The sequence below is a fragment of the Sphingobium herbicidovorans genome, assembly GCF_002080435.1.
Classification (GTDB): Bacteria; Pseudomonadota; Alphaproteobacteria; order Sphingomonadales; family Sphingomonadaceae; genus Sphingobium; species Sphingobium herbicidovorans.
On the sequence record NZ_CP020539.1, the window covers coordinates 57,672 to 765,000 of the forward strand.

General features: G+C 63.0%; 640 protein-coding genes, 2 tRNA genes, 2 rRNA genes, 69 pseudogenes, 4 riboswitches and 1 other annotated feature (2 of these 718 only partly in view). Of the genes and pseudogenes, 336 read left to right on the plus strand and 377 right to left on the minus strand.

The annotated features are described in order from the left end of the window. Positions 1–209, plus strand: a pseudogene (locus B6S01_RS14790) (efflux RND transporter permease subunit); its annotated part reaches 25 nt to the left of the window's first position; the annotation flags it as partial. A 34-nt stretch (positions 210–243) separates the two neighbouring features. Here B6S01_RS14790 and B6S01_RS14795 read toward each other — a convergent pair. Further along, entirely contained in the window at positions 244–1,008 is a 765-nt protein-coding gene (locus tag B6S01_RS14795; protein WP_006949122.1) for an IS6 family transposase, read from the minus strand. A 45-nt stretch (positions 1,009–1,053) separates the two neighbouring features. Beyond that, a complete protein-coding gene (locus B6S01_RS14800; protein WP_157704841.1) occupies positions 1,054–1,482 on the minus strand; it encodes a TonB-dependent receptor plug domain-containing protein in 429 nt (142 codons plus the stop codon). Between the two features lie 333 nt (positions 1,483–1,815). Here B6S01_RS14800 and B6S01_RS14805 point away from each other — a divergent pair, with 333 nt between their 5' ends. Continuing rightward, entirely contained in the window at positions 1,816–3,237 is a 1,422-nt protein-coding gene (locus B6S01_RS14805; RefSeq protein ID WP_062793193.1) for an NAD-dependent epimerase/dehydratase family protein, read from the plus strand. A 12-nt stretch (positions 3,238–3,249) separates the two neighbouring features. Here the strand turns inward: B6S01_RS14805 and B6S01_RS14810 are convergent, their stop codons facing one another. From B6S01_RS14810 to B6S01_RS14825, 4 genes are read right to left on the minus strand one after another with little or no spacing between them, the layout of a single operon-like run. Beyond that, positions 3,250–5,694: an alpha-L-rhamnosidase-related protein gene (locus B6S01_RS14810; protein ID WP_062793194.1), complete on the minus strand. Its 2,445-nt coding sequence runs from the start codon at positions 5,692–5,694 to the stop codon at positions 3,250–3,252. Then, positions 5,691–6,695, minus strand: a complete 1,005-nt coding sequence (locus tag B6S01_RS14815) for an alpha/beta hydrolase (protein WP_094182652.1) — start codon at positions 6,693–6,695, stop codon at positions 5,691–5,693. The genes B6S01_RS14810 and B6S01_RS14815 overlap by 4 nt, the downstream gene beginning before the upstream one ends. Then, positions 6,695–9,547, minus strand: coding sequence for a glycosyl hydrolase (locus B6S01_RS14820; RefSeq protein ID WP_169802890.1), 2,853 nt, complete (start codon positions 9,545–9,547; stop codon positions 6,695–6,697). The genes B6S01_RS14815 and B6S01_RS14820 overlap by 1 nt, the downstream gene beginning before the upstream one ends. Positions 9,548–9,568: 21 nt before the next feature. Further along, a complete protein-coding gene (locus tag B6S01_RS14825; RefSeq protein ID WP_234810804.1) occupies positions 9,569–11,743 on the minus strand; it encodes a glycoside hydrolase family 3 C-terminal domain-containing protein in 2,175 nt (724 codons plus the stop codon). 200 nt (positions 11,744–11,943) lie between these two features. On the opposite strand from B6S01_RS14825, the gene B6S01_RS14830 reads away from it, so the two are divergent. Then, the gene (locus tag B6S01_RS14830; RefSeq protein WP_062793198.1) at positions 11,944–12,594 is read left to right on the plus strand and encodes a TetR/AcrR family transcriptional regulator; all 651 of its coding nucleotides are present in this window, start codon (positions 11,944–11,946) and stop codon (positions 12,592–12,594) included. A 58-nt stretch (positions 12,595–12,652) separates the two neighbouring features. Continuing rightward, the gene (locus tag B6S01_RS14835; protein ID WP_062793200.1) at positions 12,653–12,961 is read left to right on the plus strand and encodes a hypothetical protein; all 309 of its coding nucleotides are present in this window, start codon (positions 12,653–12,655) and stop codon (positions 12,959–12,961) included. A gap of 337 nt (positions 12,962–13,298) precedes the next feature. On the opposite strand, the gene B6S01_RS14840 is transcribed toward B6S01_RS14835, so the two are convergent. Further along, positions 13,299–16,187 carry an efflux RND transporter permease subunit gene (locus B6S01_RS14840; RefSeq protein ID WP_081570478.1) on the minus strand — a complete coding sequence of 963 codons (2,889 nt, stop codon included), beginning with the start codon at positions 16,185–16,187 and terminating at the stop codon, positions 13,299–13,301. A 52-nt stretch (positions 16,188–16,239) separates the two neighbouring features. Here B6S01_RS14840 and B6S01_RS14845 point away from each other — a divergent pair. After that, a pseudogene (locus B6S01_RS14845) lies at positions 16,240–17,003 on the plus strand (IS6 family transposase). Between the two features lie 123 nt (positions 17,004–17,126). Here B6S01_RS14845 and kleA read toward each other — a convergent pair. The 4 genes from kleA to B6S01_RS14865 form a co-directional block, all read right to left on the minus strand. Next, a complete protein-coding gene (gene kleA / locus B6S01_RS14850; RefSeq protein WP_031942777.1) occupies positions 17,127–17,357 on the minus strand; it encodes a stable inheritance protein KleA in 231 nt (76 codons plus the stop codon). A gap of 155 nt (positions 17,358–17,512) precedes the next feature. After that, positions 17,513–17,767 (minus strand): hypothetical protein, encoded by a 255-nt coding sequence (locus B6S01_RS14855; protein ID WP_015061623.1) that lies wholly within the window; start codon positions 17,765–17,767, stop codon positions 17,513–17,515. Then, positions 17,764–18,795 (minus strand): hypothetical protein, encoded by a 1,032-nt coding sequence (locus B6S01_RS14860; protein WP_031942778.1) that lies wholly within the window; start codon positions 18,793–18,795, stop codon positions 17,764–17,766. The genes B6S01_RS14855 and B6S01_RS14860 overlap by 4 nt, the downstream gene beginning before the upstream one ends. Positions 18,796–18,835: 40 nt before the next feature. Further along, positions 18,836–19,270 (minus strand): antirestriction protein, encoded by a 435-nt coding sequence (locus B6S01_RS14865; protein WP_031942779.1) that lies wholly within the window; start codon positions 19,268–19,270, stop codon positions 18,836–18,838. Between the two features lie 177 nt (positions 19,271–19,447). On the opposite strand from B6S01_RS14865, the gene B6S01_RS14870 reads away from it, so the two are divergent. From B6S01_RS14870 to B6S01_RS14890, 4 genes and pseudogenes are all read left to right on the plus strand, one after another. Continuing rightward, positions 19,448–19,705, plus strand: coding sequence for an AbrB/MazE/SpoVT family DNA-binding domain-containing protein (locus tag B6S01_RS14870; RefSeq protein WP_015061620.1), 258 nt, complete (start codon positions 19,448–19,450; stop codon positions 19,703–19,705). 19 nt (positions 19,706–19,724) lie between these two features. Then, a complete protein-coding gene (locus B6S01_RS14875; RefSeq protein WP_234810805.1) occupies positions 19,725–20,027 on the plus strand; it encodes a type II toxin-antitoxin system PemK/MazF family toxin in 303 nt (100 codons plus the stop codon). A 1,637-nt stretch (positions 20,028–21,664) separates the two neighbouring features. After that, positions 21,665–22,291, plus strand: a pseudogene (locus B6S01_RS14885) (DUF4158 domain-containing protein); the annotation flags it as partial. A 2-nt stretch (positions 22,292–22,293) separates the two neighbouring features. After that, positions 22,294–23,673 (plus strand): annotated as a pseudogene (locus B6S01_RS14890) (transposase); the annotation flags it as partial. A gap of 282 nt (positions 23,674–23,955) precedes the next feature. Here B6S01_RS14890 and B6S01_RS22145 read toward each other — a convergent pair. Next, positions 23,956–24,164 (minus strand): annotated as a pseudogene (locus tag B6S01_RS22145) (dioxygenase); the annotation flags it as partial. A 239-nt stretch (positions 24,165–24,403) separates the two neighbouring features. Continuing rightward, positions 24,404–25,192, minus strand: a pseudogene (locus B6S01_RS14900) (LysR family transcriptional regulator); the annotation flags it as partial. Between the two features lie 100 nt (positions 25,193–25,292). Here B6S01_RS14900 and B6S01_RS14905 point away from each other — a divergent pair. Genes B6S01_RS14905 through B6S01_RS14915 form a run of 3 tightly spaced genes read left to right on the plus strand, consistent with a single transcriptional unit; the run spans position 25,293 to position 28,350 of the window. Then, entirely contained in the window at positions 25,293–26,306 is a 1,014-nt protein-coding gene (locus B6S01_RS14905; RefSeq protein WP_031942784.1) for a tripartite tricarboxylate transporter substrate binding protein, read from the plus strand. A 5-nt stretch (positions 26,307–26,311) separates the two neighbouring features. Then, positions 26,312–27,427 carry a maleylacetate reductase gene (locus B6S01_RS14910; RefSeq protein WP_031942785.1) on the plus strand — a complete coding sequence of 372 codons (1,116 nt, stop codon included), beginning with the start codon at positions 26,312–26,314 and terminating at the stop codon, positions 27,425–27,427. Further along, complete coding sequence (locus tag B6S01_RS14915) at positions 27,424–28,350, plus strand: SMP-30/gluconolactonase/LRE family protein (protein WP_062793238.1); 927 nt, start codon at positions 27,424–27,426, stop codon at positions 28,348–28,350. The genes B6S01_RS14910 and B6S01_RS14915 overlap by 4 nt, the downstream gene beginning before the upstream one ends. Positions 28,351–28,439: 89 nt before the next feature. Here B6S01_RS14915 and B6S01_RS14920 read toward each other — a convergent pair whose 3' ends face one another. Genes B6S01_RS14920 through B6S01_RS14930 form a run of 3 tightly spaced genes read right to left on the minus strand, consistent with a single transcriptional unit; the run spans position 28,440 to position 30,812 of the window. Continuing rightward, complete coding sequence (locus B6S01_RS14920; protein ID WP_031942787.1) at positions 28,440–29,225, minus strand: enoyl-CoA hydratase/isomerase family protein; 786 nt, start codon at positions 29,223–29,225, stop codon at positions 28,440–28,442. After that, a complete protein-coding gene (locus tag B6S01_RS14925) occupies positions 29,222–29,797 on the minus strand; it encodes a TetR/AcrR family transcriptional regulator (protein ID WP_031942788.1) in 576 nt (191 codons plus the stop codon). The genes B6S01_RS14920 and B6S01_RS14925 overlap by 4 nt, the downstream gene beginning before the upstream one ends. 13 nt (positions 29,798–29,810) lie before the next feature. Further along, the gene (locus tag B6S01_RS14930) at positions 29,811–30,812 is read right to left on the minus strand and encodes an IS1595-like element ISCsp2 family transposase (protein WP_011805635.1); all 1,002 of its coding nucleotides are present in this window, start codon (positions 30,810–30,812) and stop codon (positions 29,811–29,813) included. 58 nt (positions 30,813–30,870) lie between these two features. On the opposite strand from B6S01_RS14930, the gene B6S01_RS14935 reads away from it, so the two are divergent. From B6S01_RS14935 to B6S01_RS14950, 3 genes and pseudogenes are all read left to right on the plus strand, one after another. Then, a complete protein-coding gene (locus tag B6S01_RS14935; protein WP_012248458.1) occupies positions 30,871–32,418 on the plus strand; it encodes an IS91-like element ISCR8/ISPps1 family transposase in 1,548 nt (515 codons plus the stop codon). 192 nt (positions 32,419–32,610) lie between these two features. Then, a pseudogene (locus tag B6S01_RS14940) lies at positions 32,611–33,479 on the plus strand (IS91-like element ISCR8/ISPps1 family transposase); the annotation flags it as partial. Positions 33,480–33,781: 302 nt separating this feature from the next. Beyond that, the gene (locus B6S01_RS14950; RefSeq protein WP_037468461.1) at positions 33,782–34,645 is read left to right on the plus strand and encodes a TauD/TfdA dioxygenase family protein; all 864 of its coding nucleotides are present in this window, start codon (positions 33,782–33,784) and stop codon (positions 34,643–34,645) included. Positions 34,646–34,969: 324 nt separating this feature from the next. Here B6S01_RS14950 and B6S01_RS14955 read toward each other — a convergent pair. Both B6S01_RS14955 and B6S01_RS14960 read right to left on the minus strand, forming a co-directional pair. Next, positions 34,970–35,333: pseudogene (locus B6S01_RS14955) on the minus strand (IS1595 family transposase); the annotation flags it as partial. Continuing rightward, entirely contained in the window at positions 35,291–36,196 is a 906-nt protein-coding gene (locus B6S01_RS14960) for a LysR family transcriptional regulator (RefSeq protein WP_081570482.1), read from the minus strand. The pseudogene B6S01_RS14955 and the gene B6S01_RS14960, both read right to left, overlap by 43 nt. Before the next feature lie 100 nt (positions 36,197–36,296). On the opposite strand from B6S01_RS14960, the gene B6S01_RS14965 reads away from it, so the two are divergent. From B6S01_RS14965 to B6S01_RS14975, 3 genes are read left to right on the plus strand one after another with little or no spacing between them, the layout of a single operon-like run. Further along, positions 36,297–37,310 carry a tripartite tricarboxylate transporter substrate binding protein gene (locus B6S01_RS14965; RefSeq protein ID WP_031942784.1) on the plus strand — a complete coding sequence of 338 codons (1,014 nt, stop codon included), beginning with the start codon at positions 36,297–36,299 and terminating at the stop codon, positions 37,308–37,310. 5 nt (positions 37,311–37,315) lie between these two features. After that, positions 37,316–38,431, plus strand: coding sequence for a maleylacetate reductase (locus B6S01_RS14970; RefSeq protein ID WP_031942785.1), 1,116 nt, complete (start codon positions 37,316–37,318; stop codon positions 38,429–38,431). Further along, positions 38,428–39,354: an SMP-30/gluconolactonase/LRE family protein gene (locus B6S01_RS14975; RefSeq protein WP_062793238.1), complete on the plus strand. Its 927-nt coding sequence runs from the start codon at positions 38,428–38,430 to the stop codon at positions 39,352–39,354. The genes B6S01_RS14970 and B6S01_RS14975 overlap by 4 nt, the downstream gene beginning before the upstream one ends. An 89-nt stretch (positions 39,355–39,443) precedes the next feature. Here B6S01_RS14975 and B6S01_RS14980 read toward each other — a convergent pair whose 3' ends face one another. From B6S01_RS14980 to B6S01_RS14990, 3 genes are read right to left on the minus strand one after another with little or no spacing between them, the layout of a single operon-like run. After that, complete coding sequence (locus B6S01_RS14980) at positions 39,444–40,229, minus strand: enoyl-CoA hydratase/isomerase family protein (RefSeq protein WP_031942787.1); 786 nt, start codon at positions 40,227–40,229, stop codon at positions 39,444–39,446. Further along, the gene (locus tag B6S01_RS14985) at positions 40,226–40,801 is read right to left on the minus strand and encodes a TetR/AcrR family transcriptional regulator (protein WP_031942788.1); all 576 of its coding nucleotides are present in this window, start codon (positions 40,799–40,801) and stop codon (positions 40,226–40,228) included. Before B6S01_RS14985 ends, B6S01_RS14980 begins: the two co-directional genes overlap by 4 nt. 13 nt (positions 40,802–40,814) lie before the next feature. Beyond that, positions 40,815–41,816, minus strand: a complete 1,002-nt coding sequence (locus B6S01_RS14990) for an IS1595-like element ISCsp2 family transposase (RefSeq protein ID WP_011805635.1) — start codon at positions 41,814–41,816, stop codon at positions 40,815–40,817. A gap of 58 nt (positions 41,817–41,874) precedes the next feature. Here B6S01_RS14990 and B6S01_RS14995 point away from each other — a divergent pair, with 58 nt between their 5' ends. The 3 genes and pseudogenes from B6S01_RS14995 to B6S01_RS15010 all read left to right on the plus strand — a co-directional run bounded on the left by B6S01_RS14995 (position 41,875) and on the right by B6S01_RS15010 (position 45,650). After that, complete coding sequence (locus B6S01_RS14995) at positions 41,875–43,422, plus strand: IS91-like element ISCR8/ISPps1 family transposase (RefSeq protein ID WP_012248458.1); 1,548 nt, start codon at positions 41,875–41,877, stop codon at positions 43,420–43,422. Between the two features lie 192 nt (positions 43,423–43,614). Then, positions 43,615–44,484: pseudogene (locus B6S01_RS15000) on the plus strand (IS91-like element ISCR8/ISPps1 family transposase); the annotation flags it as partial. Positions 44,485–44,786: 302 nt separating this feature from the next. Next, positions 44,787–45,650 carry a TauD/TfdA dioxygenase family protein gene (locus B6S01_RS15010; protein ID WP_037468461.1) on the plus strand — a complete coding sequence of 288 codons (864 nt, stop codon included), beginning with the start codon at positions 44,787–44,789 and terminating at the stop codon, positions 45,648–45,650. Positions 45,651–45,974: 324 nt separating this feature from the next. On the opposite strand, the pseudogene B6S01_RS15015 reads toward B6S01_RS15010, so the two are convergent. Together B6S01_RS15015 and B6S01_RS15020 are read right to left on the minus strand one after the other, a co-directional pair. Continuing rightward, positions 45,975–46,338 (minus strand): annotated as a pseudogene (locus B6S01_RS15015) (IS1595 family transposase); the annotation flags it as partial. Then, the gene (locus B6S01_RS15020) at positions 46,296–47,201 is read right to left on the minus strand and encodes a LysR family transcriptional regulator (protein WP_081570482.1); all 906 of its coding nucleotides are present in this window, start codon (positions 47,199–47,201) and stop codon (positions 46,296–46,298) included. The pseudogene B6S01_RS15015 and the gene B6S01_RS15020, both read right to left, overlap by 43 nt. 100 nt (positions 47,202–47,301) lie before the next feature. On the opposite strand from B6S01_RS15020, the gene B6S01_RS15025 reads away from it, so the two are divergent. The 3 genes and pseudogenes from B6S01_RS15025 (at position 47,302) to B6S01_RS15035 (ending at position 50,379) form a co-directional block, all read left to right on the plus strand. Beyond that, a complete protein-coding gene (locus tag B6S01_RS15025; protein WP_031942784.1) occupies positions 47,302–48,315 on the plus strand; it encodes a tripartite tricarboxylate transporter substrate binding protein in 1,014 nt (337 codons plus the stop codon). Between the two features lie 5 nt (positions 48,316–48,320). Then, positions 48,321–49,432, plus strand: a pseudogene (locus B6S01_RS15030) (maleylacetate reductase). Next, the gene (locus tag B6S01_RS15035) at positions 49,429–50,379 is read left to right on the plus strand and encodes an SMP-30/gluconolactonase/LRE family protein (RefSeq protein ID WP_081570484.1); all 951 of its coding nucleotides are present in this window, start codon (positions 49,429–49,431) and stop codon (positions 50,377–50,379) included. The pseudogene B6S01_RS15030 and the gene B6S01_RS15035 overlap by 4 nt, the downstream one beginning before the upstream one ends. A 60-nt stretch (positions 50,380–50,439) precedes the next feature. Here B6S01_RS15035 and B6S01_RS15040 read toward each other — a convergent pair whose 3' ends face one another. The 4 genes and pseudogenes from B6S01_RS15040 to B6S01_RS15055 form a co-directional block, all read right to left on the minus strand. After that, entirely contained in the window at positions 50,440–51,225 is a 786-nt protein-coding gene (locus B6S01_RS15040; protein ID WP_031942787.1) for an enoyl-CoA hydratase/isomerase family protein, read from the minus strand. Continuing rightward, a complete protein-coding gene (locus B6S01_RS15045) occupies positions 51,222–51,797 on the minus strand; it encodes a TetR/AcrR family transcriptional regulator (protein WP_031942788.1) in 576 nt (191 codons plus the stop codon). Before B6S01_RS15045 ends, B6S01_RS15040 begins: the two co-directional genes overlap by 4 nt. A gap of 13 nt (positions 51,798–51,810) precedes the next feature. Next, positions 51,811–52,665: pseudogene (locus tag B6S01_RS15050) on the minus strand (IS1595-like element ISCsp2 family transposase); the annotation flags it as partial. Further along, complete coding sequence (locus B6S01_RS15055) at positions 52,623–52,928, minus strand: LysR substrate-binding domain-containing protein (RefSeq protein WP_231568072.1); 306 nt, start codon at positions 52,926–52,928, stop codon at positions 52,623–52,625. The gene B6S01_RS15055 and the pseudogene B6S01_RS15050, both read right to left, overlap by 43 nt. Positions 52,929–53,022: 94 nt before the next feature. Between B6S01_RS15055 and B6S01_RS15060 the strand changes: the two genes are divergently transcribed. Further along, positions 53,023–53,787, plus strand: a complete 765-nt coding sequence (locus tag B6S01_RS15060; protein ID WP_006949122.1) for an IS6 family transposase — start codon at positions 53,023–53,025, stop codon at positions 53,785–53,787. 51 nt (positions 53,788–53,838) lie between these two features. On the opposite strand, the pseudogene B6S01_RS21655 reads toward B6S01_RS15060, so the two are convergent. The 3 genes and pseudogenes from B6S01_RS21655 to B6S01_RS15075 form a co-directional block, all read right to left on the minus strand. Further along, positions 53,839–54,024: pseudogene (locus B6S01_RS21655) on the minus strand (superoxide dismutase); the annotation flags it as partial. A 74-nt stretch (positions 54,025–54,098) separates the two neighbouring features. Beyond that, positions 54,099–55,496 carry a chromate efflux transporter gene (gene chrA, locus B6S01_RS15070; RefSeq protein WP_008603799.1) on the minus strand — a complete coding sequence of 466 codons (1,398 nt, stop codon included), beginning with the start codon at positions 55,494–55,496 and terminating at the stop codon, positions 54,099–54,101. Between the two features lie 2 nt (positions 55,497–55,498). Beyond that, positions 55,499–56,449, minus strand: coding sequence for a chromate resistance protein ChrB domain-containing protein (locus B6S01_RS15075; protein WP_025160483.1), 951 nt, complete (start codon positions 56,447–56,449; stop codon positions 55,499–55,501). Between the two features lie 168 nt (positions 56,450–56,617). Here B6S01_RS15075 and B6S01_RS15080 point away from each other — a divergent pair, with 168 nt between their 5' ends. The 3 genes from B6S01_RS15080 (at position 56,618) to B6S01_RS22150 (ending at position 58,311) form a co-directional block, all read left to right on the plus strand. Then, positions 56,618–57,508, plus strand: a complete 891-nt coding sequence (locus B6S01_RS15080) for a DUF1259 domain-containing protein (RefSeq protein ID WP_008603797.1) — start codon at positions 56,618–56,620, stop codon at positions 57,506–57,508. 113 nt (positions 57,509–57,621) lie between these two features. Beyond that, positions 57,622–57,909: a hypothetical protein gene (locus B6S01_RS15085; RefSeq protein ID WP_008603796.1), complete on the plus strand. Its 288-nt coding sequence runs from the start codon at positions 57,622–57,624 to the stop codon at positions 57,907–57,909. A 75-nt stretch (positions 57,910–57,984) separates the two neighbouring features. Then, complete coding sequence (locus B6S01_RS22150; protein ID WP_223178489.1) at positions 57,985–58,311, plus strand: Rap1a/Tai family immunity protein; 327 nt, start codon at positions 57,985–57,987, stop codon at positions 58,309–58,311. A gap of 629 nt (positions 58,312–58,940) precedes the next feature. Here the strand turns inward: B6S01_RS22150 and B6S01_RS15100 are convergent. The 5 genes from B6S01_RS15100 to B6S01_RS15120 form a co-directional block, all read right to left on the minus strand. Further along, positions 58,941–59,312 (minus strand): VOC family protein, encoded by a 372-nt coding sequence (locus B6S01_RS15100; protein WP_081570567.1) that lies wholly within the window; start codon positions 59,310–59,312, stop codon positions 58,941–58,943. A gap of 75 nt (positions 59,313–59,387) precedes the next feature. Next, positions 59,388–59,780, minus strand: a complete 393-nt coding sequence (locus B6S01_RS15105; RefSeq protein WP_062793224.1) for an acyl-CoA thioesterase — start codon at positions 59,778–59,780, stop codon at positions 59,388–59,390. A gap of 32 nt (positions 59,781–59,812) precedes the next feature. Next, complete coding sequence (locus B6S01_RS15110; RefSeq protein ID WP_062793222.1) at positions 59,813–60,502, minus strand: DUF2490 domain-containing protein; 690 nt, start codon at positions 60,500–60,502, stop codon at positions 59,813–59,815. Beyond that, the gene (locus B6S01_RS15115; RefSeq protein WP_062793220.1) at positions 60,499–61,251 is read right to left on the minus strand and encodes a carbonic anhydrase; all 753 of its coding nucleotides are present in this window, start codon (positions 61,249–61,251) and stop codon (positions 60,499–60,501) included. Before B6S01_RS15115 ends, B6S01_RS15110 begins: the two co-directional genes overlap by 4 nt. Before the next feature lie 31 nt (positions 61,252–61,282). Then, on the minus strand, positions 61,283–61,501 hold the full coding sequence (locus tag B6S01_RS15120; RefSeq protein WP_062793218.1) for a YdcH family protein: 219 nt from the start codon (positions 61,499–61,501) through the stop codon (positions 61,283–61,285). Between the two features lie 307 nt (positions 61,502–61,808). Here B6S01_RS15120 and B6S01_RS15125 point away from each other — a divergent pair. From B6S01_RS15125 to B6S01_RS22235, 3 genes and pseudogenes are all read left to right on the plus strand, one after another. Next, positions 61,809–62,243: pseudogene (locus B6S01_RS15125) on the plus strand (LexA family protein). Between the two features lie 3 nt (positions 62,244–62,246). Next, on the plus strand, positions 62,247–63,167 hold the full coding sequence (locus B6S01_RS15130; RefSeq protein WP_456114819.1) for a Y-family DNA polymerase: 921 nt from the start codon (positions 62,247–62,249) through the stop codon (positions 63,165–63,167). A 60-nt stretch (positions 63,168–63,227) separates the two neighbouring features. Next, entirely contained in the window at positions 63,228–63,473 is a 246-nt protein-coding gene (locus B6S01_RS22235; protein ID WP_457920912.1) for a DUF4113 domain-containing protein, read from the plus strand. Between the two features lie 41 nt (positions 63,474–63,514). Here the strand turns inward: B6S01_RS22235 and B6S01_RS15135 are convergent, their stop codons facing one another. The 4 genes from B6S01_RS15135 to B6S01_RS15150 all read right to left on the minus strand — a co-directional run bounded on the left by B6S01_RS15135 (position 63,515) and on the right by B6S01_RS15150 (position 66,177). Next, positions 63,515–64,804: a Fic/DOC family protein gene (locus tag B6S01_RS15135; RefSeq protein WP_062793215.1), complete on the minus strand. Its 1,290-nt coding sequence runs from the start codon at positions 64,802–64,804 to the stop codon at positions 63,515–63,517. 2 nt (positions 64,805–64,806) lie between these two features. Then, the gene (locus tag B6S01_RS15140) at positions 64,807–65,064 is read right to left on the minus strand and encodes a hypothetical protein (protein ID WP_062793213.1); all 258 of its coding nucleotides are present in this window, start codon (positions 65,062–65,064) and stop codon (positions 64,807–64,809) included. Between the two features lie 126 nt (positions 65,065–65,190). Continuing rightward, positions 65,191–65,577: a DUF3768 domain-containing protein gene (locus B6S01_RS15145; protein ID WP_062793212.1), complete on the minus strand. Its 387-nt coding sequence runs from the start codon at positions 65,575–65,577 to the stop codon at positions 65,191–65,193. 300 nt (positions 65,578–65,877) lie between these two features. Continuing rightward, on the minus strand, positions 65,878–66,177 hold the full coding sequence (locus tag B6S01_RS15150; RefSeq protein WP_062793210.1) for a hypothetical protein: 300 nt from the start codon (positions 66,175–66,177) through the stop codon (positions 65,878–65,880). Positions 66,178–66,451: 274 nt separating this feature from the next. Here B6S01_RS15150 and B6S01_RS15155 point away from each other — a divergent pair, with 274 nt between their 5' ends. Next, positions 66,452–66,940, plus strand: a complete 489-nt coding sequence (locus tag B6S01_RS15155; protein ID WP_062793208.1) for a hypothetical protein — start codon at positions 66,452–66,454, stop codon at positions 66,938–66,940. A 157-nt stretch (positions 66,941–67,097) separates the two neighbouring features. On the opposite strand, the gene B6S01_RS15160 is transcribed toward B6S01_RS15155, so the two are convergent. The 4 genes and pseudogenes from B6S01_RS15160 to B6S01_RS15180 all read right to left on the minus strand — a co-directional run. Beyond that, the gene (locus B6S01_RS15160; RefSeq protein ID WP_234810807.1) at positions 67,098–67,541 is read right to left on the minus strand and encodes a hypothetical protein; all 444 of its coding nucleotides are present in this window, start codon (positions 67,539–67,541) and stop codon (positions 67,098–67,100) included. A gap of 64 nt (positions 67,542–67,605) precedes the next feature. After that, positions 67,606–68,370: an IS6 family transposase gene (locus B6S01_RS15165; RefSeq protein WP_006949122.1), complete on the minus strand. Its 765-nt coding sequence runs from the start codon at positions 68,368–68,370 to the stop codon at positions 67,606–67,608. A 195-nt stretch (positions 68,371–68,565) separates the two neighbouring features. Then, positions 68,566–69,452 (minus strand): annotated as a pseudogene (rdpA, locus tag B6S01_RS15175) ((R)-phenoxypropionate/alpha-ketoglutarate-dioxygenase). A gap of 358 nt (positions 69,453–69,810) precedes the next feature. Then, positions 69,811–71,021, minus strand: a pseudogene (locus tag B6S01_RS15180) (IS91-like element ISCR8/ISPps1 family transposase); the annotation flags it as partial. Here B6S01_RS15180 and B6S01_RS15185 point away from each other — a divergent pair. Beyond that, a pseudogene (locus B6S01_RS15185) lies at positions 71,022–72,242 on the plus strand (cation:proton antiporter domain-containing protein); the annotation flags it as partial. It abuts the pseudogene before it with no gap. A gap of 39 nt (positions 72,243–72,281) precedes the next feature. On the opposite strand, the gene B6S01_RS15190 reads toward B6S01_RS15185, so the two are convergent. Further along, on the minus strand, positions 72,282–72,674 hold the full coding sequence (locus tag B6S01_RS15190; protein ID WP_031942867.1) for a carboxymuconolactone decarboxylase family protein: 393 nt from the start codon (positions 72,672–72,674) through the stop codon (positions 72,282–72,284). Between the two features lie 131 nt (positions 72,675–72,805). Between B6S01_RS15190 and B6S01_RS22155 the strand changes: the two are divergent. Both B6S01_RS22155 and lgt read left to right on the plus strand, forming a co-directional pair. Next, a pseudogene (locus tag B6S01_RS22155) lies at positions 72,806–72,862 on the plus strand (hypothetical protein); the annotation flags it as partial. Positions 72,863–72,963: 101 nt separating this feature from the next. Beyond that, positions 72,964–73,680: pseudogene (gene lgt / locus B6S01_RS15200) on the plus strand (prolipoprotein diacylglyceryl transferase); the annotation flags it as partial. 45 nt (positions 73,681–73,725) lie between these two features. Here the strand turns inward: lgt and B6S01_RS15205 are convergent. Next, positions 73,726–74,490, minus strand: a complete 765-nt coding sequence (locus B6S01_RS15205) for an IS6 family transposase (protein WP_006949122.1) — start codon at positions 74,488–74,490, stop codon at positions 73,726–73,728. 21 nt (positions 74,491–74,511) lie between these two features. Between B6S01_RS15205 and B6S01_RS15210 the strand changes: the two genes are divergently transcribed. After that, positions 74,512–74,991 (plus strand): hypothetical protein, encoded by a 480-nt coding sequence (locus B6S01_RS15210; protein WP_156103404.1) that lies wholly within the window; start codon positions 74,512–74,514, stop codon positions 74,989–74,991. Here B6S01_RS15210 and B6S01_RS15215 read toward each other — a convergent pair. The 3 genes and pseudogenes from B6S01_RS15215 to B6S01_RS15230 all read right to left on the minus strand — a co-directional run bounded on the left by B6S01_RS15215 (position 74,949) and on the right by B6S01_RS15230 (position 78,332). Beyond that, a pseudogene (locus B6S01_RS15215) lies at positions 74,949–75,650 on the minus strand (IS6 family transposase). The gene B6S01_RS15210 and the pseudogene B6S01_RS15215 overlap by 43 nt on opposite strands. A gap of 526 nt (positions 75,651–76,176) precedes the next feature. Continuing rightward, positions 76,177–77,256 carry a maleylacetate reductase gene (locus B6S01_RS15225; protein WP_037468428.1) on the minus strand — a complete coding sequence of 360 codons (1,080 nt, stop codon included), beginning with the start codon at positions 77,254–77,256 and terminating at the stop codon, positions 76,177–76,179. A gap of 185 nt (positions 77,257–77,441) precedes the next feature. After that, positions 77,442–78,332, minus strand: a complete 891-nt coding sequence (locus B6S01_RS15230) for a LysR family transcriptional regulator (protein WP_081570488.1) — start codon at positions 78,330–78,332, stop codon at positions 77,442–77,444. Positions 78,333–78,511: 179 nt separating this feature from the next. On the opposite strand from B6S01_RS15230, the pseudogene B6S01_RS15235 reads away from it, so the two are divergent. The 11 genes and pseudogenes from B6S01_RS15235 (at position 78,512) to B6S01_RS15290 (ending at position 92,417) form a co-directional block, all read left to right on the plus strand. Continuing rightward, positions 78,512–79,707, plus strand: a pseudogene (locus B6S01_RS15235) (muconate cycloisomerase family protein). Further along, positions 79,704–80,450, plus strand: a complete 747-nt coding sequence (locus tag B6S01_RS15240) for a sulfite exporter TauE/SafE family protein (protein WP_037468440.1) — start codon at positions 79,704–79,706, stop codon at positions 80,448–80,450. Before B6S01_RS15235 ends, B6S01_RS15240 begins: the two are co-directional and overlap by 4 nt. Continuing rightward, positions 80,447–81,529, plus strand: a complete 1,083-nt coding sequence (locus tag B6S01_RS15245; RefSeq protein WP_020997471.1) for a helix-turn-helix transcriptional regulator — start codon at positions 80,447–80,449, stop codon at positions 81,527–81,529. Before B6S01_RS15240 ends, B6S01_RS15245 begins: the two co-directional genes overlap by 4 nt. 317 nt (positions 81,530–81,846) lie before the next feature. Further along, complete coding sequence (locus B6S01_RS15255; protein WP_157704829.1) at positions 81,847–83,268, plus strand: TonB-dependent receptor; 1,422 nt, start codon at positions 81,847–81,849, stop codon at positions 83,266–83,268. After that, on the plus strand, positions 83,193–84,182 hold the full coding sequence (locus B6S01_RS15260; RefSeq protein ID WP_081570491.1) for a TonB-dependent receptor domain-containing protein: 990 nt from the start codon (positions 83,193–83,195) through the stop codon (positions 84,180–84,182). The genes B6S01_RS15255 and B6S01_RS15260 overlap by 76 nt, the downstream gene beginning before the upstream one ends. Positions 84,183–84,283: 101 nt before the next feature. Further along, a complete protein-coding gene (locus B6S01_RS15265; protein ID WP_020997473.1) occupies positions 84,284–85,522 on the plus strand; it encodes an NAD(P)/FAD-dependent oxidoreductase in 1,239 nt (412 codons plus the stop codon). Next, entirely contained in the window at positions 85,519–86,865 is a 1,347-nt protein-coding gene (locus tag B6S01_RS15270) for an aromatic ring-hydroxylating oxygenase subunit alpha (RefSeq protein WP_037467127.1), read from the plus strand. Before B6S01_RS15265 ends, B6S01_RS15270 begins: the two co-directional genes overlap by 4 nt. After that, positions 86,865–87,398: an aromatic-ring-hydroxylating dioxygenase subunit beta gene (locus B6S01_RS15275; protein WP_020997475.1), complete on the plus strand. Its 534-nt coding sequence runs from the start codon at positions 86,865–86,867 to the stop codon at positions 87,396–87,398. Before B6S01_RS15270 ends, B6S01_RS15275 begins: the two co-directional genes overlap by 1 nt. Before the next feature lie 18 nt (positions 87,399–87,416). Further along, entirely contained in the window at positions 87,417–87,746 is a 330-nt protein-coding gene (locus tag B6S01_RS15280; RefSeq protein ID WP_020997476.1) for a non-heme iron oxygenase ferredoxin subunit, read from the plus strand. 424 nt (positions 87,747–88,170) lie between these two features. Next, on the plus strand, positions 88,171–90,591 hold the full coding sequence (locus B6S01_RS15285) for a TonB-dependent receptor (RefSeq protein ID WP_037467124.1): 2,421 nt from the start codon (positions 88,171–88,173) through the stop codon (positions 90,589–90,591). A 96-nt stretch (positions 90,592–90,687) separates the two neighbouring features. Continuing rightward, positions 90,688–92,417, plus strand: a pseudogene (locus tag B6S01_RS15290) (FAD-dependent oxidoreductase). Positions 92,418–92,925: 508 nt separating this feature from the next. Here B6S01_RS15290 and B6S01_RS21110 read toward each other — a convergent pair. After that, positions 92,926–94,060 (minus strand): IS630 family transposase gene (locus B6S01_RS21110; protein WP_231568030.1). Its coding sequence is split into 2 segments (ribosomal slippage): positions 92,926–93,639 and positions 93,641–94,060, totalling 1,134 coding nucleotides; the frame shifts between segments, so codons are not numbered across the junction. A gap of 493 nt (positions 94,061–94,553) precedes the next feature. Between B6S01_RS21110 and B6S01_RS15310 the strand changes: the two genes are divergently transcribed. Further along, a complete protein-coding gene (locus tag B6S01_RS15310; RefSeq protein ID WP_051908341.1) occupies positions 94,554–94,955 on the plus strand; it encodes an aldehyde dehydrogenase family protein in 402 nt (133 codons plus the stop codon). A 322-nt stretch (positions 94,956–95,277) separates the two neighbouring features. On the opposite strand, the gene B6S01_RS15315 is transcribed toward B6S01_RS15310, so the two are convergent. Then, entirely contained in the window at positions 95,278–96,069 is a 792-nt protein-coding gene (locus tag B6S01_RS15315) for an IclR family transcriptional regulator domain-containing protein (RefSeq protein ID WP_081570493.1), read from the minus strand. Between the two features lie 312 nt (positions 96,070–96,381). On the opposite strand from B6S01_RS15315, the gene B6S01_RS15320 reads away from it, so the two are divergent. From B6S01_RS15320 to B6S01_RS15340, 4 genes are all read left to right on the plus strand, one after another. Next, on the plus strand, positions 96,382–97,068 hold the full coding sequence (locus B6S01_RS15320; RefSeq protein ID WP_037467118.1) for a 3-oxoacid CoA-transferase subunit A: 687 nt from the start codon (positions 96,382–96,384) through the stop codon (positions 97,066–97,068). Between the two features lie 13 nt (positions 97,069–97,081). Next, positions 97,082–97,735 carry a 3-oxoacid CoA-transferase subunit B gene (locus B6S01_RS15325; RefSeq protein ID WP_037467116.1) on the plus strand — a complete coding sequence of 218 codons (654 nt, stop codon included), beginning with the start codon at positions 97,082–97,084 and terminating at the stop codon, positions 97,733–97,735. Between the two features lie 24 nt (positions 97,736–97,759). After that, positions 97,760–98,965 (plus strand): 3-oxoadipyl-CoA thiolase, encoded by a 1,206-nt coding sequence (pcaF, locus tag B6S01_RS15330; RefSeq protein ID WP_037467114.1) that lies wholly within the window; start codon positions 97,760–97,762, stop codon positions 98,963–98,965. A gap of 771 nt (positions 98,966–99,736) precedes the next feature. Continuing rightward, a complete protein-coding gene (locus tag B6S01_RS15340; RefSeq protein ID WP_231568031.1) occupies positions 99,737–100,945 on the plus strand; it encodes an MFS transporter in 1,209 nt (402 codons plus the stop codon). 130 nt (positions 100,946–101,075) lie between these two features. Here the strand turns inward: B6S01_RS15340 and tnpB (B6S01_RS21115) are convergent, their stop codons facing one another. Further along, complete coding sequence (gene tnpB / locus B6S01_RS21115) at positions 101,076–101,231, minus strand: IS66 family insertion sequence element accessory protein TnpB (RefSeq protein WP_156103378.1); 156 nt, start codon at positions 101,229–101,231, stop codon at positions 101,076–101,078. 237 nt (positions 101,232–101,468) lie between these two features. Between tnpB (B6S01_RS21115) and B6S01_RS15345 the strand changes: the two are divergent. Next, positions 101,469–101,843: pseudogene (locus tag B6S01_RS15345) on the plus strand (integrase core domain-containing protein); the annotation flags it as partial. Between the two features lie 478 nt (positions 101,844–102,321). Next, positions 102,322–103,065: a chlorocatechol 1,2-dioxygenase gene (locus B6S01_RS15350; protein WP_231568029.1), complete on the plus strand. Its 744-nt coding sequence runs from the start codon at positions 102,322–102,324 to the stop codon at positions 103,063–103,065. A 30-nt stretch (positions 103,066–103,095) separates the two neighbouring features. On the opposite strand, the gene B6S01_RS21665 is transcribed toward B6S01_RS15350, so the two are convergent. From B6S01_RS21665 to B6S01_RS15365, 3 genes are read right to left on the minus strand one after another with little or no spacing between them, the layout of a single operon-like run. Then, entirely contained in the window at positions 103,096–103,596 is a 501-nt protein-coding gene (locus B6S01_RS21665; RefSeq protein ID WP_231568028.1) for a hypothetical protein, read from the minus strand. Between the two features lie 58 nt (positions 103,597–103,654). After that, positions 103,655–104,419 carry an IS6-like element IS6100 family transposase gene (locus B6S01_RS15360; RefSeq protein WP_001389365.1) on the minus strand — a complete coding sequence of 255 codons (765 nt, stop codon included), beginning with the start codon at positions 104,417–104,419 and terminating at the stop codon, positions 103,655–103,657. Positions 104,420–104,458: 39 nt separating this feature from the next. Continuing rightward, on the minus strand, positions 104,459–105,145 hold the full coding sequence (locus B6S01_RS15365; protein ID WP_062793173.1) for a phosphotransferase: 687 nt from the start codon (positions 105,143–105,145) through the stop codon (positions 104,459–104,461). Positions 105,146–105,484: 339 nt separating this feature from the next. Between B6S01_RS15365 and B6S01_RS15370 the strand changes: the two genes are divergently transcribed. Further along, positions 105,485–106,021, plus strand: a complete 537-nt coding sequence (locus tag B6S01_RS15370) for an AAA family ATPase (protein ID WP_034002762.1) — start codon at positions 105,485–105,487, stop codon at positions 106,019–106,021. 131 nt (positions 106,022–106,152) lie between these two features. Here the strand turns inward: B6S01_RS15370 and B6S01_RS15375 are convergent, their stop codons facing one another. Continuing rightward, positions 106,153–106,728 (minus strand): GNAT family N-acetyltransferase, encoded by a 576-nt coding sequence (locus B6S01_RS15375; RefSeq protein WP_322788873.1) that lies wholly within the window; start codon positions 106,726–106,728, stop codon positions 106,153–106,155. A gap of 11 nt (positions 106,729–106,739) precedes the next feature. On the opposite strand from B6S01_RS15375, the gene B6S01_RS15380 reads away from it, so the two are divergent. Further along, positions 106,740–107,504, plus strand: a complete 765-nt coding sequence (locus B6S01_RS15380; protein WP_006949122.1) for an IS6 family transposase — start codon at positions 106,740–106,742, stop codon at positions 107,502–107,504. A 316-nt stretch (positions 107,505–107,820) separates the two neighbouring features. On the opposite strand, the gene B6S01_RS15390 is transcribed toward B6S01_RS15380, so the two are convergent. The 5 genes from B6S01_RS15390 to B6S01_RS15405 form a co-directional block, all read right to left on the minus strand. Further along, positions 107,821–108,075 carry a hypothetical protein gene (locus B6S01_RS15390; protein ID WP_062793138.1) on the minus strand — a complete coding sequence of 85 codons (255 nt, stop codon included), beginning with the start codon at positions 108,073–108,075 and terminating at the stop codon, positions 107,821–107,823. A gap of 6 nt (positions 108,076–108,081) precedes the next feature. Then, entirely contained in the window at positions 108,082–108,981 is a 900-nt protein-coding gene (ku, locus tag B6S01_RS15395; protein ID WP_062793140.1) for a non-homologous end joining protein Ku, read from the minus strand. A gap of 158 nt (positions 108,982–109,139) precedes the next feature. Beyond that, the gene (locus B6S01_RS22160) at positions 109,140–109,328 is read right to left on the minus strand and encodes a DUF1622 domain-containing protein (RefSeq protein ID WP_244885920.1); all 189 of its coding nucleotides are present in this window, start codon (positions 109,326–109,328) and stop codon (positions 109,140–109,142) included. Then, positions 109,300–109,467 carry a hypothetical protein gene (locus B6S01_RS22165; protein ID WP_244885921.1) on the minus strand — a complete coding sequence of 56 codons (168 nt, stop codon included), beginning with the start codon at positions 109,465–109,467 and terminating at the stop codon, positions 109,300–109,302. Before B6S01_RS22165 ends, B6S01_RS22160 begins: the two co-directional genes overlap by 29 nt. 61 nt (positions 109,468–109,528) lie before the next feature. After that, positions 109,529–110,443: an NAD(P)/FAD-dependent oxidoreductase gene (locus B6S01_RS15405; RefSeq protein WP_062793142.1), complete on the minus strand. Its 915-nt coding sequence runs from the start codon at positions 110,441–110,443 to the stop codon at positions 109,529–109,531. Between the two features lie 814 nt (positions 110,444–111,257). Between B6S01_RS15405 and B6S01_RS21930 the strand changes: the two genes are divergently transcribed. Next, entirely contained in the window at positions 111,258–111,386 is a 129-nt protein-coding gene (locus tag B6S01_RS21930; protein WP_272937804.1) for a hypothetical protein, read from the plus strand. Positions 111,387–111,690: 304 nt separating this feature from the next. After that, the gene (locus B6S01_RS15410; protein ID WP_062793156.1) at positions 111,691–112,476 is read left to right on the plus strand and encodes an SIMPL domain-containing protein; all 786 of its coding nucleotides are present in this window, start codon (positions 111,691–111,693) and stop codon (positions 112,474–112,476) included. 133 nt (positions 112,477–112,609) lie between these two features. On the opposite strand, the pseudogene B6S01_RS21130 reads toward B6S01_RS15410, so the two are convergent. Both B6S01_RS21130 and B6S01_RS15415 read right to left on the minus strand, forming a co-directional pair. Next, positions 112,610–112,707: pseudogene (locus tag B6S01_RS21130) on the minus strand (transposase); the annotation flags it as partial. A gap of 362 nt (positions 112,708–113,069) precedes the next feature. Further along, positions 113,070–113,195, minus strand: a pseudogene (locus B6S01_RS15415) (transposase); the annotation flags it as partial. Positions 113,196–113,238: 43 nt separating this feature from the next. Between B6S01_RS15415 and B6S01_RS15420 the strand changes: the two are divergent. Further along, positions 113,239–113,712: pseudogene (locus tag B6S01_RS15420) on the plus strand (tyrosine-type recombinase/integrase); the annotation flags it as partial. Positions 113,713–113,848: 136 nt separating this feature from the next. Here B6S01_RS15420 and B6S01_RS15425 read toward each other — a convergent pair. Together B6S01_RS15425 and B6S01_RS21400 are read right to left on the minus strand one after the other, a co-directional pair. Then, positions 113,849–114,469, minus strand: coding sequence for a response regulator transcription factor (locus B6S01_RS15425; RefSeq protein ID WP_062793144.1), 621 nt, complete (start codon positions 114,467–114,469; stop codon positions 113,849–113,851). 103 nt (positions 114,470–114,572) lie between these two features. Next, positions 114,573–114,746, minus strand: a complete 174-nt coding sequence (locus B6S01_RS21400; RefSeq protein ID WP_174525937.1) for a hypothetical protein — start codon at positions 114,744–114,746, stop codon at positions 114,573–114,575. A 452-nt stretch (positions 114,747–115,198) separates the two neighbouring features. Between B6S01_RS21400 and B6S01_RS15435 the strand changes: the two genes are divergently transcribed. Further along, positions 115,199–115,705: a BLUF domain-containing protein gene (locus B6S01_RS15435; protein WP_234810808.1), complete on the plus strand. Its 507-nt coding sequence runs from the start codon at positions 115,199–115,201 to the stop codon at positions 115,703–115,705. 205 nt (positions 115,706–115,910) lie between these two features. Here the strand turns inward: B6S01_RS15435 and B6S01_RS15440 are convergent, their stop codons facing one another. Next, positions 115,911–116,684, minus strand: coding sequence for a Crp/Fnr family transcriptional regulator (locus B6S01_RS15440; protein WP_062793146.1), 774 nt, complete (start codon positions 116,682–116,684; stop codon positions 115,911–115,913). Between the two features lie 792 nt (positions 116,685–117,476). Between B6S01_RS15440 and phbB the strand changes: the two genes are divergently transcribed. The 16 genes and pseudogenes from phbB to B6S01_RS22010 all read left to right on the plus strand — a co-directional run bounded on the left by phbB (position 117,477) and on the right by B6S01_RS22010 (position 131,973). Then, entirely contained in the window at positions 117,477–118,199 is a 723-nt protein-coding gene (gene phbB, locus B6S01_RS15445; protein WP_062793148.1) for an acetoacetyl-CoA reductase, read from the plus strand. 612 nt (positions 118,200–118,811) lie between these two features. After that, the gene (locus B6S01_RS15450; RefSeq protein ID WP_081570496.1) at positions 118,812–120,980 is read left to right on the plus strand and encodes a beta-glucosidase family protein; all 2,169 of its coding nucleotides are present in this window, start codon (positions 118,812–118,814) and stop codon (positions 120,978–120,980) included. Positions 120,981–121,022: 42 nt separating this feature from the next. After that, positions 121,023–122,531 carry a GH39 family glycosyl hydrolase gene (locus B6S01_RS15455; protein WP_081570497.1) on the plus strand — a complete coding sequence of 503 codons (1,509 nt, stop codon included), beginning with the start codon at positions 121,023–121,025 and terminating at the stop codon, positions 122,529–122,531. A gap of 191 nt (positions 122,532–122,722) precedes the next feature. Beyond that, the gene (locus B6S01_RS15460; protein ID WP_081570498.1) at positions 122,723–124,384 is read left to right on the plus strand and encodes an alpha-L-rhamnosidase-related protein; all 1,662 of its coding nucleotides are present in this window, start codon (positions 122,723–122,725) and stop codon (positions 124,382–124,384) included. Positions 124,385–124,457: 73 nt separating this feature from the next. Further along, entirely contained in the window at positions 124,458–125,501 is a 1,044-nt protein-coding gene (locus tag B6S01_RS15465; RefSeq protein ID WP_081570499.1) for a family 43 glycosylhydrolase, read from the plus strand. Positions 125,502–125,844: 343 nt separating this feature from the next. Further along, a pseudogene (locus B6S01_RS15470) lies at positions 125,845–126,144 on the plus strand (PQQ-binding-like beta-propeller repeat protein); the annotation flags it as partial. A gap of 51 nt (positions 126,145–126,195) precedes the next feature. Next, positions 126,196–126,693 carry a BON domain-containing protein gene (locus tag B6S01_RS21675; RefSeq protein WP_234810809.1) on the plus strand — a complete coding sequence of 166 codons (498 nt, stop codon included), beginning with the start codon at positions 126,196–126,198 and terminating at the stop codon, positions 126,691–126,693. A gap of 68 nt (positions 126,694–126,761) precedes the next feature. Then, complete coding sequence (locus B6S01_RS21680; protein WP_234810810.1) at positions 126,762–127,556, plus strand: mechanosensitive ion channel family protein; 795 nt, start codon at positions 126,762–126,764, stop codon at positions 127,554–127,556. Between the two features lie 285 nt (positions 127,557–127,841). Further along, complete coding sequence (locus B6S01_RS21135) at positions 127,842–127,988, plus strand: lmo0937 family membrane protein (RefSeq protein WP_156103376.1); 147 nt, start codon at positions 127,842–127,844, stop codon at positions 127,986–127,988. 54 nt (positions 127,989–128,042) lie between these two features. Continuing rightward, positions 128,043–128,249: a hypothetical protein gene (locus B6S01_RS15480; RefSeq protein WP_037467103.1), complete on the plus strand. Its 207-nt coding sequence runs from the start codon at positions 128,043–128,045 to the stop codon at positions 128,247–128,249. A gap of 159 nt (positions 128,250–128,408) precedes the next feature. Further along, entirely contained in the window at positions 128,409–128,621 is a 213-nt protein-coding gene (locus tag B6S01_RS15485; protein ID WP_037467100.1) for a hypothetical protein, read from the plus strand. Positions 128,622–128,711: 90 nt separating this feature from the next. After that, a complete protein-coding gene (locus B6S01_RS15490) occupies positions 128,712–129,074 on the plus strand; it encodes a hypothetical protein (RefSeq protein ID WP_169802883.1) in 363 nt (120 codons plus the stop codon). Then, positions 129,071–130,390 carry a DUF2254 domain-containing protein gene (locus B6S01_RS15495; protein ID WP_197053223.1) on the plus strand — a complete coding sequence of 440 codons (1,320 nt, stop codon included), beginning with the start codon at positions 129,071–129,073 and terminating at the stop codon, positions 130,388–130,390. The genes B6S01_RS15490 and B6S01_RS15495 overlap by 4 nt, the downstream gene beginning before the upstream one ends. Further along, on the plus strand, positions 130,390–130,851 hold the full coding sequence (locus B6S01_RS15500) for an MgtC/SapB family protein (RefSeq protein ID WP_037467095.1): 462 nt from the start codon (positions 130,390–130,392) through the stop codon (positions 130,849–130,851). The genes B6S01_RS15495 and B6S01_RS15500 overlap by 1 nt, the downstream gene beginning before the upstream one ends. Before the next feature lie 47 nt (positions 130,852–130,898). Beyond that, complete coding sequence (locus B6S01_RS15505) at positions 130,899–131,405, plus strand: DUF421 domain-containing protein (RefSeq protein WP_037467092.1); 507 nt, start codon at positions 130,899–130,901, stop codon at positions 131,403–131,405. Between the two features lie 280 nt (positions 131,406–131,685). Next, on the plus strand, positions 131,686–131,973 hold the full coding sequence (locus B6S01_RS22010) for a CinA family protein (protein WP_269319824.1): 288 nt from the start codon (positions 131,686–131,688) through the stop codon (positions 131,971–131,973). On the opposite strand, the gene B6S01_RS22015 is transcribed toward B6S01_RS22010, so the two are convergent. Further along, positions 131,900–132,136 carry a hypothetical protein gene (locus B6S01_RS22015; protein WP_037467089.1) on the minus strand — a complete coding sequence of 79 codons (237 nt, stop codon included), beginning with the start codon at positions 132,134–132,136 and terminating at the stop codon, positions 131,900–131,902. The genes B6S01_RS22010 and B6S01_RS22015 overlap by 74 nt on opposite strands. On the opposite strand from B6S01_RS22015, the gene B6S01_RS22020 reads away from it, so the two are divergent. Further along, positions 132,035–132,418, plus strand: a complete 384-nt coding sequence (locus B6S01_RS22020; protein ID WP_269319826.1) for a hypothetical protein — start codon at positions 132,035–132,037, stop codon at positions 132,416–132,418. The two genes, B6S01_RS22015 and B6S01_RS22020, sit on opposite strands and share 102 nt — an antisense overlap. A gap of 61 nt (positions 132,419–132,479) precedes the next feature. Continuing rightward, a complete protein-coding gene (locus tag B6S01_RS21140) occupies positions 132,480–132,641 on the plus strand; it encodes a hypothetical protein (RefSeq protein ID WP_156103375.1) in 162 nt (53 codons plus the stop codon). Between the two features lie 29 nt (positions 132,642–132,670). Here the strand turns inward: B6S01_RS21140 and B6S01_RS15515 are convergent, their stop codons facing one another. Together B6S01_RS15515 and B6S01_RS15520 are read right to left on the minus strand one after the other, a co-directional pair. Next, the gene (locus B6S01_RS15515; RefSeq protein ID WP_037467085.1) at positions 132,671–132,925 is read right to left on the minus strand and encodes a hypothetical protein; all 255 of its coding nucleotides are present in this window, start codon (positions 132,923–132,925) and stop codon (positions 132,671–132,673) included. Positions 132,926–132,940: 15 nt separating this feature from the next. Beyond that, entirely contained in the window at positions 132,941–133,492 is a 552-nt protein-coding gene (locus B6S01_RS15520; protein WP_037467083.1) for a hemerythrin domain-containing protein, read from the minus strand. Positions 133,493–133,668: 176 nt separating this feature from the next. Between B6S01_RS15520 and B6S01_RS15525 the strand changes: the two genes are divergently transcribed. The 7 genes from B6S01_RS15525 to B6S01_RS15555 all read left to right on the plus strand — a co-directional run bounded on the left by B6S01_RS15525 (position 133,669) and on the right by B6S01_RS15555 (position 140,091). Then, positions 133,669–134,253, plus strand: coding sequence for an SRPBCC family protein (locus B6S01_RS15525; protein WP_037467081.1), 585 nt, complete (start codon positions 133,669–133,671; stop codon positions 134,251–134,253). Beyond that, entirely contained in the window at positions 134,253–135,467 is a 1,215-nt protein-coding gene (locus B6S01_RS15530; RefSeq protein WP_037467079.1) for a zinc-dependent alcohol dehydrogenase, read from the plus strand. Before B6S01_RS15525 ends, B6S01_RS15530 begins: the two co-directional genes overlap by 1 nt. Further along, positions 135,454–136,251, plus strand: coding sequence for an SDR family NAD(P)-dependent oxidoreductase (locus tag B6S01_RS15535; RefSeq protein ID WP_037467077.1), 798 nt, complete (start codon positions 135,454–135,456; stop codon positions 136,249–136,251). The genes B6S01_RS15530 and B6S01_RS15535 overlap by 14 nt, the downstream gene beginning before the upstream one ends. Beyond that, the gene (locus B6S01_RS15540; protein ID WP_037467131.1) at positions 136,244–136,447 is read left to right on the plus strand and encodes a hypothetical protein; all 204 of its coding nucleotides are present in this window, start codon (positions 136,244–136,246) and stop codon (positions 136,445–136,447) included. The genes B6S01_RS15535 and B6S01_RS15540 overlap by 8 nt, the downstream gene beginning before the upstream one ends. A 20-nt stretch (positions 136,448–136,467) precedes the next feature. Continuing rightward, entirely contained in the window at positions 136,468–138,531 is a 2,064-nt protein-coding gene (locus tag B6S01_RS15545; RefSeq protein WP_051908336.1) for a glycoside hydrolase family 65 protein, read from the plus strand. Between the two features lie 147 nt (positions 138,532–138,678). Next, positions 138,679–138,876 (plus strand): hypothetical protein, encoded by a 198-nt coding sequence (locus B6S01_RS15550; RefSeq protein WP_081570500.1) that lies wholly within the window; start codon positions 138,679–138,681, stop codon positions 138,874–138,876. A gap of 61 nt (positions 138,877–138,937) precedes the next feature. After that, a protein-coding gene (locus B6S01_RS15555; RefSeq protein ID WP_094182604.1) for an IS3 family transposase occupies positions 138,938–140,091 on the plus strand; the annotation gives its coding sequence in 2 pieces (ribosomal slippage) (positions 138,938–139,196 and positions 139,196–140,091; 1,155 coding nt in all). Between the two features lie 28 nt (positions 140,092–140,119). Here B6S01_RS15555 and B6S01_RS15560 read toward each other — a convergent pair. Continuing rightward, positions 140,120–140,233: pseudogene (locus tag B6S01_RS15560) on the minus strand (LysR family transcriptional regulator); the annotation flags it as partial. Positions 140,234–140,369: 136 nt separating this feature from the next. On the opposite strand from B6S01_RS15560, the pseudogene B6S01_RS15565 reads away from it, so the two are divergent. From B6S01_RS15565 to B6S01_RS21685, 4 genes and pseudogenes are all read left to right on the plus strand, one after another. After that, positions 140,370–141,484, plus strand: a pseudogene (locus B6S01_RS15565) (acyl-CoA dehydrogenase family protein). After that, positions 141,481–143,082: a carboxyl transferase domain-containing protein gene (locus B6S01_RS15570; protein WP_037468264.1), complete on the plus strand. Its 1,602-nt coding sequence runs from the start codon at positions 141,481–141,483 to the stop codon at positions 143,080–143,082. Before B6S01_RS15565 ends, B6S01_RS15570 begins: the two are co-directional and overlap by 4 nt. Positions 143,083–143,087: 5 nt before the next feature. Beyond that, positions 143,088–144,938: an acetyl/propionyl/methylcrotonyl-CoA carboxylase subunit alpha gene (locus B6S01_RS15575; protein WP_037468263.1), complete on the plus strand. Its 1,851-nt coding sequence runs from the start codon at positions 143,088–143,090 to the stop codon at positions 144,936–144,938. Beyond that, positions 144,935–145,018, plus strand: a pseudogene (locus tag B6S01_RS21685) (MaoC family dehydratase); the annotation flags it as partial. The gene B6S01_RS15575 and the pseudogene B6S01_RS21685, both read left to right, overlap by 4 nt. 62 nt (positions 145,019–145,080) lie before the next feature. On the opposite strand, the pseudogene B6S01_RS22170 reads toward B6S01_RS21685, so the two are convergent. Then, positions 145,081–146,258 (minus strand): annotated as a pseudogene (locus B6S01_RS22170) (tyrosine-protein phosphatase). Next, complete coding sequence (locus B6S01_RS15590) at positions 146,161–148,770, minus strand: TonB-dependent receptor (protein ID WP_051908525.1); 2,610 nt, start codon at positions 148,768–148,770, stop codon at positions 146,161–146,163. Before B6S01_RS15590 ends, B6S01_RS22170 begins: the two are co-directional and overlap by 98 nt. A gap of 281 nt (positions 148,771–149,051) precedes the next feature. Between B6S01_RS15590 and B6S01_RS15595 the strand changes: the two genes are divergently transcribed. Then, positions 149,052–149,447 carry a cupin domain-containing protein gene (locus B6S01_RS15595; RefSeq protein ID WP_037468262.1) on the plus strand — a complete coding sequence of 132 codons (396 nt, stop codon included), beginning with the start codon at positions 149,052–149,054 and terminating at the stop codon, positions 149,445–149,447. A gap of 70 nt (positions 149,448–149,517) precedes the next feature. Next, positions 149,518–149,967 (plus strand): universal stress protein, encoded by a 450-nt coding sequence (locus tag B6S01_RS15600; RefSeq protein WP_037468259.1) that lies wholly within the window; start codon positions 149,518–149,520, stop codon positions 149,965–149,967. A gap of 34 nt (positions 149,968–150,001) precedes the next feature. On the opposite strand, the gene B6S01_RS15605 is transcribed toward B6S01_RS15600, so the two are convergent. Both B6S01_RS15605 and B6S01_RS15610 read right to left on the minus strand, forming a co-directional pair. Then, a complete protein-coding gene (locus B6S01_RS15605; protein WP_037468256.1) occupies positions 150,002–150,328 on the minus strand; it encodes a TraR/DksA family transcriptional regulator in 327 nt (108 codons plus the stop codon). Between the two features lie 76 nt (positions 150,329–150,404). Further along, positions 150,405–151,238: a universal stress protein gene (locus tag B6S01_RS15610; RefSeq protein ID WP_037468255.1), complete on the minus strand. Its 834-nt coding sequence runs from the start codon at positions 151,236–151,238 to the stop codon at positions 150,405–150,407. Between the two features lie 405 nt (positions 151,239–151,643). Between B6S01_RS15610 and B6S01_RS15615 the strand changes: the two genes are divergently transcribed. Then, positions 151,644–154,730 (plus strand): transglycosylase domain-containing protein, encoded by a 3,087-nt coding sequence (locus B6S01_RS15615; protein WP_169802852.1) that lies wholly within the window; start codon positions 151,644–151,646, stop codon positions 154,728–154,730. A 9-nt stretch (positions 154,731–154,739) separates the two neighbouring features. On the opposite strand, the gene rodA is transcribed toward B6S01_RS15615, so the two are convergent. Then, complete coding sequence (gene rodA, locus B6S01_RS15620; protein WP_051908522.1) at positions 154,740–155,810, minus strand: rod shape-determining protein RodA; 1,071 nt, start codon at positions 155,808–155,810, stop codon at positions 154,740–154,742. A gap of 262 nt (positions 155,811–156,072) precedes the next feature. Between rodA and B6S01_RS15625 the strand changes: the two genes are divergently transcribed. Further along, on the plus strand, positions 156,073–156,510 hold the full coding sequence (locus B6S01_RS15625) for a universal stress protein (protein ID WP_037468252.1): 438 nt from the start codon (positions 156,073–156,075) through the stop codon (positions 156,508–156,510). A 54-nt stretch (positions 156,511–156,564) separates the two neighbouring features. On the opposite strand, the gene B6S01_RS15630 is transcribed toward B6S01_RS15625, so the two are convergent. From B6S01_RS15630 to B6S01_RS15680, 11 genes are all read right to left on the minus strand, one after another. Next, positions 156,565–156,957 (minus strand): Na+/H+ antiporter subunit G, encoded by a 393-nt coding sequence (locus B6S01_RS15630; RefSeq protein WP_037468250.1) that lies wholly within the window; start codon positions 156,955–156,957, stop codon positions 156,565–156,567. Between the two features lie 9 nt (positions 156,958–156,966). Next, a complete protein-coding gene (locus B6S01_RS15635) occupies positions 156,967–157,236 on the minus strand; it encodes a K+/H+ antiporter subunit F (protein WP_037468247.1) in 270 nt (89 codons plus the stop codon). Then, complete coding sequence (locus tag B6S01_RS15640) at positions 157,233–157,721, minus strand: Na+/H+ antiporter subunit E (RefSeq protein WP_037468245.1); 489 nt, start codon at positions 157,719–157,721, stop codon at positions 157,233–157,235. Before B6S01_RS15640 ends, B6S01_RS15635 begins: the two co-directional genes overlap by 4 nt. After that, a complete protein-coding gene (locus tag B6S01_RS15645) occupies positions 157,718–159,232 on the minus strand; it encodes a monovalent cation/H+ antiporter subunit D (RefSeq protein ID WP_037468243.1) in 1,515 nt (504 codons plus the stop codon). Before B6S01_RS15645 ends, B6S01_RS15640 begins: the two co-directional genes overlap by 4 nt. Further along, positions 159,229–159,597 carry a Na+/H+ antiporter subunit C gene (locus tag B6S01_RS15650; protein WP_174525909.1) on the minus strand — a complete coding sequence of 123 codons (369 nt, stop codon included), beginning with the start codon at positions 159,595–159,597 and terminating at the stop codon, positions 159,229–159,231. Before B6S01_RS15650 ends, B6S01_RS15645 begins: the two co-directional genes overlap by 4 nt. Next, positions 159,594–162,446 (minus strand): monovalent cation/H+ antiporter subunit A, encoded by a 2,853-nt coding sequence (locus B6S01_RS15655; protein WP_037468240.1) that lies wholly within the window; start codon positions 162,444–162,446, stop codon positions 159,594–159,596. Before B6S01_RS15655 ends, B6S01_RS15650 begins: the two co-directional genes overlap by 4 nt. 114 nt (positions 162,447–162,560) lie before the next feature. Then, on the minus strand, positions 162,561–163,310 hold the full coding sequence (locus B6S01_RS15660) for a hypothetical protein (protein WP_231568067.1): 750 nt from the start codon (positions 163,308–163,310) through the stop codon (positions 162,561–162,563). Between the two features lie 144 nt (positions 163,311–163,454). Continuing rightward, entirely contained in the window at positions 163,455–164,453 is a 999-nt protein-coding gene (gene cydB, locus B6S01_RS15665) for a cytochrome d ubiquinol oxidase subunit II (protein WP_037468238.1), read from the minus strand. Next, positions 164,453–165,853 carry a cytochrome ubiquinol oxidase subunit I gene (locus B6S01_RS15670; protein WP_037468236.1) on the minus strand — a complete coding sequence of 467 codons (1,401 nt, stop codon included), beginning with the start codon at positions 165,851–165,853 and terminating at the stop codon, positions 164,453–164,455. The genes cydB and B6S01_RS15670 overlap by 1 nt, the downstream gene beginning before the upstream one ends. Positions 165,854–165,901: 48 nt before the next feature. Next, positions 165,902–166,696, minus strand: coding sequence for a sulfite exporter TauE/SafE family protein (locus B6S01_RS15675; protein WP_037468233.1), 795 nt, complete (start codon positions 166,694–166,696; stop codon positions 165,902–165,904). A gap of 114 nt (positions 166,697–166,810) precedes the next feature. Next, positions 166,811–167,728 carry an MBL fold metallo-hydrolase gene (locus tag B6S01_RS15680; protein ID WP_037468384.1) on the minus strand — a complete coding sequence of 306 codons (918 nt, stop codon included), beginning with the start codon at positions 167,726–167,728 and terminating at the stop codon, positions 166,811–166,813. A gap of 101 nt (positions 167,729–167,829) precedes the next feature. Between B6S01_RS15680 and B6S01_RS15685 the strand changes: the two genes are divergently transcribed. From B6S01_RS15685 to B6S01_RS15700, 4 genes are all read left to right on the plus strand, one after another. After that, a complete protein-coding gene (locus B6S01_RS15685) occupies positions 167,830–168,456 on the plus strand; it encodes a peroxiredoxin (RefSeq protein ID WP_037468229.1) in 627 nt (208 codons plus the stop codon). Beyond that, positions 168,453–168,842, plus strand: a complete 390-nt coding sequence (locus B6S01_RS15690; protein ID WP_037468226.1) for an ArsR/SmtB family transcription factor — start codon at positions 168,453–168,455, stop codon at positions 168,840–168,842. The genes B6S01_RS15685 and B6S01_RS15690 overlap by 4 nt, the downstream gene beginning before the upstream one ends. Further along, a complete protein-coding gene (locus B6S01_RS15695; RefSeq protein ID WP_234810812.1) occupies positions 168,787–170,454 on the plus strand; it encodes a right-handed parallel beta-helix repeat-containing protein in 1,668 nt (555 codons plus the stop codon). Before B6S01_RS15690 ends, B6S01_RS15695 begins: the two co-directional genes overlap by 56 nt. 72 nt (positions 170,455–170,526) lie before the next feature. Further along, positions 170,527–170,582 (plus strand) — a sequence feature (sul1 is cis-regulatory element that is thought to sense ions involved in sulfur or methionine metabolism; They are found in Alphaproteobacteria). Between the two features lie 64 nt (positions 170,583–170,646). Beyond that, positions 170,647–172,143 carry a SulP family inorganic anion transporter gene (locus tag B6S01_RS15700; protein ID WP_037468220.1) on the plus strand — a complete coding sequence of 499 codons (1,497 nt, stop codon included), beginning with the start codon at positions 170,647–170,649 and terminating at the stop codon, positions 172,141–172,143. Positions 172,144–172,193: 50 nt separating this feature from the next. Here B6S01_RS15700 and B6S01_RS15705 read toward each other — a convergent pair whose 3' ends face one another. The 3 genes from B6S01_RS15705 to B6S01_RS15715 all read right to left on the minus strand — a co-directional run bounded on the left by B6S01_RS15705 (position 172,194) and on the right by B6S01_RS15715 (position 174,998). Beyond that, positions 172,194–172,577: a Rap1a/Tai family immunity protein gene (locus B6S01_RS15705; protein WP_081570502.1), complete on the minus strand. Its 384-nt coding sequence runs from the start codon at positions 172,575–172,577 to the stop codon at positions 172,194–172,196. 232 nt (positions 172,578–172,809) lie between these two features. Further along, on the minus strand, positions 172,810–173,496 hold the full coding sequence (locus B6S01_RS15710) for a response regulator transcription factor (RefSeq protein ID WP_037468216.1): 687 nt from the start codon (positions 173,494–173,496) through the stop codon (positions 172,810–172,812). Then, positions 173,493–174,998 carry an ATP-binding protein gene (locus B6S01_RS15715; protein WP_081570503.1) on the minus strand — a complete coding sequence of 502 codons (1,506 nt, stop codon included), beginning with the start codon at positions 174,996–174,998 and terminating at the stop codon, positions 173,493–173,495. Before B6S01_RS15715 ends, B6S01_RS15710 begins: the two co-directional genes overlap by 4 nt. Positions 174,999–175,189: 191 nt before the next feature. On the opposite strand from B6S01_RS15715, the gene B6S01_RS15720 reads away from it, so the two are divergent. Together B6S01_RS15720 and B6S01_RS15725 are read left to right on the plus strand one after the other, a co-directional pair. Then, positions 175,190–175,642 (plus strand): response regulator, encoded by a 453-nt coding sequence (locus B6S01_RS15720; protein WP_051908517.1) that lies wholly within the window; start codon positions 175,190–175,192, stop codon positions 175,640–175,642. Positions 175,643–175,722: 80 nt separating this feature from the next. Continuing rightward, positions 175,723–176,505, plus strand: coding sequence for a hypothetical protein (locus B6S01_RS15725; RefSeq protein WP_094182655.1), 783 nt, complete (start codon positions 175,723–175,725; stop codon positions 176,503–176,505). Positions 176,506–176,567: 62 nt separating this feature from the next. Here B6S01_RS15725 and B6S01_RS15730 read toward each other — a convergent pair whose 3' ends face one another. Further along, positions 176,568–177,440: a hypothetical protein gene (locus B6S01_RS15730; protein ID WP_037468211.1), complete on the minus strand. Its 873-nt coding sequence runs from the start codon at positions 177,438–177,440 to the stop codon at positions 176,568–176,570. A gap of 112 nt (positions 177,441–177,552) precedes the next feature. Between B6S01_RS15730 and B6S01_RS15735 the strand changes: the two genes are divergently transcribed. After that, positions 177,553–178,872 carry an SLC13 family permease gene (locus B6S01_RS15735; protein ID WP_037468210.1) on the plus strand — a complete coding sequence of 440 codons (1,320 nt, stop codon included), beginning with the start codon at positions 177,553–177,555 and terminating at the stop codon, positions 178,870–178,872. Here B6S01_RS15735 and B6S01_RS15740 read toward each other — a convergent pair. From B6S01_RS15740 to ectA, 8 genes are read right to left on the minus strand one after another with little or no spacing between them, the layout of a single operon-like run. Next, entirely contained in the window at positions 178,869–180,134 is a 1,266-nt protein-coding gene (locus tag B6S01_RS15740; RefSeq protein ID WP_037468208.1) for a mechanosensitive ion channel family protein, read from the minus strand. The two genes, B6S01_RS15735 and B6S01_RS15740, sit on opposite strands and share 4 nt — an antisense overlap. Further along, on the minus strand, positions 180,131–181,471 hold the full coding sequence (locus tag B6S01_RS15745) for an MFS transporter (RefSeq protein ID WP_037468207.1): 1,341 nt from the start codon (positions 181,469–181,471) through the stop codon (positions 180,131–180,133). The genes B6S01_RS15740 and B6S01_RS15745 overlap by 4 nt, the downstream gene beginning before the upstream one ends. Further along, positions 181,468–182,715, minus strand: a complete 1,248-nt coding sequence (locus B6S01_RS15750; RefSeq protein WP_037468381.1) for an MFS transporter — start codon at positions 182,713–182,715, stop codon at positions 181,468–181,470. The genes B6S01_RS15745 and B6S01_RS15750 overlap by 4 nt, the downstream gene beginning before the upstream one ends. Positions 182,716–182,732: 17 nt before the next feature. Beyond that, positions 182,733–184,172, minus strand: coding sequence for an aspartate kinase (locus B6S01_RS15755; RefSeq protein ID WP_037468205.1), 1,440 nt, complete (start codon positions 184,170–184,172; stop codon positions 182,733–182,735). After that, entirely contained in the window at positions 184,169–185,089 is a 921-nt protein-coding gene (gene thpD / locus B6S01_RS15760; RefSeq protein WP_037468202.1) for an ectoine hydroxylase, read from the minus strand. The genes B6S01_RS15755 and thpD overlap by 4 nt, the downstream gene beginning before the upstream one ends. A 23-nt stretch (positions 185,090–185,112) precedes the next feature. Continuing rightward, positions 185,113–185,526: an ectoine synthase gene (locus tag B6S01_RS15765; protein WP_037468199.1), complete on the minus strand. Its 414-nt coding sequence runs from the start codon at positions 185,524–185,526 to the stop codon at positions 185,113–185,115. 10 nt (positions 185,527–185,536) lie between these two features. Then, on the minus strand, positions 185,537–186,844 hold the full coding sequence (gene ectB / locus B6S01_RS15770) for a diaminobutyrate--2-oxoglutarate transaminase (RefSeq protein ID WP_037468197.1): 1,308 nt from the start codon (positions 186,842–186,844) through the stop codon (positions 185,537–185,539). Next, positions 186,841–187,335 (minus strand): diaminobutyrate acetyltransferase, encoded by a 495-nt coding sequence (gene ectA, locus B6S01_RS15775; protein WP_051908515.1) that lies wholly within the window; start codon positions 187,333–187,335, stop codon positions 186,841–186,843. The genes ectB and ectA overlap by 4 nt, the downstream gene beginning before the upstream one ends. A 325-nt stretch (positions 187,336–187,660) precedes the next feature. On the opposite strand from ectA, the gene B6S01_RS15785 reads away from it, so the two are divergent. Further along, the gene (locus B6S01_RS15785; protein WP_037468373.1) at positions 187,661–188,149 is read left to right on the plus strand and encodes a MarR family winged helix-turn-helix transcriptional regulator; all 489 of its coding nucleotides are present in this window, start codon (positions 187,661–187,663) and stop codon (positions 188,147–188,149) included. Positions 188,150–188,206: 57 nt separating this feature from the next. Here B6S01_RS15785 and B6S01_RS15790 read toward each other — a convergent pair whose 3' ends face one another. Further along, the gene (locus tag B6S01_RS15790; protein WP_037468192.1) at positions 188,207–188,659 is read right to left on the minus strand and encodes a YaiI/YqxD family protein; all 453 of its coding nucleotides are present in this window, start codon (positions 188,657–188,659) and stop codon (positions 188,207–188,209) included. Between the two features lie 76 nt (positions 188,660–188,735). Further along, positions 188,736–189,437, minus strand: a complete 702-nt coding sequence (locus B6S01_RS15795) for an arylesterase (RefSeq protein ID WP_094182663.1) — start codon at positions 189,435–189,437, stop codon at positions 188,736–188,738. A 17-nt stretch (positions 189,438–189,454) separates the two neighbouring features. Between B6S01_RS15795 and B6S01_RS15800 the strand changes: the two genes are divergently transcribed. The 3 genes from B6S01_RS15800 (at position 189,455) to B6S01_RS15810 (ending at position 194,262) form a co-directional block, all read left to right on the plus strand. Next, on the plus strand, positions 189,455–190,144 hold the full coding sequence (locus tag B6S01_RS15800; protein WP_037468189.1) for an ABC transporter ATP-binding protein: 690 nt from the start codon (positions 189,455–189,457) through the stop codon (positions 190,142–190,144). After that, a complete protein-coding gene (locus B6S01_RS15805; RefSeq protein WP_037468186.1) occupies positions 190,141–192,666 on the plus strand; it encodes an ABC transporter permease in 2,526 nt (841 codons plus the stop codon). The genes B6S01_RS15800 and B6S01_RS15805 overlap by 4 nt, the downstream gene beginning before the upstream one ends. Positions 192,667–192,762: 96 nt before the next feature. Continuing rightward, the gene (locus tag B6S01_RS15810; protein ID WP_037468185.1) at positions 192,763–194,262 is read left to right on the plus strand and encodes a CoA-acylating methylmalonate-semialdehyde dehydrogenase; all 1,500 of its coding nucleotides are present in this window, start codon (positions 192,763–192,765) and stop codon (positions 194,260–194,262) included. Between the two features lie 15 nt (positions 194,263–194,277). Here B6S01_RS15810 and B6S01_RS15815 read toward each other — a convergent pair whose 3' ends face one another. The 6 genes and pseudogenes from B6S01_RS15815 to B6S01_RS15835 all read right to left on the minus strand — a co-directional run bounded on the left by B6S01_RS15815 (position 194,278) and on the right by B6S01_RS15835 (position 199,799). Further along, on the minus strand, positions 194,278–195,615 hold the full coding sequence (locus B6S01_RS15815; RefSeq protein WP_051908513.1) for an HlyD family type I secretion periplasmic adaptor subunit: 1,338 nt from the start codon (positions 195,613–195,615) through the stop codon (positions 194,278–194,280). A 1-nt stretch (position 195,616) separates the two neighbouring features. Continuing rightward, positions 195,617–195,793, minus strand: coding sequence for a hypothetical protein (locus B6S01_RS21405; RefSeq protein WP_197689952.1), 177 nt, complete (start codon positions 195,791–195,793; stop codon positions 195,617–195,619). Positions 195,794–195,919: 126 nt separating this feature from the next. Beyond that, positions 195,920–196,051 (minus strand): annotated as a pseudogene (locus B6S01_RS22175) (hypothetical protein); the annotation flags it as partial. 26 nt (positions 196,052–196,077) lie between these two features. After that, positions 196,078–197,421: pseudogene (locus B6S01_RS15825) on the minus strand (type I secretion system permease/ATPase); the annotation flags it as partial. A gap of 263 nt (positions 197,422–197,684) precedes the next feature. Then, complete coding sequence (locus tag B6S01_RS15830) at positions 197,685–198,641, minus strand: mycofactocin-coupled SDR family oxidoreductase (RefSeq protein ID WP_081570508.1); 957 nt, start codon at positions 198,639–198,641, stop codon at positions 197,685–197,687. A 138-nt stretch (positions 198,642–198,779) separates the two neighbouring features. Then, positions 198,780–199,799, minus strand: a complete 1,020-nt coding sequence (locus B6S01_RS15835; RefSeq protein ID WP_037468183.1) for a zinc-dependent alcohol dehydrogenase — start codon at positions 199,797–199,799, stop codon at positions 198,780–198,782. 351 nt (positions 199,800–200,150) lie between these two features. Between B6S01_RS15835 and B6S01_RS15840 the strand changes: the two genes are divergently transcribed. After that, positions 200,151–200,966, plus strand: a complete 816-nt coding sequence (locus B6S01_RS15840; protein ID WP_169802851.1) for a DUF1206 domain-containing protein — start codon at positions 200,151–200,153, stop codon at positions 200,964–200,966. Between the two features lie 22 nt (positions 200,967–200,988). Here B6S01_RS15840 and B6S01_RS15845 read toward each other — a convergent pair whose 3' ends face one another. The 7 genes from B6S01_RS15845 to B6S01_RS15870 form a co-directional block, all read right to left on the minus strand. Then, the gene (locus B6S01_RS15845; protein ID WP_156103399.1) at positions 200,989–201,246 is read right to left on the minus strand and encodes a hypothetical protein; all 258 of its coding nucleotides are present in this window, start codon (positions 201,244–201,246) and stop codon (positions 200,989–200,991) included. A 14-nt stretch (positions 201,247–201,260) separates the two neighbouring features. Further along, positions 201,261–201,917 (minus strand): PepSY-associated TM helix domain-containing protein, encoded by a 657-nt coding sequence (locus B6S01_RS21700; protein WP_234810813.1) that lies wholly within the window; start codon positions 201,915–201,917, stop codon positions 201,261–201,263. After that, on the minus strand, positions 201,857–202,846 hold the full coding sequence (locus B6S01_RS21705; protein ID WP_234810814.1) for a PepSY-associated TM helix domain-containing protein: 990 nt from the start codon (positions 202,844–202,846) through the stop codon (positions 201,857–201,859). Before B6S01_RS21705 ends, B6S01_RS21700 begins: the two co-directional genes overlap by 61 nt. Next, positions 202,843–203,088 (minus strand): hypothetical protein, encoded by a 246-nt coding sequence (locus tag B6S01_RS15855; RefSeq protein ID WP_234810815.1) that lies wholly within the window; start codon positions 203,086–203,088, stop codon positions 202,843–202,845. The genes B6S01_RS21705 and B6S01_RS15855 overlap by 4 nt, the downstream gene beginning before the upstream one ends. Before the next feature lie 223 nt (positions 203,089–203,311). Beyond that, positions 203,312–204,673: an efflux transporter outer membrane subunit gene (locus tag B6S01_RS15860; RefSeq protein WP_407695221.1), complete on the minus strand. Its 1,362-nt coding sequence runs from the start codon at positions 204,671–204,673 to the stop codon at positions 203,312–203,314. Continuing rightward, positions 204,673–207,810 (minus strand): efflux RND transporter permease subunit, encoded by a 3,138-nt coding sequence (locus B6S01_RS15865; RefSeq protein WP_037468174.1) that lies wholly within the window; start codon positions 207,808–207,810, stop codon positions 204,673–204,675. Before B6S01_RS15865 ends, B6S01_RS15860 begins: the two co-directional genes overlap by 1 nt. 7 nt (positions 207,811–207,817) lie before the next feature. Beyond that, complete coding sequence (locus B6S01_RS15870; RefSeq protein WP_094182664.1) at positions 207,818–208,963, minus strand: efflux RND transporter periplasmic adaptor subunit; 1,146 nt, start codon at positions 208,961–208,963, stop codon at positions 207,818–207,820. A gap of 265 nt (positions 208,964–209,228) precedes the next feature. On the opposite strand from B6S01_RS15870, the gene B6S01_RS15875 reads away from it, so the two are divergent. Both B6S01_RS15875 and B6S01_RS15880 read left to right on the plus strand, forming a co-directional pair. After that, on the plus strand, positions 209,229–209,963 hold the full coding sequence (locus B6S01_RS15875) for a response regulator (protein WP_037468173.1): 735 nt from the start codon (positions 209,229–209,231) through the stop codon (positions 209,961–209,963). Then, positions 209,960–211,329, plus strand: a pseudogene (locus B6S01_RS15880) (ATP-binding protein). Before B6S01_RS15875 ends, B6S01_RS15880 begins: the two are co-directional and overlap by 4 nt. Here B6S01_RS15880 and B6S01_RS15885 read toward each other — a convergent pair. The 11 genes and pseudogenes from B6S01_RS15885 to B6S01_RS15935 form a co-directional block, all read right to left on the minus strand. After that, positions 211,310–211,945, minus strand: a complete 636-nt coding sequence (locus tag B6S01_RS15885; protein ID WP_037468169.1) for an ATP-binding cassette domain-containing protein — start codon at positions 211,943–211,945, stop codon at positions 211,310–211,312. The pseudogene B6S01_RS15880 and the gene B6S01_RS15885 sit on opposite strands and share 20 nt — an antisense overlap. After that, positions 211,935–212,633, minus strand: a complete 699-nt coding sequence (gene modB, locus B6S01_RS15890; protein WP_037468167.1) for a molybdate ABC transporter permease subunit — start codon at positions 212,631–212,633, stop codon at positions 211,935–211,937. Before modB ends, B6S01_RS15885 begins: the two co-directional genes overlap by 11 nt. Positions 212,634–212,638: 5 nt before the next feature. Beyond that, positions 212,639–213,402: pseudogene (modA, locus tag B6S01_RS15895) on the minus strand (molybdate ABC transporter substrate-binding protein). Between the two features lie 93 nt (positions 213,403–213,495). Then, complete coding sequence (locus B6S01_RS15900) at positions 213,496–214,041, minus strand: septal ring lytic transglycosylase RlpA family protein (RefSeq protein ID WP_037468353.1); 546 nt, start codon at positions 214,039–214,041, stop codon at positions 213,496–213,498. Positions 214,042–214,380: 339 nt separating this feature from the next. Beyond that, complete coding sequence (locus tag B6S01_RS15905; protein WP_037468163.1) at positions 214,381–214,566, minus strand: hypothetical protein; 186 nt, start codon at positions 214,564–214,566, stop codon at positions 214,381–214,383. 186 nt (positions 214,567–214,752) lie between these two features. Next, positions 214,753–214,980: a hypothetical protein gene (locus B6S01_RS15910; protein WP_037468161.1), complete on the minus strand. Its 228-nt coding sequence runs from the start codon at positions 214,978–214,980 to the stop codon at positions 214,753–214,755. After that, positions 214,970–215,185: a hypothetical protein gene (locus B6S01_RS15915; RefSeq protein WP_037468158.1), complete on the minus strand. Its 216-nt coding sequence runs from the start codon at positions 215,183–215,185 to the stop codon at positions 214,970–214,972. The genes B6S01_RS15910 and B6S01_RS15915 overlap by 11 nt, the downstream gene beginning before the upstream one ends. 46 nt (positions 215,186–215,231) lie before the next feature. Then, on the minus strand, positions 215,232–216,191 hold the full coding sequence (locus tag B6S01_RS15920) for a DMT family transporter (RefSeq protein WP_051908508.1): 960 nt from the start codon (positions 216,189–216,191) through the stop codon (positions 215,232–215,234). A 193-nt stretch (positions 216,192–216,384) separates the two neighbouring features. Continuing rightward, positions 216,385–216,969, minus strand: a complete 585-nt coding sequence (locus tag B6S01_RS15925) for a Rossmann-fold NAD(P)-binding domain-containing protein (RefSeq protein ID WP_322788875.1) — start codon at positions 216,967–216,969, stop codon at positions 216,385–216,387. Between the two features lie 58 nt (positions 216,970–217,027). Further along, complete coding sequence (locus tag B6S01_RS15930) at positions 217,028–217,732, minus strand: pentapeptide repeat-containing protein (protein WP_051908505.1); 705 nt, start codon at positions 217,730–217,732, stop codon at positions 217,028–217,030. Further along, entirely contained in the window at positions 217,701–218,024 is a 324-nt protein-coding gene (locus tag B6S01_RS15935) for a hypothetical protein (RefSeq protein ID WP_051908504.1), read from the minus strand. The genes B6S01_RS15930 and B6S01_RS15935 overlap by 32 nt, the downstream gene beginning before the upstream one ends. A gap of 169 nt (positions 218,025–218,193) precedes the next feature. Between B6S01_RS15935 and B6S01_RS15940 the strand changes: the two genes are divergently transcribed. Further along, positions 218,194–219,150, plus strand: a complete 957-nt coding sequence (locus tag B6S01_RS15940; RefSeq protein WP_037468156.1) for an SDR family NAD(P)-dependent oxidoreductase — start codon at positions 218,194–218,196, stop codon at positions 219,148–219,150. A 22-nt stretch (positions 219,151–219,172) separates the two neighbouring features. Here the strand turns inward: B6S01_RS15940 and B6S01_RS15945 are convergent, their stop codons facing one another. The 3 genes from B6S01_RS15945 to yaaA all read right to left on the minus strand — a co-directional run bounded on the left by B6S01_RS15945 (position 219,173) and on the right by yaaA (position 221,644). Next, positions 219,173–220,063 carry a VOC family protein gene (locus tag B6S01_RS15945; RefSeq protein ID WP_051908502.1) on the minus strand — a complete coding sequence of 297 codons (891 nt, stop codon included), beginning with the start codon at positions 220,061–220,063 and terminating at the stop codon, positions 219,173–219,175. Between the two features lie 121 nt (positions 220,064–220,184). Continuing rightward, on the minus strand, positions 220,185–220,895 hold the full coding sequence (locus tag B6S01_RS15950) for an SDR family NAD(P)-dependent oxidoreductase (RefSeq protein WP_037468155.1): 711 nt from the start codon (positions 220,893–220,895) through the stop codon (positions 220,185–220,187). Further along, positions 220,892–221,644, minus strand: coding sequence for a peroxide stress protein YaaA (gene yaaA, locus B6S01_RS15955; protein ID WP_037468154.1), 753 nt, complete (start codon positions 221,642–221,644; stop codon positions 220,892–220,894). Before yaaA ends, B6S01_RS15950 begins: the two co-directional genes overlap by 4 nt. A gap of 250 nt (positions 221,645–221,894) precedes the next feature. Here yaaA and B6S01_RS15960 point away from each other — a divergent pair, with 250 nt between their 5' ends. Then, positions 221,895–222,671 (plus strand): transglutaminase-like domain-containing protein, encoded by a 777-nt coding sequence (locus B6S01_RS15960; RefSeq protein ID WP_037468152.1) that lies wholly within the window; start codon positions 221,895–221,897, stop codon positions 222,669–222,671. 22 nt (positions 222,672–222,693) lie between these two features. On the opposite strand, the gene B6S01_RS15965 is transcribed toward B6S01_RS15960, so the two are convergent. Continuing rightward, positions 222,694–224,034: a dicarboxylate/amino acid:cation symporter gene (locus B6S01_RS15965; protein WP_037468150.1), complete on the minus strand. Its 1,341-nt coding sequence runs from the start codon at positions 224,032–224,034 to the stop codon at positions 222,694–222,696. Positions 224,035–224,243: 209 nt separating this feature from the next. Here B6S01_RS15965 and B6S01_RS15970 point away from each other — a divergent pair, with 209 nt between their 5' ends. Continuing rightward, positions 224,244–225,995: a sensor histidine kinase gene (locus B6S01_RS15970; RefSeq protein ID WP_037468148.1), complete on the plus strand. Its 1,752-nt coding sequence runs from the start codon at positions 224,244–224,246 to the stop codon at positions 225,993–225,995. Then, complete coding sequence (locus tag B6S01_RS15975) at positions 225,992–227,311, plus strand: sigma-54-dependent transcriptional regulator (RefSeq protein WP_037468145.1); 1,320 nt, start codon at positions 225,992–225,994, stop codon at positions 227,309–227,311. The genes B6S01_RS15970 and B6S01_RS15975 overlap by 4 nt, the downstream gene beginning before the upstream one ends. Before the next feature lie 22 nt (positions 227,312–227,333). On the opposite strand, the gene B6S01_RS15980 is transcribed toward B6S01_RS15975, so the two are convergent. From B6S01_RS15980 to B6S01_RS15990, 4 genes are read right to left on the minus strand one after another with little or no spacing between them, the layout of a single operon-like run. Continuing rightward, positions 227,334–227,666 (minus strand): hypothetical protein, encoded by a 333-nt coding sequence (locus B6S01_RS15980; protein ID WP_037468144.1) that lies wholly within the window; start codon positions 227,664–227,666, stop codon positions 227,334–227,336. Next, positions 227,663–229,183: a PepSY-associated TM helix domain-containing protein gene (locus B6S01_RS15985; RefSeq protein ID WP_051908500.1), complete on the minus strand. Its 1,521-nt coding sequence runs from the start codon at positions 229,181–229,183 to the stop codon at positions 227,663–227,665. The genes B6S01_RS15980 and B6S01_RS15985 overlap by 4 nt, the downstream gene beginning before the upstream one ends. Further along, positions 229,180–229,467: a hypothetical protein gene (locus B6S01_RS21145; RefSeq protein WP_037468142.1), complete on the minus strand. Its 288-nt coding sequence runs from the start codon at positions 229,465–229,467 to the stop codon at positions 229,180–229,182. The genes B6S01_RS15985 and B6S01_RS21145 overlap by 4 nt, the downstream gene beginning before the upstream one ends. A gap of 4 nt (positions 229,468–229,471) precedes the next feature. After that, positions 229,472–231,589 (minus strand): TonB-dependent receptor, encoded by a 2,118-nt coding sequence (locus tag B6S01_RS15990; protein WP_157704830.1) that lies wholly within the window; start codon positions 231,587–231,589, stop codon positions 229,472–229,474. A 231-nt stretch (positions 231,590–231,820) separates the two neighbouring features. Then, positions 231,821–232,068, minus strand: a riboswitch (cobalamin riboswitch). 190 nt (positions 232,069–232,258) lie between these two features. On the opposite strand from B6S01_RS15990, the gene B6S01_RS15995 reads away from it, so the two are divergent. From B6S01_RS15995 to B6S01_RS16045, 12 genes are all read left to right on the plus strand, one after another. After that, on the plus strand, positions 232,259–233,080 hold the full coding sequence (locus B6S01_RS15995) for an SGNH/GDSL hydrolase family protein (RefSeq protein WP_037468141.1): 822 nt from the start codon (positions 232,259–232,261) through the stop codon (positions 233,078–233,080). Positions 233,081–233,392: 312 nt separating this feature from the next. Next, complete coding sequence (locus B6S01_RS16000) at positions 233,393–234,091, plus strand: CDP-alcohol phosphatidyltransferase family protein (protein WP_037468140.1); 699 nt, start codon at positions 233,393–233,395, stop codon at positions 234,089–234,091. Between the two features lie 144 nt (positions 234,092–234,235). Further along, entirely contained in the window at positions 234,236–234,424 is a 189-nt protein-coding gene (locus tag B6S01_RS16005; RefSeq protein WP_037468138.1) for a hypothetical protein, read from the plus strand. A gap of 115 nt (positions 234,425–234,539) precedes the next feature. Further along, a complete protein-coding gene (locus B6S01_RS16010) occupies positions 234,540–234,809 on the plus strand; it encodes a DUF6894 family protein (RefSeq protein WP_051908496.1) in 270 nt (89 codons plus the stop codon). Between the two features lie 114 nt (positions 234,810–234,923). Then, a complete protein-coding gene (locus B6S01_RS16015) occupies positions 234,924–235,121 on the plus strand; it encodes a hypothetical protein (RefSeq protein WP_081570513.1) in 198 nt (65 codons plus the stop codon). Further along, entirely contained in the window at positions 235,118–235,402 is a 285-nt protein-coding gene (locus B6S01_RS16020) for a hypothetical protein (protein WP_037468134.1), read from the plus strand. The genes B6S01_RS16015 and B6S01_RS16020 overlap by 4 nt, the downstream gene beginning before the upstream one ends. A 256-nt stretch (positions 235,403–235,658) precedes the next feature. Beyond that, complete coding sequence (locus B6S01_RS16025; protein WP_037468133.1) at positions 235,659–235,865, plus strand: cold-shock protein; 207 nt, start codon at positions 235,659–235,661, stop codon at positions 235,863–235,865. Positions 235,866–236,150: 285 nt separating this feature from the next. Beyond that, entirely contained in the window at positions 236,151–236,294 is a 144-nt protein-coding gene (locus tag B6S01_RS21150; protein WP_156103397.1) for a hypothetical protein, read from the plus strand. A 58-nt stretch (positions 236,295–236,352) separates the two neighbouring features. Continuing rightward, positions 236,353–236,562, plus strand: a complete 210-nt coding sequence (locus tag B6S01_RS16030) for a hypothetical protein (protein WP_037468132.1) — start codon at positions 236,353–236,355, stop codon at positions 236,560–236,562. A gap of 78 nt (positions 236,563–236,640) precedes the next feature. Beyond that, positions 236,641–237,339 (plus strand): spermidine synthase family protein, encoded by a 699-nt coding sequence (locus tag B6S01_RS16035; RefSeq protein WP_037468131.1) that lies wholly within the window; start codon positions 236,641–236,643, stop codon positions 237,337–237,339. Positions 237,340–237,473: 134 nt separating this feature from the next. Continuing rightward, a complete protein-coding gene (locus tag B6S01_RS16040) occupies positions 237,474–238,103 on the plus strand; it encodes a glutathione S-transferase family protein (RefSeq protein ID WP_037468128.1) in 630 nt (209 codons plus the stop codon). Positions 238,104–238,346: 243 nt separating this feature from the next. Continuing rightward, positions 238,347–241,559: a PAS domain-containing protein gene (locus B6S01_RS16045; RefSeq protein ID WP_234810816.1), complete on the plus strand. Its 3,213-nt coding sequence runs from the start codon at positions 238,347–238,349 to the stop codon at positions 241,557–241,559. A gap of 12 nt (positions 241,560–241,571) precedes the next feature. Here B6S01_RS16045 and B6S01_RS16050 read toward each other — a convergent pair whose 3' ends face one another. After that, positions 241,572–242,969 (minus strand): helix-turn-helix domain-containing protein, encoded by a 1,398-nt coding sequence (locus B6S01_RS16050; RefSeq protein ID WP_094182665.1) that lies wholly within the window; start codon positions 242,967–242,969, stop codon positions 241,572–241,574. Positions 242,970–243,122: 153 nt separating this feature from the next. On the opposite strand from B6S01_RS16050, the gene B6S01_RS21410 reads away from it, so the two are divergent. Together B6S01_RS21410 and B6S01_RS16055 are read left to right on the plus strand one after the other, a co-directional pair. Next, positions 243,123–243,293: a hypothetical protein gene (locus tag B6S01_RS21410; RefSeq protein ID WP_169802848.1), complete on the plus strand. Its 171-nt coding sequence runs from the start codon at positions 243,123–243,125 to the stop codon at positions 243,291–243,293. A gap of 96 nt (positions 243,294–243,389) precedes the next feature. Then, on the plus strand, positions 243,390–244,985 hold the full coding sequence (locus B6S01_RS16055) for an isocitrate lyase (protein ID WP_037468123.1): 1,596 nt from the start codon (positions 243,390–243,392) through the stop codon (positions 244,983–244,985). 53 nt (positions 244,986–245,038) lie between these two features. On the opposite strand, the gene B6S01_RS16060 is transcribed toward B6S01_RS16055, so the two are convergent. Both B6S01_RS16060 and B6S01_RS16065 read right to left on the minus strand, forming a co-directional pair. Continuing rightward, entirely contained in the window at positions 245,039–245,806 is a 768-nt protein-coding gene (locus B6S01_RS16060; RefSeq protein WP_037468120.1) for an SDR family NAD(P)-dependent oxidoreductase, read from the minus strand. Between the two features lie 22 nt (positions 245,807–245,828). Continuing rightward, positions 245,829–246,599 (minus strand): helix-turn-helix domain-containing protein, encoded by a 771-nt coding sequence (locus B6S01_RS16065; protein WP_157704831.1) that lies wholly within the window; start codon positions 246,597–246,599, stop codon positions 245,829–245,831. A 139-nt stretch (positions 246,600–246,738) separates the two neighbouring features. On the opposite strand from B6S01_RS16065, the gene B6S01_RS16070 reads away from it, so the two are divergent. Genes B6S01_RS16070 through B6S01_RS16080 form a run of 3 tightly spaced genes read left to right on the plus strand, consistent with a single transcriptional unit; the run spans position 246,739 to position 249,246 of the window. Beyond that, positions 246,739–247,809 carry a Rieske 2Fe-2S domain-containing protein gene (locus B6S01_RS16070; protein ID WP_037468117.1) on the plus strand — a complete coding sequence of 357 codons (1,071 nt, stop codon included), beginning with the start codon at positions 246,739–246,741 and terminating at the stop codon, positions 247,807–247,809. A 29-nt stretch (positions 247,810–247,838) separates the two neighbouring features. Next, positions 247,839–248,609, plus strand: a complete 771-nt coding sequence (locus tag B6S01_RS16075) for an SDR family NAD(P)-dependent oxidoreductase (protein ID WP_037468115.1) — start codon at positions 247,839–247,841, stop codon at positions 248,607–248,609. 1 nt (position 248,610) lies between these two features. After that, a complete protein-coding gene (locus B6S01_RS16080; protein WP_094182656.1) occupies positions 248,611–249,246 on the plus strand; it encodes a nuclear transport factor 2 family protein in 636 nt (211 codons plus the stop codon). On the opposite strand, the gene B6S01_RS16085 is transcribed toward B6S01_RS16080, so the two are convergent. Further along, positions 249,171–249,815 (minus strand): TetR/AcrR family transcriptional regulator, encoded by a 645-nt coding sequence (locus tag B6S01_RS16085; protein ID WP_037468112.1) that lies wholly within the window; start codon positions 249,813–249,815, stop codon positions 249,171–249,173. The two genes, B6S01_RS16080 and B6S01_RS16085, sit on opposite strands and share 76 nt — an antisense overlap. Before the next feature lie 119 nt (positions 249,816–249,934). On the opposite strand from B6S01_RS16085, the gene B6S01_RS16090 reads away from it, so the two are divergent. From B6S01_RS16090 to B6S01_RS16105, 4 genes are read left to right on the plus strand one after another with little or no spacing between them, the layout of a single operon-like run. Beyond that, positions 249,935–251,917 (plus strand): flavin-containing monooxygenase, encoded by a 1,983-nt coding sequence (locus B6S01_RS16090; RefSeq protein ID WP_081570515.1) that lies wholly within the window; start codon positions 249,935–249,937, stop codon positions 251,915–251,917. Between the two features lie 32 nt (positions 251,918–251,949). Continuing rightward, positions 251,950–252,366, plus strand: coding sequence for a VOC family protein (locus tag B6S01_RS16095; RefSeq protein ID WP_051908489.1), 417 nt, complete (start codon positions 251,950–251,952; stop codon positions 252,364–252,366). After that, on the plus strand, positions 252,367–253,749 hold the full coding sequence (locus B6S01_RS16100) for a hypothetical protein (protein ID WP_037468108.1): 1,383 nt from the start codon (positions 252,367–252,369) through the stop codon (positions 253,747–253,749). 24 nt (positions 253,750–253,773) lie between these two features. Then, positions 253,774–254,832, plus strand: coding sequence for a hypothetical protein (locus B6S01_RS16105; RefSeq protein WP_037468106.1), 1,059 nt, complete (start codon positions 253,774–253,776; stop codon positions 254,830–254,832). 79 nt (positions 254,833–254,911) lie between these two features. Here the strand turns inward: B6S01_RS16105 and B6S01_RS16110 are convergent, their stop codons facing one another. The 5 genes from B6S01_RS16110 to B6S01_RS16130 form a co-directional block, all read right to left on the minus strand. Next, positions 254,912–256,336 (minus strand): efflux transporter outer membrane subunit, encoded by a 1,425-nt coding sequence (locus B6S01_RS16110; protein ID WP_037468104.1) that lies wholly within the window; start codon positions 256,334–256,336, stop codon positions 254,912–254,914. 11 nt (positions 256,337–256,347) lie between these two features. Further along, complete coding sequence (locus B6S01_RS16115; RefSeq protein WP_037468103.1) at positions 256,348–259,533, minus strand: efflux RND transporter permease subunit; 3,186 nt, start codon at positions 259,531–259,533, stop codon at positions 256,348–256,350. A gap of 169 nt (positions 259,534–259,702) precedes the next feature. Continuing rightward, a complete protein-coding gene (locus B6S01_RS16120) occupies positions 259,703–260,959 on the minus strand; it encodes an efflux RND transporter periplasmic adaptor subunit (RefSeq protein WP_037468100.1) in 1,257 nt (418 codons plus the stop codon). After that, entirely contained in the window at positions 260,956–261,303 is a 348-nt protein-coding gene (locus tag B6S01_RS16125) for a hypothetical protein (RefSeq protein WP_094182657.1), read from the minus strand. Before B6S01_RS16125 ends, B6S01_RS16120 begins: the two co-directional genes overlap by 4 nt. A gap of 394 nt (positions 261,304–261,697) precedes the next feature. Then, positions 261,698–262,306 (minus strand): TetR/AcrR family transcriptional regulator, encoded by a 609-nt coding sequence (locus tag B6S01_RS16130; protein WP_037468097.1) that lies wholly within the window; start codon positions 262,304–262,306, stop codon positions 261,698–261,700. Positions 262,307–262,441: 135 nt separating this feature from the next. Between B6S01_RS16130 and B6S01_RS16135 the strand changes: the two genes are divergently transcribed. Next, on the plus strand, positions 262,442–263,761 hold the full coding sequence (locus tag B6S01_RS16135; protein WP_037468095.1) for an Hsp70 family protein: 1,320 nt from the start codon (positions 262,442–262,444) through the stop codon (positions 263,759–263,761). A 23-nt stretch (positions 263,762–263,784) separates the two neighbouring features. Here B6S01_RS16135 and B6S01_RS16140 read toward each other — a convergent pair whose 3' ends face one another. The 3 genes from B6S01_RS16140 to B6S01_RS16150 form a co-directional block, all read right to left on the minus strand. Continuing rightward, positions 263,785–264,036, minus strand: coding sequence for a hypothetical protein (locus tag B6S01_RS16140; protein ID WP_037468093.1), 252 nt, complete (start codon positions 264,034–264,036; stop codon positions 263,785–263,787). A gap of 39 nt (positions 264,037–264,075) precedes the next feature. Beyond that, positions 264,076–264,483 carry a GlcG/HbpS family heme-binding protein gene (locus B6S01_RS16145; protein ID WP_037468327.1) on the minus strand — a complete coding sequence of 136 codons (408 nt, stop codon included), beginning with the start codon at positions 264,481–264,483 and terminating at the stop codon, positions 264,076–264,078. Positions 264,484–264,563: 80 nt separating this feature from the next. Then, positions 264,564–266,120 carry a hypothetical protein gene (locus B6S01_RS16150; RefSeq protein ID WP_051908487.1) on the minus strand — a complete coding sequence of 519 codons (1,557 nt, stop codon included), beginning with the start codon at positions 266,118–266,120 and terminating at the stop codon, positions 264,564–264,566. Positions 266,121–266,535: 415 nt separating this feature from the next. Here B6S01_RS16150 and B6S01_RS16155 point away from each other — a divergent pair, with 415 nt between their 5' ends. After that, the gene (locus tag B6S01_RS16155; RefSeq protein ID WP_037468091.1) at positions 266,536–266,937 is read left to right on the plus strand and encodes a hypothetical protein; all 402 of its coding nucleotides are present in this window, start codon (positions 266,536–266,538) and stop codon (positions 266,935–266,937) included. Here the strand turns inward: B6S01_RS16155 and B6S01_RS16160 are convergent. Together B6S01_RS16160 and B6S01_RS16165 are read right to left on the minus strand one after the other, a co-directional pair. Next, a complete protein-coding gene (locus B6S01_RS16160) occupies positions 266,934–267,485 on the minus strand; it encodes an rRNA large subunit pseudouridine synthase E (RefSeq protein WP_037468089.1) in 552 nt (183 codons plus the stop codon). The two genes, B6S01_RS16155 and B6S01_RS16160, sit on opposite strands and share 4 nt — an antisense overlap. A gap of 4 nt (positions 267,486–267,489) precedes the next feature. Then, entirely contained in the window at positions 267,490–268,638 is a 1,149-nt protein-coding gene (locus B6S01_RS16165) for a cupin domain-containing protein (RefSeq protein ID WP_037468084.1), read from the minus strand. 132 nt (positions 268,639–268,770) lie between these two features. On the opposite strand from B6S01_RS16165, the gene B6S01_RS16170 reads away from it, so the two are divergent. After that, positions 268,771–270,825: a TonB-dependent siderophore receptor gene (locus tag B6S01_RS16170; protein WP_407695220.1), complete on the plus strand. Its 2,055-nt coding sequence runs from the start codon at positions 268,771–268,773 to the stop codon at positions 270,823–270,825. A 139-nt stretch (positions 270,826–270,964) separates the two neighbouring features. Then, positions 270,965–271,780 (plus strand): SDR family NAD(P)-dependent oxidoreductase, encoded by an 816-nt coding sequence (locus B6S01_RS16175; RefSeq protein ID WP_037468079.1) that lies wholly within the window; start codon positions 270,965–270,967, stop codon positions 271,778–271,780. A gap of 36 nt (positions 271,781–271,816) precedes the next feature. Here B6S01_RS16175 and B6S01_RS16180 read toward each other — a convergent pair whose 3' ends face one another. Both B6S01_RS16180 and B6S01_RS16185 read right to left on the minus strand, forming a co-directional pair. After that, on the minus strand, positions 271,817–272,464 hold the full coding sequence (locus B6S01_RS16180; RefSeq protein ID WP_051908485.1) for a TetR/AcrR family transcriptional regulator: 648 nt from the start codon (positions 272,462–272,464) through the stop codon (positions 271,817–271,819). Positions 272,465–272,532: 68 nt separating this feature from the next. Beyond that, positions 272,533–273,132: a TetR/AcrR family transcriptional regulator gene (locus B6S01_RS16185; protein ID WP_037468077.1), complete on the minus strand. Its 600-nt coding sequence runs from the start codon at positions 273,130–273,132 to the stop codon at positions 272,533–272,535. A gap of 164 nt (positions 273,133–273,296) precedes the next feature. On the opposite strand from B6S01_RS16185, the gene B6S01_RS16190 reads away from it, so the two are divergent. Next, on the plus strand, positions 273,297–276,689 hold the full coding sequence (locus tag B6S01_RS16190; RefSeq protein ID WP_037468075.1) for an acyl-[ACP]--phospholipid O-acyltransferase: 3,393 nt from the start codon (positions 273,297–273,299) through the stop codon (positions 276,687–276,689). Between the two features lie 21 nt (positions 276,690–276,710). On the opposite strand, the gene B6S01_RS16195 is transcribed toward B6S01_RS16190, so the two are convergent. Further along, on the minus strand, positions 276,711–277,181 hold the full coding sequence (locus tag B6S01_RS16195) for an Lrp/AsnC family transcriptional regulator (RefSeq protein WP_037468073.1): 471 nt from the start codon (positions 277,179–277,181) through the stop codon (positions 276,711–276,713). Positions 277,182–277,275: 94 nt separating this feature from the next. Here B6S01_RS16195 and phhA point away from each other — a divergent pair, with 94 nt between their 5' ends. Together phhA and hppD are read left to right on the plus strand one after the other, a co-directional pair. Beyond that, complete coding sequence (phhA, locus tag B6S01_RS16200; RefSeq protein WP_037468070.1) at positions 277,276–278,148, plus strand: phenylalanine 4-monooxygenase; 873 nt, start codon at positions 277,276–277,278, stop codon at positions 278,146–278,148. Then, positions 278,136–279,182, plus strand: a complete 1,047-nt coding sequence (gene hppD / locus B6S01_RS16205; RefSeq protein WP_037468065.1) for a 4-hydroxyphenylpyruvate dioxygenase — start codon at positions 278,136–278,138, stop codon at positions 279,180–279,182. The genes phhA and hppD overlap by 13 nt, the downstream gene beginning before the upstream one ends. A gap of 14 nt (positions 279,183–279,196) precedes the next feature. On the opposite strand, the pseudogene B6S01_RS16210 reads toward hppD, so the two are convergent. Both B6S01_RS16210 and B6S01_RS16215 read right to left on the minus strand, forming a co-directional pair. Further along, positions 279,197–279,850 (minus strand): annotated as a pseudogene (locus B6S01_RS16210) (glutathione S-transferase family protein). A 139-nt stretch (positions 279,851–279,989) separates the two neighbouring features. Continuing rightward, positions 279,990–280,523 carry a hemerythrin domain-containing protein gene (locus B6S01_RS16215; RefSeq protein ID WP_037468060.1) on the minus strand — a complete coding sequence of 178 codons (534 nt, stop codon included), beginning with the start codon at positions 280,521–280,523 and terminating at the stop codon, positions 279,990–279,992. Positions 280,524–280,902: 379 nt separating this feature from the next. On the opposite strand from B6S01_RS16215, the gene B6S01_RS16220 reads away from it, so the two are divergent. The 3 genes from B6S01_RS16220 to B6S01_RS16230 all read left to right on the plus strand — a co-directional run bounded on the left by B6S01_RS16220 (position 280,903) and on the right by B6S01_RS16230 (position 283,657). Continuing rightward, entirely contained in the window at positions 280,903–281,424 is a 522-nt protein-coding gene (locus B6S01_RS16220; RefSeq protein ID WP_094182666.1) for a CC0125/CC1285 family lipoprotein, read from the plus strand. A 209-nt stretch (positions 281,425–281,633) separates the two neighbouring features. Beyond that, the gene (locus tag B6S01_RS16225) at positions 281,634–282,758 is read left to right on the plus strand and encodes a Gfo/Idh/MocA family protein (RefSeq protein ID WP_051908482.1); all 1,125 of its coding nucleotides are present in this window, start codon (positions 281,634–281,636) and stop codon (positions 282,756–282,758) included. Then, positions 282,755–283,657, plus strand: a complete 903-nt coding sequence (locus tag B6S01_RS16230; protein ID WP_051908480.1) for a hypothetical protein — start codon at positions 282,755–282,757, stop codon at positions 283,655–283,657. The genes B6S01_RS16225 and B6S01_RS16230 overlap by 4 nt, the downstream gene beginning before the upstream one ends. Before the next feature lie 101 nt (positions 283,658–283,758). On the opposite strand, the gene B6S01_RS16235 is transcribed toward B6S01_RS16230, so the two are convergent. The 3 genes from B6S01_RS16235 to B6S01_RS16245 form a co-directional block, all read right to left on the minus strand. Further along, entirely contained in the window at positions 283,759–284,316 is a 558-nt protein-coding gene (locus B6S01_RS16235; RefSeq protein ID WP_234810817.1) for an EthD domain-containing protein, read from the minus strand. Positions 284,317–284,498: 182 nt separating this feature from the next. Further along, positions 284,499–285,260 (minus strand): SDR family NAD(P)-dependent oxidoreductase, encoded by a 762-nt coding sequence (locus B6S01_RS16240; RefSeq protein WP_037468055.1) that lies wholly within the window; start codon positions 285,258–285,260, stop codon positions 284,499–284,501. Positions 285,261–285,305: 45 nt separating this feature from the next. Next, positions 285,306–286,070 carry an SDR family oxidoreductase gene (locus B6S01_RS16245; protein WP_037468052.1) on the minus strand — a complete coding sequence of 255 codons (765 nt, stop codon included), beginning with the start codon at positions 286,068–286,070 and terminating at the stop codon, positions 285,306–285,308. 99 nt (positions 286,071–286,169) lie between these two features. Between B6S01_RS16245 and B6S01_RS16250 the strand changes: the two genes are divergently transcribed. Then, positions 286,170–287,060, plus strand: a complete 891-nt coding sequence (locus B6S01_RS16250) for a helix-turn-helix domain-containing protein (protein ID WP_051908478.1) — start codon at positions 286,170–286,172, stop codon at positions 287,058–287,060. A 38-nt stretch (positions 287,061–287,098) separates the two neighbouring features. Here the strand turns inward: B6S01_RS16250 and B6S01_RS16255 are convergent, their stop codons facing one another. The 3 genes from B6S01_RS16255 to B6S01_RS16265 are packed head-to-tail and all read right to left on the minus strand — an operon-like array spanning position 287,099 to position 290,021. Next, positions 287,099–288,046, minus strand: a complete 948-nt coding sequence (locus B6S01_RS16255; RefSeq protein ID WP_231568062.1) for a haloalkane dehalogenase — start codon at positions 288,044–288,046, stop codon at positions 287,099–287,101. Beyond that, a complete protein-coding gene (locus B6S01_RS16260; protein WP_037468051.1) occupies positions 288,043–289,218 on the minus strand; it encodes a sulfotransferase family protein in 1,176 nt (391 codons plus the stop codon). The genes B6S01_RS16255 and B6S01_RS16260 overlap by 4 nt, the downstream gene beginning before the upstream one ends. 38 nt (positions 289,219–289,256) lie before the next feature. Beyond that, on the minus strand, positions 289,257–290,021 hold the full coding sequence (locus B6S01_RS16265) for an SDR family NAD(P)-dependent oxidoreductase (protein ID WP_037468049.1): 765 nt from the start codon (positions 290,019–290,021) through the stop codon (positions 289,257–289,259). A 125-nt stretch (positions 290,022–290,146) separates the two neighbouring features. On the opposite strand from B6S01_RS16265, the gene B6S01_RS16270 reads away from it, so the two are divergent. Both B6S01_RS16270 and B6S01_RS21935 read left to right on the plus strand, forming a co-directional pair. Further along, on the plus strand, positions 290,147–290,617 hold the full coding sequence (locus tag B6S01_RS16270; protein ID WP_037468047.1) for a nuclear transport factor 2 family protein: 471 nt from the start codon (positions 290,147–290,149) through the stop codon (positions 290,615–290,617). Positions 290,618–290,743: 126 nt separating this feature from the next. Then, positions 290,744–291,415 carry a TetR/AcrR family transcriptional regulator gene (locus B6S01_RS21935; protein WP_051908477.1) on the plus strand — a complete coding sequence of 224 codons (672 nt, stop codon included), beginning with the start codon at positions 290,744–290,746 and terminating at the stop codon, positions 291,413–291,415. 34 nt (positions 291,416–291,449) lie between these two features. On the opposite strand, the gene B6S01_RS16280 is transcribed toward B6S01_RS21935, so the two are convergent. Both B6S01_RS16280 and B6S01_RS16285 read right to left on the minus strand, forming a co-directional pair. Beyond that, positions 291,450–292,451, minus strand: coding sequence for a cyclase family protein (locus B6S01_RS16280; RefSeq protein ID WP_037468045.1), 1,002 nt, complete (start codon positions 292,449–292,451; stop codon positions 291,450–291,452). Positions 292,452–292,493: 42 nt separating this feature from the next. Continuing rightward, positions 292,494–293,453 (minus strand): NAD-dependent epimerase/dehydratase family protein, encoded by a 960-nt coding sequence (locus B6S01_RS16285; RefSeq protein ID WP_197053233.1) that lies wholly within the window; start codon positions 293,451–293,453, stop codon positions 292,494–292,496. Between the two features lie 336 nt (positions 293,454–293,789). Here B6S01_RS16285 and B6S01_RS16290 point away from each other — a divergent pair, with 336 nt between their 5' ends. The 4 genes from B6S01_RS16290 (at position 293,790) to B6S01_RS16305 (ending at position 298,311) form a co-directional block, all read left to right on the plus strand. Next, positions 293,790–294,575: an SDR family oxidoreductase gene (locus B6S01_RS16290; protein ID WP_037468295.1), complete on the plus strand. Its 786-nt coding sequence runs from the start codon at positions 293,790–293,792 to the stop codon at positions 294,573–294,575. A 105-nt stretch (positions 294,576–294,680) separates the two neighbouring features. Further along, complete coding sequence (locus B6S01_RS16295) at positions 294,681–297,266, plus strand: TonB-dependent receptor (protein WP_037468042.1); 2,586 nt, start codon at positions 294,681–294,683, stop codon at positions 297,264–297,266. A 120-nt stretch (positions 297,267–297,386) separates the two neighbouring features. Beyond that, entirely contained in the window at positions 297,387–297,890 is a 504-nt protein-coding gene (locus B6S01_RS16300) for a lipocalin-like domain-containing protein (protein ID WP_231568061.1), read from the plus strand. 85 nt (positions 297,891–297,975) lie between these two features. Further along, positions 297,976–298,311 carry a GFA family protein gene (locus tag B6S01_RS16305; protein ID WP_231568069.1) on the plus strand — a complete coding sequence of 112 codons (336 nt, stop codon included), beginning with the start codon at positions 297,976–297,978 and terminating at the stop codon, positions 298,309–298,311. A gap of 84 nt (positions 298,312–298,395) precedes the next feature. On the opposite strand, the gene B6S01_RS16310 is transcribed toward B6S01_RS16305, so the two are convergent. From B6S01_RS16310 to B6S01_RS16340, 7 genes are all read right to left on the minus strand, one after another. Further along, positions 298,396–298,791 (minus strand): nuclear transport factor 2 family protein, encoded by a 396-nt coding sequence (locus B6S01_RS16310; protein ID WP_051908473.1) that lies wholly within the window; start codon positions 298,789–298,791, stop codon positions 298,396–298,398. Beyond that, on the minus strand, positions 298,788–300,476 hold the full coding sequence (locus B6S01_RS16315) for an FAD-binding protein (RefSeq protein WP_037468038.1): 1,689 nt from the start codon (positions 300,474–300,476) through the stop codon (positions 298,788–298,790). Before B6S01_RS16315 ends, B6S01_RS16310 begins: the two co-directional genes overlap by 4 nt. Positions 300,477–300,688: 212 nt before the next feature. Continuing rightward, positions 300,689–301,363 carry an SDR family NAD(P)-dependent oxidoreductase gene (locus tag B6S01_RS16320; RefSeq protein ID WP_037468035.1) on the minus strand — a complete coding sequence of 225 codons (675 nt, stop codon included), beginning with the start codon at positions 301,361–301,363 and terminating at the stop codon, positions 300,689–300,691. A 171-nt stretch (positions 301,364–301,534) separates the two neighbouring features. Then, positions 301,535–302,389: an SDR family NAD(P)-dependent oxidoreductase gene (locus B6S01_RS16325; RefSeq protein WP_051908529.1), complete on the minus strand. Its 855-nt coding sequence runs from the start codon at positions 302,387–302,389 to the stop codon at positions 301,535–301,537. 27 nt (positions 302,390–302,416) lie between these two features. After that, positions 302,417–303,211 carry an SDR family NAD(P)-dependent oxidoreductase gene (locus B6S01_RS16330; protein WP_037468032.1) on the minus strand — a complete coding sequence of 265 codons (795 nt, stop codon included), beginning with the start codon at positions 303,209–303,211 and terminating at the stop codon, positions 302,417–302,419. 27 nt (positions 303,212–303,238) lie between these two features. Next, a complete protein-coding gene (locus B6S01_RS16335; RefSeq protein ID WP_157704832.1) occupies positions 303,239–304,183 on the minus strand; it encodes an SDR family NAD(P)-dependent oxidoreductase in 945 nt (314 codons plus the stop codon). A 24-nt stretch (positions 304,184–304,207) separates the two neighbouring features. After that, positions 304,208–305,800 (minus strand): GMC family oxidoreductase, encoded by a 1,593-nt coding sequence (locus B6S01_RS16340; RefSeq protein WP_051908527.1) that lies wholly within the window; start codon positions 305,798–305,800, stop codon positions 304,208–304,210. A gap of 308 nt (positions 305,801–306,108) precedes the next feature. Here B6S01_RS16340 and B6S01_RS16345 point away from each other — a divergent pair, with 308 nt between their 5' ends. The 10 genes from B6S01_RS16345 (at position 306,109) to B6S01_RS16390 (ending at position 316,399) form a co-directional block, all read left to right on the plus strand. Next, positions 306,109–306,627 (plus strand): SRPBCC domain-containing protein, encoded by a 519-nt coding sequence (locus B6S01_RS16345; protein WP_051908469.1) that lies wholly within the window; start codon positions 306,109–306,111, stop codon positions 306,625–306,627. Positions 306,628–306,633: 6 nt separating this feature from the next. Continuing rightward, complete coding sequence (locus B6S01_RS16350; protein WP_081570517.1) at positions 306,634–307,539, plus strand: LysR substrate-binding domain-containing protein; 906 nt, start codon at positions 306,634–306,636, stop codon at positions 307,537–307,539. 124 nt (positions 307,540–307,663) lie between these two features. Beyond that, positions 307,664–308,650: an NADPH:quinone oxidoreductase family protein gene (locus B6S01_RS16355; RefSeq protein ID WP_037468285.1), complete on the plus strand. Its 987-nt coding sequence runs from the start codon at positions 307,664–307,666 to the stop codon at positions 308,648–308,650. A 14-nt stretch (positions 308,651–308,664) separates the two neighbouring features. Next, a complete protein-coding gene (locus B6S01_RS16360) occupies positions 308,665–310,749 on the plus strand; it encodes a 3-hydroxyacyl-CoA dehydrogenase NAD-binding domain-containing protein (protein ID WP_037468028.1) in 2,085 nt (694 codons plus the stop codon). After that, on the plus strand, positions 310,746–311,948 hold the full coding sequence (locus B6S01_RS16365) for an acyl-CoA dehydrogenase family protein (protein ID WP_037468027.1): 1,203 nt from the start codon (positions 310,746–310,748) through the stop codon (positions 311,946–311,948). The genes B6S01_RS16360 and B6S01_RS16365 overlap by 4 nt, the downstream gene beginning before the upstream one ends. Then, the gene (locus tag B6S01_RS16370) at positions 311,941–312,984 is read left to right on the plus strand and encodes a phosphotransferase family protein (RefSeq protein WP_037468025.1); all 1,044 of its coding nucleotides are present in this window, start codon (positions 311,941–311,943) and stop codon (positions 312,982–312,984) included. The genes B6S01_RS16365 and B6S01_RS16370 overlap by 8 nt, the downstream gene beginning before the upstream one ends. Then, positions 312,975–314,021 carry an alpha/beta fold hydrolase gene (locus B6S01_RS16375; protein WP_037468022.1) on the plus strand — a complete coding sequence of 349 codons (1,047 nt, stop codon included), beginning with the start codon at positions 312,975–312,977 and terminating at the stop codon, positions 314,019–314,021. The genes B6S01_RS16370 and B6S01_RS16375 overlap by 10 nt, the downstream gene beginning before the upstream one ends. Further along, positions 314,018–314,854, plus strand: coding sequence for a sugar phosphate isomerase/epimerase family protein (locus B6S01_RS16380; protein ID WP_037468021.1), 837 nt, complete (start codon positions 314,018–314,020; stop codon positions 314,852–314,854). Before B6S01_RS16375 ends, B6S01_RS16380 begins: the two co-directional genes overlap by 4 nt. Before the next feature lie 130 nt (positions 314,855–314,984). Further along, positions 314,985–315,191 (plus strand): ferredoxin, encoded by a 207-nt coding sequence (locus B6S01_RS16385; protein WP_037468018.1) that lies wholly within the window; start codon positions 314,985–314,987, stop codon positions 315,189–315,191. Continuing rightward, complete coding sequence (locus tag B6S01_RS16390; RefSeq protein WP_037468016.1) at positions 315,188–316,399, plus strand: cytochrome P450; 1,212 nt, start codon at positions 315,188–315,190, stop codon at positions 316,397–316,399. Before B6S01_RS16385 ends, B6S01_RS16390 begins: the two co-directional genes overlap by 4 nt. Here B6S01_RS16390 and B6S01_RS16395 read toward each other — a convergent pair. Together B6S01_RS16395 and B6S01_RS16400 are read right to left on the minus strand one after the other, a co-directional pair. Continuing rightward, positions 316,374–317,246, minus strand: a complete 873-nt coding sequence (locus B6S01_RS16395) for a helix-turn-helix transcriptional regulator (protein ID WP_037468014.1) — start codon at positions 317,244–317,246, stop codon at positions 316,374–316,376. The two genes, B6S01_RS16390 and B6S01_RS16395, sit on opposite strands and share 26 nt — an antisense overlap. A 14-nt stretch (positions 317,247–317,260) precedes the next feature. Then, complete coding sequence (locus B6S01_RS16400; protein ID WP_157704833.1) at positions 317,261–318,130, minus strand: helix-turn-helix transcriptional regulator; 870 nt, start codon at positions 318,128–318,130, stop codon at positions 317,261–317,263. A gap of 126 nt (positions 318,131–318,256) precedes the next feature. On the opposite strand from B6S01_RS16400, the gene B6S01_RS16405 reads away from it, so the two are divergent. The 5 genes from B6S01_RS16405 (at position 318,257) to B6S01_RS16425 (ending at position 324,591) form a co-directional block, all read left to right on the plus strand. Continuing rightward, entirely contained in the window at positions 318,257–319,978 is a 1,722-nt protein-coding gene (locus B6S01_RS16405) for a methylmalonyl-CoA mutase family protein (protein WP_051908463.1), read from the plus strand. Positions 319,979–319,983: 5 nt separating this feature from the next. Then, positions 319,984–320,409, plus strand: a complete 426-nt coding sequence (locus B6S01_RS16410) for a cobalamin B12-binding domain-containing protein (protein ID WP_037468012.1) — start codon at positions 319,984–319,986, stop codon at positions 320,407–320,409. Then, a complete protein-coding gene (gene meaB / locus B6S01_RS16415; protein WP_037468278.1) occupies positions 320,409–321,371 on the plus strand; it encodes a methylmalonyl Co-A mutase-associated GTPase MeaB in 963 nt (320 codons plus the stop codon). Before B6S01_RS16410 ends, meaB begins: the two co-directional genes overlap by 1 nt. Further along, positions 321,368–321,991, plus strand: coding sequence for an EthD domain-containing protein (locus tag B6S01_RS16420; protein ID WP_037468010.1), 624 nt, complete (start codon positions 321,368–321,370; stop codon positions 321,989–321,991). The genes meaB and B6S01_RS16420 overlap by 4 nt, the downstream gene beginning before the upstream one ends. 209 nt (positions 321,992–322,200) lie before the next feature. Next, positions 322,201–324,591, plus strand: coding sequence for a TonB-dependent receptor (locus tag B6S01_RS16425; protein ID WP_231568060.1), 2,391 nt, complete (start codon positions 322,201–322,203; stop codon positions 324,589–324,591). A 206-nt stretch (positions 324,592–324,797) separates the two neighbouring features. On the opposite strand, the gene B6S01_RS16430 is transcribed toward B6S01_RS16425, so the two are convergent. From B6S01_RS16430 to B6S01_RS16445, 4 genes are read right to left on the minus strand one after another with little or no spacing between them, the layout of a single operon-like run. Further along, positions 324,798–325,589: an SDR family NAD(P)-dependent oxidoreductase gene (locus B6S01_RS16430; protein ID WP_231568059.1), complete on the minus strand. Its 792-nt coding sequence runs from the start codon at positions 325,587–325,589 to the stop codon at positions 324,798–324,800. 45 nt (positions 325,590–325,634) lie between these two features. Then, entirely contained in the window at positions 325,635–327,062 is a 1,428-nt protein-coding gene (locus B6S01_RS16435; protein WP_037468273.1) for an efflux transporter outer membrane subunit, read from the minus strand. Positions 327,063–327,069: 7 nt separating this feature from the next. Continuing rightward, entirely contained in the window at positions 327,070–328,617 is a 1,548-nt protein-coding gene (locus B6S01_RS16440; RefSeq protein ID WP_037468008.1) for an MDR family MFS transporter, read from the minus strand. Continuing rightward, on the minus strand, positions 328,614–329,765 hold the full coding sequence (locus tag B6S01_RS16445) for an HlyD family secretion protein (RefSeq protein ID WP_037468006.1): 1,152 nt from the start codon (positions 329,763–329,765) through the stop codon (positions 328,614–328,616). Before B6S01_RS16445 ends, B6S01_RS16440 begins: the two co-directional genes overlap by 4 nt. Before the next feature lie 279 nt (positions 329,766–330,044). Between B6S01_RS16445 and B6S01_RS16450 the strand changes: the two genes are divergently transcribed. From B6S01_RS16450 to B6S01_RS16465, 4 genes are all read left to right on the plus strand, one after another. Continuing rightward, the gene (locus tag B6S01_RS16450; RefSeq protein WP_157704834.1) at positions 330,045–330,560 is read left to right on the plus strand and encodes a nuclear transport factor 2 family protein; all 516 of its coding nucleotides are present in this window, start codon (positions 330,045–330,047) and stop codon (positions 330,558–330,560) included. Continuing rightward, entirely contained in the window at positions 330,557–331,630 is a 1,074-nt protein-coding gene (locus tag B6S01_RS16455) for a zinc-binding dehydrogenase (RefSeq protein ID WP_037468004.1), read from the plus strand. Before B6S01_RS16450 ends, B6S01_RS16455 begins: the two co-directional genes overlap by 4 nt. Before the next feature lie 132 nt (positions 331,631–331,762). Beyond that, positions 331,763–332,848, plus strand: a complete 1,086-nt coding sequence (locus tag B6S01_RS16460; protein WP_081570520.1) for a DUF1214 domain-containing protein — start codon at positions 331,763–331,765, stop codon at positions 332,846–332,848. Then, positions 332,827–333,309, plus strand: a complete 483-nt coding sequence (locus tag B6S01_RS16465; protein WP_037468002.1) for a nuclear transport factor 2 family protein — start codon at positions 332,827–332,829, stop codon at positions 333,307–333,309. The genes B6S01_RS16460 and B6S01_RS16465 overlap by 22 nt, the downstream gene beginning before the upstream one ends. 58 nt (positions 333,310–333,367) lie before the next feature. Here B6S01_RS16465 and B6S01_RS16470 read toward each other — a convergent pair whose 3' ends face one another. The 19 genes from B6S01_RS16470 to B6S01_RS16560 form a co-directional block, all read right to left on the minus strand. Beyond that, a complete protein-coding gene (locus B6S01_RS16470) occupies positions 333,368–334,315 on the minus strand; it encodes an alpha/beta hydrolase (RefSeq protein ID WP_037468000.1) in 948 nt (315 codons plus the stop codon). An 89-nt stretch (positions 334,316–334,404) separates the two neighbouring features. Next, on the minus strand, positions 334,405–335,577 hold the full coding sequence (locus tag B6S01_RS16475) for an acyl-CoA dehydrogenase family protein (RefSeq protein WP_037467444.1): 1,173 nt from the start codon (positions 335,575–335,577) through the stop codon (positions 334,405–334,407). A gap of 3 nt (positions 335,578–335,580) precedes the next feature. Further along, positions 335,581–336,783, minus strand: coding sequence for an acetyl-CoA C-acyltransferase (locus B6S01_RS16480; RefSeq protein ID WP_037467442.1), 1,203 nt, complete (start codon positions 336,781–336,783; stop codon positions 335,581–335,583). Positions 336,784–336,840: 57 nt separating this feature from the next. After that, positions 336,841–337,281 (minus strand): nuclear transport factor 2 family protein, encoded by a 441-nt coding sequence (locus B6S01_RS16485; protein ID WP_231568039.1) that lies wholly within the window; start codon positions 337,279–337,281, stop codon positions 336,841–336,843. 5 nt (positions 337,282–337,286) lie between these two features. Continuing rightward, positions 337,287–337,763, minus strand: a complete 477-nt coding sequence (locus tag B6S01_RS16490; protein WP_037467434.1) for a MaoC family dehydratase — start codon at positions 337,761–337,763, stop codon at positions 337,287–337,289. Positions 337,764–337,765: 2 nt separating this feature from the next. After that, the gene (locus B6S01_RS16495) at positions 337,766–338,557 is read right to left on the minus strand and encodes an SDR family oxidoreductase (protein ID WP_037467432.1); all 792 of its coding nucleotides are present in this window, start codon (positions 338,555–338,557) and stop codon (positions 337,766–337,768) included. After that, a complete protein-coding gene (locus B6S01_RS16500; protein ID WP_037467429.1) occupies positions 338,554–339,630 on the minus strand; it encodes an acyl-CoA dehydrogenase family protein in 1,077 nt (358 codons plus the stop codon). Before B6S01_RS16500 ends, B6S01_RS16495 begins: the two co-directional genes overlap by 4 nt. Continuing rightward, positions 339,630–340,535, minus strand: a complete 906-nt coding sequence (locus tag B6S01_RS16505; protein WP_037467426.1) for an SDR family oxidoreductase — start codon at positions 340,533–340,535, stop codon at positions 339,630–339,632. Before B6S01_RS16505 ends, B6S01_RS16500 begins: the two co-directional genes overlap by 1 nt. Before the next feature lie 29 nt (positions 340,536–340,564). Beyond that, positions 340,565–341,008 (minus strand): nuclear transport factor 2 family protein, encoded by a 444-nt coding sequence (locus B6S01_RS16510; protein ID WP_037467423.1) that lies wholly within the window; start codon positions 341,006–341,008, stop codon positions 340,565–340,567. Further along, complete coding sequence (locus tag B6S01_RS16515) at positions 341,005–341,655, minus strand: gamma carbonic anhydrase family protein (protein ID WP_037467420.1); 651 nt, start codon at positions 341,653–341,655, stop codon at positions 341,005–341,007. The genes B6S01_RS16510 and B6S01_RS16515 overlap by 4 nt, the downstream gene beginning before the upstream one ends. Positions 341,656–341,668: 13 nt before the next feature. Further along, complete coding sequence (locus B6S01_RS16520) at positions 341,669–342,820, minus strand: acetyl-CoA C-acetyltransferase (RefSeq protein ID WP_037467415.1); 1,152 nt, start codon at positions 342,818–342,820, stop codon at positions 341,669–341,671. Beyond that, on the minus strand, positions 342,813–343,844 hold the full coding sequence (locus B6S01_RS16525; protein WP_037467412.1) for an acyl-CoA dehydrogenase family protein: 1,032 nt from the start codon (positions 343,842–343,844) through the stop codon (positions 342,813–342,815). The genes B6S01_RS16520 and B6S01_RS16525 overlap by 8 nt, the downstream gene beginning before the upstream one ends. Before the next feature lie 13 nt (positions 343,845–343,857). Continuing rightward, entirely contained in the window at positions 343,858–345,012 is a 1,155-nt protein-coding gene (locus B6S01_RS16530; protein WP_037467408.1) for an acyl-CoA dehydrogenase, read from the minus strand. Beyond that, positions 345,012–345,761, minus strand: a complete 750-nt coding sequence (locus tag B6S01_RS16535; RefSeq protein WP_037467405.1) for an enoyl-CoA hydratase family protein — start codon at positions 345,759–345,761, stop codon at positions 345,012–345,014. The genes B6S01_RS16530 and B6S01_RS16535 overlap by 1 nt, the downstream gene beginning before the upstream one ends. Before the next feature lie 15 nt (positions 345,762–345,776). After that, positions 345,777–346,865, minus strand: coding sequence for an NAD(P)H-dependent flavin oxidoreductase (locus tag B6S01_RS16540; protein ID WP_037467403.1), 1,089 nt, complete (start codon positions 346,863–346,865; stop codon positions 345,777–345,779). After that, positions 346,865–347,797, minus strand: a complete 933-nt coding sequence (locus B6S01_RS16545) for an enoyl-CoA hydratase (protein WP_037467400.1) — start codon at positions 347,795–347,797, stop codon at positions 346,865–346,867. The genes B6S01_RS16540 and B6S01_RS16545 overlap by 1 nt, the downstream gene beginning before the upstream one ends. 1 nt (position 347,798) lies before the next feature. After that, positions 347,799–348,596 carry a CoA-transferase subunit beta gene (locus B6S01_RS16550; protein ID WP_037467398.1) on the minus strand — a complete coding sequence of 266 codons (798 nt, stop codon included), beginning with the start codon at positions 348,594–348,596 and terminating at the stop codon, positions 347,799–347,801. Between the two features lie 11 nt (positions 348,597–348,607). Then, positions 348,608–349,507, minus strand: coding sequence for a CoA transferase subunit A (locus B6S01_RS16555; RefSeq protein ID WP_037467396.1), 900 nt, complete (start codon positions 349,505–349,507; stop codon positions 348,608–348,610). A gap of 25 nt (positions 349,508–349,532) precedes the next feature. Beyond that, on the minus strand, positions 349,533–350,459 hold the full coding sequence (locus B6S01_RS16560; protein WP_037467452.1) for a VOC family protein: 927 nt from the start codon (positions 350,457–350,459) through the stop codon (positions 349,533–349,535). Positions 350,460–350,770: 311 nt separating this feature from the next. On the opposite strand from B6S01_RS16560, the gene B6S01_RS16565 reads away from it, so the two are divergent. The 13 genes and pseudogenes from B6S01_RS16565 (at position 350,771) to B6S01_RS16625 (ending at position 361,432) form a co-directional block, all read left to right on the plus strand. Beyond that, entirely contained in the window at positions 350,771–351,991 is a 1,221-nt protein-coding gene (locus tag B6S01_RS16565; protein WP_037467450.1) for an acyl-CoA dehydrogenase family protein, read from the plus strand. A 74-nt stretch (positions 351,992–352,065) separates the two neighbouring features. After that, positions 352,066–352,902: an alpha/beta fold hydrolase gene (locus B6S01_RS16570; protein ID WP_051908379.1), complete on the plus strand. Its 837-nt coding sequence runs from the start codon at positions 352,066–352,068 to the stop codon at positions 352,900–352,902. Then, the gene (locus B6S01_RS16575; RefSeq protein WP_062793179.1) at positions 352,895–353,410 is read left to right on the plus strand and encodes a flavin reductase family protein; all 516 of its coding nucleotides are present in this window, start codon (positions 352,895–352,897) and stop codon (positions 353,408–353,410) included. Before B6S01_RS16570 ends, B6S01_RS16575 begins: the two co-directional genes overlap by 8 nt. Before the next feature lie 71 nt (positions 353,411–353,481). Next, positions 353,482–354,186 carry a fumarylacetoacetate hydrolase family protein gene (locus tag B6S01_RS16580; RefSeq protein WP_081570563.1) on the plus strand — a complete coding sequence of 235 codons (705 nt, stop codon included), beginning with the start codon at positions 353,482–353,484 and terminating at the stop codon, positions 354,184–354,186. A 49-nt stretch (positions 354,187–354,235) separates the two neighbouring features. Next, positions 354,236–355,210 carry an acetaldehyde dehydrogenase (acetylating) gene (locus tag B6S01_RS16585; protein WP_037467393.1) on the plus strand — a complete coding sequence of 325 codons (975 nt, stop codon included), beginning with the start codon at positions 354,236–354,238 and terminating at the stop codon, positions 355,208–355,210. 3 nt (positions 355,211–355,213) lie between these two features. After that, the gene (dmpG, locus tag B6S01_RS16590; protein ID WP_037467391.1) at positions 355,214–356,260 is read left to right on the plus strand and encodes a 4-hydroxy-2-oxovalerate aldolase; all 1,047 of its coding nucleotides are present in this window, start codon (positions 355,214–355,216) and stop codon (positions 356,258–356,260) included. Between the two features lie 174 nt (positions 356,261–356,434). Then, positions 356,435–357,262: a sugar phosphate isomerase/epimerase family protein gene (locus tag B6S01_RS16595; protein WP_081570521.1), complete on the plus strand. Its 828-nt coding sequence runs from the start codon at positions 356,435–356,437 to the stop codon at positions 357,260–357,262. After that, positions 357,255–358,202, plus strand: a complete 948-nt coding sequence (locus B6S01_RS16600; protein ID WP_037463419.1) for an alpha/beta hydrolase — start codon at positions 357,255–357,257, stop codon at positions 358,200–358,202. The genes B6S01_RS16595 and B6S01_RS16600 overlap by 8 nt, the downstream gene beginning before the upstream one ends. Before the next feature lie 113 nt (positions 358,203–358,315). Next, a complete protein-coding gene (locus B6S01_RS16605) occupies positions 358,316–358,798 on the plus strand; it encodes an Lrp/AsnC family transcriptional regulator (protein WP_037463421.1) in 483 nt (160 codons plus the stop codon). Then, on the plus strand, positions 358,795–359,286 hold the full coding sequence (locus B6S01_RS16610; RefSeq protein ID WP_037463423.1) for an Lrp/AsnC family transcriptional regulator: 492 nt from the start codon (positions 358,795–358,797) through the stop codon (positions 359,284–359,286). The genes B6S01_RS16605 and B6S01_RS16610 overlap by 4 nt, the downstream gene beginning before the upstream one ends. A 67-nt stretch (positions 359,287–359,353) precedes the next feature. Beyond that, on the plus strand, positions 359,354–359,860 hold the full coding sequence (locus B6S01_RS16615; protein ID WP_037463424.1) for a nuclear transport factor 2 family protein: 507 nt from the start codon (positions 359,354–359,356) through the stop codon (positions 359,858–359,860). A gap of 179 nt (positions 359,861–360,039) precedes the next feature. Further along, positions 360,040–360,821, plus strand: a pseudogene (locus tag B6S01_RS16620) (glucose 1-dehydrogenase). A gap of 53 nt (positions 360,822–360,874) precedes the next feature. Then, the gene (locus B6S01_RS16625) at positions 360,875–361,432 is read left to right on the plus strand and encodes a carboxymuconolactone decarboxylase family protein (RefSeq protein ID WP_037463426.1); all 558 of its coding nucleotides are present in this window, start codon (positions 360,875–360,877) and stop codon (positions 361,430–361,432) included. A 50-nt stretch (positions 361,433–361,482) separates the two neighbouring features. Here the strand turns inward: B6S01_RS16625 and B6S01_RS16630 are convergent, their stop codons facing one another. Next, positions 361,483–362,295, minus strand: coding sequence for an EthD family reductase (locus tag B6S01_RS16630; RefSeq protein ID WP_174525928.1), 813 nt, complete (start codon positions 362,293–362,295; stop codon positions 361,483–361,485). A gap of 17 nt (positions 362,296–362,312) precedes the next feature. Further along, positions 362,313–363,101: an SDR family oxidoreductase gene (locus B6S01_RS16635; protein WP_037463427.1), complete on the minus strand. Its 789-nt coding sequence runs from the start codon at positions 363,099–363,101 to the stop codon at positions 362,313–362,315. Positions 363,102–363,373: 272 nt separating this feature from the next. Between B6S01_RS16635 and B6S01_RS16640 the strand changes: the two genes are divergently transcribed. After that, positions 363,374–364,243 carry an LLM class flavin-dependent oxidoreductase gene (locus B6S01_RS16640; RefSeq protein ID WP_037463428.1) on the plus strand — a complete coding sequence of 290 codons (870 nt, stop codon included), beginning with the start codon at positions 363,374–363,376 and terminating at the stop codon, positions 364,241–364,243. Here the strand turns inward: B6S01_RS16640 and B6S01_RS16645 are convergent. Continuing rightward, complete coding sequence (locus B6S01_RS16645) at positions 364,227–365,330, minus strand: helix-turn-helix transcriptional regulator (protein ID WP_037463429.1); 1,104 nt, start codon at positions 365,328–365,330, stop codon at positions 364,227–364,229. The genes B6S01_RS16640 and B6S01_RS16645 overlap by 17 nt on opposite strands. A gap of 96 nt (positions 365,331–365,426) precedes the next feature. On the opposite strand from B6S01_RS16645, the gene B6S01_RS16650 reads away from it, so the two are divergent. The 7 genes from B6S01_RS16650 to B6S01_RS16685 all read left to right on the plus strand — a co-directional run bounded on the left by B6S01_RS16650 (position 365,427) and on the right by B6S01_RS16685 (position 372,722). Next, positions 365,427–366,038, plus strand: a complete 612-nt coding sequence (locus B6S01_RS16650) for a nuclear transport factor 2 family protein (protein ID WP_037463600.1) — start codon at positions 365,427–365,429, stop codon at positions 366,036–366,038. Between the two features lie 96 nt (positions 366,039–366,134). After that, positions 366,135–367,208: an alkene reductase gene (locus B6S01_RS16655; RefSeq protein WP_037463430.1), complete on the plus strand. Its 1,074-nt coding sequence runs from the start codon at positions 366,135–366,137 to the stop codon at positions 367,206–367,208. Positions 367,209–367,242: 34 nt separating this feature from the next. After that, positions 367,243–368,034, plus strand: coding sequence for an SDR family NAD(P)-dependent oxidoreductase (locus tag B6S01_RS16660; RefSeq protein ID WP_037463431.1), 792 nt, complete (start codon positions 367,243–367,245; stop codon positions 368,032–368,034). A 4-nt stretch (positions 368,035–368,038) separates the two neighbouring features. After that, positions 368,039–368,854 (plus strand): SDR family NAD(P)-dependent oxidoreductase, encoded by an 816-nt coding sequence (locus tag B6S01_RS16665; RefSeq protein ID WP_037463433.1) that lies wholly within the window; start codon positions 368,039–368,041, stop codon positions 368,852–368,854. Further along, positions 368,832–369,632: an SDR family NAD(P)-dependent oxidoreductase gene (locus tag B6S01_RS16670; protein WP_231567936.1), complete on the plus strand. Its 801-nt coding sequence runs from the start codon at positions 368,832–368,834 to the stop codon at positions 369,630–369,632. Before B6S01_RS16665 ends, B6S01_RS16670 begins: the two co-directional genes overlap by 23 nt. Before the next feature lie 31 nt (positions 369,633–369,663). Continuing rightward, a complete protein-coding gene (locus B6S01_RS16675; RefSeq protein WP_037463437.1) occupies positions 369,664–371,127 on the plus strand; it encodes an FAD-dependent oxidoreductase in 1,464 nt (487 codons plus the stop codon). A gap of 155 nt (positions 371,128–371,282) precedes the next feature. Next, on the plus strand, positions 371,283–372,722 hold the full coding sequence (locus B6S01_RS16685) for a flavin-containing monooxygenase (protein ID WP_081570523.1): 1,440 nt from the start codon (positions 371,283–371,285) through the stop codon (positions 372,720–372,722). A gap of 57 nt (positions 372,723–372,779) precedes the next feature. On the opposite strand, the gene B6S01_RS16690 is transcribed toward B6S01_RS16685, so the two are convergent. The 15 genes from B6S01_RS16690 to B6S01_RS16755 all read right to left on the minus strand — a co-directional run bounded on the left by B6S01_RS16690 (position 372,780) and on the right by B6S01_RS16755 (position 387,058). Next, complete coding sequence (locus B6S01_RS16690; RefSeq protein ID WP_081570524.1) at positions 372,780–374,930, minus strand: oxidoreductase; 2,151 nt, start codon at positions 374,928–374,930, stop codon at positions 372,780–372,782. Positions 374,931–375,135: 205 nt separating this feature from the next. Next, positions 375,136–376,098, minus strand: coding sequence for an aldo/keto reductase (locus B6S01_RS16695; protein ID WP_037463447.1), 963 nt, complete (start codon positions 376,096–376,098; stop codon positions 375,136–375,138). Positions 376,099–376,343: 245 nt separating this feature from the next. Continuing rightward, a complete protein-coding gene (locus B6S01_RS16700) occupies positions 376,344–376,730 on the minus strand; it encodes a TadE family protein (protein ID WP_231567937.1) in 387 nt (128 codons plus the stop codon). 61 nt (positions 376,731–376,791) lie between these two features. Next, on the minus strand, positions 376,792–376,980 hold the full coding sequence (locus tag B6S01_RS16705) for a Flp family type IVb pilin (RefSeq protein WP_051908070.1): 189 nt from the start codon (positions 376,978–376,980) through the stop codon (positions 376,792–376,794). 60 nt (positions 376,981–377,040) lie between these two features. After that, positions 377,041–378,798: a TadG family pilus assembly protein gene (locus tag B6S01_RS16710; RefSeq protein WP_037463451.1), complete on the minus strand. Its 1,758-nt coding sequence runs from the start codon at positions 378,796–378,798 to the stop codon at positions 377,041–377,043. Next, positions 378,795–378,968 (minus strand): hypothetical protein, encoded by a 174-nt coding sequence (locus B6S01_RS16715; RefSeq protein WP_234810818.1) that lies wholly within the window; start codon positions 378,966–378,968, stop codon positions 378,795–378,797. The genes B6S01_RS16710 and B6S01_RS16715 overlap by 4 nt, the downstream gene beginning before the upstream one ends. Before the next feature lie 41 nt (positions 378,969–379,009). Continuing rightward, a complete protein-coding gene (locus B6S01_RS16720; RefSeq protein ID WP_037463453.1) occupies positions 379,010–379,627 on the minus strand; it encodes a tetratricopeptide repeat protein in 618 nt (205 codons plus the stop codon). After that, positions 379,624–380,484: a type II secretion system F family protein gene (locus B6S01_RS16725; RefSeq protein ID WP_094182668.1), complete on the minus strand. Its 861-nt coding sequence runs from the start codon at positions 380,482–380,484 to the stop codon at positions 379,624–379,626. The genes B6S01_RS16720 and B6S01_RS16725 overlap by 4 nt, the downstream gene beginning before the upstream one ends. 32 nt (positions 380,485–380,516) lie before the next feature. Then, positions 380,517–381,419, minus strand: coding sequence for a type II secretion system F family protein (locus B6S01_RS16730; protein ID WP_037463455.1), 903 nt, complete (start codon positions 381,417–381,419; stop codon positions 380,517–380,519). Next, positions 381,413–382,747 (minus strand): CpaF family protein, encoded by a 1,335-nt coding sequence (locus B6S01_RS16735; protein WP_037463456.1) that lies wholly within the window; start codon positions 382,745–382,747, stop codon positions 381,413–381,415. The genes B6S01_RS16730 and B6S01_RS16735 overlap by 7 nt, the downstream gene beginning before the upstream one ends. Beyond that, positions 382,744–383,904 carry an AAA family ATPase gene (locus B6S01_RS16740; RefSeq protein ID WP_037463459.1) on the minus strand — a complete coding sequence of 387 codons (1,161 nt, stop codon included), beginning with the start codon at positions 383,902–383,904 and terminating at the stop codon, positions 382,744–382,746. The genes B6S01_RS16735 and B6S01_RS16740 overlap by 4 nt, the downstream gene beginning before the upstream one ends. A gap of 1 nt (position 383,905) precedes the next feature. Further along, entirely contained in the window at positions 383,906–384,925 is a 1,020-nt protein-coding gene (locus B6S01_RS16745) for a type II and III secretion system protein family protein (protein ID WP_231567938.1), read from the minus strand. Then, entirely contained in the window at positions 384,907–385,062 is a 156-nt protein-coding gene (locus B6S01_RS21715; protein ID WP_231567939.1) for a hypothetical protein, read from the minus strand. Before B6S01_RS21715 ends, B6S01_RS16745 begins: the two co-directional genes overlap by 19 nt. Beyond that, positions 385,059–385,940 carry a Flp pilus assembly protein CpaB gene (gene cpaB / locus B6S01_RS16750; protein WP_322788878.1) on the minus strand — a complete coding sequence of 294 codons (882 nt, stop codon included), beginning with the start codon at positions 385,938–385,940 and terminating at the stop codon, positions 385,059–385,061. The genes B6S01_RS21715 and cpaB overlap by 4 nt, the downstream gene beginning before the upstream one ends. Positions 385,941–386,242: 302 nt before the next feature. Then, positions 386,243–387,058, minus strand: coding sequence for a universal stress protein (locus B6S01_RS16755; RefSeq protein ID WP_037463464.1), 816 nt, complete (start codon positions 387,056–387,058; stop codon positions 386,243–386,245). A 254-nt stretch (positions 387,059–387,312) separates the two neighbouring features. On the opposite strand from B6S01_RS16755, the gene B6S01_RS16760 reads away from it, so the two are divergent. From B6S01_RS16760 to B6S01_RS16775, 4 genes and pseudogenes are all read left to right on the plus strand, one after another. After that, positions 387,313–389,256, plus strand: a complete 1,944-nt coding sequence (locus B6S01_RS16760; protein WP_037463467.1) for a PrkA family serine protein kinase — start codon at positions 387,313–387,315, stop codon at positions 389,254–389,256. Positions 389,257–389,292: 36 nt separating this feature from the next. Continuing rightward, positions 389,293–390,603, plus strand: a complete 1,311-nt coding sequence (locus B6S01_RS16765) for a YeaH/YhbH family protein (RefSeq protein WP_037463469.1) — start codon at positions 389,293–389,295, stop codon at positions 390,601–390,603. Further along, positions 390,600–392,140, plus strand: a pseudogene (locus B6S01_RS16770) (SpoVR family protein). Before B6S01_RS16765 ends, B6S01_RS16770 begins: the two are co-directional and overlap by 4 nt. Positions 392,141–392,304: 164 nt before the next feature. Continuing rightward, positions 392,305–392,511 carry a hypothetical protein gene (locus tag B6S01_RS16775; RefSeq protein ID WP_037463473.1) on the plus strand — a complete coding sequence of 69 codons (207 nt, stop codon included), beginning with the start codon at positions 392,305–392,307 and terminating at the stop codon, positions 392,509–392,511. 7 nt (positions 392,512–392,518) lie between these two features. Here the strand turns inward: B6S01_RS16775 and cobF are convergent, their stop codons facing one another. From cobF to cbiE, 5 genes and pseudogenes are all read right to left on the minus strand, one after another. After that, positions 392,519–393,280, minus strand: a complete 762-nt coding sequence (gene cobF / locus B6S01_RS16780; protein ID WP_037463475.1) for a precorrin-6A synthase (deacetylating) — start codon at positions 393,278–393,280, stop codon at positions 392,519–392,521. After that, positions 393,277–394,584: a cobyrinate a,c-diamide synthase gene (locus B6S01_RS16785; RefSeq protein ID WP_037463477.1), complete on the minus strand. Its 1,308-nt coding sequence runs from the start codon at positions 394,582–394,584 to the stop codon at positions 393,277–393,279. Before B6S01_RS16785 ends, cobF begins: the two co-directional genes overlap by 4 nt. Continuing rightward, positions 394,581–395,366, minus strand: a complete 786-nt coding sequence (gene cobM / locus B6S01_RS16790) for a precorrin-4 C(11)-methyltransferase (RefSeq protein WP_037463479.1) — start codon at positions 395,364–395,366, stop codon at positions 394,581–394,583. Before cobM ends, B6S01_RS16785 begins: the two co-directional genes overlap by 4 nt. Next, a complete protein-coding gene (locus B6S01_RS16795) occupies positions 395,363–395,719 on the minus strand; it encodes a cobalamin biosynthesis protein (RefSeq protein ID WP_037463483.1) in 357 nt (118 codons plus the stop codon). The genes cobM and B6S01_RS16795 overlap by 4 nt, the downstream gene beginning before the upstream one ends. Next, positions 395,716–396,917 (minus strand): annotated as a pseudogene (gene cbiE / locus B6S01_RS16800) (precorrin-6y C5,15-methyltransferase (decarboxylating) subunit CbiE). The gene B6S01_RS16795 and the pseudogene cbiE overlap by 4 nt, the downstream one beginning before the upstream one ends. On the opposite strand from cbiE, the gene B6S01_RS16805 reads away from it, so the two are divergent. Next, the gene (locus B6S01_RS16805; RefSeq protein WP_062793060.1) at positions 396,916–397,665 is read left to right on the plus strand and encodes a cobalt-precorrin-6A reductase; all 750 of its coding nucleotides are present in this window, start codon (positions 396,916–396,918) and stop codon (positions 397,663–397,665) included. The pseudogene cbiE and the gene B6S01_RS16805 sit on opposite strands and share 2 nt — an antisense overlap. On the opposite strand, the gene cobJ is transcribed toward B6S01_RS16805, so the two are convergent. The 4 genes from cobJ to B6S01_RS16825 are packed head-to-tail and all read right to left on the minus strand — an operon-like array spanning position 397,641 to position 400,784. Then, positions 397,641–398,390 (minus strand): precorrin-3B C(17)-methyltransferase, encoded by a 750-nt coding sequence (gene cobJ, locus B6S01_RS16810; RefSeq protein ID WP_037463487.1) that lies wholly within the window; start codon positions 398,388–398,390, stop codon positions 397,641–397,643. The two genes, B6S01_RS16805 and cobJ, sit on opposite strands and share 25 nt — an antisense overlap. Continuing rightward, the gene (gene cobI / locus B6S01_RS16815; protein WP_037463489.1) at positions 398,387–399,109 is read right to left on the minus strand and encodes a precorrin-2 C(20)-methyltransferase; all 723 of its coding nucleotides are present in this window, start codon (positions 399,107–399,109) and stop codon (positions 398,387–398,389) included. The genes cobJ and cobI overlap by 4 nt, the downstream gene beginning before the upstream one ends. Next, positions 399,106–399,735: a precorrin-8X methylmutase gene (locus B6S01_RS16820; RefSeq protein ID WP_037463490.1), complete on the minus strand. Its 630-nt coding sequence runs from the start codon at positions 399,733–399,735 to the stop codon at positions 399,106–399,108. Before B6S01_RS16820 ends, cobI begins: the two co-directional genes overlap by 4 nt. Beyond that, positions 399,735–400,784, minus strand: coding sequence for a cobalamin biosynthesis protein CobG (locus tag B6S01_RS16825; protein ID WP_037463612.1), 1,050 nt, complete (start codon positions 400,782–400,784; stop codon positions 399,735–399,737). The genes B6S01_RS16820 and B6S01_RS16825 overlap by 1 nt, the downstream gene beginning before the upstream one ends. Positions 400,785–400,991: 207 nt before the next feature. Then, positions 400,992–401,218, minus strand: a riboswitch (cobalamin riboswitch). 127 nt (positions 401,219–401,345) lie between these two features. Here B6S01_RS16825 and B6S01_RS16830 point away from each other — a divergent pair. Further along, positions 401,346–402,215 (plus strand): alpha/beta fold hydrolase, encoded by an 870-nt coding sequence (locus B6S01_RS16830; protein WP_037463491.1) that lies wholly within the window; start codon positions 401,346–401,348, stop codon positions 402,213–402,215. A 103-nt stretch (positions 402,216–402,318) separates the two neighbouring features. Here the strand turns inward: B6S01_RS16830 and bluB are convergent, their stop codons facing one another. From bluB to B6S01_RS16855, 5 genes and pseudogenes are all read right to left on the minus strand, one after another. Next, positions 402,319–402,888, minus strand: a complete 570-nt coding sequence (gene bluB / locus B6S01_RS16835; protein WP_037463614.1) for a 5,6-dimethylbenzimidazole synthase — start codon at positions 402,886–402,888, stop codon at positions 402,319–402,321. Between the two features lie 70 nt (positions 402,889–402,958). Further along, positions 402,959–403,564 carry a cob(I)yrinic acid a,c-diamide adenosyltransferase gene (cobO, locus tag B6S01_RS16840; RefSeq protein WP_037463492.1) on the minus strand — a complete coding sequence of 202 codons (606 nt, stop codon included), beginning with the start codon at positions 403,562–403,564 and terminating at the stop codon, positions 402,959–402,961. Beyond that, a pseudogene (cobN, locus tag B6S01_RS16845) lies at positions 403,561–407,282 on the minus strand (cobaltochelatase subunit CobN). Before cobN ends, cobO begins: the two are co-directional and overlap by 4 nt. Beyond that, positions 407,282–408,322, minus strand: coding sequence for a cobalamin biosynthesis protein CobW (gene cobW / locus B6S01_RS16850; RefSeq protein ID WP_037463494.1), 1,041 nt, complete (start codon positions 408,320–408,322; stop codon positions 407,282–407,284). The pseudogene cobN and the gene cobW overlap by 1 nt, the downstream one beginning before the upstream one ends. Next, complete coding sequence (locus B6S01_RS16855) at positions 408,319–409,368, minus strand: HoxN/HupN/NixA family nickel/cobalt transporter (protein WP_037463497.1); 1,050 nt, start codon at positions 409,366–409,368, stop codon at positions 408,319–408,321. Before B6S01_RS16855 ends, cobW begins: the two co-directional genes overlap by 4 nt. A gap of 175 nt (positions 409,369–409,543) precedes the next feature. Next, a riboswitch (cobalamin riboswitch) is annotated at positions 409,544–409,787 on the minus strand. A gap of 156 nt (positions 409,788–409,943) precedes the next feature. On the opposite strand from B6S01_RS16855, the gene B6S01_RS16860 reads away from it, so the two are divergent. Beyond that, complete coding sequence (locus B6S01_RS16860; RefSeq protein WP_037463500.1) at positions 409,944–411,365, plus strand: porin; 1,422 nt, start codon at positions 409,944–409,946, stop codon at positions 411,363–411,365. Between the two features lie 123 nt (positions 411,366–411,488). Then, the gene (gene fdhD, locus B6S01_RS16865) at positions 411,489–412,271 is read left to right on the plus strand and encodes a formate dehydrogenase accessory sulfurtransferase FdhD (protein WP_037463501.1); all 783 of its coding nucleotides are present in this window, start codon (positions 411,489–411,491) and stop codon (positions 412,269–412,271) included. On the opposite strand, the pseudogene B6S01_RS16870 reads toward fdhD, so the two are convergent. After that, positions 412,257–413,852: pseudogene (locus B6S01_RS16870) on the minus strand (alpha-glucosidase); the annotation flags it as partial. The gene fdhD and the pseudogene B6S01_RS16870 overlap by 15 nt on opposite strands. Positions 413,853–414,055: 203 nt before the next feature. Next, positions 414,056–414,252: riboswitch (cobalamin riboswitch) on the plus strand. Positions 414,253–414,433: 181 nt separating this feature from the next. Between B6S01_RS16870 and B6S01_RS16875 the strand changes: the two are divergent. The 10 genes and pseudogenes from B6S01_RS16875 (at position 414,434) to B6S01_RS16920 (ending at position 422,399) form a co-directional block, all read left to right on the plus strand. Continuing rightward, the gene (locus B6S01_RS16875) at positions 414,434–414,841 is read left to right on the plus strand and encodes a DUF1636 domain-containing protein (RefSeq protein ID WP_037463617.1); all 408 of its coding nucleotides are present in this window, start codon (positions 414,434–414,436) and stop codon (positions 414,839–414,841) included. Further along, positions 414,838–415,854, plus strand: a complete 1,017-nt coding sequence (gene cobT / locus B6S01_RS16880) for a nicotinate-nucleotide--dimethylbenzimidazole phosphoribosyltransferase (RefSeq protein ID WP_037463506.1) — start codon at positions 414,838–414,840, stop codon at positions 415,852–415,854. Before B6S01_RS16875 ends, cobT begins: the two co-directional genes overlap by 4 nt. A gap of 8 nt (positions 415,855–415,862) precedes the next feature. After that, positions 415,863–416,417 (plus strand): histidine phosphatase family protein, encoded by a 555-nt coding sequence (locus tag B6S01_RS16885; RefSeq protein ID WP_322787680.1) that lies wholly within the window; start codon positions 415,863–415,865, stop codon positions 416,415–416,417. Then, the gene (locus B6S01_RS16890) at positions 416,414–417,124 is read left to right on the plus strand and encodes an adenosylcobinamide-GDP ribazoletransferase (RefSeq protein ID WP_037463509.1); all 711 of its coding nucleotides are present in this window, start codon (positions 416,414–416,416) and stop codon (positions 417,122–417,124) included. Before B6S01_RS16885 ends, B6S01_RS16890 begins: the two co-directional genes overlap by 4 nt. Then, positions 417,121–418,098 (plus strand): threonine-phosphate decarboxylase, encoded by a 978-nt coding sequence (locus tag B6S01_RS16895; protein ID WP_037463511.1) that lies wholly within the window; start codon positions 417,121–417,123, stop codon positions 418,096–418,098. The genes B6S01_RS16890 and B6S01_RS16895 overlap by 4 nt, the downstream gene beginning before the upstream one ends. After that, positions 418,061–419,019, plus strand: a pseudogene (gene cbiB / locus B6S01_RS16900) (adenosylcobinamide-phosphate synthase CbiB). The gene B6S01_RS16895 and the pseudogene cbiB overlap by 38 nt, the downstream one beginning before the upstream one ends. After that, on the plus strand, positions 419,019–419,561 hold the full coding sequence (gene cobU, locus B6S01_RS16905; protein WP_037463514.1) for a bifunctional adenosylcobinamide kinase/adenosylcobinamide-phosphate guanylyltransferase: 543 nt from the start codon (positions 419,019–419,021) through the stop codon (positions 419,559–419,561). The pseudogene cbiB and the gene cobU overlap by 1 nt, the downstream one beginning before the upstream one ends. Positions 419,562–419,892: 331 nt before the next feature. Further along, positions 419,893–420,183: an NAD(P) transhydrogenase subunit alpha part 2 gene (locus B6S01_RS16910; RefSeq protein WP_037463526.1), complete on the plus strand. Its 291-nt coding sequence runs from the start codon at positions 419,893–419,895 to the stop codon at positions 420,181–420,183. A gap of 3 nt (positions 420,184–420,186) precedes the next feature. After that, positions 420,187–421,578 (plus strand): NAD(P)(+) transhydrogenase (Re/Si-specific) subunit beta, encoded by a 1,392-nt coding sequence (locus tag B6S01_RS16915; protein WP_037463528.1) that lies wholly within the window; start codon positions 420,187–420,189, stop codon positions 421,576–421,578. Between the two features lie 233 nt (positions 421,579–421,811). Next, complete coding sequence (locus tag B6S01_RS16920; RefSeq protein ID WP_037463531.1) at positions 421,812–422,399, plus strand: hypothetical protein; 588 nt, start codon at positions 421,812–421,814, stop codon at positions 422,397–422,399. A gap of 314 nt (positions 422,400–422,713) precedes the next feature. Here B6S01_RS16920 and B6S01_RS16925 read toward each other — a convergent pair whose 3' ends face one another. The 4 genes from B6S01_RS16925 to B6S01_RS16940 all read right to left on the minus strand — a co-directional run bounded on the left by B6S01_RS16925 (position 422,714) and on the right by B6S01_RS16940 (position 427,023). Continuing rightward, positions 422,714–423,391: a Ros/MucR family transcriptional regulator gene (locus B6S01_RS16925; RefSeq protein WP_037463620.1), complete on the minus strand. Its 678-nt coding sequence runs from the start codon at positions 423,389–423,391 to the stop codon at positions 422,714–422,716. A gap of 468 nt (positions 423,392–423,859) precedes the next feature. After that, on the minus strand, positions 423,860–424,135 hold the full coding sequence (locus B6S01_RS16930; protein WP_037463533.1) for an HU family DNA-binding protein: 276 nt from the start codon (positions 424,133–424,135) through the stop codon (positions 423,860–423,862). A gap of 187 nt (positions 424,136–424,322) precedes the next feature. Next, entirely contained in the window at positions 424,323–425,933 is a 1,611-nt protein-coding gene (locus B6S01_RS16935; RefSeq protein ID WP_037463535.1) for a phytoene desaturase family protein, read from the minus strand. 109 nt (positions 425,934–426,042) lie between these two features. Then, positions 426,043–427,023, minus strand: coding sequence for a bile acid:sodium symporter family protein (locus B6S01_RS16940; RefSeq protein WP_037463537.1), 981 nt, complete (start codon positions 427,021–427,023; stop codon positions 426,043–426,045). A gap of 87 nt (positions 427,024–427,110) precedes the next feature. Here B6S01_RS16940 and B6S01_RS16945 point away from each other — a divergent pair, with 87 nt between their 5' ends. The 9 genes from B6S01_RS16945 (at position 427,111) to B6S01_RS16985 (ending at position 439,750) form a co-directional block, all read left to right on the plus strand. After that, entirely contained in the window at positions 427,111–427,869 is a 759-nt protein-coding gene (locus B6S01_RS16945; RefSeq protein ID WP_037463624.1) for an enoyl-CoA hydratase-related protein, read from the plus strand. 138 nt (positions 427,870–428,007) lie between these two features. Beyond that, complete coding sequence (locus B6S01_RS16950) at positions 428,008–429,693, plus strand: MFS transporter (protein ID WP_081570578.1); 1,686 nt, start codon at positions 428,008–428,010, stop codon at positions 429,691–429,693. A gap of 86 nt (positions 429,694–429,779) precedes the next feature. Then, complete coding sequence (locus tag B6S01_RS16955) at positions 429,780–430,391, plus strand: TetR family transcriptional regulator (protein ID WP_156103322.1); 612 nt, start codon at positions 429,780–429,782, stop codon at positions 430,389–430,391. A gap of 133 nt (positions 430,392–430,524) precedes the next feature. Next, positions 430,525–431,436: a sulfate adenylyltransferase subunit CysD gene (gene cysD, locus B6S01_RS16960; RefSeq protein ID WP_037463632.1), complete on the plus strand. Its 912-nt coding sequence runs from the start codon at positions 430,525–430,527 to the stop codon at positions 431,434–431,436. A 101-nt stretch (positions 431,437–431,537) separates the two neighbouring features. After that, the gene (gene cysN / locus B6S01_RS16965; RefSeq protein ID WP_037463541.1) at positions 431,538–433,451 is read left to right on the plus strand and encodes a sulfate adenylyltransferase subunit CysN; all 1,914 of its coding nucleotides are present in this window, start codon (positions 431,538–431,540) and stop codon (positions 433,449–433,451) included. Further along, positions 433,448–434,221, plus strand: coding sequence for a 3'(2'),5'-bisphosphate nucleotidase CysQ (locus B6S01_RS16970; protein WP_037463544.1), 774 nt, complete (start codon positions 433,448–433,450; stop codon positions 434,219–434,221). Before cysN ends, B6S01_RS16970 begins: the two co-directional genes overlap by 4 nt. A gap of 14 nt (positions 434,222–434,235) precedes the next feature. Next, entirely contained in the window at positions 434,236–434,958 is a 723-nt protein-coding gene (locus B6S01_RS16975) for a dienelactone hydrolase family protein (protein WP_051908072.1), read from the plus strand. 139 nt (positions 434,959–435,097) lie between these two features. Next, positions 435,098–436,180: an alpha/beta hydrolase gene (locus B6S01_RS16980; RefSeq protein ID WP_081570527.1), complete on the plus strand. Its 1,083-nt coding sequence runs from the start codon at positions 435,098–435,100 to the stop codon at positions 436,178–436,180. A 129-nt stretch (positions 436,181–436,309) separates the two neighbouring features. Next, entirely contained in the window at positions 436,310–439,750 is a 3,441-nt protein-coding gene (locus tag B6S01_RS16985) for a glycosyl hydrolase (protein ID WP_231567941.1), read from the plus strand. Positions 439,751–440,089: 339 nt separating this feature from the next. Here B6S01_RS16985 and B6S01_RS16990 read toward each other — a convergent pair. Continuing rightward, a tRNA-Gln gene (locus B6S01_RS16990) sits at positions 440,090–440,164 on the minus strand. 127 nt (positions 440,165–440,291) lie between these two features. Between B6S01_RS16990 and B6S01_RS16995 the strand changes: the two genes are divergently transcribed. Together B6S01_RS16995 and B6S01_RS17000 are read left to right on the plus strand one after the other, a co-directional pair. Then, positions 440,292–440,813: a MarR family winged helix-turn-helix transcriptional regulator gene (locus tag B6S01_RS16995; RefSeq protein ID WP_037463638.1), complete on the plus strand. Its 522-nt coding sequence runs from the start codon at positions 440,292–440,294 to the stop codon at positions 440,811–440,813. 68 nt (positions 440,814–440,881) lie between these two features. After that, on the plus strand, positions 440,882–441,196 hold the full coding sequence (locus B6S01_RS17000; RefSeq protein WP_037463548.1) for a hypothetical protein: 315 nt from the start codon (positions 440,882–440,884) through the stop codon (positions 441,194–441,196). Positions 441,197–441,246: 50 nt separating this feature from the next. Here B6S01_RS17000 and B6S01_RS17005 read toward each other — a convergent pair whose 3' ends face one another. Beyond that, entirely contained in the window at positions 441,247–442,071 is an 825-nt protein-coding gene (locus tag B6S01_RS17005; RefSeq protein WP_037463549.1) for a transglutaminase family protein, read from the minus strand. 127 nt (positions 442,072–442,198) lie between these two features. Here B6S01_RS17005 and B6S01_RS17010 point away from each other — a divergent pair, with 127 nt between their 5' ends. Further along, entirely contained in the window at positions 442,199–442,462 is a 264-nt protein-coding gene (locus tag B6S01_RS17010; protein WP_037463552.1) for a hypothetical protein, read from the plus strand. Positions 442,463–442,465: 3 nt separating this feature from the next. Here the strand turns inward: B6S01_RS17010 and B6S01_RS17015 are convergent, their stop codons facing one another. Genes B6S01_RS17015 through B6S01_RS17025 form a run of 3 tightly spaced genes read right to left on the minus strand, consistent with a single transcriptional unit; the run spans position 442,466 to position 448,219 of the window. Continuing rightward, positions 442,466–444,295 carry a response regulator gene (locus B6S01_RS17015; protein ID WP_037463554.1) on the minus strand — a complete coding sequence of 610 codons (1,830 nt, stop codon included), beginning with the start codon at positions 444,293–444,295 and terminating at the stop codon, positions 442,466–442,468. After that, on the minus strand, positions 444,285–445,148 hold the full coding sequence (locus B6S01_RS17020; RefSeq protein ID WP_231567942.1) for a CheR family methyltransferase: 864 nt from the start codon (positions 445,146–445,148) through the stop codon (positions 444,285–444,287). The genes B6S01_RS17015 and B6S01_RS17020 overlap by 11 nt, the downstream gene beginning before the upstream one ends. Beyond that, a complete protein-coding gene (locus B6S01_RS17025; RefSeq protein WP_037463560.1) occupies positions 445,145–448,219 on the minus strand; it encodes a response regulator in 3,075 nt (1,024 codons plus the stop codon). The genes B6S01_RS17020 and B6S01_RS17025 overlap by 4 nt, the downstream gene beginning before the upstream one ends. Before the next feature lie 439 nt (positions 448,220–448,658). On the opposite strand from B6S01_RS17025, the gene B6S01_RS17030 reads away from it, so the two are divergent. The 3 genes from B6S01_RS17030 (at position 448,659) to B6S01_RS17040 (ending at position 451,478) form a co-directional block, all read left to right on the plus strand. Next, the gene (locus B6S01_RS17030) at positions 448,659–449,642 is read left to right on the plus strand and encodes a TerC family protein (RefSeq protein WP_037463562.1); all 984 of its coding nucleotides are present in this window, start codon (positions 448,659–448,661) and stop codon (positions 449,640–449,642) included. Between the two features lie 107 nt (positions 449,643–449,749). Then, positions 449,750–451,078, plus strand: coding sequence for an MFS transporter (locus B6S01_RS17035; RefSeq protein WP_081570528.1), 1,329 nt, complete (start codon positions 449,750–449,752; stop codon positions 451,076–451,078). 109 nt (positions 451,079–451,187) lie between these two features. Then, the gene (locus B6S01_RS17040; protein WP_037463564.1) at positions 451,188–451,478 is read left to right on the plus strand and encodes a hypothetical protein; all 291 of its coding nucleotides are present in this window, start codon (positions 451,188–451,190) and stop codon (positions 451,476–451,478) included. A gap of 106 nt (positions 451,479–451,584) precedes the next feature. Here B6S01_RS17040 and B6S01_RS17045 read toward each other — a convergent pair whose 3' ends face one another. From B6S01_RS17045 to B6S01_RS17060, 4 genes are read right to left on the minus strand one after another with little or no spacing between them, the layout of a single operon-like run. Beyond that, the gene (locus B6S01_RS17045) at positions 451,585–452,373 is read right to left on the minus strand and encodes a DeoR/GlpR family DNA-binding transcription regulator (RefSeq protein ID WP_037463566.1); all 789 of its coding nucleotides are present in this window, start codon (positions 452,371–452,373) and stop codon (positions 451,585–451,587) included. Between the two features lie 18 nt (positions 452,374–452,391). Continuing rightward, on the minus strand, positions 452,392–453,636 hold the full coding sequence (locus tag B6S01_RS17050; protein WP_037463569.1) for an MFS transporter: 1,245 nt from the start codon (positions 453,634–453,636) through the stop codon (positions 452,392–452,394). Further along, positions 453,636–454,787 carry an FMN-dependent L-lactate dehydrogenase LldD gene (lldD, locus tag B6S01_RS17055; protein WP_037463572.1) on the minus strand — a complete coding sequence of 384 codons (1,152 nt, stop codon included), beginning with the start codon at positions 454,785–454,787 and terminating at the stop codon, positions 453,636–453,638. The genes B6S01_RS17050 and lldD overlap by 1 nt, the downstream gene beginning before the upstream one ends. An 11-nt stretch (positions 454,788–454,798) precedes the next feature. Next, complete coding sequence (locus B6S01_RS17060; RefSeq protein WP_037463574.1) at positions 454,799–456,217, minus strand: FGGY-family carbohydrate kinase; 1,419 nt, start codon at positions 456,215–456,217, stop codon at positions 454,799–454,801. An 89-nt stretch (positions 456,218–456,306) separates the two neighbouring features. Between B6S01_RS17060 and B6S01_RS17065 the strand changes: the two genes are divergently transcribed. Together B6S01_RS17065 and rhaI are read left to right on the plus strand one after the other, a co-directional pair. Then, positions 456,307–458,418: a bifunctional rhamnulose-1-phosphate aldolase/short-chain dehydrogenase gene (locus B6S01_RS17065; protein WP_051908076.1), complete on the plus strand. Its 2,112-nt coding sequence runs from the start codon at positions 456,307–456,309 to the stop codon at positions 458,416–458,418. A gap of 21 nt (positions 458,419–458,439) precedes the next feature. Further along, a complete protein-coding gene (rhaI, locus tag B6S01_RS17070; protein ID WP_037463577.1) occupies positions 458,440–459,732 on the plus strand; it encodes an L-rhamnose catabolism isomerase in 1,293 nt (430 codons plus the stop codon). A 95-nt stretch (positions 459,733–459,827) separates the two neighbouring features. Here the strand turns inward: rhaI and B6S01_RS22180 are convergent. After that, a pseudogene (locus tag B6S01_RS22180) lies at positions 459,828–460,208 on the minus strand (NAD(P)/FAD-dependent oxidoreductase); the annotation flags it as partial. 135 nt (positions 460,209–460,343) lie between these two features. Here B6S01_RS22180 and tnpA point away from each other — a divergent pair. The 3 genes and pseudogenes from tnpA to B6S01_RS22240 form a co-directional block, all read left to right on the plus strand. Continuing rightward, positions 460,344–460,766: an IS66-like element accessory protein TnpA gene (gene tnpA, locus B6S01_RS17080; protein ID WP_197053200.1), complete on the plus strand. Its 423-nt coding sequence runs from the start codon at positions 460,344–460,346 to the stop codon at positions 460,764–460,766. Then, positions 460,763–461,113: an IS66 family insertion sequence element accessory protein TnpB gene (tnpB, locus tag B6S01_RS17085; RefSeq protein ID WP_037463591.1), complete on the plus strand. Its 351-nt coding sequence runs from the start codon at positions 460,763–460,765 to the stop codon at positions 461,111–461,113. Before tnpA ends, tnpB (B6S01_RS17085) begins: the two co-directional genes overlap by 4 nt. 67 nt (positions 461,114–461,180) lie before the next feature. Beyond that, positions 461,181–461,573 (plus strand): annotated as a pseudogene (locus B6S01_RS22240) (IS66 family transposase); the annotation flags it as partial. Here B6S01_RS22240 and B6S01_RS21725 read toward each other — a convergent pair. After that, positions 461,562–462,296 (minus strand): annotated as a pseudogene (locus B6S01_RS21725) (IS110 family transposase); the annotation flags it as partial. The pseudogenes B6S01_RS22240 and B6S01_RS21725 sit on opposite strands and share 12 nt — an antisense overlap. Positions 462,297–462,750: 454 nt before the next feature. Here B6S01_RS21725 and B6S01_RS17100 point away from each other — a divergent pair. The 4 genes and pseudogenes from B6S01_RS17100 to B6S01_RS17115 all read left to right on the plus strand — a co-directional run. Next, the gene (locus B6S01_RS17100; RefSeq protein ID WP_037467461.1) at positions 462,751–463,995 is read left to right on the plus strand and encodes a site-specific integrase; all 1,245 of its coding nucleotides are present in this window, start codon (positions 462,751–462,753) and stop codon (positions 463,993–463,995) included. Then, the gene (locus B6S01_RS17105) at positions 463,992–464,948 is read left to right on the plus strand and encodes a tyrosine-type recombinase/integrase (protein ID WP_007015333.1); all 957 of its coding nucleotides are present in this window, start codon (positions 463,992–463,994) and stop codon (positions 464,946–464,948) included. Before B6S01_RS17100 ends, B6S01_RS17105 begins: the two co-directional genes overlap by 4 nt. Next, positions 464,941–465,948: a site-specific integrase gene (locus B6S01_RS17110; RefSeq protein WP_037467462.1), complete on the plus strand. Its 1,008-nt coding sequence runs from the start codon at positions 464,941–464,943 to the stop codon at positions 465,946–465,948. Before B6S01_RS17105 ends, B6S01_RS17110 begins: the two co-directional genes overlap by 8 nt. A gap of 107 nt (positions 465,949–466,055) precedes the next feature. Beyond that, positions 466,056–466,289, plus strand: a pseudogene (locus tag B6S01_RS17115) (transposase domain-containing protein); the annotation flags it as partial. Between the two features lie 27 nt (positions 466,290–466,316). Here the strand turns inward: B6S01_RS17115 and B6S01_RS21155 are convergent. From B6S01_RS21155 to B6S01_RS17145, 7 genes and pseudogenes are all read right to left on the minus strand, one after another. Next, positions 466,317–466,427, minus strand: coding sequence for an FAD-dependent oxidoreductase (locus B6S01_RS21155; protein WP_156103383.1), 111 nt, complete (start codon positions 466,425–466,427; stop codon positions 466,317–466,319). A 9-nt stretch (positions 466,428–466,436) separates the two neighbouring features. Next, positions 466,437–467,218, minus strand: a pseudogene (locus B6S01_RS22245) (IS5 family transposase). Between the two features lie 163 nt (positions 467,219–467,381). Further along, a complete protein-coding gene (maiA, locus tag B6S01_RS17125; protein WP_037467468.1) occupies positions 467,382–468,047 on the minus strand; it encodes a maleylacetoacetate isomerase in 666 nt (221 codons plus the stop codon). Then, positions 468,044–469,339 (minus strand): fumarylacetoacetase, encoded by a 1,296-nt coding sequence (gene fahA / locus B6S01_RS17130; RefSeq protein WP_037467471.1) that lies wholly within the window; start codon positions 469,337–469,339, stop codon positions 468,044–468,046. Before fahA ends, maiA begins: the two co-directional genes overlap by 4 nt. Further along, positions 469,336–470,628, minus strand: coding sequence for a homogentisate 1,2-dioxygenase (hmgA, locus tag B6S01_RS17135; protein WP_037467474.1), 1,293 nt, complete (start codon positions 470,626–470,628; stop codon positions 469,336–469,338). The genes fahA and hmgA overlap by 4 nt, the downstream gene beginning before the upstream one ends. Continuing rightward, positions 470,622–470,909, minus strand: coding sequence for a DUF2783 domain-containing protein (locus B6S01_RS22025; protein ID WP_081570531.1), 288 nt, complete (start codon positions 470,907–470,909; stop codon positions 470,622–470,624). Before B6S01_RS22025 ends, hmgA begins: the two co-directional genes overlap by 7 nt. A 297-nt stretch (positions 470,910–471,206) precedes the next feature. Further along, positions 471,207–471,566: a hypothetical protein gene (locus tag B6S01_RS17145; RefSeq protein WP_081570532.1), complete on the minus strand. Its 360-nt coding sequence runs from the start codon at positions 471,564–471,566 to the stop codon at positions 471,207–471,209. Positions 471,567–471,932: 366 nt separating this feature from the next. On the opposite strand from B6S01_RS17145, the gene B6S01_RS17150 reads away from it, so the two are divergent. Then, complete coding sequence (locus tag B6S01_RS17150; protein ID WP_051908384.1) at positions 471,933–472,418, plus strand: MarR family winged helix-turn-helix transcriptional regulator; 486 nt, start codon at positions 471,933–471,935, stop codon at positions 472,416–472,418. 3 nt (positions 472,419–472,421) lie between these two features. Here the strand turns inward: B6S01_RS17150 and B6S01_RS17155 are convergent, their stop codons facing one another. Then, positions 472,422–473,318 (minus strand): LysR substrate-binding domain-containing protein, encoded by an 897-nt coding sequence (locus B6S01_RS17155; protein WP_037467520.1) that lies wholly within the window; start codon positions 473,316–473,318, stop codon positions 472,422–472,424. Between the two features lie 168 nt (positions 473,319–473,486). On the opposite strand from B6S01_RS17155, the gene B6S01_RS17160 reads away from it, so the two are divergent. The 10 genes from B6S01_RS17160 (at position 473,487) to B6S01_RS17205 (ending at position 483,268) form a co-directional block, all read left to right on the plus strand. Continuing rightward, the gene (locus B6S01_RS17160; protein ID WP_037467480.1) at positions 473,487–474,599 is read left to right on the plus strand and encodes an S-(hydroxymethyl)glutathione dehydrogenase/class III alcohol dehydrogenase; all 1,113 of its coding nucleotides are present in this window, start codon (positions 473,487–473,489) and stop codon (positions 474,597–474,599) included. A 30-nt stretch (positions 474,600–474,629) separates the two neighbouring features. Next, positions 474,630–475,031 (plus strand): VOC family protein, encoded by a 402-nt coding sequence (locus tag B6S01_RS17165; protein ID WP_037467484.1) that lies wholly within the window; start codon positions 474,630–474,632, stop codon positions 475,029–475,031. An 8-nt stretch (positions 475,032–475,039) separates the two neighbouring features. After that, positions 475,040–475,888 (plus strand): S-formylglutathione hydrolase, encoded by an 849-nt coding sequence (gene fghA, locus B6S01_RS17170; protein ID WP_037467521.1) that lies wholly within the window; start codon positions 475,040–475,042, stop codon positions 475,886–475,888. A gap of 98 nt (positions 475,889–475,986) precedes the next feature. Further along, a complete protein-coding gene (locus B6S01_RS17175) occupies positions 475,987–476,391 on the plus strand; it encodes a ketosteroid isomerase-related protein (RefSeq protein ID WP_037467522.1) in 405 nt (134 codons plus the stop codon). Further along, entirely contained in the window at positions 476,391–476,987 is a 597-nt protein-coding gene (locus B6S01_RS17180; protein WP_037467487.1) for an acetyltransferase, read from the plus strand. The genes B6S01_RS17175 and B6S01_RS17180 overlap by 1 nt, the downstream gene beginning before the upstream one ends. Positions 476,988–477,082: 95 nt before the next feature. Continuing rightward, positions 477,083–477,985 carry a LysR family transcriptional regulator gene (locus B6S01_RS17185; RefSeq protein WP_037467490.1) on the plus strand — a complete coding sequence of 301 codons (903 nt, stop codon included), beginning with the start codon at positions 477,083–477,085 and terminating at the stop codon, positions 477,983–477,985. Positions 477,986–478,082: 97 nt separating this feature from the next. Continuing rightward, on the plus strand, positions 478,083–478,535 hold the full coding sequence (locus tag B6S01_RS17190; protein ID WP_037467493.1) for an NAD(P)H-dependent oxidoreductase subunit E: 453 nt from the start codon (positions 478,083–478,085) through the stop codon (positions 478,533–478,535). Next, positions 478,532–480,109: an NADH-ubiquinone oxidoreductase-F iron-sulfur binding region domain-containing protein gene (locus tag B6S01_RS17195; protein WP_037467500.1), complete on the plus strand. Its 1,578-nt coding sequence runs from the start codon at positions 478,532–478,534 to the stop codon at positions 480,107–480,109. The genes B6S01_RS17190 and B6S01_RS17195 overlap by 4 nt, the downstream gene beginning before the upstream one ends. Then, positions 480,106–482,952: a formate dehydrogenase subunit alpha gene (gene fdhF, locus B6S01_RS17200; RefSeq protein WP_037467502.1), complete on the plus strand. Its 2,847-nt coding sequence runs from the start codon at positions 480,106–480,108 to the stop codon at positions 482,950–482,952. Before B6S01_RS17195 ends, fdhF begins: the two co-directional genes overlap by 4 nt. 10 nt (positions 482,953–482,962) lie before the next feature. Further along, positions 482,963–483,268 carry a formate dehydrogenase subunit delta gene (locus B6S01_RS17205; RefSeq protein ID WP_081570533.1) on the plus strand — a complete coding sequence of 102 codons (306 nt, stop codon included), beginning with the start codon at positions 482,963–482,965 and terminating at the stop codon, positions 483,266–483,268. A gap of 146 nt (positions 483,269–483,414) precedes the next feature. Here B6S01_RS17205 and B6S01_RS17210 read toward each other — a convergent pair whose 3' ends face one another. The 3 genes and pseudogenes from B6S01_RS17210 to alr form a co-directional block, all read right to left on the minus strand. After that, on the minus strand, positions 483,415–483,765 hold the full coding sequence (locus B6S01_RS17210) for a RidA family protein (protein WP_037467505.1): 351 nt from the start codon (positions 483,763–483,765) through the stop codon (positions 483,415–483,417). A gap of 11 nt (positions 483,766–483,776) precedes the next feature. Next, positions 483,777–485,080 (minus strand): annotated as a pseudogene (locus B6S01_RS17215) (D-amino acid dehydrogenase). Then, a pseudogene (gene alr, locus B6S01_RS17220) lies at positions 485,077–486,095 on the minus strand (alanine racemase). Before alr ends, B6S01_RS17215 begins: the two co-directional pseudogenes overlap by 4 nt. A 33-nt stretch (positions 486,096–486,128) precedes the next feature. On the opposite strand from alr, the gene B6S01_RS21735 reads away from it, so the two are divergent. Then, the gene (locus B6S01_RS21735; protein WP_156103386.1) at positions 486,129–486,527 is read left to right on the plus strand and encodes a hypothetical protein; all 399 of its coding nucleotides are present in this window, start codon (positions 486,129–486,131) and stop codon (positions 486,525–486,527) included. A gap of 531 nt (positions 486,528–487,058) precedes the next feature. On the opposite strand, the gene B6S01_RS17225 is transcribed toward B6S01_RS21735, so the two are convergent. Further along, positions 487,059–488,099: an IS110 family RNA-guided transposase gene (locus tag B6S01_RS17225; protein WP_037468469.1), complete on the minus strand. Its 1,041-nt coding sequence runs from the start codon at positions 488,097–488,099 to the stop codon at positions 487,059–487,061. Between the two features lie 166 nt (positions 488,100–488,265). On the opposite strand from B6S01_RS17225, the gene B6S01_RS17230 reads away from it, so the two are divergent. From B6S01_RS17230 to B6S01_RS17255, 6 genes are all read left to right on the plus strand, one after another. Beyond that, positions 488,266–488,589 carry a single-stranded DNA-binding protein gene (locus B6S01_RS17230; RefSeq protein WP_037468408.1) on the plus strand — a complete coding sequence of 108 codons (324 nt, stop codon included), beginning with the start codon at positions 488,266–488,268 and terminating at the stop codon, positions 488,587–488,589. A 310-nt stretch (positions 488,590–488,899) separates the two neighbouring features. Further along, positions 488,900–489,634 (plus strand): ParA family protein, encoded by a 735-nt coding sequence (locus B6S01_RS17235; protein ID WP_037468407.1) that lies wholly within the window; start codon positions 488,900–488,902, stop codon positions 489,632–489,634. Beyond that, positions 489,634–490,518 (plus strand): ParB/RepB/Spo0J family partition protein, encoded by an 885-nt coding sequence (locus B6S01_RS17240; RefSeq protein ID WP_037468406.1) that lies wholly within the window; start codon positions 489,634–489,636, stop codon positions 490,516–490,518. Before B6S01_RS17235 ends, B6S01_RS17240 begins: the two co-directional genes overlap by 1 nt. A gap of 164 nt (positions 490,519–490,682) precedes the next feature. Beyond that, positions 490,683–491,243: a hypothetical protein gene (locus B6S01_RS17245; RefSeq protein WP_051908545.1), complete on the plus strand. Its 561-nt coding sequence runs from the start codon at positions 490,683–490,685 to the stop codon at positions 491,241–491,243. Further along, a complete protein-coding gene (locus B6S01_RS17250) occupies positions 491,243–492,337 on the plus strand; it encodes a relaxase/mobilization nuclease domain-containing protein (RefSeq protein ID WP_051908543.1) in 1,095 nt (364 codons plus the stop codon). Before B6S01_RS17245 ends, B6S01_RS17250 begins: the two co-directional genes overlap by 1 nt. Positions 492,338–492,353: 16 nt before the next feature. Continuing rightward, on the plus strand, positions 492,354–492,770 hold the full coding sequence (locus B6S01_RS17255) for a carboxylesterase family protein (RefSeq protein ID WP_037468404.1): 417 nt from the start codon (positions 492,354–492,356) through the stop codon (positions 492,768–492,770). Positions 492,771–492,910: 140 nt separating this feature from the next. On the opposite strand, the gene B6S01_RS22185 is transcribed toward B6S01_RS17255, so the two are convergent. The 4 genes and pseudogenes from B6S01_RS22185 to B6S01_RS17275 form a co-directional block, all read right to left on the minus strand. Further along, entirely contained in the window at positions 492,911–493,084 is a 174-nt protein-coding gene (locus B6S01_RS22185; RefSeq protein ID WP_081570535.1) for a hypothetical protein, read from the minus strand. Then, positions 493,056–493,772 (minus strand): DDE-type integrase/transposase/recombinase, encoded by a 717-nt coding sequence (locus tag B6S01_RS21740; RefSeq protein WP_156103402.1) that lies wholly within the window; start codon positions 493,770–493,772, stop codon positions 493,056–493,058. The genes B6S01_RS22185 and B6S01_RS21740 overlap by 29 nt, the downstream gene beginning before the upstream one ends. Further along, a pseudogene (locus tag B6S01_RS22250) lies at positions 493,657–494,142 on the minus strand (transposase); the annotation flags it as partial. The gene B6S01_RS21740 and the pseudogene B6S01_RS22250, both read right to left, overlap by 116 nt. Positions 494,143–494,411: 269 nt before the next feature. After that, a complete protein-coding gene (locus B6S01_RS17275; protein ID WP_037463831.1) occupies positions 494,412–495,830 on the minus strand; it encodes an ISNCY family transposase in 1,419 nt (472 codons plus the stop codon). A gap of 208 nt (positions 495,831–496,038) precedes the next feature. Between B6S01_RS17275 and tnpB (B6S01_RS17280) the strand changes: the two are divergent. Then, positions 496,039–496,310, plus strand: a pseudogene (gene tnpB, locus B6S01_RS17280) (IS66 family insertion sequence element accessory protein TnpB). Between the two features lie 154 nt (positions 496,311–496,464). After that, positions 496,465–496,926: a DDE-type integrase/transposase/recombinase gene (locus tag B6S01_RS17285; RefSeq protein WP_051908550.1), complete on the plus strand. Its 462-nt coding sequence runs from the start codon at positions 496,465–496,467 to the stop codon at positions 496,924–496,926. A 26-nt stretch (positions 496,927–496,952) separates the two neighbouring features. Here the strand turns inward: B6S01_RS17285 and B6S01_RS17290 are convergent. Together B6S01_RS17290 and B6S01_RS17295 are read right to left on the minus strand one after the other, a co-directional pair. Beyond that, positions 496,953–497,417, minus strand: a pseudogene (locus B6S01_RS17290) (IS3 family transposase); the annotation flags it as partial. A 250-nt stretch (positions 497,418–497,667) separates the two neighbouring features. Then, positions 497,668–498,431 (minus strand): annotated as a pseudogene (locus B6S01_RS17295) (IS6 family transposase). A 67-nt stretch (positions 498,432–498,498) separates the two neighbouring features. On the opposite strand from B6S01_RS17295, the pseudogene B6S01_RS17300 reads away from it, so the two are divergent. The 10 genes and pseudogenes from B6S01_RS17300 to B6S01_RS17345 all read left to right on the plus strand — a co-directional run. After that, positions 498,499–498,858, plus strand: a pseudogene (locus B6S01_RS17300) (ParB/RepB/Spo0J family partition protein); the annotation flags it as partial. A 92-nt stretch (positions 498,859–498,950) separates the two neighbouring features. After that, positions 498,951–499,697: an ArdC family protein gene (locus B6S01_RS17305; RefSeq protein WP_037468470.1), complete on the plus strand. Its 747-nt coding sequence runs from the start codon at positions 498,951–498,953 to the stop codon at positions 499,695–499,697. 156 nt (positions 499,698–499,853) lie between these two features. After that, positions 499,854–501,203 (plus strand): tyrosine-type recombinase/integrase, encoded by a 1,350-nt coding sequence (locus tag B6S01_RS17310; RefSeq protein WP_015449377.1) that lies wholly within the window; start codon positions 499,854–499,856, stop codon positions 501,201–501,203. Beyond that, positions 501,200–502,990 (plus strand): hypothetical protein, encoded by a 1,791-nt coding sequence (locus tag B6S01_RS17315; RefSeq protein ID WP_037465845.1) that lies wholly within the window; start codon positions 501,200–501,202, stop codon positions 502,988–502,990. The genes B6S01_RS17310 and B6S01_RS17315 overlap by 4 nt, the downstream gene beginning before the upstream one ends. Further along, positions 502,987–505,200, plus strand: a complete 2,214-nt coding sequence (locus B6S01_RS17320) for a phage integrase (protein ID WP_015449375.1) — start codon at positions 502,987–502,989, stop codon at positions 505,198–505,200. Before B6S01_RS17315 ends, B6S01_RS17320 begins: the two co-directional genes overlap by 4 nt. 49 nt (positions 505,201–505,249) lie before the next feature. Continuing rightward, on the plus strand, positions 505,250–506,152 hold the full coding sequence (locus B6S01_RS17325) for an ArdC family protein (protein WP_015449374.1): 903 nt from the start codon (positions 505,250–505,252) through the stop codon (positions 506,150–506,152). Further along, a complete protein-coding gene (locus B6S01_RS17330; RefSeq protein ID WP_234810794.1) occupies positions 506,149–506,307 on the plus strand; it encodes a hypothetical protein in 159 nt (52 codons plus the stop codon). The genes B6S01_RS17325 and B6S01_RS17330 overlap by 4 nt, the downstream gene beginning before the upstream one ends. 217 nt (positions 506,308–506,524) lie before the next feature. Continuing rightward, positions 506,525–507,757 carry a site-specific integrase gene (locus B6S01_RS17335; protein WP_037466138.1) on the plus strand — a complete coding sequence of 411 codons (1,233 nt, stop codon included), beginning with the start codon at positions 506,525–506,527 and terminating at the stop codon, positions 507,755–507,757. Beyond that, a complete protein-coding gene (locus B6S01_RS17340) occupies positions 507,754–509,118 on the plus strand; it encodes a tyrosine-type recombinase/integrase (RefSeq protein WP_037466136.1) in 1,365 nt (454 codons plus the stop codon). Before B6S01_RS17335 ends, B6S01_RS17340 begins: the two co-directional genes overlap by 4 nt. After that, positions 509,115–510,116 (plus strand): site-specific integrase, encoded by a 1,002-nt coding sequence (locus tag B6S01_RS17345; protein ID WP_037466134.1) that lies wholly within the window; start codon positions 509,115–509,117, stop codon positions 510,114–510,116. The genes B6S01_RS17340 and B6S01_RS17345 overlap by 4 nt, the downstream gene beginning before the upstream one ends. Before the next feature lie 267 nt (positions 510,117–510,383). Here the strand turns inward: B6S01_RS17345 and B6S01_RS17355 are convergent, their stop codons facing one another. The 3 genes from B6S01_RS17355 to B6S01_RS17365 all read right to left on the minus strand — a co-directional run bounded on the left by B6S01_RS17355 (position 510,384) and on the right by B6S01_RS17365 (position 512,144). Continuing rightward, the gene (locus B6S01_RS17355; protein WP_037462793.1) at positions 510,384–510,680 is read right to left on the minus strand and encodes a hypothetical protein; all 297 of its coding nucleotides are present in this window, start codon (positions 510,678–510,680) and stop codon (positions 510,384–510,386) included. Positions 510,681–510,758: 78 nt separating this feature from the next. Next, positions 510,759–511,241, minus strand: a complete 483-nt coding sequence (locus tag B6S01_RS17360; protein WP_457920913.1) for a competence protein CoiA family protein — start codon at positions 511,239–511,241, stop codon at positions 510,759–510,761. Between the two features lie 285 nt (positions 511,242–511,526). Next, a complete protein-coding gene (locus tag B6S01_RS17365; protein WP_037462791.1) occupies positions 511,527–512,144 on the minus strand; it encodes a DeoR family transcriptional regulator in 618 nt (205 codons plus the stop codon). A gap of 103 nt (positions 512,145–512,247) precedes the next feature. On the opposite strand from B6S01_RS17365, the gene B6S01_RS17370 reads away from it, so the two are divergent. From B6S01_RS17370 to B6S01_RS17395, 7 genes are all read left to right on the plus strand, one after another. Continuing rightward, positions 512,248–513,834, plus strand: a complete 1,587-nt coding sequence (locus B6S01_RS17370) for a recombinase family protein (protein WP_280513310.1) — start codon at positions 512,248–512,250, stop codon at positions 513,832–513,834. Beyond that, positions 513,834–514,733: a plasmid partitioning protein RepB C-terminal domain-containing protein gene (locus B6S01_RS17375; RefSeq protein ID WP_037462790.1), complete on the plus strand. Its 900-nt coding sequence runs from the start codon at positions 513,834–513,836 to the stop codon at positions 514,731–514,733. Before B6S01_RS17370 ends, B6S01_RS17375 begins: the two co-directional genes overlap by 1 nt. Beyond that, positions 514,726–515,682: a plasmid partitioning protein RepB C-terminal domain-containing protein gene (locus B6S01_RS17380; RefSeq protein WP_037462812.1), complete on the plus strand. Its 957-nt coding sequence runs from the start codon at positions 514,726–514,728 to the stop codon at positions 515,680–515,682. The genes B6S01_RS17375 and B6S01_RS17380 overlap by 8 nt, the downstream gene beginning before the upstream one ends. A 31-nt stretch (positions 515,683–515,713) precedes the next feature. After that, a complete protein-coding gene (locus B6S01_RS21170) occupies positions 515,714–515,911 on the plus strand; it encodes a hypothetical protein (protein ID WP_156103315.1) in 198 nt (65 codons plus the stop codon). 272 nt (positions 515,912–516,183) lie between these two features. Continuing rightward, positions 516,184–517,125 carry a DUF2493 domain-containing protein gene (locus B6S01_RS17385; RefSeq protein WP_020820493.1) on the plus strand — a complete coding sequence of 314 codons (942 nt, stop codon included), beginning with the start codon at positions 516,184–516,186 and terminating at the stop codon, positions 517,123–517,125. A 110-nt stretch (positions 517,126–517,235) separates the two neighbouring features. Continuing rightward, positions 517,236–517,871: a hypothetical protein gene (locus tag B6S01_RS17390; RefSeq protein WP_037462788.1), complete on the plus strand. Its 636-nt coding sequence runs from the start codon at positions 517,236–517,238 to the stop codon at positions 517,869–517,871. Between the two features lie 434 nt (positions 517,872–518,305). After that, on the plus strand, positions 518,306–518,713 hold the full coding sequence (locus B6S01_RS17395; RefSeq protein WP_037462787.1) for a single-stranded DNA-binding protein: 408 nt from the start codon (positions 518,306–518,308) through the stop codon (positions 518,711–518,713). A gap of 75 nt (positions 518,714–518,788) precedes the next feature. Here the strand turns inward: B6S01_RS17395 and B6S01_RS17400 are convergent, their stop codons facing one another. Beyond that, positions 518,789–519,223: a thermonuclease family protein gene (locus tag B6S01_RS17400; RefSeq protein ID WP_037462810.1), complete on the minus strand. Its 435-nt coding sequence runs from the start codon at positions 519,221–519,223 to the stop codon at positions 518,789–518,791. Positions 519,224–519,528: 305 nt separating this feature from the next. Here B6S01_RS17400 and B6S01_RS17405 point away from each other — a divergent pair, with 305 nt between their 5' ends. The 3 genes from B6S01_RS17405 (at position 519,529) to B6S01_RS17415 (ending at position 522,736) form a co-directional block, all read left to right on the plus strand. Beyond that, a complete protein-coding gene (locus tag B6S01_RS17405) occupies positions 519,529–519,693 on the plus strand; it encodes a hypothetical protein (protein WP_007682673.1) in 165 nt (54 codons plus the stop codon). A 93-nt stretch (positions 519,694–519,786) separates the two neighbouring features. Beyond that, positions 519,787–520,308 (plus strand): hypothetical protein, encoded by a 522-nt coding sequence (locus B6S01_RS17410; RefSeq protein WP_037462784.1) that lies wholly within the window; start codon positions 519,787–519,789, stop codon positions 520,306–520,308. Between the two features lie 172 nt (positions 520,309–520,480). Further along, positions 520,481–522,736, plus strand: a complete 2,256-nt coding sequence (locus B6S01_RS17415; RefSeq protein WP_037462783.1) for an AAA family ATPase — start codon at positions 520,481–520,483, stop codon at positions 522,734–522,736. A gap of 39 nt (positions 522,737–522,775) precedes the next feature. Here the strand turns inward: B6S01_RS17415 and B6S01_RS17420 are convergent, their stop codons facing one another. Together B6S01_RS17420 and B6S01_RS17425 are read right to left on the minus strand one after the other, a co-directional pair. Continuing rightward, on the minus strand, positions 522,776–524,095 hold the full coding sequence (locus tag B6S01_RS17420) for an McrC family protein (protein ID WP_037462781.1): 1,320 nt from the start codon (positions 524,093–524,095) through the stop codon (positions 522,776–522,778). Further along, positions 524,095–527,331 (minus strand): AAA family ATPase, encoded by a 3,237-nt coding sequence (locus tag B6S01_RS17425; RefSeq protein WP_197053196.1) that lies wholly within the window; start codon positions 527,329–527,331, stop codon positions 524,095–524,097. The genes B6S01_RS17420 and B6S01_RS17425 overlap by 1 nt, the downstream gene beginning before the upstream one ends. 485 nt (positions 527,332–527,816) lie before the next feature. Here B6S01_RS17425 and B6S01_RS17430 point away from each other — a divergent pair, with 485 nt between their 5' ends. The 6 genes from B6S01_RS17430 (at position 527,817) to B6S01_RS17450 (ending at position 532,165) form a co-directional block, all read left to right on the plus strand. Then, entirely contained in the window at positions 527,817–528,209 is a 393-nt protein-coding gene (locus B6S01_RS17430; RefSeq protein ID WP_037462779.1) for a DUF3768 domain-containing protein, read from the plus strand. 182 nt (positions 528,210–528,391) lie between these two features. Next, positions 528,392–528,568: a hypothetical protein gene (locus tag B6S01_RS21430; protein ID WP_020820482.1), complete on the plus strand. Its 177-nt coding sequence runs from the start codon at positions 528,392–528,394 to the stop codon at positions 528,566–528,568. A gap of 13 nt (positions 528,569–528,581) precedes the next feature. Next, positions 528,582–529,346, plus strand: a complete 765-nt coding sequence (locus tag B6S01_RS17435; RefSeq protein WP_037462807.1) for a ParA family protein — start codon at positions 528,582–528,584, stop codon at positions 529,344–529,346. Then, a complete protein-coding gene (locus tag B6S01_RS17440; RefSeq protein WP_037462778.1) occupies positions 529,346–530,278 on the plus strand; it encodes a ParB/RepB/Spo0J family partition protein in 933 nt (310 codons plus the stop codon). The genes B6S01_RS17435 and B6S01_RS17440 overlap by 1 nt, the downstream gene beginning before the upstream one ends. 251 nt (positions 530,279–530,529) lie before the next feature. Further along, on the plus strand, positions 530,530–531,066 hold the full coding sequence (locus B6S01_RS17445; protein ID WP_037462777.1) for a plasmid mobilization protein: 537 nt from the start codon (positions 530,530–530,532) through the stop codon (positions 531,064–531,066). Then, positions 531,059–532,165: a relaxase/mobilization nuclease domain-containing protein gene (locus B6S01_RS17450; protein ID WP_037462775.1), complete on the plus strand. Its 1,107-nt coding sequence runs from the start codon at positions 531,059–531,061 to the stop codon at positions 532,163–532,165. The genes B6S01_RS17445 and B6S01_RS17450 overlap by 8 nt, the downstream gene beginning before the upstream one ends. Before the next feature lie 141 nt (positions 532,166–532,306). Here B6S01_RS17450 and B6S01_RS17455 read toward each other — a convergent pair whose 3' ends face one another. After that, complete coding sequence (locus B6S01_RS17455) at positions 532,307–533,230, minus strand: nucleotidyl transferase AbiEii/AbiGii toxin family protein (RefSeq protein WP_037462773.1); 924 nt, start codon at positions 533,228–533,230, stop codon at positions 532,307–532,309. After that, positions 533,227–534,081: a type IV toxin-antitoxin system AbiEi family antitoxin domain-containing protein gene (locus B6S01_RS17460; protein ID WP_037462771.1), complete on the minus strand. Its 855-nt coding sequence runs from the start codon at positions 534,079–534,081 to the stop codon at positions 533,227–533,229. The genes B6S01_RS17455 and B6S01_RS17460 overlap by 4 nt, the downstream gene beginning before the upstream one ends. A 153-nt stretch (positions 534,082–534,234) precedes the next feature. On the opposite strand from B6S01_RS17460, the gene B6S01_RS17465 reads away from it, so the two are divergent. Then, positions 534,235–534,438, plus strand: a complete 204-nt coding sequence (locus B6S01_RS17465; RefSeq protein WP_037462769.1) for a hypothetical protein — start codon at positions 534,235–534,237, stop codon at positions 534,436–534,438. A gap of 166 nt (positions 534,439–534,604) precedes the next feature. On the opposite strand, the gene B6S01_RS17470 is transcribed toward B6S01_RS17465, so the two are convergent. From B6S01_RS17470 to B6S01_RS17495, 6 genes are all read right to left on the minus strand, one after another. Next, a complete protein-coding gene (locus B6S01_RS17470) occupies positions 534,605–540,418 on the minus strand; it encodes a DUF3320 domain-containing protein (RefSeq protein WP_081570538.1) in 5,814 nt (1,937 codons plus the stop codon). 123 nt (positions 540,419–540,541) lie between these two features. Beyond that, positions 540,542–543,328 (minus strand): BPTD_3080 family restriction endonuclease, encoded by a 2,787-nt coding sequence (locus tag B6S01_RS17475; protein ID WP_037462804.1) that lies wholly within the window; start codon positions 543,326–543,328, stop codon positions 540,542–540,544. Positions 543,329–543,333: 5 nt separating this feature from the next. Further along, a complete protein-coding gene (locus B6S01_RS17480) occupies positions 543,334–546,549 on the minus strand; it encodes a site-specific DNA-methyltransferase (protein ID WP_037462767.1) in 3,216 nt (1,071 codons plus the stop codon). Positions 546,550–546,747: 198 nt separating this feature from the next. After that, positions 546,748–549,357: an AAA family ATPase gene (locus B6S01_RS17485; RefSeq protein ID WP_234810820.1), complete on the minus strand. Its 2,610-nt coding sequence runs from the start codon at positions 549,355–549,357 to the stop codon at positions 546,748–546,750. Next, entirely contained in the window at positions 549,245–550,483 is a 1,239-nt protein-coding gene (locus B6S01_RS17490) for a metallophosphoesterase family protein (protein ID WP_234810795.1), read from the minus strand. The genes B6S01_RS17485 and B6S01_RS17490 overlap by 113 nt, the downstream gene beginning before the upstream one ends. A 3-nt stretch (positions 550,484–550,486) precedes the next feature. Beyond that, a complete protein-coding gene (locus B6S01_RS17495; RefSeq protein ID WP_037462761.1) occupies positions 550,487–553,786 on the minus strand; it encodes a TM0106 family RecB-like putative nuclease in 3,300 nt (1,099 codons plus the stop codon). A gap of 104 nt (positions 553,787–553,890) precedes the next feature. On the opposite strand from B6S01_RS17495, the gene B6S01_RS17500 reads away from it, so the two are divergent. Beyond that, on the plus strand, positions 553,891–554,874 hold the full coding sequence (locus tag B6S01_RS17500) for a helix-turn-helix transcriptional regulator (RefSeq protein ID WP_037462759.1): 984 nt from the start codon (positions 553,891–553,893) through the stop codon (positions 554,872–554,874). Between the two features lie 36 nt (positions 554,875–554,910). On the opposite strand, the gene B6S01_RS17505 is transcribed toward B6S01_RS17500, so the two are convergent. From B6S01_RS17505 to B6S01_RS17600, 21 genes are all read right to left on the minus strand, one after another. Next, complete coding sequence (locus B6S01_RS17505) at positions 554,911–555,687, minus strand: protein NO VEIN domain-containing protein (protein WP_050983539.1); 777 nt, start codon at positions 555,685–555,687, stop codon at positions 554,911–554,913. 60 nt (positions 555,688–555,747) lie between these two features. Further along, positions 555,748–556,440 carry a HEPN domain-containing protein gene (locus tag B6S01_RS17510; RefSeq protein WP_037462757.1) on the minus strand — a complete coding sequence of 231 codons (693 nt, stop codon included), beginning with the start codon at positions 556,438–556,440 and terminating at the stop codon, positions 555,748–555,750. Positions 556,441–556,485: 45 nt separating this feature from the next. Next, entirely contained in the window at positions 556,486–557,232 is a 747-nt protein-coding gene (locus B6S01_RS17515) for an LPD7 domain-containing protein (protein WP_234810796.1), read from the minus strand. Positions 557,233–557,338: 106 nt separating this feature from the next. Further along, positions 557,339–559,300, minus strand: coding sequence for a type IV secretory system conjugative DNA transfer family protein (locus B6S01_RS17520; RefSeq protein ID WP_037462755.1), 1,962 nt, complete (start codon positions 559,298–559,300; stop codon positions 557,339–557,341). Beyond that, positions 559,284–560,288, minus strand: a complete 1,005-nt coding sequence (gene virB11 / locus B6S01_RS17525; RefSeq protein ID WP_037462754.1) for a P-type DNA transfer ATPase VirB11 — start codon at positions 560,286–560,288, stop codon at positions 559,284–559,286. Before virB11 ends, B6S01_RS17520 begins: the two co-directional genes overlap by 17 nt. 3 nt (positions 560,289–560,291) lie before the next feature. Continuing rightward, a complete protein-coding gene (virB10, locus tag B6S01_RS17530; RefSeq protein WP_021245266.1) occupies positions 560,292–561,515 on the minus strand; it encodes a type IV secretion system protein VirB10 in 1,224 nt (407 codons plus the stop codon). Between the two features lie 3 nt (positions 561,516–561,518). Next, a complete protein-coding gene (gene virB9, locus B6S01_RS17535) occupies positions 561,519–562,376 on the minus strand; it encodes a P-type conjugative transfer protein VirB9 (protein WP_021245265.1) in 858 nt (285 codons plus the stop codon). Beyond that, complete coding sequence (locus B6S01_RS17540; protein WP_021245264.1) at positions 562,373–563,071, minus strand: VirB8 family type IV secretion system protein; 699 nt, start codon at positions 563,069–563,071, stop codon at positions 562,373–562,375. Before B6S01_RS17540 ends, virB9 begins: the two co-directional genes overlap by 4 nt. Beyond that, complete coding sequence (locus tag B6S01_RS17545) at positions 563,058–563,393, minus strand: hypothetical protein (RefSeq protein ID WP_037462753.1); 336 nt, start codon at positions 563,391–563,393, stop codon at positions 563,058–563,060. The genes B6S01_RS17540 and B6S01_RS17545 overlap by 14 nt, the downstream gene beginning before the upstream one ends. Positions 563,394–563,405: 12 nt before the next feature. Continuing rightward, the gene (locus B6S01_RS17550; protein ID WP_021245263.1) at positions 563,406–564,350 is read right to left on the minus strand and encodes a TrbL/VirB6 family protein; all 945 of its coding nucleotides are present in this window, start codon (positions 564,348–564,350) and stop codon (positions 563,406–563,408) included. A 17-nt stretch (positions 564,351–564,367) separates the two neighbouring features. Continuing rightward, positions 564,368–564,571, minus strand: a complete 204-nt coding sequence (locus B6S01_RS20885; protein WP_076605730.1) for an EexN family lipoprotein — start codon at positions 564,569–564,571, stop codon at positions 564,368–564,370. Then, positions 564,571–565,287 carry a TrbJ/VirB5 family protein gene (locus tag B6S01_RS17555; protein WP_025546718.1) on the minus strand — a complete coding sequence of 239 codons (717 nt, stop codon included), beginning with the start codon at positions 565,285–565,287 and terminating at the stop codon, positions 564,571–564,573. The genes B6S01_RS20885 and B6S01_RS17555 overlap by 1 nt, the downstream gene beginning before the upstream one ends. Positions 565,288–565,290: 3 nt before the next feature. Next, positions 565,291–567,702 (minus strand): VirB4 family type IV secretion/conjugal transfer ATPase, encoded by a 2,412-nt coding sequence (locus tag B6S01_RS17560; RefSeq protein WP_021245261.1) that lies wholly within the window; start codon positions 567,700–567,702, stop codon positions 565,291–565,293. Continuing rightward, positions 567,695–568,045, minus strand: a complete 351-nt coding sequence (locus B6S01_RS17565) for a VirB3 family type IV secretion system protein (RefSeq protein WP_021245260.1) — start codon at positions 568,043–568,045, stop codon at positions 567,695–567,697. Before B6S01_RS17565 ends, B6S01_RS17560 begins: the two co-directional genes overlap by 8 nt. Further along, positions 568,042–568,380, minus strand: a complete 339-nt coding sequence (locus tag B6S01_RS17570; RefSeq protein ID WP_021245259.1) for a TrbC/VirB2 family protein — start codon at positions 568,378–568,380, stop codon at positions 568,042–568,044. Before B6S01_RS17570 ends, B6S01_RS17565 begins: the two co-directional genes overlap by 4 nt. Beyond that, positions 568,377–569,045, minus strand: a complete 669-nt coding sequence (locus tag B6S01_RS17575; RefSeq protein WP_021245258.1) for a lytic transglycosylase domain-containing protein — start codon at positions 569,043–569,045, stop codon at positions 568,377–568,379. Before B6S01_RS17575 ends, B6S01_RS17570 begins: the two co-directional genes overlap by 4 nt. Then, complete coding sequence (locus B6S01_RS17580; protein WP_021245257.1) at positions 569,042–569,383, minus strand: hypothetical protein; 342 nt, start codon at positions 569,381–569,383, stop codon at positions 569,042–569,044. The genes B6S01_RS17575 and B6S01_RS17580 overlap by 4 nt, the downstream gene beginning before the upstream one ends. Positions 569,384–569,433: 50 nt before the next feature. Then, on the minus strand, positions 569,434–570,381 hold the full coding sequence (locus B6S01_RS17585) for a phytanoyl-CoA dioxygenase family protein (protein WP_099186291.1): 948 nt from the start codon (positions 570,379–570,381) through the stop codon (positions 569,434–569,436). A gap of 10 nt (positions 570,382–570,391) precedes the next feature. Further along, positions 570,392–571,003, minus strand: a complete 612-nt coding sequence (locus B6S01_RS17590; protein WP_021245255.1) for an acyl-homoserine-lactone synthase — start codon at positions 571,001–571,003, stop codon at positions 570,392–570,394. Between the two features lie 72 nt (positions 571,004–571,075). Further along, complete coding sequence (locus B6S01_RS17595; protein ID WP_021245254.1) at positions 571,076–571,819, minus strand: LuxR family transcriptional regulator; 744 nt, start codon at positions 571,817–571,819, stop codon at positions 571,076–571,078. A 16-nt stretch (positions 571,820–571,835) separates the two neighbouring features. Continuing rightward, positions 571,836–572,597: a helix-turn-helix transcriptional regulator gene (locus B6S01_RS17600; RefSeq protein WP_022684250.1), complete on the minus strand. Its 762-nt coding sequence runs from the start codon at positions 572,595–572,597 to the stop codon at positions 571,836–571,838. A gap of 221 nt (positions 572,598–572,818) precedes the next feature. On the opposite strand from B6S01_RS17600, the gene B6S01_RS17605 reads away from it, so the two are divergent. The 6 genes from B6S01_RS17605 to B6S01_RS17630 all read left to right on the plus strand — a co-directional run bounded on the left by B6S01_RS17605 (position 572,819) and on the right by B6S01_RS17630 (position 581,309). Continuing rightward, positions 572,819–573,385, plus strand: a complete 567-nt coding sequence (locus B6S01_RS17605; protein ID WP_021245252.1) for a hypothetical protein — start codon at positions 572,819–572,821, stop codon at positions 573,383–573,385. Between the two features lie 194 nt (positions 573,386–573,579). Beyond that, positions 573,580–573,999, plus strand: coding sequence for a hypothetical protein (locus B6S01_RS17610; protein ID WP_021245251.1), 420 nt, complete (start codon positions 573,580–573,582; stop codon positions 573,997–573,999). 54 nt (positions 574,000–574,053) lie between these two features. After that, the gene (locus B6S01_RS17615) at positions 574,054–575,334 is read left to right on the plus strand and encodes a TolC family protein (RefSeq protein ID WP_021245250.1); all 1,281 of its coding nucleotides are present in this window, start codon (positions 574,054–574,056) and stop codon (positions 575,332–575,334) included. Beyond that, positions 575,334–576,584, plus strand: coding sequence for an efflux RND transporter periplasmic adaptor subunit (locus tag B6S01_RS17620; protein ID WP_021245249.1), 1,251 nt, complete (start codon positions 575,334–575,336; stop codon positions 576,582–576,584). Before B6S01_RS17615 ends, B6S01_RS17620 begins: the two co-directional genes overlap by 1 nt. Positions 576,585–576,621: 37 nt before the next feature. Further along, positions 576,622–579,780 (plus strand): efflux RND transporter permease subunit, encoded by a 3,159-nt coding sequence (locus tag B6S01_RS17625; RefSeq protein ID WP_153017806.1) that lies wholly within the window; start codon positions 576,622–576,624, stop codon positions 579,778–579,780. Continuing rightward, positions 579,777–581,309 carry an alginate export family protein gene (locus B6S01_RS17630; protein ID WP_021245247.1) on the plus strand — a complete coding sequence of 511 codons (1,533 nt, stop codon included), beginning with the start codon at positions 579,777–579,779 and terminating at the stop codon, positions 581,307–581,309. The genes B6S01_RS17625 and B6S01_RS17630 overlap by 4 nt, the downstream gene beginning before the upstream one ends. 232 nt (positions 581,310–581,541) lie before the next feature. Here the strand turns inward: B6S01_RS17630 and B6S01_RS17635 are convergent, their stop codons facing one another. Together B6S01_RS17635 and B6S01_RS17640 are read right to left on the minus strand one after the other, a co-directional pair. Further along, positions 581,542–582,189 (minus strand): RES family NAD+ phosphorylase, encoded by a 648-nt coding sequence (locus B6S01_RS17635; protein WP_234810797.1) that lies wholly within the window; start codon positions 582,187–582,189, stop codon positions 581,542–581,544. A gap of 5 nt (positions 582,190–582,194) precedes the next feature. Then, positions 582,195–582,584, minus strand: coding sequence for an MbcA/ParS/Xre antitoxin family protein (locus tag B6S01_RS17640; protein ID WP_020818070.1), 390 nt, complete (start codon positions 582,582–582,584; stop codon positions 582,195–582,197). Positions 582,585–582,852: 268 nt separating this feature from the next. Here B6S01_RS17640 and B6S01_RS17645 point away from each other — a divergent pair, with 268 nt between their 5' ends. Then, positions 582,853–584,628: a ThiF family adenylyltransferase gene (locus tag B6S01_RS17645; protein ID WP_197053195.1), complete on the plus strand. Its 1,776-nt coding sequence runs from the start codon at positions 582,853–582,855 to the stop codon at positions 584,626–584,628. Then, the gene (locus tag B6S01_RS17650; protein ID WP_157704836.1) at positions 584,625–585,215 is read left to right on the plus strand and encodes a M67 family metallopeptidase; all 591 of its coding nucleotides are present in this window, start codon (positions 584,625–584,627) and stop codon (positions 585,213–585,215) included. Before B6S01_RS17645 ends, B6S01_RS17650 begins: the two co-directional genes overlap by 4 nt. Here the strand turns inward: B6S01_RS17650 and B6S01_RS17655 are convergent. From B6S01_RS17655 to B6S01_RS17670, 4 genes and pseudogenes are all read right to left on the minus strand, one after another. Further along, positions 585,195–585,833, minus strand: a pseudogene (locus B6S01_RS17655) (integrase); the annotation flags it as partial. The gene B6S01_RS17650 and the pseudogene B6S01_RS17655 overlap by 21 nt on opposite strands. Before the next feature lie 680 nt (positions 585,834–586,513). After that, complete coding sequence (locus B6S01_RS17660) at positions 586,514–586,789, minus strand: hypothetical protein (RefSeq protein ID WP_030541607.1); 276 nt, start codon at positions 586,787–586,789, stop codon at positions 586,514–586,516. A 55-nt stretch (positions 586,790–586,844) separates the two neighbouring features. Then, complete coding sequence (locus tag B6S01_RS17665; protein ID WP_021245240.1) at positions 586,845–587,594, minus strand: methyltransferase family protein; 750 nt, start codon at positions 587,592–587,594, stop codon at positions 586,845–586,847. After that, positions 587,591–587,854: a DUF2933 domain-containing protein gene (locus B6S01_RS17670; RefSeq protein WP_013039078.1), complete on the minus strand. Its 264-nt coding sequence runs from the start codon at positions 587,852–587,854 to the stop codon at positions 587,591–587,593. Before B6S01_RS17670 ends, B6S01_RS17665 begins: the two co-directional genes overlap by 4 nt. 251 nt (positions 587,855–588,105) lie before the next feature. Between B6S01_RS17670 and B6S01_RS17675 the strand changes: the two genes are divergently transcribed. The 5 genes and pseudogenes from B6S01_RS17675 to B6S01_RS17690 all read left to right on the plus strand — a co-directional run bounded on the left by B6S01_RS17675 (position 588,106) and on the right by B6S01_RS17690 (position 593,561). Beyond that, positions 588,106–589,566, plus strand: a complete 1,461-nt coding sequence (locus tag B6S01_RS17675; protein ID WP_021245239.1) for an MBL fold metallo-hydrolase RNA specificity domain-containing protein — start codon at positions 588,106–588,108, stop codon at positions 589,564–589,566. Continuing rightward, positions 589,563–591,101, plus strand: a complete 1,539-nt coding sequence (locus B6S01_RS17680) for a thymidine phosphorylase family protein (protein WP_021245238.1) — start codon at positions 589,563–589,565, stop codon at positions 591,099–591,101. The genes B6S01_RS17675 and B6S01_RS17680 overlap by 4 nt, the downstream gene beginning before the upstream one ends. Next, a pseudogene (locus B6S01_RS17685) lies at positions 591,098–592,004 on the plus strand (ribose-phosphate pyrophosphokinase); the annotation flags it as partial. The gene B6S01_RS17680 and the pseudogene B6S01_RS17685, both read left to right, overlap by 4 nt. 147 nt (positions 592,005–592,151) lie before the next feature. Continuing rightward, positions 592,152–592,347 (plus strand): annotated as a pseudogene (locus tag B6S01_RS22190) (hypothetical protein); the annotation flags it as partial. Positions 592,348–592,940: 593 nt separating this feature from the next. Next, positions 592,941–593,561 (plus strand): response regulator transcription factor, encoded by a 621-nt coding sequence (locus B6S01_RS17690; protein ID WP_021245235.1) that lies wholly within the window; start codon positions 592,941–592,943, stop codon positions 593,559–593,561. Positions 593,562–593,704: 143 nt separating this feature from the next. On the opposite strand, the gene B6S01_RS17695 is transcribed toward B6S01_RS17690, so the two are convergent. The 10 genes from B6S01_RS17695 to atpD form a co-directional block, all read right to left on the minus strand. Beyond that, positions 593,705–595,471 (minus strand): oleate hydratase, encoded by a 1,767-nt coding sequence (locus tag B6S01_RS17695; protein ID WP_021245234.1) that lies wholly within the window; start codon positions 595,469–595,471, stop codon positions 593,705–593,707. 79 nt (positions 595,472–595,550) lie between these two features. Beyond that, positions 595,551–596,399, minus strand: a complete 849-nt coding sequence (locus B6S01_RS17700) for a F0F1 ATP synthase subunit gamma (protein ID WP_021245233.1) — start codon at positions 596,397–596,399, stop codon at positions 595,551–595,553. After that, a complete protein-coding gene (locus tag B6S01_RS17705) occupies positions 596,396–597,916 on the minus strand; it encodes a F0F1 ATP synthase subunit alpha (RefSeq protein WP_021245232.1) in 1,521 nt (506 codons plus the stop codon). Before B6S01_RS17705 ends, B6S01_RS17700 begins: the two co-directional genes overlap by 4 nt. After that, positions 597,900–598,649 (minus strand): F0F1 ATP synthase subunit B family protein, encoded by a 750-nt coding sequence (locus tag B6S01_RS17710; RefSeq protein ID WP_021245231.1) that lies wholly within the window; start codon positions 598,647–598,649, stop codon positions 597,900–597,902. The genes B6S01_RS17705 and B6S01_RS17710 overlap by 17 nt, the downstream gene beginning before the upstream one ends. 1 nt (position 598,650) lies before the next feature. Next, a complete protein-coding gene (locus tag B6S01_RS17715; protein WP_017501321.1) occupies positions 598,651–598,893 on the minus strand; it encodes a F0F1 ATP synthase subunit C in 243 nt (80 codons plus the stop codon). Then, complete coding sequence (locus B6S01_RS17720) at positions 598,890–599,591, minus strand: F0F1 ATP synthase subunit A (protein WP_025546733.1); 702 nt, start codon at positions 599,589–599,591, stop codon at positions 598,890–598,892. Before B6S01_RS17720 ends, B6S01_RS17715 begins: the two co-directional genes overlap by 4 nt. Next, positions 599,588–599,854: an ATP synthase subunit I gene (locus B6S01_RS17725; RefSeq protein WP_017501319.1), complete on the minus strand. Its 267-nt coding sequence runs from the start codon at positions 599,852–599,854 to the stop codon at positions 599,588–599,590. Before B6S01_RS17725 ends, B6S01_RS17720 begins: the two co-directional genes overlap by 4 nt. After that, the gene (locus tag B6S01_RS17730) at positions 599,851–600,126 is read right to left on the minus strand and encodes an AtpZ/AtpI family protein (RefSeq protein ID WP_021245229.1); all 276 of its coding nucleotides are present in this window, start codon (positions 600,124–600,126) and stop codon (positions 599,851–599,853) included. The genes B6S01_RS17725 and B6S01_RS17730 overlap by 4 nt, the downstream gene beginning before the upstream one ends. After that, positions 600,123–600,533: a F0F1 ATP synthase subunit epsilon gene (locus tag B6S01_RS17735; RefSeq protein WP_017501317.1), complete on the minus strand. Its 411-nt coding sequence runs from the start codon at positions 600,531–600,533 to the stop codon at positions 600,123–600,125. Before B6S01_RS17735 ends, B6S01_RS17730 begins: the two co-directional genes overlap by 4 nt. Beyond that, complete coding sequence (atpD, locus tag B6S01_RS17740) at positions 600,530–601,942, minus strand: F0F1 ATP synthase subunit beta (RefSeq protein WP_021245228.1); 1,413 nt, start codon at positions 601,940–601,942, stop codon at positions 600,530–600,532. Before atpD ends, B6S01_RS17735 begins: the two co-directional genes overlap by 4 nt. A 275-nt stretch (positions 601,943–602,217) precedes the next feature. Here atpD and B6S01_RS17745 point away from each other — a divergent pair, with 275 nt between their 5' ends. Then, complete coding sequence (locus tag B6S01_RS17745) at positions 602,218–602,637, plus strand: hypothetical protein (protein WP_017501314.1); 420 nt, start codon at positions 602,218–602,220, stop codon at positions 602,635–602,637. 27 nt (positions 602,638–602,664) lie between these two features. On the opposite strand, the gene fabI is transcribed toward B6S01_RS17745, so the two are convergent. The 10 genes and pseudogenes from fabI to copC form a co-directional block, all read right to left on the minus strand. Further along, positions 602,665–603,438 (minus strand): enoyl-ACP reductase FabI, encoded by a 774-nt coding sequence (fabI, locus tag B6S01_RS17750; RefSeq protein ID WP_021245226.1) that lies wholly within the window; start codon positions 603,436–603,438, stop codon positions 602,665–602,667. Then, positions 603,435–604,624: pseudogene (locus B6S01_RS17755) on the minus strand (acetate/propionate family kinase). Before B6S01_RS17755 ends, fabI begins: the two are co-directional and overlap by 4 nt. Then, the gene (locus tag B6S01_RS17760) at positions 604,617–606,044 is read right to left on the minus strand and encodes a bifunctional enoyl-CoA hydratase/phosphate acetyltransferase (protein ID WP_021245224.1); all 1,428 of its coding nucleotides are present in this window, start codon (positions 606,042–606,044) and stop codon (positions 604,617–604,619) included. Before B6S01_RS17760 ends, B6S01_RS17755 begins: the two are co-directional and overlap by 8 nt. A 3-nt stretch (positions 606,045–606,047) precedes the next feature. After that, positions 606,048–607,769 (minus strand): PHA/PHB synthase family protein, encoded by a 1,722-nt coding sequence (locus B6S01_RS17765; protein WP_021245223.1) that lies wholly within the window; start codon positions 607,767–607,769, stop codon positions 606,048–606,050. A 188-nt stretch (positions 607,770–607,957) separates the two neighbouring features. After that, positions 607,958–608,131, minus strand: coding sequence for a hypothetical protein (locus B6S01_RS21175; RefSeq protein WP_021245222.1), 174 nt, complete (start codon positions 608,129–608,131; stop codon positions 607,958–607,960). Between the two features lie 41 nt (positions 608,132–608,172). Further along, positions 608,173–608,571, minus strand: a complete 399-nt coding sequence (gene cueR / locus B6S01_RS17770) for a Cu(I)-responsive transcriptional regulator (protein WP_007406402.1) — start codon at positions 608,569–608,571, stop codon at positions 608,173–608,175. Then, positions 608,568–610,925, minus strand: coding sequence for a heavy metal translocating P-type ATPase (locus B6S01_RS17775; protein WP_021245221.1), 2,358 nt, complete (start codon positions 610,923–610,925; stop codon positions 608,568–608,570). Before B6S01_RS17775 ends, cueR begins: the two co-directional genes overlap by 4 nt. 107 nt (positions 610,926–611,032) lie before the next feature. Further along, positions 611,033–611,707 carry a class I SAM-dependent methyltransferase gene (locus B6S01_RS17780; protein WP_017501308.1) on the minus strand — a complete coding sequence of 225 codons (675 nt, stop codon included), beginning with the start codon at positions 611,705–611,707 and terminating at the stop codon, positions 611,033–611,035. Positions 611,708–611,743: 36 nt separating this feature from the next. After that, positions 611,744–612,688: a copper homeostasis membrane protein CopD gene (copD, locus tag B6S01_RS17785; RefSeq protein WP_007406374.1), complete on the minus strand. Its 945-nt coding sequence runs from the start codon at positions 612,686–612,688 to the stop codon at positions 611,744–611,746. A gap of 4 nt (positions 612,689–612,692) precedes the next feature. After that, complete coding sequence (gene copC, locus B6S01_RS17790; RefSeq protein ID WP_007406420.1) at positions 612,693–613,070, minus strand: copper homeostasis periplasmic binding protein CopC; 378 nt, start codon at positions 613,068–613,070, stop codon at positions 612,693–612,695. Positions 613,071–613,202: 132 nt separating this feature from the next. Between copC and B6S01_RS17795 the strand changes: the two genes are divergently transcribed. From B6S01_RS17795 to B6S01_RS17835, 9 genes and pseudogenes are all read left to right on the plus strand, one after another. Beyond that, positions 613,203–613,475, plus strand: coding sequence for a hypothetical protein (locus tag B6S01_RS17795; RefSeq protein ID WP_007406394.1), 273 nt, complete (start codon positions 613,203–613,205; stop codon positions 613,473–613,475). After that, positions 613,475–613,912: a periplasmic heavy metal sensor gene (locus B6S01_RS17800; protein WP_025550099.1), complete on the plus strand. Its 438-nt coding sequence runs from the start codon at positions 613,475–613,477 to the stop codon at positions 613,910–613,912. The genes B6S01_RS17795 and B6S01_RS17800 overlap by 1 nt, the downstream gene beginning before the upstream one ends. Then, positions 613,909–614,475 carry an RNA polymerase sigma factor gene (locus B6S01_RS17805; protein WP_025550098.1) on the plus strand — a complete coding sequence of 189 codons (567 nt, stop codon included), beginning with the start codon at positions 613,909–613,911 and terminating at the stop codon, positions 614,473–614,475. Before B6S01_RS17800 ends, B6S01_RS17805 begins: the two co-directional genes overlap by 4 nt. Before the next feature lie 66 nt (positions 614,476–614,541). Then, positions 614,542–616,470 carry a copper resistance system multicopper oxidase gene (locus tag B6S01_RS17810; protein ID WP_037462748.1) on the plus strand — a complete coding sequence of 643 codons (1,929 nt, stop codon included), beginning with the start codon at positions 614,542–614,544 and terminating at the stop codon, positions 616,468–616,470. After that, positions 616,467–617,653: pseudogene (locus B6S01_RS17815) on the plus strand (copper resistance protein B). Before B6S01_RS17810 ends, B6S01_RS17815 begins: the two are co-directional and overlap by 4 nt. A gap of 90 nt (positions 617,654–617,743) precedes the next feature. Next, entirely contained in the window at positions 617,744–618,217 is a 474-nt protein-coding gene (locus B6S01_RS17820; protein ID WP_015449253.1) for a DUF305 domain-containing protein, read from the plus strand. Positions 618,218–618,276: 59 nt separating this feature from the next. Beyond that, entirely contained in the window at positions 618,277–619,812 is a 1,536-nt protein-coding gene (locus B6S01_RS17825) for a PAS domain-containing sensor histidine kinase (protein WP_025550097.1), read from the plus strand. Then, a complete protein-coding gene (locus B6S01_RS17830; RefSeq protein WP_013039093.1) occupies positions 619,802–620,425 on the plus strand; it encodes a response regulator transcription factor in 624 nt (207 codons plus the stop codon). The genes B6S01_RS17825 and B6S01_RS17830 overlap by 11 nt, the downstream gene beginning before the upstream one ends. A gap of 81 nt (positions 620,426–620,506) precedes the next feature. Then, a complete protein-coding gene (locus tag B6S01_RS17835) occupies positions 620,507–620,914 on the plus strand; it encodes a response regulator (RefSeq protein WP_021245219.1) in 408 nt (135 codons plus the stop codon). 61 nt (positions 620,915–620,975) lie between these two features. Here B6S01_RS17835 and corA read toward each other — a convergent pair whose 3' ends face one another. Together corA and B6S01_RS17845 are read right to left on the minus strand one after the other, a co-directional pair. After that, positions 620,976–621,944: a magnesium/cobalt transporter CorA gene (corA, locus tag B6S01_RS17840; RefSeq protein ID WP_004212726.1), complete on the minus strand. Its 969-nt coding sequence runs from the start codon at positions 621,942–621,944 to the stop codon at positions 620,976–620,978. Between the two features lie 449 nt (positions 621,945–622,393). Next, positions 622,394–623,224 (minus strand): SDR family oxidoreductase, encoded by an 831-nt coding sequence (locus B6S01_RS17845; protein ID WP_021245217.1) that lies wholly within the window; start codon positions 623,222–623,224, stop codon positions 622,394–622,396. Positions 623,225–623,293: 69 nt separating this feature from the next. On the opposite strand from B6S01_RS17845, the gene B6S01_RS17850 reads away from it, so the two are divergent. Further along, on the plus strand, positions 623,294–623,860 hold the full coding sequence (locus B6S01_RS17850) for a TetR family transcriptional regulator (RefSeq protein WP_004212724.1): 567 nt from the start codon (positions 623,294–623,296) through the stop codon (positions 623,858–623,860). Positions 623,861–624,067: 207 nt separating this feature from the next. Here the strand turns inward: B6S01_RS17850 and B6S01_RS17855 are convergent, their stop codons facing one another. The 16 genes and pseudogenes from B6S01_RS17855 to B6S01_RS17935 form a co-directional block, all read right to left on the minus strand. Continuing rightward, the gene (locus tag B6S01_RS17855; protein WP_004212723.1) at positions 624,068–624,613 is read right to left on the minus strand and encodes a PepSY-associated TM helix domain-containing protein; all 546 of its coding nucleotides are present in this window, start codon (positions 624,611–624,613) and stop codon (positions 624,068–624,070) included. 116 nt (positions 624,614–624,729) lie between these two features. Further along, positions 624,730–625,137 carry a single-stranded DNA-binding protein gene (locus B6S01_RS17860; protein WP_004212722.1) on the minus strand — a complete coding sequence of 136 codons (408 nt, stop codon included), beginning with the start codon at positions 625,135–625,137 and terminating at the stop codon, positions 624,730–624,732. Positions 625,138–625,452: 315 nt separating this feature from the next. After that, a pseudogene (locus B6S01_RS17865) lies at positions 625,453–626,623 on the minus strand (IS3 family transposase). A gap of 97 nt (positions 626,624–626,720) precedes the next feature. Then, positions 626,721–626,846 carry a hypothetical protein gene (locus tag B6S01_RS21950; protein WP_004212719.1) on the minus strand — a complete coding sequence of 42 codons (126 nt, stop codon included), beginning with the start codon at positions 626,844–626,846 and terminating at the stop codon, positions 626,721–626,723. A gap of 39 nt (positions 626,847–626,885) precedes the next feature. After that, positions 626,886–627,095 carry a cbb3-type cytochrome oxidase assembly protein CcoS gene (ccoS, locus tag B6S01_RS17870; protein WP_004212718.1) on the minus strand — a complete coding sequence of 70 codons (210 nt, stop codon included), beginning with the start codon at positions 627,093–627,095 and terminating at the stop codon, positions 626,886–626,888. Beyond that, positions 627,092–629,353 carry a heavy metal translocating P-type ATPase gene (locus tag B6S01_RS17875; RefSeq protein WP_004212717.1) on the minus strand — a complete coding sequence of 754 codons (2,262 nt, stop codon included), beginning with the start codon at positions 629,351–629,353 and terminating at the stop codon, positions 627,092–627,094. Before B6S01_RS17875 ends, ccoS begins: the two co-directional genes overlap by 4 nt. Positions 629,354–629,355: 2 nt before the next feature. Further along, positions 629,356–630,174 carry a DUF2189 domain-containing protein gene (locus B6S01_RS17880; RefSeq protein WP_004212715.1) on the minus strand — a complete coding sequence of 273 codons (819 nt, stop codon included), beginning with the start codon at positions 630,172–630,174 and terminating at the stop codon, positions 629,356–629,358. A gap of 198 nt (positions 630,175–630,372) precedes the next feature. Then, positions 630,373–631,250, minus strand: a pseudogene (gene ccoP, locus B6S01_RS17890) (cytochrome-c oxidase, cbb3-type subunit III). Beyond that, positions 631,241–631,411, minus strand: coding sequence for a cbb3-type cytochrome c oxidase subunit 3 (locus B6S01_RS17895; protein WP_004212711.1), 171 nt, complete (start codon positions 631,409–631,411; stop codon positions 631,241–631,243). Before B6S01_RS17895 ends, ccoP begins: the two are co-directional and overlap by 10 nt. Positions 631,412–631,426: 15 nt before the next feature. Beyond that, positions 631,427–632,179 carry a cytochrome-c oxidase, cbb3-type subunit II gene (ccoO, locus tag B6S01_RS17900; protein ID WP_004212709.1) on the minus strand — a complete coding sequence of 251 codons (753 nt, stop codon included), beginning with the start codon at positions 632,177–632,179 and terminating at the stop codon, positions 631,427–631,429. Between the two features lie 3 nt (positions 632,180–632,182). Beyond that, on the minus strand, positions 632,183–633,826 hold the full coding sequence (ccoN, locus tag B6S01_RS17905; RefSeq protein WP_004212708.1) for a cytochrome-c oxidase, cbb3-type subunit I: 1,644 nt from the start codon (positions 633,824–633,826) through the stop codon (positions 632,183–632,185). A 345-nt stretch (positions 633,827–634,171) separates the two neighbouring features. Next, positions 634,172–634,960: a YbaY family lipoprotein gene (locus tag B6S01_RS21755; protein WP_025549134.1), complete on the minus strand. Its 789-nt coding sequence runs from the start codon at positions 634,958–634,960 to the stop codon at positions 634,172–634,174. Between the two features lie 249 nt (positions 634,961–635,209). Next, positions 635,210–635,671: a hypothetical protein gene (locus tag B6S01_RS17920; protein ID WP_004212706.1), complete on the minus strand. Its 462-nt coding sequence runs from the start codon at positions 635,669–635,671 to the stop codon at positions 635,210–635,212. Between the two features lie 12 nt (positions 635,672–635,683). Continuing rightward, positions 635,684–636,895, minus strand: a complete 1,212-nt coding sequence (gene hmpA / locus B6S01_RS17925) for an NO-inducible flavohemoprotein (protein ID WP_004212704.1) — start codon at positions 636,893–636,895, stop codon at positions 635,684–635,686. A gap of 40 nt (positions 636,896–636,935) precedes the next feature. Beyond that, the gene (locus B6S01_RS17930) at positions 636,936–637,211 is read right to left on the minus strand and encodes a DUF1971 domain-containing protein (protein WP_004212703.1); all 276 of its coding nucleotides are present in this window, start codon (positions 637,209–637,211) and stop codon (positions 636,936–636,938) included. Then, on the minus strand, positions 637,204–637,641 hold the full coding sequence (locus B6S01_RS17935; RefSeq protein WP_004212701.1) for a group III truncated hemoglobin: 438 nt from the start codon (positions 637,639–637,641) through the stop codon (positions 637,204–637,206). The genes B6S01_RS17930 and B6S01_RS17935 overlap by 8 nt, the downstream gene beginning before the upstream one ends. A gap of 109 nt (positions 637,642–637,750) precedes the next feature. Here B6S01_RS17935 and B6S01_RS17940 point away from each other — a divergent pair, with 109 nt between their 5' ends. The 3 genes from B6S01_RS17940 (at position 637,751) to B6S01_RS17950 (ending at position 641,277) form a co-directional block, all read left to right on the plus strand. Continuing rightward, positions 637,751–638,209, plus strand: a complete 459-nt coding sequence (locus B6S01_RS17940) for an Rrf2 family transcriptional regulator (RefSeq protein WP_004212699.1) — start codon at positions 637,751–637,753, stop codon at positions 638,207–638,209. 257 nt (positions 638,210–638,466) lie between these two features. Continuing rightward, positions 638,467–638,931: a cupin domain-containing protein gene (locus B6S01_RS17945; RefSeq protein WP_004212697.1), complete on the plus strand. Its 465-nt coding sequence runs from the start codon at positions 638,467–638,469 to the stop codon at positions 638,929–638,931. A gap of 78 nt (positions 638,932–639,009) precedes the next feature. Next, entirely contained in the window at positions 639,010–641,277 is a 2,268-nt protein-coding gene (locus B6S01_RS17950) for a nitric-oxide reductase large subunit (RefSeq protein ID WP_025549136.1), read from the plus strand. A gap of 709 nt (positions 641,278–641,986) precedes the next feature. Here B6S01_RS17950 and B6S01_RS17955 read toward each other — a convergent pair. The 15 genes and pseudogenes from B6S01_RS17955 to B6S01_RS22255 all read right to left on the minus strand — a co-directional run bounded on the left by B6S01_RS17955 (position 641,987) and on the right by B6S01_RS22255 (position 655,057). After that, positions 641,987–642,415, minus strand: a complete 429-nt coding sequence (locus B6S01_RS17955; protein ID WP_021245211.1) for a TonB-dependent receptor domain-containing protein — start codon at positions 642,413–642,415, stop codon at positions 641,987–641,989. Between the two features lie 201 nt (positions 642,416–642,616). Then, positions 642,617–643,345, minus strand: coding sequence for an IS21-like element helper ATPase IstB (gene istB, locus B6S01_RS17960; RefSeq protein WP_025549137.1), 729 nt, complete (start codon positions 643,343–643,345; stop codon positions 642,617–642,619). Then, a pseudogene (locus tag B6S01_RS17965) lies at positions 643,332–644,026 on the minus strand (Mu transposase domain-containing protein); the annotation flags it as partial. The gene istB and the pseudogene B6S01_RS17965, both read right to left, overlap by 14 nt. A gap of 401 nt (positions 644,027–644,427) precedes the next feature. Beyond that, positions 644,428–644,709 (minus strand): type II toxin-antitoxin system YafQ family toxin, encoded by a 282-nt coding sequence (locus B6S01_RS17970; RefSeq protein WP_004212690.1) that lies wholly within the window; start codon positions 644,707–644,709, stop codon positions 644,428–644,430. Then, positions 644,696–644,959: a type II toxin-antitoxin system RelB/DinJ family antitoxin gene (locus B6S01_RS17975; RefSeq protein ID WP_004212689.1), complete on the minus strand. Its 264-nt coding sequence runs from the start codon at positions 644,957–644,959 to the stop codon at positions 644,696–644,698. Before B6S01_RS17975 ends, B6S01_RS17970 begins: the two co-directional genes overlap by 14 nt. 383 nt (positions 644,960–645,342) lie before the next feature. Continuing rightward, positions 645,343–645,780 (minus strand): DUF411 domain-containing protein, encoded by a 438-nt coding sequence (locus tag B6S01_RS17980; protein ID WP_007683347.1) that lies wholly within the window; start codon positions 645,778–645,780, stop codon positions 645,343–645,345. Positions 645,781–645,859: 79 nt separating this feature from the next. Beyond that, entirely contained in the window at positions 645,860–647,101 is a 1,242-nt protein-coding gene (locus B6S01_RS17985; RefSeq protein ID WP_007683345.1) for an MFS transporter, read from the minus strand. After that, positions 647,095–648,081, minus strand: coding sequence for a copper resistance protein B (locus B6S01_RS17990; protein ID WP_004212678.1), 987 nt, complete (start codon positions 648,079–648,081; stop codon positions 647,095–647,097). The genes B6S01_RS17985 and B6S01_RS17990 overlap by 7 nt, the downstream gene beginning before the upstream one ends. Continuing rightward, a complete protein-coding gene (locus tag B6S01_RS17995; protein ID WP_021238859.1) occupies positions 648,078–649,784 on the minus strand; it encodes a copper resistance system multicopper oxidase in 1,707 nt (568 codons plus the stop codon). The genes B6S01_RS17990 and B6S01_RS17995 overlap by 4 nt, the downstream gene beginning before the upstream one ends. Before the next feature lie 25 nt (positions 649,785–649,809). Next, positions 649,810–650,835, minus strand: coding sequence for an alcohol dehydrogenase AdhP (gene adhP / locus B6S01_RS18000; RefSeq protein ID WP_007683342.1), 1,026 nt, complete (start codon positions 650,833–650,835; stop codon positions 649,810–649,812). A gap of 26 nt (positions 650,836–650,861) precedes the next feature. Continuing rightward, entirely contained in the window at positions 650,862–652,382 is a 1,521-nt protein-coding gene (locus tag B6S01_RS18005; RefSeq protein ID WP_025549141.1) for an aldehyde dehydrogenase family protein, read from the minus strand. A gap of 253 nt (positions 652,383–652,635) precedes the next feature. Beyond that, the gene (locus tag B6S01_RS18010; RefSeq protein WP_025549143.1) at positions 652,636–652,965 is read right to left on the minus strand and encodes a hypothetical protein; all 330 of its coding nucleotides are present in this window, start codon (positions 652,963–652,965) and stop codon (positions 652,636–652,638) included. A gap of 148 nt (positions 652,966–653,113) precedes the next feature. Further along, positions 653,114–653,515: a hypothetical protein gene (locus B6S01_RS21440; protein ID WP_025549144.1), complete on the minus strand. Its 402-nt coding sequence runs from the start codon at positions 653,513–653,515 to the stop codon at positions 653,114–653,116. 318 nt (positions 653,516–653,833) lie between these two features. After that, entirely contained in the window at positions 653,834–654,124 is a 291-nt protein-coding gene (locus B6S01_RS18020; RefSeq protein WP_037462744.1) for a hypothetical protein, read from the minus strand. 228 nt (positions 654,125–654,352) lie between these two features. Then, the gene (locus B6S01_RS22255) at positions 654,353–655,057 is read right to left on the minus strand and encodes a glycoside hydrolase family 130 protein (protein WP_457920911.1); all 705 of its coding nucleotides are present in this window, start codon (positions 655,055–655,057) and stop codon (positions 654,353–654,355) included. A 212-nt stretch (positions 655,058–655,269) separates the two neighbouring features. On the opposite strand from B6S01_RS22255, the gene B6S01_RS22260 reads away from it, so the two are divergent. Next, complete coding sequence (locus B6S01_RS22260) at positions 655,270–655,626, plus strand: hypothetical protein (protein ID WP_021235680.1); 357 nt, start codon at positions 655,270–655,272, stop codon at positions 655,624–655,626. A 281-nt stretch (positions 655,627–655,907) separates the two neighbouring features. Here the strand turns inward: B6S01_RS22260 and B6S01_RS18030 are convergent, their stop codons facing one another. The 8 genes from B6S01_RS18030 to B6S01_RS18070 all read right to left on the minus strand — a co-directional run bounded on the left by B6S01_RS18030 (position 655,908) and on the right by B6S01_RS18070 (position 661,760). After that, on the minus strand, positions 655,908–656,348 hold the full coding sequence (locus B6S01_RS18030; protein WP_025549148.1) for a four-helix bundle copper-binding protein: 441 nt from the start codon (positions 656,346–656,348) through the stop codon (positions 655,908–655,910). 14 nt (positions 656,349–656,362) lie between these two features. Continuing rightward, positions 656,363–656,806, minus strand: coding sequence for a DUF1622 domain-containing protein (locus tag B6S01_RS18035; RefSeq protein WP_004212663.1), 444 nt, complete (start codon positions 656,804–656,806; stop codon positions 656,363–656,365). Then, the gene (locus B6S01_RS18040) at positions 656,793–657,515 is read right to left on the minus strand and encodes a hypothetical protein (protein ID WP_025549149.1); all 723 of its coding nucleotides are present in this window, start codon (positions 657,513–657,515) and stop codon (positions 656,793–656,795) included. The genes B6S01_RS18035 and B6S01_RS18040 overlap by 14 nt, the downstream gene beginning before the upstream one ends. Beyond that, positions 657,512–658,240 carry a hypothetical protein gene (locus tag B6S01_RS18045; protein ID WP_009824015.1) on the minus strand — a complete coding sequence of 243 codons (729 nt, stop codon included), beginning with the start codon at positions 658,238–658,240 and terminating at the stop codon, positions 657,512–657,514. The genes B6S01_RS18040 and B6S01_RS18045 overlap by 4 nt, the downstream gene beginning before the upstream one ends. Then, the gene (locus B6S01_RS18050; protein ID WP_021243091.1) at positions 658,240–660,165 is read right to left on the minus strand and encodes a 2Fe-2S iron-sulfur cluster-binding protein; all 1,926 of its coding nucleotides are present in this window, start codon (positions 660,163–660,165) and stop codon (positions 658,240–658,242) included. Before B6S01_RS18050 ends, B6S01_RS18045 begins: the two co-directional genes overlap by 1 nt. Positions 660,166–660,184: 19 nt before the next feature. Continuing rightward, positions 660,185–660,502 carry a hypothetical protein gene (locus tag B6S01_RS18055; RefSeq protein WP_021243090.1) on the minus strand — a complete coding sequence of 106 codons (318 nt, stop codon included), beginning with the start codon at positions 660,500–660,502 and terminating at the stop codon, positions 660,185–660,187. Between the two features lie 332 nt (positions 660,503–660,834). Continuing rightward, positions 660,835–661,260: a heavy metal-responsive transcriptional regulator gene (locus tag B6S01_RS18065; RefSeq protein WP_021243089.1), complete on the minus strand. Its 426-nt coding sequence runs from the start codon at positions 661,258–661,260 to the stop codon at positions 660,835–660,837. A 143-nt stretch (positions 661,261–661,403) separates the two neighbouring features. Beyond that, a complete protein-coding gene (locus B6S01_RS18070) occupies positions 661,404–661,760 on the minus strand; it encodes a hypothetical protein (protein ID WP_025549152.1) in 357 nt (118 codons plus the stop codon). Positions 661,761–662,003: 243 nt separating this feature from the next. On the opposite strand from B6S01_RS18070, the gene B6S01_RS18075 reads away from it, so the two are divergent. From B6S01_RS18075 to B6S01_RS18105, 7 genes and pseudogenes are all read left to right on the plus strand, one after another. Continuing rightward, positions 662,004–662,366, plus strand: a complete 363-nt coding sequence (locus B6S01_RS18075; protein WP_007406428.1) for a hypothetical protein — start codon at positions 662,004–662,006, stop codon at positions 662,364–662,366. A 77-nt stretch (positions 662,367–662,443) separates the two neighbouring features. Continuing rightward, positions 662,444–662,701, plus strand: coding sequence for a hypothetical protein (locus tag B6S01_RS18080; RefSeq protein WP_007683334.1), 258 nt, complete (start codon positions 662,444–662,446; stop codon positions 662,699–662,701). A gap of 63 nt (positions 662,702–662,764) precedes the next feature. Continuing rightward, entirely contained in the window at positions 662,765–664,027 is a 1,263-nt protein-coding gene (locus tag B6S01_RS18085; protein ID WP_013039107.1) for a TolC family protein, read from the plus strand. Further along, entirely contained in the window at positions 664,024–665,514 is a 1,491-nt protein-coding gene (locus B6S01_RS18090; RefSeq protein WP_021243085.1) for an efflux RND transporter periplasmic adaptor subunit, read from the plus strand. The genes B6S01_RS18085 and B6S01_RS18090 overlap by 4 nt, the downstream gene beginning before the upstream one ends. Beyond that, positions 665,511–668,653: pseudogene (locus tag B6S01_RS18095) on the plus strand (efflux RND transporter permease subunit). Before B6S01_RS18090 ends, B6S01_RS18095 begins: the two are co-directional and overlap by 4 nt. A gap of 11 nt (positions 668,654–668,664) precedes the next feature. Then, a complete protein-coding gene (locus tag B6S01_RS18100) occupies positions 668,665–669,054 on the plus strand; it encodes a copper-binding protein (RefSeq protein WP_021245555.1) in 390 nt (129 codons plus the stop codon). Positions 669,055–669,302: 248 nt separating this feature from the next. Next, positions 669,303–669,629: pseudogene (locus B6S01_RS18105) on the plus strand (type II restriction endonuclease); the annotation flags it as partial. A 40-nt stretch (positions 669,630–669,669) separates the two neighbouring features. On the opposite strand, the gene B6S01_RS18110 reads toward B6S01_RS18105, so the two are convergent. Beyond that, a complete protein-coding gene (locus B6S01_RS18110; protein ID WP_006949122.1) occupies positions 669,670–670,434 on the minus strand; it encodes an IS6 family transposase in 765 nt (254 codons plus the stop codon). A 21-nt stretch (positions 670,435–670,455) separates the two neighbouring features. Here B6S01_RS18110 and ligD point away from each other — a divergent pair, with 21 nt between their 5' ends. After that, on the plus strand, positions 670,456–672,246 hold the full coding sequence (gene ligD, locus B6S01_RS18115; RefSeq protein ID WP_081570540.1) for a DNA ligase D: 1,791 nt from the start codon (positions 670,456–670,458) through the stop codon (positions 672,244–672,246). A gap of 63 nt (positions 672,247–672,309) precedes the next feature. On the opposite strand, the gene B6S01_RS18120 is transcribed toward ligD, so the two are convergent. The 5 genes from B6S01_RS18120 to B6S01_RS18140 all read right to left on the minus strand — a co-directional run bounded on the left by B6S01_RS18120 (position 672,310) and on the right by B6S01_RS18140 (position 679,215). Beyond that, positions 672,310–675,570, minus strand: coding sequence for an error-prone DNA polymerase (locus tag B6S01_RS18120; RefSeq protein ID WP_037469203.1), 3,261 nt, complete (start codon positions 675,568–675,570; stop codon positions 672,310–672,312). After that, positions 675,570–677,381: a DUF6504 family protein gene (locus B6S01_RS18125; protein ID WP_037469207.1), complete on the minus strand. Its 1,812-nt coding sequence runs from the start codon at positions 677,379–677,381 to the stop codon at positions 675,570–675,572. Before B6S01_RS18125 ends, B6S01_RS18120 begins: the two co-directional genes overlap by 1 nt. Continuing rightward, a complete protein-coding gene (locus tag B6S01_RS18130) occupies positions 677,299–678,075 on the minus strand; it encodes an ImuA family protein (protein WP_037469210.1) in 777 nt (258 codons plus the stop codon). Before B6S01_RS18130 ends, B6S01_RS18125 begins: the two co-directional genes overlap by 83 nt. A gap of 100 nt (positions 678,076–678,175) precedes the next feature. Continuing rightward, a complete protein-coding gene (locus tag B6S01_RS18135) occupies positions 678,176–678,598 on the minus strand; it encodes a DUF1810 domain-containing protein (RefSeq protein ID WP_037469214.1) in 423 nt (140 codons plus the stop codon). Continuing rightward, positions 678,598–679,215, minus strand: coding sequence for an SOS response-associated peptidase family protein (locus B6S01_RS18140; RefSeq protein ID WP_037469216.1), 618 nt, complete (start codon positions 679,213–679,215; stop codon positions 678,598–678,600). The genes B6S01_RS18135 and B6S01_RS18140 overlap by 1 nt, the downstream gene beginning before the upstream one ends. 56 nt (positions 679,216–679,271) lie before the next feature. On the opposite strand from B6S01_RS18140, the gene B6S01_RS21760 reads away from it, so the two are divergent. Genes B6S01_RS21760 through B6S01_RS18150 form a run of 3 tightly spaced genes read left to right on the plus strand, consistent with a single transcriptional unit; the run spans position 679,272 to position 680,385 of the window. Then, positions 679,272–679,526: a hypothetical protein gene (locus tag B6S01_RS21760; RefSeq protein WP_231568090.1), complete on the plus strand. Its 255-nt coding sequence runs from the start codon at positions 679,272–679,274 to the stop codon at positions 679,524–679,526. Next, a complete protein-coding gene (locus B6S01_RS18145) occupies positions 679,495–679,791 on the plus strand; it encodes an SOS response-associated peptidase family protein (RefSeq protein ID WP_231568091.1) in 297 nt (98 codons plus the stop codon). Before B6S01_RS21760 ends, B6S01_RS18145 begins: the two co-directional genes overlap by 32 nt. Positions 679,792–679,812: 21 nt before the next feature. Further along, positions 679,813–680,385: an alpha-ketoglutarate-dependent dioxygenase AlkB gene (locus B6S01_RS18150; protein WP_037469259.1), complete on the plus strand. Its 573-nt coding sequence runs from the start codon at positions 679,813–679,815 to the stop codon at positions 680,383–680,385. 172 nt (positions 680,386–680,557) lie between these two features. Here the strand turns inward: B6S01_RS18150 and B6S01_RS22265 are convergent, their stop codons facing one another. Next, positions 680,558–681,100 carry a hypothetical protein gene (locus B6S01_RS22265; protein ID WP_456114816.1) on the minus strand — a complete coding sequence of 181 codons (543 nt, stop codon included), beginning with the start codon at positions 681,098–681,100 and terminating at the stop codon, positions 680,558–680,560. 149 nt (positions 681,101–681,249) lie between these two features. Here B6S01_RS22265 and B6S01_RS22035 point away from each other — a divergent pair, with 149 nt between their 5' ends. After that, positions 681,250–681,354, plus strand: a complete 105-nt coding sequence (locus tag B6S01_RS22035) for a DNA-3-methyladenine glycosylase (protein WP_269319840.1) — start codon at positions 681,250–681,252, stop codon at positions 681,352–681,354. Positions 681,355–681,377: 23 nt separating this feature from the next. After that, positions 681,378–681,635: a DNA-3-methyladenine glycosylase gene (locus B6S01_RS22040; RefSeq protein WP_322788881.1), complete on the plus strand. Its 258-nt coding sequence runs from the start codon at positions 681,378–681,380 to the stop codon at positions 681,633–681,635. Positions 681,636–681,933: 298 nt separating this feature from the next. Here the strand turns inward: B6S01_RS22040 and B6S01_RS21180 are convergent, their stop codons facing one another. Then, positions 681,934–682,311 (minus strand): PilZ domain-containing protein, encoded by a 378-nt coding sequence (locus tag B6S01_RS21180; RefSeq protein WP_157704837.1) that lies wholly within the window; start codon positions 682,309–682,311, stop codon positions 681,934–681,936. An 836-nt stretch (positions 682,312–683,147) separates the two neighbouring features. Next, complete coding sequence (locus tag B6S01_RS21445) at positions 683,148–683,312, minus strand: hypothetical protein (RefSeq protein ID WP_169802879.1); 165 nt, start codon at positions 683,310–683,312, stop codon at positions 683,148–683,150. 185 nt (positions 683,313–683,497) lie between these two features. On the opposite strand from B6S01_RS21445, the gene B6S01_RS18180 reads away from it, so the two are divergent. Further along, positions 683,498–684,031 (plus strand): hypothetical protein, encoded by a 534-nt coding sequence (locus B6S01_RS18180; protein ID WP_051908594.1) that lies wholly within the window; start codon positions 683,498–683,500, stop codon positions 684,029–684,031. Positions 684,032–684,357: 326 nt separating this feature from the next. Here B6S01_RS18180 and B6S01_RS22270 read toward each other — a convergent pair. The 4 genes and pseudogenes from B6S01_RS22270 to B6S01_RS20890 form a co-directional block, all read right to left on the minus strand. After that, positions 684,358–686,042 (minus strand): annotated as a pseudogene (locus B6S01_RS22270) (ATP-binding protein). Positions 686,043–686,072: 30 nt separating this feature from the next. Further along, a pseudogene (locus B6S01_RS22275) lies at positions 686,073–687,356 on the minus strand (MHYT domain-containing protein); the annotation flags it as partial. A 202-nt stretch (positions 687,357–687,558) separates the two neighbouring features. Further along, positions 687,559–687,855 carry an Hsp20/alpha crystallin family protein gene (locus tag B6S01_RS21780; protein ID WP_231568093.1) on the minus strand — a complete coding sequence of 99 codons (297 nt, stop codon included), beginning with the start codon at positions 687,853–687,855 and terminating at the stop codon, positions 687,559–687,561. Between the two features lie 264 nt (positions 687,856–688,119). Beyond that, positions 688,120–688,359 (minus strand): annotated as a pseudogene (locus B6S01_RS20890) (Hsp20 family protein); the annotation flags it as partial. A gap of 87 nt (positions 688,360–688,446) precedes the next feature. Here B6S01_RS20890 and B6S01_RS18205 point away from each other — a divergent pair. The 12 genes and pseudogenes from B6S01_RS18205 to B6S01_RS18255 all read left to right on the plus strand — a co-directional run. Further along, positions 688,447–688,905 (plus strand): annotated as a pseudogene (locus tag B6S01_RS18205) (TraC family protein); the annotation flags it as partial. Further along, positions 688,905–689,231, plus strand: coding sequence for a hypothetical protein (locus tag B6S01_RS18210; protein WP_037469230.1), 327 nt, complete (start codon positions 688,905–688,907; stop codon positions 689,229–689,231). The pseudogene B6S01_RS18205 and the gene B6S01_RS18210, both read left to right, overlap by 1 nt. Beyond that, a complete protein-coding gene (locus tag B6S01_RS18215) occupies positions 689,228–689,464 on the plus strand; it encodes a hypothetical protein (RefSeq protein WP_037469269.1) in 237 nt (78 codons plus the stop codon). The genes B6S01_RS18210 and B6S01_RS18215 overlap by 4 nt, the downstream gene beginning before the upstream one ends. Next, positions 689,454–690,086 carry a conjugal transfer protein TraW gene (locus B6S01_RS18220; protein ID WP_037469233.1) on the plus strand — a complete coding sequence of 211 codons (633 nt, stop codon included), beginning with the start codon at positions 689,454–689,456 and terminating at the stop codon, positions 690,084–690,086. Before B6S01_RS18215 ends, B6S01_RS18220 begins: the two co-directional genes overlap by 11 nt. A 20-nt stretch (positions 690,087–690,106) precedes the next feature. Next, positions 690,107–691,096, plus strand: coding sequence for a TraU family protein (locus tag B6S01_RS18225; protein ID WP_037469237.1), 990 nt, complete (start codon positions 690,107–690,109; stop codon positions 691,094–691,096). Between the two features lie 397 nt (positions 691,097–691,493). Next, on the plus strand, positions 691,494–693,395 hold the full coding sequence (locus B6S01_RS18230; protein WP_051908601.1) for a hypothetical protein: 1,902 nt from the start codon (positions 691,494–691,496) through the stop codon (positions 693,393–693,395). Next, positions 693,392–694,483 carry a conjugal transfer protein TraN gene (gene traN, locus B6S01_RS18235; RefSeq protein WP_037469241.1) on the plus strand — a complete coding sequence of 364 codons (1,092 nt, stop codon included), beginning with the start codon at positions 693,392–693,394 and terminating at the stop codon, positions 694,481–694,483. The genes B6S01_RS18230 and traN overlap by 4 nt, the downstream gene beginning before the upstream one ends. After that, complete coding sequence (locus B6S01_RS22195; protein WP_409372961.1) at positions 694,455–694,973, plus strand: TrbC family F-type conjugative pilus assembly protein; 519 nt, start codon at positions 694,455–694,457, stop codon at positions 694,971–694,973. The genes traN and B6S01_RS22195 overlap by 29 nt, the downstream gene beginning before the upstream one ends. After that, positions 694,970–695,299 (plus strand): TrbC family F-type conjugative pilus assembly protein, encoded by a 330-nt coding sequence (locus B6S01_RS21955; RefSeq protein WP_409372962.1) that lies wholly within the window; start codon positions 694,970–694,972, stop codon positions 695,297–695,299. The genes B6S01_RS22195 and B6S01_RS21955 overlap by 4 nt, the downstream gene beginning before the upstream one ends. Continuing rightward, positions 695,271–695,870, plus strand: a complete 600-nt coding sequence (locus B6S01_RS18245; RefSeq protein ID WP_037469243.1) for a S26 family signal peptidase — start codon at positions 695,271–695,273, stop codon at positions 695,868–695,870. Before B6S01_RS21955 ends, B6S01_RS18245 begins: the two co-directional genes overlap by 29 nt. Then, positions 695,867–696,715, plus strand: a complete 849-nt coding sequence (locus B6S01_RS18250; RefSeq protein WP_037469244.1) for a conjugal transfer protein TraF — start codon at positions 695,867–695,869, stop codon at positions 696,713–696,715. Before B6S01_RS18245 ends, B6S01_RS18250 begins: the two co-directional genes overlap by 4 nt. Next, positions 696,712–697,308, plus strand: a complete 597-nt coding sequence (locus tag B6S01_RS18255) for a hypothetical protein (protein WP_037469246.1) — start codon at positions 696,712–696,714, stop codon at positions 697,306–697,308. Before B6S01_RS18250 ends, B6S01_RS18255 begins: the two co-directional genes overlap by 4 nt. A gap of 32 nt (positions 697,309–697,340) precedes the next feature. On the opposite strand, the gene B6S01_RS18260 is transcribed toward B6S01_RS18255, so the two are convergent. Continuing rightward, a complete protein-coding gene (locus B6S01_RS18260; protein ID WP_037469247.1) occupies positions 697,341–698,507 on the minus strand; it encodes an ATP-binding protein in 1,167 nt (388 codons plus the stop codon). Positions 698,508–698,700: 193 nt separating this feature from the next. Between B6S01_RS18260 and B6S01_RS18265 the strand changes: the two genes are divergently transcribed. Together B6S01_RS18265 and B6S01_RS18270 are read left to right on the plus strand one after the other, a co-directional pair. Further along, the gene (locus tag B6S01_RS18265; RefSeq protein ID WP_231568095.1) at positions 698,701–700,056 is read left to right on the plus strand and encodes a conjugal transfer protein TraH; all 1,356 of its coding nucleotides are present in this window, start codon (positions 698,701–698,703) and stop codon (positions 700,054–700,056) included. Between the two features lie 14 nt (positions 700,057–700,070). Beyond that, positions 700,071–703,783, plus strand: a pseudogene (locus B6S01_RS18270) (conjugal transfer protein TraG N-terminal domain-containing protein). On the opposite strand, the gene B6S01_RS18275 reads toward B6S01_RS18270, so the two are convergent. Next, positions 703,767–704,204 (minus strand): hypothetical protein, encoded by a 438-nt coding sequence (locus tag B6S01_RS18275; RefSeq protein WP_081570546.1) that lies wholly within the window; start codon positions 704,202–704,204, stop codon positions 703,767–703,769. The pseudogene B6S01_RS18270 and the gene B6S01_RS18275 sit on opposite strands and share 17 nt — an antisense overlap. Before the next feature lie 288 nt (positions 704,205–704,492). Between B6S01_RS18275 and B6S01_RS18280 the strand changes: the two genes are divergently transcribed. Further along, positions 704,493–704,690 carry a helix-turn-helix transcriptional regulator gene (locus B6S01_RS18280; RefSeq protein WP_037469254.1) on the plus strand — a complete coding sequence of 66 codons (198 nt, stop codon included), beginning with the start codon at positions 704,493–704,495 and terminating at the stop codon, positions 704,688–704,690. On the opposite strand, the gene B6S01_RS18285 is transcribed toward B6S01_RS18280, so the two are convergent. From B6S01_RS18285 to B6S01_RS18300, 4 genes are all read right to left on the minus strand, one after another. Next, entirely contained in the window at positions 704,675–705,961 is a 1,287-nt protein-coding gene (locus B6S01_RS18285) for a tyrosine-type recombinase/integrase (RefSeq protein ID WP_037469256.1), read from the minus strand. The two genes, B6S01_RS18280 and B6S01_RS18285, sit on opposite strands and share 16 nt — an antisense overlap. 195 nt (positions 705,962–706,156) lie before the next feature. Then, positions 706,157–706,233 (minus strand) — tRNA-Met (locus tag B6S01_RS18290). A 129-nt stretch (positions 706,234–706,362) separates the two neighbouring features. Continuing rightward, positions 706,363–706,477 (minus strand): 5S ribosomal RNA (rrf, locus tag B6S01_RS18295). Positions 706,478–706,604: 127 nt separating this feature from the next. Beyond that, a 23S ribosomal RNA gene (locus B6S01_RS18300) occupies positions 706,605–707,329 on the minus strand; it runs 2,069 nt beyond the window's last position.

Genomic DNA, 707,329 nt, shown 5'->3' on the forward strand with positions numbered 1-707,329 from the left:
GTAATCCGATACCGGTAGTGTCGCTTTTCATCCTGCTGACAATCGCCGGGATCGTTGCTTATGTGGGACTGCCCATCAAGCAGTTCCCAAACGTGAACTTCCCCGTGGTCAGCGTGACGGTCACGCAAAATGGCGCTGCGCCCAGCGAAGTTGAAAATCAGATCACACGGCCCATCGAAAATGCCCTGAGCGGCTCTGTTGCAAACATGGGGCACGGCCGCGCGGCGTCACCCAGTTGGGGGATTAGGCAGCATTGGCGAAATGCTTATTGAGCATAATCATGGTTTCGGTCAGGGCCGAGGGTCCAATTCCGAATGCTCTTTCAACCAGGCGCACCTCCCCCATGATACCTGGCTGCAGGCACCATGCCTGGGCCTGTCCTTTGCGTAGGGCGCGCATGACCTCGAAGCCCTTGATCGTGGCGTAGGCCGTTGGCATCGACTTGAAGCCACGTACCGGCTTGATCAGCATCTTCAGCTTGCCGTGGTCGGCCTCGAGCACGTTGTTCAGATATTTCACCTGCCGGTGCTCGGTTTCCGCCGCCAGTTTGCCTTCGCGTTTCAGCTCAGCGATTGCTGCGCCGTAGCTGGGTGCCTTGTCGGTATTGAGTTTGGCCGGCTTTTCCCAGTCCTTCAGGCCACGAAGAGCTTTGCCCAGAAAGCGCTTCGCCGCTTTGGCGCTGCGTGTCGATGACAGATAGAAATCAATCGTGTCGCCCCGTTTGTCGACCGCCCGGTACAGGTAGGTCCATTTGCCCCGCACCTTTACGTAGGTCTCATCCAGACGCCAGCTCGGATCAAAGCCGCGCCGCCAGAACCAGCGGAGACGCTTCTCCATCTCCGGCGCGTAGCGCTGCACCCAGCGATAGATCGTCGTATGATCGACATCGATCCCACGCTCGGACAGCATTTCCTCGAGATCACGGTAGCTGATGCCGTATCGACAATACCAGCGCACCGCCCATAGGATGACCTCGCCGGTAAAATGCCGTCCTTTGAAATCGTTCATCGCAACTGACCTTGACAGTACATGAGCCCAATCTTGGAAACCGTGTCAGAGTTTGCAACAGAGCCCTTCGATCTGCTGGATGTCGTACAGAGCGGTATAGACGGTCTGAGCGTCGGTCGGGATTTCGTTGTAATAGACCTGGACGGCCGGGCTGGTGCCCTGGTCGGGGTCAAACGACACGCCGCGCAGCGTGGTGGTGTTGTTCCGGCCGCTGTTGTTGGTCAGTTCCAGGCCCGGTGCAAGCTGCTGCACATCCTTGGCGTCAAAGATGTTGAACTTCTGGAGCTGCTCGCCGGTCGCGACGTTGACGGTCATCGGCACCGACTGAAGCGAGCGGGCCTCGCGGGTCGCGGTGACGATGATTTCGTTCGATTCGTCGCCTTCGATGCCGGCGCTGTCCTGCGCCCAAGCTGCCGCCGGTACAATCAGCGCGGCGCCGCACAACAATGCGGCAAAACTATTCGCCTTTTTCATGACGTCCTTTCCTTCGACCTGAGGGATCACCCCCGCAATGGCGAAGGCCGCTAACGGCGCAGCGGAGGGCGTGCAATCCTTAGACGCCATGGGGAAGGCATTTTCGCACGATATCGTGCTTTATTGGCAACAGTCCGGCCAACCGCCTTGCGATTCCACGTGCCCGATACGGCTTGTGTCTGCGCAAATGCTTTTCCACCTGCCATCGCGCCCCTGCCAATGCGCTGGACTTGTGGCCTGACGTTATAGGCGGGGGAAGGCGCCCGGACATCCATCCCCCTTGTTATTAGAACGATCTGGTGCGATTAAGCGGGATTGTCGGAGGGGAGCTTTATGACGGACAGCCGCAAGACGATTTTTCTGACCGGCGCGACCGGCAACATGGGTCGCGAGGCGGTCAAGCGCATCGCCGCAAGGAATGACCAGCTGCGCCTGCGCATATTGGTGCGGCCAGAGGAAAAGGCGCATCCTGTCGTCAAGGATGTTCAGCGGCGCGGCCTGGCGGAGATCGTCTGGGGTGACTTGACCGACGCGGCGTCCATTCGGGACGGCGTAGCGGGCGCCGACGTCGTTCTGCACGTCGGCGGGCTTGTGTCGCCGGCGTGCGACAGCATGCCTCCTGAACTTGTGACGCAGGTGAATGTCGGCGGCGCGCAGAATATCGTCGATGCCATCCACGCCGTCGGCGATCCCCGGCAAACGCGCCTCATCTACATCGGCACCGTGGCTGAAACAGGCAGCCGGAACGCGCCCGTTCAGTGGGGACGCACCGGCGATCCCATCAAGATCAGCGCCTATGACCATTATGCCGTCACCAAGACGCAGGCCGAGGCGATCGTGGCGCAGAGCGGCATCACCCATTGGGCCTCCCTGCGGCAGAGCGGCATGGCCCATTACCAGATGTGGAAGATTTTCGATCCGATCATGTTCCACAATCCGATCAACGGCGTGTTCGAATGGTCGACGGCCAATGACAGTGGCCGCTTGATGGCGGCGGTGTGCAGCGACGATGTGCCGGACGCTTTCTGGCGCGGTTTCTACAATATCGGGGGTGGCGCGACATCGCGGGTCGTCAATCATGAATTCATGGAAAGGACGATGCCCACCTATCGCAAGGTGCTGAAACCGCACTGGTTTGCAACCCGCAACTTCCATGGCCAATGGTATGCGGATTCCGACCGGCTGGAACAACTGGTGCCCTTCCGCGAACAGTCGCTCCAGGACTATTTCCAGGAAGCGCCCCGGCACATGCCGTGGATCGCGCGGATGATTCCCAAGCTGATGCCGGGCGTCATATCGAAGCAGATCGAAAAGCTCGCCAATGCGCCCGAAGGGTCGCTCTATTGGTTCGCGAACAATGACGAAGCCAAGATCCGCGCCTATTTCGGATCGCGCGCAGCGTGGGAGGCGATTCCGCGCAACTGGGACGATTTCCGTTTCACGCAACCTTCGCGCGAACCCACCCTGCTGGACCACGGCTATGACGAAACCCGCGCGCCGGAGGACTGGCGGATCGAGGATCTGAGGGCCGCTGCCGAATATCGCGGAGGCCAATGCCTTGCCGCGTCCTGCGACGGCCCGGATGTGCCCGTGGAGTGGCAGTCGGCGGCGGGGCATCGCTTCACCATGACGCCGCGCCTGTATCTTCGGGGCGGCCATTGGTGCCCCACCACCATGATCGACCCTGCCAGCTACGACGCAGAGGCCACGCGCAATCCCTTCTTCGCGCAAGTATGGAGCGATGCGGCAGGTTGAACGGTCCCGGCGTCAGCCGGCCGGAACCTTCACTCTCGTCGTCACCCGCGTCAGCGGATAGCGCTTGCCCTTCCACACGAAATCGCCCGGCAGGTTCGCAGGCCGGGTGATTTCCGCGGTGAGCGTCCCACCCGACAGGCGATAACGAACGCTGACCGGCCCGTGAGGCGTCGCAGCCGTAGCCGACAGGCGCTTGAGCGATCCAGGCGCAGGCTCCACCTTCAAGCGCGCATAGCCGGGTGCGTCCGGGCCAATCCCGGCCACGATGCCCAGCAGGTCCGCGGTGGGATGTGCGCTCCATGCGTGGCTGTCGGAGCGGGTCGATTGCTTTTCCCCGCCCTGCCCAGCGCCGTCCCGCTCCTCTGGCCAGGTGGTGTAATTCATCGCCAGCAGGTCGCGCCATGTCTGGAGCAGGCTGACATATCGGTCGGCCTGACCCGCATGGACCAGCGCCTGCGCCAGATACCAGGCGAAATAATAGCTGACCTGCGTCACGCCATCGGGCGCGCCGATGCCCTTGCCCGGGGCGATGATCCGATCGATGATCCCGCCAGCTTCATCGCGGCTCGCCACATCGTAGAGGATGGCCAAGGCGTTCATATGCTGGCTGAACCGGTCGCCATCGGGATTGTCGGCGTAAAGCCCACGCGCAGGCGCCCAGCAGTGTTTCCGAACGGCGGCCTTCAACGCCTCTGCGCGCTGGGCGTAGCGCTGCGCGACGTCCTTGTCGCCGAACGACGTCTCGATCTGCGCGCCCTGCTGCAACGCCCCAAGCCAGCTGACGCTCATCAGGCAGCTTTCACCCGACTTGCCATAGGAGGGAAAAATGGTCCGATCGGTTGCGGGCTGCCCAACCCAATCGATGAAATTCCACTGGGGGTTCTTGCCCAACAGGCCGCTGGGACGGCGATAGGTTTCGAACCAGTCCAGTATCTGGCGCATCCTGCCGATATTGCGGACGATGGGCGCCGGATCGGATTGACGCAGCCGCCAGTCGTCCAGCATGCCCACCCACAGCAGCGCGAAGGGCGCGATCACATTGTTGCCGCGCGTCGGCCACGCGCTTTCGATCAGGCCGCCATCGACATTGGATCCGGCATAGGCGTCGATCGCCTGCTCGGCCAGGCGCGGGTCACCCGACACGGCGTAGGAAATCAGCATCTGCAGGCGGGTATCGCCGACATATTGAAGCTGCTCCCAATAGGCTGTGTCCATGTAGGTTTCATGGGCATCGATCCGGGCGGTGCGCCAACCCACATCGAAAATCTGTTTCAGTTGAGGATCTTCGCTTTCGAACCTGCCGATCTGCTTGAAGGGATAGCCGGTTTCAAACGCCCGCATCCCTTCCAGCACCAGCGGCTGATCCTTTGTCTCCACCGTTATTTCGGCATAGCGCCACGTCCGCCACCACAGGGGCGCGAAGCTGCGTTTCTCGCCGTCGGCGACGAAACTGTCCCAGATGCCGATGGGCTTGCGATCCTCGATCAGGTCGCGATCGCCCTTGCGGAAATTGGCGTCATAAAGCGCTTCGGCCCACAGCAGCTTGATCGTCGCGCCCTTGCCGCCGGAAACGTCCAGCTGCGGATAGGCCGAAACCATCGCGTCCCGTTGCAGCAGCAAGGTCGCCTTGCTGTTCGGGGCGATGGTGATCGCACGCGCGGGAAAGCCCCTGGCGGCGGGCAAATCGGTGCGGACGACCTTGCCGGGGGCGACGGGCGTGTAAAGCTGCTGCGGCAAGCGGTCGGGAACCAGCGTCCGTTTCGCCGCGTCCGGCGCAGCCACGGCATCCTGCCAGCCTTGCCCCGTTTCCTGCGGACCAGCGGCATTGAAATCCGCTTTCGCTGCATCAATCGTCTCGGGATTGCTCGCGACATAATACCAGCGTTTGACCTGCCGCCAGCCATTGCCAAAGCCACGGCCCTGATCGCGCTTGACGCGCCAGCCGGGCTGATCGGTCGAGATCGCCGCCGCTCCACCCTCGCCGATCAGGCGAAAGCCCGTGGCGACGCTCTGCTGGAACAGGGGCGCTGTATTGGTGAACAATGAAGCACCCTGCGCCGCCGAAATCTGTTCCGGCGTCGGATTGTCGGGCAGCTTCAGCGGCTGCACGCCGTTCCATACCGTCGCCGCGATGACATTCCGGCCCCGCTTCAGATAGGGGGCAAGATCGATGCTCTCTTCACGCCAATGGTCGATATCGCCGGCCGATGGCCCGGCCGCAACGCGCGATCCATTCACCATCAGAATGAAGCGGTTATCCGCAGTCACTCGCACCGGATAGCTGCGCGGTTTGGCGGACAGGGCGACTGTACGGCGAAAGTGCAGCACGACCGGCCGGGCGGTCGGCCCCGCTTCGGCATGACTGATCCAGCCCTGGCTGGCGACGGGTTGCGCGATAGCGGCGGGGCTTCCGGCCAGCATCAACGATCCGGCTATCAATATACTGCCACGCATCATTTTTCCTCCGACGCAAGAGCGCGGGCCAGCGCGGCGTCCAGCGTCGCATTGAATTGTTGGGAGACAGCGGCCCGAGGCGCGAAAAACTGGAAGCCATGAAAAGCGCCGGGGACGACCAGAAGCTCGGTCGGCACGCCCGCATTGACGAGGCGGCGGGCGAATTCGATATCCTCTTCGGCGAAGAGATCGACGGACCCAACACCGATAAAGGTCGGCGGCAGTCCCTTCAGGTTGGCGACGCGCGCCGGGACGGACCCGGCAGGTTGGGTCGCTGCGCCAGCTTCACGGCCCAGCAGCGCCGTCCAGCCTTGCTTGTTGGACTTGGCCGTCCAGATCAGCTGTCCGATATGGGGCGGCACGGGACGCGATGAACCGGTGCGGTCGTCCAGCATCGGATATACCAGCGCCTGATAGGCGACGGGAACTTCACCGCGATCGCGGGCGGCAATCGTCAACATCGCCGCCAGGCCACCGCCCGCGCTTTCGCCCATCACGACGATCCTGGCGGGGTCGGCGCCCAGCGCGGCTGCATTGCCGTGCAGCCATTTCAGCCCCGCATAGGCATCCTCCAGCGGTCCGGGAAAGCGCGTCGCGGGTGCAAGGCGATATTGAACGGTCACGATCACGCAGTTCAGCCGCTCCGCCATCGCCTTGAGCGCGTGCAGATTTTGGCGCGCATCCCCGGCGACAAAGCCGCCGCCATGGATGAAATAGATCACGCCGCGCGGCGACGCCTCTGCGGTTCCGGCATTCACTATATAGAGTGGAACTGACGGATGTCCGCGCGATCCGGGCGCGTGCCGCTCCTCGACGCCAGCGGGCAGGGCTGCCGGCTTTGATGGAACGGATTGGATCCCCTTCCCTTGCGCCTTCAATATGGCGCGCGCCACTGGCCGCAGCTCCGGGTTGACCGGCGCCAGACCGGCCTCGGATATGGTCGATGGGGGCGCCATGGCAAGCAAGGCAAACGACGCGATCGCCGTGGCAGCGGCACGCAGCATCAACGGCGCGCCTCCAACCGCGCGGGGCCTGACCAACCGGCTGGCGCCGGTTTCAGCTTCTTGTATGTCGGGTCCTTGGGGTCGATCATGCCATTATGCGGCACGTTCGCCACCGCGACGCTAAGGTCGTTCTTCCCGGCCCGCAGCAGGCCAGTCACATCGACGCGGAACGGTGCGCTGAACAGCGGCGGGAGGCTCTGGCCATTTACCGTCACCGTGGCGATGTCATGCACCTGCCCCAGGTCGAGCACAAGTTTCGTCCCCTTCGTCAGCCAGCCCGCATCGACATTGATCGACCGGCTGTAGGTGCCAGAACCAGCAAAGCGTGTCAGTTCAGGAACCTGTTGCCAATCTTTCAGCGTTGTCGATCCGAAATCATGGACATAAGGCTTGCGCGCCGCATGGCCATCCACGCGCAACCGCCACCCGTCGGCGGGCAGCGCCATGCTGTCGACGGCGACTGGAGTAGTGATCGTTTCCGGCTGCGTTTCAGGGTCCAGCACCAACAGGGCGCTTTCCCCGGCGGACAGGGTTAGCGGGGCCTCTGTCGCCTGCCCCACAGCCTTGGCCGAAACGGGCGCGATACTGCCATCCAACGCGTCCCAGCGCGTCACGCCGCCCATGCCCGGAAGCGCCACGGCAACCTGACGCTGCGCTTCGCCCCGGTTGTGAACGAAAGTGACCGTGCGTCCGTCGATGCGCCGCTGAACAAACACCAGATCGGCGGCATCGCCGGTGAAGCGCAGGTTGGCCGGGATCGCCGCCGTCCGCAGGTTGTCGGTGACCGACGCCGCGGGAACGATCTTCGCCCCCGCCTTCAACGCGGCGGCCACTGCCTTCCTCACGCGGGCATCGCGGCTGCGCGCCTGCGCCAAACCTTCGTCCCTGCTGGGCGCATGATCGGTGAAGAACACCGGCAGGCCAGCCTTGGCGAAACGGGCGATCGTTTCGGCGGTATCGGCGCGGATGCCATCTATCGGGGGCAGCACCAGCACCGGATAACGCTGGCCGCCCTTTGCCACGAGCTGCTTCTTCTCGACACGGGCGTTGGCAATTGAATCCGGGTTTATCCGGTCGAAATCATAGCCTCCCGCCAGGAACGCCTTTTCCGCCTCCTGCTTGGCCGCGCCCTTGTCCTCGATACCGACATAATAGCCGTAGCGGCCATAAAAATAAGCAACCGGCACCACCGCTTCGCCCGCCTGCATCACCGACTGAAGCCGTCCGATATAGGCGGCGAGCGGCTTGACCGCTGGCCAGATCGGATTGCTCTCATTGATCATGCTGGAAAAGCCGCCGGCGAAGGGGCTGGGCTGGAAAGCGTGCCAGCCGGGCCAATCCTCGGCATGGAAGCGGTAATTATAGCCATGCAGGATCATCGAGTTGACCCCGCCAGCCATCATCACATCGACCCTGCGCCGCATTTCGCTGGGGGTCACGTCAAAGGGACGGTCCTTCCAGACAAGGCTTTCCGCCGACACGATCGGACGGCCATAGAGATGCGCGCCCGATCGGGCGAACCGCATGAACAGGGGATCGCCCTCATGGGGAAGATCCTCGGTCTCGGGAATATCCGCTAGGCCATAGCCACGGATGATGTCGAAAGCGCCGCCATGGGCCTGGAACTTGGCTTTCAGGCCCATGGCGTGGTTCCACCCGACGAACGGCTGGATGAACCCTTCGATCATCATGTCGGAAACGGTGCGGCGGTAATCGGTACGCACCCGTTCGCCCAGGCCATTGCCCTGCGCATCGAAATAGGGCGGCGACCAATGCTCGTTCCACGCCTGCATCCATCCCGGCTGCACGACAAAGGGCAGATAGGGCGTCAAATCATATCCGCGTCTTTTCTTGAATTCATTCAGTAGTTCAGGCCCCCACTGAATGTCCTGCATCAGTTCAAGGCTATCGACGAACGTCGACCTAATCCCGGCGGGATCCTTGCCCAGCGGATCGCCGACCCGCTCCGCGTGCGCCGCAAAGGCTTTGGGGTTCATATGATCCAGGATCAGCTGTGGCCCCTGCCCTGCCGCGCCCAGCACGCCCATGTCGGCGGCATATTGGCGGAACACCAGAACCTGCCAGTCGCCCGGCGGAGGCGTCCAGTCCAGCGTGCCGTCATCGCGCAGCTTGTCCGTCAACAAAATGCTGGTTGACGGATCCAGCGTGCCTGGAGTCACGACATCTCGCCACGGCGTCAGCGTCACACCCATGGCGCCGGGCGCCGATGGCTTGAGTGTTGGCGCGCCGCCCTTCACCGCAACCACGGCAACGGTACGCGCGCGCGCATCAAGGCGCTGGCTCCAATCGGCAACCTTGGGATCCTTGACCCGCGCGTCCAGGAAGTTGAGCGCGCCCAGCCTTCGGGTGCGCTTGGGAATGGTCACCTTGACCGGCCCCGCTTCGCCGCCTTTGACTTCGGTGCGGGCCATCGTCAGTTCGGTGAAGGCCAGTTCGGGCGGAATGGTAAAACCGCCGCCCGACGGCCAGGACGAACCAAGCGTATAGTCAAGGCTCAGGCCCAGCGACTTCGCGGTTTCCGCCGCGGTACGGACATGGCCGAAGAAGGACGGCTCGGCATATTGGTTGACCCGCAGCTTCTCGTCAGGCGTCAGCGTCACGAAATTGGGCGTGAAGGACTGTATCTCCGCGCCCGCAAAACCCGTGTCCGCCATAAGCTTGATCTCGCGGCGCAATTCTTCGTCCGTTACCGCATCACCCGGCCACCACCAGCGCAGCCGCGGACGCGCCTCCATCGGCGGGGCGCGAAAACCGTCCTCCAGGGGCCCCGCCACGGCGGGCGCGTTCGTCAGGCCAAGCATGGCCGTTGCCGCCAGCAGGCAGCTTCTCATGATCTGCTTCCTGTTCATGGCTCAGGGCTTCCGAACGAAGCGGTTCATTCTTACCGTGCCGGTCAGCACGGGATCCGCGGCGGAGGCGCCCACCTCGACCCGGACCTCCCCGGCGGGCAGCACCCAACGCTGCGCCTTGGCATCGAAATCAGCCAGCACGCGCAGGTCAGCGGTGACCGTGACCTCCTTGCTCTCGCCGGGTTTCAGGTCGGGCTTGGCCCAGCCGATCAGGCGCTTGGCCTTGCCTGGTCGCGTGACATAAACCTGTGGGACATCGGCGCCAGCACGTGCGCCACTGTTCGACACCGTAAAGCGCACGGTCAGCGTCTTGCCCCCTGTCGCCTTCAGATCATCGTACCGAAACTGCGTATAGCTGAGCCCGTAGCCGAAGGGGAAAAGCGGCTTCAGGCCCTTTTTGTCAAACCAGCGATACCCGGCGTCTGAACCTTCCGGATAATGAATATCAAACGGTTTCGTACCTGCCTGAATGCCATAGATCGCACGCGTTTCCTTGTCCGCTGGCGGCGCGTCCGAGCCAGGAAGCACCGGGTTGGGCAGTTGATCCACGGAAGCCGGGAAGGTGACCGGCAAATGGCCGGAAGGGTTGACCTCGCCCGCCAGGACGCGGGCAATCGCCGCCCCGCCCCGCTGGCCGCCATACCATGCGGACAATATGGCGGGCACCTTGTTCAGCCAGGGCATCAGCACCGGATTGCCTGTTTCCAGCACCACGATCGTCTTGCCGTTCGCGCTCGCTACCGCGTCGATCAATTCATCCTGCCCTTCGCCCAGCGACAGGTCCAGATGATCGACCGCTTCAGTGCTGTATTTTTCGGCAAAGACGATCACGACATCCGCGCCCTTGGCAGCCGTTGCTGCGGCCGCTGCATCCTTCCCGTCAAGATAGCTGACAGTGGCGCCGGGAAACTCTGCCCGCAGTGCATCCAGGGGAGCAGTGCCGACATAGCCGCGCCGGGCGAAACCCGCGGCCGGGCCACTTTCGGCGCCTTTTGTCACGCGCTTCAACCCGCCCACGGGATTGACCTGGCTCGATCCGCCGCCCCCGGGGACGCCGACGTCCGCATTTCCGCCTACCACAAGGATCTTCTTCGCGGTTGTCGCAAGCGGCAGAATGCCGCCTTCATTGCGCAGCAGGACAATGCCTTGTTCCGCTGCGCGTTGCGCCACTTCAGCATGAGCATCATAGTCGATCGTCTGGCCCGGCTGGAGCGGATGATCGGCTACGCCATGCGCATAAATAGCATAGAGGACCCGCCCCGCAGCCTTATCAACGGCCGATTGCGGAATCTTGCCATCCTCAACAGCCTTGACCAGAAGGTCGGAAAAATAAGGCTTGCCATCAAGCTGCTCGCCGGATTGCTGGTCGAGACCGGCCAGGATCGCTTCCGTCGAATGGACCGCCCCCCAGTCGGACATGACGAAACCCTTGAAGCCCCAATCCCGGCGCAGCACATCGTTCAGCAGAAATGGATGCTCGCAGCTGTAAAGGCCCCCGACGCGATTATAAGCGCACATCACCGAACCGGGATTGCCCTTTTCAATGCCGATCTGGAAGGCGAGCAGATCGCTTTCCCGCATTGATGCTTCGTCCATTTCGACCGAAGCAACGTTCCGGCCCGTTTCTTGGTCATTCAGCGCGAAATGCTTGATCGTCCCGATGATGGAGTTCGATTGCACGCCGTCAATCTGACCACCGACCAGTTCGCCAGCAAGCACGGGGTCTTCGCCAAGATATTCGAAATTACGGCCCGCCCGAGGATCCCGGATAAGGTTGACGCCGCCCACCAGCATGACGTTGAAGCCCTTGGCCCTGGCTTCCGATCCGATCATTGCCCCACCGGCACGCGCGAGTTCCGGGTCCCAGCTTGACGCCAGCGACAACCCGGACGGCAAAGCGGTCGCAACATCGCCCTTGCGCATTTCCATCAAGTTCGAGACGCCCAGGCTGGCGTCGCTTTCCACCAGCATGGGCACGCCAAGGCGTTCGACCCCACGAATGAACCCCGCGCCTATAGCAACGTCCTTGGGCCGCTTGGAAGCCGCAAGGAGCATGGGCATCGGACCGTGGAGAAGGCCGATCTTTTCCTCTTGAGTCATTTTCGCAAGCGTTTCGGCCGCGCGCCGTTCGGCCGTCCGCGCATCAGTTTTCGCTTGTCCGGCCAAGGGAGTCAGCATCGTGCACATCGCCGCAAGGCACAAAAGCGATGATGATTTTTTCATGATACTGAGACCCTCTCCAACCGTGGACATATTCGAATTTTTGCCGAGGTTTTTATATACGGGACCATATGCGGCGTCAATATTCGACCGATATCGTTCGATTGATTTCGGAACGACCATTGCGTCCTGTGCAGGCTTAAGCCAGAGGTAGCATTATGTCTGCAACAAAGACCGAAAATGCCTTCACGCCCAAGCGCGGCCGGCCTAATGCGAAGCAGGTCGCAGCGATTGATCAGGCGATCCTATCGACTGCAACCCGCATGTTCCTGGAGTCGGGCTATGATGCCGTGGCGATGGAAAACATCGCCACGGCGACCGGCGTGTCAAAGGGAACCCTTTATGCACGCTATCCTTCAAAAGAAGCGTTGTTCATGAAGGTCATAAAGGCGCGGGTTGATGGCTGGGCCATCATATCCTCGCATGAAGACCATCTGCTGACCGACGATATCGGCGAGCGGCTGCGCCATCACGCGCGCACCATCGCCCGGTCGTTGTTGCAGACGGAAGTCCGCGCCTTCGGCAGGCTGACACTTGCTCATCGCGAACGCTTTCCGGAACTTGCCAAGGCTTTGTACGAGTCGGGCTATCTGTATATCGTCCAGCTGATAAAGCGCGATATGGAGGAAGCCGGAACACGGGACGGCATGCCCCCTCGCGATGCGGATGGCGCGGCCCGAATGCTGGTATCGGCGCTTGCAGGATGGGAAATGCAGGAAAGCGGCGCGGGCCCAATCTCGGAAAGCGAAATGCTCAAAGCCGCCGACAGGGCAGTGGATCTTTTTATGGCGGCCCGGTCCAGTTGGTGACTTGATTTTAGAACGACATCGTGCGATATAGCACGGGCTATAACGGAGGATTTCTGGAATGCGCTTTTTGATTTTTGCAACAGCAGCTCTGGCCATTGCGACGCCCGCACTTGCGCAGGACGCCGCGAACCCGTCATCTGCCGCCGCGACAGCCAAGTTCAGCACCGCGGAAACCGATCTGGGCACCTTGCTCGACAATCCCGCCGCCAAGGCAGTGGTTGAAAAGCATATCCCTGGCCTGACCACCAATGATCAGATCGAAATGGCACGTGGCATGACGCTGAAGGCGATCCAGCAATATGCTGGTGACGAAGTTACCGATGCTCGCCTGGCTGCGATCGACGCGGATCTGGCGAAGCTGCCCTAAAGCTCAAAGCATTGGATCTTAAAGGAAAGGGCGCGAAAGCGCCCTTTCCTATTTGTGCAGAATTTAGATTTCGGGATTGCATACCGACAACCCCCTCGGACAGCCCGGCTCTTGAATAGCCTGGTTTGTCTTACCCGTCCGCGTTTTTGACAAGCCCTGGAGGCCAGCGGAGTCGCCAATCACCCTTTCGGTTCCATCCCGCCATCGCCTCTGCCAGCGCGCTAACAGCGCATATCGTCACATCGTGGCTCGACTGCTCCGGAAACAAGAAAGGCCGACATGAAGCCGGCCCGTCAATGTTACACTAGCCAGGCGGCGTTTGGCCCACGCGTTCGACTCAAGATGCCGGGAACGGATCATCATCGCCCGGTTCGCGCGGCGTCACAAAGCGCGCTGCTCTGGGAGAAATCCAGCGTTCAATGCCTTCCACGATCTCGTAGATCACCGGCACGAAGATCAGCGACAAAGCTGTGGACGTAATCAGTCCGCCGATAACGGCGAGCGCCATCGGCTGACGGAACTCCGAACCCTCACCAATTCCCAGCGCGGTGGGAAGCATGCCCGCGGCCATTGCGACCGTCGTCATGACAATCGGCCTTGCGCGTTCGCGGCACGCATTGCGCAAGGCTTCGGTCATCGGCACACCCGCCCGCTCCTCCTCAATCGCAAATTCCACGAGCAGGATCGAATTTTTGGCACATAGCCCCAGCAACATCAGCAGGCCGATCATGGCAGGCAGGTCCAGCGTCTTGCCGAACAGAACCAGTGCAGCAAAAGCGCCAAGCAGTGACAAGGGAAGCGCAGCCAGAATCACCACTGGCTTGAAGAAACCCTTGAACAACAGGACGAGCACCGAAAATGTAAGGCCGATGCCTGCTGCGATGGCCATCATGAAGCCGCCGAACAGTTCTGCGATCGCTTCGGAATCGCCCTCTTTCGCCTGTTGCACGCCATCGGGAAGATTGCGCATCACCGGAAGCGCGGCGACTTCCTCCAGCGCCTGTCCCAATGTCCGCCCCGCGATGAGATCGGCTTCCACCGAGACGCGCCTTTCCCGATCATAACGGACGATCTTGCCGGGACCTGCCTTGAACTGAATATCGGCGACAGCCGCCAACGGCGTCGTCTTTCCGTCGATGGTCGGAACCCGCAGACTGGCGATAGATTCCAGATCCTGCCGCGATTGTTCGGGTAAGCGGACGCGTATCGGCACACGCTCGTCGCCGTCCGAATATTTCGCGACACTGGCATCGATATCGCCAATGGTTGCAACTCGCAGGACCTGCGCCAGCGTACGGCTATCCACGTTTAGGCGAGCAGCTTCTTCAGGACGCGGCGTCACGATCAGTTCGGGGCCAGCAGGCGGCGGGGCCGGTCGTGGATCGGAGATCGATGGCACACGGCGCATCTGGCGCAGCAACTCGATCTGCGTACGCTCCAGCGCCTGCCCATCTTCCCCAGCCAGCACAATGTTCACCGATGCCGAACCGAATGAGCCTTGGTTGGACAGCCGGATATCTGGCACGTCGCGTAATTTGGGCCTTATGATCTGGCGAAACTCATCTGTAGTGACGTCCCTGTGCTTCTTCAGCACGACCGTCAATGTCCCCGATCTAAGGTCGTCACCGTCGCTAAATCCCCCGGACGTTGATCCGACCTGCGCAAAGACGCGCTCCACAGCAGGTTCGGACAGCAGCAGCCGGGTGGCCCCGTTCACAGCGCGATCCATGTCGTCGCGCGTCGCACCGGGCGGGCCCTGAACAGCGATGTAAAGATAGCCGGGATTGCCGATGGGCTGGAAACCGATAGGTGTCGTACTTGCGAGCAGCAAGGACAAGAGGAATATCCCTGCGCCGATCGCCATCGTCATCCATCGATGCGCGAGGGCCCAATTCAGGATTCGGCCATATACCGGATTAACCGGCCGCTTTTCCCGATGCGTCCTGTCCTTCAGCGGCACCAGGAAATAAGCCGCCATCAGCGGCGTAAGAAGACGCGCGACGACCAGAGAAAAAAGAACTGCCACGGCGACGGTAAGACCGAATTCGCGGAAAAACTGCCCCGCTTGTCCGGGAATCAGGGATACGGGCGCGAACACAGCAATAATCGTCGCAGTCGTAGCCATGACGGCCAGCCCGATGGAATCAGCGCCGATCAGTGCGGCGCGGTAGGGACTTTCGCCCGCCTCGATCCGCTTTTCGATATTCTCGACTTCCACGATTGCGTCGTCGACCAGAATGCCGATCACCAATGTCAACGCCAGCAGCGTGATGCTGTTGAGGCTGAAGCCCATTGCCGTCATCGCCACAAATGTCGGGATCAGTGACAGCGGCATGGCAACGGCGGCGATGAATGTCGCACGCCAGTTGCGCAGGAAGAGATAGACGACGAGAACGGCGAGGAAAATTCCCTCGATCAGCACATGCTGGGTCGAAGCGAAGCTGCGCCGCGTGGAATCCACGGTGGAAACCAGCTTGGTGAAGGTTACGCCGCGATGATCCGCCTGTAGCTGCGCGATAGCCGCGAGGGCGCGATCCTCGACGCTGATGTCGCTCGCATCGCGCGTCTTGCTGATCTGGATGGCCGTGACCGGCCTTCCGTCCAACCGCGCGAAGCTCCGCTTCTCCGCCGCCCCGTCGCCAATCTCGGCAATGTCGGACAAACGCACGTAGCGGCCCTGCACCGGGATCGAAAGGGCGCGTAACCGGTCTATCGTTGCGGATGATCCCAATACGCGGATCGTCTGTTCGACCGCGCCTACATCCGCGCGGCCGCCTGGATCATCGCTGCCGAACGCGGCGAGCGCGTTGTTCACCTGGGGCGCGGTGACGCCGAGCGCCGCCATACGTTGCGGGTCGAGCACGACATTGATTTCCCGCTCTGCGCCGCCGATCCGTCGAACCTGCGCCACGCCCTGTTGGGCCTGCAAGGCGCGCGTTACGACCTTGTCGATAAAGCGGGACAATTCCGTGTCACCCATGGCGGGAGCGGTAACCGCATAGGTCAGGATGGGCGCACTATCGATGTCCAGTCGTTGCACCAGCGGCGGATCAATGCCTGGCGGCAATTCCACGCGAACGCGTTCCACTGCCGTCCGGACATCGTCAGTCGCCTTCTGCATGTCGCTATGAAGTTCGAACTCTACCGTGGTCGTGGACGATCCGAGCACCGCAGTCGAACTGATATGCTTGACGCCCGCAACCCCGCTCAGGGGGCTCTGTTGCAAACTCTGACACGGTTTCCAAGATTGGGCTCATGTACTGTCAAGGTCAGTTGCGATGAACGATTTCAAAGGACGGCATTTTACCGGCGAGGTCATCCTATGGGCGGTGCGCTGGTATTGTCGATACGGCATCAGCTACCGTGATCTCGAGGAAATGCTGTCCGAGCGTGGGATCGATGTCGATCATACGACGATCTATCGCTGGGTGCAGCGCTACGCGCCGGAGATGGAGAAGCGTCTCCGCTGGTTCTGGCGGCGCGGCTTTGATCCGAGCTGGCGTCTGGATGAGACCTACGTAAAGGTGCGGGGCAAATGGACCTACCTGTACCGGGCGGTCGACAAACGGGGCGACACGATTGATTTCTATCTGTCATCGACACGCAGCGCCAAAGCGGCGAAGCGCTTTCTGGGCAAAGCTCTTCGTGGCCTGAAGGACTGGGAAAAGCCGGCCAAACTCAATACCGACAAGGCACCCAGCTACGGCGCAGCAATCGCTGAGCTGAAACGCGAAGGCAAACTGGCGGCGGAAACCGAGCACCGGCAGGTGAAATATCTGAACAACGTGCTCGAGGCCGACCACGGCAAGCTGAAGATGCTGATCAAGCCGGTACGTGGCTTCAAGTCGATGCCAACGGCCTACGCCACGATCAAGGGCTTCGAGGTCATGCGCGCCCTACGCAAAGGACAGGCCCAGGCATGGTGCCTGCAGCCAGGTATCATGGGGAGGTGCGCCTGGTTGAAAGAGCATTCGGAATTGGACCCTCGGCCCTGACCGAAACCATGATTATGCTCAATAAGCATTTCGCCAATGCTGCCTAATCCCCCAACTGGGTGACGCCGCGCGGCCGTGCCCCATGTTTGCAACAGAGCCCCCTTGTGCATTGGAAAACTTCCTTCCTGGCGTCCGTTGAAATGGCCCGACCGAAGCCGGGCCGTGGCTTCCTACCAGCGCACCCGCGCTTTGGCCCGCAGCACGTCCTTATCCGACCACTGCGCCCTTGCATCGCCTTCCAGCGTGCAGCCGGTGAAGTACGCCTTGGCCCGCAGTTCCTCGGCCTTGCGTACCAGCTCGGCCGCCTCGTCCAGCAGCGCCCCGATCTCGTCACGGCGAGCAGGGAAGTCGGTCTTTGCCGCCTCCGGCAACTCGTCAATCCACGGCATGATCTTGCTCATCGGAATTTCTCCGGTTTTGACCTGGACAACACGCCCGGCCTTCACTTGTAATATTAGGGCAAATTGCCCTAGCTGTCAAGCGTTTTAGCTAAACTTTATCCATTATATCCACTTTGTTTAGCTTGAGTTTAGCCGCTAAATTTTCCCCTTGGCGTTCAAACCTCTTTCCAAATGACCCCCAAGCCGGCGAAGTCGCATAGCAGCGCCCACGCGGCATAAGGGATCATCGTTTCTTCACCGATCCAGCGCCTTACGGTGCGGTCGCCCTTGGCTCCAAGGCCCAACGCCTTCGCCGCTGCGCCGCCGGTGAATCCGGCCAGCCGCAGTACCTCCCGGATTTCTTCCCCGGTCGGCTGCTGCCAGCGGAACGCCGGGCGCAGGCATTCGAGCCTGATATTTGCCTCTGTCATGACTTGTTTTCTCCTGGTGAACTCAAAAGCCGCAACTGGTCGAATCCGTAGCAGGATTGAACACAACGCGGGTCGTACTCGGTCACTTTCCGGCCGTTCCGATTGACGCGATACCGGGGCGGCCGGTCGTCATGCGCCCATACTTGGCGCGTGTCGTGGCTGACCTTGGTAATGATGATTTTCTTGCCGACTTCTCCCTTGAAAGCGTGATGGTGAACGCTGACCACTTCGCACCTGGCACCGGGCCGGAAGCCGCCCGCCGCTTCTTCCTTGGCGTACAACTCGGCGGCCTCGGCCGCCTTGATCTTCGCCTTTGCCTCGGCCGCCCACTTGCGGGCGATGAACGCCCGATGCGCCGGCAGCACAACATCGACCAGGACAAAACCCGTGGGCACCTCCACGGTCGCCGGTTCCCGGCGTGCCGGCGGGATCAAGTCGGCCGTCCAGTCGGGCAGGGCATAGCCGGCCAGCCGGTCGCGGCTTTCCGGCTCGATCAGCTTGGGCCGCTTTTCCTTGAGGATGGCCGCGAAGATCGCGGCCGCCACGGCATCGACGGTCATGCCGCCGCGCAGCCGGTCGAAGTGCGAGCGGTAGCCGGTTTCCGAAATGAATGGCTTGTCCAGGTCAACGGCTTTGAACTCGAAATGGCTTCCCATGACGCCTACACCGCCACCAAAATCAACCAGGGCGCGCAGGCCCTCGACTTCGACCAGGAACTGGCCAGCCTGGCCCCAGCAAGGCACGTCACCAGGCGCGGCGCTGCAATGTCGGTCAATCACGCACCCAGCGGCCTCCGGGCCACCCTGGCAACCAAAAAACGTCCCACCATTGAGTTTCCAGGTCACGGCCTCGTAACGGGTCGTCGCCCGCTCGACCGCTGCATCGTCGCAGGCCATTACGCCGGCGTGCAGCTCGGCCACGGCGGCCCTGGCCAAGTCCAGCAGGCCAACCCGGTCAGTCGGCATCGAGGCGGCCAGCTCGGCCATCAATTCGTCGCGTTCATCGCGCTGTGATGTGGTTTTCTTCATGGTATGAAGTGGCCCCGGCCGAAACCGGGGCCGCCCCTCATCAGTCAATAGCGCGGTAAATCTGCGCCGCCTCGGCGTGCGTACCGGCGTACTCGCGCAACCAGTGGTAGCGGTCGATCAGAGCATCGCATTCGTCCGTGCCCTGGGTTTCGGCCGCAAGCTGGCCCAGCACGAACAAGGTGGCGACGATCCCGGCCGCATCAGCGGACATTTCGCCGCCGTAGCCGTTGCCATCGACTTCCAGGCGCAGCCGGCCCAGCACCGGAGCCATGTAGAACCCGCCATTGGTCAGCGTGTAGTAGTTCCAGAACCCGCCGTTGTAGCCTTCGGCCAGTCGGCGCATCCAGCCATACACCAGGGCTTCGCCGCGCATCATCAGGCGCGGGCCAAAGTAGGTCGGCAGGAAGTCCAGGCGGTGTTCGTCGTCCACCAGGACGGCGGCCAGCGGGATCAGTTCTTGAGCTTGGTTGTTCATCGGAAGTTCTCCGGTTTTGACCTGAGCAACATGCCCGGCCTTCATCTGTAATATTAGGGCAAATTGCCCTAGCTGTCAAGTGTTTTTAGCTAAACTTTTTTTAGCGGCTAAAAATGGTTTGCAGTGAACGGCCCGAAATGTTATATTTAGATATAACTTTCTGAAAGGAGCATCACCATGCACACAACGAATCTCCGCAAGGTCGGCGGATCGGTCATGTTGGCCGTCCCGCCGGCGATCCTCGATCTGCTGCAATTGCAGGCCGGGGCCACGGTCGGCGTAGCCGTTACCGATGGCCGCCTGGTAGTCGATCCCAGGCCCCAGCCGCGCTACACGATGGCCGAGCTGCTGGCCGCCTCGGACTATTCGCAGCCACAAACTGCGGAAGAACGGGAATGGGTCGATGCCCCGGCAGTGGGGCGTGAGCTGATATGAGGCGGGGGACATTTACCTGGTGTCGCTTGATCCCACCGAAGGCCGTGAGCAACGCGGCAGCCGGCCGGTGCTGGTCGTATCGCCGGCCGAGTTCAACGCGGCAACGAAACTGCCGGTGTGCTTGCCGATCACGAACGGCGGCGATTTCGCCCGCCGGATCGGTTTCGCGGTGCCGATTTCCGGCATCAAGACAACCGGCGTCGTTCGCTGCGATCAACCCCGCGTGCTCGATCTTGCAGCGCGTACCGCTCGCAAGGTGGACACGCTCCCGGCTCCTATCCTTGATGAAGTGCTGGCCAAGGTCGCCACGCTGTTCCAGTAGTCAATCCGCGCCCTTCGGTGTGTTCTTAACACTTGAGGGGCGCTTTCCCTGGCCGTGTCGGCCGCCTTTTCTCCTTGGCGTAAAACCTGCTGCCTTCCAGTTCGCACCGATCTTCGATTAGTGCGCAGATGGTGGCTTCACTGCGGCCTTGACAGTCGGGGAGTCCAGAGGGGCGGTAGCCCCTTTGGGCATAGCGCAGCGTAAGCGCACAAAATTTGCTTCTTTCCAGGCGCTTGCGCCTGGTTCAACCGATGGCAGCGCCGTAGGCGCTCCATTTTTGGGGTGAGGACGCGCAGCGGCCGAGGGGCTTGCCCCTGGGGGATGGGAGGCCGCGCAGCGGCCGGGAGGGATCGAGAAGGGGGGCACCCCCTTCGGCGGCCGGTTCTTCCTCGCGCCGGTTTTTTTCCTGGCTTGTCGATTTTTTCGCCAGCCTGGTTATTCTTCTAGGTTATATATAAGGTTTAAAGATAGGTTAAAAGAAAGGTTAGAGGCCCTGAAAAACGCTCGTAAGGCGTTGATACGCCAAGGGAAAGGTGAACAGGCCCGCCCCTCAAGTGTCAATGGATAAGCCCCTCAAGTGTCAGTAGTCGGCCCCTCAAGTGTTAGGAAAGCCGCCCCTCAAGTGTTAGCAGGCCCGCCCCTCAAGTGTCAGTAGGGAAGGGCACTTGCTAACAGGGTTATCCACAATTCCTGTGGAAAACTTCCCCGAAATCAGCCGGATACGTGCCATGAAACGCGGTCTCGGGTGGCGATCTGGCCAAAATCGACCGTAGCCCCTCAAGTGTCAGTAGTGCGCCGGCATGGTCGGCCCCTCAAGTGTTAACAACGGCCCTTCAAGTGTCATCGTCGGCCGAGTTGTCCCAAAACTATCCACACCGTCGCCGGTATCCAGGCGGCCGGTGGTCGCCGGCACTTCCTGGCTTCCGGTCGGCTCGTGGAAGGGCCACAAGGCCCGCAGGCAGGCGGTTAGAGGCCCTGAAAAACGCTCGTAAGGCGTTGATACGCCAAGGGAAAGGTGAACAGGCCCGCCCCTCAAGTGTCAATGGATAAGCCCCTCAAGTGTCAGTAGTCGGCCCCTCAAGTGTTAGGAAAGCCGCCCCTCAAGTGTTAGCAGGCCCGCCCCTCAAGTGTCAGTAGGGAAGGGCACTTGCTAACAGGGTTATCCACAATTCCTGTGGAAAACTTCCCCGAAATCAGCCGGATACGTGCCATGAAACGCGGTCTCGGGTGGCGATCTGGCCAAAATCGACCGTAGCCCCTCAAGTGTCAGTAGTGCGCCGGCATGGTCGGCCCCTCAAGTGTTAACAACGGCCCTTCAAGTGTCATCGTCGGCCGAGTTGTCCCAAAACTATCCACACCGTCGCCGGTATCCAGGCGGCCGGTGGTCGCCGGCACTTCCTGGCTTCCGGTCGGCTCGTGGAAGGGCCACAAGGCCCGCAGGCAGGCCGCAAGCCCAGCGGCTAGGGCCATAGGCCCGGTGAGCGTCGGAAAGGGGGTCTCCTCGTTTTCAGTGCAATAAGTGACGGTACGCAAAGCTAGCACTGGCGCGGGGGTGGTCTGGGTAGACCGTTGATTTCATTGACTTTCCTGTTCGCTTTGTAAACGGGTATGGTGGCCTCCCACTTTTGAGGTTCACGATGCAGGGTTGGCACACAACGTTTTTGGGGATGCGTGGGCTCCCCCGCGATATCAGCGACTTCGAGATGAAGGCATTTTTCACCTTCGATGGTGCCGAGCGCGACGCAATCAATGCACGCCGAGGTGATTCCCACAAGCTTGGTCTGGCGCTCCATATTGGTTTCCTGCGCATGAGTGGGCGTTTGCTCGGTGCCTTTCGGGTAATTCCAGTAGCCTTGTGGCGCCACCTTGGCAACGAGCTTGGCATTGCAGCACCAGAAGTCGCCTCGCTGAGAGCCATGTATGAACGCGGGCGCACGCTATTCGATCACCAACAAGTAGCCTGCACGGTCCTTGGATTCCAGTGGATGAGCGAGCACCAGCGCCGCTCACTGGTACGTGAACTGCGCGACGAAGTGGCGCGCTGCGCCGACCGCGATCAGCTACTCGTGCGGGCGCGTCAATGGCTGTACAAGAACAAGCTGGTGATCGTGCACGAGCGGGCAATTCGGACACTGATTGCGGCGGCACTTGCCCAGCTTGAAGTTGAAACAGGCACCGCCATCGCCGCCAGCGTTGATCCAGCAACACTTGATCGCTGGCGAGCCTCAGTTTCAGAGCTGCGCCCAGATGGACAAACCCAGCAGATCTTGAGTGCGGCATCTTTGCCCATGGCTTTGCCCGCGCTCGCTGCGGCGACTGTGGGCACGACTACTTTGTAGCCTTCTCCTGCAAAGGCCGGGGAGTCTGCCCCTCGTGCACCACGCGGCGGATGGTGGAGACGGCGGCACACCTGAGCGACCACGTTTTCCCCCGCCTGCCGGTGCGCCAGTGGGTGCTCTCCGTGCCCAAGAGGTTGCGGTACTTCATGCAACGCGACGGAGCGGTGCTGAGCATGGTGCTGCGCATCTTTCTGCGGGTGATCGCACAAACTCTGCAGACCCACAGCCCCGGTGCGGCCCATATGGACAAGGCAGGCCTGCACATCGGTGCCATCGCCTTCATTCACCGATTCGGCTCCAGCCTCAATGAACACGTCCACTTCCACGTTTGTGTGGTGGACGGGGTGTTTGAGGAAGTGGAGGGCGAGGGCGATGCTGATGCGACCCCTCGAATCTCATCGCCGGGTGTCATCTTTCACGCGGCCACCGGCATCGATGCGGCTACCGTGGCCCCAGTGCAGACCACACTGCAAAAACGCATCCTGCGCGCCTTCGTTGCTCGGGGCCTGCTGGAGAACTGTGACGCCAAAGACATGCTGGGCTACAAACACAGCGGCTTCTCGGTGGACGCCGGTGTCTGCATCGAAGCCCACGACCGCGCTGCGCTGGAGCGGCTGCTGCGCTATTGCGCGCGTCCACCGTTTTCCATCGAGCGCCTACGCAAAGAGGGAAGCAAACTGGTGTACCGCTGTGCCAAACAGCGCAGCGAGCCCACCAGTGACAAGCGCGGTGCCAAGGTTGATGAGCTGCACCTCACACCGCTGGAGCTGATCGACCGCATTGCCGCGCTGGTTCCCCCGCCACGCACCCACCGGCACCGCTATTTTGGCGTGTTGGCACCCAACTCGCCGCTCAGGGCTGCGGTGACGGCGCTGGCGACACCGGCGCAAGCCGCTCCCGTGCTGGGCGCGTCGATCAGCACGGGGGAGTGCGCGCCTGGTGTGGTACCGATGAGCAGCGCGCTGCCATCCCAGAGCGAGCCGGTGCTGCCCAAGCGTGCAGCGCACTACCTGTGGGCGGTGCTGATCGCCCGCATCTACGAGGTGTTCCCCCTCTTGTGTCCGCTGTGTGGCGGGCATATGCGCATCATCGCGTTCATTACGCACAGCGCTGACATCCGGCACATCCTGGACCACATCGGGGCAGATTCAGAGCCACCCCGCATCTCCCCGGCGCGCGGGCCACCGCTGTGGGATGACTGTAGTGATGCGCAGATGGATGACGGGGCGCAAACCGAGCCAGCAGACTGGGACCTAGCGGCGCAACCGGCACCGGACTTTGAGGTCGATCAGCGCATCAGTTGGTGAATGAACAAAGCGGCGATTTTGACTTGCCGCGAACTGGCTCTGCGCCCGGTACACGCCGAGCGCCGCAAATCACTCTCCTGAACGCCAAACCCTGGTGGTGAACCTGACACCTGGGCGGGAAAATCGAGTGTCTCAGCCGGCTTGATGGCGCTTCCGCGGTGCGATACTTGGCCTCATGCGGTTAAAACGCCTATCCGTCGGGCGCCAGCACGAAGTCCCAGTCCACGCGCCAGAACGGCGCTTGCATGCCGTGGCGGCGGGCCTCTTCGGGATTGTCCAGGAAGTCAGGAAACGGATCGCGGCCAGCCACTCCTGGTGCGTGGGCTCGACCTCCTTGACGGCCGCATGCAGGTGCGCACTAGCGCGGCCATGCCCTGCTGGAGGCGCGGCGAGGCGTCCTCGCCCATGCGGGCGTTGACGACCTCGGCCGAGCTGTCTTCGGCGAAGTACGCGAGGCCACCGCGGTCGCTGTCGGATGGGGGCTGTGGCATGGAGTCTCCTGTTCGTGGCGGTGGCGGGCGCCCTGCCCGCCGGGCGGCGGCTCAGGCCTGGGCGACGTCATGCCGGCACGGCGTCCGCTGCAGCACCGGCCCGCGGGCCTGCGGCTCCACGCCCCACCCAACAGCCGCCGCGCCGATGCTGTGCAGCAGGTGCTCCGTGAAGGCACGCACCTTGGCATTGCCTTGCCGCTGGGCCGCAGCAGGTGGATGCCGCTGACCTCGGCCGGCGGCGCGTCCTTCCAGCTGCAGCGCCACGATGCGCCGGCCGCCAGGTCTTCGCCGATGGCCCAGTTGGGCATCAGTGCGATGCCCAGGCCGCGCGCCGCGCACAGGCGCCGCGTGTCGCAGTCGTTGCTCTCCAGCGCCACCTGCGGCGGCTGACGCCAGTCGATGCCGGCCAGCTCGCGCCAGCCACGCACGCTGGTGCTGTGCTGGCGGTCGATCAGCCGGTGCTGCGCCAGATCGGCCATGCAGCGCGGCGTGCCGTGGCGGCGCAGGTAGGCCGGCGAGGCGCACATCACATAGCGCTGGCTGCCGATGCGCCGGCTGACCAGCGCGCTGTCGGGCTGGTCGCCGATGCGGATCACGAGGTCGAAGCGCTCGGCCACCGGATCGACCACGCGCTCGGTCAGCTCCAGCTCGACATTCAAGGCTGGATAGCGGTCGAACAGCGTGGGCAGGTGCGGGGCCACATGGCGGCGGCCGAACGCGGGCACACAGCTCACGCGCAGCAGGCCCTGCACGCTGCCGTCCAGCGCCACCACCTCGCTGCGCGTGTCCATGAGCTCGTGCAGGATCTTCAGCGCGCGCTCGTACAACAGCGCACCGGCCTCGGTCAGCGCCAGCGCGCGGGTCGATCGCGTGAGCAGCGGCACCTGCATCTCGCGCTCCAGCGCGTCGATCTGCCGGGCCACGGACGAGGCCGCTAGGCCGCGGCGCCGCGCGGCGGCGGAAAAGCTCTTGTCCTGCACCACGTCGACGAACAGGGAAAGGCTTTCGGCAAAACCCAGGGGATTCATCTGTGCACCTCACGCAAAGGCGTTTGACCCGCGGGCGGCATTCCGCTCGCGTGGCGCAAAGAATAGCATCGGCCGCCTCATCCGACCGAGCCTTCACGCCATGCACACACACGAGACACCACGCGCCCACGGGTGCATTCCCGCAACAACCCTGCGCCGACGCCAGGCGCTGCTGGGTGCGGCCGCGGCGCTGCTGCTGGCCGGCCCAGGACCGGCGCGTGCCGACGACTACCCCAGCCGCATGCTCACGCTGATCGTGCCCTTCGCTGCTGGCGGCACCGTGGACAAGGTGGCCCGCATGCTGCAGGAGCCGCTGCGCGAGCGGCTGGGCCAACAGGTGGTGGTGGACAACCGCGGCGGCGCCGGCGGCACCATCGGCATGGCCCAACTGGCCAAAGGCGCGCCCGACGGCTACACGGTGGCCATGGTGTTCGACTCCTACGCGACCGAGCAGCACATCCACCGCAAGCTGCCCTACGAGACGCTGCGCGACTTCGCTGGCGTCTCCTATGCCGTGCGCTCGCCCATGGTGCTGGTGGTGCCCGCGGCTTCTCCCTACAAGACCGTGCAGGACTACGTGGCCGCCGCGCGCCAGCGCGAAGTGACCTACGCCTCGGTGGGCGCTGGCAGCTCTAACCACCTGGCGGCCGAGCTGTTCCACGAGACCGCCGGCAGCCGCGGCCTGCACGTGCCCTACAAAGGCGGCGGCCCGGCCATCGCCGACCTGCTGGGCGGCCATGTCGATTCGATGATCGCCAGCCTGCCACTGGTGCTGCCGCACGTGCAGGCCGGCAAGCTGCGTGCGCTGGCCGTGACCTCGCAGGCGCGCAGCGCCGCACTGCCCCAGGTGCCGGCCGTGGCCGAGGCGCACAAGGGCTTCGAGATCTACTCCTGGGTCGGCATGGTGGCGCCGGCCAAGACGCCCGCGCCGGTGCTGGACAAGCTCTCGGTGGCGATGGCGGCCACGCTGCGCGACCCGGCGCTGGCGCGCCGCATGGCCGACAACGGCTTCGAGGTGGTGGCCGGCGACCGCGCCGCCATGGACCAGCTGGTGCAGCGCGAGAGCCAGCGCTGGGGCGAGCTCATCGCCAAGCGCAAGATCAGCGTGGAGTGAGCGCCGTGCAGAACCAGCCCTTCACCTACGAGAGCCGGGCGCAGCGTGTGCTGTTCGGCGCCGGCACGCTGGCGCAGGCGCCGGCCGAGCTGGAGCGGATGGGCGCGCACAAGGCCCTGGTGCTGTGCACCGCGCCGCAGCGTGCCCAGGCCGAAGCCGTGGCGGCCCTGCTCGGGCCGCGCGCCGCCGGCATCTTCGACGGGGCGGTGATGCACGTGCCCATGGCCAGCGCCGAGGCCGCGCGCGCTGCGGCAGCACAGGCCGGCGCCAATGCGCTGGTGGCCGTGGGCGGCGGCTCCACCGTAGGCCTGGCCAAGGCGATTGCGCTGGTCTCGCCGTTGCCGGTGCTGGCCATCCCCACCACCTACGCGGGCTCGGAGATGACGCCCATCTACGGGCTGACCGAGAACGGCCTCAAGCGCACCGGCCGCGACGTGCGCGTGCTGCCGCGCAGCGTGCTGTACGACCCCGAACTCACGTTGGCACTGCCGGTGGGCCTGTCGGTGGTGAGCGGCATCAACGCCATCGCGCACGCGGCCGAGGGCCTGTACGCGGCCGACGGCAACCCGGTCATGGGCCTGATGGCGGCCGAGGGCATCGCCGCGCTGGGCCGCGCGCTGCCCGCGCTGCACGCCGCGCCGCACGACCTGCACGCGCGCAGCGATGCGCTGTACGGCGCCTGGCTGTGCGGCCTGGTGCTGGGCAGCGTGTCCATGGCCCTGCACCACAAGCTGTGCCACACGCTGGGCGGCAGCTTCAACCTGCCGCACGCCGAGCTGCACACCGTGGTGCTGCCGCACGTGCTGGCCTACAACGCCAAGGCGGCGCCGCACGCCATGCAGCGCATCGCCGCCGCGCTGGGAACCGCCGATGCCGCGCTGGGCGTGCACACGCTGGCGCGGCGACTGGGCGCACCCACCGCGCTACGCGACATCGGCATGCGGGAAGAAGACCTGGACAAGGCGTGCGCGCTGGCCCTGCGCGACGCCTACCCCAATCCACGGCCGATCGAGGCTGCGCCGCTGCGGAACTTGCTGCAGGAGGCGTTCGAAGGTGCGGCGCCGCGGCCGCCAAACCTCTCAACAACACCGACGCAACAAACGACGGAGACGACCCCATGACACGTCTACAAACCTGCATCGCCGCAGGCGGCTCCGGCACGCCGCCAGAGCGCACTGTGCAGGCGCGCGTCGTCGCCCAGCAGTCTGGCCCCTCCTTCCTCGAAAGCATCGCCGAGGGCCCGGACCGCGCCTTGTATGTCACCGACTTCCACAACCGCCAGCTGTTGCGCTACGTGGACGACAAGGGATTCAGCGTGCACGCCCGGCTCGACGTCCATCCATGGGGCATGGTGTTCGACAGCGATGGCACGCTGTACTTCGGTGCGGCCGAGCGCGGCATCGTGGACAAGACCTCGCCGCCCACGCAGTGGGTCTGGCGCCAACGCCGCGGCGAGGCACCGCAACCCTTTCTGAAGATCGAGCAGGCACGCGCGCTGAACGGCATGACCCTGCTCGCGCCAGGCCGCATCCTGATCGCCGACGGCCGCGGCGGCACGGTATGGCTGCTCGATGTCGCCGCCCGCAGCGCCAGCCCCTTCGTGCGCGACGCGCTACTGGATGTGCCACCCGGCTTCGCGCTGCCCACACCGGCCGCGAACGGCCTGAAGATCCACGCCGGGCACCTGTACGTTTCCAACACGGCGCGCGTGGCCATGTTGCGCATTCCGCTCGGTGCCGACTTGCGGCCCGGCGCCGTGCAGGTCTTCGTGGAACCGCTGCGCGCGGACGACTTCGCTTTCTCCCCGAGCGGCAACCTGTATGTCACCACGCACCGGCGCGAAATCCTGCGCGTCACCCCTGAGGGACGCGTCTCGGAGGTGCCAGGCATCGGACCCGAACTGGTGGGCAGCACTGCCATGGTCTGGCGCAGCGGCGAACACAGCGCCTACGCCATCAACGATGGCGGCTTCATCGGCTTCCACTGGTACGGGGGCTCCACGCCCACGGCCTCGAACCTGGTGCGGCTCGACGGGCTGGACTGAGCGGTTGTGCATCTCTGGCGGGCCCTGACGCCAAGGTGGCATGCCCCACCCTCGCTGTTCCATGCGGAGAACACCCCAGCCGGCCCGCATCAGCGCCCCAGAAAGTCAGGCTTTTGGCGCGCGAAGAACGCGTCCACGCCGGTGCGGAAATCGTCCGTCGCGGCGCACACCTGGAACGCCGCCGACTCCGCATCAAGCTGCTCGGGCAGCGCGCGGTCAAAGCTCGCGCGCATGAGCCGGCGCAGCTGGCCCAGCGCCACCGTCGGGCCATTGGCCAGCCGCTGCGCCAGCGCCATGGCTTCGCCCGCCAGCGCATCGGCCGGCACCACGCGGTTGACCAGGCCCATGCGCTCGGCCGCCGCCGCGTCGAGCATGTCGCCCAGCATGGCGATCTCCAGCGCACGGCGCAGGCCGACCCAGCGCGGCAGCGCCCAGGAGGCACCCACGTCGCAGCTCGTGCCGATGTTCACGTAGGCCAGGTTGAAGCGCGTGCCCTCGGCCGCGAGCACGAAGTCGGCCTGCAGCATGAGCGACAGGCCGGCGCCGGCCGCCACGCCGTGCACCTGGGCCACCACGGGCGCATCGATGCCGGCCAGCACCACCAGCGCCTCGTGCAGCGGGCCGATCAGCGCCTTGGCGCCGCCCTGCGGATCGGCCTGCAGCACCGCCAGGTCGCCGCCGGCCATGAAGCCCTTGCCGCTGCCCGACAGCAGCACGGCGCGCACGCTGCTGTCGGCGGCGATGTCGCGCACGGCCGCGAGAAAGCCCTCGGCCATGGGCACGTCCAGCGCATTGAGCGTGGCCGGGCGGTTGAAGCGCAGCGTGGCGACCGCGCCTTCGCGGCCGATCTGCAGGGGGGCGTCGTCTTGCGTCATGCGGGGCTCTTTCGTGGTGCGCGCCGGCCCGGTTGGCGGGTGGCGGCAGCTGGGGGAACAGGGGGAACGGCGGGAACGGGGGCGAGCACGCCGCCCAGCAGCAGCGCAATGCCCTGCTCGGCGATCTGCTCGGGCGCCATGGCGCCGTCGGGCCGGTACCAGCGGCCGATCCAGCTCAGCGCGCCGGCCAGCATGAAGGCCGCCAGCTTGGGATCGCAGGGCTGCAGCGAGCCTTCGGCAATGCCCTCTTCGACCAGCCGGCGGAACTCGTGGTCGATGCCGGCCTTGAGCCGGCGCAGCTCCTTGCGCAGCGGCGGCGGCAGCGGGTCTTCGCCGATGCGGATCACGCACTGGCCGAAGTCGTCCATCACGATGGCCGCGTAGCTGCGCATGCAGGCCTGCAGCTGGTCCAGCGCGCGGCCGCCCTGCTGGCGCACCTCGGCAATGCCCTCCTGCATCATGGCCAGCGCCGCGCGCACGCATTCGAGCAGGATGTCGTCCTTGCTCTTGACGTAGTAGTACAGCGTGGGCTTGCTCACATGGAGCTTCTTATTTAGCTCCAGCAGCCCCATTGATACTGTGATTTCATCCAGCAATGGTATCCGATTGGCTCTCCCCGGTGTTCTTGCTCACGACATCCCCATACGTCACTGGCGGCGTAACCACCGCTTGCTGCAGCAAGCGGTAAAACAGCATCCCGCGTGAGCTGGATGTGCGCCGGTTGAAACGGAACACGAATTCATCGAGATAGGCGTCCAGGTGGTCTGGCTGTACAGAGCCATGATGTGTTCCCAGCACCCAGCGCTGTACCAGTGAGGCGACCCGGTGCACTCCCGCCATGGAGACATGGGCAGGTACGCCTGAGCCGAGCATGACGGTGCGCTGGTGGGTGTAACCCAGTTCTCCCAGAGCGCGGTATGCCGCCGAACCATCCGTGCGTACCTGGGCTCCAGGCTCGACCACCTCCTGCACAAAGGGGATTACGTGGGTGGCGGCGTCTCGGTCAATGCGGCGTAACCGGATGCGCCCAAACCCCTTGGGCTCCACGATCTCCACCGCCATGACCATCAACACTTTGGTGGTGCTGCTCTTGCGCCCTGCAGGGGTGGCGGGATTCTTGCGATCCGTGATGGACAGGTACGTTTCATCCACCTCCACAAGCCCCTTGAGCTTGTCCCGGCCCGGGCGGACCATGGCACGTCGAAACCGGTGCAGCATGGTCCAGGCGGTCTGGTAGCTCCCCAAACCCAATACGCGCTGCAGCCCCAGGGCGCTCACGCCTTGTTTCTGATTGGTCAGGTACCAAGCTGCAGCCAGCCAGACACGCAGCGGTGTGCGCGTCTTGTCAAAGATGGTTCCAGATGTCACTGTGCCTTGGTACTGGCATGAGCGGCACATCAGGCGGGTGCGGCTGGCGCGGTACACATCGCCAGCGTTGCCGCAACGCGGGCAGACGAAGCCTTGGGGCCACCGAAGCTTCTCCAGGAACGCCTGGCAAGCCTCTTCGGTGGCAAACCAGTCAAGAAATTCGTTCCAGGTGCGGGGGTAGTCCCCTCCAGGAGTTGGCGTTAGCATCTGGGTTTCCATCCAGCTATTCTCACGTCACTGGAGCTAAATAGATACCCCTTGCATTTGTACAGTATTCATGTCAGCCACTTCCAAGCCCAAGCTCTACAACCCACGCCACCCCGAACGCACGCTGCTCTACCAAACGGTAGCCGAGCACTACGAGACCTGGCTAGAGTTGGCCAGCGCGGGTCAGTTCGACGGCCAGGGCGACCACCACACCCCCAAGCCCTTCGTGCGCAAAGCGTTTGCCAAGTATCTTGAGTGCGGCATCTTTGCCCATGGCTTTGCCCGCGCTCGCTGCGGCGACTGTGGGCACGACTACTTTGTAGCCTTCTCCTGCAAAGGCCGGGGAGTCTGCCCCTCGTGCACCACGCGGCGGATGGTGGAGACGGCGGCACACCTGAGCGACCACGTTTTCCCCCGCCTGCCGGTGCGCCAGTGGGTGCTGTCCGTGCCCAAGCGGCTTCGGTACTTCATGCAACGCGACGGAGCGGTGCTGAGCATGGTGCTGCGCATCTTTCTGCGGGTGATCGCACAAACTCTGCAGACCCACAGCCCCGGTGCGGCCCATATGGACAAGGCAGGCCTGCACATCGGTGCCATCGCCTTCATTCACCGATTCGGCTCCGGCCTCAATGAACACGTCCACTTCCACGTTTGTGTGGTGGACGGGGTGTTTGAGGAAGTGGAGGGCGAGGGCGATGCTGATGCGACCCCTCGAATCTCATCGCCGGGTGTCATCTTTCACGCGGCCACCGGCATCGATGCGGCTACCGTGGCCCCAGTGCAGACCACACTGCAAAAACGTATCCTGCGCGCCTTCGTTGCTCGGGGCCTGCTGGAGAACTGTGACGCCAAAGACATGCTGGGCTACAAACACAGCGGCTTCTCGGTGGACGCCGGTGTCTGCATCGAAGCCCACGACCGCGCTGCGCTGGAGCGGCTGCTGCGCTATTGCGCGCGTCCACCATTTTCCATCGAGCGCCTACGCAAAGAGGGAAGCAAACTGGTGTACCGCTGTGCCAAACAGCGCAGCGAGCCCACCAGTGACAAGCGTGGTGCCAAGGCAGATGAGCTGCACCTCACACCGCTGGAACTGATCGACCGCATCGCCGCGCTGGTGCCACCGCCACGCACCCACCGGCACCGCTACTTTGGTGTGCTGGCACCAAACTCGCCGCTGAGAGCGGCGGTAACGGCGCTGGCTCAGCCTGCTGCGTCGCAACCAGCCACGGTGGAGACTGCACAACCTGGCGCGGGCGTACCTGGGGTGGCGGCGCCGGGCAACGCGGCCACACCCACACCCGAACCTGAAGCACGCCCGAAGCGAGCGGCGCATTACTTGTGGGCGGTGCTGATTGCCCGCATCTACGAGGCATTTCCGCTGCTGTGCCCCATGTGCGGTGGGCAGATGCGCATCATTGCCTTCATCACCCACAGCGCCGAAATCCGCCACATCCTGAACCACATCGGGGTGGAGTCTGCCCCCCCGCACATCACCCCGGCACGCGGGCCACCGCTGTGGGAGGGCTGCGACGCGCCGGTGGATGATGGTGCGCAAGGCGAGCCGGATTGGGATCTGGCAGCTCAACCCGACGAGGTAGACCAGCGCGTCAATTGGTGACCCAGTGAAGCGGCGGTATCCATCGCTGCGGGGAAGCAGCTGCGCGCGCGCCAGGCCCAAATGCATACTGCCTCCCAAGCTCTTGCCATTGAGCGGCAAGCGAGCGCTCAACCTTCCTTGGCCGAACGTGTTTCGAGGCCCAAAACTCGTGCCATACTTGGCCTCATGCGGTTGAATTTCCTATCTGGATTCACCGGCATCGATGCGGCTACCGTGGCCCCAGTGCAGACCACACTGCAAAAACGTATCCTGCGCGCCTTCGTTGCTCGGGGCCTGCTGGAGAACTGTGACGCCAAAGACATGCTGGGCTACAAACACAGCGGCTTCTCGGTGGACGCCGGTGTCTGCATCGAAGCCCACGACCGCGCTGCGCTGGAGCGGCTGCTGCGCTATTGCGCGCGTCCACCATTTTCCATCGAGCGCCTACGCAAAGAGGGAAGCAAACTGGTGTACCGCTGTGCCAAACAGCGCAGCGAGCCCACCAGTGACAAGCGTGGTGCCAAGGCAGATGAGCTGCACCTCACACCGCTGGAACTGATCGACCGCATCGCCGCGCTGGTGCCACCGCCACGCACCCACCGGCACCGCTACTTTGGTGTGCTGGCACCAAACTCGCCGCTGAGAGCGGCGGTAACGGCGCTGGCTCAGCCTGCTGCGTCGCAACCAGCCACGGTGGAGACTGCACAACCTGGCGCGGGCGTACCTGGGGTGGCGGCGCCGGGCAACGCGGCCACACCCACACCCGAACCTGAAGCACGCCCGAAGCGAGCGGCGCATTACTTGTGGGCGGTGCTGATTGCCCGCATCTACGAGGCATTTCCGCTGCTGTGCCCCATGTGCGGTGGGCAGATGCGCATCATTGCCTTCATCACCCACAGCGCCGAAATCCGCCACATCCTGAACCACATCGGGGTGGAGTCTGCCCCCCGCACATCACCCCGGCACGCGGGCCACCGCTGTGGGAGGGCTGCGACGCGCCGGTGGATGATGGTGCGCAAGGCGAGCCGGATTGGGATCTGGCAGCTCAACCCGACGAGGTAGACCAGCGCGTCAATTGGTGACCCAGTGAAGCGGCGGTATCCATCGCTGCGGGGAAGCAGCTGCGCGCGCGCCAGGCCCAAATGCATACTGCCTCCCAAGCTCTTGCCATTGAGCGGCAAGCGAGCGCTCAACCTTCCTTGGCCGAACGTGTTTCGAGGCCCAAAACTCGTGCCATACTTGGCCTCATGCGGTTGAATTTCCTATCTGGATTGGAGCTAAATAGATACCCCTTGCATTTGTACAGTATTCATGTCAGCCACTTCCAAGCCCAAGCTCTACAACCCACGCCACTACACTGGCGAAAACGATCAGGAGGATTCGCATGTCACCCGCCTTCGACATCGCCCCGCTCGACGCCACGTTCGGCGCCGTCGTCACCGGCGTGAAGCTCGCCGATCTCGATGATGCCGGATGGCTCGACCTGCAGGCTGCCTGGCTCGAGTACGCACTCCTCGTTTTCCCCGATCAGCATCTCACGCGCGAGCAGCAGATCGCCTTTGCCCGTCGCTTCGGGCCACTCGAGTTCGAGATGGCCGCGATCAGCAACGTGCGGCCCGACGGCAGCCTGCGGGTCGAGAGCGACAACGACGACATGATGAAGATCCTGAAGGGCAACATGGGCTGGCATGCCGACAGCACCTACATGCCGGTCCAGGCCAAGGGCGCGGTGTTCAGTGCCGAAGTGGTTCCTAGCGTCGGCGGCCAGACCGGCTTCGCCGACATGCGCGCGGCCTACGACGCGCTCGACGAGGATCTGAAGGCGCGCGTCGAGACGCTGCAGGCCCGGCACTCGCTGCATTACAGCCAGTCGAAGCTCGGCCACCAGACCAAGGCGGCCGACGGTGAATATAGCGGCTACGGGCTGCATGACGGGCCGGTGCCGCTGCGGCCGCTGGTGAAGATCCATCCCGAGACCGGCCGCAAGTCGCTGCTGATCGGCCGCCACGCCCACGCCATTCCCGGCTTGGAGCCAGCCGAGTCCGAACGCTTGCTGCAGCAGCTGATCGACTTCGCCTGCCAGCCGCCGCGAATCTATCATCACGACTGGGCGCCGGGCGACGCCGTGCTGTGGGACAATCGCTGCCTGCTGCACCAGGCGACGCCGTGGGACATGACCCAGAAGCGCATCATGTGGCACAGCCGCATCGCCGGCGACCCGGCCAGCGAGACCGCGCTGGCGCATTGACGTATCATCGGCGCATGAAGCTGGCCCGACGCGACGCGTTGCGAGGAACGGCGGCGATGGCCGTCGCAGGGCTGATCGGCGGCCGAGCCCATGCCGCCACGGAGGCGGTCCGCCTGATCTGCGGCTTCGGCGTCGGCAACCCGACAGACCTCTGCGCCCAGCTGATCCAGGACGGCTTCTCGGCCGCGCTCAACGAGCCCGTCGAGTTCGACTATACGCTGGGCCAGGCTGGACGCCGGGCCGCCCTCCAGGTGATCGACGCCGAGCCCGACGGGCGGATGCTGTTGATCGCCGAAATCCTGAACCTGGTATTGCAGGAGACGCCGGCCGAGCTGCTCTTGCGCCCTGCAGGGGTGGCGGGATTCTTGCGATCCGTGATGGACAGGTACGTTTCATCCACCTCCACAAGCCCCTTGAGCTTGTCCCGGCCCGGGCGGACCATGGCACGTCGAAACCGGTGCAGCATGGTCCAGGCGGTCTGGTAGCTCCCCAAACCCAATACGCGCTGCAGCCCCAGGGCGCTCACGCCTTGTTTCTGATTGGTCAGGTACCAAGCTGCAGCCAGCCAGACACGCAGCGGTGTGCGCGTCTTGTCAAAGATGGTTCCAGATGTCACTGTGCCTTGGTACTGGCATGAGCGGCACATCAGGCGGGTGCGGCTGGCGCGGTACACATCGCCAGGTGCTCCGTGAAGGCACGCACCTTGGCATTCGCCTTGCCGCTGGGCCGCAGCAGGTGGATGCCGCTGACCTCGGCCGGCGGCGCGTCTTCCAGCTGCAGCGCCACGATGCGCCCGGCCGCCAGGTCTTCGCCGATGGCCCAGTTGGGCATCAGTGCGATGCCCAGGCCGCGCGCCGCGCACAGGCGCCGCGTGTCGCAGTCGTTGCTCTCCAGCGCCACCTGCGGCGGCTGACGCCAGTCGATGCCGGCCAGCTCGCGCCAGCCACGCACGCTGGTGCTGTGCTGGCGGTCGATCAGCCGGTGCTGCGCCAGATCGGCCATGCAGCGCGGCGTGCCGTGGCGGCGCAGGTAGGCCGGCGAGGCGCACATCACATAGCGCTGGCTGCCGATGCGCCGGCTGACCAGCGCGCTGTCGGGCTGGTCGCCGATGCGGATCACGAGGTCGAAGCGCTCGGCCACCGGATCGACCACGCGCTCGGTCAGCTCCAGCTCGACATTCAAGGCTGGATAGCGGTCGAACAGCGTGGGCAGGTGCGGGGCCACATGGCGGCGGCCGAACGCGGGCACACAGCTCACGCGCAGCAGGCCCTGCACGCTGCCGTCCAGCGCCACCACCTCGCTGCGCGTGTCCATGAGCTCGTGCAGGATCTTCAGCGCGCGCTCGTACAACAGCGCACCGGCCTCGGTCAGCGCCAGCGCGCGGGTCGATCGCGTGAGCAGCGGCACCTGCATCTCGCGCTCCAGCGCGTCGATCTGCCGGGCCACGGACGAGGCCGCTAGGCCGCGGCGCCGCGCGGCGGCGGAAAAGCTCTTGTCCTGCACCACGTCGACGAACAGGGAAAGGCTTTCGGCAAAACCCAGGGGATTCATCTGTGCACCTCACGCAAAGGCGTTTGACCCGCGGGCGGCATTCCGCTCGCGTGGCGCAAAGAATAGCATCGGCCGCCTCATCCGACCGAGCCTTCACGCCATGCACACACACGAGACACCACGCGCCCACGGGTGCATTCCCGCAACAACCCTGCGCCGACGCCAGGCGCTGCTGGGTGCGGCCGCGGCGCTGCTGCTGGCCGGCCCAGGACCGGCGCGTGCCGACGACTACCCCAGCCGCATGCTCACGCTGATCGTGCCCTTCGCTGCTGGCGGCACCGTGGACAAGGTGGCCCGCATGCTGCAGGAGCCGCTGCGCGAGCGGCTGGGCCAACAGGTGGTGGTGGACAACCGCGGCGGCGCCGGCGGCACCATCGGCATGGCCCAACTGGCCAAAGGCGCGCCCGACGGCTACACGGTGGCCATGGTGTTCGACTCCTACGCGACCGAGCAGCACATCCACCGCAAGCTGCCCTACGAGACGCTGCGCGACTTCGCTGGCGTCTCCTATGCCGTGCGCTCGCCCATGGTGCTGGTGGTGCCCGCGGCTTCTCCCTACAAGACCGTGCAGGACTACGTGGCCGCCGCGCGCCAGCGCGAAGTGACCTACGCCTCGGTGGGCGCTGGCAGCTCTAACCACCTGGCGGCCGAGCTGTTCCACGAGACCGCCGGCAGCCGCGGCCTGCACGTGCCCTACAAAGGCGGCGGCCCGGCCATCGCCGACCTGCTGGGCGGCCATGTCGATTCGATGATCGCCAGCCTGCCACTGGTGCTGCCGCACGTGCAGGCCGGCAAGCTGCGTGCGCTGGCCGTGACCTCGCAGGCGCGCAGCGCCGCACTGCCCCAGGTGCCGGCCGTGGCCGAGGCGCACAAGGGCTTCGAGATCTACTCCTGGGTCGGCATGGTGGCGCCGGCCAAGACGCCCGCGCCGGTGCTGGACAAGCTCTCGGTGGCGATGGCGGCCACGCTGCGCGACCCGGCGCTGGCGCGCCGCATGGCCGACAACGGCTTCGAGGTGGTGGCCGGCGACCGCGCCGCCATGGACCAGCTGGTGCAGCGCGAGAGCCAGCGCTGGGGCGAGCTCATCGCCAAGCGCAAGATCAGCGTGGAGTGAGCGCCGTGCAGAACCAGCCCTTCACCTACGAGAGCCGGGCGCAGCGTGTGCTGTTCGGCGCCGGCACGCTGGCGCAGGCGCCGGCCGAGCTGGAGCGGATGGGCGCGCACAAGGCCCTGGTGCTGTGCACCGCGCCGCAGCGTGCCCAGGCCGAAGCCGTGGCGGCCCTGCTCGGGCCGCGCGCCGCCGGCATCTTCGACGGGGCGGTGATGCACGTGCCCATGGCCAGCGCCGAGGCCGCGCGCGCTGCGGCAGCACAGGCCGGCGCCAATGCGCTGGTGGCCGTGGGCGGCGGCTCCACCGTAGGCCTGGCCAAGGCGATTGCGCTGGTCTCGCCGTTGCCGGTGCTGGCCATCCCCACCACCTACGCGGGCTCGGAGATGACGCCCATCTACGGGCTGACCGAGAACGGCCTCAAGCGCACCGGCCGCGACGTGCGCGTGCTGCCGCGCAGCGTGCTGTACGACCCCGAACTCACGTTGGCACTGCCGGTGGGCCTGTCGGTGGTGAGCGGCATCAACGCCATCGCGCACGCGGCCGAGGGCCTGTACGCGGCCGACGGCAACCCGGTCATGGGCCTGATGGCGGCCGAGGGCATCGCCGCGCTGGGCCGCGCGCTGCCCGCGCTGCACGCCGCGCCGCACGACCTGCACGCGCGCAGCGATGCGCTGTACGGCGCCTGGCTGTGCGGCCTGGTGCTGGGCAGCGTGTCCATGGCCCTGCACCACAAGCTGTGCCACACGCTGGGCGGCAGCTTCAACCTGCCGCACGCCGAGCTGCACACCGTGGTGCTGCCGCACGTGCTGGCCTACAACGCCAAGGCGGCGCCGCACGCCATGCAGCGCATCGCCGCCGCGCTGGGAACCGCCGATGCCGCGCTGGGCGTGCACACGCTGGCGCGGCGACTGGGCGCACCCACCGCGCTACGCGACATCGGCATGCGGGAAGAAGACCTGGACAAGGCGTGCGCGCTGGCCCTGCGCGACGCCTACCCCAATCCACGGCCGATCGAGGCTGCGCCGCTGCGGAACTTGCTGCAGGAGGCGTTCGAAGGTGCGGCGCCGCGGCCGCCAAACCTCTCAACAACACCGACGCAACAAACGACGGAGACGACCCCATGACACGTCTACAAACCTGCATCGCCGCAGGCGGCTCCGGCACGCCGCCAGAGCGCACTGTGCAGGCGCGCGTCGTCGCCCAGCAGTCTGGCCCCTCCTTCCTCGAAAGCATCGCCGAGGGCCCGGACCGCGCCTTGTATGTCACCGACTTCCACAACCGCCAGCTGTTGCGCTACGTGGACGACAAGGGATTCAGCGTGCACGCCCGGCTCGACGTCCATCCATGGGGCATGGTGTTCGACAGCGATGGCACGCTGTACTTCGGTGCGGCCGAGCGCGGCATCGTGGACAAGACCTCGCCGCCCACGCAGTGGGTCTGGCGCCAACGCCGCGGCGAGGCACCGCAACCCTTTCTGAAGATCGAGCAGGCACGCGCGCTGAACGGCATGACCCTGCTCGCGCCAGGCCGCATCCTGATCGCCGACGGCCGCGGCGGCACGGTATGGCTGCTCGATGTCGCCGCCCGCAGCGCCAGCCCCTTCGTGCGCGACGCGCTACTGGATGTGCCACCCGGCTTCGCGCTGCCCACACCGGCCGCGAACGGCCTGAAGATCCACGCCGGGCACCTGTACGTTTCCAACACGGCGCGCGTGGCCATGTTGCGCATTCCGCTCGGTGCCGACTTGCGGCCCGGCGCCGTGCAGGTCTTCGTGGAACCGCTGCGCGCGGACGACTTCGCTTTCTCCCCGAGCGGCAACCTGTATGTCACCACGCACCGGCGCGAAATCCTGCGCGTCACCCCTGAGGGACGCGTCTCGGAGGTGCCAGGCATCGGACCCGAACTGGTGGGCAGCACTGCCATGGTCTGGCGCAGCGGCGAACACAGCGCCTACGCCATCAACGATGGCGGCTTCATCGGCTTCCACTGGTACGGGGGCTCCACGCCCACGGCCTCGAACCTGGTGCGGCTCGACGGGCTGGACTGAGCGGTTGTGCATCTCTGGCGGGCCCTGACGCCAAGGTGGCATGCCCCACCCTCGCTGTTCCATGCGGAGAACACCCCAGCCGGCCCGCATCAGCGCCCCAGAAAGTCAGGCTTTTGGCGCGCGAAGAACGCGTCCACGCCGGTGCGGAAATCGTCCGTCGCGGCGCACACCTGGAACGCCGCCGACTCCGCATCAAGCTGCTCGGGCAGCGCGCGGTCAAAGCTCGCGCGCATGAGCCGGCGCAGCTGGCCCAGCGCCACCGTCGGGCCATTGGCCAGCCGCTGCGCCAGCGCCATGGCTTCGCCCGCCAGCGCATCGGCCGGCACCACGCGGTTGACCAGGCCCATGCGCTCGGCCGCCGCCGCGTCGAGCATGTCGCCCAGCATGGCGATCTCCAGCGCACGGCGCAGGCCGACCCAGCGCGGCAGCGCCCAGGAGGCACCCACGTCGCAGCTCGTGCCGATGTTCACGTAGGCCAGGTTGAAGCGCGTGCCCTCGGCCGCGAGCACGAAGTCGGCCTGCAGCATGAGCGACAGGCCGGCGCCGGCCGCCACGCCGTGCACCTGGGCCACCACGGGCGCATCGATGCCGGCCAGCACCACCAGCGCCTCGTGCAGCGGGCCGATCAGCGCCTTGGCGCCGCCCTGCGGATCGGCCTGCAGCACCGCCAGGTCGCCGCCGGCCATGAAGCCCTTGCCGCTGCCCGACAGCAGCACGGCGCGCACGCTGCTGTCGGCGGCGATGTCGCGCACGGCCGCGAGAAAGCCCTCGGCCATGGGCACGTCCAGCGCATTGAGCGTGGCCGGGCGGTTGAAGCGCAGCGTGGCGACCGCGCCTTCGCGGCCGATCTGCAGGGGGGCGTCGTCTTGCGTCATGCGGGGCTCTTTCGTGGTGCGCGCCGGCCCGGTTGGCGGGTGGCGGCAGCTGGGGGAACAGGGGGAACGGCGGGAACGGGGGCGAGCACGCCGCCCAGCAGCAGCGCAATGCCCTGCTCGGCGATCTGCTCGGGCGCCATGGCGCCGTCGGGCCGGTACCAGCGGCCGATCCAGCTCAGCGCGCCGGCCAGCATGAAGGCCGCCAGCTTGGGATCGCAGGGCTGCAGCGAGCCTTCGGCAATGCCCTCTTCGACCAGCCGGCGGAACTCGTGGTCGATGCCGGCCTTGAGCCGGCGCAGCTCCTTGCGCAGCGGCGGCGGCAGCGGGTCTTCGCCGATGCGGATCACGCACTGGCCGAAGTCGTCCATCACGATGGCCGCGTAGCTGCGCATGCAGGCCTGCAGCTGGTCCAGCGCGCGGCCGCCCTGCTGGCGCACCTCGGCAATGCCCTCCTGCATCATGGCCAGCGCCGCGCGCACGCATTCGAGCAGGATGTCGTCCTTGCTCTTGACGTAGTAGTACAGCGTGGGCTTGCTCACATGGAGCTTCTTATTTAGCTCCAGCAGCCCCATTGATACTGTGATTTCATCCAGCAATGGTATCCGATTGGCTCTCCCCGGTGTTCTTGCTCACGACATCCCCATACGTCACTGGCGGCGTAACCACCGCTTGCTGCAGCAAGCGGTAAAACAGCATCCCGCGTGAGCTGGATGTGCGCCGGTTGAAACGGAACACGAATTCATCGAGATAGGCGTCCAGGTGGTCTGGCTGTACAGAGCCATGATGTGTTCCCAGCACCCAGCGCTGTACCAGTGAGGCGACCCGGTGCACTCCCGCCATGGAGACATGGGCAGGTACGCCTGAGCCGAGCATGACGGTGCGCTGGTGGGTGTAACCCAGTTCTCCCAGAGCGCGGTATGCCGCCGAACCATCCGTGCGTACCTGGGCTCCAGGCTCGACCACCTCCTGCACAAAGGGGATTACGTGGGTGGCGGCGTCTCGGTCAATGCGGCGTAACCGGATGCGCCCAAACCCCTTGGGCTCCACGATCTCCACCGCCATGACCATCAACACTTTGGTGGTGCTGCTCTTGCGCCCTGCAGGGGTGGCGGGATTCTTGCGATCCGTGATGGACAGGTACGTTTCATCCACCTCCACAAGCCCCTTGAGCTTGTCCCGGCCCGGGCGGACCATGGCACGTCGAAACCGGTGCAGCATGGTCCAGGCGGTCTGGTAGCTCCCCAAACCCAATACGCGCTGCAGCCCCAGGGCGCTCACGCCTTGTTTCTGATTGGTCAGGTACCAAGCTGCAGCCAGCCAGACACGCAGCGGTGTGCGCGTCTTGTCAAAGATGGTTCCAGATGTCACTGTGCCTTGGTACTGGCATGAGCGGCACATCAGGCGGGTGCGGCTGGCGCGGTACACATCGCCAGCGTTGCCGCAACGCGGGCAGACGAAGCCTTGGGGCCACCGAAGCTTCTCCAGGAACGCCTGGCAAGCCTCTTCGGTGGCAAACCAGTCAAGAAATTCGTTCCAGGTGCGGGGGTAGTCCCCTCCAGGAGTTGGCGTTAGCATCTGGGTTTCCATCCAGCTATTCTCACGTCACTGGAGCTAAATAGATACCCCTTGCATTTGTACAGTATTCATGTCAGCCACTTCCAAGCCCAAGCTCTACAACCCACGCCACCCCGAACGCACGCTGCTCTACCAAACGGTAGCCGAGCACTACGAGACCTGGCTAGAGTTGGCCAGCGCGGGTCAGTTCGACGGCCAGGGCGACCACCACACCCCCAAGCCCTTCGTGCGCAAAGCGTTTGCCAAGTATCTTGAGTGCGGCATCTTTGCCCATGGCTTTGCCCGCGCTCGCTGCGGCGACTGTGGGCACGACTACTTTGTAGCCTTCTCCTGCAAAGGCCGGGGAGTCTGCCCCTCGTGCACCACGCGGCGGATGGTGGAGACGGCGGCACACCTGAGCGACCACGTTTTCCCCCGCCTGCCGGTGCGCCAGTGGGTGCTGTCCGTGCCCAAGCGGCTTCGGTACTTCATGCAACGCGACGGAGCGGTGCTGAGCATGGTGCTGCGCATCTTTCTGCGGGTGATCGCACAAACTCTGCAGACCCACAGCCCCGGTGCGGCCCATATGGACAAGGCAGGCCTGCACATCGGTGCCATCGCCTTCATTCACCGATTCGGCTCCGGCCTCAATGAACACGTCCACTTCCACGTTTGTGTGGTGGACGGGGTGTTTGAGGAAGTGGAGGGCGAGGGCGATGCTGATGCGACCCCTCGAATCTCATCGCCGGGTGTCATCTTTCACGCGGCCACCGGCATCGATGCGGCTACCGTGGCCCCAGTGCAGACCACACTGCAAAAACGTATCCTGCGCGCCTTCGTTGCTCGGGGCCTGCTGGAGAACTGTGACGCCAAAGACATGCTGGGCTACAAACACAGCGGCTTCTCGGTGGACGCCGGTGTCTGCATCGAAGCCCACGACCGCGCTGCGCTGGAGCGGCTGCTGCGCTATTGCGCGCGTCCACCATTTTCCATCGAGCGCCTACGCAAAGAGGGAAGCAAACTGGTGTACCGCTGTGCCAAACAGCGCAGCGAGCCCACCAGTGACAAGCGTGGTGCCAAGGCAGATGAGCTGCACCTCACACCGCTGGAACTGATCGACCGCATCGCCGCGCTGGTGCCACCGCCACGCACCCACCGGCACCGCTACTTTGGTGTGCTGGCACCAAACTCGCCGCTGAGAGCGGCGGTAACGGCGCTGGCTCAGCCTGCTGCGTCGCAACCAGCCACGGTGGAGACTGCACAACCTGGCGCGGGCGTACCTGGGGTGGCGGCGCCGGGCAACGCGGCCACACCCACACCCGAACCTGAAGCACGCCCGAAGCGAGCGGCGCATTACTTGTGGGCGGTGCTGATTGCCCGCATCTACGAGGCATTTCCGCTGCTGTGCCCCATGTGCGGTGGGCAGATGCGCATCATTGCCTTCATCACCCACAGCGCCGAAATCCGCCACATCCTGAACCACATCGGGGTGGAGTCTGCCCCCCCGCACATCACCCCGGCACGCGGGCCACCGCTGTGGGAGGGCTGCGACGCGCCGGTGGATGATGGTGCGCAAGGCGAGCCGGATTGGGATCTGGCAGCTCAACCCGACGAGGTAGACCAGCGCGTCAATTGGTGACCCAGTGAAGCGGCGGTATCCATCGCTGCGGGGAAGCAGCTGCGCGCGCGCCAGGCCCAAATGCATACTGCCTCCCAAGCTCTTGCCATTGAGCGGCAAGCGAGCGCTCAACCTTCCTTGGCCGAACGTGTTTCGAGGCCCAAAACTCGTGCCATACTTGGCCTCATGCGGTTGAATTTCCTATCTGGATTCACCGGCATCGATGCGGCTACCGTGGCCCCAGTGCAGACCACACTGCAAAAACGTATCCTGCGCGCCTTCGTTGCTCGGGGCCTGCTGGAGAACTGTGACGCCAAAGACATGCTGGGCTACAAACACAGCGGCTTCTCGGTGGACGCCGGTGTCTGCATCGAAGCCCACGACCGCGCTGCGCTGGAGCGGCTGCTGCGCTATTGCGCGCGTCCACCATTTTCCATCGAGCGCCTACGCAAAGAGGGAAGCAAACTGGTGTACCGCTGTGCCAAACAGCGCAGCGAGCCCACCAGTGACAAGCGTGGTGCCAAGGCAGATGAGCTGCACCTCACACCGCTGGAACTGATCGACCGCATCGCCGCGCTGGTGCCACCGCCACGCACCCACCGGCACCGCTACTTTGGTGTGCTGGCACCAAACTCGCCGCTGAGAGCGGCGGTAACGGCGCTGGCTCAGCCTGCTGCGTCGCAACCAGCCACGGTGGAGACTGCACAACCTGGCGCGGGCGTACCTGGGGTGGCGGCGCCGGGCAACGCGGCCACACCCACACCCGAACCTGAAGCACGCCCGAAGCGAGCGGCGCATTACTTGTGGGCGGTGCTGATTGCCCGCATCTACGAGGCATTTCCGCTGCTGTGCCCCATGTGCGGTGGGCAGATGCGCATCATTGCCTTCATCACCCACAGCGCCGAAATCCGCCACATCCTGAACCACATCGGGGTGGAGTCTGCCCCCCCGCACATCACCCCGGCACGCGGGCCACCGCTGTGGGAGGGCTGCGACGCGCCGGTGGATGATGGTGCGCAAGGCGAGCCGGATTGGGATCTGGCAGCTCAACCCGACGAGGTAGACCAGCGCGTCAATTGGTGACCCAGTGAAGCGGCGGTATCCATCGCTGCGGGGAAGCAGCTGCGCGCGCGCCAGGCCCAAATGCATACTGCCTCCCAAGCTCTTGCCATTGAGCGGCAAGCGAGCGCTCAACCTTCCTTGGCCGAACGTGTTTCGAGGCCCAAAACTCGTGCCATACTTGGCCTCATGCGGTTGAATTTCCTATCTGGATTGGAGCTAAATAGATACCCCTTGCATTTGTACAGTATTCATGTCAGCCACTTCCAAGCCCAAGCTCTACAACCCACGCCACTACACTGGCGAAAACGATCAGGAGGATTCGCATGTCACCCGCCTTCGACATCGCCCCGCTCGACGCCACGTTCGGCGCCGTCGTCACCGGCGTGAAGCTCGCCGATCTCGATGATGCCGGATGGCTCGACCTGCAGGCTGCCTGGCTCGAGTACGCACTCCTCGTTTTCCCCGATCAGCATCTCACGCGCGAGCAGCAGATCGCCTTTGCCCGTCGCTTCGGGCCACTCGAGTTCGAGATGGCCGCGATCAGCAACGTGCGGCCCGACGGCAGCCTGCGGGTCGAGAGCGACAACGACGACATGATGAAGATCCTGAAGGGCAACATGGGCTGGCATGCCGACAGCACCTACATGCCGGTCCAGGCCAAGGGCGCGGTGTTCAGTGCCGAAGTGGTTCCTAGCGTCGGCGGCCAGACCGGCTTCGCCGACATGCGCGCGGCCTACGACGCGCTCGACGAGGATCTGAAGGCGCGCGTCGAGACGCTGCAGGCCCGGCACTCGCTGCATTACAGCCAGTCGAAGCTCGGCCACCAGACCAAGGCGGCCGACGGTGAATATAGCGGCTACGGGCTGCATGACGGGCCGGTGCCGCTGCGGCCGCTGGTGAAGATCCATCCCGAGACCGGCCGCAAGTCGCTGCTGATCGGCCGCCACGCCCACGCCATTCCCGGCTTGGAGCCAGCCGAGTCCGAACGCTTGCTGCAGCAGCTGATCGACTTCGCCTGCCAGCCGCCGCGAATCTATCATCACGACTGGGCGCCGGGCGACGCCGTGCTGTGGGACAATCGCTGCCTGCTGCACCAGGCGACGCCGTGGGACATGACCCAGAAGCGCATCATGTGGCACAGCCGCATCGCCGGCGACCCGGCCAGCGAGACCGCGCTGGCGCATTGACGTATCATCGGCGCATGAAGCTGGCCCGACGCGACGCGTTGCGAGGAACGGCGGCGATGGCCGTCGCAGGGCTGATCGGCGGCCGAGCCCATGCCGCCACGGAGGCGGTCCGCCTGATCTGCGGCTTCGGCGTCGGCAACCCGACAGACCTCTGCGCCCAGCTGATCCAGGACGGCTTCTCGGCCGCGCTCAACGAGCCCGTCGAGTTCGACTATACGCTGGGCCAGGCTGGACGCCGGGCCGCCCTCCAGGTGATCGACGCCGAGCCCGACGGGCGGATGCTGTTGATCGCCGAAATCCTGAACCTGGTATTGCAGGAGACGCCGGCCGAGCTGCTCTTGCGCCCTGCAGGGGTGGCGGGATTCTTGCGATCCGTGATGGACAGGTACGTTTCATCCACCTCCACAAGCCCCTTGAGCTTGTCCCGGCCCGGGCGGACCATGGCACGTCGAAACCGGTGCAGCATGGTCCAGGCGGTCTGGTAGCTCCCCAAACCCAATACGCGCTGCAGCCCCAGGGCGCTCACGCCTTGTTTCTGATTGGTCAGGTACCAAGCTGCAGCCAGCCAGACACGCAGCGGTGTGCGCGTCTTGTCAAAGATGGTTCCAGATGTCACTGTGCCTTGGTACTGGCATGAGCGGCACATCAGGCGGGTGCGGCTGGCGCGGTACACATCGCCAGGTGCTCCGTGAAGGCACGCACCTTGGCATTCGCCTTGCCGCTGGGCCGCAGCAGGTGGATGCCGCTGACCTCGGCCGGCGGCGCGTCTTCCAGCTGCAGCGCCACGATGCGCCCGGCCGCCAGGTCTTCGCCGATGGCCCAGTTGGGCATCAGTGCGATGCCCAGGCCGCGCGCCGCGCACAGGCGCCGCGTGTCGCAGTCGTTGCTCTCCAGCGCCACCTGCGGCGGCTGACGCCAGTCGATGCCGGCCAGCTCGCGCCAGCCACGCACGCTGGTGCTGTGCTGGCGGTCGATCAGCCGGTGCTGCGCCAGATCGGCCATGCAGCGCGGCGTGCCGTGGCGGCGCAGGTAGGCCGGCGAGGCGCACATCACATAGCGCTGGCTGCCGATGCGCCGGCTGACCAGCGCGCTGTCGGGCTGGTCGCCGATGCGGATCACGAGGTCGAAGCGCTCGGCCACCGGATCGACCACGCGCTCGGTCAGCTCCAGCTCGACATTCAAGGCTGGATAGCGGTCGAACAGCGTGGGCAGGTGCGGGGCCACATGGCGGCGGCCGAACGCGGGCACACAGCTCACGCGCAGCAGGCCCTGCACGCTGCCGTCCAGCGCCACCACCTCGCTGCGCGTGTCCATGAGCTCGTGCAGGATCTTCAGCGCGCGCTCGTACAACAGCGCACCGGCCTCGGTCAGCGCCAGCGCGCGGGTCGATCGCGTGAGCAGCGGCACCTGCATCTCGCGCTCCAGCGCGTCGATCTGCCGGGCCACGGACGAGGCCGCTAGGCCGCGGCGCCGCGCGGCGGCGGAAAAGCTCTTGTCCTGCACCACGTCGACGAACAGGGAAAGGCTTTCGGCAAAACCCAGGGGATTCATCTGTGCACCTCACGCAAAGGCGTTTGACCCGCGGGCGGCATTCCGCTCGCGTGGCGCAAAGAATAGCATCGGCCGCCTCATCCGACCGAGCCTTCACGCCATGCACACACACGAGACACCACGCGCCCACGGGTGCATTCCCGCAACAACCCTGCGCCGACGCCAGGCGCTGCTGGGTGCGGCCGCGGCGCTGCTGCTGGCCGGCCCAGGACCGGCGCGTGCCGACGACTACCCCAGCCGCATGCTCACGCTGATCGTGCCCTTCGCTGCTGGCGGCACCGTGGACAAGGTGGCCCGCATGCTGCAGGAGCCGCTGCGCGAGCGGCTGGGCCAACAGGTGGTGGTGGACAACCGCGGCGGCGCCGGCGGCACCATCGGCATGGCCCAACTGGCCAAAGGCGCGCCCGACGGCTACACGGTGGCCATGGTGTTCGACTCCTACGCGACCGAGCAGCACATCCACCGCAAGCTGCCCTACGAGACGCTGCGCGACTTCGCTGGCGTCTCCTATGCCGTGCGCTCGCCCATGGTGCTGGTGGTGCCCGCGGCTTCTCCCTACAAGACCGTGCAGGACTACGTGGCCGCCGCGCGCCAGCGCGAAGTGACCTACGCCTCGGTGGGCGCTGGCAGCTCTAACCACCTGGCGGCCGAGCTGTTCCACGAGACCGCCGGCAGCCGCGGCCTGCACGTGCCCTACAAAGGCGGCGGCCCGGCCATCGCCGACCTGCTGGGCGGCCATGTCGATTCGATGATCGCCAGCCTGCCACTGGTGCTGCCGCACGTGCAGGCCGGCAAGCTGCGTGCGCTGGCCGTGACCTCGCAGGCGCGCAGCGCCGCACTGCCCCAGGTGCCGGCCGTGGCCGAGGCGCACAAGGGCTTCGAGATCTACTCCTGGGTCGGCATGGTGGCGCCGGCCAAGACGCCCGCGCCGGTGCTGGACAAGCTCTCGGTGGCGATGGCGGCCACGCTGCGCGACCCGGCGCTGGCGCGCCGCATGGCCGACAACGGCTTCGAGGTGGTGGCCGGCGACCGCGCCGCCATGGACCAGCTGGTGCAGCGCGAGAGCCAGCGCTGGGGCGAGCTCATCGCCAAGCGCAAGATCAGCGTGGAGTGAGCGCCGTGCAGAACCAGCCCTTCACCTACGAGAGCCGGGCGCAGCGTGTGCTGTTCGGCGCCGGCACGCTGGCGCAGGCGCCGGCCGAGCTGGAGCGGATGGGCGCGCACAAGGCCCTGGTGCTGTGCACCGCGCCGCAGCGTGCCCAGGCCGAAGCCGTGGCGGCCCTGCTCGGGCCGCGCGCCGCCGGCATCTTCGACGGGGCGGTGATGCACGTGCCCATGGCCAGCGCCGAGGCCGCGCGCGCTGCGGCAGCACAGGCCGGCGCCAATGCGCTGGTGGCCGTGGGCGGCGGCTCCACCGTAGGCCTGGCCAAGGCGATTGCGCTGGTCTCGCCGTTGCCGGTGCTGGCCATCCCACCTACGCGGGCTCGGAGATGACGCCCATCTACGGGCTGACCGAGAACGGCCTCAAGCGCACCGGCCGCGACGTGCGCGTGCTGCCGCGCAGCGTGCTGTACGACCCCGAACTCACGTTGGCACTGCCGGTGGGCCTGTCGGTGGTGAGCGGCATCAACGCCATCGCGCACGCGGCCGAGGGCCTGTACGCGGCCGACGGCAACCCGGTCATGGGCCTGATGGCGGCCGAGGGCATCGCCGCGCTGGGCCGCGCGCTGCCCGCGCTGCACGCCGCGCCGCACGACCTGCACGCGCGCAGCGATGCGCTGTACGGCGCCTGGCTGTGCGGCCTGGTGCTGGGCAGCGTGTCCATGGCCCTGCACCACAAGCTGTGCCACACGCTGGGCGGCAGCTTCAACCTGCCGCACGCCGAGCTGCACACCGTGGTGCTGCCGCACGTGCTGGCCTACAACGCCAAGGCGGCGCCGCACGCCATGCAGCGCATCGCCGCCGCGCTGGGAACCGCCGATGCCGCGCTGGGCGTGCACACGCTGGCGCGGCGACTGGGCGCACCCACCGCGCTACGCGACATCGGCATGCGGGAAGAAGACCTGGACAAGGCGTGCGCGCTGGCCCTGCGCGACGCCTACCCCAATCCACGGCCGATCGAGGCTGCGCCGCTGCGGAACTTGCTGCAGGAGGCGTTCGAAGGTGCGGCGCCGCGGCCGCCAAACCTCTCAACAACACCGACGCAACAAACGACGGAGACGACCCCATGACACGTCTACAAACCTGCATCGCCGCAGGCGGCTCCGGCACGCCGCCAGAGCGCACTGTGCAGGCGCGCGTCGTCGCCCAGCAGTCTGGCCCCTCCTTCCTCGAAAGCATCGCCGAGGGCCCGGACCGCGCCTTGTATGTCACCGACTTCCACAACCGCCAGCTGTTGCGCTACGTGGACGACAAGGGATTCAGCGTGCACGCCCGGCTCGACGTCCATCCATGGGGCATGGTGTTCGACAGCGATGGCACGCTGTACTTCGGTGCGGCCGAGCGCGGCATCGTGGACAAGACCTCGCCGCCCACGCAGTGGGTCTGGCGCCAACGCCGCGGCGAGGCACCGCAACCCTTTCTGAAGATCGAGCAGGCACGCGCGCTGAACGGCATGACCCTGCTCGCGCCAGGCCGCATCCTGATCGCCGACGGCCGCGGCGGCACGGTATGGCTGCTCGATGTCGCCGCCCGCAGCGCCAGCCCCTTCGTGCGCGACGCGCTACTGGATGTGCCACCCGGCTTCGCGCTGCCCACACCGGCCGCGAACGGCCTGAAGATCCACGCCGGGCACCTGTACGTTTCCAACACGCGCGCGTGGCCATGTTGCGCATTCCGCTCGGTGCCGACTTGCGGCCCGGCGCCGTGCAGGTCTTCGTGGAACCGCTGCGCGCGGACGACTTCGCTTTCCCCGAGCGGCAACCTGTATGTCACCACGCACCGGCGCGAAATCCTGCGCGTCACCCCTGAGGGACGCGTCTCGGAGGTGCCAGGCATCGGACCCGAACTGGTGGGCAGCACTGCCATGGTCTGGCGCAGCGGCGAACACAGCGCCTACGCCATCAACGATGGCGGCTTCATCGGCTTCCACTGGTACGGGGGCTCACGCCCACGGCCTCGAACCTGGTGCGGCTCGACGGGCTGGACTGAGCGGTTGTGCATCTCTGGCGGGCCCTGACGCCAAGGTGGCATGCCCCACCTCGCTGTTCCATGCGGAGAACACCCCAGCCGGCCCGCATCAGCGCCCCAGAAAGTCAGGCTTTTGGCGCGCGAAGAACGCGTCCACGCCGGTGCGGAAATCGTCCGTCGCGGCGCACACCTGGAACGCCGCCGACTCCGCATCAAGCTGCTCGGGCAGCGCGCGGTCAAAGCTCGCGCGCATGAGCCGGCGCAGCTGGCCCAGCGCCACCGTCGGGCCATTGGCCAGCCGCTGCGCCAGCGCCATGGCTTCGCCCGCCAGCGCATCGGCCGGCACCACGCGGTTGACCAGGCCCATGCGCTCGGCCGCCGCCGCGTCGAGCATGTCGCCCAGCATGGCGATCTCCAGCGCACGGCGCAGGCCGACCCAGCGCGGCAGCGCCCAGGAGGCACCCACGTCGCAGCTCGTGCCGATGTTCACGTAGGCCAGGTTGAAGCGCGTGCCCTCGGCCGCGAGCACGAAGTCGGCCTGCAGCATGAGCGACAGGCCGGCGCCGGCCGCCACGCCGTGCACCTGGGCCACCACGGGCGCATCGATGCCGGCCAGCACCACCAGCGCCTCGTGCAGCGGGCCGATCAGCGCCTTGGCGCCGCCCTGCGGATCGGCCTGCAGCACCGCCAGGTCGCCGCCGGCCATGAAGCCCTTGCCGCTGCCCGACAGCAGCACGGCGCGCACGCTGCTGTCGGCGGCGATGTCGCGCACGGCCGCGAGAAAGCCCTCGGCCATGGGCACGTCCAGCGCATTGAGCGTGGCCGGGCGGTTGAAGCGCAGCGTGGCGACCGCGCCTTCGCGGCCGATCTGCAGGGGGGCGTCGTCTTGCGTCATGCGGGGCTCTTTCGTGGTGCGCGCCGGCCCGGTTGGCGGGTGGCGGCAGCTGGGGGAACAGGGGGAACGGCGGGAACGGGGGCGAGCACGCCGCCCAGCAGCAGCGCAATGCCCTGCTCGGCGATCTGCTCGGGCGCCATGGCGCCGTCGGGCCGGTACCAGCGGCCGATCCAGCTCAGCGCGCCGGCCAGCATGAAGGCCGCCAGCTTGGGATCGCAGGGCTGCAGCGAGCCTTCGGCAATGCCCTCTTCGACCAGCCGGCGGAACTCGTGGTCGATGCCGGCCTTGAGCCGGCGCAGCTCCTTGCGCAGCGGCGGCGGCAGCGGGTCTTCGCCGATGCGGATCACGCACTGGCCGAAGTCGTCCATCACGATGGCCGCGTAGCTGCGCATGCAGGCCTGCAGCTGGTCCAGCGCGCGGCCGCCCTGCTGGCGCACCTCGGCAATGCCCTCCTGCATCATGGCCAGCGCCGCGCGCACGCATTCGAGCAGGATGTCGTCCTTGCTCTTGACGTAGTAGTACAGCGTGGGCTTGCTCACATGGAGCTTCTTATTTAGCTCCAGCAGCCCCATTGATACTGTGATTTCATCCAGCAATGGTATCCGATTGGCTCTCCCCGGTGTTCTTGCTCACGACATCCCCATACGTCACTGGCGGCGTAACCACCGCTTGCTGCAGCAAGCGGTAAAACAGCATCCCGCGTGAGCTGGATGTGCGCCGGTTGAAACGGAACACGAATTCATCGAGATAGGCGTCCAGGTGGTCTGGCTGTACAGAGCCATGATGTGTTCCCAGCACCCAGCGCTGTACCAGTGAGGCGACCCGGTGCACTCCCGCCATGGAGACATGGGCAGGTACGCCTGAGCCGAGCATGACGGTGCGCTGGTGGGTGTAACCCAGTTCTCCCAGAGCGCGGTATGCCGCCGAACCATCCGTGCGTACCTGGGCTCCAGGCTCGACCACCTCCTGCACAAAGGGGATTACGTGGGTGGCGGCGTCTCGGTCAATGCGGCGTAACCGGATGCGCCCAAACCCCTTGGGCTCCACGATCTCCACCGCCATGACCATCAACACTTTGGTGGTGCTGCTCTTGCGCCCTGCAGGGGTGGCGGGATTCTTGCGATCCGTGATGGACAGGTACGTTTCATCCACCTCCACAAGCCCCTTGAGCTTGTCCCGGCCCGGGCGGACCATGGCACGTCGAAACCGGTGCAGCATGGTCCAGGCGGTCTGGTAGCTCCCCAAACCCAATACGCGCTGCAGCCCCAGGGCGCTCACGCCTTGTTTCTGATTGGTCAGGTACCAAGCTGCAGCCAGCCAGACACGCAGCGGTGTGCGCGTCTTGTCAAAGATGGTTCCAGATGTCACTGTGCCTTGGTACTGGCATGAGCGGCACATCAGGCGGGTGCGGCTGGCGCGGTACACATCGCCAGGTGCTCCGTGAAGGCACGCACCTTGGCATTCGCCTTGCCGCTGGGCCGCAGCAGGTGGATGCCGCTGACCTCGGCCGGCGGCGCGTCTTCCAGCTGCAGCGCCACGATGCGCCCGGCCGCCAGGTCTTCGCCGATGGCCCAGTTGGGCATCAGTGCGATGCCCAGGCCGCGCGCCGCGCACAGGCGCCGCGTGTCGCAGTCGTTGCTCTCCAGCGCCACCTGCGGCGGCTGACGCCAGTCGATGCCGGCCAGCTCGCGCCAGCCACGCACGCTGGTGCTGTGCTGGCGGTCGATCAGCCGGCTCTGTTGCAAACTCTGACACGGTTTCCAAGATTGGGCTCATGTACTGTCAAGGTCAGTTGCGATGAACGATTTCAAAGGACGGCATTTTACCGGCGAGGTCATCCTATGGGCGGTGCGCTGGTATTGTCGATACGGCATCAGCTACCGTGATCTCGAGGAAATGCTGTCCGAGCGTGGGATCGATGTCGATCATACGACGATCTATCGCTGGGTGCAGCGCTACGCGCCGGAGATGGAGAAGCGTCTCCGCTGGTTCTGGCGGCGCGGCTTTGATCCGAGCTGGCGTCTGGATGAGACCTACGTAAAGGTGCGGGGCAAATGGACCTACCTGTACCGGGCGGTCGACAAACGGGGCGACACGATTGATTTCTATCTGTCATCGACACGCAGCGCCAAAGCGGCGAAGCGCTTTCTGGGCAAAGCTCTTCGTGGCCTGAAGGACTGGGAAAAGCCGGCCAAACTCAATACCGACAAGGCACCCAGCTACGGCGCAGCAATCGCTGAGCTGAAACGCGAAGGCAAACTGGCGGCGGAAACCGAGCACCGGCAGGTGAAATATCTGAACAACGTGCTCGAGGCCGACCACGGCAAGCTGAAGATGCTGATCAAGCCGGTACGTGGCTTCAAGTCGATGCCAACGGCCTACGCCACGATCAAGGGCTTCGAGGTCATGCGCGCCCTACGCAAAGGACAGGCCCAGGCATGGTGCCTGCAGCCAGGTATCATGGGGGAGGTGCGCCTGGTTGAAAGAGCATTCGGAATTGGACCCTCGGCCCTGACCGAAACCATGATTATGCTCAATAAGCATTTCGCCAATGCTGCCTAATCCCCCAACTGGGTGACGCCGCGCGGCCGTGCCCCATGTTTGCAACAGAGCCATATTCAGGGCCTTGACCGAGCCCGCATAATTGTTCTCGTGGTGCGATGTGATCAGCCTTTCGGAGAGGCCGTGAAGCCTGGCGGGATTGAACCTGAGCGGCTTGACCTGATGATTTCCGGCAAAGGCGGGGACAGCCGCCGGCGCTGCGGCCGGCGTCTGCGCAGAGGCTTCGTTGATAGTCATGGCGGCGGCTCCGATGCCAAGAGTTGCGATTGCACTGCGTCGGGAAAGATGGTCGATCGTCACGCGTCACTCCTTCAGATGATCATTACATATGCGGCCCCGAGGACCGAGCAGACGCCGAGCACCGGCAGCATGCCGGCCTTGAACCGGAACATGGCGAGTATCGCACCCACCGCGAGCGCCAGCGCCGGCCAGTTGACGGACGTTAGGACTGGGAGATCGATGGTGCCGGCTGCGAACGGCACTTCGCGGACTTGCTCGAACAGAGTGTGGATACCAAACCAGACCGCCAGATTGAGGATCACGCCGACCACTGCGGCGGTGATCGCCGAAAGCGCGGCCGACAATGCGCGGTTGCCGCGCAGCCGCTCGATGAATGGCGCGCCGGCGAAGATCCACAGGAAGCATGGCAGGAAGGTAACCCAGGTGGTGAGGATTGCGCCGAAGGTCGCGGCGACGAGCGGCGGCAGCCCGGTCGCTTCGCGGAAGGCCGCGAGGAAGCCGACGAACTGCGTCACCATGATCAGCGGCCCGGGCGTGGTCTCGGCCATGCCGAGCCCGTCGAGCATCTCGCCGGGCTGGAGCCAGCCATAGGTCTCGACTGCCTCCTGCGCGACATAGGCGAGCACCGCATAGGCGCCGCCGAAGGTCACCACCGCCATCTGGCTGAAGAAGGTGGCGATGCGGCTGAACACGTCGTCGGGGCCGAACGCGAACAGCAGCGCTGCGACCGGCCCGAGCCAGAGCAGCAGCAGGACGCCGGAGATGCGCAGCGACCAAGAGAGGTTCGGCCGGGCATGGTCGGGAAGGCCCTCGCCAAGAGCGGTGTCGCGGTCGTGGATTATCTCAGCGCCGGCGGGACCATGTCCGCCGCCGCCCTTGAATGCGGCGTAACCAGCGCGGCCACCGAAGAAGCCGATCAGCGCGGCGGCAAGCACGATCAGCGGGAAGGGCACGTCGAGCACGAAGATCGCGACGAACGCCAGCGCGGCAAAACCGCGCATGACGTTGTTCTTCAAGGCACGCGAACCCACCCGGACCACCGCCTGTAGCACCACCGCCAGCACGGCGGCCTTCAATCCGAAGAACAATCCCTCGACCAGCGCCACTTCGCCGAGCAGCACATAGACATAGCTGAGCCCTAAAATCGCGAGGAAGCCGGGCAGCACGAATAGCGCGCCCGCGACCAGGCCGCCCTTGGTCTTATGGAGCAACCAGCCAATATAGACAGCTAGCTGTTGCGCTTCAGGGCCGGGCAGCAGCATGCAATAGTTGAGCGCGTGGAGGAACCGCTCCTCGCCGATCCAGCGCTTCTCCTCGACCAGGATGCGATGCATCACCGCTATCTGGCCCGCCGGTCCGCCGAAGCTGAGCAGCGCGACCCTGATCCAGACGCGCACCGCCTCGCCAAAGCTGATGCCGTGCTCGTGCAGCGTCTCGACTGCGATTTCAGCGCGTGCGCTGGCCTCCATCTTTAGTCCTCTTTTCGCCGGGTGAAGTGAGCATAGAATCCGTCGAGCGCGGTCGATCCGCGCGCGATCCGCTCCTCGTCGTCGTCGGTGCCGGCACAGATGCCGGCGATAAGCGCGCTCACTCCCGGAGTTTCCGGGCGCTCGAACCGAGCATCGGCAATATCAAGGTCGTGAACAATTTCGCCGAGCGCCCGCAGCGCGGGGTCGGTCTCGAGACCGGTGAGGAACACCAAGGTCTCGAAGGAGCAGCGGTCGCCTTCGTGGGTGAACTCAGCGTCCGCCATGTCGAACCTCAGTTCGTCAGGCTCCGGCACATATCCTTTGCCCTCGACGAACTTGAAGCTCGCCTCGGGGTCGATGAAGCGGCGAATGAGCCAGGCGGACGCGATGCGATCGACATGGACATGGCGGCGCGTCACCCAAACGCGGCGCTTTAGCTCCGCCGGGGTCAGCTCGGGCGCACCGGGGCCGCTCACATCGGGATGTTGGTGAGAGCGGCGGTCCGCCTCGGTGATGGCGGCCTGTGCCGCCTGCCGACCATGCGCACCGAAAAAGTCGATCGCGGCGACCTCGTTCAGGCGTTTGCGCAGGCGGCCCACATCCGCCGCCGCGACATACTCGCCCTCACACAGCGCGCGCGCCTCGCGTGCCAACTCCTCATAGTCGGCGTCACGCGCAGCGTCGAACACTCCGCGCAGCTCCGCATCGCCCATGCCGCCGACAAGGCGCGCTTCGAGGATCAGCGCCTCGCCGCCATTTTCGGTGATCTCGCGATGCAGTTCTTCGAACAGCGCGCGCGTGTCCTCGCGATTGGGGAGCGCATGGACGGCGTTCTTGAGCGGCGCGGCCCCGATCGCCTGCAAACGCCGCCAGACCTTCACCCGCAAATAGGCAGGCTTAGCCGGAAGCTGCGGGATCAGGAGCAACCAAGGGGAAGCTTGTGTGTTTGTCATAGTTGTATCGTCACTAGCCTACAAGTGTAAGGGTTGCATCACAAGCCTCATGAACATAGGACTGCTTATCCCGAAGAAAGAAACCGGAGCGCAATGTCGCGGCTCGCCGGCGGCGCGCTCGCATGACGTGAGGCTTTCCGTGTCGAGTGCGCTGATGAAGGATCAATTATGCTGAAAAAGACCATCGCCTTGGGATTCGCCAGCCTCCTGCTGGCAAGCCCGGCATGGGCAGCGCCGGACTGGTCGGCTGTCGACCGGGCGATAGGACGAGCGGGGGCCGAACAGCCGGGGGGCGTTCACCGCTACAGCTTCCCGCGTTCGGACCTGAGCGTCACGCTGGATGGGGTGACGATCAAGCCCTCCCTCGCGCTCGGCTCTTGGGCGGCGTTTCAGCCGATGGGCGACGAGGCGATGGTGATGGGCGATCTCGTGCTGACCCACGACGAGGTGAACCCCGTTTTGAGCCGCCTGCTCGCAAGCGGTTTTACGATCACCGCGCTCCACAATCACCTGCTCCGCTCTTCGCCTGCGACCATGTACATGCACATTGCCGGCCACGGCGACCCGGTGAAGCTCGCGGCCGCGCTCCGGCAAGCGCTATCAGCCAGTCGGACCCCGCTCGCCGCGCCGCAATCGCCTTCGGCCAGCGCAGCCGCATCGCGGCTCGACCTCGATGTGGCCGCGCTCAACCGGTTGATGGGCGGTGAGGGCAAGACGGCCGGTGGCATCCTCCAATACAGCTTTCCGCGCGCCGAGCGGCTGATGGACGGCGATATGGAGACTCCGCCGACGATGGGCACGGCGACCGCGATCAACTTTCAGCCAACCGGGGACGGCCGAGCCGCCATCACCGGCGATTTCGTACTTGTCGCAAACGAGGTCGATCCGGTCCTGCGCGTGCTGCGGACGAACGGGATCGAGGTCACGGCGCTGCATAATCATATGCTAAACGACGAGCCGCGGCTGTTCTTCATGCACTTCTGGGCCAACGACGACGCAGCCAAGCTCGCCCGTGGGCTGCGCGCGGCGCTCGACAGGATGAACAATCAGAGGAGTTGAACTCGGACGACGGCTCATTGGGCCGTAACCGCCGCCCGCCCGACCCCACGGCCCTTATGCAGGAAGTGGAATGGAACATGGCTAGCAAACGAACTCTCACTGTTGTCGCAGGCGTGGGCGCGGCCGCGCTGGCGATCGCGGGCGTGGCGATCGCGCAAAACCACGAGGCGAACGAAAACCGGATAATCGGCAAGCACAGCGAACGAGACATCCCGCTTGCTCAGGTGCCCGAGGCCGCGATGAACGCGGCACGCGCGCAACTCGCGTCAATAAGCAAAGCGGAGCAAGTCACCCGAAAGGCGGACGGAAGCACGCTCTATGAAATCAAGGGCAAGAACAGCGACGGAAAGACGATCGAACTGTTCGTCACGCCCGAAGGCCAGGTGCTCGGCCGCGAATGATGGATCAGCACGGGGCGCCGGCCGTCGAGGGCCGTGCGCCCCTTCCGAAATGATACTGCGGAATAGGAGACGAAAATGCGGCCAAGGCGATGGATATTGTTATGCGCCGCTTTGGCCGCCCTGCCTGATAGTGCGATCGGCCAAACCGAACCCGCGTCGGCGACGGGCTCGGCGTTGTTCGTAAGCTGTCAAGCGAATGAGCCGCGATGCGGCGCTTACCTCCAAGGCGTGCTCGACATGATGATCGTCGCGCGAAAAGCGGAATGCCGCGCTCCACGCTATGACCGATCGGCGCTGCGCGCGGCATATTTACGCTGGGCGGAGCAGAATAGCTATTTTATGAGTGTTCATATGGTGGCCGGAGCTGAACGCTCGTTAGCGAAGGCTTGGCCATGTCAGTAGCATCGTACCCCGCGGCGTAGCCTGCCCGGCGGCTGCCTTTGAGGGCAGGCGGAGCGTCCGCCTGGCGGTGAATTCCGCCAGCTCAACGATCCCATGTCGCGCCTCAAGCTCGCTAATTAGCCGATGTTCGCATTATGTCTGCCAAATCGTTGTCTGGCGCACAAACCTTGAGGTGACGCCATTTGGGTCCAAGTTCGGCCATGACGTTGATACTCGCCCTAAATGAGCTGGCGACCAACGCGGTAAAGTATGGCGCCTTCTCCAACGAGATCGGGACGGTAGAACTGACCTGGCAGATTGTGGAGGTAGGCGACGCACCGCAGCTTTGGCTCCAGTGGACAGAGCGGGGAGGACCACCGGTGCGGAAGCCTGAGCGCCAAGGCTTTGGAAGTCGGTTGATCAGTACTGCTGCCGGTCGGAGCCTTCGCGGACGAGCAGAGATCGACTTCCCACAGTCTGGCGTGACCTGGACGCTCGTCGCTCCGTTAGCAGCGCTTCGCGCCTGATCTGAGGCGCTGCTCAAGCCCGGATCATCCGATTGGGAGCCTGACAACCATGTTTCAGCCAGGCCGGCAACACTGAATTCAAGATAGCTGGGGATCTATAGCGCGGCCTGACGGCGCTGCGGTTCAATCGGCATTCGCGCTGAGTGCGACGCGATTGCCCTCGCTGTCCTGAATTTCGGCGACATAGCCTGCGTCGCCGAGATGCTTTTTCGGGTAGAGGATCACGGCACCCAGCTTGCGCGCGCGGTCGAGCACGGGGTCGATGTCTGGCACGTCGAAGTAGATGATGGAACCGTTCTTCGACGGTACGTAAACGTCACCCTTCGCGAGTGCGCCGCTTGCGCCGGGAGCGCAATCGGTGCGTGGGAAGAAGGCCATCTCGTACCCGTCCACCGTTCGGCGGCGCAGCTTGTAGCCGATCACGGCTTCGTAGAAGGCGACTGCCCGGTCCATGTCGATCACGGGAATCTCGAAGTGAAAGACGGGATTCATCATCTTGAGCAACTCCTGCTTTGCAGGTTTTGATGAAACGGCACTTCCGCAACCGGCCTCCTAACGCATTGCTGGGTATCAAGCTTCGAGAGGGGAAACACGCCGCGGTCGCCTATCATCGCCGATCGCCACGAAGATAAATCGAGCTTGAGTAACACGGCAAGCTTCGCTCGTGTGACGACCGCGTCGCCATGCCTCGACCTCGATCGTCATGGATGTCGTGCCTGTAGCGATAAGGCGAGCATGAACAGATACTTCGTCGCCGACGAACACCGGTCGGTGGAACTGCATACCGTCGACCGCGATGGTGACTGCTCGCCCACCACAATGACGTGACGCCACCGAACCGGCCGCTAAGTCCATTTGCGCCATCATCCATCCGCCGAACATGTCGCCGTACGGGTTCACATCGGCCGGCATGGCCGTGACCCGGATAACGGGTGCGTCAGCTGGCGGTTGTTCGTCGGTCATCTTATATCCTGTGGTGCGCGCAGGCGCAGTTCTCAAAAGCGAGCGAAGATGTTGGCGGCCAGGATGTGGTTCACCCGCTCAGGTCCGATCCGGAACACGGTCTGATTGAGGTAGCCAGGCTCGACGGTTACATCGTCAGCAATAGGCAGGCTGGCACCTACGAACGTCCGGACCTGGTCGACACCGTCATGCCGGTCCCAAGCCGTCGTGTTCAGGCCGATGAAGGTCTCGTTCCAGACGACGGCGCGCACCGGGTTGCCTCGCCCTAACGGTAGTTGTGCGCGCACCTGCTGCCGCAACCGCCAACCCACGCCGTCCGCGTCAGGTCGGAAGCGTTGCTCGACACGAGTCCTGCCGGTGATCGCCAGGCCCGTCACAGCGTTGGCTGCCAGGGTGTAGCCGATTTGCTGCCAGCTACGGTGCTCGTCATTAGCGGCGGTGTTCTCGAAGCGAGTGCGGACATAGACGTAACCCGCTGTGACCGACCAACCGCGTGGCAACTTGTATGTCACGCTGGGCCGGATCAGTACCTGACCCACCCGGGAGACGTCGTCGGTATAGCGGCTGTGCAGTTCAAGCGTGGTATCGACCTTGGGCGACAAGGCGGTGGTGGCGGTAGCCGAGGTCCAGACCTGCTCGTCATGGTCTGACGCGCTCGCCGGCGCTGCCGCGATCAGACCGGCAGCGACGGACGAGAAACATGCCGTGGGGATGCGCCTCATCGCGGCATGTCGAAGAAGTCGACGCGGCCTGTGCCGAGCTCGTAATAGGCGCCGACCACCTTGAGCTTGCCCTCAGCTTGCGGCTCCATCAGCAGCGGATCGCTTCGCTTACGCAAGTTGGTGACGACGCGCCGGACGTTCTGCCGAATAGCTGCCTCCGTCGCATCACCAGACGCGCCGCGAGCCTCGAGCACGGCCGGAATGATCGGCTCGATCATCGCGTCAATTGCGCCAGGGAAGCGCGCGTTCTTGTTCACGACATCCATGGCCGCCTTGACGGCGCCGCAGGCCTCATGACCCATCACCACCACCAGCGGCACGCCCAGCACCGCCACAGCGAATTCGATCGAGCCCTTCGCAACGGTGTCGACCGTGTTGCCAGCATTCCGCACGATGAAGAGCTCGCCCAGACCGCGGCCGAACAGCAGCTCAGGCGGCACTCTGCTGTCGGAGCAGGACACATATGCGACGAAGGGGGCTTGGCCGCGCGCCAGATCCAGACGGCGCTGCACTGAAAGGTCCGGGTCCATTATCTCACCCCGGAGGAACGCCGCATTGCCGTCCTTCAGCAACTGCAGCGCTTGATCCGGATTGAGGGCAGACTTGCCGTCCCGTGTAGGGGCAGGAGGGACAACGCGCGCGAACCCCTGACCACGTGCAACTTGTGCAGCCGCTGGTGCTGCAGCGAGGGCGGTGACGGTTGCCGCACCCGTGAATAGGGCACGACGTGAAAGGTTGATCTCACACATGAAATAGGTCCTAAGGCGAAAGCTGGTCTGATCAGGCGAAGGTGCGCTTGGTGCGTGCGATGATGCGGAGTGCCATGGCCAGCGTCGACCCGGTCGCAGGCTGGTGCCGCGCAAGCCGGTCTTTCAGCGCGAGGCGCTCCTTCTTGAGCCTGCTCAATCGCTGCTGGTCAGGGAAGCGGCGCTTACGCTCGCGCATGACTTCGCGGCTAATGACGCGATAGGCGCTTAGCAAGAGATCACGGGCGTTCATCTAATCTGTCCTCTCATTTGCTGTCGAACGACGCCTTGCGGGAAAAGCGTCGTGAGTGGTCCGACATCGCAGCGACCTTTCCAGTCGTGCCAGAGGGGCCCGGGCCACGTCTGAGAGCTAGTCAAAGAGAGTTGGGAGGAACAATCGAAAGAACCGTCATGGTTCGATAGGCTGGCACTATATGTATGCTGCCAAAGAGACGATTGTGATCAGGCAGGCCTGCCAATTGCGACGCGATGCGCTGAACCGTTACAAGCCGTTCCCATTTCGTTCTTTCCCGCGTTATGAAGGCCCGCGAAGGGAATCTCTGACGCTGCCTGCGATGCAACCGGTCCCGGTCGCCGCGGTGCCACGGGGAACTGTCCTTTGCATCGTCGGCGCGGCCGACGCCGGCTTTCCAAGCCCGGCCCAAGATTAGGAAGACGACGCGATAAGCCTGATCGAGTTGCTGCGCCTCGATCGGGCTGCCTCGTTCGTGTTCAGGATCAGCAGCAACAGCATGATTGAGGCAGGAATCTACGACAACGACGTGGTGGTGGTGGATCGCGACACGCGCCCTGCAAAAGGGCATATCGTAATCGCGATTGTCGATGGCGGCTTCGTGTGCCGCCAGCTCGTGCGACGCCGCGGCGCCGCCTTCCTCGAAGCGCGCAACAGCCAGTAATGCTACGAACCTACCTCGGTCGAAGGCGTCGAGATATGGGGCGTCGTGCGGACCGGCGTACGCGACTATCGGCGCTAGGCCGTGTCCTGGGCGATCGTCGACGTCACCAATTTCTATCTCTCGGCCGAACGCCTGTTCAACCCGAGCCTGCGGGGCGTACCGGTCATCGTCCTGTCGAACAACGACGGCTGTGCGGTCGCCCGCTCGGAAGAGGCGAAGGCGCTGCACGTCCGCATGGGCGAGCCGGTGTTCAAGATTCGCGACCGCATCAAGTGGCACGGTATCCAGCTCCGATCGAGCAACTATGAGCTGTATGCCGACCTCAACCGGCGCTTCAACGCGGTCATCGCCGATCACTCCGAAACAGTCGAAATCTACTCGATTGACGAAAGTTTCTTCCGCCTGCCGGTACTGCCCTCCGGCCTGGGCGATGTCGCGACCGCGCACACGCTACGCGAGGACATTGCCCGATCTGTCGGGCTTCCGACCCGGATTGGCTTGGGTCTGACCCCCACGCTGTCCAAGGTTGCGAACGCCTTGGCGAAGGCGACCGAAAAGGTGTGGGGCGGGGTGATCGACCTTCACTACGTCGAGCGGCACCGGCGTCTGTTCGACCAATGGCCGGTCGGGGAAGTGTGGGCCATCGGGGATGCGCTCGAAGCGCGGCTCCGGCTCCTCGGCGTCAAGACGACGGCGGACCTGGCTGCGTTGCCTCCGGCGGTCGCGCGCGACGTGGGAACGGTGGTGTTGGAACGGCTCGTGCGCGAGCTGGGCGGGATCGAGTGCGACGACTTCAAGGTGGCGCCCGAACCGCTCAAGGCGACCGCAGTAACGCGGCAATTTGGCGCGCCCGTTTCCGATTTTGCCGAGCTGCGCGAGGCGATGGCGCGCCGCGCAACGCGCGCGGCCGAGAAAATACGTGTGCAAGGACTGGCGGCAAGCCGATTGATCGCCTTCGCACATGGCTCGCGCTATCGCCCTAACCCGCCTTCGGATTCCTGATCGGCGCGGCTGTCCCCGCCGACCAACGATCCGCACATCATCGTGGGAATCGCGGGAAAGATGATGGAAGCTATGTTTCAGCCGGGAGGCGTCTATACCAAATGCGGTGTCTTGCTGGAAGATCTGACCTCGGAAGGGGCAGGGCAAGCTGACCTGTTTGCGGCAGCCGATCCCAAGGCACCCGCGCTGATGGCGGCAATGGATGGTCTCAATAGCCGATTTGGACGAAACACGATCATCTTGGCGGCGCAGGGATGCGGCGCGCGGTCGTTCGATACGAAGCGATCACAAAAGAGTCCTGCCTAGACGACCCGGATCGGGGAGATACCCGTTGCGCAATGAAGCTGTCAGCGGCTCCGGTCCTTATCGCGCGGCGCGGGTGCCTGCACCTGCGCCGCGCGACCAATCTCGCCGTCCAGTGACCCGCCAACCTTGATCCGATTGGCGACAAGCTGGCGCGTCGATTCCCGGATCGTTGCGACCATGCGAGCGCTTTCGCCGCGGTCGATGGCCGTCTTTATGGCGGCATCGACAATCCCTTGCGCGGGCGAAAGACGCGGATCGGCGTGGTTCTTCTCGGGCGTGTTTTTCATGAAAAGCTCGGCTAGCCGCTCCTGCCCGGGGGAATGGCCGGGGGGCAGGATCGGCCGCTCGAGCGCCTGCACGGCGCGCTGAAGCTGTGCCGATCGCTGACCGTTGATCTGGACGCCCAGAGCGGCCCCGATCTCACGAACACGCTCAAGGGGCGTTTGTTGAGCAGTAACGACGGCATCAACCTGCCGCACGCCGAGATATGTCAAAAGATGGGACTGGTAGATCGGCCCCTTGGCGTGCCGAACATAGGCAAGCTCGGTTCGAGCATTCGCGATGGCAGCGGATGGCGCGCTCTCCCCTATCAATTCACGCAACCGTTCGGCCGCCTGCTGTCGGGCGGCGGGCAGGTAGCGTTCCAGTTCTTCGCGCGCCTTGGCGAGGGTGACGCGATAGCGTTGCCCCTCGGGTGGGGCGCGGTTGGGAAGCATAGCGATTCCGGCGGGACCGATGCGCGCCTCGGGCGCGAGGTCGCGCTTGACTGCCGCTGCGGATAGAACCGCGGCCATGCCGAGATGATCGCCCGTTAGAAAGCCGTGGCGGGATGCCTCCATCCACTTGTCTTTGTCGATCGCAGCAATGCGGATCGGGTGTCCAGCTTCGCGCGCGAGCTGCGCCGCGTGGTGGCGCATGGTGCGCCCATTGCCTTCGCGGAAAGGATGGATGGCGTTGATCTCGTTGATGTGATCGCCGAGCCGGTCGAAAAACTCGTCTCGAGGAAGTCCGCGAAAGCCAATTTGCGCGCCCATGTCGGCAAACCACTTGTCGAGTTCACGCGCGACATAGGGCACCGCTGCGAAGCTCGAACCGCCCTTGGCGATGTTGACGGTTCGGTCCTGCCCCGCCCAATTATAGAGGTCTTGAAACAGTTGCTTGTGAAGCGCGCGATAGCCGTCGGCCGTTGCTGGAAAAGTCAGGCGCGCGGCCTCTGCGCCGCGCGCCTGCGTTAGTCGCCGCTCAGCTTCGACAAGCGTCTTTTCATCGGTGATGCCGAGCCGGTTTCGAAGCGTCTCAGTGCCGGGATAGGTGTAGGGATCGCTTGCCAATGTCAGGCAGCGATCTGGCGGGTTCCGGGCGGATAGAGACTAAGGATGATCGAGGGCATGAGTGCGGGCGGCACACCCTCGTCGAGCATCATCGCGAACATCGCGTCTTCATCGATGGTCGGCGTCATGTCTTCAATCACGAGATTGGCGCGGGACTCCGCGACATCCTCGCGCCAGAGCGCGATCTGTTCGGGAGTGCCGCGCTCGAAATCCATTTGGCGGATGCGCTCGCGCAGTGCTTCAAGATCGATCTGGGCCATCGCGTCATCCTTTCTTTCTTAACCTTACTCTCCCCGGCGCGATTCCTCAACAAATCACTCGACGCGGCAGTCATTCGATCCACCATATCCTGCGCCCGTTCGGGCGCAGGATCGTCGGCGCAACCATCAGTATTCATTGGCTAACATGATGGTTAGCACGCGCTTAGTCTGCTGCTCATCCCACGGCGCTTCGCTGCCATAGGTGAGCGTGTTGTCGTAGTAATCCACTTTCCAGAAGACTGTTTCGGCAATCGCCTTCTCGTCACAAGGCCCCTCCTGCGTCCACGTGCCCGTTACGAGCCGATAGACCGCTCCGAAATCATGCTCACCGTAGGGGTCGTTCTCACCGTCGAATTTCGAGAAAGACACAATGGTCGCCAGCGCCGCAAAGCGGTCGGCATCGGGTAGGGACTGAAACCCTAGCGTGACATTGGCAATGCAATCGGTGCCGGGATTGCTCCGGGCCGCATCGTTCAGACGACGGATGGTCTCGAGTTGTTCAGGGCTGCGCATATCTGATCCTCTTGCTGCATGGGCCGCAAGGCCGCTCGGCCTCACGGCCCTGCCTGTCCGGCGAGGACGGGATGGGGAGGGGGAGCGAGAATCTACCGCTGGCGCGGGCGAGCCGCCCTAGCGCGGTCGGCGCTGAGCGCCGGGTGCCGTGCTTGGCGGGTTACACGGGCGGTCGATTGTCGTTCGGGAACGAAAGGGCGGCGGCCTTGGTGTTCCCCTCGCGCCGGTCGCGCGATGCGCGGGCGGCGAAGGAAGCACGGTGCGGATCTACGCACCCCATTTTTGCGCGCAATCGCGCCGTCACGACGGCGCGTTGCGTGCATCACGAGCAGCGATCACCAGTTCGACGATCCGTGGCTGATGGAAAAGCTCGCCGCGCTCGACGACGGCAAGGCCAGGACCATCCAGCACGTCACGGATACGATCTTGCACCACATCCTCGAGTTCACCGGCAAGAACCCAGAAATGGATCGGGTCGCGCTCGCAGCCAACGGCGCGAAACTGGTCGCTCTCGGCGACGGCCTGGGCCAGCGCATTGAGCGCGGCCATCCCAAGCGCACGCTCGAAGGCGAGCTGCGCGAACAGGCGATAATGGGACATGGAAAACCTCCGTATTGCCGTGATTGGCGACGACAGCGGGAGGGGCGCGGAACGCCGGGTCACAGGACCACAAAGTGGCCGGTTTGCCGGGCAGCGGGGGAACCGATTTACCCAGTAAATTGGGGGGACCGCTGATCCTTGAGGCGGCGTTCCGCGTCCCTCACGATGGGAGGAGACTGACGGACAGCCCTACCAAACAGCGCCCGCCCACCAAGGCGGTCCACCAGGCGATTTTCTGCTTTCGTTCTCGTTCCCGCTGACTCATAGAATCTTCATGCCGATCATGGCCGAACATCGCTGGCTTTACCCGATCGACTGGCCCGAGCTGTCGAGGGCCATTCGCTTCGGCCGCGCCAAGGGGCGGTGCGAGCATTGCTGCCGCCCGCATGGTCAGCGCATATTCCACTTGGGCGATGGACGGTGGTGGGACATGGATCGCCGGCAGTGGCGAGACGGGCGGGGAAAGCGGATCAGGATCGGAGCAATCGACCTTGCGGCGAGCATCCGTATTACGAGGGTCTATATCGCCTGCGCCCACCTCAACCATGATCCGACCGACAATGCGCCGCGCAACCTGGCCGCACTCTGCCAAAGGTGTCACATGATCCACGATGCGGCCGAGCATCGGCGCCGTCGATGGCTCAATGCCTATCGCCGTCGCGCAGTCGCCGACCTGTTCGCGTGGTTCGAGGCGCGCTCGATCCGGGGTATGGAGAGTGTGCCACGTGGCACACCTGCGCGACCACTGAACTTGCGACAATAGCCGCTATCGCGCCGCCCGTCCCTTGTGGGCGGGCGGCGCGCGCTGACCTGCAAGGGCAGCGGGCGCGACGGCCATGCGGGGCATGGCTGTCGCGCCGGCGGCGGGGCTGCTGGGGGCGGAAGGAAGGGGGCCGAATATCACCGGCCCCCCGATCAGATCAGGCCATTTCGTCGTCGGCAAATTCACCGCGATCCATGTCCTCGTTCTCGATCCCGTCACCGTCCATGTCGGTGTCGAAATCCTCCGGTTCGGCCTCGGGTTGATCGAACGCGCCGATCTTCATGGGGGCAGGTAGCCACCCTCCCGGAAGCCGTCCCGACACATTGACGGCAAGATCACCCTTCTTCTTGATCGTCGCGCAATTTTCGGCGCTGGAAGCACCGCATTCCTCGCGCAACAGGTCGATCAGGGCCGCACGGCGCATCTTGTCGAACAGGGCGATGGGGGCTTGCCAGCGGGTCGCAATGTCCACGCCGGTAGCGCGGGCCACCTCCTCGAAGTGATGGTGACGCGCACCGGGGGCACCGCCCGCGAACACCGTGCCGTCAACGGTCATGGCGACAAGGCCCGCCAGCAATGCCATCTTGTCATCGTGGCTCATGGCGCGAATAACGGCTCTGTTGCAAACATGGGGCACGGCCGCGCGGCGTCACCCAGTTGGGGGATTAGGCAGCATTGGCGAAATGCTTATTGAGCATAATCATGGTTTCGGTCAGGGCCGAGGGTCCAATTCCGAATGCTCTTTCAACCAGGCGCACCTCCCCCATGATACCTGGCTGCAGGCACCATGCCTGGGCCTGTCCTTTGCGTAGGGCGCGCATGACCTCGAAGCCCTTGATCGTGGCGTAGGCCGTTGGCATCGACTTGAAGCCACGTACCGGCTTGATCAGCATCTTCAGCTTGCCGTGGTCGGCCTCGAGCACGTTGTTCAGATATTTCACCTGCCGGTGCTCGGTTTCCGCCGCCAGTTTGCCTTCGCGTTTCAGCTCAGCGATTGCTGCGCCGTAGCTGGGTGCCTTGTCGGTATTGAGTTTGGCCGGCTTTTCCCAGTCCTTCAGGCCACGAAGAGCTTTGCCCAGAAAGCGCTTCGCCGCTTTGGCGCTGCGTGTCGATGACAGATAGAAATCAATCGTGTCGCCCCGTTTGTCGACCGCCCGGTACAGGTAGGTCCATTTGCCCCGCACCTTTACGTAGGTCTCATCCAGACGCCAGCTCGGATCAAAGCCGCGCCGCCAGAACCAGCGGAGACGCTTCTCCATCTCCGGCGCGTAGCGCTGCACCCAGCGATAGATCGTCGTATGATCGACATCGATCCCACGCTCGGACAGCATTTCCTCGAGATCACGGTAGCTGATGCCGTATCGACAATACCAGCGCACCGCCCATAGGATGACCTCGCCGGTAAAATGCCGTCCTTTGAAATCGTTCATCGCAACTGACCTTGACAGTACATGAGCCCAATCTTGGAAACCGTGTCAGAGTTTGCAACAGAGCCTTCCTCGGCATCCTGTCGCTGGGCATGAGCATGGGCCAATGGCTGTGCGTGCCCATGGTGCTGGCCGGCGTGGCGATGTGGGTGTGGTGCGGGCGGCGCGCAGCGGCGTCCGCGTCGCCGCGCTGAGGCGCTAGCGCGCCGGGCGCACGCCACCGACCGTGGTGCGCGTCAGGTAGCGGAACTTGCCCGCGTAGTCGGGTACGGCCCGGTGCATCGTGCACAGGTTGTCCCAGACCAGGACCTGGTCCTTCTTCCAGCGCACGCGGCAGGTGAAATCGAACCGTGTCGCATGCTCGTACAGGAACTGCAGCAGCGGTTTGCTTTCGGCATCGGTCATGCCCTCGATGCGCTGGCAATAGACCTGGTTCACGTACAGGCCCTTGCGGCCGCTGCCCGGATGGGTCACCACCAGGGGGTGCACGGTTTCACGGTCGCCCGCGTCGACGTCCATCACCTTGACGCTGGTGTTGCTGAAGCGCCGGTTCTGGGCCTGGTAGAGCGAGCCGAACACACGCGTGGCGCTGTGCACTACGTTCAACCCTTCGATGGTGGCCTGCATGGTGGGCGACAGCGTCTCCCACGCGGTGTACATGCTCAGAAAACCGGTGTCGCCGCCATGCTCGGGCACGTCGATCGCGCGCATCACCACGGCGGCCGGCGGTGCGTCCAGGAAGGTGCTGTCGGTGTGCCAGTCATCACCGATCACACGCCCGCTTTCGTTGGCTTCGCGGCGGATCATCTGCACCTCTGGATACCCTTCGATGCTCTTGAGCAGGGGCACGGGATCGACGGGGCCGAAGCGCCGGCTGAAGGCGATGTGCTGTTCGTTGGTGATCGCCTGGCCGGGAAAATAGATGACCTGGTAAGTGTGGAACGCGTCGAGGATTTCGTTCCAGGTGCTGTCGTCGAGCGGCTCGCGCAGGTCGACGCCGGTGATCTCGGCGCCCAGGACGCCGGTCAGCGGCTGGACCGCGATGCGCTCAAAGCGCTGGGAGAGGGGGACAGTGCAGCATGCATGGAAGCGTTGATCCTTAATCGAACTTGATGTTGTGCTCGCGCACGACCTGGTTGAACCCGTCGTACTGCGCCTTGAAGAACGCGCCGAACTGATCGGCGGGCATGCCGTAGAATCCAGATAGGAAATTCAACCGCATGAGGCCAAGTATGGCACGAAATCCAGATAGAATCCAGATAGGAAATTCAACCGCATGAGGCCAAGTATGGCACGAGTTTTGGGCCTCGAAACACGTTCGGCCAAGGAAGGTTGAGCGCTCGCTTGCCGCTCAATGGCAAGAGCTTGGGAGGCAGTATGCATTTGGGCCTGGCGCGCGCGCAGCTGCTTCCCCGCAGCGATGGATACCGCCGCTTCACTGGGTCACCAATTGACGCGCTGGTCTACCTCGTCGGGTTGAGCTGCCAGATCCCAATCCGGCTCGCCTTGCGCACCATCATCCACCGGCGCGTCGCAGCCCTCCCACAGCGGTGGCCCGCGTGCCGGGGTGATGTGCGGGGGGCAGACTCCACCCCGATGTGGTTCAGGATGTGGCGGATTTCGGCGCTGTGGGTGATGAAGGCAATGATGCGCATCTGCCCACCGCACATGGGGCACAGCAGCGGAAATGCCTCGTAGATGCGGGCAATCAGCACCGCCCACAAGTAATGCGCCGCTCGCTTCGGGCGTGCTTCAGGTTCGGGTGTGGGTGTGGCCGCGTTGCCCGGCGCCGCCACCCCAGGTACGCCCGCGCCAGGTTGTGCAGTCTCCACCGTGGCTGGTTGCGACGCAGCAGGCTGAGCCAGCGCCGTTACCGCCGCTCTCAGCGGCGAGTTTGGTGCCAGCACACCAAAGTAGCGGTGCCGGTGGGTGCGTGGCGGTGGCACCAGCGCGGCGATGCGGTCGATCAGTTCCAGCGGTGTGAGGTGCAGCTCATCTGCCTTGGCACCACGCTTGTCACTGGTGGGCTCGCTGCGCTGTTTGGCACAGCGGTACACCAGTTTGCTTCCCTCTTTGCGTAGGCGCTCGATGGAAAACGGTGGACGCGCGCAATAGCGCAGCAGCCGCTCCAGCGCAGCGCGGTCGTGGGCTTCGATGCAGACACCGGCGTCCACCGAGAAGCCGCTGTGTTTGTAGCCCAGCATGTCTTTGGCGTCACAGTTCTCCAGCAGGCCCCGAGCAACGAAGGCGCGCAGGATACGTTTTTGCAGTGTGGTCTGCACTGGGGCCACGGTAGCCGCATCGATGCCGGTGGCCGCGTGAAAGATGACACCCGGCGATGAGATTCGAGGGGTCGCATCAGCATCGCCCTCGCCCTCCACTTCCTCAAACACCCCGTCCACCACACAAACGTGGAAGTGGACGTGTTCATTGAGGCTGGAGCCGAATCGGTGAATGAAGGCGATGGCACCGATGTGCAGGCCTGCCTTGTCCATATGGGCCGCACCGGGGCTGTGGGTCTGCAGAGTTTGTGCGATCACCCGCAGAAAGATGCGCAGCACCATGCTCAGCACCGCTCCGTCGCGTTGCATGAAGTACCGCAACCTCTTGGGCACGGAGAGCACCCACTGGCGCACCGGCAGGCGGGGGAATACGGCCTGGCGCTGGGGGCGCTGGCTGCGCTGGTGGCTGCGGGCGTGTGGCTGCTGAACCCGTTCTTCCGTGTACTGGCCAACGCCAAGGCGCGCGAGGTCATGACGGCCGCCGCGCTGCTGGTGGTGCTGGGCGCGGCGCTGCTGATGCAACTGGGCGGCCTGTCCATGGCCATGGGTGCCTTCCTGGCCGGCGTGCTGCTGTCCGAGTCCACCTTCCGGCACCAGCTGGAGGCCGACATCGAGCCCTTCCGCGGCCTGCTGCTGGGGCTGTTTTTCCTCGGCGTGGGCATGTCGCTGGACCTGGGCGTGGTCGCCACCAACTGGCAGCTCATCGTGGCCGGCGTGGTAGCGATGATGCTGGTTAAGGCCTTGTGCATCTACGGCGTGGCGCGGCTGGCCAAGAGCTCGCATGCCGATGCGCTGGACCGCGCCGTGCTGATGGCGCAGGGCGGTGAGTTCGCCTTCGTGCTGTTCGCGGCGGCGCTGGGCGCACGCGTGATCGACCCCACCGTCAACGCCAACATGACGGCCATCGTGGTGCTGTCGATGGCGCTGACGCCGCTGGTGGTGCTGTTGCACGGCCGCTTCGGGCCGCGCGCTGCGGTGTCGATGGAGGGCGCGGAGGAGGCGCAGGACCGCCAGGCCAATGTGCTGGTCATCGGCTTCGGCCGCGTCGGGCAGATCGCCAGCCAGGGCGTGATCGCCCGGGGCGCCTCGCTGACCGTGATCGACAACGACACGGAGGTGATCCGCGTCGCGCAGGCCTACCTGGGCTTCAAGGTCTACTACGGCGACGGCGGGCGCTCCGACGTGCTGCATGCGGCCGGTGCGCACAACGCAAGTGCCATCCTGGTCTGTGTGGACGACAAGGCTGCCGCGACGCGCATCGCCGAGAGCGCCAAGCATGAGTGTCCGCATGCGCGCGTGCTGGTGCGTGCCTTCGACCGCGAGCATGCCGTGGAACTGGTCAAGACCGGCGGTGCCGACTTCGTGGTGCGCGAGACCTTCGAGTCGGCCATGAAGATGGGCTTTGAGGCGGTGCTGGCCACCGGCGCGACGGTGGACGAGGCCGAAGCCGTCATGGCCGACCTGCGCCGGCTGGACGCCGAGCGCTTCGACCTGGAGGTCGCGGGCGACGCCTTCGCCGGCCGCGCGCTGTTGCAGGCCCGTTTGCGCAAGCGCGAGAACGACGAGGCCGACACCCCGGTTGCGGCCGTCTGAGGGCGCCAGCCGCCGCCCTGCGCAAGGGCGTTGCGGCCGTCACTGCGGGCCATCGGATCCCTGGCGCTGCCCAAAGACCTCTTTGGCCGCGAGCAGCCCGTTCAGCGCCGCCGGGAAGCCCGCGTACACGGCCATCTGCATGAGGACCTCGACGATCTCCTGCTCGCTGCAGCCCACGTTGCGCGCGCCGTGCAGGTGGACGCGCAACTGGGGCCCGGCGGTGCCCATGGCCGTGAGCGCGGCGACGGTGGCCAATTCGCGCGTCTTGAGGTCCAGCCCGGGCCGGGTGTAGATGTCGCCGAACGGGAATTCGATCAACAGCCGCGCGAAGTCGGGCGCAATGCCCCGCAGGCTGTCGATCACGTTTTCGCCGGCCTGGCCATCGACTTCCTTGAGCTTGGCCCAGCCTTCGCGGTAGCGTTCGTTGTCCATGTCGTGTCCTTGGTGGTGGTAGATGGCCGCAGCGTAGGCGCGTGCCGGCGGCGCGGCCAATACCGTGTTGGTGATACCTTTCCGGTATGAAAGAGGCCATCGCGCTGCGCCATCTGCGTTAGTTCCTGGCCGTGGGCGAAACGCTGGACTTCGGCCGCGCCGCCGGGCGGCTGCGCATCTCGCGGCCGCCGCTGAGCCGACAGATCCGCGCGCTCGAAGCGCAGCTTGGCGTGCCGCTGTCCGTGCGATGGGCATCGGCGGGTGCTGCGCCAGCAGGCAAAATCGCCGCATGCTCACTTATCCCCAAATTGACCCGGTCGCGTTGCAGATCGGGCCCCTGGCGATCCACTGGTACGGCATCACCTACCTGGTCGCGTTTGCGCTGTTCATGTTCCTGGGCATCCGCCGGCTGCGCCACGAGCCTTTTGCGTCCATCACGGGGCCCGGCGCCTGGAGCCGCAAGGATGTCGAAGACATCCTGTTCCTGGGCGTGATGGGCGTGGTGATCGGCGGCCGCCTCGGTTACTGCCTGTTCTACAAGCCGGGCTATTACCTGTCGCACCCGCTGGAGATCTTCTACGTGTGGCAGGGCGGCATGGCCTTTCACGGCGGCATGCTGGGCGTGATCGCGTCCATGGTCTGGTTCGCGCGCTCACGCCAGCGCCCCTGGATGCAGGTGGCCGACTTTGTCGCACCCTGCGTGCCCACCGGGCTGGCCGCCGGCCGCGTCGGCAACTTCATCAATGGCGAACTGTGGGGCCGCTTCTCTAGTCCCGACCTGCCCTGGGGCATGGTGTTCCCGCACAGCGGCTCCATGCTGCCGCGCCACCCGTCCCAGGTCTACCAGTTCCTGCTCGAAGGCCTGCTGCTGTTCGGGCTGCTGTGGCTGTATGCGCGCAAGCGCCGCGCCGAGGGCCAGGTGGCCGCGATGTTCCTGATCGGCTATGGCGTGTTCCGCTTCACGGCCGAGTTCTTCCGCGAGCCCGACGCCTTCCTCGGGGCTCTGTTGCAAACATGGGGCACGGCCGCGCGGCGTCACCCAGTTGGGGGATTAGGCAGCATTGGCGAAATGCTTATTGAGCATAATCATGGTTTCGGTCAGGGCCGAGGGTCCAATTCCGAATGCTCTTTCAACCAGGCGCACCTCCCCCATGATACCTGGCTGCAGGCACCATGCCTGGGCCTGTCCTTTGCGTAGGGCGCGCATGACCTCGAAGCCCTTGATCGTGGCGTAGGCCGTTGGCATCGACTTGAAGCCACGTACCGGCTTGATCAGCATCTTCAGCTTGCCGTGGTCGGCCTCGAGCACGTTGTTCAGATATTTCACCTGCCGGTGCTCGGTTTCCGCCGCCAGTTTGCCTTCGCGTTTCAGCTCAGCGATTGCTGCGCCGTAGCTGGGTGCCTTGTCGGTATTGAGTTTGGCCGGCTTTTCCCAGTCCTTCAGGCCACGAAGAGCTTTGCCCAGAAAGCGCTTCGCCGCTTTGGCGCTGCGTGTCGATGACAGATAGAAATCAATCGTGTCGCCCCGTTTGTCGACCGCCCGGTACAGGTAGGTCCATTTGCCCCGCACCTTTACGTAGGTCTCATCCAGACGCCAGCTCGGATCAAAGCCGCGCCGCCAGAACCAGCGGAGACGCTTCTCCATCTCCGGCGCGTAGCGCTGCACCCAGCGATAGATCGTCGTATGATCGACATCGATCCCACGCTCGGACAGCATTTCCTCGAGATCACGGTAGCTGATGCCGTATCGACAATACCAGCGCACCGCCCATAGGATGACCTCGCCGGTAAAATGCCGTCCTTTGAAATCGTTCATCGCAACTGACCTTGACAGTACATGAGCCCAATCTTGGAAACCGTGTCAGAGTTTGCAACAGAGCCGCCTGTACTGTACAGGGACGAGGCGGTTCGCGAGATTCGGGACGAGCTGCTGTCGTGCGACGCAGTGCTGGTCTGGGTGAATCCGTTGGACATTTCAGGCGACCGCTCGCAGCTCGATCCAATGCTGCGCGAAGTCGCGGGGTGCGGCGTTGTCGTCAGCGCGCATCCTGACGTGATCGCCAAAATCGGCGTCAAGGAAGTGCTCTACACAACGCGATCCATGGAATGGGGCAGCGATGTCGATCGATACGTGGACGCTGAAGGCCTTCGCGCTCGTTTCCCCGAACATCTTGCCGCAGGCCCGCGCGTGCTGAAGCCGAACTACGGCAACGGCGGCAGGGGTAATGTTGCAAACTTGCGGCTCGGCCGCAGGAGCCCTGATCGAGCGGGAATTCAGGCGGCGATCTCGAACAGCTTCGCGACGAAGCTCGCCTGAGCCGTGATGTTGCGTCCGCCAATCTCCCGTACCTGTCCCTTCCGGATCATCGCCATTGCTTCCTGTCATGCTGTCATCAGGCTCTTGACGCCCATCTCCGGTCGGACCAGTCGTTTAATCCGTCGATGGTCCTGCTCGACGATGTTGTTCAAGTACTTGATCCGTCGCAACCGGGAGAAGCGCCAGACTTCCTTTGCTCGCTTCATCTCGGCGGCCGCGCACGGGTAGGCGGAATTCTTGTCGACGGTGATCGTCCTAGGATTGACCGTGTGCGGCTGGGCCAAGGCCTTGCGGAAGAAGCGCTTGGCTGCCCCAGCGTCTCTCGTTGCTCTGAGCAGGAAGTCGATCGTCTCGCCGCGGCTGTCGACCGCCCAGTACAGGTACATCCGGCGCCCACGCACCTAGAGGTACGTCTCATCGGCCCGCCACGAGCCATCGCATCGGCTCAGGTGTGGCCGCACCCGTTTTTCCGGTTCCGGCGCATAAGCCTGGATCCAGCGGAAGAGCGTGGTGTGACCAACTGACACGTCGCGGTCGGTGAGCATCAACTCAAGATCGCGGTAGCTCGCGGGGAACATCAGATACCACCGCACCGCCCAGAGAATGACCTCAGCCGTAAACTGCTGGCCCTTGAACAGGTTCTCCGGATTGCTCACCATCTCACCCCCCCCTCACGCAGGGTGGCGGTCCTACCCGCTGGCAGACGGGGGGCCAAGGATGCAACAGAACCATCCGACTTCCCAGACGGAAGTCTGCCCAACCTCATGAAATTGCACGACAGTTCAAAAGTCTTGGGCAGGCCATCGAGCGACGGCTCGCCGTTCGGGAATTTATTGAGGCACGACTATGGTCGGATGTCATCATATGTCGCAGCCGAACCCGTAAACTCCATCCGGCGGAGCCTCAATATCTCCCGTTCGCTCCCGGTGGGGCGACGCGATCTTCGGGATCATCCTTTAGAGCGGTTTCGACTCAGACGGGTTCCGCGCTGCACCTTGCTCTTGCAGACGTACTTCAGCCTCCTCCAGCATCTCCTGCAGAGCTTTGACCGTCACACGGCAGGACGTTGTCGTTAGGGCGTATTTCAGGTTTAGGACATGATCGCGCAGCGAGACGATGCGCTCTGGCTGTGAGATCATTAGGCCACCTCCTCGCTCTTCTGCGTTCGACAAACTCGAAATCGCTCTAGTCGGCGTAGGTACTGTGATCGGGCCGGACGCCTGCCCAGGCGTTTGCGATCAGGCGACGCAGGAGCTTCGGCTCGAGCGGGCGCGGATTAGCATAGGCAGTCGCTAGCACCAGCGCGACGGTCCGGTCGATATCGCTCTCCTCCATGCCGAGATCGCGCAGCGCCACCGGAACCCCTGCTCCCTCGGCAAGGTCGTAGATACGGCCGGCTATCCCGTCACCACCCAGCGCGCGCTTGATGGCCCCGACGGCATCGCGCGCGGCGGGCGCATTATAGGCAAGCGCGTGCGGCAGAATGATCGTGTGCGTTTCGGCGTGCGGGAGGTCGAAGGAACCGCCCAGCACGTGGCAAAGCTTGTGGTGAAGGGCCATGCTCGTCTGACCCAGGCAAATTGCGCAGAGCCACGCGCCATATAGCGCGTCGCGGCGCGCGTCCTTGTCATCCGGACACTGCGCGATGGTCGGTAATCCGCGATAGAGTGCCGCGATACCTTGCTCGGCCATCAGCTGCACGATCGGATTGCCGTTGGTCGCGTAAAGGGCTTCGACCGCGTGCGCCATCGCATTGATGCCGCTGGTGATCGAAAGCTTCGGGGGCAATGTCAGCGTCAGATCGACATCGTAGATCACCGTTTCGGGGAGAACCTTCGCCGTCACCTGCGTCGTTTTTTCTCCTGCTTCGGTCTGGCCAATGATCCGGGTCATCTCCGATCCGGCATAGGTCGTGGGAACGGCGATTTGGGGGAGATCGGTTCGGAGCGCGATCGCTTTGGACAAGCCGATCGCCGACCCGCCGCCCAAGGCTACAAGACCGTCGATCCGATGCTTTGCGACTACCACCATGGCGTCCTCGGTCACCTCGACCGGCGTGTGCATCCGTGCGTCGTGATAGGTGGCGGCGCACCGGTCGCCAAGGAGCGCGGCAACCTCCTCGGCCGCCGCCCGCTGGTCGGGAGTCGAGAGCACGAGCAACCGTCCGCAGCCCAGCCGTTCGGCCTCGTCGGGTAGCTCGCCAAGCATCCCATGACCAAACAGGACCCGATAAGGCTGACCTTCGTATACAAACGGAAAATTCATGCGATGTCCTCTTTGCATTGGAGTCGGGTGCGAGCGCGCCGCCTTCCAGAAAGCCCTAGCGCGAATGTGGATGACGACTACGCCGGCCTGCTGGAACGATCGCACTTCGCCGGTCGACGGTGCCCATTCGCGCTCGACGCTACAGGGCGCCAGTCATACGGTCCAATACTGTTACTGGCTTCCGGCTATACGGAGGAGCTATCGCTTTCGGCCAGGCTCGCGAGAAACGCATCGACGACGGGCGGCCTACCGTCGCGGAGGAACACGCAGCTGATCGCGGATACGGCTGCGGGATGCGCGATCGGCGAGAAGCAGATGCCCGGCCACGCGAGACGGGCCACCGATTCAGGAACGATGCTGACCGAATCGCTGACAAGCACCATGGCGAGCGCCGCAAACACATCTTCGGCGGGCTCCGTCACCGCAGGCTGTACGTTCACGCTCATCAGAAACCGCAAGACTTCATCGGCGAAACCGGGTCGGCCCAGCTGCGGAAATACCGTCAACGAGCGTCCGTGGATCTTCTCCAGCCCGTCAATCGGCGACGGCGGTTGCGCTGCATCGAGACGCTCGGCGAGGTACAGGCGCTCTTCGCCGATCCGCATGGTCTGGAGGTCGTGATCGACCGAATAATATCGGGCGAAGCCGATGCCCAGCTGGCCGTCGCGGAGCCGCGCGACCTGTTCGTCCTTGCTGGCTCTTTGTATCTTGACCGAGATATGGGGGCGGGCGGTCATGAAAGTGCGCACCAGCTGCGGAACGACCGTGTAGATTGTCGCTCCGAAATAGCCGATGTCGAGGCGCCCGAGCTCGCCGGCCTGCGCTGCCCTCGATTTTTCGATCGCGGTATGGCTGATATCGAGCAGGCGCTTCGCCTCGACGAGGAACAGCTTCCCGGCTTCGGTTACCTGCACACCTTTCGAGGATCGGACGAGCAGTTCGACACCGAGCTCGTCCTCCAACTGCTTGATCTGCCGCGTGATTGGAGGCTGCGAGACATGCAGCTTGCGCGCTGCGGCGGTCAGATTGCCTTCTTCGGCGACGGCAACAAAATAGCGTAGTTGGCGAAATTCCAAAACATGCTCCCATACCGTTCACGTATTGCGTGAGCCCTGCATTAGTATTTTTCTTCATCGAGCAACAGGGGCAACATTGGCCGACAAACGGAGCTGTCGGACAAACCGGTTCGATGGCAGCCGGGAAGCGAGACGAGCCCTGGTTCGCCCCGCTTCGGCGCAGGGGAGACAGATTTCAGATGACTTTGGTGACAGAGCTCACGCCTCCGGCGGCGAGCGCGCCCCCATTTTCCGACCATCCGGATCATGTAATCGCCGCCGTCACGGCGACGATCGTCGACTTGCCCCTTCGTCGACCGCATTTTCATGCAACCGGCACTCACGCCACGCAGTCGCTCGTTATGGTGGAGCTGGTCACGTCTGGCGGTGCCGTGGGCTGGGGGAGGGCGGAACGCCGGGCGGCACGGCCTTCTGGGGCGGCGAGTGCGTCGAAACGATCAAGCTGATGATCGACCATTATCTCGCGCCGGCCGTCATCGGCATTAGCGTTTTCGACCAGGAGCGAATTCTTGCTGCGATGGACCGTATCGCGGCAAACAATCATTTTGCAAAGGCGGCGATCGATATCGCCGTCCACGATGCGGCCGCCCGCTTGATTGGCATATCGGTGTCGCAGATGTTCGGCGGAACGGCGCGTTCGACCGTTCCTGTCCTATGGGCTCTGGCAGCAGCTGCCTATGAGGCCGATGTCGCCGACGCGATCGAGCAGATCGAGGCCGGCCGCCACAGCGTCTTCAAGATAAAGATTGGCAAGGGCGATGCCGCCTCGGAAACCCGGCGCGCGCTGGAGACGGCGACGACCATTCACGATGCTCATCCCGATGCAAGGTTCGTCGTCGATCTAAATCAGGCGTGGGACGAGTCGACTGCGATGCGCTGGCTCGCGGCTTTTCAGGAGCGCGATTTCCTCTTCGTCGAGCAGCCCGTTCCGGCCTGGAACGTCGAAGGCATGATCCGTCTCGCGTCGCGCTTCGAAATTCCGATCATGGCCGACGAGGGATTGTGGGATTTCCACGATGCCTATGAGCTGATCCGGCGCGGCGCGACCGACATCTATGCCGTAAAGATTGCCAAGGGCGGCGGCCTGCGGCGGGCTTTCAAGGCCGCCGCCGTTGCCGAGGCTGCCGGGGTTCCTCTGTACGGGGGGATGGCGCTCGAGAGCTCCGTCGGGACGGCGGCAGGACTGCAGCTGTTTAGCGCGCTCCCGAACCTTCCCTTCGGCTGTGAGTTGATCGGCCCCAGGCTTCTGGCGGAAGATCTCACGGTCCAGCCGATCGCGTATCGCGACCGGGAAGTCGTCGTCCCGTCAGGCGTCGGCATGGGGGTTGAGATCGACCGTGATCGTGTCCGAAGCTTCACCCGGCGCAACAAATGACAGGGGATTCCGCTCTGATACTGGCTGCCGTGGCTGTGGGTGTGGCGACATATATCCAAGGCATCACGGGCGTTGGCTTCGGGATGGTAGCGATGCCTTTGCTTGTGCTGATCGATCCCGGCGCCGTTCCTGGCCCCGTGATAATCGCCGGGATTTTCGCTTCGGTGCCTTTCCTTATTGCCGGCTGGCGACAGGTTGCGTGGCGCGAGCTCGCCATTCTGCTTCCAGGGGTCGTGATCGGTTCGCTCGTCGCGGCGATTGTCATCAGCCTTGTCGCATCGAACACCTTGCGCGCTTTCGTTGGCCTCCTGCTCGTTGTCGTAGGAGGCGCAGCGGTGTTTTCGAAGTCCCGCGCGCCGGGTCCGGTCGCTTTCACTTCGGCTGGCTTCGCTACCGGATTCATAGGCACCGTTGCGGGCGTTCATAGCGCGCCGCTTGCGATCCTCTACCGCTACGACACGCTGGCGAAGGTGCGTCCGACTGCTGCAGCGCTGTTCGTTGCGGCCTATATCCTGTCGCTTGCGGGGTTGGCGGCGATTGCTCCGAGCCAGCTGGGATCGCCGACGATCGTGCTCGCAATGATACCGGGCGTCTTAGTTGGCCTTTTTGCTGCCAGCGGGCGGTTCGCCCGGCCGGCCGGCGGCATCATGCGCCCCATCATCCTCATGCTGTGCATTCTCGCCGGGCTACGTCTCATCGCGAGTGCCATGGGAGGCGGCATCCTTGCCGCGATGGCGATATGAGCGCGGTTCTCGATGCGTCCCGCGATTTCGAATGGTCGACGGACTCGGTTCGCGGCCCCTCGGCCCTGAGCTGCTGGATGGATCGCGTCGGGGCCTGCCTGACCGAAGTCGATATCGAGAGTCGGGCTTTCGGTGGACATCGCGCTCGCATCCAGCATTTCGAATTGGGTCCGGTGCAGCTGAATTTCCTGTCCGCCACCTCGCAGCGCATCGTGCACAGCAACGCGATGATCAAGCACAGCGCGAATGATTACCTTCTCCTGTTTTTCGAGAAGGGCGCCGGGAAGCTGCGGCATTATGATCTTGAAGTCACGGCTCCCGAACAATGTTTCATTCTCCTCGACAACCAGCAACCCTATGAGCTGCTCCGGGAAACCGGGGGGATCACACTGTCGATGCGTCTCCAGGATGCCTGGCTACGCCATTGGCTCCCCCACCCTAAGACGGCGGTCGCTACACCTATCTTTGCGGAAGACGGATGGGGATCGTCGCTGGCCGCGACGCTCAAGACGATCTCTCACCATGGCCTGGCCGACGCGATCCTGCCGCGCGGGGTCATCGCCGATCAACTCGGGGCATTTCTGGCGCTGATGATGGGTGGACGGTGCCAGGCCGTCAGCCGTCATCGGGGAGAATTGTTCGTGCGCCTCAAACGATCCATGCGCGCCAGACTGGATGATCCCGATCTGGATCCCGGAACGATTGCTGATGCTGTCGGAATATCCAAGCGTCATCTGCATGGCCTGTTCGCACAGGCGGGCACGACCTTTGGCGCCTTGCTGATCGAGATGCGCCTCGAGCGCGCCGCCGGCATGCTGCGTGATGGACGTTTCAGCGGGTATCGCGCGGCCGATGTCGCATGGACGTGTGGCTTCGCCAACGCGAGCCACTTCGCGCGGCGATTCCGGGCAAAATATGGCGAGACACCCGTCCGCTACCGCAAGGGGGACGGATCCGGATCCATTCGGGCGCGTCCCGTCGCGTCGGGCCGGACTCCTTCTTGCGCTTTGACGGCAGGGGCGCCTTCTGCCGGACACAAGGAACGCCCGGCGCCTGCCGGCGCTGCGGGGGCCGAATGAGCCCGGCTCGCGATTTCAAGCCGCGAAGGTTGCGCTCGGAGAGCATTTTTCGCGCGCTGCGAGGCGCGCAGCAAAGCCTGCGCGAAGATATGATCGAACGCAGGAGAACAAGGATTCTGGGACAGGAGACGATCCGCCGGTTGCTGTCGGAAGCGACGCGTGCCGCCCTTGCGCGGCGCCCAGCAAGAACCGGTTTTGCGCGTCGAGCGGGCATGCCCTTCGCTGCAACGCAATCTTTCTAGCTCGAAGAATGAGCACCCGGACCGAGGGGTGATCACAACAGAGGCCGATTCTGGCCCATATTTGGGGAGGTTAACTTGAAACGCAACCATGGACTGCTTTCGTCCCAGCGCGCGACCGTGTCCGCTCGCGTATTGGCCGTCGGACTTCTCGCAAGCCTGCCCGGCGTTGCAGTTGCTCAGGAAACGGAGGCGTCTCCGGCACCCGAGGCAGCGCCGGCAGATGCCGCCGAGCAGAGCGGCCTGCAGGATATCGTCGTGACCGCGCAGAAGCGGTCCGAGAATATCAACAAGGTCGGCATCTCGATCACCGCGGTCGGTTCCGAGGATCTGGCGGCGCGCGGCGTTTCCGATGTGAGCGACCTCGTCAAAGTGGTGCCGGGCTTCAACTATACGCCGAGCGCCTACGGCACGCCCGTCTACACCCTGCGCGGTATCGGCTTCTACGAAACCAGTCTCGGTGCGGCGCCCGCTGTCAGCATCTACGTCGACGAGGTTCCTCTGCCATTTTCGGCCATGGCGACCGGCGCGGCGCTCGATCTCGAACGTGTCGAGGTTCTGAAGGGTCCCCAGGGTACGCTGTTCGGCGGAAACTCGACGGGCGGCGCGATCAACTACATTGCTGCCAAACCCACCCCCGATTTTCGCGCCGGCGCCGACGTCACCTATGGCCGTTTCGATCGCGCGGAAATCAAGGGCTATGTCAGCGGCCCGCTGTCCGACACGCTCGAGGCGCGTCTTGCCGTCCAATATACGCATAGCGGCGACTGGCAGCGCAGCTATACGCGCGACGACAGTCTGGGAGAGGGCAACGTCCTGATCGGCCGGCTGCTTCTGAAGTGGGAGCCGAGCGATCGGCTGACGGTCAATCTCAACGTCAACGGGTGGCGCGACAAATCTGACACGCAGGCGGCACAGCTCGTCGCCGCCGTCAGCCCCAATGCCGCGGTCAGGGCGCTCCTCGACAATTATCCCGATGCGCCGGCGAGCAATCGCGCTGCCGACTGGGATCCGGGGAAGAATTTCGAGCGCGACAACGGCTATTGGCAGGCGTCGGCCAGGATCGATTATGAACTGGGAACGGACCTCGATCTGACGTCGATTACGGCCTTTCAGAAAATCAACCGCAAGAGCCTCGTCGAGGCCGACGGCACCGCGATCGAGACGCTCGCGGTGGCGGCGCCTGGCAGGAGCAAGGACTTTTCGCAGGAGCTTCGCCTGGCTGGCGAGAGCGGGCCGATCCGGTTCGTCCTCGGTGGCAACTATGCCTATGATTTCATCGACGATTCCCTGATCACCTCGGCGATGACGAGCAGCTTTCCGTTCGATGTCGCTCGCGCGGTTTCGATCCAGAAGGTCAATACCTATGCCGTGTTCGGGAACATCGATTTCAAGGTAACCGACACCGTGACGTTGCAGGGGGGCTGCGATACACCGATCAGCGTCGCAGCTTCGAGGGCTGCACCTATGACTCGGGCGCGGGCGACCTCTCCGCGGTGATTTCGCGCTTCGCGACGCTGCTGAGCGGCATCCCGACGACGCTGCCGCCCGGAGCCTGTATCACGCTGTCGCCGACCTATCGACCCGGCGTCGTTTTCAACAATCTCAACGAGGACAATGTCTCGTGGCGCGCGGGCGTGAACTGGCAGGCGGCGCCAAGGGCCCTGATCTATGCCAACGTCAGCAAAGGTTACAAGAACGGGGCCTTCCCCACGACGGGCGCGACGGCGTCGCTTCAGCTTGCGCCCGCCAAGCAGGAATCCGTCCTCGCTTACGAGGCCGGTTTCAAGCTGACATTGTTCGATCAGACGCTCCAGTTGAATGGCGCGGGCTTCTATTACGATTATCGGGGCAAGCAGCTGCGCGGCAAGGTCATCGACCCCGTGCTGGGTCCCCTCAACGCTCTCGTCAACGTGCCGAAATCGCGGATCGCCGGCGCTGAGCTGCAGGCAATTTGGCAGCCGACCGAGGGGCTGAACATCAATATGGGCGGTACCTATATCGGCTCCAAGATTCTCGGCAATTTCATCAACTATGACGCCCTCGGCGTGCTGGGGCCGCTGTCCGGCGATCCTTTCCCGCTGACGCCGAAATGGCAGTTCGTCGGCGACGCGCAATATGAGTTCCCGGTCGGCAACGACATGAATGCCTTCATCGGCGGCGCGATGAACTATCAGGGGCGTACCAATGGTGGCCTGGGCGATCTCGCGCTTTTCGACATGCCGGGCTATACGCTCTACGACGCCCGCATCGGCGTGAAGTCGCCCGACGACAAATGGCGCGCGTCGTTCACGGTCCAGAATTTGACCGACAAATATTACTCGACGCTCGTGAACCTGCCGACCGCCGATGCGGTCATCCGCTACACCGGACGTCCGCGGACATGGGCCTTCAACCTGTCCTACCGGTACTGAGCCCGCGCGATGCTGGTTCCGGAATATCAGGGCGTCTGGACGCAAGCCCCGGCTACCCTGAGCCGTCTGCGTTGCGCCATCTGCCACGGTGAGGTGCGTCGATGACAGTCGGCCCCCAATCGATCGTGGTGGTTGGCGGGGGGCACGCGGGCGGCGCCATCGCGCTGTCGCTCCGTGAAAACGGAGCGACAGGCGATATCGTCATCGTCGGGGAAGAGCCGGTCGCGCCCTATGAGCGACCGGCCCTGTCCAAGGAGATGCTGCTGGCGCAGGTCGATGCTCCGGTTCCTCTTGCCTCTCCGGAGCGATGGCCGGAGCGCGGGATCGCGCTTCGCCTGGCGACAAAAGTGGCTGCGATCGACCGGACGCATCGCTGCGTTCTGCTCGAGGACGATAGCGCCTTGCCGTATGATGTACTGATTTTGGCGACCGGCGGCACAGCGCGGAGCATTTCTGGCAGTCTGGAGGCGGGGGCGTTCACCTTGCGAACGGTTGCGGACGCAGAATCGCTGCGGAGTCGCGCGCGGATCTCGCGTTCCGCCCTCATACTGGGTGGCGGATTGATCGGGCTCGAGGTCGCCGCGTCGTTGCGTCAGGCAGGTCTCGAAGTCGATCTCGTCGGCGCCGATCGGCAGGTTGCCGCGCGCAGCTTTCCTCGTGTTGCATCGGATTGGATCGCTGACGCCCATGTAAAGGCGGGCGTTCGCCTGCACTTGGGCAGTAGGGTCACCGCACTGCGGCGCGCCGAGGGCGGTATCGAAGCGCAATTGGCTAATGGGCAGCACCTCGTGTCCGACCTCGTCATCTTGGGGCTCGGTATCGAACCGAATAGCCGGCTGGCGGCAGATGCAGGGCTTCCTTGCAATGGGGGAATCCTCGTCGATGAAGACTATCGGACGCTGGGCGATCGCAGAATATTCGCGATCGGCGACATTGCCGAGCGGTCGGCGATCGACGGCGTGCGGCCCTCGCGCGACGAGAGCTGGTCGCATGCGCGTCGATCTGCTGCTATCGCGGCGCGCGCGATCCTCGCCCTGCCACCGGAACCCGAGGAGGCGCCTTGGTTCTGGACGAGCCAGTTCGGGCATATGATCCAGGTCGCGGGTACTACGGACACGCGCCTGACCGCTGTCCGCCGTGGTCCCGGCGTAATGCTGTATCTCGACGGCAACAGGCTCGCGGGCATCGCATGCCTCGACACACCCAGGGATTTCCTTGCCGGCCGGCGCGCGATCGCGTCGGGGCAGGGCGTCGATGTCGCGCGTGCCGCCGATCCGGCCACCGATCTGCGCAAATGTTTCTTCACCCATATGGCGCCCCACGCAGGAGTAATGTCATGACCGATGCCGCCAGCCTCGCCGCGCTGATCGATGATCGGCCCGAAGACGGTATTTTCGCCGTCGACAGCGCGGTATTCACCGACGAAGCGATTTTCGAGGCCGAGATGACCGCGATCTTCGAGGGAACGTGGATTTTCATCGGCCTCGCATCCCAATTGCCCAAACCCCACAGTTTCTTCACGACCTATATCGGCCGGCAGCCGGTGATCGTTATGAAGGACGGCAAGGGCAAGATCGGATGCTTCCTCAACACGTGCCGGCACCGTGGAACGCTGCTTTGCCCGCTCAAGCACGGGCGCCAGAAGTTCCACACCTGCCGCTATCATGGCTGGTCCTATGATTCAGGCGGCGAGAATGTCCATGTGACCGCCGAGGCGACGGGCCAGTATGCAGCGAGCTTTACCGAGGCGGATCACAATCTCATTCGGGTTCCACGCTTCGAGAGCTATCGCGGACTCCTTTTTGCGAGCCTCAATCCCGACGTCCCGACGCTGGACGATCATCTGGGTGACGCCAAGGTCTTCATCGATCTTGTCGTGGATCAGAGTCCCGTCGGCGAGATCGAATATGTTCCGGGAGAGGTGACGTACACCTTCAAGGGCAACTGGAAACTGCAGTTCGAGAATGGCCTTGATTTCTACCATTTCAGCACGACGCACAGCGCCTATGTCGATATATTGGCGCAGCGCGGAAAGCGCGGCACGCTCGGGGTTCTCACGAGCGAAGACGAACCCGAAGCGCAGGGGAGTTTCAACTTCCACTACGGACATGCCGTCAATTTCTCGATCCTGCAGCAGAGCCTGTTCAGCCGACCGCTGTGCCTCGAACAGGATGCACTCGATGCGGTCCGCGAACGGGTTGGCCCCGTCCGCGCGAAATGGATGCTCCGACAACGCAATCTGACCATTTATCCGAACCTCCAGATCATCGACATCAACTCGGCCCAGATCCGGACATGGCGTCCGCTTTCGGCCAGCAAGACCGAAATGACGTCGCACTGCCTGGGCATCGTGGGCGAGCGGCCCGCGGCCCGTCGCTTTCGTATCCGGGGCTATGAGGATTTCTTCAATCCGCCTGGCCTGGCTAGTTCGGACGATAATGCGATGTATGAGTTATGTCAGGCGGGCTATGCCGCGCAGGCCGGCCCGAGGCAGGGGTATGGGCGCGGCCTCGCTGGTACGCCCGGTGCGGGCGACGCGCAAGCGGCGGAACTGGGCATCACGCCCGTCGAAAGCTCGATGGGCGTGGGCAAGGCGTTCGGCAACGAAGCCTTTGGCGGCGAGACGAACTTCTTCCCCGGTTATCGTGAGTGGAAGCGCTTGCTGCAGCGGGGAAACGGCTGATGGGCGCCGCAACCGGAATTTCGGAGGCGCCGGCCGATCCCGTTGCGCGCGCGCTCGCTTCGGATCTCCTGTTTCAGGAAGCGGATGCGCTCGACTCCCAGGACTGGACCGGCTGGCTCGCGCTTTACCGCGAGGACGCCCGCTTCTGGATGCCCGCATGGCTGGACGAGTATCGGAATACCTCGAATCCCGATACCGAAGTGTCGCTCATCTACCATGAAATGCGGTGGGAGCTAGAGGAACGGGTTCACAGGCTCGGTTCGCGCAAGTCGGTGACGACCCTGCCGCTTCCCCGTACGCTTCATATGATAGGCGGATCGAGGGTAACGGCGCATTCGGAAAACCGGCTGGATGTTCGTTCGCACGCCACCGTGCATGTCTATGATCCCAGGACCTTCGACCATCATGTCGCAGCCGTGAGATACAGCCACAGCTTTGTCCGCGAGGACGCGGGGCCATGGCTGATCGCATCGAAGACGATCATCCTCATCAACGACCGCATGCCGAGCGTCGTCGATTTTTATACCGTTTAGCCGATCCGAGAGAGATTTATGTCCATTTCAGCAGATGATGCCGCAAGCTGGCATCCGATTACGCGGTCCGAACTCATTCCAGAAGGCGAGATCTTCGCCGCAACATTCGGCGACAGGGAGATCGCAGTCTATAATGTGAGCGGTACATTCTACGCGACAAGCAACATCTGTACCCATGCCTTCGCCCTCTTGTCGGATGGATGGCTCGAAGACTGCGTTGTCGAATGTCCGCTTCACAATGCGCGCTTCGACGTGCGCGACGGCGCGGCGCTGGCAAGTCCTGCCGAAGGGTCGCTGCAATGCTACCCGGTGCGCGTTGCCGACGGGGTGGTGGAAGTCAGCTTCTGACGGCGCGGACGGCAAACTCCCCGTTTATGGAGTGGGCGCGCCCGGCTCCGGCCTCGCGGATGGTCGTATTCTGCCGGGCGCGCTCTGCTGACGCGCCCCTCACCCGATGAGAGCATTTCGAGGCACGGCTGTCTCCTCGGAACGTCGCTTCGACGGGTCTGAAGCCATACGGAAGCGCTATCGCACAGGGCCTAGCTTAGTATTGGGAAAGCATCGCCCATCGTCCTAGCTTTGTCGGGCGCAGGGCGAGTTGGCGATCAGACCAAAGGCCCTCGCGCCGAAGTGAGAGTGCATTGCGGGGAGGGGCACTTCGCTCATCCAGCGGGCCTGCAGGTCACGCTGATGACCGCACTCTCGCTTCGTCAATTGCAGCGCGCAGCGCCCGCCGGGCTTGAAGTGCTGTACGATCGAACGGGAGAGGACGATGCAGATCAAATGGATGCTCGGGTGCGCATCAAGCGTCGCGGCCCTGGTTCCGGGACTGGCGCTTGCGCAGGCCACCGGACAAGGCGTCGACGCGCCGAACGAGATCATCGTGACGGCCCAGAAACGGGCGCAGAATATTCAGGACGTGCCGATCACCATGCAGGCCGTCGGGGGCGAGCAGCTGGCGCAGCGCGGCATCCAGTCGGCCTATGATATTCCCAAGATCGCTCCGAACATCACCGTGTCGACCCAGGGCGCGGCCAATCGCCAGATCGCGATCCGTGGGGTCGGGACCAACGACTTCTTCGGCAATGCGACGGGATCGGTCGGCGTCTATATGGACGAAGTCACGATGAGCGCACCCTATCTCACCAACCTTGGCCTGTACGATCTGGACCGGGTGGAGGTGCTGCGCGGACCACAAAATTCCCTGTTTGGCCGCAACACGACCGGCGGTGCGGTAAACTATATTTCAAAGCAGCCGGAACTCGGAGGCGGGGTCGACGGGTTCGTCCGTCTCAACTACGGGAACTTCAACCGGATCGACGCGGAAACTGGCTTTAACGTGCCGCTTGGCGACGTCGCGGCCCTTCGCCTTGCAGGCATGTTTCAGCATTCCGACGGTATGTGGCATAATCTGGCTGACGGCGGCGCGCGCTACGGCAAGAAAAACCGCTTTTCGCTTCGTGGAACGCTGCTCCTCGAGCCGAGCGATAATACGAAAATAACGCTGAACGCGCATTACGGGCAGGAAGACAGTCAGATCGATCCCTTCCGGTTCGTCGGTCTGCGCGCGCCTTCTGGGTCGATCTTCGCGCCCGGCCTTTCGCCGAGGCAGCTCGATTTCGAAGGCATTTCGGGTGGCGCCAACTCGCAGGGCCGCGTGGTCGATACATCGAGATGGAGCGACATTTACCGCGTCGGCGATGACCAGCAATATGTCGAGGCCTATGGCTTTTACGCCAAGCTGGTACAGGATCTGGGCGATGTCAGCCTCACGTCGATCACATCCTACGACAAGTCCGACGTCCGATTCACATATGATCTCGGCGGTCCGGGTGCGACCGATAACGACATCACGATGATCAACGGCAATGATCAACGCTTCAAGCAGATGAGCCAGGAATTACGCCTGCAATCGACCGGCAAAGGCCCGCTACGCTGGATCGCCGGCCTCTACTATTTTCACGAAAGCTCGCTCCTCGGGCAGAATATGGGGTTCGGCCCGTTCAATGGCGGGACCGGCGCGGGCGGGGCGGCCGCACTGCTACTGCTTGCCGGCGACCCGTACAGCAATCAGGCGGCGTTCAGCATCGCCCGGCTCAAAAACGAGGTGCTGTCGCCCTATGGCCAGGTCGAATATGATATCAGCCAGACGGTGACCGTCAGCTTCGGGCTTCGCTACACCGACGACAAGAAGAGCGCGCCTTCGCTCTTCGTCGGCAACGTTGGAACCGGGACACTCGGTCGTGACCAGTTCCGGTCGAACGCAGTGATCGGCTCGCTCACGGGCGGCCTTCCGCTTTGCGACCTGGACGGCGACGGAAATCTCGCCGGCGGTACGCCCGACAATCGCGGCAAACCCTGTGCGCAAACCCTCGCGCCGGACGACATCCGCGCCAAGAAATGGGGCGGGAAGGTCGGGATCGACTTCAAGCTCGCCGACGACACGCTTCTCTATGCCAGCGCTTCGCGGGGATTCCGCTCGGGCAAGCACGACATCGAGTTTTTCCACGGGCCGCAGACCGGCTTTGCGCGGGAAGATCAACAAGTGGAAACGCTCGACGCGTTCGAGGTAGGGCTGAAATCGGAACTGTTCGACCGCACCCTGGTGCTGAACGCGGCGGTCTTCTATTATATCTGGAAGGACCAGCAGTTCTTCGACGTCAATCCCAGTACGGGTCCGGTCTTCATCAACGTCCCGGAATCGCAGCTCAAAGGCGCGGAGGTCGAACTTCGCTGGAATCCGGGCAGCGGCTTTTCCGCGCAGCTTTCGGGCGGGTATCTCGACAGCGAGGTGACTGACGCCGGCACCGATCCCTCGGGTCTGGTCCAGAAGGGGCATGCCCTGCCGTTTGCCCCGAAATATTCGGCCAATGCACTGGTGGCGAAAGAGTTCGAGATCGGCGACAACAAGCTGCGCCTGCAAGCCGACCTTCAGTATCTCAGCAAGTCAAAGGGCTTCCTGCGCGACGTCAATTATGTCAATGCGATCGGGAGCAGCATCTTCCTGAACACGCGGGCGACATGGTTCTTCGGTGCCGACCACCGCTACGATCTCAGCGTCTATGCCACGAACCTTACCGGGCAGACGCGTTGCGAGTATAAACGCGACCTGTTCGCTTTTTCGGGAGCCGCTTACTGCCTGCCGAATTCGGGCCGGACGCTTTTTGGCGCCGAGGCGCGAGTGAAGTTCTGAATCAAAATTACCTAGGAGGATTGACGCGTGTCTGAGACGGACGTGATCACGAAGGCAGATGTGTTGGTTGTCGGTACCGGCCCCGCCGGCGGAACGATGGCGTTGGCGCTCGCGAGGCTCGGCGTAGATGTCATGGTTATCAACAAATATCCCTGGACCGCACCGACGCCCGGGCGCACATCACCAACCAGCGCACGGTCGAAGTGCTCCGTGACCTCGGTCTCGCCGAGGAAGCGCTCGCCCTAGCAGCGCCCAACGATCTCATGGGCGAGAATACCTATTGCACGAGTCTCGCGGGCGAAGAACTCGGCAGGCTGCGCACCTGGGGTACGCAACCGCATCGGCGATCGGACTATGAACTCGCAAGCCCCGAGCAGATCTGCGACCTTCCGCAGAATCTGCTCGAACCGCTGCTGGTCGGTGGCGCTGCGCGCCAAGGGGCGCGCGTGCGGTTCAGTACCGAGTTTTTGCGATGCGAGCAGGACTCGGAGGGCGTTACCTCCTGGGTGCGCGAGCGGGATACCGGGCGCGAATATGCGATCCGCTCGAAGTATCTGATCGGCGCGGACGGTGCCAATTCGCGCGTCGTGGATCAGGCGGGGCTGCCGCTCGAAGGGAAGATGGGGGTATCGGGCTCGATCAATATCGTTTTCGAAGCCGATCTTTCGCGCTTTGTCGCCCACCGTCCGAGCGTTCTATACTGGATTTTCCAGCCCGGCTCGAGCGTGGGCGGGATGGGTATCGGGGTCGTCCGTATGGTGCGTCCCTGGCACAAGTGGCTCGCGATCTGGGGCTATGAGGATGTCGCCAATCCGCCGAAGATCGACGAGGAGTTTGCTAAGGGAATTCTCTATAATCTCATTGGCGACAATCAGGTCGATATCAAGATCGAGAGCTTCTCCACCTGGACGGTCAATGACATGTATGCAACCAAGCTGTCGGCCGGCCGGATCTATTGCATGGGCGACGCCGTGCATCGCCATCCCCCGACCAACGGTCTCGGTTCCAACCACTCGATCCAGGACGCGTATAACCTCGCCTGGAAAATGGCGTTGGTGCTTGGCGGCAAGGCAGGCCCGGACCTGCTCGACAGTTATAACGCGGAGCGGGCGCCGGTCGCCGAGCAGACCGTGACGCGTGCCAACAAGAGCCTCGGTTGTTTTCCGCCGATCCTCGAAGCGCTTGGCTTGTTCGGCACCGACGATCCCGAACAAATGCGCCGCAACATGGCGTCGATCAAGGATTCGACCCCCGAAGCCGCCGATCGCCGCGCGGCATTGCGGACCGCAATCGATCGATCCGATTTCGTCTATAATTGCCATGGCGTCGAGATGAACCAGCGCTATGCCTCCGACGCTGTGGTCGGGGACGGGACCGCGCCGCCGCAATATGATCGCGATCCCGAACTCTTCTACCAGCCCACCAGTTTTCCGGGGGCGCGGCTGCCGCACGGCTGGGTCGCGCGCGATGGCGCGCGGGTCTCGACACTCGCGCTGTGCGGGGATGGGGTATTCACCCTCCTGACTGGATTGGGCGGTGAGGCCTGGGTGGACGCGGCGGCTGCCGCATCCGCGCAATTTGGCGTGCCGATCCGGGTGCACGTCATCGGCCCCGGGCGGCCGATCGAAGATCCGCATGGCGATTTCGCCAGAATCCGCGAGGTCAGCGAAAATGGGGCAATCCTCGTTCGTCCGGATGTCTACGTCGGCTGGCGTGCGGAAGCTGTCTCGGCTGACGCTACCGATCGGCTGTGCTCGGCGATGGCAACCATTCTCGCCCTGCCCGCCGAAACGATTTTGAAACATGCGGGCGAAATGGTCGTCTGACGGATCGTCCGGCCGCTGTCTTGGGTGAGGCTCTCCTCCCATTGCCGCAGCGGCCGGACGATGCCTCGCACAATGTCAAGCGCGGTGATCGCCGACCGCGCTTGCGAATAGCGGCGAACTAGAGCGTTTTCCATGTTGGTGGAGTCGTCGAGGGTCTCGTGAACCGTGTTGATGCTGGGTCCAAGTGACTGCGAAGCTTACGAGCGGAACAATACAGAAAGAGTGGGAAGCGAACGTGTCCCGTGAGACAATAACTATCAGTGCCGATCAATTCGATAAGTTAAAGCGCCGACTTCCGGCGGCGACCTCTACAATGCTATTCGAAACATATCGGATCAGCGAAACAACGTGGCGGAAGCTCCGCGACGGACATCCTGTGAAACGCGAGACCGTCAAAAGAATTCTTGACCGCTACGAGGCATTATCAGACTGCAGGTGAGACGTCGGCGTTGGAATCGTGAAGAAACCGGAGCGAGTCCATCAGAGTTGAAATTGGTCTAGTACCTTGTCAGGGCTCAACTGCTGGGTAGAGGCTGCGGAGCTTGATGCGCGCATTGGCGGTGGTGAAGTGCCATTGGACGGGTGTCGCGTCGGCATTTCGCGCCTCCTGCCATTTGTCGATGTGACGCCTGAGCGTGTCGGCGCAGGCGATGCGGCGCGCCAGGCACTGCCGGGCAAGGGCGGAGAACTCGATCTCGGCGATGTTGAGCCACGAGCCGTGCTTGGGCGTCAGGTGGATTTCGAGCCGCTCGGCCAGGCGCCGCGCTTCGGCCGGTGGGAAGGCGTCATAGAAGCTGGCCGCCGAATGCGTGTTGAGCTGATCCATGACCAGCACGATCTTATTGGCTCCTGCATAATGCTCCTCGATGAGGTCGCGGACAAACCACGCCCACTCAGCACGGCGCCGGTGATCGGTCACCGCGACCTGGCGCCAGCCGGCGAGCGGCTCGCAGGCCAGGAACAGGCTGGCAGTGCCGTTGCCCACATAGACATGATCGAAGCGCTCGGCTGCGCCAGGCCGCAGGGGCAGCGGCTGGCGCGTCTCGCCGATCAGCTGTTTGAACGTCTCATCCAGGCAGACAACCGGCCGCTGCGGATCATAGGGACGGTGATAGACCTCGAGCACGTCCTCCATGTGGTAGGCGAACTCGGCCGACTGCTTGTCGGGAATGCACCACATACGACGCCAGTGCGGGTGCAGGGCGTTCTTTTTTAAGCGCCTGCCGCACCGTCTCGTGGCTCAGGTGATCAACATAGGCGAGCTCGACCATCTGCCGGGCAAGCAGGCGCAGCGTCCAGCGGCCGCGTCCCTCGGGTGGAGCAGAACAGGCCAGCGCGATCAAGTGCGCCTCGGCGTCGCCATCGAGTTTGCGCGCATAGATGCGCTTGCCGCCGCGATAAGGGCTGAGCGAGGCCGCGAGGCCCTCCTCGACGAAGCGCTGACGCAGCCGCTCAATCGTCGCCACGCTGATGTCGAGCGCCTCGGCAATGCGCGCGTCCGACCAACCCGGTCCTGCCGTGTCGGCTTTGAGGAGCACCTGGGCGTGACGGAGCTTGCGGACATCGGCCTTGCCGCGCGCCAGGAGCTGGGCGAGCTCGGCGCGCTCCTCCGCCGTCAGCGTCACCCGGTACTTCTTGTTCATGACCAGCCTCCTGCATCCAGCAAGCCGCCGCTCATGGCACCAACGCGCAAACCCTCATATCAGCGCCGACAGAGCACTAGGTGTGAGATCCTGATAGTTCGCGCTGACGGTATGAGCTCTCGTCCGGATCGGCTTCGCGTCCAATCCGCGGCGCAGGGCGGGAGCGCTATCGATGACTGACCTGCAGCGCGTTTCCAGCGTATCCGGACTGAATCGCCGGACCGAACCTTAGGACTCTCGTCGGCCATTGATAGGTCGTATGATTCAACCAAAAATTTCTACGAGGCATGGTATGCCGCCTTTCGAGACGGATGGGTGAAAGCCGCGGCCTGAATTTTCCCGCCTACCCAGGGTGCCTCCTCGCCGAGGCGCGCCCCGCGGCGGATCGTCGAAGGAGTTGAGAAGTCTCCGCGGCCCGGTTTTCCTACAACCGCCTTCACTTCCCGATCGCATATTGATCGATGGCTAGTGGGTAAGACCGTCCAACGGCGCGATGATCAAGGTCATCGCGCCGTCAACCGAAGAGGTCGCATATCAGGTTACCGAAGTGAAAGAGGCCGATATCGTCGTCACGGTGGAGGCCGCGCGATGCTCTCGATCACGGACCCCAGCCGCGGATGTCACATGCCGAGCGCGCAGGCTACCTCCGTGCCACCGCCACGAAAATTGCGGAGAGGGCCGAGGATATGGCCGCGGCGGCGCCTATGGAGACTGGAATCCTGGATGGGTTTGGGCGCGGATCGGCCTCGTCGGCTGCGTGGTCTACGAACATCATGCCTCGCTTGCCGACAGCTTTCCGTTCGTCGAGCGTCATGTCCCCGGGCCGACGGGGGAGACGGTGTCGGGCTGCTTTGTACAGGAGCCGGTCGGCGTCGTGGCAGCAATCATTCCCTAGAGCGGGCAGGCGATCCTCAGTGCCTACAAGTGCGGTGCTGCGCTGCTTGCGGGCTGCGGCAGTGTTCACCCTGGTCTTCGGTCCGGCACGGTCGGGCACAATGGTTGCCGGACCGGTGCGACGATAGGCTTTGGTGTGGCCAAGCAATCGGGGATAGGAAGGGAAGGCGGCTATAAAGGCACGCGCACAGTTCTGGAATCCAAGACCCTGCTCCTCGACGCGGATCCCGGCCCGCTTTAGGGTGGCCGCCTGTCTGGACCAGCCGATAAGATGAGCATCTTTGTCTCGTGCGATCGACGTCGGAATCCTCGCTTCCGCGATCCTACCGGCGCGGGTTCGTGACGAGCGCGCGAAGCTCGGCGGCTACCTTGCGAAGCGGCGGCAAATAGCGGGACCGGAGCTCGGCCACCGTGATGCGCGTGGCTTGCATCCCGATGTTGATTGCCGCCACGACGCCGTCCGGCCCCTCGACCGGCACGGCGATCGAACGCAGGCCAATCTCAAGCTCCTGGTCGACGATCGCATAGCCCTCCTGGGCAACATGGTCGAACAGCGCGAGCAGGTCGCCCGGCTCAGTCTGCGTATGCGGCGTCAGTGCAACAAGCTTCGCGCGTCGCAGATAGGCGCGTTGGTTCTCTTTCGACTGTCCGGAGAGCAAGACCCGCCCCATCGACGTGCAATACAGCGGTAGACGGCTGCCGACGCGCAAGGAGATCGACATGATTCGCGATACTTCGGCGCGGGCGACATAATAGACCTCATCCTCTTCGTTCACGCCCAGCGAGCAGGATTCGTGGAGTTCGTCGCGCAGCTGATCCAATAGAGGCTGGGCGCGCATCGCGAGCGTGCTGGACGAGAGATAGGCATAGCCGAGCGCCAGCACCTTCGGTCGCAGAACGTAGCTCACGCCCTCCTGTGCGGCATAGCCGAGCCTGACGAGCGTGTGGAGACAACGCTTTACCGCCGGCCGGCTGAGTCCCGTGAGGCGGCTTGCCTGTGCGATGGTCATCGGACGCTGCTCGTCGGCAAAGCACCGCAGCACCGCGAGCCCACGTGCGAGCGAAGTCATGAACTCAGGATCGCCATTCGCCTCGAGCATTGTCAGATTGTACATAGCAGCCCTGTGAACCGATTACCGGACAATATTATGTTCTTTGGCGGGCACAATATGCTGCAGGCTAGATTACTGCCCATTCTTGCATATGCGGCAATCGGGAGGGGCGGATGATCACCAGGACAATCGGTTCGCGAGTCGCCGGGGCGGTCGGCATCTGAATTCCGGATCGCCAATTGGTCGGGTTGTAGTCAGAGTGCGCAGGGTCATCGGGATAACCGATTATCGGACACTGTATCGTTTATCGGTTGACGCAGTGAAGAAGGCGCCGATACTGAAACCCCTCACGACTGTGAAAGTTTGGACGGGCGAATGATCGACAAGTGGGGCGTCAGTGCCGAAGCGGCAGTGGCGGATATCGGGGACGGTTCGGTCGTGATGATCGGCGGGTTCGGCACCGCGGGAATGCCCGACCAGCTCATCGAAGCGCTGATCGCGCAAGGCGCCCGCGACCTTACGATCATCAATAACAACGCCGGCAACGGCGAGACCGGCGTTGCCGCGCTCATTAAGGCCGGCAGAGTGAAAAAGATCATCTGCTCCTTTCCGCGCCAGGCGGACTCGCATCATTTCGACGCTGCCTATCGTGCCGGTCGAATCGAGTTGGAACTCGTGCCGCAAGGCAACCTTGCCGCACGCATCCAGGCGGCGGGGGCGGGGCTCGGCGCGATTTTTACTCCGACCGGCTTCGGGACGCTTCTCGCCGAAGGGAAGGAGACCCGTGAGATCGGTGGGCGCCAATATGTGCTTGAGTATCCCATCCACGCCGATTTTGCGCTGATTAAGGCGCATCGGGGCGACCGCTGGGGGAACCTCGTCTACCGCAAGACCGCCCGGAATTTCGGACCCATTATGGCGATGGCGGCCAAGACGACGATTGCGCAGGTTGCGCGGATTGTGCCGCTTGGCGATCTTGACCCCGAGGCAGTCGTTACGCCGGGGATCTTCGTGCAGCGGGTCGTCGAAGCGGCACCCTTGCCCCTCCACGCCGTAGCGTGATCGGAGAGATGATATGGAACGCTTGAACCGGCACCAAATGGCCGCGCGGGTCGCCAAGGATATCCCCGAGGGCGCCTATGTAAATCTTGGCATTGGCCTTCCGACTATCGTCGCGAACTATCTCCCTGTCGACCGCGACATATTCCTCCAGAGCGAAAATGGCCTGCTCGGAATGGGACCGGCACCGGCGCCCGGCGAAGAAGATTGGGAACTCATCAACGCCGGGAAGCAGGCAGTGACCCTCTTGACCGGTGGCTGCTATTTCGATCATGCTGACAGCTTCGCGATGATGCGGGCCGGCCACATCGACATCTGCGTGCTCGGCGCTTTCCAGGTTTCGGTGCACGGCGATCTCGCAAACTGGCACACCGGGCAGCCGGGCGCCATACCGGCTGTCGGCGGGGCCATGGATCTCGCGATCGGCGCCAAGCAGACCTTCGTCATGATGGAACTGCTGACCAAGCAAGGCGAGAGCAAGCTGGTCGAAGCCTGTCACTACCCGCTCACGGGGCTCGGCTGTGTTTCGCGCGTCTATACGGATATCGCTGTCTTTGCCGTGGGTCCGTCCGGTGCCGGCGTCCTCGAGATGGTCGATGGCCTGACCATCGAGGATTTGCGCAAGCTGACCGGCGTACCGCTTCGCGAAAGCATGGCGCATCTGGCCTGATGACGCCCCGTCGAGAGGATCCGTATGACTGACGCATTTATCTGCGATGCCATCCGCACTCCGATCGGCCGCTACGGCGGCATCCTCGCAAAAGTGCGTGCAGACGACCTCGGCGCGCTGCCGCTGAAAGCGTTGCTCGATCGCAATCCCGGTCTCGATCCTGCCGCGATCGAGGAGGTCTTCTACGGCTGCGCCAACCAGTCGGGCGAGGACAACCGCAACGTCGCGCGAATGAGCCTGTTGCTTGCCGGCCTGCCGTTCACGGTGCCGGGGGTGACGCTCAACCGCCTTTGCGCTTCGGGGCTCGAAGCGGTCGGAGCGGCGGCGCGAGCAATCCGCTCGAACGAAATGGCGCTCGCGATTTCGGGGGGCGTGGAGAGCATGACACGCGCGCCGTTCGTCATGGACAAGGCCGACGCTTCCTTTGGCCGCGGTCAGAAGCTTGAAGATACGACAATGGGCTGGCGCTTCGTCAACCCGGCCCTTGATGCGCTGCACGGCACCGAGACAATGCCGCGCACCGGTGAAAATGTCGCCGAAGATCATAAGATCAGCCGCGCGGATCAGGACGCATTTTCGCTGCGTAGCCAGCAGCGCGCTCTCGCCGCGCAGCGAAGCGGCTTTCTCGCCGAAGAAATCGTGCCGGTTACCGTTCTGGGGAGAAAGGGCGAGACGAACATCGTCGCTAGCGACGAGCACCCGCGCGCGGATGTGACGATGGAGGCGCTCGCGAAGCTGAAGCCGCTGTTCGGCCCCGAGGGCACGATCACTGCCGGCAATGCCTCGGGTATCAACGATGGCGCCGCGGCCATGATTGTTGCCAGCGAGGCGGCGGCGAAAGTGCATGGCCTTACGCCGCGAGCCCGAATCCTCGGCCTCGCTTCGGCAGGGGTCGAGCCGCGCGTGATGGGAATAGGGCCGGTCCCGGCGACGCAGAAGCTGATGGGCCGGCTCGGGCTTACTGTTGGCAATTTTGACGCCATCGAGCTTAATGAAGCCTTTGCCAGCCAATCGCTTGCCGTGGTGCGCGCGCTTGGTCTGCCGGATGACGCGCCGCATGTGAACGTGAATGGCGGTGCGATAGCGCTTGGCCATCCGCTCGGCATGTCTGGTGCACGCCTTGCGATGACGCTCGTTCACCAGCTCGAGAAGAGTGGGGGAAGGCGCGGCCTTGCCACGCTGTGCATCGGTGTCGGCATGGGTCTTGCGCTTGCGATCGAACGCGTTTGACGGCCCCGCCGGGATCCGCCGGATCGGGAGTGCGTGGCGCCCGCGACGGCCGCTCCGTCATCGCGCCCGGAAGGCGGCCGGTTGAGCGCCGCGCTCTGAGACTATCTTTCAAACGCTATAAGGCGCGTTTCGAGCCCCGGCTCGCCCTATAGTTCGGTCGGTGCATGATGGCTGCGGCGCAATGAGAAGCGCTATACGGAGGTCGGGCACGGTCGATGCCCGCCGTTCTCGGATTTTTCGCCGACCAAGGTGATTTGAGGGATTATGTGTCCGGTTCAGTCGATGGCGCCGCAACTTGGCGACCGGTCATTGCTTTGGAAGGCCTTTGCGAAGGTGCGGTCCATGTGGCGGAAATCGCGGGCAGGCGCATCGCAATCTATCATGTCGACGGCCCGTTCGACATGACGAGCAATTTACCCGGCCCTGGCTTTGCGCTCGCGCCGGGAGGCCTGATCGAGGCTCGCGCGAGGGGCGGGCTGACGGGGTCCGACCGAAATGACACGCGAATGCTGTTCGGTGCGGTTGGTCGGCGGTGTGGTCGGGGTCCGCATTTAGAAAATCTGCCGGCCCAGTCTGGCCGGATTGAATACGACCGGAGTGGGCAAAATGGACGAGAAAGATAGAGACGACAGCCCTTCGGCCTTGCTTGGAGAGGTAATCGACAAGCAGTCCTGGAACGCGCTGGTCGTAACCACGGTACTTCTGTCAACGCTCATGATGTTCATCGACGGCTATGACCTTCACACTATCGCCTTTGCCGCACCTTCCATCATGTCCGAATGGAGTTTATCGTCTGCCGCATTCGGACTAGTGTTCGCGGCGGCCTCCTTTGGAATGCTGGTCGGCGGGATCGTCTTCGGATGGATCGGCGATCGGCACGGCCGCAAACTTGGTTCTCTCGCCGCGCTTGTCGTGTGCGGCTTGGGATCGCTGTCCGTGCTGCACGCGCGCGACGTTAATCTGTTGAGCCTTTGCCGCTTTCTCACGGGGATTGGAATCGGCGGCCTGACGCCGCTTCTTTATGCTCTCAATCAGGAGTTGGTGCCGCACCGATTCCGCGCGACCGTGGTTGCCGTCATCATGATGGGATATATGGCCGGCTCGGCCAGCGGGGGTGCCGTGGCGGCCGCCCTCATGCCTCATTATGGCTGGGAACCGCTGTTCTGGATTGGCGGCGCGTTCTCGCTTCTTCTCGCCGGCGTCGGCTATGTCCTCCTCCCGGAATCGGTCGCGTTCCTTTCCCGGCGGGCGGCCCGAAAGGCGGAGATGGCGACCCTGCTGCGCCGTATCGATCCCACCATCACGCCCGAGACCGTCGCCCGCATCGCGACGATTCCCGATGCGCCGCAAGGCGCCGCATCCCGCGGCCTGTCACCGCTTTTTTCCGGACACCTGTCGACGATCACACCGTTGCTGTGGCTGGCCTATATCTGCAGTTCGGCCACTGTCTTCTTCATGATCAGCTGGCTACCGACGCTTATGCTCGGCGCAGGGCTTTCGAAAGCAGAATCCGCGCTTGGACTGTCTCTCTTCATCCTGGCCGGGTCAATTGGCGGTCTGGTCATCTCCGCCGTCATCGACCGCTTGGGCGTGTCGTCGATCACGGTCATCCCGGTCGTCGGCTGTCTTCTTCTTGCCACTCTCGCGCTCCCCAACCTGTCCTCGTCGGGTTATATGATCGCCGTCGGGATATGCGGGTTTTTCGTGCTGGGCGGACATCAGGGCCTCAACGGCGCCGCAGGCCTGCTCTACCCGAGTCCTGTCCGCGCCTCGGGTATCGGCTGGGCGCTCTCGATCGCGAAGATCGGTTCGATAATCGGCCCGCTCGTGGGCGGCCTATTGCTGGCCGCGGAACTGCCGCGCATGCAGTTGATGATGATCATAGCCTCGCCGCTACCGATTTTCGCCGTCAGCCTGATCCTGCTCGGGATGGCAAAATCGCGCGAGCGGCACGCACGCGCCGCACCCGTCCGGGATTGAAGGACGGGAAGAGTGGCGTCGAACCGGGGCTCGGACCTGGCGCAGCGGCTCCCGCCTTCCTGCTTCGTCCGCCGTCAGGGCTCATGAGACGGATTGGGGAGTTAAGGAAGGGAGGGTTTTGGTCTCATTATCATCGCCAAGGAGTGAAGATGAGCCAGAAAGCCGCAGCATAAGGATCAAAGCCGAGCTGGTTCTGGATGAGTGCGACCAAGCCGTCGATGCCGAGCCGAAAGTCGACGGGCTCGGTGCAGATGAGCCCACGGACATTGCCGCCCGGACCGATCATCGCATGCACTGAAGTGCCGCAATGACGGCAGTCGCCAAGACCGGCTCGGCGCCACGCGCGATCACCACGGACGCGCCGTCCACGTCGAGCGCCACCGCCACTAGCGCCTCGGGCAGCAGCGGCCGGGGAGCTGACGGCACAGGGACGGCCTCCACCTCCGGGGCTGGATCGACAACCGCCGGCAGGAACAGCGGCGCGTCCGCGCCGACCGCTGCACCCTCGCGCAGCTCGCGGCGCCGGCCGCAGCTGCTCTCCGACAATGGCCCGAGCTACATCGCCGGCGATCTCGCTGACTGGCTCGAGGATAGGAAGATCGAGCATATCCGTGGAGCACCCTGCCATCCGCAGACGCAAGGCAAGATCGAACGCTGGCACGAGACGATGAAGAACCGCGTCCTTCTCAAGAACTGCTATCTGCCCGGTGATCTCAAGGCGCAGATCAGTGCCTTCGTCGAGCACTACAACCATAGACGCGGCCATGAGAGCCTGAATAATCTGACGCCGGCCGACGTCTACTTCGGACGCGGTCACGCCATCCTGCTCGAGCGGGAGCGCATCAAGCAGCAAACCATCCAGCAGCGCCGCTTAATCCACCGCCAGAAAGTAGCATAGGATCAACCAGCCAGATGAGCCAAGGCCTCCGCTGAATCAGACCGCCAGCCGTCTCAAATCATTCGACGACGGACAATCGATGCGCGTCTCGGTCTCCGGTACATCCCTCTGCGAGCGAGCGGCGGTGGGGTCAATCTCTTTAGACATGACTTCTCCTTTTCCGGAAGCGGCACCCGCTCCGGCGATTGGCAGTGGCGACGAGAAGGGAATTACCGAGAGAGCAACTGTGTCAGCGTCTGACCAATGGATAGTCCGCCAAGGCTTATCAGGACGACGGCGGCTACTACCAACAAGGTGATCCCAATTCGGATTGCCGACCTCGCAACGATGCGGCCGAGGTATGGACGGGCCGCCGATAAAGTATTTTCCCGAATCCCGCACAATCCATAGCCTTGCTGTTCAAAATGGAAGAATGCGACCGCGGCGGTGCCGCAACGCACAGGAGAGAGGTTATATGAGCAATCGTTTGGAAGCGGTCGTGGCCGATGCCGTCGAGGGCATCCGCGGCGCGCTGATGAAGCACAACGTGACCTTCGAAGAATATCGGCAGGGCATCGGCTACCTCATGAAAACCGTCGAGGCGGGCGAATTGCCGCTTATGATCGATGCCTTTCTGAACACCACCATCTGCCAGATCGAGAACCGCAACTTCGGTGGCAGCACGAGCACGCTCGAGGGCCCTTATTTCCTCGACGACGCGCCTTTCGTCGACGGCGCGCTGAAGACCTATGAGGACGACCGCCACGAGCCGCTCCTGCTGCGCGGCCGCGTGCTCGATCTCGCCGGCGCGCCGGTCGCGGACGCCGTTGTCGACGTCTGGCATTCGACCCCCGACGGCCATTATGGCGGATTCCACAATAATATTCCGCGCGATTTCTATCGCGGGAAGCTGCGCACCGATGCCGCCGGTCAATATGAAGTGCGCACCACCGTACCCGTCGCCTATAAAATCCCCGATCAAGGTCCGGTCGGCGCCTTGCTGGAAGCGATGGGCCGGCACAGCTGGCGCCCTGCGCATGTCCACTACAAGGTACGCGCGCCCGGCTTCCACACGCTCACCACCCAGGCTTATTTCGAGGGCGGCGCATATGTGGACAGCGACTGCTGCGAAGGCGTTCATCCGGAACTGATCCATGCCGATGTGCGCGAGAGCGGCATCAAGGTGATCGAGACCGACTTTGCGCTCGCACCTGCCGTAGCACATACCGCTGCAGCGGCCTGACAGGCACGGATCATGTGCCATGGCCAAGCATCAGCGGGGTTGCCGCCGCCGGGTAAATGCGTCGCGATGAACGAAGGTCTGCCGAGCCTCGCGTTCGGCGATGAAGGGGAACGAATCCGGATCGCCATTTTGCCGGACATCTACGGACCCGGCCCTTTCTACCAGCAACTGGCAACGCACTTGGCGGAGCGCGGCGCATTTGTGCATTTGATGGATCCTTTCCACGATCTTGGACCCTTGCCGGAGATCACCCGCGAGGCGGCGTTCGCCCGCCGGCACCGCGTACGTGATCGCGCCTATGTTGATGCCTTTGCGGATTTCATCGGCGAGCAGCGGATCACCGGCGTTGCCGGCTTCTGCCTCGGAGGTCTTTATGTGTTCGAACTCGCCAGGCGTGGGATCGCGGTGGACCTGGTAAGCCTCTATGGATTTCCGCAAGGGCTGGCGAACGACGATCCGCTGCCCATACCGTTCGACTATCTCGACGGCCTGCCGCATCGCCATGTCGCCCTTTTCGGCGACCAGGACCAATCGCGGCTCTGTTGCAAAGATTGGCGGCAGTCAGAGGTAGGCTGTCGCTCTGCGCCGATCAGGCGGCTGCTGCGAAATGGTGGTTGAGCATGCCCATGGCCTCCGTCAGCGCCGAGGGCCCAATGCCAAAAGCTCTCTCCACAAGGCGCACCTCGCCCCTGATGCCGGGCTGCAGGCACCAGGGGCGAGCCTGTCCTTTGCGCAGGGCTCGCATGACTTCGAATCCCTTGATCGTGGCATAGGCCGTGGGGATCGATTTGAAACCGCGCACCGGCTTGATCAGTATCTTGAGCTTTCCGTGATCGGCCTCGATCACGTTATTGAGATACTTCACCTGCCGGTGGGCCGTCTCCCGGTCCAGCTTTCCTTCGCGCTTCAATTCGGTGATCGCTGCACCATAGCTCGGCGCTTTGTCGGTATTGAGCGTGGCAGGCTTTTCCCAGTGCTTCAGGCCTCGCAGGGCCTTGCCCAGGAACCGCTTCGCTGCCTTGGCGCTGCGGGTCGGCGACAGGTAGAAATCGATCGTGTCGCCCCGCTTGTCGACTGCCCGGTACAGGTAGGTCCACTTGCCCCGCACCTTGACGTAGGTTTCATCCAGGCGCCAGCTCGGATCAAAGCCACGCCGCCAGAACCAGCGCAGCCGCTTCTCCATCTCCGGGGCGTAGCACTGGACCCAGCGATAGATCGTCGTATGGTCGACCGAAATGCCGCGTTCCGCCAGCATTTCCTCAAGGTCGCGATAGCTGATCGGATAGCGACAATACCAGCGCACCGCCCACAGGATCACATCACCCTGGAAATGGCGCCACTTGAAATCCGTCATCGTTCCGTCCGTCCAATCTCCGCCAAGCATGCTCAAGCTTCACGATTTTTGCAACAGAGCCTTCTCGTCGCTGCCGACGTAGTCAATGAGCGACTCGTCTGCCTCATGCCACGCCAGCGCGTCCACGACGACCACTGCTTTAGCAAACGCTGCTGGCCGCCAATCCGGTGAAAAGTCGATCACCGCCGGCGGCAAGCCGTCTTCGAAGAGAACATTGCCTCCGAAATCACCGTGGATAACTTGGCCGTCGGCTTCGACGGGCATCAGACGCTCGATGAGCGGCGCAACTAGGGGAGCCAGCTCGTCGGCGTAAATGGCCTCCTCCTCCCCCCAGGCCATCCGATCGGCGACAGCCCAAGGGTCGGAGCGTCGCGCCATGAAGGCGGGCCTCTCGACGTTACGAAGAGCCACGTGGAAGGCATCCGCCACATCGAGGACCTCAGGCCAGCGGTCAAAATCATGGGCGCCAGGGAGAAGCGTCTGCGCGAACCACCCATCGACGCACCATCCGCCCGTGTGAGCCTCGACGTACTGCGGGACCCTAACTGCGGCGCTGGCGATCTTGGCCAGCACTCCGGCTGACCACTCGGTTTCCTCCGGGAGCGTCGTTCGTTTCAGAACCACATTGCCCACGCGAAACGCCGCGCCCTGACCGCCGGACAGGGCCTCAGCATGTCCGTTCAGTCTGAAAGCCTCGAGGACCGGAGCGGGCGGTGGCTGAGCCATCCCAGCAGCGTAGCACTAGCCCACATGCCGCGGAATCACGACATAGCCTGCTCGCCACCCTTCTGAGACAATGACGAGGTCTGCTCGCCGGAAAGGTGGCTGACGTCTGCTTCAGGTGCCCAGACCAACGACCGTTCACCACCCCACGCGGACGCCGCCGACGTTCGGGTGTCGGTTGGGTGACAACTCTGACCCGCGCGGCATGGGCGGTCGCCCACGGCCGGGCAAGTGTTAGAACCTCCACCGTGTCCTCCATCAAATCGCAACTTAGCCCTCGAATTGTGCTGTGCGGGCGACTTTCAAGCTTCATTATCGGACTGCCCGTCGGGAGCGTGATCTTTGCCAAGGAACCTCATCCTAGTTTCGGGCTGCCCTGGCGTCGGAAAGACGACCCTGGCTCGCCCGCTCGCCAAGGCCCTCGCGGTTCCGTTGATTGCGAAAGACGACATCAAGGAGACGCTGTTCGACAAATTGAACGGAACACCCGGCGACGAGGGCTTCTCACGCCAGATCGGGGGCGCGGCGATGGAGGTCATGTGGACGCTCGCTGGGCGATGTCCAGATGTGATGCTGGAAGCAAATTTCCGGCCCGACAGCGCCTATGAACGGGGGCGAATACTCGCGATGGACGCCAATGTCATCGAGGTGCATTGCCGATGCGACCGAGAAACGATTGCACAGCGCTTCCGAGATCGCGCCGCGGCAGGAGAGCGGCATCGGGCCCACACGATCTCAGAACTGACAATGGACTATGTGGCGCAGTTTGAGCGCCCGATTGGCATCGGGCGCGTCGTTGTCGTCGAGACACTTGGGCCGCTGGATGTCGCCTCAATTGCCAAGGAGATTGATCGCAATTTTCTGCGCAATCCAACCTAGCTCGCCGAGCAACCCGCCCGGATGCGGCTCCCTTGGCCGATGTCTGCTTCCGGGCGTCGGCCTCGTTACCGTTCGCGACCCATGGCGGACGGTCGAAAGGTCAGCTCTGCGGCGAAAGCTCAACCCTCCAGTCAGTTGGCGCCATCCTGAGCATCAAGCGTAAGCGACATCTCGGTTGTCGGCCTCCAACCGAGTTGTTCGTAGAGCCCCCGTCCCTGTTGGGTGGCATGTAGGACCGTGTAGGTGAGACCTCTGCGCTCTGCTTCCAGACGGCAAAGGTCCATCAACCGCTTGCCCAAACCGCGCCGCCGATAGGTTGGTTCGACGTACATGTTCAGGACGTAGCCGCGCGCGCCCTGGTCCGGATGCGATGGGTGGGGCGGCCAGTCGAGCACCATCATCCCCACGCCGGCGATTACTTCAGCGTCCGCGAGGATCAGCCAGCCGAAGTACCGACCATCGGCCAGACGGGGTTCTAACCACGGTCTAAAATTATCAGTCATCGGGGTGACCGCTTCGTCGGTGCGGCCAGAGACTTTGAACATCTCGTGGCGGTGACGGCAGATGGTTTCGAGGTCCTCGGGTTGAACCGGTCGAACCTGGAATTCAGTCGCTGCATCCATGCTGAACTGGAGCGCGATAATGAAAAAACGGGCTCTGTTGCAAACTCTGACACGGTTTCCAAGATTGGGCTCATGTACTGTCAAGGTCAGTTGCGATGAACGATTTCAAAGGACGGCATTTTACCGGCGAGGTCATCCTATGGGCGGTGCGCTGGTATTGTCGATACGGCATCAGCTACCGTGATCTCGAGGAAATGCTGTCCGAGCGTGGGATCGATGTCGATCATACGACGATCTATCGCTGGGTGCAGCGCTACGCGCCGGAGATGGAGAAGCGTCTCCGCTGGTTCTGGCGGCGCGGCTTTGATCCGAGCTGGCGTCTGGATGAGACCTACGTAAAGGTGCGGGGCAAATGGACCTACCTGTACCGGGCGGTCGACAAACGGGGCGACACGATTGATTTCTATCTGTCATCGACACGCAGCGCCAAAGCGGCGAAGCGCTTTCTGGGCAAAGCTCTTCGTGGCCTGAAGGACTGGGAAAAGCCGGCCAAACTCAATACCGACAAGGCACCCAGCTACGGCGCAGCAATCGCTGAGCTGAAACGCGAAGGCAAACTGGCGGCGGAAACCGAGCACCGGCAGGTGAAATATCTGAACAACGTGCTCGAGGCCGACCACGGCAAGCTGAAGATGCTGATCAAGCCGGTACGTGGCTTCAAGTCGATGCCAACGGCCTACGCCACGATCAAGGGCTTCGAGGTCATGCGCGCCCTACGCAAAGGACAGGCCCAGGCATGGTGCCTGCAGCCAGGTATCATGGGGGAGGTGCGCCTGGTTGAAAGAGCATTCGGAATTGGACCCTCGGCCCTGACCGAAACCATGATTATGCTCAATAAGCATTTCGCCAATGCTGCCTAATCCCCCAACTGGGTGACGCCGCGCGGCCGTGCCCCATGTTTGCAACAGAGCCCGCTCCATTGCCATGCGTGCTTTCCGCTTCAAAAGCTCCTCAATGATCGACCGCGTCACTTACGACGACGGCGCCAGGATGCTTGCCAATTCCTTACGACAGACCGGCAATATGTTTACTACGACGTGCCCGACAGCATATCTGAAGAACTGTGCAAGGCCGGTTCGGCAGGCACATTCTTCAACCGGGAGATGAAAGGGCGCTATCGCTGCCGCCGCGATCCTGAGCCGCCGCTTTGGCCCCAACGCCTAATCTCAAAAATCGTCAGGCATCGCCCAGCGCACGATAAACTGACATCAGATGCCGCCCGGCAATGGCGCGCGCGCGGGGCGAGCGCACCGTCTCTTCATTTGTCTCATGCAGCATCGTCAGCATGTCGAGCACCTCCTGTCGTGGCGTTCCCGCTTCAAGAAGGTGCGTGCCTATGAGCGTTAGGAGGTTGCTCCACAAGGTGATTGCACCCTCGGCAAAAGCGGTATCGTCATCATCGTCGTCGTGCGGGCGGATTAGACCAGCCACCTTAAATCAAGCCCGCTTTCGTGCGGGTGATTTCGCAGGAGCCTTGGTGGCAGGCTTCTTCGCACTGGCCTTGGTCGGCGAGTTTGTCGCTGACTTCTTTGCCGCAGGCTTTGAGCCGCCCGAACCCCCGAGAGAATTCTTGAGCGCTGCCATAAGATCGACGACGTTGCTGCCGCGCGGATCGGCGCCGCCCTCATCCGTGTCGATGTTCAGGGTCTTGCCTTTCTTTTTGCGCTCAATGAGGTCCTTCAGCGCGTCAACATAACGGTCATGGAATTCGCTCGCGTCGAATTTCCCAGTCTTCTTGTCGATGAGTGTTGTCGCAAGGTCGAGTAGCTCCTCGTCGGGATCTGCGTCGCCAATGTCGCGAAAATAGCTGGCGGCCTTGTTTACTTCGTCGGCGTAGCGCAGGGTCTCCATCACCATGCCACGCCCGCATGCCTTGATCGACACGACATATTCACGGCCGCGCATCGCCAACTGGCCAAGGCCGATCTTGCGGCTCCGGCGCAGCGCTTCCCGCAACACAATAAAGGCCTCTTCCGCCAAATCATCGGCCGGCACCACGTAATAGGGCTTTTCAAAATAGATCATGTCGATGTCCTGGGCATCGACGAACTGCGTTAACTCCAGCGTCTTCTTGCTTTCCAGTTTAACACCCTCAATCTCCTTCTCGTCGAGCAGGACATATTCGCCCTTGGCATATTCAAAGCCTTTGACGATGTCTTCGACGTTCACTGGGCCGATCCCTGGAACGACTTTCTCATATTTGATGCGTTTGCCCGATGGCTCATGGATCTGATTGAATGCGATGGTCGCGCCGCTCTTGGTCGCGGAATAGATTTCGACGGGAATGGACACCAGCGCCAAGCGAATCTGGCCTCTCCAATAGGGTCGTGCAGCCATGATCAGTCTCTCCGGCTTAGTGGGTGATGAACCACTGGAGCTCGTGCCCGTTCCCTCATTATCCCTCTCCGATGACCGCGTGGCCGGGGCACGGTCATCGCGGAGCTTGCCTTAAGGTGTCAGCGGACTTCCTCGCTGCCGGTTCTGCGTGATCGCTGTCAGGGCCAGCAGCCTTCTATCTCCGTTTCGAGCGAGAAGCTGAGGAATGTGCGGATGACGACGATAGCTGCAAGTGAGCCGAGGCTCGTGAAGGTGAGCGGCGTAGTGACGGTCGACATGATGTCTGTGCCAACCAGAAGTTCCAGGCCAAGCAGAATCTCACGTCCAAGACTGGCGATATCGATCATAGGCCTGACGCCAGTCGCCCCGCACGCCCTCACGCAGGAAATATGCGCTCGCCAGTAAGGTGCCGCCGACGATGAACGCCATCCCCGCGAACTCGATCATTTTTGCGAGGAGATCGATCGCCGCGTGTGTCTGCTCCATGGCCAGTACAAGTCCGGCAGAGACCAAGCTGTTCCCAAAACGCCAGCCATTGTGAGTTGGGCTAGCGTAGCAGCGCTCGTGTGTTCGCCAGATCGTTCCTGATGGTCGTGGCTGCCACGCCACCCTCGCCCATGGCATGGCTGATCTGGTCTAAGCCCTTCGCAACATCTCCAGCAGCGTATAGGCCAGGAACACTCGTGCGTTGGTGCTCGTCCACGATCAAGCAGCCATCATCCGTGCCTTCTGCACCCAGCATCATCGCAAGTTCCGACCGGATCACCGATCCTAGAGCCGGATAAACGCTGTCATAGGCGACTGACCCCTGCGGTGTCGGGACGAGGATCCGGTCACCGTCTATGCAAAGGGGGTTACACGGGCCATCGCACATCTTCACGCCCGCCTCTTCGAGACGGCCATGCTGCTCGGCGGTCAGGTCGTGTTCGCCGTCAGGTGCGATCAAAGTCACGTCAGCACTATACATACGCAGGAACAGCGCCTCTTCCGCGCCGTGCCCTGTCGTTCCAATCACCGCGACCTTCCGATCGGTAATTTCATAGCCGTCGCAGATGGGGCAGTAGCGCAGCATTCCCCGTTCTAGAGCAACGTCGTGGATTTCTGGCGCGATCGGGGGCCGGTTGTTCACGACCCCGGTTGCGAGAAGGATGGTGCGCGTGCTCCAGTGCTCCTGTCCGACAGAAGCGATGAACATATCGCTTTCCTGCGCCAGCTTCTCGACCAAACCGTTGCTGACATGACCGCCAAAATCCGCTGCCTGTTCGCGCATCCGCGCCAGCAACTCCTTGCCAGAAATCCCCCCGGGATAGCCGGCGTGATTGCGTATGTGTGGGATCATGGCGGCACGGCTATGGCCCGCATCGATGATGCCGATCCTCAAGTGAAAGCGCGCGAGATAGATCGCCGCCGTAAGCCCTCCAGGGCCGGCACCTATTATAAGACAATCCATATTTTCGGTCATGGTGAACCGGTTCCTTCGCCAGATGATCTACACGGCAGCGCCTCTGTGATGGAGAAGTTCCATTCTCCGCATCGGCACCCGTTGACAGCGGTTCTTGAACGCTCGAGTTCAACCTCGAGTTGGCTAGCCGCTTTTTCAGCGATTTGGCATCGAACAGCTCAGCCTCGATCGCTTGCGAGCCGCGCCACCCAAGCTGGGTTGGTGCGGAGGCAGAAGCGCTGCTCTACCAGCACCGATTGCGCGTGTCGCGGCCGATCCAGCCCTCTCCGGCAGCCTCGCACAGCGGGGCGCGGCAGGCCTGCGTTGCGGGCGGCTCCACGGCTCTCCATGTACCGATCCAGTTATGGCGTTCGAATGAGTTCCCATGCGGAACAACTGTTTGCGCAAGACGGCGCGCACGCGGCGACCTGGCGCATCTTCGATAATACAGCCCTCGTCAGCGGCAATCAGTGACGCCTTGGCTTTATCCGACGCCGTTGAAAAGATCAGCAGCACCTTGCGCTGACGATATGAGAATGACGCTGCCAGTCCGGCGTTGGAACTCTCCTGATCACGAGCGCTTGATGGCCGAGGGCTAGAACTGTGAGTGGGTTTACTTATGCGCCTTGCGCCGATCCTCGGCCAGTCTACTTGTTGCATGCGGTGGTAACGATGGCCCTAATTGACGGCAGCAGTCAGGCCGCGTTTGAAAGCAGCTTGCGGCCGCCCGGCGCGATATAGGGCCGAAGGATCGTATCAAGTTGGAGGCGGCGATCCTTGAACACCAAGTTCGCATGTCGCCAAGCCCGATAATCGCCGGGAATATGAGAGGCTGGTGCGGCACGGTATGGACGGCCTTACGGCGCCCGCCATTGCCGCGCAGCTCAACAAGGATATTGACCGCGTTAACAGGAAGGCAGCGGATGCCGTGTTCGATGCAAAGCGGGCGCTGAAGGAGCGTTGAAGCGACGCATTTCGTCACGGGCTACCGCCCAACGTTCCCGAAGTTGCTGGCTCCCAATAATGAGAGCAGGGTGAGTGTGAGGATCGCTGAGACCAGCAGCGATACGGGGCAGCAAGCTTATTGGAAAAGAGAAAGAACGTCACCGCTCCCAGTGTCACGGATTGGAAAAGGCTGTCACCCGCATCGACCGCCGTTTCCCAACCGTCAATCCCGACGAACGCAGCGACGCTTGTGAAGTTGCTCGGAAGTGTGGAAACAAAGCGGCGCGTCAACGTTGCGCAATGGCAACAAGGAGGAGAGGCTTATGCGATGGTTCGCTTTTCTCATCACTGTGACTGGCGCAGCATCGACCGTTCAGGCTCAACTGCCTGCCGCCAGCCCGGTCCTGACGCCCGATGAGACCCTGCTGGTCGTCAGCGGAGAAGGGCAAAGCCGCCGCATCCCTGATGTAGCGGTATTTTCAGCAGGGGTTGTCACCCAGGGCAGGACGGGAGGCGAGGCGCTCGGCGCCAATGCAACACGCATGAACGAAGTCGTAACCGCCCTCAAACGTGCCGGCATTGCGGATCTCGATATTCAGACCTCGGCGCTCTCCTTGCAGCCGCAATATTCCAATCCCGAGCAGGAAGCCCAGATCAGGGCAAGGATTACGCGCGAGCCCTATATCCCGCCAGCACAGCTCCAGGCACCGCGGATCATCGGTTATGAGGCGCGCAACAATGTGCAAGTACGCGTCCGAAAATTGGGGCAGATGGGCCGCATCATTGACACCCTGGTCCAAGCTGGCGCGAACCAAGTGGACGGCCCCTCCTTCACGCTCGATGAACCCAAAGCGGCGCTCGACGAGGCACGCGCAGAAGCGGTTCGCGAAGCGCGCTCTCGCGCCGAGCTTTACGCGCGAGCGGCTGGTCTTCGCATTTCCCGTATCCTCTCGATCAGCGAAGGCGGCGGCTATTATCCGCAGCCGATCGTCGTCACCGGGCGCATGGGGGGAGCACCGCCCGCTCCCCCACCACCACCGAGTCCGGTCGCGCCGGGCGAGCTGATGCTTGGCGCGACGGTTTCCGTTCAGTTCGCGCTCCGGCCATAGCTGTAAGGCTTACCACGGGCATGGAAAATGGCTTAGCGGCGTCCTTGCTTGCGTTCGCCTCTGCGGCGATCCAGCGACACGGGCCGATCAGGATATTTTCTGCGCTCCAGGCAAGTCGCAAGACGGGTTTGACATCCCAAACACCGGCCTTATGCCATCGCACAAAGCGGTTGTAGCAGGTGGTTCGCGGTCCGTAGCGCTCGGTAGATCGCGCCACGGGGCACCGGTCCGGTCGCCCCCAAAAGTTCGAAGCCGCGTCGTCTCCGTCAAACGGGATGTCAGCCAATCCGCCACGCCGGACAATATGGGCCAGCCCGTCTCGCGCAAATAGCGGACATCGCGCACCGCCTCGACATGGAGCGGAAGGCACGCGGGACATGCAGCGACACGTGGGCCGCATGCGCCGCGCCCGATGCGGGGCCGGGTGTTGCTTCCTCGCCCGAACGTGGCGCTGCCTCCCAAGGGAAACGCAGTCCATCCTTGTTGTCGAGCATCGCATACATGCGCGCGGCATCGAAATGTCGGGCGCGAAAGCCCAGTAGGCTGCGCGCCGCATTGGCCTAGACCAACAATAGGGGCGGGACGCAGAAGGCGTCGCGCCACGGCGCGCCGGAACGCAGCACCCAGAAGATGCCGTCCAGCACGCGGCGGTCATCGACGCGCGCTACACCTTCGGGCTTATGCGGCAGCAGCGGCTCGATCACGCTCCTCGCTGTCATATGGCAGTTTTCTTAAAACGGCCCGCATAACGTCGCTCTTCAAATGAGCGCACGCCACGTCCCGTTAATGGTTCACGACCTAGTGAAAATCCGGATCAGCGTCATTGTTGCCGATAGTAAGATGTGGACGAGGGCTACCGTCGTCCAACAGAAGACGGGAAGGCCGGTTGAGTTTGAGCTGATAGACGATGCTCGCACCAGCCTTCTCAAATGGCTCGAATTGCGTGGCGGCTCACTCGACGATTACGTATTTCCAAGCCGCACCGACCATGCCACCCACATTAGCACCCGGCAATATACCCGTCTGGTAGATGAATGGGCGACGGGAATCGGCCTCCCTAGCGAGGATTATTGAATACATTCGCTGAGGCAGACAAAGGCGTCGATCATCTAAAAGGCAACCGGGGACCTCCGTGCTATCTAGACACTGCTGGGGCACACCAAGGTTGAAAGCACAGTCCGACATCTCAGCGTCGATGTGGAGGATGCCTTAACTCTCGCAGAATGCACGGCACTCTCGGTCGGCTGGCTCCTCGGGGTCGGGGGGGCAGAAACGGTTCAGCGGCATCGCCATGATTTCGGCTAGCCGTTTCGGAGCCGACGTTCCCATTGTGCTGTCTATGGAAGGGTTGAAGAAAGTAGGGCAATGTTGCTCAAAGCTGTCTGCGGCCATCCAAGGCGATCGCTACGATTGAAATTGCATCGGAGAATTTTGTCACACCGCATTTTCTCATGATGCGTAAGCGGTATGTCTCTATCGTTCTGACGCTAAGATGCAGTTCATTGGCCGCGGCTTCATTGCTCTTGTTGGATTGGATTAACCTTAGCATCTCTAGCTCTCGCGTTGTAAGTTTTTTCAACAAAGAGTCCGCGCAATCTCTCTGCCTCTGGATATCTTCTCTCGACGCTAGGAGGACAGATGCTTGATCTATGACTTCCAGCAGCATTTCCTTTGAAAAAGGCTGCTCGAGGAAATCATCAGCGCCTACTTTGATAACCTGAACTACTGTCTGAATATTGACATTCTCCGCGGTAGTCACCACCGGAATATCTTTCCGCCTCCCTAGCAATTGCGCCAGGACATCAACCCAGTTGTCCGCAAGATGCAAATCCAAGATTGCTACACCTGCGGGAAGGTGATTGAGGGCTTCAAGAAAGTCGCTGCCGGATGAAAATGGCGTCGGATGATATTGCTCTGCGCGAAGAGTCTCCACCAGGTTTCGGCGGATGCGAGCGTCTTTCAGGACGACATATACAGGACATTTTGCGCCCATCGCGAACGACTTATTCTCCTCCCCTCACGCGCGTAACGCATCATTGCAGAAATGGTTGCCACACCTACGCTTTTCTGGACTCCGCTTTCGAAAAACACACCCATCATTCCGCCGCTCGACGATGCACGCGGCCCATGCGCACGCCCCGCCCACGGCTTTTGACCAGGAGCCGCGTGGCTTCTCTCAGGGCCGGGGTTTCAATCATCATGCCTTCGACGGAAAGATTGCGGATCGTGCCAACCATGACGGGCGCTGAAGTAACGATCGTAGCAGTCATGTCCACTGAAGTACGGGTTTTTCCTGGATGGGTCATTAGGAGACACTTGGTTGATTAAAGTGTCATGCCCACCGAGCCAAAGCAGCGGCGCTTCCATCGGTAAGCCGCACTGGCCGCCGATCGTCCAGCGGACTTCGGGGGTGAGAAAATCCGTCGCATTGATGCTGATATGCCCCTGATCACGTAAGCTCAGACGGGGTAGAGCGACGCCGATTTGAACACCGTCCGCCGAGGATGACGGCGCAGGTCTGCGCCACCCTCAGTTGTCCTGAAAGCCTCGATTTTCTGTTCGAACATTGCGGCCCTCCGATTTTGAGAGGGGCGCTAGCGCTGCGAGCCTAAGGATCAAGAGCATGCCGGCGTCGTATTTTTACGACCGCTGAGCTGTGCGCCTGTTAACCACGCGGAGTTAAAAGGGAGTTCTTCGATCGGTCATTTCCTCCCCCGAAGGAATGGCTGCCGGTAAAGACGAGGCGCACAGAACGGTCCCCACCATGTGCCTCGTCTTTACTCCTTTTGTACGAATCTTCTATAGCGTTCGCATGTTTGAGCGATGGTTTTATATCAGCACCAGCCGCTGGGGCGCCGCGCAAGTTGATGAACAAATACGAACCATCGTCGATGTCTCAAGACCGCGCAACAGGTTACTAGGGGTAACGGGGGCGCTTCTGTTCACTGGACGCCGCTTCGCGCAATATCTTGAAGGCTCGCCCGCTGCCATAGCCGAGCTCAAGCAAAGTATAATTAGAGACGTTCGACATGAGGATGTTCGAACGATTGCATCTGGACCTTACGACGTCCGGCGGTTTTTGACCTGGTCTCTTGCTTATGCCGGGCCTTCCCGATTCATTGCAAATATGGTGGAAGACGCGCTTGATGACGAACTTCATGGTAATATCGACAGCGTTGAACCTTTGGCTGAAGTGCTTGCTGGCTTCGCGGTCGAGGGACATAGCTGACGCGAGGGCGCTGGCCGCATACCAGACGTAAGAAGGCGGCCGCGTAGTTCGGGGAGGTGCTGATCAACCGCTCTTCAACGCGGCTCTGACGGACGTCAATTTTTACCCCCCATCGATAAGCTGACGGTCAGCAGCTGAAAACCTGATTTTGGCTCTTGAGCGGCAAGGGAGCGATTCGAAAAATACAGGTGAATTCAACACCGCGTCAGGCCGTCATTCCCTTCCCGCTTGGCGGTTGGAATGACCGATCGGAATGGACTGACCGTCGATTGTTCATGATCTGGTCGTATCGATGCTCTGCAACCCCGTAGAATGGGCCGCAATAAGTCTCAAGCCCCTGCCTGTCCCGAATGACCACCAGCCCCCGCTGCGCGCGTACCCATCCTTCGCCTTCCAGCCTGTGGATCGCGTGGGTAATGCTCGCGCGCCGGACGCCGAGCATAAGCGACATATTCTCATGCGTGAGCGGCATCTCGTCGACACCTACCCGATCATGGTACATCAACAATTTGCGCGCCAGCCGGGTCTGCACGTTCGCCCGCACGCTGGCGCTGACCGTAAGGCTCATCTGCGCTATTTGCGTCTGCACATAACGCAGCAGATAGGTGCGCAGCATCTCGCTGGATCGCATGACTTGGAGGAGATCTGACCGCGTGATGACCAACGCGCGTCCCGCAATCTGGACATAGCTGTCACGCTGCGGAACAAGGTCAGCGACGAGCGTGCTCGCCCCGATCATACCCTCTCGACCGATCAGGCCCACCTCTATGGGGTCCCGCAGGTCGCCGGTCTCGAGCAGCGAGATCACCCCTGATTCGATGAAGTAAATATTTTTTGAACGAGAGCCGGTGCGTTCGAGATAAGCCTTTGCCGGAAGTTCTTCGGGATGAAGATCACGTGCTATTATCTGTCTATCTTGCGGCGCCATGCCGACCAGCAGGTGATTGCATGTCTTTGCAATACTGGCGTTGCCTTGCATGGCGCAGAGCCCCTCCTGTAGCGGCGGTGCCCGTCGAATCCTCGGCGGCATCTCTCGTTTTCAACCATTTATAAGCTCTGGGCGCGAAATTCGTTGCATCTTCGTACGGGAAAATACCTGGCGTATAGGGATTACCTCCATGGGATGATCTCGCGGCATTTCCATTGGACGGCGTCTCGACACTGCAGTATTGTACGATATCGTACTGAGTTTTGGTCTTCCGAAGAACTCAGTCCTATGTCTAAAGGGGAACAGAGAAAGCTCTGCTGGTGAGCATAAAGCCAAAAATATTACCGATCCGTTCGATTATGGATTTGTGATCATTCAGCATTGACTTGTACCGGTGAGAGGGTGCTGACATTTGACTGTGAGAAAAGAGAAAGCTGACAGGCTTCGTGGTAAATCAGTACAATCTTCTGGCTTGGTGCATAGATCGGGGGCAATTTCTGAATCCCGTCCGCGAGATCCGGTGACCGCTATGTCGGCAAAGATGCTGCACGAGCGCTTCTGGGCTGTGGCGGACGGCGCCGCAGAGTAGGCAGTCCGCGGACCGTTTTAGGGGGTCGCGCTCGGCAAGGTCGATGGCCTTGCCAATCGTACAACCCACTCGCCCGTCATTGACGATCTTCAGAGGCGACCCGAGAGTCTTCACCAGAAGACTCTCCACTCGGGCCGGCAATTTGCCGGCCCGCCTTTTGGCCTGCAGGGATCATGGCCGCCCCGTTTCAATGAGGAACTGGGCCTTTCAAGAGTAACCGTCTGTTTTTTGAACATTGATGCGGAGGGCTTATTATGAGCAGAGTTGCAGTCGTTACCGGAGGCACTCGCGGTATTGGCGAGGCGATCAGTCTGGCGCTGAAGGAAATGGGCCATGCCGTTGCCGCCATCTATGCAGGCAATGAGGGGAAGGCGCAGGCGTTCTCGGACCGGACCGGAATTGCGACTTTTAAATGGGATGTGGGGAATCACCAGGCGTGCTTGGACGGCTGCGCGGCTGTCAACGAAGTCCTGGGGCCGGTGGACATCGTGGTCAACAATGCCGGCATCACGCGTGACGGCGTGCTTTCCAAGATGAGCTTCGATGACTGGAACGAAGTCCTGCGCATTAATCTGGGTGGCTGTTTTAACATGGCCAAGGCCGCCTTTGGTGGAATGCGCAACCGCGGTTGGGGCCGTATTGTGAACATCGGCTCAGTCAACGGCCAGTCGGGTCAATATGGCCAGGTAAACTATGCGGCTGCAAAGTCGGGCATCCACGGCTTTACCAAGGCGCTCGCGCAAGAAGGTGCAAAATATGGCGTTACGGTGAACGCGATCGCGCCGGGCTATATCGACACGGACATGGTGGCCGCGGTGCCGTTACCGGTTTTGGAGAAGATCGTGGCCAGGATCCCTGTCGGCCGCCTCGGCCAAGCGCAGGAGATTGCCCGTGGGGTCGCATTCCTTTGCAGCGATGATGCGGGGTTTGTCACCGGCAGCACTATGTCCATCAATGGCGGCCAGCACATGTATTGAACAGCATTCCACCCTAGAGCGACATATGCAGAGGGCATCGGCCATTTTGCGGCTGACCCGCTGAAGCAGATGGTCCGCAGTCGGAAGTTAAAACCGGGGCGCTGAACGACCAAGTAGGGTCGACGACAGAAGGCGACATCTGAGACAAAGTTGCCGTTAGCGGGTGCCGCTGCGAACGTCAGCTCTTTATCTATAGCGGGCATTCATACGCGCGCAGGGTCTGGTGAAATTAGCAGCGGCTGGCGGTGCGTCAGTGCGAATACCGGGTACTGAACTGAGTAGACGCGGTTTGGAGCGCGATGACCGCAAAGCTCATGGATAACGCTAGTGATCCCGACATGTCTTGCACGCGCTCGGCTTTCCTGCCTGCGGCTTGACATTCACCAACAAGTCTCGTTATCTGTACGATGCCGTTCGATTTAAATGATGGAAATTGGGCTGTTGCTGACGGCCAAGTACAAACAGTGCGGCCGCGAAGGGGATGGAAGCTTGGCCGTTGGACAAAAGGTTTATAGGCCCGCGAACATCTTGCGGGACATGCGACGCCGGAACAACGGCGGGGAATCCTGCCCCCCGCGTAGGCCGTCAGGGCGCTGCATTGCCCTTGTAACGATGCTGTTTCTCCACCCTGCTTCTCTAAATGCGCAAGATATTCTGTATGCTCAGGACCAGCGCAAGGCGGTAGAGGCAAAGTCCGTAATACGTGGCCGATGGTCTAATCCAGATCTTTCTCCGGACCTTCGCGCCGATGCAGCGCTGGCCGCGATGACGCACCAGGAGAAGATTGCCATCCTGAACGCGGACCCGATTGGCGCGCCCCGCCTTGGCATCCCCGCAATCAAAGAGACCGATGCGAGCCTTGGCGTTGCGAATATCGGGAACATGCGAAAGGGATTTGTCGCAACGGCTTTGCCAGCTTCGCTGCTTTTAGGCTCATCGTGGGACCCTGACCTGGCCTTCCGGGGCGGCGCGATGATTGGATCGGAAGCGCGCGCCAGCGGCTTCGGCATCCTCCTGGGAGGGGGTGCAAACCTGATCCTCGACCCGCGCGCGGGGCGCAACTTCGAATATATAAGCGAAGACCCGCTGCTCACGGGCGTGTTAGCCGGTCGATCGATTGCGGGTATTCAGAGCAACAAGATCATTTCGACGCTGAAGCATTTCGCTCTCAACAACCAGGAAACCGGCCGGGCCGTCTACTCGGTCGAAATGAACGAACAGACCATGCGCGAAACCGAGTTGCTCGCTTTTCAGATCGCGAACGAGATCGGCAAGCCCGGTTCGGTCATGTGCTCCTACAACCGTGTCAACGGCGTCTATGCCTGTGAAAACAAGTTCCTGCTTCTGGATGTCTTGAGACGGGACTGGGGGTACAAGGGCTTTGTCATGTCTGACTGGGGCGCGGTCCACTCGACCGAAGCGCTGGTCAACGGCCTGGACAAGAAGTCGGGCGGCAATATCGACACCAAGCTATTCTTCAGCAAAGAATTGGAGCCAAAACTCGCAGACGGCACCATCCCCTATGCTGCAGTAGACACTGCTGTGCGCCGGATACTGCGCACGCTCTTTGCCAGTGGGTTGGTGGATGCTCCGCCGGTTCAAGGCACAATCGACTTTGATGCTCACGCAGACATCGCCCAGGCCGCAGCTGAAGGCGGCATGGTACTCTTGCGGAACGAAGGAAATCTTCTGCCTCTCGCCCGCACGGCAAAGCGTATCGCCGTCATCGGTGGCCATGCAGATATTGGCGTTCTGTCTGGGGGCGGCTCTTCGCAGGTTGTGCCCGTCGGGGGTTTCGCCCTCGAAATTCTCCACAAAGGTCCAATCAAGCGTAGCTACGGTGGGACCGCGCCTCTGGCAGCCTTGCGCGGCGCTTTTCCGGGCGCGCAAGTGGACTATGCTGATGGCAAGGATGTCGCTGCCGCCGCCGATCTGGCGCGCAAGGCCGATGTGGCGATCCTGTTTGCCGAGAAATGGTCGAACGAGTCTGACGACAATGTCGATTTGTCACTCGGCCAGGGCCAGGACACGTTGATCGATGTAGTGGCTGCCGCCAATCCACGCAGCGTCGTCGTCCTCGAAACGGGCAACCCTGTTCTTATGCCTTGGGCTTCAAAAGTGCCCGCCATTCTGGCTGCATGGTATCCGGGTCAACGCGGTGGGGCGGCAATAGGGGCGGTTCTCTCCGGACAGGTTAACCCATCAGGCCATCTTCCTGTGACCTGGCCCGCCGGGCTGGAGCAGCTGGCGTTGCCCGTCCTTCCCGGTTCCAATGTACCTCGCGCCAATGCCGAGGTTCGTCGGGCGTTCGGCTTTCAGGCAGACAGAATGCCCTTTGACCTCGAATATCCGGAAGGCTCCGACATCGGCTATCGCTGGTTCGAGAGAACCGGCGCGAAACCGCTGTATCCCTTTGGCTATGGCCTCAGCTATTCGGCATTCCGCTATGACAGCTTGAAGGCGACAGGGGGACGCCAACTCAAAGTGACGTTTCGCGTAACCAATATCGGGAGTCGTGATGGGGCAGACGTTCCACAGGTCTATGTTTCGCCACCGGGACGCACCAAGCGCCTGGTTGGTTGGGGCAAGCCCTATCTGAAAGCTGGAGAATCGACGATGGTGACCGTCACCGCCGATCCCCGGCTGATCGGGCAATTCGACCGGAAGTTACAGAAATGGATCATTCGTAAAGGACAATATGGGGTCGAACTTGCCCACGATGCTGGAGACACGGTTCAGTTCTCACATGTCGCAATGAACCAACGCGAGGTTCGTCCCTAGCTATCGGACGAACCGAAATAATAGCAGATCAGGAGAGAGATAATGTGGAATCGGCGAGACATTGTCAAAGCAGGCGCGGTGTTGACAACAGCGACTGCTCTGGGCCGTCCGGCCTTCGCTCAAGATAGCAGCGAAAAGGTAACCGTCGATCTGCGACGCGAAATCGGTCCGCTGGATCATGTCTGGTCGCGCTGCGCCGGATCCGATCGCGCCGCCATGACCTTGCGTGAGGAATGGCGCAGAGATCTGGAACGCTTTCACAAGGAAGCGGGGCTGGAGCGCGTCCGCTTCCACGGCATCTTCGCCGATGAGCTCGGCGTGTGGTACACAGGCGCGAAGCCCAATTTCCAAAATGTAAACGCCGTCTATGACGGTATCCTCGCGCGCGGCGTACAGCCTTTCGTGGAACTCAGCTTCATGCCGCGCAAGCTGGCCAGCGGGACGAGGAAGTTCGGCTTCTACGGCGCGAACATCACGCCGCCCAAGTCGCTTGACGACTGGTCCGCCTTCATCACCACCTTCGTCCAGCATCTCGTGGACCGCTATGGCCGCGAACAGGTGCGCCAATGGTATTTCGAGGTCTGGAATGAACCGGATCTGGTCTTCTTCTTCTCCGGAACGCAGGCTGATTATTTCCAGCTCTACAAGGTGACCGCTGCCGCCGTGAAGTCGGTCGATCCTGCGTTCAAGGTCGGCGGTCCATCCACTTCGGCTGTCCAGTGGGTCGACTCCTTCCTCGCCTTCTGCGCCGCCAATGACTGTCCCGTCGATTTCGTCAGCACGCATCTTTACGCTGGCGATGATCAGAAGCGTGTCTTTGGCCAGGATCGCGGGCTCAAGCAAAATCAAGTGATCCCGGCCGCGATGCAGATGGTCCGCCGCCAAATAGACGCGACCCGCTACAAGGGGGCGGAGCTTTGGTTGTCCGAGTGGTCATCGGACAGCCCGGCGATGATCGCTCATGTCATCACCAACTGCCTGCCCTATTGTCATTCCATGTCGCAATGGACGATGAGTAGCTCCTACGAGGAAACCGGAGTGCTGGACTTCATACTGAAGGAAGGCGATAATGGCTGGGGCATGCTGGCGCGCGGCAGCATCGCAAAGCCGCAGTTCAACACCTATAAGCTCATGAACCGCCTGGGTACGCGCCGTCTGGCATCGACCGGCCCGGCGCTCGCTTCGCGCACGGCACAGGGTGCTTCAGTTATGGTATGGAACCTCGCCGATGTGCAGCAGGCGGCAGGCATTCCGGGGATGAGCAGCACACGTACCGTTTCGGGCGTGCCCAAGTCACTCGACATCGCCTTCCGTGGCGCCGCCGCCGGGGCAGCTGCTCGGATTAGCTATGTCGATATGGAACGGGGCTCACCCTTGCCAATGTGGCGTAAGCTCGGCTCACCACAATATCCCACGCCCGCGCAGGTCGAACAGATCCGCGCTTCGGCCGAAATCGCCGCCCCCGAAACACGGCAACTCGGGAAAGGCGGCACGCTCTCGATCGACCTGCCGCCGGAAGGCATTGCGCTGATCCAGCTGGTTGAAGGCTAGGCAACGGCCCCTTCAGTTCCGTTCCGGTCTTTGAAGCGCGGCAGGTCAAGGAAGGTGTGGATCGATGGGCCACAGCGCATGGCGGGTAGACGACGAGCAGCTTTCGGCAGGTGAAGCCATGGAAGCTCATCCGCTGCTTCCACCTCTGGTAGTCGATCTGGCTCGATCAAAAGGGATGAAAGTTGAGGATTATGACAGAGATAACGCGGCGAAACTTGTTATCGGCTGTTCCCCATGGTGCGGTAGCGATGGCTCTGGCCCCCGTGTCGGCGTCCGCGCAGCCGATCCCATCATCGGCCTCGTCCGCTAATCGGTCCTTCCTGGAAAAGGCCGATCAATTAAAGCCAAGACTTAACGAGTTTGTTCAGACGCCGCTCGGCTTGGTAAGTCCCGTGAAGGATGCGGCACAGGCGCTAGGTTGGCGGATCGAGGAAGCCGGAGATGCAGAAGCAATCGCATCCCGCGTGCTGAAGAAGAAAGGCGATAACCTCATCATCGACTTTGGGGGGCATCGCGCCGGCCACCTGTCCTTCGACATCGAGAGTATCGGCGAACCGATAGGCGCGCCTGTCCGGCTCCGCTTCACCTTCGGTGAAGTCATTCCCGATATAGCAGAGCCCTTTTATCCCTACAAAGGATGGTTGTCCGAAAGCTGGCTTCCAGAAGAGATCGTGACAATAGACATTGTCCCTTCATCTATCCGTTTGCCAAGGCGCTATGCCTTTCGTTTCGTGAAGATCGAACTTCTCGGCTTACCGATCGGGCGTAAGATGGGGTTTCGTAATGTCCGGGCGCATGCCCTGACATCGGCCACGGGAACGGTGCCCGCTCTCCCGAAGCGATTGCCGGCAGACCTCCATGAGATGGACCGCGTGGCCGCTGCGACCCTGCGCGACTGCATGCAGACTGTTTTTGAGGATGGCCCACGGCGTGATCAGCGGTTGTGGACTGGCGATCTTCGGCTCCAGGCGCTGACTAGCTATGTGACCTTTCCCAACAACGATCTTGTAAGGAGATCCTTATATCTCCTCGCGGCCTTTCCTCGCGAGGATGGCCTGCTGCCGGCCAACATCTTCGAATATCCGCACCCAACGCAGGCGCCGGAATTCATGATGGATTACAGCGCGCTCTTTTCGGTCACCCTGGCCGATTATGTCGCCGCCACCAACGATGTTGCATTCGGTATTGAGCTCTGGGACGCTGCCCTCAGGCAAGTTCGTGTTGTTGGTGAAATGATCGGCGAAGATGGTGAGATAAGCCTTCCGAAGGGCACCTTGGCCTTCGTCGACTGGAATCCGCAGCTTAACCGCGACGCGGCGCTCTACGCCATCTACATCTATGCCTTGAAACATGTGAGGGCGTTGGCCGAAAAACTCGGTCGTCCGGCAGACGTCAGCGATTTTCCCGACAAGATTGTCCGCGCGGAGGCGGCCGCGATAAAAGCCTTCTGGTCCCCGGAGCTGAAGCTTTTCATGAGCGGAAGCAAGCGACAGATATCAATGGCCTCCCAGGCATGGATGACCCTTGCAGGCGTTGGCACACGCAAAATGCAGTCTGCCGCCCTCCTTAACGCACTTCGTCACCCCGACGCCGTTCAATCCCGCACCCCTTACCTGACCCATTATGTCACGGAGGCTCTGTTCGTCGCTGGCCACAATTCAGAGGCCCTGAAGATGATGCGGGCCTATTGGGGTGGCATGCTGATAGCCGGAGCTGACACGTTCTGGGAAGCTTACGCACCGGACAACCCTCGCGTAGCGCCGTACAACGACTTTCATGTGAACAGCTTTTGTCATGCGTGGAGTTGCACGCCTTCCTATCTCTTGCGCAAATACGCGCGTCAGATCGGATGATTGCCTCTGCTCGAGTAATGACGCGACAGCATTCGGTTAAGGCCTGTCAGGCATAAGTATTGAGGATTCGATCATGAAGCTGTCCCGTCGCGAAGCATGCATCTTGCCCATGATGGCAGGAGCGGCCTGGAGCCTACCAAGCATAGCTAAGACGCGTCATAGCCGTTCACGTCCAGCCTTTATCGGCAATCCTCTTCGCTTGCCTGCAGGCGTGTGCGATCCGCAGGTGCGCATCTACGACGATGTCGCCTGGCTCTATGCGACGCATGACGCCAATCCCTCTAACACCGACTTCACCATGAACGACTGGCAAATCTGGCGAAGCGATGATCTGGTAGATTGGCAGATGAAGGGAACTCTTCGTCCCGAGCAAACCTATTTTGGCAAGCCTAGCACCCAGTGCTGGGCTACCGACGCCACACGTCGAAACAGCAAATATTACCTTTATTTCTCGATGGGGCCCGAAGATATCGGTGTCGTCGTCAGCGAAAACCCTGCTGGACCTTGGCGCGATCCGCTAGGGCAGCCACTGATTGCCAAGGGGCAGGTACCCACCGAATCCCGTGATCCGGGCATTCTTCAAGAGCTCGACGGAACCAGCTACATCGTGTTCGGAACATTTAACTTTTACATCGCTCGTCTAAACGATGATATGATATCCCTTGCTGAGACTCCTCGGCGTCTTCAGGTCATGAACGGGGAAGGCCCTTATGGCAAGGGGGCGACCGACGACAAGCCCTTCCTGCATCGCAGGGGTGCGCTCTATTACCTGTCATGGGGCAGCTATTACGCCGTGGGTACTACGCCTTACGGGCCGTTTGCATGTAAGGGCGCGCTGTTGTTTCCCGAGAATGTCGATGCCACTTTCCGCGACGATAGTGCTATGCGGGGCCCGTACGCACCAAAATTCCGACCCAAAAATTGGCTGAATTTCGATCGGCACGGCTCCTTCTTTGAATGGCGCGGTCGATGGTTCTTTGCCTGCAATGATCATTCGCAGAAGAATACGTCCCCGTTCTTCCGCCGGAGCGTGATCTGTGACGTCGAATATAATGGCGATGGAACGATCGCTCCTTTGAAGCTGACTGCTCAAGGAGTCAGAGTACCCTACGCTTGAGCAGCGGCTTCCGTCTAAGACTGTAGCCGCTGATCGATGGACAGTGGGTTCCGTGCGGCCCAAATGAAAGGTTCGGTGTCCAGAAGGGAAAGTGGGCGGGCAAGAACCCAGACCGACACATCGACGGTCAGATGGCGAATAATAGTCCCTTTTGCTCGGGCAGTTTTTCGGCCGGTCGCAGCCCGGCGACGGGCGTGTCGGGGATCTGCCGGGTCGCGTTCTGCCGACCCACCGGTTACGACGGACGGCAGCGGGTTCGGCGCGGTCCAGAACACCCGCAGCTCGTACAGCGAAAACTTTGCGCCGTTAGGGCTGTGCAGGTTGGATGCGCACGAAGCGGGCTGGCCCCTGGGGCATCCCGTCGATGCTGCCGGTGACGGTAGGAACGCCGAACAACGGCGGCGCGGTCATCACCGCGGGTGGCGTGCTGTTCATCGCCGCGGCGACCGACGACCTGATTCGCGCGATCGACCTGCGCACTGGCGAAACGATCTGGCAGGATGTTCTGCCGGGAGGCGGGCAGGCCACGCCGATGACCTATGAAGTAAACGGCAAGCTATATCTCGTCATCATGGCTGGCGGCCACCACTTCATGGAGACCCCGATCGGGGATGCAGTGATTGCCTATGCGCTCCCCGACTAGAGTCGCTGCTCTACTGAGGGGAATGCCGGCCTTCGGCACCCCCGGATCTATATGCCGCCACGCAGCGGCGCTGCTGATCGCTGCGGCGCTGCCTCTGGCGATGCCCGCAGCGGCACAGGAAATGATCCCCGTGCCCGCCCGGCGGAGACGCAATCGGCCGCTATCGCAGCGGAAACCGATATCCGGTCTGATGAAAATATTCGTAATCGCATCCGTAGCATCTTCCTGGAGATCGAGGGGCTGAGAAAGGTCGAGGTTCGCGTCTCGGCGGGCGTCGTGACGCTGACCGGCCCAGTGTCAACTCCGGAGGATGTCGCCACCGCAGCCGCGATTGCCGAGCGGGTTGCCGGGGTGGTCACGGTCCAGAACGAGGTCGAGCGCGACCTGAATATCGACCGCAATCTGACGCCTGCGCTGGGCAAGTTCGGCGACGACCTTCGCGGCCTGGCGCGCGGCCTGCCGCTCATCGGAGTGGCGCTGGCCATCGCTCTGATCATTGGCGCGTTCGGCTACCTGCTAGCTTCTTTGGGGGGCTGTGGCGCAGAATAGCACCCAACCCCTTCCTCGCCGAACTGCTGGCGACGCTAACTCGATTTTTATTCGTGGTGTTGGGGATATTGGTCGGGTTGCAGGTACTCGGAGCGACGGCGCTGCTGGGGGCGGTGCTAGGCGGTGCCGGGGTCATCGGCATCGCGATCGGGTTCGGCATTCGCGATACCGTCGACAATTACGTCTCCAGCCTGATGCTGAGCCTTCGCCAGCCGTTTCGCGCAAACGATCATGTCGTGATCGAGGGGAATGAGGGGCGGGTGGTTCGGCTGACCAGCCGTGCCACGATCCTGATGACGCTGGACGGCAATCACCTGCGCATTCCCAACTCGACCGTGTTCAAGGCAGTGATCCTGAACTACACTCGTAACCCCGAGCGGCGCTTCGACTTCGACTTGGGAATTGATGGTGCCGACGACCCGGTGGATGGCATGGCCGTAGGCCTCAAAGCGATTCGCAAGTTGGCCTTCGTGCTGGACGCGCCGCCCGCGACCGCGGTAATCCGCGACGTAGGGGATTCGAATATCGTGCTGCGCTTCTTCGGCTGGCTCGATCAATCGCGGACCGATTTCCTCAAGGGCCGCAGCCTGGCGCTCGATGCCGCCAAGCGCGCGTTGGAAAGCGCCGGCTTCGCCCTGCCCGAGCCGATTTATCGGCTTCGTTTCGATGGGGCGCCATCATGGCCGACGCACGCCCCCGCGACCGAGCCCGAAAAAGCGCAGAAAAAGCCGCGGGTGCTGCGCCCAGTCGAACTGATCGAAGATGATTCGAGCCCGGATACCCATGTCGCCAAGCTGGTCGAGGATGAACGCGCGGAGACCTTCGGCGACGATCTGCTCGATCGCCGTCGCCCGATCGAATGATCGGGCGCCCGATGAGTATCGCCGGGGCTCCGGGCAATGGCCGACCGCGCCTGCGGCCCCATCGACGGATCCAGCACATGGGCGGCCAACACCGGCTGGACGGGAACCTAATTGCCGGCGAAACGCTGGTTGATTGCCTCAACTTGATGCCGTTCCACCTTCAGGCGAAACCGCCTTGAGGCGCGTGGTCCCCGTCGGTTCCCGGCCATCGATTGTCGATCGCTGGTTCAGGCCGTCAGACCGGCCCCGCTATCGGACCGTTTGTATATCAAAGGAGTAACGTTGATGATCTGGACCATCGCCATCATCTTGGCTGTACTCTGGCTACTCGGATTCGCAGTGTTTCACGTCGCCGGCGGGCTTATCCACATTCTTCTCGTCCTTGCAGTCGTGGTAGTTGCCTATCAGCTCATCACTCGGCGCCGCGTCTAGCGCCCGGCCCATTGGCGATGCCCTTGCCCAAAAACCAACATCAGGAGCAGATCGATGACCAACAACAGCAACGACCGCGCCGACGACGCACGGCGCCACGACGACAGCGACATGATCGACGCGATCGAGCCGACGCCGGCGCAGGGTGGTCGCTCGGGCGGAACGCTCCAGCGCGACATCGCGACGCAGGCCGAAGAAGCGCATTTTGTTGATGGCAAGACCGGCGTTACGCGGGTCCGCAAGGAAGACGAGCAGAAATAGACGTCATGCGGCCTTCGCCGCGCGGATCATGGAGTTGGGATCGCGCATGGTGACCAGCTGCCCAGCTACTACGGCGCCCGCCCAATGCGACGCCACGCTGCCTCGTCGCCGCGTCCAGATGTGGCAGGACATCGTTTAACTGCTGCGGGGAGATCCCAGATGAAGATAAGCCCAGCCAATGCCGCCACGCTGGGTGCGCTGACGCTCACTGGATGCAATCACAATCCAGCTGACAGTCTGGACGACCGGGTCAAGGAATCCGCCGAAGCGCGCGCCCACGCGATCTCTGCGGCCGACCGAAATGTCGCCGCGACGATGAGCGAAGAGCGCCGCGAGACGGTTGTCGCGAACGAAGCGCCGGCGGTGCGATAAAGCGCGATGACGACCGGCCCTAGCATTTTGCCCCATACCTCGCGCGCGACGCGCCACGCGATATCCCCGTTACTGGCCGTCATGCTTGTCATGCCGGGAGCCAATCAGACGCGAGCGGCACCCGCCTCTCAGGAGGCGGGTGAACCGACTGGCGGCTGGAGTGACGCCGCGCGAAACTCGCTGGGGTCGACTTTGGCCCATCGCGCGCGTCACGGTCTGGATCGTATCGACTTTCTGGAAGCGGCACAGGGCGGTGGAGAACAGCAATTTATTTACCTCAGCACGGCGATCCCGGTACGTCTGATCTATCGCAACGTTTTCATCGACAAGGATGGCAAGCTGGCGTTTCGCACCTATCCCTATGGATGGGATGGTCCGATCGCAAAGGCGCTGGGCTTCGCCGATCGCGCTGACACGAAATTGCGCAGCGACGAAACCGATATAGCTCCATGAGCGAGCCCGTGGAGAAGGCCGCGCGCATGAGTTCGCGCTGGCGATGGTTGATGCGGCTGCTGTTTCGCCGCATCTGGTTTCGCGCCGCGCTCTTCTCGCTTTCGTCGGTCATGCTCGCCTTGCTCGCCGCGTTCATCGCGCCGTTCATCCCTTACGAGATCAGCACCAAGATCGGCTCAGACGCGGTCGACAACATTCTCGGGATTCTGGCCTCCTCGATGTTGGCGGTCACCACCTTCTCACTCACCGCTATGGTCTCCGCCTTTTCCGCTGCAAGTGGCACGATCACGCCGCGCGCGACCCAATTGCTCGTCGAGGACCCTACCGCGCAGAATGCGCTTTCGACGTTCATCGGCGCATTCCTGTTTTCCATCGTCGGCATCTGCGCGCTGTCGACCGGAATCTACGGCACATCCGGCCGGGTCATCCTGTTTGCCGGCACCATCCTCGTCATCGCGATCATCGTCATCACCCTCCTGCGCTGGATCGGCCATCTGTCGAGCTTTGGCAGAGTCGGCGACACGATCGATCGCTTGGAAAAGGTGACGCAGGCGGCGATCGATCGATCGGGGTATATGGTCACGGTCTTGCCCGCCGCCGGTCCCAACACGCGCGGCAGATGTTCCGTCCACTCGGACAAGATCGGCTACATTACGCATATTGACCTGAAGGCGCTCGACGAGATCGCCGAGCAGCTCGGCTGTGCGATCGACCTAACCGTGACGCCAGGCGCATTCGTGACGCCGGAGCGAGAGATCGCCTGGCTCGACCGCGGTGACGACAAGAGCGCTTCCGCGATCCGTGACGCATTCACCTTCGACCATCATCGCCAGTTCGACCACGATCCACGGCTCGGCCTGATCGTGCTTTCGGAAATCGCCTCGCGTGCGTTGTCGCCCGCGGTCAACGACCCTGGCACCGGCACCGGCATCGCTGTGCTGGGCGCGGGTGTGCGGGTGATGGCGGCATTGCTCATCGAGGATCGGGATGGCGGTGTGGGTAGTGCGCACGTCACGCTTCCTGCGATCAGGATCGAGGACCTGCTCGACGACCTGTTCCGACCGATCGCGCGCGATGGCGCCGGCGTCGTCGAAGTCGCGATCAAGCTTCAGCGCTCGCTCGCCGAGATCGCCGCGATAGCGCCTGCCGCGCATGGCCTGCTGGCGGTACGCGCGGCGGACGCGCTTGCGCGCAGCCAGACCGCGATGACATCCGCTGCCGATCTCGAATGCGTGCGCGGCGTGTACCGGTCGTACTGGACTGGTCGATCGCCCGACACAGGTGCGACCCGGTCGCCCCTCAAGGATGATGAGTGATGGAAGCAGGTGCATTCTCCCCCGTCCATATCTCGTGGGCTGAAGCGCTGCTGCGGATCGGCGCCTCGATGCTGTTGCCGATGCTGATCGGCATCGACCGATTTCTACGCGGCAAGCCCATCGATTTTCGCCCCTTCATGATCGTCGCATTGGCGGCCTGTTCGCTGTCGCTGACAATCATGGAGCTCGCCGCGCGCACCACCGAGCCGGATGTCGATCTGGGCCTCAGCCGCGTGTTCGCCGGCGTCATCACCGGCATCGGCTTCCTCGGTGCCGGCGCGATGTTCCGCGAGGACAGCTTCGTCAAGGGCGCCGGCTCGGCCGCTTCGATCTGGGCGGCGGGCGCGATCGGCTTGATCTGCGGGGTCGGCCTGCTTTGGCTTGCGGCGCTGCTGGCGGGTGGCGTACTGCTCGTCCTAGTCGTCAGTGCGCCGTTCACCAGTAAATACGATGCTGACTAGCGTGTCTCTAGGCCGGAGCGAAAGCGCTTGCGCAACGTTGGCGTGTCATGTTCTTTGACGATCTTCACGGCTTGCTGCGCGTCGCGATCGTTTCGCTGCTTGCCTATGCCGCGATGGTCTTGGTGCTGCGGATCGCGGGCAAGCGCTCGCTGGCCAAGCTCAACGCGTTCGATCTGGTTGTCACCGTCGCACTCGGCTCGACGTTGGCTACCGTCCTGCTGAGTAAGGACGTCGCGCTTGGCGAGGGCGTGCTTGCCTTCGCCGCCCTTGCCAGCCTGCAATGGCTGGTCTCGCGATTATCGGTGTCGAGCGCCTGGTTCCGAACGCTGGCTCGCGCCAAGCCGCGGCTGTTGCTTGAAAATGGCGAATATCGCCGCGACGCAATGGCGCAGGAGCGTGTAACCAAATCCGAGATCGACGCTGCGGTCCGAAATGCCGGCCATGGTCGGCTCGAGGCGGTCGTCGCCGTCGTGCTGGAGACTGACGGCAGCATGAGCGTTATTGTCGACAGCGCTGAGGAGGAACTTACCGCGCTACGTTCCGTCCAGCGGTGAGGCGACCAGATTTAGCGTAGTTCGTGGTCCGATCTTGACGACCGCGACGCACCATATGAAGAGGTGTGTCACGCCATTACCCGCATCCTGCTCTCCCATATCCGCTTCGAGAGAAACGCTGAACTGCTGTTCGAAGGTCCACGATCGCCTGTTGGCTCGGCGGCCAAGATAGATCGGGGGGAACCAGGTCAAATTTGCTATGCGTGATCGAAGTAGGCGAACTCGGCAGAACCGGTTCTTTTAATATGACCGTTAAGCAGGCAGCACGAGGCAACGCATCATGGACAAGCCGCGAAGTCCAGAGGCGGGATCAGCCGAAACGCTATCCCCTATATTGCCCCACGAGGAGGATGCCGCCGCTGCCGTCCTGAAGGCAGCATGTGAAGCGGAACTGCGGCTTGCAACGGCGGAAAGTTGCTCGGGCGGTTTGCTCGCCTCGTTGCTGACCGATGTCGAGGGGGCGAGCCATGCAGTCAAACGGGATTTGCCGTCTGTCAGCGAGGAGGCCAAGTGCGAGTCGTTGGGCGTTCCGGGGACCGATCGATGCCCGGCGAGCGGAAAGCCGTGACGGCGCCATTGCCAAGGCGTAGGGCGCGCTCGGGCAATCCCACGCCGACATTGGACTTGCCATTGCCGGCTTTGCCGGTTCGGGAGCAGATGGAGACGAGGCTGGGCTTGTCCATTTCGCTGTCGCCCGGCGCAATGGCGAGACAGTCCGCCGCGTCGAGCATTTTAGAGATATCAGGCGCGGACACGAGCGGATAAAATCGCTCCGGGTCGCGCTAGAGATGATGGGGAAGCCAATTAAGACTGCTGAAAAGTTAACGTCCCTTCATCGCTACGGACTTGTTCGGGTCACCGCCGCAACTCCGCATGGGTCGGTAGGCGAGGTGGCCGTCAATAGCGGGGCGGTGAAGGAACTGGGATTGCCGGGGGGCCGGAAGACGCTGACCTTTGGCTGGATGAACTGGCCGCCGCGTCAGGACCCGCGCCGGGTAATTGATCAGCCTTAGTGCACGTGAGTGCTGGGAACCTTGGCGCTTACGCTAAGCCTTAGAGGCTTGCGCGCCTTCATTGTCTGACGTGGTTCCGGTATCGGGCTGCTCCTTGTCCTGCTTCGTCACCCGCGTCGGCTCGGGAATCGCCGCCGGTGGCTGTCCGCTCCTCATCACGCGATCCGATATCGTGCGCCAGATTGCCGCCGCCAGTTCCAGACTGGGCATCACTTTCGGATGAAAGATTCGCGCTCTTGGACGTTTGCGCCGTCATTGGGCTTCTCCTCCCCCGGCGCTGTCGCTGTCATAATCTTCTGGATTACCGCCGCCTCCGGCCGAGGCGCCGCTGCCTTCGACAATGCCCGATCCGTCCTTGGCCCGATGGCCGCGATTGTCCGCTTCCGTACGGTCGAGTGTCTCGCTCGGTCGCCGGGCTGACCCTTTGGGCTGGTTTTCCGTGGAGACGTTTGGATCGCGGGTTCGCTCCGTCGCTACGATCCGCTTGTCAGAATTCTCTTCGTTCATCGGTCATGTCCTGTGTCAGGCCAGTTTCAGCCCTTCCTGATTCATCCGCCGCGTGAGGCGGCCGGTCGCGCTGTCGTCGAGTGCCTGACGAAGACGTGGGAAAAGTTCCTGTTCCTCCTGCTTCATGTGCCGTTCGATGTCAGCGCGGAACTTGGCCAGCTTCTGCTGGAAGGCCGGATTATCGTCCAGCAGGTCCGACAGCTCATAGAGATATTGCTTCACGTAACCGTGCTCACCGTTGAGCGCATCAGCTTCCGCCTTCATGCCATGTTCGCGCATGGCGGGATAAATGGCATTCTCCTCCTCCAGCGCATGTTTGCCCAGGGCATGTTTGAGCTGCATCAGAATCAACCGACGCCTTGCGCTGGCTGTGGCGTCGGTTTCGGCGAGGGCATCGAACAAGGCGAGAGCTGCATTATGTTCGGCGGCAAGCGCCTTGTCCCAGTCCCCTGCCAGCATGGTCGGTGCCTGAACCATCAACTTTCGCCCGGCAAGCCCGAGGACGGCAAGGCCTGCGCCCAGCAGCAGGCTTTGGGATCGTGAAGGGTAATGGGTATGAAGCGCCATGGGTTTTTCCCTTTGTCTGATGGCCGGTCAACGATGGCTATTCGCACATGTTCCGGAGCCTGCCGCAGGAGCCCTCTATCTCCATTATCGCGCGGCTGTGTCAGTATGTCGTCAACTGAGGGAACGAGCTCCCGGCCCGCTGGTTGGGGCCTTGATCACTCTTCAGGAGGCTCAGCATGGCCGACAACAAGGCGCCGCTCCCGAGCGACGACGCGCCGCTTATCACGAGCAAGGAAGATCACAGCGAACAGTCGGCAGACCAGCGGATCGAACCTCAGGGAGATACGCTGGTCGGCAGGACGGTGACCATCAATCGCCCCAGGGCGGAGCTATATGCCTTTTGGCGCGACTTCACCAATTTGCCGCAGTTTATGGAAAATGTGGTTTCGGTGGCGCCGATGGCGGAGGGGCGCACCCACTGGACGGTAAAAGCTCCCGCCGGAAAGAGGGTGGAGTGGATTTCTGCCATTACCGAGGACAGGCCCGGTGAGACGATCGCCTGGGCTTCCGAGGATGGCGCCGACGTTCCCAATAGTGGCCGGATCGATTTCCGCGACGCGCCGGGTGGGCGCGGAACATGGGTTAGCGCGACGATCCTTTATGATCAGCCGGGTGGGATCATTGGCAAGGCAATTGCTAAAATGTTTCAGCGAGAACCGGCGATTCAGGCGCGGAGGGACCTGCGGCGTTTCAAACAGTTGATGGAGACAGGCGAAATAGCGACTTCGGCACGCACCCGGAACGAACAGGAGGAGATCTGATGCGAGCGCTGACATGGCATGGCAAGCATGACGTCCGGGTGGAGACAGTGGACGACCCGGAGATCATAAATCCTCGTGACGCGATCATCCGCATCACTTCCACGGCCATCTGCGGGTCCGACCTTCATCTTTACGACGGCTATATTCCGACGATGAAAGCGGGCGATATATTGGGCCATGAATTCATGGGGGAGGTCGTTGAAACGGGACCGAAATCGACGCTGCGAAAGGGACAGCGTGTTGTTGTGCCGTTCACCATTGCATGCGGTGGATGCTTTCATTGCAGCAAGCATCAATATTCCGCGTGCGACAATGGCCTGCCGGCTGACAATCAGGACATCGGCCAGACCATCTACGGCCAGCCCATGTCAGGGCTGTTCGGCTACAGCCATATGACGGGCGGCTACGCGGGCGGACAGGCGGAATATGTACGTGTGCCCTTCTCCGACGTAGGCCCGATCGTCATCCCCGATGGGGTGGAGGACGACAAGGTGCTCTTCCTTTCAGATATCTTGCCCACTGGCTGGATGGCGGCGGAAAATGCTGGGATCGAACCGGGGGATACTGTCGCGGTATGGGGTTGCGGGCCGGTCGGGCTGTTCGCGGTCCAGTCGGCTTTCCTGATGGGAGCAGAGCGGGTCATTGCCATCGACCATTTTCCTCGACGACTGGAACTCGCGGCGCGTTTTGGCGCGCAGACGATCAACTATGAGCAAACGAAAACCTATGACGCGCTGATGGAAATGACCGGCGGCATCGGCCCCGACGCCTGCATCGACGCAGTGGGGCTGGAGGCGCATGGGTTCTTCGCCGACAATGTGTGGGACCAGATCAAGGTGTCCACCTTCCTCGGCACCGACCGGACGCACTCCATCCGTCAGGCCATTCTGGCCTGCCGCAAGGGCGGGCGCGTGTCGATGCCCGCCGTCTATGGCGGGTTCGTCGACAAGTTTCCGCTGGGGGCCTTCATGGAAAAGGGGCTGACGCTCAAGACCGGCCAGACCCATGTGCAGCATTATATGCCCGGCCTGCTCCATGCGATCATGGAAGAGAAGATCGATACCACTTTCCTCATCAGCCACCGCCTTCCTCTGGAAGAGGCGGCGGAGGGATATCGCATGTTCCACGACCATCAGGACGAAGTGACCAAGGTCGTCTTGAAACCGGGCATGGCCGCCAGCCAGAAAGAGGAGAGCCGCCATGGCAGCCACTAAGTTCGCCATCGTCACCGGTGCCTCGACCGGTATCGGGTTCGAACTGGCCCATCTTGCCGCGCAAAATGGCTATCACCTGCTGGTTGTGGCGGACGAGCCACTGATCGAGGCGGCCGCTACCGACTTCCGCCGTCATGGCGTGGAGGTGGAAGCGGCGGAGGCCGATCTTGCGACCCTGGAAGGCGTGGATAGGCTGTTGGCGGCGACGAATGGGCGGACGATCGATCTGCTATGCGCCAATGCCGGCCGTGGGATAGGCCATGGCTTTCTGGAGCAGGAGGCCACCGACTGGCGACGGGTGATCGACACCAACGTCACCGGCACCCTCTATCTGCTGCAGAAGGTGTTGCAGGCCATGGTTGCCCGCAATCAGGGCAAGGTACTGATTACGGGTTCCATTGCCGGGTTTATCCCGGGCTCCTTTCACGCGGTCTATAACGGTTCGAAGGCGTTTATCGACAGCTTTGCCGACGCCCTGCGGAATGAGATCAAGGATGCCAAGGGTGTCACGATCACGACCCTGATGCCGGGTGCGACCGAAACGGAATTTTTCGAGCGGGCGGACATGCTGGATACCAAAGTGGGGGCGGAAGAAAAGGATGATCCCGCCAAGGTCGCCCAGGATGGCTGGGACGCGCTCATGGCGGGCAAGGCGCATATCGTGTCGGGTTGGAAGAACAAGCTTCAGGCCGCAGCCGCGCATGTCACGCCTGCCTCCGTCCTGGCGGAGCAGCATCGCAAGATGGCCGAGCCCGGCACAGCAGAGGAGCATGACGATGACTGAACGCAAAGGGCAGCATAAGCCGGACAATGCCGAAACACCGCGCGGTCCGCTGGGCGACACGTTGCCGGGACGGGAAAAGGAAGACCCACGGACTGGCGGCGGCCAGCCGCAGGAAGAGGTCGAAGATCGTCCTAGTGTCGGCACGGTGAGGCCGGAAGATTATCCGGAAAAGGATCGGCGGGACTCCCGTCCATGAAAACCACTGAGAGATGATCCATGGGATGGGAACCGCTCAGTTCAGATCCGGTTGACGGCTTTCGCGGCGACGATCTCCCTGCCTATGTGGCTAACGGTCTTGTGGGTCTTCGCGTGCGCGAGATTCCCATGTTACCCGGTTCGGCCATCGTCAATGGCGTGGTGGGCCTGCATGCCGAGGAGCCGGTCGAGGCTGCGGTCCCCGTCCCTTATCCGCTAGCCGCCGACTTGGGCATTGGGGAGACCTGGCTGACCGAACAGCCCTGGCTCATCAGCGATGCGACACAGCGATATGATTTCGCTGGCGGGGAGCTTTTCAGCGGCTTCACATTCCATATCGGCGAACTTGCGATCCGCGTGGAGATCCTGACCTTTGCCAGCCGTAGTGATCCCGCGTTGGTGCTGCAACGCATTGAACTGACGGCCGATAGTTCCTGCACGGTCCGGCTTCGGGCCGACATCGCAACGGCGGGTTCGCGCGGCCGAGCGGACGAGCGTAAGGCGGGACAGCAGGCGGCATGGGGCAACGGTGCGATGCTTTGGGTACCCGAGGGCGACTTCAGTTGCTGCGGCATCGCATGCCACAGCGAATGCCCGCAAGCCACGGACGAGCCCTGCTTTCGGGATAAGCATGGCTCGGGATCGCTTAATGCCGAATATTCCGTCGAGCTGAAGCGCGGCAGAACGGTGCAGCTGGAGCAGATCGCCGCTCTCGTTCCGTCCCTTGTTCATCATCGCCCGATGGACGAGGCCATCCGGCGGCTTGCCAAGGGCAAAGAGCTGGGTTTCGACCGGTTGCGCGACCTCAATCGGGAAAGCTGGCGGGAATTGTGGGAGGGCCGGATAGTTGTCGATGGCGCGAGCGCGGATCATCAACGCCTGATCGATGCGGGCTTCTTCTATCTCAACAGCTCCGCCCACAGGTCGTCGCCCGCCGCGACGTCGATGTTCGGGCTCGCGAGCTGGCCCAACTACAATTATTATTTTGGGCATGTGATGTGGGACATCGACGCCTTCTGCGTCCCGCCCCTATTGCTGGTCCAGCCCACGGCGGCGCGCAGCCTGCTCGGCTTTCGCGCACGGCATGTCGATGCCGCGCGGATGTATGCGATGCTCGACAACAAGGATGGACTGCGTTTCCCTTGGGAGGCGGCGCCGCGTTCGGGCGAGGAAGCGACGCCCGGCCCCGGATCGGGCGCGGCGCATGCGGCCCATGTCTCGCTCCATGTCGCGCGCTCCTTCGCGCTCCAAGCCGAGGCGGAACGCGATATGCGCTATCTGCGAGAGACAGGCTGGCCCATATTGTCGGGCGTAGCGGACTGGCTGGCTTCGCGCGTGACGTGGACGACGCGGGGCTTTGAACTGCTACGGGCGACCGGACCGGCCGAAGTGCCCGAGCCGCCCGATAATGACAGCTTTACGCTGATGACGGCTTATGACCTGCTGCGCCGGACGATCCGCATCGGCCTGTCGATCGGGGCAGAGATACCTTCCAATTGGCGTGACATGGCGGAGAACCTGCATTTGCCGGTCCGCAGTGACGGCGTCATCGCGTCGCATGAAGAGTTCCGCATCAGTGAACCCAAGGGGGCGACCCCATCGCCGCTCGCCGGCCTGTTCCCAATGAATTATCCGGCGACCGGCCGGCAGGAGAAGGCGACGCTCGATCTCTTTCTGTCGCATTGGCCGGACTATGCGGGATCGCCGATGCTGCCGGCATTCTATCCGGTTTGGGCAGCCATGCGGGGGGATCGGGCATTGGCGCTGAAGCTGTTCGAAGAAGGTTATGTTGCCTATGACAAGGGGCGTTTTCACCAATGCCTGGAATATCGGGAGGATCATCCGGACTCCAAGGTGCCTGCCGGTCCCTTCATGGCAAATATCGGCGGGATGCTGATGACGATGCTGCTCGGCCTGCCAGGGATAGAGATTTCAGATGCCGATCCGTCGGAGTGGGGACGACGGCCTGTAGTCCTGCCTTCTGGATGGAAAGGCATCACCGTCGATCGGCTGTGGGTTGGAGGGACGCCGATGCGGATGGAAGCTACGCACGGGGCGGCGCAAGCGCGGCTCCTTAAGGCATGAAGGGCTCCGCCCGCCCGCAAGGCGCGTCGATGCCAAATACCGCCGCGCTCAATTGCCAGTATTGATTGGCGGGAAGTCGCGCAGGGAACCCCCGTACAACGGGGCGGGTTTTGATGATGTGCCATTTCGGCACGAGAGGATCCTAAAATGGCAAATCAGAACCAAGACAATCAAATGGGCAACCAGCAAGGCGGACAGAGCCAGAATCCTGGTCAACAGAACCAGCAGGATACCGGCCGGACCCAGCAGGGTGGCGGGCAGCAAGGTGGTCAGCAAGAACGCAACCCGGGCCAGCAAAATCAGGAGGACGATCAACGTCGCCAGCAGGGTGGCGAAGGTGAGTGACCTGCCCCCCGCTGGCTCCCTCGATTTGATGTAGAGTCTGCCCCAACGAAGGAGCAGACGAATGAGGAAGAGCCGTTTCACCGAGGAGCAGATCATCGGCATGATCAAGGAGCAGGAGGCCGGGCTCCCCACGGCGGAGGTTTGCCGCAAGCATGGGCTGAGCCCGGCGACATTCTACAAGCTGAAGGCCAAGTACGGCGGCCTGGAGGTGTCCGATGCACGGCGGCTGCGCCAGCTGGAGGACGAGAACGCGAAGCTCAAGCGGTTGCTCGCCGAGAGCGTGCTGGACAACGCGATCCTGAAGGACCTGTTGGGAAAAGTCTGACGACGCCAGGCCAGCGACGGGACGCAGCGCTCGGCGTGATGCGGGACTACGAGGTCTCGCAGCGCCGGGCTTGCGGGCTGGTTGGCGTCGATCCCAAGACGGTCCGGCGAGAACGTCCGCCCGACCACGCCGAGATCCGCGAGGAGATGCGCGAGATCGCCGCTGCGCGTCGCCGGTTCGGTTACCGGCGCGTCGGCGTGATGCTCGAACGCAAGGGGCACATCATGAACCACAAGAAGCTCTACCGGCTGTACCGGGAGGAGGGTCTGTCGGTCCGCCGCCGGCGCGGGCGCAAGCGGGCTCGCGGCAGTCGAACGCCGATGCCGGTCCCGCTGCGGCCGAACGCCCGCTGGTCGATGGACTTCGTGGCCGATACGTTCGGCGCCTCCCGCCGGCTGCGCATCTTGGCGATCAACGATGACTTCTGTCGCGAAAACCTCTGCCTCGTAGGTGACACCAGCATCTCCGGCGTGCGGGTGGCGCGCGAGCTGGACACGCTGGTGCGGCTATATGGCAAACCGACTTGCATCGTCAGCGACAACGGGACCGAGTTCACCAGCCGGGCGATCCTGAAATGGGCGAGCGAGAACCGGGTCGAGTGGCACTACATCGATCCCGGCAAGCCGCAGCAGAATGCGTTCATTGAATCGTTCAATGGGTCGCTGCGCGACGAGCTCTTGAATGAGGAACTGTTCGACAGCCTTGCCGACGCCCGCCGCAAGCTGGCTGTCTGGCGCTATGACTATAACAACGTCAGACCGCACTCATCCCTGGGGAACCGAACACCGGCACAAGCGCGCCGGGCGTTCCTGCAAAATGGAAGCGTCCCACCCGGCGCGCTTGTGCCGGTGGGACAGCACGAATATCAAACCGGTGGACTCTCGTTATGACCGCGGGACCAGCGGGGGGCAGGTCATTTGCAATTCCCACCGACAGAGTCGGCTGAGAGACATGGCACAGTTGAGCGGCGCGAGAGAAATTCCCTTGGTCCATTACCGCTAGAAAATAGTGGATAAGATAGCGTTCTATCATAGAAGAGATCTATAATATGATTATAGCAGGGTCAATTTTTCAAAAGGCCACACACCTGATAATCTCGCCGTATAATCTATCGCGGGAGAGGCAAGTGACGCCTGATTTCGACTTCGCGCTCGGCGAGAATGCCGACATGATCCGTGAAACCGCGGCTCGCTTTGCGGCCGACCGCATTGCCCCGCTCGCCGTGAAGATCGACGCTGACGACTGGTTCCCGCGCGATGAGCTGTGGACTGCCATGGGTGAGCTGGGCCTTCATGGCATCACTGTCGAGGAAGAGTGGGGCGGTCTTGGCCTCGGTTATCTGGAGCATGTCATCGCCTGCGAGGAAGTCAGCCGCGCATCGGCGTCGATCGGGCTCAGCTATGGCGCGCACTCCAACCTGTGCGTCAACCAGATCCGCCGCTGGGCCAATGAGGCGCAGAAGGCGAAATATCTGCCCAAGCTGATTTCCGGCGAACATGTCGGTAGCCTCGCCATGTCGGAAGTCGGCGCCGGTTCGGACGTGATGTCGATGAAGCTCAAGGCGCGCGAGACCGACAAGGGCTATGTGCTGGACGGCACGAAATTCTGGATCACGAACGCGGCCTGTGCCGACACGCTGGTCGTTTTTGCCAAGACGGGCGAGGGCAGCAAGGGCATCACCGCCTTCCTCGTCGAGAAGGACATGCCCGGCTTTTCGATTGGCCAGAAGATCGACAAGGTCGGCATGCGCGGATCGCCGACGGCGGAACTGGTGTTCGATGGATGTGAAGTGCCGCGCGAAAACATCATGGGGCCGCTCCATGGCGGGGTGAAGGTGCTGATGAGCGGGCTCGACTATGAACGCGCGGTGCTGTCCGGCATCCAGCTGGGCATCATGCAGGCCTGCCTCGATACCGTGCTCCCTTATGTCCGCGAACGCACGCAATTCGGCCAGCCGATCGGCTCCTTCCAGCTGATGCAGGCGAAGGTCGCGGACATGTATGTCGCGCTGAATAGCGCGCGCGCCTATGTCTACGCGGTGGCGAAAAGCTGCGATGCCGGCAAGACCACCCGTTTTGACGCAGCCGGTGCGATATTGCTGGCGAGCGAGAATGCGATGAAGGTCGCGCTGGAGGCGGTGCAGGCGCTGGGGGGGCCGGCTATACAAAGGACTGGCCGGTCGAACGCTACATGCGCGATGCAAAGCTGCTCGACATCGGCGCGGGGACGAATGAGATCCGGCGCATGCTGATCGGCCGCGAACTGATCGGAGCAGCACAATGACCGGAACCATTCTTGAAACCGCCGTCGCCGTAGAAAGCGATACGTTCCATGCGAACGCGGCGCATAATCGTTCGCTGGCCGAGCAGTTGCGCGCGGATGTCGCCACCGCGGCGCTGGGCGGGGGCCTGCATGCGCGTGAGCGGCATGTCAGCCGCGGCAAGCTGCTGCCGCGCGATCGCGTCGAAAATCTGCTGGATGTCGGCAGCCCCTTCCTGGAAATCGGGCAGCTCGCGGCAAACGGGCTTTACGGCGGAGATGTTGCGGGGGCGGGGATCATCGCGGGGATCGGGCGGGTCGCGGGCCGGCAGGTCATGATCGCGGCCAATGACGCGACCGTGAAGGGCGGAACCTATTTCCCCATGACGGTGAAGAAGCATTTGCGTGCGCAGGAAATCGCGCTCGAAAACAACCTGCCGTGCATCTATCTGGTCGATAGCGGCGGCGCGAACTTGCCGCACCAGAGCGAAGTCTTCCCCGACCGCGACCATTTCGGTCGCATCTTCTACAATCAGGCGCAAATGTCCGCGCGCGGCATTCCGCAGATCGCCTGCGTCATGGGCAGTTGCACGGCGGGCGGCGCCTATGTGCCCGCCATGTCGGACGAAACTGTGATCGTGCGCAACCAGGGCACGATCTTCCTCGCAGGCCCGCCGCTGGTGGAAGCAGCGACGGGCGAGGTGATCAGCGCGGAGGATCTGGGCGGCGGCGATCTGCACGGCCGCCAATCGGGGGTGGTCGACCATGTCGCGGAAAATGACGAACATGCGCTCAGCATTGTCCGCGACATAGTCGGCACGCTCGCGCCGCAGGGAACGCCGTCGGTCAACCTACAGGAACCGGCCGCACCCAAATATGATCCCGCCGAACTGTACGGCATCATCCCGCAGGACGTGCGCGCGCCCTACGATGTGCGCGAGGTGGTCGCGCGCATCGTCGATGGGAGCGAGTTTCATGAGTTCAAGGCGCTGTACGGCACGACATTGGTATGCGGCTTTGCTCACATCTGGGGGATGCCGGTCGCGATCCTCGCCAACAACGGCGTGCTGTTCAGCGAAAGCGCGGTCAAGGGTGCGCATTTCATCGAATTGGCCTGCCAGCGCCGCATTCCATTGCTCTTCCTGCAAAACATCTCCGGCTTCATGGTCGGGGGCAAATATGAGGCCGAAGGCATCGCCAAGAATGGCGCGAAGCTGGTGACAGCGGTTGCGACCGCCAGTGTGCCCAAGATCACCGTCCTGATCGGCGGCAGCTTCGGGGCGGGCAATTACGGCATGTGCGGCAGGGCCTATCAGCCCCGCTTCCTCTTCACCTGGCCCAACAGCCGGATATCGGTGATGGGCGGGGAACAGGCCGCGAGCGTGCTGGCGACCGTCCACCGCGACGCCGCCAAATGGACATCCGAGGAAGCGGAGGCCTTCAAGGCGCCGATCCGCCGCAAATATGAGGATGAGGGCAATCCATGGTACGCGACCGCGCGCCTGTGGGACGATGGCATCATCGATCCCGCCCAGACCCGCGATGTGCTTGCACTCGCTTTCGCCGCCGCCCTCAACGCTCCCATCCCCGAACGCCCGTCGTTCGGCGTGTTCCGGATGTAAGCCGCATGATCCAGTCTCTTCTGATCGCAAATCGCGGCGAAATCGCCTGCCGCGTCATCAAGACCGCGCGCCGTCTCGGCATCCGCACGATCGCCGTCTATTCCGACGCGGACGCGCAGGCGCTGCACGTACGCGAAGCGGATGAGGCCATCCACATCGGTGCTTCGCCAGTGCGTGAAAGTTATCTGCTGGGCGATCGCATCATCGCCGCGGCCCTGCAATCGGGCGCCGAGGCCATTCATCCGGGCTATGGTTTCCTTTCGGAAAATGCGCAGTTCGCGCAGGCCGTCATGGACGCCGGGCTGCTGTGGGTCGGCCCCAACCCATCAAGCATTATCGCCATGGGCCTGAAGGACGCCGCCAAGGCGCTGATGTCCGACGCCGGCGTGCCGGTGACGCCCGGCTATCTCGGCGAAAATCAGGATAGTGACTTTCTGGCGGCCCAGGCGGAAGCGATCGGTTATCCCGTCCTTATCAAGGCGGTCGCGGGCGGTGGTGGCAAGGGCATGCGCCTGGTCGAGACGCCATCGGAATTTGCCGACGCGCTGGCCTCCTGCCAGCGCGAGGCGGCATGTTCCTTCGGCAACGCCCATGTCCTGATCGAGAAGTTCATCCAGCGCCCGCGGCATATCGAGGTGCAGGTGTTCGGCGACAAGCATGGCAACATCGTCCATCTGTTCGAGCGTGACTGCTCGCTGCAACGACGGCACCAGAAGGTGATCGAGGAAGCGCCGGCGCCCGGCATGGACGCCGTGACGCGCGACGCCCTCTGCGCAGCGGCCGTGCGCGCGGCGAAGGCTGTCGACTATGTCGGCGCAGGGACGATTGAGTTCATCGCCGACGCGTCGGAAGGGCTGAGGGCCGACCGCATCTGGTTCATGGAAATGAACACCCGCCTGCAGGTCGAGCATCCGGTGACCGAAGCGATCACCGGGCAGGACCTGGTCGAATGGCAGCTGCGGGTAGCCTCTGGCGAACCGCTGCCCTGCGCTCAGGATGATCTGTCCATCTCGGGCTGGGCGATGGAGGCGCGCCTTTACGCCGAGGACCCGGCCAAGGGGTTCCTGCCCTCGATCGGCAGGCTCGATGCTTTCGACCTTGGCGACACCGTGCGCATCGACACGGGCGTCGCACAAGGCGCGGTCATCTCTCCCTATTATGACCCGATGATTGCCAAGCTGATCGCCTATGGCAGCACCCGCGAGGAGGCTCGCATAGCGTTGGCGCAGGCACTGGACCGATCAGTGGTCTGGCCGCTCCGCACCAATGCCGGCTTCCTGGTTAAGGCGCTCGCCCATCCCGACTTTGCCGGCGGCACGGTCGATACCGGTCTGATCGCCCGCGAAGGCGAGGCGCTGATGCCGGCAACGCTGCCAAGCGACGCGGTTCTGAAAGCGGCCAGCGCCCGCCTGGGTGGTGCGGGCGCGCTTTGGGGCTTCCGGCTCAACGGCGCGCGCCGCCAGCGCGGACGCGTTCTGGTGGACGGGCATCCTGTCGAGACGGATCTGGATGCCGGCCATTCCGGGCTTGCTGCCCCGGCTCTGACGCGGCTGCTGGTGACAGAGCATGGACGAAGCTGGGAAATCCGACCGTTCCGGGCATCTGCCGGTCGCGCTGCCGCGGCCGGTGACGGCGCAATCCTCGCGCCCATGCCAGGCCGGATCATCGCCGTCAGTGTCGCGCAGGGCGATAAGGTGGTGAAGGGGCAGAAGCTCGTCACGCTGGAGGCGATGAAGATGGAACATGGCCTGGTGGCGCCGTTTGATGGAACGGTCGATGAAATGCCATTCGGGCAGGGGGCTCAGGTTCAGGAGGGCACGTTGCTCGTGCGCGTCATTGCGGAGGAAGCGGAATGAGCGGCAGGTTTTTCGACGCGTGGCAGGTCGGGGATCTGGTTGACCATCCGATCCGGCGCACGGTGACGGAAACGGACAACGCCTCCGTCACACCCGGCGCGGTTCATAAAACCACTTTCTGCATGCCTGCGTTAAACACAGCTCACTCAGTATAGGTGGCGCGCAACGCGGCCACATCAACTGCGCTGACGCCCAACGCCTTGTCGAGATAGGCTTCGACAGAACCGTAACGCTGGTCGATTTCTTCCAGCGCCGAACTCAGGAACGCCTTGCCGTCGGCATCCTTGAGCGGCTGGGGCTTCGTGCCCTTGTATCGAGCGAACATCCGGGCAGCGGCATTGTCCGGGAACGCAGCCGGATCAAAGGGAGCGGTTTCATATTCCGGTCGGCGGTACTGGGTCGACAGATGATAGTCCGCAATGATGACATCCCGCGGAACGCCCAGAGCCGACAGGATCAACGCCGTCGCCAGCCCGGTGCGGTCCTGCCCCGCCGAACAGTTATAAGCCAGCGCCCCCGGTTTGCGAGCAGGCGGTCGAACAGCACCCGGAACTGCGGCGCCATCATGTCGGGCATCCTGCGGTAGAGCGCGCCGCCATTAGCCAATGCCCCGCCGTTTGAGGACTTCATCGCGTTGGTGATCGCCGCCATGGAATAGCCCACGGCGTTGTAGGGCACGCCGACGATCCGGCTGGGCGCCAACTGGCGTTCCTCGCTGGACCGCAGATCAACCATATTGCCAAGCTGCAGGCCCTCGATGAGCTTGAGGTCGCCCTCGGTCAACAGCGGCGTAGCGCCGGACCGATAGATCATGCCCCATTTCACCTGACGCCCGCCTGCCGCCGGATATCCGCCGATGTCGCGGAAATTGGATCCCTGCTCCAGCGGCAGCACCCGCTCGGCGACGCGGATTGTCCCGCCGTCCTGCTGATTCTTCAGCAGGAAGAAAGCGCGCTCGCCCGGCTTGACCGCCTGCTCATGCACGCCGTCCCTGTCCCTGGCGGACACCAGCGCGGATGCGGTTGCCACAGCATCCGCCTTGTCCGACATATAGACATCGACGGCGTTCTTCGCGGACCAACTGATCTTCAAACGATCGGGCGCGATCCGCTCGACCATCGGGCTTGCAGGCGCCTCCGCCGCAGCGAGGGGGGAGGCTGCGGCGCTTCCGAGCAGAAGGGCCGCGAGTGCAATGGACTTCATCATGATGCTCATCCCCTCTTCAGAAATTGGCTTTGACGCCAAACAGATAGCGCGTGCCGAACAGTTCCACTTCATAAGGCGTGGCGTCGCTGCCGGTATAACGGATCCCCGGCTCATTGGTCAGGTTGACGACATCGGCATAGAGAGTGAAGCCCTTCACCAGCTCATAACGGACCGACAGGTCGACCCGCTCGTTGCTCGCCCAGTAAATGTCGGACGTGGCATCGACCGAAATGTCATCAAGCCATTTGGTGCGGTGCTGATAACCTACCCGCGCGGAAAAGCCGGCCTTCTCATAGAATAGCGACAGGTTGGCGATGCGCTTCGACGTGCCGGGGAAGGCCACCTCGCGGCCGGACGGCAGTTCAAAATCGCCATCCACCAACGTCAGGCTCGCCTGCGCGCCCAGTCCATCGAACGGCGCCGGGAGGAAGGTGAAGGGCTGATTATAGGCGAATTCGACGCCGTAGAGCTTTCCGTCTCCGCCGTTCAGAGTGGAGCTGTAAATATAGCCCGAACGGTCCACGCCGCCAAAGTCGAACCGGCTGTCGCCGACCGGCGCTGTGGTTTCGAACAGCGTGTCCTTGACCTTGCGGTAGAAGCCGTTGACCGACAGCAGCGACGCAGGCGCGAAATACCATTCGGCAGAGGCATCGACGCCGAAAGCCCGTTCCGGCTTCAGCGCGGGATTGCCGCCGATGATCGACTGAATGCCTGCCGCATCGTTGATGGTGACGGTCGCCCGCTGCTCGACGAAGCTTGGCCGCGCCGCGCCGCTGACGAAGGAGGCACGCAACTTGAGTTCATCGGTCGCATCATAGTTGAGGTGGAGGCTGGGATAGACGAAGGTGTAGTCGCTGCTGACCGACACCGGGCTCAAGGCTCCGCCCACTGCCGCCGTGCCGGTGGAGCGGATTTTCGTATTTTCCACCCGCGCGCCCGCGACGATGGACAGGTCGTCCGTTTTCCAGCTCACCGACGCATAGCCGGCGATGATCCGTTCCTTGACCGTATTGGCGAGCGCAGGGTTCCGGCTGGGCACGGCGAAGGTGCCGCCTGCCGCATTCGCTTCGCGCGCGCCCGCGATCAGCGCGTCAAGCTGCTGGCGCATCCCCTTGTTGTTCAGATAGTTGAAGACATAGCCACGATCGAGATCTTCATCGACGGGCGTCCCGGTGACGAAGGCGCCGGGTGTCCAGGGCAGGCCCAGCGCGGCAGCGACATCGCGCATGGCGAACGATCCGCTGGTGCCGTCGGGTCGCAACAGAGCCAGGGCGCCCGGATCGACCGACTTGCGATCGTCATATTGACCGCCGAACGAGACGATGATCGCATCGGAAACGTCATAGTCAAAGTCGGCCTTGCCGGTATAGCTCTTGGTCTTGCTGCCCAGCACATAGGCGGTGAGAGTCTCGCGGTCGAACGCGAACTGGTCGAGCGCGCCGCTGCTGCCGTTCGCGTTGGTGACGGTCAGGACCGGAAGATTATATTTGCCCGTGCTGTATGTGACGTCGGGGCGAAGCGCGGCAGTGGTCGATGACTGGCTGATGATCGGCAGGTCGATCTTGCTTTCCGTCTCGACATAGGCGGCATCCCAGCTCGCGCGCAGCCGGCCGAATTCATGGTCGCCATGCAATATGTTGAAGAAGGTGGACGTCTTGTATTCGCCCTGTTCGAACGCCCCCGTTACATTGGCGTCCACCGTAGCGCCGCTGGTCCCGGTGCGATCGGCGCCGGTGAAGGTGAAGGTATATTGGTTGCGCTGCTCATGATCGAGAAATTCGGTGTAGAGGCTGGTGGCGCTGATATGATGGCCATCGGCCGGGCGGAATTCGATCTTGCCCGAAAGCGAGTTGATCTCCCGCTCGATGATATATTTCGCGTTGCGAAGCTCCCGAAGCGCACCTGCGGCGTCGTAGCGCGGCTCGCTATTGTCGGTCTGCTGTTCGAACTGGCTGTGAGATGCGGCCAGCGTGATGCCAAAGACGTTGCTGCCATAGCTCAAGCGGCCCGCCGCCTGCTCCTGCGGTCCATTGCCCAGGTCGACAAAGCCGTAGCCAAGGTCGAGATAGCCGTGGAATCCCGGCTTATCGAGGGCGGAGTAGGTCTTGATATTGACCCGGCCTGCGAGCGCCTCGGCGGGCATGTCCGGCAGCAAAGTCTTGTTGAGTTCGACCGTGCTGATAAGCGCGGCCGGGACGGAGTCGAAGCGGAAGACGCGCTCCTCCGCGCCCAGCACATTGACGCCGTCGAACGAAACGACGGTCCAGCGGGTCGGCGCGCCCCGCACCTGGACATAGCGTTCCTGACCCTGGTCGCGCTGCACGCCGATACCGGGGAGGCGGGCAAGCGCAGCGGCGACGGTCTGGTCGGGGAAACGACCCGCGTCATCGGCGGTGATGGCGTTGACGACATTGTCGGCCTCCCGCTGCACCCGGAGCGATGCTTCCAGGCTTTCGCGAATAGGGGAACCGTTGACGACGATCTCCCCGCCTTCATCCATCGCCGCCGCCTCGGCCGATACCGCTGTGACGGCGGCGCTATTTTCTTCCGCCGCTGCGTTTTGCGCCATGATCGCAGCCATGGCCGTTCCGGCGACCAGCGCCGCCTTCAAGATGTCGTTTGTCATTGGTGAGCCCCTTCTCGTTCCGTTGGGGGCACCTAGGCGGACACTATGACTGGGGCGCGTAGCTATGATGATGACGGCGTGACTGTGTCGTGACCCGCCTGTGACACCGCAACGCGGTGCGCGCGAGCGTCAGGCAAATGCAATCGAGCGGGCTGGCTGGAATTTTGAGGCTCGATCGCCTAAACAGGAAGGCGAAAAGACTCGCATTCTCCAAATATCGAGATGAAAATTTTTCAGCTTCATCTCTCGCGCGACCATGGGTTCAGGCAGAGGAGATCATCATGAGAGGATTTGTCGGCAACATTGACGAATTGACGGAAAACAATTCTGACTTCCGCCACGTGCTCTATACTGGCCGCAATCTGCAACTGGTGCTCATGGCGATAGCGCCGGGCGATCAGATCGGGGAAGAAGTGCATGAGGATCGCGATCAGTTCTTCCGCGTTGAATATGGAGAAGGCGAGGTCCAGATCGATGGCGTCTCCACGGCGGTTGCCGCCGACGACGCCATTATCGTGCCTGCGGGCGCGCGCCACAATGTCATCAATAGGGGAACGGGATTGCTCCAGCTCTACACCATCTATGGCCCGCCCGAACATGTCGATGGCGTCATCCACCGCACAAAGGCCGATGCAGAGGGAAGTCACGAGCATTTTGACGGACGTACTACTGAATAGTCGAAGGCGTTGCGGCAGGAAATTCAATCAATCTGCCTTTTATGAATAATCCACTGGAAGAGGAAAGCGCATGTACAATCGGATACTCATCGCGACGGACGGATCGGAAATCGCGCAAAAGGGCGTGGATCATGGCCTGGCGCTGGCAAAGACCCTGGGCGTCGAGGTGACGATCATCACCGTGACTGAGCGGTTCCCGGTGTACACCAGCGGAGCGGGCTATGATCTTGCCTGGAGCGGTGCGGCGCTGGCCGAATATTCCGAAGGCCAGACGAAGGTCGCGGACAGCATCCTGGCTGCCGCTAAACAATCGGCGCAGCGACTGGGCGTGACCGCCGACACGCTCCATGTCCCGGAAACGGAGGTGGCCGAGGCGATCATCACGGCTGCGCAGGAACGGAACTGTGACCTCATCGTCATGGCTTCGCATGGCCGCCGGGGATTGGGTCGCCTGATGCTGGGCAGCAAGGCGTCCGAAGTGCTGACGCACACCGATATTCCCGTGCTTGTGGTCCGCTGAGTTCCCGCCGGGCGCTGTTGGAGCGCCCGGCTGATCAACCCGCCTTCTGGGCGCACGCGATGCACAGGGCCGCTTCGGGCCGGACCTCCAGACGCTGCGGCGTTATAGCGCCGCCGCAGCGCACGCATTCCCCATAAGTTCCATTCTCGATCCTTGAAAGGGCGCGCTGCACGGAAGCGATCTCGCGCGCGATCAAGGCGGCCTGCGCCTCCAGCGAGGCGTCGTCTTCCTTCTCTACCGCCTGTTCCGATGAATCCGGGTTCAGCGGCTCGGACAGATCATCAGCGACGCTTTTCTGGCGGCGTTCCAGTTCCGCCAGTTGCGCTTCCAGACGCGATTTCGCAGAATTCGGATCGATCACGGCAATTCTCCCATCCCCGTCCTGTCTGAACAGTGAGTCGAACGCGCATCGAGGCGCCATGCGCCGCCGCCTGCCATCAGTGCGACAGGAAAATGGAAAGCGCCGGTCGTTCCAGCACCGACCGGGTCGCGCCGCCCAGGACGAATTGACGGACCCGTGAATGGCCATAGGCGCCCATGACCAGCAAATCGCTTTCCGCCTCTGTGCAATAGGCTTGCAGCGCCTGTCCCGCATCACGCCCAGCTGCCGGGATTTCGATAGCGTTGGCGGTGATGCCATGGCGTCCGAGATGGCGAACGATATCGGAAACCGACGCGGCCGGTGACAGATCCTTGTCACCCGCGACGGTCGCGATCTCGACCGTTCTGGCTTCTGCACAAATGCTGAGTGCGTCAGCCAGAGCGCGCGCCGCGGCCCTGCTGCCATCCCAGCCGACCACTATATGATCGAACTTTCCGTTCCGGGCATCTTCGGTCAGCAGGATAAGCGGGCGTCCCGTTTCGAAGATCAAGCCTTCCACCGGCACACCCTGCTCACGCCCATGGACCGGGACGAGAAGCAGGTCATAGGCGCGCGCCCTGCTGGCGATTTGCCAATAGGTGCTCATCATCCCCACGCATTCCACGAGCATCGCCTCGCCTCTGATGTCGTCGCTTGCCGAAGCATGGAATTGAGCAAGCAGCGCCTGTGCATGGTCCGTGCTCTTGCGGTTTTCCGCAGCGATCATGCCGGCGGCATCGATCAGCGTGTCGGCCAGCCAATTGGATGCGGGAGGAATGCGGACCTGGCACACACCGACCGACAGCCTGGCGCCCAGCCCGCTGGCGAGGGCCAGCGCATTGTCGAGCGCCCAACCGGGGGTTGGCTCGGGATAGCTGTTCATCTGCAAAATAATGTCACGCAGGGCCATGCTACTCTCCAGTCGTCCGGGATCTTTCAAATGCGTCCCGGCATCGCTTCATCATGCCAGTAACAGGGTTCCAGAGCCACTGCCCTACGCAAATCCCACCGGGTTGGAAGTGAGGGGAATCGCGCCCCTATCCAACTGACTCCGCACGCAAACACCGGGATGAAACGAAATTAAATTGCGATGAAACGAATTGATGGGCGGTGCGTTTTAACCGGCAGCGATCGTGCTACGGCGGGCATTTCCAGATGGTTTCGACTGAAAGATGGAAGGGCCGCCGCGTCACCTGAGGTGAGGAGGGCGATGACGACCTTATTGGGATCATCGGAACTGGGAGCTGGCGCCTACCGCCGCTTGACGAACTTGCGCGCGCACAGCGGCTGGAGGGGGATAAGGCGTCGCCCTCGAATGACTGCGATGGTGATAGCGTTGGTCGCATTTCTGATCGTCGCAGCTGTCGAATTTCGCACCTCTTACATTCAGTCTCACCTGTTCTCGCGGCTGGCGGACCGCATGCATTTCCACATGGGCAATGGCGCCAGCGAGGACATCGCCTTTCCGGCCCACGGCCCGTTCGACACACGATTGGGCTATGTGCAATTGCCCAACTATATCGCCCAACTGTCGCGTGAAGGCTTCACGATCGACCGACAGGCACGGACGTCATCCACACTGCAATGGTTTCAAAGCCTTGGCGGATTCCCCCCTTATCGCGAGAAAACCTCTGCGGGCCTGACGCTGGTGGGGGCGAGGGGGCAGCCGATTTTTTCCTACCGGGATCCGGCCCAAATCTATCTTTCCTATGACGATGTGCCCGACCTTGCGGTTCGCAGTCTGCTCTTTGTGGAAAATCGCGATTTGCTGAGCCTGCGTTATCCGCGCCGCAATCCCGCCGTTGAGTGGGATCGGCTCGGCCTCGCCCTCATCAGCTTCGGGGCCAGCAGCGACGGCGAGCGCAGTCCTGGCGGCAGCACCGTGGCGACGCAGATGGAAAAGCTGCGCCATTCACCGCGTGGACGGACGACCGGGCCGATCGAAAAGCTGCGGCAGATGACGTCGGCCAGCCTGCGGGCCTACCACTCCGGCCTTAATACGGTCGATTTCCGCAAGCAGACCGTCGTGGATGCGCTGAACCTGATCCCGCTCGCGGGCTTCCGCGGCCATGGGGAGGTCATCGGCCTCGGCGACGGATTGCAGCTTTGGTACGGAGCCGATTTCGCCAGCGTGAACAGGGCGCTGCGCACACCCGCACGAACCGGTCCGGAACTGCGCCGACAGGGTCTTGCGCTGAAACAGGTTCTAAGCCTGGTCATCGCGCAGCGCCGCCCCGCTCATTATCTGGGGACGGGCCGCGATGAACTGGAGGCGCTGACCGAAAGCTATCTCCGCCTGATGGTCGCGGAAAACATCATCGGTTCCGATCTTGGCGATGCTGCCATTGGCGCGCGGCTCACTTTCAACACCACGCCCCCTGACGCCGCGCCCTTGTCCGATTCCGTGGCGAAGGCGGCGAACGCATTGCGGCTCAATCTGGCGAAGCTGATCAAGACGCCGAGCTTCTACGATCTCCACAGGCTGGACCTGACCGTCGAAACGTCGATCGACAGGAAGGCTCAGGCGGAAGCGACGGCGCTGCTACGCAGTTTGCGAGAGCCGGAAGGGTTATCGGAACTGGGGCTTACCGGACCCCGACTGCTCAGCGGAAGCGCACCGGCACAGGTGAATTACAGTTTCACGCTTTATGAACGTGGCGCTGGTTCTACCCATGTGCGCATCCAGACGGACAGTCTTGACGGGCCGCTGGACGTCAACGCCGGGACGAAGCTGGAACTGGGGTCCACGGCGAAGGTCCGCACGCTCATCACTTACCTCAACATCGTCGCAGATCTTCACGACGAGCTTCGGACCAGGCCGTCCGCAGAACTGAACCGCCTCGTCCAACAAGGCGATCCGTTGACCGCGTGGGCTGCCGGGCAGTTGCTGGAAAATGGCGACAGGGGCACGGCGGCCATTGTCGATGCGGCGATGGAGAAGAAATATTCCGCGGGAACGGGCGAGCGATTTTTCACCGCCGGGGGCATGCATCGCTTTGCCAATTTCAACCGGCGGCATGGCGGGCAAATGACGGTGTCCTATGCGCTGCAACAGAGCGTCAACCTCGTCTTCATCCGCATGATGCGCGACATAGTCGATTATCACCTCGCCCGCATACCGGGCGCGGCGGGAATTTTCGAACGAGCCGATCACCCGCGCCGGGACTATTATCTGCGGCGCTTCATCGACATGGAGGGGCGGCAATATCTCGCCCGCTTCCGTCCCCAATATCGGGAGCTGGATCCTACCGCGATTATGAGCCATGTCGCCGAACGCGCCAAATATTTGCGCCCCCGGCTGGCGGCGGCGTTCCGAACCGTCCGGCCCGATGCCGACTTCAAGCAATTTTCCGCCTTTATCCGGCAATGGGCAAAAACCCCGCCCGATGATGAAGAAGGCATGCGCAAGCTGTATGCAACCTATGCGCCTGACCGGCTCAACCTGGCCGACCGGTCCTACATCGCCGATATCCATCCGCTCGAACTGTGGCTGGCGGGCTATCTCTATACGCATCCCGGTGCGTCGTGGGGCGATATCGTTGCTGCAAGCGCCGACGTGCGGCAGGAAGCCTATCTCTGGTTGCTCAAACCCAACCGTTTCGCCGGGCAGAACCGGCGGATCAGGACCATGCTGGAAAAACAGGCCTTTGTCCCGATCCACAAGGATTGGCAGCGCCTGGGCTACCCCTTCGAAACGCTCGTGCCCTCCTATGCGACCGCCATCGGCACATCGGGCGACCGCCCCGATGCCCTGGCGGAATTGATGGGCATCGTCGCGAGTGGGGGTTACCGTTCCGCGCCCCGGCTCATCGACAGGCTGCATTTTGCGGAAGGGACTCCCTATGAAACCGTGATGAAGGCGCGGCCGAAAGCCGGTGTCAGGGTGCTTCGGCCCGAAATCGCCCACGCGGTGCGCCGGGGATTGGTCGATGTCGTTGAAAATGGAACGGCGCGGCGGGCCTATGAATCGGTTACCGCAGCGGACGGCTCTGCGATGATGATCGGCGGCAAGACGGGAACCGGTGACAATCGCCATATGCGATACGGGTCTGGCGGTCGCCTCGTCGGGTCGGAGGCGCGTTCCCGTACGGCCACCTTCGCCTTCTTCATCGGCCAGCGCCATTTCGGCACGATCACCGCCTTCGTGGAAGGGGCCGAGGCATCGCAATATCGGTTCACCAGCGCCTTGCCCGCGCAATTGTTCACGCTTTTGGCGCCTGTGATCCAGCAAGTGATCGGCGATCGATCCACCGCACAGCCGCCCGCTCCCGCTCCCGCTCCTGCGCCCACAATCCGCACGGACTGGCAGGCGCTGCTGAACCGGCCAAATCCTCTTGCGGCCAACAGGGAGGGCTTTGGGAACCCGCCATCGCTGCTGACATCGTTCGATGGATGGCGGTGAAACAGCCTTCTACAGGCCGTTCGGGGTTCGGCTCCGCAACTGATTGTCGCGATGGATGGACATCAATATCCCCAGCAGGATCAGAACGGTCATCATGGCCGATCCTCCATAGGACATGAGCGGCAGCGGAATGCCGACCACAGGCGCCATCCCCATCACCATGGACAGATTGATGCCGACATACAGGAACAGCGTGAAGGTCAGCCCCATGGCGGTCAGGCGCGTGAACACGGACGTCGATCGCATGGCCAGGCTCAGGCCCCACCAGATCAGGTAGCCATAGGCGAAGATCACGAACAGCCCGCCCATCATTCCCCATTCCTCCATCATCGTGGCGAAGATGAAGTCGGTATGCGTCTCAGGCAAATAGGCCAGATGGCTCTGCGTGCCGTTCAGGAACCCCTTGCCGAATATGCCGCCCGATCCGATTGCGATCTTCGACTGGGAAATATGATAGCCGGTGCCGAGCGGATCGCTTTCCGGGTCCATGAAAGTGAGCACCCGGTTCTTCTGATAGTCGTGCAACATGCCCCAGGCGACCGGCAGCATGGAAAGGACAATTGCGCCTGCGCCGATAAACCAGCGCAGGTGCGTGCCCGCCATGAAGATCAGCAGCGTTCCCGCCATCGTGATCATCAGGGCCGTGCCAAGATCGGGCTGCAGCATGACCAGACCGGCGGGCACCGCGATCAGCCCCGCCGGGATGAGCAGCACGAATGGCGCGCTGACGAACATGGGCGGCACGCGATGGTAGAAACGCGCCAGGGTAAGAACGATCGCCAGCTTCATGAATTCCGAAGGCTGGATCCGTATGATGCCCAGGTCGATCCAGCGCTGCGCGCCCATGCCGATCTTGCCGAACAATTCCACGATCAGCAGCAGCGCCAATGTGACGCCATAGAAGGGGTAGGCAAAGCGCATCCAGATGCTGACCGGCACGAGCGACAGGACCAGCATCCCGCCAGCCAGCACGACGAAACGCAAAGCCTGGTTGGAAGCCCAGGGCGTCATATGCCCGCCCGCCGCCGAATAGAGCGTTGCCAGCCCCAGCGTCGTGATCGCCAGGACCGTGAACAACATGCTCCATGGAAGCGCGCGCAGGGGTGCGGGAATCAGCAATGCCCCAAACTCCGTCGATCTTACGCGTTGATGGTCAGAACGGCACCTTTGGTCACTAGGCGGTCCGATTGCAACCTGCCGAATCGTGTCACTGGCATGCGACCGTCCGCCCGGTGGCGCGGGCCCGTCGTGCAAAGCCAGCCGAAATCATTTATTACAATAGTTACACCTTCGACGTTCGCCATCATGGTAAAAGAAAGCGTCAAGGATAGGAGCAGGAAAAATGACCTTTGCAACGATATTGGTCGCCATCGACATAAATGATCCCGAACACGCCAGGTCCGCGCTTGAAGCAGCACGTTCCCTGAAGGCGTCTCAGGCCGGGGCGACGAAGATCAACATCCTCTATGTCCGCTATTATCTGCCCGTAAGATATGCAGAATTGCTTTCGGGAGATTTCGATACGCAGGAAATCGAGGAAGCGCGCCGCCGCATCCACGACTGGAAAATCGAATATGGGCTGGAAGACGCCAATTTCATCACGCGCCGCGGGACGGTGAGGGACGAGGTTTTCGAAGAAGCGCGGCGAAGCAAGGCGGACCTGATCATCATCGGGTCGCATCAGCCGTCATTGTCGTCGCGGATGTTGGGATCCAACGCCTCCGCCATCGTCAGGAACTCGCCCATCAGCGTCCTGATCGCGCGCGACAAAGCCGTCTAGTTCGGCCCCTCCGGACAGGCCGGGATGCCGGCCTGTTCGAACGCCGCGATTGGCCTACTCCCGTTCGTCCTGCACGCCGAACGTCGCCCAATCCGCGTTGCCGCCCGGTCCGTCGGGCAAATCGCCCTCCCACTGACCGGGGGCATCCGGATGACTGTGGCGGCCATGGATATAGGCTTTGGCGATCATATTGGCCGAAATCGGCGCCGTTATGAACAGAAACAGCGTGATCAGCAGTTCGTGCGCCGACCATGAAAGCCCGTGCGTCGGGAAATAGAGCATGGATGCGATCAGGCAACCGCCCACCCCCAGCGTGGTCGCCTTGGTAGGGCCATGCAAACGGGTCATCAGTGATGGAAGGCGCGCAAGTCCCCAACTGCCGATCAGCGCAAAGGCGCCCCCCAGCACGATCAGCAGGGCGATGGCGATGTCGATGAAATCGGTCATTCCCTGCTCCTATTCCACGATGTCGCCGCGCAGCAGGAACTTGGCATAGGCCACCGTTCCCACGAAACCGACCATCGCCAGCAGCAGGGCCGCTTCGAAATAGACGGTGGTTTTCTCCATGATCCCGAACAGGATGATGAACGCGATGGCATTGATGACCATCGTGTCGAGCGCCAATATGCGATCCGCTGCGGTCGGCCCACGCAGCAGGCGGTACAGGTTCAACAGCACGGCCAGCGCGATGCAACCAAGCGCAATGGTCAGGGCCAGCTGGATCATCGGAAAATCTCCATCAGCGGCCTTTCATATCGCGCCTTGATCCGCGCCACTTCCGCCTGCGGATCGCCCGTATCCAGCCCGTGAACCAGCAGATACCGCCCGTCCGTCGATATGTCGGCCGATACCGTGCCGGGCGTCAGGCTGATCGTGCCGGCCAGGACCGTGACGGCTTCGGCAGAACGAAGGTCGAGCGGAACGCTGAGCCAGCAGGAACGCAGGTCGCGGTTCCGGCGGAACAGGACAAGCCGCGCCACATGGAAATTGGCGGTAATGATGTCGCCGATCACCAGCAGCACATAGGCGATGAGCGGCCAGCCATATCTGACCGCTGGGCGATCGGGCCAGAAGGGCGCGGTGAACAGGGGCACCACTATCCCCAGCACAAGGCCGAGCAGGAAGCCGCCCATGCTCAGCTCGTTGAGCACCAGCATCCACATGATGACGAGCAGGAGCGTCAGGCCGGGGTGGGGGAATAGCCGCCTCATTCGCCGCCTTTCCCTTCATCGCCCGAACCCAGGACAGAGCGGACATAGCCGCCCGTATCGAAAATCTGGGCGCTCGTCGCTTCCATATAGGCTGTGGCCGGGCCGGAGCAGATGGTCAGGCCAGCCAGCAGGGCGAGCAGGAAGAAGGCGGGCAGCGCCTCCACTCGGCCTGGGGCTGGCCGGTCGGCATTCACGGGTTGGGTGGCATCCTCTTTCCAGAACAGCCTGCTGCCCGCGCGCGCCAGTCCGATCAGCGCGATCAGACTGGTGCCCAGCACCACGACCCAGATCGCGACGACATGGGGGGACGCCAATGTGGCGCGCAGGATCAGCAGCTTGCCGATGAACCCCGAAAGGGGGGGCAGGCCGGACAGCGCCACGGCCGCCGCCAGGAACAGAAAGGCCAGCATGCCTTGCCCTGCATAGCGCGGCGTCGGGACGATGGCTGCACCCTCCGCGCCACGCCACCGGATTATCAGGTCGACTGTCAGGAACAGCAGGGCGGCCGACAATGTGGTGTGCGGAAGATAATAGAGCGCCGCCGCCATAGCCTGCCCGTCGAACAGGGCGACCGCCGTCAGCAGCATGGCCGTCGACCCGACAAGCCCAAAGGCCGCCATCTCGCGAAGGCCGCGCGCCGCAAGGAGGCCGACGAAGCCCAGCAACATGGTGCCAAGCGCGGCGGGAAGCAGGAACGCGCCCGCCGCATCGCCAAAGATCAGGGGCATCGTCCGCATGATGGCATAGGCCCCCACCTTCGTCATGATCGCGAACAGGGCGGCGACGGCCGGGGCGGCGGCGGCATAGGTTCGGGGCAGCCACAGATGCAACGGCAACAGCGCCGCCTTCAGCGCAAAGACGGCCGCCAGCAGCAGCCCCGCCGCCTGGGCCAGTCCTTGATCGCCTGCGGGCAACATCGCCACGCGCCCCGCCATATGCGCCATGTTGAGCGTGCCGGTCAGGCCATAGAGCAGGCCAAGGGCGACCAGGAACAGCGTCGATCCGATCAGGTTGACGATCACATATTGGACGCCCGCGGTCAGCCGGCGCGCACCCTGACCATGCAGCATCAGGCCATAGGACGCGATCAGCAACACCTCGAAGAACACGAACAGGTTGAACAGGTCGCCGGTCAGGAAAGCGCCATTCAGGCCCAGCAGCTCGAACTGGAACAGCGAATGGAAATGCCATCCCTTGCGGTCCAGCCCGGTGACCGTCGCATGGACTGACACCGCCAGTCCCAGCAGCGCGGTCAGCAGCAGCATCAGCGCCGCCAGCCTGTCCAGAACCAGCACGATGCCGAACGGCGCTGGCCAGTCGCCCAGTGCATAGGCGGTCGGCTCGCCCGCGGTCGCCCATCCCATCAGGATGATGGACACAGCGATCAGGCCTAGCGCCGATCCGATCGAAATGGCCGCGCCGATCCAGCGCCGCCGCCGCAGGAAGAGGAGCGTCGCGGTTCCGGCGAAAGCGGGCAGCAGCAACGGGGCGGCGATCAGCGCTTCTATCATGACTGCGCCTCGCGATCCGGCCTGGGCGGATCGGCTTCGACCGCTCCATCGACCTGGTCGGTGCCTGTCTCCAGAAAGCTGCGAAGCGACAGCACGACCGCCAGCGCCGTCATGCCGAATGAAATCACGATCGCCGTCAGCACCAGCGCCTGGGGAAGCGGATCGGTATAGCTGGTCAGCCCCTTTTCATACAGCGGCGGACTGTTCCGGGTCAGGCGGCCGATGGCGAACAGGAACAGGTTTATCGCATAGGACAGCATGGTGAGGCCCAGCACCACCGGGAAAGTCCGGCCGCGAAGGGTCAGGTAAATGCCCGCGGCGGTCAGCATGCCGATGGCCGATGCGACCAGAAATTCCATGCTCATGCCCGCGCACCCCGCAGCTTGGCCGGGTCGATGTCCATCGGGCCGCTGTCCTCCTCCGGCTCCCTTTGCGCCCGCTGGGCGATGTGGCTGAGTTCCGCGAGCGCCAGCATGACCGCGCCGATGACGGTCATGGCGACGCCGATGTCGAACAGCATGGCGGTCGCCAGTTCGAAAGTGCCGATGATCGGCAAGGTGAAATGGCCAAAGGCGCTGGTGAACAACGGCGCGCCAAAGAACAGCGAGCCAAGGCCGGTCAGCGCGGCGATGATTACGCCCAGGCCGATCAGCAGATGTTCGTCGATCCGTCGCCGCTCGTCCGCCCATTCAAAGCCCGACGCCATATATTGCATCAGCATCGCAATCGACATGACCAGTCCGGCGATGAATCCTCCGCCCGGCATATTGTGCCCACGCAGGAAGATATAGAGGCCGATCATCGTCGCCAGCGGCAGCAGCAGCCGCGCCGCCACGGCGAACATCATCGGGTGGCGCTCGGGGGATCGCGGCAGATCCGCGACCCATTGGCGAAGCCTTTGCCCCGAAATGCCGCGGGTGGCGGGCTGCAACAGCGCGAAGATGGTGAGCGCGGCAATGCCCAGCACCGTGATTTCGCCGAACGTGTCAAACGCGCGGAAGTCCACCAGGATCACGTTGACGACATTGGTCCCGCCGCCATGGGCGTAGCTGTTGGCCCAGTGATAGGCGGAGATGGGATCATTCGGCGGCCGGGTCATCACCGCCCATGCCGCAAGGCCGGTGGCCGCGCCTCCCGCCATTCCGATCAAGCCGTCGCGCAGCCTTCGGCCGTTGCTGGACAACCGCGCCGGTTTCTTCGGCAACAGGTTGAGCGCCAGCAGCAGCAGCAGGATCGTCACGACCTCGACCGAAATCTGCGTCAGCGCCAGATCGGGCGCGGACAGGTAGATGAAGGTCAGCGAAACGATCAGGCCGATGACGCTGATGTAGATGAGTGTCAGGAAACGCTGCCTCTGCGCCTTCACGACCGCAGCGATCGCCGCAATCAACAGCAGCCAGGCGATAACCGCGACCGGCGGCGCAGGCATGGTCGCGCGCGTGCCGGGCGCATAGCCGCCGATCCACACCGCCTGAACCCCCAGCGCGATGGCGACAAGGAACAGCAGGCTGAGCTGCCTTTGCAGCGATCCGTTATGGATGGCGATTGTCACGGCGCGGGCCATGCCGATGAAGCGATGGATACCGCTGTCGAACGCCCGCTTCGCGTCGGGAAGGCGGGCTGCGTCCCAACGGCGCTGGAACTGTCCATGGCGCCAGAGCAGCGCGCCGCCGACGATGATCGCGATGACGCTCATCCCCAGCGCCGGGGTAACGCCATGCCACAGCGCGGGCGCGAATACAGGCGCGCTTCCCCCCGTCACCGCACCTGCTGCCCTGGCGATCAGGCCGGATGTCAGGCTTTGCGGAAACAGCCCGATCAGCACGGTCAGCGCCACCAGCAGGGCCGACGGCGCCCACAGGCCCAGCGGCGGATCATGCGGCTGGGTGGGATAATCATGGCGGCGGCGGCCCAGATAAAGGTGGAAGATGTAGCGCAGCGAATAGGCGACAGACAGGGTCGCGCCGATCACCGCCGCCAGTGGGATGAACCAATGCTGCCCGGCCCAGACGCTATGCGCGGCCTCCTCCAGCATCATCTCCTTGGACAGGAAACCGCCAAAGGGCGGCAGCCCCGCCATGGAAGCGGCGGCGACAATGCCCAGCGTCGCGCTGATCGGCATCAATCCGGCCAGCCCGCCCAGCAGGCGGATGTCCCGCGTTCCTGCTTCATGATCCACGATGCCCGCGTTCATGAACAGCGCAGCCTTGAACAGCGCATGGTTCAACAGGTGGAAAACGCCCACCATCGCGGCGGCGGGCGTGCCCAGGCCGAACAACATGGTGAGCAGGCCAAGATGGCTGACCGTCGAATAGGCGAGGACAGCCTTCAGGTCATGACGAAACAGCGCGACCGCCGCGCCCATGATCATCGTGACAAGGCCCGTCGTCGATACGAGGTAAAACCACAGGTCCGTGCCCGACAGCGCCGGCCATAACCGCGCCAGCAGGAACACGCCCGCCTTCACCATGGTCGCGCTGTGCAGATAGGCGCTGACCGGGGTAGGAGCGGCCATGGCGTGCGGGAGCCAGAAATGGAAAGGGAACTGCGCCGACTTGGTGAAACAGCCGATCAGGATCAGCACCAGCGCCACGGGATAGAGGGGGGAACCGCGAACCGCGTCGCCAGCCGCCAATATGTCGGCCAGTTCGAAAGATCCGGCGATGTCGCCCAGCAGCATCAGCCCGCCGATCAGCGCCAGCCCGCCGCCGCCCGTGACGGCCAGCGCCATGCGCGCGCCCTGCCTGCCTTCCGCCTTGTCGTTGCGAAATCCGATCAGCAGGAAGGAGGACAGGCTCGTCAATTCCCAGAAGATCAGCAGCAGCAGGATGTTCGCCGACAGCGCGATGCCCAGCATCGCTCCCTGAAACAGGAGCATAAGCATCATGAACCGCCCCATCGCTTCGTCGGGCGGCAGATAGTAGCGGGCATAAAGGATGATGAGGAGGCCAATGCCCAGTATCAGGCCCGCGAACAACAGGCCCAGCCCATCGAGCCACAGGCCGAAGTCCAGCCCAAGCATCGGCACCCATGGCGCGTGAAACTGGACCACGCCGCCGGCCATCACGGGGGGCAGCATCGCTGCAAGGAGCAGCAGCCCGGCGAAGGAAGGCGTAATGGCCACCAGCGTCTGCCAGGTCCGGCTCGCGCCGCTCATCATGGAGAGCACTGCGGCACAGGCAAAGGGCAGCAGGGCGATGAGGACCAAAAGCAAAATCTTCTCCCGGACGCCGTTGCTTGGCGCGGTGTGTTGAACCTGAGGGGCGACGGGTTCCTCTTTCCCGCTTCGTCCCCATGAGGCAACCCAAATCGGCAGTTTGCCGCCGATTTAACGGTCGGAGGTGGTCGCTTTTGGCTCGAATATGTCTGGATGTTGCTCGATGAAGCGGCGCAGCGGTCCCTGGAGCCAGTCGCGTCGGCCCCGCCTCATATAAAGCCATCCCGCCCCGCTGATGATGGCAGCGCCCGCGGTGTCCAGTATGAGGTCCCACATCGTGTCGGTCAGGCCGGACGGATCGCCCAGCATCGGCTTTTGCATGGTAAGGCCGAAGCAGCGGTCCATTGCGAACTCGAAGATTTCCCACAAGGTGCCCAGCCCTACCGAAAAGAAGAAGGCGAACAGGGCGACGAACCCCGGCGTCAGGTGGAAATCGACAATGTCATTTTCGTTGAAGATATAGATGATGCAGAAACCGAGCAGCCCCAAAAGCAGGCCTGCGCTTCCATGGAGCATCAGATCCCACCACCAGATGCGCTCATAATAATCACGCACTTCGCCCAGAAAGATCGTCGCGAACAGAAACGCTATTGCAAGCAGCTGGATTTCCGAGGGGATCGGCACGGGCAGGCGTCGCGGAAATAGTATCGGCAGGCATGTCGCCGCCGTCAAACCCAGTATCAGGAAAACATGCATCCAGCGCGCCGAGACAATCGCCCAAAACAGGTCGGCCATCATGACGCCCTGGATGACCAGCAGAACGAGAAGATGTATGCGCTTCACCGGATCGGCCGGAAGGGCGCACATTAATTTCATCATGCTGTAAACGACCTCACCCTTCACCCGTGATGAAGCCATCATGATGCGCCCTTTGTCCTGATGCAATCAGCCGCTTCGGGCTTCACATCAGCCAAAGGCGCAGGCCGAACGACACGGCGGCCAGGACAGCCACGCTCGTCGCCCAGATCCCGATGAACCATATCAGCCTGGCCCAGCGCCCCTGCATCAATGATAGCCTTCGTCGCCGACCTTGCCCCTGAACACCCAATAGGCCCAGGCGGTGTAGGCAAGGATGACGGGCACCAGGATCGCCGCGCCGACCAGCATGAATATCTGGCTGCGATAGGGTGCGGCGGCTTCCCATATCGTGACGCGCGCTGGCACCACATAGGGCCATATCGAAATACCCAGTCCCAGCAGGCAGAGCATGAACAGCCCAAGCGCCCAGATAAAGGGCTGCACATCCTTCTGACGGGAAAGGCTGCGGTAGAACAGGGCCGTCACGATCAGGGTGGCCAGCGGAACCTGCGCCGTCGCAAGGATGCCGGGCCATGACAGCCAGCGGTCCTGATAGCTCGCCTCAAGCGTCAGCGTCGCCAGGCTGACGACGCCGATGACCAGCAGCAGAGCGATGCCCAGCCGCCCGGCATAGCCCGCCGCCTGCCGTTGCAGGTCGCCCTCGGTCTTCCAGTTGAGCCAGCATGCGCCGAGCAGCGCATAGCCGACCAACAGCCCCGCCCCGGTCAGCATGGAAAAGGGCGATAGCCATTCCCACCATCCCCCGGCATAGGCGCGGCCCTCTACACTGATGCCTTGCAGCAACGCGCCCAGCGTCACGCCCTGTGCGAAGGTGGCGACGGCCGAACCGCCCGTGAAGGCCCTGTCCCACCACAGCCGGTGCGCGGGGTCGCGCCAGCGGAACTCGAACGCGACGCCGCGCAGCACAAGCCCCAGCAGCATCGCGATGAGCGGCGCGTAAAGCGCGGGCAGGATGATGGCATAGGCCAGCGGGAAAGCCGCCAGCAAACCGCCGCCGCCCAGCACCAGCCATGTCTCGTTACCGTCCCACACAGGGGCGATGCTGTTCATCGCGGTGTCGCGGTCCTTTCCTGCCCTGAACAGCGGGAACAGGATGCCTATGCCCAGGTCGAAACCGTCCATCACGACATAGGCGATGATCGCAAAGCCGATGATGGCTGCCCAGATGACCGTCAGGTCGACCATCATTCGCCTCCTTCCATGGCGGGTGCGGGGGTTATCCCGGCGGTGCGGATCGGGGCGTCGCTCAACGCGCGCTCATGCGCTTCGGGCGGCTTTTTCATCAGGTGCAGCAGATACCATATGCCCATGCCGAAAACCGCGAAATAGACGAGCACGAACGCGATCAGCGAAGCGGCGACGGCTGGCGCGTCCAAGGGCGAAGCGCTTTGCGCCGTGCGCAGCAGGCCATAGACCGTGAAGGGCTGGCGACCCACTTCTGTCACCGCCCAGCCTGCCAGCACCGCGTTGAAACCCGATGGCCCCATGACCAGCGCGGCCCTGTGCAGCCATCGCCAATCGTAAAGCCGCCGTCGGGCGCGCGCGATCAGGCTCCACATGCCCAGCCCCACCATCGCGAAGCCCAGCCCGACCATGACGCGAAACGCCCAAAAGACGATCGGCACGGGCGGCTCGTCGGTGTCGGGGACAGTGTCCAGTCCTTTAAGCGGCGCGTTCAGGTCATGCTTCAGGATCAGCGATGACGCCTTGGGGATGGAAATGGCATAGTCGATACGCTTGTTCGCGCTGTCCGGGATGCCGGCCAGGATCAGCGGCGCGCCATCGGGGTGGCTGTCATAATGGCCTTCCATCGCCATCACCTTGACCGGCTGGTGCTCCAGCGTGTTGAGGCCGTGCAGGTCGCCCGCGACGACCTGAATCGGCGCGACGATCGCTGCCATCCACATCGCCATGGAAAACATGGTGCGCGCGCCGGGATTGGCGCGATCCTTGAGAAGATGCCAGGCGCCGACCGCGCCGACTGCGAAGGCGGTCGTAAGATAAGCCGCCAGTACGGTGTGGACCAGACGATAGGGAAAGCTGGGGTTGAAGATGATCGCCATCCAGCTGGGGCCGGGCAGGAACTGGCCGTTCGCGCCGATCTCATAGCCAGTCGGCGTCTGCATCCAGCTGTTGACCGACAATATCCAGAATGCGGAAATGAACGTGCCGATCGCCACCGCACAGGTCGCGGCGAAATGCAGCTTGCGCCCCACCTTGTTGATCCCGAACAGCATCACGCCCAGAAAGCCCGCCTCCAGGAAAAAGGCGGTCAGCACCTCATAAGCCATCAGCGGGCCGATGACCGGGCCAGCCTTGTCGGAAAAGACCGACCAGTTGGTGCCGAACTGGTAGGACATGACGATGCCGGACACGACGCCCATGGCGAACACGACCGCGAAGATCTTCAGCCAGTAGCGGTACAGATTGGCGTACACGCCCTTGCCCGTCGCGAGCCACAGCCCCTCCAGCACCATCAGGTAGCTGGCGAGCCCGATCGAAAAGGCCGGGAACAGGAAATGAAAGCTGACCGTAAAGGCGAATTGCGCGCGGGCGAGTATGATGGCGTCCACAGCATCGAACATGGCATGTCCTTTTGACCGGGGCAGAAGGCTAGGGGTAGCGGCTATCGATCAGCTTGTCATGCCCGGCAGCAGGGCGGCCGCGCTTTGCCAGAGCATGTAGAAGGCGACGATGAAGATGAGTCCTGCAAAGACGATGCTGAGACGGCCGGTCTTTTCGCCCAGCCGCTCGGCGGCGCTCGTCCCGGCGAAGCTGCCTGCAACGCCGCCCGCGATGAAAACGAACGCCAGCAGCCAGTCGACAAGGCCGGAAAAGGCGTAGCTGGCCGCAGTCGTAAGACCGAATGCCGTGACGGCGACCAGCGATGTGCCAACCGCCATCAACATCGGCATGCCGGTCGAAGCAACCAGTCCGGGCACGATCAGGAATCCTCCGCCAATGCCGAAAAATCCCGAAAACGCACCAGAGCCAAGACCATAGGCGACGACCTTGGGCGCCTTTTCCCTGTTGCACTCGACGCCGGGGTCGCCGGGATTGCCTCGCCCCTTCAGCATCAACGCGCCGACCACCAGCATCACCAGTGCAAAGAGGAACAGCAGCTTGTCGCCATCCACCATCTTGCCGAAGGTCGATCCGGCGATTGCCCCCACGATCCCCGCCGCGGCGTACATGCCACCGCAGCGCCATTTCACATGATGGGCGCGGGCGTGGCTGGCCAGGCCCGTCGCGGCATTGGCGGCGACCGCCAGCGCGCTCGTGCCGATGGCGACATGGGCGCTCGGCACGCCGACCAGATACACCATCAACGGCACGGCGAGGATTGATCCGCCCCCGCCCACCAGACCCAGGACAAAACCGACCAGGCCGCCCGACAGCGCGCCCAGCGCATAGTGAAGGCTATCCATGACGAATGCCCTGCGCAGATCGGCTTGCCGTCCATCGCGGGCCTTGCGTCATGGGGCACAGGCCGCCAATGCCGAACAGGCCCTCGACCGGCTGGGCATGGGGAAAGGCTGCGCTCATAGCTGGTTCACCGGGATTTTTAGGTAGGTGACGCCATTATCCTCTGCGGGCGGCAGATGCCCCGCGCGCATGTTCACCTGAACCGAGGGCAGGATAAGGCGCGGCATGTCCAGCGTGCGGTCGCGCGCTTCGCGCATCGCCACGAATTCATCCTCGCTTACGCCGTCATGGGCATGGACATTGGCGCGGCGCTGTTCGGCGACCGTCGTTTCCCAGACATAATGGTCGCGCCCTTCCGGCAGATAGTCGTGACACATGAAGAGGCGCGTTTCCGGCGGCAATTCCAGCAGGCGGCGCAGCGAACGGAACAGCGTGCGCGCGTCCCCGCCGGGGAAGTCCGCCCGCGCCGTGCCATAATCCGGCATGAACATGGTATCGCCGACGAACACCGCATCGCCGATGACATAGGCGACGCAGGCGGGCGTGTGGCCCGGCACATGCAGCACCGTCACGGCCACATTGCCGATGTTGAAGCTGTCGCCATCCTTCCATAGCTGGTCGAAGTCCGATCCGTCGCGCCGGAAACCGGGTTCGGCGTTGAACAGCTTGCCGAACGTCTGCTGCACTTCGCAAATATGCGCGCCAATGGCGATCTTTCCGCCCAGCTTCTTCTGGAGATAGGGCGCAGCCGACAGATGGTCGGCATGGGCATGCGTTTCCAGAAGCCAATCGACCGTCAGCCCCTGATCCATGACATAGGCGATGACAGGGTCGGCCGCATCGAAAGACGTGCCGCCGGACGCGGGGTCATAGGCTAGGACGCTGTCTATCACGGCCGCGCGGCGCGTTTCGGCGTCATGGACCACATAAGTCACAGTGAATGTGGTCTCATCGAAAAAGGACTGGATCACCGGGACGCCTTTTCGTGCGGCGACCACCTGGCCGGCGGCCTTGGCGAGTGCTTCATCGGACATGTGCGTCTCCATGATTTAACATTTACACTAATTATGTATTATATTATCTTGAAATCGTCAAGGGCTTGCTCTCCGCCATGGTCCCTTGCAGTGAGGCCGACATGAGTGACGACGACACGACTTGCGAAACCGGAATGCTGCGGATCGGCGACATTGCTCCCGATTTTCGCGCACGTTCGACACAGGGCGACTTTCAGCTTTCCGCCTTGCGCGGGCAGTGGGTGATCTTCTTTTCCCATCCTGCCGATTTTACGCCCGTATGCAGTACGGAATTCTCCGCATTGGCGCGTCGGCAGGCGGAGTTCGACGCGCTTGGCTGCACGCTGGTCGGACTGTCGGTCGATAGCCTGTACGCCCACCTTGCCTGGGTTCGGGCGCTGAAAGACCTTTTCGACGTCGAAATCGGCTTTCCGATCATTGAGGATCCCAGCATGGCGGTGGGCCGCGCCTATGGCATGATCGGCGACGACGCCCCGGACAGCATGACCATGCGATCGACCTTTTTCATCGATCCGCTGGGCGTCATTCGCGCGACGACCTGCTACCCCCATAATGTGGGGCGCTCGGTCGATGAGATGCTGCGGCTGGTGCGCGCCTTGCAGACGGTCGATGCGGCAGACAGGTTGACGCCGGAAGGATGGGTCGAGGGACAGCCGCTGCTTCTGCCGGCCGCAGACCGGGCCGACGCGGCGGCTGACTGGTTCTGCCGGTTCGAGCCAAAGCCGTGAAGGGCCTGTACGAAGATCGCGACGCCGCGACCGCTGCTGCTGAAAAGATCAGGGCCTTCGCGCAGGCGCAGCGCCTGATGATCCTGTCCTGCCTGCTTCAGGGCGAACGAAATGTGGGGGAGATCGCCGAAATAACCGGCATCGGCCAGCCCGCGCTCAGCCAGCAACTGGGCGAATTGCGCCGGGCCGAACTGGTCCAGACCCGCAAGGAAGCCAAGCAGGTCTGGTACATGCTCGCCAGCGAAAGCGTCGCCCTGTGCATGCGGAATATCGAAGCGATGTTCGCCGGGATCGGATCTGCGCAGCCGGTCGTTACACAAAGCGCGCGCGATGCTCCGCCAGTCACGGCAGGGGTCGCATCCTTCGCCCAGATCATCGGGCGTTGAGCTAAGGGCCGGGGAGGTTATCGTCGTCATCGCCATGCTGAAAGCAAGCGCCTTCGCGCCATCGGAAAGGCGCGGTCGGCGTCTGTTGCTGCCGCTTCTTTTCCTTTTCGCGATGCTCACCGCCACCGGGGCCAGCGCGCGGGATTATCATGTGGACGCGGTCAACGGGGACGACCGGAACGACGCGTCCTCGCCAGCAACCGCCTGGCAATCGCTCGCCCGGATCGGGAAAGCCCATCTCAGGCCGGGTGACCGGGTGCTGCTGGCCGCCGGATCGGTCTGGCGAGAGCCGCTCGTCATCTCCCGATCGGGAAGGCGAAACGCACCGATCATCGTCGGGACCACGGGAACTGGCGCGCGCCCACGGATCGATGCGGGCGGCGTTTCGGAATATGGGGTGGCGATCCTGAACGCTGAATATGTCGAGGTCGGCGGGCTGGAAGTCACCAACGACGCCGCGCCGCCCGCACCCCGCTACGGCGTGCTGGTATCGCAGCAGGACGCAGGGGTCGCGCGCAACATCGCCGTGCGGGACATGTATATCCATGACGTGCGCGGCTCGAACGAGCGGAAGGACAATGGCGGCATCGTTTTCCGGGCGCTGGGCGGCAAGCGGGCGACGCGCTTTCACAATCTGACGATCGAACGCAATATCATCTGGCGTGTGGACCGGTCGGGGATCGCTGGCATCAGCGATCAGGTCACGCTGGATCGCTGGTTTCCGAGCGAAAAGGTGGTTATCCGCGACAATTATCTTGAAGACATTGGCGGCGACGGCATCGTGCCACGGGGCACGGACGGCGCGCTGGTCGAACATAATGTGGTCCGCTATGCGGCTGGCCGCGCGCCCGGCTATAATGTCGCCATCTGGCAATGGAGCACCGACAACACGCTGATCCAGCTGAACGAGGCGGCCTTTACCCAGGGCAGATGGGACGGGCAGGGATTTGATTCCGATTTCAACTCGCGCGGCACGATCATCGCCCATAATTTCAGCCATGATAATGAAGGCGGTTTCGTCCTGATCTGCTCGCCCGGACGGACGGGGCCGGACAATATCGGCAATCATGGCAGCCTCGTGCGCGCGAATGTCAGCCGCCATGACGGCGCGCGGGTCATCCAGCTGTCCGGCGGCATCGGCCATGCGCGGATAGAAGGCAACGTCATCCATGTCGGCAGTCACCAGGACATCACCATGGTCGCCGCGACCCAGTGGCAGGGCTGGCCAAGCGAGGTCAGCTTCACCAACAATCTTTTCGCGGTCGCCGGCGCCGTGCGCTATGGGCATGAAACAGGCCGCGATGGGCCGGATTATATCGTCGCGCCCGGCTTTCCCCATTCGCCCGCGATCCGGTTCGACGGCAACCGTTTCCTTGGCCGCCATGTCGATGCGCCTGACGATCCGCGCGGCATCTGGCAGGCGGACTATCAGGCGGCCGAGGCGGACTGGTCGGTCCCCACATTCGATCCCGCCAATCCCGAAGGGTTCGACGCGTTTCTCGTCAGCCATCGCACCTGGATGATGACCATGCTTGCAAGGGAGCTTGGCCAGCCCGTCACGCTTCTCACACCCCGCCGCACCACCTGGGTCGAAGCTCGGCGCAAGCCATGATCGCCAATGGCCGGGCAGGACCAGACGCCTCTTGCCACCGGCCATTTTCATGCGTTAAGGCACGCGCATTCGCAAGGACCCGGTGAAAATCCGGGTGGCTATTCCGGCCGCCGATCCGCCGGACAACATCACACATGACCTGCAATGATCCGCGCTTCAAAGCGCCATGTGCCTTGATGTGGAAATTTTTGAATGACTGGCAATTCTACCCCCTATCGTCGGCAATGGTTCACCGATGGCGCATCCATGCGCAAGGAACTGCTGGCGGGCATCGTCGTTGCGCTCGCTCTTATTCCCGAAGCCATCGGCTTTTCGATCATCGCGGGGGTCGATCCGCGCGTGGGCCTCTATGCCTCGGTGGCCATCGCCATGGTGATAGCGTTCATCGGCGGCCGTCCCGGCATGATCTCCGCCGCGACGGCGGCCGTTGCGGTGCTGGTGACGCCGCTGGTGCGCGAACATGGCGTCGAATATCTTTTCGCCGCGACCATATTGATGGGCGTGATTCAGGCGGTGGCGGGTCTGCTGCGGCTGGACCTGCTGATGCAGTTCGTGTCGCGCTCGGTCATTACCGGCTTCGTCAACGCGCTGGCGATCCTGATTTTCCTGGCGCAGCTGCCGCAACTGACCAATGTGGGGTGGCAAACCTACACGATGGTCGCGGGCGGCCTTGCCATCATCTATCTGTTCCCTCGCCTTACGAAGGCCGTGCCATCGCCGCTCGTCGCGATCCTGCTGCTGACGTTCATCAGCATCGGGATGGGCCTGCCGGTGAACACGGTCGGCGACATGGGGAAACTGCCTGAAGGATTGCCCGCATTCGCATTCCCGCAGGTGCCGCTGACGCTGGACACGCTGCGCATCATCCTGCCCTATTCGGTGACGATGGCGGCGGTCGGGCTGCTGGAATCGCTGCTGACGGCGCAGATCGTGGACGACATGACCGACACGGACAGCGACAAGCGGCGCGAATGCCTGGGGCAGGGCGGGGCGAACGTCGTTTCGGCCTTTCTGGGCGGCATGGGCGGCTGCGCGATGATCGGCCAGTCGGTCATCAACGTGACATCGGGCGGTCGCGGTCGGCTATCGACATTCGTGGCGGGCGCTTTCCTGCTGTTCCTGCTCGCCGTGTTGGGACCGTGGGTGGGACAGGTGCCGATGCCCGCGCTGGTGGCCGTCATGATCATGGTGTCGATCGGCACATTCAGCTGGAATTCGATTCCCAATCTGCGCCGCCATCCGCCGACATCCTCAGTGGTGATGCTGGTGACCGTGGCGGTCGTGGTGGCGACGCGCGACCTGTCGCTGGGCGTGCTGGCGGGCGTGCTGCTTTCGGGCATATTCTTCGCTGGCAAGGTGCAGCGTATGTTCGCCGTGGAACTTAGCCTGTCCGAAGATGGCGCTCATGCGACCTATCGGGTGACGGGGCAGATTTTCTTTGCCTCGGTCGATCGGTTCACCCGCGCTTTTCAAGGCCAACAGCGCGCCCCCCATGTCACGATCGACGTGTCGGCGGCGCACTTCTGGGACATTTCCGCCGTCGCCGCGCTGGACAAGATCGTCGCGCGGCTGCGGCGCGAAGGGCAGATGGTGAATGTCATCGGCTATAACAGGGCCAGCGCCGACATCGTCGATCGCTTCGCGCTGCATGACAAGACGGGCGTGGAAATGGGCACGGTGCCGCACTGACGGTCTGGCGCTTCCCGGTTCCACAAGGGCTGGACGCGTTGACGGTGCGATCACTGTTCGGCGAGGATGGCGGAGGCCGGACCCGGACAGGATAGCCGGTCGGCGATGGCGGCGTGGACCGCGGCTGCGGCAGACAGCGAACGCAGTTGGGCATCGCCGGACAGCCGGTTCAGCACCAGTTCCGCAGCCGCTTGATTAGTGATTTCGGTGCGGCAGATCGCCCGACTGCCCCCCTCTCCGTCGGCGTAGAACATGCCGTCGATGACGCCAGCGACATACATCGAACATTGGCCGTAATTGGGCTGCGAACATATTTCGAACAGCCGTTCGCCCGAGAAGAAGGCCGGTATGTCTCTCGTCCCCTCCACGGCCTCGCTCGCCGAAACCGGTACGGTCGCCGCCGCGAAGAACATGAGAATGAATGACCGGCTCATGATGTCTTCCTCACATATTCCATGGGCAGCTTTGGTCCGATTGATCCGGCCCCGCTGCTTCGTCCCTCAAGCAGAAGAATCTCCCTGACTTGAGAAGATTATGGCGTTGATCTTACCCCAATCGCCGGAATCGCAAAACCGGGCGAACACCCTCTGAACCCATTACCGGATTGCCCTTATCGTACAGACGTGTCGGCTGAACGAATTGGAAACGACGATCAGGCGGCCCATCTCAATTAGCCGCGATCAGGCGATATCCGACGCCTGGTTCGGTCAGCAGCAGGGAAGGATCGGAAGGATCCTGTTCGATCTTCTGGCGCAGCAGCCCGATATAGACACGCAGATATTGCGTATCGGTCGCCTCCGCTCCCCATCCGGCGGCCAGCAATCGCTTGTGCGTGACGACCTGCCCGGCCTTGCGCGCCAAAGTTTGCAAAAGGTCATATTCCTTGGGCGACAGCTTGACCTGCTCACCTGACAAAGTGACGCGGCGGGTGGGAAAATCAATCGTCAGCCCGCCCGCGCAATAGGTTGACGCCTCTGCCTTCGACAATGAATGCCGCCGGATGGCCGCGCGCATGCGGGCCATCAATTCTCCGATCTCGAACGGCTTGTTGACATAATCGTCCGCTCCTTCGTCCAGGGCGGAAATCTTCTCCGCTTCCTGGTGCCGCGCCGAAATGACGATGACGGGCACATCCTGGTCAAGGCGGATGCGTTGCAGCAGCGACTTGCCGTCAATGTCGGGCAAGCCCAGATCCAGCAATATCAGGTCGAATTCGACCGCTTCGATGGCGGCCATGGCCCCGCGTCCATCCTGCGCGACGGTGATGCGGTATCCAGCCGTCTCCAGAACGGGCTGAAGCACGTCGATCAGGGAAGGCTCGTCGTCCACGACAAGGATATGCAGGGCGGTCATGTGGGCGAGGTCTCTGTGGCTAGGGGAAGCATGATGGTGATGGTCGCGCCGCGTCCGCCCGGACCCGGCGAAGCCGCACTGATCCGGCCGCCAAGCGCTTCGACAAAGCCCTTGGCGATGGCCAGCCCCAGCCCGCTTCCGCGCGGCGATGCGTGGGGACGGGATACGCGATAGAAACGGGTAAAGACCCTTTCGAGGTCGTCGGGCGGTATGCCCTGCCCCTCATCCGTTATGCTGATGACGCAATAATCGCCCTCGCGCCGGACATCGACATCGATGCGTGTGCCGTTCTCACTATAGATAACCGCGTTGTCGAGCACATTGACCAGCACCAGTTCGAACATGGCGGCATCGACTGTCACCAGCAGATCATCGTCGCTTGCCCGGCGCACGATCTGGCGATCGCCCGCCCGTGGACGCACCCTCTGCACGATCGCGCCGATCGTGTCGGCGACGCCCAATGTCTGCCTGCGCGCGAGCGACTGGCCCGCTTCCAGGCGGCTCATCTCCAGAAGGTTGGATGTGTAACGGTTCAGGCGGTCGCATTCGCTGACGATTCCCCGCAACAGACGCTCCGCCGCCGCCGGATCGAGCTTGTCGCGAAACTCGATCAGGCTCGATGCCGAAGCGCTGATCGCGGTCAGCGGCGTGCGAAAATCGTGGCTGACCGATGAAAGCAGTGCCGTCTTGAGTTCCTCCGTCCTCGCCTGGGCGCGGCGCTCGGCATTGCTTTCCGACAGCGCGGCACGCTCGACCGCCAGCGCGATCAGATTTGCAAGCGCCGACATGAATGCGCTTTCCAGTCGTCGGGACGGGCCATGCTCGAACAGGATGACGCCTTCAAATCCCGTGCTGCTGTCCAGCCGATAGACCGTAAACGGGCCTTCTTCGCGCGGACCGCCCGAATATCTTGTCGCGTCCTGAACCAGATGAAGCCCCTTATCCCTTTCCGGCGCCTTACGCGCCGCGTCGAAGGATCCATCCCTGACAAGGAACAGCGTCGGCGTCGCGCCGCCAACGCCCGACAGATGATCGTCCAGCGCCCTGGCGATGTCCGGGACGCGCAGCGCGGATTGAAGGGACTGGCTGATGTCCAGCAGGCTGCGCAATTGCCGGTTGCCGCGGTCGGCGGCGGTGGCGCGTTCCTTTAGCCGCGCGGCAAGAATGCCGGCCACCACTGCGCACAGGCTGAACAGCAGCAGGGGCATGAAGTCCCGGCTGGTGGAAATCTGAAAGCTCAGGACCGGCTCGACCAGATAGAAATTATAAAGCAGGAACGCCGCCGTCGCCGCGACAAGCGCCGGGCCCAGCCCGCCGATCGCGCCCCAGATTACGACGCCCAACACAAAGAACAGGGCAGCGGCGACGCGCCCCAGCGCGGGTTGCATATATATGGCGATGAACCAGGACGGCAGCACGATGGCGGCCGCCAGCATGCTCATCCGCCAGGGCCGCGCTGCCCCTTCGTGCGACGGCGCGCTTCGATGCTTGGCGTGGATCATGGACGCGCTGGCGGCAGGCGGCGACTGCAAGGCATTTCCCAGCTTAGCCAGCAGGCCTGGCCCGGTCCATGCATATAAAAGCTATAATAACGCCATGCTGCCGAGCGTGCTTAAATAGGCGCCGAGCAAGGGATTGGGCTGAGATCAGGGACACCGCGACCACAGATCCCACCTCGATAATATGGGGCAGCATGACACCGAACGGGGGGTTCGCAAGGGCAGGGGAGACGGGCAGGCCCCGTTTTCCAAGGCCGGTCATCATTCTCGTCGTGGAGGATGAAGCCCTTGTCAGCATGAACGTCTGTGAATTTCTGATCGATCAGGAATTTACGGTTTTCGCGGCGCAGAATGTTGATGACGCGCTAGGTATTCTTGACGAACTGGATGGCGGAGTTGATCTGATTTTTACCGATGTGAACATGCCTGGCGGACGCGACGGTTTCGATCTGGTCCGGCAAGCCAGCAGGCGTTGGCCCGCGATCCGCATGCTGATCACATCGGGCGGATTGCACCATGGGCTTCCGGACGACCTGCGCCGGTTTGGGCCCATCCTTCCGAAGCCCTATCGTTTCGACGCCCTGGCATCGCACATAATCGACGCCATTTTCCCTTCCCCCGAACCGCCAAATTTATTGGCGACCTGAGGGCGTCCTTCAAAGCAACCGTGGCCGCCCCATGGCGTTGAACGCTGTGTACGCAGCCACTTAAACCGGAGCAGATATCAATGCACAAAATGATGCTTACGACCTTCCTTCTTACCGCAGCCCTGCCCGCCGCCGCGCAGGAAGCGCCGGCTGCCGCACCCGCGAACCCCGCAGCGCCAGCCGCACCCGCGGAATCAACTGCGCAGACGCCCGCCGCCGCCCCGGCCGCGGCTCCCGCCGCTACGCTCAGCCAGGAACAGATCGTCGCCTTCAACAAGGCCGTCACCGATTTCACCGCTGGCCAGCAGGCGCAGCAGCAGGGCGACAACATGACCGCCGTCGCCAAATATGAAGCCGCGCTTCCCGCCATCCGCGACGCGGTGAAGACCCAGCCCGACAAGATCGAAAATGTGAACTTCCTTGCCAACGCGCTGTATGCGACGGCCGCGGCGAACGCCGCCTTGCAGAAGCTCGACGCCGTCGCCCCGCTCTATGAAGAAAGCCTGCCGCACTGGCGCAAGGTCGTTGCCGCCAACCCGACCGATGCCCAGAGCAGGGGCGTGTTGACCGGCATCCTGATCCAGTTGGGCAATTTCAAGCTGGGCAAGCAGGACAAGGCGGGCGCAGACCCCTTCTATGCCGAAGCCATCCCGCTCGCCCGCAAGGCCGTCGCTGAACAGTCCAACCCGGTAAACCGCAACCTGCTGCTCGCCGCGCTCATCGGCGCCAGCCAGACCAGCGAGGATGCGGCGCTAAAGGCTGAAGCGGCGACCTTGTCCAAGGCGATGCTCGCCGATGGCAGTGTCGATGCGGCCAACAAGCCGTCCGCCCAGGTCCTTGCCCAGATGGCGAAGGCTGGCTGACATCGACCGTCCGGTGCGCCGCAGGCCGACAGGCCCGTGGCGCGCCGGGGCGTTTCACCCGATCATCGCCATTCGACGATCGGCTCGTCCTTGCCAGGCGCGACGAACGCCACCCGTTCGAACTGAACCGCAATCACGCAACGCGGCGCGACCGATGGGCTGGCCTGTGAGCAGTGAATGGGCTGGCCATCGGGAAAGCCGCTGATCTTGCCTTCCAGTTGAAGCTGATAGCCATTGCTCGACGGCGTTTCATTTTCCTTCAGCTTGACCGTCGACGAATAGGGCCGATTGCCGCGCCTCAATGTGCGCGAACCTTCGGGCGAGTAGAATTGGGCAATCGCCAGCCGTCGCTGGGAAGCGTCCAGCATATCGTCTGTCGGGGCCAGATCGTCCGCCCCGCATTGCTCCGTCCGCGTCCATGGACGCCGCAACCAGAAGCCCTCGACCGCATCGAAGGTCATTTCACCGGCAAGCTGCTTCACCCATTCCGTTTCGGCGAGATCGCTGGCCTGCGCGGTCAGGCGAAGCGCCCGGCTTTTCGGGTTGAAGCTCCATCCCGCCCAGCTGGGCTTTTCCTTCGCGTCCGCGCCCTTGGGGTCCGCCATTTCGCCCCGGCAGCCAAAGGGCATGCGCAGGACGAACGAGCGCCCGGTCAGCGCCGCGTTGGATTGTGGCAGGGCGGACCCGCTTGCCGCCGCGTCGGCCGCGCTTGCCGCCGCAGCGAGAAGGGCGGCGCGGTCAAGCGGCGGGGAAGGGACGGGGATCACCGGAATTTTCGGCACTTCCACGACAGGCGCGGGGTCCTGCACAATCTGTTCGTCGGGCGCGGGGGTTTTTGCTGGCTCCTTGTCTGCAAGGACGAAAGCCAGCACGCCGCCCGCTCCGGCCGCGATCAGGTGGGTAAGGATGCGAAACCGGATATTATGTTCGGCCATGTTCGACAGCCTAGCAGATAGTGTCGGGCAAATTGACCCCTTAGAGGATCGAATTTGCAGCTTTTTTTGCATTTCTTCTCCCACCGTCGCCTGTTTATGCTAGCCGACGCTCATGACATTCGAGCAACTTGTCACCCTGTTCGTGCTCGCGGGCGTGATCCTCGCGCTGATCTGGGACAAGATCCGCGCCGACGTCGTGGCGCTGGCCGGGGCCGCTCTGCTTCTGCTGACGGGGGCTGTGCGCCCCAGCGAGGTGCAGGGCGCTTTCGGCAGTCCCGCGATCATCGCGCTCGCGTCCCTGTTCGTCATCGCCCACGCAATGGAATTGTCCGGTCTGCTCGACCTTTTGATTCGCAAAGCGGTGGGTCTGTGCCGCCGTATCGGGGCAGTGGGCATCTGGCTCGTCATCGTGCTGTGCGGCGCGGCGTCGGGATTCCTCAACAACACGCCGATCGTGGTGTTGTCCGCGCCCGTTGTCCGTGACGTGGCGAAATCGCTGAAGCTGGATCCCAAGCGGTTCCTGATGCCGCTTTCCTATGTCGCCGTGCTGGGGGGATCCTGCACGCTGATCGGGACGTCCACCAATTTGCTGGTCGATGACATGGCGCGGTCGTCGGGACAGGCGCCCTTTTCAATCTTTGAAATTACGCCGGTGGGACTGGTGGTCGCGGCGGCGGGCGGGCTTTATCTTTTCCTCTTTTCCGGACGGCTGCTTGCCAAGCCGCTGCCCGCCTCGCTCGAAAGGGTGGAGGCCGCGCTCCCGCACCATGTCAGCCATGTCGATATCGCCGGGGACATGATCGGCGACGCCGCCGACTTCGCGGTGCAACGGCCATTGGCCCCGACCAAGGCGCTGTTATCCACCGCGATCTTCATCGGCGTTATCCTGCTGGCGGCTTTCAACGTCGCGCCCATCGCCGCGTCCGCATTCTCGGGGGCGGTGCTCCTCATCCTGCTGCGCGTCATCAAACCGGATGAGGCCTATGGCGGGCTGCGCCCCGAAATCCTGATGCTGATCGTGGGGATGGTCGTGATCGGCATCGCGCTGGAACAGACCGGTCTCGCGGCGTCGGCCACAAATGCGATGGTCGGTAAGGTCGGCCTGTTCGGCCCGCTGGGCGCGCTGATCCTGCTCTATGGCGCGACGCTGCTGCTGACTGAACTGCTGTCGAACGCCACCGTGGCCGTGCTGGTGACGCCCATCGCGGTCGCGCTGGCCGAAAGCATGGCCGTCAGCCCGCGCCCGTTTCTCGTCGCCGTCATGATGGCGGGCAGCGCCGCCTTCGCCACGCCCTTTGGCTATCAGACCAATGTGCTGGTCTATCAGATGGCGGGATACAGCTATCTCGACTTTACCAAGGTCGGCCTTCCGCTCAACCTCATCACCTGGGTTGCGGCGGTCGCGGCCATTCACTGGTTCTTCCCTTTTTAAGCATGCTCCCGGATATGGTCCGGGACCAGTCCGGCCAGATCCGAACCGGCGGGGCGCTGGAACAGCCGCAGGCCGAAATCGGGCAGGATCGCGATCAGGTGATCGAATATATCGCCCTGTATGCCTTCATATTCCGACCATGCCGTGCTGTTGGCAAAGGCATAGATTTCAATCGGCAGGCCGTTTTCGCTGGGCGCAAGCTGGCGGACGAGCAACGTCTTGTCCTGCGCTATGTCCCTGCGTGATTGCAGATAGGCCTGCACATAGGCGCGGAATGTACCGATATTGGTCATGCGCCTGCCATTGACGGTGCCGTCCGCGCCATGCTCGGCGTTCCACCGTTCGATCTCCCTGCGCTTGGCCTCCAGATAAGGCCGCAATACAGAGAATTGCGCCATTTTCTCGACGTCCCCGTCATCCAGAAATCGCACGCTGCTCTGGTCGATCATCAACGACCGCATGATGCGCCGACCGCCCGATTCCGCCATCCCGCGCCAGTTGCGGAAACTGTCCGAAATCAGCCTGTGGGTCGGGATGGTGGTGATCGTCTTGTCGAAATTCTGGACCTTCACCGTATGCAGCGCGATGTCGATGACGTCGCCATCGGCGTTGAATTGCGGCATTTCTATCCAATCGCCCACGCGCACCATGTCGTTCGACCCGATCTGCACCGAAGCGACCAGCGACAGGATCGTATCCTTGAACACCAGCATCAGCACCGCCGCCATCGCGCCCAGCCCGGACAGCAGCAGCAGCGGCGACTGGTCCATCAATGCAGCGATGATCAGGACCGCCGCCGCGCCGAACAGCAGCAGCTTGCCCAGCTGGATATAACCCTTGATCGGCCGGTTGGCGGCATTGGGGCGGCGCTGGTACAGATCGTTGAGCAGCGTCAGGAAACCGCTGATCGCGATGGCGATGGTCAGGATGATGAATGCCGCGCTCAGGCTGCGCACGAATGTCACGGCCTGGACCGGTAGATGCGGGACCGCGCCGATGCCGACCTGAATGACGATCGCGGGCACGATGTTCGACAGCCGCGCGACGATTGTACCGATATGCTCCGCCTCGATGCGGAAGGGCAGATGGTTCAACAGGCGCAGCAACAGCTTCAGCACGACGCGCTTGGCCACCCAGTTCGCCACCCATGCGACAACGCCCAGCAGCAGCAGAGCCAGTCCGCTTTGCATCCACGGCTCATCCACATAGCCGCGCGTCAACGTCCCGATGCTGTCGTTGGAAATGGGAAGGTTGGTCATCAAACCTGCTTCTCCGCAAAGGGATCTTCATAAAGTGACCGGCCAGCGGTTTCGGGCATGAAGCGCAACGCGATCAGGCCGACGACGCAGGCCAGCATCATGTAATAAGCGGGCATCAGTTCGTTGCCGGTGAAGCTGATCAGCCCGCTGCCGATGGCTGGCGCGGTCCCGCCGAAAATGGACGTCGAAACATTATAGGCGATGGCGAAGCCCGCGAAGCGCACCTGCGTCGGGAACAGCGCGGGAAAGGTCGCTGAAATCGTCGCAAGCTGCGGCACGTACAGCAGGCCCAGCGCCACGAAGGCGATAATCGCGCCCATTAGCCCCGTTGCCATCAGCATGTAAAGCGGCACGACCCCGACCAGCAGCCCGATCAGTGACGCGCGCCACATCGCCCGCCGCCCGACCCTGTCCGACAGCGCGCCCGCGAAGGGCAGGAAAACCATCATCAGCAACATGCCGATGATCGGCACGATCAGCGCTTCGTCGGCCGACAATCCGATGCGTCGTTGCAGATAGGTCGGCATGTAGCTGAGCAGCGTATAGTTGACGACATTGAGCGCCACGACCAGTCCGCCGACCACCAACATCGGCCGCCAATATTGCCGCATCAGCAGCGACAGGCTGGGGGATGGCGGCCCGCTGTCATGCAACGCCGCCGCCGCGCGGAACACGGGCGTATCCTCCATTTTCGAGCGCAGATACATGCCGACCAGCCCCATGGGCGCTGCCACCAGAAAGGGGATACGCCATCCCCACTCATGCATCGCCGCCTCGCCCAGCATCAGCGAAAATCCCAGCATCAGCGCCGCGCCCAGCGAAAACCCCGCCAGCGTCCCGAACTCCAGGAAACTGCCGTAAAAGCCGCGCCGGTCATCGGGCGCATATTCCGCCATGAATGTCGCCGCGCCGCCATATTCGCCGCCGGTTGAAAATCCCTGCACCATCCGCAGCACGATCAGCAGAGCCGGCGCCCAGAAACCGATCGTGGCATGATCGGGGATGAGCCCCACGCACAAGGTCGCGCCGGACATCAGCAATATGGTCAGCGCCAGCACCGACTTTCGCCCAAGCCGGTCGCCCAGTGGCCCCCAGAACAGCCCGCCCAACGGCCGCACGAGGAAGGAGATCGCGAACGTCGCCAGCGCGAACAGCACCGCCTCCTCCGTGCTGCCGGGGAACAGTGCGGCAGAGATATAGGTCACGCCATAGGCATAGATGCCATAGTCGAACCATTCCGTCGCATTGCCCATCGCCGATGCAGCGATGGCGCGGCGCAGCGTCGCGTCCTGCGACGGATCGGGGCACGCGGTTGGGGCGCGGCCGGGAATCGCGTTCATGTCGTCTGTCCTTCGGGCGGCGTTTCATCGGCGCTGTTGGGGTCCAGCAAGGACGCCATTGGCGTGGTGCGCGGCATGATCTGGAAATCCTGCTGGTAATTGTCCGGCACAGGCTCCGACGCACTTTGCCGCCACAGGCCGATCATCATCGCCAGCCCGGCGCACAGCGCGATGAACAGGAACAGCCCGCCCGTCCCGGCCGCCGTCATGAAGGTCGCCCCCAGCAGCGGTCCCAAAGCCGCGCCGATGGAATAGAGCAGCACCAGCCGCCCGCTCGCCGCCACCCGCTCGGTCTCCAGAAGCCGGTCGTTGCAATGCGCGACGCACAGCGGATACAGCGCAAAGCTCAAGCCCCCGAACAGCGCGCCCAGCGCCATCAGCAGCATCCCGTCCTGGCTCAGCGCTAGCGCCACGCTGACCGTCGCCGCCACCGTGAAGCATCCCACGATCACGCGCCGCCGGTCGTGCCGGTCGGACAATCGCCCCAGCGGCCATTGCAGCGCCACGCCGCCCAGGATCACGATCATCATGAACCGCGCCGTTTCCGCCAGGTCCAGCCCCAACCGCCGCACATGCACCGCCGCCAGCCCGTAAAACGCCCCCAGCATCAGCCCCGTCGCCACCGCGCCCCCCGCGCCCAGCGGCGATGCGATCAGCAGCGACCGGATGGAAAAGGCGCTTGCCTCCACCGGCGCGGGCGCTGAACTGCGGGTCAGGCACAGCGGAATGATGGACAGTGAAATCAGGATGGACGCGATCTGGAACGGGATGGCGGGCAAAGACCCGCTCGCCCCCAGCAGCAATTGCCCGATCGCCTGCCCTGAATAGAGCGCGACCATATAGGCGGCCAGCACGCTCCCGCGCATCTGCGGCTCCGCCCGGTCATTAAGCCAGCTTTCCAGGCACACGAACACGCCCGCGACGCAGACCCCGTCGATCAGGCGCAGCACCATCCAGAACAGCGGGTGCGTCAGCAGCGCATAGGACAGCGTGCTGGCCGACAGCAACGCGACGAACGCGGCAAAGGCGCGGATGTGCCCCACGCGCCGCACCACGTCCGCCGCCCGCAACGACCCCACGATCAGTCCGCCGAAATAGGCCGTCGCGACGATGCCGATGGCCATCGTGCCGCTGCCCGCCCGTTCCAGCCGCAGGCTGATGAGCGTCGCCAGGAACCCGCTGCCTGCCATCAGCATGAAGATGGACAGCAACAGGCTGCGAACAGGATAGATGGCGGCAATCATGACAGGACGCGCGTCGCTCAGGCGGCGCGCTGCTCCTGCGCGCCTTGCCCGTCGCACTCCACCAATGCGCAATGCAGCGCCCGGACGGCGGCATCATAATGCGCGACATCGACGATGAACTGAACATCGACATTGCGGATCTGGTGCTGCATCGCGATGACGCCGACGCCTTCGTCATCCAGCGCGCGCAGTGCATCGGCGACCAGCGAGGGGCGCGAAATATCGCTGCCGATCACCGACACCATCGCCACGGGATGCGCCGAAATCGCCGCGTCGGGATAGCGTTGTTGCAGATCCTCTATCACCCGCTTCATCGTCGCGGCTTCTGCCGACAGATAATGGGTGATGGTGTTGGCGTTGGACGACTTGCTGACGATCCACGCGCCATGCCGGGTCAGCGCCTCCAATATCGCGGCGTCATATCCCTTCACGCCGACCATATCCTGTTCGAAAAATTGCAGCGCCTGCGCACGGCGGATGCCGGTCACGATCTCCACGCGCGGCGTGTCGGACACATAATCGCCGCAGATCAGCGTCCCGCCATCCTCCCGGTCGAAAGTATTGCGTACACGCAAAGGAATGTTGGTCTGGCGCAATCCGCGCCCGGCGCCGGGATGGATCGCCTCCATACCCAGATTGGCGAGCTGGTCGGCGACGTCATAATTGGTGCGGCCGATCTTGCGCGCCTTGCCGATGCCGACCAGTTTCGGGTCAGCGCTCGACAGGTGAAATTCCTTGTGGATGATCGCTTCGCGCGCGCCGGTCAGCACGGCGATGCGGGAAAATGTCATTTCCGAATAGCCCCGTGCATAGCGGCGCACCATGCCCTCGCGGCACCCGGCATAGCCGGTGACGATGGGCAGCGTCGTAGCCAGGTCGATGGGTTCCAGCGCCGCCACGATCCGCTCGTCCAGCCCGACCATGTCATCCTGGTCCCACAGGGTCAGGTCGACGAAAACCGCATTGACGCCCCGGTCGTTCAGCAGCAGCGCGGTGCTGTGGGCGCTGTGCGCCTCGCCAAGCCCGGCGAGCAGCTCACGCACCGTCATCAACTGTTCCTTGACGCAAAAGCGCCCATGGCTGCGCAATCGCGCCAGATCGCCCAGACACGCGGCTACGGCGTCGATCCGCCTGTCGACAAAGGCGTCCGCTTGCTTGCGGCTTTCACCGCGCGCGAACATCTCGGCATTGCGCGCGCACATGGCGGCCCGCACTTCCTCTATCGCCTCGCGCCAGCCATCCGTGCCTTCATCGGCCACGAACCGGGCATAAACGCCCGCCCTGCCGCTCTTCTTATGCTCCAGCAACAGGTCGGTCATCCCGGCATAGGCGGACACGACGAAGATGCGGTTATACAGGTCCGCGCCCTTGCGGCCCGCGATCAGCACATTGTCGAACAGGGTGGCCGTGGCGGCCATGGATGTGCCGCCGATCTTCTCGACGCTATGACCGTTCATGCCGTCACCTCTTCCATCAATGGCCCGGATACCGGCGTGATCGGCGTGGGTTCGCCCCGCGCGGCGATGAATTCGGGACGCGGCTTTTCAACGCCAAAGGGCGCGGCCAGCCGGTTGCTCACGGCATTATAGACCAGAAAGGCGTTGGCGCGGGGGAAGGGGGTGATGTTGCCGTTCGACCCATGCATGATGTTGCAATCGAATATCACGACCGATCCCGGCTTGCCCGTCGGCGCGACAATGCCATGCTTGTGCGCCAGCTCGGCCAGGCTGTCCTCGTCCGGCACGCCATATTCCTGGCGCTTCAACGACATGCGATAATGATCCTCGGGCGTTTCGCCCACACATGTCAGGAAGCTGCGATGCGATCCGGGGATCAGCATCAACGGCCCGTTATGCGGCGTATTTTCCGCCAGCAGTACCGACATGGACAGCGCCCGCATGCGGGGCATCCCATCCTCGACATGCCAGGTTTCGAAATCGCTGTGCCAATAGAACTCCTTGCCCTGGAAACCGGGTTTGTAGTTCAGGCGCGACTGGTGAATATACACTTCATCGCCCAGCAGGAATCGCGCCACGCCGGACAGCCGCTCGTCGGCGGCCAGCCTTCCGATCACCGGGCTTTGCGCGTGAATCCGAAAGATGGAACGGATCTCACGGCTGCCCGGCTCGGTGATGACCGTTTCTTCCTCCAGCGCGGCGGGATCGCCCAGCAACGTGCGCGCCTCGCTCTGAAGGAAGGCGACTTCCTCGTCCGAAAACAGGTTTTCCAGCACCAGATAGCCGTCCCGGTCGAACTGGGCGGCTTGCTCGATGCTGATCGGTGCGTCCTCGCTCCAATCGTTATGGACGACCGGGTCGAGGCGCGGCAGAAACTCCGCCATTTTGGCATGGCGGGACGGGTAGATGTCTTGCAAGGGACTTCCCCCTCTTTGTTGGTTCAATTGGTAAGCGCGGCCTCGCGGACCATGTCCGCCTCGGCGGGGTAGGCGCCGCTCTCGTCATGCACTTCCTTGCCGGTGACCGGCGGGTTGAACACGCAGGCGCACAGAATGTCCGTGGTGGGCCGGACGACATGCTTGTCATGGGCATTGAGCGCATACATGACGCCCCCGGCCAGCTGATGCGTGACGCCGGTGCCCAGATCCTCGATAGTGCCCGTGCCTTTCAGCACCAGCACCGCTTCCAGATGGTTCTGGTAATGCATCTTGATTTCTTCACCGGCATACATGGTCGTGATGTGAAAGGAAAAACCCATATCGTCGTCTTTCAACAATAGACGTGCGCTTTCCCACTGCTGCGACTTCACATTCCGATCCGATTTGCGGATGTCCTGAAGTTTGCGAACGATCATGATCTGCTCCTCACTCCGCCGCGACGCCGTAGGGGACGGTCATCGCCTCGCGGATGCTGGTTTCCAATATGTCCAGCCCTGCAGAAAGCAGGGCGTCGTCTATGATGAGCGGCGCAAGAACCTTGACGATTTCGTCATGCGCGCCGCTGGTTTCGATGATGAGGCCGCGTTCGAAACAGGATGCGGTCACGATCGATGCGATCTCGCCCGATCCCACATCGATGCCGCGCATCATCCCCCGGCCGCGGGTCGACAGGCCATGTTCGGCCGCCATCGCGTCCAGCCGCCGCTCAAGCAGCGCGCTGCGGCGGGCGACATCCTGCTGGAACTGCCTGTCGCTCCAGAAGTGGCGCAGTGCGGCTGTCGCGGTCACGAAGGCATGGTTATTGCCCCGGAATGTGCCGTTATGTTCGCCGGGGGCCCACTGGTCCAGTTCCGGCCGGACCAGCGTCAGCGCGAATGGCAGGCCCATGCCCGACAGCGACTTTGCCATGGTGACGATATCGGGCGTGAAGCCCATGCCTTCGAAACTGAAGAAGTTGCCCGTCCGGCCGCATCCCGCCTGAATATCGTCAACGATCATCAACGCGCCATGCTGTTTGGCGATGGCGTTGATCCTGCGCAGCCATTCGGGCGATGCGACGTTCAGGCCGCCTTCGCCCTGCACGGTTTCCACCAATATGGCGGCGGGGGCGTCGAGCCCGCTCGAAGGATCGGACAGCCGCCGTTCCAGCAATTCAGCCGTGTCCACGTCCGGTCCGTGATAGCCGTCAAAGGGTTCATGTGCGACATGGTTGAGCGGCACGCCTGCGCCGCCCCGCTTGGCGGCATTGCCCGTGCAGGCGAGCGCGCCCAGCGTCATGCCGTGAAATCCGTTGGTGAACGCGATCACCATTTCGCGGCCCGTAACCTTGCGGGCCAGCTTGATCGCCGCTTCGACCGCGTTGGTTCCGGTAGGCCCGGTGAACATCGCGCGATAATCCAGGCCGCGCGGCTTCAGGATCACATTTTCCAGCGCGTTCAGGAAATCGGCCTTGGCATCGGTGTGCAGGTCCAGCCCGTGCGCGATCCCGTCGGCCATCACATAGTCGAGCAGCGCCTGCTTGAGCACCGGATGGTTATGGCCATAGTTCAGCGTGGAACAGCCGGACAGGAAATCCAGGTAACGGCCACCCTGATTGTCGTGCATCCATACATTTTCCGCCTTGTTGAACTGGCGGGGCATGGACCGCGCATAGCTGCGGACGACGGATTCGCGCCGTTCATAGATGGCCGTGTCGGGTTTGCGGTTAGTCGGCTTGGGAAGGGTCGTAATCATATCGCCGTTTCTCCCTGTTTTGAATCGGTTGACGCCGCGCTGCCCGATGGTCGGGAAAGCGAGCGGGATAGGGGGCCGATGCGCGCCTGCCATTCGGTTGCATGGGCGCCGGCAAAATGGATGTCGCGGTCGAACAGCGCGCTCTTGTCGAGCCGGGCGTTCCACCGTCTCGCGAGGCCTTCGAACAAGGCCCACGACGCATCATTGTCGTCCGTGACTGTCGTGATCAGGTGGGTGACGCCTTGCGCAGACGGGCGGTCGAGCAGTTCCTCGATCATGCGGCCGGCCAGCCGCTGCCCGCGCGCGCTCGACGCGACGGCGACCTGCCAGACGAAGAAGCTGTCCGACTCTGACGGCGGACGGTATCCTGAAACCCATCCCGCGATCGCGCCGTCGCACTCGGCGATGACGCAGCTGTCGGCGAAATGCGTGCATTGCAGCAGGTTGCAATAGGCCGAATTGGAATCGAGCGGCGGACATTGCGCGATCAGCGCGGTGACGCCCGGACCATCGGCGGCAACGGGCCTGCGCAGCTGGAAGCTGGATTGGCGCTCCGGCGAAGGATGCGCGAACGTCCGTGGCGGCGCGCTGGCCGCATCGGATTGTGACTCAAAGATGCTTTATCTCCCGAATTATAATTCTATGCAGATTTTGGTCATCCCCTCGTTCTCCGCTGCCATTTAGGCTGTTTTTGTGCGTTTTTCAACCGCCAGCGGGTGATTTTGATCCTTCACCACATAAAGAATCCATAAAAATACTTTGTCTATCGAAGGAATTTGGATGGCGCAAAACCCCCATCTTTTCTATGTTTCCCTCATGAGTTCAGACATCGCTTCCCTCACGCTCCGCGCCCTCCGCCGCGTCCTTCGCGCCACCGACATCGGCAGCCGCCGCCTCGCCACCGCGACCGGACTCACCCCCTCGCAATGGCTCGTCCTGCGCGAAATCGCTTCCCGCGATTCGCCCACGCCCGGCACGATCGCCACCGCGCTCAAATTCAGCCAGGCGACCATCACCGCCATCGTCGACAGGTTACAGGAACTGGGCTTCGTTCAGCGCCAGCGCAGCGACAAGGACAAGCGCCAGTTCATCCTGTCGTCCCTGCCGCCGGGCGACGCCGCGCTGGCCGAGGCGCCGGACTTGCTACAGACCAGCTTCACCAAGCGTTTCGCCAATCTGCCGCAATGGGAACAGGCCATGATTCTGGCGGCGGTCGAGCGGTTGGCAATGTTGCTCGACGCGCAGGACATCGATGCCGCGCCATTGCTCGACAGCGGCGCTATCGATCGATCCGAACCCGTCTGACATGGCAGTCTGTCGCGGGCGTGACCGGCGGGCGCCCGTTATCGCGCTCTGGCGATATTAGCGGAGCCGCACGACCGTTTCATCCAGAACCGAAAGAAAGCGCGATCGATCCGCCTTGCCAAAAGGCGCTGGCCCACCCAGCCCATCGTTGATCGCCCCTGCGCGCAAATCCGCCATGATGGCCCGGACGGCGACGGCATTGCCGATGGATGCCTTGGTAAACGGCTTGCCTGTCGGCGCGATCACGGCCCCGCATCCGGCCTTCAGGCATCGGTCGGCCAGCAATATGTCGGCGGTCACGACGATGGATCCAGCGTCCACATGCTCGACTATCCAGTCATCCGCCGCATCGAACCCGTCACTTACCACCACGCGGGATACGAGCGGGTGGGCTGGCACCCTGATGGGGCTGTTGCTGACGACAGTGACAGGCACATCGTAACGCCATGCCACCTTGTAGCTTTCGTCCTTCACCGGACAAGCGTCCGCGTCTATCAATATCTGGGGCATGCTGGCGATGTAGACAGGAACGCACCAGAAGGGGAGGGGTCTTGTCCCGGCGGCGCAAGAGACAGCGCCAAATGCCTTACTTTGGCGAGGCGAGGTTATCGAGGACCAGCGGCGCGACCTTGCCGACGATGACGTCCACGCCGGCCGGATTGGGGTGGATCGAGTCCGGCTGCATATATTTGGGATCGCCAATCACCCCATCGAGGAAGAACGGATATAGCGGAACGCGATAATCCCTGGCCAAGGCGGGGTATATGGCGTTGAAACGGGCGGCATAGGCTTCGCCCATGTTCGGTGCGGCAAGCATGCCCGTCAGCACGACCGGCAGCTTCCTTTCGGCCAGAATGTCCAGCATGGCCCGCAGGTTTTTCTCGCTTTCGGCCGGGTCCAGGCCGCGCAGCATGTCATTCCCGCCCAGCCCCAGAAGCACCAGATCGGGCTTTCTTGGCAACCCGTCCAGGGTGAAGGCCAGTCGTTGAAGGCCGCCCTGCGTCGTTTCTCCCGATACGCCCGCATTGCGGACCTCGACCGCGCCACCCTTCGCCCTCAGTGTCTTTTCCAGCTCATGCGGGAAACTTTCATTCTGCGCGACGCCGTAGCCCGCATACAGGCTGTCGCCGAACGCCAGGATCAGCTTTGCATCAGCATTGGACGCAGCACGGCGTTCTTCCCGCACCGTTGGCGCGGCGGCGTTGTTCGATGCCGGTTCATCGGAACATCCGGCAAGCATTTGCACAATCAGTCCACAGACCACATATGTCGGCCACTGTCGCGCCATCAGGATTTCCTTCATTCATGCACGGTTCGTCCGATCCCACCGATATCGCCATCGCGGCGCGCCATGTCACCCTGTCGCTGGGTCAGACGGAGATATTGAAAGGCGTCGATCTGTCGATCCGGCAGGGGGAGAGTCTGGCGATACTTGGACCGTCCGGGTCGGGCAAGTCGTCGCTGATGGCAATCCTGTCGGGGCTGGAGCGCGCAAGCGGGGGCGATGTTCGGGTCGCCGGCATAGATTATGGCCCGCTGGACGAAGACGGGCTGGCGCGGGCGCGGCGCGGGCGGATCGGCATCGTGCTTCAGAGTTTTCATCTGCTGCCCACGATGACGGCCATCGAAAATGTCGCCATCCCGCTGGAACTGGCGGGAAGGAGCGATCCGTTCGCGCGGGCCGCGGCGGAACTGGAGGCAGTGGGGCTGGGCCACCGGTTGCATCATTATCCCACGCAATTATCGGGCGGCGAGCAGCAGCGCGTCGCCATCGCCCGCGCGGTCGCCCCCGGGCCCGATATCCTGTTCGCCGATGAACCCACGGGCAACCTTGACGGCGGGACAAGCGACGCGATCATCGATCTGCTCTTCGCGCGGCAAGCCGCCAATGCCGCTACACTGGTCATCATCACCCATGATTCTGCCCTTGCCGAACGATGCGACCGGATCGTCGAAATGCGCGACGGCCTGATCGTCGCCGAACGGCGGCCATGAGCCAGAACCTCGACTGGCGCGGCTGCTGGCGGATCGCCCGGCGCGACCTGCACCGTGGGCTGCGTGGCCTGCGGCTGCTGTTCATCTGCCTATTCCTGGGCGTCGCTACATTGGCGACGATCGGCAGCCTGACGGCGGCCATCACCGGCGAAATCGCCAGCAAGGGGCAGTTGCTGCTGGGCGGCGATGTCGAAGTCGCCATGTCGCAGCGGCAGGCGAGTGAGGACGAGAAGGCAGCCTTCCGCCGCGCGGGGCAGATGAGCGAAACCGTCCGCCTCCGCGCCATGGCGCAAGGGCCGGGAAGGGATAGCGGCCCGGCGGCCGTGTTGACCGAATTGAAGGGCGTTGACCGCGCCTATCCGCTTTATGGCAGGTTGATGCTGCAATCCGGCGCCGCCGGGTTACTCAAGGCCGACGAACTGGTGATCGGGCAGGCGCTGGCGGACAGGCTGGCGCTGCGGCCGGGACAGTATTTGCGCTATGGCAATGCGGATTTCCGCATCCGGGATATCATCGTAGATGAGCCGGACCGCGTCGGCGAAGGGTTTACGCTTGGTCCTGTGGCGATCACTTCGCTCGAAGGTCTGCGACGCACGGGATTGATTCAGCCCGGCAGTCTTTATGAAAGCAAATATCGCATTCGGGTGACGCCGGGCACGAATGTCCGCGCTACTGGCGATGCGCTCAAGCGCGCCTTTCCAGCCGGAGCGTTCGAGATCAAGGATCGCGATCGCGCAGCGCCGGGGACCAGCCGCTTTTTCGAGCGCATGGGACAATTTCTCTCGCTCATCGGGCTGTGCGCCCTGGCCATAGCGGGGATCGGCGTCGGTAACGGCGTCGCATCCTATCTGGCGATCAAGCGGGACAGCATTGCGACGCTGAAGATTCTGGGGGCGTCGGCCAGCGACATATCGCGCATCTACCTGATGCAGGTCGGCATGATCGCGGCACTGGCGACGGGCTGCGGGCTGCTGGTGGGCGCGGGATCGCCCGCTCTGCTGCTGGCGGCGGTCGGCGACCTGCTGCCCGTCCAGCCTGCCTTCGCGTTGACCCCCTGGCCCTTCCTGACGAGCGCGGCTTACGGGTTGCTGGTCGCCTTCATCTTCATCATGCCGCCGCTTGCGCATGCGCGCGCCCTGCCTGCCGCAGTCCTGTTTCGCGAGACGGTTGACCGGCGGCGCGTGATCGACCGGCGGAGCGGGATCGCTGTCGCGGTTGCAGCGTTGGCCACGATCACGCTCGCTCTGGGAACGGCGCGCGAACCGTTGTTCGCCGCCGCCGTGCTGGGCGCTGTTGGGGCGATGTTGCTCATCCTGCTTGGCATCGGCCTGCTCGTGCAAAGGCTGGCGCGCCGGATGCGCCGGCCCAAAGCGCCGCTGCTACGGCTCGCCGTCGCCAACCTCCACCGACCCGGCGCGCAGACGAGCGCGCTGGTCGTTGCATTGGGGCTTGGCCTGACCCTGTTCGTCACTCTGGCCGCGATCCAGTCGAGCCTTAGCGCTGAAATCCGCAACACGGTGCCGCGCACCGCACCCGACCAGTTCGTGCTCGACATTCCCATCGATCAGAAACAGGCGTTCCAGCGCCTGATCGCGCGCGAAGCCCCCGGCGCGGAGGTCAACATCGTCCCTACGTTGCGCGGCACCATCGTCGCCTATGATGAAACGCGGGTCGCGGATCTCAAGGAATTGCCAAAGGACGCATGGTTCCTGCGCGGTGAACGCGGCGTCACCTACAGCGACAGCCTGCCCGAGGGATCCGAACTGACAGAGGGCGAGTGGTGGCCGCGCGGCTATGACGGTCCGCCGCTCGTTTCGCTCGACCGGGACGCGGCGAAAATCATGGACGTGGGCGTCGGCGACCGGCTGGTCGTGTCCATTCTGGGCCGCGAGATCGAGGCGCGCATCGCTTCCCTGCGACAGGTGAACTGGGAAACGATGGGCTTCAACTACATCATGGTCTTTTCGCCCAACAGCCTGGCGGGCGCGCCGCATAGTCTGGCCGCGACGATCACGACCAGGTCCGCCAATCCATCGGAAGGACGGCTGACCCGTTCGCTGCTGTCCGCCTTCCCATCAATCTCGATCATAGAAGTCGGCGAAGTGGTGGGTCAGGTCACGTCCCTGCTGGGCCAGATGGCGACGGCGATCATCCTGGCGGGGTCCGTCGCGATCCTTGCAGGTATAGCGGTGCTGATCGGTGCGATCGCGGCATCGCGGCAGACACGCGCCTATGACAGCGTGATCCTCAAGACGCTGGGCGCGACGCGATGGCAGATACTGGTAAGCCAGGGGATCGAATATGCACTGCTGGCGACGGTGCTCGCCGCGGTGGCTCTGGGTTTGGGTCTTGGCGCGGCATGGTTCGTGATCGTGCGGATTTTCGAATTTACCTGGTCGCCGGACTGGCTGTTGGTGACAGTCACTTTGTTAGGTGGCGGGGTCCTGACGCTGGCGATAGGATTGCTGGGGTCTATACCGCTCATGTCCGTACGCCCGGCACGCGCGCTTCGATCGCTTTAGCATTGCGACAGCGCCATCAACCGGCAGGCATCCCTGGATGTTGAACGCCATGCCGCATTCGATCATGATGTAGCAAAATTTGAGAGAGGCTTGCTGATGCGCGACATTAATCACAAACTGGCTTTTGACCATGACGGCAAAGCCCAGCGCTACAGCGATGTGTTCGATCCGAACAATGGCGGCGTTCAGGCCCGCGTCGCACTTGGCGATGCCGCCCTGCTCGACCGCGCGGTGGAAGCCGCAAAGAAAGCACAACCCGCTTGGGCCGCCGTAAATCCGCCGCGCCGCGCGCGGGTTATGTTCAATTTCAAGGCGCTGGTCGAAAAGCATATGGATGAGCTGGCGCACCTGCTCAGTTCCGAACACGGCAAGGTGGTCGCCGACGCCAAGGGAGACATTCAACGCGGCCTCGAGGTCATAGAATTCTGCTGCGGCATCCCGCACGTGCTGAAGGGTGAATTTACCCAGGGCGCTGGTCCCGGCATTGATGTCTACAGCTTCCGCCAGCCGATCGGCATCGGCGCGGGCATTACGCCCTTCAACTTCCCCGGCATGATCCCGCTCTGGATGTCGGGCGTCGCCATTGCGACCGGCAACGCCTTCATCCTGAAGCCTTCGGAACGCGACCCTTCGGTTCCGGTGCGTCTGGCGGAGCTTTTCCTGGAAGCGGGCCTGCCCGAAGGCATATTGCAGGTGGTTCACGGCGACAAGGAAATGGTCGACGCCATTCTCGACCATCCCGACATCGGCGCGATCAGCTTCGTCGGTTCGTCCGACATCGCCCATTATGTCTACAGGCGGGGCGTCGATAACGGCAAGCGCGTGCAGGCGATGGGCGGGGCCAAGAACCACGGCATCGTCATGCCCGACGCGGACCTCGATCAGGTGGTGAATGACCTCTCCGGCGCTGCATTCGGCTCGGCCGGCGAACGCTGCATGGCCCTGTCGGTTGTGGTGCCGGTCGGTGAAAAGACCGCAATTGCCCTGCGCGAAAAGATGATCCCTGCCATTGAAGGACTGCGCGTCGGCGTCTCGACCGATCCTGAGGCCCATTATGGCCCGGTCGTCACCGCCGCGCACAAGGCGAAGATCGAAAGCTATATCCAGATGGGCGTGGACGAGGGCGCCGAACTGGTCGTCGATGGCCGCGGCTTCACGCTACAGGGCCATGAGGAAGGCTTCTTCGTCGGGCCGACGCTGTTCGACCATGTGAAACCGACGATGCGCTCCTACAGGGAAGAGATTTTCGGCCCCGTCCTGCAAATGGTGCGCGCCGACAGCTTCGAGGACGCGCTCACGCTGCCGAGCCAGCATCAATATGGCAATGGCGTCGCGATCTTCACCCGCAACGGCCATGCCGCGCGGGAGTTCGCCGCGCGTGTCGACATAGGCATGGTCGGCATCAACGTGCCGATCCCGGTGCCGGTCGCCTATCACAGCTTCGGCGGATGGAAGCGTTCAGCCTTCGGCGACACCAACCAGCATGGCATGGAGGGTGTCAAATTCTGGACAAAGGTCAAGACGGTGACGCAGCGTTGGCCAGACGGCGGTGTGGGCGACGCCGCCAACGCCTTCGTCATCCCCACGATGGGATAAGCTGGCGCGCAAGGCTCAGTTATCCCGGAATGCCCGCTCGAACTGGTCGCGCAGCGGCTTGGTAAGGTAGGAGATCATCATCCGGCTGCCGGTGTCGATGAATAAATCCACCGGCATGCCGGGCTTTAGCGCCAGTTCGGGATATTTCCGCAGCTGTGCCTCGTCGATTTCCACCCGCACGGGGTAGAAGCTCAACCTTCCTTCCGGATCGGCCGCCCTGTCGGCAGCCACGAAGGTCACTTTGCCCCGGATTTCGGGCGTGGCGCTGTTGTTGAAGGCGGTGAAGCGGATGCGCGCCGCCTGGCCGACATGGACCTGATCGACATCAGCGACCGAAACGGCCCCTTCGACCAGAAGCCGGTCGCTGTTGGGAACGATTTCCATGATGACTTCGGCGGGGCGCACGACGCCGCCAATGGTGTTGAAAGCCAGCTTGTCGACTACGCCCTCATAAGGGGCGCGGACGACGCTGCGGTCCCGCGCATCCACGGCAGACACGCTGCGGACCTGCTGCTGGTTGAGCGCGCCGTTCAACTGGGCAAGGTCGGCGCCCGCCTGTGACCGGCGGCTTTCCCCGAGCTGGATCATCTGTTCCCGCGCCTCGCTGATGCGCGCCTCTGCCTGCGCTATGTTGGCGCGCAGCGCGCCGATGTCGCCTTGCAGATCCACGGCTGTCCGCTCCAGCTGGTTGAGGCGGCTTATGGTAACCAGCCCCTTGTCCCACAAAGCCCTTACCCCCTTTCGTTCAGGTTCGATGAGGGCGGCCTGTTGCTGGAGCGCGCGGATTTGCGATTGGTAGGCGTTGATCTGCTGGCGATACTGGCGGATGCGCGACTGGATCTGTGCGGCGAGCCCCGCCTGCTCGGACTGCCTGATCTGGAACAGATTGGCTTCATCCGCCATCGCGCGACGCGCGGCAGCATCGGCGCGCATCAATTCACTGGGGAAGGTGACGGATCGAGCGCCCAACCGTTCCGCTTCGAGGCGGGCGCGTTGGGCCCGCATCTGATCGACGCTCAGGCTGGAATATTCCGCATCCGCCCCTGTAACCCTGTCGTCAAACCGCATCAGCACCTGTCCCTTGCGGACAGGCGCGCCGTTTTCGACCAGTATTTCCTTGATCACGCCTCCTGAAGGATGGGCGATCTTCTTGATGTGAGACGCCACGCCGATCTGGCCTGTCGCAATCACCGCGCCGCCGATCGGGATCAAAGTGCCAGCCACGCCGAAACCCATAATGAGTATGGCCATGGCGATCAGGACAGCGCGCACCTTGTCATGGACATGTTCGACCGGGTCATAATCCACGGCGAAGCGGTCATCGGTGATGAAGGGGGCAAGATGGGTGTTCATTTCACGCTGTTCCGGCGGCGGCGGCTTGCATGGCCACGACATTTTCCCGCGGCCTCTTTTGCCTCTGTCGCAAGCGCGCCATGACGTCCGCCGCGGGGCCGAATATTTCCATGCGGCCCTCTCGCATCAGCAGGACATGGCTGACCTGCCCCAGCGCCCGGTGTGAAATCACGACCACGATACCTCCGCGCTCGCGCACCGATGCGATCGCGGCGGCCAGTGCAGCCTCCCCTTCGCTGTCAAGATTGGAATTGGGCTCGTCGAGCAGGACGAGGAACGGATCCTTGTACAAGGCGCGGGCCAGGCCGATGCGCTGCCGCTGCCCTCCCGAAAGCGCCTGGCCATCCGCACCGACGCGGGTGTCATAGCCCTGGGGAGGCCGGTGATCAGGTCGTGCACGGCAGCAGCCCGCGCCGCTGCGACGATCGCTTCCGATGTCGCGGAAGGGTCGAAGCGCGCGATATTTTCCGCGATGGTGCCGTCCAGCAGTTCAATAGTCTGCGGCAGATAGCCGATAAATTCGCCGAAATGTTCAGGATCCCACTGGTCCTGCGTTGCGCCGTCGAGACGGATCGTCCCGCGTGACGGCCGCCAGGCTCCAACCAGCGCACGGCCCAGCGACGATTTCCCCGCCCCGCTTGGACCGATGACGGCGCAGGCGTCCCCGGCATTCAGGCGGAATTCCACGCCATTGACGGTAATCTGCCGAGTGCCGGGCGGCGCGACGACCAGCTTTTCCACCTCCAGCTTCTGTATCGGGGCAGGCAAACGCAGCGAAACGCCAGCCGTTGCCGGGACGCATTTCAACATCTCCGTCAGGCGCATCCATCCGACCCGCGCGCTGATCAGGCTCTTCCAATTCGCGATTGCCTGATCGACCGGCGCGAGCGCGCGCGCAGACAGGACGGACGCAGCGAAGATGACCCCGGCGCTTGCCTTCCCTTCGATGACCAGCAGCGCGCCCACGGTCAGGATGATCGATTGAAGCGCCAGCCGCAATATCCTGCTCAGGCCGCCGAGCGCCGCGCCGGAGCGCGCCAGTTTGTTCTGCGCGGCGGTATAAAGGGCGTTCAGCCGGCCCCACCGCTGTTGCATGCGCCCGCCCATGCCGAGCGCTGTCAGCAGTTCGACATGACGCAAATTGGTTTCAGCCGCGCCATTGCGATAGGCGGATAGCTGCAAAAGCTGTTCGGTCGGCTGCTTCATGGCCCGGTTCGTGAACAGCGTCAGGGAAAACAGGATGATGGCGCCGACCAACGCCGTGACGCCCAGCCAGATATGCAGTACGGACAATATGGCCAGAAAAAAGATGACCCAGGGCAGATCGAGCAGGGTCGCGACCCCGTTCGACATGAAGGCGCGGACATTTTCCAGGTCGTGCATGGGGCTGAGGCCATCACCGGGCATTTTCCGTCCGGTCAGCGCCAGTTGCGACATCGCGCTCTGGACCCGACCCGACAGTTCACGCTCGACGGAATTCGCGACGTCCGCCAGCATGCCCGCCCGCATATTTTCAAAGAAGCCCTGGAACAGGTACACGATCATCACCAGGATCATCAGCCCGGCCAATGTCGGGATGGAATGGCTCGGCAGAACCGAATCATAAACCATCATCATGTAAAGGGATCCACCCAGCAGCAGCACGTTGAGCACTGCGCTGACGCACAGGACGACAATGAACACTTTCCTGTAGTTGCGGACGACTTCCCACAACTCGCCATCACGTTCGCCGAACGCACTCGTCACCTGCATCCCCCCGCTGGATCCGCTGGACTCAAGCACACCGCCCAGCGTCAGATGATGCATGCTGCTCGGCCGTTCATTTGCACAACGGATGTGAGGTGAAGCGTTTTAAAACATGGACGAGGAATTGATAGCCGACGGAACAAAATTGTACCAATCGCTAAACTACAGCTGCAAACACGATGAACTTATGGCCAGACAGTTGAAACTGCCGGGGTCGCGAATATTGTCAAATTTCCTCAATGTTCATCGTAACATCAAGATTTTACGATAAATTATTCACCAACCAGCTTAAGGGCGAATGTTGAACAGACGGGCAGACGTCGCTACGCGACATTGCCTGCCATACTTCCGGCTGCAACATCAATGGCCGAACCGGTAATATGCCGGGCCTCATCGGACAGCAGGAACAGGACACTGTCGCTGACGTCGGATGGCTCGACCCACGGCACGGCCTGCGGAGCGAAGGGATTGGCGCGCATCTTTGCTTCAAATTTCGCCTGGGTCGGCTCAGTGTCACCGGGAAGCGCCCGTTTCCAGGCGACTGGATTATTGAGCAACGGCGTGTTGACGGCGGTGGGGCAGACGCAATTCACCGTCACGCCGCTCCTGGCGACGTCGAGCGCGGTTGCTTTCACCATGCCGATGACGCCCCATTTGGACGCGCAGTAGGCGGCCGAGTTCATCTGGCCAGTCCGGGCGGCGAGCGATGCGATCGCGACGATACGGCCCGAGCGGCGCTCCACCATGCCGGGAAGGACGGCGCGAATGCTGTGAAATACGCCGTACAGGTTGGTGCGAATGATGTCGTCGAACAATGCGTCGTCCATGGATGTCATCGACGCAGTGCCATAGACACCGGCGTTCGCGACCAGCAGATCGATCTTGCCAAATGTCTCCATGCCTTTGCGCGCCACTTCTGCCGCAGCGGCTGGATCGCGTACGTCGGACTTGAGGGCCAGAACGCGCCCTCCGGCAGCACGGACCATCGCCGCCGTCTCGTCCAGGTCGGACTGACGCGCCATCGGATAGTCGATCGTGGGCAACGATGTCAGGCTGTCGGAAAGAATGATGTCGGCCCCTTCGGCGGCAAGCCGTTGGGCATGGCTGCGGCCCTGACCCCGAGCGCCTCCGGTGATCCAAGCCACCTTCCCCGCGAAGCGCTTTCCAGACTGCGCCAATGCCGCCGCCTCGGCGGTCCCGGCCGTGGCGGTTGCCGCAGCAATGGCGCCTGCTGAAGCGAAAAAATGTCGGCGAGAAATCGTCGGATCGTCTTGTTCCATGGATAGCTCCTTTTATTGGGCGGCGGAGTTCGCGTACATGTTCCAGATCAAGGATAATGACATCTGCGCCTCGCGCCTCGGTCCGGGCGATCCTGTTGCCCTGATCGGCGTTCACAAGCTGAACGGTCGCATCTACGCTTACGGCCGGATCAATACCTTACATTGTGTCGAAGGCGTCATCAGCGCGTCGAAGGCTGCGGGCAGTTCGTCGAGCGACACGGTGGAACTATGGATCGGGCGCGGGTTGATCAGGCCCTTTGCGATAGCGTCGATCACCGCTTCGAAATCCCGCTCCGTATAGGCCTGGCTGAAGCGGATGGAAACTTCCTTGCCCAAAGCGACGACGGGGGCGATGACGTCTTCGGTAAAGACCACCCCGGCCACAACCACGCGCCCGCGCAGCCCGACGAGATCGACCGCCTGCTTCAGCATGCCGGGCACTCCGACGCATTCGAAAACGACCTGGGGCGCACGATCATCGGCCATGCGATGGAAGGCCGCAGCCACATCTTCGGTCTTGGGATCGATCACGCCGGTTGCGCCCACTTCCAGCGCTTTGGCGCGTCGGGCGGCTGACATTTCGCTGACGATGACATGGCGCGCGCCTGCCTGCCGGGCGAACAGCGCCACGGCGACCCCTATCGGGCCGCCGCCGATGATCAGCACCGATGCACCGGCGGGCATTTCCGCCATATCGACAATATGGTGTCCCACAGCGAGCGGTTCGACAAGTGCGCCATTCTCGAAGCTGACGCCATCGGGCAGGCGCTGCAACATGCTGCCGCGCGCCGTTACGAACTGCGCATAGGCGCCCTGAGCGGTCAGATAGCAGCCCGTAAACAGGTTCTGACTACACAGCGCAGGCAGGCCACTGTCGCAGGCATTGCAGGAATTGCAGGCATTGAGCGGTAGCGCCGTCACTCTGTCACCGACCTTCCATCCCGCCACATCCTTCCCCAGGGCGGAAATCACGCCGGCGAATTCATGGCCCAGGATCAATCCGGCCGGGGTATGATCGCTTTGCGCCATGTGAAGGTCGGAACCGCAGATTCCGGCATTGGCGACTTCAAGGAGGACCTGGTCGGCGGCGGGCGTCGGATCGGGGACATTCTCGATCGAAAGAGGCTTTCCAGCCTGCTGAAATATGGCGGCGCGCATTTTCTCTCCTGGGAAAGGTGCCCGGCGTCGCCGCCGCGCAGTTGGAACGCAATTCAGGCTGCTTTCAGGGCCGAGATGGCCGCATCTTTGGGATGAACAATTCCTTGCGGTGCAAAGGTGAACGCATCCTCATCTCCTTTGCGGTCCAGCCGCCTTCAACCGATGAGCGTCATCCTCCGCCCTTTAAGCGATGGAATATCCGAATCGAGATCGGCTCGCAATTCTTCTCTAGATGACCATTCAGGAAATATGTGAATGGGATCGGCATGCTGCCCTCGCTCGGTTCCGACTGCCTCTGCCCCTTGCAACTTCATGCCCCCGTCGGCGTTACGGCAGCGGAGGCGCGATTATATGATGAAGAGTTCCCCGGCGGGCTGGCTGACCGCTTTTGCTCGACTGGGCTTCGCCGCGCGCGGCCTGGTCTATTTGCTTGTCGGGGGTATCGCGATAGACGCCGCTCTAAGTGGCGGCCGACCCAGCGACAATCAGGGGGTAATGGGAACAATGGCCGACAAGCCGGGCGGCCAGTTGTTACTGATACTCTGCGCCATCGGCTTTGCCGGCTATGCCTTCTGGCGGCTGACTGAAGCGGCGTTCGACCCCGAACATCGCGGACGGACCATGAAAGGCAAGTTCGACAGGGTCGGCTATGCGTTCAGCGGCGTCATTCATATTGGCCTTGCTCTTGCGGCCCTAAGGCTCGCCACGCGGGATGGTTCTTCGCCCAACGGCGCTCCGGGCGATGAAACCATGCGGGATTGGTCAGCCTGGCTGATGGATCAGCCCGCGGGTTTGGTTCTTCTGATGGTCGCAGCCGTGATGTTGTTAGCCACTGCGGGCGCACAGGCGATCAAGGCCTATAAAGCGAACTTTGATGAACTTGGCGGCGATGTTCCCGCCCCGGATAAGGTTCGCCTGTTGGGGCGAGCGGGCTATGCCGCGCGGGCGCTTGTCTTTGCCATGATGGCATGGTTCTTGTCGAATGTGGTGCTGCACCGCAATCCGGAAGAAGCGGGCGGATTGGGCGCGGCATTAAGGCAATTGCGGGCGCAGGACCAAGGACCGTTGTTACTGCTCATCGTAGCTGCAGGGCTGGCTCTCTTTGGCATTTTCAGCATTGTCGAGGCGCGCTATCGCCGCCTTCGTGTCGTCCCGCCGCATATGTGAATATTCCGACAAGCCGACAGTTTCAGGACCTTTGCGACGAGGGGCTGGCGAGCCAGAGTGCGATAAGCCATCCTGCCACCGCACAGCCGCCAAACCATATCAACCACATTGCCGCGTCCCCTGAAATGGCGATGAGCATGCCGGGGATAATTGCGCCCATTAGATATGCGTGGCGCTTCGCCTTGCCAAGGCTGTTCGGCAGGGCATTGGCGCGCCTTCGCTTGGGATCGCCGAGCGCGAGAAGGACGACGAAGAAGATTGACGCCGCAGTAGCGGTCACGGTCAGCGCCGCTATCATTCCGCTGCCTGAAACAGGATAGTTTGATCCGCGCTGCGGTCGCTTCGCTGCGAGGCGATCCGGGCAATTACCCAGCCCCCTGCCAGCAACAGGGCGATATCGACCGCTACTATTATCGGCTGCCCCTCGCTCAGTGCGACGTTCCAGCCCGGACCACCCATGAACAGGCGGAGCAGCGGAAGAACGAGCATCAGCACACCGGTCGCGGCCTGCAGGAACGCGCTGAGCTTTGACCGGTCGGGCAGGAGAAATCCACCCAGGATGATCGCCGCCGCCGCGATCAGAAATCCGGCGGGTGTCCAGAACAATGCCTGTCCTGACGACGTGGTCAGGAAAAACGCGACGGCGGTGCACAGGAGCGCGAGGGGTAATCCAAGGCCGATGATGGTCACGACACGATCCAGCCATCCCAATGATCGGGCCTCGGACGCTCGCCGCGCTACCCACAGGCGAAGCCCGGTCAAGGTCACGTAACACATTGCAAATCCAAGGCCGAACCAGACCGCCTTGGACAACAGGCCAGCGAAGTTGCCGAAATGCAGGGGCGACATGATCGCCGCGAGGGTGCCCCCTGCAGAAGGCTTTGCTCCGATCAGCGGCTTGACCTGTTCAAAGCGACCGTCCGCACCATGATAGAGCAGGCTGACTGGCACGATGCCGCCGTCTTCGGGGGGTGAAAGGTCGTTATCTTGGCGTCAGCCCGCGCGAAATTCTCGACCGTGACGAATGTCGGGATCTCACCCGTCCGCCGGATTGCGTCGCTGGTGACCCGGTCTAAGCCGCTCGTGGCGACAGGGCGGGGGTCCGCCTTGCCAGGATTGCCGAAGACGGTCTCGTTCAGCGCCTGAACATCCCCGCCAAATGCCGCCATGGCGACGATGGGCACGCCAACCGTCCCGAAAAAGGAAAAGAAGCTGCCCGTGAAGGCGAGTATGAAAGCGAAGGGCAGGCTCCACGTGCCTGCAACGCTGTGACGGTCCCGATTGAACAGCACAGGGTTGGCCTTGCGTCTGAGCGTGAAGATGTCCTTGAAGAGATGGCGGTGGATCATCAATCCAGAGATCGCCGCGACCAGCATGGCGAGACCCAATATCCCGGTCAACAACAGACCCCAGGGATTGGGGACGTGCAGGCGCACATGGGTATCCACCAGGAAATGGCTCAACGCGTCGTCGTTGCGCGGGCCGAACACCTCTTCGCCGGTGCCAGCCTGGCGATCCACCACCCGCCCATCGCGATCAACCTGATAATAGATGCCACGACTGACGAAGGCGCCATCGGGTTCGGTTTCGTGGCGATGGAAAAAGGCCCCAAGCTCATGGTCGCCAACTTCGAAAAGATCGACGCCCTCATGATATTTTTTCGGCGTCTGAGCGCCCAGCGCTTCCACCGTGGGTCCGATCGGCCTTTCGAAGGCGGAAACGGTCGATACATGGCCGCCCGACCATATTCCGATCTCTTCAGCGAACACGGCCGCCGTGCCGGTCAGGATCACCGCATAGAGCACAAGACCAAGCAGGATGCCGGACCAGCCATGGACCGCCACCATCAGCTTCGTTTCATTTTTGGCGAGATGAATCATCTTCCTGCCATCTCCGTTGCCGATGGGCGATCAAGAAATTTGTGCGCAAGCAACCCGCCATGGATCAGCAAAAGCGCGAGTGCGACAAGCGTGACACGTCCTATACGGCGGTCGAGACAGGCGTGAAAGAAGAGTACTGCCCAGATCAGCGGCGCCAGCACAAGCGGCAGGACCAGATTATCTATCCCCGCCCGACCGCCGGGCAGCCAAAGCGCCATGCCAGCCATCATGATGATGGTCACCACGATCGCCCCAGGTCCCGCGAGGAGGGCGCGAATCCAACGATCTCTGCTTCCGGCCACGGCTTTCCCAGTCATGACTCCCTAATAGACATAGGTCGTCATGATGCAAGTCATTAGCATTAACTGCAATAAACCGTGCTTCTGATAGCGGCATCGGCGTGCGCGAAACTTCGGTCTGGCAGCGCAGCGTCTCGATAAGGTTGGCTCCCCAAAGCGCCCATTCTCAAAAATCCGCGCCGATGACGCGATAAAGCGTTATCCGGTTCTGGATAAGAGCAAGATCCGTGGCGATTGCGCTACGCCGCGCAGAATAGAGCGACCGCTGGTTGATCAGAGTGGTCAGGAACGGATCGATGCCTGCGCGGTAACGCTGCTCGGTCAGCGCGTAGGCTTGCTCGTTGGAGGTTACGAGCGCCTGTTGCGCGCGCTGCTGGTCGGAGATCGTGCCTGCACGGGCCAGTGCGTCGGCCACTTCCCGGAATGCGCTCTGGATCGCACCTTCATAGCTGGCGAGTGCGGCGTCGCGCTGCGCCTTGCTGTACTGGACATTGGCCTGCACGCCGCCGCCAAAGATTGGCAAGCTGGCCGATGGCGTCGCCGACCAGCTGAAAGCATCGCCAGTGAAAAGGGAGGATAGAGCCGAGCTGGCGACGCCGATTGCGCTGGTCAGGCTGATCTTGGGGAACATGGCTGCGCGGGCAGCGCCGATATCTGCATTGGCAGCCTGCAACCGATGTTCGGCCTGTAACACATCGGGCCGTTGCAACAGGATGTCGGAGGACAAGCCTGCGGGCGCCTGCGCCGTGGATCCGATCAGCGCGTCCAGCGACGGGGGCAGCAACGCGTCCGCTACGGGGGCCCCGGCAAGCAAATCAATGGCGTTGCGATCTTGCGCCACCTGGGTCATCGCTGCGGCCACATCAGACCGCGCTTGTTCCACCAGAGTCTCCGCCTGATGGACGTCCAGCTTGCCGGTAAGGCCGACGCCATTGAGGGAGCGGGTAAGCGCCAATGTCCGCTCGGCGCTGGCCAAAGTGTCTCGCGAAAGGGCCAGCAACTGCTGGTCGGCGGCAAGCGTTGCGTAAGCGCTCGCGGTTTCGCCGACCAGCGCAATGCGGGCAGCGCGAGCGCCCTCCTCCGTCGCCAGATAGGATTGCAATGCAGACTCAGACAAATTGCGCAGGCGGCCGAACAGGTCGATTTCGAACGCGGTGAAGCCTATGTCGGCGCTGTAGCTGTCCTGCCGCTGGCCATCGCGACGGGCGAATGTCCCGCCCGCGTCACCCGTTATCGCAGGAAGCTGGGCGGCGCGCTGGATGCGATACTGGGCGCGGGCGGCCAGCACATTGGCCAGCGTGGCGCGCAGGTCGCGATTATTGGCCAGCGCACCTTCTATGACGGTGCGCAGCCGATTGTCGCCGATTAAGGCGGTCCAGGCGAAGCCGGCTTTCTGCGCTGCATCGGTCGCGGGATATGCCGGCCCGCTGGGCCAAGCGGGCGGCACGGGCGCCGCCGGGCGTTCATAGGCGGGGGCAAGGTTGCACGCGGTCAGCGCAACGGTGGCGCTCAGGGCGATAAGGCGCATCATGCCAGCACCTCGGTTCCGGCAGCGGGCGGGCCGCTCTTGCGTGTGAAAAGCCGCATGATCGTGAAGAAGCATAGCGGGACGTAAAAGATCGCCAGCACCGTTCCTGTCAGCATGCCGCCTGCGACCGCAGTGCCGATGGAGAGGCGGCTCTGCGCGCCCGCTCCACTCGCCAGGGCGAGCGGCAGGACGCCCGCGATGAAGGCGAGCGATGTCATGATGATCGGACGGAAGCGCAGCTTGGCGGCTTCAATCGCCGCGCTCATTGCGTCCTTGCCCTGCCGGTAGGCAAGCTCGGCAAATTCGACGATGAGGATCGCGTTTTTGGCGGCCAGCCCCATGGTGGTGAGAAGGCCGACCTGGAAGAAAATATTGTTTTCCAGCCCTCTGGCCCACACCGCGATGACCGCACCGACCAATCCAAGCGGAATGACGAACAATACCGCCAGCGGCACCGACCAGCTTTCGTATAGAGCGGCCAGGCAGAGGAAGACCACCACCACCGACAGCGAATAGAGCAGGGGCGCCTGCCCGCCTGAAAGCTGCTCTTGATAGGACAGGCCGCTCCAGGAATAGCTTGTTCCGGCAGGCAGCTGTTGTTGCAGGCGGATCATTTCGGTCATCGCCTCGCCCGAACTGGCGCCGGGCGCGGCCTGTCCCTGTAGCTCGTAGGATGGCTGACCGTTGAAACGGGCGACAGTCGATGGCCCCATTTCCCAATGTGTTGTGGCAAAGGCGGAAAACGGCACCATCTCGCCGGTCGAAGCGGACCGCACCTGCCAGTTTTGAATGTCCGTCGGCAGGGCGCGATAGGGCGCGTCAGCCTGAAGGAAAACGCGCTTCACGCGGCCTCGATCGACGAAATCATTGACATATGTGCTGCCCCAGGCGGAACTGAGCACATCGTCCACATCGCCTTGCGCCAGACCCAGAACGGCCAGCTTCTCGCTGTCGATATCGACTTTAAGCTGCGGCGTATCCTCCAGCGTGGCGGCTCGTACGCCCGCAAGCAGCGGGCTTTGCGCCGCAGCCGCCAGCAATTGGTTGCGCAACGCCAGGAACCGTTCGCGGCTAAGGCCGCTGCTGTTCAGCAATTCGAATGTGAAGCCGTTCGATTGCCCCAGGCCGCGGATGGACGGCGGCGTCATTGCCAATATCTTTGCGTCGCGAATAGCCGCAAGCTGTTTGGTGGCTCGAGCCGCGATCTCGCTTGCGCTGTTGACCTTGCCCTTGCGGTCATCCCAGGGGGCCAGGTTGACAAAGCCCATGGCGGTGTTCTCACCTTGTCCGGCAAAGCTGAAACCCTGCGCTATGAATATGCTCTCGACATTCTCGGCTTCGTCGTTCTGAAAATAATTGCGGACGCTTTCGATAGTTTGAGCGGTGCGCGAGGATTTGGCGCCGGCCGGCAAGGTGATCTGCACCATCACCTGCCCCTGATCCTCCACCGGCAGGAAGCTGCTGGGCAAACGTACGAAGAGCAGCGCGAGGATGCCGATGATCAGCAGATAGACGCCCCAGAACAGCACGCGCCGGTGCATGATCTTTTCCAACCGCCGCATATAGCCGCCGGTCACCCGTTCGAACCAGCGGTTGAAGCGGCCCGCCCATCCCTGTTGCCGCCGTTCCTCGCTGCTTGGCTTCAAAAGGGTGGCGCATAGCGCGGGCGAAAGGATCAGCGCGACGACGACAGACAACAGCATGGACGAAACGATGGTGATCGAGAATTGACGGTAAATAACGCCTGTCGATCCGCCAAAGAACGCCATGGGAAGCAGGACCGCCGACAGGACGAGCGCAATGCCCACCAGCGCGCCGCCAATCTCTCCCATCGACTTGATCGTCGCGGCGCGAGCATCCAGCTCTTCCTCGTGCATCACCCGCTCGACATTTTCGACCACCACGATCGCATCATCGACCAGAAGGCCGATAGACAGCACCATGCCGAACAGGGTGAGCGTGTTGATGGAATAGCCGAACAGGGCCAGCACGCCGAAAGTGCCGAGCAGAACGACTGGCACCGCGATCGCGGGGATCAATGTCGCGCGCCAGCTTTGCAGGAACACGAACATGACGACCACGACCAGCCCGACCGCCTCAATCAGCGTCTGTATGACTTCCTCGACTGACAGGCGAATGAACGGCGTCGTGTCGCGCGGGAAAGCGATCTTATAGCCGTGGGGCAGGTTGGCCGATAGTTCGGCAACCTTGGCCTTTACCAGTTCGGCCGTCTTCAGCGCGTCCGCAGCCGGTGCGAGCTGCAACGCCACGCCCGATCCGGGGTGGCCATCAAGCGCCGCCGACGAGGTGTAGCTTTCGTTGCCCAACTCGACCCGCGCGACGTCGGAGAGATGAACCACCGATCCGTCGCTTTGCGTCTTGACGATGATGTTGCGAAACTGTTCGGGTGTTTCCAGCCGCGCGCGGGCTCTGACGGTTGCGTTGAGCTGCTGTCCCGCCGGCGCGGGATCCGCCCCGATCTGCCCGGCGGACACCTCGACATTCTGCGCCCGGATGGCGTTTTCCACATCCGATGGCATCAGTTTGACCGTGGCGAGTTTATAGGGGTCGAGCCAGATGCGCATGGCATATTGAGATCCGAAGATCTGCACCGACCCTATCCCTTCAATCCGGGATATCGGGTCCTGGAAATTGTTGACCAGATAGTCCGAGATGTCCGTCTGCGTCGATCGGTCCGTACTGTCGTACAGGGCGACCAGCATCAGGAAGTCGGTCTGCGATTTGGTGACGGAAAGCCCCTGCTGCTGCACCGCATTGGGCAGGCGGCTCAATGCCTGCTGCACCTTGTTTTGCACCTGTACCTGGGCAGTGTCGGGATCTGTGCCCTTGGTGAAGGTCACCGTGATCCGCGACTGTCCGTTGGCAGTCGATGTCGATGAGAAATACATAAGGCCGTCGATGCCGGTCAGCTGCTGCTCGATGACCTGGGTGACGCTGGTTTCGACAGTGTCGGCTGACGCACCGGGATAATTGGCGCTGATGTTCACGGACGGAGGCGCGATGTCGGGATATTGAGCGATCGGCAGCGAGAGCATGGCGCCCAGGCCGGCGAGCATGATGCCGATCGCGATGACCCAGGCGAAGATGGGTCGTTCGATGAAATAGCGGCTGAGCATTTGAGGCCTACTTGCTCTGGCCGATGGTGGCCGGACGCACCGTGTCGCCGGGCCGGACCTTCTCTGTCCCCTCGACGATCAACCTGTCGCCAGCCTTCAGCCCGGCAGTGACGAGCCATTTGTCACCGATCGCCTCTGCCGCGGTTACGGTTCGCAGCTCTACTTTGTTCGCTTTGGTGACGACGAGTGCGGTCGCATTTCCTTTGGGATCGCGGCTGATGCCCTGTTGCGGCGCCAATATGCCGCCCGGCACGACAGACTGCGGCGCAACGACGCGCACGAACATGCCGGGCAGCAGCAGGTTGTCGGGGTTGGGAAAACGGGCGCGCAGGGTGACCGTGCCGCTGTCGGGATCGACGATGGGCTCGGCGAATTCGATCCGGCCTTCCAGTGGATAATCGCTGCCGTCGTCCAGCTTCAGACGGATAGTCGCGCTGGCCGGTAGCGTCTTGCCTGCGGCAAGCGAGCGGCGCAGCGCCAGAAGCTGTGCGCTCGACTGCGTGATATCCACGAATATGGGGTCGAGTTGCTGGATGGTGGCGAGCGGCGTCGCCTGGCTGGCCGTGACCAGCGCGCCGGGCGTCATCATCGAACGACCGATCCGGCCACTGATGGGCGCCCGGACTTCCGTGAAGCGCAGGTTTATGCCTGCGGTCTGAAGCGAGGCGCGCGCCTGCTGCACCGCTGCGCCTGCCTGCCGGGCCGCTGCCAGCACATCGTCCCGGTCCTGCGCGCTCACTGCTTCGGTCTGCCCCAACGCCTGATACCGGCGCGCCTTGGCCTGTGCGGCAACGGCAGTCGCCTGCGCATTGGCCAGCGCTGCTTGCGCCTCGTCCCGCGATGCGCGGTAAAGCGAGGGGTCGATCTGATACAAAGGCTGTCCGGCCCGAACGTAGGAGCCTTCGGCGAAGAGCCGCTTTTGGATGATCCCTGTGATCTGAGGTCGAACTTCGGACATCATCGTCGACGCCGTGCGGCCGGGCAGCTCGGTCGATACCGTCACATCCTGTGCCTGCAACGTCACGACGCCTACTTCCGTCAGCCTTTTTTCAGGCGGCTTGTTCTCGCCGCAGCCGCTGGCGAGCAGGCATAGCGCCGCAGCTACCGGCGCAATACGCGACAGAGGGAGAAAAGCGACAGGGCGCAACAACATGGCGGCAGGCATTCCAATGACAATTCGGCAATTCGGAAACTTCACCCGGCGCAGGGGGAGGGAGGGAAGCGCCGGGTGAAGCACGGCCCCTGGTCTGACGATCGTCAGACCGGCAGGGTGCCGACCATCCCTATTTGCCGCGCGTCGCGCGTCTTCATAGAGGAAAGATGTGCCATTGTGCATCGCAACATGTCGAAATGTATCGACACGTATCAAGTGGCTGTAGGACGCAGACTTTCTGCGGTGGAATGGGTAGAATAGCCCCATGCCAGAGCATCCAAACAGCCGTCAGCCACGCTTGATCGTCGTCGATGACGATCCCGATATCAGGGACTTGATCGTCAGGCAGCTGCGGCAGGACCATTATGAAGTCCTGTCGGCGGGCGGCGTATCCGAATTTAAAGCAGCGCTCGTCGAACAGCGTATCGACCTGATCGTGCTGGACCTCAATCTGCCGGACGGTGACGGCCTGGAACTGTGCCGGGAATTACGTGGTCAGGGCAACGATGTCCGGATCATCATGGTTTCCGCGCGGGGGAGCGCGATCGATCGGGTGCTGGGCCTGGAACTGGGGGCGGATGATTATCTGACCAAGCCTTTCGAGCCTCGCGAATTGCTGGTGCGAGTCCGCAACCTTCTGCGCCGGGCGCAGCCCGATGATGCCGAGCGTCAGCGCAACAAGGGTGCGCGCGTCGCATGCTTCGGGCCGTGGCGCCTCGACCTGTTCCAACGCAGGCTGATCGCTCAGGATAATCGCCTGGTTATGCTTTCGTCGGCAGAGTTTCGCCTGTTGTCGCGATTCATCGAAGAACCCAACGTCGTTCTGTCGCGGGAAAATCTGGTGCCTGAACGGCGGGTGACGGCGGCGTTCGACCGATCCATAGACCTTCAGGTCAGTCGGCTGCGGCAGAAGCTGGCAGGCGCGCCGGGCGGCGAGGAACTGATCCTGACCGTTCGTGGCGAAGGCTATGTGCTGGCAACGCCGGTATCCTACGAATGATCGCATCCATCACCGGCCGCGCGCGGAGCTTTTTTCGTTCTTTGGCGGGGCGGATATTCCTGCTGCTCACGATCGGCATGTCGCTGGCGGCGATGATTGCGCTGCTGGTGGCCGAACAGAGCAGGAGCCACGATTTCGAACGCTGGCGAATGCAGCGGGTCGTTGCGAGCGCGGAGGATATCGCGCATCGACTGCAACGCGACCCGCAGCGCATAGAAGCGATGCTGGCGGGGCAGCAGATCATGGGGGCTACGGTAGCGCCTGAAGGCATTGCTGTGGCAGAACCCGACGCTACGCTGGCGCGCGCGCTGAGGGAGAGGTTTGGCCCGGATTCAAATCCTGAGGCCAGTCAGGTCCCTGTCGGCCTCTGTTTTCCAAACGCGCATTATTCGCCGTCGGAAAGTGCGGCGGGCGTCATCGATGCGCCAAGGCCGGATTGCTGGATCGTGCGCTTCACTGACAGCACGGGCGCCCGTCGGTCGATGGCGCTCAATCTGCCGCGCGTGGTCAGGCCTCCAAGCATGATCGCGAACCCGCTGTACATATTGCTGATCGTGATCGCGTCCGCGGGCCTTGCAGTCGTCGTTGCCCGCATCGTGGCTGGACCGCTGCGCCGCCTGGAACTGGCGGCCGAAGCCTTCTCGGTATCGAGCGACCCGGAAGAGATTCCCGAAAAAGGGCCGGAAGAGGTGCGGGCCGCGCTCTCCACCTTTAACCTGATGCAGCGGCGGGTACGTGCGGGCTTTGCGGAACGGACACAGTTGCTTGCGGCGATCAGCCACGATCTTCAGACGCCGCTCACCCGGCTTCGGCTGCGGCTGGAACTGGTCGAGAATGAGGAATTGCGAGGCCGCCTGCTGCAGGATCATCAGGCCATGCAGACGCTGGTGAGGGAAGGGCTGGACCTTGCCGCCAGTACCGAAGCGCAGGAAGATTGGTCGTTCATCGATATCGACTCCCTGTTGGAAAGCCTGGTCGAGGATGCGCAGGATCTGGGCGCGCCCTTGCGCTTTACGGGGGGTGTGGCGGGACCGTGCGCGTCAAACCGAACGCGCTTAGCCGCTGCATCAGCAATCTCGTCAGCAACGCCATCAAATATGGCGGCGGCGCAGAAATCGGATGTTCACGCAATGGCGGCCGTGTGTCGATCCATGTCCGGGATAGAGGTCCTGGAATTCCGCCCGATCAGCTTGACCAGATGTTCGAGCCATTCACGCGCGGGGCGGCGGGGCAACCGGGCGGCCGGCCCGGCACCGGAATTGGACTGACCATCGCACGGTCGCTAGCGCTGACATTCGAAGGGTCGGTTCGGCTCGTCAATGCGGAGGATGGCGGCCTGATCGCCATCATAGAGATGAAGGGGTGATTTCGACCCGACGCGTGGCCAGGCGGTCGGCTTCCGCGGGATCATGCGTGACATAGACGATTGGAAGACCCAGTTCGTCGCGAATCCGCAGGATGACATCCATGATCTCTCCCCGGCGAGCGGGATCGATCGAAGCGAGCGGCTCGTCCAGCAGCAGCGCGCGGGCGCCTGACAACAGCGCCCGGCCTATGGCTACGCGCTGTGCTTCTCCGCCCGAAAGTCCGTTTGGCCAGCGGTCCAGCAGATGTCCGATGCCCAGGAAGGATACAACCTCTTCCAATGACATCCACCGGTATTGCGGCCTCGCCAACCGATGCCCGTAAAGCAGGTTTGCCCGCACTCGGAGATGGGGAAAGAGCCGACCATCCTGAAACACATAGCCCAGGCGGCGGCGATGGGCGGGCAAGTCGATGGCTTCGCGCGCGTCGAACAGTATGTCCCCGCCTATGCTGACACGCCCTTCATCGGGTCTCAGCAGGCCAGCCATCATGTTGAGCACGGACGTCTTGCCGACGCCCGAAGGGCCTGAAAGGACCGTCAGCCCGGCCGGCGCGGTGAAACGCGCCTTGACGACATGGTGGCCCAGCGTCTTTTTGACATCGACGTCAAAGGACATGGCCGCTCCGTCCTGATCGCAGGCGGCGGCTGAGCGCTTCGGAAATCAGAAGCGCGCCCAGCGACAGGCCAATGGAAATCAGCGCCAGGCGCCAGACGGCGGCGTCCGCGCCGGGGATCTGCAATGCGCTGTAGATGGCGATGGACAATGTGCGCGTTTCGCCGGGAATGTTGGAAACGAAGGTGATTGTCGCCCCAAACTCCCCAATCGAACGGGCAAAGCCGAGGATAAATGCGGTGGCGACGCCCGGCAGGGACAGCGGGAGCAATATGGTCCAGAAACAGTAGGCCGGACTTGCGCCCAGCGTGCGTGCGGCATCCTCTATGCGATGATCGACCGCCTCAATCGACAGGCGGATCGCCCGCACCATCAGCGGCAACGCCATAATCCCCGCGGCAATCGCCGCGCCGGTCCAGCGGAACATGACGGTGAAGCCAAGCCATCGTTCCAGCAGGCCGCCGACCGGACCGGCTGGCCCAAAGGCGAGCAGGAGCAACCAGCCGATCACGACCGGAGGCAGCACCAGCGGCAAATGGACCGCTGCATCAAGCAGCAGCTTGCCGGGAAAGCGCCCGCGCGCAAGCAGCCAGCCCAGCGCGAAGGCGAAAGGCAAGGTAGTGAGGACGGCGGCCAGGCTGACTTTCAGCGACAGGCGCACGATGTCCCATTCGTCGGCGCTGAGCATCATGGCCGTTATCGCGCGCCGAAGCCGTATCGGTGGAAGATCGCCTTGGCCTTGGGTGAGAGCAGGAACCGCCGGAAGCCCTCTGCCTCTGCATGGGTCGAGCGCGTCAGCAGCGCCAATGGGTAGGCGATGGGAGGATGACTGCTGTCAGGGAAAACACCGACGATCCGCACCGCCCGGGTGGCGCGGGCGTCGGTTTCATAGACAATGCCATAGGGCGCCTGCCGCCGTTCGACCATGGCGAGCGCAGCCCGAACATTTTCCGCAGCCGCGATCCGGTTTGAAAGCGTGGGCCAGACCCCCATGGCGGCAAGCGCCGCTTTCCCATATCTGCCCGCTGGCACGCTTGCCGGATCGGCCATCGCCAGCCGACCCGCGCCAAGCGCGCGCGCCAGCGGGAAGCCGCGCCGGATCGTCAGCATGCCCTTGCTGGACGCTGGCGCGACCAGGACGAGGCGATTGGTCAGGAAGGAAGCGCGCGTGCCGCGTCTGACCAGTCCCTTGGCGGTGATGGCGTCCATCCATGGTTCGTCGGCGGACAGGAAAAGGTCGGCGGGCCCCCCGCCTCAATCTGGCGGGCAAGGGCGGAGGAGGCGGCGAAGGACAATAAAGGGGGGGCATGGCCTTCAGCCGCCCAGGCATCGGCAGCAGCGGTCAACGCTTCCTGAAGGCTTGCGGCCGCCAGCACGAGCGGACCGCGTTCACGCGCCGAAGCTGGCTGAGCCATGACAGCGCTGAGCAGCAGGATCAGAAGCGAGAGAAAACGGCCCATGAGAAATGTCCGGCTGACGGGTGTATATGCCCCTATACAGCGGTTATGCGCGAAGGCGATGGGTAATTGCCGCCGCGCCACAGCCAGAACCTGTCATCGAGGCGACGGAAGCCTGCGCCGTTGTGCAGCGAGCGCTTCGCCGGTCAGGGTTGGCCGCTGCGCGCCGGGCTTGCCCTTGCGCAGCCTCTTGCGATCCTTCTCGTCCGGCTCCGCCAGGCGAACGCGTACGGGGGCCTGCCCCTGCCGCTCAACGCCCAGCAACTTTGCCGCCCCGCGCGACAAGTCGATTATCCGGCCACGGGCAAACGGGCCGCGATCGTTGACGCGGACGAGCAAGGTGCGGCCATTGGTCAACTCCGTCACCTCGACATAGGACGGCAGCGGTAGCGTCGGGTGCGCCGCGCTGATCCAATCAGGGCGAAATTTTTCGCCCCGCGCGGTGCGGTTGCCCGATTCATGTCCGTACCAACTTGCATAGCCGACCTGATCATAGCCGGGCTGCTGCGCAGGCACGTAAGTCGTGCCGCGTATCGTATAAGGCCGCCCGACCCGAACAGGCGTGTCCGACACCGGCTGGTACGATGCGCAGGCCGCGAGCCCCAGCAACAACAACGGCGCAAGGCGGTGAAAAACTGACATGGGCGCCCCATAACGCGACGGAACGGGCCAATACAACCGCCTCTCGCCATAAAGCCTTAACTCGCGATTTCATGGGGATAGCTTTGATTCTGCGTCAATCCCCCGAAAGGGGATGGAGCCATTGCTCCTAATCGTCGTGCGCCAGCACAAAGCGCACTGGCGGGCGAAGGAGCGGGGTATAGGATGGTCGTCAGCCGCTGGCGCCCGGGGAACCAACGGCTTCCGCAGGGTTCCCCTAAATTCTGCGGGACTGGGTCCGGCTGCCCCGACCATCATAAGTCGAAGCCATACAGCCGGACCCAACAGCCGCGGGAAGGCTGTTGAAAGGGAGGCTGCCCATTATGTCTTGGGATGTGGTTTCCTTTGTAGATCCCTTTGCTGTTCCGCCTCGTCAATCGCCCTGATCAGGTCGTCGAAGGCGCCGTCCCTGGGCACCGGGAAAAGCCGGGAAAAATTCGCGCCTAGCCGTTGAACATCATCCTCGGTCAACAGTCCGATTGCGACGATATGGTCATGGGTGTCCATTCAAGGCCCCTCCTGACTTTTGATAACGATGCAGAGGCCATCTGGTGCCAAGCCGCTGTGTCTCAATGGCAAAAATCGCCCTGAGCTGTTTGGATCCGGGTTTATCAGGATGCGCGCCTGCCAACTGAACGCATAGGAACGGCAGCTGGGGGTAAAACAGGATCGGTTAGCGGGGGAAGTGGCTGGTCAAGCGGTGAGCAGTGGGTGGCGCATGCGCAGGTCATCCATCAGCGTTTCGATAAGGGCGATCTCCTGCGCCGACCCGGTCGGGTTGATCGCCCAGTTGCAATGCGAGTGGGTGGCGCGGCTGTAGATGCGCACCGGCCCGATCGCCTTGCGCCAATGATGTTTGCTGCGGCCATGGTCGCGCACAAGACGGGCGACGAGAAGGTCGGTCAGTCGATCAGCTGTCATCTTCGGCTTTCATCGTCGCATTTTCCGGGCCGATCCAGCGGCCGGGCAGTTCAAGATAGGCTTCCAGTTCGCGCCAGTGCCGGTCCCAGCCGGGGCCGCGCCGTTCTTCGGGCACATAGGCTTCCACCATGCGGCGGGCGCGCGCGACCACATTGGCGGGCGGACTGCGCAGCCGGTCGAGAATGTGGCGGATGTCCTCGCTCATTCGCTGTTGATAGCCCGGCCCCTGGCGGCGCGCCAGTCGCGCGCAGTCACAGTTCGTTGGGGGAAGGCGCGACCAGCGTTCGCGCCTTTCGTTCCCGCCAGATGACATAGCATCCCGCGGCACCGATGAGCGCCGCGCCGATGATGGAACTCCAGGCCGGGAATGTATCGAACAGGACAAGGCCCCACATCATCGCCCAGACGATCTGGAGATAGTCGAAGGGCGCGAGCGCCGATACCGGCGCATAGCGGACCGAGGCGGTTATCAGGATCTGGGCGATGCCGCCCAGCAGCCCGCCCAGCGTCAGCGCCACCCACACAGCGGGCGTGTGAAACTGGAAGAGAAAGGGCATGGGGAGCGCCGTCGCGATCAGGCCGGCCGTGTTGAACCAGAATACCGTCGCCGTCGCGCTTTCCGTCTGTCCGATCTGGCGCAGCGTGACGGTCACCGTCGCAGCGCCCATCGCGGCCATCAGCGCAATCGCGACGCCGAGCGCCGGAAGGGACGCGCCGCCCGGACGAACCACGATCAGCACGCCGATCAGCCCGACAACTATCGCGCCCCAACGATGCCACAGCACGCGTTCCTTGAGGAACAGCGCCGACAGCAGGGTGGCAAAGAGCGGAGCGGAGAAATTGATGACCGTCGCTTCGGCCAGCGGCAGCATGGACAGCGCCAGAAAGGTGCAGAGCATGACGGCTAGCCCCAGCCCGCTGCGAGCCGCATGCGCGCCGGGACGATTGGTGCGCACCGAAGCAAAGCCGCCGCTCACCAGCACCCAGATCAGGATGGTGGGGAAGGAAAAGAAGTTGCGATAAAAGAGAATTTCGGCAGGGTTGGTGCCGTTGAGGGAAGCATATTTGAACGCCGCCATCATGGCCGCGAACAAAGAAAGCCCGCCGATGCGCAGTGCGATGCCGCGTCCGCGATGTTCGGCGGGCCGTTGCGCGGAAGGCTGCGGTCGCTCCATCGCCTTCCGGTTGGCGTTGCCTGTTTCGCTTCGCATGGTGACGGATGTTCCTTTGGCGTCCGGGCCTCCTTTCCCCTGCCCGATTGTGCTGTCCGACGCAAATGGAGGTGACGGCCCTTGTTCCATGCACGGGATGCGGAGTACGATGGCTGCGTGGCCAAGCTATATCAGCGGTGGCGCATCCGGGCGATGTCGCCAGAGGAGATGATCCGCGTGCCGTCCGGGCCGGTCAGGGCGGCTTCGACAAGCAGATGCGCGACGGTGATCGCGGGACTGATGCGGGCCACGGGGGAAGGATGGGGGCCGCGATGCGCAGCAGCCTTTCCATCGCCTGTTCCATCGGACGGTGTTCGTTGCGGTTTCCGCCTAGCAGGCCCGGCCGAACGATGGTGAGGGAAGGGAATCCGAGCCGCGATATCTCCGCTTCAGCCTCACCCTTTGTTCTTGAATAGAACAGCGGCGCGCGCGGATTTGCGCCCATTGAGGAAGTATGGGCAAAGCGGCGTGCGCCCGCTGTTCGTGCGTGCCGGGCGATGGCCAGAACATAGTCGCGATCGATCGCGCGAAAGGCGGCGGCCGATCCGGCCTTCGCCCGCGTGGTGCCGATGGCGCAGACGACGCCATCGACGGCCCACCAGGGCGCGTCGGACGGCAAGGAAGAGCTGTCGGTCAGCGGATTGACCAGCTTGGGATGCGGCGGGAGGGGCCGGCGGGTGGGTGCGACAAGCTGGCTTACGCGATCGTCGGCCAGCATCAGCGTGAGCGCGTGACCGCCGACCAGCCCCGTTGCGCCTGCAAGAAGAATTTTCGTCATGTCGGTCCTATAGCGCATGGCAGGAGCAGGGATAAGTCGGCTGAGCCTAACCGGCTCGTCAGCGGATGTTGAGGCCCAGTTCCTTCAGAAGCTGCGCCGCCTGTTCCCGCGAAATGGTCGCGCCGCGAAAGAGGGTGGCATCGACAAGGCGCAGGCCGCCCAGATCGGCTCCGCGCAGGTCCGCTCCTTCGAAACGGCACCCTTGCATGTTGGCTTCGCGCAGGCTGGATTCGATGAAACGCGCCTGCCGGAAATCGCATTTTCGCAGATCGGCCTGCGACAGGTCGATGCGGTTCAGCGTCGTCCGGTGGAAGGACAGGGCCGGCAGCTTGGCATCGATGAGCAGCGTTTCGTCGAAACGGAGATTGATGGCCCGCACGTCGGTCAGGTCGGCGCCGGTGAGTTTGCACTGTTCGAACCGCGCGCCTTCCAGCGTGGCGCGTTTGAAGGACGCATTGTTGAAATCGCTGGCGAAGAAGGCAGCGTCGCCCAGATCGCACGCCGTCAGCTTCGCGAACGCCGCCCGGCATGATTGCCAGCGCGTGCGTTCCAGCGTGGCCCTGCTGAAATCCGCCTGCCGCAGATTGCAGCGTTCGAATGACCAGTCCGACAGATCCAGATGGGAAAAGTCCCCCTCCGCAAGGTCGCATTGGATCAGCGAATGGGGGCCTTCAAGGTGTTGGAGCGCTTCGCGGTCCAGTGCCTGATCGCGAAGGACTGGCCCGTGAGCGTCAGTTATCGCAATATTCCCAGCGGCCCGCATTGCAGGCGGCCACGGCGCGCCGCCACTGGGCCATGTCGCGCGCATGTTCGCGGCGGGCACTGGCATATCCATCGCCGCCGCTGCGCGCCTGGCGATAATCGTTCATGATCCTGGCGTCGCGTTCACGGACATAGGCCAGTTGCTGCTGGTTCATCCGCTTGATGATCGCCCTGTCGCGCGCCCGCGCCTGCGCGCTTTGCATCGACGGGTCGCGCGGATCGTCCGCAAGCGCCGCCGATGGCGCAAGCGCGGCACAGGCCGCCAACACCGACATCGCCATACCGAACTTCATTGGCCGCACCCCCTGATCCCTTTGATCGAGCTATTCCCCGGCGGCTCCTCCGACGTCAATCGATTTGCGACGAGCGGCGACAGGCGGGCGAATGCGGCGGCGCTCGCACCGCAATTCTCGGCTTGGAGGCGTCGTTCGGGGACGTTAGGGAGAGGGCACAGGAGAGATCATGACTGATAATCAGGATAATTATCCCACCGCCCGCGATGTGCTGCGCGACATGGATCTGTCGGGCCGCACCGCGATTGTCACCGGCGGATCGTCAGGCGTGGGGGTGGCGATCGCGTCCGCCCTGGCAGGCGCGGGCGCCGACGTCACGCTGGCGGTTCGGGACGTCGCGGCAGGCGAGCGCGCCGCTGCAGAGATCGCGCAGGGAGGCGCGCCGGTGCGGCCTCAGGTTGCCGCGATCGACCTGCTTTCCATGGCGTCGGTTCGCGCCTTTGCCGCGCGGTGGGGCGACCGTCCGCTTGACCTGCTCATCAACAATGCCGGGCTGATGGGGCCGCCGCTGACCCGGACCGAGGATGGCTTTGAAAGCCAGATGGCGGTCAATTATTTCGCGCCCTTCCTGCTTTCCCAATTGCTGTTGCCCAATCTGGCGGCGCGGAAGGGGCGGGTGGTGATCGTCTCTTCGGGTTCCCATCATTTCGCGGAGCTGCGGCTCGATGACCTGAATTATGAACGGCGCGACTATGAAAAGTTCGAGGCCTATGGTCATGCCAAGCTGTGCGCCAACCTGCTGGCGGTGGAATATAGCCGCCGCCATGCGGACAAGGGCGTGACCATGAATGCCGTGACACCGGGCGGCGTCGCCACCAATCTTGGCCGCCACGTGACGTTCGAGGATGCCGTGCGCCTGGGGTGGGTGAATGAGGATGGCACATTGCCCCAAGGCCGCATGAAGACGCCGGAGGAAGGCGCGGCCTCGCCGGTATGGACCGCCGTGGCGGCCGGGCTGGAGGGCAGGGGCGGCCTTTATGTCGAGGATTGCGCCCTCGCGACCATCTGGTCGCCTGCGCTGCCACCGGGATGGGGCGTGACCGCCGCCTCGCTGGATGCGGAAGCGGCGCGTCGCCTGTGGGACGTCGCCGAACCGCTTATCCAGAAAGGGTCGCGTTCCGGCTAGCCGCGGCCGGATCGCCCGCACGTCACCCCGGCGACGATACCAGCCGCATGAGTTCGATGCGCACGCCATCGGGGTCTGCGCCGTGCATCAGTTCGATCGCCGGGGTGGTCACATGCGCCTCTTCGACGAAATATCCGCCCCGCTCCGTCAGTCGGGCCGCCGTCGTTGCGGGATCGTCATCCCAGAACGCCAGGTGCGTGAGGCCAAAGCGATTGAGGGGCTGGCGCTCACGCGATCCAAAGCTGGCCGGTTCCAGCATCTTCAGCAATTCTATCGTGTTGCCTTCCGAATCCCGGATCATCTGGGCGCGCAGCTTGATATTGGGCACTTCGGTTATGGTGCTGAGCCAGTCGAAACCCTGGTCGAGGACATGATTTTCAGCGGGGCTGAACCCAAGCGCGGCATAATAGGACAAGGCGACGTCGATATCGTCCACGCAAATGCCGCTGTGCGAGAAACGCTCGGCTTCTCCCGGCGCCTGCATAAGCTCTACCCGCACGCCATCCGGGTCGGTGCAGTAAAGCATGGTCGTGCCGCCCGCTTCGAAATGGGCGCGGGTTTCTTCATGAACGGTCCCGCCCGCCTGGACGATGTGCGCGGCCCAGGCGTCGATGTCATCGACGTAAAAGGACAGATGCACCAGGCCATATTGTACCATCGGACGTCTTTCGCGCGCTCCGGTCGCGTCGGGTTGCAGGAATTTCAGAAGCTCGATCACCGGCCCATCCGGGCGCTTGAGCATGACGGCACGTAACCGAACGTCCGGGATCTGCATGGTCTTGGCCATGTCGGGGCCTTCAACGACGCCATGATCCTGATAGGGTTCAAAGCCAAGGCCCTCACGGTAAAAGCGTTCCGATGCAGCGATGTCGCTCACGCAAACCCCGCGGTGTGACAGTCGGACCATCTCCATCTCCCAAAAAAGTCGTTATGCGCCAAGGATGAACAGGCTCGCGCGCTGCCGCGCGTTCCGTCATCTGTATTTCCGAATCAGCTTCGTAGCGATCCGCGACCGGGGGAGCCAGCCTTCCCGTTCAGAACGGGACTTCTTCGCCCTGAAAATCGAAAAGCTTGCCGCTGTCGGGTGTCTTCAGCCCTTCGATCACGTCCAGCAGTTGCAGGGCGGCGCGTTCGGCATCGAACAGGCGGCCATCGGGGACATTGCCCTGAAAGGGGCGTGACAGAGCGGTGTCGACGGTGCCGGGATGCAGCGCCACGACGATCGCGCGGTCGTTGCGGCGGCGTTCCTCTATCGCGAGGGTGCGGACCAGCATGTTGAGCGCGGCCTTCGATGCGCGATAGCCGTGCCAGCCGCCGAGGCGATTGTCGCCGATCGATCCGACCCGTGCCGACAGCGCTGCAAACAGGGTGCGGCCCTGCCGTGGCATGATCGGCAGGAAATGCTTGGCGACGAGCGCGGGGCCGATGGCGTTGACCGCGTAAAGCTGCGCCAGCCAGTCGGGATCAAGATCGCGCAACGCCTTTTCGGGGCCGCGACCCCCGGCATGGAGCAGGCCAGTGGCGACGATAACCAGATTGGGCGCAGGACCGCTGGCGACATGCGCTGCTGCTGCTGCGATGCTCGCTTCGTCGAGCAGGTCGAGATGCTGCGCGCCCTTCCGCGACCGCGCGAAGCCATGAACCACGGCAAAGGCGCCCTCCTCGATCAGCGCGGCCTCCAGCGCCCCGCCGATCCCCCCGGACGCGCCGATGATGACGGCGGACGCTTTGGCAGACGCACTCATGCGCGGGTGAAGCGCCAGCGGTCCGCTTCGCTTTCGTCAGCATCGAACCGATAGCCGTCGCTGTCGAAACCGCGCATCGCCTCAACGTCCGTGATATGATGTTCGCACAGCCAGCGCGCCATCATGCCGCGCGCGCGCTTGGCGTTGAAGCTGACGAAGCGGGGGCCGTTGGGGCCGGGTTCGCGAAAATCGACGTCGATCACTCGTATGCCGGTCAACCTGTCCTTGACGGCGGCGAAATATTCCTGGCTGGCGAGGTTGAGGATGACGCCCGATCCTTCTTCCGCCAACTGATCCCGTAGCAATTGCGCGATCCGGTCGCCCCACCAGTCGGTCAGGCTTTTGTGGCGCGGCGCCCAGCGCGTGCCCATTTCAAGGCGATAGGGGCGGATGGCGTCCAACGGCCGCAGCAGGCCATAAAGGCCCGACAGCATGCGCACATGATCCTGCGCGAAGGCGACGCCCGCCTGATCCAGCGTATCGACTTCAAAGCCGGTATAGACGTCCCCGGCAAAGGCGAAGAGCGCCGGGCGTTCGGGCAGATCGTCAAAGTCCCGGAACCGATCGGCATTCAGCTTCGCCAGGCGCGGCGAGATATGCATCAGTTCCGACAGCCGTTTCTGCGTCAGATTCGCCGCCGAGCGGGCGAGGGTGCGCGCTTCCTGTGCGAAATGGGGCGTCGATGCGTCGAGTGGGGGAAGCGTGCGCTCAAAATCGAGCGTCTTGGCGGGGGAAAGCAGGGCGATCATGGCGGCGGCGGTAGCCTTAGCGGGGGCGGGCGTCAAACCGTCCGCCTGCCGAAAATATGCCTGCCGTATCGCACCGGATGGATGGAGCGAAGGCGCGCGAAAATTTTTCGCTCTGGCGCGGGCATGGCGCTTCTTTCAAGGAACCTTGGGCGGTGGTAATCGTCCCGCTTGCGCGACGTTCGCGGCCATTGGCTTTCCTGTTTCCGATGCCCGGCTTGGGCGCCCCTAACCTTTGTCAAAAGGAAGATTGATGACGCTCTCGATAGCCGTGCATCTCGACTATGAATTGACGCGGCCGATGGACATTCTGCTTCAGCTGGAAGCAGCGCAGATTCCCGAGCAGCAGGTGGAGTCGCAGTCGCTGGACCTGTCGCCGTGCGAGCATGTGGCCAGCGTCGCGGCGCAGGACGGCGTGGGCGAGCGGATATGGGTGCGCGCCGAAGACAGGCTGATCGTCGATTATCGCGCAACGGTGGCGATCAACCGCATCCTGACGCCCTGCGATACGCTGGACCGTGTTCCGCTGCATCAGCTGCCGGGCGAGACGGTGCAATATTTGATGCCGTCGCGCTATTGTCCGGCGGATCGGTTCCATGATTTCGTGGATGGCGCCTTCGCCGGGCTGGAAGGTGGCGCGATGGTCGTGGCGATGCGCGACTGGATACACGATCACCTGCGTTATGTACCCGGATCAAGCAATAGCGACACGACGGCCGCCGACAGCTTCATCATGCGCAAGGGTGTGTGCCGCGACTATGCCCATCTGCTGATCACCTTTGCCCGAGCAGAAGGCATCCCCGCGCGCATCGCCAGCGTTTACGCGCTGGGCGTCGATCCGCCCGATTTCCACGCGGTGGCGGAGGTGTTCCTGGGCGGCGAATGGCATCTGGTCGATCCGACCGGCATGGCGAGAGAGGCCGACATGGTGAAGATCGGCGTGGGGCGAGACGCCGCCGACGTCGCCTTTCTGACGGCGTTTGGCGAGGTGAAGTTCAACGCGCAGTCGGTGACCGTCGAGCGCGCGTGACGTCCTTCGCGGCTGTTTCAGATCAGGCGGCGGCGAGCGTCCGGGCCGATTCCTGTTCGGGGTCGTCGGCCACGCGGCCCGCCAGCGCATCGTCCAGCATCTGCCGGTCAAGCGCGCCTTCCCATCGGGCGACGACGATGGTCGCCACGGCATTACCGATGAAGTTGGTGAGGCTGCGGCATTCGCTCATGAAGCGGTCCACGCCCAGGATCAGCGCCATGCCCGCCACCGGCACGGTCGGCACGATGGAAAGCGTCGCCGCCAGCGTGATGAAACCCGCGCCCGTCACGCCAGCCGCACCCTTGGACGAAAGCATGGCGACCGCGAGCAGCAGGATTTCCTGCCACAGGGTCAGTTCCACGCCGGTCGCCTGCGCGATAAACAGCGCGGCGAGCGTCATGTAGATGTTGGTGCCGTCCAGGTTGAAGCTGTAGCCGGTGGGTACGACCAGGCCGACGACCGACTTTTCGCACCCGGCCCGCTCCATCTTGTCGATGAGGTTGGGCAGCGCCGCTTCCGAAGAGGATGTGCCCAGCACCAACAGCAGTTCGGCCCGCAGGTAGCGCAGCAGGCGAAAGATCGAAAAGCCGCAAAGGCGGGCGACCGTGCCCAGCACGACGATCACGAACAGCAGGGACGTAAGGTAGAAGGTCGCCACCAGCGCGCCCAGGTTGGCAAGGCTGCCGATGCCATATTTGCCGATGGTGAAGGCAATGGCGCCGAACGCGCCGATGGGGGCTGCGCGCATCAATATCGACACCAGCTTGAAGACGATCAGGCTCAGCCGTTCCAGGAAGCCGACAACCGGCTGGGCCGCTTCGCCCACAAGGCTGATGGCGATGCCGAACAAGATGGCGATCAGCAGGATCTGAAGGATGTTGCCGCTGGTAAACGCGCCGAGCAGCGTTGAGGGGATGACGTCGAGCAGAAAGCCCGTCAGCGTCGATTCATGCGCTTTCGCCGCATAGTCGGCGACCGCCGCGCCGTCGAGCGTGGCGGGGTCGATGTTCATGCCCGCACCCGGTTGAACGACGTTGGCCACGATCAGGCCGACGACCAGCGCCAATGTGGAGAAGGTCAGGAAATAGGCGAAGGCCTTGCCCGCGACCCGGCCCACCGAACCCAATTCCTTCATGCCCGCGATGCCGGTGACGATCGTCAGGAAGATGACCGGCGCGATGATCATCTTCACTAGTTTGATGAAGGCGTCGCCCAGCGGCTTGAGCGCTTCTCCCTGGGCGGGCCAGAAATGCCCCAGGATGGCGCCCGCCACGATCGCGATCAGCACCTGCACATAGAGTTGCGACGTCCATCGCCGTTTGACGGACGGGGCAGTGCCGGCGACTAAATCAGGGCGGATCATGTGCGACGCTCCATCTCTCCACAGCCGGCTATGGCTGCCGACGATTGGCACGAAGGGTCGCGCTTTCGCGCGCCGGAGACAATGGGGGAAGGGCATTTTTCTAACCCATTGATGTGGATCGACTTTTGTCCGACCGCGCGCAATCGCCGGGAATTATCGGTGCGGGTTTCCACATCGCGGGGCTGTATATTGTGTGATAATCCACACAAATGGCCGTCCGGCGATTCCCTTTATGGTCGATCCTGATCCTGCTGGCGGTGGGCGTTGCGGCCTGCTGGGCCTTCGCGGTTCGTTATGACCAGCAGGCGCGCCGGACGCTGATCGAGGACAAGCGCGAAGATGTCAGTTCGCAGGCGCGCGCGCAGCTAAGGCTGCTGGAATCGGAATTGCAGAAGTTCCGGCTGATCCCGGTCGTGCTGGGCGAATATTCCGACCTGCGCGATGCGCTGCGGTCGGGCCGCGCCGACATGGCGCTCAATGACAAGCTGGCGCTGCTGACGGGAAAGACAGGGGCGGCGGCGATCTTCATCCTGGATGCGACGGGGCGGACGATCGCGGCATCCAATGCGCGTAATCCCGACAGCTTCGTCGGACAGAATTATGCTTTCCGTCCCTATTACCAGTTGGGCTGGCGCGATGGCGGCGGCGAATATTTCGCGCTGGGCACCGTCAGCCGCCGACCGGGCCTTTATCTCGCCCGGCGGGTCGATGGTCGGGACGGGCCGATGGGCGTCATCGTCGTGAAGGTGGAGTTCGACGCCATCGAACGCGCATGGGCGGATGGGCGGACATGGACGTTCGTGGCGGACCAGAATGGCATCCTTCTGCTCAGCAGCGATCCTGCGCGCCGGTTCCTGGCGCTAAAGCCCGTGTCGCCCGCCTTGCGCCGCCAGATTCAGGACGCGCTTCAATTTGGCGGCGCGCCGCTGACGCCGGTCGGCCTGACCCTGAACCCGGATGGCAGCGCCCGTTTGCGCGGCGGGGGCGAGGCTATCGTCGCCGATATGCCGGCCCCGGTCCGTGGATGGCGGCTTTATGAGGTTGCGCCGATCGGCGACGCGCTGGCGGGCGTGAGTCAGCGGACGCGGATCGCGACCATGCTGTTCGCGATCTTCCTGGCGTTGCTGGGTGCGATCCTTGGGTGGTTCATGGCCCGCAGGCGGCGCGCGGTGCGGGATCGCGAAAGGCTGGAACGCGAAGTGGCGCTGCGTACCGAGGCGCTGGGCCATGAAATGGAGGCGCGCAGCCGGGCTGACCGGCGCTATCGGCAGGCCCGCGAGGAACTGGCCCACGCCAACCGGCTGGGCACTTTGGGCACGATTTCCGCTGGCGTGGCCCATGAAATCAACCAGCCGGTCGCCGCCATCCGCACCTTTGCGGAAAATGCCGGGCTGTTTCTGGAGCGGGAAAAGCCCGAACAGGCCAGCGCGAACCTGCGCGAGATCGTCGCCATGACCGACCGGATCGGCAGCATCACCGCGCAGCTGCGCCGCTTTGCCCGGCGGGGCGTGGGAGAGATCGGCCCCGTGCCGCTGGTGCAGGCGATAGAGGGCGTGCGGCTGTTGATCGCCGACCGGTTCCGGGGCGCGGGCGTCCGGCTGACCTTGCCCGACGTGGATCCCGGCGTGAAGGTGCGCGCCGGGCGGGTCCGGTTGGAACAGGTGCTCATCAACCTTTTGAACAATGCGCTGGATGCGGTCAGCGGTCAGCCGGATGCATGGGTCATGGTTACGCTGACCGATGAGGGCGACAGGCTGTATCTGGACGTGAGGGACAGCGGGCCGGGCATTGACCCCGCCTCGCGCGACGATCTGTTCATGCCTTTTGCCACATCGAAGCCCGGTGGCCTTGGCCTCGGCCTCCACATCGCACGGGACATCATGGTGGAATTTGGCGGTGCGCTCGACCTGGTCTCTGACGAGCTGCATACGGTGTTTCGCATGACGTTGGTGAAGGCATGACCGATACGCCGCACCTGCTGCTGATCGACGATGATGACGCGTTGCGAACGGCGCTGGCGCAGTCCTTCGATCTGGCCGACCTGCCTGTCCGCTGTTTCGCCGATGCGGGGGAAGCGCTGGGGCAGCTCGACGCGGGCTTTGCGGGAGCCGTCATTTCAGACATCCGCATGCCGCGCATGGATGGGCAGGAACTGTTTCGCCGCATTTCGGCGATCGACCATCAGATACCCGTGATCCTGATGACCGGGCATGGCGACGTTGCGATGGCTGTGTCGGCCCTGAAACAAGGCGCGTTTGACTTCATCGCCAAGCCTTTTGCCACCGATCACCTGATCGCGGCGGCGCGCCGTGCGCTGGAGATGCGGACGCTGGTGCTCGACAATCGCCGCCTGCGCGCCGCAGCCGATGAAAGCGGAGGGGGTGAACCGCTGATCGGTGAAAGCCCCGCCATGGTGCGTCTGCGCGAACATATGCGGCAGATCGCCGATGCGGACGTCGATGTGTTGATCGAAGGGGAGACGGGCACGGGCAAGGAACTGGTCGCGACCCTGCTGCACCGCTGGAGCCGTCGGCGCGGACGGCCCTTCGTTGCGATCAACTGCGCGGCCCTGCCCGATACAATCGCAGAAGCGGACCTGTTCGGGCAGGAGGGGCGCGCCCAGCTGACGCAATCCGGGCGCATCGCCCGCGCCCATCGCGGCACGTTGTTCCTGGACGAGATAGAAAGCAGTCCGGCACGGTTGCAGGGGGCGCTGCTGCGCGTGCTGGAGGAACGGGAAATTCATCCGGTCGGCGCGCAGCAGCCGCAACCGCTGGACGTGCGGGTCATTGCGGCGGCGAAGCCCGGCATCGACAGCAGCGTGGCGGAGGGGCGGTTTCGCGCGGACCTGCTCTATCGGCTCGACATGGTGCGGCTGCGCATTCCGCCCCTGCGCGACCGGCGGGAGGATGTGCCATTACTGTTTGGCTATCTGTTGCATCAGGCGGCCGATCAGTTGGGGCGGGAGGCGCCCGAAGTCGGCCCCGCCGTGCGGGCCAGGCTGACCACGCATGACTGGCCCGGCAATGTGCGCGAACTGGCCAATTACGCCAAGCGCATCCTGCTGGGGGTGGAAGCGGACGATGTGGAGCAGGACGCCGACCTCCCGCTCAGCCAGCGGGTCGATCATTATGAGGCTTCCGTCATCCGAGAGGTGCTGGAGCGCGTAAACGGCGACGCGCGATCGGCGATGGCGGCGCTGCATCTTCCCCGCAAGACATTCTACGACAAGCTCAACCGCCACGGCATCGACATTGGGGACTATAGACAGGCCTGAAAGCGGGCCGTCGCCAGCCAGGCTATCGGAACAACAAGCCCATGATCGCGAAAGCGACAGGGGGCAGGATAATCGCCAAGCGATGATTGAAGGGCCATAACAGGATCAGCGGCAACGCGGCCAGCGCCGAAACGCAGAACAGCCATGTGACGAGGCCGATCGGGACGGTCGCCGCGCCAAGGCCCCACATCATTGCCGACACGGCCAAAAGCAAGGCTGCCGTACAGCGTCGCGCTCTGACCGATCCCCGCAGTCTGATCCCGATCAAATCGCGCGCGCCATTCCCCAATGAAAGGCGCATGAGGGAAAAGCCGGAGCTTGCGATGGCGAGGCTGATGAAAAGTGCGCCGGTCATGCTGCTATCGTCCGGGTGCGACGAAAGACAAGGAACGCGCCGGTCGCAAGGCCCATGCCGATGGCCAGCATCATGAGGTCGGCGCCTGCGCGGATCCAGTCGCCCCGCATGATCGTGACGGGCAGGCCGATGCCGACGATCCAGCTGGAGATTGGCAAGGCGAGGGTGAGCAGGCCGCCTGCCGCCAGTTGCTCTGTCCAGGCCGATGCATAGGGGCGGATTCCCGCGTGAACGAGGCAGGCAAGCCAGGACAGGAAATAGCAACTCGCCAGCATCGACCTGCGGTCGAGCGCGTCCACCGGCACGATGCGCTCCGCCAGCAGATAGGCCGCGCAGGCAATGATATTGCCCGCCACCGCCGCGACCGTGATTGTCTTCGCCATGGAGAGGAAGGAGGATGGCGTTGCCCGCCGACCTTCGCGCTTGGCGATGAACAGGACCAGCGCGGTGGCGACCATGCCAGCGCTCATCAGCCCAGCGGCGAAATAGAGCCAGCGTGCGGCCGCGCCGCCCCATTCGATGAAATGCAGGCCCGCAAGGACGGATTGCGCATCCCGCGCGGGGGATCGTTTCGTCAGTACGCGCAACATCTTCCCCGACACGCCGTCGAAGGCGACGCGATCGGGAAAGCTGGCGATGCGGTCGTCGCGCTGACGCCAAATTTCGACGGCTGCATTGGTGCGGTTCGGATGGCTGATGTAGATACTGACCGCCGGGCCGCCGCCCCAGGCGCTTTCCGCCCGCTTCACCAGGGGCATCAGGTCTGTCGTCATGCGGGGCGCGCCTGGCGCGGTCTGCACATCGGTATAGACGGACATGGCCGCATCGCGCTGATAGGCTTTGCTGTCGCCAGCGTAGAGCATGGCGACCCCGGCCGGGATATAGGCATAATAGACGAGGACGAGGCCGGTATAGGCCATCATCATGTGGAAGGGCAGCGGCAGGACCGACAGGACATTATGCATGTCCATCCAGGCGCGTTGCCGCGACGCGTGCGGGCGAAAGGTGAAGAAGTCGCGGAAGATGCGCTTGTGGATGATGATGCCGCTGATGCAGGCCGCAAGCATCGCAAGGCCCGCCGCGCCGACGATCAGGAAGCCGACCGGGCTGTCCGACCGGCTGATCCCCAGCGTATAATGATAGCGCATGAAGAAAAAACCCGCGTCCATGCTACGCGCGATGCGCGCACCCGATTGCGGGTCCAGCCTGTGGGTCGTGGCCTTGCCGTCGCTGCCCGTCCAGACGAGGCGCAGGGCCGGTTCGCGCGGCGTCGGGACGACGATCCGCCACTGCTTCGCGTCCGGCGCATGGCGCGTCAGATAATTGCGCCCCATTTCGACCGCATGCGCGCGGTCGATTGGGATCGGCGCACGGACTTCCGGCGCGGCCCACAGGTTCAGTTCGCTGTAGAAGGCCGCAAGCGATCCGGTCAGCAGGATGCCGAACAGCACCCATCCGAAAATCAGGCCCAGCCAGGTGTGAAGCCAGGCCATCGACTGTCGCAGAGCGTCCTTCATCGCATCGCTCCCAGAATGATGATCGTCGGCAGCGCCGTCCCGCCCGCGATCTCCAGCCAGAGACGCCTGACGCCCCGGATGGCGAAGCTGCGCAGGATGATGCCGACGAACAGCAGGAAGGCGGCATTGGTGGCCAGGATATTGGCGTCCACCCGATCCATCGGCAGGATCAGCACCAGCGCGCCGATCCAGGCGTAGCAGACGGCATAGGCCCCGACGCTGGCCGCCAGGACGCGCGGAAGGACCGCGCGCCATGCCGTTGCCGATGCATTCCTGCGCGTCATGGGATCAGAACCGCTGGTCGAATGTCAGCGCGACGCTGCGCGGTTCGCCCAGCACCCATTGCGAAGTGGAATAGCTGTTCTGGACATAGAGCTTGTCGAACAGATTGCGCAGGTTAAGCGTCAGGCTGGTCTTTTTTCCGATGTCATACCGGGCCGACGCATCGACCAGCGTGTAGGCTGGGATCCGCCGCCTGTTCGCGGCATCGGAATAGCGTTCGCCGACATGGCGCAGTCCGGCGTCGAAGTGCAGCGGATCGATCGGTCCCCAGGACAGCCAGAGGTTGGCCGCCTTTTCCGCCACGCCGATGGGCGTGTTGCCGTCCCGGCTGAGAAGGTCAGTCCCGACCAGTTCGGTAAAATCGTCATATTTCGCCTTCAGGATCGTGCCGTTGGCAAGGATGCTGAGCTGTTTCGTTAGGGCAAGGCCGAACGACGCCTCCACGCCATGGGAGGATTGCTGGCCCACCTGGACGGACAGGGTGGGATCATTGGCCGACCGGGTCAGGATCTTTTTCTTCACGATCCGGTAGCCCGACAGGGTGAATTCGCCCCTGCCGCCAAGGAAGGTCGTCTTGACGCCTGCTTCCCACTGCTTTCCGGTCGACAGGTCGAAATCGGTCTGCGCCAGCGACGCCGTCAGCAATGCCGTGACCGGGTCGGCGGCAGCGGAATACTGGGCATAAAGGGACAGGCTTTCGACCGGCTGATAGACCAGCCCCGCGCGCCAGCTGGTGCTGGGATAGGTTGCGCGATAGTCCATCGTCGGATCGAGCGCGTCATGACGTTTGGTCAACGGGCGATCGTGGCGCAGGCCGGTTACCAGCGACAGGCTGTCGGTGAAGGACAGGCGGCTTTCGCCGAAAAGGGCGAACTGCTCGACATCGGTATGATATTTATAGCGCGTGCCGAATGCGCCATCCAGAAAGACGCCGGGCTGATAGTCATAGGGGTCGATCAGGTCGGACTGGCTGTTGGGCGAACTGTCGGCGCGTTCCAGCCTGCCGACATTATATTCGCCGCCAAGGCTGAACCGGTGATCGAGGCCGAACAGCTTATGCTGATAGACGGCGTTGGTCCGGTTGCCCACCTGTTTGGTATCGTAGAAAATCTCCAGATAGCTGGAACGCCGGATCTGGTCCCCCGTCCAGGCATAGCTTTCCGCGTTACGCCAATGCTTGAACCCGGTCAGATAATAAGTGACGTTCGTGATCGTCAGCTCGTCCGACGGCTTCCATTCGATCTTCGCCTGCGTCCATGCGTCGTCGAAGCGCAGGCTGCGGTCGGCGATATTGTAGTTCTTGCGGGCAATCTCGCGCACCAGCTTTCCATCGCGCAGCGGCGTGCCGTACCAGATGGTCGGGTCGGTATCGGCGCGGTCGTGGGACAGCGTCAGCGCCAGATTGTCGGCCGGTTGATAACGGAGCGCCGCCGAGAGGGCCAGGCTGCGCGAACGGCCCCGGTCCATCCAGCCGCCGGAGCGGTTGTAGCTCGCGTCGATCCGGTAGGAGAGCTGGTCACTGATCGGCCCGCCCACGCCCCCGGCGGCGGCATAGGTGTCGAACGATCCGCCGCTCAGGCGGACTTCGCCTTCCATCCGTTCGGTGTTCGGCCGCTTGCGCACGACGTTGATCGCGCCGCCTATCCCGCCTTCGCCATAGAGGACCGACGCCGCGCCGCGCAGCACCTCCACCCGCTCGGCCATCCACGGATCGGCCGGGAAGGTCTGCGTCGTCGTGGTGTAGACGCGCATCCCGTCATAGAGCTGCATCACCGAGGTATAGCCGGTGAAGCCGCGAGAGCTGAGCGAGAAGCCGAAGGCCGATGTGTTGTTGATGATGCCGGGCGCGCGCGAAGCCGCCGCGACGACCGTGCGGTCGCCCAGGCTGCGGATCATCTCCTTTGTGATGACGTCCACGCTCGCGGGCGTCTGCATGGGGGTAAGGCCCAGGCGGCTGGATGCTTCGGCAGGCTGGGCGAGTTGCAGAACGCCAGCCTTTTGCGCGGTGACGACGATGCTTTCGGCGTCGGCGGGCGCTTCATCGGCTGCCTGAACCGGCATGGCCAGCGCCAGCGCGAGGATCGACGCGCCAGCAGGCAGCAGGCGGCGAGCGGATAATGTCATGTGGTGCAAATTTCGTTCCCCGATCTTAAATGCCGCCGCCATCTCGGTCGTCGGCATGAGCTTCAAGTTACGAACGTCAGGACACCGTATCGGCAAACGTACCGAACGGTCGCGCCGCCGGACAATGGGCGCGCGAACGCGACCGCCTTGCTGTCCGGCGTTGCGGCCCCTGCCGCCCGTTCGTCGCTCAGACGGAATTCACCGTGCCCCGGCCATCCCCTGGACCAAAGCAAGAGCGACCAGACGCCGGCAGGTCTCCTGGCTCACGGGTCATCGCATCGATGCACGGCCTTCCCAAGCCTCGCAGGATTTAGCGTCCGGCCCAGTGGCTGGCGGCATGGGCGCTGTGCCCGCCGCGCATGTACATCGCGCTCACCGCTTACAGTTGCAGGGACAGCCCCGGATTCGGGCGGCGTCAGCTACCCTCACCGCGTTCCCTATTAAGCCCCTTTCGGGACACCGGCGCGATCTGTGTCCGGTTTCCCGGACGGTCGCCCCGTTACAGCGGACGGCATGACACTGCAAGTGGCCGGGGAGGGGAAGGAGATGGTCGGGGCCTTTCCCCGATGTCCGGGTCGATGCCAATAGACAAAGCCCTTGCGGCCCGTATGGTGGCTGACTTTAACGATTTCCAAAGAAGGCGGGAAAGTGCGGACGGGCTTTGCTCATATGCTGGTCACCATCGTATCGCTGGGCCTCGCGGGCTGCGCGACCACGGGGCAGGACAAGGGGTCGGCGGATTGGGCGGGCGCCGGATATGTCGCGATGGGCAGTTCATTTGCCGCCGGTGCGGGCATCGGCGCCCTGCAACCCGGATCGCCTGCCCGCTGTGGGCGCACGGTGAATAATTACGCCTCCCTGCTGGCCCAACGCCTGCAACTGGTGCTGACGGATGTTTCATGCGGCGGCGCGGTGACGGCCAACGTTCTTGACCCATGGTCCAAACTGCCCGCCCAGATCGAAGCCGTCACCCCGGATACGCGCCTGGTTACGATTACGATCGGCGGCAACGACGTGGGCTATGCCATGGGCTTGATGGGCGCAAGTTGCCGTGCGGGGGCGTCTTTCGGCAGTGGTTCCTGCATTCCGAAACCCGCGACAGACGAAGATGACTGGCGCAAGCTGGAACAGAATCTCACTACTATCAGCCGACAGGTCGCCGCCCGCGCGCCGAAGGCCAGGCTCATCTTCGTCCAATATGTGACGCTGGTCCCGCCGACCCTGTGCGATGCTGCCGTCCTGTCCGGGGCAGAGGCAAAGGAATATCGTGCGCTGGGCGAGCGGCTGGCGGCTGTCACGGCGCGAGTGGCGCGCGCAAACGGAGCCACTGTCCTGCCAGCCGACAAATCATCCCGCGATCACACGGCCTGCTCCGCCGAGCCATGGAGCCACGGCATGAATCCGCATTATGACCTGAAGCAGGGCGCGCCATGGCATCCCACCCGCGCCGGGCATGCGGCTATTGCACAGGCGCTGGCCGTGCTATTGTAGGGTCAGGATTTGCAGCGGCGGGGGCAAATGGCGCGGTCAGGGCCTGACCGGCGCGGTCGTGGGCTGTCGCGGTCTTGCAGAGGCTGCGCCCAACAGCCGAAAACGCCTGTTCCCGCTGCCATCATGCTGATAGAGGGGCTGATCGAGTTCCCGGTTCGCGCAACTCGACAGAGAGACTTATGTGCTCCCGTGATCAAGGGAGGGGGTGCAACAGATGGATGACAAGGCCCCCGCAGAACCCTGTTCTTCAGGTCAGGAGCCTTTCGCGCCGCTGCCTCCTGCCCCCATATTTCGCAGTTTTGTTGAGAGATTATGACAGTCTTGCCCCAATCGCCCAAACCGCTTGATCGCATCCAAGAAAACTGGCTGGCTGCGAAGGAACGCCGCCTTCTCAACTGGCTGTGCGCCCGCATGCCCGGATGGGTCACGCCCGACAAGCTGACGACATTGGGCATGGTTGGCGCTGTCATGATCTTCCTTGGCTATGTGGGAAGCAATCTGGCCTATCCCTGGCTGGTGCTCGCCATTTTGGGCTATGTCGTGCAGTGGTTCGGGGACTCGATGGACGGCAGCCTGGCGCGTTACCGGCGGATCGAACGACCGTCCTATGGATATTTCATCGACCATAGCTGCGACGGGCTGGCTACGCTGCTGATATTGGCGGGTATCGGCCTTAGCCCCTTCGTCACCATGGATGTCGCGATGATCGCGCTTGCGGGCTATCTGTTGCTGTCGATCCATGCCTTTCTGTCCGCCCGCGTGCTTGGCGAATTCAAACTGTCCTATCTTGCGGCGGGGCCGACCGAGCTGCGGATCATGCTGATCGTGCTGACGCTGATGATGATGGTCCTGGGCGCTGGTCCGGGATTGTTCGGAAAATGGTCTGGCTTCGACATTTTCGTGGGCACTGTCGGATCGATCCTGATCCTGCTGTTCGTCGGCCAGACGCTTGTCACCGGGCGAAGGCTGGCCGCGATCGACGGCGAGGCGTTGCGGCGCAGGCTGGGGTAAGGCCAAGGGCGACGGGACGGAACCTTGACCCCGCTCGATGGTTGATATGTGCCAGACGAAATATTGGTCGCTCCCCGCGATGTCTGGCGCATTTTGAGGCCCGCCTCTTCACGGGGCGGGCATTTTCATGAGTGAGGTACGGCCATGGATCAGCCTTCAGTCGAATTCTGCAAAGCCCAGGCGGCGTCTCATCTCGCCCGCGCCAACGACAGCGATCTGCCCAACGTCCGCGCGATATGCCTGACCGCGGCACAATCATGGATGAGAGAGGCCGAAAGCGCGCGCAGGATCAGCGAGCGCCGCGCGCGGGCAGCATCCGCCGACGTGGGATAAGCGCGAACAGGCGTCCGTCACAAAAACGAATCCGGTGCAATAAACAGCATTTTCGCTTGCCTGGGTTAATGAGGATCGGGGTCAAGGCAATTGACGGCGCGCCTATAATCGCCGGATGGCGCGCTATCATTTTCATCTCCTCGACCGTTCCGGCATGTTGTCCGACGAAGAGGGGGTTGCGCTTGACAGCCTGGCGGATGCCCTGCGCCTGGCGCTGGCAAATGCACGCGCGTTGATGAGCGCGGATGTCGCCAATGGCGTGATTGACCTGAATGGCGCCATCCAGGTCACCGATGACCAAAGCCGCACGTTGCTGATTTTGCCGTTCGAAGATGCTGTTACGCTGGTCACCGCGAAGGTAGCCGGGCAGTTCTCGATCGATTAAGCCGTCCTTGTATAAGTGTAGAAATAGGCTATATCATAGGTCATCAAGGGCTTTTTTTATGTAGGCGTCCTTGGCTGAGAGACCGACGCGCTCCCGCTTACTGTGGAGGCGCATATGGATCTCAATCAATTCTACTTTAAGCATCAGATTTCACTCATGCAGGCGGCTGGCGCGACTAGCGAGCTGGCGCGGATGAAGCATCTCGATGCAGCCGAGGTCGTCGGCGGACAGATTTTCGACTTTCTGACTTCCAGGGGCGCGGCGGCTTCCGCGAGCTGGACGGCTTGTCCGGAAGGAGCTGTTTCTGCATGAAGGAGGAAAATGCTCCATCGCCTAGCCCCAGAAGGCGGGCCTTTGCCAATCGTCACCTTGAGTTGCGCATTTCGCCCGACCAGGCGCGGCGGCAAGGGCTGATCACGCATCTTGCCTTTGTGCTTCTGGGTCATACCGAAGCGATCCGCTTCCTGAACACGCACAATAGCTCACTGGGTGCGCGGCCGCTTGATCTGGCGATCGCCGATTCTGTGGGATACGCCACGGTGGAAAGCGCGATAAAGCTGCTGTCCCGGCCCGCTGCCGGCGGGATGCAATAAGCCGCGCCGATGCGCCGGGGATGCGCCGGTTTATGCGTCGCCTGCTGGCTTTGGCCGTCTGCCCGCGCATGATCGTCATGTCGCTTCCCGGCCCGATTTTGCATTTTGATGCAACTATGCTATCAACATTTCGCTGAACGTCGCGTTTTGACGGATATCGGGCCGCTTCGGCTCTCCCCTGTCCCCATATTGCCTCTTTTAAGCCGGGATGCGCGATGTCGCGCGTTCCCGCAGACTTGTGACAAGGAGACCGAACATGATCACCGGAACCGTTAAATTCTTCAATGCCGACAAGGGCTATGGCTTCATCGCTCCCGAAACCGGCGGCAACGATGCCTTTGTGCATATTTCCGTCGTTGAGCGCGCTGGCATGCGCACGCTCGAAAAGGACCAGCGCGTTTCGTACGAGCTGGAAAAGGATCAGCGCGGCAAGATGTCGGCGGTCAACCTTCAGGCAGCCTGAAGATCGCGCCGGGGGATGCCATATGGACTCTCCCGGCCTAAGGCTTTGCGCGGTGCTGCCGGTTGAATGAATGCACCCCGCGCCATATATCGAAACGATGGCCTCGTGGAGGCCCGACGATGATGCCAGGCAAGAGCGCGTTCAATGGATACACGCCGCCGGCATCGAAATGAATATGCGCCCATCCGACGCAAGAGGGGGAAGATTATCCCGATACTGTGTCAGGGCGCGGGTTCAATCACAGATTATTGAAATTGAGTGCGGCATGAGCCGCGAGGACTAAGAATGAATATCGTTACCACTATGACCAAACATGTCGGCGACCGCCGGTCCAGCTGCAACGAACAGGGTAGATCTGTATCCCCGACCCGGTCAGCGACCCTGTCGACGAACGAATTGAAACGGATCGTCGCGGCAATGCTGGGCTGATCAATAATTGCGGCAGCACATGATGCTGCCGCCCCTTTAACAGAATTCAGGAGTAGTCATGAGCCGAGAAGCGATCCGTCCCTATTTGATCACCAAGGATGAGGATGGTAATTTCCGGCTCACCGTCCGGGAAACCCGCTATAATTCCCAAGGGTATCCGCTTGTCACCTCGCATCTGCAAGAGGAGATATTCAAGACCGCGACAGCCGTGCGTAACTTTGCGCGCGATGCGTTCAAGGCTGAACCCGGACAATATGCCACCAAGTGAATGGCTGGCGGCCTGACCGCCGGTCCTATTTTCGCCCGACGATGGCTTCCGCTTGGCGGCAACAATGGAAAATAGCGCATGTTAGCGACGCCCGACGACCGCGCGGCAATCCCGGTCGAGTTGATCGGCACGGCGCATCTTCCCGACGGCGGGCGGCTGCAACTGCTTCGCCGGGGGGACGATTATTCCATCCGCTTCGGTGACAATGAACTGATGGGCAATCAGGTCCGTCATTCCGAAGAAGCGCTCGCGACCCTCGTCTGCGGGCGGCTGCCCCGATCCGATAGCCATATCCTGATCGGTGGACTGGGCATGGGCTTTACGCTGGGCGCTGCGTTGCGATCCCTGCCGGCCACAGCGACGATCACGGTCGCCGAACTGCTGCCGGAAATAGTGGATTGGGCCAACGGAGCGCTGGCGCACCTGTTCCACGACTATCTTGCCGACCCTCGCGTCACCGTCGCGATGGCGGACGTCCATGACGTCATCGATGGCGCGGACGGCGCATTTGATGCGATCCTGCTGGATGTCGATAATGGCCCTGATGGATTGATCCACATCGCCAACGAACGCCTTTACTGCAACTGGGGCCTGCGTGCCGCGCATGCCGCATTGAAGCCCGGCGGCACATTGGCGATCTGGTCGGCCTATCCCGATGATGAATTTGTTGATCGGCTGGAACAGGCGCGTTTCGCCGTGGAAGAGATCAGCGTGCCTGCAGTCGTCGATGGCGACGACCTGACCCACACGATCTGGCTTGCGGCCCGGCGGGATTGACATAGCCCGCGCGGCAGGCGGGGTTCCTGGTCGCGCGCAATCCTTCCTGTTCGACATTCATGCCGTAACCGCTATCCTTGGGTGAGCGACGCGCCAGGAAACGGCGCGTCGGCGTCTGACCGAAAGGATTTCCGGTGATCACGCTCCACCATCTCGTATTTTCCCGATCCACCCGCGTCCTTTGGGCGCTGGAAGAATTGGACATCCCCTATGACCTGAAGGTGCACCAGCGCACGCCCACCTTTCGCGCGCCGCCGGAACTGTCCGCCGTACACCCGCTGGGCAAGGCGCCGGTGATCGTGGATGACGGACTGGTGATCGCGGAGTCGGGCGCGATCCTCGCCTATCTGAACGACCGGTATGGCGATGGCCGCCTGGCTCCGCCGGCCGGCGCCGATGCCCGCGTCATGCACGACGAATGGCTGCATTATGTCGAAGGATCTGCGGCTATGCCGGTCATGCTGACGCTGATCGGCGGGATGTTCGGCGGGTTGCAGGAAAATCTGGCTGCTTTTGTCGAGCCGGAATTACACAAGACCCTTGCCTATATCGCGGCGGGTGTCGGCGATGGCCCATGGTTGATGGGGGACGACTTCACGATCGCGGACATTCAGCTCGCCTATCTCGTCGCGCTGGCGGACGGGGCGGGGCTGACCGCCGCCCACCCCAATCTGTCGGCCTATCTGTCTCGATTGCAGGCGCGTCCGGCGTACCGGAAGGCCATCGAATTGGGCGGCCCGGTAATGCCGTCACGGACTGGCTAAACTGGGATAAGAGACACAGCGGTCGGCATGGCTTCGTACGCCGCAGGGGTGTATGGATCGGCGTTACGAACGCGAACCACAAGAAAGCGCTGAAATCGGATGGCATCGGACGGCAGGGAAAGCGCTGATTACCCGGACTTTCTGATCGGCGGGGGGGAAATGGGCGCTCGGATACGGGCGTATGACTGGGCGCGCACGCCTTTGCGTTCGCCGCAGCAATGGCCGCAATCCCTGCGTTCGGCCTTGTCGATATGCCTGCATTCCAGCGTGCCGACCGCCATCTATTGGGGGCCTGAGCTGCGGCTGCTGTATAATGATGCCTGGGCGCCGGTGCCCGCCGAGCGGCACCCTGAGGTGCTTGGCCAGCCCGCACATGCGGTCTGGGGCGATATCTGGGGCGTCGTGGGGGAGCATTTCGCACAGGTGCTGCGGACGGGGGAGGGCTATTCCACCTATGACCAGATGCTGCCGATGGTGCGGCAGGGTGCGGCGCGGGAAACCTACTGGAACTACAGCCTGACGCCGATCCGTGGCGAGGACGGGTCTATCGCCGGCATATTCAACCAGGGATATGAAACGACCGCGCGGGTGATGGCCGAGAGGAAATCCCTGGCCGAGCGCGAACAATTGCGCCGCATGTTCGATCAGGCGCCGGGATTCATGACAATGTTGAAGGGCGAGGATCATATTTTCGATCTCGCCAACCGGGCCTATCTCGAACTGGTCGGCCGGCGCGATGTTATCGGCAAGCCCATTCGCGACGCCCTGCCGGAATTGGAAGGGCAGGGATATTACGAACTGCTGGACAAGGTGTATGAAAGCGGGGAGCCATTTGTCGGAACGGCGGTGCCCGTCGATCTGAAGCGCGGAGACGGCCAGGGGATCGAACGGCGGTTCGTCGATATGGTCTACCAGCCGATCACCGATGCCAAGCGGCGGATAACAGGGATATTCATCGAAGGGTCGGACGTCACCGACCGTGTCCGGGCCGAAGCGGACCTGCGCGCCAGTGAAAGCCGGTTGCGTTTCCTGAGCGAACTCGATGACCGGCTTCGTGCGTCGCGCGATGCGTCGGAAGTCATGCGGGCGGCGGCTGAACATCTTACCTTGCGCCTGGGTGCGTCGCGCACGGCCTATGCGGACGTCGATGCGGACAATGATCGATTCATCGTCCGCGACGACTATGCCGCGCCGGGGATCGAAAGCTCGGCCGGTGTCTACAGCCTGAACCTGTTTGGCTCTCGCGTCGCGGCGGACCTGCGCGCCGGGCGCACGGTGGTCATTCGCGACATGAAAAGCGAACTGGCCGTCGGCGAAGGGCGGGAGATGTTCCTGTCGATCGGCATCGGCGCGATTATCTGTTGTCCGCTGATAAAGGATGGGAAGCTGGTTGCGATGATGGCGGTCCACCAATCGACCGCTCGTGATTGGCAAGAGGACGAAATCACGCTGGCCGAGTCAGCGGTCGAGCGTTGCTGGGCCTATGTCGCGCGCGTCGGCGCGGAAGCGCGGCTTCGCGACATGAACGAGACGCTGGAACAGCGCGTGACGGAAGCGCTCGCCGAGCGAAAGATATTCGCCGACCTGTTCGAGACCACAAATTCCTTCGTGCAGATTATTGATCCCGATTATCGCTTTCTAGCCATCAACACGGCTTCGGTCGATGAATATCAGCGCATGTTCGGGTTCAGACCGGCGGCAGGGGACAATCTGCTGGAACTTATCCTTGCCAACTGTCCCTGGCATCATGACCCGATCAAGGCGCTCTGGGCGCCCGCTCTGAAAGGCGAGACATTCGGCGAGGTTTCCGAATTCGGCGCCGCCGAGCGGCGCTGGTACGACATGAAATTGGCGCCGGTGCTATCGGCGGATGGCGCTATCATCGGTGCGAGCCTGTTTGGATATGATGTCACCGCGCGCATTCACGAGCAGCAGCAACTGGCCCGGGCCGAAGCCGCCAGACGGGAAGCCGACGCGCTGTATCGCGCCTATTTTGAAAATACCGCGGAGGCGCTGTTCATCATAAATGTCCTGGAGGACGGCGGCTTTTCGATCGAGGAGCTTAATCCCGCGCATGAGTTGCTGACGGGCCTCAGGACCGATGAGATAAAGGGCAAGCCGCTGGACGAGCAACTGCCCGCTGACGTCGTTGCCGAAGCCACCGGCAATTACCGCAGGGCGGTCGCGGCAGGGCAACCGATCAGCTATCGCGAAGTTTTAAGGCTGCCTGCGGGCGCGCGCCATTGGGATACGGTGCTGGTTCCGGTGGCGAACGCCGCCGGGCGGATCAACAAGATCATCGGCAGCGCCCGCGATGTGACGGCGCATGTGCAGGCGGAAGAACAACTGCGGCAAAGCCAGAAGCTGGAGGCGATGGGCAGCCTGACCGGAGGGGTGAGCCATGATTTCAACAATCTGCTTTCGCCGATCATCGGCGCGCTCGACCTGTTGCAGCGCAGGGGCGTGGGCGGCGAACGGGAACGGCGGCTGATCGACGGCGCGCTCCAGTCGGCGGAACGCGCGCGGGTGCTTGTGCAGCGATTGCTGGCTTTCGCCAGGCGACAGCCGCTGCAAACCATTTCCGTGGATGTCGGCGAACTGGTCAATGGCATGGCCGACCTGATCAGGTCCACCGCGGGTCCGCAGATCAAGGTGGTGGTCGATGTCGAAGACGCTCTTCCGGGCGCGGTGGCCGATCCAAACCAGTTGGAAATGGCGCTGCTCAACCTTTCGGTCAATGCACGGGACGCGATGCCCGACGGCGGGACATTGCGCATTTCAGCCGTGGGGGATGAAGTCGCACTGGGCCATGCGACCAATCTGACGCCCGGATCCTATGTGCGGCTGTCCGTCGCGGACACCGGCGTTGGCATGGACAGCGAGACGCTCAAGCGCGCAATCGAACCTTTCTACTCCACCAAGGGCATCGGCAAGGGCACAGGGCTCGGCCTCAGCATGGTTCATGGTCTGGCCGCGCAGCTTGGCGGGGCATTGACGATCGCCAGCGAACCGGGCGTGGGCACCAATATCGAACTCTGGCTGCCGGTAGGCGGAACGCCGGGGCAGTTGCAGGGGCAGAGCGCGGAAGCCACTGTTCCCCGCGACCGGAGGGGCACCGTCCTGCTGATCGATGACGAGGAAATCGTGCGCGCCAGCACCGCCGACATGCTGGTCGAGCTGGGCTTTGATGTGATCGAGGCGGATTCGGCGGAAGAGGGGCTGAACAGGATGGCTGCTGGCCTGACCCCGGACCTGATCGTGACCGACCATCTGATGCCCGGCAGGTCAGGCGGCGATCTGGCGATGGAAGTGCGCGGCCGGTGGCCCGATCTGCCGGTTCTGCTGGTTTCGGGCTATGCCGAAGCCGAAGGCGTGGCGCCGGATCAGGTCCGTCTGGTCAAGCCGTTCCGGCAGGCGGATCTTGCCGCCCACATCGCGGAGCTGACCGGCGCATAGGGCGGTCCCTGATCATACCTGCTGGAAAGGATAGGGCGTCGCGCCTCTCTGATACTGGCTGATGGCGAGTGATCGGGTGATCGGCGGCAGGGCGCGATCCGGGCATGCTTCGCGCGGGCAGACATGGCAGGCGGGACCGATAGGGTTGGGCTGATCGGAAAGCAGGTCCGCCGCGACGAGGCGGGGGGCATGTTTGACGTCACAGCCAAGGGCGATGGCCTGCACGGACCTGGCCTGTGGATCAAGTGAGTGCGGCACCGTGCGCGAGAAGGTGACATACCGCTCTCCATCCGGCATTTCGACAATCTCCGCCACGCTTCTTTCCGGCGTGTGAAAGACGCGCCACGCGGCCCAGCGGGGGCATCCTCCGCCAAATTGCGCCAGCGGCATGCCCTCCCCCGCGAAGCGTTTGGATATGGTGCCGGCAATGTCCACCTTCAGCAGGAAGAAGGGCAGGCCCCGCTCGCCGCCGCGCGCCAGGGTCGTCAGCCTGTGCGCGGCCTGCTCATAGGACGCGCCGAAGCGGCGTTGCAGCAGGTCCATGTCATAACGGCTTTCCTCCGCCGCCTTCAGGAACCGGCCATAGGGCATGATCAGCGCGGCGGTGGCATAGTTGGTCAGCATGGTCCGCAACAAGGGGCGAGCTTCGTTGTCGGGCGCGGCCCGTTCGATGATCTCCGCAATGGGCTGCGCCATTTCCATCATGCTCGTCTGGAAACCGACTGCGAAAAGGCGCCCGGACCCCGGCAGCCTGTCGGAAATCATGAGCCGCCGCCTGTGGAAATCGTAGAAGCGCCGTCCCCCCGCCATCGCCTTGTCGTTCATGATGCGGGTGGAGATTCCATGGTCCCGCTCCAGCCGCTGCCGCAGGGCGACGAACAGTTCGGCCGGCTCATCGGGCAATGCGTCGGCGATCTTTTCCGCGGCGCTGTCCAGCGAAGCGAAGTGGTTGCTGTTTTCATGGACGAAATCGCGCAGCCAATCGAGCGCGGTGCCGGTCCGCGAATGACCGCCGATCTGGTTGATCGCTTCGGGCAGACGCCGCAAATCGGTGATGGCGCGGTAGAGCCGCGTGATCGCTTCGGTCGCACCCGGATAATTTTCGGCGATCTCATTCACTTCATCGCGCGGGACGCCGATGTCGCGGACAAGTGCATCGGAAAAGATCTCCATTAGGCCGCCAGCCGCGTCCGGTTGGCTCCCCGATACAAATTCCCGAATGTCGATGTCATAGGTCTGCGCGAACCGCAGCAGCATCTGGGCGGAAAGGGGCCTCTGGTTGCGCTCCAGATGATTGAGGTAGCTGGGACTGACGCCCAGTTCCTCGGCCATCTGCGATTGGTTGAGGCCGAGTTCGCGGCGGAGCAGCCGCAATTTTGGTCCGAGATAGAGTTTGCGGTCGGCGGGCATCTTCATGAAAGACACTTTGTCAAATATTCACAAATATGGCAATGTCAATTGTGACTTTGCAGCCCTTATAGCCATTCCGCTATCGGTGAAGATGCGCCACTACCGATCCATAGCCTTCCGCAGGCGATGATTGAGGCATGAGGAGCCACGGACATGAGTAACGATCAGCCACGCGCCCGCGCGGTTTTTTCGACAGAGGATTTCTCCCTGCTGCGTGAGGCGGTCGCGCATTATATGAGCGAGATCAAGGACCAGCCGGCGTCGATCAAGTTCGCCCATCTTTACCACCGGCTGGGACGGGTTGCGCCCAGCGGCAAGGCCTGAACGACCAAAGGCGGATGAAAAACAGGATGAAGGCGGAAGCAGGCGCTTCCGCCTGATGGGGGCGCGCGCCTCCGATCGGAACGAAGGAATGGTAAAATGACCTATCAGGGTGAGGTCGCTGCGGCGGCGGAGTTGATCGAGAATAATGGCGCGGCGTGGAATGCGATCGACGCGGAATCGGTCGTGCGCATGCAGTTGCAGAACCGCTTTCGCACCGGGTTGGACATTGCCCGCCACACCGCCGCCATCATGCGGCGGGACATGGCGGCTTATGATGCCGACCCGGCGGCCTACACGCAGTCGCTCGGCTGCTGGCACGGCTTCATCGGCCAGCAGAAGCTGATCAGCATCAAGAAGCATTTCGGATCGACCAAGGGCAAATATCTCTATCTTTCGGGATGGATGGTCGCCGCCCTGCGCAGCGAATTCGGCCCGCTGCCCGACCAGTCGATGCACGAAAAGACCAGCGTGCCCGCGCTCATCAACGAGCTTTACACATTCCTGAAGCAGGCCGACGCCCGCGAGCTTGGCATGATGTTCCGTGACCTTGACCGGGCGCGCGAAACCGGAAATGCGGTCGAGGCCCAGCGCCTTTCCCACGCCATCGAAAATTACGAAACGCATGTCGTCCCGATCATCGCGGACATCGATGCGGGTTTCGGCAATGCCGAGGCGACCTATCTGCTTGCCAAGAAGATGATCGAGGCGGGCGCCTGCGCGTTGCAGATCGAAAATCAGGTGTCCGACGAAAAGCAGTGCGGGCATCAGGACGGCAAGGTCACCGTGCCGCATGAGGACTTCCTGGCGAAGATCCGTGCGTGCCGCTACGCCTTCCTGGAGCTGGGGATCGACGACGGCATCATCGTCGCCCGCACGGACTCGCTGGGCGCGGGGCTGACCAAGCAGATCGCCTTCGTTCGTGAGAAGGGCGACCTGGGCGACCAGTATAACAGCTTCCTCGACTGCGAGCCGGTGACTGCCGAGACCGCGAAGGATGGCGATGTGCTGATCGTCCGCGATGGGCAGACGATGCGGCCCAAGCGCTTGCCTTCAAATCTTTACCAGTTCCGGGAAGGTACGGGCGCGGACCGTTGCGTCCTCGACTGCATCACCTCGTTGCAGAATGGCGCGGACCTGTTGTGGATCGAAACCGAAAAGCCGCACATCGAACAGATCGCGTCGATGGTCGATCGGATCCGGGAAGTCATCCCCAACGCGAAGCTGGTGTATAACAACTCGCCATCTTTCAACTGGACGCTCAATTTCCGCCAGCAGGTGTATGACCGCTGGGTCGAGGAAGGCCGCGACGTCGCCGCTTATGACCGCGCAAAGCTGATGAGCGTCGATTATGACCAGTCGGAACTGGCCGCTGAAGCTGATGAGAAGATCCGCACCTTCCAGAAGGACGCCTCGGCGCGCGCGGGCATCTTCCACCATCTGATCACGCTGCCCACCTATCACACGGCGGCGCTCAGCACCGACAATCTCGCCAGGGAATATTTCGGCGACGCCGGGATGCTGGGCTATGTCGCCGGGGTGCAGCGGAAGGAAATCCGCGAAGGCATCGCCTGCGTGAAGCATCAGAATATGTCGGGGTCCGACATTGGCGATGATCACAAGGAATATTTCGCGGGCGAAGCGGCGCTGAAGGCTGGCGGCGCGCACAATACGATGAACCAGTTCGCTGCATGACAGCAGGCGGCCCTGACTTGCGCACGGCGATTGTCAGGGCCGCTCGTCTCTTTCTAAACGCCGAAGCCCCCTGAAACCGAGATATGCTGGCCGGTCACATAGGCCGCTTCCTCTGACGCGAAGAATACGCAGGCATGGCCGATTTCCTCCGCCGTGCCCCAGCGTTTCAGGCACAGCAGCCGATGGGTATTGTCCACCCACCGCTGATCGATTTGCCCCAGGCGGCTGAGTTCGTGCAGCTGCCCCGCGTCGATCACGCCGACCAGCACCGAATTGGCGCGGATGCGGTAGCGGCCTTCTTCCTTGGCGATGCCCTTCACCAATTGCTCGTTCGACGCCTTGACCGCCACCGACATGCCGTCGCGGGCAGGCCACCAGTCATGCCCGGCCGATCCAAGCGTCACGAAACTGCCGCCGCCCTGATCGCGCATATGCGGCACGACCGCCTGCACCACGGCGAAAAATCCGTGGACTTCGACGTCAAACGCATGCCGCCATTCCTCCATCGGTGTGGATGTCAGGTAACGCTGGTTGACCAGCGGCCCGGCGGCCCAGACGACCGTGTGGATGCGCCCATGTTCGGCAATCGCTTCGTCGATGACGGCGCGAATATCATCAAGATCGGTCACGTCCGCCCGATGGACGCTGACATGGCGACCATGCTCGGCCGCCGCCGCCGCCACGTCTTCGGCCCGCTTGCGGTTGCCGCGATAGACGATGGCGACGTCCGACCCCTGCTGCGCGAAAATGCGGGAAATGCCGCTTCCTATCCCGCCGCTGCCGCCGAACAGCAATGCGCATCCCTTTGCAAATGTAGCCAAGAAACTCTCCTCTGTTTTTCTGTCAATCCGCAGGCGCCGGACGCGCGCCTTTGCCGCGCCATTCCGACGTCAGTTCGCCTATGTCGAACGGGCGCACCATCATCAGCACGCCGCTCCATTCCCGGCCTTCCAGCCGGGCGGCTTCCTCCTGTTCGCCGATCACGTGAATGTCGTCCCGCATCGCTTCGAACAGGGCCTGGACCCGCGCGCGGCCCGCATCGCTCAAAGACACCATGTCGGACACATAGCGCGCGTCCGGCGATCCGAAATCCATAGACATGAACAGCGGCTTCACCGTGCGTTCGAAGGACACCGACAGGGGGCCGCCCCGTCTCCAGCGGACCGCCCGGCGCATCTTCGACCGGATGCGTCCACGCACCGGGGCTTCTATCAGGCCCAGCCTTTCCAGCCGTTCCAGATGGCTGTCCAGCCTGTCGGCGGGCAGGCCGAATTCTTCCTCCAGATCCCGCCGTTGCGCGCCATGCAGGATGGCGAAAAACACCAGCGCCAGCCCCCGGTCCGCCGCCAGCACTCGTTCCTGAGCCAGGGTAAAGCGTTCCTGCTGCTGATCATCGCCGCGCGATATCAGGTCTCGCAGGTCGAGGTCGGCGACCGCGCAGATTTCGTCCAGCCGGTCCAGCGTCAGTCCCTCGCCGCGCAGCCATCGCCATATCGTGGGTTCCGCAACGCCCATCTGTTCAGCCAGCGTAGCCACCCGTATTCCCCGGCCTTTAAGTTCCCGCCGCAATTCAAGCAGGATGGTAGCGATGCCCGGTCGCCGTGTCTTTGCCATTTTCATCGGCCCTATCGCTATATGATCGTTATCGATAATCATATGATAGCATGATCGACAATGCCATTGCGCTTCTGGCTGGGCATGCCATTTTCCCGGCACATGATCGGCTGAACCAAGCAGCCGCGAGGAGAGGACTATGGCGACCACCGCTGAATATAATCTGGGCGAATTTACTTTTCCGCGCGGCTGGCTGATGGTGGCGCGCGCGTCCGATGTAACGGGGGCGCCCACCGCGCTGCGGATGCTGGGCCGGGAACTGGTCATTTATCGCGGCGAGTCTGGCCGGATCGTGCTGCTGGACGCCTATTGCCCGCATATGCAGGCGCATCTGGCGGCGGAGCAGACATCCGGCGCGGCGGCGCAGCGGATCGAAGGGGATTCTATCCGCTGCCCCTATCATAGCTGGCGTTTCGGCCCTGACGGCAAATGCGACCATATCCCCTATTTCGACGGCAATATCCCACCCGCCGCCAAGGTGCGCGCCTATCCGGTCGAGGAACGGTTCGGTTGCGTCTTTGCCTGGCACGATCCGGAGGAAGGCGCGCCCGACTATGCGCTGCCAGCGCTGCCCGAATGGGAAGACCCGCTATGGATGCGCGGTGAATATGATGATCTAGGCACGCTCAACGTCCATCCGCAGGAGATACTCGACAATCTTGTCGACACCCGGCACTTCGGCCCGATCCACGGGCAAAAACTCGCCTATTTCGACTCCGTGTTCGACGGGCCGATCGGCAAGCAGATTTCCGGCGGCGGGCATGAAACCCTGACGAGCGAACGCGGCGTGCTGGACGTCGATGCCTTCTACACTGGCCCCGGCATCCTCATCGCCCGCTATTCGGGCGAGACGGACGCGGTTCAGATCATCTGCCACACGCCCAAGGAAGATGGCGTGACGCAGGTATGGCACAGCATTGTCACGCGCGCGCTGCATAGCCCGCCAACGGCAGAGGACGCGGAACTGCGCGATCAATATCATGCCGCGGGCCTTGCCGCCTTTTCTCAGGATTTCGCGATCTGGCGGACGAAGGGTCCGGCCTTCAACATCCTGCGCCTGCCGACCGATGGGCCGTTCCACCGCAGCCGCGCATGGTACAAGCAATTCTATAATCCGCGCCACAAGGCCGCGGAGTTTCAGGCGCGCGCCAATGGGGTGCATCATACCAGCGGCATGGCGCCCGCACCCCATTTGCAGGCCGCCGAATAAGCGAACGGATAACGTAAGAAAGGAAGAGAATGAGCAGGGCATTTCCTGAAGGCGCCGTCGCGGTGTTTGGCGGCAGCGGGGGGATCGGCAAGGGCGTGGCGCTGGAGTTCGCCAAGGCAGGCACGGACGTCGCGATCTTCTACCGTTCCAAGAAGGACAGCGCAGAAGCAGCCGCTGAAGAAGTCCGCAAGCTCGGCCGCAGGGCAAGCATCCATCAGGCGGACGCACGCAGCTATGAGGAACTGGAAGCCGGCTTCGGTAGCGCGGTGGAGGCGCATGGCCGCATCCACAGCATCGTCTGGGGCGCTGGCCCGATCGTGGCGCAGGTCAACATCGCCGACTGGTCGCTGGAACAGTTCCGCGCGTCCATGGAGATCGAGGCGTTCGGCTTTTACTATGCCGTGCGCATCGCCATTCCGCATTTCCGGGCGAAGGGCGGCGGCTCCTTCGTCCATCTGGGGTCGGCGGGCCATGACTGGTGGCCGCATCTCGACGGGCTGTCCGTCGCGCCCAAGGCGTGCAATGAATCGCTGATCAAGGGCATTGCGAAGGAAGAGGGCGTGCATGAGATCCGCGCCAATTCCGTGCTGGTGGGCGTGATCGACGCAGGCCAGTTCAAGGTCGGCCAGCAGGAAGGCTATTTCGACGCCGAGTGGGAACGTAATGTGAAGGCGATGCTGCCTATCAAGCGTTGGGGCCTGGCCGAGGACATCGGCAAGGCGGCCGTATTCCTGGCATCGGACGACGCCAATTATGTGACGGGCCAGACGATTTCGGTCGCTGGAGGCTTCGGTGTCTGACATGACAAATGGGGGTGGGTCGATCCACCCCCATAGCTTTTCGATGGACGAGGTGCGCGACCGGCTGGCGCTCCAGCACCTCGTCACCGCCTATGGCCATGGCATCGACCGGCGCGACTATGGCCTGCTGAGGTCGCTTTATCATGACGACGCGATCGACGATCACAGTCCCTATTATTGCGGACCGGCGGCAGGCTTCATCGATTGGCTGCCGCAGATGCTGGCGACCTGGGCCGCAACATCCCATGCGATGTTGAACATGCTGTTCCTGCTGGACGGCGACCGCGCGGAAGGCGTCATCACCGCCCGCGCCTGGCACCTGACGGCGGATGGCAGGCGTGAGTTCATCGCCTGGGGCCGCTATGCCGACCGCTATGAGAGGCGCGATGGCGCGTGGCGTTTCGCGCACCGCTTCTTCATCCTCGATTCCACCGAGGAACGGGCGGTGGAGCCACAGGACAGTTTCGGCACCGAAGGGTGGAGACGGGCCGGGCAGGCGCGGACGATCCGCTATACCGCCGCCTGCCGATGTTCAGCGCCAATCGGCAGGATTGAGGCCGATCAGCTTGTCGCGCCGCCGGAAGACAGGTGCGCGCCGATGCCGTTCAGGAATATGCCGGTCACCAGCCTGGCATGATCGGCCATTTCCTGCTCCGCCATGGGATCGCCGCCGAACAGCAGGCGGCGTTGCCATTCCCCGAACGCCATGACGACAAATTGCGTGGCGAGGCTGCGGCTTTCGGACGGGAGGACGCCTTCGCCTTCCAGCAGTTCGGCGACCGGGCTGACCTGATGCCGTTCGAACTGGAATCGGGCGATCTGCCGCAACTCGTCAAATTCGCCGCTTTCCCGATAGATGAGCCGCGTGATGCGCATGCTCTGGGTGGAGAATAGCTGCCGCTGCATTTCGGTGGCGTAGGTGACGAGCTGCGCGTGAAGGTCGCCCTTCAGGTCCGGCAGCTCCGGGCGGATCTGCGCACCCGAATGTTCCAGGCAGGCTTCGAACAGGGTGAGCTTGTCAGGGAAATGATTATATAGCGTGCGGCTCGACACCTGCGCCTTTTCCGCGATGTCGCGCAGCGAAGCCGCATGAAATCCGGTCCGCGCAAATTCGTTGAGCGCGACCAGGATCAGGTTGTCGCGCTTCTGTTCGGCCACCTCTGGCGTCGGGCGGCCCGCCCGCCTTTTTATGTTCTGTTCGTCCATATTAAGCCTCGTTGCGCAGCAAAGGCGCAAATAGCAAGTGCGCGTGCGTTGACCAATTACACATATAGGTGTAATTCCCATGCAACAAGATTGCGGACACGCATATTAGGAGAAACAGGATGCACGCACCGGCCATGAATGCCGATTCCAGGATCGATGCCGCGATCGACGCGCTTGACCCCACCATGGCGCTGATGGCGCTGATCCAGATCACCGGCGACCGCACGTTGCTGAACCATTATTGGGATGCGATCGACGGCCGGCAGGAAGAGTTGATCGAGACATTCGTCGATATCCACGCCCATGAAGAGCGCCCCAGGATCGATCCGGCGGTGGCTGCCGAGATTCGCGACCGCCTCCGCCTGGCGGTGCGATCTGAAAAGCCTGCAGTCATGCCGCAGATCGACCGCCCGATGTTCAAGCGGATGAGCCGCCTGCTGCTGGGGCAGGATCTACCGGAAATGTCGGTGGATGTCGCTTTCCAGCATGCCGGCTTCACCACCGATACGCGTGTGCGCAAGGCGGCGGACGTGCCGTCTGCCGATTTCAAGGTGCTGGTCGTCGGCGCGGGCATGATGGGCATCAACGCCGCGATCAAGCTGCAACAGGCGGGTTTCGACTTCACTGTGCTGGAGGCGCTGGACCAGGTCGGCGGCAACTGGCTGACCAACACCTATCCGGGCGCTGCGGTGGATACGCCGAGCCGCATCTATTCCTTCTCGTTCGAACCCAATGCATCCTGGACCCAATTCTATCCGCGCGGTCCTGAATTCCTGTCTTATCTCGACCGCGTCACCGACAAATATAATCTGCGCGACCGTATCCAGTTCGGAACCTGGGTCGAGGGCGCGGAGTGGGACGAAGGGCGCAAGATCTGGACCGTGAAGGCGGTGCGGAACGGCAAGCCGGAAACTTATGAGTGCAACGTCCTCATCATGGCGGTGGGGCCGAACAACAACCCCAACTACCCCAAGGTCAAGAATCTGGACTCCTTCAAGGGTCCGGTGATCCACTCGGCCGCCTGGGATCACAGCGTCGATCTGACCGGCAAGAAAGTCGTGCTGGTCGGCACCGGCTGTTCGGGCGTGCAGGTTGCTACCGCAATCGCCGACAAGGTGGGGGAGCTGGTCATAGTCCAGCGCCAGCCCGAACATATCATCCCCAATCCGCAGGCGCATGCGCCGGTCGCGGAGCTGGAGCGTTGGGCGATGGAATATATCCCCTTCGTCGCGCAGTGGAAGCGGCTGCAGAGCCTGCACAGCCAGATGCGCGACATGCACGGCATGATCATGAAGGACGAGGAATATGCCGGCAGGACCGGCGGCTTCGGCCCGATCAACGACGGCATGCGGATGATGTGCGAAGGCTATCTGAAGAGCCATTTCCCCGACAATCCGGAGATGGTCGAGCTGCTCACGCCCAACTTCCCGGTCTTCGCCAAGCGGCCGATCCTCGATTGCGGTTTCTACGACACGCTCAAGAAGCCCAATGTTTCGATCGTGCGCGGCGAACTGGCCGAAGCGGACGAGGACGCGGTCATCCTGGCCGACGGCACCCGCATCGAATGCGATGTGCTGTTGCTATCGACCGGCTATAACCTGCACTTCGGGCGGCAGTTCGACATTCGCGGCACGGGCGGCAAGACGCTGAATGATGCGTTCGATCCGCATCCCTTTTCCTATGAAGGCATGCTGATTACCGGCTTCCCCAATTTCGTGTTCATGGGCGCGCCCTACAGCTATCTGGTCGCCAACCATGCGGTCGTCAGCGAACAGCAGGTGCATTATATCATTGAACTGTTGCAGTGGATGGTCGACGATCACCTGTCGTCTTTCGATGTGACGCGGGAAGCGACCGATAACTTTGTCGATTCGGTAGATGCCGAGTTGCAGAATTCGGCTTGGGTGCAGTGCGGCAGCGCACATGGCTATTATCGGGACAAGGGCGCGCACGGGCAGAAGAAGGTTATCCTGGCCATTCCGCGCCACAATTCGCGCATCTGGCACGATCTGCGATCGCCACGGCAACAGGATTTTCATGTCACGCGGACGGACGGCGAAAATCCGGCGGCGCAGCGCGAGATGGAAATGCTGACGATCTGATAATTGACGACGAAAGTCGATCACAGGAGAGAATGATGCAGATACCTCATGGCGCGACGCAGGATGTGGACTTCATGTTCACCAAACTGGTCGTTCGCGACCTTCAGCGTGCCGACAATTTCTACAAGGCGGCATTTGGTCTTGTCGAAATGCATCGGCTGGATGCGCAGATCATGGGCCGCCCGGTGTCCGAGATCGTCTATCAGCCAACCTACCAGGGTGGTCCGCTTTTCATTCTGGCGCATTTCCCCGACGACACGGGCGTTAGCAGCAATGAGATGATGCTTGGCTTCGCCGCCACCGATCTTGAAGCCTGCGTCCGCCGTGTGGAGGAAGCCGGGGGCGCCGTTCTCGACTATCCCAAGGCACTGCCGGAGGGGGTGCCGCCGCACGCATTTGTGAAGGACCCCGAAGGTCATGTTGTCCAGCTTAGCCAGAGGATGGGCTGAATGACCGTGCATGGCGCCATTACGGCGGGCGAGCCTCTACTTCCCGACAGGCAGACGTTTGACCGGCTTCACCTGACCATCGCGCCGGGCGACCATTATGGCCTGGAATTTCCGATCAGCGTTCCCATGCTGGAGGATTTCGGCCCTGCATTCCTGACACGGGCGTTCCGGGCATCGGGCGCGATCGCCGCCGACAATGAAGTGACGGCGATCGTTTCCCTTCAGCCGATCAGTGTGCAGGGAGCATCGGAGCGCGCGCTTCTGACGGTGGATTATGCGCGGGACGAACCGGGCTTGCACAGGGAATTGTTCGTCAAGTTCCCGCCATTGGAACCGAATTTCAAATTCGGGCTGATCCGCATGGGCTATGGCGAAGTGGCGATGCAGAGACTGTCGGGCAGCGACGGCTTCCCCGTGAAGACGGCCAAATATTATTTCGGCGACCATTGCGCAAAGACGACGAACTTCATCCTCATAACCGAGCGGATCCCCTTTGGCGTGGCTCCGGTCAGCCCGGCGCTGCGCAAGGGCTATGACCATATGATAGCCGGTGTGGAGGGTCATTACGAACTGCTCGTGCGCGCGCTCGCCCGGCTGGTCGGGGCGCATAAGCGTGGCGCGATGCCGCCGGAGGTCGATGGCATATTTCCCTATGCCGGCGCAGCGCGGGATTTCGAGCCAATTGACGATGCGGCCGGGAAGATCGACCGGTTGATCGAATTCATCTCTCAAACGGCGCCGCATCTGTTCATTGCCGAAGCGTCCGACCCGGCGTTCATGGCCCGCTGGCGCGAAGACCTGCTGTACGGCCTTGAACATAAGGATGTGGTCATTGCGTACCTGCACGGGGACGCCGACTATACGGGGATTTGCCACCCCAACCTGAATGTCGACAACGCCTGGTACTGGCGCGAGCCGTCGGGTGATCTTCAGATCGGCCTGCTCGATTGGGGCGGGGCCGGTCACATGAGCGTGGCCCAGGCGCTCAGCGGCATGTTGATGATGCCGGAGCCGGAAAAATATCAGGGGCTTGTCGATTTTGTTCTGTCCACCTTCCGGGAGGAACTGGCCGCGCAATGCGGCGTCACGCTCGACGCGGAGGAACTGCGGTTGCAGTTCAAGGCATCGACCTTTTCGACCGCCATATGCACGATCGTCGAATTTTTCGGCGATGTTTTCGCGGTGCATACGCCCGAAACTTATGCGTCGATGAAGGACAGGTTCGACCCGCGCCTTTTAGACAGCGGCCTTATCGCCGCGATCATCTGGGTCGATAATATCCTGAGGGAGTGGACCGACGATTTGACGCCCGGCGACGCCTGCCGTGAGATCGTGGCGCGTTCGGCCAGCCACGCCAAGGCCATGGTCGCAGCCAACGGGTAAGCATTGAAAATAGGAGACGTTGGAATGTTACACGAGCTAGCCGAAAAATTCCGCCCCGTCGCGCCCCCGCAGCTGATCGAGGACGCCTATAGCAGCGACCAGCATGCGCGCCTGTTGCAGGTGGTGCGGGACAATGGGCCCTGGCCGCTGATCCTGGCGGAAAACTTCAAGACGCCCGAAGAAGTAATCGCCACGACTTCAGGCAGCATTCCCGAAGGCGTCAAGCTGACCTGGGATATGATCGGGCTTAACCCGGTTTTTCGCGGCTATCTGGCGCAGGGCGGAACCTGTTTCTATCCAGAGATCGAGGACTGCTATTATAATTCCCGTTTCCTCGAACTGGTTCGCAACTATTGGAACTGCCAATATGCGGAACCGGAAACTTTCCTGTTCAACATTCAGGGACCGACGCCAATCGGCGGCCCGCCCCATCTGGACGGGACGGTGTTCCGTGGCATGACGATGGAGAACACGCCACTCTGGCTGTTGCTGACCATGGCCAAGTCGTGCCTGTTCAACCGCTGGCGCTCGAAGAAGGGGCAGGTCATCGCCTGGTATTACAAGGGCAAGATCGGCGGCGGTTTCAACTGCTGGCCCGACGGGCCGAGCGGCGAGCCGTTCCAGATCAACGCGCCCATGTGGGGCCGCGCCGTGGTCGTCGAAAATGAAATGATGTTCCACCATGGCCAGGCGACCGGCCCGTCCGCGCTGCGGAAGCCGCAGGGCCTGGACATCAGTTCAACCTTCGGCGCCGATCCGCAGGATCCGACCGGATGGCAGATCGAAACCTTTGGCAAGGTCAACCAGAAGGTGCCTGAACAAGAGATGCGTTTCCTGGTCCATTGGGGCGCGCGCCTGTTCAAGGACATGGATGATTTCAAACTGACCTATGACCATCGTGATGACATCACGGCGGACATGGCGATCAATATTCTGATCGACGACATGAAGAAGCGGGGCGTGCAGTTTGAAGTGCCGACCGATCCGTTGCACGACAATGACTTCGTCCGCCTGCTGGCGGGTGTCTATGACATTGGCGGCCCGGCGAACATCCCGGCCGACGCGATGGATGAAGCCGCCTGATGACATGACCGGCAGGCTGCAATGAAGCCTGACCTTATGAACAAGGCGCGCGCTTTGGGGTGCGCGCCTTGTTTCGTTTCTATGCTCCGGGCGACTGCTGGCCCCCGGTCCATCCGCCGCCCAGCGCCCTGAACAGGTCGATCTGGGCAAAGGCCACCGCACGGTCGGCGGTGGCAAGCTCGCTGTCAGCGGCAGCCAGCGTGCGTTGTGCGTCCAATACCGTCAGAAAATCGATCCGGCCTTCGCGTTGCCGGGCCAGGCTGATGCGGGCAGCGCGGGCAGCGGATTCGCGCGCGGCCTTCAGCGTGTCGCGGCGTTCCAGCGCGTGGGCATAAACCGACAGGGCGATCTCCGTTTCCTCCAGCGCGCGCAGGACCGTACCGTCGAAGGTTGCGAGCGATGCGCTGGCGTCCGCCTTCGCCGCCGCGATCCGCGCCCGGTTCGCTTCCTGATTGGGAAAGGCCCAGTTGATGAGCGGGCCGAGCAGCCAGCGGAACGGGCCGCCGCCCAATATGTCGCCGCCGCCTATCGCCGTCGTGCCGATTGATCCGCCCAGCGTGATGCGCGGATAGAGGTCTGCGGTCGCAATACCGATACGGGCGGTGTCGGCGGCCAGTCGCTGTTCCGCCGCGCGCACATCAGGGCGGCGGGCAAGCAGGGTGCGGCCATCGCCGACCGGTATGGGTTGCTTGAGGTCCGGGGTCGTCTTCTGCTCACGGATCGCGGCGGGCAGTTCCTGCGGCGTGCGACCGGTCAGCGTGGCCAGCCGGAACAGCGCGCTTTCGCGATCCGCGATCAGGGTAGGGATCAGCGCGGCCTGACTGTCGCGCAGCGACGTCGTGCGGATGACGTCCAGCCGGTCGGACCGGCCAACCTCGAACCGGGCATTGGTGATGCGGATGCTGTTGTCCAGCAGTGCGACCGTCTGCTGCGCGACGGCGATCCGTTCGGCGGAACTGGTGGCATCGACATAGGCGCGCGCCGTGTCGGCGACGACCGCCACCCGCACCGCGTCTGCGTCGTCTGCGGCTGCGCCGACATCCCCGTTGGCGGCTTCGATGCTGCGCTTTACCCGGCCGAACAGATCGACTTCGTAAGAGATGTCCAGCCCTGCATCGACGGTCCAGTTTTCACGGTCCATGCCCGGCAACGTCCGTGCGGCGGAGGCTCGGGCATAGCTGGGCTGGCCGCTCAGGCTCGTCTGCGGCAGCCTGTCGGAACGCGCGCCGCGCAGTTGCGCCCTGGCCTTTTCCAGCCGCGCCACTGCAACGCGGATGTCGGTATTGGCCGCCAGCGCATCCTGAATCAGCCCGTCCAGAACGGGATCGCTGTAAAGCCGCCACCAATTGTCATCGGGCTGCGCCGTGCTGACCACCGGACTGGCCGCGCCGATGAAGCCGCCCGCAGCCGTGCTGGGCGTGGCGGGAGCCTTATAGTCCGGCCCGGCAGCGCAGGCGGTCAGTGCCGACGCGCCAAGGAGGAGGGTGATGAAGGTGCGTGTCATCTTTGTCATTCCTATTCGGCCGGTTGCAGCGCGGTCGGGGCGCCGCCCTTCCCCTTGCGGGAAAAGCGGTCGCCCAGCGCGCGGCACACGACGTAGAAGGTGGGGGTGAAGAGCAGGCCGAACGCCGTCACGCCGGTCATGCCGAAGAAGACGGCCGTGCCCAGCGCCTGCCGCAACTCCGCGCCAGCCCCGCTCGCGATCACCAGCGGCACCGCGCCCAGGATGAAGGCGAAGCTGGTCATCAGGATCGGGCGAAGCCGGGTCTGCGCCGCCTGAACCGCCGCCTCGACGGGCGAGAGGCCCTGTTCTTCCTCCGCCTGCTTGGCGAATTCGACCACAAGGATTGCGTTCTTCGCCGCCAGCGCGATCAGCACGACCAGACCGATCTGCGTCAGGATGTTGTTGTCCATCCCCCGCAGGTTCACGCCCAGCATGGCCGCGAACAGGCACATCGGCACGATCAGGATGATCGACAGCGGCAATGTCAGGCTTTCATATTGCGCCGCCAGCACCAGGAAGACGAAGAACACCGCCATCCCGAACACGATGCCTGCGGTATTGCCTGCCATCACCTGCTGATAGGCGACGCCCGTCCACTCCCTGGCATAGCCTTCGGGCAGGCTGTCATCGGCCAGCTTCTCCATCGTCGTCAGCGCCTGGCCGGTGCTGTAGCCGGGCGCATTATTGCCATCCACCTCCACCGCCGGGAGCATATTGTAACGCACCACGCGATAGGGGCCGGTCTTGTCCTCGAAGGTCGAGACAGAGCCGATCGGCACCATCTGACCACTGTTCGACCGGGTCTTGAGGTTCGCGATATCCGCAACTGTCCCGCGATGGTCGGCATCCGCCTGCGCCGTCACGCGATAGGTGCGCCCCAGCAGGTTGAAGTCATTGACGAAGGCCGAACCCAGATAGACCTGCATCGCTTCGAACACGCGCTCCGGCGGCACGCCGAGCAGGTCGGCCTTCCGCCTGTCGACATCGGCAAAGACGCGCGGCGTCGCATTGTCGAACAGCGTATAGACCATCGAAAGCCCGGGGGTCTGGTTCGCCTTGCCGATGAAGTCCTGCGCGACCTTGTTCAGCTGCGTATAGCCGCGCTCCTCCTTATCCTGCACCAGCATGCGGAAACCGCCGGGCGGCACCAGCCCCGAAATGGTCGGCGGCGGCAGCAACAGGATGCGCGCCTTTTCATATCCCGCGACGGCCTTGTGCGCCTGCTCCATGATGCCTGCATAGGTGACGCCTTCCTTCTGCCGCTCCGCAAAGCTGTTGAACGGGAAGTAGATCGCCGCGCTGTTGGGCGCCTGCGTCTGCGATGGGCCGTGGAAGCCTGCAAACATCACCGCGCCGCGCAGCCCCTTGATGGGCAGCAGCTTTTGCGCGACCTCCTTCGTCACCTTGTCCGTGCGTTCGAGCGACGCGCCCGAAGGCAGTTGCACCACGGCCAGGAAATAACCCTGATCCTGCGACGGCACGAACCCGCCCGGCGTCACCCAGAACAGGGCGATGGTCGCGGCGATCAGCCCCGCATAGGTCAGCAGCATCTTCTTGGGCCGCAGCACCAGGAAGCGCGTCAGCCGTGCATAGCCGGCGCTCATGCGGTCAAAACCCCGGTTGAAACCCGCCGCCGCCCGCGCGCCGACCCTGCGCCAGCGCGGCGCATTGTCCAGATCATGATCCCCATGCTTGGGCTTCAGCAGCAACGCCGCCGCCGCCGGGGACAGGGTGAGCGACAGGATCAGCGAGATCACCGTCGCGGTAGAGATCGTCACCGCGAACTGCTGGTAGAAAGCACCAGAAATGCCGGTGATGAACAAAGTCGGCACGAACACGGCGCACAGCACCAGCACGATCGCGACCAGCGCCGCCGACACCTCGTCCATCGATGTCCGCGCTGCTTCCAGCGGCGACATGCCATGTTCGATGTTCCGCTCGACATTTTCGACGACGACGATCGCGTCATCGACGACGATGCCGATGGCGAGCACCAGCCCGAACAGCGACAGGTTGTTGAGCGAATAGCCCAGCGCCGCCAGCACCGCCGCCGTCCCGATCAGCGATACCGGGATGGCGATGATCGGAATGACCGCCGCCCGCCAGTTCTGCAAGAAGATCAGGATGACGAGGACCACCAATATCACCGCTTCGAACAGCGTGTGATAAACCGCGTCGATGGACTGGCTGATGAACTCGGTCGGGTTGTAGATGACGCTATATTCCAGGCCCTTGGGGAAGGTCGTGGACAGCTCGTCCATCTCCGCCTTCACCTTCTCCGCCGCGTCCAGCGCGTTGGATCCGGGGCGCTGCATCACCGCGATTACCACCGTGGGCTTACCGGACAGATAGGTGTTGATGCCATAATCCTGCGCGCCCAGCTCGACGCGAGCGACATCGCTCACCCGAACCTGACGGCCATCCGCATCGGTGCGGATGACGGCATCGGCAAATTGCTTGGGCTCGGTCAGCCGGCCCTGCATTTCAACGCCCAACTGAAAGGCTTCACCCCGGTCATAGGGCGGCTGGCCCAGCGCGCCCGTGGACACCTGCACATTTTGCGAACGGAGCGCGGACACGATCTCCCCAGCCGTCAGGTCCAGCGCAGCGGCGCGGTCGGGATCGATCCAGACGCGCATCGCATAGTCGCGCGACCCGAACAGCCGCACATCGCCCACGCCATCCAGCCGCGCCAGCCGGTCGCGCACCTGCGTCAACGCATAGTTGGACAGGTAATTGCGGTCGAACGTGCCGTCTGGCGACTGAAGATTGACGATCATCAGAAAGTCCGGCGTCGTCTTGCGCGTGATCACGCCCAGCCGCTGCACCTCTTCGGGCAGGCGGGGGATGGCGACAGCCACCCGGTTCTGGACCAGCACCTGCGCCTCGTCCAGATCGGTGCCGACCTTGAAGGTGATGGTGATCGTGACCTTGCCGTCGCCCGTCGATTGGCTGCTCTGGTAAAGCATGTCATCAACACCGTTGATTTCCTGCTCGATCGGCGCGGCGACCGTCGATGCGACGGTCTCGGCCGATGCGCCGGGATATTGCGCCGACACGGTGACCGTGGGCGGCACGATGTTGGGATATTGGGACACGGGCAGGCCGATAAAGGCCAGCGCGCCGACCACGGTAATGACCACCGCGATAACCGCGGCGAAGATCGGCCGGTCAATGAAGAAACGGGATAGGCGCATCGGTCTGTTCCTCGATGGCGTGAAGAAGGGTGCGCGGTCCGGGGATCGCGGGAGTTGGTTTGATTTCCGATCCTGTCCCCCGTTCGCCCTGAGCTTGTCGAAGGGCTCCACTTTTCCTTGAAAGAGAAGTGAAGGGCTTCGACAGGCTCAGCCCGAACGGAGATAGGTTTTACCTGGCGAACGTAGCCTGCGAAGCAGCCGGAACGCTGCTCTCACTGGCCGCCACCGGCGCGGGGGAAGCCTTGATCGCCACAGCCCGCGTCGCGACCTTAGCCCCCGGCATCGCCGACTGAAGATTGCTCACCACCACCCGGTCACTGGGCGACAAGCCCGCCCGGATAATGCGCAATCCATCCACCACCGGCCCCAGTTCGACCGGCTTGGCGGACACGCTGTCATCCTTGCCGACGACCAATACCGTCTTGCGCGCCTGGTCGGACTGAACGGCCTCGTCCGGGATCAGCAGGGCGTTCACCTTCCCGCCATTGGCGAGACGCATGTTGCCGAACATGCCCGGCGTCAGGAACATGTCGGGATTGGCGAACACCGCGCGGATGCGGATCGTGCCGGATCGCGGATCAAGGCCGTTGTCGGTAAAGTCCAGACGGCCCTTGTGGCGATAATCGGCTTCATCCTGCAACCGCACCTCGACCGCGCCCGCGCTATCCTTGTCCCGCTGCGACTTCAGATACAGCGCTTCGGACGCGTCGAAGTTGAAATAGATGGGATCAAGTTTGTTGATGGTGGTCAGCAATGTCGCGCCCGCGCCTTCCGCGCCGGACACCAGATTGCCGATATCGACCCGCCGGTCGGACACGCGTCCCGATATGGGCGCGCGGACCTGCGTGAACTCCACCTCCAGCGCCCGCTGACGCTCGCGCGCCTGTGCCGCCGCCAGTGCCGCCTGAGCCGCTTGCAGTCGCGACCGCAGGGCATCGACTTCGCTTGCCGAAACCGCTTCATCGCCCGTCAGCCGCTGGACTCGCTTATAGTCATTCTGCGCCAGCATCAGCGCGCTGCGTGCGCTCGCGCTATTGGCGCGGGCCTCGGCCAAGGCAGCGAGGAAGGGGCGCTGATCGACGGTGAAGAGCAATTGGCCTGCCTTCACATAGTCGCCGTCCCGGAAATGGATCGCCGTCACCGACCCGGAAACACGCGGGCGGATATCGACCGTCTGGCTCGGCGCGAACCGCCCGACATAATCATCCCATTGCGTGACCGCGCGGCTGAGCGGCGCAGCGACCCCCACCACGGCCAGCGTCGATGGCGCGGCCTGCGCCTGCGGGCGATCGATCAATTTCCACCCGATGCCGCCCAGGATCACAAGCGCGATCGCTGCGATGGCGGCATGGCGCTTGCGTCGCCGCAGGAGTGGGGAAGACACCGCATCATGGCTGTCGGCGTCGATGGGCTTGTGCATGTTCATGCGAAACTCCTGACCTTCGGGCTGCCGCGCATGGCGGCGATGGTGGCGAGCAGCCGTTCGAGATGGGCTTCGGTGAACCCGGCGGACCGAAAGGCGGATATGCGGCGGGAATGCACGTCATAGCTGCGGTGCCACGCCTCGACCGCGATCTGGCGCAGCGCTTCCAGCCGCTTGTCGGCCAGCCGCGGGTCCGGCTTTTGCCCGAAGATCAGCCGTTGCAGCCGGGTCCAGCGGCCGGGTTCGCGCAGCGTCGCCAGGCTGTCCTGCCGGGCAAGCTGCACGACTTGCCACTCCAGCGGAGAAAAGCTCGCCTCTTCGGCTTTTGCCGCGTCCGCCTTTGGCACGGCGCTGCGAATGCTTCCCCCACGCCGCCTTTGGCCAGGAATATGTCTGAACGATAGACCATGATCTCGTCCCCTGTTTGTCGAAGGCGGCGCGGCAGGGCGCGTGGCTACGCCCCGCGAAATCGCCGACTTCGCGAATGGAAAAACGACCGCCCTGCGCCCGCGCGTCATTGCGTCGCGGGCCGCCAGTGTTGTCCAATGATGAAAAGGAACGGCCTGCCTCTCCGAACGGCCGCGCCTATGCCGTCAGCGACGGCAATCCCTGTCTTGCATTCGACCTCCCAATGAATGTCGAATTAACTACCACATGGTATATAATGCGGTGTGGCCGATCGTCAAGCCGCTTTGTATACCGATCGGTCGTTTTTATTAAGTCACCGAAATTGCAGTGATATTACGAACTCGGCCACATGGTTAGTGCGGTATCGACAAGCTGGGTCAATCGGTCTTCCGAAACCCCGGACCCCGCCTGAACCGCCAGACCCTGAAGCATCGTGGTCAGGTAGAGGGCAAGCGCCTTGGGCTCGACGCCCGCGGGCAGGTCACCTTCCTCCTGCGCCCGTTCGAACCGTTCGATCAGCGCCCGGTCGGACGAGGCGCGTCGCGCCAGGATCTCGTTGCGGATACATTCGGCGTGCGCCGTATTGGCGACGGAACTGATGACGCCCATGCACCCCTTGGGATCGGTGTTGCCGCACTGCATGGCGAGCGCGCCTTTCAGCAGCCGTTCCGCGACCTGCTTGGCCGTGGGCGCTTCCAGCGCCGACTGCACATAACACAGCTTGTCCCGCTCATAGAGGTCGAGCGCCTTGCGGAAGAGCGATTCCTTGTTGCCGAAACAGGCATAAAGGCTCGGCTTGGTGATGCCCATCGCCTCGGTCAGCTCCGCGAGCGAAGCGCCTTCATAGCCGCGACGCCAGAATATCTCCAGCGCGGCGGCCAGCGCCTTGTCCGGATCAAACTCGCGCGGACGGCCTCTGGCGGGGGCGAATTCGGTTTTCATACCGATCAGTATATAGATGCCCCGGCGAATAGCTCAAGGGCGCCGTTGCATAACCCATGGCAATCCCGTTGCGCCCCGTCCCCACAGCTGCCAAGAGGCCCGCCCCGAAATTCGTTTTAACTCGATGGTTCCTTCATGCATTCGCCCAGCTCGATCGGCATAGATTTCGGCACGACCAACTCCGTCGTCGCGCTCGGCAGCCCCGGCGGCGATGCGTCAATGGTCGATTTCGCCGCTCCAGACGGCTCCGCCTCCATCTTCCGCTCCGCCCTTTGCTTCTGGGAAGATCACGCAGTTCCCGGCGGCATCGCGCGCGAAGCTGGCCCCTGGGCGATCGCCGAATTTCTCGAATATCCCCAGGGCAGCCGCTTCCTGCAATCCTTCAAGTCGGTCGCCGCCAGCCGCGCATTCGAACATGCGACCATCTTCGAAAAGCGCCTCCGTTTCGAGGAACTGGGCGCGATCTTTCTCGACCGCCTGCGCGCCCATGCCGGGGAGGCGCTGAAGGCGCTGCCGCCGCGCGTCATTGTCGGACGTCCCGTCCGCTATGTGGGGCAGCGCCCGGACAATGTCCTTGCCCGGCAGCGTTATGACCTGATGTTTGCGGCGTTGAAGCGGGAGGTGCATTATGTCTACGAGCCGCTTGGCGCCGCCTTCAGCTTCGCTGCGCGACTTGCCGAACCGGCAACCTTGCTGGTCGCTGACTTTGGCGGCGGCACCAGCGACTTTTCCGTGGTGCGGATCGCGGCGCCCGGCGTTGCGCAACGCTGTACGCCGCTCGGATCGGCTGGCGTCGGCATAGCGGGGGACCGCTTCGACTATCGGATCATGGACAATCTGGTGCTGCCCATGCTGGGCAAGGGCGGCACTTATGACTCCATGGGCAAGCGGCTGGAAATTCCGGCAGGGCATTTTACCGACTTTGGCGATTGGTCACGCCTGGCGCTGATGCATAATCGCCGCACGCTGGCCGACCTGAACAAGCTCCAGCGGGCAGCGACCGATCCAGCGGCTATCGGCCGGATGATCGCGGTGGTGGAAAATGAGTTGGGCTATCCCCTCTATGATGCAGTGGCGCGATTGAAGCGCGTCCTTTCCAGCGAAGAACGCGCGCATTTCCACTTCGACAGCGCTGGCGTGCGTGTGGAGGCTGACGTCAGCCGGGCTGAGTTTGAAGGCTGGATCGCGCCCGATCTCGCGCGGATCGGCACGGCCATCGATGCGGCACTGGTCAACGCGGGTGTCCGCGCCGAGGCGATCGACCATGTCTTCCTGACGGGCGGCTCCTCCCTGATCCCTGCCGTTCGCCGCCTGTTCGACCAGCGCTTCTCCGCAAGCCGGATCGCCAGCGGCGATGAGCTGACGTCCATCGCGCATGGGCTGGCGCTGATCGGCCAGGAAGCGGACATCGCCCAATGGACCGTGGATCGGGACGCGAAAGCAGAAAGGGCGTAGATACCCACCCTGCATGTCCGGGATCAGCGATCCTTGTCCATCATGTCCATGAAGTCGCGCGCGGCATCCCGATCCGCCGGATCATCAAAGGCATCGAGGTCCGGCGCAGCCCCCAGCAGGAACAGGAGCGACCAGAGCGCAAAGCGCCGACCGCGATCCGTCTCCAGGCCAAAATCGACGCGCATTCTTTCTATGCCCGCTTCAATGGCGGAAGGCGGAACGGAGTCCAGCTTGTCCGACCCGAAATAGCGTCGCAGCTGATCGTCGAAATTCATACGCGTCCAATCATCGGATTATGCATTTTCAGGTCGCTCTTATCCCAGGATGGCTGCGATGCCTGCGCGCGCGATCTGGGCATCCTGTTCCGACTTGACCCCAGACACGCCGACTGCACCAACGAAGTCGCCATCCACCACGATGGGAACCCCGCCTTCGAGCAGGGCCTGTAGTGCAGGCGCGGACATCATCGTCACTCGTCCGTTCAGCACCAGATCTTCATAGACCTTCGATTCCCGTCGGCCGAGGATCGACGTTACGGCTTTTGCTGGCGCCATGTGGGCGGTGCTGGCGGCAGCGCCGTCCATTCTATGCAAGCCGAGCAGATGGCCGCCGTCATCGACAACTGCGATGGTTACGGCCCAATCATTGGCCAGCGCCTCCGTTTCCGCGGCGGAGAGGATTGCTTTTACGTCGCTGGCTTCGAGGCTGTTCTTGGTCTTCATCACTTCATCCATTTGGTCGGCGGAAGCGGTGCCTTACCATTTGAGGAACATCTTGCCAGTCCCATGCGAACCGCGCGCGTTCATGCCATGTCTTCCTCTTCGGCGGGGATGGTGATGACCGCCGGTTTTCCGCCGCCATATGGCTGGATCGCGATACGAACGTCCCCCGGTGCAGCAAGATCGGACAAGGGAATGTCGATTGAAAGCCGTTCACCCTTCATCTGCCAGTCGGCGGTAAGATTGCGCCCGTCCGGCAGCTGAACGGCAATGTTTCTGACGCATGCGAGCGAAGGACCGGTCACCAGAACATTGTTTTTGCGACCTGTTTGCAGGCGTTGGCCGGGCGCGACTTGCCAGCCATCATCCTGTGGAAATTGTGCCGCAAACTTTGGGCCTTCAAAGGCATCGAACCCCCAAAAGCCATGCAGGCGCGCTGTGACGGAGCCCTTTAAACCAGTCGGGTCGAACGATGGCGCAAATATATAGCCGCCCTTGTCCGCGTGCGCGATCACGGGTGCCTCCACCACGCGCCCATCCTTATCTGTCAGGCGCAATGCCATGTTGTGCGCATAGTCGGTGGCAAAGACGAGCGGCGCTCCATCGACCCCGAATACCGCGCCCGGCCGCGTCGCGCATATGGGCGCGTCGCCGCTGCTACGCAGCGGGGGCGGCACATTCTTCTCGATCGCGGGCAGTGCGGCGACCAGCACCGACTTGGGCCTGCGAAAGGACGGCGCGCTGTTCAGCAACAAGGATATCGAATGGCCATTCTGGATTCCCAGAGCGGGCAGATAGTTGAATTCAGGATTGTTGAAAGCGCCGAACATTCGCGCAAGGTCGCGCACCACGCTGATATAGGGGCTGTAGAAGCCATATCCGCCCTCTCGGGTCGCGCTCAATTGCAGGGCAAGGTCGGTCGGTGCGCCGATGATCGTCTCGGTCAGCGAATTGCTGTGGATGTCGCCCAGCACCAGGCTGTCTCTGTTTTCCAGAAGGCAGGCGGCCTGGAATTCCACCACTTTCGCCAGGCAGTCCGGGTTCAGTTTGACCGCAAGGCTGGAGGAAAGGACGGGCGCGACATTCCGCAGATATTCCGGGTGCGTATTTTCTTGCGACCGGATGCCCAGGATGAACGCGTTGAGCCTGGTCCTGTCGAGCGACGCCTTGTTGATGTCCTGCGTCACTCGGACGAATTCGCCCGGCCTGCCCCTCACGGCGTCGGAGATCGCACTGAAATCGCCCCGTGTGTCGGGCACCATGAACAGGACAAGTTGCCGGGCATGATCCGGGACGGTCAGCTTCAGCATCCGCTTTTTGTCCGTTTTTTCCCAAGTCTCTGCGCTGGCGATCCATTTTTTGGGAGGCGGATTGGTGACGCCGCGCAGGAACGCGGAGACCAGCAGGTAACGGACAGCCTGGTCCGGGGGCAGCTTTGCCTCGATACGGATGACGTCGCCGGTGGCCAGAGCCGGAACCTGACCGATGGGCAGGGTGCGTCCTCCGCGGCTCACGCTGACCGACAGGTCGGGACCAGCCAGATCGAATGGCGCCGGATCGGCCGCCGCGGCCCGCACGGCGGTCAGGCATGCAGCTACGACGAACAGGCCGAAACGAAGTGAAAGGATACAGCGACTCATGCTATCTCCCTGCCCCGGATACCGGTTTCGTCAAGACAGGAAGCCAGCTTTTCGGCCTTGCTGCTCTGCAAGAGAGACGGGGTGCGGCCGACGACCCTTCCTATAACCGCTTGATCGCCGCCAATAGCCTCTCAGCGGTCTTTTCGATCCGGACGTCCGCGGTAGCGGTTGCGTGGGGTGTACCATCCTCCACCCGTTGCTCGCTGGCATGATTGCAGGCTGCAACGGTCAATCCAGCGGCAAGGATAGTCAAGGTGGTTCGGGACATGCAGCGCCTTCTCACAGGTTTTCGGCTCAACGCGCTGCAGATGCTCCCGTTCCCATCTTAAATCGAGAGAACATAGGCGAGGGGAGGTGCGCGCGTTACAGGGGCATGAACCATCATTGGATCAAGACAATGGCAGGAGTTTCCCAAATGCTTCCCGCTCGCACCTACAGCGTAACGATCGACCGTGACTGGCAGGCGCTCTACGAGATGATCTGGCGGCCGGAATCTTTCCCGAAATGGGCTTCCGGCCTCGCGGAATCGGAACTTCGCGAAGAAGATGGATGCTGGCTGGCGGACGGGCCGGAAGGTCCAATCCGCATCCGCTTCACGCCCCATAATGACTATGGCGTGATGGATCATCATGTGGACCTGGGCAGAGGCGAGGAAGTCCATGTTCCGCTTCGCGTCGTCGCCAACGGCAAGGGTGCGGAGGTCATGCTGACGCTTTTTCGTCAGCCGGGCATGGATGATGATCGATTCGCAGCCGACATCAAATGGGTCAATCGCGATCTACGGGCATTGAAAATGCTGATCGAAGGGTCTGCCTAGCTGCCCGCCGCCGCTTCGCGCCATGTTCCCTGCGGAATGCCATCGAGCGTCCAGTCACCGATCCGCCAGCGCACCAGCCGCAACGTCGGATGCCCCACCGCTGCTGTCATTCGTCGGACCTGCCGATTGCGCCCTTCCCGGATCGTCAGCCGCAGCCAGCAGTCCGGCACGCTCTTGCGGAACCTGACCGGCGGATCGCGGGGCCAGAGCGCCGGATCGTCTATCCGTTCGACCTGCGCGGGCAGGGTTGGCCCGTCCTTTAGCCGCACGCCGCGCCGTAATGCTTCCAGCGCGGCCTCGTCCGGCTCTCCCTCCACCTGCGCCAGATAGGTCTTTGGCGTCTTGAACCGGGGATCGGCGATCCGCGCCTGCAACCGCCCGTCGTCGGTCAGCAGCAGCAATCCTTCGCTGTCCAGATCCAGCCGCCCGGCAGGATAGACGCCAGGTCTGTCGATGAACGCCGCCAGCGTCGGACGCGGCGGTCCTGTGCTTTCATCCGTGAACTGGCACAGCACGCCATAGGGTTTGTTGAACAGGATGAGTGTCATGGTCTCAATCCTCCTCTTCGAACGCCAGACTGCCCTGGTCGATCAGCGTCTTGATGAGTGCGGTCGCATCATGGCTTGCGCAAAGCGCCGGATCGACCTTCAAGAGATGGGCCGCGCCCAATTGTTCGGCCAGCCCCGCCGTCTCTTCCGCGCATTCGAAACAATGGCCATCGACAAACAGCAGGATATCGACGCCCTGGCGGATGAAGGAAAAGCGGCTGGCAGGATTGCGCTTCAATGGGATGCCTTGGGCCAGAAGCGACTGGACTTCCTTCTGGTCGATCGGGTCTTCCGGCCGCCAATCGGCATCGGCATATTTGGGCAGGCTGTTATGCAGGCCGAACCAGCGGGCAAAGGCCTCGCGGTCTGACAGGGCCTCCATAACCATCGCATGCAGTCTGTTGAGGGCGGGGGCCGTGATCTCGCCAGGATTGTCCTGAACCGGCAGGGCCGGATCGGCATAGCGATCCTCTTCCGGCGCGGCGTCCGCCTGATGCTCGCACCAGCTTTCGATCAGTTCGGCGCGGGACGGCGCGCGAAAACCGATGGAATAGGTCATGCAATCATCGCCGACGGCCACACCGTCATGCGCGAAGCAGGGCGGCACATACAGCATGTCGCCCGGTTCGAGTATCCACTCGCCCGTAGCCTCGAAATCGGCGATCAAGCGTAGATCCTCATGCGGCAACAAGGGCGTCGCCGAATTGCATCGCGGCCCAACGCGCCAGCGCCGCTTTCCCAGCCCCTGAATCAGGAAGACATCATATTGATCGAAATGCGGTCCAACGCCGCCGCCGTCGGTCGCATAGCTGACCATCACATCGTCGATGCGCCAGTTCGGGATAAAGCGGAATGGCTCGACCAACTCCGCGACGGCTGGCGCATGATGGTCCACAGCCTGAACCACCAGTGTCCAGGGGCTGTTTCCCAGTTCACCGAAGCGTGCTTCGGGCAGGGGGCCGCTTTCCATCTTCAGGACGTCGCCGTCCGTTGTGATGAGGCGGGATTCCACCGCGTCTTCACAGGCCAGCCCGGCCAACTCGTCCGGCTCCAGCGGATTGCGCCATTCAGCCCATGGGTTGCGGATCAGCAAAGGGCGCTGTTGCCAATAGTCCCGCAGGAACAGCTCTATGTCGAAATCGGCCAGATACATGGATCGCCCATGCGCCCACCGCCTGCCGCTGTCAAAGCGCGCGGGCGCATCCACGGAAATGCGATGAAACGCTATTGCTAATTTGTCGCAATATACTAAGGCGCGTTCGATTAATTAATAAGGGGATTTCAGATGAAGAATGAGGGCATGATGAAGATCGGCGTCGCGCTTATGGCGTTGGCGGTGGTTCAGCCAGCATGGGCCGATGAAGCGCAATCCCCCGAAGGCGCAGAAGCAAGTAAGGATGGCATCGTCGTCACAGCGCGCTCGGGCACCAAGACCGAAACACCCCCGATCGAGGTTCCCCAGCCAGTCACCGTGATCAGCGACCGGACATATTTGTCGCAGGGTGCGATCAGCATCAGCGATACCGTGCGATATGCCGCTGGTGTGACGGCAAATGCCTATGGCCGCGACACGCGCGTCGATAGCTTCGTCATTCGCGGCATCAGCGCGCTGCAGTTCCGCGACGGCATGCGCGATATTTTCAGCTATTACGCCAGTGTCACCTCCGACCCCTATAATTTCTCGCAGGTGGAAATCGTGCGCGGCCCGGCTTCCGTGCTCTTTGGTCAGGGTTCGATTGGCGGGCTTGTCAACCTGGTGTCCAAGACGCCGACCTTCCAGACCGGCGGCGAGCTGTCGGTCGTCTATGGCAGCTATGACCGCAAGGAAGCGATGGGCGATGTGAACGTCGCGCTGTCCGACACGCTTGCTGTCCGCGCCGTAGGCCGGGTGCGTGACGCGGACACCTATGTCGACAATGTTCCCGATGATCGCGTATTCTTCTCGCCCTCGATCCGTTGGCAGCCGACGCCGGACACGGACATCACGCTGCTTGGGCTTTACCAAAAGGACAAGAGCGGTTCGACGTCGCAGTTCCTGCCGATCGTCGGCACCTTCCGTCCCAATCCGAACAACAGCGAAGCGCTTGACCCCTTCCTGTTCGTCGGCAAGCCCGGCTGGGACCGCTATGACGGCCGCATGCTTCAGGGTGGCGGATCGCTGACGCAGCGTTTTGGCGACAATGTCGAACTGAATGTGAAGGCTCGATATATCGACAGCAATCTCAGCTATTTCACGCATTATGCAAATAGCTATACCAATCCGACCAATCCTTATCTGGACCCCGCAGGGCGCACGATTGGTTTGTATAGCGACGGCAGCGAAGCGCGGATGAATGTCTTTTCGACCGACAATAATCTGCTGTTCAAGTTCAACACCGGGTCTCAGATAGAACATAAGCTGTTGGTCGGCGTCGATTATAGCTGGAACAAGGTGCGCAAGGTCGGAGGCTTTGGCTATGAGGTGGTCGATCTCTACGACATCGATTATGACGCACTTACCATTCCGCCGCTTGACGGCACTCCAGAGCGGACATCGCAAAAGCAACTTGGCATCTACGTGCAGGACCAGATCCGCATGTGGGACCGCGTATCGGTCGTGCTGGGCGCGCGGCGCGATCGGGTCACGACCGCAGGATCGCCGGTCAAGGACAATGCGACGACATTCCGCGCGGGGATCATCGGAGAGATTGGCGCGGGCTTCTCGCCATTCTTCAGCTATACTGAAAGCTTCTTGCCAATTGCCATGACGGTTGACGGTGGCGGTCCGGCCAAGCCGCAGCGCGGCACGCAATATGAAGCGGGCGTCAAGTGGCAGCCAGAACCGAACACGATGCTGACAGTCACCGCCTTCCATATCAAGGAAATCAACCGCATCCTCTATGGAGCGGGCAGTTCGGTTACCCAGTCGGGCGAAATCACCACCAAGGGTATCGAGTTCGAAGCAAGCCACCGGTTGCCCGAAGATTTCGAGCTGCTGGTGAATTATGGCTATAACAAGCTGGTGTCGCACGACACCGACTATTTCGACTATCTGCCCCGCCACAACGCGTCGATCTGGGCGACCAAGACCTTCGGGATGCGGGACGGCGCACAGCTTCGTCTGGGCGCGGGCGTCAACTATATCGGCAAGCGCGAGTCGATCGGCCCGGCCTGGACCATCGTCACGCCCAGCTATACGCTGGTGGACGCGCTGGCGGAGATCAACTGGAACAATTGGCGCTTCGCGATCAATGCGACCAACTTGCTGAACAAACAATATTTCGCGTCGTGCCTGTCGCGCGGCGATTGTTTCGTGGGCGCACCGCGCAATGTCATGGGAACGGCTACTTTCCGCTTCTGATGAGACGAGGCACGGCGCCGGAACATAGTCCGGCTCCGTGCAGATTCCGTGCTGGCGGGTCCGGCCAACTATCCCTTGACTCGATATGGAACTGATCGATACCCATTTTGCAACAGGCAAAATGAGAGGGTGATCGGCCATGGCGCGTTTGGATGGAAAGGTGGCAATCGTAACGGGTGCTGGCCGCCTGGGGAATATTGGGGCGGCAGTGTGCGACGCCTTTCTGCGAGAGGGTGCTCGCGCCGTTATCGCAACCGATCTGCGGATGGACGCCGGCGCAGAGCTGACCGCCGATATGGACGGCAAACATGGCGCCGGTCGATACCGGTTGGCGCAGCAGGATGTGACGCTGGAGGCGGACTGGGCGGCATTGGTCGAAACGGTCCTGGCCGAATTCGGCGCTATCGACATTCTTGTAAACAATGCGGGAATTTCGATCCATGGCGGCATCGAAACCACATCCCTGGAGGATTTGCGCAAGGTCATGGCGGTCAACCATGACAGCGGCTTTTTGGGCATGAAATATTGCGCGCCAGCACTGGCGGACACGATCAAGCGCTTTCCCGGCGGCGGATCCGTGATCAACACGGTGTCGATGGCCTCTTACATGCCCAACGCCAACAATATCGGATACCATGTGTCGAAATCGGCGCAGCGCATGCTGACTTTGTGCGGGGCGGTTGAGTTCGGACCCAAGCGAATTCGCGTCAATTCAGTGCATCCGGGGCAGACCACCACGCCGCTGCTGAAGGAAGGTTATGAGGAATATGCGCGTCTGGGCTTTTATGAATCGAGCGAGGCGGGCATCCAGGATCTGGTGAAAATGTGCCCGCTTGGCATCGAAAGCTTCCCGGAAGATACGGCGCATGCGTTCGTCTATTTGGCATCGGACGAGTCCCGTTTCGTCACGGGCGCGTCCATCTATCATGACGGCGGGCTGGCGCGGCATTTCTGACGGTTGAGGGAGGCTGGCGGCATGGGCCGCCGCCCCTCAGTCTGCGCCGGGAGCCAGTCCGCGCGCGATAAGTTTCGCGATGCGCCGGGCCTTTTCGTCGGCTTCCTTGTCGGACAATGGCTGAACCGTGCCAGCGGACACGGCGGCGACCATGTCCTGCGACAAAGCCCACAGGAACAGCGATGCAATCTCGTCGCAATCGACCGGGCGGATCAGGCCCCTTGCCTGAAGCCGTTCCAGATAGGCTTTCAGCGGCGCTTGCTGCCGAACCTTGCGGGCTTCCTCCATCGCGTTTCGAAATTCGGGGAAGCGAAGCCCTTCGCGCATGCTGATTGCAGTGATGGCATGGGCGGCGGGAGTCCGGGTGCTGCGCATGATCATTCGCGCCCATTCATAGAGACCTTCGGCGGGGTCGTCGCGGTCGAGCAGGCGCAGGTCGGTCGCCATGTTCCGATCCGCCATCCGATCAAGCACCGCGCGGAGCAATCCGGGCTTGCCGCCATATTTGGCATAGATTGTCTTTTTTGAGACCTTGGCGCGGCCGGCGATGATCTGAAGCGTGGCATGTTCATAGCCCAGTTCGATCAGCGCCTGTTCCGCTACTTCCAGCAGCGCCTGAGCACGGATTTCGACCTCTTCCGACTTCGGTCTTCCCGCCCTGCTTTGCCTGTCCTGCTCATGCATCGCTCATGCTTGGCCGGATCAACGGATGAGCGCAAGACTGGACGAAGGGCGCATGGTGCGGGACGTCGCTACAGCCTTGCCCCGGCAGCGCCCAGGCATTCCTTTACGCGAGCGGTCGCCAACCCGAGCGGATCGGTTTCGCCGAGCAGCGCGAAGCTGCCGTTGAGCGCGAAGGTGCAATGGCCGTGGACCGTCGCGACTAGCGAGCGCGCCAGGCGGGGGGCGGCATCCTTATGATCCGTTGGCAGGACCGCCGCGACTTCCCGCACGACGATGTCGGTCAGGCGAGCGCGCCGCTCCGCATAATCCTCAGGCATGGGCACGCCCTCCGGCAACCGATGGTCGTAGATCGCCATCCAGATATTGCGGTTTTCCGACGCGAAGCTGAAATAGCCCTCCACGAGCGCGGCGATCCTGTCCTTTGGATTATGCGCGAGGCGTTGTTCGAGCCATTGGGCCCAAAGGTCGAAGGTGCGTGTGTTGATCGCGGCGACCAGACGGTCATAACTAATGAATAAATTATAGAGTGTACCGACAGAATAGCCGATGCGCTTGGCGACCTCTCGGGATGAGAATTTGGCGAAGCCGCCTTCGGCCATGTGGCGGTGACCCTCGGCCAGGATCAGGGCCTCCAGTTCTTCGCGGCTATGGTCCGATCGTCTGCCCATCACAACGCCATAGGAGATGAATTATACACTGTCTAATTAATTTATTGAACGGTGTATAATTCTGCGCTATCCGCCTTGTCGAAGATGGCTATGCGGTGGCCGCGTGATCGGGTTAACAACTCATCGAGAATTGCGGCGTAAGGCGCGAAGGACGGGGTAATCAAATGTCGGCACCTGATCTGTCTTTGCTGGGAAAGCGCCGTTTCGCGCCCCTGTTCGTGGTTCAGTTCCTGGGCGCGTTCAACGATAATCTGTTGAAGTTCGCGCTGCTGTTCCTTGCCAATTTCGGGCTGTATCGCGCCGAACCGGACAAGGCGGAAATATTGGCGACCATCGCCACGGGCCTGTTCATCCTGCCCTATTTCCTTTTTTCCGCGCTCGCCGGACAGCTGGCCGACGCGTGGGACAAGGCGAAGCTGGTACGCGGCGTCAAGGCGGCTGAAATCGTCATCATGGGGTTGGCGGTCACAGGCTTCTGGATGGAATCGGTGCCGCTGCTGCTGTCCTGCCTGTTCCTGATGGGGCTGCATTCGACCATCTTCGGCCCGATCAAATTTTCGATCCTGCCGCAGCATTTGAAGCCGCAGGAAATCATGGGCGGCACGGGCCTGATCGAGGCAGGGACGTTCCTTGCGATCCTGAGCGGCCAGCTGGTCGCCGGGGTGATCGCGCCCCTGCAAGCAGGATTGGTGGCCGTCACCATTGCGATTGTCGGCTTCCTTGCCAGCCTGGCGGTGCCGCCCGCACCTACGGTGGCGCCGGACCTGCGGATAGAGCGCAACATATTCAAAAGCACCTGGCAGATACTGAAGTCGGCACGGCATGGACGCGGCGTGTGGCTGTCGATCCTTGGCATCAGTTGGTTCTTTGCCGTGGGCGCGGTCCTGCTGGCGGAGTTCGCCCCGCTGGTGAGCGGTGTGCTGAAGGCGCGGCAGGAGGTGGCGACCCTGTTCCTGCTGATCTTTTCGGTCAGCGTCGCGCTGGGGTCGATGCTGGTGAACCGGCTGCTCGGCGGGCAAGTGTCTGCGCGGTTCGTGCCGGTGGCGGCATTGGCGCTGGCGGGTTTCATGATCGACTTGTGGCTGTCGACGAGCGGTTATCTGGCGCTGCATCAAGCCGCAGGGATCGCCGAGTTCGTCCGGTCGGCCGGCAGCTGGCGGATCATGGCCGATCTTTCCGGCATCGCCTTTGCCGGTGGCATGTTCATCGTGCCGCTCTACGCCATTCTCCAGACGCACAGCCCGCGTGAGGAACGGTCGCGCACCATTGCGGCAAACAATATCGTCAATGCCGCAGTCACTGTCGTCGTGGTTTCGGCGGTGACGGCGATGCTGGCGCGCGGAGAAAGCGTGCCCGGCATCATCGGCGTCATGGGATTTGCGACGCTGGTCGTGGCGCTCATCAGTTGCTGGCTGTTGCCTGAAACGGTGATCAAGTCGGTCGTACGCGGACTGCTGCGGCTCTTCTACCGGGTCGAGGTGCATGGCGCTGAAAACATGCCCGGCATCGGTCAACCGGCGGTCGTGGTGGTGAACCATGTATCGTTCCTCGACGGGCTGCTGCTCGCCGCCTTCCTGCCGGGCAAGCCGACATTTGCCGTGCATACGCGCATCGCGAGGGCATGGTGGCTCAAACCCTTTCTGCCGCTGTTCGACGCCTTTCCGGTTGATCCCACCAACCCGCTGTCAGCCAAGGCGATGGTCAAGGCGGTGCGCGAAGGGCGGACGCTGGTGATTTTCCCGGAAGGGCGCATCACCGTCACCGGCGCGCTGATGAAGATATTCGACGGCCCCGGCATGGTCGCGGACAAGGCGGACGCGCCGATCATCCCGGTGCGGATCGACGGTGCGCAGTTCACGCCTTTCTCGCGCCTGAAGGACAAGGTACGGCTGCGGCGCTTCCCCCGCATCCAGCTGACCGTGCTGCCGCCCCGGCGTTTCACGATAGAGGGCGAGATGACGGCGCGGGCGCGGCGGGCCATCGCCGGGCGACGGCTCTATGATGAAATGAGCCAGATGATGTTCGCGACGTCGGACACGGACAGGACATTGTTCGAGGCGCTGCTGGAGGCGCAGCATGTCCATGGCCGCAGCGCGCTGGTCGTCGAGGATGTGAAGCGCGAACCGTTGAGTTATGGCCGGTTGGTGACGGGCGCTCTGGTGCTCGAACGGGCGCTGCGCTCCGCGACGCGGCAGGGAGAGGCGATCGGCGTGCTGCTGCCCAATGTCTCGACGGTCGCAGTGGCGTTCTTCGCCTTGCAGGCTGGCGGGCGCGTGCCTGCGATGCTGAACTTCACGGCGGGGCTTGCCAATCTGAAGGCGGCCTGCACGGCGGCGCAGATCCGCACGATCGTTACCGCGCGCGCTTTTGTCGAGCAAGGCAAATTGGGCGATGTGGTGGCCGGACTGGAGGCGGAAGGCGTTCGCTTCCTTTGGCTGGAGGATGTGGCCAGCGGCATTGGCTCCGGGGCCAAGCTGCGCGGCCTGATCGCCAGCCGCGTTGCCGGGCGCGCGCATAAGTGGCTCAAAATCTCGCCCGACGATGCGGCGGTCATTCTTTTCACCAGCGGGTCGGAGGGGCTGCCCAAGGGCGTGGTGCTGACGCATCGCAATCTGCTGTCCAACTGTCGCCAGCTCGCGGCGCGGATCGATTTCAATTCTTCCGATGTCGTGCTGAATGCGTTGCCGGTGTTCCACAGCTTCGGGCTGACCGGCGGCACGTTGCTGCCGATTTTCCACGGCGTGCGCACGCTGCTCTATCCCAGCCCGCTGCATTATCGGATCGTGCCTGCGCTGGCCTATGACGCCAATGCGACGATCCTGTTCGGCACCGATACCTTCCTGTCGGGCTATGCGCGCATGGCGCATGGCTATGATTTTTATTCGCTGCGCTACATTTTCGCGGGCGCGGAACGGGTTCGGGACGAGACCCGCAAGATCTACGCGGAAAAATTCGGGCTGCGAATATTGGAAGGCTATGGCGCGACGGAGGCAGGGCCGGTGATCGCGGTCAACACGCCCATGCACTACCGCGCCGGATCGGTCGGGCGATTGCTGCCGGGAATAGAGGCGCGGCTGGACGATGTGCCGGGCATCAGCGAGGGCGGGCGGCTTTCGATCCGGGGGCCGAACATCATGGCGGGTTACATGAAGGCGGACGCGCCGGGGCTGTTGCAACCGCCAGAGGGCGGATGGCACGATACCGGCGACATCGTGACCATCGACGATCAGGGTTTCGTGACGATCCGCGGCCGCGCCAAGCGTTTTGCCAAGATCGGGGGCGAGATGATCTCGCTGCCTGCGGTGGAAGGCTATGCTTCGGCGCTGTGGCCGGATGCCGATCATGCCGTGGTGACGCGTCCAGACCCGCGCAAGGGGGAGCAACTGGTGCTGTTCACCACCGCGCGCGACGCGAAGGCTGCGGCGTTGCAGGCGTGGGGCAAGGCGAACGGGGTGGCGGAACTCGCCATTCCGCGCGACATTCGCGTGCTGGATGCGTTGCCGCTACTTGGCACGGGCAAGACCGATTATGCGTCGATGACGCAATTGGCTGGCTAGGGCGTGGGGCGGCCAGCCAAGTCAGACCGGCAAGGCGGTCGTATATTTGGTCATCGACAGGGCGAAATGGGATGCCGCGTTGGCGACATCGGCTTGCCCTAGCAGCGTGTGCATCAGGAACAGATTATAGTCGGCGACGTCCGCTACGACTATGCGGAGCAGATAGTCCCACTCGCCCGACATGGAGAAGCATTCGACGATTTCGGGACGGCTGTTCACGAACTCCTCAAAGGCCTGTCGCGCGTCGCGGGCATGACTGCGCATGCGGATGTTGCACAGCACGTTCACACCACGGTCGATCTTCTCCGGGTTGACGAGGCGCACGGAGCCGGTGAGGATCCCGGCGGCCTCCAGCGCCTTGATGCGGCGCCAGCAGGAGGCTGTGGACGCGCCAACCCTGTCCGCCAGTTCCGCATGGCTGAGGGTCGCATCGCTTTGGAGCGCTGACAGAATTTTGCGGTCGATCTGGTCTATCTGATTGGCGGGTTTCATATTCTATCCAATCGCGATTGCCTCATGCCGAATAATCCGGGATTTTGCCGTAGAATGAAACCCCTTTTCACAGGCGTCATGCGATAAGTTCATCATGTCGCAACATGCTCCAGAACGTCCGGCGGACGCCGCCGAGGACTGGACGATCCCGCAAGATTGGGGCGCTTACACGGCGCAGGATCATGCGATGTGGGACCGGCTGTTTGCGCGTCAGGCGGCGATGCTGCCGGGGAGGGCGGTGAAGGAGTTCATGGACGGACTTGGCGTGCTTCACATGACGAAGCCGGGTATTCCCGATTTCGACGAACTGTCGGAGCGGCTGATGAAACTGACCGGCTGGCAGGTGGTGGCGGTGCCGGGTCTGGTGCCTGACCGTCTGTTCTTCGAACATCTCGCCAATCGCCGTTTCGTCGCGGGGCGCTTTATACGGACTCCCGAGCAGCTGGACTATCTTCAGGAACCGGATGTATTCCACGATGTATTCGGCCATGTGCCGCTGCTCGCCCATCCGGTGTTCGCTGATTATATGCAGGCCTATGGCGAGGGAGGTCTTCGCGCCGACAGTCTTGGCGCAATAGATCGTCTGGCCCGGCTATATTGGTACACGGTCGAATTCGGGCTTATCCGGCAGGGCGAAGAACTTAGACTCTATGGCGCGGGAATCCTGTCGTCCTACGGGGAGTCGATATTTGCGCGGGACGATCCGTCGCCCAATCGCATCGGCTTTGACCTCAAGCGGCTGATGCGGACCCGTTATCGCATCGACGACTATCAGCAGAGCTATTTCGTGATCGACAGTTTCGACGACCTGCTGCGGCAGACGGTCGAGATGGATTTCGCGCCGCTCTACGAAGAACTGCAGCAGGAAAGCGACCTGGGGACGGCAGACATCCTGCCTCAGGATATAGTGTTCAACCGGGGCACGCAGGCATATGCCCGGTCTAGAATGGGAGCATGCCCCGCATGACCGCCAATCCGCTTGGCCTGAACGGCTTTGAATTCGTGGAATTTACGTCGCCCGATCCCGACGGGATGGCCGAACAGTTCGGGCAACTGGGCTTCGTGCCGACGCATCGCCATCCGGTGAAGAATATCACCCGGTACAAGCAGGGCCGCATCAACCTGATGCTCAACCGCGACGATGCGGGGCGGGTTGCCGCCTTTCGCGGGGAGCATGGGCCATCCGCCAGCGCCATGGCCTTTCGCGTCGCCGATCCCGTTGCAGCGATGAAATGGGCGGTCGATCATGGCGCGAAGCCCACGGAGGAAGACGACACGGTCATCCAGGGTATTGGCGGGTCCTATCTCTATTTCGTTCAGGACGGGGCGGACCTGTATGCCGAATGGGCGGAGTTTCCGGGCTGGCGCGAGGCGGAGGCCGCGAACAGTGTCGGGCTGGACCTGCTCGACCACCTTACCCACAATGTCCGGCGCGGGCATATGCGGGTATGGAGCCAATTCTACCGCACGCTCTTCAATTTCGAGGAGCAGAAATATTTCGATATCAAGGGGCAGGCGACCGGCCTGTTCAGCCAGGCGATGATCGCGCCCGACCGGGCAATCCGCATCCCGCTCAATGAAAGCCAGGATGACAATAGCCAGATCGAGGAATTCATCCGCCAATATCATGGCGAGGGTATCCAGCATCTGGCCCTGACCACCGGCGATATATACGGCACGGTCGAAAAGCTGCGCGCGCGGGGCGTGCGGTTACAGGACACAATCGACACCTATTATGAACTGGTCGACAAACGCGTGCCGGGCCATGGCGAGGATCTGGAGCGGTTGAGGAAGAACCGCATCCTGATCGACGGCGATGCGGAGGAAGAGGGCATATTGCTCCAGATTTTCACCGAAAACATGTTCGGCCCGATCTTTTTCGAAATCATCCAGCGCAAGGGCAATGAGGGTTTCGGCAACGGCAACTTCCAGGCGCTGTTCGAAAGCATCGAGCTGGATCAGATCAGGCGCGGCGTCATCACCGTGGGCGAGGGAGCCTGACGAAACGCCGCCGATCAGCCCGTCTGCTGGGTGCGCGTGAAAACCGCCAGTTGATCGGCGAAGGCGCGCTGGTAAGCAGGCCGTGCTTCGCCGCGCGCGATATAGGCGGCGAGGTTCGGGTAGCGCTCCAGCAAGCCCGTCCCGGCCAGCCTGCGCAGCACGGTCACCATCAGCAGATCGCCGGCGCTGAATGCGCCATCCAGCCAGTCACTGTCCCCCAGATGATCGGATAGCTCGATCAGCCTGCGATCCACCCGCTCGTCCAGCATCGGCATGCGCGCTTCATACCAGCTTTTGTCGCGCTCCAGATATTTAGGCATCTCGCGCTCGACGATGGGCTACTCGACGGTGTTGAGCGCCGCGAACATCCAGCTGATGGCTCGCGCGCGTGCGATGGCATCCAGCGGCAGAAGGCCCCCGTGCCGCTCCGCGATGTGGAGTATGATCGCCCCGGATTCGAACAGGATGAGATCGCCCTCCTGATAGGCCGGGATCTGGCCGAAAGGGTGTAGCGTCCGGTAGGCAGGTTGTTTGAGCTGCTCGAAAGACAGCAGCCGTACTTCATATGGCTGGCCCGCTTCCTCAAGCGCCCAGCGTACGCGCATGTCACGCGCCAGACCACGACCGCGGTCGGGAGACTGCTTGAACGCGGTGATCGTGATGGTCATCGTTTCCGGTTCCGGGACGGTTGCGCCGACTAAAAGCGAAACTAATCCCATGGCCGGTGAATGTCTAACGACAGTCCGGCGCAATGAGCGGACGGCGAGCGCCGGCCACATCGGGTCGTGACCGGCGCTGGCGCCTGCATTACAGTCCGCTGTCGTAGCGCGACATTTCCTCGCGATAGCGCGCCGTCATTCGGTCCTGATCCGGGGCAGGCAATTCTTCCTTCAGGTGGAGGAAGCGATCATTTTCCTCTTCATAGACATGATGGGCGACAGCTCCGCGAATATGTTCCAGTTTTTCGCGCCAGTCCTGGCTGAGAGGATCAAGCGTTTCGAGCAGCGCCAACTCCACCTTGGCCGCCTGCTGTTCTTCATAGGCCATGGCCATGTGCGTTTTGTGGCCGCTGGACAATTGCGGGTAGATTACCGCTTCCTCGGCGCTGGAATGCCCGGTCAGCAGGGCAGCGAGTTTGCGCTGCGCCTGCGTGCGGCTTTGCGCATCGGTGGCGGCCTGCGCCTGTGCGAAGGCCGCTTCGATCTGCTCATGATGGTGCAGTATCTGGTCCAGCCAGTCTCCGGGCGCGGCCGCTGCGCGGGCTCTTTGCCGGGCCTTTACCCGGTCCTGTTCGCTTTCGGGCGGCGTGACGGCTGCAACGATCCTGTCGAGTACGGACATGACATGCTCCTTTGCTGATCTGGTCTGCCCATGCCGGTGGACACGGGCCAGGCAAGTCAGCAATCGCCGCAAGGTCCTGAGGGTTCCCGGTCCCGCTTTCAAAGCGAACGGCCACTAACCCAGATTGCAAAACAACCCGCGCGACCGCCATGAATCGCCAATGGCCCCCGCAGTCAGGAACAAATGATTACGGCGCCGCTTCTTACCATGTGAGATGGAATTGAGGCGGCCTGTCGATGTTGTCCTTCATCCCCTTGTAAATCTGTTCGATCCGGGCAGCTGGCGATTGGCGCTGGCTGGATATGTCGCGCCCTCTCATTGGAAAAAGGAGACCATGGCAATGACCGCAGGAAGAGGATGGACATTGGCAGGAGCCTGCATGCTTGCGCTCACGGCATGTACGACGGCTACCCCCTACCAGCCGTTGAGCCAAGGACGGACGGCGAGCGGCGGCTATTATGACGAGCAGGTGGAAGCCAACCGTTTCAGGGTGACCTTCGCCGGAAACAGCATGACTTCGCGCGACACTGTCGAACGCTATCTGCTGTATCGCGCGGCTGAACTGACCCGCCAGCGGGGCTATGACTGGTTCGTGATGGCCGACCGTGGGACAGAGCGGAAAAGTCGGACCTATGTGGATCGCCCCTTTGGCCCCGGCCTGTACGGCTATTGGGGTCCGTCGTGGCGCTATTATGGGCGCGGCTTTGGCTGGCGTAGCTGGGACCCATTCTGGGGCGACCCGTTCTGGGGCAGCAATATCGATGTGCGTACTGTCGATAGATACGAGGCGTCGGCCGAAATCGTCATGGGGCGCGGTCCCAAGCCTGCCAACGATATCCGCGCGTTCGATGCCGCGGATGTCCTCGCAAATCTGGGGCCGAACATAGCGCGTCCGACCTAGGGCATTTTGGCAGAGGGAGGCACATCTGCCGGGCTGGAAAAGCGTTGTGCCGGCGGATGAGGTGCCGCACTATCGAGACAAGGTTCCCGTTGCGAACGGCGCCCAAGGGTGCCTGACGGAAATGCGGCGTGAGAAAAAGATGACAGATTTTTAGGAGTGGAAGTGCCGATCTTGGACGATCACAGCGCAATCAGACGTAGCGATTTCCAATGGTGATCCGCGTGGGAATGGTCGGTGCGAACCCGGATTATGGCTGGGGATCGGGCGTCCATCGCCGGGTGATTGAGCGGTTGCCCGGCTTTACCCTGCATGGGGTATGCACCACGCGTGAGGAAAGTGCCCGCAAGGCGGCCGAGAAATTCAACGCGCCGCTGTGGTTCACCGATCATGAGTCGCTGGCGCGCCATCCCGATATCGATCTGGTGGCGATCTGCGTGAAAGTCCCGCATCACTATGCGATTGCAAAGGCTGCGCTAGACGCAGGCAAGCATGTCTATTGCGAATGGCCGCTGGCGATCAGCATCGATGAGGCGGATGAACTGGCGGCACTGGCAAAGGCGCGGGGCGTTAAGGCGATGATCGGCCTGCACTTGCGCGGATCGCCGGTAATGCGTCAGGCGGCGCAGCTGGTCGCGCAAAGGCATGTCGGTTCGGTATTTAGTGTCACGCTGCACGCCCGTATCTTTGGGCCGGTCATGCGCGCCATGGCCACACGGGCGGGTGGAACCACCTTGCTTTCCATTTATGGCGGACATCTGATCGACGCGCTTGACCATCATTTCGGCCCGATCGAGGAAATCGGCATGCGGGGCGCCATCCGTCTGCCGCCAGTCGACGAGACTGGCGCGCCGGTTGCGCGTGATGCCTACGACCATCTGATGTTCCAGGGGACGTTACGGGGCGGCGCGATGTTTCAAATTGACCTGGCGGGCGTCTCCATGACGGGCATGGGATGCAACTGGCGGATAGACGGCAGCGACGGCGCGTTGCGGCTGTCCACGCGTGATCCCAGCCTTCCTGCGGTCGAATCGCTGGTGCTGCATGGCGCGACAGGCGGCGGGCCGTTCGAGCCGATTGGGGTTTCCGCCGATCTGGAATGTGCCGCTATTCCTGCTGCGCCTGACCGTTACAGCGCCTATCCTGGCAGTCCCGCGTCGCGTGAGGCGCTGTCGTCGATCGGCAACCTTTATGCCGAATTGGGGGAAGCCATCCGCAGCGGCGGACCGGTGGAACCGGACTTCCATCGCGCCGCCGCGATCCAGCGGCGGATCGCCCAACTGGACGCGGCGAGCGTCCCTGCTTCATCCGCCCCCATTGCCGGAGTTGTCCCATGAAAGCCCAAACCGAAAGTCTGAACCCGGATGTGAACAGCGAAGAGATCACATCGGGCAGCCCGATTTTCTATCTGAACGGGCGCCGCAAAGTCAGGACCGAGAGCAGCGTGCTGGTAAGCTCGTCCCGCTGGCTGAACGATGCGCGGGTGCGGGAATGGATTTCCACCGAAAGTCTGCGGCGCAACGGCCATGATTATCCGCTGCTCTATGGTTTGCCGACATTGATGCAGGCTGTGGACGAGGTGCGCGACGTCGAGCAGGCCGAAGAACTGGTCGCGCAAGAGCGCAGGCGTAATCCCGACTTCGACCGATGGCTGAACGAAGGATTTGTATCGACCTATACGAAAGAGGATCTTCGCGCCTATCCCGAAGATTCGGTCGGTCGCCGCCTGTTCGACTATATGGACGAATTCGATCTGTCGCCGGAGCTGAATTCACGGCTTCTGGACAACCCGGACTGGAAGCCAGCCAATACGCTGGATTACTGGAATCTGCGCATGGGGCAGACCCATGACTGTTATCATATCCTGGGCGAAATCGGATTTGGGTCGGTCGCGGAATATTTCATCACCGGCGTAGTCACGGGCAATGTGTTCCGCCATCTCGGCCCGGAATTGGCGGGCGCGCTGATGACGACGAACACACTGATCATGTTCCCTTGGATGACCCGGACGATGCTGCATTATCCCGGCGCCTGGCCGAACCTGTGGCGCAACCTGTCCTACGGTTATGAGGTGGGCCAGCAGTCGGACATGCTGTTTACCGCGCAGTTTGAAAAGATCATGCACCTGTCGCCCGCCGATGCGCGCGGGGCGCTGGGCTGGCGCGGGCACAGGGACGGCGTGGACAGCACCGACGCGTCGCTGATCTTTGGCGAAGGCCGGGAAATCATACCCTGAACGCCGGGCTTAGCGGGCTACCAGGCTGCGCCATGCTGAAACGGTGTCAGCATGGCGCGGTATGTATCGGGCTTTTTCGCGTAAGGGCGGGCGCTCGTCCGTTACTTTGCATCCAGATGCGCGAAGTCGAACTGGCTGGTCGGGATGATGTCGATGCGCGAGAAATCAATGAAACCCGCGCAGCTTTCGGCCATGGCCTTGGTATTTTGAGCGAATTTCTCATCATTGCCCACGGCGTCGAAGAACACCGGGGCGTCGGTCATCGCCTCCAGCGGGAAGCATTCTTCCACGAAGGCGTCATAGGCGGGAGCGTCAGGTGTCAGCGCCCGTACGACGACATTCTGGACATATTCAAAATTGGCCTGGGTATCGATGGCGACGCGCGTGTGGTGGCTGTGCCAATGCGCCACGGCATCGTCCCAGCTCATGTCCGGACGGAAGGAAATGAAGCTGGCCTGCGACCAGCCCCAGGTCCGCGATCCGGCCTGTGGCACATGATCCTTGTTGGGGATGATGGTCGATTCCGCGACCAGCCATGCGGCGAAGCGGCTGCTATGTTCGGCCAGCACGCCGTCGATCTGCCCGCGAAAGTAGGCGTTGGAGGATGGTAGCCAGAATTGAACCGCCGCATCCTGTTGCGGTTGCTGCCATGTCTGCACAAGTCCTGCGGCCGGCTCTACGGTTGCGTCGCGCAGGTTCAGCCTTATGCCGGTTGCGCCTGCCGCCCTTAGCGCGGGGGGAGCGAGGCCTTCAACCGCTCTGCATAATCGGCGCGGCTTTCACCCTCTGGCGCCCACAGGGCGCAGATCAGCTTTTCCATGATCGTCTCTCCAACACTATGTCAGTCGAAATTGGCCTGTCCGCCGTCGAGCGGGATGGTGGCCCCGGTGAGATAGGACAGGTCCGATCCGCACAGCGCAACGATGGCGCGGCCGATATCCTCTTCCAATCGACCGATGCGATCGAGGGGAATTGTGCGGAAAAATGCCGCCGCTTCATCGGGATTATTTTCGAACCACATTTTAAGGCCAGGCGATTCGGCATGCGGCGCGATGGTGAGCACGCGGATATTCTGCCGCCCCCATTCCGCAGCGCCCGCGCGGGTCAGAACGCGCGTCGCCTGCTTGATCGCGCCGTAGCAGCCATAACCCGCCATGTCCCAACGGATGCCGGCCGATGAGGCGAAGTTGAATATCGTGCCGCCGCCGCGCGCAGCCATATGCGGGCGCACCATCTTCATCAGGCGAAAGGAGGCGAGCGGGCCGGATTCAAAGCCTGCCATAAAGGCTTCGTCGGTCACATCATCCAGCAGGCCGAGCGGGACTTCCTGAGCGTTGTTGACGAGGATATCGACGCCGCCAAGGTCGCGCACAGCCGTATCGACCGCAGCGGCCAGATCGTCGGCCGACTTGACATTGCATGCGACGGCGACGGCGCGCGCGCCACGTTCCTTCACAAGGCGCGCGGTTTCCTGCACCTTGTCCAGCGTGCGGCCCGCCAGCAGCAGATCGACGCCTTCGCTGGCCAGCGCCAGCGCAACGCCCTGGCCAATGCCTTGTCCTGCCCCCGTGATAAGGGCAACCTTGTCTTTAAGAGCGGTCATCGCTCTTCCTTTCCATTCATTGTCAGATAGTTCTGGTGGCGGTTTTCAGAAATTCTCAGGCCGCAATATTGCGTCGCTTCCGCCGTCGATGAAGATGATCTGGCCGACCAGATAGTGATTTTCCATGCCCAGCAGGAAGTCGATCAGTTCGGCAACCTCGCCAGGTTCGGCATAATTTTTTACAGCCATCGGATTGGATTGCTTCATCAGCTCAACCATTTCCGGCTGGTCGAACAGGGGCCGCGTCATCGGTGTATTGATCACGCCCGGTCCGATGCCGTTCAACAGGATGCCTTCGCCGCCCCATTCCGGTTGCACGGCGGCGCGACGCAGCCAGAGGGACAGGGCATTTTTCGACGTGGAATAGGCATTGCCCTGTTCAGCCAGCATTGCCTCCCGCGCGCCAGCTTCGTCGCCGGAGAGGCAGAGTTCCACAACCTTGCGGTTCGAGGGAAGCAGTGCGGCGGTAGAGCAGATGGCGACCGCGCGCGGCCTGGCCGATTTCGCCAGTAGTGGCCGCAGACCTTCAAGCGTCGCCACCGCGCCGAAGAAATTGATGCCGATGGTTTGGGCCTCCATCCCTGGCCGCGAGATGCCTGCACCAGCCAGCACACCGTCTATGCCATCGGGGGCCAGGCGCGTCACCTGCGCCACCATTTCAGTGCGCCCGTCCACGGTGTCCAGATCGGCGTCGATATCCGAATTGCGCAGATCGACACCGATGACCCGGTGGCCGCCGCGCTCCAGCCTCTCGCGGGCAGCTGCGCCGATTCCCGACGCGGCGCCTGTCACGACTATGGTTCTGGTCATGCAGCACTCTCCATTTTGCTTTGTTGCGTTGTTGATGACAGTTTTTTCTGCGCATAGCCAGTGCTTGTTCTCGTCCGCGCATCATATTATCGTTGCCGCATGGCGCAGCAGGCTTTGATTGATCCGCAAGGCGAGGCAGGGCATCAGGTGGCCGGTCGATGGACGGTGCTGGCCGTCGCGGTTAGCAGCGCCGCACGTGTCGAGTTGCGCCGTTACGAACTGCCAAGCCCCAATGAGATGTGGGAACTGGACGACGCGCCGATCCTGTCGATCGTGATGCCGCGCGCCGAGGGAACGCAGGGTGAAATCATGTTCGATCTGGGCGACCGGCGGCGGCACAAGGTTGGCCGCCTGCTGCTGCGGCCAGGCGGCATCGCCATGCATTCGCGTGGCGATGGCGGCATGCTTGACATATTGACATGCCGCTTTGATCCGGTGCGTTTTGCGGCGGCCACAGGCTTGTCCGACTGGGATTCGCATCGCTTGAGCTGCTGTGCATCCATCAATTCGCCGATGCTGATGACGTTGGCCGAACGATTGAAGCAGGAGACGGTGGCGCCCGAATTTGGATCGGACATGGCGGTCGAGGCGCTGGTAGAGTTGCTGATGGTCGAACTGGCCCGGCTGTTCGGGCGACTGCGGCAGCGCGACGCGGGACAGGGCGGACTTGCTCCATGGCAACTGGCCCGGATCGACGAGGTCTTGCGCGCCACCGACGGGGTCTGGCCCACGACGCAAGCGCTGGCCAATCTGTGCGGCATCAGCCGGTCGCACCTGTCGCGGTCCTTCGCGGCGACAACGGGGGTCGCGCTGTCTGATCATGCGGCGGCGATCCGGCTGGAGCGCGCGCAGGACATGATCCGGGGCGGCTTGCTGCCCATGAACCGTATTGCTGAAACGCTGGGCTTTGCCACGGCGAGCGCGTTCAGCGCCGCATTCCGCCGTGCCACAGGGCTAACACCCCGCGCGTTTCGTCAGAGCTTCCATTAAGCGCCGCCATCGAGCCGCCGACCTCCGGCGAGATCGAGTCAGCGATTGGCGTTGAGGAAAGCGATCAGCACCTGCGCAAGCGCCGCGCCCTGATCCTCTTGCACGAAATGCCCGCCGCCCTGGATGCGCGCATGGGGCTGTCCCTTTGCGCCGGGTATGCGGCGCTGGAAAACATCTTCCCACGCGATTGTGGCCGGATCCTGATCGCTGAATGCGGTGAGGAATGGCTTGTCCCAGCTTTCCAGGAAGCGCCAGGCGGCCCGGTTTGCCTCAAGTCCCTCGGCCCCTTCGGCGATCGGGATGCCGCATGTGATCTGCAACATGCCCTTCTTGTAGGACGCATCGGGGAATGGGGCCGCGTAGGCGGCGAGTACCTGTTCTGGAACGTCGGTGACGCAGGACCGCCCGACAAGCAGGTTCAGCGGCAAGTCCTCGCTGGTGCGGCAGGTTTCCACCCAGTTCGCGATTGCTTCGCCCGGCCAGTCGGGCACGCCGAGCGGCGGTGGATCGCAATTTTGCAGCAAGGTGTTGGTGGCCAGGATCGCGGCGAAACGATCCGGGCGTTCCGCGACCACGCGAAGCCCAATGGGCCCGCCCCAGTCCTGGCAGACGAGGGTGATGCCTTGCAAATCAAGCGTATCGACGAACGATCGCATCCATTGGACAAAGCGGTCAAAGCCATAATCGCTGCGGCTGGCAGGCTTGTCCGACCTGCCGAAGCCGATCATGTCGGGCGCGATCACCCGATAGCCTGCGGCGACGACCGGCCCTATCACGTGCCGGTAGAGATAGCTCCAGGTAGGATTGCCATGCAGCATGAGGACGATGGGAGCATGAGCGTCGCCTTCATCCACATAATGCATGCGCAATGGCCCAAGGCGCGGGTCTGCGATCTCTACATAATGGGGCGCGAAGTCGTAGCCCGGCAGCCCTGCGAAACAAGCATCGGGCGTTCGTAATATACCGGGCCGTATTTCCGACGTCACAGGATGTAACGCTCGCGATAGGTAGAGAATTCGCGCTTGATCGCTTCTTCGTCGAGTCCGAAGCGTTCCAGCGAATAGTCGTGCATCGGGCGCTGCTCCCGCTTGTTCCCCGCGAGAAATTCGGCCAGCACTTCTTCCAGCTGCGCATTCATGGGGATGCCCATGCGCGACAGGACGCGTTCGGCCTGGGCCATCGGCTCCTTGCCGACTTCGCGATAATCGATGTCGATGAAACGCTCTTCGCCGATCCGTTCCCGCGCGGCTTCGAACATGCGCATCCATTCGACCAGACGCGGGAACCAGAACGCGCCGACTTCCTCGTCGGACAGGGTGGCGCTCAGCTTATAGAGTGCAGCCTGCATCGATACGTAGGAGGGGACGGTCTGAAGCGGGTCGCGATGCGTCATGATGAGCAGCGCGTTGGGGAAAGCCTTGGCCGCGACCTCGGTATAGGGGAGGTTGGACGGGCTCTTCAATATCCACTTGCGGCCCTTGCGCGAGGGGTCCTGCCACTGGAGATATTTGAGGATGGTCTTCAAATCCTCATGCCCCTTCGACTGATCATAGCTGTTCAGCCAGCGGCTGAAGCTGGGCACATAGTTCATGCCCTCTATCATCGTGCTGACGAACATCTGGCCCAGCACCAGGATCTCCTCATCCGGAGCGTCGGGTTCGAGCGGATGGATGGACGCCAGTTCGGGCGAAAGCTGAAGCCAGCCGTCGATCATCGATTGGGCATAGGCCCGCCGCTCGACCGGATTGCCGCGTTCCTCGCCGGGGAAAGGCGCGAAATTCTGCGCCTCGTACCAGCGCAGGCCGGTCATGCCCGGCGCGCTGGCGAGCAGGCGCTGAAAAATGGTGCTGCCCGTGCGCGGCAGGCCGAGGATAATGCCCGCGACGTCCACCTGTTCGTCGAGGATTTCAGGGTGCTTCTTGATATCTTCGACCATGCGCAGGCGGCTGACGAGGCCCTTGACGACGACCTCGACCGTGCCTTCGCGCCCGGCCGGGGTCAGCCGTCCTTCGCGGTTCGACGCTTCGATGAAATGGTCCATCGGTTCGAGGAACCAGAGGTCGCCGAAATCGGTCAATCCCGCCCTCTCACGCGCCTGTTGCAGCAGTGCCTCGCGATCGAGGGGCTGGGTTTGGGTCTGATCGGGCTGGGTCGCCATGTTCGTCACTCTTGCTAAGATAAAATGTGGAAGTGGTGTCAGCCGGCCGTCTGGCCGCCATCGACGGAAAAGGCCACGCCCGTGACGCGCCGGGCTTCGGATGAGGCGAGGAAGGTGACCGCATCGGCGATGTCGTCCGGCGTCGCCATCGCGCCGCCATCGAGCCAGGATGCCGAGCGCATCACCATCTGCCAGTCGATATTTTCCGGCGGCGTCTGGTGCAGCATCGGCGTGTCGACGCCGCCGGGGCACACCGCGTTCACGCGCACGCCTTCCTTGGAAAATTCCAGCGCTAGTGCGCGGGTGAGACCCACAACGCCATGTTTGGAAGCGGTGTAGGCCGAATTATAGGGTACGCCGACCAGGCCTGCCGCCGACGCCATGTTGACGATGTTGCCGCGCCGTTCGATCAGATGGGGCATGGCTGCACGGCACATATGATAGACGCCGGTCAGGTTGACTGCCATCACGCGGTCCCACCGGCCACGATCGAGATCGGAAAAGCGACCGAAATCCAGGACGCCAGCAATGTTGCAGAGAATGTCTAGCCCGCCATGCTGGCCGACCGCATGATCGATGATGGCCTGGCACGATCCTTCGTCAGCGACATCGAGCGCCAGTGCCGATGCAGCAGGGCCGATCGCCTGCGCGGCTTCCTGCACTCCGTCGGTATTGCGGTCGCCGATGACGACCTTCGCGCCTTCCGCGGCGAATCTGTTTGCGACGGCTAGGCCGATGCCCGAAGCCGCGCCGGTCACTATCGCGATCTTGCCATTCAGCCGCACGTTCGCTCTCCAGCTCATATTCGTTCTACCGGTCGATGCTTGCGTCAGTTCGCTACGCATTTCAAGGATGGATAGAGCAAAAACTTGACAAGCGCGAATTTGATCGGCCCGTTAGGGTCTGTGCCATAAGAGGAGGATGTCTGATGCTTTCGCTTCAGGAAATTTCGGATCGGCTGGAGATTCAGGATCTTCTGTCCCGCTACAGCTACGCGATCGACGAACGGAACTGGGACGGGCTGGACGATGTGTTCACGCCGGACGCCGTCATCGATTACAGCGAGACTGGCGGGGCAAAGGGCAGCGTCGCGCAGATCAAGGCATGGTTGCCCGTCGCGATGGAGCGATTCCCCCTTTTCCAGCATATGGTCGCAACCACCAAGCTGGAGCTGGACGGCGACAGTGCACGCAGCCGCACGGTGTTGTTCAACCCGATGGTCTACAAGGGCGACGATGGGAAGGAGCAGGTGTTCTTCATCGGCCTCTGGTATCGGGACAAGCTGGTCCGCACGGCGGACGGCTGGCGGATCGCCGAGCGTTATGAAGAAATGGGCTATGCCCATAATGTGCCCGACATGCCGCCCATCCCGCCGGTAGGGGATATGAAGGCGCCCTGACCGCCCGGCGTCGCGCCCGATCCGCCTCTATCTGAACCCCGCGATATGTCCTATAGCCGGGCGCGAGCCATCGCGTGCGCGCGCTGGTTCATGATGTAATGCGCCGAGGGAGGGCTAAGCTGGCCAATGTACAGCAGTGAGGCACAGAAGATTGATGCGGGTGTGAAACGGCGGGTAGGCAGACCCAACGCCCGCGAGGCCGAGCTGAAGCACGAGGCCATGCTGGAAGCGGCGCTGGAGGAGTTTTCCCGGCACGGTTTTCACGGAGCATCGGTGCGCGCGATTGCCGAACGGGCGGGCGTATCGACGCGGACGCTGTATAACCGCTATCCCGACAAGGTCGCGCTGTTCGATGCCTGTCTCGAAATGTCCGCCGTCAAGCATCATTTCCCGACCGATCCGACAGGCACGCTGCATGAGCAGTTGGTTCGCTATGCCGTTCATATGAGCGGGCGGTTGAATCAAGACCGTCAAGTGCGGCTGGCCCGCGTCATCTTCCGCGAATGCACCAGCTTTCCGCAGCTGGAAAAAGTATCGAGGCGACAGTTCGAGCGATTTCAGCTGGAACCGGTGCAAACGATGTTGACCGCTCATGGCTTTAGTGCGGAACAGGCGCAGGAACTGGCGAGCTTCTACGTCACCATGTTATTTCGGCGGTGGCAGAACCGCGTCATTTATAATGAACGGGCGATGACGGCCGCACAGATCAAAGCCAATGCCGAAAGCGTTACGAGCCTGTTTCTGAACGGCGCATGCGCGATGATCCACGATGATGGCGGGGCGAAGTCCGCCTGCTGAACCATAAGGCGTAGCGTTCAGCGGATGGATGGGCCTACACCGTCGCGACTGGCGTTACCGGGGAACCCACGCTGCCCGGCAGGCGGAGGGGCGGGGCGGTGAGCAGGAAGGCGTGACGTTCTCGTTTGTGCAGCCAAACCGCCAGCCGTTCCAGATACCAAAGCTCGCCCAGGAAAATGCCCTGGCGGAAAAGGCACAGGTCGTGGATGGGCAGCCTGATCGGCGGCGGTTCGGGTGACAGGATAAGGTCGAGCGCTTCAATCGCGATATTGTCCGAACAGATAGCGACGATCCCGCTATCGATGATCCATTGCAACAGTCCTTCGTCGCGGCCATCGAGGGCGCAGCCCGCCGTCGCCAGCGGAGTGCCGTCGCCACGCGCTTCCCGGTCAAGGATCAGCCGGTCCACGCCAGTATAGAGCAGCAGGAAATCGCCGGTGCGCACTTCAACCCGTTGCGCGTCCATTGCCCGCAGGAGGTCATCGCGTGTAACGGCCCGGCTTTCGATGCCATAGGCGGCTTTCAGGTTGATCATGACGCCGCGGCCCTGCACGCCGGCGGTCGCCAGTGTTTCTATGCCCAGGGCACGGGCGCAGCTCTCGCCAGACGGACCATCGGCGCCGCTGACGTCATCGCCCGCGCGGAAGCCGTTATAATAGACCAGTTCCGCGATACCGTCCCCGTCCGCATCGAACGCCCGCCCCCGGTGGGCCAGCGAGTCCCATTGCGTCGAATGCTGGGTGTAGAGCAGCACGCGGTCGTCGCAGGTCGTTTCGTCCCCGCCGGGATCGCGGCGGTTGAACATGCCGCCTTCCTCATCGCAAGCTGCGCTCAGCCGTGGCGGATGGCGGAACGGCGCAAAGGGAATGGTCGGAACATTGAGTGGCAGGCTGAGCGTGAAGGCCACGCCCTCCCGCACCTCCGTCATCGCGGCGAGCCGCCGTTCCGGCGTCAGCAAGTTCATGCGGCCGATCTGGTCGTCTTCACCAAATTCGCCCCAGTTCGACCCTTCCGGCCTGTTCACCCAGCGTGGCATGCCCTTGGTTCCTCTCCATTTCCCATCGCCGACGGTGACTGTTCAGGTATCGGGCGACAAGGGCGCGTTTTCCGGTCGAACCCGGTCAGGATAAAGTTGCGCCAGAACACGGCGCAGCCCTTCGCGCCAGTGGACCCGGCACGGGCCGGTGATGGCCAGGCGGCGGCGATTGTCCACGCCTGAGCCAGGTTGCGCTCCGGGCGCCGGTGCGATTTCTATGCGGGCCGGAGCGTCAAGCAGCTCACCTGCGCAGGCCGCCATTTCCTGCACGCTTACCATATCGTCGCCAGCCCAGTTCACGATGGTTGCCGGGACACTGGCGGCATCCAGCAGCGGTGCGACCTGATCAAACATGTCGTCGTCATGGATGGGATTGTAGGGGCAGGGGTCTGAACGGGTGATCCATGGCCGGCCTTGCGCCACGGCTTGTGCAATCAACGTCGGGAGGCCGCCGCGCGGCCCATAGGAAGCCCCCATTCGCGCGACGGTGATGGGAATGCCGAATTCGCGGGCGCAATAGCGGGCCACCGCCTCCTGCGCGATCTTCGCCACGGAATAGGCGGCCATGCCCGGCAGCATCGCATCGCCCAGCGGATCGTCCTCGCAATAGGCATGGCTGGGGTCGGGATGCGGCTTGTACACCGCCACGGTCGACATGATCAGCGCCGCCTCGACCGTGCGGCAGTGGGAAAGCAGCAGCCCGGTCCCCTCGGCATTTATGCTGATCGCGCCATCATAGTCGTCGCCCTGGACGGTCGCCGCCAAATGCAGCAAATGCGTAAAATCGCGCGGCAAGCTGCTGAAGTCGGGCTTTGCGAGGTCGATCGCCAGGGTTCGGACGCCTGCCTCCTCGACCTCCCGGCGCTGTTCCGCATCGGTGAAACGGGCAATGCCCCACACCTCGTTGTCGCGGGCAAGCGCGCGGGCCATGGGGAAGGCGATTTGACCGGCGGGGCCGGTGATCAGGATTTTGCGTCCTTGCAAGATATTGGGTGCAGTCATGCCTTGATCAGTAGAAGCTGGAATGGCGGGAGCGATATTGTGAAGCGCATTTCTTCACATCCTCGAAAAAAGGCACGGGGTGACGCACGCGCCTTCAGCGCGACCGACTGCACCGTCCTGCGAACGGGAGGTGAAAAGTCGCAATATCTGCCTATGCGGAACAAAATTCGGTAGTTTCTACGAATTGCAGAACAAGAAAGTCATTTTAGTGATGGTTACCATATTGATCTCGTGACTTTCCTGCCCTATCCGGTCGCCAACAAGATAATATGCGGCACCTGGTCAGGCTTGATCCCTGGCCCCGTAGATACGTGCTGCCGACGTCAGGGAGGTTTTGTGCTGCTCAATAACAAGGTGGTGCTCGTAAGCGGGGTTGGCCCGGGAATGGGCCAGGCACTCGCAAGAATTGCCGCAGCCGAAGGCGCTTCCGTGATCCTGGCGGCGCGCAATCAATCTTTTCTGGAAGAAGTCCGGGCCGATATCGTCGCGAAAGGCGGAAAAGCGATCGCCATTGCGTGCGACGTCGCCGACGAAGATCAGTGTCAGGCCCTGGCCAAGGGTGCTGCTGAATGGGGCGGGCGAATAGACGGCCTGATCAACAGCGCTTATTATCATGGCGACTGGAGCGTCATTGAAAATAGCGACGCGGCGGACATGGCCAAGGCGTTCGACGTCAACTGCCTGGGCGCGTTGCGATTGAGCCGTGCCTGCATTCCCTATCTGCGCGATGGCGGGGCCGTGGTGAACGTATCGACCATGGCGACGGTGCGCCCCTTTGGCGGCGATCATGGCATGGAAATGGGATATGCGGTTGCAAAGGGCGCGCTCAACACGCTCAGCAAATATATGGCGGTCGATCTTGGCCGTTATGGCATCCGCGTCAACACCTGTCGCATGGGATGGATACACGGCGCTCCGGTAGAAGGGCACATCCAGGCGCAGGTAGAGGCGGGGCAGGCTCGCGAGGATGTGCTCGCGGGTATCACGCGCGATATTCCGATCGGCAAGATTCCGCCCGAGGACGATTGCGCGCGTGCAGTCCTGATGATGGTTTCCGACTATTCGCGTGTCGTCAGCGGTGCTTCGCTCGACGTCAATGGCGGACACTGGATGGCGCCCTGACGGGCGCTTTCCACACCTAGAATAATAAGATCACTTAACTGGAGAGGATTTTCCGGCGGCGGCAGCGATGCCGCACGCCAAGCTCAACGTGCAGGGAGAGTCCTAATGTCTTCTGAAATTCGCCGACGGCAGCGTTTGCCGCTTCTCGCCACCAGCATGATGGCCGGTGTCGCGGCTAATCTGTTCGCGCCCGCGGCACTGGCGCAGGCCGAAGCCCAGCCGCAGGCAGCAGCGCAGGATGGCGGCATCGCCGACATCATCGTCACGGCCAACCGCCGCCAGGAACGCAACCAGGACGTGCCGATCGCCATCACCGCTTTCTCGCCCGACCGGCTTGAGCAGCAGGGCATCGCCAAGGAGCAGGATCTGCAGGCGAGCGTGCCGTCGCTGGTCGTAGGTCCCAACGGCCAGGGTTCGCGTGACGCACAGTCCTTCACCATTCGCGGTCAGGGCGCAACTTTCCAGGCATCGCCGGGCGTCGTCGTTTACATGAACGAAGTCCCTTTGCCGGCGGGCATCACGCTTAGCCAGCAGGGTGGCCCTGGCAACTTCGTGGATCTTGAGAATCTGCAGGTCCTGTCCGGCCCGCAGGGTACGCTCTTCGGCCGGAACACGACCGGCGGCGCGGTTCTGCTGGTGCCAAAGAAGCCAACCAACAATTTCGGCGGCTGGATCAAGGGCGAGATCGGCAATTATGACCGCCGTTATATCGAAGGCGCGGTTAATATTCCGGTCATCGAAGACAAGCTGCTGGTTCGCGTCGTCGGCGCATTCCATGACCGCGACGGTTATACGCGCGATGTCGTGTGGAACAAGGATCGCGACGACGAGCATTGGTATTCGGGCCGCATCGGCATTACCTTCAAACCCACCGAGACCATCGAAAATTACACGATGATCTATGGTGCGAAGTCGAGCAACAATGGTGCGGGCTTTGTGCATAAGGGTTACAACATCGATGGCGCTGGTGGCCTGGCCCAATTGGGACTGTGCGCGAACGCCCCGGTTGCAGCAATCGGCCCGTTTTCATGTGATGTCTATCGTGCCGCTACGGCTCGAGCAGACGCACTTGGCCCCCGGCAGACCGCGCTCGGCGTCGATATCTTCTCGCGCACCAAGACCTGGGGCGTCACCAACACGACCGATTTCGAGCTGAGCGACGAACTGACGCTGCGCAACATCGTCAGCTTCCAGAAGCTGGAGCTGGATTATGCCTATGACAGCGATGGCACCGTCCTGCAGCAGCATGACGTCGATCCCAATCGTCTGCCCGCGCCGGGCCAGGTCGTGCTCCCCGGCACGAACATTCCGCTCACCTATTTCAACGAGAATGATCCGGGCTTCCCGCGCGATGATCTGAAGCAGTTCACGGAAGAATTGCAGTTGCAGGGTTCCACGCTGGACAAGCAACTGACCTACACCGTTGGCGGCTTCTATTATGACCAGCGGCCAAGCGGCACGCAGGCCGGCAGCGCGATCGTTTACTGCCCGGCATTCGCCACGGGGTCGGACCTCGATAACCCCGTGCCCTTGCCCGGGGGCGACGTCTCATGCCCCGGCAACTACAGCACCTATGGCACGACCCAGACGTCCAAGGCGCTCTATGCTCAGGCGACGTTTGACTTCGGGGCGGTATCACCTGCTCTGGAGAGCCTGCGTCTGACCGGTGGCTATCGTCACACCTGGGATAAGGTCCGCGGTTACTCCACGGCTTTCTTGCCCAATGCAGATGGGACCACTGCGACTTGTTCATCGACAGGCCTGTCAGTACCCATCGCGACCGCAGTGGCAGACTGCAACTATACGGCTGAACTGAACAGCAAGGCTTCGACCTGGCTGATCGGCCTCGACTACAAGGTGACGCGCGACGTGCTGCTGTTTGGCAAGGTCAGCCGCGGGTATAAGGCGGGCGGCTTCAATCAGCAGGCCGTATTCACCAATACCCGCACCTTCGAGCCGGAAACGGTCACATCCTATGAAGCTGGTTTCAAAGCTGACTTCCGCATTGCCGATGTGCCGTTCCGCCTGAATACCAGCGCCTATTTGCTGGATTACAAGGACATCCAGCGGGCCGGGGCCGACTTTAATCCGGGATCGGGCGCTGGTGGTGCGGTCGTCCGTAACGCGGACGCGCGGATCAAAGGTGTCGAAGTCGAAGCTTCGATGCAGCCCTTCCAGGGGCTGGAGATCGGCGGCAACTTCAGCCACACCGACGCGAAGTACAAGACTTATGAGTTTACGACCAACACCGGAGGCCTCGGCTGCAACGGCGGTGTGGCGCCCGGGGGGACGGTGGATCTAAGCTGCCTGCCCTTCCAGTATGTTTCGCCCTATATCTGGAGCATTCATGCCAATGCGACGGTGCCGGTTGGCGATGATATGGGTAAGCTGAACTTCTTCGTGAACTATTCGCATACCTCGCGTCAGTATACCGATCCAGGCAATGTGCCCTCGGTGCAGCCGGGCGCTTATCTGGAAGCGTTTGGTCTGCTCAACATGTCGCTCGACTGGAACGATGTTGCGCGCAGTGGCTTCGATGTTGGCCTGTTCGTCACCAACGCGACCAACAAGCTCTATCGGATCAGCAACACCAACGTCTTCCAGGGCGGTGGGCTGCTGTATCAATCGACCCTCTACGGCGAACCCCGCATGTACGGTCTGCGGTTGAAATATCGCTTCGGCGGAGAATGACAGGGAAGGGGCCGGGGAAACCTGGCCCTTTTTCTTTTCAGGCCCGGCGAAATCAGGTGCGCTGGCGGCTGGCGATCGCGCGGCCACGATGGCATTATGTTTGCGGGAAGGAACAAGGGCATGACCGGATTGCCTCCAATGCTGGCCCCGCCGGCCATGTCGGATGCACAAGCTCTCGCGGCTCTGGTCGGTGGATGGCAGCTGGTCCTGTGGACGACCTTCCATAGTGATGGCACCAAGGATCACCCGTTCGGTACGGACGCCATCGGCCAGATCATGTACAGCGCCGATGGTCATATGAGTTGTCATCTTATGCGGACGGATCGGCCGCTGTTCGGCAAGCCCAGCGTATATCAGGTGAGCGACGAAGAGCTTGGCCAATCCATGCGGGGCTATAGTGGCTATTTCGGTCGCTTTTCGATCGATGCCGCTGCGGGCGTCATCACGCACCATGTCGATGGAGCATGGTATCCCGACTGGATCGGTTCCGATCAGGCGCGCCGCTTTGCCTTTTCCGGCGACCGGTTGTTTCTGGAGGCGGAGATTGGCACGGATCTGGTGCGGATTGAGTGGCGACGGGTGGTTACGGACGATTCGCGGCGGCTGGCCAAGGGGTTGCGCTGAGTGCGTTCAACGCAAGTTTTGAAGAAATGAAGTATCGGGGAGAATAGGGATGTTGGCCCAGTGCAATTGCGGGCATCTCCGTGCAATGTGCAGTGGCTTGCCGACGCGCGTATCTATTTGCCACTGTCTCAGTTGCAAAAGACGAACGGGTAGCGCTTTTGCGTGGAACGCCAGTTTTCCTGAAGATATGGTGCAGATTGCGGGGGCCTATCACAGCTTTTCCAGAAAGACGGACAGCGGCCGTACCAATGTCTATCATTTCTGTCCGTCATGCGGATCGACGCTATTCTATCATGTCGAGATGCGACCGGGTACAATTTCGATCCCCGTGGGCGCATTCGCCGACCCCGATTTCTCACCACCAACCGTGGAACTGTTCGATGATCGGCGACCGGGTTGGTGCGAAATAGATCTGAGCTGAGCAACTGCCTGCATTAATTCGAAGCATGTCGGAAACGGTGATGCGGATCATAAGGGCGGAAGTCTCCAGCCAGATCATGACCAGTCACCCCGAAAGCCCTTCGATCATGCGCGCGGCCAGCGTTTCGGGCACGCGCAGTGGATTGAGATGCTCGGCGACTGACGAGATCCTTCCTTCCATGAAACCGAATATGAACACATAATTGTTCGAATATGGCTGCCCACCGCCGTAAACGCCTTGGGATCGGACTTCCGCCGCCACGCGGTCATCGTCTGCAATGATGGAGTCGATGCGAAAGGTGAGGCCATCGGGAAAGACGGATTTCAGCATCCGGGGGACGGAGCGGTAGAGGTTCGTATCCATGTTCCCCGAAGCGGTCGTCCAGCATTGCAATTCCGGCGCGAACAGATCGACCGGGAAGGCACCGGCGGTCAGTCCTTCGAAAAATCGAAGTACCTGCCGCCGGTTCGCCTCTTTCACGCGTTGCTGCCGGTCATGTGCCGTGCCGCGACATAGGCCGACGTCATGGCCGGGCCAATGGTCACGCCCGCGCCGGGGTAGCTTTCGCCCATTGCCGAAGCGGCATTGTTGCCCACCGCGTACAGCCCGACTATCGGTTCGCCCGCATCGTCCAGAACCTGTGCCTTTGCATTTGTCAGCAGACCGCCATTGGTGCCGATGTCCCCCGGATAGATGGGGATGGCGTAGAACGGCCCCTTGTCGATCGGACGCAGGCACGGGTTCGGCCCGTGGCGGAAATCGCCATACATCTTGTCATAGGCTGCCTCGCCGCGATGGAATTCGGGGTCCTCGCCCTTCGCGGCATGGGTGTTGAATCGTGTCATCGTTGCGGACAGCGTCGCGGGATCGACGCCGATCTGCCCGGCGAGTTCCTCGATCGAACGACCCTTTTTCAAAATGCTGCGCACGCCTTTGCTGTGAAGGAAAGTCGGCATCAGCGGATAGAGCGGCCCCATCGGGAATTTGTGGCGATATTCCTGGTCAAAGATCATCCAGCTGGGGTTCGCGTCATTATGTTCGGCATCGCGCCGCGCCATCTGCTGACCGACGATATGATAGGAAGCGGCCTCATTCAGATAACGCTTGCCGCTCTGGTTCACCATGATGCAGCCGGGCAGCGCGCGTTCGATGGTGCAAAGGCGGCCGCGATCCTCGCCAGGCACGTAGAAAACCGGAGCGGCCCAGGCGGATTGCAGGTTCAGCGTGCGAGCGCCGATCGCCTCGCCCGCGCGGATGCTGTCGCCGGTATTGCTCGTCACGCCGCCTGAATATTGAGCGGTGGGGTAGAGCGGCGCATTGGCGTTGCGCATCGTCTGGTTCTTGTCGAACCCGCCCGCCGCCAGCACGACGCCCTTGCGGACGCCGATGCGGTAGGGCTTGCCATCCTTTTCAACCACGGCTCCGGTCACGCGGCTGCCTTCACGAACCAGGTCGATGAGGGGTGTCTTCAGCCACAGCGGCACATCTTGCTTGTCGAGCGCCATGCGCAGACCGCCGGTCAACGCGTTGCCCAGCGTCAGGCGACGATCCTTGCGCGAGGTCAGGCGGAAAGGAAGGTCCAGCCAGTAGCGCGACATGTTGACGACCAGATTCTTGATCCAGCCCTTGCTGCGGTAGAGCAGTTCGCTCGTCTCGCTGAAATGCCAGTTGAGATAGCCGAACAGGCTGGCCGCGGGTGAGGCGAACCGCAGGCTGCGGATCTCGTTGCCCAATGGCTTCCCGTTGATCGGCAGCGGCAGGTGCGTGCGGTATCCTTGTGGCGATCCGCCAGGATTTTCCGCGTGATAGTCGGGATAGGGGAAGGCCATAAATTGAACGGGCGTGTTCGCCATCACCCATCGCAGCATGGGCGCTGCGTTATCGACATAGGCGCGGATATTTTCATCGGGTACATTGTCGGCGGACAGGCCGCGCAGATAGGTGAAGGCGTCGTCCAGATTATCCTCAAAGCCCGCGGCCCTGGCGACGTCGCTGCCCGGAATCCAGATGCCGCCGCCCGAGGTGGCCGATGTGCCGCCCCATAGTTCCGCCTTTTCGACGATAAGCACATCCGCGCGATTATGCGCGCCGACCAGACCGGCGAGCAGACCGCCCGCGCCCGATCCGACAACCAGAATATCGACTTCCTTATCCCAATTGCTCATTACTGCCCCATTCCGGTTCCGATATTGACGCGGATGGGCGGGCTTGCCGACGGATGTCGATATTGCGCCGTTCCTCTCCCGCAAACTTCACGCGAACTGTGACCTTCCCTGCCATAATGTCAACTTCTTGCGTAGGTAGGTCGCGATTTTAAAATGCAGCCGTGTGGCGTTTTGTTTGCCATCAGTACACAAGCTGGCGCCGGTCGCAAAGATCAGCAGCGACCGGTCACTGGGATGCACGCACCCGTAACGGCTGCGGCGCTGTCCGAAAGCAGGAACGCGATGACGCTTGCGACCTGTGCGGGGGACACCCAGCGGCTGAAATCGGCCCCCGCCATGTCGGAACGGTTGGCGGGCGTGTCGATGATCGAAGGGAGGACGGCGTTGACGCGCACTCCATTGTCCTTTTCCTCGTCGGCCAGGGCTTCGGTGAGCTTTGCGATCCCGGCCTTGCTTGCGGCATAGGCGCCCATCCCGGCGGCAGCCTTGACCGCTGAGGCTGCGCCTATGCTGACAATTGCGCCGCCGCCTTCGCGCAGGGAGGGCAGGGCCGCTCGCACGGCATTTACCGCAGTGCGCAAGTTGATGTCGAACATTGTGGCCCAGGTGGCGACATCGCCGTCCGCGACGGTTTCCCAGCGGAAAGTGCCTGCGACATTGACGAGCGCCACGACAGGTCCGTTCGCGCCGATCGCTTGATCGATCGCCTTGGCCGCAGCGGCGGGATCGGACAGATCGACGCCGCCCAGATAGGCGTTTGGTCCGGTTGAACCTGCATCGGCGGCGCGGTCGATGCCCGTCACCCTATATCCGGCAGCGACCAGCGCCTGGGTCACGGCCTGCCCCAGCACGCCTGCCGCACCGGTCACGATTGCGTGAGTCTTCATCCCGCTTCTCCTACCTCAAATCCGCGATCCGACGGCTCGCCTATCTACGGGTGTTCTAGAGACATTGCCCCTCTACTTGAAAGAGCGGTGGCGCGCCGATGCGAAAGGGCGGAAAAAGTGCCGAAAGCTCGGCTTAGGGGTAGGCGGGGCCGGACCCGCCTACCCTTCTGATCATATGCCCAGCAACGCGCGCTGTTGTTCGCCCAGTTCCGGATTACTCTGGTCCTGGAAAAAGGCGATACGGCCCGCGACTGCCTGTTCCGTCATTTCCGGCTGGCTGGAGATCCAGAATTTGCGGGCGGCGAGACCTTCGACGAAGACGCGGCAGCCTTCGTCCAGGTCCATGCCGTAATTGGCCATCATATGCGCCATGGTTGCGCGGTGACCAGCGGCGCTTTCGGGTTCGCCCACGCCAGCATCGGCGTCGAAGATGCTGGTTTTCAGCATGCCCGGAATGATCGAGCAGACGTTGATCGGCGCCTTGGCGACCTGCATCTCCAGATAGAGGCATTCGCTGAACGACTGGATCGCGTGCTTGCTCATGATGTAGGCGGTCTGCGTCGGCATCTGGCCGAAGGAGCCGATGGACGCCAGATTGGCGATCCACGCTTCCTGGCCGACGCGCAGCATGTGGGGCACGAAGGCGCGCACGCCGTGCACGACGCCGTGGATGTTGACGTTGAGCGTCGTTTCCCAGCGCGCGGTGGGAATTTCCCACACATTGCCGATGGTTTCGATGCCGGCATTGTTGATCAGCAGGCGAACCGCGCCATGGCGGTCGAACACGTCCTGCGCCAGTGCATCGAGCGCTTCGGGCTTGGACACGTCAAGCTGGATGGCCTCCGCCTTGCCGCCAGCCGCGATGATTTCGGCGGCGACCTTGTCGGCCCGGCCCTTGTCGATGTCGGTGACGACAACGGTCATGCCGATCTGGCCGCAGCGGCGGGCAAAGCCCATGCCGATCCCCGCGCCCGCGCCGGTGATGACGGCGACGCCGCCGGAAAAGACCTTTTCTTCTTCAGTCATGTTCATGCTTCTCCGAAAGGGAAGGGGTCAGATCGATGTCAGCGATGCGGGCGCAGCGGGCAGATAATGGTGGTAATAGCCGGCCGTCCAACCGCCATCGACCGCAAGTTCAGCGCCGCAGATGTAGCTGGCCTCGTCCGAGCAGAGGAAGAGGCTGGCGGCGGCGATTTCCTCGGGCTCGCCGATCCGCTGCAATGGTACGCGTTCATAGCCGTAATTCTTCGCATCGCCTTCCAGCGCCTGCGGGTTGCCCATCGCCGTGTTGACGCCGCCCGGATGCACCGAATTGACGCGCACGCCCTGATGGCCAAATTCCAGCGCCGCGCTTTTGGTAAAGCCGCGCACCGCCCATTTGGAGCTGCTGTAGAGGGACACCGAGTTAACGCCGCGAAGGCCGTCTACCGACGATATGTTGACGATGGCCCCGCGTCCGGCGGCGCACATCTTCGCCCCGACATGCTTGATCCCCAGCATCGTGCCCTTGACGTTGATGCCAAGAACGCGGTCGATGTCTGCGACGCTAAGCTCTGTGATCGGGCCGAAAGCCACGACGGCCGCATTGTTGACCAGCGCATCGATCCGGCCATGGCGGGCGATGACCGCATCGACCAGCGCGGACCAGCTGCCTTCGTCCGACACGTCGAGCCGCTGGAACATCGCGGCATCGCCAATATCCGCAGCCAGTGCCTGGCCTTCCGCCTCCAGCACATCGGCGATGACGACCTTTGCGCCTTCGCGGGCGAACAGGCGCACCGTCGCCTCACCCATGCCGCGCGCGCCACCAGTGATGATGGCGACCTTGTCCTGCAACCTTCCGGTCATTTTACCTGCTTTCCTTGTTGAACTGACTTATTTGATGAAAGCCTTGAACGCTTCCCATGGCACATCCGACGTGTAGAGGGCAGCTTCGTCCATCGATCCTTCGGGGATGTGGAAGCCGGTCGTGTCCATCACCTGGTCGAATTGTGCAAGGGCGGTTTCTGGCGTCCAGTCCTTGTCGGTGGCGCGATAGCCCTGGGTGACGCCTGCGAACACACGCGTATAGCCACCGCCGCCCGCCGTGAACATCTCCCCATTGCAGGGCGTGCTGTCATGCGCGAGCATCGCGACGACCGGGGCAACGGCGCGGGCGGGGAAATCGCGTTCCATGAGGCCGTGAATTTCAGGCCCCATGAGCTGGGTCATGCGGCTTCCCGCGATCGGCATGATCGCGTTGATTTTCACGTCCTTGCCCTGGGCGCGGGTCGCTGAGGCGAGCCCGCGTGTCATCGCCCATACCGCGCCCTTGGCCGCCGGGTAGGGCACCGCGCTCCCCATGCCGAACCAGGATCCGGACGATATGTTCACAATCCGCCCGAAATTCCGTTCCAGCATGCCGTCCCATACCGCCCGGCAAAGGTAGAAGGTGCCGCTGGCCGACACCGCCATATCATTGTCCCATTGTTCATCCGTGACCGTGGCAAGCGTGCCCGAAGCGCTGACAATGCCGGCGTTGTTGACCAATATATCGACCCGTCCCCAGCGTTTTACGGCGTCGCCAACGATTGCCGCAGCGCCTGCTGGCGTTGCTACCGTATCGCCATTGGCTTCGGCCATGCCGCCAGCGTCGCGGATTTCGCGCGCCGCAGATTCGGCATAGCCGCTATCCTTGCCTTCGCCCTGGAAGTTGCCACCCAAGTCGTTGACGAGCACCTTCGCACCACGCGCGGCGAGCAATTTGGCATAGGCTTTGCCCAGTCCTCCTCCCGCGCCCGTTACAATTGCGACCTTGTCGTCGAAACGCATCTCAGACATCGACATCTCCTTTTTTATGGCTTGTCAGGCCTTTAAAATGAAGTCGGCGGCCTTTTCCGCCACCATCATGGTCGGGACATTGGTGTTCCCCCCCGGCACGCGCGGCATGACGGAGGCGTCAACGACACGCAGTCCGGCGACGCCGTGGACCCGCAATTGGGGATCGACGACCGCCATCGGGTCATGTCCCATACGGCAGGTGCCGACGGCGTGGATGTCAGAAATAGCGGTCTCCCGAAGATAGGCGTCCAGCTCGTCATCGGACTGGATGCTGGCGCCGGGCGCGAGTTCTTCGCCACGGAAGGGATCGAAGGGGCTCTGCGCGAAGATGCTGCGCACGGCCCGGATCGCGGCGCGGCCCATCGCCATGTCGTTGCCGGTCGACAGGATGTTGGGATCGATCGACAGGGGCGCAGACGCGTCGGGACCAGTCAGCTTGATCTCGCCCACGCTTTCCGGGTTCAACAGGTCGATATGCGCGAAATAGCCATGCTCCATGATGAGCTTGCGCCCCATCGCTTCATACAGGGCCATGGCGAAATGCACTTTTACATCGGGATGTTCCGCGCCGGGCATGGTCTTTAGATAGGCGCCGATCTCGGCAGGCGGGCTTGCGAGCGGCCCCTTGCGGAACAGGAGGAAGTTCGCGACCGCCTTGGCCGCGACCAGCGGGTGGAAGACGTTGAAGAGCGATACGGGCTGCGTGCAATATTGTTTGACGCTGACCGCCACATGGTCGCGGTAGTTCTGCCCCACGCCCGGCAGGTGATGGACGACCGGCGCGCCGACCCCGCGCAGATGATCGCCATCGCCGATGCCGGATAGCATGAGGATCCAGGGCGAATGGATAGAACCTGCCGACAGGATCACTTCGCGTGACGCGCTGGCCTGTTCAAGCTGTCCAGCGCGCCGCCAGATGATGCCGGTCGCGCGGCCTTCCTCCACAATGACCCGCTCGACATGGGCGCCGGTGATGACGCGCAAGTTCGGACGGCGCAGCGCGGGTTTCAGATAGGCGCGCGCGGCGCTCCAGCGGTAGCCGGCCGAGGCGGTGACATCGGCGGGCACCACGCCCTCCCGCTGCGAACCGCTGGGGTCGTCATTATAGGGGACGCCCGCAGCGACCGCCGCGTCGCGGAAAGCCTTTGCCAGTGGATTGTGGATGCCGGGCCGGGTAACGACCACCGGGCCGCCGCGTCCATGATAGGCTTCCTCGCCGCCCGGCTGGAAATCCTCCAGCTTCTTGAAATAGGGGAGCACATCGTCATAGCTCCACCCCTCGTTGCCAAGCTGACGCCAACCATCATAGTCGGCGGCTGCGCCGCGATCATAGACCATGCCGTTGATCGAGGATGATCCGCCAAGCACCTTGCCGCGCGGCGTATACATCTGTCGCCCGCCGGCATGGGTCTGCGGCACGCTGACATGCATCCATTGGAACATGCCCCGGTACATGATGGGCAAAAGCCCGCCCGGCGCATGGATGAAGACGCTGTTATCCTTGCCGCCCGCCTCAAGCAGCAGCACGCGGTTGCGCGGATTTTCCGACAGTCGCCCGGCAAGGACGCACCCCGCTGACCCTCCTCCTGCGATGATGAAGTCGTATGTGTCAGCCATGATCTCTCCCGCGCGCATCGCCCACGCGTCTTGTCTGCTTCTGAATGTCAGCACGGCGAGACTCGGCGAAACAGCGGGGTCGCATGAGCGCGTGTGACGTCTTGCGTGCTGAATTGGTCAATATGATACGCAGGTCAAGCCTGTTCTGGTGGGCCACAAGACATTGACCCGCTGTTTCGGCCTGCTATTGTCTACGCAAACGGCAAGAGGAATAGGGTGATGGGCGATTATCCGCGTCGTCATGCCTGCCTTTATAGTCCGGGGCCGCCCCTTGCGGCCGCCGATCCATTAGACTCAAGGAGAAGAGGATGTCTGTAGCAAATCAGGTCGCGGAGCGGTTTGACCCGTTTGCCATCTATGATCCCGAAACACTGGTGGCGTCCGATCCGATCGAGATCAACGCGCCTGCCATGGTCATCTGGGACATCCTGACCGACATGCCGCGTTATGGCGAATGGAACCCCTTTTGCGTGTGGGCGCAATCCACGCTCGAAATGGGTGCGCCCGTCTATATGCGGCTCGTCAACTACGCCAATCCCGGCACGCTTGCGCCCAATTGCGAATATGTCTGCGCGTTTGAACCAGGCCGCCTGCTGTCCTGGGAACTGCCCGACAATGAAGCCTGGCCCTATCCGGCCCGTCGTGACCAGATCATCGAGGAATTGGGGCCGGAAAAATGCCGTTACCAATCGACCGATGCCTTTACAGGGCCGAATGGCATCCATGTGATGCGTTTTTGCGGTGAGTGGGTGACGCGGGCGTTCAACGACAGCGCCAAGGCGCTCAAAGCGCGGGCCGAGGCGATGCACCGAGGCGAGTTGCGCTAGGAGCCTGTGAGGATAACATTGCGCCAGATCGCGGTATTCGAAGCCGTCGCTCGCACCGGCAGCGTTGCGGGTGCGGCGGAGGAAATCGGCCTTAGTCCTTCGGCGGCCAGCATGTCGCTGAAGGATCTGGAAACGCATCTGGGCGTGCAGCTATTCGCCCGGTCGGGTCGCCGCATGCTGCTGACCGATCGGGGGCGCCCCATGCTGGAAATGGCGCGCGGCATTTTGGTGCAGGTCGCCGATCTGGAGTCGCTTTCCCTGCCCGAGGAGGTGCGCGGGCGACTGCGCATCGGCGCGGCGGTCCCGGTGGGCGATTATGTGCTGCCCGCCCTGTGCGCCGCCTTCATGCGCCTGCATCCCGGCGTGCGCGTCGAAATGCGCATCATGCCGTCGCACGAAGTGATGGAAGGCGTGCGCAACATGGCGCTGGACGTCGGCTTTGTCGGCGCTCCCGTCAACAGCAGCTATCTGGAGGCCGAACCCTGGCTGCGCGACCGGCTGGTGGTGTGCGCCGCCCCGGACCACCCCCTCGCCAGCCGTGCCAAGGTGCCGCTTGCGGATCTTGCGAACCAGCCATGGGCTCTTGAAAAAACGCTCTCAAGCGAGCGTATTTCCTTCACCGTCGAGACGCTCAAGTCCATGAACTCGCTCAACATCGTCTTTGAAGGGGAAAGCGTCGAGGCGATCAAGCGCATCGTCCGCGACGGGGGAGTGCTCGCCTGCCTGTCCAGCCTGACGGTCGCGGATGAACTGGCGCGCGGAGAACTGGTCGAATTGCCCGTCCCAGAACTGAACTTCACGCGCATCGTCAGCCTGGTGAGCCGCCGCGACACGCAGCAGCCGCAGGCGTGCCGGGCCTTTCACCAATTTGCCCGGCAGTGGGGCGAACAGACTGGCGGATCAGCAAATTAGTTCCTCCTGCCGCTGATGCATCAGTTTTTCTGATGTCATGCGTTGGAAATACGAAATGGTAGCAGCGCTTCTGAAGGCCTAATCATGTCAGGCACGCCCGGTAGGTGTGTTCAAGGAGAGTGATGTGAAAGCCATGATCTGCACCGCGTTCGCGCCGGTTGAAGAGTTGCAACATGGCGATTTTCCCGAGCCTCAAGCAGGGCCGGGGGAAGTGGTGATTGATGTCGTCGCGGCCGGCGTCAACTATCCCGACGTGCTGATCGTGCAGGGCAAATATCAGACCAAGCCAGCCCTACCGTTCGTTCCCGGCAGTGAAGCGGCGGGGCGCATCGCCGCCGTTGGACCTGATGTGACAGGCTTCGCTGTCGGGGACCGCGTCATCGCCTTTACCGGCAGCGGCGCCTTTGCCGAGAAGGTGCGCGTGCCTGCGACGCAGGTATGGCCCGTGCCCGATGGCGTCGATCTGGAAGTCGCGGCGGGCATCGCCATCACCTATGGCACATCCTATCATGCGCTGAAGGACCGCGCGCAGTTGAAGCCCGGCGAAACGCTGCTGGTGCTAGGCGCGGGCGGCGGCGTGGGCCTTACCGCGGTCGAACTGGGGAAGCGCATGGGCGCGCGCGTCATCGCCGCCGCCTCCAGCGCGGACAAGCTCGCGCTGGCGAAGGCGCAGGGCGCGGACGAACTGATCGACTATGCGCAGGAGGATTTGCGCGAACGGATCAAGGCGCTGACGGACGGCAGGGGCGTGGACGTCGTCTATGATCCCGTGGGCGGGCCGATGAACCTGACGGCGGTCAAGAGTCTCGCCTGGGGCGGCCGCCTGCTGGTCATCGGTTTCGCTGGCGGAGACATTCCGTCGATCCCTGCCAATCTACTACTCTTGAAAAGCGCGTCGGCCGTCGGCGTCCTGTGGGGCAACAGTGTGCGCGCCGATCCGGTGACGCAGGGCGCGAACATGCGCCAGTTGCTCAGCTGGCTGGCGGAAGGCGCTTTGAAGCCCGTCATCGATACTCGTTTCGCCCTGCCCGACGCAGTGGCCGCACTCCAGCATCTCGAAAAGCGCAAGGTCAAGGGCAAGGTGCTTTTGACCGTCGCACCCGCATCCTGAACAGGAATCGCCCCATGTCCGATACAGTGAGTTTCCACACCCACGGTGCAATCGCCGAAGCGGTCATCGACAACCCGCCCGTCAACGCCACCTCCGCCAGCGTCCGACAAGGCTTGGCCGAAGCCATCCGCAAACTGGAGTCCGATCCGGCCCTTCACGCGCTCGTCATCCGTTGCGAAGGCAAGACCTTCATCGCGGGCGCGGACATCAAGGAATTTGGTAAGCCCATGGCCGATCCGGGCCTGCCGCTGGTCATGGAAATGATGGACCATTCGACAAAGCCGATAATCGCCGCCGTGCATGGCACGGTGTTGGGCGGCGGCCTCGAAGTCGCGCTTGCCTGCCACTACCGCATCGCCGCGCCGGGCACGAAATTCGGCTTCCCCGAAGTGAAGCTGGGCCTGATGCCCGGCGGCGGCGGCACGCAGCGTACGCCGCGCCTTGCGGGCCTCGCGACCGCGATCAAGCTCGTGACGGAGGGCAATCAGATCGGCACCGACGATGCGCTGAAGTCGAACCTCATCGACGCTGTCGCTACGGGCGGCGATCTCGCGACCGAGGCGCGGGCCTTTGCCGAGAGCCTGATGGCGGAGGGCAAGGGGCCGCGCAGTTCCTCCACCCTGCCCATGCCCGCGGACGATCCGGCGCTGTTCGACGAAGCGCGCAAGACGGTGGCGAAGAAGATGCGTGGGCAGACCGCGCCTTTGCGCGCGCTGGAGGCGATGCGCCTTGGCTATGAGCTGCCCTTTGACGAGGCAGTTCGCCAGGAATTGGCGATCTTCCGCGAATGTATGCACGGCGCTCAGTCGAAGGCGCTGCGCCACATGTTCGCGGCCGAGCGTGAAGTCGCGCGCATCCCCGGCCTGCCAGCGGACTTTCAGACGCGCTCCGTCGAGCGGGTGGGCGTCATCGGCCTTGGCGTCATGGGCCGGGGCATCGTCATGGCGCTGGCAAGCGCTGGCCTCCCCGTCGTCGCGGTGGGGCTCGACGAGGATAATATTGCCGCTGCGATCAAGGCGATCACGAAAATGTGGTCTTCCTCGGTCGCCAAGGGCAGCATGTCGCAAGAGGCGATGGACAAGCGGATGGCGCTGATCACCACCAGCGACGATCCGCGCGACCTTTCCGCCACGCAGCTGGTCATCGAGGCGGTGACCGAGGATCTGGACATCAAGAAGGCGGTGTTCGCCAAGCTGGGCGAAGTGACGCAGCCGGGCACCATCCTGGCGTCCAACACCAGTTTCCTCAATATCGACACGCTGGCGGAGGCGTCGGGCAGGGCCGAGGATGTGTGCGGCATGCACTTCTTCAACCCCGCCCATGTCATGCGCCTGCTGGAAAATGTTCGCGCGGCAAAGACCGATCCCGAAGTCGTCGCAACGATCATGGCGCTGGGCAAGCGCATCGGCAAGCTGCCGGTCCTGTCGGGCGTGTGCGACGGCTTCATCGTCAACCGCATGCTGTCCAAGCGGTCGCGCGAGGGCTTCTTCCTGGTGGAGGAAGGCGCCAAGCCCGCCGACATCGACAAGGTGCTGCTGTCCTACGGCTTTCCGATGGGGCCGTTCGCGTTGGGCGACCTTGCCGGGCTCGACGTGCAGGCCGCCGCGCGCAAGGCTCGCGCCGCGACGGCGACGGAGCGCGAACTGCGCGCCAACTTCGTCGAGCAGATGGTGGCCGAAGGACGGCTGGGGCAAAAGACAGGCTCCGGCTGGTATCTCTATGACGAGAACCGCAAGGCCAGCCCCAATCCGCAAACCGATGCGATGATCGCCGCCCATGCCGAGCGGCATGGGCTTTGCCTGCGCGAAATCGGCGAGGACGAAATTCGCGAGCGGCTTCTCTACGCCATGGTCAATGAAGGCGCGAAGCTGCTGAGCGAAGGTATCGTGCCGCGCCCGCATGAAATCGATGTGGCGCTGGTGAACGGGCTTGGCTGGCCCAGCTATACTGGCGGACCGATGCACTGGGCGGACCAGATCGGCCTCGACAAGGTGCTGGCCCGGATCGAGGCGTTCCGCGCGGAGCAGGGCGACGCCTATTGGACCCCGGCGCCGCTGCTGGAGCAATATGCGCGTGAGGGCAGGGGCTTTTACGCATGAGCTACGAACCCAACGCCAAGACCGCCGACCTGCTCGCCCGGCTGCGCGCCTTCATGGACGCGCATATCTATCCCAATGAGAAAGCCTATTATGAGGAGGTGGCGACCGGCGACCGCTGGGCGCATGTCACGCTGATCGACGACCTGAAGCCGCTGGCGAAGGAAGCGGGGCTGTGGAACCTGTTTCTGCCCGAAAGCACCCATGGCGCGGGGCTCACCAACCTGGAATATGCGCCGCTGTGCGAGGAAATGGGCCGCGTTCACTGGTGCCCCGCCGTCTTCAACTGCGCCGCGCCCGATACCGGCAATATGGAAACGCTCGAACGCTTCGGCACGGAGGAGCATAAGGAACGCTGGCTAAAGCCCATGCTGGCGGGCGAGATGCGGTCGGCCTTCGCGATGACCGAGCCGCAGGTCGCTTCTTCGGATGCGACCAATATCGAAAGCTCGATCGTCCGCGACGGCGATGACTATGTCATCAACGGCCGCAAATGGTGGATTTCCGGTATGGGCGAGGCGGATTGCGCGCTCATGATCTTCATGGGCAAGACCGATCCATCCGCGCCCAAACACAAGCAGCAGTCGATGATCCTGGTGCCGCGCGACACGCCCGGCATCACCGTGCTGCGGCCGATGACGGTGCTGGGCTATGACGACGCGCCGCACGGGCACATGGAAATCCTGTTCGAAAATGTCCGCGTGCCCGCGTCCAACATGCTGCTCGGCGAAGGGCGCGGGTTCGAGATTGCGCAGGCGCGGTTGGGGCCGGGACGCATCCATCATTGCATGCGCATGATCGGCATGGCCGAACGCGCGCTCGAAGCCATGTGCCGCCGGGTGAAATCCCGCGTCGCCTTTGGCAAGCCGCTCGCCGAACAGGGCGTGATTATCGAGCGCATCGCCAACAGCCGCATTATGATCGATCAGGCGCGGCTGCTGACGCTGCATGCCGCGCACCGCATGGACACGGTCGGCAACAAGGTGGCGAAGGCGGACATCGCGATGATCAAGGTCGCGGCGCCCAACATGGCTTGCCAGGTCATCGACTGGGCGATGCAGGCCCATGGCGCGGCGGGCATCAGCCAGGATTTCTTCCTCGCCAGCTACTATGCCCACGCCCGCAAGATCCGGTTCGCCGATGGCCCGGACGAGGTGCACCGTCATCAGCTCGGCCGCCTAGAACTCGCCAAATATGACTGACGTTCGCACGCTCGACACGACGCGGCTGGCGCCTTGGCTGCGCGATCATGTGTCGGGCGCGGACGGAGAAATCAGCGCGGAGAAGTTCGCAGGCGGCCAGTCCAACCCCACCTATTTGCTGTCTGTGGATGGGCAGCCGCGCTTCGTCCTGCGCCGCAAGCCCGATGGCGTGCTGCTTCCGTCCGCTCACGCGATCGAGCGCGAATATCGCGTGACCGACGCGCTCAAGGACAGCGCTGTCCCTGTCGCCCGCCCGCTGGCCTTGTGCGAGGATGACGGCATCGTTGGCACGCCCTTTTTCGTCATGGACTATGTGAAGGGCCGCAATTTTTGGGACGCGCGCCTGCCCGACCTGACGCCTGCTGAGCGCGGTGCCGTCTATGACGAGATGAACCGGGTGCTCGCCGCACTGCATGGCATCGATCCGGCGAATGTGGGCTTGTCCGACTATGGCCGTCCCGGCAATTATTTTGCCCGGCAGGTTGCTCGCTGGACCCGGCAGTATCGCGCCACTGAAACCCGCAGGATCGAGGCGATGGAGCAGCTCATTGACTGGTTGCCCGCCAATGATCCGGGGCTGGAGGCGAACCGCATCGTCCATGGCGACTTTCGCAACGATAATATGATCTTTGCGGACGATAGGCCTCGCGTCGTCGCCGTACTTGATTGGGAGCTATCGACGCTGGGTCATCCGCTCGCCGACCTGGCGCAGCATGTCATGGCCTGGCGTGTGCCGAAGGAGGGCTATCGCGGTCTGTCGGATGCAGACCTTCCGGCGCTGGGCATCCCGTCGGAGGCGGACTATTTGCGCCGCTATGCCGATCGCAGCGGGGCGGGCGTCATCGAACCTGCCCAATGGCGCTATGCGCTGGCTTTCGCGATGTTTCGCAATGCCGGTATCCGCCAGGGGGTTTATCATCGCGCCATGAGCGGCAACGCGTCGAGCGATGCTGCCGCGATCCACGGCGCGCGGGCGGGCGAAATAGCGGGCCTTGCCTGGCGCATCGCCTGTGGGGAAGAAGATGCATGTCTGTGAAAGAGCGCCTGATCGACGTTGGCCGCTACCGCCTTCGGGCGGTGGAGCAGGGCGATGGTCCGCTCGTCCTGATGATCCATGGTTTCCCCGGACTTGCATGGTCCTGGCGGCATCAGATGGCGCCGCTCGCATTGGCAGGCTACCGGGCGGTCGCAATAGACAGCCTCGGCTATGGTGGCAGCGACCGCCCGACTGACCCGGCAGCTTATACCGCCGACAGCATGCAGGATTATCTGACTGCGCTGTTGAACCATTATGATGCGGACAAAGCGTTGATCGTCGGTCAGGATTTCGGCGCTCAATATGCCTGGAACATGGCTGTGCGCGCGCCCGATCGCGTCGCTGGCCTGATCGCCACCATACCCTATGACTATGATCTTGCAGGCCGCGCCATGCTGGGCAGTGCGCCGCGCTTGCCTGCCGACGCGTCCGCGCGGCTGGATGCGTCCTCGCCCGACCGGCTGCCCAGCGAACGCTTCGCCGCGATGGCGCGCGAGCATTTCGTCCATTTCCACTATTTCCAGCAGGTCGGCCCGGCTGAGCGAGAGCTGGCCGATCGCGCGGCGGATTTCCTCGCCCGCATCTTCTATGCGCTCTCTGCCAAAGGCGACCTGTGGAGTTGGAAGACGGTATCTTCGACCGGAAGCGGCTATCTTGACGTTCTGCCGTCCGCGCCGCCGCTGCCCTGGCCATGGCTCAGTCAGGAAGAGTTTGACCGCTTCGTTGCGGAATATGTCGATGCCGAACCGATGCTGCGCTTCATCGGCGGGCTCAACAGCTATCGCACCGCCGACGCCAACTGGCGACTAGGCAAAGTCTGGGCCGATCATGATGTCCGAACGCCTACCTTGTTTCTCTATGGCGCCAAGGACCCGTCCTTCGGTTTCTTTCATGACTGGGAGAAACGGCTGCGCGCCCGCGTGCCGGGTTTGCGGGACATAATCGCCCTACCCGATGCGGGGCATTTCGTGCAGCAGGAGCAACCAGAAGCATTCAACCGCGCGCTGATCGATTTTGCCGGGACTATCCTGCGATGAGTACGACCCTTCGCTTTGCGGGGCATCTGGGCCTTAGTGCGCCTGATCGGCCGCTGCTCGCGCATCTTGGACGTTCGGTCGATCCGCTGGATCAGATCGATGCGCTGGCCGATCACGGCCTTGCCGGGGTGCAGGACCTGCTCCTGAAGCTGCGGCCGGCCATGCAGCAGGCTGCCATGGCGGAACGGATGGCGCGGCGTGGGCTTCATCTTTCCAGTTTCGGCGGCGATCCGATGCACTGGAACCTGCCATTGTGGAGCGCGCAGGATGACGTTGGCCGGGAAGCCCTTCAAGAAAGCGTCGCGGCAAGCTGTGTCCTTGCTGAACGCTTCGGCGGTGCCGGGGCGGTCTGTGTCGCCGGGTTAGACCCCGAACGGTCGCGCCAGTCGCAGCTGGTGGCGATGACCGAAAATCTGAAGCGCCATGGCGAGGCCGCGGTGCGCGGGGGCCTGGTTCTGCTGGTCGAACCGATTGCGCCTGCGCGCATCCCGGGCCTGCTGATCGACCGGCTGGAGGATGCGATCGCCATGGTGCGCGCGGTTGCGACGCCGTCCGTGCGGCTGCTGTTCGATACCGGCCACGTCGCGATGATGGGCCATGATGTGCCAGCCGCCTTGGCGGATTGCGCGGCGGACATCGGACTTATCCAGTTCGCCGACATACCGGATCGTGTCGATCCCGGCCTTGGCCAGCTGGACTGGGCCGCCATTCAACGACAGGTCGCGAAGCATCAATATCGCGGCATCGTTGAACTGGAGTTTGAACCAGTAGATCCGACAGCGGAAGGCGAAGTACGGATGTTGGAACGACTCAAGCGCATCTTCGCAGCTTGACCCACCGCCCGTCCGTCCGGGCAATGTCCTGATCGGCTCCTTATGGCTGCATATGTTGATATGTCGCCATGGGCCTGGCCCAGCCGTGCTGGTAAATAGCCGGTAACAACCGATCAGGAGAGTATGCCCGATGCGCGTGATCGCGAACATGAATGTCTGCCAGGGTCATGCCCGATGTGAAGACATCTGCCCGGAAGTCTTCTCGACAGATGCCGTGGAAGGCAAGGTAGTCATAGAACAGCCCGAATTCCCACCAGAACTGGAAGAAAAGGTGAGGATGGCGGTCCGCAACTGTCCCGAAGGCGCCCTGCGCATTGCGAAAGGGACGGGTGAATGAGCTTCTATCCGCAATCGACAGATCATGTTCCATCAGATCTGATCGTTGACTTTGATTTTTTCGAAGTGCCTGCTGATGTGTCCGATCCGGTCGACATCTGGCACGGGTTGGTGCGCCGGGGTGCGCCGCCCATCTTCTACACGCCGCGCAATGGCGGGCATTGGGTGTTCCTGCGCTATAGCGACATTGCCGAGGCATATCGGAATCACGAGATATTTTCGACGCACAAGGCGCAGATACCGCCGCTGGAGCCTTATCCTGTGCTCCAGCCCAATGGCGTTGATCCGCCGCAACACGATGTCTTTCGCAAGATCCTGGCGCCGATGTTCACACCGCTTGCCGTCCGGCGGATGACCGAGGGATTGCAGCATCGTGCGGAAGGACTGATTTCCGGTTTCGCGAGCAAGGGCGGATGTGACTTCGTCAAGGATTATGCCGCCAAGTTCCCGACTGGAACCTTCCTTGAACTGTTCGGCCTGCCCGAAGCGCGGCTGCCGGAATTCCTGCGCATTTCCGATACCTTTTTCCGCAGCACCGACCCGGACGTCAGGGCGGCGAACCTGCTGGAGATTTTCGAGGTTCTGGAGGAACTGTTTCGCGAAAAGGAACGCAATCCGGGCAATGATATCGCATCGACCGTGGTGCAGTCGCGCGATGCGGACGGCAATCCTTTCCCGTGGGAAGACATCATCAACTGTGGTTTTCTGTTGTTCGTTGCCGGCCTGGATACAGTCACGAACACCATGGCCTATGTCTGGCGTTATCTCGCGACTTCGCCGGACGCGCGCCAGAAGTTCCGCGATCGCCTGGACGATCCGTCAGCATTCCTGCTGGCGATAGAGGAATTGATGCGGATCAACGCGGTGTCCAGCATCTATCGTCGGGTGACGCATGATTGCGAGTTCAAGGGCGTGCAGTTCCGGCGCAACGATCGCGTGGTCCTGCCAAACACGGTGGCGAACCGCGACCCGTCGATATTCAGGGACCCGCAGACGATCGACCTTGATCGCAAGGTGAACAATCATGTCACCTTCGGCCTTGGCCCCCATCGCTGCATCGGATCGCACCTCGCCAAGCGGGAAATCATGATTTCGCTGCAGGAGTGGCTGCGCCACATTCCGGAGTTTGAGCTGGACCCGGATCAGGACGCTGATTCGATCTTCGGCGGGCCGGTGATGGGCTTTACGTCTCTGAAACTCCGTTGGTGAGAGCGGCGGACCGCTGCCGATATTCCCGTGGAGACAGCCCTGTGGCGCGCCGAAACGCCCGGGCAAAACTGTTTCCATGGGAAAATCCCGCCTGTTCGGCTACCTGTTTCATTGGCGCATCGGCGTTCGCGAGCAGCAGCTTTGCCTGCTCAATCCGGTAGCTTTCGATGTAGGCCGATATCGTCTTGCCGGTCAGGGCGAGGAATTGGCGATGCAGATGGCGTGGGCTGATGCCGCATAGCCCGGCCAATTCCGACACGCCCGGCATGGGTGGGCCTGCTTCGATCCGTTCACGCACGCGGCGAAATTGCCACGGAGCGAGACGGCTCGCGGTCGCCGCACCGGCAGCATGGTGGAACAGGCGGCGCAACTCTACCCGGACAAGCTGAAACAATGCTTCCATGGCATCTTCCGACCGATCCAGCGGGTTGATCAATTCCCGATGCGCCAACCGCATAAGGCTGCGCAGCGCGTCGTTGCGAATGTTCAGCAGCCCTTGGAGGAAGGGTAGCGAGGGCTCGCCCGTGCCCATGATTTCAGCGCCATGTTCGTCATCGAACACGCAGCGGAGAACCCGGATCTGGCGTCCTTCCGAACGACCGCCAACGGCAATTCCCGGATGACGTATAAACAGCGGGCCCATGAAGCAGCGACGGCCAGGATCGATGTCGGGGAAATAGGCCGATGCATCCGCCGACATGGGCGGCAGCGACATTTCCAGCATCAATTGATCTTCGGTCCGTTCAAAACTGACGATGTCGGGCCAATGCCATTCCACCAATTCGAACTGCCCGCCAGACACCGGGCAGTGCTCAATCACTCGGGCAGTGAAATCAATATCGTCCATTCAAGTCTTTCCCGTCATCGCATCAGCGCCCGCCAGGCGCCGGGCGATCTTCCTGTTTCGCGGCGAAACGCGGCCGAAAATGAGGGCGTACCGGCATAGCCCAGCATGCGCGCGATGTATTCGATCGACCAATGCTCTTCCACCAGCATCGCCTTGGCGCGTTCCATGCGTCTGCGCCGGATCGCCGCGCCGGGACTGACGCCAGTCGATTGATGGAAACAGCGGATGAAATGATCCCGGCTAAGACCACATCGTTCCGCTATGGCGTCAAGCGAAGGCGCAGTCCCCGGCGCGTCGATCATCGCCAGCGCCACCCGGAGCGCGCGCGCGGAAAGACCGCCTCGCCGCCTGCCCGCGCGCTGTGATGCGTCCTTCAGAAAACGGCTCAGGTCGAGCAGCAGCAGCGCGACCAGCGCCTCCGCGACGGCTGCACTGTCGTCTGCAGGATGTTCTACCTCTGCTGCCAGTCTCAGCATCGCCTCCTCGATAGAGGCGGCATGCATATCGAAACACGCGCCAAGAACCGTATCGTTGAACGAGACGTCCGCCAAGGCTGGCGCGATCCGTCGATCCTCGAAGCGAATGCGCAGCGTGTCGAAGGCGCCCTGAGCGACATGTATTTCCATCGGCACTCCCGCCGGGCGCAGCGCGAGAGCGCCCATGCGTGCAAACGGCCGCCGGGGGTCGCCGGCAATCCGCCCTTCCGATCCGGTCAGCAGGCGCGACAGCCCGAGCATCAGTACGGATTGCGGTTCAACGATCCGCACCGTCTCGGCCCTGACTTCGGGGAAGGCGCATAGCTCGATCACCGCGCCATCAATATGCAGCGATCGGAGCACGACATCCGTGCGCTGCCTCGCCAGCCTGATTGATATCGCCTCCATGCTGCGCATCTTATCACATAATGCGAAATAATATGATATTATGCGACAATCTTTCATTCCCCATGCGTCAATCCTTGAGCGGGCGGTCAAGCGGCGCATAGCAATGTGGGCAAGGAGAGAGCCGTCATGAATCGCCCGACCGGACCAATCGTCCCCGCCACAGACGCCATCTTGGGTGAAGAAGCCCGCTGGCAGGAGGAAACGCGCGGTCCTGCCATGGACGGGCGACCCGAACGCCGCGACCCCTTCGTCACTCAGGCGCTGAAATGGCCGATCAAGCCGCTCTACACGCCTGCTGATCTGGATGCCGTCGGCTTCGACTATATGGCTGACCTGGGCTTCCCCGGAGAATATCCCTACACCCGGTCCACTCGCCCCAACGGCCACCGCACCGATTTCTGGACGATGACCCAGGTCACCGGCTTCGGGAAGGGAGAGGATTGGGCGAAGCGCGCGCGCTATATGCTGGATCAGGGGCTGTCCGGCCTGATCCTCGAATATGACCTCGCCACCACCAACGGTTATGACAGCGACGATCCCATCGTGGAGGGTGAGGTCGGCCGCGCAGGGATGGCGCTCGACAGTCTGGAGGATCTGGAAAAGGCGTTCGAACTCCCCTTCGACAAGCTCAAATATCTGATGAGCGTCTGCAACGCGCCGCAGCCGGTGAACCTCGCCATGATCATCGCCGCGCTGGAAAAGAAGAGCGTCGATCCCAAGGATTTCGTCCTGCACATCGTCAACGGCATCCTGATCGAATATACCTGCGTCGGCCGCTACATATATCCGCCCGAGCATGGATTGCGGATCGCCACCGACTGCATCGAATATATCATCCGCAATCACCCCAATTGGGCGCCGATCTCGATCATCTCCGCCCAGCTCCAGCCCGCCAAGGCGAACCCGGTGCAGGAGATCGCTTACTCGCTCGCCATCGCCTGCGCCTATATCGACGCGGTGCTGGAGCGCGGGCTCGATATCGATACGGTGGCGCCCTACATCAATCACTTCGTCGTCAACGTCGACATGGATTTCTTCGAAGGCGTGTGCAAGCTGCGCGCCTTCCGCAAATGCTGGGCGCGGCTGATGAAGGAGCGCTACGGCGCGACCAAGCCCGAAGCGCTCAAGATCCGCATGATGACCTCTCCCACCACCATCGCGCTCACCCTCCAGCAGCCGCTCAACAATATCGCGCGGCTGGGCATCATGGCGACCGCCTGCGCGCTGGGCGGGGCAGGGGAGGCGATGACCACGCCGCTTTACGACGAGGCCCACGCCCTGCCAGGCGAAAACGCCATCCGCGTGGGCGCGGCGATCCAGCATATCGTCGCGCATGAAACCGGCGTCGCGGAGACGATCGACCCGCTCGCAGGCTCCTACTATGTAGAGACTCTGACCAAGCAGATGGAGGACGCCGCCTTCGCCGAAATGGACAAGGTATTCGCCATGGGCGGGGCGGTAAAGGCGATCGAGACCGGCTATATCCAGCGCGCGCTCGGCCGCGAACAATATGAGCGTAACAAGGACATAGAGGAAGGCCGCCGCAAATGGGTCGGCGTCAACCACCTCACCCGCGCGGACGAAGAGCGCGAGATCGAAATCTTCCGCCTCGACGAAGCGATGGAGGAGGAGCAAATCCGCAAGGTCCGCGACCTGCGCGCACGCCGCGACCAGCCCGCTGTCGACGCCGCGCTGGAAAAGGTGCGCGAAGCCGCCCGCAATGGTGAAAATATGGTGCCGCCCTGCCTGGAGGCGGTGAAACTCTACGCCACGCATGGCGAAATCTGCAACGCGATGCGCGACGTCTTCGGCGTCCACAGCGCGGACAGCCAGCTGATGGGAATCTGACCAGCATGACCACATTCAAACGCCCCTTGCGCGTCCTGCTCGCCAAGCTTGGCATGGACACGCATACCGTCGGCGTCACCGTCATCGGTCATGCCCTGCGCGAAGCGGGGATGGAGGTCATCTTCACTGGGCTCAAACAGACGCCGGAAATGGTCTGCGCCGCCGCCGTGCAGGAGGATGTGGACGTCGTCGGCATCTCCACCCTGTCCGCCGGGCACACCCGCAGCCTGCCCAAACTCGCCCGATTGCTGCGCGAAGCGGGCGCGAGCGACAAGCTGCTCGTCGCGGGCGGCGTCATCCCAGAAGAGGACAAGCCGATCCTCGAAGAAGCAGGGGTCGACCGCATCTTCACCATGGGTTCCGACACGCGCGACATTGTCGCCTATCTCGAAAGCTGGTGGGCACAGCGGCCGGCGGAGGACGCTGCCTGATGCTCCGCACCCCGGCGGAGGTCGCGCGGCGGCTGCTGGCCGGAGAGGTGGCCGCAGGCGCGCGCGCCATACGCTGGCTGGATGACCGCGACCCGCGCGGTGCAGAGGTCCTCAGCCTCATCTACCCGCAGACCGGCCGCGCGCAGGTGGTCGGCGTCACCGGCCCGCCCGGCGCGGGCAAGTCCACCCTTACCGATGTGCTCGTCGCGGAATGGCGCAAGCGCGGCCAGCGCGTGGGCGTCATCGCCGTCGATCCGTCCAGCCCATTCACTGGCGGCGCGATATTGGGGGACCGGGTGCGCATGAGCCGCCATGCGCTCGACCCCGGCGTCTTCATCCGCTCGCTCGGTACGCGCGGGCAGGCGGGTGGGCTATCGCGTTCGACGCAGGATGCCTGCCTGATCTTCGACGCGATGGGCTATGACATTGTTCTCGTTGAGACAGTTGGCGTGGGTCAGGATGAGATCGACGTTGTCAACCTCGCCCACACCACCGTCATCGTCGCCGTGCCGGGCCTTGGCGACGAGATACAGGCGGTCAAGGCGGGCCTGATGGAGGCGGGCGACATCTTCGTCGTCAACAAGGCGGATCGCGACGGCTATGACGCCACCCATCGCCAGATGGAACTGATGCTCCACCTGCGCGCCCAAGCGGTCGCCGATCTCCGATGGGACGTTCCGTTACTCCGCGCCGCCGCTGCAAAAGGTGAGGGGGCAGAAGCGATTGTCGATGCCATCGCCGCGCACCGGAGTTTTCTGAAGCAGGAAGGCGACTTCGCGAACCGCAGCCGCCTGCGCGCCCGGGAACAGGTGCTCTCACTGGTCCGCGATGCGTTGGCTGCTCGCGCCCTGGCCATGTCCGGCGACGCCATTCTCCAGCAGGTCGAGATGCGCCGGCTTGATCCCTATGCCGCCGCCGACCGCATCCTGTCCGCCCTGTCAGAAAAGAGTGCCGCAGCATGACCAAATCGATCTGCGCCCTGGCGCACAAGCCGGGCAGCACGCGCGATCAGTTCCAGACATATTATGAGGAAAATCATGCTCCGCTGGCGATCAGTCATTTTCCCTTCTCAGGTTATGCGCGCAATCATGTGACGGGTGCCGCGGATTTCCGCTGGGATACCATCAGCGAATTTTGGGCGGATGATATTCAGGCCGCGGCCGCCTTGATGGCTGGTCCGGTCGGCGAGATCATGGCCGCCGATGAGGAGCGGTTCATGAACCGGCCTATGATCGCTTCAGCTGGTGTGGAGGAGGTCATCCTGTCGCAGGGTGGCCGCAGTGGCAGCGATGGTAGCCGCACCGCGATCCTCATCCGAGGCGTGGCCGACGATGCCGACGCGCGCGCGAGGCTGCTGGAATGGGCGGGAGGCTTCGCTCGTGAGTTGCCGGGCGTCTCGGTCGATTTCACCAGCGGGTGGACACAAGTGGCTTTCCCCGGTGAGGCCGTCCTGTGGCTACCGGGATGGCGCGACGGACTGTCCACACCTGCCGGTCTCTCCGCTCAAATCCTGCATGTCCGTCACGTGGAAACGCCCGTCTCTCAACTGCGGGGCAACTGCACTGACTCTCGGCCTGCGTGATATATGCAACAGCGTAGCATTAAAGATCATAAAATACGCAGATGGCGACTGGTGACTTGAAGTAAGCGATATATGCGACTAAGAGAGCCAAATCGGACATGAAAACTCATGTCCGCGGGCGTCGCATGCTTTTTCCGGTGAAGTGCGTCCAGATAAGCATAAGAAGCCGGGACTGTTAGCGATAAACAGCCATGTGTTGGGAGGATGTAATGAAGTCTATGTTGCTGGCCGGCGTCGCGGCTATTCTGGTTCCTTTCTCGGTTTCCGCTCATGCTCAGGACCAGTCCTCGGGCACTGCTGCGCAGGAACAGGGCGCCAATCTCGGCGACATCGTCGTGACCGCGCGTCGTTCCGCCGAAACGCTGCAGGACGTGCCCGTTGCCGTTACTGCGCTTAGCGGTGATTTCATCGAACGGCAGAATATTTCCGATCCGACCGATGTGCCGAATTTCGCGCCGAACATCACGATCGAACAGCAGCCGTCCAGCCTTTCGGCCGCGACCATCTACATTCGCGGCATCGGCAACAATGAACCGTCCGCCGTGTCAGAACAGGGCGTGGGCGTCTATCTGGACGGGGTGTATCTGGCTCGTGCGGCTGGCGCCGTGTTCGACCTGATCGACCTGGAACGCATCGAAGTGCTGCGTGGCCCGCAGGGTACGCTGTTCGGCCGCAACACCATCGGCGGCGCGCTTCAGTTGATCACCAAAAAGCCCGCCAACGACATGCGTGTCACAGCCAAGGCAGGTTACGGTCGCTTCAACGAATGGTATGCCCGTGCCCGGCTCGACACCGGCTATATCATTGGTGACGTCATCAAGGCGTCGTTCGCCTATCAGCATCGGCAGGGCGATGGTTTTGTGAACAATACGCTCACACCCTCTTCGCAGGATCCGGGCTCTCTCAACGCTGACTCCATTGCGGTTGGCGTTCAGGGCGACTTTGGCGACGTCACGGTCAATTATAATTTCGACTATGATGATCGTCGCGGCACCCCGGCCTTCTTTCAGCTCGTTGCGACTACGCCGCTGGCCCAGGACTATTATTCGCAGTCGCCCAATTATGGCGGCGCACCCTTTCTGGTCAGCACGGAACGGCAGGGCACTGTCCAGCAGGCAGGCTTCACCGACCGCAACGGCAATTTCCGCTATGGCAGCAAGACTCGCGTGCAGGGCCACGGCCTGACTGTCAGTTATGACGCCATTCCGGAACTGACGCTGAAGTCGATCACCGGCTATCGCAAGTTCTTCCAGGACACGATCCTGAACCTGTCCGGTAACGGTGTGCTGCGTGGTCCGGTTGTGGACTTTACCTCGCCGACGCTGGTTTCGATCCAGGATGTTGTGCCCTATACCGGCAACAACGCGCCGCAAAAGCAGTGGCAGTTCAGCCAGGAATTCCAGGCACTCGGCAAGGTAGGTGACTTCAACTACCTGCTCGGCATGTATTATTTCTACGAAAAGTCGTCGGAATTTAACCGTCAGGCGCTGACGATCGTTACGCCGGTCGCGGGTCTGCCGTTCCTGGGCTTCCCGCAGTCGGTGGCGGACGGGATCGCCGCGCTCAATCCGGATCTCGCGACGGTCGGCGTCAATGCCAATCCGATCCAGGCTTTTGGCGGCACGTCTCAGTCGATGGCGGTGTTCGGGCAGGTCAGCTGGCGGCCTTCGTCGCTGGACGACAAGCTCGAAGTTACGCTGGGCGGCCGGCATACGGCGGACGACAAGACCATTTATCTGGCGGGTGACGTCAGTCCGGTGCAGCGCGGTCGCCGCAGCTTCGATAACTTCTCCTGGCTGGCTTCGGCCTCTTACGAGGTCATCGATGATGTGATGCTCTATGGCCGCGTTTCGACCGGCTACCGTTCGGGTGGCATCAATCCGCGCGCGGGCGTCATCAACGGTTTTGAGCCGGAAAAGGCGACCGCTTATGAAGCGGGCGTCAAGTCGCAGTGGTTCGACAATCGCCTGCGCCTGAACGTCGCCGGGTACATCACCGACTATGACGATCTGCAGGTTCAGCAGTTCGCAGCTGGCAGCGGCGGCGCTACGTCGCTGATCGTCAATGCGGGTAAGGTCAGGCTGTCGGGCTTCGAAGCAGAAGTGACGGCTCTGCCCTTCCCCGGTTTCCAGATCGATGGTTCGGTCGGCTATGTGAAGACGAACTACAAGACCTTCCTCTTCCGCGATCCGGGCACCAATACGATCGTGGACGTGGCCGATCAGGCGAAGCCGCTCTACACGCCGAAGTGGAACGTCCATGTGGGTGCCGAATATTCGCATCCGATCGGCGGCGGTGACACGCTGGTCCGCCTGCGTGGTGATTATTCCTACCGGACGGAGGTCTACTTCAACGCGCTGAACAACACCGCGCCCTTCAACGAAGACATCGTTGCGCCGCCTCAGACCAACGTCAGGGCGCGTCTGTCGGTCGAAGGCATCGATATGGGCGGCGGCAAGCTGGATGTCGGCGTGTGGGGCGATAATCTGCTGAACCAGAAGCGCCTTGTCTATGGCATCGACTTCGGAGCGCTCGGTTTCGCTGGCGCGACCTTCAACAAGCCGATTTCCTATGGTGTGGACGCCAAGATCGCTTTCTAAGAGCGGGGCTGTGAAAAAGGGGCGCGAAGTGAAGAACTTCGCGCCCTTATTTTTGCATGGATGATTTTGCCCGCGCGCGCAGAAGATGGTTTATCGTGCTTCTGAAAGCATAGCTTCCAACCTCCGTTGGCCCTGAGCTTGTCGAAGGGCCTCGACAGGCTCAGCCCGAACGGGGATCGGCTGCAGTCAAAGCCAGCAATTCTGCTTCAACTCACCGTCGATCCGCCATCGACCGCGATGCTCTGGCCGCTGATCCACTCGCCATCCCGGCTCGCCAGATGTGCTACCATGGCGGCGATGTCTTCGACCTGACCCAAGCGTGGAGACCGGCCCCGCGCCAAGACTTCCTGCTGGAAATCGGTCGGCATCGTCTGGCGCAGTTCGGGAGTGACGACCAACCCTGGCATGATGGCATTGGCGCGAATGCCCTGCTGTCCCCATCCGCTGGCGACATGGCGGACAAGCGCATTGATCCCGGCCTTTGCCATCGCATAGCAGGGACGAACCGGCTCGGCTGCGATAGCAGCGGCCGATGATGTATAGATCATTGCGCCCCCTCCGCGCTCCAGCAACTTGGGCAGCGCATGGCGGGTGATCCGCAGCATGCCCTTCAAGTTAACGTCCAGCGTGCGCTCCAGCACTTCGTCGCTGACCGTGAGAACGTCGCTATCGGTCATCAGGATACGGAGATCGGCGAAATTGGCGTGAACCGCATCGATGCCGCCAAAGCTGCTGGCGGCAGTGTCAATCAACCTGGCGACCGAAGCATCGTCCGTCGCATCGAAATGGCAGCCGAGCGCCTGTCCGCCCTTACCCGTGATCTCTTGCACCAGGCTATCGATCTTGTCTTTCTCGCTTGCTGGCGATGCGGCGACGACTTTCGCACCCTCCGCTGCGAGCCGTAATGCCGTGGCCCGGCCAATCCCGCTGGACGCGCCGGCAACGACGATGACTTTGTCCACCAGGCGGCGGCAACCCATGGCCAAATCTTCGCTCATACTGTCTCCCCTTATCCTGTTGGCTTTTCATGATGCGGTAGCGGGTCAGTGGGTGGTTTGCGGTCCTTCCGCGGGCATTCCCTGCCACCCCAGCCCCAACGCCTTCTGAATATTGATGAAACTTTCGGTCAGCCCGACCATTGCTCTGACTTTTGCCTGCGTGGCCTCCAACGCCGAACGTCGCGCTGACAGATAGTTTATTCTTGAAATCGTCCCAGCCTCACTGCGCTGCCGGGCCAGGTCGGCCGCCGTTTTCGCCTGCCCTTCGGCGTGGACAAGATCCGTCAGGCTTTCGCGTTGGTGCTGGAACCGGGATAGCGCGCCCTCCGCATCCTGCAGCGCGGCCAGCACGGCGTTCCGATAGTTGGCTGCGGCTTCATCCCGCTGCGCTTCGGCAGCATCTACGCGCGATCTGGCCTTGCCGAAATCCAGGAAAGACCAGCTGATGCGTGGCGCTGCCGCCACCGTGAACTTGTCGAGATCTAAGAGATCTTTGGGAGAAGAACCCCCCAGGCCGACAAGACCAAGGAAGCTGATGCGAGGGAAACGGGCAGCGTCGGCCACGCCGATCCGCGCCGTCTGTGCGGCCAGCTTGCGCTCTGCGGCGCGAATGTCCGGGCGGCGTCGCAGCAATGCGGCCGGATCGCCCACCGCCACCTGGGCCGGTGGCAGCGGGGGTGAGGAAGGGGCGTCGAGCAGTGCGTCCAGCGTACCCGGCGCTGTGCCCGTCAGCACGGCGATCTTATCCTTGAACCCGTCGATCTCGGCCCGGATCGGCGCCAGCCGGGCGCGTGCCCCATCCCGATCGTATTCCTGTTGCAGCAGATCGCCGCGCGCTATCGTGCCGCGTTCAAATCGCTGGCGAGTAAGGGCAACCTCCTCATCCTGCAACGCCAGCGCCTCCAGTCCGAGTATGAGACGTTGTTGCCGGTCCCGCAGATCGACATAGCTTTGCGCAATCTCCGCCGACAGGCTGACGCGTACATCAGCCAGATCCGCTTCCCTCGTCGCAATATCGGCCCGTGCCGCCTCAACCGCACGATGATGACCGCCGAACAGATCCAGCTCCCAGCTTGCGTCGAACCCGACATTATAGAGGTCCAAGGTGGTGGCGCCGCCGTCGTCGGCCTGGCCGGGTAGCCGGGCCTTTGCATGGATCGCTGACCCGTTGATTGTTGGCAGGCCGTCGGCCTTACGCTGTCGAAGTGCGGAGCGTGCCTGACGGATGCGGGCGGCTGCTGCGTCGAGGCGCGGATTGCTCGCAAGCGCCCGGCTCATGAGCTGATCCAGCACCGGGTCCGCAAGGGTGGTCCACCAAGGCTGATACAACTCAATCGCACCTTGGCTCGCGTCGCCTCTGACGAAAGCTGGAGGGGTGGCGGGAGCAGCATTTTGCGGTCCGTGATAATCGGGACCGGCCGTGCAGCCGGCCGTCATCAGCAAGAGGAGGAGACAAGCGGTTCCGCGGCGCATGGGCATCTCAATGGGCTGCCACGGGCGCCGCGCTTTGCGGCAGTGGCCGAAGGAAGAAAACAAGCGGAGCGGTACACAGGATGCCGACGATCAGAATCCAGAACAGGTCGGTGAAGGTCATGGTCAACGCCTGAGTGTGGATATTCTGTTCGATCACCCGATAAGCGGCTTCCTGGCTGCCTAAAGCCTGGGCCTGCATATCCACATAGTTTTGGACGTCGAGACTGTTGGCCCGCAGGCCTTCTTCCATTCTGCGGCTGTGGAGCCAGAGCCGCTGATCCTGCACGATAGCGATGCCCGCCAGCGCAAGCGAGCCGCCCAGGTTGCGCGCCGCATTGTAAAGGCCCGCGGCATCGCTCGCCAGCGACATCGGCACGGAACGGATCGCTGCCTGATTAAGGTACATCATGACGCAAATGGTGCCGACACCGCGGATCAATTGGGAATCGACGAAATCCGATCCTTGCGATGACGCGGTCAGCCCGGTTTCCAGATATGCGCTGATGATCAGCAGGGTCAGGCCGAGCAGCACGGCAGCGTGGATCGGCACGTTGCGAATGGCCCATGGCATGAATGGCATCATCAGAACCATCGGAATGCCAGACAGCAGGACGATCTTCCCGGATTGCAGCGCGTTATATTGGGCGATCAGCGTCAGGAACTGCGGAATGACATAGGACGTCCCGTAGATCACCACGCCCACCATCATGGCCATGACAAACACCGCGCCAAACTGGCGGTCCAGCAGCAAGCGCAATCTGATGACCGGCCGTTTCGCGAGACGTTGCCCCGCGAACAGCAGGGCGAAGCCGACCGCGGCCGTGATGGCAAGCCAGATGATTGTGGAGGATTCGAACCATTGCTCCCTTTCTCCTTCCTCCAGCACGACGGTAAGGCCGCCAAGGCCAAGGATCAGGCCGAAGACACCCAGCCAGTCGGCCTCCCCGATCAGGTCGAAGCGAGGCCGTTCATGCGGAAGCGCCACCAGCAGCAGTATCAGCAGCGCGATACCCACCGGCAGGTTCAGGAAGAAGGCATAATGCCAGCTTATATTTTCAGTGAGCCAGCCCCCAAGAACCGGACCCATGATAGGGCCAAGGATCGCGGTGGCGCCGAACAGGGAATTGCCCACCGGTTGCTGGTAACGCGGCAAGCGCGTGGCGATTATCGTCATGGCCGTCGGGATCAGCGCGCCGCCTGTCACCCCTTGGCCGATCCGTCCGGCGATCATGACCGTCAGCGTCTGGGCCATGCCGCAGACCATCGAGAATGCGATGAAACCGATCGTGGAGATGAGGAGGAAATTGCGCAGCCCGAATAGCCGCTGCAACCATCCCGCCAAGGGGATGATGACGATTTCCGCGACGATGAAGGACGTCGCTATCCAGGTGCCTTCGGTGCCGCTCGCGCCGATTTCGCCCTGAATGATCGGCAGCGCCGAATTGACGATGGAAATGTCCAGCATCGCCATCATCGCGCCCAGAGTCCCCGCCGCGACCGCCAGCCAATCCGCAGTGCTGGCAGGCTGTTCCCCGACGTTCTGCGCCGGACTCACCGCCCTGCGTCCTGCCGGGTCTGCTGGCGATCTTTAAGGCGCTGGATCTCGTCCCGCGCCGACCGGGTATCGACAGAGACCGAGACAGACATGCCAGGAAGCAGCAGTTTTTTGAGAGCTGTATCGGCATCGATCGCGATGCGAACGGGCACGCGCTGGACGATCTTGGTGAAATTGCCCGTCGCATTTTGTGGCGGCAGAAGCGAGAATTGCGAACCCGTGCCGGGCGCGAGGCTGGCGACATGGCCGCGCAGGGTGACGCCGGGCAGGGCATCGACCTCGAACTCGGCGGGCTGGCCCTGGCGCATCAGGCCAAGCTGTGTTTCCTTGAAATTGGCTTCCAGATAAAGATGGTCGACCGGCACCACAGACATCAGCCGCAAGCCGGGCTGCACGAACTGCCCGAGACGGGCTGTAAGGTCGCCGACCCGACCGGCAACACTTGCCCGGATCACCATGTCGCGAACATTGCGCTGCGCGGCCGCCAACTGCGCCCTTGCGCTTTGACCCTGCGCTTTCGCCTGCGCCACCTGCGCTTGCAAACTTGCGATGCGCCGCATCGCGCCCTCCACAGCTGCCTGTTGTGCGGACGCATCCTGTGCTGCCTGCGCCGCTTGGGTGCGCAGGGAAGCAAGTTTTTCAGCCGGCTCCGCGCCGCTGGCGGCGAGCGGCGCATATCGTGCGACTTCGGTCGCGGCAGAGCGCGCCTTGATCCGCGCCGCCGCCAGCATCGCACGAGCCTGTTCGATGGAGGCTTGCTGCTCGCCAATCATCGCTTCGGCATTGGCGGCGTTGGCGGACGCCAGGTTGATTTGCGCCTCGCCCTGCGTGGCCTGTGATGGATAATCGGGAGCCTCGATGCGCAGCAGGGCCTGACCGGCCTTTACCTCCTGATTTTCATGCACCAGCATTTCGCTGACATAGCCCGAGATTCGGGCCGAGACCGTGACGCTGTCCGCCTGAAGATAGGCGTCATCGGTGGTCTGCTGATATTTTCCGTACAGTTGATGGTGGATGAACCAGATGGCGCCCGCCAGCAGCGCGATCGCCGCTGCCGTGCCGAGCACGAGCCATATCTTGCGCCGTTTCCGGTCACCTGCAGCCTCGTCGATATCCAATCGGCCGAAGCCAGGCTCTACGTCAGCCATGCCACCATTCGACCCCTTTTGACCGGTCATAAATTTCCAACGCACCCACTTACCGCGACGGTTTAGGGATTGCCTCGCAGGGAAGGCAAGTGTTTTCCGATGACGAATCGGAAATGTGGAGCTATGTTCGGTAACAGGAATCACGCACGACGTCGTCAGCACTAAGGGAACACTGGTCAGGCAACCGCAGGGCGGCATTTTCCTTTCCCTTAGGATGGCCCGCCAGCTATCCGCGCGGCACTAAGGAAGATGATCGGCGTCAGCAGAATGGAGAGGAATATGTCGCAGCCCTTGCTTGATCGGATTGCGCTGCATGATCTGGTAATGCGGTACTGCCGGGGGTGCGACCGGCGCGACTTTGCGCTGGTTCGCACGCTATATCATGATGATGCGATCGACGATCATGGAGCGATGTTCAAGGGCGGGCCGGACGACTTTGTCGCCTGGTTGCCCGAAGTCACCGCGCACTGGGATCTGACCCGACACAATATAACAAACAGTCTGTTCGTCATCGACGGCGACCGCGCGGAAGGCGAGCATTATGTCGAGGCGTGGCACCGGACCCATGGCCCCGACGCCAAGCTGTTCATTGCGCTGGGCCGCTATCTCGACCGCTATGAACGGCGGGACGGAGAATGGAAATTCACTTATCGCAGCCTCGTATTCGACCATGGGTCGATCGTTCCGGTGGACCAGCCCGCCGTCGATCGCATGAGCAACGACGCGCCCAATGGTCGCGCTGACCGCGATGATCCGTCGTTCGGATACCCCCTTCTTGCGAGTCTCTCCGCATGAGGGCCGCGATATGGGACGGGCAATCGCTGTTCGTCAGCGATCGGGTGGAATTGCGGCCGGTAGAGGCGGGGGAAGTGCGCGTCCGGGTGCTGCGTTCGGGCATCTGCCACAGCGACGTAGCGATGATGACGCCGGATCATCGCGGATCACTCGTTATTCTTGGGCATGAGGCGGCCGGGGAGATCGCCGAACTGGGTCCGGGCGTCGAAGGATGGGCGGTGGGCGACCATGTTGCCGTGGGTACGCAGACGCCATGCGGAGAGTGCCGCGAATGCCGCCGGGGAGAGCCGCACAATTGCGATATCAACTGGGGCTTTACGCCAGGTTTCCCCTTCGCGCTGGATGGAAAGCCGGTCGCTTCCTTTGCCAACGTATCTTCCTTTGCGAGCGAGATCGTGGTGAAGGCGTCCCAACTTTTCGCGCTCCACGATCTGCCACTGGACCAGGGCGCACTGATCGGCTGCGCCGTATCGACCGGCGTCTGTGCTTCGCGTGTGTTGGGCAGGGTGCGTGCGGGAGATAATGTCGCTGTGTTTGGCGTAGGCGGCATCGGGGTGAACGCGATTCAGGGGGCTGCCCGCAATGGCGCCCATGTGATTGCGGTCGATGCCAATCCGGCCAAGGAGGCGGCGGCGCGTCAATTCGGCGCTGACGCATTCGTGCTGGCGAACCCTGCGCAGGATAGCGCGACGGCGGCAGCTATGCTGGCCCGGGAACACGGCCCGATCGATGTGGTTGTGGAATGCAGCGGTGCGGTCGGTGCGATCGAAACGGCCATGCGCTGCACCAAACGGGGCGGACGCGTGGTGCTGATCGGCATGTCGCGATATGGGGCGGAGGCGGCATTGCCGCTCAGCAGCTTCGTCATGGGCGGTGAGGTGATCGCCACGATGAATGGCGGCGCAGTGCCCGATCGCGACTATCCCGAACTGATCGCGCAGGCGCAGAACGGTCGACTGAACCTTGCCGATCAGATCAGCGGAATTTGGCCGCTGGATCGTATCAACGAGGCAATTGCAGCATTGAAGGCCGGAGAAGTGACGCGCGCCATGATCGACCACGAACGCTAGGAGGGGAGGGGTTGCGGCGGCGCAGAATCGATCATTCGGGCCAGGATTTACGCATTTATCTGGCGGAAACTATGTTTCGTTGATTGAACATAGGCTAAATACACCATTCGAATACGCATAGAGGAGATTGATGTGGCAGAGAAGGCAGGAGAATTGCGGTTGTCCGCCGTGTGGCGGGATTTCTGCGAGAACTTGGCTCATGCGGGTGAAATCCTCGATCGGCCCAGCGCTCCGGGCACAGCCATCGACCAGGCAGAAGGACTCCGATATCTTTCTCGGCTGACACGTACCGCGCTGAATATGCTGGTTGATTCAAGCGACCCGGATTTTCCGCGCATTTTCCTGCTGACCGACGATACGATAAAGATCGGCGCCGACAATCCCGACAATCTCTATCAGCAAATTGTCGTGCGCGGTGACCGCGAGTATCGCATCACTGGCAATCGCAACAGCGTGCCCTATTTTTCGATCGGGTCGAAGGCGAACCGATACGCCATCGACGGCACCATGGCCTCCACTGGCGAAATCGAGCTGGCCGGTATGACATTCGGTCCCGACGGCAGCTTCGAAATCATCGCCAGCAAGGCGCAGAAGCCGGGCAATTGGTTGCCGATGGCGGATGATACGACCCTGCTGATTATCCGTCAGACCTTCAATGACAAGAGCAAGGAGGTCGCGGCTGACGTAAGGATCGAACGGATCAGCGAAGGGCCGGCAGTCCCGGCGATCCTGACGCCGCAAGCCATCGAATCCCAACTGAACGGCGCGGCTGCGTGGGTGCGCGGCACAGCCAACACCTTTGCCGACTGGTCGCAATGGTTCATGGAGCAGCCGAACCGTATCTATGATGGCAAGGATCAGGCGGTATATCAGCGCGCGGGTGGCGATCCCAAAATCTGGTATGGCCACATCTATTATGATCTCGCGCCGGACGAGGCGTTGGTCATCACCGCCACACCGCCAAAATGCCGCTTCTGGAATTTCCAGATCGACAATTGGTGGATGGAGTCGATGGACCATGTGAACCGCAAGGTCTGGGTTAATGGTGCACAGGCAAAATATGAAGAAGATGGCAGCGTTATTCTCGTCTGCGCGGACAAGGACCCCGGCTATGGCAACTGGATCGACCTGTCCGGCCATCGTAAGGGCACGGGGCTGTGGCGTTGGATCGAGGCTAGTGAGCACCCGGTGCCGCAATGCAAGATCGTGAAGCTCTAGCAGTTGGCGCGCGTATCGCCGCTCTGGAAGACCGGGAGGCGATACGCGACCTGATCGCGCGCTATGGTCCGCTCGCGGATGCGGGGGATTGCGTCGGCGCGGCGGCGCTATGGGCTGAGGATGGAATTTATGAAGTCGGCGGCTTTGGCGTCTATCGTGGCCGTGCGGCGATCCAGGCCTTGTTGGAGGGGGAAAGCCATCAGGCCTTGATTCATGGCGGCGCAGCGCATGTGCTTAGCCCACCGGTCATCGAACTGGCCGGGGATCGCGCTACCGCCCGAACCTATTCGGTGGTGTTCCGCAAGGTGGGCGATTGTTGGGAGGCGCATCGCGCATCGGCCAATCTTTGGCGCCTGGTTCGGATCGACGCGGAATGGAAGGTCGCGCGCCGCGTAAACAGCCTGCTCGACGGTTCGGCCGACGCACGGGCGCTGATCGCGGGTCAACCACTGCCAGACTGAAATACCGATTGCGGAAGGCGGCTCACCCGATCGGGATGAGCCGCCTCTTTCATTCCGGTCAGGCGTTTTGGCGGGCTGCCGCGAACTGCTTTTTCGCAAAGGCGCAGGCATCTGCCATCGCCGCCTGCGCGCCGGGCAGGAAGCCCAGCCATGATACGAAGCCATGAACCATGCCAGGGTAGCGCTTCACTTCCACCTCGATGCCTGCCTTTTCCAGCACCGGCGCATAGCTTTCCACGGCATCGCGGATAGGATCGCATTCGGCGCTGGCGATAAACGCCGGGGGCAAGCCTTCATGGCTGACCGCCTTCATCGGGCTGGCGCGGAAATCGTCGAAGTCGCTGTCGTCCCTGATGTGCAGTTCCCAGAAATAATGGGCGTCATCCAGGCGCAGGATCGGACCATCGGCGAACTCGATCGCTGAACCTTCTTCAGGGATCGGGTGGATGCCAGGGCCATACCAGTTGATCTGCACGCTAAGCCGGGGTGAGCCTGCATCGCGGGCCAACAGGGCGCAGGCGCTCGCCAGCACGCCGCCAGCACTGTCGCCCGCCACGCCTATAAGCGCGGGGTTGCCGCCCAGTTCGGCCGCATTGGTCGCCACCCACTGCGTTGCAGCCCAGCAGTCATCGAAGGCCGCCGGGAATTTATGTTCCGGGGCCAGGCGGTAATCCACTGACACGACGATGCTTTCCGCGCCCGCCGCGAGACCGCGTGCGATCATGTCCTGCGTGTCGAGATCGCCGACGACGAACCCGCCGCCGTGGAAATAGGCGATGACGGGGAAGGGGCCGGAGCCTTCGGGCGTATAGATGCGCACCGGGATTTCACCCGCCGGACCCGGAATGGTGCGGTCGGAAACAGAAGCCAACGATACCTGCGGCGGCGGCATTTGGATCGAACTCGATCTTACCGCCTCACGCAACGCCGGTACCGGAACGGTACGGATCGGCGGCCATTCCGGCTGATTGGCGAACATGGCTTCAAGTTGAGGGTCCAATGGCATCTCAATCCTCCTTATGGATTTGTTCAGTTTGGCTTTTGAATTTCATCGAACATGGAGATGGTCCGCGCTCGACCTCCACGGATCCCCTTTCACCCTCTTGGTTCTCTGGGCATATTGAGGGCGCGTTCTGATATGATGTTGCGTTGTATTTGGTCTGTTCCTGCGTAGATGGTGTCGGAACGGGACATGAGGTACATGTTTGTGAGGCTGTCGAACCGATCTTCGTTGCTGCCTGTTTCGCCTTGTTGTCCGAGCACTTCCATGGCGAGTTCGCCCAATGCGACGTGCCATCTGGACCAGTAGAGTTTGTAGGTATAGGCGGCGCCGGAGAGTTCGGGGTTGTTTTCGCCGCCTGACAGCATGCGCAGGGCGTTGTATCGCATGATCTTGAGCCCTGCGTGGGCGGTGGCGATTTTCTGGCGGGTGAGGGGGTCGTTGGCCTTGCCGTTGGCTTTGGCGGCGGCGATGATGTCGTCGAGTTCGTTCTTGAAGTGCATTTGCTGGGCGAGGGTGGATACGCCGCGTTCGAACCCGAGGAGCGCCATGGCGACCTTCCATCCATCGCCTTCCTCGCCGATGCGGTCGATGGCGAGCGCTTCTGCGCCGTCGAAGAACACTTCGGCGAACTCGGCCTCGCCGGTCATCTGGCGGATGGGGCGGGGATCGACCCCGGGCTGGTCCATGGGGACCATGAGGAACGAGAGGCCCTTGTTGCCGACGCTGCCGGGCGTGGTGCGGGCGACCACGAAGCACCAGTCGGCGATCGTGCCCATCGATGTCCAGATTTTCTGGCCGTCGATGATGTAGCGGTCGCCTTCCAGGCGCGCCCTGGTCTTGACGTTGGCAAGGTCTGATCCTGCGCCGGGTTCGGAATAGCCCTGGCACCAGATGGCGCGGCCATGGGCGATGTCGGGAAGGAACCGGGCCTTCTGGTCCTCGCTGCCCATGGCGATGAGGGTGGGGCCGAGCAGCTCGACGCCTAAGTGCCCGGCGCGGGGCGGCCCCTTGGCTCTGGCATATTCCTCGGCGAAGATGATCTGCTGCGCGATCGAGGCATTGCGCCCGCCCCACTCCTCGGGCCAGCCAATGACGCTCCAGCGCGCTTCGCCCAGCGCCGCTTCCCAGGCGCGGCGTTCCTCGACATTGTCGACCTGGTTGGTCTGGCCGCGAATGGCCTTGAAGGGACCGGCGAGCTGGTCGTTGAGCCAGTCGGCGGCTTCTGCGCGGAAGGCTTTGAGTTCAGGGGCGAAGGCGAGCTGCATGGATCAGGCGACCTCGAACAGGCCGGCCGCGCCCATGCCGCCGGCGACGCACATGGAGACGACCACATATTTGACGCCGCGGCGCTTGCCTTCGATGAGGGCGTGGCCAACCAGGCGCGATCCGGTCATGGCGAAGGGGTGGCCGATGGCGATGCCGCCGCCATTGACGTTGAGCTTTTCAGGATCGATGCCGAGCGTGCGCTGGCAATAGATCGCCTGGTTGGCGAAGGCTTCGTTGATTTCCCAAAGGCCGATGTCGTCGATCTTGAGGCCGGTGCGCTCAAGCAGCTTGGGGATGGCGAACACGGGACCGATGCCCATTTCGTCAGCGCCGCAGCCTGCGACCTGGAACCCCCGATAGAGCCCAAGGATGGGGAGATTTTCCTTTTGCGCGGTGGCAAGGTCCATGACCAGCTGGGCCGATGCGCCGTCGGACAGCTGGCTGGCATTGCCCGCCGTCACATGCTTGCCTTCCTTGATGACCGTGCCGTTCTTGAACACGGGCTTGAGTTCAGACAGCTTTTCGTAAGTGGTGCCGGCGCGGATGCCTTCATCCTTGGTGAGGGTCAGTTCCTCCTTGCCGGTCTCATTGCCTTCCTTGTCGAAGAGGGCCTTGGTGACCGTGATGGGCACGATCTCGTCATCGAACTTGCCTGCTTCCTGGGCGGCGGCGGCGCGCTGCTGCGACTGCGCTGCGAACCGGTCCTGGTCCTCGCGGCTGATGCCATAGCGTTCGGCGACCACCTCGGCGGTTTCGATCATCGCCATGTAAGCGTTGGGATCGCGCGCCTTGATGAACTCGGAGCGGTTGCGGAAGGCGGGATAATGTTTGTCGATGGTGAGCGAGACATTTTCCACGCCGCCCGAGATGGCGCAGTCAATCTCGTTGGCGATGATGCCGCGCGCGGCGAAGGCGAGTGCGTTGAGGCCCGACGAGCATTTGCGGTCCATCGAGAAACCGCTGGTGGTGTCGGGGAGGACCGAACCATGGACGGTCAGGCGCCCGACATTGTAGCTTTGCGTGTTCCACTGGTTGGCGACGCCCAGATACACGTCGTCGACGCGGGCGGGATCGATCCCGGCGCGGGCGATGGCGGCATCGACCACATGGGAGGACATGAACGGCGCTTCGGTGTCGTTGAACGCACCGCGATAGGCTTTGCCAACGCCAGTGCGGGCGGTCGAGATGATGGCTGCTTCACGCATGGGTAAATGTCCTTGTCTATTTCTATGTTTCGCGCCCGCCGGGAGAAGGTGGGCGGCTTAGAAGCCGTGCATGTTGGTGGGGCCCCAGAAGGCGCGCATTTCAATCACTTCATTGGCGTCGTTGAAGCGGAAGGTGTCGATGACGTCGATGCGCTTGGCCCCGCCGTCGAAGTTCAGGTTCACCGAGAAGGGGAACACCGCATAGTCGCCCGCCACGCGCACCGGGCCTTCAAGCTTCAGTTTCGCGCCGGTCTTCATCGATTCAGCGTAGAAAGCGCGGATGGCCTCGCGGCCCTTGTGGATGGGGGAGCCGATCGGGTCTTCAACGGTTGCATCCTGCGCATAGAGGGCGGCGACCTGATCGGCGCTGCCCGCTTCGAACGCTGCGACATAGGCGTGGACGGCGGCTTCCATTTTAACAGGATCTGGCATGGTTTTGGCTCCAGCTGGGGTAGCGGCGAGAAGGCTCAATGTGAGGGCGATGATGGCGCGGGCCAAGGCCGCTATTCCGGAAAATAGCGGTTGATGGTATCGACCACGCAGGCGGGCTTGGCGGTTGGCTGACCATCTGGGCCCTCGATCTCGACGGTGACGCGGATCACCGCCTGGATGGCGCCGCCCTTCACCTCCTCGACCGAGACGATCTCGCCGGTGCCCCGGATGCGCGAGCCCACGATCACCGGGGACAAGAAACGGGTCTTGTCCATGCCCACGTTCACCCCTGCGGAGAAGCGGCGGACCTCGATGATCTGGGGCATGAACAGGTTGACGAGGGAGAGGGTGAGGTAGCCATGGGCGATGGTCGCGCCGAAGGGACCGTCCTTGGCGCGGACCGGATCGACATGGATCCACTGATGGTCGCCGGTGCAGTCGGCAAAGGCGTCGATGCGCGACTGTTCGACGGTGAGCCAGTCGGAGGTGTCGAGCTTTACGCCCTCCTTGCCGAGCAGGTCGCGCGGATTTTCGAAGATGGTCGCCATGGTCAGGCCCGCTGGCTTGAGACCGCGACGATCTCGCCGGTCATGTAGGAGGAGAGATCGGAGGCCAGGAACATCATGACATTGGCGATTTCCCAGACCTCGGCGGGGCGCTTGAAGGCTTCCTTCTCGACCAGCTTGTCCAATGCTTCCTGGGTCGTCACCTTGGCGAGGAAGGGGTGCATGGCAAGGGAGGGCGAGACCGCATTGATGCGTACGCCATGTTCGGCCGCCTCGATCGCGGCGCAGCGGGTGAAGGCCATCACCCCTGCCTTGGCGGCGGCATAATGGGCCTGGCCCTTTTGCGCGCGCCAGCCCAGCACCGAGGCGTTGTTGACCATGACGCCCGACTTGTTGGCGTACATGGACGGCAGGAACGCGCGGGTCATGCGGAAGAGCGAGGTCAGCGTCACGTCGAACACGCGGGCCCATTGCTCGTCGGTCATGTCGATAATATCGGCCTCGCCGCCCAGCCCTGCATTGTTGATGAGGACATCGACCCGGCCCAGCGCGGCAAGGGACGCATCGCGTAAGGCTTGCACGGCCTCCTCGCTGGTGACGTCGCACACGAACAGGGCGGGCCGCTCGCAGCCCACTTCCTCGGCAATGCGGTCGGCCGCTTCATTGAGGCGCCGTTCGTGGAAGTCGCTGATGAGGAGTTTCGCGCCTTCTTCGGCGGCGCGCTTGGCGGCGGCAAAGCCGATGCCGGTGCCGGCCGCCGCGGTCACGACCACGGTCTTGCCCTTGAGCATGCCTAAGGGCGTGGGATAGGGCGGTACGGGCGAGGTCGGGGTCATGCGGCGTCCTTCATGATGATGGCGGCGAGCGCTTCGCGATGCTGGTCGGGGGTGCCGAGCCAGCTGGCGCAAGCGCGCGCGCGCTTGAAATAGAGATGGGCGTGATGTTCCCAGGTGAAGCCGATGCCGCCATGGAGCTGGATGGCGTCGCCCGTGACCGAGCAATAGGCGTCCGACACATAGGCGCGCGCGGCGTGCGCGGCTTCGGCCAGTTCCTCGCCATTCTCATCGATCGCGGCGGCGGCATAATAGGCGGCAGAGCGCGAGGCTTCGACCAGCAGCATCATGTCGGCGAGCATATGCTTATAGGCCTGGAAGGAGCCGATGAGGCGGCCGAACTGGACGCGCTGCCTGGCATAGTCGACGGTGGCGTCGAGGCTATATTGCATGCCGCCGGTCTGTTCAGCGGCGAGCAGCCCTGCGCCGATGGTGAGGGTCCGCTCGATCGCGGCCTTGGCGCTGCCGGGCGCGCCCAGGATCATGGCGTCGGTGACCGCGCAGTCGAAGGTCAGGGTTGCAAAGCGGCGGGTGCGGTCGAGCGCAGGCAGCGCTTCGACGGCAAGGCCGGGGGTGTCGGCTTCGAGGACGACCAGGCTATCGTCGGCGGTGGCGACGATGATCAGCTGCGCGACATGGCCGAAGGTCACGAACTGCGCGGCGCCGGTCAAGCGGCCGTTCGAGAGGGTGGGGCGGCTTGCGGCGCTAGCGAAACTCGCCCGCGTGCCGGACGCGAGGCGGGGGAGCAGCGCCGCCTTCTGTTCCTCGCTGCCTGCGGCGAGCACCGCCTGCACGGCGAGCACGGCAGTTTCGAAGAAGGGAACGGGCGCAAGAACGCGGCCGGTTTCTTCCAGGACCAGCGCCATTTCGACAGCGCCCAAGCCAAGGCCGCCCTGGGCCTCGGGGATCATCAGCCCGGCAAAGCCCATTTCGCCAAGGCTCGACCACAGGCTTTCATCAAAGCCCGTGGTCCCTTCGACGGCGGCGCGGATGACGTCGGGATTGGCGGCGTCGGTCAGGAAGTCGCGGGCCGCTTCCTGGATCGCGCGCTGGTCGTCGCTGAGCGCGAAATCCATCAGGCCGCTCCGTAGACGGGCTTTGCAGGCTCGCGCGTTTCGATGAGCTTGCGCACGATCGCGTCCATCTCGCTGGCTTCGAGGCGCGCGCCCTTGTCGAAGGCGGGGCTGTCGGTCCAGCCTTGCGAGAGGAAGACCTGGCCGCCCTTCAGCTCGAACACTTGGCCGGTGACGCCCTTCGACTGTTCCGACACCAGATAGGCGACCAGCGGGGCCATGTTTTCCGGCGCAAACAGGTCGAACTCGCCTTCCTTGGCCTCCATGTCGAACGCGCCGGTATTGGTCATGCGGGTGCGGGCGTTGGGGGCAAGGGCGTTGGCGGTGATGCCAAGGCGGCCAAGCTCTGCGGCCTGGACGAGGGTGAGCGTCGCGATGCCGCCCTTGGCGGTCGAATAGGCCGACTGGCCGACCGATCCCTGCAGGCCTGCGCCGCTCGTCGTGTTGATGATGCGCGCATCGACCGGATTGCCGGCCTTGCTTTGCGCGCGCCAATATTCAGCGGCGTGGCGGCTCGTGCAGAAATGGCCGCGCAGATGGACGCGGATCACCGCATCCCATTCTTCCGGGCTACAGGTGAAGAACATGCGGTCGCGCACGAAGCCTGCATTGTTGACCACGGCATGAAGCGCGCCGAAGCTGTCGAGCGCCTGTTCGACCATCCTCTTGCCTGAGTCCCATTCAGCGACGTCATCGGTGTTGGCGACGGCCTGCCCGCCCATCGCCTTGATCTCGTCGACCACCTGCTCGGCCGCGCCCCTGGTCGCGCCTTCCTCGCCATGGGCGCCAACGCCAAGGTCGTTGACCACGACCTTGCAGCCTTGTGCCGCCAGGCCCAGCGCATAGGCCTTGCCAAGGCCATTGCCCGCCCCGGTCACGATCGCAACACGTCCTTCGCAGATGCCCACTTCTTCTACTCCTCAAAATGCCTTGCGCGTCATGGTGCGACCGGGATCAGCAGATGCTGGCTCACGTCGCCGATAAGATCGAGCAGCGAATAATCCCGCTGCGAAAAATGCCATGCGCCCTCGATGCGGACGAAGGCGTCATGATAGCGGCCCGCGCAGATCGCCTGGAGCGGCAGGGCGGGGGTCGCCTGGAACACGGTATAATAGGAACGGCAGGTTGCGGCGCCTGCCTCCTCGTCCACCTCGACAATGGGATTGGTGACGACATGCCTGGTGCGCGGCGTGCCGCACGGATAGAGGCGCACATGGGCGCGCCAGAGCGCGAGCATCGGCGCGGACCCTTCGATCACTTCGCCTCCGCCGGTCTTGACCCGGGCGCGTTCGAACAGGGCGGCGACCCCTTCAAGGTCGCCTTCGTCCATCAGTTCGGCATAGCGGTAGAGGAGGTTGGTGATCGCCGTGGCGCTGTTCATGTCTTGGCTTCCCGCTCGGCGGCGCGCTGCTCGCGGATCTGCGCGCTGCTGCCCGACAGGCGCACGGCGATGGCGTCTGACTGGATGCGCTGGGCCTGCCGCTCTGCGCCAGCTTCGCGCAGCGGCGCGGCTTCGACCAGATCGGTCAGCGCGGCGCGGGCGAGCTTTTGATATTCCCCCTCGCCATTGTTGCGCCAGGTCACCTGCTGCGGCTCGAATGTCTTGACCACCTTGGCCGGGTTGCCCGCGACCAGGCTGCGCGGCGGCGTGACCGTATCGGACTTTACCAGGGCGAGCGCGGCGACGAGATTTTCATCCCCGATGATCGCATTGTCGAGGATCACCGCGTTCATGCCGACAAGCGTATTTTCGCCGATCTCGCAGCCATGGATGATTGATCCATGCGCGATGGTCGCGCCGCGCTTGATCACCGTGTCGCGCAGCTGGTTGGCGTGGACGGTGACGCTGTCCTGGATCGAGCTGTCGCCCTCCACTACGATCCGCCCGAAATCGCCGCGCAGGGAGGCTCCGGGCGCGATGAAGCAGCCCGGTCCCACGATCACGTCGCCGATCAGCGACGCCAGCGGATGGACGTAGCTCGACGGATCGACGACGGGGACGATCCCCTGATAGGCGTAAGCGGGCATCGCGCCGTCCCTTTTAGAGCCGTTCGATGATGGTGACGTTGGCCTGGCCGCCGCCTTCGCACATGGTCTGGAGGCCATAGCGGCCGCCGGTGCGCTCAAGGGCGTTGAGGAGCGTGGTCATGAGCCGCGCGCCGGTAGCGCCGATGGGGTGGCCCAGCGCGATCGCGCCGCCCTGCACATTGACCTTCTCATGCGGGATATCGAGTTCCTTCATCCAGGCCATGGTGACGCTGGCGAAGGCCTCGTTGCATTCGAAAAGGTCGATGTCGCTGATCGTCATGCCCGCTTTCTTGAGCGCATATTGGGTGGCAGGGATCGGGCCGGTCAGCATCCACACCGGATTGGCGGCGCGGACCGAGAGGTGATGGATGCGCGCGCGGGGCGTAAGGCCATGATCCTTGACCGCCTGTTCGCCGGCGATGAGGAGAGCGGCGGCGGCGTCGCAATTCTGGCTCGCGACCCCTGCGGTGATGATGCCGCCTTCATTGACGGGCTTCAGCGAGGCGAGGCCTTCCAGCGAGGTGGTGGGGCGGATGGTTTCGTCGCGGGCGAGGCCCTCGAACGGCGCCACTTCCTTGTCGAACCAGCCATTGTCCCAGGCCGCCTGCGCGCGCTGGTGGGAGGCAAGCGCGAATTCTTCCATGCCCAAGCGGCTGATGCCCCATTTGTCGGCGATCATCTCGGCCGACCTGATCTGGTTGACCTCTTCCATGCCATAGCGTTCGACCCAGCCCTTGGACCCGTGGAAGGGGCTGTCGAAGCCATATTGGGCGCCTGCGATCATGGCGGCCATGATCGGGATCTGGTTCATCGCCTGGCTGCCGCCTGCGACCACCAGGTCCTGGGTGCCGCTCATCACGCCCTGCGCGGCGAAGTGGACGGCCTGCTGGCTTGAGCCGCACTGGCGATCGACGGTGACGCCGGGGATTTCCTCCGGCAGGCCCGCGACCAGCCATGCGGTGCGGCCGATATCGCCCGCCTGTCCGCCGATGGTTTCGGTGCAGCCCCACACCACGTCATCGACCTTCGACGGGTCGATGCCGGTGCGCTTGACCAGTTCCCTGATCGGGTGCGCGCCAAGGTCAGCGGGATGGACGGCGGCAAGGCTGCCCTTCTTGCGGCCGATGGGGGTGCGGACGGCGTCGATGATATAGGCTTCAGGCATTTTCCGTCTCTCTGGCGAAGGTCTGGTCCGGCCCCATGGGCTGGGTGAAGATGCGCGTGGCGATGCGCGCGCGATGCGTGGAGGGCGTGCCCCATGTTTGCGTCAGCGCAAGGGCGCGCTTCAGGAACAGGTGGACGTCCACCTCCCAGCTGTAGCCCATCGCGCCATGCACCTGGATCGCGGCGCGGGCGGCCTTGTCGGCGGCTTCCAGCGCAACCAGCTTGGCATGGCTGACGCGGGCGCGGGCTTGCGTGTCGCGCGCGCCGATTTCGGCGGCGGCGGCGGCCACGACGGGCTTTGCAAACTCGATCGCCACCTGGGCGGAGGCGAGATGGTGCTTGACCGCCTGATAGCTGCCGATGGGTTTGCCGAACTGCTGGCGTTCCTTGGCATAGTCGACGGCGAGGTCGACCGAGCGCTGGGCAAGGCCCAGGGCGAAGGCCGCGTTGAAGAGGGCGGCGCGGTCGAAGGCGAGGTTCCAGTCGGCACGCCCAAGCGCTGTCGCCTTGTCCTTGTCCCACGCGACCGAGAAGAGGCGGCGGAAGGGATCGATGCTGGGCTGCGCCGTCAGCGTCACCTGATCGGGCGTGGCGAGCCAGGCGTCGCCGCCGTCATGCAGGATGATGCCGCCCGCGCTGTCGGCATTGGCGACATAGGGATTGGCGGGATGCGCGATTGCAATCGTCGCGGTCGGATCGGCCAGCAGCGCATGGTCGGGCGCGAGGGCGGCGAGCATGGGCGCTGCAACGCCTGCGCTTTCGATGAGCGGCTCAGGGAGCGCGACATAGCCCGCTTCCTGTGCGATGAGGGCAAAGTCGGTCTCGGTGAGATCAATGCCGCCCGCGCTTTCGGGCAGCAACACCAGCGTCAGGCCGGTTTCGACGATCGCGGCCCAGCGGGCGGGATCGATGGCCTCGCCCGCTTCCATCATGCGGCGCCAATGGTCGGGCGTGCAGCTGTCGGCGAACAGCGAGCGCGCGGTCTCGGCGAACATCAGCTGTTCTTCGCTCAAGGTGAAATCCATCTCTCTCTTCCCCTTAGCGCGGCAGGCCGAGCATGCGCTCGGCGATGATGTTGCGCTGGATCTCGTTCGAGCCTGCATAGATGGGTCCGGCGAGCGCGAAGATATAGTCGTCGATCCAGTCGACAGCGCAGGCGTCGGGCGCTTCGTGCGTGAGTTCCGCCTGCGGCCCCAGGATATTGAGCGCGGTTTGTGTGAGGTGAATGTCCATTTCCGACCAGAAGATCTTGTTGGTGGACGCTTCGGGACCGATCTTCGCGCCCGCCATCAGCCGCGAGGCGGTCTGGTAGATGTTGAGCGCATAGGCGTCGGCATTCATGTGCGCGCGTACGACATCGGCCTCGAGGCCGGGGTCGGCCGTCTCCTTGTTGGCGGCCCAAAGCTCCGCGAGTTTCTTCGCCGCCACCTGGTAGCGGGCGGGCGAGCGCAGCATGAGGCCGCGCTCGAACCCTGCGGTCGCCATGCAGATATGCCAGCCCTGGCCTTCTTCGCCCAAGCGGTTGAAGGCGGGGACGCGGACATTTTCAAGGAAGATCTCGGCAAAGCCGACATGGCCGTTGATCTTCTTGATGGCGTTGACCGTGACGCCGGGTGCATCGAGAGGGAAGAAGATGAGGCTCATCCCCTTGTGGCGCTCGGAGCCGGGTTCACGGAACAGGCCGAACGCCCAGTCGGCGAACACCGCGCGGCTCGACCAGATCTTGTGGCCATTGAGGATATAGTCGTCGCCCTCCCGCGTCGCGGTGGCGCGCACGCCCGCAAGGTCCGATCCCGCCATCGGTTCAGACCAGGCCTGCGCCCAGATTTCCTCGCCCGACGCCATCCTGGGCAGGAAGCGCTGCTTCTGCTCATGGGTGCCGAATTCGATCAGCGTGGGCCCAAGCAGGAAGATGCCATTCTGGTTGACGCGGCCCGGCGCGCCCGCGCGATAATATTCTTCCTCGAAGATCAGCCACTCGATGAGGTCGAGGCCGCGCCCGCCATATTCGCGCGGCCATGTCACCATGCCCCAGTCGCCCGATTTCAGCGTCTTTTCCCATTCACGGTGCGCCTCGAACCCTTCGCGGGTCGCGTCGAAATGCTCAAGCGGTTCTGATGGCACATGGGCTTCGAGCCAGGCGCGCACTTCGGCGCGGAACGCCTGCTGCTCGGGAGTGTAGTTGAGGTCCATCAGAACTTCGCCGTGCCCTTTCCTTGCGCGAAGGCGTCGCGCGCCTTCTGGCTGTCTTCATGCATGTACATTTCGAGCGTGAAGCCCTGCTCGATGCGGTAATGGGCGGAAGGATCGGTGGGCTCGATGAGGTTCAGGGCCTGCTTGGCGATGACGAGCGCGGCGCGGCTCTTGGACGCGATCACCTCGCAAAAGGCGTAGGCTTCGTCCTTGAGATTTTCCAATGGCACGACCTTGTGGACCGACCCGTGGCGATGGGCGTCCTCGACCGGGATGCGCCCGCCGGTGAAGAAATTGGCGCGCACCATCTGGACCGGCAGCATGCGGCTCATGAAGGCTGCGCCCCCCATTGCGCCGCGATCGATCTCGGGCAGCGAGAAATAGGCCCCTTCCGCCGCGATCAGCGCGTCGCAGGCGCCCGCGATATTGACGCCGCCGCCGATGATGAAGCCATGGAGCGCGCCGACCACGGGGATGGCGCATTCGCGGATCGCCTTGAAGGTGAGGTAATTATCCTTGTTGAGCTTTGCGATGCGCTCGGGGTGGGCGGCCATCTCCTTGATGTCGACGCCGCCGCAGAAACCCCGGCCCTCGGCGCGGATCAGGATGCAGCGCACATCCTCGTTCGCGGCTGCTTCGTAGACCATGGCGGGGATCGATTCCCAGCCCTTGGTGTCGAAGGCGTTGACCGGCGGATGGTCGAACAGGATTTCGGCGATGCGATCCTTGATCGTGAGCGTAATCGGCATGTCTCTTCCCTCTCCTCAGGCCGCTGGCGCAGGCTCGCGGCCCATCGCGGCGAGTGCGGCAAGCCGCTCATGCGCCTCGGCGACGATGCGGTCGACCAGAGCCGCGCAGCTGGGTATCTCGTTGATGCGCCCGCCGACCACGCCGGTCGCCATCACGCCATGTTCGATGTCGCCATCGACCACCGCCTTCTGGATCAGCATCGGCATGGTCGCGGCCATCATCGCCTGTTTCAAGGGCATCGCGCCATGGGCGGTCATGCCGCGCGCGGACTTGATGAAGTCCATCCAGCTCGCGCCGGTCTGCTTCTTCATCGCCATGCCCGCCTCGATCGCGCGCAGCCACATGGCGAGCGGGCCGGACTTTTCGATCCGGTCCATAAGGGGCGTGCGCACCATCCGCTGGGGGATGCCGTCAAGCTTGGTGGTGACGAGGATGCGGTCGGTCGAGGCTTTGAGATATTCCGCCTTGGCGCTGTCGGGCACCGGGCTTTCCTTGGTGAGGAGGAAACGCGTGCCCATGGCGATGCCGACCGCGCCATAGGCAAGGGCTGCGGCAAGCCCGCGCCCGTCGGCAAAGCCGCCGCTGGCGATCACCGGCACCTTGACCGTATCGAGCACCTGGGGGAGCAGCACGGTCGAGGGGACAGAGCCTGTATGCCCGCCGCCCTCTCCGCCCTGGACATTGACCATGTCGACGCCCAGTTCCACCATCTTCTGCGCATGCTTGACCGCGCCGACGGTGGGGATGCACAGGATCCCTGCGTCCTTGAAGCGGCCGATCATTTTCGCGTTGGGCCCGCGCCCGAAGCTGACCGCGCGCACCTGGTCCTTGTTGGCGAGGATCAGCTCTACAATCTGGTCAGCGCCAGGCTGAAAGCTGTGGAAGTTGACGCCGAAGGGCCGGTCGGTGCCCTGGCGCACCTTGAGGATCTTCTCGCGTGCCTCGTCAGGGGTCATTACCGCTGCGCCCAGGAAACCGAACGCGCCTGCATTGCTCGACCCGATCACCAGGCCAGGCTCTGCGACCCAGCCCATCGCGGTCTGGATGATCGGCCAGCGGCAGCCAAGCCGCTCGACAAGGATCGTGTGCAGCGGGTCGCCCATCACTCGCTCGCTTGCTTCTTGCCCGCGGCCGCCTCGGCCGCTTCCTTCTTATTCGCTTCCGCCATCTTTTTCGCGTCGAGGCCCGCGATCGAGCTGCCCTGGACGAGGTCATTCTGGGCATGGGCGAAATGGTGCATATGATATTGCGCGTCCATCGCGTTGCGCTTGCCCATCAGCTCCTCGACATGGTTGATCGCCTGCTTGGTGAGCCAGTTGCCAAGGCGGGGCTGGGCGACGAGCTTGGCGGCCATGGCGGCGACGGTTTCGCGCAACTGGGCGCGGGGCACGATCTTGTTGACCATGCCGAAGCTCTCGGCCCGCTGCGCGCTCATCCGTTCCCCCAAGAGCAGGAACTCCTTGGCGACGCGCGGCGGCAGCTCATAGGCGTGGGCGAAATATTCAACGCCAGGGATGCCCATGCGGTTGACCGGGTCCTGGAAGAAGGCGTCGTCGGTGGCGACGATGAGGTCGCACACCCAGGCGAGCATCAGCCCGCCCGCCACGCACGCGCCCTGCACCATGGCGATGGTGGGCTTGGGCGCGTCGCGCCAGCGCCGGCACATGCCGACATATTGCTCCTTCTCGCGGGTATAGAGGAGCTCGGCGGCAGGCTTGTTGACATGGCCCGGCACCATGAGGCGATTTTCGAAATGCTTGTGCACGTCGCGGCCCGGCGTGCCGATGTCATGGCCAGCGGAGAAATGCTTGCCGTTGCCGCCCAGCACGATCGCGCGCACATCGTCATCGTTCACCGCCTTGATGAAGGCATCATCAAGGGCATAGGTCATCTGGCCGTTCTGGGCGTTGTTGAAGCCCGGGCGGTTCATCATGATCCACGCGACATGGTCGATCACCTCATAGGTGACCGGTTCTTGCGTTTCGTAAACAATGTCGACCTGCTGCGGGTCGACCAGGCGGTCGGTCTCGTTCATGTCAGGCTGCCCTTCTGTCTCCGGCCGGATTGTCCTTGAACACGGTCGCGCGGACATTGTTGGGGTCGATCTTCGCGATCAGCTCAAGCTGCTCAGGCGTAGGCGCAGGCGTCACCGGGATCTCGTCCGCGATCCTGGCGAGCGGGAAGCCGGTATTGTCCTGCACGTCCTCGAACGTCACGCCCGGATGCAGCGAGATGACGCGGATCTGGTGATCGGGGCCGCCAAAGTCCATCACGCACAAATTGGTGATGATGCGGCGCAGGTCCAGACCCTGGGGCGGCTGCCCATTGCGGTAGCGCGCCGGATTGTAGCCTGCCATGCAGACGAAATCGACTTCGCCTTCCACGAACGCGCGCTTGTTGTGGCTGGCGAAGAAGAAGCTGTTGGGATGGCTGATCGAATTGCCCGGGAAACCGCGCGCGCCCAGCATCGCGGCCTTGGGCTTCTTGTGGTCGCCGATCACCGAGATATTGGCCTGGCCATAGCGGTCGATCTGCACCGGGCCGACCAGCGCATGGCGCTTGCCGCTCCAGAGCGCGGAGAAGACGCGGTCGTAATTGGCGATGCCTTCATATTCGGGCTCGGCGGCGCGCTTGCCCGGGCCGACGGGCTCGCTCGTATACCATGCCTCGCCATCGGTGGTCTGGATGGCGGGCGCGAAAGTGAGCTTGGCAAGGCCAGCGCCGATGCGGGGGAGGGGGCCGATGCCGGTCGCCATCACCTCGCCATTGTCGCGCCAGACTTCGGCGCAGGCGGCGATGACGAGTTCGGCGAGCGAATAGCTGTTCTGGGTCATGTCGGTCTCGCTCAGTAAATGGGAACGGGGAGCTGCTTGACGGCGTCCGCGCCGCCGATCGCTGCCTGATAGTCGGCTTCGGACACGTCGATATATTTCGCCTTATACTCGGCCCAGGCTTCGGGCGAGGCGGCGCTTTCGACGTACGTCTTGATGTGCTTGAGATCGAGCTGATAGTCGGGCGCGGCGCTGGTGGGATGAGCGCCGAGCGGCGCCTCGGCAACGCCGGCGATCATGGCGCGCTCGACCAGATTGTAGCGGCTGTTCTTCTTCATATCGAGATCAGCTGTCGGCACGATCTTCTCGACCGTCGCATAGCTCTTCTTGGCGGCGCGCACGAGCAGCTCGTCGAAGATCGGATCGACCGAGAGGGTGAGGATGTTGCCGCGCTCGTCGGAGCGATGGGCGTGGATCAGCGCGATGTCGGGGACGAGCGCTGGCATGGCGACCAGTTCCTCGCCATCCTCATAGGGGCTTTTGACGAATTTGAAGTCGAAGCCCGACTGGTTGATGATGTCGGTGCCGATCCCTACGCGCGTGGGCAGGAAGGGCAGCTTCATCGCGCCTGCGCGCAGGCCCCAGTGATACATGCCTTCGTCAAGTTCCAGCACTTCGAAGCTGCCTGCCTGGCGGGCGTTGCGGAAATGCGGTTCCAGCGGATAATGGTCGAGGCTGGCGAAGGCGAAGACGAGCTTCCTGATCTTGCCCGTCGCGGCCAGCATGCCGATGTCCATGCCGCCATAGCCCGCCATGACGGTCAGGTCCTTGAGGCTTGACCGGGCGATGGCGCGAATGAGCGCCATGGGCTTGCGGCGCGTCGCCCATCCGCCGATGCCGATGGTCATCCCGTCGGAAATCTGGTCGACGATGTCGTCCACCGTCATGCGCTTGTCGAGCATAGTCTCAGTCATCCTTTTACGTCAGTCCTGTGCTTTATCAGTCTTGCTCATGGGCCCATTTATGGCCCCAGTCGCTGACCGCCAGGCTGGTGGTGGGGACCCAGGTCGCAGGGTCGATTACCAGGCCGTTCCAGCCATATTCGATGTCGAAGCCGCCCGGCGTCTGCATGTAGAAGGAGGTCATCTTGTCGTTGACGTGACGGCCAAGCGTTGCCGAGAGGGGCGCCTTGCCCTTGCTCTTCAAGACCCGGTCATAGGCGCGGCCGACATCCTCTAAGGAGCCGACCTCCAGCATCATGTGGACAGCGCCATTGGGGCTTTCGGGCAACTGGCCGAGCGCCAGGCTGTGGTGGCGCGGATTGCAGTGCATGAAGGCAAAGCCCACGCCCGGATCGTCCTCGCCCCCGCCCTGGAGGTAGAAGCGGCCAAGGTCGGTGTCGCCAAAGCCCATGACTTGCCTGTAGAAGGCGTGGGTTTCCTCGAAATTGGGGGCGGTGAGGACGACATGGCCCATCCCCATGTCGCCGTCCGCGCCATTGGGGCTGCCGGTCACGAAGCGGCTGACGCCCGCGGGGGAGGTGAAGGGGGCGTAGTCGACGAAGCGGCCGTAGAAAAGCTCCATGGGATTGCCCGCAGGATCGGACGAGCGGGCAAGTTCATAGACACAGCGCGCGCGCGCTTCCATGACGCCCGCGCGCGTCACCGGGCGGCCCGCCGCCTCCAGCCTTTCCAGCAGCGATTCGAACGCCTCGCGATTCGCGCATTCCCAGCCAGGCGCGACGAAACGGTCGGCCTCGCCCTTGTCCACCCACAGGCGCCAGGGCCGGTCGTCCATGCGAAACAGCGCGACATCCTCGCTGGGCGAGGGGGCGGCCATCAGGCCCGCGATATTGCAGGCAAAATCCTGCCAGCGCCCAAGGTCCTTCGCCTCGATCACCACATAGCCCAGCGAAATCACTGCCATTCTGCCGCCTCGCCCTTCTTTTTCAGTACCGCCCGGCCATTCTCGCAGGAAGCGTTTCAAAATGGCCTTCCCCATACGCATTTGGCAAGCGCGCTTGCGGGTTTTGCGCAGCTATGGAAAGGCGCATTCGCATGCGCTCAACGAGCTTATGGCAATTCGTTCCCGATCCGCCTATAAGCATCGACCCAAATGCGCAAGCCCTGTTTGCCTTGACAGTTTGCGTATTAGCAGTTTATATAAACTACGCATATAGCAAATTTCGATACGGATCTACCGATCTGAAACTAGAGTCGCCGACAATGGAGAAGATGATGACCGGGGCAGCAGCAACTCGACCCATTGGCGAAGCGGACGCAGCGGCGCCCTCGCCCGAAACCCTGATCGCCCGGGCCAAGGCCATGATCCCGACGCTGCGGGAACGCGCGCGCGCCTGCACCATCGCCCATGACGTGCCGAAGGAAACCGTCGCCGAGATGAAGGCGGCCGGCTTCTTCCGCGTGCTCCAGCCCAGGCGCTACGGCGGCTATGAAATGCACCCCAACGTCTTCTTCGAAATCCAGAAGGCGCTGGCCGAAGGCTGCATGTCGACAGGCTGGATCTACGGCGTGCTGGGCTGCCACCCCTATGAACTCGCCCTCTTCCCCGACAGGGCGCAGCGCGAAGTGTGGGGCGATGATCCCGACATGCTCGTCTCCTCCACCTATCAGCCGGTCGGCAAGGTGGAAAAGGCCGAAGGCGGCTTCTACCTGTCGGGCCGCTGGGGCTTCTCCTCGGGCTCGACCCATTGCGGTTGGGTGCTGCTGGGCGCGATCAATTTCGACACCGACGGCGGCCCGCCCGACATGCGCACCTTCCTGCTGCCGCGCCCCGACTATCAGGTGATCGAAGGCACCTGGGACACGTTCGGCCTCCAGGGCACCGGCAGCTTCGACATCGTCGTCGATCGCGTGTTCGTGCCCGAATATCGCACCCACCGCGCCGCCGACGGCTTTGCCTGCAAGAATCCCGGCCAGGAAACCAACGACGCCCCGCTCTACCGCATCCCCTGGGCGCAGCTCTTCATCCGCTCGGTCTCCAGCGCCGCCTTCGGCGGCATCCGCGCCGCGACCTCGGCCGCGATGGAGATCATGGCAAGCCGCGTCTCGACCAACACCGGCAAGGCCGCCAAGGCCGACCCCCATCTCCACGCCGCCATCGCCCGCGCGATCGCCGAGACCAACGAGATGGAGCTGACCCACAGGACCACCTTCAACGAACTGATGGACTATGCGCAGCGCAACGAGCCGGTGCCGATGGAAAAGCGCGCGCTCTTCGCCTACCAGTCCGCCAATGTCGTGCGCCGCATGGCCGACCTTGCCGACGACATGGTCAAGCTCATGGGCGGCCGGGCGATCTACATGTCCAGTCCGATCCTCCAGCCCTGGCTCGACCTCCACGCCGCGCGCGCCCATGTCGCCAACGACCCGGCCAACCGCACCAGCGACGTCATCGGCACGATGAACGGCGAACCGCCCGCCTTCACCTTCATCTGACCATCTGGCATCTGACCATCTGGCATCTGACCATCTGGCATCTGGCCGGTATCTGACAAGAAAGAGGATTGCCCATGGGCAGTGAATTGATCCGCAAGACCTATGGCGTTGCGGGCGGATATGAGATTTCGATCGCGGAAATTGCGGACGCGCCAGCCAATGCGCCCACCGTCATCTTCATCCATGGCAGCGGCCCTGGCGCATCGGGCGCGTCCAATTTCCGCAACAACGCCCAGGTCTTTGCGGACGCAGGCTTCCGCGTCATCCTGCCCGACCTTATCGGCTATGGCCAATCCTCCAAGCCCGAGGCCGACTATCCGCTCGAGCTGTTTACCCAGACCCTGCTCGATGCGCTTGCGCAGCATGGCGTCACCGGCGGCCACCTCATCGGCAACTCGCTGGGCGGCGGCATCGCCCTCCAGATCGCGCTCGACCATCCCGAGTTCACGATCGGCAAGCTCATCCTGATGGCGCCGGGCTGCGTCGCTGAGCAGGCGAGCTATTTCACCATGCCCGGCATCGCCAAGATGCGCTCGGGCTTTGGCAGCCCGGAATTCAACATCGAGGAACAGCGCCGCCTGATCGGCAACCTCATGCACCCGTCTTCCGCGCATCATGTGACCGACGCGCTGGTCGAGGAGCGCTTCGCCGTCGCGCGCACCCAGCCCAAGGACGTGCTCGCGCGGGTCAAGACCCCGGATCTTGGACCCCGCCTTGGCGAGGTCAAGCAGCCGATCTTCGTCCTTTGGGGCCTCAATGACGAATTCTGCCCCGAAAGCCACGCCCGCCTCTTCCTCGACGCCTGCCCCGACGTGCGCTGCCTCACCTTCTCGCAGACCGGCCACTGGGTGCAGGTCGAGCGGGCGCAGGAGTTCAACCGCTACTCGCTGGACTTCCTCAAGAATGGCTGACGCCGCTCCTGTGCAATCCCTGCCTGTTCCAGAGCCCGTGGACGTCGTGACCGGCCTCAAGGGCGCGATGCGCCGCCTGCCCTCGGGCGTGGCGATCGTTGCCGCGCTTGGGCAAGGCAAGGCGCCGGTCGGCATGGCCGCCACCTCGATCACCTCGCTCACCATGGACCCGCCAGCGGTGCTCGTCTGCGTCAACCAGACAGCGGGCATCCACGCCCATCTCTCGCCCGGCTGCCCGGTCAGCATCAACCTCCTCTCGCGCCACCAGCGCGATGTGTCGGCAGCGTTCGGCGGGGCTGTCGCGCGCGAGGCCCGCTTTGGCGTTGGGCAATGGACCCCCGACGCCCATGGCCTCCCCATCCTTGAGGAGGCGCAGGCGAACCTTAGCTGCACGATCGACAGCCTGACCCCCTATGGCACCCACAGCATCGTCATTGCGAGGGTCGAAGGCGTGCGCCTGTCGGACGCCGTCGATCCCCTCATCTTCCAGGACGGAGCCTATCTGTGAGCGACCTTGACGCCACCCTTGCAGACGAGCTGTATCGCGCGCTGCGCGAGGGGCGCACCGTGCCCCCGCTGATGGCGCGCCATCCGCAGCTTACCATCGATGACGCCTATGCCATCTCGCTTGGCGCGCTCGAACGCCGCAAGGCCGATGGCGAGCGCGTCATCGGCAAGAAGATCGGCGTTACGTCGAAGGCGGTGCAGGACATGCTGGGCGTCCATCAGCCCGACTTCGGCTTCCTCACCGACCGCATGTATATCGAGGGCGACATCGATGTCGCGGCGAACGGCCTCATCGCGCCGCGCGCCGAGGCCGAGATCGGCTTCATCCTGAAAGACAGCCTGAAAGGGCCGGGCGTCACCGCCGAAGACGTCATCGCCGCGACCGAGAGCATCGTCCCCTGTTTCGAGATCGTCGACAGCCGCATCCAGGACTGGAAGATCGGCATCGTCGACACCGTCGCCGACAATGCGTCCTGCGGCGTCTATGTGCTGGGCGACGCGCGCGTCGACCCCAGGGCGCACGACCTCCCCAACCTTCATGTCACCGTCACCAAGAATGGGCAGCCCCTGTCGGAAGGCTATGGCCATGCGGTGCAGGGATCGCCCGCGCAAGCGGTCGCCTGGCTCGCCAACACGCTGGGCGCCTATGGCGTTACCCTGGATGCGGGGGATGTGATATTGTCGGGCAGCCTGGTGCCGCTCGAACCGGCAGCGCCAGGCGACGTGTTCGAGATGCAGCTCCACGGGGTTGGCGGCTGCACCGCGCGCTTTATCTGAATATGAAAAGTGGCGCATCGCTTGGGCGCGATGCCGTGAGGAGTGAATAATGACGGGCAAGGTCAAGGCGGCGATCATCGGGTCGGGCAATATCGGCACCGACCTCATGATCAAGATGATCAAATATCCCCAGAATATGGAACTGGTGGCCGTGGTCGGCATCGACGAGAAGTCCGAAGGGCTCGCCATGGCGCGCGAGCGCGGCGTCGCCACCACCCATGAGGGTTTAGAAGGCCTCATGAAGATGGACGTCTATCCCGACATCGGCATCGTGTTCGACGCAACCTCCGCCTATGCCCACAAGGTGCATGACGAAGCGCTGCGCAAGGACGGCAAGCAGGTGGTCGACCTGACCCCCGCCGCCATCGGTCCCTACACCATCCCCACCGTCAACGGCGAAGCCAATCTCGACGCGGGCAATGTCAACATGGTGACCTGCGGCGGCCAGGCGACGATCCCGATGGTTGCGGCGGTCAGCCAGGTCGCGACCGTCCATTATGCCGAGATCGTGGCGTCCGTCTCCTCGCGCTCGGCGGGGCCCGGCACCCGCGCCAATATCGACGAGTTCACCCGCACCACCGCTGGCGCCATCGAAAAGGTCGGGGGCGCAGCCCAAGGCAAGGCGATCATCATCCTCAATCCCGCCGAACCGCCGATGATCATGCGCGACACCGTCTTCACCCTGTCGGAAGGCGCTGACGAGGACACCATCCGCGCCTCGGTCGAGGCCATGGTCAAGAAGGTCCAGGCCTATGTGCCGGGCTATCGCCTCAAGCAGGAGGTGCAGTTCGAGCGCTTTGGCGACAATAACAAGCTCACCATCCCGGGCCGCGGCGAGTTCACCGGCATCAAGACCATGATCCTGCTCGAGGTCGAAGGGGCGGGCGATTATCTGCCGAGCTATTCGGGCAATCTCGACATCATGACCGCCGCCGCCAAGGCGACCGGCGAGCTGCTCGCGCAGCGCATCGCACAAGGAAAGACGGTGGCGGCCACCGGCTCGCTTGCCGAGACGGAGAGTTAAGACATGACCAGCACATTCAACGTGGAAGCGGGCGACAAGCTCTATATCCAGGACGTCACCCTGCGCGATGGCATGCACGCCATCCGCCACATGTATGGCATCGATCATGTGAAATCGATCGCCAAGGCATTGGACGACGCAGGCGTCGACGCGATCGAGGTCGCCCATGGCGACGGCCTCAACGGCGCCAGCTTCAACTATGGCTTTGGCGCGCACACCGACTGGGAATGGCTCGAAGCGGTCGCCTCGGTGCTGACCAGGTCCGTGCTCACCACCCTCATCTTGCCGGGCGTCGGCACGGTCGAGGAACTGAGGCGCGCCTATGATATCGGCGTGCGTTCGGTGCGCGTGGCGACCCACTGCACCGAGGCGGACGTTAGCAAGCAGCATATCGGCATCGCCCGCGACCTTGGCATGGACGTCTCGGGCTTCCTGATGATGAGCCACATGATCGACGCGGAGAAACTGGCTGAACAGGCGTTGCTCATGGAAAGCTATGGCGCGCAGTGCGTCTATGTGACCGACAGCGGCGGCGCGCTCGACATGGATGGGGTGAAGGCCCGCCTCGAAGCCTATGACCGCGTCCTGAAGCCCGAGACCCAGCGCGGCATCCACGCCCACCATAATCTCAGCCTCGGCGTCGCCAACTCGATCGTCGCGGCCCAGTGCGGCGCGGTGCGCATCGACGCATCGCTGACCGGCATGGGCGCGGGCGCTGGCAATGCGCCATTGGAAGTGTTCATCGCCGCCGCCGACCGCAAGGGCTGGAACCATGGCTGCGACGTCAACGCGCTCATGGACGCGGCCGAGGATCTCGTCCGCCCGCTGCAGGACCGCCCGGTCCGGGTCGATCGCGAAACCCTCGCGCTTGGCTATGCAGGGGTCTATTCCTCCTTCCTGCGCCATGCTGAAAAGGCCGCCGAAACCTACGGCCTCGACACCCGCACCATCCTGGTTGAACTTGGCCGCCGCAAGATGGTCGGCGGACAGGAGGACATGATCGTCGACGTCGCCCTCGACATGGTCAAGGAACGCCAAACGGCCGCTTGAAGGACCGGCCGCTATTCAGCCCATACGGGCCTGCAAAGCGCGATTGTCTGCGCTTCGGTGCTCACGTACCTAAAGTACGCTGCGCTCCGATGCTCGAAAATCACTCTTTTCGGCTCCGTCTGAACTGAATATCGGCCGGTCCTTGAGACCCTTTGTTTGAGGAAAGGAGAGGATATGGCCGAAAGACGCCTGTCGCTCGACCATATAACCGTCACCGACACCACCCCCTGGCAACTCGCCGAAATCGCCGCGGAAGTGGGCTGCGCCGGCATCTGCCCGTTCCTCCATTCCATGGAGGTGCTGCCCGCCCTGCCGGACTATGACCTGATACGCGACCCGGCCGCCCTGCGCGCCACCCGCAACGCCCTTGCCGCCACCGGGGTCAAGATAGACCTCATCTACCCCTTCACCATGGCAGGGCGCACCAACCCCCAGGACTTCGCCCCCGCACTCGAAACCGGCGCGGCGCTCGGCGCACCCCGCGCCAATGTGCTCTGCTACGACCGCGATCCCGTCCGCCGCACCGAAAGGCTCATCGAACTGGCCGAACTCGCCGCCACGTTCGACATCGCCCTCGCCATCGAATTCTATCTCCCCTCACAGATCAGAACCCTGCGCGAAACCATCGACCAGATCGAACGCACAGGCCGCAGCGACATCGGCATCACCGCCGACCTCCTCCACATCATGCGCGGACCCGAACCAGAACAAAGCTTCGCACTCCTCAAACACCCCGCCATCGCCATCGCACAAATCGCCGACGGCCCCGCAACCATCAACCCCGATACCCTCGAATGGGAAGCAGGCATCCAGCGCCTCCTCCCAGGACAAGGCGCGTTCAACATCCCCAAATTTATCAACGCTCTCAACGCAAACACACCCCTCAGCATCGAAATACCACAACAAAACAACATCACAGCCCAAAACCCCAAACAACGCGCACAAAACGCCGTCAACGCAGCAATGGGGTTGATAAGAAAAGCAGGAGAGAAAGATGCGTGACCTGATCGAACCATCATTGTTGCCGGGGCTGGATTTCATGCCGGCCCTGGACCTGACGGCGGAGAGCCTGCCCGCGATCCGCGAGGGCATGGAGCAGATGACTGCGTTGGCTCCCGAGCCTCAGGACAGTGGGGTCGAATGGCGGGAGGACCGTATCACTGCGCCAGATGGTCACGAACTGGTGGTCAGGATTTACCGGCCGTCGACGTCATCCGGCGCGCTTCCTGCCGTACTGCACATTCACGGCGGCGGCTATGTCGTGGGATCGGTGCGGACCAACCACTTGTCCAACATCGAACTCGCCGCTGCGACGTCCGCGCTGATCCTGTCGGTGGACTATCGCCTGGCGCCCGAAACGGTTGCGCCGGGCGCGGTCGAGGATTGTTACGCCGCGCTGCAGTGTTTGCACGACAATGCGGGGACGCTTGGCGTGGACGCGGCCCGGATCGCCGTGCGCGGCGAGAGCGCGGGCGGCGGCCTGGCTGCGGCGCTGGCACTGCTGGCGCGAGACAGGGGCGGCCCGTCGATCGCACACCAGAATCTGATCTATCCAATGCTGGACGATCGTACCTGCATCACCCGTTTGCCCGCCCATCTCGGCGCCTTTGTATGGACGCCGCAGGCCAACGCTTTTGGATGGCGCGCGCTGCTGGGACAGGAACCGGGATCGGCCAATGTGTCACCCTATGCGGCTCCCGCGCGCGCGGACGACGTTTCGCGCCTGCCTGCCGCTTTCATCGCAGTTGGCGCGCTCGACCTCTTTCTGGTCGAGGACATGGATTATGCCCGGCGGCTGATTGAGGCGGGCGTGGCCACGGAGTTGCATGTCTATCCCGGCGCTTATCACGGATTTGATGTGCTGCCCGACGCAGCGCCCGTCCGGCAGATGAAGCGCGACGCCGTGGCGGCTCTGCGCAAGGCGCTGCATCCCGTCGGATAATGCAGGCAAAGCGCCGCGCGGTTCAGCAAATTGCGGCGGTAACAGCATTTCATCTGGTGTAGTGCGTATGTGCGCGTTATCAAACCGGTTACATTTCTGAGGGTGGGGCAAGAATGCAGATCAGAAGCGGCCGGACAACGACGCCGCCATCGCTGGATACTCTCGATGGAAATATCATAGAGATACTTCGGACCAATGGCCGCGCAACCAACCAGGAAATTGCAGAGCGGCTGTCCGTGACGGCTGCGACGGTATCCGCCCGGCTCCAGAAGATGGAAGATGCCCGCGCGATGCGGGTCGTTGCTGTCACCGACTTCGCCGCCCATGGTTACAATGTGATCATCGCGCTGGGGGTCAAGGTGCAGGGGCGCAGGGTTGAGGACGTCGGAAGCGACCTGGCCGATCTGCCCGAAGTGTTGAGCGTCAATATCATGAGCGGTGAATATGATATTGAACTGCTGGTTGCGTTGCATGATTTCGGTGAAGTTCAGCCGATGCTCTTCAGCCACATCGCCAGTATAAACGGCGTCAATCATATCACATCGGGGGTCGCGGTGGATATCGTCAAATATGAATTCAACGTGGTGCCGCTATGACGGCCAGGGCGGATTGGGCCCGTCTGGACAAGCTGGACCAGGGGATCGTCGAGAAGCTTGCGCGCGACGCCCGCATTTCCAACCGCGCGATCGCGGCGGAGCTGGGCGTTACCGAAGGCACCATTCGTACGCGTATCAAGCGGTTGCAGAATGAAGGACTGATTCAGTTCACGGTGGTCACCGACTTCCGCATGGCCGGTTCGCCCAACCTGTGCATGATGGGTATCGATGCCGATCCATCCCATGTGTGCGACCTGGCGCGCAGTCTGTCGGACATCCCGGAAATCACCTGCGTCGTGGTACTGCTGGGCCGATACAGCCTGTTGGCGATGGGTCTTTTCACCAATATCGAACAGCTCAACGATCTGGTGACGGAGCGTATCCGGCCTCTGCCGGGCGTGCAGCGGGTCGAAACATCGGTGTCGGTGCATAACCTGAAATATGAGGCCGGGATCGCCAAGATCACGCGTGAACCCGAGGCGGACTGACGCCCGGCGCACGCGTCATTTTTCGCCTTTTGGAAATGACGGGGGCTTGGCCCTGAGGAGAGTTGCTATGCCGATCAGCCTGGAAGACCTTGCCGCGCGTGTCACCGCGCTGGAAGATGTGAACGCCATTCGGCAATTGAAGGCGCGTTATCTGCGCGCTTGCGACCTGAAACTGATCGACGAGTTGCGCGACACCTTTTTGCCGCAAGGCATTCGGCTCGATTATCAGAATTTCCCGATATTCACCGATCGCGACGCCTTTATCGAGATATTCGAGAAAATGGCGATGGCGGGCGGCGTCTATGACATCCACCACGCGACCAATGCCGACATCGATCTGGTGGGCCATGACGAAGCGCGCGCGCGATGGTCGCTTAACTTCCGGACGATCATCCTCGCGACCCGGTCAGTGACCCGACTCGCGGTGGAATATCAGGATGTCTATCGCAAGCAGGACGGGCGCTGGTGGATCGCGGAGTCGGTCAGCCGGATCACGTCGATCCTGACAGAAGAGATTGGAGAGGACGGGACGCCCCGCTATCTCGCCTGGGGCGACGCTCCCGCCGCGCAATGACGCGATTGCAGCCTGGGGCGCAGCTTACATATTGAATGCCTGATCGGTCCCGGCGCTCGTCGGGACCGTTTCTTGTTGCCCTCGATCATCGTCAGGTTTATCCACGCGTATTAGGCAGCTTATGGTAGAAAGCGCATCAAAATGCGTATCCCGGCTGCGAAAAATCGTGGGAGAGCGTGATGGGTCGTGTGCAGGGTAAGGTCGCAATTATCACTGGCGGTGCGCGAGGCATGGGCGCCGCTACTTGCCGCCTGTTCGTCCAGGAAGGCGCAAGGGTCGCGATCGCCGATGTGCTGGACGAAGACGGCGCTGCGCTGGCTTCGGAACTGGGTGATGCGGCGCGTTTCTATCATCATGACGTGACCAGCGAAGAAGGCTGGGCAGATCTGGTTCGCGCGGTGGAGGCCGACCTGGGTCCAGTCGATATCCTGGTGAATAATGCGGGCATATTGCTGTTCCGCACCCTGCTCGATACTTCGCTCGCCGATTATGAACGAGTGCTCAAGGTCAACCTGACCGGTGAATTTTTGGGCATCAAGGCGGTTGCTCCCGGCATGATCGCCCGCGGCAAGGGCGCTATCGTCAATATCTCGTCGGTCGATGGCATGAAGGGCGCCAACGGTCTGGCGGCCTATTCCTCCAGCAAATGGGGGTGAGGGGCTTGACCCGTGTTGCGGCGCTGGAACTGGGGCACCGGGGCATTCGCGTCAATTCCGTGCATCCAGGTGGTGTCGATACGGTCATGACCAACCATGATGGCTCCACCCGCGAGAAGGTCAACGAACGCTTCGGCAATGTTCCCTTGCAGCGCGTTGGCGCGCCGGAAGAGGTTGCGCGCGCCACGCTGTTCCTGGCGAGCGACGATGCGTCCTATCTTGCCGGTGCGGAGATCGCGGTCGATGGCGGGATGTTGACCGGTCAATATTATGAACAGTTTCCCGGAGCGCCCGGTGTGAATTGAGTGGAGGCAGGGGGCTGAATCACGTGCCAGAGTAAGACATAAGGAGAGACGCCATGATCCGTATAGACCTACCTGAACAGGATGCCGCAGATCCCTATGGCTACGCGTCGCGTAATCACGCGCGCGAAATCATGGGCGCTGCGGGTGGCTTCTCAAAGGCGGTTTACCAGCACAGCATATTGCCGCTCCGTGAATTTGAAGGCGCTCGTTCGCGTATTGCGCAGATCAATGGCTGCATCATCTGCCAGCAGTTTCGCGCCGCCCGTGATGCACAGTCCATGTTCGCGGCGACCGGGCAGCGGCCCGGTCATACGGTCGTGGACAATGGGCCAGCGCCAGACGAAGCCTTTTATGCTGCGGTCGAGGACTGGCGGACGTCCCCCTTGTTCAGCCCGCGGGAACGTACTGCGATAGAGTTCGCCGAGCGCTTTGCCGAGGAACCCAAGCAGATCGCGCAGGATGAAGACTTCTGGGAACGCGCGCACGCGCTCTTCTCGGACGAGGAGATCGTCGATCTTGCCCATTGCGTCGCGGCATGGATCGGACTTGGGCGTGTCGCCCATGTCCTGGGATTCGACACGGTCTGCCTGCCCTTCGCCGAAGTCGCCTGAACCGGAAGGCCCCGCGCGGGCGTTCGACGACCGCGCGGGCATCCACAGGATCAGCCGAGATTTTCCAGGTCCGCATGAAGGATCATGGGGTCGCCGCTGTGATTGGCCCACAGCGCATCCCGGCGGACGATCCGCCAGCCTTCGGCGCGCCTTTCCCACTGATCGACATATTCCCCGTTGGAATCGAAGATCGGTCCGGCGGGATCATCCGCCCGTTGATGGCGTGCCTGCACATAGGATCGGCTTGTCGCGCGGTTTCCGTCCACATCGACCAGGATGCTGCCAATCAGATGCTGCGTTCCGCCGCAACGGTCCAGGAAGCGGCGCATATTGACCGTCAGCGCGGCCATTCCCTGCTGGTCGCCGCCGGCGCCATAGTCGAAACATATGTCATCGGCGAACACATCGCCCAGCCGGTCCCACTGCTTGTTGTCGAGGATGCGGGCAAAGCGCGACAGGCCGCGTATGATTTCCCGCTCGTCCAGCAGCGCCTGGGGTGACGCTGCCGGGGCAGGGCTTGCGCCCCGTTCCTCGACCACCAGCATGCGTGTCGCCGGCCGGTCGAGAAAATTTTCCTCGTCCTCGGCGATTTTACGGGCGATCTCCGTTTCGGCCGCAGCAGCCGTGAAGCGATCATAGGCGGCCTTGTCGGCCAACCAGATCTCGGTAATCACATCGAAGTCGATCGGCGCTGCACCGGGAAAGACGAATGCGCCCTCCATTTCCACATAGTTGCGGCGATAATCGACGATGCCGGGCAGCAAATGGCGGATCAGTGGCGCATGCCGGGTTTCATAATATTCGATGAAGGCTTCGCGCGAGATATCCGGCTTGCGTTTCAGCAGGGCCATGCATTTGAACATCGACAACCTCCGATCAATCAGGGCGCCATCCACTGCCCGCCATTGACGTCGAGCGCCGCCCCGCTGACCACGCGCGAATAGTCAGATACCATCATCAGCACCGCGCGGGCGCAGTCATCTTCGGGCGGGATTTTGCCGATCGGGATATTCTTTGTAATCCCCGCAACCACATCATCGCGCTTGAAACCGGCATCGACCTGCGACTGGATGAAACCTTCCACCGGATCGCCATGAATCCAGCCCATGCGGCAGGTATTGACGCGGATACCAAAGCGGCCAAGGTCGCTCGCCATATATTTGCCCAGCGTATTGAGCGCGCCCTTCGCAACCGCGTAGGACATTTCCATGCCATGTTCGGTGCCATATGGGTTGACGGTCGCCATCGTCGATACGTTCACCACCGCGCCGCCATCGCGCAGATAGGGGACGCAGGCGCGGCTCAGGCGCAGCGCACCCAGGCAATTGACGTCGAACGTCTTGGCGAAATCTTCGGTATCGGCATTTTCGACGAAGCTCCAGTTGCCGTGATAATAGGCGCTGTTCACCAGCCCATCGACGCGTCCGCCAAATTCGGAACCCGCGCGGTCTGCCAGCGCCTTGCACTGCGCTTCGTCGCTGACGTCGCAGGGGACCGCAATCGCCTTGCCGCCCTTTGCCACGATGTCGGCGGCCACTTCATCAAGGAAGGCCTTGTTGCGGGCGGCGAGAATCACGCTCGCGCCTTCGCTTGCGGCTATGCGGGCGAGCGCCTGGCCCATGCCCGGACCCACTCCGCTGACGATCACTACCTTGTCTTTCAGCAACATCCTCTATCCTTTCACGATCTTTTGGCCGCGCCTCTATGGACGCTTCCGTCGTTGCCGCGGCCATTGGCGAACGCTTGGCTCCGGGAAGGCAGGATAGGAGAAATATACATTTGATCAATGCGCTTTTTGATGGATATGATCGCATCTGCATTCGATATGCGTAGCGCATTGCCAAAACACACACGAAATGATGCCGTCTGCGGTTGACTGGCTTCCCGCCCGGATGGATAAGACGACAATATAAAGACGGCGGCGTTTTGAAGGAGAGAAAGATGCGCTTTCACTATGGCGAGTCGATGACGCCGGTTGCCAACTACATTCCCTTGGCCAAGGCGGCGGCGGCGGCGGGCTATACCGGGATGACCGTGCCCGACAGCCTGATCTATCCTGAAAGCTCCGGTACCCAATACAGCTACACCGATGACGGCGGCAGGCAGTTCCTGGAAAACAAGCCGTTCCTGGAATCCTTCATCCATGTAACCGCCATGCTTGGCGCGACCGAAAAGCTGGAGGTTACGACCAATGTCGTCAAGCTGCCGGTTCGTCCGCCGCTATACGTCGCCAAGATGGTCGCATCGATAGAGGCGCTGTTCGACAACCGTTTCAACTTCGGCGTCGGATTGAGCGTATGGCCGGAAGATTATCAGGTCATGGGCGTGCCATGGGAAGCGCGTGGCAAGCGTTTCGATGAATGTATCGATATCGTGCGCGGCCTGACCCAGGGCGGCTATTTCGAATATCACGGTACGTTTTTCGACCTGCCGCGCGTCAAGATCAATCCAGTCCCCACGAAGCCTGTGCCTATCCTGATCGGCGGACATTCCGATGCGGCGCTCAAGAGGGCGGCGCGTAACGATGGCTGGATGTTTGCGGGCGGGGGCATGGATATGCTGCTCCCGATGTTGGAAAAGCTGGCCGCCTATCGCGCTGAACTTGGGCGGACTGACGCGCCCTATCGCATTTTTGCATCGGCCTTTGGCGATCTCGACGTTGATGCCGTCCGCCGGCATGAAGATGCGGGCGTGACCGATGTAGTGGTCGCGTTCCGCAACCTCTATGCTGTTGAGGAAGACAGCCAGCCGTTGGAAGACAAGATCGGCGATCTCAACCGCTTTGCTGACAATGTCATCGCCCGCTACTGACCGCCATGCCATCCCCGGATTGCCGCATTTCGCGCCAGCGCGTTGGCGATGATCCGGTCCACTGTTGAAAGGCGCGCCGGAACGCCCCTGTATCGCTGAACTGCGTTCGCCGCCCTACTTCGGTGATGGTCAGGCGAGGATCTGCGAGCAGGCGGGTGGCAAGGGCGCGGCGCGCCTCGGTCTTTAGCCGGACCAGCGATGTGCCTTCGTCCGCGAGGCGGCGTTTGAGCGTCGCCACGCTGATGCTGAACTGCCGAGCCAGTTGCACTGCTGTCGCGGGGGCATCGCCACTCGCAAGCATCGCAGCGAAAAGATGCTGGATCCGCTCCGACAGCGGCGCATCGAGCGATTGGGGCTGTTCGACGTCGAACGGAAACCGTTCAAGCAGATGTTCCAGTTCGTGATGGCTGCGCAACACGGGCCGGTCGAGATAGGCAGCGGGGAAGCGCAGGCTGTTTTCGGGCGCGCCGTGCTGCATCGGGAACGGCATGAGGTAGGAAATGGTGCGCTCGTCTAGCAATGGGGGGTAACGCATCGCTGCGCCCAGCAGCGGGATATCTTCGCCGATCAGCCAGCCGAACAGCTGATAATAGGTGGAAAGCCCCGTCAGGTCGGACACATAGGCGCTGGCGTTGCGCACCTGCCGTGGCGTCGCCATATCCAGGCGCGCAACCCCTTCATCGACCTTCAGCCTCAGACGCCCTGCCCGAGGTCCGACCAGCTCCGAAAAGCGGTCCGTCCTTTCAATGACGTCGCGCAGAGTGCGGCAGGTGATGATGCAGTGGCACAGCATGTCCACGCCCGCCTTGGTCAGCGGCTCACGCCCTTCCTGCCGGGCGGCCTGGGCATCGAGCGCCCAGGTGCAATGCGCGTAAAGACGGGTGAAATCCTCTTGCGACAACCCGCGTTGAATGGCTGTGGAGCCAGTCAGCGGCGTCACCAGATGAGCAAGGCCCGCTTGCCGAAGAAGTGCGGCCGGGTCTCCGCCGATCTCGCGCACCAGCCGCAGCAGGTCGCGCGCGATTACGACGGACACACGCGCCGCGACCGGCCGGGAGAGATATTTGGTGTTGAGCCGTTTTGTCATGACCTTTGAGCTATTCTGACATTTCCACTTAGATGGCGATAGCGGAAACAGATAGTCCAACAGAGAGGAATTGAGAGGGTGGCGGACGAAAGCCTGATGGCGCGCATAGACCGTCTGGAATCGCTGGACGCGATCCGGCAGCTTGCCGCAAAATACTCCCTGGCGCTCGATATGCGCGATTCCGACGCCTGGGTGAACCTGTTTCCCGAAGATGTGCGGGTTGGTGGCGGAAAGCAGGGGCGCAAGGCCCTGCGCGACTGGTTCGACGAGACTCATTCGATGCAGTTCGATGGGACGTCCCACCATATCGGCGGGCACATCATCGACTTTGACGATGCAGACAATGCGCAGGGCGTCGTTTACTCCAAGAACGAACATGAAACGGGCGCGGAATGGGTCATCATGCAGATGATGTATTTCGACCAGTATCAGCGCATCGATGGACGCTGGTATTTCCGCCGCCGCTTGCCGCTCTATTGGTATGCGACAGATCTGAACAAGCCGCCGATCGGCGACCGCAAGATGCGCTGGCCAGGGGTTCAGCCCTATCATGGCAGCTTCCATGACCTGTTCCCAAGTTGGAAAAGCTATTGGGACAGGCAGGGGCAACCCCATGACGGCCCGGTCGAACCTCCCGCACCGCTGGAAAAGTTCATTGAAACGATGCGCCGGGGCGCACCGCTTCCCAAGCCGCGCGTGCGGAGCTGAACGCCATGAATTCAACAGAGCGCAACGCGGCGGCCCTTCGGACGGCCCGTCGCGGACTGGCCTTTGCCAAGGCTTGCAACCATCAAGGTTCTAACCATGACTGACATTTTTTCACCCGTCACGCTGGGCGACATCGCGCTTGCCAACCGGATCGTCATGGCGCCCATGACACGCGACCGCGCAGGGCCGGGCGATGTTCCTACCGACATCATGGTGGATTATTATCGCCAGCGCGCCGGCGCGGGCCTGATCGTGACGGAAGGGACGCAGCCTTCTCCCACGGGCAAGGGATATTGGCGTACGCCCGGTATTCATAGCGCGGCTCAGGTCGCCGGATGGCGCAAGGTCGCCGACGCCGTGCATGAGCAAGGCGGCAAGATCGTGATGCAGATCATGCATGTGGGCCGCGCGGCCGTGCAGGCGAACAAGGATGCGGACGCGGAAACAATTGCTCCATCGGCGATCCAGTGCCCCGACAAGATCCCCGGCCCGGATGGCGTCCCGGTCGAAACGGTGATGCCGCGCGCACTGGAAATTGACGAAATACCGGGCGTCATCGCAGAATATGTCGCCGCCGCGAGCAATGCGATCGCCGCGGGGATGGATGGCATCGAACTGCATTGCGCCAGCGGCTACCTGCCCATGCAGTTCCTGTCGTCCAACAGCAATCTTCGGACGGACCGCTATGGCGGAACGGTGGAAAACCGCATCCGTTTCGTGGTGGAGTTGCTGGAGGCGCTGGCCGCCGCCATCGGAGCGGGTCGCGTCGGCTTTCGCATCTGTCCGGGCGTCAAGTTCAACGGCATGGACGACGCCAATCCGCATGAAACCTATGCTGCGCTGCTCCGGGCCGTAGATGGGCTGGGGCTGGCATATTGCCACCTGATCCACATTCCGTTGGAGGGCCAGGATGCGCTGGATCTGGTGCGCACGAACTGGAACGGCGCGATCATCGAAAATGGCGGGCTGACGCTGGACAAGGCGAGCGCGATCATCGCGGACGGAAAGGCGGACGCGGTGTCCTTCGGCTATCTTTACATATCCAATCCCGATCTGGTCGAACGCTTCCGATTGGGCGCGCCCCTGGTCAAGGCTTCGCGCGCCAATCTCTACACGGGCGAGGGCGACGATCGCAAAGGCTATACCGACTACGCCGCCCTGGGGGCCTGAACCCGGCAAAGTATCAAAATAATAGGAGAGGTGCATGGTTAAGCTGCTTGAAGGGCGCACTGCGCTCGTGACCGGAGGCGGGCAGGGTGTGGGGCAAGGCATTGCCCGCGCGCTTGCGCATGCCGGGGCAAATGTCGCCATCGCCCAGCGCAAGGTTGATCAGGGCGAGGAAGAAGCGCGGTATCTGCGCGAAACACATGGCGTCGATGCCTTCTTCATCCAGACCGACGTCACGAACCGTGCGGAAGTCGAAGCGATGGTCGATGCCGCGCACCAGCGTTTCGGCCGCCTCGACATCCTCGTCAACAATGCGGGCGGCAGCTTCCCCAAGCGGCTGGAAAAGCACAGCGACGAAGAGATGGAAGGCTCTTTCGCGCTCAATTATTACGCCGTGTTCTGGGCCATGAAGGCCGCTTTCCCGATCATGAAGGCGCAGGGCTATGGCCGCGTGATCAACCTGGGTTCACTCAACGGCGTCAACGCCCACATGTTCACCGTCGCCTATAACGCCAGCAAGGAAGCGATGCGTGCGCTGACGCGTACTGCGGCGGTCGAATGGGGACCCCATGGCATCACCTGCAACGTCATCTGTCCGTCGGCAACCAGCCCCCAGGCGCAGGATTATTTCGCGGCAAATCCAGAAATGACAAAGGCGATCTTGTTGCAGGTGCCCGCCGGGCGCTTCGGCGACGCTGAAAAGGATATTGGTCCGGTCGCAGTATTCCTGGCCAGCGAGGGCGGCGGATATATGAGCGGCAATACCCTGTTCGCTGATGGCGGGGCGCAGGTGAACGGCGTCGCCTGGCGGCCGGAAGTAGAGGATTGATCCGATGGAACGGTTGAACGGAAAGCGTGCTGTCGTGACTGGCGGTGCGCAAGGCATCGGCGCGTCCATCGCGCGCCGCCTCGCTGCGGAAGGGGCGCTGGTGGCGGTGCTGGATCTTGATGCGGGCGCGGCCGGCGCGGTCCTCCCTCATCCCCATGTCGGCATCGCCTGCAATGTCGCCGACAGCGCATCGGTCGATCGTGCCTTTGCAGAAGTGAAGCGGGCGCTTGGCGGCATAGATGTGCTGGTGAACAATGCCGGACGGGGCAGCGCGGCGGGTGATGGCATGGATCGCTATTACGCTGCGCAAGCCGAACGCGCAGAGCAGAGCGCGCGTGGAGAGGCTCCGACGACCTTCGCCGATCAGACGATCTATTGCGAGGATGAAGGTTGGGCTGGCGTACTGGCGGTGACGCTGGACGGCACGTTCAAGTGCAGCCGCGCCGCCGTGCGTTTGATGGCGGAGCAGGGTAGCGGCGGGGCGATAGTCAATATCGGATCGACGGCCGCGGTAAAGGGCGACGGTCCCATTCCCTATTGCGCGGCAAAGGCGGCGGTGCTGGGCATGACGCGGGCGATGGCGCGCGAACTGGCTGATCGCGGCATCCGCGTCAACGCGGTCAATCCCGGCGCAACCGAGACGCCGATCTACGCGACCTTGCCGCCCGAGACGAAGGACATGATCGCGGCGGACAGCCTGATGAAGCGTCTGGCGCATCCTGACGAGATAGCGGGCGCGGTGGCGTTTTTGGCGGGCGATGATGGCAGCTTCGCCACGGGCAGCATCGTCACGGTGAATGGCGGCGCATATTTTACGTGAATCGACGGGATTGGAGCAGGGCATGAAGGCATTGGCAGGAAAGGCCGCCATCGTGACGGGCGGGGCGCGGGGCGTGGCAAAGGGCGTGGCGACGGCTTTCGTCAAGGCAGGCGCGCATGTGCTGATCGTCGATCGCGAGGAAGAAATGGGCCGCGCGACCGAAGCGGAATTGCGGGCGCTGGGCAGCAACGTACATTTCATGCCGGTCGATCTGGCGCAGCGCGCGGAATTGCCGAAGATTGTCGAGGCAGCCATTGGTCATTTCGGCAAGATCGACATTCTGGTCAACGCGGCGCAGGCTTCGCGCCAATTGCTTCTGGCCGAAACCCCGGACGAAGCGATGGACATATCCTTCGATACCGGCTTCTGGCCGACCTTTGTCCTGATGCGTGAAGCCTATCCGCATCTGGTGAACAGCAAGGGCAGCGTCATCAACTTCGCCACGGGCGCGGCATTCGACGCCATCCCTACCCAGGGTTCCTACTGCGCCGCCAAAGAGGCGATCCGCGCGATTTCCAAAGTCGCAGCCAGCGAATGGGGTGCCCAAGGCGTGCGCGTGAACATCATCTGCCCGTTCGCGAACTCACCCGGCGTTATGGCGTGGAAGGAGTGGGCGCCGGATGACTATAATACGCAGATCAACAAGGTATCATTGAAACGCATCGGGGATTGCGAAAAAGATATCGGATCAGCCGCCGTTTTCTTGGCAAGCGATGCGGCAGGCTATATCACCGGCCAAACATTGATGGTGGACGGGGGCCAGACCAAGGCTTTCTGATCCGCATCACCCAGGAGAGGATTTGTCTTTCGTGACGGAAATATCGCTTCATCGCCCCTATCCCGCCGCCAAGGTTCAGCGGTGGGATCATGAAACGGATGTCGCCGTGATCGGATTCGGCGCGACCGGCGCCTGCGCGGCTATCGAGGCGGCGCAAGGCGGCGCGCGGGTGATGTTGTTCGAACGGGGTTCGGGCAGCGGCGGCGCGTCGGCATTGTCGGGCGGTGAAATCTATATCGGCGGCGGTGGGGGCACCGACGCCCAGCGTGCGGGTGGTTTCGAAGACTCGACCGAAGACCTGGCCGCCTATCTTAAGGCAGCGGGCGGCCCCTGCGCGGACGAGGCGAAGTGTGATCTCTATGCGCGGGAGTCGCTGGGCCATTATGCCTGGCTCAAGGAACAGGGCATCCCCTATCGCGGCAATTACCTGCCCGGCAAGCATATTGAACCGACCGACGATTCCACGCTGATCTGGTCGGGCAGCGAGGCGGCCTGGCCGTTCTGCGACATCGCCAAGCCCGCGCCGCGCGGCCATGTGATCGCCCATATGGGCTGGGGCGGAGGGCGGCCGCTCATCGACATTCTGGAATCCCGCGCACGGGCGCTGGGTGTCGAGGTGACCACTGACGCGCGCGCCGTCGCGCTCGTGCAAGACGACGCACGACGCGTGGTCGGCGTCATCGTGCGAATCGATAACGTCAACCGCTTCGTCCGCGCCGTTAAGGGCGTCGTTCTGGCGACCGGCGGCTTTGCCTTCAACGAGGCGATGCGCCGCCGCTACTGCCCGGAAACCTTCAAGATCAGCAGCCCGATTGGTGACCAGGATGACGGCGTCGGCATCGAACTGGGCGTGGGCGCGGGCGGCGACGCGATCCATATGGAACAGTTCTTCACCACCTGCCCCTGGACAATGCCGGAACCGCAGGCGCATGGCGTTTTCGTCAACCAGGCGGGCCAGCGCTTCATCAATGAAGATTGCTATCATGGCCGTGTCAGCCGCGCGGCCATCGACCAGATGGGGGACCGGGTCTATCTTCTCCTCGATATCGCCCATTTTAATGAGCCGCTCCCAATGGCTGCCATGACCATCGCCGGGACGGGCGAGAGTTGGGAAGAGGTGGAGGCCGAACTGGAAATGGCGCCGGGCACGTTATCGGCGACGATGGCCTTCTATAACGCGCATGCACGGGAAGGGCGCGATCCCTTGTTCCACAAGCGGCCGCCCATGCTGACGCCGCTTGATCAGGGGCCGTTCGTGGCTCTGGAACTGAATTTCGCGACCACCTATTTCAGCTTCTTCACCTTGGGGGGGCTGCGCACGTCGACCGATGGCGAAGTGCTGGACCGCGCGGGCGCGCCCGTCCCCGGCCTGTTTGCCGCAGGGCGCTGCACATCGGGTCTGCCCGCCTGGGGCCATGGTTACAGCTCGGGGCTAAGCCTTGCCGATTGCACCTTTTTCGGACGTCAGGCGGGGCGCAGGGCGGCGAAAGGCTGACGCTTGCCGCCGGCTGACGATAACTGATCCATTTGCATGATGCGCTCCGCGCCTGGGCGCGTCATCATCGTGGACAGGAACACAGCCGACAGGAGAATGACTTGTCCATCGATCAGGACCGCCAGGGTTTGCGCTTCGCCATAATCGGCGCGGGCATGGCTGGCATTTTGGCCGCCATCCGCCTGCATCAGGCTGGCGAGAATTTCACCGTTTTCGAAAAGGCCGGGCGACTGGGCGGCACCTGGCGCGAAAACCGCTATCCGGGCCTGACCTGCGACGTGCCCGCGCACGCCTATACCTACAGTTTTGAACCCTATGCGGAATGGGACGCCTATTACGCCAAGGGCGGCGAGATTCAGACCTATTTTGAAAAGACGGCCGAAAAATACGGCATCATGCCGCATGTCCGTTTCGACAGCGAAGTGGTGTCCACGGTTTGGGACGATGATGCGGCGGTATGGCGGCTGGGCCTGATCAATGGTGAACAGGTCGAGGCGGAGGTGGTCATCGCCGCGTCGGGCGTGCTGCACCATCCCAAGCTGCCCGACATTGCGGGTTTGGACAGCTTCAAGGGCCGCGCCTTTCACAGCGCCCGATGGCAGGACGATGCGCCGGTGGATGGCGCGCGTGTCGGCGTGATAGGCAATGGATCGACAGGCGTGCAGATCGTCACGGCGCTCAACACCCGCGCGGAAAGGCTGGTTCATTTCCAGCGTTCGCCGCAATGGATCATGCCCGTTCCCTATTTCCAGTATAGCGAGGAGGAAAAGGAAGCCTTTCGCCGCGATCCCGCATTGATCGACGAAATCCGCAACAACAAGGAATATTGGGACAATATCTTCCGCTTCACCCACGCCATCACCGACACCCATGGGCCGGAGATCGCGGCCATAGAGCAGGCGTGTCTGGACAATCTGGAAAACAGCATCCGCGACCCCGAGCTCAAGGAAAAGCTGCGTCCCGATTATCGGGCTGCGTGCAAGCGGCTGATCTATTCCTGGTCCTATTATGACGCCGTGCAGCATCCCAACGTGGCGGTAGAGCGCGACCGCATTGCCCGCATCGAACCGGAAGGCGTGCGGATGGCCGATGGGCGGCTGCATGAGCTGGATACGCTGGTGCTGGCGACCGGATTCCATGCCGACCGTTTCATCCGTCCGACCACTGTATTGGGACGCGATGGCCTGTCGCTGGATGATCTCTGGTCAATCCGTCCGACCGCTTATTATGCTGTGGCGATACCGAGCTTCCCCAATTTCTTCATGCTGAACGGACCGACCGGGCCGGTAGGTAATTTCTCGCTGATCGACATTGCGGAACGGCAATGGGCCTATATCGACCAACTGCTTGGGCGCCTGCGCAGCGGGCAGGCGAGGACGATCGAACCGCGCGCTGACGCCCATGCCGATTATGAGGAGCGGCGTATTGCCGCCGCCCGCACGACGATCTTCGGGTCGGGGTGCAACAGCTGGTATCTTGACGCGACAGGCGTTCCCGCCAGCTGGCCGTGGAGCTACGAGGCCTTCGCAGACGCGATGGCGACACCGGTGATGGACGATTATGTCACGACGGCCCCGGCCGAACTGGCGGCGTGATGACGTAAGGCAGGGGGGAGGGGAAGGCCGTTCCTCTCCCCCGGTCCCGCTTTTTTGTCAGCGGCCCATTGCAGCGACAGCCTCGGCCGCGCCGCGTATCGCGCCCTCGATATAGGTGACGCCTGTGCCGTCGCCCACCTCCACGACATCATGGCCCCCGGCACGCAAGGCGTCCGCGAGAGTGGAATCGCCATGTGCGCCCATTGCAACCACGACATGATCGGCGGGAATGCTCTGCGGCTGGCCTTCGGCATCGGTGAAGCTGACTTCATTCTTCCCGATAGTGATCGCACTGGATCCAGCGAACATGGCGACGCCATGCTCGCGCAGTTCGGCGAGCAGGCGCATGCGGCGTACCAGCAGCAGGCCACCGCCGAACTTCGGCGCTTCGCCCACGACGGTCACTTCGCGCCCCCGCTCCATCAGGAACTCCGCCAGTTCGACGCCGACCAGCTCGCCTCCGATGATGACGACCCGCTTGCCCAGCGGCATCCAGGCGTGGGTGGCCTTGCGCACCAGGTCCAGATTGGCGGTCGCGCCCGTCGCAGCGCCCAGCTTCGTCGCGATCCGCGTGGACCAGCTGGTCTTGCGGCGGATTTCGGCTGAATCCTCGCCCAGCATCATGCCGCGCAGGTCATCGCCTGACAGGACGAAATCCTGGTCGTTGCCGGGGATGGGCGGCATGTCGCGCACCGCGCCCGTCGCCACGATTACCTTGTCCGGTTTCAGGCTGGCGATCATTTCCGGGGTCGCCATCGTCTTCAGGCGGACATCGACCCTCGACTGGCCAATCTGATGCCGCAGCCAGTTGAGCAGCCGCTCATTGGGTTCATAGGCAAGGGCTGCAAAGCGCAGCGTCCCGCCCAGCCGATCCGACTTCTCGATCAGCGTTACCTTCGCGCCCGCCAGGTCCAGCCTGCGCGCGGCTTCCATGCCGCCGGGCCCGCCGCCGATAATCACCACATGGCCGGGCGCCTTCGCGGGGGACCAGTCCAGATCCTCATACCCGGTTTCGGAACGGACGGCGCAGCGGACCTGCTCGCGCAGATAGGCGGTGCTGACGCAGGTATAGCAATAAATGCATGGACGGATGTCGGCGATCCGCCCTTCCTTCATCTTGATGGGAAGGTCCGGGTCGGCCAGCAGCTTGCGCCCCATCGCCAGGAAATCGAATTCGCCCTGCGCCAAGCCCTTTTCGCCGCGTTCAATCTCAACCCGCCCCGATGCGATGACCGGTATTGAAACGGCTTTGCGGATAGCGGCGGCGGCTTGCAGGTGCGCGCCCGGTTCATGGGGAATGTTGGATGCGGAATGCAGCTTGCCCTGACCAACATCATGATAGGCGGTGACGGTCAGCGCATTGGCCCCCGCCGCCTCCACCATCGGCGCCAGTTCGATGGCATTTTCCAGCGTGATGCCGTTCTTCTTGCCAATTTCGCGCGAATCGATCTTGACCCAAAGCGGGAAGTCCGGACCGACCGCCGCGCGCACGGCCCGCACGACCTCCAGCAACAGGCGGGCGCGGCCAGCGACGTCGCCGCCATATTCGTCCTGCCGCGTGTTGGTGGATGGCGACACGAAGGATGAAAGCAGATAGCCGTGACCGCCGTGGATTTCCGCTCCGTCCATCCCGGCCCGCTGGGCGCGGACGCCCGCTTCGGCGAACTGGCGCACGGCAAGGTCGATGTCCGCCTTTTCAAGCACCTTCACCTGCGGAACGACGCCGCCCGCAAAGGCCGCCATTTCTTCGGGCAGGAAATAGTCGGGAAAGTCACCGGCAAATGCCGGGGGATAGGCCGGTCCCCAGAGGGGGTGGCCGTCCTGCGCGCTATGGGTCGCGACCAATCCGCCATGGTGCAGCTGCGCCGCGATCAGGCCGCCCGCCGCGTGTACGGCATCGACCAGCCGGGTCAGGCCGGGCAGGAATCGGTCATCGGATATGGCGGTCTGTCTGGGCTGCACAGCGCCGACCGGCCATGCCACGCCCGTCACCCCCATGACGATCAGGCCCGCGCCGCCCTTTGCCTGCGCCACATGATAGTCGATCAGGCGTTGCCCGACCGTGCCGTCGGCTTCGGCCAGGCTGACGCCCATGGCAGTGACGATGATGCGGTTGGGAAGGGTCAGCGTGCCGATCTGGCCCGGTGAGTTGAGCATTGCCGGAACTGCGCCCGGCCTGGACTGGGAAAGGGCGGGGGCAGCGGTCATGACAATCTCCTAAATGCGCCACATGCGTATGGTCTGCATCCTTTTATCGCGCTGTTGTTCGTTAGTCAGGCGAAAATAACAACAATCGCGTAATTTTTTATCGCCTCTCATGCCATTGTTTTCGTGCCGGAGTCTCCGCGTGACCCACAGGCACAAAAAAAGCGGGGCGGCCCGACGCCACCCCGCTCCATCTTTTCGATACGGATCAGCCGACCTTCAGCGCAGCCACTTCATCGGCCGACAGCTTGAGGGAAGCTGCCTTGACGGCTTCCTCGATACGCGCCGGGCTGGACGCGCCGATGATCGGGATCACCTGCTGCGGCTGGTTCAGCAGATAGGCGAGCGCGATGTCCGAAGCGGTCACGCCATGCTTGGCGGCGATGTCCTTCGCAGCGGCGAAGCGGTCCTTGTTGACCGGATTGTCGTAAAAGCCCTGCAGATGCTCGGGCACGCCGCCCTGCTCCATGAAGCCGAAATAACCGCGGCTCTGCGCGCAATAGGGGATGATGGCCAGGCCTGCATCCTTGAGCGCGCCGCCATGATCCTCGAAATACATCTGATAGCCCTGGGCCGTCGCATTTTCCTCGTTCGGCTTGGCAAGGCCCCAGAAAGGCTCGACCGCCACGAAACCGGCCTTGCCGTTCGCCTTGGCATAGTCATTGGCTTCCAGCACGCGGGCGTCGGTCCAGTTGGACGCGCCGAAATAGCGGATCTTGCCCGCATCCTTCGCTTCGTTGAGGAAATCGATCAGTTCGGCGACCGGGGTTTCCGGATTGTCCATGTGCAACCAGTAGAGGTCGATAGTGTCGACGCCCAGATGGCCAAGGCTTTCGTTCAGGTCGCTGGCGACGTCGGTTGGATTGACGCGGTTGCGATAGTCGCCGACGCGCATGTCGAAATGACCGCCCTTGGTGGCGACGACGACGTCTTCGCGCTTCTTGCCCTTCAGCCAGGCGCCGATGGCGCGTTCGCTTGCACCCTTGGGCGCGTCAGGAATCCAGTCGCCATAGGAACGGGCGGTGTCCACGAAATTGCCGCCCAGCTCCAGGAACTTGTCCAGGATGGCGTTGCTGCGGTCCTGGTCGATAGCGGTGCCGAGCATGTTGGTGCCGTAGCACAGGCGGCTGACCGAGAGGTCGGTATTGGCGATCGTGACCTTTGAAAGCATGGCTAACTCCTGCATGGCGGCGTCGCGTGCGGTTGCAGCGACAGGCCTAGAACTATCCCGCGGCCGGGATCGAATCGACTATCCGTGCAGGCGCGCGGCGCTGCGCCGGAAATCCCTGCGCGGCGCGGACAAGCTGCCCTGTGCGCGTCATCGCGGGTGCGGACAGTTACGCAGGGGCCGCCGAAAAGGAAAGGGAATTGTGCAGATTCGCAGGCTTTCCGCCATGGCGGCAACGATGCTGTCGTTCAGTAGCTGCCGTTGGTGACAACCACTGTGGCCCCCAGCATGGTGGAGGGCAGGGGGATGAAGCCGCCATAGCGCACCATGGGCGACCCGCTCATGTCATAGCGCACCTGCACCTTGAATTGCCCGGTCCCGTCTGCCTGCGCCTGTATGTCCGGCGTGCCGCCAGACGACAGCAGCGCGCCATAGCCATCGATCACCGCCTGCGCCCGCGCTTGGGCAAGGGTCGTCCGCTCCGTCGCCGACAGACCAGCCATGGCGGCGCGCGCGCCTTCGGCTGCGGCATGGCGGACGCCCAGTAGCGCCGAAAACCAGAAGGAATAGATGATGATCGCGAAAACGAGCATCAGCAGCGCCGGAGCGATCAGGGCGAACTCCAGCGCCGCCATGCCCCGATCGCAGGCAAGGACCCGGCGGGTGCAAATCCTTGGTCGAAGGGCAGCCATCCGTTCAGCTGGAAACGCTGTTGAACAGCGCGGTGAACGCACCGCTCAGGCTATCCTCGAAAGTCCCCGCCAGGGCGGTGATCCCGGCCACGATCACACCGCCCAGCACGGCATATTCCACGGCGGTCAGCCCTTGCTCATCGCGCGCCAGACGCTTGATGAATTTACGTGCAGCATCAATAATCATCGTCATTCTCCTCATCCCTCCGGTCGAAATGGACGGCGCGTGGAGGGTGTTTGCGCCGCCTGTCTACTAAATCAGCACAGGCACGCCGCACCGCGCGCCCGTCACCCGGACGGTCGCATGGCCAAGCTGGATGCCGAGCGCCGCGAGCAGATTATCGAGCAGCGGATCGACCGCCGTTCCCGCAAGGCCCGCGAGCGGAGCCACGATCCCGCCCAGCAGTTGGGAGCGCACGGCGCTGGCGTCGCATAGTGGCCAGACGCAAAGGTTCAGCGGCTTCACCTGAAGCCCGTCCGATGCCGTCAGGCTGCCAATCAGCGAGGACAGCAGCGGCCCGGTCTGCGATCCGTTGCCGATGCTGGCGGGGCTGCCGGGCGCTCCTGGCCTGCCGATCGCGCCCTGCCCACCGGGCCCGAAGATCAGCGTTCCGCTATTCCCCGTCACCGGCTGCGCTACGGCGCGCGCGTCTGCGGTGACGAGGTTCAGGACGTTCAGGATGCGCGCGGGCGCGATGTCATTCGCGGACAGCGGCGGCATCGGGCGGCTCATGGCATTGGCGGGCGCATTGCCGACATAGGCGTTGACCAGCCCGGAACTGGCCAACACGCTTACCCGGCTGTCGCGCGCCTGTTCCGCCGTGCTGGCGCACTCTATGGCAGTGATGTCCGCGCGTGCGGCTGCGATGTCGATCAGGACCGGCACGGAGTCGACGGTGATGCCAAGGATGGAAAGGTTCAGCCCCAGGTTCAGCTGTAGCCGCAACGCCGATGTGCTGGCGCTCGTCTCGCCCGCCGGGCCAAAGGAAAAGCGCGGCCTGTCCACCGGGCCGGTGGCGACCGCCGCGATCCTGACGGTGCTGCCCGCTGCAACCCGGCTGACGGCGTCGGACAGGTCGATGGCGCCATTGCCCGCCTGCACGGCGAATGCGAAAAGCTGATAGGCGTTCAGCCCCGCGCGCAGGCCCGGCTGCTCGTCCGCTTCCCCGACCGGCATGTTCTTCCACACGCCCAGGCCGAACAGGCCGTTCAACGGCACGGAATAGCCATTGCTCACCTGCCCCGCGACAAGGGTCAGCGTCGTCGCGGTGGCCGGTTGGTCAGCCGCGCTCGCCGCCGCGATCAGCATGTCGCGCAATCCCACGCTGCGGCTGGTCAGGTCGTCATAGGTGCCGCTTTCTCCAACCCGGCTCGCCAGCGCGTCGAAGAAGCGGCCCGCATCGACATGGCCGTCCATCAGCGTCTGGATGTCGCCGCTATTCAGCCGCAACTGAATGCCGAGCAGCGCGCCCAGCAGGTCGTTCACGCTGTTCACCAGCGAATTGGTGACGGTCAGCACGCCTGAACTCACGCCCACGCCTGCCTCATCGATACGCGCCGCCGTCGCCGTGGCGGCAAGGTCGGGAATGGGGCTGGCCGCGCCCAGAACGCGAGTGAGGAACTGGCGGCTGGGCTTGCCCGTGCGGATGCGAACGGCGTTCATCATGCCGTTACCGGGGCAACGGGCAAGGCTGGGGTCGAACCGCTGCTCGCTCGTCAGTCGGGCGTCGGGACAATAGCGTCCCAGTTCGACCGATTGCAGAATGGCCGGATCATAGCCATTACGGCCAAGGCTTTGCTGCGCGCGCGCCGTCGCCTGCGCCGGATACATGGCGGCCGCCAGCGCCGCCGCTTCGGTTGCCGCCCGGAGGTCGCGGCTCGACGTATAATAAAGCCCCGCGTCCAGCGCCAAACCCGCCGCGCCGACAAGCGAAGCGCCCAGCACGGCGATCATCGGCGCGACCACGCCCTGCCTGTCGCGCCACAGCGAAGGAAGCCGCCTGTGCGTCATTGCCCCGCCACGCCGTCCTGATCCGATGGCCGGGGTGGCCGCTGCCCGATGGATTGCAGATAGCGGGTGCGGACAATCGCCGCCTCTTCGGCGCTAAGGCCAGTGCTCCCCGGTTCACGCGGCGGCGAACGCAGCTGCGCCTCCACGACGCGGCGGGCCTCATCCTGCATTGGCGGCAGGGGGGCGGAGGCGAGGAGGAAAAGGCAAAGCATCAACGGTCCTTCCTGATGGACAGGCGGGTGGCTTCGGCAGCGATCTGGCGGCGGATCATGTCGCGCTCGCGCCCATCGCGAACATGGTTCAGCAAGGCTTCGGCCTGTGCCCCCTTGCCGCCGGTCATGAGCGCGAGGATCAGATTGTTGCGAACGACCGGTGCGGCAGGCGCCAGGTCCAGCGCGCCGCGCAGGCTTTCGATGGCATCGTCGGCAAAGCCCGCGCGCATCTGTGCATAGCCCAGCGCATTGCGCAGCATGGGATCGGCGGGACTGCCCGCCACCGCCTGCCGGTAAAAGCCGATGGCTTCGGGCCAGCGTTCGCGCGCCGCCAGCAGGTGCCCGCGCACCGCACTGCCGCCGCCGTTGGCCAGTGTTGCAGCTGCCGTCTCCGCCCCGTCCAGATCGCCAAGGTCGAGCAGCGCGTTGACCCGCAGCACGCGCGCATCGACATCGCCCGGATAACGGCGGTCAAAATCGTCTAGATAGGCAATGGCGGCGCGCGGGCGGCCATCGGCCCGCGCCTGATGGATCAGTTGCAGGTAAAGGCTGCGCGTCGACCCCGGCATGTCGGCGGTCGGCGCGGCGGCCAGCATCAGGGGGATGAGCCAGATCATTGCGCGCTCGCCCGCAGCGTGTCGATGATCGCGACCACCGGCGGGCCGCCCAGCACGATGAACAGCGCGGGCATGAAGAACAGGATCATCAACACGACCATGCGCACCGTGATGCCGCCCATCGCCTCGCGCGCGCGCGCCACGCGCCGCTGGGTAAATTCGCGGGCGAACTCGCGCAGCGCGGGGGCCAGCTCGATCCCCTGGAACATCGCCTGACGGAACAGTGCGGCCAGTTCCTTCGCCCCGCTCACCGCCACCCGCGCCGCCCAGCGATCAAGCGCCAGTTCATAGCGCATGCCCCGATCGAGATCGGCGACGAGCAGGCCGATCAACGCACCATGATGCGGCACCGCAATCTGCTCGTCGCGGGCGATGGATCGGAAACATTGATCCAGCGACACGCCGCTTTCCAGCATCATCAGCATCAGGTCGATCAGGAACGGAAATTCCGCCGTGACCTTCCGCGCCCGCGCCGAAGCCATCATCGTCAACGCCTGCCGCGCGCCGATGAATACCAGGCCCGCAGCGATCAACACCAGCAACGGTCGCGCCAGCCATTCGCCCCAGACAAGGCGGCTGACCAGCATCATGGCCAGCGCCGCCGCGCCTGTCGCGCCGAGCCGCAGCCACAGGAAATGATTGACCGCCCGTGCATCCTGAAAGCCTGCCAGTTGCAGCTGCCGTTCAAGCGTGGTCCGGTCGCGTCCATCCGCACCCAACAGCCGGGGCAGGCGGATTCCCGTCCTGTCGGGTTCGGCGGCGGTGGGCGCCAGTCGTGTAAGCCGCGCTTCCAGCCGCCGGTCGGCCACCAGCATGCGCGCGCCCGCCATGGCGATGCCGACGCCAACCAGGGCCATGATCAGGCAGGAAAGAAAGATGACCGGGGGCATCAAAAGGCCAGCCGCATGACACGGCGCATGACCAGCATGCCAACCGCCTGCAGAACGACCGCAATGATCGCCATCCGATGGCCGCGCGCGTCGGACAGGAAGAAATCGACATAGGTTGGATTGGACGCCATCAGCAGCGCCATCGCCACCAGCGGCATGGCGATCAGCACGCGGGAACTGACCTTCGCCTCCGATGTCGCCGCCTTCAGCTCGCGCGCGATGCGCATTCGTTCCCGCAATATGGCCGACAGGTTCGACAGGACCGCACTGATCGAACCGCCATAGCGTATATTGGTGCGTATCGCCGCTGCCAGCATCGACATTTCGGGAACGCGCAGCCGGTCGGCAAGCTGCTGCATCGCCTCGCTGACCGGCGCGCCGAGTTCAAGGCGGCGGGCGGCAGGAGCCAGATAGCTGCGTACGATGCCGGGCGCTTCGGGCAGGGACCGCTCCAGCGCCTGCGACAGCGAACTGCCGACCGCCTGCATCTGGCGCACCGCGTCGATATAGAAGGGCAGCGCCTCCACCAGCGCATCGATCCGCCGTTGCGCCCGCCGCCTGATCCACCAGAGCAGGGCCAGCGGCGGCAGCGGTAGCAGCAAAATCGTCATCACTGGCCCGCCCAGCAGCAGCAGGAACAGCATGTAGAGCGCCATCGCCCCGGCGAAGATGCCGATCGCGCGGGTGGTGATGTCAACCTGCGCCCGGGCGAGCAGCGGCGCGGCAAGGCCGGGCGCGGACAGCCGCTTGCCATATTGAACCAAAGGCGCGCTGCCAGGCGCGAGCGCCGCCAGCCGACGGTTGAGCCGCGCCCGCTCGCGCGCCCGCAGCACCAGCAAAGGCGTCGCCGCCGCAATTATCGTCAACAGCGCGAGCAGCAGGAACGCCACGCCCTTCAGCATGATGCCCGCCCTATGACGCCCGGCACATAATCGCGCAGGCGCGCCGTGAAATGGGGGCGGGGGGAAAAGGTGCGAAACTCGCCCAGGCCCGACATGGCGGGCTGTTCCTGAAAGCTGAAAAGCTCGTTGAAGCTATAGGCTTCCCCTTCGATGCCGGTGACTTCGGTGACGCCGACGATGCGGCGGCTGCCGTTGGACAGGCGCTGGATATGCACCACCAGATGGACGCTGCTGGCGATGAAGCGCCGGATGGCGCGGATGTCATTCTGCAACCCCGCAAAGCCGAGCAGCATTTCCAGGCGAGCAAAGGCGTCACGCGGGGAATTGCCGTGCAGCGTCGCCATCGAACCGTCATGGCCGGTGGACATGGCCTGCAACATCTCCACCACTTCCACCCCGCGCACTTCGCCCAGGATGATGCGGTCGGGCCGCATGCGCAGCGCATTGCGCACCAGTTCGCGCGCGCTGATCTCGCGGCTGCCATCGACATTGGGCGGGCGTGTTTCCAGCCGCACGACGTGGTCCTGCCGCAATTGCAATTCGGCGGCGTCCTCTATGGTGATCAGCCTTTCGCGGTCGCTGATGAAATGGGACAGCATGTTGAGCAGCGTCGATTTGCCCGCGCCCGTGCCGCCGCAGATCAGGATGTTGAGCCGCGACCGCACGGCGGCGGCGAGATAGGCGGCCATGTCGGCGCTCATCACCTGCCGGTTGACGAAATCCTCTATGCCCAGCGCCTGCATGCGGAACTTGCGGATCGACAGCATCGGGCCGTCCAGCGCGACCGGCGGGATGACGATGTTGACCCGAGATCCGTCCGCCAGCCGGGCGTCCACATAGGGGCTGGCTTCATCGACACGGCGGCCGATCGGCCCGACGATGCGTTGGATGATGTTCATGAGGTGGGCGTCGTCGCGAAAGCGCCGGTCAGCCTTTTCCAGCAGCCCGCCGCGCTCGACATAGATGGTGCCGGGGCCGTTGACGATGATGTCGTCCACGCCGGGGTCGCGCAGCAACGGCGCGAGCGGGCCAAGCCCTGCGACCTCATCTTCCACATCTTCGATCAGCAGCAGACGTTCCGCCGCATTGAGCGCCAGTTGACCCCGCCTGCTGCGGCTGGCGATCACCTGTTCTATCTCCGCGCGCAATGCCCGCGCGCCCATCTTTTCCGCCGTGCTGCCGCGTGCTTCCAGCTGTTCGATCACCTGGGCGCAAGTCTGGGCCTTCACCGCCTGATAGCTGTCGCTCATCCGCTGCGTCGCAGGCTGGGCGACAGGCGCGGCGCGCGCGGGCGTTCGTGCCGGGCCGTCTTCGAACAGCAGGCTCATGCCGTCCGCTCCAATGGCCGCTGGAGTAGTCGGCGCAGGCGGTTCAGGCTGGTGGCGGATGGCCGCGCCTCCACATCACAGGCTTGCTTGATCGCGCGGATATAACGGTCCGCGCCCCCCTCCATGGCGAGCGGTCGGCCGGAATTGAGCGCGTTGCGCACCCGCACCTGATCGACCGGAAGGGGCAGGACGCTACCGGTCTGGAGCACATCGCCCATGCGGCGGCTGTCGAGCAAGATGCCGGGCTGGTGATCCCACACCAGCAGGCGGGTCTTGGCCAGCACCGTTTCATCGCTGCCCATCCGTTCCAGCAGGCGGCGGCATGTCTCCATCTCGCGGATCGACTGGGCGCAGAGCAGTTCGATGCGGTCGGCCAGCCCCGCCAATGTCCGCAGCAGCCCGCTATGCCGCAGGCTTCCAGCGCACAGCACCACATCGCCGCAGCAGGCGCGGAGCAGGCGGATCAGCGCGGCGATGTCGGCAGGCGCAATTCCCGCAGGCTCGGTCCCCGAACCACCGTCCAGCGTCAGCAGCATCAACCCGCTCGGTTCATGCCGCGCCAGCGTGTTGGCCAGCAGGCTGGCGTCCAGCCGCTCTATATCGGCAATGGCCGACGCCAGCCCATATGTCACCGGCAGGTCCAGATAGGCTTCGGCGGCGCTGGTCGGCATGGTGCAGTCGATCAGCAGGGTTGACAAACCCGCCCGCGCGCGCGTCACCGCCATGTCGGTCCCCACCATCGCCGCGCTTTCCGGGTCCGCGCCCAGCACCAGCGTCAGGCGGCCTCCACGGCCATGGTCGGCGACGGACTGGTTGAGCAGCCGGCCCAATATCGCGGCGATGTCCACGTCCACTGCGGCGCGTGGGATGACATCGTCCGCGCCGGAGCGGATGGCATGCAGTATCTGGTCCGCGCCTGTCTCGTCAGTGACAAGGACTATCGGCCGCCCGCCTGCGCTCTCCCCCACGGTGGCCAGCGCGGCGGCGAGTGAGCGTTCAGGCGGGATCGCTTCACGGTCCATGAGGATGACGCACGGGCCGTCCAGCATTTCCGGCGTGATTGACTGGACCAGATCGACAGTCGCGCGGCCCTGCATCGCATCGCGAACATGCTGGGCGAGGCTGCGGTCGATGGAAAGCAGGATGATGCGGCTCATGTCAGGGCCTCGCCACGCCAAATGGGACGACCGGGTTCTTGGTGTCCAGCAGCGATCCGGGCAGTGCGGGCAAATCCTTCGGCTGGACCGGCCCGACCAGCCTCGGCGTGGCGACGATGACCAGTTCCTGCCTTTCCTTCTGTGTCTGCTGCCGCCGGAAAAATGCGCCGATCACGGGTATGTCGCCCAGGATCGGGGTCTTGTCGCGGGTGGTCGACTGGCTCGAATAGCTAAGGCCCGCAATAACGAAACTTTGCCCGCTGCCCAGTTCCACGGTAGTCTCGGCCGAACGGCGGCGCAGCCCCGGCACGACATAGCCCTGCAACTGCACGCCGCTGCCATAATCCAGCTCGCTTACTTCCGGCGCGATTTTCAGCACGATCTGGTCGGGCGACAGCACATAGGGCGTCACCGACAGCCGGACGCCAAATTCCTTATACTGGATCGAAATCGCGTTGCCGGTCCCCGACGCCTGCGGCACCGGCACGGGAATCTCGCCGCCCGCCAGAAAACTGGCTTGCTCCCCTGATCGCACCAGCAGCGTGGGTTGCGCCAGCAACTCGGAAAGGCCGTTGGACGACAGCGCGCTCAACACAGCGTTGATGCCGCGATTGGGCGCGGACAGGAACAGGTTGAAGGCGTTCTGGATCGGGACGCTTGCATCAATGGACGATGCGCCCGATCCAAAGCTGGCGCTGTTGAGGCTGCTGGGCGAAATGACGGCGCCCTGAATGTCGCCGCTCAGTTTCGAAAAGTTGAAGCCCAGCGCCTTGAGCGTGGAGGCGGACACGGCGGCGAACTGCACATCGACGGCCACCACCTGTTCGCCTGCGACGATGCGGGGGCCGGTCATCGCGCGGGGATCGCCGCCCACCGCATCGGTCACGCTCAAAACTGTCTCGGACATCAGCGCGCCATCACGGTCAAAGACGGCGACGGCCGCTTCGCCCGCGCCGATGCCGGTGACGCGCAGCGAGCGGGGGGTCGGGGCCGCGACGGCGATCACATGGTCGCGATCCACCTCGATCCGCCCGAGACGGGACGGGGATAGGTGAGCGTGCGCGTCTGCCGGATCGACAGCGGCTTTTGATCCTGCGCCAGGGCCGATGGGGAAGTGGCGGCTGCGACCAACGCCACAGCGATGACAAGGGGTCTCAACGCGCGCCGCTCCCGGAATAGAGGGTTTCGCGCCTGTCGCCGACGACCAGCTCGATTGGCTGGCGTGCAGGTGCGGACACCCGCGCCTGCATTGGCCGTGGCGCGGCCCGCGGGGGTTCTGCCGACACGGCCGGCGCGGGATCGGGACCGCGCGAGGCGGCGGTCGCCACCGCAACCTGCACGCTGTCCACCGGGTTGCGAAGGGAAAGCGTGAGCGCGCCGGTGCTCTTGGCCAGCGACAGGATGGAAACCTGCTCTGGGCTGAGCGCCAGCGTCACCGTCCGTGCGGGCGGCGGCGGCGCGGACAACTGGCCCTGGCTGCCTGACGTCGGTTGCGTCCCCAGCACGGCGTCGCCGACGGCCAGCACCTGCACCAGTTGCAACAATGTCTGGGCGCGGCTGCGGCCCGATCCCCGTGCCCCGCTGATTGCGTCGGCGCCGGGATAGACGACCTGCACATCGACACGGTCGCCGGGCCGGACCAGTCCGGCGACCGCGATCTCCGCCGTCGTGTCGATACTGATCGCCCGCATGCCGACAGGCACCCGGATGGCGAGCTTTTCCTCTCCGCCTACCGCCTCGCGCGGGATCAGCGCGCCGGCGGCGATCGTCCGGGTGGCCACCTTGCCGACCAGTTCGGCCGGGGTTGCGGCGGACGGATGCCGCGCGGGGTCGGCTGTGGCGTTGCGGATCATGGCGGCTGTGATCGTTTCGCCGGTCTGGATAGGGCGCGCGGCTGCGGCCAGTATCACCGCCTGCGCCTGCGGCTTCGCCGTCCCCGATGATGCGGGTGGCGCGGCGGCGGCGGACGACCGCTCCATCTCGCGCAGGCCAAGCAGCAGGAACAACAGGGCGGCCAGCGTCCCTCCCACCATCATGATCCTGGCTTTCCACCCCAATTGCATCATTCCCCCTGGTCTTGCGTCCACGCAAAGCCGTCCCACTTCCGAGGCGGATGAGACCCGTTCGACCGAAATTCCTATATGTTCCGGGCGGATGAGGGGATCGAAGATGAAACCGAAATGACGGGATCGGCCGGCAAATATTGCCGACCATTAACCTGTTGGCCGGGGCTTTGCGTGCAAGTCCATCCGCAACGGCTTTTTCTGCGCGTCGCCGATCAGGTTTGAATGTTCAAAATGGTGCGAAATCTTCGCGCGGGGGCTTTGAATCTGCCCAGTCAATGCGCCAGCAGCAACGGAATATGAACATCGCGCAGCATGGAACGGGTGACGCCGCCAAATACCAGTTCACGCAGGCGGCTGTGGCCAAAAGCGCCCATCACCATCCAATCCGGCTTTATCGCGCCTATGGCCGCCTTCAGCGTCGCTTCCACCGTGCGCCCGTCCTGCGGCCAGCTGTGAAATTCCGTCTTGATGCCATGGCGGGCCAGATATTCCGGCGCGCCGGTCGCGGGGAAGGGGAATTTCCCGGCTTCCTCGACCGTCACCACATGCACCTCTTCCGCCTGCTTCAACAGCGGGACCGACAAGCGCAGCGCCGTCGATGCTTCCTGCGACCCGTCCCACGCGACCATCGCCCGGCCCGTAATCATCATGCCGCGCGCGTCCTGCGGGACCGCCAGTACCGGGGTGCGGCCGCCCATCGCCAGATCGGCGGCGATATGCGGCGGATCGCTCATTTCGCGGCGCGGGCCGGCGGGCAGGGTCACGACCATGAAGTCGCACAGCCCCGAAGCCGACAGCAGCCCGTTGACGAGGTCGCCGTCCACCTGCCGCCAGTCCCAACTGACGTCCTCGCGTTGCAATCGCTGCTCCATCCGCGTGCGCATCCGCGCATCTATTTCGTGCAGTTCGGCCATCAGCGTGGGGGCCATCGACATTCCGCCATAAACCTCGCCCGTCATCAGGTTGGGCATGGCCGTCACCTGGACGCAATGGATGTGGGCAGGCGCGGAACGGGCAATGTCGCAGGCGGCCTGCAACCGGCTTTCCATGCCGCTATCGTCGTGGATGTGGAGCAGAATGGATGTCATCGCGCTTCTCCATGACCTGTTGCTTACCCATCCCTTATATCGCATTTCGGGTGAAGGCGGGACATGCCATTTATGTCCAAGGCAGCGGCGTCGGGACCGGGATCGGCCCAAATATCCTGCCATCGAGCGGCTTGTTGCGCGCTAATCCAAAAGTGCTGCGATAAAAATTTTGTAATTGTCCAATAAGATGGGCCTGTTTTTGCAGGCTCGTGCGTATTATATTCGGATCATGGCTACTGCGGCGGGAGTCGTCAGTGACGAAAAGCGAACTGTTTTCGAGCTTCACGCGGAATTATGACGAACGGCGACAAGCCGAGATGTCAGTCGAGGATTATTTGCTGGGATGCCGCAATGATCCCTTGATGCACGCATCGGCGCCGGAACGCCTGCTGGCGGCAATCGGCGAACCTGAAATCATAGACACGTCCCGTGACCAGCGGCTTGGGCGGATCTTCATGAACCGCACCATTCGCCGGTACAAAAGTTTCGCCAATTTCTACGGCATGGAATCGACGATCGAACATATCGTCAGCTTCCTGCGCCACGCCAGCCAGGGGCTGGAGGAACGCAAGCAGATCCTCTACCTGCTCGGCCCGGTCGGCGGCGGCAAATCCTCGCTTGCCGAACGGCTCAAGGCGTTGATGGAAACCCATCCCATCTATGCGTTGAAGGCAGGCGATGAAATCAGCCCGATCTTCGAAAGCCCGCTCGCGCTGTTCGACGCCGAAACGCACGGGGCCATCATCGAGGACAGCTATGGCATCCCCCGCCGCCGCCTGACCGGCATGATAAGCCCATGGGCGCGCAAGCGGATGGACGAGTTTTCCGGCGACATTTCCCGGTTCAAGGTTGTTCGCCTGATGCCCTCGCGCATGCGGCAGATCGCCATCGCCAAGACCGAGCCGGGCGACGAAAACAATCAGGACATCAGTTCGCTGGTCGGCAAGGTCGATATCCGCAAGCTGGAAATGCTCTCGCAAAATGATCCCGACGCCTACAGCTATTCGGGCGGGCTGAACCGGGCGAACCAGGGCATGCTTGAGTTCGTCGAGATGTTCAAGGCGCCGATCAAGATGCTCCACCCGTTGCTGACGGCGACGCAGGAGGGCAATTATATCGGCACCGAAAATATCGGCGCGATCCCCTTCAACGGCATCATCATGGCGCATTCCAATGAATCGGAATGGTCGAATTTCAAGAACAACAAGAATAACGAAGCCTTCATCGACCGTATCTACGTGATCAAGGTGCCCTATGCCCTGCAGGCGACGGAGGAACGGCATGTCTATGAAAAGCTGCTGCGGGAATCGGACCTGAGCAAGGCGCCCTGCGCGCCCGGAACACTGGACATGCTGGCCCGCTTTTCCGTGCTGACGCGGCTGCGCGAGCATGAGAACAGCAATCTCTATTCCAAGATGCGCGTCTATGACGGCGAAATGCTGCGGGAAATCGATCCGCGCGCCAAGAGCCTTCAGGAATATCGTGATGCCGCGGGCGTGGATGAAGGCATGTCGGGCACCTCGACCCGCTTCGCCTTCAAGGCGCTGTCCGCGACCTTCAACCATGACGGCGTCGAGATCGCGGCGGACCCCGTCCACCTCATGTATGTGCTGGAAGGCATGGTGCGGCAGGAACAGTTCCCGGCCGAAACGGAAGCCAAGTATCTTGAGTTCATCAAGGGCGAACTGGCCCCCCGCTATGCCGAGTTCATCGGTAATGAAATTCAGAAGGCCTATCTGGAATCCTACCATGACTATGGCCAGAACCTGTTCGACCGTTATGTCGCCTATGCCGATGCGTGGATAGAGGATCTGGACTTCAAGGATCCCGATACCGGCCAGTTGCTGGACCGCGAAGTCATCAACCAGGAACTGACGAAGACCGAAAAGCCCGCGGGTATCGCCAATCCCAAGGATTTCCGCAACGAAGTCGTCAAGTTCGCCCTGCGCATGCGGGCGAGCAATGATGGGCGCAACCCCAGCTGGACAAGTTACGAAAAGATCCGTGAGGTCATTGAAAAGCGGATGTTCAGCCAGGTTGAGGACTTGCTGCCGGTCATCAGCTTCGGGTCCAAGAAGGACGGCGACACCGCCAGCAAGCATGACGAATTCGTCGCGCGCATGATCGAGCGGGGTTATACCGAACGGCAGGTCAGGCGTCTGGTCGAATGGTATATCCGCGTCAAGCAGGCCGGATAAGGGAGGCGCGCTCTTTTTGGAGGTGTTTTGGCCGCAATGCACATAGTCGACAGACGGCTGAACCCCGGTGGCAAGAGCCTGGTAAACCGGCAACGGTTCCTCAGAAGGGCGAAAGCCTATGTCAGCCAGGCGGTCCGCGACAGCCTGAAGGACCGCAGCATCAAGGATCTCGCCGGGGAAGGGGAAATCACCATCCGGCGCGACGCGATCCACGAACCGACGCTCCATCGCGCAGCCCAGGGCGGCAATCGCGAACGGGTGTTGCCGGGCAATCGCGAATTTCTGGAAGGCGACCGGATCAAGCGCCCGGACGGCGGCTCTGGCGCCGGATCGCAGGCGGGGGAGGGCGAGGATCAGGATGATTTCCGCTTCGCGCTCAGCCGCGAGGAATTTCTGGATCTTTTCCTGGAAGATCTGGAACTGCCCGACATGGCCAAGAAGAAGCTGGTCGCGGGCAAGATCGAAGGGGTCAGGCGGGCGGGCTATTCCACCATCGGCAACCCGTCCAACCTATCCGTCCCCCGCACGATGCAAAAGGCGATGTCCCGCCGCATCGCGCTGCGCCGTCCCAGCGGCGCGGACCTTGACCGCATCGACGAAGCCATCGCCGAGATAGAGGCGCGGGCGACGCCGCTGCCCGACGATGCTGTGGCGCTGGAAAAGCTGCGGGAAGAGCGGGCGCATATCATCCGCCGCCGTAACGTCATCGCTTATATCGACCCGGTCGATCTGCGCTTTCGCCGTTTCGAACCCGTGCCACGGCCGGTGGCGCAGGCGGTGATGTTCTGCCTGATGGACGTGTCCGGTTCCATGACCGCGCATATGAAGGATCTGGCGAAACGCTTTTTCGCGCTGCTCCACCTCTTTCTGTCGCGCTGCTACGAACATGTTGATGTCGTGTTCATCCACCATACCGACCGCGCGGCAGAGGTGGATGAGGAAACCTTCTTCTACAGCACTGTGACCGGCGGCACATTGGTATCCAGCGCGCTCGACAAGCTGCTGGAGGTGGTGAAGGATCGATACAGCCCCGCCGACTGGAATATCTATGTCGCGCAGGCGTCGGACGGCGACACGCTGGCGTCCGACAATGCGCGCGTCGTCAGCCTGATGCAGGACCAGATCCTGCCCTTCTGCCAATATTTCGCCTATCTTGAGGTCGGGCGGGAGGAATTCATCTCGATCGAAACGACAACCTCCGGCACGGGCCTGTGGGAAGCCTATGCGCCCGTAAGTGAAAGCCACCGCCATTTCGCCATGCGCAAGGTGTCGCACCGCCGCGAAATCTATCCCGTCTTCCGCGAACTGTTCCAGCGGCGCGGCGTCGGCGAAAGGGCCGGCGCTTGACCGGTGCGCTCGCCCCGGCCCCGCTGTTCACGGGCAGCGACTGGGACTTTTCCCTGATCAACCGCATCTACGAAACGGTGGAACCGATCGCGCTTCAGGAAATGAAGCTCAACATCTATCCCAACCAGATAGAGATTATCAGCGCCGAACAGATGCTGGACGCCTATTCGTCCATCGGCATGCCGCTCTTTTACAAACATTGGTCTTTCGGCAAACAGTTCGTCACCAACGAAATGCTGTATCGCAAGGGGCTGCGCGGCCTTGCCTATGAACTGGTGATCAACAGCGATCCCTGCATCAACTATCTGATGCAGGAAAACAGCGCGACCATGCAAACGCTGGTCATTGCCCATGCCGCCTTCGGCCATAATCACTTCTTCAAGAATAATTATGTCTTCAAGCAATGGACCGATGCCGAGGGCATTCTGGATTATCTGGAGTTTGCCAAACGCTACATCGCGCAATGCGAGGAACGTCATGGCCAGCTTGCGGTAGAGCGGGTGCTGGACGCCGCCCACGCGCTGATGAACCAGGGGTCCATCGCTATCCCCGCGTCCGCCCCCGCGACATGAAGGAAGAGGCCGAGCGCGAGGCCGAGCGGCAGGCCTATCGCGACCGCATATATGACGACTTGTGGCGCACCGTGCCGGTCGGGGCAAAGGCTGCGTCCGTGCCCAGCGACCAGCGCCGCGCCGCACTCGGCCTGCCCCAGGAAAACATCCTCTATTTCCTGGAAAAGACCGGTCCACGACTGGAAAGCTGGCAGCGTGAGATATTGCGCATCGTCCGCCTGATCGCCCAATATTTCTATCCGCAGCGTCAGACAAAGGCGATGAACGAAGGCTGCGCCACCTACACCCACTACCGCATCATGACGATCCTGCATGATCGCGGCTGGCTGACCGATGGCGCGTTCATGGAATTCATCCAGTCGCACACCAATGTCGTTTATCAGCCGACATTCGATTCCGGGCATTTTGGCGGCTTCAACCCCTATGCGCTCGGTTTCGGCATAATGTCCGACATAGAGCGCATCTGCATGGACCCGACGGACGAGGACCGCGACTGGTTCGGCGACATTGCCGGGGCCCGCGATCCGGTCGAGGTGTTGAAGGACATCTGGGCCAATTATCGCGACGAAAGTTTCGTGTCGCAGTTCCTCAGCCCGCATCTGATCCGGCAATGGCGCCTGTTCCAGCTGCTCGACCGGGAAAGCGAGCCGGACCTGCGGGTGGAGGCGATCCATGACGAACGCGGCTACCGACGCATCCGCCGCGCGCTGGCGCGCGAACATGACATAGCGCGTCAGGAACCGGATATTCAGGTGGTCGATGTCGATCTGGCGGGCGACCGCACCTTGATGCTGGAGCATGCCGTCACCGACGGCGTGGTTCTGGACGCCTCCGATGCTGCGATGGTGTTGCAAAGTCTCGCCAACCTGTGGGGCTATGAAGTCGCGCTGAGCGAGGTGGATGTGGAAAGCCGCAAGGAGCTGAAAAACCATCGTTGCCACCCGCAACCGGAATGGATCGGCTGAACCGGTGCGCCTCGGCGGCAGACCATCGGGCGCGGTGAAGATTCCATTTCCAAAGTGGTTGTGAAAAGCGTAAATTCTGCCCGGTTTTCGTGAGCGGTTCCGTGCCTGGTCGCAGCTGATGCGCTCGGACGGGAAAGCTCGCTTGAGAGCAGGAGAGCATTTTCATGACGCATGCCCTCAATGCACAGGAATGTCTGGAACGCGCGCGGATGCATGAACAGCTTGCGGCAACGACCGCCGATGCGTCGGCGCGGATGATGCACCAGGCCATGGCCGCCGAATTCCGCCGTCGCGCGGCGATGGGCGGGATGGACATGACGCGTCAGGTGGTGAACAAACCGATCATCGAACTCTGCCCGCCGGTGGCGTGACGGCGTTTCAGGCTGGCGGCGAAAGCGTTTCGCTCAGCCGCATCAGATAGACGTCCATGATCCACCCATGACGCTCGCGCAGCAGCGCGCGGCGCTCGATTATGTCAGGCCCCACCGTCTCCAGCGGACCGTGGGCAAGCGCCTGATGCTCCATCCCCAGATATGCGCCCCACCAGATGTCGATCCCTTCGGCAGCCAATGTCTGGAACGCGCAATGCCCGTCCAGCATAACGACAATGTCACGCACGCCCTTGGGCCAGCCCTTCTCGCGCAATTGCCTGCCCGTCGTGATCAGCACCGGGTCGGCCAGGCGGTTGAGGCAGATGCCGTGCGCGGCGGTCAGCGCCTGGATGCTCGTTATCCCCGGAACGACGCTGACCTCGACGGCAGGTCCCAGCCGCTGTGCGATCCGCAGGCTGCTGTCATAAAGCGAAGGGTCGCCCCACACGAGAAGCGCCAGCGTACCGCCATCCGGCAAATGAAGCGCGATTTGCTCCATCCAGATCGCGGCAATGGCGTCATGCCAATCGACCACTGCTTCTAGATAGGCGGGCTGATCCGCGCGCTTGGGCATGTCGAATTCAACGATGCGCGTCTCGCCCGTCAGCACATCGGCGCAGATCGTCCGGCGCAGGTCGATCAGGTCGGATTTCGCATCCCCCTTGCGCGGCAGCAGGATCAGGTCCGCCTCGTTCATCGCCCGAATGGCGGCGCGGGTCAGATGATCGGAGTTGCCCGTGCCGATGCCGATCAGCGACAGCGCGATCATGCCGCACCCGCGACGAGGTGGAAGAAGCTGCCTGTCACCAGCCCCCGGCGCGATCCCGTGGAGGCGACGGCGTCTCCTGCCGCGTCCGTCACATGGGCGAGCGGCTGATCGGGCTGTTCGACCACCGTTGAATAATGAAATTCATGACCGCGCAGCTCCGCCCCTTCGTCATAGCCGCCCATCGGGGCCAGCAGCCGCGCACGGCGATAGCCCAAATGCAACCGGCGCTCGGCAAAGCTGCTGACGAGGCCCAGCAGCCCCGCCATTGCGTGCGCCTGTCCCTGCGCGTCGATGATCGCCTGCCCCAGCACCATATAGCCGCCGCACTCGCCATGAACCGGGCGATCCTGTGCGTGACGCCGCAGCCCGTCGATAAAGCGCGTCGCTTGTGCAAGGCGCGGCGCATGCAATTCGGGATAGCCGCCGGGCAGCCAGACGGCGTCCGCATGCGGATCGGGCGCTTCGTCGGCCAGCGGCGAAAAGGGCAGGATTTCCGCGCCCGCCGATCGCCAGCCCGCCAGCATGTGCGCGTAGGTGAAGGAGAAGGCGGCATCCTGCGCCAGGGCGACGCGTTGTCCCGGCGGCCGCCACCCCGTGCCAGGCGATGCAGCGCTGGGAAGGGCGCCCGCGCATGCCGGCAGCGCGGACAGGTCCACATGCGCCTCCACCACATCGGCAATGGCATCGATCATCTCGTCCGCGCGTTCCTGCTCGCCCGCCTGCACCAGACCCAGATGACGCTCCGGCAGCGCCAGCGCGGCGGAACGGGGAACCGCGCCCAGCACGGGCAGCGCTATCTGCTCCATCGCGCGGCGGATCATGGCGTCATGACGGGGACTGGCGACGCGATTGAGGATGACGCCCGCGACGCGCAGGTCAGGCCGCATGGTGCGAAAGCCATGCGCCAGCGCCGCCGCCGACTGGCTCTGCCCCGACACGTCTATGACCAGGATGACCGGCCATCCCAGCGCGGCGGCTATATCGGCGCTGCTGCCATTGCCGCTTGCGCCCGTCGCCGCTGCGCCGTCGAACAGCCCCATCACCCCTTCGGCAAGCGCCAGATCGGCGGTCTTGGCTTGCGCGGCGAGGTTCCGGATCATCGCTTCATCCATCGCCCAGCTATCGAGGTTGAAGGCCGCCCGCCCGCTCGCCAGCCGATGATAGGCGGTGTCGATATAGTCTGGCCCACATTTATAGGGCTGCACCCGCACGCCCCGTCGCGCCAGCGCGCGCAGCAGGCCCAGTGTGATGACCGTCTTGCCCGATCCTGACCGGGGTGCGGCGACAAGGATTCCCGGCGTCATTCTTCCGGCCCGGCGAAGCGCGACTGCGTGGACGCGGGGCGGTAACGCCGGTCATAACCGGGCGCGTAAAGCTGGCTTTCGGCAAAATCCCCGTCGCCCAGCACCGGGCCGACGAGTATCAACGCCGTGCGCTCCGGCCCATCCTTTGCCTGCGCCGCGATCGTCGATAGCGTGCCCCGTTCGATCCGCTCGTCCGGCCAGCTTGCGCGCCAGATGATCGCAGCGGGACAATCGGGACCGTAAAGCGGCGACAGGTCGGCCACGACCTGCTCGATATTGTGGATCGACAGATGGATGGCCAGCGTCGCGCCGGTAGCGCCAAAAGCCGCCAATGTTTCGCCCGGCGGCATCGCGCTCGCCCGCCCTGGCGTGCGGGTGAGGACAAGCGATTGGCCCATGCCCGGCAGCGTCAGCTCCGTCCCCAGCGCCGCCGCCGCCGCCGCAAAGGATGGCACCCCCGGCGTCACCGTATAGCCGATCCCCAGCGCTTCCAGCCGCCGGATCTGCTCGCCCATCGCCGACCAGACCGACAGGTCGCCCGAATGAAGCCGCGCGACATCCTGCCCCGTGGCGTCCGCCTCCGCGATAATGGCGATGATCTCGTCCAGCGTCAGCGGCGCGCTGTTCACGATGCGCGCGCCAGGCGGGCAATGATCCAGCACCGCGCGCGGCACCAATGATCCAGCGTAGAGGCAGACAGGCGATGCGGCGATCAGGTCGCGCCCCCGCAGGGTCAGCAGGTCGGGCGCGCCCGGTCCCGCGCCGATGAAATGAACGGTCATGCCAAAATCCCCTCGGCCAGCGCGCAGGTCGCCCGCCCATCGGATGAAATGATGCGTGCCGCGATCAGCCGCGCGCCACGGCCCGCAGCGGTGAGCGCAACCGCTTCGGCAACGCTGCCGGTTCCGTAGGCTATCAGGCTGGCGGCGGATTGCGTGGGCGTCGCGACGCCTCTTATCGCGGCAGGATCTATCAGGATCAGCGGCAGCGCCAATGCATTGGCGAGCGGTTCGACCAATCGCGCCTTGTGGGTCAGCGTCGCGAGCGCCGACACGGTCCGGCCATGCGCTGCCAGCGCCGCCCGCATCGCCGCATCATCCGCCCCGCTACGGCATCCAAAGCCTGCCACGATCATAGCGTCACGCTCCACTGGACCAGCGGATAGGCAGCCTTCCATCCGCGCCGCCGCCCTATCGGCGCGACGCTCGCCATCTCGATCCGCAGCAACTCGCCGCCCATCCGCGCGTGGAACTGCGCCAGCAGCGCCTCGGACTCCAGCGTCACCGCATTGGCGACCAGCCGGGTCCGCCCGCCCGGCAGGCGCAGGATCGCATCCAGCAACCCCTCGCTCAAACCCCCGCCGATGAAGATGGCGTCTGGACGCATGCGGTCTTCCAGCACGGCGGGCGCACGCCCTTCGACCACGCACAACCGATCAGCCCCCAGCCGCGCAGCATTGGTGCGGACGCGCGCGGCGCGTAGGGGATCAGCCTCGAAAGCGACGGCCTGGGTCGAAGGATGGCTTAGCAACCATTCGATCCCGACCGATCCCGACCCAGCGCCGATATCCCACAAAATCTCCCCCGGACGCGGGGCGAGCGCGGACAGGGTCAGCGCGCGCACCGGCCGTTTCGTGATCTGGCCATCATGTTCGAACCAGCTGTCGGCCATGCCGCTGGCGCGTGGCATTACCGCGCCGTCGCCTGCCATCTCGATCCCCACCGCCACAGGATGTGCGATGTCATCCAGTTCAAAGCCTTCGGCGCGCACCGCCCTGATCCGCTCGCGCGGCCCGCCTAGTGCCTCCATCACATGCAGCGACGATGCACCGAAACCGGACTCCTCCAGATAGGCGGCCAGATCCCACACTGCCTTTCCGTCCCTCATCAGAAGGATCGCCCGCTGACCGGGCGCAAGGTCTTGCCTCAATCGGGCCATGGGCGCGGCATGCAGGCCATGGCAGGCGACATGCTGCAACGCCCAGCCCAACCGCGCTGCGGCGATCGAGAAGGTGGACGGGGCCGGGTGGGCGATCCACTCGCCCGGCGCAAGATGCCGGGTGATGCTCGCCCCCGCGCCGAACCAGAAGGGATCGCCCGACGCCAGCAGCACCACCGGCTCCCCGCGCCGGGCGAGCAGCGGGGCGACGCCATCATCGAAGGGTGCTGGCCACGCCAGATGTTCGGCCTTAAGGGGGGCAGCAACGCCAGCTGGCGCGGCGCGCCGGTGACGATGCGCGCATGATCCAGCGCGGCGCGTGCGGCGCTGGACAGGCCGTCGGCTCCATCCTCGCCAATGCCGATGATCGTCAGCCAGGGACCGTCAACCGCCATGCGCAACATCCTGATCCTTGGCGGCACCACGCAAGCGAGCGCGCTTGCCAAGACATTGGCCGAGCGGGGCGAGCGCGCGGTGCTGAGCTATGCCGGGCGCACCGACAACCCGCGCGCCCAACCGGTTCCTGTGCGTGTCGGCGGCTTTGGCGGCGTCGCTGGCCTTGCCGCCTATCTGGCGCGCGAGGGCGTCACGCATCTCATCGACGCGACCCACCCCTTCGCCGCCACCATGAGCGCCCATGCGGTGGACGCCGCGCGACTGGCGAACGTCCCCCATGCCATGCTGACCCGCCCCGCATGGCAAGCGGGGGAGGGCGACCGCTGGAGCCATGTCCGCGACATTGCGGGCGCCGTGCAGGCGCTGGAGGGGCCGCCCCGTCGCGTCATGCTGGCGCTTGGCCGGATGCATGTCGCGGCCTTTGCCGCCCAGCCGCAGCATCATTATCTGCTGCGCTTCGTCGATGCGCCGAACGCACCGCCGGCGCTGCCCAGTCACCATCTGGTCGTTGATCGCGGCCCCTTCACGCTGGAGGGCGATCTTGCACTGATGCGCGCGCACGGCATCGATCTGATCGTCGCGAAAAATGCCGGTGGAGACGGCGCGCGGGCAAAGCTGGACGCCGCGCGCGCGCTGGGCCTGCCGGTCGTCATGATCGACCGCCCGCCGCTGCCGCACGCGCATGTGCTGGAGCAGGTGGGTGACGTGCTGGCGTGGATCGGTCATGCCGCCCAACGCGGGGTGTAGAGAATTGGGGAGCCTGATCGTTCGATCAGGCGCGTGCGGCTTGACCCGACAATGACCATGGTGCGCATGTCGGCCATGTCCGGGGCAGCGTCCTCCAGCCGCACGACGCGCAATTCCTCGTCATCCGTCGATACGGCGCGCGCGAACAGGATCAGCCGGTCAGGCCCGCATTCCTGGCGCAATATGTCCAGCGTGCGGGCAAAACCCTCTGGCCGGGCCCTGGACCGGGGATTGTAGAATGCCATGGCGAAATCCGCCTGCGCCGCCAGCCGCAGCCGCCGTTCGATCATCGCCCAGGGCTTCAGATTGTCCGACAGGTTAATGGCGCAAAAATCATGGCCCAGCGGCGCGCCAGCCCGCGCGGCGGCGGCCAGCATGGCGGTGATGCCGGGCAGGACGCGAATGTCGATGCAGCGCCACGCCTGCGGCCCAGCCTCCAGCGCCTCGAACAGGGCCGACGCCATGGCGAACACGCCCGGATCGCCCGATGACGCGACGACCACCCGCTTTCCCGCCGCCGCCAGTTCCAGCGCATGCGCCGCGCGTTCCAGCTCGACCCTGTTGTCGGACGCATGACGGGTCAGGCCATCGCGATCCGGCACGCGGGCGACATAGGGGATATAGCCGACCAGATCGGTGGCTTGACCCAGCGCCTCCGTCACTTCGGGCGTGACCAGCGCGTCCGCGCCCGGCCCCAGTCCCGCCACCGCGACCCATCCACTCATGGCCGCCGCCCCTGTCCATGGACCAGCAGGATCGAAAAATAGCCGGTTACCGCCTGCGCCTGCGCCAGCGGCGTGATCTTCTGGTCGGCCATGGTCGCATATTCGACCAGCCATGCGCAGTCCTGCTTTCCCGCCGCCTCCACCGCGCGGCGCAGCTTGGGCAGGTTGCGGCCGATCTTCATGACGACCAGCGCGTTGGTGTCGTGGATGCGCCGGCTCAGTTCCTCTTCGGGCAGCGTCGCCATCAGCACGGTCAGCACATCGTCGCCCCAGCTGATCGGCGTTCCGCTGGCGGTCCAGGCGCCAGACATGCCGGTGATGCCCGGCACAATCCGCACCGGCGTCAGCGGGGCCAGGCGGCTGTGCAGGTGCATGAAGCTGCCGTAGAAAAACGGATCGCCCTCGCACAGAACGACCACATCCTCTCCCGCGGCGGCAAGGGCATGGAGATGCGCGGTGCAATCGGCGTAGAATGCCGACAGCATCTCATTATAGCGTGGATCGCTGACCGGGATTTCGGTCGTCACCGGATATTCCATCGGAAATTCGATGGCGTCGGGGCTGATCAGGCCATCGACGATGCGCCGGGCATGGCCGTGACGGCCGGGCTTGCGGAAATAGGCGATGTGGCGCGCTGTGCGTATCAGCCGGTCGGCGCGCACGCTCATCAGGTCCTGCGCGCCGGGGCCAAGGCCCACGCCATGAATGACGCCGCTCATTCTGCGGCGCTCGCCAGCGCGTTGACGGCGGCGACGGTGATCGCGCTGCCGCCCAACCGGCCTTCGACGATGCAGCAGGGCACCGGCTGCGCCTTCCACAAGGCGTCCTTGGACTCCGCTGCGCCGACGAAACCGACCGGGCAGCCGATGATGGCCGCAGGGCGGGGGCAGGCCGGATCCTCCAGCATGTTGAGCAGATGAAAGAGCGCTGTCGGCGCATTGCCGATGGCGACGACCGCGCCCGCCAGATGGGGCCGCCACAGTTCCAGCGCGGCGGCCGACCGGGTGTTGGCCATGTATCGCGCCCGTTCGGGCACGGTCGCGTCGTGCAGCGTGCAAAGGACCGGATTGGCGGCGGGCAGGCGGGCGCGGGTGATCCCTTCCGACACCATGCGCGCGTCGCACAGGATCGGCGCGCCTTTTTGGAGCGCGGCGACGGCCGTGAGCGCAAAGCCGGGCGAAAATCGGATATGCGGGGACAGGCCGACCATGCCCGCCGCATGGATCATCCGTACAGCCACACGTTCCTCTGCGCGGGAAAAGCGGCCAAGCTCCGCCTCCTCACGGATCATGCGGAAGGACTGGCGATAGATTTCCGCCCCGTCGGTTTCATAGACATGCGGCATCATTCGGCTCCGAAAAGGGCGAGTATCTGGGTAGGGGACAGGTCGGTGCGTTCGGGCTGGCCGCCCGCGCGGGCGTTCCGCGCAAGGTCGAAGCGGCCATCGCGTCCCGTCAGCACGACCGCAGCCTGCTTCGGCCGCGCGCAGCCCTTGGCGCATCCCGATATGTGCAGCCCCCCAACATGGGGCGCGAGCCGGGCGGCAAGGTCGCGCGTGACGACGCTCGCCTGCGGGCAGGCTGGCGCGCCGGGGCAGGCGTCCACGCCGATGCGCGGGTCAGCCGGATCATCGGATCGCGCGCTGCTGCCCTCCACTATCAGGCCACGCCACGGGGTCAGGCGGATCGCGCGGGTCTCGTCATCCATCGCCGCCAGCAGCGCCTCCGCCTCGATCCGGCCAAAGGGCGCGGCATGGTAGCGCCCCGGCACGGCGGCCAGGCAGTCGGCGCGCGAACGTGGCGGGGCGGGGGCCTCGGATGGCGTGACGGGAGGCGGTGTGTCGTGCCGCGCCATCCGCCCGGCGATCGCGCCCCCGCTGGCGATGAACCATTGTGCAAGCGCAATGATTTCACTGACGGCCTCGCTCACGTTCATCGGCACGCCTCGCTCGCGTCCGTCGCCGCGCAGGATCAGGCCGCCGTTCATCCCCCGTTCGATCCGAAAATCGGCGGGGGCGTCGGTCAGCACCGGCGCAGGACCGGCATCGACGGCAAAGCCGATCTTTCCGGGCATGTCCGGCAATTCACCGGCGCGCGCGATCAGTTCGCTTGTGATGCTGTCCGTCGCGTCGCCGGGCGTCCAGTCGGGATTGACGATCAGCGGCGCGGCCATGTCCCCGTTGCGCCTTGCCAGCCCCAGCGCGACCAGCCTCTCCATCAGCGCGTCATGCTCATCCGCGCGCACGCCCCTTATTTGCAGCGCCGCGCGATTGGTGACGTCGATATGCCCATTGCCATGGCGCAGCGCCGCATCGCACAGACCTTCCGCCTGCGCCCTGCTCAAGCGCCCGAGCAATGGCCGCACCCTTACCAACAGCCCGTCGCCCGCCATCATCGGCCGCCACGCGGTGGGGCACCAACCGCGCACGGCGGCTGCGCCTTGCGCCTGCTCCTGCATTCCGTCCTCCACGCCCGCGCCACGACAAACGGCCGGGACGCGCGCCAGGCGAACGACGGGCGCACGCCAGCGCGGCCAGGACCGCACCCAAAATTCGTCGCTCAAACGGAGAACCGAGCCGTGACCATCCCCTGGATCATGGCAAGAGCGACCTTTGCTCCGGCAGGTCTCCTGGCTTGCGGGTCATAGCGTTGGCATGGGCCTTCCCGGATCGCTCCAGTGGCTTGACCGTCCCTTGGCAAAGGTCCGGCCTGTCCATGCCTTGCTCGCCGCTCACAGTTGCAGGGACAGCCACGGATTAGGGAGGATAGCCTCCCGCACCGCGTTCCCATTTAAGTCCCTTGCGGGACACCGGCGCGATCGTTGAACCGGGCATGACCCGGCTCGCCGCGCTTCATAGGGCGGATGCAGGCGGAAGGGAAGTGGGCAGCGACGGCTTGCTTGCCCCTGCCATTACCGAAGGCTAATCCCTTCGCAGAATAACAACATGGAGAGAAGATAGTGAGCGATCTCAGCTTCGACGCGACCAGCCGTTTCCTCGAAACCTCCAACGGCCGCCTTCATTATCATGAGGCTGGATCGGGCCCCGCGCTGCTGTTGCTCCATGGTTCTGGTCCCGGCGTGACGGGCTGGGCCAATTTTCAGGGCAATCTGCCGCTCTTCTCCCGGCATTTCCGCACGATCATCCTCGATGCGCCCGGCTATGGCAAAAGCGACCCGGTGGACGGCGATCCGGTTGCGGTGGCCCGCGATGCTGTGGTCGCGCTGATGGATGGCCTGGGCATTGATCGCGCCCACATTCTTGGCAACAGCTATGGCGGCATCGTCGGTGGCCATCTCGCCGCCTCGCATCCGCAGCGCGTGCTGCGCTACATCACCATTGGCGGCATCGGCTTCAACATCACCTCCACCTTCCCCAATGAAGGGCTGACCCGACTGGTCGACTTCATCGAGAATCCTACGCGTGAGAACATCATCGCCTGGCTCGAATCGATGGTTTACGACAAGTCGATCATCACCGACGAACTCATCGACATGCGCTACAAGGCCGCGCTGGAGCCGGTGACGATGGAGAGCAGCCGCAAGATGTACACGCGCGCCGCTCTCGGTTTCATCGCGCAGTCGATGAGCGGGCCGGGCGTGTCGCAGCGGATCGACTATCTGGGCAGGATCGAGGCGCCGACCCTGATCGCATGGGGCCGCGATGACAAGGTGAGCCCGCTCGACGGCGCGTTCCTGCCGATGCGGGTGATCCCCAATGCGGAACTGCATGTGTTCCCCAAATGCGGCCATTGGGCGATGATCGAATGCAAGGATCGGTTCGAAGAACTGGCGCTGGCGTTCTTGCTGGGCGGGCAGGCTGCCTGACGATTTCTCCCCGTTCGCCCTGAGCCTGTCGAAGGGCCTTCTTTTCTTGAAGGGAAGAGAGGGGCTTCGACAAGCTCAGCCCGAACGGTGGTGAGCGCGTGCCCTAACGCCGCACCACCACCGAATGCCAATCCATCCGCTGTTCCCAGCCGCGCCGCTCCAGTTCCGGCGTGTCCTCCTCACTCTCCGGCTTCCCGAGGCATAGCAGGCCCAGGCCTTCCCAACTCGACGGGATGTCCAGCATCGCGTCCACGCCTTCGGGCTCCATGATCGACACCCAACCCATGCCGATGCCGCGCGTCCGCGCCGCCAGCCACAGCGTATGCACCGCCATGACGCAGCTGTAGCGCCGCGCCTCCGGCATAGTGACCGCGCCCAGATGATGGCCCGTTTCCGTCTCGTCATCGCAATAGACGGCGAACAGAACCGGGGCTTCACGCAGCCCATGCAGTTTCAGGCTGCGATAGAGCCTATCCTGATCCCCTTCATAGTCCTTCCCGGCCGCCCGCACCTGCGCATCGACATGCGCCGCAAGCCGTTCCCGCAGTTCCGGCGTTTCGATCCGCACGAACCGCCATGGCTGCGACAGGCCCACCGAAGGCGCGCGATGCGCCATGCTTAGCAGCCATTCGACGTCGCGTTCGTCGATGGGATCGGTGCGGAAATGGCGAATGTCCCGCCGGGCCCTGACCAGCGCCTCGAACTGGGCGCTGTCGATCGGGGTGATGGCGGGCGCGCTCATATCAATATTCGATCCCCGCCTGCGCCTTCACGCCGCTGCGGAAGGGATGCTTGATCAACGTCATTTCCGTCACCAGGTCGGCGGCTTCCATCAATGCTTCGGGCGCGTTGCGGCCAGTGATGATGACATGCTTCATCTCATCGCGATCGGTCACGGCCGCCACCACTTCGTCAACCGGCAGATAGTCGTAGCGCAGGACGATATTAAGCTCATCGGCCAGCACCATAGCATAGGCGGGGTCGGCGATCATCCGCTTTACCTCTTCCCATGCTTCGCGGGCGAGCGCGATGTCGCGGGTCTTGTCCTGCGTATTCCATGTGAAGCCTTCGCCCATGGGCTTGAACGTGACATGATCCCGGAACGCGTCAAACACCGCTTTTTCTCCGGTGGTCATCGCGCCCTTCACGAACTGGACCACGCCTACCTTCTTGCCATGGCCGATGGCGCGCACCACCATGCCCAGCGCGGCGGTGGTCTTGCCCTTTCCCTTGCCGGTGTGGACGATCAACAGGCCCTTTTCCTGCGTCTTGGTGGCCATGATCTTGTCATGGGCGGCCTGTTTCTTCTTCATCTTTTCGGCATGTTGTTCGGGCGTGCGTTCGATCATGGTTGAGCGTCCTTTATTTGAGCGAGGAGCATGGCGGCGCTGTTGGACTTGGGTTTCCACATCCCCCGGTCCAGCGCTTCGATCAGGCGGGCGGCGGTTTCGCGCAGGGCGGCGGGGTTCGCCTCCGCCATGAAGGCGCGGACGGCTTCATCCTCGATGAAGGCGGCGTGGACGGCGTCGAAATGATGGTCGCGCACGGCATGGGTGGTGGCGGCGAAGGCAAAGAGATAATCCACCGACGCGGCGATCTCGAACGCCCCCTTGTAGCCGTGGCGCATCATGCCCGCGATCCATTTGGGATTGGTGACGCGCGCGCGGACGACGCGGCCGATCTCATCTTCCAGCGTGCGGATGACGGGGCGTTCGGGGCGGCTATGATCATTGTGATAGCTGAGCGGCTTCTTGCCGGACAGATGCTCCACCGCCGCCGCGATGCCGCCTTCGAACTGATAATAATCGTCGCTGTCGAGCAGGTCATGCTCGCGATTGTCCTGATTCTGGACCAGCGCGTCGGCCTCCGCCAGCCGCCGTGCAAAGAGGCCGCGCTCGGCGTCCCCCTCCACCCCGCCGCCATAGGCATGGCCGCCCCAGTCGAGATAGACGTTCGCCAGGTCGGCGCGATTGTGCCACAGCCGCTCGTCGATCATCGCCTGAAGCCCCGCGCCATAGGCGCCGGGCCGGGAACCGAAGACGCGGCTTCCCGCACGGCGCTCCGCCGCCTTTCGGGATGCGCCCTCGGCGATCAGGGCGGCGGACTCGGTGCGATGGCGGGCGGCGGCGGGATTGTCCTCTTCCGGTTCATCCAGCGCCATGACGGCGCGCGCGGCGCTGTCGATCAGGTCGATCTGTTCGGGGAAAGCATCCCGGAAGAAACCCGAAACGCGAAAGGTCACGTCAACGCGCGGGCGATTGAGTTTCGCGATCTTCATGACTTCAAAGCCGATGACGCGCCCCGATGCCCAGTCCCAGCGGGGGCGCACACCCATCAACGCCAGCGCCTGCGCAATGTCGTCGCCGCCCGTGCGCATATTGGCCGTGCCCCATGCGGACAGGGCGATGGCGCGGGGATAGTCGCCCTCGCGCTGAAGATAATCCTGCACGATTAGTTCGGCGGATTGCTGGCCCAAGTTCCAGGCGGCGACCGTCGGCACGGCGCGGGTGTCCACGGAATAGAAATTGCGCCCGGTCGGCAGCACATCGGGGCGGCCACGGGTCGGCGCACCGGAAGGGCCGGGCAGGACGAAATGGCCGTCCAGCGCGTTCAGCAGCGCGGCCTTTTCCGCCTCTCCGCAGGCGTCGATGCGGGGGCCTAGATCCTGGGCCATCGTTTGCAGCACGGCTGAACTTCGGGGACCGGGCGCTTCGGCTTCGCCGTCGATCAGGTGAATGGCGTACAGCTCAAGCCGCTCCACCGTGTCGCCGGTCGTCCGCCATGGCGCAGGGTCCAGGGGGCGCAGCGGCGCGGGGCGCGGCCCTGCCCAGGGCGCGCCCATCGTGCAGTCCAGCGGATCAAAGCCCAGCGCCAGATCGTCCGCCAGCGCGCGCAGCAGCGACAGCTGGCCGTCCTGCTCCATGCCCCGTGGACAGCGGGCCAGCGCGATCAACAGGTCACGGCGCAGCGGCCCCTCGGGCGATCGCGTAAAGACATGCAGGCCATCCCTGATCTGCATTTCCTTCAATTCGCACAAATAGTTATCAATCGCTGCTAAGGCATCGTCTCCGCTGCCCTGCGCCCCGGCATCCTTGTCCAGTCCCTGTGATGCGGCCAGCGCCAATATGTCGCGGCGCAGCGTTTCCAGACGGCGCGGGTCCATCCCCGCCGCCAGATAATATTCATCGACCAGCGCCTCCAGTTCCTTGAGCGGCCCATAGGTTTCGGCGCGGGTCAGCGGCGGGGTCAGATGGTCGATGATACAGGCCCCGATGCGCCGCTTCGCCTGCGTCCCTTCGCCCGGATCATTGACGATAAACGGATAGATTTGCGGAACGGGACCGGCGCAGATTTCGGGAAAGCAATCGGCAGACAGCGCGATGGCCTTGCCCGGCAGCCATTCCAGATTGCCGTGCTTTCCCACATGGATCACGGCATGGGCGCGAAATTCCTGCGCCAGCCAGATGTGGAAGGCCAGATAGCCGTGCGGCGGCGGCAGGGCGGGGTCGTGATAGCTGCTTTTGGGATCGATATTATAGCCGCGAGAGGGCTGGACCGCGACCGCGATCTTGCCAAAGCGATGGACCGGCAGGTGGAATGCCTCGTCCCGCACGAAGGGATCGGACGCCGGATCCCCCAGCGATCGGTCACGGCCTGCCGCGCTGCCTCCGGCAATCGCATGAACGCGGCCTCATATTGCTCAAGCGGCAGCATGACCTCCGCCGCGCGACCGGGGCAGGCATTGGTGACGCCACGGGTCATCACGTCCATCAGCGCAGCGCCGTCACGCGGCGCGTCGCCCGTCACATAGCCCGCGTCCGTCAGCGCGCTCAGGATAGCGGCGGCGCTTTCCGGCGTGTCCAACCCAACGCCGTTGCCGATCCGGCCATCCTTGTTGGGATAGTTGGCAAGGATCAGCGCGATGCGGCGGTCATTGACAGGCGCGCGCCGTAATTTTGCCCATGATGCAGCCAGTTGTGCGGCAAAGTTTACACGGTTCGGCAGAACCTGCGGCACGACGATGCTGCATTCCGTCCGGGCATCGAACCGGGCGGCGGCCTTGAACGCCACCGCGCGCGTGAACAGCCGCCCGTCCACCTCAGGCAGCGCAATGTGCATGGCGAGATCGCGCGGTCCAAGTCCGCGTGCGCTCGCCGCCCACGCGCTCTGCTCCGCGCTGGCGAACAGCGTCTGGAGGATGGGGCAGTCCGCCCGCTCCAGGATGGAAGGCGTGCGCGGTTCGCCCGGCGCCGACGCGGCAAAGGCCGTGGCGTTCAGGATGACATCCGGCTGCGCGGCGTCCATCAGCGTCTGCAAAAAATCCCGGACGAACGGCTCGCGCAGCGCCCGGACATGGACAGGCAGGACGTTCAGCCCCGCCTGCTCCAGCCCATCGATCATCGCGTTCACCGCCTCCAGCGTGCCGGCGATCAACAGGGCGCGGTAGAAGAGGAAGAGGGCGGTGGGCCGACCGGCGACCCAGCCTGCCTTCACCTGATCCAGCATGGGCCGCTCGACGCCCGGCAGATACAGGCCCGCGTCTGCCACCGGGACCGGTGCGTCGGGCATTCCGGCATCGAAGCCCGCTACCTGCGCGGCTGTCTTGAGGAAGGATGTCGCATTGGCAATGCCGCCCTGCCGCAGATAGTCGCGCAGCCGGTCGCATATGTCGGGCGGCAGGGTGGATGCACAGCGCAGGTCGGGATCATCCTCCCGACCATCGGCTATGGCGGCAAAGGCGATGCCCCTTTCCCGCGCAATATTGGCAATTTCGTCAATGCCATAGGGCCAATAGCTCTTACCGCCCAACAGGACCACGCAGACGAATTTGGCGTGGGCAATCACCTTTTCGACATAGAGATCGACCGAATAGGGATGTTTCAGCTGCAACAGGTTCGCCAGACGCACGGTGGGTCCGCCATCTCCCAGCGCCGCGGCGGCGCTGGCGAAACAGGCAAGGTCGCTGTCCGCCACGGTCAGCAGCACGATGTCGCCCGGACTCTGGCCAAGGTCGATCGCTTCATCGCCGTTGGAAACGGCCCCGGGCGTGGCGGTCAGCAGGTGCATCAGGCGGCGACCGGCTGCTGCCTGAGCATGGCCTCGATCGCGGCGCGGTCCATCCCGGCCTGACCGATCACCACCAGGCGGGACGCGCGCTGTTCCTCCGCCTGCCAATGACGATCATAATGATGCTGTATGCGGGGGCCGACTGCCTGGATCAGCAGCCGGGCCGGGCGTCCCGTAACCGCGACGAAGCCCTTGACCCGCAATATGTCATGCGCGGCAATCGCCTGTTCCAGCGCCGCCAGCAGCGGTGCGGGATTGCCCAGTTCGCCAAGGTCCAGGACGAAACTGTCGAAATCCTCATGGTCATGATCCTCCTCATCGTCATGATGCGATGGGCGGGTGTCGATCTGATCCTCCACGCCTGCGTCCAGGCCCAGCAGGACAGCCGGGTCGATTTCCCCGCGCGCGGTGCGCAGGATGCGCACGCCGGGGCGGATCTCGGTCGCCAGAGAGGTTTCCAGCTCCGCCAGCCTGCCGGGTTCGACAAGGTCGGTCTTGTTCAGCAGCACCAGGTCCGCGCAGGCCAGCTGGTCCTCGAACAGCTCCTCGATCGGGCTGTCATGGTCCAGCGTCGGATCGGCCGCACGCGCGGCGGCCAGCGCCTCCTCGTCATGGGCGAAGCGGCCCGCCGCCAGCGCGTCCGCGTCGATCAGGGCGACGACACCGTCCACGGTCGCGCGGGTGCGGATGCCGGGCCATTGGAACGCCTTGACCAGCGGTTTTGGCAGGGCAAGGCCGGACGTTTCGATGATGATGTGATCGGGCGGCACATCCCGGTCCAGCAGCCGCTGCATGGTGGGCAGGAAATCGTCCGCGACGGTGCAGCAGATGCAGCCATTGGCCAGTTCGATGATGTCCTCGTCCGGGCATGCATCGTCGCCGCACCCCTTGACCAGCGCGCCATCGACGCCAACGTCGCCGAACTCGTTGATGATCAGCGCCAGGCGGCGGCCGTCCGCATTTTCGATCAGGTGGCGGATCAGCGTCGTCTTTCCAGCGCCCAGAAAGCCGGTGATGACGGTGGCGGGAACCTTGCTCATATGGATTGTCCTTGTTTGGCGAGGAGCACCTCGATCTCGTCGAAGCGTTTCCAGCGGTAGATGGCCCAGCTCACCAGCCAGCAGGCGGCGAACAGGCCGATGATGAAGAAGCCCAGGCTGTTGAAATGTTCGCCCAGATTGGCGGCGACCGACCATATGCCGCCGGTCAGGCCCAGCTTGTCGCCCAGCAGCGCCGCCGCCTCGATCCCGCCGATGACGATGGCGACCAGCGCGGATACCAGCGTAATGGTGATGTTGTAGTAAAGCTTGCGGATCGGTTTCACGAAGGCCCATTGATACGCCCCCATCATCAGCGCCCCGTCCGCCGTGTCGATCAACGCCATGCCCGCTGCGAACAGCAGGGGAAATATGAGCACCGTCGCGATTGACAGCCCGCTCGCCGCCTGCCCCGCCGACAGGCCAAGGATCGCGACTTCCGTGGCGGTGTCGAATCCCAGTCCGAACAGGAAGCCCAGCGGCGCCATGTGCCAGCTGCGCGTGACGAGGCGGAACAGCGGCTTGAAAATGCGCGCCAGGAAACCGCGATTGCCCAGCAATATGTCCATGTCCTCATCGACATAGGCGCCGCCGCTGCGAACATGGTTGAAGGTCTTGAGAACGGATTTCAGGATGATGAGGTTCATCGCCGCGATGGCGAACAGGAATGTGGCGGAAATGATCGTGGCGATGGTGCCGCCCACTTCGCCTACCGCCTCCACGCGGCTCAGCGCGCTGGCCGCCACGGCGATCAGCACCGCCGCGATCAGGACGATGCCGCTATGCCCGACCGCGAACCACAGGCCGACGGTCAGCGGCCTTTGCCCGTCCTGCATCAGCTTGCGCGTCACATTGTCGATGGCGGCGATATGGTCGGCATCGACCGCATGGCGCATCCCCAGGCTCCAGGCGAGCAGGGCCGTGCCCAGCATCATGGTGTCGTGGGCGAAGATCATCGCGGCCCACAGCCATAGCGCCAGGTTGGCGGCGATCAGGGCGGCGAACATCCACGTGGCGCGGCCACGCAGCGTTGCAAAACTCATGTCCATCGGAGACCAGTCTCCCGTCGGCGTCAGCGAAACTTGACGGGAACCTCCGCATCGCGGCCGACACGGTGCGCCGGACGGACACCCAAACGGCGCCCGGCACGCATGCCGGTGCAGCTCCCGCCGCACGCGTCGCTCAGACGGAAAACCGTGCCCCGGCCATCCCCTGGACCAAAGCAAGAGCGACCAGACGCTGGCAGGTCTCCTGGCTTGCGGGTCATCGCTCGACACATGGCCTTCCCAGGCCTCGCAGGATTTAGCGTCCGGCCCAGTGGCTGACCCCCGATCGTCACGGAAGGTCGATATGCGTCTCGCTCACCGCTTACAGTTGCAGGGACAGCCGCGGATTTGGATGCCTCAAGCACCCGCACCGCATTCCCATTTTAAGCCCCTTGCGGGGCACCGGCGCGATCAATGCCGTGCATAGAGAGCTTGGGGGACAAAGGGAAGCGGGAAGGAATTGAAATAAAAGAGTCATACTTTGGTCATGTATCCGTCATCTAAATGAAATAGCGGCCCGCTGCACAGACACATGAGGGAGTAGCAAGGTGCAGGGTTTAAGGGCGAGTGGCGCGGCGATGATGGTGAGCTTGCTGGCGTTGATGCCCGAAGTGGCGCAGGCGCAGAGCAACGAAGCGTTGCAGCGCCAGATCGACGAACTCAAGGCGCAGGTTCAGATGCTCACGAGCGCGCTTGCCGCAAACAAGGGCGCGGCTCCTGAAACCGCCGCTGCGGCTCCCGCTCCCGTTGCGCCGGCGACACCCGCGCCTGCCACGCTCGCCACCGCCACCGCCCCCGCCCAGCCGCCCGCGGCCGCGCCAGAGGCGGCCTCTGCCCCAGCGCCCAGGTCGAAGGCCTGGTATGATCGGCTGTCGCTGCGCGGCTACACGCAGATGCGCTACAACGCATTCCTGTCCGGGGACGATACGGCGCCCGCTGGCCAGTCCCGCCTGCGGTCGGTCCATGACAGTTCCATATCCGATCGCGGCAGCTTCTCGCTGCGCCGCGCGCGTCTGGTGGTTCAGGGCGATATTTCCGACCGCGTCTCACTCTATCTGCAATCGGATTTCGCGACTGCCGTTAGCAATCAGGCGGGCAGCGAGCGCCGCGAAGGCTTTGGCCAGCTGCGTGACGCCTATGCCGACGTGTTCCTGGACAAGGCCAAGACCTTCCGCCTGCGCCTCGGCCAGTCCAAGGTGCCCTATGGCTGGGAAAATATGCAGTCCTCCTCCAACCGCCTGACGCTCGACCGCAGCGATGGGATCAACAGTGGGGTTCCCGGCGAACGCGATATGGGCGTCATCGCCTATTACACGCCGCCTTCGGTCCAGAAAATCTGGGACCGGCTGGGGGATGACGGGCAAAAGCTGTTCGGGAATTACGGCGCATTTGGCTTTGGCGTTTTCAACGGTCAGGGCATCAACCGGACGGAACAGAATAAGGGCCTGATGAAGGTCGCTTTCGCCACCTGGCCCTTCGAACTCGACGGTCTGGGCGGCGCCTTCGCTGGCCAGGTGTTCGAAATCGGCGGATCGGCGATGATGAACGATTTCCAGCCTGAACTGCGTAGCGGGTCAGTCGGTGGACCCGTTGACGACAACCGCGCCGGCATCCACGCCATGCTCTATCCGCAGCCCTTCGGCATTCAGGCCGAATGGAACTGGGGCAAGGGACCGCAATACGACCCGCTCAGCCTGTCGGTGGAATCGAAAAAGCTCAGCGGCGGCTATGTCCAGATGATGTACCGCGCGCCGACGGAATCGATCGGCTCGCTGATCCCCTATGCCCGCTGGCAACGCTATCGCGGCGGTTGGAAAGGCTCCACCAGCGCACCGCGCCTGGAAACCGACGAAATTGAACTGGGCGTCGAATGGCAGCCGTGGAAGGCGCTGGAAATCACGCTGGCCTACGCCCGCATGAAGCGCGCCGAAGCGGATGAACGCCGCGCCGGGCGCGCGGAAGGCAATCTCATCCGTACGCAGGTGCAGTGGAATTATTGATCGGGAAAGCCGGAACGGCGCGGCGCTTGTTCCGCCGCTCCGTTCCGCTTGGGTGATTTGATGGCACGGGGCATGAACAGGCTGCATATTGCCGCGTGCCTCCCGCCCGCCTAGATCGGTGCCATGCCCTCAAACTTCTCCTTCACCCGGATCGCATCCGGCGGCGCGTTTTCGGCGGAGGAACGGGAACTGGCCGAAGAAGTGCCGGTCGCCATTGAATTTAACGGCGTCGGCTATGCGGTGTTGATGGCGACGCCGGACGCCATTGCCGAACTGGTGCTCGGCTTTGCCCTTTCCGAACGGCTGGTCAGTCCGGCGGACGCGCCCTTCGCCGTCGATGTTCACGCGACCGCCCAGGGGGTCGTCGCCCGCGCGACTCTGCCGCCCGACCGTGTCGAAGGGCTGCTGGGCCGGGTACGCCATCGCGTGTCGGATTCTTCCTGCGGCCTGTGCGGCATCGAAAATCTGGAACAGGCTATCCGCCCGCTGCCGCCCGTCACCACGCAATCGCTGGCGGATCGTTCCGCAATCTTCCGCGCGCTTGCCGCTCTTTCGGGTCATCAGCCGCTCAATGCCCGGACGGGCGCCGTCCATGCGGCCGCGCTGGTCAGCGCCGATGGGTCGATTCGCCTCGTCCATGAAGATGTCGGCCGCCACAATGCGTTCGACAAGCTGATCGGGGGGATGCGGCTGAAAGGGATGGACTGGGACGGTGGCTTTGCGCTGCTGTCATCCCGTTGTTCCTACGAACTGGTGGAAAAGGCGGTGCTGGCCGATTGCCCCTTGCTCGTGACCATTTCCGCCCCGACCCGTCTGGCCGCCGAACGCGCCCAAAGCGCTGGCCTGCCGCTGGTTGTATTGGCGCGGTCGGATGCGATTCTGACGACGACAGTCATTCCCGGATGAAAATCGCGCCATAGGGGGCAACGTGCCGACCGTCGCGCCATTGGTGGCGAACAGGACGGTCCCGTCCACCGCCAGATCTTCGGGCCACCCAACCGGCGCGTCCGACAGGTTGAACAGGCACATTATATTGTCCGCCCCCGCGGTTCGTCGGAACAGCAGCCGGCTTTCATCCGCCAGCAGCACCTCCATGCTGCCGTAACGCAAAGGCGCATTCCCCTTTCGCAGGGCCAGCATCGTCCGGGTAAAGTTCAACAGCGACCCTGCATCGGTCTCCTGTCCATCCACCGCCAGCGCCAGATTATCTTCCCCCACCGGCAGCCAGGGCGCAGCGGTGCTGAACCCCCCTTCGCTGGCCGTCATTTCCCATGGCAAAGGCGTGCGCGCCCCGTCCCGCGACAAGGTGAGCGGCCAGTTCGCGATCGCCTCCGGGTCCTGCAACCGCTCGAACGGGATATCGACCTGGGTGATCCCCAACTCCTCGCCCTGATACAGGATGGCATTGCCGCGCAGCGCCATCAGCAGCGCCATCTTCATCCGCGCGAAGGGCGCGCGATCCTCCGCCTTGCACCATCGCGACAAGGCGCGTGGCGCGTCATGATTTTCAAACGCCCAACTGGGCCAGCCCATGCCCGGTTCATCTGGCCAGCGCGCCGCCGTCTCCGCCACCAGCGCGGGGGTTAGCGCCGGGGCATAGAGGAAGTCGAAGCCATAGGCGCTGTTCAGCCGGTCGTCCCCGGCCGTGTAAGCCTTCATCTCCACCTCGGCGCGGTCGCCCCCGACCTCCGCCATGGTGAAGATCGCGCCATAACGGTCGGCCAGCGCTCGGATGCGCTCGACAAAGCCAACCACATCGGGATGCGACTGATTGTAGCGGCGGATCTGATAGTCGAAGGGGCGGGTGCGGGGCTTGCCCTCGTCGGGTGCCGGCGGATTGTCGCGCAGCAACGGGTCGTGCATCGCATGGTTGAGCGCGTCGAGCCGGAAACCATCGACGCCCCGGTCCAGCCAGAAACGCATGGCGTCCAGCAACGCGTCCTGCACTGCGAGGTTGTGGACGTTGAGCTGCGGCTGGCTGGCAAGGAACTGGTGCATATAATATTGCCGCCGCCGCGCGTCCCAGGTCCAGGCCGGACCGCCGAACACCGACTGCCAGTTGCAGGGCGGCGAACCGTCCGGCTTGGGATCGGCCCATACATACCAGTCCTGCCGCGCATTGGTCCGGCTCTCGCGGCTTTCGCGGAACCAGTCATGCACATCGGAACTGTGGGCATAAACCTGATCAATCGTGACTTTCAGCCCCAACTCATGCGCCCGCGCCACCAGCGCGTCGAAATCCTCGATCGTGCCGAAAATCGGATCGACCCCGCAATAATCGGCGATGTCATAGCCAAAGTCGCGCATGGGTGATGTGAAGAAGGGCGAAATCCAGATCGCGTCGGCGCCCAGTCGGGCGATATGGTCCAGCCGCCGCGTGATCCCGCGCAGGTCGCCGATCCCGTCGCCGTTGGAATCCTGAAAGCTGCGGGGATAGATCTGGTAGATGACGGCGCCCTTCCACCACGGCTGGCCGGAATCGCTCATGCGCTGCTGCTCCCATTTGCTGCGGGTGCAGCATACACATGTCCGCGCCGTCATCTACCGCTTGCGGGCGGCGCGCCCGCGCTTTATCAGCAGGTCCGCGACAGGTTCCCGAGAGGGGACGAGAGCACTGCGCTTTATTGGTTGGCTCAACCTCCGTGCGCCCTGAGCTTGTCGAAGGGCGCGGGCGGGCTTCGAAAAGCCCCACCCGAACGGAGACGAGGGGCCATCTGAAGCGCGCTGCTCTAAGAGGGAAGTCGGGTGCAAAACCCGCGCTGCCCCTGCAACTGTAAGCGGTGAGCGGACCGGCCACAGCGCCATTGGGGATCAGGATTTCCCCGAGAAGGCGGCCGGAACGCATTGACCCGTGAGCCAGGAGACCTGCCTGACGCAGTCGTTCTTCGACCGGACAGGGTGTGCCGGGCGAACGGGGTTTCCCTCGCGTAGCGACAGCCATCGCCTTGCCGGTTCGGTCGCACAGCCCTCTGCGCGTCCGCGCCCAGAGGCTGTTTGCGGGTCAAGGAAGCGAGGGGGACCATCATGACGGTCTTTCATGTCACTATGGTTATGGATTGGCTGCGCTGATGCTGCGCGCCGTGGAAAACAGGGCTTCGGTCGTCGTCTGCTCGACCTGCCGCCTTTCGGCTGACGCGCGCGAGGATGGCGAAGGGCGTCGCGGCGGCGCTATGCTCGCCGACGCGATGCGCGCGCTTCAGGCCGACGATCCAGCCTATGCGGCGGTCGATGTTCAGGACATGCCATGCCTGTTCGCGTGCCAGCGCCATTGCACCGTCCATGTGCGCGGACCGGGCAAGGTCGGCTATGTGCTGGGCGACTTCCCGCCCGACGCTGACGCCGCGCGCGCGATCCTCGACTACACGCTGCGTCACGCCGCCAGTGAAGAGGGCGTCGTGCGCTATGCCGACTGGCCGCAGGGGGTGAAGGGCCACTTCATCGTCCGCACCCCGCCCGAAGGGTTCATCTGCACATGATCCATTTTCCCGATGGGGCCGCCTTCGCCCGCGCGCTGCAGGCACTGCCGGAACCGGACGAACAGGCGATCGCCGCCGCCGCCGCGCGACAGGCGATGCTGACCAAGCCCGCCGGTTCGCTAGGCCGGCTGGAGGAAATCGCCCTGTTCATGGCGGGCTGGCAGCGGCAGGAACGGCCCCGCGCTGATCGCATCCGCGCCGCCATCTTCGCGGGCAACCACGGCGTCGCCGCGCGCGGGGTCAGCGCCTATCCGGCAGCGGTCACCGCGCAGATGGTCGCGAATTTTCGAGGCGGCGGCGCGGCGATCAATGCGCTCGCCGCCGCATGCGGGGCGGAGCTGTCGATCGTCCCGCTGGAGCTTGACCGCCCCACCGCGGACATTTGCCAAGCCCCCGCGATGAGCGAGGCGGACTGCCTCGCCGCCCTCAATGCAGGGGCAGCGGTCGTCGACGCGGATTGCGACCTGTTGATCGTCGGCGAAATGGGCATCGGCAACAGCACGCCCGCCGCCGCCCTGTGCGCCCAATCCTTTGGCGGCCAGCCGCAGGACTGGATCGGGCGCGGCACCGGCGTCGATGAAGCCGGTCTGGCGCGAAAGGCCGACGCGGTCGCGCGCGCCCTTCACCGCCATGCCTCCCATTGCACAAACGCCTTCGAAACGCTCCGTCGCCTGGGTGGACGAGAGATCGCCGCCATGGCCGGGGCCGTGCTCGCCGCGCGTCTGATGCGCGTGCCGGTGCTGCTCGACGGCTTCATCTGCGGCGCGGCGGTGGCGGGCCTCGCGCGCGACAATCCCGCCATCACCGACCATTGCATCGCGGGCCATGTCTCGGCGGAGGCGGGCCATGCGCGTTTGCTCCACGCCTTCGGGCTGACGGCGCTGCTTCAACTCGACATGCGCCTTGGCGAAGGCAGCGGCGCAGCGGTTGCGGCGCAGATCGTCCGCTCGGCTCTCGCTGCGCACGATCAGATGACCACCTTTACCGAAGCCGCCGTCGCACAAGCCTTATGAACGCCCACATGCTTCACCTGATGCGCCACGCCGCGCCGCAGACGACGGGCCTGCTGCTTGGTCAGCTGGACATGCCGCCCCATCCTGACGCCGTGCCATTATGTGTCGAACGCGCACGCGCCATCGACTTCGCGCAGGTCTTCAGCTCCGATCTTCTGCGCGCCGCCATTCCCGCCGAGCGGATCGCGGCCGCCGCCCGCGTGCCCCACCATGCCGACCCCCGCTGGCGCGAACTGCATTTCGGCGCGTGGGAGGGAGCGGACCCTTCAACCCTTCCCGCTGTTGAGACGGCCCGCTTCTGGGACGCCCCCGACGACAATCCTCCACCGGATGGAGAACGCTGGTCCGACCTGCGCCTCCGTGTCCAGAGCGCGCTCGTCCATATCGACCGGCCAACCCTGGTGCTGGGCCATGCCGGATCAATGCGTGCGGCGCTGTCACTGCTCTGCGGCTTTTCCTATCGCCAGGCGTGGGCCATCGACCTGCCTTATGCCGCTCTGCTGTCCTTGCGCGTCTGGCCGGGTGAAACCCCGACTGCGCAAATCACGGCGTTGACGACATGAAGCGGCTGATCCTCGCCCTGCAATTGATGACCAGCCTGCCGCTGCCATCCGTCAAGGCGGACGACAGCGACTTTGCCGCCTCCATCCGCTGGTTCCCCGCCGCCGGGATAGCGGTGGGCGGGGCAGCGGCGATGGCGATGATGCTCGGCATGCGCGCTGGCCCATGGGTGGCGGCGCTGCTTGCCCTGCTGGCATGGGTGGCGATGACAGGCGCGCTGCATCTCGACGGGCTTGGCGACATTGCCGATGGCGCAGGCGCGGCGCATGGCGACCGCGCGCGCCTGTCCGCCGTGCTGGCCGATCCCCATATCGGCAGCTTCGGCGTGGTCGCGATCATGCTCCAGTTGCTGACGAAATTGGTTCTGCTGCGCCTCTATGCGGAGCAGCTTGCCCCATGGGGCCTTGTCCCGCTCGCCCTGATCGCGCGGATCGGCCCGCTCGCCTGGACGCTGTGGCTGCCGTCGCTGCATGACGGGCTGGCCAGCCGCTTCCGCCAAGGGATCAAGCGCGCGCATCTTATCGCATGGTCCGCGCTCGCCCTTGCGTCATGCGTCATGCTCCCCGCCCTTGCGTCCGCCGCGCTGCTGATCCCGTTCTGGGCATGGTGGTTGCGCAGCCGGATAGGCGGCGTTTCGGGCGACGGCCATGGCGCGGGCATCGAATTGGTGGAAAGCGCGCTGCTTGCCGCGCTGGTGCTGGCGCGATGAGCGATATGTTCCACTGGCATGGAGGGTGCCTTGCGCAGGCCCGCGATCATTATGGCGCGGACGGTGCGCCCTGGATCGACCTGTCCACCGGCATAAACCCGCGGCCCTGGCCCGGCGCTGCCCATGTCACGCCGGATTGGCAATCCCTCCCCGATCCCGCAGCGCTCGCCGACATGGAAACTGCCGCCGCCAGTCATTTCGGCGTCGCCCCCGCCCATGTGTGCGCGCTTCCCGGCAGCGAGATCGGCCTTCGGATGCTTGGCAAGCTGCTCGACCGGCCCGGCTGTCATCTCGTCCCCTCCTACCGCACCCATGCCGCCGCTTTCCCCGGCTCCCTGCCGCTGGATGCGCCGGAACAAGCGCCGCCGGGCACGGCATTGCTGCTCGCCAATCCCAACAATCCCGATGGCCGCCTGTTCGCGCCAGCCTACATGCTAGCGCTGCTCGCCCGGCAGGAACGAGGCGACGGCTGGCTGATCGTCGATGAAGCCTTTGCCGACAGCGTCCCCGGCTCCAGCATCGCTGGTGAGGCGGGGCAGGGCAGGCGGCTCATCCTGTTGCGTTCCTTCGGCAAGTTCTTCGGCCTTGCGGGCGTCCGCCTCGGCTTCCTTGTCGGGCCACCCTCGATCATCGCCGCTTGCCGGGACATGCTGGGGGACTGGCCCTTGTCGGCGGCAGCCATCGACTTTGGACGCGCCGCCTATCGCGACCGGCACTGGATCAACTGGACCATCGCGGACCTGCGCGACCGCGCCGTCCATCTCGACCGGATTCTTTCCCGTCACGGCCTCGTCCCGCGCGGCGATTGCCCGTTGTTCCGCCTGGTGGAAACGCCCGCCGCCGCTGCGTTGTTCGACCGCCTGGCGCGCCACGCTATCCTGACCCGCCCGTTCGACCATCAACCGCACTGGCTGCGCCTGGGCCTGCCTGCGGACGATGCCGCCATGGCCCGGCTGGACAAGGCGCTTGGTTGAACTGCTCGCCCTTATCCTTGACGCGGCGCTTGGCTGGCCGGCCTGGCTCTATGCCCGCATCGGCCATCCGGTTGGCGCTTTTGCGCGGATCATCGCCGCCTGCGAACGCCGCTGGAACCGGCGCGGCCTTGGCGACGGGCGCAGGCGGATGGGCGGCGTCGCCACGCTCCTGATCCTGTTGCTGGCCGCAACCCTTGGCGGGTGGCTCATCCAATCGGCGCTCCACCGCCTGATGGGCGCATGGGCCTGGGCAGGGATCGCGCTCGCCGCCTGGCCCGCGCTTGCCCAACGCAGCCTGTTCGATCATGTCCTGCCAGTGGTGAAGGCGCTCAAGACCGGCGATCTTCCAACGGCGCGGCAGGCGGTCGGGCATATCGTCGGCCGCGACACCGCGTCGCTTGACGAGGCTGGCGTCGCCCGCGCGGCCATCGAAAGCCTCGCCGAAAGTTTTTGCGACGGCGTCGTAGCGCCGCTCTTCTGGCTGGTCGTCGGCGGCCTTCCCGGCATCTGGGCCTACAAGGCCGTGAACACCGCCGACAGCATGATAGGTCATCGGGAAGAACCGTTCGCCGCCTTTGGGTGGGCCGCCGCGCGTTTCGACGATCTCCTGAACCTCGCCCCGGCGCGCCTGTCTGCCATCCTCCTTTGCGTTGCGGGACCGGGGGCTGGCGCGTCCTTCGCCGCGATCATGCTCTTCACGCCTCGCCCAATGCCGGGTGGCCAGAGGCGGCGATGGCGGGCGCGCTGGGCGTCCGCCTTGCCGGGCCGGTTCAATATGATGGCGTTCGCCATGACAAGGCATGGATCGGGGGCGACGGCGGGGAAGCGACACCCGCCGCGACCAGCGCCGCGCTCGCGCTTTATGTTCGCGCCTGCCTCCTGCTCTGGCTGGCGGCCGCGATGATCGGAGGTATCGGTTGATGACCGCATTTCGCAGGCTTCTGGTGCTGGGCGGCGCCCGTTCGGGCAAAAGCCGCCTTGCGGAAACGCAATGTGAAGCGATACCGGGCGCGCTCACCTACATCGCCACGGCCCAGGCGTTCGATGTGGAAATGAGTGACAGGATCAGCCATCACCGCGCCCGCCGCAGCGCCCGCTGGCATACGGTGGAAGCGCCCATCGACCTGCCGGCCACCATCGCTGGCGCGCATGGGTCGGGGGCGATCCTGGTCGATTGCCTCACCCTCTGGCTATCCAATCTGCTGCTGGCGGAAGAGGATATTGCGGGCTGGACCCGCGCGCTCACCGCCGCCGTCGCGGATTGCGGCCCGCCCATCCTGTTCGTCAGTAATGAAGTCGGCCTTTCCATCGTCCCCGAAAACGCGCTGGCTCGCCGGTTCCGGGACGAATCGGGCTTGCTCAACCAGCATATGGCGAACGTCTGCGACCGGGTTCTGTTCGTCGCGGCGGGCTTGCCCTTGATCCTCAAGCAGGACGGGCAGGCCATCATATCGTCTAAATGATAGATTCAGCTTTGCGTTGATCCGGTAGCTTTGCGGGCATTTTCGTTGCGACCGGGAACGCCTGCTACGCATAGATCGGGTGAGGCGTGGGGTATAGCAGGGCTATTCGCATGGGCGGAATAAATTCATTGTGCGAATCGGCGGCGTGATATTTGGGTGCGACCGGCTTGCCTGCGGTCGATCGGATCAATATGGCACCGCCCAAGAATATGTGGAGGGGTTTTATGGAAGCCATCGATCATGGCAGGGGCAATCGGCCCCGGACCGGCGGAAATGGGAAGACCGCCAAAGTCTCGACCGGATTGCGGCTTCTGGACAGGGGATATAGCAAGTGAACGCTCTTAACGCAGATTATCTGTTCGTCTTCATATTGGCGGCTTTCGTCGGTTTTCAGCTGATCAAGAAGGTGTCGCCGCTGTTGCACTCGCCGCTGATGTCGCTGACCAATGCGATCGCGGCGGTTGTCATTGTCGGGGCGATCGCGGTCACGGGTGAAGAAGGCGCGACGCCGCTTGCCAAGACGCTTGGCGCCATCGCGGTGTTCTGTGCGACGGTGAACCTGGTCAGCGGGTTCATGATCACGGACCGCATGCTCAAGATGTTCAAGCCGCGGGGGAAGTAACCGATGGACGCCTTCGTTCCTTTCGCGGCAATTGCCGCCTCGTCCCTGTTCATCCTGTCGCTGATGTGGATGAGCCATCCTTCGACTGCCCGGCGCGGCGTGCGCGCGGGCGAGCTCGGCATGGCCATCGCGATCATCGGCGCGCTCGTTCACCATGAGGTGGTCGATTACAACCTGATCATCCTCGCCATGATTGCCGGTACGGCGGTCGGCATTCCGATGGCGTTGCTGATGCCGATGACGGCTATTCCGCAGCGTACCGCCATCTCCCACGCGTTCGGCGCGCTCGCCGTCGGCCTGATCGGCGCCGCCGAATATTACAAGCATGCCCATGCCGAATATGCAGGCAGCTTCGTCATGTGGGCGCTGATGTTCGAAATGGCGCTGGGCTTCCTGACCTGCACCGCGTCGGTCATCGCCTTCGCCAAGTTGCAGGAATTGATGGGCAGCCGTCCGGTGTCCTTCCCCGGCCAGCGCATCGTCAACGGCGCTGTCGCGCTTGGCGCGGTCGTCGTGGCGATCGTGCTTGCGCTGGATCCGACCCAGACCTGGCTGTTCCCGGTCTTTGCCGCTCTCGCCCTGCTGTTCGGCATCCTGCTGGTCATCCCGATCGGCGGCGCGGACATGCCGACCGTCATCGCGCTCTTGAACAGCTATGCCGGTCTTGCGGCCAGCGCCATGGGCTTTGCGCTTGGCAACAAGCTGCTGATCGTGGCGGGCGCGCTTGACGGTGCGTCGGGCTTCATCCTGGCGGTCATCATGTGCAAGGCGATGAACCGCAGCTTCGCCAACGTCATGTTCGGCGGTTTCGGCACCGTCGCCGCGGGCGCTGCGGGTGGCAAGGACGACCGCGTCGTCCGCTCCGCCTCGGCGGAGGAAGCCGCCATGCAGCTGGAAAACGCCAGTACCGTGGTGATCGTGCCCGGTTACGGCATGGCCGTCGCCCAGGCGCAGCACAAGGTGAGCGAACTCTACCAGGCGCTCACCAAGAAGGGCGTGGACGTGAAATTCGCGATCCACCCGGTCGCTGGCCGTATGCCCGGCCACATGAACGTGCTGCTGGCCGAAGCCAATGTGCCCTATGAGCAGCTGGTCGACCTGGACGACATCAACCCCGAACTGCCGCAGGCGGACGTCGCGATGATCATCGGCGCGAACGACACGGTCAACCCGTCGGCGCGCGACGATCCCAAGAGCGCGATTGCGGGCATGCCGATCATCGAAGCGGATCGCGCCAAGTCGGTGTTCATCATCAAGCGTTCGATGAACGCAGGCTTCGCCGGGATCGACAATCCGATCTATTATAACAGCAACACCCAGATGCTGTTCGGCGACGCCAAGGACATGGTCGGCTCCATCGCCAAGGAACTGAGCGGCGGCAGCGGCCTGCACTGATCCGCACTCTTTCGCACTGAACAGGGAAAGCCCGCTGCCCCGCGCAGCGGGCTTTCTTTTTGCCTGTCCCATTACCCGCCGGACCCGTTTTCACCGTCCCTTTCGCCACCACATTCCAAAGTGCCGGCAATGACACTTTACCCTCCGGCAAAGTGTCATTGGTGACAAAAGCGACCGGCGGCATGATCAGGGGATTCACATTGGCCTCCACCTGTGCTTGATTCATCCCCGTTATGTTTCACGGTTCGATCAAGCCTCGCTCTGCTGGCAGCGGAGACCTTTCCGCCCTGCTGGACCGGCTTGCCCATGCCAGCACACGGCCGCGCTATGCGTTCATGCTGCTCACGCTGATTGCAGAAGTGGCGCGGCCGGACGGCAGCGCCGGACCCTTCATAGCCAGGGGCGGCGCGCTGGAGCCGCTGCGCGACTGGCTTTGCGATGCGTTGACACCGATGGGCGGGCGCGATCCGCGCCGCCTTGCCCTTGCCGAGCGGGTCCGTGCGGAGCTGGCGGGGCAGGGCATGTTGCCCGCCGATCCTGACGCCGCCAGCGCTGCGGTCGAAGAACAAGTGAAGCTGCGCGTGCGCGCGTCCGGCAAGACCAATCTCAGCCGCGCCGTATCGGAAATGGTCGCCGCTGGCCTCCTGCGCCGCCATTATCAGGGCTACCGGGTCGATCATCATAATCGCGGGGCGCAGCGGCAGGCGGTCTACACGCTGACCGGCCTTGCCCGCATCCTGATCGCGCCCGTCGCGCCGCAACCAATGGGCTTGCCGCCCGCGCCAAAGCCACAGCCGCGCCAGGGCGAACTCGGTCTTTGAACGGGGCGCTGCGCCCCCACATCCCGCCGTTCCTTCGTTAGCGTCAAAGCGCCGTTCAGGAGCGGCACGGCCGGTCACAAGCCATGCGCCAGATCATTCGTCAGCGGCTAATGGGGCGCGCGCCTCTCAGGCCAATGGTCGGCATGATGCCGCATGACGCGCGGCGCGGCTGCATCGTCAGCGCCCGCTTCGCCTTCAACACATCGATCATGTCACGGCAGGCACGACCGGAAAGGCGGCTCAGTGGCTATCAAGGCAAACGAGCCATCGCCTTGTGGGCAATGGCTCGTCTTGCATCTTTCAGGAAATAACGATCAGCCGACGGTTTCCGCCGGGGCCGGGGCGGCCTTGGCGCGCGGCTTGCGGGCCGCTTTTTCGGCCTTGACCGCTTTTGCCGCCTTGGGCGCTTCGACCGACTTTGCCGGAGCCTGTGCCGGAGCCTTCGCTGCGGGCTTGGCAGGCGCCTTGGCCGGCTTTGCTGCCTTGGCCTTGGCCGCAGGGGCTTTCGCTCCGCTTGCCGCCGCTGCGGCCTTGGGCGCCTTTACCGTGGCGTCGGCCGCCTTCTCTGCGCCAGCCGCAGCCGCGGGGACGGGCTTGCGGCCAAGGCCAAGGCGCGTGGCGACGGCGCGGCGGGCCTCGGAATAGCTCGGCGCGACCAGCGGATAGGATTTGGGCAGGTTATAGCGCTGGCGATAGTCGTCCGGCGACAGGCCGTGGGTCGCCAGATGCCGTTTCAGCGTCTTGTACGGCTTGCCGTCGATCATGCTCAAAATATGTTCGGGCGACGACAGGCTTTTGCGCACGGAAACTGCGGGCGTGTAAGTCGCGGCCTGTGCTTCGCCAGCATCGCTCGACAGATCATCAGTCAACGCGGCGCGCGTTGTACGGATCAGGTCGGCCAGCGTTTCGCTGGGAACCGAGTTGTTGGAGACAAACGCGCTCAACAGCTGAACAGTGAGCGTCGTGATGTCAGGCTGCGAATTTTCAGACATTGGCACGCTTCTCCACGCAAAATAACGACGGTGGCCTTCTGCGCGCTTTGCATTCAAATGTAAATCGCCTTCGCCGACAGCATCTTTGGCATATCTGTCCCTCTCGTGGACGTTTCTGATCTTTGGCCGACGTCCCGGTTCACACCAAATGCTCGTCTTGCCGAAATGGATCAGCGACATGTCGCGCCGACATTTCAATTGGGTTTGGCAGTGGGAAGCATTGCGGCGCTACTGATCGCGGCGACGGCAAGTCATATCATCGCATGAACATCGCGGCGTACGACAAAAAAAAGGCCGGTCCCGAAGGACCAGCCAGCTGAGTTTTTAGGAGAGGATGCCTGAAAGGCAGGGACGCCTCTGGCCCCGCGGGCCTCTCCTGACAATTGTTTAGATCGCTACTTCGATTGCATGTCATGCAATCGTAACATAGCGGCGCTCACTCCCCTTTCAGAAAGGCGCGCGCGGCGTTCAGCCGTTCAGCTGGTCCTTGACCGCCTTGGCAGGCGTGAAGGTCAGCTTCTTGGAAGCAGCGATCTGGATGGTCGCGCCGGTCGACGGATTGCGGCCTTCGCGCGCGGGCTGGTCCTTGACCTTGAACTTGCCAAAACCGCTCAACGAAACTTCTTCACCCTTGGCGGCGGCGCTGGCGATGGCGGTGAAAACCCCATCGACATATTTGCGGGCATCGGCCTTGGTCAGGCCATGCTCGGCGGCAACAGCTTCGGCGAGTTCGGTATTGTTCATCGATCGTCTCCCTTTCGTGGACGACGGGTCTTAACCTGTCTCATCGCCCGCAACTAGGGGGGTTTTTGCCCGTTAACCGATATTTTCGGGCCGGATTCGCTATATCTGGCCTGATTTTACCTCTGATTGCCCCTGTCCGCCCTGCCGAGTCTGTCGTCGCGGGCGATTCAGGCCGGTTGAAACCACCTCATCCCCGGCCAAAAAGCCGCCCGCCCATCGCGCCGTCCTTCAACACCACGCGCGCCGCATTATGGCCGGGCGCTCCGCTCACCCCGCCGCCCGGATGCGTACCCGCGCCACACATATAGAGTCCCTTCACCGGCCCGCGATAGGCGCCATGCCCCAGCACCGGGCGTGCGGCCCACAATTGGTCCAGCGTCATCGCGCCATGCATGATGTCGCCGCCGGTCATCCCGAATGTCCGCTCCAGGTCGAGCGGCGACAATATGTCCCGCGCAATCACGGACTGCGCAAAACCCGGCGCATAGGCGTCCACCGTCGCGATCACATCATCGGCCGCCGCCTCGCGCGCGTCGTCCCAACTGCGCCCGTCAGGCAATTCGGGCGCGAACTGCTGACAGAACAGGCTCGCCACATGCGCGCCGGGCGGGGCCAGGCTGTCGTCGACGATCGAAGGTATCAGCATTTCCACGATCGGCGCGCGCGACCATCCCCGCGCCTTCGCATCGATGAAGGCCTGATCCATATAATCCATGGTCGGCGCGATGATGATCCCGGCCTCCAGATGCTCGCCCGTCCCCGGCAGGCAGGAAAAGTCGGGCAGGGCCGACAGTGCGACATTCATCCGAAAACTGCCCGACGCGGCCCTGAACCCCCGGATGCGTTTCAGGAAATCGGGCGGCAGGTCGCCGGGCGTCATCATCCGCTCATACAACAGCTTTGGCCCGACATTGGCGATGACCGCGCCGCCCATCACTTCCTCGCCGCTTTCCAGCCTGACGCCCACCGCGCGGTCGCCATCGACCAGCACGCGCGCAACGGGCGCGTCCAGGCTGATCTCCACGCCCATGGCTTCGACGATGCGCGCCATGATTTGCGTGATCGCGCCCATGCCGCCGACGCAATGGCCCCATGCGCCCTTTTTCCCGTTCACCTGGCCAAAGACATGGTGCAGCAGCACATAGGCGCTGCCCGGCGTGTCGGGGGAAGCATAGTTGCCGACCATCGCGTCAAAGGCGAAGGCGGCCTTCACCGCCTCGCTCTCGAACCAGCCATCCAGGAAGGCGCGGGCCGATTTCAGGAACAGGTCCATCACGTCGCGCTTCTGCTCCAGCGACAATGACCCGACCCGCCGCCCCTGGGAAAGCGCCGCCGTCACCATGGACAGCCCGTCGCCAACATTGGGCGGCGCTTTCAGCAGCATGTCGCGCAGCAGGTCCGCCACCACTTCCAGCGCGTCCTGATAGGCGGGCAGGGCGGCGGCATCCTTCGCGCTGAACTTTGCAAATTCGGCCTGCGTCCTTTCCATGCCGCCGCCGAACTTCAGATAGCGGCCATCGGGCTGGGGCAGGAAATTGGCGATCGGCCGCTCGATCACGCGATAGCCATGGTGGGCCAGCCGCATGTCCGCGATCACCTTGGGGTGCAGCAGGCTGACGGTATAGCTTGCCACCGAATTGCGGAAACCGGGGTGAAACTCCTCGGTCACCGCCGCGCCGCCGACGATGGGCCGCCGCTCCAATATGCGCACCTTGTACCCGGCCCGCGCCAGATAGAATGCGCAGGCCAGCCCGTTATGCCCGCCGCCGATGATGATGGCGTCGCGCGCTTTGCCCATCAGGTTGCAGCCTGCCTGTCTAACCGTCCCCCGACACCCATCCCCTCGCGCCCTTCCTGTCGAACTTATACATCTGTATAACAGTCCCGGCGGGGCGCGCAAATCGCTTTCAATTCTCTATTTCATTCGCGACTTTGCCATAACGCCGCGCCAATATCGCGCACACCATCAACTGAATCTGGTGGAACAGCATCACCGGCAAAAGTATCGGCCCAACCGCACTTGCCGGGAACAGCACTCCCGCCATCGGCACGCCGGTCGCCAGGCTTTTCTTCGACCCGCAAAATTGCAGCACCACCGCGTCCTCCCGCGAGAGACCCAGCAATCGCGCCAGGCCCCAGGTGAAAAGCAGCACCACCGCCAGGATCGCGATGGACAGCAGCGCCAGCAGCAGAAGTTCCCCCCGCGACACCTTCTGCCAAAGCCCCTCGACCACCGCCGCGCTGAATGCTGAATAGACGATCAGCAGGATCGACCCGCGATCGACCCGCCCCAGCATCGCCCGGCGCCGTTCGACGATCCCGCCGATCCACGGGCGCGCCAGATGGCCAAGGATGAACGGCAGCAACAGTTGCAGCACAATGCCCTCCGCCGCCGAAAGGGAAATCAGGCCGCCCGTCCCCCCGGCGCCTTTCTGCATCAGCAGCGCGACCAGCAGCGGCGTCAGGATGATGCCTAGCAGGTTGGAAAAGGACGCGCTCACCACCGCCGCGGCGACATTGCCCCGCGCGATCGCGGTGAAGGCGATCGACGACTGCACCGTTGAAGGCAGCAACGTCAGGAACAGCAGTCCCGCCCGCATCGCGACCGGGATCGCCTCAACCTGTTGCGTCGCAAGGCCAACCAGCGGGAACAACGCAAAGGTCGTGCCCAGCGTCGCCAGATGCAGCTTCCACGCCCGCGCCCCGCTCCAGATCGCGTCGCGCGACAGCTTCGCGCCATGCAGGAAGAACAGCAGCACGATCCCGGCATCGGCAAGGATGCCGACGATATACGCGCCCTCGCCTCGCGCTGGCAGGAAAGACGCCAGCACGACCATCGCTATCAACAACAGCAGGAATGGGTCGGCGAATTCCCGAAGTCGGCTCATCCGCGCGGCTGTAATCAGTCCTGAATGAAAAGGATAGACGGCAGGCAATTGGACGGCTTAGGTCGAGCAGGGCAGATGGAGAAAGTCATGAGTGACGGGGTGGAAATTGTCGAGCGGGACGGCGTGCTGGAAATCCACATCGATTGTCCGGAAAGGAAAAACGCGCTGACTGCCGCCATGTACCGGATCATGACCGCCGCGCTTGCTGATGCGTCTGCGCGGGCCGGGATCGGCGCGGTCCTGATCGCGGGCAAGGGCGACGCCTTCTGCGCGGGCAATGACCTAAAGGATTTCACTCAAGGCTCGCAAGGTGGAGAGGCCGCCTTCGCGTTCATCCGCGCCATCGCCCGTTTCGATAAACCCATTGTCGCCGCCGTGCAGGGGCTGGCCGTCGGGGTAGGCACTACGATGTTGTTCCATTGCGACCTTGTTTATGCTGCGCCGGACGCTCGCTTCATCACCCCATTCGTTAATTTGGGCATCGTGCCGGAAGCCGGGTCCAGCCTTTTGGCGCCTGCCACTTTGGGCCATGCCAAGGCAGCAGCGATGTTGCTGCTCGGCGAACCCATGGATGCCGATACTGCCGATCGTGTGGGGTTGGTGACCGCGATCGTGCCTGCCGAACGCCTGCTCGACCATGCGCGGGGCAAGGCTGCACTGTTCATGAGCAAGCCGCCCCAGGCTCTCGCCGCGACTCGTCGCCTGCTGAAGGGAGACCAGGCCGTGCTGCTTGAACGTATCGAAGAAGAAGCCCGGCTGTTCGCGGACATGCTTGACGCAGCCGAAGCGCAGGAAGCCTTCGCCGCCTTCTTCGAAAAGCGTCCGCCGGTTTTCCGCCGCGACTGAAGCAGAAGCCTTGGTGGCAAGGCCATTGGATCGTTGCAAGGCGGGCATTGCCGCCTTCGTGGCGATGGACAGAAATGGGGAAGCTGCTAACTCAAGCCCGGCCATGACAGGCCCTGAAAGCAGAAGAAGGAAATGTGGATGAGTGATGAGGCGCAGGCTGTATCCGAAACCGCGCCTGCGGCTGCACGCTTCACCCTGCTGGAACCGCTGCGCCAGCGGACCTTCCGCACGATCTGGATCGCAAGCCTTATTTCCAATTTCGGTCAGCTGATCCAGGGCGTGGGTGCGGCATGGCTGATGACGAAGCTGAGTTCTTCGCCGCAGATGGTGGCGCTGGTGCAGACAGCCATCATGCTGCCCCTGATGCTCGTTGCCCTGCCCGCGGGGGCGATCGCGGACATGTTCGACCGGCGCAAGGTTGCGCTGACGGGGCTGGCCTTCGCCTCCGTCATGGCGATCGGCCTGACGCTGCTGACATGGGCCGGGTTTATTACACCCTGGATATTGCTGCTTTTCTGCTTTCTGATCGGCACAGGCGTCGCGCTTTACGCGCCCGCCTGGCAGGCATCCATCGGTGAACAGGTAAAGGGTGAACATCTGCCAGCCGCGATCGCGCTGGGCACGATAAGCTATAATGTGGCGCGCAGCTTCGGACCTGCCGTCGGCGGCGTCCTGGTGGCCGCGCTGGGGGCCATGGCCGCCTTTGCCGCCAACGCATTCTTCTACCTGCCCTTGTTTCTGGCGTTCCTGTGGTGGAACCGCGACCATCAGCCCTCTCGGCTCCCGCCCGAACGGATCGATCGCGCGATCGTGTCGGGCGTTCGCTATGCATTTCATTCGCCCCCGATCCGGGTAGTGCTGATCCGCACCCATGTCGCGGCATTCGCGGGTGCATCGGTATCCGCATTGACGCCGTTGATCGCAAAGGATCTGCTGCAAGGGACGGCGAGCACTTATGGGCTTTTGCTCGGCGCCTATGGCGTCGGCGCGGTTCTTGGCGCCATGGGGCTGGACCTGGTCCGGCAAAAGCTGCGGCCGGAGCAATCCGCCCGTCTGATGGCCGTCCTGCTCGGCGCCATGATCGTCCTGACCGGCGTCAGCACGCATATAGTCATCACCTGCGCAGCTCTGCTGGTTGCGGGCGCGGCATGGATGATGCTGGCCGCGCAGTTCAACGTGGCCGTGCAGATGTCGGCGCCCCGATGGGTCACGGCGCGCGCGCTCGCCTGCTATGGCTCGGCGGTGACTGGCGGTCTGGCGATCGGTGCGTGGTGCTGGGGCTCTGTCGCCGGTGCGTTCGGCACGGGGCAGGCTATGATCCTGTCTGGCGTAGCCATGGCGTTGAGTGCCTTGTTGGGATTTGTCATTCCCTTGGCCCGGTCCCTGCCTGACGGGCTGGAAGAAAGCGTGCTGGCGCATCAGCCCAAGGTGTCGCTGGCGTTGACTCCCCGCAGTGGCCCCGTGGTCATCGAGATCGACTACCGGGTCGATGCGGATCAGGCCCGGGACTTCTACGTCGCGATCCAGAAATTGCGCGGCGCCCGGCTGCGCAGCGGCGCGTTTGGCTGGTCGGTGGCGCGCGACATCGCCGATCCAGAGCTATGGACGGAACATTATTACTGTCCAACCTGGGGCGATTATCTGCGCCAGCGCGATCGCATGACGACGGGTGACCGCCAGGTGGAGGACGCCGCGAACAAATTCCATATGGGCGACAGCGAAGGGCGGGTGCGCAGAAGGCTTGAACGGCCGACCGGTTCAGTCCGGTGGCGTTCCGACACGCCCGACCGGGGGGACGAGGGCGTCGATTTTTTCTATCGGTAAGGCAGCCGGACAGCTGCTCCGGCAGCATGCGTTGTCAATATCGCGGGCGGCGCTAAAGTCGCCCCGGGTCGAAGGAGGAGAGCGGCATGCCAAGACAGGCGAAACGAACGGTGGGGCGTCCTCGAAGGCTGACGCTGGAGGCGATCGTCGATGCCGCCTGCGAGGTGGGCATCGCGAAGCTGGAGATGAGCCTGGTGGCGGAAAGGCTGAACACCGGCGTCGCCACGCTATATGGTTATGTGCGTGGCCGCGATCACCTTCTCGAACTGGTGGCGCAGCGTCTGGTGGGGCAGGCGCTGATCAAGGACGAAGGACAAAGCTGGCAGAACATCCTTCGCGAACATGCGACGATCACCTACCGCCTGTTCCGATCGCTGCCGCACCTCATCACCAATCTGATGGGCAAGGAGCCGGAGAAGCATTCGTTCGACTATTCGCGCGCCGTACTTGCCCTGATCGAGTCGAGGGGGGTTCCCGAAACGGCTGCCGTGAACGCCTATATCGAGATCAATCAGGTCGTGATCGGCGCGGCCATCAGCATGATGCGGCGCGAGGCGCTGGAAAATGTGTCTATCGACGATGAGGGACGCCGCGTGCTGCTGCCCGAGCTTCTCGGGGATTATCGCCCGACGCTGGAACGTATCATCGCGGGCTATCAAGCGGAACTGACCACCGGCGATGGCGACGGGACCGACTAACGGTCCCGCAATCCTGTCCTGAAAGAACAGGCTTCAGCAGTGCAAACAACGCTTGTCGCTTTTTCTCCCATTTGGGAGGTTTGATGATTCGCGCCTTCTGTCATTCGAAAACTCCCGAAAGGCTGGAAAGATGATGACTGATAGCAAAACGCTTACCCACCTCGCGCGCCTGGAAGCGGAGAGCATTCATATATTGAGAGAGGTTGTCGCCGAAGCTGAAAAGCCGGTGATGCTGTATTCCGTGGGCAAGGACAGCGCCGTGATGCTGCATCTCGCTCGCAAGGCATTCTACCCTTCGCCGCCGCCGTTCCCCCTGCTCCATGTCGATACGACGTGGAAGTTCAAGGCGATGTACGACCTGCGCGACCGCATGGCGCAAGAAAGCGGCATGGAACTTCTGGTCTATCAAAACCCTGAAGCAAAGGAGCGGGGGATCAACCCGTTCGACCATGGTCCGCTGCACACCGACATGTGGAAGACCGAAGGGCTGAAGCAGGCGCTCGACCTCTACGGCTTTGACGCGGCCTTCGGCGGCGCGCGCCGCGACGAGGAAAAGAGCCGCGCCAAGGAGCGCATCTTTTCCTTCCGTACCGCGTCGCATGGCTGGGATCCTAAGAACCAGCGCCCGGAATTGTGGAACCTCTACAATGCCAGGAAGAACAAGGGCGAGAGCATCCGCATCTTCCCGATCAGCAACTGGACCGAGCTGGACATCTGGCAATATATCCACCTCAACAATGTGCCGATCGTGCCTCTCTATTTCGCCGAGGAACGCCCCACGGTCGAGCGCGACGGCATGCTGCTGATGGTCGATGACGAACGCTTCCCGCTGAAACCGGGCGAGACGCCGGTGATGCGGTCGATCCGTTTCCGCACGCTGGGCTGCTACCCGCTGACAGGCGCAGTGGAAAGCAGCGCTCAGACGCTGCCGGAAGTCATCCAGGAAACGCTGCTGACCACCACGTCCGAACGTCAGGGCCGCGCCATCGACAAGGATGCGGGCGGCGCCGGCATGGAGAAGAAGAAGCAGGAAGGGTATTTCTGACCTGAGCCGTCATCCCAGCAAAAGCTGGGATCTCAGGCCCGCCAGAACCTTCCCCAGATCAACGAGATCCCAGCATTTGCTGGGATGACGGGACAGATGACATGACCGACACTCTCGACGAACCCATTTACAAGACCGACGCCCTCATTGCCGAGGATATCGACGAATATCTGAAGGTGCATGAGCACAAGACGATGCTGCGTTTCATCACCTGCGGGTCGGTGGACGATGGCAAGTCCACGCTGATCGGCCGCCTGCTCTACGACAGCAAGATGATCTTCGAGGATCAGCTTGCCGCGCTGGAGGCGGACTCCAAGCGCGTGGGCACGCAGGGGCAGGAAATCGACTTCGCTCTGCTCGTTGACGGCCTCGCAGCCGAGCGCGAGCAGGGCATCACCATCGACGTCGCCTATCGCTTCTTCGCGACCGAAAAGCGCAAGTTCATCGTCGCCGACACGCCCGGCCATGAGCAATATACGCGCAACATGGTCACCGGCGCATCGACCGCTGACCTCGCCGTGATCCTGATCGACGCGCGCAAGGGCGTACTGACGCAGACCAAGCGCCACAGCTATCTGGCGCATCTGATCGGCATCAAGAATATCGTGCTGGCGGTGAACAAGATGGATCTGGTCGATTATGACCAGGCGGTCTTCGACGGCATCGTCAAGGATTACACCGAATTCGCGCGCTCGATCGGCATCGAACATTTCGTGCCGATGCCGATTTCCGGGTTCAAGGGCGACAATATCACCGGCCCGTCGGAAAACACGCCCTGGTACAAGGGCCCGGCGCTGATGGCCCATCTGGAAACGGTCGAAGTCAACAGCGCGACCGACGCGGAAAAGCCTTTCCGCATGCCGGTCCAGTGGGTGAACCGTCCGAACCTCGACTTCCGTGGCTTTTCCGGTCTGATCGCGACCGGCACGGTGAAGCCGGGCGACGCCGTGCGCGTGCTTCCTTCGGGCAAGACCAGCACCGTCACCCGCATCGTCACGCTGGATGGCGATCTTGATGAAGCAGTGGCGGGCCAGTCCGTAACCATCTGCTTCGCTGATGAAATCGACTGCTCGCGCGGCGACGTCATCGCGCTGGCCGACAATCCGCCGCAGGCTGCCGACCAGTTCGAAGCGACCATAGTCTGGATGGCGGACGAGGAAATGCTGCCCGGCCGTCCCTATTGGCTGAAGATCGGCACGCAGACCGTCACCGCGACGGTGCAGCAGCCCAAATATCAGGTGAACGTCAACACGATGGAGCATCTGGCGGCCAAGACGCTTGACCTCAATGCCATCGGCGTTGCGAACCTGTCCACCGACAAGCAGATCGTGTTCGAGCCCTATGAGCAGAACCGGACGCTGGGCGGCTTCATCCTGATCGACAAGATCACCAACGCCACCGTGGCGGCGGGTATGCTGCACTTCTCCCTGCGGCGCGCGCAGAATGTCCACTGGCAGGCGACCGATGTCACCCGTGAATTCCATGCGGGCCTCAAGAACCAGAAGCCTGCGGTGCTGTGGTTCACCGGCCTTTCGGGGGCGGGCAAATCAACGATCGCCAATATCGTTGAAAAGAAGCTGGCGCGGATGAACCGCCACACCTTCCTGCTTGATGGCGACAATGTGCGGCATGGCCTCAACAAGGACCTTGGCTTCACCGATGCCGACCGCGTGGAGAACATCCGCCGCGTTGGCGAAGTCGCGAAGCTGATGACCGACGCGGGCCTTATCGTCATCACCGCCTTCATCTCGCCCTTCCGTTCGGAGCGCGAAATGGTGCGGCAGATGATGCAGCCGGGCGAGTTCGTCGAGGTGCATATCGACACCCCGCTGGCCGAGGCCGAGGCGCGCGACGTCAAGGGCCTCTACAAGAAGGCGCGGTCTGGTGAGCTGAAGAACTTCACCGGCATCGACAGCCCCTATGAGCCGCCAGAAGACCCCGAAATCCGCATCGACACCACGTCGCTGACGGCAGACGAGGCAGCCGACCTCATCATCGCGAGGCTGATCCCATGAGCGAGGCGATGAGCGATGGCGATCTTGCCGCGCACCTCGCCGAGGTCGCGGGACGGATCCTGATCAACGTGCGGGAATCGGGGCTGTTCAGCCCCAAGGCACTGGGCAAGGCGGGCGACCAGACCGCCAACCAGTTCCTCGTCCACGCGCTGCGCGAGGTCCGTCCCGACGACGGCCTTCTTTCGGAAGAGGAGAAGGATAATCCGGAACGGCTCGCCAAGAGCCGGGTCTGGATCGTCGATCCGGTCGATGGCACGCGCGAATATGGCGAAGAGCGGTCCGACTGGGCCGTGCATGTGGGCATGGCCGTGGATGGCGAGGCGGTGCTCGGCGCGGTCGCGCTGCCGGGTCTTGACCTGACCGGCAACGGCGGCGGCACCGTGCTCCGTTCCGATCAGCCGCGACCACTCCCGGCAGCGCCCGAAAAGCTGCGCATGGTCGTGTCGCGCACCCGTCCCGCCAAGGAAGCGGTGGCGGTGGCCGAACGGCTCGACGCTGAACTGGTGCCGATGGGTTCGGCAGGCGCGAAGGCGATGGCCGTGATCCTGGGCCAGGCGGACATCTACCTCCATTCCGGCGGTCAATATGAATGGGACAGCATGGCCCCTGTCGCGGTAGCGCAGGCGCATGGCCTGCACTGCTCGCGCATCGACGGCAGCCCGCTCGTGTATAATCAGCAGGACGTATATCTGCCCGACCTGCTGATCTGTCGGAAAGAACATGCAGAGACGGTTCTGGACCTTATAGCAGAGGTGGCAGTAAGCGTCTGAGGAAAGGGGCCGGGATGAGCGTGCTTGAGCCATTCGATTACGCTCATGACGGGCTGAAGCTGTCCGGTCGCATCGCGCGGCCGGATGGACCGGGCCCCCATCCCGCCGTGCTGGTGATGCATTCCGCGCTTGGCCCCGACAGGCTGATGGGCCAGCGGGCGCTGGACCTGGCCCAGCTTGGGTTCATTGCGCTGGCTACGGACGTCTACGGACTGGGCGCCGCAGGTCCAGACTTGGACTATATGCCGCTCTTTCAGCAGTTTCAGGAGCAGCCCGACCTTCTGCGCGGACGCATTCTTGCCGGATATGATGTGTTGCGGGCGCTGCCCGAAGTCGATGCAGGGCGCATTTCGGCGATCGGCTACTGTTTTGGCGGCCAGTGCGTGCTGGAATTGGCGCGCAGCGGTGCCGATGTGCGATCAGTGGTTAGTTTTCACGGCCTTCTACGTACCGCCAGACCCGCGACACCGGGCATGGTCAAGGCGCAGATGCTGGTCATTACCGGCGCGAAGGATCCGTTTGTTCCGGCGGACGACGTCAGGCGCTTTCAGGAAGAAATGACTGCGGCCGAGGCTGACTGGCAGGTCACGACCTATGGCCAGGGTTATCATTCCTTCACCGTGCCGGATGTGGCTGAGTTGAATATAGTCGGCGCCGCCTACGATCCGCTTCTGGATCGTCTTTCCTGGGCAAAGGCCACGGTCTTTCTCGATGCAACGCTGAACGACCGTCGCTGACTATTCCGTCAAGGCGGACCGCCTGTCGGCGGAACAATCCCCTCCGGCTTTGGGCGAACGTCTCTCATGAACGGACTTGAAAAGTAGCCGCCGTTCTTGAATAGAACATTTGCGTTCATTAAAATGTCGGAGAGGCGAGTTGAAGCAAAATCCGAGCGCGGTCGGCCGTAGAGCCGTTATATCGGGCGCTGCGTCAGCAGCTCTGGCAACATTCGCGGCACGCGGTTCCGCTGAGGCCGCGCCTCCTCTGGCTGCGGAGCCCAAGTGCGATATCGCCCGCAACCTCCCTCCTCCCACGACCATCAGCAAGGCTGCCCAGGATTATCTGCGCAATGGCGCAATGCAGCCTCCAAAACCAATCCCCGCCGCAGCGGACGTCGCGGGCTGGCGGGCTTATGTCTCTGACGGTGACAAGGCTCTGCCCGTCGACATGATCCTGAAATTGCCGGGTATCGACGTTCAGACACGGCAGATCGGCAGCGCCACCTGCTATGTCGCCACGCCGCTCGGAATTTCCGATGCGGACCGACGGAAGGCCCATCTGAGCATTCATGGTGGCGGGTGGGTTTTGTTCGGTGGGCGGGCCGCTATGGCTCTGGCGAAGGTCGCGGCAATGCAGACGGGCGGCGTGACTTACGCGGTCGACTATCGGATGCCGCCGGACCATCCCTTTCCTGCGGGCCTCGACGACTGCTTCGCCGTCTACCGCCTGTTGCTGAAGGAATATGGGGCGAGGAATATCCTCGTCTCGGGCGGCTCGGCCGGCGGCAACCTTGCCGCCGCCTTGATGCACAAGGTGAAGGATGCCGGCCTTGAAAAGCCGAGTGCGCTTGTCCTTCAGACGCCGGTCACCGACCTGACGAATGCGGGCGACAGCTGGCAGGTGCTGAAAGGCCTCGATCCCGTGCTCAGAGATCCGGACGGGGTCGCCACAACCGAGCTTTACCTGAACGGTAACGACCCGCGGCATCCCTATCTCTCGCCGCTCTTCGGGGATCTGGCAAAGGCATTTCCTCCTACTCACCTGGTAACCGGAACTCGTGACCGTCTGCTGTCGGACACCGTCAGGCTGCATGCTGCGCTGAGAGCCGCAGGTGTGGAGGCGGATCTCTATGTGGGCGAAGCCATGCCCCATGCAGGCTTCGGCGGCCTGACGCCGGAAGATGCGGCGGTGGCGAAAGACACGCAATATTGGTTGAAGACCCACTGGCCGCAATCCTAAGCATCTCAAACGTCACAAGGCACTGCCGGTGGGAATGACCGACCCGGCATCCCCATTCGGAGCAGTGGTATGACTCAACTGACGCCACAATATTGCAAGAGACACAGTTCCGCGCCGCTGAGCCGCTCCTTGGCCTGGATTATTGCGGGCAGCGGTATGCTGGCCGCCCCAGCGTCGGGGCAAATGCCGCGTCAGTCCGCGGAAGGTGGACAACAGCTTCACCAACGCCAAGCGAACACGCCCAGCACCGCCGCTGTCGCCGCGAGGGTGCCTGCGTCTTCATCGATCGATCCTCTGGAACGGGGGTTCCACGCACCGCCGGACTCGGCCAAGCCGCGGGTGTGGTGGCATTGGATGAACGGCAACGTCAGCAAGGACGGGATCACCAAAGACCTGGCATGGATGAAGCGGGTCGGCATCGGCGGCGTGCAGAACTTCGACGCCGGCTTGACCACGCCTCAGATCGTTGATCGTCGGCTGATCTATATGACACCGGAATGGAAGGACGCCTTCCGCTACGCGGTCGACCTTGCCGAAAAGTCCGGCCTTGAATTCACCATCGCTTCATCACCGGGCTGGAGTGAGACAGGCGGACCATGGGTTGCGCCCGAAGATGGAATGAAGAAGCTCGTCTGGAGCGAGACGACGCTGAAAGGAGGTCGGCGTTTCGTCGGCAAACTTGCTACGCCGCCCAGCCAGACCGGCCCATTCCAGGCCATATCCCTGGCAAGGCCGGAGGCATCGAGCGCAGCAATCCCCACCAGCTTCTACGCCGATGCTCTGGTTCTGGCATTTCCGCTGGATACGAGCGCGGCTCTGTCGCGGCCCAAGCGCGTCACGGCCGGGGGCATGGTCGTCGATCCCGCCGCCCTGTTCGATGCGGACATGACGACGGGGATCGACATCCCGAAGGGAAGCGCGTCCGAGCCGGCGGCGATCGTCCTGCAATATGACGCTCCGCAGACCATCCGCGCGGTTTCCAGCCTCGTTCGCAGCGCTGGGTTCACTGCGGTTCCTCCACAGCTGGAGGCGAGCGACGATGGCAAGACCTGGCGGCGTGTCGCAACTCTCACGGCGGGCTCGATACCGTCGACGGCCAGCTTCGCGCCGGTAACCGGCCGGTTCTTCCGGCTGCTGTTCACGCCGAGCACCGGTTCGGGTCGCCTCGCCGGATTTGCCCCCGCTCCTGGCTTCGACATCTCCGGTGGCATCGAAATGGGCGGCGCACCACAGCGCGCCGGTGTGTTCGACCTTCAGCTGACGGGTGAGGCGAAAGTCAACGCGTTCGAGCGGAAGGCCGGCTTCGGGGTTGTCGACGACTATTTTGCGCTCGACAAGGATGTAGGTAGCGATTCCGCGGGCATAGCTCCGACGTCCGTAATCAACCTGACGACCCGGATGGGCGCCGACGGAAAGCTTGACTGGACACCGCCACCGGGACGCTGGAAGGTTCTTCGGCTAGGCTATTCCTTGACGGGATCGGCGAACTCGCCTGCCAGTCCGGAGGCCACCGGCCTTGAAGTCGACAAGTATGACGGAACCGCAGTACGAGCCTATCTAAGTACATATCTCGGTATGTATCGCGACACCGTCGGGCCGGATTTGATCGGTAAGCAGGGCGTGCGCGCCCTGCTTACCGACAGCATCGAGGCAGGACCATCCAATTGGACCCCGCGCATCACCGAACAGTTCAAAGCCCTGCGCGGCTATGATCCGCTGCCCTGGCTACCGGCTTTGACGGGAACGATCATCGGGTCTCGCAGCCAGAGCGACCGGTTCCTGTTCGATTACCGCCGTACGCTTGGCGAACTGATCGCCAGCGAACATTATGGCCAGATCGCCGACTTTGCCCATGAAAACGGACTGATCGTCTATGGTGAGTCCCTGGAAGGCACACGCCATACTTTAGGCGACGACATCGACATGCGTCGCTACGCCGACATTCCGATGGCGGCTTTCTGGAGCTATGCAAAAGGGAAGAAGCCGGAATCGCTGTATGTGGCGGATGTCAGGGGAGCGGCATCCACGGCCAACATTTACGGCCGCAGGCTGGTGGCCGCGGAATCGCTGACGTCGATGTTTGCACCGTGGGCCCACTCTCCGGCGGATTTGAAGCCGGTGATCGATGCGGAATTTATCTATGGCGTGAACCGGCCGGTAATCCACACATCGGTGCATCAGCCAGTGGATGACAAACTGCCTAGCCTGTCGCTGAAGATCTTCGGTCAATATTTCAACCGGCACGATACGTGGGCAGAGATGGCGCGTCCGTGGATGGACTATATGTCACGCTCAAGCTTCATGCTGCAGCAGGGGCGGAACGTGTCGGACGTCGCCTATCTGTACGGCGAAGAAGCTCCGGTGGGCGTGATGAACAGCGAAAAGCCGCTTGCTGATCTTCCGGTCCGCTACGGCTTTGATTTTGTTAGCGCCAATTCTCTGCTTACTCAGTTTTCCGTCGACAACGGCCTCGTCCTTACCCAAGGCGGTGCTCGCTACAAGCTCCTTTATTTAGGCGGGCAATCCGATCGCATGAGCTTGCCCGTGCTACGCAAGCTGCACGACCTGGTGCGAGCCGGCGCTACCCTGGTTGGTCACGCGCCGGTCGCTTCACTCGGCCTTGCTGCCGACCCGGCTGAGTTCGACCGCCTGGTCAAACAGATGTGGGCGGGGGGCGAGCAGACGGCCCTTGGTCTTGGACGCGTGATCGCAAGCCGCCAACCCGAGACCGTTCTCGCTTCGATGGGTGTGCTGCCTGATTTCGATTATGAGAAAGTCGATCCAGACAGCGAGTTGTTGTTCCGACACCGCAGCCTGGACGATGGCGAAGTATATTTCGTAAGCAATCGGCTCGGCCCCTCGCAGAACATAAACGCGACGTTCCGCGTCGCTGGAAAGGCCGCCGAGATCTGGCGGGCGGACACCGGCACTATCGAGCCTGTTTCGTACCGCATCGACGGCAGCCGGACCGTCGTGCCGCTGAACATGGGTTCGCAAGAGTCGTTCTTCGTCGTGTTCCGCAAGCCTGCGGCTGTGGCGCAGCAAACCATTGCGATACCCAGCCTGACGCCGGTACACACGCTAAACGGCGCCTGGAATGTCGCCTTCGAAAAGAATCGCGGGGCGCCCCCATCGATACGTCTGCCGGCGCTCGGATCGCTGGCCGAACAATCGGATGCCGGGGTCAGATATTATTCGGGCGTTTCCACCTATACGACGAGCTTCGCCTTCCCGAACGAGCTGAAGCCAACCGCCGCGTTCACGCTCGACCTCGGCCAAGTGGGTGACGTTGCAGAGGTTCGCGTGAACGGACAACTCGTCGGCACCGCGTGGAAGGCGCCCTATCAAGTCAAGCTCGGCCACGCGCTCAAACGAGGGCGCAATGAAATCGAGGTTCGGGTTGCCAATCTCTGGGCCAATCGGCTGATCGGTGACAAGCAGCCAGGGATGAAGAAGGTGACGTTCACGACGGTAGGAACCTACCTGCGGAACGCGCCGCTACGGCCATCCGGCTTGATCGGCCCGGTCCAGCTTCTGCGCGAGGACCGATCTAGGGCAAGAACCCATTGATGTGATGGGCATTATAATAGCCCTGTCCTAGCGGCATCACCTCATTCGCGGCCGCTCTTGCGGGCCGCGAATGAGCCCGCGCGGCTGGCAACCCGATTATCAGCGGCGGCGGCGTCTGCGGTCCGCAGGTTCGCGTGCGGGACGGCGAGGCGTGGCTCTATGCCACACACGACGCTTGTCCTGCTGCCAGGGGCTTCGTTGATGCGCGACTGACGCGGCGCGTAAGGACGGGCCTTAACCTTGCGAGGGCCCAAGGATATCGGCGGGGCTGTGGCCCGACCCGATCGGCAAGCCGCTGATCGCGTGTGAGACGGAGTTGGTAAATATGGGTCGAAATATTGGCTGGGGCGGCAGGATTCGAACCTGCGCATGGCGGCATCAAAAGCCGCTGCCTTACCGCTTGGCGACGCCCCAGCATGCGTACCGGTTTTGGCCGGTGCGGATCGCCATATAGCGTGTGTTGCGGGAAAGGAAAGCCTAGTCATCACTGTCTGGTTCCGCCAATATGTGGGTGATGTGACCCGCTTCCTGGATGACCGGCATGAGTGCAAATAATTCTCCCGCAACCGCATCGGCATCGCAGATTTCGCCTGCGTCGCCGCTGTTCCTGCGTGAGGATGAGATCAGGCGGGGGATCGAAATGCTGTATTTCGGCTACACCGCCCTGACCCGATCGATCGACGAAAGGCTGGCGGCGCAGGGACTTGGGCGGGCGCACCATCGCGCGCTGTATTTTATCTCACGTCAGCCGGACCTTACGGTCAAGGACCTGCTGCGCTTGTTGGCCGTAACCAAGCAATCGCTGGGTCGCGTGCTCAATGACCTGATCGAGCAAGGCTATATTGAAACGCGTCAGGGCGCCATCGACCGCCGGCAAAAGCTGCTCCGCCTCAGCGCAGCGGGCGCAGCGCTCGAAGCGGAATTGTTCCGCGCGCTGCGGGAGAAAATGGGCGCGGCCTATGCCCAGGCAGGTCAGGGATCGGTCACCGGTTTCTGGCGCGTTCTGGAAGGATTGATACCCGATGGCGATCGATCCATGGTCTTTGGCCTGCGCAGCCGTTGAACCGCAACGCAACCATATCCGCCTGACGGCGGTTAAACAGGTGCGTTCAATGGCAAAAGAGGGACATCATGAAGAGAGCATTTCTCGCAACCGTGGCGATCGCGGCAGCAGCCAGCCTGTCCGCCTGTTCGGAAAAGGCTTCGGACAGCATTGAAAATGCGGGCTCGGCAATCGGCAACGACCTCAGTCGAGCAGTGGACGAGGCCGGAGAGAAAATCGACAACGGCCTGGACCAGGCGGGTCGCGCCATTGATAACAGCGCAGACAGCATGGGCGCAGCGACCGAGAATGCGGCGCGCGAGGCCAAGCGTGAAGCTGGCGAAGCGAAGCAGGATGTCGGGTCCGCGATGGAGCGGGCAGGAAACGACATCAAGAACGAGTGACGATGCTGGTGCGGGGCATATGAGAAGCCCCGCACCAGCAACTGCCGGAATCAGGATTGCCCGGCGAGGCGGTCGAGCGCCTGGGTTATGTAGCGGCGGCGTTCCGGCTCCCGGTTGATTTCCAGCATGGCGGTCAGGCTGGCGCGGGCCGCTTCCACTTTGCCATGCACCAGTTGCAAGCGGGCCAATGCCCACCATCCGGCGTCATGCTCCGGCGCTATGACGGTCATCCTTTCGTACAGCATGCATGCGCGCCAGGTGTCGCCCGCCTGCTCGGCCCGCAGGCTCTGGTTAAGCAGCATGCGGACCAGTGTCATACGGTTCGACATCGGCTCCAGATGTTCATGGCCGGTCTGGGGGAGAGCGTCCGACGCTTGCGCAGGCAGGGCCGACAGCTCTTCGGGATGTACCAGCGCCCCGCGATTGAATGGATCTATCACCGCTTCGCGGCCTTCAGGACCGATGCTGACAAGGACATGGCCGGGCGTGTTGAGTGCGTGAGCGGTCCAGCCCATGCGCCGGGCGGCCGCGACATAGAGGATGGACAGACTGACCGGCAGGCCTCGCCGCCGGTCCAGGACACGGATCATGTCGGCGTTGAGCGGGGCGTCATAGGTCGCTGTGTCGCCCGCGAAGTCGAACTGTGCGCCAAGGACGCGCGCTAGCAACGCACCTTGCGCTTCCCCCGAATCCAGCGTTGCTTCCCCAGCGTCCTGCCTTTCGGCGTCCACGGCGGCGCTGATCGTGCGGAGCAGGTCGAGATAGGGATCAAGATCGACCCCTTCATGATCGAGGCCGCTCAGCGCCAGCGCGGCACTGTCCAGTTCGATCTCTGCGTCCGCAAGAAGGCCGATATAGGTGATGTTCTCGTTCACGACCGGACCCTCTCCTGGCGTCGGCCCGGTGCGCCGCGGCGGCCTTGATCATTGATTCTGAGTGTATCCATATGACCAAGATGGGTGTCGATTGCGCCGCTTTCCACCTGTCGTGCTAAACGGGGGCATGGCAAAGCGAAAGAAGCGATATCTGATAGCCACCATGCCGGACGGATATGTAAAGCGGATCGGCCCGACGTCCGACCCGTTCACGCATTATTGGCGGATCGTCGCCGAACTGGAAAATGGCAGGACAGAAGTATTCTGGGGCCATGCGAAGTCATTGGCGGAAGCCAGGAAGAAGCGCGCTGCCGCCGCCGACGCGTCGAAGGTACGAGGATGGCGCAGCTTCGCGTTCGAAGTCACCCAACTGGTCGAGGAGCCAGCTTAAGGATCATGGGGTGGGCGCGATTTGCTGTGCCGGAACGGCAAGAGCCGCCAGCTTCGCTGCGCATTGGACCAGCGATTTGCGGTCGAACGGCTTGCTGATCAGTGGCCGATCCTCCGAATATCCGGGCAGGCTTTCCCGACCATATCCAGTGACGAAAGCAAAGGGAATCTGCCGGGCCGTCAGCGCGGCAGCGACTGGATCGACTGGCTCGCCCTGAAGATTGCCGTCCAGCAGCGCGGCGTCAAAATCGCCGGTCTGAAGCAGGGCCAATGCCTCGTCGGCGCACGCGGCTATGGTGACGACGACGGCCTCATCCTCCAATATGCTGGCAATTTCCATCGCCACCAGCGGCTCATCCTCGATGACCAGGAACGATTGGCCCGCTATTGTTTCCTCGCGCCCGGCTGCCATGTCATCATCCGCGCTGGCGGGGGATGCGGTGGCGTTGATCCGGCTGATGCGCGGGCCGCAGGGCAGGGTCATCGTCCATCGAACGCCCGCCTTGTCATAATCGACGCTGGCCTGTCCGCCCTCTGCCTTGAGGCTTCGTTCTATAAGGGCGGTGCCAAAGCCCCTGCGCTTTGGTTGAGTGACGGCGGGGCCGCCATCCTCTGCCCAGACGATCGCCAGTTGTTTGCCATCCATCGTCCACGACAGCGACACTGTTCCGGCGGGGATGCACAGCGCGCCATATTTGTGAGCGTTGGTGACAAGCTCGTGCAGGATCAGGGCGACGTGAAGCGCCAGTTCGGGCGCAAGTTCAAGGTCCGGTCCCACAATGTCGAGCTGAGCCGGATCGATCGCACCGATTTCAAGCTGCCCGCTGATCAGTTCGCGCAGTGACGCGCCCTGCCATGTGGTGCTGCTAAGCAACGAATGCGCCCGCGCCAGCGCATGGATGCGCCCGGTAAATGTCGGCGCGAAGTCGGATGGACCGGAAGAATGGCGCAGCGTCTGCACCGCGATCGCCTGAACAGAGGCGAGCGTGTTCTTCACCCGATGGTTGAGTTCGCTGATCAACAGGCGCTGCGTATCTTCCGCCCGCTTGCGTTCGGTGACGTCCAGCACCTGAACATTGATGGAAACGAGCCGACCCTGTCCATTGAGCAGCGCCGAGCAATAGCATTCACATTCCAGCGTCAGGCCTTCCGCCGTTCGCATTCGCAAATGCTGCATCGCGCGGACGGATCGCCCGGCGATCAGGTCACTCGTCAACTGATCGAACAGCGCCTCGTCTTCTGGGTCGATCCAGTCCAGTTCGACAGCCCTGAAGCCCGCAACCTCCGGCGCGCGCCATCCGAAAAGCCGTTCCGCCCCCTTTGACCAGGCAACGATGTGCCGATCGGCATCAAATTCGATGATCGCCAGCGGCGAATTATCGCTATGAGCGTTCAGCCGCGACAGCGCCCCGGCAAGCTCGTCGCGCTGCCTGGCGAGTTCTTCCCGCTGGCGGAACAGTTCGACGAAGACGGCGGTCTTGTTACGCAGGATGTGCGGATCGACCGGCTTCAGCAGATAATCGACGGCCCCTGTCTCATACCCCCGAAAGCGGCGGCGTTCATCGGTCGCGACGGCGGTCAGGAATATGATGGGGACGCGGCGCGTGCGTTCCGTGCCGCGCATGAGTTCGGCCAGTTCAAAACCATCCATGCCCGGCATCTGAATGTCCAGCAGCGCCAGCGCAACGTCATGGACCAACAGCAGTTCGAGCGCCTGCACGCCCGACCGCGCCTTGAGCAGTTCGACGCCCTCTTCCGCGAGCAGGGCTTCCAGCGCCGTCAGATTTTCCTCAATGTCATCGACGGCCAGGATTTTGGCGGGTTTAGGCGGCATCGCTGAATTCCTCCAGTGCCTTGAGGTTACGCCGATATATCTTTTCCGCTTCATGAAAATCGGCGAAGGCGTCGGAATAGCGGGAGAAGCGCAGCGTTTCTTTCGACCCCAGCCCCAGGAAGCCGCCACGCACCAAAGCCCCACCGAACAGCCCCAGCGCGCGGTCCTGCAATTCACGGTCGAAATAGATGAGAACGTTGCGGCTCGATACCAGCTGGACCTCGGCAAATACCTGATCGCTGGCTAGATTATGTTCGGCAAAAACCGCTCGGCGGCGCAATGACTTGTCGAACACGGCCGCGCCATAGGCTGCCGTATAATAGTCGGACAGCGATCGCTTGCCCCCGGCCAGACGATGATTTTCGGTAAATTGCTGGATGCGGTCCAGATCGTAGATCCCCGCCTGCGCCTTTTGAAGCGCCGCCGGGCTGATGTCGGTGCAATAGAAAATCGTGCGATCCTCCAGCCCCTCTTCACGGAACAGGATGGCGAGGGAGTAAAATTCCTCGCCATTGGCGCACCCGGCGATCCAAACCTTCAGTGATGGATAGGTTTTCAGATGCGGCACCACCAATTCCCGCAGCGCCCGGAAATAGGCTGGGTCGCGGAACATCTCGCTCACCTGGATGGTCAGGAAACCCATCAGGTCGGCGAACACGGCGTGATCACGCAATAGCAGATGCTGGAGGTGGGACAGGCTATCACATTCATGCCGCTGCTGCGCGCGGGCCAGGCGGCGGTGGAGGGAACCGCGCGAATAGCCCCGAAAATCATAATGATAATGTCGCCAGATCGCCTCCAGCAGCAGGTCCAGTTCCAGTTCCTCGTGCGCCTCGAAGGCCTCCTCGCTCATCGCGGCATCCACACGCGGGTCAGGCTGAGCAGCTTGTCGACGTCGAGCGGCTTGGCGAGATAGTCATTGGCGCCCGCGTCCAGGCAATCCTGTTGATCGCGCGCCATCGCCTTCGCCGTCAGGGCGATGATCGGCATTTGCTTGCCCCAGGGTTGGGCACGAATCTCGCGCGTGGCGGTAAGGCCGTCCATCTCCGGCATCATTACGTCCATCAATACCAGATCGACGACGTTGGAAAGGCCGCGCGCAGCCTCATCAAGCGCCTGAAGCGCTTCCCGGCCATTCCGCGCTATCCGCACCTTGGCCCCATGTGGCTCGAAGATAGACGTTAGCGCATAGACGTTGCGGATGTCGTCCTCGACGACCAGGATCTCGCGTCCGTCAAGCGCGGCGTCGCGGTTGAGCGACTTGACGATCAGCGCCTGCTGCGGTTCGGGCAGGTCGGACACGACCTGATGCAGGAACAGCGTGACTTCGTCCAGCAGCCGCTCGGGAGATTTGGCCCCCTTGACGATGATGGACTTGCTGTACCGCCGCAGCCGCATCTCCTCTTCCTGCGCCAGGTCGCGGCCGGTATAGACGATGACCGGAGGGAAGCCGACCGCTTCGTCCGCGCTGAGCCGCTCCAGCAGGTCAAGCCCAGAGGCGTCGGGCAGGTTCAGGTCCAGCACCATGCAGTCGAATGTTTCGCGGCCCAGCAGGTCGAAACATTGCGCGGCCGAATGCGCCTCAACCGTCTCGACGTCGCGGGATGCGAGCAGCAGCTTGACGCTTTCGGCCTGCTGGGCGTCGTCCTCCACCACCAATACACGGCGCAGGCGCTGCGACATCCGCGCCTCCAAGCCCTCCAGCATCTCGACCAGCGCATCGCGCTTCACCGGCTTGAACAGATAGCCGATCGCTCCGCTGGACAAAGCGGCCTGGCTGTCATCATCGACCGATACGACATGGACCGGGATGTGCCGGGTGCGTACGTCGCGCTTGATCCGGTCCAGCACGGACAGGCCCGTATGGTCGGGCAGGTTCATGTCCAGGATCACGGCATTGGGCACATATTGCCGCGCCATCAGCGCGCCTTCATCGGCTGTGCTGGCGATCAGGCACTGGAAGTTCAGTTCATGCGCGACATCGCACAGGATTTTGGCGAAGACCGGATCATCCTCAACGATCAGGATGACGCGCGCGTCGCCCGACAATTGTTCGCGGTCATCCTGGGTCATCACGTTCGGGCGGCGGCGCGCGGGCTTGGGGTTGGATGGCCGGGGACGCACCAGCTCGGCGGACCGCGGCAGGTCAGCCTGCACCGCGGCTGCGCCATCATATCGCTCGGGCAGGATCAGCCTGAATGCGCTGCCTTCTCCCACCACGCTCTGCACCTCCACTTCGCCGCCCAGCAGCCTGGCGAGTTCGCGGGAAATGGACAGGCCAAGGCCGGTGCCGCCATATTTCCGGCTGACCGTGCCATCAGCCTGGCGGAAAGCGTCGAAGATCAGCTGTTGATGCTCGGCCGGTATGCCCACGCCCGTATCACGCACGGTGAAGGCGACGCGGCCATCGGCCCGCCTGTCGACTTCCAGCGCCACGGATCCGCTATCGGTGAACTTGATCGCGTTCGACAGGAAATTCTTCAGCACCTGTTCGATGCGCTGCGGGTCGCTTTCCATTTCGACCGGCGCTTCAGAAGTCCGCCTGGCGCTGAACGCAAGGCCTTTTGACTGAGCAGAAGGTGCGAAGATCGCATCCATTTTCTCCAGCAGCGCCGGAATGCTCATGCAGCGCGGCTGCAATTCCAGCTTGCCCGCCTCTATCTTCGAAATGTCGAGAATATCGTTGATCAGAGCCAGCAGGTCGTTGCCGGACGTTTCGATCGTTTCGGCATGCCGCACCTGTTCCGCCGACAGGTTGCCGCCCCGGTTTTCCGCCAGCAACCGCGCCATGATGAGCAGCGAGTTGAGCGGCGTGCGCAGTTCGTGGCTCATATTGGCGAGAAATTCGGATTTGTACCGGCTCGCCTGCTCCAGTTCCCCGGCCTGATTTTTCAACGAATGCTGGGCGCGGGTCAGGTCATCGCGCTGGATTTCCAGCTGCCTTGCCTGTTCCTCCAGCTGGGAATTGGTCTGCTCCAATTCGGATTGCTGGGCCTCCAGACGGGCCGCCGATTCCTGGAGATGGCGGCTCTGCTGCTCCAGCTCCTCGTTATTAGCGCGCAATTCCTCGCTTTGCGCCTGCAACTCCTCGGCTTGCTGCTGCGTTTCTTCAAGCAGTTCGCGCAGGCGGGCGCGATATTTGCCGGATCGGATGGCGACGCCCAATTGTCCCGCAATCCGTTCGAGCAGGGCAAGGGCCTGTGCATCCGCGCCTTTGGGGAGGCCCAGTTCAACCACTGCATTGATGACGCCATCGGCCTGAGCGGTGGCGATCAACAGGCTTTCCGGCTTGGCCTGTCCCAGCGCCGATCCATAGCAAAGATAGCCGTCGGGCACATCGTTCAGTAAAAAGCTCCGCCGGTCGGCCACTGCCTGACCCAGCAGCCCGTCGCCGACGTCAAATCTTTCTGGAAGCGGCGCGTGTGCAGGCACTGCGTAGGTCGCATAGCGGCGGAAGCCCTCGCCATTGGCGATGTACAGCGCGCCAGCCTTCGCCTTCAGATAGTCGGCCAGAAAAGTCAGGGCGCTGGTCGCCAGCGTGTCGAGCGGCTGCTCGCCGCCCACCGCCTTGGCAAGGCCCACCTGTCCGCCCTGCATCCATTCTTCGCGGGCAATGGCGACGCGATTGCGGATGAAAAAAAGGCCGACAATCGCAAGCGTCCAGCATGTGAGGCAGGCCAGTGTGCGGTTGGTGATCGCGACCTGCGGATCGACGCCTGCCGGCGCGAGGGGCATGCCGACGATCATCAGCACGGTTGCACCCGCCGCGACGAAAAGAGGCAATTGCGACCGCGCCGCCGCATAAGACAGCACAACGGGCAGCAGATACGCCACCCACACGGCCGTCCCCAAGGGGAAGATCAGGTCTGCGGCGAAGGGGAGGGCAAGCAGCAGGATCAGCGCGGCATGAAGCCAGGCTTGCATGTTTAAAGGCTTTGTTTGCAGCATCTTCCAACAGAGACGGCGTACGTCATCGACGCGGCGCCGTGCCCCCAACCCCCTTCGCAATAACTTCACCAGAAAGGCCGCCAGGGCCCAGCCGGATTCCAGTTCACCTTGGCGCGTCCAAACCAACGAAAGGAAAATTGGTTCCCTATTCTGACCTATTGGGGCTCCGGCCGCCCAATAATGTGATTTTGTTCGCGTCTTCCGGCAGTCTGAGCAACAGCCGATTGAATTTCGCAGAGAAGCTCTTAAGCTATCGGTTGCGGACCGGGCCCCTCTGGCGCGCTAGCCCTGGCTTTTGCGCGTGATGTCGGACCGCATCGGATGATCCGGTGCGAAAGGCATGGGAGCAGCTTCTGCTTTTCCTTCGTTTCTGAATCTTCCGATCAACATGATGTTGAACTGGAGGAGCTGTTTCATGGAGTTTCTGTTTGCCGATTGGTTGGGCACACCCACCTGGTTCTGGCTGGTATTCATCGCGCTGGTAACAGCCCTGACCGCCTTTGACCTGGGTTTCCTGCATAAGGATGATCGGGAAATCGGCATCCGTGAAAGCCTTGGCCTTTCGGCCTTTTACATCAGCGTGGCGCTGCTGTTCGGGGGCTGGATATGGTTCGCGCGCGGGCCTGAGCCGGGGATGCAGTATTTCACCGGCTTCTTCATCGAAAAGGCGCTATCGATCGACAACGTCTTTGTGATCAGCCTGATCTTTTCCTATTTCGCCATCCCGGCGCGGTATCAGTATCGTGCGCTGTTGTGGGGCATCATCGGCGTGATCGTGCTGCGCGGCCTGATGATCGCGGGCGGCGCGATGCTGCTGCATGAAGCCTATTGGGTGCTCTATCTCTTCGCTGCCTTCCTGATCTTCACCGGGATCAAGATGCTGTTTTCGGGTGATGCGCCGATGGACATCAGCAATAATCGCGCGATCAAGTTTATCGCTACGCATATCCGCATGACGCCGGAACTGCATGGCGAACATTTCTTCGCACGCACGCCCCATCCAAAGACCGGCAAGATGGTGATTGCCGCCACCCCGCTGTTCCTGGCGCTGGTGGTCATCAACTTTGCTGACCTGGTCTTTGCGGTGGATAGCGTCCCGGCCATCTTTGCCATCACGACCGACACGTTCATCGTCTACACCTCGAACGTCATGGCGATCCTCGGCCTGCGCGCGCTCTATTTCGCGCTTTCGGCGATGGTGCATCGCTTCCACTATCTGAAATATGCGCTGGCGCTGATCCTGGTTTATATCGGCACGAAGATCTTTGTGGCCGATTTCCTGCTGGACGGCGGCAAATTCCCGCCCGTGCTGAGCTTGGGCGTCACTTTCGCGCTCATTGCCGGTGGCGTCGGCTGGTCGCTGTGGAAGACGCGGCAGGAAGCGCGTGGCATCGTGTGATCGTTCGGACCGGGGCGGGCACATCCGCCCCGGTTCCTGATGCCCCTTGTTCATTCCTCTCCTCCGCCTCTATGCAGGCATCCGGCACATGAAGCGCAGGAGGGGGCATGCCTACCGCATCAGCAGCAGCGACGGCGAATGCAACGCCACAGGGCGTCAGTCGGCGTGAATTGCGCACCGTCGTAGGCGCCAGCCTGATCGGCACGACGATCGAATGGTTCGACTTCTTCATCTACGGAGTCGCATCGGCCCTTATTTTCAACCGGTTGTTCTTCCCGTCCTTCGAACCGTTAACGGGGACGCTGCTGGCATTTTCCACCTACGCGCTGGGTTTTCTGGCACGACCGTTGGGCGGCGTGATATTCGGTCATTTCGGCGACCGGATAGGGCGCAAGACGCTGCTGATGATCAGTCTGCTGATGATGGGCCTGTCGACGACAGCCATCGGCCTTCTGCCCACCTACGAACAGATTGGCAGCTGGGCGCCGATCCTGCTCGTGTTGTTACGGCTTATCCAGGGTTTCGCCGTTGGGGGCGAGTGGGGCGGGGCGGTGCTGATCGTGGCGGAAGTAGCGCCGCCATCGCAGCGCGGCTTCTGGACGAGTTGGCCGCAGGTGGGTGCGCCAGCGGGCAACCTGCTGGCAGCCGGGGTGTTCGCAGCAGCGTCGGGGCTGCTGACCGAGGCGGATTTCATCGCCTGGGGCTGGCGCATCCCGTTCCTCCTGTCGATCCTGTTGGTGCTCGTGGGATGGTGGTTGCGCCGGGCCGTGTCGGAAAGCATGGTTTTCGCTCGCGAGGCGGCCGCCGCGGGAGTGGAACGCTTCCCGGCGGTAGAGGCGGTACGGCGCAAGGGCCGCGCGTTGCTGACCGGCGCGGGTCTGCGGTTCGGCGAGAATATCTGCTATTATGTAGCCGCCACCTTTTCCATGACCTATCTCACCGAAATCCGGGGCGGTGACAGGTCGCTGGTGCTGAATGCGGTGCTGATCGGCTCTGCGCTGGAATGCCTCACCATGCCGTTCTTCGCTATGCTGTCCGATCGGGTTGGCCGCAGGCTGGTCTATGGCGGCGGGGCGTTGTGCATGGCGGCATGGTTCCTGATCTTCTTCACGCTGCTGGATCATGGGAATGCGTGGAGTGTAGGGGCGGCGATCACGGTCGCGATGGTGGCGCACGGGGCCATGTATGCGCCGCAGGCCGCGATGATAACTGAACTCTTCCCCACCCGCCTGCGCTATTCCGGGGCAAGCATCGCCTATCAGGCCACCTCGATCGTGGCAGGGTCGCTGGCGCCCCTCATCGCCCTGTCCCTTTACCAGGCGAGCGGCGGAACGACGCTGGTGACGGCTTATGTGGTAGGCAGCCTGATCCTGACAATCCTGGCAGTCATAGCAGCGTCCGAAACACGCGGCGTCGATCTTGCTGCAGTGGAATAAAATCTCGTTGATATAAAAGACTTCATGCCAAGGGACGAAGTACAATCCAGAGCGGTTGGGAACAAGGTGATGAGCTGGTTGTTCAATGTCCGTCAGGAGGAGGTTGATTATGGCTGAAGTTCATAGAGATCCTTACACCGGTGATCGGACCGTTGTTCACAAGAGCAAAGGCGGCAGGACGCTCGCCATTGTGTTAATCGCCATTCTCGCGATCGTTGGCATTCTGTTTGCGACTGGCTTCTGGAAGGCCGATGTTTCGGGCGGCGATGTCCCAGAGGTGAGCGTACAGGGCGGCGCGTTGCCTAATGTGGATGTGGACTCCAAGGAAGTGGTCGTCGGCTCCAAGAAGGAAACGATCGATGTTCCTACCGTCGGCGTAAAGGATAATGGCGAAGAGTAACCTGTGTAACCAAGGTTGCTTGTGGAAACACGTCAGGGCCAGATGTCACCCATGCCAATCCGGCACTGGATGACATCTGGCCCATTTTCCTGGTTGGCCCCCAAGATTACGCCCTTGCGACGATGACCTTCGTTCCAGCCTTTTCCAGCATGGCCAGTGCCGGGGGCTGGACGCCGTCATCTGTTACCACGATATCCACTTCGTCCAGCCCGCATACGATGGCCCCGGATGACGAATTGAATTTGGAACTGTCAACCAGCAGGATGACCTGTTCCGCCCGGTCGATCAGCCGACGTTCAGCGGCGACCAGGATGACGTCCTGCTGCATCACGCCCTGCGGACCCACGGCAGCAGCCCCCATGAACAGCTTGGGCGCGTGAAAGCGCGGCATCGATTCCTCGCCCGCTGGCGCCAGGATGATATTCTGCTCCCGGAAAAGCGTGCCTGAAGGAAGCAGGATCTGCGTTCCCGCCTGGGGCAGAAGGGCATTAGCGATGTGCAGGGAATTGGTCAGCACCGACAGATCCAGCCCGCCAATGTGCGGGCACATTTGAAGGGTCGTCGTTCCCCCATCGATCATGATGCCTTCGCCATGCTGGCACAGTTGCGCGCCGGCGCGGCCAATCGCCTGTTTCTGCGCCAGATGCTCGGTAATCGACTGGGAGAAGGGCGTACCCGCCAGACGGGCGGCGTTTTCCGGTTTGCCGCCATGACGTTCGGTCAGCTTCGCGCCGCCCCGCACCCGGTGGATGACGCCTTCTTCCTCCAGCCGCGTCAGATCGCGGCGAATGGTGGCCGGGGACGCCGCAAGCCGCGATTCAAGGTCGCGATAGCTGACGAAGCCGCTAGGGCCCATCGCTTCGATGATCAGCCGTTCGCGTTCCGTCGCGTGCATTGTCCCCAACCCCTTTGATCAAGCCGCCTGCCGTTCCGCTTCCAGCTGCTCAAGCGATTTGCCCTCGTTACGCGGCGCCCAAAGGGTGCCGATCACGCCGCTTATGACGAGGAAGCCCGTCAAAATCCATGCCAGCGTGGTGAAGCCCGTAGCGCTCAGCATCGGAACGAAGAAGCTAAACACGCCAAGGCTGATACGAACGATGGCGAAGCACAGGCCCTGCGCCGTCGATCGGAGCATGGTCGGGAACATCTCCGCGCTCCAAAGCTGGAAGAAGCTCTGCGCGCCGAAACCGCCGCCGAACTGGAGCAGGAAGACATAGAGCAACGCAACGGGGATGGTCAGCGGGAAAACAGCGAGCAGCGCCATGCCGATCACCTGGATAATCGCTGAAATGGCGAACAGCTTGCGCTGGTTCACCTTGTCCGCATAGCGCATGAAGACAAGGCCGATGGAGACCATGCCGATGGCGAAGGACAGCGCCTGGATCGCGACCGATTGGGCCTGCGTTGCTGCGCCGACCGTCCGCAGAATGTAGGGGAAGAAAAAGCCGTTCGTGCCCGCCCACAGGTTCCAGAAGCCGTACATGCCGACGAGACCCAGGATCGAGGTAAGATATTTGGGTTTGAACAACGTGGACACCGGCAGTTTGGGTACGCCTTCCGCCTGCGATGCTTCCCAGCGTTCCGATTCCTTCATGCGCGCGCGCAAGAGCGTGAGACCCAATGCAATCAGCATCAAATGGGCAAAGACGATACGTGCGCCAAGTTCTCCCAGACTGGTCAGCGCAAGGCTGAGCAGAAGGACGACCACAGGGCCTAGATACCATAGCACCTGCGCGACGCCGGAATGTTTGCCGCGCCGGCCATCCGGTGCCTGCTCGGCAATCAGCGACCAGGATGCGGGGATGTCCGCTCCGACGGCAAGACCGACGATCATGAAGCCGACGACGATCATCCAGGGCGCGAAGGCAAAGACCAGCATCGCCATACCGGCGGCATAGACCAGCATATCCCACTGGTAGATCTTCTTGCGGCCCAGTTTATCGCACAGCCGCCCACCGATATAGGCGCCCACGCCCGCGCCGATCGCATTCGGCCCGAAGGCTCCGATCATGCCGATGAAGTCGTTGGAGAGGTTATAGCTTTCCTGCCACAGCGCGAGCGCCGCGGCACCGGCCACGATCGAACCGGCATCGATATAATTGGCGAGACCAGCGAGAATCGTGTTCCGCCAATCGTCCTTTTGCGCTCCCGCAGTCATTAAATGTCCCTCCCAGCCAGAATGCTCTGGTTTATATCGGCGATATTGCAGCATCCGGTGAGCGCCATCGCCACGCGCATCTCCGCCTCGATCAGTTGCAGCATCTTCGTCACGCCCGCTTCGCCCTGCGCGGCCAGAGCATAGGCCCAGGCACGGCCCAGCAGGACGCCCTTGGCCCCTAAAGCGAGCATGCGGATCACATCCAGACCCGAACGGACCCCGCCGTCCGCCAGCACGGTGAGCTTGTCGCCCACGGCTTGCACGATCGGCGGTAGGGCGCGCGCGGTCGACAGGACGCCGTCAAGCTGGCGGCCGCCATGATTGGAAACGACAATGCCATCAGCGCCCAATGCCGCCGCCTCGCGCGCGTCCTCTGGGTCGAGGAGGCCCTTGATGATCAGTGGCCCTTTCCATTCCGCACGAATGAAGTCGAGATCGCGCCAGTTGATCGACGGATCGAAATTGTTGCGCATCCAGGCGAAGAAATCCTCGATCCCGGTCTTGCCCTTCAGCACTGGCGCGACATTACCCAGCGTATGGGGACGGCCGCGAACGCCTACGTCCCATGCCCAGTCGGGCTTGGTCACCGCCTGCGCCATCCGCCATGCGGCGCCCCGCAGGCCATCGGCCCCGGCCAGGCCGGTGTGATAATCACGATAGCGGCTGCCCGGAACAGGCATGTCCACGGTAAACACCAGCGCGGAACAATTAGCCGCAGCCGCCTGCGCAAGCAGATCTTTCATGAAGGCGCGGTCGCGGATCATGTAAAGCTGGAACCAGAACGGCTTGTTCGCTGCACGTGCGACTTCGGCCAGTGAGCAGGCGCCGACGGTTGAGAGGGTAAAGGGAATGCCTGCGCCCTCGGCAGCGCGGATCGCCTGACATTCGCCGCGACGCGCGTTGAGACCGGCAAGGCCGATCGGCGCGAGTCCCACCGGCAGCGCCTGTTTCTGGCCGAACAATTCGGTCGTCAGGTCCATGCTGGACACATCGCGCAGCACGCGCTGGCGCAGTGCGATGTCCGAGAGCTCGCTGACATTCTTGCGCAGCGTGACTTCGGCATAGGAGCCGCCGTCGATATATTCGAAGAGAAAACGGGGCAGGCGGCGGCGCGCTGCTTCGCGGAAATCGGCGACGCTGGCGATCGGCATTGGCAGGATCCTCAAAGGGCAGGCTCGCCGATCCCGGCCAGCCACCGGGAACGGTAAGTGGAGATATCGTCGTCAAGCGGCTGTACCCGGCTGAGCGAGCCTTGAGGTTTGAGCGACGGATCGATCAGCCGCAGCGCGCCGAACGACACGTCATTATGGGCGTTGGCTGTATAGACCGCCATATCCGGCCGCAGCGAGGCCAATGCGCGGACAAAAACATCGGCGTCGGCAAAACGCCCCTCGATCAGCAGGCGATCGCGCGCGCCAATCAGGTCCAGCATCGTATCTGCGACCAGGGCAGAGTAGAGACACACGGCTGCGCGCCGTTCATACCAGTCGTCCGGGCGCGCAATCCACTCACCTGTCCCGGTGGGGTAGGGACCAAAGCCGGGCGCCAGCGTCGGCAACAGCATCGAACCCGACCGGATAATGTTGGGGACGGCGGCGAGCAGGGCAGGCTGGTCCGGTTTGATATCGACGCGCCGCGTGTCAAATTCGATCACGCTTTCGATCTCGCGCCCACCCATGAACCGGGCCGATGGCACCGGGCGGCCATATGCGTCTATATTGACGAGGCAGTCCCGCCCTTCCGCCAGCGAACCGGTCGCCACCTCTTCGGCGGGCAGGCGCATGGCAATGAACCAGGTGCCGGTGGACAATATGGTCGAATCGCCCAGCGCAATCTCATCGAAGCCCCGCGCGGCGAGCAGGGCGGCGTTGGAATCATGGAGGCCTGCGAGCACGCGGATCTCGCTTGAAAGGCCCGTCTGCTCTGCCAGTTCAGGTCTCAAGGCGCCCAGGCTATCCGCCGCCTTCCTGAGCGGTGCGAAGCGATCGGCCCAGCCCATGCGTTCGGCGAGCGGCGAGAATTGCGACCCGTCCGGCGACCACAGATCGCTGTGGCAACCCAGGCTCGTAACCTCCGTCGCCGCCACCCCGGAAAGAAACCAGGCCCAATATTGCGCCCATGGCAGAAGTGTGGCGGCGGCCATTTCCGCCGGATAAAGCTGCTCCAGCCAGAAAAGCTGCGATCCGATATTCAGGCCGTCCGGCAGGGCGGGCGACCCTGTTGCCGCAAAGTCATCGCGTTCCGCGCGGTAGGCGTCCATCACTTCATCGGGGATCGCCTGCTCATAATCGATCGGCGGAAAGGCAAGCCGGTTGCGCACCAGCGTGGCTACACCGGCGCCATGCGCGACAGGCACGATATACTGCGCGCCGCTGGACGCATAACGGCCAAGCGATTCGATCAGCCATTTCTCGATGCCTGCCGTATCCAGGCAACGGACGCCGAGATTCGTGCACAGCTGATTGGGCCGCACCTGACGATCGAGAATCTCGCCGTCACGCGACCATAGGGACACCTTGCTCAGTGTTTTGCCGATATCGACGATGATAGCGAAACCGCGGTTCAGCCTGCCCTCCGCCATGATGTGTTTCTCATATTGTTTGATCGAATTTGATCGTTTAATAACGCAAAGGATTGATCAGGAAAAGCGCAAATGATAATGGGAGCGCCATGAACATGCAAAATCCAGTCTCGTCGGCGGCCATTCCCTTTGCCGTCCCCTCCAGCCGCTGGGACGATGGCGTTGCAGCCACGCTCAGCCCAGCCGAATTGCTGCTATATCGCTCAAATCTGCTCGGTTCGGATCTGACGGTGACAAATTTTGGCGGCGGAAATACCTCAGCCAAGATCCGCGAAATCGACCCGCTGACCGGCGATCAGGTCGATGTGTTGTGGGTAAAGGGGTCTGGCGGCGACATCGGTTCGATGAAGATCGACGGCTTTTCAACGCTGTATCAGGACAAGCTGCTTGGCCTTGAGAAGCATTATGGCGGCCCTGACGACGATGACAAGATGGTTGGCTACCTGCCCCATTGCACGTTCAACCTCAATCCTCGCGCTGCCTCCATCGATACCCCGCTGCATTCGCTACTTCCTTTTGCACATGTCGATCACGTCCACCCCGACGCCATCATCGCGCTGGCTGCTTCTTCGGGCGGCGAAGCGGCGACGAAGGAAATCTGGGGCGGCAAGATCGGCTGGTTGCCGTGGAAGCGCCCCGGCTACACGCTCGGCGTGCAGCTGCGCGATTTCGTGAAGGCCAATCCGGGCGTCGAAGGCGTGATGCTGGCGGGCCATGGCATCATCTGCTGGGCCGATACCGCCAAGTCCTGCTACGAACATACCGTTCAGCTGATCGCGGACGCCGCCAAGTATCTCAACGCGAAGCTGGCCGAGAAGCCTGCCTTCGGTGGTCAGGTGGTCTCGCCCAATCCGGATCGTGCAGCGATCGCTGCTGACCTGATGCCCCGCCTGCGCGGCCTGATGACTGGCGCACGCACCAAGGTCGGTCATTATTCGGATGATGCCGAAGCGCTGGAATTTGTGGGTTCGGCCGAATTTCTGCGCCTTGCCGCGCTGGGTACGTCCTGCCCCGACCACTTCCTGCGCACCAAGATCGCGCCGCTGCCGCTCGACCCTGCGAAGCTGCAGGATGACGCCTATCTGGCAGATCAGATCGCGGCCTATCGCGACATGTATGCGGCCTATTATGAGCGCTGCAAGCGGTCCAACTCGCCCGCCATGCGGGACGCCAATCCGATAGTGGTGCTGGTGCCAGGCGTCGGCCGCATCACCTTCGCTGGTGACAAGACAACGGCGCGCCTGGCCGGTGAATTCTACGGCAATGCGATCAACGTGATGCGCGGCGCAGAGGCGATCGGCAGCTATATCGCGCTGGACGAGCAGGAAGCGTTCGACATCGAATATTGGCTGCTCGAAGAGGCCAAGCTGCAGCGCATGCCCAAGCCCAAGCCGCTGGTCGGCAAGATCGCGCTGGTGACGGGCGGTGCGGGCGGCATCGGCGCGGCGACCGCCGCGCGGTTGCTGGCGGACGGCGCTTGCGTGCTGCTGGCCGATCGTGACGCCAACGCTATCGAAGAGGTTCGCGCGGGCTTCGCCAAGCAGTTCGGCAAGGATGTGATCCGTGCCGCCGTCTGCGACGTGACCGACGAAGCGCAGGTCCAGGCCGCATTCGATGATTGCGCTCGCGAGTTCGGCGGTCTCGATATCCTCGTTGCCAATGCGGGCATCGCATCGTCGGCGCCGATCGAAGAAACGACCGTCGCTTTGTGGCGGAAAAATTATGATGTGCTGGCGGAGGGCTATTTCCTCACCGCTCGCGCCGCCTTCCCGTTGATGAAGCGGATGAAGGAGCAGGGCGGCGCGTCAATCGTGTTCATCGGTTCGAAGAATGGCGTCGCCGCCGCGACCAACGCGTCGGCCTATGCCTCTGCCAAGGCAGCCGCCAACCATCTAGCGCGGTGCCTGGCGCTGGAAGGCGCGCCCTTTGGCATCCGCGTCAATACGGTGAACCCGGATGCGGTCATCAAGGGCAGCAAGATCTGGGACGGCGACTGGCGCAAGGAACGCGCTGGCGCACATGGTATCGACTCCGGCAAGGAACTGGAGGAGCATTATCGCCAGCGTTCGATGCTGAAGCGGGACGTGTTGCCGTCCGATATTGCCGAAGCGGTTTACTTCCTGGCTGGCGACATGTCCGCCAAATCGACCGGCAACATGATCAATGTCGATGCGGGCAACGCCCAGGCGTTCACGCGCTGATCGGCCAGGAGAGGTAATATCATGAGCAACCTGCCCATTTCCGCCGAATTGATCGCGGAAGCCAATGCCCGGGACGCGCAAGCCCTGGAAGAAGATTATGCCGCGCTCGGCCGCAAGCTGTCCCGCACCGGCATCGATATCGACGCGATCAAGGACCGCGTCGCGGGCTTTTCGGTCGCGGTGCCGAGCTGGGGCGCGGGCCGGGGCGGTACGCGCTTCGCCAAGTTCCCGATCGCGGGCGAGCCGACCAATATCCATGAGAAGCTGGAAGATTGCGCCGTCATCAACCAGCTTAGCCGGGTAACGCCGCGCGTGTCGCCGCATTTCCCATGGGACAAGGTAAGCGATTACAAGGGTTTGCGGGACGAAGCTCGGAGCCTTGGTCTGGGCTTTGACGCGGTGAACTCCAACACATTCCAGGATCAGCCGGGACAGGCGCAGACCTATGCCACCGGATCGCTTTCCTCCACGGTGGAAGCGACGCGTCAACAGGCGGTCGAACATAATATCGAATGTATCGAAATCGGGCGCCAGTTGGGTTCAACCGATCTGACCGTGTGGGTCGGTGATGGCACCAATTTCCCTGGCCAGCAGGACTTTGCGCGCAGCCTTGACCGCTATCTCGATGCGGCCGCCCAGGTTTATGCGGCCCTGCCTGATGACTGGCGCATGCTGCTGGAACACAAGATGTTCGAGCCCGCCTTCTACTCGACCGTGATCTCCGATTGGGGGTCGTCGATACTCGCGGCGCAGGAGCTGGGACCCAAGGCGAAGTGCCTGGTGGACCTTGGTCACCACGCGCCCAATGTGAATATCGAACAGATCGTGGCGCGCCTGCATCGCTTCGGCAAGCTGGGCGGCTTCCACTTCAACGACAGCAAATATGGCGACGACGATCTCGACAGCGGTTCGATCAACCCGCACCAGCTGTTTCTGGTCTTCAACGAGCTGGTAGAGGCGGAACTTCATCCGCGTGACGGGTTCAACCCCAGCTACATGATCGACCAGTCTCACAATGTGACCGATCCCATCGAATCGATGCTGTCCTCGGCCGAAACGATTACGGCCTGTTTCGCAAAGGCGCTGCTCGTCGATCGCGAGGCGCTTCATGCCGCGCAGGAAGGCAATGACACAATGATGGCGTTCCAGGCGCTGCGCCGGGCCTATAATGTCGATGTTGCGCCGATCATAGCGAAGGCGCGAGCCGATGCCGGCGGCGCAATTGATGTGCTGGCGACATACCGCGCCAGCCAGTGGCGCGAACGCAAGGCGCAGGAACGAAAGGCCGTGGGCCTGGGTGCCGGGATCGTCTGATGATCGAATTTGTGGGGTGCTGCCATGGGGTAGCCCCCCCGTTCTTGTACGACACCCTTGGCAACGCCATTGCGGGTGATGATCCGATCCGCCTTGAGATTTTCAATGATCCTGACGCCCCGGTTGCGCGCTCCCTTGGCGAGAGCATTCGTGACATCGACCGGGTTCACCTGCCCATTGCCAGGCACGAAATAGGCGCCCCACAGATCGTCGGTGAAAACATAAGGGAAACGCTCGGCGATTTCTGCTGGCGAAAGATATTGCGCCTCAAAACCGGCATATTTCGCGCGCGAAACGCTTCGACGCACATTTTCGTCACGCACCTCCGTTAGGGCGAGCCCCAGCGATCCGTTTTCAATGTAACCGGTCGGCTGACCCGTTTCCTCTTCCAGTTCACGGAACAGCCGCCGTCGTGCATATCGCAAGGTCGGTTTGCGCTTTCGAGCTACGAAGCTGGCCAACGATGCCCGCGGCATGCCAGGTCGTACCGCAGGTCAGCGTCTTCCGCTCGATAAGCACGACATCGGGCTCACCGTAAGCGCGAAAACCTCCCCACATTTTCGCAGGCGCCGATCTGGCTATGTTTCGCCCCTCATCCGAGGGGTATCGTAGTGGCTGATGATGTAGGAACATTCGAAACAGGTTTCGAAAGGCAGGAGGGTCAGCGGCCCTCGCGTATGGATGTCATTCCAGCAGGGCCGATGCGGCGGCGCTGGTCGGCCGAGGCCAAGGCACGGATCATCGCGTCGAGTTTTGAACCCGGCGCCAACATCGCGGAAATTGCGCGAACGCATGGGCTGCTGCCGCAGCAGCTCTACGCATGGCGGCATGACAGCATTCCGGGCAAGCGCCTGGCGAGCAAGAAGCTGGGCTTTGTTCCGGCGGTGATCGAAGATGCGGGTGGTCCCAGCTCGGCTGATGGTGGAGGCGATGAGATCGTGATCCGTACGGCCGCCGTCGCGATCCACGTGCCGCCGGGCGCGAGCGAGGAACATATCGCCCGGGTGCTCGCCGCTGTGAGCCGGTCGGGATGATCATTCCGCCAGGGCCGCTCAAGGTGATGGTGGCGACAAAGCCGGTCGACTTCAGAAAAGGCGCGATCAGCCTGGCGGCGCTGGTCGAGCATGAACTCGGACTCAAGCCCTTCTCTGGGGTGGTCTTCATCTTCCGCTCGAAGCAGGCGAACAGGATCAAGCTACTGGTGTGGGACGGCACGGGCCTGGTGCTTGTGAGCAAGGTCTTGCAGACCGGAGTCTTCCATTGGCCCCGGGCGCACGATGGCGTGATGCGGCTGTCGGCATCGCAGGCATCAGCCTTGTTCGAAGGGCTGCAATGGTCGATGCACACGCCGCGCACTCAGGTTCCGGTAACGACACGATAGGTCGCACGCCCGATTCCCCTGATCGAAATGCCATTGCCGAGTGCTCCGAAGCTGCCAGAAATGGGGCATGTCCGCCACTGCAGCCGACCTTCCTGACGATGTCGCCACCCTCAAGGCGATGGTCCTGGCCGGCCTCGAGCGTGAAGCTCGGATGCAGCATATCATCGACCAGATCACCCGCACGACATTCGGGAAACGCTCAGAAAAGCTGAGCGAAGATCAGTTGGCGCTTGCCTTCGATGATCTTGACGTCGCCCGTGCTGAACTGGAGGCGCTTGGCGAGCAGGCGGCTGGTCAGAAGAAGGAACGGGCACGAAGGGAAAGCGGGACAGCACGGGCGTCGTTGCCCGCGCACCTGACACGCATTGAGGAAGTGATCCTTCCAGACGAGAAGGAATGTCCCTGCTGTGGAGGCGCGCTGCATTGCATAGACAGCGACATATCGAGCCGGCTTGATGTCGAAGTAGCTCGCCAATTTCTGCGCACTCTCGAAGCGGCTAATTTCCCCGATGGAGGCGAGCACAGTCGTCGCAACGATCGCATTTACGCCGGCGATGGTCATAAGCTTGCGGGCCCGCGGATCATCCAAGGCGCGCCGCGCGAGCTGCCGATCAAGATCGTGCAATTGCCCTGTCAGTCGATCGAACTCGTCGATGTGTCGGAAGAGCATGGCCTTCTCGTCTTTCGGCAGCGGCACTTTCTCCAACCAGATGCGTCCCCCTTTAGTGAAAAGAGCGCCAGCGTATCTGGGGATGAGATTTGTGTGCAAAATGCTTTGGATGCGGCTTTTCAACCGCCCGACAGAGCGCACCAGCGCCGCACGTTCAGATGCCATGCGGCGTCGCCCGATCGTATCGTCGTCAGCCGCCCAAACCTCAGGCAAAAAGCCAGAGGCATGCAGCTTAGCCAGGATCACGGCATCAACCTTGTCGGTTTTTACGCGAGCATGGGCGATCGCACGCACCTCACCCGGATTGGCGATCACCACCCGTCGTACAAACGGCGATAGGAGGCGGACAATAGCCGTCGTATTGCCCGTCGCCTCCAAAACGAGTTCATCATCCGGGCGAAGGCTTCGGCCGAACTCGACTACCGTGTCATGCTCCAGTTCGACCCGCTTTTGCTCGACGATTTGTGTGCCCTCGAGCACCGCCACCTGGGCAAAAGCTCGATGCACGTCCATTCCGATCACACGCATGGGACATCTCCCTCGTTGCACGATCGGGAGCGCAGCGGGCCTGCACGACAACTACGGATCCGCGCTCTCAGCGCAACCGGGCAAGTCGCAGGGGCAGCCAGATAACAACACGAGCTCTCAGCTCACTGTCTAGGCGGCTTGCCCACCTTCATGCACTCCCGGCGCCCCTGTCCCGGTGTTCTCCCTCTACCATGAAAGCAGCGGAGCTAACACCATTGCCAGGGCGCCATCCCCTACATGCCTGATAACAACACCGTTGAGCGGTCAATCAGGCCGCTTACCCTCCAGCGGAATTATGCGAAGCGCCGGATTATGCGCAGGTGCCAACGGCGGGTTGTGCCCAGTCCGCTATTTTCCGCCGCATACGTTGCAGCATGACTAACTTTAGCTGCACATAATACGCTCCCCTCTCCGACCACCATCTGGAGAGGAGCGTTTTATGAAGTCTGATCTATTGCAGCCGGGTCCGCGCCGCTGGCTGACGAACAGTGTCTTTTCGTCCGTGGAGGAGGAGTATGTCTCTTATCTTCGAGCGGGCCGATATCATCCGCACACAGTGCGAGTGTATTTTGCTTGCGTCGCGCATTTCGCGAAGTGGACGACCGAGGAAGGCTTGGACATCGCGCTGATCGATGAGGCGGCGCAATGGAGGTTCCTGGATACCCATGTGCCGTCTTGCGATTGCCCTTACCCGGTCCGCAAGGTGCACCACGAGTTGCGCGTGGCTATCCGGCACCTTCTGCGTGTGCTTCGTGCCCAAAGGCGGATTGCGGCGATCGAACAGAGGGGCTGGCTCGATGGTGAACTGGCGGCCTTCGATCGCTACATGCGCGATGTCGGTGGCCTGGCGGACACAACGCGGCGGCAGCGGATCCATATCATTCGCCGGCTGCTCCTTGAGCGGTTCGGTGATGGCGAGATTGATCCTGAGAAGCTCGACCCGGCAGTCGTCCGGCGCTTTGTCATCGGCGAAGGCCGTTGTTGGAGTAGTGGCGCCGTGCGTGTCGCTGGCGGCACAGTTGGATGTTATTTCAAGTTTCGCAAGATGTTGGGCGATGATGTCGGTCGGCTCTTGCAGGCGATTCCGCGGGCCGCGCATTGGCGCCTGGCGGAGTTGCCCGACGTGTTGTCGCCAACCCAGATTGACGAGGTTCTCGCGTCATTCGACGATCATCTGCCCTCACGGCGGCGCGCTTACGCAATGGTCAGATGCGTCACCGATCTCGGGCTACGATGTTCCGAGGTCGTAAAACTTCGCCTCGACGACGTCGATTGGCGCAACGGGATCATTCGTATAGCCAGGACCAAGACGCATTTCACCGACAGCCTTCCATTGCCGGTGGCCACCGGCGACGCCATCGCAGACTATTTGCGCCATGAGCGGCCGAAGACCAGTAACCGTGCGATTTTCGTTCGCCATGTAGCGCCGTATGACGTCCCGATCAGGGCGGGCGTCGCCAAGCATGCGGTGATCGCGGCTTTCGCACGATGCGGATTGGATCGGACTGATCCCCACATCCTTCGTCACAGCATCGCGAGCCGCCTGCTCAGCGACGGCACGCCCATGAAGCACATCGCCGATATCCTGCGTCACCGTAGCCTCGACACGTCGAAGATTTACACCAAGATCGATCTCCGTCGGCTGTCGGCCGTGGCCATGCCCTGGCCAGGGAGGGCCTCATGATGTCGATTACCATGACAGCGCAGGTAGAGGCCTACCTTGCCGAGCGTACATCGCTGGGCTTCCGTGGAGATGGGCCGAACGCCAGCCAGCTTCGATCCTTCGGCAGTTTCTTCGATAGTTCTGGCCACCAGGGTTCGCTGACATCGGACCTAGCCATTGAGTGGGCAAAGGGGCATGCGCGAGGCAGTGAACCGCGAGCGTGGGCGCGCCGGCTCGACATACTTCGGCCTTTCGCCGCCTACCTTCTGCGGGAAGATCCGGCCACTGAGTTCCCGCAGGCCCAGATATTCGGCAGGTCCCAGCGCAGGGCCACGCCCCATATCTACACTGAGGACGAGATCTCGGCGTTGCTTGCAGCGGCACGTCGCCTCGACCCAGAAGGTGGCCTGCGGCCTGCTGCGTTCGAAGCCTTTTATGGACTGATTGCCGCAACCGGCCTGCGCGTTTCCGAAGCGATCAAGCTGCGCTGCGCCGATGTGGACCTCGGAAGTCGATGTTTGACGGTCCGGATGACGAAGTTCAGCAAATCGCGGCATGTGCCGCTCCACGCCACCGTCGCCGTTGCGCTCGCCGACTATCTTGGCATGCGGGACCGCTTCCTGCCACGCGTGGCTGAGGATCCATTTTTCGTCTCGACCCCATCACGATCGCTAAAAAAGCGTGCGGTACATTGGACATTCCAGAAGTTGCGCGACGAAGCCGCCATCGTTGCCCGCGGTGCCTATCGCAACGTTCGCATCCATGACCTCCGGCACACATTTATCTGCAGGCGCATTCAACGGTGGCAAGCTGAGGGTGTCGATATCGACAATGCGATCGCGGCCCTCTCAACCTACGTCGGTCATGCAAAGGTGTCAGACACCTACTGGTATTTGACCGGCATCCCGGATTTGATGGCCACCGCAGGCAACCGCTTCGAGAGTTTTGCTTTCGGGGAGGCGGTTCATGACTGACCGTACCCCTCCAACATTGCCGACGCTCGTCCAGCGCTTCTTTCTGGATCATCTCGGTGAGCAGCGCGCGGTCAGCGCTCAGACCGTAGCGGCATATCGGGATACCTTGCGCCTGCTCCTCAACTACGCGGCCGTGGCACTCCATCGAACGCCCAGCGCTATCACGTTGCCCGATCTCGACGCGCCGTTGTTGCTCGCCTTTCTCGACCATCTCGAGAAGGATCGAGGCAACAGCGTTCGAAGCCGCAACGCACGTCTCGCCGCGATCAGGACGTTCCTTAAATATGCATCGCATCACGACCTTGCGTCGCTAGCAACGATAGAACGGGCGCTGGCAATCCCCTTCAAGCGATTTGATCGATCAATGGTCGGGTTTTTGTCACGGCCCGAGATCAGCGCCATTCTCGACGCACCTGACCGGCTTAGCTGGGCTGGACACCGCGACCGCGCCTTGTTCAGCATGATGTACAACACGGGCGCCCGCGTTTCCGAGATGATCGGCATGCGGTGCCGGGACGTTGTGCTTGAAGGTCAGCCCGCCGTGCATCTGCGTGGCAAGGGCCGCAAAGAACGCAGCGTGCCGCTCTGGCGTCTGACTGCCGCGCTCATCAGGTCCTGGCGCCGCCAGATCGGCGATCCCTCTGGGGATAGTTTCCTGTTTCCGAACCGAAGCGGCGGCCGCATGACCCGCTCGAACCTCACTCAGCGCTTGAACCTTGCCGTTGTGACCGCAGGTCGCAAGAATCCAAGTCTCCTTGACCGCCCGATCACACCCCATACGGTTCGGCACACAACAGCGATGCACCTGCTTCAATCGGGCGTCGATATCACCGTCATCGCCCTGTGGCTCGGTCATGAAGATACGGCCACGACGCATATGTACGTCGAAGCCGATCTCGCGATGAAGGAACAGGCTCTGATGAAGCTGCAACCAAGCGCCGCCGCGCCGGGCCGCTTCCGAGCCTCGGACAATCTGATGAGCTTCCTGCAGTCGCTGTGATTATGTGAAGTTTATGGCTGCGGGTCTAGTGCAACAACTGGCCCCGCCGTTGGCACCTGCGCATAATCCGGCGCTTCGCATAATTTCGGTTATGGAAAGGTATGCATAACCGTAAAAATGCCCTGTTCACAGGTCATGATCTGGGGGCTGAAAACTGGGCGACGTTCGCCAGCCTCATCGAAACCTGCAAACTGAGCGGTATCAACCCGCAGGCCTACCTCACCGACGTCCTCGCCCGTATCGTCCTGCGCGGCGACGCAGATCCGATCGATGATCTGCTCCCCTACAACTGGCTAGATAGCCGCGCCCCCGTCAGCGCCGTCATCGATCAGGCCGCCTAACGCCTCCCAGTGGGAGTGTTTTAGCGCTTACGGCTCACCCATCTTTGCGAGATGATAAGCGGTCGAGCATCCGGCGATACCGCCGCCGATGATGACGACCTTGGCGCGCGATGGAACCGAAGGGGCAGTTGAGGACATATCAGATTCCTAGGTTCTGTTGACAAAGTTAGGTAGCCATTTGCGGATGGCTGCGAGATTGAGGAAGCTGGCGAAGGACAGCGCCGTTTTGTCGTAGCGTGTGGCGATGCGGCGCTGGTGCTTGAGGTAGCCAAACATGCGCTCGATGCGGTTGCGATCTCGATAGCGACGGAAATCGCATGGGATGTGCTCGCGTCGATTGGCCTTGGGCGGGATGATCGGCAGAATGCCGCGCATCAGCAGGTTCGAGCGCACAGCGTCGCCGTCATATCCCTTGTCTGCCAACAGAGCCTTGGGCTTGTTGAGCGGGAGCGCCATCAGATCATCGACGGCCCCGTAATCCGAGGCCTCGCCGCCGGTCAGGATAAAGCCGAGAGGGCGTCCTTGATTGTCACAGCGGGCGTGGACCTTGCACGTAAAGCCGCCGCGTGATCGACCAAAAGCCTCCTTATGAGTCCCCCTTTAGCGCCCGCTGCCGAAACATGGCCGCGAACTGTGGTGCTGTCGATCATGTGCTGCCAGTCGTCGGTCAACCCGAACTCGACCAGCGTTGCCAGGATCGCATCCCAGACCCCTTGCTCGGCCCAGCGCCGGAACCGGACGTAGACCGAGTTCCACTTGCCGTAGCGCTCGTGCATGTCGCGCCAGGGACAGCCAAGCCGCAGCACGTGAAGCATGCCATTGAGAAAGCGCCGATTGTCGTGGGCTGGACGGGACTTGCGCCCTCGCTCGGAGGGCAGCAGAACCTCGATCACACCCCAATCTTCGTCCGTCAGGTCTCCACGCGCCATACTGCTCCCCGCAAAGAGCAGCCTTGAATCAGAGTTCAGCGCTTTTGGGAATCCACTTTGTCAACAGGACCTAATGCGACTTCGTTGTCAACCAAACTATCTTATCATGTCCGGGGATGCAAACGGAAAATGCTGTCGTCTGCTTCCTGTTCGACGCGACGTCTTACTTGTCTTTAAGCGCCAGATCGCTGTCGGGCTGCAGGTCGGGATGCGCGGCAGCGACATCCGGCCGTTCCCCAAGGCGCGCCGCCACTGCCAGAATTTTTGGGAACGCGTCCAGCGCCACGCGGAACCGCTCTGCCGAATAGACTTGGGGAACGAGGTGGCAATCAGCCATCGTGATCGTGTCGCCGAACGAATAACGTCCGCCATGATGGCTGATCATGGCTTCAAGGGCGGTAAATCCCTCCACGATCCAATGGCTGATCCAGCCGCTGACAGCGGCTTCGTCGGCATCGAATTCAGACCGCAGGCGGTTGAGGACGCGCAGATTGTTGAGAGGATGAACGTCGCAAGCGATGAGCAGGGACATGGCGCGCACGATAGCCCGGTCGTTGGGGATGCCGGGGAGGAGAGGGGGATGCGGCCAGCTTTCCTCCAGCCATTCCAGGATCGCCGTCGATTGCGTGAGCACCGCGGATTCAGTTTCCAGCGCGGGGACCAAGCCTTGCGGGTTGAGCTTGCGATAGTCCTCCGATCGTTGCGCGCCGGTGCTCAGGTCAAGTGATTCCTGCCGGTACTCCACGCCCTTGACGTTAAGTGCGATCCGCGTCCGATAGCTTGTGCCCGACCGCCAATAGCCGTGCAGGACTAGCGGCGCCGGGCTCATCCTACGATCCTGGCGCGGCATTCGCCAAAGCCGATGCTTCTATATCCTTCGGCCTCCGCCGATGCCTTCATCAATATCTCATCCCCGTCCTGCAGGAAGGTCCGGCTTTCACCGTTCGGCAGATTGATGGGGGTTTTGCCGCCTTCGGTCAGTTCCAGCAGGCTGCCGAAACTGTCTTTACTCGGCCCGGACAGCGTGCCGGTGCCCAGAAGATCTCCGGTCTGCATGTTGCATCCGTTGACCGCGTGGTGGGTGACCAGCTGCGCGACGGTCCAGTACATGCTGCGCATCTCGCCGCGGCTCAGCCGGGCGGGCGCATGGCCGGCGGCGCGCATCGCAGCGGTTGAAAGATATACCTCCATTATCACCGAATAGGCGCCCTTCGCCTGATCCCCCGCATCGAACAAATAGGGGAGGGGCTCCGGATCGCCTTCCGGCCGAGGCGGTTGAGCGATGCGGAAAGGCGCAAGCGCCGCGCTCGTTACAAGCCATGGCGAAACGGTCGAATGGAAGTTCTTGGCCAAAAAGGGTCCAAGCGGCTGATATTCCCATGCCTGCAGGTCGCGGGCGGACCAATCGTTCAGGATTGAAAGGCCTGCAACATGACGTTGCGCGTCGGAAATCCCTATGGGTTGCCCCAATTCATTGCCTTCGCCGAGCCAGATCGCCATCTCAAGCTCATAGTCCAGCCATTGGCTAGGCCCGAAGATGGGCGCATCGGCATCAGGCATCTTGCGCTGGCCATGAGGGCAAACCACGGTCCCCCCGCTCGGCCGGACGGAAGAAGCGCGTCCATGATAGCCGATGGGGACATATTTATAGTTGGGCAGGAGCGGATTGTCTGGCCGGAACAGGCGGCCAACATTTTCCGCGTGGTGAATCCCGGTATAGAAGTCGGTATAATCGCCGATGGCAAACGGCAACTGCAGCGAGCAGTCCGTTGCGGCGTAGAGATGCGGGGTCAGCTTCGCCCTGGACTCGCTATTTGTGAGCAGATCGAACAACGCACTCCGCAAGGCATCGGCCATGGCATTGCCCGACGCGAACAGCGGGTTGAGCGTCGATGCCGTCGCAAGCTGCGCAGCGGCCTTCGCCTGCCCATGCAGGTCTGCGGCAAGCGCGCTGACATCCAGGATCCAGTCGCCGATTGCTACGCCGACCCGCGCCTGATCGCTGGGGTCCCGCTTGAATATGCCGAAAGGCAGATTCTGTACCGGAAACTGATCATGGCTGTCGGCGCCTTCCACCCAACTTGTGGCGCGCGGGTCATGGGTTTTGTCGATCATTGTCATAGTGGAAGCTGTGCCTTCACGAAACCATCCCAGCAGTTATCATAATCATCCTGCTTTTCTGGTATTGCCATTGCATGCGCCGTTGGCCTTATGACCCAGCGGCTTTCGAACATGAACGCCAGCGTGCCGTCGATCTTCAACGGCGCCAGCTCGGCTTCCATGGCGGCGCGCGTCGATACGGCGTCCGGCCCATGCGCGTTCATCTGGTTGTGGAGGCTCGCCCCGCCAGGCGTAAAGCCACCGCCTTCCTTGGCGTCATAGACGCCGTGGATCAGCCCCATAAACTCGCTCATGATATTGCGGTGGAACCAGGGCGGGCGAAACGTGTCTTCGGCGACCATCCAGCGGGGCGGGAAGATCACGAAGTCGCAATTTGCGGTTCCGGCAATTTCGCTTGGGCTGGTCAGCACGGTAAAGATGGACGGGTCGGGATGGTCGAAGCTGATGGTGCCGATCGTGTTGAAGCGGGCAAGGTCGTAACGGCATGGCGCCGTGTTGCCGTGCCACGCGACGACGTCAAAAGGCGAGTGATCGAGCATCGTTCGCCACAGCCGCCCTTGAAACTTCTGGATGAACTCGACCTCCGCCTCGACGTCTTCATACCAGGCAACGGGCGTTTCGAAATCGCGGGGATTGGCAAGTCCGTTGGAGCCGATCGGCCCCAGGTCGGGCAACTGGAAATGCGCCCCGTAATTCTCGCAAACATAGCCGCGCGACGGCCCGTCCAGTTCAACCGAAAAGCGCAGGCCCCGGGGAATGAGCGCGATATGACCCGGCGGGACGTCCATGCGCCCCATCTCGGTCTTGATATGCAGTGTCCCGATCTGGGGAGCGATCAGCAATTCGCCATCGCTCGATTGAAAGACGCGTCGATCCATCGACCTGTTGGCCGCGTAAACATGGACGGCGATGCCTGCGCCGGTGCCAACATCGCCATTGCCCCCGTAGGTGACGAGTCCTTCCACCCAATCCAGCGAGCCGTCGGGCATGGGCAGCGGGTCCCAACGCAGTCGGTCGGGGCTGACGGGCGCGTCGGTGAACGGCGCGCTCGCGAGACGCGGGGCCAGATCTATCGGCTCGAACGGCGCATGCGCCGCCATCGGGCGCATCCGATACAACCATGAACGGCGGTTCTGGACCCGTGGCATCGTGAATGCCGTTGTGGAGAATTGCTCCGCATAAAGGCCGTACGATGGACGTTGCGGGCTGTTCTGCCCCACCGGCAGGGCGCCCGGCACCGCCTCGGTTGCAAAATGGTTCAGAAAGCCGGTTTGATATTGTGTCACGATAGTTTCTCCCGCCCGGCGAGGCTCATGGCCTCCAACAGGATGTCTTGATGCCCGATATGATTGGCAAGCAGCAGAATGAGACGCGCATTGATCCGCGCCGATTCTTCCTTGCTCCGATTGTCGTGCAGCGCGATCAGCCTGGCGTAGATCCCATCCAGGTCCGCCAGCTTTGGTTCGGTATCAGCTTCATGCTGTTGCTCCCTTCGCTCGCGCAAGGGCCGAAGCGACCGCTTCCGCGTCTGGCGACTTCCACTGGGCGGCCCCCGACCTTTTCGATGCATGCGCGGAGAAACTTCATCTCGTCGGCCTTGGTATCGGCGGTCCCGATTACCAAAACGGTGGATCGTTCAGTCATTGTAGAACCTCTGCCTTTGAGCGGCAACGAAGTCGCAGCTTCTGCTTTCTGCGAGATAGCTACGAATTCCTCCTGCGTGCCTTATCTTTTTATTGATGATCGTCATCCTATACTAAAATGGATTTCATCGCTGTTTAAAAGTTCATGGAATTACGTTGGCTTGCGAGAATGATCGGTATTATAGTCAGAGCGGTAGCAGTCGCAAATATTCCAGACCCGATCATCACCGCAGGATAATTGCTGTTTGGCCCAAGTTGGGAAGCCGCAAAAGCTGGGCCAATCGCCAGACCAATATATTGTATCGGTATGGCGAACCGCAAAAGCCGCCCTCCCCCCCCGTGTCACGTGACGCTATGATACCCAGCAGGAGAGGCTGGCCCGCATTCCAGCAGAAGTGAAAAAGACCATTCAGGCCCAGAAACAGCGCATAGCTCTGGTCGATCGCGAACGCGAAGATCGACACGGCTCCGACGAGCAAGATTACAGCCGCTTGAAGAAGCACGATAGACAATGCGCCGGCAACGCCCGCAAATTGTGAGATCGAAAGAATGTGCGAGACCGCCAGACTCGTCAATACCTGCATCCCGCCCGATTAAAGCCATGTAGGTCCGAGCCGCAGCATAACCGATGAAGATAGCAGCACCGACAGAACGGCAGAAAACCGGACAACGACTACAGCTTGATGTCGGTTACCGAGATATGTTCCGCTTCGCCGCTCACTTCCTTACGGTTCGGAAGTGAAAGAACCAGCGGCAGACAGACTGCTGTGACAACTGCATGGGGTACGGGGGTAGGCCCGTTCAACCTTTCAACTCACTGCGCTTTGCTTTCCCGTCAGTGTAATTACATGATCCTCATGCCGGCGAGCTTAAATCGATAAATTGATAACGCTCACGTAAAGATTTTGATACGGTAGCATAATGACGGGTTTGATTGCATGAGGACGCGCATGGCGAAGCGGGCAGAAATCGACGAGGAAACAGAGCCGCGACTGCAGCTGGATGCATTTTTGCCGTTCGAGCTCGCGGTGATTGCCAACCGCATTTCGCAGATGATTGGCAATCTGATCAGTTCCAGCTTCGATCTTCAGGTGCCGGACTGGCGTATCCTCGTGACGCTGGACAGATATGGCCCGCTGCCGCCCAACGAAGTGGCAGAAAAAACCGCGATGGACAAAGCGCGGGTCAGCCGTGCCCAGCGGCGGTTGAGCGATCTCAAACTGGTGTCCACAGCCGACGATCCCGAGGACGGACGGCGAAAGGTGCTGTCGCTGGAGGCGCTCGGCCATGAGGTCTGCCGCGAAATCATTCCGGAGGCGCTCGAAAAGGAAAGGCAGTTGCTCAACTGTCTTACTCCGGCTGAAGAAGTCGCCTTTCGGTCGATCCTGGCCAAGCTTCATACCTATACCGAAGGCATTACCTTCGAGGACACATGAACTCTAGCCTTCCGACTTGGGTCGGCTCATCGCCGGTCCCAGTTCCCGACGCAGGGCCTCTAAAGCCTGCTGCACTTTGGGCAGTAGATGGCGACGCTGGGGATAGACAGCCCATATCGGCTCGTCGTCTGGCTGCATGTCCTCCAGCAGCAGTTCAACCATGCCATGCTTGAGAAACGGCAATATGTAGAAGTCGGGCAACTGGCAGATCCCCAGGCCTGACACACATGCCTCGATGACGGCGTGACCGCTGTTGCATCGAAAGCGGCCGTTGGGCCGATGGACGACTTCCTGAGCGCCCACCTTGAAGTGCCAGGTGGCCGCCGTTCCGGCAATGCACTCATGATTGTCCAACGCTTCGACCGAGGCGGGGCGGCCTGCTGATGCCAGATAGCTAGGCGCGGCACATGTATACACCGTGCGCGAGGCTACCCGTGTCGCAATCAACCGCTGGTCGGAAATTTCCCCGGTCCGAATAGCCAGGTCGAAACCTTCCGCGATCAGGTCCACCACCCTGTTGGACAGATCGATCGACAGCGAAAGCTTGGGATGCTGCATGGCGAACCGGCGCAGGATCGGCGCCAGGAACCTTTCGCCCATGGCAGTTGAACATGTCACGCGCAGCTGACCTTGTGGCTCGTTCTGCTCCCCTATGAGGGCGATGGCTTCGTCTCGTTCCTGCACGATACGCTCGCAGCGCTCCAGAAACACTCGCCCTGTGTCGGTCAATTTCACCGTCCTGGTCGTGCGATTGAACAACTGGGCCTGCACACGCTGCTCCAGCGCCATGATCGAACGGCTGACATGTGTCGTCGACATGCCCAGCGCCCTGGCGCCCAACGTGAAGGAGCCCGCGGTAGCAACGCTGATGAACTCGTCGATCCCATCCCACTTCGACATGATTATCCCAAATATGAAATAATGATTTTCCAAAACAGCATATTATCACGCAGTTGGAATAGGACTAGAGTGTTTTCTCAAAGGTGGAATCATTCGGTAGTTCGCACACCGCCGCACAGCCGAACCTCCAAACCCCATCCGGCAATTTTTGATGGCAAGGAACAAGCAATGAAAACGCGCGCTGCTGTCGCCTTTGAAGCGAAAAAGCCCCTCGAGATTGTGGAGGTCGACCTGGAAGGACCTCGCGCTGGAGAGGTCCTGGTGGAAATCATGGCGACTGGCATCTGCCATACCGACGCCTATACGCTGGATGGTTTCGACAGCGAGGGCATCTTCCCTTCGATCCTGGGTCATGAGGGCGCAGGCATCGTGCGCGAAGTGGGACCGGGCGTTACCAGCGTGAAACCGGGCGACCATGTGATCCCCCTATACACGCCGGAATGCCGCCAGTGCAAAAGCTGCCTGTCGGGCAAGACGAACCTGTGCACCGCGATCCGCGCGACGCAGGGCAAGGGGCTGATGCCTGACGGTACGACGCGCTTTTCCTACAAGGGCCAGCCGATCTTCCACTATATGGGTTGCTCGACCTTCGCCAATTTCACCGTCCTGCCCGAGATCGCGGTGGCGAAGATCCGGGAGGATGCTCCTTTCCAGTCCAGCTGTTACATCGGCTGCGGCGTTACGACGGGCGTGGGCGCCGTCATCAACACCGCGAAGGTTCAGGTCGGCGATAATGTCGTGGTCTTTGGCCTTGGCGGCATCGGCCTCAACGTCATCCAGGGCGCGCGCCTTGCCAGCGCTGGCAAGATCATCGGCGTCGACATCAATCCCGATCGGGAGGAATGGGGCCGCAAGTTCGGCATGACCGACTTCCTCAGTTCGAAAGGCCTTTCGCGCGAAGAAACGGTCGCGAAGGTGGTCGAGATGACCGATGGCGGGGCCGACTATACCTTCGATGCGACCGGCAACACCGAAGTGATGCGCACGGCGCTGGAGGCATGCCATCGCGGTTGGGGCACATCGATCATCATCGGCGTGGCCGAGGCGGGCAAGGAAATTTCAACCCGTCCCTTCCAGCTGGTGACCGGCCGTAACTGGCGTGGCACCGCGTTTGGCGGGGCCAAGGGTCGCACCGATGTCCCCAAGATCGTCGACATGTACATGACAGGCAAGATCGAGATCGACCCGATGATCACCCATGTCATGGGCCTGGAGGAGATCAATACCGCGTTTGACCTGATGCATGCCGGCAAGAGCATCCGTTCGGTCGTCGTCTTCTAAAAGCTTTATATTGACGAGAGGAAAAATATCATGGCAGTCATTTCCGGTGACGGCGTCTTTTCGCATACCTGCGTGGGCGCCGCCGACCTTGCAGCTTCCGCGGCCTTCTACGACGCGGCAATGGCGCCGCTGGGCGTCAAGAACCTTGGGCCCTTCGGCGAGAACATCATTCTCTACGGCAAGGACAAGCCAGCTCTGCTGGTCATGCGTCCGGGCAATGGCGAAGCGCCATCCAGTAACGGCGTGACCATCGGTTTTGCGGCAGCGGCTACCGATCAGGTCGATGCCTTCCATGCGGCCGGCATCGCCGCCGGTGGCGCCTGCGAAGGTGAAGCCGGTCCCCGTGGCCATCTTCCCGGCGCCTATGCTGCCTATCTGCGCGATCCGGCAGGCAACAAGATTTGCGCCTATACCTTCACGGACGGCAACTGACGATGGCGATGGAGCAGGTCAGCACGAACCGGTCGTTCGGCGGCGAGCAGGGGGTGTATAAGCATGTCTCTGCCGCCACCGGGACAGAGATGACCTTCTCGGTCTTCGTTCCCCCGCATCAGCCGGGAGCCAAGCTGCCGGTTGTCTGGTATCTGTCCGGGCTGACCTGCACCCACGCCAATGTTACGGAAAAGGGTGAGTTTCGCCGTCTCTGCGCGGAACTCGGACTGATTTTTGTCGCGCCCGACACATCGCCGCGCGGCGAGGGCGTGCCGGATGACCCGGCAGGGGCTTATGATTTCGGTCTGGGTGCAGGCTTCTATGTCGATGCGACACAGCCGCCCTTCGACCGCCATTATCGCATGTGGTCCTATGTGACCCAAGAATTGCCAACCCTGATTGTGGAAAATTTCCCGGCGGACATGGAACGGCAATCGATCATGGGCCATTCCATGGGCGGGCATGGGGCAATCACCATCGCCCTGCGCAATCCCGGCAGATATGCGTCGGTGTCAGCCTTTGCGCCCATCGTCGCGCCCAGCCAGGTGCCCTGGGGCGAAAAGGCGCTGGCCGGCTATCTCGGGGAAGACCGAGCCGCCTGGCGCGGGCATGACGCAGTGGCGCTGATCGAAGACGGCGCACGCCTGTCCGCCCTGCTGGTCGATCAAGGCAGCGCAGACCCTTTCCTGGCGGAGCAACTGCGGCCGGAGTTGTTGGAAAATACGTGCAAAGCGGCGGGGATCGACCTGACGCTGAATTTGCGCGAGGGCTATGATCATAGCTATTATTTCATCTCGACCTTCATGGCAGATCATCTGCGCTGGCATGCCGGCAGGCTGGGCGTCAAAAGCGAATGATGGTTGGGATCGACGCACTGGAAGCGGCGGAGTGCGGCATGTGCTGGGCGGCCGCACATTCTGTGCATGACGATTGCACCGGAGAATTGAGGGATTTGATGAGCGCGGAATTGTTGACGGCCTATTATCACGCCTTCAATCGGGGCGACAGCGCGGCGATGCTCGATCTGCTTGCCGAGGATGTCGTCCATGAACCCTCGCAAGGCGCGGTGCGAACGGGGAAGGCGGCCTTCGCGGAATTTCTTGCGCATATGGATCGCTGCTACAAGGAGCAGGTAATTGATCCGGTGTTTCTGACATCCCCGGACGGCGCCCGCGCGGCGGCCGAATTTCAACTGGAAGGCGAATATCGCCGCACCGACAGCGATCTGCCGCCCGCGCGCGGTCAGCGCTACCGGCTCCGCGTGGGAGCTTTTTTCGAGATTGTCGATGGCCGGATCGCCCGGGTCAGCAACCATTATAATCTGGCTGACTGGATCCGGCAGGTGAACGAGCCGGCGTGATGGCCGATCTGGCGGATTCGCTGGTGGTGGAGCGTGTCGGCCGCGACGATCTGTCGCTGCGCGCGCTCGCCACGCTGCGCATGACCGTATTTCGATCATGGCCCTATCTGTACGAGGGTAGCCTTGATTATGAAGCGGCCTATCTTGATGAGTTTTTGACTGCCGAGGACGCAGTCGTCGTCGTTGCCCGGGTCGGTGATATCCCGGTCGGCATGGCGACGGCCTCTCCCATGGCAACGCAATCGCACGTGATCAAAGCGCCGTTCCTTGCCGCGGGAGCGGCCATCGACACCCTTTTTTATTTTGGGGAATCGGTGTTGCTGCCCCAATTTCGTGGGCGGCGCATCGGGCATCGGTTTTTTGACGAGCGGGAAGCGGCTGCACGTGCAGCAGGTGCGAACTGCGCCACCTTTTGCGCGGTCGTCCGGCAGGACGATGATCCTCGCCGTCCAGATGGCGCGCGAGACCTTCAGGGCTTTTGGCGTAATCGCGGTTACAGCCTTGCGCCGGGCTATGACACGCAGCTGTCGTGGAAGGAGGTCGGGGCGGCGCAGGAAAGCGAACATCTGATGCGCTTCTGGATGAAGCGTCTTTGACGGGGCGACTTCAGGCTACGAAACGATCCGGGTCACCATCAGCGCTTCATAGAGCGTGGCTATGAAAGCGTCCAGTTGCGGGCTATGGCTACCGAATGCAAACTCGGCTGGTCGAATATTTCCTGGCGCTAGAGCGAGAGCGCCACTTTGCCCGCGCTGCGGCGAGCTGCCATGTCTCGCAGCCAAGTCTGTCCGCCGGCATTGCGTCACTGGAAGAACAGCTTGGAAAGCGGCTTGTCCGGCGGGACCGCAAATTTGTCGGCCTGACCCCGGAGGGAGAAGCCATCCTCCCCTGGGCTCGACAATTGGTTGCGACGGCAGACGCGATGGGACAGGCGGCCGAGACCGCCCAAGGCCCGCTTAAAGGCGAATTACGCATCGGCTCCATCCCTGCGGCCATGCCGGTGATAGGCAGCCTCGCCGAAGCAATGCTCAGCCGATATCCGGGGCTCAACATCTCCGTACGCGCGCTGACATCCAGACAGATCGAGCGCGATCTGGCGGCGTTCGAACTGGATGCCGGCATAACCTATCTCGATTTCGAACCGCCGGCGCACGCGCTTTCCGTGTCGCTCTATTCCGAACGTATCATATTGGTGAGCGCGGTGGCGGGGATCCCGATCCCCGATCCGCTTGAATGGGCGGATCTTGCGCAACTGCCGCTCTGCCTTCTGCACCAGGGAATGCAGAACCGCCGCATCCTGGATTCCCGCCTTGCTGAACGAGGCCTCGCGCTCCAGCCTCGCGTAACCGCCGACAGCTATATAGCGCTCCTCGGACTGGTACAGCATGGCCGCCTTTGCTCCATCATCCCGGATAGCCACGCCGCTCTGCTGAAAGGGCTGGAGTGGGTCAGGACGTGCCCGCTGCCCGACATGGAGGAAGGAAGCAGGGTGGGGGTCATCGTTGCCGACAGCGCGCCGCTTGGCCGGCTGGCGCAGGCGGTGCTGAACGTAGCGCGGGAACTCCGGCTGCCGCCCGAGTTCCTGGGCACATGATAGTATTTCCCTATCAATCATAGCTGAGATCGATTTGACCGCGCCCCCGCAACGTCGCAACATGGTGGCAAGAAAATAGCCGCAAGGGGTGGGTAGCATGGAAGATTTCATCAATGCCTGGACGCTGCGTCATGGCAGGTCGCGCGACAAGCTGTTGCCGTTGCTGCACGCGATCCAGGAAGAATGTGGCTATGTAGGCGATGGACTCGTGCCGGTCATCGCGCGGGCTCTCAATATTTCGCGCGCGGACGTGCATGGCGTCGTCACCTTCTATCATGATTTCCGGCGCGCGCCGTCAGGGCGCCACATCGTCAAGCTGTGCCGGGCCGAAAGCTGTCAGGCGCGGGGAGGCACGGCGATTGAAGCGCAAGCCGTGCAAAGGCTTGGCGTGGCCATGGGCCAGACGCGCGCCGACGGGCAAGTGAGCCTGGAACCGGTTTATTGCCTTGGCCTGTGCGCCATTGGCCCCAATGCGCTGGTCGATGGACGCCCCGTGGCGCGGATCGATGCCGCCGCGCTTGGACATATCGCCGCGGAGGTGGGGGCATGACACGCGTCTTCATTAGCCGCGACATGGCCTCGGTCGCGCTTGGCGCTGACGATGTGGCGCGCGCTTTCGTCGCGGCAGGGTGCGAGGTGATCCGCACGGGGTCGCGCGGGCTGTTCAGCATAGAGCCGCTCGTCGAGCTGGAGTCAGAGGAAGGACGCATCGGCTACGGTCCGGTCGGGCCCGCCGATGTCGCCGCCGTGCTGGACGGCAGCCATGCCAACCGGTTGGGCAGGGTGGAGACGCTGCCCTTCTTCGCGAACCAGCCGCGTTTCACCTTCGCCCGGTGCGGCCTGACCGATCCGCTGAGCCTGTCCGATTATGCGACACATGGCGGCTGGAAAGGGTTGGAGGCCGCGCGCGCGCGCGCACCTCAACAAGTGGTCGATGCCGTCAAGGCTTCAGGTCTGCGAGGCCGCGGCGGGGCTGGCTTTCCGACCGGGATCAAGTGGCAGACCGTGCTGGATGCCTCGTCCTTGGCGAAGTTCATCGTCTGTAATGCCGATGAGGGCGACAGCGGTACGTTTGCCGACCGCATGCTGATGGAGGGCGACCCCTATTGCCTGATCGAAGGCATGGCGATCGCCGCGCATGCGGTGGGCGCTGGCCACGGCTATATCTACATCCGGTCGGAATATCCCTTCGCCATAAGCACGATGCGGGCAGCGATCGATGCCTGCGCGCATTTGATCGCTCCCTTCACGCTGGAGGTGCGCGAGGGGGCGGGCGCCTATGTCTGCGGCGAGGAAACGGCGCTGCTCGACAGTATCGAAGGAAAGCGCGGCCAGGTGCGCGCGAAGCCGCCGCTGCCCGCGTTGCAGGGATTGTTCGGCCAACCGACCGTCATCAACAACGTCCTGTCCCTGGCCGCAGTGCCCTTCATCCTTGCGGAGGGGGCGGAGGCTTATGCTGCGGTCGGCTTTGGCCGCTCGCGCGGCACCATGCCGGTGCAACTTGCAGGCAATGTAAGGCATGGCGGCCTGTATGAGGTCGGCTTTGGCATCACGCTTGGCGATCTGGTCAACGAAGTCGGCGGCGGCACGGCGAGCGGAAGCCCGGTGCGCGCGGTGCAGGTCGGCGGCCCGCTCGGCGCCTATTTCCCGCCGGGCATGTTTCATCTGCCCTTCGACTATGAAGCCTTCGCAGAGGCTGGCGGGCTGATTGGGCATGCGGGCATCACGGTGTTCGACGACAGCGTCGACATGGCCCATATGGCGCGTTTCGCGATGGAATTCTGTGCGGCGGAAAGCTGCGGCAAATGCACGCCCTGCCGCATCGGATCGACGCGCGGGGTGGAGATCATGGAGCGGATCATGGCGCGAAGGGAGCAGGACTCGCCACGGCCTGATCCGGCGATACCGGCAGGTCTGGCGAAGGCGCTCTATTCCCGGTCTCCTGCGCCGGCGCAGCGCGGGGCGGAGCAGGAAATCGCGTTGCTGCGCGACCTTGCCGACACGATGAAATATGGATCGCTTTGTGCGTTGGGCGGTTTCACGCCTTATCCTGTCCTGAGTGCGCTCGACTATTTCCCCGAGGACTTCGTTGCGCCCGCACCGGCAAAGGAAGCTGCGGAATGACTTTCACCCGCGAAACCGATCATGGAACCCCGCCCGCCGTCGCAACCGGCAAAAGCGTCACGCTTACCATTGACGGGCAAAGCGTCAGCATGCCCGAAGGCACCAGCATCATGCGCGCCGCATCGCTGACGGGTTGCTCCATCCCCAAGCTCTGCGCCACCGACAGCGTGGAAAGCTTCGGGTCCTGCCGCCTGTGCCTGGTCGAGATTGAAGGGCGCGCTGGCTATCCTGCCTCATGCACCACCCCCGTCGCTGAGGGCATGGTGGTACGCACGCAGACCGATCGTCTGAAGCAGCTGCGCCGGGGGGTGATGGAGCTATACATCTCCGATCATCCGCTCGACTGCCTGACCTGCGCCGCCAATGGCGATTGCGAACTGCAGGATCAGGCAGGGGCGGTGGGCCTGCGCGATGTGCGCTATGGCTATGACGGCGCGACCAACATGGGTCAGCCCAAGGACCAGTCCAACCCCTATTTCGACTTCGATCCCAGCAAATGCATCGTCTGCTCCCGCTGCGTCAGGGCCTGTGAAGAGGTTCAGGGCACCTTTGCCCTCACCATCGAGGATAAGGGCTTTGGATCGAAAGTGTCCGCTTCGCAGGGCGAGGATTTCCTCGGCTCGGAATGCGTATCCTGCGGCGCCTGCGTGCAAGCCTGCCCCACCGCTTCCCTTATAGAAAAGAAAGTCGTGGAGACCGGGACGCCTGACCGCGCGGTCGTCACCACCTGCGCCTATTGCGGCGTTGGATGCACCTTTCGGGCCGAGATGCGGGGTGAGGAACTGGTGCGCATGGTGCCGTGGAAGGATGGCAAGGCCAATCGCGGTCATAGCTGCGTCAAGGGCCGGTTTGCCTGGGGCTACGCCCAGCATCAGGATCGTATCCTGAGCCCCATGATCCGCGTCTCGGTGAACGAACCATGGCGCGAGGTCAGCTGGGAAGAGGCGATCACCCATACCGCGAGCGAGTTTCGCCGCATCCAGGAAAAATTTGGCAAGCTGAGCATCGGTGGCATCACGTCCAGCCGCTGCACCAATGAAGAGACATTTCTGGTGCAGAAGTTGATCCGCCAGGGCTTCGGCAATAATAATGTCGATACCTGCGCGCGGGTCTGCCACTCGCCGACCGGCTATGGTCTCAGCAAGACCTTCGGCACCTCCGCCGGGACGCAGGACTTCGACAGCGTCATGAAGGCAGACGTCATATTGGTCATCGGCGCCAATCCGACCGACGGCCATCCAGTGTTCGCAAGCCGCATGAAGAAGCGGCTGCGGCAGGGCGCGAAGCTGATCGTCATCGACCCGCGTCGTACCGATCTGGTCAAATCGCCGCATGTAGAGGCGGAGCATCACCTTCCCCTGCGTCCTGGCACCAATGTCGCGATCCTGACGGCGCTCGCTCATGTGGTAGTGACGGAGAAGCTCTATGATGAGGCTTTCATCCGCGAGCGCTGCGACTGGGACGAGTTTCAGGACTGGGCGGACTTCGTATCCGAACCGAGCCGCTCGCCTGAAGCGATCGAGCCGCTGACGGGCGTGGTTGCGCAGGAGGTGCGCGCGGCTGCGCGGCTGTACGCCACGGGTGGTAATGCAGCGATCTATTATGGCTTGGGTGTGACAGAGCACAGCCAGGGCAGTTCCACCGTCATGGCGATCGCGAACCTTGCCATGGCCACTGGCAATGTCGGACGCGAAGGCGTTGGCGTGAACCCGCTCAGGGGCCAGAATAATGTTCAAGGCGCCTGCGACATGGGCAGCTTCCCGCACGAATTTTCAGGCTATCGCCACGTATCGGACGATGCGACCCGCAAGCAGTTCGAACAGGCCTGGGGCGTGAAGCTGGACAAGGAGCCGGGGCTGCGCATTCCCAATATGCTCGATGCTGCGACAGACGGCAGGTTCAAGGGCATCTTCATCCAGGGCGAGGATATTTTGCAGTCGGACCCCAATACCCATCATGTCGCGGCGGGCCTCGCAGCGATGGAATGCGTGGTCGTGCAGGACCTGTTCCTGAACGAGACCGCCAATTACGCGCATGTCTTTCTGCCAGGCTCCACATTCCTGGAGAAGGACGGCACCTTCACCAATGCGGAGCGGCGTATCCAGATGGTGCGCAAGGTCATGACGCCTCTCAACGGCTATGCCGACTGGGAAATCGTCCAACTGGTCGCCAACGCCATGGGGCTGAACTGGAGCTACGAGCATCCTTCGCAGATCATGGAAGAGATCGCGGCGCTCACGCCAACCTTTGCCGGTGTCAATTATGACCGGCTGGATGAAGAAGGCTCGCTGCAATGGCCGGCCAATGATGTCGCCCCTGACGGCACGCCGACAATGCACATTGGCGGTTTTGTGCGGGGGAAGGGCAAGTTCGTGGTGACAGACTATGTGCCGACTGACGAGAAGACCGGGCCACGCTTTCCTCTGTTGCTGACCACTGGGCGGATTCTCAGTCACTATAATGTCGGTGCACAGACGCGGCGGACCAGTAATACGGCTTGGCATCCTGAAGACCGCTTGGAAATCCATCCTAGTGACGGGGAAAACCGGGGCCTCAAGGACGGCGACTGGGTGGCGCTGCGCAGCCGGGCAGGGGAAACGACTCTCCGTGCGCTCGTCACCGAACGGGTCGCCCCCGGCGTCGTCTATACCACTTTCCACCATCCAGAGACGCAGGCGAACGTGATCACCACCGACTATTCGGACTGGGCCACCAATTGCCCTGAATATAAGGTTACGGCGGTTCAGGTGAGCCTGTCCAACGGTCCAAGCGATTGGCAGCAGGAATATGCCGAGCAGGCCAAGCGCAGCCGGCGTGTCGCGCCTGTGGAACCGGCGGAATAAGGAGATCGGTATGAGCGAGGATGGCCATGTCATGTCGACCGCAGATCGCCTGGTATACATGGCGCACCAGATTGACCGAAATTTTGCGCCAATGGGTCAGGAGCGGGCGGTGGTGGCGCTGAATGAGCACCTCACCAGTTTTTGGGATCCTCGGATGAGGGCTCAAATCATCGAGATCGCGCGTGAGCAGCCGGATAAGTTCTCTTCCACTGTGGCGGCCGCTGTGGCGCTGATGGCGCAGCACAGCCGCGCAGAGCGGGCCGATCCTGCGCTTTTCAACGGGGTCGATGAGGCAGGGCATTGCGACGCCGGTTGAACCCCGGAAATACGCAACCGGAATTGCGAGGAAACGCAAGCCTTGCTCATATGCCATTCGAACCATTTGAGCGGATGGCGGTACGTGCTTGATCGACGGGATGGCGCCCGCCGGAAGAAGTGCCGGATGTGCTCCGCGACGACGCCTCAGCTTATCTTCGCTGCCGTTACGATAATTTCGACCTTGTAATCCGAACTGGCCAGTTTTGCTTCGCCGGTGGCGCGGGTGGGCGCAGGCGCATCGGCAATCCACGCGTCCCAGACAGTGTTCATCTCGGCGAAGTCGTTCATGTCGGCCAGCCGGATCTGCGCCGTCAGCATATGGTTCTTGTCGCTGTCGGCCCGATTCAACAGTGCTTCGATCTCAGCGAGAACGGCTTTGGTCTGATTGGTCACGCTTTCGCCCGGCGCGCCGATCTGGCCGGAGAGATAGACGGTGTTGCCGTGAATGACGGCCTCGCTCATGCGTGGGCCCTGATCGATGCGAGTGATGATCATTTTCTGGCTCCCTATGAACGAGCTAAGGCTGGAACGGGTGACGGCGCGGAGGATGTCTTCCCGCGCTGGTAGCGGCTGATTGCAAGGTCGGAAGTTTCGATGGCGGCGCGCTTGCCAGCGATGATGTCGGCGATGACATGGCCCGATCCGCAAGCCATCGTCCAGCCCAGCGTGCCATGTCCCGTGTTGAGGAACAGATTGGGGATTTGCGTAGCGCCGATGATTGGCGTGCCGTCCGGGGTCATCGGGCGCAGGCCGATCCAGAAGCTTGCTCGGCTGAGATCCCCTGCACCGGGGAACAGCGTGCTGACGCAATGGTCGAGCGTATCGCGGCGGGCCTGGGGCAGGTTGGAGGAATAGCCCGACAGCTCGGCCATGCCGCCGACCCGGATGCGGTCGCCCAGCCGCGTGATTGCGACCTTGAAACTTTCGTCGAGCAAGGTTGAGACGGGCGCGCGCCTGTCGTCGGTGATGGGGATGGTGGTTGAATAGCCCTTCACGGGATAGACCGGAAGTCTTAGGCCCAGTGGTGCGAGGAGGAGGGGCGAATAGCTCCCCATTGCGACCAGATAGGCGTCGTCTTTGACGTCACCCTTGTCAGTTTCAACATGGGCGATACGGCCTTGCTCGCTGGCGAGGCGCTTGATTGTGCAGTCATAGACGAAGTTGACGCCTTTTCCCTTGGCAAGATCGGCGAGCGCATTGGTGAACTTGAAGCAGTCGCCCGTCTCGTCATTGGGCAAGCGCAAACCACCCACGATCGTCTCGCTACTGTTCGCAAGGCCTGGCTCAGCGGCGATGCAGCCTGCGCGATCGAGCACCTCGAACTGTACGCCGTCTGCCTGAAGGACGGCGACATCCTTGGCGATGCCGTCGAGCTGATATTGTTCTCGGAACAGTTGGAGAGTGCCCCGGCTGCGCTCGCCATAGGTGATGCCGGTTGAGCGGCGCAGCTCGATCAATTGATCGCGGCTGAATTCGGCCAGGCGTACCATTCGGCTCTTGTTGATCGCATAGGCGCGTTCCGTGCAGTTGCCGACATAGCGGCGATCCAGCGCAACATCGCCATGTCTGGATGAGGGCGCAGGATCAGCGGCGCATGCTTCATGAACAGCCAGCGCAGTGCCTTCAGAGGGATGCCGGGTGCAGCCCACGGGGAAGCATAGCCAGGCGATATTTCACCCGCATTGCCGAAGCTGGTTTCCAGCGCCGGCCCACTCTGGCGGTCGATAACAGTGACTTCATGTCCCGCCTCGGCAAGATACCAGGCCGATGTTACCGCGATTACGCCGCTGCCCAGGATGGTGACTTTCATGCTGACATGCTCCGCAATGCGGGCCGTTCGCTATGATAGATACGGCGATAGCGAGGGCCGAGTTGGGTTAGGATTTCATAGGAGATCGTGCCGGCGTCCGTGGCGACATCGTCTATGCTCTGGTGCGGACCGATCAGCTCGACCGGCGCGCCGGGGTGCAGCAGGGCTTCGGGGATGTCGGTGACGTCCAGGGTGATGCTGTCCATCGAGACGCGGCCAATGATCGGCACGCGCTGGCCACCGATATAGGCCGCGCCGCGGTTGCTGAGCTGGCGAGGCCAGCCATCAGCGTAGCCGACCGGGATGGTGGCGATGCGGGTAACGCGTTTTGTGCGGTGGGTGAGGCCATAGCCGACGCCAGTGTCAGCGGGCACAAGGCGGGTCTGCGTGATGTGCGTGGTCAGGGTCACCACGGCGTCCATCATATTGACCCCTGCGGTGGGCGCGCCGCCATAAAGGGCGATACCTGCGCGGACGAGATCGAAATGTGGGCGCTGCAGGAAACTGCCGCCGCTATTGTCCAGCGAGCGAGGGACTGTTGGAAAGTGGCGGGCGAGCGCTTCGAAGTTGGCGGTCTGTTGCTGGTTGAAGTCGTCGCCCGGGTCATCGGAGCAGGCCAGATGGCTCATGAGGAGTTTGACTTCGATGCCGTTGAGCAGGGTAGGATCGGCTAGCAGCGCCGAGACTTTCTCGGGGGGCAGGCCCAGGCGGGACATGCCGCTGTCCACCTGAAGCGCGGCGGGGAGAAGGCGGGCGAGCGCCTTGGCGGTGGCAGCCCAGCGGGCGATCTGGTCGAGCGAGTTGAGGACGGGGATTGCGCCTACACTGGCGCAACGGCTTTCGCCTCCGGGGGAAGGCCGTTCAGCACGTAGAGCGCGATGCCGGGACGCAGGATTGTCTCAAGATCGACAGCTTCGCTCAGATGAGCAACGAAGAAATGGCGGCATCTCTGCGCTACGAGTGTGCCGGCAGCGGGGAGCGCGCCGATGCCGGAGGCGTTTGCGTTGATCATCATGTGCGGCGCTCCTCAACAGATGAGGAGGCACATATGACCATCGACCACTCCGCCATTTTCGCCGCCCAATCCACTTACATTGGGGCTTCGGTCCATGCCGAGACCGGGTCGATCCGCAGCTACTATGCGCGACATATCATCCGTGATGGTGGCTTCACGGCGATTGATGAAGGAGATTATGAATCAGAGGCCGGATCGTTCATACTGTGCCCGGCAACCGGGACGACAGCTTCTGATGAGCGGGAGGGCGGTGACGCTCTCCCGTTTCAATTTTTAGCGCCGATTGGACCGGCCGGGCATCGAGCCCGGCAAGTCCAAGGCCTTGGACCGGCAGGCCCCGCACGGCAATTTGTCCGTTCTCTTTGTTCCAGCCTGCGCACGAGATGCTGGCATTATGCCGGAGCCGGATTTGTGTCCGGTCGAATTGCGTAAGCGCACGCACTTCGGATGACTGCCACATTTCATCATGATGGTGAGGCGCACCCGGCATTCCTGATGGTGTTCAGGCGCGCCGGATGGCACCTTAGTGCGCTTCCGCCCCAGCCTTGAGCTACCCTGATGCCTTTGAACGATATTCTGTGTCATCCGCCCTTGCTCAACCGCGCAATTCCTGTTTGCGATGGGGACATGGTCGCAGGCCGCCTTCTACGATCAAGAAAATAACCGCCTGATTGGCTACGGTTTCCGCGGTGCGGACCCTCCTCTGTGGATGGCTCCCGCGTTGCAAGCATAAAGTGATGATCTGGCGTTTGGTCGGGTGCAGTCGTCTGTCCGGCCTGTTGATGCAGTCGGTGCAGACTGCTGGCCCTGATGGGGTCCGTGAACAAGGTCCGATCGGTTTAGCAGGCTCTTACGCCTAGGAGGGTCCTTGGGTTGTCCTTGTTCCCGGTCCGACCGGTTTTGCCATCACATCCTTCGCTCTCACAACCTCGTGAAGCTGATCTCCTCAGCTAAATTCTTGATCTATGCTGCCGCCAGCACAGGCGCATGCCCGCGTTCGAAGACCCCACCGCGCGCCATGACCGCCCATGCGATCCGCGCCATCTTGTTAGCGATGGCGACCGACGCGACGCGCGCGGGCTTTCTGGCGAGCAGAGCGACAAAGCGCGGATCGACCGTGCTGGGTTTCTCCTTGGCGTATCGAACCAATGCGGTTGCGCCAACGATCAGAAGCTGCCGCAGATATCTGTCGCCCATCTTGGTAATGCGCCCCAAGCGTTCCTTGCCACCGCTCGAGCTCTGCCGCGGAGTTAGCCCCAGCCAGGCGGCGAACTGGCGCCCCGAGGCGAACTGCGTGGGATCGGTGACCGATGCCGCGAGCGCCGTCGCGCCGATCGGCCCGATACCAGGGATAGTCGCCAGGCGTCGGGCCCTGTCGTCGCTCCGCTGCAGGGCGGCGAGACGCAGGTCGAGCTTGCGCAACTGAACGTGAAGCTGGAGCAGTTGCTCTGCCAGCATAGCGACGACGTTGGTCGCCTCGGTCGGCAGATCGAGCCTAGACTCGCGGTCGACGATCTCTCGCGCCATCTGCAGTGCCTTCACGATCCCGACCGGGATGGCGATGCCCAGCTCGGCGAGCACGCTGCGCATCATGTTGACCAGTTGCGTGCGCTGCTTGATCAAAAGGCTACGCACGCGGTGCAGCGACAACGCCGCCTGCTGTTCGCGCGACTTGACGGGCACGAACCGCATCGTCTGACGCGTGACAGCTTCGCAGATCGCCTCGGCGTCGGCAGCGTCGTTCTTACCGCGCTTCACATAAGGCTTTACGTAAGCCGCTGGCATCAGCCGGACCTCATGACCCAGCTTGGTCAGTTCGCGCGCCCAGTGATGCGACGTCCCGCAGGCCTCGGCGCCTACCAGACACGGCGGCAACTTCTCGAAGAACGGCAACATCTGCGATCGCCGCAGCGCCTTGCGAATCACGACCTCACCGGTCGCGCTGATACCGTGAACCTGAAAAACGTTCTTGGCCAAATCAAGGCCGATCGTGCTAATCTCCATGGCGGGTGGCTCCTTGCTCGGGTTTGCATGACAGCAACCCATCTTGGCACTTAGATGCCGTGAGCGGGAGCCATCCACCTCATCCGTTTATTTTCTGGATCGCGCCAGCCTTACTCCCTTGAAGACCCCATCAGGAATTGGCCTGATCGAGCAAGAGGAAAGACCCATGCAGAACATCGCTGAATTTCGCATCATCGGCCGCGTCAACAAGGTCACGGAGCATGAGAAGGTGGCGAAGATTTCGGTCGCCGCCAATTACAACCGCCAGGAAGATGGTGAGTGGGTCACCGACACCCACTGGAATGAAGTAACGCTATTTGGTCGCCTGATCGAGCGCGCAACCAAGATCGACAAGGGAGACCTGATCCACGTGACCGGACGGGTTCGGCAGAACTCCTACGACACGGCTGACGGCAAACGCTACACGGTTGAACTGATCGCCGATGGCCTCGCGGTCCTCACAAAGGCCAGCGAAAATCACGACCGGTAAAGGATCGGGGCCGCTTTGGCGGCCCCTCCAGCTGGCCCGGGCGATCTGAGGGCGACCTTTAAGTCTCTGAATCTTCTGTCTGATTCGTTGAGTTATCTTGCCCATGAGCTTATTCTATGCGCCAGCGCGGCTAGGGAATCTTGAGGAGGTCGAAGGACATGAGCGGTGTAGCGCAAGCTGGCCTTTTCTTTTTCCTGCTGTTCGTCGCCATGTTTCTCAGTGCGGGTAGCAAGAGCAGAGGCCCTCGGATCCGCGATGAGGATGCCGAGACCTGGTGGCATGCCCGTCAATCGTGGTGGAATGACCGTCGATGAAGACGACCGCCGTGAACATCGAGAAGGGCGGCGCAGGCAAAACCACGATCGCCTGTCATCTCGCTTGGCACCTTGCGGATGCCGGGCACCGTGTTCTGGTGCTGGACCTTGATCGGCAGTGCAATGCATCGACCGCACTGCGCGATTTCGAGCAGCTTGGCTCGTGCAAACCCTTGTTCGAACCGGGCTATGCCGCGCTCGAGGGATTGCAGCGGGCCATTTACTCCAACCGCATGGCTGGAGAATATGATGCCGACTATGGCAAGGCGCTGACTTGCTTCCGCGCAAATTTCGCGGCGTTGAAGGCGGCCTATGATTATTGCGTGATCGACACGCCGCCAGCATGGAGCTGGATCAATTTTGCCGCGCTGATGGTCTGTGACGATCTGATCGTGCCGGTCGAACTGGGCCCCTTCGGACCCGATTCCACCCGGCAACTTTCCAACTCGATCCAGACCGTCAATCAACGCGGCCGCCAGACGCCGATCCGGGTTGCGGGTTTGGTCGCGAACCGGGTCAAGGCCAATGACCGCAACCAGCAGACGATGCTGGCTGAGCTCAAGGCCAAAGTTGGCCGCAACCTGTTTTCCACGCATCTTCCCGATCGCGCTCACTATAGCCAGGCTGTGCAGGCCGGCGTTCCGGTTTGGCGGTTCGATAAGGATGTAAGATCGTCCCTGCAGCCGATGCAGGCGTTCCTGGACGAGGCATTGCAGAGGATCGGTTCCTGATGGATTTCGGCAACTTCGACATATTCGCTGCCAAGGACGAAGTTGCTCAACAGGATAGGGTGCTGTTGCTCGAACCGCAGCTGGTTTATCCCGATCCCCACAATGTACGTCGCGCGATCCGCCCGGAAGAGATTGACGCGCTCGCCGAAACCATTCGAGCCAGAGGTCAGTTGCAGCCCATCATCGTCGCGCCGGCGGACGAAGATGGGCGCTACATGATCCAGTTCGGCGAGCGGCGCTGGCGTGCGTGCCTCCAGCTCGGCCAGCCGGTCCGCACCATCATTCGCGAAGTTCTGGATGCTAGCCAGATCAGGATCGATCAGTTCATCGAGAACGATCAGCGCGAACAGCTGTCCGTACAGGACATGATCGCCTTCGTTGCCGACCAGGTAGCGTCGGGCATGAGCATCGTCGATCTCGCCCGCGCCACCGGTCGGGACCGGGCGCGGCTTTCCCGTCTGCACAGCCTCGCCTCGGCACCTGATTATATAGCCGCCCGCCTCGATGATATTCCGGTCCGCGGTGCAGTCGCATTGATGAAAGCCGCAGCCAACGATCCCGAAACCGTGATGGCGTTTCTGGATGCGACGCCTCCGGGCCTGGTCACGGTTGCTGGCTGCGAAGGCCTGTCGCGGCCGGGACCATTGCCGTCAGTTGATCTTGAAGCTGGCAACGTGGCGCCGGTGCAGCAGCTATCTCTAGACCCCCGTCCGGTACGCACAGCACCGGAAGGGCGGACCAAGCCGAAGCGGTCCGGCCCGGAAGCGGAGTGCCCCGATGGTGCACGCGCTATTGTTGTCGGCGGCAAGAGTGGCCGCCTGGTCGAGGCGCTGATCCACTTCGCTGGCGAAGACCAGCCGCGCCTCGTCCGCTTCGATCGCTAAATCCCAGCCCCCCTTCTTTTCCGCGTCCTTAAGCGTTCCGGCCATGGTAGAGGACTGTGGCCCGGGCCACAGATTCGCATGTCTTTTTAAGGGGTTGCTTTGATGGCAGGATAGGGGTTAGGGTCGTAGTTGTAACACAGTGGCATCACGGACAAGGGACGAGGATGACAACTGCGAACGCATCTCAGGATGGCAAAGCGCACCTTACCATTCGGCTCGACCGGGCCACGCTCGACGCGTTTGATGCTCTGGCCGAGGGCAGGGGAGGGCGCAGTGCACTGCTGCGAGCCGTCCTGGCTCAGGTTCTTCGGCAGGCTGCCGATGCGCCCCTTATGCAGCCCCAAGCGGAGCGCAGCACCAATCGGGTCACCATCAGCCTGACTGATGCCGAGATGGCGGTGTTGGAAACGCGCGCGGCTGAACGCGGAACGGATCGGGCAGGGTGGGTCAAGGCTCTGACCCGCCGCCATCTTGGTCTGAAGGGCAGTGTCGACGCAGGTATCCGTGAGAGCCTCCGTTTAGTGCGCAAGCAGTTGCAGCGCATTGGCCGCAATCTCAATCAGGCCACGCGCGCCGGCAATGCGGTAGCGCTGGCTGACAATGGATTGCAGATCGAGGGTGAGTTGCGACGCATCATCGAGATGCGGCAGGAGGTCAATGATCAGATCGTCGCCTTGGGGGAAGCCCTGCGGAGTGACCTTAACTATTGGAAGGTGGCTGACTGATGTCATTCGGCGAGCGCGAGGACGAACTGTGGGGTGTGCTGAAGCCGACTTTCAAGCCGCGCGTGTTTGGCGACCCCAATCTTAAATATGCCGAGCGCCTGCTGAAACAAAAGAGGGTCGGAAAGGATGGGGGACCTTTGGTTGGCCCACGAGCAGATGCCCGTGCGGTGCTGGCCCGCGTAGTCCGCAAGGCGCCTGAGGTGCTGGTTAAGGTGACGGGGCGCAAAAAGGGAGCGGACCATCTTGGCGCTCACCTTGCCTATATCGGCCGTAAGTGTGAGATCGCGCTTGAGACCCGCGATGGCGAACTGCTCACCAACAAAGCGGATGTCCAGCAGCTCGCTGAGGAGTGGTCTGATCCCTTATACTGGCGGCCGCGCGCGACGGTGTCTGCGGTCTCGATGGTCTTTTCGATGCCGGAGGGCACCGATCCTGAGACGGTAAAACAGTCGGTGCGCGAAACGGCAGAACGGATGCTGGGCGACAATCATGATTATCTGCTGGCACTCCACACAGACACGCCGCGCCCGCATGTGCATATGACAGTTGAGGCCGAGGGGATGGACGGCACACGGTTCGATCCACGGCGGGCGGATCTTTTCAAATTTCGCGAGGCGTTTGCCGAAGGCCTGCGCAGTCGCGGCGTCGAATGTGAAGCGACCCCCCGTTGGTCGCGCGGGCAGGCGCGGGCTGGCACCAGCATGGCGCTCGCACAGATGCGCGAGAAGATCCGGCGTGGCGTGTCTCGGCAGCCGACAGAAGCCGACCTACGTCAGGCCCGCGAAGCACTGGCGATTGCCACCGGAAAGGCGCAGGCGCCGGCGTTTGTTGCTCAGGCGAAGCGGCGTTGGACCAGCATCAGAGAGCAATATGAAGGGGCCGCTGCCCGTTTGGATGATTCGGAAGATCGCCGTGACAAGGATCTTGCGCGGGAGCTTCGATCGTTCCTGAAAGATCGACCATCCATTGAAAGCGTGCCGGATCGCGTGTTGAAGGATGCGGTCGATCGAGTGCGGATCGCGAGAGAGCAACAAAGCAAAAGGCAGGAAGGTCCGAAGTCGCCAGAGCGCAAGCCTCCTGACAAGATGCGATAGAGCAGCCCAGGTGACAATGTGCTTCGTCGGGTGCGTGAGAGATGTGAAGACGGATTATGCGACCTTGACGAGGAAGCCATATTCTGCACCTGAAGCAGGAACTCTCTTCCGATACCAACCGTGCCCCGGCGCTGCGTTCGGCGCGACACATGGCCTGGAGGTCCCGTTTGTCAACGACACCCTCGAATATCAGACCTTCCTTATCCAAGACTCGCCGCAGGCCCGACCGCTTGCGAAGCTGATGAGTTCCGCGTGGGTCGCCTTCGCAAAAACCGGGAACCCGAACACAGTTGGCCTGCCCGGATGGCCAGCCTATAGCCCGGACGCGCCGAAGGCGATGGCCTTCGACAACAAGAGCCACGTAATCAACGACCCGCTGGGTGAACCTCTACGCAAGCTGTGGCGCGAGGTGGCGTTATCTGCTGATGGATGAAAGACGAACTGGGCCGGAAGGTGATTGACCAGTGGCTGTCAAGCGACTGGCTATCTTTTCCGGCTGCTTGGCGCGCGCAGCCCACAATCCACGACCGCGCTAACGCCAATCCACAGGGACTTGTGAGATTGAAGAGGTCGTCAGCCGGGCGTGAACGCATCGTGGACGTTTCGACCTCGGTCCACTCGATGCGGATGCACGCGATTGTAGTGGTCGAGCCATTCGGGCCGCTGCTCAATAACGGTCCGGGTATCCGGTCGGGGGCTGACGCGAGCGAAGTCTCTTTCAAGCGTGCGGACGAACGCCTCGGCCATACCGTTGCTTTGGGCTTTCGCCGGGGGTGGTGCGCGGGATCAGGCCGATGTCGCGGGCGAAGCGTCGGGTATCGCGCGCGGTGTAGCAGCTGCCCTTGTCGGTGAGCCATTCGATGGCATGCGGCAGCTTGTTCACCTGCCCGAAGCGGTGCTCGACGGTGGCGACCATCAGGTCGCGCACGTCCTGGGCGGTGATGCCGGTGGTCGCGACATAGCCCATCGCCTCTCGACCGCAACAGTCGAGCGCGAACGCGACCCGCACCTTTTCGCCATTCTCGCAGCCGATTCCGAGCCCGTCCGAGCACCAACATTTGTTGCGGGTTGTCACCGCGATGCGACCGTCGTGACGGCGCTCTTCGCTTCGGCCTCTGTGGCGCTGGAGAATGAGGCCCTGCAGCTTCATGACGCGGTATACGCGCTTTGGATTGGGCGCTGCGCGCCCGGTCTGTTCAGCTTGGCGGCGAAGCAGTGCATGGACGCGCCGGTAGCCGTAGGTGGGCAGGTCGGCGATCGCCAAGCGGATGTCGGCGACGAGCCCGGCGTCGGGTAGCGGTGGCCGTCCGCGCCGTCGTGGCTCCGGGCGATGACGCATCTCGGACATGTACGGCCGTGAGAGGTCGAGCGTGTCGGCGACGGCGCTCAACTGGCAGATGGCGCCACAGTTTTTGGTGCCGTCCATCAGGTCCATAGACATATTGGTAGATAATTTCGTGGCACACCGCCTCACGAATACCCCGATGACGACGAGGGTAACCTGCAATCTGTTCGGGCGACCCGGCTGCCAGCAAGCGATCAGCGATGTAAGCAGCCAGTTCTGGCTTGCGCGCAATCTTGTCTCCGCGCACGCGACGCCCGCGCGCGATGGTCTGTGCGACCCTCGGATAATAGCCCGGAAATAGCGGATGCTCATCCAAATGCCGGTTGCGCTTGAGCTCTCGATAGATCGTCGCAGGATGACGTCCCAGCGCATCCGCGATTTGCCTTACAGACCGTTCAGTTGCGACCGGCCGATAAATATCGCACCGCTCGTCCAAACCCAAATGCTGATAGCCGTTCATCGTGCGCCTTCCTGGAAAGGGGATCAAACCCCTATAAATCGCAGGATTTCGCACTTCGATTTAGAATCCACCGCTTACACGCAATGTTCCTGCCGGTTAGAGAAGTCACAATTTCCGCAAATTAGAGATGTCACCGATTGAGGCCAGCAGGGGCTGCGTGGAGCCCTCGGGATAGCGCAGCGCAGACCCTGCTGATGGCGTGACATTTGGGGGGAGGGGCATGGACCCGCTGCGCAGGCAGCGGGCTCGGTCAGCGCCGGTCAACCAGGTCAGCGCGCCTTCACAAATTCCAGTGTGCCGCGCGCCCGTAACTCCGCCTGGCTGAGCCGGGGACCGCGTTTGAGCTTAGTCCCGCCCAACCGGCGCCCATCGATCTTCACAGTTGCCTCCGGTTCGGGGAACAGGTGCGTGGGCTGGTCGCGGCGGGTAGGGGCATTATTGTTGCGCTGCCGATGATGCGGGGCGATCGCCTGGATCTGCTTCGCCAGCAGCAAGGCCGCGTCGAGATGGCGGTTGTCCACGATCGCGGGCTGCTTCACCTGACGCATCTTGTCGAACTGGCGATAGGGCAACACATGGCCCTCATGCTGGATCTCCAGCCGGCCATCGGGATATTCGCACACCAGCACCCGCTTGCGCACCAGCTCCCTCGCGATTTCGGTCGGTTCCAGGATGAACATCGTCTTGTTGTAATGGAGCGTTAGCGCCGCCGTGACTGTCCGCTGTTCGCGCCACACCATGATCGCGTGCAGATCGTCATGCGGGGCAAGCGGACGGTGGAGATCACGACTGTCGAAAGCAGGACGAGCGAAGCGCGCATTGTGGCGAACCATATAGCTCGGCAGAAAAGCGTTCGCTTCTCCAATCGACGATATGCCCTCCAGCCGCATCGCCTTGACCAGCCGGTCCTGCAGCGTGCCATTGGCCCGCTCAACCCGGCCTTTGGCCTGCGGCGAGTTGGCGCAGATGATCTCGATGTTCAGCGCATCAAGCGCGCGGCCGAAATGCGTCATGCCATCGCCGCGCGCCGCGCTGGCGCGGGAATTGCGGAACACGCTGTGCTGGTCGGAGTAGAAAGCCACCGGCTTGCCGTGCCGCTCGATATAGGCGCGCGTTGCTTCCATGTAGGAAAAGGTACTCTCGCTCTCGACCATCTGGAGATGCATCAACTCACTGGTCGCATCGTCGATATAGACGAGCAGGGTGCATTGCGGGCCGCGATCCTCGAACCACCAATGCTTCGAACCGTCGATCTGGACCAGTTCGCCGCGGCAATCCCGCCGGTAACGCGGCTGATATGGGCGCGGGCGACGCGCTGCTCGATCCTTCCACAACCCCGCCTCGATCATCAGCTTGCGCAGCGTCTCACGGGAAATATGCACATCATGGCGCTCCGCCAGATACTCGGCGGCCAGCGTCGGCCCGAAATCATGATAATGCTCCCGGACCAACGCAATCGCATGGTTGCGAAAGCTATCGCCAAGCCAACGGTTGCTACGGCGCCCGCGACGACGCGAAACCAGGCCTGGCGCACCGTCTGCACGCATGCGTATCAGCAACCGATAAACCTGCCGCCGGGACAATCCGAGCAGCGTCGCTGCATCCTCGGCTCGCAACTCGCGACGTTCAACCCGTAGTAGCGTATCGAAGCGTGTAAGCTCGCCATGGCTCATGGATACCACCGTCATCCGCGCACTCCCTGCATCCAGGGAGCACCATGCCACCAGTGACATCTCTAATTTGCAGGGGGTGACATTTCTAAATGGTGCTTACACGCAATATATACGATAATATATATTATGTTAATATCATTGCCACAATTGTGGATGTCCAGTGTGTCCAGTGTGAGGGCGGAAAGCTTGCGATCCGGGGCATGTTTCAACGATATCTGCCACTATGGCCGTGATGGCACAGCAGGTTTTGGAGCAAAGCCCGCATTCCGGCGCGCTGTTCGCCTTCCGGGGGAAGCGCGGCGATCTGGTGAAGTTGCTCTGGTATGACGGCCAGGGCATGTGCCTGTTTTCCAAGCGGATGGTCCGGGGCCGGTTCATCTGCCATCGACGAAGACCGGATCGGTGGTAATGACGGCCGCTAAGCTTTCGATGCTATTGGAAGGCATCGACTGGCGGCGGCCGGAGCGAACATTTACCCCGTCACTCGCGGGCTAAAACGCCTATTTTCCGGTGCTTTTTCTGGCGTTACGGCCACTGTTCCGCTATAGGACCGCGGTGTCGGTCGACCTGTCCCTCAAATCGACATTGCAACGCGGGTCATCCCGGCTTCTATATCTCGCTCGAAAGTTCCTCCGCAACCTCTGTAGGCATGGCAATCCGTCATGCGGTTCTTCCAAAGGAGGAATGGCTCGAGCAACGTCGCATCGTCGTGGATTATCCGATTTCCGGCATTCCAGATGCCCAACATCTCGACAATGCCAAGGAATTCCACTTTCAAGCTCTGGCGCGCGGATGCCAGCAATACGGCATCGAACTGATCTATCGTCCGATCCGTACACCCCATTATGGCGGCCATATCGAGCGCCTAATCGGGACCATGATTGGTGAGGTTCACCTCCTGCCTGGTACCACCTTCTCCAATGTCGTCGACAAAGGGGATTACGACGCCGAGGGTCGGTCTTGCATGACCTTGCAAGAATTTGAACGCTGGTTAGCTTTTCAAGTCTCGATCTATCACAACAATGTTCACCGGGTGCTCGGCGTAACACCTTTCGCGGCTTGGTCAGACCTGCGATCGACCAGGCCACTCCCGCTTGGGATGGACTTGTAACGGTTTTGCGCCAGTCACCTATCTCATTATGCGACCTTGGCCTCAAAGGCGAGTGGGCTGATGCCGCCCAGATATGAATGGCGCCGCCGTGAGTTGTAGAAGCCATTGATGTACTGAAAGATGGCGGCCTCTGCTTGCCGCCGGGTTGGCCAGCTCTGCCGCCAGATCATTTCCGCCTTCAGGGATTTGAAGAATGTCTCGACGGCGGAGTTGTCGTAACAATTGCCTTCGCCGCTCATGGATGGACGCAGGCCGTAGGCCTGCAGCTTCTTTTGGCAGTCATAGGAGCAATATTGGCTGCCGCGATCGGAATGAAAAATGCAGCCATGCGGCGGATTGCGCAGGCGCACCGCCATATCCAATGCCCGGATCGCCAGATCCTTCTTCATCCTATCGCTGACTGCCCAGCCAGCGACACGACGGCTGTGCAGGTCAAGGATGACGACAAGGTAGAGCCAGCCTTCCGATGTCCAGACATAGGTGAACGTGCCAAAGGCTCGCACGGGATTATCGTCGCCTGCGGATTGATGGCCGCCATGTGCATGGTCGAACCGATGTCTATGGCAGCAGCGCCTGGGTTGACCATCGCCAATGCGTCCGCGCTTGGGGATTTTGTTCCTGTCATTCCACGTCCTCCTCCAAATCGGGAGGGTATGGGCTTTGCCAACCGTCATCTTCTTAATCGGGATGGCTCTGTTGCAAACATGGGGCACGGCCGCGCGGCGTCACCCAGTTGGGGGATTAGGCAGCATTGGCGAAATGCTTATTGAGCATAATCATGGTTTCGGTCAGGGCCGAGGGTCCAATTCCGAATGCTCTTTCAACCAGGCGCACCTCCCCATGATACCTGGCTGCAGGCACCATGCCTGGGCCTGTCCTTTGCGTAGGGCGCGCATGACCTCGAAGCCCTTGATCGTGGCGTAGGCCGTTGGCATCGACTTGAAGCCACGTACCGGCTTGATCAGCATCTTCAGCTTGCCGTGGTCGGCCTCGAGCACGTTGTTCAGATATTTCACCTGCCGGTGCTCGGTTTCCGCCGCCAGTTTGCCTTCGCGTTTCAGCTCAGCGATTGCTGCGCCGTAGCTGGGTGCCTTGTCGGTATTGAGTTTGGCCGGCTTTTCCCAGTCCTTCAGGCCACGAAGAGCTTTGCCCAGAAAGCGCTTCGCCGCTTTGGCGCTGCGTGTCGATGACAGATAGAAATCAATCGTGTCGCCCCGTTTGTCGACCGCCCGGTACAGGTAGGTCCATTTGCCCCGCACCTTTACGTAGGTCTCATCCAGACGCCAGCTCGGATCAAAGCCGCGCCGCCAGAACCAGCGGAGACGCTTCTCCATCTCCGGCGCGTAGCGCTGCACCCAGCGATAGATCGTCGTATGATCGACATCGATCCCACGCTCGGACAGCATTTCCTCGAGATCACGGTAGCTGATGCCGTATCGACAATACCAGCGCACCGCCCATAGGATGACCTCGCCGGTAAAATGCCGTCCTTTGAAATCGTTCATCGCAACTGACCTTGACAGTACATGAGCCCAATCTTGGAAACCGTGTCAGAGTTTGCAACAGAGCCATGTCGCGCAATGGTGGCGGCCCGATGCCCAGAACTTCTTTGGGCGGGTGAAGAAGGACGTCATGCTCGAAGCGCTCGACGAGATCGGCGGGCCGGTGCTGCGCGGCCGATACAAGGACGCCAAGAAGGGTGACCTTGCCAATGCCTGCGCGGCGCTCTGTTCCGGGCAGGGCATCGTCGAGGCCGAAGTCCGGGAAAAGGCGCTCTCCTGGCTGCCCGACGAGATGCGGTTTGGCGCTGTGGAGAAGCCCGAAAGCTTCCGCAGCTATTCCGCCTTCCTCAGCGACGAAGACGACAGCGACGGCGGGGCAGGGGAGATCGCCCCCGATGGCGATGCTGGCGACCTCGAACAGGCGGCCTGAGGCGAACGCCTAACGGCGGGCGGCGCTTTCGTGTCGCCCGTCGCCCTTCATCGGCGGCGCTGAGACAGCCGCTCTTTCGCGGAGTATTTATCATGACCCAATCATCGGGCCGGCCCTCGCCGGCCGAGACCATCACGCGCGCCATCATCGACCGGCTCGAGGCCGGTGTGCGCCCCTGGGTGCGGCCCTGGCGATCATGCGCCGGGCAAGGACGCCCGCTGCGCGCTAATGGCGAGCCCTATCGCGGCATGAATACGTTCTGGCTGTGGCTGGCTGCTGAGCAATGCGGTTATCGGTCACCCCATTGGATGACCTACCGTCAGGCGCAGACCCTTGGCGGGCAGGTCCGTGCCGGTGAGCAGGCGCAATTTGCAATCTTCTATAAGGCCTATTCGAAGCAGGTCGATTCCAGCGAACGCCCCGGCGAGCTGGTCGATGAGCATCGCCGGGTGATGCGGTCCTATGCGGTCTTCAATGCCGACCAGATCGACGCGCTGCCGTCCGATTTCTATCCAGAACCGTTATCGCTCGTCCCACCTGGCGACCAGCTCGATCCGCGGGCGCAACGCTTCGTCGATTGCCTGCCGGCGCGGCTGCGGACCGGAGGCGATCGAGCCTATTACGACCTGCGCGCAGACCTCATCACGATGCCGCCCGTCGAACAGTTCGACACGCGTGCTGTATGGGCGGCCACGCTCGCGCACGAGGCCGGTCACTGGACGGGTCATCCAGACCGGCTTGCCCGATCCTTCGGCAAGCGCTTCGGCGATCAGGCCTATGCTTTCGAGGAATTGGTGGCTTTATCTGGACAGTCTGCACCGCATGGCACTTTGCAGTAGGATGTGGTGATGGACGCCGACGGTAGGCAGTTATCAGGCTGGCCGTAGCGCTGACCCAAGAGCTGGCGGAGGCCAGCCTGATAACTGACGGGCCATAGGGCGCAACGGTGCGAGGTCAGCTTCCGGGTGGGGGGTCCGGGGGAGGGTTTCGCGCTGATGTCGATCATCTCTGTCTGCGAGCGTCGCGAGGCCAAGGGTCTCGATGCGCATGTGCCGCTGATCTTGCGCGACGACGCGCTTTACGATCCCGATCTGGATCGCTTCTTTCTCGACCTGCCGCTGTCGGGCGTCCGCTCGCGGCACTCGCTTCGCGCCTGTGCCTACGATGTCGCGGTCTGGCTTCGCTTTCTCGATGCCTTTGGCAAGACCGTGTGGACTGCGACCCGCGACGATGTGGTCGCCTATCATCGTGAGCGACGCCGCGACGAGGCTGATAACCGGATCACGGCGGCAAGCTGGAACCGGGCCGTCGCCAGTCTCGATCGCCTCTACCGCTGGGGCGAGCAGCAAGGGCTGATCGCCGAGGCGCCGTTCAGCCGCCGTGCCGTGTGGCGACCGGCGCAGGGCGGCCGTCGCGGCATGATCGCGGCGCGCAACGACGCCTATGAACGTGTCGCGAGGCGGTCGGATGTTCGGTTCGTCCCGATGGACGACTACCGCATTTTCCGTGAGGTCGGCCTGCGCGGTCTCGCCCCTGACGGCACCGAGCGCCCTGGCGCGCGCGATCGGAACGGGCTGCGCAACGCGCTGTTCGCCGATCTTCTCGTCACCACCGGCCTGCGCCTCGAAGAGGCGTCGTGCCTGCTCGCTGCCGAGCTCACGGCGATCGACCGCGAAGACGGTGATGGACAACAACTTTGGCTGCCTCTCCCGCCGCCGCTCACCAAGGGCGACCGAGGACGCAGCGTTCTGGTCCCGCGCCGGCTGCTTCGTCAGATCGCCGCCTATGTCGCCGTCGAACGGGCCGCAGGCGTTGCCAAGTTTGCCGCGCGCGATGGCGCGGCCAGTTTTGAGCGACCGATCCCTGTCACTCGCGCCGGTCTCGACCGCATGCGGGATATCTGCACCCCGGAGGAACGATGCCGCCTGATCCTGTGTGATGAGGATGGAACGCTCCGGGAGCCGGCGGCGCTATGGCTGACCGAGGTCGGGCAACCTGTCCGTCCCAACTCGTGGGAGGTGATCTTCACTCGGGCCTGCAAGCGGTGCGCGGAGAACGGTTTTCCGCTGTCGATCAGCCCGCACCAGCTTCGCCACACCTTCGCAGTCCATATGCTCGCGTTGCTGATCCAGCAGCGACTACGCGAAGCCGCATTGCCGGCGGGGGCGGTAGAGAGCTACCGGCTGATCTTGGGCGACCCGCTGCAACAGGTGCAACGCCTGCTCGGCCACGCGAGCCTTACGACCACCTATATCTACCTCGACCATATCGCGACCCGCGCCGATACGGTCGACGCAGCCGTAGAGGAGCTACTCGCGCTGCTGCCGGGACCGCAGGGCGCATGAGCGGGCGTCCCCGCAGGGGCCGGCCTGTCGCTTTCGCTCCGATCACCCCGGAGGCTGTGCAGCCCGATCCGGTGCTCGGCCTCAAGTTCACCATCGAGGCGCGGCATGGCGGGACCGTCCTGGTCGATATGACCGGGCTCGAGCCTCGTCCGCTCGCCATTGCCTTTGCCGGCGCGCTCCATCGGTCAGCGGCACTCGGCGGATCAATCGGTGCGGCCAGCGTCATCAAGCAGTATCTCCAGGTCTATCGTCACTTCTTCGCCTGGCTTGCCGACGAAGCGCCGAAGGTGGCCGGCATCAGTGATCTCCACGCGGCCCATATCGATGGTTTTTCCTCCACGCTCGAGCGACTCGGGAAGAGCGCGATCCACCGGCACATAATCGTGGGCAAGGTGATCAACACATTGCGCATGATGGAGGCAGATCGGCCCGACCGGATCGCGCCCGACCTGCATGAGCGGCTTCGTTACACGTTGGCCACTTCGGCAGGTCGCTCGACCCCGCGCGATGCCTACAGTCCGTTCGTCGCTCGCGCACTGCGCGACGCCGCAAGGGCCGATATCGAAGCGATGTTCCGCCGTTTCGGCGCCGATGACGACCACACCGATGAGGGCGATCCGATCATCGCCAGGGCGCGCGCTGAAGTCGAAGCGGTCATCGCGCGGCAGGGCTTTATCGTCGCAGACCATCCCGCGCTGAAGAGCCTCTATTTCATGCGCGCACGGCGCGGCCTGCCGATCAGCACGCTGGTCGATGACCTGCATCGCCGCCATCATCTTCACGTCACCGATATCCCCCCATTGTTCGTGCTACTTTCGCTCGATACTGGCCTGGAGCCCGAGTGCTTGAAGGCGTTGACGGTTGATTGCCTGGCCAACCCATCCGCTGGCACTGTCGAGTTGCGTTACCTGAAGCGACGCGCCCGCGCTGCCGAGCACAAGAGTATGCGCGTGCGCGACGGCGGCATCGGCACGCCAGGTGGCCTTATCCGCCGGCTGATCGAGGTCACGGCAGTTGCGCGCCAACATCTGTCCGCTGATTGTCTCTGGGTCTACCACAACGCTGGCGGGCTGCACGCCGGTATTCGTCATCCGCGCGAACGTCTCGATGCGTGGGTGGCTCGGCACCGGATTGTCGATGACGACGGCAAGCCGCTCTACCTTCTGCTTTCCCGCCTTCGCAAGACCCACAAGGCGCTGTGGTACACCAAGACCGAAGGGCATATGGCTCGGTTCGCGGTCGGGCATAGCCGTGAGGTCGCCGCGCGCCATTACGCGGATCTACCCTCGCTCCGGCCCCTGCACGAGGCCGCGGTCGCCGATGCCTTCCGCGAGGCGGTCGCCGCTGCGATGCCGACCATACTCCCGCCCACTGCGGAGCAGGCACTGCGCGAAGGGCCCGAACAGGCCGCGCCGCTGATGCCGCCAGATACGGTCGATCCGCTGCTCGACGGCGAACAGGATGTCTGGCTCGCCGCTTGTGCGGGCTTCCATCGCAGTCCCTTCGCCGAGGTTGGTTCGCCCTGTTCTCAGCCTTTCTGGGGGTGTCTCCATTGCCCCAACGCTGTCATCACCGCGCGCAAGCTGCCCGCGATCCTGGCCTTCCTCGCATTCGTCGAAGATCAACGGCAGGGCCTGCCTGGTTCTGACTGGATGGCCAAGTTCGGGCAGGTTCATGCCCGGATAGTCAACCAGATTCTGCCAGCATTTTCCGATGCGGTCGTCGCCGAAGCGCGGCTGCGCGCAACCGACGAGCATCTCTATCTCCCGCCCGAGACGCGCGCATGACGGCCCCCGCCTATGTCCCGGCGCTCGCGTTCGATGATCGGCCCGTGTTGACGATTGTGCCGCTCAAGCCGGGCCATTCCCGTGAGGCACTGTCGCGTGTCGGTGACCCGAGCTGGGATCTTGGACCCGCTGTTTTCCGCGAGAACGCCCGGCGCTGCCATGTCACCGTGCATTTCGACGTGCTTGAACATGCCGATGTGCAGGCGACGATGCGCGCCTATCTCTATGCCCGTCTCAACGTCGATCTCCCCGGCTACCGTCCGAAGCTATTGCCCGCCTGTATCCGGCAAGCGTTCAATCGGGCGCGGCGCTTCTTCGGTTTTGCGCGCGGACGACTGGGTGTGCTCGACCTTAGCCGCATCGATCCCGCGCTGATCGATGCTTATGCCCGCCATCTGCGTGATGATCCCGCAAGGAGGCCCGTCATCGTTGGCCACCTTCTCGAGGTGATCATCGATCTATACCATTACCGCGACCATCTTCCCGGTGGCGGCCTGTCGTTTGAGCCTTGGGAAGGACGGGCTCCTGCGCGCGTCGCTGGCTATCGGCATGTCCGGGAGAACCGCACACCGCGTATGCCCGAGGGGATCATCACCCCGCTGCTGGCCTGGTCGCTGCGCTATGTCACCGTCTTCGCGCAGGATATTTTCGCGGCCCGGCGTGAGCTTGATCGCCTCGAAGCCCAACGTGACCGCTGGTTTGCTGCCGAACGGGGACTGGCACACGCCGAGCGTCGTCAACGGCAGCGGATGCGATTGCAGCGCTATTTCCGGTCGCGCGCGCGGCAAGGCCGAGGCGTACCGGTCTGGGTAAGCCCACCCAACGGATCTGCCTCCATCGATCCGGCCAGCGGGACGACCATGCCAGTCGTCAACGTGCAGCTTCTCCATCTCCACGTCGGGGTCGACGCCGCCGCAGAACCGGCGATGCACCTTACTCTCGCTGGCGGTGCTTCCGATCTCATTGAAGCTGCCATCGCGGATATGGGCGTCGAACCTGGCGGTATGGATACGCCGATCTCGATTGATCCCGATCGTGGTTTACCATGGCGGCCCCGTTTCGATGCCAAGTCCCTTATCCTCGAAGAGCGCATGCTGCAGGCGGCAGCCTATGTGGTCTGCGCTTATCTGACCGGGATGCGCGATTGCGAGGTGCAGGCGATGCGTCGGGGATGCCTGACCCTCAAGCGGAGTGAGGATGGCGTCGTGTCACGGCACCGCGTGCGTTCCACCGCCTACAAGGGCAAGGGTAGCGGGGGAGCGCCGGCCGAGTGGGTGACCATTGCTCCTGTCGCTGATGCGATCAGTGTGCTCGAGCTATTGTGCAAGCGTGCGGCCGACGCTCGCGGCCTTGATACACTCTGGCCCGTGCTGTCACTGACGCGGAGCCGCAAGTCGCACGTTTCCGCGGAGATCGTCCGTCAGATCAACGCCTACCGTGACCATCTCAACACGCTGTTCGGTTCGGACGAGGCGCCCGCTATTCCGCCAGGACCGGACGGCAAGCCCTGGCGGATTACGACCCGCCAGTTTCGCCGCACCATTGCATGGCATATCGCCAACCGCCCCTTCGGAACGGTGGCTGGCATGATCCAGTACAAGCATGCCTCCGTTGCCGCCTTCGAGGGCTACGCAGGAAGCAGCGCCTCCGGGTTCCGCGCCGAGGTGGAGACGCAGCGCGGACTCGGCCAGCTCGACGACTTGCTCGATTATTTCGACAGGCGGCGAGGTGGGGCCTCCCTTTCCGGACCAGCGGGCCGGCGCATCGAGCGCGTCCTCGATGAGACGGCCACGCAACTCAGCCCATTGCCAGCGATGATCGCCGACCGGTCCCGTCTGCGCACCATGCTCGCCAGCCTTGCCCGCACCCTGCATGTCGGCACGCTGGCCGATTGCTTCTTCGATCCGGCAACAGCCTTGTGCCTCAAGCGTGCGACAGATTCCTCGGCGAACCGGCCGTTGACAGCACTTTGCGAACCGACCCGCTGTCCGAACGCCTGCATCGCCGAACGTCACCGGCCCATCTGGGAGCGGAGCGCCACCGAGGCGCGGATGTTGCTGCGCGAGAAGCGCCTGCCTGGATTGCAACGAGCAGCGCTCCAGCACGAGGTTGACCGGATCGAGGGCGTGCTGGCCCAGATCGCGCCTGAAGGCGCGACGCCGCCCTTTCGGGCGGCGGTAGAGGGAGAGGAGGGCCTGGAGATGGGGTGACGGGATGAGGAGCGGGAGAGGCCTGCTTCGCCCGTCGTGGAGATCGAACATGTCCCGCTCATCAGCGCCGGCCGAGCGCGCCGACGTTTATACCCGCATCACCACCGAGATCATTGCCGCCATCGAGGCGGGCGCGGGCACCTGGCGCATGCCCTGGCATCATGATGGCGCCGCCGTCACGCGGCCCGAGAACTTCTCATCCCATAAGCGCTACCGGGGCGTGAACGTGCTCGCGTTGTGGGCGGCCGCACAGGTGAGCGGCTATGCCAGCGGCCTGTGGGGCACCTATCGGCAGTGGCAGGCGGTCGACGCCCAGGTTCGCAAGGGCGAACGCGGCACGACAGTCGTTTTCTGGAAGCAGGCTGCGTCCAACGTCGATCAAGACCATGACGATGGCGATCAGCGGCCCGGTCGTATGTTCGCTCGCGCTTTCACCGTGTTCAACCTCGCGCAGGTCGAAGGTTATGAGCCTGCGCCGGTCACCCTATTGCCGGAGACCGAACGCCTCGCCCATGCCGAAGCATTCGTCGCGGCGCTGAACATTCCGATCACCGAAGGCGCCTACGATGCCCATTATCGCATCGATCTCGACCAGATCTTCATGCCGCCTTTCTCGGCGTTTCACGATGCAGCCGCTCACATGGGCACCCTGCTGCACGAGTCCGGCCACGCCACAGGGGCAAAGCATCGGCTCGACCGCAACTTCCAGGACCGGTTCAAGCGCGATTGGCTGCCGATCGAAGAAGCCTGCGCCGAACTCACCGCATCGTTCGTCCTGGCGGACCTCGGCATTGCCCATCATCCGCGCCCCGATCACGCCGCCTATGTGGCATCGTGGCTCAGTGCTCTGAAGAAAGATCCACGGGCGATCTTCACCGCCGCCAGCAAGGCCCAGCAAGCCGCCGACTGGATGTGGGCGCAGCAGCCCCAGCGCGAGGAGTTGGCAGCATGACCAGCACCTCCGCTCGACCCCCAAAAATTCAAATTAGGGCTGGACTGTCAGGATATATCGCCGAACTGACGGCGGCGCTGGTTGGCGCCGATGTGGGTCTCCCAACCACCCATCTCGACGATCATGCGGCCTATATCGGTTCCTGGCTGGAGTAATGGGCAGCTCGACATTAGGACAGTAATCGCGAGGTGACGGTAATGTGAAGGAACGAGGTTCGGGCTGCGTTAAAACCGCAGAATTTCAGCGATAATCGAACTACAGTGCTGAGCATTATTTTTCATTGCTGACGGAAGGCGGAAGGATCCGCATTATTTGACTGGAGCCAGTACGTTGCGAACCTCAGCGGTCGTCGAACCGACTGAGGAGCCAATGATGCTAAGTCCCGATGAAGAATTGATCGCCAGGCTTGCGGAAGACCTTGCCCGACAGAAATATAGCCCGGTGGCAGCGGCCAATTATTGCAGCTACGCGCGCGGCTTTCTCCAATACCTGGCACGGCGGAAGCTGGACGTGGCGGCGGTGAAGCCGCCCCAGATCGAACAATATCTGCACCACGCAATCCGGTGCTTTCGCAAGCGTCATGACCGAGCACCCGCGTCACGGTGGCACGCGATCCCTCGCTCAGGAATCCACGCGTTGCTGCGCCTCGCCCAAGGCAAATGGCCGCCTGAACCGGAAGTGATCGGACCAGAGGCGACGGTTCGGCACGCGATATGCTGCGAATATGATCGCTGGCTGCATGAGGACCGCGGCCTGGCCCGTGCAAGTATCTACGCGCTGATGTGGGAAGCGCGTCACTTTCTGGCATGGCAGCTCGATCACGGCGGAACGGCGAGCGTCATGGAACTGAGCGTGCGGGACATCGATCTCTACATGGACATGCGCGCGCCGGGTCTGAGCCGTCGGTCCTTAAAGGATGTCGCTGAACGCCTTCGCTCGCTGCTGCGCTACATGCACCGCATGGGGTACGTCGCCGCCGATCTCACGGGTCATGTCGTAGGCCCGGTGCTGTACGCCTATGAAGGCGTGCCTTCGACATTGGGCCGTGACCAGATTGCGGCCGTCCTGGAAATCACGAGGCGCGACACCTCGCCCAAAGGGCTGCGTGATTATGCCATATTGCAACTGCTGGCGACCTATGGGCTGCGCTCCGGTGAAATCCGCAATCTCCTGTTGGAGGACGTCAACTGGCGTGCGGAATCCTTGCGCATCCGGCATACAAAAACCGGCGCTTGTTCGTACCTGCCGTTGATGGCGCCGGTTGGCGAGGCATTGCTCGACTATTTACGGCATGGACGCCCTGAGACAGACAGGCGGGAAATCTTTATCCGCTCGCGTGCGCCGTACCGGCCCCTGCAAGACCTGCATAGCGAAGTGCGACGGCGGCTGTGGGCTGCCGGGATCAAGCCGCCAGGAAAATGCGGCCCTCACATCTTCCGCCACGCCAGGGCCGTCGAACTGCTGCGCGCGTCGGTGCCGCAAAAGGTGATCGGCGACCTGCTCGGACATCGATCGAGCGAATCCACAATCCCCTATCTCAAGCTGGCCACCGAGGATCTGAGGGCAATCGCTCTTGATGTGCCGGGATCGGAGGTGCTGGCATGACCGCGTTGCCCAATCCTGATCGTGCCGTCATCACCAGGTATCTGGCGACGCTGCGGTTGCGGAGCAAGATCAGCCACATTTATTATCGCCAGGTCCTGAATGGCTTCCGGGAAGTGGCTGAGCGCCATCCGGTCATCGACCGGTCGACACTGGAGGCGTGGCTGCGGGAATGGGGAGCGCGCTGGCACCCCTCCACCTTGTTGCATCGTACCCGGATCGTTGATCGCTTTCTCGACCATCTGGTCGAAGTGAACCTGATCGCCCGCAACCCCATCGCGGACCTGCGCAGCGAATACGGCGTCGAACATAGCAAGCCAATCTGGCGGGCGCTGATAGCACCTATGCCGGATCATGCTCTTGCCGCACTGCGTCGGCCCAAGCCCTTCGGCAGCGTGCTTGGCGAGATCATGCGCGATCATATCGCGCTGATGCGCAACAGGGGCTATCGCTATACGACCCAACGCGCATGGTTCCTTCGGTTCGATCGGTTCCTCCAGGCGAATCCGGAGCTGGCAACCAAGCCGTTAGCGGTGATGCTGGAACATTGGGCGGAGGCCAAGTCCACCCGCAATCATGCGGCCGAATGCGAAAGACTCAAACAGGCATTGGCCAAGGCTCTCCGGCATCGGGACCCGAGCCTGCCAGTGCGTCGGCCCAATACACGGCCGCTGAAGGAAGTGGCACGGCATTATCGCAAGCCGCATATTTACAGCCCCGCCGATGTGCAGCGCATGTTGGACATCGCGCGGTCCTACCCATCACCGCGCGCGCCGCTGCGGCCAATGGCCATTTATACCATGCTGCTGCTGGCCTATTGCGCGGGGCTGCGCCGTAGTGAGATAGCACGCCTCGACCTTGGGGACGTGGACCTCGAAAACGGTACGATCACAATCCGCGAAACGAAGTTCTTCAAGACCAGAATCTTGCCGTTGCCCGATAGCGTGATGGTCGAACTGCGTGCCTATATCGAGGATAGAGGGCGTGCCGGCGGGCCGCAGTATCCCCAATCGGGGTTGTTCTGGCACGACCAATCCAATAACCGCTACAGCCCCGCAGCGGTTAGCTGGATGCTTGTCGATATCCTTCGCCGTGCTGGGTTCAAACCACCATCGGGAAAAACCGGACCGCGCATCCATGACCTGCGGCACTCGATGGTCGTGAACCGGATGCTTCAATGGTATCGGTCCGGCATCAATCCCCAGGACAGGCTGCCGTTCCTTGCAACTTATCTTGGGCATCGGGATATCAACTCGACGCTGGTCTACATCACGGTCACGCAGGACCTGATGCAGGAAGCAAGCGAGAGGTTCCGCATGATCGGCGCCGCCTGCCTCAATATAACGCAGGAGGCGCGGGCATGAGAAAGATCGATCCGTTCCCCGCCCTGCTGCGCGCCTTCTTCCATGAGTGGCTGGCCGAGCAGCGCAACGCGTCCGTCCATACCATCCGGTCCTATCGTGACACCTGGCGGTTGTTCCTCCGGTTCGTCGCTGCACGAAAAGGTGGTGGAGTAGCGGCGGTTGCGCTGGCCGATCTCACCGCCGGTGAGCTCGGCGCGTTCCTGGCCCATGCGGAACATGAGCGGAAAGGCACGATCGGCACGCGCAACTGCCGGCTTGCCGCCATCCGCAGCTTCTTCGGCTTCGTGGCGGGTAAAGAGCCAACATATATCGCCCAATGCGCCGAGGTTCTTGCCGTCCCGATAAAACGGGGAGCGATCCCTGCGCCCTGTTATCTTGAGCCGAATGAGGTCGAAGCGATCCTCGCACAACCCGACCGATCAACGCTGGAGGGAATGCGTGACCACGCGCTGTTATCCTTCCTGTACAACAGCGGCGCACGCATCCAGGAAGCGCTCGATTTACGTCCCGATGCGATCCGGTTCGAAGCGCCGCATTGCGTGCGCCTTTACGGCAAAGGGCGTAAGGAACGCATCAGTCCGCTCTGGCCGGAAACGGTGACGTTGTTGAAGAAACTCTTGGACAGGCAGCCAAGGGCACCGAGCGATCGGCTCTTCGTCAATCGCTATGGCGAACCGCTTGGCGCATCGGGTGTACGGTTCAAACTCGCATCATACGTCCAGGCCGCCGCTAAGATAGTCCCCACGCTGCGGTCGAAGCACGTGACCCCGCACAGCTTCCGCCATGCGACCGCTGTCCACCTCGTCTCGTCCGGCGTCGATATTACCGTCATCCGCAGTTGGCTCGGGCACGTCAGCCTCGATACGACCAGCCACTACGCCCAAGCCAATCTGGAAACCAAGCGAAAGGCGCTCGAACACGTCGGCGTTCCAGCAGCAGCGTGTCAGCCGTCATGGAAGCGGGATGCGAGCCTGCTCGCCTGGCTCGATACCCTCTGAAATAATGTGCAGGACGGGGCTCGGATCGCCGCAGAGTAGCGCAGCCCGAACTCCGTTCCTTCACATTACTGTCACCTCGCGATTACTTTCGATCCTGCGCAGGGATAATCGTGCTCTGCTCACGGCGGCGGCGCGGGCAGAGGAAGCCGCGGGCTACTTGCTGCGCGCAACAGCTCTTGCCCGCGAGGATGTGGCGGAGGAACTGGCCGCGGCCTGAGGGCATGCACTTGCGATCGCGATGTTCGGCTGTGAGGGAGGTCCTCTTCCTCACGCGCGGACCCACCATGCTGGTTGGCTGATCTCGATATCGGGATGGGAACTGAGAAGCGCCAACCAGCGGGAATCGAGGCGGGCAGGAAAAGTGGCGATTCGGTCGGTCTCGGACGGTTCATGTGCTACCATGAATTCGCCGAACAGCCGATTGCATTTGGCACAGCCATTGCTGACATAGCTGCGGCGTTGGGTATGACTGTAGCGCTTCTGAATGACCTTACGGTCGAAAGACGATGGCAGCCGTTGCAGAATCTGCGCCAGCAGATGCGGGTGATCGGTAAGGTCGGGCAAGCTGAAATCGAAAGCGCCCTGGTCGGTCGCGATTTCTATACTCGTGATGATCTGCGTCTTTTCCCGGCAGCGCTCGTTCTAACAATCCGCTATCGCGGTCTCGACGACGATTGTCGCATTCTCGCCAACGGCTTCCAACGGCGTGAGAAACCCCAATCTTCGTTCAAACGCGGCGCGAAGGAATGCGTCCATCGGTAATGCCTGCCGCCAGCTTTCCGGCAGACGACGATGGCGCGCTAGCATGCGCTCATGTGCAGGAATGAGAGCCTGAAAGCCGTCGGCAAGCGAGCCGCCGATGCAGGCCGCGGGCAGATCATGGACGATCGGGAAGCCCGGTTGACGCAGCAACCAAAGCCCGCGAATCCCGGATAAGCGGTATTGCTCTTGTCGCCGCAGGGTTTCCGCATTGGTCTGCCCCGACCATTGTATCTCGATCGCGACCTTGGCGTTTCCCTTCACCGCGAGGACGTCAGCTCGCCATGGTTCGCCGGTTGGCGTTGTGCCGCCCACTTCGGTTGCGGCCTGCCAGCCCGAGGATCGCGCGATCTCGACCGCCATCATCTTCAAATGACGATGCTCTTCGCTTTCGTCGGCTGAAGTGCAGGGACCGGCAATTCGATGGGCAAAGAATTTCGTTCCCCTCGAAGACCGTTTGAGAACAACCGCTGCCGAACAGCAGTCCATTCGCAGGTGGTGCAAACGCCGGTTTTTGACTTCGAGTTCGCGCCAGTCCGCATCGCTCAGATCGAACGACTGAAGGCGATTATCGCTGTCATCAAGGCAACTGAGAGCCATGGCGCAAACATGCTGGCTGGAGGGAAGCAAGGTCAAGTTCGCTCAGGCAGATCACTGGACAAGCCGATATCGTCCATTGCGGCGGGCGCCTTCGAAACGCAGCAGGCCAGCAGACTGCAACCCCCGGATGTCGCGCCGGGCCGTCTTGGGGCTGACCTGCCAGTGAGCCATGATATCCCAGGCTTTGGCTCGCGCTTGCTTCCCGACTCGGTCGAGAAACCAGCGCTGACGTTCATTGAGGCCCTCCGTCATTGGGCCATTTATGGGGTCACGATCAGGGTCATTTATTGGGTCATTTCCGGCAGGACGCCGACCCATCGTGATGGCTGCAGTCGCATCGGGCGATAGCGGCGTGACATCCCAGCGCATGGGGCGAGAGGATTGTCGGGCCATCACAGGGCTTTCAATAACGCCCAGGACGAACGCGCGGATGACGGGCGATGTCGCAACGAGCCGCAGAAAAAACACCGTATCCGGGCCATGTTGAGCGGCAAGCCAGTGCTTTATGGTGCGTTCGCTCGCGTCCGTTTGGCGCATGAGCAGCTTGACGGCGCGGTGGCTGTCCCCGTGTTCCTTCTTCAGTAAGTCGGCCATCACGTCTGCATAGGCCTGGCGCCCGGCCAACGCCCCTTTCCAAGCCGGTAACTTCTTGCCCTTTTTCGGCAACATCTCCCGTTCCTTTCGCAGCTACACTGCTGATGAGAACGTAGAGGCGAGCAGTCGTGGGTTTCGTGCGGCAGCGGATGGTCGCCCTGGCTGCTGCAGCAAACCCATGGAGAGGCGAGCCTTGGAGGACTGGCGCACTCAAGACGGCACCGACCATGACCCGGCATCGCCGATCGTGCGCGCCGCCGAATATGTTCGCATGTCCACCGATCACCAGAAATACTCGACGGAGAACCAGGCCGAGGCGATCCGTCACTATGCCGCCGCCCACGGTATCGAGATCGTCCGGACCTATGCCGATGCTGGCAAAAGCGGCCTCAAGATCGATGGCAGGGACGCCCTCAAGCAACTGATCGACGACGTTCAGACGGGTGTTGCCGATTATACAATGGTGCTCGTCTATGACGTCAGCCGGTGGGGCCGATTCCAGGACGCCGATGAAAGCGCCTACTATGAATATATCTGCAAACGCTCAGGGATATCCGTCGAATATTGCACCGAGCAGTTCGAGAATGACGGCAGTCCGGTGTCGACGATCGTCAAGGGCGTCAAACGCGCCATGGCCGGAGAATATAGCCGCGAATTGTCGGTCAAGGTGTTCGCCGGGCAGGGACGCCTCATAGAAAAGGGCTTTCGCCAGGGCGGGCCTGCTGGATTTGGGCTTCGGCGCACCCTCGTCGATGAGCGCGGCGAAACAAAAGGGATTCTGACGCGCGGAGAGCATAAGAGCATTCAGACCGACCGCGTGATCCTCACGCCTGGCCCGCCCGAAGAAGTCGCCATTGTTCGGGATATCTATCACGCCTTCGTGCATGAGGGGCGCAGCGAACAGGACATCGCCGACGATCTCAACCGCCGCCATATTCCGACCGATCTTGATCGTCCCTGGACCCGGGGGACTGTCCACCAGGTGCTGATCAACGAGAAATATGCCGGTGACAATGTGTGGAACCGGCAATCCTTCAAGCTGAAGAAGAAGCGCGTCCGCAACGACCCGGAAATGTGGATCCGGGCGGCCGGCGCATTCGATGCCATCGTCGAGCGTGACCTCTTCGAAGCCGCCAAGGCGATCATCGGCGCTCGTTCGTTCCGATTGTCGGACACCGAGATGCTGAGCGCGCTGAAGGTTCTTTTGGTCAGCCGGGGCCTTCTGTCGGGGATCATCATCGACGAATGCGAGGGCATGCCCTCGAGCAGTGCCTACAGCTCCCGGTTTGGAAGCCTGCTGCGCGCCTATGATCTGGTCGGATATACGCCGGATCGAGACTATCGATATGTCGCGATCAATCAGGCCTTGCGCAAACTCCACCCGGAGATCCTCGGCCAAGTGCTCGATGGCCTGCGCGACATGGGCAGCGAGGTCGTTCAGGACGTCCAGACCGACCGCGTGATCGTCAACGAGGAATTCAGCCTCTCGGTTGTCATCGTCCGTTGCAACCCCACGCCCACCGGGTTGCTGCGCTGGAAGATCCGCTTCGACACGTCGCGGATGCCCGACATCACCATCGTCGTGCGCATGGATACCGCCAACCGTGCCGCCTTCGACTATTATCTGTTTCCGCGTCTCGACCTTGTCGCCGACCGCCTGCGTCTTGCCGAAGACAATGGCCTTAGCCTTGACGCCTACCGCTTCGATACCCTCGACCTGCTGTATGAAATTGCCGCACCGGTCGCCATTGCGGAGGCAGCCTGATGTCCGCCACACGCCCACAGCAGATCGAGCTCATCCCGATCGCGCGGATTACCGTCCTTAATCCGCGCGCCCGAAACAAACGGCAGCACCGGGAGATCGTGAACAATATCGAGACCATTGGTCTCAAACGTCCGATCACGGTGAGCCGCCATGATGGCCCGAGTGGCCCGCGCTATGATCTGGTCTGCGGAGAGGGCCGCCTCGAAGCCTTCCAAATGCTCGGCCAGTCGGAAATTCCTGCGGTGGTGATCGAAGCCAGCGAGAACGAATGTCTCGTGATGAGCCTGGTCGAGAATATTGCGCGCCGGCTGCAGCGCCCGATCGACGTGATGCGCGAGGTCGGTGCCTTGCGCAATCGCGGATATAGCGAGGCGGAAATCGGACGGAAAATCGGCGTCGCCAGCTCCTGGGTCAGCATGGTCGTTTCACTGCTGGAGCGCGGCGAGGAGCGGCTCGTCGCCGCGGTCGAAACCGGCCTCATTCCGATCAGCCTCGCCATGGAGATATCCCGCGCTGAAACCGAGGAGGCGCAAAGTCTCCTGCTCGAGGCCTATGAAACCGGCAAGCTGCGCGGCAAGAAGCTGGCAGCTGTGCGCCGCCTTCTTGATTTGCGCATGCGCGGCCGCAATAGGTCCCTGTCCCAGGGGCGGTTGGGCCGGAAAAACGCCAACCGTAAGCTGACTGCCAACGACCTCATGCAGGTCTACCAGCGAGAGGCTGAAAAACAGCGCCTTCTCGTCAAGAAATCCGATTTTACCCAGACCCGGCTGCTGTTCATCGTGGAGGCCATGAAGGACCTCCTCTCCGATGAGGGGTTTGTGACATTGCTGCGCGCCGAGGGTCTCGAGACGATGCCGCGCGCGCTCGCCCTCCGGATCGCAGGAGATGACGATGACTGACTGGGCATCGGATGGCGGCGGCATGGACGAAACGGGCACCGACAATCGCGTGAGCCTCGGCTTCGAGCGCGAGACCGTAACCGTGCCGATCGATGCTATCGTCGCGCTGAAGTCATTGCGGGAAGGTGTGCGCGAAAGCCGGAAATTCGCGCAGATCGTGAGTTCGATCAAGGCGATAGGCCTTGTCGAGGCGCCCGCCGTCGTCCCCGACACGCAGCATCCCGGGAAATATTTCCTGCTCGACGGCCATCTGCGCATCGAGGCCCTCAAGCAGCTTGAAGTGCAAAGCGTCGATTGCCTGATCGCGACGGATGACGAGACCTATACCTACAACAAAAGGGTCAACCGCCTGCCGCCGGTGCAGGAACACAGAATGATCGTCCGTGCCATTGAGCGCGGGGTCGCCTCGGCCATGATCGCCGATGCGCTCGGCCTTGAGGTGCAGTCGATTCGGCGGCGCTTCCGCTTGCTCGACGGCATCACCCCGGAAGCCGCCGATATGCTGAAGGACACCAATTGCTCGATGAAGGTGTTCGATATCTTGCGGCGCATGTCAGCGGTGCGCCAGATCGAGGCGGCGGACCTGATGATCGGCCAGAATAACTTCACTCTCATGTTCGCGCGCGCGCTCCTGGCCGCGACGCCGGATGAGCAGCTTGTCGCCCAACGCAAATCGACAAGGCCCGATGCCTCTGGTCCGACGAGCCAGCAGATCGCGCGCATGGAACGCGAGCTTGCCGCCCTGCAGACCCAGGTCAAGTCGGTCGAGGATAGTTACGGGATCGACAATCTCCACCTGACCGTGGCGCGCGGCTATATCGCCAAGCTGCTCGGCAACGCACGGGTTGCGCGGTGGCTTTCCAATCATCGCCAGGAATATCTCGGTGAATTTCAGCGGATCGCCGAGATCGAGGCGATCGGCACAATGCCGGCTCAGGTGGAAGGATGATGGGGACCCGGACCCGATAAGCGCGGGGACCATGGGAGACGCCGCACGATGGGGCGGATCGAGCATGGCGGTGGGAATGGCGGCGATCCCGCAGGAAGCCCACCAGGCCGGCCGTCATATGGACCGGCCGCGTGCGGTGATTGAGCCGCATGTTGGAGACGGGCGTGCCGACGACGGATCGGCCCGGCACGCCCGCCCCATCTGCATGAGCGAGCGCGGCACTGCATAATCGCCGCTTCGGCCAGTAAGCGCCTGCTCTTCCCGTTGAGACCTTGGCCCCTCGCCAGAGGATGCGCATGCTTGGGCCATCGCGCTGGCGGCCGCAACCCGGGGCCAATCCGGCCGTGTTGGCGCTTGCGCGCCTGCCCGCACCACCCGGCATTGTCCCGGGTTTCCCTTGGGCTTTGCCCGGCGGTGCTGCCGCCGCTTCCTTCGATGGCCCGGAGGCTGCGCATCCGGCGGATGGTCCGCCGGCCCCAAGTGGAACGAAAGGCAAAGCTTATGACCAGCACTCTCTCGGCGATACTCTCCGCCCTCGAACTCGGTCATCTTGATCACACTGGCGACCTGCGCACCCTAGAAGCGCCGCCCCCCGCCGAAGCCATGGAACAAACCGTCAGCGCAGTCTGGAGCGACCTTTTCGCACTTTTCCCCTTTAGTGCGCTCGAGCGCGACATCGAGGATCTGGGCTGGGGCCTGGTCAATCTCTTCCACCGCGCAGCCGCCAAGAAGCACCAGATGATCGACCGGCTGACGGACGAGATTCGGCTTCTGCTCGCCGAGCAGGATGGCTCGGAAGTCGCGACCGCCGATCTTGAGGACAAGATCGATCTCGCCCGCAAGATCGAGCAGTCCGCCGAGGCCTATGAGACCATGCGCGACACGGCAGCCCGCCATTATCTCCATGAGACGGGCCGTTCCTGGGTGCCGGCGTCGGGCAATCGCATTTCGCTCGGCACGACCGCGGCGATCGTCGATGGACGGTCCTATCTCCAGGCGCGGCGAGAACGGGTGCGCGATGCCAATATGGTCCATGGCACGCCCGTGATCTTCGCCGGCGGGCGGCTGCGTTTCGCCAGCGACGACGAGGCCAAGCAATTCGCAGATAATCTGCTGCGAACCCTCAATGCCGTCCGCGAGCGGGTGGGCGACATGTATCTCGTCCATGGCGGTGACATGAAAGGCATCGAGCGCCTGGCCGCGTCCTGGGCCGAGCAGAACGGTATCCAGCAGCTGCGGTTCGGGCTCGATCGCAAGCTCGGCGATCGCGCCGGGTTCCGCCGCAATGAGCAGATGCTTTCGGTCAAGCCGCGCTACGTCATCGCCTTTCAAGGCAATGGTGTCACCGAAAGGCTGGTGATCGAGGCCAAGGCGCGCGGCATCCACGTCGTTGATCGCCGCGGACCGCTGGGCACACCGCCAGCGTCGCGACCCTGCGGCTGATCCGCCGCGCCGGCCGCTTCGGCGGCCGGCTTTCCCCGTTTCGAAATGCTGCGAATGCCGGAGGGGAGGAGGGCAGGGCGGGTGCGTCCCGTTTCCCGGAGGTTTGCATCATGTTCATGCCCGATCACCCCACGGCGCGCTCGCTCCTGGCGTTTCGCGCGGCGCATGGCCGCCGCTGGAAAGCGAAGCTGCTATTCTTGTGGTCGACCGGCCGCGACGTCGAAGAGGCTGATGGCGCGTGCCTGCGCCAGTTGCGCAACCAGGCCGGCCCGGCGTGGCTTGGGCAGCTATCGCCACGCCGCTGGCGCGCGATCGAAAGATTGGCGGAGCCTGGAGATCGGCAAACGGCCTCGATCTTCCTTGATCGCGCGCGCGATTTTCACGAAAGGGCACGCCTCGGTGCTACCGTTGCCTTTGCCCCGGGGCTGCACCTGCTGGCGATATCCTGCGAGCTGGGGCTCAAAGCCTATCTCATGAGCCGGGGCTGGTCGCACGATGAGGTCGCGCGCGATATTCGTCACGACCTCCTCGTCGCCTTCGACGAAGCGCGGCGGCTTGGCCTCCCGTCCCCGGGCCGTGTTCTTGTCGATTTGCTTGCAAGCCTCGGTCCCGCCTATGCTGCGCATCGCATCGACGCGCTGGTGGCGGATGGTTATGTTTGCGATTTCGCGGCGGTGCTGCGCGCGATGGGCTCGCTCCTCGATGCCGTGGCGGCCGGACTGAGCCTGCCGATGCCGGCGCCGTAACTGCGCCTTCTTGCCCGTCCCCTAGCATGAGCATGCCATGGTTTGGGGTCCACCGGACGGCGGCGCGGGACATGGTCCGTTTCGCCGCGCGGTTTGAGACGGCGGGCGGGGCAAAGTCGAGCTTGAGGTTCGCCAAGGCGTTGGGCCGGCGTGGCTCTATAGGTCGGGGATGCCTGTGATCACCATGGAGGGGTTCCTGGCACGGCCAAGCGACGAACCGTCCTTCTCCTCATCTGACCCCTAAGTCGGCCGTCCGGCCCATCCAACCCGCGATCCTTCGGGCCGAGTTGCCGTGTGTCACGGCTGCCCGCACCACCCCTTGTCCCGGGGTTTCCCGGCGCTGCGCCTGCCGGTGGATGATCCGTCCTGTCCGCCTTGGCCGGGGATCAGTCGAAGGGACGGTCCCTTGGACCCAGTTCGAAGGAACTCCAGTTATGCAGAATCTCGTCATCCTCGCCGGCAATGTCGGCGCCACGCCCGAAGCCCGCACCACTCAGGGCGGCACCCGTATCACGCATTTCAGCCTCGCCACCTCGCGCCCGAAGCGCGACAGCAACGGCAAGATCCTCCGCGACGATAAAAACCGCCGGCTCGAGGATACCGAATGGCACCGGATCACCTGCTTCAACGGGGTCGGCAAGACGGTCGAGCAGTATGTCGACAAAGGCATGAAGGTCATGGTCCGTGGCCGCATTCACTACACCCGCTGGACCGACAACGAGAATATCGAGCGCTATGGCGTCGAGATCATCGCCGACGAAGTGACCTTCCTTACCCGCGCCAAGGCGAACGACAATGCAGGCGGCGGCCACGAGCCCGAGGATGATGAAATCCCATTCTGAAATCGGTTCCCTCAGGCCCGGCGGCCTCGCCGCCGGGCCTCCTTTCCTGCTCATGCGGGAAAGGAGGCAAGCGGATCAGCGGGATCGGCATCGCCCTTGGGCATAGCGATCCCAGCGCAGCACGGTGCCGGTGCGGATCATGGCGCAGCTCAGGTCGCCGATAGAGGGCGCGGCGCACCAGGCGCCGGTCCTGTTGCCGCGCGCATTGCCGGTTGAAAGGCAGCGCATGGTGTGACCATCGACCAGAATGTGGCCCGTGCTGGTGTGCCCCTGAGCGCCGCCGAGCAGATTGACAAGGGCGTCACGGGCGGCGAGGGCGCTCGCCTTGGGGCAGGGCTGACCTGGCCGGCAACTCCCGTCCATCTCTCGGGCAGCAATTCCGGCGAGACGGACATGCATGCCTTCACGGCACCAGATCGGCCCATCTCCATCCCAGACGCGCGTCGGTGTGCAGGTGAAGACCTGGCCATCGGGAATGACGGTGGCGGCAAGCAGGAGTGCGAACAGCATCGCGGCGACGCTAGCCCAGCGGCGCGTGCTTGTCATGGGTATGCCATCGTCGGATCGGCGGGCGGGCGTGAACGCACGGGCAAAAGTCGGCGGGATCATGGGGGCCTGGCCGGCGGGTCCACCCGCTCTCAATCAGGCGCAATCCTTGGTCCGACCAGCGGCCTATTGCGATCAACCCGCAAGGGGTCCGGTCGCTGCGCTACGGCTTTTTGGGCTGCGCCAAAAGAGTGATCGCGGCCGCTGGCCGGACACGTCGGGCGCCAGTCGAGCGGGACGGACCCGCCGGCGCGCAAAGGAGCCCCGACATGTTCACCGACATCGCAACCGCTCGTCGTCACGCCTTCAGTCTCTCGCGCAGCCTCATGGTGGTCACCTTCGTGATCGCGATCGGGCAGCAATATGGGGTCATCACCGCGGAGGATGCGGACGGCAGCGTCGCCTTGGTGGCCGAATATGATCCATTCGCCTGATGGCTCCTCCGGGAGCCTACGGCTCCCGGCTTTGCCATGGAGGGCGCGTCGTTGATTCAACGAAAATAAAGACAGCAGCGCTAGGCATTTGGCATGGATGAAGGTGCGCCAATCGAAATTGCCAACGATGATCCCTTGTGGAACCAGGCGATCCAAGATGTGAACGCGTGGCGCGGGGCGTGTTTGCAGCATTTCTCGGCGGCTGAAGCGGCCGTCACCGAAACGCTGCTCCTACTCAAGGCCATTCCGGGTAGAGGGGAGACAGTACGGCTGCGGCATTTGATCGGTCAGCGGTTCGATGACCTCAGCAAGCTTATCGAGGCAGAAGGCGCTTTCGCTCAAGAAGGCAAGGCGGCCGCCAAGGCCCTTTCGGATCTCCGCACACTTGAGGGCCTACGGTCGTTTCTTGCCCATGGTCAGGCCAAGATCGCGCTCGAGCGAACCGGAAAATGGATCGTGATCTTGCGCCATGTCTCGATCCGCGGGCAGCAGGCTGAACGCCTGATGCTGCTTTTCGAGCAAGCCGAAGCCGAAGAAAGGCTCGCCGATCTGAAGCGCAAAAGCCAGAAGCTGTGCTCTGTTCTCGGCAATTTCCGGCGAATCGTGAAGAGCTGAACGGGCGGCTCCGGCGATGCCGGACCGGGCTCTAGGCTTCGCCCTGAGCCTTGGATTTCCAAGTCTCAGCCCATTCGGGTTACGATCCCTGCCGTGACCGGTGCGCTATTTTAGCAGTGAAGCTCTCTTCCTCGGGCTGCGGCTGTGATACGTTACGAGTAGAGGGGGAAGAATGCTTACTCAAATCAAGAAGATTAAGGGCTTAGGCGTTTTTGGCGACTACGCGGCGGCCGCCGATTTTCCGGCCTTTGGCCGCTACAACGTAGTCTATGGCGAGAATGGCTCTGGCAAGACAACCCTCTCGCGCCTGCTTGCCTGCCTGGAGGTGGGGGAGCATCCGGATCACCCCGATCTTGAGTTCACAGTTGAATCGCAGTCCGGGCAGCTCACGAAGGGGGTGAAGTACGGCCGCCGTGTCCGTGTCTTCAACAGCGACTTTGTCGAAGCGAACATCGGTCGTTTCGACGGGCCGCTTCGGCACATTCTCATTCTCGGGGAAGAGAACAAAACCATTGCTGAGGAGCTGAAAGCCGAAATCGCCATTCGCGACGATCGGGTAAAGCGTGTCCAGGCCAATGAGGCTGCCGCAGCCAAGCTTGTGAATGACAAGGGCAAGCTGTTTTCCGCCATCGCCAAGACCATTGGTGAGGCCACCAGCGGGTCAACCCTTCGCAGCTATCGTAAGCCCGACGCCGAGACCGCCTACGCCAAGCTTGGGGATGAGAGGGTTCTATCCGATGACGAATACGAGGTTCACCGCGGCACGGTTCGTCAGGAGCAAATGCCCGAGTTAAACCCGCTCACCATCCCGCGCGGTCCCGAACGACCGGGGCAGGCGCCCATCAGCGCCTTGCAGGCTGCCGCTGGCGCCGCGGATCGTGCCAAGGCACTGACGATGCGTTCGGCGCAGTCAGCCGTTATCACCCGTCTTGCGGAAAACCCCGATATAGCCCTGTGGGCCGAACAAGGCGTTGGCATCCATGCCAAACATGCAACCGGTCGCTGCGAATTCTGCGACCAGCTCATGCCCGCTGACCGCCTCAAGGCACTTTCCGACCATTTCAGTGTCGAAGACCAAAGGCTGAAGGAAGAAATCGAGACGGAGCGCCTCAGCCTCCGCGCCATCATCGATGCGCTTGGCAGGACGGCGCTACCCGATCGTCTGATGTTCTATTCCGAACTTCGAGCAGATTGCGACGCGGCGCAGGCGTCGGTTGAAGCTGAGCTCGCGACCCTTCAACTGGACCTCGAGAAGCTCGATGGGACCCTGGCCGAAAAGCTGACCTTGCGGACCACGGCCTATGAGCCGGAAATCGCCAGTGATACTACACAGCTGACCGCAGCGCTTGGCGTGATCAAGGCGCTCATCGCGCGTCATAATGACAAAACGGCAGGCTTCGAGAGAGAGAAGCGGGCGGCCCGCGACGCCATTGAGGCGCATCATCTTCTTTCCATCAAGGCCGATGTCGAAGAATTAACCGACAAGGCTGCAAAGCTGAATGCCGAAATCGAGCTGTGGCAAAACGGCGGTGAGGATCTTGAGGAGAAACGCGGGATCGAGGCTCTGTCTCAGTCAATTCGAGAGAAGCAGGCCAAGGTTTCAAGTGCGCATGCGGGCGGCGTGGGTCTGACCGACCTTCTCAAACAGTTCCTTGGTAGGACGGAGCTACGCTTTGAGTCCGGCGATGAGGGCTATCGCGTCCTGCGGCGCGGCAAGCCGGCCAAGCGCCTAAGCGAGGGCGAAAAGACGGCCGTCGCCTTCATCTATTTCCTCGTACAGCTCAAGGATCAGGATTTTAACATTGGCGAAGGAATAGTCGTCATCGACGATCCGATTTCCAGCCTTGATGCTTCGGCGATCTATCAGGCCTTCGCATTCCTCAAGAATGAGACCCAGCGCGCGAAACAACTATTCATCCTGACTCATAATTTTGAATTCCTGAAATTGGTCATAAACTGGCTGCAGAACGCGCATGGCCAAGAGAATACGAAATCTTATTCTATGGTCCTGTGCGAAGAAACTGAGGAAGGGAGATCTGCGAGGCTAACTCCGCTGGATAGACTCCTGGTCGATCACGCAACCGAGTATCATTATCTCTTCAAGGTTCTCCATACATTCAAATCAGATGGCACGATACTCGGCTGCTATCATGTCCCAAACATTTCCCGTAAAATACTTGAGACGTTTCTCGATTTCCATGTTCCATCGCGTAAATCACTTTATCGGAAAATGGATGACGTGGATTATGACCCGCTCAAGAAGACAGCAATTTATAAATTTGCAAACGACCTGTCGCATCATACAGGAAAGAGTTTCGATCCTGCCCTTGTGGCAGAGGCGCAAAAGAATGCGGAATATTTATTGGATATGATCAAGTCCGTGGCGCCGCTTCACTACGAAGGTCTGAAGAAACTCTCTGAGGCGTAATTTGGTTCTCCGTCCCCCGTCAATCGATGGCATTTTCCATCAGCGTTCTTGGGATGCGCTGACGGCTGCGTCTTCACACAGGAGTAGGCGGCGCAGGCGCGCAAGCATGTCGATGCTGCTCGATACATCGATGGTCGCTGTCTCTAAAAGGGTCGTGTGGCCGGTGATCCGGTGCTGGGCGTGGACCGCCTCTGTCATGCTCAAGCCTGGATGGTGCGGATATAGCAGCGTCAGCCGCGGAGCATGATAAAGCTGCGCATAGGCCATCATCTGATAGATGTCGGCTTGGGAGACCCCCTGCTTGGGATCATCGATTCGTGATGCGATTCTTTTCCATTTTGTGTCGATCACATGCACCACGAAGCCCGAACGACGGATCAGGATGTCCGGTTTGGTCTGGAACAGGCCGCGGCCGCTGTCCTCGGCAGAGAGGCAGAACAACCGCCCGCCCTGCAGAGATACGGTAAACTCTGTTCCGGCAAGTGCGCGTGCGATCAGCCGCCCGACATATTCCTCAAACAAGGTGTTCATTTCGAAGAGGAGGGCGGTCCCCTGACCGGTCCCGCCGGTCGTGGTTTGGTAGCGGCCCCGGAGGAATAGCCGGGCCATGGCGAACAAGTCTCGCCATGGACGATTGGTGCGGTCGATGACTGCTTCATCCCATCGCAATCCCGATACCGGTACATCGGTGATGTCCGCATAGACGAAGGCGAGTTCGCGCAATCGCTGTTGGTTGGCCGGACGACGCGATATGCGGGACACATGGGAAATGGCCGCCTTCATGATGCGGTTAAGCGCTACATCCTCCGACAGAAGATCGAAGCGGCAGGCCAGTCGGGATGGGTTGACCGCATGGCGGGTGAACTGCCGGGTAATGTCGAGCCTACCGCGCAGTGTCGGCAGATCTTCCTCATGCCCGACATAGCGACGGGGCATTCCCTTACGCAGGGCTTCGGTCAGCTTGTCGCAGAAGATACGGATCAAGATTTCAAGCAGCGTTTCGCGCTGCCAGGCAAGATCAGTCACCGCACCAAGGTCGATTTTGAGATCGAGCGCGACAGCCAGCATGTGGATCAGGCGTTTTCGGATCGCCGCATTTTGATGATCGATCGTTTCGCCTGGCGCTACGTCTATCTTGGGTAGAATCTCCAAGCTGCAATCGTGGGTCGCCAGAATTCCTACCACGCCCCGCGCGCGCAAGGCGTGTCGACCGTGGTCGAGCACGCCGCCTCCACCCCGCCCGGCAAATGCAGATTGGGCTGCTAGGCTGGCCAGCCTATCAGCGTGGAGCGGGGGAATCTGGCCCTCGCCGTCGCCATAGGTGAGTTTGTCCCACTCGCGAACGGTGTAGGACGGCATCAGATTTCGAATTCCGAAAAATCGAAGCTTGCCTTCACGCTCCAGCGCAGCTTGTCGCCCCCAAATTCATCTTCAGTAAAGCCCGCCGGCGCGGAAAGCCCTTTTGCCTCAATGAACCGAGCACCCGCCGGGCCGTCGCTTTCGCCGAGCACGGCAGCGACTTTTGACCAGTCCTCATAGAAATACTCGGCCAGAAGCGGGATGACCTTGTGGCGCATGACGTCCTCGACGTCCGCACGTCTGCGGCATCCTGTGAAATAGGCGTGACCGATTTGGTGCTCTCGATCGAAAAGATACTCGATCCGTTCATTGATGGTTCGCATCAGTTTGCACAGATCGATTCCGTCGACATTATTGGCGTCGATTTGCTTTGCCGCCAGCGCTCCGCGAAGCGCTTCGGTGTCTGGCATCAACTCGCGGAACGTGAAGCGGCGGCGCAGCGCGGTGTCGAGCAGCGCGATTGAACGGTCAGCGGTGTTCATAGTGGCGATAATGTGGAGGTTCGACGGTACGCCGAAGCTTGTTCCGGAATAGGGTAGCCGGACCCTTACTTCGTTCTCGCAGCCCAAGCGTTTGTCCACTTCGAGCAACGTAATCAGCTCGCCGAACACCCGCGAGATGTTGGCCCGGTTGATTTCGTCGATGACCAGCACATGTGGCCGTGCGCCGGCGACGGGGCGCTCCGCGTTGGGGCCAATGACGACGGTTTCCAACGCATCCCAATCGATCTCGTCCGGATCCAGTCGATAGGCGGACTGCCGCCGAAAGTTCCGGGGGTAGAAGGCGCTTCGCTCTGCGCCCTCGTCATCGCGCCAGATCCATTTGACGCTGCGACGGTGGGGATGGAAGCTGGCATCAGGATCGAATCGATACTCGCCGGTCACCTGACCGAAGGCGCGATAGCTATCCCGTCCATCGGAAATGATCACATAATCATCGATCTGAAGGCCCGATCGGAACGCGTAGGTCATCTCGATGTTGGGGTCTTTGCCGGAGGCATCGGGATCCTTTTTCTCGTTCCACTCCTTCCGAATTTCTTCGAAATCGTCGAAGCGTTCGTCGGACCAGTCGATATCGCCACCCCAGCCCAGATGGATCAGCGCTCCGTCGAGCCCTTCCTTAATCCGATCCTCTTGATTGCCGCGCTGTCCGAGGGCGATCTTATAAATCGATCTCGAGCGGTCGAGCCGGTGCGTTGGCGCGTCACCCGTGTCAAGCCGCGCTCTTTCGCTGATGAGCTTGAAGACGCCGGCATGCGGCTTGAGGCTGAAGCCGCCTGATGCGCTAACATCCTGCTCCTGGTCACCCTCCAGTTCGGTTCGGGTCGTCGGCCTCAATCCTTCAACGAAATCCTCATAAGAGAAGGACTGGTGAAAGGTGACGAACTCGATCTGCCCTTCGCCAGCGAGGCGGCGATATTCGGCCATCAGGCTATCCCTGTCGTGGCGTAATTGCGCCGCCGCAGCGTCTCCGAGACAGAGCCGCACGGCTTCCCACGCCGTGGCGTAGGTCTTACCGGTTCCGGGCGGTCCATAAAGGATCAGATTAGTGGCGGTGGATGGTCCAGCCATGGGTTCGGACGTCATGGTTTCTTGCCCTTCGTGCGCGACAAGCTGATAAGTGAAGACGGTGGAGCTGCTCGGATTTGGTGTGGTGTGTTTAGGTGCGGGGACGTTGGCACATTGCTGGAACTTCACGCTCCCAAGCGCGCTGCAGATTGCGGGGAACGCATCCTGCAGCCCCATGTCCCGGCTCAGGTCTCCGGCACGGATAGAGATCTCTGGCGCGCCTTTGTCGCGGGCAGGCTCGACATAATAGTTGCGGGCGCATAGTCGGATGCGATCCGCATTGCGGATCAGATGCTCGTACCGCTCGGGTGGGGTGACGGGGGCGTCATCGCTGTCGACGATGATATAGCCCGCATTATGCAACAGGGCTGCGGCATCGTCCTTTTGGCCCCAGCCTCCATTCAACTTGGTCTTGCTGCGCAAGAAGCCGACGATCGGTTTTGTCGGATAGACGCGATTGGGCCGCTCGAGTGTAGATCGGACCCAGTAATCGCGCGGGTCGCCGAAAGCGTCGAATATGGCGCCGTGCTCGCCGGCTTGGCGGTAGCTGTCATACGCGTCCATCGCGGCCTCGATGCCCTCACGGGCAATGGATGCGGCGTCCTGCTCCTTGTAATTATGGGCGACCCAGAGCGCGCCTTGTACATCGATCATGTCGCGTGGCGCGAGGCCGCGCACTTCGAAGGCCTGACGCACTGCCTGCATGAAGCGGAGTTCGTCGCGATAGGTCTTTGCAATCGATGCATGATCTGGAAACCGGCGGCCCAACGCTTCTTGCCAGAAATCCTGGCGCACCGAATGACGGATGTAGATGCCGTCATTTGGCGCCAAATGCAGGTACATGAACTCCGCAATCTGGCGTGCCGGATCAGGCTTGCCCTGCGGAACCGCCTCGACCCAGGCAGCGACAAAGGTCGCTAGTGCATCGGGAAAGCCATCGGGTGAGCCCAAGGCAGCGGTTACAAGAGCACGCAAGGCTGGCCAGAGACGCTCGCGATCCGCGTCGCCTTTGGGGGACATTGGCCAATAAGCACGCCACTGTAACAAATTGCTTTTGACCAGTGCTGTGTGAATCGCGTCGGCGAGCTTTTCATCGGTGCTGGCCTGATCGATCGCTGTTCTGAGCTCGAGCGCGACCTCCAGCTTATAGTTCCGCTCTCCTTCGTCGAAGTCTGGATCGGGGCGATCGAACCGATCGAGCGTCGGAAAGAAATGGCGCAAGCGGTCGATCCAGCGGGTGACGGCCGCCGGATCTAGGACGAGTGCAGAGTTCGGTTGCAACAGGGTGTCAAGCAGCCGATGCAATTGGTCAGCGTCATCGATCCGGACGACAAGGCAGTCGGATTCTCCAAAGGACCAGTCACGGCTGAGAGCGGAATGCCGTCCGCCATCCTTCACCCCCTGTTGATAGGGGCGGGCGTCACAGGCGAAGCCACTGGCTGCCAGAAGCGCCTGCCATTTTGCATGCAGGAAGATGTTCCGCCCCGGATGTTCAATCTCCCAGAGCAGGCGATCTCCTTCGCCAAATTCGAAGGCGAGCATCTTCTTTGTGACGCCTGCACCAGGGCGCAGAGCTGAGCTGCGGATCACATCGAAGAGCGCGCTGCGCAATGGCGCGGTACGCTCTTGTTCATTTTCTTCGAGGCGTGCCTCGAATTCCCCCCACATTCAGATCTCTCCAATTTTTAGCAAGGCTGATTCAGTGCCGAGCCAAAGTTAAATCATCCAAAATCTGGGGCATGCACACGATCCAAACTGCAGCCGTGAGCCCCCGCCCGTTGCCAGGGTGGAGACGTCCGCGTTTCTCATTGCGCTCAAGCCCCCGCGAAATTTTCGAGTCGAACCATTGCTCTTATCAAGGGTTTAGCCATAGCGGGCGAGGGTGACAAATTCTGTCGCTGCCGATGGACCGTTCGGCTCGGCGAGAGTTCAGCGTCTTTCTGCTGGGTGCAATACCGGAAGGAGCAACGCCATCCGGTTCCTTGTCCGTTGTCGGCTTCCTGGTCGGCGCGCGGGGCCGAGCAAGCCCGCATATGCGGGCTTCTCCACTGCGTTGCGACCCTCCGGGTGCACAGCCCCGCTATGACGCCGCCCTTTGGGCGCCTGTCGGAAGGCCCCGATGGGCGGGGCTGATCCAGACCGGAGTCACAGCAATGCCGCAGCCCTACCAACAATCGGCAGACCGAGCCGAGCGGATCGACCGCATCGCCGCGCTGAATGACAGCCTGCGGAGATCTATTTGCAGCCCTGGCCGAAACCGGATCGTCATGACCGCGGGCGTTGCCGCGCTGGTCGGGGATGTGTCCCTCTTCCGCGGATTTCGCAGACGCGCCGAGATCCTGCGCACGGTGCGAAACTATGACAGCTTCAATTCCGACAACGATCCATTGGGCGAGCATGATTTTGGTCGCTTCGAATATGACAGCGCCATTCTCTACTGGAAGATCGATTATTATGATCTCGAGCTTGCCTGGGGCTCACCCGATCCAGCCAATCCCGACGTCACCACTCGGGTTCTAACGATCCTACTCGCCGAAGAATACTGATCGGCACGGCCATCCCCCTGACCGGGGGATGGCCGTGAAAAGTCTGCTTGAGCAGACTGCGCGCAAAGGATGTCTACACGTCGAGCGCGCTCGGGGAGGGGAGGGCGCACCGGAGCGTCGCCCCCGGGCCGGTGCAAAGCTGTGAGCCGACGCGGGATCAGGCCATTTGAGGAGTTACCGCCATGTCCGCCTATTTCGCCGCCCATCCCGATCACGCGATTCTCTTTGCGTTCGGCTGTTTTGCGCTCACCGTCTACCTGTTCCGCTATGTCGGTCCCGGCATTGGCGGTGGCGGCGACTGGTCATCGCGTGACCATTATGAGCGCAATCTGCGCGACGGTCCGGATGACTATTGTTGAGTTGGCCGCGCCGATGAGAACGATCACCGTGAGCCTTCTCAAGGGCGGGGTGGGCAAGACCTTTCTCGCTACGCATCTCGCTTGGTATCTGGCCGAAGCGGCGGGACGCCGGGTCGTGTTCGTCGACCTAGACCCGCAAGGCAGTTCGTCGCGCCGTCTCGCCGGCGAGCGGCCGGGTGGCTTCGCGGCCGATCTCTTCGATCCGTCTGCGGCGTTTGCCGCCGACGGCCAGACCGGACTGACGTTGCTCGCCGCCGATGAGCGTCTGCAGATGATCAAGGCGGCGCAGGATGTGCGTGACTTTCTCGGCCGCTTTCCTGCGCTTGCACCCCATTTCGACCTGTGCGTGATCGATACCGGTCCCAAATGGGACGAGCTGACCCTGAGCGCTCTCGCGGCCGCCGATGCAGTGATCGCGCCTGTCCAGGTTGCCGAAGATTCGGTCGAGTGCGCCAAGATGCTGTTGACCGCGCTGCGCAAGGCCGAGGCGGCGAGGGCGGGGCGCAAGATCGATTTCCTCGGATTGCTGCCCTCAATGGTCAACCCGTTCGACCGGCGCGAGATGGACAATGCCGTCAAGCTCGCCCACGCGGTCGGCGAGCGGCTGATGTTCCCTGCCTTCATCAAGGCGCGACCGACCTACAAGCACGCGGCGGAAAATCATCGGCCGGTCTGGATGGAAGGTGGCAGCGGCGCCAAGGCGGCGGCCGAGGAAATTCGGCCGATCCTCGCCGAGATCGAACGGCGGCTTATTTCAGCGCCAGTGGTCGCCGCCTGATGGGTAAGTTCGACGAACGCATCGAAGAGTTCGGCCTGCTGGTAGGCGTGCATGAAACGGCGCGCCGGGTCGAGGATATTCCTTTGGATCGGGTCATCCCCGACCCCGGCAATCCCCGGCGCAGTTTCGACGATGACGCCTTGGCCGAGCTTGCGGCCTCCATAGCGGCTCGCGGCGTATTGCAGCCGATCACGGTTGCCCCCGCAGACGCCGCCGGCGTGCATCGCATCCGTTTGGGCGAGAGGCGCTTTCGTGCCTCCCAGCTCGCAGGCTGCCTGACGATCCCGGCGATCATCGTGGCCGAGGGGGAGGGAACCCATCTGCTCGCCGATCAGATCGTTGAGAACGATCAGCGTGCGAACCTGTCTTCGGTCGAGCTCGCTCATGCGATTGCCCGTATGCTCAAGGGCGGCATGAGCCAGGTCGAGATCGCCGCTGCGCTGGGCCGCTCAAAGCAGTTCGTCTCGCTCTATGCAGCCTATGGGGACATGCCTGCCTATCTCCGGGAGGTGCTCCCGCGCGCGCCGATCCGGCTGCTCTACGACCTGCATCGCACAGCAAGGGATTATCCTGCGGAAGTCGAGGCCTATGTGGGTGCCTGGGATGAGAAGGGCGCGACATTGGCGGACGGCGCGCGGTTTATTGCCGGGCTGAAGGGTAAGACGGACGTTCCCAGCATCAAGGCAGCGCCGGTGCAGGCCGCGGCGGTGAACGTCGCCCGTCCCGAACCGCGGGCAGGGACTGAGCCAGTTGCGCGACCAGAGGAGCAAACGTCTGAGGCCAGCCTTGCCGTTGAAGTCGATGGCCGTCCCGCGCGTCTTGTCCTTGGCCCGCGTGTTGTCGTGATCTTCGGCGATGGTTCCCGGCAAGAGATCGCGGCCGAACGGCTTTGCGCTGTGTCTGAGGGACGCTCCGGCACCGCGATGCTTTGACCCTCTTCCTCCGCGTTCGCATATCCTATTCGCGTGTATGTAGGCCGCGCCCCTTTCGGGGTGCGGCCTTTTGCGTCGGTTCGAGCTGGGGCGGCGCCGGTGGCGCCGCCCTTCGTGGATCAGGCGTGAGTGATAGGCACATTTTGCCAAATATGGTCGAAGTCTGCTCAAGCAGACTATCAGACGAGTTGAGTAAAGGTGAGGGCCGGATAGGCGTGACGCCGGGGATGTATGACAATAGCCTTTAATGCATGCCCGTCTTCACTTTCCGCCTCGACGATGAAGTCGCCCACCGCTTCGATACTGTGGCGGAGAGCGCCGGTGGCCGCTCGGCTTTGCTGCGGCGCCTTGTCATAAATGCAGTGGACGCGGAGGAGGGCGAGAGGTCGGGGCCGGTCCGCCGGCGGGAGCGAGCAACGCGGCGGTTTGAGATCCGGCTGACCGATGCGGAAATTGCCGCGCTCGATGCCGCGGCCGATGTTTTGGGTATGAAGCGCACCGACTGGGTGACGAGGCTGGTGCGCTGCCGCCTGCATTCGGCGGCACCGCTGCCGCTTGAAGAGCGGGCGGCGGTGGCTCAGGCGTGGCGCGAGCTTAACCGGATCGGCATCAATCTCAATCAGGCAACGCGTGCGCTCAATGCCTCGGTGATGGTGGAATCCGGGCTCGATGTCGCGCGCGAGGCGGCGCGGGTCGCAAGCTTTCGGGCGGAAATCCGGACGGCGCTTGCCGGTCTCGGCACCGCGCTCAAGGGCGATCTTGCCTATTGGGATAGCCTCGATGGTTGAGGAGGAGGGCATCCTGCCGCTGCCCAGCCTTATGGAGGCATGGAGGCCGCCCACCGGCGGTAAGCGGACACTGCGGGGGGCCTATGTCCGCATTGGGCGAGGCGGGCCGGGCGGGGGAGGGCAGGCGCGGCCCGTGCCGCTGAGCCAGGCCGAGGCTCGTGCCAAGCTTGAGCGGATCGTGCGCAAGGCCCCGGAGGTCATGGTCAAGGTTTCGGGCAAGCAATATGGCGCGCACCATCTGTCCGAGCATTTCGGCTATGTCGCGCGGCATGGGAAGCTCGCGGTGCGCTCGAGCGAGGGCGAGATCATCGAGGACCCCAAGCGGCTGAAGGAGATCGCGCGGGACTGGGCGATGCTCGACGAGGCGATGAACGAGCATGGCCGTGACCGGCCGACCTCGCTGTCGCTGGTCCTGTCCATGCCCGGCGGTTCGACCGATCCCGAGACGCTACAGGACGCCGCCCACGCGTTCGCCCGGATCCTGTTCGAGGACAATCACGCCTATATACTGGCGCTCCACACCGACACCGATCATCCGCATGTTCATCTGACGGTGGCCACCGAAGGTGCGGACGGCACCCGGTTCAACCCGCGCAAGGCCCACCTTCATCATATGCGGGAAACATTCGCGCATGAGCTGCGTGCGCGTGGCATCGCGGCCGAGGCGACGCCCAGACGCGCACGCGGTCACGTCCAAAAGCGTGTGCGCTCAGCAGCGCTGCATCTCGATGCTCGGATCGGTCAGGTGGGTCGCCGGCTCAATATGGATGAACTCAACGTGCTGCGCGCCCGGGCCTTTGCGCATGCGCGTGACGAGGAACGGCGGCCGCAAGACGTGATGGCGCTGGTTCGCCAGAAGCAGATACGCGGTGCTTATGCCGAGGCGGCGGTGGCGCTTGCACGCACCGGCGAGGCGGACGATCAAGCGCTTTCCGACGAGATTGCAGGCTTTCTGGCGGCTATGCCGCCGGCGGTTTCTCGACGTCTCGCGCTGGCCCGCGAAATGATAAAGGAGCGGCAAGCGACACAGCTGGCGCGCGAACCGGAGGGCGGAGCCGGTCCCGAGAGGCCTCCGCCCGATCGTGGACGGGAGCGCTGATTCGCAAGACCTTTCTCTCGATTTTTCAGATCGTTTACGCCATATATCCTGCGTATCCCCCGGCGGTCCCTGCGTTGCAAACCGTCGGGGCACTTTTTTGAGGCATCGTCGATGCTGCCGCGGGGCTCCGATTGCCGGTCTTCAGATTGAGTGATCCAGACACTGATTGAGCTGTTCAGCCTGGGCGGCAAACTTGTCAGGGTTTTGTTGGCGAAGGCGCTCAAGATTCATCAGCTTCCAGCGCAACGCCGGTAACTCGGCGATCGCCTCGCCAAGGCCGAGTACGGACCAATCCGGTTCGGTCGCGACAAAGCTTTCGAGAAACCGGCGCGCGGCGGGTTCCGCAGCACGTCGTTGGACGGCTTCGATCAGCGCATCGCGGGCCGTGAGCAGGGTGTCGAGCGGCAAGGGTGTCACGGTCATACCGACAAATTCCTCGTCATACTGCGCGGCAATGTCGAGCTTATGCGGACAGAGCAACTCGTGGACGGGGCGGGGATGGCTGGCGAGATAGATGATGAAGGCCCGGAACAGATCCTCGTCGATGCCTTCATTTTCCAACAGATGATGGATGTCGAAAAGGTCACGTGGATGCTGGCGGTCAAGCGCGGCCGCCATTTTGCCCGCATAGAGGTCGGGCAGGGAGACGATCTGCATTTCGGCGAAACCGAAGCGGTCCTCGACGGCAGCGCTCACGGCCCTGATCTCGGGCGGGAAGACCGTGCCGCGCAGGACCGGGGAAATCTCGACCTTGATGGTGGCTCGCTCGACGTGGACGATCAGCCGCTTACCGTCGCTCAGGAGGTGCCGATCGACCCTGAAACCGAGACGGGTTTCAAGGCGCTGGGCGATGCGTTCGAAGCCATCGCGAGCCGCGGCGAGTGACGCCTCGCGATCGGCGACGGGCAGATAGACAAGGTCGATGTCGACCGAAAGGCGAGGCAGATCGCGCACGAACAGGTTGATGGCTGTGCCGCCTTTCAGCGCGAAATCGCCTTCGGGGGCTATTTCCGGGATCACGCGCATCAGGAGATCGACCTGGTCGAGATAGCGTTCGGCGGTCACGTATCGTCTCCCGGGTGCCCCATAAGCGAAGCCGGGACGGTGATTTGATAGCGCGCATCGAACTTCCCGCCCGGCGCCAGTTGCCGCTTGCCTGTGCCGAGATCGACGGCTTCGCGATCGACATGCTTGAGCCAAGCATGGCCATGGCGTTCGGCATAGAAGAGAAAGAGACGCTTCGCCCGGACACTGCGGCAACTGACGAGCAGATGGGTGACAAGGCGTGGCCGGAGATTGGAGAGGCCCTGGAATGTTTCGTCGGCATGGTCGAAGCCGACCTCGTTCGGTACCTGATCGAGCATCTCGATAGTCGCCCGTTCTTCGCCGGCCATGCGGAGGAAATGATCCCAGGGATTGGTGCGTGACGGCTCGGAAACTGCCGCCCCGAGGCGGCCTGTGCCGAGATCATAGCGTCGCCATTCGACGCCGAGTTTCGAGTCTGCGAAAAGGGCGCGTGTGTGGACGGCGAATGTCGCATTGACCGGTAGCCGGGGCAGCCAGCTGGGCGCTGTCCCCTCGGGATCGTAGAGGTGAACGGTCGCATTCCCGCCGAGGCGCAGATAGTGACTGCGTCCGAGGAGATCGAGCGCGGTGGCGCCGCCGACATAGAAGGTCGAGGGCCGCAGCGATTGCGCTGACAGGATTGCCGCATCCCAGCGGACCGGCAGGGCGGGCGCCGCGCCAGGGCGCCGATAGACCCGCGGCGCCACCCGTTCGAGCCACCCATTCTTTACATAGGCGTGAACCGATGGACGCGATATGCTTTGCGCCTGCAACCATGCGCTATCGACGAGTTGGCCAGGGGCTAGCTCGGCAAGGAGGCGGTTTAGTGGAGGCGGTGTTTGTTCAGTCATAATAAACAAAATCGCAGAATTATAAACTGAGCGCAAGGGCGGGTTTGCAGATTGCGCTTAAAGTTCATTCAACGTGAACATGCAGGGGGATTTGCAAACCCTGTGTGGATGCGCACGAGAGTCGGCCGACGATCCATAGGAGGAAAGTGCAGTATGATCACCGCGAAATACATCCCGTGGGATCCGATTGGCGCGATGCCCGCCGACCGAAGAGATGGCCGCCTCATCCTGCTGTGGGAAGGAGATCGCCCTGTGATTGGCCGATGGGATGACGGGCGCAAGGGGTGGGAAGATCCGGAAGGCATGCACCTTTTCGAGGAGATCACCTATTGGGCGGATATCAATTCACCGGAATGACCGCTGCTTTTCAGATAGTAAGCGATTGATATAAAAAGATAAAATTTGATAATATATCTTATGTTAAATTGCTGGAGTCTGAGCCTCAGTAGTGGGGTGCCCACGTTCGACGGCTGCCAGCTTTCTTGCACGGCCGCGATAACGCAGGGCATTCACAAGCCTGACATCAATTCTCGCGCGTCGCATTTGCCATTGCGATAGCAGCTTCAAACCGCTTCCTCGTAGGCTCACGCAATCGAGCCAAGCTGAAAGTCCGTGCAAAATGGGCAAGGACATCGGCTTCCGCCTTGCCTCTTCGGACAAGAGGCAAAGCCAGGCTCGCGAGTTCAATGAGAGGAATGTCTCGGTGAGATCGCCAGTCTGATCGGGCCGGTCGATACGCAACCAACTGGCCAGTATCCATCGTTTCGTGGAACACCACGTTCCGGCCATCTTCTTCCACCGACGGATGACGATCGGAAATTGCCTGTGTAACGATATCCTGAATAATCCGGCCTGCCCGCTCTTTTTTGTGAGCGCGGGCGATCCTTTCAATCAGGATGTCTTCATACATTGGCGCCTCGGCCTGAAGTGTGGCATCGATCAGCCGTTCAAGTCTTGGCTTATACTCTGGCTGATAGATCTGTTCGACCTCTTCCAATGGAACAACCAGAGAGGCGATTTGGTATTCGGTGCCGATTTCGATTGCAGGAGGCGAATAACTTTTCTCGTCATCCTCGGGGCTGGAGGGGCGGACCACGGCGGCTTTTTCGACGGGGCCTGCCATATCGTCATCAGACAGGACATGCAGGCCGCGCCCTGCGCTCTTGACCAAGCCCTTTGAATGAAGCGAATTTCCGCGAGAAGGGGAAAGGGCATTGTTTACCAGTTCTTCCCACTTTTCCTCGCCCGGACGAAAGTTGGCGGGTGCCCGATCTGCATCGGACAGAGCCAAGACGTCGACAAGCGCCCCCTTTAACTCACCATTGGACCAAACCCGTTTATCAGACATCAGATTGAGAATGGCGTTCCGAACCTGTGACTCGGTGACACGCGTCAAGTTCACATTGAAATCAGGCCCTTCGGCGGCGCTGAGGACATCCGTTTTTTGAACTGGCGCCGGCCAAGCATCATCGGTTGCACCATCATCAGGCGGTGATTGCCCTACGGCAGGTGCAGGCTCAGCGTCCTCTGGTGACGGAAGCCGCCAAGTCCGCAATTCTGTATGGTGGCTTATCCATTCTTCGCCATCGTTGATCGGTTCAATTCCGCGCGCGGCCAGAAATGCGGCAACTTCATCGACTACGACCTGCCGATTGCGAACGAAACGCGAGGCAAAACAACGCCAGATCGTCCAACCGGCACGCTCAAGGATACGCTGCCGCATCATGTCATCTGGCCATTTGTCGGGCCCATGGTAGCGATCCCCGTCGCATTCGATGGCAATGCGCTGGTCGTTGTCACCCTCGACCACAAGATCGATTCTGAAGTTTCCGACACGGACCTGAGTGTTGACCCGGAAGCCGCGTTCGCAAAGCAAGTCGAACATTTCTCGCTCGAAGTCGGATTCGCATCGATCGCGCCGATCCTTCAGGTCGGAAGTTTCGGCTGGGTAGGGGCATCGAAAATGCTCCAGGAGGGAGCGACGCAGTTGATCGCTCGTGCGCAGCTGATCCAGCTCAACCGAGCGAACAAGGTAGGTTCGATCTCGAGCCCGCGACAAGGCGACGTTGAAGCGCTGCTCATATCGATTGCCCGAAAGCGGGCTATCCTCCCGTTGCGCCACCAACGAGACGAACATGACGTCCCGTTCATCACCCTGGAAAGCGGTGGGATCACCAACCCGAATTGTGTGGCGCTCCATCACCTCAGTTCCGAGGCGCTGTTCGATCTCCTTATAAATGTGCGCGGCCTGGTTCTGACCCAGCAATGTGGTGACGCCGATCGTTCGCTTCGACATCCTTTCGTCTTCCGCGATCGCCGCGATCTCGGAGACGATGAATTCCGCCTCGGGAACATTCACGTCTCCCTTGCGGAAGCCGTCCTCCACGAAAACGTCAATCAAAGGCGGATCCAGCCGTTCGGACGCCGTCGGCAATCGCAGCGGCGTCAGCCGATGGCCATAGAACTGTCCCTTTGAGAATTCGATGATCGGAGCGACACAGCGGAAATGCTCGGTCAACATGATGGCGCCGCCAGCGAAAACGACCTTGCCGAGATCGTATAGGGACTGCTCTTCCCGCAAGCAGGAACGATAATCCGCTACTTGGGCCCCGAGGTGCCTGCTGGCGAGTTCATCAGCGCGGGCCTGATCGCGCCCAACGAGCTCGGGGCTTACCTGCTTGTCATCGCCCACGATAAGGATCTTCTGGGCGCGTAACAATGCCGGGAGAGCCGCCACGGTTGACTGCGAAGCTTCATCCACGATGACGACGTCAAACAGGCCGAGATCGGCAGGCAAAGATTCCGACACCCGGTAGTGCGGCATGATCCAGCAAGGCAGAGCCCCCTTGGCGCGATCGGACGCAGCTCGTGCCTCCCGGCGATATCGCCCTGCCCGTTTGCCCGTGCCTTTGCCGATCCGGCGAACTGCATCCGCATAGGCCGCCAAAGCAGCCTTCACGCCATCGGTCGCTTTCCGGCTTAGCTCGAGCCAGGTCCGCAATTCGATCGAACGTTCGTAAGCTTCCTTGAGCAGGGCCTCCTTTTCGGCTCTCTCAGAGCCAAGTTCCTGCAAACGAGCATGACGATCAATGCGTGCAAGCCAAGTGCTAAGTCGCCTGAGCTTCCAACGTTTGACCCAATCACCCGGGGTGAGGCTGTCTTCCATGCCTTCGACTGGTTCGGAACGGAGTGCCTCTGCCCAACGAGAGCCGCCCGATGCCGAAATGGTTGTGCAAACGGTCTGGATCGTTTCGAAAGCCTCTGAAAGACCTTCGATGTGGGCAAGTCTGAGGGTTAGGTCTTGCCACTCCGAATGGAAGGCTTCGGTAGAGACATCCGGGTTGCCCAAAGCGCGCACTGCATAGTCCTGTAACTCGCGGGCAATGTCGCCACCGGCCGATGCCAGGGAAGCGATCAATTTGGAGCGTATGGATTCGGCGCTCTCGAGCCGATATTTCAACCGGTGGGTCTCGACCACCTCACGCAGCCTAACGGTGGATGGGCTACCCTCCGATACCGACAGAGCCCAGCTGGCAATGATCTTTCGCGCCCGGCCATCGACAAGCTGCTGTTGGGTGACAAGCGTGCCGACATTTTCGAGGTGTTGCTGTTGTGCACGCATGCGCTTCGCAATCGCGAGGCCATCCTGATCGATCTGGTCGCCCACGCCCAACGAAACGAGATGGTTCCAGGCTTGGCGAAGCTTGCGCGAACGCTTGATGCCGTCGATGAACCGTTGAATTTCGAGCCATTCGTCCGCGTTTCGCGGAGCCTCGCCAAGCAACGTAACCTGCGCCAGCTTTGCCTTAACCTTCCCGGCGAAGAGACCGCCGACAAAGCCTAATGCCGCCTTACCCTCACAAAGTCTCTGCAACGCCTCAAGCAGCTTTTCATCGTTGAGCGCGTCATCTGGCATATTGATGGGCCGGGTTAGGAAGTGGCTCCCTTCTAAGATAAGGTAGTCGATCTCTGGCTGGAGGCGGGCAATCGCCGCCAACATCTCTTGGTCTTCGCCGGTCCTAGCGCCGCGAATGGCATCCGCCGTCCATGTATATGGTGCCGATGACACTTTCGTATCCAGGGTACCAAGTTCATCCAGCTCATGCGCAAGATCGGCCAATTGGGCTTCAGCTTCCCCTTCCGCTATTCGAAGGTTCGGCAACGTACCTGCGGTGATCTGTCGGCGCAGTTCTTCGGCCCGGGAGAGATCGCGGTGAACGGGCAGCAGGCTGTCAATGGAAGGCAGGCTGGCCAATTTCGGAATGGGAACGCCCAAATACCCGATGTCCTGCCCAACTTTCCGCCGCGCCTGTCTGAGTGCCACGATGTCGCTATCGCTGAAACGGGGAGCGTTTTCGGGCTCGGCATCAACACTATCCGGCAACCAATTTGCCAGTTCAGGTTCGACGACCACCATGCGCGCCGCCCGCACGGGTTCGATCGTTTCTCCCTCGAGCACGACGGGCGACACTGCCGTTCGCCCTATCGTATCGACTTCATTGTCAATACGGGCGAGGCTGCGGTGCAAGTTGTCGATTTGATGATCGAGGTCAGATATCTGCCGCTCAAGCTCATGGCGGCGTAGCCGCTGGAGCTTTTCAGCAATGATATCGACCGACTCCTGAAACTGCTTCAGACCGTCGCGATCGCTGTCGAGTAAGCTCACCGCAAGCGGTCGCACCGCCTCAGGCAGCTTGTCGCGCAGGACACGCAAGGCGGGTGCCTTTTGGGAGGTGACGAGCACCCGCTTACCCAGCGCAAGGTAATGGCTGATGATGTTGGCGATCGTGTGCGTCTTGCCGGTGCCCGGTGGCCCCTGGACCACGACGCCCGGGCGAACTTCGAGCCGTTGCACGACCTCCACCTGCTCGCGATTGAACGGCTTGGGAAAGAACAGGTCCCTGCCCGAGCCGTCTGATGAGGTGACGCCGGGAATGGTCGATATACCACGGAATTGCGGGTATTCGGGTTCTTCGATTGTGTCGGACGGCTCTACCAGTAGGGCGGCAACGGCAGCAGGGAGATCGGGGGCCTCCGAGCCGTCCTGTATGGCCGTCCGGAAGCGCCGGAGATCTTCCATCAGCTGCGTTGCGCGCCGTTCGCGCTGGAAGAAGGCGAACGCGGTGCTGACCTGCAAATGCGTGTCGACCGAGGGTATCCGCCGCGCCTCGGCCGGATTGACATCCGGCACATAAATGCCATCTGGATCGAACAGGGCCGAGGCCTGGCGCAACACGGGCTCGAAGCTTTCGAGTGCAAAGGGCGAGAGCGCCACCTCGTCCAGTGCCGCTAGGAATCTTTCCGTGGCTGTCCGCCATTGGTCCAGCGCGTGCAGTCCCATCCGGTCGAGTGGATCGATCTCAAGGCCGGGATCGGCCTCAAGGCGTGGACGCGCTTCGATGCAATGGGTTTGCTCGTCGAGTGAGAGCTCCATGGTCATCGACAGCAGCGGATAACGCAAACGCTGGCCGTTGCGGAACAGCGTTGCAAAGCCAATGCCGCATACCAGTTCGAGCGGGACGTCGCTGACACCTTCCAACTGCTGGCGCAGCATATAAAGGGCGTTGTACAGCTTGATGGTCTCGCGGCGGGGCTTTTCGCGTTCTGCCCATAGTCTCCATGTCCCTTCTAGCCAGGCATGGAAGGCCGCCTCGACACTGTCTCGGCGCTCATAATCAGACAGAGCGATGCGTTCCGGCGCTTCTTCCGCGTCAAGCAATTCGAGCGCGACAAGGCCGGCTGTGGCGATTTCCACCTTGAGTGATGGTATCGCTGCTACATCGTCGCGCAGGGAGAGCCATAGCGCCAGTTCCTGATCCGGTGGCGCTGGCGGCGCAATCTTGGCGAGCCGTTCAACGCGCAGCCAGACGGGATCATCCCCGGACCCCCAATCGAGCGACACGCCAGGCAGTCCGGCAACCTCATCTTCCGTAGCGACAAAGCCGCGGTGGCTGCGATAATCGAGTTCGACCTTCAGTCGGTCGCGCTCGGTGGCCTCCACATAGTCGATCAGGCTTATCAAACGAGCATGCGCGGTCGTCAGTTCCGGTCCTTTTGCTGCGCGGGTGGCCATCATTTCATTTCCAACTTGCAAATCATTTTGCTCTTCTGACGAGAAGTTCTGAAAATTCTCCATATGGGAGTCGATGCGCGCGACAATGGAGCGCGCCACGGGGTGCCGGAATCCTTGCAATTCGCCTCTTATGAGGGCCAGACGCTCGTGATCATCGTAATGGAAATCGACAAGGTCTTCGATGGCGCGGAGATTGTCTTCAATCGCCAAGGCGGCAGGCAGCCCCAAAGCCTGCATGGCAGCTATGATATCAAATCCGCTCATGGCGTCGCAGCCCCTTCCGGATTGAGCCGGAAAAGGCGGATGTGGATATCAATTACCCGCATCGAATGTAGGTTTGTGATTATTGATAGCCCCCAAGATAGCGTTATCAATTCCCAGTCATGTTCATTTGTCGTGACGCGCCACAATGTCGTGTATTTGGCTGGGATTGAAAGCGACATCCCAAGACCACTCGCCAAACCCACCGCTCGAATTTACTGCTTGGACCCACTCGTCCAAGGCCTCTCGTTTGGCTTTATTCTGCTCGCTATCCGTTCCCTTGATCTCCAAGGCGAGCGTCTTTCCATTCGCCAGCCGGACGATGAAATCGGGAATGTATCGGCGGCGGGATCCCTGCCAGAGATAGTGTATCTGAAAACCAAGGTGATCGTTCTTGGCATAGGCAATTATGTCGTCGCGGCTTTCAAATACATTTGCGGCATACTGCTCCCAAGCGGAGTCCCCTACGACATGGCTAATGTGTGACTTGCCAGTCGGCATGTTTGGCTTGGTCGTGTACCACGCGCGCATCTGGCCAGTGCTGCCAATAGGGTTCTCTTCATCGAATACCGGCGTCAGAACCGTTGTGTTCTGCTCGGTCACGAACCGGAGCACGTGTCGCACCATCAGGTCGATGTTGAGCGCGATCAGAATGCGGCGACGGACCGGATCACTATGGAATAGCGACGGGATATCGATCTTGTCAGAGCGTAGGAAAGTTTCGACAAGCCGAATAAGCTGGAAGACAAGGTACTCCTCGTTGCCCTGGAAGTTAGTCTTGAGCTCGGCAAACGCCTTGCGCGCCGACACGAATGTCAGCCGCTGAAGGCGGAACTCATCCGGCAGAAGTGACAAATCGATGGCCGTCACCTTGCTCATGTCGGCTGCCCCGCCGAGCGCGGGAGCGATCTCGGCGCTAATGACGGTGGCAACCGGATCGAGCATCAACGGCTCGACCTTGGTCCAATCGACGGTGAGTTCCGGTTTCACAACGGACTCGATGCGAAGCACGTTTGGCCAACGCAGTTCCAAAGAAGCCCGGTCGGGCACCACGTCAATCTGAGTGCTGGGCTTGGGCGGCGGCGGGGCTTCCCCGCCTTCCCCGGGCTCGTAGATCGAAAGCGGCACGCCGAACACGTTCACATATTCAGGAAGGAACAGCCCGTCATCGTCCTTGTCATAACCGACACGCCGAAGGCCGCGGCCGATGACCTGTTCGCACAGCAGCTGGGATGTAAAGGCGCGCAGGCCCATGATGTGGGTGACATTCTTCGCGTCCCACCCCTCGGACAGCATGGCCACCGAAATGACCTTCTGGAGATTTTGGCCAGCACCGCCGCGCTTGCCGACATTGTCGATGATCTCGCGGAGCAGTTCCTCCTTCTTCATCGCCCGGAGGCGTTCCTTTTTGGTTTCGGGGATCGCTGCCTCGTCGATCACCTGCTCCAGGCGGGCTTCATAACCCTTGTCCGCACTGGCAGTCTCGCCGACCTCGGCCTTCTCCATGACGCGGGAGTCCACCCGCAAGGTCTTGCCAGGAGCCTGAAGCTCCGGCCAGTGGCAATCACCCTGATTGAAGAATTGCTCGATGCGCGCAGCCGTTTCGGTCCGGTTGCACACAGTGAGCATGACGGGCGGTGAATGATGCTTGCTGTCCGCCCACTGCTTGGCTGTCGCGCGCCAGTCGGCGCCAAGGATCGTATAGGCGTCCTTGACCAGCTTCGGCAGCGCCTCATGAGGTTCGGCCTTACGGTTCAGATCCTCTGCGACCGCCGGATCGCGATAGATGTGGTAGAGCTTGGAGCGCAACGTCTTGGCATCGGGCATGGCATCGTCCCGCACCACGACACGCGGCGTTTTCACGAGCCCAGCTTCAATCGCATCGTTAAGGCCAAAGTCGGAAACGATCCAATCGAATAGCGCGGTGTCGGTGCTGGCCTTGCCGGTCGGTGCAAATGGCGTGGCCGACAGGTCAAAGCAACGCTGGATGCGGCGGGTTTTGTGCAGCCGGTCCAGCCCTTCGATCCAGCGGGTGGCTTCGTCGAGGTCGATCCCGGCTTCCTCCGCCTGCTTCTTGCTGATCTTGACCTCAGCGGGCTTGCGGTAGGCGTGGTGGGCCTCGTCGTTGATGACGACGATATCCTTGAAGGCAGCGAGTTTGCCGAGAACGCGGCGGGTGAATGCCTCGTCGGTCTCTGCGCCCTTCTTGACGACCGAGCGTTTCGGCTCGGCAGCAGGCATCAGAGTGTGCCAGTTTTCGATCAGGACTTCAGCCTGATTCAGCTTTTGGCGCAGAGCTTCGGACGGGCACAGATTGAACTCGTCGTAGTAGCTGCCGGCGCTGGGGATCAGCACTTGGAGTCGCCCCTTCACCGTTAGGCCCGGGGCGACGATGAAGATGGCCCGGCTGAAATCCTTGTTCCGCTTGGGGTAGGTCAGCGCGTTCAGCACCTGCCAGGTGATGATCATGGCCATCACCGTGGTCTTGCCCGCGCCGGTCGCCATCTTGTTGCACAGGCGCTGCCATGCCCCACCATCACCGGGGACGTAGATGCCCTGCTTGTATTCCTCCGCGCCTTCGAGCCACCAAATCAGCGTTTCGATGGCTTCTAGCTGACAGAAGTAGAACGGGTATTCCCGCGCCGTGTTGTCATGCCAGTGTTCGAGCAAGCGGCGGGTGACGATGGTCACGCCGGGGTAGCCAGCTTCGCGCCATTGATCGACGCGGCCACGGATCGTCTCGACCAGTTCCAGCTTCTCGGTTCGCCGGGTGTTGTTCCGGGCGTCGAACACCTCGTAGCTGGCGGGGCGGCGCTCCGGAATGATTTCCAGCGTGCCATCCTGCTTTGGCGCCCAATGCTGCTGCGGGCACACGAATGGTGTATTGATGATGAGCGACTTGGGCTTGGTCACCGCCGTCACTCCAGGTTCATGATCTTGAGTGATTCGATGCCCCGGTCATCGACGATCTTGATCGCGACCCGGCGATGGTCCCCGGCCTCGAAGGGCAAAGAAACCGTGCCGTGGAATTGCTCCAAAAGATCCTCGTCCAATTCGGCACGGATTGTCTTTTTCAAGCGGTTCCAGCCATCTTTTGCGCCGGCCATCGGGAAGAATAATTGATGCGGCATGAGGCTGCGCCCATCATAGTCGGTATCCAGCGACCACATGGCGATTTTGGACTTGCCACCTGAAACCAGCGTGCCTTCGCGGGGATCGAAATAGTCGAAGCCATGGACCTCGACCTGCCAATTGTCGCCGACCTGCTTCAGTTCCACCTCAGGCTGGCCCATCAGCCAGAAGGACTGGTTGGACGACCGCGCCTTCTTCAGATCCTCGGTCAACAGATCGGTATTCATCTGGGCCTTTAGCAGAGTGACGCCGGGCCAGTTGGTCTCGTCGATATCCTTCGCCGCCTCCGGGTCGAAGGTGAAGGCGCAGAAGACTACGAACTTGGGCTTAGGCACGAGGGTCTGAGCGTCTTCGATGGCGCGTTCCACCTGCTTCTGTTCAAGTGCAGCGTGTTCTGGACCGAAGCTGACGACGACCCGCTCCCCGCTATCCAAAGTGCCGGACGCGTGGAGGTGTTTGACGCCGGGGATGGCTTCGAGATCGGTGAACTTTAGCATGGCCCCGCCCTTTGCGCGGATCCCGGTACGGATCAGTTCATCGCGCCATTGCGTTTGACGCGAGGTTTCACCTGACCGTGCCACTGTGGCATCGGCTTCCTCTGGCGGTGCGGTCTCGTCCAGAGACAGCACCGTAGGCGCTGGTACGGCCTCAACCGAAAATGGGCCAGTGATACGAAGACGGCCCCTGTCTACGCTTGGCTTATCGTAAAGCGTTTCCTGCTCGGCATGATCCTTGATGGACTGATCCATCGCCTTCCGCATCGCTTGGGTGGCAGCATGGAAACCGGTGAACGCTTGCGCGGCAGTGGCCGGCCAGCCAACCGGCCAATCAAAAGGCACTTCCCATTCTTCCAGCCGCTCGCCTGTGGTGAAGGTAATTGGTTTGCCCTTGCGATAGCCTTGCGTTGGCTTGAAGGGCACAGGGGAATTGGCCAGCAACGCTGCGTTCAGCGATTCGAGCGCCGCCGCGATGGCCGGGTGCTTATCTTCGTAGATCGTGTCGATATCAGGATTGTTAGCAATGCTTTTCAGGGTGATGTGAGGGACCGAATTGTAGACGAAGCCTCCCCTGAGCCCTTCATGCGGATAGCGGAGGGCGAAATAATCGAAGCCTGCTGTCATAAACCGCTGTTTCGCAAGCGTAACCGCGACACGACTTGTGTCGCACGTAATCCACCGACGGCCCCATTTTTCAGCGACAACGGCAGTCGTGCCCGAGCCGCATGTCGGGTCGAAAACCAGATCGCCAGGATCAGTAGTCATCAACAAGCAGCGCTCGATAACTTTAGGAACAGTCTGAACTACATAGTCCTTATTGAAGCGGTCTTGTGTATCCGACCAAAGAGCATTGATCGCGTAAGCGGGAAAATCTGAGAGCCTCCTTTTGTAGTAGATCATCTTCTCGGATCCCATAAGGCGATTAGCCTTATCGAGGCGAGCCATGCCACTTAGGGAGGTTTTCCAGTTTCTTTGAGTCCCAATATCGCACGTGAAGTTTTGCATTGAAAACGGAACTGAGGTAGTTGGCCGGAAACCCTGTGAGATCGCCGGGGTAAACGTCAACATGTCCGAACCACTCGGAAGGGCGGCTGGGTCCTTCAATTCAGCTTTTGTCACCCGCCTTTCAACGCCACTACTTTCGAGAACATATTCATATCTGGATGCGAACTCTGTCCCGGCAGTTTTTTGATAATATAACTGTCTATATTTGACTTTATATTTAGATTTGCAGTACCATATAACATAATCAGTTATATTTGCGAGAAGGAGGTCTGTAGCTCCGCTATTTTTTGTAAAAGAAATGGTGCCGCAGTGGTTTTCTTCGCCGAAAACTTCTCCCATAACCTCCCGGACATGATGAAGATTTTCATCGGAAATCTGCACGAATACGCTGCCGCTCTCATGCAGCAGTTCCTTGGCCAAAAGCAGCCTGTCACGCAGATATGTCAGGTACGAGTGGATGCCGAGTTCCCACGTGTCGCGGAACGCCTTGATCATCTCTGGCTCTTGTGTGAGGTCCGCATCGGCCCCGTCCTTAACATCCCTCTTGTTGGTGAACGGCTGGAAGTTCGACCCATATTTGATGCCGTAAGGCGGGTCGATGTAGATCATCTGCACCTTGCCAGCCATCGACTCCTTCTGGAGCAGCGAGTTCATGACCAGCAGGCTGTCGCCCGCGATCAGGCGGTTCGACCAGCCCTTTTCGTGATGGTAGAAATCTAGCGCCTGCCGCAATGGAAGGTTCTCGAACGCGGCGGCAAACAGGTCGGCCTGCCGCCAAGCCTCGCCCGCCTTTTCGCCCTTCAACCGCTTGCGCGCATTGGCAAGGATCGTCGCCGGGTCCACCCGCTCGTGGACGTGGAGCGACACGGTATCGACCGCAAAGCTGGTCCTTTCAGCCTTGCCCGCCCAGTTGAGATACGGCTCCTGGAGCCGCTTCAGTTCCACCAGCGCGTCGCGCATCGCATCGGCATCCCCAGACGCCAGCGCATCGTCGATCAACTTCTCGACTGCCCCGCGCTGGCTGTCGAACATCAGTTCTGGGTCGAGGTGAGGATCGTACTTCCAGACGGTCTTTGGCTGATCCGGATCGTTATCCGGATGAACCATACCAACATCGGGGTTGTTCACCCGCGTTTCGGCGTGACGATAGCTCAGCACCTGCACCGGCTCGTCCGACTTGCGCACGACCTTCTTTTTATTGCCGGTCTTAGGGGCAGCAGGCAACGAAGCCTCTTGCGCGGTCAGCGAGAAGCCATCTCCGTCTCTATCGTTAATCTCGTCCTCCTCGACGTCGAGCCCCAGCAGAAAAACTGACCCGCCACGGCCGCGGCCTTTGCCGAGCATGCCTTCTGCGATCAGCCCGTCTCGGATGCGCTGATAGGTTTCATCACTTAGGTCAGGTACTGACTCGCGCATGGCTGCAGCCAAAGCCAAATTGCCGACTGCGGACCCATCGTCAGGGACAATGGACAATAGAAGTTCGCGAAGAGAGGCGGTCATTTGATTTTTCCAAGTCAGTGAACTGCACGTGCAGATCGAAATTCGCTCATTTTCCTCGCTGGATTATTCAAAGCATAGCGCTGTTGCCGATGGATCTGTCATGCTTCCCCCTAATATCTCAACCAAATCGAATAGAACCAAATGGATAGATAGCGCCTTCGGCAATCCCATAAAGTGCAATCTCGCCTTCCTGTCACATCAGATCTGGACTCGCGTTGCAGCCAAATGTCGGAATGCCCGATCGCGGCAGGTGAGCAGGATCACCTGCATGCGCTGAGACGCTTCCTCAAGAATCTCGGTCATCAGATCGAGCCGGCCGTCGTCGGAATAGACCAAGGGATCGTCGAGGATCAGCGAAACTGGTGTTCCCTGCTCCAGCAGCATGTCGGCAAAGGCGAGGCGGGTGAGGACCGCCAGCTGCTCCTGCGTCCCCTTTGAGAGCGTTCCGCAGGCTTCGCTCAGGCCGGATCGCGTGACCGAGGCCAGGCCGAGTTCTTCATCGAAGCTGAGGTCGGCGCCGGGGAAAAGGCGCTCGACATGGACGCGAGCGCGCTGGGCCACAGGGCCAACAAAGGTTCGGGATGCCTCCGCGCGCGCCTCGTCCAGCACATCCTTGAGCATTTTGACCGTGGCCGCCTCTTCGTCGAGCCGAGCCAGCGCCTGCGTTGCGGCATCGGCTTCTTCGGCTGCAGCTGCGGCCAGGCTCGCCAGACCTTTGCCACCCTCGCTCTCAATGATCGCCTCAAGGCGGGCGATATCCTTTTCGAGGTCGCTCCGCCGGGTTTGACCAGCCCTTGCCCGGCTATCGATCGTTTCGATCTTGCGGTTGATCGCCTGCACGTCATGCGCGGTGGCGTCGCGTGTCGCTTCGGCCAGTTTGACAGCGGCCTGGGCAGCATCCTCTCGGGCCTTGGCGATGGCATCGGCAAGCCCGGCAAAATCGGGCTTCTGTTCGAGCTGAGCGATGCGATCCGATGCATGGGTCCGATCGCGCTCCGCGCCCGCCTGCTCGGCGGCAAGCGGGCGGTCCCTATCCTCTATTTCACGCAGGTCCTGAACGGCTTGGTCGTGCAGGGTTTCAGCGCGCACCGCGGTCGTTTCCGCCTCTTCCAGGCGTCGGGTGAGCTGATCGGTCGAGATCTCGTCTTCATCAGACGCCGGCGATTCCGCTGGAACACCGGCCACGAATAGCTTGAGCGCATCCGGGCCTGCCGCGAGATCCAACAGCGGCTGCGCCGGCGTGAGGCCTGTAATCTTGGTTTCGAGCAGTTGGACGGTCCCCTGCGCGTCGCGCGAAGTACCGTTTCGCGCTCGGGCCGCAGCGAGGTCGGCCACATCCCATTCGGCTAGTTCCAGATCCTGTCGCTCGAGCAATTCAGCGAGGCGGGCTGTTGCGCTGGCTGCGGTTGCCGGCGGACGGATGACGAGGATGCCGCCACCCAGCGCAATCTGCGTCTCTCCGGTCAAGGTGCGCGGGCTATTTGGTGTCAGGGGCTCGCCGCCTATGGTGATGCCCGTAGCGTCGCCCGTAAGCTCGATAATGGTAGCACCGGCATTGACGGCTGCCCGCGCTTCCGCGACAGCGCGGTCATTGGCCTCCAGGCGAGCGAACGCCTCAGCCGGAATGACCTGGGCGGCCTGATTGCGGGCGTTGGTCAGTTGCTTTTCGAGATCGAGGAGCTCGGTGTGCCGCTGGCGTGCATCGGTGATTGCCGCGTGGCGCTGACGCCCAGCGAGACGTCCCTCCCCCTCCACAAGAGCCTGACGGGCCATGGTGCGATCATCGCGCGCATTGTCGAGCGCTGCCTTTGCCTCAGCCACCTTCTTGCGTCCCGCTTCCAGCTGGTCTGCAAGCTGATCGCGATCGGCGGTGATTGCGGTCAAAGATTCCCCAGCGGCCGTCAACGCTTCCTTCGCCGCCTCATGCTGCGATTGCAGATCATCGAGACGATCGAGGTTTGCAGAGAAATTCTCATGCTCGGCCTTGCGGGTCTCCAGGATTTGCGCGGCAGCCCTGGCGATCTCGAGAGACTGAACAAGGCCGGCGCGCTGTTCTTGCTCGGTCTCGTCCGCCAGCTCCCGCTCGATCACTTTCAGTCGGCCGCGCGCGGTTTCCAGCTCGCCGAAGCTCGTTTCGAGCGCATCGAGCCGCGTGGTCGCTTCTGCAGCGGTTTGCCGCGCTTGCTGGTCACGATCCCGCGCCGCTTGCCAGCGCCCCTTCGACTGCGCCTTTCCAGTCGGCGTCCAGTAAATGTCATATTGCTCATCGATCCGCTTTCGGACGCGCTCATAGGCAGCGCCGCCGACGATCGTCCCGACCTCTGCCTCCAGCGTCGCCTGGATGCTGCTGCGCACGATGCTGCCGGGCGCCGTGACTTCGAGCGCCTGCGCCTGCGGAACCCAAAGTAGACCGAGCGCACCATAGGTGGCCGGGTCACCGCGCTGGCTGCTATCCTTGACGAACCCCAAAAGCGCCTGCAGCCGATTTTCGGCCTCCTCGCCCTGCGCCCGGCCCTGCGGCCCCGTGACTTCGACTTGGGGGCCTTTGAGAAACCGCTTGGCGATTTTCCAGCTGTCGGAGCCAATATCGAAACTGACCTCGATCTCTGGCGCGACTGCCTCGCCATAAGGCGCAAAACTTTGAGCGAGCTGATTCTTCGTGGCATGGCGGACGAAGAAAGCCGCACGCAGGGCCTCAAGGATCGTGGATTTCCCACTCTCGTTGGGCTCGATGATGATGTTGAGCCCCTCGCCCAGCCCTTCGATCGTCAGGGGCTCGCGGAACTTGCGGAAATTGTTGAGGCTGATCCGCCGCAGTTGGAGGCTCATGCTTGGCTCCCCGATGATATTCGACAAAGAGCCGCTCCATCGCGCGCCGCGCCAATATGGCTTCAGTCCCGCCGGCAGCGATCGTTTCGGTAAGCTTCTCAGCCGCTATGCCAAGCAATCCCTCTACCTTGAGATCCGCCAAGTCCTGCTCGCCCGGCCGGCCGAACAGATGGTCCGCCCGGACATCCAGGAAACGGAGGCGATGCCGGAGGTCATCTTCGAGCCGCGACAGGATCTCGACGCGGTCGGCAAGGCTCGTGATGCCTGCAAGCGAAAGGCGCAGCAGCGTTGCCGCAGGATCGATAGCCGAGAGCAGCACGTCGCATTCCGCCAAAAAGGCGGCCGTGTCCTGCAAGGTCCAATCCCTGAGCAGCCATTGGAAGCGGCCGGTGCGCACGGGTTCCACCTTTGGCTCCACTCCGGGCGCAAGCTCGATCATCAGGGCATGGCCCGGCTCATCGCGCTGAAAACCGTCGGTTTCGGGGGTGCCGGCATACCAGGTGCGCGGCTCGACCTTGAGCGTGCCATGCCAATCACCGAGCGCCAGATAGTCGAGATTGGACCGCTTCGCGCGATCGGGAGCGATCTGGTTCCTGGTCTCGCCGCGCGCCGTGAAATCGCGGATGGAGCCATGAGCAAGGCCGATACGCAGCTTCGCGCCTGGCGTTTCCATGCTGTCGAACAGCTCGGTCGGATCGTCGAGATGGTGACGATGGAGGAGCGGTGCGGGTAGCAGCCAGAGCCCTGCTTCCATCTCCCGCGCGACGGGCTCGGTGAGCAGGATGATATTGTCCGAGGCTTTGTGACGGACGCGGTCCCACAGTCCGCCGTTGCGGGCATAGTCGTGATTGCCCGGGAGCAGCCACCAGCGGCAGGGATAGCGCTGCATGCGCGAGACTGCCTGGACGATGACCCTATCTTCGGGACCCTCGGTATCGAAGATGTCGCCTGCGACAATCACATGTTCCACCTGGTTGGCGGCCGCGACTTCGCCGATCCGGTCGATGGCGTCGAAGCGCGCTTCGCCAAGCGCCGCGCGCACCTCGGGCTCGAACCGGCCAAAGGGTTTGCCGAGCTGCCAGTCAGCGGTGTGGAGGAAACGCATGGATCAAGATCCCGTATTGTGAGGCGCAGAAAGCGGCGAAAGCGCACAGAGCGTGTTGACGAGCCGCATCTGCTCGATGCTGCTGCAGTTGGCCTCGCGCAAGCGGTCGCTGCCAAATACGAGCGCGAGCGCTTTGGCGCGTGAAACCGCGACATTGATGCGGTTGAGCGAGAAGAGAAACTCCATGCCGCGGGCGGTCTCGTCGGCCGAGGAAGCCGTCATGGAGACCAGGCATATAGGGGCTTCCTGGCCCTGGAACTTGTCGACCGTGCCGACGCGAATGCTGCTCGGCAGCCCTGCCCGCAGCGCGTTGACCTGTGCATTATAGGGGGCGACGACGATGATGTCGCCGGGGCCGATAGGGCGCGTGGCGCCGTTCTTATCGGTCCAGCTCCCTTGCAGGAGATTCTCGATTGCCGCGCCGATCGCCGCAACTTCCTCAGCGGCGATCTGGGCATTACCATCATGAGCAACCGAAACCCAATATGCGCCGGCCGTGGGCCAGGCTGTTCCGGTAACGCTCTGGCGCTCGGTATCGCTATGGCTGGCTAGTCGCCCCTCATAGACCTGGTCTGAAATGAAGTCACAAACCGCGGGATGCATCCGCCGAGTCTCGGCAAGGAAGATGCCTCGATCGGCAGGCACCGTGGCATGCTCGCCCAGCATCCATTTCAGGCATGACAGGTTGGCGGGCGCAGGATGCGCGCCTTGGATGACCTGAGGCAGCTGGCGCGGATCGCCGACCAGCACGATATTGCGCGCGGCACGCCCCATGGCGACCATGTTGGCGAGGCCCACTTGCCCCGCCTCATCGACAAACAACCAATCGAAGCACTGCACATTCTCATCGCGCGCGAAGAAGAAGGCCGTGCCGCCGACCACATTGGCGTGGGCGAGGATCAGGTCATCATTGGCCGTGGCGCGGTGAACGGGACAATCGCTGGCATAGCCATCATCGCCGCCCGAGACCTTGTGGGCGAACGACACGAGAAAGGTTCCACCCTCTTCCTCGCGAGCCCGCAGGCAGCCAAGCAGGACATTGCGGATCGCTTCATGGCTGTTCGAGGCGACGGCGACCCGATGTCCCGCTCCGACCAGCGCCAGGATCACCCGGGCCGTGACATGCGTTTTGCCCGTGCCTGGCGGTCCCTGGATCGGGAGCAATGTCTGGTCCATGGCTTGCGCAGCGGCAATGGCGCCGGCCACCGGTTCTCCGTCACCGAGAATGTCGCCGGCTATGCCATTGAGGCGCGGGGCGGCGCCCGACAGCAGATCATCGATGGCGCGATAGCGCCGCGGCCCGCACTGGTCCTCGATGACGTCGCGCACCGCTGCGGCCAACACCTTGGTATCGAGCGGCCAATCCGGATGCAGGGTCAGCCGATCGGTGAGGAGTTCGGCCCGTGTCACGCCGACCTTCAGGGTGATAGTGCACGCTTCGCGATCCAGCGCCTCAATCGCGACGGTTGACGGCGGTCCCTCGATCCCGGGCACAGTGGCCTTGCCGCCCTCGCGCAATTTGGTTTCCTGAGACGGAAAGCGATAGGTGCGCATCACCGAACGCTTGATGGGTTCGATCCCGGATATCGCCTCGAGGCCCGCCAAGGCGTCGAGATCGTCCACAAGATCTTCCTCATCGCGCCCCGCGCTGTCGAAAACCGTCCATTGAGCAGGCTTGGCTTCACGCTTGTGGAACAGCCCCAGGTTGAACAGCAGTTCCTGACGCTCTGGGACCAAAGTGGACGTGGCTAGGCGATCGCGCAGCGCGGTCGTTTCCTCGTCCTCGACCGCCTCCTGCTCGGCCGCGTCCTGCGCAAGCACGGGCCAGAATCGATCGGGCCGGATGCCGACCAGCCAATCGCGCAGAAGCTCGGTCGATTGGCAGTCGATCCGGTTATAGTCCTCGATCTCGTCGAGGATTTGCTGATCGCCCGTCTCGCGCCAATTTTCATAAGCAACGACCGATCCGCCCGCTGTCTTGACCTCCCCCTCGCGCTTCAAGCCATAAAAGGCTTCCAGCGCCTTGATGGAGTAGCTCGGTTCGGAAGCAATGAGCGCGCCGCGCACGACCGCATAGAGGTCAACAAAGCGCCGTTCGCGCATGAGTCGGTCGAGAAAGGCCTCGCCGATACCATAGCGTGTGGTGAGACGCCGCAGCGCGGTGATCTCATAGGGCGCATAATGATAGATGCGGGCCTCCGGATAAGCCGTGAGGCGATCACGAAAAAACGCAAGCAGCTGTTCGAGCGCTTGCGCTTCGGCGGCATGGTCATGAGCCCAGAAGGCATGGAAACTATCATCGACCCACACGCCGTGCAGATATTCAAGGCCTCCCTCATAATGGGGATCGCCCTCGATGTCGTAGAAGAGATCGCCCGCCTGCGGCCGAGGGAGCAGGTCAAAGCCTTTGCCTGGCTGTGCCGGACGCAACTCGAAGGCGGGTTCGCCGGTTTTGCGCGCGTGCTGCAGTCTGGCCTGGCCGACAAGCTTCTCCGCCGTCGCACTCGCAATGCCGCGCACCGGGCCGTCATGCCGAGCCAGCGCGGCCATGGTTTCGATACCCGACGCCTCGAGCTTCTTCACTTGGCCGCGGGTGATATTGGCGACCTGGAACAGGCTGTCCTGGCTGGTGAGGATAGCGTCGCAATGATCGGCCCAACGACACAGCGAACAATCCGCGCAAGGGATCGGCCGCGTCGGCACAGGGGAAGCGACAAATGCCTCGAGCTTCGCCCGCGCACCGCGTGCATAGTGGGCATAGTCGGCCAAGCGCAGCGTCGCGCGCGTCCCATCGCCTAGCTGCACATGTGCGTGCACCGGCATCACGCCCTGGATCTCCGCCAAAAGGTCGGAATAGAGCACGAGCTGCAGCACATGCTTGGGATGGGCTTTGCGCTTGAGCTTGGTGTCGGTCACTTCGTAGCTGAATGGCCCCAGCAACGAGGGGCGCTCGACCCGCTCGAGAAAATCGGACCAGCCACCCCACCGCTCAGCCAGAAAAGCCCCTTGGAAGATGATCTGCGAGCCTTTCGCCAGGGCAGCTCGCGTCTCGTCCGCATTCTGAGCAAGGTCGCCACGCGCGATCTCGACTACGCCATGGCCCGCGTCCTTCAGCGTCGCCAAATGGGCGGCCTCATGGGCATCACCCTGTTTCTGAAGCAGCGCGGCATCCTCGGTATCTTCCCGGGGCGTGAGCGGCTCGCCGCGCATATAGGCAAGGTCGAGCACCGTCGCATGCGCGCAGCCAACGAACCGCATCAGGTCCGTCGCTGAAAACAGGATGGTGTTCCCGATCGTCCTCACTTGGCCCCCTTGATTGCCCAACGCCGCCCACGAGGGAATCACCTCGACAGGCGCTACCCTGTTCCTTAGCATGCAAGGGTGTCAATCTCTGACATGGACGTATAATGACTTTCGCCAAGGCCAACGATCTTCTGCGCCTCGCCCAGCTCGCCGCCTCGCGGCGTTTGGGAATCAGTCTTGAGGAAATCTCTCAGGAATTCGGCATTTCGCACCGCACAGCGCAGCGCATGACAAGCGCGCTGGAGGATAATTTCGCGAATGTCGTTGTCGTAGAAGATGACGATCGCCGCCGGCGCTGGCGCATCCAAAGTCCCATCCCCGAGCGACTGCAACCGCGCCAGGAAAACACCATCGAGGCTTTGGAAATCGCCGCCCGCGCGGCCCGCGATGAGAACCGGCTCCGCCATGCCCGCGCCCTGGAAGATCTCAGAGACAGCCTGATCACGCGCCTCTCGCCGCGAGATGCGCTGCGCTCCGAAGCCGATGCGGAGGCGGTGCTATCGGCTTTGGGCCAAGTGGCGCGGCCAGGTCCAAAGGTCGCGATGAAGCCGGAGGTCACCGATGTTCTGATCGAGGCGCTGCGCGGACCGTTCAAGATGCGCATTGTCTATGGCGAGACCGACGCGGAAACCCGAACGGTCGAGCCGCATGGGCTCCTACTGGGATTGCGCAGCTATCTCGTGGCGCGCCAGGCTGACCGAGGTGAAAATCTCCGCCATTTTCGTCTCGATCGCATTCACAGCGCCGAATGTCTTGATGAGAGTTTTCCCATCCAATCCGGGTTTTCCTTGAACGATCATGCGGCGCAGGCCTTCGGCGCTTATCAGGACCCCGCCCAATATGGCGAGATCGTCTGGCGGTTTCTTCCCGAGGCAGCCTCGCGTGCGGCGGAATTCCAGTTCCACCCCAACCAGTCGGCCGAATATCGGGACGACGGCAGTCTGATTGTCCGGTTTAAAGCCGCAGGCTGGCTGGAAATGGCCTGGCATCTCTATCAATGGGGCGACAAGGTCGAGGTGCTGGAACCGGCGGGGTTGCGGGCGCTGGTCGAAGGCCACGCGCGTCCCGACTTCCCGGCCCTGCCCTGATTGACCGATTTGTATCGCCCTTCGTGGCGGCGGTTTTCAATTGAGCTCGGCGAGGAAGCTGGTCGCCGTCAATTGTGCGTGATCGCTCAGGGGCGAGCGCAGCGTGAAGGCGCTTGGCGCACGGGCGAAATTCCACAGCCGCATGAGGCACCATTCCTCGCGCCTCGTATCGGCGACGGCCAGCTCATTGCGAGAGATATGAAAAGGCGTGCGCTCCCATCCGTTGGTGGTCTTGACCTCGATCAGCTTCTCGCGCCCGTCCGCCTCAAAGCTCCGGATATCGAAGCCAAAACCATCGCCATCCTGCACAGATGTCCAGCGGACTTTGTCCGCGAGATCGTCGCGGCCCGCGGCAGATAAATGACGGCGCTCGTGATGCAGCACACATTCTTCACCCGCCTTGCCAAGCGCCCGGTTGCGCGCGTCGCGCTCGGCGACATCATATTTGCGGCCGATCGCGGCCATGAACGCTGGATCGATCGGCGACGGTTCGTTGCGCACCGTGGGCGGCGGCCCGATCCGCAGTGATCCTTGCGCTTCCGGTACGTTCAGGGCAGCTCGTGAGAGCCTGTCGGGAGCCAGCCATTCGGTCCGCGCCTCCAACCACCGCAGGACGCCATCGACCAGCGCATTCTGGAAATTGGCGGCCGGCTTATAGCCCTCGATCCAAGGCTGACCAAGGCCGAGCAAGACCGCGCTGATGTTCTGATGCTTGAACTCGATTGAGCCCTTGCTACGGTCGATCACGGCTTGAAGATCGCGGTTTCGCGCCGCTTTATTGAAGGAGCGACCAACCAGCTCGTCGGTGAGCATGGCGAAATAGTCGGCGACGATGTGATCAATTTCCTGATCGGACCAGACTTCCGCCACGCCCTACTCCACCACCGGGTAGTTCGGCATCGGCCATTCATGCCCGGCATTGTCCATCATGAGATCGATGAAGATCGGCAGCAAGCAGCCGAGCAGCGCGGCGCCATCCCTGACCTGGGCGCGATTGACATCGCTGTTCCATGTCGAGCCACCATGCACCAGTTGGTTGCGCAGCACATAAAGCCGGTCGAACAGGATCGAGAGTATCCTGGCCGTGTCATGATCGCGCAGTGCGGCGCCTATCGCTGTCCGCGACCGCTCGAGCCTGTCAGCCCAGTCGGCATAGCCGGACGCACCATTGTGATGCTGCCAAAAGGGATGGAAGACATAGCGGTTTGCGAGCAGCACCCGGATTTCCTGAGGGAAGCGCTGCCAGACCATGTCGTAGATGCGATGTTTGCCATCAAAGCCCACAAGGGTTGCGAAAAAGGCCTGGAACAATCCCCGCTCACCCTCGGGGATACCAATCACCCGCGATGCTTCAACGTCGCCGGCATAGGCAGCGTTGAAGCCGATCCAGAGCAGGATGAAACGTACATCCTCATCGGCCTGCTCGGCCTCGGCACGGCGCAGCCACGACAGCGCGCGATGCACCCTGAGCGTCAGCGGCTCCGGAAAATCGCCACGCAGCTCGCGCTGCTTGGCCTTCAAGTTCTCATGGTGCAGCGGGCTGCCGGGCGGATAGCGATAGGCCATGACCGATATGGTAAAGCCTTGCTGGTCAGGCTCAATCCCTCTCGATCAACGGCCTCGAGATCGTTGCAGCGGCGCTCGTTCCTTGCCGGGTTCCCGCCGGTTCCGGCCTGACGGCTCAACGGCCCGGACCGAGGTGTCCCGCACCTTTGCTGCCTGAAACTGCCAGCCCGCCTGCAAATGCGTTTGCACCTTGTCGTTTGCCACCTTCATCACCCTGGCAACGGCATCGGGATCGTCGAATAATGCCGCGCGCACCACTGTCTCGATCACGCGAAGCTGGCTCTGGGCCGCCCGCGCATTCTTCTCCCGGCTTTGTTCGGACGGTGTTTGTCTAGACGACTCATCGGGCTGGCGTCGATTCCGCCCAGGTTCGCGCGACGCCGGCGCCGTGACGGCAGGGGCAATGCTGTTGCGACTAGCATCGCGCCGGACTCGGTCCAGCTCCTGCAAATCCCGTTCGCTCGGCCGATATCCCCGCACCTCCAAACCTTGGCGACTGGCTTCGAGCCAAGCCGCCCTTCGGAACGTCTCACTGCCGGTAACATGGACGTGCGACCACCCGCGATGGCGAGCGATGGCAACGAGATCGCGCACAACCTCGTCGCTCTCGCTGGAGGTGATGAGCCGTCTGCCCTGGTCGCGGAACGCCGGTTCCTTTGCCTGTGCCGTCGTGAAATATGCGGGCTCGCCCGACCATTTGCTCGTCGCGGAGAAATAGCGCTTTCGCAAGGCATCGGGAATGTCACCGGGCGACGCCGCTTGAAGGACGGACGGATCAAACGACTTCCCCATCTTGGCTGGTTCGAGCGACGGTTGCGCCGCATTCCTCGGCCTGACTCCCGCGTCCTGCCCTATCGTATTGCTACGCTTGCCCGTACCACGTGGCGTCAGAGGTTTTTCAGCGGCCATGATCTGCCCTTTCCTGGATGAGGGGTGAAGACGACGCCCCTTCCGTCTGCACGAGCGCCCGCTCGATCATCGATGACACGAAAGCGATAGCGGCTGCCTCATCGCCGGGCGGCGGTAAGTCGGTCAGGTCGCCTAGGACCAGCATGTCATCGGTAATCTCGGCCGCGCCCGCCAGTTCACCCTCGGTCATTTCCCGCATCTTGGTCTCCTCCAGCAAGGCCCCGCCCGTGCTCTTCGCCGTTGGCCCCTTCGCGACATTGTAAGGGGGCACCATCTGATGCTTGCCAGGCGGCAGAACAGTTGGGGATGGTGCAGCGGGGATAGGCCGCGACGGCAGAATGGGCGGCGACAAAACGCGCCGTGTGAAGCGCGGCATTCGATAAAAGGCGATCTTCCTGCCACGAACCGGCGCGATGCCGCCGCGCAGCAACAAGAGCTCGGTCTTGGACATTTGCATCAGCTCCTGCGGCAGCAGGAGGGCGCGGCGCTGATCGGATTCCGATACGCTGCGATTGGCCAGCAGCCCATGAATCGTTCGGCTGCGCGATTTCACATTCATCGTGAAGAAGCCGAGCCGCTCCGAAAGCTCGTTCGCGACCTTCAGCTCCTTGGGCGTAAACACCACCTCAAGGCCGCAATTGGCGATGATTTCGTCGGTAACATCGGGACCATAAATGGCCCGCAGTTGCGCCCGGCTCTGGATCACCGGCAGCAAGCGCAAGCCGTATCCGGCGACATAGGAAAAGCCGCCCGCGATGACCGAGGCCTTCCCGAGCCTTGCGAATTCATCGAGCAAGATCAGAACAGGGACATTGCTGGAAGCATCGGGCAAATCGCGCGTGTTGAGATCCACCAGCTGCTGCAGGAAGAGGCTATAAACTGGTGCGATCCGGTCGATATTGTCGGGCGAAACACCGAGATAGATCGACATGCGCCGCGCCCGGACTTCGCGCAGATCGAAATCGCTTGCCGATGTCGCCGCATCGACGACGGGGTTGAGCCAGAGATTGAGGCGCGCAGTGATCGTCTGCTTAATCCCGGAAAAGGTGTTGTCCGAAGCCGAGGCGAAATCCTGGATTGCCGAGACGCATGCCTGACTTAGGCGCTGTCCCGTCCCCCTCGCCTCTTCCAGGGCCTTGGGAAGATCGCTCTTGGGATCCCCAGACGTGAGCCGTCGATAGATCTCACCGATCGTGAAGGGCATGCCAGGATTGGCAGCAACGAGCGCGCCGACGCCGATGAAGGCCGCCCGCGCCGCCTCGGCCCAGAAGGGGTCCGATCGTTCCGGCGCTGGGAAGAGCATGACCGCGATTTTCTGAAGCTCGTTGACGACTTCGGTGTCATCGGCTCGCCGGATATGGGCCAGGGGATTGTACCGTGCCGTCCGCCCTTCAGGGTCTAACGGATCGAAGAGGAAAACCGATTGGCCGGCACGTTGGCGATAACCGGCGCTGATACTCCAATTCTCCCGCTTCACATCAAGCACGACGACCGAATCCGGCCAGGTTAGCAGATTGGGGATGACAACACCGACGCCCTTCCCGGCGCGCGTCGGCGCTTCGAGCAAGACATGCTCGTTCCCGCCGAAAATGAGGAAGCGTCCTGCTTTGCGTCCAACGACAATGCCAGATGGCGCGCGCAGCCCCTCGCGTCGAATTTCGCCCTCGCGCGCAAACCGCGCCCTGCCATGCAAGGCTGGGCCTTGCCGCAGCATCGTGAGGACAAGAAGCGCGACTACGGCGGCGCCAGCCATCGCTCCCCGCCTGATCCAGTCAGCGAGCAGCGGATCGCCGCGATAATACCAGAGCCAGGCCGGCAGAGTGCCGAGATCGATATTAGGTCCGATCTGCCCGAGTGCGAACAGGGCAACGAACAGGGTGATGACAGCCCACAGCAGAATTGCGCCGATCACGCACAGGCCAATCGCCCAGGGACTACGCTGCGCCAGCATCGCCCATCCTCGGCTCGAAATAGATCTCTTCGACCTCAAACCGCCCGCCGTGACGGCGTGTCTGCACAACGACGTCGACGAGCATGCGAAGGAGCCCGCGAATATCGTCGCGGGCGAGATCGCGGCCGCCTTCCGATTCCTTGACGAGCAGCGTCAGCTGTTCGAACGCGCCGGCGGGTGAACCGGCGTGGACGGTCGTGATCGATCCGGGATGCCCGGAATTGACGTTCCGCAGGTAGAAGAAGGCGGTGCCGTCACGCAGCTCTTGGAGCAGGATGCGATCGGGCCGCATGCGCAGCGCGCTTTCGAGCAGCTGCTTGGCGCCAACCTTGGCCAAGCCCTGCCCCTCGCTCGAATAGACCATATGGACAACGTTGCGATGAGGCACGACCAGCTCACGCGTATCTTCGATTGTCAGCAATCGTTCGTCCGGCGGGATGAGCTGAATGAGTGCCTTGGCAAGAGTGGTCTTTCCCGAACCCGTGGCGCCGCTGACTAGAATGTTCTTGCGTGCCGGAACGGCAACCTTGAAGAATTCCGGCCAGTCCCCCGCGTCGCGCAGCGCCACTAACCGCGCATCGACATCGGTGAGACCCTTGGCGCTGGCGCGCGTCGCGCGGAACAGCCCGGCGCCGGCCAGTTGATCGATCGGCAGGGTCACGGTCGATGGCTTGCGGATCGTGAAGGAAGGACAACCGCTTGGGGTGACCGACGGTATGACGATCTGGCAGCGCTCGCCGCCCGGCAGGACTGTCGAACAGATCGGAGACTGACCATCGATATCCTGGTGCGTGAAGCTCGCCGCGGCAACAGCCAGGGTAGAAAGCCAGTCGCTGTCCAGCTCCGGCATCTCCTGCCAGCGCCACCCTTGGCGGTCCTCGATCCCCGCTTCTCCCGGGCGGTTGACCACCAGCTCCGTGACATCCTCCGGTTCCAGGAGGGGCAGGAGCGGCGCGAGATAGTGGCGCAGGACGGCGGTATCGCGCATGGCTTACCGCCGCAGTTCCAGATTGTAGACGTCGGCGAAGTTGAAATCCTTGGCGACGAAGATGCCGACCTCCTCGCCCTGATTCTTCTTCAGGACCGGCCGGATATTGATATTGTTCTGCAAGGCAATCGCCGCGCCTTCGCTGGGCGCCCGGGTCACATTGTTGAAATTGCCATTGCCGCTCGAGGCGGCCTGTCCGGCGATATAGGCGGCATCATCGACGAGTGAGAGGAGCAGGGCGCCGCCAAAACGCGCCCAGAAGAAGCTGTCGACCGCGCCTGCAAGCCCGGCTCGGCCGAGTGCATCGGAGCCAGGCGAGGCAAGATCGATCCGCACGCCCTGGGGCGTTACCGCTCGCGTCCAGAGGACGAACAGGCGATTTTGCCCTTGCTGGATGCCGCCGCGATATTCGCCGAGAACGCGCGTGCCCTTTTCCATGAGTACGACCCGGCCATTCTCGGAATAGACGTCTCGCGGGATCAGGCAGGACGTGTAACCGGGCTGCGCGGAATTGATGGCGGTTTGCAGAATGCAGGGGATCAATGTGCCCGCCGTAATCAGAAAATTGCGGTTCGGCAGCATCGAGGCCCGCGCTTCCCCGGTCGAGGAGCTTTGCCGCAAAAGATCGAGCGCGTTGGGCGCCCTGCCCTCGCCGCTCTCTGGCGCTCCGGCAGCGTTGTCGGGCGCTTCCCCGGCAGCCCCTGCAGCTGTGGGCGCGCCGGCCTCGCGGCCAAGATCGCGACCTCCATAGGCGATCAGCGTGGACCGCCGCGCCTGCTCGGCAAGCGTTGGCCGAGCGGCACTGGTCCCGCTCGGTGCCGCGCCCGGCTGCATGGCGGGCACAATTTGGCCTTCAGGTCCGGGAACGCCAGCGGCAGGATTGAGCACCGGCGCGTTGGGGTCCGCGCGGGCAGCCCCGAGCGGTCGGCGTTGAGGGGCGACCGCGGCATAATCGACTGTTTCCCGAGCGACGATATCGGGTCGTTCCCGGGCTGCACCTGCCGGCGCGGTGAGGTCACGAGACGAGGATTGCTGGCCCGTGCCGGAATTCACCCAGAGAATGCCCAGGACCATTGCCGTGCCGGCGAAGATCAGCGCGGTGTTGCGCCGCGCGGGCGTCGTGCCGCCGATCGGCTCGATTCCACGCTCGTGAAGAATTTCGTGCCTTTCGGGCGTTGGATCGGCACCGGGCAGCGGGCGCACGACAGGGGACGGTTCATCGGCCATGGTTCATTCCTGCGGATGGGAGATGGTGCGCTCGACGTGAGACGATCCGGTATTCGTTCCATGATCGACGCCATAAGGTTCGGGCGCCTGGTTATAGATGCACAGCACCTCGCCGCCCCGGCGCAGGCGCAGTTGGCGCGCCACCAAATGAACGACGACGAATTCATCGCGAACGTCGAAGGGAACCAGGGTTTCGGACCCGTCTGGCCTCACCAGATAAATGGCAGGAACTTCCCGGTTCGCCGGAAACCGCAAAACCGTGAATTGGCCATTGTCGGAGACCTCCGACGGCTGCAAATCGCTCGAACCCTGCACCTTATAATTCATGTTGCGCGGACCCTCGATCACCGCATGGTCGAGGGCACCGCGAACAGCCTGGGCCTCCAGCGCCGCCGCTTGCATCGCGATCTGTGCCGCTCTCAGGCGTTCGGCCCGCGCCACCTCGTCCCGCGGATAGCGGAAGCGGACCTGGAAATAGGCCTGGCCGTTGCGGCCGATGATCGGACCACTACGAGCCGTGAGTTCAAAGGCATAGCTTCTTAAGGTTCCGCCGCGAGACGTGGTGACGATAAGGTTGGTCGGTCCAGCGCGTTCGCGCGGCTTGAGGAACAAGATGTGGCCGGCCACCGCCACCTCCCAGGAGACGGTGTCGCCCAGCGCTACGTGCTGAATCGTTTCGTCCTCGCTGAGGACAATCTGGGTTGCTGTCCGGAAGGTCCCGACGATGCGATAGACCTGCGCTTCCTCATAATCGACGAACTTGACGCGTGGGTCAGACGCAGCGCCACGCGGGACCTCAACCGCATGGGCAGCAGAAAGGGATGCAAACGCGATGAAAACCGCAGCGACCAATGTTTTCATCGGACTACCTCCGGGTCGGAGCGGTAATTCTCGACCTGGAAGCCGAGCGGGTTCCGATAGCGATCACCTTCGGCCATCGGCGCGTTGGCATAGGCGAAAGTGACCGTGGCGATCCAATCGCTGCTCTGCGTATCCGTCTCGGTCTGGACGATCCGTGTGAATCGCACATTGGCAACCCGATCATTGATGAAGGCGATGTTGCGCACCCGCGCCTGGACGACTGCGTTTTTCCCCCAGGCGTTCTGGGGACTGGCAGCATTGTTGTTGCTGAAGAAGCGTGCCCAGCGCTGCTGCTCCGCCGGCTGCGACAGGATTGTCACGAAGCGGAAATTCTCCTCGGCAGCCGCCGGTATCCAGCTTTCACGCGTCCGGACATATTGCGCGAGAAAGTATTTGGTGACCGCTTCATCATAGCGCATCGGCCGCTGGGTCAGCGCCGTCTGGACATCCACCGCGCCCGTCGTCTGATTGACCCGAATGACATAGGGCACGACGGTCTTGAGCGGGGCCAGCGCGGCGACAGCAAAAATGGATGCGGCCGCAAGGATCGAGGTTACCGTCGCCACGGTCCAAGCAATACGCGTCGATCGCAATGCCGATCGAACCCTGTCCTGGTCCCAGCTTCGCGCTTCCTGGAAATAGCGTTTGAGCCCGGAAGTAGGCACCGCCTCCGCGTCATCGTCAGCAACTCGCATAACGAATGTCCTTTGGCGCAAAGGAAACCTTGTCGTCCGGAGGCGCTGGCACTGCGGGCGGAGGCGGTGGATCGCCCACCTGCGGATGAGACAAGGGAGGAATGGGCGGCGCAGGGCGCGGCGCTGTAGTCGCCCGCACCGGCGATCCGGGCAGAACGCTCCCATAGATGTTCACGTCACGCAGATGGTGCCCGTTGCAAACGGCCAGCTTCTTGGGTCCGGACGCGCATGCCGCGAGGCCCAGCAGTGGAAGGCTGCCGATCAGGCAGAAAGTAACCTGGCGGATGGTGAACGTCGATTTTTGAGGACAGGGCAAGGTCATGGTGATGTCTCACTATGCCGCTTCGATGGAGCCGCCCCGACGAGCGGCGCGCTCCAGATTGCGGCTGTTGCGCGCAATGCGGCGTTGTCGGAGGGGAGATGCCATCGTCCCCCAGGCGGTCCCGGCGAAGGCACCAACCCCCGCAGCGGCGCCGCCCGCAATGCCGGTGGCAATGGCCGGAGCCTGGAAAAAGAAAATGGTCCCGAGGAAGAGATAAACGGCGAAAAGAACCGCACCGATTGTCACATCAGCTTTTGATTCTGCAGCCGCGATTGCGATGCTGCCCAAATCAGAAATGAGCGTCGTGATCGCGATGATCACTCCCATGAGGACTATGTAGTTGAAGACCTGCCCGAGCCATCCATGAAAGAAGCGGCGCGTAGGTTCGAACAATGCAAGTGCAATGAAAATTGGCCCGAGAGCTATAATAATGGCCAGCGCTATTTTGGCAAAAATAGTAATTGAAAAACCGATCGCGGCAGACAATCCTGCCAGCGCGTAGAGGCAAACGGCTAGAGCGATCAGCACCAAACGCATCGGATTAATTTCAATATACGTCGCAGCTTTGGCGCGAATTATGAGAACTATGCTGTCGACTTGATTGAAGTAGTCATCAAATGCAGCGCCCACGCTGGTGATGGTCCGCCCGGAGAGTGCCTGCGAGAGTGCGTCCGGCATCCCATGAAAAAGAGGCGTGGTGATCCACTCGGAATAGGCGACCGTCGTTGCGGCAATATACAGCAGGCAGAGCTTGACCATTCGGTAGAATAGTTCGCCCCAGGGTTCGCTAATAATGCCGCGCATCACCATGTAGCCGAACAAAGCGATATAAATAACAAGCCCAACGGCGAGCGGCCCGCGAACAACCTCAACGACGTTTTGAAGACGCTCGTTGAGGAACAGGTCTAACTGATTGTCGACCTGCATATAGAAATCGTTGAACAGTGTAGAGGCCATTGCGGGTCAGCTCGCCGTCAAAGTGACCGCTTCAGGTCATCGAGATCTTTAACGTCCTGAGCATTGACGCACTCGCGGGAACTTGGATGGGTTCCGTTCGCGCAATCCCTGAGCGTTTGATTCCGCAGATCGGAGTTACTGCGATACTCATCTTTTCCGGTCGGCGGTTTGCACCCGAGCAAGCCAACCAAAGTAACGCTTACGACAATGGCCCGGAGCATTACGAGCCTCCCAAACTTGCCGATAGGTCGGCTAAATCCTGCTCATCGTCGCGCTGCATCTGAAGACGACGTCCTGACTCCTGCCGCATCCGCAGCGCCTGCAACTGCAGGGCATCATTTTGGATATGGGCGTTTTCGACCCCTACCCTTGCCTGGATGTCCATGACCTGTTTGGCGTCCGAAGCCGTATCGAGCGAGGTGCGCAGTTCTTCCAAGCCTGCGGTGCGCTGGGCCGAGACGCCGTAGGCCGACTCCGCTATCGCAGCATCGCGGGCGGCCAGATCGCCGTTTCGCAACAGGTTGTCGCGCGACGCCCGTTCATAAGCGGATGCGCCAGGCCGCAGCTCCGGCAGTGCAATGCGGTTGGCATCGCGAATGCGGGTCGCGGCACTGCCAAGCGATCCCAGGCTGGCATTTTCCGACGACATCAGCCTGCCGAGGTCGCGGGCCTCAGGCGGCAGAAGATGGCGCATGGCATCGGTCGATAGCGACGGGGCAATGCCATTGACGTCGGTGACCTGATTGAAGCTACCGTAGAGCTGCTTGGCCTCGGCGATCTGCTCCTTGCCCTGGTCGATCATGGACAGGGTGTTCTTGACCGTGGCGAGCGCCTGCAAATAGCCGGAGCTGTCATAGACCGGTATGCCCTGGGCGGCGGCCGGACCCGCCGTTCCCAGGATAATCGCACCGATCGCTGCGAATCCGCCTTTACGCATAGCTCATCCTTTCCTGCTCGATGGAGATCGACGCTGCTGGTGAAAGAGGGGCAGCCAGTATTCGGGATCGTCGCCGACCTCGGCGCGGATGGCATCGAGCAGCGTCACCGTTTCCGTGGTGCCCGAGAGAACTGCCAGCTCGTCGGAGAGACCGCCAAGATCGAGCTCGACGACGATTGAGTCATGGCCTTGCTTGACCAGGAACCGGCGGGATTCCGGATTCAGATCGTGGCGGATGAGCTTGAATTCCGCCTGGGTCAGACCCAGTCCATCGACATAGTCCGTTTCGCGGCCATAGGGGTTGGGAAGCAGTATCTTGGTCGCAACCTGCTCCATGATGCTGTGCGAAATGTCCGAACGCAGCGCATCCGCAGGGCTTTGCGTGCCGAAGACAAGAAAGGCATTCTGCTTGCGGTAGGTCTTGAGGCCGTCCTGCGCGAAGGCGCGGAACGCATCGTCCCCCAAGGCTTTCCAGAATTCGTCGATATCGATCACAAGCCGCCGGCCGTCGAGGAGACCGTCGATCCGGTGGAACATGTACATCATGAGCGGCGTGCGCACTTCGGGGTTGTCGAGAAAATCGGTCATGTCGAAGCCGACGAACGGCGCCTCCAGCGACAAAGCGTCGATCTCATTGTCGAACACCCAGCCGAGCGAACCGCCCCGCGCCCATTTCTCCAGCCGGGCACCGATGCCTTCCGGGTCGCGCTGACCGAGCAGCTGGCGAAGCGCGAGAATGGAGCGGTCCTCCGGCGCAAGGCGTCCGAGCGAGGCCAGCCCCTCATCGATCATGCGCTCCTGCGTGACGCCGAGTTGGCCTCCAACCGGCGTCACCAGCTGCCGGATCAGGCGCCCCAGGAAGACAAGATTGCGCGGACCATAGTCGAGTGCCCGCAGCGGAGCGAAACCCGTAGGCTCACCATTCTTCAGCGTCAGATAGATCCCGCCCGCGGATCGGACATAGATCTCCGCGCCGCGGTCCTTGTCGATGAAGATCTGCTGCGCGCCCGTCTTCTCGAGCTGCGCCATCAGAAAATTCTGGACGACGGTCTTGCCCGCGCCGGAAGGACCGATGATCAGTGTGTGACCCAAGTCGCCAACATGGAAGTTGAAATAATAGGGCGATTGCGCGGCCGTCTTCATCATGGCGATCGCAGGCCCCCAATGGTTCCCCTTGGCCCGGCCTGCGGGATAGGTATGGAACGGCGCCAAGGCAGCAAAATTGCGCGAGGTGATCGCCGCTGGCCGCGCCCGCCATGCGAAATTTCCGGGCAGCTGCGCCCAAAACGCTGCTTCGAGCGCTGGTCCTTCGCGCGCCGCCACCAAACCAGCATCGGCCAGTGCCGCGCGCGCGGCCGAGAGATTGTCGGCAAGTCGCCTTTGGCTGTCGGCGAAGACCGCCAGCGAGAAATGATGCTCCCCGAGCACGAACCGGTTGCTTTGCAGATCGTCGGCTGCATCGGCGAGATCGAGCGCCTGGCTCGCTGCGGCATCCTCGGTCGAGGCCATCTGGTTTTGCCGGCGGCGCAGACGTTCGGCTGCCCGCGCTTTGCCCATGAAGGTGAAGGATTGCGAGACGACGAAGGCGAAATCCTGGCCGAGCAAGGCATTCATCTGTCCCGGGCGCGTCAGCGCGGGATATTCCCTGATGCCGAAGATTCCCTGCCAGCGGCTCGTGTCATGGGCACGGATCTCGACCGTCTCACGTCCGAAGATCACGCGCTCGCCGTAAAGCGCGGATCCCAGATGCCCGCGGACGAGCGGAACCCTGGATCGCGCACCCATCATCACTTGCTCGAGCACCTCAAGCGGGGCGGAGAAGATCAGGCCATTATGCTCGTAGAGAGCAAGGCGCGCCGGACTGCAGCGGCGGAGCAGCTTCTCGATGTCGCGCGCCTTCTCCTCGAAGCGCGCCAGTTCATCGGGATCGACCTCCTCCTCTGCGGCCTTGGCTTTCGCGATCCGCTTGAGCAGCAGCCCGGTCCGGTCGGCCGATCCGACTGCCGGACGCATGAGAAGCGTCAGATAATGCTCATTGACGAACATCCGCTTGGCGGTGACGCGCGCCCGATATTTAGCGTCGAGCTCGGCGGCGAACTTTGAGCGGAACTGCCCTTCGGGATAGTCCCCTACGGCTGAGCGGACGATGTGGGTCCAGATCGCAAGCCGATCGTCGGCGATGTTGCGCCAAGTGCCGTTGAGCTTCTCGTGCCAATCATTGAGGTGGATCGGATCAGCCGTCTCGAAAGCCATGCCTTCGAGGCGGAACATCATCATGAGATCGCCGCTATCAAGCGCAATCACATCGGGCGTCACATGGCGGGCATAGGGAAGATAGCGCCCGGGCTCCGCTTCTCGGGTCAGAACCCGCCAAGGCGTCTTGCGCGGCGGCAGCTGGGCGGCGGCGCTAGCCACGCGCGAAACCCTTGCGCTTCATCCCCGCGACCGGCAGCGGCGAATAGGAACTGCCGCCCCACCAGCCGCGGTTCCGGCAGCGCGCCTTGGTCAAAGTCCATAACCATAGCAGGCGAAAGGCATTGGCGTCGTGGCGCACGATGAGGCGCGCCACCGCGAGGCACGCGCCGCCGATCGCCCCCGCGTAAAGCGGATTGCCGCTGACGATCAGGGTGAGACAGGCAGCAAGCGCAATCGGCAAGGATGCTTCGAGCGGCACGCCCAGCCACATCGTCGGCCGGGTCACCGCAAGGAAAAGCGTTTCCTCGCGCAGCCGCTCGTTCGAGGGCGCGGCCTCCTTCACGCGCCACCGGTGATGGTATCGACGATCCACTGCGCGCTGAAGACGATGAAAATGCCGACGATGACCGTCACCAAAAGGCCGAGGCTCGCCCGTCCGGTGAAGAACATGAAGCCGACGATGACGACGGCGATCACCGCAATCGTCTTGGCAAAGGTTCCCGTTAGCCAGGTCTTGATGTTCTCGGCCATGGAGGTGATGCCGTCCGCACCTTGCGCATGAGCAGGATCACTCAGCAGCAACGAGAGAAGCATCGCCAGGCCGACGATGCCGGCGATGCGCAGCAGAAGACGCGCCCATTGGGGCTGGGAGCCCAGGCGGGCGGTGATCGCTGTCATGGATGCTGTCCTTTCTGAGAAGTTGTCCCGTCCCCGAAGACCATGAGCGAGGCTTGCCGGGCATCTGCGGCGATGTTCCAACCAGCGGCCTGCGTCGCAGCGAGCGCAGTGGGTTGCGGTTTGGCGATCACCGCATCGGCAAGCCGGACAGGCGCGGTCATCACCGACGCTGGGTGCCTGCCGCGGATCAGGGGAATGACGGTTGACGCGCTGGCATAGACCCGGGCGACATAACCATTGCGAAAGCCGCGCCGCCGATCGCCAGTATTGTAGAGCGAGAGCGCTGTTGCGATCGCATGGTCCGAACTCTGGGCGGAGTGCGCCACCGACTGATAGTTGGTCGTCAACACCCGCGCGGCGGCGGCAAGGTTGCGGCACGGCTCGAAGGCATCCTCCACCGACAGACCCAGCCATCCGAGGTTGGCGCTGTTGATCTGCCCCAAGCCCAAATCGATGTTGTAGCCTTGGCGAATGAGGCGACGCGCGGCGGCAATCGCCTGTGCCCTCGTCGCCGGCACCGGCTTGCGCGCACCCGGACTGTTGACCCCGATCGCCAGCGTGTTGAATCGGCTTTCCGTGTGAACGATCGAGATCAGCGTCTCAGGCGCCACGCTTGGCGCGCATGAGCCTGCAAGGGCGAGAAGACTGGCGACGTCGAGGATCATCGAGCGAGATCCTGCAGCCGCTCGATATGGGCCAGCGAGTAGGTCTCGCGGCGTCCATCGCTGAAAGTCATGACAACCCGGCGCCGCGTTGCGGAATCGCGATCGTGGACCTTGGTACGAGCAACACCGCCGCCGCTACAGCCGGGAAAAGAGCCGCCGGTGGCCAAGCGCTGCCACAACTTGGTCATGGGCGCGACGCACTGGGCATATTGCGTCGCGCCACCAGGATTAGAAAGGCACAGGAGAACCTGGCAGCCCAAGTCATTCGCTCGCGCGGGAGTCGGTTGAAGGGCGGTGCCCATGGCGAGCACCGCCAGGCTGAGAGTCACGCGTTGCATCGGGTCATTCCCCCGTGAGAGACACCTCCCGCGTCGGGAATTGGCGTCAGCTATCCGTTGGATTTCACCTCTCTTTTGTTCCGCCCGGCCCCGATTTCGGCAATCCCCCCAGCCGGGGGGAGTAGGCTCGTGCGTTGCTGGTCCAGAAATTCGGCCAGCGCACTTTCCTGATCGGGTCGCAGAGCATCGGTGGCAGCCAGATATTCCGGCGGTTCGCCCCGAAGCAGGACGGACGGACACTGGCCATCATAATTGCCGAGATTGGGACGGTGCTGCTGGTAGCCGACCAGCGCGGCAAGGTCTGGATCGAACGCACGGGCCGCATTGGGCGGATAGGTCAGCCATTTATTTTCGTAGGGCTTCAGCCAGCCCAGGCAATAGCTGACGATGATGCCACGCCGGATCGCGCCGGTCATGTTGGCGCCGGCACCATGCAGCGTAGAACCGAGGAAGAGGATCGCCGAGCCCGGCTCCGCCTCAACCGCCATGGGCTGCGCGTCCTTGACCATGGAGCCGGCATTATGGCTCCCGGACCAGATCAATGTGGCGCCGTTTTCAGCCTTGAACGGAGAAATCGGCCACATCACGTTGACGAGATATTCGAGCTCGCCGGCCGGGCCGCGCCACATATCCTGGTCCCTGTGAGGAAACTGCGCCGGCGCTCCTGGATGCAGTTCGAGCGCCTGCGTGAGGTTGAGCTGGATGGTATCGCACCAGGGGTCGAGAACCGACCGCACCAGGCGCATGATCGCAGGATGGCGCACGAGTCGCTCGACAGTGGGTACGCGTTTCAAAAGGCCGCCAAAGCGCTTGGTGAGCGGACCGTAGAAGCCGCCCTGGCAAAAGGGTGTGGCGGCAAACCGCGGATCGAGGGCCTGATCGATCTCCGCGACCTCTGTCTTGGATGCGATGTCCCGCAACACGCAGAAGCCGTGCCGCTGTAAATCGTCATCGACCGCAGGTTCGGCAGCTGGGCGATAGGGGGAGAGATTTGTCATGGTGCCCTCTTCAAGCAGCCTTGGCAAGATCGGCAAGGCCGACCGAGCGCCAGATGCCGCTGGCCTGCAGCTGCTCGCGGGTGCTGCCATTGATGTCGATCTGTAAGGCGATAAGGCAGCGGCTGCTTGTTGAGGCGGGCAGGCCGAGGGGACGGCATGCCCAGCCAAAGCTCAGGATCTGTTGGAACCAGAACCACTCAGCAACGCCGGTGTAACTGTCGATATGATTGCCGAGCGCATATTCGACGAGCGCGGACACCAGCCGATTGCGCACCTCCAGGCGCTCTCGTGCGCGCAATCGTCGTGCAAGACAAAAGCGCGTGATCTCGAGGATCGCACCACCCCGGGGAGGCACTTGTTCGCACAGCTCGGGGAAAATGGTGCCGAGAATATGGTCACCGGTCGTCGGAAGCAGCCGCGCCGAGGCAAGATGCTCGCCCTCGGCGTCGGCTATCACGATGTAGACGGCACGGTCATTGTCGAACTGGTCGATTTCATAACGACCGGCAAAGACCGGCACGTCCCAGCGCAGAAGATCGACGAATACCCGTTTGCGTTCCTCGAACATCGAACAGAACAGGCGGTTTTCCATGGCGCGGGCAGCGCCGGTTGCGATATGCATGACAGCCTCCTTTGGTGAGGCGGTCAGTCGATCAGGCCCGCGTTCTTTCGGTTATCCCCTGTCCTGGGGAGATCATCGCCCGAAAACATCTGCGAAGCTGATCTGTCCATCGAACAATGCGCGGATCGCCAGCAGCGTGCGCTTCGTCACGCCGTAGCGGTCGCGTGCATCCTTGACATGCTGGATCACCGTTTCCTGCCCAATGCCGAGGATTTGGCTAATCTCCCAGTCGGTTTTCCCGCGTGCTACCAGCGCCACACATTCGGCCTGCCGCTCAGTCAGGCACGGGCCTTCGCATGGAGCTGGGGTTTGACGGGAAAGCCTGCGCGCGGCTTCGAATGCGAAGCTGCCGATCAGCTGGACGAGCGGGAGCTGTCGTTGATCGAGCACGTCGCCTGACCCCATGGCGAATGAGCAGGACCCATTCACTTCCCCCGGAATATGGGCAGGAACCGTGAAACCATCGCCCAGCCCGGCGTCGTGCGCCTCCGCCAGGATCGACCGATCAGCAGCACTAAGCGTGATAAGGGATTGCACTGCCGACCAGGCAAAGCCGATATTAGTGCGATGGCTGGCCCGGTGGATCGGATCACTGGCATAGAGGCGACGCGCCTGGAAACGCTCCACCCATTCTGGTGGATAATCGACGATATGGACAGAGCTCACCGCTGGCTTGAGGTCGATATGGTGGACCAGAGAAACGTACCGAAAGCCCATCGCACGCGTAATTTCGGCCATCAGGCCGGCCAGTGCTTGGCTGTCCTTGATTATCGCGGCGACCGCGCAGAAGTCCTGAACTTGCCCAAGCCCGATCATCACGGCCCGAGCGAGATCACAGGAGCGCGTCCATATTGAGATGACCGTCGCGAACCGCGCGCAGCACCAGCTGCGTTCGGCGCCGCACACCGTAGCGCCGACGCGCGGATTCAACATATTCATGCACGGTGTCGCGGCTAAGCCCGAGAATCTGGGCAATCTCCCAATCGCTCTTACCCTGGGCCACGAACGCGATGCACTCGACCTGGCGCGGACTGAGGGAAACGAACGCCAAGGTCCTTATCTCTTCGCCGAGCAGTTCGCGCGCCCGGTCATAAGCGACCGATCCCAGCAACCGGGCGGTGAGAATTTCCGCCGCATCCAGCGGTTCATCACGCGGTCGGGCGACGGTGAAAATCGCCTCAGGCTCACCCGGCGTCCTGATCGGCAAGCTATAGCCCGCTGCAAGGTCATGATCCCTGGCGCGTTTCAGGATGCTTCGCTGGCGCGACGAAAGCTCAAGCACGTCGCCCACCCGATCCCAGGCGAGCCCCGATGGCGTGCGGGCGCAGGCCGCGTGGATGGGGTCCTCGATATAGTGGCGCTCCTCGAGCACCTCTTCGAGCCAGGCCGGCGGATAGGTGGTGAGGAACAGGCGCTGCCCGCCTCCGTGCCGAAGATCGACATTGTGGAGCAGCGTGAACCAGCGGAAGCCGAGTTCGCGCACGGCCGCATCGATCGTGCCTTGCAAATCGCCGAGGTTTCCAGCACGCGCACATTCCTGTGCGAAACGCGTGAGGTCGTCCAGGCGGCCGCAGTCTCTTATCCTGTTCGCCATAGACGGTCGAAGCTCGTCGCCAAAAGAACTTCTCGTCCAGCGTTAAGCGGCCAGCTCCGCGATTATCACGGTGAGTTGAGAACGATTCGCAACAAACCTGCTTGGATGAATCGCCTATGACACTTTGCCTGCTGGTAAAGTGTCATAGGCGACAAAGGACGCTCCACGGTGCGAATTTCGGATTCACATTGATCCTCGTCTGTGCTTGATTCAGTCGCGTTATGTTTCATCCCGGCGCTCCTCTCCAATCTTCCAGCAGCTGCGATATCGCAGCCGTGCTCGAGAGATTGGCGCAGGTCTCAAGCCGTCCCCGCTATGCCTTCATGCTGCTCAACTTGATTGCGCAGGTCGCCGGCCCCGACGGGAGCGCCGGTCCCTGGATCAAGCGGGACAACGAGCTTGTTTCGCTGCGCGACTGGCTCTGCGACGCGCTCACACCGATGTCTCATCGAGTATCCCGCAGCGCAGCGTTGGCAGATCGCGTTCGTAGGGATCTGGACAGAAGTGGAATGCTCACCGGCGATGCACAGGAAACGCAACGAACGATCGCAGAGGAAATGCGCGCACGCATGCGAACCACCGGGAAGAGTAACCTCAGCCGCGCCGTCTCCGAATTGGTGAACGCCGATCTCATGCGCCGTCATTATCAGGGCTATCACGTCGACCATCGAAACCGCGGCGGGCAGCGCCACGCCGTCTATACCTTGATCGGCGACGCCCGGGGCCTCGTGTCTGCGACCAGTCTCACGAAACATGCCGCACAGGGCGAACTCGCTCTTATGAGGTGAGGATACGCCAGTCCGCCCTGCACCACCGGCAGAGATCCTGCCGATGGCTTGGAGTTTTCAGAGCTAACTGTCGTCGTGCTGTTACAACGGCAATCCGCGAAGCAAAGCGCGCCCGCTTCATTAGAAAAGCCAAGATTGCTTTGCTCATGCCGAGTTGGCTTGCCTGAAAACAAGCGGACGGTTAGTGACTCAATGTGCAAACCAGCGAAACCTCCATCGTAAAGCGGTTGACCGCGATGCTCTGCATCGCGCTCGTCTTCGTGTTTGCGGGGATGTCGCTGTCTAACTCCATGGACCGAATCCAGCATGCGCCGGGCGCGCCGATCGCCCATGAGCACATGCTCCTGGGCGATCTTTCGCTCGAGCTGGATCATGCCGACGATCATCACAGCCCGCAGCCGGACGACAGCGACGACGATCCTGTCGGGCATCTTGCCGGCGGTCATCACCACCATGCCGATGGCGGCTCCGGCCTGATCGTCCCCGATCAGGCGCCGGCGGCGATACTCGCGCTGGCCGCCAGCGCGGGCACTTTCGAGCCGCAGCGACGGCCGCTCGGCGTGAAGGCGCGCGGCCCCGAACGACCTCCCAAGGATCTCGGCCCAAACGCCTGAGCCCCGCGTCGCAGGTTCGGCGCGGATGTGTCGTGCCGTCTTGCGAGGCCTTTCATGTTTTCATTCGATCGCGCGCGTGCCCACGCGCGCCTTGCCAAGATGCCGGTGCTCTGCGCCGTGCTTCCACTTTTCCTCTACGCGCAGGCGGCTTCGGCCCAAAACCTGACGCTTTCCGATGCGCTGGCCCGGGTGGCGAGCGGCGATCCCGTCGTCGCGGCCACTGCGGCCCAACTCCAGGCGGCGAACGCCGCTATTGCCCAGGCCGATGTCCGTCCCCGCGACGTGATCGGCGTCGACGTCGAGGATTTCGCCGGCACAGGCCCCTATTCGCCGATCGACCGTTCGCAGACCACGGCCTGGTACGAGCGCACCTGGGAACGCGGCGGCAAGCGCGAAGCCCGCATCGGCGCCGCCCGCTCGTCGGTAGGCGTGACGTCGGCGCGTACGCGGCTACGGATGCTCGACCTTCTCGCCCAGGTGCAGGCGGCATGGGTCGAGGCGCTTTCCGCCGAGGCGGCGGTGGCGGTCGCCGGACAGCGGCTCGCCGAGGCCGAGCGGGTTGAAACCGAAGTCCGTCGCCGGGTCGCCGCTGCGCTCGATCCGCTGTTCGCGGCCGAGCGCGCGAAAACGTCGGTGGCGCAGGCGCGGATCGCGCTCGACCAGGCCCAGGCGGCCGCCCGCATCGCCCGCGCCTATCTCGCCGCCTGGTGGGGCGGCACGGCGGACTATCGGCTCGACACCGCGCCGTTCACCAATCTCGCCGCCGCTCCCGCCGCCGAGGGCGATCTTCCCGATCTCGCCTTGCTCGACGCCGAGCGCGCCGCAGCTGATGCGCGCGTTCGCCTTGCCGAGACCGGCAATGCGGGGGATCCGACCGCGCGGGTCGGCGTGCGGCATTTCGGCCAGGGCAACGACGTCGCGCTGGTGGTCGGCGGCTCTATCCCGCTCGGCAACCGTTCCGCCAATCGCGGCAATGTCGAGCGCGCACGTGCCGATGCCCAAGCGGCCGAAGCCGAGATCGCGGTGGCACGGGTCGAACGGCGACGCGAGATCGACCGGCTCACGGCCGAACGCGCCGCGCTCGCGACCGAAATCGTTCGGCTCGACCGCGAAGTGCTGCCGGGCGCCGAACGTGCGGTGGTCATGGTGCGCGACGGCTTCCGGCGCGGCGGCACCGCCTTCACCTTTCTCGAGGTGAGCCAGGCGAGCCAGGCGGTGATCGAGCTGCGCTCGCGCCGCATCGACCTGCTGCGCCGCTTCCATCTCATCGGCGCCCGGCTCGACCGGCTAACCGGCCGCCATCTTCCCCTCATCGCCAGCGCGGAGAACCGCTGATGAAGACCTCCTTCCTTGTACGCGGCGGCATCCTCGCCGCTTGCGCCTTGCTGGCCGCCTGCAGCGGCAGCCCCGCCGCCAACGAAACCGGGGAAGAACCCGCCGCCAAGGCCGCCGACTATGAGCGCGGCCCGCATCGCGGACGAATGCTGCGCGATGGCGATTTCGCGGTCGAGATGACCATCTTCGAGGATGGCGTCGAACCCGAGTTCCACGTCTACGCCTATCGCGGCGGCAAGCCCGTGACGCCGGGCGAAGTGCAACTCGGCGTCGAACTCACGCGGCTCGGCGGCCGGATCGACCGCTTCGCCTTCACGCCGCGCGAGGACTATCTGCTGGGAGGCGGCGTCGTGCATGAGCCGCATTCGTTCGACGTCAAGGTGCGCGCGGTCGAGGGCGGGCGCACACATAGCTGGTCCTATGCCTCCTACGAGGGCCGCACGACGATTTCCGCCGAGGCGGCGCGCGCCGGCGGTGTGAAGTCCGAACGGGCAGGACCCGTCGCCATCGCCGAGCTCATCGACATGGCCGGACGGATCGAGATCACGCCCGAAGGCAAGGCCGATGTCCGGGCGCGGCTGCCGGGGCAGATCGTCTGGATGAGCGGGCAGCTCGGCCAGCAGGTCCGCAAGGGTCAGGCCCTGCTCCGCGTCGAATCCAGCCACTCGCTCCAGACCTACGCGGTGCCGGCGCCGATCAGCGGCACGATCATCGAAAAGAACGCCAATGTCGGCGACGTAACCGGCGATCGCGCGCTGTTCGTGATCGCCGACCCGGCGAAGCTCCACGCCGAGTTCTTCGTGTATCCGCGCGATGCCGAGCGCGTCCGTGTCGGGCAGACGGTGCGCGTGCGCAGTCTTTCCGGAGAGGCGCGGATCGAGGCCGCGGTCGAGGCGGTCCTGCCGACCGCCGATCTCGCCAGCCAGACGCTGATGGCCCATGTCCACCTACCGGAATCGGCGGCGCGCATGTTCCGTCCCGGCATGGGCGTCGAGGGACAGTTCGCAGTCGCGTCGGCGAATGTCCCGCTCGCGGTCAGGACCAAGGCGATCCAGCGCTTCCGCGACTTCGAGGTGGTCTATGCCAAAGTCGGCAACACCTATGAGGTGCGGATGCTCGAGATCGGGCGGCGCACGCCCGAGTGGACCGAGATCCTCGGCGGGCTCGAACCCGGCACCGAATATGTGACCGACGGCGCCTTCCTGATCCGCGCGGATGTCGAGAAGTCGGGGGCGAGCCATGACCATTGAGGCTCCCGCCCGTCCGCCGCTGTTCGAACGCCCACCGATTCTGGAAAGGCTCGTCGCCGGCGCGATCCGGTTCCGCTGGGCGGTACTGGCCGCCGTCGCGCTGCTCTGCGCCATCGGCATCTGGGCGTTCCAGCGCCTGCCCATCGACGCGACTCCGGACATCACCAACGTCCAGGTCCAGATCAACAGCGAAGCGGCGGGCTTCTCGCCGCTCGAGGCCGAGCAGCGCGTGACCTTCCCGGTCGAGACCGCAATTGCGGGTCTGCCGGGGCTGCAATATACCCGCTCGGTCTCGCGTTACGGGCTCTCCCAGGTGACTGCGGTCTTCGCCGATGGCACCGACATCTATTTCGCGCGGCAACTCGTCAACGAACGGCTGCAGAACGCGCGCGACCAGTTGCCCGAAGGGGTGGTGCCCGAGATGGGGCCGATCGCGACGGGCCTGGGCGAGATTTTCATGTACACGCTGGAGGCGCAGCCGGGTGCGCGCAAACCCGACGGCAGCGCCTACAGTCCCGAGGATCTACGCACGCTCCAGGACTGGGTGATCCGCCCGCAGCTCAGGAACACGCCCGGCGTCACCGAGGTCAACAGCATTGGAGGCTACGAGCGGCAATATCATGTGACGCCGCTGCCCGAGCGGCTCTCCGCCTACGGCCTCACCCTGAACGATGTCGTGCAGGCGCTTGGACGCAACAACGCCAATGTCGGTGCTGGTTATGTCGAGCGCTATGGCGAGCAGTATCTCATCCGCGTGCCCGGCCAGGCGTCGGGTATCGACGATTTGAAGTCGATCATCGTCACCAATCGCGGCGGCGTGCCGATCCGCATCGCCGATGTCGCCGACGTGGGCCTGGGAGAGGAGCTGCGCACGGGCGCCGCCACCGAGAACGGCCGCGAGGTTGTGCTCGGCACCGTGTTCATGCTCGCGGGCGAGAACAGCCGGATCGTTGCCCGCGCAGCAGCCGAACGGCTTGCCGAGGCGGCCAAAGCGCTGCCGGCCGGCGTCAAAGCCGAGGCGATCTACGACCGCACCGAGCTCGTCGAGCGCGCGATCGGCACGGTCGAGAAGAACCTCGCCGAGGGCGCGCTGCTCGTCATCGTCGTACTGTTCCTGCTGCTCGGCAATATCCGCGCGGCGCTGATCACCGCCGCGGTCATCCCGATCACGATGCTGATGACGATCACCGGGATGCTCCAGGCGGGCGTGTCGGGGAACCTGATGAGCCTCGGTGCGCTGGACTTCGGCCTGATCGTCGATGGCGCGGTCATCATCGTCGAGAATTGCCTGCGCCGATTCGGCGAGGCGCAGCATGGGCATGGCCGGCTGCTGACGCGCACGGAGCGGTTCGATCTCGCGGCATCCGCCACATCCGAGGTGATCCGCCCGTCTTTGTTCGGCGTGCTGATCATCGCGCTCGTCTATGTGCCGATCTTCGCGCTGACCGGCGTCGAGGGAAAGATGTTCCATCCCATGGCAATCACCGTGGTCATGGCGCTCAGCGCCGCCTTGATCCTGTCGCTGTCCTTCGTGCCGGCGGCGGTCGCGCTGTTCGTCACGGGCAGGGTCGAGGAGAAGGAAAGCCGGCTCATGGTTCTCGCGCGCAAGGCCTATGCCCCCGCGCTCGACATGGCGCTCCGGCTGCGCGTCGCGGTCGTGGTCGGCGCGGTGGCGCTGGTCGCGCTCGCCGGCCTCGCCGCCAGCCGCATGGGATCGGAGTTCGTGCCCAATCTCGATGAAGGCGACATCGCGCTCCATGCGCTGCGTATTCCCGGCACCAGCCTCAGCCAGGCAATCGAGATGCAGAGAGCGCTGGAGGCGCGGCTCAAGCGCTTCCCCGAGGTCGAGCGGATCGTCGCCAAGATCGGCACCGCCGAGGTCGCGACCGACCCGATGCCGCCTTCGGTCGCCGATACCTTCGTGATGCTAAAGCCTCGCGACGAATGGCCCGACCCGCGCAAGCCCCGGACCCAGCTCGTCACCGAGATGCACGCGGCGGCCCGGACCATCCCCGGCAACAACTACGAGTTCACCCAGCCCATCCAGATGCGGTTCAACGAGCTCCTGTCGGGGGTGCGCGCCGATGTCGCGGTCAAGGTGTTCGGCGACGATCTCGACCGGCTGCACGAAATCGGCCAGGCGATCGAGAAGGTCGTGGCGGGCATCGATGGCGCGCAGGACGTGAGCGTCGAGCAGGTCACAGGCCTTCCAGTGCTGCAGATCACGCCCGACCGAGCCGCGCTCGCCCGGCTCGGTCTCAATGTCGGCGACGTGCAGGACGTGGTCGCGGTGTCGATCGGCGGCGCGCCCGCCGGACAGATTTTCGAGGGCGACCGCCGCTTCGCGATTATCGTTCGCCTGCCCGAAGATCTTCGCACGCGGGTCGACGAGATCGGCCGGCTGCGCATCCCGCTGGGAGCCGGCGGCGGCGAACCACGCGGCTTCGTGCCGCTCGAGGACGTCGCCAAGGTCGAGGTGGTCATCGGCCCCAACCAGGTCAGCCGCGAAGACGGCAAGCGCCGCGTCGTCGTCACCGCCAATGTCCGCGGCCGCGACCTCGGTTCGTTCGTCGAGGAGCTCCGCAGCAAGGTCGGGGCGCAGGTCGAGATGCCCGCCGGCTACTGGGTGAGCTACGGCGGCACCTTCGAACAGCTGATCTCCGCTGCCAAGCGGCTGCAGCTGGTGGTGCCGGCGGCGATGCTGTTGATCTTCGGCCTGCTCTATGCGCTGTTCCGCTCGGGTCGGGACGCCGCGATCGTCTTCTCCGGGGTGCCGCTGGCACTCACCGGCGGCGTTGCGGCGCTGTTGATCCGGGGGCTGCCGCTCTCCATCTCGGCAGGCATCGGGTTCATCGCGCTCTCGGGCGTGGCGGTGCTGAACGGAGTGGTGATGCTGAGCTTCATCCGGTCGCTGCTGGCCGAAGGCCGCAGCCTTGAGGACGCGATCCGCGAGGGCGCGCTGACGCGCCTGCGGCCGGTGCTGATGACCGCGCTGGTTGCGAGCCTCGGCTTCGTGCCGATGGCGTTCAACGTCGGCGCGGGGGCCGAGGTGCAACGGCCGCTGGCGACGGTGGTCATCGGCGGTGTCATCTCGTCGACGCTGCTCACCCTGTTGGTGCTGCCCACGCTCTATCGGCTCGTCCGCCGCAAGGAAGGCGAAGCGGATCGGCCTTTGGTGACGGAGGCGACAGCATGAGCCTCAGATCCTGGGTCGCCTGGCCGGGCGCGCCGTTCGGCATTGCCTCGGCGGCATTGTTCGGGGCGAGCACGCCGCTCGCCAAGGCGCTCCTGGGCGAAGGCGTGAACCCCTGGCTGCTGGCGAGCCTGCTCTATCTGGGATCGGGGTTAGGGCTGGCGTTCGTCTGGGTGCTGCGAAGACGGGTGAGCAACGAAGCGCCGCTCGTTCGTGGCGACTGGGGCTGGATGGCACTCGTGGTGCTTGCCGGGGGCGTTGCCGGCCCGCTGCTGCTGATGCTTGGCCTGACGACCACGCCAGCCTCCTCGGCCGCACTACTTCTCAACCTCGAGGGCCTCGCGACGATGGGCATTGCCTGGGCGGTGTTCCGCGAGAATGTTGATCGCCGACTGCTGCTCGGGGCGTTAGCGATCCTGGCGGGCGCGGCGCTGCTGGCCTGGCAGGGCACCGGCAGCGGATTCGGACTGGGCGCGGTCGCCATCGCCGGCGCCTGCCTCGCCTGGGGGATCGACAACAACCTCACACGCGGCAAGGGTACGAAACTCACGCTCACCGCTGGGCGCATGACGCTCAACCTGGGATCGCGCCGGCTGGTCGCGGCTGACGACTATCGCAACACGACCAATGGCTACACCGGCCTGCGCGCCGACATCGCCGCGCCGCAGGGCTGGAAGACGACGCTGATCTACACTCTGCCGCAAGTCCGTCTGCCCGACGACACCCAAGGCATTCGCGATGCCAAAGTGCGACTCGACAGGGAAAGCTTCGATCTCGTGCTGTGGGGCGGGCAGGTCAGCAAGGCCAAGGCGATCGGGGCAGCAATGGCGGAGCTAAGCTATTTCCATCTCGGCGAGCGCGATGCACCCGGGCGGCCCACACGGGACCGCTCGCTCGACACGTTCGGTGGGCGGATCATTGCCGAGCCGCGGGCCAGCAAGTTCGACTACGAGATCGAGGCCTTCTACCAGACCGGCCATGTCAGCGCGTCACCGGCGCCCACTGCGGCGCGGCAAAGCGTCGGCGCGAGCTTCATCCATGCCGACGTCGGCTACAGCTTCGCCGGCCCTTGGAAGCCGCGCCTATCGGTCGAGTTCGACCGGGCCAGCGGCGACAAACCCGGCGGCAGGTTCGGCCGCTTCGACACACTGTTCGGCATGCGCCGCGCCGATCTCGCGCCGGCCGGGCTCTACAATGCCATCGCCCGGACCAATATCATGACGCCCGGCATTCGCATCGAAGCGACACCGAGCAAGCGGCTCGACTGGTTCGCCTCTTATCGGCCGATGTGGCTGGCAGCGGATCAGGACAGCTTCTCCTCCACCAGCGTGCGCGACGCCTCGGGGCGCTCCGGTGATTTTGCCGGTCACCAGATCGAGGCACGCATTCGCTACTGGCTCGTGCCCACGCGGCTGCGCTTCGAACTCGACGGCCTGCTGCTCGCCAAGGGGCGCTTCCTCCGCGACGCACCCAATGCGCCGCCGGGAGAATGGACGCGCTATGGTTCGTTCAACTTGACGGCGAGCTTCTGACGGGCGGTCGGCTTGCGATCGCGTGTATTGGACGCCCACCCAACCTGACGAAGGTCATTTTGAGAGCAGGCAAATAGGGTTCTGTCAGCTCATCTTGGAAACGGACTTCCTGGAAAGTTCGCGCAGCGATGCTCACGGTAGCCGACGGCGGTCCCGCAACCTGTAGTAACGATGTACTGCCCAAAAGACTAAGCCGCGAGTGCGTCATCCGCCAAAGAGAAGTCCTCAGGACTTAATTTTCGGCCCACTTCATCAAAGGCGTAGACGGCCGAAATACGCGATCCGTCCCATGCAAAACGATAGTGAACCGTCTGGATGGTTCGCCCCAGCCTGTCGCCTCGCAAAACCGCGTAGCAGCGGTGCGACGGTCGCTCAGGGGGCAGTAGATGATGCCATCCGCCGCTTCTGGCAAATCTCTTGCTATCTCCCAGCGTTTTTCCCGCTCCAGGTTGGGCGAAACTTCCGAGAGGTCCGCAAACTTTCCCGCCACCGGGGTCTTGAGCATCCGCATGTCCAAGCCAAGGGCGGCCTCACTCGTTCGCCGCAGGAATCCTTCGCGCCGAGCGACCGCTACAGCAAGCGCCGTCTGTTGATCGTCGGAAAGTTCCAACGCTGGCCAGGTAGACGGGAAGAAGCGGCTCCCCTCAGGGTTGAGGTATTTGAACGGAGCGAGATTCCAGTTTTGAAGCTGCGGCGACCCGCTATCACCATATAAGGCTCGTAGCCGCTCATCTGACTGTAAACGCGGATTGGTGCGCGCCTCGATCTCCGCGAGTTGATCGAGCCTGTCGTTTGCCACGAGGCCGTCGAAAACTGAAACGGGCGGGAAACGCGAGGGAATAAGCCTGTAAAGCTCACATTCGATGTCGACCAACTCCATTGCGATCAACCCCCGCGCTGAGCATCCAAATATTGCCGAACTCGATATATGTCTGCGACTCCCCCTCGCAACATGATAGCCAGGGCAGACTGACCATCAAAAAATTCGTTGGGCTTTTGCATCCACGCGTCGCCGCGTTCGTCGACCGTGAACAGGATACGCAGGGCCTTCCAGATGGCCAAGATGTGAGAGAGGCGTTCTGTCGTATCATTCGGAAGCGTTCCGCCCTCTTTCTTCCATTTGAAGAATGTCGACCTGCCCGGTGAGCCCAAGAGCCTGATCTGATCGTCAGTGGTCAACTCCCAGCGTTCCGCGATCTGGAAAAAGGCCTCTAGCTCCACCGGAATCCGGGTCGTTCCCATGCCCGCGCGAGCATCGGCTTGCGAATTGCCCATAAAAAGCTCCCCGGTCCATTTCTGGACTTGATTTGCAAATCAGTCCTAATACATACAGTTCAAATCAGGACTCGAACGCGATTCTAGTCCATGATGACACGGCGTCAAGAGTCCTCTCAGGAGATCATGATGAACAGCAACAATGGAAATCCGCCGGGCCACCCGGATCATCCGCAGCACCCCGATGTGCCCAAAGGCCCGCCGAGCCATACACCCGGCCGTCCGGATGGTCCGCCGGTGCCGTCCAACCCGCCACCCCACCGCCCGGTTGGTTGAACAGATGACCGCAACCGAGGGCTGGTGGGACTCGTGGGACGGCCTGTACCGGGCCGAATTGGCCGCGTTTGAACGCCACGGCGCTGCGGTTTTGGTTAAGCACAAGTCAGATGGCTTCCTCCTGTTGGAAGCTATCTGGCCGGCCAAGGAGCGAGGAGATATTCGGCTACTTGTCGGGTTCTCCTCGTTACACCCCTATTGCCGCCCCGAAGTGACGGCACCCGATCTTGAACTCGATCGCCATCAAAATCCGCACAGCAAGGCCCTTTGCCTTTTGATCCAAGGCAATGACCAGTGGGACCCGAACGAACTTGTGGCTGACATGATCGACCGCCAGTTGCAGCAGCTGTTCGATGCCATCGGCCACCGCAATGCTGGTTCTTGGGAAGAAGCGGCCAAGGCGGAGGAGCCTTATCCAGATCCGCTCTCGACCTATTTTAACGGCCAGGGTGAAACCAACTCTGCCGTGTACTTTGGACAGGGGCGCACCGCTCCAACCGGCAAATTCGGCCCAGCGACCGCCGTCAGCCAGGAACGCCCGATAGCCGGCCCTAAGAAGGACGGCGCAGCTTTCGAAGCGATCATGACGCAGACGAGACCTGCTAAAGGGGTTTGGCTCGCAGAGCCATTTGAACTGCCGCAGCGAACAGGAAAGTGGTCGCCACTGCCAGCCCGATGGGTGCGCATGAAACCGACCCTTGGACGGGACGCGGCAGCCCTCCTAGCCGAAGCGGAAGCACTGGTCGCAGCTGAGGCGAACCTGTTCCAAGGGGAAGCAAGCGGCTGGACGAAGATCGGGAAAGCCCCCTTGAGCATCACGGCGATTCTCATCGAGGAGGAGGTCGCTTATGGGCCGAATGGTCTTGGTGACGGATGGATTTTCCTGGCTAATCGTTGGGTCGGCAAGCGTCGCCATGTCAGCTTCATCCGGGGCTACGGCATTTCCGACGACATGTTCAGTCGATTGCCGGTCGCCAGCGCACTGCGCGGTAAGAAGGCCCTGCTCATAGGATGTGGTGCGATCGGAAGCTTCGCCGCTATTGAGCTGGCGCGAGCCGGTTTCAAGGAAATCAGCCTGTTCGATCCCGACCTGGTCGAGCCCGGCAATTATGTTCGCTGGCCGCTCGGTCGCGCGGTATGGGGTGTTTCCAAGTCCGAAGTGCTCGCAGCGTTCATCCAGCAAAACTACCCGTGGACGCAGGCGTCCAGCGGCCAAACCAAAGTCGGCGCGGCGCTTTCTGACTCGCAAGACCTTGGACAACTCAAAGGGAACCCGTTGCAGCAATTGCGATCGCTGATCGGCTCAGTTGACGTCGTGATCGACACGTCGGCGTCAACCGAATGCCAGCAGGCGCTGGCGTTTCATTGCAAAGATATCGGAACCCCTCTTGTGATCGGCTATGCAACCCTGGGCGCCGCAGGCGGCGTGGTCGCGAAGTTCGCGACCGATCATCCAGCATGCTTCCTATGCGTCCAATCTCAATGGCTTGACGGCACGTTACCGCAGCCCGCGGAAGACACCGGCGGCACCGTACTTCCTGTCGGATGCAATGCGCCGACATTCACGGGGGGCTCGTTCGATCTGCAGGAAGTGTCGCTACAAGTTGTTCGCGGTGTGCTTGCCGTCACCATTCCGGATGTTTTCGACGCGGGGGATTGGGACGTTGCCGTCCTCTCGCACTTCAAGGACGGGAGGCGGATCCTACCGACCTGGGAGGTCGGGCATGCCCGCGCGCACCCCGTCTGCTGTGGCCGGGAGGTTGCGTGACTCTCTGGCTCAGCGCCGCCGCAAATCGTCGAATTCTTCAACTGGGCACCGCATTCCATCCGCTGGAAACAGGCGGCGTGATGCTCGGTTGGCACGATGGCGACGATCGGATCGTGGCCCGGGTCATCGGTCCCGGACCACGCGCAATGCACGGGCGGCACGCCTTCATACCGGATCATGTTTGGCAACTGGAGCAAATAGGTCAGGCATTTTCGGCCAGCGCTGGCGATTTGGATTATCTTGGAGACTGGCACACGCATCCGGATACCCCGGCAGTGATGAGCAATGAGGACCATATGACCCTGCGCCGCATCGGCAAGCGGGTCCCCAGGGCCGCGATGCTCATCGCCTCGCTGAGTGAGAAACGCTACGAGAGCCGGGCCTGGACCTATAACAAGCCGGGCCTGCTGGCACGGGCGCGGTCCGTCGAGACTGACGTCCGGATCTTTGAACCGCCTGAAGAGTGGGGTTTGGAGAAGATCGGCGGACCTTCTGCAATTCAGGGGCTCAGCCTGATTTCTAATGTGATTGTATCATGCCGTTTCGCCGCGACAGACCTAGCCCCGTCACCCAATCTTCGCCATTAGTCGGCCAGCCGCGCCCTGCTCGGCCGCGAGATTCCGGTTGTAAGCGAGAGGCATGCGCGGGCTCTTCCAGCGCAGGGCGTCCATGATCCCGGCGAGATCCTCCCCGACGACGAACAAGTCCTGATTGAGGCCCACTCGAGTCGAATGCGCGCTGATCCCCTTGAGCAGCCGTTCCAGATCGTCCTTGGTCAAATCCGGTAGTGCGCCGCGCTCGAAAGCTTGATTGATGATGGCGCGCCAGATCGGCCCGATCGAGCCGGGATGCAGCGCCGCCGTGCCGATATCATATTCCACACGCGCCGCCACAGCTGGCTTCGGTAGCGTCTTGCGCAAGTCCCAGGTCTCGCGACTCGAGATGCTATCGATGCGCCGCCCCGGGACCGCCTTGCGGGCCTTGTAGCGCCGTACCTGCACCCGGCGGAACAAGGGGCCGGCCTCAATGCCCGAGGCAGCACGCCAGGCCGCAATGGCGCGCACGGATCGCCGCGACAGATAAGCGGTCGCCCCCTCTCCTTCCGGATCTCCCTTGCTGCGCGCAATAGTCAGTAGCCGCGCCTCCGGGTCAAGCGCCTCCGTGATGTCCGTGACGTCGATCACCACCAGCTCGGAGGCGCGAACGCGCCGCTCGCGAACCACAAAAGAAGCTGCGCGCCGACAATGATCGCGAGCCACTTGTGAGTGCGGCTCGCGAGAAGGTGCAGCCGAAGTTTGGTGCTTCTCAGGGTCGAATCTCCATCCTTGCGTGTCTCATTTCGTGCCTGCCAGATTCTTCATCATCCCGCGTGGCCGACAGGTGCGCCCGCGACCAGCGCTTGTACGGCTCAGCCGTCATCCCCGAGAGTTAGCGCACGAACGCCACCGTGTCCCAGACAGGGGATCCGGTGCGTCTTGCCCCCCGCCGGCTCGGCCGTCAGCTTACACCATGCTTGATAATCCAGGGCTGCTGAGCGGGCGTGAGGCGTTGCGCCACCCCTCGCCAGTTCGGGGCTTGCCGTTAAGGGCCTTGGCTCACCTCCGATTCCTCCGCGCCGGGGCGATAGATGACAGCCGCTGCACATCTCTCCGTAGAGGCCGACACCGACTGACACCCGTTGCGCCGACGCAAAATCCGGCCGCGCCCTTGGCAATCAGCCCGCTGGCACGGCGGTCGAACAGGTCAGTTGCTTGTCCGGCTTACAGATAGCGCCCGATCGCACTGCCCGGGCTCGGTCACGTCCTGAACTTCGGTGACGTTCAGGACGTGGCTGCGATCTCGATCGGTGGGCGGCCCAGCTTTTCGAGGGCGATCGCGTGACGGGCTAACCAACGACGGGATCTTTGACCCACCCCAAGGCATCGTGCAGCTCTGATATGTCGGCGTCGATGATCGCGTACAGGTCTTTATCTTCCTCGCGAAAGAACATGCGCGCCTTCGCTTCGTCTTCGGCAGGGGGAAGCATCGCTCCCAGGCGCTCCGGCCATTTCGCGTCTATGAATCTCATGAGCCGCTTCCAGGCCGCGGATCGGGTCTGATGGAGGCTCAGGACGGGAACGCCGTTTACTACAATCGCAAGGATCGTCACCTGCATGGTCACATACGCCCCCTCGATTTCGTCATGTTCGTGATGATCTTGCGGAGGAGGACAACGTCTAACCTCCTGGCAGCATGTTGTCGTGTTCTCGAGAACCCTCGCTAACCGGCCCGTCCGTCTGATGGCCTGCCATTCGAGCATTTCCTGTGAAGGCCAGTCCTGCAATCTCCCGCTTCCAACGCAAGCTGGGGAAGAAGGCGGGAACATGGGCCATGTACTGGCGGTAGCTATCGCCGTAGGTCGCGAGCGCGTATCTCTCCTCATGCTTAGCCAAACGAATGTACATCACCACCAGCACTGGAAACATGGCAAGCGTCAGAAGCGTCGGCCATTGTAGCAAGAAACCGAGCATGACGAGGATGAACCCTACGTATTGAGGGTGCCGCACCCGGGCGTAGACCCCCGTCATTGCCAATTCGTGTTTGCGCTGACTCGTGTGAAGCGCCGTCCACGCGATCGAGATTAGCCAAAAGCCTACACCAATCAGCACAAAGCTGGCGATGTGGAACGGGCCGAAATGCGGATTGATGCGCCAGCCGAACATCATTTCCAGGATGTGGCCAGCATCGTGGCTCCACCAGTCGACGCCGGGGAAATGCGACTGGAGCCACCCCGACAGCAGGAAGATGGTGAGCGGGAAGCCATACATTTCGGCGAAGAGCGCGACGATGAACGCACTGAACGCGCCGAAGCTGCGCCAGTCGCGCCGCGTTGCCGGCTTGAAGAAGCTGAACGCAAAGAGGATGAAAACGGCGGCATTGACCAGCGCGAGCCCCCACAGACCATAGCCATAGTCGGCGTGCGTCATCGCGACTCTCCTTCGATGCGGCCGTTGGGATTGGCCGGCAAGCCGGCGGGTGCCTGGCCGGGCTCATGGCCATGCTGATGCCCACCTTGGCCGTGGTGCATGAACAGGTGCATGAGCGGGCAGGCGAGCAGGATGAGATAGGGCAGCACACCCAGGAAGTGCGCGGTATGCTCGGTAATGAGGAAGAAGCTGGCGACGAGCAGGAAGCCGATCAGAACGATCTTGCCGCGCTTGCGCATGCGATGGTCATGTTCGCCCATATGCCGTTCTCTTCTAGTCAACGTCCAGCCTGCATAGGCTCGAGTCCAAGGAGCAAGGTATAAGTAGAGACCGAAGTCCGAAGGGCATCGCGCAAGCATGGGTAAGGTGATCGATCGGATCGGCCACCGGTGTTCGCGCGACGCAACTGTCGGGAGCAGCAGTCGTGCTGCGGCTTTTGCGTATAGGCGTGCGGCGTCCGCGAATCAAAGCTGCGCTCACGAACATAATCGTGAGAGGCAGGCCCGCGTCCATGCACAAGAGAAAGAAACGGCACCATTCCCGCAACCAGTCCGGCGTGACCGTCCTCGAGCGCGAAGCAAGGATCGATCTGGCTAAGCGCCCGGCCGATGGTCTCGGCGTCGCCTTTCTCGGCGCATCGGGAACGGTCACAGGGTCGCGTTATCTGGTGGACGATGGTGAAACTCAGATCGTTGTCGATTCCGGCCTGTTTCAAGGACCCAGGGATCTGCGCCGCCTTAATTGGGCGCCAATTCCACCCGAAGTCGCCGATGTCGGCCAAGTCCTGCTGACCCACGCTCATCTCGATCACTCGGGCGCGCTACCGCGCATGGCGCGCCTGGGCTGGGACGGTACCGTCCTTGCCACCCGGGCGACCGCGGCCCTGTGCGAGCTCCTTCTTCCCGACAGCGGTCATCTGCAGGAAAAGGATGCGGAGTTCGCCAACCGGCACGGCTTCTCCAGGCACCAGCCGGCGCTGCCGCTCTACACCCAGGCTGACGCGCGTCTGGCATTGCAGCTCTTCCGGCCGATCGAGTTCGGAGCGTGGCATGCAGTCACGGACGGCATCAGGGTGCGCTATCATCGCGCCGGCCACATCCTCGGCGCGGCGTCGATCGAGATCGACTGGAAGGGGCGGACAATCCTCTTCTCAGGCGACATCGGCCGTTACGGCGATTCGGTGATGAAAGATCCCGAGCCGCCCGCGCGCGCCGACTATGTCCTGGTGGAATCGACCTATGGCGATCGGCGCCACGAGCAGGTCGATCCGACAAAGACGCTTGGAGATCATGTCGAACGATGCGTCGAGAGAGGAGGGACGGTGGTGATCCCGGCCTTCGCCGTGGGACGGGTCCAGTCGCTTCTCTATCATTTCTCGCGTCTGCGCGCGCAGGGACGCCTCCGCGACATCCCGATCTTCCTCGACAGCCCGATGGCGATCAACGCGAGCGGGCTGATGTGCGATTTCATGGACGAGCATCGCCTGGCCCGCGCCGAGTGCGAAGCGGCGTGCAGCGTCGCGCACTATGTGCGCGAAGTGGAGGAATCCAAGGAACTCACCGCCAACCCCGCCCCAAAGGTCATCATCTCGGCCAGCGGAATGGCAACGGGCGGCCGCGTGCTCCACCATCTCAAGCGCTTCGCGCCGGATGGGAAGAACCTCATCCTCTTCTCGGGCTTCCAGGCGGCGGGCACCCGCGGCGCCGCCATGATCGGCGGCGCCCGGACGATCAAGATCCACGGCGAGTATATCCCGGTCGAAGCCGAGGTCGCCAACCTGACGATGCTCTCGGCGCATGCCGACAGCGACGAGCTCATGCGCTGGCTCGGCTCGCTGCACGAGGCCCCGCGCCACGTCTATGTCACCCATGGCGAGCCGACCGGCGCCCACGTCCTGGCGAAGCGTGTCTCGGAGGAACTGGGCTGGGCATGCAGCGTACCGGCGCTGGGTAGCTGGGGCATGCTCGCGTGAAGCCCGGGATCATCGAGAACGCCGAAGCAGAGTCTGTCGCGACGACGCTGCGGGCACGCCGCATCGGCCTGTCGGGTGCCGGTAGCGATCTGATCGCGGTCATGCGCCACGACTGTCCCGTCTGCCGCTCGGAAGGTCTTGCGTCCCGCGCGCAGGTCGCGCTGCGCGCCGGCGGGCGGGAAATCGTCGTCTCGCTGCTGCACAGTTCCGCGGAGACTCCAGCGCCCGGCGAGATCGGCCTCTCGGAATCCGCATGGCAGCGGCTCGGCGTCAGCGAGGGCGATCCGGTCGAGATCGCGCACGCCCAGCCTCTCGCCTCGCTCGCCGAAGTGCGTCGGCGTATCTATGGCAATCGTCTCAGTGACGGGGCTTTTTCAGCGATCATCACCGACATCGCCGAGCGACGCTATAGCGATGTCCATCTCTCGGCATTCGTCACGGCCTGCTCAGCGGTCCCGCTCGATACGGACGAAACGATCAGCCTGACCAGGGCGATGGTCGATGTCGGCGAGCGATTGCAGTGGCCCGGAACGGTCATCGTCGACAAGCATAGCGTCGGTGGATTGCCGGGCAATCGCACCACGCCGATCATCGTCTCGATCATGGCCGCGGAGGGCCTGATCATGCCCAAGACATCGTCGCGGGCGATCACCTCGCCGGCCGGCACGGCGGACACGATGGAGGTGCTGGCACCTGTCGACCTCGACGTTTCCGCAATCCGCAAGGTGGTCGAGCGCGAAGGCGGCTGCATCGCCTGGGGCGGCGCCGTCAACCTCAGCCCTGCCGACGATGTGATCATCGGCGTGGAACGGGTGCTCGATATCGATGCCGTCGGGCAGATGGTCGCCTCGGTGCTGTCCAAGAAAATCGCGGCCGGTGCGACCCATCTGGTCATCGACATCCCGGTCGGGCCGACCGCCAAGGTACGCGGAGCCGATGCCGCCGACACGCTCGAGCGGGCGCTGAGCTCTGTCGCCCAAGCCTTCGGGCTTCGCACGCGCGTGATGCGCGGCCCCGGCGCCGAGCCGATCGGACGGGGCATCGGTCCGGCGCTCGAGGCGCAGGATATCCTTGCCGTGCTCCAGGGGCAGCCGGGCGCCGAGGATCTCGCCCACCGGGCCTGCGAGCTGGCGGGAGGACTGCTTGAGCTCGCGGACGCAGCCCCGGCCGGCGAAGGCTATGCGCGTGCGCGGGCGTGCCTCGAAAGCGGCCGGGCCTGGGCCAAGTTCCAACGTATCTGCGAAGCGCAGGGCGGCATGCGGGCTCCACCGGTCGCCCGGTTCCAACAGGATATGATCGCTCCCTATAGCGGCCGCCTGGTGAGTATCGACAATCGCAAGCTCGCGACGGTCGCGAAGCTTGCCGGCGCGCCGATGGCCAAGGCCGCCGGCGTCGCGCTGCAGTGTCGGCTGAACCAGATGGTGGATGCCGGGGCTCCCTTGTGCACCATTCATGCCGAGAGCCCGGGCGAGCTCGATTATGCGGCGGCCTATGCGGTGAGCGACGGGCCGATCTTCGGGATTGAAGCGCTATGAACCGTCCCGTGCTGTTCGCGCTGCCTGGCAGCGAGGCCCTGGCACAGCCGCTATCCGCCGCGCTCGATGCAGAGGTCGGCACGATCGAGCATCGTCAGTTTCCTGACGGGGAAACCTATCTCAGGGTCGTAAGCGACGTCAGCGACCGCGAGGTCATCCTGCTGTCGAGTCTCGATCATCCGGACGCCAAGCTGTTGCCGCTGCTGTTCGCAGCCGACACCGCGCGCGATCTGGGCGCTCGCAGGATCGGGCTCGTCGCCCCCTACCTCGCTTACATGCGCCAGGACATACGCTTCCATGCCGGCGAGGCGGTGACGTCGCGAACCTTTGCCGCGATTCTGTCCCGCCATCTCGACTGGCTGGTGACGGTCGATCCGCATCTCCATCGCTATCATGCGTTGTCGGAAATCTACCGCATCCCGACCCAGGTTGTTCATGCCGCGCCACTTCTGGCCTCGTGGATCAAGCGCAATGTCGCTCGTCCGCTGATCATCGGTCCGGACCTGGAAAGCGAACAGTGGGTCTCGCAGGTGGCGGCCGATGCCGATGCTCCGTTTCTCGTGTGCGAGAAAATCCGGTCCGGCGACCGTGACGTCACCATCTCGATTCCGAATGCCCCAGCGTTTCTCGATCGCCAGCCGGTGCTGGTCGACGATATCGCCTCATCCGGCCGGACCCTCGCCGAGGCGGCGCGCCAGCTGGTCGGCATGGGGTTCGCGCGACCGGATTGCGTGGTCGTGCATCCGCTTTTCGCCGGCGATGCAGCGCAAGTCCTGGGTGGGCTCGTCGAGAGGATCGTCAGCACGAACGCTGTTGCGCATACCTCTAATGATATCGACGTGATGCCGGCGATTGCGGAGGCCGTTCGTCACGGAATTTGAACGGTGCGCTGCGCGTCAGTTCTTCAGTACTCAATGCTCAATGCACGATGAAAACGAACGCCCGGCAAACGCCGGGCGCATTCCCATCCATTGACCCTACACGAGCCCGAACCAATCTTCCGGGAACTTCGCTTTCGGAGAAAGTCGCGGCAGGAAAGGAGGATATGTCATGTCGCACACACGCTCTTTCCTTGATCCCTTCATCGTTGCTCGGACCCGCAGCTTGAGCCCGAAGTGAAGCCCGCCATCCTTGCATCCTGGGCGTCCGATCGCTCCGCCGTCGAGGGCCAACCGGCCCTCCGTCGCCCGCCAGCATCCCGGTGCCGGTCGACGATGTGATGGCAGCGCTGCGCTGGCTCGATCGCGCTGAGCGCGGCGCGGGCCTGGCATCCTTGGTTCGTCAGGAACAACCCGGTATCGGTGCCATCCTCGCCGGGAATATCGAAACTGCGACACGGAAGGCGGGCGATCTCTGCGATGATCAGCCTTCGATCTCAAAACCCTATGATCACCGGTTCGTGCTGAATCGGATTCGCCGTGCCGTAGCGGCGCGCGAGCGGAGCTGCGATCCGCCCCGGACATCGGCGTTACGGCGCGCTGCTGACACAGAATAGCGATTATCAGCTTCTTGCCATGACAACATGACGCGTCGAGCTTAGGAGCAACCAGCGCGCTCATCCCCCAAGAGGCGTGCCCACTCCCGGCGGCAGCGTCTTGCGGCGCCTTGCCGCCGGGAGACCAGAGGGAGCGCCGCCCCGTTCGCAAGAGCGGTCATCTCGCAAAGTTCGGCACATGATGCCGGGTCGCTTACCCCCCTCTCGCCGAGCACCTGCCTTGCCTGTTGTGATGCGGCGGTATTTCGGCCTTGACCTTGGACCATGGTCCTACCCGTAGAAGGTCTCCCCTTTGAAGCTGTGCCCGCTGGGGTGCGCAGCAATGCCAACACGTCCGGGGGGCCATGGAGAGCAAGCGCGTCGTTCATGTCATTGATGACGAAGAAACAATCAGGAAAGCTGTAGGATTCACATTAAGGACAGCGGGATTTGCCGTCGAGACCTATGGCTCGGGAGTCGACTTTCTGAAAATTGCAGATGAAGCTGAAAGAGGTAGCATCGTTCTCGACATGCACATGCCGGACATGAACGGTCTACAGGTTCAGGCAGCGCTGACGCAGATGGATATAAGCATGCCAGTCGTGATGCTGACCGGCAACGGAGACATTGCGCTTGCTGTCCAAGCGATGAAGGCGGGTGCTGTCGATTTCCTGGCCAAACCTATCGAACGGCCGCTGCTGCTCGATGCGATAGACCGAGCGTTCGCGCGCATCGACACGGCCGAGGGGCGCGCTCTCGAAGAAGCCGAGGCATGCCGACAGGTCGATCTACTGACACCGCGCGAACGGGATGTTCTCGAAGGCCTTGCGCAAGGCCTTCCGAACAAGACCATCGCCTATGATCTGGGCATTTCTTCACGGACGGTCGAAGTCCATCGCGCGAGCATCATGTCCAAGCTTGGAGTCCGTACCCTTGCCGAAACCTTGCGGATCGCCTTTGCGGCTGGAATGGGAAGGCCGCTGTAGGTAAAGGCGGCCAGGGCTGCTGCGGTTGAATCTCTGCGTGTCACCTGATGGCGCGGACATAGTGCCTGCTGGGATGCATCGACGGTGTTCATCAGCTTTTGGCGGAATTTTCGTGAGCCCAGGCGAAGGGTCGCGCTTGATTGCTATCGCGAAAGGAGATGAAACTCTTCCAACAGCTGGGCGATCTCTGTGCCTTCAAGCTTCGTCATCAACAGCTTGCGCAGGAAGGACGGGCCGGGAATGTCGATCCCTTTGCCATCCCTGAGCGGCCCGATTGCGGCCAGAAGCGTGCGGATATCATAGGTTGAGTTGAACACTTCGGGCACGCCGCGTTCGACCTTCATCAGCGTGTAGACGGCCTCCATCGGCGTGCGCACCGAATATTCCGTCGTGAAGATACAATCACGCTGCTTCGACTCGGCAAACTGGCCGACAAAGGCGAAGTTGACCGCGCCCTCGGGCACCACGTCCGGCCGGTCGCCGGCCTGGCGCGGCATGAAGAAGGCGGTGATGTAGGGCATCATCACCGGCACGGTCTTCGCCCCCGTCGCGGCGAGGCCGGGGATGTCCTCGACCGGCACGCCGAGATGATAAAGCCATTCCTGCGTGATCTCCTCGCCCGTACAGTCCTGCATCGGCTTCTTCACATAGTCGCCGGGTCGGTCGACGAACAAGGCATAGAACCAGGCGACGATCTGGTCCTTCGGCTGTTTCCTGAAGTGGGGTTGCCGGCTCACCGTCCAGCTCAGCAGCCAGCTCGAGTCCTTGACCGTGATGATGCCGCCGGTCACCACCGTGCCGCTGAACGGATCGCGCTTGGCAATCTTGCGAATGTACGCCGGAATGCGCGCGTCGAGCGTGGTGATGGTCGCCGACGCCCATTTGGTTTCCGGGATATGGGATCCAAACACGTCGGGACGACCAAAGGCCGGGTCCTTGGCCGCGATCCGGCGCCACAGGTCCCAGGCCGGCGCCGGCCCCTCATTCAGCCTGGCCGGTGTATGATGATCGCCATTGTCGGAATTTTCGGTCAGCGATCCGATAGTGATGAAGACGAGATCATCGGCGCCGAGATCGACGCCGCCTTCGACGCCGTTTTCGATCCAGGCAATCCGGGTCGCCTGCTTGCGGCCGGGCTGGATGTCGAAATCGACGTCGGTGACCTCGACGCCGTAGCGAAATCTCACACCGCGATCCTGCAACCATTTGACCAACGGCAGGACCATCGATTCATATTGGTTGTAGCGGTTGAACTTGAGCGAGGAAAAATCCGCCAGACTGCCGATATGGTGGATGAAGCGATGCAGATAGAGCTTCATCTCGAGCGCGGAATGCCATTCCTCGAAGGCGAACATGGTGCGCCAGTAGAGCCAGAAGTTGCTCCTGAGGAAATCATCGCCGAAGACTTCGTTGATCCGCTTGTTCTCCATCTCCTCCCGCGTCGCGAGGAAGACGGAGATCAGATCTCTTCGCGCGCGATCGCCGAGTGTCAGCAAAGCCTTGTCGGGCACATCCTGGCCCTGGTTCTGCGTGACGCGCTGCAGCGAGAAATTCGGATCGTCCTTGTTGAGCCGGTAGAATTCGTCGAGCACACTCGCATCCTCGATCTCCAGCGACGGGATCGAGCGATAGAGATCCCAGAGGCATTCGAAATGCTCCTCCATCTCGCGCCCTCCGCGGATGACGAACCCCTTTTCGGGGACGTCGAGGCCGTCGAGCGCGCCGCCGGGAATATGCAACTCCTCAAGGATGGTAATATGCTCGCCGGCGACGCCGCCGTCGCGGATCAGGAACGCCGCGCCTGCCAGTCCCGCAAGACCCGAGCCGACGAACCAGGCCGTCTTCCTGTCAGCGCCCTCAGGTTTGCGGGGCCGCACGAAAGCTTCGTAGTTCCCGCTACTATAGTGCATGCTCAACTCCATCCTTGATCCCGACGACAATGGCGGTTCTGCGGTTTCTTGCTGAACAGCAGAAATGCCTGCCCTGCATTCATTCTCGCCGATGTCGCCCGCCGCTCAGTTCGACGACTTCACTGGTGATCTGATCCTGACGCGTGAGGCGCTCCTCGAGGCGCAGGGCCTCGCCCTTGCGATCGATGTGGCTGCGGGCGGTCGCCATGGTGCGCAGCCGTGCCTCATTCTCGGCGACGAACGTCTCGACCGCAGCCGCGCAGATGTGGGCGAAGACATATTCCGCGGTCAGGTCGCCGATAAGGTCCGCCGCGTTGATATTGACGAGCGGCGGCAAATCCGCCGTGGACGCGGGGAAAGTGTCGAGGTCGAGCGGCAGGAGGCTCGCGCGCACGATCGAGACGCCCTTGCCGCTGCTCCAGACCGGATAAGCCATGGTGATGGGCACCGCGCCGACCTCGTCCAGATAGTCGTACAGCGCGTCGATGATGCTTGTCGCGAGTGCGGGCAGCGCATCGGCCTTGCTCGGCATGCTCGCGCTCCATGCGATGCGCAGACCGCGCTCGGCCGCAAGCGTGGCCGTGCGCGCGCCAATCAGAAGAATATGCCTGTCCTGCATGTCGGCCGCGGCGCCGTCGAGCAGCTGCTCCGGAAAGGCCCCGGCAAAGCCTTGCTCCGCACCGAACAGGATAAGGCCGCCTCTCGCACCACCGACCGCCCGCGCCGGAAAACGCGCCAGTGGCTCGTCAAGGCGGCGCGCCTGGCCAATGGCGGTGCGGGCGGTCTCCGCATAGCGTCGCACCGCAGGCAGCAGCGCGCGCGCCTGATGCGCCCGCTGCGCGGCGATGCCCTGCATGGCGTTGACCACCGCACCGAGCTGGCGGACGGTCTCGATCCGCTGGCCGATCTCGGCGAGGCGATCGCTCATGATGCAGAACCGGCCGGCTGGCTTTCGATCAGCGCTTTCACCGTCGTCATCAGAGCGGACCGCTGCGCGGTGTCGATCTGTCCAGTCCGCTCGATCTGCGCGCATAGATCGGGGACGTGATCGTCGATCCAGGCGGGCAGCCGCGTGCGGAGCGACGATATCTCCGAGACCGCCATGCCATCGAGCAACCCTTCGCCGAGCGCCACGACCAGCGCCACCTGGTCGACGACCCGTAGTGGACTCGACAGCGGTTGCACGAGCAAGGCGCGCAAGCGCTTGCCGCGTTCGATCTGGGCGCGGACACGCGGCTCGGGCTGCTCGCCGAAGCGGGTGAACATCTCGAGCTCGAGGAACTGCGCATAGTCGAGGCGCATGGTCCCGCTCGCGTCGCGCAGGACGCGAAGCTGCGTCTTGCCGCCGACCCGGCTCACGCTCGTGCCCACATCGATGGCGGGCTTGTGCCCCTGCGCGAACAGCTTCGCGTCGAGAATAATCTGACCGTCGGTGATCGAGATCAGATTGGTCGGGATATAGGCGCTGACGTTGCCGGCATCGGTCTCCGCGATCGGCAGAGCCGTGAGCGAACCGCCCCCCTTCTCCGTCGAGAGACGCGCCGCACGTTCGAGCAGGCGGGAATGGAGGAAAAAGACGTCGCCGGGATAGGCCTCGCGCCCGGGCGGCTGTCCGGTCAGCAGGGCGATCTCGCGATGGGTCGCGGCATGCTTGGTGAGATCGTCGAGCACCACCACCGCATGGCCGCCACCATCCCGAAAATACTCGGCCATCGTGAAGCCCGCGAACGGCGCGATCCATTGCAGCCCCGGCGCCGCGGCGGGGCTCGCCACGACGAAGATGGTGCGGTCCGGCGCGCCATGCCGCCGCACCTGGTCGACCACGCGCGCGACCGCCGAGCTTTTCTGGCCGATCGCGACATAGACGCAGATCATGTCGCTGGTGCGCTGGTTGATGATCGTGTCGACCGCGAGCGCCGTCTTGCCTGTGGCGCGGTCGCCGAGAATGAGTTCGCGCTGCCCCCGGCCGATGGCGAACATCGCATCGATTGCGAGCGTGCCGGTCTGCACCGGCTGGACGACGAGGTCGCGTTCGATGATCGCCGGCGCCGGCCGTTCGACAGGATCGAAGCGCCTGGCCCGGATCGGCGCGCCCCCATCGAGCGGACGGCCGAGCGGATCGACGACTCGGCCAAGCAATGCCTCGCCAACCGGCACGCGCACCACCTCGCCCGAGCCGGTTACGGTGTCTCCTGCCTCCACCTGGGCGGCATCGTCGAGCAGCACGCAGCCGATCCGGTCCCGGTCGAGCGTGTGGACGAATCCGGTCTGGCCCCGGGCGAAATAGAGCAATTCGTCGAGGCGCGCGTCCGGAAGGCCCGAGACCATGGCAACGCCGTCGCCGATCGATTCCACCCGGCCAATTGCATCGACACGCGGCCCGAGATTGGCGCGCGTGATGCAGCTCTGGGCCTGCGTCAGCCAGTCTTCAGGCGATCCGGGCATGATCGTCTTCATTGAGGCTCTCAACCATGGCGTCGAGATCGGCGCGCCAGCTGTTGCGCACGACGGCGTGGGGCGTGCGAAGCTCCGCGCCGGCGATGAGATCTGGATCGACTGCGAAGATCGGGGTCGCGGTATCCGGCAGGATTTCGCCAAGCGCGCGCGCTACCTGCGTCTGCAGATCGGCCGTCAGCGGCGCGGGCGTCGCGACGGTGACGGGCCCGGCGGCCGCCAGGCTGCGGCGATCCGCCTCGGAAAGGTCTCCGAGCCGCGCCTTGAGCGCGTCGACCATGGCCTGCACCGTCTGCTCGGGCGGGAGACGAGCGAGCAACGTGCCTGCCATCGAGGCGGCGAGGTTCGCTGCCTTTTCCCGCCACTGCGCCGCCACCCGCCCGCGTTCGGCATCGATCGCCGCATGGCCTTGCTCGACGACGGCGTCCGCCTCGAGCCTGGCCTGCGCGAGGAGGCGCTGGCGCTCCGCTTCGGCCTCGGTCCGGATCTCGGCGCGGCGAGCCGCCGCATCCGCGACGAAGCCGTCATTCTGCGTTTTGAGCGCCTGCGCTTCGGCCTGTGCCCGGTCCTTTGCCTCCCGCGCTTCGTCGAGCAGCGCCTGGGCCGATGCCTGGCGGGCAGCGATGGCATCCATCACCGGACGGAATAGGAAGCGTCCGAGCAGCCACACGAGGATGAGGACATTGACCGCCTGCAGCGCGAGCGTCCACCAGTCGATCCGCATGTCAGGCGAACGGGTTGGCGAAGAGCAGCAGCAGCGCGATCACGAGGCAGTAGATCGCCATCGTCTCGATCATCGCGAGGCCCACGAACAGCGTGCGCGAGACGGTGTTGGCGGCTTCGGGCTGGCGCGCGATCGCGTCCATCGCGGCGGCGACGGCCCTGCCCTGCCCGAGCGCCGGGGCGATTGCGCCGATCGAGATCGCGAAAGCGGCTCCGAGGATGCTGGCGAGATGGATCCAGTTCATGCGGGGGACTCCTGTTTGGATGGCGGGCGGGCGCCGTTCTCGCTGATAGCGCTCCCGATAAAGACCATGGCGAGCGCGCCGAAAATGTAGGCCTGGACCGCGCCGGTCAGCATTTCGAGCGCCATGAGCGGGATCGGGACGAGCAGCCCGGCGAGGCTCAGCACGACGCCGATCATGAAGACGCCGCTCATGACGTTGCCGAACAGGCGCACCATCAGCGAGAAGCTGCGGGTGAAGAGCTCGACGATATTGAGCGGGGCGAGCAGGATCGAGGGGCGCGCGAAGGTCGCGAGATAGGCCCTGGGCCCGAGCGCGCGGACGCCGAACCAGAGCGTCGCGCCGAAGACGATCAGCGCCAGCGCCGCGTCGGTTTCGAGGGTCGCGGTCGGCGGCTCGACGCCGGGGATCAGCGACGACCAGTTGGCGACCAGCAGGAACAGGAACAGCGTGCCGATCAGCGGCAGATAACGCTGCGGTTCCGCCTCCATCGTCTCGCGGATCTGGCCGGCGACGGTCTCGACGACCAGCTCGAGCGCCGCTTGGGCTCGGGTTGGGCGTAACGCAAGGCGGCGGGTCAGCAGCCAGCTTCCGATTGTAAGGAAGGCCATGATGCCCCAGGTCGTGGCGACCGGCTGGCTGATCGGCACCGGACCGATCGGGAACAGCACATGGCTTTCAAGTGGTGACGCGAATTTCATCGGGCGCCTCCGAGCCGGTGGAGCATGATCTGGCGCCCGCCCATGAAGCCGGTTGTAGCGGCAAGAAGCGCCGGCCACCCTTGCCGGCTGGCGATGACGAGAACCAGAATAGTGACGGCGAGACGCCCGAGCCTGAGCAGGATCGCGCGCGATGCCGGGCCGCCATGGGTGACGAGGTCGGCTTCTCTGGCGATGGCCGCGAAATGGGCGAGGCCGACCGCAAATCCGAGGGCCAGGAACAGGATGGGGGAGAGCTGGCTCATTGCCGGTGCATCCAGCGCCAGCCCGACCAGCAGCCGAGGGCGAGCCCGACGAGCAGGAGCGGCGCGGTCCAGAAGATGCCGCTATCCAGCCGGTGGTCGAGCCAGCGGCCGATCGCGAGACCGACCAGCGCGGGCAGGACGATCTGCCAGCCGAGCACGCCGATCTGGCCGAGATTGCGGGCGACGGAAGGAAGCCGCTGCGCAAGCCGCCGCCGTTCCGCGCGGGTCCGGATGGCTTCGACGATCGGCTGCTCGGGCTTGTCCGCGGTCACAGACCAAGCTCCCGGCCACCACCCTGCAGGGCCTCGACCATATGGCGGATCGCCTGCATCCTGAGTTTCGCCGACGCGGTCCGTTCGGATCGTTCGCCCTCGTCGCGCTCGCGGTAGCGCGCGAGCACGTCATGCTCGAGCGTTCCGAGGTCATCGCCGACATGGCCTTCGCGCGTCGCGACCGCGACCTCCGTGCCGTGGCTCACGGTCAGAATGCCGTTGCGCACCGCGCAATAGCCGGGAGCGCCATCGAGGCCCCGCCAGGAGACGATCGAGACGCCAAGCGCGGTCAGGAAATCGGCGTGGCCCGACAGGATGCCGAAACTGCCGCTGGCATCCTCGGCGCGAACCGACCTGACGTCCGTGTCGACGAGGATCGCGGTCGGATCGGTGATCCGCAGCTTCATGCGCCCTCCCCCACGCGAGAGCGTGCCTCTTCAATATCGCCCACCATGTAGAAGGCGCTCTCGGGCCAGTCGTCGGTCTCGCCGGCCAGGATGGCCGCGACGCCCTGCAGCGTATCGGCCAGCGCCACAGAACGGCCGGCTTGCCCGGTGAAGGCCTGGGTCACCATGAAGGGCTGGGTCAGGAAGCGCTGCAGCCGCCGCGCCCTGCCGACGATCAGCCGATCCTCGCGGCCCAGTTCCTCGATACCGAGCAGCGAGATGATGTCCTGAAGCTCGCGATAATGCGCGATCGTCTCCCGGACCTGCTGGGCGAGCGCGTAATGATGATCGCCCACGACCTGCGGATCGAGCAGGATCGACGACGATCCCAGCGGATCGACCGCGGGATAGATGCCTTCGGCCGCCATGGCGCGCGAGAGCAGAATGGAACTGTCGAGATGGGCGGAGATGGCGGTGACCGCAGGGTCGGTGAAATCGTCGGCGGGCACATAGACCGCCTCGATCGCGGTCACCGCCGCCCCATGCACCGAGGCGATGCGCTCCTGCAGCGCGGCCACTTCGCTGGCCAGCGTCGGCTGGTAGCCGACGCGCGAAGGCATGCGTCCGAGCAGGCCGGAGACTTCGCTGCCGGCCTGGACGAAGCGGAACACATTATCCATGAGCAGCAGGACATTGCGCTTCTGCTCGTCGCGGAAATGTTCGGCGATGGTGAGCGCGGTCAGCCCTACCCGCCAGCGCGCGCCCGGCGGCTCGTTCATCTGCCCGAAAACGAGCACGGTCTTGTCGATCACGCCCGAGCCGCGCATGTCCGTGAGCAGCTCATGGCCCTCGCGCGATCGCTCGCCGATGCCGGCAAAGACGGAAACACCTTCATAGCGCGCGACCATCGCGTTGATGAGTTCCATCACCAGCACGGTCTTCCCCACCCCCGCGCCCCCGAACATTGCCGCCTTGCCACCCTGGGCGAGCGGCGCGAGCAGATCGATGACCTTGATGCCAGTCTCGAACATCGCCGTCGCCGCGCTCTGCTCGTCGAGCGGCGGGGGGGCGCGGTGAATGGGCCTCAATGGGACATCCGGCCCAAGCGGCGCGCCGCCGTCACCCACCTGCCCGGTCGGCGTAAGGAGCCGCCCCAGAACCTTGTCTCCGACCGGGACCGCGATGGGGGCGCCCAAGGCCATCACGCCGACATTCCGAGCGAGACCGGAGGTCGGCTGAAGCGCGACGGCGCGGACGGTGCGGTCATCGATATGGCTCTGCACTTCCGCGACCAGCGGGCCTGACGACGCATCGACGCGCAGCGCTTCATTGACCGCGGGCAGCGGCCCTTCGTCGAACTCGACGTCGAGGACGGGACCGCGCAGCGCCGCAATCCGGCCGAGCCTGGCTATGGACGGTATCACGCCCATGCCGGTTGCCGGGTCAGACCATAATCATGCCCGACCGTGCCGCGATCATGACGGGACGGGTAGAAGTCGCTGCCCGCGGGCACGACATGGACGACAAGCCAAAAGTGCATTGGCTGAGCGTCGCAGGCAAGCCGCAGATTCGGCATACGTAGAGTTACCGATTCTCTCTGATTCAGCCTCGCCGAATAACGGCGGCGCGACGCGATGGGCCTCAGGCCAGGGCGCTATGCCCGATATGCCAGAGCTCAAACGCGAAGAGAAAGGTTCACCGTTTCATGCCCTATCCCGTTGATCAACTCGCCGCGCTCGCCAAAGCGAATGTCGGCCTGATGCTGAAGCTCGCCGAAGTCGCCCGGAAAGGTGGCGAAGAGTCGCTCGAGGTCGGCAACCGCGCCGCCGGCCGCTTCGCCGAAGAGGCGCGTGCCTCGATTGCGGGCGCGACGGACAAGACGTCGGACGCCGGCGCGGTCAGCCCGGCCGGACCGCGGGCACTGTTCGAGGACATGGCCACGGTCCGCGAGCATATGATTGCCGGCACAAGATCGGCGTTCGAGGAATGGCAGCAGGCCTGGCAGGCCGTCGCGAGCGCTCCGACGGCTCCCGGGGCGCTGGATGCCTTTGCTGCCATTGTCGGACCATGGTTCGGGCAGAAAAGCCCGGGCGACGGCGAGAAGCAGGCCACCAGCGACAAATAGGATAGCCCCCGATCGCGGCGAGCCGCCCTAGCCGAGCAGGTGCTGACCGCCATCGACCGGAATGATCGTGCCGGTGATATGGCGGCCGGCATCGCTCACCAGAAAGGCGGCGAGCCCTCCGACATCCTCGATGGTCACGAGCTGGTGCTGCGGGACCGTCGCCGCGGCCCGTTCGAGCAGCTCGTCGAAGCGGTCGATGCCGCTGGCAGCGCGGGTCGCGATCGGGCCTGGCGAGATCGCATGGGCGCGAATGCCCTTGGGGCCAAGCTCAGCCGCGACATAGCGGGTCGCGCTTTCGAGGGCCGCTTTGACCGGCCCCATCAGGTTGTAGTGCTCGACCACCCGCTCCGACCCGTAGAAGGTGACGCACAGCAGGCAGCCGCCATCCGACATCAGCGGCTCGGCGAGACGCGCCATGCGCAGGAAGCTGTGGCACGAGACGTCCATCGCCAGCGCGAGGCCTTCGGCCGAGCTGTCGACGACGCGGCCGTGCAAATCCTCCTTCGGCGCGAAAGCGATCGAGTGAAGCAGGAAATCGAGGCCGCCCCATTCGGACTTCACCCGCTCGAACAGGGCCTCCAGTTCGCCCGGCACCCGGACATCGCACGCGGCGAGCCATTCGACTCCCAGGGTCTCCGCGACGGGCGCCACGAACGGCTCGGCCTTTCCGTTGAGATAGGTCGCCGCCAGTCTCGCGCCACAGTCGTGAAAGGCCTGGGCGCAACCCGCCGCGATGCTATGCGCGTTGGCGATACCGATCACCAGGCCGCGCTTGCCAGTAAGATCGACGAGAGGTTTCATGCTTTCGGCTCCTCACGCAGCAGATCGGCGGTGTGGATGGCGATCATCCTTTCCTCATCGGTCGGGATGACGCGGACGGCGACACGGCTGGACGGCGCGCTGATGACTGCATCTCCTCGGAGGTTCGCGTCCGCGTCGAGGTCCACGCCGAGCCAGCCGAGCCGACCGGCGACGCGGGCGCGAATTTCAGGCGAATTCTCGCCGATCCCGGCAGTGAACACGAATGTGTCGAGACCCCCGAGCGAGGACGCGAGAGCGCCGGCCTGGCGCGCGATCTGCCAGACGAAGAGCTCGATCGCTTCCCCAGCGGCGGGCGTTTCGCTGCCGAGAAGCGCGCGCATGTCGCTGGAGACGCCGGACACGCCCAAAAGGCCGGACTCACTGTAGAGGAGATGCTCGACTTCACGCGCCGTCATGCCCCTCTGCTGGAAAAGATAGAGCACCGCGCCCGGGTCGAGCGCGCCGCAGCGCGTACCCATCACCAGCCCGTCGAGCGCGGTGAACCCCATCGTCGTGTCGATGCTGCGCCCCCGGCCATCGCGCAAAGGCTGGCCCCGTTGCCGAGATGCGCGGCGATCGTGCGGCCACCGCCTGTATCGGGATCGATCGAACGCAGCTGCCGCGCGATATATTCGTAGGAGATGCCGTGAAAACCGTAGCGCCGCATGCCCTCTTCGCCAAGCGCGCGCGGCAGCGCGAGGCGCGTCGCGATCGGGGGCTGGCCATGATGGAAGCCGGTGTCGAAGCAGGCGACTTGCAGCACAGCGGGGCGCAGCCTGGAGACGGCGCGGACCGCGGCGAGATTATGGGGCTGATGCAATGGCGCCAGTGGGCAAAGCGCCTCGAGCGCGGCGAGGAGTGGCGCGTCGACCCGCGCCGGCGCTGAATAGTCGGTGCCGCCATGAACGATCCGATGGCCGACCGCGATCAGATCGTCGCCGACCGAGGCTTCGATCTCCCGCAGCAAATCCTCGAGCAGCGTCTCGTGCGTGATCGTGCCGTCTTTCGTCCAGCGCCGCTCGGCAAGGACATCCCCCTTCGCATCGCGCGCGATCAGGTGCGGCTCAAGGCCGATATTCTCGATCTTGCCGCTCGCCAGCAAAGAGGGCTCATCAGTGCCCGGCTCGGCGTAGAGCGCGAACTTAAGGCTCGACGAACCGGCGTTGAGGCACAGGATTTCAGCCATCGCGGCGCTGTCCCGCAACGCCGGGAGCCGCCTTGGTCGCAGCCCGCGCCAGCAGCACCGCGAGCGCGCAGGAGGCGAGGCGCGTGCGCACGCTGTCTGCCCGGCTGGTGAGGATGATCGGAGCGCGCGCGCCGAGCACCACGCCTGCGGCATCGGCGCCGCCCAGGAAGGTCAGCTGCTTTGCGAGCATGTTGCCGGCCTCCAGATCGGGCACCAGCAGGATGTCCGCCTGGCCGGCGACCGGCGAGACGATACTTTTCTCGCGCACGGCCGCCTCGCTGATCGCATTATCGAGGGCGAGCGGGCCATCGAGCAGCGCGCCTTCGATCTGGCCCCGGTCCGCCATCTTGCAGAGCGCCGCGGCATCCAATGTGGTGCGCATTTTCGGATTGACCGTTTCGACGGCGGCGAGGATCGCGACCCTGGGCTGTTCGATCCCGATCACATGGGCAAGGTCGATCGCGTTGCGCGCGATGTCGGCCTTGTCCTCAAGCGTCGGCTCGATGTTGATCGCGGCGTCGGTGATGATGAGCGGGCGCGGATAGCCGGGCACGTCCATCACATAGGCGTGGCTGATCCTGCGTTCGGTCCGAAGGCCCGTGTCGGACGATACGACCGCGCCCATGAGCTCGTCAGTATGAAGCGAGCCCTTCATCAGCAGCGCGGCTTCGCCGGCCCGCACGCGCGCGACGGCTTCGGCGGCGGCGGCGTGGCTGTGCGGGACGTCGATCACCCGGAAGGCCGCAATATCGACACCGGCGTCCTTCGCCGCATTCGTCATACGCGCCGCAGGGCCGATGAGAATCGGAACGACGATGCCGGCGTCGGCGGCCTCAGCCACTGCGCGCATGGCGTCGGCGCTGCACGGATGGACCACGGCCGTGACGCACGCAGATCCGTCCTTGGCGCGCGCCATCAACTGGCGGAAGCGGTCGTGGCTGGCGATCCGCACGTCGGGAAGCGGCATGCGGGGCCGGCTGACTTTCTCGGTGGGCGCCTTGACCTCGGCCTGGCCGCTGATGACGGTCTCGCCCTTCTGGTTCACACAGGTGCAGTCGAGAACGATGACATGATGCTCGGCGCGCTTCTGCGCGACGGTGACGCAGGCCGTGATGGTGTCGCCGACGCCCACCGGGCGGGTGAAGCGAAGCGATTGGCCGAGATAGATCGCACCGGGCCCTGGCAGCTCGGTTCCCAGGATCGCCGAGATGAGCCCCGCGCCCCACATGCCATGAGCGATGACCCTGTGGAACATGTCCGTTTCGGCATAGACAGGGTCGAGATGCGCCGGATTCACGTCGCCTGACACCGCCGCGAAGAGCTGGATGTCGTCGGCGGTCAGCGTGCGGGTGAGGCTGGCCGTATCGCCGACGGCGATCTCGTCGAACGTGCGGTTCTCGATGAGGTTGGCGGCGGCCATGGCTCAGCGCTCCAGCACGTAGCGCCCGGGGGCATCACCGAGCGGCGGATAGTTCCGTTCGGGCGCGCCCATCGCCGGTGGGGCCGCCGCCTCGCCCGAGTGCGATCCAAGCCATGAACTCCATTCCGGCCACCACGACCCTTCGCGCACCTCGGCCCGCTCCAGCCAGGCATCGGGACCTGGCGCCGGGCCATCCTGCATCCGTGTCGCGATGCGATAATGGCGATGAGGATGCCCGGGCTCGGAGACGATCCCGGCATTGTGGCCACCGCTCGTCAGCACGAAGCGGATCTCCGCGCCCGTCAGCATGTGGAGCTTGTGGGTCGAGCGCCACGGCGCGACATGGTCGGTTTCCGTGCCCACCATGAAGATCGGCATGCGCAGCCCCGAGAGCGAGACCGGGTGGCCGCCGGCCTCGTAGCGCCCTTCGGACAGGTCATTGTCGAGGAACAGGCGCCGAAGATATTGCGCGTGCATGGCATAGGGCATGCGGGTGCCGTCGGCGTTCCATGCCATGAGGTCGGTCATCGGCTCGCGCTCGCCCATGAGATAGGTCGAGAGGATGCGCGACCAGAGCAGATCGTTGGACCGCAGCATCTGGAAGGCGCCGCCCATATGGCTGCTGTCGAGAAAGCCGCGCGCCCACATCATCGCATCGATCAGGTTGATCTCCGCCTCGTCGATGAACAGACCAAGTTCGCCCGGCTCGCTGAACTCGGTCTGGGCGGCGAACAGCGTGACGCTCGCCAGACGCTCATCTTCATCGCGCGCCATCGCGGCCGCGGTGATGGCGAGCAGCGTGCCGCCGATACAATAGCCGGCCGCGTGGATCTTCTCGGTGCCGGTAATCGCCTGGATGACATCAACGGCGGCCATCGGCCCAAGCAGGCGATAATCCTCCATGTCGAGATCGCGGTCGGCGCTGTCGGGATTGTGCCAGGAGATGCAGAACACGGTGTAGCCCTGCCCTACCAGCCAGCGGATGAGCGAATTTTCCGGCGACAGGTCGAGGATGTAATATTTCATGATCCATGCCGGCACGATCAATATCGGCTCCGGACGCACCGTCTCGGTTGCGGGCGCATATTGGATCAGTTCCATGACCCTGTTGCGAAACACGACCTTGCCAGCCGTGGCTGCGACCTTCTCGCCGACCCGATAGGCCTCCGTGCCCGCTGCGGGCTCCCCGCGTACCAGGCGTTCCAGGTCGTCGCAAAAAAATCGCGCACCCTCGACAAGGCATTGTCCTCCGGTTTCGAGGATGCGCTGCTGGAGCACGGGGTTGGTCGGGATGAAATTGGTCGGGGACACCATGTCGAGCATCTGGCGGGTCGCGAACTCGACGATCGCTTCGTGGTGCCCGGTGACGCCGCTCACGCCGGTCGTCGCGGCATGCCACCATTGCTGCTGGAGCAGGAAGGCCTGCTCGATCAGGTCGAACGGATGGCGCTTCCAGGCTGCGTCGGCGAAGCGCCGATCCTGGGGCAGCGGATCGATCGCCGGCTCGGGATCGCTGCCGGATGCGCTGCGCATGGCATAGTCGGCGAGCCGCATCAGCTTGCGCCCGCCCTTGGCGGCGAGCTGCAGCTGCCTGCCTGGCGAGCAGAGAATGTGCGTCCACCAGTCGGAAAAAGACTGCGCCAAAGTGGCGGGCGACTGGCCTGAAGTCAGCTGCGCGATGGCGGCGAAGCTCGACCGATCCAGCGTCGTGGCCAGACCGTCCAACGGGTCAGGGATATTGCTTCGACTCTGCACATTTTCGCTCCTGCTGCGGTGCAACAAGCCCTGAAGCGCAGGAAGCCTCTGCGCACTCCGTAGTCCTACGGAGGGATTGCCTCGCATATGCCAGCCCCAGAAGTCAGAGCTCAGCACGACATTGCTGTATGAAAAGCGGCCAAATACGATCAGGAGGCTCAGTGCGGTCGCACGGGCGAGCCAGCTATCCCGCCGAACCAGTCCCGCAATACCGGCGAAAGGGTCTGCGGGTTGCCGCCGATATGGCGAAGATCCTCCGCCAGCAGTGGCGGGCGGACTGCGAGGAAATATATCGCGAGGCCCGTCGTGAGAATGCCAAGTGCGATCAGCACCCCGGCCGCCAGAGCGGGTCTGGTCCGAGAGGCGGCCGGCGCTAACATTTTCTGTCGAGACTCAGTTCGGCGATGATGGGACAATCTGGCCGCTCGTCGCCATGACAGCGCTCGGCGAGATCGACGAGGGTCTCGCGCAGGGTCGTCAGCGCTTCGGCCTTGCGCTGCAATTCCTCCGCCCGCGCCAACGCGACCCGCTTTACATCGGCGCTGCTGCGGCCCGTGTCGGCCCACAGGCCGAGCAGGGTCCGGATCTCCTCGATCGGAAAACCGAGATCGCGGGCATTGGCGATGAACCGCAGGCGATGGAGGTCACTCTCGCCATAGTCGCGATAACCCGCTCCCCGGCGCGGCGGCGCCGGGATGAGGCCGATCTTCTCATAATGGCGGATCATCCGCTCCGAGACCCCGCTTTGCTTCGACGCCTCCCCGATGTTCACAGCGCTTTCCGGTTGAGGCGCAGCGCGTTGGTGACCACGCTGACCGAGGAGAGCGCCATGGCGGCGGCCGCGATGATCGGCGAGAGCAGGATGCCGAACAGCGGATAGAGCGCGCCCGCCGCCACCGGCACCCCGGCGACATTGTAGATGAAGGCGAAGACCAGGTTCTGGCGAATGTTGGACATGGTCGCCTGGCTCAGCCGCCGTGCCCGCACGATGCCCATGAGATCGCCCTTGAGCAGCGTCACGCCCGCGCTCTCGATCGCGACGTCGGTGCCCGAGCCCATGGCAATACCGACATCGGCGGCAGCCAGTGCGGGGGCGTCGTTGACCCCGTCGCCGGCCATCGCCACCACGCGCCCCTCGCTTTTCAACCGCGCGACGACGGCACTCTTCTGGTCGGGCAGTACCTCGGCTTCGACATCGTCAATGCCGAGCCGCCTTGCCACCGCCTCTGCTGTGGTGCGGTTGTCGCCGGTCAACATCACCACGCGAATGCCTTCGGCCTTGAGTGCGGCCAGGGCCTCCGGCGTCGTCTGCTTCACGGGATCGGCGATTGCAAAGGCGCCGCCGACGGTGCCGTCGACGCCGATGAAGATCGCGGTGGCGCCATCCCGGCGCAGGGCGTCGGCCTGCTCCGCCAGCGCGTCGGTTGCTATGCCCTCTTCCGAGAGGAACCGCGCATTACCGAGCACGATCCGGCGGCCGTCGACGGTGCCGAGCGCGCCGCGTCCGGTGGGGGAATCGAAGTCGGTGACGTCGCTCGTGGGGATGCCGCGATCCTTGGCGGCCTCGACGATCGCCAGCGCGAGCGGATGCTCGGAGGCCCGCTCGACCGAGGCGGCAAGCCGCAGCAGTTCGGCTTCGTCGAAGCCGGGCGCCGGCACGATCTGGGTGACGGCAGGCCGGCCTTCGGTCAGCGTGCCGGTCTTGTCGACGACGAGCGTGTCGACTTTTTCCATATGCTCGAGCGCTTCGGCATTCTTGATGAGGACGCCGAGCCCGGCGCCGCGGCCAACCCCGACCATGATCGACATCGGCGTGGCGAGACCCAGTGCGCAGGGACAGGCGATGATCAGCACGGCGACCGCCGCAACCAGCCCGTAGGCGAAGCGCGGCTCGGGGCCCCAGATGCCCCAGGCGATGAACGCGACCACCGCGACCGCGATGACCACGGGCACGAACCAGCCCGACACCTGATCGGCCATGCGCTGGATCGGCGCGCGCGAGCGCTGCGCCTCGGCGACCATCTGGACGATGCGCGCCAGCATGGTGTCCCGGCCAACCTTGTCGGCGACGATAACGAGCGCGCCGGTCTGGTTGAGCGTGCCGCCGATCACCGTGTCGGCCTTGGCCTTGGTGACGGGCATGGACTCACCGGTGACCATCGACTCGTCGAGCGAGGAACGGCCGTCCTCGACCACGCCATCGACCGGCACCTTCTCGCCGGGACGCACACGCAGGCGGTCGCCGACCGCAACGAGATCGAGGCTGATTTCCTCTTCACTGCCATCGGAACCGATCCGGCGCGCGGTCTTTGGCGCAAGGTTAAGCAGCGCCTTGATCGCGCCCGAGGTCCGCTCGCGCGCGCGCAGTTCGAGCATCTGGCCGAGCAGCACGAGGACAGTGATCACCGCGGCCGCCTCGAAATAGACGGCAACCATGCCGTCCTCTCCGCGGAAGGCGGGCGGGAACAGCTGGGGCGCGAGCGTCGCGACGACGCTGTAGATCCAGGCGACCCCGGTCCCCATCGCGATCAGGGTGAACATGTTGAGGTTGCGGGTCTTGAGCGAGGCCCAGCCACGCTCGAAGAAGGGCCAGCCCGCCCAGAGCACGACGGGTGTCGCCAGCACGAACTGGATCCATACCGAGATCGACATCGGCACGAGGCGATGGATCGCGGGAAAGAGATGCGCGCCCATCTCGAGGATCAGCACCGGGAGGGCCAGCATCAGGCCGACCCGGAAGCGCCGTGTGAAATCGACCAGCTCATGGCTGGGGCCGCTGTCGGCAGTCACGGTCGCGGGCTCGAGCGCCATGCCGCAGATCGGACAGGACCCGGGATGGTCCTGCCGAATCTCGGGATGCATAGGGCAGGTCCAGATCGTGCCTTCTGGCACCGCGACTGGCGGTGCCGGCGGGCCGAGATAGCGCTCGGGATCGGCGATGAATTTTGCCCGGCAGCCCGCGCTGCAGAAATGATAGCTTTCACCGCCATGCTCGGCATGGTGCGCAGTGATCGCAGGATCGACGGTCATGCCGCAGACCGGGTCCTTGACGCCAGCCGCTGGTTTCGCAGCGCCGTGGCTGCCGCAGCAACCGCCGCCATGCGCCGCTCCATGTGTCTCGTTCATCGCCTTGCTCCTTTCGACGCCTGACGATCTAGGGTCTGACACCGTGTCAGGGTCAATACGTAATCGCCTAAGCGGACAAATCGGCGGGCCCGTTCGCCTGGCCGCCATCAGCCAAGGTCATTGGCAACCGTAAGGCCGTGGTCCTGCGCCGGTCGATGCGCCGTAAACAAGTCGATCGCGCCGGTGATGGTCAAAAGCCGAAACGTCTCGGCCACATGCCTGAAGCCGGCCGCCGCGATCAGGCCGGGGAGCACGCCGTCGGCATTGGGCCGGGTATCATCGATGCCATCGAGCCGCTGCACGGTCAGGCGGAAGGCAAGCCGCATGAAACCCTGCTGGCGGCCATAATCGGCGATCACCAGGCGCCCACCCGGGCGCAGCATGGCGAACATGGCGCGCAGGGTTGCCGCCTTCTCCCTGACCGGCATCTGATGCAGCACGAGACTCGACACGACAGCGTCGGCGGTACCCGGGGCCACGTCCCTGGCAAATCCCTGACGCCAGTCGATATCGGCCCGCCGCACAGCGGCCTTGTGCCGCGCGATGTCGAGCGCCTCGGCATCGGGATCGAGACCGATCACCTGCGTCCTGGGCTCGGCTTGCTTGAGCATCAGCGCGAAGCTGCCGGTGCCACAGCCGACGTCGACGACCGTCTCACCGGCTTTGGGCGCCAGGGCGGCGAGCATGGCGGCACGCCACCGCTTCTCCCGCGTCCACAGGCGGATCGCGCGATCATAGTCTTTCGTCGATCCGGTCCCGAGCGGCGGGGTGTAGGATTGCATTGGCTTCTCCCAACGCGAGGCGTCCGAAACGATAAGCTACATCGACATGGGCGGCGATAGTGTCCCCAGCCAGGCGACGAGCCCGAGAATGACGATCGCAAGACCGCCTTCGACGACGAGGCTCGCGCGCAGCAGCGCCTGCGCCCGTGGCGCGTCCTCTTCCTCGATCGCCTGCGCAAGTGCCGGGGTCAGGCGATAACGGTTGAGCGCGGCCAGGCCCAGCATGCCGGCGAACAGCAGCAGCTTGGCGATGAGCAGCAGGCCGTAGGTCGACTGCCCGAGCGAGGCGATGTTGCCCGGACCGACGAGGAACCAGCCGTTCACCGTCCCGGTCAGGATCAGCAGGGCGACGATGATCGTGCCGACGAGGGAGAAGCCCCGCAACGCTTCCTCGGCGAGCGTGACCCGGTCCATGTCTTGAGCGGCGAGATCGTCGGTTGCGAGCCTGGGAAGTACCAGCGCGAGGAATGCGGCAAGCGCGCCGACCCAGGCGCCGGCGGCGAGCAGATGGATGAGATCGGCCCCCAGTTGCAGCCAGCCCGCCTCGCCTTCGCCAGCCGCGCCATGCCCACTCCAGGCGAGGGTCGCGAGTGCGACCGCGCCTGCCAGAGTGGAGGCGATGAAGGCAGGACGGGATTGCCGGCGATAGAAGGGGATGGAGAGCAGAAGAACGAGGAGCGCGACGAGGCGCGCCTTCAGCGCCGTTCCCATGGACGTGCCGTTGAACAGCTCTGCGACCATGGAAAGATCAGGCTGGGTGAGCGGCAGCCCGGTCATGGCCGCTGCCTGCAACGCGAACCCCAGCGCCGACAGCAGGAGGGCGAGACAGGCGAGACCGGCCACCATTGCTACCATCGGCAGATGCCGCTGTACCATCCGGCCGCCGCCGGGCGCATAGAGCGCGAACAGCGGCAGGCCGAACAACAGGCCGAGATCGACGTAGAGCGCCCAGCGGACGGCGACGAGTGCCACGTCGTTCATGGCGTCACTTGACGGTAAAGGCGAGATTGCCCTGGATGCGGTGCGTGTCGGTCGAGACGACGTGCCAGGCGACCTGATAGCTGCCCGCCATGAGCGGCTTGGCGAGCGTCAGCACGAGCGTCTTGTCGCCTTCGACGGACGTCTTGAAGCCGGTTACCGCCATGCGGTGGTTGGGCATGCCGGGCATGCCGGTCATCACGATCTCGGCGCCCGACAGCTTCGGCATCAGACCTTCACTGAAGGTGAGCGTTATACGCGACGGCGCCGGGACGCTGGCGTTGGCGGCGGGCGTCGAGGACACGAGCTTGGGATGGGCGTAGGCCGGAGCCGAAACACTCAGGCCGACGGCGGCGATGGCTGCGAGCGGCGAAAAGAAGCGCATTTGGACATTCTCCTGTCAGTGACATGAGAGAATACGCAGCCGCGACCTGCACCCCTCGCAATTTTCTTTTTGTTCCCGGACAAGGGTTGCCGGACCATCCTGCGTATTGAGAAGTGAAGACGGAGAAACATCATGGACCACCTCGACGACATGCTCAGCCGGTTGCGGGAAGCGCCGCTCGATCCCCGGCTTGCCGGGCTGGACAGCCGCGTCATGGCCGAGATCGCCCGGCTCCAGGCCATGCCCCGCCTGAGCGCCACGACATTCGGTATCGCCGCGGCAGCAGCCTTGTTCCTGGGAATTGCCGGCTCGGCCGTGCCTGTGCGGTCGACCGAAGCCGGGCCGATATCGCCCTTTGACGCGCGGCTCGCGCTCGCTCCTTCGACGCTGCTGAGTTCACAATGATGCGCGACCGCCGGCTCCTGCTCCTCGTCCTGCTGACCTTTGCCGCGGCGATCGCCGGTGTGGTCATCGGCCGCGTCTATGTGGTTCCGGTGCGCCCGGTCGAAAATGAGTTGCACGACCTGCTCCATCGCGATCTGAAGCTGGACACCGCGCAACATAGCCGTCTCGAGACGATCGAGAAGAACTATGCGATCCGGCGTCAGGCACTGGAGGCCGAACTGCGCGCCGATAACGCGCGGCTCGCCGAGGCGATCGAGGCGGAGCATGGCTATGGTCCTCGGGTTGCAGGGGCGGTGGATCGCTCGCACCAGGCGATGGGCGCGCTGCAGAAGGAAACACTCGAGCATATCTTCGCGATGCGGGCCGTGCTGCGCCCGGATCAGACGGACAAGTTCGACGACGCCGTGGTGAAAGCGCTGACGGCCAAGTCCAAATGACCGCGTGCCTCCCCGACTGCTCGGACGGGGAGCTCGCGGCTCTGGCGCTTGGAGGCCGGCAAGCGGCCTATGGCGAGCTGGTCCGCCGGCATCAGGGCTGGGTGCACCGCCTCGTGCGCAGCCATGTCGGGAACCGCGACGAAGCGCTCGACGTGACCCAGGCGAGCTTCGTCGCCGCCTTCGCCGCACTCAACCGCTATGACGCTGCGCGACCCTTCCAGGTCTGGATGTCCCGGATCGTCATCAACAAATGCCATGACTGGCGGCGCCGGCGCGCGGTCCGGAACTTCTTCTCCATGGCCCTGCCGCTGGGCGAGGCGGATGACGTCGCCGATGAGGCGCCGCTACCCGACCAGGCAATCGGCGCCGAGCAGCAACTGGCAGAGGCGATGAAAGCGATCGCCGCCCTGCCCGCCTCTCTCAAAGACACGCTCATCCTGCGGACGATCGACGAGAAATCGGAAGCCGAAACCGCCGAGATTCTCGGCATCAGCCAGAAGGCAGTCGAGACCCGCCTCTACCGCGCCCGCGCACGCCTCGCGGAAATGTTGAAGAAAGTTTGAGGGGGATGAGGCCACGCTGCGTATTTCCAATAGGTCCGCCCTCTTTCTTAAAGCTGAGACAACCGAATGATTTCTGCTCTCGACCGCCGCCAGTTCCTCCGCGGCGCGGCCCTCGCCGGCGGCGGCGCCGCCTTGTCAGCCTGGCTGCCGGCCTGGGCGCAGACGATCTCGCCGGGGATGCGACCGACGCTGCCGACCGTGTCGGGCGAAGACATCACGCTCACCATCGCCCGGCAGTCGATGACCATCGACGGGCGCAAGTTCCGGGCAATCGGCCTCAACGGCACGGTCCCCGCCCCGCTGATCCGGCTGCGCGAGGGCCAGCGCGTGCGGCTCAACGTCATCAATCAGCTGGAGGAGGACAGCTCGATCCACTGGCACGGGCTGATCCTGCCGGCCAATATGGACGGTGTGCCGGGCGTGTCTTTTCCGGGCATCAAGCCGGGCTCGAACTACCTCTACCAGTTCTCCGTCGTGCAAAGCGGCACCTACTGGTACCACAGCCATTCAGGCCTGCAGGAACAGGAAGGCCATTACGGCCCGATCATCATCGATCCCGCCGGTGCCGATCCGGTCGCCTATGACCGCGAGCATGTCATCGTGCTCGCCGATCACAGCGCGCTCTCGCCGCAGGCGATCTTCCGGCGCCTCAAGGTCAACCCCGGCCATTTCAATTTCCAGCGCCAGACCCTGGCCGGGCTCCTGTCGGGCAAGGATCAGCCGCTCAAGGACCGGCTCGACTGGGGCCAGATGCGGATGGACCCGGCCGACATCTCCGATGTGACCGGATCCACCTACACCTATCTCGTCAACGGCCATGGTCCGATGGACAACTGGACCGCGCTCTTCACCCCGGGCGAACGGGTGCGGCTGCGGGTCATCAATGCGTCGGCGATGACCACCTTCAACGTCCGCATCCCCGGCCTGCCGCTGACCATCGTCCAGGCCGACGGGCAGAATGTGGTGCCGGTCACCGTCGACGAGTTCCAGATTGGTGTTGCCGAGACCTACGACGTCGTTGTCAGCCCAGGCGATGACAAGGCCTACACCCTTGTCGGCGAGGCGATCGACCGCTCGGGCATGGCGCGTGCCACGCTCGCGCCGAGGGCCGGCATGGCCGGCGAGGTTCCCCCCTTACGCAAACGGCCGCTCGCCGACATGAAGGACATGGGCATGGACATGTCCTCGATGCCGGGCATGGAAGGCATGGACATGTCGGGCGGCGCTATGCGGGGCGTCGATCCGACGGCCGAGAAGAACGCGTCCGCGCGCCTCGCGACCGGCGCGGCGGCAGCGATGGCGACCATGGACAATAGCGCCATGGCAGGCATGGATCATTCGGGGATGGATCATGGATCGATGGCCGGCATGGACCACGGCGCGATGGGCGCCGATGGCCAGATGGCGGGCATGGATCATGGCGGGCACGCGATGGGCTCGATGAAGATGCGCGACTTCTCGAACGCGCCGCAGGTGAAGCGCGACCCGAGCGTCCAGACCATCTCGCCGATGCCCGTAGACCGCACCGGCGAGCCCGGCCAGGGCCTCGCCGACGTCGGCCACAAGGTGCTTGTCTACAGGGACCTGATGGCGCTCGATCGCAATCCGGACGTGCGCGCGCCGAGCCGCAGCATCGACATTCACCTCACCGGCAACATGGAGCGGTTCATGTGGTCGTTCGACGGCGAAAAAATGTCGGACCATCACGAGCCGATCCCCTTCATCGAAGGCGAGCGGGTGCGCGTCAATCTCATCAACGACACGATGATGGGGCATCCGATCCATATTCACGGGCATTTTTTCGAGCTGGTGACGGGGCATGGCGATCATGCGCCGCGCAAGCATACGGTGATCGTCCAGCCCGGCGGCAAGGTGACCTGGGACTTCACCGCCGACGCGGTCGGCGACTGGGCCTTCCACTGTCATCTCCTCTACCACATGCATGCAGGGATGATGCGGGTCGTGAGCGTCCGTCCGAAGGGAGACGCGCAATGACCCGCATCCTCACGCCGCTGGTGAGCGCGATCGCCCTTCTCTCCGCCGCGCCCGCCTTTGCCCAGGATCATTCGATGCACGACATGCCCGGCATGGCGCCGCCGGGCGGGGCGCGGCCGGCGCAGGAGAAAAAGAAGGACAAGGCCGCCGCGCCGCGCCCCAAGCCCGCTACCAGGCCGCGCGCTCAGAAACCAGCGCCGGGCACCATGCCGGCAATGGACCATTCGCAGGACCAGGCCAGTCCTGCGCCACAGGCAGATGCCGCCGGTCAACCGCAACCCGCTGCTCCCGCGATGGCGGAGATGCCGGGCATGGACCACTCCCGGCATCAGGACGGCGCGATGCCGGACATGCCCGGGATGGACCATTCGCAGCATGGCCAGACCGCCATGCCCGGAACCTCCGCCATGCCCGGCATGCAAATGACCGGCACGGCGCTTCCGGCCGGCAATGCGCCCCCGCCGCCCCCCCCAGCGACCACTTCGCCGATCGGGATTTTCCCGGCGGCGAGATGGCGCGCTCGCGCGACATCATGATGAAGGACAGCGGCGGCAACAATTTCGGGCAGGTGCTGCTCAACCTGTTCGAGTATCAGGCGCATAGCGGCCGCGATGGCTATCGCTGGGATGGCGAAGGCTTTTACGGCGGCGACATCAACCGCCTCTGGCTCAAGAGCGAGGGGGAAGGCGAGTTTGGCCGCGGGATCGACAGCGCAGACGTCCAGGCCCTCTATAGCCGCGCCATCGACCCCTATTTCAACCTTCAGGCCGGCGTCCGCCAGGACTTCGGCCGCGGGCCCAACCGCACCTATGCGACCGTTGGCGTCGAGGGTCTGGCTCCCGGCATGTTCGAGGTCGAAGGCGCGCTGTTCCTCTCGACCAAGGGCGACCTTCTGGGCCGGGTCGAGGGCTATTACGACCAGCGCATCACCCAGCGCCTGATCTTGCAGCCGCGCGCCGAGGTCAATTTCGCCGCGCAGGATATTCCGGAGAACGACATCGGTTCGGGGCTGGTCAACATAGAGCTCGGCGCGCGCCTGCGCTACGAATTCAGCCGCCAGTTCGCACCTTACATCGGCGTTTCCTATCTGCGCAAAGCCGGAGACACGGCGCGGCTGTCGAGGCTTGCGGGCGAGGACGTCCATGCCACCAGCTTCGTCGCCGGCATCCGCTTCTGGTTCTAGGATCGGGACAGCTGATGGCGGGGGCGAACAAGAGAGCGGGGCGTTACACTCATACCCAGGTCGGCCGGCGCCGAGCGAAGGAGATACGCCATGGACCATTCGTCCCACATGAACACCCGGAAGATGGGTGCCTATTGGAGCCTTGCCGTTCAGACCGTCATCAGCGGCGTCATCATGTATCTGGTGATGTTCGTCATGATCGACGGGCTCGACAGCTTCTACAACAACCTCAACATGCTCTACATGACGCTGATGATGGTCGCACCGATGGTGGTGCTGATGATCCTCGCCATGCGACACATGTTCGTGTCGAAGGCCGCCAACATCGCGCTGATCGCCGCGTCGCTGGTCGCCTTCTTCGGCAGCTTTGCACTCATCCGCACCCAGACCACGATCGGCGACACGGCCTTTCTGCGCTCGATGATCCCGCATCATTCCGGGGCGATCCTGATGTGCCAGGAAGCAAAGCTCAGCGATCCGGAAGTCATCCGGCTTTGCGAAGCGATCAAGCGCTCGCAGCGGCAGGAAATCGACGAGATGAAGGCCATACTCGCGCGGCGCTGAGTGGCACGGTCGGGCTACGCCCGGATACGTGCGCCCGGCCAGGCATGTGAGCCGGGACGATGGTCGACACGAGGCGCGGGCCGGACGAGATTGCCAGGGAGGTGGTGCGGCTTGCGCCGTTGTTCCTGCGACAGGCTGGCGGCCATGTCCTGACGCTGCTCGATCCTGCCGGGATCGTGCTGAGCTATAATGAAGAAGGCGAGCGTGCCGAATGCTGGCCGCTCGACCGCGTCCTGGGACAGCCCCACGACCTGTTCTACCCGCCCGACGAGATTACGGCCGGCCGGCCGTGCGCAGACCTGGCGGCCGCCCTTCACGAGGGCACGCTGGAGCGCGAAGCGTGGCGGGTCTGCGAGAATGGAGCGGAGTATCTCGCGCGCCTGACGATCAGCGCCCTGTTCGAAGGCGACGCACATCGAGGCTTTGCCTGCATCAGTCGCGATGTCACCGACGAGGCGGCGGTCCGGGCGTCGATCGAGACCCGCGAGCAGCATCTCCAGTCGATCCTGGCGACGGTGCCGGATGCGATGATCATCATCGACGAGACCGGCGCCATCACATCCTTCAGCGCAGCGGCACAACGCCTTTTCGGCTACAGCGAAGCCGAGCTCGTCGGCCGCAACGTCTCCTGCCTTATGCCCCAGCCCGATCGCGACCGGCATGACGAATATCTCGCGCATTATCTCCAGACCGGCGAGCGCCGGATCATCGGCCTCGGCCGCGTCGTGGTCGGCCAGCGCCGCGACGGCTCGACCTTCCCGATGCAGCTGTCGGTCGGCGAGGCCGGTGAAGACGGGCAGCGGTTGTTCACGGGCTTCATCCGGGATCTCACCGCCAAGGAGCAGGATGAGCTCAGGCTCAAGGAACTGCAGGCAGAGCTGGTCCATGTCTCCCGGCTGAGCGCGATGGGCACGATGGCTTCGACTCTTGCCCACGAACTCAACCAGCCGCTTGCCGCGGTCGCGCTCTATCTCGAGACGATCCGCGACATGCTCGACGAGCGGGACGACGAACCCTTCGTGTCGCTGCGGTCGGTGATGGATGATGCCGCCCAGGAAACGCTGCGGGCCGGCCATATCGTCCGGCGCCTTCGCGATTTCGTCGCCCGCGGCGAGGTCGACAAGAGCCTCCACGAGCTGCCGCAGGTCATCGCCGAGGCGAGCCAGCTCGCGCTGGTCGGCGCACGCGAGCGCGGCATCCGCAGCTTCTTTGCGGTCGAGCACGCCGCGACGCCGGTCCTCGTCGACAGGGTGCAGATCCAGCAGGTGCTGGTCAACCTGATGCGCAATGCCATCGAGGCGATGGCGGAGTGTCCGGTTCGCGACCTCAAGGTGGCGACCAGGTTGCGCCCTGACGGGCTGATCGAGGTGACCGTGGCGGATACCGGCCCCGGCATCGCCGACGAGGTCCGGGAGCAGCTCTTCACGGCGTTCAAGTCGACAAAGGCCGACGGCATGGGCCTCGGCCTTTCGATCTGCCGGACCATCATCGAAGCGCATGGGGGCCGTATCTGGATGGAGCGCCCCGACCGCGGCGGCGCGCGCTTTCATTTTACCTTGATCCATGCGCGGGCGGAGGAGGAACATGGGGGATAGACGCGTCATCCATCTGGTCGACGACGAGGAGAGCATCCGCAAGGCGGCGAGCTTTGCGCTCAAGACCGCGGGCTACGACGTCGTGACCTATGCCTCGGGCGTGGAGTTTCTCAAGGAGGCGAAGTCGGCGGCCGTCGGCTGCGTCATCCTCGACGTGCGCATGCCCGAGATGGACGGTCTCGAGGTTCAGGCCGCCATGGCAGCACGCGGGGTCAACATGCCGGTCATCGTCCTGACCGGCCATGGCGACGTGTCGGTTGCGGTGCAGGCCATGAAAGGCGGCGCGGTCGACTTTCTCGAGAAACCCTTCGAGAAAGCCGCCCTGCTCGGCGCCGTCAGCCGCGCGTTCGCGCGTCTCGACGATGTCGACCTTCGTACCCTGGAAACGTCCGAAGCAGGGGTGCGGGTCGCTGCACTGACGCCCCGGGAGCGGGAAGTGCTCGAAAGGCTGGCCAACGGCCTGCCCAACAAGACGATCGCCTATGACCTGGGCTGTTCATCGCGAACGGTCGAGGTCCATCGCGCGAGCCTGATGGCCAAGCTCGAGGTCCGCAATCTGTCCGAAGCCCTGCGGATCGCCTTTGCCGCGGGCATGGGCCGCAAGCCGAAGTGACTGCGACCTCTACGTAGCGACGGGACGAGGCGCGATATGCGATCGATGGTGCAATCGTCACACGGGTGTCCGCTTCTCGCAATGCCATCGGTCCGTTCCACCCAGCATGATGGCAGATACACCATCCTCGTCTCCGACGACGATCCCGGCGTGCGGCGTGGCCTCCAGCTGCTGCTGAGATCGCGCGGCTATGCCGTGTGGGGATATACGACCGGCCGCGCGCTGTTGGCCGACCCCCGCGCGAAGGAGGCGGACTGCGTCATCCTCGACTATCGCATGCCCGACATCGACGGATTCGCGATGCTGCGTCACCTTCGCGAGATCGGATGGTCGGGACGGGCCATCATGATCTCAGGCTTTCACGACACGCTGCTGGCCTCGCGGGCCGCCGAGGCGGGCTTCGATCACGTTCTCGCAAAGCCGTTGATCGGCAGGGCTTTGCTCGATGCGTTGGACCGGCACCGCGCCGAGACGCTTCGAAAGCATTGAACTGTGGCAACCTGCCCCCGGCGGCCTCAGCCCTGCGCGATGTGGACAGCGGTCAGCGACGTCAAAGCCAGTGGTTGCGTTTGAACCGGATGTAGAGTCCGATGCAGACCGCAGCGATGACGCCGAGGATGACGAAATATCCCCACTGCGTCTTCAGTTCGGGCATATTCTCGAAGTTCATCCCGTAGATCCCGGCAATCGCGGTAGGCACCGCGAGGATCGCGGCCCAGGCGGCGAGCTGACGCGTGATCGCACCCTGGCGCTGCTGTTCGAGCAGGTGACTCGCCTCGAACACCGAGATCAGGATGTCGCGGATGCCGGTGATGGCGCTCTCAACCCGGAGCATGTGATCGAGCAAATCACGGAAATAGGGTTTGGAGGCCTCATCAAGCCGCGGAAGCTGCAGGTTCACCAGCTTGCGACCGACCTCGAGCATGGGTCCGAGCACGCGTTGGAAGCGGACGAGCTCACGCCGCAGCGTGAAAATCCGGGTCACCTCCTCGCGGGTGAGAAAGGCTGCAAGCATGCGCTGCTCCATCTTGAGGACGTCCTCCTCGATCGCCTCGACGATCGGGAAATAGCCATCGACGATGAAGTCCAGAATGGCATGGAGCACATAGTCCGGGCCCTCGCGCAGCAGGTCCGGCGTGATTTCGAGATGCGCGCGAAGCTCGCTGTGCGAGCGTGCCGAACCCTGCCGAACGGTGATGAGGAAATTCTTGCCCAGGAAAATCGCGGTGGAGCCGTAGGCGATATGATCGCCTTCAAGATGTGCCGTCCTGGCGACGATGAACAACTGGTCACCGTAGACGTCGAGCTTGGAAATCTGGTGGCCGTTGCCGGCATCTTCCACGGCAAGCGGGTGAAGGCCGTAATTTCCGGCGATGTCGGCAAGTTCTGTTTCGCTGGGCTGGGAGAGGCCGATCCACACAAAGTCATCCTTGGCGATATGCTCGCACGCCGGATCGATCAGGGTCACCGGCCGCAGCCGTTTGCCCTCGTGATAAAGAAAGGCGGCGACGACGCTCATGGCACTTTCCGGTGCCGCCACCTGCGGCGGCGACCGGAAGCCGTGTGCCTCGCCCATTGAGACGCGTGCACAAGCAGGCGCGCCTCGCCCTTTAACCCCAGTCGCAGGAAGACGAAGGCGGCGCGCAGCAATTCGAGCGAGAGCTTATAGAAGATGCGGCGGAGCGTTGGGTTTCGCAGAAGGCCGCTCCCGTTCATGACGCGCGTGGCTGGGCGGCGCGCTGCCACATCAAGGGCACGCAGACTGCGAAGGTCCGCGCACCCTTGATTGGCGACCGCGAAGGTTTTCCTCTCTTGCGATGGTACCAAGCGATTGCCCGTTTGGCGCTTCGGCAATCGTGTCGGATGGCTATACCTAAGTATCGGATAGCGGCGCTGACGACAGGGGTTGCCGGGCCCCGGTGAGGCGCATCGCACCGCGCGGAGACGAAAGCTGGAAGACGGGAAAGCTCAACTGTCGAAAGCGACCGAGCGCGCGAGCGCTTCCTGGGACTGCAGAAAGGCGAGCCGCGATTGCAGCGCCGCCTGGACAACGCCGAAAGCGTCACCCCCCAGAGTCACGCGCAGCGGCGGATGGTCGCTGGTTGCGACATCGACGATCGCTTGCGCGATCTTTTGCGGGTCGAGCGTGTAGAGCTCGTTTCCGGCGGTCTCGAACATCTTGCGGATATCGCCGGCGGGCGTATCGCGATAGGCGGCGATCTCGCTGGCGAATTGCAGGTTGTGGCTGAAGCTGGTGCGCGCGCCACCCGGCTCGATCAGCGTCACGAACAGGTTGAAGGGTTCAAGCTCCTGGCGGAGGCATTCGCTGAAGCCCTCCAGGCCCCATTTGGCCGCATGATAGAGACTGCTCGTCGGAAGCGAGCCCTGACCGCTGGCGCTGGAGATCTGGATGATCCGGCCGCTCCCGCGCAGGCGCATCGCGGGGACAAAGGCGCGGGTGATGTGGATGGGCGCCATGAGATTGAGCGCGATCTGGCCTTCGACCTCGGCGTCCGACATCTCTTCGGTGGCGCCGATCACGCCGCCGCCGGCGTTGTTGACCAGAATATCGACGGGTCGACGCGCCTGCGCCCGGGCCACGACCGCAGCAATATCGTCCTTGACCGTGACGTCGAGCGCTTCGACGCGCAGCTGGCTCGGATATTTCGCCGCAAGGTCGTCGAGGCTTTCGGGCCTGCGAGCCGTCGCGGTAAGGTCGTCGCCCGCGGCCAGGATCAGTTCGGCCAGATGGCGGCCAATGCCGCTGGACGCGCCCGTGAGAAACCAGTGATTGGACATATGCTGCTCCATATATTACCAACTGGTAGGTAACTTCATATGTGGAATGCGTCAATGCCGGGAGGTGTGATGAAGGAACGAACCAGGCGGAATGCCGCACAGAGCCGCGAGACGCTCCTGGCTGCAGCGACCGAGGAGTTCGCGTCCCATGGGCTGGCGGGCGCGCGGATCGATCGCATTGCGCAGGCGGCGGGTATCAGCAAGCCGATGCTCTACACCTATTTCGGGGACAAGGAGGCGCTCTTCGATGCCGCGCTGACGCAGGAAGTGATGGACGCGGCGCAGGCCGATCGCTTCGATCCCAATGATCTTGAGGGTTATGCGGGGCGCACCTATGACTTGCTGGTCGAGCGCCCGCGCTTGTGGAGGCTGCTGACCTGGCATCATTTGGAGCGTGGCCAGGATGTTCTGATGCTCCCGGCCGGCGAGGTCCTTCTCGGGGAGAAGCTGGACGGGATCGCAGCGGCGCAGGCCGAGGGGCGGATCGTCGCCGACTTCACGCCCATGGACGTCGTCCGGCTTGTCGCCGCCCTCACCCAGCTCTGGTGCATGACCGGAGCCGCACGCGACGCTACCGAGCATGCGGCGCGCAGGGCGACGATCATGCGGGCGGTGGGGCGACTGCTGCGCGTGTGATCGTGCGAGGCGCGCGTTGCCCGCCCGCGCGCCGATCAGGACACAGCAAGCTCCATCGCACCCCGCGACATTACCCGACCGCTAAGATACGGCGGCTCATCTGCTCGCGCTGCCCGTGGGCACGGCGGGCCGAGCGACGATCAGAATTGCGCGGCCACAGCCGAACCGGAGTGGATCGGCAAGTGAGCCCGTCGCAGCGCGATGACCTCAGGTCGCAGGCCTTGATGCGCGACGTTTCGTCAGCAGTCGTTTGAGATCCTTCGCAAGGCGATAAAACAGAATGACGATCCCGGTGACCACGATGAGCAACGTCGCCGATGCAGCGACAACGATCAGTGGATGGTTGTAACTGCGCGAGGCGCCAAGGTTCATGATATGGATTTTGTAAAAGAAATCATAGAAGTCCCACAGGTCCGAACGGCGACTGAGCACCTCTCCGGTGAACGGATCCAGATAGAGGCGACTATGCTCCTTGTCGGCGAAGCTGGCGCGCCACAGCGGCCCGCCGACCTGCGCTTCCTCGGGCGCCGTTTCCTGATAGTCGACCGCCTGCAGCCTGCCGGATCCTTTGTAGGACATCAGAGCATAGCGCCGAGCGTCTGCCAGACTGATCTCATCGACATTTTCGCCAGTGTAGGCGTTCCACCAGCTTTCGCTTCCGCCCCGCGCCTTGAGGACCCATATCGGACCGCGCGGCGTATTTTTGAGCGTGGCCTCGTTGAGGTCGGTGTGGCATGCGATCTTCGATCCCATGCGACGGAAAGCGGATAGTGCAGACGCCCCCGCCTGCAAAATCCCTCGCGAGCTATGGCAAATCCGGCTCGCCGCTGGATGCCCCCGCGCGCCACAAGCGCGCGGGGATCCGGGGGTCAGAAGGGCACGTCGTCGTCGAGCTCAGGATCAGGGTCGCCGGCCTCGTCGGACTTCGATTTCGCCCGGCTGAGGAAGTCGATCGTCTCGGCGATGATCTCGGTGCCGTAGCGCTCGACGCCGTCGCCATCGGTCCATTCGCTGTAATGGATGCGGCCGCGCACCAGCAGCTTCATGCCCTTGGTGCAATGCTCCTGCACGGTCTTGCCGAGGCCATTGAACGCGGTGATCCGATGCCATTCGGTGTCCTGGACGCGGTAGCCTTTCTCATCGCGAACGACCTTGCCTTCCGAATAGCGGGGACGCGAGGTCGCCAGGGTGAAGTGGGTGATGCGGGTCCCGCCCTGGGTGGTGCGGCTCTCCGGATCCATGCCGATATTGCCGGCAAGAATGACGATGTTCTGCATGATCAAATCTCCGTTGCTTCCGTCCGAGGGACCGTCCCTCCGACGAGACCCGGCCAAGACCGGCGGGAGACGAGGGCATCGACGCGCAAGCGGCGACCCGACCCACAAGGGCCGGAGTGGTGCGGGCAGGCGCGCGAGCGACAACCCGGTCCGGCACCGCGGGGGTTGCCCCACGGCAACCGTCCGGGCTTAGGGGATCAGTCAGGCGGAGGGCGCTTTCCCTCGGCGCCAGGCAACGGCAGAGCCATGTCGCAACATCGCGATGGGCCGAGCTCAGGACATGGACTGCCCGCAATGACTGGTCCGGTTGTGTAGTTAGTTGATCTGCGCCTCTGATACCAGCCTGGGCGGGAGGCGGAGCGTAGCGGAGCCGAGCGGCCAGGCTGGCATCTTGATCGTCTCCGGGGCCGGTGGTCGATATCCGAGACTGCTGTGGGGCCGTGCTCGGTTGTAATGATCGCGCCACCAGCCGGTGACGATCCGCACCTCCTCAAGGCTGTAGAAGATTTCGCCGTTGAGCAGTTCATCTCGCAGACGGGCATTGAAGCTTTCGATATAGCCGTTCTCCCATGGGCTGCCGGGCTCGATATAGAGGGTAATGACGCCAAGCCTGCCGAGTCACTCGCGCACCGCATTAGCGACGAACTCGGGGCCGTTATCGGATCTGATATGCTCGGGCGGCCCATGCTCGATGAACAGATCGGTCAGCACGTCAATCACGTCGTTCGACCGGAAGCGCCGCAGCGGCACCATCGCCAGGCATTCCCGGCTGAACTCGTCGATAATGTTGAGCATTCGGAACTTGCGACCGTTGTGCGTCTGATCCTCGACGAAGTCGTAGGACCACACATGCCGCGATGCTCCGGGCGCAGCCGGATGCACGATCCGTCGCCGAGCCAGAGCCGCCGCCGTTTCGGTTGCCGCTTCGGCACTTTAAGACCCTCCCGCCGCCAGATACGCTCAACCACTGACAGGCTGACCTGCCAGCCCGCCTGGCCCAGCAAGACATGGATGCGGCGATAGCCATACCGGCCATAGTCCTTGGCCAGCGCGATGATGTCGGCTGTTAGCCGCCGCTCGTCGGCATCATCCTTCGGTGGATGGCGCTGTGTCGAACGATGCTGGCCCAGAACACGGCAGGTCCGTCGCTCCGATACCGGCAACGCGCGACGGATCTGCTCGATCGCCTCACGGCGACGGGAGGGACTCAAAAAGTCAGCTTCGACGCCTCTTGCAGGATCGCCTTGTCGAGCGCGAGGTCGGCCACCAGCTTCTTCAGCCGCGCATTCTGGCGCTCCAGATCCTTCATTCGCCGCGCCTGGTCGACCTTCAGCCCGCCATATTCCTTGCGCCACCGATATAGCGTCTGCTCCGCGATCCCGATCTGGCGGCAAGCCTCCACCGCTGTGCCGCCTCGCCCCACAATCACCTCTACTTCACGCAGCTTCGCTATGATCTGCTCCGGCGTAAACCTCTGACGTCCCATACATTTCTCCAATTCTCATGCCCAAATGGGCTCTCTTCAGAATTGGACCAGTTTTTCCAAGGTAGACCACTATCCCTCCGTCAGACCGATGCCAGCCTCACAGGAGGTTTCGGGCAACAGCGGCAAGACTGAGTGCAAGCGCGACAAGGCTGGGAATGATGACCGCCGCCCCGCAGATGAAGGCAAGGACGCCCACCCAATTCCAACTCGGTGCCTGCATCATCACTTCGTCCTTTGCCCAATGGTGTCCACACCACCATCCTTATCGCAAACGATTTGCCTCGCCCTCGGTTTCGGGTCGCCAATCATCAGGTTCGACAAGAGGCTGGTCTGACTTGGCGTCGGTCACGACTCGCTCGGCCGCTCCATCCAGATCATCATACTGCCCGGTGCGCATCGACCAAAGAAAGGCGCCCAGCCCAGCAAGGCCCATCAGCAGCGCGACCGGCACCAGCCACAGGATCCCGCTCATCGGGTAGCGGCCAGGGGAACGAGGGTCGGTGCCGGCGCTCGCCTGCTAAGCCGTGATCCGCGTGCTGCGGGAATTCGCAGAGAGTTCGCAACGACCGAAATCGACGAAAGCGACATGGCGACGGCAGCAAGCAGTGGGGTGACATAGCCCGCCATGGCCACAGGAATCACCAAAAGGTTATAACCGACGGAAAGCGCCAGGTTCTGGCGGACACGTTGCCGGGCCGCGCGCGCGATCTGCACAGCGCGCGGAACCGCATCGAGATCCTGGCCGAGATAAACAATATCCGCGGCCGCCCGACCGATGTCGGCGGCATTGGAAGGAGCCATCGAAACGTGCGCCGCCGCCAGTGCCGGTCCATCGTTCAGCCCATCACCCACCATCAAGGTCAGGCGCTGACTGTCCGCCAGCGCCTGAAGCCGCTCCACCTTATGCTGCGGCAGCAATCCGGCACGCCAGTGGGCGATACCGATCGCGTTCGCGAACCCCGACACAGAAGCAATGTGATCGCCCGAAAGCAGTTCGATAGGCAGCCCAAGCGCGTCAAGCTTGGCCACCGCTTCCCGCGCACTCGTCTTTTCAACGTCCAAGAAGGCAAAATGGCCGGCAAGCTCACCATCGACCGAGAACACGGTCTGGAAACCGCCACTCTCGCCCGTGCCTGGATTCAAAGCCCAATCGGCACGCCCCAGGCGAAACAGATGGCCGTTCCGCTGGCCCTCCAAACCCCGGCCCGGCAGCTCGGAAAAACTGTCCAGATCGAGGCCGGACAAGGCGCCGCCGTTGGCGGCAATCGCGCGTGCGACGGGATGGTTGGAACGCGACGCCAGCGCCATCACGATTGCGCGATAGGGTTCATCGATGGCGATCTTGCTCACTCGCAAATCGCCATGAGTGAGCGTGCCGGTCTTGTCGAAAATCACGGTATCGACCTGTGCAAGCCGCTCGAGCGCGCTTCCATCCTTGAGCGCGATGCCGTGCTCGAACAAGCGCTTCGCCGCGGCGACCTGAACCATGGGTATGGCGAGACCAAGCGCGCAGGGACAGGTCACAATGAGCACCGAAATGGCAATGGTCAGCGCCCGATGCCAATCGCCTGTGTCAAGGAACCACCCGGCAAACACGGCCAAGGCCAGCGAATGGATGATCGGCGAGTAATAGGCCGCAACACGGTCGGCGAGACGGCGATAGCGTGCTCTGCCCTGCTCGGCCGCTTCCATCATTCGCACCATTTCGGATAGAAAGGACCGCGCGTGGCTGTTGGTCACACGCACCTTGAGCGAACCATTGAGATTCAGCATGCCCGAAACGAGCGTGCTTCCCGGTCGTACCGGCACCGGCATCGCCTCGCCCGTGACCGCGGCAGTGTCGAGATCGCCCTCGCCCGCAAGGACAAGACCATCCAGCGGAACACGCTCGCCTGGCGCGACGAGGATGACATCACCCACCGAGACATCCTCGAGCGGTCTAAAAGCGCGCGATCCATCCGTGCCGATTACATTCGCGCCCGCAGGCGTCATTCGCGTCAGCCCGAGCACGGCCGAACGGGCCTTGTCACGCATGGCATGGTCGAGCGTTCGTCCGACAAGCAGGAAAAAGATCAGCGTCACGACCGCGTCGAAATAGGCATGGCGTCCGAAATGCAGCGTGTCGTAGATGCTGAGACCCAGTGTCAGGACGATGCCGATCGAGATGGGCACATCCATATTGGTGCGTCCCGCGCGCAATGCCGACCATGCCGACAAGAAGAAGATGCGCCCCGAAAAGAATACCGCGGGAAGCGCGAGCAGCGCCGAGATGAGATGGAACAGCTGCCGCGTAGCGGGGTCGGCGCCTGACCAGACCGACACCGAAAGCAGCATGATGTTCATCGCCGCGAAGCCGGCGACCGCTGTCGCGACGATCAGCCGGCGCTTTTCGGGATCGGCGCGTTCGTCCGGTTGGCTGAGAAGATTTGCCTCGAAGCCCGCCTCGTTCAGCGTTGCCAGCAAAGGCGGTGCACTCGCGGTTTGCGCTTGCCGCCATGTGACGGTCACACGCCGCGTCGATAGATTGACCCGAGCCGCTACGACGCCCTCGAGGTTACCAAGGATGCGCTCGATCTTCGCCATGCATCCGCCGCAATGCGCGGTCGGGACCGACAGTTGCGTCCTCATCGTTCCGTCATCCAGCGATTGGCTGGCGAAGATGAGTTCATCGACCGATTGCCCGGTCAATGATGTCGGCGCCTGGACGGCAGGCATGGCATGGCTGGCCATGTCTAGGCCTGCGTGTCTGAGACCGCGCGATAGGCATGCCATGTGGCATGTCCAAGCCACGGGAAGATGACGATGAGGCCGATCAAGCCCGTAGCCGCGCAGAGTATGAAAAGCGCAAGGACGATGGCGCCCCAGACGATCATCGGCGCAAGGTTGTTCCAGACGAGCGCCGTGCTTGTTCCCATCGCCGTGAGCGCATCGACCTTGCGATCGAGGAGCATCGGAATGGCAAAAACACTGATCGCAAAAGCGAATGAGGCGAACAGGCCGCCCACCGCCGTGCCGACGCCGAGAATAATCCATCCCACCGGCTCGGTCAGCAGGAAGGCGGTTATGTGAGGCAGGCCGGGAAAGGGGCGCACGCCGAAGAACAACGCATAGATGAGCACCGCGGATCGCATCCACAGTAGCATCAGCAGGCTGAGCAGGACCCCGGTGAAAAGCACCTGCGGGCCCGCCGCCGGTTTCACCAGGAGCATTTCGCGCAGCGACGTATCGCGTCCCGCTTCTCGGTTGCGGCTTTTCTCATAGAGTCCGATGGCCAGCAGCGGGGCAATGATCATGAAGCCGGCGAGCGCGGGAAAAAGAATATAGTCGCGGCCATACAGCGCGAGCATCGCGACAGCAGCGAGAGACAGAAGGAAAATGCCCAGACCGTAGGCCAGGCTCGGCATCGGCCGATGGAAAAGATCCTGCCATCCGGCCTTGAGCCATTGGAAGCCGATGGAAGCGGGAAGATGGCGCTGAAACCGCGCGCTCTTCGTCTCCTCGATGCCCGAGGTCTGGCTCAGCAAGCCATAAGAGGGGCTTTTATCGCTCATGTCCCGCTACCTTTCAGCATGCCGATTTCGCCGCGCGATACTGCCCGCTCCCGTTCGCGCGTTCCTTCAAATGTCCCACGCATTCGGGCTGCGAGCGAAAGGCGACGTAGAAAAAATGCGCGTTCGCAAGAACGAACAGCAAAAGGCCTGCTGCCACCAGCGTCCAGACCAGCCACCGGGATCGGGATCGCATGGCCGTCATCGCTGAGGCGCGCTCAGCGAATGAACATAGAGCGCCAATATCTTGATATCCGAGTCCGTAAGCCGCTCGTCCCATGTCGGCATATGCCCCTGGCGTCCGCCATGGACGGTCTCCACGATCTGATCGATGTCTCCTCCATAGATCCAACGCGCGTCCGTCAGATTGGGAGCGCCGACATCGCGCTTCCCGCGCGCATCCTCGCCATGGCAAATCGCGCAATTGGCCATGAAGACCTCGCGCCCCGATACAATCGACGTCCGATTGGCATTCGTCACGAACTTGGGATGCGACAAGGCGTAGACATAGTTGGCCGCCAGACTGACCTGATCGGCATCGAGTATCCCGTCGCGTCCGAACGAGGGCATCTGCGAGACGCGCCCCTGCGGATGCTCCACATTGACCCCAACGCGCATGGTCTGCGCGATCGTCTCAAGGTCGCCGCCCCAGATCCAGTCGTCATCGGTCAGATCGGGATAACCATAACCCCCTTGGCATTAATGCCGTGGCAGGCGGCGCAGTTGTCGCCGAACAACCGGTGGCCGGTGCTACGCACGATGGTCATGAGCCGGGGGTCGGCCGCGATCTGCTCGAGGTTCTCGCTTTCGATCCGCTTTATCCAGTCGGCCCGTCCCGCCTGCGAATCGACCAGGTGCTTTTCGACCGAGGTGCGCTGGTCGATGTTGAGAATTCCCTTGGTGTAGGTGTCGCCCAAGGGCCAAGTCGGCATGAGAATCCACCAGGCGAAAGCGAAGAGATGGGTGACGATCAGAAAAATCAGCACACCCTTGGGGACCGGCGTATCGAGCTCCTTGATGCCATTCCAGACATGGCCGGTCGTTTCATGACCGCTGACGGGATCGCGCTCTACGTCCATGGCTTGTCGTCCTGATCGAGAACGCTTTGTTTGGCTCGGTTGAACTTGCCACGATTGGACGGCCGGAACGTATAAATGAGGACACCGATCATCAGACCGATGAGGTAGAACAGCCCCCAGCTTTTCGAGAATGCAACAAGAGCCTCGTGGCTTATGTCCATGCCTGCCTCCTCATGTCATTTCACCGGCTCTGGCGGCTTCTGCGGCGCGGCCGTATTCTTGTACGGCACGTCGGTCAGCCGGCCGAGAACCTGAAGATAGGCGACGAGCGCGTCCATCTCGGTGACCTCGGTCGCCACATCGTCGAACACGCGAACCTGCGTTTCTTCGCCATACCGCTCGGTGATACCGGACGAGGTCGAGCTTTCCGGTGTCGCCTGGTCGAAGGCATCGACGCTCGCATTCTCGATCATGGCATCGGTGTAGGGCACCCCCGCGGCCCGCAGCGCCTTGAGGTGCAAGGGCAGATCAGCGAGGCGCAAGGGCGTCCGCGCCAGCCAGGGATAGGCCGGCATATTGGAATCGGGCACCACATCGCGCGGATTGGTCAGATGGGCGACGTGCCAGAAATCGGAATATTTGCCGCCAACGCGGGCGAGGTCGGGTCCGGTGCGCTTCGAACCCCAGAGCATCGGATGGTCATATTTGGATTCGACCGCGAGCGAATAGGGACCATAGCGCTCAACTTCGTCCTGCAGCGTCCGGATCATCTGGCTGTGACAGGCATAGCATCCTTCGCGCACATAGATGTTTCGCCCCGCCAGTTCGAGCGGCGTGTAGAGCCGCATGTCTGGCGCCTCCTCGACCGTCTCGTCGATCGTGAAAAGCGGAGCGATCTCGACGAGGCCGCCGACACTGGCAGCCGCGATGATGGCGAGCACGAAGCCGATCGCCGAACGTTCGAGCTTGCGATGAAACAGTTCCGCCACGGCTCAGGCCCTCCCCGCCGCCGTCGCGGCCTGTAGCGGGACGTCGCCTTCGAACGGCGCCTGGGCCGAGGCGGCGCGAATGGTCCTCCACATATTGTAGGCGCCGATCACAGCACCGATCAGGAACAGAAGGCCGCCGAGCGTACGCGCGATGTAATAGGGATACATGGCTCTGAGCGAATCCAGGAAGGAGTAGGCTAGCGTGCCTTCCTCCGTATAGGTCCGCCACATCAGGCCCTGGATGATGCCCGAGTTCCACATGGCAAAAATGTAGACAAGAGTGCCGGCAAGCGAGAGCCAGAAGTGCCACTCGACCAAGGCGGGCGAATACATCGCCTCGCGCTTCCACAAGGACGGCACCAGCGTGTAGAGCGAGCCGAAGGTGATGAGCGCCACCCAGCCGAGCGCGCCGGCGTGAACATGGCCAACCGTCCAGTCGGTGTAATGCGAAAGCGAATTGACGGGCCGGATGGCGAGGAACGAACCTTCAAAGGTCGAGATGCCATAAAACACCGCCGCGACCATCATGAAGCGGAGCGTCGCATCATCGCGCACGCGGTGCCAGGCGCCGTTCAATGTTAGCAAGGCGTTGCCAGCCGAAGCCCATGACGGCACGAGGAGCATCACCGAGAAGGTCATGCCCAGCGTCTGAACCCAGTGCGGTAGGGCGGTATAATGAAGGTGGTGGGAACCCGCCCACATGTAGAAGAAGGTAATGCCCCAAAAGCTCAGGATCGAGAGACGGTAGGAGAAGATCGGCCGCTGGGCCCGGATGGGCAGGTAGTAATAGAGCATGCCCAGGAAGCCCGCCGTCAGGAAGAAGGCGACGGCGTTATGACCATACCACCACTGCACCATAGCATCCTGGACGCCCGACCAGATGGTGTAGCTCTTCGCATGGCCCAGCGAGACCGGAATCGCGAGATTGTTGATGATATGGAGTATCGCGACGACGAGAATGAAGGCCATGAAGTACCAGTTGGCCACATAAATGTGTGGTTCCTTGCGGCGTGCGAGCGTCCGGATGTAGAGGATGAAGTAGGTCACCCAGACGATCACCAGCCAGATGTCGGCATACCATTCGGCCTCGGCATATTCCTTCGATTGGGTAACCCCGAGCAGATAACCGCTGGCCGCGAGGATGCAGAACAGGTTGTAGCCCACCAGCACGAACCAGGCCGAAAGCTGATCGGGAAGACGCGCCCGCGAGGTCCGCTGCACGACATGCAGCGAGGTGGCGATGAGCGCGTTGCCGCCAAAGCCGAAGATCACGCCGCTGGTGTGCACCGGTCGCAAGCGGCCGAAGCTCGCCCAGGCACTGTCAAACGTCAGGTCAGGGAATGCCAGCAGCGCGGCGACCCAGACCCCCACGAACATCGCCACCACCGCCCAAGCCATGCTGGCGATGATGCCGGCCTTGATGGGCTCGTCATAGTAGCTTTGCAAACGGGATTTTGGCGGTTCCGGTCCCCAGATGCCGCGGATTACGATGATGGCGCAAATGGCGGCAATGGCCAGGATCAGCCAGCCGTGGATTTCCATTGTGTCCTGATTGCCTGCCGCTGCGAGAACGAGGCCGCACAGACCGACGGCAACGGAAATGGCGAGCGCGATCTGGCGTTCGGTCTCGGTCAAGGTCAGTATCATGGCCGATCTATTTCCCCCCTCATCGGTCATCGCCACGGGCTGACAGCGCAGCAGCAGGTTCGCTCCCGATGGGAACACAGCTCGCGCCGAACCAGCAACACGCGGGTCGGACGGAAGTTCCCAACTATTGCCCTGCCGTCTCCCGCGGTAAACACCAAAAAATCAGTGGTCAGCGTCGCTCGCCACGCATCGCGGCCGAATTTGAACCTGTGTTTGGCGACGGCGCAATGGACTTTTGCCGATCAAGCTCTTGGACCGTTAAGCCTGTGTCCAAGACTGGCTCGACCTCCGTCTCCGATCGGTCAGGACTGAGCGGCAGCCGCTCTTCAGCATACTGCGGTCGAATCAGCGTATCGCCGCCAGGTATCGTCCGTCGTCGGCACGGAAGAGCACTGACCCATTGCTGTTGACGGACCATGAGGTCACATCCTGCAGAATGGCCAGGAACCTGGTTTCCTGGTTCCCGAGCGCCGGCACGCAAGCCCGGCGCGTCACGGCGAGCCGTCCGATCCGAAGCGACTGTTCCTCGATCGAATAGTCGCCGGTGAACCTGTTGCAGCCGGCCGATCCGCTCACTCGGCCGTCTTGCGAAAACTGCACCGTCACATTGGATTTGTCGATCAGACCGGTCTGATTGATGTCCTCCACCTTGAATTGCGGGCCGATCAAGCCTGAAGCCGCCGGGCGGTCACCAACGCGAACCATATTGAGCGTCCCCAGATCCTGCTCGAACCGCGTGGGATCGACCGAATGAACCGTATCCGTGGTCCATATCGGGTTGCCCTCGGGATCGGTAATCGTCGCACGGACTGCGTAACGCATGTTGGTCTTCAAGTCCTGTTCCTTCACCCTAATCGAAAATGGCAAAGGAACCTGCTGCCCTGCTGTCTCGCGCGTTTCCTTGGCAATGATCACCGATCTCGCATCGGCGCGCGAAACGTCCAGCAGTCTCACGTTGAATTTCGCGCGGGCGGGCAGAGCGATGCGCTGTCGATAGGATGCGTTGCCGGTTACGACCTTGTCTCTCAGCTCCGCAATGGGGGCTTGGGGATCGACGTATCGCGCGCCTGTCGCGCAGCCGCCGAGCGCGAGCATGGTCATCGCCAGTACGGCTGTGAATGGCTTGTTGAACATGGCGTTTCACTTTGCTGTGCGATTGGAGCGGAAGAGAGCAGGTCAGGCGGAACCCATGGCATCGGCAATAATGGGAGGGCTTCGAGCGGCAGTCCTGTGGGAATCGACTTCGCATAGGATGGTTCCGAACCACGAACGTCCGATGGCGGGCGGAAGATTGGGCTGGATTGGCGCGGGCGGCCCCGGCGGATATCTGATCCCCTCTTGGGAGACAGCCACTGAATTTTGGAACCACACGAAAAGCGCAGTCTAGAACCCGTGGCTTCCCGCCACTGCGCCGAGAACCGTGACAGCCGCGATACCCAGCAATATTCGGTGAAGTGTCTCCATTCGGGCAAAATCTGCGGCGGGCTTGACCGATGTCATCATTCGGCGGTGGAGAAACAGCGGCTCGATCACGAAAAGCATCGCGGCGAACACGGCCCACAGCCCTACCATCGCATGCATCCACCAGAAGCGAAGATCGAAAAAGCGGTCCCACATCTGCGCGCGATAGATCATCCAGAAGCCGCTCAGTCCTGCCAATAGCACCCAGATGCGCGCCTGCGCCGCAAAGCGCCCCTCCAGTCGATGAAAGGCCGCCAGCCGCTCCGCCGGCGGATTGGCGGCGCGCACGGACGGCATCACCACAAGCGTCACGAACGCCACGCCGCCGATCCAGACAAGGACCGCCAGGACATGAACGGCCCGGGCCAGGATGATGTCGTCCATGCCTCCGCTCCCTCAGGCCGCGAGCAGTTCGTCGGCCGGGCCGAAGAACTCATAGTGGATCCTGTCCGACGGCACACCCGCCAGCGACAGGGTCGAGACCGCATGACGCAGGAACGGACGCGGCCCGCAGATGTAATAGTCCGCTTGTGCGACCGGTGTGCTGGCGACCAACCATTCATCGGTAATTATGCCGGCCACATCGTAGTCGCTGCCCTCTGTTTCATCCTCGAGCGGGGTCTGGTGAAAATCGGTGATCGCGATCGATTGGCCATGGCTCGCCACAGCGCGGACATGGTCGCGCATCGCATGGGTGTCGCGGTCATGCGTGCCGTGGATGTAATGAACCGGCACTTCGGCGCCGTTCTGAACGAGGGCTTCGAGCATCGCCACCATCGGCGTCAGGCCCACGCCGCCCGACAGCAGTACGACCGGCCGTTCGACATGATCGGCGAGGAAGAATTCGCCAGCAGGCGCGGCCACCTTCAGGATCGTCCCGGGTTTCGCCTCGTCGTGCAACCAGCCCGACGCGAGCCCTTGCGGCTCGCGCTTGACCGAAATGCGATAGGTTTCGCCATTGGCGGCGGCCGAAATCGAGTAGTTGCGCTTGACCGGCGGATGTCCGGGAATTTCGAGCCAGAAGGTAAGATACTGGCCCGGCTTGTGGCGCATGACGGGGCCGCCGTCGACGGGGCGAAGGACAAAGGAATTGATGACGCTGCTTTCGCGCACAACGTCTTCGACGCGGAAATCGCGCCAGCCGTTCCAGCCGCCGGCCGCGTCCTTCTGTTCGGTGTAGACGCGCTGTTCCCGCGCGATCAGGATATTGGCGAGAAACCAGTAAGCTTCCCCCCAGGCCCCGAGGATTTCGTCGGTCGCCGCATCGCCCAGCACCGCCTTGATCGCACCGAGCAGTGCTTCGGCGACGTGCGGATAGTGCTCCGGCAGTATCTGGAGACCGACATGCTTTTGCGCGATGCGCTCGACCGCGGGAGCCAGCGCGCCGAGATTGTCGATATTGCTGGCATAGGCGAGAATGGCGCCGGTGAGCGCGCGCGGCTGCGAACCGGCGTCACCATGATGCGACTGGTTGAAAAGATCGCGAATGTCCGGGTTCTGGAACATCCTGGAATACATTTCATGCACGATATCCAGACCATGCGCTTCGAGCGCGGGGACCGTCGCCTTGACGAGCGCGATGGTCTGATCGCTGAGGGGCTGCGACATAAACTTCTCCTTGTTGGAAGGGATTCGAGTTTCCCGGCGATCAGGCGCCGGGCGGCTGATCATAGAAATCGACCCGCATTTTCATGGCGCCGATGGGCGTCACGAAGTGCGGCTGCTGCGGCAAGATCAATCCGGGCCGTTCGGGCGTCAGGACAACCTCCGACGGTGGATCGAGATAGGTCAGCCGAAGCTCACCCTCCAGAACGCGGATCAAACCCCAGACACCCGCCTTGGTATCATGGCGTGCCCGCAGGGCGGCCGGGAGCGTGTCCTGATCGAACACCGGCGTCGAACGATAGGGTAGAATGTCAGGCATGGGTGGGTACTCGCCGTTCGCAATGAATGGACCCGGCCTCGCCGTCAGCGACGCTTGGCCGATCGAGCCGAAAAAACATGGCAAGCTGCAGGCTCTCGGCAATCCGCTTCGCTTTCGCCTGCAGAGCCGCAGCTGCGTCGGGCGCCATCATCTCGTTTGTCGTACAGTCCCACAGCGCGAGCCAGCGGTCGAAAAGCGCTGGCGTTATCCTCGACCTGTGCTTCAGGTGCGCTGGCACGGGCTGGCCCTTGTATCGGCCACTGGCGAGCATGACGGATGACCAGAACGCCGCCAGCTTTTCGAGATGTTCCGGCCAGTCATCGATCGCGTCGTTGAAAATCGGCCCCAGGTCGGCATCTGCGCGAACGCGCGCGTAGAAGGCGTCGACAAGCTGCTTGAGCGCCTCATCCTTCAGTTCCAGCTCGGTCATTCGCCCGACTCCAATCATGTATCCCGAATGCATCTATACTTTTCCCTGAAAACATGCAAGATGAATACATCTTAATGCGACGAGCTGAGGAAGAGAGTGGGAACGCCCCATGAAACTGACCCTGTTCACCGACTATTCGATGCGCGTGCTGCTCTATCTGGGCGCGCGGCCTGACCGCCTGTGCTCGATCGGTGAGGTCGCGCAGGCCTACGGAATCTCGCAGAATCACTTGATGAAGGTGGTGAACCAACTCGCACGCAGTGGTGATGTGGAGAGTGTGCGTGGACGGTCGGGCGGCATCCGCCTGGGGCGGCCGCCCGAAGAGATCAACATCGGCGCACTCATACGCCAGACCGAGGACGGCTTCGATCTCGTTGACTGCGGCGGATGCGTGGTCGCGCCTGCATGTGGGCTGACGGGCGTGCTGAAGGAGGCGCTCGGCGCGTTCCTGGCGGTACTTGACCGCTATACGCTTGCCGACCTGCTGACGAAGCGGCGAGATCTCGCGTCGCTCTTCGAGCGTAACGCGGCCGATCGGTTCGAAACCCCTGCGGCGCCAGATGGATGATTGACGTCTTGGCGCATCGAAGCCGAAAAGGAGGAACGTGACATGTTCTGTCCAGAATGTGGTGAACCGGTCGATCCCGCTCCCTTTGACGGTCGTCGCCGCGCGTCGCGGTCATGGATCGCCGCAGGACTCCAAATCGGCGCGCGATGGGTAAAGGTATTGCGCGCTGGACGCTCCAAGCCGGACCGCACGCGGCAGTCCGCTTGCCCGTCTTGCTCCAATCATAAAACCACGAACACGGAAAGGAATTGAACGATATGGCCCTTCACCACGCAGCGCCCGGAGAAGTCGTCGATCTCTTGCCCGAGAACGTGACGACACATGAAGAACATTCCACAGCGATCGTGAAGGCGGACCATTTCGAAACCATCCGGCTGGTGATCCCGAGCGGCACCGAAATGCGCCAGCATCAGGTGCCGGGCAGCATCATGCTGCATTGCCTCGAGGGCCATGTGAAAGTCGAGCTCAGCGCAAGCTCGATCGAACTGCGGCGTAACCAGTGGGTCTATCTCGAAGGAGGCGCGCCGCACTCGGTCAAGGGCGCGGAAAACTCTGTGCTGCTTCTGACGATCCTCTTTCCGCCTGTAGAAGGATCACAGGCAAAAGCCGGCGCCGAGACCTTGGCGGTCGATGCCTATGACGATTGCGACTGTGTCGACCGGTGGGAAGCGGAAGGCGGTCCGGTCGTTCAATCGGATCAGCCTGCCCCCAGGAAGAATTGATCACGGGCGGCATGATGGCACGGCGCGCAGCGCGCTAGTCGCTTTGCTGTACCGCCTCGTAGCCCATAGGGGAGAACCATGGATCGAACACGTCAGCTCTGGATTTGGCTTCTATCATTGCTGGCAGTCTCTTTTGCCGTCCTGCTTCTGGTTGGCCGCGACATCAGCATTCAGGCGCCGCCGCTTCCCGCCAAGGTCGTGACCGCAAACGGCGAAACCGTCTTCACCCGTGCCGAGATGCAGCGTGGCCGCCAGGTCTGGCAATCTATGGGCGGCATGCAACTGGGCTCGATCTGGGGACACGGCGGCTACGTAGCGCCCGATTGGTCAGCCGACTGGTTGCACCGGGAATCACTGGCACTTCTCGATCTCTGGGCACAGCGGGATCTGGGCGGCGCCTTTGAGAGTTTAAACGAGGAACACAAGGCGCTCCTCCAGCGGCGGCTGCAAACGGAAATGCGCCGAAACACGTTTGAAGCGAGCACGGATACCATCACGATCAGCAACGATCGCGCGGTGGCAATCGAGCGGGTGGCAAAGCACTACGTCAATCTGTTCGGCAACGACCCCGCCACGGCCGAGCTGCGCGAAAACTATGCCATGAAGAACGATACGGTCCCCGACGCAGGGCACCGAGCCGCCATGACCTCCTTCTTCTGGTGGACGGCCTGGGCGGCCACAACGGAACGACAAGGGCGGACGACAACGTATACGAACAACTGGCCGAGCGAGCCGCTGGTCGGGAATCGCCCACCATCAAGTACATTCATCTGGTCGGCCTTCAGCGTCACCTTCCTGCTTGCCGGCATCGCGCTGTTGGGTTGGCACCATGCGGTGACGCACGGACGAAGGGAGAAGGAGCACGACCTCCCCGCGAAAGATCCGCTGCGCGAGATCGCGGTGACGCCTTCGATGCGGGCGACAGCCAAATATTTCTGGGTCGTTCTCGCACTGTTTCTCGCGCAGATCATGCTGGGTGCAATGACGGCCCACTATCAGGTCGAGGGGCAGCTGGTTTATGGCTATGAAGCGGCCGAGATCCTGCCTTATTCGATCACCCGCACCTGGCACACGCAGCTTGCCGTGCTGTGGATCGCGACAGCCTGGCTGGGAACGGGCCTCTACATAGCTCCTGCGATCTCGGGCCATGAACCGAGGTTCCAGGCTCTGGGTGCCAACATCCTCTGGGCCTGCCTCCTGATTATCGTCGTGGGCTCCTTTGCCGGGCAATGGCTCGCGGTGATGCAGAAACTGGGACTGGAGAGGAACTTCTGGTTCGGACACCAGGGCTGGGAATATGTCGATATGGGGCGCTTCTGGCAGTGGTTTCTCTTCATCGGCCTGATGCTCTGGCTTGTGCTCGTCGGCCGGGCGCTCTGGCCTGCGCTCAAAGAGAAGTCCGAATCCCGCCACATCACGATGCTGTTTTTCCTATCCGCCGTAGCCATCGGACTCTTCTACGGTGCCGGGCTGTTCTGGAATGAGCATACAGCGCTCTCCATGATTGAATATTGGCGTTGGTGGGTGGTCCATCTGTGGGTCGAAGGCTTTTTCGAGGTGTTCGCCACCGCGGTCATCGCCTTCCTCTTCACGCGCCTCGGCCTCATTCCGACACCCACCGCCACGGTCGCCGTCTTGTTTGCCACGATCATCTTCATGGCAGGCGGAGTGCTGGGAACGTTGCACCATCTCTACTTCGCGGGAACCTCGATCGCGGTGCTGGCGCTTGGCGCGAGCTTCTCAGCGCTCGAGGTCGTGCCGCTCGCCTATATTGGCTTCGAAGCTTATGAACACTGGAAGCTGAGCAGCGCGACACCCTGGATGCAGCGTTATAAATGGCCCGTCATGTTCTTCCTGGCGGTATCCTTCTGGAATCTCGTCGGAGCAGGCCTGTTCGGCTTCCTCATCAATCCGCCGCTGTCGCTCTATTACATGCAGGGTCTCAATCTGACGCCGCTGCACGGACACACCGCATTGTTCGGCGTATACGGCATGTTGGGCGTCGGGCTCGTCCTGTTCTGCCTGCGTGGCATGTTGCCGAACCTGATCTGGAACGAAGGCGTGCTGAAGACGAGCTTTTGGTGCTTCAACATCGGCCTTGCGTTGATGGCGCTCCTGACCTTGCTGCCACTTGGTACGCTTCAGCTGACCGCCGCGATTGACAAGGGCTACTGGTACGCTCGCTCGGCCGAGTTCATGCAGCAACCGGTGGTCGATCTGCTGGTGTGGCTGAGGGTTCCTGGAGATATCGTCTTTTCTGCCGGGGCGGTAGCGCTCGCCTGGTTTGTCGCCAGTCTTTGGCTCAGACCCCGGTCTGACGACAGCGAGGCGCAAATTGCACAGTGATCGATCGAGGAGTCCGATGCCGCGCAGTCCCAGCCAACCCTTGCTCGTGGGCTAGCCACGTTCTGTCGACAAACGCCACACTTGGATGCGAGTTTCGGTGAACCTTTTGTCCATGCGCACCAAACTTCTGTTCGCAGGTCTGGCAGCCGGGTCGATGGCTGCTCTATCCTCGCCCGCGATTGCTCAGATGCCGCCCGGCTCACGGGACTGTTCATTCCAGTCGCTATCGCCGGAGGAAAAGTCTCGGTACCAATCCCGTTACCGGCGCCGCGTGCGCGTCGATGGGCAAGCTTTTGCTGATAATGGCTGTATGAACAGGTGTGCATGACAGCCTCTGAGCGCAAAGCCCTCCGGCGTCCCCGCAAGGGCAAAAACTGCCGCGCCGTTTCGCGCCCCGTCACCAGCTTGGACGGATCCATGACAGTTGGCATCGGGCGCAAATGCGACTGACGCGCTCGATGCCGCACATGGCGATCATGGTGCGTTTCCAGGAGGGGACCAAATCCTACGCTAAGAATTTTGGCCAGCGATATTCTTCGCCGGTCAGGGTTATGTGCTCCCACCCCGCTCCTTACGGAGATCGAATCCACTGATCACTGAATTCTGACTTTAGAAACGTTTCTTGAATCGGGATCCATGGATGAAAAGGGGCCGACTCTCTGCATTCAGCGAATATTCGAACGCGAAGGCAGAAGGCCGGCCTGATCGATCAGAAGCTGATCGTTGCCGTGCCCCAAAAGCGGCGCCCTTCATCGAGCATCCAGTTGCCGTCGAGACCATCAAACCGGCCGCGGTCATCGACCGGCACGATCTTGTCGGTGACGTTGAGCACCGCCGCCCTCAGCGCGAAATTCTCATTGATCGTGAAATTGATGCCGACATCGAAGGTCGTGCTCCCTTCACGGGTGCGGGTGTTGAGCGCGCCGTTGCGGAACCCGCTGAAAGTCTGCTTGCCCGAGTAGTAGCCGAGCACATAGGCCGCGATCTGCTCGGTCGCTTGCCAGTCCAGGCGAACGTTGGCCATGTGCCTGGGCGTCTTGTCGAGCGGCGTTCCGTCAAGCGAACTGCCGTCGAAAGCGGGCTCGCCGCCACCCTTCCGGACGGAATCGGTGTAGGTATAATTCGCGGTCAGCAGCAATGCCGGGGTGATCGGCAGTCTGCCATTCACTTTGTCAAACGGCGCGCAAACGGGACCCCGTATAGGCGTTGAAGGGGGACCCCCTTTTCGAGATTGAGCGGAGGGTTGATGCCCTGCGCTGTGTGCGGCGGAGGTCGGGCGTAGCCCGGCCGGAGGCGTACACAGCGCAAGTTCGTTTTGAAGCTGGGGTGAGAGTGGCGGCTAACTGCGGTTTTTGAAGCGCCAGCTGTCGTTGCCGGTCTCGACGATATCGCAGTGATGAGTGACGCGGTCGAGCAGAGCCGTGGTCATTTTGGGATCCCCGAACACGGTAGGCCATTCGCCGAAGGCGAGGTTGGTCGTGATAACGACGCTGGTGCGTTCGTAGAGCTTGCTGATCAGGTGGAACAGGAGCTGGCCACCAGAGCGCGCGAACGGCAGATATCCCAACTCATCGAGCACCACCAGGTCGAGCCGTGAGAGCTGTCCCGCCAGGGTCCCGCCCTTGCCGATCCGGGCCTCCTCTTCGAGGCGTGTCACCAGATCGACGGTGTTGAAGTATCGTGCCCGAGCCCCTTTGCGCACGACGTTGGCGGTAATCGCGATGGCGAGGTGGGTCTTGCCGGTGCCCGTGCCGCCGACGAGCACGATGTTGCGACGCGCCGGTAGGAAGGAGCCATCATGCAGGGAGCGGATCAGTCCCTCGTTGATCGGCGTCCCTTCGAAGCTGAACCGCTCCAGGTCCTTCACCACCGGCAGCCGCGCGGCCGTCATGCGATATCGGATCGAGGCGGCGTCGCGATGGGTGGCTTCCGCGCGGAGCAGATCGGTCAGGATCTCCATGGTGGTGCGCTGGCGCTGGAGGCCGGTGGTGACGGCCTCGTCGAACGCGGCCACCATGCCCTTGAGGCCCAGGCCGCGCATTGTGTCGATCATCTCATGCCGCTGCATCATAGCCTCGCAGTCGGTCATAGCTGGCACAGTCGGCGATCGGCGGGTGACTCAGCATCCGGTCTTCCGAAGTGACGATGCTATGGGGCGTCGCCGGCTCGCGGCGACGGGAGAGGATGTTGAGGATCAGGTCGTCGCTGACCGTTCCGCTCGCCAGCGCTTCGCGCACCGCCGCCTCGACCTGCTCCAGCCATCGGTGAGCACGGCCGAGAGCACCCGCACGAACCTGCGATCCGCCTCATCCCCGTGCCCCAGCCTGCGTCGCAGGCGATGGAGGGATGGCGGCAACTCCCAGTCCTGGAACGGCGCGCCGTTGCGCAGGGCACCGGGCTTGTGGGCCAGAACCGGCAGATAATGCCAGGGATCGTAAATGGTGCGGTTCCGCCCGAAGTGACGCTCATGTTCCCCGACGATCTCTTCGCCGCAGCGGATGACCATCCGGCCCGCATAGGCGCGCACCTGCACCGTGCGCCGCGCCGCCCTGGACATGACCGAGTAGCGGTTGCGGTCGAAGCTGATGAGGCAGGTGCCGGTGACGGCATGCTCGCTCTCATGGAAGCCATCGAAGGGCGCCAGGATCGGCTGCAGGACAGGCCGCTCCATCTCCAGCGCCTAGGCCACGGTGATATCGCCGCGCTCGGGATGGGTGTGGTGCTCGGCCCAGCGCCGGCACTCCGCCTTCCTTCTCACGATCTGGCTTTTGAGCCATTCGAGCATGGAATCTTTTGCCATCATGGGCGTCGTCGTCGCTCTCGGCAGCATCGTCTACCGGGCCAGCATCCGCCGGTCATCAACGTAGGGGTCACGACGGTGGAGCGAGCGGTCGGCTCTTCAAGCCCAACGCGATCGGCTCATTTCTCGCTCACCAGTCGTGAACTAACGGCAAATTTGTCAGAATTTGAGGGTGAAAGTGATTTATGGCCCTCATTTTTGTTTCAAGCAGCGCCTGCCGAATGCATCTCTGCGATTGATGTCTTCTGCAAAAGCTTGTTGGCATCGGATGCTCGCTGATCACACCTAACCCGTAATCGTGCCTCTGGCTGACATACCCGACAAACGTATAAGCTCGCCATGCGCGGGCGTCACCAACCCAATTCCGCGTGCGATCCCAAGCGCACAAGCTGCAAGGTGTCGTCATCGGGCTTGCGGTAAATCAGCACGAGGTCGGGCTTTATGTGGCAATCGCGATGGTCGCGCCAGTCGCCGGTCAGCGCATGGTCGCGGTGGCGCGGTTCAAGCGGCTCGTCGGATGCCAGCGCCTCGATGATCGGGATCAGGTCAGCGTCCAGCGTCTTGGCGTGCTGCCCCTTCTTCTCCCGCTTGTAGTCGCGCTTGAACCGCCCGAAGCGTTCAATCGTCCGCATTGAGGTCGGCCATCAGGTCGACCACCGTGGCGAACCGCTTGCCCTTTCCCTCGCGCGCTTCCTTCATGGCCTCGATCGTCTCGGCATTGGGCACCAGCGGTTCAAACGGCAAGGCCTTGTCGCGGGCAACGCGGGTCAGCATCAGGCGCACGGCATCGGAGACGGTCAGCCCCATAGCAGCCAGCACGGTCGCGGCTTCCTCCTTCACCGCTCCGTCGATCCGGGTCTGCACAAGAGCGTTTGCGGCCATGTCGATTTCCTTTCTGCATGACGATGTAATGCAAGCGAACGCAAAGTGCAATCAGGCAAAGCCCCGGCTATCGACATGGCGACCGGGCTTCGCGTTTTTCACCTTCAATGCTGTGAGTGCCATCGGTTCGGGGCCCTGATCGGGAATGTTGGGGCCGTTCTCACACTTTCGGTGGGCAAACGGTCCCACAATCGTTCCACATTTTGGGCCAAATTCAGGCAAATCAGGGAGACGACCGCGAACAACTTACAAGACAAATCGTTGCTTTTTCAGTGTAGGTAGGGGTAGGGACGCCATCAGCTCGCTTGACACAAGGTTCTACACTCGACAGCGGGGTCCTCTACCACCGGGCAATTCTGCAGGATGCTGCAAACCGCGCGATATCAATGGCGGGCGAAAATTCGCTGACCGGCGCTGCCGAAGGCCACCACCGTATAGGGTTGGCGGGCAGCGCCTGCCACTTCCATGCCCTCCGAACCGATCGGCATCCCCGCAACCGCAATGCCTTTGACGCCCGCAGGACGGGTCGCCAGCAAGCGCTTGACGTCGGATATCGGGACATGGCCCTCGATCATATAGCCATCGACGATCGCGCTGTGGCAAGATGCCAGCGTCCGGGGCATGCCGGCCTTGCGCTGAAGCTCGCTGCGCGACGCATCGTCACGCATGACGACCTTGCGTCCCAGCTTCGCGCGCACGGCCTGCGCCCACTTCTCGCAACATCCACATCCCGGATCCCGGTGGACGACGATATCACTGGCCGCAAGCGCTACGCCGGGCATGGCGAGGAACAGCAAGGCGACGAATAGGCGGGTCTTCATGAAATGACTCCCGGAAGAACGATAAGCATGGGGCAGAGGCCCCTTCTTTTCTATACGCATCAATGCGCCCCTCCCCTCATCACGCAGATGATTTTACGATGGCGGGCGGCCTCCAGGCTAGCGGCAGGGACACAAGCAGCGCTAGCGATAGACCACCAATCCCCCACAGAACGAGCGGCTGCGCCCCGGGAGCGACGATGGCTATCGCCAGCGGCGCGAGCGCCTGCCCGATGCTGGCGGCGGAATGCTGGAAACCGAGCTTCACGCCTGAAGGGGCCCCGCCGCCGCTGATCCAGAAGCTGGTGACCAATCGAAGGGTTGCCGAGCTCCAGCCGGCAGCAACGATGATCCCACTGAGCTCGGCCATACTCGCGGCGACAGGAAACATGAAAAGTGCCACAGCCAGCAGGCCCAGCGTCAATCCGGCAAGCCGCCTCGGCACAGTGACCAGCCAATCCAGCTTTGCATGGAAGATCTGTGCCGCCAGCATGCCCAATCCGCAGAGACTGAGCATCCAGGCGATCTCTTCGCGGCTCAGCGAAATGGCGCTCCGCGTCACCAGGAGATTGACATGCATCGCCGCCAGCCCGCCGCCCGCGACGATCGTGATAAAAAGCAGGATCAACGTCGCGCCGAGCGTAGGCGCGGGCAGGTCTCCGCCATCGATGCAAGGTGCACACCAGCGCGGCAGACGCACGGCGCAAAGCGCCGCCCCGACGGCACCGATGCCGAGAGCGAGGATCATGAGGGGAGCGCGGGGCAGGATCGCGGCCGAGACCTCCGCCACCAGCGGACCGGCGAGATCGCCCAGAAACACGAAGGCGGTCAGCCAGGTGAAGCGGCGCGCCTGGTCCGCGCGCCCGCTTGCGGCAAAGCTCGCGCAGAGCAAGCCCAACGGTATGATGGCGGCCGACGCCATCCCCGCCACCAGACGCAATGCATAAAGCTCAGGCAACCCGACGAGGCCGATCGGCGCGGTCACCAGCGCGAGGATGACCAGCGCTGCGCGCAACATCGCCCGATAGTCGACCCGGTCCGCGATCCAGCCCCAGAGCGGCGCCGCCAGCAAGGCTGCCAGGGGATGGACCGCGGTCAGGCTCGCGACGTGAAAATCATGAGCGCTTGACGATAGCGCGCCACGAGCCGGGTCGACCAGTGCCGGAAGGAAGGCGAGAATGGCCGTCTGTCCCGCCGACGCCGCAGCCGCCGCGAGCAACAAGACGAAAAAGGAGGCCGGCCAGCGACCGTTGGCTTGCGATCCAGCCTTGTCACGCGGCGCGTTCGCGGTCGATCCCTCGAGTGGCCATCCGCGGATCACCACCAGGCGCGCAAGCCGATCACCAGCCTGTGTTCGGAAGGCCCTTCCCTGCGCAGGCGACGGAAATCGGCCGTGCCGTCAAATGCGCGCTCCCAGACGAAGCCGATATAGGGCGCGAACTTGCGCGACACCTCGTAGCGCAACCGTCCGCTCAGCTCGACATTGCTGAAGCCGCTGCCGAGCTGCCGATCGCTCGACCGCTTCGAATAGATATTGGTCTCTACCTGCGGTGTGAGGATCAACCGATTGGTGAACAGGACCTCATAGGAGGCCTTGGCGCGCGCCGCGAGACGCCCATCGGTCCCTACATAGCCGGTGAGCTGGACGTCGAACCAATAAGGCGCCAGTCCCTCGACGCCGGCGGCCAGCCATGTCGTCGCGCCCTTGCCGAGATCCTGCCTGACCCCGAGCAGCGTGCCCCAGAACGGGTTCTTGCTGTGCCACCACAGCGCCTCGACGCTGCTCTCCGGATCGAGACGTTGGTCGCGGGAGTTCTTGAGGCCCTGGCTGCGCAGCCAGAGCTTGTCATTGTCCTGACCCTTGGTGACGAGCACGGTCCAACCCACGCCCTGACCCTCGTTGCCGCTGGCGAATTCGAGCTCATCGACAAGTATCTTGGGGATCGAGAGCTTGTCGGCCATCTCATAGCCCGGCAGCGTCGAGTTGCGATAGCCGTCGGCATAATCGTCCGAGTTGCGCGCGTCCGGCGGGGCCTTGCCACCCTGCATCGAGCCCATGTCCATCGTGGCGCCGTTACCGGACGCCTTCGTGTCGGTCATATCCATGCCCGGCATGTCCATGCCCGCATGGTCCTGAGAGCCTTGCGCGGAAGGGGTGTGCTGAGCGGGAGTGGCCGTTTGGGCAGGGGTGGCGGCGGGCGACGGGGGCGAGGCATCCTGCGCGAGGGCGGGAGCCGTGATCGCCGGCGCCAGGAAGAGGGCAGCGCCAAGAGCGATGCCGCGCGAGGGGAAAATCCGGATCATGCGACCACCACCTCCCGGAACATGCCGGCCGCCATGTGATAGAGCAGATGGCAGTGGAAGGCCCATCGGCCCATGGCGTCGGCGGTGACGCGGAAGCTCACCCGCTGGGCGGGCTGGACCACGACCGTATGCTTGCGGACCTGGAAGGCGCCGTCCGGGCCTTCGACATCGCTCCACATGCCGTGCAGATGCATCGGATGCGCCATCATCGTGTCGTTGACGAAGGTGACGCGCAGCCGCTCGTTTGGCTTGAAATGAAGCGGCCTGGAATCGTTGAGCTTGATGCCGTCGAGCGACCAGATGAACCGTTCCATATTGCCCGTCAGATGCAGCTCGATGTCGCGCTCGGGCTCGCGCGGGTCGGGATCGCCGCCCGGCGTGCGCAGATCGGCCAGCGTCAGCACGCGCCAGCCGCGCCCGCGCAGCCCGGCGCCGGGATCGTCGAGATTGGTGCGCGGATAGTCGACGCGCATGTCGGTATTGGCGCCATATTCGGTGCGGGCGTGCCGTGCCCTGGCCGGCATCTCGGTCATGCCGTGCCCGGCATGCGCGTCGCCTCCCATTGCGCCCATCGTCGCCATCGCGCCCATCATGTCGACCGGCTCGAGCCAGGTCCGGGCATCGAGCGGCGGCACGGCTGCCGCCATGCCCGGGGCCGGTGCGATCGTGCCACGCGCATAGCCGCTCCGATCGATCGCCTGCGCGAAGATGGTGCGGGCGCCGCCCTCGGGCATGGTGAACTCGACGTCGTAGGTCTCGCCCGGGCCGATCCGGAATTCCTCGACCGTGACCGGCTCGACCGGCTGCCCGTCGGTCGATACGACCGTCAGCTCGACCCCGGGGATCCGCACGTCGAAGAACGTCGCCGTCCCCGCGCCGACGAAGCGCAGGCGCACGCGCTCGCCGGGCGCGGCGATACCGGTCCAGTTGCCGGCGGGCGGCGCGCCGTTCATCAGATAGGTGTAGGTCGCGGCAGAGACATCGCTGTAGTCGGTCGGGTTCATCCGCGAGCTGTTCCACATCCGCCGCCGCTCGAGCGCCTTGCCCAAGCCCATGGTGCCGACATCCTTGAGGAAATCGCCGGCGGTCGGCTGCGCAAAATTATAGTAGCTGCTCTGCTTCTTGAGATTGAGGAAGATCTGCAACGGCGGCTCGTCCGACCAGTCGCTGAGCACGATGCAATAGTCGCGATCGGGCGCCCGCGCCGTCGGCACCTGTTTTGGCTCCACGATGATCGCTCCATAGAGTCCCGTCTGCTCGGCGAGCGTGTGAGCGTGATACCAGTAGGTTCCGCTCTGGCGGACCTCGAAGCGATAGGTGAAGGTCTCGCCCGGCGCGATGCCGGCAAAGCTGATGCCGGGCACGCCGTCCATCTCCGCCGGCACGATGATGCCGTGCCAATGGATGCTCGACATCTCCTTGAGGCCGTTGCGCACACGGAGCGTGACCGTGTCGCCTTCGCGCAGGCGCAGGACCGGCGCGGGCACGCTGCCGTTCACGGCGGTCGCGATACGGCGTTTGCCGGTGAAGTTGACTGGCAGCTCGGCGATCTCGAGGTCGAACTCGGTCCCGCTAAGCTCGGCGGGCGAGACTGGGGCGGATCGCGCGAGAAGCGCCGGGGCGAAGCCGGCAACCGCGCCGCCGATCGCCAGCCCCTGGACGAAACGGCGCCGTGCGATCGGCCGGATATGTAAGGGAGACATGAACTGTACTTTCGCGAAGTCGGGTTCAGGCGAGGTCGAGGACGATCCGGCCCTCGATGTCGCCATGGTGCATGCGGGAGAAGACGTCGTTGATGTTCTCCAGCTTGTCTGCATGGACCGTGGCCTTGACCTTGCCGTCGCCGGCGAACGCCAGTGCCTCGAGCAGATCGAGCCGCGTGCCGACGATCGAGCCTCGCACGGTAATGCCGTTCAGCACGGTGTCGAAGATCGACAGCGGGAAGTCGCCCGGCGGCAGACCATTGAGCGCGACCGTGCCGCCGCGCCGGACCATGCCGAGCGCCTGCTGGAACGCCTTGGGCGAAACGGCGGTGACGAGCGCTCCGTGCGCGCCGCCTATCGCCTTCTTGAGCGCTGCCGAAGGGTCCTCGCTGTGCGCGTTGACCGTCAGTGTGGCGCCAAGGCGTGTAGCGAGGTCGAGCTTGCTATCGTCGATGTCGACCGCGGCCACATTGAGACCCATGGCACGGGCATATTGCACCGCCATGTGGCCGAGCCCGCCGATCCCTGAGACGACCACCCACTCGCCGGGTCGGGCCTCGGTGGCCTTCAATCCCTTGTAGACGGTGACGCCCGCGCAGAGGATCGGCGCAATGTCGAGGAAGTCGACATTGTCGGGAAGGTGACCAACATAGTTGGGATCGGCGAGGACATATTCGGCAAAGCTGCCATTGACCGAATAGCCGGTGTTCTGCTGTTCGTGGCAAAGCGTCTCCCAGCCACCCAGGCAATGCACGCAATGCCCGCAGGCGGTGTAGAGCCAGGGCACACCGACCCGGTCGCCTTCCTTCACATGGGTGACGCCCGCACCGACGGCGGCGACATGCCCGACGCCTTCATGGCCAGGAATGAAGGGCGGGTTGGGTTTGACCGGCCAGTCCCCTTCTGCCGCGTGCAGGTCGGTATGGCACACGCCGGTTGCCGCAATCTTGACCAGGATCTGCCCGGGGCCGACCGTCGGGATCGGCGCGTCCTCGATGACCAGGGGCTTGCCGAATTCGCGGACGACCGCCGCCTTCATGGTTTTCGCCATGTCCGTTTCTCCTTTTGAGCGAGGGGTCAGAACAGGCCGAGCGCGTGCTCGTCATAGGAGACGAGCAGGTTCTTGGTCTGCTGATAATGGTCGAGCATCATCCGGTGATTTTCACGCCCGAAGCCCGACGCCTTGTATCCGCCGAAGGCGGCATGGGCGGGGTACTGGTGATAGCAGTTGGTCCAGACCCGCCCGGCCTCGATCGCGCGGCCGAGCCGGTAGGCGGTGTTGCCGCTCCGGGTCCAGACGCCCGCGCCAAGACCGTAGGCGGTGTCGTTGGCAAGTGCGATCGCCTCCTCGACCGTCTTGAAGGTGGTGACCGCCAGGACGGGACCGAAGATCTCCTCCTGGAAGATGCGCATGTGGTTCTGACCCACGAACACGGTCGGCTGTACGAAATAGCCCTGGTCGAGCGCACCGCCCGGCAGCGCCCTGGCGCCACCGACCAGACACTGCGCGCCCTCGGCCTTGCCGATATCGATATAGCCCAGGATCTTGTGGAGCTGGTCCTCCGACGCCTGCGCGCCGACCTGGACCGACGGGTCGAGCGGATCGCCCTGGCGGATCGCGGCGACGCGCGCCACGGCGCGCTCGATGAAGCGGTCGAAGATCGACTCATGGATCAGGGCGCGCGACGGGCAGGTACAGACCTCGCCCTTGTTGAAGGCGAACAAAGTAAAGCCTTCGAGCGCCTTGTCGAAGAAGGCATCGTCCTCGTCGAGCACGTCCGCCATGAAGATGTTGGGCGACTTGCCGCCAAGCTCCATCGTCTGGGGGATCAGATGGTCCGCCGCGGCGTGCATGATCTGCTTGCCGGTGACGGTCTCGCCGGTGAACGAGACCTTGGCGATGCGCGGATTGGCGGCGATCGCCTGGCCGACGGTCCGTCCCGGGCCGGTGACGACATTGAGCACGCCGGGCGGCAGGATGTCGGCGGTGAGCTCGGCGAACATCAGCAAGGTGAGCGGCGTCTGGGATGCGGGCTTGATGACGGTGCAGTTGCCCGCCGCCAGCGCCGGGGCGATCTTCCACGCCGCCATCAGCAGCGGGAAGTTCCACGGGATGATCTGGCCGACGACGCCGAGCGGCTCGCGGAAATGATAGGCGATGGTGTCGGCATCGATCGTCGAGATGCCGCCTTCCTCCGCCCGGATGCAGCCGGCGAAGTAGCGGAAATGGTCGATTGCAAGCGGCACGTCGGCAGCGCGGGTCTCGCGGATCGGCTTGCCATTGTCGATCGTCTCGGCAAGCGCCAGCAGCTCCAGATTATCCTCGAGCCGGTCGGCGACGCGATTGAGAATCCTGGCGCGCTCGGCGGGCGCGATCCTTGCCCATTGATCCTTGGCGGCGTGCGCCGCATCGAGCGCGCGCTCGACATCTTCCGGCGTCGACAGCGCGAACTCGGCGATCTGGGCGCCATTGATCGGGCTCTTGTCGGCGAAATACTCGCCGCTCGCAGGAGCGCTCCAGCGGCCTCCGATGAAATTATCATAGCGGTGTCGGAAGGAGGCCGCCGCGTTAATGGTCCCGATCGCCTTCTCGAACATAACCTGACTCCATCTCTATCGATGGCCTGACGGAGTAGTCTCTTTGCCCGGGCGGCCTATAAGTAAGTTCCGCAGAAGGTAGTCTGGTATCGGTGTCGCGGGCTTTAAGGGTCGGACACGCCAACGGAGCCGATGAATATTCATCGACTCCTGAACCTATTCGCGCACGCCTGATCGGAATTATGCCGAGACAGGCGTTACTCGGCCGAGTCTTCTTTTGGCGAGGGCGGCGATTGGCATTCCAATTCTGGCGTTACGCCCGGGCGCGCTTTAGGCTCACCCAATCGCCTTTCTGAAACGTCCCGTCCCTCACGCGGAAATGAGCGTAATGGTCGTCGAAAATCTGGTCGACTTCGACATGACCGACAAGGCGGCGGTGGCGCGGCGTTGCGTGATAGACTTCGAGTATCTGCCCGATGTGCGCGCCATCGGCCTTGCCCAGGCAGGCCACTGTGCCGCCCGCATCCATACGGACGATCTTGCCGCGCATGAACAAGCTATGGCCGATACCCTGTGCGAGGAGCGGCGTGCTGCCAAAGAGCAGAAAGCCAATAGCAGCACCGACGCCAAGATGATTTCGCATCGCTGTTTCCTCTGTCACGTCAGACGCTCGGACCCGGTTTTGAAGGCCGGGAGCACGGGCGACGCTGGGCATCGTCAAAGAACTGGCCCGCCGCGGGGGCGGCGGCGGGCCCTCAGCCCCGGGGGGTGTTTTATCGGGGCTGGAAACTTCACATGTCGCTCATCGGCTTGTCGGCCATGGGCTTGGCGGTCTTCTTCTTCGCCGCCGGCTTGGCCTTCTTCATCGGCATCTTGCAGCAGCCACTCTTCGCCTTACCGGCCATGCCCGAGCCGTTCGATGCAGGCGAGCCGCCGGACATGCCGGCCATCCCCGACATGCCCTGTTGATCCTGCTGGGCCGGTTGCCCCTGCTGCTTCTGCGCGCCGGCCTGATGATCCTTCATCATCTGATCGTGCATCTGCTGCCCGCCATGATCCATGCCCTGCTGGTGGGCATGGGCCGGCGCAGTCTGCGCGGGCGCGGGCGTCGACTGGGCGAGAGCGGTGCCGGCGGCGAAGGTTAGCGTCGCGAAGAGGCTGACGGGCGCCGCGAGAAATGTCGTCTGTCGCATTGAGGGTCTCCGAGTGTTCTTCCTGTTGCCCGATCGACGTTCCGATCCCGGCAATTCCGAAGCTTCAATGCTGCTAGCGAGACGCTGTCTGTATACGTAAGTTACGAATCGAAATCCGATCGGCCGTGTGCCTGCTGGAGCAGGCGCGTAAAATGATGATCCGGGATCGATCAAAAATGTGACCCGGCCTGGTTTTCTCGTCCTGAGACCGGCCAGAAAAGCGATTGGCCCGCCGTGGGAACGGCGGACCAAGGCTTCGGTTGAAAGCGGCCATGATCTTGTCCGTCAACCTTGTCGTCTGATGGAATGATGGCAGGGTCAGCAACCACCGTCCGACCTGTGTGACATGCCGGAGGCGCCGTCCTGGTCCTGCGAATCCCGCATCGCCATTCGATAGCCCTGCATCATCTGGCCGTGCATCTGCTCCTTACCGTGAGCCATGCCCTGCATGTGGGCAGGATCGGGCTGGGCAGGCGCCGGCCTGGCCTTGAGGGTCTCCTCAAGATCGGGCATGCCCGGCGGCATCCCGTCCGCCAGCACCGGTCCGGCACTGACGGCGAGGAAGCCGAGAGCTGCGAGCGAAGCGATCATTGCCGTCTTCTTGCGCAAGTATCCATTCCTTCAAGTCTGGGTTTCTCGTTCGATCGAGCATATGCCCGGTCGATTGTCGCCCCTTCCGGAGCTTGCCCGTGAAATGGTGTCACCTTCCGCCTTGCTGTATACGTAATGTGCGAAGTCCGTCTCTGAGATGGCCATAAATTATCGCACTGGCATCGTTGTTGTGCCGATGTGTAACTATGGTTCGGACTCGAGAGCAGGACAGGTCGGCAACAGTGACTAATCCATGGCGGCCAGCAGACGCTCGAGAGGAATAGTGGCAAAAGTGGTGAAGCTGTCAGCAATGGCATAAGGCAGTACCAGCACCCGATTATGTACCATCGCGCCGCAGCTGTAGGCTACGTTTGGCACATAACCTTCGCGCTCATCCATGTCCGACCGCAAAAGCGGTAGCTTCGTCCGCGCCAGCAGCTTCGAGGGATCGTCACGGTCCAGCAGGCACGCCCCGATGCAATAGTTCCGAACGGCGCCGACTCCATGAGTTACGACCAGCCAGCCTTCGTCGATCTCGATCGGCGATCCGCAATTACCGATCTGGACAAACTCCCAAGGCCAGCGAGGTTCGATGGCTTTCGCTCCGCCACTCCAGTCGTGAATGTCCGCGGACGTCAGGAACCAGATATTTTCGTTATCCTCGCGCCCAAGCATGGCAAAGTGCCCGGCAATGCGTCGGGGGAAAAGCGCCATGCCCTTGCTACCGGTGGCATCCCCACGCAGCGGTCTGAGTTCGAATGTCCGGAAGTCCGGCGTGGACAACAACTCCTGCCGGACGGACTGGCCGCTAAATGCCGTATATGTACCGAAATAGGTGGCTCGGCCATCGTCGTCCAGGAAGCGGACCAAGCGAAGGTCTTCGATGCCACCACGCTGGCTGGGGTTGTCGGAAAGATCACGATCTCCGAGAGATCGTGGCTGCCATCGCACTTGATCCGAATGCCCGCGTCCGGCCCGTCCTCGCCGGAGATGTTTTCAGTCTCCAGCACGAGCGGCATGGGGCTCGGAGGATTGATTGCTATGGTTCCGTCCGCGGCGCAAAACCCGGTGCGAAAGGTGACGGAGGAGATATGCCCCTCGCCCACGCCTCGCAGGGAAAGAATGAATCGGAGAGAGTTTTCAGGTACAGCAGACTGGTCAGGATGCAGGACGATGCTCGGATTGAAAAGCGCTGCTGCCTCATAGGAATATTCGTTGCAAAAATGGGCACCGATCAAGAGCGCCTGTTCATGGGTGACCTCGCAATCACAGACGATGATGCCATCAACCTCGTGGAACCGCCGCAAAAACAGGGACGGAACCTCACGATGCCTTCCCGAGAAATCATCAAGAATGCGTTGCAACTCATCGTGGAGCGATGCTGGGTCGAGCGCCAGGACGCGGTCGGCGATGCGCTGCGCACGTGGCTGATCCGGTACCGCATATTTATAGGTTTCCGTCGACGGCATATAGGGTCTGATCACTACCCTTGCTGGATTGGGGCGGAGCAATTCGGGTAGCCGGTTGACAAATTCGGCGGTTGACACTGACTTCTCCAATACAGATCGACCGTGGAGCGTTCACGCAATCGTAAAGATGGTGCTCGGCATTACCCGACTATCGGGTGGCGGCACGGAAGGCTCCGGCGATGGCGGGTGCGATGATTTCCGCCGTTGCCGGATACTCGGACTTTGTGCCACGTGCCATGATCGCTGTCCTGGCGTAGTTGTCGGACACACAAGCTGTGACCGGGGGCTCTGGCCTGAACGTGACTATGTGGGGCACGTGCGAAGCGCGCCGCTCAGCTCGACATGTCCGCCATCGTTCGGCAGCTCGCCGCGCATTTCTTGCAGGTGGCCGAGCAACGCGCGATCCGCTGGTCCGCGCTATGGCGTCCGCATTCCTCGGCGCAGCGCTCGCAAGCGTCGGCGCAGGCGCGGCAGACGATGCGGTGCAGGGCAGATTCCCGCAGCATCGAGTTGGCAGTCGCCTGGCACAGTTCCGCACAGTCGTTCAGCATGGCGATCAGCGACGCCGTAGCTGACGCGCCGCCTTGCTTCGTCAGCCAAGCGGCGGTTTCCAGGCACATGCGGTGCGAAGCCACGCAATCGTCGATGCAGTCCGTCATCGACATCGCCATCCCTTCCATTCGATGCTGCTGCGCCGCCGCCGGCGCAGCCAGCGTTCCGGCGGCGGCAAGGCCGGCGCCCGCCATCAGCAATTCGCGTCTCTCGATCATGATGCGCCTTCCATCTGCTATCGCTTGAGCGCTGTGCCGCATCCGGCGGCCTCAGCCGTAGCCGGCGACCCATCCGACGCCGCACGCGCCTTCTCCCGCGCCATCCGGGTTTCCTCCCAGGGCCAGTGGCCGTTGATCTCGACCCCGAGCGAGATGCTCAGGAAGGTCCGCACCAGCACAAGCCCGGCCAGCACGATGAGATCGTCGAGCGTCGGGTTGATCACCAGCGACTTGACGATGTCGCCGGCGACCAGAAATTCCAGGCCGAGCAGGATGCTGCGGCCGAGCGCCGATCGGAACGCGCTATAGGCCTCGGTTCGGTCGCCCGCCCTCGCCCGCCGCGCAAACAGAAAGGTTGCGAGCCCCGCGCCGACCAGGATGGTCAGCGTGCCCGCCAGTTCCAGGCCGATCACCGCAAGCCGGAAGAAGGCGCTCAGCCAGTCGGCCTCAATGGTGATCATACCAGCCTCGCTTGCGGATATTGTTGAAGCTGTCGGTGGCGTGACAGGCATAGCATTGGTCGACGCGCGCTTTCGATCCGGCTGCGCGCTGCGAGACCATGCTGAAATGCTCCATGAAGTGACTGGGCGGCGCCTTGTGGCACTCGGCGCACTGCGTCGAATTGACCGATGGATGGCGGTAATTGGCGATCTTCCAGCTGTCGGTCTTGTGACAGCTCGCGCAGTCGGTGCCGAACAGGCCCTGGTGCGGATCGCGGAACGCATGGCAGCTCGCGCAATTGAGCGCGGTCTCGGGGGTCAGGCTTCGAGTGTTTGTCGACATGCCCGCCGAAGGCTGCCGCCACTTTGCCATGTCGAGCAAGGCGGCGTGATCCATGCGGATGATGCCGCGCTCTCCCTCATGTTCGACGTGGCAGGAGGTGCACTGCGTCGCTTTCGCGTGGAACTGCGTCGACTGCTTCGTCCCGAAATCCGTGCCCGCATGGCAGGTGAGACAGGTCCGGGTTTCGACGCCCTTGCCCGGCGTGTGGCAGGCCGTGCATTGGCCGGCGAAGGACTGGTGGGCGCTCGAGAGCGGGCCGGGCGCTACGAGCTGCGCCACCAGGCCGGCATCCCTCGGCGCGTCCGATCGCATCCGGATCGCGACCGCGGCGACCATCACCAGCAGGGCTGCGATGAAGACGGCATAGGAAAGACGCTGCCAGCTCATAGCCAGCGCAGCCCGTAATAGATCGCCGCGCCGACGTGGAGCGCGAGCAGCGCGAAGATGAGACAGCCCAGCAGGATGTGCAGGAACCGCCATCGCGCGAACAGGGTGTTGGTCGCCTCTTCGGCGCGGATCGCGAATTCGGTATCGGCCAGCGCCGCGGCGATCCCCGCCCTGTTCTGGGGGTGCTGGCCCGCGGGCGCATCCCCGGCGACGAACAGATAGCGCCTCCAGCCCGACAGCGGCGCGGCTGCGGTATCGGCCTGCGCCGGCGCCGCCGGCTCCTCAAGGAAGGCGGCGCGAAGCGAGGCCAGTTCCGACCTGCGTCCGCGCAGCGCCCGACCAAGCTGGGCAAGCAGGTAGCGGCCGATGAAGCCGGTGATGACCGTCATCAGCAGGAGGACGGTCAGAAGCAGTCCGACCGGGCTTTCGAGCTTGTGCGCGGCGTGGACCAGACCCAGGATCGGCGCCAGCACGCCGGCATAGATGTGGATGGCGAGCAGGGTAGGCTTGCTGACGAGCCGGGAGAGCACTTTGTCGACCCAGGCGATGTGCTTGGCCGCGACATAGGGAAGCGTCAGCAGCATCAGCACGAGCGCTGCGATCCCGATGATCCCGCCAGCGAGGCTGCCCGGAAAGCGCGGTGACACATGCACGAGGTAGCCGAACGGGAACAGCAGCAGGAATGCGACCAGCAGGCCGACGGCGATGTCGCTGCGTTCGCGCATCAGGCTTCGACCACGAGCGGCGTGCCCGTGCCCTTCGCCTGGCACGCGAGCACATAGCCCTGCGCCTTGTCGGCGGGCGCGAGGCCGGACTCGACCTCCATCGTTACCTCGCCCTGCAGCAGCTTGACCACGCAGGCGCCGCATGTGCCCGCACGGCAGGCATAGGAGATCTCGACGCCCGCGCCCTCGGCCGCCTCGAGCACGGTCTCGTCCGCGGGCAAGGCCGCCGACACCCCCGACACGGAGAAGGTCACCGTGCTCGGCGCCACCTCGGCGCTCGGGGCCGGCTTATCCGCTGGCGCGGGCGCGGGTTTGACCTCGAGATCCTCGTGGTCGGCCGGCAGCGAGGCCGGACCGAACGCCTCGGTGTGCAGCTGCGCTTCGGGGACGCCAAGTTCCGCCAGCACGCCGCGCATCGCGCCCATCATCGCCGGCGGGCCGCACATATGGATCCGCCGGCTCGCGATCTCCGGCACCGCGGCCAGGATCATCTCGCGGGTGATCGGCCCTTCGGGGCCCATCCAGACGGTGCCGGGCGCGCGCTGCATCGCGGCGACGACATGGAGGTTGGGAAAACGGCGTTCGAGCCGCTCGAGCTCGTCGCGGAACACGAATTCCTCGGTCGACCGTGCGCCGTAGAAGAAGAAGATATCACCCTTCCACGCGGTGTCGGTGAGATAGCGCAGCACCGACATCATCGGGGTGATGCCGACCCCGCCCGCGATCAGCACGATGCTCTGGGCATCCGTTCCCGTGAAGGTGAAGGCGCCGAACGGTCCGCTGACCTTCAGCAGATCGTCGGCGACGACCTTGTCGTGCAGGTATCGCGAGACCACGCCCTGCTCCTCGCGCTTGACCGTCAGTTCGACATAGGCCCGCTGGGTCGGCGAAGAGGCGATCGTGTAGGAACGGCGCGCGGTCTTGCCCGCTTCGGGCTCTACCTCGACCTGCAGGAACTGGCCCGGCAGGAAGTCGAACGGCAGCCGGTCGGCGGTCGGGTCCGCGAGCCGGAAGGTCAGCACGCTCGGCGTCTCTCGCACGATCTGGACCACGCGCAGCTGCCCCGCCCAGCTTTTGGGCTTGCGCAGCGACGCCCCAGCGGGTGCGGCCGCATTGCTCGGCGCGAGCCCGGCGCTGTCGGCAACGGGTGCAGGCGCGGGCGCAACCCTGGTAGCGGGAGGGGCAGCCTTCGGCTCCGGCTTTGCTGGAACCTTGGCGGTGGCGACACCGCCGGCGATCGCCCCGATCCGCCGCAGGCGGAAGATCTGCAGCGCGATAAGCGTGGCGCTCACCAGCCCCAGGAACAGCATGAGAAGGAGGTGCGAGGGCGAGATGCCGAACCAGTGATCGGCATGGCCGGGCGCGGCCTGGTCGATGTCGAGCTGATCGCGCAGCCAGGCAAGCCCGACCTCCCGGGGCGGCTGCAAGCCTCCGATCGCGCCCTGCGCGGCGGTACCGGAGCGGAACAGGTCGGTCCCTTCGCGCATCCGGCGCGCCGCATCGAGCCGGGCCGAGACCGTTGTCGCACGCGCGCCGTCGGCCGAGGCGGCGTTGACCATCGACAGGCCCGTGCTTACCCGTTCCCCGGCCTGCGCAGCGACCCGCTGCCGGGCCGCTTCGTCGAGCGCGGGAAAGGCGAGCAACTGCGAAAAAAATGCGGTGCGGCGGGAATCGTGCCCATGTTCATTCTCGCCTTCGCCGTTGATCATGCGCTCCATCATAGAGTTCATCATCGAGGCCATATCGGAGGTGCCGACCTCGGGCTTTGCGGACATTGCGCCATCGGCCATCCCCGCACCGCCCGAAGTATCCCCATGATGTGCCGAATGGTCTTCGCCCTCCTGAGCGTGCACGCTCGCAGAGGGAAGGCTGAAAGCGAGCAACAACCCCAGACCCGAAAGGCGAAGGCTGGTCCAAACGCACATGTCGACCCCCTTCGCGCCCTTACATGTCCTTCATCGGCATCGCCGAATCCGCAGGCGCAGGCTCGGTCTTCGGAGCGCTGCTGTTCATGCCTCCCTGGCGCATCGCATCATGGTCCATGGCCTGCTGGTGATGCCGCTCCATCTCCTGTTCATTGGCCATGGCGTCCGAATGATCCATGCCGGCGGGATTTACGCTATCAGCGCCAGCCGCGGGTGCGGCGCTGTTGGCCGCAGCCGGCACCGTCTGATCGGTCTTGCGCTCACAGCCCGAAAGCGCCGCCATCGAGAGCAGGCTAACGCTGATTAGCGACAGTATGACTTTTCGATTTCCGACCATTGCTTCTTCCTTTCGTACTGGAGGAATCTCCGGGTGGGCCCGAGCCACCCGGAGCAGGAATCATTGTGCTTGGCGAAGAATCTTGCGGCACTGATCGTGCGACAGGTTCATGGGATTACGACCCTGCTGTTTCATCTCGCCATGGTCATGACGTGTCTGGAGACCCATATCGCCCTCCATGGCCCTACAGCTTTCGACCTGTGCGGAGGTAGGCGGCGTCGTCGCACAGGCGCCCAGAAGCAATGCTGGAACAATCCCAGCCACTATATGCATTCGTGTCATGATAAATCCCCTTTTAATAATGGTGTTTGTTCTTCCTGCGAGGCTTGCTCTTATATCTTTCGGTGATCAGATCTCCGCCTTTCCGTGAGGAACGTGAGAATAGGGCAATCGGAAACAGGAACTTCGCCCGGGCACTCATCGGCAAGCAATCGAAGCATGTCGCGAATATCGGACAGGCGCTTGAGCCGGACTTCGGCGTCCGTGATCTTGGCGAGCGTGATATCGAGCACGGCCTGCGCATGCGCGGTGTCCGATGCCCTGAGCGCCAGCAGCTGCCGGGCCTGATCGAGGGTGAAGCCAAGCTCCTGCGCCGAGCGGATGAAGTTGACGCGCTCGAGGTCCGTCGCGTCGTAGAGCCTGTAGCCCGCTGCCGTGCGCGCGGGCTCGCGCAGCAGGCCCATCCGCTCATAATAGCGGATCGTATCGCGGCCCACGCCTGCGGCCGCGGCCAGTTCGCCGATCTTGAAATTGCCCATGTCATCCGCTCGATCATGCCGGTTGGACCATGGTCCAGGGTCAAGCGGTTTCGCTTTGACCCCGAACGGTCTCCTCGTCGCCGGCGGCCCGCTGCCCCGACGCGTCGCATCAGGGCAGCCCGTGCCGCCGGGCCACCGGCTTGTCAGTTCTTGCGAAGCTCGACGATGTCGTGCTTGGCAGGCGTGCCGTCGGCGACGGACACGTGCGCGAAGTGATCGTCAAAGATATGGTCGATTGTCACATGGCCGACGAGCTGGCGGTGATAGGTCGGCGCCACGCCCTTGGACGGACCCGGATGGGTCACGACGCGATAGACCTCGAGCTTCTGGCCGACCTCGGCGCCATCGGCCTTGCCGATGCAGACGACCGTGCCGTTGCTGCCCGTGTCGACGATCGAGCCGCGCATGAACAGGCTGTGCCCGATGCCCTGGGCCATAGCGGGGACGGCAGCAAGCATCGAAATGCCGGCAAGCGCGACCATGAGAGTTTTTCTGACCATATTCACCTCCTTGGATGGTAAGCCACCGCCCGGACTTTGCCGAGGGGAAGAGCGTCTCTTCAGGCTTGGGACTACGGTCCCGGGTCCAGCCTCGATATACGTAGAGGCCGCAGCCGATCTTCTTCCCCGGGCCGGATCTTTATTGACGCGGAGTTGACGGAATCAGCCGTCAGCACTTCAAAATCCGCGCGGCGCGAGACTTTGGTTGGCTGCGCCCGCGAAACCCGCTAGATATCGAGGCCCGTGAAACGCCTGCTCGCCCTCCTGCTCGTCATCGGAGCGCTGTCCGGTCTCTTCGGAGCCCAGATGGCGGCCGCGCACAGCGTGCCGCAGGCGGCAGGCGCGCCGCTGGCCAAGGGCATGGATGCGGACTGCATGGCGATGATGGCCAAGCAGCAGCCTGCGCCCAGCGAAAAGCCCTGCAAGGGCCTGACGCTCGATTGCATCGCCGCGATGGGGTGCGTGATCCCGCTGGTCGCAGCGGACCTGGCAGGCGGCGTTGCGCCTGCGCGTCTCTACGACGCGCCCAGCTTCTGGACGACCGACACGATATTGACCGGCAAGGCGGTTGCGCCCGAGCCGGATCCTCCCACCAGCCTTGCCTGATTGAACGAGCACGGGCTGCGCGCATCGATCGATGCGTGCGCGCCCGGTTTCCTTCTTTTCAGTCAAAGGTTTTCGTGATGATCAAACTGCTTCCGGCCGCCCTTGTGGCGGCCCTCAGTCTCGCCGCGCCTGCGCTTGCAACCGACGCGAGCCGCACGCCGCAAGGCCATTGGGAATGGCGGTCGGCGCCGCAATATGGTCCGCGGGCGACTGGCCCTGCGCGTGTCCGCATATGGGTGCCCGACAGCCGGGACATGGCCAGCTGCGATTGCGCGATGATGCAGGCAAGCGCCGCCGACTGCATGCGCGGCGCAGTCAGGTCGGACAAGGGCTAAACCCGCTCCGGAGCGGCGCGTCACATCTTGGCGCGCCGCCTCTGTCATGAGGGGATGATATCCATGATCATGATGCCGAGGCGCGCTGTGCGACGCCTGTTGCTCTCTATCGGTGCGACGCTTGCGAGCGCCTGGGCCGTGCCGGTGTCGGCCGGCCCGCTCACCTACGAGCAGGCAGTGAGGCTCGCTGCCGCCAACGCGCCAAGCCTCAAGGCGCGCGCGGCGGCGACAGCCGGCGCCCGCTCTTCGGCGGTCGCGGCCGATCGCCTGCCCGATCCGACGCTCGACCTGGGCCTGCAGAACTTCCCGGTGAGCGGCCCCAATGCCGGCAGCTTCACGCGCGACGATTTCACCATGGCGACGATCGGGTTCAGCCAGACCTTCCCCAATCTCGCCAAGCGCCATGCACGCGCCGCGCGCGCCGCGGCCGATATCGGTATCGCCGAGGCGGGCGAGCTGGTCGAAGGCCGCAACGTGCGGCTCGAGACCGCCCTCGCCTGGGTCGATCTCTATTATGGAGAACGCCGGCTCCGGCAGCTCGACCTGCTCGATGCCAGCCTCGACGACCTGCAGAAGACCGTGACCGCACGCCTGGCGTCGGGCAGCGCGCGCCCGAGCCAGGCGCTCGAGCCCGACCAGCTCCGCGCCGCCATCGCCGATCGCCGCGCCGAGATGGCTGCGGTGGTGGCGCAGGCGCGGGCCCGGCTCGCGCGCTATACCGGCGACCCCGACCCGCAGGCGACGGGCGACCCGCCGATGCTCGATGTCGATCCGATCCGGCTGCGGGCCGGGATCGATGCGCTTCCCGCCCTGCGCGCGCAGGACGCGCGGATCGCAGTCGCCGAAGCGGACGTGCGTCTCGCGCGCGCCGACAAGCGCCCCGACTGGAAGGTCGGCGTCACCTATGGCCGGCGCGATCCCATGTACGGCGACATGGCCTCGGTCGGCGTGTCGATCGACCTGCCGCTGTTCGCCGGCAAGCGCCAGAACCCCAGGATCGCTGCAAGCGAGAGCCTTGCGCAAGGGGGTCGGTTCGACCGCGAGGCGATCCGCCGCGAGCTGGTGGCGCAGCTCGACGCCGATCTCGCAGACCATGCCATGCATCTCTCCCGGTTGCGCAATGCCCGCGAGACGCTGGTGCCACTCGCCAGGCACCGCGCCGAGCTCGACCGCGACAGCTATGGCGCCGGCAAGCTCGACCTTGGCGCCGCGCTGCTCACGACGCTCGGGCTCGCGGAGGCCGAGGTCGAGGCGCTCAACCGCGAAGCCGACGTCGCGCGCGACGCGGTCCGCATCACTATCACCTATGGGGAGGAGCGGCCATGACGCTCGATAAATCCGCGCTGCGCTGGGGCGCATCGATCCTGGCTGTCGCGCTGCTGGCCGGCGGCACAGGCTATTGGGCTGGCCATCGCCAGGCACCGCAATCGGAGGCGACCACGCCCGCCGGGGCAGGCAAAGTCCTTTACTGGTACGATCCGATGTTCCCCAACCAGAAGTTCGACAAGCCCGGCAAGTCGCCCTTCATGGATATGCAGCTCGTGCCGCGATACGCGGACGGAGGAAGCGCCGGCGCGGCCCCCACGGTCGCCGTCGATCCCGCCGCGCGGCAGAGCCTGGGATTGCGGGTCGTCGCGGCGAAGATGGGCAGCCTTGCCTCGGCCCTCGAGGTCACCGGCACGATCGACTTCAACCAGCGCGACGTCGCCGTCATCCAGGCGCGTTCGGGCGGGTTCGTGAGCCGCGTCTATGCGCGAGCGCCCGGGGACGTGGTCCGCGCCGGCGCGCCGATCGCGGACCTGCTCCTGCCCGAATGGGGCGGCGCGCAGACCGAATATCTGAGCGTCAGGCGGCTCGGCAAGCCCGATCTCACCGCGGCCGCGCGCCAGCGGCTGCGGCTGATGGGCATGTCCGACGGCCTCATCGCCAGCGTCGAGCGGAGCGGTCGGCCGAACGGCGTGGTGACCATCACGACGCCGATCTCGGGCACGATCCAGACGCTCGACGCCCGTGCCGGCGTGACGCTCGCCATGGGCCAGACGCTCGCCCAGGTAAGCGGGCTCGGCACCGTCTGGCTCAATGCCGCGGTGCCCGAAGCGCGCGCGGGCGATGTCCGGGTCGGCCAGAATGCCAGCGCCACGCTGGCGAGCTTCCCCGGCGAGCGCTTCGCCGGCCGGGTGATCGCGATCCTGCCGACGACGCAGGCCGACAGCCGCACGCTCACCGTGCGGATCGAGCTGCCCAACCGGGACGGGCGGTTACGGCCGGGCATGTTCGCCAGCGTCGTGCTTGGCGGCGATGCCAAGCCGGCGCTGCTGGTGCCGAGCGAGGCGGTGATCCGCACGGGCAAGCGCACGCTCGTCATGCTCGCCGCAGGCGACGGGCGCTATCATCCCGCCGAGGTCCGCATCGGCCGCGAGGCGGGCGGTGAAACCGAGATCCTTGCCGGCCTGTCGCCCGGCGAGAAAGTCGTCGCCTCGGGGCAGTTCCTGATCGACTCCGAGGCGAGCCTGTCGGGAATCGAGGCGCGGCCGATCGGCGGCGGTGCGGCATCGGCGACCATCGCCGCGCCGAGGTCGAAAGCCACGCTGTACGAGACGACGGGCAAGATCGAGCGGCTCACGGCCAATGCGGTGACGCTCAGCCACGAACCGGTCCCCGCGCTCGACTGGCCCGCGATGACGATGACCTTCGCGCTCGCCGATCCGGGCATCGCGCGCGGCTTCAAGGCGGGCGACCGGGTTCGGTTCGGGTTCGACCGGCCCCCGGCGGGACCGACGCTGCGGCGTATGGCGAAGGTGGCGGGCCGATGATCGCCCATCTCATCCGCTGGTCGGTCAAGAACCGCTTCTTCGTTCTGATCGGCATGCTGGCGCTGGTCGGCGCGGGCCTCTGGGCGGTACGATCCACCCCGATCGACGCCCTCCCCGATCTGTCCGACGTGCAGGTCGTCATTCGTACCAGCTACCCGGGTCAGGCGCCGCAGATCGTCGAAAACCAGGTCACCTATCCGCTCACCACCACCATGCTGTCGGTGCCAGGCGCCAAGACGGTGCGCGGCTATTCCTTCTTCGGCGACAGCTTCGTCTATGTGATCTTCGAGGACGGCACCGATCTCTATTGGGCGCGCAGCCGCGTGCTCGAATATCTGAACCAGGTGCAGGGGCGCCTGCCGGCGAGCGCGCGCAGCGCGCTCGGGCCCGACGCGACCGGGGTTGGCTGGGTCTATGAATATGCGCTGGTCGACCGCACCGGCCGGCATGACCTGTCGCAGCTGCGCGGTCTGCAGGACTGGTTCCTGCGCTATGAGCTCAAGACCGTGACCGGCGTCGCCGAGGTCGCCAGCATCGGCGGCATGGTCAAGCAGTATCAGATACTGCTCGATCCGGTGAAGCTCGCGGCCTACGGGGTGACCCACGCCCAGGCGGTCGAGGCGATCCGGCAGGCCAATCAAGAAGCGGGCGGGTCGGTGCTCGAGCTGGCCGAAGCCGAATATATGGTGCGCGCCTCAGGCTATCTGAAGACGCTCGACGATTTCCGCGCGATCCCGCTGAAGACGGCGGCCGGCGGCGTGCCGATCCGCCTCGGCGACGTCGCCACGATCCAGATCGGCCCCGAGATGCGGCGCGGCATCGCCGAGCTGAACGGTGAAGGCGAGGTCGCAGGCGGGGTCGTGATCCTGCGCTCGGGCAAGAATGCGCGGGAGACGATCGCGGCGGTCAAGGACAAGCTCGCGGACCTCAAGAGGAGCCTGCCGCCGGGCGTCGAGGTGGTGACGGTCTATGACCGCTCGCAGCTGATCGACCGTGCTGTCGAGAACCTCACCCACAAGCTGGTCGAGGAGTTCGTCGTCGTGGCCCTGGTCTGTGCGCTCTTCCTCTGGCATGTCCGCTCGGCGCTCGTCGCGATCCTCACCCTTCCCTTGGGCGTGCTCGCCGCCTTCGTCGTGATGCGCTACCAGGGCGTCAACGCCAACATCATGTCGCTCGGCGGCATCGCCATCGCGATCGGTGCCATGGTCGATGCGGCCGTGGTCATGATCGAGAACGCCCACAAGAAGATCGAGCGCTGGGAGCAGGACCATCCGGGCACGCATCTCGACGGCGAGACGCGCTGGATCCTCGTCACCGAGGCGGCGGCCGAGGTCGGGCCGGCGCTGTTCTTCAGCCTGCTGATCATCACGCTGTCGTTCATCCCGGTGTTTACACTGGAGGCGCAGGAGGGCCGGCTGTTCGCGCCGCTCGCCTTCACCAAGACCTATGCGATGGCCGCCGCCGCGATCCTGTCGGTGACATTGGTGCCGATCCTGATGGGCTGGCTGATCCGGGGCGGATCCCGCCTGAGCAGGCCAATCCGGTCAATCGCTGGCTGACCGATCTCTACCGGCCTGCGATCGACTGGACGATGAAGCGGCCCAAGACCGTGCTGCTGATCGCGGCTTTGGTGTTCGCGACCACGGCCTGGCCGCTCAGCCGGCTCGGCGGCGAATTCATGCCCAACCTCGACGAGGGCGACCTGCTCTACATGCCCTCGGCCCTGCCCGGTCTCTCGGCCGCCAAGGCGAGCGAACTGCTCCAGCAGACCGACCGGCTGATCAGGACGGTGCCCGAGGTCGAAAGCGTGTTCGGCAAGGCGGGGCGTGCCGAGACCGCGACCGACCCCGCCCCGCTCGAGATGTTCGAGACGACGATCCAGTTCAAGCCCCGCGACCAGTGGCGACCAGGCATGACGCCCGAGAAGCTGATCGACGAGCTCGATCGCCGGGTGAGGCTTCCGGGGCTCGCCAATATCTGGGTGCCGCCGATCCGCAACCGCATCGACATGCTCGCGACGGGCATCAAGAGCCCGATCGGGGTCAAGGTGTCGGGCAGTGATCTCGCCGAGCTCGACCGCATCGCCCATGATGTCGAGACCGTGGCCAGGACCGTGCCGGGCGTCAGCTCGGCGCTCGCCGAGCGGCTGACCGGCGGACGCTATGTCGATGTCGACATCGACCGCGCCGCCGCTGCGCGGTTCGGACTCAACATCGCCGACGTGCAGGCCATCGTCTCGGGCGCGATCGGCGGCGAGACGATCGGCGAGACGGTCGAGGGCCTCGCCCGCTATCCGATCAGCGTGCGCTATCCGCGCGAATTGCGCGACAGCCTCGACGGGCTGCGGGGGCTACCGATCCTGACGCCCGCGGGCCAGCAGATCACCCTCGGCACGGTCGCCAATGTCACGATCGCCGAAGGGCCGCCGATGCTCAAGACCGAGAATGCCCGGCCCTCGACCTGGGTCTATGTCGATGTGCGCGGGCGCGATCTCGCCTCGGTGGTTGGCGATCTGCAACGCGCGGTGGCGAGACAGGTTCGGCTCTCGCCGGGGGTCAGCATCGCCTATTCGGGCCAGTTCGAATATCTCGAGCGCGCGGTCGACCGCTTGAAGCTGGTCGTGCCCGCGACGCTGCTGATCATCTTCGTGCTGCTCTACCTCATCTTCGGCCGCTTCGACGAGGCTGCGCTGATCATGGGCACGCTGCCGTTCGCGCTGACCGGCGGCATCTGGACGCTCTATCTGCTGGGGTTCAACCAGTCGGTTGCCACCGGGGTCGGGTTCATCGCGCTCGCCGGCGTCTCCGCCGAGTTCGGGGTGGTGATGCTGATCTATCTCAAGAATGCGCTGGCCGAGCGCACGGCTAATCCGGACGCCGCCGAGGTGAAGGCCGCGGTGCGCGAAGGCGCGCTGCTGCGCGTCCGGCCCAAGGCGATGACGGTCGCGGTGATCCTCGCCGGCCTGCTGCCGATCCTGCTGGGATCGGGCGCGGGCTCGGAGGTGATGAGCCGGATCGCGGCGCCGATGATCGGCGGCATGCTGAGCGCGCCGCTGCTGTCGATGTTCGTCCTGCCCGCCGCCTATCTGCTGCTGCGCCGGCCGAAGACCGACCCCATCCATCAACCCGCTTCATCATGAAGGAGACGATTATGAGACATGCACGACTGACCCTCGCCCTCGGCCTTGCCGTCCTGACCGCCGCGTGCGGCAAGAAGGGCGAGACCCCGGTTACAACCGAAACCAACCAGGCGGCGCCTGCCGCGACCATGAGCGGCGACATGGGCAACATGTCGATGGCGCCTGACGCGAACGCCGCAATCAAGGCCAAGGGCCATGGCACCGTCACCGCGATCGACAAGACGGCGGGCACGATCACGCTCAACCACGGCCCGATCCCCGAAGCCAAGTGGCCGGCGATGACGATGGCGTTCAAGGCGGCGCCCGCGATCACCGATGCGGTCAAGGTCGGCGACAAGGTCGATTTCGACCTCTCGCTCAAGGGCAGCGATGGCGAGGTCACCGCGATCACAAAGCAATGATCCGCTAAGTTCGACCAAAAGAAGCTGGTTGCGTCGCCGCTCCGGGGCGGCGACGCCCCTGCCGGCCGTCTGCCTGGCCGTGCGCCCGGTCTACGGATGCGATCGGCAACGCCCAACGCCAGCCGCGTTTCCCTGCGCGATCACAGGCAGTTTGAGCAAGCTTCGCGGATCGCACATTGAACGTGCAAGCCGCCCTTGCCCGCGATAGCCTGAGCGGCAAGGAGCCAGTTCAGGATGACCGAGCCAGTATGACCTTGTTACCCACGACACATCATGATCTCTTGAGCGAGCTTGTCCGTCGTTGGCGAGACGATCCGGGCGCCACCTATCGCTCCTGGTTTCTTTGGGACGAACGCCTGAAAAACTTCCGCTCCATCCGTCGGGGGCTGCAGCAGGTGGTCGTGGAAATCGAAAGTGGGCGGTTCGGCGTCGCCTATCGCGGCTCGTCACTGGAAACGGTTGTCCACTCGATCGCCGAACAGCGGCAGATCTTCAAGGGCGCCGACCATGCCTGGCTGTGGAAGCCCAAGCTGCGCATTCCCGACATTTACGAAAGCCCGGACGGCTCTGTTGCAAACATGGGGCACGGCCGCGCGGCGTCACCCAGTTGGGGGATTAGGCAGCATTGGCGAAATGCTTATTGAGCATAATCATGGTTTCGGTCAGGGCCGAGGGTCCAATTCCGAATGCTCTTTCAACCAGGCGCACCTCCCCCATGATACCTGGCTGCAGGCACCATGCCTGGGCCTGTCCTTTGCGTAGGGCGCGCATGACCTCGAAGCCCTTGATCGTGGCGTAGGCCGTTGGCATCGACTTGAAGCCACGTACCGGCTTGATCAGCATCTTCAGCTTGCCGTGGTCGGCCTCGAGCACGTTGTTCAGATATTTCACCTGCCGGTGCTCGGTTTCCGCCGCCAGTTTGCCTTCGCGTTTCAGCTCAGCGATTGCTGCGCCGTAGCTGGGTGCCTTGTCGGTATTGAGTTTGGCCGGCTTTTCCCAGTCCTTCAGGCCACGAAGAGCTTTGCCCAGAAAGCGCTTCGCCGCTTTGGCGCTGCGTGTCGATGACAGATAGAAATCAATCGTGTCGCCCCGTTTGTCGACCGCCCGGTACAGGTAGGTCCATTTGCCCCGCACCTTTACGTAGGTCTCATCCAGACGCCAGCTCGGATCAAAGCCGCGCCGCCAGAACCAGCGGAGACGCTTCTCCATCTCCGGCGCGTAGCGCTGCACCCAGCGATAGATCGTCGTATGATCGACATCGATCCCACGCTCGGACAGCATTTCCTCGAGATCACGGTAGCTGATGCCGTATCGACAATACCAGCGCACCGCCCATAGGATGACCTCGCCGGTAAAATGCCGTCCTTTGAAATCGTTCATCGCAACTGACCTTGACAGTACATGAGCCCAATCTTGGAAACCGTGTCAGAGTTTGCAACAGAGCCGCACGAACTGAAATATGACGGTTACCGCACGCTTCTTGCGGTGGGTGGGGGTGAGGGTCGCGCCTATACCCGATCGGGCCTCGACTGGTCCGAGCGCTTTGCCGCGCTGATTGCCGAAGCGATCACGCTTGATGTGTCCAGTGCCCTGATCGATGGGGAAGCGGTGGTGCTCCTGCCCGATGGTCGCACGAGTTTTCAGGCCCTTCAGGCCGCGCTTAAGCATGACCCCCGGAAGATCGACTATTTCGCTTTTGATCTTCTTGAACTTGATGGTGAGGACCTCACGGAGCGGCCGCTTACCGAGCGAAAGGAGATGCTGGCTGCTTTGCTGGGCAAGGGTGTAGGTCACCTACGCTATTCCGACCATATTGTCGGGCGCGGCGAGCAGCTATTCGAGAGTTTCTGTGGCGCAGGCCTCGAGGGCGTCATCTCCAAGCGGATTGACGCTCGCTACTCGGGATCCCGGTCCGGCAGCTGGGTCAAGACCAAGTGCATCCGTCGGCAGGAATTTGTCATCGTCGGGTGGACCCCGTCCGACAAGCAGCGCGGATTTCGGTCGTTGCTGCTTGGCGTCAATGAGGAGGGCGAGCTCCGCTTTGCAGGCAAAGTGGGCACAGGATTTACGGGCGACGAGATCGAACATCTCATGGCCTTGATGGCGCCTCTCGAGCAGGAAAAGGCCACTGTCGAGGCGCCGCGCGTCGCCGTGCGTGGAGCCCACTGGATCAAGCCCAAGCTGGTCGCTGAGATCGCCTACATCGAATTCACCGACGAAGGTGTGCTCCGGCATCCAAGCTATCTTGGCCTGCGGGAGGACAAGAAGCCGGAGGCCGTCGTCCTCGAAATTGAGGCGCCGGTGGAGCTCGCCACCACCGCACCGGTGAGCAGCGGCGTCAAGATCAGTAACCGGGGGCGGGTGATCTTCCCGGAGGGCAAGCTCACCAAAGGGCAGCTGTCGGACTATTATGAAGCGGTGGCGGAGGTCATGTTACCATGGGCAGGCAGTCGTCCCATCAGCCTGGTTCGTTGCCCACAGGGCAGGGACAAGAAATGCTTTTTCCAGAAGCATGATGCCGGCAGCTTCGGTGAGGAGGTGAAGCATGTCGGCATTCGGGAAAAGGATGGGCATGAAGAGCCCTATTTGTTTGTCGACACACCAGCTGGCCTTCTCACTTGCGTTCAGATGGGCACGATCGAGTTTCACGGCTGGGGCGCCCGGATCGAGGACGTCGAAAAAGTCGACCGGCTGGTCTTTGACCTCGATCCCGACGAAGGCCTCGACTTCAAGGCTGTGGTCTCCGCCGCTTTCCATGTGCAGGATGTGCTGGCGCAGATGGGGCTCGTCACATTCCCGATGGTGACGGGCGGCAAGGGGGTCCATGTCATTGCGCCGCTTACCCCCACGGCCGAATGGCCGCAGGTGAAGGATTTCGCCCACCGCTTCGCTATGGCTCTGGCGCAGGCGGAGCCTGCCCGTTTTACCGCAGCCCTCGCCAAGGCCCGACGCGCTGGGCGCATCTTCATCGACTATCTGCGGAACCAGCGAGGTGCGACGGCGGTCATGCCCTATAGTGCGCGTTCGCGGCCGTTCGCGCCGGTGGCTGCGCCGCTCACTTGGGAAGAGTTGCGGGACCTCGACAGCCCTGCGCATTGGCATATTGGCGATGGCGCTGAACTGGTGAAGCGTGCCAGGTCAAAAGACCTTGCTCATTGGGGAAGGGCAGATCAGATTCTTCCGGATCTCTGAGCTTGCGCAGTAGTCCTCCCTACTGTCGTCGCTGGTCGCCCGGCCGCCGCACGCTTGCCATGCTCAATGGAAATCATGACTGCGGATCGGCAGGATCTCAGCCTGATCGGCCGCAGTCGCGCAGCGCGGGGAGGGAAGCGTGCGCCCTCGCGGCAAGGCTGTGCTGCGCGGATCAGGTCCACCGCCATGGCTGGCGCCATCGCCGCGCCCCGGCGTGACGCTAAAGTCCGTGCGTCCAACCGAGCGGAGCATCTCATCATGATCGATGATCCGATCGCAGATCATGTGGATGACCTCGCCTTCCTTCTGTAGGCGCCCGCGCATGGCGATCATAGACGATGACATGACCTGCCGCCGGTAGATCTCGAACCGGTCAGGCCAGAGAATGCCCTGCGCCACGCCACTTTCATCCTCGATCGTCACGAACAACACGCCCTTGGCCGATCCCGGCCGCTGCCGCACCAGAATGACGCCCGCAACCTCAACATTGCGCCCATCCCGGATCGAGCGCAGATCCGCGCAGCGCACGATGTTCATCTGGTCGAGCTGCGGCCGCAGGAAGCTCAGCGGATGCGCGCGCAGCGACAGCTGGAGCGAGCGATAATCCTCCACCACCTCCCGCCCCTCAGCCATCTGCCGCAGGGCAACCTGCGCCTCCTGTCCTTCCGCTGAAAACCTCCCCTCCCGCTCGTCAGCTGCGGCAAAAAGCGGCAGCGGAGCTTCGCCAAGGCCCTTCACCCTCCAGAGCCCCTGCCGCCGGTCGTGTGCGATGCAGGCAAAGGCATCGGCCTCCGCCAGTCGCTCGATCGCGACGCGGGGCACGCGCGCGCGGCGCCACGCCTCCTCAACGCTCTCGAACGGCGCTGGTCCTCGCGCAGCGACAATCGCCGCGGCATGAAGATCGGCAAGGCCGCGCACCTGCCGGAAACCCAGCCGCACCGCCTTGTAGCGGCCGCGCGTTTGCTCGAGCGTACAGTCCCAATGGCTGTGGTTGATTGAGACCGGTCGCACCTCGACGCCGTGGGCCCGAGCATCCCGCACGATCTGCGCCGGCGCATAGAAGCCCATGGGCTGAGCGTTGAGTAGCGCCGCACAGAAGACGTCAGGATGGTGATGCTTCATCCAGGAAGAGGCGTAGGCGATCTTGGCAAAGCTTGCCGCATGGCTCTCGGGAAAACCATAGCTGCCAAAGCCCTCGATCTGCTTGAAGGTGCGCTCGGCAAAGTCTCTGGGATAACCCCGCGAGACCATGCCGTTCACCAGCTTGTCGTAGAAATGGCTGACCCCGCCAGTCAGCTTGAACGTCGCCATGGCGCGGCGCAGCTGGTCAGCCTCAGCAGGCGTGAACCCCGCGCCAACGATCGCCACCTTCATCGCCTGCTCCTGGAACAGCGGCACCCCCAGCGTCTTCTTGAGCACGGCCTTCAGTTCTTCCTTGGGATACTCAGGCTGCTCCTTGCCTTCCCGTCGGCGAAGATAGGGATGGACCATGTCGCCCTGGATCGGACCCGGGCGGACGATCGCCACCTCGATCACCAGATCGTAAAACTCTCGTGGCTTGATCCGCGGCAGCATCGACATCTGCGCCCGGCTTTCGATCTGGAAGACGCCCAGAGTGTCGGCGCGCTGGATCATGGCATAGACGGCGGGATCATCATGCTGGAGATCAGCCATGCCGATTTTGATGCCCTTATGCTCCTCCAGCAGGTTGAAGGCGCGGTTCATGCAGCCGAGCATGCCGAGGCCCAGCACATCGACCTTCATGAACTTCAAAGCATCGATATCATCCTTGTCCCACTCGATGATCTGTCGGTCTTCCATGCGCGCGGGCTCGATGGGCACGAGATCGTCGAGCCGCTCCTGCGTCAGCACGAAGCCCCCAGGATGCTGCGACAGATGCCGCGGCGTGCCGATTAGCTGACGCGAAAGCTCCAGCGTGAGATTCAGCCGATGATCATCGGCATTCAAGTTGAGGCTCTTGATCTGCTCTTGGGCAATCCCGTCCATCGACCAGCCCCAGACAAGGCCGGTGAGCATCTTGGTGAGATCGCGCGGCAGGCCCAGCGCCTTGCCGACCTCAGCCACCGCGCCGCGCGTGCGGTAGCGCGTGACGACCGCCGTCAGCGCCGAACGGGTGCGGCTGTAAGTCTCATAGATCCACTGGATTATTTCCTCGCGCCGCTCATGCTCGAAATCGACATCGATGTCGGGCGGCTCCTTGCGCTCGCCTGAGACAAAGCGCTCGAACAGCAGCTCATGCTGGATTGGGTCGATCGAGGTGATGCCGAGCATGAAGCAGACGCAGCTGTTGGCTGCAGAGCCGCGCCCCTGGCAGAGAATGCCGCGCCGTCGGCTCTCCGCCACGATCGCATGGACCGTCAGGAAATAGGGCGCGTAGCCCAGCAGGTCGATCAGCCGCAACTCATGATCGATCTGGTCGCGATAGGCTTTTGGCAGGTCGTTCGGGAACATGCGCTGGGCCGCTGCATCCGTGAGCGCCGTGAGAGCCTGCTGCGCGGTTTGCCCCTCCATCACCTGCTCGTAGGGATATTGATACTGGATCTCGCCAAGATCGAACCGGCATTGGTCAGCGATATCGGCGCTGGCCTGGATCGCGTCTGGGAAAGCGGAAAAACGCCGCTCCATCTCCTCGGGAGACTTCAGGTTGCGGTCCATATGGCGTTCGCGCTTGAACCCCAGCCGTTCGATGGTTGTGCCCTCGCGGATCGCTGTCATGACATCCTGGAGCGGCCTGACTTCGGGCGTGTGATAGAGAATGTCGCCGGTGGCGACGCCACGCACCCCCACCTGCCGCGCCATGGCGTTAAGCGCGTGAAGGCGCGCGAGATCGTCGGGCCGACGGCGCAGCGACAGCGTCATATAGCCGCGGCGGCCAAAGACATCGCGCAGATCAGTAAGACTGGCGAGCGTGCCGCTGTCTGGCATGTCCGGCACCAGGATGGCAATCATGCCTTCGGCATGGTTTGCGACATCGGCCCAGTCGAGCAGGCAGCGGCCTTTGCCGCCGCGTGCCTTGCCGAGCGAGAGCAGCCGGGTCAGGCGCGACCAGGCGGATCGATCAGTCGGATAAACCAGCAGGGCGCGGTCGTCGGTGAGATCCACGCGCGTGCCCGCGATCATCCGGACTTGGGTCGCCTTCTGCGCCTCCCATCCCCGCACCACGCCAGCGACACTGCCCCAGTCGGCAAGACCCAGCGCCTTGTGCCCCATAAGAGCAGCGGCGGAGAAGAGCTGCTCGGGCGATGAGGCGCCGCGCAGGAAGGAGAAGTGGCTGGTCACCTGCAGCTCGACATAGCGGGCCATCAGCCGAACATCCCATGCATGAACCAGCTTAGGTTGCCGGTCTGCTCATCCACGCCATCGCCACGGCGAAACAGCCAGAAGCGCCCACCACCTTCTGTCTCCACCCGGAAATAGTCCCGCACGGCCCAGAGCTCCTGAGGCCTCTGCCACCATTCGCCATGGATCCGCTCAGGACCATCGCCCGCGACCACGCGATAGGCGGTGCCGCGCCAGGTGAAACGGCGCGGCGGATGGTCGGGGAGCAGCGCCACCACATGGGATAGCAGTTCGGGCCGCTTCAGCATGCGCACCGGCCGCTTCCATGTCGGCCAGCCCAAGGGCTTTGCCAGTGCCTCGCTCCGCCGGACCGCGCGCTCGGGCACATCGCTCTCCTGCGAAGACAGGCGGAACGGCGCGTCAGGCTCGATCCTTCCGGCGAGTTGATCAATCAGCGGCGCAATGTCCGGCGGCCCGTTGCTGCTGCCGAGACCAGCCTCTAGCGTTTGCGCTTGGAGTTCCTCCATGCGCGGCGCTGTCAGGCTCATCGCGTCTATGCCGAGCCCGGGATCGATCCGCTCGACGCGCATGCCGAGCATCCGCTTGAGATGCTTGGGCTCTCGCGTCGGGCGAGACGTGCCGATCGTGATATGCTGTTCGCTACCATCAACGAGTCTGCAGGTGAGATGCACAGCGCGCAGGCCTAGCCCACACTCTTGAAGCTGCAGGACCAGATCATCGACTAGATCGCCGATGACCTGCGTTATGGCGTCCGCCGTACCGATCGGTTCAAGCAGCCGCCGCCCCGCCCGCGGCGCCTCAAACGGCACGACCGACACGATCGGTTCTGCCAGCAGCCCGCGCGCCTGATCAAGCCGGCGGACGGTGCCAAGCCCAAGGCGCTTGGCCAGAGGGGCGCGTGGCATCGGGTAGAGATCCGCAATCTGCTCGAGACCAAAACGGGCGGCGGACGTTAGCGCTTCAGGCTCAAGACGCAGCGCGGCGAGCGGCAGGTCAGCAATCGCTTGGGCTTCACCGCCGGGCGACAGCAGCGTAATGGCTTGGCCGCTATAGCGCGCCAGTGCATGGGCGGCACCCGGCGTGCCCGCGACAGCGATGTTGGCGGTAAAGCCCAGCCGTTTCAGAAAGCGCAGCAGACGTTTGCAGAAACGCGCCTCGCCCCCGAACAAATGACTGGTGCCGGTGAGGTCTAGCCAGAGGCCGTCGCTCCCGGATGGGCAAGCGCTCGGCGTCCAATGGCAGACCGCATGAAGGGCGAGCCGATCAAGCCAAGCCTGATCGGCGTGGGGATCGGCATCCCGCACATCGAGGTCGGTCACTAGGGCGCGGGCATGAGCGGCCGCGATGCCGGAACGCAGACCGAGCTCAAGCGCCACCGGGCAGGCGGCCGTCACCACATCTCGCTGTCCCATCCGGGCAATCAGGATCGTCGGCTTGGCCCACAAGGTTGTCCAGCTAAGCGCTGGCGCCAAGCGGACGCTGGCGCTGCTTTCATCGGCTGGTATCGCCTTGAAGGGATGTTCGGCGGATTCACTGCGCCGTCCCATCTCCCGCATGGTTGGGCGCTGATGGACGGGCAGCGCATCGATCTCGCTCTGACTTGGCCGCTGCGCCTCATCGCGTGCCCAGCGCGCACCCGGCCGCCACCCGCCGCCGCGGGGCACCGAGCAGGCTCCGGGATTGTCGTCGATCGGGCCAGCAAGGCGAGGAGCGAGCGACGCGGCGACAGGCTCAGGCCGCCTGGCTGGCCACTCCAGCCGCCGCAGGCGCTCGATGGCGAGCTGCGGCAGGTAGAGCGAGGCGACCCTGATCATCGCACGCCTCCAGTTCAAGAGAGAAGGGATTGCCATTGCGCTGGCGTACAAGCTCGACTGACCAGCGCGCGCGTCCGACCCCCGGATGGGTAAGAGGCGCCGACGGCACACAGCCGATCCGCCAGCGGGTCATTGCGGACGAAAGCCCGCTCAAGGGGCAGCGGTCCCGCGCACGGTGGCGGCGGTAAAGCAGCATCGGCGTCCTGCCGTCGGAAGCGGCCAGCTGCAGCCTTCGCGTTGCAGTCTGGTCGGCGGATTTGACCTCGGCCACCACGCAAGCCAGCGAACCATGGCGCAGAGCATCCTCGGCCATGGCGAGCACAATGCTGTCGCTCGTGCCGTGCGCATAGAGGACCTTGTCTGGACCAAGTCCCACCTGTTGGAGGCCGGGCGCGTAAAGGTCGAAATTCGTGACTGCCCAGAAGACCGTGAAATCCTGTCGGGAGGCGAAGCGGGCCGCAATGCCAGCGATGAACAGCGTCGCCGCCGCATCGTCGCTGAGCGTCGGGCAGGCGGCGGCAACCTCGTGCAACGCCGCGCCGTCCAGCCCACCATCGGCAAGGCGCTCATCAAGCTCGGAAAGGCCGAAAGGCAAGACGGGGCCGCGCGCAGAACGCGCTTGCGCCAGTTCGGCCAACAACTCTGCAAGCGGCGCGCTGCGGGGCTGATTGGATCGGGAAGCAAAGCAGGCCATGGGAACATATCGACTCAGATGTTCCCTTTATGTTCCACTGCCCCGCAAGATTCGTCAAGCGCGATGAATCCTGTTTTTACGCGCCTTGTTCTTCACTCGCTCATAGCGCCAGCACGTGCTGGGTTGCAGGATCCCGAACTCCGCCAAACCAGCGATCAAGCGAGCTGGCGAACAGCGGTTCGGGCGCCGCGGCTTCGAACAGGGTGAGGGAGGAGCGCAGCTTCATCGCATCGATGCTGCCGAACACGACAACGGGGTCGCTGGTATGAAGCTGTTGCAGTGCTCCCACGCATTCCCTGTAGCGGAAGCCTAGCAGCTCGTGTGCAAGATAAGCGTGCGCCTCTTCGATAGAAGCAATGCCGTAATAATGTGCGGTTTGACTCTGCCCTAGGCCCCGCAGCTGCGGGAAGATGAACCAAATCCAGTGCGAGCGCTTCGCTCCTCGTCGGATTTCGCTCAGGGCAGCGGCGTAGCTGCCAGCCTGAGCCTCGACGAAGCGGGCCAGGGTCGCGTCGCTCCTCATCAGAGCATTTCTCCCTGCGCTGGCGGGGCACCGTACACTTGGGTAACCGGCAGACTGCCTTGCGGCAGCCAGCGCAGCACGTCAGCGGCAGCGACAGCCGGATCAACCCACTTAGCCCATTGATGGCGCGCCAGGGGGATGATCTGCCGATAATGATAGGGAGCAACGTCCGGGCCTGCGTCCATGGTCAGCATGGTGAAGGCTTCCTCTTGAGGACTTTCGCGCCAGATGCCAGCGATGCAGAACCAGCGGTGATCGGTCATGGTGAAAAGCCATTTGTCGAGGCGCTTCTGCTTGGGCTCGGCGGGATCAGTGAACTCGTAAAATCCGTCGGCAAGGATAAGGCAGCGGTTCGAGGTGAACTCCCGTCCCTCTGAGCGGAAGTTATAGACAGGCTTGCCCTTGGGACTTGGCCAGCTCCATCTCCGGTTGACCAGCTCCCCTGATCCTCGCTCACCCTCAACAGAACGCACGATCGGCGCAATATCGGTGATCTTGATATCCTCCCGCGCGGGCACATTGGGCTTGCCCTCGGGCATTTTGATCCTGATTTTCAGATCTTCAAAAACCTTGACGATCGAGGCGATGTCGATCTCGAGCCTATAGTCGTTGCACATCGCTCCTCCTTTGCCCTCTACTTGCTCCTGCCCTTCGTTCCCCGTATGTTTTTAACATGGACTCGAAAGCAACGCCCTTTGACTCTGACGCGCGCGGAAGCCAACGCGCCATCATCCGGCGCAATCCGGATGACGTCGAAGTGATTGAGATAATCGAGGCGGCCTGGGGTTCCAGTCCGCGCTTCAGTGACGGCGTGAGCTATGAGTTCATCCGGTCGGAAGGACGCACATTCACCAGCAACCGCTGCCTCCTGCCCGCCTCAGAGTTTCATATCCGCAATGGCGAGAAGAAGTTTCGTGTGCGGCTTTGAGGATGGAAACTTCTTTTACCTCGCGACCATTTGGGAACCTGCGATGGGCGACCGACGGGTCAGCTACCGGATCATTACCGTAGACGGGGACCCGGAGGTGATGCGTTACCAGGAGCGCGATTGCGCAATCGTCCAGCGTCGAAAGGTCATGCAGTGGCTGGATCATAGGGTGCCAGAGGCTGACCTGCTCACGACGCCGGCCGCGCATCTCTTCTCGATCGAGGAAATGCTGACCAAGCCCGTCCAGACGAGCTTGGCCTACTGAGTGGCCGACGGACGGATGGACATGTTCGCGCATTCCCCGCCCGGCGATGATCTGTTCGGGCAGCCGCCTATATCGGGGCTGCGGCAAGAAGAAGAGTTTGTATCGCTGCAGGAGGAAAGGGCGCTGATCGACCGGATCAATGCCTCGAAGCTCTCACCCTTTCGCTTCCAGCAATGGACCGGCAAGCGCCTGACCCACAGCTATGGCTGGAGCTATGATTTTCAGACCGGGAAATTCGCGCCAACCGACCCCGTGCCGGAATGGTTGCGGCCGCTAAGGGCGAGAGCCGAGTGCTTTGCCGGACTTGCGCGGGGCGAACTCGTTCAGGCCCTTCTGATCCGATACGATCCGGGAGCGGGGATTGGGTGGCACCGCGACCGTCCTGTGTTCAGGGATGTGGTGGGAATTTCGCTGGGCGAGGCTGCAACGATGCGATTCCGGCAGCGGAACCGCGACCACTTCAAGCGCGTCAACGTGCCCCTGCCGCCGCGCGGCATCTATCACCTTAGCGGCGAAGTCCGCCACGAGTGGGAGCACAGCATTGCTGAAATGCCGGCACCGCGCTGGTCGATAACTTTTCGAAGTCTCGTATAACGGTAGCATTCTGGCTAACCCGTGAAACCGTTTCTGGATCGCGCCCGGTCAGCGATCCAGAACGATCAGGTTAGCCCATGCTATGCTTCAAGGCACTCGCGCGATCATGACCGCTTTGACGGACTGATATGCGTGCTCGACCCCAGCACGAGATGAGGGATCAAGGTCCGTATCATTGAGAGCAGCCTGAAAACCGGGCGTCTTCCGCTGCGTCCTTGAAGCCCTTCATGCTGTCGAGCGTCGTTTTGATGAGGCTGTTGAGGGTAGATATGGTGCTGTCGGTGCTCATAGCCTGCTCTTGTAAGTGGAATGGCCAAAACGGTCGTAAGACCAGAAGGGTCCGCGGCTTGCCTGCCATCCAGCAGAAGAGGTTCGAAACATTTGTTGATGCTCCGCAATCGATGCCGGTGCGCAATTGGGCCGGGCTGGCGACGCGGCGCTTTCCTGAATCACGGAACCAAGGATACGCCTGAGGATTCCTGTTCAGCAGACCAGGAGAGCATCGATGGCTGATAATAAAAGCAAACGTGGCGGTGCCGATCGGCGGCAGGTAGCTTCGTCCCAAGGATATGAAATAAATTACTTTGCACGTAAACACGAGATTAGTCGGGCTGACGCCGAAAGCCTGATCAAGCGGATCGGAAACGATCGGGTAAAGCTCAATGACGCTGCTAAGAGGCTGAAGAAAGGCGGTTGATCGCGGCAGCTGAGCCACGCCGCTCTCCCCTCAATTTTCTGATCGCGATCCCGAGAGCGTGGCACGCGCATTAATAGGCGTCACCATTTTGGTGAATGGCGTCGGCGTGCGCATCGGCTGACCCCGCGTCGCACAGCTATGTGGGCGAGACGCGGCGCAAGGCTGTCATGTTTGGACCGCCTGCGCGGGCGTATATTTACCGCATATACGGGCTGCACTGGTGCCTCAACATGGTCTGCGCCGATCGTGGAACCACTGTATACGCGCGCTAGAGACGACGCATGGTATCATGGAAATGACCTCACGCAGGAGCACCAGCGACTTACGTCGGCTCTGTTCGGGGCCGGGTCGGCTGTGTCAGGCGTTGGAGGTTGATGCTTCTCTCAATGGAGCGCAGCTCTTCAAGGCCCCCTTCCAGCTTTTCGGTGGAAAAGGGTGGCCCACGGTGGCGGGGAGAATAGGCATCAGCGTCAGCGTGGAAATAATGTGGCGCTTTGGAGTGGGAGGCTCTCCCTTCTTGAGCTGCCCGTTTCCGGCAAATAAAACGCCCTGACTTACCGCGAACGTGCTTAAGCCGCGTTGTGGAAAGCGACATATCCAGTTGTGACTCTGGGTTTCTTCATTTGAAGAAACTCTTCCTTTTGGTTGGTCTTCGGATGAGCCAAACTTTTTCGAGATCCTCCAGCTGTCGCCAGCCAATCAGTAGCCCAGCTGCTTGGCACCATTTGGCCATTCCCCGGTGCCATTTGGTACGCTTGAACGCGGTCATCATTTCCTTGCGCAACGCGAGGATCACTCGAAGCATAGTAGGGGTCGAGGATCTTGCGCCGCTCTTCCCCCTTTGTCCCAACCTAGCAATTACTTCTGACCGCAGGCCGCCGACACTCAAGCGGCGGTCGGAAAAGATCGGGCACCTCATAGCCAATGACCCTGGGTGTGCTGGCGACTGGTCTCGTAACGCCGGTTGGATCGAGGGGCGTATTCCAACGTACGCCGAACCCATCTCCCATTCGCCAGACAATCAAGCCGTCAGCGGGAGGAAGGTTCGGCAAAACAATTCTGACCACTTCACCCGGCTCGAGGCCGTGACGGCATTTGCCGCCCATACCCCCTTCCGAAATGTTGCGCACGAGGATGTCCACCATTCCCAATCGAGGGTGCTGCATCTGGGCTTTGAGCAGCCGGCCTGCTCGTAACGACGAACGCTCATGGGAAATCGCATCGTTCATCCTTCGACTCCGATCAAGCACACCTCGGAGTATGAGTATCATCAGGCGAAGGGCGAACCTACGCACCCACGTTAATCAACAATGGGTTAACTCACAATTTTTGTGTCAACGGCACCGAAAAGCAGAAGCCTTCCTAAAACCACATGTGTTTTCATTATCCACTCGTCACCCGCTGGCGCAGCATCGACAAGGATCGGCGCATGGTCAGGATCTCAGTGGGGGTCGATTGACGACAACTTCATCCCATGACTCCTGCTGACCAAATTGCGGTGCGCTACGACGGACCGATCGCAGATTTCGAGAGGGACAAAGATTGTTCGCTCTCGCAGAGACTTAGATCGGGACGAAACGAGGCGCTGGCAGCGCGACACTCCAGCATGGTAAAAGAGCTTTAAGGCAGGAGCCAAGGCGATGAGCGAGACCATCTCAGAGTACCATCGCAGACGCGCATCCGAGGAAATGGCGGAGGCCGCTATTCACTGCGATGATATCACCGCCGAGCAACATCGGCGCCTCGCCAGGCAACATTTGGCGTTGGCAAGAGAAGCGGAGAAACTGGAGCGGAATGGCCCAGGTAAGGGTGAAAGAGCCCCGTCACGGCCAGCCGAAACGGGGCTGTAATGATTTGGCATTTTACGTCGGCTGGCGGCTCTGCTTCGCTTGATCCTCGCCGCGCGCTTATCGGGTGAACGCGCAACAACAGATGACTGCTATGAGTTCGAGAGCAATAGCTCTCCTGGCTGCGTTGTGGAGTGGAGGAATTAAAAGAAAAAGCGCCAGCTTAGCTGCTAAAGCTCTGAAGGTTTTCTCATCGTGCTTTGGGTTGACTTTGGGTCTTAGCGCTGACGCGTAACCCGCCCTGCGTCTGGAATTCGGTCGAGCTTCCCCAACAAATCATCGAACGCCGCGCCGCGGACTACAGGGAAGTGGCGGCGCAGTGATCGGCGCGACACGTCGATGACGCGGTTTGTCAACAAAGCGACGTGTTCGAGCGCGCCCATTCGCATCCTCCTAACCTGCCAACCTTTGTTGGACACCGAAGTGCCAATGATTCCACCTGCGACATGACATTGCCACGCCAAGGGCTTGGCGACTTTCCCCCTCGCTTCATCGCTTTCATACAGACGTTTGGAACGATGGCGAGCTGCTCTGTGTTTGCACTGCACCTCATGTCCAGGAGAGCAAAATGACAAAGATCGCATCAGCCATTTTCGATAGCCACGCAGAGGCCGAGCGCGCAGTGTCCGAACTTCGGTCTGCCAGGGTGAGCGATAGCGCATTGTCGGTGATTGCGCAGCATGACGGCAAAACCACCACCCGCGATGGCGATGGCGACTATACGGATGATGATCACCGTAACCTGCTGCGCGGCATACTCGGCGGAGGCGCTCTCGGCGCTGGTCTGGGTGTAGCTGCGCTTGCTATTCCGGGCGTCGGGCCATTGGTTGCTGCTGGCGCGATTGCGGCGTCTGCGGTTCCTGGCGCAATGGCGATCGGTGTAGCCGCTGGCGCCGCTGCCGGCTCTCTCAACGAAACGCTGAGGAGCCACGGCGTAGATGATGAGGACGTGGCCTATTACGATGAGAGGATCCGTGGCGGCAGCGTCTTTGTGTCCGTAGACTCGAAGGGGTCGTCAATTGATGCAGATGCCGCGCGTGAGATTCTGTATCGCAATGGCGGGCACAGCTCCTCCCGTGCGAGATCAGCTGCGCAAATCTGAGTTTCACCGAACCAACAGCTTCGGTCAGCCGTTAAGATGTGGCTGGACGCGATTTTTGCCCCCCTAGAAGACGGAGTCCGCCCTGTCATTCGCAGGGGCGGGCTTTCCTTACCTGAGGTCCATCGATCAACCAACCGTAGAGTGTTGCCGAGGGCAGGCTGCCGGGATGCCGCGCAACCAACCTTTCCCACGTTCGTGCCGTCAACGTTGCGGCCGCTAGGTCATGGATGAGGGAAGTCGACAGCGCGCGCCGGGTTTGACCCAGCGCAAGCGTAAGGACGGTGCGGACCCTGGCTAACTGGTATTAGGGTGGTGATTGTTCCACCCTAATCGTTCAGGACTTCGCGCCTTCCGTCAATAGGTCGCTCGGGCAGCTCGGACCGCCCTCGCCAGAGCTGGCGGAGCGCCGCCGCTAAATCAGCTTGGCGGAACGGCTTTGTGAGGCGTGGGAGGTCGGGATCGATCCCCTTGGCGTCCGCATATCCCGACATGATCAGCACTTCCGTCCCGGGGAGCTGCCGCAAGACAGATCGGGCCAGCTCCGTGCCGGTCATCCCTGGCATGAGGTGATCGGTGATGAGCAAATCAGGCTCGATCCCTTCATCGATCAACGATTGAGCTTCGGTCGCCGAGGTGGTGGACTTCACGTTGAAGCCAAGATCGCTCAGCATTTGCGCCGCGGACTCCCGAACCAGGTCCTCATCGTCAACCAAGATGGCAGTGCCTCCGCGGAAGGACGCGATCGTTGGAGCCGGCGCGTCATACCGTTCGATCACGTTTTCACCGCTTGCCGGAAGCCAAATGCATATAGTTGTGCCCCTGCCCGGTGTGCTGTCGATTGTCAGTGCACCACCAAGCTGAGCTGCAAGGCCGTGGGCCATTGACAAACCGAGCCCCGTCCCACGACCCAGCCCCTTGGTAGAATAGAAAGGCTCAATCGCCCGCTTCTGGGTCTCGTCATCCATGCCGGTGCCCGTGTCAGTGACGCACAGGCAAATATAATGTCCCCCGGTACGGTGCTGACCTCATCGTCCACCACGGATGACTGTGACACGGAGACGCGCAGTGTTCCTCCATTTGGCATTGCGTCGCGCGCGTTCACACTCAGGTTCAACAGAGCCATTTCAAGCTGATTGGGATCCGCCACAGCAGCTGGAAGACCGCCCGGGGCATCCACCATCAAGTCGATCTGAGGGCCGAGGGTGCTAGAAATCAGATCAGTAATGCCCGCAACCAGTGTGGAAATATCTACTGGCACAGGTTGAAGTGGCTGACGGCGAGCAAAAGAGAGCAGACGATGAACAAGCGTTTTCGCTCGATCGGCTGATTGAAGCGCAGCAGCGATGAACTTTCGATCCCGCTCGTCACCAAGACCTTTCCTGTCCAATCGATCGAGGGCGCCCATAATCGGGGTTAGAAGGTTATTGAAGTCGTGCGCCACGCCGCCGGTCAGCTGACCCATCGCCTCCATTTTCTGTGCCTGTCGCAGAGCTTCTTCAGCTGCCAGCTGCCTCGTCACATCACGGCTAGATCCGATAATCCGCTCCACCTGTCCATCATCGCCAAGCAACGGGATCAAAGTGGTATCCCACTGTTGCGGATCTCCGGACAGGCGAAAAAACTCGCGATAGTGGTAGATTCTTCGCGTAGCTACGACGTGCCGATAGGCTGCAGTCGCGCGCTCAGCTGCCTCATCCGAGAGAAACTCATCTACGCGTTTGCCGCGGATCTCCTCCAGCTTGAACCCGACTCCCGTTTCATGCGCTGGATTGATCTGCTCAGCGATAAAGGCACCAGCTGGTTCGACCCGGACGACGAAAAGCGGATCTGGCGTGTTTTCGAAATAAGCCCGGTAAAGCAAATCAGCTTCGCGCCTAGCCGCCTCGGCCTCCTGCAGCTCATGCGTCCGGGTCTCAACGCGGGCTTCAAGCGTCGCATTGAGTTCGCGTAGCTGGGCCTCCGCAGAGTTACGTTCGATCACCAGCCGAATGCGCTCGGCCAATTCCTCCATGAACTCGATTTCTTCAGTACGCCAGTGGCGCGGCGTGCGGCCATTCAAATATACGATGGTGTGGAGCTGCCCGCCGCGTCGGAAGGGCACCACGAGAATCGAGCGCGTATCGACGTCACGGGCGGTTTCTCTGGTGAGGGTCTCATCGCTGAGATCAGCCTCAAGAAGATCATCGATGGCGACGGTTCGCCCGGCACCGAGCTCCCCCACGATCTTGACCCCGAAATCAGCGGCGGGAAGGCGGCCAAGCAGCGGCGGCACCGAGCCGTCGGTCCAGCAGACATCGTAATCAAAGACCCCCTCGGCTTGTCTTAGCTCACCAAAGCCGGTGCGCGACACGGAGAAATGCTCCCCCAGTGACACTGCAACCTGCTGTAGCGCTTCTTCGGTGTCTTCAGCCCTCAATATGTCCGAGATACGCAGCCGCATGGCAATTCTAGCTTGCCGCCGCATATAGGCGCTCAGGGCTCGCTCCAACGCCGCGGCGCCCAGAGCCATCAGGAGGATGAATATGGTAAAGGCGCTGATCGCAACAGCGAGGTAAGTCTGGCCCAGTGTCATGCCGCCTTGACCAGCGTCGAAGTGCGTGCGTGCCGTGAATGTCGCTGCCTTCATCCCCGCAAAGTGCATGCCAGCTATTGCGATACCCATCACGATCGCAGCGGCCCCTTGCCGCCCGATCCCATGGTCACGGGATGTCAGCCATAACGCTGCTGTCGCAGCGCTGATTGCGATGAGCGCCGAGATGGCCAGCCAAGCTCGTCCGTAGCTAAGCGTGGCATCCATCCTCATGGCTGCCATACCGGTATAGTGCATCGCGAGCACGCCCAAGCCCATCAGCATACCGGCCGTTATCACGCGGCGGAGGGACAAAAGTCCGCTACTCGCGACTGCGAAACCCGTCCCAGTGAACCCGACCGCTAATCCGAGCGAGAGCAGCGTCAGGCCCACATCATAGTTCATCACCATGCCAGGCATGCTGAATGCCAACATGGCCACGAAGTGCATGCTCCAGATGCCGCCGCCCAAAACAAGTGCTGCAGCCGCAAGCCAGCTCCGTTGCATCTTGCCGCTTGACGCGTGCGCCCGACTAGCCAGGCTCAAGCCAGTAAAAGATGCTAGTATGGCGATCGCGATCGACAGGATCACCAAGCTCAGGTCGTGCGTACCTTGCATTATCATGTGGCCGTGATTTCCACAGGAAGGGACGGATCGCAACAGCTGTGAGTGACCGTGCCAAGGGAACGCCTGTATTTGGCCGGCCCAGCTCGAGCTGGATCGTGACAATAGAATCTGGAACTTCGAGAATGCCATCAACAATGCGCCGGCTCAACAGCGAGGACCAATCGACTTTCCGCTAGGTGCATCATTGTTGCTGTATCGATATGGTTTCATTGCCGCATTAAAATGAAGCAAGTCGCCTAGGCGACTGCTGCGCCTGGCCGCCGGTTCAACGACGTACCCTCGAGTATCGGGGATTAGGAGGCGTGCCGCAGGTGGCGGCACGCCAGAAGCGTCAATGTTGTGTTGCAGGGGAACCGATCGGGACCTTGCGACCCTGATCTACTGTTTCCGATTTCGGGATGCGCACCGTGAGCACGCCATCCCTGAAATCAGCTTGGCAATGTTCCTCGTCCGCGCCCATAGGCGAGGCAATGGACCGTTGGGAGCGTCCATAGAAACGCTCTGACGAACCCTGATCCTTGTCCTCATGCTCGCTCCTCTTCTCGCCTTTGAGGGTGAGCATCCAGTTGTAGAGGGAAAGTTCGACATCCTTTTCGTTCATTCCGGGGAGCTCAGCGGTGATTGTCACCTGGTCTTCACTCTCCTTGACCTCCAGGCTGGGCCAGCCCGGCCCCCCACTGCCAGGTCCACCTCCGCCCAGCATGGGCGTGCGGAAGAAGTCGTAAGCCTGTCTATCTCCCGGCGCAGGTGAGTGAAGGGGATCAGGTCTCTTTCATGATACATCGCAGGCACCGTGTTCTCCTGCCGGCGCCATGGAATGAAATCACGCGTAGCCATGATTCATCTCCTTGGTTTGCTGGCATCTTCGCCACATATTTCCGGCGGCAGCAGGTCATTGTCTTGTCTCGACTTGCTTGCCGTCACTGCCCGTGATCTGCGGCTGCCCCGCGTTGGCGTTCATCCCGCTGATCGCGATCTTGCGAGGCTTCATTGCCTCGGGGATCTCGCGTATCAGCTCAATCGAAAGCACGCCGTCCTTCAGGTCTGCACTCTTCACCTGCACATGGTCGGCGAGGCCGAAGCGACGTTCGAAATCATGTCCCGCGATACCGCGGAAAAGGACATGGCCCTCGTCACCCGCGCCGGGGCCGCGCTCGCGCGCAGCTTCATTGCCGGCACGATCTCGGGCATGAGCCAGAGCGTCGAGAATAGCTTCGGCGAGGTGTTCGGCCAGGGCTACAGGCGGGCGCGCAAATATCAGGGGAGTTTCGGGGTCGTCCTCCAGTCGATGAACGACCTGCTGCTCTTCGGTGGGACAGGACAGGTGATCCTCGAAAATGCCGCCACCCGCTTCCTGCTCCAGGGGTCGACCTACGATCGGGCGGTCGAGAACAAGATCCTCGATTATTCAGGCTTCGTCCTCGATCTCCTGAAGTCGGTGCGCAACAACAAGCCCGATTATTCCGAGGTGTTCATCGACTCGCCGCTGGGTCTTGGCATCGCCCGCCTCGTCGTGGATCCCTTTTCCTACTGGATCAACACCAGCGCGCCACAGGAGGTGGCGGCGTTCGAGGCGCGACTGCGAAGGGGCATGTCGCCACTCGAAGCAGTCTGCGATCTGGTCGGCGTCGATCCGACCGAAATCCTTGGGCCCACCTCTACTGGGGAGCAACTCTGATGCGCGCGCCGCCCGACCAGAAACAGCCCCGCTTCGAATTCGAGCCCGATCCGAAACTGGAAGCCTTCATTGAGGCACGCGTTGCGGCCAAGGCCGAGGCGCAGGCCTTCCAATGGCGCTTCCGGCTTGTGACGATCGAGACGATGATGCTTGGGTTCCTCGTGGTCGCCGCCGGCATCGCGCTTCAGAAGCCACCGTTCCTGATCCTGCGCGCCGCGGTGATGGTGGCCGCAGGCTGCTTTGCGGGCGGCATATTGATCATCGGCATGACCGGAATCGCGGACAGGTCAGCCAAATGGCTGCGCAGTTGGTGGAACCGGCGATGAAAGGCATCCTCAGCGCCACCCCGGCACCTGGGCCGATCCGCCTGCTGGTCGGGACGCAGCTCATGCTGCTCGTCCTCCCTATTCTGGTGCTCGAATCACCCGGCGCCCTGCCTCTGCGCCTTCACGGTCTCCTGCTTGCCGGCTGGGTGCTTGGCGCGTCGGCGCTCATCTGTGCGATCCGTGGTGACCGATCTGACGACCGCCCCTGGTGGAAGCGGCGCCATGATCGCTGAGCCATGTTTCCGCGACCGCGCCCGCCACGCCCTGATCTGCGCGCTAGTGCTGGGCCTTTCCTGTGGGCACCCTACAATCGCGGCTAACTCGACGATTGGCCGCACCTGGCCGATTGCCGAGCCCGACGCTATGGCCGAGATCGAAGCGCGCGCCGCCAAGGCGCCCAGTCTTGCCTCCCGTCTCGGCCCGCGCTCAAGCTGGTCGGCGCTCCAGGCGGCGCCATTGGCGCAGGCCAAGGTAGATCGGGTCCGCAGCCTAGTCCCCTTCTATACTGTGGAGGAAGATATCCGCCTGCCCGATGGCCGGCTGCTCTATCCCAAGGGCTTCACCTTCAACCCGCTCGACTATGTGTCGCTGCCCCAGCGTCTTGTTATCGTCCATCCGCGCGATCTGGGCTGGGCTTTGAAGCAAGCGCGCTTCACGGATTTTATCCTGCTGACCGCCGGCGATGCGCTCGACCTTTCCGAGCGCAGCGGGCGTCCGCTGTTCATCCTGGAGGAACGCGTGAAGGAACGTCTCGGCCTCAGCGTCGCGCCGGTGATCGTCGCGCAGCAGGGCAAGAAGCTCGTCCTCACCGAATATGCGCCGCTCCGCGCGGCGGGCGGGAGCGCGCGGCCATGAGGCGCAGGCTTCTCGGGCGCATGGTGCCGCTCGCCCTGGCGCTGGCTGCCGGCGGCGCCTCCGCGCCCGCCCTCGCCTCCAAATGCGAGGCCGGCACCATCTTCAATCCGATCACCAAGGTACGGTGGAACTGCATCTTTCCGATCACGATCGGCGGCGTGCGCGTCGGCAGCTTCGACAAGCTCGACAAGGCGCTCGATGCCCAGTCCGCCTCCAAGCCACTATGCGCCTGCCGCAAGGGCGCGAACTTTCGGTTCGGCGTGAAGGTGAGCTTCTGGTCACCCAACCGGATGATCGATGTCGTGACCGAGCCGGGCTGCATGATGGCGCTGGGTGCCGATCTCCTCCCTACCGGCGGCAGGCTTCAGGGCAGCCAGTCCTCTATCGCCGACGGCACCAACAGCCAGAAGTTGTTCGCGCAGATGCATTATTACATCTCGCCGGTCTGGAAGATGCTGGACATGTTCACCGACCTCCCCTGTACGCAAGACGACGGGTTTGACGTCGCGATGATCACCGAGATACTGCCGACCTGGCAGTCCGGGACATTGGGGGCGATCATCCAACCCGAAGGGATCCTGTTCGGCAATCCCGCAGCGGGTCTCGCCTGCATGGCCGACAGCGCCGCGGCAGCCGCCGGTAAAGTCATTGATCCGTTCTTCTGGTGCATGGGAAGCTGGGGCGCCACCTATCCGGTCGCGGGCGACATCCCTTTTGGTGACAGTGTGGAAGCCTGGGCGGGCCTTGCTGCGCGCGGCACCTTCATGATGGGGCGGCTCGGTGCGCTCACCATCTCCTCGGCCGACGGCTGCTCGTTCAAGCCCCAGCCGATCTGGACCAAGAGCCGGTACAAGCTCCAGATCATGGAACCGGTGAAGGGCGGCAAATGCGTCAACATCGGGCGCCCCGGCGCGCTCTGGTCCTCGGGCAAACATGCGCCCGGCAAGGACAACGCCCAGTTCATGTCCTTTGAAAAGGTGATCTGCTGCGCTGGGGTCTCGACCCCATGAGCAAGTCCCTTCCCCCAAACCCCGCAGCGACCCGGCTCCCTGCCCGGTCTGCCCGCCAAGGCCATGTCGGTCCGGCCGGACGCTGCGCGGGCGGAGCGGCGCCGGCGCCATCCAGCGCCGCTCCAACAACCCATTCTCCCCGTGCCGCTTTGGAAACGCATGGGGAGAAGGTCGGCACGGCCGGATGTACCCCCGGCGAGCGAGGCTACCCCCCTCTGCCGGAAGCCCCGTTCGCTTCGGCCGTGCTGACCACCATTAACGGAAGTGCCACCTTCCAGTGCCTGTCGGCACCGCCCGACGTTGCCGGGCTTCGCCCTTTGTTCCGGCTTCGCGCGGTCTCGCGCTCCCGCGCCTCGGAGGATGAGGCTTGAGAAGGAGCCTAATCTCCTCGATCGCGATGCTCACGGCACTCGCCACACAACCGGCCTTCGCGCAGGATATGGACGCGAGAGCGCGGGCGGCAGCGGCGGCCTCGCGCGCCAAATCCGGCGACAGCGATGCGATCAGCAACAATTATCTGACGCCGGGTCTCGCCAACCAACCCGTCAGCACGGTCGACAACAGCCGCAGCTTCACGACCAATCTCGCCTGCCGGCAGAGCGCCACCATGCTCGAAATGCTGATCCAGCCCGGCATGACCGGCGACATCACGCATCTCTCCATTTCGCGGGACAAGGATCTGGACGGCAGCTTCGACAGCAGCCTGACCCTCTCGGTCCCGGTTTCAGGGATTTGCGCCAATGGCGTCATCTCCTGTTCGCCCGGAAGCTGGAACCAGTGCCAGAGCTTCAAATGGGAAATCGGCAGTAGCGGCGATCTCAAGCTCAGCCAGGTCGATCTACCGGACCTATCCGGTTGCTATTGCGTCAACGCCAGCTGCGGCGTGAACCTGGTCGCGGGCAATCTCTCCTCGGTGCTGAAGGATCTCGGCGGCGGGGTCATCGGCGCGCTGACGACCGCCGATCCCCGGATCGCGGTCGCGCAGGCCAGTATCGACGGCCTGATCATCCGCTATGTCGGCGCGCAGACGACCGCCTGCACGCCCTCGCCTGCGGTGTCCGCGACGAGCTATCGCGCCAACCCGACGGCGATCAGCGGCGATGCCTATGCGGCATCGCAGGCCAATTCTTTCTTCACCGCGCTGGCGGCCTCACCGGCGGGGAATGGCAAGGCGCAGGAAACGAGGTCCTGTACGATCGAGCGCGAGATCAACGTCAAGGCCTGGGACTTTACCGATATCGTCTCGGCCAGTGGCTCGATCACCTCGACCAGCAGTTGCGGCACGGGATGCCTCCGCTTCCAGATCCGGGGTGCGGGAAGCTGCGGAAGCAATCCCCCCATCTATACGGTCACTTTCAATCCGTTGCTGCCCCGCCGGATCGTCTCGGCGCGGATCATCGAGATGGGCGCGGACGACTGGGTTCAGGGGCGGATCAACGGGCAGGTCGTGGGGTCCGCCGGCAAGCGTCTGTGGACAGGCGATGGCCTGCCATCGGGTGACTGCCGGATCAGCGATGATCCCTGGTATAACCGCACGCCCATCGATTTTACCGACAAGCTCAGGTCGGGCGCGACGTCGGTCAGCGCGCGGGTGCGCGGCGGGGGCGGCGGAAATTGGGGCACCATCACCGCCGAAATCCAAGTCGACACGAGCTGCGAGGTCAGCGAACGGCTGGTCGACCTGTGCGCCGGCTATGCCGGTGATCAAGCCTGCCGCCTGGTGCAGGAAGATGTGGACGGCGTGCAAACGGTCCGCAATGGCGTCGTCACGGGCCTTAAACCCCTGCCCCTGACCCGCCTGTTCGGCACCGGCAACTGCACTTATCAATATAGCCGCGACTTCTTCCTGCGCAGGCGCCGCTATGCCTGCGTCGTCGATACGTCGGGCACCCCGCAGCCCGATCTTGCCCGCGCAACCTATATCATCGACCATTCGACCGAGACGATGCTCGCCGACCAGACGAGGACAAGCGATGGCTCCCTCGTCCAATCGTCTCGCGCCTTCGCGCTCCCCGATCGTCCGGCGGTCGCGGCCTGCGAGTCCATCTGCAAAACCCGCGCGCCCAGCGCCAATAGTGGCGTCGCGCCCGCTGGCACCGTGGCACAGAAACAGAATGTGCCCGTTGGCTGGGACAGCTTCTATCATGTCTGCTCGGCCGACAATGTCTGCCCGCTCGGCGATGGCGAGGAGATCGTCTCAGACTGCGGTTGCCTCGATGATTTCCCCGAGGCGGTGGTCATGATGCAGACGGTTCGGCTCGCCGGTTCCGATCTGGCCTGCACCGCGGTTGCGCGATGATCCGCCGCCTCGCCCCGGCTCTCGCGCTCGCCTGCGCCCTGGTTCCGTTCACGATGGTCGCGCACGCCCATGCCGCGCAGATTTGCGTGGTAGACCTAAACGGCAATGGCGATGCCGCCGATGAAGGGGAGATGGCGCAGTGCCTGGCAACCACGGATGGCGGCGCGCTCTGTCCTATCGGCGCGGTCGATTGCGTGGCCGACGCGCAGGGCGCCTATGCCTGTCCGCTGGGACCAGGCTATGCTTGCAAGACCTCGACCTCCCGTGCGGTGCCGGCCTGCTCGCCCCATAGCTGCATCGACACGTCCGCCACGCCGATCGAGAATGAAGAGGTCGTCGACGATCCCGGCGCGCCGGGGGATGGCCCGGTCGATGCCGGCGGCAATTGCCTCGGCACCATCGAGATATTCGGCGGACGGGCGCTGCGCTGCCGGCCGCCTGGCGCCAGTGTCACCTTCCAGAATTGCTGCAAGGACAAGGGCAAAATTGTGAAAGACGGGATGGGCGGGTCGCTGAGCTCCATCACCACCAAGATCGCGATCGCCAAGGGCGTCTTCACCGGCATGAAAGCGGCCTATACCGCCTTCAAGGCCGGAGCGACCGCAAGCGAAGCGGCCTCAGCGGGCGCCCATGCGATCATCGTCGGCATCGATCCCACCTCGATCGCGATCAGCCTTGCCATCAATTACATGATCGAGGTGCTGCTCCAGGGCTGCGACCAACAGGATATGGAGACCGGCATGCTGCGCGGCTCTGGCATGTGCCATGAGGTCGGCACCTATTGCGCGTCGAGGATCCTGGGCATCTGCATCCAGAAGGCACGGGGCCATTGCTGCTTCAACACGAAGCTGGGCCGCATCATCCAGGAGCAGGGTCGTCCCCAGCTCGCCGCCTTCAGTAGCCTGGGCTGGGGCACGCCCGACCATCCCTATTGCCGGGGCTTTTCCGCAGAAGAGTTCCAGGCGCTCGATTTCAGCCGGATGGATCTCAGCGAATATTATGCGGACATCGAGGCCCGCGCCCAATCCGACATCCAGATCGACATGAAGGAAAAGATCGATGCCACGCTCAGCATCATCCATCCCTGACCTTTTGCTGCGCGCCGGCGCCATGGTCGCGCTCTGCGCCGCCCACGCGCTAGCGCAAGGCGGGCGGACCGTAGGAGAGCCCCAGCCGGCCGAACCAGACAAGCCCGCCCCAGGCAAGCCCGCTATATCTGTCCCTACCGGCATCCCCGAACCATCGCAGGCGATGCGCCGCCGGGCGTTCGAGGCGATGCGGCAGAAGGGGCGCTTTCCCGACATCGAAGCGCGGGCGCGCAAGGATCGGGAGGATGCCGCGCAGCGCCTGGTTGCCAAGCATGATGCCGTGCAAAGGCGCCTTTACGAGGCCCTAGGGCTAGCTGCGCCGATCGATGCGGCGAAGCCGAGGGATGGACGGGCTGCGCCTTCGGCAAAGGGCTGGATGCCGATGCTGTTCGCCTCCTCCTCCATGCCGCTGCAGACCCTGCGAAATTACGCTTCGCAGCTTGAGACAGTGGGCGGGGTCATCGCCTTTCGCGGCGTTCCGGGGGCATGAGCAAGATCGGCCCGACGGCGAAACTGACGGCGCAGATCCTGCGCGTCGATCCGGGCTGCGAGGGGCCGGCCTGCACGATGCGCAACGTCCAGCTCATCGTCGACCCGATCCTCTTCCGCCAGCATGGCGTCAATCAGGTCCCTGCCTTCGCCATGGTGCCGGGCGATCCCACCCTTCCCTATTGCGAGCGCGACGAGGAGGTCGCGCCCCGCGCCAGCCATATCGTCTATGGCGACGCGGCGCTTTCAGGGCTTCTCGAAGAATATGCCCGCCTCGGCGGCAGGGAGGAGGTCCGCGATGCTGCGTCTCGTCTGTCTCTCCGCTAGCCGCCTCTGGCCGGCTTCCAAGGCCGTGCCCATGCAGGCGGCCCGCGCGCTGGGCGGTGCGATCGGCAACCAGCCTGCCGACAACAAGCGCCTGGCCCTGAATCTCGCAATCGTCCTGCCGGTCGCGACCCTCACCTGGCTTGGATTGCCGGGTATTACCCTGGTCATGAGCCCGTCGATCGACGCCTGGGCGGTGCGACGCGCGCCGGGTCCGATCCATAAGGGGGATCTCGTCGCGTTCATGCTCTCCCATCCGATCGCGGGACCAAAGCCGGTGAGCGTCACCAAGCGCGCGCTTTGTCTTCCGGGCGAGCGGCTCCGCGAGATCGAGCGGATGTCGATCGACGGGCGCGAGGGTACTCGTAGCTGGTATTATTGCGGCCGCACTTTCCTTGGGGCGAGTCGACCGTTCGGTCGTGATGGTCGGCCACTTCCCCATCTGCGCTGGGGCGATCGGCCGATCCCGCGCGGCTTTATTTATGTCGGCTCCGACCATGCCGGGGGCTTTGACAGCCGCTATTTCGGACCGGTCCGGCTCGAGCGCCTCACCCGCATGGAGCGCATCCTGTGACGCGCGCCCTCGCCCTGCTGGCCTTGGCCGGCCTGCTGCTCCCGGCGCCAGCCCAAGGAGAGGACACGATCCGCCAGGGTTACTGGTGGTATCGCGCCAAGCTCGATCCCACCGGGACTCCGCCCGATGAAGTGCCGCCAGCCCCGGTCATCCCGCCCATGGCCGAACTCGCGCGCTGGAGTCCGCCCCGGATCGCCAAGCTGATCGCTGACCAGCGCGATTATGCGGCAACCGTCCTTACCGTTGAAGCGGTGTCCGATTTCTGGCGGCTGGAGGATTTCGCGAGGCGCAAGGCCCGCGCCTTTGCCGGCGTCACTCAGCTGGCGATGCTCGCCCATCCCGAGCTCAGCGCCAAGTCGGCCAATCCGATGATCGGGGATGCGCGCGATGCGCTGGGGGCACAGAAGGATGCTGTGCGCCGCGCCTATCTGCGCTCTCGCAGCCCTGAGTTCGCGCTCGTCATGTTCTCGCGTACCTCCTGCGGCTATTGTCGGGTGCAATGGCCGATCCTCCAGCGCTTTCAGGAGGAAACCGGCTGGCAGATCATCCGCGAGGACCTTGCCCGGCGGCCCGACCTTGGCGTCCGCTTCGGCGTGGAGGTTACGCCCACCACCATGGTCATCCGCCGCAATTCCGCGCAGCGCATGGTCATAGCCAATGGCGTCGAGGCATTCCCGACGCTCATCCAGACCGCCTATCAGGCGGTGAAACTGCTATCAGGCGATATCAGGCCCGAGCAATTCCTGACCGGCGCCGGCGAGGAGAATGGATTTTTCGACGCGCTTGCCAATGGTCCGGTCGCGGCCGCTGATCCCATGGCGAACCCAGGCGGTGTCCGCCCATGAGAGCCCTCCATCTTCGAGCATCGATCGCGCTGCTGGGCGCGCTGCCGCTCTCGGTCCATGCGCAGGCGGAACAACGCGCGCCTGATAGGATCCAGGCGGCCCGCGCTGCGATCCATCCGGTGTCCACCGCCAGCGAAATGCAGAGCTGGCTCGCCCGCGTTCCCCGAACCGTAGATTATCCTCCGGATTTCGAGGTGGCGTTGACCGGTCAGGGACCCGCGTTCATCATCGAGATGAGTACGGCGCCCGGCTGCCTCCCCTGTGGCGATCTCTGGACCAAGCTGCTTGCGCTCAAGACGCGCTATGGGCTGACGGTCCGCCCGATCGGCAGGGGCGAAGCGATGCTCCGCTCGGGACGGCTTGGTCTCCCCTGGATCGGCCATCCAGTCGTCTGGCTCCGCCCCGTATCCGACGAGGCGCGCATCCTGCCGATCGCGATCGGGACGGATCATCCGGCCAATCTCGCCCGCAACATCTATCTCGGGCTCAAGATGCAGACCGGCCTGCGGGCCGCGGTCGGCGTGCGCGCCATGGCGAAGTTCACCGGCATTGTCGCGGGCGGTTCCGCCTCAAGAGAGCGGAATCGGAACTGATCGTGCAGGCAGCCTCAATCATCGACATTTCATCAATGCAGAGACAAAAGCCATTGGCCCGCCTCGGCTATCGCGCAAACCTCGATATTCTCGGCGAGCTTGTAGGTCTCTTCTCCAGGATAGATAACGATCCGGCGCACCGGATCGAGATCGGCGCAGGCGTGGTGGAAGCCCCGCTCAACCTTGGGCGAAAGACTGCGCTTGATCTCGAAGGCCCAAAGGCCATGCCCCGGAATGGTGAGGAGAAGATCGATCTCGGCGCCAGCCGATGTTCTGTAGAAATGCGCCTGCGTTCCCTCGGGGGCCGCCGATATCAGCGTCTCGATTGCAAAACCCTCCCAGCTTGCGCCGGCGACGGGATGTCCCAGCACGTCTTCGCGGGTGGCGAGACCCAGCAATGTGTGGACGATGCCGCTATCGCGCACATAGACGCGAGGCGATTTGACGAGGCGCTTGCCGCTATTGCTGTGCCAGGGCTCAAGCCTACGGACGAGAAGCAGGTCGACCAGAAGATCAAGATAGGAGGCGATGGTCTTGGAATCGACGCCAAGACTGCGCCCCAGTTCCGAGGCATTCAACAGGCCCGATTGATGGTGGGCGAGCATCGTCCAGAAACGCCTCAGCGTTTCGGCAGGAATACGCGGACCCAGCATGGGAATGTCACGTTCGAGATAGGTTCGGACGAAGTCCTGCCTCCAACGCCGGCTCGCGGCATCGCTGGTGGCGAGATAGCTGTCGGGAAAGCCGCCGCGTATCCAAAGCCGATCAACATCCCCGTCGCCCACCTCCAGGGCGTCGAGCGGACGCATTTCGAGATAGGCGATGCGCCCAGCGAGACTTTCGCCCGATTGGGCCAGCAAATCGATCGAAGCCGAGCCCAGCAGCAAAAATCGGCCCGTCCGCAATCCCTTCCGACGACCCCGATCGATAAGGCCCCGCAAAAGCTGGAACAGGTCCGGCAGCCGATGAACCTCATCGAGTATGACCAGCTTGCCTTCATGGTTTTCGAGATAGAGTTCGGGATCCGTAAGCTTTGCTCGATCCCGATCCGATTCAAGATCGAGGTAGATGGATGGGCGCTCATCGGCCATCTCATGCGCGAGCGTCGTCTTGCCGACCTGACGTGGCCCGAGCAAGGCGACCGCAGGGCTTTCGTCCAGTCGGGCGACAAGTTCGCTTTTGGTACGACGTTCAATCATCCTTGCATATTTGGATCAATGTTCCGAATTTGCAAGGTTAAATGTCTAGAGATTTTGCAAACTATGCCAAAGGGCACGCATATGGCGGGTGGGCCCTTTCCTTTCTCCTCAAGACAAGGAAGCCGCCATGCCCCATCTCAAATATAGCGCAACCCTAACTGTTCTGGCTCTGCTTGCAACTTGCGGAACAGCTATGCCTGCCCACGCCCAGAGCTGGGCCGAACATTGGTTCGACAATGTGACCTATACCAGCCCCGGCAGCTTCGAGGACCAGACCCGCGGCTATGTGACGGCGGGCGGCATGTCCGGCCGGATCGATGTGCATAGCGATTATCTCATGTCGCTCACCATGCCCAAGGTAAAGGCGGGCTGCGGCGGCATCGACATGTTTCTGGGCGGCATGTCCTTCCTCGACCCGGACTATCTCGTCCAGAAGCTCGAGAGCATCCTCCAGGCCGCACCGGCGGTGGCATTTCAATATCTGCTCGAAACCCTGGACGAGAAGATGGGGAACATCATTTCGAAGATGGAGGCGGCCACCAATTTCCTCAATTCCATCCAGGTCAACGACTGCCGCCTCGCCAACCGCATGGTCCAGATCGCCAAAGGTGACGACAATATGTCGGGCATCATCGAGGAGATGACCGGCTACAAGTCGGTGAAGGAAGGCTACGCCAAAAGCTATCAGCAGAGCCGCGAGAAGATCCAGGCGAACGGCAACAGCCCCACCGAGGATCTGAAGGACGCGCTCGCCAACTGTCCGGCGGAAGTGACCGACATCTTCCGCACCGGATCGCTGCTCGCCCATGCCGCCTCGCGCGTCGGCGCGTCGGACTGGGCGGGCGCGATGCGCGCCCGAGTGGGCGACGTCTATATGCGCTGGGATGCGACCGACAAGGTGCCGCTCTTTGCCGCGATCCCCGCCTGCGCGACGCAGGATACCGAATCCTCCGATGATTTCCTCAGCGGCCGGGTGATGCGCCGCGCGCTCGCCATGCCGCCGACCGCCGCCGACTGCACGCAGGATGGCGGCAGGGGCGCGCTCGCGCTCACCCGCGAGCGCATGACCGCCATCGCCGAGAAGATCCGCATGCGCGCGACGCTGTCAGCCGAGGAGCGGCAGTTCGTCGCCAATGTCCGCACCCTGCCAGTCTACCGCATGCTCGAATGGGGCGTGCGCCAGGATGTCGTCGACTCGGTGATCGGCGACACAGACGAGCTGGTTGCGCTGACCCTTGCCTATCAGATGCTGAACGACCTTTCGCGCAGCATTGATTTTGCCCTCTCCAATGCCGAGCGCGGCACCAATGCCGCGGGCGCCAGCGACGGGACCAGCGCCAATATCTGCCAGACCCGCATCCTGACCAAGGGCATCGAGCAACTGCGGGACCTGCGCGAAGAGGTGCTGCGCCAGCGCGCGCAGATGCGCCAATCCTATCTGGCCGCTCTCTCCCAGGCCAATCTCTCTACCGGCTATGCGGGACTCATCCGCCAGCGCGACCGCGACGCGCGAGATGCAGCCGGCGCGGCCGCCAGCCGCAACCGCTGAGTGGGGGACGATCGATGCAACGCCTTGCCCGCACCCTAGCCAGCCTGACGGCGATGTCATTCGCTTCCCCCGCCCTCGCGCTGGAGACGAGTTTCCATACCTATGACGGTTTTGCCGAGACCGTGGATGCCTTCCGCCTCGTCTCGATGATCTTCGCCGATCCGCGCTATGAGACGCTGGTGCTGATCGTCGCGGTGGTGGGGCTTGCGCTGGGCGCCGTGCTCGCCATGATCCGCGGCACCGGCATGGGTCTCGTCGCCTTCGGGCTCCAGATGCTTGTCGGAATCGGCCTTTTCGTCGGCCTGGTCGCGACGACGGGCACGGTCCATGTCTATGACCGGGTGCGCAATGCCTATCAGCCGGTCGGCGACGTCCCCAATCTCATCGTCCTGGTGGCGGGCGTCACCAACATGATGGAGCGGGCGCTCGCCGAGACGATCGACGACAATACGCTCGATCCCCACGCCAAGCTGGAGTTCGGCGCGGGCGGCCATGCCTTCGACCTGTTCCTGTATGCGGTGAGCCCGCGCGGTCCCATGACCGACGCCTTTCTCGATGCGACGATCAAGGATTATGTTCGCCAATGCTATCCGGTGGCCCGCGTCTCGCCCGCTTACGGGATCGACGACGACCAGTTGTTCCGCACCAGCATCAACCTCCCTGCCTCGTTCGCGGCGATGGCGGGGCCGGCAACGTTCAGCACGGTCTTCACCGCTGCCGACAAGGGCGGGACGACGGTCAGCTGCAACGAGGCCTGGGAGCATATCGCGGACCGGCTGTCCGATCCGGCGGTGTTCGAAGGCTATTCGGCGCAGGTCTGCCAGCGCACCGGCTATGACATCGACAAGCCCGATCAGCTCGCCCGTTGCCGCAGCAATCTCTCCGAGATGGGCGACATGATGCTGGGCACGCCGCTCACCGCCCAGACCTTCCTCACCGATGTGCTGCTGGGAACCAGCGTCGGCGATGTGTTGTTCGAGGACAGTCCGGCGACGGCATCGCGGGTGATGGCCAACCGGGCCGTGGTCGCGGGCGGCTTGGCCACCATGTCGACCGCCAATGAATGGATGCCGACGATCCGCGCGACCGTCTTCGGAATCATGCTGTTCATGATGCCGATCGCTCTCCTGTTCATCCTCACCCCATCAACCTTCGGGTCGCGAGCTTCGCGCTGGGGTTGTTCGTGTTCGTGGCGCTCTGGGGCGTCATCGATGCGGGCATCTATCAGCTCACGCTGGGTCGGGCGATGGCGGTGCTGGCCGAGATGCGCTCCAATCATCTGGGGGCCAATGCCTGGATGCTGGCTCCTTCTTCCGCCATGAAGGCGCTGGCGATCTTTGGGAGCTTCCGCACGGCGGCGGCGGGCTTGGCCGGCGCATTCGTGTTCACCGTCTTCCGCTTCTCCGGTAATGTCTTCTCCTCCTTCACCGGCGGATCTCTGGGCGTCCAGGCGCAGGGATCGGCTGCTGCCGCCGGGGTATCGACATCGGAAGGGCTGGCGTCGGCACTGGAAGCGCAAGCATCGGCCATGGGCACGGGCGCGCGCCGTGGTGCCGCGGCGACCTTCGGGGATTTTGGCGAGCGATCAAGCTTCGGCCCCAATCGGAGTTTCGGTGCCGCGGGCCCGGTCATGGCATCCCATGGCACTGGCGCGCCTGGCGGCGCGGCTATGGGGATTGGCGCGCTCGATGCCGCCCGCGAAATGGGCGGCCTTGCGCCCGCGCTTCATGGACGGGATCTGGGTGACCCGGCAACGGTCAGCGCGGTTCGCGCGGCAGCGGCTACCGGCGCCATCCACAATTTTGCGGAGAAGGATGCGCTGCGGACCCTCGGCACCCGCTATTTTGGCGCGGGCGAGGCGGGTGAGAAGGCGTTTGGCGCCTTCACCCAGGGACTGGTCCAGTGGCGGGCCTTCGGCGACACCCGCGCCTATGGCATGATGATGCAGGCGGCCACCCGGCATTTTGAACGCGCCGGTTATGGAACCCAGGATGCCGAACTCAAGGCAAGCGGTGTCGTGGCCGAGGCCAGCTCAGATCCGACGTTCGCCAAGCTGATCGCCAATAGCTTCGCCCAGGAGGCTATGCTGCGCAATGACCTGACGGCGGCACAGGTGCAGGTCGGTGCGATGGAGGGGCGCCGCGACTATGCGGGAGACAGGGTCGCACGAGTGGAGCGCGGCAATGTCGCGACCGAACAGGCCCATCGGACGGGCGGCAATGAAGGCCAGCGCAACGCTGCTGCCATGCTGGGCCTGCCCCTTGACGAGATGAGCCGCCGCATCGCCTTCATCAACGCCCTCTCCGGCGAAGCGCGCTCGTCTGCCATCACGCAGCTCTCCCGCGCCACTGGCCGCAATGAGGCGCAGGTCGCCAGGGCGCTCGAGACCTACCGGGCCGCCACTGAGTTGGGCACCGCAGACGGGGCGACCGCCGAGGCGGCGCGTGAGGGTACGAGCGTGTATGGCCGGACCAGGGAGGCTGCCGGTTATGACTTTGTCGAGCGATCAGGCAGGCTCGATGCGCAGCGCGAGATCGGGCATGACGGCACCCGCAGCGCCGCCCGGATCGGCGAGCAACGCCGGCAGTCGGAGAGTTTTGGTTTTGCGCAAGGTGCCGAGGCGGCCGACATGTCGACGCGCGAAGCCGCACGTCTCGACAGCTTCATCCGGACGCTTGCCGACGCCAGCGGTAACCAGCTCGATATGGCGGAAGGCGGTGCCGACGGCATTGCCGACCGCGCCCGCAACGCCCGGATGACCAGCATCGTCGAACGCGAGCGCCTGTCTCGAATGCAGGGGCTGCTGCGCGCCAACGGCATCGAGATGAGCAAGCGTCAGATCGCCATGGACCAGAATGGCGATTTCAGCCTCAACCTGACGCCCGCGACCGCGGCGCAGATGTGGAAGGCGGGCCTGCTCAACGAGAGCCAGCTTGGCGCGGTTGCCAATGGCGGCCATGCCCGGTTCAGTCTTGCCCATAACGATCTGCTGGTATCGAGCAGCGCCGGGTTCGAGAAATCCGCCCGCAACGACACCAGCACGCGGTTCGAGGCAGGCAAGCAGGCTGGTCCCGACACGATCGAGCATTTCATGGGTGGCGGCGCCGACGGCCGGGCCGGCATGGCGAACTGGCTCAAGGGCGGGTTCGAGATGGATCGCAAGGGCAATTGGCGCCTGAAGCCGCAGGTCGCGGACACGCTACAGCGGGATGTGCAATCGATAATTTCGCAAACGGGATGGGAGCGAACCATATCGCGCGCTGCGCAAGATCAGGCTGCATTTGGCACATCTGTTCAAGCAGATATTGGTGGAGGTTCATCAAAGGGAGGCAGGAAAAGCTCAGGATCGCGATCTTCGTTCGGCCAACTTGGTGGGACGTTCAGCGCATCGTCGCAAGAGAACGGATCCACAACCGAAGCCGCAGCGGCACAGCTGAATGTTGTCAACTTCGACGTTCGGCAGGCAATTGCCAATTCGGAGCGAGCCGCTGCAAATTCCAATGATCCTGCTGCCGTGTTCGCAGACCGTCTGGCGACTGAAATTACAGGACAGCATGGTTTGAGGAACCGTTACTTAGGAGAGGCTGACAGTGCACGAGGAACCGCCGACCTGACCTCGCCTTTGACATCTTGGGAGCAATCATCGTTGCTCAGCACTGGTCGCTTCTCGAACGACCTAGCCAACGGTCCGTTCGACGGCGACCCGAGCTTCAAGAAACGCGATTGATATTGCTAGGATGGCGCGGATTTAGAGGATTTCCGATCCAAAACGTTCCAGACCGGGAGTCCAAAGGATCAAATTGCCATGGCATACCCGATGGGCCGTATCTCTTGCGATCCAGGCAATCTTCTCGATCAGTTTCATCCTTCGCTTGGTCTGCCAACGAAGCCATTTTTTGGCGCAGGAAACCAAACGAGAGAACGAAGGCGACCATCGGCGGGAAGAACAAGACGTTCAGATATCCACCGGCAGCCGAATGATAAACTTCAGCTAGAGCATCAATCTGGAGGGATGCGAGCATGCCTAGCCAATAGGCCGGCACCCCGCTCCACCATAGCTTCGCATACCACGGCCGCCCCAGCCAATCCCGCAGCCGAGTGGGCGCTTGTCGTTGACGTTGAGAATTTTCCATCATGCTCAAACTCATCACCGCTCATGATTTGAAATCTATCCATCTCTTCCAGGTCTTCGATAGGGGCACTGCCTTGCTTCTCGCCATCAGCCTGACCCAATTTCAGAACAGAAAACCCACGTTCAATATCAACCTCTTAACTCCTCCTCTTTGGACGCCCCTGCTCGAAATCCTCAAATCATTGTTTCACGGCATTACTGGACAAAGCTGCAGCATATAGTTTCCGTGGGACATATTGATCCATTTCTGCACTCTCGTCATACTGTTCCCGCGGGCAGATCAACACTTGGAGTTGGTTTGCATATGGACGAGAAGAACGAGCAGTTCCTGCGACTGAGAGCCGTGATCGCGAAGACGGGCAAGCCCAAGGCTTCCATTTATCGCGACATCCACCTTGGAACATTCCCGGCGCCTGAAAAGATCGGCGCCAGAGCGGTTGCCTGGCGCCTGTCGAGGATCCTACGCTGGATGCAGGCACCGAGCGCCTACCAGGACGACTGAAACCACTCCAGCGCCCCGACATTGGGCTTTGCCGGCGTCGCCTTCTCAATGGCGATCGCCGCTGAAGCCTGTTCGGCCTTGTCGAGATAGTCGGCCCACCATTCGAGCATCTGCCTACGGTGGGACAGATAGCGTGCGGCGTTGTAGACGGCGCGAACACCGCCGGGTACATGCGCCAGCTGCAGCTCGATCCAATCCGCCTTGAATAGGCCGGTTTCATTCAGCACGGTGCTGGCGATCGAACGGAACCCATGCACCGTCGCCTTGTCGCCAACCCCTAGCCGTTGGAGCAAGACCAGCATGCGGTTCGAACTGATCGTGTCCCCCTGATTGCCGATTACCGGGAACAAATATTGGCCGAACCGCTCATTGCCATATTGGCCGTAGACGTTGAGTTCCTTGATCTCCCGAAGCAGGGCTACCGCCTGCGGCGGCAGGGGAACCAGATGCTCGACGCGCATTTTCATTCGCTCCGCCGGAATCCGCCAGAGCGGCTCGGGACCTCCCAGGCCCTCAAACTCACTCCATTGCGCATGCCGGGCTTCGGTGGTCCGGACCATCGTCAAAATCGTCCAGCGTAAAGCAAGGTGGCTCAACCGAGAGCCTGTGTCCGCGTTGAGGGCCGCATAGAAGCGCGGCAATTCCTTGATGGGTATTTTCGATCGATGCGTGACCTTCGCGCGCTTGCGCATGACCGTGCCAAGATCACGACAAGGATCCGTCAGCACCCGGCCGTCTGGAATGCCGAACCGGAAGATTTCGCTGCAATAGGCCCGCACCCTGTGCGCCATCTCGATGGCGCCGCGATCCTCGATGGTCTTAAGCGCATCGAGCATGTCGCGGGGCAGGATTGATCGCACGGACAACTTTCCGATGGTCGGATAGATATCTGCTTCAAGGCGACGCTCGATCACGCCGGCATAGCGGTCAGACCATCCCGGTCGCTTGGCGATCATCCATTCCTGGGCGAGTTGGCGGAACGTCGTCCGCTCAGCCTGATCCTCATGCTTTTTCCGCCGCTTGATGTCCGCAGGGTCCTTTCCGGCAGAGAGAACTGCTTTCATTTCCTCGCGCCAGACCCGGGCGCGATCAATGCTCATCACCGGATAGTCACCGCCAGTGATGCTCTTTTGCTTGTGCGCAAAACGATAGGAGAGCCGCCATTCACGTCGGCCGCCCGGCAGGACGCAAATATTGAGACCGCCACCATCGGCTTTCTTGATGGGGCGGGCGGCAGGCAAAATGGACTGGATGATAGTATCGGTCAGCACGGATCAGTCTCCTGAACGCCGTGCGCGAGACTTGAATCCTAACTTTGCACCAACAAATTTACCAACAAAATCTCATGGTAACCACCTGGGCGGTTATGATCCCGTCGGAGACCATGTTACATGAGATAACTGCCTGAAAACAGGCTATTTTTTTACGACCGTTTGGGACTTTGTTGGTCTTTTTGGACCTGATATTGGTTGCGGGAGCAGGATTTGAACCTGCGACCTTCAGGTTATGAGCCTGACGAGCTACCGGGCTGCTCCATCCCGCGTCACCGATATTATGCTTTGAGGGGTCGGTTGTGACCGGTTTTCCCTTGAAGCGCAAAAGGGCGGCTTTATGGGCCGCCCTTTTTTTGAGATGTGGATGGGTTTTGTTGTTTCAAAGCGCAAGCTTCAATGCCTGGCGACGCCCTACTCTTCCGGGGCTTGAGCCACAGTACCATCGGCGCAGACTGGTTTCACGGCCGAGTTCGGGATGGGATCGGGTGGGTCACAGACGCTATGGTCACCAAGCAATGAAGCTTGCGCTTTGGGTTGTTAATCGATGCCGTGCACGCATGTTTGTTATGTATCTGGCTTGAGGTGATCACCACGTTCGATGACTGACGCTGTATCCAGCACTGTCATTGATGGTGGGACTCTCAGGCGCGATCAGAGCAATTAGGACCGGTTAGCTCCATATGTTACCACACTTCTACATCCGGCCTATCAAGGTCGTGGTCTACGACCGCTCGAAGAAATCTTATCTTGAGGGAGGCTTCCCGCTTAGATGCTTTCAGCGGTTATCCCGTCCATACATAGCTACCCTGCTGCGCCCTTGGCAGGACGACAGGTACACCAGAGGTATGTTCAACCCGGTCCTCTCGTACTAGGGTCAACTCCTCTCAAATTTCGACGCCCACGGCAGATAGGGACCAAACTGTCTCGCGACGTTCTGAACCCAGCTCACGTACCACTTTAATTGGCGAACAGCCAAACCCTTGGGACCTGCTCCAGCCCCAGGATGTGATGAGCCGACATCGAGGTGCCAAACGATTCCGTCGATATGAGCTCTTGGGAATCATCAGCCTGTTATCCCCGGCGTACCTTTTATCCGTTGAGCGATGGCCCTTCCACGAGGGACCACCGGATCACTATGACCGACTTTCGTCTCTGCTCGACTTGTCAGTCTCGCAGTCAGGCGGGCTTATGCCATTGCACTCTAACAGACGGTTTCCAACCGTCCTGAGCCCACCATCGCGCGCCTCCGTTACTCTTTAGGAGGCGACCGCCCCAGTCAAACTACCCGCCACAGAGGGTCCCTGCACCGGATAACGGTGCGAGGTTAGACATCAGAAAACAACAGGGTGGTATTTCACCTATGGC

Coding starts and splice junctions, on each gene's coding strand:
- B6S01_RS15885 (WP_037468169.1), bottom strand. CDS start 211,945: ATGTCCTTTGACGTCGATGTCAAAAAGACGCTGGGCCACCATGTCGTC.
- B6S01_RS17410 (WP_037462784.1), top strand. CDS start 519,787: ATGGATGAAGGTGCGCCAATCGAAATTGCCAACGATGATCCCTTGTGG.
- B6S01_RS17945 (WP_004212697.1), top strand. CDS start 638,467: ATGGCCCTTCACCACGCAGCGCCCGGAGAAGTCGTCGATCTCTTGCCC.
- B6S01_RS16405 (WP_051908463.1), top strand. CDS start 318,257: ATGAATCGCCCGACCGGACCAATCGTCCCCGCCACAGACGCCATCTTG.
- B6S01_RS15720 (WP_051908517.1), top strand. CDS start 175,190: ATGACACCGAACGGGGGGTTCGCAAGGGCAGGGGAGACGGGCAGGCCC.
- B6S01_RS17460 (WP_037462771.1), bottom strand. CDS start 534,081: ATGACTGAACAAACACCGCCTCCACTAAACCGCCTCCTTGCCGAGCTA.
- B6S01_RS14930 (WP_011805635.1), bottom strand. CDS start 30,812: ATGGAAACCCAGATGCTAACGCCAACTCCTGGAGGGGACTACCCCCGC.
- B6S01_RS17435 (WP_037462807.1), top strand. CDS start 528,582: ATGAGAACGATCACCGTGAGCCTTCTCAAGGGCGGGGTGGGCAAGACC.
- B6S01_RS16635 (WP_037463427.1), bottom strand. CDS start 363,101: ATGTTGCTGAAAGACAAGGTAGTGATCGTCAGCGGAGTGGGTCCGGGC.
- B6S01_RS16575 (WP_062793179.1), top strand. CDS start 352,895: ATGGCTGACGCCGCTCCTGTGCAATCCCTGCCTGTTCCAGAGCCCGTG.
- B6S01_RS15245 (WP_020997471.1), top strand. CDS start 80,447: ATGAGCGCGGTTCTCGATGCGTCCCGCGATTTCGAATGGTCGACGGAC.
- B6S01_RS17185 (WP_037467490.1), top strand. CDS start 477,083: ATGCAAACTCGGCTGGTCGAATATTTCCTGGCGCTAGAGCGAGAGCGC.
- B6S01_RS17720 (WP_025546733.1), bottom strand. CDS start 599,591: ATGAAATTCGCGTCACCACTTGAAAGCCATGTGCTGTTCCCGATCGGT.
- B6S01_RS18005 (WP_025549141.1), bottom strand. CDS start 652,382: ATGTTCGAGAAGGCGATCGGGACCATTAACGCGGCGGCCTCCTTCCGA.
- B6S01_RS16385 (WP_037468018.1), top strand. CDS start 314,985: ATGCGCGTGATCGCGAACATGAATGTCTGCCAGGGTCATGCCCGATGT.
- B6S01_RS16245 (WP_037468052.1), bottom strand. CDS start 286,070: ATGACCAGAACCATAGTCGTGACAGGCGCCGCGTCGGGAATCGGCGCA.
- B6S01_RS17855 (WP_004212723.1), bottom strand. CDS start 624,613: ATGGGATCGAAGATCGCATGCCACACCGACCTCAACGAGGCCACGCTC.
- B6S01_RS15600 (WP_037468259.1), top strand. CDS start 149,518: ATGTACAATCGGATACTCATCGCGACGGACGGATCGGAAATCGCGCAA.
- B6S01_RS18085 (WP_013039107.1), top strand. CDS start 662,765: ATGATCATGATGCCGAGGCGCGCTGTGCGACGCCTGTTGCTCTCTATC.
- B6S01_RS17020 (WP_231567942.1), bottom strand. CDS start 445,148: ATGAGCGAGGAGGCCTTCGAGGCGCACGAGGAACTGGAACTGGACCTG.
- B6S01_RS15940 (WP_037468156.1), top strand. CDS start 218,194: ATGACTGATAATCAGGATAATTATCCCACCGCCCGCGATGTGCTGCGC.
- B6S01_RS15280 (WP_020997476.1), top strand. CDS start 87,417: ATGTCCATTTCAGCAGATGATGCCGCAAGCTGGCATCCGATTACGCGG.
- dmpG (WP_037467391.1), top strand. CDS start 355,214: ATGACCAGCACATTCAACGTGGAAGCGGGCGACAAGCTCTATATCCAG.
- B6S01_RS17930 (WP_004212703.1), bottom strand. CDS start 637,211: ATGCCTGACATTCTACCCTATCGTTCGACGCCGGTGTTCGATCAGGAC.
- B6S01_RS17025 (WP_037463560.1), bottom strand. CDS start 448,219: ATGCAAGCCTGGCTTCATGCCGCGCTGATCCTGCTGCTTGCCCTCCCC.
- B6S01_RS22040 (WP_322788881.1), top strand. CDS start 681,378: ATGACCTCACGCAGGAGCACCAGCGACTTACGTCGGCTCTGTTCGGGG.
- B6S01_RS18090 (WP_021243085.1), top strand. CDS start 664,024: ATGACGCTCGATAAATCCGCGCTGCGCTGGGGCGCATCGATCCTGGCT.
- B6S01_RS16420 (WP_037468010.1), top strand. CDS start 321,368: ATGACCAAATCGATCTGCGCCCTGGCGCACAAGCCGGGCAGCACGCGC.
- B6S01_RS15590 (WP_051908525.1), bottom strand. CDS start 148,770: ATGACAAACGACATCTTGAAGGCGGCGCTGGTCGCCGGAACGGCCATG.
- B6S01_RS15610 (WP_037468255.1), bottom strand. CDS start 151,238: ATGGCCCTGCGTGACATTATTTTGCAGATGAACAGCTATCCCGAGCCA.
- B6S01_RS17180 (WP_037467487.1), top strand. CDS start 476,391: ATGGCCGATCTGGCGGATTCGCTGGTGGTGGAGCGTGTCGGCCGCGAC.
- B6S01_RS17250 (WP_051908543.1), top strand. CDS start 491,243: ATGTCATTCGGCGAGCGCGAGGACGAACTGTGGGGTGTGCTGAAGCCG.
- B6S01_RS17415 (WP_037462783.1), top strand. CDS start 520,481: ATGCTTACTCAAATCAAGAAGATTAAGGGCTTAGGCGTTTTTGGCGAC.
- B6S01_RS14825 (WP_234810804.1), bottom strand. CDS start 11,743: ATGCTGACTCCCTTGGCCGGACAAGCGAAAACTGATGCGCGGACGGCC.
- B6S01_RS16975 (WP_051908072.1), top strand. CDS start 434,236: ATGAGCGTGCTTGAGCCATTCGATTACGCTCATGACGGGCTGAAGCTG.
- B6S01_RS17255 (WP_037468404.1), top strand. CDS start 492,354: ATGTGCTTCGTCGGGTGCGTGAGAGATGTGAAGACGGATTATGCGACC.
- B6S01_RS21950 (WP_004212719.1), bottom strand. CDS start 626,846: ATGATGCAGGCACCGAGTTGGAATTGGGTGGGCGTCCTTGCCTTCATC.
- B6S01_RS22010 (WP_269319824.1), top strand. CDS start 131,686: ATGGACAAGCCGCGAAGTCCAGAGGCGGGATCAGCCGAAACGCTATCC.
- B6S01_RS16110 (WP_037468104.1), bottom strand. CDS start 256,336: ATGACACGCACCTTCATCACCCTCCTCCTTGGCGCGTCGGCACTGACC.
- B6S01_RS15910 (WP_037468161.1), bottom strand. CDS start 214,980: ATGACAGCTGATCGACTGACCGACCTTCTCGTCGCCCGTCTTGTGCGC.
- B6S01_RS17405 (WP_007682673.1), top strand. CDS start 519,529: ATGTTCACCGACATCGCAACCGCTCGTCGTCACGCCTTCAGTCTCTCG.
- B6S01_RS16130 (WP_037468097.1), bottom strand. CDS start 262,306: ATGAAAACCGAATTCGCCCCCGCCAGAGGCCGTCCGCGCGAGTTTGAT.
- B6S01_RS15025 (WP_031942784.1), top strand. CDS start 47,302: ATGCACACACACGAGACACCACGCGCCCACGGGTGCATTCCCGCAACA.
- B6S01_RS16875 (WP_037463617.1), top strand. CDS start 414,434: ATGCTGCGCGCCGTGGAAAACAGGGCTTCGGTCGTCGTCTGCTCGACC.
- B6S01_RS14960 (WP_081570482.1), bottom strand. CDS start 36,196: ATGAATCCCCTGGGTTTTGCCGAAAGCCTTTCCCTGTTCGTCGACGTG.
- B6S01_RS17570 (WP_021245259.1), bottom strand. CDS start 568,380: ATGACAGCGATCACCGCCCGCCTGGGCTCCCAGCCCCAATGGGCGCGT.
- B6S01_RS16330 (WP_037468032.1), bottom strand. CDS start 303,211: ATGACCGGAAGGTTGCAGGACAAGGTCGCCATCATCACTGGTGGCGCG.
- B6S01_RS15040 (WP_031942787.1), bottom strand. CDS start 51,225: ATGACGCAAGACGACGCCCCCCTGCAGATCGGCCGCGAAGGCGCGGTC.
- B6S01_RS15875 (WP_037468173.1), top strand. CDS start 209,229: ATGCCAGAGCATCCAAACAGCCGTCAGCCACGCTTGATCGTCGTCGAT.
- B6S01_RS18130 (WP_037469210.1), bottom strand. CDS start 678,075: ATGGCCTGCTTTGCTTCCCGATCCAATCAGCCCCGCAGCGCGCCGCTT.
- B6S01_RS15700 (WP_037468220.1), top strand. CDS start 170,647: ATGACTGGCAATTCTACCCCCTATCGTCGGCAATGGTTCACCGATGGC.
- B6S01_RS16195 (WP_037468073.1), bottom strand. CDS start 277,181: ATGAAACCCGCCAATCAGATAGACCAGATCGACCGCAAAATTCTGTCA.
- B6S01_RS18280 (WP_037469254.1), top strand. CDS start 704,493: ATGGACGAGAAGAACGAGCAGTTCCTGCGACTGAGAGCCGTGATCGCG.
- B6S01_RS18110 (WP_006949122.1), bottom strand. CDS start 670,434: ATGAACGATTTCAAAGGACGGCATTTTACCGGCGAGGTCATCCTATGG.
- cobO (WP_037463492.1), bottom strand. CDS start 403,564: ATGATCGAACGCACGCCCGAACAACATGCCGAAAAGATGAAGAAGAAA.
- B6S01_RS16265 (WP_037468049.1), bottom strand. CDS start 290,021: ATGAGCTGGAGAGCGAACGTGCGGCTGAATGGCAAGATCGCGATAGTG.
- B6S01_RS15110 (WP_062793222.1), bottom strand. CDS start 60,502: ATGAGGCGCATCCCCACGGCATGTTTCTCGTCCGTCGCTGCCGGTCTG.
- B6S01_RS17390 (WP_037462788.1), top strand. CDS start 517,236: ATGTTCATGCCCGATCACCCCACGGCGCGCTCGCTCCTGGCGTTTCGC.
- B6S01_RS17165 (WP_037467484.1), top strand. CDS start 474,630: ATGGCAGTCATTTCCGGTGACGGCGTCTTTTCGCATACCTGCGTGGGC.
- B6S01_RS15035 (WP_081570484.1), top strand. CDS start 49,429: ATGACACGTCTACAAACCTGCATCGCCGCAGGCGGCTCCGGCACGCCG.
- B6S01_RS18260 (WP_037469247.1), bottom strand. CDS start 698,507: ATGATTGAACGTCGTACCAAAAGCGAACTTGTCGCCCGACTGGACGAA.
- phhA (WP_037468070.1), top strand. CDS start 277,276: ATGTCGCAACATGCTCCAGAACGTCCGGCGGACGCCGCCGAGGACTGG.
- modB (WP_037468167.1), bottom strand. CDS start 212,633: ATGATGCTCAGCGCCGACGAATGGGACATCGTGCGCCTGTCGCTGAAA.
- B6S01_RS16940 (WP_037463537.1), bottom strand. CDS start 427,023: ATGAGCCGACTTCGGGAATTCGCCGACCCATTCCTGCTGTTGTTGATA.
- B6S01_RS15190 (WP_031942867.1), bottom strand. CDS start 72,674: ATGGACAACGAACGCTACCGCGAAGGCTGGGCCAAGCTCAAGGAAGTC.
- cysN (WP_037463541.1), top strand. CDS start 431,538: ATGACCGACACTCTCGACGAACCCATTTACAAGACCGACGCCCTCATT.
- B6S01_RS22235 (WP_457920912.1), top strand. CDS start 63,228: ATGATGGAAGCTATGTTTCAGCCGGGAGGCGTCTATACCAAATGCGGT.
- B6S01_RS16295 (WP_037468042.1), top strand. CDS start 294,681: ATGTCTTCTGAAATTCGCCGACGGCAGCGTTTGCCGCTTCTCGCCACC.
- B6S01_RS16025 (WP_037468133.1), top strand. CDS start 235,659: ATGATCACCGGAACCGTTAAATTCTTCAATGCCGACAAGGGCTATGGC.
- B6S01_RS16030 (WP_037468132.1), top strand. CDS start 236,353: ATGAGCCGAGAAGCGATCCGTCCCTATTTGATCACCAAGGATGAGGAT.
- B6S01_RS17195 (WP_037467500.1), top strand. CDS start 478,532: ATGACACGCGTCTTCATTAGCCGCGACATGGCCTCGGTCGCGCTTGGC.
- B6S01_RS17880 (WP_004212715.1), bottom strand. CDS start 630,174: ATGAGCGATAAAAGCCCCTCTTATGGCTTGCTGAGCCAGACCTCGGGC.
- B6S01_RS17345 (WP_037466134.1), top strand. CDS start 509,115: ATGAGAAAGATCGATCCGTTCCCCGCCCTGCTGCGCGCCTTCTTCCAT.
- B6S01_RS16075 (WP_037468115.1), top strand. CDS start 247,839: ATGAGCAGGGCATTTCCTGAAGGCGCCGTCGCGGTGTTTGGCGGCAGC.
- B6S01_RS14950 (WP_037468461.1), top strand. CDS start 33,782: ATGTCACCCGCCTTCGACATCGCCCCGCTCGACGCCACGTTCGGCGCC.
- B6S01_RS22035 (WP_269319840.1), top strand. CDS start 681,250: ATGTTTGGACCGCCTGCGCGGGCGTATATTTACCGCATATACGGGCTG.
- B6S01_RS17100 (WP_037467461.1), top strand. CDS start 462,751: ATGAAGTCTGATCTATTGCAGCCGGGTCCGCGCCGCTGGCTGACGAAC.
- virB11 (WP_037462754.1), bottom strand. CDS start 560,288: ATGCGCGATACCGCCGTCCTGCGCCACTATCTCGCGCCGCTCCTGCCC.
- B6S01_RS16895 (WP_037463511.1), top strand. CDS start 417,121: ATGAGCGATATGTTCCACTGGCATGGAGGGTGCCTTGCGCAGGCCCGC.
- B6S01_RS16890 (WP_037463509.1), top strand. CDS start 416,414: ATGAAGCGGCTGATCCTCGCCCTGCAATTGATGACCAGCCTGCCGCTG.
- B6S01_RS17235 (WP_037468407.1), top strand. CDS start 488,900: ATGAAGACGACCGCCGTGAACATCGAGAAGGGCGGCGCAGGCAAAACC.
- B6S01_RS15815 (WP_051908513.1), bottom strand. CDS start 195,615: ATGAACACCCATCTTGCCCCCTTCATCACCGATGACCGCTTCGCCGTG.
- copC (WP_007406420.1), bottom strand. CDS start 613,070: ATGCGCTTCTTTTCGCCGCTCGCAGCCATCGCCGCCGTCGGCCTGAGT.
- B6S01_RS17230 (WP_037468408.1), top strand. CDS start 488,266: ATGCAGAACATCGCTGAATTTCGCATCATCGGCCGCGTCAACAAGGTC.
- B6S01_RS15960 (WP_037468152.1), top strand. CDS start 221,895: ATGACGCTCTCGATAGCCGTGCATCTCGACTATGAATTGACGCGGCCG.
- B6S01_RS17420 (WP_037462781.1), bottom strand. CDS start 524,095: ATGCCGTCCTACACCGTTCGCGAGTGGGACAAACTCACCTATGGCGAC.
- B6S01_RS17045 (WP_037463566.1), bottom strand. CDS start 452,373: ATGCACGCGACGGAACGCGAACGGCTGATCATCGAAGCGATGGGCCCT.
- B6S01_RS14905 (WP_031942784.1), top strand. CDS start 25,293: ATGCACACACACGAGACACCACGCGCCCACGGGTGCATTCCCGCAACA.
- B6S01_RS17365 (WP_037462791.1), bottom strand. CDS start 512,144: ATGTTGCCGAAAAAGGGCAAGAAGTTACCGGCTTGGAAAGGGGCGTTG.
- B6S01_RS16625 (WP_037463426.1), top strand. CDS start 360,875: ATGATCCGTATAGACCTACCTGAACAGGATGCCGCAGATCCCTATGGC.
- B6S01_RS15900 (WP_037468353.1), bottom strand. CDS start 214,041: ATGTCAGTTTTTCACCGCCTTGCGCCGTTGTTGTTGCTGGGGCTCGCG.
- B6S01_RS21135 (WP_156103376.1), top strand. CDS start 127,842: ATGATCTGGACCATCGCCATCATCTTGGCTGTACTCTGGCTACTCGGA.
- B6S01_RS18040 (WP_025549149.1), bottom strand. CDS start 657,515: ATGAGCTGGCAGCGTCTTTCCTATGCCGTCTTCATCGCAGCCCTGCTG.
- B6S01_RS15285 (WP_037467124.1), top strand. CDS start 88,171: ATGCAGATCAAATGGATGCTCGGGTGCGCATCAAGCGTCGCGGCCCTG.
- B6S01_RS21735 (WP_156103386.1), top strand. CDS start 486,129: ATGACCATCGACCACTCCGCCATTTTCGCCGCCCAATCCACTTACATT.
- B6S01_RS16095 (WP_051908489.1), top strand. CDS start 251,950: ATGATGCAGATACCTCATGGCGCGACGCAGGATGTGGACTTCATGTTC.
- B6S01_RS17205 (WP_081570533.1), top strand. CDS start 482,963: ATGAGCGAGGATGGCCATGTCATGTCGACCGCAGATCGCCTGGTATAC.
- B6S01_RS18035 (WP_004212663.1), bottom strand. CDS start 656,806: ATGATCACCATTGAGGCCGACTGGCTGAGCGCCTTCTTCCGGCTTGCG.
- B6S01_RS17430 (WP_037462779.1), top strand. CDS start 527,817: ATGCCGCAGCCCTACCAACAATCGGCAGACCGAGCCGAGCGGATCGAC.
- B6S01_RS15915 (WP_037468158.1), bottom strand. CDS start 215,185: ATGAGCGAGGACATCCGCCACATTCTCGACCGGCTGCGCAGTCCGCCC.
- B6S01_RS21675 (WP_234810809.1), top strand. CDS start 126,196: ATGCCGCCACGCAGCGGCGCTGCTGATCGCTGCGGCGCTGCCTCTGGC.
- B6S01_RS16455 (WP_037468004.1), top strand. CDS start 330,557: ATGAGGGCCGCGATATGGGACGGGCAATCGCTGTTCGTCAGCGATCGG.
- B6S01_RS15995 (WP_037468141.1), top strand. CDS start 232,259: ATGCTGGTCACCATCGTATCGCTGGGCCTCGCGGGCTGCGCGACCACG.
- B6S01_RS14865 (WP_031942779.1), bottom strand. CDS start 19,270: ATGAACAACCAAGCTCAAGAACTGATCCCGCTGGCCGCCGTCCTGGTG.
- B6S01_RS15455 (WP_081570497.1), top strand. CDS start 121,023: ATGTGGAATCGGCGAGACATTGTCAAAGCAGGCGCGGTGTTGACAACA.
- B6S01_RS17285 (WP_051908550.1), top strand. CDS start 496,465: ATGGCAATCCGTCATGCGGTTCTTCCAAAGGAGGAATGGCTCGAGCAA.
- B6S01_RS17375 (WP_037462790.1), top strand. CDS start 513,834: ATGTCCGCCACACGCCCACAGCAGATCGAGCTCATCCCGATCGCGCGG.
- B6S01_RS16475 (WP_037467444.1), bottom strand. CDS start 335,577: ATGCAGCTCGCCTTCGCCCCTGAACTCAAAGCCTTCCGCGCAGAAGCC.
- B6S01_RS15575 (WP_037468263.1), top strand. CDS start 143,088: ATGATCCAGTCTCTTCTGATCGCAAATCGCGGCGAAATCGCCTGCCGC.
- B6S01_RS17515 (WP_234810796.1), bottom strand. CDS start 557,232: ATGGGGAAGTCGTTTGATCCGTCCGTCCTTCAAGCGGCGTCGCCCGGT.
- B6S01_RS17040 (WP_037463564.1), top strand. CDS start 451,188: ATGGCTGAAGTTCATAGAGATCCTTACACCGGTGATCGGACCGTTGTT.
- B6S01_RS16775 (WP_037463473.1), top strand. CDS start 392,305: ATGACGCATGCCCTCAATGCACAGGAATGTCTGGAACGCGCGCGGATG.
- B6S01_RS17555 (WP_025546718.1), bottom strand. CDS start 565,287: ATGCGTAAAGGCGGATTCGCAGCGATCGGTGCGATTATCCTGGGAACG.
- B6S01_RS18125 (WP_037469207.1), bottom strand. CDS start 677,381: ATGATCAGGGTCGCCTCGCTCTACCTGCCGCAGCTCGCCATCGAGCGC.
- B6S01_RS16155 (WP_037468091.1), top strand. CDS start 266,536: ATGCTTCCCGCTCGCACCTACAGCGTAACGATCGACCGTGACTGGCAG.
- B6S01_RS22015 (WP_037467089.1), bottom strand. CDS start 132,136: ATGCTCGACGCGGCGGACTGTCTCGCCATTGCGCCGGGCGACAGCGAA.
- B6S01_RS16170 (WP_407695220.1), top strand. CDS start 268,771: ATGAAGAATGAGGGCATGATGAAGATCGGCGTCGCGCTTATGGCGTTG.
- B6S01_RS16435 (WP_037468273.1), bottom strand. CDS start 327,062: ATGCGCCGCGGAACCGCTTGTCTCCTCCTCTTGCTGATGACGGCCGGC.
- B6S01_RS15440 (WP_062793146.1), bottom strand. CDS start 116,684: ATGCAAGGCAACGCCAGTATTGCAAAGACATGCAATCACCTGCTGGTC.
- B6S01_RS16580 (WP_081570563.1), top strand. CDS start 353,482: ATGGCGCGCCATCCGCAGCTTACCATCGATGACGCCTATGCCATCTCG.
- B6S01_RS17640 (WP_020818070.1), bottom strand. CDS start 582,584: ATGGGCAATTCGCAAGCCGATGCTCGCGCGGGCATGGGAACGACCCGG.
- B6S01_RS16280 (WP_037468045.1), bottom strand. CDS start 292,451: ATGCCACGCTGGGTGAACAGGCCGGAAGGGTCGAACTGGGGCGAATTT.
- B6S01_RS16640 (WP_037463428.1), top strand. CDS start 363,374: ATGCGCTTTCACTATGGCGAGTCGATGACGCCGGTTGCCAACTACATT.
- B6S01_RS21955 (WP_409372962.1), top strand. CDS start 694,970: ATGAGCAAGATCGGCCCGACGGCGAAACTGACGGCGCAGATCCTGCGC.
- B6S01_RS17995 (WP_021238859.1), bottom strand. CDS start 649,784: ATGTCTCCCTTACATATCCGGCCGATCGCACGGCGCCGTTTCGTCCAG.
- B6S01_RS16515 (WP_037467420.1), bottom strand. CDS start 341,655: ATGCCCGCTTACGCCTATCAGGGGATCGTCCCCGTCGTCGATCCGTCG.
- virB9 (WP_021245265.1), bottom strand. CDS start 562,376: ATGAAAACATTGGTCGCTGCGGTTTTCATCGCGTTTGCATCCCTTTCT.
- B6S01_RS15835 (WP_037468183.1), bottom strand. CDS start 199,799: ATGCGCGCCGCCATATTTCAGCAGGCTGGAAAGCCTCTTTCGATCGAG.
- B6S01_RS14855 (WP_015061623.1), bottom strand. CDS start 17,767: ATGACAGAGGCAAATATCAGGCTCGAATGCCTGCGCCCGGCGTTCCGC.
- B6S01_RS14810 (WP_062793194.1), bottom strand. CDS start 5,694: ATGATGCGTGGCAGTATATTGATAGCCGGATCGTTGATGCTGGCCGGA.
- B6S01_RS15680 (WP_037468384.1), bottom strand. CDS start 167,728: ATGTCCGATGAAGCACTCGCCAAGGCCGCCGGCCAGGTGGTCGCCGCA.
- B6S01_RS15705 (WP_081570502.1), bottom strand. CDS start 172,577: ATGAGCCGGTCATTCATTCTCATGTTCTTCGCGGCGGCGACCGTACCG.
- B6S01_RS16695 (WP_037463447.1), bottom strand. CDS start 376,098: ATGCTTTCAAAGGTCACGATCGCCAATACCGACCTCTCGGTCAGCCGC.
- B6S01_RS17110 (WP_037467462.1), top strand. CDS start 464,941: ATGACTGACCGTACCCCTCCAACATTGCCGACGCTCGTCCAGCGCTTC.
- lldD (WP_037463572.1), bottom strand. CDS start 454,787: ATGCCGATCGCCAGCGTCGCCGATTTCCGCGAAGCAGCGCGCCGCCGC.
- B6S01_RS21180 (WP_157704837.1), bottom strand. CDS start 682,311: ATGAACGATGCGATTTCCCATGAGCGTTCGTCGTTACGAGCAGGCCGG.
- B6S01_RS17310 (WP_015449377.1), top strand. CDS start 499,854: ATGTCGATCATCTCTGTCTGCGAGCGTCGCGAGGCCAAGGGTCTCGAT.
- B6S01_RS18150 (WP_037469259.1), top strand. CDS start 679,813: ATGTTCGCGCATTCCCCGCCCGGCGATGATCTGTTCGGGCAGCCGCCT.
- maiA (WP_037467468.1), bottom strand. CDS start 468,047: ATGAGCCCGGCGCCGCTAGTCCTGCACGGCTATTGGCGGTCGGGCACA.
- B6S01_RS16285 (WP_197053233.1), bottom strand. CDS start 293,453: ATGACTGCACCCAATATCTTGCAAGGACGCAAAATCCTGATCACCGGC.
- B6S01_RS15150 (WP_062793210.1), bottom strand. CDS start 66,177: ATGTCCCATTATCGCCTGTTCGCGCAGCTCGCCTTCGAGCGTGCGCTT.
- B6S01_RS17035 (WP_081570528.1), top strand. CDS start 449,750: ATGCCTACCGCATCAGCAGCAGCGACGGCGAATGCAACGCCACAGGGC.
- B6S01_RS14990 (WP_011805635.1), bottom strand. CDS start 41,816: ATGGAAACCCAGATGCTAACGCCAACTCCTGGAGGGGACTACCCCCGC.
- B6S01_RS15380 (WP_006949122.1), top strand. CDS start 106,740: ATGAACGATTTCAAAGGACGGCATTTTACCGGCGAGGTCATCCTATGG.
- B6S01_RS17795 (WP_007406394.1), top strand. CDS start 613,203: ATGGACCACCTCGACGACATGCTCAGCCGGTTGCGGGAAGCGCCGCTC.
- B6S01_RS15405 (WP_062793142.1), bottom strand. CDS start 110,443: ATGACCGAAAATATGGATTGTCTTATAATAGGTGCCGGCCCTGGAGGG.
- B6S01_RS14975 (WP_062793238.1), top strand. CDS start 38,428: ATGACACGTCTACAAACCTGCATCGCCGCAGGCGGCTCCGGCACGCCG.
- cobI (WP_037463489.1), bottom strand. CDS start 399,109: ATGAGCGGCGTCATTCATGGCGTGGGCCTTGGCCCCGGCGCGCAGGAC.
- B6S01_RS17700 (WP_021245233.1), bottom strand. CDS start 596,399: ATGAGCGATCGCCTCGCCGAGATCGGCCAGCGGATCGAGACCGTCCGC.
- B6S01_RS21935 (WP_051908477.1), top strand. CDS start 290,744: ATGTACAGCAGTGAGGCACAGAAGATTGATGCGGGTGTGAAACGGCGG.
- B6S01_RS15310 (WP_051908341.1), top strand. CDS start 94,554: ATGATCAAGGTCATCGCGCCGTCAACCGAAGAGGTCGCATATCAGGTT.
- B6S01_RS21145 (WP_037468142.1), bottom strand. CDS start 229,467: ATGACGCGCAGGAATGCATCGGCAACGGCATGGCGCGCGGTCCTTCCG.
- B6S01_RS16140 (WP_037468093.1), bottom strand. CDS start 264,036: ATGAATTTCGACGATCAGCTGCGACGCTATTTCGGGTCGGACAAGCTG.
- B6S01_RS16650 (WP_037463600.1), top strand. CDS start 365,427: ATGGCGCGCATAGACCGTCTGGAATCGCTGGACGCGATCCGGCAGCTT.
- B6S01_RS16180 (WP_051908485.1), bottom strand. CDS start 272,464: ATGCATGAGCAGGACAGGCAAAGCAGGGCGGGAAGACCGAAGTCGGAA.
- B6S01_RS16605 (WP_037463421.1), top strand. CDS start 358,316: ATGCAGATCAGAAGCGGCCGGACAACGACGCCGCCATCGCTGGATACT.
- B6S01_RS15985 (WP_051908500.1), bottom strand. CDS start 229,183: ATGAAGGACGCTCTGCGACAGTCGATGGCCTGGCTTCACACCTGGCTG.
- B6S01_RS17940 (WP_004212699.1), top strand. CDS start 637,751: ATGAAACTGACCCTGTTCACCGACTATTCGATGCGCGTGCTGCTCTAT.
- B6S01_RS15725 (WP_094182655.1), top strand. CDS start 175,723: ATGCACAAAATGATGCTTACGACCTTCCTTCTTACCGCAGCCCTGCCC.
- B6S01_RS16380 (WP_037468021.1), top strand. CDS start 314,018: ATGAGTACGACCCTTCGCTTTGCGGGGCATCTGGGCCTTAGTGCGCCT.
- B6S01_RS17385 (WP_020820493.1), top strand. CDS start 516,184: ATGACCAGCACTCTCTCGGCGATACTCTCCGCCCTCGAACTCGGTCAT.
- B6S01_RS17545 (WP_037462753.1), bottom strand. CDS start 563,393: ATGACCTTGCCCTGTCCTCAAAAATCGACGTTCACCATCCGCCAGGTT.
- B6S01_RS15930 (WP_051908505.1), bottom strand. CDS start 217,732: ATGCGGGCCGCTGGGAATATTGCGATAACTGACGCTCACGGGCCAGTC.
- B6S01_RS16360 (WP_037468028.1), top strand. CDS start 308,665: ATGTCCGATACAGTGAGTTTCCACACCCACGGTGCAATCGCCGAAGCG.
- cobM (WP_037463479.1), bottom strand. CDS start 395,366: ATGACCGTTCATTTCATCGGCGCGGGACCGGGCGCGCCCGACCTGCTG.
- B6S01_RS16335 (WP_157704832.1), bottom strand. CDS start 304,183: ATGTCTGAGATGCGTTTCGACGACAAGGTCGCAATTGTAACGGGCGCG.
- B6S01_RS14815 (WP_094182652.1), bottom strand. CDS start 6,695: ATGCTGCGTGCCGCTGCCACGGCGATCGCGTCGTTTGCCTTGCTTGCC.
- cobU (WP_037463514.1), top strand. CDS start 419,019: ATGACCGCATTTCGCAGGCTTCTGGTGCTGGGCGGCGCCCGTTCGGGC.
- B6S01_RS15840 (WP_169802851.1), top strand. CDS start 200,151: ATGATGAAGAGTTCCCCGGCGGGCTGGCTGACCGCTTTTGCTCGACTG.
- B6S01_RS21170 (WP_156103315.1), top strand. CDS start 515,714: ATGGGAGACGCCGCACGATGGGGCGGATCGAGCATGGCGGTGGGAATG.
- B6S01_RS14920 (WP_031942787.1), bottom strand. CDS start 29,225: ATGACGCAAGACGACGCCCCCCTGCAGATCGGCCGCGAAGGCGCGGTC.
- B6S01_RS16185 (WP_037468077.1), bottom strand. CDS start 273,132: ATGGGCAGACGATCGGACCATAGCCGCGAAGAACTGGAGGCCCTGATC.
- B6S01_RS15165 (WP_006949122.1), bottom strand. CDS start 68,370: ATGAACGATTTCAAAGGACGGCATTTTACCGGCGAGGTCATCCTATGG.
- B6S01_RS15485 (WP_037467100.1), top strand. CDS start 128,409: ATGAAGATAAGCCCAGCCAATGCCGCCACGCTGGGTGCGCTGACGCTC.
- B6S01_RS16670 (WP_231567936.1), top strand. CDS start 368,832: ATGGCGGCGCATATTTTACGTGAATCGACGGGATTGGAGCAGGGCATG.
- corA (WP_004212726.1), bottom strand. CDS start 621,944: ATGAGCGTCGTCGCCGCCTTTCTTTATCACGAGGGCAAACGGCTGCGG.
- B6S01_RS17445 (WP_037462777.1), top strand. CDS start 530,530: ATGCCCGTCTTCACTTTCCGCCTCGACGATGAAGTCGCCCACCGCTTC.
- copD (WP_007406374.1), bottom strand. CDS start 612,688: ATGAACGACGTGGCACTCGTCGCCGTCCGCTGGGCGCTCTACGTCGAT.
- B6S01_RS16395 (WP_037468014.1), bottom strand. CDS start 317,246: ATGGACGATATTGATTTCACTGCCCGAGTGATTGAGCACTGCCCGGTG.
- B6S01_RS17620 (WP_021245249.1), top strand. CDS start 575,334: ATGAAGACCTCCTTCCTTGTACGCGGCGGCATCCTCGCCGCTTGCGCC.
- B6S01_RS16340 (WP_051908527.1), bottom strand. CDS start 305,800: ATGGCTGACACATACGACTTCATCATCGCAGGAGGAGGGTCAGCGGGG.
- B6S01_RS15790 (WP_037468192.1), bottom strand. CDS start 188,659: ATGCCCCAGATATTGATAGACGCGGACGCTTGTCCGGTGAAGGACGAA.
- B6S01_RS15670 (WP_037468236.1), bottom strand. CDS start 165,853: ATGTTCGATGCTGTGGACGCCATCATACTCGCCCGCGCGCAATTCGCC.
- B6S01_RS16540 (WP_037467403.1), bottom strand. CDS start 346,865: ATGGGCGACCCGCTGCACACGATCCTTGTCGAGCGGCTTGGCTGCCGC.
- B6S01_RS14995 (WP_012248458.1), top strand. CDS start 41,875: ATGTCAGCCACTTCCAAGCCCAAGCTCTACAACCCACGCCACCCCGAA.
- B6S01_RS17845 (WP_021245217.1), bottom strand. CDS start 623,224: ATGTCCAATCACTGGTTTCTCACGGGCGCGTCCAGCGGCATTGGCCGC.
- B6S01_RS15410 (WP_062793156.1), top strand. CDS start 111,691: ATGCGATGGTTCGCTTTTCTCATCACTGTGACTGGCGCAGCATCGACC.
- B6S01_RS18210 (WP_037469230.1), top strand. CDS start 688,905: ATGCGCGCGCCGCCCGACCAGAAACAGCCCCGCTTCGAATTCGAGCCC.
- B6S01_RS18220 (WP_037469233.1), top strand. CDS start 689,454: ATGATCGCTGAGCCATGTTTCCGCGACCGCGCCCGCCACGCCCTGATC.
- B6S01_RS15120 (WP_062793218.1), bottom strand. CDS start 61,501: ATGAACGCCCGTGATCTCTTGCTAAGCGCCTATCGCGTCATTAGCCGC.
- B6S01_RS16765 (WP_037463469.1), top strand. CDS start 389,293: ATGCACATAGTCGACAGACGGCTGAACCCCGGTGGCAAGAGCCTGGTA.
- B6S01_RS16685 (WP_081570523.1), top strand. CDS start 371,283: ATGGCTGGCATTTTGGCCGCCATCCGCCTGCATCAGGCTGGCGAGAAT.
- B6S01_RS16935 (WP_037463535.1), bottom strand. CDS start 425,933: ATGGGCAAAGCGCGCGACGCCATCATCATCGGCGGCGGGCATAACGGG.
- B6S01_RS17735 (WP_017501317.1), bottom strand. CDS start 600,533: ATGAAGCTGCGGATCACCGATCCGACCGCGATCCTCGTCGACACGGAC.
- B6S01_RS16885 (WP_322787680.1), top strand. CDS start 415,863: ATGCTTCACCTGATGCGCCACGCCGCGCCGCAGACGACGGGCCTGCTG.
- B6S01_RS15550 (WP_081570500.1), top strand. CDS start 138,679: ATGGCAAATCAGAACCAAGACAATCAAATGGGCAACCAGCAAGGCGGA.
- B6S01_RS16270 (WP_037468047.1), top strand. CDS start 290,147: ATGCTTTCGCTTCAGGAAATTTCGGATCGGCTGGAGATTCAGGATCTT.
- B6S01_RS21445 (WP_169802879.1), bottom strand. CDS start 683,312: ATGGGCGCGCTCGAACACGTCGCTTTGTTGACAAACCGCGTCATCGAC.
- B6S01_RS15695 (WP_234810812.1), top strand. CDS start 168,787: ATGCTCCGCCAGTCACGGCAGGGGTCGCATCCTTCGCCCAGATCATCG.
- B6S01_RS16595 (WP_081570521.1), top strand. CDS start 356,435: ATGGCCGAAAGACGCCTGTCGCTCGACCATATAACCGTCACCGACACC.
- B6S01_RS16755 (WP_037463464.1), bottom strand. CDS start 387,058: ATGACATCCATTCTGCTCCACATCCACGACGATAGCGGCATGGAAAGC.
- B6S01_RS14965 (WP_031942784.1), top strand. CDS start 36,297: ATGCACACACACGAGACACCACGCGCCCACGGGTGCATTCCCGCAACA.
- B6S01_RS16100 (WP_037468108.1), top strand. CDS start 252,367: ATGACCGTGCATGGCGCCATTACGGCGGGCGAGCCTCTACTTCCCGAC.
- rhaI (WP_037463577.1), top strand. CDS start 458,440: ATGAGCAACCTGCCCATTTCCGCCGAATTGATCGCGGAAGCCAATGCC.
- B6S01_RS16055 (WP_037468123.1), top strand. CDS start 243,390: ATGACCTATCAGGGTGAGGTCGCTGCGGCGGCGGAGTTGATCGAGAAT.
- B6S01_RS16300 (WP_231568061.1), top strand. CDS start 297,387: ATGACCGGATTGCCTCCAATGCTGGCCCCGCCGGCCATGTCGGATGCA.
- B6S01_RS15240 (WP_037468440.1), top strand. CDS start 79,704: ATGACAGGGGATTCCGCTCTGATACTGGCTGCCGTGGCTGTGGGTGTG.
- B6S01_RS14800 (WP_157704841.1), bottom strand. CDS start 1,482: ATGAAAAAGGCGAATAGTTTTGCCGCATTGTTGTGCGGCGCCGCGCTG.
- B6S01_RS17395 (WP_037462787.1), top strand. CDS start 518,306: ATGCAGAATCTCGTCATCCTCGCCGGCAATGTCGGCGCCACGCCCGAA.
- B6S01_RS16325 (WP_051908529.1), bottom strand. CDS start 302,389: ATGACTGAAGAAGAAAAGGTCTTTTCCGGCGGCGTCGCCGTCATCACC.
- B6S01_RS18010 (WP_025549143.1), bottom strand. CDS start 652,965: ATGCGAAATCATCTTGGCGTCGGTGCTGCTATTGGCTTTCTGCTCTTT.
- B6S01_RS18100 (WP_021245555.1), top strand. CDS start 668,665: ATGAGACATGCACGACTGACCCTCGCCCTCGGCCTTGCCGTCCTGACC.
- B6S01_RS17550 (WP_021245263.1), bottom strand. CDS start 564,350: ATGGCCTCTACACTGTTCAACGATTTCTATATGCAGGTCGACAATCAG.
- istB (WP_025549137.1), bottom strand. CDS start 643,345: ATGCAGCGGCATGAGATGATCGACACAATGCGCGGCCTGGGCCTCAAG.
- B6S01_RS15515 (WP_037467085.1), bottom strand. CDS start 132,925: ATGAACGAAGAGAATTCTGACAAGCGGATCGTAGCGACGGAGCGAACC.
- B6S01_RS15685 (WP_037468229.1), top strand. CDS start 167,830: ATGAGTGACGACGACACGACTTGCGAAACCGGAATGCTGCGGATCGGC.
- B6S01_RS16700 (WP_231567937.1), bottom strand. CDS start 376,730: ATGGCGGCGCTGGAGTTCGCCCTGATCGCTCCGGCGCTGCTGATGCTC.
- B6S01_RS15325 (WP_037467116.1), top strand. CDS start 97,082: ATGGAACGCTTGAACCGGCACCAAATGGCCGCGCGGGTCGCCAAGGAT.
- B6S01_RS22025 (WP_081570531.1), bottom strand. CDS start 470,909: ATGCATCGAAAAGGTCGGGGGCCGCCCAGTGGAAGTCGCCAGACGCGG.
- B6S01_RS15100 (WP_081570567.1), bottom strand. CDS start 59,312: ATGATGAATCCCGTCTTTCACTTCGAGATTCCCGTGATCGACATGGAC.
- B6S01_RS15460 (WP_081570498.1), top strand. CDS start 122,723: ATGACAGAGATAACGCGGCGAAACTTGTTATCGGCTGTTCCCCATGGT.
- B6S01_RS16090 (WP_081570515.1), top strand. CDS start 249,935: ATGCACGCACCGGCCATGAATGCCGATTCCAGGATCGATGCCGCGATC.
- B6S01_RS16660 (WP_037463431.1), top strand. CDS start 367,243: ATGGTTAAGCTGCTTGAAGGGCGCACTGCGCTCGTGACCGGAGGCGGG.
- B6S01_RS16465 (WP_037468002.1), top strand. CDS start 332,827: ATGCAAGATCGTGAAGCTCTAGCAGTTGGCGCGCGTATCGCCGCTCTG.
- B6S01_RS17575 (WP_021245258.1), bottom strand. CDS start 569,045: ATGATCCTCGACGTCGCCAGTCTTCTCGCCCTTGCAGGCTCATGCGCG.
- B6S01_RS17630 (WP_021245247.1), top strand. CDS start 579,777: ATGAGCCTCAGATCCTGGGTCGCCTGGCCGGGCGCGCCGTTCGGCATT.
- B6S01_RS15545 (WP_051908336.1), top strand. CDS start 136,468: ATGGGATGGGAACCGCTCAGTTCAGATCCGGTTGACGGCTTTCGCGGC.
- B6S01_RS17160 (WP_037467480.1), top strand. CDS start 473,487: ATGAAAACGCGCGCTGCTGTCGCCTTTGAAGCGAAAAAGCCCCTCGAG.
- ku (WP_062793140.1), bottom strand. CDS start 108,981: ATGGCTGCACGACCCTATTGGAGAGGCCAGATTCGCTTGGCGCTGGTG.
- B6S01_RS16020 (WP_037468134.1), top strand. CDS start 235,118: ATGAAGGAGGAAAATGCTCCATCGCCTAGCCCCAGAAGGCGGGCCTTT.
- B6S01_RS17690 (WP_021245235.1), top strand. CDS start 592,941: ATGGAGAGCAAGCGCGTCGTTCATGTCATTGATGACGAAGAAACAATC.
- B6S01_RS17465 (WP_037462769.1), top strand. CDS start 534,235: ATGATCACCGCGAAATACATCCCGTGGGATCCGATTGGCGCGATGCCC.
- B6S01_RS17360 (WP_457920913.1), bottom strand. CDS start 511,241: ATGATGGCGGTCGAGATCGCGCGATCCTCGGGCTGGCAGGCCGCAACC.
- B6S01_RS15745 (WP_037468207.1), bottom strand. CDS start 181,471: ATGAACGCGATTCCCGGCCGCGCCCCAACCGCGTGCCCCGATCCGTCG.
- B6S01_RS17920 (WP_004212706.1), bottom strand. CDS start 635,671: ATGGACGACATCATCCTGGCCCGGGCCGTTCATGTCCTGGCGGTCCTT.
- B6S01_RS17190 (WP_037467493.1), top strand. CDS start 478,083: ATGGAAGATTTCATCAATGCCTGGACGCTGCGTCATGGCAGGTCGCGC.
- ectB (WP_037468197.1), bottom strand. CDS start 186,844: ATGATTACGACCCTTCCCAAGCCGACTAACCGCAAACCCGACACGGCC.
- B6S01_RS21155 (WP_156103383.1), bottom strand. CDS start 466,427: ATGTCCTCAACTGCCCCTTCGGTTCCATCGCGCGCCAAGGTCGTCATC.
- B6S01_RS15080 (WP_008603797.1), top strand. CDS start 56,618: ATGCTGAAAAAGACCATCGCCTTGGGATTCGCCAGCCTCCTGCTGGCA.
- B6S01_RS21150 (WP_156103397.1), top strand. CDS start 236,151: ATGAATATCGTTACCACTATGACCAAACATGTCGGCGACCGCCGGTCC.
- B6S01_RS17830 (WP_013039093.1), top strand. CDS start 619,802: ATGGGGGATAGACGCGTCATCCATCTGGTCGACGACGAGGAGAGCATC.
- B6S01_RS17950 (WP_025549136.1), top strand. CDS start 639,010: ATGGATCGAACACGTCAGCTCTGGATTTGGCTTCTATCATTGCTGGCA.
- B6S01_RS18275 (WP_081570546.1), bottom strand. CDS start 704,204: ATGAGTTTGAGCATGATGGAAAATTCTCAACGTCAACGACAAGCGCCC.
- B6S01_RS16215 (WP_037468060.1), bottom strand. CDS start 280,523: ATGTCCGTACTCGACAGGATCGTTGCAGCCGTCACGCCGCCCGAAAGC.
- B6S01_RS16250 (WP_051908478.1), top strand. CDS start 286,170: ATGGCGCAGCAGGCTTTGATTGATCCGCAAGGCGAGGCAGGGCATCAG.
- B6S01_RS15115 (WP_062793220.1), bottom strand. CDS start 61,251: ATGTGTGAGATCAACCTTTCACGTCGTGCCCTATTCACGGGTGCGGCA.
- rodA (WP_051908522.1), bottom strand. CDS start 155,810: ATGTTGTTCACGGTCCTGGCGATCACGACGCTGGGGCTGGCAACGCTC.
- B6S01_RS16320 (WP_037468035.1), bottom strand. CDS start 301,363: ATGAAGACTCACGCAATCGTGACCGGTGCGGCAGGCGTGCTGGGGCAG.
- B6S01_RS16655 (WP_037463430.1), top strand. CDS start 366,135: ATGACTGACATTTTTTCACCCGTCACGCTGGGCGACATCGCGCTTGCC.
- B6S01_RS16510 (WP_037467423.1), bottom strand. CDS start 341,008: ATGAACAGCGCCACGGCGATCACCAACCTCCTCTACCGCTATGCCGAA.
- B6S01_RS17935 (WP_004212701.1), bottom strand. CDS start 637,641: ATGACCGAGCTGGAACTGAAGGATGAGGCGCTCAAGCAGCTTGTCGAC.
- B6S01_RS15935 (WP_051908504.1), bottom strand. CDS start 218,024: ATGAAGTTCGGTATGGCGATGTCGGTGTTGGCGGCCTGTGCCGCGCTT.
- B6S01_RS17470 (WP_081570538.1), bottom strand. CDS start 540,418: ATGAGCGGATTTGATATCATAGCTGCCATGCAGGCTTTGGGGCTGCCT.
- B6S01_RS15735 (WP_037468210.1), top strand. CDS start 177,553: ATGACATTCGAGCAACTTGTCACCCTGTTCGTGCTCGCGGGCGTGATC.
- B6S01_RS15650 (WP_174525909.1), bottom strand. CDS start 159,597: ATGAGCATGGAATTTCTGGTCGCATCGGCCATCGGCATGCTGACCGCC.
- B6S01_RS17150 (WP_051908384.1), top strand. CDS start 471,933: ATGGCGAAGCGGGCAGAAATCGACGAGGAAACAGAGCCGCGACTGCAG.
- B6S01_RS15540 (WP_037467131.1), top strand. CDS start 136,244: ATGACTGAACGCAAAGGGCAGCATAAGCCGGACAATGCCGAAACACCG.
- B6S01_RS17335 (WP_037466138.1), top strand. CDS start 506,525: ATGCTAAGTCCCGATGAAGAATTGATCGCCAGGCTTGCGGAAGACCTT.
- B6S01_RS15450 (WP_081570496.1), top strand. CDS start 118,812: ATGCTGTTTCTCCACCCTGCTTCTCTAAATGCGCAAGATATTCTGTAT.
- B6S01_RS16930 (WP_037463533.1), bottom strand. CDS start 424,135: ATGAACAATACCGAACTCGCCGAAGCTGTTGCCGCCGAGCATGGCCTG.
- B6S01_RS15435 (WP_234810808.1), top strand. CDS start 115,199: ATGGCTGCCGGTAAAGACGAGGCGCACAGAACGGTCCCCACCATGTGC.
- hppD (WP_037468065.1), top strand. CDS start 278,136: ATGCCCCGCATGACCGCCAATCCGCTTGGCCTGAACGGCTTTGAATTC.
- B6S01_RS16855 (WP_037463497.1), bottom strand. CDS start 409,368: ATGGACATGAGTTTTGCAACGCTGCGTGGCCGCGCCACGTGGATGTTC.
- B6S01_RS22185 (WP_081570535.1), bottom strand. CDS start 493,084: ATGGCCGAGGCGTTCGTCCGCACGCTTGAAAGAGACTTCGCTCGCGTC.
- B6S01_RS15570 (WP_037468264.1), top strand. CDS start 141,481: ATGACCGGAACCATTCTTGAAACCGCCGTCGCCGTAGAAAGCGATACG.
- B6S01_RS15155 (WP_062793208.1), top strand. CDS start 66,452: ATGCCGATCATGGCCGAACATCGCTGGCTTTACCCGATCGACTGGCCC.
- B6S01_RS17800 (WP_025550099.1), top strand. CDS start 613,475: ATGCGCGACCGCCGGCTCCTGCTCCTCGTCCTGCTGACCTTTGCCGCG.
- B6S01_RS17305 (WP_037468470.1), top strand. CDS start 498,951: ATGACCCAATCATCGGGCCGGCCCTCGCCGGCCGAGACCATCACGCGC.
- B6S01_RS15615 (WP_169802852.1), top strand. CDS start 151,644: ATGACTGCGATGGTGATAGCGTTGGTCGCATTTCTGATCGTCGCAGCT.
- B6S01_RS16520 (WP_037467415.1), bottom strand. CDS start 342,820: ATGCCTGAAGCCTATATCATCGACGCCGTCCGCACCCCCATCGGCCGC.
- B6S01_RS15795 (WP_094182663.1), bottom strand. CDS start 189,437: ATGGCGCGACAGTGGCCGACATATGTGGTCTGTGGACTGATTGTGCAA.
- B6S01_RS15520 (WP_037467083.1), bottom strand. CDS start 133,492: ATGGCGCTTCATACCCATTACCCTTCACGATCCCAAAGCCTGCTGCTG.
- cobW (WP_037463494.1), bottom strand. CDS start 408,322: ATGAGCAAGGTTCCCGCCACCGTCATCACCGGCTTTCTGGGCGCTGGA.
- B6S01_RS17315 (WP_037465845.1), top strand. CDS start 501,200: ATGAGCGGGCGTCCCCGCAGGGGCCGGCCTGTCGCTTTCGCTCCGATC.
- B6S01_RS18050 (WP_021243091.1), bottom strand. CDS start 660,165: ATGTGCGTTTGGACCAGCCTTCGCCTTTCGGGTCTGGGGTTGTTGCTC.
- B6S01_RS16560 (WP_037467452.1), bottom strand. CDS start 350,459: ATGGCAGTGATTTCGCTGGGCTATGTGGTGATCGAGGCGAAGGACCTT.
- B6S01_RS17990 (WP_004212678.1), bottom strand. CDS start 648,081: ATGATCCGGATTTTCCCCTCGCGCGGCATCGCTCTTGGCGCTGCCCTC.
- B6S01_RS16630 (WP_174525928.1), bottom strand. CDS start 362,295: ATGTTCAAATGCATGGCCCTGCTGAAACGCAAGCCGGATATCTCGCGC.
- B6S01_RS15865 (WP_037468174.1), bottom strand. CDS start 207,810: ATGCTCAGCCGCTATTTCATCGAACGACCCATCTTCGCCTGGGTCATC.
- B6S01_RS15360 (WP_001389365.1), bottom strand. CDS start 104,419: ATGACGGATTTCAAGTGGCGCCATTTCCAGGGTGATGTGATCCTGTGG.
- B6S01_RS17710 (WP_021245231.1), bottom strand. CDS start 598,649: ATGCGGATCGACTGGTGGACGCTCGCGCTGCAGGCGGTCAATGTCCTC.
- B6S01_RS16430 (WP_231568059.1), bottom strand. CDS start 325,589: ATGAGCGAAGATTTGGCCATGGGTTGCCGCCGCCTGGTGGACAAAGTC.
- B6S01_RS15630 (WP_037468250.1), bottom strand. CDS start 156,957: ATGACCGATTTCATCGACATCGCCATCGCCCTGCTGATCGTGCTGGGG.
- kleA (WP_031942777.1), bottom strand. CDS start 17,357: ATGAGCAAGATCATGCCGTGGATTGACGAGTTGCCGGAGGCGGCAAAG.
- B6S01_RS16825 (WP_037463612.1), bottom strand. CDS start 400,784: ATGATGGCGGGCGACGGGCTGTTGGTAAGGGTGCGGCCATTGCTCGGG.
- B6S01_RS16115 (WP_037468103.1), bottom strand. CDS start 259,533: ATGCGCCTATCCCGTTTCTTCATTGACCGGCCGATCTTCGCCGCGGTT.
- B6S01_RS16795 (WP_037463483.1), bottom strand. CDS start 395,719: ATGATCGTGGCAGGCTTTGGATGCCGTAGCGGGGCGGATGATGCGGCG.
- B6S01_RS14805 (WP_062793193.1), top strand. CDS start 1,816: ATGACGGACAGCCGCAAGACGATTTTTCTGACCGGCGCGACCGGCAAC.
- B6S01_RS16715 (WP_234810818.1), bottom strand. CDS start 378,968: ATGCAGGATGAGGCCCGCCGCGTCGTGGAGGCGCAGCTGCGTTCGCCG.
- B6S01_RS17500 (WP_037462759.1), top strand. CDS start 553,891: ATGACTTTCGCCAAGGCCAACGATCTTCTGCGCCTCGCCCAGCTCGCC.
- cpaB (WP_322788878.1), bottom strand. CDS start 385,940: ATGATGGTGGGAGGGACGCTGGCCGCCCTGTTGTTCCTGCTGCTTGGC.
- B6S01_RS14795 (WP_006949122.1), bottom strand. CDS start 1,008: ATGAACGATTTCAAAGGACGGCATTTTACCGGCGAGGTCATCCTATGG.
- B6S01_RS16725 (WP_094182668.1), bottom strand. CDS start 380,484: ATGGCCCTGGTTGGCGTCGGCATCGCCATGGCGGGCGCGCGCATGCTG.
- B6S01_RS22260 (WP_021235680.1), top strand. CDS start 655,270: ATGCAGGACGATGCTCGGATTGAAAAGCGCTGCTGCCTCATAGGAATA.
- ccoS (WP_004212718.1), bottom strand. CDS start 627,095: ATGAGCGGGATCCTGTGGCTGGTGCCGGTCGCGCTGCTGATGGGCCTT.
- B6S01_RS17425 (WP_197053196.1), bottom strand. CDS start 527,331: ATGTGGGGGGAATTCGAGGCACGCCTCGAAGAAAATGAACAAGAGCGT.
- B6S01_RS17155 (WP_037467520.1), bottom strand. CDS start 473,318: ATGTCGAAGTGGGATGGGATCGACGAGTTCATCAGCGTTGCTACCGCG.
- B6S01_RS15950 (WP_037468155.1), bottom strand. CDS start 220,895: ATGAGTGCGTCTGCCAAAGCGTCCGCCGTCATCATCGGCGCGTCCGGG.
- B6S01_RS17175 (WP_037467522.1), top strand. CDS start 475,987: ATGAGCGCGGAATTGTTGACGGCCTATTATCACGCCTTCAATCGGGGC.
- B6S01_RS16305 (WP_231568069.1), top strand. CDS start 297,976: ATGTGCAGTGGCTTGCCGACGCGCGTATCTATTTGCCACTGTCTCAGT.
- B6S01_RS16120 (WP_037468100.1), bottom strand. CDS start 260,959: ATGAACATGCACAAGCCCATCGACGCCGACAGCCATGATGCGGTGTCT.
- B6S01_RS15945 (WP_051908502.1), bottom strand. CDS start 220,063: ATGGAGATGGTCCGACTGTCACACCGCGGGGTTTGCGTGAGCGACATC.
- B6S01_RS15315 (WP_081570493.1), bottom strand. CDS start 96,069: ATGTACAATCTGACAATGCTCGAGGCGAATGGCGATCCTGAGTTCATG.
- B6S01_RS18265 (WP_231568095.1), top strand. CDS start 698,701: ATGCCTGCCCACGCCCAGAGCTGGGCCGAACATTGGTTCGACAATGTG.
- B6S01_RS15060 (WP_006949122.1), top strand. CDS start 53,023: ATGAACGATTTCAAAGGACGGCATTTTACCGGCGAGGTCATCCTATGG.
- B6S01_RS18225 (WP_037469237.1), top strand. CDS start 690,107: ATGGTGCCGCTCGCCCTGGCGCTGGCTGCCGGCGGCGCCTCCGCGCCC.
- B6S01_RS17010 (WP_037463552.1), top strand. CDS start 442,199: ATGGCAAAGCGAAAGAAGCGATATCTGATAGCCACCATGCCGGACGGA.
- B6S01_RS17975 (WP_004212689.1), bottom strand. CDS start 644,959: ATGGCCGCAAACGCTCTTGTGCAGACCCGGATCGACGGAGCGGTGAAG.
- B6S01_RS21430 (WP_020820482.1), top strand. CDS start 528,392: ATGTCCGCCTATTTCGCCGCCCATCCCGATCACGCGATTCTCTTTGCG.
- B6S01_RS15270 (WP_037467127.1), top strand. CDS start 85,519: ATGACCGATGCCGCCAGCCTCGCCGCGCTGATCGATGATCGGCCCGAA.
- B6S01_RS16345 (WP_051908469.1), top strand. CDS start 306,109: ATGTCTGTAGCAAATCAGGTCGCGGAGCGGTTTGACCCGTTTGCCATC.
- B6S01_RS16145 (WP_037468327.1), bottom strand. CDS start 264,483: ATGAAGACCAAGAACAGCCTCGAAGCCAGCGACGTAAAAGCAATCCTC.
- B6S01_RS15075 (WP_025160483.1), bottom strand. CDS start 56,449: ATGACAAACACACAAGCTTCCCCTTGGTTGCTCCTGATCCCGCAGCTT.
- tnpB (WP_156103378.1), bottom strand. CDS start 101,231: ATGATCGGTCCGGGCGGCAATGTCCGTGGGCTCATCTGCACCGAGCCC.
- B6S01_RS16005 (WP_037468138.1), top strand. CDS start 234,236: ATGGATCAGCCTTCAGTCGAATTCTGCAAAGCCCAGGCGGCGTCTCAT.
- B6S01_RS21440 (WP_025549144.1), bottom strand. CDS start 653,515: ATGCGACAGACGACATTTCTCGCGGCGCCCGTCAGCCTCTTCGCGACG.
- B6S01_RS17595 (WP_021245254.1), bottom strand. CDS start 571,819: ATGATCGGGCTTGGGCAAGTTCAGGACTTCTGCGCGGTCGCCGCGATA.
- B6S01_RS17065 (WP_051908076.1), top strand. CDS start 456,307: ATGAACATGCAAAATCCAGTCTCGTCGGCGGCCATTCCCTTTGCCGTC.
- B6S01_RS16085 (WP_037468112.1), bottom strand. CDS start 249,815: ATGGACGAACAGAACATAAAAAGGCGGGCGGGCCGCCCGACGCCAGAG.
- B6S01_RS16315 (WP_037468038.1), bottom strand. CDS start 300,476: ATGAGCAATTGGGATAAGGAAGTCGATATTCTGGTTGTCGGATCGGGC.
- B6S01_RS15495 (WP_197053223.1), top strand. CDS start 129,071: ATGAGCGAGCCCGTGGAGAAGGCCGCGCGCATGAGTTCGCGCTGGCGA.
- B6S01_RS14835 (WP_062793200.1), top strand. CDS start 12,653: ATGCGCTTTTTGATTTTTGCAACAGCAGCTCTGGCCATTGCGACGCCC.
- B6S01_RS16450 (WP_157704834.1), top strand. CDS start 330,045: ATGTCGCAGCCCTTGCTTGATCGGATTGCGCTGCATGATCTGGTAATG.
- B6S01_RS16495 (WP_037467432.1), bottom strand. CDS start 338,557: ATGACCCCGACCTCGCCCGTACCGCCCTATCCCACGCCCTTAGGCATG.
- B6S01_RS15805 (WP_037468186.1), top strand. CDS start 190,141: ATGAGCCAGAACCTCGACTGGCGCGGCTGCTGGCGGATCGCCCGGCGC.
- B6S01_RS15500 (WP_037467095.1), top strand. CDS start 130,390: ATGGAAGCAGGTGCATTCTCCCCCGTCCATATCTCGTGGGCTGAAGCG.
- B6S01_RS16665 (WP_037463433.1), top strand. CDS start 368,039: ATGGAACGGTTGAACGGAAAGCGTGCTGTCGTGACTGGCGGTGCGCAA.
- B6S01_RS17520 (WP_037462755.1), bottom strand. CDS start 559,300: ATGCTGGCGCAGCGTAGTCCCTGGGCGATTGGCCTGTGCGTGATCGGC.
- B6S01_RS16220 (WP_094182666.1), top strand. CDS start 280,903: ATGCTTGCGCTCACGGCATGTACGACGGCTACCCCCTACCAGCCGTTG.
- B6S01_RS15920 (WP_051908508.1), bottom strand. CDS start 216,191: ATGCGAAGCGAAACAGGCAACGCCAACCGGAAGGCGATGGAGCGACCG.
- B6S01_RS16950 (WP_081570578.1), top strand. CDS start 428,008: ATGAGTGATGAGGCGCAGGCTGTATCCGAAACCGCGCCTGCGGCTGCA.
- cydB (WP_037468238.1), bottom strand. CDS start 164,453: ATGGTCGACCTGACGGTCATCTGGGCAGCCATCATCGGCTTTGCGATC.
- B6S01_RS16570 (WP_051908379.1), top strand. CDS start 352,066: ATGGGCAGTGAATTGATCCGCAAGACCTATGGCGTTGCGGGCGGATAT.
- B6S01_RS17775 (WP_021245221.1), bottom strand. CDS start 610,925: ATGAACGAGACACATGGAGCGGCGCATGGCGGCGGTTGCTGCGGCAGC.
- B6S01_RS15320 (WP_037467118.1), top strand. CDS start 96,382: ATGATCGACAAGTGGGGCGTCAGTGCCGAAGCGGCAGTGGCGGATATC.
- B6S01_RS15810 (WP_037468185.1), top strand. CDS start 192,763: ATGCGCGACATTAATCACAAACTGGCTTTTGACCATGACGGCAAAGCC.
- B6S01_RS15530 (WP_037467079.1), top strand. CDS start 134,253: ATGCGAGCGCTGACATGGCATGGCAAGCATGACGTCCGGGTGGAGACA.
- hmpA (WP_004212704.1), bottom strand. CDS start 636,895: ATGTCGCAGCCCCTCAGCGATCAGACCATCGCGCTCGTCAAGGCGACG.
- B6S01_RS16490 (WP_037467434.1), bottom strand. CDS start 337,763: ATGGCGACCATCTTCGAAAATCCGCGCGACCTGCTCGGCAAGGAGGGC.
- B6S01_RS17745 (WP_017501314.1), top strand. CDS start 602,218: ATGCCCTATCCCGTTGATCAACTCGCCGCGCTCGCCAAAGCGAATGTC.
- B6S01_RS17480 (WP_037462767.1), bottom strand. CDS start 546,549: ATGACCGCCTCTCTTCGCGAACTTCTATTGTCCATTGTCCCTGACGAT.
- B6S01_RS16525 (WP_037467412.1), bottom strand. CDS start 343,844: ATGGATTTCACCTTGAGCGAAGAACAGCTGATGTTCGCCGAGACCGCG.
- B6S01_RS18070 (WP_025549152.1), bottom strand. CDS start 661,760: ATGGTCAGAAAAACTCTCATGGTCGCGCTTGCCGGCATTTCGATGCTT.
- atpD (WP_021245228.1), bottom strand. CDS start 601,942: ATGGGCGTGATACCGTCCATAGCCAGGCTCGGCCGGATTGCGGCGCTG.
- B6S01_RS20885 (WP_076605730.1), bottom strand. CDS start 564,571: ATGCTCCGGGCCATTGTCGTAAGCGTTACTTTGGTTGGCTTGCTCGGG.
- B6S01_RS17725 (WP_017501319.1), bottom strand. CDS start 599,854: ATGAGCCAGCTCTCCCCCATCCTGTTCCTGGCCCTCGGATTTGCGGTC.
- B6S01_RS17015 (WP_037463554.1), bottom strand. CDS start 444,295: ATGCCGCCTAAACCCGCCAAAATCCTGGCCGTCGATGACATTGAGGAA.
- B6S01_RS16920 (WP_037463531.1), top strand. CDS start 421,812: ATGTTTCACGGTTCGATCAAGCCTCGCTCTGCTGGCAGCGGAGACCTT.
- B6S01_RS15750 (WP_037468381.1), bottom strand. CDS start 182,715: ATGATTGCCGCCATCTATCCTGTTCGCAGCCTGTTGCTGTCCATCTTC.
- B6S01_RS15730 (WP_037468211.1), bottom strand. CDS start 177,440: ATGGCCGAACATAATATCCGGTTTCGCATCCTTACCCACCTGATCGCG.
- B6S01_RS17980 (WP_007683347.1), bottom strand. CDS start 645,780: ATGAAGACCCGCCTATTCGTCGCCTTGCTGTTCCTCGCCATGCCCGGC.
- B6S01_RS16705 (WP_051908070.1), bottom strand. CDS start 376,980: ATGACGATGATTATTGATGCTGCACGTAAATTCATCAAGCGTCTGGCG.
- B6S01_RS16425 (WP_231568060.1), top strand. CDS start 322,201: ATGAAGTCTATGTTGCTGGCCGGCGTCGCGGCTATTCTGGTTCCTTTC.
- B6S01_RS17210 (WP_037467505.1), bottom strand. CDS start 483,765: ATGATCATCACTCGCATCGATCAGGGCCCACGCATGAGCGAGGCCGTC.
- B6S01_RS15105 (WP_062793224.1), bottom strand. CDS start 59,780: ATGACCGACGAACAACCGCCAGCTGACGCACCCGTTATCCGGGTCACG.
- B6S01_RS15715 (WP_081570503.1), bottom strand. CDS start 174,998: ATGATCCACGCCAAGCATCGAAGCGCGCCGTCGCACGAAGGGGCAGCG.
- B6S01_RS16260 (WP_037468051.1), bottom strand. CDS start 289,218: ATGGCGACCCAGCCCGATCAGACCCAAACCCAGCCCCTCGATCGCGAG.
- B6S01_RS17695 (WP_021245234.1), bottom strand. CDS start 595,471: ATGCACTATAGTAGCGGGAACTACGAAGCTTTCGTGCGGCCCCGCAAA.
- B6S01_RS17835 (WP_021245219.1), top strand. CDS start 620,507: ATGCCATCGGTCCGTTCCACCCAGCATGATGGCAGATACACCATCCTC.
- B6S01_RS16785 (WP_037463477.1), bottom strand. CDS start 394,584: ATGACGCCGGGAATCCTTGTCGCCGCACCCCGGTCAGGATCGGGCAAG.
- B6S01_RS15340 (WP_231568031.1), top strand. CDS start 99,737: ATGTCCGAATGGAGTTTATCGTCTGCCGCATTCGGACTAGTGTTCGCG.
- B6S01_RS16915 (WP_037463528.1), top strand. CDS start 420,187: ATGGACGCCTTCGTTCCTTTCGCGGCAATTGCCGCCTCGTCCCTGTTC.
- ligD (WP_081570540.1), top strand. CDS start 670,456: ATGAGCCCAATCTTGGAAACCGTGTCAGAGTTTGCAACAGAGCCGCAC.
- B6S01_RS16530 (WP_037467408.1), bottom strand. CDS start 345,012: ATGGACCTCAACTACACTCCCGAGCAGCAGGCGTTCCGCGCCGAAGTG.
- B6S01_RS16375 (WP_037468022.1), top strand. CDS start 312,975: ATGTCTGTGAAAGAGCGCCTGATCGACGTTGGCCGCTACCGCCTTCGG.
- B6S01_RS15870 (WP_094182664.1), bottom strand. CDS start 208,963: ATGTTGTTGCGCCCTGTCGCTTTTCTCCCTCTGTCGCGTATTGCGCCG.
- B6S01_RS18180 (WP_051908594.1), top strand. CDS start 683,498: ATGACAAAGATCGCATCAGCCATTTTCGATAGCCACGCAGAGGCCGAG.
- B6S01_RS16000 (WP_037468140.1), top strand. CDS start 233,393: ATGACAGTCTTGCCCCAATCGCCCAAACCGCTTGATCGCATCCAAGAA.
- B6S01_RS17670 (WP_013039078.1), bottom strand. CDS start 587,854: ATGGGCGAACATGACCATCGCATGCGCAAGCGCGGCAAGATCGTTCTG.
- B6S01_RS16720 (WP_037463453.1), bottom strand. CDS start 379,627: ATGATCTGGCTCATCCCCCTGATGCTGGCCGCCGCGCCGACCGCCGAC.
- B6S01_RS15365 (WP_062793173.1), bottom strand. CDS start 105,145: ATGGCTCAGCCACCGCCCGCTCCGGTCCTCGAGGCTTTCAGACTGAAC.
- B6S01_RS22160 (WP_244885920.1), bottom strand. CDS start 109,328: ATGATCGATATCGCCAGTCTTGGACGTGAGATTCTGCTTGGCCTGGAA.
- cobJ (WP_037463487.1), bottom strand. CDS start 398,390: ATGAGTGGATGGGTCGCGGTGGCGGGACTGGGGCCGGGCGCGGACGCG.
- fghA (WP_037467521.1), top strand. CDS start 475,040: ATGGAGCAGGTCAGCACGAACCGGTCGTTCGGCGGCGAGCAGGGGGTG.
- B6S01_RS17875 (WP_004212717.1), bottom strand. CDS start 629,353: ATGGCCAGCCATGCCATGCCTGCCGTCCAGGCGCCGACATCATTGACC.
- fdhF (WP_037467502.1), top strand. CDS start 480,106: ATGACTTTCACCCGCGAAACCGATCATGGAACCCCGCCCGCCGTCGCA.
- B6S01_RS17675 (WP_021245239.1), top strand. CDS start 588,106: ATGCACAAGAGAAAGAAACGGCACCATTCCCGCAACCAGTCCGGCGTG.
- B6S01_RS16050 (WP_094182665.1), bottom strand. CDS start 242,969: ATGCCCGCCGACCGCAAACTCTATCTCGGACCAAAATTGCGGCTGCTC.
- B6S01_RS15980 (WP_037468144.1), bottom strand. CDS start 227,666: ATGACCGGCGCACTTTTCATCAGCCTCGCCATCGCAAGCTCCGGCTTT.
- B6S01_RS16615 (WP_037463424.1), top strand. CDS start 359,354: ATGCCGATCAGCCTGGAAGACCTTGCCGCGCGTGTCACCGCGCTGGAA.
- B6S01_RS21760 (WP_231568090.1), top strand. CDS start 679,272: ATGGACTCGAAAGCAACGCCCTTTGACTCTGACGCGCGCGGAAGCCAA.
- B6S01_RS15765 (WP_037468199.1), bottom strand. CDS start 185,526: ATGATCGTTCGCAAACTTCAGGACATCCGCAAATCGGATCGGAATGTG.
- B6S01_RS17820 (WP_015449253.1), top strand. CDS start 617,744: ATGGACCATTCGTCCCACATGAACACCCGGAAGATGGGTGCCTATTGG.
- B6S01_RS15965 (WP_037468150.1), bottom strand. CDS start 224,034: ATGATCCGCCCTGATTTAGTCGCCGGCACTGCCCCGTCCGTCAAACGG.
- B6S01_RS15265 (WP_020997473.1), top strand. CDS start 84,284: ATGACAGTCGGCCCCCAATCGATCGTGGTGGTTGGCGGGGGGCACGCG.
- B6S01_RS15145 (WP_062793212.1), bottom strand. CDS start 65,577: ATGCGCAGCCCTGAACAACTCGAGACCATCCGTCGTCTGAACGATGCG.
- B6S01_RS16740 (WP_037463459.1), bottom strand. CDS start 383,904: ATGAGCCGCATCATCCTGCTTTCCATCGACCGCAGCCTCGCCCAGCAT.
- B6S01_RS16820 (WP_037463490.1), bottom strand. CDS start 399,735: ATGCCGCATGTCTATGAAACCGACGGGGCGGAAATCTATCGCCAGTCC.
- B6S01_RS18140 (WP_037469216.1), bottom strand. CDS start 679,215: ATGTGCAACGACTATAGGCTCGAGATCGACATCGCCTCGATCGTCAAG.
- B6S01_RS18215 (WP_037469269.1), top strand. CDS start 689,228: ATGAAAGGCATCCTCAGCGCCACCCCGGCACCTGGGCCGATCCGCCTG.
- B6S01_RS21755 (WP_025549134.1), bottom strand. CDS start 634,960: ATGTTCAACAAGCCATTCACAGCCGTACTGGCGATGACCATGCTCGCG.
- B6S01_RS16240 (WP_037468055.1), bottom strand. CDS start 285,260: ATGACCGCTCTTAAAGACAAGGTTGCCCTTATCACGGGGGCAGGACAA.
- B6S01_RS17105 (WP_007015333.1), top strand. CDS start 463,992: ATGATGTCGATTACCATGACAGCGCAGGTAGAGGCCTACCTTGCCGAG.
- B6S01_RS15905 (WP_037468163.1), bottom strand. CDS start 214,566: ATGGACACCCATGACCATATCGTCGCAATCGGACTGTTGACCGAGGAT.
- yaaA (WP_037468154.1), bottom strand. CDS start 221,644: ATGATCGCCCTGCTTTCCCCCGCCAAGACGCTCGATTTTGAGCGCACG.
- B6S01_RS17895 (WP_004212711.1), bottom strand. CDS start 631,411: ATGGACATAAGCCACGAGGCTCTTGTTGCATTCTCGAAAAGCTGGGGG.
- tnpB (WP_037463591.1), top strand. CDS start 460,763: ATGATCATTCCGCCAGGGCCGCTCAAGGTGATGGTGGCGACAAAGCCG.
- B6S01_RS17490 (WP_234810795.1), bottom strand. CDS start 550,483: ATGCGTTTCCTCCACACCGCTGACTGGCAGCTCGGCAAACCCTTTGGC.
- B6S01_RS16470 (WP_037468000.1), bottom strand. CDS start 334,315: ATGCCATTGGACCCTCAACTTGAAGCCATGTTCGCCAATCAGCCGGAA.
- B6S01_RS18255 (WP_037469246.1), top strand. CDS start 696,712: ATGAGAGCCCTCCATCTTCGAGCATCGATCGCGCTGCTGGGCGCGCTG.
- B6S01_RS17860 (WP_004212722.1), bottom strand. CDS start 625,137: ATGCAGAACATCGTCATTCTTGCCGGCAATATCGGCATGGATCCGGAG.
- B6S01_RS17275 (WP_037463831.1), bottom strand. CDS start 495,830: ATGACGGTGGTATCCATGAGCCATGGCGAGCTTACACGCTTCGATACG.
- B6S01_RS17400 (WP_037462810.1), bottom strand. CDS start 519,223: ATGCTGTTCGCACTCCTGCTTGCCGCCACCGTCATTCCCGATGGCCAG.
- B6S01_RS16500 (WP_037467429.1), bottom strand. CDS start 339,630: ATGGATTTCGCGCTCAGCGACGACCAGCGCGCGATCCAGGAAGCGGCC.
- pcaF (WP_037467114.1), top strand. CDS start 97,760: ATGACTGACGCATTTATCTGCGATGCCATCCGCACTCCGATCGGCCGC.
- B6S01_RS17245 (WP_051908545.1), top strand. CDS start 490,683: ATGACAACTGCGAACGCATCTCAGGATGGCAAAGCGCACCTTACCATT.
- B6S01_RS16070 (WP_037468117.1), top strand. CDS start 246,739: ATGGCGACCACCGCTGAATATAATCTGGGCGAATTTACTTTTCCGCGC.
- traN (WP_037469241.1), top strand. CDS start 693,392: ATGATCCGCCGCCTCGCCCCGGCTCTCGCGCTCGCCTGCGCCCTGGTT.
- B6S01_RS16105 (WP_037468106.1), top strand. CDS start 253,774: ATGTTACACGAGCTAGCCGAAAAATTCCGCCCCGTCGCGCCCCCGCAG.
- adhP (WP_007683342.1), bottom strand. CDS start 650,835: ATGGCGAAAACCATGAAGGCGGCGGTCGTCCGCGAATTCGGCAAGCCC.
- B6S01_RS17370 (WP_280513310.1), top strand. CDS start 512,248: ATGGAGAGGCGAGCCTTGGAGGACTGGCGCACTCAAGACGGCACCGAC.
- B6S01_RS17780 (WP_017501308.1), bottom strand. CDS start 611,707: ATGCAATCCTACACCCCGCCGCTCGGGACCGGATCGACGAAAGACTAT.
- B6S01_RS15490 (WP_169802883.1), top strand. CDS start 128,712: ATGCCGGGAGCCAATCAGACGCGAGCGGCACCCGCCTCTCAGGAGGCG.
- B6S01_RS14985 (WP_031942788.1), bottom strand. CDS start 40,801: ATGGGGCTGCTGGAGCTAAATAAGAAGCTCCATGTGAGCAAGCCCACG.
- B6S01_RS17580 (WP_021245257.1), bottom strand. CDS start 569,383: ATGCAACGCGTGACTCTCAGCCTGGCGGTGCTCGCCATGGGCACCGCC.
- B6S01_RS16600 (WP_037463419.1), top strand. CDS start 357,255: ATGCGTGACCTGATCGAACCATCATTGTTGCCGGGGCTGGATTTCATG.
- B6S01_RS16230 (WP_051908480.1), top strand. CDS start 282,755: ATGAAAGCCCAAACCGAAAGTCTGAACCCGGATGTGAACAGCGAAGAG.
- B6S01_RS16160 (WP_037468089.1), bottom strand. CDS start 267,485: ATGACACTCATCCTGTTCAACAAACCCTATGGCGTGCTGTGCCAGTTC.
- B6S01_RS15465 (WP_081570499.1), top strand. CDS start 124,458: ATGAAGCTGTCCCGTCGCGAAGCATGCATCTTGCCCATGATGGCAGGA.
- B6S01_RS15635 (WP_037468247.1), bottom strand. CDS start 157,236: ATGATCCAGCTGGCCCTGACCATTGCGCTTGGTTGCATCGCGCTGGCC.
- B6S01_RS17380 (WP_037462812.1), top strand. CDS start 514,726: ATGACTGACTGGGCATCGGATGGCGGCGGCATGGACGAAACGGGCACC.
- B6S01_RS16690 (WP_081570524.1), bottom strand. CDS start 374,930: ATGACCGCTGCCCCCGCCCTTTCCCAGTCCAGGCCGGGCGCAGTTCCG.
- B6S01_RS16410 (WP_037468012.1), top strand. CDS start 319,984: ATGACCACATTCAAACGCCCCTTGCGCGTCCTGCTCGCCAAGCTTGGC.
- B6S01_RS17635 (WP_234810797.1), bottom strand. CDS start 582,189: ATGGAGTTGGTCGACATCGAATGTGAGCTTTACAGGCTTATTCCCTCG.
- B6S01_RS17240 (WP_037468406.1), top strand. CDS start 489,634: ATGGATTTCGGCAACTTCGACATATTCGCTGCCAAGGACGAAGTTGCT.
- B6S01_RS16555 (WP_037467396.1), bottom strand. CDS start 349,507: ATGACTGAGACTATGCTCGACAAGCGCATGACGGTGGACGACATCGTC.
- B6S01_RS16190 (WP_037468075.1), top strand. CDS start 273,297: ATGTCGGCACCTGATCTGTCTTTGCTGGGAAAGCGCCGTTTCGCGCCC.
- B6S01_RS17330 (WP_234810794.1), top strand. CDS start 506,149: ATGACCAGCACCTCCGCTCGACCCCCAAAAATTCAAATTAGGGCTGGA.
- B6S01_RS16150 (WP_051908487.1), bottom strand. CDS start 266,120: ATGAGTCGCTGTATCCTTTCACTTCGTTTCGGCCTGTTCGTCGTAGCT.
- B6S01_RS16805 (WP_062793060.1), top strand. CDS start 396,916: ATGCGCAACATCCTGATCCTTGGCGGCACCACGCAAGCGAGCGCGCTT.
- B6S01_RS16370 (WP_037468025.1), top strand. CDS start 311,941: ATGACTGACGTTCGCACGCTCGACACGACGCGGCTGGCGCCTTGGCTG.
- B6S01_RS17505 (WP_050983539.1), bottom strand. CDS start 555,687: ATGCTCACCGACGAGCTGGTTGGTCGCTCCTTCAATAAAGCGGCGCGA.
- B6S01_RS16225 (WP_051908482.1), top strand. CDS start 281,634: ATGGTGATCCGCGTGGGAATGGTCGGTGCGAACCCGGATTATGGCTGG.
- B6S01_RS16645 (WP_037463429.1), bottom strand. CDS start 365,330: ATGACAAAACGGCTCAACACCAAATATCTCTCCCGGCCGGTCGCGGCG.
- B6S01_RS17615 (WP_021245250.1), top strand. CDS start 574,054: ATGTTTTCATTCGATCGCGCGCGTGCCCACGCGCGCCTTGCCAAGATG.
- fahA (WP_037467471.1), bottom strand. CDS start 469,339: ATGACAATGATCGACAAAACCCATGACCCGCGCGCCACAAGTTGGGTG.
- B6S01_RS17590 (WP_021245255.1), bottom strand. CDS start 571,003: ATGCATATCGCAACCGGCGCTGCCCGCGCCATGGAAAACCGCCTGTTC.
- ccoN (WP_004212708.1), bottom strand. CDS start 633,826: ATGATACTGACCTTGACCGAGACCGAACGCCAGATCGCGCTCGCCATT.
- B6S01_RS22165 (WP_244885921.1), bottom strand. CDS start 109,467: ATGGAGCAGACACACGCGGCGATCGATCTCCTCGCAAAAATGATCGAG.
- B6S01_RS15830 (WP_081570508.1), bottom strand. CDS start 198,641: ATGGAACAAGACGATCCGACGATTTCTCGCCGACATTTTTTCGCTTCA.
- fabI (WP_021245226.1), bottom strand. CDS start 603,438: ATGAAACCTCTCGTCGATCTTACTGGCAAGCGCGGCCTGGTGATCGGT.
- B6S01_RS17715 (WP_017501321.1), bottom strand. CDS start 598,893: ATGAACTGGATCCATCTCGCCAGCATCCTCGGAGCCGCTTTCGCGATC.
- B6S01_RS18135 (WP_037469214.1), bottom strand. CDS start 678,598: ATGAGGAGCGACGCGACCCTGGCCCGCTTCGTCGAGGCTCAGGCTGGC.
- B6S01_RS16480 (WP_037467442.1), bottom strand. CDS start 336,783: ATGCGTGAAGCAGCCATCATCTCGACCGCCCGCACTGGCGTTGGCAAA.
- B6S01_RS15020 (WP_081570482.1), bottom strand. CDS start 47,201: ATGAATCCCCTGGGTTTTGCCGAAAGCCTTTCCCTGTTCGTCGACGTG.
- B6S01_RS16080 (WP_094182656.1), top strand. CDS start 248,611: ATGACAAATGGGGGTGGGTCGATCCACCCCCATAGCTTTTCGATGGAC.
- B6S01_RS15990 (WP_157704830.1), bottom strand. CDS start 231,589: ATGACATTATCCGCTCGCCGCCTGCTGCCTGCTGGCGCGTCGATCCTC.
- B6S01_RS15140 (WP_062793213.1), bottom strand. CDS start 65,064: ATGGCCCAGATCGATCTTGAAGCACTGCGCGAGCGCATCCGCCAAATG.
- B6S01_RS17325 (WP_015449374.1), top strand. CDS start 505,250: ATGTCCCGCTCATCAGCGCCGGCCGAGCGCGCCGACGTTTATACCCGC.
- B6S01_RS17030 (WP_037463562.1), top strand. CDS start 448,659: ATGGAGTTTCTGTTTGCCGATTGGTTGGGCACACCCACCTGGTTCTGG.
- B6S01_RS15975 (WP_037468145.1), top strand. CDS start 225,992: ATGACCGATACGCCGCACCTGCTGCTGATCGACGATGATGACGCGTTG.
- B6S01_RS21705 (WP_234810814.1), bottom strand. CDS start 202,846: ATGATTCATCTCGCCAAAAATGAAACGAAGCTGATGGTGGCGGTCCAT.
- B6S01_RS16945 (WP_037463624.1), top strand. CDS start 427,111: ATGAGTGACGGGGTGGAAATTGTCGAGCGGGACGGCGTGCTGGAAATC.
- B6S01_RS18065 (WP_021243089.1), bottom strand. CDS start 661,260: ATGGGCAATTTCAAGATCGGCGAACTGGCCGCGGCCGCAGGCGTGGGC.
- B6S01_RS15010 (WP_037468461.1), top strand. CDS start 44,787: ATGTCACCCGCCTTCGACATCGCCCCGCTCGACGCCACGTTCGGCGCC.
- cobT (WP_037463506.1), top strand. CDS start 414,838: ATGATCCATTTTCCCGATGGGGCCGCCTTCGCCCGCGCGCTGCAGGCA.
- B6S01_RS15205 (WP_006949122.1), bottom strand. CDS start 74,490: ATGAACGATTTCAAAGGACGGCATTTTACCGGCGAGGTCATCCTATGG.
- B6S01_RS16550 (WP_037467398.1), bottom strand. CDS start 348,596: ATGACCCAGAACAGCTATTCGCTCGCCGAACTCGTCATCGCCGCCTGC.
- B6S01_RS16010 (WP_051908496.1), top strand. CDS start 234,540: ATGGCGCGCTATCATTTTCATCTCCTCGACCGTTCCGGCATGTTGTCC.
- B6S01_RS17000 (WP_037463548.1), top strand. CDS start 440,882: ATGAAGAGAGCATTTCTCGCAACCGTGGCGATCGCGGCAGCAGCCAGC.
- B6S01_RS17970 (WP_004212690.1), bottom strand. CDS start 644,709: ATGCGGACGATTGAACGCTTCGGGCGGTTCAAGCGCGACTACAAGCGG.
- B6S01_RS17060 (WP_037463574.1), bottom strand. CDS start 456,217: ATGGCGGAGGGCAGGCTGAACCGCGGTTTCGCTATCATCGTCGATATC.
- cysD (WP_037463632.1), top strand. CDS start 430,525: ATGACTGATAGCAAAACGCTTACCCACCTCGCGCGCCTGGAAGCGGAG.
- B6S01_RS17050 (WP_037463569.1), bottom strand. CDS start 453,636: ATGACTGCGGGAGCGCAAAAGGACGATTGGCGGAACACGATTCTCGCT.
- B6S01_RS15640 (WP_037468245.1), bottom strand. CDS start 157,721: ATGAGGCGGCTATTCCCCCACCCCGGCCTGACGCTCCTGCTCGTCATC.
- B6S01_RS16955 (WP_156103322.1), top strand. CDS start 429,780: ATGCCAAGACAGGCGAAACGAACGGTGGGGCGTCCTCGAAGGCTGACG.
- B6S01_RS16390 (WP_037468016.1), top strand. CDS start 315,188: ATGAGCTTCTATCCGCAATCGACAGATCATGTTCCATCAGATCTGATC.
- B6S01_RS18045 (WP_009824015.1), bottom strand. CDS start 658,240: ATGCGCGAACGCAGCGACATCGCCGTCGGCCTGCTGGTCGCATTCCTG.
- B6S01_RS15925 (WP_322788875.1), bottom strand. CDS start 216,969: ATGACGAAAATTCTTCTTGCAGGCGCAACGGGGCTGGTCGGCGGTCAC.
- B6S01_RS15660 (WP_231568067.1), bottom strand. CDS start 163,310: ATGATGGCTTCATCACGGGTGAAGGGTGAGGTCGTTTACAGCATGATG.
- B6S01_RS15505 (WP_037467092.1), top strand. CDS start 130,899: ATGTTCTTTGACGATCTTCACGGCTTGCTGCGCGTCGCGATCGTTTCG.
- B6S01_RS14980 (WP_031942787.1), bottom strand. CDS start 40,229: ATGACGCAAGACGACGCCCCCCTGCAGATCGGCCGCGAAGGCGCGGTC.
- B6S01_RS15525 (WP_037467081.1), top strand. CDS start 133,669: ATGGCCGACAACAAGGCGCCGCTCCCGAGCGACGACGCGCCGCTTATC.
- B6S01_RS17600 (WP_022684250.1), bottom strand. CDS start 572,597: ATGGCGAACAGGATAAGAGACTGCGGCCGCCTGGACGACCTCACGCGT.
- B6S01_RS16545 (WP_037467400.1), bottom strand. CDS start 347,797: ATGAACGAGACCGACCGCCTGGTCGACCCGCAGCAGGTCGACATTGTT.
- B6S01_RS17450 (WP_037462775.1), top strand. CDS start 531,059: ATGGTTGAGGAGGAGGGCATCCTGCCGCTGCCCAGCCTTATGGAGGCA.
- B6S01_RS15800 (WP_037468189.1), top strand. CDS start 189,455: ATGCACGGTTCGTCCGATCCCACCGATATCGCCATCGCGGCGCGCCAT.
- B6S01_RS17805 (WP_025550098.1), top strand. CDS start 613,909: ATGACCGCGTGCCTCCCCGACTGCTCGGACGGGGAGCTCGCGGCTCTG.
- B6S01_RS18245 (WP_037469243.1), top strand. CDS start 695,271: ATGCTGCGTCTCGTCTGTCTCTCCGCTAGCCGCCTCTGGCCGGCTTCC.
- B6S01_RS14870 (WP_015061620.1), top strand. CDS start 19,448: ATGCACACAACGAATCTCCGCAAGGTCGGCGGATCGGTCATGTTGGCC.
- B6S01_RS15480 (WP_037467103.1), top strand. CDS start 128,043: ATGACCAACAACAGCAACGACCGCGCCGACGACGCACGGCGCCACGAC.
- B6S01_RS16565 (WP_037467450.1), top strand. CDS start 350,771: ATGACCGGGGCAGCAGCAACTCGACCCATTGGCGAAGCGGACGCAGCG.
- B6S01_RS17145 (WP_081570532.1), bottom strand. CDS start 471,566: ATGCAGGTATTGACGAGTCTGGCGGTCTCGCACATTCTTTCGATCTCA.
- B6S01_RS15675 (WP_037468233.1), bottom strand. CDS start 166,696: ATGGATAGCCTTCACTATGCGCTGGGCGCGCTGTCGGGCGGCCTGGTC.
- B6S01_RS14935 (WP_012248458.1), top strand. CDS start 30,871: ATGTCAGCCACTTCCAAGCCCAAGCTCTACAACCCACGCCACCCCGAA.
- B6S01_RS15425 (WP_062793144.1), bottom strand. CDS start 114,469: ATGGGCGCAAAATGTCCTGTATATGTCGTCCTGAAAGACGCTCGCATC.
- B6S01_RS18145 (WP_231568091.1), top strand. CDS start 679,495: ATGGCGAGAAGAAGTTTCGTGTGCGGCTTTGAGGATGGAAACTTCTTT.
- B6S01_RS15710 (WP_037468216.1), bottom strand. CDS start 173,496: ATGACCGCCCTGCATATCCTTGTCGTGGACGACGAGCCTTCCCTGATC.
- B6S01_RS16995 (WP_037463638.1), top strand. CDS start 440,292: ATGAGTGCAAATAATTCTCCCGCAACCGCATCGGCATCGCAGATTTCG.
- B6S01_RS16365 (WP_037468027.1), top strand. CDS start 310,746: ATGAGCTACGAACCCAACGCCAAGACCGCCGACCTGCTCGCCCGGCTG.
- B6S01_RS17850 (WP_004212724.1), top strand. CDS start 623,294: ATGAAGGAACGAACCAGGCGGAATGCCGCACAGAGCCGCGAGACGCTC.
- cobF (WP_037463475.1), bottom strand. CDS start 393,280: ATGATCGCGCTGTCGCTGATCGGCATCGGCACGGGCAACTCCGATCAT.
- B6S01_RS16035 (WP_037468131.1), top strand. CDS start 236,641: ATGTTAGCGACGCCCGACGACCGCGCGGCAATCCCGGTCGAGTTGATC.
- B6S01_RS15225 (WP_037468428.1), bottom strand. CDS start 77,256: ATGAATTTTCCGTTTGTATACGAAGGTCAGCCTTATCGGGTCCTGTTT.
- B6S01_RS21740 (WP_156103402.1), bottom strand. CDS start 493,772: ATGGACCTGATGGACGGCACCAAAAACTGTGGCGCCATCTGCCAGTTG.
- B6S01_RS15535 (WP_037467077.1), top strand. CDS start 135,454: ATGGCAGCCACTAAGTTCGCCATCGTCACCGGTGCCTCGACCGGTATC.
- B6S01_RS15785 (WP_037468373.1), top strand. CDS start 187,661: ATGAGTTCAGACATCGCTTCCCTCACGCTCCGCGCCCTCCGCCGCGTC.
- B6S01_RS16585 (WP_037467393.1), top strand. CDS start 354,236: ATGACGGGCAAGGTCAAGGCGGCGATCATCGGGTCGGGCAATATCGGC.
- B6S01_RS16445 (WP_037468006.1), bottom strand. CDS start 329,765: ATGGCTGACGTAGAGCCTGGCTTCGGCCGATTGGATATCGACGAGGCT.
- B6S01_RS18120 (WP_037469203.1), bottom strand. CDS start 675,570: ATGGCCCGCTATGTCGAGCTGCAGGTGACCAGCCACTTCTCCTTCCTG.
- B6S01_RS16610 (WP_037463423.1), top strand. CDS start 358,795: ATGACGGCCAGGGCGGATTGGGCCCGTCTGGACAAGCTGGACCAGGGG.
- B6S01_RS22195 (WP_409372961.1), top strand. CDS start 694,455: ATGCCACGCTCAGCATCATCCATCCCTGACCTTTTGCTGCGCGCCGGC.
- B6S01_RS18055 (WP_021243090.1), bottom strand. CDS start 660,502: ATGGTCGGAAATCGAAAAGTCATACTGTCGCTAATCAGCGTTAGCCTG.
- B6S01_RS17705 (WP_021245232.1), bottom strand. CDS start 597,916: ATGCCCGGATCGCCTGAAGACTGGCTGACGCAGGCCCAGAGCTGCATC.
- B6S01_RS16925 (WP_037463620.1), bottom strand. CDS start 423,391: ATGTCTGAAAATTCGCAGCCTGACATCACGACGCTCACTGTTCAGCTG.
- B6S01_RS14915 (WP_062793238.1), top strand. CDS start 27,424: ATGACACGTCTACAAACCTGCATCGCCGCAGGCGGCTCCGGCACGCCG.
- B6S01_RS17585 (WP_099186291.1), bottom strand. CDS start 570,381: ATGACAAATCTCTCCCCCTATCGCCCAGCTGCCGAACCTGCGGTCGAT.
- chrA (WP_008603799.1), bottom strand. CDS start 55,496: ATGGAGGCCAGCGCACGCGCTGAAATCGCAGTCGAGACGCTGCACGAG.
- B6S01_RS17510 (WP_037462757.1), bottom strand. CDS start 556,440: ATGGCCTATCGCTATCCGCCCGGCAGCCCGCTGCACCATGAGAACTTG.
- B6S01_RS15275 (WP_020997475.1), top strand. CDS start 86,865: ATGGGCGCCGCAACCGGAATTTCGGAGGCGCCGGCCGATCCCGTTGCG.
- B6S01_RS15645 (WP_037468243.1), bottom strand. CDS start 159,232: ATGATAGAAGCGCTGATCGCCGCCCCGTTGCTGCTGCCCGCTTTCGCC.
- B6S01_RS17760 (WP_021245224.1), bottom strand. CDS start 606,044: ATGGCCGCCGCCAACCTCATCGAGAACCGCACGTTCGACGAGATCGCC.
- B6S01_RS15755 (WP_037468205.1), bottom strand. CDS start 184,172: ATGAACGGTCATAGCGTCGAGAAGATCGGCGGCACATCCATGGCCGCC.
- meaB (WP_037468278.1), top strand. CDS start 320,409: ATGCTCCGCACCCCGGCGGAGGTCGCGCGGCGGCTGCTGGCCGGAGAG.
- B6S01_RS15045 (WP_031942788.1), bottom strand. CDS start 51,797: ATGGGGCTGCTGGAGCTAAATAAGAAGCTCCATGTGAGCAAGCCCACG.
- B6S01_RS17340 (WP_037466136.1), top strand. CDS start 507,754: ATGACCGCGTTGCCCAATCCTGATCGTGCCGTCATCACCAGGTATCTG.
- B6S01_RS16015 (WP_081570513.1), top strand. CDS start 234,924: ATGGATCTCAATCAATTCTACTTTAAGCATCAGATTTCACTCATGCAG.
- B6S01_RS17440 (WP_037462778.1), top strand. CDS start 529,346: ATGGGTAAGTTCGACGAACGCATCGAAGAGTTCGGCCTGCTGGTAGGC.
- phbB (WP_062793148.1), top strand. CDS start 117,477: ATGAGCAGAGTTGCAGTCGTTACCGGAGGCACTCGCGGTATTGGCGAG.
- B6S01_RS17810 (WP_037462748.1), top strand. CDS start 614,542: ATGATTTCTGCTCTCGACCGCCGCCAGTTCCTCCGCGGCGCGGCCCTC.
- B6S01_RS16135 (WP_037468095.1), top strand. CDS start 262,442: ATGCATTCGCCCAGCTCGATCGGCATAGATTTCGGCACGACCAACTCC.
- B6S01_RS15160 (WP_234810807.1), bottom strand. CDS start 67,541: ATGAGCCACGATGACAAGATGGCATTGCTGGCGGGCCTTGTCGCCATG.
- B6S01_RS15625 (WP_037468252.1), top strand. CDS start 156,073: ATGACCTTTGCAACGATATTGGTCGCCATCGACATAAATGATCCCGAA.
- B6S01_RS14925 (WP_031942788.1), bottom strand. CDS start 29,797: ATGGGGCTGCTGGAGCTAAATAAGAAGCTCCATGTGAGCAAGCCCACG.
- B6S01_RS14820 (WP_169802890.1), bottom strand. CDS start 9,547: ATGAGAAGCTGCCTGCTGGCGGCAACGGCCATGCTTGGCCTGACGAAC.
- B6S01_RS17540 (WP_021245264.1), bottom strand. CDS start 563,071: ATGCGAGTTGCTGACGATGACGCGGAGGCGGTGCCTACTTCCGGGCTC.
- B6S01_RS15595 (WP_037468262.1), top strand. CDS start 149,052: ATGAGAGGATTTGTCGGCAACATTGACGAATTGACGGAAAACAATTCT.
- B6S01_RS16970 (WP_037463544.1), top strand. CDS start 433,448: ATGAGCGAGGCGATGAGCGATGGCGATCTTGCCGCGCACCTCGCCGAG.
- B6S01_RS14830 (WP_062793198.1), top strand. CDS start 11,944: ATGTCTGCAACAAAGACCGAAAATGCCTTCACGCCCAAGCGCGGCCGG.
- B6S01_RS18080 (WP_007683334.1), top strand. CDS start 662,444: ATGATCAAACTGCTTCCGGCCGCCCTTGTGGCGGCCCTCAGTCTCGCC.
- B6S01_RS16065 (WP_157704831.1), bottom strand. CDS start 246,599: ATGGCAAAGACACGGCGACCGGGCATCGCTACCATCCTGCTTGAATTG.
- fdhD (WP_037463501.1), top strand. CDS start 411,489: ATGCCCTCAAACTTCTCCTTCACCCGGATCGCATCCGGCGGCGCGTTT.
- B6S01_RS17605 (WP_021245252.1), top strand. CDS start 572,819: ATGTTTCATCCCGGCGCTCCTCTCCAATCTTCCAGCAGCTGCGATATC.
- B6S01_RS15970 (WP_037468148.1), top strand. CDS start 224,244: ATGGCCGTCCGGCGATTCCCTTTATGGTCGATCCTGATCCTGCTGGCG.
- B6S01_RS14860 (WP_031942778.1), bottom strand. CDS start 18,795: ATGAAGAAAACCACATCACAGCGCGATGAACGCGACGAATTGATGGCC.
- B6S01_RS21400 (WP_174525937.1), bottom strand. CDS start 114,746: ATGACTGCTACGATCGTTACTTCAGCGCCCGTCATGGTTGGCACGATC.
- B6S01_RS16165 (WP_037468084.1), bottom strand. CDS start 268,638: ATGTATCTGGCCGATTTCGACATAGAGCTGTTCCTGCGGGACTATTGG.
- B6S01_RS17225 (WP_037468469.1), bottom strand. CDS start 488,099: ATGGAGATTAGCACGATCGGCCTTGATTTGGCCAAGAACGTTTTTCAG.
- B6S01_RS17825 (WP_025550097.1), top strand. CDS start 618,277: ATGGTCGACACGAGGCGCGGGCCGGACGAGATTGCCAGGGAGGTGGTG.
- B6S01_RS16175 (WP_037468079.1), top strand. CDS start 270,965: ATGGCGCGTTTGGATGGAAAGGTGGCAATCGTAACGGGTGCTGGCCGC.
- B6S01_RS18230 (WP_051908601.1), top strand. CDS start 691,494: ATGCTCACGGCACTCGCCACACAACCGGCCTTCGCGCAGGATATGGAC.
- B6S01_RS22150 (WP_223178489.1), top strand. CDS start 57,985: ATGCGGCCAAGGCGATGGATATTGTTATGCGCCGCTTTGGCCGCCCTG.
- B6S01_RS15210 (WP_156103404.1), top strand. CDS start 74,512: ATGAGCCCAATCTTGGAAACCGTGTCAGAGTTTGCAACAGAGCCGCCT.
- B6S01_RS21410 (WP_169802848.1), top strand. CDS start 243,123: ATGAGTAACGATCAGCCACGCGCCCGCGCGGTTTTTTCGACAGAGGAT.
- B6S01_RS16730 (WP_037463455.1), bottom strand. CDS start 381,419: ATGCTGAAGGGCGTGGCGTTCCTGCTGCTCGCGCTGTTGACGATAATT.
- B6S01_RS16400 (WP_157704833.1), bottom strand. CDS start 318,130: ATGGAGGCGATATCAATCAGGCTGGCGAGGCAGCGCACGGATGTCGTG.
- B6S01_RS16710 (WP_037463451.1), bottom strand. CDS start 378,798: ATGACGCACAGGCGGCTTCCTTCGCTGTGGCGCGACAGGCAGGGCGTG.
- B6S01_RS16860 (WP_037463500.1), top strand. CDS start 409,944: ATGATGGTGAGCTTGCTGGCGTTGATGCCCGAAGTGGCGCAGGCGCAG.
- virB10 (WP_021245266.1), bottom strand. CDS start 561,515: ATGGCCGATGAACCGTCCCCTGTCGTGCGCCCGCTGCCCGGTGCCGAT.
- B6S01_RS17665 (WP_021245240.1), bottom strand. CDS start 587,594: ATGACGCACGCCGACTATGGCTATGGTCTGTGGGGGCTCGCGCTGGTC.
- B6S01_RS16735 (WP_037463456.1), bottom strand. CDS start 382,747: ATGAGCCTGCTGTTCGAAGACGGCCCGGCACGAACGCCCGCGCGCGCC.
- B6S01_RS17320 (WP_015449375.1), top strand. CDS start 502,987: ATGACGGCCCCCGCCTATGTCCCGGCGCTCGCGTTCGATGATCGGCCC.
- B6S01_RS16535 (WP_037467405.1), bottom strand. CDS start 345,761: ATGCCGATTACGCTCACGATCAAGGATCGCATCGCCGAAATCCTGTTC.
- B6S01_RS15860 (WP_407695221.1), bottom strand. CDS start 204,673: ATGCGCCTTATCGCCCTGAGCGCCACCGTTGCGCTGACCGCGTGCAAC.